Annotated in this window: 839 protein-coding genes, 5 tRNA genes and 37 pseudogenes (1 of these 881 only partly in view); 379 read left to right on the plus strand and 502 right to left on the minus strand. The window is 61.0% G+C overall.

What is annotated here, in order from left to right; genetic code table 11:
* The first annotated feature begins 202 nt into the window (after positions 1–202).
* Positions 203–1921: an adenylate/guanylate cyclase domain-containing protein gene (locus IHQ72_RS25165; protein WP_123149524.1), complete on the plus strand. Its 1719-nt coding sequence runs from the start codon at positions 203–205 to the stop codon at positions 1919–1921.
* Between the two features lie 292 nt (positions 1922–2213).
* On the opposite strand, the gene IHQ72_RS25170 is transcribed toward IHQ72_RS25165, so the two are convergent.
* Positions 2214–3107, minus strand: a complete 894-nt coding sequence (locus IHQ72_RS25170; protein WP_258117991.1) for an HNH endonuclease — start codon at positions 3105–3107, stop codon at positions 2214–2216.
* Between the two features lie 347 nt (positions 3108–3454).
* Here IHQ72_RS25170 and IHQ72_RS25175 point away from each other — a divergent pair, with 347 nt between their 5' ends.
* Positions 3455–3862 (plus strand): dihydrofolate reductase family protein, encoded by a 408-nt coding sequence (locus tag IHQ72_RS25175; RefSeq protein WP_258117992.1) that lies wholly within the window; start codon positions 3455–3457, stop codon positions 3860–3862.
* A gap of 258 nt (positions 3863–4120) precedes the next feature.
* Here the strand turns inward: IHQ72_RS25175 and IHQ72_RS25180 are convergent, their stop codons facing one another.
* Positions 4121–5029 (minus strand): LysR family transcriptional regulator, encoded by a 909-nt coding sequence (locus IHQ72_RS25180; RefSeq protein WP_258117993.1) that lies wholly within the window; start codon positions 5027–5029, stop codon positions 4121–4123.
* Between the two features lie 169 nt (positions 5030–5198).
* Between IHQ72_RS25180 and IHQ72_RS25185 the strand changes: the two genes are divergently transcribed.
* A complete protein-coding gene (locus IHQ72_RS25185) occupies positions 5199–6098 on the plus strand; it encodes an MBL fold metallo-hydrolase (protein ID WP_258117994.1) in 900 nt (299 codons plus the stop codon).
* A gap of 171 nt (positions 6099–6269) precedes the next feature.
* Here the strand turns inward: IHQ72_RS25185 and IHQ72_RS25190 are convergent, their stop codons facing one another.
* The gene (locus tag IHQ72_RS25190; protein WP_258117995.1) at positions 6270–7088 is read right to left on the minus strand and encodes a phosphosulfolactate synthase; all 819 of its coding nucleotides are present in this window, start codon (positions 7086–7088) and stop codon (positions 6270–6272) included.
* A gap of 154 nt (positions 7089–7242) precedes the next feature.
* On the opposite strand from IHQ72_RS25190, the gene IHQ72_RS25195 reads away from it, so the two are divergent.
* On the plus strand, positions 7243–8388 hold the full coding sequence (locus tag IHQ72_RS25195; RefSeq protein WP_258117997.1) for a CapA family protein: 1146 nt from the start codon (positions 7243–7245) through the stop codon (positions 8386–8388).
* 27 nt (positions 8389–8415) lie between these two features.
* On the opposite strand, the gene IHQ72_RS25200 is transcribed toward IHQ72_RS25195, so the two are convergent.
* Together IHQ72_RS25200 and IHQ72_RS25205 are read right to left on the minus strand one after the other, a co-directional pair.
* Entirely contained in the window at positions 8416–8850 is a 435-nt protein-coding gene (locus IHQ72_RS25200; RefSeq protein ID WP_258117998.1) for a c-type cytochrome, read from the minus strand.
* Between the two features lie 45 nt (positions 8851–8895).
* Positions 8896–9255, minus strand: coding sequence for a hypothetical protein (locus IHQ72_RS25205; protein WP_258118000.1), 360 nt, complete (start codon positions 9253–9255; stop codon positions 8896–8898).
* Between the two features lie 345 nt (positions 9256–9600).
* Between IHQ72_RS25205 and IHQ72_RS25210 the strand changes: the two genes are divergently transcribed.
* Complete coding sequence (locus IHQ72_RS25210; RefSeq protein ID WP_258118001.1) at positions 9601–10752, plus strand: helix-turn-helix transcriptional regulator; 1152 nt, start codon at positions 9601–9603, stop codon at positions 10750–10752.
* Positions 10753–10763: 11 nt separating this feature from the next.
* Here the strand turns inward: IHQ72_RS25210 and IHQ72_RS25215 are convergent, their stop codons facing one another.
* Complete coding sequence (locus tag IHQ72_RS25215) at positions 10764–11465, minus strand: response regulator (protein WP_258118002.1); 702 nt, start codon at positions 11463–11465, stop codon at positions 10764–10766.
* A 282-nt stretch (positions 11466–11747) separates the two neighbouring features.
* On the opposite strand from IHQ72_RS25215, the gene IHQ72_RS25220 reads away from it, so the two are divergent.
* Both IHQ72_RS25220 and IHQ72_RS25225 read left to right on the plus strand, forming a co-directional pair.
* A complete protein-coding gene (locus tag IHQ72_RS25220) occupies positions 11748–14402 on the plus strand; it encodes a hybrid sensor histidine kinase/response regulator (RefSeq protein WP_258118003.1) in 2655 nt (884 codons plus the stop codon).
* Complete coding sequence (locus IHQ72_RS25225) at positions 14399–15112, plus strand: response regulator (RefSeq protein ID WP_258118006.1); 714 nt, start codon at positions 14399–14401, stop codon at positions 15110–15112. The genes IHQ72_RS25220 and IHQ72_RS25225 overlap by 4 nt, the downstream gene beginning before the upstream one ends.
* Before the next feature lie 239 nt (positions 15113–15351).
* Here IHQ72_RS25225 and IHQ72_RS25230 read toward each other — a convergent pair whose 3' ends face one another.
* The 6 genes from IHQ72_RS25230 to IHQ72_RS25255 form a co-directional block, all read right to left on the minus strand.
* Entirely contained in the window at positions 15352–16050 is a 699-nt protein-coding gene (locus IHQ72_RS25230) for a cation diffusion facilitator family transporter (protein WP_258118008.1), read from the minus strand.
* A gap of 379 nt (positions 16051–16429) precedes the next feature.
* Positions 16430–17314 (minus strand): patatin-like phospholipase family protein, encoded by an 885-nt coding sequence (locus IHQ72_RS25235; RefSeq protein ID WP_258118009.1) that lies wholly within the window; start codon positions 17312–17314, stop codon positions 16430–16432.
* 20 nt (positions 17315–17334) lie between these two features.
* Positions 17335–18648 (minus strand): M16 family metallopeptidase, encoded by a 1314-nt coding sequence (locus tag IHQ72_RS25240; RefSeq protein ID WP_258118010.1) that lies wholly within the window; start codon positions 18646–18648, stop codon positions 17335–17337.
* 205 nt (positions 18649–18853) lie between these two features.
* Complete coding sequence (locus IHQ72_RS25245) at positions 18854–20218, minus strand: M16 family metallopeptidase (protein ID WP_258118011.1); 1365 nt, start codon at positions 20216–20218, stop codon at positions 18854–18856.
* Between the two features lie 291 nt (positions 20219–20509).
* Entirely contained in the window at positions 20510–21064 is a 555-nt protein-coding gene (gene rsmD / locus IHQ72_RS25250; RefSeq protein ID WP_258118012.1) for a 16S rRNA (guanine(966)-N(2))-methyltransferase RsmD, read from the minus strand.
* Positions 21045–23159 (minus strand): pseudouridine synthase, encoded by a 2115-nt coding sequence (locus IHQ72_RS25255; RefSeq protein WP_258118014.1) that lies wholly within the window; start codon positions 23157–23159, stop codon positions 21045–21047. The genes rsmD and IHQ72_RS25255 overlap by 20 nt, the downstream gene beginning before the upstream one ends.
* 175 nt (positions 23160–23334) lie before the next feature.
* On the opposite strand from IHQ72_RS25255, the gene IHQ72_RS25260 reads away from it, so the two are divergent.
* Positions 23335–23787 carry a nucleoside deaminase gene (locus IHQ72_RS25260; protein WP_258118015.1) on the plus strand — a complete coding sequence of 151 codons (453 nt, stop codon included), beginning with the start codon at positions 23335–23337 and terminating at the stop codon, positions 23785–23787.
* A gap of 133 nt (positions 23788–23920) precedes the next feature.
* On the opposite strand, the gene IHQ72_RS25265 is transcribed toward IHQ72_RS25260, so the two are convergent.
* The 3 genes and pseudogenes from IHQ72_RS25265 to IHQ72_RS25275 all read right to left on the minus strand — a co-directional run.
* On the minus strand, positions 23921–24595 hold the full coding sequence (locus IHQ72_RS25265) for a hypothetical protein (RefSeq protein WP_258118016.1): 675 nt from the start codon (positions 24593–24595) through the stop codon (positions 23921–23923).
* A 423-nt stretch (positions 24596–25018) separates the two neighbouring features.
* Positions 25019–28003 carry an isoleucine--tRNA ligase gene (gene ileS, locus IHQ72_RS25270; protein ID WP_258118017.1) on the minus strand — a complete coding sequence of 995 codons (2985 nt, stop codon included), beginning with the start codon at positions 28001–28003 and terminating at the stop codon, positions 25019–25021.
* A gap of 312 nt (positions 28004–28315) precedes the next feature.
* Positions 28316–28414: pseudogene (locus tag IHQ72_RS25275) on the minus strand (MipA/OmpV family protein); the annotation flags it as partial.
* Positions 28415–28701: 287 nt separating this feature from the next.
* Between IHQ72_RS25275 and IHQ72_RS25280 the strand changes: the two are divergent.
* Positions 28702–29256 carry an HdeD family acid-resistance protein gene (locus tag IHQ72_RS25280; RefSeq protein ID WP_258118018.1) on the plus strand — a complete coding sequence of 185 codons (555 nt, stop codon included), beginning with the start codon at positions 28702–28704 and terminating at the stop codon, positions 29254–29256.
* A 2-nt stretch (positions 29257–29258) separates the two neighbouring features.
* Here IHQ72_RS25280 and IHQ72_RS25285 read toward each other — a convergent pair whose 3' ends face one another.
* Positions 29259–30242 (minus strand): bifunctional riboflavin kinase/FAD synthetase, encoded by a 984-nt coding sequence (locus tag IHQ72_RS25285; protein WP_258118019.1) that lies wholly within the window; start codon positions 30240–30242, stop codon positions 29259–29261.
* Between the two features lie 26 nt (positions 30243–30268).
* Positions 30269–31129: a TIGR01459 family HAD-type hydrolase gene (locus tag IHQ72_RS25290; RefSeq protein WP_258118020.1), complete on the minus strand. Its 861-nt coding sequence runs from the start codon at positions 31127–31129 to the stop codon at positions 30269–30271.
* 350 nt (positions 31130–31479) lie between these two features.
* On the opposite strand from IHQ72_RS25290, the pseudogene IHQ72_RS25295 reads away from it, so the two are divergent.
* Positions 31480–32190: pseudogene (locus IHQ72_RS25295) on the plus strand (TadE/TadG family type IV pilus assembly protein); the annotation flags it as partial.
* Positions 32191–32696: 506 nt separating this feature from the next.
* Here the strand turns inward: IHQ72_RS25295 and IHQ72_RS25300 are convergent.
* Positions 32697–33524 carry a DUF2189 domain-containing protein gene (locus tag IHQ72_RS25300; RefSeq protein ID WP_258118021.1) on the minus strand — a complete coding sequence of 276 codons (828 nt, stop codon included), beginning with the start codon at positions 33522–33524 and terminating at the stop codon, positions 32697–32699.
* A gap of 248 nt (positions 33525–33772) precedes the next feature.
* Positions 33773–34477, minus strand: coding sequence for a glutathione S-transferase family protein (locus IHQ72_RS25305; protein ID WP_258118022.1), 705 nt, complete (start codon positions 34475–34477; stop codon positions 33773–33775).
* A 112-nt stretch (positions 34478–34589) separates the two neighbouring features.
* On the opposite strand from IHQ72_RS25305, the gene IHQ72_RS25310 reads away from it, so the two are divergent.
* On the plus strand, positions 34590–35540 hold the full coding sequence (locus IHQ72_RS25310; protein WP_258116642.1) for an IS481 family transposase: 951 nt from the start codon (positions 34590–34592) through the stop codon (positions 35538–35540).
* 52 nt (positions 35541–35592) lie between these two features.
* Positions 35593–35958 carry a winged helix-turn-helix transcriptional regulator gene (locus IHQ72_RS25315; RefSeq protein WP_258118023.1) on the plus strand — a complete coding sequence of 122 codons (366 nt, stop codon included), beginning with the start codon at positions 35593–35595 and terminating at the stop codon, positions 35956–35958.
* A 297-nt stretch (positions 35959–36255) separates the two neighbouring features.
* On the opposite strand, the gene IHQ72_RS25320 is transcribed toward IHQ72_RS25315, so the two are convergent.
* Positions 36256–37152 (minus strand): DMT family transporter, encoded by an 897-nt coding sequence (locus IHQ72_RS25320; protein ID WP_258118025.1) that lies wholly within the window; start codon positions 37150–37152, stop codon positions 36256–36258.
* 167 nt (positions 37153–37319) lie between these two features.
* Here IHQ72_RS25320 and IHQ72_RS25325 point away from each other — a divergent pair, with 167 nt between their 5' ends.
* On the plus strand, positions 37320–38207 hold the full coding sequence (locus tag IHQ72_RS25325) for a LysR family transcriptional regulator (RefSeq protein WP_258118027.1): 888 nt from the start codon (positions 37320–37322) through the stop codon (positions 38205–38207).
* Between the two features lie 418 nt (positions 38208–38625).
* Here IHQ72_RS25325 and IHQ72_RS25330 read toward each other — a convergent pair whose 3' ends face one another.
* The 3 genes from IHQ72_RS25330 to IHQ72_RS25340 form a co-directional block, all read right to left on the minus strand.
* Entirely contained in the window at positions 38626–38913 is a 288-nt protein-coding gene (locus IHQ72_RS25330; RefSeq protein ID WP_123146674.1) for a hypothetical protein, read from the minus strand.
* Positions 38914–39305: 392 nt separating this feature from the next.
* Positions 39306–39818: an OmpA family protein gene (locus IHQ72_RS25335; protein WP_027155108.1), complete on the minus strand. Its 513-nt coding sequence runs from the start codon at positions 39816–39818 to the stop codon at positions 39306–39308.
* Positions 39819–39828: 10 nt separating this feature from the next.
* Positions 39829–40488 carry a L,D-transpeptidase gene (locus tag IHQ72_RS25340; protein WP_077380658.1) on the minus strand — a complete coding sequence of 220 codons (660 nt, stop codon included), beginning with the start codon at positions 40486–40488 and terminating at the stop codon, positions 39829–39831.
* A 255-nt stretch (positions 40489–40743) separates the two neighbouring features.
* Between IHQ72_RS25340 and IHQ72_RS25345 the strand changes: the two genes are divergently transcribed.
* Positions 40744–41820, plus strand: coding sequence for an aminopeptidase (locus IHQ72_RS25345; RefSeq protein ID WP_258118039.1), 1077 nt, complete (start codon positions 40744–40746; stop codon positions 41818–41820).
* A gap of 231 nt (positions 41821–42051) precedes the next feature.
* On the opposite strand, the gene IHQ72_RS25350 is transcribed toward IHQ72_RS25345, so the two are convergent.
* The 4 genes from IHQ72_RS25350 to IHQ72_RS25365 all read right to left on the minus strand — a co-directional run bounded on the left by IHQ72_RS25350 (position 42052) and on the right by IHQ72_RS25365 (position 46114).
* Positions 42052–42285 carry a hypothetical protein gene (locus IHQ72_RS25350; protein WP_258118040.1) on the minus strand — a complete coding sequence of 78 codons (234 nt, stop codon included), beginning with the start codon at positions 42283–42285 and terminating at the stop codon, positions 42052–42054.
* Positions 42286–43639: 1354 nt separating this feature from the next.
* Positions 43640–44089: a DUF2147 domain-containing protein gene (locus IHQ72_RS25355; protein ID WP_258118041.1), complete on the minus strand. Its 450-nt coding sequence runs from the start codon at positions 44087–44089 to the stop codon at positions 43640–43642.
* A gap of 80 nt (positions 44090–44169) precedes the next feature.
* The gene (locus tag IHQ72_RS25360; protein WP_258118043.1) at positions 44170–45264 is read right to left on the minus strand and encodes an alkene reductase; all 1095 of its coding nucleotides are present in this window, start codon (positions 45262–45264) and stop codon (positions 44170–44172) included.
* Positions 45265–45325: 61 nt separating this feature from the next.
* A complete protein-coding gene (locus tag IHQ72_RS25365; RefSeq protein ID WP_258118044.1) occupies positions 45326–46114 on the minus strand; it encodes an SDR family NAD(P)-dependent oxidoreductase in 789 nt (262 codons plus the stop codon).
* Between the two features lie 110 nt (positions 46115–46224).
* Between IHQ72_RS25365 and IHQ72_RS25370 the strand changes: the two genes are divergently transcribed.
* Together IHQ72_RS25370 and IHQ72_RS25375 are read left to right on the plus strand one after the other, a co-directional pair.
* Complete coding sequence (locus tag IHQ72_RS25370) at positions 46225–46788, plus strand: TetR/AcrR family transcriptional regulator (RefSeq protein WP_258118045.1); 564 nt, start codon at positions 46225–46227, stop codon at positions 46786–46788.
* 186 nt (positions 46789–46974) lie between these two features.
* Positions 46975–47490 carry a CAP domain-containing protein gene (locus IHQ72_RS25375; RefSeq protein WP_258118046.1) on the plus strand — a complete coding sequence of 172 codons (516 nt, stop codon included), beginning with the start codon at positions 46975–46977 and terminating at the stop codon, positions 47488–47490.
* A 21-nt stretch (positions 47491–47511) separates the two neighbouring features.
* Here IHQ72_RS25375 and IHQ72_RS25380 read toward each other — a convergent pair whose 3' ends face one another.
* Genes IHQ72_RS25380 through IHQ72_RS25390 form a run of 3 tightly spaced genes read right to left on the minus strand, consistent with a single transcriptional unit; the run spans position 47512 to position 50723 of the window.
* The gene (locus tag IHQ72_RS25380) at positions 47512–49041 is read right to left on the minus strand and encodes a DHA2 family efflux MFS transporter permease subunit (protein ID WP_258118047.1); all 1530 of its coding nucleotides are present in this window, start codon (positions 49039–49041) and stop codon (positions 47512–47514) included.
* Positions 49042–49068: 27 nt separating this feature from the next.
* Positions 49069–50247 (minus strand): HlyD family secretion protein, encoded by a 1179-nt coding sequence (locus tag IHQ72_RS25385; protein ID WP_258118049.1) that lies wholly within the window; start codon positions 50245–50247, stop codon positions 49069–49071.
* Positions 50244–50723 carry a MarR family winged helix-turn-helix transcriptional regulator gene (locus tag IHQ72_RS25390; RefSeq protein ID WP_258123928.1) on the minus strand — a complete coding sequence of 160 codons (480 nt, stop codon included), beginning with the start codon at positions 50721–50723 and terminating at the stop codon, positions 50244–50246. The genes IHQ72_RS25385 and IHQ72_RS25390 overlap by 4 nt, the downstream gene beginning before the upstream one ends.
* A gap of 250 nt (positions 50724–50973) precedes the next feature.
* Between IHQ72_RS25390 and IHQ72_RS25395 the strand changes: the two genes are divergently transcribed.
* Positions 50974–51807 (plus strand): AraC family transcriptional regulator, encoded by an 834-nt coding sequence (locus tag IHQ72_RS25395; protein ID WP_258118050.1) that lies wholly within the window; start codon positions 50974–50976, stop codon positions 51805–51807.
* A 269-nt stretch (positions 51808–52076) separates the two neighbouring features.
* On the opposite strand, the gene IHQ72_RS25400 is transcribed toward IHQ72_RS25395, so the two are convergent.
* Together IHQ72_RS25400 and IHQ72_RS25405 are read right to left on the minus strand one after the other, a co-directional pair.
* A complete protein-coding gene (locus IHQ72_RS25400; RefSeq protein ID WP_258117880.1) occupies positions 52077–53381 on the minus strand; it encodes an IS4 family transposase in 1305 nt (434 codons plus the stop codon).
* 205 nt (positions 53382–53586) lie between these two features.
* Positions 53587–54522: a bifunctional helix-turn-helix transcriptional regulator/GNAT family N-acetyltransferase gene (locus tag IHQ72_RS25405; RefSeq protein ID WP_258118051.1), complete on the minus strand. Its 936-nt coding sequence runs from the start codon at positions 54520–54522 to the stop codon at positions 53587–53589.
* A 380-nt stretch (positions 54523–54902) separates the two neighbouring features.
* Here IHQ72_RS25405 and groES point away from each other — a divergent pair, with 380 nt between their 5' ends.
* On the plus strand, positions 54903–55199 hold the full coding sequence (groES, locus tag IHQ72_RS25410) for a co-chaperone GroES (protein ID WP_006203049.1): 297 nt from the start codon (positions 54903–54905) through the stop codon (positions 55197–55199).
* A 62-nt stretch (positions 55200–55261) separates the two neighbouring features.
* Entirely contained in the window at positions 55262–56917 is a 1656-nt protein-coding gene (gene groL, locus IHQ72_RS25415) for a chaperonin GroEL (RefSeq protein ID WP_258118053.1), read from the plus strand.
* A gap of 244 nt (positions 56918–57161) precedes the next feature.
* Here groL (IHQ72_RS25415) and IHQ72_RS25420 read toward each other — a convergent pair whose 3' ends face one another.
* Positions 57162–57761, minus strand: a complete 600-nt coding sequence (locus tag IHQ72_RS25420) for a TetR/AcrR family transcriptional regulator (protein WP_258118054.1) — start codon at positions 57759–57761, stop codon at positions 57162–57164.
* A gap of 114 nt (positions 57762–57875) precedes the next feature.
* Here IHQ72_RS25420 and IHQ72_RS25425 point away from each other — a divergent pair, with 114 nt between their 5' ends.
* Together IHQ72_RS25425 and IHQ72_RS25430 are read left to right on the plus strand one after the other, a co-directional pair.
* Complete coding sequence (locus IHQ72_RS25425; RefSeq protein WP_258118055.1) at positions 57876–58346, plus strand: OsmC family protein; 471 nt, start codon at positions 57876–57878, stop codon at positions 58344–58346.
* A complete protein-coding gene (locus IHQ72_RS25430) occupies positions 58343–58729 on the plus strand; it encodes a nuclear transport factor 2 family protein (protein WP_258118056.1) in 387 nt (128 codons plus the stop codon). The genes IHQ72_RS25425 and IHQ72_RS25430 overlap by 4 nt, the downstream gene beginning before the upstream one ends.
* Before the next feature lie 12 nt (positions 58730–58741).
* On the opposite strand, the pseudogene IHQ72_RS25435 reads toward IHQ72_RS25430, so the two are convergent.
* Positions 58742–58933 (minus strand): annotated as a pseudogene (locus tag IHQ72_RS25435) (LysE family translocator); the annotation flags it as partial.
* A 424-nt stretch (positions 58934–59357) separates the two neighbouring features.
* On the opposite strand from IHQ72_RS25435, the gene IHQ72_RS25440 reads away from it, so the two are divergent.
* Positions 59358–60029, plus strand: coding sequence for a VOC family protein (locus IHQ72_RS25440; protein ID WP_258118057.1), 672 nt, complete (start codon positions 59358–59360; stop codon positions 60027–60029).
* Between the two features lie 333 nt (positions 60030–60362).
* On the opposite strand, the gene IHQ72_RS25445 is transcribed toward IHQ72_RS25440, so the two are convergent.
* The 7 genes from IHQ72_RS25445 to IHQ72_RS25475 all read right to left on the minus strand — a co-directional run bounded on the left by IHQ72_RS25445 (position 60363) and on the right by IHQ72_RS25475 (position 64152).
* Positions 60363–60974, minus strand: coding sequence for a LysE family translocator (locus IHQ72_RS25445; protein WP_258118058.1), 612 nt, complete (start codon positions 60972–60974; stop codon positions 60363–60365).
* A gap of 260 nt (positions 60975–61234) precedes the next feature.
* On the minus strand, positions 61235–61576 hold the full coding sequence (locus IHQ72_RS25450; protein WP_258118059.1) for a YkgJ family cysteine cluster protein: 342 nt from the start codon (positions 61574–61576) through the stop codon (positions 61235–61237).
* 53 nt (positions 61577–61629) lie between these two features.
* On the minus strand, positions 61630–61797 hold the full coding sequence (locus IHQ72_RS25455) for a hypothetical protein (protein ID WP_258118060.1): 168 nt from the start codon (positions 61795–61797) through the stop codon (positions 61630–61632).
* Between the two features lies 1 nt (position 61798).
* On the minus strand, positions 61799–62206 hold the full coding sequence (locus IHQ72_RS25460) for a hypothetical protein (protein ID WP_258118061.1): 408 nt from the start codon (positions 62204–62206) through the stop codon (positions 61799–61801).
* Positions 62206–62433: a hypothetical protein gene (locus IHQ72_RS25465; RefSeq protein WP_123150923.1), complete on the minus strand. Its 228-nt coding sequence runs from the start codon at positions 62431–62433 to the stop codon at positions 62206–62208. The genes IHQ72_RS25460 and IHQ72_RS25465 overlap by 1 nt, the downstream gene beginning before the upstream one ends.
* Positions 62434–62777: 344 nt before the next feature.
* A complete protein-coding gene (locus tag IHQ72_RS25470) occupies positions 62778–62987 on the minus strand; it encodes a cold-shock protein (RefSeq protein ID WP_010915421.1) in 210 nt (69 codons plus the stop codon).
* A gap of 511 nt (positions 62988–63498) precedes the next feature.
* The gene (locus IHQ72_RS25475; protein WP_258118062.1) at positions 63499–64152 is read right to left on the minus strand and encodes a glutathione S-transferase family protein; all 654 of its coding nucleotides are present in this window, start codon (positions 64150–64152) and stop codon (positions 63499–63501) included.
* A gap of 166 nt (positions 64153–64318) precedes the next feature.
* Here IHQ72_RS25475 and IHQ72_RS25480 point away from each other — a divergent pair, with 166 nt between their 5' ends.
* A complete protein-coding gene (locus tag IHQ72_RS25480) occupies positions 64319–64498 on the plus strand; it encodes a CsbD family protein (RefSeq protein WP_258118063.1) in 180 nt (59 codons plus the stop codon).
* 74 nt (positions 64499–64572) lie between these two features.
* Here the strand turns inward: IHQ72_RS25480 and IHQ72_RS25485 are convergent, their stop codons facing one another.
* The gene (locus IHQ72_RS25485; RefSeq protein ID WP_258118064.1) at positions 64573–65703 is read right to left on the minus strand and encodes a metallophosphoesterase; all 1131 of its coding nucleotides are present in this window, start codon (positions 65701–65703) and stop codon (positions 64573–64575) included.
* A gap of 127 nt (positions 65704–65830) precedes the next feature.
* Here IHQ72_RS25485 and IHQ72_RS25490 point away from each other — a divergent pair, with 127 nt between their 5' ends.
* Positions 65831–66418 carry a hypothetical protein gene (locus IHQ72_RS25490; protein WP_258118065.1) on the plus strand — a complete coding sequence of 196 codons (588 nt, stop codon included), beginning with the start codon at positions 65831–65833 and terminating at the stop codon, positions 66416–66418.
* Positions 66419–66454: 36 nt separating this feature from the next.
* Here the strand turns inward: IHQ72_RS25490 and IHQ72_RS25495 are convergent, their stop codons facing one another.
* The gene (locus IHQ72_RS25495) at positions 66455–67141 is read right to left on the minus strand and encodes a TetR/AcrR family transcriptional regulator (RefSeq protein ID WP_258118066.1); all 687 of its coding nucleotides are present in this window, start codon (positions 67139–67141) and stop codon (positions 66455–66457) included.
* Positions 67142–67235: 94 nt separating this feature from the next.
* Between IHQ72_RS25495 and IHQ72_RS25500 the strand changes: the two genes are divergently transcribed.
* The 4 genes from IHQ72_RS25500 (at position 67236) to IHQ72_RS25515 (ending at position 70795) form a co-directional block, all read left to right on the plus strand.
* On the plus strand, positions 67236–68006 hold the full coding sequence (locus tag IHQ72_RS25500) for an NIPSNAP family protein (RefSeq protein WP_258118067.1): 771 nt from the start codon (positions 67236–67238) through the stop codon (positions 68004–68006).
* A 259-nt stretch (positions 68007–68265) separates the two neighbouring features.
* Positions 68266–69663, plus strand: coding sequence for a class II fumarate hydratase (fumC, locus tag IHQ72_RS25505; protein ID WP_258118071.1), 1398 nt, complete (start codon positions 68266–68268; stop codon positions 69661–69663).
* Positions 69664–69787: 124 nt separating this feature from the next.
* Positions 69788–70210, plus strand: coding sequence for a DoxX family protein (locus tag IHQ72_RS25510; RefSeq protein WP_029354237.1), 423 nt, complete (start codon positions 69788–69790; stop codon positions 70208–70210).
* A gap of 171 nt (positions 70211–70381) precedes the next feature.
* Complete coding sequence (locus IHQ72_RS25515) at positions 70382–70795, plus strand: DoxX family protein (protein WP_258118072.1); 414 nt, start codon at positions 70382–70384, stop codon at positions 70793–70795.
* Between the two features lie 669 nt (positions 70796–71464).
* Here the strand turns inward: IHQ72_RS25515 and ppx are convergent.
* Together ppx and IHQ72_RS25525 are read right to left on the minus strand one after the other, a co-directional pair.
* The gene (gene ppx / locus IHQ72_RS25520; RefSeq protein WP_258118073.1) at positions 71465–73000 is read right to left on the minus strand and encodes an exopolyphosphatase; all 1536 of its coding nucleotides are present in this window, start codon (positions 72998–73000) and stop codon (positions 71465–71467) included.
* Positions 73000–75201: an RNA degradosome polyphosphate kinase gene (locus IHQ72_RS25525; protein WP_258118074.1), complete on the minus strand. Its 2202-nt coding sequence runs from the start codon at positions 75199–75201 to the stop codon at positions 73000–73002. The genes ppx and IHQ72_RS25525 overlap by 1 nt, the downstream gene beginning before the upstream one ends.
* Before the next feature lie 317 nt (positions 75202–75518).
* Between IHQ72_RS25525 and IHQ72_RS25530 the strand changes: the two genes are divergently transcribed.
* Together IHQ72_RS25530 and IHQ72_RS25535 are read left to right on the plus strand one after the other, a co-directional pair.
* The gene (locus IHQ72_RS25530) at positions 75519–75764 is read left to right on the plus strand and encodes a zinc-finger domain-containing protein (protein ID WP_095490861.1); all 246 of its coding nucleotides are present in this window, start codon (positions 75519–75521) and stop codon (positions 75762–75764) included.
* A 16-nt stretch (positions 75765–75780) separates the two neighbouring features.
* A complete protein-coding gene (locus tag IHQ72_RS25535) occupies positions 75781–77010 on the plus strand; it encodes an FAD-dependent monooxygenase (RefSeq protein ID WP_258118075.1) in 1230 nt (409 codons plus the stop codon).
* 212 nt (positions 77011–77222) lie between these two features.
* Here the strand turns inward: IHQ72_RS25535 and IHQ72_RS25540 are convergent, their stop codons facing one another.
* The 5 genes from IHQ72_RS25540 to IHQ72_RS25560 form a co-directional block, all read right to left on the minus strand.
* Positions 77223–77906 (minus strand): TIGR02117 family protein, encoded by a 684-nt coding sequence (locus IHQ72_RS25540; RefSeq protein WP_258118076.1) that lies wholly within the window; start codon positions 77904–77906, stop codon positions 77223–77225.
* Positions 77907–78009: 103 nt separating this feature from the next.
* Positions 78010–78759, minus strand: a complete 750-nt coding sequence (locus tag IHQ72_RS25545; protein ID WP_258123929.1) for an amino acid ABC transporter ATP-binding protein — start codon at positions 78757–78759, stop codon at positions 78010–78012.
* A 75-nt stretch (positions 78760–78834) separates the two neighbouring features.
* Complete coding sequence (locus tag IHQ72_RS25550) at positions 78835–79992, minus strand: amino acid ABC transporter permease (protein WP_258118077.1); 1158 nt, start codon at positions 79990–79992, stop codon at positions 78835–78837.
* Between the two features lie 4 nt (positions 79993–79996).
* A complete protein-coding gene (locus tag IHQ72_RS25555; RefSeq protein WP_258118078.1) occupies positions 79997–81184 on the minus strand; it encodes an amino acid ABC transporter permease in 1188 nt (395 codons plus the stop codon).
* A 63-nt stretch (positions 81185–81247) separates the two neighbouring features.
* Positions 81248–82276 (minus strand): amino acid ABC transporter substrate-binding protein, encoded by a 1029-nt coding sequence (locus IHQ72_RS25560; protein ID WP_258118079.1) that lies wholly within the window; start codon positions 82274–82276, stop codon positions 81248–81250.
* Positions 82277–82719: 443 nt separating this feature from the next.
* Here IHQ72_RS25560 and IHQ72_RS25565 point away from each other — a divergent pair, with 443 nt between their 5' ends.
* Together IHQ72_RS25565 and IHQ72_RS25570 are read left to right on the plus strand one after the other, a co-directional pair.
* Entirely contained in the window at positions 82720–83889 is a 1170-nt protein-coding gene (locus IHQ72_RS25565) for a cystathionine beta-lyase (protein WP_258118080.1), read from the plus strand.
* A 212-nt stretch (positions 83890–84101) separates the two neighbouring features.
* Positions 84102–84491 (plus strand): YkvA family protein, encoded by a 390-nt coding sequence (locus tag IHQ72_RS25570; RefSeq protein WP_258118081.1) that lies wholly within the window; start codon positions 84102–84104, stop codon positions 84489–84491.
* 48 nt (positions 84492–84539) lie between these two features.
* Here the strand turns inward: IHQ72_RS25570 and IHQ72_RS25575 are convergent.
* A pseudogene (locus IHQ72_RS25575) lies at positions 84540–85092 on the minus strand (SLC13 family permease); the annotation flags it as partial.
* A gap of 291 nt (positions 85093–85383) precedes the next feature.
* Positions 85384–86040: a hypothetical protein gene (locus tag IHQ72_RS25580; protein ID WP_258118082.1), complete on the minus strand. Its 657-nt coding sequence runs from the start codon at positions 86038–86040 to the stop codon at positions 85384–85386.
* A 223-nt stretch (positions 86041–86263) separates the two neighbouring features.
* On the opposite strand from IHQ72_RS25580, the pseudogene IHQ72_RS25585 reads away from it, so the two are divergent.
* Positions 86264–86491, plus strand: a pseudogene (locus IHQ72_RS25585) (transposase); the annotation flags it as partial.
* Between the two features lie 108 nt (positions 86492–86599).
* On the plus strand, positions 86600–87136 hold the full coding sequence (locus tag IHQ72_RS25590) for a transglutaminase-like cysteine peptidase (protein ID WP_258123930.1): 537 nt from the start codon (positions 86600–86602) through the stop codon (positions 87134–87136).
* Between the two features lie 35 nt (positions 87137–87171).
* On the opposite strand, the gene IHQ72_RS25595 is transcribed toward IHQ72_RS25590, so the two are convergent.
* Complete coding sequence (locus tag IHQ72_RS25595; RefSeq protein WP_095493811.1) at positions 87172–87405, minus strand: DUF4011 domain-containing protein; 234 nt, start codon at positions 87403–87405, stop codon at positions 87172–87174.
* 265 nt (positions 87406–87670) lie between these two features.
* Positions 87671–88897: an anion transporter gene (locus IHQ72_RS25600; RefSeq protein ID WP_258118083.1), complete on the minus strand. Its 1227-nt coding sequence runs from the start codon at positions 88895–88897 to the stop codon at positions 87671–87673.
* Positions 88898–88993: 96 nt separating this feature from the next.
* On the opposite strand from IHQ72_RS25600, the gene IHQ72_RS25605 reads away from it, so the two are divergent.
* The gene (locus IHQ72_RS25605; protein WP_258118084.1) at positions 88994–89386 is read left to right on the plus strand and encodes a hypothetical protein; all 393 of its coding nucleotides are present in this window, start codon (positions 88994–88996) and stop codon (positions 89384–89386) included.
* A gap of 57 nt (positions 89387–89443) precedes the next feature.
* On the opposite strand, the gene IHQ72_RS25610 is transcribed toward IHQ72_RS25605, so the two are convergent.
* The 6 genes from IHQ72_RS25610 to IHQ72_RS25635 all read right to left on the minus strand — a co-directional run bounded on the left by IHQ72_RS25610 (position 89444) and on the right by IHQ72_RS25635 (position 93138).
* Complete coding sequence (locus IHQ72_RS25610; RefSeq protein ID WP_029354271.1) at positions 89444–89644, minus strand: hypothetical protein; 201 nt, start codon at positions 89642–89644, stop codon at positions 89444–89446.
* A gap of 486 nt (positions 89645–90130) precedes the next feature.
* Complete coding sequence (locus tag IHQ72_RS25615) at positions 90131–90499, minus strand: hypothetical protein (protein WP_258118089.1); 369 nt, start codon at positions 90497–90499, stop codon at positions 90131–90133.
* The gene (locus IHQ72_RS25620; RefSeq protein ID WP_258118090.1) at positions 90499–90828 is read right to left on the minus strand and encodes a hypothetical protein; all 330 of its coding nucleotides are present in this window, start codon (positions 90826–90828) and stop codon (positions 90499–90501) included. The genes IHQ72_RS25615 and IHQ72_RS25620 overlap by 1 nt, the downstream gene beginning before the upstream one ends.
* An 800-nt stretch (positions 90829–91628) precedes the next feature.
* Entirely contained in the window at positions 91629–91838 is a 210-nt protein-coding gene (locus IHQ72_RS25625; RefSeq protein ID WP_095496570.1) for a hypothetical protein, read from the minus strand.
* 128 nt (positions 91839–91966) lie between these two features.
* Positions 91967–92251: a DUF982 domain-containing protein gene (locus IHQ72_RS25630; RefSeq protein ID WP_258118091.1), complete on the minus strand. Its 285-nt coding sequence runs from the start codon at positions 92249–92251 to the stop codon at positions 91967–91969.
* Positions 92252–92637: 386 nt separating this feature from the next.
* Positions 92638–93138, minus strand: coding sequence for a YybH family protein (locus IHQ72_RS25635; protein WP_258118093.1), 501 nt, complete (start codon positions 93136–93138; stop codon positions 92638–92640).
* A gap of 141 nt (positions 93139–93279) precedes the next feature.
* Between IHQ72_RS25635 and IHQ72_RS25640 the strand changes: the two genes are divergently transcribed.
* Positions 93280–93495: a hypothetical protein gene (locus IHQ72_RS25640; protein WP_258118094.1), complete on the plus strand. Its 216-nt coding sequence runs from the start codon at positions 93280–93282 to the stop codon at positions 93493–93495.
* A 71-nt stretch (positions 93496–93566) separates the two neighbouring features.
* Here IHQ72_RS25640 and IHQ72_RS25645 read toward each other — a convergent pair.
* Together IHQ72_RS25645 and IHQ72_RS25650 are read right to left on the minus strand one after the other, a co-directional pair.
* Positions 93567–93643: transfer RNA gene (locus IHQ72_RS25645), tRNA-Arg, on the minus strand.
* Between the two features lie 62 nt (positions 93644–93705).
* Positions 93706–94011 carry an ETC complex I subunit gene (locus IHQ72_RS25650; RefSeq protein ID WP_258118096.1) on the minus strand — a complete coding sequence of 102 codons (306 nt, stop codon included), beginning with the start codon at positions 94009–94011 and terminating at the stop codon, positions 93706–93708.
* 214 nt (positions 94012–94225) lie between these two features.
* Between IHQ72_RS25650 and IHQ72_RS25655 the strand changes: the two are divergent.
* Both IHQ72_RS25655 and IHQ72_RS25660 read left to right on the plus strand, forming a co-directional pair.
* Positions 94226–94497 (plus strand): annotated as a pseudogene (locus tag IHQ72_RS25655) (ZIP family metal transporter); the annotation flags it as partial.
* Between the two features lie 964 nt (positions 94498–95461).
* Positions 95462–95538: transfer RNA gene (locus tag IHQ72_RS25660), tRNA-Pro, on the plus strand.
* Between the two features lie 126 nt (positions 95539–95664).
* On the opposite strand, the gene IHQ72_RS25665 is transcribed toward IHQ72_RS25660, so the two are convergent.
* Positions 95665–96492 carry an alpha/beta fold hydrolase gene (locus IHQ72_RS25665; RefSeq protein ID WP_258118097.1) on the minus strand — a complete coding sequence of 276 codons (828 nt, stop codon included), beginning with the start codon at positions 96490–96492 and terminating at the stop codon, positions 95665–95667.
* A gap of 128 nt (positions 96493–96620) precedes the next feature.
* Between IHQ72_RS25665 and IHQ72_RS25670 the strand changes: the two genes are divergently transcribed.
* Positions 96621–97619: a GlxA family transcriptional regulator gene (locus tag IHQ72_RS25670; protein ID WP_258118098.1), complete on the plus strand. Its 999-nt coding sequence runs from the start codon at positions 96621–96623 to the stop codon at positions 97617–97619.
* A 99-nt stretch (positions 97620–97718) separates the two neighbouring features.
* On the opposite strand, the gene IHQ72_RS25675 is transcribed toward IHQ72_RS25670, so the two are convergent.
* From IHQ72_RS25675 to IHQ72_RS25695, 5 genes are all read right to left on the minus strand, one after another.
* Complete coding sequence (locus tag IHQ72_RS25675; RefSeq protein ID WP_258118099.1) at positions 97719–98102, minus strand: type II toxin-antitoxin system VapC family toxin; 384 nt, start codon at positions 98100–98102, stop codon at positions 97719–97721.
* Positions 98099–98356: a type II toxin-antitoxin system Phd/YefM family antitoxin gene (locus IHQ72_RS25680; RefSeq protein WP_126107093.1), complete on the minus strand. Its 258-nt coding sequence runs from the start codon at positions 98354–98356 to the stop codon at positions 98099–98101. Before IHQ72_RS25680 ends, IHQ72_RS25675 begins: the two co-directional genes overlap by 4 nt.
* 496 nt (positions 98357–98852) lie before the next feature.
* Positions 98853–99557: a DnaA regulatory inactivator HdaA gene (gene hdaA / locus IHQ72_RS25685; protein WP_258118102.1), complete on the minus strand. Its 705-nt coding sequence runs from the start codon at positions 99555–99557 to the stop codon at positions 98853–98855.
* Between the two features lie 33 nt (positions 99558–99590).
* On the minus strand, positions 99591–100790 hold the full coding sequence (locus IHQ72_RS25690) for an AI-2E family transporter (RefSeq protein WP_258118104.1): 1200 nt from the start codon (positions 100788–100790) through the stop codon (positions 99591–99593).
* On the minus strand, positions 100762–101319 hold the full coding sequence (locus tag IHQ72_RS25695; protein WP_258123931.1) for a CDP-alcohol phosphatidyltransferase family protein: 558 nt from the start codon (positions 101317–101319) through the stop codon (positions 100762–100764). The genes IHQ72_RS25690 and IHQ72_RS25695 overlap by 29 nt, the downstream gene beginning before the upstream one ends.
* A gap of 262 nt (positions 101320–101581) precedes the next feature.
* Between IHQ72_RS25695 and purM the strand changes: the two genes are divergently transcribed.
* Genes purM through IHQ72_RS25725 form a run of 6 tightly spaced genes read left to right on the plus strand, consistent with a single transcriptional unit; the run spans position 101582 to position 104857 of the window.
* Complete coding sequence (gene purM, locus IHQ72_RS25700) at positions 101582–102646, plus strand: phosphoribosylformylglycinamidine cyclo-ligase (RefSeq protein WP_258118106.1); 1065 nt, start codon at positions 101582–101584, stop codon at positions 102644–102646.
* Positions 102643–103353, plus strand: coding sequence for a phosphoribosylglycinamide formyltransferase (purN, locus tag IHQ72_RS25705; RefSeq protein ID WP_258118107.1), 711 nt, complete (start codon positions 102643–102645; stop codon positions 103351–103353). Before purM ends, purN begins: the two co-directional genes overlap by 4 nt.
* A gap of 58 nt (positions 103354–103411) precedes the next feature.
* Entirely contained in the window at positions 103412–103687 is a 276-nt protein-coding gene (locus IHQ72_RS25710) for a type II toxin-antitoxin system ParD family antitoxin (protein ID WP_258118108.1), read from the plus strand.
* Positions 103688–103690: 3 nt separating this feature from the next.
* Complete coding sequence (locus tag IHQ72_RS25715) at positions 103691–103984, plus strand: type II toxin-antitoxin system RelE/ParE family toxin (protein WP_258118110.1); 294 nt, start codon at positions 103691–103693, stop codon at positions 103982–103984.
* A gap of 14 nt (positions 103985–103998) precedes the next feature.
* Positions 103999–104331, plus strand: a complete 333-nt coding sequence (locus IHQ72_RS25720) for a hypothetical protein (protein ID WP_258118112.1) — start codon at positions 103999–104001, stop codon at positions 104329–104331.
* Between the two features lie 10 nt (positions 104332–104341).
* The gene (locus IHQ72_RS25725) at positions 104342–104857 is read left to right on the plus strand and encodes a SixA phosphatase family protein (RefSeq protein WP_258118113.1); all 516 of its coding nucleotides are present in this window, start codon (positions 104342–104344) and stop codon (positions 104855–104857) included.
* A 292-nt stretch (positions 104858–105149) separates the two neighbouring features.
* Here IHQ72_RS25725 and IHQ72_RS25730 read toward each other — a convergent pair whose 3' ends face one another.
* The 5 genes and pseudogenes from IHQ72_RS25730 to IHQ72_RS25750 all read right to left on the minus strand — a co-directional run bounded on the left by IHQ72_RS25730 (position 105150) and on the right by IHQ72_RS25750 (position 111201).
* Positions 105150–105419 (minus strand): DUF680 domain-containing protein, encoded by a 270-nt coding sequence (locus IHQ72_RS25730; protein WP_258118114.1) that lies wholly within the window; start codon positions 105417–105419, stop codon positions 105150–105152.
* Positions 105420–105780: 361 nt separating this feature from the next.
* Positions 105781–106479, minus strand: coding sequence for a DUF2270 domain-containing protein (locus tag IHQ72_RS25735; RefSeq protein WP_258118115.1), 699 nt, complete (start codon positions 106477–106479; stop codon positions 105781–105783).
* 56 nt (positions 106480–106535) lie between these two features.
* Positions 106536–108644: pseudogene (locus IHQ72_RS25740) on the minus strand (molybdopterin-containing oxidoreductase family protein).
* A 92-nt stretch (positions 108645–108736) separates the two neighbouring features.
* Positions 108737–110614: an ABC-F family ATP-binding cassette domain-containing protein gene (locus IHQ72_RS25745; RefSeq protein ID WP_258118116.1), complete on the minus strand. Its 1878-nt coding sequence runs from the start codon at positions 110612–110614 to the stop codon at positions 108737–108739.
* 401 nt (positions 110615–111015) lie between these two features.
* The gene (locus IHQ72_RS25750) at positions 111016–111201 is read right to left on the minus strand and encodes a hypothetical protein (RefSeq protein ID WP_258118117.1); all 186 of its coding nucleotides are present in this window, start codon (positions 111199–111201) and stop codon (positions 111016–111018) included.
* Between the two features lie 130 nt (positions 111202–111331).
* Here IHQ72_RS25750 and IHQ72_RS25755 point away from each other — a divergent pair, with 130 nt between their 5' ends.
* The 3 genes from IHQ72_RS25755 (at position 111332) to IHQ72_RS25765 (ending at position 114147) form a co-directional block, all read left to right on the plus strand.
* Positions 111332–111502: a hypothetical protein gene (locus IHQ72_RS25755; RefSeq protein ID WP_258118118.1), complete on the plus strand. Its 171-nt coding sequence runs from the start codon at positions 111332–111334 to the stop codon at positions 111500–111502.
* Positions 111503–111605: 103 nt separating this feature from the next.
* A complete protein-coding gene (locus IHQ72_RS25760) occupies positions 111606–113687 on the plus strand; it encodes an ATP-dependent helicase (RefSeq protein ID WP_258118119.1) in 2082 nt (693 codons plus the stop codon).
* A 157-nt stretch (positions 113688–113844) separates the two neighbouring features.
* Positions 113845–114147 carry a DUF982 domain-containing protein gene (locus IHQ72_RS25765; protein WP_258118120.1) on the plus strand — a complete coding sequence of 101 codons (303 nt, stop codon included), beginning with the start codon at positions 113845–113847 and terminating at the stop codon, positions 114145–114147.
* A 91-nt stretch (positions 114148–114238) separates the two neighbouring features.
* On the opposite strand, the gene IHQ72_RS25770 is transcribed toward IHQ72_RS25765, so the two are convergent.
* The gene (locus IHQ72_RS25770; protein ID WP_258118121.1) at positions 114239–114751 is read right to left on the minus strand and encodes a DinB family protein; all 513 of its coding nucleotides are present in this window, start codon (positions 114749–114751) and stop codon (positions 114239–114241) included.
* A 92-nt stretch (positions 114752–114843) separates the two neighbouring features.
* Between IHQ72_RS25770 and IHQ72_RS25775 the strand changes: the two genes are divergently transcribed.
* Positions 114844–115545, plus strand: coding sequence for a glutathione S-transferase family protein (locus IHQ72_RS25775; RefSeq protein ID WP_258118122.1), 702 nt, complete (start codon positions 114844–114846; stop codon positions 115543–115545).
* A 35-nt stretch (positions 115546–115580) separates the two neighbouring features.
* Here the strand turns inward: IHQ72_RS25775 and IHQ72_RS25780 are convergent.
* Positions 115581–116349 (minus strand): annotated as a pseudogene (locus IHQ72_RS25780) (alpha/beta hydrolase family protein); the annotation flags it as partial.
* Positions 116350–117143: 794 nt separating this feature from the next.
* Between IHQ72_RS25780 and IHQ72_RS25790 the strand changes: the two are divergent.
* Complete coding sequence (locus IHQ72_RS25790) at positions 117144–117479, plus strand: helix-turn-helix domain-containing protein (protein WP_258118124.1); 336 nt, start codon at positions 117144–117146, stop codon at positions 117477–117479.
* On the opposite strand, the gene IHQ72_RS25795 is transcribed toward IHQ72_RS25790, so the two are convergent.
* A complete protein-coding gene (locus tag IHQ72_RS25795; protein WP_258118125.1) occupies positions 117469–117867 on the minus strand; it encodes a hypothetical protein in 399 nt (132 codons plus the stop codon). The two genes, IHQ72_RS25790 and IHQ72_RS25795, sit on opposite strands and share 11 nt — an antisense overlap.
* 158 nt (positions 117868–118025) lie before the next feature.
* On the opposite strand from IHQ72_RS25795, the gene bluB reads away from it, so the two are divergent.
* The 3 genes from bluB (at position 118026) to ndk (ending at position 119655) form a co-directional block, all read left to right on the plus strand.
* Positions 118026–118661 (plus strand): 5,6-dimethylbenzimidazole synthase, encoded by a 636-nt coding sequence (bluB, locus tag IHQ72_RS25800; RefSeq protein ID WP_258118126.1) that lies wholly within the window; start codon positions 118026–118028, stop codon positions 118659–118661.
* Between the two features lie 135 nt (positions 118662–118796).
* Complete coding sequence (locus tag IHQ72_RS25805) at positions 118797–119093, plus strand: DUF1905 domain-containing protein (protein ID WP_192362266.1); 297 nt, start codon at positions 118797–118799, stop codon at positions 119091–119093.
* 139 nt (positions 119094–119232) lie between these two features.
* A complete protein-coding gene (gene ndk, locus IHQ72_RS25810) occupies positions 119233–119655 on the plus strand; it encodes a nucleoside-diphosphate kinase (protein WP_029354318.1) in 423 nt (140 codons plus the stop codon).
* 135 nt (positions 119656–119790) lie between these two features.
* On the opposite strand, the gene IHQ72_RS25815 is transcribed toward ndk, so the two are convergent.
* Positions 119791–120558, minus strand: a complete 768-nt coding sequence (locus IHQ72_RS25815) for a YbaY family lipoprotein (protein WP_258118128.1) — start codon at positions 120556–120558, stop codon at positions 119791–119793.
* Positions 120559–120834: 276 nt separating this feature from the next.
* Between IHQ72_RS25815 and IHQ72_RS25820 the strand changes: the two genes are divergently transcribed.
* Genes IHQ72_RS25820 through IHQ72_RS25835 form a run of 4 tightly spaced genes read left to right on the plus strand, consistent with a single transcriptional unit; the run spans position 120835 to position 123396 of the window.
* Positions 120835–121158 carry a BufA1 family periplasmic bufferin-type metallophore gene (locus IHQ72_RS25820; protein ID WP_095483227.1) on the plus strand — a complete coding sequence of 108 codons (324 nt, stop codon included), beginning with the start codon at positions 120835–120837 and terminating at the stop codon, positions 121156–121158.
* A gap of 27 nt (positions 121159–121185) precedes the next feature.
* Complete coding sequence (bufB, locus tag IHQ72_RS25825; protein WP_258118132.1) at positions 121186–122109, plus strand: MNIO family bufferin maturase; 924 nt, start codon at positions 121186–121188, stop codon at positions 122107–122109.
* Complete coding sequence (locus IHQ72_RS25830) at positions 122096–122896, plus strand: HvfC/BufC N-terminal domain-containing protein (protein WP_258118133.1); 801 nt, start codon at positions 122096–122098, stop codon at positions 122894–122896. Before bufB ends, IHQ72_RS25830 begins: the two co-directional genes overlap by 14 nt.
* 2 nt (positions 122897–122898) lie before the next feature.
* Positions 122899–123396: a DoxX family protein gene (locus IHQ72_RS25835; protein ID WP_258118134.1), complete on the plus strand. Its 498-nt coding sequence runs from the start codon at positions 122899–122901 to the stop codon at positions 123394–123396.
* Positions 123397–123442: 46 nt separating this feature from the next.
* On the opposite strand, the gene IHQ72_RS25840 is transcribed toward IHQ72_RS25835, so the two are convergent.
* The 5 genes from IHQ72_RS25840 to IHQ72_RS25860 all read right to left on the minus strand — a co-directional run bounded on the left by IHQ72_RS25840 (position 123443) and on the right by IHQ72_RS25860 (position 127749).
* Positions 123443–123931, minus strand: coding sequence for a molybdenum cofactor biosynthesis protein MoaE (locus IHQ72_RS25840; RefSeq protein ID WP_258123932.1), 489 nt, complete (start codon positions 123929–123931; stop codon positions 123443–123445).
* A gap of 1 nt (position 123932) precedes the next feature.
* Entirely contained in the window at positions 123933–124190 is a 258-nt protein-coding gene (moaD, locus tag IHQ72_RS25845) for a molybdopterin converting factor subunit 1 (protein WP_023800670.1), read from the minus strand.
* A 1-nt stretch (position 124191) separates the two neighbouring features.
* Positions 124192–124788, minus strand: a complete 597-nt coding sequence (pgsA, locus tag IHQ72_RS25850) for a CDP-diacylglycerol--glycerol-3-phosphate 3-phosphatidyltransferase (RefSeq protein WP_065008950.1) — start codon at positions 124786–124788, stop codon at positions 124192–124194.
* 100 nt (positions 124789–124888) lie between these two features.
* The gene (gene uvrC, locus IHQ72_RS25855) at positions 124889–126976 is read right to left on the minus strand and encodes an excinuclease ABC subunit UvrC (protein WP_258118136.1); all 2088 of its coding nucleotides are present in this window, start codon (positions 126974–126976) and stop codon (positions 124889–124891) included.
* Positions 126973–127749 (minus strand): SDR family oxidoreductase, encoded by a 777-nt coding sequence (locus tag IHQ72_RS25860; protein ID WP_258118137.1) that lies wholly within the window; start codon positions 127747–127749, stop codon positions 126973–126975. Before IHQ72_RS25860 ends, uvrC begins: the two co-directional genes overlap by 4 nt.
* 409 nt (positions 127750–128158) lie before the next feature.
* Here IHQ72_RS25860 and IHQ72_RS25865 point away from each other — a divergent pair, with 409 nt between their 5' ends.
* The gene (locus IHQ72_RS25865) at positions 128159–128809 is read left to right on the plus strand and encodes an outer membrane protein (protein ID WP_258118139.1); all 651 of its coding nucleotides are present in this window, start codon (positions 128159–128161) and stop codon (positions 128807–128809) included.
* A gap of 147 nt (positions 128810–128956) precedes the next feature.
* Here the strand turns inward: IHQ72_RS25865 and IHQ72_RS25870 are convergent, their stop codons facing one another.
* Entirely contained in the window at positions 128957–129553 is a 597-nt protein-coding gene (locus IHQ72_RS25870) for a glutathione S-transferase family protein (RefSeq protein ID WP_258118141.1), read from the minus strand.
* Between the two features lie 461 nt (positions 129554–130014).
* On the opposite strand from IHQ72_RS25870, the gene IHQ72_RS25875 reads away from it, so the two are divergent.
* The gene (locus IHQ72_RS25875) at positions 130015–130557 is read left to right on the plus strand and encodes a hypothetical protein (RefSeq protein WP_258118142.1); all 543 of its coding nucleotides are present in this window, start codon (positions 130015–130017) and stop codon (positions 130555–130557) included.
* A gap of 444 nt (positions 130558–131001) precedes the next feature.
* Positions 131002–131340 carry a transcriptional regulator gene (locus IHQ72_RS25880; protein ID WP_258118144.1) on the plus strand — a complete coding sequence of 113 codons (339 nt, stop codon included), beginning with the start codon at positions 131002–131004 and terminating at the stop codon, positions 131338–131340.
* Here IHQ72_RS25880 and IHQ72_RS25885 read toward each other — a convergent pair.
* The 10 genes from IHQ72_RS25885 to IHQ72_RS25930 form a co-directional block, all read right to left on the minus strand.
* Positions 131310–131762, minus strand: coding sequence for a hypothetical protein (locus IHQ72_RS25885; protein WP_258118146.1), 453 nt, complete (start codon positions 131760–131762; stop codon positions 131310–131312). The two genes, IHQ72_RS25880 and IHQ72_RS25885, sit on opposite strands and share 31 nt — an antisense overlap.
* Positions 131763–131893: 131 nt before the next feature.
* Positions 131894–132739, minus strand: coding sequence for a 23S rRNA (adenine(2030)-N(6))-methyltransferase RlmJ (locus IHQ72_RS25890; RefSeq protein ID WP_258118147.1), 846 nt, complete (start codon positions 132737–132739; stop codon positions 131894–131896).
* 7 nt (positions 132740–132746) lie between these two features.
* A complete protein-coding gene (locus IHQ72_RS25895) occupies positions 132747–133367 on the minus strand; it encodes a hypothetical protein (protein WP_258118148.1) in 621 nt (206 codons plus the stop codon).
* Between the two features lie 265 nt (positions 133368–133632).
* Positions 133633–134733, minus strand: a complete 1101-nt coding sequence (locus IHQ72_RS25900) for an ABC transporter ATP-binding protein (protein WP_258118149.1) — start codon at positions 134731–134733, stop codon at positions 133633–133635.
* Positions 134734–134743: 10 nt separating this feature from the next.
* Positions 134744–135577 carry a carbohydrate ABC transporter permease gene (locus tag IHQ72_RS25905; RefSeq protein ID WP_258118150.1) on the minus strand — a complete coding sequence of 278 codons (834 nt, stop codon included), beginning with the start codon at positions 135575–135577 and terminating at the stop codon, positions 134744–134746.
* 19 nt (positions 135578–135596) lie between these two features.
* A complete protein-coding gene (locus IHQ72_RS25910; RefSeq protein ID WP_258118151.1) occupies positions 135597–136532 on the minus strand; it encodes a carbohydrate ABC transporter permease in 936 nt (311 codons plus the stop codon).
* A gap of 104 nt (positions 136533–136636) precedes the next feature.
* Complete coding sequence (locus tag IHQ72_RS25915; protein ID WP_258118152.1) at positions 136637–137896, minus strand: ABC transporter substrate-binding protein; 1260 nt, start codon at positions 137894–137896, stop codon at positions 136637–136639.
* 27 nt (positions 137897–137923) lie between these two features.
* A complete protein-coding gene (locus tag IHQ72_RS25920) occupies positions 137924–139099 on the minus strand; it encodes a PLP-dependent transferase (RefSeq protein WP_258118153.1) in 1176 nt (391 codons plus the stop codon).
* Positions 139096–139836, minus strand: a complete 741-nt coding sequence (locus IHQ72_RS25925) for a FadR/GntR family transcriptional regulator (protein ID WP_095519601.1) — start codon at positions 139834–139836, stop codon at positions 139096–139098. Before IHQ72_RS25925 ends, IHQ72_RS25920 begins: the two co-directional genes overlap by 4 nt.
* A gap of 233 nt (positions 139837–140069) precedes the next feature.
* Positions 140070–140759: a TetR/AcrR family transcriptional regulator gene (locus tag IHQ72_RS25930; RefSeq protein WP_258118154.1), complete on the minus strand. Its 690-nt coding sequence runs from the start codon at positions 140757–140759 to the stop codon at positions 140070–140072.
* Positions 140760–140948: 189 nt separating this feature from the next.
* On the opposite strand from IHQ72_RS25930, the gene IHQ72_RS25935 reads away from it, so the two are divergent.
* Positions 140949–141434 carry a RidA family protein gene (locus IHQ72_RS25935; protein ID WP_258118155.1) on the plus strand — a complete coding sequence of 162 codons (486 nt, stop codon included), beginning with the start codon at positions 140949–140951 and terminating at the stop codon, positions 141432–141434.
* Between the two features lie 194 nt (positions 141435–141628).
* Entirely contained in the window at positions 141629–142351 is a 723-nt protein-coding gene (locus IHQ72_RS25940) for a haloacid dehalogenase type II (RefSeq protein ID WP_258118156.1), read from the plus strand.
* 166 nt (positions 142352–142517) lie between these two features.
* On the opposite strand, the gene IHQ72_RS37185 is transcribed toward IHQ72_RS25940, so the two are convergent.
* Both IHQ72_RS37185 and IHQ72_RS25950 read right to left on the minus strand, forming a co-directional pair.
* Positions 142518–142763, minus strand: a complete 246-nt coding sequence (locus IHQ72_RS37185) for an anthrone oxygenase family protein (protein WP_374120409.1) — start codon at positions 142761–142763, stop codon at positions 142518–142520.
* 276 nt (positions 142764–143039) lie between these two features.
* Complete coding sequence (locus tag IHQ72_RS25950; RefSeq protein ID WP_258118158.1) at positions 143040–143408, minus strand: antibiotic biosynthesis monooxygenase family protein; 369 nt, start codon at positions 143406–143408, stop codon at positions 143040–143042.
* Positions 143409–143506: 98 nt separating this feature from the next.
* On the opposite strand from IHQ72_RS25950, the gene IHQ72_RS25955 reads away from it, so the two are divergent.
* Entirely contained in the window at positions 143507–143995 is a 489-nt protein-coding gene (locus IHQ72_RS25955; RefSeq protein ID WP_258118160.1) for a MarR family winged helix-turn-helix transcriptional regulator, read from the plus strand.
* The gene (locus IHQ72_RS25960) at positions 143976–144149 is read left to right on the plus strand and encodes a hypothetical protein (RefSeq protein ID WP_258118161.1); all 174 of its coding nucleotides are present in this window, start codon (positions 143976–143978) and stop codon (positions 144147–144149) included. Before IHQ72_RS25955 ends, IHQ72_RS25960 begins: the two co-directional genes overlap by 20 nt.
* A 125-nt stretch (positions 144150–144274) precedes the next feature.
* On the opposite strand, the gene IHQ72_RS25965 is transcribed toward IHQ72_RS25960, so the two are convergent.
* The 4 genes and pseudogenes from IHQ72_RS25965 to IHQ72_RS25980 form a co-directional block, all read right to left on the minus strand.
* Positions 144275–144724, minus strand: coding sequence for a DNA polymerase III subunit chi (locus tag IHQ72_RS25965; protein WP_258123933.1), 450 nt, complete (start codon positions 144722–144724; stop codon positions 144275–144277).
* 18 nt (positions 144725–144742) lie between these two features.
* Positions 144743–146254 carry a leucyl aminopeptidase gene (locus tag IHQ72_RS25970; RefSeq protein ID WP_258123934.1) on the minus strand — a complete coding sequence of 504 codons (1512 nt, stop codon included), beginning with the start codon at positions 146252–146254 and terminating at the stop codon, positions 144743–144745.
* Between the two features lie 96 nt (positions 146255–146350).
* Positions 146351–146488 (minus strand): annotated as a pseudogene (locus IHQ72_RS25975) (flavin-containing monooxygenase); the annotation flags it as partial.
* The gene (locus IHQ72_RS25980; protein WP_258118162.1) at positions 146467–146670 is read right to left on the minus strand and encodes a hypothetical protein; all 204 of its coding nucleotides are present in this window, start codon (positions 146668–146670) and stop codon (positions 146467–146469) included. The pseudogene IHQ72_RS25975 and the gene IHQ72_RS25980, both read right to left, overlap by 22 nt.
* Before the next feature lie 145 nt (positions 146671–146815).
* Here IHQ72_RS25980 and lptF point away from each other — a divergent pair, with 145 nt between their 5' ends.
* The 6 genes and pseudogenes from lptF (at position 146816) to rsmA (ending at position 154587) form a co-directional block, all read left to right on the plus strand.
* Complete coding sequence (lptF, locus tag IHQ72_RS25985) at positions 146816–148018, plus strand: LPS export ABC transporter permease LptF (RefSeq protein ID WP_258118164.1); 1203 nt, start codon at positions 146816–146818, stop codon at positions 148016–148018.
* Between the two features lie 16 nt (positions 148019–148034).
* Positions 148035–149117 (plus strand): LPS export ABC transporter permease LptG, encoded by a 1083-nt coding sequence (gene lptG / locus IHQ72_RS25990; RefSeq protein WP_258118165.1) that lies wholly within the window; start codon positions 148035–148037, stop codon positions 149115–149117.
* Between the two features lie 128 nt (positions 149118–149245).
* Positions 149246–151534 (plus strand): LPS-assembly protein LptD, encoded by a 2289-nt coding sequence (locus IHQ72_RS25995; RefSeq protein WP_374120281.1) that lies wholly within the window; start codon positions 149246–149248, stop codon positions 151532–151534.
* 217 nt (positions 151535–151751) lie between these two features.
* Positions 151752–152684, plus strand: coding sequence for a peptidylprolyl isomerase (locus IHQ72_RS26000; RefSeq protein ID WP_258118167.1), 933 nt, complete (start codon positions 151752–151754; stop codon positions 152682–152684).
* Positions 152681–153725: pseudogene (pdxA, locus tag IHQ72_RS26005) on the plus strand (4-hydroxythreonine-4-phosphate dehydrogenase PdxA). Before IHQ72_RS26000 ends, pdxA begins: the two are co-directional and overlap by 4 nt.
* Before the next feature lie 22 nt (positions 153726–153747).
* Positions 153748–154587 (plus strand): 16S rRNA (adenine(1518)-N(6)/adenine(1519)-N(6))-dimethyltransferase RsmA, encoded by an 840-nt coding sequence (rsmA, locus tag IHQ72_RS26010; protein ID WP_258118168.1) that lies wholly within the window; start codon positions 153748–153750, stop codon positions 154585–154587.
* A 213-nt stretch (positions 154588–154800) separates the two neighbouring features.
* On the opposite strand, the gene gmk is transcribed toward rsmA, so the two are convergent.
* The 7 genes from gmk to fabD form a co-directional block, all read right to left on the minus strand.
* Entirely contained in the window at positions 154801–155475 is a 675-nt protein-coding gene (gmk, locus tag IHQ72_RS26015; protein WP_258118169.1) for a guanylate kinase, read from the minus strand.
* A 5-nt stretch (positions 155476–155480) separates the two neighbouring features.
* Entirely contained in the window at positions 155481–156371 is an 891-nt protein-coding gene (locus IHQ72_RS26020) for a YicC/YloC family endoribonuclease (RefSeq protein WP_258118171.1), read from the minus strand.
* 179 nt (positions 156372–156550) lie between these two features.
* Complete coding sequence (gene mltG, locus IHQ72_RS26025) at positions 156551–157777, minus strand: endolytic transglycosylase MltG (RefSeq protein ID WP_258118173.1); 1227 nt, start codon at positions 157775–157777, stop codon at positions 156551–156553.
* Between the two features lie 102 nt (positions 157778–157879).
* A complete protein-coding gene (fabF, locus tag IHQ72_RS26030) occupies positions 157880–159142 on the minus strand; it encodes a beta-ketoacyl-ACP synthase II (RefSeq protein WP_258118175.1) in 1263 nt (420 codons plus the stop codon).
* Positions 159143–159176: 34 nt separating this feature from the next.
* The gene (locus IHQ72_RS26035) at positions 159177–159413 is read right to left on the minus strand and encodes an acyl carrier protein (protein WP_006203723.1); all 237 of its coding nucleotides are present in this window, start codon (positions 159411–159413) and stop codon (positions 159177–159179) included.
* Between the two features lie 189 nt (positions 159414–159602).
* The gene (gene fabG / locus IHQ72_RS26040; RefSeq protein ID WP_029354396.1) at positions 159603–160340 is read right to left on the minus strand and encodes a 3-oxoacyl-[acyl-carrier-protein] reductase; all 738 of its coding nucleotides are present in this window, start codon (positions 160338–160340) and stop codon (positions 159603–159605) included.
* Positions 160341–160398: 58 nt separating this feature from the next.
* A complete protein-coding gene (gene fabD / locus IHQ72_RS26045; protein ID WP_258118178.1) occupies positions 160399–161352 on the minus strand; it encodes an ACP S-malonyltransferase in 954 nt (317 codons plus the stop codon).
* 267 nt (positions 161353–161619) lie between these two features.
* On the opposite strand from fabD, the gene IHQ72_RS26050 reads away from it, so the two are divergent.
* The 14 genes from IHQ72_RS26050 to IHQ72_RS26115 all read left to right on the plus strand — a co-directional run bounded on the left by IHQ72_RS26050 (position 161620) and on the right by IHQ72_RS26115 (position 175851).
* Entirely contained in the window at positions 161620–163545 is a 1926-nt protein-coding gene (locus IHQ72_RS26050; RefSeq protein WP_258118179.1) for an LTA synthase family protein, read from the plus strand.
* A gap of 301 nt (positions 163546–163846) precedes the next feature.
* Positions 163847–164341: a 30S ribosomal protein S6 gene (gene rpsF, locus IHQ72_RS26055; protein ID WP_029354402.1), complete on the plus strand. Its 495-nt coding sequence runs from the start codon at positions 163847–163849 to the stop codon at positions 164339–164341.
* Positions 164341–164589 (plus strand): 30S ribosomal protein S18, encoded by a 249-nt coding sequence (rpsR, locus tag IHQ72_RS26060; RefSeq protein ID WP_006203718.1) that lies wholly within the window; start codon positions 164341–164343, stop codon positions 164587–164589. The genes rpsF and rpsR overlap by 1 nt, the downstream gene beginning before the upstream one ends.
* A 210-nt stretch (positions 164590–164799) precedes the next feature.
* Positions 164800–165384, plus strand: a complete 585-nt coding sequence (rplI, locus tag IHQ72_RS26065; RefSeq protein WP_258118181.1) for a 50S ribosomal protein L9 — start codon at positions 164800–164802, stop codon at positions 165382–165384.
* A 278-nt stretch (positions 165385–165662) separates the two neighbouring features.
* Complete coding sequence (locus tag IHQ72_RS26070) at positions 165663–166952, plus strand: cyclopropane fatty acid synthase (protein ID WP_258118182.1); 1290 nt, start codon at positions 165663–165665, stop codon at positions 166950–166952.
* Between the two features lie 84 nt (positions 166953–167036).
* Positions 167037–167360: a YnfA family protein gene (locus IHQ72_RS26075; RefSeq protein WP_258118184.1), complete on the plus strand. Its 324-nt coding sequence runs from the start codon at positions 167037–167039 to the stop codon at positions 167358–167360.
* Between the two features lie 3 nt (positions 167361–167363).
* On the plus strand, positions 167364–168332 hold the full coding sequence (locus tag IHQ72_RS26080) for a small ribosomal subunit Rsm22 family protein (protein WP_258118186.1): 969 nt from the start codon (positions 167364–167366) through the stop codon (positions 168330–168332).
* 206 nt (positions 168333–168538) lie between these two features.
* Positions 168539–170029, plus strand: a complete 1491-nt coding sequence (locus tag IHQ72_RS26085) for a replicative DNA helicase (RefSeq protein WP_258118187.1) — start codon at positions 168539–168541, stop codon at positions 170027–170029.
* 267 nt (positions 170030–170296) lie between these two features.
* The gene (gene radA / locus IHQ72_RS26090) at positions 170297–171700 is read left to right on the plus strand and encodes a DNA repair protein RadA (RefSeq protein ID WP_128188121.1); all 1404 of its coding nucleotides are present in this window, start codon (positions 170297–170299) and stop codon (positions 171698–171700) included.
* A 27-nt stretch (positions 171701–171727) separates the two neighbouring features.
* Positions 171728–172396, plus strand: coding sequence for a CvpA family protein (locus tag IHQ72_RS26095; RefSeq protein WP_258118189.1), 669 nt, complete (start codon positions 171728–171730; stop codon positions 172394–172396).
* Positions 172397–172474: 78 nt separating this feature from the next.
* Positions 172475–173944 (plus strand): amidophosphoribosyltransferase, encoded by a 1470-nt coding sequence (purF, locus tag IHQ72_RS26100; RefSeq protein ID WP_258118190.1) that lies wholly within the window; start codon positions 172475–172477, stop codon positions 173942–173944.
* A gap of 111 nt (positions 173945–174055) precedes the next feature.
* Entirely contained in the window at positions 174056–174802 is a 747-nt protein-coding gene (locus tag IHQ72_RS26105) for an SDR family NAD(P)-dependent oxidoreductase (RefSeq protein WP_258118191.1), read from the plus strand.
* 81 nt (positions 174803–174883) lie between these two features.
* Positions 174884–175513: a hypothetical protein gene (locus IHQ72_RS26110; RefSeq protein ID WP_258118192.1), complete on the plus strand. Its 630-nt coding sequence runs from the start codon at positions 174884–174886 to the stop codon at positions 175511–175513.
* A gap of 131 nt (positions 175514–175644) precedes the next feature.
* A complete protein-coding gene (locus IHQ72_RS26115; protein ID WP_123149778.1) occupies positions 175645–175851 on the plus strand; it encodes a hypothetical protein in 207 nt (68 codons plus the stop codon).
* Between the two features lie 17 nt (positions 175852–175868).
* Here IHQ72_RS26115 and IHQ72_RS26120 read toward each other — a convergent pair whose 3' ends face one another.
* Entirely contained in the window at positions 175869–176375 is a 507-nt protein-coding gene (locus IHQ72_RS26120) for an OsmC family protein (protein ID WP_258118193.1), read from the minus strand.
* Between the two features lie 131 nt (positions 176376–176506).
* A complete protein-coding gene (locus tag IHQ72_RS26125; protein WP_258118194.1) occupies positions 176507–177541 on the minus strand; it encodes a MerR family transcriptional regulator in 1035 nt (344 codons plus the stop codon).
* Positions 177542–177958: 417 nt separating this feature from the next.
* Here IHQ72_RS26125 and IHQ72_RS26130 point away from each other — a divergent pair, with 417 nt between their 5' ends.
* A complete protein-coding gene (locus tag IHQ72_RS26130; RefSeq protein WP_258118195.1) occupies positions 177959–178834 on the plus strand; it encodes a DMT family transporter in 876 nt (291 codons plus the stop codon).
* Positions 178835–178986: 152 nt separating this feature from the next.
* Here IHQ72_RS26130 and IHQ72_RS26135 read toward each other — a convergent pair whose 3' ends face one another.
* A complete protein-coding gene (locus IHQ72_RS26135) occupies positions 178987–179850 on the minus strand; it encodes a LysR substrate-binding domain-containing protein (protein WP_258118196.1) in 864 nt (287 codons plus the stop codon).
* 120 nt (positions 179851–179970) lie between these two features.
* Here IHQ72_RS26135 and IHQ72_RS26140 point away from each other — a divergent pair.
* Together IHQ72_RS26140 and IHQ72_RS26145 are read left to right on the plus strand one after the other, a co-directional pair.
* Positions 179971–180377 (plus strand): annotated as a pseudogene (locus IHQ72_RS26140) (tautomerase family protein).
* A gap of 175 nt (positions 180378–180552) precedes the next feature.
* Positions 180553–182775: an AMP-binding protein gene (locus tag IHQ72_RS26145; protein ID WP_258118197.1), complete on the plus strand. Its 2223-nt coding sequence runs from the start codon at positions 180553–180555 to the stop codon at positions 182773–182775.
* A gap of 3 nt (positions 182776–182778) precedes the next feature.
* Here IHQ72_RS26145 and IHQ72_RS26150 read toward each other — a convergent pair whose 3' ends face one another.
* From IHQ72_RS26150 to IHQ72_RS26160, 3 genes are all read right to left on the minus strand, one after another.
* Entirely contained in the window at positions 182779–183042 is a 264-nt protein-coding gene (locus IHQ72_RS26150; RefSeq protein ID WP_258118198.1) for a hypothetical protein, read from the minus strand.
* 265 nt (positions 183043–183307) lie between these two features.
* Positions 183308–184123: a CDP-diacylglycerol--serine O-phosphatidyltransferase gene (pssA, locus tag IHQ72_RS26155; protein ID WP_258118199.1), complete on the minus strand. Its 816-nt coding sequence runs from the start codon at positions 184121–184123 to the stop codon at positions 183308–183310.
* A gap of 3 nt (positions 184124–184126) precedes the next feature.
* Positions 184127–184825 (minus strand): phosphatidylserine decarboxylase, encoded by a 699-nt coding sequence (locus IHQ72_RS26160; RefSeq protein WP_258118200.1) that lies wholly within the window; start codon positions 184823–184825, stop codon positions 184127–184129.
* A 257-nt stretch (positions 184826–185082) separates the two neighbouring features.
* Between IHQ72_RS26160 and IHQ72_RS26165 the strand changes: the two genes are divergently transcribed.
* On the plus strand, positions 185083–185955 hold the full coding sequence (locus IHQ72_RS26165; RefSeq protein WP_258118201.1) for an SMP-30/gluconolactonase/LRE family protein: 873 nt from the start codon (positions 185083–185085) through the stop codon (positions 185953–185955).
* A 3-nt stretch (positions 185956–185958) separates the two neighbouring features.
* Here IHQ72_RS26165 and IHQ72_RS26170 read toward each other — a convergent pair whose 3' ends face one another.
* From IHQ72_RS26170 to IHQ72_RS26180, 3 genes are all read right to left on the minus strand, one after another.
* Complete coding sequence (locus IHQ72_RS26170; protein WP_258118202.1) at positions 185959–187845, minus strand: ABCB family ABC transporter ATP-binding protein/permease; 1887 nt, start codon at positions 187843–187845, stop codon at positions 185959–185961.
* A 79-nt stretch (positions 187846–187924) separates the two neighbouring features.
* Positions 187925–188251 carry an ArsR/SmtB family transcription factor gene (locus tag IHQ72_RS26175; RefSeq protein ID WP_258118203.1) on the minus strand — a complete coding sequence of 109 codons (327 nt, stop codon included), beginning with the start codon at positions 188249–188251 and terminating at the stop codon, positions 187925–187927.
* Between the two features lie 64 nt (positions 188252–188315).
* A complete protein-coding gene (locus IHQ72_RS26180) occupies positions 188316–189692 on the minus strand; it encodes a LysM peptidoglycan-binding domain-containing protein (protein WP_258118205.1) in 1377 nt (458 codons plus the stop codon).
* A 147-nt stretch (positions 189693–189839) separates the two neighbouring features.
* On the opposite strand from IHQ72_RS26180, the gene IHQ72_RS26185 reads away from it, so the two are divergent.
* Both IHQ72_RS26185 and IHQ72_RS26190 read left to right on the plus strand, forming a co-directional pair.
* Positions 189840–190451 (plus strand): LOG family protein, encoded by a 612-nt coding sequence (locus IHQ72_RS26185; RefSeq protein ID WP_258118206.1) that lies wholly within the window; start codon positions 189840–189842, stop codon positions 190449–190451.
* A gap of 100 nt (positions 190452–190551) precedes the next feature.
* Positions 190552–191553: a transporter gene (locus tag IHQ72_RS26190; protein WP_258118207.1), complete on the plus strand. Its 1002-nt coding sequence runs from the start codon at positions 190552–190554 to the stop codon at positions 191551–191553.
* Positions 191554–191562: 9 nt separating this feature from the next.
* Here the strand turns inward: IHQ72_RS26190 and IHQ72_RS26195 are convergent, their stop codons facing one another.
* The 8 genes from IHQ72_RS26195 to cysS all read right to left on the minus strand — a co-directional run bounded on the left by IHQ72_RS26195 (position 191563) and on the right by cysS (position 198662).
* Complete coding sequence (locus tag IHQ72_RS26195; protein WP_258118208.1) at positions 191563–192249, minus strand: glutathione S-transferase family protein; 687 nt, start codon at positions 192247–192249, stop codon at positions 191563–191565.
* Between the two features lie 15 nt (positions 192250–192264).
* Entirely contained in the window at positions 192265–193185 is a 921-nt protein-coding gene (gene rarD / locus IHQ72_RS26200) for an EamA family transporter RarD (protein WP_258118209.1), read from the minus strand.
* 83 nt (positions 193186–193268) lie between these two features.
* Positions 193269–194885, minus strand: a complete 1617-nt coding sequence (cimA, locus tag IHQ72_RS26205; RefSeq protein WP_258118210.1) for a citramalate synthase — start codon at positions 194883–194885, stop codon at positions 193269–193271.
* 2 nt (positions 194886–194887) lie between these two features.
* Positions 194888–195844, minus strand: a complete 957-nt coding sequence (pip, locus tag IHQ72_RS26210) for a prolyl aminopeptidase (RefSeq protein ID WP_258118211.1) — start codon at positions 195842–195844, stop codon at positions 194888–194890.
* Positions 195841–196317 carry a GFA family protein gene (locus tag IHQ72_RS26215; protein ID WP_135936370.1) on the minus strand — a complete coding sequence of 159 codons (477 nt, stop codon included), beginning with the start codon at positions 196315–196317 and terminating at the stop codon, positions 195841–195843. The genes pip and IHQ72_RS26215 overlap by 4 nt, the downstream gene beginning before the upstream one ends.
* Positions 196314–196805, minus strand: coding sequence for a GFA family protein (locus tag IHQ72_RS26220; RefSeq protein ID WP_258118212.1), 492 nt, complete (start codon positions 196803–196805; stop codon positions 196314–196316). Before IHQ72_RS26220 ends, IHQ72_RS26215 begins: the two co-directional genes overlap by 4 nt.
* A 4-nt stretch (positions 196806–196809) precedes the next feature.
* On the minus strand, positions 196810–197196 hold the full coding sequence (locus IHQ72_RS26225; RefSeq protein ID WP_095496667.1) for a VOC family protein: 387 nt from the start codon (positions 197194–197196) through the stop codon (positions 196810–196812).
* Entirely contained in the window at positions 197193–198662 is a 1470-nt protein-coding gene (gene cysS / locus IHQ72_RS26230; protein WP_258118213.1) for a cysteine--tRNA ligase, read from the minus strand. Before cysS ends, IHQ72_RS26225 begins: the two co-directional genes overlap by 4 nt.
* 389 nt (positions 198663–199051) lie before the next feature.
* On the opposite strand from cysS, the gene IHQ72_RS26235 reads away from it, so the two are divergent.
* Positions 199052–199207 (plus strand): hypothetical protein, encoded by a 156-nt coding sequence (locus IHQ72_RS26235; protein WP_095496669.1) that lies wholly within the window; start codon positions 199052–199054, stop codon positions 199205–199207.
* Positions 199208–199290: 83 nt separating this feature from the next.
* On the opposite strand, the gene IHQ72_RS26240 is transcribed toward IHQ72_RS26235, so the two are convergent.
* Positions 199291–200052, minus strand: a complete 762-nt coding sequence (locus IHQ72_RS26240; protein WP_258118214.1) for an SOS response-associated peptidase — start codon at positions 200050–200052, stop codon at positions 199291–199293.
* Positions 200053–200176: 124 nt separating this feature from the next.
* On the opposite strand from IHQ72_RS26240, the gene IHQ72_RS26245 reads away from it, so the two are divergent.
* The 4 genes from IHQ72_RS26245 to IHQ72_RS26260 all read left to right on the plus strand — a co-directional run bounded on the left by IHQ72_RS26245 (position 200177) and on the right by IHQ72_RS26260 (position 202535).
* Entirely contained in the window at positions 200177–200596 is a 420-nt protein-coding gene (locus tag IHQ72_RS26245) for an NUDIX hydrolase (protein ID WP_258118215.1), read from the plus strand.
* 48 nt (positions 200597–200644) lie between these two features.
* A complete protein-coding gene (locus IHQ72_RS26250; protein ID WP_258118216.1) occupies positions 200645–201022 on the plus strand; it encodes a TIGR02301 family protein in 378 nt (125 codons plus the stop codon).
* A 313-nt stretch (positions 201023–201335) separates the two neighbouring features.
* Complete coding sequence (locus IHQ72_RS26255) at positions 201336–201593, plus strand: hypothetical protein (protein WP_077381793.1); 258 nt, start codon at positions 201336–201338, stop codon at positions 201591–201593.
* 138 nt (positions 201594–201731) lie between these two features.
* The gene (locus IHQ72_RS26260; protein WP_258118220.1) at positions 201732–202535 is read left to right on the plus strand and encodes an alanine and proline-rich secreted protein Apa; all 804 of its coding nucleotides are present in this window, start codon (positions 201732–201734) and stop codon (positions 202533–202535) included.
* 22 nt (positions 202536–202557) lie between these two features.
* On the opposite strand, the gene IHQ72_RS26265 is transcribed toward IHQ72_RS26260, so the two are convergent.
* Positions 202558–203889: a dihydroorotase gene (locus IHQ72_RS26265; protein ID WP_258118224.1), complete on the minus strand. Its 1332-nt coding sequence runs from the start codon at positions 203887–203889 to the stop codon at positions 202558–202560.
* Positions 203890–203971: 82 nt separating this feature from the next.
* On the opposite strand from IHQ72_RS26265, the gene ygfZ reads away from it, so the two are divergent.
* The 3 genes from ygfZ to IHQ72_RS26280 all read left to right on the plus strand — a co-directional run bounded on the left by ygfZ (position 203972) and on the right by IHQ72_RS26280 (position 207698).
* Positions 203972–204850, plus strand: coding sequence for a CAF17-like 4Fe-4S cluster assembly/insertion protein YgfZ (ygfZ, locus tag IHQ72_RS26270; protein WP_258118226.1), 879 nt, complete (start codon positions 203972–203974; stop codon positions 204848–204850).
* A complete protein-coding gene (locus IHQ72_RS26275) occupies positions 204850–205482 on the plus strand; it encodes an HD domain-containing protein (protein WP_258118227.1) in 633 nt (210 codons plus the stop codon). Before ygfZ ends, IHQ72_RS26275 begins: the two co-directional genes overlap by 1 nt.
* Positions 205483–205547: 65 nt before the next feature.
* Positions 205548–207698: an EAL domain-containing protein gene (locus IHQ72_RS26280; RefSeq protein ID WP_309508976.1), complete on the plus strand. Its 2151-nt coding sequence runs from the start codon at positions 205548–205550 to the stop codon at positions 207696–207698.
* 48 nt (positions 207699–207746) lie between these two features.
* On the opposite strand, the gene IHQ72_RS26285 is transcribed toward IHQ72_RS26280, so the two are convergent.
* On the minus strand, positions 207747–208637 hold the full coding sequence (locus tag IHQ72_RS26285; protein ID WP_258118231.1) for a fatty acid desaturase family protein: 891 nt from the start codon (positions 208635–208637) through the stop codon (positions 207747–207749).
* A gap of 107 nt (positions 208638–208744) precedes the next feature.
* Here IHQ72_RS26285 and IHQ72_RS26290 point away from each other — a divergent pair, with 107 nt between their 5' ends.
* Positions 208745–209689, plus strand: coding sequence for a LysR substrate-binding domain-containing protein (locus IHQ72_RS26290; RefSeq protein ID WP_123149898.1), 945 nt, complete (start codon positions 208745–208747; stop codon positions 209687–209689).
* Between the two features lie 50 nt (positions 209690–209739).
* Here IHQ72_RS26290 and IHQ72_RS26295 read toward each other — a convergent pair whose 3' ends face one another.
* The 5 genes from IHQ72_RS26295 to IHQ72_RS26315 form a co-directional block, all read right to left on the minus strand.
* On the minus strand, positions 209740–210000 hold the full coding sequence (locus IHQ72_RS26295; RefSeq protein ID WP_374120282.1) for a DUF3303 domain-containing protein: 261 nt from the start codon (positions 209998–210000) through the stop codon (positions 209740–209742).
* Between the two features lie 37 nt (positions 210001–210037).
* On the minus strand, positions 210038–211501 hold the full coding sequence (locus IHQ72_RS26300; protein ID WP_258118233.1) for a RimK family ATP-grasp domain-containing protein: 1464 nt from the start codon (positions 211499–211501) through the stop codon (positions 210038–210040).
* Positions 211498–212604, minus strand: a complete 1107-nt coding sequence (locus IHQ72_RS26305; RefSeq protein ID WP_258118234.1) for a peptidase C39 family protein — start codon at positions 212602–212604, stop codon at positions 211498–211500. Before IHQ72_RS26305 ends, IHQ72_RS26300 begins: the two co-directional genes overlap by 4 nt.
* A 265-nt stretch (positions 212605–212869) precedes the next feature.
* A complete protein-coding gene (locus IHQ72_RS26310) occupies positions 212870–213661 on the minus strand; it encodes an anti-sigma factor family protein (protein WP_258118235.1) in 792 nt (263 codons plus the stop codon).
* Positions 213658–214176, minus strand: a complete 519-nt coding sequence (locus IHQ72_RS26315; RefSeq protein ID WP_127313539.1) for an RNA polymerase sigma factor — start codon at positions 214174–214176, stop codon at positions 213658–213660. Before IHQ72_RS26315 ends, IHQ72_RS26310 begins: the two co-directional genes overlap by 4 nt.
* A gap of 279 nt (positions 214177–214455) precedes the next feature.
* Between IHQ72_RS26315 and IHQ72_RS26320 the strand changes: the two genes are divergently transcribed.
* Both IHQ72_RS26320 and IHQ72_RS26325 read left to right on the plus strand, forming a co-directional pair.
* Complete coding sequence (locus tag IHQ72_RS26320; protein ID WP_258118236.1) at positions 214456–214710, plus strand: type II toxin-antitoxin system VapB family antitoxin; 255 nt, start codon at positions 214456–214458, stop codon at positions 214708–214710.
* Positions 214700–215128, plus strand: coding sequence for a type II toxin-antitoxin system VapC family toxin (locus IHQ72_RS26325; RefSeq protein ID WP_258118237.1), 429 nt, complete (start codon positions 214700–214702; stop codon positions 215126–215128). The genes IHQ72_RS26320 and IHQ72_RS26325 overlap by 11 nt, the downstream gene beginning before the upstream one ends.
* A gap of 3 nt (positions 215129–215131) precedes the next feature.
* Here the strand turns inward: IHQ72_RS26325 and IHQ72_RS26330 are convergent, their stop codons facing one another.
* From IHQ72_RS26330 to rpoZ, 13 genes and pseudogenes are all read right to left on the minus strand, one after another.
* Positions 215132–217876: a DUF2339 domain-containing protein gene (locus IHQ72_RS26330; RefSeq protein ID WP_258118238.1), complete on the minus strand. Its 2745-nt coding sequence runs from the start codon at positions 217874–217876 to the stop codon at positions 215132–215134.
* A 63-nt stretch (positions 217877–217939) separates the two neighbouring features.
* Positions 217940–218457, minus strand: a pseudogene (locus IHQ72_RS37190) (PaaI family thioesterase).
* Positions 218454–219230: a DNA repair protein RecO gene (gene recO, locus IHQ72_RS26345; RefSeq protein ID WP_258118242.1), complete on the minus strand. Its 777-nt coding sequence runs from the start codon at positions 219228–219230 to the stop codon at positions 218454–218456. The pseudogene IHQ72_RS37190 and the gene recO overlap by 4 nt, the downstream one beginning before the upstream one ends.
* Positions 219231–219278: 48 nt before the next feature.
* Positions 219279–220202, minus strand: coding sequence for an aminoglycoside phosphotransferase family protein (locus tag IHQ72_RS26350; protein ID WP_258118244.1), 924 nt, complete (start codon positions 220200–220202; stop codon positions 219279–219281).
* A 42-nt stretch (positions 220203–220244) separates the two neighbouring features.
* The gene (gene era / locus IHQ72_RS26355) at positions 220245–221177 is read right to left on the minus strand and encodes a GTPase Era (protein WP_258118245.1); all 933 of its coding nucleotides are present in this window, start codon (positions 221175–221177) and stop codon (positions 220245–220247) included.
* A complete protein-coding gene (rnc, locus tag IHQ72_RS26360; RefSeq protein ID WP_258118246.1) occupies positions 221174–221899 on the minus strand; it encodes a ribonuclease III in 726 nt (241 codons plus the stop codon). The genes era and rnc overlap by 4 nt, the downstream gene beginning before the upstream one ends.
* A 4-nt stretch (positions 221900–221903) precedes the next feature.
* Positions 221904–222653, minus strand: coding sequence for a signal peptidase I (gene lepB / locus IHQ72_RS26365; protein ID WP_258118247.1), 750 nt, complete (start codon positions 222651–222653; stop codon positions 221904–221906).
* A 77-nt stretch (positions 222654–222730) separates the two neighbouring features.
* Positions 222731–223144 carry a holo-ACP synthase gene (gene acpS / locus IHQ72_RS26370; RefSeq protein WP_258118248.1) on the minus strand — a complete coding sequence of 138 codons (414 nt, stop codon included), beginning with the start codon at positions 223142–223144 and terminating at the stop codon, positions 222731–222733.
* Positions 223145–223188: 44 nt separating this feature from the next.
* Positions 223189–223278 (minus strand): annotated as a pseudogene (locus IHQ72_RS26375) (DUF2062 domain-containing protein); the annotation flags it as partial.
* A 206-nt stretch (positions 223279–223484) separates the two neighbouring features.
* Positions 223485–223865 (minus strand): VOC family protein, encoded by a 381-nt coding sequence (locus IHQ72_RS26380; protein WP_258118249.1) that lies wholly within the window; start codon positions 223863–223865, stop codon positions 223485–223487.
* Between the two features lie 72 nt (positions 223866–223937).
* Positions 223938–224516 (minus strand): orotate phosphoribosyltransferase, encoded by a 579-nt coding sequence (pyrE, locus tag IHQ72_RS26385; RefSeq protein ID WP_258118251.1) that lies wholly within the window; start codon positions 224514–224516, stop codon positions 223938–223940.
* Positions 224517–224649: 133 nt separating this feature from the next.
* Entirely contained in the window at positions 224650–226878 is a 2229-nt protein-coding gene (locus IHQ72_RS26390; protein ID WP_258118252.1) for a RelA/SpoT family protein, read from the minus strand.
* Positions 226879–226989: 111 nt separating this feature from the next.
* The gene (gene rpoZ, locus IHQ72_RS26395; RefSeq protein WP_029354482.1) at positions 226990–227391 is read right to left on the minus strand and encodes a DNA-directed RNA polymerase subunit omega; all 402 of its coding nucleotides are present in this window, start codon (positions 227389–227391) and stop codon (positions 226990–226992) included.
* 346 nt (positions 227392–227737) lie between these two features.
* Here rpoZ and IHQ72_RS26400 point away from each other — a divergent pair, with 346 nt between their 5' ends.
* The gene (locus tag IHQ72_RS26400) at positions 227738–228319 is read left to right on the plus strand and encodes a LabA-like NYN domain-containing protein (protein ID WP_123149816.1); all 582 of its coding nucleotides are present in this window, start codon (positions 227738–227740) and stop codon (positions 228317–228319) included.
* Positions 228316–228993: a uracil-DNA glycosylase gene (locus IHQ72_RS26405; RefSeq protein WP_374120283.1), complete on the plus strand. Its 678-nt coding sequence runs from the start codon at positions 228316–228318 to the stop codon at positions 228991–228993. The genes IHQ72_RS26400 and IHQ72_RS26405 overlap by 4 nt, the downstream gene beginning before the upstream one ends.
* Positions 228994–229019: 26 nt before the next feature.
* Here IHQ72_RS26405 and IHQ72_RS26410 read toward each other — a convergent pair whose 3' ends face one another.
* Positions 229020–230033, minus strand: a complete 1014-nt coding sequence (locus IHQ72_RS26410; protein WP_258123935.1) for a zinc-binding alcohol dehydrogenase family protein — start codon at positions 230031–230033, stop codon at positions 229020–229022.
* A gap of 103 nt (positions 230034–230136) precedes the next feature.
* Between IHQ72_RS26410 and IHQ72_RS26415 the strand changes: the two genes are divergently transcribed.
* On the plus strand, positions 230137–230499 hold the full coding sequence (locus IHQ72_RS26415; RefSeq protein ID WP_258118255.1) for a winged helix-turn-helix transcriptional regulator: 363 nt from the start codon (positions 230137–230139) through the stop codon (positions 230497–230499).
* Between the two features lie 46 nt (positions 230500–230545).
* Here IHQ72_RS26415 and IHQ72_RS26420 read toward each other — a convergent pair whose 3' ends face one another.
* The 3 genes from IHQ72_RS26420 to dapA all read right to left on the minus strand — a co-directional run bounded on the left by IHQ72_RS26420 (position 230546) and on the right by dapA (position 232925).
* Entirely contained in the window at positions 230546–231289 is a 744-nt protein-coding gene (locus IHQ72_RS26420) for a glycoside hydrolase family 25 protein (RefSeq protein WP_258118256.1), read from the minus strand.
* A 28-nt stretch (positions 231290–231317) separates the two neighbouring features.
* A complete protein-coding gene (smpB, locus tag IHQ72_RS26425; RefSeq protein WP_258118258.1) occupies positions 231318–231797 on the minus strand; it encodes an SsrA-binding protein SmpB in 480 nt (159 codons plus the stop codon).
* 246 nt (positions 231798–232043) lie between these two features.
* Entirely contained in the window at positions 232044–232925 is an 882-nt protein-coding gene (dapA, locus tag IHQ72_RS26430; RefSeq protein WP_258118259.1) for a 4-hydroxy-tetrahydrodipicolinate synthase, read from the minus strand.
* Positions 232926–233255: 330 nt separating this feature from the next.
* Between dapA and IHQ72_RS26435 the strand changes: the two genes are divergently transcribed.
* A complete protein-coding gene (locus IHQ72_RS26435; protein WP_258118260.1) occupies positions 233256–235295 on the plus strand; it encodes a lytic transglycosylase domain-containing protein in 2040 nt (679 codons plus the stop codon).
* Positions 235296–235575: 280 nt separating this feature from the next.
* Positions 235576–236469 (plus strand): alpha/beta fold hydrolase, encoded by an 894-nt coding sequence (locus IHQ72_RS26440; protein ID WP_258118261.1) that lies wholly within the window; start codon positions 235576–235578, stop codon positions 236467–236469.
* A 24-nt stretch (positions 236470–236493) separates the two neighbouring features.
* Here the strand turns inward: IHQ72_RS26440 and IHQ72_RS26445 are convergent, their stop codons facing one another.
* Both IHQ72_RS26445 and IHQ72_RS26450 read right to left on the minus strand, forming a co-directional pair.
* Positions 236494–236736 (minus strand): GIY-YIG nuclease family protein, encoded by a 243-nt coding sequence (locus IHQ72_RS26445; RefSeq protein WP_258118262.1) that lies wholly within the window; start codon positions 236734–236736, stop codon positions 236494–236496.
* Positions 236737–236940: 204 nt separating this feature from the next.
* A tRNA-Ser gene (locus IHQ72_RS26450) sits at positions 236941–237031 on the minus strand.
* A 465-nt stretch (positions 237032–237496) separates the two neighbouring features.
* Between IHQ72_RS26450 and IHQ72_RS26455 the strand changes: the two genes are divergently transcribed.
* Together IHQ72_RS26455 and IHQ72_RS26460 are read left to right on the plus strand one after the other, a co-directional pair.
* On the plus strand, positions 237497–238708 hold the full coding sequence (locus IHQ72_RS26455; RefSeq protein ID WP_258118263.1) for a porin: 1212 nt from the start codon (positions 237497–237499) through the stop codon (positions 238706–238708).
* Between the two features lie 541 nt (positions 238709–239249).
* The gene (locus IHQ72_RS26460) at positions 239250–240413 is read left to right on the plus strand and encodes an IS4 family transposase (RefSeq protein WP_258117380.1); all 1164 of its coding nucleotides are present in this window, start codon (positions 239250–239252) and stop codon (positions 240411–240413) included.
* 250 nt (positions 240414–240663) lie between these two features.
* Here the strand turns inward: IHQ72_RS26460 and IHQ72_RS26465 are convergent, their stop codons facing one another.
* Positions 240664–242343 (minus strand): tetratricopeptide repeat-containing sulfotransferase family protein, encoded by a 1680-nt coding sequence (locus IHQ72_RS26465; RefSeq protein ID WP_258118264.1) that lies wholly within the window; start codon positions 242341–242343, stop codon positions 240664–240666.
* A gap of 142 nt (positions 242344–242485) precedes the next feature.
* On the opposite strand from IHQ72_RS26465, the gene IHQ72_RS26470 reads away from it, so the two are divergent.
* From IHQ72_RS26470 to IHQ72_RS26510, 9 genes are all read left to right on the plus strand, one after another.
* Complete coding sequence (locus tag IHQ72_RS26470) at positions 242486–243598, plus strand: pyridoxal phosphate-dependent aminotransferase (protein ID WP_258118265.1); 1113 nt, start codon at positions 242486–242488, stop codon at positions 243596–243598.
* 259 nt (positions 243599–243857) lie between these two features.
* Positions 243858–244508, plus strand: coding sequence for a TetR/AcrR family transcriptional regulator (locus IHQ72_RS26475; RefSeq protein ID WP_258118266.1), 651 nt, complete (start codon positions 243858–243860; stop codon positions 244506–244508).
* 64 nt (positions 244509–244572) lie between these two features.
* Entirely contained in the window at positions 244573–245736 is a 1164-nt protein-coding gene (locus IHQ72_RS26480; RefSeq protein WP_258118267.1) for an isovaleryl-CoA dehydrogenase, read from the plus strand.
* A gap of 162 nt (positions 245737–245898) precedes the next feature.
* The gene (locus IHQ72_RS26485) at positions 245899–246207 is read left to right on the plus strand and encodes an AbrB/MazE/SpoVT family DNA-binding domain-containing protein (RefSeq protein ID WP_258118269.1); all 309 of its coding nucleotides are present in this window, start codon (positions 245899–245901) and stop codon (positions 246205–246207) included.
* Positions 246204–246587: a type II toxin-antitoxin system VapC family toxin gene (locus IHQ72_RS26490; RefSeq protein ID WP_258118271.1), complete on the plus strand. Its 384-nt coding sequence runs from the start codon at positions 246204–246206 to the stop codon at positions 246585–246587. Before IHQ72_RS26485 ends, IHQ72_RS26490 begins: the two co-directional genes overlap by 4 nt.
* A 4-nt stretch (positions 246588–246591) precedes the next feature.
* The gene (locus tag IHQ72_RS26495; protein WP_258118272.1) at positions 246592–248199 is read left to right on the plus strand and encodes a carboxyl transferase domain-containing protein; all 1608 of its coding nucleotides are present in this window, start codon (positions 246592–246594) and stop codon (positions 248197–248199) included.
* Between the two features lies 1 nt (position 248200).
* The gene (locus IHQ72_RS26500) at positions 248201–248731 is read left to right on the plus strand and encodes an O-acetyl-ADP-ribose deacetylase (protein ID WP_258118274.1); all 531 of its coding nucleotides are present in this window, start codon (positions 248201–248203) and stop codon (positions 248729–248731) included.
* A gap of 118 nt (positions 248732–248849) precedes the next feature.
* On the plus strand, positions 248850–249227 hold the full coding sequence (locus IHQ72_RS26505) for a hypothetical protein (RefSeq protein ID WP_258118275.1): 378 nt from the start codon (positions 248850–248852) through the stop codon (positions 249225–249227).
* Positions 249228–249276: 49 nt separating this feature from the next.
* Positions 249277–251235, plus strand: a complete 1959-nt coding sequence (locus tag IHQ72_RS26510) for an acetyl/propionyl/methylcrotonyl-CoA carboxylase subunit alpha (protein WP_258118276.1) — start codon at positions 249277–249279, stop codon at positions 251233–251235.
* A gap of 202 nt (positions 251236–251437) precedes the next feature.
* On the opposite strand, the gene IHQ72_RS26515 is transcribed toward IHQ72_RS26510, so the two are convergent.
* Together IHQ72_RS26515 and IHQ72_RS26520 are read right to left on the minus strand one after the other, a co-directional pair.
* Positions 251438–252559, minus strand: a complete 1122-nt coding sequence (locus IHQ72_RS26515) for an ABC transporter substrate-binding protein (RefSeq protein ID WP_258118277.1) — start codon at positions 252557–252559, stop codon at positions 251438–251440.
* A 392-nt stretch (positions 252560–252951) separates the two neighbouring features.
* Positions 252952–253218 carry an SEL1-like repeat protein gene (locus IHQ72_RS26520; RefSeq protein ID WP_027152750.1) on the minus strand — a complete coding sequence of 89 codons (267 nt, stop codon included), beginning with the start codon at positions 253216–253218 and terminating at the stop codon, positions 252952–252954.
* Between the two features lie 473 nt (positions 253219–253691).
* On the opposite strand from IHQ72_RS26520, the gene IHQ72_RS26525 reads away from it, so the two are divergent.
* The 5 genes from IHQ72_RS26525 (at position 253692) to IHQ72_RS26545 (ending at position 257454) form a co-directional block, all read left to right on the plus strand.
* A complete protein-coding gene (locus tag IHQ72_RS26525; protein ID WP_192356776.1) occupies positions 253692–254036 on the plus strand; it encodes a DUF2147 domain-containing protein in 345 nt (114 codons plus the stop codon).
* Positions 254037–254348: 312 nt separating this feature from the next.
* Positions 254349–254501 (plus strand): hypothetical protein, encoded by a 153-nt coding sequence (locus tag IHQ72_RS26530; protein WP_165848692.1) that lies wholly within the window; start codon positions 254349–254351, stop codon positions 254499–254501.
* Positions 254502–254536: 35 nt separating this feature from the next.
* Positions 254537–254731 (plus strand): hypothetical protein, encoded by a 195-nt coding sequence (locus tag IHQ72_RS26535; protein WP_123149911.1) that lies wholly within the window; start codon positions 254537–254539, stop codon positions 254729–254731.
* Positions 254732–254861: 130 nt separating this feature from the next.
* A complete protein-coding gene (locus IHQ72_RS26540; protein ID WP_258123936.1) occupies positions 254862–256322 on the plus strand; it encodes an AMP nucleosidase in 1461 nt (486 codons plus the stop codon).
* Positions 256323–256416: 94 nt separating this feature from the next.
* A complete protein-coding gene (locus IHQ72_RS26545) occupies positions 256417–257454 on the plus strand; it encodes an endonuclease/exonuclease/phosphatase family protein (RefSeq protein ID WP_258118283.1) in 1038 nt (345 codons plus the stop codon).
* Positions 257455–257458: 4 nt separating this feature from the next.
* On the opposite strand, the gene IHQ72_RS26550 is transcribed toward IHQ72_RS26545, so the two are convergent.
* Entirely contained in the window at positions 257459–258064 is a 606-nt protein-coding gene (locus IHQ72_RS26550; RefSeq protein WP_258118284.1) for a DUF922 domain-containing protein, read from the minus strand.
* Between the two features lie 140 nt (positions 258065–258204).
* Positions 258205–259884, minus strand: a complete 1680-nt coding sequence (locus tag IHQ72_RS26555) for an electron transfer flavoprotein-ubiquinone oxidoreductase (protein ID WP_258118285.1) — start codon at positions 259882–259884, stop codon at positions 258205–258207.
* Positions 259885–260144: 260 nt separating this feature from the next.
* Between IHQ72_RS26555 and IHQ72_RS26560 the strand changes: the two genes are divergently transcribed.
* The 3 genes from IHQ72_RS26560 (at position 260145) to IHQ72_RS26570 (ending at position 262704) form a co-directional block, all read left to right on the plus strand.
* Positions 260145–260786: a hypothetical protein gene (locus IHQ72_RS26560; protein ID WP_258118286.1), complete on the plus strand. Its 642-nt coding sequence runs from the start codon at positions 260145–260147 to the stop codon at positions 260784–260786.
* Between the two features lie 100 nt (positions 260787–260886).
* Complete coding sequence (locus tag IHQ72_RS26565; protein ID WP_258118288.1) at positions 260887–261771, plus strand: uracil-DNA glycosylase; 885 nt, start codon at positions 260887–260889, stop codon at positions 261769–261771.
* Between the two features lie 120 nt (positions 261772–261891).
* Entirely contained in the window at positions 261892–262704 is an 813-nt protein-coding gene (locus tag IHQ72_RS26570) for a helix-turn-helix domain-containing protein (protein ID WP_258118290.1), read from the plus strand.
* On the opposite strand, the gene IHQ72_RS26575 is transcribed toward IHQ72_RS26570, so the two are convergent.
* Positions 262705–263607: a DMT family transporter gene (locus IHQ72_RS26575; protein ID WP_258123937.1), complete on the minus strand. Its 903-nt coding sequence runs from the start codon at positions 263605–263607 to the stop codon at positions 262705–262707.
* 44 nt (positions 263608–263651) lie between these two features.
* Positions 263652–265958 (minus strand): xanthine dehydrogenase family protein molybdopterin-binding subunit, encoded by a 2307-nt coding sequence (locus tag IHQ72_RS26580; protein WP_258118292.1) that lies wholly within the window; start codon positions 265956–265958, stop codon positions 263652–263654.
* A gap of 155 nt (positions 265959–266113) precedes the next feature.
* Between IHQ72_RS26580 and pepN the strand changes: the two genes are divergently transcribed.
* On the plus strand, positions 266114–268759 hold the full coding sequence (gene pepN / locus IHQ72_RS26585; RefSeq protein WP_258118294.1) for an aminopeptidase N: 2646 nt from the start codon (positions 266114–266116) through the stop codon (positions 268757–268759).
* A gap of 310 nt (positions 268760–269069) precedes the next feature.
* On the plus strand, positions 269070–271397 hold the full coding sequence (locus IHQ72_RS26590) for a PAS domain-containing sensor histidine kinase (RefSeq protein WP_258118295.1): 2328 nt from the start codon (positions 269070–269072) through the stop codon (positions 271395–271397).
* Positions 271398–271490: 93 nt separating this feature from the next.
* Here the strand turns inward: IHQ72_RS26590 and IHQ72_RS26595 are convergent, their stop codons facing one another.
* From IHQ72_RS26595 to IHQ72_RS26655, 13 genes are all read right to left on the minus strand, one after another.
* A complete protein-coding gene (locus IHQ72_RS26595; protein ID WP_258118296.1) occupies positions 271491–274451 on the minus strand; it encodes a bifunctional [glutamine synthetase] adenylyltransferase/[glutamine synthetase]-adenylyl-L-tyrosine phosphorylase in 2961 nt (986 codons plus the stop codon).
* Positions 274451–275920: a sensor histidine kinase gene (locus IHQ72_RS26600; RefSeq protein WP_258118297.1), complete on the minus strand. Its 1470-nt coding sequence runs from the start codon at positions 275918–275920 to the stop codon at positions 274451–274453. The genes IHQ72_RS26595 and IHQ72_RS26600 overlap by 1 nt, the downstream gene beginning before the upstream one ends.
* Before the next feature lies 1 nt (position 275921).
* Complete coding sequence (locus IHQ72_RS26605) at positions 275922–276596, minus strand: response regulator transcription factor (RefSeq protein WP_123149880.1); 675 nt, start codon at positions 276594–276596, stop codon at positions 275922–275924.
* A gap of 410 nt (positions 276597–277006) precedes the next feature.
* Positions 277007–278542, minus strand: coding sequence for a Do family serine endopeptidase (locus tag IHQ72_RS26610; RefSeq protein WP_258118298.1), 1536 nt, complete (start codon positions 278540–278542; stop codon positions 277007–277009).
* 130 nt (positions 278543–278672) lie between these two features.
* Positions 278673–279140, minus strand: a complete 468-nt coding sequence (locus IHQ72_RS26615) for a cytochrome c-type biogenesis protein (RefSeq protein ID WP_258118299.1) — start codon at positions 279138–279140, stop codon at positions 278673–278675.
* Positions 279137–281128 carry a heme lyase CcmF/NrfE family subunit gene (locus IHQ72_RS26620; protein ID WP_258118300.1) on the minus strand — a complete coding sequence of 664 codons (1992 nt, stop codon included), beginning with the start codon at positions 281126–281128 and terminating at the stop codon, positions 279137–279139. The genes IHQ72_RS26615 and IHQ72_RS26620 overlap by 4 nt, the downstream gene beginning before the upstream one ends.
* Positions 281129–281205: 77 nt before the next feature.
* Complete coding sequence (ccmE, locus tag IHQ72_RS26625) at positions 281206–281649, minus strand: cytochrome c maturation protein CcmE (protein ID WP_258118302.1); 444 nt, start codon at positions 281647–281649, stop codon at positions 281206–281208.
* A gap of 3 nt (positions 281650–281652) precedes the next feature.
* Positions 281653–282786 (minus strand): c-type cytochrome biogenesis protein CcmI, encoded by a 1134-nt coding sequence (gene ccmI, locus IHQ72_RS26630; RefSeq protein WP_258118303.1) that lies wholly within the window; start codon positions 282784–282786, stop codon positions 281653–281655.
* Between the two features lie 116 nt (positions 282787–282902).
* The gene (locus tag IHQ72_RS26635; protein ID WP_258118304.1) at positions 282903–283343 is read right to left on the minus strand and encodes an RT0821/Lpp0805 family surface protein; all 441 of its coding nucleotides are present in this window, start codon (positions 283341–283343) and stop codon (positions 282903–282905) included.
* A gap of 176 nt (positions 283344–283519) precedes the next feature.
* Entirely contained in the window at positions 283520–284971 is a 1452-nt protein-coding gene (locus IHQ72_RS26640; RefSeq protein WP_309508693.1) for an ATP-binding protein, read from the minus strand.
* Positions 284955–285620: a response regulator transcription factor gene (locus IHQ72_RS26645; RefSeq protein WP_027143933.1), complete on the minus strand. Its 666-nt coding sequence runs from the start codon at positions 285618–285620 to the stop codon at positions 284955–284957. Before IHQ72_RS26645 ends, IHQ72_RS26640 begins: the two co-directional genes overlap by 17 nt.
* A gap of 104 nt (positions 285621–285724) precedes the next feature.
* The gene (locus IHQ72_RS26650; RefSeq protein WP_095519679.1) at positions 285725–286024 is read right to left on the minus strand and encodes a hypothetical protein; all 300 of its coding nucleotides are present in this window, start codon (positions 286022–286024) and stop codon (positions 285725–285727) included.
* Positions 286025–286199: 175 nt separating this feature from the next.
* A complete protein-coding gene (locus tag IHQ72_RS26655) occupies positions 286200–286610 on the minus strand; it encodes a DUF3168 domain-containing protein (protein ID WP_258118306.1) in 411 nt (136 codons plus the stop codon).
* A gap of 145 nt (positions 286611–286755) precedes the next feature.
* Between IHQ72_RS26655 and IHQ72_RS26660 the strand changes: the two genes are divergently transcribed.
* A complete protein-coding gene (locus tag IHQ72_RS26660; protein ID WP_258118307.1) occupies positions 286756–287025 on the plus strand; it encodes a hypothetical protein in 270 nt (89 codons plus the stop codon).
* Positions 287026–287261: 236 nt separating this feature from the next.
* Here IHQ72_RS26660 and IHQ72_RS26665 read toward each other — a convergent pair whose 3' ends face one another.
* Positions 287262–287528: a DUF1488 family protein gene (locus IHQ72_RS26665; RefSeq protein WP_077381973.1), complete on the minus strand. Its 267-nt coding sequence runs from the start codon at positions 287526–287528 to the stop codon at positions 287262–287264.
* The gene (locus IHQ72_RS26670; protein WP_258118308.1) at positions 287525–287797 is read right to left on the minus strand and encodes a hypothetical protein; all 273 of its coding nucleotides are present in this window, start codon (positions 287795–287797) and stop codon (positions 287525–287527) included. The genes IHQ72_RS26665 and IHQ72_RS26670 overlap by 4 nt, the downstream gene beginning before the upstream one ends.
* Before the next feature lie 247 nt (positions 287798–288044).
* Between IHQ72_RS26670 and IHQ72_RS26675 the strand changes: the two genes are divergently transcribed.
* The 4 genes from IHQ72_RS26675 (at position 288045) to IHQ72_RS26690 (ending at position 290765) form a co-directional block, all read left to right on the plus strand.
* The gene (locus IHQ72_RS26675) at positions 288045–288359 is read left to right on the plus strand and encodes a co-chaperone GroES (protein WP_095491317.1); all 315 of its coding nucleotides are present in this window, start codon (positions 288045–288047) and stop codon (positions 288357–288359) included.
* A 50-nt stretch (positions 288360–288409) separates the two neighbouring features.
* Positions 288410–290029, plus strand: a complete 1620-nt coding sequence (gene groL, locus IHQ72_RS26680) for a chaperonin GroEL (protein ID WP_258118311.1) — start codon at positions 288410–288412, stop codon at positions 290027–290029.
* A 79-nt stretch (positions 290030–290108) separates the two neighbouring features.
* Complete coding sequence (locus IHQ72_RS26685) at positions 290109–290498, plus strand: hypothetical protein (protein ID WP_095496808.1); 390 nt, start codon at positions 290109–290111, stop codon at positions 290496–290498.
* A 105-nt stretch (positions 290499–290603) separates the two neighbouring features.
* Complete coding sequence (locus IHQ72_RS26690) at positions 290604–290765, plus strand: hypothetical protein (protein WP_258118312.1); 162 nt, start codon at positions 290604–290606, stop codon at positions 290763–290765.
* Positions 290766–290845: 80 nt separating this feature from the next.
* Here IHQ72_RS26690 and IHQ72_RS26695 read toward each other — a convergent pair whose 3' ends face one another.
* Positions 290846–291487, minus strand: a complete 642-nt coding sequence (locus IHQ72_RS26695; protein ID WP_258118313.1) for a TetR/AcrR family transcriptional regulator — start codon at positions 291485–291487, stop codon at positions 290846–290848.
* Between the two features lie 82 nt (positions 291488–291569).
* Here IHQ72_RS26695 and IHQ72_RS26700 point away from each other — a divergent pair, with 82 nt between their 5' ends.
* Positions 291570–292148, plus strand: coding sequence for a cupin domain-containing protein (locus tag IHQ72_RS26700; protein ID WP_258118314.1), 579 nt, complete (start codon positions 291570–291572; stop codon positions 292146–292148).
* Positions 292149–292287: 139 nt separating this feature from the next.
* Here IHQ72_RS26700 and IHQ72_RS26705 read toward each other — a convergent pair whose 3' ends face one another.
* The gene (locus IHQ72_RS26705) at positions 292288–293841 is read right to left on the minus strand and encodes a trimethylamine methyltransferase family protein (RefSeq protein ID WP_258118315.1); all 1554 of its coding nucleotides are present in this window, start codon (positions 293839–293841) and stop codon (positions 292288–292290) included.
* Between the two features lie 171 nt (positions 293842–294012).
* On the opposite strand from IHQ72_RS26705, the gene IHQ72_RS26710 reads away from it, so the two are divergent.
* From IHQ72_RS26710 to IHQ72_RS26730, 5 genes are all read left to right on the plus strand, one after another.
* On the plus strand, positions 294013–294651 hold the full coding sequence (locus IHQ72_RS26710) for a TetR/AcrR family transcriptional regulator (protein WP_258118316.1): 639 nt from the start codon (positions 294013–294015) through the stop codon (positions 294649–294651).
* A 198-nt stretch (positions 294652–294849) separates the two neighbouring features.
* Positions 294850–297009 (plus strand): transglycosylase domain-containing protein, encoded by a 2160-nt coding sequence (locus IHQ72_RS26715; protein WP_258118317.1) that lies wholly within the window; start codon positions 294850–294852, stop codon positions 297007–297009.
* Between the two features lie 115 nt (positions 297010–297124).
* Complete coding sequence (locus IHQ72_RS26720) at positions 297125–297709, plus strand: DUF1214 domain-containing protein (protein WP_258118318.1); 585 nt, start codon at positions 297125–297127, stop codon at positions 297707–297709.
* The gene (locus tag IHQ72_RS26725) at positions 297702–298250 is read left to right on the plus strand and encodes a DUF1254 domain-containing protein (RefSeq protein ID WP_258118319.1); all 549 of its coding nucleotides are present in this window, start codon (positions 297702–297704) and stop codon (positions 298248–298250) included. Before IHQ72_RS26720 ends, IHQ72_RS26725 begins: the two co-directional genes overlap by 8 nt.
* A 475-nt stretch (positions 298251–298725) precedes the next feature.
* Positions 298726–299745, plus strand: coding sequence for a hypothetical protein (locus IHQ72_RS26730; RefSeq protein WP_258118320.1), 1020 nt, complete (start codon positions 298726–298728; stop codon positions 299743–299745).
* Between the two features lie 46 nt (positions 299746–299791).
* On the opposite strand, the gene IHQ72_RS26735 is transcribed toward IHQ72_RS26730, so the two are convergent.
* The 3 genes from IHQ72_RS26735 to IHQ72_RS26745 form a co-directional block, all read right to left on the minus strand.
* On the minus strand, positions 299792–300139 hold the full coding sequence (locus IHQ72_RS26735) for a DUF1491 family protein (protein WP_258118321.1): 348 nt from the start codon (positions 300137–300139) through the stop codon (positions 299792–299794).
* A 200-nt stretch (positions 300140–300339) separates the two neighbouring features.
* Entirely contained in the window at positions 300340–301107 is a 768-nt protein-coding gene (locus IHQ72_RS26740; protein ID WP_258118322.1) for a peptidoglycan-binding domain-containing protein, read from the minus strand.
* Positions 301082–302818 (minus strand): ATP-binding protein, encoded by a 1737-nt coding sequence (locus IHQ72_RS26745; protein ID WP_258118323.1) that lies wholly within the window; start codon positions 302816–302818, stop codon positions 301082–301084. Before IHQ72_RS26745 ends, IHQ72_RS26740 begins: the two co-directional genes overlap by 26 nt.
* A gap of 533 nt (positions 302819–303351) precedes the next feature.
* On the opposite strand from IHQ72_RS26745, the gene IHQ72_RS26750 reads away from it, so the two are divergent.
* Positions 303352–303702, plus strand: a complete 351-nt coding sequence (locus IHQ72_RS26750) for a DUF5330 domain-containing protein (protein WP_258118324.1) — start codon at positions 303352–303354, stop codon at positions 303700–303702.
* A gap of 111 nt (positions 303703–303813) precedes the next feature.
* A complete protein-coding gene (locus IHQ72_RS26755) occupies positions 303814–304254 on the plus strand; it encodes a SufE family protein (protein WP_258123939.1) in 441 nt (146 codons plus the stop codon).
* Between the two features lie 113 nt (positions 304255–304367).
* On the opposite strand, the gene IHQ72_RS26760 is transcribed toward IHQ72_RS26755, so the two are convergent.
* Both IHQ72_RS26760 and IHQ72_RS26770 read right to left on the minus strand, forming a co-directional pair.
* Positions 304368–304793: a Ros/MucR family transcriptional regulator gene (locus tag IHQ72_RS26760; protein WP_023800837.1), complete on the minus strand. Its 426-nt coding sequence runs from the start codon at positions 304791–304793 to the stop codon at positions 304368–304370.
* Positions 304794–305395: 602 nt separating this feature from the next.
* On the minus strand, positions 305396–305692 hold the full coding sequence (locus IHQ72_RS26770) for a hypothetical protein (protein ID WP_258118330.1): 297 nt from the start codon (positions 305690–305692) through the stop codon (positions 305396–305398).
* 115 nt (positions 305693–305807) lie between these two features.
* On the opposite strand from IHQ72_RS26770, the gene IHQ72_RS26775 reads away from it, so the two are divergent.
* Positions 305808–307961: a S9 family peptidase gene (locus tag IHQ72_RS26775; protein ID WP_258118331.1), complete on the plus strand. Its 2154-nt coding sequence runs from the start codon at positions 305808–305810 to the stop codon at positions 307959–307961.
* 161 nt (positions 307962–308122) lie between these two features.
* On the plus strand, positions 308123–308506 hold the full coding sequence (locus IHQ72_RS26780; RefSeq protein WP_095496809.1) for an SET domain-containing protein: 384 nt from the start codon (positions 308123–308125) through the stop codon (positions 308504–308506).
* Between the two features lie 28 nt (positions 308507–308534).
* Here IHQ72_RS26780 and IHQ72_RS26785 read toward each other — a convergent pair whose 3' ends face one another.
* The 4 genes from IHQ72_RS26785 to IHQ72_RS26800 all read right to left on the minus strand — a co-directional run bounded on the left by IHQ72_RS26785 (position 308535) and on the right by IHQ72_RS26800 (position 311720).
* Positions 308535–309485 carry a cytochrome c gene (locus IHQ72_RS26785; RefSeq protein WP_258118333.1) on the minus strand — a complete coding sequence of 317 codons (951 nt, stop codon included), beginning with the start codon at positions 309483–309485 and terminating at the stop codon, positions 308535–308537.
* A gap of 9 nt (positions 309486–309494) precedes the next feature.
* A complete protein-coding gene (locus IHQ72_RS26790; protein WP_258118334.1) occupies positions 309495–309932 on the minus strand; it encodes a c-type cytochrome in 438 nt (145 codons plus the stop codon).
* 206 nt (positions 309933–310138) lie between these two features.
* A complete protein-coding gene (locus IHQ72_RS26795) occupies positions 310139–310735 on the minus strand; it encodes a superoxide dismutase (protein WP_258118336.1) in 597 nt (198 codons plus the stop codon).
* A gap of 106 nt (positions 310736–310841) precedes the next feature.
* Positions 310842–311720: a branched-chain amino acid aminotransferase gene (locus IHQ72_RS26800; RefSeq protein WP_258118338.1), complete on the minus strand. Its 879-nt coding sequence runs from the start codon at positions 311718–311720 to the stop codon at positions 310842–310844.
* Between the two features lie 153 nt (positions 311721–311873).
* Here IHQ72_RS26800 and IHQ72_RS26805 point away from each other — a divergent pair, with 153 nt between their 5' ends.
* Positions 311874–312536, plus strand: coding sequence for a haloacid dehalogenase type II (locus IHQ72_RS26805; RefSeq protein ID WP_258118340.1), 663 nt, complete (start codon positions 311874–311876; stop codon positions 312534–312536).
* Between the two features lie 270 nt (positions 312537–312806).
* On the plus strand, positions 312807–313631 hold the full coding sequence (locus IHQ72_RS26810) for a L,D-transpeptidase (protein WP_258118342.1): 825 nt from the start codon (positions 312807–312809) through the stop codon (positions 313629–313631).
* 77 nt (positions 313632–313708) lie between these two features.
* On the opposite strand, the gene IHQ72_RS26815 is transcribed toward IHQ72_RS26810, so the two are convergent.
* The 3 genes from IHQ72_RS26815 to IHQ72_RS26825 form a co-directional block, all read right to left on the minus strand.
* The gene (locus tag IHQ72_RS26815; RefSeq protein WP_258118344.1) at positions 313709–314884 is read right to left on the minus strand and encodes a ComEC/Rec2 family competence protein; all 1176 of its coding nucleotides are present in this window, start codon (positions 314882–314884) and stop codon (positions 313709–313711) included.
* A gap of 11 nt (positions 314885–314895) precedes the next feature.
* The gene (locus IHQ72_RS26820; RefSeq protein WP_258118346.1) at positions 314896–316767 is read right to left on the minus strand and encodes a S8 family peptidase; all 1872 of its coding nucleotides are present in this window, start codon (positions 316765–316767) and stop codon (positions 314896–314898) included.
* A 530-nt stretch (positions 316768–317297) separates the two neighbouring features.
* Positions 317298–318842: a helicase HerA-like C-terminal domain-containing protein gene (locus IHQ72_RS26825; RefSeq protein ID WP_258118347.1), complete on the minus strand. Its 1545-nt coding sequence runs from the start codon at positions 318840–318842 to the stop codon at positions 317298–317300.
* Between the two features lie 257 nt (positions 318843–319099).
* On the opposite strand from IHQ72_RS26825, the gene IHQ72_RS26830 reads away from it, so the two are divergent.
* The 4 genes from IHQ72_RS26830 (at position 319100) to IHQ72_RS26845 (ending at position 323340) form a co-directional block, all read left to right on the plus strand.
* Positions 319100–320542 (plus strand): methylmalonyl-CoA mutase subunit beta, encoded by a 1443-nt coding sequence (locus IHQ72_RS26830; protein ID WP_258118348.1) that lies wholly within the window; start codon positions 319100–319102, stop codon positions 320540–320542.
* The gene (gene scpA / locus IHQ72_RS26835) at positions 320539–322662 is read left to right on the plus strand and encodes a methylmalonyl-CoA mutase (protein ID WP_258118350.1); all 2124 of its coding nucleotides are present in this window, start codon (positions 320539–320541) and stop codon (positions 322660–322662) included. The genes IHQ72_RS26830 and scpA overlap by 4 nt, the downstream gene beginning before the upstream one ends.
* A gap of 70 nt (positions 322663–322732) precedes the next feature.
* Positions 322733–322954: an AbrB/MazE/SpoVT family DNA-binding domain-containing protein gene (locus IHQ72_RS26840; protein WP_258118351.1), complete on the plus strand. Its 222-nt coding sequence runs from the start codon at positions 322733–322735 to the stop codon at positions 322952–322954.
* Positions 322951–323340 (plus strand): type II toxin-antitoxin system death-on-curing family toxin, encoded by a 390-nt coding sequence (locus IHQ72_RS26845; RefSeq protein ID WP_258118352.1) that lies wholly within the window; start codon positions 322951–322953, stop codon positions 323338–323340. The genes IHQ72_RS26840 and IHQ72_RS26845 overlap by 4 nt, the downstream gene beginning before the upstream one ends.
* Here the strand turns inward: IHQ72_RS26845 and greA are convergent.
* A complete protein-coding gene (gene greA, locus IHQ72_RS26850; protein WP_258118353.1) occupies positions 323337–323810 on the minus strand; it encodes a transcription elongation factor GreA in 474 nt (157 codons plus the stop codon). The genes IHQ72_RS26845 and greA overlap by 4 nt on opposite strands.
* Positions 323811–323928: 118 nt before the next feature.
* Here greA and IHQ72_RS26855 point away from each other — a divergent pair, with 118 nt between their 5' ends.
* The gene (locus IHQ72_RS26855) at positions 323929–325305 is read left to right on the plus strand and encodes a TIGR03808 family TAT-translocated repetitive protein (protein WP_258118354.1); all 1377 of its coding nucleotides are present in this window, start codon (positions 323929–323931) and stop codon (positions 325303–325305) included.
* Here IHQ72_RS26855 and IHQ72_RS26860 read toward each other — a convergent pair.
* Entirely contained in the window at positions 325293–326315 is a 1023-nt protein-coding gene (locus IHQ72_RS26860; RefSeq protein ID WP_258118355.1) for an asparaginase, read from the minus strand. The genes IHQ72_RS26855 and IHQ72_RS26860 overlap by 13 nt on opposite strands.
* Before the next feature lie 129 nt (positions 326316–326444).
* Positions 326445–327611, minus strand: a complete 1167-nt coding sequence (locus IHQ72_RS26865; protein WP_258118356.1) for an acetyl-CoA acetyltransferase — start codon at positions 327609–327611, stop codon at positions 326445–326447.
* A 226-nt stretch (positions 327612–327837) separates the two neighbouring features.
* On the opposite strand from IHQ72_RS26865, the gene betI reads away from it, so the two are divergent.
* The 5 genes from betI to betB all read left to right on the plus strand — a co-directional run bounded on the left by betI (position 327838) and on the right by betB (position 334123).
* Positions 327838–328428, plus strand: a complete 591-nt coding sequence (gene betI, locus IHQ72_RS26870; protein WP_258118357.1) for a choline-binding transcriptional repressor BetI — start codon at positions 327838–327840, stop codon at positions 328426–328428.
* A complete protein-coding gene (gene betC, locus IHQ72_RS26875; RefSeq protein WP_258118358.1) occupies positions 328425–329954 on the plus strand; it encodes a choline-sulfatase in 1530 nt (509 codons plus the stop codon). Before betI ends, betC begins: the two co-directional genes overlap by 4 nt.
* On the plus strand, positions 329951–330952 hold the full coding sequence (locus tag IHQ72_RS26880; RefSeq protein ID WP_258118359.1) for a threonine/serine dehydratase family protein: 1002 nt from the start codon (positions 329951–329953) through the stop codon (positions 330950–330952). The genes betC and IHQ72_RS26880 overlap by 4 nt, the downstream gene beginning before the upstream one ends.
* Positions 330945–332597, plus strand: coding sequence for a choline dehydrogenase (gene betA / locus IHQ72_RS26885; protein WP_258118360.1), 1653 nt, complete (start codon positions 330945–330947; stop codon positions 332595–332597). The genes IHQ72_RS26880 and betA overlap by 8 nt, the downstream gene beginning before the upstream one ends.
* Before the next feature lie 62 nt (positions 332598–332659).
* Complete coding sequence (gene betB / locus IHQ72_RS26890) at positions 332660–334123, plus strand: betaine-aldehyde dehydrogenase (RefSeq protein WP_258118362.1); 1464 nt, start codon at positions 332660–332662, stop codon at positions 334121–334123.
* 9 nt (positions 334124–334132) lie between these two features.
* On the opposite strand, the gene IHQ72_RS26895 is transcribed toward betB, so the two are convergent.
* Positions 334133–335044, minus strand: a complete 912-nt coding sequence (locus IHQ72_RS26895) for a LysR family transcriptional regulator (RefSeq protein WP_258118363.1) — start codon at positions 335042–335044, stop codon at positions 334133–334135.
* A 100-nt stretch (positions 335045–335144) separates the two neighbouring features.
* Between IHQ72_RS26895 and IHQ72_RS26900 the strand changes: the two genes are divergently transcribed.
* Positions 335145–336032: an NmrA/HSCARG family protein gene (locus tag IHQ72_RS26900; protein WP_258118364.1), complete on the plus strand. Its 888-nt coding sequence runs from the start codon at positions 335145–335147 to the stop codon at positions 336030–336032.
* Between the two features lie 114 nt (positions 336033–336146).
* Here the strand turns inward: IHQ72_RS26900 and IHQ72_RS26905 are convergent, their stop codons facing one another.
* A complete protein-coding gene (locus tag IHQ72_RS26905) occupies positions 336147–337667 on the minus strand; it encodes a phosphomannomutase/phosphoglucomutase (RefSeq protein ID WP_258118365.1) in 1521 nt (506 codons plus the stop codon).
* A gap of 203 nt (positions 337668–337870) precedes the next feature.
* Between IHQ72_RS26905 and IHQ72_RS26910 the strand changes: the two genes are divergently transcribed.
* Positions 337871–337947, plus strand: a tRNA-Pro gene (locus IHQ72_RS26910).
* An 85-nt stretch (positions 337948–338032) separates the two neighbouring features.
* Here the strand turns inward: IHQ72_RS26910 and IHQ72_RS26915 are convergent.
* Positions 338033–338239 (minus strand): annotated as a pseudogene (locus IHQ72_RS26915) (hypothetical protein); the annotation flags it as partial.
* 248 nt (positions 338240–338487) lie between these two features.
* Between IHQ72_RS26915 and IHQ72_RS26925 the strand changes: the two are divergent.
* From IHQ72_RS26925 to IHQ72_RS26970, 10 genes are all read left to right on the plus strand, one after another.
* On the plus strand, positions 338488–340050 hold the full coding sequence (locus IHQ72_RS26925; protein ID WP_258118366.1) for a bifunctional aminoglycoside phosphotransferase/ATP-binding protein: 1563 nt from the start codon (positions 338488–338490) through the stop codon (positions 340048–340050).
* A gap of 149 nt (positions 340051–340199) precedes the next feature.
* Positions 340200–340649, plus strand: a complete 450-nt coding sequence (gene trxC / locus IHQ72_RS26930; protein ID WP_258118367.1) for a thioredoxin TrxC — start codon at positions 340200–340202, stop codon at positions 340647–340649.
* Positions 340650–340662: 13 nt separating this feature from the next.
* Entirely contained in the window at positions 340663–341916 is a 1254-nt protein-coding gene (locus tag IHQ72_RS26935; protein WP_258118368.1) for an MgtC/SapB family protein, read from the plus strand.
* A 272-nt stretch (positions 341917–342188) separates the two neighbouring features.
* Positions 342189–342941 (plus strand): FadR/GntR family transcriptional regulator, encoded by a 753-nt coding sequence (locus tag IHQ72_RS26940; RefSeq protein WP_258118369.1) that lies wholly within the window; start codon positions 342189–342191, stop codon positions 342939–342941.
* Between the two features lie 63 nt (positions 342942–343004).
* Positions 343005–343910: a 5-dehydro-4-deoxyglucarate dehydratase gene (kdgD, locus tag IHQ72_RS26945; RefSeq protein WP_258118371.1), complete on the plus strand. Its 906-nt coding sequence runs from the start codon at positions 343005–343007 to the stop codon at positions 343908–343910.
* A gap of 108 nt (positions 343911–344018) precedes the next feature.
* Entirely contained in the window at positions 344019–345530 is a 1512-nt protein-coding gene (locus IHQ72_RS26950; protein ID WP_258118372.1) for an ABC transporter substrate-binding protein, read from the plus strand.
* Positions 345531–345613: 83 nt separating this feature from the next.
* Positions 345614–346528, plus strand: coding sequence for an ABC transporter permease (locus IHQ72_RS26955; protein WP_258118373.1), 915 nt, complete (start codon positions 345614–345616; stop codon positions 346526–346528).
* 3 nt (positions 346529–346531) lie between these two features.
* Complete coding sequence (locus IHQ72_RS26960; protein ID WP_374120284.1) at positions 346532–347452, plus strand: ABC transporter permease; 921 nt, start codon at positions 346532–346534, stop codon at positions 347450–347452.
* Positions 347449–349089 (plus strand): ABC transporter ATP-binding protein, encoded by a 1641-nt coding sequence (locus tag IHQ72_RS26965; protein WP_258118374.1) that lies wholly within the window; start codon positions 347449–347451, stop codon positions 349087–349089. The genes IHQ72_RS26960 and IHQ72_RS26965 overlap by 4 nt, the downstream gene beginning before the upstream one ends.
* Before the next feature lie 331 nt (positions 349090–349420).
* Positions 349421–349909, plus strand: coding sequence for a nucleoside deaminase (locus tag IHQ72_RS26970; protein ID WP_258123941.1), 489 nt, complete (start codon positions 349421–349423; stop codon positions 349907–349909).
* Positions 349910–349941: 32 nt separating this feature from the next.
* Here the strand turns inward: IHQ72_RS26970 and IHQ72_RS26975 are convergent, their stop codons facing one another.
* The 7 genes from IHQ72_RS26975 to IHQ72_RS27005 form a co-directional block, all read right to left on the minus strand.
* Complete coding sequence (locus tag IHQ72_RS26975; protein WP_258118375.1) at positions 349942–350910, minus strand: ABC transporter ATP-binding protein; 969 nt, start codon at positions 350908–350910, stop codon at positions 349942–349944.
* Positions 350911–350912: 2 nt separating this feature from the next.
* Positions 350913–351920, minus strand: coding sequence for an ABC transporter ATP-binding protein (locus IHQ72_RS26980; protein WP_258118376.1), 1008 nt, complete (start codon positions 351918–351920; stop codon positions 350913–350915).
* A 2-nt stretch (positions 351921–351922) separates the two neighbouring features.
* Positions 351923–352840 carry a dihydrodipicolinate synthase family protein gene (locus tag IHQ72_RS26985; RefSeq protein WP_258118377.1) on the minus strand — a complete coding sequence of 306 codons (918 nt, stop codon included), beginning with the start codon at positions 352838–352840 and terminating at the stop codon, positions 351923–351925.
* Positions 352841–352859: 19 nt separating this feature from the next.
* A complete protein-coding gene (locus IHQ72_RS26990) occupies positions 352860–353762 on the minus strand; it encodes an ABC transporter permease (RefSeq protein WP_258118379.1) in 903 nt (300 codons plus the stop codon).
* Entirely contained in the window at positions 353762–354721 is a 960-nt protein-coding gene (locus IHQ72_RS26995; RefSeq protein WP_095496782.1) for an ABC transporter permease, read from the minus strand. The genes IHQ72_RS26990 and IHQ72_RS26995 overlap by 1 nt, the downstream gene beginning before the upstream one ends.
* Before the next feature lie 83 nt (positions 354722–354804).
* Positions 354805–356391, minus strand: coding sequence for an ABC transporter substrate-binding protein (locus IHQ72_RS27000; RefSeq protein ID WP_374120285.1), 1587 nt, complete (start codon positions 356389–356391; stop codon positions 354805–354807).
* A gap of 41 nt (positions 356392–356432) precedes the next feature.
* A complete protein-coding gene (locus tag IHQ72_RS27005; RefSeq protein ID WP_258118380.1) occupies positions 356433–357164 on the minus strand; it encodes a FadR/GntR family transcriptional regulator in 732 nt (243 codons plus the stop codon).
* A 110-nt stretch (positions 357165–357274) separates the two neighbouring features.
* Between IHQ72_RS27005 and IHQ72_RS27010 the strand changes: the two genes are divergently transcribed.
* The 4 genes from IHQ72_RS27010 to IHQ72_RS27025 are packed head-to-tail and all read left to right on the plus strand — an operon-like array spanning position 357275 to position 360174.
* Positions 357275–358246: a Gfo/Idh/MocA family protein gene (locus IHQ72_RS27010; protein ID WP_258118381.1), complete on the plus strand. Its 972-nt coding sequence runs from the start codon at positions 357275–357277 to the stop codon at positions 358244–358246.
* Positions 358243–359238: a Gfo/Idh/MocA family protein gene (locus IHQ72_RS27015; protein ID WP_258118382.1), complete on the plus strand. Its 996-nt coding sequence runs from the start codon at positions 358243–358245 to the stop codon at positions 359236–359238. Before IHQ72_RS27010 ends, IHQ72_RS27015 begins: the two co-directional genes overlap by 4 nt.
* Positions 359228–359926: a dihydrodipicolinate synthase family protein gene (locus IHQ72_RS27020; protein WP_258118384.1), complete on the plus strand. Its 699-nt coding sequence runs from the start codon at positions 359228–359230 to the stop codon at positions 359924–359926. The genes IHQ72_RS27015 and IHQ72_RS27020 overlap by 11 nt, the downstream gene beginning before the upstream one ends.
* Positions 359923–360174, plus strand: coding sequence for a hypothetical protein (locus IHQ72_RS27025; RefSeq protein ID WP_258118386.1), 252 nt, complete (start codon positions 359923–359925; stop codon positions 360172–360174). Before IHQ72_RS27020 ends, IHQ72_RS27025 begins: the two co-directional genes overlap by 4 nt.
* Before the next feature lie 8 nt (positions 360175–360182).
* Here IHQ72_RS27025 and IHQ72_RS27030 read toward each other — a convergent pair whose 3' ends face one another.
* Positions 360183–361337: a glycosyltransferase family 4 protein gene (locus IHQ72_RS27030; protein ID WP_258123943.1), complete on the minus strand. Its 1155-nt coding sequence runs from the start codon at positions 361335–361337 to the stop codon at positions 360183–360185.
* 409 nt (positions 361338–361746) lie between these two features.
* On the opposite strand from IHQ72_RS27030, the gene IHQ72_RS27035 reads away from it, so the two are divergent.
* A complete protein-coding gene (locus IHQ72_RS27035) occupies positions 361747–363204 on the plus strand; it encodes a DUF4214 domain-containing protein (protein WP_441338655.1) in 1458 nt (485 codons plus the stop codon).
* A gap of 71 nt (positions 363205–363275) precedes the next feature.
* On the plus strand, positions 363276–363662 hold the full coding sequence (locus IHQ72_RS27040; RefSeq protein WP_258118388.1) for an oligosaccharide flippase family protein: 387 nt from the start codon (positions 363276–363278) through the stop codon (positions 363660–363662).
* Between the two features lie 307 nt (positions 363663–363969).
* Here IHQ72_RS27040 and IHQ72_RS27045 read toward each other — a convergent pair whose 3' ends face one another.
* The 5 genes and pseudogenes from IHQ72_RS27045 to IHQ72_RS37200 all read right to left on the minus strand — a co-directional run.
* Positions 363970–366054: an oxidoreductase gene (locus tag IHQ72_RS27045; protein ID WP_258118390.1), complete on the minus strand. Its 2085-nt coding sequence runs from the start codon at positions 366052–366054 to the stop codon at positions 363970–363972.
* A 174-nt stretch (positions 366055–366228) separates the two neighbouring features.
* Positions 366229–366981, minus strand: a complete 753-nt coding sequence (locus IHQ72_RS27050) for an FkbM family methyltransferase (RefSeq protein WP_374120286.1) — start codon at positions 366979–366981, stop codon at positions 366229–366231.
* Between the two features lie 145 nt (positions 366982–367126).
* On the minus strand, positions 367127–367471 hold the full coding sequence (locus tag IHQ72_RS37195) for a hypothetical protein (protein ID WP_374120287.1): 345 nt from the start codon (positions 367469–367471) through the stop codon (positions 367127–367129).
* Positions 367375–367617, minus strand: a complete 243-nt coding sequence (locus tag IHQ72_RS27055; protein WP_258118392.1) for a hypothetical protein — start codon at positions 367615–367617, stop codon at positions 367375–367377. The genes IHQ72_RS37195 and IHQ72_RS27055 overlap by 97 nt, the downstream gene beginning before the upstream one ends.
* A 162-nt stretch (positions 367618–367779) precedes the next feature.
* Positions 367780–367947, minus strand: a pseudogene (locus tag IHQ72_RS37200) (PIG-L deacetylase family protein); the annotation flags it as partial.
* Between the two features lie 89 nt (positions 367948–368036).
* Between IHQ72_RS37200 and rfbF the strand changes: the two are divergent.
* The 5 genes from rfbF to IHQ72_RS27080 all read left to right on the plus strand — a co-directional run bounded on the left by rfbF (position 368037) and on the right by IHQ72_RS27080 (position 373663).
* Positions 368037–368876: a glucose-1-phosphate cytidylyltransferase gene (rfbF, locus tag IHQ72_RS27060; protein ID WP_258118393.1), complete on the plus strand. Its 840-nt coding sequence runs from the start codon at positions 368037–368039 to the stop codon at positions 368874–368876.
* Entirely contained in the window at positions 368812–369855 is a 1044-nt protein-coding gene (locus tag IHQ72_RS27065) for an NAD-dependent epimerase/dehydratase family protein (RefSeq protein WP_258118396.1), read from the plus strand. Before rfbF ends, IHQ72_RS27065 begins: the two co-directional genes overlap by 65 nt.
* 25 nt (positions 369856–369880) lie before the next feature.
* On the plus strand, positions 369881–371128 hold the full coding sequence (locus IHQ72_RS27070) for a class I SAM-dependent methyltransferase (protein WP_258118397.1): 1248 nt from the start codon (positions 369881–369883) through the stop codon (positions 371126–371128).
* Positions 371125–372345 carry a class I SAM-dependent methyltransferase gene (locus IHQ72_RS27075; RefSeq protein WP_258118399.1) on the plus strand — a complete coding sequence of 407 codons (1221 nt, stop codon included), beginning with the start codon at positions 371125–371127 and terminating at the stop codon, positions 372343–372345. Before IHQ72_RS27070 ends, IHQ72_RS27075 begins: the two co-directional genes overlap by 4 nt.
* A gap of 145 nt (positions 372346–372490) precedes the next feature.
* A complete protein-coding gene (locus tag IHQ72_RS27080; protein WP_258118401.1) occupies positions 372491–373663 on the plus strand; it encodes an acyltransferase family protein in 1173 nt (390 codons plus the stop codon).
* Here IHQ72_RS27080 and IHQ72_RS27085 read toward each other — a convergent pair.
* From IHQ72_RS27085 to IHQ72_RS27100, 4 genes are all read right to left on the minus strand, one after another.
* Complete coding sequence (locus IHQ72_RS27085) at positions 373650–374705, minus strand: hypothetical protein (RefSeq protein ID WP_258118402.1); 1056 nt, start codon at positions 374703–374705, stop codon at positions 373650–373652. The genes IHQ72_RS27080 and IHQ72_RS27085 overlap by 14 nt on opposite strands.
* Before the next feature lie 40 nt (positions 374706–374745).
* Positions 374746–375705: a glycosyltransferase family 2 protein gene (locus IHQ72_RS27090; protein WP_258118403.1), complete on the minus strand. Its 960-nt coding sequence runs from the start codon at positions 375703–375705 to the stop codon at positions 374746–374748.
* Between the two features lie 30 nt (positions 375706–375735).
* Positions 375736–376719: a class I SAM-dependent methyltransferase gene (locus IHQ72_RS27095; RefSeq protein WP_258118404.1), complete on the minus strand. Its 984-nt coding sequence runs from the start codon at positions 376717–376719 to the stop codon at positions 375736–375738.
* Positions 376720–376952: 233 nt separating this feature from the next.
* Positions 376953–378236: a glycosyltransferase gene (locus tag IHQ72_RS27100; RefSeq protein WP_374120411.1), complete on the minus strand. Its 1284-nt coding sequence runs from the start codon at positions 378234–378236 to the stop codon at positions 376953–376955.
* Positions 378237–378575: 339 nt separating this feature from the next.
* Between IHQ72_RS27100 and IHQ72_RS27105 the strand changes: the two genes are divergently transcribed.
* The 3 genes from IHQ72_RS27105 to IHQ72_RS27115 all read left to right on the plus strand — a co-directional run bounded on the left by IHQ72_RS27105 (position 378576) and on the right by IHQ72_RS27115 (position 381805).
* Positions 378576–379442 carry a glycosyltransferase family 2 protein gene (locus IHQ72_RS27105; RefSeq protein ID WP_258118408.1) on the plus strand — a complete coding sequence of 289 codons (867 nt, stop codon included), beginning with the start codon at positions 378576–378578 and terminating at the stop codon, positions 379440–379442.
* Between the two features lie 128 nt (positions 379443–379570).
* A complete protein-coding gene (locus IHQ72_RS27110; protein ID WP_258123944.1) occupies positions 379571–380893 on the plus strand; it encodes a polysaccharide biosynthesis/export family protein in 1323 nt (440 codons plus the stop codon).
* Positions 380894–381031: 138 nt separating this feature from the next.
* Positions 381032–381805, plus strand: coding sequence for a TylF/MycF/NovP-related O-methyltransferase (locus IHQ72_RS27115; protein ID WP_258118409.1), 774 nt, complete (start codon positions 381032–381034; stop codon positions 381803–381805).
* A gap of 12 nt (positions 381806–381817) precedes the next feature.
* Here the strand turns inward: IHQ72_RS27115 and IHQ72_RS27120 are convergent, their stop codons facing one another.
* A complete protein-coding gene (locus tag IHQ72_RS27120) occupies positions 381818–383293 on the minus strand; it encodes a hypothetical protein (protein WP_258118410.1) in 1476 nt (491 codons plus the stop codon).
* A gap of 150 nt (positions 383294–383443) precedes the next feature.
* Between IHQ72_RS27120 and IHQ72_RS27125 the strand changes: the two genes are divergently transcribed.
* On the plus strand, positions 383444–383698 hold the full coding sequence (locus tag IHQ72_RS27125) for a hypothetical protein (protein ID WP_258118412.1): 255 nt from the start codon (positions 383444–383446) through the stop codon (positions 383696–383698).
* 49 nt (positions 383699–383747) lie between these two features.
* On the opposite strand, the gene IHQ72_RS27130 is transcribed toward IHQ72_RS27125, so the two are convergent.
* From IHQ72_RS27130 to IHQ72_RS27150, 5 genes are all read right to left on the minus strand, one after another.
* Positions 383748–384614 carry a sugar transferase gene (locus tag IHQ72_RS27130; protein ID WP_258118413.1) on the minus strand — a complete coding sequence of 289 codons (867 nt, stop codon included), beginning with the start codon at positions 384612–384614 and terminating at the stop codon, positions 383748–383750.
* A gap of 321 nt (positions 384615–384935) precedes the next feature.
* Positions 384936–386882 (minus strand): GNVR domain-containing protein, encoded by a 1947-nt coding sequence (locus IHQ72_RS27135; protein WP_258118415.1) that lies wholly within the window; start codon positions 386880–386882, stop codon positions 384936–384938.
* 55 nt (positions 386883–386937) lie between these two features.
* A complete protein-coding gene (locus IHQ72_RS27140) occupies positions 386938–387708 on the minus strand; it encodes a response regulator transcription factor (RefSeq protein WP_258118418.1) in 771 nt (256 codons plus the stop codon).
* Between the two features lie 408 nt (positions 387709–388116).
* Entirely contained in the window at positions 388117–388812 is a 696-nt protein-coding gene (locus IHQ72_RS27145; protein ID WP_258118419.1) for a Crp/Fnr family transcriptional regulator, read from the minus strand.
* 1084 nt (positions 388813–389896) lie between these two features.
* Positions 389897–391108, minus strand: coding sequence for an acyltransferase family protein (locus IHQ72_RS27150; RefSeq protein ID WP_258118420.1), 1212 nt, complete (start codon positions 391106–391108; stop codon positions 389897–389899).
* Between the two features lie 1207 nt (positions 391109–392315).
* Between IHQ72_RS27150 and IHQ72_RS27155 the strand changes: the two genes are divergently transcribed.
* Together IHQ72_RS27155 and IHQ72_RS27160 are read left to right on the plus strand one after the other, a co-directional pair.
* Complete coding sequence (locus IHQ72_RS27155) at positions 392316–392468, plus strand: hypothetical protein (protein ID WP_258118421.1); 153 nt, start codon at positions 392316–392318, stop codon at positions 392466–392468.
* 102 nt (positions 392469–392570) lie between these two features.
* Positions 392571–393341 (plus strand): TIGR01458 family HAD-type hydrolase, encoded by a 771-nt coding sequence (locus tag IHQ72_RS27160; RefSeq protein ID WP_258118422.1) that lies wholly within the window; start codon positions 392571–392573, stop codon positions 393339–393341.
* 37 nt (positions 393342–393378) lie between these two features.
* Here the strand turns inward: IHQ72_RS27160 and IHQ72_RS27165 are convergent, their stop codons facing one another.
* Positions 393379–394911 carry an FAD-dependent oxidoreductase gene (locus tag IHQ72_RS27165; protein WP_258118423.1) on the minus strand — a complete coding sequence of 511 codons (1533 nt, stop codon included), beginning with the start codon at positions 394909–394911 and terminating at the stop codon, positions 393379–393381.
* 284 nt (positions 394912–395195) lie between these two features.
* Between IHQ72_RS27165 and IHQ72_RS27170 the strand changes: the two genes are divergently transcribed.
* Together IHQ72_RS27170 and IHQ72_RS27175 are read left to right on the plus strand one after the other, a co-directional pair.
* On the plus strand, positions 395196–396167 hold the full coding sequence (locus IHQ72_RS27170) for an SDR family oxidoreductase (protein ID WP_258118425.1): 972 nt from the start codon (positions 395196–395198) through the stop codon (positions 396165–396167).
* 86 nt (positions 396168–396253) lie between these two features.
* Positions 396254–396466 (plus strand): annotated as a pseudogene (locus tag IHQ72_RS27175) (HAD family hydrolase); the annotation flags it as partial.
* Here IHQ72_RS27175 and IHQ72_RS27180 read toward each other — a convergent pair.
* The 8 genes and pseudogenes from IHQ72_RS27180 to IHQ72_RS27215 form a co-directional block, all read right to left on the minus strand.
* Positions 396425–396667, minus strand: a complete 243-nt coding sequence (locus IHQ72_RS27180; RefSeq protein WP_309508698.1) for a response regulator — start codon at positions 396665–396667, stop codon at positions 396425–396427. The pseudogene IHQ72_RS27175 and the gene IHQ72_RS27180 overlap by 42 nt on opposite strands.
* Positions 396664–397305, minus strand: a complete 642-nt coding sequence (locus IHQ72_RS27185; RefSeq protein WP_258118427.1) for a sensor histidine kinase — start codon at positions 397303–397305, stop codon at positions 396664–396666. Before IHQ72_RS27185 ends, IHQ72_RS27180 begins: the two co-directional genes overlap by 4 nt.
* Positions 397209–397697 (minus strand): annotated as a pseudogene (locus tag IHQ72_RS27190) (tyrosine-type recombinase/integrase); the annotation flags it as partial. The pseudogene IHQ72_RS27190 and the gene IHQ72_RS27185, both read right to left, overlap by 97 nt.
* Before the next feature lie 378 nt (positions 397698–398075).
* The gene (locus IHQ72_RS27195; protein ID WP_258118429.1) at positions 398076–399434 is read right to left on the minus strand and encodes a phosphatase PAP2 family protein; all 1359 of its coding nucleotides are present in this window, start codon (positions 399432–399434) and stop codon (positions 398076–398078) included.
* A 316-nt stretch (positions 399435–399750) separates the two neighbouring features.
* The gene (locus tag IHQ72_RS27200; protein WP_258118431.1) at positions 399751–401094 is read right to left on the minus strand and encodes a DUF763 domain-containing protein; all 1344 of its coding nucleotides are present in this window, start codon (positions 401092–401094) and stop codon (positions 399751–399753) included.
* 143 nt (positions 401095–401237) lie between these two features.
* Positions 401238–401936, minus strand: coding sequence for an MgtC/SapB family protein (locus tag IHQ72_RS27205; RefSeq protein WP_258118432.1), 699 nt, complete (start codon positions 401934–401936; stop codon positions 401238–401240).
* 58 nt (positions 401937–401994) lie between these two features.
* Entirely contained in the window at positions 401995–402468 is a 474-nt protein-coding gene (locus tag IHQ72_RS27210; RefSeq protein WP_258118434.1) for a GFA family protein, read from the minus strand.
* A gap of 13 nt (positions 402469–402481) precedes the next feature.
* Positions 402482–403126: an alpha-ketoglutarate-dependent dioxygenase AlkB gene (locus IHQ72_RS27215; RefSeq protein WP_258118435.1), complete on the minus strand. Its 645-nt coding sequence runs from the start codon at positions 403124–403126 to the stop codon at positions 402482–402484.
* A gap of 147 nt (positions 403127–403273) precedes the next feature.
* Between IHQ72_RS27215 and IHQ72_RS27220 the strand changes: the two genes are divergently transcribed.
* The gene (locus tag IHQ72_RS27220) at positions 403274–403489 is read left to right on the plus strand and encodes a KTSC domain-containing protein (protein WP_258118436.1); all 216 of its coding nucleotides are present in this window, start codon (positions 403274–403276) and stop codon (positions 403487–403489) included.
* A gap of 68 nt (positions 403490–403557) precedes the next feature.
* Here the strand turns inward: IHQ72_RS27220 and IHQ72_RS27225 are convergent, their stop codons facing one another.
* Positions 403558–403773 (minus strand): hypothetical protein, encoded by a 216-nt coding sequence (locus IHQ72_RS27225; protein ID WP_258118438.1) that lies wholly within the window; start codon positions 403771–403773, stop codon positions 403558–403560.
* 175 nt (positions 403774–403948) lie between these two features.
* On the opposite strand from IHQ72_RS27225, the gene ku (IHQ72_RS27230) reads away from it, so the two are divergent.
* Positions 403949–404809 (plus strand): non-homologous end joining protein Ku, encoded by an 861-nt coding sequence (gene ku, locus IHQ72_RS27230; protein ID WP_258118440.1) that lies wholly within the window; start codon positions 403949–403951, stop codon positions 404807–404809.
* Positions 404810–404812: 3 nt separating this feature from the next.
* On the plus strand, positions 404813–407362 hold the full coding sequence (ligD, locus tag IHQ72_RS27235; protein WP_258118442.1) for a DNA ligase D: 2550 nt from the start codon (positions 404813–404815) through the stop codon (positions 407360–407362).
* A 33-nt stretch (positions 407363–407395) separates the two neighbouring features.
* On the opposite strand, the gene IHQ72_RS27240 is transcribed toward ligD, so the two are convergent.
* Together IHQ72_RS27240 and ku (IHQ72_RS27245) are read right to left on the minus strand one after the other, a co-directional pair.
* Positions 407396–408394: an ATP-dependent DNA ligase gene (locus tag IHQ72_RS27240; protein ID WP_258118444.1), complete on the minus strand. Its 999-nt coding sequence runs from the start codon at positions 408392–408394 to the stop codon at positions 407396–407398.
* 85 nt (positions 408395–408479) lie between these two features.
* On the minus strand, positions 408480–409283 hold the full coding sequence (ku, locus tag IHQ72_RS27245) for a non-homologous end joining protein Ku (RefSeq protein WP_123149539.1): 804 nt from the start codon (positions 409281–409283) through the stop codon (positions 408480–408482).
* A 396-nt stretch (positions 409284–409679) separates the two neighbouring features.
* Between ku (IHQ72_RS27245) and IHQ72_RS27250 the strand changes: the two genes are divergently transcribed.
* Entirely contained in the window at positions 409680–410369 is a 690-nt protein-coding gene (locus IHQ72_RS27250) for a phosphoribosyltransferase (protein ID WP_258118446.1), read from the plus strand.
* Positions 410370–410379: 10 nt separating this feature from the next.
* Positions 410380–411123 (plus strand): annotated as a pseudogene (locus IHQ72_RS27255) (thiamine pyrophosphate-dependent enzyme); the annotation flags it as partial.
* Between the two features lie 628 nt (positions 411124–411751).
* Here the strand turns inward: IHQ72_RS27255 and IHQ72_RS27260 are convergent.
* Both IHQ72_RS27260 and IHQ72_RS27265 read right to left on the minus strand, forming a co-directional pair.
* Positions 411752–412000 (minus strand): hypothetical protein, encoded by a 249-nt coding sequence (locus tag IHQ72_RS27260; RefSeq protein WP_258118447.1) that lies wholly within the window; start codon positions 411998–412000, stop codon positions 411752–411754.
* A gap of 142 nt (positions 412001–412142) precedes the next feature.
* Entirely contained in the window at positions 412143–412964 is an 822-nt protein-coding gene (locus tag IHQ72_RS27265) for an SIR2 family NAD-dependent protein deacylase (RefSeq protein WP_258118448.1), read from the minus strand.
* Between the two features lie 185 nt (positions 412965–413149).
* Between IHQ72_RS27265 and IHQ72_RS27270 the strand changes: the two genes are divergently transcribed.
* Positions 413150–413473, plus strand: coding sequence for a hypothetical protein (locus IHQ72_RS27270; RefSeq protein ID WP_258118449.1), 324 nt, complete (start codon positions 413150–413152; stop codon positions 413471–413473).
* Positions 413474–413568: 95 nt separating this feature from the next.
* Here the strand turns inward: IHQ72_RS27270 and IHQ72_RS27275 are convergent, their stop codons facing one another.
* The 5 genes and pseudogenes from IHQ72_RS27275 to IHQ72_RS27295 all read right to left on the minus strand — a co-directional run bounded on the left by IHQ72_RS27275 (position 413569) and on the right by IHQ72_RS27295 (position 417380).
* Positions 413569–414438: an NAD(P)/FAD-dependent oxidoreductase gene (locus tag IHQ72_RS27275; RefSeq protein ID WP_258118450.1), complete on the minus strand. Its 870-nt coding sequence runs from the start codon at positions 414436–414438 to the stop codon at positions 413569–413571.
* Between the two features lie 59 nt (positions 414439–414497).
* Positions 414498–414971, minus strand: a complete 474-nt coding sequence (locus tag IHQ72_RS27280) for a DUF2269 family protein (RefSeq protein WP_258118451.1) — start codon at positions 414969–414971, stop codon at positions 414498–414500.
* The gene (locus IHQ72_RS27285) at positions 414971–416257 is read right to left on the minus strand and encodes an SDR family oxidoreductase (protein ID WP_258118452.1); all 1287 of its coding nucleotides are present in this window, start codon (positions 416255–416257) and stop codon (positions 414971–414973) included. The genes IHQ72_RS27280 and IHQ72_RS27285 overlap by 1 nt, the downstream gene beginning before the upstream one ends.
* Positions 416254–416715 carry a hypothetical protein gene (locus tag IHQ72_RS27290; protein WP_258118453.1) on the minus strand — a complete coding sequence of 154 codons (462 nt, stop codon included), beginning with the start codon at positions 416713–416715 and terminating at the stop codon, positions 416254–416256. The genes IHQ72_RS27285 and IHQ72_RS27290 overlap by 4 nt, the downstream gene beginning before the upstream one ends.
* A gap of 10 nt (positions 416716–416725) precedes the next feature.
* A pseudogene (locus IHQ72_RS27295) lies at positions 416726–417380 on the minus strand (hydrolase).
* A gap of 153 nt (positions 417381–417533) precedes the next feature.
* On the opposite strand from IHQ72_RS27295, the gene IHQ72_RS27300 reads away from it, so the two are divergent.
* From IHQ72_RS27300 to IHQ72_RS27310, 3 genes are all read left to right on the plus strand, one after another.
* The gene (locus IHQ72_RS27300; RefSeq protein ID WP_258118454.1) at positions 417534–418427 is read left to right on the plus strand and encodes a LysR family transcriptional regulator; all 894 of its coding nucleotides are present in this window, start codon (positions 417534–417536) and stop codon (positions 418425–418427) included.
* A gap of 270 nt (positions 418428–418697) precedes the next feature.
* The gene (locus tag IHQ72_RS27305) at positions 418698–419633 is read left to right on the plus strand and encodes a pirin family protein (protein ID WP_258118455.1); all 936 of its coding nucleotides are present in this window, start codon (positions 418698–418700) and stop codon (positions 419631–419633) included.
* 99 nt (positions 419634–419732) lie between these two features.
* Entirely contained in the window at positions 419733–420986 is a 1254-nt protein-coding gene (locus tag IHQ72_RS27310) for a DUF5996 family protein (RefSeq protein WP_258118456.1), read from the plus strand.
* A 176-nt stretch (positions 420987–421162) separates the two neighbouring features.
* On the opposite strand, the gene IHQ72_RS27315 is transcribed toward IHQ72_RS27310, so the two are convergent.
* Positions 421163–421435 carry a hypothetical protein gene (locus IHQ72_RS27315; protein ID WP_258118458.1) on the minus strand — a complete coding sequence of 91 codons (273 nt, stop codon included), beginning with the start codon at positions 421433–421435 and terminating at the stop codon, positions 421163–421165.
* Positions 421436–421441: 6 nt separating this feature from the next.
* Positions 421442–422236, minus strand: a complete 795-nt coding sequence (locus tag IHQ72_RS27320; protein ID WP_258118459.1) for a methyltransferase domain-containing protein — start codon at positions 422234–422236, stop codon at positions 421442–421444.
* Between the two features lie 463 nt (positions 422237–422699).
* Here IHQ72_RS27320 and IHQ72_RS27325 point away from each other — a divergent pair, with 463 nt between their 5' ends.
* A complete protein-coding gene (locus IHQ72_RS27325) occupies positions 422700–423524 on the plus strand; it encodes a methyltransferase domain-containing protein (protein WP_258118460.1) in 825 nt (274 codons plus the stop codon).
* Between the two features lie 226 nt (positions 423525–423750).
* Here the strand turns inward: IHQ72_RS27325 and IHQ72_RS27330 are convergent, their stop codons facing one another.
* Positions 423751–424005, minus strand: coding sequence for a hypothetical protein (locus IHQ72_RS27330; RefSeq protein WP_258118462.1), 255 nt, complete (start codon positions 424003–424005; stop codon positions 423751–423753).
* 175 nt (positions 424006–424180) lie between these two features.
* Here IHQ72_RS27330 and IHQ72_RS27335 point away from each other — a divergent pair, with 175 nt between their 5' ends.
* On the plus strand, positions 424181–426175 hold the full coding sequence (locus IHQ72_RS27335) for an AfsR/SARP family transcriptional regulator (protein ID WP_258118463.1): 1995 nt from the start codon (positions 424181–424183) through the stop codon (positions 426173–426175).
* Positions 426176–426428: 253 nt separating this feature from the next.
* On the opposite strand, the gene IHQ72_RS27340 is transcribed toward IHQ72_RS27335, so the two are convergent.
* The gene (locus IHQ72_RS27340; protein ID WP_258118464.1) at positions 426429–427025 is read right to left on the minus strand and encodes a tyrosine-type recombinase/integrase; all 597 of its coding nucleotides are present in this window, start codon (positions 427023–427025) and stop codon (positions 426429–426431) included.
* Positions 427026–427340: 315 nt separating this feature from the next.
* Here IHQ72_RS27340 and IHQ72_RS27345 point away from each other — a divergent pair, with 315 nt between their 5' ends.
* Both IHQ72_RS27345 and IHQ72_RS27350 read left to right on the plus strand, forming a co-directional pair.
* A complete protein-coding gene (locus tag IHQ72_RS27345; protein WP_258118465.1) occupies positions 427341–429125 on the plus strand; it encodes an adenylate/guanylate cyclase domain-containing protein in 1785 nt (594 codons plus the stop codon).
* Between the two features lie 141 nt (positions 429126–429266).
* Positions 429267–430637, plus strand: coding sequence for an FAD-binding oxidoreductase (locus IHQ72_RS27350; protein ID WP_258118466.1), 1371 nt, complete (start codon positions 429267–429269; stop codon positions 430635–430637).
* Positions 430638–431060: 423 nt separating this feature from the next.
* Here IHQ72_RS27350 and IHQ72_RS27355 read toward each other — a convergent pair whose 3' ends face one another.
* Together IHQ72_RS27355 and IHQ72_RS27360 are read right to left on the minus strand one after the other, a co-directional pair.
* The gene (locus IHQ72_RS27355) at positions 431061–431510 is read right to left on the minus strand and encodes an OsmC family protein (protein ID WP_258118467.1); all 450 of its coding nucleotides are present in this window, start codon (positions 431508–431510) and stop codon (positions 431061–431063) included.
* Positions 431507–432136, minus strand: coding sequence for a GntR family transcriptional regulator (locus IHQ72_RS27360; RefSeq protein ID WP_258118468.1), 630 nt, complete (start codon positions 432134–432136; stop codon positions 431507–431509). The genes IHQ72_RS27355 and IHQ72_RS27360 overlap by 4 nt, the downstream gene beginning before the upstream one ends.
* A gap of 137 nt (positions 432137–432273) precedes the next feature.
* On the opposite strand from IHQ72_RS27360, the pseudogene IHQ72_RS27365 reads away from it, so the two are divergent.
* A pseudogene (locus IHQ72_RS27365) lies at positions 432274–432752 on the plus strand (IS630 family transposase); the annotation flags it as partial.
* A 167-nt stretch (positions 432753–432919) separates the two neighbouring features.
* Positions 432920–433975: an acyltransferase family protein gene (locus tag IHQ72_RS27370; RefSeq protein WP_258118469.1), complete on the plus strand. Its 1056-nt coding sequence runs from the start codon at positions 432920–432922 to the stop codon at positions 433973–433975.
* Positions 433976–434776: 801 nt separating this feature from the next.
* Here the strand turns inward: IHQ72_RS27370 and IHQ72_RS27375 are convergent.
* A complete protein-coding gene (locus tag IHQ72_RS27375) occupies positions 434777–436066 on the minus strand; it encodes a glycosyltransferase family 4 protein (RefSeq protein WP_258118471.1) in 1290 nt (429 codons plus the stop codon).
* A 23-nt stretch (positions 436067–436089) separates the two neighbouring features.
* On the minus strand, positions 436090–437052 hold the full coding sequence (locus IHQ72_RS27380; protein ID WP_258118473.1) for an NAD-dependent epimerase/dehydratase family protein: 963 nt from the start codon (positions 437050–437052) through the stop codon (positions 436090–436092).
* A 325-nt stretch (positions 437053–437377) separates the two neighbouring features.
* On the opposite strand from IHQ72_RS27380, the gene IHQ72_RS27385 reads away from it, so the two are divergent.
* Positions 437378–438718, plus strand: coding sequence for a nucleotide sugar dehydrogenase (locus IHQ72_RS27385; RefSeq protein WP_258118476.1), 1341 nt, complete (start codon positions 437378–437380; stop codon positions 438716–438718).
* 208 nt (positions 438719–438926) lie between these two features.
* On the opposite strand, the gene IHQ72_RS27390 is transcribed toward IHQ72_RS27385, so the two are convergent.
* Together IHQ72_RS27390 and IHQ72_RS27395 are read right to left on the minus strand one after the other, a co-directional pair.
* Complete coding sequence (locus tag IHQ72_RS27390) at positions 438927–441209, minus strand: FG-GAP repeat domain-containing protein (protein WP_258118478.1); 2283 nt, start codon at positions 441207–441209, stop codon at positions 438927–438929.
* A 1-nt stretch (position 441210) separates the two neighbouring features.
* A complete protein-coding gene (locus tag IHQ72_RS27395) occupies positions 441211–442035 on the minus strand; it encodes a PIG-L deacetylase family protein (protein WP_258118480.1) in 825 nt (274 codons plus the stop codon).
* A gap of 135 nt (positions 442036–442170) precedes the next feature.
* Here IHQ72_RS27395 and IHQ72_RS27400 point away from each other — a divergent pair, with 135 nt between their 5' ends.
* Positions 442171–442422 carry a glycosyltransferase family protein gene (locus tag IHQ72_RS27400; protein WP_258118482.1) on the plus strand — a complete coding sequence of 84 codons (252 nt, stop codon included), beginning with the start codon at positions 442171–442173 and terminating at the stop codon, positions 442420–442422.
* A 625-nt stretch (positions 442423–443047) separates the two neighbouring features.
* Positions 443048–444493: a lipopolysaccharide biosynthesis protein gene (locus tag IHQ72_RS27405; RefSeq protein ID WP_258118483.1), complete on the plus strand. Its 1446-nt coding sequence runs from the start codon at positions 443048–443050 to the stop codon at positions 444491–444493.
* 551 nt (positions 444494–445044) lie between these two features.
* Here IHQ72_RS27405 and tssH read toward each other — a convergent pair.
* Positions 445045–447807, minus strand: a complete 2763-nt coding sequence (gene tssH, locus IHQ72_RS27410) for a type VI secretion system ATPase TssH (RefSeq protein WP_258118484.1) — start codon at positions 447805–447807, stop codon at positions 445045–445047.
* Positions 447808–448141: 334 nt separating this feature from the next.
* On the opposite strand from tssH, the gene tssA reads away from it, so the two are divergent.
* The 17 genes from tssA to IHQ72_RS27495 are packed head-to-tail and all read left to right on the plus strand — an operon-like array spanning position 448142 to position 468305.
* Entirely contained in the window at positions 448142–449311 is a 1170-nt protein-coding gene (tssA, locus tag IHQ72_RS27415) for a type VI secretion system protein TssA (protein ID WP_258118486.1), read from the plus strand.
* Positions 449312–449317: 6 nt separating this feature from the next.
* Positions 449318–449857 carry a type VI secretion system contractile sheath small subunit gene (gene tssB / locus IHQ72_RS27420; RefSeq protein ID WP_023801313.1) on the plus strand — a complete coding sequence of 180 codons (540 nt, stop codon included), beginning with the start codon at positions 449318–449320 and terminating at the stop codon, positions 449855–449857.
* A gap of 3 nt (positions 449858–449860) precedes the next feature.
* Complete coding sequence (tssC, locus tag IHQ72_RS27425) at positions 449861–451366, plus strand: type VI secretion system contractile sheath large subunit (RefSeq protein WP_258118490.1); 1506 nt, start codon at positions 449861–449863, stop codon at positions 451364–451366.
* Between the two features lie 48 nt (positions 451367–451414).
* The gene (locus IHQ72_RS27430; protein WP_023801311.1) at positions 451415–451870 is read left to right on the plus strand and encodes an Hcp family type VI secretion system effector; all 456 of its coding nucleotides are present in this window, start codon (positions 451415–451417) and stop codon (positions 451868–451870) included.
* Positions 451857–452612 carry a type VI secretion system baseplate subunit TssE gene (tssE, locus tag IHQ72_RS27435; protein WP_258123946.1) on the plus strand — a complete coding sequence of 252 codons (756 nt, stop codon included), beginning with the start codon at positions 451857–451859 and terminating at the stop codon, positions 452610–452612. The genes IHQ72_RS27430 and tssE overlap by 14 nt, the downstream gene beginning before the upstream one ends.
* 1 nt (position 452613) lies before the next feature.
* A complete protein-coding gene (gene tssF / locus IHQ72_RS27440; RefSeq protein ID WP_258118493.1) occupies positions 452614–454488 on the plus strand; it encodes a type VI secretion system baseplate subunit TssF in 1875 nt (624 codons plus the stop codon).
* Complete coding sequence (gene tssG, locus IHQ72_RS27445; protein ID WP_258118495.1) at positions 454452–455519, plus strand: type VI secretion system baseplate subunit TssG; 1068 nt, start codon at positions 454452–454454, stop codon at positions 455517–455519. The genes tssF and tssG overlap by 37 nt, the downstream gene beginning before the upstream one ends.
* A complete protein-coding gene (gene tagH, locus IHQ72_RS27450) occupies positions 455516–456979 on the plus strand; it encodes a type VI secretion system-associated FHA domain protein TagH (RefSeq protein WP_258118497.1) in 1464 nt (487 codons plus the stop codon). Before tssG ends, tagH (IHQ72_RS27450) begins: the two co-directional genes overlap by 4 nt.
* Positions 456980–456982: 3 nt before the next feature.
* Positions 456983–457435, plus strand: coding sequence for a type VI secretion system lipoprotein TssJ (gene tssJ, locus IHQ72_RS27455; protein WP_258118498.1), 453 nt, complete (start codon positions 456983–456985; stop codon positions 457433–457435).
* A gap of 39 nt (positions 457436–457474) precedes the next feature.
* Positions 457475–458809: a type VI secretion system baseplate subunit TssK gene (gene tssK, locus IHQ72_RS27460; RefSeq protein ID WP_258118499.1), complete on the plus strand. Its 1335-nt coding sequence runs from the start codon at positions 457475–457477 to the stop codon at positions 458807–458809.
* Between the two features lie 4 nt (positions 458810–458813).
* On the plus strand, positions 458814–460136 hold the full coding sequence (gene icmH, locus IHQ72_RS27465) for a type IVB secretion system protein IcmH/DotU (RefSeq protein WP_258118500.1): 1323 nt from the start codon (positions 458814–458816) through the stop codon (positions 460134–460136).
* Position 460137: 1 nt separating this feature from the next.
* Positions 460138–463674 carry a type VI secretion system membrane subunit TssM gene (tssM, locus tag IHQ72_RS27470; RefSeq protein ID WP_258118501.1) on the plus strand — a complete coding sequence of 1179 codons (3537 nt, stop codon included), beginning with the start codon at positions 460138–460140 and terminating at the stop codon, positions 463672–463674.
* Complete coding sequence (tagF, locus tag IHQ72_RS27475) at positions 463656–464198, plus strand: type VI secretion system-associated protein TagF (protein WP_258118502.1); 543 nt, start codon at positions 463656–463658, stop codon at positions 464196–464198. The genes tssM (IHQ72_RS27470) and tagF overlap by 19 nt, the downstream gene beginning before the upstream one ends.
* The gene (locus IHQ72_RS27480) at positions 464198–465295 is read left to right on the plus strand and encodes a DUF2169 family type VI secretion system accessory protein (RefSeq protein ID WP_258118503.1); all 1098 of its coding nucleotides are present in this window, start codon (positions 464198–464200) and stop codon (positions 465293–465295) included. The genes tagF and IHQ72_RS27480 overlap by 1 nt, the downstream gene beginning before the upstream one ends.
* On the plus strand, positions 465292–466317 hold the full coding sequence (locus IHQ72_RS27485) for a beta-ketoacyl synthase N-terminal-like domain-containing protein (protein WP_258118504.1): 1026 nt from the start codon (positions 465292–465294) through the stop codon (positions 466315–466317). Before IHQ72_RS27480 ends, IHQ72_RS27485 begins: the two co-directional genes overlap by 4 nt.
* Positions 466314–467381, plus strand: coding sequence for a PAAR-like domain-containing protein (locus IHQ72_RS27490; protein WP_258118505.1), 1068 nt, complete (start codon positions 466314–466316; stop codon positions 467379–467381). Before IHQ72_RS27485 ends, IHQ72_RS27490 begins: the two co-directional genes overlap by 4 nt.
* An 18-nt stretch (positions 467382–467399) precedes the next feature.
* Positions 467400–468305 carry a hypothetical protein gene (locus IHQ72_RS27495; RefSeq protein WP_258118507.1) on the plus strand — a complete coding sequence of 302 codons (906 nt, stop codon included), beginning with the start codon at positions 467400–467402 and terminating at the stop codon, positions 468303–468305.
* Between the two features lie 61 nt (positions 468306–468366).
* On the opposite strand, the gene IHQ72_RS27500 is transcribed toward IHQ72_RS27495, so the two are convergent.
* From IHQ72_RS27500 to IHQ72_RS27510, 3 genes are read right to left on the minus strand one after another with little or no spacing between them, the layout of a single operon-like run.
* Positions 468367–468702: a hypothetical protein gene (locus IHQ72_RS27500; RefSeq protein WP_258118508.1), complete on the minus strand. Its 336-nt coding sequence runs from the start codon at positions 468700–468702 to the stop codon at positions 468367–468369.
* Positions 468702–469127, minus strand: a complete 426-nt coding sequence (locus IHQ72_RS27505; protein WP_258118510.1) for a DUF6484 domain-containing protein — start codon at positions 469125–469127, stop codon at positions 468702–468704. Before IHQ72_RS27505 ends, IHQ72_RS27500 begins: the two co-directional genes overlap by 1 nt.
* 9 nt (positions 469128–469136) lie before the next feature.
* On the minus strand, positions 469137–471464 hold the full coding sequence (locus tag IHQ72_RS27510) for a type VI secretion system Vgr family protein (protein ID WP_258118511.1): 2328 nt from the start codon (positions 471462–471464) through the stop codon (positions 469137–469139).
* A gap of 248 nt (positions 471465–471712) precedes the next feature.
* On the opposite strand from IHQ72_RS27510, the pseudogene IHQ72_RS37205 reads away from it, so the two are divergent.
* The 8 genes and pseudogenes from IHQ72_RS37205 to IHQ72_RS27545 all read left to right on the plus strand — a co-directional run.
* Positions 471713–471886, plus strand: a pseudogene (locus IHQ72_RS37205) (FHA domain-containing protein); the annotation flags it as partial.
* Between the two features lie 48 nt (positions 471887–471934).
* Positions 471935–472723 (plus strand): type VI secretion system-associated FHA domain protein TagH, encoded by a 789-nt coding sequence (gene tagH, locus IHQ72_RS27515; RefSeq protein WP_374120412.1) that lies wholly within the window; start codon positions 471935–471937, stop codon positions 472721–472723.
* 410 nt (positions 472724–473133) lie between these two features.
* On the plus strand, positions 473134–474648 hold the full coding sequence (gene tssL, locus IHQ72_RS27520; RefSeq protein WP_258118513.1) for a type VI secretion system protein TssL, long form: 1515 nt from the start codon (positions 473134–473136) through the stop codon (positions 474646–474648).
* Between the two features lie 22 nt (positions 474649–474670).
* Positions 474671–478234 carry a type VI secretion system membrane subunit TssM gene (gene tssM, locus IHQ72_RS27525; RefSeq protein WP_258118514.1) on the plus strand — a complete coding sequence of 1188 codons (3564 nt, stop codon included), beginning with the start codon at positions 474671–474673 and terminating at the stop codon, positions 478232–478234.
* 159 nt (positions 478235–478393) lie between these two features.
* Positions 478394–479167 (plus strand): PP2C family protein-serine/threonine phosphatase, encoded by a 774-nt coding sequence (locus IHQ72_RS27530; protein WP_258118515.1) that lies wholly within the window; start codon positions 478394–478396, stop codon positions 479165–479167.
* A complete protein-coding gene (locus IHQ72_RS27535) occupies positions 479167–481704 on the plus strand; it encodes a serine/threonine-protein kinase (protein WP_258118516.1) in 2538 nt (845 codons plus the stop codon). The genes IHQ72_RS27530 and IHQ72_RS27535 overlap by 1 nt, the downstream gene beginning before the upstream one ends.
* A gap of 11 nt (positions 481705–481715) precedes the next feature.
* Complete coding sequence (locus IHQ72_RS27540; RefSeq protein WP_258118517.1) at positions 481716–482222, plus strand: DUF1036 domain-containing protein; 507 nt, start codon at positions 481716–481718, stop codon at positions 482220–482222.
* Positions 482219–484552 carry a M23 family metallopeptidase gene (locus IHQ72_RS27545; protein WP_258118518.1) on the plus strand — a complete coding sequence of 778 codons (2334 nt, stop codon included), beginning with the start codon at positions 482219–482221 and terminating at the stop codon, positions 484550–484552. Before IHQ72_RS27540 ends, IHQ72_RS27545 begins: the two co-directional genes overlap by 4 nt.
* Before the next feature lie 124 nt (positions 484553–484676).
* Here IHQ72_RS27545 and IHQ72_RS27550 read toward each other — a convergent pair whose 3' ends face one another.
* Complete coding sequence (locus IHQ72_RS27550; RefSeq protein WP_258118520.1) at positions 484677–485207, minus strand: OmpA family protein; 531 nt, start codon at positions 485205–485207, stop codon at positions 484677–484679.
* Positions 485208–485398: 191 nt separating this feature from the next.
* On the opposite strand from IHQ72_RS27550, the gene IHQ72_RS27555 reads away from it, so the two are divergent.
* Positions 485399–485965 (plus strand): DUF6931 family protein, encoded by a 567-nt coding sequence (locus IHQ72_RS27555; RefSeq protein WP_258118525.1) that lies wholly within the window; start codon positions 485399–485401, stop codon positions 485963–485965.
* 477 nt (positions 485966–486442) lie between these two features.
* On the opposite strand, the gene IHQ72_RS27560 is transcribed toward IHQ72_RS27555, so the two are convergent.
* The 9 genes and pseudogenes from IHQ72_RS27560 to IHQ72_RS27600 form a co-directional block, all read right to left on the minus strand.
* Positions 486443–488962: a caspase family protein gene (locus IHQ72_RS27560; protein ID WP_258118526.1), complete on the minus strand. Its 2520-nt coding sequence runs from the start codon at positions 488960–488962 to the stop codon at positions 486443–486445.
* Between the two features lie 1357 nt (positions 488963–490319).
* Positions 490320–490817 (minus strand): hypothetical protein, encoded by a 498-nt coding sequence (locus IHQ72_RS27565; protein WP_095491803.1) that lies wholly within the window; start codon positions 490815–490817, stop codon positions 490320–490322.
* Positions 490818–491095: 278 nt separating this feature from the next.
* Positions 491096–491221 carry a hypothetical protein gene (locus IHQ72_RS27570; RefSeq protein ID WP_258124073.1) on the minus strand — a complete coding sequence of 42 codons (126 nt, stop codon included), beginning with the start codon at positions 491219–491221 and terminating at the stop codon, positions 491096–491098.
* A gap of 73 nt (positions 491222–491294) precedes the next feature.
* Positions 491295–491531, minus strand: a pseudogene (locus IHQ72_RS27575) (LysE family transporter); the annotation flags it as partial.
* A 217-nt stretch (positions 491532–491748) separates the two neighbouring features.
* Positions 491749–492276 (minus strand): YciE/YciF ferroxidase family protein, encoded by a 528-nt coding sequence (locus IHQ72_RS27580; RefSeq protein WP_258118528.1) that lies wholly within the window; start codon positions 492274–492276, stop codon positions 491749–491751.
* A gap of 237 nt (positions 492277–492513) precedes the next feature.
* A complete protein-coding gene (locus IHQ72_RS27585; RefSeq protein ID WP_095486378.1) occupies positions 492514–492732 on the minus strand; it encodes a hypothetical protein in 219 nt (72 codons plus the stop codon).
* Between the two features lie 309 nt (positions 492733–493041).
* Positions 493042–493263 (minus strand): hypothetical protein, encoded by a 222-nt coding sequence (locus IHQ72_RS27590; protein ID WP_258118532.1) that lies wholly within the window; start codon positions 493261–493263, stop codon positions 493042–493044.
* 42 nt (positions 493264–493305) lie between these two features.
* On the minus strand, positions 493306–493719 hold the full coding sequence (locus tag IHQ72_RS27595) for a SpoIIAA family protein (RefSeq protein ID WP_258118533.1): 414 nt from the start codon (positions 493717–493719) through the stop codon (positions 493306–493308).
* 150 nt (positions 493720–493869) lie between these two features.
* Entirely contained in the window at positions 493870–494919 is a 1050-nt protein-coding gene (locus tag IHQ72_RS27600; protein ID WP_258118534.1) for a DUF3182 family protein, read from the minus strand.
* A gap of 369 nt (positions 494920–495288) precedes the next feature.
* Between IHQ72_RS27600 and IHQ72_RS27605 the strand changes: the two genes are divergently transcribed.
* Positions 495289–496335 (plus strand): ribonuclease Z, encoded by a 1047-nt coding sequence (locus tag IHQ72_RS27605; RefSeq protein WP_258118535.1) that lies wholly within the window; start codon positions 495289–495291, stop codon positions 496333–496335.
* On the opposite strand, the gene IHQ72_RS27610 is transcribed toward IHQ72_RS27605, so the two are convergent.
* The 22 genes and pseudogenes from IHQ72_RS27610 to IHQ72_RS27715 all read right to left on the minus strand — a co-directional run bounded on the left by IHQ72_RS27610 (position 496323) and on the right by IHQ72_RS27715 (position 516965).
* Positions 496323–496847: a metallophosphoesterase family protein gene (locus IHQ72_RS27610; protein WP_258118537.1), complete on the minus strand. Its 525-nt coding sequence runs from the start codon at positions 496845–496847 to the stop codon at positions 496323–496325. The genes IHQ72_RS27605 and IHQ72_RS27610 overlap by 13 nt on opposite strands.
* A 31-nt stretch (positions 496848–496878) precedes the next feature.
* Positions 496879–498117, minus strand: a pseudogene (locus IHQ72_RS27615) (NAD-dependent epimerase/dehydratase family protein); the annotation flags it as partial.
* A gap of 128 nt (positions 498118–498245) precedes the next feature.
* A complete protein-coding gene (locus IHQ72_RS27620) occupies positions 498246–498911 on the minus strand; it encodes a dienelactone hydrolase family protein (protein ID WP_258118538.1) in 666 nt (221 codons plus the stop codon).
* A 325-nt stretch (positions 498912–499236) separates the two neighbouring features.
* On the minus strand, positions 499237–499533 hold the full coding sequence (locus IHQ72_RS27625) for a hypothetical protein (protein ID WP_258118540.1): 297 nt from the start codon (positions 499531–499533) through the stop codon (positions 499237–499239).
* A gap of 85 nt (positions 499534–499618) precedes the next feature.
* On the minus strand, positions 499619–500929 hold the full coding sequence (locus tag IHQ72_RS27630) for an HlyD family type I secretion periplasmic adaptor subunit (RefSeq protein ID WP_258118541.1): 1311 nt from the start codon (positions 500927–500929) through the stop codon (positions 499619–499621).
* On the minus strand, positions 500929–502671 hold the full coding sequence (locus IHQ72_RS27635; protein WP_258118542.1) for a type I secretion system permease/ATPase: 1743 nt from the start codon (positions 502669–502671) through the stop codon (positions 500929–500931). Before IHQ72_RS27635 ends, IHQ72_RS27630 begins: the two co-directional genes overlap by 1 nt.
* Before the next feature lie 105 nt (positions 502672–502776).
* Entirely contained in the window at positions 502777–504168 is a 1392-nt protein-coding gene (gene eglC, locus IHQ72_RS27640) for an endo-1,3-1,4-beta-glycanase EglC (protein WP_258118543.1), read from the minus strand.
* A 267-nt stretch (positions 504169–504435) separates the two neighbouring features.
* Positions 504436–504624: a D-glutamate cyclase family protein gene (locus tag IHQ72_RS27645; protein WP_258123947.1), complete on the minus strand. Its 189-nt coding sequence runs from the start codon at positions 504622–504624 to the stop codon at positions 504436–504438.
* Between the two features lie 41 nt (positions 504625–504665).
* Complete coding sequence (locus IHQ72_RS27650; RefSeq protein WP_258118544.1) at positions 504666–505991, minus strand: HlyD family type I secretion periplasmic adaptor subunit; 1326 nt, start codon at positions 505989–505991, stop codon at positions 504666–504668.
* A 36-nt stretch (positions 505992–506027) separates the two neighbouring features.
* Entirely contained in the window at positions 506028–507800 is a 1773-nt protein-coding gene (locus IHQ72_RS27655) for a type I secretion system permease/ATPase (RefSeq protein WP_258118545.1), read from the minus strand.
* A 226-nt stretch (positions 507801–508026) separates the two neighbouring features.
* Positions 508027–508776, minus strand: coding sequence for a D-glutamate cyclase family protein (locus IHQ72_RS27660; RefSeq protein WP_258118546.1), 750 nt, complete (start codon positions 508774–508776; stop codon positions 508027–508029).
* A 251-nt stretch (positions 508777–509027) separates the two neighbouring features.
* Entirely contained in the window at positions 509028–509840 is an 813-nt protein-coding gene (sctT, locus tag IHQ72_RS27665; RefSeq protein ID WP_258118547.1) for a type III secretion system export apparatus subunit SctT, read from the minus strand.
* Between the two features lie 9 nt (positions 509841–509849).
* Positions 509850–510119, minus strand: a complete 270-nt coding sequence (locus IHQ72_RS27670; protein WP_095491786.1) for an EscS/YscS/HrcS family type III secretion system export apparatus protein — start codon at positions 510117–510119, stop codon at positions 509850–509852.
* Between the two features lie 18 nt (positions 510120–510137).
* A complete protein-coding gene (sctR, locus tag IHQ72_RS27675; protein ID WP_065006906.1) occupies positions 510138–510791 on the minus strand; it encodes a type III secretion system export apparatus subunit SctR in 654 nt (217 codons plus the stop codon).
* Positions 510784–511758 (minus strand): type III secretion system cytoplasmic ring protein SctQ, encoded by a 975-nt coding sequence (sctQ, locus tag IHQ72_RS27680; protein WP_258118548.1) that lies wholly within the window; start codon positions 511756–511758, stop codon positions 510784–510786. Before sctQ ends, sctR begins: the two co-directional genes overlap by 8 nt.
* A 151-nt stretch (positions 511759–511909) precedes the next feature.
* Positions 511910–512398 (minus strand): hypothetical protein, encoded by a 489-nt coding sequence (locus IHQ72_RS27685; protein WP_258118549.1) that lies wholly within the window; start codon positions 512396–512398, stop codon positions 511910–511912.
* The gene (locus IHQ72_RS27690; protein ID WP_258118550.1) at positions 512385–513743 is read right to left on the minus strand and encodes a FliI/YscN family ATPase; all 1359 of its coding nucleotides are present in this window, start codon (positions 513741–513743) and stop codon (positions 512385–512387) included. The genes IHQ72_RS27685 and IHQ72_RS27690 overlap by 14 nt, the downstream gene beginning before the upstream one ends.
* Positions 513740–514360, minus strand: a complete 621-nt coding sequence (sctL, locus tag IHQ72_RS27695; protein ID WP_258118551.1) for a type III secretion system stator protein SctL — start codon at positions 514358–514360, stop codon at positions 513740–513742. The genes IHQ72_RS27690 and sctL overlap by 4 nt, the downstream gene beginning before the upstream one ends.
* A 5-nt stretch (positions 514361–514365) precedes the next feature.
* Positions 514366–514938 (minus strand): SctK family type III secretion system sorting platform protein, encoded by a 573-nt coding sequence (locus IHQ72_RS27700; RefSeq protein WP_258118553.1) that lies wholly within the window; start codon positions 514936–514938, stop codon positions 514366–514368.
* Positions 514939–514985: 47 nt separating this feature from the next.
* Complete coding sequence (sctJ, locus tag IHQ72_RS27705) at positions 514986–515735, minus strand: type III secretion system inner membrane ring lipoprotein SctJ (protein WP_258118555.1); 750 nt, start codon at positions 515733–515735, stop codon at positions 514986–514988.
* Between the two features lie 100 nt (positions 515736–515835).
* Entirely contained in the window at positions 515836–516468 is a 633-nt protein-coding gene (locus IHQ72_RS27710) for a hypothetical protein (protein ID WP_258118557.1), read from the minus strand.
* Positions 516469–516488: 20 nt separating this feature from the next.
* Positions 516489–516965 (minus strand): type III secretion protein, encoded by a 477-nt coding sequence (locus IHQ72_RS27715; RefSeq protein WP_258118558.1) that lies wholly within the window; start codon positions 516963–516965, stop codon positions 516489–516491.
* A gap of 396 nt (positions 516966–517361) precedes the next feature.
* On the opposite strand from IHQ72_RS27715, the gene IHQ72_RS27720 reads away from it, so the two are divergent.
* Both IHQ72_RS27720 and IHQ72_RS27725 read left to right on the plus strand, forming a co-directional pair.
* Positions 517362–518084 carry a L,D-transpeptidase gene (locus tag IHQ72_RS27720; protein ID WP_374120413.1) on the plus strand — a complete coding sequence of 241 codons (723 nt, stop codon included), beginning with the start codon at positions 517362–517364 and terminating at the stop codon, positions 518082–518084.
* A 48-nt stretch (positions 518085–518132) separates the two neighbouring features.
* Positions 518133–519095: a LysR family transcriptional regulator gene (locus IHQ72_RS27725; RefSeq protein ID WP_258118560.1), complete on the plus strand. Its 963-nt coding sequence runs from the start codon at positions 518133–518135 to the stop codon at positions 519093–519095.
* Here IHQ72_RS27725 and IHQ72_RS27730 read toward each other — a convergent pair.
* Together IHQ72_RS27730 and IHQ72_RS27735 are read right to left on the minus strand one after the other, a co-directional pair.
* A complete protein-coding gene (locus tag IHQ72_RS27730) occupies positions 519068–530557 on the minus strand; it encodes a LysM peptidoglycan-binding domain-containing protein (RefSeq protein ID WP_258118562.1) in 11490 nt (3829 codons plus the stop codon). The two genes, IHQ72_RS27725 and IHQ72_RS27730, sit on opposite strands and share 28 nt — an antisense overlap.
* An 89-nt stretch (positions 530558–530646) precedes the next feature.
* Entirely contained in the window at positions 530647–531495 is an 849-nt protein-coding gene (locus tag IHQ72_RS27735; protein ID WP_258118563.1) for a MurR/RpiR family transcriptional regulator, read from the minus strand.
* Between the two features lie 214 nt (positions 531496–531709).
* Between IHQ72_RS27735 and IHQ72_RS27740 the strand changes: the two genes are divergently transcribed.
* From IHQ72_RS27740 to IHQ72_RS27770, 7 genes are all read left to right on the plus strand, one after another.
* The gene (locus IHQ72_RS27740) at positions 531710–531889 is read left to right on the plus strand and encodes a hypothetical protein (RefSeq protein ID WP_023799517.1); all 180 of its coding nucleotides are present in this window, start codon (positions 531710–531712) and stop codon (positions 531887–531889) included.
* Positions 531890–532009: 120 nt separating this feature from the next.
* Complete coding sequence (locus IHQ72_RS27745) at positions 532010–533011, plus strand: SctD/MshK family protein (RefSeq protein WP_258118570.1); 1002 nt, start codon at positions 532010–532012, stop codon at positions 533009–533011.
* A gap of 38 nt (positions 533012–533049) precedes the next feature.
* On the plus strand, positions 533050–533448 hold the full coding sequence (locus IHQ72_RS27750; RefSeq protein ID WP_258118571.1) for a hypothetical protein: 399 nt from the start codon (positions 533050–533052) through the stop codon (positions 533446–533448).
* A gap of 17 nt (positions 533449–533465) precedes the next feature.
* Entirely contained in the window at positions 533466–533777 is a 312-nt protein-coding gene (locus tag IHQ72_RS27755) for a tetratricopeptide repeat protein (RefSeq protein WP_258118572.1), read from the plus strand.
* Positions 533774–535933, plus strand: a complete 2160-nt coding sequence (gene sctV / locus IHQ72_RS27760) for a type III secretion system export apparatus subunit SctV (RefSeq protein ID WP_258118573.1) — start codon at positions 533774–533776, stop codon at positions 535931–535933. Before IHQ72_RS27755 ends, sctV begins: the two co-directional genes overlap by 4 nt.
* 57 nt (positions 535934–535990) lie before the next feature.
* Positions 535991–537346, plus strand: coding sequence for a type II and III secretion system protein family protein (locus IHQ72_RS27765; protein WP_258118574.1), 1356 nt, complete (start codon positions 535991–535993; stop codon positions 537344–537346).
* Between the two features lie 13 nt (positions 537347–537359).
* Complete coding sequence (locus tag IHQ72_RS27770; protein WP_258118575.1) at positions 537360–537809, plus strand: hypothetical protein; 450 nt, start codon at positions 537360–537362, stop codon at positions 537807–537809.
* Positions 537810–537903: 94 nt separating this feature from the next.
* Here IHQ72_RS27770 and IHQ72_RS27775 read toward each other — a convergent pair whose 3' ends face one another.
* Positions 537904–538707: a tetratricopeptide repeat protein gene (locus IHQ72_RS27775; protein WP_258118576.1), complete on the minus strand. Its 804-nt coding sequence runs from the start codon at positions 538705–538707 to the stop codon at positions 537904–537906.
* An 84-nt stretch (positions 538708–538791) separates the two neighbouring features.
* Between IHQ72_RS27775 and IHQ72_RS27780 the strand changes: the two genes are divergently transcribed.
* Complete coding sequence (locus IHQ72_RS27780) at positions 538792–539832, plus strand: EscU/YscU/HrcU family type III secretion system export apparatus switch protein (protein WP_258118577.1); 1041 nt, start codon at positions 538792–538794, stop codon at positions 539830–539832.
* A 59-nt stretch (positions 539833–539891) separates the two neighbouring features.
* Here IHQ72_RS27780 and IHQ72_RS27785 read toward each other — a convergent pair whose 3' ends face one another.
* On the minus strand, positions 539892–541235 hold the full coding sequence (locus IHQ72_RS27785) for an SGNH/GDSL hydrolase family protein (protein ID WP_258118578.1): 1344 nt from the start codon (positions 541233–541235) through the stop codon (positions 539892–539894).
* Positions 541236–541427: 192 nt separating this feature from the next.
* Positions 541428–543149: a hypothetical protein gene (locus tag IHQ72_RS27790; RefSeq protein ID WP_258118579.1), complete on the minus strand. Its 1722-nt coding sequence runs from the start codon at positions 543147–543149 to the stop codon at positions 541428–541430.
* Positions 543150–543630: 481 nt separating this feature from the next.
* On the opposite strand from IHQ72_RS27790, the gene IHQ72_RS27795 reads away from it, so the two are divergent.
* On the plus strand, positions 543631–544011 hold the full coding sequence (locus IHQ72_RS27795; RefSeq protein ID WP_258118580.1) for a hypothetical protein: 381 nt from the start codon (positions 543631–543633) through the stop codon (positions 544009–544011).
* 43 nt (positions 544012–544054) lie between these two features.
* Entirely contained in the window at positions 544055–546205 is a 2151-nt protein-coding gene (locus IHQ72_RS27800; protein WP_258118581.1) for a GDSL-type esterase/lipase family protein, read from the plus strand.
* Between the two features lie 93 nt (positions 546206–546298).
* Here the strand turns inward: IHQ72_RS27800 and IHQ72_RS27805 are convergent, their stop codons facing one another.
* From IHQ72_RS27805 to IHQ72_RS27825, 5 genes are all read right to left on the minus strand, one after another.
* Positions 546299–547270, minus strand: a complete 972-nt coding sequence (locus tag IHQ72_RS27805) for a Vgb family protein (RefSeq protein ID WP_258118583.1) — start codon at positions 547268–547270, stop codon at positions 546299–546301.
* A 239-nt stretch (positions 547271–547509) separates the two neighbouring features.
* Positions 547510–547803, minus strand: coding sequence for a hypothetical protein (locus IHQ72_RS27810; protein WP_258118584.1), 294 nt, complete (start codon positions 547801–547803; stop codon positions 547510–547512).
* Positions 547804–548060: 257 nt separating this feature from the next.
* A complete protein-coding gene (locus tag IHQ72_RS27815; protein WP_258118585.1) occupies positions 548061–548498 on the minus strand; it encodes a hypothetical protein in 438 nt (145 codons plus the stop codon).
* Complete coding sequence (locus IHQ72_RS27820) at positions 548483–548959, minus strand: hypothetical protein (RefSeq protein ID WP_258118586.1); 477 nt, start codon at positions 548957–548959, stop codon at positions 548483–548485. Before IHQ72_RS27820 ends, IHQ72_RS27815 begins: the two co-directional genes overlap by 16 nt.
* Before the next feature lie 233 nt (positions 548960–549192).
* On the minus strand, positions 549193–549915 hold the full coding sequence (locus IHQ72_RS27825) for a Crp/Fnr family transcriptional regulator (RefSeq protein ID WP_258118587.1): 723 nt from the start codon (positions 549913–549915) through the stop codon (positions 549193–549195).
* 390 nt (positions 549916–550305) lie between these two features.
* Between IHQ72_RS27825 and IHQ72_RS27830 the strand changes: the two genes are divergently transcribed.
* Entirely contained in the window at positions 550306–551673 is a 1368-nt protein-coding gene (locus IHQ72_RS27830) for an exopolysaccharide biosynthesis polyprenyl glycosylphosphotransferase (protein ID WP_258118589.1), read from the plus strand.
* Between the two features lie 369 nt (positions 551674–552042).
* Here the strand turns inward: IHQ72_RS27830 and IHQ72_RS27835 are convergent, their stop codons facing one another.
* The 5 genes from IHQ72_RS27835 to IHQ72_RS27855 all read right to left on the minus strand — a co-directional run bounded on the left by IHQ72_RS27835 (position 552043) and on the right by IHQ72_RS27855 (position 558990).
* Positions 552043–552576: a glycosyltransferase family 4 protein gene (locus IHQ72_RS27835; RefSeq protein WP_258118591.1), complete on the minus strand. Its 534-nt coding sequence runs from the start codon at positions 552574–552576 to the stop codon at positions 552043–552045.
* Positions 552577–553437: 861 nt separating this feature from the next.
* Positions 553438–554586: an acyl-CoA dehydrogenase family protein gene (locus IHQ72_RS27840; protein WP_258118592.1), complete on the minus strand. Its 1149-nt coding sequence runs from the start codon at positions 554584–554586 to the stop codon at positions 553438–553440.
* Entirely contained in the window at positions 554586–556148 is a 1563-nt protein-coding gene (locus tag IHQ72_RS27845; protein WP_258118593.1) for an amino acid adenylation domain-containing protein, read from the minus strand. The genes IHQ72_RS27840 and IHQ72_RS27845 overlap by 1 nt, the downstream gene beginning before the upstream one ends.
* 8 nt (positions 556149–556156) lie before the next feature.
* Positions 556157–556417 carry an acyl carrier protein gene (locus IHQ72_RS27850; RefSeq protein ID WP_258118594.1) on the minus strand — a complete coding sequence of 87 codons (261 nt, stop codon included), beginning with the start codon at positions 556415–556417 and terminating at the stop codon, positions 556157–556159.
* The gene (locus IHQ72_RS27855) at positions 556414–558990 is read right to left on the minus strand and encodes an SGNH/GDSL hydrolase family protein (RefSeq protein WP_258118595.1); all 2577 of its coding nucleotides are present in this window, start codon (positions 558988–558990) and stop codon (positions 556414–556416) included. The genes IHQ72_RS27850 and IHQ72_RS27855 overlap by 4 nt, the downstream gene beginning before the upstream one ends.
* A gap of 382 nt (positions 558991–559372) precedes the next feature.
* Here IHQ72_RS27855 and IHQ72_RS27860 point away from each other — a divergent pair, with 382 nt between their 5' ends.
* Complete coding sequence (locus IHQ72_RS27860; protein ID WP_258118596.1) at positions 559373–559669, plus strand: glycosyltransferase; 297 nt, start codon at positions 559373–559375, stop codon at positions 559667–559669.
* Between the two features lie 271 nt (positions 559670–559940).
* Here the strand turns inward: IHQ72_RS27860 and IHQ72_RS27865 are convergent, their stop codons facing one another.
* The gene (locus IHQ72_RS27865; protein ID WP_258118597.1) at positions 559941–560216 is read right to left on the minus strand and encodes a hypothetical protein; all 276 of its coding nucleotides are present in this window, start codon (positions 560214–560216) and stop codon (positions 559941–559943) included.
* Between the two features lie 794 nt (positions 560217–561010).
* Between IHQ72_RS27865 and IHQ72_RS37210 the strand changes: the two genes are divergently transcribed.
* The 4 genes from IHQ72_RS37210 (at position 561011) to IHQ72_RS27880 (ending at position 564759) form a co-directional block, all read left to right on the plus strand.
* Complete coding sequence (locus tag IHQ72_RS37210) at positions 561011–561331, plus strand: hypothetical protein (protein ID WP_374120414.1); 321 nt, start codon at positions 561011–561013, stop codon at positions 561329–561331.
* A 695-nt stretch (positions 561332–562026) separates the two neighbouring features.
* Positions 562027–563277, plus strand: coding sequence for a glycosyltransferase (locus IHQ72_RS27870; RefSeq protein ID WP_258118598.1), 1251 nt, complete (start codon positions 562027–562029; stop codon positions 563275–563277).
* Between the two features lie 13 nt (positions 563278–563290).
* Positions 563291–563512 (plus strand): hypothetical protein, encoded by a 222-nt coding sequence (locus IHQ72_RS27875; RefSeq protein WP_258118599.1) that lies wholly within the window; start codon positions 563291–563293, stop codon positions 563510–563512.
* Positions 563509–564759, plus strand: a complete 1251-nt coding sequence (locus IHQ72_RS27880; RefSeq protein ID WP_258118600.1) for a glycosyltransferase — start codon at positions 563509–563511, stop codon at positions 564757–564759. The genes IHQ72_RS27875 and IHQ72_RS27880 overlap by 4 nt, the downstream gene beginning before the upstream one ends.
* 84 nt (positions 564760–564843) lie before the next feature.
* Here IHQ72_RS27880 and IHQ72_RS27885 read toward each other — a convergent pair whose 3' ends face one another.
* Positions 564844–564984 (minus strand): hypothetical protein, encoded by a 141-nt coding sequence (locus IHQ72_RS27885; RefSeq protein WP_258118601.1) that lies wholly within the window; start codon positions 564982–564984, stop codon positions 564844–564846.
* A 25-nt stretch (positions 564985–565009) separates the two neighbouring features.
* Here IHQ72_RS27885 and IHQ72_RS27890 point away from each other — a divergent pair, with 25 nt between their 5' ends.
* Both IHQ72_RS27890 and IHQ72_RS27895 read left to right on the plus strand, forming a co-directional pair.
* Positions 565010–566596 carry a lipopolysaccharide biosynthesis protein gene (locus tag IHQ72_RS27890; RefSeq protein ID WP_258118602.1) on the plus strand — a complete coding sequence of 529 codons (1587 nt, stop codon included), beginning with the start codon at positions 565010–565012 and terminating at the stop codon, positions 566594–566596.
* Positions 566597–566850: 254 nt separating this feature from the next.
* On the plus strand, positions 566851–567873 hold the full coding sequence (locus tag IHQ72_RS27895; protein WP_258118604.1) for a polysaccharide pyruvyl transferase family protein: 1023 nt from the start codon (positions 566851–566853) through the stop codon (positions 567871–567873).
* Positions 567874–568314: 441 nt separating this feature from the next.
* Here the strand turns inward: IHQ72_RS27895 and IHQ72_RS27900 are convergent.
* From IHQ72_RS27900 to IHQ72_RS27910, 3 genes and pseudogenes are all read right to left on the minus strand, one after another.
* Positions 568315–568414 (minus strand): annotated as a pseudogene (locus tag IHQ72_RS27900) (IS66 family transposase zinc-finger binding domain-containing protein); the annotation flags it as partial.
* A 405-nt stretch (positions 568415–568819) separates the two neighbouring features.
* Complete coding sequence (locus IHQ72_RS27905; RefSeq protein ID WP_258118605.1) at positions 568820–569506, minus strand: class I SAM-dependent methyltransferase; 687 nt, start codon at positions 569504–569506, stop codon at positions 568820–568822.
* Positions 569507–569611: 105 nt separating this feature from the next.
* Entirely contained in the window at positions 569612–570454 is an 843-nt protein-coding gene (locus IHQ72_RS27910; RefSeq protein WP_258118607.1) for a sulfotransferase, read from the minus strand.
* 661 nt (positions 570455–571115) lie between these two features.
* Between IHQ72_RS27910 and IHQ72_RS27915 the strand changes: the two genes are divergently transcribed.
* The 5 genes from IHQ72_RS27915 to IHQ72_RS27935 all read left to right on the plus strand — a co-directional run bounded on the left by IHQ72_RS27915 (position 571116) and on the right by IHQ72_RS27935 (position 578024).
* Positions 571116–573176, plus strand: coding sequence for a hypothetical protein (locus IHQ72_RS27915; protein WP_258118608.1), 2061 nt, complete (start codon positions 571116–571118; stop codon positions 573174–573176).
* Positions 573177–573281: 105 nt separating this feature from the next.
* Positions 573282–573983 (plus strand): class I SAM-dependent methyltransferase, encoded by a 702-nt coding sequence (locus IHQ72_RS27920; protein WP_258118613.1) that lies wholly within the window; start codon positions 573282–573284, stop codon positions 573981–573983.
* A 642-nt stretch (positions 573984–574625) separates the two neighbouring features.
* A complete protein-coding gene (locus tag IHQ72_RS27925; protein ID WP_258118615.1) occupies positions 574626–575906 on the plus strand; it encodes an O-antigen ligase family protein in 1281 nt (426 codons plus the stop codon).
* Positions 575903–576886, plus strand: a complete 984-nt coding sequence (locus IHQ72_RS27930; RefSeq protein WP_258118617.1) for a glycosyltransferase family 2 protein — start codon at positions 575903–575905, stop codon at positions 576884–576886. Before IHQ72_RS27925 ends, IHQ72_RS27930 begins: the two co-directional genes overlap by 4 nt.
* Before the next feature lie 34 nt (positions 576887–576920).
* Positions 576921–578024, plus strand: a complete 1104-nt coding sequence (locus tag IHQ72_RS27935) for a glycosyltransferase (protein ID WP_258118619.1) — start codon at positions 576921–576923, stop codon at positions 578022–578024.
* A 65-nt stretch (positions 578025–578089) separates the two neighbouring features.
* Here the strand turns inward: IHQ72_RS27935 and IHQ72_RS37215 are convergent.
* The 6 genes and pseudogenes from IHQ72_RS37215 to IHQ72_RS27960 all read right to left on the minus strand — a co-directional run.
* Positions 578090–578237, minus strand: a pseudogene (locus IHQ72_RS37215) (IS21 family transposase); the annotation flags it as partial.
* Between the two features lie 64 nt (positions 578238–578301).
* The gene (locus IHQ72_RS27940) at positions 578302–580170 is read right to left on the minus strand and encodes a Wzz/FepE/Etk N-terminal domain-containing protein (RefSeq protein WP_258118621.1); all 1869 of its coding nucleotides are present in this window, start codon (positions 580168–580170) and stop codon (positions 578302–578304) included.
* A 595-nt stretch (positions 580171–580765) separates the two neighbouring features.
* A complete protein-coding gene (locus IHQ72_RS27945) occupies positions 580766–580981 on the minus strand; it encodes an exopolysaccharide production repressor protein (RefSeq protein WP_258118622.1) in 216 nt (71 codons plus the stop codon).
* Positions 580982–581068: 87 nt separating this feature from the next.
* On the minus strand, positions 581069–581248 hold the full coding sequence (locus tag IHQ72_RS27950) for a hypothetical protein (protein ID WP_258124074.1): 180 nt from the start codon (positions 581246–581248) through the stop codon (positions 581069–581071).
* A gap of 96 nt (positions 581249–581344) precedes the next feature.
* Entirely contained in the window at positions 581345–582127 is a 783-nt protein-coding gene (locus tag IHQ72_RS27955; RefSeq protein ID WP_258118624.1) for an FkbM family methyltransferase, read from the minus strand.
* A 573-nt stretch (positions 582128–582700) separates the two neighbouring features.
* Positions 582701–582840, minus strand: a pseudogene (locus IHQ72_RS27960) (molybdate ABC transporter permease subunit); the annotation flags it as partial.
* A 122-nt stretch (positions 582841–582962) separates the two neighbouring features.
* Here IHQ72_RS27960 and IHQ72_RS27965 point away from each other — a divergent pair.
* Entirely contained in the window at positions 582963–584261 is a 1299-nt protein-coding gene (locus IHQ72_RS27965; protein WP_258118626.1) for a polysaccharide biosynthesis/export family protein, read from the plus strand.
* A gap of 189 nt (positions 584262–584450) precedes the next feature.
* On the opposite strand, the gene IHQ72_RS27970 is transcribed toward IHQ72_RS27965, so the two are convergent.
* On the minus strand, positions 584451–585443 hold the full coding sequence (locus IHQ72_RS27970) for a glycosyltransferase family 2 protein (RefSeq protein WP_258118628.1): 993 nt from the start codon (positions 585441–585443) through the stop codon (positions 584451–584453).
* Between the two features lie 152 nt (positions 585444–585595).
* Between IHQ72_RS27970 and IHQ72_RS27975 the strand changes: the two genes are divergently transcribed.
* Together IHQ72_RS27975 and IHQ72_RS27980 are read left to right on the plus strand one after the other, a co-directional pair.
* The gene (locus IHQ72_RS27975) at positions 585596–585898 is read left to right on the plus strand and encodes an alpha/beta fold hydrolase (protein ID WP_258118630.1); all 303 of its coding nucleotides are present in this window, start codon (positions 585596–585598) and stop codon (positions 585896–585898) included.
* 412 nt (positions 585899–586310) lie between these two features.
* Positions 586311–586985, plus strand: coding sequence for a protein-L-isoaspartate(D-aspartate) O-methyltransferase (locus IHQ72_RS27980; RefSeq protein ID WP_258118632.1), 675 nt, complete (start codon positions 586311–586313; stop codon positions 586983–586985).
* Between the two features lie 151 nt (positions 586986–587136).
* Here the strand turns inward: IHQ72_RS27980 and IHQ72_RS27985 are convergent, their stop codons facing one another.
* The gene (locus IHQ72_RS27985) at positions 587137–587763 is read right to left on the minus strand and encodes a CDP-alcohol phosphatidyltransferase family protein (RefSeq protein ID WP_258118634.1); all 627 of its coding nucleotides are present in this window, start codon (positions 587761–587763) and stop codon (positions 587137–587139) included.
* Between the two features lie 359 nt (positions 587764–588122).
* On the opposite strand from IHQ72_RS27985, the gene IHQ72_RS27990 reads away from it, so the two are divergent.
* Positions 588123–588596, plus strand: coding sequence for a phosphatidylglycerophosphatase A family protein (locus tag IHQ72_RS27990; protein WP_258118636.1), 474 nt, complete (start codon positions 588123–588125; stop codon positions 588594–588596).
* 74 nt (positions 588597–588670) lie between these two features.
* Here the strand turns inward: IHQ72_RS27990 and IHQ72_RS27995 are convergent, their stop codons facing one another.
* The 7 genes from IHQ72_RS27995 to IHQ72_RS28025 form a co-directional block, all read right to left on the minus strand.
* Positions 588671–589363, minus strand: coding sequence for a class II aldolase/adducin family protein (locus IHQ72_RS27995; RefSeq protein ID WP_258118637.1), 693 nt, complete (start codon positions 589361–589363; stop codon positions 588671–588673).
* Positions 589360–590820, minus strand: coding sequence for an FGGY family carbohydrate kinase (locus IHQ72_RS28000; protein WP_258118638.1), 1461 nt, complete (start codon positions 590818–590820; stop codon positions 589360–589362). Before IHQ72_RS28000 ends, IHQ72_RS27995 begins: the two co-directional genes overlap by 4 nt.
* 4 nt (positions 590821–590824) lie before the next feature.
* Positions 590825–591673, minus strand: coding sequence for a sugar phosphate isomerase/epimerase family protein (locus IHQ72_RS28005; RefSeq protein WP_023799537.1), 849 nt, complete (start codon positions 591671–591673; stop codon positions 590825–590827).
* A gap of 5 nt (positions 591674–591678) precedes the next feature.
* Positions 591679–592674 (minus strand): ABC transporter permease, encoded by a 996-nt coding sequence (locus tag IHQ72_RS28010; protein WP_258118645.1) that lies wholly within the window; start codon positions 592672–592674, stop codon positions 591679–591681.
* Positions 592671–593672, minus strand: coding sequence for an ABC transporter permease (locus IHQ72_RS28015; RefSeq protein ID WP_258118646.1), 1002 nt, complete (start codon positions 593670–593672; stop codon positions 592671–592673). Before IHQ72_RS28015 ends, IHQ72_RS28010 begins: the two co-directional genes overlap by 4 nt.
* A complete protein-coding gene (locus IHQ72_RS28020; protein ID WP_258118648.1) occupies positions 593665–595179 on the minus strand; it encodes a sugar ABC transporter ATP-binding protein in 1515 nt (504 codons plus the stop codon). The genes IHQ72_RS28015 and IHQ72_RS28020 overlap by 8 nt, the downstream gene beginning before the upstream one ends.
* 86 nt (positions 595180–595265) lie before the next feature.
* The gene (locus IHQ72_RS28025; protein ID WP_258118652.1) at positions 595266–596255 is read right to left on the minus strand and encodes an autoinducer 2 ABC transporter substrate-binding protein; all 990 of its coding nucleotides are present in this window, start codon (positions 596253–596255) and stop codon (positions 595266–595268) included.
* A 211-nt stretch (positions 596256–596466) separates the two neighbouring features.
* Between IHQ72_RS28025 and IHQ72_RS28030 the strand changes: the two genes are divergently transcribed.
* Both IHQ72_RS28030 and IHQ72_RS28035 read left to right on the plus strand, forming a co-directional pair.
* A complete protein-coding gene (locus IHQ72_RS28030; RefSeq protein WP_258118654.1) occupies positions 596467–597525 on the plus strand; it encodes a LacI family DNA-binding transcriptional regulator in 1059 nt (352 codons plus the stop codon).
* Positions 597526–597545: 20 nt separating this feature from the next.
* Positions 597546–597749 (plus strand): hypothetical protein, encoded by a 204-nt coding sequence (locus IHQ72_RS28035; RefSeq protein WP_258118656.1) that lies wholly within the window; start codon positions 597546–597548, stop codon positions 597747–597749.
* A gap of 84 nt (positions 597750–597833) precedes the next feature.
* Here IHQ72_RS28035 and IHQ72_RS28040 read toward each other — a convergent pair whose 3' ends face one another.
* Complete coding sequence (locus tag IHQ72_RS28040) at positions 597834–598157, minus strand: carbohydrate kinase family protein (RefSeq protein ID WP_258118658.1); 324 nt, start codon at positions 598155–598157, stop codon at positions 597834–597836.
* Positions 598158–598460: 303 nt separating this feature from the next.
* Between IHQ72_RS28040 and IHQ72_RS28045 the strand changes: the two genes are divergently transcribed.
* Together IHQ72_RS28045 and IHQ72_RS28050 are read left to right on the plus strand one after the other, a co-directional pair.
* Positions 598461–599372 (plus strand): hypothetical protein, encoded by a 912-nt coding sequence (locus IHQ72_RS28045; RefSeq protein WP_258118660.1) that lies wholly within the window; start codon positions 598461–598463, stop codon positions 599370–599372.
* 78 nt (positions 599373–599450) lie between these two features.
* Entirely contained in the window at positions 599451–600926 is a 1476-nt protein-coding gene (locus IHQ72_RS28050) for an FAD-dependent oxidoreductase (RefSeq protein WP_258118662.1), read from the plus strand.
* A gap of 28 nt (positions 600927–600954) precedes the next feature.
* Here IHQ72_RS28050 and IHQ72_RS28055 read toward each other — a convergent pair whose 3' ends face one another.
* From IHQ72_RS28055 to IHQ72_RS28075, 5 genes are all read right to left on the minus strand, one after another.
* A complete protein-coding gene (locus tag IHQ72_RS28055; RefSeq protein ID WP_258118663.1) occupies positions 600955–601419 on the minus strand; it encodes a YbhB/YbcL family Raf kinase inhibitor-like protein in 465 nt (154 codons plus the stop codon).
* A gap of 53 nt (positions 601420–601472) precedes the next feature.
* Complete coding sequence (locus IHQ72_RS28060) at positions 601473–601910, minus strand: DUF2267 domain-containing protein (protein ID WP_258118665.1); 438 nt, start codon at positions 601908–601910, stop codon at positions 601473–601475.
* A 35-nt stretch (positions 601911–601945) separates the two neighbouring features.
* Positions 601946–602452, minus strand: coding sequence for a PDZ domain-containing protein (locus tag IHQ72_RS28065; RefSeq protein WP_309508977.1), 507 nt, complete (start codon positions 602450–602452; stop codon positions 601946–601948).
* Positions 602449–602847, minus strand: a complete 399-nt coding sequence (locus IHQ72_RS28070; RefSeq protein ID WP_258118666.1) for a trypsin-like peptidase domain-containing protein — start codon at positions 602845–602847, stop codon at positions 602449–602451. The genes IHQ72_RS28065 and IHQ72_RS28070 overlap by 4 nt, the downstream gene beginning before the upstream one ends.
* Positions 602848–603018: 171 nt before the next feature.
* Entirely contained in the window at positions 603019–603225 is a 207-nt protein-coding gene (locus tag IHQ72_RS28075) for a sugar phosphorylase (protein WP_258118668.1), read from the minus strand.
* Positions 603226–603583: 358 nt separating this feature from the next.
* Between IHQ72_RS28075 and IHQ72_RS28080 the strand changes: the two genes are divergently transcribed.
* On the plus strand, positions 603584–604510 hold the full coding sequence (locus IHQ72_RS28080; protein WP_258118670.1) for an NADP-dependent oxidoreductase: 927 nt from the start codon (positions 603584–603586) through the stop codon (positions 604508–604510).
* Positions 604511–604647: 137 nt separating this feature from the next.
* Here the strand turns inward: IHQ72_RS28080 and IHQ72_RS28085 are convergent, their stop codons facing one another.
* Positions 604648–604971, minus strand: a complete 324-nt coding sequence (locus IHQ72_RS28085) for a YbhB/YbcL family Raf kinase inhibitor-like protein (protein WP_258118672.1) — start codon at positions 604969–604971, stop codon at positions 604648–604650.
* Between the two features lie 514 nt (positions 604972–605485).
* Positions 605486–605917: a hypothetical protein gene (locus IHQ72_RS28090; RefSeq protein WP_258118674.1), complete on the minus strand. Its 432-nt coding sequence runs from the start codon at positions 605915–605917 to the stop codon at positions 605486–605488.
* A gap of 171 nt (positions 605918–606088) precedes the next feature.
* Here IHQ72_RS28090 and IHQ72_RS28095 point away from each other — a divergent pair, with 171 nt between their 5' ends.
* Together IHQ72_RS28095 and IHQ72_RS28100 are read left to right on the plus strand one after the other, a co-directional pair.
* Positions 606089–606271, plus strand: coding sequence for a hypothetical protein (locus tag IHQ72_RS28095; RefSeq protein ID WP_095486348.1), 183 nt, complete (start codon positions 606089–606091; stop codon positions 606269–606271).
* Positions 606272–606279: 8 nt separating this feature from the next.
* On the plus strand, positions 606280–606501 hold the full coding sequence (locus tag IHQ72_RS28100) for a hypothetical protein (protein ID WP_258118679.1): 222 nt from the start codon (positions 606280–606282) through the stop codon (positions 606499–606501).
* A gap of 70 nt (positions 606502–606571) precedes the next feature.
* On the opposite strand, the gene IHQ72_RS28105 is transcribed toward IHQ72_RS28100, so the two are convergent.
* Positions 606572–607072: a DUF2267 domain-containing protein gene (locus IHQ72_RS28105; RefSeq protein WP_258118681.1), complete on the minus strand. Its 501-nt coding sequence runs from the start codon at positions 607070–607072 to the stop codon at positions 606572–606574.
* Between the two features lie 419 nt (positions 607073–607491).
* Between IHQ72_RS28105 and IHQ72_RS28110 the strand changes: the two genes are divergently transcribed.
* The gene (locus IHQ72_RS28110) at positions 607492–607656 is read left to right on the plus strand and encodes a DUF3309 family protein (RefSeq protein WP_023799553.1); all 165 of its coding nucleotides are present in this window, start codon (positions 607492–607494) and stop codon (positions 607654–607656) included.
* 174 nt (positions 607657–607830) lie between these two features.
* Entirely contained in the window at positions 607831–609237 is a 1407-nt protein-coding gene (locus IHQ72_RS28115; protein ID WP_258118688.1) for a PAS domain-containing HWE histidine kinase family protein, read from the plus strand.
* Between the two features lie 58 nt (positions 609238–609295).
* Here IHQ72_RS28115 and IHQ72_RS28120 read toward each other — a convergent pair whose 3' ends face one another.
* Positions 609296–609637, minus strand: a complete 342-nt coding sequence (locus tag IHQ72_RS28120) for a hypothetical protein (protein ID WP_258118690.1) — start codon at positions 609635–609637, stop codon at positions 609296–609298.
* A gap of 249 nt (positions 609638–609886) precedes the next feature.
* Between IHQ72_RS28120 and IHQ72_RS28125 the strand changes: the two genes are divergently transcribed.
* Both IHQ72_RS28125 and IHQ72_RS28130 read left to right on the plus strand, forming a co-directional pair.
* Positions 609887–610123, plus strand: a complete 237-nt coding sequence (locus IHQ72_RS28125) for a hypothetical protein (protein WP_258118692.1) — start codon at positions 609887–609889, stop codon at positions 610121–610123.
* Positions 610124–610415: 292 nt separating this feature from the next.
* Positions 610416–610832 (plus strand): HD domain-containing protein, encoded by a 417-nt coding sequence (locus IHQ72_RS28130; protein WP_258118693.1) that lies wholly within the window; start codon positions 610416–610418, stop codon positions 610830–610832.
* Between the two features lie 55 nt (positions 610833–610887).
* Here IHQ72_RS28130 and IHQ72_RS28135 read toward each other — a convergent pair whose 3' ends face one another.
* Positions 610888–611298 (minus strand): DUF427 domain-containing protein, encoded by a 411-nt coding sequence (locus IHQ72_RS28135; protein WP_258118695.1) that lies wholly within the window; start codon positions 611296–611298, stop codon positions 610888–610890.
* Positions 611299–611618: 320 nt separating this feature from the next.
* Here IHQ72_RS28135 and IHQ72_RS28140 point away from each other — a divergent pair, with 320 nt between their 5' ends.
* Positions 611619–612056: a CBS domain-containing protein gene (locus IHQ72_RS28140; protein ID WP_258118697.1), complete on the plus strand. Its 438-nt coding sequence runs from the start codon at positions 611619–611621 to the stop codon at positions 612054–612056.
* A gap of 311 nt (positions 612057–612367) precedes the next feature.
* A complete protein-coding gene (locus IHQ72_RS28145) occupies positions 612368–613498 on the plus strand; it encodes a site-2 protease family protein (RefSeq protein WP_258118699.1) in 1131 nt (376 codons plus the stop codon).
* 111 nt (positions 613499–613609) lie between these two features.
* On the opposite strand, the gene IHQ72_RS28150 is transcribed toward IHQ72_RS28145, so the two are convergent.
* Entirely contained in the window at positions 613610–614266 is a 657-nt protein-coding gene (locus tag IHQ72_RS28150; protein WP_258118700.1) for a TerC family protein, read from the minus strand.
* A gap of 395 nt (positions 614267–614661) precedes the next feature.
* On the opposite strand from IHQ72_RS28150, the gene IHQ72_RS28155 reads away from it, so the two are divergent.
* Positions 614662–615771 carry a calcium:cation antiporter gene (locus IHQ72_RS28155; protein WP_258118701.1) on the plus strand — a complete coding sequence of 370 codons (1110 nt, stop codon included), beginning with the start codon at positions 614662–614664 and terminating at the stop codon, positions 615769–615771.
* Between the two features lie 609 nt (positions 615772–616380).
* Here the strand turns inward: IHQ72_RS28155 and IHQ72_RS28160 are convergent.
* From IHQ72_RS28160 to IHQ72_RS28215, 12 genes and pseudogenes are all read right to left on the minus strand, one after another.
* Positions 616381–617301, minus strand: a complete 921-nt coding sequence (locus IHQ72_RS28160) for a HupE/UreJ family protein (protein WP_258118702.1) — start codon at positions 617299–617301, stop codon at positions 616381–616383.
* A gap of 98 nt (positions 617302–617399) precedes the next feature.
* Positions 617400–618278, minus strand: coding sequence for a peptidylprolyl isomerase (locus IHQ72_RS28165; RefSeq protein ID WP_258118703.1), 879 nt, complete (start codon positions 618276–618278; stop codon positions 617400–617402).
* A gap of 117 nt (positions 618279–618395) precedes the next feature.
* A complete protein-coding gene (locus IHQ72_RS28170; protein ID WP_258118704.1) occupies positions 618396–620330 on the minus strand; it encodes a DUF3604 domain-containing protein in 1935 nt (644 codons plus the stop codon).
* Positions 620327–620938, minus strand: coding sequence for a hypothetical protein (locus IHQ72_RS28175; RefSeq protein ID WP_258118706.1), 612 nt, complete (start codon positions 620936–620938; stop codon positions 620327–620329). The genes IHQ72_RS28170 and IHQ72_RS28175 overlap by 4 nt, the downstream gene beginning before the upstream one ends.
* Before the next feature lie 647 nt (positions 620939–621585).
* Positions 621586–621795: a hypothetical protein gene (locus tag IHQ72_RS28180; protein ID WP_077377871.1), complete on the minus strand. Its 210-nt coding sequence runs from the start codon at positions 621793–621795 to the stop codon at positions 621586–621588.
* Positions 621792–622465, minus strand: a pseudogene (locus tag IHQ72_RS28185) (DUF2092 domain-containing protein). Before IHQ72_RS28185 ends, IHQ72_RS28180 begins: the two are co-directional and overlap by 4 nt.
* Positions 622466–622858: 393 nt before the next feature.
* Positions 622859–623845 carry a DUF2950 domain-containing protein gene (locus IHQ72_RS28190; protein ID WP_258118708.1) on the minus strand — a complete coding sequence of 329 codons (987 nt, stop codon included), beginning with the start codon at positions 623843–623845 and terminating at the stop codon, positions 622859–622861.
* Positions 623846–623865: 20 nt separating this feature from the next.
* A complete protein-coding gene (locus IHQ72_RS28195) occupies positions 623866–625206 on the minus strand; it encodes a DUF3300 domain-containing protein (protein ID WP_258118709.1) in 1341 nt (446 codons plus the stop codon).
* A 51-nt stretch (positions 625207–625257) separates the two neighbouring features.
* A pseudogene (locus tag IHQ72_RS28200) lies at positions 625258–626066 on the minus strand (transporter).
* 29 nt (positions 626067–626095) lie between these two features.
* Positions 626096–626506 (minus strand): response regulator transcription factor, encoded by a 411-nt coding sequence (locus tag IHQ72_RS28205; RefSeq protein WP_258118710.1) that lies wholly within the window; start codon positions 626504–626506, stop codon positions 626096–626098.
* Between the two features lie 31 nt (positions 626507–626537).
* A complete protein-coding gene (locus tag IHQ72_RS28210) occupies positions 626538–627209 on the minus strand; it encodes a response regulator transcription factor (protein WP_258118711.1) in 672 nt (223 codons plus the stop codon).
* A 2-nt stretch (positions 627210–627211) separates the two neighbouring features.
* Positions 627212–629029, minus strand: coding sequence for a sensor histidine kinase (locus tag IHQ72_RS28215; RefSeq protein WP_258123950.1), 1818 nt, complete (start codon positions 629027–629029; stop codon positions 627212–627214).
* 411 nt (positions 629030–629440) lie between these two features.
* On the opposite strand from IHQ72_RS28215, the gene IHQ72_RS28220 reads away from it, so the two are divergent.
* From IHQ72_RS28220 to IHQ72_RS28250, 7 genes are all read left to right on the plus strand, one after another.
* Complete coding sequence (locus IHQ72_RS28220; RefSeq protein ID WP_258123951.1) at positions 629441–631033, plus strand: arylsulfatase; 1593 nt, start codon at positions 629441–629443, stop codon at positions 631031–631033.
* 292 nt (positions 631034–631325) lie between these two features.
* Entirely contained in the window at positions 631326–632900 is a 1575-nt protein-coding gene (locus IHQ72_RS28225; protein WP_258123952.1) for an arylsulfatase, read from the plus strand.
* 186 nt (positions 632901–633086) lie between these two features.
* Positions 633087–634094, plus strand: a complete 1008-nt coding sequence (locus IHQ72_RS28230) for an HAD family hydrolase (RefSeq protein WP_258118713.1) — start codon at positions 633087–633089, stop codon at positions 634092–634094.
* A gap of 51 nt (positions 634095–634145) precedes the next feature.
* Positions 634146–634904 carry a hypothetical protein gene (locus IHQ72_RS28235; protein ID WP_258118715.1) on the plus strand — a complete coding sequence of 253 codons (759 nt, stop codon included), beginning with the start codon at positions 634146–634148 and terminating at the stop codon, positions 634902–634904.
* Between the two features lie 26 nt (positions 634905–634930).
* Positions 634931–635176 (plus strand): hypothetical protein, encoded by a 246-nt coding sequence (locus tag IHQ72_RS28240; RefSeq protein ID WP_258118716.1) that lies wholly within the window; start codon positions 634931–634933, stop codon positions 635174–635176.
* A 74-nt stretch (positions 635177–635250) separates the two neighbouring features.
* Complete coding sequence (locus IHQ72_RS28245; RefSeq protein WP_258118717.1) at positions 635251–635817, plus strand: hypothetical protein; 567 nt, start codon at positions 635251–635253, stop codon at positions 635815–635817.
* A gap of 86 nt (positions 635818–635903) precedes the next feature.
* Positions 635904–638183 (plus strand): tetratricopeptide repeat protein, encoded by a 2280-nt coding sequence (locus tag IHQ72_RS28250; protein WP_258118718.1) that lies wholly within the window; start codon positions 635904–635906, stop codon positions 638181–638183.
* Positions 638184–638238: 55 nt separating this feature from the next.
* Here the strand turns inward: IHQ72_RS28250 and IHQ72_RS28255 are convergent, their stop codons facing one another.
* The 7 genes and pseudogenes from IHQ72_RS28255 to IHQ72_RS28285 form a co-directional block, all read right to left on the minus strand.
* A complete protein-coding gene (locus IHQ72_RS28255) occupies positions 638239–638379 on the minus strand; it encodes a hypothetical protein (RefSeq protein WP_258118719.1) in 141 nt (46 codons plus the stop codon).
* A gap of 60 nt (positions 638380–638439) precedes the next feature.
* Positions 638440–638562, minus strand: a pseudogene (locus IHQ72_RS37220) (formylglycine-generating enzyme family protein); the annotation flags it as partial.
* Positions 638549–638713, minus strand: a pseudogene (locus tag IHQ72_RS28265) (haloacid dehalogenase-like hydrolase); the annotation flags it as partial. The pseudogenes IHQ72_RS37220 and IHQ72_RS28265, both read right to left, overlap by 14 nt.
* A 172-nt stretch (positions 638714–638885) precedes the next feature.
* A complete protein-coding gene (locus tag IHQ72_RS28270) occupies positions 638886–641045 on the minus strand; it encodes a mechanosensitive ion channel family protein (RefSeq protein WP_258118721.1) in 2160 nt (719 codons plus the stop codon).
* Between the two features lie 182 nt (positions 641046–641227).
* Positions 641228–641572, minus strand: coding sequence for a tetratricopeptide repeat protein (locus tag IHQ72_RS28275; RefSeq protein WP_258118723.1), 345 nt, complete (start codon positions 641570–641572; stop codon positions 641228–641230).
* Positions 641573–642114: 542 nt separating this feature from the next.
* A complete protein-coding gene (locus IHQ72_RS28280; protein ID WP_258118724.1) occupies positions 642115–642642 on the minus strand; it encodes a hypothetical protein in 528 nt (175 codons plus the stop codon).
* A gap of 301 nt (positions 642643–642943) precedes the next feature.
* The gene (locus tag IHQ72_RS28285) at positions 642944–643216 is read right to left on the minus strand and encodes a hypothetical protein (protein WP_258118726.1); all 273 of its coding nucleotides are present in this window, start codon (positions 643214–643216) and stop codon (positions 642944–642946) included.
* Between the two features lie 1939 nt (positions 643217–645155).
* Between IHQ72_RS28285 and IHQ72_RS28290 the strand changes: the two genes are divergently transcribed.
* From IHQ72_RS28290 to IHQ72_RS28340, 11 genes are all read left to right on the plus strand, one after another.
* Positions 645156–645977 (plus strand): transporter, encoded by an 822-nt coding sequence (locus tag IHQ72_RS28290; RefSeq protein ID WP_258118727.1) that lies wholly within the window; start codon positions 645156–645158, stop codon positions 645975–645977.
* Between the two features lie 135 nt (positions 645978–646112).
* A complete protein-coding gene (locus IHQ72_RS28295; protein WP_258118728.1) occupies positions 646113–646640 on the plus strand; it encodes a hypothetical protein in 528 nt (175 codons plus the stop codon).
* 115 nt (positions 646641–646755) lie between these two features.
* Entirely contained in the window at positions 646756–649149 is a 2394-nt protein-coding gene (locus tag IHQ72_RS28300) for an arylsulfatase (RefSeq protein ID WP_258118729.1), read from the plus strand.
* Between the two features lie 176 nt (positions 649150–649325).
* A complete protein-coding gene (locus IHQ72_RS28305) occupies positions 649326–650297 on the plus strand; it encodes an alpha/beta fold hydrolase (protein WP_258118730.1) in 972 nt (323 codons plus the stop codon).
* 93 nt (positions 650298–650390) lie between these two features.
* Positions 650391–651974: a DUF1254 domain-containing protein gene (locus IHQ72_RS28310; protein WP_258123954.1), complete on the plus strand. Its 1584-nt coding sequence runs from the start codon at positions 650391–650393 to the stop codon at positions 651972–651974.
* 56 nt (positions 651975–652030) lie between these two features.
* Entirely contained in the window at positions 652031–652420 is a 390-nt protein-coding gene (locus IHQ72_RS28315; protein WP_258118731.1) for a hypothetical protein, read from the plus strand.
* Positions 652421–652555: 135 nt separating this feature from the next.
* Entirely contained in the window at positions 652556–652984 is a 429-nt protein-coding gene (locus IHQ72_RS28320) for a hypothetical protein (protein ID WP_258118732.1), read from the plus strand.
* Positions 652985–653011: 27 nt separating this feature from the next.
* Positions 653012–653584 (plus strand): OmpA family protein, encoded by a 573-nt coding sequence (locus IHQ72_RS28325; protein WP_258118733.1) that lies wholly within the window; start codon positions 653012–653014, stop codon positions 653582–653584.
* Between the two features lie 114 nt (positions 653585–653698).
* A complete protein-coding gene (locus IHQ72_RS28330) occupies positions 653699–654466 on the plus strand; it encodes a hypothetical protein (RefSeq protein WP_258118734.1) in 768 nt (255 codons plus the stop codon).
* A 333-nt stretch (positions 654467–654799) separates the two neighbouring features.
* On the plus strand, positions 654800–655303 hold the full coding sequence (locus IHQ72_RS28335; RefSeq protein ID WP_258118735.1) for an ion channel: 504 nt from the start codon (positions 654800–654802) through the stop codon (positions 655301–655303).
* Positions 655304–655412: 109 nt separating this feature from the next.
* The gene (locus IHQ72_RS28340; RefSeq protein WP_258118737.1) at positions 655413–656126 is read left to right on the plus strand and encodes an LssY C-terminal domain-containing protein; all 714 of its coding nucleotides are present in this window, start codon (positions 655413–655415) and stop codon (positions 656124–656126) included.
* Positions 656127–656687: 561 nt separating this feature from the next.
* On the opposite strand, the gene IHQ72_RS28345 is transcribed toward IHQ72_RS28340, so the two are convergent.
* The 4 genes from IHQ72_RS28345 to IHQ72_RS28360 form a co-directional block, all read right to left on the minus strand.
* Positions 656688–657701, minus strand: coding sequence for an Lnb N-terminal periplasmic domain-containing protein (locus tag IHQ72_RS28345; RefSeq protein WP_258118739.1), 1014 nt, complete (start codon positions 657699–657701; stop codon positions 656688–656690).
* Positions 657702–657806: 105 nt separating this feature from the next.
* A complete protein-coding gene (locus tag IHQ72_RS28350; RefSeq protein ID WP_077377919.1) occupies positions 657807–659123 on the minus strand; it encodes an alpha/beta hydrolase in 1317 nt (438 codons plus the stop codon).
* A 34-nt stretch (positions 659124–659157) separates the two neighbouring features.
* Positions 659158–659970, minus strand: coding sequence for a porin family protein (locus tag IHQ72_RS28355; protein ID WP_258118740.1), 813 nt, complete (start codon positions 659968–659970; stop codon positions 659158–659160).
* A 322-nt stretch (positions 659971–660292) separates the two neighbouring features.
* Positions 660293–660598, minus strand: coding sequence for a hypothetical protein (locus IHQ72_RS28360; RefSeq protein ID WP_258118742.1), 306 nt, complete (start codon positions 660596–660598; stop codon positions 660293–660295).
* 360 nt (positions 660599–660958) lie between these two features.
* On the opposite strand from IHQ72_RS28360, the gene IHQ72_RS28365 reads away from it, so the two are divergent.
* Positions 660959–662674 carry a hypothetical protein gene (locus tag IHQ72_RS28365; RefSeq protein WP_258118743.1) on the plus strand — a complete coding sequence of 572 codons (1716 nt, stop codon included), beginning with the start codon at positions 660959–660961 and terminating at the stop codon, positions 662672–662674.
* A gap of 25 nt (positions 662675–662699) precedes the next feature.
* On the opposite strand, the gene IHQ72_RS28370 is transcribed toward IHQ72_RS28365, so the two are convergent.
* From IHQ72_RS28370 to IHQ72_RS28385, 4 genes are all read right to left on the minus strand, one after another.
* The gene (locus tag IHQ72_RS28370; RefSeq protein ID WP_258118744.1) at positions 662700–663188 is read right to left on the minus strand and encodes an NUDIX hydrolase; all 489 of its coding nucleotides are present in this window, start codon (positions 663186–663188) and stop codon (positions 662700–662702) included.
* Between the two features lie 695 nt (positions 663189–663883).
* Positions 663884–664618: a glycosyltransferase gene (locus IHQ72_RS28375; protein ID WP_258118746.1), complete on the minus strand. Its 735-nt coding sequence runs from the start codon at positions 664616–664618 to the stop codon at positions 663884–663886.
* A gap of 78 nt (positions 664619–664696) precedes the next feature.
* Entirely contained in the window at positions 664697–665512 is an 816-nt protein-coding gene (locus IHQ72_RS28380; RefSeq protein WP_258118747.1) for a glycosyltransferase family 2 protein, read from the minus strand.
* A 109-nt stretch (positions 665513–665621) separates the two neighbouring features.
* Complete coding sequence (locus IHQ72_RS28385; RefSeq protein WP_258118748.1) at positions 665622–666692, minus strand: glycosyltransferase family 4 protein; 1071 nt, start codon at positions 666690–666692, stop codon at positions 665622–665624.
* Positions 666693–666965: 273 nt separating this feature from the next.
* On the opposite strand from IHQ72_RS28385, the gene IHQ72_RS28390 reads away from it, so the two are divergent.
* Entirely contained in the window at positions 666966–667880 is a 915-nt protein-coding gene (locus IHQ72_RS28390; protein ID WP_258118749.1) for a sulfotransferase family protein, read from the plus strand.
* A 17-nt stretch (positions 667881–667897) separates the two neighbouring features.
* Here the strand turns inward: IHQ72_RS28390 and IHQ72_RS28395 are convergent, their stop codons facing one another.
* The 7 genes from IHQ72_RS28395 to IHQ72_RS28425 all read right to left on the minus strand — a co-directional run bounded on the left by IHQ72_RS28395 (position 667898) and on the right by IHQ72_RS28425 (position 675954).
* A complete protein-coding gene (locus tag IHQ72_RS28395; RefSeq protein WP_258118750.1) occupies positions 667898–668395 on the minus strand; it encodes a sulfotransferase family protein in 498 nt (165 codons plus the stop codon).
* A gap of 185 nt (positions 668396–668580) precedes the next feature.
* The gene (locus IHQ72_RS28400; protein ID WP_258118751.1) at positions 668581–669345 is read right to left on the minus strand and encodes a sulfotransferase domain-containing protein; all 765 of its coding nucleotides are present in this window, start codon (positions 669343–669345) and stop codon (positions 668581–668583) included.
* 38 nt (positions 669346–669383) lie between these two features.
* A complete protein-coding gene (locus IHQ72_RS28405; protein ID WP_258118753.1) occupies positions 669384–670418 on the minus strand; it encodes a hypothetical protein in 1035 nt (344 codons plus the stop codon).
* A gap of 190 nt (positions 670419–670608) precedes the next feature.
* Entirely contained in the window at positions 670609–671781 is a 1173-nt protein-coding gene (locus IHQ72_RS28410; protein ID WP_258118755.1) for a glycosyltransferase family 9 protein, read from the minus strand.
* The gene (locus tag IHQ72_RS28415; protein WP_258118756.1) at positions 671771–672955 is read right to left on the minus strand and encodes a hypothetical protein; all 1185 of its coding nucleotides are present in this window, start codon (positions 672953–672955) and stop codon (positions 671771–671773) included. The genes IHQ72_RS28410 and IHQ72_RS28415 overlap by 11 nt, the downstream gene beginning before the upstream one ends.
* An 8-nt stretch (positions 672956–672963) precedes the next feature.
* A complete protein-coding gene (locus tag IHQ72_RS28420; protein WP_258118758.1) occupies positions 672964–674142 on the minus strand; it encodes a glycosyltransferase family 9 protein in 1179 nt (392 codons plus the stop codon).
* A 6-nt stretch (positions 674143–674148) separates the two neighbouring features.
* Positions 674149–675954 (minus strand): ABC transporter ATP-binding protein, encoded by a 1806-nt coding sequence (locus IHQ72_RS28425; protein ID WP_258118760.1) that lies wholly within the window; start codon positions 675952–675954, stop codon positions 674149–674151.
* Positions 675955–676275: 321 nt separating this feature from the next.
* Between IHQ72_RS28425 and IHQ72_RS28430 the strand changes: the two genes are divergently transcribed.
* Positions 676276–677190: a GSCFA domain-containing protein gene (locus IHQ72_RS28430; protein WP_258118761.1), complete on the plus strand. Its 915-nt coding sequence runs from the start codon at positions 676276–676278 to the stop codon at positions 677188–677190.
* 16 nt (positions 677191–677206) lie between these two features.
* Here IHQ72_RS28430 and IHQ72_RS28435 read toward each other — a convergent pair whose 3' ends face one another.
* Entirely contained in the window at positions 677207–677944 is a 738-nt protein-coding gene (locus IHQ72_RS28435) for a TylF/MycF/NovP-related O-methyltransferase (protein WP_258118762.1), read from the minus strand.
* 621 nt (positions 677945–678565) lie between these two features.
* On the opposite strand from IHQ72_RS28435, the gene IHQ72_RS28440 reads away from it, so the two are divergent.
* The gene (locus IHQ72_RS28440) at positions 678566–679084 is read left to right on the plus strand and encodes a DUF1579 domain-containing protein (RefSeq protein ID WP_258118764.1); all 519 of its coding nucleotides are present in this window, start codon (positions 678566–678568) and stop codon (positions 679082–679084) included.
* A 154-nt stretch (positions 679085–679238) separates the two neighbouring features.
* Here IHQ72_RS28440 and IHQ72_RS28445 read toward each other — a convergent pair whose 3' ends face one another.
* The 6 genes and pseudogenes from IHQ72_RS28445 to IHQ72_RS28470 all read right to left on the minus strand — a co-directional run bounded on the left by IHQ72_RS28445 (position 679239) and on the right by IHQ72_RS28470 (position 683472).
* Entirely contained in the window at positions 679239–679871 is a 633-nt protein-coding gene (locus tag IHQ72_RS28445) for a DNA alkylation repair protein (protein ID WP_258118765.1), read from the minus strand.
* A gap of 57 nt (positions 679872–679928) precedes the next feature.
* Complete coding sequence (locus IHQ72_RS28450; protein WP_258118767.1) at positions 679929–680495, minus strand: type II toxin-antitoxin system VapC family toxin; 567 nt, start codon at positions 680493–680495, stop codon at positions 679929–679931.
* Complete coding sequence (locus IHQ72_RS28455; RefSeq protein WP_258118768.1) at positions 680496–680897, minus strand: hypothetical protein; 402 nt, start codon at positions 680895–680897, stop codon at positions 680496–680498. It abuts the gene before it with no gap.
* 324 nt (positions 680898–681221) lie between these two features.
* A complete protein-coding gene (locus IHQ72_RS28460) occupies positions 681222–681848 on the minus strand; it encodes a transglutaminase-like cysteine peptidase (protein WP_309508700.1) in 627 nt (208 codons plus the stop codon).
* A 973-nt stretch (positions 681849–682821) separates the two neighbouring features.
* Positions 682822–683227, minus strand: a pseudogene (locus tag IHQ72_RS28465) (PIN domain-containing protein).
* Entirely contained in the window at positions 683224–683472 is a 249-nt protein-coding gene (locus tag IHQ72_RS28470; RefSeq protein WP_258123956.1) for a type II toxin-antitoxin system VapB family antitoxin, read from the minus strand. The pseudogene IHQ72_RS28465 and the gene IHQ72_RS28470 overlap by 4 nt, the downstream one beginning before the upstream one ends.
* 210 nt (positions 683473–683682) lie before the next feature.
* Between IHQ72_RS28470 and IHQ72_RS28475 the strand changes: the two genes are divergently transcribed.
* From IHQ72_RS28475 to hutC, 8 genes are all read left to right on the plus strand, one after another.
* On the plus strand, positions 683683–684456 hold the full coding sequence (locus tag IHQ72_RS28475) for an SDR family NAD(P)-dependent oxidoreductase (protein WP_258118769.1): 774 nt from the start codon (positions 683683–683685) through the stop codon (positions 684454–684456).
* A gap of 118 nt (positions 684457–684574) precedes the next feature.
* Positions 684575–685720, plus strand: a complete 1146-nt coding sequence (locus IHQ72_RS28480) for an ABC transporter ATP-binding protein (RefSeq protein ID WP_258118770.1) — start codon at positions 684575–684577, stop codon at positions 685718–685720.
* A gap of 35 nt (positions 685721–685755) precedes the next feature.
* Positions 685756–686862 carry an ABC transporter substrate-binding protein gene (locus IHQ72_RS28485; RefSeq protein ID WP_077381662.1) on the plus strand — a complete coding sequence of 369 codons (1107 nt, stop codon included), beginning with the start codon at positions 685756–685758 and terminating at the stop codon, positions 686860–686862.
* A gap of 66 nt (positions 686863–686928) precedes the next feature.
* Positions 686929–687873 carry an ABC transporter permease gene (locus IHQ72_RS28490; RefSeq protein WP_258118771.1) on the plus strand — a complete coding sequence of 315 codons (945 nt, stop codon included), beginning with the start codon at positions 686929–686931 and terminating at the stop codon, positions 687871–687873.
* On the plus strand, positions 687870–688670 hold the full coding sequence (locus IHQ72_RS28495) for an ABC transporter permease (RefSeq protein ID WP_258118772.1): 801 nt from the start codon (positions 687870–687872) through the stop codon (positions 688668–688670). Before IHQ72_RS28490 ends, IHQ72_RS28495 begins: the two co-directional genes overlap by 4 nt.
* Before the next feature lie 35 nt (positions 688671–688705).
* Positions 688706–690028: a histidinol dehydrogenase gene (hisD, locus tag IHQ72_RS28500; protein WP_258118773.1), complete on the plus strand. Its 1323-nt coding sequence runs from the start codon at positions 688706–688708 to the stop codon at positions 690026–690028.
* Positions 690029–690034: 6 nt separating this feature from the next.
* Positions 690035–691039, plus strand: a complete 1005-nt coding sequence (locus IHQ72_RS28505; RefSeq protein WP_258123957.1) for a zinc-dependent alcohol dehydrogenase — start codon at positions 690035–690037, stop codon at positions 691037–691039.
* Positions 691036–691767, plus strand: a complete 732-nt coding sequence (gene hutC, locus IHQ72_RS28510) for a histidine utilization transcriptional repressor HutC (protein ID WP_258118774.1) — start codon at positions 691036–691038, stop codon at positions 691765–691767. The genes IHQ72_RS28505 and hutC overlap by 4 nt, the downstream gene beginning before the upstream one ends.
* A 194-nt stretch (positions 691768–691961) precedes the next feature.
* Here hutC and IHQ72_RS28515 read toward each other — a convergent pair whose 3' ends face one another.
* From IHQ72_RS28515 to IHQ72_RS28525, 3 genes are all read right to left on the minus strand, one after another.
* Positions 691962–693311, minus strand: coding sequence for an SLC13 family permease (locus IHQ72_RS28515; RefSeq protein ID WP_258118775.1), 1350 nt, complete (start codon positions 693309–693311; stop codon positions 691962–691964).
* 111 nt (positions 693312–693422) lie between these two features.
* Positions 693423–694943, minus strand: coding sequence for a malonate--CoA ligase (locus tag IHQ72_RS28520; RefSeq protein ID WP_258118776.1), 1521 nt, complete (start codon positions 694941–694943; stop codon positions 693423–693425).
* Between the two features lie 22 nt (positions 694944–694965).
* Positions 694966–696357 (minus strand): malonyl-CoA decarboxylase, encoded by a 1392-nt coding sequence (locus tag IHQ72_RS28525; RefSeq protein ID WP_258118777.1) that lies wholly within the window; start codon positions 696355–696357, stop codon positions 694966–694968.
* 194 nt (positions 696358–696551) lie between these two features.
* Here IHQ72_RS28525 and IHQ72_RS28530 point away from each other — a divergent pair, with 194 nt between their 5' ends.
* Positions 696552–697202 (plus strand): GntR family transcriptional regulator, encoded by a 651-nt coding sequence (locus IHQ72_RS28530; protein WP_258123958.1) that lies wholly within the window; start codon positions 696552–696554, stop codon positions 697200–697202.
* A 126-nt stretch (positions 697203–697328) separates the two neighbouring features.
* Here the strand turns inward: IHQ72_RS28530 and IHQ72_RS28535 are convergent, their stop codons facing one another.
* Entirely contained in the window at positions 697329–699497 is a 2169-nt protein-coding gene (locus tag IHQ72_RS28535) for an amylo-alpha-1,6-glucosidase (RefSeq protein ID WP_258118779.1), read from the minus strand.
* Positions 699498–699791: 294 nt separating this feature from the next.
* Between IHQ72_RS28535 and IHQ72_RS28545 the strand changes: the two genes are divergently transcribed.
* The 6 genes from IHQ72_RS28545 (at position 699792) to IHQ72_RS28570 (ending at position 705149) form a co-directional block, all read left to right on the plus strand.
* The gene (locus IHQ72_RS28545; protein ID WP_258118781.1) at positions 699792–700046 is read left to right on the plus strand and encodes a hypothetical protein; all 255 of its coding nucleotides are present in this window, start codon (positions 699792–699794) and stop codon (positions 700044–700046) included.
* A gap of 425 nt (positions 700047–700471) precedes the next feature.
* Complete coding sequence (locus tag IHQ72_RS28550) at positions 700472–701227, plus strand: ABC transporter ATP-binding protein (protein WP_258118783.1); 756 nt, start codon at positions 700472–700474, stop codon at positions 701225–701227.
* Entirely contained in the window at positions 701220–701966 is a 747-nt protein-coding gene (locus IHQ72_RS28555; protein ID WP_258118785.1) for an ABC transporter ATP-binding protein, read from the plus strand. The genes IHQ72_RS28550 and IHQ72_RS28555 overlap by 8 nt, the downstream gene beginning before the upstream one ends.
* 46 nt (positions 701967–702012) lie before the next feature.
* Positions 702013–703209 (plus strand): ABC transporter substrate-binding protein, encoded by a 1197-nt coding sequence (locus IHQ72_RS28560; RefSeq protein WP_374120288.1) that lies wholly within the window; start codon positions 702013–702015, stop codon positions 703207–703209.
* A 69-nt stretch (positions 703210–703278) separates the two neighbouring features.
* Complete coding sequence (locus IHQ72_RS28565; protein WP_258118787.1) at positions 703279–704166, plus strand: branched-chain amino acid ABC transporter permease; 888 nt, start codon at positions 703279–703281, stop codon at positions 704164–704166.
* Positions 704166–705149, plus strand: coding sequence for a branched-chain amino acid ABC transporter permease (locus IHQ72_RS28570; RefSeq protein ID WP_095490981.1), 984 nt, complete (start codon positions 704166–704168; stop codon positions 705147–705149). Before IHQ72_RS28565 ends, IHQ72_RS28570 begins: the two co-directional genes overlap by 1 nt.
* A 159-nt stretch (positions 705150–705308) precedes the next feature.
* Here the strand turns inward: IHQ72_RS28570 and IHQ72_RS28575 are convergent, their stop codons facing one another.
* Together IHQ72_RS28575 and IHQ72_RS28580 are read right to left on the minus strand one after the other, a co-directional pair.
* Positions 705309–705713 carry a type II toxin-antitoxin system VapC family toxin gene (locus IHQ72_RS28575; protein ID WP_258118788.1) on the minus strand — a complete coding sequence of 135 codons (405 nt, stop codon included), beginning with the start codon at positions 705711–705713 and terminating at the stop codon, positions 705309–705311.
* Positions 705710–705943, minus strand: a complete 234-nt coding sequence (locus IHQ72_RS28580; protein ID WP_258118790.1) for an AbrB/MazE/SpoVT family DNA-binding domain-containing protein — start codon at positions 705941–705943, stop codon at positions 705710–705712. Before IHQ72_RS28580 ends, IHQ72_RS28575 begins: the two co-directional genes overlap by 4 nt.
* A gap of 157 nt (positions 705944–706100) precedes the next feature.
* Here IHQ72_RS28580 and IHQ72_RS28585 point away from each other — a divergent pair, with 157 nt between their 5' ends.
* Positions 706101–707045, plus strand: a complete 945-nt coding sequence (locus IHQ72_RS28585; RefSeq protein ID WP_258118792.1) for a lipid kinase — start codon at positions 706101–706103, stop codon at positions 707043–707045.
* Between the two features lie 535 nt (positions 707046–707580).
* Here IHQ72_RS28585 and IHQ72_RS28590 read toward each other — a convergent pair.
* The 4 genes from IHQ72_RS28590 to IHQ72_RS28605 form a co-directional block, all read right to left on the minus strand.
* On the minus strand, positions 707581–708075 hold the full coding sequence (locus IHQ72_RS28590; protein ID WP_258118793.1) for a hypothetical protein: 495 nt from the start codon (positions 708073–708075) through the stop codon (positions 707581–707583).
* Positions 708076–708346: 271 nt separating this feature from the next.
* Entirely contained in the window at positions 708347–709132 is a 786-nt protein-coding gene (locus tag IHQ72_RS28595; RefSeq protein ID WP_258118795.1) for an ABC transporter ATP-binding protein, read from the minus strand.
* Positions 709126–710193 (minus strand): FecCD family ABC transporter permease, encoded by a 1068-nt coding sequence (locus IHQ72_RS28600; protein ID WP_258118796.1) that lies wholly within the window; start codon positions 710191–710193, stop codon positions 709126–709128. The genes IHQ72_RS28595 and IHQ72_RS28600 overlap by 7 nt, the downstream gene beginning before the upstream one ends.
* Entirely contained in the window at positions 710183–711265 is a 1083-nt protein-coding gene (locus IHQ72_RS28605; protein ID WP_258123961.1) for an ABC transporter substrate-binding protein, read from the minus strand. The genes IHQ72_RS28600 and IHQ72_RS28605 overlap by 11 nt, the downstream gene beginning before the upstream one ends.
* 163 nt (positions 711266–711428) lie before the next feature.
* Here IHQ72_RS28605 and IHQ72_RS28610 point away from each other — a divergent pair, with 163 nt between their 5' ends.
* On the plus strand, positions 711429–712214 hold the full coding sequence (locus IHQ72_RS28610; protein ID WP_258118797.1) for a class I SAM-dependent methyltransferase: 786 nt from the start codon (positions 711429–711431) through the stop codon (positions 712212–712214).
* 99 nt (positions 712215–712313) lie between these two features.
* On the opposite strand, the gene IHQ72_RS28615 is transcribed toward IHQ72_RS28610, so the two are convergent.
* The 13 genes from IHQ72_RS28615 to IHQ72_RS28680 form a co-directional block, all read right to left on the minus strand.
* Positions 712314–713936, minus strand: a complete 1623-nt coding sequence (locus IHQ72_RS28615; protein ID WP_258118798.1) for a GMC family oxidoreductase — start codon at positions 713934–713936, stop codon at positions 712314–712316.
* Positions 713933–715447: an FGGY-family carbohydrate kinase gene (locus IHQ72_RS28620; protein WP_258118799.1), complete on the minus strand. Its 1515-nt coding sequence runs from the start codon at positions 715445–715447 to the stop codon at positions 713933–713935. The genes IHQ72_RS28615 and IHQ72_RS28620 overlap by 4 nt, the downstream gene beginning before the upstream one ends.
* 25 nt (positions 715448–715472) lie before the next feature.
* Complete coding sequence (locus IHQ72_RS28625; RefSeq protein ID WP_258118801.1) at positions 715473–716315, minus strand: class I fructose-bisphosphate aldolase; 843 nt, start codon at positions 716313–716315, stop codon at positions 715473–715475.
* A complete protein-coding gene (locus tag IHQ72_RS28630) occupies positions 716288–718024 on the minus strand; it encodes a glycerol-3-phosphate dehydrogenase/oxidase (protein WP_258118802.1) in 1737 nt (578 codons plus the stop codon). The genes IHQ72_RS28625 and IHQ72_RS28630 overlap by 28 nt, the downstream gene beginning before the upstream one ends.
* Positions 718025–718042: 18 nt before the next feature.
* Positions 718043–719038, minus strand: coding sequence for an aldo/keto reductase (locus IHQ72_RS28635; protein ID WP_258118804.1), 996 nt, complete (start codon positions 719036–719038; stop codon positions 718043–718045).
* Entirely contained in the window at positions 719035–720015 is a 981-nt protein-coding gene (locus tag IHQ72_RS28640; protein ID WP_258118806.1) for a sugar-binding transcriptional regulator, read from the minus strand. Before IHQ72_RS28640 ends, IHQ72_RS28635 begins: the two co-directional genes overlap by 4 nt.
* Positions 720016–720044: 29 nt before the next feature.
* A complete protein-coding gene (locus IHQ72_RS28645) occupies positions 720045–721034 on the minus strand; it encodes an ABC transporter permease (RefSeq protein WP_123147198.1) in 990 nt (329 codons plus the stop codon).
* Between the two features lie 19 nt (positions 721035–721053).
* Positions 721054–722595, minus strand: a complete 1542-nt coding sequence (locus IHQ72_RS28650) for a sugar ABC transporter ATP-binding protein (protein WP_258118809.1) — start codon at positions 722593–722595, stop codon at positions 721054–721056.
* Positions 722596–722704: 109 nt separating this feature from the next.
* Complete coding sequence (locus IHQ72_RS28655; protein ID WP_127317988.1) at positions 722705–723736, minus strand: substrate-binding domain-containing protein; 1032 nt, start codon at positions 723734–723736, stop codon at positions 722705–722707.
* 366 nt (positions 723737–724102) lie between these two features.
* Complete coding sequence (locus IHQ72_RS28660; RefSeq protein ID WP_258118813.1) at positions 724103–725197, minus strand: LacI family DNA-binding transcriptional regulator; 1095 nt, start codon at positions 725195–725197, stop codon at positions 724103–724105.
* 110 nt (positions 725198–725307) lie between these two features.
* Positions 725308–726837, minus strand: a complete 1530-nt coding sequence (locus IHQ72_RS36935; RefSeq protein ID WP_309508701.1) for an amino acid ABC transporter permease/ATP-binding protein — start codon at positions 726835–726837, stop codon at positions 725308–725310.
* A 75-nt stretch (positions 726838–726912) separates the two neighbouring features.
* Complete coding sequence (locus tag IHQ72_RS28675) at positions 726913–727749, minus strand: ABC transporter substrate-binding protein (RefSeq protein ID WP_258118815.1); 837 nt, start codon at positions 727747–727749, stop codon at positions 726913–726915.
* Between the two features lie 160 nt (positions 727750–727909).
* Entirely contained in the window at positions 727910–728770 is an 861-nt protein-coding gene (locus tag IHQ72_RS28680) for a PfkB family carbohydrate kinase (RefSeq protein WP_258118820.1), read from the minus strand.
* 103 nt (positions 728771–728873) lie between these two features.
* On the opposite strand from IHQ72_RS28680, the gene IHQ72_RS28685 reads away from it, so the two are divergent.
* Together IHQ72_RS28685 and IHQ72_RS28690 are read left to right on the plus strand one after the other, a co-directional pair.
* Positions 728874–729875 (plus strand): SIS domain-containing protein, encoded by a 1002-nt coding sequence (locus IHQ72_RS28685; protein WP_258118821.1) that lies wholly within the window; start codon positions 728874–728876, stop codon positions 729873–729875.
* Positions 729876–729939: 64 nt separating this feature from the next.
* Positions 729940–731067, plus strand: a complete 1128-nt coding sequence (locus IHQ72_RS28690; protein WP_258118822.1) for an NAD(P)/FAD-dependent oxidoreductase — start codon at positions 729940–729942, stop codon at positions 731065–731067.
* A 165-nt stretch (positions 731068–731232) separates the two neighbouring features.
* Here IHQ72_RS28690 and IHQ72_RS28695 read toward each other — a convergent pair whose 3' ends face one another.
* Positions 731233–731733 carry a hypothetical protein gene (locus tag IHQ72_RS28695; protein ID WP_258118823.1) on the minus strand — a complete coding sequence of 167 codons (501 nt, stop codon included), beginning with the start codon at positions 731731–731733 and terminating at the stop codon, positions 731233–731235.
* Between the two features lie 52 nt (positions 731734–731785).
* On the opposite strand from IHQ72_RS28695, the pseudogene IHQ72_RS37225 reads away from it, so the two are divergent.
* Together IHQ72_RS37225 and IHQ72_RS37230 are read left to right on the plus strand one after the other, a co-directional pair.
* Positions 731786–732592: pseudogene (locus IHQ72_RS37225) on the plus strand (IucA/IucC family protein); the annotation flags it as partial.
* Positions 732490–732960: a ferric iron reductase gene (locus tag IHQ72_RS37230; RefSeq protein WP_374120415.1), complete on the plus strand. Its 471-nt coding sequence runs from the start codon at positions 732490–732492 to the stop codon at positions 732958–732960. The pseudogene IHQ72_RS37225 and the gene IHQ72_RS37230, both read left to right, overlap by 103 nt.
* Positions 732961–733156: 196 nt before the next feature.
* On the opposite strand, the gene IHQ72_RS28705 is transcribed toward IHQ72_RS37230, so the two are convergent.
* Entirely contained in the window at positions 733157–733459 is a 303-nt protein-coding gene (locus IHQ72_RS28705) for a DUF680 domain-containing protein (protein WP_258118826.1), read from the minus strand.
* A 668-nt stretch (positions 733460–734127) separates the two neighbouring features.
* Here IHQ72_RS28705 and IHQ72_RS28710 point away from each other — a divergent pair.
* The 3 genes from IHQ72_RS28710 (at position 734128) to IHQ72_RS28720 (ending at position 739588) form a co-directional block, all read left to right on the plus strand.
* Positions 734128–735078, plus strand: a complete 951-nt coding sequence (locus tag IHQ72_RS28710) for an IS481 family transposase (protein ID WP_258116642.1) — start codon at positions 734128–734130, stop codon at positions 735076–735078.
* 40 nt (positions 735079–735118) lie between these two features.
* Positions 735119–738808 (plus strand): PAS-domain containing protein, encoded by a 3690-nt coding sequence (locus IHQ72_RS28715; RefSeq protein WP_258118827.1) that lies wholly within the window; start codon positions 735119–735121, stop codon positions 738806–738808.
* Positions 738809–738877: 69 nt separating this feature from the next.
* Positions 738878–739588, plus strand: coding sequence for a response regulator (locus IHQ72_RS28720; protein WP_258118828.1), 711 nt, complete (start codon positions 738878–738880; stop codon positions 739586–739588).
* Between the two features lie 260 nt (positions 739589–739848).
* Here the strand turns inward: IHQ72_RS28720 and IHQ72_RS28725 are convergent, their stop codons facing one another.
* The 11 genes and pseudogenes from IHQ72_RS28725 to IHQ72_RS28775 all read right to left on the minus strand — a co-directional run bounded on the left by IHQ72_RS28725 (position 739849) and on the right by IHQ72_RS28775 (position 753883).
* On the minus strand, positions 739849–741516 hold the full coding sequence (locus IHQ72_RS28725) for a tetratricopeptide repeat protein (protein WP_309508702.1): 1668 nt from the start codon (positions 741514–741516) through the stop codon (positions 739849–739851).
* Positions 741517–741562: 46 nt separating this feature from the next.
* Complete coding sequence (locus tag IHQ72_RS37235; protein ID WP_095491021.1) at positions 741563–741739, minus strand: YjiS-like domain-containing protein; 177 nt, start codon at positions 741737–741739, stop codon at positions 741563–741565.
* Positions 741740–742296: 557 nt separating this feature from the next.
* Positions 742297–742977, minus strand: coding sequence for an HAD family acid phosphatase (locus IHQ72_RS28730; protein ID WP_051695470.1), 681 nt, complete (start codon positions 742975–742977; stop codon positions 742297–742299).
* A 1326-nt stretch (positions 742978–744303) separates the two neighbouring features.
* Entirely contained in the window at positions 744304–745209 is a 906-nt protein-coding gene (locus IHQ72_RS28735; RefSeq protein WP_258118831.1) for an alpha/beta hydrolase, read from the minus strand.
* A 542-nt stretch (positions 745210–745751) separates the two neighbouring features.
* Positions 745752–746729 carry a glycosyltransferase gene (locus IHQ72_RS28745; protein WP_258123963.1) on the minus strand — a complete coding sequence of 326 codons (978 nt, stop codon included), beginning with the start codon at positions 746727–746729 and terminating at the stop codon, positions 745752–745754.
* A pseudogene (locus IHQ72_RS28750) lies at positions 746715–747659 on the minus strand (IS481 family transposase); the annotation flags it as partial. The pseudogene IHQ72_RS28750 and the gene IHQ72_RS28745, both read right to left, overlap by 15 nt.
* A 36-nt stretch (positions 747660–747695) precedes the next feature.
* A complete protein-coding gene (locus IHQ72_RS28755) occupies positions 747696–748091 on the minus strand; it encodes a glycosyltransferase (protein WP_258118833.1) in 396 nt (131 codons plus the stop codon).
* Positions 748092–748366: 275 nt separating this feature from the next.
* Positions 748367–749986 carry an ABC transporter ATP-binding protein gene (locus IHQ72_RS28760; RefSeq protein WP_258118835.1) on the minus strand — a complete coding sequence of 540 codons (1620 nt, stop codon included), beginning with the start codon at positions 749984–749986 and terminating at the stop codon, positions 748367–748369.
* A 1-nt stretch (position 749987) separates the two neighbouring features.
* Positions 749988–751109 (minus strand): ABC transporter permease, encoded by a 1122-nt coding sequence (locus tag IHQ72_RS28765; protein ID WP_258118836.1) that lies wholly within the window; start codon positions 751107–751109, stop codon positions 749988–749990.
* A complete protein-coding gene (locus tag IHQ72_RS28770) occupies positions 751102–752025 on the minus strand; it encodes an ABC transporter permease subunit (protein ID WP_258118838.1) in 924 nt (307 codons plus the stop codon). The genes IHQ72_RS28765 and IHQ72_RS28770 overlap by 8 nt, the downstream gene beginning before the upstream one ends.
* Positions 752026–752290: 265 nt before the next feature.
* The gene (locus IHQ72_RS28775) at positions 752291–753883 is read right to left on the minus strand and encodes a peptide ABC transporter substrate-binding protein (RefSeq protein WP_258118840.1); all 1593 of its coding nucleotides are present in this window, start codon (positions 753881–753883) and stop codon (positions 752291–752293) included.
* 321 nt (positions 753884–754204) lie between these two features.
* On the opposite strand from IHQ72_RS28775, the gene IHQ72_RS28780 reads away from it, so the two are divergent.
* The 4 genes from IHQ72_RS28780 (at position 754205) to IHQ72_RS28795 (ending at position 755878) form a co-directional block, all read left to right on the plus strand.
* Positions 754205–754732 carry a TadE/TadG family type IV pilus assembly protein gene (locus tag IHQ72_RS28780; RefSeq protein WP_309508703.1) on the plus strand — a complete coding sequence of 176 codons (528 nt, stop codon included), beginning with the start codon at positions 754205–754207 and terminating at the stop codon, positions 754730–754732.
* A complete protein-coding gene (locus tag IHQ72_RS28785) occupies positions 754733–755077 on the plus strand; it encodes a pilus assembly protein TadG-related protein (RefSeq protein WP_258118841.1) in 345 nt (114 codons plus the stop codon).
* A 105-nt stretch (positions 755078–755182) separates the two neighbouring features.
* Positions 755183–755392 carry a hypothetical protein gene (locus tag IHQ72_RS28790; RefSeq protein ID WP_258118842.1) on the plus strand — a complete coding sequence of 70 codons (210 nt, stop codon included), beginning with the start codon at positions 755183–755185 and terminating at the stop codon, positions 755390–755392.
* A gap of 117 nt (positions 755393–755509) precedes the next feature.
* Positions 755510–755878, plus strand: coding sequence for a hypothetical protein (locus IHQ72_RS28795; RefSeq protein WP_258118844.1), 369 nt, complete (start codon positions 755510–755512; stop codon positions 755876–755878).
* An 18-nt stretch (positions 755879–755896) separates the two neighbouring features.
* On the opposite strand, the gene bglA is transcribed toward IHQ72_RS28795, so the two are convergent.
* The 10 genes from bglA to IHQ72_RS28845 form a co-directional block, all read right to left on the minus strand.
* Positions 755897–757522, minus strand: coding sequence for a beta-galactosidase BglA (bglA, locus tag IHQ72_RS28800; RefSeq protein WP_258118845.1), 1626 nt, complete (start codon positions 757520–757522; stop codon positions 755897–755899).
* Positions 757512–759524: a glycogen debranching protein GlgX gene (gene glgX, locus IHQ72_RS28805; RefSeq protein WP_258118846.1), complete on the minus strand. Its 2013-nt coding sequence runs from the start codon at positions 759522–759524 to the stop codon at positions 757512–757514. The genes bglA and glgX overlap by 11 nt, the downstream gene beginning before the upstream one ends.
* A 220-nt stretch (positions 759525–759744) precedes the next feature.
* Positions 759745–761373, minus strand: coding sequence for an alpha-D-glucose phosphate-specific phosphoglucomutase (locus IHQ72_RS28810; protein WP_258118848.1), 1629 nt, complete (start codon positions 761371–761373; stop codon positions 759745–759747).
* Positions 761374–761376: 3 nt separating this feature from the next.
* Entirely contained in the window at positions 761377–762822 is a 1446-nt protein-coding gene (gene glgA / locus IHQ72_RS28815) for a glycogen synthase GlgA (RefSeq protein ID WP_258118850.1), read from the minus strand.
* A gap of 3 nt (positions 762823–762825) precedes the next feature.
* Positions 762826–764091, minus strand: coding sequence for a glucose-1-phosphate adenylyltransferase (gene glgC / locus IHQ72_RS28820; RefSeq protein ID WP_192364128.1), 1266 nt, complete (start codon positions 764089–764091; stop codon positions 762826–762828).
* Positions 764092–764127: 36 nt separating this feature from the next.
* A complete protein-coding gene (gene glgB, locus IHQ72_RS28825; RefSeq protein WP_258118852.1) occupies positions 764128–766341 on the minus strand; it encodes a 1,4-alpha-glucan branching protein GlgB in 2214 nt (737 codons plus the stop codon).
* A 58-nt stretch (positions 766342–766399) separates the two neighbouring features.
* On the minus strand, positions 766400–768862 hold the full coding sequence (locus IHQ72_RS28830; protein ID WP_258118854.1) for a glycogen/starch/alpha-glucan phosphorylase: 2463 nt from the start codon (positions 768860–768862) through the stop codon (positions 766400–766402).
* A 317-nt stretch (positions 768863–769179) separates the two neighbouring features.
* Positions 769180–769962 carry an ATP-binding cassette domain-containing protein gene (locus tag IHQ72_RS28835; RefSeq protein ID WP_258118855.1) on the minus strand — a complete coding sequence of 261 codons (783 nt, stop codon included), beginning with the start codon at positions 769960–769962 and terminating at the stop codon, positions 769180–769182.
* 2 nt (positions 769963–769964) lie between these two features.
* Positions 769965–771029, minus strand: coding sequence for an ABC transporter permease (locus tag IHQ72_RS28840; protein ID WP_258118856.1), 1065 nt, complete (start codon positions 771027–771029; stop codon positions 769965–769967).
* Positions 771030–771186: 157 nt separating this feature from the next.
* Positions 771187–772191, minus strand: coding sequence for a sugar ABC transporter substrate-binding protein (locus IHQ72_RS28845; RefSeq protein WP_258123965.1), 1005 nt, complete (start codon positions 772189–772191; stop codon positions 771187–771189).
* Positions 772192–772437: 246 nt separating this feature from the next.
* Between IHQ72_RS28845 and IHQ72_RS28850 the strand changes: the two genes are divergently transcribed.
* The 4 genes from IHQ72_RS28850 (at position 772438) to IHQ72_RS28865 (ending at position 776429) form a co-directional block, all read left to right on the plus strand.
* Positions 772438–773664: an ROK family transcriptional regulator gene (locus IHQ72_RS28850; protein WP_258118857.1), complete on the plus strand. Its 1227-nt coding sequence runs from the start codon at positions 772438–772440 to the stop codon at positions 773662–773664.
* Positions 773665–773666: 2 nt separating this feature from the next.
* A complete protein-coding gene (locus tag IHQ72_RS28855; RefSeq protein WP_258118858.1) occupies positions 773667–774113 on the plus strand; it encodes an RbsD/FucU family protein in 447 nt (148 codons plus the stop codon).
* A complete protein-coding gene (locus IHQ72_RS28860) occupies positions 774110–775033 on the plus strand; it encodes a carbohydrate kinase family protein (protein ID WP_258118859.1) in 924 nt (307 codons plus the stop codon). The genes IHQ72_RS28855 and IHQ72_RS28860 overlap by 4 nt, the downstream gene beginning before the upstream one ends.
* A 253-nt stretch (positions 775034–775286) precedes the next feature.
* A complete protein-coding gene (locus IHQ72_RS28865) occupies positions 775287–776429 on the plus strand; it encodes a DegT/DnrJ/EryC1/StrS family aminotransferase (RefSeq protein WP_258118860.1) in 1143 nt (380 codons plus the stop codon).
* A gap of 183 nt (positions 776430–776612) precedes the next feature.
* Here IHQ72_RS28865 and cysQ read toward each other — a convergent pair whose 3' ends face one another.
* The 7 genes from cysQ to IHQ72_RS28900 all read right to left on the minus strand — a co-directional run bounded on the left by cysQ (position 776613) and on the right by IHQ72_RS28900 (position 786081).
* The gene (cysQ, locus tag IHQ72_RS28870; RefSeq protein WP_258123966.1) at positions 776613–777398 is read right to left on the minus strand and encodes a 3'(2'),5'-bisphosphate nucleotidase CysQ; all 786 of its coding nucleotides are present in this window, start codon (positions 777396–777398) and stop codon (positions 776613–776615) included.
* A gap of 10 nt (positions 777399–777408) precedes the next feature.
* Complete coding sequence (gene cysN, locus IHQ72_RS28875) at positions 777409–779346, minus strand: sulfate adenylyltransferase subunit CysN (RefSeq protein WP_258118861.1); 1938 nt, start codon at positions 779344–779346, stop codon at positions 777409–777411.
* A 2-nt stretch (positions 779347–779348) separates the two neighbouring features.
* Positions 779349–780254 carry a sulfate adenylyltransferase subunit CysD gene (gene cysD, locus IHQ72_RS28880; protein WP_095492359.1) on the minus strand — a complete coding sequence of 302 codons (906 nt, stop codon included), beginning with the start codon at positions 780252–780254 and terminating at the stop codon, positions 779349–779351.
* A gap of 407 nt (positions 780255–780661) precedes the next feature.
* On the minus strand, positions 780662–781981 hold the full coding sequence (locus IHQ72_RS28885) for an O-antigen ligase family protein (RefSeq protein WP_258118864.1): 1320 nt from the start codon (positions 781979–781981) through the stop codon (positions 780662–780664).
* Positions 781978–783237, minus strand: a complete 1260-nt coding sequence (locus IHQ72_RS28890; RefSeq protein WP_258118865.1) for a tetratricopeptide repeat protein — start codon at positions 783235–783237, stop codon at positions 781978–781980. Before IHQ72_RS28890 ends, IHQ72_RS28885 begins: the two co-directional genes overlap by 4 nt.
* The gene (locus IHQ72_RS28895; RefSeq protein ID WP_258118866.1) at positions 783125–785500 is read right to left on the minus strand and encodes a GumC family protein; all 2376 of its coding nucleotides are present in this window, start codon (positions 785498–785500) and stop codon (positions 783125–783127) included. Before IHQ72_RS28895 ends, IHQ72_RS28890 begins: the two co-directional genes overlap by 113 nt.
* A gap of 53 nt (positions 785501–785553) precedes the next feature.
* Complete coding sequence (locus IHQ72_RS28900) at positions 785554–786081, minus strand: polysaccharide biosynthesis/export family protein (protein WP_258118868.1); 528 nt, start codon at positions 786079–786081, stop codon at positions 785554–785556.
* Between IHQ72_RS28900 and IHQ72_RS28905 the strand changes: the two genes are divergently transcribed.
* The gene (locus IHQ72_RS28905) at positions 786065–786316 is read left to right on the plus strand and encodes a hypothetical protein (protein ID WP_258118869.1); all 252 of its coding nucleotides are present in this window, start codon (positions 786065–786067) and stop codon (positions 786314–786316) included. The two genes, IHQ72_RS28900 and IHQ72_RS28905, sit on opposite strands and share 17 nt — an antisense overlap.
* 25 nt (positions 786317–786341) lie before the next feature.
* On the opposite strand, the gene IHQ72_RS28910 is transcribed toward IHQ72_RS28905, so the two are convergent.
* The 7 genes from IHQ72_RS28910 to IHQ72_RS28940 form a co-directional block, all read right to left on the minus strand.
* The gene (locus tag IHQ72_RS28910) at positions 786342–787151 is read right to left on the minus strand and encodes a tyrosine-protein phosphatase (protein ID WP_258118870.1); all 810 of its coding nucleotides are present in this window, start codon (positions 787149–787151) and stop codon (positions 786342–786344) included.
* Positions 787152–787543: 392 nt separating this feature from the next.
* A complete protein-coding gene (locus tag IHQ72_RS28915) occupies positions 787544–788200 on the minus strand; it encodes a hypothetical protein (protein ID WP_258118872.1) in 657 nt (218 codons plus the stop codon).
* Between the two features lie 237 nt (positions 788201–788437).
* Entirely contained in the window at positions 788438–788902 is a 465-nt protein-coding gene (locus IHQ72_RS28920) for a hypothetical protein (protein ID WP_258118874.1), read from the minus strand.
* 124 nt (positions 788903–789026) lie between these two features.
* The gene (locus IHQ72_RS28925; RefSeq protein WP_258118876.1) at positions 789027–791267 is read right to left on the minus strand and encodes a mannose-1-phosphate guanylyltransferase/mannose-6-phosphate isomerase; all 2241 of its coding nucleotides are present in this window, start codon (positions 791265–791267) and stop codon (positions 789027–789029) included.
* On the minus strand, positions 791264–792439 hold the full coding sequence (locus IHQ72_RS28930; protein ID WP_258118877.1) for a glycosyltransferase family 4 protein: 1176 nt from the start codon (positions 792437–792439) through the stop codon (positions 791264–791266). Before IHQ72_RS28930 ends, IHQ72_RS28925 begins: the two co-directional genes overlap by 4 nt.
* Positions 792436–793410 carry an NAD-dependent epimerase/dehydratase family protein gene (locus tag IHQ72_RS28935; RefSeq protein WP_258118878.1) on the minus strand — a complete coding sequence of 325 codons (975 nt, stop codon included), beginning with the start codon at positions 793408–793410 and terminating at the stop codon, positions 792436–792438. Before IHQ72_RS28935 ends, IHQ72_RS28930 begins: the two co-directional genes overlap by 4 nt.
* A complete protein-coding gene (locus tag IHQ72_RS28940; RefSeq protein WP_258118879.1) occupies positions 793407–794213 on the minus strand; it encodes a class I SAM-dependent methyltransferase in 807 nt (268 codons plus the stop codon). Before IHQ72_RS28940 ends, IHQ72_RS28935 begins: the two co-directional genes overlap by 4 nt.
* A gap of 398 nt (positions 794214–794611) precedes the next feature.
* Between IHQ72_RS28940 and IHQ72_RS28945 the strand changes: the two genes are divergently transcribed.
* On the plus strand, positions 794612–795460 hold the full coding sequence (locus IHQ72_RS28945) for a hyaluronidase (RefSeq protein ID WP_258118885.1): 849 nt from the start codon (positions 794612–794614) through the stop codon (positions 795458–795460).
* 63 nt (positions 795461–795523) lie between these two features.
* Here the strand turns inward: IHQ72_RS28945 and IHQ72_RS28950 are convergent, their stop codons facing one another.
* The 15 genes from IHQ72_RS28950 to IHQ72_RS29020 all read right to left on the minus strand — a co-directional run bounded on the left by IHQ72_RS28950 (position 795524) and on the right by IHQ72_RS29020 (position 812391).
* Entirely contained in the window at positions 795524–796600 is a 1077-nt protein-coding gene (locus tag IHQ72_RS28950; protein ID WP_258118887.1) for a glycosyltransferase family protein, read from the minus strand.
* Positions 796601–796621: 21 nt separating this feature from the next.
* Positions 796622–797362: a methyltransferase domain-containing protein gene (locus IHQ72_RS28955; RefSeq protein ID WP_258118888.1), complete on the minus strand. Its 741-nt coding sequence runs from the start codon at positions 797360–797362 to the stop codon at positions 796622–796624.
* Positions 797363–797708: 346 nt separating this feature from the next.
* On the minus strand, positions 797709–799007 hold the full coding sequence (locus IHQ72_RS36940) for an O-antigen ligase family protein (RefSeq protein ID WP_309508704.1): 1299 nt from the start codon (positions 799005–799007) through the stop codon (positions 797709–797711).
* A 145-nt stretch (positions 799008–799152) separates the two neighbouring features.
* Positions 799153–799905: a class I SAM-dependent methyltransferase gene (locus IHQ72_RS28965; protein WP_258118892.1), complete on the minus strand. Its 753-nt coding sequence runs from the start codon at positions 799903–799905 to the stop codon at positions 799153–799155.
* Positions 799902–801074 carry a glycosyltransferase gene (locus IHQ72_RS28970; protein ID WP_258118893.1) on the minus strand — a complete coding sequence of 391 codons (1173 nt, stop codon included), beginning with the start codon at positions 801072–801074 and terminating at the stop codon, positions 799902–799904. The genes IHQ72_RS28965 and IHQ72_RS28970 overlap by 4 nt, the downstream gene beginning before the upstream one ends.
* Positions 801071–802399 carry a polysaccharide pyruvyl transferase family protein gene (locus IHQ72_RS28975; protein WP_258118894.1) on the minus strand — a complete coding sequence of 443 codons (1329 nt, stop codon included), beginning with the start codon at positions 802397–802399 and terminating at the stop codon, positions 801071–801073. The genes IHQ72_RS28970 and IHQ72_RS28975 overlap by 4 nt, the downstream gene beginning before the upstream one ends.
* Entirely contained in the window at positions 802396–803949 is a 1554-nt protein-coding gene (locus tag IHQ72_RS28980; protein ID WP_258118895.1) for a lipopolysaccharide biosynthesis protein, read from the minus strand. Before IHQ72_RS28980 ends, IHQ72_RS28975 begins: the two co-directional genes overlap by 4 nt.
* Positions 803950–804313: 364 nt before the next feature.
* Complete coding sequence (locus IHQ72_RS28985; protein WP_258118896.1) at positions 804314–804943, minus strand: DapH/DapD/GlmU-related protein; 630 nt, start codon at positions 804941–804943, stop codon at positions 804314–804316.
* Positions 804940–806109 carry a glycosyltransferase family 4 protein gene (locus tag IHQ72_RS28990; protein WP_258118897.1) on the minus strand — a complete coding sequence of 390 codons (1170 nt, stop codon included), beginning with the start codon at positions 806107–806109 and terminating at the stop codon, positions 804940–804942. Before IHQ72_RS28990 ends, IHQ72_RS28985 begins: the two co-directional genes overlap by 4 nt.
* A 94-nt stretch (positions 806110–806203) precedes the next feature.
* The gene (locus tag IHQ72_RS28995) at positions 806204–806821 is read right to left on the minus strand and encodes a glycosyltransferase family protein (protein WP_258118898.1); all 618 of its coding nucleotides are present in this window, start codon (positions 806819–806821) and stop codon (positions 806204–806206) included.
* Positions 806822–807264: 443 nt separating this feature from the next.
* Positions 807265–808056, minus strand: coding sequence for a glycosyltransferase family 2 protein (locus IHQ72_RS29000; RefSeq protein WP_258118899.1), 792 nt, complete (start codon positions 808054–808056; stop codon positions 807265–807267).
* Positions 808057–808077: 21 nt separating this feature from the next.
* Complete coding sequence (gmd, locus tag IHQ72_RS29005; protein WP_258118901.1) at positions 808078–809172, minus strand: GDP-mannose 4,6-dehydratase; 1095 nt, start codon at positions 809170–809172, stop codon at positions 808078–808080.
* Between the two features lie 92 nt (positions 809173–809264).
* Positions 809265–810539 carry a sugar transferase gene (locus IHQ72_RS29010; RefSeq protein WP_258118903.1) on the minus strand — a complete coding sequence of 425 codons (1275 nt, stop codon included), beginning with the start codon at positions 810537–810539 and terminating at the stop codon, positions 809265–809267.
* A 269-nt stretch (positions 810540–810808) separates the two neighbouring features.
* A complete protein-coding gene (gene nusG, locus IHQ72_RS29015; protein ID WP_258118905.1) occupies positions 810809–811372 on the minus strand; it encodes a transcription termination/antitermination protein NusG in 564 nt (187 codons plus the stop codon).
* Positions 811373–811806: 434 nt separating this feature from the next.
* A complete protein-coding gene (locus tag IHQ72_RS29020) occupies positions 811807–812391 on the minus strand; it encodes a biotin transporter BioY (protein WP_258118907.1) in 585 nt (194 codons plus the stop codon).
* A gap of 116 nt (positions 812392–812507) precedes the next feature.
* Between IHQ72_RS29020 and IHQ72_RS29025 the strand changes: the two genes are divergently transcribed.
* Positions 812508–813416 (plus strand): MBL fold metallo-hydrolase, encoded by a 909-nt coding sequence (locus tag IHQ72_RS29025; RefSeq protein ID WP_258118909.1) that lies wholly within the window; start codon positions 812508–812510, stop codon positions 813414–813416.
* A gap of 182 nt (positions 813417–813598) precedes the next feature.
* Here IHQ72_RS29025 and IHQ72_RS29030 read toward each other — a convergent pair whose 3' ends face one another.
* The 5 genes from IHQ72_RS29030 to IHQ72_RS29050 form a co-directional block, all read right to left on the minus strand.
* The gene (locus tag IHQ72_RS29030; RefSeq protein ID WP_258118910.1) at positions 813599–814453 is read right to left on the minus strand and encodes a phosphorylase family protein; all 855 of its coding nucleotides are present in this window, start codon (positions 814451–814453) and stop codon (positions 813599–813601) included.
* A gap of 80 nt (positions 814454–814533) precedes the next feature.
* Positions 814534–815325, minus strand: coding sequence for an ABC transporter permease (locus tag IHQ72_RS29035; protein WP_258118911.1), 792 nt, complete (start codon positions 815323–815325; stop codon positions 814534–814536).
* On the minus strand, positions 815318–816205 hold the full coding sequence (locus IHQ72_RS29040) for an ABC transporter permease (RefSeq protein ID WP_258118912.1): 888 nt from the start codon (positions 816203–816205) through the stop codon (positions 815318–815320). Before IHQ72_RS29040 ends, IHQ72_RS29035 begins: the two co-directional genes overlap by 8 nt.
* Entirely contained in the window at positions 816202–817239 is a 1038-nt protein-coding gene (locus IHQ72_RS29045; RefSeq protein WP_258123968.1) for an ABC transporter ATP-binding protein, read from the minus strand. Before IHQ72_RS29045 ends, IHQ72_RS29040 begins: the two co-directional genes overlap by 4 nt.
* A 27-nt stretch (positions 817240–817266) precedes the next feature.
* The gene (locus IHQ72_RS29050; RefSeq protein ID WP_258118913.1) at positions 817267–818307 is read right to left on the minus strand and encodes an ABC transporter substrate-binding protein; all 1041 of its coding nucleotides are present in this window, start codon (positions 818305–818307) and stop codon (positions 817267–817269) included.
* 147 nt (positions 818308–818454) lie between these two features.
* Here IHQ72_RS29050 and IHQ72_RS29055 point away from each other — a divergent pair, with 147 nt between their 5' ends.
* Positions 818455–819504, plus strand: a complete 1050-nt coding sequence (locus tag IHQ72_RS29055) for a LacI family DNA-binding transcriptional regulator (protein WP_258118914.1) — start codon at positions 818455–818457, stop codon at positions 819502–819504.
* 258 nt (positions 819505–819762) lie between these two features.
* On the opposite strand, the gene IHQ72_RS29060 is transcribed toward IHQ72_RS29055, so the two are convergent.
* On the minus strand, positions 819763–820548 hold the full coding sequence (locus tag IHQ72_RS29060) for a DUF1499 domain-containing protein (protein WP_258123969.1): 786 nt from the start codon (positions 820546–820548) through the stop codon (positions 819763–819765).
* 76 nt (positions 820549–820624) lie between these two features.
* Entirely contained in the window at positions 820625–822253 is a 1629-nt protein-coding gene (locus IHQ72_RS29065) for a fatty-acid--CoA ligase (protein ID WP_258118917.1), read from the minus strand.
* Positions 822254–822448: 195 nt separating this feature from the next.
* On the opposite strand from IHQ72_RS29065, the gene IHQ72_RS29070 reads away from it, so the two are divergent.
* Together IHQ72_RS29070 and IHQ72_RS29075 are read left to right on the plus strand one after the other, a co-directional pair.
* On the plus strand, positions 822449–822805 hold the full coding sequence (locus tag IHQ72_RS29070) for a hypothetical protein (protein ID WP_258123970.1): 357 nt from the start codon (positions 822449–822451) through the stop codon (positions 822803–822805).
* A 264-nt stretch (positions 822806–823069) separates the two neighbouring features.
* Positions 823070–823459, plus strand: a complete 390-nt coding sequence (locus tag IHQ72_RS29075) for a DUF427 domain-containing protein (protein WP_258118918.1) — start codon at positions 823070–823072, stop codon at positions 823457–823459.
* 67 nt (positions 823460–823526) lie between these two features.
* On the opposite strand, the gene ppdK is transcribed toward IHQ72_RS29075, so the two are convergent.
* The gene (ppdK, locus tag IHQ72_RS29080) at positions 823527–826205 is read right to left on the minus strand and encodes a pyruvate, phosphate dikinase (RefSeq protein ID WP_258118920.1); all 2679 of its coding nucleotides are present in this window, start codon (positions 826203–826205) and stop codon (positions 823527–823529) included.
* A 209-nt stretch (positions 826206–826414) separates the two neighbouring features.
* Here ppdK and IHQ72_RS29085 point away from each other — a divergent pair, with 209 nt between their 5' ends.
* The 3 genes from IHQ72_RS29085 to IHQ72_RS29095 all read left to right on the plus strand — a co-directional run bounded on the left by IHQ72_RS29085 (position 826415) and on the right by IHQ72_RS29095 (position 827436).
* Positions 826415–826759 (plus strand): VOC family protein, encoded by a 345-nt coding sequence (locus tag IHQ72_RS29085; protein ID WP_258118922.1) that lies wholly within the window; start codon positions 826415–826417, stop codon positions 826757–826759.
* Between the two features lie 143 nt (positions 826760–826902).
* Positions 826903–826977, plus strand: a tRNA-Gln gene (locus IHQ72_RS29090).
* A 255-nt stretch (positions 826978–827232) separates the two neighbouring features.
* A complete protein-coding gene (locus tag IHQ72_RS29095; protein ID WP_258118924.1) occupies positions 827233–827436 on the plus strand; it encodes a hypothetical protein in 204 nt (67 codons plus the stop codon).
* A gap of 91 nt (positions 827437–827527) precedes the next feature.
* On the opposite strand, the pseudogene IHQ72_RS29100 reads toward IHQ72_RS29095, so the two are convergent.
* The 4 genes and pseudogenes from IHQ72_RS29100 to IHQ72_RS29115 form a co-directional block, all read right to left on the minus strand.
* A pseudogene (locus IHQ72_RS29100) lies at positions 827528–827890 on the minus strand (NAD(P)/FAD-dependent oxidoreductase); the annotation flags it as partial.
* A gap of 121 nt (positions 827891–828011) precedes the next feature.
* Complete coding sequence (locus IHQ72_RS29105) at positions 828012–828626, minus strand: short chain dehydrogenase (protein WP_258118925.1); 615 nt, start codon at positions 828624–828626, stop codon at positions 828012–828014.
* A 22-nt stretch (positions 828627–828648) separates the two neighbouring features.
* Positions 828649–829521 carry a dihydrodipicolinate synthase family protein gene (locus tag IHQ72_RS29110; protein ID WP_258118926.1) on the minus strand — a complete coding sequence of 291 codons (873 nt, stop codon included), beginning with the start codon at positions 829519–829521 and terminating at the stop codon, positions 828649–828651.
* Positions 829522–829538: 17 nt separating this feature from the next.
* The gene (locus IHQ72_RS29115) at positions 829539–830783 is read right to left on the minus strand and encodes an NAD(P)/FAD-dependent oxidoreductase (RefSeq protein WP_258123971.1); all 1245 of its coding nucleotides are present in this window, start codon (positions 830781–830783) and stop codon (positions 829539–829541) included.
* Between the two features lie 248 nt (positions 830784–831031).
* Between IHQ72_RS29115 and IHQ72_RS29120 the strand changes: the two genes are divergently transcribed.
* The 8 genes from IHQ72_RS29120 (at position 831032) to IHQ72_RS29155 (ending at position 842104) form a co-directional block, all read left to right on the plus strand.
* Positions 831032–831940 (plus strand): LysR substrate-binding domain-containing protein, encoded by a 909-nt coding sequence (locus tag IHQ72_RS29120; RefSeq protein WP_125007026.1) that lies wholly within the window; start codon positions 831032–831034, stop codon positions 831938–831940.
* A gap of 263 nt (positions 831941–832203) precedes the next feature.
* On the plus strand, positions 832204–833742 hold the full coding sequence (locus tag IHQ72_RS29125; RefSeq protein ID WP_258123972.1) for a trimethylamine methyltransferase family protein: 1539 nt from the start codon (positions 832204–832206) through the stop codon (positions 833740–833742).
* Between the two features lie 57 nt (positions 833743–833799).
* Positions 833800–835449, plus strand: coding sequence for an ABC transporter substrate-binding protein (locus tag IHQ72_RS29130; RefSeq protein ID WP_258118928.1), 1650 nt, complete (start codon positions 833800–833802; stop codon positions 835447–835449).
* Between the two features lie 92 nt (positions 835450–835541).
* On the plus strand, positions 835542–836234 hold the full coding sequence (locus IHQ72_RS29135) for a cobalamin B12-binding domain-containing protein (protein WP_258118929.1): 693 nt from the start codon (positions 835542–835544) through the stop codon (positions 836232–836234).
* 82 nt (positions 836235–836316) lie between these two features.
* Entirely contained in the window at positions 836317–837348 is a 1032-nt protein-coding gene (locus IHQ72_RS29140) for a GlxA family transcriptional regulator (protein WP_258118930.1), read from the plus strand.
* 64 nt (positions 837349–837412) lie between these two features.
* Complete coding sequence (dddP, locus tag IHQ72_RS29145; RefSeq protein ID WP_258118931.1) at positions 837413–838747, plus strand: dimethylsulfonioproprionate lyase DddP; 1335 nt, start codon at positions 837413–837415, stop codon at positions 838745–838747.
* Positions 838748–839157: 410 nt separating this feature from the next.
* Complete coding sequence (locus IHQ72_RS29150; RefSeq protein ID WP_258118932.1) at positions 839158–840309, plus strand: nucleotidyltransferase family protein; 1152 nt, start codon at positions 839158–839160, stop codon at positions 840307–840309.
* Between the two features lie 148 nt (positions 840310–840457).
* Positions 840458–842104, plus strand: a complete 1647-nt coding sequence (locus IHQ72_RS29155; RefSeq protein ID WP_258118933.1) for an ABC transporter ATP-binding protein — start codon at positions 840458–840460, stop codon at positions 842102–842104.
* A 96-nt stretch (positions 842105–842200) separates the two neighbouring features.
* Here IHQ72_RS29155 and IHQ72_RS29160 read toward each other — a convergent pair whose 3' ends face one another.
* Both IHQ72_RS29160 and IHQ72_RS29165 read right to left on the minus strand, forming a co-directional pair.
* Entirely contained in the window at positions 842201–842479 is a 279-nt protein-coding gene (locus tag IHQ72_RS29160; protein ID WP_258118935.1) for a PqqD family protein, read from the minus strand.
* Complete coding sequence (locus IHQ72_RS29165; protein ID WP_258118937.1) at positions 842466–843302, minus strand: hypothetical protein; 837 nt, start codon at positions 843300–843302, stop codon at positions 842466–842468. Before IHQ72_RS29165 ends, IHQ72_RS29160 begins: the two co-directional genes overlap by 14 nt.
* A 156-nt stretch (positions 843303–843458) precedes the next feature.
* Here IHQ72_RS29165 and istA point away from each other — a divergent pair, with 156 nt between their 5' ends.
* Together istA and istB are read left to right on the plus strand one after the other, a co-directional pair.
* On the plus strand, positions 843459–844721 hold the full coding sequence (istA, locus tag IHQ72_RS29170; protein ID WP_258123774.1) for an IS21 family transposase: 1263 nt from the start codon (positions 843459–843461) through the stop codon (positions 844719–844721).
* Entirely contained in the window at positions 844718–845599 is an 882-nt protein-coding gene (gene istB, locus IHQ72_RS29175; protein ID WP_258118938.1) for an IS21-like element helper ATPase IstB, read from the plus strand. Before istA ends, istB begins: the two co-directional genes overlap by 4 nt.
* An 81-nt stretch (positions 845600–845680) precedes the next feature.
* Here the strand turns inward: istB and IHQ72_RS29180 are convergent, their stop codons facing one another.
* The 5 genes and pseudogenes from IHQ72_RS29180 to IHQ72_RS29200 form a co-directional block, all read right to left on the minus strand.
* Positions 845681–846811: a methyltransferase domain-containing protein gene (locus IHQ72_RS29180; protein ID WP_258118939.1), complete on the minus strand. Its 1131-nt coding sequence runs from the start codon at positions 846809–846811 to the stop codon at positions 845681–845683.
* 13 nt (positions 846812–846824) lie between these two features.
* A complete protein-coding gene (locus IHQ72_RS29185; protein WP_258118940.1) occupies positions 846825–847241 on the minus strand; it encodes a tail fiber domain-containing protein in 417 nt (138 codons plus the stop codon).
* A gap of 239 nt (positions 847242–847480) precedes the next feature.
* Complete coding sequence (locus IHQ72_RS29190; protein WP_258118941.1) at positions 847481–849361, minus strand: asparagine synthetase B family protein; 1881 nt, start codon at positions 849359–849361, stop codon at positions 847481–847483.
* Positions 849362–849376: 15 nt separating this feature from the next.
* Positions 849377–849658 (minus strand): lasso peptide biosynthesis B2 protein, encoded by a 282-nt coding sequence (locus tag IHQ72_RS29195; protein ID WP_258118942.1) that lies wholly within the window; start codon positions 849656–849658, stop codon positions 849377–849379.
* A 558-nt stretch (positions 849659–850216) separates the two neighbouring features.
* A pseudogene (locus IHQ72_RS29200) lies at positions 850217–850876 on the minus strand (SLC13 family permease); the annotation flags it as partial.
* A 425-nt stretch (positions 850877–851301) separates the two neighbouring features.
* On the opposite strand from IHQ72_RS29200, the gene IHQ72_RS36945 reads away from it, so the two are divergent.
* Positions 851302–851619 (plus strand): MlaD family protein, encoded by a 318-nt coding sequence (locus tag IHQ72_RS36945; RefSeq protein WP_309508706.1) that lies wholly within the window; start codon positions 851302–851304, stop codon positions 851617–851619.
* Positions 851620–851682: 63 nt separating this feature from the next.
* Here the strand turns inward: IHQ72_RS36945 and IHQ72_RS29205 are convergent, their stop codons facing one another.
* The 8 genes from IHQ72_RS29205 to IHQ72_RS29240 form a co-directional block, all read right to left on the minus strand.
* Positions 851683–852240, minus strand: a complete 558-nt coding sequence (locus IHQ72_RS29205) for a DUF995 domain-containing protein (protein WP_258118943.1) — start codon at positions 852238–852240, stop codon at positions 851683–851685.
* A gap of 132 nt (positions 852241–852372) precedes the next feature.
* Positions 852373–853317 carry a glycoside hydrolase family 26 protein gene (locus tag IHQ72_RS29210; RefSeq protein WP_258118944.1) on the minus strand — a complete coding sequence of 315 codons (945 nt, stop codon included), beginning with the start codon at positions 853315–853317 and terminating at the stop codon, positions 852373–852375.
* Positions 853318–853331: 14 nt separating this feature from the next.
* Positions 853332–853838, minus strand: a complete 507-nt coding sequence (locus IHQ72_RS29215; protein WP_258123973.1) for a DUF995 domain-containing protein — start codon at positions 853836–853838, stop codon at positions 853332–853334.
* Positions 853839–853872: 34 nt separating this feature from the next.
* Positions 853873–855300: a UDP-glucose dehydrogenase family protein gene (locus IHQ72_RS29220; protein ID WP_258118945.1), complete on the minus strand. Its 1428-nt coding sequence runs from the start codon at positions 855298–855300 to the stop codon at positions 853873–853875.
* A 14-nt stretch (positions 855301–855314) separates the two neighbouring features.
* Positions 855315–857159 (minus strand): glycosyltransferase family 2 protein, encoded by a 1845-nt coding sequence (locus tag IHQ72_RS29225; protein WP_258118950.1) that lies wholly within the window; start codon positions 857157–857159, stop codon positions 855315–855317.
* A complete protein-coding gene (galE, locus tag IHQ72_RS29230; protein ID WP_095495269.1) occupies positions 857156–858142 on the minus strand; it encodes a UDP-glucose 4-epimerase GalE in 987 nt (328 codons plus the stop codon). The genes IHQ72_RS29225 and galE overlap by 4 nt, the downstream gene beginning before the upstream one ends.
* Positions 858142–859167, minus strand: coding sequence for a UDP-glucuronic acid decarboxylase family protein (locus IHQ72_RS29235; RefSeq protein ID WP_095495270.1), 1026 nt, complete (start codon positions 859165–859167; stop codon positions 858142–858144). Before IHQ72_RS29235 ends, galE begins: the two co-directional genes overlap by 1 nt.
* 143 nt (positions 859168–859310) lie before the next feature.
* Positions 859311–859574 carry an acyl carrier protein gene (locus IHQ72_RS29240; protein WP_258118952.1) on the minus strand — a complete coding sequence of 88 codons (264 nt, stop codon included), beginning with the start codon at positions 859572–859574 and terminating at the stop codon, positions 859311–859313.
* Positions 859575–859918: 344 nt separating this feature from the next.
* Between IHQ72_RS29240 and IHQ72_RS29245 the strand changes: the two genes are divergently transcribed.
* A complete protein-coding gene (locus IHQ72_RS29245) occupies positions 859919–860131 on the plus strand; it encodes a hypothetical protein (protein ID WP_143747921.1) in 213 nt (70 codons plus the stop codon).
* Positions 860132–860308: 177 nt separating this feature from the next.
* A complete protein-coding gene (locus IHQ72_RS29250; RefSeq protein WP_258118953.1) occupies positions 860309–861448 on the plus strand; it encodes a helix-turn-helix domain-containing protein in 1140 nt (379 codons plus the stop codon).
* Between the two features lie 405 nt (positions 861449–861853).
* On the opposite strand, the gene IHQ72_RS29255 is transcribed toward IHQ72_RS29250, so the two are convergent.
* From IHQ72_RS29255 to IHQ72_RS29265, 3 genes are all read right to left on the minus strand, one after another.
* Positions 861854–863626 (minus strand): SLC13 family permease, encoded by a 1773-nt coding sequence (locus IHQ72_RS29255; RefSeq protein ID WP_258118954.1) that lies wholly within the window; start codon positions 863624–863626, stop codon positions 861854–861856.
* 162 nt (positions 863627–863788) lie between these two features.
* Positions 863789–864025 (minus strand): metallothionein, encoded by a 237-nt coding sequence (locus IHQ72_RS29260; RefSeq protein ID WP_077381301.1) that lies wholly within the window; start codon positions 864023–864025, stop codon positions 863789–863791.
* Positions 864026–864136: 111 nt separating this feature from the next.
* The gene (locus IHQ72_RS29265) at positions 864137–865069 is read right to left on the minus strand and encodes a complex I NDUFA9 subunit family protein (protein ID WP_258118956.1); all 933 of its coding nucleotides are present in this window, start codon (positions 865067–865069) and stop codon (positions 864137–864139) included.
* Between the two features lie 314 nt (positions 865070–865383).
* Here IHQ72_RS29265 and IHQ72_RS29270 point away from each other — a divergent pair, with 314 nt between their 5' ends.
* The 8 genes from IHQ72_RS29270 (at position 865384) to IHQ72_RS29305 (ending at position 872569) form a co-directional block, all read left to right on the plus strand.
* Positions 865384–865995, plus strand: a complete 612-nt coding sequence (locus tag IHQ72_RS29270; protein WP_374120289.1) for a cupin domain-containing protein — start codon at positions 865384–865386, stop codon at positions 865993–865995.
* 120 nt (positions 865996–866115) lie between these two features.
* Positions 866116–867054: an ABC transporter substrate-binding protein gene (locus IHQ72_RS29275; protein ID WP_258118958.1), complete on the plus strand. Its 939-nt coding sequence runs from the start codon at positions 866116–866118 to the stop codon at positions 867052–867054.
* A 74-nt stretch (positions 867055–867128) separates the two neighbouring features.
* On the plus strand, positions 867129–867926 hold the full coding sequence (locus IHQ72_RS29280; RefSeq protein ID WP_258118959.1) for an ATP-binding cassette domain-containing protein: 798 nt from the start codon (positions 867129–867131) through the stop codon (positions 867924–867926).
* On the plus strand, positions 867923–868933 hold the full coding sequence (locus IHQ72_RS29285; protein ID WP_258118961.1) for an ABC transporter permease: 1011 nt from the start codon (positions 867923–867925) through the stop codon (positions 868931–868933). Before IHQ72_RS29280 ends, IHQ72_RS29285 begins: the two co-directional genes overlap by 4 nt.
* A gap of 4 nt (positions 868934–868937) precedes the next feature.
* Positions 868938–870032, plus strand: a complete 1095-nt coding sequence (locus tag IHQ72_RS29290) for a phosphotriesterase family protein (protein ID WP_258118962.1) — start codon at positions 868938–868940, stop codon at positions 870030–870032.
* A 27-nt stretch (positions 870033–870059) separates the two neighbouring features.
* Positions 870060–870830, plus strand: coding sequence for a glutamine amidotransferase (locus IHQ72_RS29295; RefSeq protein ID WP_258118963.1), 771 nt, complete (start codon positions 870060–870062; stop codon positions 870828–870830).
* 3 nt (positions 870831–870833) lie between these two features.
* Complete coding sequence (locus IHQ72_RS29300) at positions 870834–871742, plus strand: ribokinase (protein WP_258118964.1); 909 nt, start codon at positions 870834–870836, stop codon at positions 871740–871742.
* Positions 871739–872569 carry a BtpA/SgcQ family protein gene (locus tag IHQ72_RS29305; RefSeq protein WP_258118967.1) on the plus strand — a complete coding sequence of 277 codons (831 nt, stop codon included), beginning with the start codon at positions 871739–871741 and terminating at the stop codon, positions 872567–872569. The genes IHQ72_RS29300 and IHQ72_RS29305 overlap by 4 nt, the downstream gene beginning before the upstream one ends.
* 701 nt (positions 872570–873270) lie before the next feature.
* Here the strand turns inward: IHQ72_RS29305 and IHQ72_RS29310 are convergent.
* From IHQ72_RS29310 to IHQ72_RS29330, 5 genes and pseudogenes are all read right to left on the minus strand, one after another.
* Positions 873271–873555: pseudogene (locus tag IHQ72_RS29310) on the minus strand (GIY-YIG nuclease family protein).
* Positions 873556–873969: 414 nt separating this feature from the next.
* Positions 873970–874956, minus strand: a complete 987-nt coding sequence (locus IHQ72_RS29315; RefSeq protein ID WP_258118968.1) for an NAD-dependent epimerase/dehydratase family protein — start codon at positions 874954–874956, stop codon at positions 873970–873972.
* A 172-nt stretch (positions 874957–875128) separates the two neighbouring features.
* Positions 875129–878587: a chromosome segregation protein SMC gene (gene smc, locus IHQ72_RS29320; RefSeq protein ID WP_258118970.1), complete on the minus strand. Its 3459-nt coding sequence runs from the start codon at positions 878585–878587 to the stop codon at positions 875129–875131.
* Positions 878588–878704: 117 nt separating this feature from the next.
* Positions 878705–879433, minus strand: coding sequence for a DsbA family protein (locus IHQ72_RS29325; protein ID WP_258118971.1), 729 nt, complete (start codon positions 879431–879433; stop codon positions 878705–878707).
* Positions 879434–879563: 130 nt separating this feature from the next.
* Positions 879564–880064 (minus strand): DUF721 domain-containing protein, encoded by a 501-nt coding sequence (locus IHQ72_RS29330; RefSeq protein ID WP_095486155.1) that lies wholly within the window; start codon positions 880062–880064, stop codon positions 879564–879566.
* Between the two features lie 55 nt (positions 880065–880119).
* Here IHQ72_RS29330 and mutY point away from each other — a divergent pair, with 55 nt between their 5' ends.
* Positions 880120–881304 carry an A/G-specific adenine glycosylase gene (gene mutY, locus IHQ72_RS29335; protein WP_258118983.1) on the plus strand — a complete coding sequence of 395 codons (1185 nt, stop codon included), beginning with the start codon at positions 880120–880122 and terminating at the stop codon, positions 881302–881304.
* 45 nt (positions 881305–881349) lie between these two features.
* Complete coding sequence (locus IHQ72_RS29340) at positions 881350–881961, plus strand: HAD family hydrolase (RefSeq protein WP_258118985.1); 612 nt, start codon at positions 881350–881352, stop codon at positions 881959–881961.
* 222 nt (positions 881962–882183) lie between these two features.
* On the opposite strand, the gene IHQ72_RS29345 is transcribed toward IHQ72_RS29340, so the two are convergent.
* Positions 882184–882978, minus strand: coding sequence for a transporter substrate-binding domain-containing protein (locus tag IHQ72_RS29345; RefSeq protein WP_258118986.1), 795 nt, complete (start codon positions 882976–882978; stop codon positions 882184–882186).
* A 182-nt stretch (positions 882979–883160) separates the two neighbouring features.
* Here IHQ72_RS29345 and IHQ72_RS29350 point away from each other — a divergent pair, with 182 nt between their 5' ends.
* Positions 883161–883373: a type II toxin-antitoxin system VapB family antitoxin gene (locus IHQ72_RS29350; RefSeq protein ID WP_258118987.1), complete on the plus strand. Its 213-nt coding sequence runs from the start codon at positions 883161–883163 to the stop codon at positions 883371–883373.
* Complete coding sequence (gene vapC, locus IHQ72_RS29355; RefSeq protein ID WP_258118989.1) at positions 883370–883759, plus strand: type II toxin-antitoxin system VapC family toxin; 390 nt, start codon at positions 883370–883372, stop codon at positions 883757–883759. The genes IHQ72_RS29350 and vapC overlap by 4 nt, the downstream gene beginning before the upstream one ends.
* Before the next feature lie 203 nt (positions 883760–883962).
* On the opposite strand, the gene IHQ72_RS29360 is transcribed toward vapC, so the two are convergent.
* Positions 883963–885096 (minus strand): site-specific DNA-methyltransferase, encoded by a 1134-nt coding sequence (locus IHQ72_RS29360; RefSeq protein WP_258118991.1) that lies wholly within the window; start codon positions 885094–885096, stop codon positions 883963–883965.
* 172 nt (positions 885097–885268) lie between these two features.
* Here IHQ72_RS29360 and IHQ72_RS29365 point away from each other — a divergent pair, with 172 nt between their 5' ends.
* Positions 885269–885958 carry an HAD family hydrolase gene (locus IHQ72_RS29365; protein ID WP_258118993.1) on the plus strand — a complete coding sequence of 230 codons (690 nt, stop codon included), beginning with the start codon at positions 885269–885271 and terminating at the stop codon, positions 885956–885958.
* Positions 885959–885997: 39 nt separating this feature from the next.
* Here the strand turns inward: IHQ72_RS29365 and IHQ72_RS29370 are convergent, their stop codons facing one another.
* A complete protein-coding gene (locus tag IHQ72_RS29370) occupies positions 885998–886672 on the minus strand; it encodes a hypothetical protein (RefSeq protein ID WP_258118994.1) in 675 nt (224 codons plus the stop codon).
* Positions 886673–886799: 127 nt separating this feature from the next.
* Between IHQ72_RS29370 and thrC the strand changes: the two genes are divergently transcribed.
* From thrC to IHQ72_RS29390, 4 genes are read left to right on the plus strand one after another with little or no spacing between them, the layout of a single operon-like run.
* A complete protein-coding gene (thrC, locus tag IHQ72_RS29375; RefSeq protein ID WP_258118995.1) occupies positions 886800–888197 on the plus strand; it encodes a threonine synthase in 1398 nt (465 codons plus the stop codon).
* 14 nt (positions 888198–888211) lie between these two features.
* Entirely contained in the window at positions 888212–889504 is a 1293-nt protein-coding gene (locus IHQ72_RS29380; protein WP_258118996.1) for a M16 family metallopeptidase, read from the plus strand.
* A gap of 15 nt (positions 889505–889519) precedes the next feature.
* Entirely contained in the window at positions 889520–890116 is a 597-nt protein-coding gene (locus IHQ72_RS29385; protein WP_123147085.1) for a GNAT family N-acetyltransferase, read from the plus strand.
* Positions 890117–890119: 3 nt separating this feature from the next.
* Positions 890120–893008, plus strand: coding sequence for an EAL domain-containing protein (locus tag IHQ72_RS29390; protein WP_309508707.1), 2889 nt, complete (start codon positions 890120–890122; stop codon positions 893006–893008).
* A 169-nt stretch (positions 893009–893177) separates the two neighbouring features.
* On the opposite strand, the gene IHQ72_RS29395 is transcribed toward IHQ72_RS29390, so the two are convergent.
* Both IHQ72_RS29395 and IHQ72_RS29400 read right to left on the minus strand, forming a co-directional pair.
* Positions 893178–894104: an oxygenase MpaB family protein gene (locus IHQ72_RS29395; RefSeq protein WP_258119003.1), complete on the minus strand. Its 927-nt coding sequence runs from the start codon at positions 894102–894104 to the stop codon at positions 893178–893180.
* 167 nt (positions 894105–894271) lie between these two features.
* Complete coding sequence (locus IHQ72_RS29400; protein ID WP_258119004.1) at positions 894272–894535, minus strand: DUF4242 domain-containing protein; 264 nt, start codon at positions 894533–894535, stop codon at positions 894272–894274.
* 151 nt (positions 894536–894686) lie between these two features.
* On the opposite strand from IHQ72_RS29400, the gene IHQ72_RS29405 reads away from it, so the two are divergent.
* The gene (locus tag IHQ72_RS29405) at positions 894687–895565 is read left to right on the plus strand and encodes a LysR family transcriptional regulator (RefSeq protein WP_258119005.1); all 879 of its coding nucleotides are present in this window, start codon (positions 894687–894689) and stop codon (positions 895563–895565) included.
* 340 nt (positions 895566–895905) lie between these two features.
* On the opposite strand, the gene IHQ72_RS29410 is transcribed toward IHQ72_RS29405, so the two are convergent.
* Positions 895906–896856 (minus strand): LysR family transcriptional regulator, encoded by a 951-nt coding sequence (locus IHQ72_RS29410; RefSeq protein ID WP_258119006.1) that lies wholly within the window; start codon positions 896854–896856, stop codon positions 895906–895908.
* Between the two features lie 110 nt (positions 896857–896966).
* On the opposite strand from IHQ72_RS29410, the gene IHQ72_RS29415 reads away from it, so the two are divergent.
* The 3 genes from IHQ72_RS29415 (at position 896967) to IHQ72_RS29425 (ending at position 900079) form a co-directional block, all read left to right on the plus strand.
* Positions 896967–897524: a nuclear transport factor 2 family protein gene (locus IHQ72_RS29415; RefSeq protein ID WP_258119007.1), complete on the plus strand. Its 558-nt coding sequence runs from the start codon at positions 896967–896969 to the stop codon at positions 897522–897524.
* Between the two features lie 420 nt (positions 897525–897944).
* Positions 897945–898754 carry a class I SAM-dependent methyltransferase gene (locus IHQ72_RS29420; RefSeq protein ID WP_258119008.1) on the plus strand — a complete coding sequence of 270 codons (810 nt, stop codon included), beginning with the start codon at positions 897945–897947 and terminating at the stop codon, positions 898752–898754.
* A 299-nt stretch (positions 898755–899053) separates the two neighbouring features.
* Positions 899054–900079, plus strand: coding sequence for a transglycosylase SLT domain-containing protein (locus IHQ72_RS29425; protein WP_258119009.1), 1026 nt, complete (start codon positions 899054–899056; stop codon positions 900077–900079).
* A gap of 25 nt (positions 900080–900104) precedes the next feature.
* Here the strand turns inward: IHQ72_RS29425 and IHQ72_RS29430 are convergent, their stop codons facing one another.
* Positions 900105–900713 (minus strand): YqgE/AlgH family protein, encoded by a 609-nt coding sequence (locus tag IHQ72_RS29430; protein ID WP_258119010.1) that lies wholly within the window; start codon positions 900711–900713, stop codon positions 900105–900107.
* A gap of 215 nt (positions 900714–900928) precedes the next feature.
* Here IHQ72_RS29430 and IHQ72_RS29435 point away from each other — a divergent pair, with 215 nt between their 5' ends.
* The 3 genes from IHQ72_RS29435 to IHQ72_RS29445 all read left to right on the plus strand — a co-directional run bounded on the left by IHQ72_RS29435 (position 900929) and on the right by IHQ72_RS29445 (position 902941).
* Complete coding sequence (locus IHQ72_RS29435) at positions 900929–901735, plus strand: protein-disulfide reductase DsbD domain-containing protein (RefSeq protein ID WP_258119011.1); 807 nt, start codon at positions 900929–900931, stop codon at positions 901733–901735.
* Between the two features lie 121 nt (positions 901736–901856).
* Positions 901857–902339 (plus strand): peroxiredoxin, encoded by a 483-nt coding sequence (locus IHQ72_RS29440; RefSeq protein WP_095492395.1) that lies wholly within the window; start codon positions 901857–901859, stop codon positions 902337–902339.
* A 122-nt stretch (positions 902340–902461) separates the two neighbouring features.
* Positions 902462–902941 carry a DUF2938 domain-containing protein gene (locus IHQ72_RS29445; RefSeq protein ID WP_258123975.1) on the plus strand — a complete coding sequence of 160 codons (480 nt, stop codon included), beginning with the start codon at positions 902462–902464 and terminating at the stop codon, positions 902939–902941.
* 5 nt (positions 902942–902946) lie between these two features.
* On the opposite strand, the gene IHQ72_RS29450 is transcribed toward IHQ72_RS29445, so the two are convergent.
* The 12 genes from IHQ72_RS29450 to coxB form a co-directional block, all read right to left on the minus strand.
* Entirely contained in the window at positions 902947–903540 is a 594-nt protein-coding gene (locus IHQ72_RS29450) for a histidine phosphatase family protein (RefSeq protein WP_258119013.1), read from the minus strand.
* A 42-nt stretch (positions 903541–903582) separates the two neighbouring features.
* Positions 903583–904110 carry a ribonuclease HI gene (gene rnhA / locus IHQ72_RS29455; RefSeq protein ID WP_258119014.1) on the minus strand — a complete coding sequence of 176 codons (528 nt, stop codon included), beginning with the start codon at positions 904108–904110 and terminating at the stop codon, positions 903583–903585.
* Positions 904107–905069, minus strand: a complete 963-nt coding sequence (locus tag IHQ72_RS29460; RefSeq protein ID WP_258119015.1) for a homoserine kinase — start codon at positions 905067–905069, stop codon at positions 904107–904109. Before IHQ72_RS29460 ends, rnhA begins: the two co-directional genes overlap by 4 nt.
* A 7-nt stretch (positions 905070–905076) precedes the next feature.
* Positions 905077–906087, minus strand: coding sequence for a 4-hydroxy-3-methylbut-2-enyl diphosphate reductase (gene ispH, locus IHQ72_RS29465; protein WP_258119018.1), 1011 nt, complete (start codon positions 906085–906087; stop codon positions 905077–905079).
* A 154-nt stretch (positions 906088–906241) separates the two neighbouring features.
* On the minus strand, positions 906242–907039 hold the full coding sequence (locus IHQ72_RS29470) for an SURF1 family protein (RefSeq protein WP_258119019.1): 798 nt from the start codon (positions 907037–907039) through the stop codon (positions 906242–906244).
* Positions 907036–907422: a DUF983 domain-containing protein gene (locus IHQ72_RS29475; RefSeq protein WP_258119020.1), complete on the minus strand. Its 387-nt coding sequence runs from the start codon at positions 907420–907422 to the stop codon at positions 907036–907038. Before IHQ72_RS29475 ends, IHQ72_RS29470 begins: the two co-directional genes overlap by 4 nt.
* A gap of 81 nt (positions 907423–907503) precedes the next feature.
* A complete protein-coding gene (locus IHQ72_RS29480; RefSeq protein WP_258119022.1) occupies positions 907504–908385 on the minus strand; it encodes a cytochrome c oxidase subunit 3 in 882 nt (293 codons plus the stop codon).
* Position 908386: 1 nt separating this feature from the next.
* Positions 908387–909028: a cytochrome c oxidase assembly protein gene (locus IHQ72_RS29485; protein ID WP_258119023.1), complete on the minus strand. Its 642-nt coding sequence runs from the start codon at positions 909026–909028 to the stop codon at positions 908387–908389.
* Positions 909029–909036: 8 nt separating this feature from the next.
* Positions 909037–909204: a cytochrome c oxidase system small membrane protein gene (locus tag IHQ72_RS29490; protein ID WP_502572794.1), complete on the minus strand. Its 168-nt coding sequence runs from the start codon at positions 909202–909204 to the stop codon at positions 909037–909039.
* A complete protein-coding gene (locus IHQ72_RS29495) occupies positions 909201–910145 on the minus strand; it encodes a heme o synthase (RefSeq protein ID WP_258119024.1) in 945 nt (314 codons plus the stop codon). Before IHQ72_RS29495 ends, IHQ72_RS29490 begins: the two co-directional genes overlap by 4 nt.
* A gap of 78 nt (positions 910146–910223) precedes the next feature.
* On the minus strand, positions 910224–911873 hold the full coding sequence (gene ctaD / locus IHQ72_RS29500; protein ID WP_258119025.1) for a cytochrome c oxidase subunit I: 1650 nt from the start codon (positions 911871–911873) through the stop codon (positions 910224–910226).
* 37 nt (positions 911874–911910) lie between these two features.
* Complete coding sequence (gene coxB / locus IHQ72_RS29505; RefSeq protein ID WP_258119027.1) at positions 911911–912813, minus strand: cytochrome c oxidase subunit II; 903 nt, start codon at positions 912811–912813, stop codon at positions 911911–911913.
* A gap of 375 nt (positions 912814–913188) precedes the next feature.
* On the opposite strand from coxB, the gene IHQ72_RS29510 reads away from it, so the two are divergent.
* The 4 genes and pseudogenes from IHQ72_RS29510 to IHQ72_RS29525 all read left to right on the plus strand — a co-directional run bounded on the left by IHQ72_RS29510 (position 913189) and on the right by IHQ72_RS29525 (position 916088).
* Positions 913189–913764 carry an invasion associated locus B family protein gene (locus IHQ72_RS29510; RefSeq protein ID WP_258119029.1) on the plus strand — a complete coding sequence of 192 codons (576 nt, stop codon included), beginning with the start codon at positions 913189–913191 and terminating at the stop codon, positions 913762–913764.
* Between the two features lie 10 nt (positions 913765–913774).
* Positions 913775–914266: a GNAT family N-acetyltransferase gene (locus IHQ72_RS29515; RefSeq protein WP_258119030.1), complete on the plus strand. Its 492-nt coding sequence runs from the start codon at positions 913775–913777 to the stop codon at positions 914264–914266.
* Positions 914267–914349: 83 nt separating this feature from the next.
* Positions 914350–915762, plus strand: coding sequence for a metalloprotease TldD (gene tldD, locus IHQ72_RS29520; RefSeq protein WP_258119031.1), 1413 nt, complete (start codon positions 914350–914352; stop codon positions 915760–915762).
* A 45-nt stretch (positions 915763–915807) separates the two neighbouring features.
* Positions 915808–916088, plus strand: a pseudogene (locus IHQ72_RS29525) (AbrB/MazE/SpoVT family DNA-binding domain-containing protein).
* Here IHQ72_RS29525 and IHQ72_RS29530 read toward each other — a convergent pair.
* The 4 genes from IHQ72_RS29530 to IHQ72_RS29545 all read right to left on the minus strand — a co-directional run bounded on the left by IHQ72_RS29530 (position 916077) and on the right by IHQ72_RS29545 (position 919065).
* Complete coding sequence (locus IHQ72_RS29530) at positions 916077–916583, minus strand: RES family NAD+ phosphorylase (protein WP_258119032.1); 507 nt, start codon at positions 916581–916583, stop codon at positions 916077–916079. The pseudogene IHQ72_RS29525 and the gene IHQ72_RS29530 sit on opposite strands and share 12 nt — an antisense overlap.
* Entirely contained in the window at positions 916576–916947 is a 372-nt protein-coding gene (locus IHQ72_RS29535; protein WP_095492412.1) for an antitoxin Xre/MbcA/ParS toxin-binding domain-containing protein, read from the minus strand. Before IHQ72_RS29535 ends, IHQ72_RS29530 begins: the two co-directional genes overlap by 8 nt.
* An 85-nt stretch (positions 916948–917032) precedes the next feature.
* Positions 917033–918274 (minus strand): class I SAM-dependent RNA methyltransferase, encoded by a 1242-nt coding sequence (locus tag IHQ72_RS29540; protein WP_258119034.1) that lies wholly within the window; start codon positions 918272–918274, stop codon positions 917033–917035.
* Positions 918271–919065: a TlyA family RNA methyltransferase gene (locus IHQ72_RS29545; RefSeq protein ID WP_192360687.1), complete on the minus strand. Its 795-nt coding sequence runs from the start codon at positions 919063–919065 to the stop codon at positions 918271–918273. Before IHQ72_RS29545 ends, IHQ72_RS29540 begins: the two co-directional genes overlap by 4 nt.
* Before the next feature lie 174 nt (positions 919066–919239).
* Between IHQ72_RS29545 and IHQ72_RS29550 the strand changes: the two genes are divergently transcribed.
* Both IHQ72_RS29550 and IHQ72_RS29555 read left to right on the plus strand, forming a co-directional pair.
* On the plus strand, positions 919240–919641 hold the full coding sequence (locus IHQ72_RS29550) for a GFA family protein (protein ID WP_258119036.1): 402 nt from the start codon (positions 919240–919242) through the stop codon (positions 919639–919641).
* 268 nt (positions 919642–919909) lie between these two features.
* On the plus strand, positions 919910–922099 hold the full coding sequence (locus IHQ72_RS29555; protein ID WP_258119038.1) for an adenylate/guanylate cyclase domain-containing protein: 2190 nt from the start codon (positions 919910–919912) through the stop codon (positions 922097–922099).
* 137 nt (positions 922100–922236) lie between these two features.
* Here the strand turns inward: IHQ72_RS29555 and IHQ72_RS29560 are convergent, their stop codons facing one another.
* Positions 922237–922746, minus strand: the 3' portion of a protein-coding gene (locus IHQ72_RS29560) for an ABC transporter substrate-binding protein (RefSeq protein ID WP_258119039.1). 1089 nt of this gene lie beyond the right edge of the window; only the last 510 of its 1599 coding nucleotides appear in the window; its start codon lies beyond the right edge, outside the window — the gene reads right to left on this strand; the stop codon is at positions 922237–922239.

Below are 922746 nucleotides of genomic sequence, written 5' to 3' on the forward strand. Positions count from 1 at the left end.
TTGCGCGGGCACTGCTGCGAACAAGCAGCGGGATGGGTCGGACGCGCGTCAGTGGCGCTGCGGCAGAAGAGCTGGGGCGTCGCGCGAGCCATAGTCTCAAGAGGCGTGATCTGTGGTATCATAGGCCGGTAAGGCCGGAGGCGCCGGTCCTGCCTGCCTCTGACCTGCGGCTTGCGAGTCGTGAATCTTTCTGAGGCTCAACATGGAGCGGAAGCTCGCTGCAATCCTTGCCATCGATGTTGTCGGGTACTCGGCGCTCATGGAGGCGGATGAAGCGGGCACCTTCGACCGGCTGAAACGTGGCCGCAAAGAGCTGTTCGAGCCGGAAATCGCGACGCGACACGGGCGAATCTTCAAGCTGATGGGAGACGGCCTGCTGGCGGAGTTCGGCAGCGTGGTGGATGCGGTCGAATGCGCGGTCACGCTTCAGCGCGGCATGGCGGAGCGTAACGCGAGCGTCGCCGAAGACCAGCGCTTCGAAGTCCGGATCGGAATCAACCTTGGAGAAGTGATCGTCGAAGGGGACGATCGCTATGGCGAGGGCGTGAACGTGGCGTCGCGTCTCCAACAACTCGCCGAGCCCGGTGGCATCTGCGTTTCGGAGAAGGTGTCCAAGGAGGTCAGGCAGAAGCTGGCGTTTGCGTTCGAGCCCATGGGCGAGCAGCGGGTGAAGAATATAGCCGAGCCGATATACTGCTATCGCGTGAACCTGCACGTTCCGAGAGCCGCTCCAGTCGGCCGACTGGCATCGCTCGAATTGCCCGACAAGCCCTCGATCGCGGTCTTGCCTTTCACCAACATGAGCAACGATCCGGAGCAGGAAACCTTTGTCGACGGCTTGACCGAAGACCTGATCACCGACCTGTCTCGCTCAGCCGGCCTCTTCGTCATCGCGCGCAACTCAACCTTTGCTTACAAGGGGCGGTCGGTCGATGTGCGTTTGACCGCGCGTGATCTTGGGGTGCGCTATGTGGTTGAAGGCAGCGCCCGGCGCGCCGCGGCGCGCGTGCGCATCAATGCGCAGCTGATCGACGCGATCGGCGGCGATCATATCTGGGCCGAGCGCTACGACAGCAGCCTCGAGGACATCTTTGCAGTGCAGGACGAGGTCACGGCCAAGATCGTCGAAGCCCTTGTCGGCCGATTGGCCGGACAGCCGGCGCGCAAACGGCCGACGAGTCTCGAAGCCTATGACCTTTGCGTGCGAGCCCGCGGCGTCAGTTTTCAGACCGGGTTAGGCGCGCGGGAAGCGCGCATGCTCCTGGAAAAGGCGATCGGACTCGATCCCGACTATGCCGAGGCACATAGCTTGCTGGCCCTCAATCTTTGGCTCGGCTGGCTGTTCTGGAACGAGCCGAAGCAAACCAACCAGCCTCGCGCGCTGGCGGAAGCGCAGCGGGCCGTGGCGCTCGACCCTAACGATGCGGGGAACCGCTGGGGGCTGGGCATCATACTTGGTCACGAACGGCGTTACGCGGAATCGGATGCCGAGTTCGAGGCAACCTTCAAGCTCGATCCTAATCATGCCGATGCCTGGGCGATACGCTCGGATCTCATCACCCTGAGGGGCGACGCGGTCAAGGGCGTCGAATTCGTGAAGCGGGCGTTGCGGCTCAATCCGCGCCCACCGGGATGGTACTATTGGATGGCAGGCCAAGCCTATTATGCGCTCGGCGACTATCAATCCGCGGTTGAGGCTTTGCGCAAGCCGGAAACCTACCGCACCACGTCGCGGCGCTTGCTTGCGGCAGCCCTCGCGCAGCTCGGGCGCCTGGATGAAGCCCGTCAGGAGGCGGAATTCTTCATGATGAACGATCCCCATTTCAGCATCAGGCACTGGGCAACATCGCAGCCATTCGACAACGAGGAAGTGCTCCAGCGCTTCGTCGAAGGCTACCGCAAGGCTGGCCTTCCCGACTAAAGAAGCGCATCGTTTTGGATCGCCGGCTTGCTCTGGTCAGGACATAGGCTCGTCTTTTGGCTGTGAGGGCAATGCCCGTGGGTTCCAACGATCAATGTCCGTTGATGGCGCGCGAGTACGACGTTGGTGATGGATCCTGCAATGTCCGCTTTCGAGAAACCGGAAAAGCAGTTTTTGTGACCGACAAAAGGCGCGAAGCAGTCATTCAGGATTCGGTCTGCGAAACTCGACTTCGGGTCAAAAGTGGCCGTTCCAACTCACCCACCAACACGCTTCCCACGCCGGCGGCGCTTCACTGCTTAAAGCAATGCTCGCGGTGCCATTGCAAAAACCGAGGATGCGGGCGTTCAAACGGTCGGCCTGGCGGAAGCGCGCGGCGAGTCTTGTTTATGAATGCCTGCATGCTTTCGAGGTCATTGACCTGTCGTGAGATCAGGATTTCCAAGTCGTCGGATAGGCTGATCAATCCGCGATCGAACATCCAATGCGCTGTACCGGATAGTGCGATCCCATTGTTGATGACATCCGGGCCGTTCGCTTCGACCGGTCGAATGTGGGCGGCTGACACCTCTGCTCGGCCACCGCCATTTATCAACTTGAGTCCCGTGATCGCGCAGCGCTCGTCGTAGGCGCGCAAGACGATGCGACGGAAAATGCGGTCCCGCACAATTCGCGATCCGATGTAGTTTACGCGATCACGGCTCTGCTCGAATTCGAATGGCGCCTGCTCATCGTGGAAGCCGGTGCCGGCCTCATCAACGCGCGGCAGCAACAACTCATTCATGTCCTGGCCCAGATCGATAATGCGGTTGAAATCGGCTGGACTGATTGGGCGCACGGCCGATTGGGCACGACCGGAAATCCGTCCTTGGTCGTTGAGCAAGCCTCGTTCAACAAGACCATCGGTTCCGTTAAATGGAACTGGGTTGAAAAAATCGAGGTAGCTTCCAGGCTCAATCAGAGCGAGGTACATATCGGGCGTCACCGGATCGGGAATGACCTCTTGGACTTTGCCGATGGCGAAATATCCACGCGTCTCATTTACCTTGCTGGGCTCGTAGTAAATGATCCAGTCGCCGACGCATGCCTCGACACGACGCAGATACTGGCTAGGGAATTGATATTGCTCTTCGGGGCGATCGTTGTATCTCGAATCTGATCGATGAATGAAGACCCCGAATCCCATGATCTTCCTGCAACTTTGGGAATGTCAGATGTAACACCAAAATCCGATCTCGGGAGCTTAGTCCAGGCCGAAGAAACTTTTCCCCATGGTATCGGTCTTCAGAAGCGCACAGTGAATCAACAGGGAAAGCCCCCAACAAGGCCGCCGCTTTTTTCACGGAGCGGTAGCAAACGGCCAGCGCCATCCGTCCTCCGACAGAAGAAGGAGAGCGCCATGCGAAAACTCATAGTCACCGAATTCATCAGCGTCGATGGCATTGCCGAGGTCGAGAAGCTGCCTGATGTGACCTGGAACGATGAAATGCAAAGGTTCAAGGAGGACGAGCTTGCCGATAGTGGCGCCATGCTTTGGGGCGCACGACCTATGAGATCTTTGCCGGCTCGTGGCCCAGGGAAACCGGAGACTTCGCCGAGCGGTTCAACGCGCTGCCGAAATATGTCGCGTCGACCAGCTTGAAGGCGCTCGACTGGAAACCGGCCGAGCTGCTGAAGCGCGCATTGCCGGATGCGGTCAGGGAACTGAAGCAAGGCAGCGGCGGCAACATCTATGTGCATGGCAGCCTCAGCGTCGCGCAGGAATTGCTGCGCCATGGTCTGGTCGACCGGGTCAGGCTGCTCAGCTATCCCGGCGCCGTCGGCCAGGGCAAGCCGCTGTTCCCGCCCGGCGAGCCAGTGCCGCTCGCGCTGATCTCGGCCACGCCATTCAGCAACGGTGTGGTGGCGCTGGAGTATGCGCCTGTGACGGCGAAGTCATGATGAGGCGAGCGCCGATGACAGCCAATCTCCCCCCGCGTGGGGGAGATGCCCGGCAGGGCAGACGGGGGCGCGACAGAACGCCGGCCTTCGTTTCAACCTGTGATGGGAACTTGCGCGGTTACGCTTATGCAATCGACTGATAGGTTGGCGGGACAGCGCCCCCCTCTGGCCTGCCGGCCATCTCCCCCACAAGGGGGGAGATCGGCAGCTTCAGCCTCGGCGCGTCAAGCGTTTCGGCCATCAGCGCCTCGCCCTGGCTTACAGCGCCCGCCCCTCCCCGCCTGAACCCTTCTGTTGCTCAGCCTCGACCAACATCTCAACAAACCTCGTCACCTTGGGCGGGCGGAAGCGTGCGGCGGGGTAGACTGTGTAGATGCCGCCGGAGGGCAGCCGCCATTCGGGCAGGATCTGGACGAGCCGCCCCGTAGCCAGTTCGTCCCTCACCAAAAAATCCGGCAGGACCGACAGGCCGGCGCCGGCGCGTACGGCCGCCAGCACTGCCGGCGTCGCGTCGATGGCGATCGTTGCCTGCATGCGCACGGTTTGCTCGTCGTCGCCGCGCGAAAATTGCCATAGCAGCGGTTCGCGCAGCACCATGTTGGCGACGAAGGGCAGCCTGGCAAGGTCTTGCGGTTCGCCAGCCGTGAAGCGGGCGGCAAACTCGGCGCCGCACACCATGAATTGCCGGAAGGTGCCGATCCGCCGCGCCTGCAGGCTGGAATCGGCCAGCCAGCCGACGCGGATCGCCACGTCCATTCCACCGGAAGCCAGGTCGATCGTCTCGTCGCCTAGCGTCAGTTCCACCCGGCAGGCGGGATAGCGCGCGCTGAAGGCGGCGACCACCGGCACCACCGCCGATGTGCCGTAGTCGTTGGGCGCCGCGATGCGCAGCGTGCCGGTCGGCTCGGCGGCGGCCTGCGCGAGCTCGTCGAAGGCATCCTCGGCCTGCTGCAGGACTTGCAGGCAGCGGGCATGGAATGTCCGGCCGGCCTCGGTCGGATGCACGCGCCGCGTCGTGCGGATCAGCAGCGTCGTTCCGACATCGCGCTCCAGCCGCGCCACCTGCTGGCTGACGACCGCCTTGGTGATGCCCAGCCGCTCGGCGGCCCGCGTGAAGGAGCCGGCATCGACCACCGCGGCGAAGTAGGCCAGCCGGTTCAGGTTCATGCGTGGCTCATGGCAAATGCGGCCTCATTGTCAGGCAATGGCATACATTACGTCTATTTTGTTGGCCTTCAATACGCATTCCGCCTTTGCCATCTTCCGGACATCGAAGCGGCGCGGGAGATGTGCCCGCCTCGCCTGAATTCCGCATTCTCAAGCCCAGGAGACATCCATGTTCACACGGAGAGCCATCATGAAAACCACCCTCGCCGCCGGCGCCGCAGTCGTCTTCGCTCCCGCCGGGCTTGGCCATGCAGCCGGAGGGCTTTCCTGGAAACATTTCCCGGCCGGGGAAAACGGCTTCTTTCGCGCCCCCGTGCTGATCACCGGCGCTTCCGAGGCGCTGCTGATCGATGGCGGTTTCACCTTCCCCGACGGCCGAGCCGTGGCCGAGGCGATCAAGGCGACGGGCAAGACGCTCACGACCATCTATGTCAGCCAGTCCGACCCGGACTATTATTTCGGCCTCAAGCCGATCAAGGACGCGTTCCCGCAGGCACGGGTGATCGCCGCAGCCGAGACGGTGGCCGCCATCAACGGCAGCGTCGACAAGAAAATCGCCGTTTGGGGGCCGCAGCTTAAGGAGAATGGCCCGCAGGCGCCCGCCGATATCGTCATCCCCGAAGTGTTCGACGGCAAGACGGTCAAGGTCGATGGCGAGACAATCGAGATCGTCGACGCGGAAGGCCTCGCCAACCGGCGCTATCTCTCGGTGCCGTCGTTGAATGCGGTGTTCGGCGGGGTGATGATTTTTTCCGGCGTGCATGTCTGGACCGCTGATACGCCGACCAGGGAACAGCGCGCCGCCTGGCTCGCCAATCTCGAAAAGATCGCCGCCGCCAAGCCTGAAATCGTCGTGCCCGGCCACATGACGCCGCAGGCCGCCACCGACCTTTCGGGCGTCGAGCACACCAAAACCTATCTCATTGCCTTCGAGGAAGAACTGGCCAAGGCTGCCAAGGACGCGGCCGCGCTCAAGGGCGCCATGGAAGCCCGCTTCCCCGGCCTCGGCATGGGCGTCGCGCTCGACATCGGCTCCAAGGTCGCCACCGGCGAGATGAAGTGGGGCTGAGGCACGACCTGGGTTCCTCGCCCACCGCGAGCCGGGGGAGAGGTGGCCGCGAAGCGGCCGGAGAGGGGGCTTTCGTAAGGCGCAATCCCCCTCTCCGTCTCGGCTCCGCCGAGCCACCTCTCCCCACTTTCGTGGGGCGAGGAACCCAAGCTGGAATGGAAGCCGCGCCCCTCACCCAATATTCTGAATCCGCCCCCAGGTGCTCTTGGTTCCCCAGATGCCGGAGCGAAGCGCCTCGAGCTGCACGATCTGGCTGTGGTCGACGAACAGATTGACCTCGTTGCCGTAGTTCTTGACGTACCATTCGAAGACCGCCGGGTCGGCGGCTTCGAACATCACCGTCTCCAGGCCGAGATCGTCGATGATGCGGGCCACCACATCGGTGCGCCAGGACGTCACGTTTTCGGTGATCCCTTCGCTCTCGATCATGATGATGTCGGCGCCGGCATCGAGGGCACGCCTGGCCTGTGCGACCAGCCAGCCGACATCCCTGGTGCCTTCGGCTTCGAGCTCCTTGGCCGATGTGTCACCACCGGCCCCGAACTGGATTCCGAGCTCCGGCTTGGCCTTGAGCCCGGCCTTTTTCACGGTTTCGACCAAGCGCAGCAGCGCTTCCGTCGGCAGGCTGATGAAGCCGGTGGAGATCTCGATCACGTCGAACCCCAGCGCCTTGGCTTCTTCGATGTAGCGGTCGACGGCGTCCGGGCCGAAGCGGAGGACATTCTCGATCCAGCCACCCGTCGAGACGTAGGCGTCGTGATCATGCGCCAGCCTGTTGATCGATTTCACCGCTTCGGGCGGCATCAGGGCGAATGATCCGCCGGCAAACTTGATGCCGTCGATCCAGTTGCCCATGATTTCCAGGAGGTCGGCGAGGTGGCGCGGCCCATAGGCGCTGTAGTAGGGCCCACGAATCTCGGTCAGGCCGGTCTTGCGCGGCTTCGAAGAGCGCGCGGCGCGCGGGATGAAGGAGAAGGCTGTGTCGGTCATTTCTGGCCTCGGCTGTCGGTTCTCCTGCGTTAACGTGGTTCTCCTGCGTTAACCGGTTCTCCTGCGTTAACGTCTGGGCGCGCGATCCGATCCGCGCAAACTGGGCCGGAACCCCTTGGCGTCACTGGGTGTTGGCGGGGGAAGGAGGTCTGGGATGCCGCAGATCGCGAACAATGCCGCCGCCGGACGGCCGGTTCGAAGCAGCGCAAAGCTGTTCCTGTGCGGCGACGTGATGCTCGGGCGCGGCATCGACCAGATCCTCGCCAGTCCCGGCGATCCGCACCTGTACGAGCGCCATGTCAAATCGGCGACGACCTATGTCGAGCTTGCCGAACGCATCAATGGACCGATCCCGAGAAAGGTCGACGATACGTATGTCTGGGGCGATGCGCTCGCCGAATTGGACCGTGAAGCGCCCGACGCGCGGATCATCAATCTCGAGACCAGCATCACCACCAGCCTGTCCTTGGCGCCCAAGGGGATCAATTACAAGATGAATCCCGCAAACATCGGCTGCCTGGCGGCGGCGCGGCTAGACTGCTGCGTGCTCGCCAACAACCATGTGCTCGACTGGGATGAGCCCGGCCTGGTCGAAACCCTCGATACGCTACGGCTTGCCGGCCTCGCCTATGCCGGGGCCGGGCTCGACGCCGATGAAGCGGCGGCGCCTGCCATCATTGAACTGGCCGGCGGCGGCCGCGTGCTCGCATTCGGCTTCGCGCTTGGGACGAGCGGCGTTCCAGCCTCATGGGCAGCCGGAGCCTACAAGCCAGGGGTCAACCTGCTGGCGGATGTTTCGGCCCGGTCGCTCGCGCAGATCGCCCGATCCGTGCAGGCCATAAAACAGCCCGGCGACCTCGCGGTGGCCTCGATCCACTGGGGCGGCAACTGGGGCTACCAAGTCCCGGCGGAAGAACGCGCGCTTGCTCATGCTCTCATCGATGTTGCAGGGTTCGACGTCGTGCATGGGCACTCCTCCCACCATCCCAAGCCGATCGAAATCCACAACGGCCGGCTGATCCTTTATGGATGCGGCGACTTCCTCACCGACTATGAGGGAATCACCGGCTACAAGACCTTTCGCGGTGAGCTTGCGCTGATGTACCTGCCGCGGCTCGCGATACCGGACGGTACGCTTGTTTCGCTCGACCTCGTGCCGTTCCAGCTCGCCAAATTCCGGCTAAACCGCGCCTCGCCCGAAGATGCCGCCTCGCTCGCGGCCACGCTCGAGCGCGAGTGCTCGCCTTTCGGCACGCATGTGGCGCTCGGGAGCGATAACCGTCTCACTGTCGTTTGGTGAAGCGTCTGCGGTCAGCAGCCAGCGGCACTAATTTTCAAGCCTCTCGGGCCGTCCTCGGCCAAGCGCACCGTCGGCGCGGGCCTGCAGGTAGGCGTAGATGTCGTCGATGTAAGGAGCGACGTTGGGGTCGTTGGCGAAGCCCTTCATCACCGAAGGGCCGCTGCGCACGCCGTCGCGAACGCTGCGCCGGAAGACCTCAAGGTCGGGCAGCCGGTCGACAAGGGCCGAGGCGAAGGTCGAGCCCATACCGTCGGGGCCATGGCAGTGATTGCAGCTGCCATGGTAGCGACGGAAGCCGTTATAGGTTCGCGCATCGACCTTGCCGCCGACAATTTCGTAGAACTTGCCTGTGGCCAGGTCAGCTTGCGAAGAGACGCCGAAGCCGGCGCCGACGGTAAAGACGACGACAGACGGGAGGACGAGCCATGGAGACATCGTCTGTCGCCCAATTTGCAGGCTCATCCAGCGCCGCCGCAACGCGCCCGCCCCTCAATCACTCGACTTGGATCAGTCAACGGCGGGCTTCGGAGAAGAAACCACGATCCCGTCTATCGGATGCGGGCTGACGACAAGCTTGCCGCCAACGCGCAATATCTCGACGATCTGGTCCGACTCTCCCAGCTTGCCTGGCACGGAGAGCGCGACCTTCTGGTTCTCGGTCAGTATCGCCACGAAACGCACGGGCAGGCCAGCCTCGCCCTGCGCGATTGTAGTGACCACCCGATAACCGTCCTCCTCGGGGGTATAATAGACGACACCAAGGAAGCCGGCGAGATCGATGCTTTCAGCCTTCATGGCTCCAAGCTCGCCGGCATGGGCGGGCATCGCCGCCATGCAAAGTGCTGCAAAAGCAATGTACCTGTACATAATGCTGCTCCATCCCGAATTGTCCGGGCCGAGCCCGGCTTAAGTTTCAGCAATAGGCGCTCGCGCCGTGATAGTCGGCGCACGCAGGCAGAATTCTTGATTAGTCCCCCGGCTGCATCACAGTGGCGAAGGTCCGCGAGCCGAGAACGCGCTGAACCCCACTGGTTGTCACAGTTAAGTGTGACCTTCTTCTCAAGCATTTCACCACCCGGTTGCTTGCGCATCCCCTGTTTGGGGGAGATAATTGGAAATTAGCGATCGCTAAAGTTTGGAGAGGCGAGAGCACCTGTGAGAGCGCGCGGCTTTTCCGCGTCGGACGCGCTGTCGACATGCGGGGGGCCGTCGATGGCCAAGGCATTGTCGCATCATGAGCTGTCGAAGCTGATCGGCTCGATCTACGATTGCGCAGTCGACCCGGGGCGATGGGAGTACGCGCTTGCCGGGATCAGGGATGCGCTCAACGCCCAGACAGCGGTGCTGCACCTTGACGATCTCAGTCACGACCGGCTGCTGATCCACAGGACCGTGGGAATAGCGCCATACTGGCTGGAGCAACAGGCCAAACATATCCCCGAGATCCACGCCCGGCTGATCGAGAACCTCTCGAAATGGCCTTCGCTCGATGTGCCGCATGTTGTCTCACGCCATGTCCCTCAAGCCGACCTGGAGACCTCCCGATATTTTCAGGAGTGGCTGAAGCCGCAAGGCCTGGTCGACGTCATGTCGTTTTTCCTGATCCATACCCCTACCCGCCTTGCCGGCTTCGCCGTTGCCCGACATGAGCGGCAAGGGATTATCACCGAGCGTGAAATCAAGCTTGGCGGACTGTTGCTGCCGCATGTACGCCGGTCGGTAATGATCAGCAACATGCTGGATATCAGCACGATCGAGCGCGCACGCATGGCCGAGGCGCTCGATGCGCTCACATGCGCCGTGGTCCTCACCAATGAACGTGGCGCCATCCTGCACGCCAACCGCTCGGCCAAGTGCAGGCTGCGGAGCGGCGGCCCGATCCACGATATCCATGGTATTCTGCAAGCGAAGATCCCGTCGGCCTCCAAGGAGCTTCACAGAGCCATCTTGGCTGCGGCTCAGGATGAGGCCAGCATCGGCAAGACCGGGCTTGCCGTCCTCCTCACCGAACCGGGCCTGCCGCCCGTCTTCGCCCGCGTGCTGCCGATGGCCGGCGGCGACCGGCGCGCCGGCATGGAACCCGCGGCGGTAGCCGCGGTGTTCATCGGCAATGCACCGGACGAGCATGTCGCCGCCGACATGCTGGCAACAGCCTTTGGGCTTACGCTGGCCGAAACCCGCGTGCTCGCCAGCCTTCTTGCCGGTCATACCCTGGCCGAAACCGGCGCCAGCCTTCACATTGCCAACGCGACCGCCAAGACGCATCTCGACAATATCTTCCAGAAGACCGGCGTCTCCCGCCAGGCCGATCTGATGCGCCTTGTCATGCAGATCGTTCCGCCCGCAGGGCAGTCAGGTCCCTGAGCCACACTCATTCACCGCTTTGGATACAGGTATCCAACGCCGCGGATCGTCTTGATCAGTTCCGGCTTGGCCGGGTCCTTTTCGAGCCGGCGGCGCAGCCGGGTTATGCGGCTGTCGATGCTGCGGTCAAACGGCTCGTCGCCCCTGGGCGGCGCCAGATCGAGCAATTCGTCGCGACCGATGACCTGGCCGGCCCGGGTGGCGAAGGCCGCCACCAGATCGAGCTCCATCGGCGTCAGCGGAATGGCCACGCCGTCGGCGTCGATGAGGTTTCTCGCGCGGGCGTCGAACACATAGGTTCCGAAGGCGAATTGCCCGGCCGGCAAAGCGTCAGCATCGTTCGACCTCTTCGGCCTGCGTCTGCGCAGCACCGCGGCGATCCGCGCTTCCAGCTCGACCGGTGAAAACGGCTTTGCCAGATAGTCGTCGGCGCCGACCTCGAGGCCCGCCACCTTGTCGAAAACCGAATCGGCACCGGTCAGCATCAATATCCCGGTGTCGTGATGCTCGCGCAGCCAGCGGGCCAGGCTAAAGCCGTTCTCGCCCGGCATGTTGAGGTCGAGAACGACAAGATCGACCGTCGCCGCCGCGATCGCCTCGCGCAATTCGGCGCCGCCGGATGCCATGCGAACGCGATAGCCTTTCGCTTGCAAATAGTCGGCGATCATGAATGCCAGGTCGGTCTCGTCGTCCACGACAATGATGTCGGCCATGCGTTCCCCCGCGGCGAGCGACGCTCGAAACCTACAGGGCGCATTCACTCCGGGTCAATTGGCCCCGTCTGCTGCCGATTTCGGACTGGTTCGACACAATTGAAACAATAGAAGCCGGGAAACCCGGCTCACGGCATCATCGTGAAACATCCCCCGGCTATCTTTCAACGACGTCGGGCAGATGGCCGAGCAGGCCGGCTTGACAGGCCGCGGGCCGTTCAGTCCACTGGCCCGCACGGGAACAACCGTCGTGACGGCGCATCCGTCTGTGGAGACCTCGCCGTGCCGACCTCCTCGAAGCTGTCCAGGCATTACGCGTTGCTGATGGCGGCCTGCGTTTTGCCGCTGCTCGTGCTTGTCGCCGGCATTGGCTTCTATCAGTCCTACGCCCTGCAACAGTCGTTTTTTCCTTACGCGCTCATTTTTGTCGGGTCGCTTGTCTGCGTATTCGCTTTGCACGGAGTGCTTCTGAGGGAGATCGTCGATCCTGCGACCTCGCTCGTCGACCATATCCGCTCCGGCGCCGCCGGCGAGCCCAGGGCCACCGTCAAAACCTCGGCGCTTTGGCAACCCTGGATCGACATGGCTTCGAGCATCTTTGCCGAAAACCGCACGGCCCTGCGCGAACTGGCCGACAGCGAACAGCGCTACCGCAATGTTGTCGAGGCACAGACGGAATATATTATCCGGGTCGCGCCGGATGGGCGCATGAGCTTCGCCAATGACGCCTATTGCCGCCTTGTCGGCAAGGCACGCGAAGAGTTGCTGAGCCCGGACTGGCACTATTTCAATTCGTTTTCCGCAGACTTCGGCAGCTTCGACGAGATCATCGGTCGAGTGACCCCCGAACGGCCTGTCTGCGAAGTGGAAGAGGCCGGCGCCCTGAGTGATGGCCGCGAGGTCCATATCCATTGGACCGATCGCGGCATCTTTGACGACAGCGGCAAGCTCATCGAAATACAGTCCATCGGACGCGATGTTGCCGAACAGAAACTCGCCCGTCAGGCACTCGAGGCCAGCGAGCAGCGCTACCGCAGCGTGGTCGAGCTGCAGACCGAGTTCGTCGTCCGGATGTCGCCGGAGGGTCATTTGAGCTTCGTCAACGACGCCTATTGTCGGGCGTGCCGGATGACGCGCGAAGAGCTTCTCGACCCGTCCTGGTGCGAACTCGATGTGCTGCCGCCCGACGAAAGGCGCAGGTTCCTGGATCACCTTGCCCGCCTGACCCCGCAGGCGCCGGATGCCAGCATGGAACTGGTGAATGCGATGCCCGATGGTGCGCGGCGATGGCTCGCCTGGAACGATCATGGCATTTTCGACAGCGGCGGGCGCCTTGTCGAAGTGCAATCAGTCGGCCGCGATATCTCGGACCGCGTCCTGGCCGAGCAAGCCAGACTGGAAGCCGAGAAGCTGTTGGCCGAAAGGGAGGCGCAGTTTCGCGCCATCGCCGAAGGCGTGCCGCTGCCGATCACCATCTCGGCAATCGAAGGCCCCGAAATCCTGTTCGTCAACGAACCGGCGCGCAAGGTGCTCGGCATCGAGGTCGGCCAGATCGGAGCCGAAGCGACGTCGACCTGGGAAGATCTCTCACGACGCGACGATCTCCTGCGGCTTTTGCTGAGAGACGGAATCGTCGATGCATTCGAAGCCGGCATGACCAATATGCAGGGGTCGAGAATCGATACGCTGGTTTCGGCGCGGCTGATCACGCAGGCTGGCCGTTCGGCCATGCTTGCCGCCGTCACCGACATCACCCGCCAGCGCGAGGCCGAGGCGGAGATCGCCAGCCAGCGCGAGACGCTGTACCAGTCGGAAAAACTGGCCGCTCTCGGTTCGCTGCTGGCCGGCGTGGCGCATGAACTCAACAATCCGCTGTCCGTCGTCATCGGCTACAGTTCGATGCTGAAGGAATTTTCGGCGGACGAGGCGACCGTGGGACGCGCCGACAAGATCCATGCGGCCGCCGAGCGATGCTCGCGCATCGTCCGGACCTTTCTGGCGATGGCCCGCAAGAAGCCGCCGACAAGGGGCGCCGTCGACATCAACGAAGTCGTCGTCGCTTCGCTGGAACTTGCCGCCTACAGCCTGCGCTCGGCCGGGATCGAGATCCGCACCGAACTGGCGGAACCGCTTCCCAATATCTGGGGCGACAGGGACCAGCTTCATCAGGTGGTCACCAACCTGATGGTGAACGCACAGCAGGCTTTGCTGCAGGTTGCGCACCCGCGGCGGCTGACCATCGTCACCACCGGGGAAGACAATGCCGTCGAGATCGTTGTCGCCGACAATGGTCCGGGCATGCCGGAGACGGTCCGCGCGCGTGCTTTTGAGCCTTTCTACACGACCAAATTGGCCGGCGAAGGCACCGGGGTCGGGCTATCTGTCTGCCAGGGCATCGTGACGGCGCACGACGGCAGCATAGAACTGGATTCGACGGAGGGCGGCGGTGCACGGTTTACGATCCGGCTTCCGAGCGGTCGAGCCGAGACGGCTGCTCCGCCCGAAGCTGCAGGCAGGATGCCGCCCACGCCCTCGGCCGCACGAATTCTGGTGGTCGACGACGATGCCGACATTGCCTCGATGATCGCCGAGATGCTGCGCCGCGATGGCCACGACGACGTCACCATCGCCGACGACGCGAATGCTGCCCTCAAAGCTGTGCGCGAGGGAGGAATCGACCTTTTGATCAGCGACATACGCATGCCCGGCCTCGACGGCCCCGGCCTCTACCGCGCGCTGGAACAATTGCGCCCCGGGCTCACTCGCCGGCTGCTATTCGTGACCGGCGACACGCTGGCACCCGAGATTGACCGCTTCATCAGCGAGACGGGCGCGCCGGTGATCGAGAAACCGCTCGATCCACAGACCTTTCGCAGGCTGGTGATGGAACGCCTAAGGGCGATGGAGACCAGCGCAATGGAAGAGGCCGAAGCGTGACAAAACAGAAATTGCTCATCGTCGACGACGAAGCGCCCTTGCGCGAGATGCTGTCGGACTACCTGCTCATGCACGGCTTCGATGTCCGATCCGTTGCGGATGGAGCGGGAATGCTGACCGAACTCGACCACTTTAGCCCCAACCTGGTCATTCTCGACGTCAATCTCATCGGCGAAAGCGGCTATGACCTCGCCCGCGAAATCGCCAGGCAGAGCCGCGCCGGCATCCTGATGCTGACCGCCGTCGGTGACCTGCCGCACCGGCTCGAAGGTCTTGCCGCCGGCGCCGACGACTATATGGCCAAGCCGTTCGAGCCACGCGAACTTCTGGCGCGTGTCAGAAGCGTCATCCGGCGCCTGGGCGAGGAAGAGCGGACACCGGAAAACCGCATCCGTTTCGGCGGCTGCGTCCTCGATATGAACGGCCGCACGATGGTCGACCCTGACGGCGCCGACGTGCAGTTGACCTCCATGGAATTCGACCTGCTATGCGTCTTCGCGCGCCATCCCCGGCAGATATTGTCGCGCGACCAGCTGTGCAGGCTGGCCCACAACCGCGACCTCGAGCCGGGCGACCGGAGCATCGACATCCGCATTACCCGACTGCGCAAGAAGTTCGAGACCGAACCCGACACTCCGACCGTCCTGGTGACGGTTCGCGGCGAAGGCTATGTCTACGAGCCCGCTTACGATGAGGCACGGCGCCGCTAAAAGAAGCTGTTCACGAAGATCGGTGTGGGCCAAAAAGGCCAAGTGACGTGAGCCCCTACTTTCAACGCAGCAGCGTCCGAATGTTACGGCATGGATCCATGCCGTTACAGTAGCCGAGGAGTGCAGCGATCGATCCGGCGACTGGTTGCGCGCCCCTCCTTGGCTCGACCTGAATCTCAACAGACAGAAGAGGCTAAGGCCTCCAGCCAGGACGAATCAGAGCCGTTCATTGCCTCGCCCTACGCGACCGGCTTGCGCGCCCGGCGAAATTCCCGTCGCAGGCTTCGAACAGTGTCCCGCACGACAGGAATGGTCCAGCGCGCGGTCATCGTTGCGATCAGCAGCCCGGCAACCGGATCGATGAAGCGGGCAATCATCGTGCCTTGCCAAATCATAGCTGTTGCGAGCGACGCGGCGATGAGCAGGTTCGACGAGAGCTTGTCGGAGAACAGGCAGATTTGCGCGCGTGCCAGCGCGGAGGCGGCAAGCCTGTTGCGGGCCTTCCATTGGCGCAGGATCCAGAAATTGACCACCGCATAGGCCAGGTTCAGGTTCATGGCGAGAAACACGCCTTGGCCGCGGGGTTCGACACCGCCGGCTGCGATCCGCTGGACCGCGATGCTGGCGACGATAGCCATTGAAAGGCACATGCCCAGCGCAGCGAGTGCATTGGCGAGCGTCTCGGCCAAGACCGCCTGACGCTTGCGGCCGGTGCCCGCGTTCTTGCGTCCGCCAGCCACGATCGCGACGGTGACCAGCACCAGCATGTCCATCAGTGTCAGTGCGAGATCGGCGCGGATGGTCAGCGACGTGGACGACGCCGCCGCATATGCCGTCAAGAGAAGGCCCGGTGCGCCCGCCAGCACCGCCAGGCGTGCGGTCCGAGCCGCCGTCGCCTCGCCGTTCGATCGGTCATTGGTTTTTCGCAAAGGTTGCATCGCCAGAAATCTCCTCGTTTCTGGCGTCCCCAATGACGCGGGGATGTTGCGCGGATTTGTCGATTTGCCGGCTTAAGGTTTCCTTTGTGTCGTCGAGCCGTGTGTGCACGGCTATTGTCGCCATTGGGGCGATGCAGCAGCGTGGGGTGCCGACGGTGCGCTTTGCGTCAGCCACACGAGAATACCCGACGTGCTCACGATGGAGGGACTGGCTGCGATCTGCCCGGGTGTGCGGCAACAGCCGCGGACAGCGGCGTGCGAAAACCATGCCGGGGCGCTGATCCTCAACCGTTCGATCGACCCGCGAACGGAATAGTCATATCGCGAAAGGTCTACTGGGCTTATCGGAGTGCGCTCGTTCGATTGAGGCCACCAGGCGTCAGACTTTCCGCGCCACGCCCCCCACCTGCTTGGTGCGCTTGCCCGTGTCGACCTTGGCCCGCGCCTCCACCGCCTTCTCGATCTCCCGCTTCAGCTCGTCTTTGATATCAACCGTTTCGGCCATCAAGGCGTCGATCTTCATGAAATCGAGCACACGGTATTTCGACACCGCCGGCCTGACCAGTATGTCCGGCTGGCATTGCCTCAGCTTGGCGGCGATGATCGACTGCATCATCAATTGCGTGGCGCCGAACATCAGGTCGACGGAGGTCGGGTATTTGCGCCCGCCTTTGGTCGGCGCGCCAACGACGTCGACGGCGATGATGATGTCGGCGTCGTGCTCGATCAGGTCGAACGGCACCGGATTGTAGATGCCGCCGTCGATCAGCAGCCTGCCGTCGCGCATCACCGGGCGGAATACCGCGGGAATAGCCGCAGAGGCGGCAAGCGCCGAATGCAGGTCGCCGTCGCTAAGCACGGCGAGCTTATGGCCGAAGAAATCCGTGGCCGTCACCTTCAGCGGTATTTTCAGTTCGGCGAAATTTTCGGGTATGGCGTCGGGCATGAATGCCTTGAGGATGCGCTCGACATTGAACTGGGTGACACGCAGCCCGCCCTGCAGCGCCTCGGCAAAGGTGCCAGGCCGCGCCCGCCACATGCGCGCCGCCACCTCGGCGCGGCGGCCGAGGATCGAGCGCATGTAGTCGTGAATGTCGCTGCCGGCCATGCCCGAGGCCATGCCGGCGCCCATGATGGCTCCGATCGATGAGCCTGATATCGCGACCGGCCTTATACCCAGCTCGTCCAGCGCCTCGATGACATGGATATGCGCCAGCCCGCGCGCGCCGCCGCCGCCGAAGGCGATGCCGAAGCTCGGGCTCATTCCTTGCCCCTCATTTGGGGTCATTCCTCCGTGGCCTCGCCGTGCTTCGGCCCGACGATCATGATGGCCGGCTCGGCGGAGAGCAGTTTTTTCGCTGCCGCCTTGACCAGATCCAGCGTCACCGCGTTGATGAGGGCGGCGCGGCGCTGCATGTAGTCGATGCCGAGCTTGTCGAGCTGCAGTTCGAGCAGCGTCGCGGCGATGGCGCCGGAGGAGTTCAGATTGTTGATGGCATAGGCGCCGATCAAGTATTTCTTGGTCGCCGCCAGTTCCGCTTCGGTCGGCCCCTCCTGCGCCATGCGCTTCACCACCTCGCGCACGACAGCCAACGTCTCGGCCGCCCGGTCCGCGCGGGTCGCCGTGGTGATGGCCAAGGCGTTGGCGTGCTGGTGGTCGACCAGGTCGGAACTGGCGCTGTAGGCCAGGCCGCGTTTTTCGCGCACCTCGTCGAACAACCGCGAGGTGAAGGCGCTGCCGCCGAGGATCTCGTTCATCAGCACCGCGGCGAAGAAATCCGGCGCACTCCGCTTGACGCCGGGATAGGCCAGTTGCAGCGAAGTCTGGGGCTGGTCGTAATTGACCTCGAGCTGCTGGTTGAGTTTCGGATCGACATCGGCGACGGGCGCGAGCGCCTGATGTTGCGGCAGGCCGCCGAAGACCATATCGAGCTTTTTCTTCAACGTCTCGGCATCGATGGCGCCGACCACCGCCACATGCAGGCCTTCGCGGGCGAAGTTCGCCCTGTGAAAGGCGATAAGATCGTCCGGCGTGATCGTGGCGATGCTTTGCCTGGTGCCTTGCTCGGGCCGTGCATAGGGATGGGTGCCGTAAAGTGCCTCCAGCCATTTGCGCTGGGCGAGCGTGTCGGGGTCAAGCTCGTTGGCGATGATGCCGGATAGCACTTGCGCGCGGATGCGGTCGATTGGCGCCTGGTCGAAACGCGGCTCGGTGACTGCCAGCCGCAACAGGTCGAACGCCGCGTCTCGCTGCTCGGCCAGCATGCGCATCGAGCCGTAGGTGCCGTCGCGCGCCGCCTCGAAGCTCATCTCGGCGCCGACGTCGTCCAGCTTTATCTGGAAGGCCTCGCTGTCGAGATTGCCGGCGCCCTCGTCGAACAAGCCGCTCATCAGATTGGCAAGCCCTTCCTTCCCGGCGGGATCCTGCGTCGTGCCGCCGTCGAAGACGAAGCGGATAGCGACCAGCGGCACGGAATAATCCTCCACCAGCCAGGCGGTAATGCCCTTTGACGAGGTCACCTCCTGGATGCTCATGGCCGCGCGAGCGGAAAGCGCCGGCAGGACGAGGAAGAGCAAGGAGAGGAGCAGGATGGCCAAAGGGGCGGCTATGCGCGCGGCTCTCCCTTCTCCCCTTGTGGGAGAAGGTGGATTGGCGCGCAGCGCCAAGACGGTTGAGGGGTGCTGGCCGGAACGATGTCGGTGCCAAGCTGGAACACCCCTCATCCGTCCGAGCTTCGCTCGGCCACCTTCTCCCACAAGGGGAGAAGGTAAGGCGCCGCTATGCTGATTCCTCGTCATCACATCAATTCCCTGCCTGTGTCTGCGGCAAGAGATAGCCTGATGTCGAATGGTTGAGATTGAGATAGCGCGCGGCAATGTCCCTGACTTCGTCGGCGGTGACCTTGCGGATGCGGCCCGGCCATTCCTCGACATCCCTGACGCTGCCGCCGGTGGCGAGCGTCGCGCCGTAAATGTTGGCCATCGAATCCTGCTTGTCGCGGGCGAAGATCATCGAGCGGACGAAACGATCCTTGGCCTTTTCCAACTCGCCTGATGTGACGCCGTCCTTGGCGATGCGGGCGACCTCGACCTCGATCGCCGCCTGGACATCGGCCAGCTTGGCGTCGCCGCGCGGCGCGCCATAGACGGTGAAATTGGTGGCATCGAGCATCGTGCCCTGGAAGAAGGCGCCGGCCTCGGCGGCGATGCCTTGCTTGACGACAAGCTGCTGGTGGAGCCGGCTGCGGCTGCCGCCACCGAGGATCTCCGCCAGCAGATCCAGCGCTTCCGCTTCGCCCGGCTTTGCAGTGTGATAGGACGGAACCACCCATTGCGTCGAAAAGTTCGGCACGCTGACACGCGCGTCAGTGAGCGTCACCGTGCGCCTGGTGTTCTGCTCGGGTTCGACCGGACGAATGCGCGGCGGCAAGTCTGGGCCACGCGCGATCTTGCCATAGGTCCTTTCGGCCAGCGCCTTGACCACCTTCGGCTCGACATCGCCGGCCACCACCAGCACGGCGTTGTTGGGCGTGTAATATTTGTCGTAGAAAGCCTTGGCGTCGGCGCGGTTCAGCTTCTCCATCTCCTGCATCCAGCCGATCACCGGAATGCGATAGGGCTGGTTCTGCCAGAGCGTGGCGTCGACCTCCTCGCCGAGCACTGCCTGCGGATTGCTGTCGATGCGCGAGCGGCGTTCCTCGAGGATGACGTCGCGCTCGGTGGCGATGACGTCGTCGTTGAGGATGAGGTTGCGCATGCGATCTGCCTCGAAATCCATCATCTGCTCGAGCGCCTGCGGCACCACCGTCTCGTAAAAGGCGGTGTAGTCATAGGAGGTGAAAGCGTTGTTCGAACCGCCGATGGCGGAGACGACGCGGTCGAACGCGCCCGCCGCGTGATTGGTCGTCGCCTTGAACATCAGATGCTCGAAGAAATGCGCGATGCCGGACTTACCGGGCGGCTCATCCGCGCTGCCGATCTTGTACCACACCATATGGGTGACGATCGGCGCCCGATGATCGGGAATGACGACAACCTCCATGCCGTTGTCGAGCAGGAAATTCGTCACCTTGCCGTCTTCCGGCTTGTTGTCGGCCAGAACCGGGCCGGTCATCACGAGAGCCAGCGCCAAGAGCGTCCCGCGCAGCCATTCAGCCTGAGATGTCATCAATGGCTCCGGTTGTCATGGGGTGGGACGTTAGGCGGGGGTGTTGCCACAGGCAAATTGATTTGTTCGTCATTTTCGAGGCGCTCTGTTCCTCGCCCCCGCGAAGCGGGGGAGAGGTGGCTCGGCGAAGCCGAGACGGAGAGGGGGTCTGCGCCGACGAACCGAGGAAGAGCTGACTTGAACGTCTCGAATGGTGGAGGGTCGCACAACCGTCCCCCTCTCCGGCCGCTTCGCGGCCACCTCTCCCCCAATGAAGGATTGGGGGCGAGGAAGCGCCAATCGCCGCCGCGCTCACCCAACCTCGATAAACCGGATGACCGTCTCGCCATAGCTGCGCTCGTCGACAATCGAAAAGCCCGGCCCTGCCTCGAACGGCGCCACTGCCGCCTCCTCGACGACGCAGAGCGCGCCGGGGGCGAGCCAGCCGCCGGCCTTGGCCGAGCGCAAGGCACGCTCGCCCAGGCCCTTGCCATAGGGCGGATCGGCGAACACCAGGCCGAACGCGGCCATCGTGCCCGCCTCGCCCAGAGCGGTAGCGTCGCGACGGAATATCTTGGTACGCCCGGTGAGGCCGAAGGCTTCGACATTGGTGCGGATCAGGCCGCGCCCTTCCGCTGATTCTTCGATGAAGACGCCATAAGATGCGCCGCGTGACAGCGCCTCGAGGCCGAACGCCCCGGTGCCGGCGAACAGGTCGAGCACGCGCGCGCCGGCCAGCCTATCGGGAAAGCGATGCGCCAGCACGTTGAAGACAGCCTCGCGGGTGCGGTCGGTGGTCGGACGGATGGCGCTTGAGCGGGGCGTCGCCAGCGGACGCCCGCGAAACTCACCGCCGACGATCCGCATTGCCTCCCCTTGATCCTCCAGGACCACTGCGCGGCCGGTCGCCGCCTTTGGCACCGTCACCCTCGGCACCACGCGGCTTGCCGAACGGCTTTGCGCCTCCGGGCTTGGCGGGCTTACCATAAGACGGCTTGAACGAGGCCTTGCGTTCATTGGCTTCGGCCGCCTTGGCGGCATCAGCGTCCGCCCTGCCCTTGCCGATCGGCCGTGCGCCCGGCGCCATCCAGACATTGGCCTTGCGCTGGCCCGGCGGCTCGATCGGGCGCTGCTCGCGTTCGGACTTTTTCCCGCCGCCCGGTTTGCCGCCAAAGCCGCCCGGCCCGCTACGTTCAGATTTGGGGCCGCGATCGCCAAAGCCGCCGCGTTCGGGGCCGCTGCGTTCAGATTTAGGGCCACGCTCACCAAAGCTCTTTTCCGGCCCAAAGCTTCTGCCGGGACTTGTCGACAGCTTGCCCAGCGCCTCGTCGCGGCTGCCTTCGCGGCGTTTGCGGTTCTTGATCAGCCCGCCTTCGCCGATCGGACGGCGTTCGCCGTCGCGGGTGAATTTCGGCCGCTCCGGCTCCTCTTCCCGCACCGCTTCGCGCCGCACCGGCCTGTTGGAAAACGGCTTGGTGATCTCAGCGTCGAAATTGGCGCCGGACTCCTCGACCAGGCGTTCGCCGAGCTGGTCGCGCAGCACGCGGCCCTTGATCTCCAGCACATGGCCCTCGGGCAGGTCGTCGAGCTGGAACGGCCCGTAGGAAATGCGGATCAGCCGTGTGACGTCGAGACCAAGCGAGCCCAGTATATTCCTGACCTCGCGGTTCTTGCCCTCGCGCAGGCCGAGCGTCAGCCAGGCGTTGGTGCCTTGCTCGCGGTCGAGCGTCGCCTCGATGGCGCCGTAGAAGACGCCGTCGACGGCAATGCCTTCGCGCAAGCCGGCGAGCGCACTTTCCTCGACCTTGCCGTGAACGCGCACGCGGTAGCGCCTGAGCCAGCCGGTCGCCGGCAGTTCGAGCACGCGCGCCAGCCCACCATCATTGGTGAGCAGCAGCAGGCCTTCGGTGTTGATGTCGAGCCGGCCGATGGTCATCAGCCGCGGCAGGTCGGCCGGCAGCACGTCGAAGACGGTCTTGCGGCCCTCGGGATCACGGTTGGTGGTGACGACGCCGGCCGGCTTGTGGAACAGGAACAGCCGGGTGCGCTCGATCGGCGGGATCTCCATGCCGTCGAGATGGATGATGTCGCCGGGCATCACATTGAAGGCGGGCGAGGACAGCACCCTTCCATTGACCTTGACGCGGCCGGCCGCGATCAGCTCCTCGGCATCGCGGCGCGAGGCAAGGCCGGCGCGGGCCAGCCGCTTGGCAATGCGCTCGCCAGCCTCTTCCGTCGCCTCGGCCGGACGCGGGCGCGGCTTGAAGCCGGCGCCCGATGCCCCTTGGGGCCGATCACCGCCAAAATCGCGCTTGGGCCGATCGCCGAAGTCGTGCTTGGGACGGTCGAAGCGCCTTTCGCTGCGCTCGCCTTCGGCAGCCGCCGGCCGGTCGCCGCGCGGCGCGTAGGGCTTGCGCGGACCTTCGCGCTTCTCATAAGGCTTGCCTTCCGGACGCGGCTCCTTGCTGAACGGCCGGTCGCCACTCTTGAAGTCGCGCGTCGGCCGCTCGCCGCCGGCTGCCATCGGCCGGTCGCCGCGTGGCGCATAGGGTTTTCGAGGCCCCTCACGCTTTTCATAAGGCTTGCCTTCAGGGCGCGGCCCCTTGCTGAACGGCCGGTCGCCACTCTTGAAGTCGCGCTTCGGCCGCTCGCCGTCAGCCGCCATCGGGCGGTCGCCGCGCGGGGCGTACGGCTTGCGCGGCCCCTCACGCTTTTCATAGGGCCTGCCTTCAGGGCGCGGCGCCTTGCTGATCGGCCGGTCGCCGCCTTTGAAGTCACGCTTCGGCCGCTCGCCGTCAGCCGCCATCGGGCGGTCGCCACGCGGCGCGTAAGGTTTTTTCGCGCCGAAGGACGGCTTGCCGCCCTTGCCGGCGGCGGCATCGCGACCACGCGGACCCGACGGTTTCGGGCCGTTCTTGCGCGGGCCCTTTTGGCGCGGGAATTTCTTGTCTTTGTCGTCCATGTGGCTTTTGCTCGTTTGCACTACAGCGCCGCGCGTCCGTACGGACGCGCAAAGGACGCTGTAGGACTTTGATTTGGCGCATGATCCCTCCGAAACCGATTCCGGTTTTCGGGGTCATGCGCTAGATAACAGGATCACGCCGGAGTAGCGAGGAGATAATAGGAATGGAAACCGCTTGAAGCGGCCGGATTTCATGGCGCTGGCGCTGAAGGAGGCCGAATCCGCCGCCCTGCGTGGCGAAGTGCCGGTCGGCGCGGTCATCGCCAGCGGCGATACGGTCGTTGCCAGTGCCGGCAACCGCACCCGCGAGCTTTCCGACCCCACCGCCCATGCCGAGATGCTGGCGATCCGCGAGGCCTGCCGCAAGCTGTCGAGCGAGCGGCTCACCGGCCACGATCTCTATGTGACGCTGGAGCCCTGCGCCATGTGCGCCGGCGCCATTTCCTTCGCCAGGCTGCGCCGGCTTTATTTCGGCGCCGCTGACGAGAAGGGCGGCGCTGTGGTCAACGGCGTGCGCTTCTTCGCCTCACCGACCTGCCATCATGTGCCAGACATTTATACAGGCATGGCCGAAAGCGACGCGGCGCTGCTTTTGAAGGATTTTTTCAAGGAGAGGCGCGAACTGTAGCATCGCCAGCTTTCCCTAAAGCGCGTCGCGCTTGACCGGCCTCATGCGACGCGCTTTAGGTTGTTATTTTTATGCATGTCGTTATCGCAAAACCGCTGCACACTTTTGCGCGACATGCATTAGCGCTGACAGCTTACCACGGCAGCCAGTCGAACATGCCGCTCTTGTTCTTGGCGGCCGCTTCCTTCTTGAGGCGGCGTTCTTTCTTGTATTCGTCCTCGCCGATGTCGTCCACCGGCGCGGTGGCGGCAGCGGCGCGGTATTGCACCGGCGGCTCGCTCAGATATTTGCGGGTGTTCGGGTCGCCCTGCTTGCCTTCGGCGAGGCGGCGCTTGACCTCGGCGGCGCGGCCCTTGTCCGAATCCGCCGGAGTCCAGGCCGGCGGATGACTGGAAGCCGACTGCGCCATCGCAGCCTTGATCGCGGTTGGATCCGTCTGGACGTCATCGACGATCTGCGCCTGGTAGGACGGATCGTCCTGATTGAGCGTGGCCTCGGCACGCAGGCGAGCGCGGCGTTGCTCGGGCGATTCCGGCCAATCGGCGCTTGCCGTCGCGATGCTGTCCTGCGGCGGCGGCAATTCCTTCTGTCCCGGCGCCGGCTTCACCAGTTCGGGGCGCGGCTTGTAGTCGATCTTTTCCTTGTTCTTCGGCATGACTGAAAAAGCGCTGGTGAGATCGCCGGCAAGCTGGGCGGAGGCGGTCTTGTCGGTCCCGTAGGTCGGCGAGCCCATGCAGCCGGAAAGGGCCAAGCCGGATACGACAAGCGGCGCCAGCAGCGCAACCCGCGCGCAAGTTCTTTCGGTCATGCCAAAAAGTCCCACTCTAGACAGCCTCTCGATCGCCACCGGCCAAAGGACGGTTCCCATCGTCTATGCTCTTGCGACGGAAATCCGGCGACAATTTGTCGTCCGGAGTTTCGCGTGTTTACCTCAACCACTCGTTAAGGGCAACGAGCGGGGGCTGATCAGCCGCCCGCCGTGGCATTTGTGCACCGATATGGTGATCTGGCCGTGCATGTCGTTGTCCCAAAAACCGCTACGCACTTTTGGGCGACATGCATTCTGGCCGTGCATGTCGTTGTCCCAAAAACCGCTACGCACTTTTGGGCGACATGCATTCTGGCCGTGCATGTTCGTTGTCCCAAAACCGCTACGCACTTTTGGGCGACATGCATTCTGGCTGTGCATATCGTTGTCCCAAAACCGCTACGCACTTTTGGGCGACATGCATTAAAGCCGGCCAAGCGCCTTCAATTCATGCAGAACCGCCGCGTCCCGCGCGGAAACATCGGGGAATTCCCTGTCCTGCCCGACATCGGCCGTGTAGCGCCATGAGCGCGCGCATTTGATCAGGCCCCGGTCCTCGGCCTTCTCGATCACCACGGCGACGCCCTTAACGTCGTCCAGCGTGAAGGCGCCAGAAGGCGCGTTGCCCTGCGCAATGACCAGATCGCTGGTGATCGCCATTTCGGCCATGTCGACATCTGATATCGCTGCTTCGAGCGCCGCATCGTCGAGCGTGACGACCGGCACCGCTTCCAGTGACGAGCCGATGACCTTCTGGGCGCGTGCGATCTCCAGCGCGCCGGTGACGACACGACGGACTTGCCGCACATTGCGCCATTTTTCCGCCAGCGCCTCATTCTTCCAATCGGCCGGGATTTGCGGAAACTGGTCGAGATGCACCGAGACGGCGTCCGGATGACGGTCGAGCCAGGCCTCCTCCATGGTGAAGGGCAGCATCGGCGCCAGCCATTTCACCAGGCAGTCGAACAGACGGCGCACCACCTGCACGGAAGCCTTGCGCTTCACGCTGGACGGCGCTTCGCAGTAGAGCGCGTCCTTGCGGATGTCGAAATAGAACGCCGACAGCTCGACCACCATGAAGTCGAGCAGCGTACGGGTGATGCGCTTGAACTCGAAGGCGTCGTAGCCCGCGCGCACGACTTCATCGAGTTCGGAGAGCCGATGCAGCATCAGCCGCTCCAGCTCCGGCATCTTGTCCAGCGGCACTTCCTCGCCATCGTCATGAGCAAGCGTGCCCAGCATCCAGCGGATGGTGTTGCGCAGCTTGCGGTAGGCGTCGATATTGGTCTGCAGCACGTTCTTACCGAGCCGCTGGTCTTCCCAGTAATCGGTCGTGACCACCCATAGCCGCAGGATATCGGCGCCCGACTGTTTGATGACGTCCTGCGGCACGACGGTGTTGCCGAGCGACTTCGACATTTTCCGCCCCTCCTCGTCCATGGTGAAACCATGGGTGACGACGGTGTCGTAAGGCGCCCTGCCCCTGGTGCCGCAGCTTTCAAGCAGCGAGGAGTGGAACCAGCCGCGATGCTGGTCGGAGCCTTCGAGGTAAAGGTCGGCCGGCCATTTCAGGTCAGGACGATCCTCGAGTGTGAAGACGTGGCTCGAGCCGGAATCGAACCAGACGTCGAGGATGTCCATCACCTGCTGCCATTTCGAGGCATCGTGGTTGCCGAGGAAACGTTCCTTGGCGCCGGCCGCGAACCATGCGTCGGCGCCCTCCTTCTCGAAGGCGTCCACGATGCGCTGGTTGACCGCCTCGTCGTTCAGCACATTGCCGTCGGCATCGGCGAAGACGGCGATCGGCACGCCCCAGGCGCGCTGGCGCGACAGCACCCAGTCGGGGCGCTCCTCGATCATGGCGCGAATACGGTTCTGGCCGGCGGCCGGCACGAAGCGGGTGTCGTCGATGGCCTTCAAGGCACGGCTGCGCAGCGTTGTGCCGTCGCCCAGCTCCTTGTCCATATAGACGAACCATTGCGGCGTGTTGCGGAAGATGATCGGCTTCTTCGATCGCCACGAATGCGGATAGGAATGCTTCAACCGGCCGCGCGCGAACAGCGCGTTGCGCTTGATCAGCTCGTCGATGACCGCCTGGTTGGCATTGCCCTTCTTGCCGTTGTCGTCGATGACGCGCGCCGCTCCTCCCTCGCGGTCCGGGCCAAAGCCCGGCGCGTCCTTGGTGAAGAAGCCGGCATCGTCGACAGGGAACGGGATCGCCGTGTCGATGCCGCGTTGGCGCAGTTCCGATGCAGCGCCCGTCCAGGCGTCGAAGTCCTCGCGGCCGTGGCTGGGCGAGGTGTGAACGAAGCCGGTGCCGGCTTCGTCGGTGACATGCTCGCCGGCGAGCATTGGGACCGGGAATTCGTAGCCGCCATTCAAACCTTTGAAAGGATGAGAAAGCGTAAGGCTTCCAAGCTCTTCCGCCGAAACGTTACGGAGCCGATTCATCGTCACTTTGGCTTTGACCGCAGCCTCTTCCGCCAGCTCGTCGGCAAAGATCAGCTTTTCGCCAGGTTGCGGGCCGAAAGCATTCTCAGCTGCCGTGACCTCGTAGAGGCCATAGTTGATGCGAGGCGAATAGTTCACGGCACGGTTGCCGGGAATGGTCCACGGCGTCGTCGTCCAGATGACGACGTGGGCCTCCAGCAAGTCCAGTGACGTCTGCGTCAGCTTTGGATCCAAGGCCGGCTGCCCATCTTCGACGTTGGTGACCTGACGAGCGAGGCTGACGACCGGAAACTTCGCCCAGATCGTGTCGCTCTCGTAGTCCTGGTACTCGACCTCGGCCTCGGCCAGCGCGGTGCGCTCGACAACGCTCCACATCACCGGCTTGGAGCCGCGATAGAGCTGGCCGGACATGGCGAATTTCAACAGTTCGCCGGCGATGCGCGCCTCGGCGTGGAACGCCATCGTCGTATAGGGATTGTCGAAGTCGCCGACGACACCCAGCCGCTGGAATTCTGCGCCCTGCACTTTGATCCAGTGCGCGGCGAACTCGCGGCATTCCTTACGGAACTCGTTGACCGGGACCTCGTCCTTGTTCTTGCCTTTGGCGCGGTATTGCTCCTCGATTTTCCATTCGATCGGCAGGCCGTGACAATCCCAGCCGGGCACGTAGTTCGAGTCGTAGCCGCGCATCTGGAACGAGCGGGTGATGACGTCCTTGAGGATCTTGTTCAGCGCATGACCGATGTGGATGTTGCCATTGGCGTAGGGCGGGCCGTCATGCAGCACGTATTTTTCGCGGCCAGCGGCGTTGTCGCGCAGCTTGCGGTAGAGGTCCATATCCTGCCAGCGCTTGACCAGCAGCGGCTCCTTCTCGGGCAAGCCGGCGCGCATCGGGAAATCCGTCTGCGGCAAATAAAGCGTTTTGGAATAGTCGATCGTTTCAACAGTGTCGGTCATTGGGGTATCGGTCATTGGTCTGCCATATGCATTGCCCGGCGGCAAAGGAGCCCGGGCATTGAACTATCATGATCTTGAAAAAGCGCGAGAGGCCGCGCGCAAAAATTCCCGGCGGCTCCGGCGGCGCTCAGGCCGCCCGAAACACCGGGCCTGTAATTCGTATCGTCAGCGCGAAAAGGCGCGAAAAGCTCGTCATGGCTGGGCTTTTAACCGAGACAGGCGATGTTGAAAAGCCCGAACTCTCGGTGTCTTCCCTGCAGCTTGTGAGGTCACAATGCATCCGTTAGATACGCGATTGCCGGGCCAAGGCACTCACATCGAGAAATCGAAGCGATAGGTCGTCGACACGCCGATCATGAACTGATCTCTGGAGCCGCGCTCCTTGACCAGGCTGGAATCGGCCGCCGGGCCGCCCTCGCCGGCTTCGGCGGCACCGGTCGCGCCCAGCATGAAGCTGGCCAAGACCACCTGAAACACCCTGACAGAACGCATCGTCACTCCATACGCACGAAACACCGGCGGGAACAACCAGCCTGGCCAAGAGCCATGGCGCCGGTTCAGTAAACTTTGATTTAAATTCGAAACGCTGCCTCGCTTTTTTGGCGTGCGTCTGGCGCGAGCTGCTCGCTGGACGGGCAAGGCCTTCGGCGCTACCCTCCAAATCGGCAAGTTGCCAGGCGACGATGGAGATGGCGGCAATGACCCTGCAGGGCGACGCTTTAAAGGATGCAATCGGTCAGACGCGGGCGAAATGGGGATGGTTCGTCGGGCTCGGCGTGCTGCTGCTGATCCTCGGCGGCATTGCCTTCGGCAATCTGTTCATCGCCACGGTCGCCTCGGTCTACGTCGTCGGCTGGCTGATGCTGATGGCCGGAATCATCGAGATCATGCATGCCTTCGGTGTGAAGACTTGGAGCCGGTTCTTCTACTGGCTGCTCAGCGGTCTTCTCTATGCCGTCGCCGGGTTCTTCGCCTTCTACAACCCGCTGCTGGCGTCGGCGGTGCTGACCTTCCTGCTGGCGGTCGCCCTTCTCGCTTCAGGCGTGCTCAGGGCCTGGGTCGGGTACAAGCACAGACCGGAAAAAGGCTGGGGCTGGCTGGTTGCGGCCGGCGTCATCAGCGCGCTGGCAGGCCTGATCATCGCCATGGGCTGGCCGGTCAACAGCGTATGGGTGCTGGGGCTGTTTCTCGCCGTCGACCTGATCTTCCAGGGCTGGGCCTTCATTGCGGTCGGCCTGGCGCTGAAAAAATAAGTTCAAAAAGCAATGGCCGCGTCGAGCTCGGAAAGCGGGCTGACGCCGGCAAGCAGCGCCCTCGCCTCGGCCTCGTCGCGTTTCATCTGCGCGACCAGCGCGTCGAGCCCGTCGAACTTCACCTCGGCGCGCAGGAAGCCGAAGAAGGACACCGCGCATATCTCGCCGTAGAGGTCGCCGGAGAAGTCGAAGACGAAGGTTTCCAGAAGCGGCGCGCCGTTGTCATCGACGGTCGGGCGGCGGCCGAAGCTGGCAACACCATCATGAAGCGTGCCGTCGGCGCGACGGAAGCGGACGGCGTAAATCCCTTCCTTCAGAGTGGCTTCCGGCGAAAGCCTCATATTGGCGGTTGGAAAGCCGAGCGTCCGGCCAAGCTGCTGGCCGCCGATCACCTCGCTTTCGACCGTGAAGCGGTAGCCGAGCAGGCCGGCGGCCTCGGCCACCTCGCCTTCGCACAGCAGCGCGCGGATCCGGCTCGACGACACCACCTCGGCGCCCTCGTCGCGAAACGCGTCGACCAGCGTGACGCCGAAGCCGCGGCGTTCGCCGGCCGCCATCAGATAGGCCGGGCCGCCTTGCCTATCCTTGCCGAAGTGGAAATCGAAGCCGGTCACGGCATGAATGATGCCGAGATTCCTGTCCAGCACGCCGGTCACGAACGCTTCCGCCGACAGTGCGGCGAAGTCGCGCGTGAACGGCTGTTCGACGAGGGCGGCAAAGCCGAGATGCGACAGCAGCCGTGCCTTCATTGGCGGCGGCGTCAGCACGAACAGCGGTATATCAGGCCGGAACACCTTTCTCGGATGCGGCTCGAAGGTCAGCACCAGAGCCGGCACGCCGCGCCGGCGGGCCTCGGCAAGCGCGCGCTCGAGCACGGCCTGGTGGCCGCGGTGCACGCCGTCGAAATTGCCGATCGCCACCACGCCACCCCGCAAATGGGCCGGCAGCGGCGAGATTGCCGAAACGCGTTCGAAGGCTTCCGTCATTTCGAGGCTTCCGTCATGGCGCGACCCTACTGCAGTCTCGGAATGACCGCGACCGGCCGGTAGCCGTGCCTTTCCAGAAAGGCAATTAGCCTGGTCGGATCCGGTTGTAGCGGATCGCCGTAGTCGCGGGCATGGATGCCGCCCGATACGTAGAGCACGTCGAAGCCGTTGTCGGCAGCACCCTTGATGTCGGTCATCATGCCATCGCCGATGGCCAGCACGCCCGAGCGCTCGACCGGGCGGCCGAGCAGGTCGGCGATCTCCTTCATTGCGACGTCATAGACCGGCGCGTAAGGTTTTCCGGCGATAAGCGTGCGCCCGCCGAGCTGGGCATAGTCGCGGGCCAAGGCCCCGGCGCACCAGATCATCCGCTCGCCGCGCTCGACCACGATGTCGGGATTGGCACAGATGAAGGGCAGGTTCCTGGCGCGTAGCCGCCGCAGAAGATCGGCGTAGTCCTCCGGCTTCTCGACCTCGTCGTCGAACAGCCCGGTGCAGACCACGCCGGATGCCTCGAACTCCTCGACCAGCTCGACATCAAGCCCGTCATAGAGCGTGAAGTCGCGGTCGGCGCCGATATGAAAGATCTTTCGCGGGCCCTCGATGATCAGGTCGCGGGTCACATCGCCGGAGGTGACGACGCGGTCGTAGGCCGCCGAGGGAACGCCGATCGCATTCATCTGCGCCACCACATCGGCGCTGCGGCGTGGCGAATTGGTGATCAGCACCACAGGTATCTTCGCTTCGCGTGCGGTGGCCAGCGCCAGAGCCGCGGCCGGAAAATGTCGTTCGCCATTGTGGACCACACCCCACACGTCGCAAAGAATGGCAGAATAGGCTGCCGACAAATCCGCGAGCGAGCCGATGATATCGGGCGAATCCGCCATATCGTTTTCCAAGTCATGATGGTTGCGAGCGCCGCCGCCGACGATCCGCAGCGGCCGGACCGCATTAACCGAAGCTCTTCACCCTGTCACCAGCTTTCGCCGCGTTTCAGCATCGCCGCCCAGCAATGAAGGCATAATCGCAAAGGACAAAAATTTTCGTTTCCAGAGCTTTAGCCGATTCCGGAGACTCCGCGGCGGTCCCGATCGCGGGCGGCATTGGCCCCAGCGGCGGCGTGGTTAACGAGCTTTGAAAAAGTGTGTCGATCTTGGACATATATTAGCAATCTGAAATTTAAGGATTGGTGGCATCTGTTCGCCGACAAAGGGGTTCTGGCGGGGTGCTGACGGCAATGATCCGAAAATTCGGTAGGGACCGGCGTGGCAACTATACGCTGATGACGGTCATCACCATGGTGCCGCTCATGGGCGGCTTGGCGCTCAGCGTCGACTACTCGGAACTGCTCCGCCAGAAGAACGCCACGTTGAATGCCCTGGACGGCGCCGGCCTCGCTACCGCTCATAAGATCGTCTCCGGCGCAAGCGACGACGCCGCCAAGGCCTATGCCAAGACTTTCTTCGAAGCCAATCTCGGCCCTGTCGATCCGGCCAATACGTTGCTTACCGTCACCCTGCCCAACAGCAATGCGGGTGGAGGCACGTTAAAGCTCTGCAGCGCCCTAACGTATCACCCCTATTTTCTGCCGGCCGCCGCTATGCTGATTGGCGGCGGGACCACGAGTGATACAACCTTCACGGCGTGCTCGGAAATCCGCCTAAAGAACACGCTGGAAGTAGCCCTTGTGCTCGATAATTCCGGCTCGATGAATAATCTGGGTTCCGGCACCGGCCAGATGCGGATTGATCTGCTGAAGACTGCCGCCAAGCAGCTTGTCGATACGCTGGCGCTGCAGGCACAGCAGATGAAGCAGGTCACCAAACCGGTGCAGTTCTCCCTGGTGCCGTTCGCTGCTTCGGTCAATGTCGGTCCCGCCCATGACCAGGATAGCTGGATGGACCAGGACGGCATCTCCCCGATCCAGCACGAGGATTTCGACTGGACGATTTGAAGGCATGCTCGTCGGACTCGCGCTTCCGCATGGATCCCACCGATCCGACCAAACCGGCCAAGCTGTTCTGGAACGCGACCGGGGCGACGCTGTCGGACAATTTCAAGGAAATCGCCAACGAATTGTCGAACCTGCGCATCGTCGGCTGAAGGCGATGGGACTGGTGACTTAAGGGAGAGGCTGGCGGGACAGCGCCCCCCTCTGGCCTGCCGGCCATCTCCCCCTCAAGGGGGGGAGATCGGACGTCACTCCTCCTTTTCGCCAATCTCCAGCGCTGATGAAAAGCGCACTGGCGGCGAAGCTGCCAATCTCCCCCCTTGAGGGGGAGATGTCCGGCAGGACAGAGGGGGGCGCGAAGGAACGCGACCCAGCGTGTGTTCGGCATTTCGTCTGGCGCAACGGCTGAAACCGCCAAGCCCTTGCGCGTCGGTGTCCGACGAGGCACACATTGCGCACTTCCCGGAGACGCTTCGATGCCCGAAGCAACCAACCATCCTGCCTTACATCGGCCGCCGCTCCTGCTGCGCCCGCTCCGGTTCGACCACCCTGCGATAGAGATGCCACGTCGCATGGCCAAGCACCGGCATGACGACGGCGAGCCCGGCAAACAGCGGGATCGAGCCGATGACCAGCAGCACGGCGACCATCAGGCCCCACAGCGCCAGCTGCAGCGGGTTTGTCATCACCGCCCGTGCCGAGGTCTCGATTGCCGAGACCGCGCCGACATCGCGGTCGAGCAGCAGCGGGAAAGCGACGACGGTGGTCGCCAGCACGATCGCGGCGAAGACGAAGCCGGCCGCATTGCCGAGCAGGATCAGCGTCCAGCCTTTGGGCGTTGTCAGCACCTCGCGCACAAAGCCGCCGATCGAAGCCGGCGGCTGATTGCCGAACAGGCCGGTGTAGATCGATTGCGCGGTGTACAGCCAGAGCAGGAACAGTGCCACCAGCATGACGCCGATGACCGCGATCGCCGGCAGCGCCGGCGAGTGGCGCACGTCGAGCGCGTGCCACCAGGACGTGTCCATGCCGAGCTCGCGGCGGCGGCTGATCTCGTAGAGGCCGATCGCGGCGAAGGGCCCAAGCAGGGCGAAGCCGGACATCAGCGGGTAGAGGAGCTGGATGGCGTTGGAGCCAGATGTCGTCCACTGCGCCAGCATCAATCCGACCACCGGATAGATCAGGCACAGGAACACGTAATGCGATGGCTTTGCCCAGAAATCCTCGATGCCGAGCCGCAGCACATCCATCAGGTCCGCCGTGGTGATGCGGCGCACCGTGGGCTGCACGTGCATTCCACGCGCGTCCGACATGACATGAAAGCCGGCCATAACCATTCTCCCGTGTGTCGGGGGCGGCCACCGCCAGGATGGCCGCCCGTAGCTGCCACTTCAAGTCGGCATGATAGCCGATTTAGGCGCTGTTGTCGCCACCGCGCGGCCCCAGACACATTAGAGCGACGTGCGTCCATTTGGACGCACAAAGTACGCACTAACACCGATAATCTACGCATCGTGCTTTCCGAAAATCGATTCCGATTTTCGGGCTGATGCGTTGGCGCCGCGCGGACTGACGTGTGCTAGTCAGCGAAGCGTTCAATGACCTCGGCCAGCGGAATTTGGCCAAGACAGGCACCCGAACCCGCCGGCTTTTCGCCGTCCTCGATGGCCTGCGCATATCGCACGTCCGGATCGCTTTCGATCCGGCGGCGCAACGCCGCCAGCTTGGGGTAGGCTGCGCCGTCGACCGCCTTGTGGAACTCCGCCCAGCGCGCCACGCCAATCAGCGTGGTGTCCGCCAGTGTCAGGTGATCGCCGACCAGAAAGTCCGTGTCGGCGATCATTGCCTCAAGCCGGTCATGGCGTTCGGTAACGGCCTTGCGGCCAAAGTCACGCAAGGTCGCCAGCAGGGCTGGGTCGGCCGATTCCATTTCAAATGCAGCCCAGAGCGGGGTGAAAGCGGCGGTGAAGCCGGTGTTCACGAAAGCCATCAGCTGATGCATCCGGTCGGCTTCCGGCGAGCGAGGATCGAAGCTGATGCGACGTTGCGTGTCGCGGGCTTCGAGCCACGCGGCAATCGCCATGGTCTCGGTGAGCACTTTGCCTTCGTCCGTGATCAACACCGGCGTTTCCTGACGGCCGTTGATGCTGGCATAGGCGTCGTTCTTCATTTCGGTGAGCATGTCGACGCGACACAGGCGGTAGGGTTGTCCGAGGCGTTCAAAAGCAGCGACAAGCCCCATCGAACTTCCCGCCGGGACGCCGTAAAGGAGGATAGGTTCCATTTCTTTGTCTCTTCCATGTTTAGGGATCACGCTGCGCAGCGAAGCTTGACCCTAGATGTTTGATCCCGGACTTTAATGGCGCATCATTGCCGTCCGAATCAAAGGATGCGCTATGGGACAGGTTCTACACCGCCGCGCCACGACGACAGAGGCAGTCCGTCGAGCGATACAGCATAGTCAAGAGAGCCTGAGAGCGCTGGCCAAGCGCTACGGCATCGATCAGAAGACAGTTAGAAAGTGGAGGAACCGGATCTCGACCGCCGATCTTCCCACCGGCCCGAAGAAACCAAGATCGACAGTGCTGTCGCTCGAAGAGGAAGCGGTGATCGTCGCCTTTCGCAAGCACACGTTGCTGGCGCTGGATGATTGTCTCTATGCCCTACAGCCCTCGATCCCGCATCTGACGCGCTCGTCGTTGCATCGCTGCCTTCAGCGCCATGGCATTTCGCGGCTGCCGCAGGTGGACGCCGACAAGCCGGCCAGGAAGAAGTTCAACGCCTATCCGCTCGGCTATTTCCATATCGACCTCGCCGAGGTGCAGACCGCCGAGGGCAAGCTGCGCCTTTTCTTGGCCATCGATCGGACGTCGAAATTCGCCTATGCGGAATTGCACCCGACGGCGGGCAAGATGGCGGTGGCCCAATTCCTTCGCAACCTGATCGCGACCGTGCCCTATGCCATCCATACCATTCTGACCGACAACGGCATTCAGTTCGCCAACCGGACCTGCGACCGGCATGCCCTTCAGCACATCTTCGACGGCATCTGCGACGAACATGGCATCGAGCACCGGCTCACAAAGATCAACCATCCCTGGACGAACGGCCAGGTCGAGCGGATGAATCGGACCATCAAGGACGCCACCGTCAAGCGCTTCCACTATGACGATCACGAGCAACTGCGTCGGCATCTCGCCGACTTCATCTTAGCTTACAATTTCGCGCGCCGGCTTAAGACCCTCAAGGGCCTCACGCCCCACGAATTCATCTGCAAAATCTGGGCAAAAGAGCCCGAACGGTTCCGACTCGATCCCACCCATCAAATGCCGGGACTAAACACCTAGACGCTGGTCGCTCCATGTAAATTACGCACTATTCTGTAACCAGGGAGCTGCCATGAAAGATGTCGTCTCACGCTGCCCGATCGAAGAGACCATGCGTGTGCTCAGCGGTCGCTGGCCCACCTTGCTGCTCTACTATCTCAAGGACGGGACCAAGCGCTTCAGCGACCTGAGGCGTGACAACCCGACCGTGTCGCACCGCATTCTGGCGCTGGAACTGCGCAAGCTGGAGGAGGCCGGAATTGTGCGGCGAACGGCGCATGCCGGCTATCCGCTACGCGTGGACTACGACCTCACAGCGCCCGGCCTGAAGCTTGTGCCGCTCATCGACGCCCTGGGCGACTGGTGGGAAGATACCGAGGACGATCGGGCCGGCCGGGTCTCATCGACGCCGGAAACCAAGCTCGTGAACGCGGCCTAGCCAGTGGTGAAAATCTGACGCCTACTGCCCGAGGCTGGACAACCGCTCTGGGTCGGATGCCGTCCGGCCGATTATCGGAATGCGCGGGTAGCGCCAGAAGCCGTCATTGCCGAGCGGATACTCTAACGTCGCGTTCTGGGCCGAGAGCGCACGGGCAGCTTTAGGCACTCTAGGTGCTGAAGCGGACATTTGCGCCGCGGCCTGGTCATCCCTGAAAATCTCATAGCTGGAATCCAGCATAACCATCCGTAGCGAAGCGGAGGTAACGCTGTCCGCTCGGCCGGAATGCAATAGGACTTATCCGCGCGAAGTCAGCCAGACACCCACTAGCGTCACAGCCAAGCCCAGCAACATTGCTGGTGTGAGTGGCTCCGAGAATAGCATCCAGGCCCAGAGCATCGTGACGGGCGGGCTCAGGTAAATAGCGGCGCTGACTTTGACTACGGGAAACATGTGCAGCATGGTGTAGTACACGGAGTATGCGGCGAAGGTGGCGATCAGCACGAGCCAAACCATCCCGATGGCGAACTCGCGGGTCATCGGCGGTGCCAGCCCGCCCTGTGCCAGTCCACAGATGCCGAATAGAACCGCACCGGTCAGCGTGTGGATACAGAGGCTCTGGTGAACGGGCATGTGCAGCGACTCCTGACCCCTGCGAAGCACGGCGGCAAGGGCGAACACCATCATGGAGCCGATGGTTAGCGCGTAAGCCCACAAGGGGGCGGTTCCGAAGTTCAAGCTGTCGAAGGAAACTATCAGCACTCCGGTCACGGCAATCGCCGTGCCCATCCACTGCCGTCCGGTGAGCCGCTCGCCCAGAATAGGTTGTGACATAGAGGCGATTGCCAGGGGCACAAGATCGGAGATCAGCGCGACCAGCCCGGTCGGGACCCGTTGCTCGATCGCAAGCGCGAAACCGCCCAGGTAGATGAATACCGCCATTACACCGAACCCAACCTGGGACGTCACGGCGCGCAAGTGCATCCTTGGTCCGAACGCCAAGGCGAAAGGAAGGAGGAGGATCCCCGAGAGCAGCGTGCGCCAAAACAGTAATACGGCCACGCTGGCCTCTTCGCTCGCGTATCTGATGCCGACGAAACCCGAACTCCAGCCGATCACGAGCAACGCCGCCATCAGCGGCCAAAGGAGGCGGGATCGGGTCACAGCCGTCGGGAAAATGGCAAGGGCGGTCATCAAATGCCTGCTTGATATTTCGGCTCCGGAATAACGCCCTCCCGGCAACAGCGCACATGACAAATTTCGATTGAGAGATGACTTTGCTGCAATTAAGTTATTCAATGCTTGCCAATTGTATGCAATCATATCATTTGGTTTCATAACCCAACAAAGTGAAGGCGAAGATGTCGGAAATCATCAGCAGGCGGCTCGACATCGATTCCCTACGCGCACTGCGCGCCATCGAGCTGCACAGAGGAGTCACACGGGCGGCTGAAGCGCTCGGTCTCACGCAGTCCGCGGTGAGCCACAAGGTCAAGCGTCTGGAAGTCAGCCTTGGCTATGACCTCCTGGATCGACGGCCCGGCGGCGGTATGTTTACCTCTGAAGGCAATGGTCTCCTTAAGTACGCCGCGAAGATATTGAACCTACACGATGAGGCGCTGGTGAGCCTCGCGAAGTCGGACTTGGCAGGCCGAATCCTGCTGGGCTTCACGGAGGACACGACATGCTCGGACCTGTCGCGAATCCTCGGGCGCTTCCGGCGCCTGCACCCGCAGGTCGCAGTCAGAACGAAGGTTCGCATGAGCCTGGTGCTGCGGTCGATGCTCGAGCGCGGCGAACTGGACGTCGCCATAGTGCAGGTATTTGCCCATGAGGTTCGGCCGACCGACGTCGTGCTGTTTCGCGAGGACCTGCATTGGGTCAAGTCTCGCGAGCTATCGTTGGACACTGAAGGTTCTGTCCCGTTCCTCTCCTTCGACGACTGCTTCTACCGACGTTGGGCACTCGACATTGGGCAAGATGGGGGAGCGGACCTCGAAACCGTGTTCGAATGCTCGAGCGCTGCAGGCATCGTTGCCGCGGTGACTGCCGGACTGGGCGTTGCGCTTCTCAGCGACCGCCATCTGCGTCTGGACATGGAGATCATCGATACCCGGCTGCCCGCGCCTCCGGCGCTTGCCTATGTGGTGCGGCGAGCGAGGAAGACGAGGAACCCAGCACTGGAGAGTCTGATCTCCGAGATCGAAACCGAGGTCAGCCGATACGGCAGATTAGCTATGGCCGTCTGATATCTGCTGCTAGGCTGACATCAATTCTACGACCGGCGCTTATTACATAGCGCTCGCTCCGAACCGGAGCTTTTGGGCCGGAAGCGGAACGTCCGCTTTCGGGATGATGGGCTAGAAAGCCGACCTTTCATCCAGGGTAGTGCCGACCGCTTTGCGCCAGAAGCTGGCCTCCGTGATTTCATGTCCAAATATCGCGTTTCAGATCGGATACCTGAAGAACGCCGTTGGCGAGGGTAGCGACGGCATCGACAACGATGGACACAGCGAAGTCGACATCGACACAGGACGGCTTCGGCCGCCCCTGCCCCACGTTTGATGGCAACGGATGACGTTCAGGGCTCTGTTGCACGGCGGCGACGAGCCCGACACGATGTCGCAGGCGAATCCACGCGACGGGCACCAAGGGCCGTCCCCGACTCTATGTTCCCTTCACGATTCTCGGCTTAATTGGTCGGCGGGATTGAGCCGCACTCTCAAGGGCCAAGGCCAGCCGCTTCTCGTCTTCGATGGCGCGATCGACTGCCTCGATTTCCTCTTGGAGCTCCTTTAGCTCGGCTCCGTAGCTGGAGCCGTCGCTGTCCCCGATCTGAAAGCCACTTGCCCGCATTGCGTCGCGGGTATGGTGCACGTTACGGACTCCTTCGCGTCGAGTCGCGACCAGGATTTCCCTGAACTCTCCAAGACGTTCAACGTGATTGCGAGTCATTGCGTTCTCCTATTTCGTCGTCATCGGCGCTGACGGCGATTCAGCACGGCTAAAACTTACGGCGCAGAAGGTTTAAGCGACTCTAAGAGATACGCTCGACAAAGCATGAATGCGGAAGCTCAAATTTGAGCGTCTTGCAATAAAGTGGAGCGCGGGAGGAGGAAATTGGCTTGGGACCCGACCGATCACCGACCAGGTGCTAGACTCTTCGGCCGAGCGCGTCTGCTGCTCGGCGCGCTTGCTGGTCCATCCAGCTGCCGGTTCTGGATCGCGGGGGTCCGTTTCTGAGCGCACAGCGACGCTGGTCTCAATGTCCGATAAGCGGCGCATTGCAGCCATGCCGCCGTCGCGTGTGAGACTCTGCTTCGGGTCACAAGCAGAACAGCAGCCCCCTACGGCTCGTCCCTCTCATCGCGCAAATTAGACACAACGCGGCGGTTCTGCGACCTGCAGGCGGTGTCGGGGCAGTCGCGGACGAGCCTGTCCTTGCCGTAGCCCTTGGCCCACATGCGGTTGCGGTCTATGCCGCCGGCGGCGAGGTAGTCCATCACCGCATCGGCGCGCTGCTGCGACAGCGCCGTTTCACTTGCGCCGGGATCGTCGGCGAAACCCTGCAGCTTGAGCAGCCAGCGCGGATGCTTTGCTAACCAGGCGATCTGGGTGTCGAGGGTGGCCTTGGCGACAGAATCGAGCGCGGCCGAACCTTGCGTGAAATAGGTGCGGCGGCCGACATTGAGGATAAAATCCTCCTCGCTGCCCGGCTGCACGTTCTGGAAGCCGGCAACCTCGGTGTTGGTGATGTCGGGCGTGGAAGGGGCCAGCGTGTTGCTGGTCGAGCAGGATGCGGCCAGCACCAGCAGGCCGGCGGCGAGCAGCCGGCGCGTGTTTTCAATCATGCGGTTCATGAGGCGCCAATCATTCGACAGTGGTGGAAGCGGGCGCCTGGTCGGCGATGTGCGGCAGGACCTGCACCGCGGTGCCGATCGGGCAGCGCTGGTAGAGGTCGATGATGTCTTCCGGGAACATGCGGATGCAGCCGCTGGAAGCGTCGGTGCCGATGCTCCATGGCTCCAGCGTGCCATGCAGGCGGTAGCCGGTGTCGGCGCCGTTGCGGTGCAGATAGAGCGCGCGCGGCCCGAGCGGATTGTTGGACGCGCCGCCTGCGACCATGTGCGGTAGGTCCGGCTTGCGCTTACGCATTTCGGGGGGCGGGACCCATTGCGGCCACAGCGCGCGGCGGTCGATCGTCGCGCGGCCGTACCATTTGAAGCCGTCCTTGCCGACGCCGACGCCGTAGCGGATGGCGGTCTTGTTTTCCATGATGACGTAGAGGAAGTGGTGGCGGGTATCGACCACGACGGTGCCGACCGGCTCGCTGCTGAAATACTTGACGATCTGGCGATGCCATCTCTTGTCGATCTTGGCGAAGTTGGTCTTGCGATAGACAAAATTGTTGTCGCTGGCGGTACCGGCGAAAAAGGATTTTGCCGCCGCGGCTTGAGCAATATTGCTGGTTGCACCCACCGCCACCAGCGCCAGGCCGCCGAGCACGACACCCCTGCGTGATAAAACCATCGGCAATATTCCCCCCCATGCCAAAGCCTGGCGGACCATAGTTGAGAATTACTTCGCCTCAAAGTGGAAAATGCTGCGTTGCTTCAGTCCGCCGTGTCCGGACATTCGGCAATTTGGCGGCGAGTGACCGAATTGTGACAATCTTGCCGAGGACGAACGTCTAACCTAAACCCCATCCAGGACCTTAACCAAATTGGCGCGACTGTTTGGGACCGGGCGTAGTTGCGACATTTGCCCTATCCGGACGTGTGAGCAATGCCGTGGGCAACCGTGATGCGTGCATTTTTTCGTTCGGTTGCTGCGATGATCGTGATGTCCGGCGTGGCAGGTTGCACCAGCATTTCTTACTACGCACAATCCTTGAAGGGTCACGTGGAGATCATGGCGGCGCGCCAGGATGTCGAAGAGCTGATCGACGATCCTTCGATTCCTGGGACATTACGCGCTCGAATGGCATCGGCGAGCGCCATCCGACAGTTTGCGATAGATGAACTAGCGCTGCCGGACAACAATAGCTACCGCAGCTATGTTAACGTTGGTCGGGACGCGGTGACATGGGCCATCTTCGCCGCGCCGGAATTCTCGCTGACGCCACGAACATGGTGCTTTGCGGTGTTCGGATGCGTTCCGTACCGAGGATACTTCTCCAAAAGGTCTGCGATTGAAACCGCTGTCGAACTTCAGAGACAGGGCCTGGACGTCTATGTGACGGGCATCACTGCATATTCCACGCTTGGCTGGTCAAGTGACCCGCTGCTAAGCACGATGCTCAGCCAAGATGAAACGTATCTTGCAGGGCTGGTGTTCCACGAGCTGGCTCACCAACGCGTCTATGTGAAGGACGATTCCGCATTCAACGAGGCATTCGCTGTCGCCGTCGAAACAACCGGCGTGAGAAAATGGCTGCGCGCGGCTGGCGATACCGGCGAATTGCGCCGTTACAAAGCCGACCGAAAGCGCAGGACCGAATTTCTTGCGCTGGTGTCGCACACCCGAGACGAGCTAGCGCACGTCTATGACGACTCCAATACCTCGGACCAGAAGCGGGCCGCAAAGACAGCCGCGATCGAACGGCTGCGGATGCGCTACCGAGAGATGCGCGACAGTCGCTGGCGTGGCTACCGGGGATACGATGTCTGGTTCGATGCTCCGATTAACAACGCGAAGCTCGCCGCGACTTCCGTTTACGGTGATCAGGTGACGACGTTTCTCCGTTTGTTCGATTTGTGTTCGGGCGACTATCCAAGATTCTACGCGTTGGTTCGACGGATCGGCGCGTTAGACAAATCTGACCGCGCCGAAGCGCTCAAGGCGGCAGATTCATGCGATTGATCCGGTCAAATCCGAAGGCCAGAAGCGGCGAATCGGTCGCTGATGTACTCGGCAGCCGGCGCAGGTGATTGAATTGACCATTTGTCGGCCGATTTCCTAGGTACTTTGACGTCGGCGGGGCCGGCAGCCGCATGTCGGCCTACAGAAGCCAAAAGCGGACTTGCCTGAACTCTCCGCGGGATCTTGGACCACAATGATTGCCGGCGCGCCGTGGCGCCCCAGCGTGCGCCCCTACGTGGCCGAAAACCTCACGCTCACGCCGCGCTGCCGAAAATAAGCCTGCATCAGCTTGCGGCCCGAACGGTTGTTCTGGACAAGCCTGGTCGGATCGAACACCGCCTGTTCTATCCCCTCTCGCGTCAGCGCCGCTTTGAGCGCCGCGATATGTGCGTCGATGTCGGCATTGTTCGCCCGGAGTGATGCATAGATGCTGTCGGTCGCCTCGGCCACGGTCGGCTCGCTCACGGGTGTACTCCTTTGCCTATTCGGGCGGCGGCTTAGCACAGATCAGCGGCTTCGCCGATACCGATAATACGGCTAGATGGGCGGCAACAGTGTCCCTTGGGACTTAAAAGGGATGCCAATGATGCGCGCCTTGGAAGCCAACGGCTCGCCGCTTTCGGGCATCGGTGTCGCCCGTTGTGAACGGCCGATATGGGCGCGCATTACTGTCGCCTACCTGGGCCGGAACCAGACTCGCAGACTGTTTAAGCCCATTGACTTCCGGAGGTCAGGCGCGCGACCCGGATCAGGATGGGGCCAGTTCGGTCGTAGTGGGCAGGCACAACGAAAAAATCTTGTTTCGCTGAATCAGCGCAGAAGTCCGTCACTCTCGAATTCGTCCCAGCCCTTCAGCTTCTGTCGTGACACCTCGTCCCGAGTGCTGTCAGGTGCAGACGCGGCCAAGCGTGGCGGCAGACAGGAGCGTCCACTCTTCGATTAACTTCGCAGCTGCATCCATTTTCTGGCGCGTGGGCGTGGGCCTTCGTTCTCCCATCAAGTCGGCTTCAACAAGTGTGGAATCAGCAAGCGCGGCTCCGGCACTAGCCTTCAACCATGCCTTCTTTTCCACGCGGCCTTGGCAGACGCATAGGCGTGATCCACCTCGGCCGCTTTCCGGCGCTGGCAAAAGATCGCAGCGCTCGGCCTTCGTCGGATCACCCGTTCCGCGTTCAGGGCGCCGGGTTCCCAAGGGATGTCCGCTTCGGGAGAGCGGCAACGCGGGCTTCAACGGCCGCTATCGGGGCGAACCAGTCATTCGCACCGCGTCGACTATGACCTCACGGCAGCGGGCCTCAAGCTTGTGCCGCTCATCGACGCCCTGGGCCCGGCCGGGCCTCATCGACGGCGGAAACGAGGCTCTTGGCGGCGGAATAAGCAGTGGGAAAATCTGATGGTTGGTGCCCGAGGCTGGACAACCGCTTTGGGTGGGATTTGCCGTTCGGGCCGAATACCGGAGTAAGCGGGCAGCCAACTGCCGACGCTCTGCGCCGAGATCACGGCGAATAGGTAAAGCGAACGTACGACGCAAATCGTGGTACGAATCTCGTCTGGTGGGCCGTCGGGGACCAGAGAACTACGTCTACGCTATAGCCCTGCACGGCCCTCCTGAATCGCTAGGCCGGACACCAACTCCTTCCTGATTAGAGCGGTTAGAGCGCCACAGCGATGTCCTGGCCGCCGCTACAGAGCGTGACGATATCTCCGAGATTCCGTCGCGCTGATGCCCTGTATCGATCGACGATAACGGCTCTCGTGACGTTTTCTTTCCCATATGATTGTCTCTACATCGACAGATTTCCTGTCGATGCTAGGCAGCTTATTCCTGACGCACCCAAATCTGCGAGCGACCCAGCATTGAGACACCAATGTAGCCGCGCACGTTGAGCTTCTTGCCGCCTTTCGTCAGTTGGATTTTGCTGCTGTAGACCTTACCGCTGTCGGGATCGAGGATGCGGCCGCCTGTATATTCGGCGCCGTCCTTCTTCAGGCCGGACAGGATCACCAGGCCGATGACGGGCGCATTCTTCAAGGCGCCTTCGCACTTCGTACAGGCCGGGCTTTCGTTCGGGGCAAGGAAGACTTTTTCGATCTTGCCCTGCAAAGTGCCGTTCGATTCCGTGATGCGGATCTGCGCCCTTGGCTTGCCGCTGACGTCGTCGACGTTCCTCCACAAGCCAACTGGCGAGGCATTATCCGCCCACGCTGCCGAGGAGAGTGCCGCCACCACCGTGAGCGTGATGACGGCAGATTGTTTCAGAATACGCATTGCGATGTTCTCCGAGAGGAATGGAGGTACTGCAGTTCGAAGCGGAATGGTTGCCGCGCTAGGCACGGCCCTCCGATGGCTCACTGGCGATTTGAGGCGGCGATCGCGGGATAGTCGGTATAGCCAGCGGAGCCGCCGCCATAGAGCGTCGCCTGATCGAACATGGCCAGCGGCGCGCGCGTCTTCAGCCGTTCCACAAGATCGGGATTGGCGATGAACGGTCGCCCGAAGGCGAATAGGTCCGCCTTGCCCTCGGCGAGCCGCGACGCCGCGAGTTCGAGGTCATAGCCGTTATTGGCGATATAGGTGTTGTTGAAGCGCCGGCGGAGCGATCCGAAGTCGAACGGCGCGACATCGCGCGATCCGCCCGTGGCGCCCTCGACGACATGGATGTAGACGATGCCCAAAGCGTCAAGTTGATCGACGATAGAGTCGAACTGCGCCTGGGGGGCGCTGCTCGAGACGCCGTTGGCGGGCGAGATGGGCGAAATCCGGATGCCGGTGCGCTCAGCGCCGATCTCCTCGACCACCGCAGTCGCAACCTCCAGCATCAGCCGGGCGCGGTTCTCGACCGATCCGCCATAAGCATCCGTGCGGACGTTGGCGCCATCCTTGGCGAACTGGTCGAGCAGATAGCCATTGGCGCCGTGAATCTCGACGCCATCGAAGCCGGCCTCGATGGCGTTCGCGGATGCTTGTCGGAAATCGCTAATGATCCCCGGAAGCTCGTCGAGCTCCAGCGCGCGGGGGTCCGAAACGTTGACAAAGCCGTTGTTGACGAACGTCTTGGTCGCGGCCCGGATCGCCGAGGGCGCCACGGGCGCGGCGCCGTTCTCCTGCAGATCGACGTGCGAGACGCGACCGACATGCCAGAGCTGCAGGAAAATCCGCCCGCCCTTGGCGTGCACGGCGGTCGTGACCTTGCGCCAGCCGTCGATCTGAGCCTGGGAGTAGATGCCGGGCGTGTCCTGGTAACCCTGTCCCTGCTGCGAGATCTGCGTGGCCTCGGAAATCAGCAGGCCGGCCGACGCGCGCTGGCCGTAATACTCCGCGGCGAGATCGCCTGGAACGAAGCCCGGGCCAGCGCGATTGCGCGTCAGGGGCGCCATGACGATACGATTGGATAGGGTCAGCGAGCCGAGAGTATAGGGCTCAAACAGCGTTGTGCTCGTCACAGGTCACCTTTGTTTGTCCCTGCCGCGGCGGGGACGTTTGTCGAAATGGCTTCGTTGGTGCTCAGGCGACCGTGCGGTACCGCTCGGCGGGGTGTTCGTTCCGATAGTTCGGAAGCATGGCCTGGCGCGCGGCCTGAAGCGCGTCCCACTGCCCGGCATCGGGAAGCGGCGGGATGGTCACCGGTTCGCGGCGGTCGAAGCCGACCAGCGCCGCATCAACCAGATCGTCCACCTCCATCACGTTGGAAAGCGTGTTGACGTCGGCGCCGACGTGTTCCCAGATCTCCGTTCGCGTCGTGGCGGGAAGCACGGCCTGGACGTAGACGCCCTTCGGCGCGAGCTCGAGGCTGAGTCCCTGCGACAGAAACAGCACGAAGGCCTTGGTTGCGCCGTAGACCGTCATGCCGAACTCCGGCGCCAGGCCGACCACGGAGCCGATGTTGACGATCGCCCCTTCGCCGGCCGTCGCAAGACGCGGGGCCATGGCGCTGGCAAGCCGCAGAAGTGCGGTCGTGTTGAGCGCGACGAGCCGCGCGACGTCATCGGTGCTCTGCTCGATAAAGCTTCCGCCGATGGCCGTTCCGGCATTGTTGACGAGGATCCCGATGCGGGCGTCATCGCGCAGCCTCGTCTCTACCGTTGCAAGCTCGGCAGGCTGCGTAAGATCAGCCTGGATGATGTCGATCGCCACGCCATTTTCCTGACGCAGACGGGCCGCCAGAGCCTCCATTCGTGCCATATCACGGGCAACCAGCACGAGGTCGTGCCCGCGGCGCGCGAAGCGCTCGGCATAGGCGGCTCCGATGCCGGTGGAGGCGCCGGTTATGAGGACTGACGGAATGGTGGTCATGGCATTGCTCTTTTCTCTGATGGAATCTATATTCATGACGATCATCATGATTGCGGCTAAATATGATAACCATCATGTAAATGTCAACGGGGCCGGCGGAGAATTTTGAAATGAAGGTCAGTCGAGAACAGATGGCGGAGAACCGTCGCCGAATTCTGGATGTTGCCAGCCGGCTGTTTCGCGACAAGGGGTTCGACGCGGTCAGCGTGGCGGAGGTGATGAAAGCCGCCGGGCTCACCCATGGCGGCTTCTATGGCCATTTCAGCTCGAAGGACGACCTGATCGCGCAGACCCTTGCCCATGTCCTCGCCGCGGACTCAAGCGGAGGGGGCGATCTTCGCGCTTATGTAGAGGCTTATCTTTCGCCCCGTCATCGCGATAACGCCGCCGGTGGTTGCCCGACGGCGGGCCTTGCCGCGGCCATTCGCCATCAGACCCCTGCTGCACGCTCGGCCATGACGGAAGGCCTTCGATCGCAGATCGACCGTATTGGCAAGGCGCTCCCGGAGTTGGATCCGGCAGACGGACGCCGCGCAGCGATCGGAAGCTGGGCAGCGATGGTGGGGGCAGTGATCCTCGCCCGGGCGATAGACGATCCCGCGCTTTCGGATGAAGTTCTGGAACAGACGCGTGCCTGGATCGATGCCGGGATCAGCCAAGTGTCTGCCGGCTAGCGGTCTGCGGCAGGAGTGCTCTTGTCGAGAGCAATGCGGCCATCGGCGGTGGTTGGTGACTATCTTGGAGAATATCGCGCCGTAGCGTGCAATCAGCGGGGTTCGCGGACGGCTAAGGGCGCAGTGAGCGAGATTTTTGAGCGCCTGCCCGGCAAAAAGCCATCATCTCCGCTATGTCGGTCGGGCATGACCGTTGCCAAAATCGAAAATTCCGATGCCCGATCAAACTTTAACAGGCGAATGCTATTTAGGGCTGCCGGCCTTGCCGCGCTGGCCGGGCTTGCCGCTTGCGCCACTGTCCTGCCCACCGGCGAAGGTGCCGGTGTTTCCGCCTCCGCCGTCGGCACGCTGGCGAGCATCCGCGCCTCAGCCGGTCTTGGACCGCTTGTCCCCGACCCTCAGCTCGAACAGGCAGCCCTGCAGCAGTCCGGCTATATGGCGCGCGGCGGCCGCATGACGCACACCAGCGGCTGGGGCAAGGGATTTGCCTCGCGCGTCAAGGGCAACGGCATTAGCGGTGCTGCCGCCGAAAACATCGCCGAGGGTCGTTTCGATCAGCAGAAGCTGTTCGACATCTGGATGCATTCGGCCGGCCACCGCCGCAACATGCTCGACCCGCGCTTCACCCGCTTCGGTCTGGCCTATGTGCGGGACGGCCGCGACAGCTCGCTACGCTACTGGAGCCTCGTTCTGGGAAAGTAGGCCTGTCCCGCCACTCGTTCATCAATCCATATGCGCGGCGGGACCGGCGGTCGGACCAGCCTTTGGCTTGCGCAGCAGGAAAACAAACGGGATGGCAAGCAGCGTCATCATCATCAGCAGCTTGAAGTCGTTGATGTAAGAGATCATCATCGCTTGGATATTGACCATGCCGTCCACTTGGGAAAGCGCCGTCGGATCGCCGCCCGCCGCTGCCGGCGACGCCGCCCAGAGATTGGGATTGAACGGGTTGATGTAGGCTGAGAGCTCGGCATGGTTGACCTGCGTGTTGCGTACCAGAAGAACCGTCACCACCGATACGCCGATCGACGAGCCAAGATTGCGCACCAGGCTGAATAACGCCGTGGCATCGGTGCGGAAGCGCGCGTCGAGCGTGGCGAAGGCCACGGTCGACAGCGGCACGAACACCATTCCCATTCCAAGGCCCTGGATGACGCCGGAGCTGAGGATGAGCCAGCTGTCCATCTGCGGTGAAAAGCTAGACATGGTGTAGAGCGATTGCGCGGTCAGGAGGAAGCCGATGACGACGAGGATTCGGGCATCGACTTTGTGCATGATGCGGCCGACCAAGAGCATCGAAATCATCGTGCCGACGCCCCGTGGTCCCATAACGATACCGATGGTGAGGGTCGGATAGCCGAAGATGGTCGACAGCATTGGCGGTAGCAGCGCCATGCTCGCCAGAATGAGCACGCCCATGACAAAGATGAACGCCAGCCCGGTCACAAAATTGCGGTCGAGGAATATCTTCGGGTCGATGAAGGGCTGCTCCGCCGTCAACGTGTGAATGATGAACACCCAGAAGCCGGTGATGGAAAGACCGAGTTCGATCCATATCTCGACCGAGGAAAACCAGTCGACCTCGCCGCCGCGATCCAGCATCAGCTGCAGCGCGCCGACACCAAGCGAGAGCATGGCGAAGCCGAAGAAATCGAAGCTGCGTATCCGCCTTGCAACGGCCGGCAAGTAGGCGGCCATGCCAAGGAAGGCGATGATGCCGACCGGCAGGTTGATGAAGAACACCCAACGCCAGTTGAAATTCTCGGTCAACCAGCCACCCAGAGTCGGGCCCAGGATCGGGCCCAGCATGATGCCGGCGCCCCATATGGCCATCGCCTGGCCGTGGCGTTCCTTGGGGTTGATGTCGAGCAGGAAGGTCTGCGACAGCGGCACGATCGCCGCGCCGAACACGCCTTGCATGAGGCGGAACAGCACCATGGTTTCAAGGCTCCATGCCAGACCGCACAGCATGGAGAAGATGGTGAAACCGACCGCCGCCATCAGAAACAGTTCCTTGCGGCCAAAGCGGTCGGCCAGCCAGCCGGTCACCGGCGTCATGATCGCCGCGGCAACGATGTAGGAGGTCAACACCCAGTTGATGTTGTCGGGGGAAGCGCCGAGATCGCCGGTCATGGTCGGCAGCGCGACGTTGGCGATCGTGGTGTCGAGCGCCTGCATGATCGTCGCCAGCATCAGTGCCACGGTGATCAGGCCGCGATGCGGCACTTCGCGAAAGGGTTCTGGCGTGCTCATGATGTGGAACTTATGGAACGAGGTGGTCTATTGCGCCTCACCCGCCGTGGCGTGGCCGAAGATGCTCGGTAACCCGCGGGAGACGCCGGTATCCACCGTGACGGTCGCGCTCATGCCGGTGCGCAGCGCCATCTTGGCGTCGGCATCGGCCAGTTGCAGGCGCACTGGAATGCGCTGGGTGACCTTGACCCAGTTGCCGGTGGCGTTCTGGGCGGGCAACAGCGAGAACTCGGCCCCCGTGCCGGCGCCGATCGCCTTGACCGTGGCTTCGAACGTCTTGCCAGGATAGGTGTCGACCACGATTTCGGCCTTCTGGCCGGGCTTCATATTGGTGAGCTGGGTTTCCTTGAAATTGGCGTCGATCCAGGTGTCGCCGGTCTCGACCAGCGAAAACAGCGGCGTACCCGAGCCGACATACTGGCCGACCTTGAACGAGGCAGCCTGGCTGATGATGCCGTCGGCCGGCGCCGTGACCGTGGTCTGCGCCAAATCGTAAGCAGCCTTGTCGCGCGCAGCGAGCGCCGCCATCACGGTAGGATGCTTGTCGGTCTCGATATCGGGATTGCCGCCAAGCGCCGCCCTGGCGCTGAGGATGCCCTGCTCGGCCGCGGCCAGTTGCTGCTTGGCCTTGTCGAGATCGTTCCTGGCCTCGTCCAGCGACGACTCGGCGTTGATGCCCTTGCGGGCAAGGTCGGCGGCCCGGTCGTATTGCGACTGCGCGTAGTCGACCTGGCTGGCGTCGGACTTCTCCTGCGCTACCGCCTGGCTAAAAGCCGCGCGCAGCTGCTCGACATTGAGGCGCGCGCCGGCCACCGCCGCATCGGCCTGGGCCAGTGCGATCCGGTAGGGCTCGGGATCAATGGCGAACAGCACGTCGCCCTGCTTGACAGACTGGTTGTCGAAAATGTCGACCTGAACGATGCGGCCCGCCGTATCGGCGGCTATCGAGACCTTGGCCTGCTGCAGATTGGCGTTCTCGGTTTCCTGATAGCGGCCGCCGGTCACCCAGACGTAGCTGCCGCCGGCGATCAGTGCCACGGGGAGCGCAAACATCAAAAGGAAGCGGCCGGCACGGCGCTTCTTCTTCGGCGCCACCGGCGCCGGTTCTACCTGCGGAGCGACCGTAACCGGAGTTGCCGCCGGCTGCGCGGGAGCTTCCATCTCGAGCTTGGTCGCGTTCTCACCTACCTTGGCTACCGCGTTCATGCTGCTGCGCCTTCTGTACCTTTGACTTTTTCGCAGGACGCCGTCTCGCAGTCCGCCAGGTTTTCGGCCATCGCCTCCAGACCCTTGATCAGGATGCGGCGATCTCCAGGCGACACGCCGATCAGCGATTCTTCATAGACTTCGCCAGCAAGGCTCTTGATCTCTGCGTAGGCCTCGCTCGCTTTTGCGGTCGGAAAGATCATGCGGACGCGGCGGTCGGCGGCGTCGGAACGGCGCTCGATCCAGCCGCTCTCCTCCATGCGGTCGACCAGGCGCGAGACGCTGATCGGCTCGATCTCGAGAAGCTCGGCGAGCCGCGCTTGCGTGATGCCTTCTTCCTTGGCGACGCGGACCATAAGCCGCCATTGCGCCGAGGAAAGCCCGAGCCCGCTTGCCCTCGCCTCGAAGCGCTTGCGCATCAGGCGCTGCACGTCGTGGATCAAAAAGCCCAATCTGTCGATGCCGTCGGAAACCATGAGCGGCATATATTATAAGCGTGCTCATCATTCAAGGAGCCGTATTGTGCCAGAAGCCGGCAAGTGTGCATGACAGTCGTTCAGGGTCGCTCGCAAAATCGCGATTGAGCAGGCTGAAATCGACCGATGGTCGGTCGAATTTGCGCAATGCGCAATTTCGATCAAACTGACTGTGCAAGCAGACGGCACCATGACTCTGCCAATGCGAAGACTGGGCCAATGCGAAGACTGGCCCATTGCGAGGAGACATATGAACCCGACCGAGAAAGCGCTGTGGTTCGTCGAAAGCCATCTGCCGGAAGCAGTCTCGCTCGACGATGTCGCCAAGAGCAGTGGCGTGTCGCGCTTTCACGTGACGCGGGCTTTCGGTGCGGCGACCGGCCGCTCGGTGATGGGCTACCTGCGTTCTCGCCGGCTGACCGAGGCGGCGCGCAGGCTCGCCGCCGGCGCACCGGACATTCTCTCGGTCGCGCTCGACGCCGGCTATGCCTCGCATGAGGCTTTCACCCGTGCCTTTCGCGACCAGTTCGGCACCACGCCGGAACTGGTGCGCGCGCAAGGCTCGCTCAAAAACCTCGATCTCGTGGAGCCGATCCTGATGGACCAATCCTTCCTCACCAATCTCGAGTCGCCGCGTTTCGAAACCAGCCGGCCGTTCCTCATCGCCGGTCTTGGCGAACGCTACAGTTGCGAAACCAGCGCCGGCATCCCGATGCAGTGGCAAAGGTTCGGCCCCTATATCGGCAACATTCCGGGCGAGGTCGGCGACGTCGCCTATGGCGTCTGCGTCAACGGCGACGATGCAGGCAATTTCGACTATATCGCCGGCGTCGAGGTGTCCGATTTTTCGGACCTGCCGAAGGAGTTTTCGCGCGTACGCGTGCCGGCGCAGAAATTCGCTGTGTTCGCCCATCGTGACCACATCTCGACCATCCGCCGCACGGTCAACACGATCTGGAACAAATGGCTGCCGGCCTCCGGGCACGAGGTCGCCGATGCGCCCGAATTCGAGCGCTACGGCCCCGAATTCGATCCGCGCAGCGGCAATGGCGGGTTGGAAATCTGGATACCAGTCAAGGCATGAGGAAGGGCCAGTTTTCAACTTGTGTTGGAGACTAGTGTCGAAGCCGGCTCCGCCTTATCTTGCCTTCTCCCCTTGTGGGAGAAGGTGGCCGAGCCCACGGGTCTTGCCTCCGGCAAGCCCGAGGACAGGCTTAGCTCGGTCGGATGAGGGTGCTCCAGCTTGGCCGCGACAGCACTCTGTCCAACACCCCTCTTCCGTCTCGGCGCTGCGCGCCGATCCACCTTCTCCCAAAAGGGGCTAGCGTGCGCACACATCTGATTTGGCGGGGATTAGTTTGGATTTGCAAGAGCGAAGCCCTCGGCGATGGCGTGGAAGCGTTTGAGGCCGTTGCTGAAGGTGACGGGACCTGGCGGCCGCTCCTTTGCGTAGCCGTTCCACCCTCCCAGCCGGGCGATGCACCAAGCGGCCCAGGCGAGCGTGTGTTGCGGATGCGGGTTGTTCTGCTTTTGGGTCTTGCCTTCGAGCCTGGCAATCAGCGCCTCCAGCACGGTGATCTCGGCGGGGCTGAAGAGGCGTGCAGCCTTGAAGGCCTGGCCGGCGGCATCGCGCCCGTGCACGAGTTGCATGACCCTGGTGGCGACGATCAGCGCGGTCGCGGCCAGCCGTTCGAGTGCCTCACCATCGGCAAGCAGGCTTTCCTCCAGATCGATGGCCTGCGACTTCACGGTTCGGAACAGCTGTTCGACGGTCCAGCGCAACCGGTAGAGATCGACCATGCGGCAAGCGTCGGCGAGCGTTTTGACCGCGTGAGTGGTCAACAGCCGCCAGATCACCGCTTCCTTGGGCGAAGGCGGATCGATCTCGCGCACTTCGACCATGTTGAGCGTGATCTCGCGCGGATCGCGACAGTCGGCACCAAGGCGCGGCTGGCGCAAGGCGACCGCGGCGAAGCGAACGGCCAGTTGCACCTTGCGCGCCGGTCGGCCGGGACGCGCCTGCAGTTCGAAGGCGGTCCGGCCGGCTTCCGGCGTTTTGGCGATCTCGCCGAACAGACGGCCGCCCTGCTCACCCAGAGCCCGGTCGCGCACGGCGCGGATGAGCACATGCGTGCGCTCGTCAGGCAGCCTTGCCAGCACTTCGTAGATGTCGGCCTCGCGGTCGCCGATCACGGTAGCCAGCGGCGTGTCGGTCAGCGCCTGGCGGGCCGCCTTGGCGGTGGCGATCCATTTGTAGCTTTCCTTGGCTTCGATCGGCAGGGCTTGGTAGTCGTGCGCCTTCTGCCCCCGGCGCCGCCAGATCGTGGCAGCCGCAAGCCCCAGCACCGAGCCGTCGGCGGCATCCACGGCCAGCGCCGGGTGGACGAACAGCCCGACATCCTTGCCGTTGCCGACATGCCCGAGGCCGCGCTTGCGCGAGGCCTTGGCCTCATAGTTGATCTCGCTGCTGTCCTCAATGATCAGCACATGGCGGCCGGCCGCCGCCTCGCCCGTTCGCGCCGCCGCCGTGCGCACGATCTCCGGCACCGTCACTTGGGGATTGCGAAACAGCCGCGTGAACGCAATCTGTTCCGCCCGCGTATCGGCCAGCCTGCGCAGGCCCGCGCTGACGCGCGTGCACATGCGCTCCAGCACCATGCTCCCCTTTTTTGCAGGCGCAGGTCGCCGAAGTATCCAAGCAGCAAAGCCATCGTCGAAATCTCCCGAATCAACAATGGCAGCTACAGAATCACACATGATTCCAACCCCACAAGCCAAACCTGCTACCCGACCAAACTCCCTTGACACCTCTCCGAAGCAGATGTGTGCGCACGCTAGCCCAAAAGGGGAGAAGGGAAAGACGCTACAGCTCCAGGTTCCAGTTCTGGCCGACCAGATCCTTGCCGAAGGCGTGGTGGCGCTCTTCGTCGGCCAGCTTGAAACCGGCCGCCTCGTAGATGCGGCGCGCTGAGGTGAGCACGTCGTTGGTCCACAGCGTCAGCGTCTTATATCCCTTGGCACGGGCAAAGCCGATGCATTCCTCGACCAGCCGCTTGCCGATGCCGAGACCGCGCGCCGAGGGTTCGACATAGAGCAGGCGCAGCTTCGCCACCGCGTCCGACTGGCGCACGACAAAGACCGAGCCGACGACATCCCCTTCCCGCTCGGCGATCCAACTGCGTTCCCATTTCGGATCGAAGGATTTGACGAAGGCGCCGAGGATTTCGGCGACCAGCGCCTCGTAGGTTTCGTCCCAGCCATATTCCTGCGCGTAGAGCAGGCCCTGGCGATGAATGATCCAGCCGATGTCGCCGACCTGCAAAGGTCGCAGCATGTAGAGGACCTTGGGCTCCGTGCCATCGCCCAGGAGGCGCTGCACCGTCTGCATCGCCTTGACCAGCCTTTCCTGTTCTTGAGCGGGAAGCCGGTCGAGCAAGGCCGCGACCTGATCGTGCGAACCCTGGTTCAGCGGCGCGAAGGCCGCCCTTCCCGCTGGGGTCAGCGCGATCGACGAGCGCCGCGCATCGGCTTGCGTCGCGGCGCGCTCGACCAGGCCGCGCTCCTCGAACTTTTTCAACAACCGGCTGAGATAGCCGGGGTCGAGACCGAGATCGCGCGCAAGATCGGTGGCGGTCAGGCCATCGCGATGCGCCAGTTCATAGAGCACCCGAGCCTCGGTCAGCGAGAAGGCGCTTTTCAGCAGCCCTTCGTCGAGCAGGCCGATCTGGCGGGTGTAGAAGCGGTTGAAGCCCCGCACCGCATCGATCCGCTCCTTGCCGGGTTGATGATGAATCGTCATGGCATCCTCCTGCCGCACAAGATCAACCATTTATTTGACTTAGTCAAGTATTAGTGAATTAGCCAACCGCCCTGTCGAGCAAGCGCCGAGCCGGTTCGACGGCGTTCGCATCGCCTCCACCGGGCCTGTAGCACGGCGGAATCGTGCCCGCTTCTAATGCTTGAATCGCCGAAGCGTCGGCAACGACATCATCCCGGAGCGGCACGGCCGAATTACGCCCTCGCGCCTTGACTCTCGCCAGCCATCGGCTTATCTCACCGCCACGTTAGCACTCGCCATTGGTGAGTGCTAAGCGTAGGTCCGGCGTCGCCGGGCTTATAGGTTGTCCGGCTCCGCCGGACGGAGGAACTGTTCTCACCATTCTCATCGAGGAATAAAAAATGGCAAAGTCGAAGTTCCGCCCGCTTCATGACCGCGTGGTCGTACGCCGGGTTGAATCCGAATCCAAGACTGCCGGCGGGATCATCATCCCCGACACGGCGAAGGAAAAGCCGCAGGAAGGCGAGATCATCGCCGTTGGTTCCGGCGCCCGCGACGAAGCCGGCAAGCTCGTCCCGCTGGACGTCAAGGCCGGCGACCGCATCCTGTTCGGCAAATGGTCGGGCACCGAAGTCAAGCTCAATGGCGAAGACCTTCTGATCATGAAGGAATCCGACATCATGGGCATCATCGGCTGAATATCGGCCTCACCGTCACTTAAATCTTCGGGCTCAATTCAAGCCCCTGCCAGGAGCTAAAAATGGCTGCCAAAGACGTAAAATTTTCCCGCGATGCCCGTGAGCGCATGCTGCGCGGCGTCAACATCCTCGCCGACGCAGTGAAGGTCACGCTCGGCCCCAAGGGCCGCAACGTCGTCATCGACAAGTCGTTCGGCGCACCGCGCATCACCAAGGACGGCGTCACCGTCGCCAAGGAAATCGAGCTTGAAGACAAGTTCGAGAACATGGGCGCGCAGATGGTCCGCGAAGTCGCTTCGAAGACCAACGACATCGCCGGCGACGGCACCACGACCGCGACCGTTCTGGCCCAGTCGATCGTCCAGGAAGGCCACAAGGCGGTTGCCGCCGGCATGAACCCGATGGACCTGAAGCGCGGCATCGACCTCGCGGTTAGCGACGTCGTCGCGACGCTGATCAAGAACGCCAAGAAGATCAAGACCTCGGAAGAGGTTGCCCAGGTCGGCACCATCGCAGGCAATGGCGATGCTTCAGTCGGCTCGATGATCGCCGAAGCGATGCAGAAGGTCGGCAATGAGGGTGTCATCACCGTCGAGGAAGCCAAGACCGCCGAGACCGAGCTCGAAGTCGTTGAAGGCATGCAGTTCGACCGCGGCTATCTTTCGCCCTACTTCGTTACCAACGCCGACAAGATGGTTGCGGATCTGGAAGACGCTTACATTCTTCTCCACGAGAAGAAGCTCTCCAACCTTCAGGCCATGCTGCCGATCCTCGAGGCTGTCGTGCAGACCTCGAAGCCGCTGGTCATCATCTCGGAAGACGTCGAAGGCGAGGCTCTGGCCACGCTGGTCGTCAACAAGCTGCGTGGCGGCCTGAAGATCGCCGCCGTCAAGGCGCCGGGCTTCGGTGATCGCCGCAAGGCCATGCTGGAAGACATCGCCATCCTCACCGGTGGCCAGGTCATTTCCGAAGACCTCGGCATCAAGCTCGAGAATGTCGGCCTCAACATGCTCGGCCGCGCCAAGAAGGTGTCGATCTCCAAGGAGAACACCACCATCGTCGACGGCGCCGGCAAGAAGGCCGAGATCCAGGGCCGCGTCGCCCAGATCAAGCAGCAGATCGAGGAGACCACCTCGGACTACGACAAGGAGAAGCTGCAGGAACGTCTCGCCAAGCTGGCGGGCGGCGTTGCCGTCATCCGCGTCGGCGGTGCGACCGAGATCGAAGTCAAGGAAAAGAAGGACCGCGTCGATGACGCCCTCAACGCGACCCGTGCGGCCGTCGAAGAAGGCATCGTTCCCGGTGGCGGCGTCGCACTCCTGCGCGCTTCGCTGAGCATCAAGGCTGTCGGCGCCAACTCCGACCAGACCGCTGGCATCAGCATCGTGCGTCGCGCGCTGCAGGCTCCGGCACGCCAGATCGCGGCCAACGCCGGTGCGGAAGCATCGATCGTTGCCGGCAAGATCCTCGAGAACAAGGGCCCGACCTTCGGCTTCAACGCCCAGACCGGCGAATATGGCGACATGATCGCTATGGGTATCGTCGATCCGGTCAAGGTCGTGCGCACGGCTCTCCAGGATGCGGCCTCGGTCGCCGGCCTGCTGGTCACCACCGAAGCCATGATCGCGGAGGCTCCGAAGAAGGAGTCGGCTGGCGGCGGCATGCCTGGCGGCATGGGCGGCGGCGGCATGGGCGGCATGGGCGGCATGGATTTCTAAGGAAATCCATCAGCCTTCAGATACGGAAAGGGCGGCCGAGAGGTCGCCCTTTTTGTTTGTTACGCACCACAATCGCCGTGCCAGCCGCGATCGGCGGGCGGGACCTCCTGTACCGCTGTACGCTTTGGCAATAGTTGCGGCGGTGCAGAACATGGATCGCAGGGCTGGAGCCATCTCTTGTTCGGCCTTCGGCCCTTTCGGCAGGGCTCCGCGACGGCTTCGATGCGATGAAGGCCATAAAATATCAGCTCGCCGTTGCAGCGACCTCTTTGGCAGGCAAAGCACCTTCTATCAGCGCGGCGACTTCATCGGCCACCGCCAGCACCGGGGCACGGTCGCGGGTGGCTCGCGCGATCACCATCAGCCCTTCCAGCGATGATTCGACAAGCAGCGCCAGAGCGCGAGCGCGGCGCTCGGGCACCCCTGCCCTGACGAAGGCCGCCTGCAGCAGGCCTATCCATTGCTCGAATGCCGACCGGCACAGTTCGGCCAGCTCCGGCACGTCGGCCGGCGAGTCCAGCACCACGGGTGCGATCGGACAGCCAAGCGTGAACTGGTTGTCCTCCAGCATGCGTGCGACCGACTGGTAAATGTGGTGGACAGCTACCGCCGGGTCCTGCTCGGCGGCAAGCGCCTCACCCAGCGTTTGCGTGACCTTTTCGACGCTGTCGCGCGTCACCTCGATGACCAGTTGGTCCTTGCCGCCCGGAAAATGAAAATAGAGCGATCCTCGTGGCGCACCGGAGGCGCTCAAAATGTCGTTGAGCGAAGTACCGTGATAGCCGCGCTGCCTTAGCAGCAGCGCCGTCGCCTCGATCATCCGGGTGCGGGTATCGTTCGCCATGTCAACCTCTGTCAGGAGTGCGCATTATAGGCCTTGCGCTCAATATGACAATCGGTTTACATAATATGTAGATCAGTCTATATATCTCGACGTCATCGAGAGGAGAACGATAAAATGACCATCCGTGAAGCAGAGGCCCAATGGCAGGGGTCGTTGAAAGAAGGTTCGGGCCGTCTGCGGCTCGGCAGTGGCGTCTTCGAAGGTGACTATTCCTTCCCGTCGCGCTTCGAAAACGGTCCCGGCACAAACCCAGAGGAACTGATCGCGGCGGCGCACGCCGGCTGCTTTTCGATGGCGCTGAGCGCCATAGCAGGCAGCGGCGGCCATGTCCCCATACGGATCCACACCGTCGCCAAGGTGCATCTCGGAACGAGCACGGCCGGACCGACGCTCACCCGCATCGACCTTGAAACGGAAGCCGAAATCCCGGGCCTGGCGCCCGAGGAATTCCAGCGCCTTGCCCAATCCGCGAAAGCAACATGCCTCGTTTCCCGGGCTTTGGCAGGCGTCGCTGATATCAGGCTCAAGGCCGACCTCGTCACGGACGCCGCTGCGGAAAAACGAAATCAGGAGGTACCGAGATGAAACAGGGTAGCATCATGGTCGTCCATCCAGACGACCAATCCAGACAGACGGCCGAGATCATGCGGCGCTTCAACGACGTGCTCCAAAATCATGATCCGTCGGCACTCCCGGGCCTGGTGGCCGAGGACTGCGTCATCGAGAACACCGTGCCGGCGCCGGATGGCGCCCGCCATGCCGGCAGGGAGGCGTGCGTGCGGCTGTGGTTGGCGATCGCCAGCGAACCCGGCACGCGCTTCGATATTGAAGAGACGTTCGTCGCCGGTGAACGGGCGACAATCCGCTGGCGTTACTGGCGTGCCGACGGCAACTCCATCCGTGGCGTCAATCTGATGCGCGTAGCGGACGGGCTGATCGTCGAGGCGATGGGATACGTCAAGGGGTAGCGCCAACAGGCGCTACCGGTCAGTCAGCGCCAGTTTTGCGCCGAGCGCGACGAAGACGCCGGCGAAGGTGCGGCGCATCCAGGCCAGCACCATCGGCCGCGACACGACATGGCTGCGGATCGAGGCGGCGAAGATGCCATAGCCGACAAACACGACGAAGGTCAAAAGCATGAAGACGCTCGAGAGTTCCAGCATCTTCGACAGCCTTAATTTGAACTTCGGCTTGCGAACCCGGGTGTGGTCTTTGCCGGGTTCTGCAGCAGGGTGTGTCCATGACCCGCAGCGGAAGTTCGCTCGCCCTCGATTGGACTTTGATTTTTGGGAGTTGATTTGCTGCAATACAATAAGAATGCTACCATATTTAGTCGCCAATATTTTTTGCTGATTAGCGACCAGCCTGCCAAAACGTAGGGCGCGTTCGTCCGCCGCGAAGTCCATCTAGGATTAGCCGGCGCGAGTTCGCGTTACCGGATATGTGCACATCCAGAAGAGCATCACGAGGTTCGGCGGCATAGGTGCGGCCCCGTGCCTCAGATTCCGCTTGCATGCATGAACAGCCACCACGGGCACCGGCCAGCGCGCGCGGCGTTGAAGATAACGCAACGCATCCGAACCCAAGGAGATCGTCATGAATGATATTCAGGAGCGCGGCGAAGCCGCAATCGCAACCCCGTCAGCGCGAAGGGTCGACATCAAGCTCGAAGTCGTCGTCATCCCCGTTTCGGACGTCGATCGAGCCAAGCGATTTTACGGCGGCTTGGGTTGGAGGCTCGACGCCGACATCACAGGCGACGAATTTCGTGTCATCCAGTTTACGCCTCCGGGCTCCCCGTGTTCGATAGTCTTCGGCGCAGGGGTCACCCCAGGGCCCTATGCCCGGGTCGAGCTCGATGTCCTCGAAAGCGTTGGCGAGCTCGTCGTGTCAGACATCGAGGCAGCGCGCGCCGAACTCGCCGATCGCGGTGTCGACGTGAGCGAGGTGTACCACTATGCCGGCCGTGAAGGCCGTGTCAGCGGTCCGGACCCTGAGCGGCGCAGCTACTCCTCGTGGGCCTCCTTCAGCGATCCGTCCGGAAATGTCTGGCTGTTGCAGGAGGTCACTGCGCGAGCGCCCGGCCGCGTCGACGCTGACGACACCACATTTGTCTCGTCGGTCGAGCTCGCGGCCGCGCTCCGGCGTGCGTCTGCGGCCCATGGCGAGCACGAGAAGCGGACAGGCGGCCAGCGTGATGAGAACTGGCCGGACTGGTATGCCGAGTACATGATGGCCGAGCAGGCTGGCAAGCCGCTGCCGCTATAAGGATTGGATCACGACGTCATTTGAAACGGCAGCATCGACGCAATAGTAACCCTTTGATCGAGGATCCTGCGCCCTCGGCGGCTCGATCGAAGTGCAGGGCGTGCGCATCCCGGCACCGACCACGCTTTGAGGCGTTAACAATAGTGTTTTGATGTTTCTCGGGCAGCCGCGCTTGCACGCGACCGTGCTCTATCTTCGGGCGCAGAGCGGCCTCCATCTGGCGCTATTTCATGGCCGACGGCAACTCCATCCGGGGCGTCAAATCTGATGCGCGTAGCGGACGGGCAGATCGTCGAGGCGATGGGATACGTCAAGGGGTAGCGCCAACGGGTGCTACCGCTCGGTCAGCGCCAGTTTTGCGCCGAGCGCGACGAAGGCGCCGGCGAAGGTGCGGCGCATCCAGGTCAGCACCATCGGCCTCGACACGACATGGCTGCGGATCGAGGCGGCGAAGATGCCGTAGCCGACAAAGACGACGAAGGTCAAAAGCATGAAGACGGTGCTGAGCTCCAGCATCTTCGACAGCGCATGCGGTTCGGTGGTGCTGACGAACTGCGGCAGGAAGGCGAAGAAGAAAATCGACAGCTTCGGGTTGAGGATGTTGATGAGGATGCCCGAGGTGATCACCTTGCCGGCCGAGCGCGGCGCGACATCGTGCCCGACGTTCAAGCCGCCGCTCTCCTTCAGTGTGTTCCACGCCATGTAGAGCAGGTAGGCGACGCCCAGATATTTCAGCGTCTCGAAGGCGAGTGCGCTGGTGTGCAGCAGCGCCGCCAGACCGGTGATGGCGGCCGCCATATGCGGAATGATGCCGAGCGTGCAGCCGAAAGCAGCGATGATGCTGGCGCGCGCGCCACGCGAAAGCCCGGCGCTCAGCGTATAGAGAACGCCGGTGCCGGGCGAAGCCACGACAATCAGCGACGTCAACAAGAATTCGATGCTCACGGATGGTCTCCCGGTGATCTGCCCGCTGGCAGGTTAGCCAGCAAGGGCACCCCGCGCAAGCCGTGGCGATTGGCGGTTCCTCGCCCCCATCCTTATGGGGGAGAGCTGTCTCGGCGAAGCCGAGACAGAGAGGGGGAAATAGCGCGAGCCTGCGCTCAAGCACCTTGTTCGAAGGGTCGCGTTTCCTGAAAGCCACCTCTCCCCCGCAACGCGGCCACTAGCGTGGGGCGAGGAACCCAAGCTTCCAAAACGGCAAGACCCTACAACGTCGGCATCCCATGTGCCTTGCGCGCCATCAGGCAATCGTCGCCGCCGGGCATGCAGGCGCGGCAGACGTCCGGTCGGACCTCGTAAATGCCGCAAGTGGTCGACTTGCCGACCTCGCCGGCAAGCGCCGAGCAGCGCACGCCGTCGCAGCGCATGCCGGATTCGTCGGCGGCCACATACTTCTGCGGGATCAGGTCGAGCTGCGCGTCGTCTTCGGTCGAGAAGCGCGGCCATTCGGCCGAATAGGAACAGCAGGCGCCGCAGCTCTGGCAATCGAAGAGGCCAACCGGGCCAGCGCCCTCCCTCAGTGGCGAAAAGTCTCCGGCGCTCGCCAAGGCAAGCAGCCCTGGCGCAACAGGATTCAGGTCAGCGTTTCGCGGCAAAGGCGCTATTTTTTCTTCCTGGTCTTGCGCGACGCCACTTCCGCCGGCGACTTGAACAGATCGGTCGCGGCCTCGGCGGTAACGTCGGCTTTCGGCGCGGCGGCCGGCTTGGCCGGCTTTGCGGCGGCAGCGGATGCCGCCGGCTGGTCCTTGGCGGAAAATTTTATGGCCATATCAATCCTCGTCGGAGAAACGCGATGATGGCGCATTCGGGTTGCGAAGGCGGCCGATCAGCGCCGAGACCGCGGTGATGTTCATTTCCTCGGGCGACCAGTTCCTGGCCTCCTCGATGTGCCGGGGCGCCAGCTCGCGATGCGTGCTGCCGCTATAGGCGGCATCCTGATGGGTGACGCGCTCAAGGGTCTTGGCATTTTCGCGGACATACTCGATCAGATAGTTCGGGCATTCGGAGCGGCCACGCACGCCGAGCCTGACCTGGGCATCGCCATGGGCGCGCCTGCAGCGCTCGAGCTTTTCGAGCACGCGCCGGACATATTCGACCGGCTTGTCGAGCTCTCCTACGACATCGGCGATGGTCGAATCGGCGGCGATCGCCTTTTGCGGGACGCGCTTCGTGGCCATCAGCGTTTGCCCACGCGCTTCGGCGCGGCGGCAAGCGCGGCGGCGGCAGCCATATCGTCGGCTTCCTTTTCCAGGCGCAGCTCGCGCAGCCGCGCGGTCTTGGCTTCCCGGGCCTGGCTGACGGCATCCTGCTCGGAAATGATTCGGTTGAGCGACATGGACTGGGTCTGGGCCTTGCTGAAGACGGATTCGGCCTGGTCGCGGGATTTCTTTGAGGTGGCGGTCAAGGTCTTTCTCCCGGTTCGGAGCATGATGCCGCAAAATGGCGAGACCGGTCTTTCGACCAGGACCACGCACAAAGCAATACGGCAGTCGGATTCAAATTGCTGTGCATCCTTAACACGTTCAAGCGAACGCGCGGTGCTCTTTTCGAACTTTTGAGGCGCCCCAAATGCAAAAGGTCAGGCATTGCCTGACCTCCGCTGAAGCGCTGCGCGTCCAGTTGAACGCGCTGACACTTCTCATCTGCGCATGATCCTTTCCGGAAACTGATGTTTCCCGGGTCATGCGCGGAATTCGCCATTCACCGGTGCCGGTACATCCGCGGTCACCGGCGAGGCTGAATTCCGTTTTAGGCCGCCTTCAACTGATCGGCGGACATCTTGCCCGACTTGTTGTCGCGGACCATCTCGTAGCCGAGCTTCTGGCCCTCGACGATGTCGCGCATTCCGGCGCGCTCTACGGCCGAGATGTGGACAAAAACGTCGGCCGAGCCGTCGTCAGGCTGAATAAAACCAAAACCCTTGGTGGCGTTGAACCATTTAACTGTGCCTGTGCTCATAACGAACCCTTTCCGTGGCAAATATTCGTTCGCCGTCATGCGAATGCACAACAGCGTTTGTCTCGATTTTGATGGGGGAAGTTCGTCAAAGGCGCGCCTGGACACGCGGATAACAAAAGTCGGTCAAACAAATATCGACGAAATGCTTTTAGACTTCTTTTGGCGTCGTGTCAATTTTTTGCTTTTGCCGCCCGGCGGACCGGTCGACGCAAGCCTGGTTGCGCAGGCAATCCGATGGCGGATCTGGCGCCGAAACCGGGTCAGCGCCAGCTGTTAAAAAAAAATCGCACCATGCCGGGAACCATTTTGGCATCCGTGCATTTTGGATATCGTCAGCAGTTCATGAGAGCAATCTTAGGAAGGCTGACACAAAGGACGCCTCCCGTGCAATAAAACGTGCGAGGGGCGTTCTTTTATGGCGCCCGTAGCGCCGGCTTCACATCACAGCGATCATCATCGGCAGGATTTCGTGGCGGAAGCCCAGCCCCGAACGCGGCGTTCTAACCAGGCCCTATTCGTCAGGGCCGGGCTCCGGCCATGTCTCCCTCGCTGCCTCCGCATACCAGTGCCGCATTGCCGATGTTGAGAGCATAGCGTCGACATAGGCGCGGGTGTCCGGCGCCAGCGTGCCGCCATAGGTGTCGAAGCGGGTAACGACCGGCGCATACATAGCATCCGCCGCGGTGAAGTGGCCGAACAGGAACGGTCCACCCTTGCCGTATTTTTCCCGGCATTCCCGCCACAGTGCCTCGATGCGCGCCCGCTGCGCCTCGCCTTCGGCGTCGAGCGGCTTGTGGCCCTTCGGCCTCCGCAGGTTCATCGGCCAGCCATAGCGGACCTCACGAAAGCCGGAATGCATCTCGGTCGCCGCCGAACGGGCCAGCGAGCGAGCGCCGATATCGGTCGGCCACAGCTTCTTTTCCGGGAACAGGTCGGCGAGATATTCAAGAATGGCAAGGGTTTCCCAGACAATCCTGCCATTGTGAATCAACACCGGTACCTGGCCGGTCGGCGACACTTTGGCCAGATTGGCTGATGTCTCGGGCGTGCGCAGGCGCACGAAGCCTTCCTCGAATGGGATCTCCAGATGCTTCATCGCCACCCATGGCCTGAGCGACCAGGACGAAAAGCATTTGTTGCCGATAAAGAGCGTGAGTTCAGCCATTGTCCCTCCCAGCCTTGCTGGCGCGTTCGGGCGCACCCTATCCTGTCCGCCTCGCCGCCGGAAGCTATTCCGCTCGACCGGCCGAGCCTGGAACCGAAGCCGCGCCTGCCCCGTTTGTTTTGATGCCCCGTTTTTGGGCGAGTGAACCTAGGCAGGAGATGCGGCCATGGTGAACAGGGATGAGGTTGTGGGCCTAGCCAAGCAGCTCAAAGGTTCGGTGAAGAAGGCCGCCGGCAAGGCCACCGGCAACAGGCGCGTCCAGGCTGAAGGCGCGGCGGATAAGATCGCCGGCAAAATGCAGAAGGCCTATGGCGACATGAAGGACAAGCTCAGGAAGGTGCTCTGATCCCTGCGCTGCCGTTTCAACGGCGATGAGGAAAGCGGCTTAGGCCGCCTTTTGTTTGCTTTCGGTTGCTGCCGTTACAAGTTCAGGCTCTTGGAGAAAGCGTTGGTGAAGGCGATCTCGCCATGGTCACCGATGGCTTCGCCAAGCACCACGTCCATGCTGTCGCTGGTCACCCGCATCAGCGCGAAGCCGCCCATATAGGCGGCCTTCGGCTTGAACAGATCGAGCCCATCGCTACGGTAGATCATCGGTGTCTCGTGCTGGTGGCCATGGAAGATGCCGATGGCGTTGTAGCCCTTCAGCGCCGCCAGCAGCGCCTGCCGGTCCGCCTCGCTCCACCAGTGCGGCGCACCAGTGCCGTCATCGTCGAAGGTTCCTTTGGCGGCATCCCACCGTTCGACCGAGAAAACATCCCAGCCATAGTGCTGGAACAGGATGACGGGGCGGCCGTCCGCCGCGTGGGCCGCCAAATCCTGCTTCAGCCATGGCAGGCCGGAGACCGCACCGTGGCCGGTGTCGCCGGGAAAACGATGCGTCTGGACGAGATGCAGGCCGCCCCAGTCCCATGAGTAGCAGTCGGTGTCGACATCGTAGTCGGTTACCGGCACCGGCGGCTTGAAGAACACGCCGGCACGATGGTTGACCTCGACATAATCGCGCATTTCGCGGCGATACCAGTCGACGTGGTTCGGCGGACCGTTCTGGTCGAGATCATGGTTGCCGAGCCCGAGATAGACCGGCACATGCACGCGATCGGGGCCGACGCCCTGCTGGTAACGCTGGCTGAACTGGAGCAGCTGCGTGCCTTCGCTGGGCTGGGTGACCTGGCCGCCGCCGTCGTCGGTCATGTCGCCGCCGACGACGAGGCCGAGCGGCGTGCCGATACGGCTGCCGGCCGAGCGCAGGCCGGTGGCGATGCCGTTGATTTCGGCCGGCCACTCCTTCTCGCCAACACCGTTCAACGCGGCGACGCTGCGCAGCAAGGCGGCGTCGGTCTTGCCTTCCTGCTGACAATTGGGGCTCAGCCCGCTGGCCATGCGGCAGGCATGGACATCGGCGACGAACAGGAAGGTGGCGTCGACGACCGGAACGCGCTGCCCGGTCTGTCCGAGCGCCGGTCGCGCAAGGGCGCCGGCCGCAGCAAATCCCGCCGCCTGCGCCAGGAAGCTGCGCCGGGAGAGTGATCCTGCCGAGATGCGATTCATGGCGCGAAATTCAGCACAGCCGGCGCCTCTTTGTCCAGTTCCCTCGAACGGTATGTCGACACGGCCCCGCAGGTCTGGCATTGCTTTCAGTGTCAGGACTCAACTTGCGCGGGCAGACGAGGACGCTATGAAGACTATATCCATCGGCACGGCACTCACCATCCTGGCGAGCGCCGCTCATGGTGCCGAGTGCGTTGACGCCAAGGCTGCCAAGGCCGGCTTCATTCTCGAAAGGCCCGGCATCCACAGCGAGTTTCGACCGGCGGCGGCTGGAATGGTGTCGGTTGCCAACGAATACCAATCCCAATCGCCGCAGACGCAGTTTCTGTTCGGCGGCTTGATCGAGGTGTTTCGCGACAGCGAGACCGGTCAGCTTGCGATGATCCCATTTTCCGATCTCAGAAAGCTGTTTCCGCTCAAGGCCGGGGCGAAAAGCAAGACCGTGTTCGTCCGCCTCGCAGCAAACAAGCAGCCGAAGGGCACCGAGACGCTCGAGATCAACGTCAAGGGCAAGGAGACCTTCAGCCTGGGCGACTGCAAATACAATGTGCTCGCCGTCAGGCAGACGATCAAGAACGAGGCCGGCAAGACGCAGGATGAATTCACCGCGCTCTACGCGCCCGACCTGCAGGCCGTTCTGGCCAGGCGCTATGACGAGGGCACCAACGCCGAAAGCGTGGTCGGCTACGAGGTCATCAAACCGCTGCCGAATTAAGTCCCGGCAGGGCAGAGGGCGACTGGCGCTCCGGCATCAAAAGGCTTTGTACTGCCGCAGCACCCTGCGACGTCGCTTCGCAACTGCTTCGCCCTTGGATGACGAAGCTGGGGAAGTTCCCTGCTCCAGCGCGTTCAGGCAATCGCGCAGCACGCCAGAATCCTGCGCCGTCTTGGCCATCGACATGGCGCCGGAATAGGTGGCGACCGCAAGCGCGGCGAAGCGTTGCGGATCGGTGTCCTGGTCCCTGCCCGCTTGCTGGTCAGCCCTGACCTTGTCGGCGATCGCCTGGCGCCACGCCGAAAAGATGCCGGCAAGGGCAGTGCGAAAATCCGGATCGGCGAGCGACAATTCATGCGCCAGGTTGTTGAGCGGGCAGCCGCGCACGAAACCCTGTTGCTCCAGCTCCGCCGCCACGGCCTCGAACACGCTGCGCACGCCCACGCGCGCCGAGCCTGCCGCCTGCACCGGCGCGATCCATGTTGCTTCGACGGCCGCGGCGACCCGCTCCTCGATCACCGCCAGCGCCAGCGCCTTCTTGGTCGGGAAATGATGATGCAGTGCGCCGCCGGTGACGCCTGCCGCCGCCATCAGGTCGCCGAGGCTGGAAGCGTGGTAGCCGCGCGCCTGAAACGAGGCTTCGGCGACATCGAGCACGCGTTTGCGCAGGCCTTCCGGGTCGTTGGTGCGTTTCCCGGGCCGCACCTTTGGGCGAGCGGTCATCTCTGCTGACATTTTCACACGATAGCAGATTGACAAAACAGGACAACCGGTCTGTTTTAAAACAGGATGAATACCCTGTTTTGGAGATCGAGCGATGAACCTGCCCCTGAATGCCCCGTCGAAATCCAGCCTCGACGCCTCGCCGGTCGTCGAGCTCAGGCAGTACACGCTGAAACCCGGCCGGCGGGAGACGCTGATCGGCATCTTCGACAGTCACCTGATCAAAGGGCAGGAAGCAGCTGACATGACCATCATCGGCCAGTTCTGTAATCTCGACCGGCCTGACATGTTCGTCTGGCTGCGCGGCTTCGACGGCATGGTCGCGCGGAAAAATGCACTGACCGCCTTCTATGAGGGCCCCGTCTGGGCCGCCTGGCGCGACGCCGCCAACGCCACGATGATTTCCTCCGACGACGTGCTGTTGCTGAAACCGGCATGGCCGGGCGCCGGTCTCGATCTGTCGGGATCGCAACGGGCGGCCTTGCCGGGTCGCGAAAGGCCAAGCAGAGACAATCACTTGTCGGACATTGTTGTCATCAAGATTCATCATTTGCGGCCCGGCGCCGAAGCCGACTTCGCCAGCCGCTTCGAAACCGACGCCATTCCCACCCTGGCGGCACTTGGCGCGCGGCCACTTGCTGCGTTTGTCACCGAGCATGCCGAAAACAGCTTTCCCCGCCTGCCGGTGCGATCAGGCGAAAATGTCTTCATCAGCGTCACGGGTTTCGACAGCACAGACGTCCATGCCCGCCACGAGGCAGTCCTTGCCAGTTCCCCGGAGTGGCAGGCATTGCAGTCGGGCCTGGCCAGACCGACGGAAACGCTGCGCCTATCTCCAACCTCACGATCGCTGCTTGGTCGGTGAGAGAGGAGCCTCTTCCTCCTCCCCTTGTGGGAGAAGGTGGCCGAGCGAAGCTCGGTCGGATGAGGGGTGTTCCAGCTTGGCACCGACGGCGCTCCGTCCAACACGGCTCGGCGCTACGCGCCGATCCACCTTCTCCCACAAGGGGAGAAGGAAGAGACGTTCCTTCAACCGATTTGCATTCTTGCCGCCCGCAATCTCCGCTTGAAGCCATTTGTGCAACGCGATACGCCGGTGCGAATTCGACAGATCGGAGAGACATGTGAGCGCGCCAGAGACCAGAACCGAAACCGACACGTTCGGTCCCATCGAGGTCGCCGCCGACCGTTACTGGGGCGCGCAGGCGCAGCGTTCGCTGGGCAATTTCAAAATCGGCTGGGAAAAGCAGCCGGCGTCGATCGTTCGCGCGCTTGGCATCGTCAAGCGGGCGGCGGCCGAAACCAATATGGAGCTGAAGCGGCTTGACCCGGCTATCGGCAAGGCGATCATCGAAGCCTCTCAGGAGGTCATCGACGGCAAGCTCGACGATCATTTTCCGCTGGTCGTCTGGCAGACCGGCTCGGGCACGCAATCCAACATGAACGCCAACGAGGTGATCTCCAACCGGGCGATCGAGCTGCTGGGCGGCGTCATGGGGTCGAAGAAACCGGTGCACCCCAACGACCACGTCAATATGAGCCAGTCGTCGAACGACACCTATCCGACGGCGATGCACATCGCCTGCGCCGAGCGAATCGTGCACGACCTGTTGCCGGCGCTCAGGCATTTGCACGCCGCGCTGGAGGCCAAGACCAAAGCTTTCGCCCACATCATCAAGATCGGCCGCACCCACACGCAGGACGCGACGCCCCTCACCCTTGGCCAGGAATTCTCAGGCTATGCCGCGCAGGTCGCCTCCTCGATCAAACGCATCGAGATGACGCTGCCCGGCCTGCAGGAACTGGCGCAAGGCGGCACGGCCGTCGGCACCGGCCTCAACGCGCCGATCGGCTTTGCCGAGAGAGTGGCGGATCGCATCGCCGCGATCACCGGCATCGGCTTCGTCACCGCGCCGAACAAGTTCGAGGCGCTGGCGGCCCATGATTCCATGGTGTTCTCGCATGGAGCCATCAACGCTTGCGCTGCCGCCCTGTTCAAGATTGCGAACGACATTCGTCTGCTCGGCTCCGGCCCGCGTTCGGGCCTCGGCGAATTGTCGCTGCCGGAAAACGAGCCGGGTTCATCGATCATGCCGGGCAAGGTCAACCCCACCCAGTGCGAGGCGTTGACGCAGGTCTGCATCCAGGTGTTCGGCAACAATGCGGCTGTGACCTTCGCCGGCAGCCAGGGCCATTTCGAGCTCAACGTCTACAACCCGCTGATGGCCTATAATTTCCTGCAGTCGGTGCAGCTGCTCGCCGACGCCTCCATTTCCTTCACCGACAATTGCGTCGTCGGCATCGAGGCGCGGGAAGACAATATCAAGGCCGCCCTCGACCGTTCGCTGATGCTGGTGACGGCACTGGCGCCGACCATCGGCTACGACAATGCCGCCAAGATCGCCAAGACCGCGCACAAGAACGGTACGACTTTGCGCGAGGAAGCGCTGGCCACCGGGCTGGTCAGCGAAGCCGACTACGACCGCCTGGTACGGCCGGAGGACATGACGCATCCGGGATGATCTTGCGCTGATCGCAAAAACGTTACCGCGGTGAACGATCTGTAACCAAATCCGCATCTTTGGTGAACAGTCGACCTGATCTATCTGGGGGAGACACCACAACCCCTTCCGGAGAGAGCCCACCATGTCCACCAACACATCCGTTGCCGGTTCCGGCACTGTTTCCAACGCCTCGGCCACCATACTGCTTGGCCGCGTCCTGCTTTCAGTCATCTTCGTGCTTTCCGGTTTCGGCAAGCTCACTGCGATCGCCGGCACCGCCGGTTACTTCGGCAGCATGGGCCTGCCGATGCCGACCGTAACCGCGATTGTCGTCGGCCTGATCGAGCTGCTCGGCGGTCTTGCCATCCTCATCGGCTTTCAGACCCGGATCACCGCCTGGGTGCTGGCAATCTTCACCGTCGCCACGGGACTGGTCGCCCACACCGGCTGGGCCGATCAGATGCAGATGATCAGCTTCATGAAGAACCTGGCGATTGCCGGCGGCTTCCTCGTGCTGGCTTCCTCGGGCGCCGGCGCCTATTCGGTCGACGCCAAGCGCGGCTGAAGCGGTCCAGGAACGATTTGCACCAAGGGGCGCGGAATTTTCCGCGTCCCTTTTTCGTTGTCAGTCTACCAGACTTTCGATTCGCCGGGCCGAGTGGCCTGGCTCGAATTTCTGCTAAGATCGAGACGTCGGAGTGAAGCCAACCGGCCTGGCCGACCTCGGAGGTGACCAATGCCCCGCAATGCGCTGCTGCTGCTTTCCCGTCTTCTGCTCGCCGCCCTATTCGTTCCGTCCGGCTTTCACGCGCTTACCGACGTTGCCGGCACATCAGGCTATTTTGCCGGTCTCGGCCTGCCGCTGCCGACGCTCACAGCCTGGGCGACTGGCCTGTTCGAGCTGATCGCTGGACTGCTCATCCTCGTTGGCCTCAAGACGCAGATCGTGGCACTCCTGCTTGCCGCTTTCTGCATTGCGGCAGCCTTCATCGGCCATTATGGCCAGGGCGGCGACGATCCGACGCTGGCCTTCATGCATTCACAGATGCTGATGAAGGACATTGCCATCGCTGGCGGTTTTCTGGCGTTGGCAATGGCAGGCGCCGGGGCATACTCCACCGACGGCCGAATGATTGTAGGCCGCGCCTGAGGCGGCCAGCACCGGTTTATTTGGTGTCCAGGAAGACGAACTTTGCGAGACGGCTTACATTGATAGGCCGCGAGGCAAAACTGCCATATCCCATCCGCCCTACCCCCACATACAGACAAAGCTGCTGTTTCTTAACCGCCACTGCGACCCACTCGTATCCAAATTCATCTGTAGTTTCGAAGGTTGCTGTCTATGGCGACGTACACATAGCCATCTGACTGGATCAGTTCTTGTCTCTTCAAGTATGGTAACAGATCGGCCCGACCCAAAATGGGCTTGATCGATCCGCCAATGGTCTGAGGAAAGAGCTTGGTCAATACCTCTTGAACATGGCTCGAGCCTTGAAAACAAATCGCTCTTCGACAGCGATTTCATAAATTTGAGAACGTCCGTGCTTGGCTTGAATACAAAGTAATTTATGCGCGCCCCGTTCTGGGGTGTTCTCAACATCCTATGAAAATTGAAGGGCGTTCTGACGCCCGACCCTTTGGGATAATGTCGGTCCAGGTCGAATGTCCCCTTGGCCACGACGGACAGAGTGTAAAGCGTCTGGGCATTGGCGGTGCCCGCGAAGAGGACGAAGATCGCCGCAACCAACAGCTGAAGAACGTGCCTGGATTTCACGGCCTTTCCTCTCTTTCCTCTGTCGCGACGCGACAGCGCGGGCACCTATTTCACCGAACCGCTAGACCCGCCCTCGACCGCCAGCACCAGCCGGCGGTTGGTGACCCTTGCCAGCTGTGCCAGCCGGCCGGCCGGCCGCTCGCCGTAAAGGTCGGCCAGCGACGCCGGCAGCACCAGCGCCAGCACGCCATTGCCGCGCCTCTCCCATTTCAGTCGCGGCATGACGCCCGGCATCGCCGCCGTCAACAGGTAGACGACGCGCATCACCGCGGCCAGCACGCGGGCGCGCTCGATATAACGCGGCGTTGCCAGTGCCTTGATTTCCGGCGCAATCGATTCGTTGAAGATGCCCTCATGACGGTAGGCGTTGGCCAGCGCCAGGAAGGCGCGGCCGGGATGGTCGACGCCGATGAAGGAGGCGTGGGCAATGATGTTGAGCGACTGCTTGCCGCGATATTCGGGATGCGCGCGCCAGCCGATGTCGGCAAGCAGACAGGCGGCCTGGCGGTAACGCGCCTCGTCGACGGTCTCCTCGATGCCGAAGGCGGCGAAGGTGTTGCCCGTCCACTCGACAAGCTCATGCGCGTGGGTGACCGAGCGCGAACGCAGCCGCGCGAGTTCCTCCGAGGCCGAGATCAGCGGATCTGCCTTCTGCTCGGCTTTGTCGAGCAGTGAATAAAGAAAGCCCTCGCGCACGCCCAGCGCCGAGACGATGATCTTGGACGGCTGCATCGCCGCCATGATCTCCTGCAGCACGATGGCGCCATAAGGCAGCAGCGAGCGGCGGTTCTTTGAGACGCCCTCGATACCCCTTACCTTCTCGATCTCGCCCTTGGCGACCTGCTTGAGGAAGTTCGCAGCGCTGTCGATGCCGATCTCGTAATGATGCATGACGCTCAGCGGATAGCCGGTCATTTCCATGTACAGCCGGGCGAGGTTTCGCCAGGTGCCGCCGACCGCATAGAATGGCCTGCCCTGCCCGCCTTTCAGGAGCTTTGCCTTCGCGAGCTCGTCGCGCGCTATCTTTCCCGCCTGGGCCAGTGAGTTCTTGGCCATGTCCTGCAGGCGCAGGCCGCCCAGCGGCAGCGTGATGCCGTCGCCGATTGCCTCGCCATCGACGTCGACCAGCTCGAGGCTGCCGCCACCGAGGTCGCCGGCGATGCCGTCGGCCGGATGGAAGCCGGAAATGACGCCAAGCGCGGAATAATGGGCTTCCTGGCGCCCGCTCAGCACCTGGACCTCGGTCTTGAGTACATCTTCGGCGCGGTGGATGAAATCGGGGCCGTTGACCGCCTCGCGGGCGGCGGCGGTCGCCAGCACATACATACGATCGGCGCCGGCCTGCTCCGACAGCGCTCGGAAACGCCGGAATTCTTCCATCGAGCGGGTCACAGCCTCGGGGTCGAGCCTTCCGGTCGAAACGATGCCGCGACCGAGGCCGGCCAGCATCTTTTCGTTGAACAGCGTGGTCGGCGAGCGCGCCAGCCCCTCATAGACGACAAGACGGATCGAGTTCGACCCGATGTCGATGATGGACAGCGGTCGGCGGTCCTGAAGCCGGCCCTGGGACGTTGAAATCATCAGCCGGTCGCTGCGCCGTTTTTCTTGCGGCGCTTGAACTGCGCGATGCGCTTGGGCGCATGCGATTTCAGCGCATCGCCGCGTCCGGAAAGGCTCGGATTGGTCATGAAATATTCCTGCGCGTTGAACGGTTCCTCGCCCTCCTCAAGCGTGGCGCGCCGGGAGGTTCCGTCAGCCAATACGTCGAAACTTTGCTGGTTGTCCATGATATTGCCCAGCATGATCTGACCGAGGACTTGTTCATGCACCGTTGGATTGGTGATCGGCACCATGGTTTCGACGCGACGGTCGAGATTGCGCGGCATCAAATCGGCCGATGAGATGTAGACGACCGCCCCGTCCGACGGCAGTCCATGGCCGTTGCCGAAACAATAGATGCGGCTGTGTTCGAGGAATCGGCCGACGATCGACTTGACCCTTATGTTTTCCGACAGGCCCGGCACCTGGGGCCTCAGGCAGCAGATGCCGCGCACGACGAGATCGATCTCGACGCCGGCGCGGCTGGCGTCATAGAGCGCGTCGATGATGATCGGGTCGACCAGCGAATTCATCTTCATCCAGATGCCGGCCGGCCTGCCCTCCAGCGCATGGGCAATCTCGTCCGAAATGTGCTTGAGGATGCGCTTGCGCAGCGTGAACGGCGAGATGGCCAGCCGCATCTCCTCGGTCGGCTCGGCGTAGCCGGTGATGAAATTGAACAGCTGGGCGACATCGCGGGCGATCGTCGGAGCGGTGGTGAAGAAGGACAGGTCGGTGTAGATGCGCGCGGTGACCGGATGGTAGTTGCCGGTGCCGAGATGCACGTAATTGCGCAGCTTGCCGTCCTCGCGCCGCACCACCAGCGACATTTTCGCATGGGTCTTCAGTTCGAGGAAGCCGAATACGACCTGAACGCCGGCGCGCTCGAGGTCGCGCGCCCAGCGGATGTTGGCTTCCTCGTCGAAACGCGCCTTGAGCTCGACCAGCGCCGTCACCGACTTGCCGGCCTCCGCCGCGTCGACCAAAGCGCGCACGATCGGGCTGTCGTTCGAAGTGCGATAGAGCGTCTGCTTGATTGCCACCACTTCCGGGTCGGCCATTGCCTGGCGCAGGAACTGCACCACCACGTCGAAGGATTCGTAGGGGTGATGAACAATGATGTCCTTCTCGCGGATGGCGGCGAAACAGTCACCGCCGTGCTCGCGGATGCGCTCGGGAAAGCGCGGATTATAGGGCGTGAACTTGAGATCGTCGCGGGCGATGGCGACGATCTCGGAAATCTGGCTGAGCGCCAGCGGACCGGTGAGCACGCTGATGCGGCTCGACGAGACGCCAAGCTCGCCGGCGACGAACTCGCGCAGTTCGGCCGGCATCAGCTTATCGAATTCGATGCGGATGACCGAGCCGCGGCGGCGGCGCTTCAGCGCCGTCTCGAACAGGCGCACGAGATCCTCGGATTCCTCCTCGACCTCGATATCACTGTCGCGGATGATGCGGAACGTGCCGGAGCCCTTGACCTCGTAGCCGGGGAACAGCTTGCTGATATAGAGGCCGACCGCCTCTTCCAGCGGAATGAAGCGGACATGACGCTTGCGGTCAGGCAAGCGGATGAACCGCTTCAGCGCCACCGGCAGGCGCAACAGGGCGCTCATCTCTTCGCCATTCCTGCGATGGCGCAGTTGCAGGGCCATCGAGAAGCCGAGATTGGGAATGAACGGGAACGGATGCGCCGGGTCGATCGAAAGCGGTGTGAGCACCGGAAACACCTGCTCCTGGAAATGATCCTCGAGCCAGGTCTTCTCGTCCTTGGTCAGCGCATCGCGGCTGATGCTCTCGATGCCTTCCTTGTCGAGCAGCAGCATCAGCGCGGAAAGGCTCTTCTGCTGGTCCTCCTGCAGGCGCTCGACCTCTCGCAGCAACTGTTCCAGCTGTTGTTCGGGGGTGCGGCCATCCGGGCTCTTCAGCGTGATGCCTTCGCGAACCTGGCCGGCGAGACCGGCAACGCGGACCATGAAGAACTCGTCGAGATTGGCGGCCGAAATCGACAGGAAGCGGACACGCTCGAGCAACGGGTGATTGGCGTTCAGCGATTCCTCGAGGACGCGGCGGTTGAATTGCAGCCAGGAAAACTCGCGGTTGACGAAGCGGTCCGGGTTGCCGCCCTCGGGGCTCGCCACCTCGACAGTAGTGAATTCGCTCTGCACCGGCCTTAGTTCGTTCATGGTTCCTGCTCGTTTCGCACCCGCTGGCCACAGCGTCGCGCGTCTTTGCGGACGCGCAAAGGACGCTCCCACCACTTAAGCTACGCATGATCCCCAGCAAAACCGAATTCGGTTTTCGGACCATGCCTTAACCGGCTTAGCTTATCCTGTGACAGGCTTTTACGACAGTTTGATTTCATCGATCTTGCAAAGAGACAGCTTATGATCCAGATGCAATCCAGGTACAGCGCGGCGCGTCCTTTGGACGCGCAAAGGATGCGGTGGAATTTTGATTTTGCGCATGATCCGGGGTCATGCGGCAAATGTAGGAGACGACGATGGCAGGCGGTTCCATTCCCCATTTCCAGAACGATGCGGGCTATGCGGCGATCGACATCGGCGTCAAGGAATTCATGTGCACCGGCGCCAACCCGCCTTTCGACCACCCGCATGTGTTTCTCGACATGGGCGACGACAATGAAAAGGTCTGCCCCTATTGCTCGACGCTTTATCGCTATTCGCCAAAGCTGAAGGCGACGGAAACGCAGCCTGCGGGATGCCTCTATATCGAACAGGCCGCCTGACGCGCACGCCATCCCGATGGACGACACCCGGTCCCGGCAGGTCGTTATCGCCGGAGCCGGCGTCGCTGGACTGACTGCAGCGCTGGCGTTTTCCGAGCGCGGCTATCTCGTGCGGCTGTTCGAACAGGCGCCGCGCCTCGAAGCGGCCGGCGCCGGTATCCAGCTCTCACCCAACGCAACGCGCATCCTTCGCCAGCTCGGCGTGCTCGACCGGCTGTTGCCGGCGGCGGTGCGGCCGGAGGCGGTCGTGCTCAAGGAGGCGGCCACGCTGCGCGAGCTGGCGCGGGTGCCGCTTGGCGAAGCAGCCGAAAGGCGCTGGCAGGCGCCCTATCTCGTCGCTCATCGGGCCGATCTGCAAGACGCGCTGATGGCGCGCCTTGCCGAGCAGCCGGACATCAGTCTCGCCACCGGCGCGCGCGTCAGGGGCGTCGCCACAGGACCGCGCCATACCACGGCAACAGTCGAGATTGCCGGCAAGACGGTAGAAGCCGACGGCTTTCTGCTGATCGGCGCCGACGGCGTCTGGTCGGCGATCCGCGCTTTTGGCGGGCTTCCGGCCAAAAGCCGGTTTTCGGGCGAGCTTGCCTGGCGCGCTACGATCAGTGCAGACAGCGTCGCGGGAGAAGCCGTTGCGGCGGTCGGCGCCGCCAATTGCGTGACCACCTTCCTGCATCCCGGCTTCCACCTCGTCACCTATCCGGTCAGTAACGGCACGGCGTTCAACCTGGCCGCCTTCACCAGGGGCGAGATCATCGCCGAGGGCTGGTCGGGCCACGCCGACCCCAATATCCTCGCCGCCGCCATGCGTGGCACGGCGGCAGCACTGGCCCGGCTTGCCGAGGATGCCGGCCCGTGGACCGCATGGCCGATCCATACGGTCGACCAAGGACAGCCATGGACGACGCCCGCCGGCATCGCCCTGATCGGCGACGCGGCGCATGCGATGACGCCGTTTGCGGCGCAGGGCGCAGCGATGGCGATCGAGGATGCCGCAACCCTTGCCGGCTTTGTCGCCGCCTCGCCTGCCGATCCCGGGAGCGCGCTTGCCGCCTGGGAAAAGGTGCGGCGCCCGCGCATCGCCAAGGTCGCCCGCCGCGGTGCCGTCAACCGCCTCGCCTGGCATGCAGCGGGACCGGTGGCCGTCGCGCGCAACCTGTTCCTGAAGCTGCGCTCGCCGGAAAAGCTCGCGGCCGATCTCGACTGGCTCTATGGCTGGCGGCCGCCGGAAATCGTCGATCGGCGATGAAAACTCGACCGTCTGGCGGACAGCGCCCCCCTCTGTCCTGCCGGACATCTCCCCCACTTGGGGGGAGATCGGCCGTCACCGCGGCTTTCGCCAATCTCCAACGTTGCAGGAGAAGCGAAGCGCCGAAACTGAATATCTCCCTCCTTGTGGGGGAGATGTCCGGCAGGACAGAGGGGGGCGCGCCGGAATGAGGCGCTGATTACCCGGAGCCATCAATTATAAATCCGCATCGACAGGTCGAGTGAGGCCGGCAGCGGATTCCACCAGCCTGTCCGCAGGCCGGCGATACGCAGAGCCGCCGCCGTCCAGGTGTTGCAGCCAACCAGCGCATTGAAATGGCCGTTGGCTTCGTAGAAGCGGTCGAACCTGGAATAGGCGGCATTCTCGATCAGGATCGGACCGTTCGGCCCTTGCTGGAAACTTGCGGCGATGAAGTCGAGCAGCGCTGCAAAACGCTCCTCGCTGATGTCGAAGCCGGCGACGTCGGGGTGCTCGACAATGTTGCCGGCGACATCGACATGCATCACCGAAGCGTCAAGGGTCAGCGCCTTCATCACCGGCACCACCTTCAGTTCCGACCAGGTCGGCGTCTCCAGATAGAAGGCGCGGCCGCCCCAGCCGAAGACGATGTAGCGGACCCCAGCCATGTCGGCCGGAATGCCGTCATCGACCAGGAAATGGAAGCGCTTGCGCACGTCGTCATCGACCGGGATGGCGATATCGGTGTGGATCGGATTTTTCAGCACCAGGATGTGCCTGGTGGCGGCGGGATCGGCCGCGGCCGCCGGCAAGAGCGGCCGTGGAATGACTGTGCCCAGCATCACGGCAAGCACGATTGCCACCACCAGAATGGCGAGAAAACGCCCAAGCTTTTTCACGAGGGACGGCTTTCTCATGAGGGACGGCCTCGCAATCGGGGCGCAATCGCCTGCTGACGGCTCAGACGCAAGAGAGCCCGGCCGGATTTCGGCCGGGCTCTTTTGATTCGCGTGAGAGCGATCAGTGCAGGATCTGCGACAGGAACAGTTTTGTGCGCTCGTGGCGCGGATTGTCAAAGAACTCGGCCGGCGTGTTCTGCTCGACGATCTGGCCCTGATCCATGAAGATCACCCGATTGGCGACCTTGCGCGCAAAGCCCATCTCGTGGGTGACGCAGAGCATGGTCATGCCCTCTTCGGCGAGGCCAACCATCGTCTCCAGCACTTCCTTGATCATTTCCGGATCGAGCGCCGAGGTCGGCTCGTCGAACAGCATGATGCGCGGGTTCATGCATAGCGAGCGGGCGATGGCGACGCGCTGCTGCTGGCCGCCGGAAAGCTGGCCGGGATATTTGTTGGCCTGTTCCGGGATCTTGACGCGCGTGAGGAAGTGCATGGCGATCTCCTCGGCCTGCTTCTTCGGCGTCTTGCGCACCCAGATCGGTGCCAGCGTGCAGTTTTCCAAGATGGTCAGATGCGGGAACAGGTTGAAATGCTGGAACACCATGCCGACCTCGCGGCGCACCTCGTCGATCTTCTTGAGATCGTTGGTCAATTCCTTGCCGTCAACGATGATCTTGCCCTTCTGATGCTCTTCCAGCCGGTTGATGCAGCGGATCATCGTCGATTTGCCGGAGCCCGAAGGGCCGCAAATGACGATGCGCTCGCCGCGCATCACCTTCAGATTGATGTCCTTCAGCACATGGAATTCGCCGTACCATTTGTGCATGGCGATGATGTCGATGGCGACATCGGTGTCGGAGATATGCATCTTGGCGGCATTGACCTTGATCTCTTCCGCGCTGACGGCATTTTCTGTGGCCATGGAAGGTTCCCTTTTTTGTTTTTAGCGTTTGTAGCTGGTGTCGAGCCGGCGTTCCGTGAACATCGAATAGCGCGACATGCCGAAGCAGAACAGCCAGAAGACGAAGGCTGCAAACACCAGGCCGGACCTGGCGGTCTGCGGCGTCGCCCAGTTGGCGTCGGAAAAGTGCAGCTTGACGACGCCGAGCAGGTCGAACATGCCGATGATGTAGACAAGGCTGGTGTCCTTGAACATGCCGATGAAGGTGTTGACGATGCCGGGAATGACCAGCTTCAGCGCCTGCGGCAGCACGATCAGGCCCATCTTCTGCCAGTAGCCGAGGCCGAGCGAATCGGCGCCTTCATACTGGCCCTTGGGGATCGCCTGCAGGCCGCCGCGCACCACTTCAGCCATGTAGGCGGCGGCAAACAGGGAGACGCCGATCAGCGCGCGCAGCAACTTGTCGAAGGTGACGCCCGCCGGCAGGAACAGCGGCAGCATGACGCTGGCCATGAACAGAACGGTGATCAGCGGGATGCCGCGCACCGTCTCGATGAAGACCACGCACAGCGTCTTGACGATCGGCATCTTCGAGCGCCGGCCGAGCGCCAGCACGATGCCGACCGGCAGTGAAACAGCAATGCCGACGAAGGACAGGCTGAGCGTCACCAGCAGGCCGCCCCACAGCGGAGTTTCGACATGCAGCAGGCCGAACACGCCGCCGGTCAGCAGGATGAAGGCAACGATCGGCAGTGCCAGGAAGAACAGGATGGCGTTCAACCCCTTGCGCGGCACGCGCGGGATGAGCAACGGCACCAGCAACACCACGAACAGGATGGCGACCAGGATCGGCCGCCAGCGCTCCTCGATCGGATAGCGGCCGAACATGAACTGGCCGAACTTGGCGTTGACGAAGGCCCAGCAGGCGCCGGACCAGCCGTCCGGCTGGATGCCGCCCTGCGCCACCGTGGCGCAGACGGTGCGGTCCGGCCCCGTCCACTGGGCGTTGATGAAGGCCCAATTGATAATCTGCGGCAGGATCATCGCGACCAGTACGATGCCGACGATGGTCAGGATGGTGTCGCCGGTCGACGCGATCAGGTTCTTGCGGATCCAGGCCCCCAGACCGCGCACGCCGGCGGGCGCCTGTTGCGACAGCGCCATTTCGGTCCGAACCCAGGAGGTATCGTGTTCCTGCATGTCGCTACCTCTCCACCAGCGCCATCCTGGCGTTGACTACGTTCATCACCGCCGAGGTCAGCAGGCTGAGCACGAGATAGACCACCATCATGATCAGCACGCACTCGATCGCCTGGCCGGTCTGGTTCAGCACCGTGCCGGCTGTCGCCGTCAGATCCGGATAACCGATGGCGATGGCGAGCGAAGAGTTCTTGGTCAGGTTCAGATACTGGCTGGTCAATGGCGGAATGATGATGCGCATGGCTTGCGGAACAACCACAAGCCGCAGGATCGATCCTGGACGCAGACCCAGCGCACCGGCTGCTTCGCTCTGGCCCTTGCTGACGCCCATGATGCCGGCCCGCACGATTTCGGCGATGAAGGCCGCAGTATAGCAGGACAGCGCCAAATAGAGCGACAGGAACTCCGGCTTGACCTGGAAGCCGCCAGTCAGGTTGAAGGTCGATTGCTTTGGATAGTCGAAGCTCAGCGGGAAGCCGCTCAGCGCATAGGCAAGCAACGGCAGGCCGACGATCAGCGCCGCTGACGTCCAGAACACCGGGAATTGCTGGCCGGTCGCCATCTGCCGCTGACGCGCCTTGCGGGCAACGAACCACGCCATGGCGATGCCGACAAGCAAAGCGACGAAGATCAACCAGGAGCCGTCGCCCCAGACGGCGCGCGGAAAATAGAAGCCGCGCTGGTTGAGGAAGGAGCCGAACGGCAGGTTGATGCTCTCGCGCGGTATGGGAAGCACGGCAAGCACGCCGGAATACCAGAAGAAGATAACCAGCAGCGGCGGAATGTTGCGGAAGACCTCGACATAGACCATGCAGATCTTGCGGATCAGCCAGTTGTGCGAAAGCCGGCCGATGCCGAGGATGAAGCCGATGATGGTGGCGGTGATGATGCCGGCGGCGGCAACGATGAGCGTGTTGATGAAGCCGACCACAATGGCGCGGCCATAGGTCGAATCCGACGAATAGGCGATGGCGCTGTCACTGATGTCGAAGCCGGCGCGGCCCCTGAGGAAGCCGAAGCCTGATGCAATGTGCAGGCGCGTCAGATTGTCGATGGTGTTTTGGACGATCCACCAGACCAACGCCCCCAGCACGATGACGACCACCGCCTGGAAAAATATGCCGCGGACCTTCGGATCGTTGATGAAGGAGCCGCGGCTTGGCTCCTCGCGAAGAATTTCCTGCGATGCCATTCGACCATCCCCTGGAAAGAGAAACCGGAAGGCAGGAACGCTGCCTTCCGGATCACATTTCGATCAGCGGATCGGCGGAGCGTATTGCAGGCCGCCCTTGGTCCACAGCGCGTTGATGCCGCGCGCGATCTTCAGCGGGCTGCCCGAACCGACATTGCGTTCAAACAGTTCGCCGTAATTGCCGACGGCCTTGACGATGTTGACGACCCAGTCGTTGGAGACGCCAAGATCGGTGCCGATCTTGGTATCAGCTTCCTGGCCGAGCACGCGCTTGATCTCGGGATTGTCCGAGGTCTTCATCTCCTCGACATTGGCCTTGGTGATGCCGAGTTCCTCTGCCTGCAACAACGCGAAATAGGTCCACTTGACGATGTGGTACCATTGGTCGTCGCCCTGGCGCACGGCCGGTCCGAGCGGTTCCTTGGAGATGATCTCGGGCAGCACGACGTGGTCGGCGGGTGCGCCGAGCGTCAGGCGGATGCCGTAGAGGCCGGACTGGTCGGTGGTGTAGACGTCGCAGCGGCCGGCGTCATAGGCGGCGTTGACCTCTTCCAGCTTTTCGAAGACGACCGGGTTGTATTCCATCTTGTTCGACTTGAAATAGTCGGCAAGGTTGAGTTCGGTTGTGGTGCCACTCTGCACGCAGACCGCCGCGCCCGAAAGCTGCAGCGCGGAATTCACGCCCGGCAGTTTCTTGGCGTTGATCATGAAGCCCTGGCCGTCATAGTAGGTGACACCGACGAAGTTCAGGCCAAGCGCCGTATCGCGGTTGATGGTCCAGGTGGTGTTGCGCGACAGGAGGTCGATCTCGCCTGACTGCAGTGCGGTGAAGCGTTCCTTGGCGCTGAGCGGCGTGAACTTGACCTTGGTGCCATCGCCGAAAACGGCGGCCGCAACAGCGCGGCAGAAATCCGCATCGATGCCTTGCCAGTCGCCCTTGTCGTCCGGCGCCGAGAAGCCGGCCAGACCGGTCGAGACGCCGCATTGGATGAAGCCCTTGGCCTTGACGTCGTCGAGCGTGGCCGCCGACGCGGCCGAAGCCACCAATCCAAGCGCGGCGGCGCCCAGAATGCCGATTGCAATGTGTTTCATAACCCACAGACCCTTTTCTGTTTTTTCAGGCGAACCTGACTTTTTTCCGTGTGAACGCAGCTTCCCGTTCCGGCCCATTCCCGGAACCCCGCATCGCAACCGACGCGCTGCCTCCCATTCACGAACTGCATCGAAGGCGATTATTCCAGTGAGGTCAAGGAAAATGACCGAAACCGAAACAGTTTGAAAACCAATTGCCGCAAATGCCTGTATTGCAGACAAACGCGCCTGGAAATTAGCCAGCAGTGCGAACAAAGCCGGCAAAGCCCGGTCAACGCAAATCGGGGCTGCGCCGGCAAACCCGCCCCTCGGATTTACCGCGCATGACTGACTTGTCATGGGATGAATTGGCATATCCAAAGTCCGCCGGCTGGCGGATGGCGAACGGTTGCGCGGCCAATGCCGCCGCACTATGGCTAGCGCTTCATCAGAGGCGAAGCGCAATGACAAAAGACGGCAACGAAATGGGCATCAACACGCGGCTTGCCCATTCGGGCAACAATCCGCACGACTATTTCGGCTTCGTCAATCCGCCGGTCGTGCATGCCTCGACCGTGCTCTATCCCAACGCGGCGACGATGGCGGCACGCAGCCAGAAATACACCTATGGCACGCGCGGCACGCCGACCACCGACGCGCTTGCCAGCGCCATCGACGGGCTGGAAGGCTCGGCCGGCACGATTGTGGTGCCCTCGGGCCTGGCAGCGGTGACGGTGCCGCTGCTCGCCTTCCTGTCGGCGGGCGACCATGTCCTGATCGTCGATTCCGTCTATCACCCGACCCGCAACTTCGCCGACACGATGCTGAAACGGCTGGGTGTGGAGGTCGAGTACTACGATCCGCATGCCGGCGCCGGTATAGCGGCGCTGATCAAGCCCAAGACCAGGGTCGTGTTCACCGAATCGCCGGCCTCCAACACTTTCGAGGTGCAGGACATACCGGCCATTGCCAGCGCGGCACATGCCGCAGGTGCGATCGTGATGATGGACAACACCTGGGCGACGCCGCTCTACTTCCGCCCGCTCGACCATGGTGTCGACATCTCGATCCATGCGGCGACGAAATACCCGGCCGGCCATTCCGACGTGCTGCTCGGCACCGCGTCGGCCAACAAGGCCTGCTGGAAACAGCTTTGCGAGACCTTCTACACGATGGGCTGCTGCGCCGGGCCGGACGATGTCTATCAGGTGCTGCGCGGCCTGCGCACCATGGGCGTGCGCCTCGACCACCATCAGCGCAGCGCACTGGCCATCGCCGGCTGGCTGGAGGGCCAGCCGGGCGTGGCGCGCGTGCTGCATCCAGCGCTTGTCAGCCACCCCGATCACGATCTCTGGAAGCGCGACTTCTGCGGCTCGAGCGGCATCTTTTCAATCGTGCTCAAGGGCGGCGGCCAGAAACAGCAGCATGCTTTTCTCGACGCGCTCAGGATATTCGGCCTCGGCTATTCCTGGGGCGGCTATGAGAGCCTTGCTGTGCCGGTTTTCCTTGGCGACCGCGTCGTCGCCAAGGGCCCTTATGACGGCCCGCTCATCCGCCTGCAGATCGGGCTTGAAGACGTCGAGGATTTGAAGGCCGATCTGTCGCGCGGCCTCACTGCGGCGGGTGCAGCGTAAAGGGTGGCGCCCCGCGTAAGCGGTAGCGTAGTCGGTGCCGGCCGCCGGGAAAAATATTCGGGAACCTTTTCTCGGCTAGGCCGTCCAATGTTTTGATCGGGTTCGATCAGGAGGTTGGCTCGAGATGGAGACCTGGCCAGGCGTGGTGTTTTGGTGGCAACGCCCACCGTTGCTTCCGGTGACACGCAGCTTGTGCGCCGAAAGGTAACCCGATGAAAGCATGGCTGGAAACGGCAAAGAGCCGGGCACGCGGCATCAAGCGCGATGTCGTCGCCCTGTGGTTCGCCGCGCGCGATCCTCGGGTGCCCTGGTTTGCGAAATTCGTGGCGGGGATGGTGGCCGCCTATGCGCTTTCCCCAATCGACCTGATCCCGGATTTCATTCCGGTGCTCGGCTATATCGACGACCTGATCATCGTACCGCTCGGCGTAATCCTGGCCATAAGGCTTGTTCCGCCGCCGCTGATGGACGAGTTTCGGGTGCGGGCTGCCGCGCTCGAAAAACGCCCGCAAAGCAGAACCGGAATGTTCTTTATCGTGGCGCTCTGGCTGGCTTTGGCAGCTTTGCTGATCTGGGCGTTCTGGCCCACCCACGCCAAATAGTCCGATCAGGCTTTCTCCTGAAACCACCTTGCCTGCTGCGCCGGCGGCCTAAAACCCGAGCGCCAGCCACGCAGTCCCGGCAAGCAGCGTGACCAGCGTCAGCGGCAGGCCGACCTTGAGGAAGGCACCAAAGCCGAGCTACTTGCCTGTCGCCCGCGCCTGCTCAGCAACAATCAAATTGGCGACCGAGCCGAGCAGCGTGAAATTGCCGGCCAGCGTCGAGCTCATGGCGACGACCAGCCAGGCGCGTTCGGGGTTTTCCAGGCCGGGTATAAACGGCCGCAACGCCAGCACGCCGGAACATTGCTCATGATGTTGGACAGCACCGCGGTGAGGCTGGACAGCCGCCACACATCGTCCAGCCGGAGGTCCTTTGCCGAGGCGACGATGTCGGGCTGAGCAGCGTCTTCTCGGCGCCGGCGACGACGATGAACAGGCCGGCGAACATGAACAGCAGCGGCCCGTCGATCTCGCGGTAGATGCGCGCCGGCTTGATGGCGCGGGTCACGAGAAGAATGGCGCCGCCGATGAGCGCCGCCTTGGCGACCGGAAACCCCGCGAAGAAGGCTATCGCCAGACCGATGCAGACCACCACCGCCTTTTATTTGGCGGCACGTCGCGCGGATCTACATGGAAGCGGATTGCTTTCGTCATGCGCCCTCCCGGCACAGCCGGCGTATCTCTTTGATGTTCTCGAGCGTGGTGTAATAGCGGTTGCCAATCGTCTCGACGGCAAGCTGGCCTCGCTTCACTGCACGCCGCAAGCCGCCGTTCGCCCCATGCTGCCGTCCGGGGAACGCAATCCCGGGCCGACTTCGCCAGCCGCACCTTGGCTTGAACGTTCACTGGCTGCTTGGCTTGTGCCGAGCGTTTCCGCTATTTTCGGAGCACCTCAGTTGTGGCCCGGCGCGTCTCCCCTTCTCCCTTGCCCCCCGGCGTTGCCGTTCGCGTCGCCTTTGCCGAAGCTTCCGGTTGGACCAAAATCACTGGGTGAGTGAGGGCCTGGGCCCTCGCCGGCGGCTCCGACGCTCTTTTCGTTGCCGGGATTTCCAGCGGCGTCGTCGGACGAACCGTCATCGGTGCCGCCATCGTCGGTGCCGCCATCGTCGGTGCCGCCATCGTCGGTGCCGTCGTCGTCGGTGCCGCCATCGTCGGTGCCGTCGTCGTCGGTGCCGCCATCGTCGGTGCCGCCATCGTCGGTGCCGTCGTCGTCGGTGCCGTCGTCGTCGGTGCCGCCATCGTCGGTGCCGTCGTCGTCGGTGCCGTCATCGTCGGTGCCGTCGTCGTCGGTGCCGCCATCGTCGGTGCCGTCGTCGTCGGTGCCGCCATCGTCGGTGCCGCCATCGTCGGTGCCGCTATCGTCAGTGCCGGCATCGTCAGTGCCGACCTGGCCGGTCGTAATGGGCGGGCACTGGTCTAGCTCCGCCCTGGTAAGCAGTTCGTCCCGGTTTAGAGCCACGCAGCATATTGCGTAGTTCTGCTCAGTCAGCGGGACGCACTGTTCGGCGGTAAGTACGGGCTTGATGCTGCTCTGGGCAGAAGCAGGCATGGTCGGCATCGAACACACAAGCGCCACAGAGGTAAGCATTGTGCTGCGAGTAAGTATTTGTTTCGCGGTTCGCATCGGAACTCTCCGAATTTATTAACAGATGCTATGTAACGTAGCATCCAAATCATATGTTCCCGTAAAAGGTGTAGATTACATCTAAAGAAGTATACAATTTCTTTTGGACTAATCCAAATTAATTATGGACTATAAATAAAGATGACTATTGAATTTTTTATTCTTTCACCTAGCGCCGCATTTCCCGCGGTCTCACGGCGTTCCGCGCTTCGACGACCGGAAGGTTGTGAGCGGCATCGTCTATGTGATCCGCAACGGTTTGCAGTGGAAGGACGCGCCTGCCGGCTACGGCCCGCACAAGACGCTCTACAGCCGCTTCATCCGCTGGAGCCGGCTCGGCGTGTTCGACCGCATTTTCGCCGCCCTGGCCGGCGATAGGGAATGCCCACGAATGGGGTTCCCGATGAAAATTTCAACAACCGCTCTTCTCGCATGCGTACTGGCAAGCACCGGCTGTAGCACGACCAGTGGTTCGATTTCTGCCATGTCAACCGGGGGGAAGACCGTGCTCAGCACCGGAACGCGGATGCAGATGATTGGCCATGCATTTGCACCCCCGGCCTTCCATGACTTCTGCGCTCGTGAAAAGAGGCTCTGTAGCACGAGCGGTAGTCAGAAGCTGGTCGAGTTGACGAATTCGCGCAGTGCCGAGCTTGCTAGCGTAAACAGTTCGGTTAACCGGCGCATAACCGAAAGTTCCGACATGGCCACAAACGGGACAGACGATGACTGGAGGGTGCCAAGCAGGTATGGCGACTGCGAAGACTTTGCCATTCTGAAAAAGGCGGAGTTGATGAAGCTGGGTTGGCCTGCATCGGCGCTCCTTTTGACGGTCGCCCGAAGCGGTTGGGACGGTCATACGGTGCTCACCGTGAGGACCTCGAAGGGTGACCTTATCCTCGACAACAGAAGTTCATCGGTTAAGGACTGGTCTCGTACTCCGTACCGTTACTTCGCCCGCCAGGCGCTTGGGGTTGGCAAAGCCTGGGAGCTGATAGGATCGGCAGAGCCAGTCATCTAGCTCTACCGCAATGATCTAAGGCGATCGCGACGGACTCAACCGGCGCTTTCGTGATCGAAGCGCATGCGCTTACTGTCAGTGACAAGAATACGGAAGACATCGTCCGAGCGCTCGTCAATGATATCGATGCTCTTGCCGCGTTTGGCGAAGCGGGCCGTGTGTATCAGCCGGTTGCGGGTACCGGTCTGGATCAACCTATCACGAGCCTGCTTCAGGTACTTTGTAAGCCTGTGATTCACGGGGCTGACTGGTTCGACAATGTCGTCCATTTTATCTCCCCCTTGTCACCTCGGCTTGAAATAGCTGTCTTTATCCAACGCTTTCATTCCGCGATTAATTTCCCCGGTTTTGTTGGTTTTTCTTAGTTACCCAACATTTTAAGCGGCCTAGTCGTAACCTTAGCTTTGGTCTATATGCTTGGCGCAAGTTGTTGCCACCCTGCAAAACATTACGACAGTGGTTCACTGGTTGGTCGCTAAATGCTTCTCACTGAGTTTGGAGGCCCCACTCCGGGTTTGCCGCCCCGCCGCCCGTCTAGAACCCAAGCGCCAACCACGCAGTCCCGGCAAGCAGCGTGACCAGCGTCAGCGGCAGGCCGACCTTGAAGAAGGCACCAAAGCCGAGCGACTTGCCAGTCGCCCGCGCCTGCTCAGCAACAATCAAATTGGCGACCGAGCCGAGCAGCGTGAAATTGCCGGCCAGCGTCGAGCTCATGGCGACGACCAGCCAGGCGCGCTCGGGGTCTTCCAGGCCGGGTATGAACGGCCGCAGCGCCAGCACGGCCGGAACGTTGCTCATGATGTTGGACAGCACCGCGGTGAGGCCGGACAGCCGCCACACATCGTCCAGCCGGAGGTTTTTTGCCGAGGCGACGATGTCGGGGCTGAGCAGCGTCTTCTCGGCGCCGGCGACGACGATGAACAGGCCGGCGAACATGAACAGCAGCGGCCCGTCAATCTCGCGGTAGATGCGCGCCGGCTTGATTGCGCGGGTCACGAGAAGAATGGCGCCGCCTATGAGCGCCGCCTTGGCAACCGGGACGCCGGCAAAGAAGGCGATCGCCAGTCCGATGCAGACGACCACGGCCTTGAGCACCTGTCCCGGCAGCATGCGGCCGCGATAGACCTCGGGGCTGAGCTCGGCCTTGCGCGCGAATTCGGCGCGATAGACGATGCGTACGATGACGATGACGGCGACGAGGCCGAACAGCGCGACCGGCGCCAGGGCCGCCGAGAAGGCCGGATAGGAGATCCCCGACAGCGCGCCGATGACCATATTCTGCGGGTTGCCGGTGATGGTGGCGACGCTGCCGCAATTCGACGCCGTGGCGGTAGCGATCAGGTAGGGAATTGGGTTGCGGTTGATGACGCGGGTGACGTGGACGACGATCGGCGCCATGACCAGGCAGATCGCGTCGTTGACCAGGAACGCTGACAGAACGCCGGTCAGCAGCGTCACCATCACCAGGAGCATGAACGGCGCATGCGCGTGCTCGATGGCAACAGCGCCGAGTGCGCGAAAGGCGCCCGACACTTTCAGATGCGCCACGACGATCATCATGCCGAGCAGCAGCGTGATGGTATCGAAATTGATGGCGCGGTAGGCGTCCTCCAGGCTGAGCGCGCCGATGGCGATCATCGCCGCACCGCCGAGCAAAGCAATGCCTGCCCGGTCAAGGCGCAAGCCGGGGATCCTGCCGATGGCGACGCCGGCATAGGTCAGGATCAGGATCAGCAGTGCCGCCGCGCCCATCAATGTCATTCGTGGAAAAGCCCCGTTCACATCCGCCCTGCCCCGCCATTGGCGAATCGCCAATGCCCCTCCTCACTGCGACATGAATGAACGCAAGCACAAGAGATGCCCGCGACGTCGGCGAATCCTGTCTACCGAGGCGCCCGGGCGATTGGTGATACCATCGCACGGCTGGAATCAGTGAAGGCCGAGCCGACATATTTGCGCGTGCCGATCTCGCCCATCAGAGCGAATACCGGCGCCTCGGGCTCGACCCCCGGCAATTCGAGCTCACTTGCGGTGAAGGGGTCTGCCCATCTGCCGCATCTATCGCGCCGGCGGGAGCATGGCCAAGTGCGCATGCCTCTGGAAGATCGCAATCTTGTCGCGATAGGTAATCCGGATCTCGCGTCCGCATCCCTCGCACTTGTAGTGGGAAACGACCTGAAACCAGCTGCCGTTCTTGATGACGGCGAAGTTGCACTGCGGGCATTGGAAAGTCAGACCAACAGAGAATAGGCTGGGAGAGAGGGACATTGCAGCGGCTCGCATTCTGAAGAGCTTGTAGGCGGTTGGCTAGTCCAGCGTCTCGACGACGAAGGATGCGGCAATCAAATCGTCGGCATCGATTCTACCCTTGCCGTCCTCCATGACGGCTGCGACCTTTCGAAAGGTCTTCAGTTCACTCTCGGTAATCCGGGCGCCGCGCATCCTCTCGTTGAGGTCGGCCACGCGCATTCGCAGCGCCTGAGACGCTCCAATCTCACGGTTCGACATGGTGATCACATTCCTCCCTGCGCTGAATGGCATCGTCTTCGCGCCAGGCTCTCCAAACCTCAGGCAGCTGCAAACGTTCCTTGGCTGGGCTTCGGTCTGATCCGAGACGGGACCTAAGTCTTACCTGGTTTCGCGTAATAGTCCGGACATCGCGCCACCCGGAACTGCGGCTGCTCGTAGTAGTTGCTCGCTGTGAGTTCATGGGAGAGCCCATGGAAAATAGCGTTCACCGAGCCCGCTGGTTGCTCGCTCCGGTCTTGGCCGTCTCCACCGCGTTCCTGGCGATTGGAATGGTCGTTAGCTAGGGATAATCGGACTTTGACGAATTGGACCGAAGAACGAAACTGAGATCTGCGCAGCTAAGTCCCTTCCTGCGCTGATAAAGGACCACCCGCCATTCCTCGATTTGGCGGGTGGCCCATGCGAGCGCGACTGAGGCGTCCTCGTCGCTGGAGCCCAGCAGAGGCGTGGCGCAGCTCTTCCTCGTCACGGACGGACATGCCTGATGTGGAGCCTCATGCCGGAGGCACAGCGCGGTTTGTCGCTTTTTATGCGTTCAGTGTCGACGGTCGCGCGATAGGCGAGGCGTGCCGAAGATCGTCCTCGCCGCGCAAATGCTTCACGCAGGCTTTCATGCCCGGTTTCACCCACCGCGTTGCCGGCCGCTTCTTCATGTCCTTCGGTGCCTTCGCCGGCATGCTCCTGGACGCGCTCGCAAAGCCGCTCGCGCATCTCGCGATTGACGCTGACGAAGGCACTGCCGACATATTTCCGGGTGCCCGGCTCGCCCACGAGCGCAAACGCGGGCATGCCTCTCCGCGCTTCGACGCCAAGCAGTTCGAACTCGCTTTCCATCAGAGCCTTGACGCAACCGCCTCATCTAATAGCCCGGACCCTGCCACGCCCAGGAGCAACAGCACGGAAAGCGCCAAGACAGCCAATAGCATGATGGGTGTTGCGTCTGGGAAGATGACGGTGATCGCGCGAGTCGACGGAGCCTCCAAAACCTCACCTCCGCCCTCGATCGACGCTTCTTTGCGCTGGCTTCTCCTCATCCCACGGGACGGGAGCCCAACGTTCTTCATGTTCAAAATTCTGGCCGAGATGTCTCCGGCAATTACCGGATCATCGGACAGATGGCCTGCAATCCATTCAGGGAGGTATTCCTCACCGCGCTCGCCCATGGCACCCAGTAACCTGTTACATCTACTCAACTTTTAGACTTAATCATATCACTCTACTACCATTGGTTGCGACAGGCAAGCCTTAGCATTTCCGGAACGGAAAAAATTAGTCAACGCCTACGGCCGGGCAGTGCCGGCAGCTCGCACATGAGCGCGGACGGCGGCGGCATCTCTGGCTTCCATTCGGGTTTGGGCAAGCTCGCTAAGTAAGGCGATCATTCGAGCCCTCCGACACGCAAGGCTGGCACGTAGTGCCCGCGCCAGCTCGATCTCGTTCAATGTGTTGGCAAGGTCGTACACTGGGCGAGGGAATTTCATCGCCCATGTAGGAAGGTTTGTTGGCTATCTCCCAACCGGGTTTGTCAACCAGATAATCACCGCTCGAAAAGCCCGCGCCTCCGGGAGAGATCGCGGGCAAAGGTCTGTTGGCATCATAGGAACTGATCCAGCTTTAGTGTGGGTACTTTCACGACCAGTGCATCGGCCAAATGGATGAAAGGCCGCGCGCCCTACGAAGGGGAAGGACGCAGGCTGATCGGGAGGCGACACCGATCTCGCAGCTTGGTTCACAGGAGAAGGTGCGGTAGAAGCCGAACGCCCTCCCCGAGCCGGTGTTCCATACGGAAGTCAAAAAGCCCGCCGCACCTTTCGGCACGGCGGGCGATCAGTCGTTCACCAGGCACAGGGTGGGCGGGGGTGGGTGTGCCCGGATTGTAGGAAATCCTACGCGCGCCGGCTGCGTCGCGTCTACCAGCCGGCGGTTGGAATGCTCAACTCGGTTAGCCTTGCTTTACCCGGTCCTACCGCCCCAGCGCTTGTTTCGAAACCGACAGAAGTTCTTCTTCGTCCACCACTCCGGCCATGTAGTTGGCAATAATTCGGGACGCGAGCGCTTCACGTCGATGCGCAGATTCACTGTCAATCTTCAACCGCTCGAACACCCGCGCCAATAGGGCCAACTCGGTCGGGTTGAAGACACCCGCATGCTCGGCTTTTCCACGAATCGGCATGACAAACCCCCTTCGCCCAGAGATTTTGTTCGTGCGGCATTATCATACACCAAAAAACCGCACCCCGTTGCAGAATCGCAGACGCGAGATGCGCCCTCGCGGAAGGTCTGCGAGCAGCGAGGGCGACCTCACATCAGATCTTCAGCAACCCCGTCGAATTTCTTGAGGCCTTCGCTTGGGGGCTTCTGCTTATGAAGTCCCTGTTCCGTTGCAGCAGCCTCGAAGGCGGCGAACGCAGCTTGGTGACTGCAATGTCCGGCCAAGCATTCCTCGATCATTCGGATTGCTTCAAGTCGGGACGGCTTGTCCATGGATGGCCATGGTTGCTGAAGCGCTTTCGCAGCGTCGGCTATCGACGCGATCACTATCGGCCTGTGATTCAGGTAGATTGTAATCGGGACAAACGCCGTCATTTTTGTCGCTCCCAGGATTGAAGGCGGTTAAACGCGAAGACATGGCGGTGGTTGCATCATCATCGTGAATTCAGAGCGCCGATGCCCGATGCGATCGAGGCTGAACACGCCTTTGCTCGGTGCAACACGCAGAGCTGCACGTCCGACGAGCCTTGATCGTTTCGGTTCCATGAACGAAGAGGCCCGCGCCCCACGGAGGGGAAGGACGCGGGCTGATCGGAGGGGACAATCCGATCTCGCAGCATTCCTATGTGCACAGGAAATATTACTGCGGAAATATTACTGCAGGAGGCGAACGTCTTGCGCGTGCCAGTGTTCCATAGGGAGACAAAAAGCCCGCCACACCTTTCGCCAATGCGGTCGATGGGTGCCTGGATATCTATCCCTTATTGGGCCGCACCTAAATTCCAGATGTCCCGATGCAAGCGCCATGTCCCGTCGTCGCCCTTTTTCCAGACGACGATGTACTTGCCCGCAAGGGTGGAGAGGGCGCCGTCTTTGCTCGGCACATCGAGCGTAAATGCGCCAACTTCGTAGGCGAGGTTCGCGCTCTCTTCCACTTCCAGCGCCTTCAGGGTGAGATTCTTCATCCCGCCTTTGATCGCGCCCTGCCAGAATTCTTCCACGCCCTTGCGGCCATCGACGCGCTTGCCGTCGGGCGGCAGCACGGCAGCGTCCTCGGTATACAATTGACCCACCGCCGCCGCGTTTCCGCTGTTGAAGGCGTCCGTGAATTTCGTCAGCGCCGCTTCGATGTCCTCGCGAGCCGACTGGGCGGCCGCAGACAATGCAGAGGAAAGAAGCAGCACAGCAGCAAATGCAAATGACTTAACCAGCCTCATCTCGTCCTCCCTTTGCGTGATATCCACCGGATGAATAGCGCCCATCCTGAGTGCGTCGCCGCGCCGCTCAATGGCCGGATCATGACTTACATTAGACTTATCTTATATTATGGCGCAAGCACCACCAGACGCTCTCGACAACAGGCAAGCAAGCGACTGCCGTGGAACCTTTAAAAGCCAAATGCCTTGGATCACGTCGCGCGTGCCGTAGACAACGCCGACCTCTTGCCGGATTCCATCGATACGACGGCCGAGAACGGCGACCTCCTGATCGCGCGCACGGTTGCGCTCGCTCCACTCATTATGCGTGACTGTGCCCGCTCGCAGATCAGCAATGGCAGCGTCGGTTCGATGCCGTCATTCTCCGCATCGAGCGGAACCCATGAGGAAAAAAATCTGTAAACGGCCCTCTAAACGGGTCGGAATGCCATTCTCCCGAAGTCGGAAATATGGCACTATGTCTTTGAAAATACTGGCGATCCCGACAGGATTCGAACCTGTGACCATCGGCTTAGAAGGCCGGTGCTCTATCCAGCTGAGCTACGGGACCGCTGGGCCGACGTTAAGGGCCGGCTGAGTTATGCGCTGGGACGGCTGCCCGGCATTTGCCGGTCAATGCGTCCAGGGCGTCCTGCGGTCATAGCGGAAATTCTCCGCATAGGAAATCTGGCGGCGCTTGGATTCCTTCGGCTCCTCGACACGGTAGGCCAGCCCCTCTTTCTCCGCATAAGCCACCGCCTCTTCCCGGGTGTCGAAGGTGAGCCTGATCTGGCTCCGCATGTCACCCGACGTGGTATAGCCCATCAGCGGATCGATTTTCTTGCGCATCTCGGGATCGAATTCCAGCACCCACTGGCCGGTCTTGGCCTTGCCGGACTGCATCGCGGTTTTGGCTGGGCTGAAAATGCGCGCGGACATGGACACCTCGTTGCTACGTGCAAGCGGCACCGCCGCTGTATTCCCGTCATTACTGCGCAATGCGGCCGGCGGCAAGGCCGATGCCTGCCGTACCCCTTCGGCACGGCGGGCCACCGACGATGATCACGCTAGGGTTCACGGCAAAAAAACCCATCCCCTCCGATCAGCTTGAGCGGTTTGCTACAACGCAGAAACTAAGCAGGAGCGGCTACCGCTGTGGACGTTCGCCGGCCTGACCTTGCTAGCCGGCGGGCCTGCGGTTCTCGGAATGTGGCTCGGCAGCCTGGCCTATGCGCCGCAATGGTCGGCGCTGGCGCTTGCCATCGGCGCCGGGGCGATCCTGCAGGTCATCGTCGAGGTCGGCGCCTACCTGATGCGCCGTAGCCAGAAGGGTCTCGATGCCTTTCTTCACGCCGCCGGTCGTGCGTGGGGCTGGGAGCCGGCGTCGCCTTCATATATGCGACGGCCGCCTTGGTGAAGGTCTGACCGGACAGCAACCTGGGCGCTGAGACGGCGCTGCGAAACCGTTGCGCGGGACTTGGCTGGCTGCATTTCCCGCCCGCCCCGCTCTCGGCCCGGGCCTGCCGTTTGTTCCGTTTTCGTCTTTTAAGGGGTCGCGCAGCCAAGCCCGCACCCCCCGCAAGGACTCGGTCCGCGGTAATCAACTCTTAGCGGGAGCCGCTGCCGAGCACGTTGTGTCGGGCGCCCAAGGCGCTTGGCCAATCCCGAAGCAAATCGTTCTCGTCTCGCTTTGGGACAATGGGATTGGCATCTGAATTGCTACATCTGAATTGCTACATCTGAATTGCTAATTGAGACTCGCCAGAGTGTAGCTACAGCGCTTGCGAAGGGGGATGGAAATGGGCTTAGCCGAAGACTTGTCTGATGTTGCGCTCACATTCGAATGTCCGAATTGCTCGCATCCGGCGGTAAGGAAGGGCTCTGCGCTCAAAACGATCGCGCACTTCAGGTGTGACGGGTGCAACGCCAAGGTGCGGATCACTTATCCACAGAAGCTAGCGATCTTCGAAAAGCACAAGCTATTGGCCGCTCGAGGGGCGTTGCGATTGGCTAGCTAAGCCTTTTCCAGGTTGTCGGTCGCGCGGATTTCGATGAGAACAAGATGCAGAATTCTGAGGATGGGTATCGTTGGTGACGGGCTGAGGATCGCTCAATTCAAGCAGCTTTCTTGCTGGCGAAGCGATTGATGTTCCAAGCACCGCCGCCGGTTGACGCGCCGCCGACCTAGTTGAACGCGAGCCTCGGTAGCGCCAGAGGGCGACAAGGCGCGGCTACTTCATTTTTCTATCCATGAGGAGCGCGATGAACGGCCGTGGCACTTTTGATGGGACTTTTCGTGCAACTCCCTGCCACTGTATTGCGTTCGTTCCGTTTTTGTCGTTTCGGGGGTTGCCTTCCAAAGCCCGGAACCCTATAGCCCGCAACGCATCGGAGTGTAGCGCAGCCTGGTAGCGCATCTGGTTTGGGACCAGAGGGTCGGGAGTTCGAATCTCTCCACTCCGACCATTCATTCACCGCGACAGCCGTGCTGCCGGCGCAGCTGCGCCGGACAGCATCTGCGACGGGCGAAGCACCCAAACGACCGATGGGCAGCCCGGATTTCCGGGCGAGCCCGCCTGAAGCTGCGAAGCGTCAGCCTTGGATGAACGCCAGGAGATCCGGATTGATGATCTCCGGGTGGGTGGTGCACATGCCGTGCGGAAGGCCCTTGTAGACCTTGAGCGTGCCGTGCTTCACCAGCTTGGCTGCAAGCAGAGCGGAGTCGGCAATCGGCACGATCTGGTCGTCATCGCCGTGCATGATCAGGACAGGCACGTCGAGCTTCTTCAGGTCCTCCGTAAAATCGGTCTCGGAAAAAGCCTCGATGCAGTCGTAATGGGCCTTGGCTCCGCCCATCATGCCCTGGCGCCACCAGTTGTCGACGGCCCCTTGCGAGACCTTGGCGCCTTCGCGATTGAAACCGTAGAACGGGCCGGCCGGCACATCCCTGTAGAACTCGGCGCGGTTGGCGACCAAAGCGGCACGGAAGCCGTCGAAGACCTCGATCGGCAGGCCGCCGGGGTTGCTGTCGGTCTTGAGCATGATCGGCGGCACCGCGCCGATCAGCACCGCCTTGGCGACGCGTCCTTCGCCACCGTAGCGGGCAACGTAACGCGCCACCTCGCCGCCGCCGGTCGAGTGGCCGATATGGACGGCGCTCTTGAGATCAAGGTGAGTGACCAGAGCCGCGACATCGGCGGCATAGGTGTCCATCTCGTTACCGGTTGCCGTCTGTGTCGAGCGACCGTGCCCGCGCCGGTCATGCGCGATAACGCGATAGCCCTTGTCGAGGAAGAACAGCATCTGGTTGTCCCAGTCGTCGGCGCTGAGCGGCCAGCCGTGATGGAACACGATTGGCTGCCCTGTGCCCCAATCCTTGTAGAAGATCTCGGTGCCGTCCTTGGTGGTGAATGTGCTCATCGTCGTACTCCTCGATGTGGTTGGCTGAATTGGTTGGGGGAAGGTTCGTTCCTTCTGTGGACAAGCTATTGCAACGGAGTCATGGTGAGGATTGGCAAAACAGACATTGTACATGGCAAAACTGACAAATGATCGCGGCGCGTGATCCGGTCGAAATCGGCCTCGTTGTATATCCTGGCGTTCAGGGAGCGGCCGTTCTTGGGCTGACCGATCTCTTCCAGCTGGCCAACCGGCTGGCTGCCGAACGGTCGCCGGACGTGCTGAGGCTTCGTGTCAGCCATTGGCAGTTGCAAGAGGCGAGCCAAACCGTCATCCGCACCTTCGACAGCGAGCCCGGCCCCGGCCATGGACCTGCCATGGTCATCTTGCCTCCGACCCTGGGTGATCCGATTCCGCGCGAGGTGGCCGCGCCCTATGCCGACTGGCTCAGGGCCCGCCATGCGGCGGGCGCGACGCTCGGCTCGGTCTGCGCCGGCGCCTTCGTGCTTGCCGAGACCGGTCTGCTGTCGGGTCGTGCGGCGACAACGCACTGGGCCTATCGCGACGCGCTGGCGATACGCTTCCCCGACATCGTGCTGGATGCCGACAAGCTGGTCATCGACGATGGCGACATCATCACCGCCGGCGGCTACATGGCCTGGACCGATCTCGGCCTGAAGCTCGTCGACCGGGTGCTCGGGCCGACCGTGATGATAGAAACCGCCCGCTTCATGCTGGTGGACCCGCCGGGGCGCGAGCAACGCTTCTATAGCCCCTTTGCTCCCAGGCTGAGCCATCGCGACGAAGCTATCCTCAAAGTGCAGCACTGGCTCCAGGCGAGAGGCGCGCGCGGTGTGACGCTTGCCACCATGGCGGAGCATGCGGCCTTGGAGGAGCGGACCTTTTTGCGCCGCTTTCGTAACGCCACCGGCCTCAAGCCGACCGAGTATTGCCAGCACCTGCGCGTCGGCAAGGCGCGTGAGATGCTGGAAGCGACGACCCGATCCATAGACCAGATCGCCTGGGATGTCGGCTATGACGATCCCGGCTCCTTCCGCAAAGTTTTCGCCAGGATAACCGGCCTGGTGCCTGGCGATTACCGCAGGCGCTTCGGCGTGGAACGCGCCCCGTCCGACGGCGGGAGTTGAGCGGTGGCAGTGGCGGTTGTGACGAGTCTCGATCGGGACCGCCGGACGGCTCGACGGGGTTTCAAAACAGGATCGCACCTATCGGCTTTGCTTGCTTCCTTAAAGAGCGCTTTCGATATCGGTCCTCGAAAAATCGTCGCCGACATAAAGCAGGCGGCAGGCATGTTCCTTCGCCACTTCATAGGCGAAGCAGTCACCGAAATTGAGCGCAGCCGGGTGAATGCCCTTACCCCATTTCGCGTAGGCCTCGGCGATACGGCGCGCAGAGGCCGGCGTCACTGCCGCAATTTCGAAACCAAGCCCGTCGATCAGGCCGGACAGCTCTTCGCCGACATTGCGCCGCGCCGCGACGATCAGCGCTTCGGCCACGGTGCCGGCGGAAATCAGGATGTCGTCTTCGGCCCCGAGCGCCGCGATGCAGACATCAGCCTCCGGCTCGTCAAGAACGATCGCCATCAGCGCCGAGGTATCGACCACGATCATTCGGGCAGGCCATCATCGCCATAGAGGAAATCCTGGCTTCGCGCAGCAGATGGCCCATCCTTCGCCCTCGCGGCGCCGGATGCGCGCATCGCCTCCAGCAATGCCCGACGGCTTTTCCTGTCCGGCACTGCCTTGACGGGAACCAGGCGTACGGCCGCATGACCGTGCCGGGTCAAAATGACTTCGTCACCTGCCTCGGCACGACGCACCAATTCTGTCAGCTGTCCCTTGGCGTCTGTAACGGATACCTCCATCGGCCGCTCCTCTATGGACCAACCTCTGGTCCATGTTTGCAATGAAAATAGACCATTCAACGGTCCATTACAACGGCCTAAGGCGAGCGGTTGCGACTATCCGTGAGCGCGGTTGCCAGTGCCGTACACGCGACTACCGACCCCTCATTGAAGGCAAGCTCGCCGGGAAGAGAACCCCAACCGCCTCACTCCCGGCGAGCCTACAACCTGATTTGATACGCAATCAGGACCGGGGTTAGCCGGCAAGGCTGATGTTGCAAGACAGATGCCAGCACTGGTTTCCCGAAATGGGACACGGCCGAGGCTTTTCCTTCTCCCCTTGTGGGAGAAGGTGGCCGAGCCCACGGGTCTTGCCTCCGGCAAGCCCGAGGACAGGCTCCGCTCGGTCGAATGAGGGGTGTTCCAGCTTGGCAGACACCCCCATCCGATCGGGCGTTCAGCGACAGGATCGCCAGCGCCTCATTTCTTCCAGCACCCCTCATCCGGCTCCCACCGCCTAAATCTCGAACTCGCCCTGCCCCTCATCCATGGCGCTGACGGTTTCGGCGGCGAGCGCTCTCGTGATCGGCGTCTTGCGCTCCAGCGCGGTGCGATCCAGCCGCTCGACCACCCGCATTGCGGTGGCCAGCGAGCGTTCGATGCGGCGCACCAGATATTGCACGACATGCGGCTCGACCTCGACCTGGCGGTCGGCAAACAGCTTGGTGATGACGCCGGCCAGCAAGTGATCGTCGGGCTCGTGGATCTCGACCGTCGCCGCCGCCTTCAGCCGCGAAGCGAGGTCCGGAAGACTGACGCCCCAAGCGGACGGAAAGCGCCGCGCGGTCAGCAGCAAGGTCGAGCCGGCCCCGCGCGCCGCGTTGATCAGATGGAACAGCCCCTGTTCATCGACCGGACCGGCATCGACATCGTCGATCAGGGCCGGCCGCGCGCCGAGGCTGGCCATGCAGTCGCCGATCCGCCCGGCGTCGACCTTCACTGCTCCGGCGCGGGCGCGCCAGATCGAGGCCAGGTGGGTTTTTCCAGAGCCAGCCGGACCGGCGAGCACTACCACCGGCGACGGCCAGTCCGGCCAGCGATCGACCAGCGACACCGCTTGGCTGTTGGTGCCGGAGACGACGAGCTCGTCGCGCGAATAGCCGGTGCCGTGGCCGAGATCGAGCGGCAACTGGCGCGGCGGGTCAATCTTGTTGTCCGGCATCTGGCTCAACTGCCTTGTTGTCCGGCATCTGGCTCAACTGCGCGGCCCACCGCTCCCGCGGCGACGCGCCGGCAGCGGCGGGACAGGTTCGGTGTTGTGGCCCTTGTAGAGCGGCGACTCCAGATAGCGGGAAATGGCAAAGCGCACCAGAACGGCAACAGCGGCCGAGGCCGGCACGGCGATCAGCAAGCCGACGAAGCCGAACAGCGCGCCGAAGGCAAACAGCGAAAACATCAGCCACACCGGATGCAGGCCGACGCTTTTTCCGACCAGCCTCGGCTGCAGGATGTTGCCCTCGATGAACTGGCCGACGAAGAACACGCCGGCCACCGCCGCGACCATGGTCCAGTCCGGCCAGAACTGAACGAAAGCGACGCCGACGGCCAGCACCAGCCCGGTCAGCGAGCCGACATAGGGAATAAAAGAGATCAGCCCGGCGAACAGGCCGATGAGGATGCCGAAATTCAGGCCGGTCAAGGTCAGGCCGGTGGCGTACATGGCGCCTAGTACCAGGCACAGCGTGCCCTGGCCGCGCACAAAGCCGGCGGTGGCGGTGTTGATGTCGTTGGCGATTACCCTGACGGTCTGGACATAGTCGCGCGGCACCCAGCTGTCGACGATCGCCACCATGCGGTCCCAGTCGAGCAGCATGTAGAAGGCGACGACGGGCGTGACGACGAACAGGCTAACCACCGACACCAGCGCCACGCCGGAGCTCCAGATCGAGGTGAACACCGTGGTCAGGAGGCCGAAGCCGGAGGTCAGCAGCGAGTTCAACCCTTCGCGCAGGCCATTGGCGTCGACGCCGAATTGCTCTTCCAGCCATCTCGGATCGAAGCTGGTGATCAGGCTCTGCAGCCGGGTCAGGTATTCCGGCAGCTTGCTGGCGAAATCGGCCATCTGCGAAGCCAGCACCGGAATGAGGATGACGAAGGCCAGCACCAGAACGACGATGAAGGCAAACAGGATGACAATCGTCGCCATCAGCCTGGACAGGCCGAGCCGCTGCAGCCGGTCGGCGACCGGGTCGAGGAAGTAGGCGAGCACCATGCCGGCGACGAACGGCAGCAGGATGCCGCTGAAGACATAGAGAAAGATCGCGAGGATGATGGCGCTGATCAGCCAGAAGCGGATTTGGCGGCGAAACACGCCAGACGCGGCAGCATCGGCAGCCGCAGCCTCGGCTGCCGCGTCGATGTCCTGGTCAGGTGCCCGGTGTGGAGCCTTCGCCATAGCCGCTCATATGCCTCAGCCAAGCCACGAGATAGGCCGCGGCCGAAGCCACGGTCAAGACCCCGGACAGCAATATGAGCACCGGCCTGAGCGGGTCGAGGTCGATGGCGAGAGCCAGTTCGCCCAGCACCACCGCCGCCAGCACGATCTGGATGGCGGTGTTGGCTTTCGACACGAACAGCGGCTTCATCTCGACCGGGTGGGCCATGACGGTGGACAAAACGACGGCGCAGACGATCAGCGCATCGCGCGACACCATGGTGACGACCAGCCACAGCGGCAATTCACCGATGAAGCCCAACACCACGAACACCGACACCAGCAGCAATTTGTCGGCCATCGGATCGAGATAGGCGCCAAGCTGCGAAAACTGGTTGAAATGGCGGGCGATGAAGCCGTCGACGCCGTCGGAAATGCCGGCGATGAGAAAGCCGGCGAAAGCCCAGTCCCAGCGCGCCTGCAGCATGGCGAGCACCACGCCCGGCACCAGCACGAAACGCATGATCGTGATCATGTTGGGGATGGTCAAACGCATATCCCGTCGCTTCTGTTTTGATGATACATGATGGAGATGAGAGGCTACGGCAAGTGAGAGCGACGCAGAAGCTGCCAATCTCGCCCCTTGTGGAGGAGAGATTGGCTGTCTTCAAGGCTTTCGCCAATCGCCAATGTTGGAGATTTGCCTGAAGCCTCTGTCCACTCTTTTGTGATGCCGAAAGTGCCTGAGCCAGCCGTTATCCTTGCGAGGCGCAGCCGTTCATGCGAAGAGCCCCGGAAAGCAGGAAAGAGTGATGGGCAAGCGCAAGAACGGGCTCACCTATGCCGAGGCGGGTGTCGACATCGATGCCGGCAATCTCATGGTCGAGAAGATCAAGCCGCTGGTGCGCGCGACGCGCCGGCCGGGCGCCGATGGCGAGATCGGCGGCTTTGGCGGCCTGTTCGACCTCAAGGCCGCCGGCTTCACCGACCCGGTGCTGGTCGCCGCCAATGACGGCGTCGGCACCAAGCTGAAGATCGCCATCGATGCCGGCAAGCACGACACGATCGGCATCGACCTCGTCGCCATGTGCGTCAACGACATCGTCGTGCAGGGCGCCGAGCCATTGTTCTTCCTCGACTATTTCGCCACCGGCAAGCTCGATCCAGACCAGGGTGCTTCGATCGTCGGCGGCATCGCCGAGGGCTGCCGGCAGGCCGGATGCGCGCTGATCGGCGGCGAGACCGCGGAAATGCCCGGCATGTATCACGGCAACGACTACGACCTTGCCGGTTTTGCCGTGGGCGCGGCCGAACGCGGCCAGCTGCTGCCGACCGACGACATTGTTGAGGGCGACGTGCTGTTGGGGCTGGCCTCGTCGGGCGTGCATTCGAACGGCTTTTCGCTGGTCCGCCGCATCGTCGCCACCAGCGGCCTTGCGTGGACCGATCCGGCGCCCTTCAATGATGAAGCCACGCTGGCCGAGGCGCTGCTCGAGCCGACCCGCATCTACGTCAAGTCGATCCTCAAGGCGATCCGTAACACGCATGGCATCAAGGCGCTCGCCCACATCACCGGCGGCGGTTTCCCGGAAAACATCCCGCGCGTCCTGCCGAAGGATTTTTCGGCCGAGCTCGACCTCGACGCTATCGAGGTGCCGCCTGTGTTCTCATGGCTGGCGAAGACCGGCGGCGTGGCGCCCGAAGAGATGATGCGCACCTTCAACTGCGGCGTCGGCATGATCCTCGCCGTCGCCTCCGGCCAGGCCGCACAGGTCGCGGCCGTGCTGCAGGAGGCCGGCGAGACCGTGACGCCGATCGGCCGCATCGTGCCGCGCCGCAACGCCGGCGTGATCTATCGGGGCTCGATCGGCCTATGAGCACGCGCAAACGCACCGTGGTGCTGATTTCGGGGCGCGGCTCCAACATGACGGCGCTGATCGCTGCGGCCAGCAACCCGGACTATCCGGCCGAGATCGTCGGCGTCATTTCCGACCGGGCCAATGCCGCCGGTCTCGGTATCGCCGCGGCGCGCGGCATCGCCACCAAGGTGATTTCGCGAGCCGACTATAGCAGCAAGGAAGCGCATGACGGGGCGATCGACGCCGCACTTGTCTCGTTCGGCGCCGAGATCGTGGCGCTGGCCGGTTACATGCGCATCCTCGGCGCGCGCTTCGTCGAGAAATGGCTGGGACGGATGATCAACATCCACCCTGCCCTGCTGCCGGCCTTCAAGGGGTTGGATACGCATGCGCGCGCGTTGCGCGCGGGCATACGCATCCATGGCTGCACGGTGCATTTCGTCACGCTCGATATGGATGACGGCCCGATCATCGCCCAGGCCGCCGTGCCGGTGATGGTCGGCGACAATGAGGACATGCTCGCCGCGCGCGTGCTGAAGGCCGAGCACCGGCTTTATCCGCTGGCGCTCGGGCTGGTCGCCGAAGGCAAGGCGCGGATGGAAGGCGGCCGCACCGTGCTGGCCCACTTCGCCGACGATGCCGACAACAGCACCTCCGTGGTGATGGCGCCCGATCCGCTGCGCGAGGAGACCGACCTCGAGCATCTGGCGCGCATCACGCCCTGAGAACCATTCTTGAAGATGGTAGCAATATTTGCTACTATCTTGGCAAGGAGACAGTTTGATGGCGACAGTCGAAAAAGTCAGCGTGGCGCTTTCTCCGGAACTGCTGGACATGGTCAAAGGCGCGGTGGCCAGCGGGCAGTATGGTTCGGCAAGCGAAGTGATCCGCGAGGCGCTGCGCGAATGGCGCCTTCGCCAGCCCTTGCGCGAGGCGGAAGCGGAACGGCTGCGGAAAGCCTGGACGGAAGGGCTGGAGAGCGGCCCGTTCGCGCCTTTCGACATCGAGGACATCAAGCTGAAGGCGCATCACCGCTTCAGCGACGCTGTCAAGAAATAGCCTATGGCAGGCATGCCGATCATCCGCAGCCCGGCGGCCGAAAATGACCTTATCGATATCTGGCTTGCTATCGCCGAGGCCAGCCCGCGAGCCGCCGATCATTTTCTGAATGCCATCGCCGAGCGCATCCTTCAGCTTGCCGCCTTTCCTGAGTCGGGGCCGCGAAGACCAGATATCGCTCGCGGAGCGCGCGCATTGACGATCGGCAACTATCTCGTGCTCTATCGCCTGGCCGAACAGCGAATCGAGATCGTCCGCGTCGTCCATGGCGCGCGCGACGTCTCGACCCTATTTTGATCGCAGGCATTTCAATGGGTGCTTTCGATAGCGCGATCCGGACAACAGGCGATTTGGCCGGCGTTTTCGAATATGACGAAGTAGAAGACCGGCTCAGCGCGACAGCATACTTCTATCTTGTTCAAATCGAAAACGGACAAGCGGGCCTTGTCATCAATTCAATGCACATTCGTTCAGGTGCCTGGGCAATCGATGAAGCAGACATCGCAGTGAAATGGGACAGGGACGAACAGTGCGTGGGCCTGTTTATCTTTGGAGAACTCTGGGCAGCCTTCGATACCGCAACGGGCAAAAAATATGGTGGCGGGTATGGGAAAGACATCCAGCCCAATATCCCTTGGGACTGAGTTGAAGTCGATGAAACAACTGCTTTTGCTTCGCCACGCCAAGTCGAGCTGGGATGATCCAGCACTTGCCGATTTCGACCGGCCGCTCGGCCCGCGCGGGCTGAAGACAGCGCCGCTGATGGGACGCGAGCTTGCCCGGCGCGGCTGGCTGCCCGACCTGGCGCTGGTGTCGCCGGCGCTGCGCACCCGCGACACATGGCGGCTGGTCTCGGCGCAACTGCCGGCGCAAACGCCGGCCAAATTTGTCCAGGCGCTCTACGAGGCCAGCACGGCAGACGTTCTCGCCAAGATACGACAGGCAAATACGGAAACAAGCAGCCTTTTGGTGCTCGGCCATAATCCCGGCCTGGAGGAATTCGCGCGCCGGCTCGCCGGCACCGGATCGGATGCCGCGGCACTCAAAAAGCTTGAAGAAAAATTCCCGACGGCGGCCCTTGCCCGTTTCGTTGTCGACGGCGACTGGGCGCGGCTCACCCTCGGCAACGCGCGGCTGACGCACTGCGTTTGGCCGAAGGATCTGCGCTAGCAATTCCAGGAAAAGTGCGCAGCGGTTTTCCGTCCGGGATTGCGTAAAAACAGATACTTAGAGCGGTTCTGCGGTTCTATCAAAAGCTGGACCGCTTGCGCATGGCCCAAAAATCGGAATCGATTTTTGCTGCGCTGACCTTCAGTTCGAAAAAGATCATGCGCGAAAATCAAAGTGCTACAGCGTCCTTTGCGCGTCCTAGAAAGGGCGGCGCTGCTGGCTGTGACTCGATATGCAAAAGCAAGAACGGCGGGCCAAGCCCGCCGTTCTTTGAGTTCCGGAGCTTGGGGACTTAGCGGCCCCAGTTGCCCCGGCCGGACTGGGGCACGACGGACTGAGCCGTGCCGGACTCGGGCGTCGCATTGGTGTTGACAGCGTTGTGCTCGGTCGGGAGCAGCTTGCGGATCGAACCCGTGAACGTGTTGTCGACATTTCCAACAGCCGCATTGCCAACAGCCGCGGCCGGCTGGTTGACGCCGTCCGATCCATAGTGGTCGCTGCCGGCAAAGGCGCTGCCTGTGGCAATGAGGATGGCGGCAGCGGTAAGAGCAATCTTGGTCATTTCAGGTACTCCAGTATTTTCATACTTTCAGTGTTGTCGTCCGTCTCGTGGCGTGCCTTGGGAGGATTTCGCGTCGCTCGGACCACCCCGAGGTGGGTTGGCAGTGCGGCGGTTTCCAATCACAAAGATGTTCCGGCCACGCCCCGAATCGGGTGCTTGAAATCCGCCAAATGGCTTCCTTCGCCATAATTTTTTACATCCTCTTCAAGATGTTAGGCAAATACGCCTGCGTGGCCCGGCCATCTGCTGAGCCGGCGTTCACTCCGTATTGCACGATCCGTCAATAGAAACGAACCGATCGGTTCGATTTTCCCGCTGACGCGCAAATGAAGTCATGCAGCTGCCGGCTTTGGTTTGCCGCTTAGACGTGGACGTCACCGAAGGAGAGTTCGCCGTCGTCGCCGGCGGTCAGGAACGCCGTGACCAGCAGGCCGGCATAGAAGGCGGCGACCAGCACGACGATGACCACGCCGGGGATGGGCCCCAGGGCAGCGCCGACAACGGCCTCGCGCACCGAACTGACGAAGTCGATGCGGACACCTTCGGTTAGAAGACTGGGGGTCGACAGTTTGAGGATCCAGGCCAGCAGCAGGATCAGCAGCATGTGGATGTAGTTTCGACGCAGACGGCGCGCCAACGCCGCTCGTTGCGAAATGAGGAATTTTGGAGTGCGCAGGCTTTCGCCGACGACCAACAGCCAATCGGACGCGAAGTCCGGCTGCGGCGAGAATATCTGCGCGAAATAGTGCCGTTCGAACTGGCGCACGCGGGCCCGGTAAACGTCGAAGAAGCGATACCGCCGCGCTTCTATCCACAGCAGCAACAAGACAAGCAGCATGGCAAAAAGCAGCACGCCGTGATGCGCGCTGGCCGTCGAAAGCGAGACGGACAACATCGCCGCGACGACCGTTATCGCCCAATTGCTCGTCCGGTCCAGGCGGTCGCGCCACCCCGTCATGCGCAGAATCTCGGCGCGATGAAAGTGCGACATCGTGGTTACCAGTTCGCCGGGCGAAAGCGTTCTTCCAATGGGGTCCGGCGCTGCCAAGGCTTCTGCCATCACCATCTCTCCACCGCCACGCAAAAACGGCTGGATGGATATATCGTTCCGACGCTTCAATTGGCCGGGCGCAGCCACACCTTGTTGTCGTGGAACGCCGCACCGCCATAGGGCGCCGGCGCGTCGGCGCCGGTCAGGACGTTGATGCCCTCGCCGCGCTCGTGGGCGCTGTTGGGCCAGATGCCTTCGGCCACCACGACACCGCGCTTGACGCCGTCGAACAATCTCGCGTGCAGCACGACCTCGCCGCGCGTATTGCCGATCTCGACGCGGTCGCCATTGGCCAGCCCATAGGCTGCCGCATCGTCCGGATGCAAAAGCAGTTCCGGCCGGCCCTCCTTGGCCTTCGACACCGGCGTCTCCGAAAAAGTCGAGTTGAGGAAATTGCGCGCCGGCGAGGTGGTCAGCCGGAACGGATGCGCCGCATCCGCCACCTCGATCAGGTCGACGTGATCGGGAAATTCCGGCAGGCTTGCCACCGGCCCGAACAGGCCCATGCTTCTCGGCGGCCGGTTGGGCGCCGCCTGCCCGGTCCAGTCGGCGCGAAAGCGGAATCTTCCGTCAGCGTGGCCGAAGCCGTCGATAAAATGCGCCGCTTCGAAATCCGGCTGCAAGTCGACCCACTTCTCTTCCTTGAGGCTCGAAAAACTACCCAGGCCGCGCTTGCCCAAAATGATATCAATGTGCTGCTGCTCGCTCATGCCGAAGCCAGGCCTGTCGCCAACACCGAGCCTTTTGCCGAGTTCCTCGATGACGAAGTGATTGGTGCGCGGCCCTTCCGGCGGGTCGATCAGCTTGGGACCGAGCGTGATGTGCTGGTTGCCGCCGCCTTTGTAGACATCGTTATGCTCGAGGAACATTGTCGCCGGCAGCACGACATCGGCGAGTTTTGCGGTGTCGGTCATGAACTGTTCGTGGACGCAGGAAAACAGGTCGCTGCGCAGAAAACCCTGCTTCACCAGCCGCTGCTCCGGCGCGACATTGACCGGATTGGTGTTCTGGATCAGCAGCGCCGTCACCGGCGGGCCGCCATAAAGCGCGTCCGCCGCCCCGGTCAGCACCGGGCCGATGCGCGAATGGTCGAGATGGCGGATCGCGGGGTCGCGCATCCGCGTGCCTTCCAGCAGTTCCTGGTTCAGCTTGAAGATGCCCGAATTGGAATGGAAGGCGCCGCCGCCCTCATACTGCCAGCAGCCGGTGACCGCGGCGATCGAGGCGGCGGCATGCATGTTGACGGAGCCGTTGCGCTGGCGCGAGAAGCCCTAGCCGAGGCGGAAATAGGTTTTCTTGGTCGTGCCGACGAGGCGGGCGAAGGCCTCGATCTCGTCAACCGAAAGCCCGGTGATATCAGCCGCCCATTGCGGCGTCCTCGTCTGAAGATGCGCTTCCAGACCGTGCGGGTCGTCGGTGTATTTTTCCAAATAGGCGCGGTCGGCCATGCCGTCACGGAACAGCACATGCATCACCGCGCAGGCCAGCGCGCCGTCGGTGCCGGGCTTCAGCACCAGGCCGAGATCGGCCTGCTTCATCGTCGCGTTTTCGTAAACGTCGATGACGACGATTTTTGCGCCGCGTTCCTTGCGCGCCTTGATCGCGTGGGTCATGACGTTGACCTGGGTGACCACGGCATTGGTGCCCCAGATCACCACGCAGTCGGACTTGGCCATCTCGCGCGGGTCGGGACCGCGCAACGCGCCGGCGCCCATCATCCAGCCGGTCCAGGCCAGATTGGTGCAGATCGACCCGAAGAAGCCGGAATACTTTTTCGCGTGGCGCAGCCGCTCGATGCCGTCGCGCTGCACCAGCCCCATCGTGCCGGCATAGTAATAGGGCCAGACCGTCTCCGAGCCGTATTTTGCCTCGGCCTCGATAAACTTTTCGGCGACGAGGTCGAGTGCGGCCTCCCAACTCGCTTCCTTCCAAAGGCCCTCACGCTTGGCGCCCGCGCGGATCAGCGGCTTCAGCAAGCGGTCGGGATGATGGACGCGGTCGGCATAGCGGGCGACCTTGGCGCAGATGACGCCTGATGTGTAGCTGTTGGCCTTGGCGCCATGGACGCGGCCGATGCGCTTGCTGTCGAGCAGTTCGACCTCGAGCGCGCAGGTCGACGGGCAATCATGCGGACAGGCCGAATGGCCGATCCTGAGCTTGGCGTGCTGATTCATGGGGCCAAACTAGCCGTTTATGGCGGTGGCGTGTAGGCCCAGATGGCGCCTTGCCTTCTCCCCCTTGTGGGAGAAGGCAGAGGGGCGTCGCGCTACTCCGCCGTGCCTTCCTCGTATTCCGCCGACATCGACAGCCATTTTTCCTCGTGAGCGGAGAGCGTCTGGGCCAGTTGCGAGCGCTCCTTGGCCAGCCGTGTCGCCGTCGACGGGTCCTTTTCATAGACCGCCGGATTGGCGAGCTCGTCCTCGATCAAGTCGATGCGCTTGCGGATGCGGTCCATCAGCGCTTCGGTGGCGCGGATCTCCTTGGCCAGCGGCTCGAAGGTGGCGCGGCGTGCGGCCGCATCGCGGCGGCGGTCGGCCTTCGAGGCTTTTTCGGCCTCGCGCTTGCCGCGGCGGTCGCCTGACACGCCGGTGACCAGCGTCTTGTAGTCATCAAGGTCGCCGTCATAGGGATTGACCGTGCCGTCCTTGACCAGCCACAGCCGGTCGGCCGTCGCCTCGAGCAGATGGCGGTCGTGCGAGATCAGGATGACGGCGCCGGGAAATTCGTTCAGCGCATGGATCAGCGATTCACGGCTGTCGATATCGAGATGGTTGGTCGGTTCGTCGAGGATGAACAGGTTTGGCCCCTCGAACGCCGACAGGCCCATCAGCAGCCGCGCCTTCTCGCCGCCGGACAGGTCCTTGGCGGCGGTGTTCATCTTCTCGGTGGTCAGGCCGAACTGGGCGACGCGGCCGCGCACCTTCGATTCCGGCGCTTCCGGCATCAGCCGGCGGACATGCTCATAGGCGTTTTCATTCGGTCGGAGATCGTCGAGCTGATGCTGGGCAAAGATCGCCACCTTCAGCCCCGGTGCCACCGTCATCGTGCCGGTCTCCTGCTTCAGGCGGCCGGACAGCAATTTGGCGAAGGTCGACTTGCCGTTGCCGTTGGCACCGAGCAGCGCGATGCGGTCGTCGGCATCGATGCGCAGCGTCATCTTCTTCAGGATCGGCTCACCCTCGACATAGCCTACATTGACGTTGTTGAGCGCAATGATCGGCGAGGCCACCGTCTTCACCGGCTCGGGAAAGGAGAACGGTCGCACGTTGTCGTTCACAATTGCGGCGATCGGCTTCATCTTCTCCAGCGCCTTGATGCGCGACTGCGCCTGTCTCGCCTTGGAAGCCTTGGCCCGGAAGCGCTCGACGAAGGATTCCATGTGCTTGCGCGCGGCTTCCTGCTTGACCCTGCCCTTCTCCTGCAATTCGCGCTGCTCGGTATATTGGCGCTCGAACTGGTCGTAGCCGCCGCGCCAGAAGGTCAGCTTCTTCTGGTCGAGATGGACGATCGAGTTGACGGCGCGGTTGAGCAGGTCGCGGTCGTGCGAGATCAGCAGCACGGTGTGCGGATATTTCGACACGTAGTTTTCCAGCCACAGCGTGCCTTCGAGGTCGAGATAGTTGGTCGGCTCGTCGAGCAGCAGAAGATCGGGCTCGGCAAACAGCACAGCGGCGAGTGCGACGCGCATGCGCCAGCCGCCAGAGAAGGACGAGGCCGGCCGCCGCTGGGCGTCGTCGTCGAAGCCGAGGCCGGCGAGGATGGTGGCGGCACGCGACTCGGCCGAATGGGCGTCGATATCGGCCAGCCGCATGTGGATGTCGGCGATGCGGTGCGGATCGGTCGCCGTCTTTTCCTCCTCGAGCAGTGCGGAGCGCTCAAGGTCGGCCTTGAGCACGATCTCGATCAGCGGTTCCTCGGTGCCGGGCGCTTCCTGCGCCACCTGGCCGATGCGCGTGTTCTTCGGCAGGCCGAGCGAGCCGGTCTCGGAGGCGAGGTCGCCGGTGATCGCCTTGAACAAAGTCGTCTTGCCGGTCCCGTTGCGGCCGACAAGCCCTGCCTTGCTGCCGGCCGGCAAGGTCAGCGAGGCATGGTCGAGAAGCAGGCGTCCGGCCATGCGGAGCGAAAGGTCGTTAATGATCAGCATGGCCGCGCTTTTGCACGGGACGTCAGCGCTTCGCAAGACCTTGAGCGACGGTCGGCCGCATAAGGCATAAAAATGGCCGGCAGCGGCGGGTTGCCTGATGCCGCGGGAGGATAGATCCGATTGCCGGCCTCGCCGGATCAGAGGGCCAGCTTTGAATTGGGCCGGGAACCTGCTGCGACGGCGCGGCGCCTGGCGAGCATCGACGTCTCGCATCTGAAAATTGCAGTTTTGTCACATTTGTCAGTTGATTGCCTGTTCAAGGCGGTCGTCTTCCGCGATCACCCCATGACGCAACGGCAAGACTCAGCTATCTCTAGGTATGCGGCGGACCTGATACCCGCCTGGCCGGCGTCATCGCTCCCCTCCCAAGCGGCGCCGGCCACCTTTCCTACTGCGTTCCATCACTGCGCCGACGGCGTGCCGGGTTGATCACCGCCTGACGTCGACTTGGGTGCAGGGTCGACCTGCGGGTTTTGATCGGCGCCGGGAGCCTTTGTCGGTGGGATGTTGTTATCGCAAGCCGCGACAGCCAGCGCTGCCGCCAAAACGAGCCAGGTCGGGGCCAGCAAAATTGAGAGCTTGTTCATCGCAACCTCCTGTCACCGGGCAAACGAGACGGTGCCGATTTGGTTGCACGCTCAGGCAGAGCTTGGGGCGTTTGGAAAGCGGGGAACAAAACGCGGGCTCTTCGGTTGGTCCACATCAATGGAGAAAATCATGATCCGTCTGCTCATAGCCGGGGCGGCCGTCTACATGGCTTACCGCATAGTCAGGGAAATCATCGACGAGGTGCCCGACGACTTCGATCCGCTGTTGCTGCCGCCTCCCGATGACGACAAGTCGCTGCCGCGGCAGTCGGCGGCGATGGGCGTAGAGCCCCAGCGCTAGGCCCAGTTCATCAGCTGGTGTGCGCCAGTAGAATCGGACGCATCGGTCGCAACTTTCACGTCGAGAGCGTTGCGAACAAAGCAGAAACGATGCTTGATGGGCAATGAACCTCGCTGCCCGTGATTCGACCTTCCGGCCTGCCTATCTCGCAAAGCTGAATGCCGAGCAGTGCCTTGCCGTCGAGCATGGCGACGGCGCGGTCGCCGGGCCGTTGCTGGTGATCGCCGGCGCCGGCTCCGGCAAGACCAGCACGCTGGCGCATCGCGTCGCGCATCTGATCGTCAGGGGCGCTGACCCCAGGCGCATCCTTTTGATGACGTTTTCGCGTCGTGCCGCATCGGAAATGGCCAAGCGGGTCGAGCGCATCGCCGGCGAGGTGCTCGGCCGGGACGCTTCCGTGATCACCGATGCGCTGAGCTGGGCCGGCACATTTCACGGCATTGGCGCCAGGCTGCTGCGCGACTATGCGCTGGAGATCGGCCTCGATCCGGCCTTCACCATCCATGACCGAGAGGATTCGGCCGACCTGATGAACCTCGCCCGGCACGAACTCGGCTTCTCGAAAACCGAAGGCCGTTTTCCGACAAAGGGCACGTGCCTGGCGATCTATTCGCGTGCGGTCAACGCGCAGGCGCCGCTCGGCGAGATTCTCGGTTCGGTGTTTCCCTGGTGCGCGGGTTGGGCAGAACAGCTTAAGGCGCTGTTTGCCCGATATGTCGAGGCCAAGCAGGCGCAGAACGTGCTCGATTACGACGACCTGCTGCTCTACTGGGCGCAGATGGCCGGCGAGCCGGAGATATCAGCGCATCTGAGTGGGCGCTTCGACCATGTGCTGGTCGACGAGTACCAGGACACCAACCGGCTGCAGGCCTCGATCCTCACGGCGCTCAAGCCGGACGGATCCGGGCTGACGGTGGTCGGCGACGACGCGCAGTCGATCTATTCGTTTCGCGCGGCGGAAGTGCGCAACATCCTCGACTTCCCAAAACAATTCGCGCGGCCGGCCGAGATCGTCATGCTGGAGCGCAATTACCGCTCGACCGAGACCATCCTGGCCGCCGCCAATGCGGTGATCGGCGAGGCCTCGGAGCGCTTTACCAAGAACCTCTGGTCGGAGCGCAGATCGACCGAAAAGCCGAAGCTGGTCAGCGTTCGCGACGAGGCCGAGCAGGCGAGTTACGTCTGCCAGGCGATCCTGACCGAGCGTGAGGCCGGCACGGCGCTGAAGGCGCAGGCCGTGCTGTTTCGCGCCTCGCACCACAGCGGGCCGCTGGAGATCGAGCTGACGCGCCGCAACATCCCGTTCGTCAAGTTCGGCGGGCTGAAGTTCCTCGACGCCGCCCATGTCAAGGACGTGCTGGCGGTGCTGCGCTTCGCCGAAAACCCGCGCGACCGCGTCGCCGGTTTTCGCGTGCTGCAGCTTTTGCCCGGCATCGGCCCTTCGGCGGCTTCGCAGATCGTCGACACCATGGCGACGTCGCTCGACGAAGCGATGGGGCTGGCGCGCTACCGGCCGCCGCAACGCGCCGCCGACGACTGGCCGGGTTTCGTCGCGCTGTTCTCGCAGCTTCGCACCGGGTCGGGAAAATGGCCTGTTGATCTCGAACAGGTCAGGCTCTGGTATGAGCCGCATCTTGACCGCATCCACGAGGACGCAACGACGCGCCGGGCCGATATTCTGCAGCTCGAACAGATCGCCTCGGGCTACGCCTCGCGCGAGCGTTTCCTCACCGAGCTGACGCTCGATCCGCCGGATGCGACCAGCGACGAGGCCGGGCCGCCGCATCGCGACGAGGACTATCTGATCCTGTCGACCATCCATTCTGCCAAGGGCCAGGAATGGAAGAACGTCTTCGTGCTCAACACCGTCGACGGCTGCATCCCTATCGACCTCGCCGTTGGCAGCAAGGCGGACATCGACGAGGAGCGCCGCCTGCTCTACGTGGCGATGACGCGGGCCAAGGACGGCCTGCACCTGGTCATGCCGCAGCGCTTTTTCGTCCACGGCCAGGCGGCGCGCGGCGATCGTCACGTTTACGCTTCGCGCACCCGCTTCATCCCGGCCTCGATCCTCAGCGCCTTCGAACAGACATCGTGGGCGAGCGTCCAGGTCAAGGACGATCCGCGCCGCCAGCCGCAAGTGCGCGTCGACCTTGGCGCCCGCATGCGTGACATGTGGAAATAGGCCGCCTCTTCGGCACGGCGCTCATGCCACGGGACTTGGTTGCGAAAACCAAATTTCGGCAACATGGAACCTGAAGCCGCAATCCGCGTTTCTGGGCGTCCGACCCAGGTCGGAGAGCGGCGTCCGCCGTCACCTCCGCCCAATTCAAGAGGCCAGAATGCACGACACGACATTTTTCACCCCGGTCGCCGTAACCGTCGGCGCCGGCCATAAGCGCATGATCGCTTCGCTCTTCGACATGCATGAGTTCCTGACCGAGTTCCCGCCATCGCGGCGACGCCTGAGCTACGGCGGCGCGGTGAAGGCCTGCGAGGCGGCACGCGCCGGCGAGATCTCGCCCGAAGCGGCGCGCGATGCCCTGATCACCTTCGCGGTGACGGCAGGCATTCTCTGGCCTTCCGCCCAGCCGGCGGTCTCGGTCAAGCCGGTCGCCCGGGGCCAGGGCGGATACGCCGCCTGACTGGCTAGGCCTCTTTTGCGCCTATGGCCCGTCGAAGATGCTGTTCGTCTTCGACGGGTTTTCCTTTCAATTCGATCCGGATAATCCGAAATCAGGCGTAGGCGCGCCCCTCTTCGCTCCGCTGGAACAGCGTCAGGTCGAGTGGCACCGAAGGCCGGCCAAGAACGGTCAGGATCGCGTGCGCCTGGCCGCGGTGATGGGTCTGGTGGTTGAAGAAATGATCGAGCGCCGGTGCCAATCGCTGCGAGACGGTGCGCATGTCGGAGACGGTCATGTAGGAGAAGCGGCCGGACAAAGCCTTGTCGCTTAACGCCCTGACCCAGTCGATGATCCTTTTGTCTTCGGCCTCGCGCGCCAGCCGCAAGCCCGGCAAGGCACGGTGCAGGATCGTGTCGAGCCTGGCCGGCGCGTCGCCCTCGCCGGTAAAGCGCCTCATCCAGATGCGGTCGGCGGTCAGAAGGTGGTTGAGCGTGCCCATCATCGAGCCGAAGAAAACCCCGACATTGCAGTGAAATTCCTCCTCGTCGAGATCGGCGGCGGCATCGTAGATGCGGCCATTGGCCCATTGATTGTAGGCCGCAAACATCATGAAGTGCTGTTTCATCTTTTTCTCCCGACCCGCGAGACCCCGTTTCGGGTGCCTACCCGCATCTGCCCGAAACATCGCTCTAGTAGACCGCAAGGAAGCTGCCGCCAATGACCATTCTGCTCTATGACCTCGTCGGACGCGATACCGCCCGTCCGTTCAGCCCGCATTGCTGGAAGGCGGCGATGGCGCTCGCCCACAAGGGGCTCGACATCTCCACCGTGCCGACACGTTTTCTCGAAGTGCCGACAGTTGAAGGCGGCGTTTCGAAACTCGTTCCGGTGATCCGCGACGGCGAGAAGGTGGTCGCCGATTCCTTCGCCATCGCGCTCTATCTCAACGGGGCCTATCCCGAGCGGCCGACATTGTTTTCCGGCGACGGCGGCAAGGCGATGGCGCGCTTCATCGAACGCTGGTCGCAACTGACCATCCATCCCTATGTCACCACTGCGGCGATCATGGACCTCCACGCCATGCAGGACGAGGCGAACGCCGCCTATTTCCGCCAAAACCGCGAGCAGCGCTTCGGCAAGAGACTGGAAGAGGTGATGGCGGCGCGCGACGCCGGCCTTGGCGCCTTCCGCGCCTGGCTGGAACCGTTCCGCTCGACGCTCGCCTATCAGCCGTTCATCGGCGGCCAATCACCGCTGTTTGCGGACTACATCATCTTCGGCGCGCTGCAATGGGCGCGCATCGCCTCGCCCTACCGGCTGCTCGACGACAGCGATGTGGTGGCGCAGTGGTTCGAGCGCTGCCTCGACCTGCATGATGGCCTCGGTCGCAAGGTGGCGGCGGCTGCCGCCGCCGCATAGGGGAGTAGGGAGTAGGGAGTAGGGAGTAAGGAAGTGCCGTAGTAGTTCTCAAAGGAGAAGGCCGTCAGGATGACGATCGTCGTCATCCACGGTGCATCATTCTTTCGGGGAAAGTTCAGGGCGCCGTTCAATGCCACAAAGATATCGATCGGCGCACTTGCCGTGGCAGCTGCCTTCACTGAAATGCCCGCTCTCTCGAGTTTTTCCAGGAAAGCCATCGTCACGAAGCCGCCCTGCGACCACCCGGCTAGGAAAAGTCCGGCGCTCCCGATCTTCAGATGATCAAGCACGGCCCGGCTTGCTGCCAGCATGTCGAAAGTGGCCTGGCCTGCTGATGGCTGCCCTTCACCAGATAACCCTCGGGCTCGTCGGAGTCCCCCAAACCAAAATAGTCCGCGCCGACAAGGACGTATCCTTGGCCGGCGAACTGAGCGATCATTAGCTGGGTTTCCGGGGACTGGTCCGGAAATGAGGGCACTTCCTGTTTTCCATACGCGGTTCCGTGCTGGTATGAAATCATCGGGAAGGACGTCCCGTCCCTGTCAGGAACGGCAATGAGCCCGGTTGCGGTGATCGGCTTGTTGCCGCGCTCTGGAACAATGGACGAATAGGTGACGCGGTACAGCCGGACAGCGTTGCGGGCCGGACTGTAGGTCTCGGACAGCCCGGCGAACCGATGCGTATCGGTTTGGAGTATTTGGTTCAGCCGATCGACATCCCAGCGATCGAGATATTCGTATTGCACATCGGAGGTGACCCTCTGACCGGGTCGCTCTCCTGTGCTGCGCAGGGCAAGCAAGCCAAGGCATTGGCTAGGATGGTGTTCGAGATCAACGCTAACGTAATCACCTCGGCGGGGCGCTGATGTCCTTTAGGTTCGGACGGGATGAAACCTCCTATGGATTGCGGCAAGCATAGGATGCCGGGCTCGCTTACGCTGGCGCTACGGTCGAATTTCAGTAACGCTCGCTTCCCAACATGTCGCAGCATACAAAGGCCGGCGTCGAATTCATTCCCGAAAAATGGCGGAGGGTCCTGAGTGCGGCTGCGGAAGTCAAAATCCTCTGACGGATTGCAAACTTGAAATCGGAATGGCCAAGGCCATTCGATTCGCGTCGGGCGTCCAACACTCTGGTCCGCCAGCTTTCCGCCTTCCCTGAAACCGCGCTTGGGGGTATGGGACGCTTTCCACGATTTCGTAGCTAGAAATGCAGATAGATGCTCACTCCTGAGCCATTGTAATAGTGCGGGTAGTAACCACGGTGGCCGTAATAGGGGCTAAAGCCGTAGTAGGGGCGATAAAAGGGTCTGTAGTAGGGCCTATAATAGCGGCGCGGGTAACACCCATAGTAGCCACACCCCCGCAATGCGTACCGTCGGTTCCAGTGACGACCACCCCGCCAGTGACCATAGTTGTGTCGCCAGTGTCTACGGTGCCTAACCTGTTCGACGGCGCTGTTCTGCACCTGCTCAGATTTCGGAATAGAGAGAGGCGCGGCATTCAAAGGCAAGGCAAAAGCCGTACCGAAAACTGCGGCCACAAGGACAGACAAGAGCTTTTTCATGGCCCTCCTCCTTCGCTGGGCCAATGTTACGCCATGGAACCTGAACCGCCGATGAACGCGGGCGCGCCTGATCCGACTGTGAACCAAAATAGCCCGGCCAGGGCGAGCCGTGCGGGCGATAGAGTTGCGGCGAGTTTGTCCTCGGCGCGGGTGATTCCTTGGCGAGCCCCCACAAGCGTTGATGTGCGAGGAATCCGAAACAAACTTGGCATGTCACAAAAAGAATTTGCAGCCTGTTTTGGGCTGAAATTGGAGTCCCTGCGCAATTGGGAACAGGGAACCCGCGTGCCCGAAACTGCGGCCCGTGTCCTGTTCACCATCATTGATCGCGAACCGGATGCCGTGAAGAAGGCGCTAGCTATCGGATGACGGAGTCGCTAGGGCTGGTGGCGCTTTGCCGCCGGCCCTGCCATTTCTTCGCGCCCTTGACGCTGTCTGTCACCTTGGCGAGCAGATCACTGTCGGCGGCATCCCAGCCCTTTGCGGCCATGATCCGCATGGCGATTTCACGGTTCGTGCCTTGTCCGCTGTCCCTGCGAAGTAGCCGCGCCAGTTCGTTGCGTTTGAACAGGCGGATAGCCGTGACCTTGGGCTTGATGTCGCTTGGCGGCTTGGCATAGCCGAAGATCGCAAGCGCAGCGTCGATGTGGCCTAGCTGGTCTTCCAAGACGGCTTTCTGCCGTTCCAAGTCCAGAACCTGGCCCGACAGTTCCGCCCGCTTGGCGATCAAGGCATAGATGACGAGTGGCTGTCCCATGGCCCGGATTTTATGGGAACCCACTCTTTAGGTCGTGCGGGAAGTTGGTGCTTTTGCTACATAAGGCCGCCTTATTGCCCTACTGCCCTACTGCCCTACTGCCCTACTGCCCTACTCCCCTACTCCCCTACTCCCCTTAGCAAAGGCAGCACGACACCATGACGTCAGGCCCGGAATTCCCAGACGATTTTCGCGCCGAGCTGGTCAATCTCTTCCTGTGGCGGCGGGACGTCAGGCGATTCAAGCCGACGCCGCTCCCAGAAGGCGCGCTGGAGCGGCTGCTTGACGTCGCCAGCATTGCGCCCTCGGTCGGGCTGAGCCAGCCCTGGCGTTTCGTCATGGTCGAGAGTGCTCAGTGCCGCGCCGCCGTCAGGGCATGCTTTGAGCGCTGCAATGCGGAGGCGCTCGCATCTTTCGGCGGCGAACGCGCCGCGCTCTATGCGCGCCTGAAACTTGCCGGCCTGAACGAAGCGCCCTGCCAATTCGCGGTTTTCGCCGACCGCGCGACAGAACAGGGGCATGGGCTCGGCCGCCTGACCATGTCCGCGACCATCGAATATTCGGCGGTGATGGCAATCCACACCTTTTGGCTGGCGGCGCGCGCGGAAGGAATAGGCATGGGCTGGGTCTCGATCCTCGATCCGGCCGAAATAGCGACGATCCTGGACGCGCCGCCGGAGTGGACGCTGATCGGTTACTTCTGCGTCGGCTACCCGAGCGAGAACCACAGCGTGCCGGAACTGGAACGGGAAGGCTGGGAAGTCCGGCGCGCTCCGATGGTGATAAGGCGGTAGTGCAACGGCGACGCTGCCATCCTCTCTTGCAGGGAAGAATGGATATCATGGATGGTTTCGCCGATCGCCGGCGTTGCCAACAAGACACCATGGCAAAGCCAGCCGTGACGGCCTTGATCTGAGGAAGGGCACAAAATGTTTCGCTACGACGTGCAAGCCGAGATCTGGGTCTATCCAGGCAAGGGCGGCTGGCATTTTGTGACGCTGCCGCCGGAGCTTGGGGCACGGATCAAGACGGCGATGGCGGGGATGGCACGCCCCTGGGGCTCGCTTGGCGTGGAAGCCGTCATCGGCCAGACCAGATGGCGGACATCGCTGTTTCCCGACAAGAAATCCGGCAGCCTGCTCTTGCCGATCAAGACGGCAGTGCGGGTCCGCGAAGGCCTCCGGGCTGGCGACACGGCCAAGCTGACGATCGAGATGCAGTTATGACAACATTGGTTCGGGCCGACGGCGATGCGCCATCCAGCGCAGAAATGAGCGCCGCGCCGGCCTCCCCTTGGCAAGCCGGCGGGCGGCTTGTATAGAGCCCGCCACCCTCAATTCCACTCTCCATCACAAGGACGACCCTATGGCGCTCGAACGCACCTTTTCCATGATCAAGCCGGACGCGACCCGGCGCAATCTCACCGGCGCCATCACCCAGATGCTCGAAGAAGCCGGCCTGCGCGTCATCGCCTCGCGCCGGGTATGGATGAGCCGCCGCGAGGCGGAAGGTTTTTATGCCGTCCACAAGGATCGTCCGTTCTTCGGCGAGCTGGTCGAGTCCATGTCGTCGGGCCCAACGGTTGTGCAGGTGCTGGAAGGCGAGAACGCCATTGCCAAAAACCGCGACGTGATGGGTGCTACCAACCCCGCCAACGCCGCCGAAGGCACCATCCGCAAGGTACACGCGCTGTCGATCGGCGAGAATTCCGTGCACGGCTCCGACGCGCCCGAGACCGCCGCGCAGGAGATCAAATACTGGTTCTCGGACACCGAGATCGTCGGCTGAGCCGATAAGCCCATCACCAGGTCATATGCAAAAAAGGCCGGCGCAATGCCGGCCTTTTTTTGTTGCGGCGATCCAGCACCGGACGCCGACGCCCTCCAACCGCGCATGCTCAAAAACCGAACCGGTTTTGAACGATCAGCTCGCAGCGTTGAAGCGCAGGATGACCCGGTCGTCCTTGTCGACGATGATGAGCTTGCCGGCGTCGACGTGATACGATGCCGCCTTGGCCAGCGCCTCGAACAGCGCCTTTTCCTCGGCCATGATCTCGGACGCGCAGGCCTTGAAGGTCGAACCAATGTCACCGATGGCGATCGTCGAACCGTCGACTTTGGCGGTGGCGAAATAGACGTTGCAAGGGCCGCTGCCGCCGGCCTTGCCGGCCTCGTCGATCCTGAACGTCGCCTGCGGCTCGGCGATCACGCCAATGCCGTCGATATACTCGACCAGCCAGCTCTGCCCGAACACCGGGGCCGTTGGCGGCTGCTCGCTCGACGTGACCATCTTCAGCATGATGGTCTGCGGCGCGTCGCTCAGCGGATCGACCTGATGGCTCATACCGGAGGTGAACAACAACCTGTCGTCGACTGTGATGCGCGCCTGCAGCGCATAAGTCGTATCAGGCCGGATCACCTGGGGATCGAAGCTGATCTCAAACTTGATCGGCACCTGGCCGGCCGGCGCCACCTTGTGCTCGCCGATGACAGCGGCCGGCGCGTCGGTCAGCGAGACGTCGGCAAGCTGCACGGAAAGCACGGCGTTGGGTGGCAGCGCGATGCGCTCGCGATATATCACCTCGCCCTTCAGGGTCTTCTCGGCAGCGACGGACAACGCAGGCACCACCAGTATACCAACGACCAGCGGCATGACACCGAAGATGAACAACGCGGCGATCCTGCCCAGCATGATCCTGCTCCCCATAGCGCACCAGACTGGTCGGAAGGTCTCGCAGGATTGCGGTGGTTCCGTGGCGCCTCACACGGGCTGTTCACACGGTGGTGCCTTTCGGCAGCTCGTTGCCCTGTGGTCGGCCTCCTTGGCGTGACGGGCGAAATACTGCTCACGCCACAGGCGATCACGAAGTCGTGTTCCAAAAAATGTAACGCAGGGAACCTCCGGACCGAACTGACCAATGCGCGCTTGAGGAGCAGCGCGCGCAACAACCCAATCGGAGGTGAAATCATGTCAACAAGATCAACCGTGAGCGCGGCCTTTCTGGCCGGCGCCGTTGCCACGGCTCTTGCTTCTTTTGCGACGGCCGCGCCGCTGTCCGAGGCAGAGGTCAAGGCGGCGATGGATGCCGGTAAGGAGAAGTGCTTTGGCGTCGCCCTGAAGGGGCAGAACGACTGCGCGGCAGGACCTGGCACCACCTGCCAAGGCACCTCGACTGTCGATTACCAGGGCAACGCCTGGAAATTTGTCGACGGCGGCACCTGCACGACGATGGACCTGCCCGGCGACCGCAAGGGCTCGCCCACGGAGCTGACCCGCGACATCCCATCGTAAGCAATGCAACCTGCCCGGAAAGCGGAGATGAAGATGAACGGACTGGCCCCAACATCCCGCGTGTCGAAGACCTCGCGCTTTCCGGCGCACCCGATCGCTGGCCTTGCCGGCACCAGTTTTAAGCATCAACATTTGCAGGGAATCATTGCCGGCGGCAGTAAGGACGGTTTCTTCGAGGTCCACGCCGAAAACTACATGGGCGCCGGCGGCCCGCCGCACGATGCGCTGACCAAGATCCGCCGCGACTATCCCGTTTCGCTGCACGGGGTGTGCATGTCGATCGGCGGACCGCGGCCGCTCGACAAAGTGCATCTCGGCCGTTTCAAGGCGCTCGTCGACCGCTATGAGCCTGCGCTCGTTTCCGAGCATCTCGCCTGGTCGACCCACGACACCACTTATTACAACGACCTGCTTCCGCTGCCCTATACGCCGGCAACGGTTTCGCGCGTGGCGGATCACATCGACGAAATGCAGGAGACGATCGGCCGCCCGATACTGCTCGAGAATCCCTCGACCTACGTCCTTTTCGCGGAATCGACGATGAGCGAGACAGATTTCATCCGCGCGCTGGTGCGGCGTACCGGTTGCGGCCTGCTGCTCGACGTGAACAACATCTTCGTTTCGGCCACCAACCACGACTATTCAGCGCTTTCCCACCTCGCGGACTTCCCGGTCGAGCATGTCGGCGAAATCCATCTGGCCGGGCACGCCGAGCAGGAGGATGACGAGGGCGATCTGCTGCTCATCGACAGCCATGACGGCCCGGTCGCCGACGCGGTCTGGAAGCTTTTCGATGTCGTCATCGGCCGATGCGGGCCGCTCCCGACGCTGATCGAATGGGATAGCGACATTCCCGATTGGCCGGTGCTCAAGGCGGAGGCCGCCGCCGCCCAAGCCATCCTCGACCGTCATGCCGACAGCTTGTTCGGAAAAGCCCATGCCGCAGGATGAGCTCCAGTCGCGCGATCTCGGCCGCCGGTTCGACTATGCCGCGGCATTCAGCGCCGGTTTGCTCGATCCTGACCGAGCCCCGCCTGACGTTGTCTCGGGGCCGAACGGGAAGGCTACGATCAAGCGCTATGCCGTCTACCGCAACAACGTCACGGTCAGCCTGATCGATGCGCTGGCCGCCAGCTTTCCGGCGACGCTGCGCATCACCGGCCCGGACTTCTTTCGCGCGATGGCGCGCTTTCATGTTCGCGAAACACCGCCCACCTCGCCGCTTCTATTCGAATACGGCCGCGACTTTCCCGATTTTATCGAACGTTACGAATACGCGCAGTCGATGCCGTGGCTGGCCGACGTAGCGCGCATGGAGCGGGCCTGGCTCGATGCTTATCATGCCGCCGACGCGGAACCGTTGGCTTCCGGAGCACTGGCCTCGATCCCGCCCGAACAACTGGCCGATACCGTGTTTGTGTCGCACCCGGCAACGCGCGCCATTCGCTCGCGCTATCCGGTCGTGACGATCTTTGCGGCCAACCGGAGCGAAGGTCCTGTCGGGCGAATCGAGGCGGGCGGCCCTGAAGATGCGCTGGTCACGCGGCCCGGCCTCGAGGTCTTTGTTCGCCACCTGCCGCCCGGCGGCGCGGTTTTCCTGGACCGTCTCATGGCGGGCGAGCCGCTCGGCGCGGCCGCCGCGGCAGCATTTGCGGAGCATGCCGAATTCGACCTTGCGGCCAACATTGCCGGCCTGCTGCAAGCAGGCGCCTTCACGGCGGCACATCAGGGAGGGTGAGCATGACCAACCATGAGCGGAACGTCAGCACCGGGCCGCGAGGGATCGCTGCCCTCGCCGAGAGGGTGAATGCCGCGCTGCGCACGGGTGCCACACCGTCGCTGACGCAGCTTGTCCTGCGCTGCGCGCTCGCCGTCCCGTTCTGGCGGTCCGGCGTCAACAAATGGGACGGTTTTTTGCAGTTGAACGAGGTCGCCGTGCTGCTTTTCAGTTCGGAGCTCAAGCTGCATCTGCCCGGCGGCCCTTACGATTTTCCCGCACCTGGGCTTGTGGCGTTCGTCTCAGGATCTGCGGAAATCCTGCTGCCAATTCTCCTTGTTCTCGGCCTGGCGACACGGCTGGCGGCATTCGGCCTGCTCGTAATGACGCTGGTCATACAACTCACCGTGCCCGACGGCTGGCCGCTGCACATCACCTGGGCGGCGATGGCGCTCGGCATCATGGCGTGGGGACCCGGCCGGATTGCGCTCGATCACTGGATCGGCACTGACAAGGGCTGATCGGGGGTTGATGGGATTCCCGCCCCTCCGGCGATGACGCGAAGCATCAATTTCGTTTCGGCACAGCCTGCTTCCAACGGCTTGCGGCCTCGTCGTCGGCCTCCTTGGCGTCGACCCAGCCGCCTTGCGAGCCGTCGGTATGGTGTTCCTTCTTCCAGAACGGCGCGCGCGATTTCAGATAGTCCATCAGGAAGTTCGCCGCCTCGAACGCCGCCTGCCGGTGCGCGGAGGCCGCGACCACCAGCACGATGTTCTCACCGGGCGCGATCCTGCCGTGGCGATGGATGGCGGTGAGGCCCTGCAGCGGCCAGCGGCCGACCGCCTCGGCGGCGATGCGGCCGATCTCGGCCTCGGCCATGCCGGGATAATGTTCGAGTTCGAGTGCCGCCAGCCTGCCCGCTTCATCGCGGCAGAGACCCGAGAAAGTCACCACGGCGCCGATGTCGGCGCGGCCTTGCGTCATCTTGGCGACCTCGGCGGCGACATCGAAATCCTCCGCCTGGATGCGCACCGTCGGCACCACCGCGCCGGGCATTTCAGCCACCCGTCATCGGCGGGAACAGCGCGATCTCGCGCGCGCCTGATATCTTCTCGCGGTGCTCGACATGTTCCTGGTTAATGGCGACGCGGATCACGTCAGGATATTGCAGCGCGTGCTCGTACTCCTCGCCGCGCGATTTCAGCCAGCGCAGCAGGTCGGCCACCGTCTCGATACCGGCGGGCAATTCGACGTCCTCTTGCGGCTTGCCGATCCGCTCGCGCACCCAGGCGAAATAGATGAGCCTCGTCGACATCCTACTCGTCCATGATGTGCTTGAGGCCGGCGCGGAAGTAGTCATAGCCGGTGTAAAGCGTCACCAAGGCGGCGATCCACAACAGCACCAGCCCGGTCTGGGTGGTCAGCGGGAAGATCTTGTCGCCGGCAGGTCCCGCGAGCAGGAAAGCGATGGCGACCATCTGAATGGTGGTCTTCCACTTTGCCAGCTGCGTCACCGGTACCGAGACCTTCAGCGCCGCCAGGTATTCGCGCAGGCCCGAGACCAGGATCTCGCGGCACAGGATGATGATCGCTGCCCACAGCGACCAGCCGGCGATGCCGGCATGCCTATCGGTGTCGGCCGCCAGCAGCAGCAGGCACGTGGCGACCAGCAACTTGTCGGCGATCGGATCGAGCATCTTGCCGATATTCGAGGTCTGCTGCCAGGCGCGCGCCAGATAGCCGTCGAAATAATCGGTGATCGAGGCCAGCAGAAAAATGATCAGTGCCGACCAGCGGGCGAAGTCGCTCGACTTCAGATGCCCTTCGAGAAAAAAACACAGCACAACCAGCGGCACCGCGAGAATGCGGACGTAGGTGAGCATGTTGGGCAGGTTGAATGCGCGCTGGGCCATATTTTTGGGAACTCTTTCTGCCTGCCTACTCAAATCAGAAGCGAATGTGGGGGGTCAACAGGCGATAGTCGATGGATCAACTGAAAATAGGCCGAATCCATCAGCTCTCGTGAAAATGGTTGTAGACCAGCTTCGCCACCTGCTCGGAAATGCCGTCGACCTTGACCAGATCCTCGATCGCGGCGCGGCTGACCGCCTTGGCGGTGCCGAAATGCATGAGCAGCGCGCGCTTGCGGCCCGGGCCGATGCCGCTGATCTCGTCGAGCGGGCTCTTGACCATCTCCTTCTTGCGGCGGGCGCGGTGCGAGCCGATGGCGAAGCGGTGGACCTCGTCGCGCAGCCGCTGGACGAAATAGAGCACCGGGTCGCGCACGGGGAGCGAAAACGGCGGCTTGCCCCTCACGAAGAAGCGTTCGCGGCCGGCGTCACGGTCCTGGCCCTTGGCGATGCCGATGGCCTGGACACGGTCCTCGATGCCGAGATCGGCGAGTATCTTGCGCACTGCCGTCATCTGGCCCTGGCCGCCATCGATGAGGATGACGTCTGGCCAGGCCGGGAAGCCGCCCGCATCCTCGATACCGTCGCCCTGTTCGGCCAGGGTGTCGTCCGCCGCCAGTTCGCTCTGCGGCATATCGCCATGTTCCTTCAGCAGCCGGGAAAAACGCCGCTCCATCACCTCGCGCATCATGCCGAAATCGTCTCCCGGCGTGATCTCGGTCGAGCGGATGTTGAATTTCCGGTACTGGTTCTTCACGAAGCCTTCCGGCCCGGCGACAACCATGGCGCCGACGGCGTTGGTGCCCATGATATGGGAGTTGTCATAGACCTCGATGCGCACCGGTGTTTTTTTCAGGCCGAAGGTCTCGGCGAAGCCGGTGAGCAATCTCCCTTGCGTCGAGGTCTCGGCCAGCCGGCGGCCGAGCGCCTCACGGGCATTCTGCAAGGCGTTGTCGGTCAAATCCTTCTTTTCGCCGCGCTGCGGCACCGAGATCGCCACCTTGCGACCCGCACGGGTGGAGAGCGCCTCCGCCAGCAATTCCTGGTCCTCGACGCCATGCGACAACAGGATGGTGCGCGGCGTCGGCTTGTCGTCATAGAATTGCGCCAGGAACGAGCCCAGCACCTCGGCCGCGTCCAGCGCCGGATCGGCCTTTGGGAAATAGGCGCGGTTGCCCCAGTTCTGACCGGTGCGGAAGAAGAACACCTGGATGCAGACCTGGCCGCCTTCCTGGTGGATGGCGTAGACATCGGCCTCGTCGACGGTCTGCGGGTTGATGCCCTGATGGCTCTGCACATGCGACAGCGCCGCCAGCCGGTCGCGATAGATGGCAGCGCGCTCGAAGTCGAGGTTTTCCGCGGCCTGCTGCATGGCGGCGGAGATATCAGTCTTCACTTTCTGGCTGCGGCCGGACAAGAAGTCCTTCGCCTCGGCGACCAGCCTGGCATAGTCACTATGCGAGATTTCGCCGGTGCACGGGCCGGCGCAGCGCTTGATCTGGAACAGCAGGCACGGCCGGGTGCGGTTCTCGTAGAAGGAGTTGGTGCAGCTCCTGAGCAGGAAAGCGCGCTGCAGCGAATTGATGGTGCGGCCGACGGCGCCGGCCGAGGCGAAGGGGCCGAAATAGTCGCCCTTGCGCGAGCGCGCGCCGCGATGCTTGTAGATGCCGGGCGAGACATGATCGCCGGTCAACAGGATGTAGGGGAACGACTTGTCGTCCCGCATCAGCACATTGAATCGCGGCCGCAAGCGCTTGATAAGGTTAGCTTCCAGCAGCAGCGCTTCGATCTCGGTGCGGGTGACGACGAACTCCATCGTCGCCGTCTCGCGCACCATGCGGCCGATGCGGCTGGTGTGGAAGCGGCCTTGCGCGTAATTGGTCACCCGCTTCTTCAGGCTGCGCGCCTTGCCGACATAGAGCACGTCGCCTGCGGCATTCATCATGCGGTAGACGCCGGGCGCGTTGGGCAGCCGTTTGACCAGGGTCTGGATGACTTCGGCGCCGACCATCCCGTCGGCATCGCCGGCATGCGGCGTCCAATCGATGGCCGTGAAGGCGACATCAGGACCGCCGGAACCGGGAGCTGACGGATCGACGATCTCCTCCGCCGCCTCGTCCTCGAGGTCGACCTCGGGGGGCAGGTCGTCGGCGGCGCCGCCTCGTTTGTGTTTCTGGTCCATGGGACTCATTCGATAATGCCTGTCACATCCGGCGTCTGCCATGCAAGGTGCTGGCCGCCGTCCAGCGCGATCATCTGGCCGGTGACCGAGCGCGCGCGCCAGAGATAGCGGATGGTGGCGCCGAATTCAGGCAATTCCGGGCCGCGCTTCAGGATCAGGCCGTCGACCTGCGCGGCAAAATCGCTGTCTTCCTGGCGCGCGCTCTTCAGTGTCGGGCCGGGGCCGATGGCGTTGACGCGAATGCGGGGTGCCAGCGCCTGCGCCATCATCTGCGTCTCTGTCCACAATGTCGATTTCGACAGCGCATAGGAGAAATAGCGTGGCGTCGGGCGCCAGACGCGCTGGTCGATCATATTGACGATCAGCCCGTCCTGGCCTTCCGGCAGAGCGCGGGCGAATTCTTGCGCCAAAAGTGCCGGCGCCTTCACATGGACGGCGAAGTGACGGTCCCAGGCAATCCAGTCGACGTCCTGAACCGTGTCGTCCACGAACAGCGAGGCATTGTTGACCAGCAGTGTAACAGGTCCGAGCGCGGCTGCGGCGCGGCCGACCAGGTCGCCGACCGCGGCCATGTCGGTCAGGTCGGCGGCGACCACAGCGGCGCGGCCATCCTGGCCAAAATGGCCGCCGTTGATCCGCGCAGCCAACGCTTCCGCCTCGGCCCGCGAGCGGTTGCAATGGATGGCGACAGCAAAACCGTTCGCGGCCAGATCCTCGACGATCGCCTTGCCGATCCGCTTGCCCCCGCCCGTCACCAGCGCCGTTCCAGCGGCCTTGCTCATCCTGTCAATCCTCAATGGGCTTCGATTTCAGCAAGTTGGCGAAATATGGCCGGCCAAGCGTTAAATGCCGTTTCGGACCTTGGGCAGCATTGTGGCAAAGCGGCCGGATCGGTCTTTCGACTGTGGGCCGGGACTCGGCCGTCAGACCGCAATATAGGGCTCCGGACCCCTTGCTCCAAGCGGTGTTCAGCGCGGCACGGCAAAGCCTCCTGACACTATCTGTTGCGCAGATACAACGTCAAAATTCAGCCTCATTCGTGCCCGGTAATGACCCAAGTTCAGGTTCGCTTCAGCCGCATTTCGACACGACATTCGAAACCGTTGAGCGCCAGACCCGTTTATCCCCCCGGCGGGTTGAGGGCGCTTGTGAAAAGCAAGCCTTTGCCTGTGGCTTAAGGAGTAAAGAACAATGCAAGCCAATCTTAAATTTGCGCGACCGCTGGCGGTGGCGTTTGGGCTCTTCGCCCTCGGCGGAACCGCCTATGCTGCTGACGTCATCTCGGAAGAGCCGCCGGCACCCGCCCCGATCGCCGAACTTCCGGTCGCTTCGTGGGCCGGTCCCTATGCTGGTGTGAGCGTCGGCTACGGCTTCAGCGGTCATGCTGATGCCGACGATTTCGGCGTCGACGTCGACACCGATGGATTCGTCGGCGGCGTCTTCGGCGGCTACCAGTGGCAGCAGGAGAACTTCGTGTACGGTGCTGAAGCCGATATCGGCTATAGCGGCATCGAGGGCGACGATGGTGGCGTCGAGGCCAAGGGTGGCTTCGAAGGTTCGCTGCGTGCCCGCCTCGGCTACGCCGTCACCCCGGAAATCCTGCTCTACGGCACCGCCGGTGGCGCGCTCAAGAACCAGGAGATCGAAGCCGCTGGTTCCAGCGACGAAAACACCATGCTCGGCTGGACGGCCGGCGTCGGTACCGACATCAAGATCACCGACAATGTGTTCGGCCGTGTCGAGTATCGCTACACCGACTTCGGCGACAAGGACTTCGACGGTATCGGCAAGGTCAAGTCGACCGACAACCGCGTCACCTTCGGCGTCGGTATGAAGTTCTAAAATCGTCCAAGCCACGACACGAAAAAGCCGGGCCTCGTGCCCGGCTTTTTTGTGATCCCTTCCCTAGGGCGGGATGCGTTTTAGCCGCATTTCTGCGACGCCTGATTCCACTTGGCTGAAAAATGCTCTAGCTGGGTGCCAGCCAGCTCACGCCGGGACGCAGGGTTTCAGCTCCGGAAACTTCTCGTCGAAGCGCGCTGCCCAGCGGACCAGCCGGCTGCGGCCCTTTTCCCATTTTCCGGCAAAGCGCAGCGAAAGATAGCCAAGGCAGGCGCGCAGCGCCAGCTGGCCGGCGGTGATCTTCTTCGGCAGCTTTGGCGGATTGGCGTTGAGCAGATCGAGCGCACTGGTGATCTTCGCCCACTGGCGGTCGAGCCAAGGCTGGTAGACCATGTCTTCGGGGCGCGTGCGCCGCTCATAGACCATCGACAGCGCGCAGTCGCAGATGCCGTCGGCCAGTGCCTCCAGCACTTCTGCCTCGAGGCGCTTGTCGGGATTGCGCGGGAACAGCGCGTTCTTCGACATGCGGTTGAGATGCTGGATAATGGCGCGGCTGTCGTGGACCGAGCGGCCGTCGTCGAGCACCAGCACCGGGATCTTGCCGAGCGGATTGGCGTCGATCAGCTCGGCCGGCTTGTCTTCGGTTTTTATCGGCACGAGATCGACGGCGATGCCGGCATAAAGCGCGGCCATGCGCACCTTGGAACTGTAGGGTGACGTGGAGGCGTAGAGCAGTCTGGGCATGATCGGGTTCCTGATTGCCGAGTACAGAGCGCGTGGACGCGCAAACAATGCTGTAGCACTTAGAATTTGCGCATGATCCATTTCCGCGACACTGTTGGCCGGGCATCCCTGCATGATCAACAGCCCACAGCCGGAAAAACCGGGCGCCACGGGCGAACGACCGTTCCTCTGCGATCTTGAGGCAATGAGCGGTACGGCAGTTGCAGCCCAAGAGAATCTGACCAGGTCAGACAGACCCGAACCTAGCCACCGGTCTTTGCACCGAGAATTCCTCTGCAGGCACAGAGAAATGCCCCACCGGACTTCGCCGTGCGGCGAAGTCCTGGGAGTTGCGAAAAGCTGTCTTCCCTCCGCCTCTATTCTTGCCAGAGCACTGACTCTGCGAGCGAGGCGCCTGTCCGGCACCCGCCCTCAACGGTCTTCAGCACTGTCCTCCGCGAGCGAAGAAACGCGATTACTTCTTGGCCTTCGCCTTCGCGGGCACTGCCTTCGGCTTGGCCGCCGGCGCTGCTTTCTTCACCGCTACCGAAGACTTCGCTGCAGCCGCTTTCTTTGCCGGCGCAGCCTTCTTGGCCGGTGCAGCCTTCTTTATCGGCGCAGTCTTGGCAGGTGCTGCTTTCTTCGTTGCCGGCTTCGCCGGGGCTTTTGCAGCCGGCTTCTTGGCAGGTGCTGCCTTGGCCTTGGCTGGTGCTGCTTTCTTCACTGCCGGTTTTGCCGCGGCTTTCGCGGCCGGCTTCTTGGCCGGCGCTGCTTTTGCCTTGGCTGCGGCGGCCTTCGGCTTGGCAGCAGGTGCTGCTTTCTTCACAGCGGCTGCGGCCTTTGCCGCCACCGCTTTTACTGGTGCTTTCTTTGCCGGTGCCTTCTTTGCCGGTGACTTGGATGCCGGCGCTTTGGATGACTGTTTAGCCATATCATGCCCCTTAGTTGTGCCGACGGCCGTTAATGACCCGGCGCGTAATGCATATCTGACTCGCGCTTGTCTAGCCAGCGAAGCATCAGCATGATTTTTTCAGTTTAAGTTTTGGTTACCGGCGACACACGCTCGTGCTGATTTCGCAAAATGCCGCTGCTGCTCTTCGATCTTTGCCGACGGTTTGCTACAGACATTCTGCGCGCTTTGCCGGACCAATCTCGCTACGAAGCGCTGAAGGTTAGCAAGCGTTTTGCTCGTTGATCATCGACCGGCAACACCATGATGGGCTGCTTCAACGATCTCATCGTCTTGTGCAACCGGACGATCTACACAAGCTACAAAAGCAAAACGCGGCCCGCTCGCGCCAGGACCTTGCCTGCGTTCGAGAGGGCAATTTTTGCTAAGGTTGACAGATTACTCTATTCAGCAGAGTATTCTGCAGTATGCGGGAGAAGCGCATGTCATTCGCGCAAGATCAAGCGGCGCTGTCCCAGATCAGTGAGACTGAACGCCGGACACCACAGCAGGCCCGATGATGGCTGCCGACGAAATCATCCACCAGAGCGTGCGTCTCAGGATCATGGCCACGCTGAATTCTCTGGAAAGGCGCAAAGCGCTGGAATTCGCCCGATTGAAGGCCATCGTCGATGCGACCGACGGCAATCTCGGCGCGCATATCGATACGCTTGCCAAGGCGGGATATGTCGATGTCGAAAAGCTGTTTGTCGGACGCCGGCCGCAAACGCGGGTCAAGGCGACCTCAATCGGACGGCGCGCCTTTCGCGGTCACGCCGCCTTCCTTCGCACCATCCTCGATGAGGCGGAGCAGCCAGGTAAACGCGATCAGCGCAGGACGCGGCAGCGGCCGTTGTAGACCATCCAGCGGTCGAAGCCCGAGACGCAGAATTCGACATTGTCGCCGATCGAGGCAAAGCCCTGCCCTTCCTCGATCAGATACCAGATGGTGCGGGCGTGGCCGTCGGACAGGCTGACGGTGGCGCCGCAATAACGGCGGCCGATCGGCCAGGTTTCGTTGGCCGGCAGATAACGGTGCTGATGGATCCCCTGGAAATGGGTGATCTCGACATCGGGCAGATTCGGCACGTGGTGCACCTGGTAGGAGAAGCGGCTGGTGATCTTGTTCAGCACCCAAGCCTCACCGCAAACGCCGCTATCTTCGTCGACGTAGACGGCAAGGTCGGCCGCCTTTGCTGCCTGGGTGACAGCGAGGGACGTGCCGAGCGGCGTGCAAAGGGCGATCAGTGCGGCAAGGGCGGATTGGGCGAAGCGAGTCATGGCAGCCTCTTATGGTCGATTGCGCGCACTGTGCGGATTCGCTTGCGCGCGGTCAAGCGGTTGTAGAGACAATGGTTTCCTAGTTCGAAATCGCCTTCAGCCAGGACAGGCGCGCGAATATCTCTGCCGCCCTACGCCGCCAGCCATTCCAGCGTCCAGTGCGCTGGTTTTTCAACGACAAGCAATGTGTGCAGGGCCGGCAGCAGCGTGCGCAATTCGCCTTCCAGCGTGAACGACGGGTTGACCACCACCATGCCGCTGCCGTCGAGGCTGGGCTCGGCCGATGGCGGCCTGATCTCGAAGCCGATGTCGAGCAGCTTCGGGACGCCTGACTGCACCAGCGCCTTCCGGAAGGCGGCGACCGCCTTGCGGTCTTTGACCGGATACCACAAAGCATAGATGCCGCCGGGCCAGCGCTTGTGGGCTTTCCGAAGCCCGTCAACGAGGCGGTCGAACTCGCCCTCTTCCTCGAAGGGCGGATCGACCAGCACGAGGCCGCGCTTTTCCTTGGGCGGCAGATGCGCGCCGAGCGCCAGCCAACCGTCGAGCTCGATCACCCGGGTCTGGAAATCGCCTTGGAATAGCGCCCTCAGTTTCGCGGCATCCTGGCGATGCAATTCGATCGCCGACAGCCGGTCCTGCTTGCGCATGAGATGACGCGCGATCAGCGGCGAGCCCGGATATTTTTTCACGCCGCCTTCGGGATTGAGCGAACGGACAGCTTCCAGATAAGGCGCCAGTAGTGCTGCCGCGGGGGCGCCGATCTCGGCGCCGACCAGCCGGCCGATGCCGCCTTGCCATTCGCCGGTCTTTTGCGCTTCAGTCGACGACAGGTCGTAGCGGCCGATCCCGGCATGGGTATCGATGACGCGAAACGCCTTGTCCTTCTGTTTCAAATATTCGACGAGCCGGCTCAGCACGACATGCTTGACGACATCGGCGAAGTTTCCGGCGTGATAGGCGTGGCGGTAGTTCATGCGATACTCAATTCGACGACCCGCCCCTGCCCCAGCGCGGCGGTGGCGGCTGCGAATTCGGATTTTGCGGCCGCCGGCCGCCGAAACGCAACGCCAGCAGCAACCCGATCAGGCCGGCCGCCATCAGCGAGAAGCCGACCGGCCGCGCCCGGCTGTCGATCTCGCCGACGCCGGAGCGCAGCACGAGGTCCACCGCCCGCATCTCGATGCCCTCGGCGTCGCCGGGGCCAACGGTGAAGAAGTACGGGCCGGGGCTGACCGTCGGGATCAGGCCTGCCTCATCGCGAAAGATCTTGTCGGGCAGTTGCGGACTGAACTGGCGCGGATTTTCCGAATGGGTGAACTGCAGCGTCGAGGCGAGCACCGTCCTGCCGCCGGTGGCGGCGGTCAGCGTCAGCACGGTGCGCTGTTGCGAGACGACAATGCGTTCGGCCCTGGCGGTGAGGTCGACCAGCACCCGCACCGGCGCGTCGCGGCCGGTCAGCGGCACCGTCACCGGCTTGAACCGGCCTTGTTCGTAGACCCGCCAGGTGCCGATCTCACGGCCGGAGAAATTGGTCATCGCCCAGGGATAGACGACGCCGATGCCGGTGCCGGCGAGCAGGATCAGAAGAAACAGAAAGCGCATGCGCTCGACTACCTTGGCCCTTGTTGTTTGACCATGATCTTATCCGAAAACCGGTTCCCACTTTTTGCTTCGCTGACCTTTCGGTTCGGGATCATGGTCTAGCGCCCCGCGGGCGCGCGTTTCCATCTCGTCCCAGAGCCATGTCGAGGCCGAGATCGAATGTCGTATCGAATTCGGCGGTGCCAAGATAGACAATAGCATCGGACCCAAAGGTGGGAACCGGTTTTGGGAGAATCCGAATGATCTGAGCGCCCGATAAGGAGGATCAGCCCTTCCCCTTCTGGAGGCCCGATTCCAATGCGCGCTTTTCAGTCTCATCGAACAAATGCAGATGTTGCGGCGGGAACGCCACCGTCACCGTCGGGCCGGCCGTCAGCGCGGCCCGGTCGAGCGTGAAGACGTTGAATGGCAGCCCATGCAGGCCAAGATGCAGGATGATGCCGAAGCCGGTCGGCTCGATCAGGTCGACCGTCGCCCTCAGGCTGCCCTCCGAGCCCGGCGACATCTCGACATGCTCCGGCCGGATGCCGAGCGTTACCGCCGCGCCTTCCTCGAGTTGATAGGCTGACGATAGCGCAATCAGCGTTCCATCTGGCAGTCGTGCGCCGGCCGTCTCTCCGCTGACCTCGTAGCGGGCCGACAGAAAATTCATGGCCGGCGATCCGATGAAGCCGGCAACGAACAGGTTGGCCGGGCGGTCGTAAAGCTCCAGCGGGCTGCCGACCTGCTGCACCACGCCCTCATGCATGGCGACGATCCGGTCGGCCAAGGTCATCGCCTCGATCTGGTCGTGGGTGACATAGATCGAGGTCGCGCCGAGATCGCGGTGCAGCTTCTTGATCTCTGCCCGCATCTGCTCGCGCAAGCGCGCGTCGAGATTGGACAGCGGCTCGTCGAACAGGAATGCCTTGGGCTGTCGCACGATCGCGCGGCCCATCGCCACGCGCTGGCGCTGACCGCCCGACAATGCCTTCGGCCGCCGCGCAAGCAGCGGCTGCAGCTCAAGCTTCCGGGCCGCATTGCTGACAGCGGCCGTGATCTTCTCGCGGGCGGCCTTACGGATCCGCAAGCCATAACTCATGTTCTCGGCGACGTTCATGTGTGGGTAGAGCGCGTAGGACTGGAACACCATGGCGATGTCGCGGTCCTTGGGTGCCCGCTCATTGACGCGCATGCCGTCGATCCGGATCTCACCTTCGGTCACCTCCTCAAGGCCGGCGATCATGCGCAGCAGCGTGCTCTTGCCGCAGCCGGACGGCCCCACCAACACCACGAACTCGCCGTTCTTTATCGACAAGTCGACGCCGTGCAGCACGGAGACGATGCCGAAATTCTTGCGGACATTGCGGATGTCGATCGATGCCATGAAACCTCACTCAGCCCTTGACCGCGCCGGCCGTCAGGCCCTGGACCAGATAGCGCTGGATGAACAGGAAGAAGAGGCAGGCCGGGATCAGCGCCAGCACGCCGGCCGCCATCATCTGCCCGAAATCGACCGAAAACTTCGATACGAAGGTGAGCAGACCGACCGGAAACGTGGCGGCACTGTTGCCCGAAATCAGCATCAGCGCGAACAGCAGTTCGCTCCATGCGGCGGTGAATACAAAACCCAGCGTCGCGGCAATGCCGGGCAGCGTCAGCGGCAGGACGATCTGGCGAAACGCCATGAACTGCGTGGCGCCATCGATCTTGGCCGCCTCCTCCAACTCCTTGGGAATGCCGTCGAAAAACGACTGCATCAGGAACGTCGCGAAGGGGATGTTGAAGGCGGTGTAGACGACCACCAGCCCGGTCAGGCTGTTGGTCAGCCCGAGCGGCGAGAGCATCTTGAAGATCGGCGCGACCAGCATCACCAATGGAAACATCTGGGTGAGCAGCATCAGCGCGACCAGCCAGTATTTGCCGCGGAAGGTGAAACGCGACAACGCATAGCCGGAGAGGGACGCGAGCAGCGTCACGATCACGGCCGTCGCGCCGGCAACGATCATGCTGTTCCTGAAGAAGACCGGGAATGCACTGTGGGCAAGCACGAAGCGGAAATGTTCAAAGCTCATCCGCGACGGCCACATCCGCACGCCCTCCGAATAGAGCAGGTCGTTCGGCGTCACCGATACTTTCAACAGCCAGAACAGCGGGAACAGCGCAAAGACCACATAGCAGAGGATCGCCAGGCGGTGCAGCGCGGTGCCGAAGGTCAAATACCTGTTCATCTGGTCATCCCCCGACCCATCACGACCGATCCATCAGGACTTGCCGGAGCATGACGATCAGCATCGAGTAGGCGAGCAGCAGGACGAGCAGCACCAGCGCAATGGCCGAGGCATAGCCGAAATCAAGGGCTCTGAAGGCCTGCGTGAAGATGTAGCTCGCGACGATCTGCGTGCGGTCGGCCGGCCCGCCGCTGGTCATGACGATGATCAGGTCGGCGAAGTTCGAGATCCAGACAGTGCGCAACAGCACGGTGATCGCAATGGTCGGCGCAAGGAATGGCAACGTGATCGACGTGAACCGCCTGATCGCGCCGGCGCCGTCGATCGCCGCCGCCTCGTAGAGGTCGCGCGGGATGGCCTGGAGCGCGGCCAGCAGCGTGATGGCGAAGAAGGGAATGCCCCACCAGACGTTGGCGATGATCGGTCCCCACATGGCGAGCTGAGGATTGGAAAGGATGTTGGCCGGCTCGCTCATGAGGCCGAGCGCATAAAGCCAATGCGGCAGCGGTCCGATGACGGGGTTGAACAGCCACGCCCAGTTGAGCCCAGTGAGAAAAGTCGGCACCGCCCAGGGCAGGAACACCAGCGCCTGCGCTATGGCGCGGCCGGCAAACGGCCGGTCGAGCAACAGCGCCAGGACCAGTCCGAACACGAACTGCAGGAAGACGGACGCGCCGGTCCACCACAGCGTGTTGCGCAGCGCCCGATAAAAATTATCGTCGTCATAAAGGGTGCGAAAATGATCAAGCCCGACATACCCGCCAGAGAAGGGATTGAGCAAGTGCACGTCACGGAAGGCGTAGGACAGGCCTAGCACCAGCGGCGCCAGCATGATGGTGACGATCAGAATCAGCGCCGGGGCGGTGTAAAGATATGGCTCGGCGTGGCGCGTGATCCGGTCGACCAGCGACCGGCGGCGCGATTCCGGGAACCCGGCGGTGGCGTCAAAAACCATCAGCTAACGCTTTCGTTCCAACTGGCCATCCTTCCAATCGACCATGGACGAGACCTATCGGAGCCACCCGGCGATTGGCGGCTCCGATGCTCTAGGTCCGCCGTTTATTTCTTGGCCAGGTACTTCTGCTGCGCCTTGGTCAGATAGTCGGCCCACTGGTTGGCCATTTCCTCGGGCGTGATGTCGCCGAGCAATGCCTGTTGACTGGTCTTGATGACCATCGAGTCCTTGAAGAAGGCGAACTCCTCGAGATAGGTCGGCATGACCGTCGGCACCGCATCCTTGTCCTCGAGTTCGGCGAACCAGCCCTTGAACTGCTCGCTTGCGTAGAAGGGATCCTTTTCGGCCGACTTGTGGACCGGCAGCGCACCGGTGCGCTTGTTCCACTCGATATTGCCCTCGGGCCCTTCGAGCGTTTCGATCAGCTTCCAGGAGAGGTCCTTGTTCTGGCTGGCCGCCATCATCGACCAACCGGCATAGCCGATGGTCGGGAACGTCTTGCCGGACGGCCCCTTCGGCATGGTCGTGACGCCGTAGTCTTCCGGCTTCATCCGCTCGGCGATTGCGATCAGCGCGTCTGGATCCTGATCAAGCATTGCGCAGGTGCCGGTGTAGAATCCGGCGACGATTTCGTTAAAACCCCAGTTGACGCTGTCCTTCGGTGCCAATCCCTTCTTGTACAGGTCGACGACCCAGGTCAGTCCCTTGACCCAGCCTTCGCTGTTCATCGTCGAGGTGCCGTCTTCATTGAAGAACTTGTTGGAGCCGGCCATGGTTGCGCCGAACATGATCCAGCCGTTGAGGCCGCCCGGCCCGCCGCGCAGGCAGTAGCCATATTTGCCTGGAAGCTTGGATACTTTTTCCGACGCCGCCACGAACTCGTCCATCGTCTTGGGCGGCTCGGCGACACCAGCCTCCTGGAACAGCTTCTTGTTGTAGAACATCGCCCGGAGATAGAAGCCATAGGGCAGCATGTAGGCGGTGTTGTTCACGTCGCGGCCGAGTTCGAGCGCGCGATCAGTGAGGCCCGAGGTGTGCTCCCATTTGGCAAGATAGGGTTCGAGGCTTTCGAGAAGGCCGTTATTGGCATAGAGCGACAGCCAGGTATCCGGCATCTCCATGACGTCGGGGATTTCGCCGGCGGAGACCATAGTCGCGAATTTCTGGAACGCCTCGCCCCAGGGCAGCGAGATCACCTCGACCTTCGTGCCCGGGTTGGCAGCCTCGAATTTGGACACGATCGATTTCAGGGTTTCGGTGCGCTCGGGGCTGGTGATCACTTCCACGAGCTTCAGCGTCGTGTCGGCGAGTGCAGCACCCGACATCAGTACGGTGGCGAATGCGGCGATAAGAAGCTTCTTCATTTTCCGTTCCCTTCTTGTCTGGTTGCTTCAGGTCTTTTCTTCGGAAGCGGCTGTGATAGCCGTTTCCAGGTCACTCCACAGCGCCTCGGTTCCCTCGAGGCCGACATGGAGACGCACGGACCGCGGATGGACGCCGAACGCCATCGCGGAATTGGGTTGGGCTTTCTGCTGCAGTACGACCTCGCCGGGCACAATGAGGCTTTCGTGGCCGCCCCAGGACACGCCCAGCTTGAACAGCTTGAGGCGGTCGGCAAACGTCCGGATGTCGATGCCGTCGCGGAAAACAAATGAGAACAGGCCCGACGTGCCGGTGAGCCCCGCCGGAAGCTGGTTGGCCAACCCCGGATGGCAGACTTTCTCGACGATCGGATGATCCTGCAGGCGCCGTGCGATTTCGAGGCCGGAGGCCTGATGCGCGCGCATGCGGATCGGCAGTGTGCGCAGGCCGCGGATCAAGAGCCAGGCGTCGAATGGCGACAGCTTGCCGCCGAGATACGGATAGGCTTCGCCGCGGATGCGACCGATCAAGTCCTTCGAGCCCGCGACCACGCCGGCCACGACATCGCTGTGGCCACCCAGATACTTGGACGCGGAGTGGACCACCACATCGACGCCGAGCGACAGCGGCCGCTGGAAGACCGGGCTGGCCCAGCTGTTGTCGATGATGGTCGGAATGCCGTGGGACTTTGCCAGCGCAGCGAGCGCACCGATGTCATGGGCTTCCATGACCCAGCTGGTCGGGCTTTCCATATAGAACAGCTTGGCGCCAGGCAGGGCGCTCGCGACAGCGGCTTCGTCGCGCCCGTCGACATAGGTCACCTCGATGCGCATGCGCGCGAGCAGCGTCCCGAACAGCCGGAACGCGTCCGGGTAGATATGCCTGACCGCGACGATGCGGTCGCCCGGTTCGACGAAGCTCAGCACTGCCGACGAGATGGCGGACATGCCGCTTGCAAAACCGATCGCGTCCTCGGCGCCCTCCAGCTTTGCCAGCATTTCCTCGAACATGCGCACGGTCGGGTTCAGCCCGCGCGTGTAGGTCGGCCGCACCTTTTCGCCGCGGTACGTCTCGAGCATCACGTCATAGTTCGGGAAGGTGAAGAGCGAGGTCTGCACGATCGGCGGCACGACGGCATCGAAGGCGTTGCCCTCGTCATGCGCGGCGATCAGCGATGCCTGGTCGAAAAAATCGGGACCGTTCATTTCGACATTTCCTCGATATCCTCTTCCACGATCTCGAGGATCTTCAGCGTTTTTCCCCGCGCCAGCTCCGCGTTCCTGGCGACGATCGCATCGAACAGCTCGCGGTGATACGGGAACGATCGCCGCGCGAAATCCTGCCGGTCAAAAGGATGGTCCCAAAAGCGCTCGAACGCTTCGCGCATCTGCCCCAGGAGCTGCCGGAAAAGCGGGTTGTGCGTGGCGTCGTAGACGGCCAGGTGAAAGGCCAGGTCTTCCGGACCCGACGTGCCGGTGGCGAGATGGACGCGCTCCATCTCGATGAGTTTTTCCTCGATCGTCCGCAGATCGTCGACAGTCCTCCGCCGCGCCGCGACCATGCTTGCCTCGGCCTCGATGCCGCGGCGTACCTCGAGGGTGTGCAAGAGACCATCGCGCAGCTCTGCCGTATCGAGCGACAGCGGCAAATGGATCGTGCCGGCGGATATCGGCTTGAGCAGATAGGTACCGCTGCCTTTGCGGGTCTCGGTGACGCCGAGCGCTTCGAAACGCCCCATCGCCTCGCGTATCGTCGAGCGCCCGACGGAAAGCGCGGCCATCAATTCGCGTTCGGTCGGAAGCCGGTCACCGCTCTTCAGCGCAGCGCGCTCGACATAGTCGGCCAGCGCTTCCATGACCTGCTTGCCGCGATCCAACGGCGGGAGCGTGGCGATTGCCACACGCGTGGCAGGTGCCCCGGGCAGTTCGCCGCGCGCTCGCATGGGTACCTACATCCAAAATTGGTCTGACATCTTAGCAGTTTTGCGCGCGGCCGACCTTTCGTCAAGTGCCGTGGGCAGTGTCTCAGTTTGCATTTGGCTCACGACCCGCTGTGGAGACCTTAAACCTGCCGCAAAGGCTTCCTCTGCGACGTTGCAAAAATCAGATGCAAAAACTGTCGTTTAAACGGGGATTTTGCGACAGTCGCTTTGAGCCCAAAAGCTACCGTTCAGCCTCATCCTGGAGAGAGGCCATCGAGGAGGAAACCGAGGCCTTTCCGAAAGGTGCCACCCCAATCGTTATCCAACAGCAGACGAGAGCGTTCGATCGTAGGGTAGCGTTCGCTGAGACGTGTAAGGCGTTGCTGCGCGGCGGCCCTGTCGTCGTCCGAGAGGTCGAAGCTCGCCCGGGTGATGGTGGCGCCCATCACATAGTTCCAGAGCGACCATATCACGACGTTCAGATCTGCGTCCGCAACCCCGGCTCTGGACAAGGCCTTGCTCAGCAGTTCTAGGCGACTGAGGATGTTCGGGCCGAGCGCCCGGCGCGGCAACAGCGATGCCGACCAAGGATGGCGCAGCATGCTGGCGCGCCAGTCTTCGAGCATATGAACGACTTCTCCGCGCCAGTCTCGAGACTCAACTATTTGCGGCGGTCCGCGATATTCGAGCACCGAGTCGAGCGCCAGATCAAAGACATCCTCTTTGTTGTCGACGTGCCAATATAGGCTCATCACGCCCGAACCGAGGCGATCGGCCAGCCGACGCATCGTCAATCCGTCGACTCCCTGGGCGTCCAGCAGTTCTACCGCGGTCGCCACGATGCGTTCCCGAGAGAGCGGCGGTTCACTGCGCGGCTCCTGCACGGGCTGGAGCCGCTCATTTATCCCTCGTTTGCTCCGGGCGCCGCTGCGTTTTGCAGCCATCCGTCTCCCTCGCTGTTCAGAACGTCGATTTTGACCGGCAAAGCGGCGAATGTCGATCTTGAACGATTGACTCGTACGGCGTACCATACGATGACTCGTACGTCGCACGAGTCATCGTATGGGCGATACGGTTAAAGTTCAATCATGCCGGCCGCGAGGGTACGTTGCTCGCAGAGCCAAGAGAAAATCATGTCACGCGCAATCAAGCATCTTATCGGAGGGCTAATCGTCATGACCATCGGAGTTCCCACTGCGACGACAGCAAATGAGAATGATCTCAAGCTGACCATCGTCAATCCACAAAACCTCTACGACCCGTCGCCGAATGGCTACAGCACGGCGGTGATCGCGCCTCGCGAAGCCCGGGTGGCATATATCTCCGGGCAGGGCGGCCAGGACAGCACGGGAGCCTTGTCGCCCGACTTCGCTGTCCAGGTGAAACAGGCATATGCGAACCTGCGCACCGCGCTTGAGGGGATCGGTGCGAAGCCCAATCAGGTCGCCAAGCTCACGGTCTTCGTGGTCGATCATGATATGTCCAAGCTTGAGGTGTTGACCAAGAACGTGAAGAAAATGTTCGGTGAGGCGCTGCCGGCGCAGACCCTGATTCCCGTTCCCAAGCTTGCAATTGACCCCATGCTCTTCGAGGTGGAGGCCGTCGTCATTCTGGAGTAGTGATGCCGGTCGCCCTTCGCACATATCCTGAGCTTCGCGATAGTTTCACCCTGTCCATCCGGTCAATGGTTTGCCTGTCGCAAATTTCCCTCGCAAAAATGGGTGTTTCGCGGACGATTTTTGGGACAGCCGCAAGGGGCGCTCGCCACCCGAATGCGACGGTCATTTAGTGTGGGATCGAGGAGCCGAATGTGATGGCATTGGATGGCGTACGTGCCTTGGTATTCGACGTATTCGGCACTGTCGTCGATTGGCGCAGCGGCGTGGCGCGCGAAGCTGAACCGTTCCTGAAGCGGCATGGAGCAGGATCCGCCATTCCTACCGCTTTCGCGGATGCGTGGCGCAGCCGTTACTCCCCAGCGATGGAGGAGGTGCGCAGCGGCCGGCGGCCTTTTACACGGCTCGACGTGCTGCATCGGGAGAATCTGGAAGCTGTTTTGCCAGAATTCGGGATCGACCCGGCTTCGGTGCCAGCGTCGGAGCTGGACGAACTGAACCGGGCATGGCACCGATTGGAGCCATGGCCGGACGCGGTGGCCGGCCTCACACGGCTCAAGGCCCGCTATATCATCGCGCCGCTCTCGAACGGTAACATCGCCCTCATGCTCAACATGGCGAAGCGTAGTCGCATCCCTTGGGATGCCATCCTCGGCGCCGAAGTCGTGCGAGCGTACAAGCCGATGCCGGAAGCCTATCTTCGCACCGCTGACGTCCTGGCAATGAAGCCAGTTGAGATCTGTCTTGTGGCCGCCCACAATGGCGACCTAGCAGCGGCTCGGCTATGCGGATTGCGAACAGCCTTTGTCCCGCGTCCGACCGAGCACGGGTTAGCGCAGACCACGGACTCGCATCCTGATCAGGCCTGGGATTTGGTGGCCAGCGACTTCATTGACTTGGCTGAACGGCTTCAATTGTAGCGCGTCCCAACGATCAGCAAACCACCCCCCTTCAGGGTTCTTCCACCTTTGGGTCCGATGCTCTCTTCGGCGTCGCGACCCAATTGCTCCGCGATCTATCCGGGTTGCGGATAGCCAAGATGGGAGGCTTTACTACGCCTTGCGTTCCCAGCGCCGGTCCCGCCCTTCACCGAGCGACTGCCAGAATCCCGAGCACCGACGCGACGGTGGCGAGCAGGATTCGAACGTTGTGGACCATGAGCCAGGTGTCTAGCCGGGCGGGCACCTGATCCAGGAGAATCGACTTGGTGGCGAATTGCGCGTTGGTCGGAAGGAACCAGGCCATAGTGAGAACCAGAACGGCAGCGACACAGGCGATCGCCCCGATCCACAGTGCACGTATTCCTCCCTCGCCTCGCTCCAGCCGAGCCAGAGCGAACCGATCAGGCCGATGAGGGTCGGAACGACGACAAGGGGGATCGTTCTTATGATGAACCGGTCGTTCTGGCTAAACCAGTCGAGGAATTCGGCAGCCGGAAGGCTCTTCCAGTAGCCGCCCAACGTTACGCCGATCGTCAGCATGACGCCGGCGAACATCGCCGAACCCGAGATAGCGAGAATGTTGAATAGGAGTCGCAACGGAATCACTCCTGCCTTTCTTTCTTTTCTTTTCGATTTTGATGACTTCGAGTTCTTGCTGACGCCACGCCTACGCGACGCAGACGCCCGCCACGCCGACTTTTTGAAACAGGTGCGGGGAAGCGACCGCCGAAGCCGGATAGACTGAGAGTTTCGCCCTGAACTCCGGATGCATGAACGCAGTCCGGAAGTCTGCTGTCGATCCCCAGACGGCATAGTTCAGATAAGTAGGACTTTCGCCGACCGCGCGGTGAAGCTGGGTCGAGATGAAACCCGGCTGCTGTTTCATGAACAGCGCATCTTCCTGCCAGGCTCGGAGAAAGGTCTGTTCGTCCGCCTTGTCAAGCGTGAATACGTTCACGAGCACGACGGAAGCAGCATCGATTGCGATCTGACGTTCGATCGGGAATGCAGGGTCCAGTGGGCGCATAAGAGACATGATAGGTTCCTTTTCACTTTGGTTTGACGATGTCGATCTGGTATGATGCACACATATCTAATTGACATCATAATGTCAATAGCATCCTATGGTGACAAATGAACGAAACAACGAAGACCCCAAACCGAACCCCGGCGGGTGAAGCCTTGACCGATCTCATTCTCGGCCTGTTCAGGGTCAATAACCTGACTTTGACGTGGGGCGATCGGCTCGTGGCTCCGCTTGGGCTGACCAGCGCCCGTTGGCAGATCCTCGGCGCCATTGTCGCAGCCGAACGCCCGCAGCCGGTCGCGTGGCTCGCACGCGATCTCGGCGCCAACCGCCAGAACGTGCAGCGCATCGTCAACGATTTGGCGAAGGAAGGGCTCGTCAGGTTCGAACCCAATCCGCATCACCGCCGCGCGCACCTTGTCGTGCTGACCGACAAGGGACAGCAGACCTATGACGCCGCGATCAGATTGTACGACCCACGTGTCAACACGCTTGCGGAGGGTTTTCCCATCGAAGACCTCGAAACGGCCGGCCGTGTCATGAAGGCGCTGCGGAAGAAATTCGAAGGAGAAGAAAATGCTGAAGAGCAGAGCTGATCGCTACGGCACGATAGCGATCTCAATTCACTGGCTGAGCGCCATACTGATTCTGGCTCTGCTAGGCTCCGGCTTTCAGGCAGCGAGGGGCATGGATGCGGCCACCAAGGCGGGTTTCCTCCGTGCGTCGTATGGTGGAGGCGGTTCGATCTGAAGCCGCTTCCGGTCAAGGGATCGCCTGGGTGGCAAGAGCGCATCGCACGCTGGGTACATGTCGCCTTCTACGTCGCCATTCTGGGTATGGCTGCCAGCGGCGTCGGGATAGCCAACGCGGCAGCTTTACGCCTTGCGTTCCCAGCGCCGGTCAGTTGTCTGCTGCCAGTAGGTGACCGCGTGGCCGGCTTCCTTCATCGTCTTCCAGTGCGTGCGCGCCGCCTCGACCTGGGCCGCATCGTGGCCGTCGAACAGGAACACGGCGCGTTCATAGCCGACAAGTTCCGGCGGCACCGCGCCGTCGACCAGGAAGCGGATCTGCGCCTCGTTCGGATTGTCCTGGCCGGTGGTCAAAAGGATCGGCTGCTCGGTCGAATGGGATTCACGGTCCGTTGCATGCGCCAGGAAGGAATCGTCCCTGAAGATCCAAAGATGCTGGTCCAGCGCGTCGCGCCGCTCCTCGGTGCCGGTCTGCACCACGGCGCGCCAACCGCGATCGACGCTACGCTCGAGCAGGCCGGGCAGCGCATCCTCCAGCGTCGATTCGGTCAGGTGATAGAACAGGACGTCGGCCATCATCGCGCCTTGAAAGCCTCACCCCTCGTAGTTGTCGCGCACCAGCCGGTCGAGCAGCCTGACGCCGAAGCCGGAGGCCCATGACTGGTTGATCTCGCTGGACGGCGCGCCCATCGCGGTGCCGGCGATGTCGAGATGCGCCCAGGGCGTATCCTTGACGAAGCGCTGCAGGAACTGCGCCGCGATGATGGCGCCGCCATAGCGGCCGCCGATGTTCTTCATGTCGGCATTTTTCGAATCGATCAGCTTGTCGTATTCGGTGCCGAGCGGCATTCGCCACACACGTTCCTGCGTCGCCTGCCCGGCGCTCGTCAGCCTGTTCGCCAATTCGTCATTGTTAGAGAACAGGCCAGCATAATGCTGGCCGAGCGCGACCATGGTGGCGCCGGTCAGCGTCGCCAGATTGACCATGAATTTCGGCTGGAAGCGATCGTTGCAGTACCACAGCGCATCGGCCAGAACCAGACGGCCTTCGGCGTCGGTGTTGAGCACCTCGATGGTCTGGCCCGACATCGAGGTGACGATGTCGCCGGGGCGCTGCGCATGGCCGTCAACGGCATTTTCCACCAGCCCGATGACGCCGACGACGTTGGTCTTGGCCTTGCGGGCGGCCAGCGCGTGCATCAGCCCGGTCACGGCCGCCGCGCCGCCCATGTCGCCCTTCATATCCTCCATGCCGGAGGCCGTCTTTATCGAATTGCCGCCGGTGTCGAAAGTGACGCCTTTGCCGACGAAAGCAATCGGGCTGTCCTTGGCCTTGCCGCCGTTCCATCGCATGACGGCCAGGCGGGCGCCACGCGGCGAGCCTTGCGCGACGCCGAGCAGCGCGCCCATGCCGAGCTTCTTCATCTCCTTCTCGACCAGGATCTCGACCGTGACGCCGAGCGCTTCCAGTTCGTTGACGCGGGCGGCGAATTCCACTGGCCCGAGTATATTGGCCGGTTCGTTGACTAGATCGCGCGCCAGGAGCACCCCGTCGATCACTGCCGCCTCGTCGGCGAAGGCCTTTTTCGCCGCCGCCGGATCGGTGGTGTGGATCGTCACCTTGACCGGCTTTTTGGGCTCGGCCTTGTTGCCGTCGCGCTGGCCGTCGCCATTGTCCTTTTTCGTCTTGTACTTGTCGAAGGCATAGCTGCGCAGAAGGATGCCCGCGGCAAGTTGTGCCGCTTGCCTGCCGCCGACGTCAGCACCCGGCAGATCGAGCACGACGGCCACCTCTGTCGCCTTGCGCAAGGACGCAGCGATGGTGCCGCCAAGCTTGAGCCAGGCATGGTCGTCGAGCCCCGAGACCTTGCCGGCGCCGACCGCCACCAGCCGGTCGAGCGATGTGCCCTCCGGCGCCAGCACTTCGACCAGGCCGGCGAATTTGCCGGAAAAGTCCGCCACCGGAAACGCCCGCTCCAGGGTCTTTGCCGGATCGCAAGCCTTTGCAGCGTCGCCGAGACCGCCATCGTTGGCCGCCAGCACGAAGACACTGCCCTTTTTGGGCGCTGCGAATTTGGCGAAGGCGATCGAAGGTCTCGATGTCATCATGTCCTGCTTTCGGGAACGGCGTTGGGTTTTGGGAGAGTGCCTTGATGAAACTAGATATTTGGCTGTTTCCGACCGGAAGCACCACCCCAATTTTCAATCATCGCCCTGCCTGACGATCTGCTGTGTGATTGCGTTGGCCTGAATTCGGGCATTGGCGAAGCAACCGCGAATGCTTGGCCGCATGCCGGTAAACCACAGGCCGGGCAATTTCAGGTCCGTCTCGTCGCCGTTGCGGCCACGGCGGCCAGGACCGTGACCGGCGCGACATTTGGTCGTTTTCCGGCATTTGGCAAGACTTTGCCGGAATCCGATCCCATATGGCGGATGGAATCGATGGCGATTCGTCGCGGCACGGCCCCGCTTTCCTGCCGCAACGTGTTGTTAACCATTGATGTTCGCCCTTTCTTATCCATTGCCGCCGACACTCCGGCCCACCGGAAATATCGATGTGGGACGGGAACCAGATCGAACCGCCAACGGACCGGTTGTACAGTCGTCGCCGGGCGACTACCTTGTCTGGAGGCATGATGCCGTTCGGCAAAATCGAGAAAAGCCTTCATGAAGGTCGTTGAACGCTACATCATGCGTCGTGCGTTGGCGGTCTTCCTGGCGGCGCTCATCTGGACGCTGGCGATCGTGTGGACGACGCAGGTGCTCGCCCGCATCGACCTCGTCACCGACAGCGGGCAGTCGGCGCTGACCTTCTTCGAGGTCGCTGCGCTGATCATTCCGTCGATCGTCCCGATCGTCGTGCCTTTCGCCCTGGTGGTCGCGGTCGCCCAGACACTGAGCGCGATGAATTCCGATTCTGAGCTTGCCGTCTTGAACGCCGCGGGCGCTTCGCGCTGGACCATCGTCAGGCCGATCATGCTCCTGGCGCTGGCGGCCAGCGTCTTTTCGTTTGCCGTCGACAACGGCGTCGATCCCTATGCACGACAAAAAAACCGCGAACTGGTGGCGTCGTCGCGTGCCGATCTGTTGTCGCTGATCATCCAGGAAGGCACCTTCCGCAAGATCGACGACGGCCTGTTCCTGCAGATTGGCGAGCGGCTTCCGGACAACCGCCTTGGCGGCATCTTCGTCGCCGATTCGCGCGAAGAAGGCGCCAACCTCGTCTACTATGCCAAGACCGGCGCCATCATCGAAAACGGCGACGAGAAGGTGCTGATGATGAACGATGGCGTCATTCATCGCGAAACGCTTGCCGGCGATCTTTCGGTCATCCGATTCACCTCCTATGCCTTCGACCTGTCCGCCTTCATGTCAGCCTCATCGGACGTATTGCTCTTGCCGAAGGACCGGACGACCCAGTACCTGCTCAATCCCAGTCCGAACGACAAGATATTCCAGAAAAGGCCGAACAAGTACCTGGCCGAGCTCCACCAGCGTTTTTCCGAATGGTCCTATTCACTCGTCTTCGCGCTGATCGCGCTTGCGGTGGCGGGAGACGCGCGCTCCCATCGCGAGGCGCGCATTCATCCGCTGATCACGTCGATCGCGATTGCGCTTTTCGTGCGCTGGCTCGGTTTCTTTGCCGCCGGCAAGGCCGACAACGTTCCGCAATACGGCTATATGGTCTACGGCGTTCCGATCGTGGCGTCCGCGGTCGCGACATGGTTCATCGTCTCCAACCGGACCATGGAACTGCCGGTCGCCTGGGCCGACTGGATGACGAATTTCGCCGGCCGCTTCAGTGACGGCTGGAGCGCCCTGAAGCTCCGCTTCACCAGGCGCGGCGCTTCTGGCCAAGGGGCCGGCTGATGGGCTGGATACGCTAATGGGCTGGACTCTGGGCAGATACTTCTTCTTCCGCTACGTGACGATCACCATCTGGTTCTTCATCGGCCTCCTGGCGCTTGTGTTCCTGATCGACTTCACCGAACTTTCCGGCCGCACGACCGGCTTGCCGGGTTTCACCTACGGCACAGCGTTCGCCATTTCAGGGTTGCGAATGCCGATGATCATGCTGCAGACGGTGCCGTTCGTCGGCCTGTTCTCGGCGATGGCAACGCTGGTCTCGCTCAACCGCAGATATGAACTGGTGATCGCGCGTTCGGCCGGTGTGTCCGCATGGCAATTCCTGCTGCCGTGCTGCATCGGGGCGCTGCTGTTCGGCGTGTTGTCGGTCGGCGTCATCAATCCGATCGCCGCGCATGCGTTTTCCTGGTCCGAAAAAATTGAAACCCAGCTCCGCTCCGGCAAGTCGAACACCGTCTCGGCTGACGCCGAGCCCTGGATCCGGCAGAAAACCAGTTCCGGCGATACCATCATCGGCGCGCGCGCCATTCTCAATCAGGGCCTGGAGATGGCCGACGCCGTCTTCTTCGTCCTCAACCCGCAAGGCGACATCGTCGAACGCAAGGGCGCGGCGCACGCGTTTTTGCGGGACGGCTACTGGGAACTGCAGGACGTCAAGGTTTTCCGGGACGGCAACATCCAGTCGGTGGCAAGCGACCGGGTGCTGACCAATCTCAAGCCCGAATTCGTGCAAGAGCGGCTGGCGCGCCCGGAAACCATTCCTTTCTATGATCTGCCCGGCAAGATCGAGGTTGCCCGCTCCTTCGGCCTCAAGGCAAATGCCTTTGCCATGCAGTTCGATTCGCTGGTGGCGCTGCCGTTCCTTCTCGTCGCCATGACGCTGATCGCCGCAACGGTGTCGATGCGATTTGCGAGGATGGGCCAATCCGCAACGATGATTCTGGGTGGCGTCCTCGCCGGGTTTCTGCTTTATGTCGTGACAGTGCTGGTCAAGGCATTCGGCGTGGCGGGATTCGTACCCACAGTCGTGGCTGCATGGGTTCCGGTTGTCGTGGCTATGTTCTTCGGGGTGACTTTCTTGCTGTACAAGGAAGACGGCTAGTGAGGGGGGCGGTTTTACGCATCCATAGGCAGGCCGGTTTGGCGCGCCTCTATGGGGCGAGCGCCTTGGCATGCCTGCTCGCTTGCGTCGTCCCGAATATCCCGGCTTTTGCCCAGGATATCAGCGACATGGCAGCCGACGTTCCCGCCGGCTCGCAAATGCTGTTGGCGGCGGATACGCTGGTCTATGACAACGACAACCAGACAGTGACGGCCGTCGGCGGCGTGCAGATCGATTACGGCGGCAACCGCCTCGTCGCCCAGCGGGTCGAATACAATCGCAACACCAAACGCCTCGTCGCCAGCGGCAATGTCGAGGTCATCAACAGCGACGGCACCAAGATCTATTCGCAGCACGTCGACATCACCGACGATTTCGCCGACGGCTTCGTCAACGCGCTGCGTGTCGAAACCGTCGACAAGGCTTATTTCGCCGCCGAAAGCGCGGAGCGCATGGGCGGCGTGCTGACGACGTTCCACAACGGCGTCTACACGGCCTGCGAGCCGTGCGAGGACCAGCCGGACAAAGCGCCGACCTGGCGCATCAAGGCCAGAAAGATCATCTGGAACGGCGAAAAGAAGACGGTTCGCTTCGAGAATTCGAATTTCGAGTTCTTCGGCTTTCCGCTCGCCTATCTGCCGGCCTTCGAGATTGCCGACCCGACCGTCAAGCGCAAGAGCGGCTTCCTGATCCCCGGCATCGCTTATAAGAGCGACCTCGGCATCGGTGTCAAAGTCCCCTATTATTTCGCGCTCTCACCAACCTACGACCTTACCGTCAGCGGCAGCGGCTATACCAAGCAGGGCTTTCTCGGCGAAGCCGAGTGGCGCCAGCGCTTCAACAACGGCCAGTACAGCCTGAAGATCGCCGGCATCCGGCAAGAGGATCCCGACGAGTTCATCGATGACGAAGGGCACAATGTCGATTCGGGTGCGGCCGGCGACCCGAACGAGTTCCGCGGCATGATGGGCACCAAGGGCCAGTTCGCTATCAATCCGCGCTGGGACTTCGGCTGGGATGTGCTGCTGCAGACCGACAAGAACTTCTCGCGCACTTACGCCATCGAAGGCTTCAACGACAGCGTGCATCGCTCCTCGATCTACCTGACCGGCCTCAACGGCCGCAACTATTTCGACGTGCGCGCCATGCGCTTCGAGGTCCAGGAAGAGACACTCCCTGACGATCCGACCGCACTCGCCGGCAAGCAGCCCTGGGTGCTGCCCTCGCTCGACTACGCCTACATCCCCGACATGGCGGTGGGCGGCGGGCAATTGTCGTTCAATGTCAACGCGCAGGCCATCAGCCGCGACAGGCTGGATACGGTCCTTGCCGATCAGAACAACGCTGCGTCCGTCATCAGAGTCCGCGGCATCGACGGCCAGTCGGGCCGTCTGACCGCTGGAGCGGAATGGAAGCGCACCTTCACCACCGATGGCGGGCTGCTGCTGACGCCCCTGCTGGCGCTGCGCGGCGACGCCGGCTATGTCAACGCCTCTTCGGGATCGCTCAATGCCATCAATCAGATGGCGTCCAACCTCGGCGTCGACGACGATATGCGATCGTCGCTCGCCCGCTTCATGGCAACCGCCGGGCTGGAAATGCGCTGGCCGGTGCTGTTCTCGTCGACCAGTTCCAGCCACATCTTCGAGCCGATGGCGCAGGTGTTCGTGCGTCCGAACGAGCAATATGTCGGCGGGCTCGCTGTTCCCAACGAGGACGCGCAGAGCTTCGTCTTTGATGCCACGACATTGTTCGAGCGTGACAAGTTCTCCGGTTACGACCGCTTGGAAGGCGGCACGCGCGCCAATATCGGGCTGCGCTATTCCGGCGCCTATGACAATGGCTGGAGCACCAACGCGCTGTTCGGCCAATCCTACCAGCTTGACGGCCAGAACTCCTTCGCTGCGCCGGACCTGGTCAACGTCGGCGCCGATTCGGGCCTGGAGACCGAGACCTCCGATTATGTCGGCCTTGTCGGCTTCAATAGCCCCAGCGGGCTTTCCGGCTCAGTCAGCGGTCGTTTCGACGAGCAGAGCTTCGAGATTCGCCGCGCCGAGGTGAAGGCAGCCTATTCCGGCCTGCCGATTTCGTTCAGCGCCAAATACGCCTTCATCCAGGCTCAGCCGCTCTATGGCTTTACGACCGATCGTAACGAGGTCACGCTCGGCGCCTCGGCGCAACTTGCCGAGAACTGGCGTGTCTTCGGTACCGGCACCTACGATCTCGAGCAAAGCGTCCTGGTCAAGGACGGGGTCGGCTTTGCCTATAGCGATTCATGTTTCACCTACTTGATGACATTCTCGGAATCCCGCGACCTGAGCACCAAGGAAGTGTCGCAGAACATCGGTTTCAACCTGTCGTTCCGCACGCTCGGCGATTTCGGCTCGACACAAAGCTCCTTCAACACTGTGCAGTAGCAGGCGCCTGGCTAATAACAGACGGGCGGAACGGGCGGCCGGCCAACGCATCGGCTGAAAAAGTCAAAGTGAAAAATTCAAACTGTTTGAGCGTGCGTCGTGCGTCAAAGTGGATGCACATCGCAGCCAACGACATCGTTTCGCCGCATAGGGCAGGCACGAGTTCCAGTTCCCTCAGAATGCGATAAAATTGGGCCGGAACCGAGATAGGATTGGGATGCTTTCGATGAGGAAATACCTCTTTTCGGCAGGGTTCGCGCTGCTGGTGGCGGCGACCTCAGCCTCGATCACCATGATGACGCCGCCGGCTTTCGCCAGCCAGATCAAATACGTCGTCAACAACGTACCGATCACCACTGGCGACATCCAGCATCGGGCTGCCTTCCTGCGCCTGCAGCGCAAGAAGGGCAATGCCGCCGAGGAAATGATCGAGCAGACGCTGCGCGTCGCCGAAGCCAAGCGTCTCGGCATCCGCATCAGCGACGCCCAGGTCGACGCCGCCTACCAGCGCTTTGCCACGACCAACAAGATGCAGCTCAAGCAACTCGATGGCGTCATGGCGCAGTCCGGCGTCGGCAAGGAGCATTTCAAGGAGTTCATCCGCTCCCAAATGGCCTGGAACCAGGCGCTGACCGCGCGCCATCGCTCAGAGAGCGGCGGCGCGTTGAGCGAGCAGGACGTGGTCAGGCGCATGCTCGACAATGGCGGCACCAAGCCGACCGCCATGGAGTACATGCTGCAGCAGGTCATTTTCGTCGTGCCGGTGGCCGAGCGCAGCGCGACGCTGTCCAAGCGCAAGCGCGAGGCCGACGCCATGCGCGCCCGCTTCAACGGTTGCAACACCTCTCGCGAATTCGCCAAGGGCCTGATCGACGTCACCGTTCGCGATCTCGGCCGGATACTGGCGCCGCAATTGCCGCCGGACTGGGCCGACCAGATCAAGGCCACCAAGGTCGGCGGCGCCACCCCCACGCGCGAAACAGACCGCGGTGTCGAGTTCATCGGCATCTGCTCGTCGCGCGAAGTGTCCGACGACAAGGCCGCCCAGATGGTGTTCCAGAGCGAAGGCTCGAGTGGCAAGGACGCCGACGAGTTCTCCACGAAATATGTCGAGGAGTTGCGGAAGAAAGCCCGCATCGTCGAGCGCTGAAGTCGCCAGGGGCAGCGCTGGCGCTGAGCGCCGGTGATCCATCCGGCGTTGGGCCGGAAATCGCCATTGCCGCCTGGCAGGCGCGCGACAGCGCCGGTGTGCCGCCCTTCTATCTTATAGCCGATCCGGCTTATAGCCGATCCGGCGCTGATTGCCGCACGGGCGCGCCTGCTCGGCGCCGATGTGCCAATCACGGAGACAGTGCCAGCCCAAGCGGAGCGCGTCTTTGAGCGCGCCCTGCCCGTCATGCCGCTTGCCGCCCGCTTCGTCGACGACCCCGGCCGGCCGGACCCGGCCAATGCCGCCGGCATCATCGAGGCTATCGACCGCGCTGTTGACGACTGCCTTGGCGGTCGCGCAGCGGCGGTCGTTACGTGCCCGATCGCCAAGAAGCCGCTCTATGATGCCGGCTCCCGTTTTCCCGGTCACACTGAGTATCTGGCGCATCTGGCGACGCTCCACACCGGCGCACAAGCAATGCCGGTGATGATGCTTGCCGGTCCCGAGTTGCGCACGGTTCCGGTCACCATCCACATTGCGCTGCGCGAGGTGCCGAAAGCGCTGACGACGGATTTGATCGTCGCGACCGCCCGCATCACCGCCGCCGACCTCGAATATCGTTTCGGCATTGCCAAGCCGCGGCTTGCCGTTGCCGGCCTCAACCCGCATGCCGGCGAAGGCGGCGCGATGGGCGCCGAGGACGAGCGCATCATCCGCCCGGCGATCGAAAGGCTGAGGGCGGAGGGCATCGACGCTTTCGGGCCGCTGCCGGCCGACACGCTGTTCCACGCCCGCGCCCGAGCCGGCTACGATGTGGCGCTGTGCATGTATCACGATCAGGCGCTGATCCCGGCTAAGGCGCTGGCGTTCGACGAGGCGGTCAACGTTACGCTCGGCCTACCCTTCATCCGCACTTCACCCGATCACGGCACCGCTTTCGATATCGCCGGCAAGGGCATAGCCCGGGCCGACAGCCTGATCGCGGCGCTCAGGCTCGCCCGCAGGCTTGCCGACATCGGGGCGAAGGCTGCCGCCGCATGAGGCTTTGCATGAGAGCGGTCGCATGAGCACCGACGGGCTGCCGCCGTTACGCGCGGTGATCGAACGCCATGGGTTGCAGGCGAAAAAGGCGCTCGGCCAGAATTTTCTGCTCGACCTCAACCTGACCGGCAAGATCGCGCGCGCCGCCGGCGATCTGACGGACGCCACGGTGATCGAGGTCGGTCCGGGTCCCGGCGGCCTAACCCGGGCGCTGCTTTCCCACGGCGCTGGTCGGGTCATCGCCATCGAGCGGGACGAGCGCTGCATGGCAGCGCTCGCAGAGGTGTCAGACCACTATCCGGGCCGGCTCGAGACCATTGCCGGCGATGCGCTAAAGACGGATTTTGCAGCGCTTGCCAAAAGGGCGCATGGGGGCAATGGATCTGTGAGGATCGTCGCCAACCTGCCCTACAATATCGGCACCGAACTTTTGATACGCTGGCTGACCGTCGCCGAGTGGCCGCCCTTCTACGCATCGATGACGCTGATGTTCCAGCGCGAGGTGGCCGAGCGCATCGTCGCCCGCCCCGGCAGCGATGCCTATGGCCGGCTTGGCGTGCTGGCAGGCTGGCGGACGGAGGCAAAAATCGCTTTCGACGTGCCGCCGCAAGCGTTCACGCCGCCGCCCAAGGTGGTGTCGTCGGTGGTGCATCTGGTGCCGCGGGCAAGTCCCCTGCCCACCGAGGTCAAGAAACTCAGCCGCGTCACCGAAGCGGCCTTCGGCCAGCGCCGTAAAATGCTGCGGCAGAGCGTCAAGAGCCTCGGCGGCGAAGCCCTGCTCAGCCGCGCCGGCATCGACCCGACGCGGCGGGCGGAAACCTTGAGCGTCGAGGAATTCGTGCGACTGACCAACGCGGTGTGATTGCATAGGTCCTCCCTTCTCCCCTTGTGGGAGAAGGTGGATCGGCGCGACAGCGCCGAGACGGATGAGGGGTGTTGGAAGAAACTCGACCTAGAAAAATTGAATGATTTTAGTCGCTTACATCCTCAAGGTGGCGATCCTGCCAACACCCCTCATCCGACCGAGCTTCGCTCGGCCACCTTCTCGCACAAGGGGAGAAGGAAAGGACGCTAGCTAATCCGTCTTCTCGTCGAGCAACCCCGAGACGAAATCGAACAGGCCGGGCCGGCGATCGCGTCTGAGCCGCTCGGCGGTGACAATGCCGCGCACCTCGGCGAAGGCACGGTCGAGATCATCGTTGATGATGACGAAATCATATTCCTTCCAGTGCTCGATCTCGTTGCGGGCGTTCTTCAGACGCGTCTCGATCACCGATTCCTGGTCCTCGGCGCGGCGCTTCAGCCGCGCCTTCAATTCTTTCATCGAGGGCGGCAGGATGAAAATCGAGACGATGTCGGCGCGCATTTTCTCCTTGAGCTGCTGGGCGCCCTGCCAGTCGATGTCGAACAGCATGTCGCGGCCCTGTGCCAGCGCCAGTTCGGCCGGTTCACGCGGCGTCGCATAGCAATTGCCATGCACTTCGGCCCATTCGAGCAGCTCGTCTGAATCGCGCAGCCGCTCGAACTCGCGCATGGTGCGGAAATGATAGTGGACGCCCTCGATCTCGCTGCCGCGGCGTGGCCGCGTGGTGACGGAGACCGACAGTTCGAGACTGGAATCGCTCTCCAGAATATTGCGCGCGATCGTCGACTTGCCGGCGCCGGACGGCGACGACAGCACGAGCATCAAACCCCGGCGGCGAATGCGGGAACCCAAATCCCTGGCAACCATAGGCTCCTTGGCGACCATCAGGGTTACTCCAGATTCTGGACCTGTTCGCGAAACTGGTCGACGACCGCCTTCAGTTCCAGCCCTATGGCGGTGACCGCAGCGGCATTCGACTTCGAACACAGCGTATTCGATTCGCGGTTGAATTCCTGCGCCAGAAAATCGAGCTTGCGACCGATGGCGCCGCCGCCTGCCAGCAGCACCCGGCCGGACGCCACATGCGTCTTCAGCCGGTCGATCTCCTCGCGGATGTCGGCCTTGGTGGCCAGGAACGCCGCTTCCATATGCAACCGGCTGGCGTCGAGATTGGCGGAGGCATCCATCAGCAGCCGAACCTGCTCGGCAATCCGTTCGCGGATCACCGCCGGCTCGCGCGACGGATCGGCCTCGGCGCGCAGCGTCAGCGCCTCGATAGCGTCGATATGGCCGGACAGTAGCGAGCGCAGGGCGGCGCCCTCGCCCTGCCGTGCCTGCTCCAGCCCTCCCAGCGCCACTTCGAGCGCCGAGAGAATCGCGCTGTCGAGCGCCGCCCGCGCCTCTTCGGTCTCGGTGGTTTCGGGGATGTCGAGCACGCCGCGTAGCGAAAGCAGCCCGTCGGCTGTCGCAGGCGCCGCGCCGAACTGCTCCTGCAGCCGCTTGGCCAGCCCCGCCAGATCCCTAAGGAAGGCCTCGTTGACCACTGGCTGCGCCTGCTGGCCGGCGGCGCGGCCGACGGTCAGCGTTGCCTGGAAATTGCCGCGCGCAAAGCGCTTTTGCACCGTCTGCCTGACGGCCGGCTCCAGTCGCTCGATGCCCTGCGGCAGCCGCAGCCTGACCTCGACGCTCTTGCCGTTGACCGACTTGGCCTCCCAGGCGATCGACGTGCCGTCATGTTCGGCGACGGCCCGCGCAAAACCGGTCATGCTCTGCAAATTCATGATACCCTTGCTTCCCCCTGGCGCATGATCCCGGAAGCGGTTCCGGGCCAGATCATGCGCGGCTTCAAAATGCCGGAGCGCCTCTTCGCGCCGGATCGGACGCAGACGCTCCTGATCACAAAATCAGCACGTCCGCCGCCGTCAACGAATCGGAGGGACGATCCCAGAACCGTCCGGCGCTACTGCGCCGCCGCTCCCGCATCGCCATCGCCGCCGTCAACCGGCGCATCGGTCTGACCTTCCACCTTGGCGGCGTCGGCCTTGTCAGCACCGGCCTTGGCGGCTTCATCGGCCAGCTTCTTCTGCAGCGCCCGGTAACGGGCGACGTTCTCATTGTGCTCGGCGAGCGTCGCGGCAAAGACGTGACCGCCGGTGCCATCGGCGACGAAATAGAGGTCGTCGGTCTTCGACGGGTTGGCTACCGCCTCCAGCGCCGCTCGGCCGGGATTGGCGATCGGCGTCGGCGGCAGGCCATTGATCAGATAGGTGTTGTAGGGCGTCGGCTTCTTGATGTCCGACTGGTAGATCGGGCGGTCGGCGGGTTTGCCCTTGCCGCCGAACAGGCCGTAGATAATGGTCGGATCGGACTGCAGCCGCATGCCCTTGGCCAGCCGGTTGAGGAAGACGGCGGCGACCCGTGAGCGTTCGTCGCCCTTGCCCGTCTCCTTCTCGACGATCGAAGCCAGGATGACGAAGTCGTCGACATTGGCCAGAGGCAGATCGGGGGCGCGCCGCTGCCAGACATCCTGGACCAGCTTCTTCTGATTCGCCAAAAGCTTCTCGACCATCTGCTGGCGTGTCGCGCCGCGGGTGAAACGCAGCGTGTCGGTGGCAAGGCTGCCCTCGGGTGGAATGGTCGCCGGCATATCGCCGTCGAGCGCTGCCTGATCGGCGATGCGCTGCAGCGCCTGCTCGACCGTCAGTCCCTCGGGGACGGTCAGCGAATACATCACCGACTTGCCGCTCTTCAGCAACTCCATGATGTCGCGCATGGAGGCCTGCGGCTTGATCTCGTATTCCCCGGCCTTCAGTTCCGAATCATTGCCAAAGGCACGCACGCCAAGGCGGAAGATGCGCGCGTCGCTGATCAGTCCACGCCGCTCGAGCTGCTCTGCAATTTCCTGGACGCCGGTGTTCGGCTTGACCAGGAAGGTGTCGGCATTGGCCGACGGGCCGGGCTCGTTGAATTCCTGCTTACCGAAATACAATGCAAAACCGGCCGCCAGAACCAACAGCATCACCAAGGAGATGACGAAGTTCATGAACACGACGAACTGGCTGCGCGAGGCGCGCGAGCGCTTGGGCGGCGGCGTGCCGGCTTCAGGCCGCAATGCTTCGCTGGCCGTCTTCGGCACGATCGGACCCGACGGTGCGGACCGTTGCCCGAATTCCCCGTTCGTGTTCATGGCGCCCTACCGTTTGGTCTTGCAACGAATCCCCTTGGGCAGAGTAGGGGCGAATATGGCAAAATTGACGGCACGCATACACTGTGCCGGCCGGCGGACCGGTCAGCCATTGTAGCGCTGGAAGACCAGGGAGGCGTTGGTGCCGCCGAAGCCGAAGGAATTGGACAGCGCCACGTCGATCTGGCGGGCGCGCGGCTTGTGCGGCACCAGGTCGATCGCCGTTTCGCGCTCTGGGTTGTCGAGATTGATGGTGGCCGGCGCGATGTTGTCGCGAATCGCGAGGATCGAAAAGATCGCCTCGGCGGCGCCCGCCGCACCCAGGAGATGGCCTATCGACGATTTGGTCGACGACATCGATATTTTCGACGCGGCGTTGCCTACCAGCCGCTCGACGGCGCCGAGCTCGATCGTGTCGGCCATGGTCGAGGTGCCGTGCGCGTTGATGTAGTCGACGTCTGCGGGCGTCAGCTTGGCCCGGTTCAGCGCCGCAACCATGCAGCGGAAGGCGCCGTCGCCATCTTCGGCCGGCGCGGTGATGTGATAGGCATCGCCGGTCAGGCCGTAACCGGTGACCTCGGCATAGATCTTGGCGCCGCGTGCCTTGGCGTGTTCCAGTTCCTCCAGAATGACGACGCCGGCGCCCTCGCCCATGACGAAGCCGTCGCGGTCGCGGTCATAGGGACGCGAGGCCGTTTCCGGAGCGTCGTTGCGGTCGGTGGACAGCGCACGGCAGGCTGCGAAACCGGCGATCGACAGCCGCGTCACCGGCGCCTCGGTGCCGCCCGCGACCATCACGTCGGCATCGCCCCACATGATCAGTCGAGCGGCATCGCCGATGGCATGCGCGCCGGTGGAGCATGCGGTGACGACGGCGTGGTTGGGGCCTTTCAGCCCATGCCGGATCGAAACCTGGCCGGAGACGAGATTGATGATCTGGCCGGGGATGAAGAACGGGCTGATGCGGCGCGGACCGCGCTCCTTCAGGATCATCGCGTTCTCGGCGATGCCTTCGATGCCGCCGATGCCGGAGCCGATCAGCACGCCGGTGGCGCACTGCTCCTCATGCGACTTCGGCGCCCACCCGGAATCCTTCAGCGCCTCGTCGGCGGCCGCGATCCCGTACAGGATGAAGTCGCCGATTTTGCGCAGTTCCTTCGGCTCGAGAACGGCCTCGGGATTGAAGGTGGCGTTCTCACCATTGCCGCGGGGAATGACGTGGGCGACCTTGCAGGCAAGATCCTCCACCTCGAACTCGGTGATGCGCTTGGCTGCGCTGCGGCCGGTAAGAAGCTCCTTCCAGCCATGCTCGAAGCCTACGCCGAAGGGCGAAAGCAGCCCAAGGCCCGTGACGACGACACGCCTCATCGCAGGTCCTCCTCGGTGATGACTGCAAATAGCGTCAGGCAGAAGCCTTATCGATGTACTTCACCGCATCGCCAACAGTCAGGATGGTTTCGGCCGCATCGTCCGGGATCTCGACGCCGAATTCTTCTTCGAACGCCATGACGAGTTCGACCGTGTCGAGACTGTCCGCGCCCAGATCATCGATGAAGCTCGCCTGCTCCGTCACCTTGTCGGCATCGACGCCAAGGTGCTCGATAACGATCTTCTTGACGCGCTCTGCGGTGTCACTCATTTGGGCATCCTCGTCTTTTGTTTGTCTGTCTTCGTTAGCGGGCAGAATGCCGCTAATCAAGCTGAAAGATGGTCCTGTCGGAAACGCAACGGCACCGGACCGGTTTTTGCCCGAACCGCCGGGTTGCGGGCCGCATTACACGAAAATCGGCCCGGGTCCAAGGCGAAAAGGGGTGTTTTCCCGCAACTGTCAAATCATCGCCATGCCGCCATTCACGTGAATGGTCTGGCCGGTGACATAGGCAGCTTCGTTGGAAGCGAGATAGGCGACGGCGGAAGCGACTTCGGCGCTGGTGCCCATGCGCCGTGTCGGGATCGCCGCCATGATCGCCTCTTTCTGCTTGTCGTTGAGCTTGTCGGTCATCGCCGATTCGATAAAGCCCGGGGCGACGCAGTTGACGGTGATGTTGCGGGTGGCGATCTCCTGCGCCAGCGACTTGGAAAAGCCGATCATGCCGGCCTTGGAGGCGCAGTAATTGGTCTGGCCGGGATTGCCGGTGACGCCAACCACGGAGGTGATGTTGATGATGCGGCCATGCCGGCGCCGCATCATCGGATGGGTGAGTTCGCGGGTCAGCCGGAACACGGCGGTCAGATTGACTTCGAGCACCGTATCCCAGTCGGCGTCCGCCATGCGTACGAACAGACCGTCCTTGGTGATGCCGGCATTGTTGACGAGAATGTCGACGCCTTCGAGATCGGCCTCGACCTTCTGGCCGAGCGCCTTGACCTCGTCGCGATTGGAAAGGTTCGCCGGGAACAGCTTGACCCGGTCGCCGAGTTCGGCCGCCAGCGTCTCCAGCTTTTCGACGCGGGTGCCGTGCAGGCCGACGACGGCGCCCTGCGCATGCAGCACCCTGGCGATCGCCTCGCCGATGCCTCCCGATGCGCCTGTGACGAGGGCCTTGCGGCCGGTCAATTCGAACATGTCTTGTCTCCTGATCTAAGAGAGAACACCCTACACGGGTGGGGCCAAATCTTGGCGGTTATGCGAGCGCCGCCAGCGCCGCGTCGACATCCGCCGGCGTGCCGACGGCGCCGGTGGCCATATCGCGGTTGATGCGCCGCGCCAGTCCCGACAGCACCTTGCCGGCGCCCACTTCGTAAAGCGTCGCAATGCCATTCGCGTCGAACCATTCCACCGTTTCGCGCCAGCGCACGCGGCCGGTCACCTGTTCGACCAGGCGGCGGGCGATTGCGTCCGGATCGCTGGACGGAGTGACCGACACATTGGAGACCACGGGCACGAACGGCGCGTTCTTCGTGACTTCGGCCAATGCCTCGCGCATGACCTCGGCCGCCGGTGCCATCAGCGCCGAATGGAAGGGCGCCGAGACCTGCAGCATCAGCGCCCGCTTGGCGCCCTTTTCCATGCACAGTCTCGCCGCCAGCTCGACCGCCGCCCTGGCGCCGGAGATCACCAGTTGGCCACCGCCATTGTCGTTGGCGATCTGGCAAACTGAATCTTTGGCTGAACCTTTGGCCGCTTCAGCGCAGGCGGCTTCGACATCGGCCTGTTCCAGCCCGATGATCGCCGCCATGGCGCCTTCACCGGCCGGCACAGCCGCCTGCATGGCATTGCCGCGGATACGCAAGAGCCGGGCCGCATCGGCGACCGAAACGAAACCGGCGGCGGCAAGTGCCGAATATTCGCCAAGCGAATGGCCGGCGACATAGGCGACCTTGTCCTTCAGCGAGAAGCCGCGCGATTCCAGTGCCCGGATCGCGGCGAGCGATACCGCCATCAGCGCCGGCTGGGCATTGGCGGTCAGCGTCAGCGTCTCTTCCGGCCCTTCCCAGATCAGCTTCGACAGGTTTTCGCCGAGCGCGTCGTCGACCTCTTCGAAGATCTTCCGCGATTCCGGAAAGGCGTCGGCGAGGTCCTTGCCCATGCCGACAGCTTGGCTGCCCTGTCCCGGAAAGGTGAATGCAACGGCCATGTGTGGCTCCCAAGCGGCTGATTTTTCCTGCCTGTGACGCAAGGCGGGCGGGCAAGTCAAGTCCGCCATCGGCCCGACCCGGGCCACTCCGGCTCGGTATTGCTGGCCGAGTACCTGTTCCAAAAGGCTTTTTGTCGATCACTCATGATGAAAATCGCTCACGATTCGTTTGCTGGCTCTTCTTATTTCAGCCACAGGCGCTAGCTTTTCGTGACATATCGATGACAGCTCAATGACGCTTTTGTGTATGGTCGGGGGAATTGTAAGGTGGCAAGGACTAGGAAGGGCGCTGGCAAAGCCGCGCCACAGTTTCTGGAAGGCGATCCGGCCACCGGCTATCTGCCGGGCCGGAAATGGCCTGTTATCCGTTATGGCCTCGTCAGCCTTCTCGCTGCCGCCATCCTGGTTTTTGCGATCGAACTGATCGTGCGCGGCGACTTTGCCGGTACCGTCGCCTTCTTCCTGCAGCCCTTCAAGCCGGGCTGGACCACCATCATCATCTTCGCGCTGATCCTGATCGGCCTCGATGCCGTGCTCGGCCGCAGCCACCAGAGCCTGATGATCGTCGCGCCGCTGACCCTGGCGCTGGCCTTCGTCGGCCATCAGAAATCGCTTTATCTCGGCGATCCGCTCTATCCGACCGATTTCCTCTATTCACGCCAGATCGTGGCGCTGATGCCGCTTCTGGTGCGCGAACGCCCGGGAACCGCCCTCGCCTTGGCGGTCGGCATCGTCGGTGGGCTGTCGCTGCTCGTTTATGGCTGGCGGCTGTGGCGCCGCCGCGTGCCGGCGCTCAGCCGCAAGGGGCGCCTTGCCCGGCTGACGCTGACCGTGCCACTGCTCGCCTTCTTCGTCTCGATCATGGACTATGCAACCTTCTCGTGGACGCGTGACCGGCTGCAGATCATCCCGATCATGTGGGACCAGAAGGAAAACTACGCCTCCAACGGTTTTGCGCTCGCCTTCGCGCTCAACGTGCCGATGGCCCATGTCTCGGCGCCTGCCGGCTATTCCGACAAGTCGATCGCAGCAATCGACAGGCCTGATGTGACGGCCTCGGTACCGGCCGAGAAGCCCGACATCATCATCGTCATGAGCGAATCCTTCTGGGACCCGACCGAGCTGCCCGGCGTCACCATCACGCCCGATCCGATTCCCAATGTGCGGGCGCTGCGCTCGGGCTATATGTTCTCACCCGAATTCGGCGGTATGACCGCCAATGTCGAATTCGAGGCGCTGACCGGCTTTTCCAACGCCTTCCTGCCGGCCGGCAGCATCCCCTACCAGCAATATGTCCGCGCGCCGGTGCCGTCGATGGCGACGTTCCTGAAGAGCCAGGGCTATGAGACGCGCGCTATCCATCCCGGCACGAGTTGGTTCTGGAACCGTACGCCGGTCTATGCGGATTTCGGCTTCGACGCCTTCAAGTCGGAAGAAAATATGCCATATCTCGAAAAGCGCGGTCCGCTGGCCTCGGACGCGGCGATGACCGACGAGATCATCCGCGAGGCCGACTCCACTGACGATCCGTTTTTCTTCTTCGCCGTCAGCCTGCAAAACCACGGCCCTTACGAGCCGAATCGCTATTACAATCCGACCCACAAGGTGCAGGCGCCGACCAGCCAGTGGGCAAAGGATTCGCTGCTGAGCTTCACAGAGGGTGCATCCGACGCCGACAAGGGCCTTGAGCGCCTTGTCGAATGGGCGAAGAACCGCCAGCGGCCGACAGTCATCGCCTTCTTCGGCGACCATCTGCCGCCGCTCGGACCGGTCTATGTCGAGACCGGCTTCCTCAAGGACAATGTCGCGCCGCGCAAAGAACCGCCTGACCAGATGCTGCTGCATCACCAGACGCCGCTGATCGTATGGTCGAACCGCACAGGGCCGGCCGAGGAAATGGGCGCGGTAAGCCCCGTCTTCCTGCCCTACCACATCCTGACCACGGCCGGGATCAGCCATCCCTACTACACCGGCTTCCTCGGCCAGATGCGCGAGCGCTACAGCGTCGTCGACCGCAATTTGTTGATGACGCCGGCGGGCGAGGCCACGCCGGACTGGGCGCGCAAGAAGAAAATCGACCCGGCCATTCGCGATTTCCGTCTGCTGCAATACGACATGATGTTCGGCAAGCGCCGTGCAGCGCCCGATTTCTTCCCGGAAACGGTGAAGAAGCTCGTTCCGCATACAAGCTGAAGATGCCGCGACATGTCGCCCTTGCGGCGGCGGATTTTCGGCTCGCCCTTGCCTTGCGGCCAAATTCCTGTATAGACGCCCGCAATCTGCCGGTCCTTGCTGGGGGCTGAACGGAGGGCCGGAGGTTTTTTCGAAAACCTTCGTGTGGAGCCAGAAGCGCTTCCGCCTCCCGTGTCTCCGCTCTCGACCGTCTCGTCATGCTCCTTTCTTCCCCGCCCCTAGGGATCGGCGGGTCAGAGAAGTTGCAGAGGCTTTTGCCGCCGGGAACCGGGAGAGAAACGAAGAAAGGCAATAGAACAATATGGCTCTTTACGAACATGTGTTTCTTGCCCGGCAGGACCTCTCGCAGCAGCAGGTCGATGCGCTTGTCGAACAGTACAAGGGCGTCATCTCCGCGAATGGCGGGTCCGTCGGCCGGGTCGAGAACTGGGGACTGAAGTCCCTCACCTACCGGGTCAACAAGAACCGGAAGGCATACTACACGCTGATGGACATCACCTGCCCGCCGGCCGCACTCAACGAGATGGAGCGCCAGATGGGCCTGTCCGAGGATGTGCTGCGTTTCCTCACCATCAAGGTCGATGCGCATGAGGAAGGCCCGTCGGCGATGATGCAGAAGCGCGAAGAGCGCTCGGAACGCGGCGGCTTCGGCGACCGTGACCGCGGCCCGCGCTCGTTCGGCGACCGCGATCGCGGCGACCGTGGCGATCGCCCGCCGCGCAGCTTCGGTGGCGACGCCGGTGCAGACCGTGGTCCGCGCCGTCCGCGCGAAGGTGTTGAAGGGGGTGCAGAATAATGGTCGACATCAACCAGATCCCGACCCGGCGCCCGTTCCACCGCCGCCGCAAGACCTGCCCGTTCTCCGGCGCCAACGCGCCCAAGATCGACTACAAGGACGTACGTCTTCTGCAGCGCTACATTTCCGAGCGCGGCAAGATCGTGCCGTCGCGCATCACCGCCGTCAGCCAGAAGAAGCAGCGCGAACTCGCCAAGGCGATCAAACGCGCCCGCTTCCTCGGCCTGCTGCCCTACGTGGTTCGCTAGCACTCTTTCAGCGGGCGGTTCGCCGCCCGCTTTTCCCACGGCGACGGGCGCCGCAGGGTTGCCATCAAATCCCGGGTTGAGGTGAAGACCTCTAACTGCCGCGACAGGCAGGACAGCGACATAGGCGGCGACGCCCTCAGCTTCCTGACCTGTTCCAAACAATTCGGCGTCGATGCCAGCGATTTGGCGCCCAAACGAAGGAACAAAACCATGGACGTCATTCTTCTCGAGCGCGTTTCCCGCCTCGGTCAGATGGGCGATACCGTCAAGGTCAAGGATGGATTCGCCCGCAACTTCCTGCTGCCGCAGGGCAAGGCGCTGCGCGCCAACGAAGCCAACAAGAAGAAATTCGAAGGCCAGCGCGCCCAGCTCGAAGCCCGCAACCTCGAGCGCAAGTCCGAGGCCATGCAGATTTCGGAAAAGCTCGACGGCAAGAGCTTCATCGCCGTGCGTTCGGCCGGCGAAACCGGCCAGCTCTACGGCTCGGTGTCGACCCGCGACATCGCCGAGTTGCTGACGGCGGAAGGTTTCTCGGTCAACCGCAACCAGATCCTGCTCAACCAGCCGATCAAGACCATCGGCCTTACCAATGTGGCGATCGCGCTGCATCCGGAAGTCGAGGTCACCATCACGCTAAACATCGCCCGCACGGCCGACGAAGCCGAGCGCCAGGCCAAGGGCGAGACGCTGACCACCGCCGAAGCCATCTATGGCGAAGACATCAACGACAATGCGCGCCCGGATAACTTCTTCGACCCCAACGTCGAGTTCGAAGGCGGCGAAGACAACGGCTAATTGGATACGACCAAGCGTCAGAGCGGCGCTCTAAACAATTTCGTCGGCTTCCAGTCATTTCTGGACCAATGCCCGGGCCCCTCGCCCGGGCATTTTTGTGCCAAAAGGAACTTTCCGAACCCCTATATGTTGAGGCAGACTACAGCGCCGCGCGTCCTTTCGACGCGGAAAGGATGCCGTAGAACTTTGGTTTGGCGCATGATCCTTTCCGAAAATCGATTTCGATTTTCGGGGTCATGCGCCAAGACAGCGTGTCTGACCGAGAGGGGACGTTGGTCATGAATATTCTGCTGAAACGCATTCTCGACCGCCTGGTGCGCACCGGCAATCTCAAAGTCACCGGACCGAAAGGCCTCTCGGTGATCTTCGGCGACGGCAGCGGCGATCTGGTGCACATGCACATCAAGACCGCGCATGCCGAGCGCGCCATCACCTTCGATCCGATGCTGGCGGTGCCGGAAGCCTATATGGACGGTGAACTCGACATACTCGAGGGCGGCGTGCTGGGGGTGATGCGCATCGCCTTCCAGAACATGGGTAGCGGCGGCATCGACGCCACCTGGTCGAAGGCGATCGAGGGCCTGCGCCACGCCTTCCGCCGCCTGCAGCAGATCAACACGGCGGCGCGCGCGCGCCGTAACGTGCAGCGCCACTATGATTTGTCGGGCGACCTCTACCGGCTCTTCCTCGACGAGGACATGCAGTATTCCTGCGCCTATTTCGAGCAACCGGACATGACGCTCGATGAGGCCCAGGCCGCAAAGAAGCGCCACATCGCCGCCAAGCTCAGGCTGAAGGCCGGCCAGACGGTGCTCGACATCGGCTCCGGCTGGGGCGGGCTCGGCCTCTATCTCGCCAAGTCCTTCGACGTCGACGTGCAAGGTGTGACGTTGTCGACCGAACAGCATGGCGTCGCCACCGACCGCGCCCATGCGCAGGGCCTGGAAAACCGCGTGCATTTCGAAGTGAGGGATTACCGCGAGCTCAACGAGCGCTTCGACGGCATCGTCTCGGTCGGCATGTTCGAGCATGTCGGCGTCAACCACTACCGCACCTTCTTCGACAAATCGGCGACGCTTTTGAAGCCGGACGGCGTCATGCTGCTGCACACGATCGGCCGCTCCGGCGCGCCGTGGGCAACCAGCGCCTTCATCCGCAAATACATCTTTCCCGGCGGCTACATACCCTCGCTCTCTGAAGTAATGCCTGCGATCGAAAAGTCGGGCCTCATCGTCACCGACATCGAAATCCTGCGGCTACATTATGCCGAGACGCTGAGGCATTGGAGCGAGCGCTTCGCCGCCAATCGCGACAGGGCCAAGGCGATCTATGACGAGCGTTTCTGCCGCATGTGGGAGTTCTATCTAGCAGCCTCGGAAGCAGCCTTCCGCTGGCAGGATCTGGTGATCTTCCAGATCCAGATCGCCAAGAAGAACGACACGCTGCCGATGTCTCGCGACTATATGGCCAAATGCGAGAAGGCGCTGGAGATGCGCGACATGGGGCATCGCCCAAAAGCCCCTGCCGCCAAGCCCGCGCGACGCCGCAAGGTGGCAGACACGGAATAGACTGTCGGCGATCACGCCATTGCCGCTTGCCATTGCCGGCCCGCACGCTGAAAAAGGTCTCGTCGCCGCCGCGAGACCTTTTTCATGACCTATCTCATCTACATCGTTGCTGCCCTTGCCGAGATCGCCGGCTGCTTTTCGATCTGGGCGTGGTGGCGGCTGGAAAAGTCACCGTTGTGGCTGGCGCCGGGCCTGGTCTCGCTCGCTTTGTTCGGCTTCCTGCTGGCGCTGGTAGACATCAGCGCGGCGGGCCGCGCCTATGCTGCCTATGGCGGCATTTACATCGCCGCCTCGCTCGGATGGCTGTGGCTGGTGGAAGGCGTACCCCCCGACCGTTGGGACCTCGCCGGTTCCGCGCTCTGCATCGTTGGCGCCTCGGTCATCCTGCTCGCACCTCGGGGTGCCTGAGCTATGGAACTGCCTATCCCGCTTCGACAGGGCGTCGAGCGCCTCCTCGAAAAAGTGCCGCTGCCGACGCTGAAGCAAGCGGCAAAAACGCTGTCGGACCGCTACCGCGCCGAACTGCGCGACGGGCGCCTGCACATGGCCGAGGAGATGGCGGTCAAGGCCTATCTGGCGACGCGGCTGCCGGCGACCTATGCCGCCGTCCATGCCAGCCTCGATGCGGTCAGCGAGGCAAGGCCCGATTATGCGCCCAAAACCCTGCTCGATGTCGGCGCCGGCCCTGGTACCGTGCTTTGGGCTGCGCTCGATCTCTGGCCCGCCTTCGAGCAGGCGGTGCTGATCGAGGCGAGCGCCGCGGTGCGCCGGGTCGGCGAGGCGCTTGCCACTGAGGCGATGACGGCCAGCATCGCCTGGCTGGCCGGCGATGTCACCATCGACCTTGCCGATCTCAAGCCGGCCGAACTGGTTACCTGCGCCTATGTGCTGGACGAGATCGGACCGGCGTCGCTGCCAAAACTCATCGACCGGCTCTGGCGCCTGACCGACGACACGCTGCTGGTCGTCGAGCCGGGCACGCCGGCCGGATGGCAGCGCATCCTTGCCGTGCGCCGACAGATGATCGAGGCGGGCGCGCATGTGCTTGCGCCTTGCCCGCATGAGGCGCCCTGCCCGCTCGCGCCGCCCGACTGGTGCCATTTTTCGCGGCGGGTCGCGCGCTCGCGCCTGCACCGGCTGGCCAAAGACGCCGACGTGCCATGGGAGGACGAGAAATTCATCTACGTCGCCGCCTCCCGCCAAGCTGTTGCCGCACCGCAGGCGCGGGTGATCGCGCCGCCGAAATCGGGCTCCGGCAAGGTCCTGTTGAAACTTTGCGAAAAGGCCGGCAGTGCCGACGAGAAACTGTTCACCAAGCGCGACGGCGATGTGTTCAAGGCGGCGCGGCGGCTCGACTGGGGCGACGCGCTGCCGGAATGATTGGCAGCTATTTTCCTGTTTTGTTCTCGCCCGAGAACGGCTAGGCTCGCCATCTTGATTCGAGTCAATCAAGATTCTTTCCACCGAAAAATCTTGGCTGTGAATCGCGGGCACCAAAGCTGATTGGATGGGCACTGATGCAGATAAGTCATCACCGATTTATCCCGTTCTGATATCGAGAGACCGGGATCGAAATCGGGGACATCATGGCAGAGGCAGCACGAAAATTCGGCGTGGCGGAAACACCGCTCTATCGCGAGGCACCGAACAACATCGAAGCCGAGCAGGCGCTGCTCGGCGCCATCCTCGTCAACAACGACGCCTTCTACCGCGTCTCGGATTTCCTGAAATCCGGCCATTTCTACGAGCCACTGCATCGCAAGATCTTTGAAGTAGCCGCCGAGCTCATCCGTATGGGCAAGATAGCGACGCCGATCACGCTGAAGACCTTCCTGCCTGCCGACGAGAAGGTCGGCGACATGACGGTTGCGCAATATGTCGTGCGGCTGGCCGTCGAGGCGGTCACCGTCGTCAACGCCGCCGACTACGGCCGCGCCATCTATGATCTCGCCACGCGACGCGCGCTGATCACCGTCGGCGAAGACATGGTGAACATCGCCTATGATGCGCCAGTCGACATGTCGCCGTCCGAGCAGATCGAGGATGCCGAACGGCGCCTGTTCGAACTGGCCGAAACCGGCCGCTACGATGGCGGCTTCGAGAGTTTTTCCGATGCTTTGAAAAACGCCGTCGACATGGCGAGCGCCGCCTATATGCGCGACGGCCATCTGTCAGGTATTGCCACAGGCCTGCGTGATCTCGACCACCGCATGGGTGGACTGCAGCCATCCGACCTGATCATCATCGCCGGTCGCCCCGGCATGGGCAAGACCTCGCTTGCTACGAACATCGCGTACAACATCGCTGCCGCCTATGAGCCGGCACCACAGGCCGACGGCTCATTCAAGGCGGCCAATGGCGGCGTCGTAGGCTTCTTCTCGCTCGAAATGTCGTCGGAACAGCTCGCCACCCGTATCATTTCCGAGCAGACCGAAATCCCATCATCGAAGATTAGACGTGGCGATCTGACTGAAGCTGACTTCGGAAAGCTCGTTGCCTACACCCAAGAAAATCACAAACGCCCGCTGTTCATCGATCAAACGGGCGGTATTTCGATTGCTCAGCTCGCGGCTCGCGCCCGCCGACTTAAGCGCCAGCGCGGGTTAGATGTGATGGTCATTGATTACATCCAGCTCATGCAGGGATCGACTGCCAAAGCCTCGCAAAACCGCGTCCAGGAAATCACTGAGATTACCACCGGCTTGAAGGCGCTTGGAAAAGAACTCAATGTTCCAATTATTGCTCTTTCACAGCTTTCGCGACAAGTCGAAAGCCGGGATGACAAGCATCCTCAGCTGTCGGACTTGCGCGAATCAGGCTCAATTGAGCAAGACGCTGACGTGGTGCTCTTTGTGTATCGCGAGGAATACTACATAAAGAACAAAGAGCCTGAGAAAAACACGCCAGAGTACCTCACTTGGGAAACGAAAATGAGAGAGGTTCAAGGCAAGGCCGAGGTGATCATTGCAAAGCAGCGCCATGGCCCAACGGGCACTGTTAGCCTTGCCTTCCAGGGCGAGTTCACCCGCTTCTCCGACCTCGCCGAGGAGGATCATCTGCCGGACAGGTTTGAGTAGCCACTTGTCTGACGTCGCACTAAAGATGCGGGATAGCAGCGCTCTACGGCGCCCCCCTCTGTCCTGCCGGACATCTCCCCCACGAGGGGGGAGATTGGCCGTCACCTACGCCGGCCCCCTTTTCTGCAACGCTGAAAATTGGCGAAGCCCGACGCGCAATCCGATCTCCCCCCAAGTGGGGGAGATGTCCGGCAGGACAGAGGGGGGCGCTGTCCCGCTGCCATATCTGTCATGGGCATTTACCAAACACGACGCGGGCCACGCCTGATGGCCAAATCGCGCATCCAGTTCATCTGCCAGAATTGCGGTTCGGTGCATCAGCGCTGGGCCGGCAAATGCGATGCCTGCGGCGAGTGGAATACGCTGGTCGAGGAAGGCACGTCCGGCGGCATCGGCTCGGGTCCGGCCAACACCCGCAATGCGCGCAAGGGCCGCGCCGTGGTGCTCACGACTTTGTCCGGCGACATCGAGGACGCGCCGCGCATCGTCTCCGGCATCGGCGAACTCGACCGCGCCACCGGCGGCGGCTTCGTGCGCGGCTCGGCCCTGCTGGTCGGCGGCGATCCCGGCATCGGCAAGTCGACGCTGTTGACCCAGGCTGCCGCAGCACTGGCGTCCAAGGGCCACCGCATCGTCTACGTCTCGGGCGAAGAGGCGGTTGCCCAGATCAGGCTGCGTGCGCAGCGGCTCGGCGTCGCCGATACTCCGGTGGAGCTTGCCGCCGAAACCAATGTCGAGGACATCCTCGCCACCATTGCCGACGGCAAGCGGCCGGATTTGGTGATTCTGGATTCGATCCAGACCTTGTGGACCGACATGGCCGATTCGGCGCCCGGCACCGTCACCCAGGTGCGTGCCGCCGCCCAGGCGATGATCCGCTATGCGAAATCCACAGGCGCGGCGATCGTGCTCGTCGGTCACGTCACCAAGGAAGGCCAGATCGCCGGGCCGCGCGTCGTCGAGCATATGGTCGACGCGGTGCTCTATTTCGAGGGCGAAGGCGGCCACCACTACCGCATCCTGCGCACGGTCAAGAACCGCTTCGGACCGACCGACGAGATCGGCGTCTTCGAAATGTCTGATATGGGCCTGCGCGAGGTCGCCAATCCGTCCGAGCTTTTTCTCGGCGAACGCCATGCGAAAGCGCCGGGCGCCGCGGTTTTCGCCGGCATGGAAGGCACTCGACCGGTGCTGGTCGAGATCCAGGCGCTGGTGGCGCCGTCGTCGCTGGGCACGCCGCGCCGCGCCGTCGTCGGTTGGGACGGCGCCCGGCTGTCGATGATCCTCGCCGTTCTCGAAGCCCATTGCGGGGTCCGCTTCGGCACGCATGACGTCTATCTCAACGTCGCCGGCGGCTACCGTATCTCGGAGCCGGCTGCCGATCTGGCGGTGGCGGCCGCACTGGTTTCCTCGCTCACCGGTCTTGCCCTTCCCGCCGATTGCGTCTATTTCGGCGAAATCAGCCTTTCGGGCGCCGTGAGGCCGGTTGCGCACGCGCAGCAGCGTCTGAAGGAAGCCGAAAAGCTGGGTTTTGGAAGCGCGGTTCTGCCCTTGGGCAGCGAGGAACTTGCCGGCGGGATAGGGGCCGGCGCTTTCCAACCCACCGAGCTTGCCGATCTCGTGGCGCGCATAGCCGGCTCACGGCGCAGCCGCGCCGACGAGCAAGAGTGACGCGGCTCATGAAGTGGGGCAAAAGACATGCCGATTACGCTGCTGGACGGAATTCTCGTCGGCTTCACCTTGGTCTCGGCGATGCTCGCCATGGTTCGCGGCTTTTCACGCGAGATCCTCTCCGTCGTCTCCTGGATAGCGGCGGCGGCTGCGGCGTTTTTCTTCTACCAACCAGTCCTGCCTTACGTTCAGCCCTATGTCGACAATGAGAAGATTGCCATGGTGGTGGCCGCCGGCATCGTCTTCATCGTCGCGCTGATCGTCGTCTCCGTCATCACCATGAGACTCGCCGACTGGATCATCGATTCCAGGGTCGGCGCGCTCGACCGCACGCTCGGTTTCCTCTATGGCGCGGCGCGCGGCATCCTGGTCGTCGCGGTGGCCCTGCTGTTCTTCAACTGGCTGGCCGGCCCCAAGGCTCCGAGTTGGGTCGCCAACGCCAAGTCGCGGCCGCTGCTGGAATCGATCGGCGCCAAACTCGAAAGCCTGCTGCCCGAGGATCCGGAAAACGCGATCCTCAACAGGCTCAATCCGAATCAGCCGGCACCCGAGACCGGAGCCGAGACACCTCCGGCGGCGGACGCACCCGCAGCGGACGCACCGGCAACCGGCGACGATGCTCCGGCGCTCGACGGCAGCGAGACCAACGCGCCACCAGCCGACAATGCACCGGCCAATCCGGCGCCGGCAAACTGACGATCATGTGAAAGCCGCAAACTCTACGTTGCTCTCGAGCAGTCATCACACTATATAGCGACTTTAGCGGAGCTGAAGATGGCAGACGCAGACGACGTGCTTTCCGCCGAGGCTGACGATCATTTCCATGACGAATGCGGTGTGTTCGGTATTTTTGGCCGGCAGGACGCTGCGGCTATCGTCACGCTCGGCCTGCATGCGTTGCAGCATCGCGGCCAGGAAGCGGCGGGTATCGTTTCCTACGACGGCACCCAGTTCCATGTCGAACATCATGTCGGCCTGATCGGCGATACGTTCACCAAACAGCGCGTCATCGACAGCCTGCAAGGCAACCGCGCCATCGGCCACACGCGCTACGCCACCACAGGCGGTGCCGGCCAGCGCAACATCCAGCCGTTTTTCGCCGAGCTCGCCGATGGCGGCTTCGCCGTCGCCCACAACGGCAACCTCACCAACGCCATGACTGTGCAGCGCGCGCTTCAGAAACAGGGCGCGATCTTCTCGTCGACCTCCGACACCGAGACGCTGCTGCATCTGGTCGCCACCAGCAGGGAACGCGATCTCAACTCGCGCTTCATCGATGCGGTGCGCCAGGTCGAAGGCGCCTTCTCGCTGGTGGCGATGACTTCAAAGAAGATGATCGGCTGCCGCGATCCGCTCGGTATCCGGCCGCTGGTGCTCGGCGATCTCGACGGCGCCTGGATCCTGGCTTCCGAAACCTGCGCGCTCGACATCATCGGCGCCCGTTTCGTGCGCGACCTGAAGCCCGGCGAGATGGTCGTCGTTACCGCCAAGGGGATCGAGAGCCTGTTTCCCTTCGAGCCGCAAAAGACCCGTTTCTGTATCTTCGAATATGTTTATTTCGCGCGTCCGGATTCGTCGGTCGAAGGCCGCAACGTGTACGAGGTGCGCAAGCGCATCGGCGCCGAACTGGCGCTCGAAAGCCCGGTCGAGGCCGACATCGTCGTGCCGGTGCCGGACAGCGGCACCCCGGCGGCGATCGGCTTTTCGCAGGCCGCGGGAATCCCGTTCGAACTCGGCATCATCCGCAATCACTATGTCGGCCGTACCTTCATCCAGCCCGGCGATTCGATCCGCCACATGGGCGTTAAGCTCAAGCACAATGCCAACCGCCGCATGATCGAAGGCAAGCGCGTCGTGCTGGTCGACGATTCGATCGTACGTGGCACCACCAGCCAGAAGATCGTGCAGATGGTGCGCGATGCCGGCGCCAAGGAAGTGCACATGCGCATCGCCTCGCCACCGACGCGCGCTTCCTGCTTCTATGGCGTCGACACGCCGGAGAAGTCGAAGCTGCTTGCTTCGCGCATGTCGGTGGAAGAGATGGCCGAGTTCATCCGCGTCGATTCGCTCGGTTTCCTGTCGATCGACGGGCTCTACCGCGCCGTCGGCGAGGCCGGCCGCGACAATGAGCAGCCGCAATTCTGCGACGCCTGCTTCACCGGGCAATATCCGACCCGGCTTGCCGACTTCGAAGGTTCGGACAATGTGCGTACGCTGTCGCTGCTGGCGGCAGGAGGTTCGTAGGTCTTGCTGCAATCCGCGAATTTCGCCGGTTGCAAATTTCGTCGCGATTGCTGTGTCGCGCCCCCTCTGTCCTGCCGGACATCATAGAGCGTTAACCTTCGGAGCTGCCCGGTGACCCCTGCCCTCGACCTTTCCGGCCGCGTTGCGGTCGTCACCGGCGCCTCGCGCGGCATCGGCTACTTCATCGCCTTGGAACTTGCCGCCGCCGGAGCGCATGTCGTCGCGGTTGCCCGCACCGTCGGCGGACTGGAGGAACTCGACGACCAGATCAAGGCGGCGGGCGGACAAGCCACGCTTGTGCCGCTCGACCTTGCCGACATGGCCGGCATCGACCGGCTGGGCGGCGCCATCCACGAGCGCTGGGGCAAGCTCGACATCCTGATCGCCAATGCGGCGGTGCTCGGCGTCATCTCGCCGATCGGCCATGTCGAGGCCAAGACCTTCGAGAAGGTGATGACCATCAACGTCACCTCGACATGGCGGCTGATCCGCTCGGTCGATCCGTTGCTCAGGCTCTCCGATGCCGGCCGCGCCATCGTGCTTTCCTCCAACGCCGCCCATTCGGCGCGGGCCTTCTGGGCGCCCTATGCGGCGTCGAAGGCGGCGGTTGAGACGATGATGCGTTCCTGGGCGCATGAGACGGAAAACTTGGCCCTCAGGGTCAATGCCGCCGACCCCGGCGCCACCCGCACCGCCATGCGGGCGCAGGCGGTGCCCGGCGAGGATCCGGAGACGCTGCCGCATCCTTCAGAGATCGCCAAACGCATCGTACCGCTGGCCAGCCCTGCGCTTAGGGAAACCGGGCTGATCTTCCAGGCCAAGCACAGCCGCTTTGTTGCCTACCGGCAGCCGGAGTAGACGCATCGCGCATTTTGACGGAAGAATTGCGCCGCCACCGACGTTATTGGAATGCCAATTTTTCCCAAACGGAGGACCACCATGCGCAGACTGCTTCTCGTCACCGCAGCTGCATCGCTAGCAGCCGTCGGCGTCGCATCCTCACAGGATGCGACGATGAGCTTCTTCGTCACCAGCGTCGGCTCGGGCAAGGGCGCCGATCTCGGCGGCCTCGCGGGCGCCGATGCGCATTGCGGCTCGCTGGCCGAAGCCGCCGGCGTCACGGGCAAAACATGGCGCGCCTATCTCTCGACCAGCGACACCGACGCACGCGATCGCATCGGCAAGGGACCGTGGTTCAACGCCAAGGGCGTCAAGATCGCCGACGATGTCGCTTCGCTGCATAGCGATGCCAACGCCATCACCAAGCAGACGGCGCTCGACGAAAAGGGCGAAGTGGTCAACGGCCGCGGCGACAAGCCCAACCGGCACGACGTGCTCACCGGCTCCAAGCCCGACGGCACGAAAATCGCCGACCAGACCTGCGGCGACTGGACGCTCAGCGGAGCAGAAGGTGCGGCAATGACAGGCCATCACGACCGCACCGGTCTCGACGATTCGGCCGCCGCCAAATCGTGGAATTCCTCGCACGCTTCACGCGGCGGCTGTAGTCAGGAGGCGCTGAGGAGCACCGGCGGCGACGGCCTGTTCTACTGCTTTGCCGTAAACTGAGCCGTTCCAACAGACGTAGGACATTCACGCGGGATGTGATGCCGTGGCGAACCACCGCGCCCGGCCGCGCTTTCGTCGATTGCGCGGAGTTGATAGGATCGCCCGACTCCCACAACAAACGAGGAAATCCCATGGCGGCTCCAAGCGTAGCGTTGGTCTGGTATCTGGTGATTGCCGGCCCGCAAGGCGGCATGGTGGTGCTGCCCAGCACGTTCGACACCCGCGAACAGTGCACCTCCGCCGTCACCGAATATCAGAAGCAGCCAACGCCGGCCGGCTGGTCGGTGCAGTGCGTGCCGAGCGCCTCACCCTTCGCCGACGAGGGCGAAAGTGAATAAAACTGGCAGCGCGCGTTTCAGCGGCGCGCGCTCACCGTCAGTTCCGGCCTGGCATTGATGGTCTGGAACACCACGCAGTAGCGTTCGGTCAGCTTGAGCAGCGTGTCGACGCGCTCCTGTGGCTCGTCGCTGTCGAGGTTGAAATTCAGCCGGATGGCGCGGAAGCCGACCGGCGCATCTTTTGCCACGCCTAAAGTGCCGCGAAAATCGAGATCGCCTTCGGCCTCCACCGTTGCGGCGCCGAGCTTGAACTCCAGCGCCGTCGCCACCGCCTTCAGCGTTACGCCGGCGCAAGCGACCAGCGCCTCCAGCAGCATATCGCCCGAGCACAGTTCGAGCCCCGAACCGCCGGTTGCCGGATGCAGCCCGGCAACGGCGAGCGCCCTGCCGGTCTCGACCTTGCAGGCGATCGACTGGTCGTCGATCGAGCCCTTGGCCCTTAGCGTGACCAGCGCGCTCGACGCGTCTTCGCGATAGGCCTCCTTGAGCGGCGCCTGCATGGCCTTCAGTCCGGTGGCGTCCATGTCCAACCCTTTCGGCAGTCGGCTTTATCGCTCGTCAGGATACTCGAATAGAACCGGCCTCGATTTCACGACATTTGGATCAGACTGACAAGCTGTCCAGACATTGCCGCGTCGTTAGACCTGGTGCCCTTTCATGCGACCCGGGGCCGCCACGCAATGACGCCATCCGTCCGCGCCCGTACCTCGGGTGAGGCCAGGCAGGTGGCGACGGCCTCATAGCCGGGCGTGCCGGGGTACCGGGCGACGTACGTTGGCGAGCTGTGATTGGCGGGGCAGAGGATGATCGCTTCGTCGGTGCCGACAGCCGCCAGGTCCAGTATCGCGCAGGAGCGCGTGAGCAGAAAAAGCAGTCGACCGCCGGGGCCGCGGCGACGCAAATGGGCGATCAGGGCTTCTTGCGAAGCCTGGTCCAGCCCCCGTTCAATCATGTCGACGACCAGGATGGCCGGACCTTCGGCCTCCAATCCGGCGAGCAGAACGATCAATGCGTCCGACACCGCGGCGCCGTCCTCGACGAGCCAGGCCAGCGTCTGATCAACCCGCGACCTGAGAGCGGGGTCGGCGTCCACGCGCGCCAGAGCCGCCGCACGGCCATTCGCCAGTCGGTCCAAGCCGAGGAAGGCGGCGTTGGGCAGGGTCTCGGCCAGGCGCTGCGCCAGCCGGGTCTTGCCACTGCCCAGCGGACCGATGATGTAGTTCAGCGGTCGGATATGTCCCAGTTCGAACCGCTCGCCGCCCCAGGGCCAGGGAAGGTCGAAAGCGACGCTGAGCGTAGCCTCTGGCGCCATCAGGCGCGCCAGTTCCGCGGCGCTTGGCGCTTCGCCTCGAGCGAGGTCGTCCCGCAGGCCACCGATCTTCTCTATTACGCCGACAAGCTGGCGCAGCCGGCTCTCGAGTACTGCCTGGTGTGCGGCCAAGGCCGGCTCCATGCCCCGGGAGTCACCCTCCAACACCCGCGCCACCTGGGCCAAGCTGAAGCCAAGCGCGCGCAGGGCCGCGATCTCTGCGGCGCGGCTCATATCGACAGGACCGTAGGCCCGCCATCCGGCCGCGGTGCGGATCGGGGCGATCAGGCCGCGCTGCTCATAAAGCCGCAGGGCTTTGGCCGACACCCCGAGCCGGCCGGCGGCTTCGCAAGCACTCAGGAACTGGGCAGAAGAGCTCATGAATCACCTCGTTGCTGTTGACCCCCTTCTATCGGGGCTGACCCAAGGGCCGAGTCAACAGGGATGTTAGCGGTGTGTTTCGCAGGAGCCGTGGGAGAGGGATGGTCCTTCGTGTCGAACTGACACATCGGCTTGATGAGATGAATAGACTGCGCAGCTAAGCCCTGTTCAGCCGCATCGGCCGGACGGGATGCCCTCGCCGCCAGCCCTGCCCCAACGCAAGCTCGCCGCTGGCGCAGCACCGCGCAGGGTTCTGCCCGTGTAACGTACGCCCTGACCCTGATCGTCGCGGCCGGCCTGCTGATCATCGGCAACGAACATTCCCGCAGACGGCTGTAGGATGTGGCAAAACCCCTGCTGACAGTATGGTGTCAGGACAAGGCAGCATAGTCTGGTGACATGACGGGATCCCTAACCATGCCTGACACCGCCGCCGAGCGCACCCTTGGCATCATCCTGGTTTCGGCGTCGGCGGCGGTGTTCGGCCTCACCGGCGTATTGACCAAGTCGATCTATGCCGACCCGCTGACCATCACCTGCTGGCGCGGCTTCGTCGGCTCGATCCTGATCACTCTCTATGTGCTTTGGCGCCGCCGCCGTTCCGGCAGGCGTGAAAGCCTGCGTCTCGGCTGGCGCGGCTGGCTGCTGGCGATCGAGGGCGCGCTGGCCAGCATCGCCTTCATCTCAGCGTTCAAATTCACCTTCGTCGCCAATGTCGCGATCATCTACGCCACCGCGCCCTTCGTCACCGCACTGCTTGCCTTCATGCTGGTCCGTGAGCGCTTCCGACTGCAGACGCTTGCCGCCGCCGCCGTGTCGCTCAGCGGTGTGGCGATCATGGTCTGGTCCGGCTTCGGTACCGGCCATCTGTTCGGCGACGGGCTGGCGCTGCTGATGACTATCGGCAGCGCGCTCTACATGATCATGGTGCGCGCTTTCCGCGACACGCCTGTGGTGTGGGCCGGAGCGGTGTCGGCGTTTCTTTTGTTCGTGCTCGGCTGGTTCGTCACCGATCCGCTGGCGGTTTCGGCCAGAGACGCAGTGCTGCTCGTCACCTTCGGCACGTCCTTCGCGCTGGCCTCTATTCTGTGGACGGAGAGCGCACGGCTCATCCCGGCAGCCGAATCCGGCCTGCTGGGTTCCGCTGAAGTACCGTTCGCGATCCTGTTCGCCTTCCTGTTCCTGGCCGAGGTCCCACCGGCCGCCAGCATGATCGGCGGCGCCATCGTGCTCTGCGCTGTGTTCGCCCATGCCGGGCGCGACTGGCACGTGGCGAGGCAGCGCTCTGCCTGAGAAAAACTGCCCTGAAATAAATTTGTAAAGTCATGGAACCATCATCGGGTTCAGGCATTGTTGGGTTCGACGGGTCACCCCCAAGTCCCCCCAAACCCCTCGGCCCGTCTAACCTAGAGCCGACCGCAAGGTCGGCTTTTTCTTTTTGCGAATCAGCTTGGTGCCCCTGCCAAGGCAAGGTTGCTGCTGAACAGCGCAGCCAGATGCTGTGCCGGGGGCTCGGCATCCTGCCGCAGCCGGATGGCGAACTCGGCGATGGGAACCGGCGGCAGGCCAAGGTCGTGCGGTGCCTCGACGATGCCGGAATGGGCAAAGCGCGCCGTCCGCAGCGTCAGAGCAATGCCGGCATTCACCGCCGTGCGCAGCCCGGCCAGGCTGGCACTGCCGGCGGCGATGCGGTAGCGGCGGCCAACCGCATCAAGTGCCGTGATAGCCGCTTCGCGAAAGCCGCAATGCGGGTCAAGCAGTGCCAGCGGCACCTCGTCCTGGCGCGAGACCAGCCCCTTTTGCGAACAGAGCCACATCATCGGCTCGCGGAGCACGCCGACTTCGTCCGGCGCCGGCGCTCGGCGCATGGCAATCGCCAGATCGAGGGTGCCGGATTGCAGCGCCTGCGCCAATTCGGCGGAGCGGCCGACGCGCAATTCGATCCTGACGCGTGGATGACTCACGGCGAAGGCCCTGAGCAAATCCGGCAGGCCGCTGTCGGCGAAATCTTGTGTCGTGCCTATGGCCACGCGCCCATCGGCTCGCACGCCCTTGAGGGCCAGCCACGCCTCGCGATGCACTGCCAGGATACGCCGTGCGTGGCCGACCAGATCCTCCCCGGCCGGCGTTAGGACGCGGGCCCGCCCCTGCGGCACCAAAAGCAGTTCGCCGACAATATCCTCCAGCCGCTGCATCTGCGCCGTCACCGCCGAAGGCGAGCGACCGACGATCGATGCTGCCTGCGCCAGCGAGCCGCTGTCGACGAAGGCGAGAAAGGTTTTGAGGAGATCGGCGTCGAGCGTCTGCATAATTCAGTTATATCGAAGTGTTTATCTAAAACAATTCGATTTTTTTGACGCTAAAGCCGTGACATGGTTTTCCCAGCAGCGCGAGACGCCCCCTCAGGAGAAAAGACTAGGAGAAGAGAAATGCCGATCATCAATGTCAGCGTCACCGGCAGGCCCGATGCCGCTCTGTCCGCCACCATAGCCAGGGAGGTGACCGAACTGACCGCAATGCATCTGCGCAAGGATCCGACCATCACCGCGGTGCCATATCCTATCTCGACCCTCAGCACTGGTTCGCCGGCGCCAAGTCGCTGGCCGAGCACGGCGCCAAGACCTTCTGGCTCGACATAAAGGTGGTCGACGGCACCAACACCAAGCTCGAGCTGGAAGCCTATCTCAAGGCGATCTTCGCCGCCTTTGGCCGCTTGCTGGGTGAGATGCACGAAGAAAGCTACGCCTTCGTGCACGAAGTGCCGGCCGCCGCCTATGGCTATGGCGGCAAGACGCAGGAATTCCGTTTCATCAGCGGGAGGTTGAAAGCGGCTTGAAGGGCGCCGTTCAGCCCACGCTCATCCCGCAAGTCATATTAGCGACGGTGAAGCGTAAAAGGCCTGCAGCCAGCCCTGGTTGAGCAGCATTGACGTTGAGCCCACTTCGTCTAGGTTCTCATTGAAGCGGCCAGGAAAGAGCCGCGACGTGAGAATCTGTTGGGAGAGACGCGGCATGACCCTGACACTGGCGCTGCTTGCGGGCCTCGTCGCGGCTTGGCTGCTGATCGCCGTGGTGGAAAAATTCCGCCTCGGCCTGCGCTTCACCCAGGCGCTGCTCTACGTGCCGTTCAAGCTCGCCTACCGGGTCGCCGATGATCGTATCAAGATCGCCCGCAGAACAGCCGCCCCGGTCATTTACGTTATTTCGCACCAGTCGCGTCTCGAACCGGCGCTGATGCTGTCACTGCTGCCGGAAGACACGCTGCACATCCTCGACGAGGTCTCGGCGCGATCGCCCTGGCTCGAACCATGGCGCGAGCTTGGCCGCACCATCGCTTTCAACGCCGAGCATGTCTTCGTCAGCCGCCGGCTGGTGCGGGTGCTGAAGGGCAAGGGCCGCCTTGCCGTCTATCTGCCGGATGCGGTCGAGCCTGATATCAAGACATTTCGCCTGTTTCGCGCCGTCACCCGCATCGCCATGCAGGCCGACGCCCGCATCGTCCCGATCTTCGTCGCCGGCGCGCGCACCCTGCCGGTATCGCTGACGCCGGCGGACAAGGCGCCGCGGCGCTGGTTTCCCCTTCTGTCGATCAGCGTGCTGGAGCCAATGACCATCGCCGAGCTGGTGGCACGAAATCCTGATCAGTCCTCGAACACCAATGCGCTGTTCGACCGTGTCTCCGAAGCCCGCCTTTTCGGCAGCGATCTTAACCGCGGCCTGTTTCTCGCCATACGCGACGCCGCCGACCGTGTCGGCGCCTCGCATCCTATCGTCGAAGACGTGGTCAGCGGCACGCTGAACTACAGAAAGCTGTTCATCGGCGCGCGGGTGCTGGGCCGCCGCTTCGAGGCGGTGACGGCGCCGGGCGAAGCGGTTGGACTGCTGCTGCCCAACGCCAATGGCGTCGTGCTGTCGCTCATTGGCCTGTTGTCGGCGAGCCGGGTGGCGGCGATGATCAACTACACCGCAGGCCCGGCCAGCGTGACCGCCGCCGTGCGCACGGCGGAGATCCGCACCGTGGTCTCGTCGCGCGCCTTTGTCGACAAGGCCAGCCTCGCTGACATCGTCGCGGCGGTAGAAGAAGGCGGCGCCAAGCTGTTGTGGCTGGAGGATGTGCGGGCCAGCGTAACCGTACTGGACAAGCTCGCTGCCGCCTTGCTGTGGCGCTGGCCGCAGCAGCCGCAGAATGCCGCCAAGCCAGCGGTGATCCTGTTCACTTCAGGCTCGGAAGGCACGCCCAAGGCGGTGGTGCTGTCGCACAGGAACCTTCTCGTCAACGCCATGCAGGCCGAAGCCCGCATCACCATCTCACCGGCCGATATCCTGCTCAACGTGCTGCCGGTGTTCCACTCGTTCGGGCTCACCGGCGGCACCATCCTGCCGCTGGTCACCGGAGTGAAACTATTTCTCTATCCCTCGCCGCTCCACTACAAGCTGATCCCCGAGGTCGCACGCAAGGCAAGGCCGACCGTCATGTTCGGCACCGACACGTTCCTCGCCAACTATGCGCGCACCGCCAAGGACGGCGATTTTTCCAGCCTGCGCTTCATCGTCGCCGGCGCCGAGGCGGTGAAACCGGAGACACGCCGCGTCTACCGAGAGCGTTTTCAGGCCGAGATCATTGAGGGTTTCGGGCTGACCGAGGCGTCACCAGTCGTTGCCGTCAATACCGCCATCCACGGCCGCGACGGCACGGTCGGGCGGCTGTTGCCGGCCATGCGCATGAAGCTCGAGCCGGTCGAGGGCATTAGCGGCGCCGGACGGTTGTGGCTCGACGGGCCGAATTTGATGATGGGCTACATGACATCAGATAGGCCCGGCGAATTGCAACCGCTCGACGGCTGGCACGATAGCGGCGACATCGTTTCGGTCGACCGCGAAGGCTTCATCACCATTCGCGGCCGGGCCAAGCGCTTCGCCAAGATCGCCGGCGAGATGGTGTCGCTGGGCGCAGTCGAGATGCTGGTGCAGTCGCTATGGCCGGAAGAGCACCACGCTGTGGTGGCGGTGCCGGACAGGCGCCGCGGCGAGCGCATCGTGCTGGTCACCACCGCTGATGACGCCGACCCCGATGAATTGCGCAAATTCGGCAGACAAGCCGGTGCCGCCGATTTGATGGTGCCGAACGACATCGTCAAGGTGGAGGAAATCCCGGTGCTGGGTTCAGGCAAGACCGACTATGTCTCGACCCGCAAGCTGGCGATTGACCGGCTGGGGCTCAGCGCGGCAGCTTAGCGCTTAGAGGACCACCACTGACAACAGCAGGATGAACCCGACCGCCATCATCAGCAGGCCCGGCCAGTTCTGCGACAGGCCAAGGAAACCGAGTCCGCGCCGCCGCGGCTCAAGTGTCGGGCCCGGCGTTGCGAGATTTGGCGTCGAGCGATCGGGCGCCGCGCGAACAGGTGCCGGATCGCTGAGCCGCCCGCGCCATAGGACTGCGCCAGCCATGTACACAACGCCAGCGACAATAAGCAACGCACCAATGAGAACGACAGCCATTTCTCCTCCCTCTTCTTCAGCTCCTGCGCCTGGCACAGCAACTTGAGAGGTTGGTAGCAAGGCGCTTCGCGAGGTCGCTCGCCTCGCCCGCTGAGACAAAACGGTCAAGATGCCCGGCAGGTTCCCGCTAGAGCGGGATGCGTCCGAATTGAACTGGGCATCCCGCTCTATCTATTTGTTTTAGCTGCGTTTCTGCGACGCCAAGTGATTCCACTTGGCTGCAAATGCTCGAGGTGACCGTCGGAGCGAATTGGCGACAGGCCTGTCAGCCGATGTCTGAAGGCGGCACCTTCTCGCCCTCGCGCTTGGCGCGCCTGGAATAGGCGCGCACGCTGAACGGCAGGAACAGCAGATAGCCGGCGACCGACGCTGTCAGCGTGTACCAGGGGTAGGTCATCAAAAGCAGGATATAGAGGACGACGCCGAGGATGATCGGCAGCACCTTGTCGCCCGGGACTTTCAGGCTCTTGCCGGAATAGACCGGCAGCCGGCTGACCAGCAGGAAGGCGACCAGAACGGTGAAGCCGCCAGCGACGAAGGCGGCAGGGCGGGTCGGCTCCACACCAAGCCGCAGGAAGTACAGATAAAGCGGCAGCATCACCAGCACTGCACCCGCCGGCGCCGGCACGCCGACGAAATACTCGGTTTGCCACTGCGGGCGATCTGTTTCTTCGTCGAGCACGTTGAAGCGAGCGAGTCTCAGCCCGCAGGCGATGGTGAACAGGAGCGCGGCAATCCAGCCCGGCGAGCCGGCCTGGTCGAGCAGGAAGGCATAGAGCACCAGCGCGGGAGCTACGCCGAAATTGACGATGTCGGCCAGCGAATCCATCTGCGCGCCGAATTTGGACGTCGCCTTCAGCATCCGCGCCAGGCGGCCATCGATGCCGTCGAGGAAGGCGGCGAGCAGCACCATCACCACTGCCGGTTCGAAACGGCCTTCGAAGCCGAAGCGGATGCCGGACAGGCCGGCGCAGATGGCGAGCACGGTGACGAGATTGGGCAGCACCATGCGCATCGGGATTTCATGGATGCGCGGACCGCCGCTGCCATGCGCCTCGAATTTCTTGAACGGCGCGCCCACGGCTCAGGACACCCGCACGAGCGGCGTTGCGGCAATGCCGCCGAATTCGGCCAGTATGGTTTCGCCACCGACCGCGGTCTGGCCGACGGCGACACGCGGCGTTGCGGCCGACGGCAGGAATACGTCGACGCGCGAGCCGAAGCGGATCAGCCCAAAGCGCTCGCCGATGCCGATCGCGCCGCCGGTCTCGGCCCAGCAGACGATGCGCCGCGCCACCAGGCCGGCGATCTGCACCGCGGCCACCGTGCCGTTGGGGCTGTCGATGACCAGGCCGTTGCGCTCGTTGTCGGCGCTCGCCTTGTCGAGTGCAGCGTTGAGGAACTGGCCCGGCCGATGCTCGATCCTTGTGATGCGGCCGCGCACCGGCGCCCGGTTCACGTGGCAGGAAAAGACGTCCATGAACACCGAGATGCGGGTCATCTCGCCGCCGCCGAGGCCAAGTTCGCGCGGCGGCACGGCCGGACCGACCGCCGTGATGATGCCGTCGGCTGGGCTCACCACCAGCCGGTCGTCGACAGGCGTGACGCGCTCGGGATCGCGGAAGAAATAGACGCACCAGGCGGTCAGGATCAGGCAGACCCAAAACAGGATCGAAGAGAAATAGCCGAGGAAAAGCGTCACCGCTGCGAAGGCGGCGATAAACGGATAGCCTTCGCGATGGATCGCAACGAACGTTTTCTTGATCGTGTCGACGAGGTCCATGGAATGGAAACAGCCTAGTTTCAGGTCCGGCCTCAATAGCGGAAACACCCTGTGGCCGCAACGCAACAATGAGCGAAAGCCGGTTCGGCGGCGGTTGCGTTGGGGCACGTATCCGGTTCACGCATATTGGAACCGATCCGGCCTTTGCGAAAAAACCGTCGCAGTTGTCGGCGCGCGGCATCCTCGCCCGTCCTTGGTGAGAGGCGCTTTATATCGGCCGAGTGGGGCGCCTACGGCACGAAACCTGGGAGCCCGCAATGCCGTCGCAGAAATTAGCAGCCAAAGAAGCAAATGTCGTGATGAACGGTCTGGCGTTCGGCGAGTCGCCGCGCTGGCATGATGGCAGGCTTTGGTTCTGCAACTGGGGAACCGGCCAGATCATCGCCGTCGATGCCGACGGCAACAGTGAGGTCATGCTCACTGTGCCGGCCACCCTGCCCTATTCGATCGACTGGCTGCCGGACGGTCGCCTGGTCGTCGTCTGCGGGCGTGAGGGGTTGGTGCTGCGGCAAGAAGCAGACGGTACGCTGGCCACCCACGCCGATCTGCGGGGTTTTTCAACGAGCCCTTGGAATGAGATCGTCGTCGACGGGCGCGGCAACATCTACATCAATGGCGGTGGGCCGGCGCCGGCTCCCGGCCAGCATTTCAGCCCCGGCACCATCGTGCTGATTGCGCCGGACGGGTCGGTGCGGCAGGTGGCGGACAAGATCGCCTTCGCCAACGGGATGGCGGTGACGCCTGACAACAAAACGCTGATCGTCGCTGAATCCCACGCCAACAGGCTAACCGCCTTCGACATCGCCGCCGATGGCAGCCTCGCCAACCGGCGGCGATGGGCCGACCTCGGCAACGGCTTTCCCGACGGCATCTGTCTCGATGCCGAAGGCGCTATCTGGTATGCCGACGTGCCCAACCGGCATTGCGTGCGCGTGCGCGAAGGCAGCGCAATGCTCGAAAGCGTTGATGCCGATCGCGGCTGCTTTGCCTGCATGCTCGGCGGCGCCGACGGCAAGACACTGTTCATCGTCGCCGCCGAATGGCGCGGCTTCGAACACATGATCAGCGATGCCCGCACCGGCCAGGTGCTCAGCATCGAGGCTTCCGCACCGGGCGCCGGCTGGCCATAAGGGCTACGACACTTCCGAGGGGCGGCGGCGGACGACGACGCCGAACTCGTCGCGCTCGCGAGCAATGCGCAGCCGCTCCTCGGCCTCGGTTGCCTCACGCTGGCGGTCCCACATCGACGCGTACAGACCGGCCTTGCGCATCAAGGCGGCATGCGTGCCACGCTCGGCGATCTGGCCGTCCTGCAGCACGATGATCTCGTCGGCCGAAATCACCGTCGACAGCCGGTGGGCGATGACGATGGTCGTGCGGCCCTTACTGACGAGGTCGAGCGCCGCCTGGATCTCCTGTTCGGTATGGCTGTCGAGAGCCGAGGTCGCCTCGTCGAGCATCAGGATCGGCGGCGCCTTCAAAATGGTGCGGGCGATCGCCACGCGCTGCTTCTCACCGCCGGACAGTTTCAGCCCGCGCTCTCCGACCATCGAACGGTAGCCGTCGGGCAGCCGCTCGATGAATGGCCCGATCTGAGCGAGTTCTGCCGCCTTGCGCACATCCTCCTCGCTGGCATCGACGCGGCCGTAGCGGATGTTGTAGGCGATGGTGTCGTTGAACAGCACGGTGTCCTGCGGCACCATGCCGATCGCCGCGCGCAGGCTCTCCTGAGTCACGTCGCGAATGTCCTGGCCATCGATCAGAATCTTGCCGCCCTGGATGTCGTAAAAGCGGAACAGGAGCCGCGAAATGGTCGACTTGCCGGCGCCCGACGGTCCGACAATGGCAACCGTCTTGCCGGTCGGCACTTCGAAGCTGATGCCTTTCAGGATCTTGCGGTTGGGATCGTAGGAAAACTGCACGTCGCGGAACTCGACCTTGCCGGCGCCGACGACCAGCGGCTTGGCACCCGGCTTGTCGACGATCTCCTGCGGCACATCGAGCAGATCGAACATCTGCTCGATGTCGGTCAGGCCCTGGCGGATTTCGCGATAGATGAAGCCGATGAAATTGAGTGGCACCGAAAGCTGGATTAGCATGGCGTTGATGAAGACGAAGTCGCCAACCGTCTGCGTACCAGCCTGCACCTCCAGCGCCGAAAGGCACATGACGATAACCGTGCCGAGACCGAAGATGATGCCCTGGCCGAAGTTCAGCCAGCCGAGCGAGGTCCATATCCTGGTGGCGGCAATCTCGTAACGCGCCATCGATCGGTCGAAGCGTTCAGCTTCCATGCTCTCGTTGTTGAAATATTTGACCGTCTCAAAATTGAGCAGCGAGTCGATCGCCTTGGTGCTGGCGTCGGTGTCGCTGTCGTTCATGTCGCGGCGAATGACGATGCGCCAGTCGCTCGCCCTGATGGTGAACCAGATGTAGAACCAGACCGTCACCGCCACCACAGCCACGTATTTCCAGCCATAGGTGACGGCGAAGATGCCGGCTGTCAGCGCGAATTCGAGGATAGTCGGCAAGGTGTTGAGCACGGTGAAGCGGACGATCGTCTCGATGCCCTTGGTGCCGCGCTCGATGATGCGCGACAGGCCGCCGGTGCGGCGCTCGAGATGGAAGCGCAGCGACAGTCGATGCATGTGGATGAAGGTGCGGAAGGCGAGCTGGCGCACCGCATATTGTCCGACGCGGGCAAACAGCGCGTCGCGCAACTGGTTGAAGCCTAGCTGCACCAGCCGCACGACATTGTAGGCGATGACCAGCATGACTGGCGCCAGCAAGAAGGCCGGCAGCGGCGGCACCGACTTGGCGTCGCCAGCCAGCGCATCGGTCGCCCATTTGAAGAAATACGGGCCGGCAACCAGTGTCAGCTTGGCGACGACCAGCAGCACTGTCGCCCACACCACCCGCGCCCGGAGGTCGGCACGGTCGGCCGGCCACATGTAGGGCCACAGATTACGCAACGTCTTGAAGGTCGAGCCAGAATCGGCGGAGACAGTTTTTTCGGCCATTTTATTGCCTTTTCGTATTTTCTTATTGCTTGACCATCATCTTTTCCGAAAACCGGCGTCCACTTTTCGGGATCATGACCTAGCGGCCGGAGCAGCACGAATTGACGAGCGCGGCCAGCGATGCGGAAACATCGGCGAGCGCATCGCTGTCGACTTCATAGCGCGAGCGTTGCCGGTCCGGCTCGTAGCGGACCAGCCCGGCCTCGACCAATATCTTCAGGTGCTGCGAAACGGTGGACTGCGCCAGGTCGAGATGGTCGACGACCTCGCGGCAGCAGCAGGAGCGGCTGGCTGACAGATGCCTGAGGATCTCGATCCGCGCCGGATGCGAAAGCGCGGCGAGCTTCGCGGCGACGGACTGGCTGTCGGCGAAGCCACAGGTCTTCTCGGTCAAGGGATCGTTCATCGTCTATCGGCGATAAACGATGAACGAACTTTCCGCAAGAGCCCGCAAAAGAAGAAAAGGATTTCTAATCAGCCTTTGTCGGGGCGGTCGTCATCTGGTCGCCCATCGCCTTGAGGTTGGCGGCTTCGCCTTCCTGCGATTTTTCCGGGACCTTGAACACCTGCCCCGGCCAGATGCGGTCTGGATTCCTGATCTGATCCTGGTTGGCGAGGTAGATGGTCGAGTAGCGCACGCCTTGGCCATAGACGCGCCGCGAGATCTGCCACAGCGTATCGTGGCGGCGGATAATAACGGTGCTGTCGGCGTGTTCGAGCTGGGGCGCCACTGTCTCGGGAATTTCAGCCGATGTGGCAGGTGGAGCAGGCGCGGTCGCGTCCCCGGCGGCGGGTGGCGTGGCAGGCTTCTGCTCGGCGGGCGCCACGGCGGCGACCGACTCGCCCGGCTCGCGCTCGAACGGCACGGCGGCACGGGCCACCACCTTGACCCCGTCGGCATCGAGTGCGTCGACATGGATGGTGTAGGTGCCGACCGGAATGTTGCGCGTCGCCTCGACCAGGAAGTGGCCGTCGGGCGAAGTTTTCGCGTCGCCGAGCAAGATGTCGTTGGCATAGGCGCGCACCTTGCGGCCTGGATCGGCGAGCCCGGCGACGAAGATCTTGTTGCCGTCGATCTCGATCGCTTCGACGACGATCTTTGGCCCTGCAGCTGGTGTTGCCGGTGCGACCGGCACGTCCGGAGCCGGCGCGGGGACGGCTTCGACCGTGGCCGGCGCCGTGGCAGCCGGTGCGCCTGGGGCCGGTGCTGCGGCAGCGGGATCCTCGGCAGCCGGAGCGGCCGCCTTGTCGCCGGCAGGGCCTTCAGGCTTTGTCTCGGGCGCCGGAACCGTGAGCAGTTCGGACGGCTTGCCGGGTTCTTCGATCATCGCCAGCACCTGGCCAGCAGGACTCTGGGGAATCGAGACGACGGCTGTCTGCGCAGAGGGGGTCACGACATTGCCGGTCATTGAACGCAGCGCGATCGTGTAATCGCCGGGTTTCAGCGGATCGTCGAGAACGATGGCAAAAGCGCCATCGGCACCGGCGACCGTCGAGCCGAGAACCGTCGAACCGTTGAGAATCTCGACCTTGGCGTTGGGTGCGGCATTGCCGGCGACGACGATAGAGCCCTTGATCTCGACCCGAACAATATCGAAGGTCGGCGCGACCGCATCGGCCGTGGCCGGCGCTGCCGGTGCCATCGCATCTGTGGCCGGCGCGGGCGGAGGCGGTCCATCGGTCCCCGGCTCGGCCGGCTCCTTCACCGGCGGCGTCAGCGATGCCACTTCCGCCGGTGGCGCGCGATTGAGATATGGGTCGAGCGCGCCCGACACATAGGCGGTTCCCGCCGCGGCGACGGAGCCGCCGACGGCGAACAAAAGCGCCTTCAATGGATTAATCGTCATATTTCCCTGCCCTTAGCCACCTAATGCCGGTCTAGCCTGTTTTGCCCAAACCGACAAGAAAAAGGGGCCGACAAAGAATAAGTGGGCCGACAAGAAAAAACCCGCCCGGGCTTGACCGCGAATAAAGACCCAATCACCAATCATCTCATGAACACGATTCGATCCATCTGCGTCTATTGCGGCTCGTCTCCAGGCCGCGATGAAACCTATGCCAAGGCCGGACACCTGCTTGGGCGTTCGATCGCCAAGTCCGGCCTGCGTCTGATCTATGGCGGCGGCACCAGGGGCATCATGGGAGCCGTTGCCGACGGGGCGTTGCGGGCTGGCGGCAAGGTGACGGGCATCATTCCGCGCTTCCTGATCAACAGGGAGGCCACCGAAGCCGCGCTTAACCGGCTCGACGAGCTCGTGATCACCGACAACATGCACGAGCGTAAACATACGATGTTCGAGAAATCCGACGCCTTTGTGGCGCTGCCTGGCGGCATCGGCACGGTCGAGGAAATCATCGAGATCATGACCTGGGGCCAGCTCGGCCATCATCGCAAACCGATCGTCTTCGGCAACGTTGGGGGATTCTGGGATCCGATGCTGGCGCTGCTCGACCATATGATGGCCGAAGGCTTCATCCACACCGCCCAGCGGGTCAAGCCGCTGGTGGTCGACGATCCGGAAGCGATCGTCGCCGCCATCATGGTCGCCGGATCATCGGTCGACGCACCGACCGAAGGCGTGCAGTCGGTGATCGACAGGCTTTGAGCCGCTGTCAAGAAACCGTCACACGAAACCGGGAGCGCCCGTGCTAGGAATCACCGGCCGCTGCCGCGCGGCGCGTATTCGATAACCTGGCGAAGCGACCATGAACATCGCTCTCAATCCCGAAGGCAGCGACCTATCGCCTTATCTGCCCGACGAGCACGGGCTGTTCTTCATCTATCACTTCACCGCCGAAGGCGCGCGAACCGAAGACCCGGCCGTTACACACTGGACATGGCGCAGCTATCAGCTTTCAGACATGCGCGCCCGCCACGAGATCGCCGCCGAGCCGGCTTTGCCGCCGCCGGTGCGCGATGCCTTCCTGTCGGCCGGCCATGGCTGCCATATCGACCTTGAGGGCGACTGGCTCTACGGCGATCTGCCGGACCTGCGCCACGACTATTCGGCGGAGGCGCGCGGGCTCGGCCATTTCCGCTTCGCTTTCAACGACACGATGCTGATCGGCGGCCGCAAGCAACCGCTCCGGTCGGTCGACAATGTCCGCAAGGCGATTGACAACGGATCGCGCAAGTTCCGCTCTCCGGCCGAACTGATCGAGGCTGTCATGGGCCAGTCGCTCGACGGCATGACGACGGAACTCGCTGGCCTTAGCGACACGCTCGATGGCATCGAGGACCGCATCGTCTGCGATGCATGGCACAATGAGCGGCAGGCGCTGGTCGATGCGCGCCGGCAACTGGTGGTGATCCATCGGCAGATGGCGACGCTGACCAGCCTGTTCCGCCATCTCGACCATTCACATCGCAACGACTTGCCGGACGCGATCAACGACATGGCGGCACGGCTTTCGCACCGCGCCCATACATTGCACCATGACGGCGAGCAATTGCAGGCGCGCGCCCGGCTCTTGCAGGACGAGCTGATGGCCAAGCTGACGACGCAGTCGAACCAGTTGCTCTACATGCTGTCGGTTATGACGGCGGTGCTGTTGCCGATGACGATCATCTCAGGCCTGTTCGGCATGAATGTCGGCGGGCTGCCGCTGGTCGACACGCCGGCGGGCTTTTGGGTGGCGTCGGCGATATCGTTGGTTGTCGCGGCGGTCGTCTATCTGTTCGTCAGGCGGCTGGGGCGCGGGATGTAGCGGCAACCGTTACAAGGTTGCGCGAAGATCCTCGATGACAGTGCCGGCGGCGCGCACCTCCGCTTCGTGGTTCGGCTCGCGCCACGTCTCTGCAAGGGCTGCCGCGTACCATTCGCGCATCGCCGGCAGCGCCAGCAATCGCGCCGGATAGGTGGCAGCTGCGCCCTCGAAAGACAGTCCGTAGGACTGAACCCTAAACGCCACCGGGGCAAAGAAGGCGTCAACGGCGGTGAAGCGATCGCCAGTCAGGAACGGTCCGCCGAAGCGGCGCAGCCCATCGCCCCAGAGATCCCCGAGACGGAAGAGGTCGTGCTTCAGCGCATCGGACATCGGCACCGGCGCGACGCGGACACCGCAATTCATCGGACAGGAGCCGCGCAAAGCGGTGAAACTCGAATGCATTTCGGCCGCAGCCGACCGCGCCCAGGCTCGCGACTTCGCGTCGGCAGGCCAGACGCCGGCGTGGCGCTCGGCCAGATATTCGGCAATGGCGAGCGAATCCCAAACCGCCCAGCCGTCGTCGATCAGGCAAGGTACGCGGCCGCTGGGCGAGAACCGCCGGTAGAGGCTCCAGCTCGATCCGGTCGGAAACGGTGTCAGCCGCTCCTCGAAGGGGACGTCCAATGTCCGCATCAGCACCCAGGGCCGCAGCGACCACGAGGAATAATTCTTGTTTGCTATGTGTAGCACGTGCATCGAAAATCCCTCGTCCTAACGCACTGCCGGCCGGATCTCACGGCCGCGGAACATCGACCAGGAGTAGATCGCCAGCGCCGTCCAGATCAAGCCGAAGGCGATGGCCTGGGTGCTGCCGAAGGGTTCGCCGAAGATCAGCACGGCGATCAGGAACACAATGGTCGGCGCGATATACTGCATGATGCCGATGGTGGAGAGACGCAACAGCTTGGCCCCGAAGGCAAACAGCAGCAACGGGATGGCAGTGACCGGGCCGCAGCCGACCAGCAAGGCCGTATCGTTCAATGAGCCGGAGACGAAATGGTCCTGCCCGGTAACGATGAGGAAGATGATGTAGCCGAGCGCCGGCACCGACAGCAAAAGCACTTCAAGCAAAAAGCCCTGGCTCGGACCGATCGGCAACGTCTTGCGGAAGAAGGCATAGGCGGCAAAGGAAAACGCCAGCACCAGCGATACCCAGGGCAGCTTGCCGGCGTCGATCGTCAGCACCGCGACTGCGATGGCCGCCAGCACAACCGCCGCGATCTGCAGCCGGTCGAGCCGCTCGCCGAGCAACAGCGCGCCGACAACGACACTGACAAGCGGGTTGATGTAGTAGCCGAGCGCGGTCTCGATGGTGCGGTCGACCGCGATCGCCCAGACATAGATGCCCCAGTTGACTGAAATCAGCGCCGCCGTCAGCGCCGCCATCGAAATGATGCGCGGCGAACGGATTGCGGCCTTGAAGTCCGCGGTGCGGCCGGCCCAGACCAGAACGGCGGCGGCGATCGGCACCGACCAGACGATGCGGTGCGCGATGACTTCGGCCAGCGGCAGATGCGCGACCGCCTTCATGTAGAAGGGCAGCAACCCCCACAGGAGATAGGCGCCCAGCGCCAGCAGGAAGCCACGCCGGGACTTTGAGTCTGCTTCGAGCTGAATTGCTTGCGTGGCCATGGCCCAACGCTATGCGCCAGCCGCCGTGCCAAGACCATCGCAAAGTTCTGATGGATCAATGGACTTTCGCTGATGGTTCAATCCTACTCTGCCGCGACCAGCCCGGCCAACTCGCGGTTCTTCATCAGCTTGTAGACGATCGAATCCATCAGCGCCTGGAACGAGGCGTCGATGATGTTTTCCGAGACCCCGACCGTCCACCAGCGGGCGCCGGTTGCGTCATGCGATTCGATCAGCACGCGGGTGATCGCCTCGGTGCCGCCATTGAGGATACGCACCTTGAAGTCGGCAAGCTCGAGGTCGGCGATCTCGTTCTGGAATTTTCCGAGATCCTTACGCAGCGCAATATCGAGCGCATTGACCGGGCCGTGCCCTTCCGCCACCGACATCTTCTCCTCGCCGTCGACCAGCACCTTGACGATCGCCTCGGAGACCGTCTTCAGCTGGCCGTTGGCGTCGAAGCGGCGCTCGACCATGCAGCGGAACGAGGTGACGCTGAAGAATTCCGGCAGGCCGTGCAGCATCTTGCGCGCCAGCAGCTCGAAGCTGGCATCGGCGCCTTCATAGGCATAGCCCTCGGCCTCGCGCTCCTTGACCACTGATATCAGCGCATCGAGCCGGTGGTCGTCCTTCGGCATGTCGATGCCGCGCCGTTTCAACTCGGCGAGGAAATTGGCCTTGCCGCCCTGGTCCGAGACCATGACGCGGCGGCGGTTGCCGACCGCTTCCGGCGGCACATGCTCGTAGGTGGCGGGCTCCTTGGCCAGCGCCGAGGCATGGATGCCGGCTTTGGTGGCGAAGGCGGAAGCGCCGACATAGGGCGCCTGCGCTTCCGGCGCGCGGTTCAGCAATTCGTCAAAGGCGCGGGAAAGGCGCGATATGCCGGCCAATGCTTCGGCCGAGATGCCTGTCTCGAAGCGGTTGGAAAAGGCCAGCTTCAGCGCCAGCGTCGGCACGATCGAGATAAGATTGGCGTTGCCGCAGCGCTCGCCGATGCCGTTCAGCGTACCCTGGATCTGGCGCACGCCGGCCTCGACGGCGGCCAGCGAATTCGCCACCGCCTGGCCGGTGTCGTCATGGGCATGGATGCCGAGATGGTCTCCGGGAATGCCGGAGGCGATGACCTTCTCGACGATGGCACGCACTTCCGACGGCTGCGTGCCGCCATTGGTGTCGCACAGCACCACCCAGCGCGCGCCGGCGTCGTAGGCGGTCCTGGCGCAGGCGAGCGCATAATCGGGATTGGCCTTGAAGCCGTCGAAGAAATGCTCGCAGTCGACCAGCGCTTCCTTCCCGGCAGCAACCGCTGCCTCGACCGAGGCCTTGATCGCCTCAAGGTTTTCTTCGTTGGTGCAGCCCAGCGCGACGCGGACATGGTAATCCCAGCTCTTGGCGACAAAGCAGATGGCGTCCGACTTCGACTGGACCAGTGCGGCAAGGCCTGGATCGTTCGAGGTCGACACCCCTGCCCGCTTGGTCATGCCGAAGGCGACGAATTTGGCGCTGGCCGTGCGGTGCTCGGCAAAGAAGGCGGTGTCGGTCGGATTGGCGCCAGGATAGCCGCCCTCGACATAGTCGACGCCGAACCCGTCGAGCAGCCCGGCGATGGCAATCTTGTCCTCGACCGAAAAGTCGATGCCCGGCGTCTGCTGGCCATCGCGCAGTGTGGTGTCGAAGAGATAGAGGCGCTCGCGGCCCATGATCATTTCCCCGCAAACCGATCCGTCGACCGGATCAGCCGGTCGAGGATGCCCGGCTCCGAATAGGCATGGCCGGCGCCCTCGATCAGGTGGAAATCCGCCGTCGGCCACGCCTTGTGCAGCGCCCAGGCATAGCGCGCCGGGCACGGCATGTCGTAGCGGCCATGAACGATGGTGCCGGGGATGTGCTTCAACGTGAAAGCATCACGCAGCAATTGCCCTTCCTCCAGCCAGCCGGCATGGACGAAATAATGGTTCTCGATGCGGGCGAAGGCGACGGCGTAGTCGTCTTCGCCAAACCGGCTGCTGGTTTCCGGATCTGGCAACAGCGTGATCGTCTCGCCCTCCCAAAGGCTCCAGGCGCGGGCGGCCTCGACCTGCGCCTTGCGGTCGCTGCCGACCAGCCGCTTGCGATAGGCGGCCATCATGTCGCCGCGCTCGGCCTCGGGGATCGGCGCCAGGAAGCGCTCCCATTTGTCGGGGAAGATTTCCGACACCCCGAACTGGTAATACCATTCGAGTTCCGCACGCGTCAGCGTGTAGATGCCGCGCACGACCAGTTCGCTGACCCGCTCGGGGTGCGTCTCGGCATAGGCCAGCGCCAGGGTCGAGCCCCACGAGCCGCCGAACACCAGCCATTTGTCGAAGCCGCACATGTCGCGCAGGCGCTCGATATCGGCGACAAGATGCCAGGTGGTGTTGGCCACGAGCGAGGCGTTGGGCGTCGACTTCCCGCAGCCGCGCTGGTCGAACAGGATGACATCGTAAAGCTTCGGATCGAACAGCCGCCGGTGCTTCGGGGAAATGGTGCCGCCCGGTCCGCCATGCAGGAATACGGCCGGCTTGGCACCCCTGGTGCCGGAACGCTCCCAGTAGACCTGATGGCCGTCGCCGACATCCAGCATGCCGGACTCGTAGACCTCTATCTCCGGATAGAGGGTGCGCAGTTCACTGCTCATAATTTCAGGCCCTGCTGCGGCCAGTTGGCCGTCTCGTGATCCGGATGCTGGAAGGAGATGATCGATTCCTGCCGGGTGTAGTAGTCGGGATCGTCATGGACCGGCGCGTCGAAGATCTTCTCCACCCAGGGCAGCCGGGCGGCGTAGTTGATCTGGATCTGCGGTGCGAGGTCGGAGCGATCATCAAAAGCGCCGATGGCGATCTCAAGCCCGCCGGGCTGCCTGTAGGTCAACGGCGTGCCGCAGCGGGCGCAGAAGCCGCGATCGATATTGACCGACGACTGGAAATAGCTCGGCTCTTCGCGCACCCATTCGACGCCGTCCTTCGGCACCGTCACCAGCGCGCCGAAGAACGAGCCGAACTGTTTCTGGCACATGCGGCAATGGCAGATGGACGGGCGCCCAAGCGCCCCACGAATGCGGAAACGCACGGCGCCGCACTGGCAGCCGCCGGTTCGAACGGTTTCGGTCATGATCTTTCCTCCGGCGGCCATTGTTCGGTGTCGTGGTCGGGGTGCTGGTAAGAGACGAGATCGGCAAGATAGGAGGACGACGAAATATCGGCCATCGTGTCCTCGCCGGGCAATTCGTGGATATGATCGACATAGGGGAGTTTTGCTTCGGTGCCCCACTGCATGGTCGGCGCGATGTCCTCCGGATCGTCGAAGGCGGCGATGGCGAGGGCGATGCCATCGGACGCCTCGAAGGTCAGCGGCGTGCCGCAATCGACGCAGAAGCCGCGCAATGCGGCGTTGGACGAGCGGAAGCGTTTGGGCTCGCCGCGTGTCCAATCGAGTTTTGCGCCACGCACGGACACCAGCGGCAGGTAGAAATTGCCGCTTGCCTTCTGGCACATGCGGCAATGACAGACGGAGGCGTCACCCAGCGCGCCTTCGATACGGAAGCGCACGGCGCCGCACTGGCAACCGCCTGTATAGACTGGTCTGTTGTCTAGGCTCATTGCGTCACTCCGCGGCATGGCAGACGGCTTCGACATTGTTGCCGTCGGGGTCGAAGACAAAGGCGCCATAGTAGTTCGCATGATAGTGCGGACGCAGGCCCGGTCCGCCATTGTCCTTGCCGCCGGCAGCGATGGCGGCGGCGTGGAAGGCATCGACCTCGGCGCGACTGCGCGCAGTGAAGGCGACGTGCTGGCGGTCCTTCGGCTTGTCCTTGCCTTGATGCAGCCAGAACACCGGCCGGTCACGGCCATAGCCGCCGACCTTCGCACCGCCGGTATATTCCTGCGGCACCATGTAGAGCAGTGAGGCACCGAGCGGCGCCATCGCCTTGTCATAGAACGCCTTCGACGCGTCGAAATCGGAAACGGTGATGCCAAGATGATCGATCATCTTTTTATCTCCCAGGTGGTGATGCGGGCGCTGGTGACGGGGTCCTTGCCGTCCTTCAACTGGATACCTTGCGCCAGCAATTCGGCACGGATGCGGTCGGCCTCGGCCCAATTTCCTGCAGCGATGAGGGTCAGGCGTTTGGCGATCGCCCTGGCGATGGCGTCTTCATCAACCTTGGCCGGCGTAACGTCGAAGCCAAGGAACAGCAACGCCGCCTTCAGCGAAGCGGCAGCATCGTTGCCCGCGATTGCGTTGCCATCACCGGCAGCATTGAAATCCACGGCCTCACCGGCCAGCTGCGTCAGCACCTGGAATGCAGAATAGGTTGCGAGATCGTCCGACAGGGCTTCCACCACTTCTACCGGCAATTGCTTTGCCGCCGCTGGCACAAGGTCCGCCGCCCGCTTCCATTTGCGCAGCGTATTTTCCGCCTCTTCCAGCTTGCGCACGGAAAAGTCGATCGGCTCGCGATAATGCGTCATCAGCATCGCCAGCCGCAGCACCTCGCCCGGCCATCTGCGGCCGCCAAAGATCTCCGTCTCCAGCAACTCGTTGATCGAGTAGAAGTTGCCCAGGCTCTTGGACATCTTCTGCCCCTCGACCTGCAGGAAGCCGTTGTGCATCCACACTTTGGCCATCACATCGGTGCCGTGGGCGCAGCGCGACTGGGCGATCTCGTTCTCGTGGTGCGGGAAGATCAGGTCGAGCCCGCCACCATGGATGTCGAAGACCTCGCCGAGATAGGCGGCCGACATCGCCGAGCACTCGATGTGCCAGCCCGGCCGGCCCCTGCCCCACGGGCTGTCCCAGCCCGGCTCTTCCGGCGAGGACAGCTTCCACAGCACGAAATCGCCAGGATTCTTCTTGTGTGGATCGACGGCGACGCGAGCGCCGGCCTGCTGTTCGTCGAGATAGCGCTTCGACAATTGGCCGTAGTCCGGCATCGAGGCCGTGTCGAACAGTACTTCGCCTGCCGCAACATAGGCATGGCCGCGTTCGATCAACCGTTGAATCAAGGAGATCATGTCGACTTTGCCATCGGCGCGCGGCTCGACGAATTCGGTGGCGCGCGGCTCGACCGTCGGTTCCAGGCAGCCGAGCGTCGCCACATCCTTGTGGAACTGGTCGGCGGTTTTTTCGGTGACGCGCCGGATCGCCTCGTTCAGCGACAGCTTTCCCGAGGCAATCTCGCCGCCGAAATCGCGCAGTGCGCGGTCATTGATCTTGTCGTCGACATCCGTGATGTTGCGTACATAGGTGACGTGCGCTTGCCCGTAGAGATGGCGCAGCAGACGGAACAGCACGTCGAAGACGATCACCGGCCGCGCGTTGCCGATATGGGCAAAGTCGTAGACCGTCGGGCCGCAGACATACATGCGCACATTGCGCGGATCGATCGGGAAGAAATCCTCCTTGGTCCGCGTCAGCGTGTTGTAGAGGCGCAGGCCCTTCGATGCGTCAGACATTCGTGCCTTCCCGGTGCGTTACTTTTTGGCTGGGCCCACTTGCGCCGAGACGCAAATCAGGCACCAGCCTGCTGGCCGGGGCGTTTGTCCACTCTAGAAGGAAGATAGGCGAAAACGTCCGGACCAGCGCGAAGCTAGCCAATAATGCAAATGCCACAAATGGCGAAAGACGTTCTCATGAGCGGCTTTATCGCCTCACCCAGTGTTGCCGTCAAGTCGCAACTTTCGGCAAAAGAGTTGCTGGATCACAGGTAATGACGCAGTGAAACATTTTATTAAACATCTCGGCACAGTCATGAAACATTCGCCGGCTAGATCACCAGATGTCACGATTTGGTCGGATTCGACCAGCAAACGCGGACACGAAGACGTTACCAGGGAAGAGAAAAATGCCCCGAACCAAGCAGGACTCCAGCAGCGCCAAGCAACCGGCGCTCGCCAGCCAATACCGGGCGATCGGCCCGGCCGCGATTGTCGCCGCCCTTCTCCACACAGCGAAGAAGAAGAAGCCGGTGCAGAAGATCATATCGCCGCGCGCTGCCTGATGTGACGTGCGGCCAGCCGGTCGCCAGTAAATGGGGCGCGGGCAATGAAGGCGCTGAAGCGCCCCAGGAAATAGCAGCTACTGCTAAAACAAGGTCATCTGACTGTCGTCCGCGCCGGGCTTCTGGCGCCTGGCCTTCCCGGGCTCCGGCCCCACGACGCCCCTTTCCTGAATCTCCGGCCCGGTGTTGGCGACCTTGTTGACGAGGTCGGAAACCGGAACAGCCTCGAAGAAATCGAGCTGTGCCGGTCTGAGCAGGTCGGCCACGTCGCGCGGCTCCAGCGTGCGGCAATCCAGCCAGCGGGCGAAATCCTGCGGATCCATCACCACCGGCATCCGGTCATGGATATGGGCGATGTCGGCACTGGCGTTAACGGTCAGAATGGCGCCGGTGTCCATCTCCGAACCGCCCGGCTCGGCATAGGTCTCGATCAGCCCGGCGAAGGCGACAAGCCCGCCATGCTTCGGCCGCACCCAATAGGGCTGCCCCCTCTTGCCGCCTGATTGACGCCATTCGTAGAAGCCGGAAGCCGGGACCAAAGCGCGGCGATGGCGCATGGCGGTGCGAAACGAGGCCTTTTCCGTTGCTCCCTCCGAGCGGGCGTTGAACAGCAGCGGAAACTCACGCGTGTCCTTCACCCAGGCCGGGATCAGTCCCCAGCGCACCAGCATCGGCTGCCGGTCGGCCAGGTTCGAGCCCGGCGCCTGCGGCAAGCCTGCAATCGCCATCAGGACCGGCTGCGTCGGCGCGATGTTGTAGCGGGCCGGAAAAACCTCCAGCTCCGCCAGACCGAGAAAGGCGGCAGTCTGGTCCGGCGTGGCGGTCAAGGCGAAGCGTCCGCACATAAGCTAAAACTCGTTGAATTGGTCGGATGCGAAGGTGGCGATGGAACCGGCGTTGCGCAACCGCTAATGCTTCTTCAAGCCGACCGGTCCACAACGGGCTGCAGCAAATGACGATCGGAGATCCATGGACGAGATGCGCAAGATACTTCCGGCTGTCTCGGTCGCCATTGTCCGCGGCGACACGGTGCTGCTGGTCAGGCGGGCGCGGCAGCCTTCGCAAGGATTTTACGCGTTTCCAGGCGGCAAGGTCGAGGCCGGCGAAACGCTGCAAGAAGCCGCGCAGCGCGAATTGCTGGAAGAAACCGGGTTGCAGGCGCACAACTACCGCCCACTTCGGGAAATCCACATCGACGGCGGCAGCGACGGGCACCCGGTCGACTATCTGCTGACGGTGTTCGGCGCCACCTATGTCGGCGGCGAGCCCATAGCCAGCGACGACGCCGAGACCGCCGCCTTCTATACGCTCGGCGAAATGACGGCGCTGCCGCTTGCCGCTTCGGTGTTTGCCGTTGCCGACGAATTGCTCAGGAATGCAGGGGCGTAACGTCCAAAATCGCCTTGCAGGTGACAAATTGTTTGGCCACATAGACTTATGATCCGCGCATCGGTTTTCCTTGCAGCTTGCCTCGCCGCCAGTGCGGTAATCGGGGCGCGGACGGCTCAGGCCGCCGAGTCGCCGTTCGAGCCGGGGCTGATGCGGCTGGCAGAGGTGCTGGGATCGCTGCATTTCCTGCGTAATCTGTGCGGCGAGAAAGGCGACCGCTGGCGGGTCGAGATGGAGAAGCTGATTGCTTCGGAAAACCCGGACCCGGAGCGGCGCGCACGCTTCATTGCCAGCTTCAACCGCGGCTACCGCTCCTTCGGCGGCACCTACACACAGTGTACCGCCTCGGCGACCGAAGCCATCAGCCGCTACATGAAGGAAGGCGAGACGCTGTCGCGCGACATCGCCTCGCGCTACGGCAACTGACCTTGGCACCGCCTGCTTGTGTCCGGTGGCGTCTTAGTGCAATCCTTGTGTTGCACTTCTGCAACGGCATTAACGAAACGTTACCGCGCGGATGTGGAATTAACTCAAACTGAAGGTTTTCATCCCGCTCGCCGGCCTAATCGGCTAAGTTTGAATCGGATCGAACGCAGGTTTGCAAAACGTGACGAGCCCTTGTCGAAACGACCCTAGAAATGTCGTATTTACAAGTACTTACTTAACCTGCGTGTAAAAGGGACAGCCCAAGCCTGATCCGCATCTGCCGGATCGCCGCTTGAAAAGGGTGGACATCGCAATGGAACATGGCGTCAACGACATCGACGCGCTGGTCAGGGAAGAAAAGCGCCTGACTGCCGTGGAAAGCCACAGCGAGGCCTGGGCGGAAGGGCTTTCGGCCGGAATCGAGCCGGAAATCATCGCCGAGGCGGCCCTTGAAACCGCGTTCGGCGAAATGCTGCGCGCCAATGGCGAGACCTCGGCCCTTGCCCTGCTCGACCGCATGCGTGAAAAGGTGATAGCCGGGGCCTTCGAACCAGGACGGCTGCGGCACTGAACCGGCATCAGGCTCTTTGACCACGGCGTGCCGCTTGGGCGGTCATGCCCCGGGCACCTGGGCGGGCCTGGGCACCTGTAAGGGCCTGGGCACCTGTAAGGGCCTGGGCATCTGGACGGAATCATGGAGAGGCAGGCGGTGAATTTTTCGACGTCAGGCCAGCCGCGTGGCTTGGCCCTCAGCATCCGGCTCGCCGCTTTTTGCGCCGCGGTTCCGCTCGCGCTTTGCCTCGCAAGCAGCCCCGCTTACGCACTGAGCGAAATCAAGCGCGAGGACCTTCCTTCGCCGGTCGCGCCGCCCGCCGACGACGACATGTCGCCGCCGGGAACTGCGGTGCCGATGCCCGACCCGCTCGCCACGACGCCGCCAGCGGCTAGCCAGCCGACGCCCCCCGACGAGCGGGAACAGATCGAACCGGAGAGGCCAACAGACGATGGTGGCATAGCCAATCCGCAAGTCGACCCGGATGAACCCTTGCCCGAGGTCGTCTACGATCTCAGCAAGCTGCCGGAGCCGGTCAGGCGCATGCACGATCTGATTATCGGGGCCTGCAAGAGCGGCGACATCGAAAAGCTCCGGCCGCTGATCGGCCAGGGCGATACGATGACCCAATTGTCGCTGAGCGAGATCGAAGGCGACCCGATCACCTTCCTGAAAGGTCTTTCGGGCGACACGGAAGGCCAGGAAATCCTCGCCATCCTGGAAGAGGTACTCAGTGCCGGCTATGTCCTTGTCGATGTCGGCACGCCGCAGGAGCTCTATGTCTGGCCATATTTCTTCGCGCTGCCGCTGGACAAGCTCGACGCCAGGCAGCGGGTCGAGCTGTTCAAGATCGTCACCGCCGGCGACTATGACAGCATGAAGCAGTTCGGCGCCTACATCTTCTACCGCGTCGGCATCACGCCGGACGGACAGTGGACGTTCTTCGTCGCCGGGGATTGAGCGGCTTTGAAAGTCCGCCGCTCTAGACCGCCAGCGCCTCGGAAAACTCCACCGCCCGGCCCTGCCCTGGCGAGACGATCTCGCCTTCCCACATCACGCGGCGGCCGCGCACGACTGTTCCGACCGGCCACCCGGTCACTTCTCTGCCGTCATAGGGCGTCCAGCCGGCCTTCGAGCCTGCCTGCGCATTGGTGATGGTCTCGCGACGCTTCAAATCGACGATCGTGAAATCCGCGTCGTAGCCGGCGGCGATGCGGCCTTTGCTGGCCATGCCGAAGATACGCTGCGGGCCGTGGCTGGACAGGTCGACGAAACGTTGCAACGTCAGCCGGCCGGCATTGACGTGGTCGAGCATGATCGGCACCAGCGTCTGCACGCCGGTCATGCCCGACGGCGAGGCCGGATAGGGCTTTGCCTTTTCGGCCAGCGTGTGCGGGGCGTGGTCGGAACCCAGCACATCGACGATGCCTTGCGCAATGCCGTGCCAGATGCCGTCGCGGTGGCGTGCTGCACGCACAGGCGGGTTCATCTGGATCAGCGTGCCGAGGCGTGCATAGTCGTCAGCGCTCAGCGTCAGATGATGCGGTGTCGCCTCGCAGGTCGCGACGTCCTTGTGCCGTTCGAGGAGGGCGATCTCCTCGGCGGTCGAGACGTGCAGCACATGGATACGCGCGCGGGCTTTCCGAGCAATGCGCACAAGGCGCTCGGTGCAGCGCAAGGCGGCGATCTCGTCGCGCCAAACCGGATGCGAGGCCGGGTTGCCCTCGATGCGTTCGCCGAGTCGCTCGCGCAGCCGGAATTCGTCCTCGGAATGGAAGGCCGCACGGCGGCGGGTATTCCTCAGGATCGAGGCGACGCCCTCATCGTCCTCGACCAAAAGGTCGCCGGTGGACGAGCCCATGAATACTTTTATGCCGGCAGCACCGGGTAGCCGCTCCAGTTCGCCGGCATCCCCGGCATTGTCGCGGGTGCCGCCGACCCAGAAGGCAAAGTCGCAATGCATGCGGCCGGAGGCGCGCCGCACCTTGTCGGCCAGGGCTGCCTCGCAGGTGGTCAGCGGGTTGGTGTTGGGCATCTCGAAGACGGTGGTGACGCCGCCCAGCACAGCTGCCCGCGAGCCGGTCTCCAAATCTTCCTTGTGCTCCAGCCCCGGCTCGCGGAAATGCACCTGGCTGTCGACGACGCCGGGCAGGATGTGCAGGCCACGACAATCGACCGTCTCGCCGGCTGAAGCCTGGCCGAGATCGCCGATAGCGGCGATGCGCCCGCCGTTGATGCCGACGTCGCGCCGGCCCTCGCCATCGTGGTTGACCACCGTGCCGCCTGTCAGGATGAGGTCGTAGGTCGTGGCCATGCTGATCCGGTCTCTTGCGGGGGGAGTGTCAGCGGCTTACGTAATGGCCGACTGTTTTGCAAGATCAGGTTCTTTTCCGCCCATGCCCTTTGCCCTACTGAAAGATCGCGCACTCGTTTTCGTGTCAGGCCCGGATGCCGAGAACTTTTTGCAGAACATTCTGACCACCGACCTCGACGCACTGGCTGCCGGCGAGGCAAAGCCTGGCGCCTTGCTGACGCCGCAAGGCAAGATCCTGTTCGACTTCCTGATCTCCCGCGCTGGCGAGAATTCCTTCCGCCTCGAATGCCGAGCCGATATATCAGACGATTTCATGCGCCGGCTGATGCTCTACAAATTGCGCGCCAAGGTCGAGATTGCCGAGGCCGATCAGGGGCTTGTCACTGTTGCGTGGGGCGATGATTCAACCACTTCGCAATTTAATTCATCGCCGGTTGCCGATGTACGGTTCCTCGACGCAGCCGTCAGCCGCTTTTATAGCGCCCCGGCCGCGGGCGGCGATCCGGCCGCATGGCAAGCTCTGCGCATCGCCCACGGCATTGCCGAAAGCGGCAGCGACTATCAGCTCGGCGACGCCTTCCCGCATGATGTGCTGCTCGACGAGACCGGCGGTGTCGGCTTCAGGAAGGGCTGCTATGTCGGCCAGGAGGTGGTCTCGCGCATGCAGCATCGCGGCACCGCCAGACGGCGGGTACTGATCGTTTCGGCCGAACGGCCCCTGCCGGCTCCTGGCGTCGAACTGACAGTTGCCGGGCGACCGGTCGGCACGCTTGGCACCACCGCCGGCACGACAGGCCTCGCCATAGCCCGTATCGACCGCGTCAAGGCAGCGCTCGACGCCGGCCAGCCGATCATGGCGGATGACGTCACTGTGTCGCTCACCATCCCTGCCTGGGCGAAGTTCACTTTTCCGCTGAAAACCGTTGGCCCGCAGGAATCCGTCGGCGCGGAGGAGGCCTGATGGCGGCCGACCGTGCCGGCGCGCCGCCGCGCGCCTGGCAGCGCATGCTGTCGGGCCGGAGGCTGGATCTGCTTGACCCTTCGCCGCTTGATATCGAGATTTCGGACATCGCCCATGGGCTTGCCCGCGTCGCCCGCTGGAACGGCCAGACCAGCGGCGATCACGCCTTTTCCGTCGCCCAGCATTCGCTGCTGGTCGAGGCGCTTTTCGGCGAGCTGGCGCCGGACGCCCCGGCCGACGCGCGGCTGGCGGCTTTGCTGCATGACGCGCCGGAATATGTCATCGGTGACATGATCTCACCGTTCAAATCGGTGATGGGCGGCAGCTACAAGGAGTGCGAGCTGAGGCTGCAGCGCGCCATCCATCTGCGCTTTTCGCTGCCGGTCGAACCTAGTGCTGGCCTGCGCAAGGAAATCAAGCGCGCCGACCAGATCGCCGCCTATTTCGAGGCGACGCTGCTTGCCGGCTTTTCGACCGCCGAGGCGACCGAATTCTTCGGCCGGCCGCGCGGCTTCAATGCCGACCACTTCGATTTCACCCCGCGTTCGGTGACCTGGGCGCAAAACGCGTTTCTCAAACGGTATGCGGCAATCGAGAAATCACGGCGCCAAACGGTGCAGCCGGCCGACTGAAAAACGGTAAATTAACCGAAAAGGACAACAGTGCCGTGTTCGATCACGGTCTGCAGGCACGCCTCATGTCCGTCACTCATGCCAAGGCTGGTTCGCCCGTCCGCGGACGGAGGGCCGAAGGCATAGGCCTGCCGCGACGGATAGAGGACGAACTGCGCAAACAGGATGATCGTTTTTCGGCCGCCGTCGAGAACATGTCGCATGGCTTGGCCATGTTCGATGCCGACGAGCGTATGATCATCTGCAACGGCAATTATACCAGCATCTTTTGCCTCGACCCCGAGATCGTGCAGCCCGGCATCCGGTTTTTCGACATCCTCCAGCACAGCGTCGACATCGGTGTCGCCTCGCACAGCGCCGAAGAACTCTACGCCATCCGCAAGCCCTATATCGACCGGGCGAAACCCTCGACCTACGAGGAAAAGCTGTCGGATGGCCGCATCATCAACATCTCGCACCGGCCGCTGGCTTCGGGCGGCTGGGTGTCGATCTATGAGGACATCACCGAGCAACGGCGTGCCGAACAGGAGCTGAAGGAGCAGCACCGCCGTTTCGACGCGGCACTGGCCAACATGTCGCAAGGCCTTTTGATGTATGACGCGGACGGTAGGCTGATCGTGCGCAACGAACGTTTCCTGGAACTCTACCACGTGACGCCGGCTGATTTTCCGCTTGGCATGAGTCATCGCGACGCGCTCGAGCAGCTCGCCCGCCTGGGTATCTATGCAGAGATCGACATCGAGAGCGAGATCTCGAAAACCGCGGCCTGCCTTCAAGCCGGGGAAATGCGGTCAACCTATCGCCATCTTGCCGATGGCAGAACGCTTTTGGTCGTACGGCGGCCGATGAGTGGCGGCGGCTGGGTCGCAACCTTCGACGACGTCACCGAGCGCAGGCGCGTCGAAGAGCGCATGACCCATCTTGCACATCACGACACGCTGACCAACCTGCCCAATCGCTCGATGTTCCGCGAACGGCTCGACCAGGCTTTAGGTGAGGCCGCGAACTTGGCGATATTCTCTCTGGACCTCGACCGCTTCAAGGCCGTCAACGACACCTGGGGGCACCCGGCCGGCGACTGGCTGCTGAAATGCGTGGCCGAGCGCCTGCAAAATTGCCTACGCAACGAAACGGATGTGGTCGCTCGTTTCGGCGGCGATGAGTTCGTCATCATCCAGTTCAATACACAAGATGCCGGCCCAAAAGATGCCAGTGATGCGGAAGAACTGGCAAAACGTATTGTCGACATCATTGGAAGGCCATTTCGCGACAAAAGCCGCGACATGCATGTCGGCATCAGCCTTGGCATCGCCCTTTTCCCCCATGACGGCAGGGATGCCGACACGCTGCTAAAAAACGCCGACATGGCCCTCTACAGGGCGAAAAGCGAAGGACGCAACGTCTATCGCTTCTTCGAGCCAGGCATGGATGCGATGGTACGGGCACGACGCGCACTCGAAACCGACCTGCAGGCAGCGCTGCGGCGGCGGGAATTCGAGCTCGATTTCCAACCCATCATGAACATCGCCTCCAGCGAAATCGTCGGCGCCGAAGCGCTGATGCGGTGGCACTCGCCGGCACGCGGCTTGGTGCCGCCAGACGACTTCATCCCGGTCGCCGAAGAAACCGGGCTGATCGTGCCGCTCGGCGAGTGGGCGCTGAGGAAAGCCTGCACGGTTGCGGCGGGCTGGCCGCATGGGTTGCGTATCGCGGTCAATGTCTCGGCTGTGCAGATCAAAAGTGGTACCTTTGCCCGCAGTGTGATCTCCGCGTTGGCATTTTCCGGCGTGCCGGCCGATCGGCTTGAACTGGAAATCACCGAAACGGTGCTGATGGACGAGAGCGATACCGTGCTCAAGACGCTCAGGCAGTTGCGCGACCTCGGCGTCCGTATCGCGCTGGACGATTTCGGCATCGGTTACTCGTCGCTCGGCTATCTCCGCCGCTTCCCGGTCGACAAGATCAAGATCGACCGCTCCTTCATCCGCGACATCGACAACCGCGACACGGCCGCGATCGTGCGCACGGTTATCGGGCTCGGTGCGCAGCTTGGAACGACCGTCACCGCCGAAGGCGTCGAAACCGGAGCGCAACTTGAATTCCTGCGCAGGGAAGGCTGTGTCGAGGCCCAAGGCTACCTGATCGGTGTGCCGTCGAATGCGGCGGATATCCAGCGCCTGCTGAAGTCGAGCGCGGTGGTCAGACAATCCGGTTGAACGCGACAGCGCCGAGCCAGTCATCGGCTCGGCCTGAGATACCTGCCATCAGCGCAATGTTTCGATATATTTTTCGTGGAAGCGCACGTAACCGGCTTCGATCTCCTTGAGATGGCGCTCGATCAGCGCGTGAAACGCCGGCAGTTGATGGAACGGCACACCCGGATAGGCATGATGCTCGGCGTGAAAGGGCATGTTCCAGGCGAGCTTGCGGACAAACCAGTTGGTCAGCGTCGTCCGGGTGTTTTCCAGCATGTTGGCCACGAAAGGGCAGCGGCCATGCTCGGCCAGCAAATAGAGGCGTAGGAACGGCTGCCCGAGAAGCGCCGGCACGATCCAGACATAGACGAGCGTGGTTGCCCGGAACCAGACGGCCAGCACAAGCACGACGGCATAGAAGGCAATCATGGCGCGGGCCTCGGCGCGCACCTTGGGCCGGCCTTTCGGCGGTACGCAACTGTCCTGGCATCTGCCAGTGGCGTTGATGTAGAGCCTCTTGAAGTGGCCCCACCACACCGGAATGCCGGAGACGTGGACAATATACTGCCGCAGCGTTTCCGGCTTGGGAAAGGCCAGTTCCGGGTCGTTCTCCGGATCCTGGGTGAAGCGGTGATGAGCGAAATGGAAATAGCGGAACCAGTCGGCCGGCAACGCGATCGCCAGACTGCAGACCCGCGCCGCGCTATCGTTCAGCCGCTGTGTTTCGAAAGCCGTGCGATGAATCGTCTCGTGAAGAAGCGTGAACAGGAAAACGATCAGGATGCCTTGCGGCAGCATCAGAAGCGGCCAGAATGGGACCTTGGCGATGATCAGCAAGCCGATGACGACGATCGCGCCCCAATGACCGCCAAGCTGCAGCAGCCCGAGACGATCCGACTTGGCGGTCAGCCGATCGCGCTGTTGCTGCGTCAGCGATGCGATCACGTCGCGATGGTCCATTGGTTTCAATCCCGCACTGTCGATCAGATGAGGCTAATCGCCAAAGTAGCTTTCGCAAAACGAGGATTTCTGCAATTTAGATAAGCTTGACTTATCTATTGGTTGCCATGGTCGCACTTCCATCCTTGCGGGGACTCCAGGCTTTCGAGGCTGCAGCGCGCTGCGGCAGCTTTGCCGCCGCAGCCGAAGAACTTTCGATTTCCGCTGCCGCGGTCAGCCAGCTGATCCGGACCATCGAGGACCAGATGGGCCGCAAGCTCTTTCACCGGGTCAACCGCCGTGCCGTGCTGACCGATGCCGGCCGGGAAATGCTGCCTCGACTGACAACGGCCTTCGAGGAGATCGGCAGCGTGTCGCGCGAGCTCAGCGGCGCGGAGTTTCGATCACGGCTTGTCGTCTCGGTACCGCAATCCATGGCGATGGGCTGGCTCTCGACGCGCCTGAAGAGCTTTGTCGCCAGCCACGGCGCGGTCGACATATCGCTGAGAGGCGAAGACGATCCGGTGTCGTTCGACCGTGACCTGATCGACATACGTCTTTCCTATGGGCGCTCCCACTATCGCGACCAGGCAACGGAAGACATCGTGAGCGATGCCGTCTATCCCGTTTGCGCACCGGGCATGGCAAGCGGGATCGGCGGTTTTGAAGGCGCCGCCCTCGCCCGCTTGCCGTTGATCCATACGGATTGGGGGCCGACAGGCGCGTCCTTTCCATCCTGGCGCAACTGGTTCGAGACGGCCGGCATCGAGCCCGGCCGCGCGACCCAGCGCGGTCTGTCGGCGAATTCGTCACGGGCGGCCCTCGATTTCGCCATTTCGGGCCTCGGCGTCGCGCTCGCGCAGGGCGTCTTCTGCGCCGAGGCGGTGGAAGACGGCAGGCTGATCAGGCCCGTCGCACAGGCGCTGGAGCTGCGCCAGCCCTATTGCCTGACGATCCCGCAACGAAGCTTGAGGCGCGACGCGGTGGCGGCGTTCAGGCAGTGGCTGATCGAGGAATGCCTGCGCTCGGTGCTATCGCCGGCTCTAGTCGCGAAACAAAACGCTAACTCCTGATGGCAGGAGGCGGCATTCGATTATGGCGAACCCGCAGCTTTTGCGCCTGCTCAGAGGTGCCCGCTCAATCCGTCCACCATGTCCTTGTTCGTTGCCACGGGAACAATCTCGAAATCCACCAGATCCGACCATTCGATGACCCAACGCTGCAGCAGCGTGACGTCATCCGCCTCCATCAGGATGAAGCAGCGGCCCATGTCCGCCGAGATCCAGCTGTGATGAAGACGAAGCCCATCCGGCATCAGGCGACCACGGTCGCGGAAGCGACGGTAAATCTCCTTCCTATCGCGGCCGCGAAAATCCTCGATCACTATGAATAGCATCTCTCCGTCTCCCCAAGTGGAACGGTTACCGCCCCGGCCGGTCCAGCCGCTCCAGGAACCACTGCGTCAGCCGCACCCAGACCTCATCTTTTTCGCCGGAATCCTCCCAGCCATGGTCGAGGTTGGGATTGTCGTTGACCTCGATGACGAAGACACCGTCCTTGGTTTCCTTGAGGTCGACGCCGTAGAGGCCATCGCCAATGCATTGCGCCGCCTTCACCGCCGTCTCGACGACATGGGCCGGTGCCTCTTTCAAGGTGAAGGTCTTGATGCCGCCCTGGTCGGGCTTGCCGTTGGCCTTGTGGTTGACGATCTGCCAGTGCTTCTTGGCCATCAGATAGTGCACGGCAAACAGCGGCTGGCCGCCGAGCACGCCGACGCGCCAGTCAAATTCGGTCGGAATGAATTTCTGCGCGATCAAAAGATCGGAATCCTCCAGCCATTCGGTGGCAAGCGTCTTCAGCTCCTCGAAGGTGGCGCATTTCTTGACGCCGCGTGAAAACGACGAGTCCGGGATCTTCAGCACCAGCGGAAAGCCCAGCGTCTGCGCCGCAACTTCGAGATCCGAGGTGCCGGCGATCATCACCGTCGGCGGCACCGGCACCTTGTTGTAGGTCATCAGCTCGTTGAGATAGACCTTGTTGGTACAGCGGATCATCGACAGCGGATCATCGATGACAGGCATGCCTTCCTGCTGGGCGCGGCGGGCGAAGCGGTAAGTGTGGTTGGAGATCGAAGTGGTCTCGCGGATGAACAGCGCGTCGTAATTGGCGAGCTTGGCCAGATCCTTTTTGGTGATCGGCTCGATTTCGACGCCCATCTTTTCGGCGATCTTGGCCCAGTAGCGCAGCGACGAAATCTCCGACGGCGGCAACTCCTCATGCGGATCGACCAATGTGGCGAAGGTGTAGCGCGACGGCGTGCGGCCCTTGGTGTCGCGCCACTCGCGGTTGGTGTAGGTCTCGAGGCACTGAAGGAAGCGCTTTTCTTCCTCCTCGGTCATCCTTGCCAGCGGATGGAAGCCGATCTTGCGGATAGACGCCCATTCGGCGCTGTCCGTGATATTGACCTCGAGCGCCGGCGCTCGGAACCAATCGAATAAAAGCTTAGCAAAGCGATCCCATATCCTCGACGGGCCGATGCCGAAGAAGATGCAGACTTTTTGCGGAAAGACGCCGCCCAGATCCTTGCGGCATTTGTTGAGCGCGAGTTCCAGTTCCGGCAGCGCGTGATCGTAGAGCTTGCGCTCGGACAGGTCGATCATCGTCTCGACCGTCGGGATGACCTTGTGGCCGCGCGAACCGGCGAGCAGCGAGGCATAGTAGCCGCGGCTTTGGTAGCCGTAATTGTTCGACAGGTTGATGACCTTCGGCCGCTGCCCGCGAAACAACGCCGGATGGGCAAGATAATCGCGATTGGTGATGATCTTGTGCGGTGTCGCCACCTGATCGAGATCGTTCTGCCGGCCGGTAAGGATGACCCAGGTCATTGTCTGTCGCGCTTTCCGAGGGTGATGGCGGCACGCAATCCGTCGCGGCCGAACTGCGCCATGTTCATGAAGATGCCGTAAGGCACGGGAATGTTGGCGGCATCAAGAATGGTCTCCTGTCTCTCGTCTTCGACCCAGGGATCGTGGATCAGGATATGGTCGCCGTCGTCGCCGATGGCCAGCACCCAGTGCGGAACCTTCTTGCCGAACATCAGGAAGCCGCTGATCAGGACCAACACCAGTTTCCCCTCGGCGATCGCGGTGCGGATATCGTCGATGGCGAATGGACGGTAATTCACCGGGATGCCGTAAAGTTCCGCGCGCCGGCGAAAGTCGACCTGCGCCAGTTCCATCACCCGGCGCTTGTCTTGGCTGCGCACCGACTGCAGGAACAGCGCGCCATGGAAGGAGACATATATCTCGGCAGAGAGCCCGCTTTCGTGGCCGGCAACGGCGAGGCCGAACGGCTCGCAGCCGCCAGGCCCCGACATCATGAAAACGGTGGTCGCCTCGCGCCACAAACGGATTTCCATGACCGGGTCGGGCACGAAGCCGGGCTCGAAATTGGCCATTGCCATCATCAGGCAGCACGGGCCGCAGGTGAATTCGCAGGTCTGCTGGTAGAACGGCACCTTGGTGGCGACCGGAATGTCGCCGCGCAAGGTCTTTTCGTAACGCAGCGCCGTGGCGCCGTCCTCGTAATAGCCTGGTTCGCGGCCGATCTTGCGGTAGCCGCTCTGCTCGTAGATGCGAATGGCTCGGCTGTTGTCCTCGCGCACCTCGAGGCGCAGCATCATGCGGTTGTGTTCGAAGGCGGTCTCCTCCGCCGATGCCAGCAGCATGCGGCCAATGCCGAGCCCGCCGAAAAAGGGACCGATGGCGATGGAATAGAGCCGCGCGACGCCGCTGCCTTTGCGAAACAGCACGACCGCATAGCCGGCGACGCGGCCGTCGCTTTCGGCAACCAGCAGCTCGGCACTTTCGCGTTCGATCAACTGGCGAAAGGAGCGGCGGGAAATGCGATCACTCGAGAAAACAGCCTTCTCGATGACGGCCAGGTCATCGACGTCGGACGCGCGGGCCGTGCGAATCTCGGCAGGCATGCGGGCTCAGAAAACCTCGATTGCGTTGTGGAAAAGGCCCTGGTCAGAGGTGTCGACAACACAGCCGAAGCGCCAGCATCCGTCAAGCGCTATCGCACCTTGATTCGGGCTCAATTGTGACAGTTTCGGCGGGGTGCATGACCCCAAAAAATCGAAATCGATTTTCGGACAGGATCATGCGCAAACATTAAAGTGCTACAGCGTCCTTTGCGCGTTCAAAGGACGCGCGGCGCTGTAGACGCAACCTTTGAAAAACAGGCGCAGCTCAGCTGGCCAGCCCGGCAAGAAGCTGGCTGTAGGCGCTCTTCGCCACCGCAGTCAGCTGCGCGCGCGGCAGCGATCCGACGACGGCGCAGCCATAGCCCTTATCCAGCCAGTAGACGGCCTCGGGGCCGTTCTCTTCCGACCCATAGGTGCCCTTGGCCTTCTCGGCCGATTCGGCCGTGACGAACAGCGAGATGCGCTCGCCTTTGTCGTTCTCATAAAGCAGCATCGCGGCCTTGCTTGCGCCAGCCGGCAGCAATCGGCCGCCGACGAGCTGGAACCCTTGCGCCGCCAGATCCGGTGCGACCAGTTTCAGGCCGACTCTATTGGACAGCCAGGTCTGCAGATGATCCTTGTCGCTGGCCGGCACTTCCACCGCATGCCGTTTTTCGGCGGCATAGATGACATGCGCCGCGATCGCCTGCTCGGCGAGCTGGTCCTCGGCGGGGTCTTCCAGACCGAGGCGGTCGATGCCGGCGACATAACCGCCAACACCGCCAATGGCCAGCACCGCGGCTGCGGCGGCCGCAAGCCACCAGCGCGAGCGCGTTACTGCCACCTTGACCGGCGCCTCGCCGAACACGATCTTCTGCAACCGCGCCGGCACCGGCTCGTCGAGCACGCCGGCAAAAGTGGCACGAAGCGCTGCGCGGTCGGCGACATAGCGGGCGCTCCTCGCCTTCATTTCAGGATTGGCGTCGAGCCAGGCGTCATAAGCCACGCGCTCGTCAATCGGCAACTCGCCGTCGAGAGCCATATGGATGTCGCGTTCGGAAAAATCGCGCCGGGTCATTTCTCGACGATCCTTATCGCCCGGCGACGCGCGGCGTCATCCAGCAGCCCGCGCAACTCATCACGCCCTCGCGCGATGCGCGACATCAGCGTGCCGGCCGGCACGCCGAGGATGGTGGCGGCTTCGGCATAGGAAAAGCCTTCGATGGCGACCATGACCAGTGCTGCGCGCCGATCGGGGCTTATCGCCTGCAACGCGTCGATAATTTCGCGCGAGGCGATGCTCTCCACCTGCTCGGCTGGTGCTGCCTGCGCCTCACTCGCTTCCAGCGGCAGCATCGCGGCTTCGCCGCGCCGGTTCACCTTGCGCATCTGATCGATGAACAAATGATGCATGATCGTAAACAGCCACCTCCTGGGGCTTTCGCCAGTCTGCCAATTGTCGAGCCGCACAAGCGCCCGTTCGAGACAGTCCTGAACGAGATCGTCGGCGGAATCGCGGTCGCGCAGCAGCGAGCGCGCATAACGGCGCAGGCGTGGTATTTCGCCCAGGATTGCTGCCTTCTTTTCGTCCATGACCGCTGGTTCTGAGGTCGCCCTTGTTCATCCGATTGAACGCGCCTTCACGGCGCGGCGCAAGCGGCCAACGCGAAGCGGTCCGCCGCCCTGGCCACCCAAGCAATGCAATAACGTTGGCGCGGACCGGTTTATTCCCGGCCGGCGCTGGAGGCCACCTGTCAAGGCGCCGCACGCCATGAATGAGAAGCCTGAGGTTGAAAGCGCGCCCGGAAGGGCGTATATTCGAAGCGATATATTCGGTATATTCGCCTTGGAATATACGTTTGGAGAATCGATATGTCTCTGTACATCCGTGATAACGAGGTCGACGCGCTGGCTCGTGAATTGCAGTCCGCCATCAAGGCCCCCACGAAGACTGAAGCAGTGCGAATCGCGCTCAAGCGCGAGCTTGAGCGAGCGAACTCTGTCCTTCCGCTGAGCGAGCGTATCAAAAAGTATCAGGATGCCGCGAGCGCGCTTGGTCCCGATGACCCCACCTTCGATATGAAGAAATTCATGGACGAGGCCTGGGGAGAACCCGATGTTTCTTGATGCTTCCGCCATTATTGCGCTGATTTTGAGAGAGGCAGGTGCGGAACGTCTGCTGAGAAGGATTGAAACTGCCGAGACGCTCTATTTCTCGCCGAGTTCCGCTTTTGAAGCTATTCTCGGAATCGCCCGCAGGAAATCTGTGGCTGAAAGCGGCGATCAAGCTCCGACACCGCCTGCTCTGATCGATCAATGCCAAACGATCGTCATCGGCTTCTTGGCCGAACTCAAGGCCGTGGAAGTTCCACTGGATGCTGCCATTCGCGAGCTCGCAGTCAAAGCCGCGCGCGACTACGGTCGATATGTCGGCCATCCCGCCAAGCTGAATTTCGGCGACTGCTTCAGCTATGCATGCGCCAAGGCCTCCCGGGTACCCCTGCTCTACAAGGGCAATGATTTCTTGCAGACCGATCTGGCCTGAATACTATCCGGCTCCGGATTTGACCGCGCGCGTCAGCAGCCGCTGGTAGAACAGGCCGATGCCGATCAGCACCGCGCCGAGGCCGATGAAGGACAGCGCCCTCAGCACGCCTTCCAGTTCCGACATGTCGAAGAGGAACACCTTCAACACCGCGACCGAGATCAGCGCGGCCGACGCAATGCGCAGCGCCTGCGACTTCAGCCAGACGCCGGCGGTGAGCAGCGCCACACCGATGATCAGCCACAGCGCGGAATAGGTGTAGGTCTCGAGCTGGCCGAGGCCGCTCCACAGGCCGATGAACTCGCCTTTGAACAGCCGCCGAACCGACAGCGTCGCATAGGCGAAGGCGAGCAGTGCCGCCACCAGCGCCAGCATCGCGGCGTACCATTTCGGCCGCTTGTCTCTGGTATAGAGCGCGAGCCCGCCGGCAGCGGCGGCCGGCAAGAAATAGGCGAGGAACAGCAGGTTGAACACCAGGATTCGCCCGGTCGATTCGTCAGTAAACAGCGGGTTCAGCGCCCCAAAATGCTGGATGACGATGAAGGCGACCGAGACCACGCCCGCAGCAAGCGAACCATAGCGCAGCACCGAGCTTGGCGAGCGCATGTCGATGGCGACCAGGATGGCGCCGGCGCCGATGGCGATCAGCGTGTAGATCGCCTGCTCGGCGAGCGTGACAGCACCCGTGTCGATGGCGCCGCCATGCATGGCGTGGCGCACCAATATGGCAACCGTGAGCAGCGCAAACAGTGCTGCGCCCGCTTCCATGGCTAGGCGTGGCCGGCCATTTGTGGTGCGGGCAAGCTGCCAGGCGGCAAAGCCGAAGGCAAGCGCCGGCACGCCGTAGCCCGGCAGCAGCCAGTTGAATACCGGCGTCGTCGACAGGAATTCGGCGCCGACGATTGTCGGATCGAAGGCGACGCGGCCGAGTACGGCGATGACCGTGCCGACCGAAATCCAGCCGAGCACCGGATAGGCGCGCCAGCGGGTGGCCAGCGCCGGCACGATGGCCGCCGCACCCAGGAGGATGGTGGTCCAGCCGGACCCGAAGGCCATGTAGATCATCAGCAAGGCGGCGACTGCTGCCCCGCCAATCGCGAAGGAGACGGCAGCACCGCCCTGTAGCGGCGGCTCTTCACCGCGCGCTATCCACTCGCCGCCGGCGGCGAAGACCACCACCAGAAGGGCTGCAACCGCCGCGTAGACAAGATCGCGGTCGAGATTGCCGAAGGTGAACCAGAGCGCCAACAGAATGACCAGCGGCGCGACAGCGCCCCATGCCGCCCATGAGGCGGCGCGGATTTGTGCCGACGCGGCAAATTTGCGCGCAGCCCAGAATCCGGCGCCGATGAACATAAGTCCAAGAAAGATACCGATCCTGAGCATCAGCGTATCGGCAACTGCCGCCGGCAGACCTTCGACGTCGAGAACGCCACCTGAAAAGTCTGCAGCGACGGAGGTTGGCGGAATGATGCCGAGATAGACCAGCACCGTCGCCAGCCCTGCGGCGTGCAGAAGCGCCAGCGCCAGCGGCCGGTAGAGCGCTACCGCGACCAGGGCTGCGATAAGTGCTGCTCCCGGCAGGGCATCGCCGACGGCAGCGTATGCGGGGTCAACGAAAAGCGACATCGCCGAAAGACCGACGAAGAAGCCAGGTGCGATCGACGGCCCGTCGAAGCCCGTGGCCGGTTGTGCTTCGCCGCGGCGACGGCCGAGCCAGACGAGGGCGAGCACGGCCAGGGTCACCGCGTTGATGAAGAGGATGACAGGCAGGTTGGTGCCCGGCGCATCTGTCATGTAAAGAATGGTCCAGAGGCCGGTGCCGACGAACGCTGCCGCCATCAGCAATTTCCAGTCGCGCAGGCGGGCGATGACGCCGGTGGCGGCGAGCACGATCGCCAAATAGCCGAACAGCGCCCAGGGATTAGGCGCCTGCGAAGCGACCAGCATCGGCGTCACCACCGCGCCGAGCAGGCCGATGCCGGCAAGCGCCTGGCCGTGTACGAGCGCTGCTGCGATCGTCGCCACGCCGATGGCGCCGAGCAGCGTGAAGGCGAGCGCCGGCCCGATGAAGCCGTAGACGCCATGCGCGGCATAGACCGTACCGAACAGGATGAAGGCGCCGGCCGCCGTCAGGATCGCCGGAATGTAGGCGCCGGCAACGCCCTGCACCGGCACCTTGAAGCCGGTACGGCGGATGAACTCGCCGACGGCGACCAGCACCAGCCCGAGCATTGCTGCCATGCTCAGCCGCACGCCGGGACCGAAAATGCCGGCCTCGATGGTGTAGCGGATCAGGAACAGGCCGCCCAGCGCCAGCGCGATGCCGCCGACCCAGACCGCCCATCGGGTGCCGAGCGCCGTTTCAATGTCAGGCTTTTGCGTCGCTTTCGCCGTCGCGGCGGCCGGTTGCGCAGGTGCAGATCCAGCCGGCGCCGCTTCGCCCGCAGCCCACGGTCCGGATGCAATCTCCCCGGCTTCAACCTCTATGGACGGCTTTTCCTCAGCCTCGCCCGCCGATGACGGGACAATTTCGGTCACGGCCGCAACTGCCGCGTCTGTTGGCATGCTGTCGTTTGCGGCCTGTTCTACCGGCTTGGCCTGCGGCGGGGCCACATGCGCGCCCGAAAGCACGAGGCTGCGCAGCGCGCCAAGCTCGCGCTCGATCAGGCCGATACGGCTCTGCTGGCGCGAGATAATGACGAACAGCACGATGATCGCGACTAGGCCGATCAGGCTTTCGAACATGGCGGTTCCCCCAAACCAAGCCAGTAGTTACTGACAAATACGGCGGCCAGACGGCCAGCCGAGTCAGCGCGCCGCCAGACTGGCAGCCGGAAAGATCGAGCACGTTTCGGTACCAAAAGCCAGCAGCTTGCCGTTGGCATCCTTGAGCGTTGCTTCCGAAACCGCCAATGTGCGGCCCTTGTGCACCACCCTGCCCTCGCACACCACCTCGCCGGTCTTCGGCGTGATCGGCCGTGTCAGGTTCACCTTGAACTCCGCCGTCATATAGGCCTCGCCCTTGTCGAGCAGCGTTTGCACCGCGCAGGCAAGGGCCGAATCCAGCAGCGTACGGCCCAGCCGCCATGCACGCCACCCAGCGGGTTGAGATAGCGCTCGTTCGGCATGCCGCGGAACACCGCGCGTCCTTCCGACACTTCGGTCAGGTCGAAACTGAGCTGGAACGAAATCGGCGGCGCCGGGTATTTGTTGTCGATGATGCGCTGGAGCAATTCCAGGCCGGTATATCTAGAGATGTCGCCGTGCGGAATGGTGCCGAGGCCGAGCGGCGAGACCCGGCCGGGATAAAGTTCCACTTCGCTCATGTAATGATTTCTCCGGCGGCGGTCTCGGCGCCAATCTCCTTGCCCGCCGCGTGGTGCTTGCGCAAGGCGGCGAGAAAGCCGGCGCGGGCACCGGGCGCCTCGATCCCGCGCGGCTCGTAGACATGGCGGGAAAAGAAGAAGCCGGTCAGCCGGAAGGCGTCCTCGATCGCCGCCGGATCGGCGCGCAGGCCGGAGCCGCGCTGCAGGAATGCGGGGAGCACCAGCATCTTGTCGCGCCATGGCGCGCCTGCCTGGCGCGACACGGCGCGCCCGGATTTCGGCGAGACATAGGCAAGGTCTTGCCTGGCGCCGGTCGCGGCACACTGGCTGAGATCGAGGCCGAAGCCGAGTTCGTCGAGAATCAGCAGTTCGAAGCGCGCTACCAGCTCGCCGGCGGCGTCCGTATCGTCGAGGTGAGCGATCATCACGGCCAGTGTCTCGTAGAGGCCGTCATGGGCGTCGCGCTCGGGCAGCAGGCGCAGATGCGCAGCCATGGTCTGCAGCCCATAGATGGCGACGGCGCTGTCCATGAGCCGGGCGGCGTTCATCTCGATCGCCTCGGCCTGGAAGGTGCCAAGGTGTTCGTCGAGCCGCGCCCGCCACAACAGGTCGACGCGGTTGCCGGGCTGCAGAACCGGCTGCTGCTTGCGCGAGCGGCCGCCGCGCACAAGGCCGAGGTGGCGGCCATGCGCACGCGTCATGACCTCAAGAATGGCGCTGGTTTCGCCATGCTTGCGGGTGCCGAGAATGATTCCCTCGTCGCGCCATTCCATGAACGGAGCTTGTCACCGCTTCGGTGGCGAAATCAAGATTGGGGTTTTTCAGGCCCTCTGTGAGCCCCTTCCGTAGCGGTCCGCGCGCTGGTGATCGGCAAGCACTTCATCGATCACGCGTCGCGACTTTTCAACTTCGATTGGATTGACGTCTATATGGCCGGCGGCCGTAATCAGCGCTTTCCATAGCGTCCAGCCACGGCCTCGCGCCCAGGTTGCCTCATCGGCCTGAAGACCCGCGCGAAACAACTCTCGGCTTTCCCCTTCGAAGAGCGTCCACGCAATCGCCAGATCGCACGACGGATCGCCCACGCCCGAAGTCCCGAAGTCGATCACGGCCCTCAAAGCGCCTTGCCTGACCAACAGGTTTCCCCAACTGACGTCACCGTGGAACCAAACGGCCGCGCCATACCATGTCGCGGCAAGCGCTGCTTCCCAGACCGCGCTGGCGGCGCCCGTGTCGATCCTGCCGTCGAGGGCTGCAATTGCCTGCCGGGTTTCACCGTCATAGACGCTCAGTGGTCCGCCGCGAAAAAAATTGTGCTGCCCTGGCGCCGGTCCACCGGCGGGATCGATCCGTTGCAGGGCGACCAGGAACTGGGCCAGGCTGGCCGCGAATTGCGGCAGGCTGGCAATACGCTCCAGCGTCGCCGTCTCGCCTTCGATCCAGCGGTAGACGGACCAATGCCAGGGATAGTTGTCGGTCGGGGCTCCCATCGCCAAGGGAACCGGGACAGGCAGCGGCAGCAGAGGCGCAAGCCTTGGCAACCAGCGGTGTTCCTTTTCCACCTGCAAGGCATAGGCCGCCGCGCTCGGCAGCCTCACCAGCATATCGTCTCCGAGACGAAAGGTCCTGTTGTCCCATCCGCCCGATGCAACCGGCCTGACAGCAAGATCCTTCCATCGGGGAAATTGCGTGGCGACCAACCGGCTCACGAGAGCTGTATCGATAGTGACTTCTTGTTTGAGCATGATCTTTTCCGAAAACCGGCTCCCACTTTTCGGGAACATGCTCTAATGCGGAAACTCCAGCCCCATCTCGCGATAGCGCTCGGGGTCGTCGCCCCAGTTCTCGCGCACCTTGACGAACAGGAACAGATGCACCTTCTGTTCGAGGATACCGGATATCTCCATGCGTGCCGCCTGGCCGATGGCACGGATCGTCTCGCCCTTGTGGCCGAGCACGATCTTCTTCTGGCTGTCGCGTTCGACATAGATGGTCTGGTCGATGCGCACCGAGCCGTCCTTCTTCTCTTCCCATTTCTCGGTCTCGATATGGGAGGAATAGGGCAGTTCCTGATGCAGCCTGAGATAGAGCTTTTCGCGAGTGATCTCCGCCGCCAGCTGACGCATCGGCAGGTCGGAGATCTGGTCCTCCGGGTAATACCAGGGGCCGGCAGGCAGGGTTTCGGCCAGATAGTCGAGCAGGTCCTTGCAACCCGACCCGGTTAGCGCCGAGACCATGAAGGTGCGCTTGAAGGGCACCCTTTCATTCGCTGCCGCGGACAGGGCCAGCAGCGCCTCCGGCTTGACCCGGTCGACCTTGTTGAGGATCAGCACCATCGGCTGGCGGACATCCTTCAGCCGTTCGAGGATGGCGTCGGCGTCGCCCCTGATGCCGCGCTCGGCGTCGATCAGCAACAGCACGATGTCGGCGTCCTTGGCGCCACCCCAGGCGGTCGTCACCATCGCCGTGTCCAACCGCCGCTTCGGCCTGAAAATGCCCGGCGTGTCGACGAAGACGATCTGTGTGTTGTTGTGGATGGCGATGCCGCGCACGATGGCGCGCGTCGTCTGCACCTTGTGGGTGACGATCGACACCTTGGCGCCGACCAGTTGGTTGACCAGCGTCGATTTCCCCGCATTGGGCGCGCCGATCAGCGCGACGAAGCCGGAGTGTGTGACGGCAGCTTCTGTTGCCGGCGGGACGTCATCGGTGGCGGTCATGCCGCGCTCCCCTTATTGAGCCAGACGCCTTCGCGCAACAGCAGTGCAGTGGCCGCGGCTTGCTCGGCCTCGCGCTTGGAGCGCCCGCTGCCGATCGCCGGCGGATAGGCGCCGACCTTGACGCTGACGGTGAATAGCGGATCGTGGTCCGGTCCCTCGCGGCTGTCAATTATGTAGACCGGCACGGCGCCTGCCGCCTGATGCGCCCATTCCTGCAGTTCGGTCTTGGCATCGCGGCGGGCGGCACCGATGGCCTGCGAGCGCGGCCGCCAGTATTTGTGGATGAAGGCGCGGGCCGCCTCCAGCCCGCCGTCGAGATAGAGCACGGCGATCAGCGATTCCAGCGCATCAGCCCGCAGATTGACGCGTTTGCGCCCGTCCAGGCCGCGTACGTCCGAGCCGGCACGGATCAACTCCGGCAGGCCGATCTCCTCGGCGATGTCCGCCAGCACCTCGGCATTGACCAGCGCGTTGAGCCGGAGCGACAGCTCACCTTCGGCAGCGTCCGGATACGCCGCCAGCAGCATGTCGGCGACGACCAGTCCGAGGACGCGGTCGCCCAGGAATTCGAAACGCTGATAGTCGATGCCGGCATGGTTGCTGCGGGCGCTGGCATGGGTCAGCGCGCGCTGCAGGCGCTGGCGGTCGGCAAAGGCGTGGCCGGTGCGCTCCATGAGCGCTTCGGCGAGCGCGTCGACGGTCAGCCGTTTTGTCGCCGCCATGATCCTAATTGACGAAATGGAGCAGGCGCGACGCGCGCATCAGCGACGGCCATTTCCAGATTTCGAGCGGGCTGGCGCTGCCGCCGATCGAGAAGAAGATGAGATTGGCGCGGCCAACCAAGTTGTCGTCGGGCACGAAACCTACGGTGAAGCGGCTGTCCGAGGAATTGTCTCTGTTATCGCCCATCATGAAATAGTGGCCGGGCGGCACGTCGAATTCCTGAGTGTTGTCACCGATCGAGTTGGGTATCAGGTCGAGCGTGTCATAGCTGACGCCATTCGGCAAGGTCTCGCGATAGACGTCGACCGGCCCGCTCTCCTCGGTAATGTCGCGATTGTCGATCTGCCCGACCTTCTGGCGTGGCACGCCGACGCCGTTGATGAAGAGCTGGCCGTCCCTGACCTGGATCTTGTCGCCCGGCAGGCCGACGACGCGCTTGATGTAGTCGACGGAGGGGTCCGGCGGGAACTTGAACACCGCCACGTCGCCGCGCTTCGGCTCGGCGCCCCAGATGCGGCCCGAAAAGATGTCCGGCCCGAACGGCAGCGAATAGCGGGAGAAGCCGTAGGACCATTTGGTGACGAAGAGATAGTCGCCTTCAAGCAAGGTCGGCCGCATCGACCCGGACGGGATAGAGAATGGCTGAAACAGGAGCGTGCGGATAACCAGAGCGAGCAACAGCGCCTGGACGATGACGCTGACGGTTTCGCCAAGCCCGCCGGATTTCTTCTGGGATTTTTCAGCCACGCTCATGTCGTCCTCGATTATGCATTGGTTGGTATAGAGTCACGGCGCGCGCTGGGCAACGTCATGCCGGTGGTCAGATGCAATCAATACGGCGCTTCTTCGACGGGCAACGCCTCGATGATCACAAAGGCTTGAGCAAGCGGAAACTCGTCGGTGATGGTGAGGTGAATCGCCGCTCTGTGGCCGTCAGGCAGGATTTTGTCCAGCTGAGCCGCGGCCCCGCCGGTCAGCGCCATGGTCGGCTTGCCGCTGGCCAGGTTGACGACGCCCATGTCGCGCCAGAACACCCCTTGCGCCATACCGGTGCCCAGCGCCTTGGCGCAGGCCTCCTTGGCAGCGAAGCGCTTGGCATAGGAAGCGACGCGGGCGCCGCGGTTTTCGGAGCGGGCCTGTTCGACTTCGGTATAGATGCGCTGGATGAAGCGCTGGCCATGGCGCTCCAGCGATTTTTCGATGCGTCTGATATCAATCAGGTCGCTGCCGATACCAATGATCATTCGGCGGGAACTTCCCGTCCGGCGATTCCAGCTCTGTCCGCCAGGCGCAGCGAGCGCGAGAAAGAGCGGCGTGGCCACAGATAGGTACGCATCCGCTCGAGAAAACCATCAGGCTTGCGGCGTCGAAAAAGCACTCTGTTCCATTTCCTGATATCCAAAAGCTGCCGCTCCGACCACCCGGGCGCGACAGCCACATCTTGCGCTTTGCCGCCGTCGAAAGGCAACAACCACCTTGATATAGCGATACGCTGGCCGAAGGACAACCGAAGCTCGTCGGGCGCCCGGGCGGCGGATTTGAGGAGGCGAATTCGGCGCAGAGATCAGCAGCAACCCCAGCTAACTACGGTCCATACTCGCTGACCTCGACAAGATTGCCGTCCGGGTCGCGGAAATAAACCGACATCATCGGGCCACGGGCGCCGATCCGCTCGACCGGCCCGACTTCGACGGCAACGCCGTTGCCCGCCAGGCTGGCGCATATCTCGGAGAGCGGACGGGCGGCGACCAGGCAGAAATCCGCGGAGCCCGGAGTGGGCGCCCTGGCCTTCGGCTCGAAAGTGTGGCCTGCCTCATGCACGTTGATCTTCTGCGTTCCGAAAAACAGCGCCGTCGGCAGGTTCGGTGCGTCGACGCGCTTGAAGCCGAGCACGCGCTGATAGAAGGCGCAGGTGGCTTCGACGGAGCGAACCGTCAGCACGAAATGATCGATGCCGGTAATCACGGCAGCGCCTCCGTTACCTTGTTTTATGCATGTCGTTGTCCCAAATCGCTGCACACTTTTGGTCGACATGCGTCAGATGTTGCGGCTGCCGGGCTTGATGGCCGGTATGGCGGCGAGCTCGGGCGGCAGCTTGTCAGCCGGGTAGGCCGGAACCTCGTACTCGGCGAGCGCGATCAGTGGCACGCCGACATCCGTCTTGCCGGCCGAGCGGTCGATGATGCAGGCAGCGGCAACGACCTCGGCGCCAAGCGCGCGCAGGCAGTCGACGGTCTCGCGGATCGACAGGCCGGTGGTGACGATGTCCTCGACGATGACGACGCGCGAACCCCTGGCGATCTCGAAGCGGCGGAGCCTGAACTCGCCCCCTTCCCGCTCGACCCAGATCGCCGGTGCGCCAAGATGGCGCGAGGTCTCGTAGGCCGGGATCAGCCCGCCGATCGCCGGGCCGACGACATAGTCGATCCTGCCGGACACAGCGGCGCGGATCCTTTCGGCCAGCGCCTTGCACAGGCGCTCGGTCTTGTCGGCATGCATGAAGACCCGCGCTTTCTGCAGGAAGACCGGGCTTCGCAAGCCCGACGTCAGGATGAAATGCCCTTCGAGAACGGCACCGGCTTCACGGAAAATGCCCAGCACTTCGTCGGTGTTCATCTCTGCCTTGTCTCCAGCACGCTAGAGCGACGTGCGTCCACTTGGACGCACAAAGTACGCTCTAACTCTTTTACCTACGCATCGTGCTTTCCGAAAATCGATTCCGATTTTCGGGCCGATGCGGTAGTGATTTCTAGCCGTTCACGCGCCGCGCATCGCTGACGCTCGAATTGTCCTTGAGCTGCGACAGCAGCCGGTTCAGGTGCTTCAGGTCCCAGACTTCGAGATCGATCAGCATTTCGGTGAAATCGGGCGCGGTGCGCACCATCGACAATGTATGGATGTTGGCGTCGTTGGATGCAACGACCTGCGCGATGTCGGCCAGCGAGCCCGGCGCGTTGATGGCGGTGACCGAGACGCGCGCCGGAAACCGCTCCTTGGTGCGTTCGTCTATGTCCCAGCGCACGTCGATCCAGCGTTCGGGCTGGTCGTCGAAGGCCTGCAGCGCCGGCGACTGGATCGGATAGATGGTGATGCCGGTTCCCGGCTGCACGATGCCGACGATGCGGTCGCCGGGCACAGCACCTTCCGGCGCGAAGCGCACCGGCAGGTCGCCGCGGACGCCGCGGATCGGCACGGCGCCGTCCTTTGGCTGGTCCTTGTCCTTGCGTGCTGCGCGGCCCGGAATCTGGAACAGCATGCCGGCGGCGTTGCGGATCTTCGACCAGCCCTCCTCGCGCTGCTTGGGCGCGGCCAGCGTGACGCGCTCGTCCTTGTAGTCGGGAAACACCGCCTTCATGACATCGGTGGAGGCAAGTTCGCCGCGGCCTACCGAAGCCAGCACATCCTCGATGTCCTTGCGTGCCAGCCGATGCAGCACCGACTTCAGGCTGTCCTTGGTGAAAGTCTTGCCGGACCGTTCGAAGGCGCGTTCCAGAATGCGGATGCCGAGACCCGAATACTGCTTGCGGATGGCATTCTTGGTGGCGCGGCGGATCGCCGAGCGCGCCTTGCCGGTGACGACGACCGCTTCCCACGCCGCCGGCGGCACCTGCGCTTTGGAGCGGATGATCTCGACTTCGTCGCCATTCTTCAACTCGGTCATCAGCGGCATGATGCGACCGTTGACCTTGGCGCCGACGCAGGTGTCCCCGACATCGGTGTGCACGGCGTAGGCGAAGTCGATCGGCGTGGCGCCGCGCGGCAGCGCGATCAGCATGCCCTTGGGCGTGAAGCAGAACACCTGGTCCTGGAACAGTTCCAGCTTGGTGTTTTCGAGGAAGTCCTCGGGATTGTCGCCTTCGGCAAGCTGCTCGATGGTGCGCCGCAGCCAGGCATAGGCGTTGGTCTCCTTCGAGATCGCGTGGGCAGTGCCGTTCACCCTGCCGCCGCTGTCCTTGTAGATCGAATGCGCGGCAACGCCATATTCGGCGATCTTGTTCATCTGATAGGTGCGGATCTGCAGCTCGACGCGCTGGCGCGACGGTCCGACGATGGTGGTGTGGATCGAACGGTAGTCGTTCTGCTTCGGCGTCGAGATGTAGTCCTTGAAGCGGCCGGGCACCATCGACCATGTCGTATGGATAGCGCCGAGCGCCCGGTAGCAGTCCTCGACGGTGTCGACGACGACGCGAAAGCCGAAAATGTCGGACAGCTGCTCGAAGGACAGTGCCTTGGCCTCCATCTTGCGGAACACCGACCACGGCTTCTTCTGACGGCTCTTGACCTCGGCCTTGATCGCATATTTGTCGAACAGCGTGGACAGCGCCCTCTCGATCTCGGACAGCACGCCCTTGTTGCGTTCGAAGATTTCGGCGAGCCGCGCGGTTACGGCGCGGTAGGCTTCCGGATTGATGAAGCGGAAGGCGATCTCCTCGAGCTCCTCGCGCATGCCTTGCATGCCCATGCGCCCGGCCAGCGGCGCATAGATATCCATCGTTTCCTCGGCGATGCGCAGGCGCTTGGCTTCGGGCACATGGTCGAGGGTGCGCATGTTGTGCAAGCGGTCGGCGAGCTTGACCAGCAGCACGCGAACGTCTTCCGAGATCGCCAGCAAGAGCTTGCGCAGGTTTTCAGCCTGCTCGGCCTTCTTGGAGACGAGGTCAAGTTTCTTCAGCTTGGTCAGGCCTTCGACCAGTTTGCCCATTTCCGGACCGAACAGCTCGTCGATCTCGGCCCTGGTCGCCGTGGTGTCCTCGATCGTATCGTGCAGCAGGGCAACCGCGATCGTCGCCTCATCCATGTGCATTTCGGTGAGGATGGCGGCGACTTCGAGCGGATGCGAGAAATAGGGGTCGCCGGAGGCGCGCTTCTGGTGACCATGCTTCTGCATGGCGTAGACATAGGCCTTGTTGAGCAGCGCCTCGTTGACGTCAGGCTTGTAGCGCTGGACGCGCTCGACAAGCTCATACTGACGCATCATGGGCGGGATCTCGCAAGGCTGAAATGAATCATGCGCCGCACTGGCGTACGGCGCATGTCATAGATAACCACGAAACCGCCGACGCGAAAGTGTCGGCAGCCGTGGCGAAGATCAATAATCGTCGCTTTTTTCCGGCGGCACCAGACCTTCGATGCCGGCCAGGAGATCTTCCTCGGTCATGCGGTCGAAGGTGATGTTGTCCTCAGTATCGTCGGCATCGGTTGCCGCAGCGGCGGTACCGGTCTGGTCGGCGATCGCCTCGCCATCGGCTTCCGGCTCGTCGACCTCGACATGCTTCTGCAGCGAGTGGATCAGATCTTCCTTGAGGTCGTCGGGCGACAATGTCTCCTCGGCGATCTCGCGCAGCGCGATGACCGGATTCTTGTCGTTGTCACGAGGAACGGTGATCTGCGCGCCTTGGCTGATCTGACGGGCGCGGTGGCCGGCCAGAAGCACGAGCTCGAAGCGGTTGTCGACCTTGTCGATGCAATCTTCAACGGTTACGCGGGCCATGAGCTGCCCCTTTCATGCCTGGATTTGATGGAAAACAGGCGCGGTCCATAACCCGAACGCCGCCAAAATACAAGCTTTTTGGCAATGCCAGGTCTGGGGCCAGGTCTGGGGCCAGGTCTGGGGCCAGGTCCGGGGCCAGGTCCGGGGTCAGGTCCGGGGGCCGGGCGATGGCCGAGTGCATGCGACTATACGGCGCCGATCACAATTGCTTGCTATCAGCATCATACCCTTGGATTGCCGTAAAACCGGCGTTATCTCGAATGACGAAGGTCAGCCGGGTTATTTCAAGCCGACCGATAGTCAAGCGCATTTAGACGACCGCTTATTTCGAAAAGGAATATTTTCCATGTTCGACCCTCGGGAAAAAATCGCTCTTTTCATCGACGGTGCCAATCTTTACGCAACGTCGCGCGCCCTCGGCTTCGATATCGACTACCGCAGGCTTTTGTCGAGCTTCCAGAAGCGCGGCTATCTGCTGCGTGCTTACTACTACACCGCGCTCGTCGAGGATCAGGAATACTCCTCGATCCGGCCGCTGATCGACTGGCTCGACTACAACGGCTTCAAGGTGGTGACCAAACCAGCCAAGGAGTTCACCGACTCGACCGGCCGCCGCAAGATCAAGGGCAATATGGACATCGAGTTGACCGTCGATGCGCTGGAACTCGCCGATGTCGTCGATCATTATGTAATCTTTTCCGGCGATGGCGATTTCCGCACGCTGGTCGAGGCGCTGCAGCGGCGCGGGCGCAAGGTTTCGATCGTCTCCACTATGGCTTCGCAGCCGCCCATGATTTCCGACGATCTGCGCCGGCAGGCCGACCATTTCATCGACTTGATGACGCTGAAGAGCGAGGTCGGCCGCGATCCGTCCGAGCGGCCGGTGCGCCGGCCCGAACCGGCCGAAGTCGACGAGGACGACTATTGACGACGGCGGTCTTGACCGCTCCCTTGGTCGCGTGCCCCGACCCCGATCGCGACTGCCCGCTCTGCCCGCGGCTGCATGATTTTATCGCGCAGTGGCGGCAGCGCGAGCCGTCCTGGTTCAATGCGCCGGTGCCGACTTTCTTGCCGCCGGAGGGCGAGGATGCCGTTAAACTGTTAATTGTCGGGCTGGCGCCGGGCCTGCGCGGCGCAAACCGCACCGGACGCCCCTTCACCGGCGACTATGCCGGCGACCTGCTCTACAACATGCTGATCGCGCACGGCTTTGCTCGCGGCCAATACAAGGCGCGGCCCGATGACGGGCTGGAGCTTGTCGGCACGGCGATCACCAATGCAGTGCGCTGTGTGCCGCCTGACAACAAGCCGGTCGGCGCCGAGATTGCCACCTGCCGGACATTCCTGATGCCGACGATCGCACGGTTTAAAAACCTGCGCGCCGTGCTGGCGCTGGGCTCGATCGCGCACCAGTCGACCGTGCGGGCGCTCGGCCAGCGTGTTGCCGCTTTTCCCTTCCGCCACGGCGGGCAGCAGCAAACCAATGGCGTCACGCTGTTCTCCAGCTACCATTGCTCGCGCTACAACACCAACACCGGCGTCCTGACCGAAGCGATGTTCGTCAACGTCTTCAGCCAGATAGAAGAGTTTTTGCAGAAATAAGAGTCGGACGCGCCGCCGTCAGTTGGCTAGAAGCCCTCCAGGACGATCTTTCCCTTGGCCTTGCCGCTCTCGATCAGCGCATGGGCGCGCTTCAAATTGGCGGCATTGATGAGGCCGCCAGTCTCGCCAAGCGTCGTCCGGATCGCGCCAGTGTCAACCAGCCTCGCCAATTGGTTCAGATGTTCGCCTTGCGCCGCCATGTCCGCCGTCTCGAACATCGAGCGGGTGAACATGAACTCCCAATGCACCGAGACGCTCTTGCGCTTGAACGGATTGATGTCGAGCGATTTCGGATCATCGATAACCGCGAAACGTCCTTGCGGCGCGATCGACTCGGCGATCTCGGCCAGATGCTGGTCAGTGTTCGTCGTCGAGAACACGAAGCTAGGGGCACCGATACCCAGTGCTGCGACTTCGGCTGCCAGCGGCCTGGAATGATCGACGACATAATGGGCGCCGAGCCCGAGCGCCCAGTCCCGTGTTTCAGGCCTCGACGCGGTGGCAATCACCCTCAGGCCGGTCAACTGCCTCGCAAGCTGCACCGCGATTGATCCGACGCCGCCGGCGCCGCCGATGATCAGGATGGCGGGTTCCGCACCCGCCACGGGCTTCCTGACATCGAGACGATCAAACAGGGTCTCCCAGGCGGTGACCGCCGTCAGCGGCAGCGCTGCTGCTTCCGCATAGCCGAGTGAGGTCGGCTTGCGGCCGACGAGCCGCTCGTCGACAAGATGGAACTCGGCATTGGTGCCTTGCGGCGCCAAGGCACCGGAATAGAAGACATCGTCGCCGGGCCTGAAGAGACTCGCATTCGCGCCGGTCGCGACAACCCGGCCAGCAGCATCCCAACCGAGCACCCGCCATTGACCGGCTTCGGGAGCGACGCTGCGCCGCACCTTGGTGTCGACCGGATTGACCGAGATCGCCTTCACCTCGACCAGCAGGTCGCGTCCCTTGGGCTCGGGCTTCGGCAGTTCGATATCGACGAGGGAGGCATCATCGGTGATGGGAGCTGGGATTTGATAACCGACGGCGCGCATCTTCATCTTCATGATCGCTGTTGTAAGCGATAGACATGCTGTCTACGATCACCGTGCGCAAGAATGCACATATAAAGCACATAGTGTCGAAAAGGATACCGTCATGCCGCGTATTCGCCACGACCGATTTGATTGCAGCCCCGGCTGCACCGTGGAGGGAACGCTCCGCTACATCGACGGAAAATGGAAAGGTGTCGTGCTCTACCATCTGTTCGAGGGCACATTGCGCTTCAACGAGATTCGCCGGCGGATACCGAACTGCACGCAGCGCATGTTGACCAACCAGCTTCGCGAGTTGGAGGCGGATGGGCTGATTGCGCGCAAGATCTATCCGCAGGTGCCGCCGAAAGTGGAATACAGCCTGACGCCGCGTGGCATGAGCCTGGAGCCGGTGATCACCGCCCTGAAGACCTGGGGCGATGCAAATGTGGCCCTTGGCCCTCAGACCTCGCAAGCCGCGGCGTAAGGGCGGCCGAGAAGCGCCTCACCCGAGGCGTTATCCCTGAATCCGTTCAGGGTGTTCGCGGGGGTTCTGAAGGCATGGATTCAGGTGGCGCCGCGAACAGTGTCGTCAGCGTTTCCTGCCTGCCCTGAAGGACATTCAGGTCGACATCGCCGCTGATGCCGTCGACGCGACCCTTGTCGTGGTACTGCCAATAGATCCAGTCGTCATGACCTGGCTGCAGCGCCAGCGAACGAATCCAGCGCGGGCGGCCGACGATCTGGGCGGCATAGACCCGTGCCGCCTCGTCGGTCACATAAAGGATCGCCGTTTTGCCGAAGGCTGCCTCGACAGGACCAAGGAAAGCCGAGAGTTCAATACTCAATTCTTCGGGCGATGGCCGCCGCGGACAATTGCCGACGAATTCGATATCCACCACCGGCGGCAGCAGCGGTTGACCGCGCGGCACGACGGAGATGAAATTCTTCGCCTGATCGGCGCCAGGCCTGCAGAAGGTGAAGAAATGATAGGCACCGACCGCCAGACCGGCCTCACGGGCCTCACGCAGATTGGCGGCGAAGGCGTCATCGACATGGTCGCCGCCTTCGGTTGCCTTGATGACGGCGAAGGCGATGTCATCGGCGGCAACACGCCGCCAGTCGATCTGCCGCTGATGATGGGAAACGTCGAGGCCCCTGACCGGATATTTGCCGCGGTCCGGAGAAAACGGATAGAAATAGAAATAGCCGCCGACCGCGACGAGGCACGCCAGGATCAGGCTGGCCGCACCCCAAAAGACGATCCGGTTCTTCATCCGGTTCTTCAAAAGAGCGGCTCCCAGTCTACCCACCCTCCTTTAGCAGCCGGCCCTTCTCGCGCGACCAGTCGCGCTGCTTTTCGGTTTCGCGCTTGTCGTGCAATTTCTTGCCGCGGCCGACGGCGAGTAAAAGCTTCGCCCGGCCCTGGTCGTTGAAATAGATTTTTAGCGGCACCAGCGTCATGCCTTCGCGATCGACGCTCTGCGACAGCTTGGCCATCTCGCGCTTGTTGAGCAGGAGTTTGCGGCGCCGGCGTGGCTCATGGTTGAAGCGGTTGGCCTGCAGGTACTCCGGCAGATAGGAGTTGATCAGCCAGATCTCGCCGCCCTCGACCGAAGCGTAACTGTCCTGGATGTTGGCCTGGCCCTGACGCAGCGACTTCACCTCGGTGCCGGTCAGCACCAGGCCGGCCTCGATCGTGTCGAGCACCTCATAAGAAAACCGCGCCTTGCGGTTTTCCGCAACGGTCTTGTTGTTGGGGTCGGCTTTTCTGACTTGATTCATGACGCCTAGAGTCCGTTTCGAAACTCGCTCCTGCGAGTCAGATGATGGTGGCACTAGAGCGCCGCGCGTTTTTCAAACGCGCAAAGGGCGCTCTAGAAGTCTGACTTTGCGCATGGTCCTTTCCGAAAGCGAACGCTTTCTGGGCCATGCGAGAACCGGAGCGGAGCGTACATATAGTACGTGAGCACCGGAAGCGCAGGTGACGCCTTCAGTTGGCCGCAGGAGTAGAGTTTCCAAACGGGCTCGCTAATTAATCAAGCCAGCGTGCTTCATCGCTGCATCGATCTTCTCGGCGGTCGACTGCTCGACGGTGACCAGCGGCGAACGCAGCACGTTCTCGATCTTGCCCAGCTTCGACAGCGCATATTTCGCGCCGGACACGCCGGGTTCGAGGAAAATCGCCTTGTGCAGCGGCAGCAGGCGGTCCTGCAAGTCCAGCGCCTTGGCGTTCTCGCCGGAAAGCGTCGCCTCCTGGAATTCGGCGCACAGCCGTGGCGCGACATTCGCCGTCACCGAGATGCAGCCGACGCCGCCATGGGCGTTGAAGCCGAGCGCCGAGGCGTCCTCGCCGGAAAGCTGGATGAAATCCTTGCCGCAGGTGGCACGCTGCTCGGAAACCCGCTCGACCTTGCCGGTGGCATCCTTGACGCCGATGATGTTCTTGAAGTCGTACACCAGCTGGCCCATCGTCTCGGGCATCATGTCGATCACCGAGCGCGGCGGAATATTGTAGATTATGATCGGCAGGCTGGTCGCCTTGGCGACCGCGGCGAAATGCGCATAGAGGCCGCGCTGCGTCGGCTTGTTGTAGTAAGGCGTGACGACGAGCGCCGCGTCGGCGCCTGCCTTCTCGGCATATTGCACTAGGCCGACCGCCTCTTCGGTGTTGTTGGAGCCGGCGCCGGCGACGACCGGAACCCGGCCCTTGGCTACCTCGATACAGACCTTGACGACTTGGCGGTGCTCGTCATGCGACAGCGTCGGCGACTCGCCGGTGGTGCCGACCGGAACCACGCCCGTCGTGCCCTCAGCGATCTGCCAGGCGATGAAGGCGCGAAACGCTTTCTCGTCGAAACGGCCGCTCTTTTCGAACGGTGTCACGAGCGCGGTAAGCGAGCCTCTCAGCATGTCGTCCAACTCCTTGGGACTAGCGCATGACCCGAAAATCGGTGTCGATTTACGGAAAGATCATGCGCCAAATTTAAAGTGCTACAGCGTCCTTTGCGCGTCCGAGAAGACGCGCGGCGCTGTAGGTGTTTTGTCGTGCGCGCCTTCTAGCCGAAAGCGAAGCGGCGCACCATAGTCTCGACACTGTTGCGCGGCAAGCATGGCGGTAGTGCCAGCAAGCGCAATTTGAAAGGCCTCGATAGCCCTGTTTACGGGCTCTTCATCACAGGCAACTAGGCTTCAGTTGATCTGTGCCTGTTGGTAATGTGTAGACAGGAAATGATGAAGACCATGCCGACCAGGCAGCCTCATTTTTTCGCGCTGGTTGGCGCAATTCTCCTGTTGACGCCGAGCCTTGTGGCCGCCGGCAAAGTCGATGTGCAGGTCACTTCGGCCATTCCGATGCCAAACCTGCAGGATAGGGGCCGGCAGGATGCGGGATCTCCGTCCGCCAGTGTCGCCAGGCTGAAGAGCGGCCTCGATGCGCTGGCGGCAAACGACATTGCCGGCGCGCGTCGAGTGCGCGATGCCCTGCCGGTCAATTCGCTCGACCAGCATATCCTTGCCTGGTCGATCGCGCTCCATGGCGGCGACAAGGTGCCAAGCGGCGAGATCGCCGATGCTGCGAAAATGCTGCCGAACTGGCCGGGCATGATCGCGTTGCGCAAGAACAGCGAGCGCGCGCTCTACCGAGAAAACCCCGCGCCAGAGATCGTGGTGCAGGCATTCGGCGGCAGCCAGCCGCAAACTATCGAGGGCGTGGTGATCCTCGCCCGCTCCTATGTCTCGCAGGGCAACGTCGAGGCGGCGCGCTCGGTGCTGTCGCCTTTCTGGCGCACCGAGAAACTGGAAGCCAAGGACGAAGCGGCGATCATCGAGGAATTCGGCAAGCTCATCGCCGCCGCCGACCACCGCTTTCGCATGGAGCGCATGTTCTATGCCGACCGGGTCAATTCCGCGCTGCGCGTCGCCGGTGTTGCCGGCGCCCAGCAACTGGCCGACGCCTGGGTGGCGGCGGACAGGGGCGACAAGAACGCGGCCAAACTGCTGAAGGCGGTGCCCGCCGCGCAGCGTTCGGCCGGCTATTTCTTCGCCCAAGCCCAATATCTGCGCAAGCAGGAGAGGTTTTCCGACGCCGCCGCAATGGTGATGAAGGCGCCGAGCGACCGCAACTCACTGATCGACCCGGATGCCTGGTGGGCCGAGCGCCGGGTGCTGTCGCGCGAACTGGTCGACCAGGGCGACATGAAAACTGCCTACAGAATAGCCGCCGCGCACGCCGCCGAAAGTGCCGCCAACGCGGCGGATGCGGAGTTCCATGCCGGCTGGTACGCGCTGCGCGGCCTCAATGATCCCAACACCGCTGCCAGGCATTTTACGCGGATCGCCGTTCTCACCCAGGGGCCGATATCGCTATCGCGCGCCTATTACTGGCTCGGCCGTGCGGCCGAAGCCGGCGGCCCCGGCAGCGCGAAGGATTATTTTACCCGTGCCGCCGCCTACGGCACGACCTTCTACGGCCAGCTCGCCGGCGAGCGCGTCGGTCGGCAGGTCCTCAACATCGCCCATCCGCAGCCGAGCGCTGCCGATCACCGGAATTTCGCCAACCGCGAAGCGGTCAGCGCCATCAGGCGGCTGCAGGAGGCGGGCTATGAGCGCTACGCCGACACGCTTTACCGCGACCTCGCTGGACAGTTGACCAGTCCCGGAGAGCTGGCGCTGCTGGCCGCGATGGCGGAAAAGCAGGGCAACCATTTCCTGGCGCTGAAAGTCGGCAAGATCGCCGGCGCGCGCGGCATAGATGTCGGCGCGCTGTCGCATCCGCTCGGCGTCATTCCCGAGACCGCAAACATTTCCGGCTCGGGCAAGGCGCTGGCCTATGCGATCGCTCGCCAGGAAAGCGAGTTCAACATCGGCGCCGTCTCCAGCGCCGGAGCGCGCGGGCTGCTGCAGCTGATGCCGGGGACAGCCAGGCAATTGGCGAAGAAGGCCGGAATGACCTTCTCGCAGGTGCGACTGACCACCGACGCCGGCTACAACGCGACCTTGGGCGCCGCCTTCCTCGGCGAGCAGCTCGGCCGCTTCGACGGCTCCTATGTACTGACCTTCGCCGGCTACAATGCCGGCCCCAACCGCGCCGCCCAATGGGTGGCTAGATATGGCGACCCGCGCGGCAAGGACATCGACGCCGTCGTCGACTGGATCGAGCGGATTCCCTACACGGAAACAAGAAGTTACGTCCAGCGCGTGATGGAGAATTACGAAGTCTACAAGATGCGCATTTCCGGTAAGTACGACATTGTGGGGGATTTGGTGGATGGGCGGAGTTGATCCGTCCAGCGTTCGGCGAAGCACCCCCCTCTGCCCTGCCGGGCATCTCCCCCTCAAGGGGGGAGATCGGCTGTCCGTTTGCTTTCGCCAATCTCCAACACTGTGAAAAAGGCGCGGCCAGTGAAACTGCCGATCTCCCCCCTCGAGGGGGGAGATGTCCGGCAGGACAGAGGGGGGCGCTGTCCCACCGACATCTCGAAAATGACGCTTCGATTTGACCACCCCCGCCGTCGCCTGTAGCAGTCTCGACGATCCGGCAACGGCTAGGAATCGAGTCCAAATGTCGAGCGGTTTTTCCGACTTCTTCTACGCTTCGCCGGACGGGCTGCAACTTCACGCCCGTATCTACGGCGAAGCGAATTCCGGCCACTGGCCGGTCGTCTGCCTGCCTGGCTTGACACGGAACTGCCGCGATTTTCATGAGCTGGCGCTGCACCTGTCGCGACGGGCGGCAAGTCCGCGAAAAATCGTCGCCTTCGATTACCGCGGGCGCGGGCAATCCGCCTACGACCCCGATGTCGGCCACTACAATGTCGGCGTCGAAGCCGGTGATATCCTCGCCGGGCTGGCGGAGCTTGATATCGAGGAGGCAGGTTTCATCGGCACGTCACGTGGCGGACTGATCATCCATGTGCTCGGCGCGATGCGCCCGGCCGTCCTGAGGGCTGTCGTACTCAACGATATCGGCCCGGTGGTCGAGGCCGGCGGCTTCGCCCATATCCGCTCCTATCTCGAGCGCACGCCGAAGCCGAAAACCCATGCCGAGGCGGTCGACGCCCAGCGCGGCGCGCATGGCAGCGACTTTCCTGCTCTGACCGAGGCGGATTGGGAGCGGATGGTATCGGCCCTCTACCGAGAGACGGATGAAGGCCTGGTGCCGGATTTCGACCCGAAGCTGGTCGACACGCTGGCGGGACTCGATCTCACCCAGAAGCTGCCTGATCTGTGGCCGCAGTTCGAGGCGCTGACGGCGATCCCGTTGCTCGCCATCCGCGGCGCCAATTCGAAGCTGCTGTCCACTGAGACGCTCGAACAGATGCGGACGCGTCACCCTTGTGTCGAGACGATCACGGCCGAGGGCCAGGGTCATGCGCCTTTCCTCGAGACCGGCGGCCTGCCCGGCGCGATCGCCGCTTTTCTGGACACGGCTGAGCAATGCTTCGGCTCAAAGTGAATTTTTTGCGAGGGATGCGGACATTCACCACAGACGTTTGTTGGCGAAAGCGTGCCCCGAACCGGATTTAAGATAACGCTCGAATGAAGTCGCGTTAGCCTGGTTCGAGAAGGCGACATAGGTCACGATCCGCCATGGCATGAATTTGGAAGTATGGCTGGATTTTCCGGCGTTGTGCTCGACAATCCGTCGTTTCAGGTCGGAAGTTACGCCGATATAGCGCTCACCTTCGGCAGCCTTGCTTTCAATCAGATATACGTACCACACGAAATCGCCCCCTTCCCTACTTCGCGGCTAGCAGGACTATGCCGGTGGGTATCCTGCTTCGCGAGAGGAAGACTGCCAACCGTGTTTTGCAGAGTTTCAAGGTACTTTGCAGCCCTCCTTCGCCAAGGCTTCGGAGGGCATCCTGCTTCGCGCGGAGAGGGATTTGCTGGACTTGTCCTGCGAAGCGCGAAGCGCGAAGCAGGATGGCGGAGAGGATGGGATTCGAACCCACGAGAAGCTTTTGACCTCTACTCCCTTAGCAGGGGAGCGCCTTCGACCACTCGGCCACCTCTCCGTTGCGCCGGTGGATAAAGAAAAGCGCCGGCACAATCAACAAGCCTGACCCATTATCGTTGAAAAAACCGGCTTCTGCCGAAACCGCGCTTTTGCCATGCGGCGATTCTGCGGCAATGCCTTGGCTGGCGACTCACGACATCGTCGCAATTCCGGGAGGGGGCAATTGCCGGAATCGGCCGGATTGCAAGGCTCGCCCAAGGGTTTCCGACAGCTCAATGGTTAATGGGAGCTTTCCGAGTGAGGCCAAATCGTGTCATTTGTGCAACAACGCAGGGGGATAGCACCCGCACAGACCTTTCGCCGATGCGATGGTGGTTGAACGCCGCCGCCTCATGGGTAATGTCGAATTCGAAGGAGCGGCGCGGTGCGCATCTTTTTCGGTAGTGGGGATGGGGCAGGGAACGCTGTCCTTCAGCAAAGAATACCCAGACCCGTTTTTTAACTTTTGACTGGAGGTCAGAAAATGAACATCAAGAGCCTTCTTCTTGGCTCCGCTGCGGCACTGGTCGCAGTTTCCGGTGCGCGCGCCGCCGACGCCGTCGTCGTTGCCGAGCCGGAACCAGCTGAATTCGTCCGCATCTGCGACGTCTACGGCGCTGGCTACTTCTACATCCCCGGCACCGAGACCTGCCTGCGCATCGGCGGCTATGTCCGCTACGACATCGGCGTCGGCGACGTCGGCTCGTTCGACGGTGCTGAGAACTTCGACGCCGAAGACGGCGACATTCAGGACACGTACTACAAGCAGGCCCGCTTTAACTTCAAGACCTGGACCGGCCAGGAAACCGAGCTCGGCACCTTGAAGACCTACACCGAGACCCGTTTCAACTTCGGCAACCGGAACCGACACGTCAGCAGAACAGTCATCCCCGGTGTCGACCCGGACGGCGACGGTCCGCTGCTCCCGGTAGATACCATAGAATATGTCTTTAACCCTGCCGAAAACAAAGGCATTTCGCTGAACTTCGCCTGGATTCAGCTCGGTGGCCTGCGCGTCGGTAAAGACGAATCGGCCTTCGATACGTTCATCGGTTATGCCGGCAACGTCATCCAGGATACGCTGGTTCCCTACGGCGGTTTCGACACCAACGTCGTCCAGTACTATTTCGACGCCGGCAACGGCTTCTCGGCCGTGGTCTCGCTCGAACAAGGTTATGGCCCCTTCACGATCGACAGCTATGTTCCGCATGTCGTCGGCGGCCTGAAGTGGACGCAGGGCTGGGGCGCCATCACCGGCGTCCTTGCTTACGACGCCAACTACGAAGAAGTGGCCGGCAAGGTTCGCCTCGACGTCACGCCGATGGAGAACCTGTCGCTGTTCATCATGGCCGGCTACGGCACGGACGACAACTACACGGACGACAACTTTGCATTCCCCACCGCCGGCGGTCGCGGCATGTACAAGCTGTGGGCCGGCAACTGGGCGGTCTGGGGCGGTGGCACCTACACCTTCAACGAGAAGACCTCGTTCAACACCCAGATCTCGTATGACGAAGGCGAAAACCTCGGCATCGCCGCCAACATTGCCTATGACATCGTTCCCGGCATGACGATCACGGCCGAAGTCGACTACCTGCACGCCGGCGAGTTCGGCGAGGACGACTTCTCCAACTGGACCGCTGCGGACGACGAAGACAGCCTCGGCGGCATGCTCCGCTTCCAGCGCTCGTTCTAACAGACTTTGTCTGACTGAACTCCAACCCGGCGGGCAACCGCCGGGTTTTTTCGTATCGGCGTGGCTGTCAAGGGCGGAATGTATGGCGCCGCCGATACCGGCCATGGTCGTTCTTTGATCGGTCTGCAGCTGCTAGATTGGCGGTCAATTGCCAATCTCAAACGCCGGCGGTTGGCCATCATGCCTTCGTCATCCCCGGGGGCGGAATGACGCGAAGCGGAGCGGAGACCCTGGGATCCATGCCGTTACATCAGCCGAAGAATGCAGCGGCTCGGATTGAGGGCAGTAGCGATCCTTCGCGCCCCCCTCTGTCCTGCCGGACATCTCCCCCACAAGGAGGGAGATCGGCAGCTTCGCTGACAGCGCCTGTTCATCAACGTTGGAGATTAGCGAAAGCCGCAATGACGGCCAATCTCCCCCCTCGTGGCAGGGCTGTCCGGGGAAAGTTTTGAGTGAATCGAAATGCCACATGTGCATGCCCCGTAAAACGGGTTTTGTCCGTCTTCTCTCTGGTTGTCGAGACTCAGAAAAGGAACGGGGCATGCGCTTTGCACCTAGCATCTTCGGGCAGCTTCTTGAACCCATCGATCGGCGTCAATTCCAAGCAATTGTGGATCGCCACGACGGGGATGCGTACGACAAATCGTTCAGAAGCTGGGATCATCTGGTGGCGCTGATCTATGCCCAGTTCTGCGGCAGCAGCGGCTTGCGTGGCCTGGAAGCCGGCTGGAACGCCAACAGCCAGCATCATTATCACCTGGGCAGCGGTCCCTTGATGCGTTCGACCTTGTCGGACGCCAACAGACGGCGTCCGGTCGCCATCTTTGCCGAGGCGTTCGGTCTGGTGGCGGGTCTGCTTGACCGGCAGACGCGGCGCGAGGGCACAGAAATGCTGCGGCTGATCGACTCGACCCCCATTCCGCTCGGCAAACTGTGCGATTGGGCCAAGTCGAACGGGCGCATCCGCGGCATGAAGGTGCATGTCGTCTATGACCCGAAGGCCGACTGTCCGCGCGTCCTCGACATCACCGACGCCAACGTCAACGACGCCCAGGTCGGCCGCCAGATCACGATCGAAGCTGGAGCGACCTACGTGTTCGACAAGGGCTACTGCCATTATGGCTGGTGGACGGCGATCGCCGAAGCCGGATCGATCTTCGTGACGCGGCCCAAGGCCAACATGGGGCTGGCGCTGGTGTGCGATCGCCCTATAGCCGAGCCGCAGGGCGACGGCTTCCTGGTTGTGGAAGACAGTGAGGTAAGCCTGGTCAGCAAGGGCGTTTGCAAGCTGCCGATGCGCCTGCGTCGCCTGCGCGTTCAGCGCGAAGAGGGCGACACCATCACGCTTTTGACCAACGATCTGGAGCGCTCCGCCATCGAGATTGGACGGCTCTACAAAGGCCGCTGGCAAATCGAGCTTCTGTTCCGATGGATCAAGCAGCACCTCAAGATCCGCAAGTTCCTCGGCAACAACGGCAATGCCATTCGCCTGCAACTCTTTGCCGCAATGATCGCCTATGCGCTGCTGCGCATTGTCGCGCGCACCCGCCGCGTCCCTATTCCAATCTTGAGGTTCACAGAACTGGTCGCTCAATACTTGTTCGGGCGGCGGAAAATGCACACCATCCACAAGCCGCCACCGGTCAATCAAAGCCGACCAAAAGACCGAGCCTCTCCCAATCAGATGGCCTTCATATATGAATAACTTTCCCCGGACAGCCCTGCCCTCGTGGGGGAGATGTCCGGCAGGACAGAGGGGGGCGCTGTCCCTCCAGCGTCTTGAAAGATTCTGCACCGCAGCAGCGCTTGGAAGGAACAGGATAAGCCGTTCGCTCCGCCCTGCGAAGGCGTGGTGGCCTGCGGCCAATCGCAGATGTTGGGCATTTGGCGGCTGAAGATCAGCCTATGCTCTTGCGACCCTCGCGGTCCACACAATGCGGACCGCCAACCTCGAGTCAAATCTCTGCGAGATCGCCAAGCGACTGTATCAGCGGCTGAATTTCGTTTTCATAGTTCTTCCAGCGCTTGACCGACGATCTGTAGATCGGTTGACGAACCTGCCAGCGGCTGGGCGTGTTGACCGAACCATCCCGATCGAAAAAGCGCAGGCAGGCGTCATCCCAGGGCAGCCCGAGATAATCTATCAGGCGGCGTGACTGGGCTTCCTGGTCGTCGACCAACGTCTCGTAACGATTTTCGAAGATAAGGCCTGGAAAGACCTCGTTCCAGTGCCGCATCAGGCGGTCATACTCGCGATAGTACAGGCCTAGTGTTTTCAGGTCGGTGTTGTAGCTGTGTGCCTCGCTGAAGTTGAGGACGAAGCAGGAGACGCAATTGTCGATGGCGTCACGGCGGCAATGAATGATGCGCGCGTTGGGGAAGAGAAGCCCGATAAGACCGACCAGTTCAAAATTGTGCGGCGTCTTATCCACGACGCGAAGTGCGGCAGGCGCCCGCTCCCGCAAGTAGGACAGATGCTCTTCGGCCAAGGTTCTGGACAGGACTTCTGTGATCGAGGTGATTGGCTGGTGCAAATCTCCAGCCGATGATGTCCTGAGACCGATCGCATTCGCAACCCGCCTCAGTTTGCTAAGCTCCCCTGCACCATGAACGTCCGGATGACTGGCGCAGATCTGCTCCGTGAGCGTCGTCCCCGAGCGTGGCATGCCAACCACGAACACAGGCGCTTCGGAAGGATTTCCATAGCCGGCGCGGGCAGCCAAAAAGTCCGGCGTGAAGGTTTCAATCATCGAATCGATCCACCGACGATACAGATCGATATCGAACTGGTGGCCGGAGGCCTGTTTCGCCTTGTTGAAATGGTCGAATGCCTCATCATAGCGCTTGAGGTCGTTCAGCACCTTGCCGGCAGCGTGATGGAGTTGCTGCGCGCCTTCCGCACCAAGTTTCGGATTACCGAGTTCACGAAGAATGGACTGGAGCTCCTCGGGCTCCTCGGTGAACTTTCGCGTCTGTACAAGGTCGTTGTAGGCAGCCGGCACCCCAATACGGCGATCGATCGCTTCTTTCAGATAGACGGCGGCTTCATCCATACGCCCCAGGCCGCTGAGCGCGCTGGCCAGCCCGGCTCGCACCTTGGGATGATCGCGGTTGATTTTCAGCGCCTTCTCGTAAAGCGGCAAAGCCATGTCGGGTTTGTCAAACGCCATGTAAGTGCGCCCCAATGCACAAAGTGCTTCGATAAGGCCCGGCTGCAGTTCCAGGGCATACTGCATATGCCTGATTGCTGGCGCATACTCGCTGACCTTCACATAGGCCTCGCCCAGGCTGAGGTGGTAGTAAGGGTTTTTAGGCTCCTCGCCGACCGCCCGTGCGAAATATCGCAAGGCCCTCTCATCATCGTAACCAAGGTATAAGGTCCCCAGGATGTACAAGGCGAGCGGATGGTTCGGCGTGCGCGCCAGAACGCGGAGGCACAGGTCCTGAGCCTCATCAAGCCGCTTGGCCTGCTGAAAGGCATATGCCTGTTTCAGCAGCGCGTCGTCGGCCTGCGCACGCGACTGGGCGTTTCCTTTCTGCGGGCTCGCTAACGGCTTCGCTATCGGCACCTTCGCTTTCGGCGCGGGTCCGGGCTTGATGTGCTTTGACCAAGCAGGTGGGAGTCGATTGTTCATGAACATCTCGCTAGCAAAAAGAGATATCTCGCTAGCAAAAAGAGCGGGGGGAATCCAGCATGATGGTCGCAGCCAAGGCGGGAGCTTGCGCGGCCAACTGTGCCGCGCTAGCAAGAAGGCCCTTTTCGAACGAGCTTTTGCCATGCGCCAGCGCCCTTCCCTCACGCCAATCGTCAGTGCGCTTCCCTCGACGGTGCCGTTTGTCGGCCCGGAGGCGCAGGAACGTGACCGGGGCCGCGCGTTTCGCGCCCGCATCGGCGCCAATGAGAGCAGCTTTGGTCCCTCGCCGCGCGTCGTCGCCCGTATGGCCGAGATTGCCAGCGATATGTGGATGTATTGCGACCCAGACAATCACGATTTGAAGGTGACTGTTGCCGCGCATCTTGGCGTCGGCGCCGAGAACGTGGTGGTCGGCGAAGGCATAGACGGGTTGCTCAGCCTGGTGGCGCGCATGTATGTGGCGCCGGGCAACGCGGTTGTCACCTCGCTCGGCGCCTATCCGACTTTCAATTTCCATATTGCCGGCGTCGGCGGCCGGCTGGTCGCGGTTCCCTACGAGAACGACCGGGAAAGCCTGGACGGCCTATTGGCTGCGGTCGCCAGGGAGACGGCGCCGCTGGTCTATCTGTCCAACCCGGACAATCCAATGGGCAGCTGGTGGGAAGCGGCCGAGCTCATCCGCTTCATCGAAGCCCTGCCGGAAACCACCATGCTGGTGCTCGACGAGGCCTATGGCGAGCTAGGCCCGGCCTCGGCGCTGCCGCCGATCGATGTCGCGCGGCCGAACGTCATCCGCATGCGCACCTTCTCGAAGGCCTACGGGCTGGCCGGCATACGCTGCGGCTACGCGGTGGCCGATGCCCAGGTGATCCGCGATTTCGAGAAGATCCGCAACCATTACGGCGTCAGCCGCATGGCGCAGATCGCCGGCGTCGAGGCGCTTGCCGATCAGGATTATCTCCAAAGCGTGGTGACGCGGGTTGCTTCCGGCCGCCGGCGCATCGCTGAAATAGCCGAGGCGAACGGGCTGAAGCCGCTGCCGTCTGCAACCAACTTCGTCACCATAGATTGCGGCGGCGACGGCGCCTTCGCGCTGAACGTGCTGCAGGCGCTTTTGTCGCGCGATGTGTTCATCCGCAAGCCGATGGTGCCGGTGCTCGACCGCTGCATCAGGGTCAGCGTTGGCCTCGACCACGAACTCGACATTTTTGCCGAGGAATTGCCCGGTGCGTTGGCGGCGGCGCGGGGGAACTGAAGGCGCTCTTCCTTCTCCCCTTGTGGGAGAAGGTGGATCGGCGCGTAGCGCCGAGACGGTTGAGGGGTGTTGGACGGAGTGCCGGCGGTGCCAAGCTGGAACACCCCTCATCCGACCTCGCTTCGCGAGGCCACCTTCTCCCACAAGGGGAGAAGGAAGAGCCGCGCGGCTCGCGCCGTCTCGCCTGCCGGAACGTTCGATCCACATCTCTTGAATTAATTGAACGTTCGTTTTATTGTTGCCTCTCGATGAGGTGACCATGGCGCGCACGACCGGTTCCGACGGAGAAAAGACCGAAGCTGCGGTCCGCGAGGCGGCGGTCAGCCTGATCGCGCGTCTTGGCTACGAGGCAATGTCGATGCGCCAACTGGCCGCCGAGGTCGGCGTGCAGGCGGCGGCGCTCTACCGCTATTTTCCGACCAAAGAAGACCTCTTGTTCACGCTGATGCGCGAGCACATGGAAGGGCTGATTGAGGCATGGAATACGGCGCGCCCCGTCGTGGCCGATCCGGCGACGCGGCTCGCCGCCTATGTCGAAAACCACATCGCCTTCCACATCGAACGCCGCCATTCCACCCATGTCTCGAACATGGAATTGCGCAGCCTGTCGCATGATAGCCTGACGCAGATCCTGCGCATGCGCACGACCTATGAAAAGGAGCTGCGCGCCATTCTGCGCGATGGCGCAGAAGCCGGCGTCTTCGACATCGAAGACACGGGGCTGACTGCCATGGCGCTGATCCAGATGGTGACCGGCGTCATCGTCTGGTTCCGGCCGGGCGAACGGCTATCGATCTCGGAGGTAACCGCCACATATCTTTCAATGACGATGCGCCTGGTTGGAGCAAAGGTCCACGGCGCGACAACGACCTACAGCGCCGGGCGAGCAAAGGACGCTGTAGCACTTTGATTTTGCGCATGACCCACCGCGAAAATCGAATTCGATTTCGCGGTCGTGCGCCGGGAGGAACGGCATGTACACGCACACACTTAACTTCGGGCTTGACGAAGACATCGAGGCGCTGCGCGACCTGGTGCGCCGCTTCGCCCAGGACAAGATCGCGCCGATCGCCGCCGACATCGACCGGTCGAACGAATTTCCGGCGCATCTGTGGGCCGAGCTCGGTGGGCTCGGCCTGCTCGGCATCACCGCCGATCCGGGTTTCGGCGGCACCGGCATGGGCTATCTCGCTCATGTTGTCGCGATGGAAGAGGTTTCCCGCGCCTCGGCCTCAGTCGGCCTCTCCTACGGCGCCCATTCCAACCTCTGCGTCAACCAGATCAATCGCTGGGCGACGCCGGCGCAGAAGGAGAAATATCTGCCTGCGCTGTGCAGCGGCGAAAAGGTCGGCGCGCTGGCAATGTCGGAATCAGGCGCCGGCTCCGACGTCGTATCGCTCAAACTTCGCGCCGAAAAGCGCAACGACCGCTACGTGCTCAACGGCACCAAGATGTGGATCACCAACGGCCCGGACGCCGCGACGCTGGTCGTCTATGCCAAGACCGATCCGGCGCTCCATTCGCGCGGCATCACCGCCTTCATCGTCGAAAGGGATTTTGCCGGGTTTTCCGTCGCGCAGAAGCTCGACAAGCTCGGCATGCGCGGCTCCAACACCGGCGAACTTGTGTTCGAGAACGTCGAGGTGCCGTTCGACAATGTGCTGCATGAGGAAGGGCGCGGCGTCGAAGTGCTGATGTCGGGCCTCGACTACGAGCGCACCGTGCTCGCCGGCGGCCCGATCGGGCTGATGGCGGCGTGCCTCGATGTGGCAATACCTTATGTGCACGAACGCAAGCAGTTCGGCCAGCCGATCGGCGAGTTCCAGCTGGTGCAGGGCAAGCTCGCCGACATGTATACGACGATGAATGCCGCACGCGCCTATGTCTATGCCGTCGCCGCCGCCTGCGACCGCGGCCAGACGAGCCGCAAGGACGCCGCCGCTTGCGTGCTGTTCTCCGCCGAGAAGGCGACGCAGATGGCGCTCGACGCCATCCAGCTGCTGGGCGGCAATGGCTACATCAACGACTATCCGACCGGCCGACTTTTGCGCGACGCCAAGCTCTATGAGATAGGCGCCGGCACCAGCGAAATCCGTCGCTGGCTGATCGGGCGCGAAATCATGGCGGAGGGGGCCTAATGGCGCTATCTCCTGAATTTGCCATGCGTGAGAACTTGTGCCATATTTTCCAGAATATGCCATATTTCTGGAACGAGGCAGACCATGGGAACGGAAAAGGCTAGGTTAGACGAGAATCCGCAAACGCACTTCGACGCAGGAGCTCAAAAAACTCCGCTCCGGGTGCCAGCGAAACGCGAGCGCGTCAGACTTGGCGAGGGCGGGCGTTTCGTCATTCCGGCTGCGATGCGCGAGGAGATGGGCGTGAAGCCTGGTGAAGACTTGATCCTCCATGTCGAGAACGGCGAGTTGCGGGTAAGGTCGTGGCTTCGAAATCTCAGGCGCGTCCAGGCCGAATTGTCAGCGTTGAAAAAGCCTGAGGAAAGTGTCGTCGACGAATTTCTGAAGGAGCGGCGGGAAGATCAGCGCCGAAGCGACAAGCGTTTGGACCGGCTTCATGCCGAAGGAACGGCGAGGAAGGGAGCGAAGTGAAACCCTACGTCATGGACAGCTCGGCGGCGCTTGCGATCCTGCTCAACGAGAAAGGCACCGATATTGCCTTGGGTTTCGCGCCGAATGCGCAATGCAGCTCCGTCAATGCAGCGGAAGTGATCGCCAAGCTGATCGACAGGGGACGCAGCATGGAAGCGGCCGCTGACGACCTCGCAAGCCTAGGCATGCCGGTCGCTGTTTTCGACGAAATGATGGGCATCGCCGCCGGTCAGCTTCGCGAGCTGACGCGGCATCGCGGCTTGTCGCTGGGCGATCGGGCCTGCCTGGCGCTGGCAATTCGCGAGAACGCCATTGCCGTTACCGCCGACCGTGACTGGGGCGACCTGGATATCGGCTGCAAGATCGAACTGATCCGGTAACGCCATGGCCACCCTCACTTCGCAGATCTCGCCCGCCTCCGACACCTTCCGCGCCAATGCCGCGCGCATGCGGGCGCTGGTCGCCGACATTGCGGAAAAGGCGGCAACCGTCGAGCGTGGCGGCTCGGAGGAAGCGCGTGAGCGCCACCAGAGCCGCGGCAAGCTTTTGCCGCGCGAGCGCCTTGCCCAATTGCTCGACACCGGCTCGCCGTTCCTCGAGATCGGCCAGTTCGCCGCGTGGTCGATGTATGGCGAAGACATCTCATCGGCCGGCATCATCGCCGGCATCGGCCGCGTCGAAGGCACCGAAGTGATGGTCGTCGTCAACGACGCCACGGTGAAGGGCGGCACCTATTATCCGCTGACCGTCAAGAAGCATCTGCGCGCCCAGGAAATCGCGCTGCAGAACAAACTGCCTTGCGTCTATCTTGTCGACAGCGGCGGCGCCAATCTGCCCAACCAGGACGAGGTGTTTCCTGACCGCGACCATTTCGGCCGCATCTTCTACAACCAGGCCAACATGTCGGCTTCGGGCATACCACAGATCGCCTGCGTCATGGGCTCGTGCACGGCGGGCGGCGCCTATGTGCCGGCGATGTCGGACGAGACGATCATGGTGCGCAACCAGGCGACTATCTTCCTTGGCGGCCCGCCGCTGGTGAAGGCCGCGACCGGCGAGGATGTCAGCGCGGAGGAACTGGGCGGCGCCGATGTGCACACGCGGCTTTCCGGCGTTGCCGACCACTATGCGCTGGACGACGAGCATGCGCTGGCGATCGCGCGCCGCATCGTCAAGAACCTGAATCGAAAGAAGGAGATCTGGCTGGCACTTCGCGATCCGATTGCGCCGCTTCATGCAGCCGATGAGCTCTACGGCATCGTGCCGACCGATCTGCGCCAACCCTATGACGTGCGTGAAGTGATCGCGCGCATCGTCGACGGCTCCGACTTCGACGAGTTCAAGCAGAATTACGGCACCACGCTGGTCACCGGCTTTGCCCATCTCAACGGCATGCCAGTCGGCATCATCGCCAACAACGGCGTGCTGTTCTCCGAAAGCGCGCTCAAGGGCGCGCATTTCATCGAGTTGTGCTGCCAGCGCAAGATCCCGCTGATCTTCCTGCAAAACATCACCGGCTTCATGGTGGGGCGAAAATACGAGGCCGGCGGCATCGCCAAGGACGGCGCCAAGCTGGTGATGGCCGTCGCCACGGCCCGGGTGCCGAAGGTAACCATCATCATCGGCGGCTCGTTCGGCGCCGGCAATTACGGCATGTGCGGACGCGCCTATTCGCCACGCTTCCTATGGATGTGGCCGAATGCCCGCATTTCGGTGATGGGCGGCGAGCAGGCGGCCACCGTGCTGGCCGTCGTCAAGCGCGAGGGGATCGAGCGCAAGGGCGGGGAATGGAGCGCGGAGGAGGAGGCAAAATTCAAGAAGCCGATCCTGATGAAATACGAGCATGAAGGCCACCCGCTCTATTCCTCCGCTCGGCTCTGGGACGACGGCATCATCGACCCGGCCAGGACGCGCGAGGTGCTGGCGCTCAGCCTTTCAGCCGCGCTGAACGGCGAGATCGAGGAGACACGGTTCGGCGTGTTCAGGATGTGAGATGAGCGAGATTGCCCCCAGGATTGACGTTCATGTCGGCGACATCACAAAGCTGGCGGTCGATGCCATCGTCAATGCCGCCAACACCTCGCTCTTGGGCGGCGGTGGCGTCGACGGCGCCATTCACCGGGCGGCCGGCCCCGAGCTTCTGGCCGAATGCCGAACACTCAATGGCTGCAAGGTCGGCGACGCAAAACTCACCAAAGGTTACAAGCTGCCGGCACACTACATCATCCACACGGTCGGTCCGGTCTGGCAAGGCGGCGGCAAAGGTGAAGCCCAACTGCTCGCCTCCTGCTATCGCCGGTCGCTCGAACTCGCCGTCGCCAAGGATTGCCGGACCGTGGCATTCCCGGCGATCTCGACCGGTGTATACCGGTATCCAAAGGACCAGGCGACGCAGGTCGCTGTTGATACCGTGAGCGCCTTCATCAGCCAGAACGCGGTTCCGGAAACCGTCGTCTTCTGCTGCTTCGACCAGCAAACGGCGGAACTATACCAGCAGGCGTTGCTGCGCCTGGCGGGAGCGTGACCTGTCCCGATGAGAAATCCCATCCACACCCTTCAGACTCATTTTCAAACATCGAACTGGCCAGACGGAAAAATTGCGGCTATTGCTGATTTGCAATTTCCATGGGGATGGGGCGAAGATGAGACTGCGACTTTCTCAGAAAACTACTGTATCGATACTTGCAGGGCTTCTTATATTAGCTGCTCCAGGCAGCAGCACTGCGGAATCACTGGCGGGCAACAAAGGCGACATCCGTTTCTACCCGAATTTGGCTGGAAACCCGAAGGATCCGTGTACCAAGACGTACAACGCCTATGTGGCGGCCAGCGGCCATTCAGCCTATGCAACGACCTTTTATTCGCGCGTCGTCGACATCTACATCATTTGCGGCGCGCGGCTGAACGCACCGTCGCAACAGGCGGCGGAAGATTTGGCGCTGCGGAACTGTCAGTCAGGCTTGAAAAAGTGGAAAGTCAGGCTTGCGAGCGGCGGCTGTCAGATCGCGCTTTCCAAATAGTCAGTCGCCTGGCTGACTGGCACCGCCCGCGGAAAATCCGGGAGGTCCCATGTTCGCCAAAATCCTGATCGCCAACCGCGGCGAGATCGCTTGCCGGGTGATCCGCACGGCACGCAAGCTGGGCGTACGTAGCGTTGCCGTCTATTCCGACGCCGACACCGGGGCTTTGCATGTCGAGATGGCCGACGAAGCGGTGCATATCGGCGCCTCGCCTGTCGGCGAAAGCTATCTGCGCGGCGACAAGATTGTCGCGGCGGCTTTGGCCACCGGCGCTGAAGCCATCCATCCGGGCTATGGTTTTCTGTCGGAAAACCCTGATTTCGTTGACCAGGTGACGGCGGCGGGGCTCGTCTTCATCGGCCCGTCGGCCGCCTCGATCCGCGCCATGGGGCTGAAGGACGCGGCCAAGCGGCTGATGGAGAAGGCCGGCGTGCCTGTCGTGCCGGGCTATCACGGCGAGGCGCAGGAGATCGTGCTGCTCGCCTCCAAGGCACGCGAGATCGGCTATCCCGTCCTGATCAAGGCGCGTGCCGGCGGCGGCGGCAAGGGCATGCGGCGCGTCGAACATCCCGACGACTTTTCCGAGGCGCTGTCGGGTGCACGGCGCGAGGCCAAGGCCGCTTTCGGCGACGACCGCGTGCTGGTCGAGAAATATGTAGAGAAGCCGCGCCACATCGAGGTTCAGGTATTCGGCGATATCTTCGGCAACGTCGTGCATCTCTACGAGCGCGACTGCTCGGCACAGCGCCGCCATCAGAAGGTGATCGAGGAAGCCCCCGCCCCCGGCATGACGCCGGCATTGCGCAAGGCGATGACGGAGGCGGCGGTGAAGGCCGCCAAGGCAATCAACTATTCCGGCGCCGGCACGATCGAGTTCATCGTCGATGCCTCGCAAGGGCTGAAGGCCGACCGCTTCTGGTTCATGGAAATGAACACCCGCCTGCAGGTCGAGCACCCAGTCACCGAAATGGTCACCGGCATCGACCTGGTCGAGTGGCAGTTGCGGGCGGCGTCCGGCGAAAAGCTGCCGAAGACGCAGAGCGAGATCACGCTCTCCGGTCACGCCTTCGAGGCGCGCATCTATGCCGAGGACGCGGCAAGGGGTTTTTTGCCGGCGACGGGCACGCTGCATCACCTGAAATTTCCGGATACCGCGCCCGAGGGCGCCAGCATGCGGATCGAGACCGGCGTGCGGGCCGGCGATGCCATCTCGCCGTTCTACGATCCAATGATCGCCAAGCTGATCGTCCACGGCAAGGGCAGGCAGGCGGCGCTCGAAGCGCTAGGCATAACCCTTTCGCAGACCGAGATCGCCGGCTCGACCGTCAACACCGCCTTTCTCGCTGCTCTTGCCGCTGACGCGGATTTTTCGGCAGGCGATGTCGATACCGGCCTGATCGGCAGGCATCAGCAAGCGCTCACCGCGGTGCCGCCGCCGAGCAGCGAGATCATCGCCGCAGCCGCGCTCGCGGCATCCGGCGCCGGGGCTCAGGCGCCGAGTGGCGATCCATGGTCGTCGCTCGTCGGCTATGCGCATTTCCACGCGATCGCGCGGCGCACGCGGCTGCGTTACGGCGAGGATGATATCCTCGCGCTTGTGTCGGTGCGGCCGGACAAGCGCTTCCAAGTGGCACTGGACGCACCTTATGACAGCGCGCTTGATCTTCGCGCTCCCCCTCGCCTCGCCCGCTGGCCCGGCCACGTCACTGTCTTTTCGGGCGCCGTCGGCTACAGCTTCGCGGTGCCGGACCCGTTGGCAAGGGCCGACGAAATCGCCGCCGGTTCTGACAGCCTGCGCGCTCCCATGCCGGGCCTGGTCAAGCTGGTGCGCGCGGCAAAAGGTGAGGCCGTCATCAAGGGCCAGCCGCTGTTGATCCTGGAAGCGATGAAGATGGAACACACGATTTCCGCCACTCATGACGGGACGATCGCCGAGATCGCAGCGGAAGGCGCACAAGTCACCGACGGGACCGTGCTGGTGCGTTTTGCCGAGGAAGTACACGGCTGACGCTGTTCCTTAATCCACGAGGCGATGTAGGGGCACCCGCCACAGACGCACGCCCAAAATGAAAATGGCCGAGTCTGCCCCGGCCATCTCCGATAGTCACTAGGCGCTAAAGCGCGTCTCATACGACGCGCTTTAGTTCTTGTTTTTATGCATGTCGTTATCGCAAAACCGCTGCGCACTTTTGCGCGACATGCATTAGCCATCACGGCTGGATCGGCGCGTATTTGCCGTCGTGCCACTGGTTGATGTCGTAGCTGACGTTCTTGAGGTCGCCCTTTTCATCGAAAGTGACAGGGCCGACGACGGTGCTGATCGGCTCGCCGTTCTTCAACGCTTCGGCAACCTTGGCCGCGTCGTCGCTGCCGGCGCGCTTGATACCCTCGGCAAAGGCCTGGATCACGGCATAGGAGAACAGCGTAAAGCCCTCGGGCACGAAGCCGCCCGCCTTGATCTTTTCGATGGCTTCCTTGGCTTCGGGCTTCGCCTGCGGATCCGACGGGAAGACGAACATGGTGCCTTCGCCGGCCGGGCCGGCAACCTGCCAGAATTCCGGCGTGGCAATCGAGTCCGGCATGATCAGCTGGAACTTGAGGTTCTGTTCCGCCGACTGGCGCAGGATGAGGCCGGCCTCGGGGTGGTAGCCGCCGAAATAGACCACATCAGCCTTCAGTTCCTTGAGCTTGGTGACAAGCGCCGAGTAGTCCTTTTCGCCGGCGTTAATGCCCTCGTAGAGGATCTCGTTGAGGCCGTTCTGGTTCATCGTCGCTTTGACGGCATCGGCCACGCCCTGCCCATAGGCGCTCTTGTCATGCATGATGACGACCTTCTTGCCGGCATATTTCTTGGCGATCCATGGACCGATGAAGGCGCCCTGCGCATCGTCGCGCGTATAAAGGCGCATGATCGTCGACCAGCCGGCTTTCGCCGCCGCGTCGGTCAGCTCTGGGTTCGACGAAGCCGGACTCATCATCAGCGCACCGGCTTCAGCATAAACGGCCGAGGCCGGGATGCTCGAGCCCGAGCAGGCATGGCCATCGATGAACTTGACCCCGTTGGCGACGATGCGGTTGGCGACCGAAACCGCCTGCTTCGGATCGCACTGGTCATCCTGGACGTCGAGCTTGATCTGGCGGCCGTCGACGCCGCCGGCCGCGTTGATCGCGTCGGCGGCGGCTTGTGCGCCCTGCTTGAACTGGTCGCCGATGGTGGCAAGCTGGCCGGTCATCGGTCCGACCACCGAAAAGGTGATGTCTTCGGCGAAGGCAATCGGCGCGCTCATCACCAGGCCCACTATGGCCGCGCTCAAAATACCCAACTTTTTCATGGTGATACAACTCCTCCACTCTCGCGCGGCCGTCCCGGCCGCGCCTCTTCCAGAGTGGCCGGGAGAATCTCACCCTTCGCCAAGCCTGTCTAGGCGCATTGGCGGCACTCGATTGGGCCTGCAACCTGAGGCCTGAACGCAAAAGCCACGCCGGCCTTGTTCCGGCCGGTCGCGGCTTTTGTCGATCGAACGATCCCAAGCGCCCCCGCGTCCGAACCGCTCGCCTTCCCCGTCCGTCGCGCAGCTTGGCTGTATCCGGCCTGCCGCGTTCTTGTCATTGTTGGTGCGACCGTCTTGCGCGGCCTTGTTCTTGCCGGTCCTGCCGTCTTGCGCGGCCTTGACCTGAAGCGTCCCTGTCGATGATCTCGGTGCCTGATGAGTTCAGGGCCAACTTAGTGCATCGTCATCCATTCGCGGGCTTCGCGCAGCGCCCTGGCGATCTCGACCTTCGACATGGCGGCCGACAATTCCGAGCGCAGTTCCGCGGCGCGGACCGAGCCCTTGATCGCAGCGATGTTGAACCATTTGTGGGCGGCGACGACATCGGTCTCGCAATCGCGGCCGGTCGCATACATCATGCCCAATTCGAAAAGGATGTCGGCCTGGGCAGTTGCCCCCATGGCGCCGAAGCCGGCTTCAGGCATTTCAAAACGTGCCATTTCAATCCCCTGTTCTAGCCCCTGTCAGGCTCCCGAGAGCTGCCTCGTTCTGTCCCTTGGTGTCTGTTGATAACCCTTGGGGCGGCCGCTCTTTCGATGCTTTCGAGAATGAACCGGAGGCTTGAATCCGCGGTTAAGTGGCGTGCTTAATTTGAGGAAAACAAAGCTAAAACAAGAGGTAAACGCGAGAATTCGTTAAGGATGCAAAGCCAGCAATTGCGCCGGTTTGCACTAAATTTGACGAAAATTTGCGAGGCGAAGATCAAGACTCCGCTAACCACGGGAGACAAAGACGGAGTCGCGAACGTTTCATTTCTCGCCGACGAGACCCGCTTCGGGCGGCCAGAAAATCCTGAAGTCTTCCGCGGCGGCACCGCTTTTGTTTTGCCGGGAGGTGAATTAGCTTACGTTTGCGTAAAAGGCAGACCGGCGGGGCGGAACACCCGGCCGGATGCCCACAGGGGAGGAGAAACATGTTTCGCAAAATCAGCATGGCCCTTGCGGCCACCTTGATCATGGCCGGCGCGGCTTGGGCCGATCCGATCGAAGGCAACTGGAAAACGCAAGCCGGTTCGACTGCCGCCATTGCGGGCGGCGGCGGTGCATTTTCCATCACGCTCAAATCAGGCAAATTTGCCGGCAAGCGGATCGGTTCGTTCAAGGTGTCCGGCGCCAACAAATATTCGGGCACCATAACCGACCCGGAAACCGACAAGACCTATTCGGGCAAGGCCTCGGTCTCGGGCGCTTCGCTCAAGATGAGCGGCTGCGTGCTCGGCGGGCTGATCTGCAGGAGCCAGACCTGGCACAAGCTCTGATCGTTTCCGCTGCCACAAATTGAAAACGGGGCCGCGAAGGCCCCTTTTTTGTTTGCGCCGTCTGTTTGGGACAACGGATCAATCGTGCGGGCCGCGCCTTCAGCGCCCTAACAGCAATTTTACCCGGCCCTTGTCGGCAGCAAGATTGGGTGCCGGTAGCAAGACTGCGGCGGCGCTGGTGGCCGGCGCGGCGCGGTGGCGGCGGGCACTCGACCCTCCGTCGATAAACTTGAACCGCAGATGAACGCCGGCATCAGAACCGGTTCAGTTGCATCAGGGCATTCTCATGCGTGTTGAAGGAGACACCACGCAATGTTCGCCCGCCGCTTCACCATCGTCTGCCTGCTGATGAGCCTGTTCGGCATGTCGTTCGCCATCCTCGTTGCCGAGGCCGGCCGCCCAGCCCGCTCCTGGGATCAGGCCAATTCCTGCCGGTTCGGTTGCCCGAGCCACCTTCGCCATTGACGCCGACAGAAACCCTTAGAGAGAAGCAACACACCATGAACCGCATCGTCGCCAACGCCCTCAAGACCCTTCGGCTTGTGCCGCGGGCGACGCTCATCCTGATGGTTCTTGCAGCGCCGGTTCTGGCCGTGCCCTCGATGCGCGCCGATGCCGGCTCGACGATCGAAGCGCCGGCGTTGAAGAAGACCGGCGTCGGCTTTGTGCTGTTGGTCAGCCTGCGGCGCGGCTAGGCGCAATCGGCCTTCATCGAAACTATCCAAAACAAAAAACGAGCCTTTGGCCCCTCCCAACCGCATGGCCAAGCCTCTATATTGGGTCATGGAAAAGCGAATCTATCCCCAAGCCATAGACTCAGTCGTGATGCCGGAGCCGTTTGGTCGGCAAAGCTTCAATGATGCCGGAAAGGCCGTCGCGGCCTTGCAGGTCCTCTACGACCGCAACACCAAATTCCTGCGCGATTCATTTACGGCGCTCGCCGCAGGCGGCGACAACAACAAGCGCTACCGGGCCTTCTATCCCGAGGTCGGCGTCACCACGACTTCGTTCACCCAGATCGACTCGCGGCAGGCTTACGGCCACATGCCGACACCTGGGCATTTCTCGACCACCATCACCCAACCTGCCCTTTTCGAACGCTATCTTACCGAACAGCTTGGTCTGATCATGCGCAATCACGGCGTTCCGGTCACGGTTTCGGAATCGACGACGCCAATCCCGCTGCATTTCGCCTTCCTGGAAGGCTCCCATGTCGACGGCGCGGCAGCCGAGCGCATTAGGCGGCCGATCCGTGACCTGTTCGACGTGCCGGACCTCGACGGCACCGACGACCAGATCGCCAACGGCACGTTCGAAGTGGCGTTAGGCGAGGCCAGGCCGCTGGCGGCGTTCACGGCGCAACGCATCGACTACTCGCTGCACCGGATGTCGCACTACACGGCGACCAGTCCGCAGCATTTCCAGAATTTCGTGCTGTTCACCAATTACCAGTTCTACATCGACGAATTCGTCGCCCGTGCGCACAAGCTGATGGCGAATGGCGGCGGCGGATATGTCGAATTCGTCGAGCCGGGAAACGTCGTCACCAAGGCTGGACAAAGCGCGTCTGGCGATGGCGCGGCGCCGCCGCGCTTGCCGCAGATGCCGGCCTATCATCTGAAGAAGCCGAACCATGGCGGCATCACGATGGTCAACATCGGCGTCGGCCCCTCGAATGCCAAGACGATCACCGACCACATCGCGGTGCTCAGGCCGCATGCCTGGGTGATGCTCGGCCATTGCGCCGGGCTGCGTAACACCCAGGCGCTGGGCGACTATGTGCTGGCGCATGCCTATGTGCGCGAGGATCATGTTCTGGACGACGATCTTCCGGTCTGGGTGCCGATCCCGCCGCTGGCCGAAATCCAGGTGGCGCTGCAAGAGGCGGTCGCCGAAGTCACCGGCCTTTCCGGCTACGACCTCAAGCGTATCATGCGCACCGGCACCGTCGCCACCATCGACAACCGCAACTGGGAGTTGCGCGACCAGCGAGGGCCGGTGCAGCGGCTGTCGCAGTCACGGGCGATTGCGCTCGACATGGAATCGGCGACGATCGCGGCCAATGGCTTCCGTTTCCGCGTGCCCTACGGCACGCTGCTTTGTGTCTCGGACAAGCCCCTGCATGGCGAATTGAAGCTGCGCGGCATGGCGACCGAGTTCTACAAGCGCCAGGTGGCACAGCATTTGACCATCGGCATCAGGGCGATGGAAAAGCTGGCCGAGATGCCGATGGAACGGTTGCATTCGCGCAAGCTCAGAAGCTTTTCGGAGACGGCGTTCCAGTAGCACCGATCGGCCTGCATCGACCGGACCTTGGTAACAGCGGCAGGGCATTTCGTAATCTTGATTTGGGCTGCATTTCTGCCGATAAGCAAAGTAGATGGCACGCGTTCGAAACATGATGGCGTCGGCAGCATTCGTAGCAATGCTCGTCTTCTCGGTCGCGCTGGTGGCCGGGTTTTTCGGAACGCTGCATCCGGCCTTCGATTCCTTCGCTCATTTCCGCGTTCATCTTGCCGTGCTGATGGCGCTTTGCGCGCTGCCGCTGCTGGCGACCTCGTTTCGCCTGGAGGCGGCCACAGCGCTGCTCTTTGCGGTGGCTGCCTTTGCCACCACCTCGAACGCCCTGTCGGTGCCCCGACTGTGGCCGGTCCAGGCAGCCTACGAAGCCGAGGCCGGCGATCAGGCGGTCTACCGCCTGCTGCAGATGAATCTGCGGTTCAACAATCCAACGCCTGAAAAAGTCCTGTCGCTGATCGGCCGGACCCAGCCTGATGTGATCACCCTCAACGAGGTGTCCGACATGTGGGAGGCGAAGCTTGGCCCTCTCGCCAGCGCCTACCCCCACCGGATCTTCTGCCCCTACCCCAATGGCGTGTTCGGCGTTGCGCTGCTGTCCAGACGGCCGTTTGCCGCCGGCACGCAACCGCGCTGCGATGGCCGCGGTGCGATGGCCATCGCGACGGTCGATTTCGGCGGAACCGACGTCGACGTCGCCGCCATGCACCTCACCTGGCCATGGCCGCGCAACCAGTCACGGCAGATCGGCGGATTGTCGGGCGAACTCGCCTCGCTTGGCGAGACATCGATCATGGCATGCGACTGCAATGCAGTGCCGTGGAGCGCCGCCGTCCGGCGCGTCGCAGACATCGGCAAGCTGACCGTGGTGCCTTCGCCGGGGCCGACCTGGCTCTATATCGAGTTGCCTGATTTCCTTCGCTTCGCCGGACTGCCGATCGACCAGGTTTTCAGCAAGGGCGCGGTTCTCATCCATTCGGTGTCGAGGTTGGAAGACACAGGCTCCGACCATCTTCCGGTGATGGTGGAATTCTCGCTCAGGCCGGAAGAGAAAAAGCCGGTCGACGAACATGAAACCGCGACCGCATCCGTGAGACAGAACGGCAGGACTCGAAGCTGAGCGCCTAGCGCTTGCGCACCAGGGCACGAATGAGGTGCTCGACATGGCCGCCGTCGCGATGCTCGCGCGCGTCGAAGGCATTCTGTTTCGCCTCGTATTCGGCATAGACGGCCTTGATCCGGCGCCTCGCCTCGCGGTGTGTCTTGCTGCAAGCCCAGTTGTCGGCGAACTTCAGTCCTGTGATCGATTTCTCGGTGGCCCGCATCATTGTCCTGGCGATGCGGCCGTGGCTATGCTCATGGGCTTGAACGCCCGCGAAAAACCGCTTCCAGCGCTTCTGGAGCGCCGGCGTCGCGGGTGATGCCATGCGAGGTAAGGTGTAGGTGAGATCGAGGGTCCCGTTGGCCTGCCGCAGCCGGCAGACACCACCCTCCCTGCTAACCTCAAGGCCCCAATTTACGGTATAGGCGGTCAGCGCGATGGCGTGCGTCATGAAGCCATGCCTCTTCGGACCCTTACGGTCCATGGCCTCGATCAGGGCGGCGCCCGTGGTTCCTGATATCTCGTAGGTCCGGGTCTTGACCAGCACCTTCGTGTCAGCCGATGCCGACGGTGCGAAGCCGCACAAGGCGCCAATCGCCGCAAGGCACGTCAGAACCGCCAGGCGCATGGTCATTCCTCCGGGTCAGGAGGGAATGGAACCACAAGCGCCGCGCCGCTTCAATGTTTTTTAGAGGCCGCAAATATAATGGGCCTTTACGGGCGTTCATTTTGGTCGACGTCGAGACGGCCGACGCGGCCGTTCTGACGCTACATGTTCTGGTAGACGGGTCCCTCTCCACCTTGTGGCGGCACCCAGGTTATGTTTCGGTTCGGGTCCTTGATGTCGCAAGTCTTGCAGTGGACGCAGTTCTGCGCGTTGATGACGAAGCGCACGTCCTTCGCCTCGGGATCGGCGGCGGCGTTGCCATCCTTGTCGACCCATTCGTAGACGCTGGCCGGGCAGTAGCGTGTCGAAGGCCCGGCATAGACATCGTGCTCGGAACGCTGCTGCAGATCCATATTGGCAACCAGCAGGTGGACAGGCTCGTTTTCCTCGTGGTTGGTGTTGGAGAGAAACACCGAGGACAGGCGGTCGAAGGTGAGCACGCCGTCCGGCTTCGGATAGGCGATCTTCTTATGCTTGGCCGCCGGCTCCAGCGTCGCATAATCGGCCTTGCCGTGCTTCAGCGTGCCGAAAGGCGAGAAGCCGAACAGCGTGTTCAGCCACATGTCGAGGCCGCCAATGCCGACGCCGACGACGGTGCCGAAGCGCGACCACAATGGCTTGACATTGCGGACCTTCTTCAAATCCTTGCCGATGTCGGTTGCCCGCCATGCCGCCTCGTAAGAAGCCAGTTCGTCGTTGGCACGGCCGGCGCCGATCGCCTCGGCGACATGCTCGGCCGCCAGCATTCCCGAGAGCACCGCATTGTGCGAGCCTTTGATGCGCGGCACGTTGACGAAACCGGCAGCACACCCCATCAGCGCGCCCCCGGGGAAGGACAGTTTCGGCACCGACTGCCAGCCGCCCTCGGTGATGGCACGGGCGCCATAACCCAGTCGCTTGCCGCCCTCGAATGTGCCCTTGATCGCCGGATGGGTCTTGAAGCGCTGGAACTCGTCGAAAGGCGACAGATAGGGGTTCTTGTAGTTGAGGTGGACGACGAAGCCGACCGCCACCTGGTTGTCCTCCAGATGGTAGAGGAAGGAGCCGCCGCCGGTCTTCACGTCGAGCGGCCAGCCGAAGGAATGCTGGACAAGGCCTGGCCGGTGGTTCTCCGGCTTGACCTGCCAGAGCTCCTTGAGGCCGATGCCGTATTTGCCGGGCTCACGGCCGTCGGAAAGATGGTATTTGGCGATCAGCTGCTTGGCCAGCGAGCCGCGCGCGCCCTCGCCGATCAGCACATACTTGCCCATCAGCGCCATGCCCGGCGCGAAGCCCGGGCCATGCGTGCCGTCCTTCTCGACGCCCATATCGCCGGTGACAACGCCGGTGACCGCGCCCTCGTCACTGTAGATGAGGCCCACGGCGGCAAAGCCCGGATAGACCTCGACGCCCAGCGCCTCGGCCTTGGTCGCCAGCCAGCGGCAGACATTGCCGAGCGAAACGATGTAGTTGCCGTGATTGTTCATCAGCGGCGGCATCAGGATGTTAGGCAGACGGAACGAACCGGCGGGGCCGAGGACCAGGAAATGATCTGCCGTGACCGGCGTCTTGAACGGATGTCCCTCTTCGTCACGCCAGCCCGGCAACAGCCGGTCGATACCGATCGGATCGACGACGGCGCCGGACAGGATGTGGGCGCCGACTTCGCCGCCCTTTTCAAGGACGACGACGGAAAGCTCGGGATTGACCTGCTTGAGACGGATCGCGGCGGCGAGGCCGGCTGGGCCGGCGCCGACGATCACCACGTCGAATTCCATGCTTTCGCGTTCGATCTCGCTCATCAACCCCTCACTGGCTGCCGCATTTGCGCATCTTGCTGGCTTATCCGCTGCATAGCGCATCAATTCGCGACGCGAAACCGGCGCTGACGTGACAATGCCGATTTCGTCAAAAAGTCGCGCATCGTACTACAAAATCGCGGGTTGCGGTCCACCGGAACATCGATCCGGGCCAAGCCGTTCCAACAAGCCATTCCAAGGAGAGCCGTCGCCCTGACGTTTTTAATTGTTCGACGGCTTGCTTATCGGCCATACTTCGCGCCATGCGCACTCCTGGGCCATCCGGCTTTTCATCGACGCGCTTTTCCTCGCCCGGACGGATTTGCCGGGCGCTTGTTTTGGCCCTGTGGCCGCTGGCGCCCATTGGCGCCCATGCCGAGCCGCAGAGGGTCTGGGCGGCCGGAGCCTACTCCTTTTCCGACGAGCTAGGCGGCTTTCGCATCACCAGCGCCTCGGGCATCGGGACAAAGGAGGACCCGCTTGTCATCACCGAAGAGCTGAATTCGGCAACACCGGTGACATTGACTATCCGCACGACAAAACCGATCCAGCCCTTCGGCACCGCAGGCCAATTTGCCAACGGCCTCATGTATATGCGCATCGACGTGCTCAACAACAGCGGTCAGGCCTGGGTCGAGTTTCAGTTCGAGCTCCAGGAGGTGCTCCACCGGCCGAGCGTGTTCGGCGACGGCCTGTCATTCGACCAGCGCAACAAGACGCCTGACAACATCTGGTCGAGCAGCTTTGCCGATTTCGATCGCGACTTCGAACCCTATGACCGGCTGCTGTTCAAGAGCGGCAAGATCGACCCGCTGAAGACGGCAAAATTCGATTACCTGATCACCGACTACACACCGCGCTGGACGTTCTATCTGGTGCAGGATCCGCGTATACCGTCGAGCTAAGAATCTTTGTTTTCATCATGTCGTTGTGCCAAAACCGCTGCGCGCTTTTGGGCGACATGCATTACTTGCAAATTGCCGCCGAGCGACGGAATGTGAAAGTATGACTGCCGTTTCCCGAGACGACCGACCAGATATCGCCGACCTGCTGGCCTTCTACGCCAGCGCCGGCGTCGATGACGCGCTCGAAGAGGAGCCGCTGAACAGGTTTGCTGAGGCTGCGTCAAAGCCGGCTGAGCGGGCGCCGGCGACAGTTACGCCAACCGGTGGAAGCGCCACACTGCCACGCTCGACAAGCGTGTCACGCGCCGAGATGAGCGAAATGCCGGGTGCGGCATCGGTAGCACGCGCACAGTCTGCCACCGCGACCGTGCCCGACGAGCAGCAAGCGACATTGGCTCGCCAATTGGCGATGAGGGCGGCGACCCTGGACGAGCTTCGCCAGCACATGGCGGCATTCGACGGCTGCAATCTCAAATTCACCGCCAAGAACCTGGTGTTCGCCGACGGCAATCCGAATGCTGCGGTGATGCTGGTCGGCGAGGCGCCCGGCCGCGATGAGGATATCGAGGGATTGCCGTTCGTCGGCCGCTCGGGCCGGCTGCTCGACCGGATGCTGGCCGCGATCGGCCTCGACCGGACGTCGGCCTACATCGCCAATGTCATCCCCTGGCGGCCGCCGGGCAACCGCACGCCGACGCCGCACGAGACCGAGATCTGCCGGCCGTTCATCGAACGGCAGATCGAGCTGGTCAATCCCAAGGTGCTGGTCAATTTAGGCGGCCCTTCGGCCAAGACCCTTCTCAACACAACCGAGGGTATACTGCGGCTACGCGGCAATTGGCGCGTCCACACAACCGCCTCCGGCACTGCCATTCCCGCCATGCCGACCCTTCACCCGGCCTATCTCTTGAGAACCCCCGCGCACAAGAAGCTGGCGTGGCGGGATTTTCTTGAGGTGAAAGCGAAGCTGCGGGCGCTGGGTTGACGACCAGGCGCAGCTTCCCTTCTCCCCTTGGGGCGGTCCCCTTGTGGGAGAAGGAAAGGGCGTCATCCATAACCTCCCCGGTAATTGAAATACATCTGCTGCCGGCCTAGTCATGCGCTCATGACAGCAACCCAGACTTCCGCCGGTAGCCTCATTCGCGAATGGCGCACGCGCCGGCGCATGAGCCAGCTCGATCTCGCCATGGAAGCCGAAATCTCACAGCGGCATCTGAGCTTCGTGGAAAGCGGTCGCGCGGCACCCTCGCGCGACATGGTGCTGCATCTGGCCGAGCAGCTGTCGATCCCGCTGAGGCAGCGCAACCAACTCCTGCTGGCCGCGGGCTTTGCCCCTAGCTTCAGCGAGCGTTCGCTCACCGATGTTTCACTGGCGCCGGCGATGGCGGCCGTCGAGATCGTGCTCAAGGGGCACGAACCCTTCCCGGCGCTCGCTGTCGACCGGCACTGGAACCTGGTATCGGCGAACGCCGCCATCGGCCCGTTCCTTGCCGATGTCGCCGAGCCCTCCTTGCTGAAGCCGCCGGTCAACGTGCTGCGACTCAGCCTGCACCCAGGTGGCGTCGCGCCGCGCATCGTCAACCTGGCCGAATGGCGCGCGCATCTTCTTGACCGGTTGAAACACCAGAACGACGCCTCAGGCGACCCGGTTCTGATCGAACTGGAACGCGAGCTTCGGACCTATCCGTCCGGCCTGAACGGTACACGGCCGGTTCCGGTCGAGCCAAACGCCATCGTGCACCCGCTGCGGCTTGCCCATGGCGATGCCGTGCTGTCGTTCATCAGCACCATCACCGTGTTCGGCACGCCGCTCGACGTGACGCTGTCGGAACTGGCGATCGAATCCTTTTTCCCCGCTGATGAGCAGACAAGGACCGTGCTGGTGCGATTGGCGAAGGAGCGGGGCGAGCCGTCCTGATCATCCTTGCGGCGGCGTCGCCTGGCGGGTGCGGGCACGTTCGAGGCCAAGCTGGCGCTCGCGCCAGATGATGAAGATGCCGGCGGCAACGACGATCAGGCCGCCGACAAGCATGTGAACCGTCGGGACGTCGCCGAAGGCGAGATAGCCGACGGCTATGCCAAGCAGCATCGACGTATATTCGAAGGGCGCCACGACCGAGGCCTCGGCGTGGCGATAGGCGGCCGTCATCAGAATCTGAGCGAGCCCGCCGCAAAAGCCCGCAGCTATGAGAAGACCCGCCTGCGCCGGTGTCAGCGCCTGCCAGCCGAACGGCAGCGAAAGCAACGCCACGACGCTCGCCGTCACCGAAAACCACAGCACGATGGTTGCCGTCGGTTCGCTCTGGACGAGATTGCGCACCAGCAGCATGGCGACGGCCGAGATCGCTGCCGCGACCAGGGCGGCGATGACGCCGAGCACCTCCTGATCGCCGAGTGCAGCGCCCGAACCAAGCAGCGTCAGTTCCGGCCATGAGATGACCAGCACCCCGACCAGTCCGACCGCAACCGCGCTCCAGCGATAGACGCGGATTGCTTCGCCGAGGAAGATCGAACTGAACACCACCACCAGCAGCGGTTGTGCGTAGTTCAGCGTGATCGCCTCGGGAAGCGGCAGCCGTGTCAGCGCAAAGAAGCCGAGGCCCATGGCGCAGACGCCGACAACGCCGCGCGCAATATGGTTGAGCGGACGTTTGGTCGAGAACGCCGTGCCAAGCTTTCCCTGGAAGGCCAGTAAGACGATGATCGGAAAGATGGCGAAGAAGGAGCGGAAGAACACGATCTGGCCAGCCGGCACCGTGCCCGCCGCCTTGATGCAGGACGACATGCCGACAAAGACCGCCACCGACACGATCTTGAGCATGATCCCGGTCAGCGTGTTGTGCGCGCCGGGATGATCCGCCGGGTTCACTTAGCAGCTGCTTCCTGGATCGCTGCCCAGATGCGCGCCGGCGTTGCCGGCATGTCGATATGCCTGATGCCGTAGGCGCGATAGAGCGCATCCGTCACCGCGTTGAGCGCGGCAGGCGTCGCTCCGATCGTGCCGGCCTCGCCGGCGCCCTTGATGCCAAGTGCATTGGTGGTCGAGGACACGTTGCGGGTCTCGAAATGGAAGAACGGCAAATCGTCGGCGCGCGGCATGGCGTAGTCCATGAAGCTTGCCGTCAACAGCTGCCCGTCCTCGTCATAGACCGTGTTCTCGGTCAGCGCCTGGCCGATGCCCTGGACGACGCCGCCATGCACTTGGCCGGCCAGCAGGATCGGATTCACGGTGACGCCGAAATCGTCGACGATCGTATAGCGGACAACCTTCGTCATGCCGGTGTCGGGATCGATCTCCACCTCGCAGATGTGGGTGCCGTTCGGATAGGTGCATTCGTCCTGCACGAATTCGCCAAAGCCCTTGAGATCGTCCGGGTTCTTGGCGGCCTTCGCGATGCTCGAAAAATCGATCATGCGGTCGGTGCCGACGATGCGGGCAACGCCGTTGGACAGTTCGATGTCGCCGGCCGAGGCTTCCAGCTCATCCGCTGCGATGCGCTTGATCTTGTTGGCCAGATCCTCGCCCGCGCGAGACGCTGATACGCCGCCAAGGGGAATGGAGCGCGAGCCGCCGGTGCCGCCGCCGGCCTTCAGCTCGTCGGTGTCGCCCTGGCGGACATGGATCTTGTCGATGTCGAGATGTAGCTTTTCCGAGAGGAACTGCGCATAGGCGGTCGCATGCCCCTGCCCGTTGGTCTGGGTGCCGATCTTCAGCGTCACGGTGCCGTCGCCGTTCAGTTCGACAAAGGCCGGTTCAGAGCCCGGAAAGGCGCAGGCCTCGATATAGGTCGCCATGCCGATGCCGCGGATTTTTCCGGCCGCCTTCGACTGCGCCAGCCGCTCCGGAAACACCTGCCACTCCGCCTGTTCGATGGCGCGGTCCATATGGCCTGCGAATTCGCCGGTATCATAGAGGCGGTCGGTCTGCGTGCGGTAAGGGAACTGCTCGGGTTTGATGAAATTGCGCCGGCGGATCTCTTCGACGGGCAAGCCCAGATCGTGGGCGCAGGCGTCGACGAGCTTTTCCAGTAGGAATGCTGCTTCCGGACGGCCGGCGCCGCGATAGGCGTCGACCGGGCAGGTATTGGTGTAGAGGCCGGTCACCGAGACATCGAGCGCCTGGATGTCGTAGACGCCGGTCGACATGGTGACGCCGATATAGGGGATGAACGGGCCGTATTGCGAGACATAGGCGCCGATATTGGCGAGGAGATCGACCTTCATGCCGAGGAAGCGGCCGTCCATATCCATGGCCATCTCGGCGGTCACGACATTGTCGCGGCCTTGCGCATCGGTGAGGAAATGCTCGGTGCGGTCGCCGGCCCATTTCACCGGGCGGCCAAGACGCCTGGCGGCCTCGAGTACCAGCGGATGCTCGCGATAGACGAAGCTTTTCGGCCCGAAGCCGCCGCCGACATCCGGCGTGATGACGCGCAGCTGGTTCTTCTTGATCTTGAACACGTCGGCCAGGATGTACTGCATGGAATGCACGCCCTGCGAGCCCGTGGTCAGCACGAAGCGGTTCTCTTGCGTGTTCCATTCGCCGATCGCCGAGCGCGGCTCAATGTAGTTGCAGACCAGCCGGTTGTTGATGAATTCGATGCGGGTGACATGCGCCGCCCTGGCGAATGCCGCGGCGATCTTCGCCTTGTCGCCGATGTGGTAGCTGAAGGCACGGTTGGAGCCGAGTTCCGGCCAGACCAGCGGCGTGCCTTCGTCAAGCGCCGTGGCGGTGCCGGACGCGGCATCCTCGCCCTCGTAATCGACCTCGATCAATTCGGCCGCGTCCTGCGCCAGCGCGCGGCTGTCGGCGACGACGAAGGCGACGGCGTCGCCGACATAATTGACGCGGTCGCGGCAAAGGACCGGAATATCGCGGGTCGGCGCCTTGGTGCCGTCCGGCTGCCTCTGCATGACGCCGGATTTCAGCTTGCCGAGATGAGCAACATCCGCACCGGTCAGCACCAGATGGACGCCAGGTGCTGCCTTGGCCGCCTCGGTCGAACCGACGGTGAAGCTTGCCTTGGCCACCGGCGAGCGCAGGACGTAGCCGTGCAGGAGACCGGCCGGCTGGATGTCGTCCGTGTAGCGACCGAGACCCTTGAGGAAGGCTTGGTCCTCGCGACGCAGCACAGAGGCGCCCATGCCGAATTTCGGTGTGACGACGGTCATGGATACCTCGCGATGATGATTGGAAAACGAGTGCCTGAAATAGGCGCTGCGCCAGTTTTGTCGAGTGACGGTTTCGTGTAAAGAGCGCGGGCTTCAAATTTCTTGGACCAGCGGACTCACATGCCGCTGCGGGAATCGACAGGAAACCTCACGGAATGCGCACGGACACCGGCCAGGTCTTCAGGCTCGAAGACTATCGCCCCACCGACTATCTCATTCCGGAAACCGGCCTGACTTTCCGCCTGTCACCAGAAGCCACGCGCGTCATCGCCGTGCTGACGGTCGAACGCCGCGACGGCATAGCGGCGTCAGTGCCGCTGGTGCTGGACGGCGATGGGCTGACGCTCAGCCGCATCGCAATCGACGGCCGGACACTCGCGCCGACTGATTTTTTTGCCACGCCCGATCAACTGACGATCACCAGGCCGCCCGCAACACCCCGCTTCCAGCTCCTGATCGAAACCGAGTTGGCGCCGGCGCACAACGAAGCGCTGATGGGCCTCTATCGCTCCAGCAACGTCTATTGCACGCAATGCGAGGCCGAGGGCTTTCGGCGCATCACCTATTTTCTCGATCGCCCCGATATCCTGTCCGTCTATACGGTGCGCATCGAGGCGCGGCACCACGAGGCGCCGCTGCTTCTTTCCAACGGCAACCCGGTGGGCAGCGGCGAACTTGCCGACGGCTGGCACTATGCGATCTGGCACGACCCCTTCCCCAAGCCGTCCTATCTGTTCGCCCTGGTGGCGGGCGCTCTCGGCAAGGTCGCTGACAGCTTCGTCACGTTGTCCGGCCACGAGGTCGAACTCGGCATCTATGTCGAGCCGGGCAAGGAGCGGCTCGCCGGCTATGCTATGGACGCCCTGAAACGGTCGATGAAATGGGACGAGGAGGCGTTCGGCCGCGAATACGACCTCGACGTCTTCAACATAGTCGCCGTGTCCGACTTCAACATGGGCGCGATGGAGAACAAGGGCCTCAACATCTTCAACGACAAGTATGTGCTGGCCGATCAGGAGACCGCAACGGACGCCGATTTCGCCAATATCGAGGCGATCATCGCGCATGAGTATTTCCACAATTGGACCGGCAACAGAATCACTTGCCGCGACTGGTTCCAGCTTTGCCTGAAGGAAGGGCTGACGGTTTTCCGCGATCACGAATTCTCCGCCGACCAACGCTCGCGAGCGGTGAAACGCATTGCCGAAGTGCGCACGCTGCGGGCGCATCAGTTTCCCGAAGACCAGGGACCGCTGGCGCATCCGGTGCGACCGCGCCGCTACCGCGAGATCAACAATTTCTACACGGCCACGGTCTACGAAAAGGGCTCGGAAGTGGTGCGCATGATCCGCACCATTCTCGGCAGCGAGACGTTCCGGGCCGGCATGGATCTCTATTTCGAGCGCCACGACGGCGAGGCTGCGACGATCGAGGACTTCATCAAGGTGTTCGAGGATGTGTCCGGCCGCGACCTCTCGCAATTTTCGCTCTGGTACCATCAGGCGGGCACGCCCAATCTGACGATCAGTTCGACGTACAATCCGGCAGCCCAGGAATTCATGCTCGAGATCGAGCAGTCGGTACCGCCAACGCCGTCCGAAAGCCGCAAGCGGCTGATGCATATTCCGCTGACCTTTAGCCTGGTCGGCGCCGACGGCAAAGCGATAGCCTATAGCGGCGTCGAGGGCGCCAGCGTCGAGGACGGCGTCATCCATATCCGCAAGCGCCGGCACATGGTGCGCTTCTCGGGCGTTGGCGAGCGCCCGGCGATGTCGCTTAACCGCGGCTTCTCCGCGCCGGTGACGCTTTCCGTCGAGCAGAAGGCCGACGATCAGTTCTTCCTTGCCGGCCATGACAACGATACCTTCTCGCGATGGCAGGCGTTCAACACGCTCTTGACCGACGCGCTGATTGCAGCCTTCCGCCAGGTGCTTGGCGGCGAGCGGCCCAGTTTCGCGTCACGGTTGACCGAGCTTGCCGGCAAGATAGGCGGCGACGAGACACTCGAACTGGCCTATCGGGCGCTGGCTCTGGCGCTTCCGAGCGAAGCCGATATCGCCCGCGACATAGGCAAGAACATCGACCCCGATGCCATCTTCTCGGCCCGCGAGGCGCTGACGGTCGCGATCGCCGAGGCTAACCGCGAGATATTCTCCGACCTCTACGGTCGACTGGCCGACCAGGACGCTTTCAGTCCTGATGCGGCGAGCGCCGGACGCCGGGCGCTGCGCAACATCCTCCTCGACTATCTCTCGCTGCTGCCGGGAGGTGCGGCGCTTGCGGCCCGGCACTTCCAGTCCGCGACCAACATGACGGACCGTGCCGCCGCACTCACCGTGCTTGCGCTCCGCCACCGCGGTTCGCCCGAGACGGTCAAGGCGCTGGCCGACTTCGAAGCGAAATATGCGACCGATCCGCTGGTGATGGACAAATGGTTCCAGATCCAGGCCAGCGTGCCGGGCCCGCAAACCATTCGTGCGGTGCGCGCCCTCACCGGCCACCCGGCCTTCTCGATGGCCAATCCGAACCGGGTGCGCTCGCTCGTCGGCACGTTTTCCAGCGCCAACCAGACCGGCTTCCATCGCGCCGACGGCGAAGGCTACCGGTTTTTCGCCGAAACGGTCCTGCAGGTCGAAAAGCGCAACCCGCAGCTGGCTGCCAGGCTGGCGACGGCACTCAGATCATGGCGCTCGCTCGAACCTGCCCGGCAGGCCAAGGCAAGGGAAGCGCTGCTTTCGATTGCCAAGACCGAGAACCTGTCGGCCGATTTGCGGGATATTGTCGAGCGCACGCTGGCGTAGGCGTCCTTTCCTTCTCCCCTTGTAGGAGAAGGTGGATCGGCGCGTAGCGCCGAGACGGTTGAGGGGTGTTGGACGGAGTGCCGTAGGTGCCAAGCTGGAGCACCCCTCATCCGACCGAACTTCGCTCGGCCACCTTCTCCCACAAGGGGAGAAGGGAAGACCGCTCATAAAGCCATTATTTTAGTCGATTTTTAATCTTTTTTCGCCGCGCCTCTGGACAAGGCGAATCACCTTTGATTCTTTAGCTGAAGATTCGGAAGTGCGGCGTCGCCGGATCGTCAAGCAGATTTAAAATCGGGGAGAGCCATTTATGGCGAAGGCGGACGCGTGGGGCGCGCCCGGAAAGACGGCTTTTGAGCGGCGTGAGGCGAGAAGCGATGGTCTCGCCGGCAACGCGCGGCTCATCGCCGAACCCGCCTACCGACGGCTTCTGGCAGCCGAGCCATTGTTGCGCCGATCGATACCGGCCCTCATCATCATTTTCCTGGTCGTCATCGCGGCGCTGCGGTTCCTGTCGCTGATGAACGAACGTGACGACGTGGAACGCGACGCCAAGGCGATCCTTTCGCTCGCGGCGGGCCAACTGGCCAGTTCGATTAGCGTCGATGCGAACTTGGCCTCAACGCCTGGCGCGACGCAGGACCTGTTGGAGGGCATCAGCCGTCAGGGCGCGATGGGCCGAAGCCATGTGCTTGCGGTCACCGACAGCGCGTTCAAGATCGTTGCCGTGACACCGCAATCGACGGGCTGGGAAGGGCGGTCGCTCGACGCCATCGCCCAGGGCGGTCAGCCGCTGTTCATGTTCGGCGACCGCGCCGGGGTGATGGAGGTCAGAATCGGCGGCCAGGACTGGTATGCGGCGGTGAGCCTGACAAACGGCAGGAACGGCGCTGCCGCAGCGCTCGTTCCGCAGGAAGCGGTCTTCGACACGTGGCGCAAGACCGTTTCGCTCAACGTCACGCTGTTCGTGCTGACAGCCGGCGTGCTGATCGTCATCCTCTACGCCTATTTCGGCCAGGCGGCGCGCGCCCAGGCCGCCGACCGCATTTATCTCGAAGCGCACCAGCGCATCGATATGGCGCTGGTGCGCGGCCGCTGCGGCCTGTGGGACTGGGACATGGTGCGCGGCAAGATGTACTGGTCGCGCTCGATGTACGACATGCTGGGCTATGAGCCCTGCGACACAATGCTGTCGTTCGGCGAGGTCGACGAGATCATCCATCCCGAGGACGGCGACCTGTTCCAGCTCGCCAACAGGATCGTCGCACGCGAGATCGATCACATCGACCAGGTGTTCCGGATGCGCCATGCCGACGGACAATGGGTGTGGATGCGCGCAAGAGCGCAGGTGATCGACCCGGAAGCGCCGGAGATCCAGCTGATCGGCATCGCCGTTGATGTCACCGAGCAGCGGCACCTGGCGCTGCGCTCCGAGGCCGCGGATCTTCGCCTGCGAACGGCCATCGAAAACATCAACGAATCCTTCGTGCTCTGGGATTCCGCCCAGCGCCTGATCATGTGCAATTCCAAATACCAGCAGGACAACGGCCTGTCGGACCGCGACGTGATGCCGGGCGCCTCGCGCGCCGTTCTGGAAGATCGCATGCTTGCCTTCGCCTCGGAGCGCCGGCTTGCCAACACCAACGGGCAGCAAGGCGGCGTAACCTTCGAGCGGCAGCTTGCCGATGGCCGCTGGCTGCAGGTGAACGAATTGCGGACCAGGGACGGCGGCACCGTCTCGGTCGGCTCCGACATCACCCAGATCAAGCTGCACCAGGAGAAGCTGGTCGACAGCGAGCGCCGGCTGATGGCGACGATCCACGATCTCAGCCTTGCCCGCCGGGCTGAGGAAGAGCGGTCGCGCGAACTGGTCGATCTCAATCACAAATACATGAAGGAAACCGAGCGCGCCGAGGCCGCGAACCGAGCCAAATCCGAGTTCCTGGCCAACATGTCGCATGAATTGCGCACGCCGCTCAACGCGATCATCGGCTTCTCGGAGCTGATGGAACAGGCGCTATTCGGGCCCTTGGGTTCGCCGCGCTACGAGGAATACGCTACCGACATCAACGGCAGCGGCAAATATCTTCTGGGCGTCATCAACGACATCCTCGACATGTCGAAGATCGAGGCCGGCCAGTTCTCGATGGATCAGGAGGAAATCGACCTCTGCCCGCTGATGCGGGAAACGGTGCGCGTCATCTCGCTGCAGGCAGCGGAAAAGTCGATCACCGTCGAAACACGCATCCCTGACTCACTGACGCTGTTCGCCGACCGCCGGGCGATCAAGCAGATCATCATCAACCTCCTGTCGAACGCGGTGAAATTCACCGGCCAGGGCGGCCGCATCGCGGTAAGGGCCCGCAACACATCCAGCGCTCTGGTGCTGACGATCGAAGACAATGGCTGCGGCATCCCGAAGGAGGCGCTGAGCAAGCTCGGGCGGCCGTTCGAACAGGTGCAGAACCAGTTTTCCAAGAGCCATGCCGGTTCCGGCCTTGGCCTTGCCATCTCACGTTCGTTGGCCGAGCTTCAGGGCGGCGCTTTGAAAATCCGCTCAACCGAAGGCACCGGCACGATCGTGTCGGTGCGCATTCCGACCAGGAAGCCGACGCAGCCGGTCAGGGCCGCCGCCTGACCCTCTGTTGTCGTGAAGCGGTTGCAACTTTCGGGAACGCCGGAGGGACAGCGCCCCCGATGCAATTCGAAACAGCTGTTTGATGTTGCGACGTCATGACCGTTTCGCACGAAGCAAAAGGTCGAAATCCTTTCTGACCTTTTGCGAAGTCTCCTTGAGGTGCGCTTCCAGCACACCGAAATCCGGCAGGTCGGTGACCGCCAGAAGCAGATCCAAAAGCCCCGGCGGAACATCGTCCCGTTCGAACACGCCGGTGAGGCAGAGCCGCGTCATCTGGGTCAGCGCCAGATAAAGCGCATAGGCATCGCAAAGCTCCTGCCTGACTTGGGCCTCGGCGAAATCCGGCACCAGCCTCGACAGGACTTCCGCCGTCCCGGTGACCCGGCGGCCGGCTTCGACCTTTCCCGTGATCACCGCCACCTGCGCGATGAATTCGAGATCGATGAGACCGCCCGGGATCAGCTTGATGTCCCAGAGATCGCGCGGCGGCTTCTCCTTCTCGATCATCGCGCGCATTTCGGCCGCCTCGGCCATCACCTTGGCGCTGTCGCGCGGCAGGGCAAGCACCGCCGCCACCTCGGCCTCGACCTCGGTGCACAGCGCTTGATCGCCACCGATCGCGCGGGCCCTGGACAGCGCCATATGCTCCCATGTCCAGGCGTCCTTGCGCTGGTACTTCTTGAATGCATCGACATGGGTGGCCACCGGCCCCTTGTTGCCGGACGGCCGCAAGCGAAGGTCGAGCTCGTAGAGAACGCCCTCGGCGGTCGGCGCGGACACGGCTGATATCAGCCGCTGCGTCATCCTGGAGTAATAGTGGGATGGGGCGAGCGGCTTGTCGCCGTCGGATTCTTCGGCATCCGCATCGTGATCATAGAGGAGGATGAGGTCGACGTCTGAGCCGGCCGTCAATTCGCGGCTGCCGAGCTTGCCCATGCCGAGCAGCGCAACGGTGCCGCCGGCGATGCGACCGTGACGCAGCGCGAACTCGGCGATGACCGCCCGCAGCGCCGCGTCTATGGTGAGATCGGCCAGATCGGAAAAGGCACGGCCGGCGCGGGCCGGATCAATCGAGCCGGCAAGCAGCCTGACACCGATCAGGAATTTTTGCTCGGACGCAAAGATGCGCAAGCGGTCGAGCACGTCCTCATAGGCCCTGTCGCCATCGAGGAAGGCGCCGAGACGGCCGGACAGATAGGCGCGGTCCGGCAGCTCGGTCAAAAGGGCCGGATCCAACAGGCCATCGAACACGTGCGGCCGGCGCGTGATGATAGCGGCCAGCCGTGGGGCCGCGCCCATGATCGTCGCCAGCAGCTTCAGCAGAGCCGGATTGGACTGGAGCAGCGAGAAGAGCTGGATGCCGGCGGGCAGGCCGGCAAGGAATTCGTCGAAGCGTATCAACGCCTCGTCCGCCCGGCGCGTCTGACCGAAGGATTGCAGCAGCGCCGGCGTCAGTTCGGTCAACCGCTCGCGCGCCTCGGCCGACTGGGTGACGCGATAGCGGCCGAAATGCCAGCCGCGGATGACGCGGCAGATGTCGCTCGCCCGCTGGAACCCCAATCTCTGCAGGGTCTGCAACGTATCGGGGTCATCGACATCGCCGGTAAAGACCAGATTGCCGATGCCCGCCGAAAGCTCGGGCGCAGTTTCGAAGAGTGCTGCGTAGTGGCGTTCGACCTGGTGGAGTGCGGCGCGGAACGCCTCGGCAAAGGCCGCCGCATCGGCAAAGCCCAGAATGCGGGCAATGCGTTCGAGCTCTTCGTCATCTTCCGGCAGTACATGGATCTGCTCATCGGCGACCATCTGGACGGCATGCTCGACGCGGCGCAGGAACCAGTATTGCCGGGCGAGCGCGTCGCGCGCATCGGCCGTGATCCAGCCGCGTGCCGCAAGCTGGCCAAGCATCGGCACGGTCTCGCGGCCGCGCAGCTCGGGGAAGCGACCGCCGGCGATGAGCTGCTGGGTCTGGACGAAAAATTCGATCTCGCGAATGCCGCCGCGGCCGAGCTTGACGTTGTGGCCCTTCACCGCGATCTCACCAAGACCCTTGTGGGCGTGGATCTGGCGCTTGATCGAATGGACGTCGGCGATCGCCGCATAGTCCATGTATTTGCGCCAGATGTAGGGCTGGAGATCCTTCAGGAACGCAGCACCGGCATCAAGATCGCCGGCCACCGGACGCGCCTTGATCATGGCGGCGCGCTCCCAGTTCTGGCCGCGCGCCTCGTAGTAGCGCAGTGCCGCCTCGACCGGGATCGCCAGCGGCGTAGAACCGGGATCGGGACGAAGCCTGAGGTCGGTGCGGAAAACATAGCCGTGTTCGGTGCGATCCTGGAGAATGCGGACCAGCCGGCGCGTCAGGCGCGAAAACAGCTCCGTCGCATCGAGCGGGTCGACGACCGCAGACGCCTGCGGGTCGAAGAAAACGACGAGGTCGATGTCGGAGGAGAAGTTCAGCTCATGGGCGCCCAGCTTGCCCATGCCGAGCAGGATCCAGCCCGACCGGCGCGCCGGATCCTCGAGGTCCGGCAGTTTGAGCTTGCCTTGTCCGTGCGCGTCGCGAAGCAGGAAGTCGACGGCAGCGCGGGTGCAGGCGTCGGCAAGATCGCTCAGCCGCTGTACTGTGACTGCTGTTTCAGCCTCGCCTGCAAGGTCGGCCAGCGCGATCAGAACATGCGCTTTCGCTTTCCATTGCCGCAGCTCCATCATCAGGCTGTTTTCAGAGATGGCTTCCGCCCGCGCGGCCTTGTCGATGGCGGCGCCGATCGACGCTAGCCGGGCCACGACCGTCTCACCGAAAAGCGCGTCCAGGATCTGCGGGCGGCGGCGTACTGTGTCGCGGAGAAACGGCGACAGGTCGAACACTGCGGCGAGGAAATCCTGGACGGCGCCCTTGCCGGTGAGAAATTTCGCGAGCCGGGGAAGCCCGTCTTCCTGCGCAGCGGAAGCGATTTCCGACAATTCCCGCCTGGCGCGGTTCCGATCCAAGGGAACGAGCTTTGCCGCCGGCTTCAGAAGCCAGTTGGTCTGTTCCGCAGCCGCCCTCACCGCCATCAGCGATCCTCCCGTTCGGGAAAACTCATGACGACGGACAATCCGGGATCGGCGGGCAGGAGATCAAGCCGTCCGTTGTGGAATGTCATGATTGCCTTGGCGAGACTGAGGCCCAGGCCGGAGCCCGGCTGCGAGCGGCTCTTCTCCAGGCGCACGAAACGCTCGGTCGCCCTGGCGCGATCGGCATCGTCGGGAATGCCCTGGCCGTTGTCTGTGACGGAAAGCCTGATTTCGCTACCGACGCGATCGAGCGCCACGCGGACGGTCGGCTTGGCGGTCGAATCGGTCGAATATTTTATCGCGTTGTCGACGATGTTCGATAGCGCCTGGCCGATTAGCTCGCGATTGCCTTCGACGGCGAAGCCATCCTGCACCCAGGTCTCGAGTGTCACTCCCGCCTCCTCCGCCACCGGCTCGTAGAGCTCGACGACATCGCGCACGGACGCAGCCAGATCGACCCGGCTGGTGCTTTCTGAGGAATAGCCCGTCTCCAGCCTGGAGATCATCAGGATGGCGTTGAAGGTCTTTATCAGCTGGTCGGACTCGGCGATGGTCGCTTCCAGCGCCTGGCGGTAGTCGGTGGGGTTGTGCTTGCCGGAGAGCGTCGCTTCGGCGCGGTTGCGCAGCCGGGTCAGCGGCGTCTTCAGATCGTGGGCGATGTTGTCGGAGACCTGCTTCAGCCCTTCGTTCAGCGTGGCGATTCTGGCCAGCATGGAATTGAGATTTTCGGAGAGGCGATCGAACTCGTCGCCGGCGCCGGTGACCGGTAGCCGGCCGGAAAGGTCGCCGCCCATGATGCGGCGACTGGCCTCCGACACCGAGTCGATCCGCTTCAACGCCGCGCGTCCGACGAAGAACCAGATCAAGAATCCGCCAAGCGCCATCATCCCGAGCGCCAGCATCAAAGCGCGGCGGATGACGGCGCGGAACCGCTCCGGCTCGCCAAGATCGCGGCCGACGAGCATGATCATCTGGTTCGGCAGGCGCAGCACCAAGGCAATGGCGTTGTGGCCCTTCTCGCCTTCGACCTGGACTTCGCTCTGGCTGGGTTCGTTCGGGTCGGCGACCGGGTTGCGCTGCCGCTCGAGCTCGCCCTCGCCGAAGCGTCGGTAGGAAAACGGCTCCGTCGTCCAGCCCTCGGCCTCGAGAACGCCGGGCTCCAGGCTCTGCACGTTTCCGGTTAGGATCTGGCCGTTGGTGTCGGCGATCAAATAGAGATTGGCGCCGGGCTGGCGGGAGCGCTGCTCCACCACGCGGACCAGTAGCGGCAAGCCGCCGCGCTGGTAGGCCCGGGCGAGGCCGAGCACTTCGTCGTTGATAGTCTCCTGAGTCTGGCCGGTCAGCATGCGTGCCGACAGCGAGGTCATGTAGAAGACGAGCAGCACCGCACAGATGGCGAACAGCAGGAGATAGAGCGCCGAAAGCCGCGCTGCCGTCGTCTTCATGATGGCCGGCATGGAGAGAGCCATGCTACCCGCTCTTGAGCATATAGCCGGCGCCACGAACCGTGTGCAGGATCGGCTTGTCGAAGCCCTTCTCGATCTTGCCGCGCAGCCGCGAGACGTGAACGTCGATGACGTTGGTCTGCGGATCGAAATGGTAGTCCCAGACATTTTCCAGCAGCATGGTGCGCGTCACCACCTGGCCTGCATGGCGCATCAGATATTCAAGCAGGCGGAACTCGCGCGGCTGCAGCGTGATCTCGCGCGCCGCGCGCCGCACCGAATGAGAGAGCCTGTCGAGTTCGAGATCGCCGACCCGGTAGACGGTTTCGGCTTCCTTGGCGCTGGCGCGGCGGTTCAGCACCTCGACCCGGGCCAGAAGCTCGGAAAAGGCATAGGGCTTGGTCAGATAGTCGTCGCCGCCGGCGCGCAAGCCGGTGACCCGGTCGTCGACTTCGCCGAGCGCCGACAGGATCAGCACCGGCGTTGTATTGCCTCTGGATCTCAGACCGGCGATGACCGACAGGCCGTCGCGGCGCGGCAACATGCGGTCGACGACCATCACGTCATAGTCGCCGGAGTCAGCGAGCGCGAAGCCGGTTTCGCCGTCGCCGGCGACATGGGCGGTGTGGCCGGCCTCGGTAAAGGCTTTCTGGAGGTAATCGGCCGCCTCGCGATCGTCTTCTATGACGAGAATCTTCATGGGACCGTTATACGCGATTTCGCTGGAAGATTGAGTGGCCGGCATATGCATCGTGGCCTTCACCAGGGTGTATCGCGAACAAATTGATTCAAGGATACGCAGTAAGTCTTTGTTTTGAAATGTCGTTGCCCCAGAGCCATCGGCACCCTCGGATCAAGCCCGAGGCAGGCTTTTGGGCGAGATGCTTCGTTGTCTGAGCATATCGTCATCCCAAAACCGCTTCACACTTTTGGGCGAGATGCTCTGTTGTTCGAGCATATCGTCATGCTCTGTTCGAGCGGCAGCGGGCGATGGGAGCCCGCTGCCGCTGGGGCGGAACACGATGACTGACTAACGTATTCAAGCCCCGTGCTTTCCCCATGCGACGGCTCGGGGTGTTTGAAACCGCCGCACCGGAAAAGTCTGGAACGTCAGCCCTTGGCGACAGGCAGCGCGACGAAGCGGTTGCTGTCGTCGCGGCTGATCTGCATCAGCACCGACTTGCGGCCGGACTTCATGGCGTCGGCCATGGCCTTGGCGACGTCGTCGGCGCCATTGACCTCCGTCGAATTGACTGAGGTGATGATGTCGCCGGGCTGGATGCCGCGATCGGCGGCATCGCTGTCGGGATCGACATCGGTCACCACAAGCCCCTTGCCATCGTCGGACCTGGTGACGGTGAGACCGAGATCGGCCAGCGTGTCGGCCGTTGGCGGAGCGGAAGGCTGCTGCTCGACCGAGGCCTGCTTGTCGCTCGAGGGCAGTTTGCCGAGATCGACTTTGACGGTCTCACTCTTGCCGTCACGCCACACCGTGACGTCGACCGGCTTGCCGGGCTGGTAGGCGCCGATCAGACGGGCGAGTTCCCTCGGCGAAGCAACGTCCTTGCCGTCCACCTGAGTGATGACGTCACCGGCTGATATGCCGGCCTTCTTGCCGGGACCATCGTCCTGGGCGCTGGAAACGAGCGCACCCTTATCGGATTTCAGCCCGAGCGATTCGGCAATTTCGGAAGTGACCGGCTGGATCTCGACGCCAAGCCAGCCGCGCTGGACGGAGCCGTTCTTCATCAGATCCTGCACGACCGCCTTTGCCGTCGAGGCAGGAATGTCGAAGGCAATGCCGACGCTGCCGCCGGACGGCGAGAAGATTGCGGTGTTGATGCCGACGACCTGGCCGTTGAGGTTGAAGGTCGGGCCGCCCGAATTGCCGCGGTTCACCGAGGCGTCGATCTGGATGAAGTCGTCATAGGGGCCGGCGCCGATATCGCGGCCACGGGCCGAGACGATGCCGGCGGTGACCGTGCCGCCGAGGCCGAACGGATTGCCGACGGCCACGACCCAGTCGCCGACGCGAACCTTGGAATCATCGGCGAAGTCGACATAGGTGAACTTGCCGTCGCCTTCGACCTTGAGCACGGCGAGATCGGTGCGCGGATCTGTGCCAACCAACTTGGCGTCGAGTTCCTTGCCGTCATGCATCACCACCGTGAAGGACGAGCCGTCTCCGACGACATGGTTGTTGGTGACGAGGTAGCCATCCTCGGAGATGAAGAAACCGGACCCCTGGGCGACCGGCCGCGGCTGGCGGTTGTGGTCACGGCGCCCGAAACGCCGCATTCCATCCTGGCCATCCTGATCGCCGAAGCCACGGAACTCCCTGAAGAAGCGGCGCAATTGCGGATCGTCGGGAAGATTGCCGAAGCCGTCGGGCAGGTCGGAGCCGTCGTCGGCGGTCGATTCTATCTTGGCTTTGACGCGGACACTGACGACCGCCGGCGAAACGCGCTCGACCACATCGGCGAAGCTCGGGACCTGCGGCGCCTCGACACGCACGGCCTCGGCCAGGACCGGGGCTGTCCCGGTGGCAACGGCGCCGAAGCCGATCGCGCCGGCAATGGCCACTGAAGCGGCGGCAGCCATCAGGCGTTTGCGGGTGCGGGGATATGAATTGGGGGCAATATTCATGGGTCTCGTATCCTCTTTCAAGGGATGCGCTTCGGTCGGCATCCTAAGGCAAGAGAAATAGAAGGGTGCACATTACGGCGCCATTTCCGGTGCATGAAACTTTTGTAATGTTTGCGGGCGGCCGCCGCGTTCAGTCCCGGTGCAAAATAGTGTCCAGCTTCGCCTGCTCCTCGGCGGTCAACGTATTGGTTGCCGTCGAACGGCGCGACCGGGCGGTCAGCACGATGAAAATCCCGCCGGCAAGGAGCAGAAGGACCGGCGTGCCCCAGAGCAACGCATTGCGCAGGCTGAAGCGCGGCTTCAACAGCACGAACTCGCCGTAGCGGGAAACGATGTAGTCGATCACCTGCCGGTCGGTGTCGCCGGCGACGAGGCGCTGGCGCACCAGCACGCGCAGGTCGCGGGCAAGGTCAGCATCGGATTCGTCGATCGACTGGTTCTGGCAAACCATGCAGCGCAGCTCCTCCGAAAGCGTCCGCGCCCGCGCCTCGAGCGCCGGGTCGGCCAGAACCTCGTCGGGCTTCACCGCAAGTGCGGCGCCGGCAAACAACAGCGTCAGCAGCAGGATCAGCGAGGCCAGCGAAAATCTTGCGGTCATGGCAGGCTCGCGGAAGGCACGGCGCCCGTCGACTTGCGGCGGCGGGACGGTGCCCCGACGCGCAGGCGCCGGTCCATGAGCGACATCGCAGCACCTGTCATCATGATAAGGGCACCACCCCAGATCAGCGTCACCAGCGGCTTCCACCACAGCCGCACCACGACAGAGCCGTCTGGCCCCTCGTCGCCAAGCGAGAGGTAGAGCTGGCTGAATCCAATCGTCTTGATACCGGACTCGGTCGTCGTCATCTGCCGGACCGGATAGGAGCGCTTGGCCGAGGTGATTACGGCGGTAGTGTTTCCACCAGCGCCGAGCAGGGCGAAGCGGCCACGATCCTCGCTGTAATTAGGCCCCTGGGCTGGATAGAGCCCTTCGAAGCGCAGCATGTGGCCGGACAGTTGCACGGTCTCGCCTGCATGCATCGACAGGATCTTCTCGGTGCCGAAGCAAAGTGTGCCGACGATGCCCAGCGTCGTCAGCCCGAGGCCGAGATGGGCGAGCGCGGTGCCGAAAACCGAACGCGGCAGGCCGGCGAAGCGCCTGAGCATGACGCCGGGCGCGACAGTGCCAAAGCCGCACTTGACGGCAACATCGGTGAGCGCGCCGCAGATCAGCCAGAATGCCAGGCCGACGCCAAGTGCTGCGAACACCGACGCGCCGTCGATGAACAAGGCCGTCACCAGCACGGCCAGAAGCGCTGCGGCGAAGGCCGCCATCAGGCGCTGGGCGACGGCGAAAATGTCGCCGCGTTTCCAGGCCAGCAGCGGCCCGAACGGGACCACGACCAATAGCGGCACCATCAGCGGGCCGAATGTCAGGTTAAAGAACGGTGCGCCGACCGAAATCTTGTCGGCTGAAACGGCCTCGACCGCCAGCGGATAAAGCGTGCCGATCAGCACGGTGGCGGTGGCCGTGGTCAGGAACAGATTGTTGAGGACCAGCGCCCCTTCGCGCGAGATCGGATGAAACAGGCCACCGGCCGTCAACCTCGAGGCGCGAAAGGCGAACAGCGCCAACGATCCGCCGATGAACAGCGTCAGGATGCTGAGAATAAACACGCCGCGCGTCGGATCGGTGGCGAAGGTGTGGACGGAGGTGAGCACGCCGGAGCGCACCAGGAAGGTGCCGAGCAGCGACAGCGAGAAGGTCAGGATCGCCAGCAACAGCGTCCAGATCTTCAAGGCCGAGCGTTTTTCCATGACGATCGCCGAATGGAGCAGCGCCGTGCCCGCCAGCCATGGCATGAAGGAGGCGTTCTCGACCGGATCCCAGAACCAGAAACCACCCCAGCCAAGCTCGTAATAGGCCCAGTAGGACCCCATGGCGATGCCGCCGGTCAGGAACATCCAGGCGACCAGCGTCCATGGCCGCACCCAGCGCGCCCAGGACGCGTCGATGCGGCCTTCGATGAGGGCGGCGACCGAGAAGGAAAAGCAGATCGAGAAGCCGACATAGCCGAGATAGAGCAGCGGCGGATGGATGGCGAGGCCGAGATCCTGCAGGATCGGATTGAGATCGCGGCCCTCGATCGGCGCCGGATTGAGCCTGGCGAACGGGTTCGACGTCGCCAGGATGAACAGGAAAAAGGTGGCGCCGATCGCCCCTTGCACGGCCAGCACGTTGGCTCGAAGCGTCGCGGGAAGATTGCTGCCAAAAGCCGCGACGAGTGCGCCGAAAAAGGTCAGGATCAGCACCCAGAGCAGCATCGAGCCCTCGTGATTGCCCCAGGTGCCGGTGATCTTGTAGATCAGCGGCTGCAGCGAATGCGAGTTGTCCCAGACGTTGGCCACCGAAAAATCGGACGTTGCATAGGCTATCGCCAGCGCCGCGAAGGACAGAGCGGTCAAGGCAAAGCCGGTCACCGCGACCGGACCGCCGACGGCCATCATCTTCTGGTTGTTCATGCACGCGCCGAACATCGGCACCAGCGTCTGCACCAAAGACAGCGCGAACGCCAGGACCAGCGCGAAATGTCCGGTTTCAACCATTGTGGCCAAGCCCGCCAGGTTTTTGTTTTGCCGCAGGATCTTGCCGCAAAACCGAGGGACACTTTTGCGGAACCTGCTTAGTCACTCTTGCTCTCCTGCCACACGCCCTTGGATTTGAGGCTCTCGGCCACCTCCTTGGGCATGTAGTTCTCGTCGTGTTTGGCCAGCACGCTGTCGGCGACGAAGACGCCGTCCGGGCGAAACGTGCCTTCAGTGATGACGCCCTGCTCCTCGCGGAAAAGGTCGGGAAGAATGCCGGTGTAGGTGACCTTGACCTGCTTCTGGTTGTCGGTCACCGAAAAGGCGACGGTGGCCCCCTGACCGCGCTCGATCGTACCTTTTTCGACGAGGCCGCCGAGCCTGATACGCTGCCCGGGCTGCAGGCTGGCGTTGGTCAGATCGGCGGGCATGTAGAAGTAGGAGGCCTTCTGGCCGAGCGCGTAGAAGGTCAGACCGGTGGCGGCACCGAGAAAGGCCAACCCTCCGGCGACCACCGACAGTCTTTTCTGCTTGCGCGTCATGTTTTACTCCGTCGCCGTCAGGCCAAGCGAGACGGCAAAGGCGGTGAATTTCTTCGCTTCCTCACTATCGGAGCCAAAAACGGCGATACCGCGATTGAGCGCGTCGCGTGCTTGATCGGCCTTGCCCAGCACGACATAGGAACGAATAAGCTGCATCCATCCTTCCGCATCGCGCGGGTTTTGCCGAAGTCTTTCATCAAGTCCCGCAACCATGGTGTTGATCATCGCTTCCCTATCCTGCGGCGACATCGACGAGGCGGCATCGACATCCCCGGCGTCCGGGCCTTCTGCAGGCACTCCCGAAGCCACGCTCCGCCTGGCGGATTGGGCCAGTGCCTGCTCGACGGCGCTGCGCCAAGGCGAGTCCTGCGGCAAGGCCGCGAGCATTTTCTGCCAGCCAGCTGTCGCCTCCTCAATGCGGCCTTCCTGCGCCATGCCCATCGCCAGATAAAAGCTGGCCTTGGGATTTGCCGGATCGAGCTTCAGCGCCGCCTCGAAGGCGGCCTGAGCGTCGGCCGAGACAATGCCGCCCGCTGCGCTGGCGATCGCCTCGCCGAGGCCGGCCTGGCGGGCAGCGCTGTCGCCGTCGAGGCGAATGGCGTTGCGGTACGCCGTCACCGCGTCGGAAAACCGCTGCATGCGCAGATAGACCGGCGCCAGAACATCCCAACCCCTGCCGTCGGACGGATTGGCGGCAAGGTGGGCCTCGGCGCGTGCCACCAGTTCGTCCACCGAACTGTCGGCGGGATTCTTGGCCAGTCGCTCGCTGAGCGGCTGCGACGGCAGCTCGGGCGAGCCGAGCTGGCTGTACAAGCCCCAACTGACCAGCGGAACCGCCAGGACCGCGGCCGTCGCAACCAGCCTGGTCGCCATCGACGGCTGCCGCGCCGCTGCTTTGTCGGCGGCATTGTCCAGGCGAAGGATGCGGCGGGCGATCTCCGCACGCGCCTCTTCGGCCTCCGCCGGCGGGATCAGGCCACGCGCCACGTCCCGGTCAAGCTCGGACAACTGGTCGCGATAGACTTCAAGGTCATGATCGCTGCTCGCTGAACCACCCTTCGGGCCGCCGGCCAGCGGCAGCAGAACCGCCAGGCTTGCACCCAGCGTGAGAATGGCAGCTATGACCCAGAACAGCATGCTTCTTCCAATAACGGCAGAGCCCTGCCCTGCCAACACAGGCGTCCTGCGACGCTTTGACGGCAGGTGCGTCGCATGTCCTTGATTGATGTCAACCGGACCTATCCGGCCGGTCGTTATGTCAGCGGCGTCCAGCTGCCATCGGCGTTGCGGCAAGCGGTTCCGCGCGCGGTGGCGCCGGCAGCGCCGGTAAAGACCGTATGGGTGTATTGCCGGCAGTCCTGCGAGCCGACACGATAGGGCTGGGCGGGCACGACTTCGCCGTAATGCGCCGACCGATCGCTCTTCCATGTCACCTTCTGGCCGCTCGCCGTGTACTCGAGCGCCCTGTATTCCGCTTCCAGCGCCTTGCGCTTTTCCGGATCGCTCAAGCCGGTACCGATGGATCCGCTGACGAGGCCGCCCCCCATGGCGGAAATGATCGTCGTCGCGATCTTGCCGTCACTTGGCGGCGTGGCGGCCGGCTGCGGCGCCACCGTGGGGCCAGAGCTCTTGCCCAGCGTCGTGCAGCCGGAAACGGCCAGCAGTGCGGAAACGAGCGCGACGCGAATCTTCATGCCAACAACCGGTTTTCTTGAGTTAGAGCTGGGCCGCGCCATCGGGGAAGTCGGCGTGGCCATAGTGTCGATGTTTGTCGGAAATTTGGCCGCGGCCGACGGCTCCGGGACCAGTCGACATGCCGCAATATCACGCACCGTCGATCAATGTCGACTGGCCCAGCAAAAGCATAAGTCTAGTGAAGGCTCCGCAATCGAACCACCGCCTTCAACCCGCCCATGCTCGACCGTTCCAGAGCCAGAACGCCTCCATACTCGTTGACCAGGTCGGCGACAATGGCAAGTCCAAGCCCGGTCCCCGGCTTTGTCTCGTCGAGCCGCCGTCCGCGCTTCAGCGCCTCGCGCGCCTTGTCTTCGGGAATGCCCGGGCCGTCATCTTCGATGCTGATCTCGAACAGATTGACAGCACTCTCCTTGCCGACGCCACTCCTCTTGCCGGAGATTGGCGCCACCGACACGGAGACCGCGCTCTTTGCCCATTTCATGGCGTTGTCGAGCAGATTGCCAAGCAATTCTTCCAAATCCTCGCGTTCGCCGGCAAAGACGATATCGACTGCCGGCAGCGAAAGCGAGAGAGCGGTCTGCGGGTTGAGTTTTTGTAGCACGCGCACCATGCGCTGGACCAGCGGCGCCACCGGCGTGCGGTAGACGACGCTGTCGCGTTGCGCCGCAACCCGGGCGCGCTGCAGATAATGGTCAACCTGCTTCTGCATAGAGGCGGCCTGCTCGGCTATGAGCTGGCCCTTGGCGCCGCCGAGCGCCCGCCCCTCATTGATCAGCACCGCCAGCGGCGTCTTCAGCGAATGGGCAAGGTTGCCGACCTGCGTCCGCGAGCGCTCGACGATACGCTTGTTGTTTTCGATCAGCGCGTTGGTCTCGTTGGCGAGCGGCTCGATCTCGGCCGGGAAGCGACCGTCGAGCCTTTGCGCGGTTCCTTCGCGCACCATGGCGAGAGCGTTCCTGACCCGGCGCAATGGCTGCAGGCCCAACAGGATCGCGATGGCGTTGATGGCGATCATGCCGACGCCGAACAGGGAAAGATAGGTCAGCAGGCGACGCTGGAAGGCGCCTATCTCCTGCTCGAGCTCGGTCTTGTTGCCCATGACACGGAAGCGCGCTGCGCGATTTTTCGCGTCGAGAACGAATTCGCTCTCGAACACTTCCAGTTCCTCGCCATCGATGCCTTCTGTCGCATAGCTGCGCTGGAAGCTGGCATTGAAAGGAACCTCGGCGACGCTTGGCGACAGGATCGTCTTGGTCATCGAGGAAGAGTGCAGATCACCGCGCACGCCTTCCGACGCAGGCTCCACCGACCAGTACCAGCCGGAATTCGGCTCCGAGAACCGGAGGTCGCCAAGGTCGGGAGCGCCGGTCAGCGAACCGCCTTCGGACACGCCGACCGAGCCGATCAGGTTGAACAGATGCGCCGACAATAAGCTGTCGAAACCCCGCTCGCTCGCCTGGCGATAAAGGGTCGTGATCAGCGTGAAGATGACAATCAGGGTGAGTATCGCCCAGACCGTGGAAAAGGCGATCACCCGGAACGCCAGCGAACGCGGCCAGAACCGCAGTGAAAGCGGCGTTCTTGCAGTCTGTTTGAGCGGTTCCGCCTTACGCCTCCGGCTCACGCATTCGATAGCCCATGCCGCGAACGGTTTCTATCATGTCGATGCCCATCTTCTTGCGAAGCCGCCCGACAAAGACCTCGATTGTGTTGGAATCGCGGTCGAAATCCTGATCGTAGAGATGCTCGACCAGCTCGGTCCGGGACACGACCTCGCCCATATGGTGCATCAAATAGGCAAGCAGGCGAAATTCGTGCGACGTCAACTTGAGCGGCACGCCGGCGACATCGGCCTTGGAGGCCTTGGTGTCGAGCCGCAGCGGCCCGCAGGTCAGTTCGGACGACGCATGGCCGGCCGCGCGCCGGATGAGCGCCCGGACCCTGGCCAGCACCTCTTCGATGTGGAACGGCTTGGTGACATAATCGTCGGCGCCGGCGTCGATGCCGGATACCTTGTCGCTCCAGCGATCGCGCGCCGTCAGAATCAGGACCGGCATCTTGCGGCCGCCGCGCCGCCAGCGCTCGACCACGCTGATGCCGTCCATCTGCGGCAAGCCAATGTCGAGCACCACGGCATCATAGGGTTCGGTGTCGCCGAGGAAATGCCCTTCTTCACCGTCGAAAGCCCGGTCGACGACATAGCCGGCATCGACCAGCGCGTCCGATATCTGCCGGTTGAGATCCTTGTCATCTTCGACAACGAGTACGCGCATGCGGGGATCATACCTGTTGAAGATCTGGCCTGTTGAAGAGCTGCCCTGTTGAGAAGCTGGGCGTCAGATATAGGCCGATTCCAGCGCCTGGGAAACGGCAGGGATCAGTTCAGCGGAACCACGATCTCGGTGCGGCGCGGGCGCTGCCCATCCTTGCCCGGGACCAGCACGACGATGACGCAGACCGGCTGGCCACCGCGCGTCGACTGCGACGCCTTAGCCAGCGTGCCGCCATTCTGCTCGGCAACCTGCTGACCGATCGCGTAGCAGTCGGAGGCAGCCAGGACGATCGGCCGGTTCTGCTCGGGCACGACGACCGGCAGTGCCGTCGCCTGCGACGCAAACAGACCGGCAGCGCAGAGCGCCAGTGTCGCGGTTCGGAAATGGGAGCGAAGCGTTTTCATGATCAGCGTCCTAACGCATCGGTGCTGAACGTGAAATGAACAGTGAACGCCTGCAAAACATGCCTATCTCACCCCCCTGAAACGCGAGACAACCGACCCTATGATTCGCCGCCCCAATCCGGCAAACTCATCCAAGCGCCAGTCTAGACTCTGTTGCAGCCAGATTGAAAGCGCGTCAGGCGTTTTCTTCCGTCACGGCGAGAAAGCGCAGCAGCCCGTGATAGGCTGAAAGATCCTCATCATAACGGTCCTCAGTGAATTCGAGCCTGAGATTGACGCGGTGATGCTCGTCGAGCGCGAGCGCCGTATCCTGAAGCCGCGCGCTGACCATGTCCATCAAATCGAGCATTTCTTTCCTGGCCTCGGACTTCGACCAGAAATGCAGCGTGAAAAGCTGCTCGGCTTCGTTCTCCATGCCGGTTGTCCAGTCGTAGACGCTGGTCCGGCCGTAGGTGACATAGGGAAATGGGACATTTTCCGGGGCATGATCGAACAGTTTTGCGCCGCCCAATGCAGCTGACAGGGAACCATCACCGTTCAGCGCTTCGAACAAGGCCTTCTGCAGCGCGGCGGCCGGCGCGGTCATCGTCTTCTCCCTCGCCCGTCACGGCTGAACAGGCCTTTGTGCCGTCAGCGACTCCTGCTTGCAGCGTAGCCGCGTTGAAGTTGCTGCGCCAGATCAAGGGATCTCGAGTGGCTAACCCACACCTTTCATTTGGCATGCAAGGCGTTTGAAAAACGGTGCTATGGAGTGTTTGTTTCTCCAGACATTCGAGGTTGTTTTCGTGCGCGAGCCATCGCTGCTGCCTGTTTTCGGAAAGCTTGGGATCAAGTCGCCAGTCGTCATTGCGGCGGCACCGACCATGTCGAAGAGCATTAAGAACAGTGTGCCCCGCATGCGGGAGGTTCTGTCTTCACACGGAGGCTTGGCCCTGAAGCTGTCCGTGGTCGTGTGGACGGTCCTTGTCCTGGCGGCAGTGTTCTACATCACGCAGGCCTGACCAATCGACGTTTCATCGATCGGGGCACCCAGGTCATGGTCGGCACCAGATCATGGTCGGCATGAAAACACGCGACGCAGACGTGATGCTCGATCGGCTGAACAGCCGAGACGTCAAGCGGCGGGCAAAGGCCGACCGCAAGTCCTGATCCTGCCGCTAGGTTCACCCGGCACATCTGTGCGCCTGGATCGGGGATCGGATCTGGCGTTGGCCCTGAACGCGACGACGTTCGGGATTTAGCGAAAATCGGCCGCGGTCAGCACATATATGCTCTTGCGAGTGCGGGCATAGGCATTTCTGGCGATTTCATGGATGGAACTGGAGGCGGTGTCGAACGCCGCCAGATAGGTGGCTTCAGCAGTTGGTGCCTCTGATGGTGCCTTCGAGATGGCATCCGTGGCGACTGAGAAGGAAATCTGGAACATGCCGTCATGGCCGACGAAGCGGATGCGTTTGCCCGCCTCGTCGTAGCTGCGGCTTCGATTGGGAAATGTCAGGCTCATGACTTGACCTCCGTTGATGCAACCTCTGCTTTCTTGATCGCCCGTGACGCCCGCTTTTTCTTGGGGGCGACGGGATTGAGTGCCTCCGCGGCGCGGTCGGCCTCTTCCTTGGCTAGCCGCAACGCCCGCAATCTTGCCGTCTTGATGACCCTGGCCTTGGCCTCGGAAACATACTCGGCAGTTGCCTGGTTTCGCTCCGCAGTCTTTTTCTGCTTTTCCATGAAGCGCGCTTCAGCTTTCTCCATGATATTCTGACTGAATTCCGCCATCGATTAAAACCTCCTTTTTGCTGGAATGATGAAAATGATTTTCGTACTTAAAATAGGGACTCGAGGTGGAAAAATCAATTTCTGATGTACTTTTGATGAGGCAAATTTCTGAAAGCGAAAGGGCAAAATAATACTATTCAATATTTTACGACCGCCAATGAATATTTTTTGGCACTCCTATCTATCGAGTGCCAACGCGCCTATAGAAGGGAGCGGCCGCCTAAGCCGGCCCCAGAAAGAAGTTTCCATGAAATTCCGGCCACTCCACGACCGCGTCGTCATTCGGCGCGCGGAAGGCGATACCAAATCCAAGGGCGGGATCATTATTCCCGACACCGCCAAGGAAAAGCCTCAGGAAGGCGAAGTGATCGCCGTTGGGCCCGGCTCGCGTGACGAGAGCGGCAAGCTGATCCCGCTCGACGTCAAGGCCGGCGATCTCATCCTGTTCGGCAAATGGTCCGGCACCGAGGTCAAGATCGACGGCGAGGATCTCCTGATCATGAAGGAGAGCGACATTTTGGGCATCGTCGAGAAGACCAAAGCGGCCAAGAAAGCCGCCTGACCGGGCGATTTCCGATCCCGCAATTTCAAGACTGAACTGGACGTAAAATCATGTCTGCCAAGGAAATCAAATTCGCTACCGATGCCCGCGACCGGATGCTTCGCGGCGTCGAAATTCTGAACAACGCCGTCAAGGTGACGCTCGGCCCCAAAGGCCGCAATGTCGTCATCGACAAGGCCTATGGCGCGCCGCGCATCACCAAGGATGGTGTCGCCGTCGCCAAGGAAATCGAGCTTGCCGACAAGTTCGAGAACATGGGCGCCCAGATGGTGCGCGAAGTGGCCTCGAAGACCAACGACCTTGCTGGTGACGGCACGACGACAGCCACGGTGCTGGCCGCTTCCATCCTGCGCGAAGGTGCCAAATTCGTTGCCGCGGGCATGAACCCGATGGATCTCAAGCGCGGCATCGACCTTGCTGTGGCTGCCGTGGTGAAGGACATTCAAGCCAGGGCCAGGAAAGTCAAATCTTCGGACGAGATCGCCCAGGTCGGCACCATTGCCGCCAATGGCGACGTCACTGTCGGCGCCATGATCGCCAAGGCTATGGACAAGGTCGGCAATGATGGCGTCATCACCGTCGAGGAAGCCAAGACCGCCGACACCGAACTCGACGTCGTCGAGGGCATGCAGTTCGACCGTGGCTATCTCAGCCCCTATTTCGTCACCAATGCCGAGAAGATGCGCGTCGAGCTGGAGGACCCTTACATTCTCATCCATGAGAAGAAGCTCGGCAATTTGCAGGCGTTGCTGCCGATCCTCGAAGCTGTGGTGCAAAGCGGTAAGCCGCTGCTGATCATCTCGGAAGACGTCGAAGGCGAGGCGCTGGCGACGCTGGTCGTCAACAAGCTGCGCGGCGGCCTCAAGGTCGCAGCCGTCAAGGCGCCAGGCTTCGGTGACCGGCGCAAGGCGATGCTGGAAGACATTGCCGTGCTCACCGCCGGCCAGATGATTTCCGAGGATCTCGGCATCAAACTCGAGAACGTCACGATCGACATGCTCGGGCGGGCTAAGCGCGTGCTCATCGAGAAGGATACGACGACGATCATCGACGGCGCCGGCGAGAAAGCCACCATCCAGGCGCGCGTCCAGCAGATCAAGTTGCAGATCGAGGAAACGACCTCGGATTACGACAAGGAGAAACTCGAGGAGCGGCTGGCGAAGCTGGCTGGCGGCGTTGCTGTCATTCGCGTCGGCGGCGCGACCGAGACGGAAGTCAAGGAAAAGAAGGACCGCATCGATGATGCGCTGAACGCCACTCGTGCAGCCGTGGAAGAAGGCATCGTTGCCGGCGGCGGTGTTGCGCTTTTGCGCGCCAAGGCAGCTTTGACTGAGCTTACTGGCGCGAATGCTGACATGACGGCAGGTATTTCGATTGTGCTGAGAGCACTTGAAGCGCCGATCCGCCAGATTGCCGAGAACTCCGGCGTCGAAGGTTCGATCGTTGTCGGCAGGCTCATGGACAGCAAGGATCACAACCAGGGCTTCGATGCCCAAAACGAGATCTATGTCGACATGATCAAGGTCGGCATCGTCGACCCGGCAAAGGTGGTGCGGACCGCCCTCCAGGATGCCGGTTCGATCGCGGCATTGCTGATCACTGCGGAAGCCATGATCACCGACATTCCGGCCAAGGATGCCGCGCCTGCGGCCGGCATGGGCGGCTACTGATAATCGCCTGGACAAGCCTGCAGCGCCCGGCCGGAAAGGCCGGACGCTGATCCAACATCAACCAAGAAGGAACTGTTCCGTGGCCACACAAAGCAGCAAGCCATCTCTCGCGCGTCGATGGGAAGATTACCAGCCGGCCAAATCCACGCTTCTGTGGGCATGCGCGGCAACCGTCGTCGCCACGCTGATCATCGGTTTCAACTGGGGTGGCTGGGTGACCGGTGGCACCTCACGCGCGCTGGCGGCAACCGCCGGCGACGTGGCGCGCGGCGAGCTGGCCTCGGCGGTCTGCGTCGATCGCTTCAACACGGCACCCGACGCGGCCGTCAAGCTTATCGAGTTCAAGGCCATAACCGACAGCTACAAGAAGCGGCAGTTCATCGAGACGGGCGGCTGGGCGACTATGCCCGGGAAAACCTCGCCCGACAAGCTGGGTGCGCAAAGCTGTGCGGTCGCTCTCGCCGCCTGATATCTTCGAGCTCTTCGAAAGAAGCGAGACCTTCACGAGAGAGCCTGAAAGACGGCCGCCGGGGCATCCTCCCCGGCGCTAGCCCATCAGCAAGGAGATCGATCCATGATCGCATTCGTCCCGAAGCCAAATGCAGCGGCGAAGACCAAAGTGGCCGAGGAAAGCCGCTTCGATCGCATTCGCAGGCTTGCCGACAAGCACAGGAAAGCCGACGTCGGCACGATACGCCGCGACCCGCAAAAGATCGCGGACAAGCGTCCCATGTAAGCCGCGGGATCGGCGTTAGATCACGAGACCGGCGGCTAAAAGTCGACAAGCATCCGTTTCCAGCGCCGACGGCATTCAAGTCAACGGCTTGTTGCCTCGGCAGCTCGCAAACTCGACCTGACGCTGCGGACGAAGACGAGCATGGTTTCCACCGCCTCTTCGTCCGAGAGGCCCTGGTTCTCGACAAGCGACAGCCAGGTCGTGAAGTCCAGCGCATGTCCTATTGCGGCAACGAGCAACCTTGCAGTTCCGCCATCCGAATCGAAGCAGCCTTGTGAAAGGACCGCGACGCCTTTTGCGAGAACCTCTCGCCGGCGGGCCAGTGCGGCAGCGACAACCGGCATTTCTGCATCGCGATACAGATTGGCTAGGAGTTGCCGCTTGCGCCTGTAGTAGCTGTAGAGTTGAAAAAGCGCCGTCCGCAGCCGGACTTCCGGTTCGACGATCGATCGCCAGGTTTCAGGGTTGGGAGGCGGGTCCTGGCCGAACGAATACGCCGAGCAAGCATTGAAGACCGCTTCCTCGTCGGGAAAATGACGGTAGACGGTCAGCCGCTGCACCCCCGCTTTCTCGGCGATGGCGCTCACGGTTGTTCGCGACGGACCCACCGAACTGTGCAGCTCGAATGCCGCGCGGGCGAGCGCAAGATGGGTCTCGGCCTGTTTGACCGCGCGCCGCTGCAATCGATATGAGCGCCGCTGGCCTTCTTTCAGTGAACTCACGTGATCACCGATGTTGACATGGGTTTGAATGACGCCTAGAAATGGGTGATCGGCAGCGTACACCCATTTTCAGGAGGATGATATGGAACGCGCATTGCCTGAGTCGAGCCTCCAACATACGACAGCTCATCCGACTGCCAACCAGGCATCCGGCCCCATCACAGTTCTGCCTGGAGCCGGCGACCGTTTCGACCTGGGTGGTTTCGGCATCCATTGGAAGATAGACGGGTTCCATACCGGCGAGCGCTTCTCCATCGTGCACCATCCGCTCGCCCCCCGTGCACTGGCGGCGCCGTTGCACCGGCATCACCGCGAAGACGAATATTCGTATGTGCTGAGCGGCAATCTGGGCGCGTTGCTTGGCGACGACGTCGTTACCGCCGGGCCGGGCACATGGATGTTCAAGCCGCGAGGCCAGTGGCATACGTTCTGGAATGCGGGCGACACGCAGTGCGAAATCATCGAGGTGATTTCGCCGGCGGGCTTCGAGGACTATTTTCGTGAGTTGGCAGCGATCTGGCCCGACAGGACAAAGTCCGGCGAACTTTTACGAAAGTACGAACTGGATATGGACTTCGAGAGTGTTCCAGCCCTCTGCGCTCGTTTTGGACTGACGTCCGCCCGCCCCGCCGCAACGATCCGCGCCGAGGATAGCGGATGACGGCGCAGCGCCTCCGCCCGATTTCGCAGCGATAGACGAACGAAACGGGATGACCGCCGAAAGGGCAAGGCGCAGCATCCGCGGTTCGGATACGGTTAGGGCTCATGGCCGCCATCTATTCGTGCAGGGACGCTGATCCTCACGACACCGGTGCTGCGCCACCCTCTTCGGTGCGCCGCGCTATGAATTCGTCGAGAACACCTGATGTGGCAGCGGCGGAAGCCGGCGGCCGAAAATCGGCCAGCAGCCGTTTCCAGATGCCGGTGGCGCGCTCCGTGGCGGTTCTTGACCCGGCCTGCGTCCAGTTGCCGAAATTCGACCAATCGGCGACCAGCGGCTCGTAGAATGCGGTGCGGTAGCGCGCCATTGTGTGCCCGGCCGAAAAGAAATGCCCGCCCGGCTGCACTTCAGCGATGGCCTCGAAGCCGATCGCGTCCTCGTCTCCGGGCGTCGCCGCGCAGAGTTCGGCGACCGTCTGCAGCGCCTCGATATCGGTGATCAGCTTCTCGAACGAGACGCTCAAGCCGCCTTCGAGCCAGCCCGCGGCATGGATGCAGACCGTTGCACCCGCAAGTACCGAGCCCCACAGAGCGAACTGCGTTTCATGGGCCGCCTGCGCGTCCGATATGTTGGCGGCGCTGCCGCCGCCGGACCGCCAGGGAAGGCCGGTGAGGCGCGCAAGCTGACCGGCGCCGAGAGTCGCCTTGACGTGCTCCGGCGTGCCGAACGCCGGCGCCCCCGACTTCATGTCGACATTGGAGGAGAACGAACCATAGACGACCGGCGCGCCCGGTCGCACATTCTGGGCCAGCGTCAGCCCGGCCAGCGCTTCGGCGTGCTGCAGCGTCAGTGCGCCGGCCACCGTGATCGGCGCCATGGCGCCGGCTAGGCAGAAGGGCGTGATGATCGACACCTGCCCCGCCTTGGCAAAGTCGATGATGCCTTGCGCCATCGGAATGTCGAGCTGACGCGGCGAATTGGTGTTGATGACGGTGTAGCAATGAGCGCCCGAACGGAATTCGGCCTTGGACAGGCCGCGCGCCAGCCGCAGCATCTCGAAGCCGTCCTCGACCTGCGGCGTGCCGCGCGCGAAGACGAACGGTAACTTGTCCGACAGCGTCAGCTGCGCGCGGTTGACGGCATAGTGGCGGAAGCGGTTGTCGACGTCCTGCGGCTCGATGCAGGGTCCTAGCATGTGCAGCACGTCGAAATGCTGCACCAGGCGAATGAGATCCTCGAAAGCGGCAAGCGTTCCCGGCCGCCGGCCGCGCTCTAGATCAGTGACGTTGGGCGCTCCGGATCCCGCCAGGAACGTCATCGAGCCAAGCTCGAGCGTCAGGTCGCGGGCACGGTCACCAGCGTGCGCCCGGATCGATTTCGGCGCAGAGACCAGCGCCGCCGCGACAATGTCGCGGCCGATGCGCACCATTTGACTGTCTTCGTCGACCAGCGCACCGGCACGAGCAAGAATGGTGCGCGCCTCCGGCAGCAGCACCTTGACGCCGAGTTCCTCGAGCACGCGCAGCGCCGCGTCATGTATCGCGGCGACCTGGTCGGCCGAAAAGATCGGCTGCGGCAGGAACGGGTTCTTCAGCGAACGATAGTCCGGCCGGCGGCTGCTCTCGCTGCCGGCCTCGCCGGTTCGTCCGCGCCTGCGTTCGCGCCTGAGATCACGTGCGGCGTCATCGATCATGGCGGATACTCCTCATTGCCGTATTGCCTTGCCCTGGGGATCGTAGGGAGAAGCCGCTATGACGCGCGCCGGCCGCTCGGCCCAGTTCGTTGAGGCGGGCAGGATACTTGCACTGTACATATGTGTCTAGTACGGTTGTATGCAGTTCCCCCTCATGCCTATTGTGCGGCCATGATCATGATTGCCCCGCAGGACGAGCCGGCGCCCGGCAACATCAAGGTGACGCGCTGGGACTGGATCAATCTTGCACTCCAGACATTGATTTCAGACGGCATCGAAAGCGTGCGCGTGCTGCCGCTCGGCCAGAAGCTCGGCGTTTCGCGCTCAAGCTTTTACTGGTATTTCGAGAGCCGTCAGGATCTGCTCGACCAGTTGCTTGCCCATTGGCGGAACACCAACACCAGGGCGATCGTCGAACGCGCGCAGCGGCCAGCCGAAAGCATCATCATGGGCGTCATGAACGTGTTCGAATGCTGGGCGGACCAGCGCCTGTTCGATCCCAGGCTCGACTTCGCCATCCGGGAATGGGCGCGTCGCTCCGACGACGTGCGCCGGGCCATCGACCAAGCCGACAATGACCGGCTAGGCGCGATCCGCGACATGTATCGCCGGCATGGCTACGACGAAGAGGATGCCTTCATCCGCGCCCGTGTCCTTTATTACATGCAGATCGGTTATTATGTGCTCGACCTCAAGGAACCGGTCGAGGCGAGAGTCAGTCATCTCGCCGCCTATCTGCGCAGTTTCACCGGCCAGGAGCCAAGCGACGCCGACGTGGCACGTTTCATGCGCTTTATCGCGGCGCGGTAATTTGATCGCGGATGCGAGGTGCCAAGGCGGTGGAGGTTGCAGGCCCTACCCCCTCGCATCGACAATCTGTGCCACAAAAGCCCTCCTCGCACTTGTGAGCGGGGCCAAAATGGACGAATAGTCTTGGCTGGCGCGCCGCCCTGAAATTGCCCGCATGCAGTTTCTCAGTGAGAGGCGTAGCCGCAGCCGGATCCTGGAATGGCCAGTCCTTTGAAACCACGCAAGAGAAGAGGTCCGATTGCCGCAAGACTGCTGGCAGCGGATGCGTGGTTCGATTCCTCACTCTACGAGATCGGCTTCAAGGCGCGCCGGTTCTGGGAAGCGGCCACCATTTTTTTCCGGCGCTTCCGCGTCTCCGGCTGGCGCCGCGGCATCATCGAACTGTTGAGCGAGGGCTTCACGCTCGGCGCCGGCGGCATCGTCGTCATGCTGGCGCTTGCCTTGCCGGCCTTCCAGGAAACCGCTGGCGACTGGCGTGCCCAGGGCGATTTCGCCGTCACTTTCCTCGACCGCTATGGCAACGAGATCGGCCAGCGCGGCATCATCCAGCGTGATTCGGTGCCGGTCGACGAGATGCCCGACCAGGTCATCAAGGCGGTTCTGGCCACCGAGGATCGGCGGTTCTTCGATCACTACGGCATCGATGCGCTCGGCCTTTCGCGCGCGATCTTCGCGAATGTGCGGGCGAATTCCGTGGTTCAGGGCGGATCGAGCATCACCCAGCAACTGGCCAAGAACCTGTTCCTTACCAATGAACGGACTTTGGAGCGCAAGGTCAAGGAAGCCTTCCTGTCGCTGTGGCTCGAGGCCAATCTGTCGAAGAAGGAGATCCTGCAGCTCTATCTCGACCGCGTCTATATGGGCGGTGGCACCTTCGGCATCGAAGCGGCCGCCGATTTCTATTTCGGCAAAAGCGTCAAGGATCTGAACCTCGCCGAAGCGGCTATGCTGGCCGGCCTGTTCAAGGCGCCGACCAAATACGCGCCGCACATCAACCTGCCTGCTGCCAGGGCGCGGGCCAACGTGGTGCTGTCCAATCTCGTCGAGGCCGGCTTCATGAGCGAGGGTCAGGTGCTGCAGGCGCGGCTGCATCCGGCCGAAATCGTCGACCGCGGCGAGCAGAAGAGCCCGGACTACTACCTCGACTGGGCATTCGAAGAGGTCAAGAGGATCGCGGCGAAGTCCGGCCAGCATTCGCTGGTCGCTCACACCACTTTCGATGCCAACATCCAGAAGGCGGCGGAAGAATCAATGGAGTTCCATCTCCGCCAGTTCGGCAAGGAATACAACGTCACCGAAGGCGCCATGGTCGTCATCGAAACCAATGGCGCAGTCAGGGCGATCGTCGGCGGCCGCGACTACGGTGCCAGCCAGTTCAACCGCGCCACCAAGGCGCTGCGCCAGAGCGGCTCATCGTTCAAACCCTATGTCTACGCGACGGCGATGGAGCACGGCTTCACGCCGGACTCTGTCGTTTCCGGCGGGCCGATCTCCTGGGGCGGCTGGTCGCCTCACAATTACAATGGCGGATCGGCCGGCAATGTCACGCTGATCACGGCGATGGCCAAGTCGATCAACACCGTACCGGTGCGGCTGGCCAAGAATTCTCTCGGTATCAAGCCGATCAAGGCGATGGCGGAAGCCATGGGCGTCGAATCGCCGCTCGAATCGCATAAGACGATGGTGCTCGGCACATCGGGCATGACCGTAATGGACCAGGCGACAGGCTACAGCGTGTTCGCCCAGAACGGCTTTGTCGGCTCCCGGCATGGCGTCACCCAGCTGGTTACCCGTACCGGCGAGGTGGTTTACGATTTCGCCAAGGATGCGCCGCCGCCGCACCGTGTGCTCTCGGAACAGGCGCTGAAGTATATGAACTCCATGCTGGCGGCGGTGCCGGTGATGGGCACGGCGCGGCGCGCTGCACTTCCCAACATCGTTTCGGCCGGCAAGACCGGCACCACGCAGTCTTATCGCGACGCCTGGTATGTCGGCTTCACCGGCAACTACACGGCTGCCGTATGGCTCGGCAATGACGACTTCACCCCGACCAACAACATGACCGGCGGCTCGCTGCCGGCGATGGTTTGGCAGCGGCTGATGGTCTATGCGCACCAGAATATCGACCTCAGGCCGATCCCCGGTCTCGATCATCCCTTCGTAGACGAAGAAATCGCCGCCAAGGCCGAGGAAGCGGAAAAGAAGAATGCCGAGCAGGCAGCGGCCGACGCTGCCGCCGAGCGCCCGCCGGTGCTGTCCAGCCAAACAACGCGGGCGCTCAGGGACATCACAAGACTGTTCCAGTCAGCGCCCGTCCTACAGGCGCCTGCGACGCCGGAGACCCTGTCTGCGCTTTGACGCCGGCACGACGGGATAGGCCATCCTCGCGCCGACAATTCCACAGAGGTCCGCTTGCCATCGCACCCTGCCCCGCGATATCCCCGAGCGGCACTCCTCTTTCCCGCGGCTCTTCATGCTCAAGAACGCATTCCTGACGCTCTTCGCGCTTGCCATAGCCATCGGCGCCGGCGGCGGCAGCGTCTGGTACGCTCTCAAGACGCAGGATGGCATCGGCGCGATCAGGATCGGCCCATGGACGGCGTTCCCCGATATCGGCACGCAGGCGGCGGATCCTTATTCGAAAGCCCGCGTCGCGCGCGAGGGTGTCCTTGCACTCGGGCAGGCAGAAGGCCTGTCCTTTATCGCCGAACGCGATTCCGATGGCGAACAATTGAAACGCCAATGCGCCTATGAAATCGAAGGCGGATTTCCCGCGGCCCGGTTCTGGACCCTCTATGCCGCCGATCAATCGCTCGGGGTGGTCGAGACCGGCAAGCCAAGGCTTGCGGCACTTCAATCATACCAGGTGCTGCGCCAGCCCGACAATTCGGTAGTGATTTCCGTCAGCAACCGCCCCGCACCCGGCAACTGGCTGCTTTCCGACGGCTTCGGCCGGATGTTTTTCGTGCTGACATTCTACGACACGCCGATCGCCAGCAGCACGGGTCTTTCGGATATCACGCTGCCGCAGATCCTTAAGGTCGGCTGCAATGCGTAGGCTGCTGCACGCGATCCTGCTCGGTCTGCTGGGCGCCGGCATCGTGCACATCGTCGTGCTGCTGCTCGTCCCGGAATTTTCCGAACGTGATGCGTGGTCGCGGCTGGCCATGGCCTCGGACCTCTATAAGATGACCAGGCTGGACGCAGAGGTCGGCGGTACGCCGGTGGTAAAATCCGTCGATCCGCTGTTTTATGCGGCTGCTTGCCGGTTCGATCTGTCCGAAGGGATGGTTCGAGTGAAGGCACCGGGGAACGTCCCGTTCTGGTCCGTATCGGTCTATGACCGCAGCGGCCATAACATCTACTCCTTCAACGACCACAGTGCGACCGGAAGGTTGCTGGACAGTATCGTACTGACGCCGGCGCAGATGATCGAGATCCGCAAGGAACTCCCGGAGGAATTGCAAGGAGCAATCTTCGTCGAGGCGGCCGTCGACCAAGGCATGTTCGTCATCCGCTCGTTCGTGCCCGACGACAGCTGGAAGCCGGTCGTGTCGCGGTTTCTCGAGCAGAGTTCCTGCGAGTTGCAGGACTACTGACGTCAACCGAAATATGCCGCCGGTTTCCGGCCCAACAGGGTGCGCGGCGCTAATGATGCGGAACAGGCATCGTCCCCGGCGATCCCGGCATCGTCCTTGACGAGCCCGGCTTATCCGGACCGGCGCCTGGCCGCGTCTCGCCCGTCAGCTGCCGTAGCTCGTAGCGGACGCCGGGGAAAATGATCACCGCCGCCGGCGTTCCGGTGTTTCGTTCTGCTCGATTGGTTGCCGCCGTTCGCGGCACGAAAGACAGTACCATGCCCATGGTTAGTGCATTCCTCTCGGTTGCCCCGGAGCACAACGCAACGCCTCCAATCTGATTAAGGACGGCAGTAGGTTAACGGAACGCTAACGGATCGCCGCTAATTTGATCTTTGTTCTGAGGTCAGGAAGTCCTGACCCGAGGCAGATGCGAAACCGACACAGTCCCGGTCGAGCATGGTCCAGATCGTGTCGAGTGTCAGGCGTATCGTTCGTGTCAGCTTCGGATTTCAGGCAAATCGCTATACGGGCTGAATCGGGAAAGGCCGAAAGGCTGTTCCGCGCCGCGGTGTCGGCGTTCTGTTCGCTCACCCGCCCTTCGCGCCGGGAGATCGCGCAACTTGAGGATCTGACGCTTCCGCTTTTCGCCAATGTATCGGTCGAATCGCGCCGCTACGTCGCCGCCGCCCTTTCCGAATGCGAATATGCACCTACTGTGCTGGTCCGGCGGCTTTGCGAGGAGCCGGTGGACATCGCCGCGCCGTTGCTCATCCGCTCGCGCGCGCTGAGCGATATCGACTTGATCGCCCTGATCGGACGGCACGGCCTGCCGCATGCGCGCGCCATCGCGCGTCGCAAGGATCTGAACCCGACCATCGCCAACCTGATCAGGGCGCTTGAAAAGCCGACGCTGGTGAGCGTGCGGCAGCAGGAGGCGGTCGCCAAGACGGCGCCTAAAAGCGCCGAAGTCGTCGCGCCCAGCCCCGACAGCCAGCATGTGCCCGGCGCCGCCGCCGAGAATGCACGGCGCCGGCTGCGGTCGATGATGCGTGCCGATGATGAGAGCGGCGGCGCGACCGTCAATCCGTTCGCCAGCGCTGAAACCTATGTCAAACTGCGCGAGACGGCGCTGACCGGCAACGTCGCATTCTTCCAGACAGCACTGGCCGACGCGCTCGAGATCGATTTTTCAACGGCGCGGTCGCTCACCGCAAACCAGAACTACACGTCGCTTCTAGCCGCCCTACGCGCGCTTGATCTCGGCGAAGAGAGGGCGTTCCTGATTACCGTCGCCGTCTATCCCACAGAGTTTCCGCATCCGCAGGCTATTCGCATCTTCCTCGACCGCTACCGACTGCTGCATCGCGACGCAGCGCTGGACAGGCTACGCGGCTGGAAGGCCGAGACACTGTCGAAGGCCATTCGCAATGCCGGGCCCGTTGCGGCAAACGCCGACATCCGCAAAGCGGACAGCGACAATGCTGCCGCCAGCCCTAAGGCGCGTCGGGTCTGAAAGAGATTCAAGCGAACGCTTCAAGCCTTTGTTTTCATGCATATCGTTAGAGCGACTTGACGGAAATAAGTTCCTCGACGGGAACAGCGCCGGCCTCGATCTCGACGACCCAGATGTCGGGATCGAATCTCTTCTCCCTTTCCAGTCGTGCGTCAAAAACGGTGGCATCGTCACCGGCGCCGAGCAGACTGAAGAAACGGTCGTCGGGTTTGGCCGAATCGTAGCTCGTCTGCGGCGCCGGTCCAAACAAGGCAACCTCGCCCATGCGGCCACGCGCCAGCAAGAAGACCGCGCCGGCCTCGGTCGCGCCGCGCTTGACCACGGCGGCGAAGCCGCCAGCGCCGAAAACCCGGCGCAATAGGGCCGACACCCACAGATCGGTGGTTACGCGCATGGCAGCATTCTGGACGACATCGGACGGTACTTAGAGCGCTTTGCGTTTGGGTGAAACCAAAACCGCGCTCCAGGTTTTTGTTTCAACTCAATTTGTTGGACGCCAAACGAAGAGGTTTGGCTGCAAAATGCTCCAGAGCATAGGTCTGAAAACCGAAATCGGTTTTTGCCCACCCGGTTGGCGAGCGCCGGCCTCGACCATCAGTTGGTCAGGCCGATCTCGCGCATCTTGACGTAGACGACCTCGTCGGGCTCGCCGGTCTCCGGCAGCCCGAACAGCGACTGGAACTCCTTGATCGCTGCCTTGGTGCGGGCCCCGACCACGCCGTCGAGTTGCATATCGTCATTGCCGAATGCCTTCAGCCCAGCCTGGATCTTGATGATACGGGCGTCGGGTGCCTGCGCCGGCGCATCTGCCGGCGCCGAAGCAGAGACGGGAATCGCGGCCAGGTCGTCCGGACGAGGTGCCGGATGCGGCACGACCGTCGAGGCGGTTGGCGTGGTGCCCAGTTGATCGAGCAGAACGCTGTCGATCTCACCGGAAGCGTTGAGCCCGACCTTCTGCTGATAGGCTTGTATGGCCTTACGCGTGTTGGGGCCAGAAATGCCGTCGACCGTGCCGGAATAGAAATCTAGGTCCTTCAATATGCCCTGGATCTGCTCGACGACCGGATCACTCTTGATCGGGGCCGAGCCCGGCCGCACGATGTTGATGGTGGTTTCGGGTTCGTCGGCGCCTGCTCGAGGAAAGCTCTCTATGCTCCTGGTCGCAAAAAACGCGTCGGCATGAGGAAAAGGCTGATACCACAGGGCGTTCGCCGAGACGTAGAACAGCGTCACCAGGAAGGCGGTCGAACCGCCGACCAGAACCGGATTGCGCGAGATCAGGCTGCCGACCGCGACCGCGCCCCCCTGGAAGGCAATGCCGCGGCGCTTGACCGTCTTAGGCTGTTTTGCGGAGCGAGCCATGCCTGTCCCCTTTCGTCTCCGCCTTCGCCGCAGGCATTGGCAGCACGCCGGGCTTGTCCGTCGAACGTCCCTTCGGTCCGTTCACCGGCAAGCTGATCGTGACCGTGGTGCCCTCGCCCGGCATGCTTTCGATCGACATCGTGCCCTCGTGCAGCGCCACCAGGCCCTTCACCAGTGACAGGCCGAGCCCGGTTCCCTCGAAGCGGCGCGTATAGTCGTTCTGGATCTGCATGAACGGCTTGCCAAGATTGGCAAAGTCTTCCTCGGCGATGCCGATGCCGGTGTCCCTGACCCAGAAATGCAGTCGCGAGCCGATCCGCTTGGCGCCGACGACGACATCGCCGCCATCGGGCGTGAACTTGATGGCATTGGAGACTAGGTTGATGAGTATCTGCTGCACGGCACGACGATCGGCGTTTATCTCGCCGGCATCCGGTGCGATCTGAGCCTGCAGATCGATATTCTTTGCCTCGGCCTGCAAGCGCATCATCGACTGGCACATTTCGACCGCTTCCACGAAACGGAACGGTTCCGGCTCGGTTGCATAGGCGCCGGCTTCGATCCTCGACACGTCGAGTATCGAGGTGACGACGGCAAGCAAATGCTGGCCGGACTCCTTGACCAGGCCGACATATTCCTTCTGGCGCGGATCCTTGAAGGTGCCGAACATCTCATGCAGCAGCATGTCGGAAAAACCGATGATGGCGTTCAACGGCGTGCGAAGCTCGTGGCTGACGACCGCCAGAAACCGTCCCTTCGCCACTTCGGCAGACGCGGCCGCCTCTTTCGCAGCGGCAAGCTCTTCGCGCAAGCCGGCGAGTTCGTCGTTCTCGCGCAGGACGAGCGCGAAGACATCCTCCTGCTCCGCCCGCATCAGTTCAAGGGAAAACGGCCGGTAATTGTCCGCCGTTGGGCCGTTGCCGTTTTGCGGAAGTCGGACGCGAAGATCGAGCCGACGCGCCGACGCGCCATCGCGCATATCGGCCAGCGCGCTGAGGTACGCGACGCGATCGGACAGATGGATACGGTCGAACAGGCCGCTACCGAACAGCAGTTCCGGCTGCAGCTTCAGGATCGTGCGCGCCTTTGCCGACGCATCCAGAACCTCGCCATGCCTGCCTGCCCGCAGGACAACGGCGTCGATGATGTTTTCGAGCCGATCGTCGGTCGCCGGATCAAGCTGCACGCCGGCCGGATTGCCAAGTCTCGCGACGCGCGGAACGAGGGTGAGCGCCCAACCCAGCGGCAGCAGCCAATGCCAAGCGGTGATTTCCGCCGGGCCGAACGGGAAAACAGAACCGGCAAAAGCCTGCAGCAGGATAGCGACAAATGCAGCTATGGCGCCCCAGAGTGCAGCGCGACGAGACGCGCCCATCCACCAGGCTTCGAACGGCAGCGCCACGACAAGCATGGCGACCGGCGAGGCCAGACCGCCCGCCGCGGCAATGACACCGGCAAGAGCAAGACTGCCCATCACCAGGGCGACCTGGCCGGCGAACGCCATCTTGCCCGATGCCGCCACCAGCAAGGCGGCAAACCAGCAGAGGCCGAAAGTCGCAAAGATCGCAGCCATGGTCACGGCCGCGCCCATGCCCGAGGTGACCAGCGTGATCGCTGCGCCTGCCGCAAAGAACGGAGCGGCCAGCATGACACCGATAAACCGGCGCTGGCACCGGCGGTCGTTCTGTCCGAGGATGGACGGATGAACCATACGTTCGCAACAGGCTGCCATCGCGCCGGGCAACTCAACGTATCTGGCCCTTATCGAACTCAAATCAACGCACTCGCACCTGGTCGTGAACAGCCCTGCTTCGCAGATTGCTTTTGTTGATCTGAAACTCGCATCCAGCGTTTAAGGAATGGATAAGGCAGGACCGATCAATGCCCGGCCTGAGACAAATATTGGGAGGCCGGCGCGGCAAAACCTTGGCAATTGCAGCCATAGTAAATGGAGCGTTATCCGGGCGAACCGCCCTTTCGCCTCTGACAATCGCCATCGGCACGCCGCGCTTCGGGGAAATAACTACGGAAAACAACTAGATGGGTGGTTAACCTCAAGTGAAGAAAATCGGCCGGATTTGAGACAAATCCATTGCAAAATGCTTCGTTTAGAATTTGCCTAAAATTTGAGGAAAATTTTCGCTGACCGGGCAAGCCGTCCTTTGCGCGTCTATGCCACTATCGTACCCATAAAGAGGTCATGCCGCACGAATGCATGATCCGGTCACAGATGAGGGCATACAGATGGGCTTTCTGATCAGAATGGCTTTCTGGTTTTCGCTGGTGCTTCTGGCGCTGCCGCTGAATGTCGGCTCGAACGAGACAGGCTACCAAAGCGTCGGGCCGATCCAGGCCTTGTTTGCGGCACGCGAAGCGGTCGGCGACATCGCCGGCATATGCGAGCGCAAGCCCGACGTCTGCGAGACCGGCAAATCCGCAATGCACACGATCACCGCCCGGGCCAAGGAGACCGCCAAGATCGCAGCCGCCATGTTGGACGACAAGACCGCCGAACCCGACACGGCGACAACGACCGGCAGCGTGCCCGAAGACATCGTGTTGCCGGCGAAAGTCGACTTGCCGGCGAAAAACTGAGATATTTTTCAGCGCATCTGTCACCCACCGAGGCCGTCCGCGCTCTCGGCGCCTATGGTGTTTTCCTCTTTTTCCGTGACGCGAGGTCGCCGGATGACTATATCCGGAGTGATGACTACGACGATCCAAACGATCCGCGACGACTTCTCCCTGCTTGACGAGTGGGAAGACCGCTATCGCTATGTGATCGAACTGGGCGAGGCCCTGCCCCCGTTTCCCGATGAGGAACGGAACCCTGCCAACAAGGTGCCCGGCTGCGTCAGCCAGGTTTGGCTGACCACCGAATATGGACCGGGCCCCGACCCAGTCGTTACCTTCGCCGGCGATTCGGACGCCCATATCGTGCGCGGCCTCGTCGCTATCATGCTGGCGCTGTTTTCCAGACGACCCGCCAGCGAGATCCAGAAAACCGACGCTGAAGCCACGCTGAAGGCACTCGGCCTCGACGAGCACCTGTCGCCGCAACGCGCCAATGGTCTTCGTTCCATGGTCAAGCGCATCAAGCGCGACGCCGAGGCGGCGTTGATTAGGCCGCGCGATTGCCCCGCATGACGGAGAGCCCGCACATGGCGCAACGCATATCGGCTGCTCCAGCAATGCTCCGAAACCAAAACGGCGCCCGGAGGCGCCGTTGATCGTTCAACCCACGTTGGGAAGAGCCGGTGTCAGCGCCCCTTGCGCTTGCGGCCGAGACCCATCTTCTTGGCGAGCTGTGAGCGGGCGGCAGCATAGTTGGGGGCAACCATCGGGTAGCTTGCGTCCAGGCCCCATTTTTCACGATACTCGTCCGGCGTCAGACCGTAATGGGTCATCAAGTGACGCTTCAGCGACTTGAACTTCTTGCCGTCTTCAAGACAGACGATGTAGTCGTCATGGACGGAGCGTTTCGGGTTTACTGCCGGCTTCTGCTTGTCGGCAGGAGGCTGTTCACTGGCCCCGCCCACGCGCCCGAGGGCGGCATGGACATCGGCGATGAGGCTCGGCAGCTCGCCGACCGGCACCGGATTGTTGCTGACATAGGCGGCTACGACGTCGGCCGTCAATTCGATCAGCGCATCACTATTTCTGGAAGGTGTTTCGATAATATCCATGGCTTCCTGGCCCCAACGTGAGTTGTTTCTACCTGCGCCCTATTTTTGATAGGTCGGGCATCGCGCGAAATTTTTGCAGGAAAGAGCCTCTGCGATTCGCGTCGCAGCATCCTAATGAGCCACTAAACCAAGTAAGTCAATTCGCTTCTTGCGCTGTATTCATCGATGGCAATAAAATATTCGACGATCAGCTTCAACCTTTCGTGCACTCTGTAACTTTGCGATATTTTCTGGGCAGACCAGCAGCGGCGGACGCCCGGTCGAGCTGCCGTTACATCCATGAGAGCCAGTAAAAAAATCTCAATGCTTGGCTATGCTTGGTTGTGGCGCAGGCTAGCTGGTTGTTTTCAGAGTCCACAAAACCATAGGTTGCGATTTGCTGTTTGCAAGCAAGCCGGAATCAGCACCGCGGACCGGCAGCGATCCATCAATGTGGGGTGATGTATTTTCCGTAGACCCAGCCGGTTACGAAATTGCCGTTCTGTGCCGGATCATGCCAGACTTCGCACCAGCGATAGCGGATCTTCTGTTCCTGCTTCCAGCGCATGACCCCGAAAATCGGAATCGATTTTCGGAAAGGATCATGCGCAGATTCAAAGGTTCTACAGCGTCCTTTGCGCGTCCAGAGGACGCGCGGCGCTGTAGTGCGGCTGCTTGGCGATGTCGAGCAGGTTTATGCCGCCGGTGCATTTCCCGGTCATCTGCAAAACGGCACCGTTGGGATAAGCAGCCTGCTTCTGGGATGCCCCCGCCGGATACTTGCGCACGTTGAGCGTGTCGCCAAACGGGACGTTGGTCACTTGCCAAGCTGCGAACACGGTTGCATGAGATTGGCCGGTAAGGACCAAAACTGTCGAAGCGACGGCGAAAGCCGCGGCAGCGTGAAAACGGAATTTCATTTTTCTCTCTCCGCCGGCTCATCTTCTGGAGCCGGCGAAAACTTACTCCGGCTCTTGAACCTGCGCTGATCGGCGTGTTCATTCGCCATTCAAGTAACTTCCACAGCGAGACGCAATGACCCGAACCCCAGCATTTCCGACTGCCAGTTCGCCGCAACCAGAGAAGCGACCGGTCTTCGACCTACATCATGGAGTAACCCGGACGGACGACTATGCCTGGCTGAGAGCCGACAATTGGCAAGAGATGTTCAGGGATCCGTCCCTGCTCGACAGCCAGATCCGCGCTCATCTCGAGGCCGAGAACACCTATCAGGCGGCGTTGATGGCCGACACCGCCCAGTTGCGGAAGCAACTTTTCAAGGAGATGAAGGGCCGCATCAAGGAAGACGATTCTTCCGTGCCGATGAAGGATGGGCCGTATGCCTATGGGTCATCTTTCAAGCTTGGCGGCGAGCAGCCGCGTTATTTCCGCACGCCGCGCGATGGCGGCGACCAGCAGATCCTGCTCGACGGCGACCTCGAGGCCGAAGGCAAGGCCTATTTTCGCCTCGGTGGCGTCGACCATTCGGCCGATCACGGCAAGCTCCTGTGGGCGTTCGACGACAAGGGCTCCGAATTCTTCACGCTTCGTGTGCGCGATCTTACCAGCGGCAAGGAACTGCCGGACAGGATTCCGGACACAGGTGGCGGCGGCGTGTGGGATCCCGGCAACGACGGATTCTTCTACACCCGCCTCGATCCCAACCACCGTCCCTCCAAGGTGCTGTTCCATGCCCTTGGCGACAGTCCTGAGAACGACCGGCTGATCTACGAAGAAACCGATCCAGGCTTCTTCATGAATGTCGGCGGCACACGCTCCAACGAGTGGATCATGGTCGGCATCAACGACCACGAGACCTCGGAATATCGCATCATGAGCGCCAGCGAGCCGTTCGCCGAACCGAAGCTGGTTTCGCCGCGTGAGACCGGCCTGCAATACGACCTCGAAGAAGGCGGCGATATCTTCTTCATTCTCACCAACGCCGACGGCGCCAAGGATTTCAAGATCATGACGGCGCCGGCGAGCGACCCGGTGCGCGCCAACTGGCAGGAAATGGTGCCGCACGAAGCGGGCCGGCTGATCCTTTCGGTGATCGGCTTCAAGGACCATATGGTCAGGCTTGAACGCAAGGAAGGCCTGCCGCGCATCGTCGTGCGTGACCGCAAGAGCGGCGAGGAACACCTTATCTCCTTCGACGAGGAAGCCTTCTCGCTCGGCCTGTCGGGATCCTATGAATACGACACCGAGATCATGCGCTTTTCCTACTCGTCCATGACAACTCCGGCGCAGGTCTTCGACTATAATATGCGGACCCGCGAGCGCGTGCTGCTGAAGACCCAGGAAGTTCCGTCCGGTCACGACCCGGACCATTACGTGACACGCCGGCTGATGGCGCCCGCCGCCGACGGCGAACTGGTGCCGATCTCGCTCATCCACCATCGCGACACGCCGCTCGACGGCTCAGCGCCTTGCCTGCTTTACGGCTACGGCTCCTACGGCATCACGGTCCCGGCCGCCTTCAACACCAATTTGTTTTCGCTGGTCGACCGCGGTTTCGTCTACGCGATTGCCCATATCCGCGGCGGCAAAGACAAGGGCTATGGCTGGTACGACGACGGCAAGCGGGCGCACAAGATGAACACGTTCACCGATTTCATCGCGGTCGCACACCACCTCGTCGCCGAGCGCTACACGGCCCATGACCGCATTGTCGCACAGGGCGGCTCGGCCGGTGGCATGCTGATGGGCGCGATCGCCAACATGGCGCCGGAATGCTTCGGCGGCATCGTCGCCGAGGTTCCGTTCGTCGACGTACTCACCACCATGCTCGACGCGACCTTGCCGCTGACGCCACCGGAATGGCCTGAATGGGGCAACCCCATCGCTGCGGAGGAAGACTACCGGACGATCGCCGCCTACTCGCCCTACGACAATATCGCCGCGCTTGACTATCCACCAATCCTGGCGCTTGCCGGCCTCACCGACCCGCGTGTCACCTACTGGGAGCCGGCCAAATGGGTGGCGCGGCTGCGAGACCGCAAGACCGGCGACAATCCGGTGCTGTTCAAGATCAACATGGACTCCGGTCATGCCGGCGCATCCGGCCGGTTTTCCAGGCTCGAGGAAATCGCCTTCACCTATGCGTTTGCGCTGAAGGTGGCGGGCAAGGCCGACCTTGCCACCACCACAGCGCCGCCCATCCTTTTGGACGCGCAAAGGGCGCTGTAGGAGCTTGATCTTGCGCACGATCCCCAGCGGGAAATCGATTCCGATTTCGGGTCATGGCGTGGCTGATTTTCCGCTCGCAATTGCGATGGCCGCGCGCTACCCAATGCGCGGCTTTTCGCAGCCGCGCCACCAAAATCGTCCAGTCACGCCAAGGGTCCGCCATGTTGCTCGTCGACGTCTATCTCGACAAATCGCCCATTCAGGGCATCGGTGTCTTTGCCAAGAACCACATCCCACGCGGCACACTGGTTTGGAAGCTCGATCCCAATTACGACCGGCGCATCCCGGTCGAGACCTATGAGCGCGAAACCGGACCGATCAAAGCCTATCTCGATCGCTATTCCTATCCCGACCGGCGCGACCCGAACTACATCGTCTTCGAAGCCGACGACGCGCGCTACATGAACCATGCCGATGACCCGAATTGCGACGTCTCCTCGCCCGAGGAGACGTATGCGTCGCGCGACATCGCGCCCGGCGAGGAAATGACCTGCAACTACAATCATTTCTTCGAAGCCGGCTTCGATTTCCTCGGCGACCGCTGACGCGCCGCCATCCCGTCCGGTTTTCGCGTCAGCTCGAAGGTTGCTTGCGCGCCGGATAGCCGCTGGGATGCGGCGGTATGGCCTTCAGATAGGCTGATATCGCCGCCCGGTCCTCGGGCGTCAGCTCGGCCATGTTTCTCTGCACGTCGACCATGGCGCCGCCCACAGAATCGAAATCCGGCATGAAGCCGGTTTCGAGAAAGTAGGCGATGTCGGCCTCCGACCAGTCGCCGATGCCGCCTTCGCCCGAGGTGATGTTCGGCACGATACCGCTGCCTTCGGCAGCAGTGGCTCCGGCCAGCCATTCGCTCTTCCTGGTGCCGCCAGCAAAATCACGCGGCGTGTGGCATTCGCCGCAATGGCCCGGCCCTTCGACCAGGTAGCGGCCGGCCATCACCGGATCCGGCGTGCCATCGGGGAAGGAAACCACCGGCTGGTCACTGAAATAGAGACGTTTCCACAGCCCGATGCCGCGACGGATGTTGAACGGGAATCCCAGCGAACTGGGCGGCGCCTTGCCGGCGACCGCCGGAAGCGTTTTCAGGAAGGCATGGAGATCGGCAATGTCGGCCGGCTTCATGCGCGCGTAGGATGCATAGGGAAACGCCGGATAGAAGTGCTCGCCGCTCGGCGACACGCCCTTCAGCATGGCATTGGCGAGGTCTTCGACCGACCAGGCGCCGATACCGTCCTTGGCATCCTGCGAGATGTTCGGTGGCACGAAGGTGCCGAACGGTGTCTTGAGTTCGAGACCGCCAGCCAGTTGAAGGCGGGCATCGCCTCGCGAGCCTGGTTTCGCATGACAGGACGTGCAGCCTCCGGCATAAAAAATCCGCTTGCCCCTGGCGGCATCGCCGGGGCCGAGCTGCGCCAGGGTCTCAGTGTCGAGCCTGACCGGCGCCGACAACAGCCACCCGGCAACCGCGCCGACGCCGCCTAGAACGAGGGCGGCGCCGACAATCTTTTTCAGCAGGCGCATCGCCCGCTATCAGTCCTTTTTTATCCGATAGGTCTCATGGCAGGTGCCGCAATCGCCGCCGATGGTGTTGAACTGCGCCTTCAAGGCATCGACGTCCGCGGGGGCGGCGGCGACCGCAGCCTTGACGTCGGCGAGATACTTGTCGTGAGTTGCCTTGAAACCGGCCATGTCTTGCCAGATCTTGGGAGCAGCCGTGGTGTCGCCGGTGTCGCTGCCGGCCGGGAAAAGCGCGTCGATATCGAGTTTTTCGGCATTAGCCTGAAGCGCCTGCAACGACGTCATCACGGCTGCGGCATCGAAAGGGTTTTCGCCCTTGACCACTTTCGACAATCCGCCGGCGATCTTGCCACGTTCCTTCATCAGGGCCTGCCGGTCCAGGATCGGATCGGCAACTGCCACTGACCCGGCGAAGGCGAGCATCGAGATGGCGAGGATAAGCTTTCTCATTCAACTGGCTCCATGATGAAGACGTTTCGGGGTGAAGGCATTTCCGCAACGCATCGATAACGGCAAAGGTGGCTTAAAAATTCCGGAAATTCGCCTCACGCCTGTGTGAATTTCTGTGACGGTCGTTCTTGCGCTGGAAATGGCGGCCGATGTTGATCCAAAAAAGCCCCGGTTTTGCCGGGGCTTTTCTGCAACTCGATCAGACCTTACGCCTTTTCATAGAGCTCAAGGACATGGTCCCAGTTGATGAGACTGTCGACGAAGGCTTCGAGATATTTCGGCCGGGCGTTGCGATAGTCGATGTAATAGGAGTGCTCCCAGACATCGACGCCCAGGATCGGCGTCGCGCCATGGACGAGCGGGTTCTCGCCGTTCGGCGTCTTCGAGATCGCAAGCTTGCCGTCCTTGACCGACACCCAGGCCCAGCCTGAACCGAACTGGGTGGTTCCGGCGGCGATGAAGTCGGCCTTGAACTTATCGTAGCCGCCAAGGTCGCTGTCGAACGCCTTTTGCAGCGCGCCCGGCAATTTGGTGCCGCCGCCACCCTTCTTCATCCACTTCCAGAAATGTATGTGGTTGTAGTGCTGGGCGGCATTGTTGAAGAGCCCGGCATTCTTGCCGAAGGACTGTTTCACAACCTCTTCGACCGACAAATCGCCGAGCCCGGCTTCGGCAGCCAGCTTGTTGCCGTTGTCGACATAGGCCTTGTGGTGCTTGTCGTGGTGATACTCCAGCGTCTCCTTCGACATGTAAGGCTGCAAGGCCTCGTAGTCATAGGGCAAGGCGGGCAGTTCAAAAGCCATCGGTCGTACTCCTCGTGGAAAAATCCGGTGTCGATACCGGACTAACATAGGTCTGGATTGATGTGGAGCAACTGCGGAATGAAGCGCCGGTTCGCTTTTTAGCCAGTCAGCCGGTCGAAGTCGAATGTGCCCAATCCCAGTAGAGTTCGCGCGCCTTCTTGGCTACAGGCCCGGGCTGGAGATTGCGGTCCTCGATGCGGGTGACCGGCACGACTTTCGAATGGTTTCCGGTCGAGAATATCTCGTCCGCTTCGAGGAAGTCGCGCACCGACAGCGTCTTCTCGGTGGTCTTGAACCCATACTCGCCAAGCAGCGTCATCGTCCGCGAGCGGGTGATGCCGGACAGGAACGTGCCGTTCGGCGCCGGCGTCAGGACATGACCGTCCTTGACCAGGAAAATGTTCGAGGTTCCGGTCTCGGCGACATTGCCCAGCATGTCGAGCACCAGCGCGTTGTCGAAGCCGCGCATCTTGGCTTCGAGGATGGCACGACCGTTGTTGGGATAAAGGCAGCCGGCCTTGGCGTTGGTCGGCATGGTTTCGATGGTCGGGCGCCGGAACGGCGAGACAGTGACCGAAAAGCCCGCCGGCGAGATCATCGGCGATTCGTAGAGGCAAAGGCAGAAACGGGTCGAGGCCGGATCTGCCGGTACGCCCATATAGCCGCCATGCTCGGCCCAGTACATCGGCCTTATGTACACCGCCGTCTTGCCGTCGAACTTCTTCAGCCCGTTCCAGGTCAGCCCGACGATCTTTTCGGCACTCAAGGATGGTTTGAGACCAAGCGCGATCGCCGAAGCGTTCACCCTCGCGGCGTGGCGGTCGAGATCTGGGGCGACGCCCTCGAACCAGCGGGCGCCGTCGAACACGCTGGTGCCGAGCCACATGGCGTGGCTGCGCGGCCCCAGGATGGCGACGTTGCCTTCATACCAGTCGCCATCCACGAAGGTCCATGTCGCGGATTGCGCCGCTGTCGCCAGTGTCATCGCTTGTTTCCGTTCCAGAGCTGTCCCGTCTCGCCATTGGAAGATGCTTTGGCGGCTGCCGTCAACGGGCATGGCTGAGATTTATTGAGGCCAGCGGTCTGTGATTGCAATCTGTGCTTGCGCCTCGCCTTGCCACGCCGCAAAACTGTCACCATGCGTTATGCGGCTTACGTTTTCGACGCCTACGGCACGCTGTTCGATGTCCATGCCGCCGTGCGCCGTCATGCCGACCAGATCGGGCCGGAGGGCCAGCTCCTGTCGGAGATCTGGCGCGCCAAGCAGCTAGAATACTCCTGGGTCAGGACGCTGATGGGCGCCTACGCCGATTTCTGGCAACTCACTGAGCAGGCGCTCGATTTCGCCCTGCGCAAGGTTCCCTCCGCGGACAAGGGGCTCAGGGCCAAGCTGCTCGACGCCTATTGGCGGCTCGACTGCTATCCGGAGGTGCCGGCCGTGCTCAAGGCGCTCAAAGCGTCTGGCGCCAAGCTGGCGATCCTCTCCAACGGCTCGCCTGAAATGCTGGAGGCGGCGGTCAAATCGGCCGCGCTCGACCAGTTTCTGGACGACATCTATTCCGTCGATGTCGTCAAGCGCTTCAAGGCCGACCCGTCGGTCTACGACATGGTCACGACAGGCTGGCGCCTCTATCCGGATGCGGTGTCGTTTCAGTCGTCCAACCGCTGGGACGTCGCCGGCGCCACCAAATTCGGTTTCCGGACAGTCTGGATCAACCGCTCCAACCAGCCCGAGGAATATCGGGATTTTCCGCCGGCCCTGATCCTGCCCTCGCTCGAAGGCTTGCTGGCCGGAGGCTGACACATGACCCCAAAAATCGGAATCGATGTTGCAAAGGATCATGCGCAAATTAAAGGTGCTACAGCGTCCTTTACGCATCCAAATGGACGCGCAGCGCTGTAGGCCTGTTGCCTCGGCGCAACAGGGGCGGAACCGTCACAGCTTTGCCTTTGTTTGTCCACCCTCAGGCCAGAATCGGAACCGCCTATCGCGCCGGGCATTGGTAGGGCTGGCGCCGTACTGATCGGCGTATTGATGTTTGTTTCGATTTGAGACCTAAAAAAGGCAACCATGTTCACAACCGAAATCGAACCCTATCGCCTGAGCCGTCGCGGCTTTCTCAACGCCGCTGCACTCGGCGCCGCCTCGATTGCGGTTTCCGCCTGCACCACGGTGGGAGGGCAGCCGGTCGAGCCTCCGCCGCCAGCCAATGTCGAGCCGCCGCTCCTGGACTATGCAACAATGTACGCTCCGGTCAGCGACGGTGGGTTCGAACTCCCGGGCATACCGTTCGAGAAAATCGACGAGCGATTTCTGCGTCAGATCGTTCCCGATCCGACCGGCCAACGGCCCGGCACCATTGTCGTTGATACGGCTGGCCACCACCTCTATCTCGTGCGTCCGGGCGGACAAGCCATTCGTTACGGCGTCGGGCTGGGTCGCGCCGGTTTCGAATGGTCTGGCGATGCCGTCGTCCAGTGGAAGCAGAAGTGGCCGAAATGGACCCCGCCGGCCGAAATGATCGCCCGCCAGTCCGAGCTCGCAAAATACAGCGCCGAGAATGGCGGCATGCCCGGCGGGCTGACGAATCCGCTCGGCGCGCGGGCGCTGTATCTCTTCGAGGGCAACGAGGACACGCTTTACCGCCTGCACGGCTCGCCGGAGTGGTACTCCATAGGCAAATCGGTGTCATCTGGCTGCGTTCGCTTGATAAATCAGGACATTATCGACCTTTATGACCGTGTGCCCAACAAGACGCCAGTGATCGTTACCGCCGGTGTCGGTCAGGAGCTGGTTGCCACGGCAGACCGCAAAGCCATTCCGATCGATGCGGGCGTCCCAGAAGGATCCATCCTGCTCGGCCCGGCAAGAACAATCTCGGACTCGATCTTCTGAGCTGTCGAACATAGGCGGAGGCGGACCACCGCCCCTCCGGCATAACTTGCATTGGAAAAACGCGCGTCTGTGCAGTGCTAGAAATCGATCTGTGTCGGCGCTCCGTTCGAAACCGTGATGCGGTTGCCCTGTTGCCAGCGTTGGATGATCGGCGTGATCGCGTGGATTGCGGGATCGTACTTGATCGTCTTGTTGCTGCGCCAGGCCTCGTGCTGAGTATCGCAGCCCTGCGCCGCCACCGTCAGGTAGACGTTGATCTTGCGGTTGCCGGTGCCCTGTTCCAACATCTCGAGCGAGGCACGGTCAGGGTTACCGAAATGGCCGTTGGCCGAGATGATGTAGTGCTTGGCCTCGATGATCTCGAAGAAGCTCGTCTCAAGGTCGCGGTCCGAACCGTGATGAGGCACCTTCAGCACATCGACCTTCAGCTTGCCGTTCTTGATCAGGCCGGCCTTGTCGCAGGCCTTGATGATCACATCGCCTCTCGCATCGCCTGTCAGCAGCACGGTGGTGCCGTCGTACTCGAGCAGGGCGACGATGCTGGCGAGGTTTGGAATTGAATCGTCGAGGTACTGCGCAAGCGCTGCCGGGCCGGCGCCCGCGGGGCCGAGCTTCTCGTGCCACTCGTTACGGAATTCCTCGATCTGCTCGTCGAGTGGTCCGAGTATGCGCAGGGTCGCGTCGCCGACAGACATCGGCGCGCGATCGCCGGTGAGGAGGGACTGGTCAGGCGGGTTCCGCGTCACTTGCAGGAATGAGGCAAGCGATCCTAGCTTCAGCGCTTCGTTGTAGCTCTGGAGCACGGCCGCAGCCACCGGATCGGGCTCCGTTGCCAGTGCGAACGGTCCGGGTCCGCCGAAACTGGCGAGCGAGGCTGGACCGCCCACGTCCCGTGCCGCGGTCCCTTCACCCTCTCCCAAGATGGCGTCAAAGCCATTGTGCAGCAGCCATATTGGCTTGTAGGGCCTGGGTACGTTCTGTTCATCCGCGTCGCGCATGGCGTCGAGAAGCTGGATGATGCCGTTGATATGGTCCTGGTCGATGTGGCTGACCATGACGACATCGAGCTTCAGCGGAACCTCGTCCGGGAAGGCCTGCTGCTCCTTGCGAAGCCTGATCTTGAGCGAGGCGTTGAACACGCCGGGCGGACCGCCATCGACCAGGATGCGGGTGGGGCGATCGCCGCCATTGCCAAACGTCAGGAACAGGCAGTCACCGTACTTGGCTGGCAGTGCCTCGATGCGAAATACCACTATAGGTTCTCCTACCGGGTTTGCAGTGCACGCAGGGCATCGACCAGCCCGGCGCCTTGGAAGTGCCGCTCGCGTTTCAGATCGGTGGCGGTGTCGACAATCACCGCCTTTACGTCGCGCGGCTTCCCAATCAACTCCGCGTTGCGGGCCATCAGCAAGGCCGCCACCCCCGAGACGTGCGGCGCCGACATGCTTGTGCCGTCCAGTCGGCCATAGCCCAGGTCGGGGAGTGGCCCGTCGATGCGCTCACCGGGAGCCACCACGTCGGGCTTGGACCTGCCGTCGCCTGTAGGGCCGCGCGATGAGAAAAAGCTGACCCCATATTCGTGCGGACGATCGCGATGCGTTGAGCCCACGGTGATCACCGACTCGGCGTTGCCGGGGTCGGCGATGGAGGCGTCGGCATAGCCGTCGTAGACGGCACCGCCATCGAGCACGAACTTCTGGGTGCCCCAGTTGCCTGCGGCAGCCACGACGACGACGCCGCTGTCCACCGTGGCTTCGCACGCCAGGCATACCGGTGTCCGGCCGCAGGCATAGTCGGCCTTGTCGTGCACCAGCCCGATCGACAGGTTCACGCCGTGGATCGTCATGTAGCGGTTGCGGGTGTTCAGCCAGCGCACGAACTCCAGCGCGCCGATCACGGCGAACTCGGTATCCTCGATCGTCTCCGCGATCACCCTCAGGTCGTACAGCATGAGGTCCGGGCAGACGCCCTGGAAGAAGACGTCGTCGCCGTCGCGCCAATCGGCCGCGAGGACTCCCGCCACGTGCGTGCCGTGACCGATGGGTCGGTCGCCCTGGCGCGGGGTCGGCAGACGGTCGGGCCTCGTCTGCAGCAACTGGGACAGGACCTCCCAGTCATACGGACGCCCGTTGTCCGCGGCCTCCCACAGCCGCTGGACCGCCGAGCGCGCCTCCGCCTCCCGCAGGCCGAGCTTCGTCATCATCATCCCGGCGAGGTAGTCGCGCTGCTGCGGCAGCGCCATTGCGTCATAGGCGACGAGCAAGCGGAGTTCAGCGAAGTCATAGGCCTTCTTCACGCGAATGGAGAGATCGCCGGCGGCATGATCGATGAATGCGGGGTGCGCGCCGTCGATGCCGGAATCGATCACCGCCCAGGTCACGCCCCGGCAACTGATATCGAACACACGGCGAGCCGCATCGGCCTTGATGGTGTTTACCGACGAGGCCATCATCGGGTGAACATGCCGATTGCGGGACACGCGGTAAATCAGAGGCTCGGCTCGACGCGGCAGATCGTCGAGCAACTTGTCCAGGTCCAGGGCGGCCCGCGATCGTGTACCGCTGGCTGTCGTCGGTTCCGGTGCCAGAATGAGTAAGATCAGCAAGGCGGTCCGCAGGTCGGGGGCCAGCCTCCCAAGGATCCTGTTCTTGAGGTCCTCCAACCGAGCAAACGTTACCCTCCGGGCGGGGGAGATGCGAGACCTAGGCCCCGGCACTACGTCCAGCTCTGATTGGGCTAGGGGTGGTAGACCCAAGATATCCTTTAGCGTGCGCACCGCCTGGTGGATATCGAGCCCCGTGCTGGGCACAACCGTGATCAGGAAATCGATGAAGGTCAGCCGGACCGCGACGATGCCCTCGAGCGGTGCGATCCGTCGCGCCGGACGCCACCGCCCATCGTCCTCGCGCGGATAGGCCTCGGTCGAACGGTCTGCCAGCGCCGCAAGAAGATGCTTCGCGATCGTTGATGCCTCGATACTGTCCATCGGCGTCAGCAGCAGGTCGACCGGCGCATTGGGGTTAGCCGCATAAGCCCTCCAAACATCGAGTTGTATAGAGGTCTCATTTAGACTGCGCCGGCCTGCTCGCCCGGACAAGAGGATGTCGTCGACAATTGAAAGGGGAAGAGTCGCCATTGTGCCCCCGCAGACCTTCCGTGCAAGCGCTAGTCGAGCACAAATTTAGTCACATCTCAATTGCCCATTGTGATTTCGCCCGGGCAGATCAACTGAGCCGTGTATGTGTCGTACAGGTGAGTAAAGACTGTGTTCCTGGGGAGTGCGCCTTCTGCATCCTCACGAGCGCCGAACATCTTTTGCACGAGTTCCTTGATGTTGGCGCAAGGCCGGCTTTCCAATATCTGGGCCGCGATACATTGACGATGGCGCGATCGGCGACCACAAAATGGCGGGTGTGGGTGGGGTGATGTGGATCACCTGTGCGAAATTGCAGATCCCATTGATGCGAAGCGGGCCGAAGGCAGAGGCACAGCAGGGATGACCGGTCATGGCCGCAAAGCTGCCGTCCGCAGCCCCAAATCAGACTGGTGGCATCTGCTACACAATACCAGGATTTTTCCAGAGCCGGCGCCCATTTTGAGGGCCCGACATTTTGTGCCTGAGCATCGGATGTCCCAAACCGGTGCCTACTTTTGGGTCCGATTCCCTCAGCGCCCCCTTGCCAGGCTTCCGAGGATGCCGCGCACGATCGCCCGTCCGACGGATGAACCGACCGAACGAACCACCGATTTGATCGCCGCCTCCGCCACCGTTTGGCGATTGGACGCTCGCGGTGCCGGTACCCGCCTGCCGCCGGTGGTCTGGGGGGCGGGATCGTCATTGCCGAAGCCTGGAATGGTCCAGCGTGAGCGGCCGCTCTCCTGCTGCTGCGCCTCCGCGTCGAGAGCGTCCTTGGCTTTTTTCTGCAGCATCTCGAAAGCCGATTCACGATCGATGGTCTGGTCGTACTGTCCCGTAACCGGGCTCTCAGTGATCAGCTTGCGGCGCTCGTCAGGCGTGATCGGGCCAAGGCGTGACGACGGCGGGCGAACCAGGGTCCGCTGGACCATGGACGGAGCACCTTTGGCTTCCAGCGTCGATACCAGCGCCTCTCCGGTGCCGAGTTGCGTGATCACGGTTGCACAGTCGAAGTCGGGATTTGGCCTGAACGTCTCGGCGGCCGTCCTCACGGCCTTCTGCTCCCGCGGCGTGTAGGCGCGCAGGGCGTGCTGCACCCGGTTACCGAGCTGGGCCAGAACCGTTTCAGGGATATCCAGCGGATTCTGGGTGACGAAGTAGACGCCGACGCCCTTCGAACGGATCAGGCGGACCACCTGTTCGACGCGGTCGATCAGCACCTTCGGCGCATCATCGAACAGAAGATGCGCCTCGTCGAAGAAGAAGACCAGCTTCGGCTTGTCGGGATCGCCGACTTCGGGAAGCTCCTCGAACAGTTCCGACATCAGCCACAAAAGGAATGTCGCATAGAGCCGGGGATTCATCATCAGCTTGTCGGCAGCCAGCACGCTGATCGCGCCGCGGCCGTCGCGGGTGGTGCGCATGATGTCGGCGATCCGCAACGCCGGCTCGCCGAAGAAATTCGCCGCTCCCTGCTGCTCTAGAACCAGCAGCGTGCGCTGGATTGCGCCGACCGAAGGCTTCGTCACATTGCCGTAGCGAGCGCCGATTTCTTCGGCGCGTTCGGCGATGTTGGCAAGAAGCGCTTGCAGGTCCTTCAGATCCAGCAGCAACAAGCCCTCTTCGTCGGCGATGCGGAAGGCAATGTTCATGATGCCTTCCTGCGCCTCGGACAGGTTCATCAGGCGCGACAGAAGCAGCGGCCCCATTTCCGAGACGGTGGCGCGGATCGGATGGCCCTGCTCGCCGAACAAATCCCAGAAGATGACCGGAAATTCCTGGAAATCATAAGGATCGAGCTTGACCTGCTCGGCGCGCTTGACCAGAAAATCCTGTGCCGTGCCCATCATGGCGATACCGGACAGATCGCCCTTGATGTCGGCGCAGAAGACCGGCACGCCGGCATTGGAGAAACCTTCCGCCAGAATCTGCAAGGTCACGGTCTTGCCGGTGCCGGTCGCGCCGGTGACCAGGCCGTGACGATTGCCATACTCAAGCAGCAGATTTTCGGCGCGCTGGTAGCTGTCATCAGGCTTTCGGCTGGCTCCTATGAAAATACTGGTGTCGTCAGCCATGTGTCCGGTCTCCGCAAACCTGAAGTGTTGAACGCCCTGGTCTATTGAAAGTAACGGGGCTCGCCGCAGGTATAATGACGCCATTGCGCAGCGACAATGGCCATGGTCGAAATTGGTTTTGGAGCTTGCGGATTTTGCGCATGTTTGGCAATCGGTTGACGGTTCACCGCCGCAGGACGCGTGTCGCATTGTGATATGGGACGGGGAACCGTAGACTGACGTTCCAGGCCTATCGGCCGAGAAGACGAGGAGAGCGGATGGGCGCCGGTGCCTTGAACCACGATGCCGAACTTCCGAACCCTGACCGGCAGCGGTGGCTGGCCCTTGCGGAAAAAGCCTTGGCCGGCGGATCCTTCGAGGAAAAGCTCGTATCCCATACGGACGATGGCATCCGCATCGAGCCGCTCTATGATCGTTCAGTCACCGCAGAGCCTCTCGCGCGGGCAAATCCCAGATCGCCGTGGATCGTCAGCCAGCGTATCGACGATCCGGATATCGGCCGCGCCAAAGCCCAGGCCCTGGAAGACGTCGCACAGGGCGCCACCGGATTGTCGCTTGTCTTCGAAGGCGCGCCGAATGCGTTCGGCTACGGCCTGCCGAGGACTGCCGAGGCGCTGGAGACCGTGCTCGACGGCGTGCCGCTCAACCGCATCCAGGTCCGTATCGACGCGCATCCCTGGAGCCGCGCCGTGGCCGACTGGCTGGTTGCGTTCTTGAGCAAGCGCCGGTCGGACCCGGCAAAGCTCAACCTTTCCTTCGGTATCGATCCGGCGGCGATCTTTGCCGGTACCGGCCGCTTGCGGATGTCGATCGAGGCCCTGCAGGCATCGATGCCGCAGTCCCTGGCACATTTTTTCTCGATGGGCGTGCCCGGGGTTCTGCTGGAGGCAGACGGACGCGTCTTCCACAATGCCGGCGCCACCGAAGCGCAGGAGCTGGGCGCCATGATGGCTTCGGCGGTCTCCTATCTCCGGATGTTCGAGGAGGCGCGCCAGCCGCTCGTCTATGCGGCGCCCCATATCGGCTTTGCGCTGAGCGTCGACCAGGATCAATTCGTGTCGATGGCCAAGGTCAGGGCTTTGCGCAGGCTGTGGGCGCGTGTTCAGGAGGCGTGCTCGATCGCCGCCTCCACCGCCAACATCCATGCCGAGACGTCCTTCCGCATGATGACTTCGGCAGACCCGGAGACAAACATCCTGCGTACTGCGATCGCCGGTTTTGCCGCGGCAGCCGGCGGGGCGGATTCGATCTCCGTCCTGCCGCATACGATCGCGCATGGCCTGCCGGCGGGCTTTGCCCGCCGTGTCGCCCGCAATACGCAACTGATCATGGCCAACGAAAGCCATATCGATCATGTCGCCGACCCTGCTTGCGGTTCGGGCGCGGTTGAAGCGCTGACCGCCGAACTCTGCGAAGCGGCGTGGGAAGAATTCCAGCGGATCGAGGCGGAAGGCGGCGTGCTGTCCAGCCTGCAGCAAGGACACATCCAGAAACGGGTTCAGGCGGCCGCCGCCCGCCGCAATGCTGCCTATCAGGCGGGCGATCGGGCCATCATCGGCACGACGCTTCACCCGTCGAAGAACGAACGTCCGGTCGAAACGCTGGCGGCGGAGCGGCGGCCTGCCGTCACCGAGGGCGTAGCGGTGTGCGAGCCGCTGTTTCCGATCCGCATCGATCAATCGATCGGAGCAGCGCCATGATCCCGGATTTCAGCCAGATCGGCTGGTCGGCGCCGCGCCGGGCGGCGATCGAGGCCAAGGGCCAGCGGATGACCCCGGAAGGGCTGGCCATCAAGCATCTGTACAACCAGGGCGACCTCAAGGGGTTACCGCATCTCGACAGTTATCCGGGCCTGCCGCCATTCGTGCGCGGCCCCTACCCGACCATGTATGTCCAGCAGCCGTGGACGATCCGGCAATATGCCGGCTTCTCGACGGCGGAAGAGTCGAATGCCTTTTACCGGCGCAACCTTGCAGCCGGCCAGAAGGGACTGTCGGTCGCTTTCGACCTCGCCACGCATCGCGGCTACGACAGCGATCATCCGCGTGTCGCCGGCGATGTCGGCATGGCCGGCGTCGCCATCGATTCCATCCTCGACATGCGCCAGCTCTTCGACGGCATACCGCTTGACGAGATGACGGTGTCGATGACCATGAATGGCGCGGTGCTGCCGATCATGGCGCTCTACATCGTGGCCGCGGAAGAACAGGGCGTTGCGCAGAAGGACCTCGCCGGAACCATTCAGAACGACATCCTGAAAGAGTTCATGGTGCGCAACACCTACATCTATCCGCCAAAGCCTTCGATGCGGATTGTGTCGGACATCTTCTCCTACACGTCGCAGCACATGCCGAAGTTCAATTCGATTTCGATCTCCGGCTATCACATGCAAGAGGCAGGTGCGACCGCCGACCTCGAGCTCGCCTACACGATCGCCGACGGCATCGAATATGCCCGCGCCGGTGTCGCGGCGGGTCTCGATATCGACCGTTTCGCGCCGCGCCTTTCCTTCTTCTGGGCGATCGGCATGAACTTCTTCATGGAGGTCGCCAAGCTGAGGGCAGCCCGCCTTTTGTGGTCGAACCTGATGCTGAAGAACTTCTTGCCGAAGGACGAGCGCTCGCTGTCGCTGCGCACCCATTGCCAGACTTCGGGCTGGTCGCTGACGGCGCAGGACCCCTACAACAACATCATCCGCACCATGATCGAGGCGATGGCGGCGACGCAGGGTCATACGCAATCGCTGCACACCAACTCCTTCGATGAGGCGATGGCGCTGCCGACCGACCATTCGGCCCGCATTGCCCGCAACACGCAGCTCATCCTGCAAAAGGAATCCGGCACCACCCGCATCATCGACCCGTGGGGAGGCTCTGCCTATCTCGAACGGCTGACGCATGACCTGGCGGCGCGCGCGCTTGCCCATATCGAAGAGGTCGAGAGCCTGGGCGGGATGGCCGCCGCAACCGAAAAAAACATACCGAAGCTGCGCATCGAAGAGGCCGCCGCGCGCACGCAGGCGCGGATCGATTCCGGCGAGCAGATACTGGTCGGCGTCAACGCCCATCGTCCGGAGACGGACATCAAAGTCGACGTGCTGAAGATCGACAACGCCGAAGTCAGAGCCCGTCAATTGTCGAAACTGCAGCGGCTGAAAGGCACGCGCGACGTCGGTGCGGTCGAGAGCGCACTGAGTGCGCTGAGCCGCGCTGCGGAGAGCGGCGAAAATCTGCTGGAGTTCGCCATTCGCGCCGCGCGCGCCAACGCCACGGTCGGCGAGATTTCGCTGGCTCTGGAAAAGGTCTTCGGCCGCCATGTCGCTTCGGTCCAGACGATCTCCGGCGTCTATCGCAAGGCGCTCGGCGACAATCCGGTGGTCGACCGGCTGCAGGACAAGATCGTGGCGTTCGAGGAGAAGTCCGGCGGCAAGCCGCGCATTCTCGTCGCCAAGATGGGGCAGGACGGCCACGATCGCGGCCAGAAGGTCATCGCCACGGCCTTTGCCGATCTCGGCTTCGACGTGACCGTTGGGCCGATGTTCCAGACGCCGGACGAGATCGCCAGGCTCGCGGTCGAGCACGACGTGCATATCATCGGCGCCTCGTCGCTGGCGGCGGGCCATTTGACGCTCATTCCCGAACTCAAGGACGCGCTGAAGAAGCTCGGCCGCGATGGCATATTGATCGTCGCCGGCGGCGTTATCCCGCCGCAGGATTACGGTGCTGTGCTGCAGGCGGGGGCCGCGGAGATCTTCCCGCCGGGCACGGTCATCCCCGAGGCCGCCGACCGGCTGATGGACCGGCTGCTGCAGGCTGGATGAGCCGTTATAGTATGTGTTGTAACGGGGGCGTGTTTCGTTATAATTGGTGTTGCAACAAGGGTGCAGCGCCATGAACACGACCATCCGCAAGATCGGCAATTCCGAAGGCGTCATCCTGCCGAGGGAGCTTCTCGATCGTCTGAACCTGAAGGCTGGCGACCAGCTTCAAATCGTTGAAACCGGTGATGGCCTTGCGCTGAAGCCGGTGGACGATAGCTTCGAGCGGCAAATGAAAGCTGCCCGCGAGGTGATGGACAAATACAAAGTGGCGCTTCAAAAGCTCGCTGGATGAGCTGGCAATTCCTGAGCCGGCGCGCCGTGGAAGCGATGCACGCGGAGCAGCTGCGCCGGCATGGCGGCGCACATGGTTTGCGAGACGAGAATGCTCTTGAATCGGCGCTCGCCCGCGCCGAGAACAAGGCGAACTATTGTGATCCATCGATCGAGGATCTGGCTGCGGCCTATATCTTCGGCATCGCCAGAAATCACGCCTTTGTCGACGGCAACAAGCGCACGGCCATCGTCGCCGCCGGCGCGTTCCTGATTATCAACGGCTATACGCTGACGGCCGACAACGGCACGATCTATGAATTCGTCATGGGCGTCGCCGCCGGCGAGATCGACGAGGCTGGGGCGGCGGCATTCTTCCGCGACCATGCCGTCAAGATCGAGGTCTAATTGTCGGAGAGCTTGACGATTTCCCATTCCTTGCCGTTCACCACGGCAATTTCGCCGACCTTCTTGCCGAACAAAGCCAGGGCCATCGGTGAAACATGGGAAATCGTGCCCTTGGCCGGATCGGCCTCATCCTCGCCGACGATCTTCCAGTGCACCTTCCTGCCGTCATCGCCTTCCAGCGTGACACCCATGCCGAAGCGAACCAGGTCGCTGCCCGGTTCCGGCACGGAAAGCTCGGCGCTTTCACGCCGCGCGGTCCAGTAGCGCAGGTCGCGCGAGATGAGCGCGATGCGCTCGCGGTCGGCCCTCTTCTCCGCTCTGGCCAGATCATCGCGCAGGACAGCCAGTTCGGCATCGATCAGCGCCAGGCCGCGTTGCGTCACCAGATTGCGATGCTGACTGATCGGCCGCTCGCCGATGCCGGCGATGGCGTTTTCGCTATCCTCTTCGCGCGTGAAGGCTCTGCTCATTAGTCGAGCTTATGCCTCGCGCGGCGACTTCACAAGCTATTGCCGGCAAACCGGATCGGCCGATCCGGTCTGGCACGATTCCTGCGGCGCGACGGCCGAACGCTGGGAATCTGTGCCGATGTTGAACAGACGAAAATTTCTCGCACAAACCGCCGGCTTTGCCGCCCTGGGCCTCTCGCTCGGCAAGGCAGCGGCGGCCAGCCTGCCCGGCATCGACAATGCCCCGATGCGCGGCTCGATCAACGCTGCCGACCTCGGCGTGCAGCCCGGCGCGCTTGACGACCAGAGCAAGGCCTTCGCCACGCTGCTGCGCGACGCAAACGACCGCGACATGCCGGTGTTCCTGCCGCCGGGCACCTACGTCGTATCCAACCTTTCGCTGCCCAGCCGCGTCAGACTTTCCGGCGTGCCAGGCGCATCGCGGATCGTCTATGGCGGCAAAGGCCATCTGCTCATGGCCGAACAGGCCGAGCATATCGAATTCACCGGACTGGTGTTCGACGGCACCAACCGCTGGATGGGCGACTACGCGCAAGGCCTGCTCGACCTTCGCCGCGTCGCTCACCTCGTCATCGACAATTGCCAGATATCACGCAGCGGCAAGAGCGGCCTGGCGCTCGAGCACGCTTCGGGCCGCATCGAGCGCTCTGAAATATCGGGCGCGGCCGACGCCGGCATCTATTCGGTCGAAGCCGCCGGCCTGGAGATATCAGGCAACACCGTTTCCGACTGCGCCAATGGCGGTATCCTCGTGCACCGCCGGCAAGCGGCCGAGGACGGCACCATCGTCAGCGGCAACCGGGTCGAGCGCATTCAGGCGCGTAGCGGCGGAACCGGCCAGAACGGCAACGGCATCAATGCGTTCCGCGCCGGCAACGTCGTCATCTCGGGCAATATCGTCTCGGATTGTGCGTTTTCGGCGATCCGCGCCAACAGCGCCAGCAATCTGCATATCACCGGCAACACCTGCTCGCGGTCGGGCGAAACGGCGCTCTATAGCGAATTCTCCTTCGAGGGAGCGATCGTCAGCAACAACATCGTCGACGGCGCCGCCAACGGCATCTCTATCGTCAATTTCAACGAAGGCGGCCGCATGGGCGTGTGTTCCGGAAACATCGTCCGCAACCTTTCGACCAGTGGCCCCTACCCTGCCGATCCGCCGGGTTTCGGCATCGGTATCAACGTTGAAGCGGATACAACCGCCTTAGGCAACGTCGTCGAAAATGCGCCGCTCTACGGCATGCACATCGGCTGGGGGCCGTTCATGCGCAATGTGGTCGCCACGGGGAATATCATCCGCAAGGCCGGAACCGGCATCGCCGTCACCGTGGTCGAGGGCGCCGGCACGGCGGTCATCTCCGACAATGTCATCGATGGCGCCCAAAACGGCGCGATCGTCGGCCATCGCTGGGCCGAGCCGGTGACCGGCGATCTCGCCTCATCAGGCAATGCCGGCTATGCGCATCTGACCATCGAGCGCAATCATGTGAGCTGAATGCCCGTTCTCAGTGCGGCAGTGGGGCGGAGTGCGCCGACTTTGGCGCCGATCCGGCTTTGGATGGGTGGATTTGCCTGTTCGATCAGCTTCTCCGCCAGTGCCTTGTCGGCGTGCAAAAGCTTGGCCATGCACGCCGCGACCATGACTTCAGCCGCGCGGCCAGCGCCATCATCGCATTTGAGCGCAATGCCAAGGCCAAGCTCCGGAAGGGCTGCGCAATAGACGCCTTCGGCCCCTCCCTTGACAAAAATCCGGCCGGGTGCGGCCTCCATCAGCGCAACATCGGCCCTGCCGGTGCCGGCGACCAGAAAGGGCTCGGCCATGCAGGCGGAAAGCAGCCGTTTTGCGGCTTTGGCGCGCACGGGTTCAAAGCCGACCCCGGTCGCCATGCGGGCAAAGCCGAGCGCGAAGCTGCGTAGCGGCACGGCATAGGTCGGGATCGAGCAGCCGTCAGTACCGCAATGATCGAAATCATGGGCAGCACCGGTCACCGCTTTCATCGCATCGCGCACCATCTCCTGCGAGGCATGGCCTGATTTGACGTAGCCGCGATGGGCGATGCCGGCGTGGACGCAGGTACAGAGAAAGCCCGCATGCTTGCCAGAACAATTGTTGTGCAGCGCGTTTGGCAAGTTGCCGGCGCTGGCCAGCGCAACCGTCGCGTCGTGGCTGGACGGCCAATGCGCGCCGCATTCCAGCGCCGCCTCGTCCAGCCCGGCCTTCGCCAGCATCGCCCGCGCCAGTTCGACATGCGCCGGCTCACCGGAATGCGAAGCGCAGGCAAGCGCCAATTCGCTGTCGCCGAAACCATACGCATCGGCCGCACCGCTTTCGACCAGTGGCAGCGCCTGGATCGCCTTGACCGCCGAGCGCGGAAATACCGGGCGGGCCGTGTCGCCGATTTCCCAAACCGATTTGCCGTCGGCATCGAAAACCGCAATGGCGCCACGATGCGCGCTCTCGACCACCGCGCCGCGCAAAACTTCGACCAGAACCGGATTTGTCATGTCACCTCCCGCTCGCGCATGACCTCGAAAATCGGAATCGATTTTCGAAAAGGATCATGCGCAAAATCAAAATGTTACAGCGTCCTTTGCGCGCCCTAACGGGCGCGCGGCGCTGTAATGCGGGCGGGTTTATCTGATCCGGTCGAGAATGGAAACGTAGTTGGCGACGGCAGCACCGCCCATGTTGAAGATGCCGCCAAGCTTGGCGCCCGGCACCTGGATGCCGCCGGCCTCGCCGACCAGCTGCATGGCGCTCAGCACATGCATCGACACTCCGGTGGCGCCGATCGGATGGCCCTTGGCCTTCAGCCCGCCGGACGGATTGACCGGCAGCCGGCCATCCTTCGCCGTCTCGCCATTCAGCGCCAGTTTTGCGCCCTCGCCCGGTTTCGCCAGCCCCATCGCCTCATACTCGATCAGCTCGGCGATGGTGAAGCAGTCATGCGTCTCAACGAAGGACAGATCGTCGAGCGTCACACCGGCCTTCTTCAGCGCTTGGTTCCACGCATGCTCGCAGCCTTCGAAGGCGAGGATGTCGCGCTTCGACATCGGCAGGAAATCCTGCACATGCGCGTTGGCGCGGAAGGCGACGGCGCGGCGCATCCTCAACGCCGTCGCCGTGTCGGCAAGGACCAAAGCTGCGGCGCCGTCCGAAACCAGCGAGCAGTCGGTGCGTTTCAGGGGGCCAGCGACGAAGGGGTTCTTCTCGCTTTCATGTCGGCAGAACTCATAACCGAAATCCTTGCGCATCTGCGCATAGGGATTGTCGACGCCGTTCCTGTGGTTCTTGGCGGCGATCATCGCCAGCGCATCCGACTGGTCGCCATAGCGTTGGAAATAGGCTTGGGCGATCTTGCCGAAAACGCCGGCGAAGCCTGCCGGCGTGTCGCCCTCCTCGGGCAGATACGAGGCCTTGAGAAGGTTCTTGCCGATTTCTGGACCTGATGTCGTCGTCATCTGCTCGGCGCCGACCACCAGCACGATGCGCGCCGCATTGGCGTCGATGGCGCGGATGCCTTGCCTGACCGCCGCCGAGCCGGTGGCGCAGGCGTTCTCGACGCGTGTCGCCGGCTTGAAGCGCAGCCGGTCGTCGGCCTGCAGGACCAGGCTTGCGGTGAAATCCTGTGCGGAAAAGCCGGCGTTGAAGTGGCCGAGCACGATCTCGTCGACCTCGTCCGGACCGATGCCGGCATGATCGAGCGCCTCGCTCGCCACCTTGGTGATCAAGCCCTCCAGCGTCTCGCCTTCGAGCTTGCCGAAACGCGAATGCGCCCAGCCGACGATGCATGCTGTCATGGCTATCTCCATCCTGCGGGCCGGGCTACGCGATGTCGCGGCGCGCCTCGGCATTGTTCAAGCATGAACCGTCCCAACGACTTCGTGAAGGGGCCAGAACCACACAATCGCTTGATCTTGATATCTGGTCATAGCGCCTGACCTTTGCCACCCCAATTTAGGCTGGATTTTTGTTGATTGATCCGTCAATAAAAAATAAACCTGTTGCAAGAGGCCGGAGCAAAAGATGCCGAAAATCGGAATGGAGCCGTTGCGCCGCCGGGCGCTCATCGACGCGACGATATCGGCGATCGGCGAGCGCGGTTCGCTTGATGTGACGATGTCGGAAATCGCCGGGCGCGCCGGCGTGTCCTCGGCGCTCGCCCATCACTATTTCGGCGCCAAGGACGAACTTTTGCTGGCGACGATGCGGCACATCCTGGCCGAGCTGACCGCCGACATGCGGCGCGCGCTTCAATCGGCCAGCACGGCACGCCAGCGCGTTTCGGCCGTGGTCGCCGTCAATTTTTCCGACGCCCAGTTCCAGCCGGAAACGATCGCCGCTTGGCTCGCCTTCTATGTCGAGGCGCAGAAATCGCCCGCGCTGCGCCGGCTGCTCAAGGTCTATGCACGGCGCCTGCATTCCAATCTGTTGAGCGGCCTGACCGTCATCCTGCCGAGAAGCGAAGCCGACCGGGTCGCCGAGGCGACCGCGGCGCTGATCGACGGGCTGTATATCAGGCGCGCGCTGAAGGACGGCGTGCCCAATGCCGCGACCGCGATCGCGCTGATCGAGGACTATCTCGAAACGAAACTCAGCCGGCGGAGCGCACAGTGACGTCCAAGCGACCCAATTTCCTGATCATCATGGTCGATCAGCTCAACGGCACATTGTTCCCGGATGGGCCGGCGGACTTCCTGCACGTGCCGCATTTGAAGGCATTGGCCGCCCGCTCGGCACGCTTTGCCAACAACTACACCGCCTCGCCGCTCTGCGCGCCGGGCCGCGCCTCGTTCATGAGCGGGCAGTTACCATCGCGCACCGGAGTCTACGACAATGCCGCCGAATTCGTCTCGTCGATCCCGACCTTCGCCCATCATCTGCGGGCCGCCGGTTACTACACCTGCCTGTCGGGCAAGATGCATTTCGTTGGGCCGGACCAGTTGCACGGTTTCGAGGAGCGGCTGACCACTGACATCTATCCCGCCGATTTCGGTTGGACGCCGGATTATCGCAAACCCGGCGAGCGGATCGACTGGTGGTATCACAATCTCGGCTCGGTGGCTGGCGCCGGCGTCGCCGAGATCACCAACCAGATGGAGTATGACGACGAGGTGGTGTTCCTGGCCACGCAGAAACTCTATCAGCTTTCGCGCGAGCAGGATGATGCGAACCATCGGCCCTGGTGCCTCACCGTTTCGCTGTCGCACCCGCACGATCCCTATGTCGCGCGCAAGCAGTATTGGGATCTCTACGAAAACTGCCAGGCGCTCGACCCAGAAACAGGGTTCATCGCGCATGACGAGCAGGATGTGCATTCACAGCGGCTGTACCGCGCAAGCGACTATCCCTCGTTCGAGATCACCCCTGAGCAGGTGCGACGTTCGCGGCGCGGCTATTTCGCCAACATCTCCTATGTCGACGACAAGCTCGGCGAGCTTCTGGACGTTCTCAAGCGAACACGCATGCTCGACGATACCGTCATCCTGTTCTGCTCGGACCACGGCGACATGCTCGGCGAACGCGGCCTGTGGTTCAAGATGAGCTTCTTCGAAGGCTCGGTGCGGGTGCCGCTGATGATCGCCGGCAAGGGCATACAAGCCGGGCTGATCGATGCACCGGTCTCCAATCTCGACGTAACGCCGACGCTTTGCGACCTCGCCGGCATCGATATCGGGGCGATCGCGCCATGGACCGACGGCCAGTCGCTGCTGCCGCTCACAGAGGGCAGGCAGCGCACCGCGCCTGTGTTGATGGAGTATGCAGCGGAAGGCTCCTGCGCGCCCTTGGTGGCGATCCGCGACGGCAGATACAAGTTCGTCCATTGCGAGCTTGACCCGCCGCAGCTGTTCGATCTCGAAGCCGATCCGCTCGAGCGAGACAATTTGGCCGACGACCCGGTCAATGCGGACCTGGTGGCGACGTTCATGGACAAGGTTCGGGCGCGCTGGGACATGGCCGGCTTCGACGCCGCCGTGCGCGAAAGCCAGGCGCGCCGCTGGGTCGTCTATCCGGCGCTGCGCAATGGCGCCTACTACCCCTGGGATTTCCAGCCGCTGCAAAAGGCATCGGAGCGCTACATGCGCAATCACATGAACCTCGACAATCTCGAAGAGAGCAAAAGGTATCCGCGAGGCGAATGATGACAACCCTTGTGCCCTCCCTCGATCACCTCAAACAGGCCTATGCGGTCACCGCCAAGGCGACGCAGATCACGCCGCTGCTGGAGTCGGCGGCCCTTGCCCGCGAGACCGGTGCTGCCCGCGTCTTCGTCAAGCCGGAATCGCTGCAATGGGCCGGCTCCTTCAAGGTACGCGGCGCCTATTGGCGGCTGAAGCGGCTGTCGCCTGATGAGGCCAGCAAGGGCGTCGTCGCCTACTCGTCCGGCAATTTCGCGCAAGGGCTGGCCGCCGCCGGCCAGGCGCTGGGCATTCCGGTCACGATCGTCATGCCGATCGATGCGCCGGCCGCCAAGCGCGACGCAACGGCCGGCTACGGCGCGCGCGTGGTGCTGACCGATCATGGCGAGCGCGCGCGTGAGGAGGTTGCCGCCGCCAAGGCACGCGAGATCGCCGAGACCGAGGGACTTGCGCTGCTGCATCCCTTCGACGATCCGGAGATCGTCGCCGGCCAGGCAGGCGCGGGGCTGGAAGCACTCGAGCAGCTCGATGCCAAGGATGCCAGCGCCGATTTGCTGTTCTGCGCGGTCGGCGGCGGTGGGCTGATCGGTGGGGTTTCGCTGGCTTTCCACTATCTGTCGCCGGCGACAGAGATCATCGGCGTCGAGCCGGAAGGTTTTAACGGCATGGGCGCCTCTCTGGCGCATGGCGTCATCGAAACCATGCCGATCGGGCCGAAATCGATCTGCGACGGGCTGATGGCGCGCAAGCCTGGCAACGCGCCGTTTGCGGCGGTCAAGACGGCCGGCGTTCGCGGCATCACCGTCGACGATCAATCGGTGCGCCGTGCGATGCGGATCGCCTTCGAGCGGATGAAACTGGTGCTTGAACCATCGGGCGCGGCATCGCTGGCGGCGCTGCTCGGCGGCAAGGTGGATGCGCGCGGCAAGACCGTGCTCGTGGTGGCGACCGGCGGCAATGTCTCGCTCGCCGATTTCATGGTGCACATGAACCATGCTTGAGGCGGATTTCGTTATCATCGGCTCCGGCTCGGCCGGCTCGGCCATGGCCTACCGGCTTTCGGAGGACGGCAAGCATTCGGTGATCGTCATCGAATTTGGCGGCAGCGACGTCGGGCCGCTGATCCAGATGCCGTCGGCGCTGTCGATCCCGCTCAACATGAGCCTCTACGACTGGGGCTTTGCCAGCGAGCCGGAGCCGCATCTCGGCGGCCGCGTGCTGGCGACGCCGCGCGGCAAGGTCATCGGCGGCTCGTCCTCGATCAACGGCATGGTCTATGTACGCGGCCACGCCCGCGATTTTGACCATTGGGCCGAACAGGGCGCGGCCGGCTGGGGGTTTGCCGACGTGCTCCCCTATTTCAAGCGCATGGAGGACGCCAACGGCGGCGAGAATGGCTGGCGCGGCCACGGCGGCCCGCTGACCGTGCAGCGTGGCTCAAGGACCAACCCGCTCTACGGCGCCTTCGTCGAGGCAGGTCGTCAGGCCGGTTTCGAACTGACCAACGACTATAACGGCGCGAAGCAGGAAGGCTTTGGGCCGATGGAGCAGACCATTCGCGGCGGCCGCCGCTGGTCGGCGGCGAGTGCCTATCTCAGGCCGGCGCTCAGGCGGAAAAATGTTAGCCTGGTCAAGGGCTTCGCCCGGCGGGTGATCATCGAGAATCAACGCGCCACCGGTGTCGAGATCGAAACGCGCAAACGGATTCAGGTCATCAAGGCGCGACGTGAAGTGATCGTTGCCGCCTCCTCGATCAATTCGCCCAAGCTCCTGATGCTGTCCGGCATCGGCCAGGCCGAACATCTCAGGGAATACGGCATTCAGGTGGTCGCCGACCGGCCCGGCGTCGGCCGCAACCTGCAGGACCATATGGAGCTCTACATCCAGCAGGAATCGACGCAACCGATCACGCTGAATTCGGTGCTGAACCCCTTCTCCAAGGCGATGATCGGCGCGCAATGGCTGTTCTTCAAGTCGGGTCTTGGCGCGACCAATCATTTCGAGGCGGCTGCCTTCGTGCGCTCGCGCGCCGGTGTCGACTATCCCGACATCCAGTATCATTTCATACCGGCCGCGGTCCGCTATGACGGCAGGGCGGCGGCGAAAGCGCATGGTTTCCAGGCGCATGTCGGGCCGATGCGATCGAAGTCGCGCGGTTCTGTCATGCTGCGCTCGCCCGATCCGAGATCGAAGCCGGTGATCCGCTTCAACTACATGTCGCATCCGGACGACTGGACCGAGTTCCGCCACTGCATCCGGCTGACGCGAGAGATCTTCGGCCAGTCGGCATTCGACCCTTATCGCGGCAAGGAAATCTCGCCGGGCTCTCACGTTCAGTCGGACGACGATCTCGATGCCTTCATTCGCGATCACGCCGAAAGCGCCTACCACCCTTGCGGCACCTGCAAGATGGGCCGCACCGATGATCCGATGAGCGTCGTCGATCCGCAATGCCGTGTCATCGGTGTCGAAGGGCTGCGGGTCGCCGATTCCTCGATCTTCCCGCGCGTCACCAACGGCAATCTCAACGCGCCTTCGATTATGACCGGCGAGAAGGCCGCCGACCACATTCTCGGCCGCACGCCGCTGGCGCCGTCCAACCAGGAACCATGGATCAATCCGCGCTGGCAGGCATCGGACAGATAAGCCATGATCTGACGGACTGTCCGCCCGCCGGTCCCGGCGAAGACAATTTTGGAGAAGCTCCCATGCGCGCCCAGCCAAAGGCATCGCACTATGTCAACGGACGCTACATCGACGACGAGCAGGGTGCGCCGCTGCCGGTCATCTATCCGGCAACCGGCGAGACCATCGCGATGCTGCGTTCGGCGACGCCGAACGTGCTGGAACTGGCGATCGAAGCAGCGCGTGCAGCACAACCGGCCTGGGCGCGGCTGAAGCCGGTCGAGCGCGGACGCATCCTGCGCCGCGCCGCCGATATCTTGAGCGCGCGCAACGCCGACCTGGCGCGCATCGAGACGCTGGATACCGGTAAGGCGATCCAGGAGACGCTTGTGGCGGATGCGCCATCGGCAGCCGACTGCCTCGAATATTTCGGCGGCGCGGTCGCTGCCTATAATGGCGAGTCCATCGATCTCGGCGGACCCTTCGCCTATACAAGGCGGGAGGCGCTCGGCGTCTGCGTCGGCATCGGCGCGTGGAACTATCCGATCCAGATCGCCGGCTGGAAATCGGCACCCGCACTCGCCATGGGCAACGCCATGGTCTTCAAGCCGTCGGAGAACACGCCGCTGTCGGCGCTGGCGCTCGCCGAAATCTATACCGAAGCCGGCCTGCCCGATGGGCTGTTCAACGTGGTGCAAGGCTATGGCGATGTCGGCGCCGGCCTCGTCGGGCACGATGTCGTCGCCAAAGTCTCGGTGACGGGCTCGGTGCCGACAGGCCGCAAGGTGCTGTCGCTCGCCGGCTCGAAAATGAAGCATGCCACCATGGAACTCGGCGGCAAGTCGCCGCTGATCGTTTTCGACGACGCCGATCTCGAAAACGCCATTGGCGGCGCCATGCTCGGCAATTTCTATGCGACCGGCCAGATCTGCTCCAACGGCACGCGCGTCTTCGTGCAGAAGGGCATCCACGACCGTTTCGTCGAACGCCTGACTGAGCGGACCAAGAAGATCCGGATCGGCGATCCGCTCGACCAGGAAACGCAGATGGGGCCGCTTGTCTCCAAGGCCCAGCACGAAAAGGTAATCGGCTATATCGAGGCCGGCAAGCAGGATGGCGCTGTGCTCGCCTGCGGCGGCAACGTGCCTTCGCTGCAGGGTTTCCAGGGCGGCTTCTTCATCGAGCCGACGGTCTTCACCGGCGTCACCGACACGATGCGCATCGCCCGCGAGGAGATTTTCGGGCCGGTGATGAGCGTGCTGAAATTCGACGATGAGGACGAGGTGATCGACCGCGCCAACGATACCGAATTCGGCCTTGCCGCCGGCGTGTTCACGCGCGACCTGCCGCGCGCCCACCGCGTCATCGCCGCGCTGCAGGCCGGCACCTGCTGGATCAACGCCTACAATCTGACGCCCGTCGAGATCCCCTTCGGCGGCTTCAAGCAGTCGGGAATCGGGCGGGAAAACTCGCTTGCTGCACTGGCGCTCTATTCGCAGTTGAAGTCGGTCTACGTCGAGACCGGCGACGTGGCGAGCCCGTACTGAGGCTCGCGGCTACTGCTGGTCAGCCGCTGTATTTGCCTGACTGGAAATCCGGTCGGATGCAAGCTCGATGAATGCCTTGATGAGGGGCGAAAGATGCCGGCTGCTCGGATATAGGACATGCAGCCCGCCGACCGGCGTCGTGTAGTTCCGGAGAACGCGGCTCAGCCGCTGCCCATTGATGAGGGGCTCGGCGATGCTGTGCGGCAATTGGGCGATGCCGAAGCCTGCGAGCGTGGCCGCAACGACCGCCTGCATTTCATTCGCGGCGAAGCGCCCGGCCACCGTGACCGTTTCCTGACCGTGTGGCCCGTCCAGCACCCAATGGGTGCCCGAGGTCGAAGGGCCTGCGATGACGCACTGGTGGTGCGCGAGATCCGCCAGGCGTTCCGGCATCCCGTGCCTTGCGAGATAGTCCGGGCTGGCGCAGAGCAGCCTGTGCGTGGAACCGAGTTTGCGGGCAATCAGCGTCGAATCCTGAAGGATGCCGGTTCGGAAGGCGAGATCTATACCATCCTCAACCAGGTTGAGCTTGTCGTCGGTCAGGCGCAGTTCGACCTTGGTTTTTGGATACATCGCAAGAAAGTCGACCACCGCCTGGGTGAGGAAATAGCCGCCGAAGCCGACAGGAGCCGAAACGCGGATCGTGCCCGATGGCTCCGCTCTTGCTTCCGCGAGGCGCAAATTTGCTTCCTCGATCGTCCGCAGCGCCTGGCTGCTCTGCTCGTAATAGAGACGCCCGGCATCCGTCACGTTGAGGCTGCGCGTCGTGCGCTGCAGCAGGCGGATCCCAACCTCACGCTCGAGCGTGGCAACGCGTCGACTGACCGTCGTCTTGGGCATGGCAAGCAGCCGCGCGGCAGCGGTGAAGCTGCCAGCTTCGACGACGCGAGCGAACACCACGATATCATTGAGATCGAGCATTGTATCCGTGCATGGGACAAAGTTTTCCAATTATAGGCAATTATGCATCAATGTGACAGACCCTAATTTTGCTCCATCGGAAAAAAGAAGGAGCAAACACATGACCACCAAACGAAACGTTCTGGTGACCGGCGCCACAGGCCAGCAAGGCGGCGCAGTTGCGCGTGCCCTGCTGTCGAGTGGACATCGCGTCAAGGCACTGACCCGCAAGCCGGACAGCGATGGCGCAAGGCAGCTGGCGTCGGTAGGCGCCGAGATCGTGGCTGGCGATCTCGGCGATACGGCCTCCGTTGTGAAGGCAGCCAAAGACGTCGACACCATGTTCTTGATGGGCAACAGCTACGAAGCCGGGATGGAAGAGGAGACCCGCCAGGGGATTCTAGCCGCCGATGCAGCCAAGGCTGCAGGCGTCGGGCATCTGATCTATTCGTCCGTTGCCGATGCCAACAAGAAAACCGGCATCCCGCATTTCGAAAGCAAATATCTCGTCGAGCAGCATGTCGAACGGCTCGGCATTCCCTATACGATCAGCGCCCCGGTTGCCTTCATGGAGAATTTCGTCGCGCCGTGGTCGATCGGCGCGCTCAGCCAGGGCACGCATGCCTTTGCAATGCCCGCCAATCGTGTCCTCCAGCTGGTCGCACTTGCCGACATCGGCGCCTTCGTTGCCGCCCTGGTCGAGCGACGGGAGCGCGTGTTCGGCAAGCGCTTCGATATTGCGGGAGACGAGTTGTCCGGCGAAGACCAGGCCAAGATCCTTTCGCAGTCCATCGGCCGCCCGATCAACTATCAGGCAATTCCAATCGCGGTGGCCCGCCAACAAAGCGAAGATACAGCGCTGATGTTCGAGTGGTTCGACCGCGTCGGCTATGACGTCGATATCGCGGCTTTACACCGAGATTTCCCGGAGGTCCGCTGGCACAGTTTTGCCGACTGGGCGCGGGAGTTCGACTGGCGTGCCCTTGAGCGGGCTTATTCCGCTGCCTGAGTTCCTGTAGACATCATCGGCCGATGAAAACCTGAGGGAGCGGACCAGCTGAAGCGGGAAAATTGGTCCGCTCCCCCACCGTGGCGCTCTCATGCCGCGATGAAATGAGAGAACCTAGAACGTCTGGTTGTAGGCGCCGACTTCAGGGCTGCGGCGCAGCACCGCATCGACGGCTTCGAACATCTGCCGGCGCCGCTCGGATGACACCGGGCTCTCCACCACGACGACAAGCTCCGGCTTGTTCGACGACGCCCGCACCAGGCCCCAGGTGCCGTCCTCGGCCACGACGCGCACGCCATTGACGGTTATCAGGTCGGCGATCTTCTGGCCGGCGAAGACCGTGCCGTCCTGCTTCATTGCCTGAAAGTCGGAAACGACCCGCTCGACCACGCCGTATTTCAGCTCGTCGGCGCAGTGCGGCGACATGGTCGGCGTGCCGAAGGTCAGCGGCAGGTCGCGATAGAGATCGGCCATGCTGCTTGTCGGGCTGCGATCCAGCATCTGGCAGATGGCGATGGCTGTGATGAGACCATCGTCATAGCCGCGCCCGATCGGCGGGTTGAAGAAGAAATGACCGGATTTCTCGAAACCGGCGATGGCGCCGAGTTCGGCCACCCGCCGTTTTATGTAGGAGTGGCCGGTCTTCCAATAGTCGGTGACGGCGCCATCGGCGCGCAAGGCGGCGTCGGTGTTGAACAATCCGGTCGACTTGACGTCGACGACGAAGGTCGAGCCAGGATGCAGGCGCGCAATGTCGCGCGCGAGCATGACGCCGACCTTGTCGGCGAAGATCTCGTTGCCTTCATTGTCGACCACGCCGCAGCGGTCGCCATCGCCGTCGAAGCCAAGTCCGACATCGGCTCCTGTTTCCAGCACCTTATCGCGGATCGCGTGCAGCATCTTCATGTCTTCGGGATTGGGATTGTAGTTCGGAAACGTATGATCGAGCTCGACATCGAGCGGGATCACCTCGCAGCCGATCCGCTCCAGCGCTTCAGGCGCAAAGGCGCCGGCAGTGCCGTTGCCGCAGGCGGCGACCACCTTGAGCTTTCTCGATATACGCTTGTCCCGGGTCAGGTCGTCCAGATAGGTTTTGCGGAAATCCGCAACGAAGTCATAGGAGCCGCCACCGACAAGGTCGAAGTCGCCCGCAAGCACGATCGTCTTCAATGCGCTCATTTCCTCCGGACCGAAGGTCAGGGGACGCGCCGCTCCCATCTTGACGCCGCTCCAGCCATTCTCGTTGTGCGAGGCGGTGACCATGGCGACGGACGGCGTATCGAGCGCGAACTGGGCGAAATAGGCCATCGGCGACAGCACCAGCCCGATATCCCTAACCCTCGCGCCGGCGGCCATCAGCCCGGAAACCAGCGCCAGCTTGATCGCCAGCGAATAGGAACGGAAATCATGCCCGGTCACGATATCCGGCCCAGCGCCCAAGCGCCGGATCAGCGTGCCGAGCCCCATGCCGAGCGCCTGGACACCGATCAGGTTGAGCTCCGGCGGCTCTGCCGAACCCGGATGGCCGAACCACCAGCGCGCATCATACTCACGAAAGCCGGACGCCTTGATCAGCGCCGAGGTTTCGAACTCGAAGGTGTTGGGATGGGCTTCGCTAACAATCTTCAGGGGCAAGACAGGAACTCCAAGCGGCTGGAACCAGAGTGTTTCAATTCAGGTGGCCGATGCCTATTACACGAGCCTTTAAGCCGTGTTTATCCCCCAGGAAACTGAAACCTGTATGACCTTAAGGCGAAAGCGGAGGAAATGCGACAGAAGCGCTGCCATTGGCGCTTGCAGGAACGAAGTGCGGCAGCTATAAGCCCGCGGTCTGGTCACGGAGTGTAGCGCAGCCTGGTAGCGCACATCGTTCGGGACGATGGGGTCGCAGGTTCAAATCCTGCCACTCCGACCAGAAAAAACAAATACTTAGCGTTTCCCGAAATCGCCCGCCCCACAGAAACGCAGCTTTAACGAACGCAGGTATTGAGGGTTCTGCGTCAGAACCCGTTTCGGCAACGATGAGAAGTCGATTTCAACGTCGCGATCAACGCGGCGTTCAACCTCCTCGATCGCCATATGATGCGCTCGCGCAACCGGGAATGACCATAGGCGCCCATGACCATCAGTTCGGCGGCGATGTCGACGGCGTGCCGACGAAGCACGTCGGCGACTGAATGGTTCGAACTCGGCAGCCGGTGGCGCGTTTTTGCGGTGATCGATGGCCGTTACGTCGTGCCGGAGCATGGCGAGCGCGACATGCCGGTCTGGGGCCGCCAATTCCTCCCCGGGACGCTAAGAAATACGGCCCGAGCGCCGGAAAAGTCGTCACCACGGAACGCATCCATGACTTGGCTGGTTATATCCAGACGCTGCAGCAGTGGGGCCGATAGCGCGGAATTTCAGCGACCACGCTCGTTGGCTTCCAAAGGATGGACAAACAAAGAGGCATGCGATGATCGTCGAAGATCAGGAATCCGTGGCAGCGATGTTGATGGACCCTGCCGTATATGGCGAGACCGGACCGGTCGAAGCGATCGAAACCCATATCTCGCGTATCTTCCTGGTTGGCCAGCACGCCTACAAGATGAAGCGAGCTGTCAAGCTGCCCTATGTCGACTTCTCGACCCCGGTCCTCCGGCTCGCCGCTTGCGAGAAAGAGGTGGAGCTCAACTCCAAGACCGCCCCCGGCCTCTATCTGGGTGTGCGGCGCATCACGCGAGAGGCCGGCGGCAAGCTCGCCTTCGACGGAAGCGGCGAACTGGTCGATGCGGCGATCGAGATGGTTCGCTTCGATCAGTCGAAGCTCCTCGATCGAATGGCAGCCGGTGGCGAACTGACACCTGCGCTGATGACGGCGGTCGCGCGCATGATCGTGCGCTATCATCGCGGCGCGCCGCAGATCCACGACGGCAGCGGATCCTCGAACCTGGCAGGCGTGCTCGACATCAACGAAGCTGGCTTTGCCACCAGCCATGTTTTCGAAGAAGCCGAGATCAGGGCATTCACCGGGATCTTCCGCACCGCCCTCGCCCGTCATTCTGAACTGCTCGACCGGCGGGAGGCAGCGGGCAAGATCCGGCGATGCCACGGCGATCTGCATCTGCGCAACATCTGTCTCCTCGACGGAGAGCCCCGCCTCTTCGATTGCATCGAATTCAATGACCAGATCGCCAGCATCGACGTGCTCTACGACTTGGCCTTCCTGCTGATGGACCTTTGGCATCGCGGCTTTCCGGAACTCGCCAACCTGGTGATGAACCGCTACCTCGACGAAGCAGACGACGAGGACGGCTTCATTCTCCTGCCCTTTTTCATGGCAGTACGGGCCGCAGTGCGCGCGCACGTCACCGCAACGCAGATCGAGGAAGGCAGTGCCGATTCCGGCGGGCTGATTGCCGAGGCCAGATCCTATTTCGAGCTCGCCCGAACACTTCTCCAGACAAGGTCGCCTCGGCTGATCGCCATCGGAGGCTTGAGCGGTTCCGGCAAGACGACCGTCGCCGAGGCTCTCGCCGCACATGTCGGCGCGCCACCCGGTGCGCGCATTGTCGAAAGCGACCGCGTCCGCAAAGCCATGCATGGGGTACCGGCCGAGACGAAACTGCCGGACAGGGCTTATCGACCGGAGGTGTCCGACCGCGTCTACCGCGAAATGGCATGGCGCGCCCGCCTGATCCTTTCCGAAGGCGGTTCGGTGGTCGCCGATGCCGTGTTCGACAGGCCGGCCGATCGCGATCGCATCGAGACAGCGGCAAATGGCAGAGAGGTTGCTTTCGCCGGAGTCTGGCTGGAGGCTGATCCGCTTGTCCTTTGGCGACGGGTAAGCGAGCGCAGGGGTGGTCCTTCCGATGCCACCATCGATATCCTTTCGCGGCAATTGCAGCGAAATGCCGTCCCGTCCGCCTGGCGCAAGGTCAACGCCGATCGAAAGCTCGCCGACATCGCCGCAGACTTGGCGAGCGTTTCGGAGGCGGCCGCTGCTGCGCAGGGTGCTTCACTCAAGACAGCATCCTGACGGCCGCGATCGACTTCAACCAACGATACGTTGCGGCTATTGGCATCATGGAACAGGCCTTCGCATCATGTACTCACCGGCACCCGCGTTGCGCATGCTTGGCGACGGACATCTCGAACGCGCATAATGATAGCAATGGGTGAATGGCCATGACGCAGGAAAATCTGGTGGTTTGCGGCAAATGCGGCGGGGTCAATCGCCTGCCGCCAGCACGCAATGCCGGGGACGCGAAATGCGGAAAGTGCGGCATCAAGCTGTTCTCGGGTCACCCCGAAGACGTCGGCGCAGAGATCTTCGATCGCCAGGTCACGCGAAGCAGCCTCCCCGTTGTGGTCGACATCTGGGCACCGTGGTGCGGCCCCTGCAAGATGATGGGGCCCGCATATGAAGCGGCAGCAAACGAACTGGAGCCGCATGTTCGCCTGATCAAGCTCAATTCCGACAAAGAGCAGGCCGTTGCAGCCAGGCTCGTCATTCGCAGCATCCCGACCATGATCATCTTCCATAGCGGACAGGAGGTTGCGCGCACATCCGGCGCGATGACGGCGGGGCAGATCGTCAGGTGGGTCCGCGACCACCTGCCGACGGTCGCAGCCTGAAAGCCGCCGAGCCGTGGATTCGCTCATCGCACGACTCGGACTGGCCCTGGCAATAGGCCTGCTTGTCGGGCTGGAGCGTGGCTGGCGGGAGCGGGACGAACCCGACCACAGCCGGACGGCCGGAATTCGAACATTCGGCATATCCGGCCTGCTCGGCGGCATTCTCGCAGCGCTGGCCGATACGCTCGACGCAGTTTCCGTGCTGGTCGGTGGCTTCATCGCGTTTGCGGCAATCTTTGCCTGGTACAAGGCGCGCGAGGCTGCCCATGACGAGGATTTCAGCGTTACGGCAGTGATAGCGGGCCTTGGCGTGTTCGCGCTCGGTGCACTTTCCGTCGCCGGTGATTACCGGGTCGCGGCTGCCGGAGGGGCGGCACTCGCGGCGGTCCTTGCCAGTCGCGAGGTCCTGCACGACCTTCTGAAGCGACTGACCTGGATCGAGCTTCGTTCGGCGCTGATCCTGGCGGTGATGACCGCGATCGTTTTGCCCTTGCTGCCAAACCGGACGATCGACCCGTGGGGTGGCTTCAACCCGTGGGAAATTTGGTTCCTCACGGTGCTGATGGCGTCGATATCGTTCGCTGGTTATGTCGCCGTTCGCGTCCTGGGAACCACGCGCGGTCTGCTCGTCAGCTCGCTCACTGATGCAATCGTCTCGTCCACCGCCGTGACCATGGCGCTAGCCCGCAACGCCGCATCCGCAAGCAATCCACGGCCGCTCGCCGGCGCGGCTTCGCTGGCGGCGGCGGTCTCGGTGCTGCGTGTTTGCGCTGTCGTACTGATCCTCGAGCCAAGCGTGCTCGCTGCAATCGGCGTCCCGGCGATTGCCGCAGCGCTTGTCTTCGCAGCCTGTGGAGCATTCTTGTTGGTCCGCTCCGGCAGGGATCACAAAAGTGGTGCACTGGCACGCAATCCGTTCGAATTGGGCCCGTTGCTGCTGTTCGCTCTGCTCTTTGCGGTTGTCGCCACCGCGAGCGCTGCATTGGCTGCTCAATTCGGCGGGCGCGGCTTGCTGGTGAGCTCGGCGCTTGCAGGCACGTTCGATGTCGACGTCTCGGTGCTCAGCGCGTTGCGCCTGGTCAAGCAATCGATCCCTGTCGAGACCGTGGGCCAGGCGGTGCTCGCGGCGCTGGCGGCAAACGCGATCGGTCGCCTGTTGCTGGCGGCATTTATCGGCCCGGTCAGGTTTTGGTTGCCACTGGCCGGCGCAACCCTGATCGCCGCAGTGGCCGGCTATGGCGCGATGTTGCTGCCGCCGATCCTCTGACAACGCCATCCCAGCCCTTTGATGCGGATCAAGGCCAAGTCTGGTCGCGGCGTATGAAACTCCGTCAGAGGAGTTCGCCTGTGGCCGCATCAGCAAAGATGCCAACGAAAAGCGAGCTAGGCGACGTCACGGCCGACACGCGGAGCGCGACAGAACCCATATGATGATCCAAACACATTCGACCTTGGATGACAAATTTTCATATGATGACCTCGCTTTTACCCTGCGCCGGGAGTATGCAATGTCTTGACCCGGCAAAGTTTGGAGGACCCATGCAGCAGGTCGAACATCGAACGTCCCGCAGGTCGTTCGTCTCTCAGGTTGCAGATGCTCTGCGCGGCCAGATCGAAGCCGGCTTCTATGCAGCTGGCGACAAATTGCCGACAGAACCCGCGCTCATTGACCGCTTCGGATTCAGCCGCACCGTGGTCCGGGAGGCCATTGCCGCCCTGCGCGCCGACGGGCTGGTGGAATCGCGGCAAGGCGCCGGCGTCTTCGTTCTCGGCCCGAAACCTGTCGACGAGGGATTGAAGCTCTTCACCGACGAAACGAACAAGATCTCGGACATCATCGAAGAGCTCGAGTTGCGCATCGGCATCGAAGTCGAGGCAGCCGGCCTTGCCGCAGCCCGCAGTTCGCCGGCGCAGGAGGCCGAAATCGAGGCCCAGGTCGAAAGGTTCGCCGATCTCATGGCGCAAGGTGAACCCACCGACGAGGCGGACTTCCAGTTCCACCTGGCGATTGCCACTGCAACGAACAACGCCAGGTTCAAGGCATTCCTCGAACATGTCGGCCGGCGGATGATCCCGCGGGTGAAGTTCAAGACGATGATGGGCGGCGTCGACCCCTTGCCCAATCGCGACCATCCGATTCTGGAGGAGCACAGGGAAATCGCGGATGCGATTCTCGCCCGCGACCCGGAAAAGGCGCGCGAGGCGATGCGCCGCCATCTGGTGACGGGGATAAAGCGCTATCGCGCCCTGACCGTCCGGCGCTCGCCAAACCAAGACAAGACCGGCAGTTGACTCGTCCGTATACTCATCATATGAATCCAGGTGACATCATATTAATTTGTGGGATGAGTTCCTTTGTCGCCAGATGAAATCAAATCGCGTGTCGCTTCAGGGCTGCTGTCGTTTCCGGTCACACATTTCAACGAGGATTTCAGCCTCAATCTCGAAAGCTATCGCGCGCATGTGGCATGGCTCTCGGGGTTCGGTGCCGCTGCCCTGTTCGCTGCCGGCGGCACGGGCGAATTCTTCTCCCTGTCGCCGGAAGAGGTCGCCGATGTTACCCGCGCGGCCAAGGATGCCTCGGGAGACGTGCCTATCATCGCCGGCTGTGGCTACGGCACGGCGCTCGCCACGGAAATTGCTCGCCGTGCCGAGGCTGCGGGGGCCGACGGTCTTTTGCTTCTGCCGCATTATCTGATGGAAGCCTCGCAAGAGGGGATATTCCGGCATGTCAAAGCCGTTTGCGAATCCACCGGCCTCGGCGTCATCATCTACAATCGTGCGAACTCGGTCGCCAATGCCGACACGGTTGCTCGCCTTGCTGACGCGTGCCCAAACCTCATCGGCTTCAAGGACGGCACAGGCAAGGTCGATCTTGTCCGCCACGTCACCGCAAAGCTTGGCGATCGGCTCTGCTACATCGGTGGCATGCCCACGCATGAGCTGTTTGCCGAAGGCTTCAACGGCGCCGGAGTGACGACCTATTCCTCTGCGGTGTTCAACTTCGTGCCGAAATTGGCACAGCGCTTCTACAGGGCCATGCGGACAAGCGATCGCGCTGCGATGGAAGAAATCCTGCACAGCTTCTTCTTCCCCTTCGCGGCTTTGCGCGATCGCGAACAAGGCTATCCGGTGTCGATCATCAAGGCAGGCGTCGAACTCATAGGACGGACACCCGGCCCGCTCCGTCCGCCGCTGACGGATCTGAAGCCGCAGGAGAAAGACATGCTGCGCGGACTGATCGAGAAGATCGCCGCCTAGTTGCCGGGAGATCGGCAAATTGTCGGACGAACGGGACGAGGAGGTTCGTCCGTCGCCCGACAGCCAAAACGGAAGATCCCAAAACGGATGATCAAAGGGAGGAGAGACATGAATAGAAGCGTTCATACGATTGCAGCTGTCGTGTTGATGACCGCTGCCGCGCCATCGGCTGTCGCACAAGATGCGGCGCAGGAAATCCGTATCGTCCTGCCGGAGCAGCCGGCCAATCTGGAGCCCTGCGGCACCATCATCACGAATGTCGGCCAGATACTCAGCCAAAACGTTGTTGAATCGTTGACCGTCATCGATCCGGTCAGCGGGCAACCTCAGCCGAAACTGGCGACCGAGTGGACCAGCGTGGACCCGACGACCTGGCGGATCAAGCTGCGCGAGGGCGTGAAGTTCCAGGACGGAACGGAACTCAACGCGGATGCGGTCGCATTCTCCATCAACAGGATGATCAGCGGCAAGATCACGTGCAGCAACATAGCGAAATTCGGCGATGCCAGGCTAACGCTGACGCCGGTCGACGACCTGACGGTCGAAATAAAGTCCGACAGGCCCGAGCCGATCATGCCGACGCTGTTGAGCGTGGTCATGATCGTCTCGCCGAAGACACCGGTCGACCAGGCGGTGAACGATCCGGTCGGCACCGGCCCGTTCACGCTATCGACCTTTTCCCCGCAAACCGTAGTGCTCGACGCGTTCGACGGCTATTGGGGCAGGAAGCCGGAGATCACGAAGGCAACCTATGTCTGGCGGCCCGAATCATCGATTCGAGCGGCCATGGTCGAAACCGCGGAAGCCGACCTGACGCCGTCGATTGCCATCCAGGACGCCAGCAATCCGGAGACGGATTTCGCTTACCTGAACTCCGAAACCACCGCGATCCGTATCGATGCCGCCGAGCCGCCGCTCAATGATCTGCGCGTCCGCAAGGCGCTCAACCTGGCGATCGACTGGGAAGGTCTTGCCCAGCTGTTCGGCGACGATGTCAAGCGTGCGTCGCAGATGGTCGTCTCTGGGATCAACGGGCATGACGATGCGCTCAAGCCTTGGCCGTATGATCCGGAAGAGGCGAAAAAGCTCATCGAAGAGGCGCGCGCGGCGGGTGTCGCAGTCGACACCGAGATCAAGCTCATCGGGCGAAACGGCATCTATCCGAACGGCGCGGAAGCGATGGAGGCCATGATGACGATGTGGCGGGACGCTGGCCTCAACGTCAAGCTTACCATGCTCGATGTCGCCGACTGGTTGCGGTATCTGCAAAAGCCGTTCCCGTCGGAGCGCGGCCCCAATCTCCTGCAGATGATGCACGACAACAACAAGGGCGATGCGGCCTTCACGGTTCCGATCTTCTACCGATCGAGCGGCAGCTACTCGACCGTGGCCGATCCGGCATTCGACAAGGAGATAGACGAGGCGCTGGCTGCGACCGGCGAACCCCGCACGAACAGCTTCAAGGCGATCTTCGGCAAGGCCCGCAACGAAGTGGTGGCGGACATCCCGATGTTCCACATGATCGGCTACACCCGTGTTGGCACCAGGCTGGAATGGAAGCCCGATATCACCACCAACAGCGAAATACCGCTGGCCAATATCGCTATCAAAAAAGACTGAGTGATACGGGGGCGCCGGGTCCGATCGTGATCCTGCGCGCCTGACCTGTTGCCTCCGTCGATATCCGTCCAAGGGCATCCCAAATGATTACCTATCTTGGACGCCGGTCGTTCCACAGCATCCTGTCAGTCATAGGTCTGTTGACGCTGGTCTTTTTCCTGACACGGCTCACCGGCGATCCTTCCGCCTTGTACCTGCCTCTGGACTCGACTGCGGAAGCTCGGGCCGCGTTCGCGCGGTTGAACGGCCTCGATCAGCCGATCTACTGGCAGTTTCTGGAATATCTGCGCGATCTTCTGCAGCTGGATTTCGGTGAATCGCTGCGCCAGAACCGCTCGGCGATGCAGGTCGCGCTTGAGGCGTTCCCGGAAACGCTGAAGCTTGCCGCCGTCGCGATCACGCTGTCGACCGCTTTGGCTATCCTTGTCGGCTCTCTTGCGGCCGCGCGGCCAGGCAGCATGTTCGACCGTATCGCCAGCCTCGTCTCCCTGGCCGGCGCAAGCGCGCCGGATTTTTGGGTCGCCATCGTCGGCATCCTTATTTTCGCTGTGGGGCTCGGGCTCTTGCCGACATCCGGCACCGGAAGCTGGGCGCATTGGATCATGCCCACCTTCGTGCTGATGCTTCGTCCCTTCGGTCTCCTGGTGCAGGTCGTGCGCGGAACCATGCTAGCCGCGCTTGCCTCTCCATACATCAAGACCGCAAGGGCCAAGGGCCTGCCCCGACAGAAGATCATCTTCGGGCATGCGCTTCGCAATTCGCTGCTGCCCGTCGTCACGGTCGTCGGCGACCTGGCGACCAGTCTGGTCAACGGCGCCGTCGTCGTGGAGTCGATATTCGGCTGGCCCGGCATCGGCAAGCTGATGATCGACTCGATCATCCAGCGCGATTTTGCCGTCGTCCAGTCGACCATTCTGGTGACGGCAACCGCCATCTTCATCCTGAACATAGCGATCGACCTGCTCTACGCGGTTCTCGATCCGCGCATCCGGTACTGAGCCATGACGATCATCACCCCCGACACCAAGCCGGCCGTTCCAGGCAGCGGCAGCATGCTTCTCGCCTATTTGAAGCGCGACAAGCTTGCGCTCGCCGCCGCTATTTTCCTGGCGATCGTCGTCATCGCGGCGGTCTTCGGCCCGTGGCTGGTGGGCGACGCCGCATCGCGGCTGGGGCTGCGCCAGCGCAACCTCGCCCCCTTCTCGCTGGCCAGCGGCTGGATCTACGTCCTTGGCGCCGACACCCTCGGCCGGCCCATCCTGGCCAGGCTGATTGTCGGTGCGCAGAATACGTTCGGCATTGCCGCGGCGGCGGTGTTCGCGTCCATGCTGGTCGGCGGAACACTCGGCCTGATAGCGGGCTATTCGGAGCGCTGGTACAGTCATCTCATTCTGCGCCTGGCCGATGTGGTCATGAGCTTTCCCTCGCTGCTGTTGGCGCTCATCGTGCTCTACACACTGGGCCCGAGCATCACCAACCTGGTGATCGTTCTCGCCGTCACGCGCATGCCGATCTACCTCAGAACGGCGCGCGCAGAGGTATTGGAGTTGCGCGAGCGCATGTTCGTGAGCGCGGCGCGAGCCATGGGTGCGAAGCCGGCCCGGATCATCGTCCGGCATATGGCACCCCTCGTCCTGCCGACACTGGTGACGATTTCCGCCATTGATTTCGCGACCGTCATTTTATCGGAATCGGCGCTGAGTTTCCTTGGCCTCGGCATTCAGCCACCTGACTTTACCTGGGGTGCAATGGTGGCGAACGGCCGCGGCTATCTCGCGACCGCCTGGTGGATCGCATTCTGGCCAGGTCTCGCAATCATGCTGACGACGCTGTCGCTCAACATCCTCTCGAACTGGGCGCGCACCGTCGCTGATCCGCAACAACGCTGGCGCCTTCAGACATTGCGAAAAGCTGTCCGATGAGCAACGCGACCATTCTCAAAGTCGAGGGCCTGACCGTCGATTTCCTTTCTGACGATGAGCCAGTACGCGCCGTCGACGACGTCTCGTTCCATATCAGCCGTGGCGAAACGCTCGTGATCCTCGGCGAAAGCGGTTCGGGAAAAAGCGTCAGCACCAGCACGGTGATGGATCTCGTCGACTGTCCGCCAGGCGATATCGTGGCCGGCTCCTGCCTCTTCGATGGCATCGAACTCTCGGGCCTCGGCGCGGAGGCGCGCAGAAGCATCAACGGCCGCAGGATTGCGATGATCTTTCAGGATCCGCTCGCCTACCTGAACCCCGTCTATACGGTGGGGCGCCAGATCGAGGAGGTCTATCAGAGCCACGGCGCGGGAGCCGGCAAGGACGCACGCGCCAAGACGATAGAACTGCTTCGGCGCGTCGGCATTCCAGAGCCGGAAAACCGCGTCGACTTCTATCCGCATCAGTTCTCGGGCGGACAACGTCAGCGTGTGATGATTGCCATGGCGATCGCGCTGAAACCGGACATCCTGATCGCCGATGAGCCGACGACCGCTCTGGACGTCAGCGTGCAAGCGCAGATTCTCGATCTGCTGCGCGATCTCCAGCGCGAGACCGGCATGGCGTTGATCATGATCACCCATGACCTCGAAGTCGCCGCGTCAATGGCGGACCGGATTATCGTCATGAACGGCGGCAAGGTTGTCGAGGCAGGCATCGCCAAGGAGGTCTTCAGCAACCCGCAGCACGCCTATACGCGCCGCCTCATCTCCGCCCTGCCCCACGGCAACGCAGCGGAGGCGCCGAACAAGCGTTCGACGACGATCGCCGACAAGACCCTGCTCAAGGTGGAACATCTCACCAAGCACTATGTGCTTGCTTCCGGAGCCTTCAGCAGCAAGCGGACGTTCAAGGCGGTGGACGACATAAGCTTCGAGGTCAGGAGAGGAGAAACGCTCGGCATCGTCGGCGAGTCGGGCTCCGGCAAATCGAGCGTCGCACGCATGCTGTTGGGGCTGAACGAGCCAAGCGCCGGCAAGGCTGTCTTTGCCGGTGAAAACATCTTCGAAATGAACGAGAAGCGTCTTATGGCGTTTCGGCGCAAGGTCCAGATGGTCTTCCAGGATCCATACGGATCGATGAACCCGCGCATGCGCGTTTACTCCATCATTTCCGAACCCTGGGTGATCCACCGCGATATCCTGTCGAAGAACAGGTGGAAGGCTCGAGTGGCTGAGCTCCTGGAATTGGTGGGGCTGTTGCCGGAGCACGCCGACCGCTACCCGCACCAGTTTTCCGGCGGCCAGCGTCAGCGCATCGCCATTGCGCGCGCGCTTGCGAGCGAGCCCGAACTGATCGTCTGCGACGAGGCGGTTTCCGCGCTCGACGTCTCTATCCAGGCGCAGGTGATCGACCTTCTGGCCGACCTTAGGACCCGGCTTAGCCTCTCATTTATTTTCATCACACACGACCTGCCGATCGTGCGCCATTTTGCGGACCGGATCATGGTCATGAAAGACGGAAGGATTGTCGAGGAAGGCCAAACCTCGGCGCTGTTCGGGGCGCCTCGCCACGAATATACGCAGAGCCTGTTGCAGGCTGTGCCTAAGCCCAAATGGCTTACGCAAGCTCAATAGTCCGGGCGATGCGCGAGCGACGTCTTGTCGATGCCAACCGCGCGTCGCGGAGACTTCTGCACCGGCCCGGATTTCATCCTCCCGCAGTCAGCCTTTGAATAGCCGAACGTCAGGCTCGAACGGATCGACTCGTACGATTTTGATTCGGGCCGCGGCAGGATGACGAGAATTGATGAGCATTGTGATCTGGTCCGCCCGAGATCGGCTGACGGAACAAAGAACAGAGCAGCGGCGACGCTGTTCAGCCACTCATTGCCGAGCTGAATCCGCCGACTTGAGTCGGCGGATTGTTCGGCACTATGATCAAACCGCACTGCCGGAGGATCTGCCGATGCCACAACGCCCGTATGATGAGCGCCTGCTCCGTCAGGCGTTCGAAGTCGCGCGCAAGGCCCGCGATGCTGGCGAACATCCCTTTGGTTCGCTCCTCGCTGACAAAGACGGCAATGTGTTGCGCGAGCAACTCAACGGTTACAAATCCGGAGGGGGCGACCGCACCGCTCATGCCGAAAGGCTGCTGGCCTCGTGGGCGGGGATGAATTTCAGTCTCGAAAAGCTGGCCTCCTGCACACTCTACACTTCGGCCGAACCTTGCGCGATGTGCTCCGGGACAATCTATTGGGCGGGCATCGGAAGGGTCGTCTTTGGGCAGTGCGAACATGACGTCAAAGGGTTGACGGGTGCACACGTCGAGAATCCCACACTCGACCTCCCATGCACGATCGTTTTCGAAGCTGGGCAGCGTCCGACTGAAGTCGTCGGCCCGCTGCTTGCCGATGAAGCGGCGCAACTCCACGCCGATTTCTGGGAAGACAAGTAGCTCAATTGGCGCGCGCGGAAAACGAGTGAGTGCTAGGCGATGTCGTCGCGAATGCAGGCCTTCAGATGGCCATCGGACGTTGTTCCCCGCAATGGCGGGACGATGCCGGCGCAAGCATCCAGCGCAACCGGGCAACGGGTTCGGAAAACACACCCGGTTGGCGGATTTGCCGGGCTTGGAATGTCGCCCTTCAGCACCTGCCGGCCCTGCTTGGCCAGCGGGTCGAGCGAGGGAATGGCCGAGAGCAGCGCGCGCGTATAGGGATGCTGGGGCCGGGCATAGAGCGCGGCAGCAGGCGCGACTTCCATGATCCGGCCGAGGTAGAGAACGATCACCGTGTCGCAGATATATTCGACGACGGCCAGGTCATGCGAAATGAACAGCATGGTCAGACCGAGCCGGACCTGCAGGTCGCGCAAAAGATTTATGATCTGCGCCTGGATCGAGACATCGAGGGCAGAGACCGGTTCGTCGGCGACGATGAATTCGGGTTCGAGCGTAAGCGCGCGGGCGATGCCGATGCGCTGACGCTGCCCGCCCGAAAATTCGTGGGCGTAGCGGTCATAGGCATCGACTGGCAACTCGACCGAAGCAAGTGCCTTCTCCGCCCTCGCCCGCCGCTCGCGCCTGTTGCCGATGCCCTGAATATCCAGGCCTTCGGTCAGGATCTGCCCGATGGTCATGCGCGGCGACAGACTGGCGAACGGATCCTGGAAAATATACTGCATCTTGCGGCGCTGACGAGCCAGGGGGCCGGCGCCCAGCTTGGTGATATCGACGCCGTCAAACCTTATTTCGCCGGACGTCGGCTCGATGAGACGCAGTACCGAGCGGCCGATCGTGGTCTTGCCCGATCCGGATTCGCCGACGAGGCCGACCACCTGGCCGCGCGCGATATCGAAGGAAATATCTTCCAGCGCCCTGACGACGGGACCGCGCGAGAACGCCGTCGGCGCAAAGTGCTTGGTCAGGTTCCTGACCGAAAGGAAGGGAGCGTCCACTGTCAGAGATCCTCCCAGCGCAAACAACGGCTTTGCTGGGTCGACGTCGCCGCGAACAATGGCGGTACCGCAGCGCGGCAAGCATCGACAGCCAGGGCGCAACGCGGCGCGAAAGAGCAGCCCTTGGGCAGCAGGGCCAGCGACGGAACATTGCCGGCAATGGTCGGCAGCGGCGTTCCTGCTGCCTTCAGCGTGGCGGCCCGGCCAAGCCGCGGCACCGAACGCATCAGCCCGGCTGTGTAGGGATGACGCGGACGGGTGAACACCTCGCGCACCGGACCCGATTCCACGATGCGCCCGGCATACATCACCGCGACCCGGTCGGCGATCTCGGCAACGACGCCGAGATTGTGCGTGACGAACAGAATGCCCATGCCGCGCTGCGCCTGCAGCTCGGCCAGCAGGTCGAGGATCTGGGCCTGGATGGTAACGTCGAGCGCGGTGGTCGGCTCGTCGGCGATCAGCAAGGTCGGGTCGCACGACAAGGCCATGGCGATGGTGGCGCGCTGGCGCATCCCTCCCGACAGCTCATGCGGGTATTGCCGCGCCCGCCGATCGGGATCGGGAATGCCGACCTGAGCCAGCAGTCGCACGGCATCAGTGGCCGCATCACGATGCGACTTGCCGAGATGGATGCGGATCGGCTCGGCGATCTGTTCGCCGATGGTGTAGACGGGATTGAGGCTGGTCATCGGCTCCTGGAACACCATGCCGATGTCGTTGCCGCGCACCTTGCGCAGCGACTCAGGGTCGAGGCCGGTCAGCTCGGTGACACTACCGTCCCTGCGGCGCAGCGCGATCGATCCCTCGGCGATGCGCCCGATCTTCTTCGGCAGCAGGCCGATGATCGACAGGCTGGTGACGGATTTGCCCGATCCGGACTCGCCGACCAGCGCGACCGTCTCGCCAGAACCTATCACCAGATCGACGTCCTGCACGGCGGCGATGTCGCGTCCGGCGATACGGAACACCGCCCGCAGACCGGAAATCGAGAGGATCGGAGCGTCCACGGTCAGCGCAGCAGCCCGACGTCGCGAAGGATAATTTCGACCTTTGCGGTTTCCTCGTCGTTCAAGCTGCGTTGCGGCCGCGCCATGGTGTTGGAGACGATGATGCCGAGGCTCTTCATCGCGGTCTTGAAGGCGCCGACGCCGGCCGAGCCGGCGCTTGTCCTGCCGAGCGAGATCCAGACGATCTCGAACAGCTTCAACAGCCGCTCCTGCTCCAGGCGGGCTTCGGCGTGCTGACCCGCCTGCATCAGGTTCCACAGCTTGACGTAGCCGTGCGGGTCGACATTGGCAAGGCCCGGCACAACACCATGCGCACCCATGGCAAGCACGCTGTCGACCAGGATCTCGGACCCGGTCATGCCGAAGAAACTCGGATCGTTGGCCATGTCCTTGAGCACATAACGCAGATTGCCGTCATCGCCGCTGGAATCCTTGATACCGGCGATAACGCCCTCGCTGGCAAGGCCGACGATGGTCCTGCGCTCCAGCTTGACATGGACGCAGACCGGAATGTCGTAGGCGATGATCGGGATGTCGACCGCGTCCCTGATATAGCGGAAGTGATCGCCGATCTCGGGCTGGCTGGTGCGGGTATAGAAGGGCGCTGTGACCACAACGGCGTCGGCGCCGGCCGATCTGGCTATCCGGGCGTGGTTGATGACACGATCGGTTGTCGGGTCGATGACCCCGGCGAAGATCGGAACGCGGCCGTTGTTGACCTTGACCGCGTGCTCGATGATGGCCCTGCGGCCGGCCTCGTCATGGAAGACTACTTCGCTGGTCGAGCCGAGCACGAAGAGCCCGTGGACGCCGCCGTCGAGCAGGTTTTCGATTGTCCGGGTGAACGACGGGAAGTCGACACTGAAATCGGAATGGAGCGGGGTGACGACAGGTGGCACGACGCCGGTAAACAGGGGCATTTTTGAAAAAACCTTCAGGTCAGTTGAGATCGGAACGAGGGTCGAATGCATCGCGCAGGCCATCGCCGATGAAGTTGATGGCCAGGACGGTGAGCACGAGCACGGCGCCGGGAAACATCCATTGCCAAGGATATTGCTCGAGCACCACGGTGGAGCGGGCGAGATTGAGCATGTTGCCCCAGCTGGCTTCGGGCGGCGCGATGCCGAGGCCGAGGAAGGAGAGACCGGCTTCGAGTAGAATGGCGTTGGCGATCTGCAGCGTGGCGTAGACGACAAGAATGTCGATGCAGTTCGGCAGGCCGTGACGGAACAGGAGATGCGGCAGCCCCGCCCCCATGCCACGGGCGGCGACGACGAAGTCACGCTCGCGCAGCTCGAGCAGCCGGGCGCGCACCATGCGCGACAGCACCGGCCAGGAGAGCAGCGAGATCACCAGGATGGTCGGCGCAATGCCGGTGCCGGCGATCGAAGCGAGCACGAGCAGGAAGATCACCGGCGGCAGCGTCATTGCCAGATCGACGAAGCGCATCACCGTGGCGTCGACAAGACGCCCGCCGAAGCTGGCGACGGCGCCGACCAGAAAGCCGATGACGATCGAGATGGCGACCGAGCAGACGGCGACCAGCAGCGAAATCCGGCCGCCTTGCAGCAACCGGGCCATGACGTCGCGGCCGACGCCGTCGCTGCCTAGCCAATGAATGGCGGACGGTCCCTTGTTGATCGCCCTGAGATCGATGGCGTTAGGGCTGAACGGCCACCATAATGGATAGGTCGAAACCGCCAGCAGGATGGGGACGACGATAAGCAGACCGGCGCGCGCCGCACGATTCTCAAAGAAGCGGTCGAGCGCGCGGCGAAGCGGTCCTTTGGTTTGCGGCACGGCTGTCGGATCGACTGTCGGAGCTGGCGCGGTGATTGTCATCACGACACCTGAATGCGCGGGTCGACGACCGCATAGACGATATCGGTCAGGAGATTGACCAGAATGACGCAGATGCCGATTACCAGGGTGGCGCCCATGATCACCGGGTAATCCCTTGTGCCAACGGCATTGACCAGCAGCAGGCCCATGCCCGGCCAGTTGAACACGCTTTCGAGGAAGATGGCGCCGCCGATGGCGATGCCGACCGTCGAGCCGATCAGGGTGATGACCGGCAAAAGCGCATTGCGGGTCGCGTGCTTGATGATCACCCAGAATTCGCGCACTCCCTTGGCACGCGCGGTCCGCACATAGTCTTGGTTGAGCACTTCCAGGAGGGACGCGCGCATGTAGCGCATGATCAGCGCGGCGTGTCCGATGGACAGCAGGCAGGCGGGCAGGACGAGGTGCGCGAGCACGTCCGATACGGAAAAGGGTGCGCCGGCGGTCTGCATGCCGCCTGATGGCGCCCAGCGCAGCAGCACCGAGAAAAAGTACAGCCCGAGAAGTGCCGTCAGAAAAGCCGGGCTGGAGATGCCGACGAAGGAAACCACCGACAGCGCGATGTCGGGCAGCGCGTTACGGCGGACGGCGCTGAAGATGCCGGCGGAAATGCCGAGCACGATGGCGATGGCCAGGCCGGTGCCCATCAACAGCGCGGTTGGGCCGATGCGCTCCATGACCAGCGGCAGCACGGCAACGCCGCCGCGCTGGATCGAATAGCCGAAGTCGCCGCCGAGCGCAGCGCGAAGCCAGGCGAGATATTGCACGGGAAGCGGCTGGTCGAGCCCAAGCCGGTCACGCAGGACTTCGAGGTCGGAAGCAGACATCGGGCTGGACGGATTGATATAGGCGTCGATCGGATCGCCGGGCGCCAGCCGCAGAAGGATGAAGATGAGGACGCTCAGGGCGACCAGCATCAACAGTCCTGTAGCGCTGCGGCGGGCAATGAAACTCAGCATTGGCTGTCCGTGGTGATGGTGAGCGGGGCCGGCATCGTGCCGGCCCGTTTCATTGGCGGGGCCGGAGTGGCCCGCCAGCCGTTTTACTGGATGTCCCAGCGTTCCGGGTGAGCCGCATAGGGACCGCCGGCCGGGGCCGGCGTCCAGACAAAGTCACGCAGCTTGTTGGAGGCGACGCCATAGCGGTTGGCCACCCATAATGTCGCCCAGGGCAGATCCTTGTTCATCACCTTGCAGACTTGCTGCCAGGATTGATCGATCTTGGCCGGATCGGTCTGGCCGAGCGCGGCGTCCAATGCAGCGCTGAGATCGTCGAACTCGATGCGCATGGTGTTGAAGCCTGCCGGCGGGATCTGGGACTTGTTGAGACCCGGGCTGATGCCAGCCGGATTCGGGCCGTTCTGCAGGCCGGCATAGACCATCGCAAACGCGTTCCAGTCCGGCGTGCCTTCCTTATAGACGATGCCGTTATAAGTCGGCGTATCGACGACGCGCGGCACCACATTGATCCCGACCTCGGCCAGCATCGACTGGATGGCAGCCATCACATTGGCCGCTTGCGGCGAGCCGTAATAGGTCAGCAAGGTGATCGGCTTGTCGCCGTTGATCTTGTCCCAGCCAGCCTCGGCAAGCAGAGCCTTGGCCTTTGCCGGATCATAGGCATAGGGTTCGAGGCCTTCGGGAAGCAGGTGCGGCGCGACGTAGCCGCAATTGGCCGGTTTGGCCGCCCCGCCATAGAGGCTCTCGATAATGGCATTGCGATCGATCGCGTACATGATCGCCTGGCGGACGCGAACATCCCTAAAGAGTTCGACCTTCTGGTTGAGGCCGATGTAGTTGACCACATAAGAAGCGCCCTCGATCACCTTGAAATTGCTGTCGCTCTTGAAGGATACCGCGTCGTCGGGCTCGACATAGGTGAACTGGATTTCGCCGGCGCGCAGCGCTGCAACAGCCGCGGCCGGGCTCTCGAAATACCTGTTGATGAGCACGTCGACCTTCGGCTTGCCGCCGCGATAGTCGTCATCCGCGGCCAGTTCGACATATTGATCGCTGACATAGCGCTTGAACTTGAAGGGGCCGGTGCCGACCGGAGTGGTGGACCACCAGGTGCTTGTGGCCAGCGTTTCCGGCGACATCGCGGCCAGGGCATGCTCCGGCAGGATCATCACCTGCGAGAGAATGGACAGGAAGGAGCCGTTGGGCTTCGACAATTTGACGACCACGGTGCGATCGTCCGGCGCGTCGACCGACGCGATGTCGCCGAGGCGCGCGGCAAACAAGCTGCCGGAGGCTTTGTTCCTGGCGAGCTCAAGCGTGAACCTGACGTCCTTGGATGTGAACGGCTTGCCGTCGTGCCAGCTCTCCTGGGCAAGGTTGAACGTATAGGTCAGCTTGTCGTCGCTGACCTTGTAGTCCTTGGCTAGATCGCCTTCGAGTTCGGTCAGTTCGGCGTTGTAGATGACCAGCGGTTCAAAATAGGTGCTGAGCCAGGTAAAGCCGCCGGTCGCGGCCAGCGGATTGAAGTTCTTGGGAAAGCCGCCGGGGCCGACGTCGAAGCCCCCGGTAATGGTCGTGGCGTCCTGTGCCTGGACGCTGGTGGCCAGGCCGATGCCGCCGAGCAGCAGTCCGGTAACGGCCAGATGACGAGCGATAGTCTTGATGCGCATGGTATTCCTCCCTTGGCATTGTCAGGTAGTCCGGCGTTGGGTCAGGTAATCCGGTTTTTGGCGATGACTTGCTGAATACCCCTGTAGTGGTCGTCGAGGCGCTCGCGCGCCCGGTCGACGTCCTTGGCGGCGACGGCCTCGACGATCTCGTGATGGTCGCGCCACGTCGCCAGCGGTGTCGGATTGTCGAGGCTGGTGAAGTTCGAGGCCTTGTTGAACGCCACCCAGAAAATGTCGATCAGCGCGCTCAGCATGTGATTGTTCTGGCAGCGGAACAGCAGCTGGTGGAACTGCTGGTCCTCTTCGGCAAAGCTCTCCTGGCGCTCGGCGCGCCGCCGCATGCTTTCGGTCAGCTGGCGCAGCGCGGCGATGTCTTCGGCGCTGATCATCTCGATGGTCTTGGCGATGAGGCCGGTTTCAAGGACGCGGCGGATCTCGCGCAGCTCCTCGACGTCGCGCAATGAATCCTGCAGGCCATATGCCAAATTATCCAGCAAGGGCTTGAACGAGAATTCCTTGACGAACACGCCGATGCCGCGACGCGTCTCCAGAATGCCGATCGACTCCAGCGCCTTGATCGCTTCGCGCACCGAGTTGCGGCCGACGCCGAGCCGCTGCGCCAGGAAGGTCTCCGGAGGCAAGGGGTCCCCCGCCTTGAGCTGGTTGCTCTGGATATATTTCCTGAGGCTCTCCTGCACGCTGACGTGAAGCAACGGCGGTCGGGTCAGCGGTTCGATCGATTTTTGTTCCGAGTTCAACTTGGGTTCCGGCATTTTGCTCCAGCGCCGCTGCAATCGCGCCCGATGGCGCTTCGCAAAGCGGTCAATGCTTGTAGAATAGCGACTTGTAGGATATCCTGCAAGCAGGAGGATTACATCGCTGAATGAAGATCGTTTTGGCCGGCTCAAGCCATTGGCACGCCGAAATGCATCTCGACGCTGCACACGCCTGTGGCACTGAGATTGCCGGCATTTGGGATGAAGACGCGGAGCATGCGCGCGCCTTCGCGAGGCGCCATCATTTGCCGTTCATCACCGACTTTGCGAAAATCCTCTCCAGCCCGCCGGACGTGATCCTGCTGATGGGACATCCTTCGACGGTGTCCGCGCGGGCGCGCGCCGTCATCGAAGCCGGCATACCGCTGATCCTGGAAAAGCCGGCGGCGAGCAGCACCGCAGCGCTGGCCGCGCTGCGCGACCTGGCGCGGCAGCATCAGGCCTTTGTCAGCGTTCCCCTGCCCAACCGCTTTGGGCCGGCCGTTACCGCCTTTGAACGGCTGCGCCAGAAAGGCCGCGCCGGTGCGGTTGCGCATTGCCAGTTCCGGCTGGTCAATGGCCCGCCGCAGCGCTATCTGGCAGAAGGTGTCGCCTGGGTCGTGGATCCGGCGATCGGCGGCGGCGGCGCGCTGAGGAACCTCGGCATACACGGCGTCGACGCCGCGCTCAGCCTGGCAACCGGCGGGCTCGGACTGAAAGCCGTTTCGATCGGAAACCGCATTCACCGCGCCCCGGTCGAGGACCATGCGCTGCTTGTACTGGAAGACGCTGCCGGAGCGTTGTTCGTTGTCGAGGCTGGATACACCTTTGCGTCGATGCGCCCCGGCGGCGACTTCGAATGGCGCATCGTCAGCGAGAATGCGACCCTCATCGACTATGGCGACCGCGCCATCTGTGCGACACTTGACGATGGCGCTATCGTCGACTTGCCGATCGAATTGCCGGCGACGCGCTACCGCCTGTGCATGAGCGACACGCTCGACCGGCTGGCTCAAAAGGCGCCGCCGGCGACTTCGATCGATGACTATGTTGCGGCGATGTCGCTGATCGACACCGCGTATGAAAAGGCAGGACGATGACTGGAATAGGCATTATCGGAGCGGGCGATTTCGGCGCCGCCCATGCGAGGGCAATCAAGCAGGTGCACGGCCTGAATCTCGTCGCGTCGTGCCGCGGGAATAACGATGCCCTGGCCGGCTTCACCAGCGAACACGGTGGTCGCGGCTACACCGACTGGCGCAAGCTGCTCGACGACAGGGATGTCGAGGCAGTCCTCATCGCCAGCCCTCACCATCTCCACGCCGAGATGGCGATCGGTGCGGCAAAGGTCGGCAAGCACGTCATGCTCGAAAAGCCGATGGCGCCGACGGCGGCGGCCTGCGATGCGATCAACGCGGCAGTGGCCGCCGGTGGCGTCAAGCTGATGGTCGCCCATCTCATGCATTTCGCCCTGCCCTGCATGGCGGCCAGGCAGGTGCTGGAGGAAGGATCGCTCGGCCGGCCGCTCATCGGATCGAGTTGGATCATCAAGCTGTGGATGGAGCACAATCGCCGCGACTGGCATCTGCGCAAGGCAACCGGCGGCGGCATGCTGTTGACGGCCGGCATTCATGCGCTCGACCGCCTGGTCTGGCTGATGGATGACGACGTTGTGTCGGTAAGCGCCATGCTTGGCGCCAAGTTCCATGGCCAGGAAGCCGACGACACCGCCCTGCTCGGACTGCGCTTCGCCGGCGGCGGGCTCGGCCAGGTGCAAAGCGTCGGCTATCGCAATGGCGCGGCCGGCTACGCCATGGACTTGGTCTGCGAGCAGGGAACGCTGCGCATCGACATGGACCGCGGCACGATGCTGGGGCGCGATACGGTCTGGACCGACCTGCCCGGCTCGTTCGAGCCGAACTGGATGCACAACGCGCTGGTGCGCGAATGGACGGCAATGCGCGATGCCGTTGCGGACGACAAGCCGGTGCCGGTCACCGGCGCCCATGGACGCAAGATCATCGGCATCATCGAGGCCGCCTTTGCGTCGAACGAGACCCGGCGCGAGCACGAGGTCGCCGGTGCGCGCTGAGCCGGACGATCATCTGACCCACTTGCCCGCACATGCGCCGCGCGGCGTCTGGGGCGCGGTGATGCTGGCCATCGACGATCGCGGAGCAATCGACTGGGAGGCGACGGAAGAGACGATCGCACGGCTCTGCGCTTGCGGAGTCGACGGCATTTATTCCAACGGCACGGCCTGCGAATTCCACTGCCAGACCGAACCCGAGTTCGACCGTCTTAGCGAACTGGTGGCCATGATAGCCGGCCGCGCGCGCCTGCCCTTCCAGATCGGCATCAGCCAGTCCAATCCGCGCGTCGCGCGCGAGCGGCTGATGCGGGTGTCGGCGCTCCGCCCGGCGGCGGTGCAATTCACCTTGCCCGACTGGTGGCCGCCCAGCGACGACGAGGTCATGCGCTTCGTCGGCGGTCTATGCGAGACTGCGCCTGACATGCTGCTGGTGCTCTACAATCCACCGCATGCCAAGCGCCGCCTGACGCTCGAAGGCATCGCCGGGCTGCGTGCAGCCGTGCCGTCGCTGGTCGGCGCCAAGCTGCCGGGCGGCGACGCCAGCTGGTACGCCGACATGCGCCGCGAACTGCCGGGATTTTCGGTCTTCGTGCCCGGCCATACGCTGGCGACTGGGTATGCACAGGGCGCCCACGGTAGCTATTCCAATGTTGCCTGCCTCAACCCGAAGGGACGTGGTGGCAGATGATCCGCACCGACGTCGCAGCCGCTGCCGAGGTCGAGACGCGCATCCAGGCTTTTCTCGCCACGCACGTTCTGCCTTTTCGCGCTCGCTACGCTGTCAGCGATGCGGCGCTCGACAAAGCGATGGCGGCGGCCGGCGGCTGGGCGCCGCTTAGCCCGCGACTGCTCTGGCCCTACATCTCGGTTCCCAACGGGGAGATCGCGACGCTGGCCGAAGCCGCACGCAAGGCCTTCCCCGAATGGTGGAAGTGACCGTCGGTTTAGGGCGCTGCGGCCGCACGTTGCTCATTCGGATTGCATTCGACTTCCCTAAGTGGTGGCACTTCTGGAAATCCATCCACGCTGGCCATCAGTTCCAAATACCGTTGAGCCGACGCGGCCCACTGAAATCGGGCCGTCCTTGCGCGACCGCGTGCGATTAGTTTGGCTCTGAGGCCCTTTTCGTGGACCAGGCGCATGAAACAATCGAACCATGCATTCTCATCGCAAGGTGATGCGTACAAAACCGCATCCCCGCCGATTTCGGGCAGACTGGCACGGTCCGACATGACCACCGGACAACCAAGTGTCATGGCTTCGAGGGGCGGCAGTCCGAAACCCTCAACCAAGGAGGGGAACGCGAGGCATAGGGAATCGCGCAGAAGTGCGCCGAGTTCCGCGTCCGACCTTCTTCCCAGCCAAATGACGTTCGTCGACGTCTTGTTGCCAATGCTGCCGAAAACACGGGGCGTTGACGCGCCCACAACAACAACCCGTAGCCCCGCCGCGGCAAGTCGGCCGTGCATGCCGATGATCAAGCCGACATTTTTGTGCGGGATAGAACTGCCAAGCACGACTATCGTACCAGGGCCGGCAACTGCCAGGGTTTGGTCCGAGTGACAAGGAGCCCATCGCAGCGCATGTTCATGCCCGTTGCCTACAACCTCGACCTTTGCCGCCGGGCACACGCCATAGCGCGTCAGTTCACCTGCAGAGTATTGCGACACCGTCGCAATCTTAAGCGCAGTCCTGCCCAAGGCAGGAACTAAGGTGCGGTAGAGAAGTCGAAATGGAAGTGAATAGCTCTGTGGCCATGCCCGTGTATTGACGTCGTGAATGCACAGCACCTGCCGGCGTACGGTCAGAGGGCCCGTATTGCAGAGGCTAAGCAGCCCGCCGCGAAGATAGGCCGGAAGCACAGCCTGTTCCCATGCATGCCCGCCGAAGCTGCCGACAGTCCGGACACGGATCGCGGCTAAGGACAACGTGTCAAGGGCCCCCGGCGGGACCAGCAACTCGACCGTTAGATCCCGCGCCAAGGGAGCTTGGCCCACGATCAAGGCATCCAGCGCCGAAACGATCTCGCGTGCGTACCGCTGAACTCCGGTGGTCGGCTGCGCGAGAAAACGGCCGTTGATCGTCCAATGTCGTGTCATCACAGGGTTTTGGTCACCAGCGCCATGTCTCAGTTCCGCGACTTTGGATGACCAGGACGGTCGGGTCATCTTGGCCTTTGGGACGCAACCGGTCGTTTTGCCCGACAGGCTTCCCGGCAGCTCTCATCCGAATGGCGAGGCAAATCATGGGCGTTTACGCCAAATGTTTGAGGTTCCGCGTGGCGCGGCAGTGATAGACTGCATTGGGCAGTGCGGCAGATCTCGTTCGTCGTGCTCGGATGGATGTCAGGCAGAGTTCAGCGAATGGAGTGATGCCGAAAATGTCTGGCGCAAGACAAGCAAGTTCGCGCTGATGCAGCGGCCGACCAATCCATCGCAACCAGGTTCCATTGGACGGGCCGTCGCCGCGACCAGACGCCTATGGACAACCTTGGCATGCCTGCTGGGCATGACGGGTTCGTGCGCAGCGGATCTGCTCTGGGGGGTGAATGGCCATCCCTTCAATGCCTATCCTGGGATATCGATCGAACAGCAACTCGACTATATCCGCGACCTCGGCATGAAGTCGTATCGCGTCAACGTTTCCAGCGCCGACAGCGCCACCAAACTTGCCGAACTGGTCAAAGCGGGCAAGGAGCGCGGAGTCCAGATCCTACCGGTAATCACGCCCGAACTAGACCTTGACAATGAATCCGTCGATGACCTCTATGCGCAGTCCTACGATCTCGCGTCGACACTCGTATCCCGCTTCAAGGACGACATCCGCGTTTGGGAGCTTGGCAACGAGATGGAGAACTACGCCATCTTGATGCCCTGCGAGATGCAGGACAGCGGAATACAATACAACTGCTCCTGGGGCCCTGCCGGCGGCACCGTGACGTCCGACTATTTCAGTCCGCGCTGGGCGAAGGTAAGCGCAGTGTTGCGCGGTCTGTCGGATGCAACCATCGCAGTGGATCCGACCATAAGAAAAGCAATGGGAACGGCCGGCTGGGGTCACCGCGCAGCGTTCATCCGCATGCTGCAGGACGGTATCAAATGGGATATATCGGTCTGGCACCTTTACGAGGGTGACCCGGAGGAAGCATTCAAATTCCTGGCGACGTTCGGCCAACCCATCTGGCTGACAGAGTTCAACTACAGTGGCGGCAGCCAACGAGGGGAAAAGCAGCAGGCCGAAGGTCTGGTCCAGACCATGACGCTCCTGCGCAGATATCAATCTCTATATGGATTGGAAGCTGCCCATATCTACGAACTGCTCGACGAGACGTACTGGGCGCCAAGCTACGAGGCCTTTATGGGCCTCGTCCGCCTGAAGAAGCGTGACGACGGGCTATGGGCGCCGAGCGGGCAAAAGCTGGCATATGATGCCGTAAAGAAAGTCATTGCGAACGGCAATGCAGGCTCGAGTTCGCCGACGGTCTCGATGAAGAGCTTGCCGCCTGCGGCCCAGACGTCGGTACCCCCCATTGCCGATGCCGGTGCATTTCACCCCTGTTCGCTTGAAGCGTTCGACAAGTCTGCCTTCAACCATGCCAACCAGATTGCATATGCTTACTGCCTAATCTTGCGTCGCATGCCGTCTCCGGCCGAGCAGTGGCGCGAGGTCGTCGCGATGAAGAAGGATCCATCTATCTTTCCGATACTGACGAGGCTGTTGCTTTCGGTCGAATTCAGGACTGACAATCAGCCAGTTGGGCTTGGAAATGCGCAATTTGTAGCCCTTCTCTATCGGACATTGCTGGGACGGGAGCCAGACGGCCAGGGGCTTTCTGCTTACGTGTCGAAACTGGACAGCGGCGAGGTAAGTGGAGAACAGATCGTGGCGGAATCGATCCATTCGTATGAGTTTCGCTCGAGACACACGGTTCTGTTTCAGAACGAGCCTCAGCAGGGGGTTCAATGAACGTTTTCGGCCGACAGGTCGTCACTGGCGCTGTTTGGGCCGCTGTCGAGACCTGGGGCTGACAGATCGCTATGTTCGGCGTATTTGTGGTGCTGGCGCGGCACCTTGGCCCCGAGGCGTTCGCGCTTGCGGCGCTCGCCATGGTGGTGCCCAATATTCTGGCTGCTCCGGTAACGAGGGGTCTACCTGACGCCAATATCCAGCGGGAGGAAATCGATCCCATCCACCTTGGTTCGGCTTTCTGCCTCCTTGCGGCGACAGGCGTTGCGATCACTGCACTTATCTGGATATCCGCCGGTGCCATCGCGGCCGCGTTCGACCAACCGTGTTTGGAGGCGCTCGTAAAATGGACCAGCGCCATCGTTGTGATCCAGGCGTTTGGTGTCGTACCGGCGGCAGTCCTCAAGCGGCAACTGAATTTTCGACTGTTTGCCGTCGCACGCTTACAGGCTCGGTAGTCGGCGGCGCGTTGGGGCGTAGGCATGGCTATCGCAGGTGTTTGCGTGTGGAGCCTCGTGTGGATGCAACTCACGAAGGCCGCAGTCGAAACCGCCATTGCGTTGTGGTTGAGAAGAATGACCCGAAAGCGCTTGCAGCCCAAATCATCGGCCTTCTTGGAGATCCAGGCGGGCGGCAAAACTGGGACGCCAGGGAGCCGCGCGGGTCGCCGATCTCTATTCGGGGGAAAAAATAGCCCAGTCGACCCGGGACCTGTACGATAAGGTCCAACCGTTCACGGCTTGGAAAGCGAAACCGCTCTTTCGCTCAGCGCCGGGCCTTGAACGACGTGAACACCGAGCCCGTGTCATCTCCCCACTCCCAGTTGACGGCGAGTCCGACCCGCAAAATTTGAAGGGCGGCATCGTCGGGATAGATGTCGGTGAGGCTTCGCTGCATCACCAGTTCGTCGTCGATCAAGATTGCAAACCGATTTCCGTCGAATGCAACGCGCATGCGAAAACGTTTTCCCCAAACGACCTTGTCCGCCACATTGGTCCAAACCGCGTCATAAAGTTCCTCAAAGCCGAGCCGCTTGATGAACACCGAAATCGAAGCACCCTGGTAGACGTCGTCGAGCCAAGTCGTGACACAAACGTAGTTGTCGCTGTCTTGCCAGAAAAGCAGTCCTGCCCGGCCGCGCTGATCTTGTCCTCGGCGCTCCCCAGGAGGCTCGATTGTGACCTCGAGATCGGCGAATCCCGGTAGGTCCCATGGCAGCGAATAGAATGTTCGACCCGGGTTCGGTCTGTCTACGCTCGCGCGCACACGGGCGTTGCCCAGCCCGTCGACGTCGATGACCCCGGTGCCCAGTGTTCTGGCCCATTGCCCGCCGCCCAGCTCCGACGTGCGGCGATCCAGTTCGCCGGCAGTACCGGTAAAGCCGTCGGCGTAGGACAGGCTTGCTCCGAGTTGCTTCCAAGGTGCCCCCAGAGGCGCCATTAATGGGATAGGCACCTCGCAAGGATGAGCCTCGAAATTATGCCAGCGCGGCTCGCTGTCGAAGCTTTTCCATATACCTACTCCGGTAGCTTTCTCGACTGAATCGGCCTCGACAGACGCTTCGAAAAGGCGAAACCCGTCCAGAAAGCAGCTCACCTGACGGTTCCAGTCAAGAATCTGGACCGAATGGGTAGTACACTCGCGCAAAGCGTGTTCCGTACCGGTCGCGATCGCAATCTCTTTGCCCGATTGCTTGCGCACCAAGGTCCATCCGAGCGTCGACAGTTTCAGCACCCAGAAATTGTCCTTGTCCCGAAACCGAAAGACGAGACCACACACATCCGAGACGGCGCCAATTTCCAGCAGTCCGTGGATCAATCCTGAAGGGCGACCAGGATCGACGACGGATAGGTTACCGCCAGCGTCCTGCGAAAAATGCCACCGCCCCCCGATTGCAGCGATTTGCCCCGGCCAGCCTTCAACGAGTGCATCGGCAGCGTGGGCGGTTCCAAACAGTGTCGAAAATACAGGTATCCGCCCGACTTGAACCGCTTGGACCCGTGTGTCGACCCGAAACCCGATCTGGCCAAGTGCCGACTGATGAACACCCGCAAACAGCTTTTCGTCCTTGTTGAAAGGATCGATCGCGATCGGACGCATCATCGGAAAAGCGGCAAGACCGTGAGCTTTTTGGTCGGCGGCCGCATAATAGATAGCGCCCTGCTCTCGCAACGCCACGACATAATAGACATGAACGTTCTTTAGGCGCCGAAACGCACTCAGGCATTGCTTTCCTACACGAGCCCACAACTCGCCGTTTTCGCCTTCGGCGGCATGCACGACAAAGCCGCAGCCCTCTTCCACGGGATTAATCGGCGCCTCACTGGGGAACCAACCGACAGCCAGGTTCTCGTCGATGTTCGATCCCCGGTAGGTCCTGGAGGTGCTAAGTGTCCACCACCAAAAACGGCGAAGGGTGAGCCTCTTTCGTGGCGCACGCATCAGGGAAACCAGACGGCCGGGCCATGGGTCAATGCCGGGTCCTCGCAGCCAACGGTAGACTCGCCTGGCGAGGTCATCAGGCAATGGCGATCCCTGTGATGTGTTGTGGCCGTTGGTGATCGAGACCAATAACACCAAACCAGCCTCCCGCTGAAAGGGACCATAGGAGATCCCTTGCCGGCCCCAGCCTGGCCTGACGAGCGGCTGGAAACGAAGTGCGCCGTGATCGATCGCGATCTGACGTTCGATGTCGCGTCCTCGCCTGACACCTCCCTTAACTGCCAAGGTGCCAATTACCGCACCGCGGGCGCGTTCATCTTGAAAATTGTCTGCGACAAGAACCTCCGGCCGGGCAACACCGGACCCAGCCTCTTCAGCAGTTTCTGCCCAGTCATGACGGTGCAACAACTAAGACCCTCCTCACGTCGTCATGGGCTGCGCGAGAATCGTACGAGGTTCTTCAAGGCATCGATGACCTGTCGCAGCCCCGGGCAGAAGTCGCGCACCGCCTCGCTTTTCCCGTTTGATCACGCTTGCTGTCCTTGCATGAGATTCCCTTCCATAGCGCCGCAAATATAGTTCTTAGGCGCCCACCGGCTGCGCCAAGACGTGTTCGACCCGCCATCCCCCATTGCCATAGGAGGCTGGCAGCGGTTTCAATCCGTAGCCTGCAGCAGTCAGGAGTTCCGCGATCTTTCGGGCCTTGCGGTCGAGCCCCTCGCGTGTTGCATCGTCGACCTCATAAATCACCTTCGGACGGTGCCTCCGCAGCGTTTCCGTCATACCGCCCAGGACGTCGATTTCGGCGCCTTCCACGTCGATCTTGACCAGCGAGGGCGGCCTGAGTCCGCGGTGGGCGATGGCATCGTCGATAGTGACTATGCTGACTTCCAGGCGGCCATTCATGTCCGGCGGTGCTCCCGCCGAGGCAAGTGTGGCGCCGCCGATGTGATGGGCGAGCAGAAGCTGGCCACGGCCGGTTGTCGCGCCCGCGGCTTCGGCGAACACCCGTATCGTGTCGAACCCACTGAGCCGCGCACTTTCTGCGACAGCGGCGGCGTTGCGGGGGACAGGTTCGAACGCATAGACTTGGCCGCGCGGCCCGACGCGGCGCGCGGCGATGAGACAGAAGAATCCGATATTCGCGCCGATGTCGAAAAAGGCGTCGCCGGGCGCCAGGTTTGCCGCGATCGCCTGTTGGATGGGCGGCTCGTACGTGCCGCGAACAAAGTTCGGGTCGGCGCTCTGCGCCACGAGCTTGAGACCGGCAGCCTCTCCCTTGGCTATGACGCGCGCGTCGCAGAACACGCCGAGGAACTTTGCCGTCAATCTCACGCGCTCTTCCCCAATCTGCGACGCCTCGCGACGCGGGCCAGCCGTGCCGCTCGCCGCGAAGGTGACAGATTGTGCACCCGGGATCGAGCCCGACAACGGTTGGCCGCCTCCTACTTCCTCCGGCTGATCGTTACTCCGATTGTTCTCATTCTGGGGTATCTGCCGGGGAGCATCCCACCCAATTGAAACGAACTCGCGATCGGCGTCGCCGCCGAGGTCGACCGCGCGGGCGCGAGATGGTTCTCCAAACCTTCGCCGACCAGCTGCTCGACGAACCGCCCGCCCAGATTGCGCCAGATAGAAACGCGCAGGCGCCGCGGTGCTCGCCCATGATGAGGTCCGGTCGGCCATCGTCATTCATATCGGCCACCGAAGACTGTTGAGGGAGCCACGCTAGGTGATTTCCTGCTGCTCCCAGTTTGACCTGATGTCGCCGGGATTGCGCACCAACAGGCCATTGCGTGGTCGGCCTGCCCTTTTCCCCACCCACGACGATGTCGGTTCGCCCGTCGCCGTCAAATCGGCGACCGCCACGCGCTCCGGATAGACCATGTTGGGACCATTGGCGACGTCGTGGCGCTGCCAATCGGCAGAGCCATCTCCCGGATTGCGCCACCATGCGACCTCCTTTTGCATTCCCGGTCGTGGCTGCAAGGTCAAGCAGGTTGTCGCCGTCGATATCGGCGAACGCGATCCCCTCGTCAGAGGCCTCAGGGCAAATGCGGGTTCGCGGCCCCGCCGCCGTGTCGTCGGGGATGCCGAACCGTCGGTAACGAAAATAAACCGGATATCGGCGCCCGAGCTGAACTTCTTGCTGGCGACCCCTCCACATCCCAACGTCTCATCATCGGGATGGGGTGCAATGATGACAGCCGACGCCTGCCAGTCTGCTACGTCGAATGGATGAGACCGCTTACGCATCGCTGTATCGAGCATAGCGCCAATCGTATGCCTGACGTCATGCATCGATGGTTCCGATCATCCCTTCTTCGGTGTGGTTCAACCCGACCTGCGCATGGTAGCAAAACACTGTAGGCGATTGGGGTGAGAAAACAATGAAGGTAGGAATTCTTGCTGGCGGACTGGGAACGCGGCTGGCGGAAGAAACCGAAATCCGGCCGAAACCAATGGTCGAAATCGGAGCAAAGCCGATCCTTTGGCATATCATGATGCATTACTATGCCTATGGACACCGCGAATTCGCCGTCGCGCTGGGATACAAGGGCGAATACATCAAACGCTGGTTCAGCGACTATGTCGCATTCGATGGCAGCTTGACTGTCAATGCCGCATCGGGAAGCGTCAAGCGCCACTCGAACTCGCTGCCTGATTGGTCCGTCGATCTTGTGGAGACGGGGCTGAATACCCTGACGGGCGGGCGCATAAAACGCCTGATCGACTGGATGGGCGACGAGACATTCATGCTCACCTGGGGCGATGGCGTTTCGGATGTCAACCTTGATAAACTGATCGCCTTCCACAAATCGCATGGCAAGCTTGCAACGATGACAGCGGTGCGTCCGCCAGCACGCTACGGGCACATCGAATTCGACGGCCATCGCGTTGTCGACTTCACGGAAAAGCCGCAGGCCTCAGAGGGTTGGATCAATGGCGCCTTCTTCGTGCTCGAGCCGGGCGTAAAGGACTATATCGATGGCGACGATGTCATGTTCGAACACGCGCCAATGCAACGGCTCGCGACCGACGGCCAACTGATGGCGTATCGCCACGAATCCTTCTGGCAATGCATGGACACCATCCGGGAAAAGCATCTCCTTCAGAAATTGTGGGACAGCGGGCAGGCGCCCTGGAAAACATGGGAATTGATCGATGAAAGTTCTGGTTACAGGCCACCTCGGCTACATCGGTTCCGTCCTGACTCCGATGCTGCTTGAACGCGGCCATCACGTCACGGGACTAGACAGCGACATCTTCCGGTCATGCACTTTCGTAGGGACGTTGGCCGAAGTGCCGACGATCGAGAAAGACATCCGTGACATCGAAATCGACGACGTCGCCGGCTTCGACGCGATCATCCATCTCGCAGGACTTTCAAACGATCCGTTGGGGGACTACCGACCCCTCCTTACCGAAGAGATCAACTGCGGCGCTTCGGTAAGGCTTGCGCAGCTCGCCAAGGCCGCCGGTGTCCAGCGGTTCCTATATGCCTCCTCTTGCAGCAATTACGGCGCGGCAGGCGACAGCTTTCTAACTGAAGATGCTCCCTTCAACCCGGTGACGCCTTACGGCGCCTCAAAGGCCAATGTGGAGCGAGCGGTCGCGCCGATGGCGGATCAATCGTTCAGCCCGACATTCCTGCGTGCTTCCACTGCCTACGGCCTGTCGCCTCGAATCCGCTTCGATCTCGTGGTCAACAACCTGACCGCCTGGGCCTACACGACCGGCCTGGTCTATCTCAAGAGCGACGGCTCGCCATGGCGTCCGATCGTCCATGTTGAGGACATTTCGCTGGCCTATATTGCGGTACTCGAAGCCGAGCGAGAGCTGGTCCACAACGAGGCATTCAATGTCGGCTTGACCACGGAAAACTATCAGATTCGGGAGATCGCGGAGTTGGTGCAAACGATCGTTCCCGACAGCCGCGTGAAGTTCGCGCCCGACGCCGGGCCAGACAAGCGGTGCTATCGCGTCGACTGCACCTATATTGGTCGCCGCCTGCACGGTTTTAAGCCGCAATGGACGGCGCGGCGCGGTATCGAACAGCTCTATTACACATTTCGCGCAGCAGGCCTTGCACTTGGGGATTTCGAGGGCGAGCGATTCAAGCGCATCGCCCATGTGCAGAAGCTGATCCAAGATGGCGAACTGGATACCAATCTGCGCCGCACGCCGCAGTTTGCGGTAGCGGTTTGAGCAAACACAGCCGGGAGCCATGGCCATGATGATTGCTGGTGCAGCATCTGTAACCGAGCAGGTTTGCCGCTCCTGCGGCGGGAGTCACATCGACACGTTCCTGAAGCTCGGCACGACGCCACTTGCCGATCGGCTTCCCGTGAGCGTCGACGATGACCAGGAAGAGCCAACTTTCCCACTCAACGTCGCCTTCTGTTGTGATTGCAGTTTGGTACAGATCACGGAGACGGTTAACCCGAGAATTCTGTTTGCCGATGCTTACCCCTATTACTCCTCATTCTCTCAAGCGCTGCTGAGGCATTCCCGAGACAATGCGCGTGACTTGATCGAGCGTCGTAACTTGGATGCCAACAGCTTTGTGGTCGAGTTGGCGAGTAACGACGGCTATCTCCTGAAGAACTATGTCGAGGCGGGGATACCAGTACTCGGCATCGACCCCGCCGAAGGACCTGCCGCCGCTGCGGAGAAAATAGGCGTGCCGACACGCCTGGCCTTTTTTTCCCGTGAACTGGCGGAGAAGCTTCGCCAACAGGAGATGCGGGCCGACGTCATTCACGCAAACAACGTTCTCGCCCACGTGGCCGACACCAATGGTTTTGTTGCAGGCATTGCGCGGTTGCTCAAGGACGACGGCGTTGCGGTGATCGAGGCGCCATATGTCGAACCAATGATCGACCATTGCGAATTCGACACGATCTACCACGAGCACCTCTGCTATTTTTCAGTGACGGCATTGGACAAGCTGTTTCGACGCCATGGCCTTTATCTCAACGAGGTAAAACACTTGTCGATTCATGGCGGTTCACTTCGCCTGTATGTCGAAATGCGGGAACATGTCGGAGCGAGCGTCACCAATCAGATCGCTCATGAAAGAGCCCGAGGGATCGACGCCATCGATTACTATCTCGATTTTTCCGCGACGGTCGACAAATTGAAAGTCGAGCTCTCCACATTGCTACACCGGCTGAAAGCCAGCGGCGCCTCAATCGCCGCCTATGGGGCGGCGGCCAAAGGCGCTACCTTGATCAATACGGTCGGCATCGGACGCGATCTCGTCGACTTCGTCGTAGACCGCAACACCCACAAGCAGGGCAAGCACATGCCCGGTCAGAAAATTCCGATCCGCTCTACGGAAGCTCTGTTGGAGGCCCAACCTGACTACGTTCTCGTCCTTGCCTGGAATTTCCTCGATGAAATCATGGAACAACAGGCTGAATATCGAGCCAGGGGCGGAAAATTCATCGTTCCCGTGCCGAACCCGCGGATCGTGTGACCGTGCAAGTCCAAAGCACTGCCTGCGCCGAGGCGCATGAACCGGCGACGAATTCGATGCGTCTTCGCGGCGATTGTCCTGTCTGTCGGCAGAGGAATCTGCTGCACTCGGTATCATTCGACGCCATTCCATTTTCGTGCAATTCCCTGCACCCGGACGCAAACTCGGCCGTTGCTGCACCGACTGGCCAATTCGTTCTCGCGTTTTGCCGCAGCTGTGAACATTTCTTCAACGCGGCGTTTGAAGACGGTCGGATCGGCTATACGCAAAACTATGAGAATTCCCTGCATTTCTCGCCGCGCTTCGTGGCCTTCGTCGAGGATCTCGCTGATCGCCTGTCCGCAGCTTACGCACTCGATGGAAAACTGGCCTTGGACATCGGTTGCGGCAAGGGTGATTTCCTCAAGCGACTTTGCTCAACCAGCGGCGCCAGAGGCATTGGCTTCGACAGGAGCTTCGAAGACAATCGGGGCGCGGACGTCGCCGGCGTTGAGTTCATCAATGACTGGTTCAGCGATGCCTATCCGGACATCAAACCTGACTTCGTTTCCTGCCGTCACGTCCTGGAACACATAGCTAACCCGATCGCCTTCCTGCAAGAGCTTCGTGCCCATCCCGGCGTTGAACCGGACACCGTATTCTACATCGAGGTGCCCAATGCCCTCTATACATTGCGAGACATGGGGATCTGGGATCTGATTTACGAGCATGTATCCTACTTCACGCCGCACTCACTGCGGGTGGCGATGGAGACAGCAGGATTCGAGGTGCTTGACCAAGGTGCGTCATACGGTGACCAGTACCTTTTCATTGAAGCAAAGCCTAGCGAACCCCGGACGATGGCTCCGTTTTCAAAATCTGAAAAGATTGATGCGCTCGTCCACCGGTTCGACCGAACCTATTGCGACAAGGTCGCCTGGTGGCGCGATTACTTGTCAAACAGGGATCCGGAGCGGACCGTTGTCTGGGGTGCGGGATCGAAGGGCATTACATTCGTCAACATCGTTCCTGAAGGGGCGCGGATTGGGGCGCTGGTCGACGTCAACCCGCACAAGCAGGGGCGCTTTGCTCCTGGCACCGGGACACCGGTGGTTGGTCCCGAGAGCCTGCGCGGCAAGCCCCTGCAGTCTATCGTCGTTATGAATCCGCTCTATCGAGACGAAGTTGCCCAGGCCGCATGCAAGCTCGGTCTCTCAGCGGAGATCATTGTGGCATAATTCGGCGATGTGCGGCTTGCGCTTTGCGTCTGTGATCCCACCGATGTCGATCCGGTCTAGGTTGACTGGAGCGCCCGCCTTGTAGGCAGCGACGAGAGGAAAATGCGGAGTCCAAGCCCACGGTGAAGTCGGGAACCCTTCCGGTATGGTTTTCAATGTTCAGGTCATGCGGGCGATCGCCGCGACTTTGGTGGTCTGGGTTCATACCCAGGAACTGATCGTGACCGACGTCCTTCCGCATTGGCTCAGGAGTTTTGGATACGGAGGGGTGGACCTATTTTTTGTCATAAGTGGATTCATCATGGTCCGCACGACACAAAATAAAAACATACGGCCCATTCAATTCTACAGGAAGCGTATCCTTAGGGTGGCCCCTCTGTACGCGTTTTTCACAATTCTTATAGTGATTTTGAGCGCGACCATGCCTGATGTTTTAAACAGCACTCAAATAGAAGTTTCTCAAATCGCAAAATCTCTAGTTTTTATTCCGTTTGAGAAAACGCCAGATAGCCTTTACCCAATTTACTACCTTGGTTGGACTTTGAACTACGAAATGTTTTTTTACAGCATTTTTGCAGTCGCGTTGTTGTTGCCCAAACGCGCCAGGCTCATGGCGATCACCGCTGTTATCGTCTCTCTTGCCGGTATCGGAAACAGCATTGGAGGTCTTTCCGATTATGGGGTCGCGGCTTTTTTCTATACGCGGCCAATCCTGATGGATTTCGTATTGGGAGTGCTGGCGGCGAGCTACTTCCACGATTCGGCGCGCACCGCCAGAAATCCCATGAGGTGGTGGGTATGCCTCGCCGCCGGGGTCTCTTGGCTCGCTTTTGGCGGGCAAGTCATCGGTTTCGGCGACGTTCCCGTCTCGCCACCGACCGATACCTTCCTGAGGTTCGGCATCGCATCCGGCTTGATTGTGGCGGGAGTAGTCGGGCTGGAGCAATCAGGGACAAGGATCGGCTCTCCACTGATGCAACGTGCGGGTGACGCAAGTTATTCGATATATCTGTCACACTATTTCTTTATCGCGGCGGTCATCGCCCTTGCCAATCGGTTGGAGTTGAACGACGCTGCTCGCGCCCTGCTCGCGCCCGCCACCATGGCGGCGGCGGTAGCCGTGGGTTTCGCAACCTATCATCTGCTTGAGCGTCCTTTCGCTGGTGACCTCGGCATCTATCATCGCCTCGCCAGGCTGTTTGCGGCACCGCCTCCCATGCAGCCGCGCTCCATTACCGAGGAAACTGTGATGGGGACTACCCGGAAAGTCCAAAGGCCAGATGCCTTAGAGTCTGACTCACAATCTAATACGACGTGAAACCAGTACCTTGCGATTTTCCGGATGAGCGGGTGGACGGACGCTCGGTAGATCCAGGCGGTGGCATTCGGCGACCCACCCTTTGCGGCTGATGGCCTGACTTTACCACTCCATCGACGTCGATCCGTTGCAGGTTGACCGGCCTCAGCCAGCAGTGTCGCGTATAGTCGGTCGAGCGGCGCATAAACTGCGCCCATTTAAGTGGCGTCTTGGACAGCGCCCGCCAAAGGGACAGGGAGTTAAGGCCGATCAGAAAGCGAGACCGGATGAGCTGCCCGCGCCGGTCAACCGCTGCATAGGTTACGAACCCGCGAAACGCAGCGCCGAACCTCTTCAGCACAGCATCAACCTGCACGTCGTAACGCTCGTTGGCGGCGAAACCTTGAAGCGACTTTGTTGTCCCGACTGGCCGCGTGTGTCTTACAACGACTTCGTCAACTATGGCGTAACGCAACCAAGGCATGTCAGTCAGGCGGGTCCAAAGAAGGTCTATTCCCGTCTCGTAGCCAAGCCCGAATAATTTCAACGCCGTTTGCAGGCACCTGGCGCTGAACACCGGACACATCATCTCGACCGTGTTGGTATATCGCAACACGTATCGCTTGCCGCTGACAAGCGTCGCTGCGTAGGAGAAATAGCTGTCCCAAGACAGTGCTGGCTGAAACAGATCAAGTTTATAGTGGCGGCCGATGGCGAACAGATGATTCAGGTCCAGCTTTGTCGCCTCGATGTCATCGTCGATCAATGCAATGAGATCATACCGCGTCACAATTTCAGGGTAGCATTGAAATAAGGCATGATACCCTGCGATCTTGCGCCCCGGCAGAAATACGCTGAAATCGTTCTGTCCATGGGAGACGCCGGCCTCGTAGGCGGCGACGAGAAGATCGAAGTCGGCTTCGCCCGTCCCCTCAGTCCAGCCGGCATGCAAAGAGCTACGCCCTGCCCGGACGATCACCAGATTTCTCTTGCCCGAGCCCTCCGGCAATTTTCGGAAGGCTGACACTGCTGCGGCCGCGGGCGTGACTTGGCGAAAGTTCATACAAAGCCTCCCGGCGGGCGTCGCACCAGATCACTCGTTTCTAGCCAGGAGATCGGTTTGAGACGGCATGAATGCGTTTCAGCGCTCCCAGGCCGGCGCCGCGGAGCTTGGTACGAAGCTGCGGAGAAACAACGCCTACAAGTTCAAGGAAAAATCTCGCAATGAGCAGCGGATCCAAGATCCATAAAACCAGATGAAACAGTGTCATACCCAGCGGCGCTGTGCGCCTGTGCCGATAGGCAATTGCGAAGAGGTGTTTTAGCCGCCTCGACAATTCAAAGGCGTTCGCGGTAGAGCCGTCAGGATTTTGCCAAGCCAATCGTTCGGAACTCGGCAATCGCACCGAGCGCGTCGGATGGTCACGGCTGTATAGTATCGCGTTGGGCGCGCGAACAAATGTCCCAAGAAGAGCCATCTCGGCCAAAAGCGCACAATCGGAGCCATAGTAGGGCTCGTGCAATGTCGTCTTGGCTAGGGAATCCCGGCGCCAAAGGCCAAACATCGCCGCATCCCATCCGTGCGCCCCAACCATCAGCCGGAAGCGGGACGCGGGCGACGATCCTTGCATGTCCGGCAGCACCCTTTCGACATAGGGTGTCAGCTGCCCGGTCTCGTCGATTCCCAGTAAGCGCGGATAGGCAATGACATGGCGGGAATCCCCGTCGAGCGCACGCACACAGTCCATCAGGAAACCGCTGCCCAAGACGTCGTCGTGTGCGCACCATTTGAAATATGCGCCCGAGCTCAATTCGAAAGCTCGATTGAAATTGGCCGCGGCGCCCAAATTGCGTGCGTTTCGGACATAGCGGACGCGCTTGTCCCGCCGCGCGAATTCCAGACATATATCGGCTGTTCTATCTGTCGAAGCATTGTCGGTGATGACAAGTTCGAAATCATCGAAGTCCTGCTTGAGGATCGATTGGATCGCCTCGAAGACGAAATTCTCGCCGTTGTAAACGGGCATACCAAGGGATACTCGCGGCGACTTGGAACGTTCCATTTTCCGGGTTCTTCTTTAACGAAAGTGCGATCAGACCGCGACGATTTCCGGTCGCAGGTCCAGCGCTTTCAAGGATTGTGCCACTTCATTCAGGTATATCGGGTTCATGACGATGACGAGATCAGGCGGAGTGTCCAACAGGTCGCTCGGCGCGATGACCGGGTGACCGGTTCCGGGCGTAAACTTGCCTTGCTTGTAGGGGTTGATGTCGACTGCTGCCCAGACTTCGTCTCCAAGCTGCAAAGTCGTCAGGAACGACACTGCCTTGGAGCCGCCGCCCCACAGGACGACCCGCCGGCCGGCGGCGTGCGCGGCGCGAATGCGCTCCTGCCAGGAATTCTGAACGGCTCGCACGCGGGCGGGAAAGGTTTCCGCCAAACGGTGCATCACTTCCAGATCGTGCTCGAGCGGTAGTCTCGGTGTCGTCCGGCCTGCCGACGGCCGGGCGTACTGAACGATGTACTGGTTGTCATAGACGAGTTCCAGATCGGTAACGTCGAAACCTTCCTGGCGAAACAGGCGTGCGTGCGCGCCAGGACTGAAATAGGAGCAATGCTCGTAGTAAATGTCCCAGAACGCGCTCTCGACGAGCACACGTTTTGCATCAGGCGTTTCGAAGACGGCCCAATCCTGGGTCCTTTTGCCGATCATCTTGCGGATCAGCCGCACGAAACTCGAAACCGAGCTTACGTGTTCGAGCGTGTGGCGACAGAGGACCGTATCCGCCTGGAGATGCTGGTAGTCCGGTCCGAAAAAATCGACGATGACCTTGACGTCGCCGTACTCATCATTGCGGCCTTTGTCGGCTCGATAAGCTGGATCGATGCCGAGCCCGGTGGCGCCGCCCGATATGCAAAGTTCGCGGAGAAATTCACCCTTGCCGCAGCCGATCTCCAACACGTGCTTGCCGGCTATCGCGCATTTTTGTGCGATCTCGCGTGCAAGTCCCTTCGCGAAATTGTTGAAGGTGCTGGAAAAATGCTGGGATTCCTCGAAATTGGTCGAGTAACCCATGATCGTTTCGTCAAAGGCCCTGTTGAATATGAATCCGCATGCCTCGCAAAATGCGAGGTCAAGGTCACGACGAGGAAAGGCGTGGGCTGCTTGGGCCGAATTAAGCAGGACGCAGCTATGCACCGGGATGGATTCGACCCGGTAGATTGACCGGCCAACGGGCGCCGAGCAGCACGGACACGCGGCCGGTCGAAGCGCTTTGCTGTTACTTGCCATGTGAAGGTCAAACGAATTCATTGTAGAATTGGCTCGGCAAGAGAATCGGTTATATCGCGCGTCGGACTCTCGGCTCCGAAGAGTTCATTGTGCTCGGTTGCGCGAGAGAGCTGGACAGACTGGGCCAAGCCAAGGGCGTCGAGTATCGCCAGGTCGAACCTTTCCTCGGAGAACCGCGTCGCGTTCATACGGCAGGCGTGCGGTGTAATGGACCCCGCATTTTTCTCGAATAGATCAATGGCCCCAGCTACGGAATCGACGGCCTGACGGTCGAAGAGGACACCTGTCGGATGGACGCTCTCGCCAAGCGGCCGGACAATGTCGCGGGCACCTCCACGGCCGAAGGCGATCAATGGAGTACCGCACGCCTGGGCCTCGGCAAGCGTTATCCCGAAATCCTCGCATCCAGCGAACACCATCGCACGAGCATTGGCGATTTTTTCGATGTATTCATGCCGCGGCAGATAACCGGTGAAGATTATGTTGTGACCGGCAAGCGATCGCAGATGCTTGGATTGTACTTCATCGCCGACAACAACCAGGCGACGCGACGGCGTTTTGCTGAACGCCTCGATTATCAGATCCGTACGCTTATACGGGGCGTGGAACGCGGCCGTGACGTAGTAGTCATCCTTGTTGACGACGAGTTTAAGATCCTCGATGGCGACGGGCGGATGGACTACCCGCGCGTCGCGGCCGTAAATCCGTTCGATTCGAGAGCGGACATAATTCGAGTTTGCCAGCATCAGGTCAGGACCATGTGCCGTTCGGGTGTCCCAGGTCCGCAGCCTGTGAAGCATGTAACGAAAGGCAAGACCTTTCGGTCCAAATCCCAAGCCGGCTTGCTGCAAATAGGAGAATTGTTCGTCCCACGCATACCGCACCGGACTGTGCACATAGCACAGGTGTAGTTGGTCTGGGCGAGTCAGAACGCCTCGAGAGAATGCGGCCGAAGAGGAAATTACCGCGTCATAACCTGTGACATCAAATTGTTCGATCATAAACGGACAGAGAAAGAAAAGTGACCTGTAGTACTTTTCCACGAACGGAAGTCGGTTCATGCCGGAAACGTGGAAAATTACGCCTGGAAAATACTCTTCCTTGATTTCCTTCGGGAGAAAATCAAAGAGGGTGAAGACCTCGGCTCTCGGAAAAGTCTTGCAGATCCGAGCAAGGACCTGCTCCCCTCCCCGAAAGTTGGGGCACCAATCATGCACGACGGCGATGCGGGCGTTGCGGTCTATCGCGGCAAATGGCGTCTTGCTGATGGATCGCAAATGTTTGGCATCACGGCCCACCATGGTGGTTGCTTTCGGCTGTCGCACATGGCGCATGCTTTGCCCCTCACGGAATGTTGGCACCTTTTCGGGAATTCTGTGTGCCCGGATGCTCAACGACTGTGTGTCGTCCGTCCCGTCCAAACAAGCTGCCTATCGGGTTAAGCGCCGCACCCTCCCGAGGCCGGATGTACTCCAACGAGGTACGTCTCCTACTTCGATGGGCCTAAGCACGCCTCAACGCTAACCTTATGCGCAGGCTGTATCGGCGCGACCGGCGGATTAGGATCATAGCGCGCTCACTTCGGAACAGTTCGGGGGCGCCGTATCTATATCATTGGCCGCGCGAAGAGTGGATCGTCGATGAAAGTGGTCGTTATCGTCGCAACGTTTGGTCGCAGGGAACATGTGGCTCGGCTTCTCGCACAGCTTGAGCGACAGACCCTGCTCCCTGACGCGGTGATCATCTCGGCTCCCGACGCCGACCATACTCCCAACAACATAGGTTGCCGGTTTCCTGTATCGAGCGTATTCGGAAAAACCGGCTTGCCGGCACAGCGTAACATCGCCCTTGATGTCGCAGGCGACTGTTTCGACATAATCACCTTTTTCGACGACGACTTCATTCCTGCAGACGACTATCTCGAAGGCGTATCGCGGGCGTTCAAGCAGCAGCCCGACTGGGCCGTGGTGACTGGAAACGTGCTGAAGGACGGTGCGACGACTGCAGGGCTCACGTGGGACGAGGGTATCCAGGCGCTTCGCGAAGCCGGCACAGCGACTGAAGCGCGCGCCGTGGATCGACTCAGCGCCTATGGATGCAACATGTCGATCAGGGCGGCATTCATCGGCGGCCTGCGCTTCGATGAGCGGCTCGTGCTCTATGGGTGGCAGGAAGACGTTGATTTCACCAGCCAATTGAGAGCCAGAGGGCGGGTCGTCTTTTTGCAGTCGATCCGCGGGGTTCATCTCGGCATCAAGAGCGGTCGCGTAAACGGCGTTCGTTTCGGCTATTCTCAGGTGGCGAACCCAATCTACCTCATCCGCAAAGGGACCGTTCCATCGACTGTCGCACTTAGATTGATGAGCAAAAATCTGCTCGCCAATCTCGCGCGCAGCCTCTGGCCGGAATCCTATATCGACCGGAGAGGACGTCTGCGCGGCAATCTCCTGGCTCTTTCACACGTCGCAAGAGGCCGGGTGCAGCCAGAATATATTCTGGAGATCTAACGCAGAGGTAAAAGATGCTCGATGACCCGTCCTTTTCGATCGACAGAGGCACTTGCTCAAATCACCGAGCCCGGTGCTCCGGCAGGCTGTCCAATCGGCGCCAGGCTTGGCGCCTGCTCCACGTCGTGATGTCGGCGGTGATGTCCTTGGCCTGCATGTTGGGTGTTTCGGCCGCAAACGCCAAAGATTATGTGCTCGGCCCGCAGGATAAGCTCCGCATCAAGGTCTACGAATGGCGTGCGTCGCGCGACACGATATTTGGCTGGGAAGCTCTCAACGACGAATACACGGTCGGTCCCAACGGCTCCGTTTCGCTACCGCTGGTCGGTGAAATCAAGGCTGCCGGCCTCACCACCGGCGAGATTGCGAACTCCATCGGCGACAGGCTGATGAAAAGTGTCGGCCTTGCGCGAAAACCGAATACGGCGGTGGAAATCGTCCAGTTCCGACCGTTCTATGTTGTCGGCAAGGTGACGCAGTCGGGAGAATTCGCATACCGGCCCGGGCTGACCGTCTTGCAGGCATTGAGCATCGCGGGCGGGTTGCGGACTCGAGAGGACAGGGATGCCAGGTTCGAGCGCGAAGTGATCCAGGGCCAAGGGGATGTGAGCCTGCTAAGACTGAGCGAGGCCAGTCTCCTCGCTCGCAAGGCACGACTCGAGGCGGAACTCTCGCATGCCAGCGACATTCAGTTTCCGGCCCAGTTGACGTCGCGTATTCAGGACGACGTCTTTGCCATGCTTTTGAAGCAGGAGCGCTTGATCTTCCAAGCGCGCAGCGAGGGATTGGACACTCAGGTCAAGGCGCTTCATGGTCTGCGTGAGTTCCTCCAGAAGGAACTCACCTCGCTGGAAGCGCAACTCGTTTTCCTCGACAAGCAAATCGGCTCAATCCAGAAGGAGTTGACAGCGGTTTCGGCGCTGGTGGTCAAAGGTCTTGCGGCGGCGCCGCGGGAATTTTCTCTAGAACGAGCCCTTGCCCAAGCGCAGAGCGAGAGGTTGTCGGCGGAAACCAGTCTGCTGCGCGGGCGTCAGGAAATCAGTAAGACAGACATTTCAATTCTCGAACTCGAGGACGGACGGAAAAACGAGATAACGATCGACCTGCGTCAAACTCAAGCTGAACTCGATGCTCTCGACAGCAAGACAGAAACAGCAAGGCGGCTATTGTACGAGTCGGCGGTATCTGCCCCGACCCTTTTTGCCCGCCGAACCGACGCGGATCTGGCTGCGCCGATCTACACGATTTTCCGCGCGTCGGCGGATGGCGCGACAGTGCAAATCCAAGCTAACGAAACGAGTGCCGTAGAGCCCGGAGACACGATCAAGATTGAAATACCACTGGCTCCGGATGAAACAGGCGCGCTGGACTTGACATCGACCGAGCGGCACGAGGCGCCGGGAATAGAACTCAAAGCAGAAACCGTCGGCGATGCTGTAGGCATTCCGTAGCCTCCCGGCGGGTTTTGCTAGAAGGATTAGGTAGAAGCGCGCGACTGCTTGATGTCGATCAGGTAACTTCCTTGACCAATACACGCACTATATGGCTCTATCGCCATCGCGCTCTTTGATAGGAAAAGAGACTTCGCTATGCAAGCAACTGAACTACCCAACGTCTTCTTGACCAACACGTTCGATGAATGGATTCAACAGAAGCCATCCAAGTCTCAGGCGGTTCGCTTTGCCAACAAGGTTCTCCGAAAACTTGGAATAAATCTCGTCCTCGCACCACCTGTTCGCACGGGCTGGATGACCAGTGTCGAACAGAGAATGGACATGTATCACTTGGCAGGCGCAGCGCTTTTCTACAACGTACCGGGAGACTTCTGTGAATTGGGATGCCACGAAGGCAAGTCAGCCGTCGTATTCCAACGCATACTTCAGCACTACGATCCAAGCAGGAACCTTCACTTGTATGACAGCTTCGAAGGTCTCCCGAACGCCAGTGCCGAAGACGGCCACGCCGACGCTCAGAAGGGCGACATGGCCACTACGAAGGATGCGCTCATCGCAAACTTCAAGCGTTTGAATCTTCGGCAGCCTATTCTTCACCAGGGATGGTTCGAAGATACGCTTCCCACACAGTTGCCGGACAAAATTGCATTTGCGCATCTGGATGGTGACCTATACGACTCAGTCAAGGTCAGCTTGGAGTATGTGTATCCTCGCCTATCAAAGGGTGCTGCATGTCTGATAGACGACTACAGTGATCCTGGATTGTTCGACTCGGTCGATCTCTATCCGGGGGTAAAGAAGGCCTGCGACGAGTTCCTTAGCGATAAACCCGAAAAGGTTGCGCTTTTGTATGGTGGATTCGATAGCACTATGGGTTTCGGAGCTCATGGATACTTCCGAAAGCTCTGAGCCTATATCGCTTTAGGCGCGGCCGGGAACAGTGCCGACCTGCGATTGAATCACGTGTTCGCTGGAATCGGGCGAATGCCGGAGCGTCCTTACAGGAGCCTCAGCAACACTGTCGTCTTCAACAGGCAAGAGCCGGCTGACAAGAACGACAGCGAGAGGAATCAAGAACACGATACCCGGGTCGGCGCCGCCACTTGCCAGGGATCCGGCCACGAGCGCCGATAAGGCGCAAGCGCGGACACTCGACGCGATCGCGTCGATCTTGGGATCGATGCGACCGCGGCCACCCCGCATCCCCCGCACCAGCATCGCCAACAGAACTGTCATCATCGCGGTGCCGAACAGCCCCAACTGGGAAAGCACCGCGATCGGCCAACTCGAGGCCCGCGAACTTCCCAAGCCGACTCCCAGTCCACCTGTATCGAAGAAAGACTGCAGGCTTTTGTAGTTCCAGTAGCTGCGCTCCTGGCCGGAGGCTGATGCGACTTTGTTGATTACCGTGTTGTCGACAAGCTGCAAGACCGGATCTAAGAAATGCGGATAGAACAGACTGGCGGCCATCGCGGAGAGGAGCAAGGGCGGTAGCAACGCGATAAGCAGTGCCTCCCCCGACCTCAGCCGACCTGAAGCGAGCGACTTCACGATGAAAAAGACAACGGGCACGGTTACGATTGCAAGACCGACATAGGCGGTCGACGATGTCGACAGCAGCAGGAGAACAAACAGGGCCGCTCCTAACCCCAATGCGAATTTGGATCCGGTCTTGCGCCAATAGGTGTAGGTGAACGCCAGCCCTGCCAGCGATGCCCCACCGAACGACGATGCCTCTGAAAACGCCCCCGTGATCCGCCAAAACCCAGCTTCCCTGACTTGCGTCAGCATGGCGTAGTTGGCCGTACGAATCGGGGCGAGGATGTCGCCGGCGCCGATCACCTTGCCCAACAAATCCAAAATGCCCATGAACACGTGCAAGCTGAACCAAAGGAAGAAGCCTCGCCTGATGTCGGCTAACGTGCCGCTGCGCTGAAGCAGCAGACAGGCCGCCAGGAACGTCAGCCCTCCCAGAACAAAGTATCCCGCCTGAGAGATATTGGCCGATACCGGCGCCAGGCCCGCTTCGTAGACGCCCCTGCCGGTGCGGGAAGTGACGAAGGCGCTTGTCTGCCCTGCAAAGAGCCTCGGAAATAACAGCGCTCCGATGCTCACATAGATCATGAGCGCGCAGACGATCCATGCTGCGCCTATACGAACGAAGACCGTTCCTATTTCCCTCCAGATTCCCCGTCGAGCCAGCGCGGCCACTATCACGAGCATATTAAAGACGGTGAAGATAAGCGGCGATGAGCCGCCAAGCGAGGTTATTGTCCCGATTGCCGTCGCACCAAAAGCCAGAGAGGCAATCAGCGCAGTGATCATCGACCAGCGCATATAAACGACGAGAGCCAGGAGTCCCGTGCAAATTAAAATCCCAACGAGGGAAACCTGCATTTCACACTCCGACCATCAATGATCCAGACCCTGACGGCGCCGCCGGAACCGCTTGGCTAAATTGTTGGCTTCACAGAAACGACCGACTCTGATTTCCTTGGGACAGGGTTGATCTCGCGCAGCGTAAATTGACCCTGGGAGGAGGTCGCCGTGCTGCTTGCCATTGTCGGCGTTGCGGGTGTTGCCCTGATAATAGGGCTTACGCTGCGCGCGCCGGCGCTGATAGTGGCGACATTGGTGGTGATCGTCGGCAGCATCGTTACGAGCAGTTTTTTCCACCTGTCTGTTCAAACCAGCATCCGATCGACACTCTACCTTGTTGTCGTCACCCAAATTGCCTACCTGGTCGGCCTTGCAATTGCCGTGCTGCGGCACCGCCCGGGGCGTTATCGGCGTGGGCGATAATCCGTTGAGGCCGTTTGTGTGCTGCACCTCCCCCCTGACATAGCAAAGTTCAGGAGGTCTGATCAAACTTCATGATGGCCGGTATTGTCCGCATCAGGATCGAAAGATCGCGGCGCAGAGACCATGTTCGAACGTACTGCGTATCCAGTAATACGCGATGTGAATACTCGGTCATGTTTCTCCCGTTTATCTGCCAGAGGCCAGTCAGTCCTGGCCGCGTCTTCAAATATTCGTGCGATGCGGCGCCATAGCGTTGCAATTCGTCGGCAACGACAGGTCGCGGACCGACGCAACTCATGTCACCACGCAAGATGTTGAACAGCTGCGGCAGCTCATCCAGGCTCGATTTGCGAAGCATCTTTCCGAGAAACAGGATACGCGGATCGCACTTCAGCTTCTGGTTGGCTGCCCACTCCTGGGCGGCTTGTGGATTGCTGTTCAGATGCCGTTCGAGCACCTCCTCGGCATTCGGTACCATGGTGCGGAACTTGTAGCAGTCGAAGACCTTTCCGTTGAATCCAATACGGCGGTGAACGAACAGCACCGGACCGCCTGTGGTGACCTTGATCAGAAGCGGGATCAGAACCAGGATCGGACCGGCCAGAATGAGCGCTGTCGAGGCTACCATCAGATCCAGCAGCCTCTTGGCCCAACCGCCGAGCGGCTGTGGGCGGTCGCGCCGCGCGTCGTCTTCAATGCTTGCCATTTGCATATCCGGCTCAAGCGAGACGGTGCCATGGTCTTGGCTTGCGTTGAGTTGAGGCGACGATGGGTCTGGCGTGTTCGATGTGGCGGCCGCGTCGCTTTCACGCCGAAGAAGCAATGTCGCCGCAGGCCTGGCTCCGACCAGAATGGCCCAGTCTTCAATAGCCAAGTCATCGCGGTGCCGCAGGTTGCTTTCGATCACGTTGGACATTTTCGCTTGCGCTCGATTTCAGCTGTTTTCGTTTGCATTTTGTCAACGACGGATGATCTCCGGCAAGCAGGGAAAAGGTGGTAGATTGGGGATGATTGGCAGCTGGGGCTACCCCTAAGATGCTAGGCTGGGTACGAACGAATGGCTGCTCCGTCCAATGTGGCACGATATCGGAATCGATCGTTCGACCTGCCATTCTCTGCGCTGCCCTGCCAGGGGCGCAGATTCATTTTGACAGGCAGGTGTTCGAATTGACAGGCGGTGTCGAGACTTGCCGCTGGGCTCGCGCTCGACTGACACCGCCGCGAGGAAGACAGGATGTCAGCGCGGTGCTTGGCCTGCGCGCTTCCGGTAACGATGAGCCGAAACAGAACGAACACGTGTCATCAACACCCCAAGGACGGACGAATTGGTGTTTTTGAGTGTCTGCGTCAGGTCTTCCAGTTGATCAAGCGGCGTCACGCCCCACTGCGCCACCACAATCACGCCATCAAGAAGCGGGCAGACAGCAAGCCCTTCGGCACCTGAACTAAACGGTGGGAGCTCAACAATGACGACACTGTAGGCGCCAACGTCGCTCAGTAATTTCTCCATATTATCGGGAACAAGCAAATTCGTCGAATTCGACACATCGTTCTTCAGGTAATAAAACGATGTCTTTTCAATGAACTGGATTTGCGTGCCGATATCTTTTCGGCTCCCGGAATCCCCATCGATCACGTTGAGATCGGAGGACAAGAGAAGTTCGTTGGCCAGTGCCGACCTATGGTCGGCGTTGATCACGAGGGTCGCGGTGCCCGACACTCCACACAGGGCCGCCAGATTGCTTACAACGGTGCTCTTTCCATCACCGGGGGACACGGATGTGATTCCGATGCGACGTCTTGAAGGGGTGGCCCCGGCCAAGCCCATGATCGCCTTGACGCTCCCGAGGCTGCCGCTGAATGAAGAGTCCGGATTCTTGAGCACCTCGTCAAGCCGGCCAAAACCACCCCGCCTGAAACTGACCACCGGCAATTCTCCGATACAGGCCAGGCCCAGTTCGCGGCGGATCTGATGCGGAGTCCTCACGTTTCGATCGAGGCCGCGCCGCGCCACGGCAAATCCGATGCCAGCCACCATTCCGGCAAGTGCGCCAAAGGCGAGGATCAGCGTCTTGCGCGGCTGACTTGCTTTCTTTGGGCTCGTTGCGGATGTAATGACACGAGCATTGGCGATCAGATAAGGCTGCTGGTCGACCGAGTTCGTATACGCCCCGAGCAGGCTTTCATACATCTTGCGATAGGTGTCGGCTGTAACTTCCAACTGCTCTAGCGTAGTCTGGCGTGTTGGCTGTTCTTCGCTGGGCGCGAGACCCTGTCCCTCGATGGGCGTCTCGTCCTGACCTATGCTGTAGTCGTGTTTTGCGCGAAACTCCTGGGCGACCCTGGTCGCCCTGTTCATCTGATCGCCGACCTCCCGCATCCGCCTTTCCAACCATGCGATGCCTTCGCCGGCCGCTTTTGTTGTCGTTTGCACTTGCTCACGCACGAACGCCTCCGCTGTGGCGTTTGCGATGCGTGCCGCCAATGTCGGGTCCAGAGACTGGAACGAAATGTCTATTGCATACGAGACACCGACACGCTGGACATCCAGGCCATCGTTGAAAATCTCGACCGCGCTACGCCGACGCTCGGATTCCAGCTGCGGACTGTTGGTTTGGATTCGATCCGGCCCGGGCAGCACTCGTTGGAAGAAATTGGTCAACGCGGCATAGCTGGTATCGAGCCCGCCGGCCTCAACGACACTCATCCAAGCCCTGCGAAACCTCTCGCCGATGTTCGGACCGTGCATATCCCTGAACGTTGGATTGTCCATGAGTCCAAGGTCATCGATCACCATCATCGCGATCTTCTGGGAGCGCAGAACTGCGAGCTGGCTCTCGACCTGAGCGGTATCGAGCGACAGATTCACTTCGGCGGGTTGCTGCTGAAGGTTTCTGGGTATCTTTGGTTCGATCAGGATCTGGGTTCGCGCGGCATAAATAGAATCCGATGTAGCAAAGTAAAACGTGGCGCAAACGATTCCGGCGACGATGAACGCCAGTATCGATAAAAGGTACTGCCGAACAAATGAAACAACGTCAGCGAGGCTGATAAAGTCCTGCGGGGCGTCCGCCCCAAGCCATGGCTTGTGAGCAATTGCCGCCAACGGCCGGTCTAGCATGGCTTCAATCCAAATCTGCAACAAAAAGAGCGGCGAACTGCAACGGTCGAGCAGGATCGCCACCGACGGGCCCCATTGCGAGCATGCAGCCGCGCCACTGTCATGACGACAAAACCGTTTAGCTCGGTCGGCTCAACACGTGGACGCCAGGAAACATCTCATTGAGCTTGTAGACGACCTCCGTCCTGTTCGTCGCCTTCAGCTTCTTCATGATGTTGCGGATGTGGACCTTCACCGTGCTCTCTCGGAGGTTGAGCTCGTGAGCGATTATCTTGTTCGCCTTCCCACGCCTGAGAGCCTGGACGACCTCTTCTTGCCGCTCCGTGAACACACTCGCCATGGGCCTTGTCATTTCGACGGTTGTGTCGATTGCCTTGTGCTGGGCAAGCACGCTGCTTGCAGGGACAAATGTGCCACCGGCGAGGACAAGATTTACGGCTTCAACACAGATCTCGAAACGGATCGACGAAGGGATGTAGGCTTTTGCGCCATAATTCAACGCCTTCAGAATCTGCTCTAAATCGTCGGTATCGGCCAAAATCACCACTGGCACCGGGTGGGCCTCATTCACGAGATCGGCGATTTCGCTGCCGGTCCTTGCATCTGTCACCTTTCGGCTGCCCACGTTCAGCAGAATAGCCGATATCGACAGTACATTCTCTTGATGCCGCCACTCTTCGATCGAACCGAACGACAGGATTTCCTTCCCGATGCCATAGGCGGTCAGGCATTGCGCAAGACATTGTCGGTCAAGCACTCGCTCATCCAGCAGAGCCAGGCAGGATTCGGCTAAGCCGTGTCTATGAAGATGTATTCCATTCCCGGTCGTCCGCGATACGAATTCCAGTGCACCGGGTGATTTGCTATCCATTTGAATTGTCGGAACCATGAACTTACTCCCCAAACTTTTACCCAAGTTTCAAGACCAGTACGAGATGGACTTCAGGCAAATACTATTTCCCACGAGCGATGTTCTGTTCGCGTCGCCTTCACTATAACTGTGGGATTCCAAAGCCCCGCCATGGAACAGCACTATCCCGTCAATAATGTTTATCGCCCAAAAGATGCGCCTTCACTAATTTAGGTTAACAAAACCTAAAAAATTTCTACTCCTTCACTTTGCCTAATTCATTTGGTCTAGGAAGGAGGGCATCAGAACACACCGACCGGAATCTGGATCTCGCGTTGTTTGCTAGGCGCGGGTAGTCGCCGAACATAAAGACAGCCGGCTTCGCCGATGGCGGTGTGGCTTTGACGCGCGTCGCGCCGCCTTGGCGTCGTGCGCCCAATGTAAGTGTCAACCATCGATATATCTGTCATCGAACTCGGCAAATTTTGTTACGCCCAGCCGATCCAGCACGCGGACATGACCTTGGCGGAACTCCAGAAAACCGCGTTCCCGCAATTCCCGCAGCATTCGATTGACATGGACGGGCGTCAGCCCGAGCGCGTCCGCGAGGTCGTACTGGGTGAGAGGGCATGCATAGCCAGTGCGGCTGACAGCGCCGACGCGCTCCAATCGCGCTATCAGTTCGAGCAGCAGGTGCGCCGTACGCGCCAAGGCGTTGCGTCGACCTACATTGGTTAGGTGTTGGGCAACAATCGCTCTCTGGCGCGCGAGAGTTTCGAGAAAAAGGGAGGCTATGTAGGGCGACTTCGCTGCGCCAAGAGCAAGTGTCTTGGTCGAGGCTTCTAACACCGCAAGGTCGGTTTGAGCCACAAATGTCTCAAGAGCAGTGCCCGAGTACGTCTGTGGCCGGACAATGTCGCCCTTCAGCGCAAAATCCAAAATCTGTCGCTGGCCACCGGCAAGATCATGGGAAATGCATCCCCAGCCAGACTCGATTATGAAGACGCGATCGCCGTCCTCGCCCTGATTGACGATAGCGGTTTCCGCCGCATATCGCTTTGGCACGAAGCCTAGCGCCTTGATATACGCCTTATCGTCGCTTTTGACTGCGACTGACGTCGGCCGGTGGTCATTCTCACTCAATGAAAGGCTTGTAGCATACGTCATTCGAACCCCGCCAATCCTCCCCTAGATAACCTCCCTACGCAAAAACGTACTCCAGCTTTGACATGTTGAGTACCCTGCGCGGGCTACAACCAATGGGTGATATTGCACTGCACTCTCACAAAAAGGCAAGGATCACGCCTGATCGAGCGCAGTAGGACCCGAAATTCATCATAAAGTTTGACCGACTCTCTGCACCATCCATTCGAATGGCAAGGCCTCCGGCGGTCGGAAGCGCTTGGTGACACCAGCCACTCACCGTGCAACTTTCGAACACGCACGCTTACGGATCGCTTACGACCTTCGGTGTGACTGGCTCGCCGTACCAACTGCAAGCCAAGCATCGCTGCTGACTTGAGGTCGCGCTGACCTTGTCCGGCGCGAACCGCCCGGTCGTTCAATCGGGCGGAACGTGCCACTTCCTTTATGCAACCCTCTGATTTCACTCGCAGGTAACACCTCGGAAGGCTCCAACTCGAGCAGCCCCGATTCACTCAAGTGCAACGCTGCAAGCCGCTGTAGGTCAGCTGCCTCACAGGACCAGCAGCTCGCCACTGGGGCCGGCACGAGATTTTCTCTTTGCCGTGACGACGTTTCAACGGACAAGAGCGTTAGTTCACACGCTCGGAACTACTCCGGCTCGATGAGTAACCTTCGCTGCAGTTCCAGGACCCGGAATGGGTCGATTGACGCCCGTCTTTCGAGCCAAACTGTCTCCGGTTTCAGCCGCGACAGTGGCAAGGTATACCTCATTCGCGGTAGCTATGACTCCCCGATTACCTCGCAAATGCGAAGAGACCGCCTGCCACGTACCCGGGAGAGGGTAAGTCTGGAGTGCCGATGCCACCGAACCGAAACCCGTGCAACGGGGGGCGCATCGGCTTTTGCGCATCATGGAATCCAGCGCTTAGGGCGAGCGGCACTTCAACCGCCTGAATTGCGCTCCATGGCGTGAACGCTCCACCGCCAAATTGGTACACCCTTGGCGGACTGAGTTCAGGTCACGCTGAAAATGTCGCCTGACTCGGGCAGGACCTGGCTGTTGATGTAGTCGGCCCGCATCTCATCGGTTACGTCCCCACTGCTCACCACCCAATAGCCGTGGGGTTTCCTGATTCCCTATCGGGGACGCTAAACCGCCATGTTGATCTCGTTTGGCGGCGGGTTTAGGGAACCGTCCCCTGACGGCGTTTTGCATCCTCTTTTCCAACCACATAACGGCCATGCTCAAACCTAAAACGAGCAGGATGGAGAGAACGAAAACAATAGGCATTGGAAAACCTAATGAAAACAACCACGATACCATAATCATCCCAAATGAATAGTGATTCAAATATATAGGATAGCTTATTCCTCCAATATACTTCACTAGTGCGTTGTGCCTATAAGGCTTATGCTTAACGAACTCACCATATTTTATTCCCGCGGCCATTGCGTACATGCAGATCAACCAAATTATCACTGCTGATAGCTTGTACTCATAACCGCGTTCAATCGAAATAAAGATCTCCACAGTGCTCATACTGCCAAAAAGCAATAACAACACTGCCTTCCACGCATGGTGCCCCATTTTGACGTGGTCATCACCGCCGTTCCTGACAAGAAAGAAGATCATACCTGCAGCGAAGAAAACGCCGTGCTGCAGCAGAAGCAGTTTGAAGGGGAACCGCGAAAGCACTGAAATCGCTTCCTCCGACCACGAGGACGGCGGCAGCAAATGCAACCCGGAGACAATAAGAAGGTATGCCGAGCTAGAGAACCCTATTATTTTGGCCAGATCATAGAGTGATAAACGAAACCTCGACAAAATTGACCCGGCCACCAAGACGTAAAATACAGCCTCGACGACGAGAGACCATACGACCCCGTCGATATAAGGGCCTTTAGGGGACAATATTACCGATCTGCAAAAATCCATCAGAAGATGGGAAAAATCCTCGCCATAAAGAGCTCGTGCGGCCAAGCTGACGAGCGCGGACAGCCACAAGGCGGGCAATATACGCGTAGCGCGCATGCGCGCGAAACGCAGCGCGTGCGACGCGCCCCCTTCGCCTGAGGCGCTCATGGCAATGACAAACCCGGAAATTACGAAAAAAACTTCGACCCCTACAGCACCCAAACCGGCAAACGCCGACAGAAAACCGAAGGCGACATCGCTTCCCTCGGTGACTGACGCACTGCTCCAGGCGAATGTCGCGAAATGGTTCAGTAACACCAAAAGCGCTGCAAAAATGCGCAAGAAGTCCATGACGTGGTAGTGGACATTGCGTTCCATATAATGTTTCCGAACTTTGCCAGAGGCCAAGGTCGAATATTATCGTGAAACGGTCAGTACGCCTGCTACTACGTTCGGATATGAGCCAAATTGATTTAGCCGTCGGATGTGACCTGTTTCCTGCGGCAGATCCACCGATCTGCTACGCCTGACCTTCTGCAGACGCGGTTTTGCTCGGCGCCTTAACACGTGGAGTAGCGTTGCGTTCCAATCATTGCCTTTGATGGAGAATGCTACGCGCCGTCTTCAAGGTAGCCGCATGTCTGTTGCTCATCACCACCTTGGCCGCGACGATTGTGCCGATTGGTATGCGCCCCCATTCAGGCTTTGGCCCAGAGCCAGGACGAGTCGCTGCGTTCCTTGTCGTTGGTCTGTTGTTGGGCTCGCCTGCGACCGCAACTGGATGCTAGCGCTTAGCCTGGTAATCGTGGCTGGAGTCAGCATCCATTGCAGATGCTAGCACCCTAATTGGCACTCTACCGTTGAGGACGCGCCGGCAGCGTCGGGGTTTCGGCTGGCTGCATCCTTGCAAAGAAAGGCTGGTTGAGACGCTAGAATGTTCGTCTCACCGGCGCCACGCAGCCATTGGTCGAACTGCATAGCATACCGCATGGCGGTGACGCTCCCACTCCTACAAATCCACCTGCTGTACTCCTAATTGGTGTCGCGCCCCTAATTGATGCCGTGCTAATGTTCTGGCCGGCTTGGGAGGTTCCGATCGACCTCATTGCGAATGTGTTCGCCGGCGCGTGGGCTGCCGGAGTGCTTGCCGCCATCTGGTATGTCCGGATGCGGCCCTCGCCGCCCATTGCCGAAAGTCAGCAAGACCGCGATTTGCGGGAATGGCTGGGCGGCCAACTGTAAAGATCGCTCTTGGCGGATTTCCGACGGGGCCTAACGTCGCCGTTCACCGCCGCCCGGCAGGGATCGTTGTCGGTTGCGGGTCGCGTCCGGCCTCGTTGTCTGCGGGTCCACACGCATTGCGGCGAAGAGGTGCCTCCTGTGCTTGCGGAGTCGATGGCATTATTCCAACGGCACGGCCTGTGAATTTCCACTGCCAGACCGAACCCGAGTTCGACCGGCTTAGCGATCTGGTGGCCGCGATGGCCGACCGCGCGCGCCTGCCCTTCCAGATCGGCATCAGCCAGTCCAATCCGCGCGTCGCGCGTGAGCGGCTGATGCGGGTGTTGCACTTCGCCCGGCGGCGGTGCAATTCACGCTCGACAAAGCGATGGCGGCGGCCGACGGCTGGGCGCCGCTTGGCCCGCGACTGCTCTGGCCCTACAGCTCGGTTCCCGACGGGGAGATCGCGACGCTGGCCGAAGCCGCCCGCATGGCCTTCCCCGAATGGTTGCAGTGACCGTCGGTTAATCGAGTGCGCCTGCCCGCCCTGATCCAAAAGGAACAACAATGGCCTTGTTCCGGATTTGACGCATGGCGGACTCGTGGTCATGCTGGACCGATGACAAGGGGTGTACTGCTGGACCTCGCAGGCGTCATCTACGATAGCGAGATCGCCATACCAGGCGGGATCGACGCTGTCGCGCGTTTGCGCCAGGCCGGTTTGGCCATACGCTTCGTAAGCAATACCACGCGCTCGTCGAAACAGAGGGTTCTCGAACGTCTGGAGGCGATGGGACTCACCGTTACCAATGCAGATGTTTTCACGCCGGCGCACGCTGCACGCGAATGGCTGCTTCGCAATGGCCGCGCGCCATACTTGTTGGTTCACCCCGGCCTTGCGCCGGATTTTTGCGAACTGCCGGATCGCGACAAGCGCGCCGTCATCGTCGGCGATGCCGGAGACGCCTTCACATATGCGGCGTTGAATGACGCGTTCCGCGAACTGAGCGCGGGGGCCGAATTGCTGGCTCTTGCCACCAACCGGACGTTTCGGGATGCTGACGGCGGGCTCAGCCTCGATGCAGGGCCATTCGTCGCGGCATTGGAATTTGCCTCCCTGAAACGCGCAACCGTTCTCGGCAAGCCCTCGCCGGCATTCTTTCTGTCGGCGCTGGCAAGCATGGACTGTCCGCCGGATCAGGCGATCATGGTCGGTGACGACGCCGAGGCCGATATAGCTGGCGCCCTGCGCGCCGGACTTTCGGGCGCGTTGCTGGTGCGGACAGGCAAATACCGGCAGGGCGATGAGAAACGGTTTGATCCGCGCCCGACCGCAACCGTCGCCGATCTCGCGGCGGCAACCGACTGGATCATTGCGCGCCGAGACTGATTGCGCGGGCTGAACCGGCCGTACAGCGGGCGCTTCGCTAGGTGATTTGGCGCTCCATTTCCACCTCGGCCCCTAGACTTTCGATGTCGCGGAAGATCGAAGCGACAGCCAGCGTGCGCCCTTCGCGCTTGAAGCGGAGCAGGCAATCCTTGGCAACGATGTCTCCATCGATCGCGATCTCGTCCCATTGCACGGCATGGCCGACGTAGTTGATGGGAACATCGTAATGCTGGCTCCAGAAGAACGGCACGGCGACGAATTTCTCGCGATGGCCGAGCATGTTGAGGGCCGCGGTTCGCCCCTGCCTCTCGGCAACTACCCAATGCTCGACCCGAATGTTCTCGCCACTGTGAGGATCTGGCCACCGCGCAATGTCGCCGGCCGCGAAGATGCCTGGTACGCTCGTCTCCAAAAAGGCATTTACTACGACACCGCGGTCAAGGATGAGCCCCGCTGTTTCGGCAAGCCCTGTCCGCGGTCGCACGCCGATGCCGACGACGACGAAATCCGCCGCCAACGAATCGCCACTGCTGAGTTTCACCTTGCTGCCGTCGATGCTGCTCGCGGTGTCCTCGAGATGGAATACGACACCATTCTCCTCATGGAGGGCGCGGATGAAGTCGCCCATTTGCGGACCCAGGATCCGTTCCATGGGCCGTTTTTCCGGCGCCACGACATGAACTTCGATCTCGCGCGAACGCAGAGCCGCGGCAACCTCCAGGCCAATGAAACTGGCGCCAAGCACGACGGCGCAGCGCGCAGTCATGGCTCGCTCGATGATCGCCTTGCAATCTGCGAACGAGCGCAGCGTGTGAACGTGTGGTTGGTCGGCGCCTTGTATGGTCAGGCGAACCGGTTCGGCTCCGGTCGCAAGGAGTAGCCTGTCGTAAGGAGTCCGGGCCCCGTCCGCGAGTACAACCTCGCCAGAACGTGCATCGATGCTGGCGACGTTCGCATTGAGGCGCAGGTCGATATCGTTCTTTGAGTAGAAGCTTTCCCCGCGGAGCGGAATCCAATCCTCCGGTGCTTTGCCGGCGAGGTAGTCCTTGGAAAGATTGGGTCGATCAACGGGCGGCGCTTCGTCGTTGCTGAGCATGACAAGGCTGCCTTGATAGTCCTCGCGCCGCAGTCTTTCTGCCGCCGCGAAACCGGCCGCGCCGCCACCGACAATGACGATCTTCTCCGGAACCTGGCCGGAGCCCCCATCGCGCTGCTTCGGTGCCGGCCGTTTGCGCTTCTCGCCCACGAATATCCGATCATCGCGTTGTTCCACCGACCAGCAAGCGAGTGGACTGAAAGCAGGGGCGCGCAAGGCCTCGCCTGTACGCAAATCGAAGCACGCGTGATGCCAGGGACACCGGACGGTGTCTCCCACCACAAGACCGTCGACGAGCGGCCCGCCATAATGTGTGCATGTCGCTCCGATGGCGAAGACCTCGGCCCCGCGGCGCACCAGCAGCACCTGCTCATCGCCGCAATGGCCGAGGAGCTTTGCGCCATCGGGAAGATCGGATAACGCGATGCCCTCGACCAGATCCGGCCCGTTTAGTTTGCTATGACCTTCAGCCATTTTCCTCTCCTTTGGCGCGATCCAGTGTCAAAATCGCCTGTACGGACGAGACGCGGGAAATCTCCGGTCCACCAGCCTCGGAACGCCGCGTGCTGGCTGGCGCGCCGTCAGTTTCTCGGACACCGCTTGCGCCCAAACGTCCGGCCGCGTCATTCGTTGCCAGTTGGGGCAGTACGCACCGTCGATTTCCTGGCGATTTGGATTCGCTGCTGAAGGAATGACGCCGTCGCGTAAACTTTTTCGCCGGGCATGCGTTGTTCGTTCTCCAAGCCGAGGAGACAGCCATGCAGATGAAATCGGAAATCGCCGGCGAAGCCGCCAAGCAACGCCACATCCAGCGCGGCATCGATGCCAAGGACAAATCGAAGGGCAAGGGCAAGCAACAAGGCGCCATGCAGGCCGGAGCACGCAAATATCCCGAGCCGCCCTTTCCCGAACAGCACCAGCCGAAGCCGGGGCACGAATGGGCGATTGAGCCGGCGCCGCTTTACGATGCGCCGTTCTATATCGGATCGAAAAAGCTCGACGGCAAAGTGGCGCTGATTACCGGCGGCGATTCAGGCATAGGCCGTGCGGTGGCCGTGCTCTATGCGCGCGAAGGTGCCGACGTGGCGATCGTCTATCTGTCCGAGGATCAGGATGCCGAAGAGACGAAGAAGGCCGTCGAAGCCGAGGGCCGGCGCTGCATACTGGTCAAGGCCGACGTCAGCGAGCGCGACCACTGCCACAATGCCGTGGCTGAGGTGGTGAAGGAATTTGGCCGGATCGACGTTCTGGTCAACAACGCCGCTTTCCAGATCCATTCCAGCGACTTCAGCGAGCTGACCGAAGAGCATTTCGACACCACGCTGAAGACCAACCTCTACGGCTACTTCCACATGGCGCAGGAGGCCGTGCCGCATATGAAGCCCGGTTCGGCGATCATCAACAGTGGCTCCGTAACCGGCATCGAGGGCTCGAAGCAACTGGTCGACTATTCAATGACCAAGGGCGGCATTCATGCCTTCACGCGCGCACTCTCCGGCAACCTTATCGAAAAGGGAATCCGGGTGAACTGCGTGGCGCCAGGCCCGGTGTGGACGCCGCTCAATCCGTCGGACAAGCAAGCCGGTGACGTTTCGAAATTTGGCGCAGACACCCCGATGAAACGGCCCGCACAACCGGAGGAGATCGCGCCCGCCTATGTGTTCCTCGCCTCACCGCATTGCTCGAGCTACATCACAGGCGAGATATTGCCGATCATCGGCGGCTACTGAGTGCTTGTCGCCCGCTCAGCTCGATCGTCGTGCAACCTCACGTGTGACGGTGGTAGCGGCGATCTCAGATATGAAATGGTCGACAGATGTATTTCATTGCCTTGGCGACAGACTATGACGGCACGCTGGCGCACGATGGGATCGTAGCTGAAAAGACGCTTGCTGCTCTCGAACGGGTCAAGAAAAGTGGCCGCAAACTCATACTAGTCACTGGCCGCGAACTGCCCGACCTCAAGCGCGTTTTTCCCGAGCTCGGCCTATTCGACAAGGTCGTCGCCGAAAATGGGGCGTTGATCTATGCGGCGGGCAGGTTCATACCCGTCGATCACCGGAAGCTGAATGTCCATCAGGATCAGGTCTGGCTTCTCAGCTGCAGCGGCAGCGACACCGGCAGCACCGTCCGCGGCCTCGATCAGTTCGTATTCGGTTGTGGCGATGAGATCGCGCACGATCTGCCGGTTGTCCTCGGTGTCTTCCACCATCAGGATTCTCTTGCTCATGCTGCCTTCACATCCTCTCCCACCCGGATCGGTATTTTCATGCGGAATGTCGAGCCTGAACCCGGCACGGACTCCACGCCTATGGTTCCACCATGCATTTCCACGATACGCTTCGAGATCGCCAGGCCGAGACCCGTGCCACCCTTTTGCCTGGTGCTGCTGCTATCGACCTGCTGGAATTCCTCGAAGATAAGCCCCTGGTCTTTGGGTGCAATGCCGGGACCTGTGTCCCGCACTGTGATCTCGAAATGTCCGTCGACCGCATCGGCGAGAATGTCGACCGCACCCGTCTCGGTAAACTTGACAGCATTTCCTGCAAGATTGAGCAGGACCTGGGTCAAGCGGCGTTCGTCCCCGCGGCCGATCGGAAGGTTCTCGGCAACAGTCGTCGCAAGCTTGAGCCCTTTCGCTCGCGCTAGCAGCTCCACGGCCGTAACGGTCGATCGAACGATCTGCCCAACGTAATAATCTTCGAGCGCCAGCGTGAGCTGGCCCGCTTCGATCTTTGAAAGATCGAGCACGTCGTTGATGAGCCCCAGGAGATGTTGCCCGTCTTTTTGTAGATTTGTGAGGCCTTGGTCCGTCTCATCGAGTGTGTTCCGTATCGTTTCGGGTCGAGACCGATACTGGAGACCCATTTGTCGATGATCCTCCCATACTGCCTCGTCGACATGTGCGGTCTGGCCCGGACGCGGCTCGGGAACAGGAAATCCGTTTCGGCGAGGCGGCGGCGCGCGATCCATGCGCCGACGGCCGCGCGCGTCTGCTCCGTGATTTCGAACTGCACTGGCCGTCCTGTTTCTTCTGTACGATCACCGCCCGATCACGAACGGTACCGGAAAGGGCAACGTCTCCGACGGTGATGGTGACAAGGTCGCAACCCCGCAGCTTGCTGTCGATGGCGAGATTGAACAGCGCAAGATCGCGTTCCGCATCTTGCCACCTGCAGTCGCGTCCGGATGCTCCAGACCTCTCGTGGCTTAAGCGGAGGCTTATGGCCAACGATGTGGCCTCGGTTCCAACTAGGCATGGTCCTTCTCCCATGCCGCCCTCCCGCAGCGCCCGAAGCGAGCTCGCGCATTGTAGCGCCTCTGGAGCCGACTGTAGGGGTACGTTCAACAGGTTGCTGATTTCGGCTCGCCCAATGAGCGGAGCACGGCAATAGGCGCAGTCGCGCCATTTCCGGACTTTCGGTGTGTTCGCGAGCCGCTCTCAGTCTCACGCGGCTACATCACGACCACGGGAACGACGGAGCGGCTCGCGACTTGTTCACACGTGTTTATGCCTCATTCACCGAGGGGTCTCGATGCTGGCTATCTCGTCGATGTGAAGGAATTGCTCGGCCAACTGCCATGGGTGCTATTCGCAAATGGTCGAGATGGCATCAAAAGAGGCCTCCTTCCTTCCGCTAGTCCGCCCCGTCGGTTTTTGCCCGTTCGATAAATTTCCCCGCGACCGCTTTACCGAGCGCGGCGCCGGCCCGGTTGTCCATTTCATAGTGGATGCCTGCCCAGACGCGGGAATCACCCGCCTCTTTACCAACCGCGCGGATGAACTCCGCATGGCCGGGAAACAGGTACGCCAGGACCTCGCATCGGGCAGTCGAGAGCGTGGAGTGGTTCGACGGATAACTGGGATGGGCCGGCACCGCGAACAGGGGAGTGATGCTCGCGTCAAGCATGTTGGGCCGCAGATACCAATAGGCGTACTTCCCGTCGTTGCTTGCAATGTAGGCGTCGTAATAGACCGTTGCGAGCATCGCGTAAGCCCGCGCGGCACGCGGCGGGTTCGTATCCGTCTTGTCCTCGAACATCCACTTGCTGGCATAGTCATACCAGTCGGTGAACAGGCCGGATGGGCTTTGCCAGTAGAACGCTTTGTAGCTGTTAGGGAATTTTCGTTCAAACTGTCGGATTGCATCCATCTCGGCCTTTACGGCCGGGGACTGGCAGTCGGGCGGCGCCGGCGGCCTGAATTCATCGGGTGCTGCCAGCACGATCGGCTTCCAGTTTGGCATGGTTACATTGGCGGGTTTGTTCCCGACCCACATGCACGGCCCGGTCGGAACAGTGCCGGTCCACGCTGCATCGGAGCCATCGGCCTTTGCCCGCGCAATCACCTGCTCTGCGACCCTCCGTCCCAACTCCAGGCCGGCGGAAGAATCGCTTGGGAACTGGACACCGGCAAGGACACGCGACTGTGCCGCTTCTTCGGCCATTGCCTTGAACGACGATGTCTCTTCGGGAAAGAAATAAGAAAGAACGGTCGCAGCAGCTCCGGCGGCTGCGGCATGCTCGGATGGATAGGAGGGACTCCGCGGCGGCGGCAGCGCAGTCGCCAGTGTCGCATCCGCCTCGCTCGGGCGCGGCCGATTGTAGAAGTACTTTGCGTCCCACGCAGCGATGGTGGCGTCGTACATCGCCATCGTCAAATAGGTGTAGACGCGGTGCGCATTTGAAATCTGCTGGTTCTCGAGAAGGCGATTGTTGACCAGATCGATCCATCGGTACCCAGGCGAGCCGGCGTCCCAGAAGGTGATTTTGTCGGCGGCAGCCGGATCCTTTTGCGCCAAGAGATCCCGCATCTGCACCAATTCGGCTGCTGCGGCGGAGGCGTCAGGCGGTGGCGGGACTCGGAAGTCCTCGCCAGACGTGATTACCCATGTCTTCCACGTTCCAGCCTCTGGTTCTATCAAATCCGATTGGGCGAAAGCGCAGTTCCCTGAAAAGAGGATTACCGCGCAGGCCTTGCCAAAACCGCTAAGCATGCGAGCCTCCCATAGCCCCCGCCCAAAGACGGAAGGTTTTCCGTTTTCACGGCCCTTCCACCTTTATTTTAGCCAGGTCTAATTATACCGCGAGGCGCTGCTGGGTAAAAGGACAAAAGTTGGAGCCCGGCAGCGTTGTGAAAGGGCACGTCCGAAGGCCACTGTCTTCCTGATTTGCACCCACTTCCTATCTTGCCGATCACATTGACTGGCACTTTGACCAAGGCGCAAGTCAGCACCGAGATCGTCTTCACGAAGTCAGCGTTCAAGCGTGCAGCAGGGGTTTGAATGTCCGATTTGGGTCAAGGCTTCCCCTTCAATTTCTCCGACGGAAGGGCAGAGAAGGGTCGAAATCGGTATTTCGTTGAATTGCGATCCGGCCCGCTTGTCCCTTTTGTTTGATTTGTTTGACGTACGCGGGCGCCTCGGGTGCGGCCTCCCAGCCGAACACGCTGCGACCGCCGAGCAGATGCGACTGGTCGAACTCTCCGGCGACGATTTCCTTCAGGCTGGGGCCTGTGACATAGCGTTCGACCTGTCGTGACTGCTCGTCGAGCCGCTTCAAGGCACCGATTTCTTCGTCGCGGCCGAGCCTGGCCTTGTGGACGGCGGACTTCAGCACGCCGATCGTCTCGTCATAGACCTTCAGCGGCACGGGGAATGGATGCCTGTCCTTGCCGCCATGCGCCAGCGAGAAGCGGCCGGGATCGGAAAAACGGCATGGCGCGCCATGCAGAACCTCGGCAACCAGCGCCAGCGCCCGCACCGTGCGCGCACCGACGCCGGGGACCAGGAGAAGTTCGGAGAAATCGGCGGGGCCACGCTCGGCAGCCGCAGCCATGTTGCCATGAAGACGGCGCATGACGACATCGCTTTCGCGAACGTCGTGGTGGGCCGGCATGACCAGGTGTGGCAGCATCGGCTGCTCGGGCTCCGGTTCTGTAGTCACGTCACGCTCGAGCGCGGCGAATTCCCTCAGGATGCGATCCGGTCCGAGGTCCTGCAGCAGCTCCAGCTGCCCCTTGCGCGACGCGTCGGCGCGGTGGTCGGTCAGGTTGACGATCTCGCCCTGGTTGGCGCCCTCGATGGCGGCATGCGGCTGGTCGACGAAACTCTTCAGGCCTTCGGACAGCCAATGATAACGGCGCGCCACCTTGCTGTCGCCGTTCATGCCTTGCTGCACCACGACCCAGTCGCCGTCATCGGTCACGATGAAGCCATGCAGATAAAGGTCGAAGCCGTCCTGGACAGCGGCGCTGTCAACCTTGGCGACGAGCCGGCTGGCCGTTGCCAGGCCTGTTCCGTCGAGGCCGACGCGCTCGCCGATGACGGCAAGCTCGTGCGGGGTCTTGCGCGAATGCGCGCCGCGGCCGCCGCACACGTGAATACCGAGTTCGCCGGAGAGCGGAGCCAAACCACGTTTAAGGGCGCCGATGACGCTGGTCGTGATGCCGGAGGAATGCCAGTCCATTCCCATGACGGCGCCAAACGACTGGAACCAGAAGGGATGCGCCAACCGGCGCAGCAGCTCCTCGCGACCGTAATGGTGAATGATCGCCTCGCACATGACCGCGCCAAGACGCGTCATGCGGTCGCCGAGCCATTTCGGCACGCGTCCGCCATGAAGTGGAAGGTCTGCGCTTCCCGATCGTTGTGCCAAATCTTGCCGCCTGTTGCCGATCTATGCCTTGCGCTCAACAGATAGGTACCAAAAGCGGGGTGAAGAAGCGATGACGCCCGTTTCGAGATGCCGATGCTGCCTGCCTGGTGCCAGGCCCGCTTGGCAATCAGGTGTAGCGGTTATCAGGTAGATTCGCTGACGATATTAAACTTCTCGATGTCGCAATGCTCACCCACCAGTGTCAATAAATCCGTCGGCGGCGGTCCCTTGTCAGACCGCCTCCAGCTGATCTCGAACGACACCACGGGGCTGTCGCGATCTGGGCGCCGCTCCATTCCAACCAGGCGCGCTCGATAACCGGAGGGCCCGGTGATCGCGTCGAGGTCGTCATGATCCGCCGCCTTCCAGGTGAGCGCCAACACGGCCTGGTGTTCGCGCGGTATCACCAGATCGACCCATTTCAACACGAGCAGAATGACCAGCGTCAGCACCGTCCCGGCTGCGCCCAAGGCGTATTGGCCACCCCCGAAAGCCAATCCGATCATCGTCATCATCCACAACGTGGCTGCTGTAGTGACACCGCTGACAAGACTGCCCCGGCGAAGAATGGCGCCGCCACCGATGAAGCCGACGCCTGTCAACACGCCCAGGGGAAAGCGAAGAACGTCCATACGGACGAAGGAATTCGGAGCTTTGCCGCCAACCTCCAGCAGAATGGTGGCCTGTGTCATTGCGATCGCGGCGGCCAGCCCGACCAGGATGGTTGTCCTGAGGCCGGCCGCCTGTCCGCGCGCCTCCCGGTCGAGGCCAATCAATGAACCGGCGAGCACGGTCAGAAGCAGGCGTGCCGCGATGTCTTGCCAAACCGGAATAAGAGACATCGGTAAACCCTGATCGCCGCTGGTGTTTGGATTACGAACTGATCGCAATTCAATTCGGCTAGGGCCATTCGGGTTCCATCGGCGGCGTTTTGCCGGTTACCGATCGGCTGGATTTCCGACTGCCGGATCGCGCCGTCTTGAATCTTCCCACACGCGGCAGATCGTCACGAAATTCCACCCACGGCAGCTTCATATCCCAATAGGCATGGGCCTGCGGCGCAAAACGTTCGGGGTGGTCGAAGAAGCCGATCGTCACATAGAGTTCTTCCGGAAGCCCTTGGTCGAGATAGGCTATGGATGTCCCGCAATCGGCACAGAAGGTGCGGAGCACGCCTCGGGTCCTTGAGAACGTCTTCGGCCAGCCGGTCAGCAGTCTGAATTGGGCCGGTCGATAGCCGACCCAGACGGTCAGCGGGCTCCCTATCGCCTTGCGGCGATCGTCATCGTGATCGGAGCAAATCCGGAACGGGTCGCCATCCATCTCAGCCGTTATCGAACCGCAAAAACAGGAGCCGGTCTCGATCCTGGTCATCGAACCACCACTTCTACCGAAGCGACCGTTGCGGCCGCAGGGTCCGCAAGGTGATCGAATAGCGGTGCTCGGCAAGCGGCGGAATGCTGTGCTGCCATTCGGTGCGCGCCGGTCCCGTCATCAGGTAAGCCGACCTTGGCTCGAGGATGATGGTCTGGCGATCCCATCCAGCGCCGTTCTTCCGCCGGAGCCGAAAGCTGCATGGCGCAAGAAGAGAAACGCCGGCCACGGCATCGAAATGCGGCTTGTCGCGATGCCAGCCGATACCCGCGCCGGGTCGGTACTCGTTGATCAAAACCTGCACGAAAGCATCGGCGGGCAGCCGCGCAAATGCCGCCACCTTGTCTCTGAGCGGCATCAGAAAAGCAGGGATCGCCGGCGCCTCGACGACTTTGCGTTGGTCAAAATCGTAGCGCAGGCCAAACCCGGCGACGCGCCGGTTTGCGAGATGGCCATGAAAGTCGAAAGGCTGGAAGGCGAGACTTTCGAGCTGCCGCACCAGCTCGGCCTCTTCCTCCGCCGTGATCAGCTCCGGCTGGTAGTGAAATCCTTCCGGCCTATCGTCGAGCACGCGCGGGTCGGGCGCGCGAAAGTCGGGCGCACGAAACAGGTCGCCTTGGCCAGCGAATTCGGGTTGCCTGGTTTTGAGCGTTGGCATCAACCCTAATTGGTGAAGCCGGCAGGTGGCGGCAAGACCTTGGAGGCGTCGAGCCGGCCGGCTCCATGTCTTGCGCGAGACGGAACCTGGCTTGCCGAGGTGGGTTATTGCCTAGACGCGTTGAGTGTTGGGGTCAGGTGTTGGGAAATGCCTTCAACTGCCATCCGAAGCATCAATTACGATCCAGCGACGAGAACCCTCTCCGTATGGTTTGTCCCAAGCGGAAATCGCTACGATTACGATGACGTGCCGCCGCAGACCTACGCTGCATTCCGCAAAGCCTCATCAAAGGGTCGGTTCTTCAACGCGTTCATTCGAGATCGGTTTAACCACCATTTGGTCGAGCCGAGCCAGTCGGGGTGAGATCCGGTGCCCTGTCGTCCGTCATGCATGAGGGAAAGAAATGGCTGCATCGTAGATCAGCCGATCCTTCACTGCGCCGGCGGCGTGCCGGGTTGATCGCCGCCCGTGCTCGTCTTGGGCGTCGGATCCTTGTCGACCTCGGGATTTTGGTCGACGGTGTTGGTGTTGCTCTGTGTCGGTTCCGTGCTGCTGGTGCTGCCCTGTGTCGGTTCGGTCTCGTTGCTGCAACCCGCTAAAGCCAGAGCCGCCAAAAATGATAGGCTCGTCAACGACAGTCTCGTCATGGCCAACCGCTCCCTTCCTGCTCGACAACGGCGGGTTGCGAATTTGGTTGCAGCGGAATGGTTTGGCTGTGAGCCAGCCTTTCTGATCCTCGCCGTGCAGGCGCCAAAGGAACAAATGTCGGCACCGCCACGTTGCATTTCCAGTGCAAACGCTTGTGACAGTGAGGCTGTTGTCTTGGCGCCGAGAGCAAATTGGAAGGGCTTCCTGAAAATTGGAGAACTCAGCTGCCCGGTAGCGCTCTATACGGCTGCCTCGACCTCGGAGCGGATCGCCTTCCACACGATTAACCGCGCCACGGGCCATAGGGTGCATCGCGCCTTCGTCGACAGCGATAGCGGCAAGCCCGTCGAGAAGGACGATCAGGTCAAAGGCTATGAGATCAGCTCGGGTGAGTACGTCGTGCTCGAACCCGATGAGGTCGCAGCCGCTGTCCCCGAGAGCGACAAGACGCTGTCGGTCTCGGCCTTCATCGGCTGTTCCGACGTCGATGATGTCTATTTCGACAAGCCGTATTACCTGGCGCCGCCGGACAAACACGCGGAAGAAGCATTTGGGCTGATCCGCAAAGGCATGCGCAGGAAGAAAGTCGCCGCCATCGCCCAGACCGTCCTGTTCCGGCGCGTCCGGACCCTGCTCATCCGCGCCTATGACGAAGGCCTTGTCGCAACCACGCTGAACTTCGATTACGAGGTGCGCTCGGCGGAGGAGGCCTTCGACAACATTCCCAATATGAAGATCGAGGGCGAGATGCTCGAACTGGCCGAACACATCATCAAGACCAAGAGGGGCAAATTCGATCCAACCAAATTCGACGACCGTTATGAGGCCGCGCTGGCCGAGCTTGTGAAGGCAAAGCTCGAAGGCAAGAAGATCGCAATTCCGAAGCAGCCCAGGCGGGAGAAGGTCGTCGATCTTATGGATGCGCTGCGCCAAAGCGCCGGCAAGCAGCCCGCGACAAGAAAGCCCGCGGCAAAATCAAAGCCGGCGCGCCACGCGAAGGCGAAGGCAAAGGAGACGCGTCGGAAAGCCGGCTGACCGATGGCGCTCGAGACCTACCGCAAGAAGCGCAATTTTTCCGTGACCCCGGAGCCGCAGGGCAGCAGGGCACCGAGGACCGGAAACAGCTTCGTCATACAGAAGCATGATGCGAGGCGGCTCCACTATGATTTTCGTTTGGAAATGGACGGCGTCCTGAAGAGCTGGGCTGTCACGAAAGGGCCGAGCCTGATCCCCGGCGAGAAGCGCCTTGCCGTCCATGTCGAGGACCATCCTCTGGAGTATGGCGGTTTCGAAGGCACCATCCCGAAGGGCGAATATGGCGGCGGCACCGTTATTCTGTGGGACAGAGGCACCTGGACGCCGATTGGCGACGCGCATCGCGGCTATGCCAAAGGCCATCTCGATTTCGAACTTCACGGCGAGAAGCTCGGCGGCCGCTGGCATCTTGTGCGGATGGCCGGAAAGCCGCGGGAGAAGCGCGAGAATTGGCTGCTGATCAAGGGCGACGATGACGCCGCGCGCACCGAAGACGACCCCGATATTCTGGACGAGCGGCCGGAATCCGTCGCGACCGGCCGCAAGATCGAGGACGTCGCCGGCGAAGAGCCCGGCTGGTCGTCCAAGACGGGGCGCATCCGAAAGCAACGCAGCGGCCGCACGAGGGCCGCTCCACCGGAAGAGCAGCCCGCCACCGTCAGCGTTCCAGAACCGTCAAAGATCAAGGATGCCAAGAAGGCAGCGCTGCCCGATTTCGTCGAGCCGACGCTAGCGACCCTGGTCTCGTCCGCGCCGTCTGGCGAACGCTGGCTGCACGAGATCAAATTCGACGGCTACCGCCTGCAGGCCAGGCTCGAAGCCGGCCGCGTCAAACTGTTGACGCGGAGCGGTCTCGACTGGACGAAGAAGTTTGGAAAAGCGGTCGTTTCGGCGCTGGCCGATATCCCTGTCGGCACGGCGTTGATCGATGGTGAGCTCGTGGTCGAGACATCCGCCGGCGCATCGGATTTTTCCGCCCTGCAAGCCGATCTCAGCGAGGGTCGCAGTGATCGTTTTCGCTTCTACGTCTTCGATCTGCTCCATCTCGACGGCTACGATCTGCGCGACGTTGCGCTGATCGACCGTAAGGAATTGCTGGAAAAGATCATCGGCAGTGATAGCGGCATCGTCAGCTACAGCGGACATTTTGAGGAGGATGGCCCCCTGGTGCTGCGACATGCCTGTCGGCTGAGCCTGGAAGGCGTTGTCTCCAAGCTTCGCGATGCGCCCTACCGCGCCGGGCGCAGCAAGAACTGGGTGAAGTCGAAATGCTCCGCGCGGCAGGAATTTGTCGTGGCCGGCTACGTCCCCTCGACAACTTCGCGCAACGCGATCGGTTCGCTTGTCCTGGGTGTCTATGACGACGGCAAGCTTCATCATGTCGGGCGCGTCGGCACCGGCTACACTGCAGCGGTTGCACACGACCTCTTCAAGAAGCTCGAGCGGATCCGGATTCCGTCAAGCCCGTTCGACGAGCGGCTGAGCGCGGACGAGGCTCGGCAAGCCCGCTATGTCAGGCCGGAACTCGTCGCCGAAGTCGAGTTCCGCGCCTGGACCGCCGACGGCAATCTGCGCCATGCCTCGTTTCGCGGATTGCGTGAAGACAAGCCGGCGAAGGAGATCGTGCGCGAAACGCCGAAGACGAACAAGGCAGCACCCAAACCTCAGCGCCGGACCGTGAAGCTCACCCATCCCGACCGCCTCTACTGGCCGGACCAGGGCGTGACCAAGGAAGGCCTCGCCGACTATTATGCCGAGGTCTGGCGCTATGCATCGCCGTACCTCGTCGGCCGGGCGCTGGCGTTGCTGCGATGTCCCAGCGGTATTTCGGGCGAGCAGTTCTTCCAGAAGCATGCCTGGAAAGGTCTCAATCCAAACATCGTGCTGGTCCACGACCCCAAGGATCCGCCCGACGAGCGGCTGATCAGCATCAATGATCTCGATGGGCTGATCGGTCTTGTCCAGTCGGCGGCGCTGGAGATCCACCCCTGGGGCTCGATGGTGAGCGATTGGGAGCGTCCGGACACGATCACCATGGACCTCGATCCCGGCGAAGGCGTGAGCTGGGAGGCGGTGATCGAAGCCGCCGTCGAGACCCGCGATCGGCTGAAGGATGCAGGGCTTGTCCCCTTCATCAAGACCTCCGGCGGCAAGGGTCTGCACGTCGTGGCGCCATTGAAGCCGATGGCCGAGTGGCCGGCGGCGAAAGCCTTTACCAAGGCGATAGCCGACTCCATGGCCGCCGACAGCCCCGGCCGCTACGTCTCGACCATCACCAAATCCAAACGGCGCGGAAAAATCCTCGTCGACTATCTGCGCAACCAGCGCGGTGCGACCGCCGTCGCACCCTATTCTACAAGAGCACGACCCGGTGCGGCGGTCTCAATGCCGCTTGCCTGGGACGAGCTCGGCCCCGGCATCGGACCGGCCTATTTTAGCGTCGGGAACACGCCGACCCGGCTTGCCTCGCTGCCGTCGGATCCCTGGCAGGATTTCCGAGCCGCCGCAGCGCCAATCGAAGACCGTGCAAACCGGCGCAGGAAAGCGGCTTGAGGGTGGCGTTACGAAGGGCATGCATAGAAATAATCAGGCGATCTGCTCGAACGTGCATTGCTCCGGAGCCTTGTCCGGCCGCCAGCGCAGAAACTTGGTGCCATGCCGGAAACGGTCGCCGGTGACGTGATCGAAGCGTACTTCGACCACCAATTCGGGCCGGACCGGCTCCCATTCGCCGCTGCGCTCGGTGCTCCAGCGGCTCGGCCCGCCCGGCGCTTTTCCGGTGAAGCCGGGTAGCTCGCGCATCGCTTCGAGTTTGCGGGTAAGCTCGGCCCTGTCGTCTTTGGCAATGGTCGAGGTGAAACCGACGTGATCGAGTTTGCCGGCCTCGTTGTACAGACCCAGCAACAGAGAGCCGACCTGCGGGCTGTTGCTGAGATAGCGAAAGCCGCCAACCACGCAATCGGCCGACCGCAACCGCTTCACCTTCACCATCGCGCGCACGCCCGGCTGGTACGGACCGTCCAGCCGCTTGGCGACCACGCCGTCCGTCTCGCCATGTCCGGCATCCCCTAACCAGGAGCGGGCTTCCTTCACATCGCGCGTACAGTGCGAAACCACGATGTTCCTGCGGTTTGCCGAAGCGACGAAAGCCTCAAGGATCGCTCGCCGTTTTTTCAGGGTCCGGGCCAACCAGACGGTTCCGTGCTCGTCGCAGAGCATGTCGAACAGGACGATGTGCGCCGGGGTTTCGGCGGACAGCTTGCGGATCCTGCTCTCGGCGGGATGAAGCCGCATCTGGAGCGCGTCGAACGAAAACTTGCCGTCGATCGAGATGACGATTTCACCGTCGACGACAAAACGGCGCGACGGTAGTTCCTTCAACGTCGCGACGAGTTCGGGAAAATAGCGTCCGAGCGGCTTGCCTGACTTTGCGCGCAACTCCACCGCGTCATCCTGCCGGAATGCCAGGCAGCGAAAACCATCCCATTTGCGCTCGTATTGCCATCCGTCTCCTTCGGGAATCGCATCGGCCGCCTTGGCCTCCATCGGAGGCGTATCGAGCGGCAGGAGGAAATCGCGGGTCATCGGCGGGTGCTGTCGAGAGCAGGATCGCGGGGTATGACCTTCATTGTGCTGCCCTTGTCCCCCAGCCCAGCCTGCTCCCAGGCGCTTATTTCCGCTTTCCGGCCTCCGAGCCGATGCTCTTGCGCAACGCATCCATGATGTTGATCACGTTGCTGGGCGGTTGCTCGGCCTTGGCCTTTGCCTTTGCCGGACCCTTCTTGCCCTTCTTCTTCGAGGCAATGATCTCCAGCAGCCGCGCCTGGACGGGATCTCCGGTCATGGCGGGATCCCACTGCCTGGTCCGCTCATCGATCAAGGTCGAGACCATGTCCATCAGTTTCGGGTCGGGTTTGGCGTCTTCGATCTTGCCGAAATAATCCTCGGGATCGCGAACCTCGTCACCATAGCGCAGTGTCCACAGCACGATGCCCTTGCCTCGCGGTTCAAGCATGACGGCGCGCTCGCGGCGATACATGACCAGTCGCGATATTCCAACAGTCCCTGTCGACTGCATGGCATCGCGAATGACCGAGAATGCCTCCTCCCCGACCGGATCGTCAGGAGTGAGGTAATGGGGCTTGTCGTACCAGATCCAGCCGATGCTGTCGGCATCGACAAACATGTCGATGTCGATTGTACGGGTGCTCTCCAGCGCGACTGCGTCGATCTCATCGTCCTCGAGCAGGACGTATTCGTCCTCGCCGCGCTGATACCCCTTCACCTCGTCGTCTTCAGCAACGGGCTTGCCGCTGACGGCATCGACATATTGGCTGACGACCCGATGCCCGCTCTTACGATTGAGCGTGTGGAACCGGACCTTTTCGCTCTCGGTGGTAGCCGGTGTCATCGCGACCGGACAGGTCACGAGCGAAAGCTTCAGATAGCCTTTCCAGAAAGGACGTGGCGCCATCGAGGACCCCCGGCAGGAGTAAAACAGTCGAACGCGCCAGGGTGATCGATTGTTCCAGCAGCGTTTTTTTCGCGCGCCCAAGGCTCGCCAGCAGGAATCCATCATTTTTCCGGTTCGAGACGGAACCGATGGGCGCAAGCGCAGTTCGGGACAAACAAACAGCCCGGCGGCAGCAAGGACCTAATCGCTAGCGTTGGCGATAGCCCACGGGATAACCCTTTGCCGGAGAGCATCTGGGCCCAGAACCGGGTTCTCAGTCGCATCGTTCGCCAATTTTTACCAAGGGTCGATGAAACAATTTGCCTCCGATCGCCGTTTCGCCAGCAAGGTGAATTTGGGCGAGGAGGAGGCCTGCTACGCACCGATGCCAGGCCCGTCCTTGGAAAGGTGAAGACAATGATCTTTGACGCGCCGAGATTCAGGGATCGAACGGATGCGGGGCGCCAGCTTGCCGCCGCCCTGACCGGGTTCGCGGCAACCGATCCTCTGGTGCTGGCGCTGCCGCGCGGCGGAGTGCCGGTCGGCTTCGAAGTGGCGAAGGCACTCCGTGCCCGGCTCGACGTGCTGCTTGTGCGCAAGATCGGCGCACCGGGCCATCCCGAATATGGCATCGGCGCGGTCGTCGACGGGGAAAATCCGCAGCTCGTCCTCAACGAGGAGGCGATGGCTTTGGTCCAACCGTCAGACGATTACGTCGAGGCAGAGAAACGGCGGCAACTGCTCGAAATCGAACGCCGCAGAAACCTCTATCTCGGCAGCAGGCCTGCGGCTTCGGTCCTGGGCCGGACCGTCATCGTCGTCGATGACGGCATTGCCACCGGAGGCACGGTCAGGGTGGCGCTCAAGGCGCTAAGGAAGGATCGCGCCGCGCATGTCGTCTTGGCCGTTCCGGTCGCACCCCGGGATACGCTCGACCTGATAAAAGCCGATGTGGACGAAGTGGTCTGTCTCGCCACGCCAGAGCCGTTTGTTGCGGTGGGCCGATATTATGAGGATTTCGCGCAGACCACGGACGCGGAGGTGATCCGGCTGCTGCATGAGGCAGAACAGTTCGAGAGAAAATCGTCGATGCGATCTGCCGGTTAACTCATCGCAGGACAGATCCTTTCTCGAAGATGCACAACAGAGCCTACAGCGCTGGCGCAGGATGATGGCCGAGGCGGAAAGCCGGGACGACGTGCCGCTCAAGCCGCAGCGTGTCGTCAAGGCATTCGGCGACCGAATGCCGGCCAATGCGATCCTGGCTAGCGATTCCGGTCAGAACACCGAACTTGCCGCCCGTCATATCGATATCAAGGCAGGACAGGATTTCGCCGTCTCCGGCTCGCTGGCAGCGATGGCCTGCGGGCTGCCCTATGCGATTGCCGGCGGGATCGCCTTTCCGGGCCGGCCGGTTTTCGCGGTGGTGGGCGATGGCGGGCTCGCGATGCAGCTTGGCGAATTCTCGACGGCCGTGCGTTACAAGATTCCGCTCAAGCTTCTGGTGATCAAGAACAACATGCTCAACCAGATCGCCTGGGAGCAGATGATGTTCCTCGGCAACCCGCAATTTGCCTGCGAACTCCAGCCGATCGATTTCGCTTTGGCAGCTGAAGCTATGGGAGGCATCGGCTACAGCGTCACCCGGCCTGAGGACGTCGACGGGGTCCTTGACGCCGCTTTTGCCGCGGAAGGTCCGGTGATCATAGAGGCGGTCGTCGACGCGTATGAACCTATGCTGCCGCCGCGCATGCCGGACGAATATCGCAAGAACATGCGCATAGCGCTGCGGGAAACGCCGGGCCGTAAGGAGATCGAAGCAAACCTGGCTCGGGAGCCGCTGAAGACGATGATGGGCTGACGGTGCTGCCTGACGACGAGGCCGCTGACCTGCAGGTTCCCTGGCCGGTCACTTCTTGACGTAGGCGCCTGGCTGGCGGCCGCTCTTCGGTGCCTTGGCATCCTTGGAACGCTCGGCGATCGAAGGACCGGCGCCGGTTGTCTTTTCTGTCGCGGCACTGGGCGTGGCCTGTCTAGGCGGGTCCTGCCCTTCGGACTGACGGGTTTTGTCCTCCCCTCCTCCTTTGACCGGGTCAGGCCCATCCCGCCGGCAGGCTTCTTGTTGCCGGCCGCCTCCTGGGAGAATTGATCCGACGCGTCCGCGTCTTTCTTGGCCGGGTACTTGGTCGCGCCATGTTCGTAACGGGTCTCCTTTTCGGTCATAGCATTTCTCCGATTTCCTCACTCACCTCGATGGCGGCTAAACACTCTCGTTACGGTCCGGGTTCCAACTGCCGCTAGAGCGGCGGACTTTCAAATCGAGTCGTACCGCCGCTCTATCTTTTTGTTTGAGCATCGGATTTCCCCAAAACCGGTACCCACTTTTGGGTCCGATGCTCTAGCGCTCCTGACGGCGGCCATACGCGATGCGTGCAGCGCCCGCCGGCGCGGCTGCCGATATTCGGCAACGCTCAGGCGTCCTCAGCCGCTCAGGCATCCTGCCATGGCGTGTGCAGAATGTCGGCGCCCGGCTGCTCGTCGAACAGTACCGCGCAGCCGCGCTCCCACGCCACCGGCGACAGGGCGTTGGCCACGATTTCGTCCGGCGAGATGAAATCCCCGGTCAGCACCCGCAACTCTTCCACGGCTTTGGCCATCGACACCAATCGCCCGGCGGCGCGGCCGGTCGTGCAAGCGTTGATGACGGAAACGAGATCGATCATTTCGAAGTGGCCCATCCTAGGCCTCCGCAAACAGCGTCCCTTTCCGGCTATGAACGTCGCAGCGATCGACAATGTTCCCGGCCTGGTCGAACCGAGCGAGTTTTCCGAACTTGCCGGTCAACCATTCGGTTTCAAGCGCGGTGCATCACATCGCTTTTCAAGTGTTGTCTATCCCGTCCTTGAGCTTGCTCAGGAATGCCACCAGAGCATCCTCCGGCCGATTGGCCTCCTCGGTCAGCATGTCGATGCCCCAGCGTCCGAGGACCGCTTCCTGGACGACGCTCGGTTGCGGCATGAAGACGAACGATTTCGGACGGTTCTTTTCGTAGCCGGACCGGCGCCAGGTTTCCCAAAGCCGATACAGCAACAGACGGATGTTCATGTCGGACATGCTGTAGCCGATGAACAGGATGGTGCGCCCCAGTGCGTCGGCGCGAAACTTCACGTCCAATGGCGACTCGAACGAGAGCCGCTCGAAATAGTCGGACTCCGCCAGGACCAGAGATGCATCGTCGTCGAAATCGCCGTGGTATTTGATGATCTGGGCAACCTCACCGTTCACCTTGGCGATATCCTTGGCATTGGCCACTTTTACGAACGGGCGGTCGTGGACTTCGAACGCAACCTCAAGGTTCCGATCATAGTTGGTGGTGTAGATGATCGGGAAATCGAGTGACACGATCAGCTTGTGGATCGCCGATCCCTTGACTTTTTCCCGCGAGACGCTCCATTCGCGATCCATCCAGCTGCGCAAGGGACCGAGACCCCCATTCTTCAGCCGGTAATATTCGGCAAGAGCCTGGTAGCTGGGTTCAGGCATGTCGACCATGTCGCGGTCGAGGCCGAGTTCATCCTCCATATGCTCGATGAGCTTCTGCCAGGATGGCAGGCCGACGCTCATCGACACCCCCGCCCCAACGAACAAGATCGCTCGTCGCTCTTTCACGGATTGAGCCAGTTGCTCGAGTGCAGACGGCATGGCCAACTCACCAGGCAATGATCCAACACAACTGCGAAAGGCGCCCTCTGTTCCGGAGAGGCGGATCACCGCCAAGTCTGTTCAGAAAATCTGGGGTGTTCAGCAAACGGGGTGTGTTCAGCAAATGCGGCGCAGTCTGGAACCGCTGAGGCAGATCGAAGTTTGGTTGCCAGGGAGAGACCATGATGGCCGCACGACGAGATCAGACGCCCGCCAAAGCGAGAGGCGATATTCAGGCCGGGGCGACGCAGGACAAGACCCCGGGGTTCGACCCTGCCGCCGCACCTGAAGCGACCGACGCCGAAGCGGCAGATGTGCCGAGCCCTGTCGCCGAGGCTCGTCCACGGCGACAGCCAGAGTTCACGAATGAAGCAAGCTTCGCCAATGCGATGCGGCCGGTAGAAAGCGAGCCTGGTCTTCGGCCTGGCAAGAACTGGCCGGTGCTGGTGATTGCCGCAGTCGTTCTCGTAGCGGCCGCGGTCTTCGTGATAGCAGCCATGCTGGGCTAGGGAGTAGGTTTCCGAGCTTATTCGTACGCGAAGCAAAATCATTGTGCGCATCGGTCGCGACTATCGCAGCCTGGCCGAAAGCGACTGCGATCGGTTCAGGGCCCTAACCAGGTCGCCGATGGCATACACCCATCGACCGAAGTCCGCTGATGCTTGTCGACGACGACATAGCCCTCGTCGCAGCATTCGATGCCCATTGCCAGCGCGAGTTCGGAACGCACCCGGCATCCCATCGCCGGATAGATGACGTCGAAATGGCGCATCTCGCCGTCCTTGAGGACGGCCTGGTAGCCGCTGTCGGTGGGAACAAACTTTTTGAACGCGTCGCAAACAGCAATGTTCTCTTCCATGGCCACGCGCCGTGTGCTGGTGGAAAAATCGGGGAGATAGCATGCGAGCATTGTGACGTGCTGCGTATACTGCTTGAGGAACAAGGCCTCTCGCAGTGCCTTCGCCTCGTGGCCGATGACCGCGACCTGACGATCTATGACCTCGTAGCCGTCACAAACCGGGCAAAGGCGTACGCTGCCTCTGGCGATGGCCTCGCCCAGACGCGGAATTGCCGGCACGACGTCGACGATACCTGTCGCCAGGAATACCTTGCGGGCGACAATCCGCCCCGCGTTGGTCTCGGCGCCAAACCCGCCTACGGTCGGCTCGATCGATGACGCCTGATCCTGCACCAGTGTCGCTCCGTATTCGGCGGCCTGCGCACGAAGGCGCTGCAGAAGATCGGGGCCGCTGATCCCTTCGGGAAATCCCGGGCAGTTACGGCTTTGCGCAATCAGCATCGCGCGCGATTCACCCGCGTCGACCACGACGACCCGATGACGGAACCTGCCGAGATAGACAGCGGCCGCCAGCCCCGCAGGTCCGCCGCCAACAATGAGAACATCCACTTCAGTCGCGGATGAGGCTGAATGTCGGCGTTTGCGCACGGGTTGATCCAGCCGCGCCGAACGCACTCGTGGGAAAGATGTTCCCGCGCTGAAATCGAAGCCGCGACATCCGTCGCGGCACGGCATCACCACTCGATCGCCGGTCGCGCGATCATCAGCCAGAAAATCCCGAGGACGGCAGCAAAGGCGGGAAAGCCAAAGGCGAACCACAGCCAGAAAAGCCTGCTATACCGGGCCGGCAGCGGGGTCCCTGCTTTGGCGGCTTCGGACGCCAGATTGCGCATCTCCATCTGCATCCATACCACCGGCAGCCAGAACACACCGGTGACGATGTAGAGTGCGATGGAAAGCACGATCCAGCCTTCGGAGAGCGCGTAACCCGCCTGCCAGGCGAGCGCGACGCCGGTTATCGGCTGCGCCACGACGGCGGTTGCCGTGAAGAGAAAATCGGCGATCACCACGATGCGCGCCACTGCCGCAACTGTTGCTGTGTTGCCGGTCCTGTGGGCGAGAAGCATGAAGAAGGCAATGCCGGCGCCGGTGCCAAGCAGCACGCTGGCACCTATGACATGCAGGAACTTCAGCACGAAATAGAGCATCAGCGCTCCTCCAGGATTGCCAAGGCAACGAAGTGAAGGACGATGATCGGCAAGACCTTCAGGAACGGCCCAAGCGGTTCGTTCCACAGGTCCGGGCGCAGGAAAGTGCCCACGATCAGATAGAACAGCGAGAGCGCGATGCCGGCGTAGAGGCCTTTTCGCGCCGTTGGCCGCCAGGCTATGAGTGCGCCGACGACGACGTCGGCAAGAGCGCCGGCGATCACGGCAGGCGCCGACAATATGCCAGCCCCCGTGCTTTGCATAAGGCCGATGCCGTTGCCGTAGCCAGTGGTCAGCGACACAATCCCCGTCATGATCCAGAAGAACGGCAGGACGACGAAGATTACAGGCTTGGCGACATAAAGCCCGGCGAACCATTTTTCCTGCACCGTTGCCGGATTAAGCGCGAGGAACTGCGCCAAGCTTTGTGGCCGTATGCCGGTCAAGGAAATCCAGTCCGATGGATCTCCGAGCGCCCCTCGCGTGATCTCCCTGGCGGCGTTGGTGCGCATCGGAGGCCGCCAGCCGAGCATCCCGGCAAGATCGCCGAGGCGGTAGAGAAGCCGCGCAACCCATCCCGGCAAGGCAAGCCTGGGCACGGGAGCCCAGCCGAGCCAGCGGCGGAAAGTGCCGACAATCTCGTCCATGGTCAGCTGTTCGGGACCTGCAAGTTCCAGCGCCAGACGAGACGGACTGCCGGGATTGAGAAAGAAGAGCACCGTCGAGACCACATCCTCAAGCTGCACGACCTGTAGCCGGCCGGTATCTGGCATTGACGGCAGGACCGGCAGCGAGGCCAGACCGCGAAACAATGCACTGGCCCCAAACACAGGCCGGCCGAGCACTACGGAAGGGCGAAGGATTATCCAGTCCAGATCAAGCGCCATGAGGGCCTGATCGCCAGCATACTTCGTCGCCGAGAACGACGACGGCTGTGCCCGATCGACACCCATTGCCGAGAAGTGGATCACCTTGGTAACGCCGGCGCGCGCGCAGGCGCGAAAAAGAGCCGACGCCGCATCGCGATGAACTTGTCCGGTCTTTTCGCGAGGGCTGTCCTGCAGAACCCCGGAACAGTTCACGACGGCATCGATGCCGGCCAGATGCGGCAGCCAATCTTCAGGGCGTAGCGCGGTCGCCATGTCCAGCACCAGCAATTGGTAGTCGCGGGCTGCATTTGCCCGTGGGCTACGGACGATGCCGACCACTTCATGTCCTTCGGAAACGAGGCGGGCGCAGACCGAAGCGCCGATCAGGCCGGTGGCGCCAACAACGAGAATTCTCATCGGACCCAGATCTCCGGTAGCGGCAACCACGAGACCATCGCCGTCCTATTCGGCGCGTGCCTCCTCGATGCCGTCGATGTTTTTCCGGCGCTGCGAAAGCACACGTCTCCCAGCCAGCTGTTCAAGGGTGATGGTGACCACAGGCAATCAAGTCGAAGGCCGTGACGTTTACCGGTATTTACAGTGCACGCTTGTAGCGTTGCTTCCAGCGCCGTCAGAATCAAGCCGAGCACCACCGGGTTAAGATCCAACCGAACCAGGCCGAGACCCCCGCCGATAGCCAGTACGGTCAGGCAGACGAGACCCACGACGATTTCAGGCCAGCCGGGCCGAGCGGGTGCGGCTTTTCCGTTCATTGCTTCTCTTCTGAGATGATAAGGGCCGATCAACAAGCGTGGGATGACGAGGCCCGATGCGTGTTCAACTCGTTGCGGCGCATCGTTCTGAATGCTCGTCATCCCATTCAGGTTAGCTCACGGCGCTTGGCACCGGCGTGTTTAGCAACTGCTGTTCCCACAGGAACGCGATGCCGCTGCCACCGACATGATACTTCAGTATGTCCGACAGCTCGGCGGCATGCTCGGTCCGGGCCCAGTCGCGCTGCCATTCGGACGCCAGCGCCAGCCAGGTCATCATGTTCGCGCCGGCCGCGATCATCCGTTGGATGGCGACCTCGTGGGCCTCGACCGAAGTCCCTCCCGAAGCGTCGGTGATGACCGTCACATCCCAGCCGTCGCCGAGAGCCTGGATAACCGGCATCGCGACGCATATCTCGGTCCAAAGGCCGGCGATGATCAGCTGCTTGCGGCCCGTCGCCTTGACCGCGTCCACGACCTTCTTATCCTCCCAGGTGTTGATGAACGTCCGGTCGATCACCTCCTGTCCAGGAAACACATCGGTGATCTGGGGGAAGAGCAGACCGCCCCGGTCGGCAAATCACGCTGGTCAGGATGGTGGGGACGCCGAAGGCCTTGGCTGCCTTCGCCAGCGCCGTTGAATTGTTCACCACCATCTGTGGATCGTGGCTGTTCAGGTTCGCAAGCTGGTAAGGCTGGTGGTCGATGAGAACGAGTACCGAATCTTCGGGACGAAGAAGCGAATCCAGGCCGTTACGAAAAGTCATGAGTACATCCTCTGCTGCCATTTTGAGTGAGATTGGTTCGCCAAGAGACATGCGCCGACTGCGGCGCTGTCTGGAGGTGGTATTGCCGTTCCCATACGGGATGCGATAGTGCTCCGTTGTGCCAAGCTGTGTCGCAGAAACAGGAACACTGAATTGGACATCGAAGACCTGCGGACATTCGTGGAAGTCGCTGATGCGGGGGGAGTCTCGGCCGCCGCGCGCCGGCTCGGCGTATCCAAGTCAATCGTCAGCCGGCGACTCTTCCGGCTTGAAGCGGAACTTGGCGCCCAGCTCCTTGCACGAACCACCCGCGGCGCCGCTCTCACAGAAGCCGGGGTCACGTTTCGCGACCACGCAGCCAGGGTCAGCGCCGAGATCGACTTGGCCAGGGAAACGATTCTACCAGCCGGTGACCTTCGCGGCCGCCTGCGAATTGCCGTGCCGCTTTCTTTCGGCCCGACTCACCTCGCCCCCGTGCTCGCGGACATGGCGCGACACCACCCGCACCTCCACATCCATACCTCCTACAGCGATCGCTTCGTCGATCTCATCACCGAAGGTTTTGATTGTGCGATCCGGGTTGGCTACCTTCAGGATTCCAACCTGATCGCGAGACGTGTCGGGCCGATCTATGGGAAACTGGTCGCCAGTCCGGACTATATCAAAGCGCATGGGTCGCCTGAGACGCCGGATGAGCTCGCTGCCCATCAGTCCCTCATGCAGGGAACCGAAGCCTGGCAACTCATGGATGGCGACAAGATCGTCACGGTTCAGCCGCAGGGCAGGTTCAAGGCCGACAACGCTACGGCGCTCGCCGCCGCAGCAGCAGCAGGACTCGGCATCGCTTGGCTCCCCGATTGCATCACCTATGACTATGTGGTCTCCGGCGCGCTCGTTCCGATCATGACACGCTATCCGCCACCGCCAGCGGGTGCATATGTCATCCGACCGCCGGGTCAGCATCCGGCACGGAAGATACGGATACTCACCGAAATGCTGATCGAGCATTTCGAACGAAATCCCCACCTCTGGGGTCTCGACCGGTAAAGCACTGACATCCGCGAAGCCTTGGCAGACGACGCGCTCGCCTGTGGGCCACCGGCCTCAGCGACATTATTGCCTGCACGTTCCACTTTCCGCGACACAGTTTGGCGCATTGCGTGGCTAGCTGCGGAGACGGCCGCTCGCTAGTTCGGGCCGGCGTCGGGCGGGTAGTACTCAACCCGCTCACGCTGTGCAGATTGACGGAAACCGGGCATTCGCCTTCTCATCGGCGAGGGGCGAGGCCGCCCGGAAGCCCAGGAGAGGATGACGCGCATGAGTTGGAACCCAGCAATCGAACCGGGCTGCCCCGATGAGGTTGGCCTCGACGCGATCGAAACCCTCATCGTTCCGCGTTCCCGCGACCTTGGCGGTTTCGAGGTTCGGCGCGCCCTGCCGGCGCCGAAGCGGCAGATGGTCGGGCCGTTCATCTTCTTCGATCAGGCCGGCCCGGCCGAGTTGCTGACCGGCCAGGGCATCGATGTCCGGCCACACCCGCATACCGGTCTCGGCACCGTTACGTACCTTTTTCGCGGCGACTTCCATCACCGGGACAGCACCGGGGCCGACCAGATCATCCGTCCCGGCGAGTTGAACTGGATGGTCGCCGGGCGTGGCGTTACCCATTCGGAGCGCACGTCCGCAGCGGCCCGAAGCGGTCCGAACAGTCTGTTCGGGATCCAGACCTGGCTGGCTCTGCCCGAAAGCCATGAGGACATGGCGCCCACGTTCGAGCATCACGGCAAGGAGGCGCTGCCGGTGATCGAGGACCGTGGCGTCTCGGTTCGGCTTATCCTTGGGAACGCCTACGGCAAGCACGCCCCCGCGACGATGTTCTCGGAGACATTCTACGCCGATGTGAAGCTCGAAGCAGGAAGCCGGCTGCCAATGCCGGACGATCATGAGGACAGAGGCATCTACATCGTCGAAGGCTCGATATCGATCGCCGGCCAGGATTACGAGGCACCTCAGATGATGGTCTTCCGCCCGGGCGACAGGATCACGGTCTCGGCCGGCGGCCAAGGCGCGCAACTGATAGTCCTCGGCGGCGCAACGCTCAGCGGACCGCGCTATATCTGGTGGAACTTCGTCGCCTCGTCCCGGGAGCGAATCGAAGAGGCCAAGGTCGAATGGCGCGCTGAGAACTGGGGCAAGGGACGCTTCGATCTCCCGGTCGATGACCGGGATGAGCATATTCCTCTTCCGGACTGACCGGCGCTGATAAGGTGATCGCGCGGACGCGGCTCGGGCGGTCGAGGACGACATGAACGATGTCGCGTGCCGGTTGAATGCTGGATGGAGACAGCGAAAATGAGCAACAGGTGGCCCCACCTCGACTACCTCGGTTGGCGCGAGACGTGCTCCGCGCTGCATCTTTATTTGCAGATCGCCGGCAAATATCGGCTGGCTCACACCCCGTGGCTCAACCATTCCTGGAACGCGACCTTTTATGTCACGCCTAACGGCCTGACATCCTCGCCGATCCCCGACGGCCCTGGCATCGAAATCCTGTTCGACCTTCGAGACCACATGGTGATGGGCACGAGCGGCGACGGCCGCAAGGTGTCTTTTGCGCTCGGGCCGACCACGGTCGCGGCATTCCACGCCAGTTTCGTCCGGCTGGTTTCCGAACTCGGCGGCACGCCGACCTTCAACGGCCAGCCGAACGAAGTGCCGGACCCCGTACCGTTCAACGAGGATCATCGCGAACGGCCCTATGACCGCGACGCCGTTCAACGCTTCCATCACGCGTCGATGGCGGTCGACAGGGTATTCAAGACGTTCCGGACCTCCTTTCTCGGCAAATGCAGCCCCGTTCACCTGTTCTGGGGCGCTCTCGATCTGGCCGTTACCCGCTTTTCGGGGCGGCGCGCGCCTCTCCATGGCGGCGGCATTCCCGCATTGCCGGACGACGTGACGCAGGAGGCCTACGACCGCGAGGTCTCCTCGGCTGGCTTCTGGCCGGGCGGCGGCGGCATCGATTATCCCGCCTTCTACGCCTACGCCTATCCTACGCCGAACGGCTTTCGAGGGGCATCGGTCCGGCCGGATGCCGCGTTCTGGCATGATGGCCTGTCGGAGTTCATCCTGCCCTACGAGGCGGTGCAGTCGGCGGCCGATGGCGATGAAGCACTTCTGGCGTTTCTCGTCTCGACCTACGAGGCCGCCGCCGATCTCGGAGGATGGGACCGCGATCTGCTGGAGTGTATGCAAGGGCGGCCGGGGCAGGTCCGGCCACCACACGCCGAGCTGCCGAAGAAGGCCCCTTCATCGACCGACGAAAAGGTTGAACGGGAGGATGGCGCATCCAAGGGACGCTACCGGATGGTCATCGATGGCGTCGAAGCCGAGATGACCTATAGCCGGGCCGGCGAAGGGTTGATCATCATCGACCATACAGAAGTCCCAGCAGCCTTGCGGGGCCGCAAGGTCGGCGAGCAAATGGTGCGCCAGGCGGTCGAGGATGCCCGACGCGAAAAGGTCAATATCATTCCGCTTTGTCCGTTCGCAAAAGCGCAGATCGACCGTCATCCAGAATGGCAGGACGTGCTGCGCCGGTCATAGGCTGCCAACAGCACTAATCCGACCACGCGGATTGCTCGGCTTCCCATCGCAGGAACCGAAGGTGACCGTGCCTTGCTTTCTACCCAAAGGGGAAAAGCTGATAGCATAACGACTGCTTTTGAGCTTCGTGCAGATCGTTGCGAACGTCTTGAATGAGGCCGGTTGCTGAACGGCAGCTATCCGCCGAATTCCACCCATAGCGGACTCTCCCGGCCAAGACTGCCGGGCGGCAATGCCTCTATCTCTGCCGGAGAGATCACCTTTGCCGCTTCCTGAAAGCAGACATAGCCAGCGACCACGCTGGAGGTCATGGACGCGCCAATTGCCGACCTTCCGGGCGCTTCTCCAGAGCCGCCGTTCGCGCTTGAGTTGACCCAATCCGGCCATCCGCGATCGAGCAGGGTACGACGGAAGTTGACCGCTAACGCGACATTGATTCCACTGAACATCACCGGTCATGTAACCGCAACCTTGTCCGCGACAAAAAGGTACCGATTGAGGCTGAAGAAGAACTTTCCCTGCTTGCCAAGTTCAGAAAACTCAGCAAGCCAAGCGTTTGCTTCCTCCTGGGACACGCCTCTGCGCCCGACTACAAAGGACGCCATGATAGCCAGCATGCGTCTGGCGTAGGTATTGTCGTGGTACTCGGGATTGAACATCGGAATCACATCGCGTTGTCGAATCGTGAACCCGGCGTCGCGGAGCTGCCCCGACAAGGTCCGGGGTAGCCCGCCGTGTACAAAATGTTCGTCCCAAGCCGAAAGCACCCGCTCCATGCGCGGCTGATCGCCCGTGTAAATTACCAACGAATCGTAGTCCGTATCCAGAGCAACCACGCGACCGCCCGGGCGCGTTACCCGGTAAAGCTCCGCGAGCGCTGCCGGAATATCGGCAACATATTCGTAGACCTGAGTTGATACGGCAGCATCGAAATCATCGTCCGGATAGGGCAGTTTGGTTGCCTCCGCCCGCAGGAATTCGGCCCAAGGCCGATTGGCGCAACGTTTTCTGGACATGGCCAGCATGTCGTCGCTGATGTCGATACCGCACACACGGCCGTCGGGCCCGACGGAAGCTGCCATGTCATAAGCCAGGAGTCCGGGGCCAGAACCGATGTCGAGAATCCGTTCGCCCTCCCTCAGCTGCAGTGCCTTCAGCACTTGGCACCGCTGTTCGACCACGTCGGGAGTCAAATAGAGCGCTTCGACCTTTCGGCTGGTCTCTTCGTCAAATTCCAGCCCGCCGCTCATTTTTGATGTGCCCTCTCTCCACTGGGCGCTAGCCGCCGCGAAAAGCATGTGGCTTCAGATTATCACGTCCGCTTTCCGACGATGAGTCTCTTTGAGAGCATTGCAGTCCCATGGTAGCGGGAGCAACTCGCCGTAAAAAGCGGCTCGAGCATTGCCAGCTATGCGGGAACAATCCGGTAATTGGAGATTGATGGCTGCTTTTCCGCTTTCCACCCGATTGAGACGTAGAACGCTCCATCGCGGTATAATCCGAGCCCAAGTGCCGGCCGTCTCGGCCGCGCCATTTCCGGGCATTCGCCGAGACAGCAGTAGAGGTCTCGTTAGGGGTGGGTGAGCGGACCTTCCTAGCGATCTGCTCTGTTTCCATCGCGGGTTGCTGGTTGACATACACGCGCTTTATGATCGTTGCTTCGAGCTCTGATCGGGCCGTTGCCCGAGCGGCTCATTGGGCGGGAGGGAGTCTATGGCCCAGCAGGAGCAGTGGCAGCTGGAAGGCAGCGCCGCGGAACTCTACGAGCGCTACCTGGTCCCGGCAATCACAGCCCTGTGGGCTGCCGACCTGATGGATCGTGCTGCGCCTCAATCTGGTGAGCGGATTCTGGACGTAGCTTGCGGCACCGGCGTGGTGGCACGCTCGGCGGCCGAGCGTATGGGAAGTGGGCAGGTCGTCGGCCTCGACATCAACACCGGCATGCTTGCCGTTGCTCGATCGCACCCGAGAGGCGCTGGACCGCGCATCGACTGGCACGAGGGAAGCGCGCTCGAAATGCCGTTCCCTGACTCCACCTTCGATCTGGTTCTTTGCCAGCTCGGGCTACAGTTTTTTCCGGACCGATCGAGTGCGCTACGTGAGATGTTCCGGGTTCTGGTGCCTGACGGCCGACTGGCCTTAAACGTTTTCAGCGCTATTGAGCACACTCCTGCGGCAAAGGCGCTGGCGGATGCCTTGGATCGGCATCTCGGTCCAGGCGCTTCGGCAACGAAACGGTCCGAGCATTCACTCGCCGATACGGACGAGCTTTACCGATTGGTGGCCGGGGCGGGATTTCGTCAGGTGACCATCCACACGACGCCACAGAACATCCGATTCCCCTCGTCAAAGGAATATGTGCGACTACAGCTGGCAGCGACTCCGCAGGCTGGGCTGGTCAGCGGAATGGATGCCGGACATCGGGACGCAGTCATCGCAGCGATCACGGGTGATCTAAATTCTTCGCTGGCAATCTATTCAACTGGAGGGGAGCTGACGTTCCCCCAAGAGGCTCACGTCTTACTCGCACGCAGATAGCAGCTGTCGTTGCGCCATGAGCATCGCTATGACGCTCGATTCCTCCCGACGGTCGGGATCCGGAACCGACCGTCGATAAGCACATCGCTGGAAGAGTATTTGACCGGACCAGCTAAGGGGTCCTGGAAGGCGCCTGTCGTGACCCTCCGCCGATCCTGAAAGAGTAGTTGGATCAGGCGCTTGAGCGTTCCGTTGCCTGAGGTCACTTTTCGGCGGGTTTCACAATTCACCGCATCGACATCAACGTCGTCATCAGACCGGCTTTGATTTCAAGTATGGGCTTTGGCTCAACCGCGTCGGCAGCCGGATAGCCGATGTCTTCCAACTCATCGACCGTCAAACCCTTGAGGGCCCTGCGTCTCCCAGCAATCTGGTGTCGCCTTTCGATCGCCGCGACAATAGTCGCTGCACTCTCCACCAATGATTTGATGATGCCGCCCTTCGGCAGGTCGTAGCTTGTCTTAAATCCCGATTGTGCCATTTTGGCCTCCCATCATTGAGCACGATGGGAATAGCTTGTCATGGCTGCGATTTGCAGCTGTTCGACTATGCGTGAATAACGGAGCGAAGCCGCCCACGGTGCCGCTAAATCTGCGTTAAATCACTCGTCACGGGTGTTATCATGTCTTGAATATCGACAATGCCGGAGCAGGATCGTGCGCGTTCGCTTGCTAGGTGGCTTCGAGGTTGTTTCCCCTCAGGGTCAAACGATTCGATTTGCCACGCGCAAGACATCGCTCCTCTTCGCCGCACTGGTTTTGGCAGGTCGCAGAGGCGTTCGGCGGGACGCATTATCTGAAGCCTTTTGGTCCGGTCGCGGCGACGCGCAAGCGCGCAACAGTCTGCGTCAGGCATTGGTCGACATCAGGCGCTCGTTCCCGGCCGGCAATGGTGCGGCGATCCACGTCGAGGGAGATTTGGATACCGTCACCCTAGTGGCCGGTTCTGACGAGGTCGATATATGGGTTTTCGATCAGAAGATTCAGGCGAGCCAGATCGCTGGTCTCGCCTCTGCGGCTGATCTCTACGGAGGCGATGTACTGGGGAGTGAATCGATCCCCGACGGGCTCGACGGGTGGTTTGCGCCGCATCAGAGCAGTTATCGGCGAAAGGCCTTACAGTTGGTAGAGCGATTGAGCCTTGCTCCGCCTGCTGTTGGTTCCACGGAGGAGTTAGCGTGCGAACGGCTCGCGGAAAGGCTGCTGGCTTCGGATCCCACCGCCGAGGAAGCTCATCGCGCACTGATCAGGCTCTATCGGCATCGTGGGAAGGCGAACGCAGCCTTACGGCAATTTCTCCTTTGTAGAGAAGCGCTGCAACGCGACCTTGGCGTGGAGCCCGAGGAGGCAACCCGGGCGCTGATCGACGATCAACACGGGGCAGAGAAGCGGTCGGAAGAGCCGCCAATCATGCCCCCACGGGACCATGCGATCTCGGCGGTACCGCTCGAAAGAGATCAGCCATCGGTGGTCGTCTTGCCGTTCGAGAATCTGAGTGGCCCCGACGATGATTTTCTCGTCGAAGGCGTAGTGGAGGAAATAACCGCGACCCTCTCTCGTGTGCGTGACTTCTTCGTCATCGCGCGTCAGTCGGCCTATGCCTATAAGGGCCGCTTTGTCGACCTGCCGGAGATTGGCAAGGAACTGGGCATCCAATATGCGGTCGAGGGCACGGTGCGCCGGGCAGCGGACCGTGTGCGGGTTTCCGTCAAGCTCGTGGACACCAAGACGCGAGCCCAAATCTGGTCCGAGCGATATGACCGCGCCGCGACCGACATTTTTGCGTTGCAGGACGAGATAGCTGGGCATGTGGCAGGCGCCATCCACCCGGCATTGCTGAATGCCGAGATCGAACAGGCCAGACGAAAGCAGCCCGACAACCTGAGGGCCTATGAACTGGTGCTGAGAGCTTATCCGAACGTCTGGAGTGCGACTGTCGAAGACAACCGACGGGCCATATCGCTCCTTGAGCAAGCCATCACGACCGACCCGGATTACGGACGCGCGCATGCGTTGCTCGCTTGGGGCCACTCGCAAAACGTGGTCTATCTCTGGGCGTCCGATCCAGCGACGGAACGGGCGCTCGCGCTGGCCGAGGCCGAGAAGGCGTCGCGACTGACAAGCAATGACCCGATGGCATTGACGGCGATCGGAGCAGCGCTCACCATGTGTTCGGGCGATCAAGATCGAGCGGCAGCTTATGTCGAAAAGGCGCTTGCTCTCGACCCGAACAGCGCCTGGGCCTGGGCCCGTTTCGGCTGGATCGAGATTTTTCGCGACCATCCCAAGACGGCTAGGGAATGTTTCGAGCGGGCGCTCGCACTCAGCCCGTTCGATTTGCTGGAACACAACTTCAGGGCGGGTATCGCAGTCACCTACGGGCTTGAGGGCGACTATGCCTTGGCGGCCAAGCTCACACAGAGAATGCTGGACAAAAACCCGCAATTGACATGGGCCTATCGCCAGCTCGCTTCGTTCTCGGCGTCGGCTGGAGATCTGCCGACCGCAAGCGATGCAATCGCTAAGCTGCGGGCGGCAAATCCCCGCGTCTCGATCGCGGTCATGAAGACAAGCCACCCGCTGCGCCACATTCCGCGACTGTTCGACATGTTTGTGGAAGGGTGGCGGCTGGCTGGCTTGCCCGAAGAATGAGCGGTAGCTCGGCTACGCCAAAGTGCCTGCCCTTGAGGCGCGCAGCCGGGCCGAATATCATGCCTGGATCGATCATCCAAATGGCAGCTTTCCGTCCTGCTGACGTCCGTTCGAACTCGTCGCAGTCTATGACCGAACTGGGTCATGAGTGCTGGTTCGGCTGAACGTTCGTTTCCGAGATGCCTATTGGCGGCAGGAAGGTCCGGTCAGGGTCAAGGAGCGCCGCTTCAGGATAGCGGCACTCCGCATTCCTCTACAATTCGACTTGTTCGGAAATTGCCAATGCGTCGTCCACTTCGATGCCGAGATAGCGGACGGTGCTTTCCAGCTTCGTATGGCCAAGGAGCAACTGCACGGCGCGGATATTGCCGGTCTTCTTGTAAATCTGCGCAGCTTTCGTGCGTCTCATGGAATGAGTCCCATACCGCTTCGGATCGAGCCCTATGCTCGAAACCCATTTGTCGACAATCCTCCCATACTGCCTCGTCGACATGTGTGGTTTCGCCCGTACGCGACTTGGGAACAGATAATCGCTTTCGCTGAGACCACGACGGGCTATCCAAGCGCTGACGGCGGCTCGGGTCTGCTCCGTGATCTCGAACTGCACCGGCCGCCCGGTCTTCCTCTGAACGATCACTGCCCGATCGCGGACAGCGCCGGAAGGTGCAATGTCGCCTACAGTGATCGTAACCAGGTCGCAACCTCGAAGCTTGCTGTCGATGGCGAGATTGAAGAGTGCCAAATCCCGTTCTGCGCCCGACACCTGCAGTCGTGTTCGAATGCTCCAGACTTCGCGCCGCTTGAGGGGTGGCTTCTGACCAACGATGTGGCCTCTATTCCATCTGGACATGGTTCTTCTCCCATGCCGCCCTCCGCAGCCACAGCGCCCGACGCGAGCAGGCGTATCCTAGAACGGACTGAGAGCCGCGCGCAGGTTTTGCTCGAAGGGGTTATAGGGTTGCCAGACACAGGCAGCAGCTTGGTCAATAGGCGCGGTCGCGCCATATCCGGAAATTCCTCGTCCCGGCGAGCAAGGGCTGGAGTCGATGCTTCCCGGCGATCCTTTGGCGGGCCCTGACCCATTCAGAAATCGCGGTTTGATGGACATCGCTACTGCTCACCAGTACAATCTCGGCTACTGCACTCTCTGGGACAATCGCGCCCTATGGCCGAAGAACGTGCCCAGCGCCGCCTCGCCGCCATCCTTGCCGCAGATGTGGTCGGCTACGGCCGACTCATGGAACAGGACGAGGCCGGCACGCTCGCGTCTCTGAGGGAACGTCGCAAGAGCATACTGGTACCGTTGGTCGCGGAACATCACGGCCGGATCGTCAAGTTGATGGGCGATGGCGTGCTCGTCGAGTTCGCCAGCGCGGTGAACGCGGTCGCCTGCGCAGTCGAATTGCAGAAGCGGATGGCGCTCGCAAACGAGGGGGTCGCCGAGGACCGCTGCGTCGTGCTCCGCGTCGGTGTCAATTTGGGCGATGTCGTCGTCGACGGCGGCGACCTCTTTGGCGATGGTGTCATAATTGCTGTGCGACTGCAGTCAATCGCGGAGCCAGGCGATGTCTACCTCGCGGGAAGCGTGCATGAGCAAATTGGTAGCAAGCTGGCGGTCGCGTTCGACGATCTCGGTCCCTGCAACATAAAAAACATTGCCAGACCGATCCGTGTACTACGCGTAAAATTGGGGAGCGAGAGGCCGTCACGACCTGCTGCGCAACAGCCCCCTCACGTCAAACCATCCATCGCGGTTCTACCCTTCGCCAACTTGAGCGGCGACGCTGCACAGGACTACTTTATCGACGGCATTACGGAAGACATCATAACCGAATTATCGCGCTTCAACGGCTTGCTGGTCATTGCCCGGCAGTCTTCCTTTGCTTATCGGGGCAGGTCGATCGATGCTCGGCAAGTCGGTCGAGAACTTGGCGTTCAATATCTTCTCGAGGGGAGCATCCGCATCGCGGGAGCACACGTCCGCGTAACAGCCCAGCTAATCGACACTATTGGTGGCAGCCATCTCTGGGCTGAGCGCTACGATCGGGATTTTGGCGACATTTTCGCCATTCAGGACGATATTTCCCGAGCGATCGTCAGCATGGCAGTGTTGCGCTTGCAGGACGATCGGCTTGAGCGCGTCGCCAGCAAGCCGCCACAGAGTGTCACGGCGTACGAATGGTGGCTGCGAGGCAAACGCGCTTTTTCATTACATACCACAGAGGGAATGCTTGAGGCCCGACGCCTATTCGAAAAAGCCGTCGAGGTCGATCCCAATTATGCCCGTGGCGTCGCCGGGCTCGCCTTCGTTCATAATATGGCTACGTCATACATGGATTGGGGCGTCCCTTTTGATAAACCGCACGAATTGGCTCTGAATCTAGCGCGCAAGGCGGCTCAACTGGATCCAACCGACCATGTTGCGGAGATCATCCTGGGCTGGTGCCACATGTTTCCCCGCAAGTACAGCGAGGCGAAATGGCACTTTGATAGGGCGCATGCGCTCAACCCCAATGATGCAGATGGATTGATATATCGATCGAGCTACCTCGCTTACACCGCGCAATGCGAGGAGGCGGCTGAGACGCTGGGGCAAGCATTTCGTCTCAACCCCAGTTATCCCGATTGGTACCTGGCTTTCGGGATCATAGTTCACGTGCTGTGCCGCCGCTATGACCGTGCTCTTGAGCTCGGAGCCCAGGCTTCAAGAGACGTGTGGCCCGAGTTTCCAGGGTGGCTGGCAGTGGCTAACGCACATTTGGGAAACCTCGACGAGGCTCGATCTCTCGGGACGGCATTCTTGCGCAATGTCCGCGGCATTTGGCGCGGAGATCCAGGCGCTGACGACAAAGAGCTGATGCGCTGGTTCTTTTTTGACAATCCCATCCAGCACCAGGCTGACGTCGATCGTCTTCTTACGGGCTTTCGGCTAGCCGGGCTGCAAGTATGAACCGAGAGGCCGCCACGACGGCCAGTTTCGGGCGTTCGGCCGTTGCGCGAGTAGATTGTCCGGCCGCCTTGCCCAACCTGATTTCTTCGATTTTGATGCCCGCGCCGCCAACTATCGGCTCCGAAAGCGGAGGAAATAGCGATGACCAAAGACTTCGACAGCGGCGGTATCGCACGGCTAGCAGGCCGGCTTAAGGGCGAGTTGGTGCTGCCGGGCGATGCGGCCTACGAGCAGTCGCGCCGCGTCTGGAACGGAGCGGTCGACAAGCACCCCGCAGCCATCGCGTATTGCCTCTGCACTCCGGACGTCGTGGCGTCCCTGTGCGAGGCACGGGAGGCGAACCTGCCCGTCTCGGTCCGCAGTGGCGGACACAACGTCGCTGGGAAAGCGGTCGCCGAGGGCGGCCTTGTGATCGACCTGTCGCGCATGAAGAGCCGCGTGATCGACGAACGCCGCCGCACGATCCTGTCCGATGCGGGCCTAACCCTGGCCGAGTTCGACGGCGCGACGCAGACCTTAGGGCTGGCCACCACCATGGGGGTGAATGGAACCACCGGGATCGCCGGGCTGACGCTGGGCGGAGGTTTCGGCAAGCTGGGGCGACGGTTCGGGTTGGCCTGTGACAACCTGATCTCGGCCGAGGTCGTCACCGCCGGCGGGCAGGTACTGCGCGTTTCCGCCGAAGAGAATGCGGACCTCTTCTGGGGTCTCAGAGGCGGCGGCGGCAACTTTGGAATCGTTACCGCATTTGAGTACCAGCTGCACCCGATCGGCACGGAGGTGGTGTCGGGTTCGATCGCTTTTCCATGGCTCCGCGCGCGCGAGGCGGTCCGATTGTTCTGGAATTTCGCGGTCACCGCGCCGGACGATTTGAACATAGACGGGGCACTATTCACATTGAACGGCGAGCGTATGTTCGGCATCTCGGTCTTCCATGTCGGACCCACGGAACGGGCGCGGCGGATGCTGGCACCGCTTCTCAGCGGGGCCGAGAAGCTGGGCGCGCAGCCGCGTGTGGCAAGGCTGCCCTACCGGCAGGTGCAGACAGGAGGCGATGCCACCTTTCCCAAGGGGCGGCGCTACTTCTGGAAGGCGCAGTTCATGCGCGACCTCCCGGACGAAGCGATCGACGTGCTGCTAGACCACTACCCGCGAGCGTCCTCATCCGGTGCCTTGACGGTGTTCCAGCAGGTTGGCGGCGCCATCTCCCGCGTGCCGGTCGGCGCGACAGCCTATGTAAACCGCGACGCACAGTTCGACTGCTTCCCGGTCGCAATTTGGGACGATCCCGCAGAAGATGCTGCGCATGCCGCCTGGGTCCGCGACATGTGCGCAGCACTTGCGCCATTCTCGACCGGGGGCGTCTATGTCAACAACCTCGGAGACGAGGGGCCGGCCCGAGTTCGCGCCGCCTATGGCGTGAACTGGACGCGGCTGTCAGAATTGAAGGCGGCTTACGATCCCGACAACGTATTCTCGGGGAACCAGAACATCCCGGCGGCGCGTTTGTAACGGCCGTCGCATCTCGTCCCTGTTTGTCACCCACCCGGCATTTGCGGCGTCAGCGGACTGCGGGATTGTCGCCACGCTGCTCAATGCCCCCAACAGCGCAAGGTCAGGTTTGGGTCAGTAACGCTGGTTGCGGTGAGCGTCGGCTATCGGGCAGCGAAATGGGCTGATGAAGGGCGGCTTCGGGTCAACTCACGACGATAGTCCGCCGACCCAAAGCGGAAGTTCGCTTCCGCTCAGTCGAACTCACGCCCATGACCCATCGGTGACCTTCATTGTCCGCATTGTGAACGGCAGCAATGCTGACCCAATGCGGACACAACTCGCAGACACCGGGGAAGCGAAACTAAGGATAGCCAATGTGCTTAAGCAGCGGACGCCCAACTAGTGGGCTTTTGAGCAGGTGGCCATGCCGCCGAATGCCTCTCAAGTGACGACCTGGATTTCCGTCTTCACGGAATTGGCAATGAAGCACTGTTCATGCGCCGAGTGGTGCAGTTCCGCTTCTGTTGCGGCGGTTGGCGTTTCCCCGGCGTAGACAATGGTCGGATTGAGATCAACGCGGCTGACCACTAATCGTCCGTCCACCTTCTCCATCATGCCGACCGCCTTGTCGGTATAACTGTCCACGACGATCCCCTGGGGCGCCGCGATCGAGAGAAAGGTCAACATGTGGCAGCTGGAAATCGCCGCGATGTAAGCCTCCTCTGGGTCGACGTTGGCCTCCACTGAATAAGGAAGCGGAACGATATGCGGCGAAGCGGATGCCGGCACCACTTGGCCTCCGTCGAAGCGCCAGATGTGTGCGCGGCTGTAGCGCTTGTCGGTGAATACCGCTCCTTCTCGCTCCCAGTGCACTTCGACGGTCATTTTCATGATTGATCCTTTGTCGGAATGGAAAGAAGTCTTGCAGTCGTCTGGGTCAGATGGCAGCGAAGATGCTGCGCCGCAGCGTCGAGATCGCGCCTCGTACAAGCGGCAACGATCGCCGCGTGTTCCTCGAAGAAATCGATTCGCTCCTGGGCGCCACGCCCTTGGTGAAGGGTTGACCGCCGGGATTCTCGTCGAAGGTCTCCGACGGCCTTAAGCAATCGAGTGTTCGAGCAACCGCTGTACAGGGCGAGGTGAAACCGTTGGTCGAGCTCCAGAATCTGCGACGGATCGTACTCCGCGAACAGCTCGTCGTTGAGCCTCTCAGCCTTACGCAAGGCGGAAGGCTGAAGCCCCGGCAGCGACTGCTCCAAGGCAGCGACCTCCAAAATGGCCCGAAGTTCGCAAAGTTCGGTCGCCTCCCGTTCTGAGAGGATCGCCACTGCCAGGCTTCGATCGGGTCGCCGCACGACCAAGCCACTTCCGAGCAAGCGGTCCAGGGCCTGTCTGACTGGCTGGCGGCTCACTCCGAAACGCTCGGCGATCGATTCCTGCTTGAGAACCGAACCTGGTGCCAATTCACCTGACTCAATCTCGTCTTGCAGCTCGCTAAAAATCGATTTTGGATCCATGGATCCAAAACAGCATGATATTCCGGAGTTGGTCAAGCTCTAATCAGCTTCAACCGTTTTCCTGCAAAGTGGCATTCCCGCTTTTCCGCTCAAGCGCAGGAACAGAGTAATGAGTTGCTTTGCGCCGATTTCGGCCATCACACGACTACAAGCGGCACGGCACAACCACGCTCTTCGCTGCCGTCAACGTGCTGGACGGCACGGTCATCGCGCAGAACATGCAGCGCCACCGCCATCAGGAGTTCATCCGCTTCCTCAACCGCATCGAGCGCGAGGTGCCGGCAGACAGGCAATCCATGTGATACTCGACAATTTCGCCGCGCACAAAAAAGACAAGGTCCGCGCCTGGCTCGACCGCCACCCGCGCTGGACCTTCCATTTCACCCCAACATCCTGCTCCTGGCTCAACGCCGTCGAGGGCTTCTTCGCCAAACTCACCCGGCGCAGGCTCAAGCACGGCGTCTTCCATTCCGTTGTCGATCTTCAGGCCGCCATCAACCGCTTCATCCGCGAATACAATGCCGAGAACCCGCGACCATTCATCTGGAAAGCCAACCCCGATGACATCGTCGCCGCCCGAAACCGCGGGTTCCAAACGTTGGAATCAATCCACTAGGTCGTGAGGCACGTACCTTCGAAAGGATGAATTCGGCTCTCAAAGGACGAACTTACAATCCCCGTCGGCGGCCTCTAAACTCACTTTGACGCGCTCTGCCCAAAAACGGGTCTCCTTGCTGAGATCGCAATGCGCAACGCAAGAGATCACTTCTCGAAGGCTATCAAATGAGTGATTTCGACTTACGAAGGCCCAACGCTCTAAGCTTCTTCCGGCTACTCTTTGCGTCGCTTGTTATTATATCCCACTCGCCGGAACTTATAGATGGGAACTCGAATCGTGAGGTTCTGAAGAACATCTTCGGTACGTTGACCTCCGGCCAGGTGGCTGTTTACGGCTTCTTCTTCATTAGTGGCTTCCTCGTGCTCGACAGCGCTATGCGAAGCAGCATCTACGCCTTCATGTCCAGACGTGTACTTCGTATCGTTCCGGGATTTGTTGTGGCATACTTGATCAGCATTAGTCTGGTATTTTGGCTGGGAGGTGGTGACTTTGATGAACTATCTCCGAGCCAGTGGGCGGCTAAGCTTTCCAAAATGGCGCTCTTGCTGAACCCGGCGCAGGTAGGATCGGCGTTTGCCGGGTCCCATGCACCAGATGTTAATGGATCACTATGGACTATTGCATACGAGTTTCGCTGTTATGTGCTTGTGGCAGTCGTGGTATTCTGTCTCGGTCGCGCCACGCTTGTCTTTTCGATCATGTCAGTTTCACTGGCAATAATCCTGGTTAGTTCCATTTCGCAAGGTGTCTACTTTCGCTACGATCTTGGAAACTTTGAGCCCATCGGTAACGTGGACGATGCCGTACGTTTTACGATGATATTTTCCATTGGGGCGTTGTTTCAGCTGCTCAAGGAGAATGTGAGGAGGAGCAATCGGGTAGCGCTTTTGTGCTGTATCCTTCTCATAGGCGGGATGTGCTCGGAACGGCTAGCGCCCCTCGCAGTGGGCGTGTTTGGAGGTTATCTGCTCCTGTATTTGGCGTTTCTAAACGAGAGCAGCGTCTTAAATTCGATTAACCGAAGGAATGATATATCGTACGGCGTGTATCTCTACGCATGGCCGATTCAGAAGCTACTGATCATGTATGTTCCGGCAATCACGCCTATGCAGCTAACGATCTTGACCTTGCCTATAGCAGTCTGCGCGGGCTTTCTCAGCTGGCATCTTGTTGAGAAACGCGCGATCCATATGCGGCTGCCGATCCTCCGCACTGCATAATTCGGCTGTCGTTGGGCCGGTGCCCATGTTTCAAGACGACCTCGGTCGAAGCCGACGGCTCCGCCCGTCGGATAGACGCGGTTTCGCTCGCCGGACCGCCAGCACATGCTCGACGTGCCAGTTCCCATTGGCGTAGGAGGCGGGCAGAATGGTTACCCATAGTCCATCGATGCCATAAACGACGCGATCGCCCGGGCCTTGCGCTGAAGCCCTCGCGCCTGGCGTCGTCGAGCTCATAGATCACCTGTGGGCGGTGCGCACTTAGGACCGACCGCTTCGGCGAACACACAGATGGTGTCGAACCTGTTGGGCCGAGCGCTCTGCTCAATCGCGGCAGCGCTTTGCGGCACCGGTTCAAATGCGTAGACGCGCCCTGCCGCCCCCACGCGGGCGCGGCGCAATCGATGTCGTAGACATACGTCACCTGCGTTCAGGTTCGATGCAAGTGGCTGCTGGACCGGCGGCTCGTAGGCGCCCCGCGCAAAATCTGGGTCGCCGCTCGCGTTACGATCCTGAGGCCACCCGCCTCGCCACCAGCAATGCGTTGCGATTTGGAGAACAGATTGCGGAGCGTTACAGCCAGGTTCACTCGGCCTCCTTCACTCCGCCCTTTGGGCTGGGTGCACCTGACGGCCGTTAGGGAAGAGAACGGCGGGCCTGACGGGCCCATTCAATCCGACATGGGTTGGCCGTAGACCGATACGCTCACCGGGTTGAGCGCTACGCTGAGGGTCGCCGCATGCGCATCACATCGGCCTACAAGCTGCGAGGCACTTGGCGATCGCCGCCCACCGCCAAGGCTCAATGGCTCACGATCTTTGTGGAAACATGGACCGGCGTGCCTGGGCGCAGTTTCTGATAGACGGACTTGAGCCGTTCTGCGCGCGCCTCCCACGAATACAGCTCGACGGCACGATTGCGCCCTTCGCTTCCCATTTCGCTTGCCCGGACCGTATCCTCCAGCATCGTGATCAATGCCTGAGCGAGCTCGCCAGGAGCATCGACTTCGACCAGCATCCCGGTGCTGCCAGCTAGAATGGATTCACACATCCCGCCCACGCGCGTTCCCACCACCGGTATCCCGCAGGCCATGCCCTCCACGACCGATATTCCGAAGCTCTCGCTGAGTGACGGATTCACCACAATGTCGGCCTCATGGTACGTCGCTACGAGGTCCTTGTGGGGCACGTTGCCCACGAAGTGAACTCGATCACGTAACCCGTGGCTCTCGATGAGTTCCTCTAAGTGTTCCCGATATTTGCAATTGCCCCAGCGATCGTAGAAACGGCTCAACGCGGTAACCCGCGGATCCGACGAGAGGCTGGTCAGGAAATCCGCCGGAAGCGGAGAATGCGGCCCTGCGATCCGAAGTTCCACGTCCGCGAACCTGGCCGCAACCTCACTGAAGGCCTCGATCAGTGTGTGAAGCCCCTTCTCTGGCGACACCCGCCCAACGAACAGGATGACACGTCGGGTTCTGGTGGATGCGGAAGCCCGCTGCTCGCTCGGCCGAAAGTAAGAAACGTCCACGCCATTACCGACAGTGGCAACGACGCCAGGATAGTCCGGGAATGCAGAACGAAAGGTCCTTGCGATGTGGTCGCTGACGGCGACCACCGCATCCACCACCTTGAGCTGACGGGCCACCTGATCGCGGTCACGCTGTGACAGCCACTCACACTGCATCTCAAGCACGAGCCGATGAGATGAGCTGGCTGCCTTCAGTTCCCGGCACCATGCCCAGTAATTCATCAAATGGACGATATCTGGTTGATCGACGGCGAGGTAGCGACGAACCTTGTTACGATATTGCGAGTGGTCATCGGCCTTCCGATCCAGCCGCAGCCAGCGCGCCAGGCGCGGAAACTGGTGGATGATCCGCTGCAGCGCGCGGTCACGCCGCGCCGCAGCCCGCCGCACCGCGAACGGCAGGTCCGCGGGCACCGTGTCGTCTCGATAATGCTTGCCATAGAGCGTAATCTGCAGGCCCTCGCCGAGCCGCAGCGCCGTATTGTAGACGATCAGACCGATTGAGTTTTGAACAGGCGGAAAAAGTCTATCGTACGGCTGACCGACGTATACGAGCTTCATGTCACTCCCCACCGTCAGCTCGTTCAGGCGACTCTTCTAAGTGCAGGGCGGTCTTCCGGTCGGGAGAGGTGGTCGGCGAGGCGGCGAATGCCCTCTTCGAGCGGCACCAGGGGACGGTTCAATATAGCCTTCATCTTGTTCGTGTCAGGACAGCGGCGCGTCATGTCGCCCTCCGCAAGGGGCGGTCGGAATTCCAACTTCGATGACGAGCCCAGCACTTCGATGACAAACTCGGCCAGCTGTCGAATGCTCATTTCCACGTCGCTGCCAACGTTGATCACTTCGTTCTCGTGCGCGCGCGTTCGATGAACCGCGATGCAAGCGTCAACCGTGTCGTCGACATAGCAGAAGGTGCGGGTCTGAGAACCGTCCCCGTAAATCGTCAGGGGCTCGCCGCGCTGGGCTGCACGCACAAATCGCGGCAGAACGAAATCCTCGCTCTGACGTGGTCCGTAGGTGTTGAAGAAGCGAAAAATGGTAAATGGCAGTCCAAACTCACGCTGAAAAGTGCGCAGATAGACCTCTCCAAGATTCTTCACCACTGCATACGGCAGACGTGAGTTAAGCGGCGTGGTGCTCTCGTTTTGAGGAAACTCGAAAGGCTCGCCATACACCTCCGATGACGAAGCGAAGTAGACACGCTCGGCGCCGGTGTTCTTGCATAGCCTCAGCACGTTCTCGATACCGGTGATGTCGCGCAGCACGAGCAACGGATTTGCCAAAGTCCGCTGCACACCGACCACGGCTGCGAAATGGAAGACGTGGGTGAAATGGAAGCGGTAGAACAACGATGAGATGTCGTCGAAATCGTTCGCATCCGCCTTTACCACGGTCAGATTGCCCGCGTCTATTTGTACCTTGTCTCGACTTCCGGTCGACAGGTTGTCAGCGACGACCACCTGGGTCTGAGGTAGCTTGACCAACGCGCGAGTGAGGGCACTGCCGATATTGCCCGCTCCACCAGTTACCAGGATCGATTGCGTCATAATGCCCACCTCAACCGAACAGTTTAATCGACTGACGCAATGTGCGTCCCTTCGCCAAACGCGGCATCTTCGATCTCGCGAGCGAAGGTGGCTCCCAGATCCTTTAGGACGTCGCTTGAAAGTTAAATGTGGCAGCGCAAGATTTATTTGACAACGTGGCTTGGGGTAAGCACTTTGGCTGTTCTCCCAATGGTGCAATCCATGCTATTTTCAGCTCTGGGGTTGGCTAAGCGCATACATTTTGCTGATTGCTGTGAACTGCTTCCCCGCGGTAATTGAGGCGATCCTTTATTGTCGACATTGAAGCGAAAGTTGCCAGCATCTCATGCAGACTGCTCCAGACCTTCAGGAACTGGTTAACCGCATCCGAACGCGGGACTACACCATTGGCATCATGGGCCTCGGCTACGTTGGTTTGCCGCTCGCCATGATCTCGCTGGACGCGGGGTTCAAAGTCATCGGTTTCGACATCGACGCGTCTCGGGTTGCACTTCTTAACCGCGGAGAAACCGGCATAGATCATTTGCCTGGTGCTGCCATCAAAGTGGCTGTCGACAGCAAGCGGTTTCGCGCCACCAGCGATTTCGCCGACCTAAGCGAACCCGACGCGATCTTGATAGCGGTGCCAACGCCGCTTACCAAAAACCGGGAGCCGAACCTGTCGTTCGTCGAAAACAGCGCACGTGCGATCGCGGAGCGGCTGCGCCCTGGTCAACTTGTCGTTCTGGAGTCGACGACCTGGCCAGGAACGACGCGAGAGGTCGTGCAGCCGCTGCTCGAGGCGACGAATCTTTCTCTAGGAAAGGACTTTTTTCTCGCCTATTCGCCCGAACGGGTGGACCCAGGCAACGACGTACACACCACCGCCACAGTTGCAAAGGTGATAGGCGCCGACGACCCATCGTCCCTACAGGTTGCCAAGGAACTGTACGACCAGATCATCGTGCAAACCGTTCCCGTGGCCTCCACCGCAACGGCAGAGGCTGTGAAGCTGACCGAGAACATATTTCGCTCTGTGAACATTGCGTTGGTCAATGAGCTAAAGGTGATTTTTGACAGGATGGGCATCGACGTCTGGGAGGTGATCGAAGCCGCCAAGACCAAGCCGTTCGGATATATGGCGTTTTATCCAGGCCCAGGCCTCGGCGGGCACTGCATCCCGATCGACCCATTCTACCTGACATGGAAGGCAAGAGAGTACGAAGTAACAACGCGCTTCATCGAACTTGCCGGTGAAATCAACACGAACATGCCGCATTATGTGGTCGCCCGCCTTGTGGAGGCGTTGGACCAGCGAGCCAGCCGCGGCCTGAGCGGTTCGCGGATCTTGGTGATCGGGATGTCCTACAAGAAAAACGTGGGTGACACACGAGAAAGCCCATCGTTGAAGCTGATCGACATCATGGAGCGACGCGGGGCAGTCGTTGATTACCACGACCCCTATGTACCGGAAATACCCGGAACAAGAGAGTACGCCACCCTGGCAGGTCGCTCCTCTGTGGATATCTGCGCTAGCAGTTTGGCATCGTATGATGCCGTTGTCATCTCGACAGATCATGATGCGATTGATTGGCAGAACATCACCAAGCACGCAAAGCTGGTGCTCGATACCAGAAATGCTTGTGCGCGTAGTCAGTCACGCACCGACAACGTCGTAAAGGCATAAGCGGCCCGGCTTGCGCACTGGCTTGGTCAACCTGCTATCGACAACGTCGAATGGTTTAATACGTCGAGCGGTTGAATTCATTCAGCGCATCGCATTTTTCCCGGACTTGAGCGTCGAGGCATGAGCGCCCGCGCAGCGGTGTAGACAGGTGGTGCCGGACGAGGTCGCTACGGTTCATGCGGCGCCGGCCGATGCTCACCCCTCCCCGTCAGCGGGCCTTTTGGTCGCCATCAGCATCCTCGCCGACCGCGTCATTCCGCCAGACATGGATCGCTTCGAATGCGTCCCATGCGATCGACACGATGTCGAGATCCCCGTCACCGTCGAGGTCGACCGTCCTTGCTCCCAGATGGCTTTCCATCCCTTCGCCGACCAGCTGCTCGATGAACCGTCCCCCACCCAGATTATGCCAGCTCGAGAGGCGAAGTGCGCCGCGATGCTCGCCCATGATAAGATCCGGCCTGCCGTCCCCAGTCATATCGGACACTGAAAGGCTATTAAGGGAACCGCGCGAGGTGATTTCGTGTTGCTCCCAGTCGGAGGAGCTGTCGCCGGGGTTGTGCCACCAATACGCCTTAGCGCTGTCGGCTTTGCCATTTTCCTCGGTCACGACGATGTCCGCACGTCCATCGCCATCAAGATCGGCGGCCGCGACGCGGTCGGGATAGACCATTTCAGGAACTTTTCCAACATGCCGAAGCTCCCAGTCTGGCGAGCCGTCACCTGGATTGCGCCACCATGCGACCGTCTTTGCATCGCCGGTCGTGGCGACAAGGTCAAGTAGACCGTCGCCATCGATATCGGCGAATGCGATCCCTTCATCAGACGCTTCGGCGCAGATGCGGGTGCGCGGCCATGGCTCGACTGTTGGATCGTCAGGACTCTGAAAATAGAAAACCCCACCGCCACTCGAGACCGCCAGCTCCGGCTTCCCACCTTTTACGACCTGGGCTAGCGCATGGCCCTGAGAGCCGAGCTCATGACTGGCGGCGGGAACCTCTCCGATCCCGTGCTCTTCAAAGCGGCGCGCTTCAATGTCCTCGGCATGGAGCCACACCAGGTGCAGCGCCCTGCCTCCGCCGCGCTGTGCTATGACCTCCCCGCGCCCGTCACCATCGAGATCCAGGGCTGCGACCGCGTCCACACCCTCGGCAAGCGGGGTCCGTTCCCATTCTGTGTTCCAGGCTTCGGACGGTTGACGGTACCAGAACGGACCCGAGATGATGTCAGTGAGATCATCACCATCCATGGCGGAAAAAGCGATCCCAAAGGAGCGGACGTGCCCGTTCGTGATGCGATGATAGGTCCAGCGGTCGAGGCGGACCGATGCAGGCGGATCCAGCCGATTGATCCACACTCTGACAGGCGGGTTGCCCACCCAGTTCGCCCCATAGATGTCAAAATCGCCGTCCCTGTCGACATCGGCGACGACGCCGTTGTGGAGACCCACATCGTCGATCACTTGACGGGCCCAGCGCGTTCCTCGCCCGTCGATATTGTAATGGATCGCGAGTTTGCGCTCCTCGGTCGTATGCATCTGCCCGACCACGACATCGTTGTCCCCGTCTCCGTCCATGTCGGCTGCCTGCAGCGTATGGGCGCCCGCGACAGAAGGCTGAATGACATGGCGGATCCAGCGGCCCGTCGGTCCGGCGAGCGGCTGGAACCAGGCGACGTCGTCAGTGTGCTCGGAACTTGAAGTCAGAATGTCGGCGCGGCCGTCCTGGTCAAGGTCGGTGACGAGCGCCTTGAATGCAGGATTGAACGGACCAAGCTCGTAGCTGCGCCATAGTGCTGCATCGCGTGCTGCCGCTGCGCCTGGATTCGACGCCCATACTCCGTGCAGGACGAGATCGACATCAGCATCGCCGTCAATATCACCGATTGCCATTCCCTCTTCGCCAAGGTTGAAGAAGAACAAGCCCACGCGGGTCCAGGAGCTGGGGCTTTCTTGGAAGAAAATCATCACTTCGCCAGGCGCCCGAACGACGATATCAACGAGGCCGTCCCCGTCGAAATCAGCCGCCTTGATGTCTTTGCCCCAGCTGCCGACTGCACCGATTTCCCGACGCTTCCAGCTGGGACCGTGGGTCGGGTTACCATTCGGCCGCGGGTTCTCGAACCAGACGAGATTGACAGCATCGGGCCCATCGGCCGTGACGATGTCGGGATCACCGTCCCCATCGATGTCGGCAAGCACGCCGTCGGTGGTGAACTCGACGCGGGGCCTCGCGATTACGGTGTGAACCAGATCGGGCCACCGCCACCAAGACATCGCATCCTCAGGGAAGCCGCCAAGAACGAAATCTAGTCGACTATCGCCGTCTATATCGCCAACAAGCTTTACGTCTCCTGAATAGGGGGCAATCTCTTTGCGTTCAAAAACAAGACCCGACTCTAGAATTTCTTCGGCAGGTCCCTGTCCCTGAGCGGCCTCGCAACTTGCGAGGGTGTACCCGATCATCAGGACCGCGATCAGGCGGCCGAACATGCTAAATGTTGATTTCGTAGCGTGTGAACATTTCGTAGTCGGCCAGCAACCGCCCGACGAAATCTCCCCCCGACAAGTCCGACAGCGTCCGCCATTCATCTTGGTTCTCCAGGCGCTGCATCTGCGACGCATGCGCCGCCAGCGCTTCACGCTTTACGCCGATAACATCGCCAACATAGGCGAGGCTATTGAGCGTGGACGGCGCCCGCAGCCCTGCCGCCGTCTTGATCGTCTGCCGCAAAGTAACACGCCACATATTCGGCAAATCGCCCCACAGACTTGTCCATGGCCAATGGTACCAATACCAGACTGGATACTCGAATACCGTGACAGGGCGACCATAGGCACGAAGCGCCGCGCGAACTGCTGCATTGACGGCGACATGATCGGAAGTCGGATCCTTTGCATGGTTCACGAAAACGCTCTGCGGCCGCCATGAGTTGAGCATCGACACGACCGCATCTGTTATCTCATGAACGTGATGATTGGCCGCCCCGTCTGGAAGGCGTAAGAATGTAACACTTTCGGATGATGCGCCCAGACGATGAACTGCTTCTATGGCTTCGGCCTCGCGTGTCGCCCGCAAGGTTTCAGGATGCATAAGGTGGCGATGAGACGCGGCGCCATCGGTGACGAAAACAAAACGGACCTGGGCGCCCGAGGCAATCTTTTTGGCCGCAACGCCACCGCAACCCAGCGTCTCGTCATCCGGATGGGGCGCAACAATGACAGCCGACGCTGACCAGTCGCCTATCTCAAACGGCCTAAGTCGCAGTCGCAATTGACTATCAAGCATGGTGCTGAAGGTCCGCCTAATGGTCCACATTGGTGCGCTTCCATCATCCGTTCGCTCGCGTTGTTGAACGCGGATCGCCCATGGTAACAGAACTCACGGGCGTTCGAGACCCGTGTTTGCTGGCGGGGAAGACTTTATGAAAGTGGGTATCCTCGCGGGGGATTTGTGCCACTGCTGGCCGAGGAAACAGAGAGCCGTCCCAAGCCGATGGTCGAGATCGGTCCGATGCCGATGCTGTGGCACATCATGATGCACTACCGCCGCTACGGCCATCGCGACTTTGCCATCGCGCTCGGATACAAGGGCGAGTACATCAAGCGCTGGTTCAGCGATTACATTCCCTTGAACGGCAGCTTGACGGTCCACGCCGCAACCCGGGGATGTGAAACGCCACGCTGCGTGACTGGCGTGCGCTGAAAGAGATGTCGAGCAGGGATATAGCCTGGAAAGGTCACCGCCGAGCGGACCGAGACAGCTGCTAAGCCCGCTTCTTGATCGCCTGCGCGGGTGGGCGTGTGGAACGCGGGATGGTCAATCGGTAATCAGGCTGCACCAAACAGACATACGCCGTTTGGGGACGTTTACGTTCCCACGCTCCGGCGTAAGGTTTGGCACGATGCACTCGAACGAATTCCAATCCCAGCAACGCGCCCGCCGCGATGACATCAGGATATCAGCCGTAACACCGCCTAATTTGATTGCGCTACAAAGAGGATCTCCAGAGGAGCTGCCTATGACCAATAAGAACTGGATGCAGCCACCCTTCCTCTCCAACCACGGTATCCTCAGCCATGGGTGCTTGTGGGGGGTGGAATAGAATGACGAGCAAGCACGCGAAACGCCGTCCGTGTCCCGCGACGGCTCTGCGTTCGCGAGGTTCCAGCTCGACAAACGATAGCTGGAGAGAGGTCGACGGCTCTCCTTTTTATTCACGTAGACCAGCCCAGATCGCTAGCGGCGCAGCCGTGAGACGAAGACGGAAAGCCTTGGCTGCGCGATCGAAAGTCGCAGGCCTGTCTGCCAACGGGCAAAGAGACGTGCGATGACATCGATCGGCGCGAAGATTGTCAGCGGCGCAGCCTGGGCAGCAGTCGAAACATGGGGTCGGCAAGCAGCCATGTTTGCCGTTTTTGTCGTATTGGCCAGGCATCTCGGACCTGAAGCATTCGGCCTCGCCGCCCTCTCCATGGTTGTACCCGTCATTCTTGCTGTTCCGGTCACGATCGGAATACCGGAGGCACTCATCCAGCATCCTAAAATTGAGCCCTTACACTTTGACTCGGCTTTCTGGCTTCTCACCGCGACCGGCGCGGTGATTAGCGGGCTCATCTGGATGTCTGCCGGTTTGATTGCTGCAGCGTTCGGACAGCCCATTCTCGAAGATCTCATCCGCTGGAGCAGCGTGGTCGTCGTAATTCAGGCCCTCTCGTCGGTACCTGCGGCTGTGTTGAAGCGCCAACTCGAGTTCCGCTTGTTCGCGTTGCGTACACTTGCCGGCACCGTCGTCGGCGGCACACTCGGCATCGTCTTGGCAATAGCCGGTTTCGGCGTATGGAGCATGATTTGGATGCACCTTGCAAAAGCGGCTGTGGAAACCGCTGTCCTTCTCCTTGGCAGTTCTTGGCGGCCCGGTCTGACCTTCTCCTATGCAAAGGTTCGTGACCTATTAGGATTTGGCGGCCCGCTTATCGTCCAGACTTTTTGGAGTTTTTTGAACGAGGAAATTCCAAAGGTCCTACTCGGTACGTTCCTCGGCCCCCATGCGGTCGGAGTCTATGCTCTCGCCCGTCGTCCGCTCGACCTTCTGGTGCAAGTATTCCTCAGTCCGCTGATGGCTGTCACTATGCCCACCGTGGCACGGATTCAAGATCAACCCGAAAAGATCGACCGTTTCTTCAACACGACCGTCCGCATGGCCGGGATAGCGGGATTTCCTGCGTTCATAGGATTTGCCGCGATCGCACCGATCGCGGTTCCCTTTATCTTCGGCCCGCAATGGGCCAGCGGGGTCGTCGCTGTCCAGATTCTCATGCTGCTGGGCCTGCAACGCACGATTGACAGCCTCTGCGCGTTTACGATCCTTGCAATGGGTCACTCCAGGTTGATCCTGAAGTTGAACATAGCCTACTCTGTTGTCGCAACGATGCTGTTGTCCGTCACTGCGCAGATCAGCCTTGAGATGACAATGGTGGCGCTCGTAGCCTGCAGCCTGGTCCTCCTACCAATCTTCCTCTTCTACGCTCAGCGCATCGCGCGTATCGACGTGCTGAGACCCCTTGAGATCTTCCCACGACTGGCTCTCGCCGCCCTCCTGATGTTCGGCGCCGTCAGCGCGTGGCTACGCAGCGCGCCTGAGCACGCCGCCCAGGAGACGCTCCTTATTGGCGCAATTGTCCTTGGAGCCTCTGTCTATGGTACGGCTCTCTTTGTGCTGGTGCGCTCTGACCTGTTCAATGCGCGAGACTTGTTCCTCAGGCTTCGCGGCTAGTTTGGTATCGGGCGCGGCCTGTAGATGCGGGATTTCGAGGTGCCGATACTACCCTCCATCCTTTTTGATGCACCTTGGGCCCGCTTTGGCCGGAGCACGGAATGCCTGCGACTTCGCTGGTGTGCCGGGAAAGGGCAACGGGAAATGGGAGAAGACCTTGGGCATCCCGCGCTGCAGCAAGGGTTTGCGAGATCGAACCGCTTTCCCAAACCGCAACCGCGTCTATCGGCGGAATACCGAATCGGCCGGCTGAGCCGTCGTTATCGGATCGGCATGACGATGCACAATCTTCCAGATCCATCCTCTGGGTGAAAGACACTCGTCGCTCTGATCCGGACTGGCAACTCCCGCAGGTCAACATGCTGTGTGTCCGCAGCGGTGAAGCAATTCCCCTAACTGCGAAGTAGTGCAGGTTGGCTTGGTCAGTATAGTACGGCGTGAGACACGGTTCGCGACAGCGTTTTGAGACGGCTCAGTAAATGGCCCCCCTCCACTCCAGACGGTCCTACGGCTCCGGTACCAAGCACTGGAGCTACAGAATTGCTGCTGAGCTATTCGAAGGAATAGGTGAAACCTCCTTCGGAAGCTCCGACAGTAACCTTCGTCATCTTTTCGCCCTCGAGCGACCGGTTCAGCACGCCGCGGCTCAATTCCGGCAGAAGCGTGTTTGTCAAAATGGCGTCGATCATTCGCCCGCCGGATTCGATCTCGGTGCAGCGGGCCTTGACCAGATCCATGACACCGTCACCGATCACCAACTCGGCATCGTTGCTTGAACGCAGCCGGCGGGCGATCTTGGCGAACTGATGGCGGGTGATTGCCTCGATCATCGTGTCCGAGAGCGGGTAGTAGGGGATGGTTACCACCCGGCCAAGGAAGGCCGCGGGAAAAACCTTCAACAGCGGGGCGCGTAACGCTGTGTCGAGATCGTCGAGCCCCGCCCGTACGGTGCCGCTACTGGTCCGGTCCATGATGACTTCGGAGCCAACGTTCGAGGTGAGCAGGATCAGCGTGTTTTTGAAATCGATCCGCCGGCCTTCACTGTCGTCCATCATCCCCTTGTCAAAGACCTGGAAGAAGATTTCATGCACGTCCGGATGCGCCTTCTCGACCTCGTCAAGCAGGATCACCGAATAGGGCTTGCGCCGGACCGCCTCGGTCAGGATGCCGCCCTTGCCGTAGCCGACATATCCGGGCGGCGCGCCCTTCAAGGTAGAGACCGTGTGCGCCTCCTGGAATTCGGACATATTGATCGAAATGAGGTTCTGCTCGCCGCCATAGAGCGTCTCGGCCAGGGCCAGCGCGGTTTCGGTCTTGCCGACGCCCGAGGGACCGCAGAGCAGAAAAACCCCCACCGGTTTTTCGGGCGCGCCGAGCCCGGCCCGGCTGGTCTGCACGCGCTTGGCAATCATTTCCATGGCGTGATCCTGACCGACTACGCGTTCGGACAGAGTGGCGGCAAGCCGCAGTGCCTTTTCGGTCTGGCTCGACAGCATCCGGCCAGTGGGGATGCCGGTCCAGTCCTGTACCACGGCCGCCACGGCGTTGCGGTCGACCGACGGCAGGATCAGCGGCGTCTCGCCCTGCGCTTGCGCCAGTTCAGCCATCAGTTCCCGCAGCCGCGCGAGATCGGCAGCCGGATCGGGTGGAGAAGAACCGGCAGTGGCCGTTTGATCCGCATCGGTTTCAGGTGTTTCGATCTCTGGCGTTTCGATCTCGGGCACGTCGGCGCCTGCGGTTTCGGCGACCTCCGGAGTCTCCACCGCATCGAGCGGCACACCCTCGCCGCGCAGCCTGGCGCGTAATTCGAGTATCTCGCCAACCAGCGCCTTTTCCCGATCCCAGCGTTGCTGCGCGGCAGCAAGCGTGAGTTCGGTCTCGGCAAGCCCCGTTTCGACCCGAGCTTGCCGGTCGGCCACGTCGATGCCGATCGCTGCCTCGCGGCCGATGATGCCGCCCTCGACCTCCAGCGCCTGGCGGCGGCGCATAATGTCCTCCACCTCGGCAGGGGTGGCATGCTGCGAAATGGCGACGCGGGCGCAGGCGGTGTCGAGCAGGCTCACGGCCTTGTCGGGCAGTTGCCGCGCCGGGATGTAGCGGTGGGACAGGCTGACCGCCGCCTCGATCGCCTCATCGAGTATCTGCACCTTGTGATGCTGCTCGAGGACACCGGCGACGCCACGCAGCATGAGGACAGCCACCGCTTCCGACGGCTCGTCTATCTTGACGACCTGGAAACGGCGAGTGAGCGCCGGATCCTTCTCGATATGCTGCTTGTACTCGGCCCAGGTTGTTGCCGCGATCGTGCGAAGCTCACCGCGCGCCAGCGCCGGCTTCAGCAGATTGGCGGCATCGCCGGTTCCTGCCGCGCCGCCGGCGCCGATCAAGGTGTGCGCTTCGTCAATGAAGAGGATGACCGGCGTTTCGGAGGATTGCACCTCGTCAATGACCGCCTTCAGCCGTTTTTCGAATTCGCCCTTTACGCTTGCGCCCGCCTGCATCAGGCCGACATCGAGCATGCGCACGCTGACGCCCTGCAGCGTCGGCGGCACGTCGCCCTCGGCAATGCGCAACGCAAAGCCCTCGACGACCGCGGTTTTGCCGACCCCGGCCTCGCCGGTCAGGATTGGGTTGTTTTGCCGGCGTCGCATCAGGATATCGACGATCTGCCTGATCTCGGGATCGCGCCCGACGACCGGATCGATCTTGCCGTCGAGGGCGCGCTGGGTCAGGTCGGTTGCATACTTCGCCAGCGCCGAATCCCCGCCCGGAGCCCGCCGCGGTGTTTCGGAGGCGGGAACCGCAGTCGAGGCGCCAGCTTCGAGTGAACCCTCCATGACATCTGCGAAACGCGCGATGACGGCCTGCGCATCGATCTTGTCGAATTCGCTGCTGATCTTTGACAGCAGCCCTTCCAGCACCGGCGTCTTCAGGCAGGCGAGCAGAATATGCGCACTGCGGACTTCCTCGACGCTGAATTCCAGCCCCGCCAGGCTCCAGGCTTCCTGGATGGCGTGAAAGATATGATCGGAAAATTCCTCGATTGAAGTGGCGCCATAAGGCAGCTTGTCGACGGCGCGGGTCATATCGGCCGTGAGCCGGCTCGCATCCACCCCGGCGTCTGCCAGTATCAGTTGAACATCCGAGCGCTCGGAAAGCACCAGTTGCTCGACGAAGTGAACGAGCTCGACGTAGGGATTGCCGCGCAGTTTGGCGGTGTCTGCCGCAGCCTTGAAGGCGCGCAAACAGACAGGGTTGAGCTTGCCGACCAGTTCCTTGCGTTTGAAGCTCTGCGACGACCGGCGCTGTTCCATCGAACCTGCTCCTCCAATCTGCCAGCCAATAAACTGCCACATAAGCAGCGACTTGACAAAGAGCGTTATGGACGGGGCGACCGGGTGCTCGATTCAGTCGACTTCTTCCGTCCCAGCAAAAGCCCACGCCATCGGCTACAAACAGCCATATAATGCCCGCCTCTTTGCGATAGATTCACATACAGGGTTCGACAATCGCGCCACCGATTTCGGGCTCCGGGACCCGGCTTGCAAGCTCCCATTAAGATTGAGCAGCAACTAAATTGTGGTAAAGTGTCGCGGTGTGGTAACGTTGCGTTACGCACGGCACAAGGGCCGCTTGCTGGGGGTTGGTGTGATTGATCTCGCACTCTGGCTGAATCCGCTGGACGGTGAAAATCCGTCAGGGGAAGATTTGCGCAACGATCCAGCCTTTCATGAGCTGGAGCGTCTGACGGAACAGCAGAAAAAGGTCGAGTATCAAGGGAACGCCAAGTTAGAAGTTGCCGTTCCGATCGACTGGTCCACCGTGCTCACCAAGGCCGAAGAGCTGCGTCCACACGGCCGGGACCTGCGCCTCCTCGTCATCGTTACGCGTGCTCTGGCCAACGAGTATCGGCTGGCCGGGCTGGCTGAGGGCCTGACCCTCATAGCGCAGACCTTCGATCAGCACTGGGCAACCATGCACCCGGCCCTGCGGTCCGGTGCTACGCCGCGCGACGCCGCACTGCGCCGCATCAATGCGCTGACTGACCTCCAGAACAGTCAGGATGGCCTGCTCAAGGATTTGCGGAAAATGACGTTTTTCGCGCCGCGTGCAATCGGCCCGATCCTCGGCGAGGATCTGGAGAAGGGCGCGCTCGACGAGCGTGTCATGCTTCAGGAAGCGGCCTCGGGACTGAACGCGACCGAAAAGGCGGCTCTGGCGAGCGCGCACAGCCAATTGGTGAACCGGGTGCGCAGCGCATGCGTCGCACAGATCGATCAGGCCGGCGCGGAGATGACGTCGCTCTTTGCCAATGCGCGCGCCGCGATCGCGGCGCTCGAGGCGGTGGAGACCGCCCTCAATGCCCGCATCGAGGGCAGCGGCGCCACCGTTCCAGAATTAAAGCGGTTTCTGCAGCGTTTGCTGACGACCCTCGAACGAAACTCGGCCGCCGGCGCCACCGCGAATGGCGCCGCAAAGCCTGTTTCGGCGCCTGCAGAACCAGCAACGCCTGTTCGAAACGGTAATGGAGCCGATACGATGGCAAGTATGGCAAGTTACGCGGAACCGAGCACGGGGCTCCCTGATCGGATTTCCTCGCGCGACGACGTCGTGAAATGCCTCGACCTCGTCGTCGCCTTCTATGACCGCACCGAACCGTCGAGCCCGATCCCGCACCTTGCCCGCCGCGTGCGCCGGATGGTGCATATGGATTTTGTTGAACTGATGGAAGATCTCGCCCCGTCGGGGCTGAAGGAATTCCGGCTTCTTGCCGGCGTTCCCGATGCCAAGAAGACGGCTCAGAAGGATGAAAGGTAACAAGCCATGGCAGCCGAAAGTAAAGCGAAGGTCATCGAACGAAATCGCGCACCGCGCGTGCAGATCGCCTATGACGTGGAAACCTACGGCAGCCCGACGACGATCGAATTGCCGTTCGTCATGGGCGTGATGGCCGACCTTTCCGGCGCTTCACAGACCAGGGAAGCGATGAAATCGGTACTGGACCGCTCCTTTGTCGAGACCGACGCCAACCGCTTCCCCCGTTTCATGGAGGCGCTCGGGCCGCGCGTCAAAGCCCGTGTGAAGAATACGTTGCCTCAGGCTGAGGGCGCCGAGCGGGACGAAGAGCTTGCACTCGATCTCACCTTCACCAAAATGGGCGATTTCGCCCCGGACAAGATCGCCGAGCAAGTCCCGCAATTGGCCGAGATCCTCAAGATGCGTCGTCAGCTCGAGGAGCTGCTCGGTTTCATGGACGGCCGTGTCGACGCCGAAAAGCGCATCGCGCAACTTCTGAACAACGAGCCGCTTCTCGGCAAGATCGCCAACCAGGCATTATCCGACGACGACAAGGTTCAGGAGTAAATCATGGCCGAACAACAAAAAACCGCAGCCGTCGCCGCTGAGGCGGAAGCCATCGACCTCGGAGAATTCAGCGGGCTCCTCGAGAAGGATTTCAAGGTCAAGAAGGACGACAGCGAGAAGCTGCAGCAACTCGTCCGTAATCTCGCGCTGGCGGCGCAGTCCCGCTCCGATACCACGACCATCTCGTCCAACGCGATCAAGTCGATCAAGTCGCTGATATCAGGCATCGACAAGATGCTGACGACCCAGGTGAACGAGATCCTGCATGCGCCGGAAGTGCGCGAAATGGAAGGCACATGGCGCGGCCTCTGGTATCTCGTCAACAATACCGAGACGGATCAGAAGCTGAAGATCCGGGTGATGAACATTTCCAAAGTTCAGCTTGCCGACACGCTTGAAGACTATGAAGGCCAGATGTGGGATCAAAGCCCGATCTTCAAGAAGGTCTATACGGACGAGTATTCGATGCTGGGTGGCGAGCCGATCGGCTGCCTGATCGGCGCCTACGAATTCTCGAACCATCCGCGCGACGTCGGCCTGTTGCGCAACATCTCGGGCATCTGCGCCTCCGCGCATACGCCGTTCATCGCAGCCGCCGACCCGCGGCTGTTCCGCATGGATAGCTGGCAGGAACTGCCGAACCCGCAGGACCTGCAGATGATCGTCTCGAACCCGGCCTATGCCTCGTGGCAATCGCTGCGCGAGAGCGAGGACGCGCGCTACATCGGCCTGACCATGCCACGTGTTCTGGCGCGACTGCCGTATGGCTCGGAAACCGTTCCGGTGAAGGGCTTCACTTTCGAGGAAGAAGTGCAGGCCGATCACAACAAATATGTCTGGATGAACGCCGCCTTCCCGATGGGCGTCAACATAAACCGCAGTCACAAGCTCTATGGCTGGGGCACGCAGATCCGCGGCGTCGAGAACGGCGGCACGGTCATCAACCTGCCGGTGCACTCCTTCCCCACCGACGACGGATCGGTGGCGATGAAATGCCCGACGGAAGTCGCCATCGACGACCGGCGCGAGGCGGAACTGGCCAAGCTCGGCCTGATGCCTATCCTGCACCGCAAGAACACCGATCTCGCAGCCTTTATCGGTGCGCATTCGCTGCAGGACGACGAGACACGTGCCGGGCGGCTGGTCGACCCCGACGCCCAGTCAAATGAACGGCTGAGCGCCAACCTGCCCTATCTTTTCCCGGTTTCGCGCTTTGCGCACTACCTCAAGGCCATTGCGCGCGACAAGATCGGATCGTTCAAGGAACGCTCCGACATGCAGATCTGGTTGACCGAGTGGATCAACCGCTACGTGCTGGCCAACCCGGCCTTCGCCGACGACAAGGCGCGCGCCAAGCGCCCGCTTGCCGCGGCCGAGGTCCAGGTCGACAGCGTGGAGGGGCGGCCGGGCTATTATAATGCCCGCTTCTATCTGCGCCCGCACTACCAGCTGGAAGGCATCAACGCCTCGCTCAGGCTGGTGTCGGAACTACCGTCCGTGAAGACTTGATTCGCAGCAACCACACCTTGTTCTGTTTAAAAGCGGTGGAGAAAGACAATGCCAGTGAAGATTGATGGTTTTCTAAAGGTTCCGGATATCAAAGGTCCAAGCGTTCGAGACGGCCACGAGGATGAAATCGAAGTCCATGGGGTCGATTACAAGATAATCGCGCCGTACGATCCGAATTCGCTCTCACGCCGCGGTCGTGTGTCCCTGGGCATGATCAAGTTCACCAAGCATTATGACAAGTCCTCCCCCTATCTGAAAAAGGCGCTGTTCGACAACAAGGCGCTGGACGAAGTTGTGTTCTCCGCCCGCCGGACCATCGATGGCGAGACCAGCGACTACCTGGTCGTCACCCTGACCGACGCCTCGATCATGGAATACGACATGTCGCAGGCCGAAGACGAGGAAGACCTGATCGAGGAGGAGGTCAGCTTCGCCTACAAGAAGATCAAGTTCGTCTATGACAAGGATGACGAAATCGAAATGGATGTCTATGTCGGCAAGTGAGGCGCGGCGACCCGGCGCCGACAAGCTACAGGTCACCGGCAGTTCGCGAGCGAAACGCGAGGCGGTCCAGCCCTCTCTTTGGGACCGCCTCGTCAACGACCTGCCGGGCGTGACCTCCGAGATAGACGGGCTGCGCCAGACCTTGCAGGACGAGCTTGGTGTGGACCGGCTGGATACCCTGCTTGCGGGCAGCACGCGGCTTATCGATGCCGACGCGGAGCTGACATCCGATCAGAAGCGGCGTCTGCAGCGCCTGGCCTTTCAGACCCAACACCGCGCGGAGATCGAAAGCCGTGGCGTGGTCGTATCGGCCCGCGTCCTCAGGGAGGCGGTGCGGCGCGACATCGAGGCCTTGTTCAACACCGAGCGTTTCGAAGCTGTTCCGCTTCTTTCCGATTTCGAAAGCGAACAGGCCGCAGACAATCCGCCGTCGCTGGCCGATTTTCCGGAGGTGCGCCGAAGTGTGGTCAACTACGGCGTGCCTTCCTTTTCGGGCCGTTCGTCCCGCGACTTTGATCGCGAGACCCTGGCGCGCGAGATCCGCTCGGTCCTTGCCACGTTCGAGCCCCGTCTCAAGGAAAGCGCAACAAAGGTAACGGTGACCCTTGGTGACAAAAGTGTGGGCCTGAAGATCGAGATAGACGCCGTGCTGATCATGACGCCGACGCCGGAACGCATGCGCCTGCGCACCACGATCAATCTCGATAACGGCTTGGCGCGGACCGAATTCAGGGAAAGCTGAGATGGATCGGGTCTTCGTAGAATATTACGAGGAGGAACTGACCCACATCCGCGGACTCGCGGCGGAATTTGCCGACATGCATCCGGCGGTGGCGCGCAATCTTTCGCTGGATACGGTCCCCTGCCCGGATCCGTATGTGGAGCGGCTGCTTGACGGCGTCGCTTTCCTCGCTGCGCGCACCCGGTTGAAAGTCGATGCCGAGCGTTCGCGGTTTTCACGCAGCGTCCTGGATGTCCTCTATCCCGATCTGGTTACGCCGGCGCCGGCAACGGCGATGGCAGTGTTGAAACCGGGCCAGCAGGTCCAGTCGATGATTGCCGGCCATGTCGTCAAGCGGAACACCCGGCTGGTGTCCAGTCTGCAACCCGGCCTATCGACGCGCTGCACATTCACCACCGCGCAGGAAACGACGCTATGGCCGATAACGATCACGTCGGTCAGCTATTTCCAGGATCGCAGCGGGTTGGCGGCGGCCGGCATAACACCAATCGGCGGTGTCGGCGGCGAGGCGGCGCTGCGTATCACGCTGGGTCGGGCCGGAAAAGGCAAGCTCAACGAACTGGCGCTCGACCGGCTTGATCTTTATTTTGCCGGGCGCACCAAGGCGCCTTTGCTGTTCGACGCGATTTTCGGCGCCTGCTCGGCCATTGGTGCACGAGCGGAGGGCAAGGCCAATCCGCTATCGCCTTTGCCGGGACCCGAAATGGTCGGCATCAGCGACGACGAGGCGTTGATGCCTCGTACCCGGCCGACATTCGAAGGGTACCGTCTGCTGCGCGAATATTTCATGATGCCCGAGCGCTTTCACTACGTGCGGGTTTCAGGACTGCAATCGGTCGTGCGCCGATGCGAGGCCGGGGTCGAGATCATCTTCATGTTCCGGCGTCCGGTACCCGAACTTGCCGATGTGACGCCGGCGGATTTCGAGCTCTTTGCGACGCCGATCATCAACCTCTTCGAGCGTGACTGCAACGTCATCGAGCTTGATCCGCGCAGAACGCGGCAAGTGCTGCATGCCGATCGCACGCGGGCGCGGGACTTCGAAATCTATCGGGTGACCCACGTCGAGGACGCCGACGCCGAGGGTCCCGACGCCGAAATTCCGGAGCTCTTCAGCCTGGGGCAAAACCGCAGCAATGGCTGGGTCTATTCCACCGAACGGCGGCCTCGCCGGGCCACCGAAGATGAACGGCGCGACGGGCTGACCCGCACCTCATACACCGGAGACGACGTTTTCCTATCGGTTTCACGGCCGGTCGGAAGCCCGGCGAACCGGCCGCTGAAGCGTCTCGACATCATGGCGCTTTGCACCAACCGCGATCTGCCGATCCTCGACGACAACCCTACGTTGACGCTGGAGGCAGGCGATCCGGTCGAAACGGTCCGGCTTCTCGGTGCGTTGCGCCCGCCCCAGCCGGCTATCCCGGCCGCGCTGCCGGCAGGCCCCGAAGGCGAATCCCGAGCCGACAATCTCGCCTGGCGGCTGGTGGCGCAGCTGGCGCTCAACTTTCTCAGCCTTGCCAAGGAAGGCCGCGGTATCGATCCGCTGCATGCGCTGCTCGATCTTTACGCCGACCGGGGGGATCCTAGCCTCGCCCGCAATGTGCACTCGATCGTTCGCATCGACTCGCGGTCCGTCATCGAACGGCTGCAGATCGATGGGCCGATGTGCTTCGGACGGGGCACGGAAGTGACGCTGCATGTGGACCAGTCGGTGCTGGCTGGGCAAAGCACATTGCTGCTTTCAGCCTTGCTTGCACGGCTGTTTGCCCGTCACGCCGGAATAAACGGCTTTGTGCGGACCCGCACGCGGCTGCTGCAGAAGCAGGAGGATGTGCCATGGCCGATGACGCCCGGCAATCGCTACCTGATCTAGACAAATTCGACCTGGACCGGGTCGAAGAGCTGGATGATACATTCGATTTTTTCGAACTGTTGCGCCGGCTCGAACACAGGGGCGGGCTGTTCGGCTATTCCGGCCACGCGGATCGCGAGCCGGCAAGGCTCGGGCAGCATGTGCGTCTTAGCTTTTCCGCCAAGGACGTGGTTGCGTTCCGCCAAGCGAAGGACAAGACGCCGGCCCGGGTTACCGTTGCAAATCTCGGGCTGATGGGACCGGAAGGCCCGATGCCGCTTCATTTGACACGTTGGGTGCTCGATCGTCTGTCGCAGCGCTGGTTCACCGGCGCTGACGCACGGCAGACCAGCGACACGACGTTCGTGGACTTCGTCAATATTCTCCAGCACCGCATGATCGCCCTGTACTATCGGGCCTGGGCCGACGCGCATCCGGCGGTACAGGTCGAACGTGCGGTCGGCGGCCGGGTAAGAGCCATGCTTGAAGCCATGGCGGGAATCGGACTTCCCGGCACCCACAATCCCGATCTCGACGCCGTGAAGCTTCGCCAGGCGGCGTCGCTCGCCACCCAGGTCGACGGTCCGGAGCGGCTGACGCTGTTCCTGGCGGAAGCGTTCAAGGTGCCGGTCCAGATCAAGGAGTTCGTTGCCGCCTGGATGACCATACCGGCGACGCTCCAGACCCGACTTGCCCAAGCTTACGCAGTGCTGGGTCGCGGGGCGACGATCGGCCCGCGCGTTTTCAGCCGCCAAAGCAGGATCGAACTCCGCGTCGGCCCACTCGGGTATGAGGAGTTCAAGGCGTTCCTGCCGGGCGGTCAACGTCTGAAGATGTTCAAGCAGGCGGTTCGCGACATGGTCGGGGAATCGCTCGACGTCGATCTGCGGATCGTGCTCGCGCGTGAAGCGGTGCCGCCGCCCCGTATCGGAGCGGTACAGCTCGGCCGAACCATCTGGCTTGCGCGGCCCGCTGAAAGGGGCGATGCTGACGACATGCGGCTGCGGACAATCGTCGGATGGCGGCCGGAAATGGCGGGGGTCGCGGCATGAGTCTGCTGCTGACGCTGGAGCACGGGCCACGCACCCAGGCGGTACGGCAGACCCGGCTGGACGAGGGTGAACTGGTGATCGGCCGCAGCGCGGACGCGGGCTGGCAGATCGACGATCCCGACATGTTCGTTTCACGCGCCCATTGCAGGATCACCGGCGGGCGGGATGGGTATTTCGTCACCGACACGTCAAGCAGCGGCTTGTTCATAAACGACTCCGACAGCCCGCTCGGCGCGGGCACCTCGGTCCGTCTTCAGAACGGCATGCGGCTGAGGCTGGGCGACTACATCGTATGCGTCGATCTGCAGACGCCGGCCGCTCAAGCACCGGCAGCCAGCCAATCGTTCGCGGAACCGTCGCCGCCGGCATCACGAGCGCCGGTAAGCATCGGCCGCGATGATTTCTTTTCAGCCACGGTCGAAGAAGAGCCGCAACGACCGCGTCCGGCCGATCTGCCGAACCCGTTCGAGCAGCCGATTCCAGGAGCATTCGAGCGCGCCAACCAGCGCAGTTCGCCGGCCTTCGACGACCCGTTCAGCCTCGACCCGGTAGCAACGCCCGCGCCGAACGGCGCCTATCCCGAACCGCGTGGTGCGCCGGATCCCGCAGACCCCTTCAACTTCGATCCGACGCCCTCCGGTGCAACCGAGCCCGTTCCAGGCCAGTCCGCTCCAAGAAGATCATTCGATGACGATTTCGGTTTCGGACCGGCCGCATCGCCCGATTTGAGGAACGGCGCCGGCTCGACCGGTCACCGCAAACATGTCGCCGAAAGCCCGCAGCCGGGCAATCCATGGGACTTGCCCGGCCAGGCGGCAGATATCCCGCCTCCGCCACGTGCCGGCGCTGCGCCCAAACCCGCCCCCTCCCTGGCAGCGGCGCAACAGGCGAACACGGCCCTTCGCACCGCGTTCTTGCGTGGCATGGGCATCGAGGAAGCCGATTTTCCCGGACGCGACAGCGTCGCGGAAATGGAGAAGTTCGGTCGCGAGTATCGGCTCATGATGGAAGGCCTGATGCAGCTGCTGCGCAAGCGAGCCGAGGAAAAGGGAAACGCTCGCGTCGCCCAGACGGTGGTGGGGGCATCTGAAGTCAATCCGCTCAAGTTTCTGCCGACGGTCGACGACGCCATCGTGACCATCATCGCGGAGCGCAGCCCCGGATTTCTGGCCGGTGAAGCGGCAATCGCCGACGCGGTCCGCGATCTCGCGCAACATCACGTGCGCGCCTGGCGAGGCGTGCAGTCCGCCTTGCGGCGAATGATTGACCGTTTTGACCCGGCAGCGATCGAGGAAGAGCTCAAATCGAGTTCCGCGATCGGCACCCTGCTTTCGGGCGGGCGCAGCGCCAAGCTGTGGGAGCTGTACCAGAAACGCCATCGTGAAATCGCCCAGAGTGCGGAATCGAGCTTCCTCGGCGAAATCGGCGCTGATTTTCGGGATGCATATGAGGAGGAGTGAAAAATGATCGATCGCCGCGAATTTGTCGTTGCCCTGGGCGCAACCGGGCTGCTTGCGGCTTGCCAGAGCGGTCCGCCAAAACCATCCGCGGTCACCGTCAACCTGACCGGCGCGGCCGGCATGAACCCCGGACCAGGTGGCGGCGACCGGCCCGTGACGGTCCTCGTGATGCGGCTGCGCAGCACCGGTAAATTCAACTCGGCCGATTATTTCGCGCTGCAGGGGGATGCCGGCTCCGCACTCGCAGGCGATCTCATTGGATCCGACCAGATCTCCATCGGACCTGGAAAAACCGCATCCAAAACCATCACGGTCGAGCCGGACGCGGCTGCGCTGGGCTTTGTTGCCCTCGTTCGCGAGCCTGGCGGCCGGAACTGGCGTACAACCAAGTCGGTGTCGCCGGGGTCAAAAGTAACCGTCAACGTCACGCTTGGCAGCGGCGGCATTTCCGCCTAGCGGCCAAGGCAAGGGGTGCTCAATGCAGGAAGTAGCGGCATGAGCGATGCAAACAGGGTGCTGTGGTCCGAAGGCCTGTTTCTCCGGACCCAGCATTTTCAGCAGCAGGATCGCTTTTTCGAGGCGACTGTGCGCGGCGCGTTGCAGGCCGGGCAGCTCCATACGTTCGGCTTTCAGCACCTGACGCTGGACCAGGCAATGCTTGATGCCGGCCAGGTCTCGATCCTGTCGGCACGAGGCATCTTTCCGGATGGAACCCCCTTCTCCATCCCTGACCTGATGGACGCGCCACGACCGCTGCCGGTTACTGCCGATACGGGCGCCGGACCGGTGCTGGTCGCCCTGCCGCTCGAGCCTGCCGGCGGTGTCGGCTTCGATCCGGCGCACGCCGCATCCACCGGCGCGCGCTATCATGGGCGCATCGTTTCCGTCCGCGACGCCGTCCAGGGCGGTTCGGATCCCGAAGAAATCGAAATCGCCCGTCCGCAGGCGCTGCTGCTTGCACCCGGAAAATCGGTTGGCGGCTACACCGCCCTGCCGATAGCCGATATCAAAGGGGTTCGAGCCGACGGCGGCGTCTCGCTGGACGAGACGTTCCTGCCGCCGACACTGGTTACCGGAGCGGTGGCCTGGTACCGGCAGTTGCTTCTGGAAGTTGTCACCGGCCTCGACCAAATCGCCGAGGCGCATGGCAAAATGGTCATGGGCGGGCCAGGGCGCAGCGTCGAAGACCTGTTGATGCTCAATCTCGCCAATGCGGCGCGTCCGCGGCTGGCCCACATGCTGGCGCAGGATGTTTTCCATCCGGCCGAGCTATACCTGGAGCTTGCCGGTCTTGCCGGTTCAATGGCGACCTACGGGTCGAGCGCGCGGCGGCTGAGCGAGTTGCCGGCCTACGATCACATGGCGCCCGGCCCCGCCTATTCGGCGCTGGCGGACGCCTTGCGCTCACTCATCCTGAGTTTGCGTTACATCGAGCCTAAGTCACGCGCACTGCCCGTCATGCGGCATTCGACCAACGTCTGGAAAATCCGCATCGACAACCCGAAGCTGCTGGTGGCCAGCCGGATCGTCATCCGGGTCGGCTCCGAGCTGTCGGAAGACGCCTTGCGCAAGATTTTCGTGAACCAGGCGACTGTCGGTTCGGCCGATCAGTTCGAGGGCCTGTGGAAATCCCGTCTACCCGGCATTCCGCTGAAACCGCTTCATTCCCAGCCCCGCGAAATCCCCTACGATGGCGATCGGCTGTGCCTTGAGCTGGATCAGAAAAGCGAGCACTGGGCCTCGCTGCTCGATGCCCCTGGCTTCGTCATCGGCGTGTCGGGTGTACTGCCGAGCGAGCCGCAGGTCGACTGCTATTCGGTAAACAGGTGAGATGATGAGCCGGGATGATCCTTTCGGACTGTCGGAGGATCGCGAACGCACTCGCATACGACTGACCGGCGCGCCGATGCCGCGACCGATGACGCCACTCTTGTCGGGCGCGCCAATCAAACGGTCGCGTACGCATCCCAACACGCTTGTCAACGCATTCGCACCCTTGCTCGAGTTCGCGCCCGAGCTTGAAAGCGCGCTGCCGCCGGAAAACCCGGAAGCGTTGCGCACCCGGTTGCTCGACGAACTGGTTCGGGCACGTGACGCGGCAATGGCGGCGGGGTCCTCTCTGGAGCGCGCCGACCAGGCAGCCTGGGTGGTGGCGGCATTGCTTGATGATCTGGCCTTGAACACGCCATGGGGCGGTGCCAGCGCATGGCCGCGCCAGCCGCTTGTGGTGATGCTGCGAGGCGATGTCGATGCCGGCACGCAGTTCTTCACGCGTCTCGACGAACTGGAGCGGCATCCGAACCGGGATCGCGAATTGCTCGAACTGCAATATCATTGCCTGGCGCTCGGCTTCCGCGGCAAATATCGTGTTCCAGGCCGGTCGGGCGACCGCTCGCTCAATGCCGTTCGCGTTGCTGCGGCGCGCTTTCTGCGCGATGCCGATGCCGACGGCGCGCCGCTGTCGCCGAACTGGAAAGGCGTGATCGCATCCGACGAGCCGCAGCGTTTCATCGTACCGATCTGGGTGATGGGGCTCGGTGCGGCGGTTCTCGCCACTGCAATCTATCTCGGGCTGTCGATGGGACTGAGCAGTCAGGCGGTCGAGCTTTCCACGCTGGTTCGTGCTTTGCCGCCGCCAACCCGCGGCGATATCAGCCGCACATCGCCACAGGTCGACGCGCCGCCGCCAGAGGCAGTGGATTTCGCGCTAGTGCCGGAGTTTCAGGCCGGAGCGCCGGCAAATCTCAGAGCCGCGCTAAGCGGCACCGAGAGCGTTTCGCTGGCCAGGCTGATCATTCAGGCCTCCAACCCCGAACTGTTCCAGTCGTCGCGGCCGACACTGACGGAAGGTTTCGAACCGCTGATCGGTTCAATCGCCAAAGTGATCCTCGCCAATCAGGAACTGATCGGAAACATCACGGTGGTCGGCCATACCGACAGTGTTCCTTTGCAACGGTCCAATCCGCTTTCCACCAACCAGCGGTTGTCCGAAGCGCGCGCAGCAACCATTGCCGAGATGTTGGTCCAGAACGGTGTGCCGCAGGACCGCATTCGCTTCGAAGGACGTGCAGCTACCGATCCAGTGGCCGACGACAGCACCCGCGCGGGACGGGCCTTGAACCGCCGCGTCGAGGTGCTGGTCGAAAAGAGGCTGTGAGATGTTCATCCTGCGCTTCCTCTGGGCGGTTCTGACATCGCGCTGGCTGTGGACGCTGATCGGCATCACGCTGCTTTCTCTGGTTATCTGGGTGTTCGGCCCGATCGTCAGGGTCGGTGCTTACGAACCCTTCGCCTCGGAAAATGTGCGCATCGTCATCATTGCGCTGCTGGTCATCTTCTGGCTGATCTGGCTGATCGTCGCGCAGCGCCGGGCGATCCGAGCCAACCGCATGTTCGTCGCCGAAATCGCTGCGCCAGCGGTGGAGAAACCGCTGAGCCCCGGCGAAGAGAACGTCGCTGCCGTCGGTGCCAAGTTCGCCGAGGTGATGGCCGAACTGAAGCGCCGCAAACTGGGCGGACGCAAGTTCCTGCGCGAGATGCCCTGGTACGTGATCGTTGGGCCGCCGGCCACCGGCAAGACCACGGCTTTGCGCCAGTCGGGCCTGAACTTTCCGATCGATCTCACCGACGATCTGCAGGGGGTTGGCGGTACGCGCAACTGCGACTGGTTTTTCTCTGAGAACGCGGTTCTGATCGACACTGCGGGCCGCTATGTGCAGCAGGAGAGCCAGCCGGACGTCGATGCAGCGGAATGGCTGGGCTTCCTCGACCTGCTGAAAAAGCATCGCGGCCGCCGTGCCCTCAACGGCGTAATCGTCGCGCTTTCGATCGACGCGCTTTCAGAGGGCGACGAAGCCATCAAGGCTCATGGCCGCAAGATCCGTCGGCGCCTGGCAGAGCTCAACGACCGGCTCGAAATCCGTCTTCCAGTCTATCTGATGCTGACGAAGGCCGATCTGATCAAGGGTTTCGAGGCTTTCTTCGGCGGCCTGTCGACGGCCTCGCGCGAGCAGGTGTGGGGGACGACCTTCGCGCTGGATGCGCGCGTCGACGCAAAGACCATAGAGCGGGAAATCGCCACCCTTGCGACGGAACTCGAGCGGCGGTTGGTGCCACGCCTGGAGGACGAGGACAAACTAGCCGCCCGCGCCGAGATTTTCAGATTTCCCGCCCAGCTCACGAGCCTGTCCGAGCCTATCCAGGTGCTGGTCGAGGCGATGTTCGGCGAAAGCCGGTACGAAGAAGCCGCCTGGCTGCGCGGCCTCTATCTGACGTCGGCGACCCAGGAAGGGGCGCCCATAGACCGGCTGACCGCGGCGCTGTCTTCATCCTTCGGGCTTCCGCCGCGGCGGGCCATGCCGGCGCCGCGCGTTGAAAAACGCAGCTTTTTCCTGAAGAACCTGCTGACCGAGGTCATCTTCAGGGAGGCCGGCCTGGGAACGTTCGATCCGCTGGCGCAGCGCCGCCGCGCCTGGATCTGGCGTGGCGCCGCGGCAGCCTGTGCCGCCGTGGCCTTGCTGGCCGGTGCGATGTTCACCTGGTCCTACTATGACAACCGCAATGCGATCACAGCGCAGGCGGGCCAGTTCGAGGCGCTGCAGGCGCCGCTGACCGCGGCAGCCGCGAGCCCGGCATCGGTGGAGCAGCCCGCCATCGACAGCGCGCTCAATGCGATGGCCGAGGTCGCAAATGCCCGAACGGCACCGCCGAGCAGTGCCCAGGACCTGCTGGGACCATCGGCATCGGCGGAGCTGCTGCGGGCGCAGGCCGACACTTACGACCACGCTCTGCGCAATGTTCTCGAGCCGCATATGGTCGCTTTGCTCGAGGCGACCATGTGGCGGCAGATCCGCGATCCGGATTTCATGCTGGGGGCGCTGAAGACCTATCGCATGATGACTGGCCTGTCGCAGATGGACGCCGATTTCGTCCAGAACTGGTGGGTCAATGATTTGCCTGAATTCGCACCGGCGGCGCCCTTTCCGACCGCCGACGCGGAAGAGCACCAGCTTGCCGCGATCCGTCGCATGGCGGTCGACGACAGCTACGTCGCCCCTGATCAGGCGCTGGTTGCCGAGGCGCTGAAAACAGTTTGCACGATTTCGCTGCCGGCGCGTGCCTACAGGCAGTTGCTGGCCGATCCGGCGGTGGCCGGCCTCAAGGAATGGATCCCGGCGAATTTCGCCGGTCCCAACGGCGCCAAGGTCTTTGCACGGCGTTCCGACAAGACGCTGCGCGTCGGCATTTTAGGCGCGTTCACCTATTCCGGCTTCCACGATGCCATTCTCGACCGGATCGAGGATGTCGCCGCCCAGGCGGCGCTGGATCGCGCGGTCTTCGCCGGAGGCTGTTCGGAAAATTCCGAAACCTCCGTCTCGGCGCTGTCCGAGGACATTCTAAAACTCTATTACGAAGACTACATCGCACAATGGGACAGCATCCTGCGCGATATCAGGCTCGCGCCATTGGCCGACCTGAATGTCGCCAGCGAGAACCTCAAGGACCTTTCGAGTGCCGATTCCGCGCTGAAGCGCCTGCTTACGGCGGTCGTTCAGGAGACCGAGCTTACCCGATCCGATGAAGCACCAGCCGACAACAAGGCAGCAGCCAAGGGCGGCTCGAAACTGCTCGGCAAGCTGGGGAAGCTGGGAAAGATCGTGAAGACAGGGGCAAAACTGCTGCCACGCGCGGGTTCCGCCGACGAGGTGGATCTTACCGGCAATCTGGTGGCCGAACACTTCAAGCCGCTCAAGGGCGCTATCGCCGAGGTCGACGGACAGCCGCCGGCACTCGACGCCGCGGTGGTGGCGCTGACGGCACTTTCGAACGTGCTGCAGACGGTCACCGCCAATCCCGACCCCCAGGACGCCATCAAGAAACAGGGCGGCCTCGCCGAACTGACGGGAGCGGTGGCCAGGCAAGCGCAGATCCTGCCCGATCCGGTCGACGACTGGCTCGGCGGCATCGCCGGCGACACCAGCGGCCTGACACAGAAGGCGGTCACCTCGGAGCTTAACGCCATCTGGCGCGCCGACATTCTGCCGTTCTGCCAGGCGGCGCTCAACGACCGCTATCCGTTCAGCCCCGAAAGCGCGGTGGACGTCAATGTCCGCGATTTCGCCCGCCTGTTCGGGCCGGCCGGGATGATCGACGCCTTCATCAACGATCACCTGATCAGCTATGTCGACACCGCCAGTCAGCCATGGAAATGGCGCGCCGACTTCGGCCTCGACCCGGCGGCTCTGGCGGCGTTCGAACAGGCCAGGCGGATCCGGGACGATCTCTTTCCAGGCGGTACGGGCCCGGTGATGAGCTTCACGCTCGAACCCAAGGATCTGTCTCCCAACGTCACCCGCGTTACGCTCAATCTCGATGGCCAGAACCTCGTCTACTACAACAACGCAACGCGACCGCAACCGATGACCTGGCCCGGCAAGGACGGTACCGGAGTCATCTCGCTCGCCTTCCAGCCGATCGACGGCTCGCCCGAAGTCATGTTGAACGAAACAGGCAGCTGGGCGTGGCTGAGGATGCTGCGCAGCGGCCGATTCACCGGCACCTCGCTGTCCGATGTCTATAGCTTGCGATTGGGGACGCAAGGCATGTACGCCGATTTCGAGCTTAAGGCGGCAAGCGTCGAAAATCCCTACAATTTGCAGATGTTCAAGAAGTTCTCATGTCCGCCGCAGATATGATCCTGCCTGGCTTTTACGGAAAAATGCCTGCCACCGGCGATTTCGTCACGCGGCGGCTGCCGGGGGATTTTGTGCGCATCTGGGACCGCTGGCTGGCGCAGCACATCGTGCCGCTGATGGGCATGGAATCCTGGCCACGCACCACCGCTCTGCGCTTCCTGGCCGGCCCGGCTTGCTTCGGCGCATCGGCAGGCATCATTTTGCAGAGTGCCGACAGGGTCGGCAGGCAGTTCCCTTTGAGCGTCGTCGCGCAGCTTCCTGACGCGGCCGTTCAGCTGGCTCGCGCTGATGCGTGGTTTGCCAGGATCGAAGAGGCTGCCATAGCTGCCCAGCATGGCGAGCTGACGCCCGACGAGCTGGATACAGCATTGGCCGCATTGCCGGTGCCGCCTGTCGAGCCGGGCGAAGAGGTCATCAGCGATATGGTGATGTGGACCGCGCACTCCGACATTTTCGATATTGATTCGCAAGCTCCGCAAGCGACGCTGGAGAAGATCTTTGCCACCAGTTGGGAGACCAGCTGATGCAGATCTGGAACCAGATGGGTTATCCGCACCAATTCACCATGGGCTTGGACAAGGCCGGCCACGAGTGGATCGTCGTGGTGGTAAAAGGCACGTTCGACTTCCCGGACAAACCCGGCGGACTGGTGCAGAAATCGGCCGAGCAGGTCCCGCTGGTGATGGCCGACACGCATACGGGCGTGCCGGGCTATTCGGCGACGCTTTGGGAAACCGATTTCGCCTTCCGCAAGCCGCGCTGCGACGTGGTCGCCAATGGTTGTGCTTATGCACCAAACGGCAGACCAGCCGAGCGTGTGCCGGTGGGCATTAAGGTGGGCACTTGGTCTAAGCTGTTCGAAGTCGTGGGCCACCGCGAGTGGCGCTCCGTCGGTCCGGTCTTTACCGCCACATCATCGCAGCCCTTCCTCAAGCTTCCGATTTCCTACGATGTTGCTTGGGGCGGTACCGATCGTCTGGATCCCGAGGACAAGCTTCCCGCCAGCTACAAATACAACCCGGTCGGGATCGGCTGGTCGCGTACGAGAAACCAGCGCCTCGTCCCTGGTCTGCGGCTGCCGAACACGCAAGCTGTCGACGAAGAAATCCGCTCTCCCTTCGGTGACTACAAGCCGATGAGCTTTGGACCGACGGGCCGCGGCTGGCCTGGCCGCATCGAATACGGCGGCACCTATGACGACAACTGGACGAAGAACATATTCCCGTTCCTGCCGCCGGATTTCGACGAACGCTATTTCCAGATGGCCCCGCCCGACCAGCAGATCGATCTGCCGAGGGGTGGCGAGGAGGTGCAGCTGGTCAACCTGACGTCGGAAGGACGGGTGAGCTTCCGGCTGCCTTCGACAGCACTGCCAATGACGTTGTTCAAGGGCAGGCATAAGGCCTATGAGGCCGACATCCTTCCAGACACAGTTCTCCTCGATCCCGAGAATCGGCGTTTCTCGCTCGTCTGGCGCGTCTCGCAGCGCATCCAACGGACCATCCTCGATTTCTCGGAGTGCTGGGTCGGTCCGCCGACGCCGGCTATGCTGAGGGCGCGCGCGACGGGGCGCACGTATATCCGTGCCAACGGCATCGCGCCGGAGGAGGAAGAGGCATGACCACTCCGATCGAGATTGTTTCGGTTGGCATGGTGACTGCCGTTGGCCTCGACGCGCCCTCCGCTTGCGCTGCGATGCGCGCTCGGCTCGATGGTTTCCAGGAAACCCGTTTCGTCGGCTCACCCGCAGGATGGCTTACTGGTGCGCCCGTGCCGCTGCCACGCAACTGGATCGGGGAGAAGCGTATAGCCCATCTGGCAGCCGGGGCTATATCGGAGGCTTTCGAAAATCACCCGCAAGCGCGAGGACAGACGGCGCTCATCCTTTGCCTGCCGGAGGAGGATCGGCCCGGCCGACCGGTGAAAGACAATTCTTCCCTGCTCCGTCGGATCAGCGAGATCGTTGAAATCGAACCTCATCTGCGCTCTCGTATCGTGGCTTATGGTCGTCCTTCCGGACATGTCGCGTTCGATCAGGCCCGCAGACTGATTGCATCCGGCGAAGCTCCCTATGTCATGATCGCGGGCGTCGACAGCTATCTGACGGGGCCAACAATTTCCCACTACCTCAGCAGGGGCCGCTTGTTGACCGCAGACAATTCCAACGGCTTCATTCCAGGCGAAGCCGCGGCTGCGGTTCTCTGCACACGACCGCGAAACAACGGTTTCAGGCTCTTCGGACTCGGTCTTTCGCGCGAGGAAGCTTCGATCTACAACGACCGGGATTTGCCGCTACGCGCCGATGGCATGACGGCGGCATACGATGTGGCATTCCGAGAGACCGGGATTGACATGAACCGGCTCGGCTATCGCATCGCGGACCTGATCGGCGAGCAGTACTGGTTCAAGCAGACCGCGTTGGCCTCGATCCGCCTCCTGCGGGGACGCCACGAGTTTCAGGACTTATGGTCGCCCGCTGAGTCTCTGGGAAACGTTGGCGCCGCAGCCGTTCCAGTCATGGTTGGCATGGCTTGGACCGCAGCCGGCAAAGGGTATGCCGCCGGCAATCCGGTTCTCATCGAGGCCTCGTCCGATGCCGGTGCCTGCGGCGCCGCAGTATTCGCTTACGGGAGGACGGCATGACCGTCTATGCCAATGGCCTTGAGGTTGCCTGCAAGGCGCAGGCTAACCAGGTTATCGCGGCCTTTCCATACGTCTGCTTCACCCCGCCGCAAACTCCGGCAACCCCGCCGGGAGTTCCGGTTCCCTATCCAACGTTTGGAATGGACAGTGACACGGACAACGGAACCGGCACGGTCAAGATCGGCGGGAAGACTGTCACCCAGAAGAACAAATCCTATTACACCAAATGCACTGGCAATGAGGCCGGCTGCGCGCCCAAGAAGAACATCATCACCTCGGTAAACACCGGCAAAGAGTACGCCCATGCCTGGTCCGGCGACGTTAAGATGGACGGCGAGCCGATCAGCCGTTTCACTGACATTTCGTCGAACGATCACGCCTCCCCTACCGCCGGCGGACCTCCAATGCCCAAGGTGGCAACGGCCACGCCCGCGACCTTCAAATGCTCCGATCTTGAGATAAAGCCGTACAAGGAACTTGAATGCCCGGAAGGCTACGAAAAGGAGCATACCGTTGAGGTCCAGTTCTTCACCGCCGAAGGCGTGCGCGACCTGACCTTGGACTGCTGCAAGGACTATGACGACAAGGAAGCGCCATGCATTTGCATGAAGGCGAAATGGCTCGCCGGCGAAGCTGCCAAGGCCAAGGCAGCGGGCGCGCCCGGCAAAAAGGTGGTCGGCAAGAAACGCAAAACCCCGCACAACAAGAAGTCGGCGGATGCCCGCAACTGGCTGAGCAACAATTCTGCCGGCAAGCTGGGTGACTTTACCGACGAATGCGTGAACAGCACGGTCAGGAACCTGGACGATCCGAAAATTCCGCATGCCGTGCACGCCGCCGCCACAGAGTGCCTCAAGACTGCGAACATGGAATACATGAAGAAGAGCATGAACAAGTCCGAGAAGGACGTGAAGGACAAGAAAGCCTGCCACGGGACTTGCCCTAAGGCGAAGGATCAGGCTCGTCTCGTGCAAGTTGCCAAAAAGCGCCTCAGGAAAGCGGCGGGTGGGGAATCCGTCGTTGTGACAGCCGCAGATGTCGCCCCCTCGAAAGTTTCCTGTTAGCCGGAAAGGACGAAGCGAATGAAGATGGACAAGGAAGACCTCGAGGGATTCGCAACCGATCCGGACACCGACATCGAATGCCTGCAGGTTGCGCCATTGAGCGGCAACAAAGTGGCGATCCTGTTCCTGCTCAGCGACGCCGATTATGTCACCACTGTCTCAGTGATTTTTGTCGTCGAGAATTTCGACCCCAAGAAAGCTCGTGGCGCACTAGTGACGTCTGAATGGCTGATGGCGCTCTCAGCCGCGCCTTCAGGGGAGTTGTTCGCACTTGAAGCGACCACTTGGATCTGGCGGTACGCGGGTACCAATTGGACGCGTGACAAAGCCAGCGATAAAAGCCTCAGGCAGGTCTGGGCAGAGGATACCGGGGGACCGATCACCGTTGGCACGGACGGTGTGGCCTACCGCCTCGTTGGGTCGCGGTGGCAGGCCGTTACGCCACTCGGATCAAATGAGTACCTGGATATTCATGGACACCCCAAGCACGGCATCTATGCATGCGGTGAGATGGGTACTCTCCACCGTCTGGTGGGGACAGGCTGGCAGGCCTTGGAAACACATCGGCACGATCAGTTGCGCGGTATCGACGTCGCGCCGGACGGCAAGATCAGGGTCGCCGGGGACGACGGCGTCTGCCTTCGGATTGCAAATGAGGAAGTAACCGAGATGACCGCCACCTCCGACATGACATATCTCTCCGTGCGCAGCTTCAATGGCAAAGCCTATTGGGGCGACGAGGCCGGCCTCAATATCGAGACGGCTGACGCGCTTCAGCCATTCGAGGATACAGGCATTGCTTCAGATCTGCGCACTGATAGCGAGTTCCTGTACGTCGCCGGCATCGACACAGCGTGGCGCTTTGATGGCCGCAGATGGAAGACGCTTACGCTCGTCTATGACGACGGCCTTCGACTTATCTGACACCACTCAGTTGGTTACCCTCAGTTCTCCCCTTACAAGGTTCAGACGGGTGATGTGGCCACTAGCGGCCGTTCTGCGACAGATATGCCCGCACCTTGGCAAGGTCGAGTTCGGCAATGCGTTTCGGCGCGCCGTCAACCAACATCCGCAAAACGAACATTTCTCCGGCTTCCGGATACTCGGCGTAAAGCGCCTCTGAGACTTCCCGCCCCACTTCACCGGCGATCCGGAGGCCATCAATATGAGCGTCCAGCCTTTCAACGAGCCGAGCAAGGCGCTCCTCGTCCATATCGGGATTCTCGTCGGGATTCAGCAAATGATGGTCATAGACGGTCCAAAGAAACGCCGCCATTTCCGCATGCTGCCGTACAATCTCGCGCAGGACAACCTTGGGCATCAGTTTAGGTTCACCGATGCCCCACGAACACGGTTCGTAGCGCTGGCATGGCTCGTTACATAAGTGCCGCGGATCGTGATGCGGCCGTCTTTTTCCATGATGATCGTGGCCTTGCCGCAGCGAAGTTCGATTCGCTCGTTCGCATTGATCCGCACATTTTCTCCGTCCCGAACGATGTGCGGTGCACCCGACTTGTGCGCTGGGTCAACAATACGCCCAACAATCAGCGGCCTGCCGGGGTCGCCGTCCTGAAACAGCAGCGCCACTTCGGCGCCGATCATGTCGGAGGTCAATTCCGTAAGGCTTCGCGCTGAAACGGCAGTTTCCTTTGGATTGCCCGGGAAAACCACAAGGGGTGAATCCTCTCCGAAACCCAAAAAAATGCCGATTACTACACCTTCAATCCGCTCTTTTGTCGCCGACATGGCGTGTCCTCAGTTCTGCTTTATTTCCGAACCCTTCATGGTGATGTCGCTTGAGGCCTTCACATTGATCTTGCCCGATCCCTTGATGCTGATGTCCTTGCCTTCGATTGTGATCGTCCCATCCTTTTTCATGGTAATGCTCGCAGAGCCGCACTTCAGTGCAATAGCGTCGCCGGCCTCGATCAGGAACGTCTTGCCGACATTGATCTTTCCGTCCTCGCCGATCTGAACCATGCTCGCTTTGGCGATCCGCAACTCGTAGGCGCCCCCCACCTTGGTCCCGTCGTCGGCGGCAATTTCAGTACGCCTTCCCTTGCCGATCTTCGACTTCTGGTCGCCGGCGATGTTAAAGGTCTGGCCGCCGCCGATCGTCACGTCCTGATTTGAAGCGATGTTCCAGCCGTCGTCGGCACCGATCTGATGGCTTTGCCCCGCCCCCACAGTCACCGACCTCGACGCGCCGATCGTGTTCGACTGCACCGCGCCGACGCTTCTCGTCTCGGAGGCGCCTACCGTATCGATGCGCGCCGCGCCGACGGTGACGGTCTGGACGATACCCACCGTCTGCGAATGGTTGGCGTCGATATTCTCCGTCGAGTTCGACACGACGTGGATCGTCTCGTTGGCCTGGACCGTCAGCGAGCGGTTCGCGCCCACCGTCTCGGTGTCGTTGCTGCCGATGTTCGTCGTCTGGTCGACGCCGATCTTGACCGTCTTGTTGTTGCCGACGTCCTCGTCGAGGTTGTGGCCGACGGAGTGCTTGGCGTCATGGTCGATGCGATCGGACTGGTCGTGCTGGACCAGCTTCGTGCGGTCATTCTTGATCAGAAGGTTATGGTCCTTCTGTGCCTGGAAATTGACCAGTTCGGAACCGGCCTTGTCCTCGAACATCAGCTCGTTGTAACCGCCGCCGCCCTTCGATGAGTCGGATTTCCAGCCGGATTGCGTGGCGCTGCCCGGCAGCCCGTAGGGCGGCATCTGGGAGGCGTTGTAGACCCTGCCGGTGATGATCGGCAGATCCGGGTCGCCTTCGATGAAGTCAACGATCACCTCCTGACCGATACGCGGTATCTGGATGAAACCCCAGCCGCTGCCGGCCCAGGTTTGCGAGACCCGCACGAAACAGGAGCTGTTCTGGTCCTTCTTGCCCAGACGGTCCCAGTGGAACTGGACCTTCACCCGTGCATATTTGTCGGTGAATATCTCCTCGCCGGAGGGACCGACCACCGTCGCCGTCTGCGGGCCGCGCATGATCGGCCGTGGCGTGATCCGTGGCGGACGATAGGGCAAGGCGGTCGGCGCTACGCCGAGGATCACCTTGAAGTTTTCGCTGTCGACGTCGGCATGGGCTCTGTAACCCGGATCGAACAGCCGGTATTCGGCGCTGACCACGAGATACTCCTGGTTCTGGTCGTCGCGCGGGAAGCCGTCCAGCTTGAACGTGCAGCCCGAATACAGGCCGCGCACGGTGCCGACAGCGGCAATGCGCTGGTGCACGGCCTGGATTTCCTCGCGCCGGATCGCGGCCAGGCTGTCGCCGCGACCGACTTCGAGATGCGCGCCGGGCTGGCGGTAATTCTCGCCAGCGGCCAGCTTGTGACTGAACGGCTGGGCGGATTTGGCCATGAGATCGGCGCCCGGCTTCTCGAAGTCATAGTCGGTGTGGACATAGGCGCCTGGCCGCACCGAACTGCCCGGGATCCATTCCGTTATGTATTCGACATCGCGCCGGGAGCCCTGCCCTTCAAAGTGATAAGGCACCTTCTCATAGCCCGGCGGCGGCTTGAGCTTGTTCATGGCATCAGCCAGCACAAGCGTGTGCTTGCCTTCGTCATGCTCGAAGAAATACAGGATGCCTTCGTGCTCGAGCAGCCGCTGCACGAAATCGAGGTCGGTCTCGTCATACTGGACGCAGTACTCACGCGGCGGATAAGACCCTTGCAAGCGCTTCTCGAATTTTGCCGTGCTGTATTTCGAGAAAACCTCCTCGACGATTTCGATGACGCTCATGCTCTGGAAGATACGGCAGTCGGTCGTATTGCCGAGAAACCAGAGCCATGGCCTGATGACGGCTTCGTAGTAAGCCAGGCGGTCCTCGATCCGCGTCAGCCGAAACTCGGAGACGAGGCCGCTGAACCAGCGTTTCGGATCGGATTCACCTTCGACCGAAACAGCACCGCCCAGCATCTTCAGCGGATCGATGTCGGGGCTGCTGCTCACGAACCCGACCGTATAGGCCAAACAACGACTGATCTCATCGCGCCCGATAAGATGCGTGAAGGTCAACAGGTCAGCGCCAACCGGCGTCTGCACAACCGTGGCGCGTTCGTTCGGCATGGGTCGTGCCCCTCCCGCCGCTCGTTTCTGGTTAAGCCTAGCACATGTCTTCCAGCGACCAAAGGGGACCTGCCAGGTGGCTGCAGCCTGGTCACCTTCGGAATTATCGACTTGAACGCTTCTGTGCCGCCGCTCACAAATTGCTGGTATAATGGGGTGTCCTGGGTGAGTTTCCTGACAGGCGATCGACGGCGATTTGAATGTTCATCAGGCTGCAGATCAACAATGTCGACTCCCTGCCCGCCGGTATGTCGACCGGTTACTCAGCTCGTGGTCGCAGCTTCGAAATCGGCCGCGAGGCCTGTGACTGGACCTTGCCCGACCCCGACAAGTTCATCTCCGGCCGGCACTGCGAAGTTCGCTACGAGGCAGGCGCATTCTGGCTGCACGATATCTCGCGCAATGGAACATTCATCAACGGATCGACCCAGCGCATGGCCGGCCCGCATCGGCTCGGTCATGGCGACCGGTTGCTGATTGGCCGCTACGTCGTCTTGGTGTCGATTGACGATGAGCACGCCCCCACAGGTCATTCTCGAAGCAGCCACGGTTCGACGCAGCGACAAATGCCGGTCACGACAGGCCGGCCGCTGGACTTCGGAGACGAGCCTTTCTTCGAGCCGGTGGAGCAACGGCTCGGGCAGAGAGCACCGGTGTCGACGTCTTCGCTGCCCGCGCCTCTCCCTTCGACGAGAGACGAGGTGCTGCGGGAAATCGCGATCGGAGCCGGCATCTCGCCGGAATTGCTTCAATCGCGTGATCCGCATGAAGTTGCTGCCGAAATCGGCGCGGTGCTTCGAACGGTTGTCGAGGAACTGGCCTTGCTGCTGAAGGCACGTGCGGCTGCGAAAATACTGGCCAAGAGCACACACCGGACGATGATAAGCGCCGCGGATAACAATCCCTTGAAGTTCGTTCCGGGAACCGACGACATCCTTGAAATCATGTTTGCACGGCGCAGAGCCGGCTACCTTGATGCCAGGCACAGTGTCGAGGATGCATTCCGCGATCTCAAGGCGCACGAATTTGCCACCTACGCAGCCATGCAAGCTGCGCTCTCCCGGTTGCTTGACGATCTGTCGCCCGAGGCGATCGGCAAAAAACTCCCACCCACGTCATTTACATCGAAGAAGAGCCTGGCCTGGGACGCCTTTGTCGCCAAATGGCGGACCATGGAGGAAGCCCACGAAAACGGAATGCTGGATATATTTCTGGCCTATTTCAGCGAAGCCTATGCCAAAGCCGACAAGCAAAAATAGGCCGGGAAGACTGAACCTGACACATGCCCCGGAAATCGGAGCGGTTTGCTGCGTTGACCTTCGGCTGCGGAACGGATCAAGCACCAAGTGGAAAGTACTAGAGCGTCCTTTGCGAGCCCAAAGATGCGGCGCTGTAGTTGGCGAAGAAAAATCCTTTCGCAGCGCTGCTTCTGGTTCCAATCGACCGTTTCTAAGCTTACGATCACTTACGACAGTTCGCCAGCGGGTAAGGCTGATTGACCTGGGGGTCTGCGGCACATGTCATGTTACGGCGGGATAGAAAGATATAGCCGACCTTCCTCCAGACACTGCCCTCGCCAGCAGCGCCTGCAGTTCCTGCGCCTGGCCAGGGACCGTTTTGCCCCACTGTGGCGCACACGTGGCAACCGCACGTGGACGGACGTTTGGCGATGAGCTCGAAGGACGATCCTTTCGGCCCAGCGGGCAAGACCGTCATTCGCGTACCGCGCCGCGCTGAAAAATCAGCGCCGGCTCCTCAGCGGCCCGTTCCCGACAGCGGACAGACCGGTCCCTCGCAGGTTAAGGATTCAACGATTTTCGATCCGGGTGTCGGTCGGCATGCACCGCCGGGCTGGACATCCGGAACCGTGATTTATCAGGGTGCAGACCCCGGCGCAGCGGCGGCAACCGGCTCCTTTGCGGCGACGCCGGGCATTCAGCAGGAAATCCTGCTGAATGCCACGGACAGCGTCAGATATTCCGCAGCAAATCAGATCCTCGCTGCGGCCGCTCCTTTGCTGATGCTGTTTGGCCAGCTCAGGCTTATGCCTGTCGAAAGACAGGCGGAACAACTGGCGGAACATGTTGCGGAGGCGATCGAAAAATTCGACCGGACTATGGAAAAAGCCGGTGTTCCCGAAGAAGACGCACGGATCGCAAAATTTGCTCTCTGCGAAACCGCTGACGACCTCATCGGCAACCTGCCTTGGCCCAAGAAAGACGCCTGGGCGCAGCACAGCATGCTGTCACAGTTCTTTCACGTCGTGCCCACCGGCTCGGGCTTCTACGAAGCGCTGAACAAGGTACTGGCCGCGCCGGAGGCACACTACAACTTGCTTGAATTGATGCATGCCTGCCTGTCGCTGGGGTTCGAAGGCCAGTATCGAGGCCTTTCGCGCGAGGACAACAATCTCGAACGCGTTCGACGCGACGTCTACGAGACGCTTCGTTACTTCAGGGCGCGCGCCGACGACGACATCTCACCCCACTGGCAAAGCCTGGCGGTGTCAAGCGCACAATCGTCGGCCCGGTTGCCGCTCTGGGTGATTGCGGCCGCAGCGTCGGCACTGCTGACGGCGGCATTCTTTGCATTGCGGGTCTTCATTACCAACGAGGGCGAGGGCCTTGCCGGCAGGTTGCTGGCGCTCGATCCATCGACGCCGATCGCCATCGAACGCGCCAGCGTGGTGCCGTCGGCTGCGCCGGTGAAAGTCGCTCCGCCTGTCGCCACTACCCCCTCTCAGATCGATCGCATCCATGCCGCACTGGCCGAGAATATCGCGCGCGGCGGGCTGACCGTCGGCACGCAGGGCAAGTTCATCGTCGTGGAGATCAACAATCTCCTGTTGTTCCAGTCCGGCAGTGCCGAGATAAAGCCGGAGTTTGGAGCGATCGCCGCGGACATCGCCGCCGCGCTGGAACCGGAGCCCGGACCGATCATGATCGTCGGCCATACGGACAATGTGAAGCCGCGAAAATCGAGCGCGTTCAAATCCAACTTCGACCTTTCAGTCGCCCGGGCGAAGGCTGTCGAAGCGATGATGGCGCCGCGGTTCAGCAAGCCTTCCCGGATCACGGTCGACGGCAAGGGCGAAGACGAACCGATCGCCGACAATGCGACGCCGGAAGGCCGCGCCCAGAATCGCCGTGTCGACTTGATGATCCCCAAGGAGGAAACGCTGTGAGCACGGCCATTTGGAAGCGCCTATGACGCGTTGGCTGCTGCGGATATTCAGCGCGATCGCGTTGGCCGGTTTCGCGGCAGCCGTCTGGTTTGCCGGACCATTGATCCGCTTTGCCGACACCCGTCCGCTGGCACCAGTCTGGCTCCGCGTTGCGATCATCGGCATGATCGTTGCGATCGTGACGCTGTTCTATGGATTGCGCCTCTGGCGAAAGCGAAAGGCACAAAAAGCGCTCGAGGCGATAGTCGCCCACAATGGCGACAAAGATGACGACTCGCAGGTGCTCGAGGCTCGCATGAGTGAGGCCATCGCTGCGCTCAAGCGGTCGAGCGGCAGGCGCAATTTCCTCTACGACGTTCCCTGGTACGTCGTCATCGGCCCGCCTGGTGCCGGCAAGACAACGGCGTTGGTCAATTCGGGTCTGAATTTTCCGCTTGCCGGTTCGGGCGACGCCCAGCCGGTCGCCGGCGTTGGCGGCACGCGATCCTGCGACTGGTGGTTCACCGACCAGGCGGTGCTGATCGACACCGCCGGGCGCTACACGACGCAGGATTCCAACGCGCAGAGCGACAAGAAGAGCTGGCTCGCCTTCTTGTCTCTGCTTAAGAGATACCGCACCAGGCAACCGATAAACGGGGTTATCCTGGCCATCAGCCTTGCCGACCTCATCAGCCTCGATGATCGGCAGCTTGACGTCCATGTCGTTGAAATACGCAGCCGCCTGCGCGAAATCCACGAAACACTGAAAATCCAGTTCCCGGTGTACCTGCTCTTCACCAAGGCCGACCTTGTCGCCGGTTTCATGGATTATTTTGGCGGTTTCGACGAGCCGCGCCGCCGCAAAGTATGGGGCGCGACCTTCCAGACTGCCGATCGCAACAATAACATGGTCGGTGAGGCACCGGCCGAATTCGACGCATTGGAAAAACGCCTGGCGGAGGAGATGGCCGACCGCCTGCAGGAAGAGACCGATCCGGTCGCACGTATATCCATCTTTGGCTTTCCAGCCCAGTTTGGCGCGCTGAAGGGGCGTATTGCCAGTTTCATCGCAAGCATATTCGATCCGGCCCGCAGCCAGGTGAACGTCAGCCTGCGTGGACTCTATTTTTCATCGGGCACGCAGGAGGGCACGCCGATCGACCAGGTGCTGGGCGCAATCGGTCGCAGTTTCGGCAGCGCTTCTCGCGCCCATCTTTCCGGCACTGGCAAAAGCTTCTTCTTGCACGATCTTCTGACCGGCGTCATTTTCGCGGAATCCGGCTGGGTTTCATACGACAAATCGGCTGAAAGACGTGCAGCGATTGCCAGATATGGCGGGCTTGGCGCAATAGCGTTGATCGCTGCCGCGGCTCTGGGCACCTTGGCCCTGAGCTTTACGGCCAACAGGTCGCTGATCGCTTCTACAACGCAAGCTGTAAGCCGCTATCGCGAGACGGCGGACCCGCTACTCAAAACCCCGACGGTCGCCGATGTCGACCTCGAAAACGTCATTGGCCCGCTCGACCAGTTGCGCGAGCTGCCAGCCGGGTTCGACACCAGTGATTTGCCGACCCCGATCGAGGCGACGTTCGGCCTCAGTCAGCGGGAAAGACTTCTTTCGGCATCAAAAACAGCTTACCGGCAAGCGCTGGAGCGCGTGTTCCGCTCGCGCCTGCTGCTTCAGGCCGAACGGACGATCCAGGCCAAGATGGCTGATCCCGCCGCGCTCTACGAATCGCTGAAGATCTACCTGATGCTTGGCGGCAGGGCGCCGAAGGTCGACGACGAGTTGATCGTTTCCTGGATGAGGCAGGATTGGGAGCAGAACCGGTATCCGGGCGAAAACAACCGCGAGGGACGGGCGCAACTCGAAAAACATCTGCGGGCGATGCTTGCGCTGGACGACGCCTACGATCCGGTTTTCGAACTCAACCAGCCACTTGTCGAAGCCGCTCAACGCTCGCTCGGACGAATGAGCCTTGCTGATCGTGCCTCCGCCTTGGTCAAGTCGGCGGTATACGCGGCAGCGCTGGACGATTTTTCCGTCTCCGTGAAAGGCGGCCCGGAAGCGCAGCTGTTGTTCGAGCGTGTCGATGGTGGCGATCTGTCAGGCCTTCGCGTTCCCGGTATCTACACCTATAGCGGCTTTAACAACTTCTATCTCGGACAACTCTCGCGCATTGCGCAGATGCTTGTCGATGACCAGTGGGTTCTCGGCGGCGGCGGCGAGCAAGGTGGCATCGACCAGGAGTTGCTTAAACTCGGTCCCGAACTTGTCGAACGCTATGGGAGGGAGTTCGCCGCGGCGTGGAACGGCGTTCTCGAGAAGCTGAAGTTCAAGGCGATGCTGAAGGACAAGCCGCATTATATCGCACTGTCCGCTGCCGCGTCACCAACCTCGCCAATCGACCAGCTTTTTACGGCGATCGCCGGCGAAACGGCTCTGACGCGAGAAGCTGGTTCCGGCAAAGATTCCGGCTCCGAGGCCGAAGCCGACATGCTTCAAAACCAGCCGCAGAACGCTGCAGATGTCGCCAGGGGATTGGCCCGCATCGGCCTTCAAGTCGCCAGCGGCAAATCGCAAAGCCGGGCCGGTACAGGGTTCGCTAGCGCGCAAAACCAGAATCCTGGGGCGAACGTCGAAGCGCAATTCAGATCATTCCAGGCTTTGGTGAACGGTCCCGCCGGACGCCGCCCAATCGATGCATTGACCCAGAATTTCCGCGACATCTACCAAAGCCTGCAACTGGCGGCCGACGTCCCTTCGCAAACGGAACGCGTCAACATGAATCTGCAGCTGCAGATATCCACCCTTCGCGCCAATGTCTCGCGTCTGCCCAAGCAACTCGCCCGAATGGTCACCGCGACCGCCGACGAGCTTGACGGCAACGTCGCGGAAACCTCGCTAACGAATTTGAACCAAATGCTCGACCAGACGGTCACGCGCGCCTGCGAGGAGATGGTCGAGGGCCGTTATCCTTTCGCCAGCGATGGCTCGGAGGATATTGCGATGGCGGATTTCGCGAAACTGTTCGCTCCAGGCGGACTGATGGACCGGTTCTTCGCACAGAATCTCGCATCGCTGATCGACCTGACCGGCCAGGACTGGAACTGGAAACAGGATGCGCGTTTCGGGCGCGACCTGTCGAAGTCGACTTTGAAAAACTTCCAGCTGGCCGCGGAAATCCGCAACGCCTTCTTTCCTTCAGGTGGTTCGGTGCCGTCGGTCAGTGTCACCTTTACGCCGTTTTCACTGCATGGCGATGCCGATACGGCGGAACTCGACGTCGATGGCCAGATTGTCCAAAGCAACCAGGCGGGCAACGCGCCAAGCACGGTGACCTGGCCGAGCGGCATGGCTTCCGCGTCCGCGAGCCTGAGCCTCATTCCGGAAATGCCGGGCCGTGAGTCCGCGATCAAGTTCGACGGTCCGTGGGCACTGAAGCGCCTGCTGGACAATGCTGATATCACCAGCACCGGCGGCAACACGGAAGCCCGCTTCGTGATCGGCGGACGCGATGTCGCCTATACGGTCCAGACCAGTTCGGACCCCAACCCTCTCTTCCTTCCCGCGCTTTCCGGGTTCAGCTGTCCAAAGGCGTTTTGAGATGACCTTTGCATGTTCCAATACGGTGAGGCTGTCCATCGGCAACAGATCCGCGGACGTTGATTTCGATACTTTAATATTCGAGCCTGTGGCAAACTGGCGCGAGCGAGCGCCTGACGGTGCGCCGCAGAGGACGCTTGAGAAGCGCTTGGTGGCAAAGTGAATAATGTCGCCCTTCCCTTTGAAAGCTTCGGCGTTAGCCACAGAGGCTGTGTCCGCGAGCTCAATGAAGACAGCTATCTGGTCGAGCCGGAAACTGGCTTGTGGGTGGTGGCCGACGGAATGGGTGGACATGATGCCGGGGAAGTCGCTTCGGCCAGCATCGTCGATCATCTGGCAACGATCGGCATTGCAAGCTCTGCACCGGATCTTCGCGCGCGCTTCGAGGACCGGCTGAGCCGGGCCAACGCCGAAATCCGCAGGATATCGGAATCCCGCGGAGTAACCATTGGCTCCACTGTCGCCGCCCTGCTGGCGATGGATGGGCGGTTTGCCTGCCTGTGGGCGGGCGACAGTCGCGTCTATCTGATCCGCAACGCCTCGATCTCCCAGATTTCGAAGGACCATACCGAAGTTCAGGAACTTCTCGACAAGGGCATGATCAGCGCAGCCGAAGCGCTCACCTGGCCGCGCCGCAACGTTATCACGCATGCGGTCGGTGTCAGCGACGAGATCGTCATTGACTTCCAGCAAGGCGAAATCATGCCGGGCGACATATTTGTGTTGAGCACCGACGGGCTGACAGCGCATGTCACAGACGCCGAGATCGAGGCGGCGGCGGTGTCGGCGACGCCTCAGGCGGCATGCGAAAACCTGCTGCAAACGGTGCTGGCCCGCGGGGGAACAGACAATGTCACGATCGTGCTCGTGAAGATCGGAGACGGGCGCAATGGGGCCCGTCCTGATCCTTCCAGAGCGGAAGGTTTAGGCTGATGAGCGCCGACGACAAGACGCGAATATCGCCTAACGTGGCCAACACAGCCGTAGGCACGCAACTCAGCGGCATCTATGAACTAGACGAGCGGATTGCATTCGGTGGCATGGGCGAAGTCTACCGGGGCCACAACATCCAGACCGGCGACCATGTCGCGATCAAGATCGTCTTGCCCGAGTTCGCCCGCGATCAGACGATCCTGTCGCTGTTCCGCAAGGAAGCGTCGATCCTCAATCACCTGTCGCACGACGCGGTCGTGCGATATCACGTCTTCACGATCGACCCCGGCATCGGTCGCCCCTATCTTGCCATGGAATTCGTCGACGGCCAGTCGCTGTTCGATATCATGCGACGTGGCCCGATGCCGACGGAAGACGTGCGCAAGCTCTGCCATCGCCTGGCTTCCGGCCTGAGCGCCGTGCACCAGGCGGGAGCAATACACCGCGACCTCTCCCCGGATAACATCATCCTGCCAGGAGGCCGGGTCGAACGCGCAAAGATCATCGATTTTGGCATCGCGCGGTCGGCGACCGTCGGCGGAGAGACCCTGATCGGCGGAAAGTTCGCGGGAAAGTACAACTACGTTTCTCCCGAACAGCTCGGCCTGTACAGCGGCGACGTCAGCGAGCAATCCGACATCTACAGCCTGGGGTTGGTGCTGGCCGCTGCTCTGCGCGGGAAACCGATCGACATGGGCGGCTCCCAGTTCGAGATCGTGGAAAAACGCCGAACCGTTCCGGACCTATCCGACATCGACGGCGATTTTCGTGGAATTGTTGAAGCCATGCTGCAGCCGGATCCACAAGACCGGCCGATCAGCATGGCGGACATCGCCAGGGTGACACGTGACGATACGGATGAGGAGACAACGCCGCCAACGTCGATCACGCCGCGCGACCGGACGCCGCGAGCGGGGGGGACCGCCGCGCCTGGCCCCAAGCTCCCAAGTCAGCCTCCGGCGGCTCCCGGTGAACAGCGCTTCGTTCCGCATGTCCGGCCGGCGCTTCTGTCCGAACCAAGGTCTTCGCCAGTTGCCGGTCCTCGGGCGGTTTTGCCAAAGGTCCCTGCAAAGTCCGCCAAGACCCGATCGATCGCGATCGCTGCCTTGGCGTCATTAGCTGTCGCGTCCGGTGCAGGCATCTATCTGAGCGGCTTGATGACGCCTTCCACGCCGACCGCCGGCGATACATCGTTTTTGTCTCCAAAAGCATCAAAACCGGCCCCGACGGACAGTGCTGCAATTTCGCCGGGCGATGAGCCGGCAAAGGCAGTTCCACCTGAGCGGTCACAAACAGAAGCCACTGCGCCGCCAGCTGAAAGTCAGGCAGGTGCCGCGGCGGATCAAAAGTTGGAGCCGACACGGCCCGCCGAAGTCCTCTCACCAACCGAGGAAACCCCGGAGCCGGCGGCATCCGAGGCGCTGTCGCCAGCTGAAAATCAAGCAGGTGCCGCGGCGGATCAAAAGTTGGAGCCGGCACGGCCCGCCGAAGTCCTCTCACCAACCGAGGAAGCGTCGGAGCCGGCGGCATCCGAAGAAACCCCGGAGCCGGCGGCAGCCGAGGCGACACCCGAAAAGCCGCTGCCGGCAATTCAGCCGGACAGCGTGACCAGCGACAGCCAGCAAGCTGTTCCGCCGCGCGTCCAGGTCGCGCCGGTGGCGCCGGCCGACAAAGTCTTACCGCCCCCAGCGGTCCAGCCCGACGTGATGGAGGGCCGGAAGCCCGAGCAGCCGGCCAGCCAGCAGACCACCCAGGTGCCCGAACCCGCTGCAGGCCAGACAGATGGCGCGAGCGCAAAGGGGCAACAGGACGACCCGGCGGCAGGCAAACAGCCGGACGGACCCACCATCACCTTGAACGTGCCGAAACCGGAACTAGAGCTGCCGCCGGCAATTGCCCACGACAAGGCCGCGCAACGGGTCTCCTGGGTGAGCGACTTCAACGGCGGCGACTGTTTCTATGCGACGTTGACGTCGGCAACCGAGACGGCCGTCGCAATCGAAGGATTGGGCACAGAGGTTCAGCCCTTCGAACGAATGTTGTCCGATTTCCAGGCAAGATTCCATGTCGAACCGGACATCAGCGTCCGCCTCATTGAACCGGCTCAATGCGAAGTCACCAACTTTCTGCGTTTTGTGGACCAGACGGCAGCTGACAAGCCGCAGCTTGTTCTCGATCGAACGACGGTGCCGAGCGGCTCGCCGATCGGCGGCACGCTGGTGACGCGTGGCGGCCTCATTTCCAGCGTGCTGCTGATCGACCACAGGGGTATGGCATTCAACCTCGACGGTCGTATCTTGGCGCAAGCCGACAAGGCCACCTTCAACTTTCCGATCGATCTCGGCGCAGCCGACAAGGCGGCCGGCAAGGTCGTACCGCAGATCATAATGGTCATCACGGGTCCTCAGGATATTCAGGCTGCGGCGTTCTCCTCGCCGACACCAGCCGCGCTGCTGTTGCCCAGGATTCTCGAAGAGATCGAGACCACCCGATCTGAGTTCTCCGCGACTGCAAAGTACTTCCGGCTCGGCGGATAGCATGAACGCCGATGGACCGCCGCCGCTCGCGTTTTTCCTTCCCGACCGCTGTCCCGCCGAGAAATCTGCGTGACCGGCTTCGCGGCCTGCTTATCCTGAGAGGCCGTATCAGACTTACGGTGATGTCGGGCGCGACATTGCTGGCTCTCCTGTCGTCCAACGAAGCGCGTGCCGAATTCACCGTCTGCAATCAGACGCTCGACGTGGTCAATCTCGCTGTCGGCCAAAAGGTCGACAATGCGGACCAGACCGATGGCTGGTGGACCATAGGCGCAAATCAGTGCGTGAACGTGATCCGCGAGGAACTCACGAACCGCTACATTTACATCTATGCGACGGACGTTTTTGGCCATGCAACCCTGACCGGGTCGACCGAAATGTGCATCGACCGGCGGCGTTTCTCGATACGCGGCATCGATGAATGCTGGCAGCGCGGCCATATCGCCGCGCGATTTCTCGAAGTCGATACGCTTGAACAGGTGCGGTGGACCTTTTTTCTGACCGGAAGCAATCCGTGACGCACAGTATCGACACAAGCTTCAGGTTGAAAAAGCAGGCGCGCGCCGCCCTGCGCAGACGCAGGCTGTGGCGCAGCGTCCTTGCCGGTCTTGGCGTGGTTGTCCTGTTGTCGATCGCTGTCGGCTTCTATCTCACCGCGGACTATTGGTCGTTTGGCGACGAAGATGAGGAGTTGCACGCGGTCGAGGGAACCGACGATGTGCCAGCCGATGCATCGGTCTATGTGCCTGCCATCATCGATCTCGCAGGCGACCCGATGTGGATCACCCTTGCGCCCGACACCGGCGCCGCGACAAAAAGCCAAGTGATCCCTCGCCCGGCAGAACTCGATCAGGCTGGAGTTTCTCCCCAGATCGAAATTCTGTCTGACGTGATGCTTAGCGCCAGCGAAAAATTCATGACAACGATACCGTCCACGCAAGAAGATTTCGCATTCTTCCAGGCACAGCGACAGGCCGCGCCGGCGCCATCTGACGACCTGCAAGACAATGTTCAGCCACCGCCCGTTCTAAACGAGGCTCCGGTTGCTTCCGACCCGCAGGTCGACGCCGATGATGCCGAGGCAGGTTGGGGCGAAACAATCGATGCAGGCGAGGCAGCCCTTCCCGCGTTCCGGAAAACCCAGATCGAAAACAACACAAGCGTTGCAAATGTCACCAGCGAATATCAACGATACGAGGCTACCGAGGACACGTTCGTAAAGATTCTCAACGACCGCAGCTTGGACAGCGTTGCCCTGGATGCGCATTTCTCCGCCGAGGATGCCAAGCTGGCAGGCGAAGCCCTGAAGGCGCTTTTCAATCGGGAAAGCCTTGAGCCGGGTTATGTCGTCGCCATGCGCGGTTTCAGGCCGACGCGCGAGACGACAACCATGTCCCTCATGCAGGTTTCGATCTACGCCAAGAACGTATTTGTCGGCACGCTGACCCGCGATGCCGCTGGTGTGTTTGTGTCTGGTGTGGACCCCTGGGTCCGCGAAGATCTGTTCAACTACTCGGGTGCACAGGCGCAAGGCACGCACAAAAGGCAATACCGGCTGCTCGACGCAATCTACTCGACAGCAGCGCGCAACAAAGTTCCGACCGGCGTGATCGGAGAAGCGATCATGTATCTGTCGCGAGGACAGGATCTGGATGCCTTCGCCAGCGAAGACCAGCGTCTGGTGCTGATCTATTCGCAAAGGCCACGCGGCAAGGAAGAGACGGCCGGACGGGTGCTGTATGTTGGCGTCCAGGGTAGCGAAAAAAGCCTCGACTGTTTCGTCTTCCAGCAGACCGACGGCCAGTTTGCATGCGTTAGCGGCGACGATCAGGTTCGCTCGCTGACAGTCACCAACGGCATGGTCACCCCGGTCAACGGGGTCATGACGTCCACCTTCGGCCCTCGCAAGCACCCAATCCTCGGGACTGTTCGCATTCACAAGGGCGTGGATTGGGCGGCGCCTCTGGGTACCCCGATTGCAGCCGCCTTCGACGGCGAGGTCGTTTTTCAAGGCGATGGAGGGGGTTACGGCAACCTGGTGAAGATTTCGCACGGAAACGGGCGCGAGACGCGCTATGCGCATATGCAGAAATTCGCGGTCAAGGGCGGTGTCGGCGCGAAGGTGAAGGCCGGCGATATCATTGGTTACATCGGCACCACCGGCCTCTCGACCGGGCCGCACCTGCATTTCGAACTCTATCGCAATGGCGAGGCGATCGATCCCCTGGGTACGGTTACCGCCATCGCAACGGATGATTCCGCTGTCGAAACGCTGACCGACCGTATCGTTCAAGTCGAAAGTGGCGGCAGCGCCCGCGCCAAGAACCCACTTTCTTCGGCGACCGGCGCCGGTCAGTTCATAACGAAGACCTGGATCAGGATGATGAACACCTACCGCCCCGAACTTGCGCGGACACTGTCAACCGCCGACCTGCTTGCTCTGCGATATGACGCCACCATCTCGCGCGAGATGGTCAGCAATCTGGCGCGCGAAGGCGAAGCCTATCTTCGGGCGCGCGGCCACCAGATCACAGCCGGCCGGCTTTATCTCTGTCATTTCCTGGGGATGGAAGGCGCCCATCAAGTGTTGTCTTCGCCGGGTTCGGCGCAATTGAGCGCCGTGCTCGGGTCGGCCGTCATTCAAGCCAACCCGTTTCTCACCGGCAAGTCCACCAGCTATGTCGTGAGCTGGGCCGAAAGGAAAATGGGGCGGAAGCTGAGTCCGGCGATGGTTGAAGTGAGCCAACGGACAACGACAACGACGGAAGTCCGGCAGACATCGCCCGAGTTCGAAAAATACAAGCAGGCGATCACGGCTATGGTGAGTTCCGTTCAGAATGCGCTTTGAGCCAGCGCATGGCGGGGAAAAGCACATGGCCGGGAAATCGGAACCGGTTTTGCTGCGCTGACCTCCAGTTCGCGCGTCGAAAAGAACGCGTGGCTCTAATCTTAGTCTAGCATACCCGCTCCAGCTACTCAGTCCTTATCCGCATTTCCACCCGCCGGTTTACCGGATCGAACGGATTGGGGTTGCGCGGATTCGCTTCGCCCAAGCCTGTCGCTTTGATGCGGGCAGGATCGATGCCGTTAGAGGTCAGGAAGGTTGTTACCGATCTGGCTCTACGTTCCGAAAGTCCCTCGTTGTAATCAGCCGAGCCGGATGCATCGGTGTGACCCTCAACAACGAAATTCAGAGAGCTCAGTCGGCTGTCCTTCAACGCCTTGGCGAACTCATCCAGTTCGGCGCGGGCAGTCGCATCGAGTTCCGCAGAATCCAGGCCGAAATTGATCAGCATGTCGAGGGTGGTTTTTTCGGCAGGCGCTTGCTTGTTCTTGCTGTTGCACTCTTCCTCGGTGCCGACGCAAATTCCACGCGACGGGCCGAACTCGCTCGCCCCGTCAAAAAACTTCACGATGTCTTCTGATTTCTGAAGCGGATCAGCAAAAGCGTGGGTCGAAAAAAGCGCGACCGTAAACACGAAGGCTAAACTGCCCAACTGCATGACGGTTACTCCCGTTTGAGCATCCGATCTTGTCGGCTGCGGATTATACCAAATCCCGAAGCGATTGTCTGTCAATAAACGTCAAGCATACGGGGGTGGAGGGCAGTTGCATCTTGCTGAGGACCGGAGACTTGACCCGCGCCCTGTCCAGGGCTTCAGTGTCGATTGTTCCCTGGGGAAAGCGTGGCGCCATGGCCAATGAGCTTCGATTCAAAACGGCACGGGATCTTTTCATGGCCTGCCCCGCTGTTTCCAGCGACATGGTGGCACTTCCGACCGAACAGCCTTCAATCGAATTTTGCCGCGCCCTCCTTGCCGGGCGGGTGCCCGAGGAGGCGATTACGTTCTGTGCCTATCTGCTTCCCGAGCGGGCTGCGGTGTGGTGGGCGCATGAATGCCTGAGCCACCTCATCGTTGTGCTCGACCGCAGGGATCAGGAGTTGCTCGCGCTTGTTCGTGACTGGGTCAGCGAACCGGATAGCCCTCACCATCGCCCAGAAATGAGCAAGGCTGCGGCAATGCCGCCAACAACGCCGGCCGCCTGGATTGCCCTGGCAGCAGGACGGCATGGCAACGGTTCGGCTATGGAGGCGGTATCGGCCTTGCAGCCACCCGCCCGCGCTGTGAGTGCGGGGGTTCTGGCCGGATTGGCACGCGTTGCACTAGAGGACCGCTTTTCAGTTCTCTCCGCGTTTGTCGAAATGGGCATTCAGATGGCAGAGATCGAGGCGCTGCGCCAATCAGCGGATGCGACTTAGCCCGTGGTCCGGATCCGCGAGCGGGATACGTTCAAATTTGAACTGAGCATCCGGCTCTATCTGTTTGATTTAGCCGCATTTCTGCGAGGCCAAGTGATTCCACTTGGCTGCAGAATGCTCTGAATCAGTTGTTTGGCTTAGCTGCAGCCGCCATTCACCGCTATCCTCCCCAGCCGCCTCCGCCGCTATTCCCGCCTCCCAAAGAAGGAATGACTACGGGAGGTGCGGCAGCAGGCTCGTCCGCGACCGGTTTAACTGCTTTCTTGGCGGCCACCGGTTTGGGAGCGGGGTTGACGACCTTCCGCGGCGCCGCGGCTCTGCGAACGACCTTCGGCGCCGGCGTGGGCGTCGCCACCAGCGGCGTCGGTTGAAGGGGTGGCCAGGATGTGCAGCCCATGACCCCCGCCATGGCGATGGACAGAGTTATCCCGATTGTTGCCTGCTTCCAATTTCTGCCCACCATTGCCTCCTTGTTGATCAGAACAAATCCCGACGCGGATTGGCTTGTTCCCAGACTGCCCTGGCCACTTTGACCAGTTGCTTGTCGACAGAACCGCTCAACGGAATCTTCGACTTGAGTTCCCCACGCAGTTGCTTCAACGCCGCCGCTTTCGCCTTGGCCCCGAATTTCGCCAACGTCGCCCGGGCGTCAGGCAGTTCGTTGCGAAGATCGAGCGCAACTGTGAATGCCAGGAAACGCACGGCGACGGCCTGGTCGGCCTTGTCGCCCTTCTGCATCTCGAGAGCCGCCCGATCGTAGGCGCCGGACTGGTCACCGCGCGAGGTTGCCAGTTCAAACAGGCGTTGGGCTTCATCAAGGTTCTGCTCCACGCCAACGCCATCACGGTACATGCGCGCAAGACTGCCCGGCGCATAGGGCTGGCCGAGGTCGATGGCCTTCTGAAAAAGCGCCAGCGCAGCCTTCGGATCCTTCTCGACGCCCCGGCCGCTGAGGTAATTGCGACCGAGCAAGTTCATCGAATACATGTCCTGACGCTGGACGCCGGCCTCCAGGAACGCGACGGCGCGGGCCTGATCGGCGGGCACGCCGTTGCGGCCTTCGGTGAAGATCGCCGCGAGATCGTTCATGGCATAGGTGTGCCCCATCGCCGCCGCCTTGAGCAGCAGGTCCAGCCCCTTGCCGGTGTCGCGCTCGACGCCGTAGCCATGGAACAAGGCACGGCCCCACGACGTCATCCCGTAGGGATCGCCCTTGTCGGCCGCAGCCGCGTAGAAGGTGTTGGCCTGCTTGCGGTCGACAGCCAGGCCCGTTCCCGTCGCGTAGAGGTAGCCGAGTTCGAACACAGCGCGCACGTGCCCCCTGTCGGCGGCCTGCTGGATGGCTTTCCTGGCCTGGTCGACCTTGCCGGCTGCAAGCAGCGCGCGACCCAGTTCATAGCGGAAGCGGGCGACATCGGGATACGCCTTCACCGCAGTCTCGCAGAGCTTCACCGCGTCGGCGCCGATTTCATTTGGCAGCAGGCCGGGGACCACGCCTTGAAGGTCGAGAGGTTCGCCGGCAGCCAAGTCGCACGGATCGACGCTTGGCGACAGTTTCATTTTGGCGGGTTTGGATACTCCGCTGTCCGCCCGAATTTCGAAGGTGACCTCGACCGGTGCGCTGGTTCCGATCTGGGGTTCATAGCGCAGCACCTCGACTTCACCGACCGTCAAGCTCGATTCGGGCGTCAGGGCTCGATCCGGCAGCGAGAGCGTTCCCGTTGCCGGATAGTTCGCAACTTTCAGGCTGACCGCCGAATCGTCTGTCGGGAGATCCAGGTTCAGGGCAACCGCGCCGATGCCGACCGGAACGTCGATCTCCCGGTTCTCGATCGCCTCGGCGGCACCGGTGACATGAATGCCGCGCTGCAACACCTGCTGCTTCTGCTCGGCTTCGAGCGAGGCCATCACCTGTTCGCCCTGGGTTCCTTCGCCGCTCTTGACCCGGAACACCAGCATGCCCTTGGCTTCGCCGCCCCAATTGTCGCGTGCGGCGTAGGCCAGCATATCCATCTCTTCTGGCTCGCCAACTCCCTTGGGGACATCCATCTGCAGATGCGGCAGATCCTTGCCCTGGATCAGTTCTCCCGCCTCGACGACCTTGCCATTCAACATCAGGCGTCCCAAGGCGGGCGGTCTTTCGATGCTGACGGTGATTGATCCGCCGTCGACCTCCACCGGTTCCGGGAGGTTCAGGTCGACAGGCCCGACCCCCGACAACACGACTCTCTCCAACACCGGCGGTAGAGAGGGGCGGCTGCTGCGACGCATCAGAACGACTTCGTCGATCAGCGAAGAGTTCTCCCAGGGAACCTGCAAGCCCTTGGTAGCCTCAACCACATCCCGGCGGACGGCCGACATGACCGTGCGGATCTCCTGGTTCGGGGCGAGCGCGCGACGAGAAAACGCCAATGAAAAAGGACTGAGGTCGCCGGCGCCGTCATAGGCAACCGCGCCGGGTTCGGTGGCGAAAGCAATCAGCGTGTTCAGCGAGCTCCTTACTTGCGCAAGGCCGGTGCCGCTGGCGGTAAGAAGCTGGTCCCTGAGCCAATAGTCCTTGCGAGGGAATGGATTGTTGCGGCAGGCATCGAGGATGATCACCTGGATCTTCGATTTCGAACGCATCTGCTGCAGCACGTCGTTCAGCTTGATAGCCTGGACCTCGACGTCCGCCGCATCTTTCAACGAGGCATCGACAGGGATCAGGAAATTTTCGCCGCCGATCTGAAAGCCGTGACCGGAATAGTAGACGACAGCTACATCCGCCCCGTCCACGGCCGCAAGATAGTTGCGGAACTGGTCTTCAAACTGCAGCTTTGTAAGATTGCTCGCGACAAAAACATCAAAACCAGCCGCTCGAAACGTGTTGGACACGTCCACCACATCTTTGGCCGGGTTCTTGAGGGCCGAGATTTCCCGGTAATCGGAGTTGCCGATTACAAAGGCGACCCTTCGCTCGACTGCAGAAGCATCGAAAGCCGTGACGCTTGCGAGCATCAAAGCCGCAACGAATCCGCAACGTCGGAGCATGGCAAATCCCTTAACCGATGTTACCTAGCGACCACAAGAACACAGCTGCGGTATCAAGGTCCGTTAGAGAGCATGCTATCTGCCGAGACAGAAAAGAGAGAAAAGCCGTCGCGACAGCGGTATATTCCTCACTTGATCAAACCCTAAATTACATCAGGGGCCGAGTGTCCGCAATGATGTCGAACGGTTTCTCAACCTGGCTATTTGGACCCGTGGTCGATACGGTCCCCTCGGGCCACGCGCGGCGGGCATACCCTTGACTTGCGCACACGCATCACGCGTCAGGGCGCCTGAGGTTTTCCACTACTAATATCGGTCTACCCCTGATTTTCTCTACCCACCATTTCCGAGACTCAATTAGCGTCTGCTTATGGAGCATCGGCACGCCATTCGACGGATCAAGGAAGGGCTTTGGGAGGTCTACGACATAGACGACGATAGGGTTGTCTTCGCAGACGGGGTGGCTCTGACAAATTTGCTGGATGACGAGGCACTCGACGCCCTGGAGTTGCTAAAGGGTGGATTCCTGGTTCCGAGCAGCGCTCCCAAGGCCGGTTGACAGTTCCTTGAGGGACACGCTGAGGCCACACTGTCCGCGAGATGGAGTACTGAAGGCGGATAGCTGACACGCAAAAGCGCCGCCGCTTGGCGGGCTCCTGGATGCGTTCGCTCGTCGAGATCTGCCACCCTATTTCGGCGACGTCGCAGCCGCGATGCGGAAGGTGTGGATCAATTCGCGAGGCTCAGCGCGCCGCAGCGTGGCAAACGAAAAATTCTCCTTCGTTTGGTTGATGCCGGAACAGTGCTCCGTCCGTAAGTTCGTGCTATATATTAGCAGGTGCTGTTATGAGGTTTTTGCCCGTTCAGGAACCAACCAACACATGGGCCGTATTCGATACCACGGTGGATGTGCCTGCGGACTTCGCTGGCACTTGCCTTATCGGCTTGACGCGGGAGCGGGCGGAGTGGCTCGCAGCGAGAGCCAATCAAGATGCATCGGTGAGGAGCAATTGGATCGGCCGGCTATCATCCCTGGAGCCTGAGCACGGCGTGGTTCCCATACGCAAATGTCAGAAACGGCTTATACCCGCAGGGAGGATTTCAGTGACGGACGACAAGGTCGCTGCGTTGGCAGCCAGGAATCAGCAGCCAACGTAAGTCCGACATCACCAGCAAAGCCGATGCAGCGATTGGTTCCCGGCGTTCCGGAAGTTGCGGCTGTGGGCGCGAGAGGCGGCCGTCAAGCTTTGGCTCTGTTCGCATGGTGGCCAGCCCTGCGGCAAACCAAGCGAGCGGAAGCATCCCTTCGCTCGGACCGGGCCGTCTATGACCGGCCGTTATCCTTAGCCGCCTGCTCTCGCTGCTTTTTGAGGACTTCGTCAGTCCCGACCAGCTTTTTCGACCCGCCGGAGATTGCTGTGGATACTACGGCAGGCGGGTCGCTCGCGGGGAAAGAATCCTCAAGCCCGGCCTGCAACTGGTCTTCCAAGGTTTTTGGCTCTTCCGACCGACCAGGTGTCCTTCGGCTTTCTGTTTCCTCCAGCGGCTGTTTCATCTTCGGTGAAGACTTGACCTCTCGAACGCAGGCGTAAAGCTGTTCGATGGCAAATTCTTTCAGTGTTTCGAAGTTGGCTCTATCATCATCATGCATTGCCTCGATCTGATCGATCATGGTTTTCTCGAACCGGTCAAGGCTGTCGGCTCCGCAAGCCTGGCAAAGGCGCAATAGTGCTTCATTGAGCATTTTCGGGCCAAAGTAAGCCGACGCCTCGAGCTTGAGCCGTTGCAAATCCTCTGAAGTTGCTGCCTGAAGTTTTGACATGTGCAGCCCTTTCGCCTGATGAGCATATCAACGGCAATTATCGGCAGATGTTCCATTCATCCGGCACTGATACGCCTTCCGCACGGTTCAGCGAGTTGCCGCCGCCTACCCGATAGATCCGAGATCCACATCACCGGAACGCAGACTGGTCTACGCGATTTCTGGCCTGTAGATGCGGCAAACGGCGGTAACGACGTGGTTTGAGCGCTTGGTCGAGAATGCCGCAAGCGCGAAATGGCGGTGTCTGTGGGCTATCGGTCATTTGCAGCGACGGGTGTCTATCCCCGTGCTCGGCCGTCTTCGAGCTCGAGCGTCGAATCGAAGTAGGTCATCCAGCGCGTATCGTGGGTCACAACGCAGATCGCGACATTGCGACTGTCCGCCAGATGCCTGAAGACCTTCATCACCATCTCCGCCCGCGTGCCATGACGAGCGCAACAGGCTTAGTCCGAGCCAACACAGATAAGCGGCGGCAGACAATCGGAGCAGACTGAATGCAAGGGGCGACGCCCCGACCAATGAAGACACGCCTAACGCGAGGAGAGGCAATTGAACAAGCCCCGCACCAACAGTCATGCCCAGTACCGTGAAAAACGCCGTGCTGCGCCCGTGAGAGATCCCGCGTGCCGTCACAAGCATGCTGTCGGGGCCGGGCGGAGCCTGCATCAAGATAACTGTCCCTAGGAAAGCTATCCACAACACGGGATCCATCATCCTGCTCTTTCACCTAATATCTGCGCAGTGCCCTTGAACCCATTGGTGTCCTTGAATTGTCAGCTAACTTAGCTTGGCAGTTGCAGGCGAATTCCCTGCAACTGCCGGTCAGTCAGGCCGGTTCAAGAATCTCGGATGGCAAGCCCGATACCTGCATCTTCGGAGCGGAGCCGCTGGCGATCCCTTGCCGGGGCTCCGCAAGCCGGTGGCCTAGGAATTACGCGGCCGCTTGAAGAGCACGTTGGTTGACACCACCCTCGCCCAGACCCGTCAGCGCTTCATCCGTCGCGACCTCTTCCTTGAGCGTCGCTTTGAGAAGGGCGGCAACATCGGCCTTTCCCATCTGTTCAGCCCAGGCGATAAGCGTGCCATACCGGGCGATCTCGTAATGCTCGACGGCTTGCGCCGCTGCGACCAGTCCGGCATCGAGCGCAGGAGCGCCTTCATAATCTTCGAGTATCTCAGAGCCTTCTTCAATGATGCCGTCGATCGCCGGACAGGTCTTGCCGCGTGCTGCCTTGCCGAATTTCTCGAACACCTCCTCGAGACGATCGACGTGGGCTTCCGTTTCCATACGGTGTTTTTCAAAGGCAGCAGTCACTTTTTCCGACTCCGCACCTTTCGCCATTTTCGGCAGCGCCCTCAGTATCTTCTTTTCGGCGTAGTAAAGGTCTTTGAGTCCGTCGAGGAACAGGTCCTCAAGACCCTTGGTTGTCGCTTTCGCGGATTTCTTCGCAGTTGCCATGGTCGTCTCCCGCTGGGGTTGGAGCTAGCCTCCCTAACTATGAAGGCGTCCGATAACCCCGCCGGTCGGCAACAAGTTCCCTGACGATTCGAGCCGCTGGAAATTTTCCGACGCTTCGGGGTCATATGGTCAGGTGCTGCAAAGGTTACGCTGATGAGCGGACGCGCAAGGCGATGGTCGATATCTCACGGGGTGGCCCGCTCCCGCGCCCCGGTCGGCCCGCGCCGCGCAATCGGCTCAATCGATCCGCCTGATACGGCCCTTGTCGAGACGGAATACTCCATCCTGTCCGCCCTGCCTCTCAAAATCGGTAAGCAGATCGTCCCATGTACCCAGGAATTCGCCGCAGTCGTCGCAAAAGATCCGGTCGTCAGGACCGGCGTCGGCCGGAATCCTCAGCCTTATTGTCAGGCAATAAGGGCACTCCAACTGGTGGTTGAGATATTGTTTGGTCATGGACGATGGCGAGAATGCACTGGAAATGTGGCCCCTGCAACCGCGCTCGCGCTGGTCTGACGAGCTCGGTCAGAAATGTACGGCGATAGGGGCATCACGGCGATTGTTGCGATCCGGGAATAATGAGCGCGCCTTCGTTAGGGGCCGAATATTCAAAGCCGATGAAAAACGCGGCAAGAATTAGCGCGCAGATAATTGCAATTGCTGCCAGTGCGGTTCTGGACAACAGCTTACGCGGTTCGCGGTTTTGCAACACTGAATCGGTCCGCTCTCTGTTCGAAGACGGAGGGGCAAGACAGCTCAAATTCATTATACGCCGTTTTTGGTCGGAGGCCAGCCAGACTGGGCCGGCGGGGGAATGTTGTCGGATGTCAACTCACCCCTCTTGAGTTTTCTAATGGCTTCGTCGGCTTCGATTTCATCCAGGCCGGAAAGTGGCAAACCGTCGACTATGACGGCTTCCTCGCTCTCGCGGTCATAGACTTCCCACAAGCCCTCCGAATCCTGTCGTTTGTTGTAGATGGTTGGCATGGCCACTCCCTAAATGGTCTGAAGATGATCAGCTCGATGCTGCTATTGGACACCGGCAACCCACTCCAACGCCTGGGTTTTTTCGCCCGCCGGGAACACCCGAGCCTCGATCTGCGGGAAAAGCGCGCCGGTCATCTCCGTAGCTGCCTTGATCCACTGTTTTTCGGACACCACCGCGGCACGCTGGAAGCGGTGGAATTCGCCAAGTTTGCTCAAGCCGTACTGCAGATCGCGGCGCAAGGCGTCGCCCGTCATGTCCTCCAAATCCGTAAGGTCGGCTAAGATGCCGATCTCTTCATGTTCGCTCAGTTTCTCTTCGATGGCCGGGATGACTTTGTCGTAGTCCTCCGCGGTCACGGTACCGGCAATGCGAAATGCGGCGACATTCTCAGGAGCAGAAATAACCTCGATCACTTTTTCCTCCTTCGGATCGGCTTTCAGGGTTATGCCGAACAACTCAAGCCGCCCACGGATGTTCCCCGGTCCTAAGTGTTTTGCGATCTAAATTTGACGCTCACGAGCCGGCGCAAATGGCACAGGATTCTGCAGCGACTATCGACAGCGCGGGGCAAATCCGACAGTGCAGACGACACCAAACCTAAGATGTTAATCGACCGCTTTCTTTGGCGGCTCCTGGGTCGCATGCGTGACGACGGTATAGCGCGCAATCGGACCCTCATCGGGGTCTTCTCCTTGAAAGTGAACGTCCGCGTTCACCGGTAGCCGGCTGGTGTTGCCGAACTCCTTAACTGCGGACGCACGGACGAGTTGGATGTCTGGGTCCTGCTTCATAATTTTTATTGCCGCAAGCTCGGCAGTACTGCTGCCGCCAATGCGCCAGCTGGCTTCGAGCACACCGGATCGCCAGACACCCGACGAATCGACGCCCTGGCCGATATCGTAATTGCGCCGCGAGGCGAAAAATCCAGGATACTCAGCCATCGCCGCGTCATAGGCCCTCGCCTGCACCGTTGCCAAAGTTAGTGCGCGAGGAAGCTGAAGGCCTTCGAGAGCTTCCCATCCGCCGCGCACTACAATGAGATCGGATCCGCCATAAACGGATTGTCCCGCATTATCGGTCGTCGTCCTTTGAGTGCCGTAGTAGGCGACCATGATTTCGTCGATCTCCGTTCTGCCTACGCTCAGCGTGACGATGTCACGAAGGTCCGCTTCGAGCACAAGACCGCACTCGTCCAGGTCGGGGGAGCGGTATTGCTCGAGCAGTCTCTCGACGTCAGCGACGGTGCGAACAATGTGCTGGTCCTGACCCCGCGAGGCAAGCGGTGGCTTAAGTCGCGCCGGCCCGAGCCTCAGCAGACGCTGCGCTGCTCGCAGCGCATCGTGCCGCGAAAATACGGTGTAGCCAGGCAATACTGCTGCGCTGACAGTTCTGCCGAAACCGGTTGACCATTCCTTCGGTCGCTTGGCCAAGCCGTCGACCAGTTCATGGGTTATGGCCTTGGTCATTGAGAAGCGCCAAGGCACCACGCCGCCGAAGAGGTCTTGCGGCCCGTTGATACCCAGCCGTGCCGCATCGGTGGCAAGCAAGCTGTCGTCCGGCACGAAATACAGGCCCTCGCCTTTGCCGCTGTGGCCTAGACCCTGCTGGAAGGCAAATCCCTTGAGGCTCGCAATCGTGCGGGCAACGGCAGCCATAGCTTCCCGTTCGTGTGCGTAGAGAGGCTCGCAGCCCGGCGCGGAGAATGCGATCACGGTCCCTTTTGCCTCGCCCGGCTGACTGCCTCTGTGCTCGGTCATGTTGCTCGTTCTTGGGGTGCTACCTCATCATGGCCGCGGATTGCCGATGTTTCGGCCGGCGGTTCGCTCCGACCCAAGAGAACGCGCAAGATGGCAGAAACGTTCAGCCTGACTTGGCCGGCTCGCCGTCTCCTGGGTCCTTTCGAACGATATACGTCGGGAACCGCTACCCGGAGCGCGCGATTAGAGGGGTAGACGTGAGGTCCAGGTCGTGTCTGAAGGTGACCGCCTAGTGGCGAAATTCGAAAACAGTATCGGGTGGATTCGGTGACGTTGCTGGTTCAGCCGCGCCTGGTCAACGACCCCTTCTCGGATGCGGGGCTTCTTCTAGATTTCCGATTCGGCAACCGGGCGATGCTCTTCGACATTGGCGATCTGTCGCCACTTTCGCCGCGCGAAATCCTGCGCGTCAGCCACGTATTCGTATCACATATGCACATGGACCACTTCGCCGGCTTCGATCGGCTGCTGCGGTTATTTCTATACAGGAATAAAACAGTGCATTTCTTCGGCCCGCCTGGGTTGACCGAGGCCGTGCAAGCCAAGCTCAACGCATACACATGGAATCTCCTCGACGAACAGTCCCACGACTTCATGATAGCCGCCTGCGACTGGACGCCGGCCGGATTTCGTCATTCCCGCCTCTTTCGGGCGCGATCGGGCTTCGCTCGGCAGGATACGGCATCAAATACAGCCGAGGGAAATATCCTGCTCGACGATCCCGATTTCCGTATCGAAGCAGCAATGCTCGACCACGGCGTTCCATGCCTTGCATTCGCGTTTCAGGAAAAGATCCGGGTCAACGTGCAAAAACCGCAGCTGGAAGCATTGGGTTTGCCTGTCGGACCGTGGTTGAGCGAAGCCAAGCGTGCGGTCCGGCGCGGAGCTGATCCGGAAACGACGCTCGCCCCAACCGCGGATCGACATATCTCGGTCGGCGAGCTGCTCGGTGCCGGAGCCCTGAGAACCGGCCCCGGACAGAAGATCGTCTATGCGACCGATCTCGCATTCAACGAGGCAAATCTTGCGCGTGTCGTTGCGCTTGCGCACGGCGCTAACCAGCTGTTTATCGAAGCGGGCTTCCTCCAGGAAGATCGCGAGCTGGCCGCCGCGAAGCGCCATCTCACGGCAGCCGAAGCCGGCACGATCGCCAGGCTTGCCGATGTTGAACATGCCGTGCCGATGCACTTTTCGCCCCGCTATCTCGGACACGAGGACAAACTGCATGCAGAGTTCGCGGCAAATCTAGGCGTCGGAAGTGCTTCTCACGTAAGCAAGAGCCGGGATGGCCGCGTTTTCGATCACTTGCGTTGAAGATCCCGGCGGGCGGCCCGTCGACGTCGGCTTGCAAGGATGGCGGAAAGGGTGACCGGGCGAAAATCCCAGCTGTCGACGCCCGTGTCGTATTGACGTGTAACCGGGCTCAGTCTGCCGTGGGAATGGCCATGCAGATCGATCGATTTCTTGCCGATCTGATTCCAGGTGCGAAAGGGATAATGGCAAAGGATCAGCAACCTGCCGTCTATCGTCAGCTCCTTATAATGTTGAGTGCTGGCCCAACCAGCGGCGCCGATGGTCGCTGCCCCATCGTTGTTGCCGATAATCAAATGCTTCTGGCCATGAAGCGACGACAGGAGCGATGAAACGAATCCGGCCGATCCCTTCGCAAAATCGCCGAGATGCCAGATCTCGTCGTCCGGGCTGACGGTTTCGTTCCAGAGCGAAATCAGCGTTCGATCGTGTTCTGCCAGCGAGCCGAACGGGCGACGATCGATACGCAGAATGCGGGGATCGCTGAAATGTGTGTCGGCCGTGAAAAAGATCATGATCGTTCACAGCCTTTGCGGACGATATCGAGCCTGTCGAGCGCGAGGAGATAGTGCGCCATCGCGCTCTGGCCACCTTTGCTGTGTTGGCAGAGGCCGGCGGCTTCAACAAGCGGGACAAGCCTTCCAACTGAATTGGAACGAAGAGGAGGCCACGGCGGATTGGCTGAGGCAGAACCGGGGCCTGCTCGATCTCAGGATCCGAAGCCGCGACAACGGGCGGATCAAGTTTGTTGACCGCGTACCAGTCTGTGGGGTCCTGTTTCAGCCGGCGGATCTCTCCGGCAATGTGTCCAGCAGGCTGTGTCTAGGCGCCCAGCCCAGCAGAGTTTTGGCTCGCGAGATGTCGATCTCGTAATGATCGTCCGAATTCTCGATCATCCACGGTTTGATGTCGGTGTCCTGATCGAGTACCTCCGTCTGCACCCACGCGCCCAGCTTCGTCAGCTGCTTCGGCAGCGCTAAGGTGCTCCAGTCCTCGCCATGGATGAGCCGGCCGATGCGCTTCTGCATCTCCTCGTATGACGGTGTGTCTTCTTCGCCGATCAGAAGCGCGGTCTCGGCCGGAAGTTCGGCGCGCCGGTCGACGGTACGCACCACCGCATCGACGAGATCGTCCTTGTGCAGATAGGGCTGACCGGCGGTGATATCGCCGGCGAACAAATAGGCGGTCGGCAAGCGCTCGAAGATGCGAGCGATCTGCTGGGCAATAAAGGCCGCCCGGCAGTCTTCGTCATAGACGCCGGCGAGCCGCAGGATCACCGTCTTGATTTCGCCGCGCTCCTCGAAATCAGCGCCTCGGTTTCGGCTTTCGATCTTGGGTAGGCCCAGGCCGGGTCGAGCGGCGAGTCCTCATTGATTTTCGTGCCCCTCCCCGGCTTGGGGCATGGGCGAGAAGCGTGCTGGAGAACACGAACTGCTCGGTCTTGATCGCCGTCAGCGCATTCAGGAGCCGGCGCGTGCCCTGCACGGTGACGGCGTCATATTTCGGATTGTCCTTGCCGGTCGTGTCGTAATAGGCCGCAAGGTGGATGACCGAGGCGATGCGACCGCCGCGCTCCCGCGCTGCCTCCACAGCCCTACTCACGCTCTCATCGGAGGTGAGATCGATCTCGATCGTCTCCATGCCGGCGGGGGGATGTTTCGGTTTTGCAACATCAAGGCCGATAACCCGGTAGCGGTCAATCAAACCTCGCGCAATCGCCTGCCCCAGGAAGCCGCTGCTTCCGGTGATAAGGACCGTCGGAAGGGGCGCGCCGTGATTTGCCATAAGTCAGGCCCGTTCACGTTGGAAGAGAGGCCCGATGGCGTGGTGCGCTTCGGCCTTCCTCGACCCTCTCAGCACCTCGGAACTGGATTGGTTTTCCTTTTCTGCATCGAGTTTTGGGATGCCCAGGATCATTGCCTCGGCCTTTGCGGACGCGCGAGATGCTCGAGGAACCATCGCGTGGCGTGTCTGACCACTTCGTCCATTGTGCCCGGCTCCTCGAAGAGGTGGCCGGCACCGTCGATAATGATCAACTGTTTCTCGCCTTTCAGCTCGGCAAGGGCACGCTCGTTCATCCCGATCACCGGCCCGTCCAGGCTGCCGACCAGAAGCAGTGTCGGGGCACGCACGGCCGGCAACGTGTCCATCGCCAGATCGGGCCGGCCGCCGCGCGAGACGACAGCCGCGATACCTGCATCCGGGCGTGAGGCGGCCACCAGCGCGGCTGCCGCGCCAGTGCTTGCCCCGAAATAAAGTGGGACAAGCCTTCTGGTCCGTGCTTCCGCAGCCGCCCAATGCGTCGCCAGCGCGAGCCGCGATGCAAGCAGGTCAATGTCGAAGACGTTTCGCCTGTCGCGTTCCTCGATCGACGTCAAAAGGTCGACGAGAAGGGTCGCCAGTCCGGCCTGCCGAAGTGCGGCGGCCACGTGATTGTTGCGCGGACTGAGCCGTCCACTTCCGCTGCCATGAGCGAAGATCACGATGCCGTGCGCACCGTGCGGCACGCCCAGCAGCCCAATGAGCCCGTCGGGCTCGATCCTGACCTCCTCGACCTCTGTCATGGCGGTTGCCGGCATCGTTACACTCCAAGGGAGGATCGCCTCACAGGCAGAGGAACTGCGCCTCGCGCCCACTCAGTGCGTTAAACACTGGCATGCCGGAAATGTTTCCGAGTCAGGCCAGAAAAATATGGCTATCCCATCGGGAGCGACGGATCTGTTCCGTCCGTCTATTCGGAATTGTGGGCTCCCTGGGCGCAACGCTCTCCGCGGCCGAGCATCAGGACGTGTTTGGCATTAATTGCTCTAGAGCCATCGTCGCCAAGCACGATGCAGCGTTCGATTGGCCACTCCGCTATGAAGCGAACTTGGTGCAGCATCGCACTCGCCGGGCTCGCGATTTTCAGCTAGCGCCTCTTGTGGGTGGCTTGTCTGTGTCGTTCCATTCCGCCTTGCGTGCCCGCGCTTCCTCGAAGATCAGCTTGAACTCCCGCATCATCGCGCTCTCAATGGCGAACGCACTGCTTGGCACGGCGCCGGGGTCTTCCTGATTGTTCTGGAATTGAAAACGGGCCTCCAGTTCGGCCCATATTCGCTCGGAAGTCGCATCGAGGCCGGCAAGCAGCGCGACGACCAGCGCCAGAGTCTCTCGCTGGGCATTCAGCCGCCCCTCGATCTCTTCATTCGTCAACCCGGACATGTGGATCGCTTCCAGTTTCAGGCGAAACGGCAAAATCGCGTCCTTGTTCCGGAGTCCAGCTCGTCGGCTCGCCCGGAGACGCGGCCTATTCTTCCCTGAATGCCCGTTGGATTTGGTTCGCCAAAGGTTTCACGAGATAGGACAGCATGGTGCGGCTGCCGGTCGAAAAGAACACCTCGACAGGCATTCCAGGCGCCAAGGCCAGGCCCTTGAGCCTGGTAAGCTCTGTGCGCGGTAAAACAACATGCACGGTGTAAAAGCCGGCGCCTGTTTTCTCATCGACATTGAGGTCGGCGGAAATCTTGCCGACGGCACCATTCAGTTCCGGCGTTGTTTGCTGATTGAATGCCGACAGCCGCAGCGTCGCGCTTTGCCCTAACGTCAATTGATCGATGTCTTGGGGTGCCACGCGCGCCTCGACGGTCAGGTCGTCTGTCACCGGGACAATCAGCATGATGAGCTCGCCCGGAGAAATAACGCCACCGACCGTGTGCACACCAAGCTGATGAACGACGCCGGTCTGCGGACTGCGTATATCGATCCGCTTGAGCTGATCTTCGGCCGAGACTTTGCGCTCGACGGATTCAGAGATCTTTGCTTGGACGTCACGCAGTTCGGTCGCCACCTCGCTGCGCAAATCCTGGTCGATCTGAATGATCTGCAAACGGATTTCGGATGTACGACCCTTCGATTGCGCTATGGCCGCGGTCAGCTGCCCGTGCTCACCTTTGAGCCGCACGGCATCGCGTTCAAGCGCAGTTATGCGATCGATTGAAACCAGCTTGCGTTGCCAAAGTCTGCGCATGCCTTCGAGCTCAAAGCCGATCAACTTGATTTCCTGGCTCTTGGCATCTCTTTGCTCGGTCAAGCCGGAAACTTCTTCGGCAAGCTGCGCAATACGCTCTTCCAACTGAGCCTTCTGACCAGCGCGTGCCTGTCGGCGAAATTCGAACAGAGATTGCTCGCCGGCCATCGCCCGACCAATCTCAGGGGCATCCTGCCGTGACACAAGCGAAGCTGGAAAGATGATGCTTCCTTTGCCGTCGCGCTCGGCCTCAAGGCGAGCCAGGCGCGCCTCGAATTCGTCCAGGCTCTTCGTGACGATCGCCAAATTGGCCCGGGTGATCGTCTCATCGAGGCGGATCAAAACCTGGCCCGCCTTCACGGCATCGCCTTCTCGGACGAAGATTTGACCGACAACGCCTCCCGTCGGATGCTGCACCTTCTTAACGCTGGAATCGACGACTAGCTTTCCCGAAGCAATCACGGCCCCGGAAATCTCGGTGACGGCGGCCAAGCTTCCGGCCCCACCAATCAGAAGTATGCAAGCTGCGACCCCAGCAAGCAGATAGCGCCGAATGGTCCGGTCAATCGCGGATGCAGTGCGTTCTGCCATCAGGATGCAGGTTCTTCAGGGCCAGAGACGACCTTCAGAGGAACGCCTGCTGGGCGAGTTATCTTGTTCAAGATCTCATTCTTCGGGCCAAAGGCCTGGACCTGGCCGTTCGCCATCACAAGAATCTGATCCAGGCTCGCCAGCGCGCTCGGCCGATGTGCCACCACGACGGCAATACCGCCTCGCGCGCGCACGCCTTGGATCGCCACCGTCAGTGCAGCCTCACCCTCCGAATCGAGATTGGAATTGGGCTCGTCGAGGATGACGAGGAACGGATCGCCATAGAGCGCCCGTGCAAGTGCAACCCGCTGCCTCTGGCCGGCCGAAAGTGCCGACCCGGCCTCGCCGACCCGCGTCTCGTAGCCTTCCGGCAGATGGATGACGAGATCATGAACGCCAGCCGCGCGCGCAGCCGCAAGTATCTTGTCCGATGGCGCTTGCGGTTCGAAGCGCGCGATATTCTCGGCAATGGTGCCGTCGAACAATTGGACATCCTGAGGGAGATAGCCGACATGCTTGCCCAGCTCTTCCGGCGACCACTGGTCGAGCGTTGCGCCATCCAGCCTGACGGTGCCGCGAACTGGGAGCCATATGCCGGCAATCGCGCGCACGAGCGATGACTTGCCGGAAGCGCTCGGCCCGACAATGCCGAGGCCGACGCCCTTTTCCAATGCAAAGGTGGCGTCTTGCACGACCATACGACGCTCCCCCGGCGGCGTGACACTGATACTTTCGACCGAAAGAGCAGATTTCGGCGCAGGCAGCGAGACACTTGTCGCAGTTTCGGGAAGCAGGACCAAAAGCTGGGTCAAGCGGGCCCAGGCCTGGCGGGCGGTGACGAAACCCCTCCAGTGCGCGATAGCCAGTTCGATTGGTGCGAGTGCCCTGCTCATCATGATCGAACTGGCGATCATGATGCCGCCAGTCGCTTCCTGATGGATGACGAGATACGCGCCGATCGCCAGGATACCCGATTGCAGCATCATTCGCAGGATTTTCGAGATCGTTCCGAGTGTCCCAGCAAGGTCGCTCGCTGTTGCATTGGTGTCGAGATAGTCGGCGTTGATCCCTGACCAGCGCTCGGCGATGCGTGATCCAAAGCCCATGGCCTGCAAAACCTCGACATTGCGACGCGTCGCTTCGGCAAGTGTATTGCGCGCCGCCGCTTGACTGTTTGCCTTTCTGGCGGGCTCTCTCGTGCGAATTTCGGCAAGCAATGTCAGGCTGAAGAGAATGACCACGCCGGCCAGCGCCGTCATGCCGATCCAGAAATGGAACAGGAAGCAGATTGCGAGATAGAGCGGCATCCATGGCAGGTCGAAAAGCGCGGTCGGACCGGCGCTCGACATAAACGAACGCACCTGATCAAGATCGCGCAACGATTGAAGGCCGTCGCCTGCGAGCTTGGTGCGCAACGGCAAACGCATGAGGGCGGCGTAGACCTGGCCGCTCAAGCGCGCATCCAACGCCATCCCGATGCGCACCAGCAAACGCGACCGGATGAGCTCAAGAGCGCCCTGAAAAACAAAAAGCGTGCCGGCAAACACGGCGAGCCCGACGAGCGTCGGCACGCTGCGGCCGGGTACGACGCGATCATAGACCTGCAGCATGAAAAATGAGCCGGTCAGCGCCAGAACATTGACGACGCCGCTCATCAACGCAATTCCGGCCCACGCTCGCCGGAAGGAAGCCAGAACCGCTGCGAGGGTCGTACCCGGCTCGGATGGATGGGGATGCGACATCGCCTTCACATCAATCCCGGTTCACTCTCAGGCGGTCATGACTGCGCCCGAAATCAGGCCTGATGACGAACGTGTGCGTGCCGAGCCCACGCTTAGGTGTTGCGCCTAGATAATCCAATCGTTCAACGCATAGGCATGGATGTAGTCGATCTGCATTTCCGCAGGCGTCGCAAGCCCGTCGGCGGGCGCTCCCGCTTGGCCACCAATCCCCATATTCACCAGCATATACATCGGGTCGTGCATGTCGGCAGGCGTTGCGGCACGAGCGACTTCGACGTCGTCGAAATACCAGACGAGTTCGTCTTCTGTCCAAAGCACGCCGTATGTGTGGAACCCTTCGGTATCCGAGGCATAGGCCGTCGAGCCCACTGTTGTATGAGTTCCCGTCGCGTTCGAGTGGCCTGTCAGAATGAGCTTGTTTGGATCCTGACCGAACATCTCTATGACGTCCAGTTCCGGTGGCCAGGAGCCATCCTCCGGGAGAAGCCAGAAGGCCGGCCATGCACCTTGTGTTTCGGGCATATCGGCCCGAATCTCAAAATAGCCGTAGGTCTGCGCGAAGGATTCGTAGGTCGTCAGCAAACCTGACGTGTATTGGTAGTTATTTATATAGGGCCGGATCGCCTCAGGAGCCCGGGCGGCGGTAATCGTGAGAACACCGTCCTCAATGCTGAACGGATTGACGGACTGTGTCGGGGCGTAGTTGGTATCGATGTACCATTGAAGATCGTTGTTGCTGGTGAGCGTGCTGCCGTTCGCGGCCCCCCACCAGTAGTTCGAATCCCAGGTGCCGCTCGAGCCGTTCCACAGGTCCAGCGTGTCGAACTCGTCCGAAAAGGTGAGTTCCAGAGCCGACCTGTCCACGGCCAGCTTGAACTGGCTTGCGGTGAAATCGCCGATGGTCTTGTTGGCGAAGACGAGAAACTCGTCGTCGGACAGATTAAGTCGGACGTTTGCTCCCGACTGGACCATGTTGACGCGAACCTCCTCGAAGGAGGTGAAGCCGTAGCTGCCGACGCGAACGGTATCCGTCGCGCCAAAGTCCAGGATCAGATCACTGCCGTTGCCGGGGGTCACGACGAAAATGTCTGCCCCGGATCCGCCCTTGAGAACGTCATCGCCCTGCAAGCCGTCGAGCGTCTGTTGGCCGGAGCCGCCGGTAACGATGTTGTCTAGCGCGTTTCCGAAAGCATAGCGTTTATCGCCCGTGACGGTCAGGTTCTCGAAATTCGTTGGGAGCTTATAGCTCATCCAGGTCGAGATGGTGTCCACCCCCTCGCCAGACAGCTCGACCGCTTTGTTTTTCGAGGAATACAGATAATAGATGTCATCGCCCTTGCCGCCACGCATTGTGACGGTGACGTTACCGTCGCCATACATCGAGTCGTTGTATGTGCTGCCATAAAGTGTTGAGCTGGAACTCGTCGCCGAATACCACCTTACGGAGGACCCGCTGTAGGGGAGTGGAACGCCTTTGGCGTTCAGTACCGTGGCCATCCCGGTCTTTTCTCCTTGTTTTGTCCCGATGTCAGCCTAACAGCTATCGAGGGCAAAAGGAGCCAGTACTTTTTCACTTTCGAGTTCGGAGGGTTACCAAATGGTTATCACGTAGTGGGAGCACTTGCCGGGAAGCTTCACTGCCTCGAGTGCATAAGGTTGGGCCACTGCAACATGATCGAAGATGTGGTGAGGCAGATCGAGACCGACCCTCACCGCATTTCGCATCTCGAATAGCATTACCGCTTGACCGGTGATGAAGAACTGCTAGTAGACCTTGAAAGCGCCCGCATCGGCTCGTGCATCCACATCGGTGATCAGCATGTGCCCCGGCGATACCGTGATCGAGGTCGCGAGTTCGGCACGAGCAAGTGCATCCTGTGCGGTTACGCTGCTGGCCCATACAGGGACCTCCCCGTCCATGATTTTGAACGCGTCGCCCCAGTCGGGAGCCATCAAGTCGGCAATCGCCGGCTCACCAACGCGCGGCGGGTGACCTATTCTTCGCGAAACGCCTTGCCGAAAGAATCCAGGAAAGGCCGCAGGAGGTAGTCCAGAAAGGTCCGCTCGCCGGTTCCGATAAAGGTTTCAACAGGCATTCCGGGATAAATCTGTTCCTGCTTGATCTCCATCGGAAGCTGCTCGTCTATCTTCATCCTTGTCGCATAGAAGGATTGGCCAGTCTTGTCGTCGACGATGCGGTCGGCTGATATGTAGATGACTTTTCCACGCACTTGCGGCGTAATCCGCGCATTGAGCGCGCTGAACATCATCTGTGCTTGCTGCCCGAGCCTGATTGAATCGATATCTTGCGAGGAGACGCGTGCCTCGATGATCAACTCGTCAGTAGTCGGCAGCAGTTCCATTACGACGTCACCAGGCCGGATAACCCCATCCTCGACATTATATGATGAGTGAACCACGATGCCGTCGGTCGGGGCCTTCACAATCGTCCGTTGAAGAATGGATTGGGCAGCGTTAATCTGCTCTTCGAGGTCGGCCAGTGATGAGCGGACCGTATTCAGCTCGCCGACGGCCTCCTCCACTCGCGATGTCGTTAGTCTCTCGATTTGTTGACTGGCCTCTGCAAGTTGCGTTGCAGTTCCAGCGATCTGCGATTCTATCGCCCCAGCCTGACCGACAAGCGAAGCACTGGTTCGCAAGAGTTCGGTATACTCGCTGCGGTTTGTCAGGCCTTTTTCAAGCAATTGCTTCTTGCGTTCGGCTTCTTCTCGCACGATCGTCAACTGTTCTTCAGAAGCCTTCTTTTGTGCTCGAAGCCCGGTGACGGATTCCTTCAAAGTTTCGATCCGCTGCCGCAGAATTTCCTGCTCGGCATGATAGCGCGCCAGACGTGCCTCAAATTCCTTTCGTTGCTGGGCGATAACATCCTGGACATCGAGTCCACCCGATGGGCGCTCCAGGTCAGGAGGCATGTCGATTTCGGACAGTCCGTCGCGCTCAGCTTCGAGCCTCGCTGCTTTGGCTCTCTGGGATATCAACTGTTTGACAAGACGGTTGACCTGCGTCTCAGCGGCTGTCGCGTCGATAACGAAAAGCGGGTCTCCTTTCTTGACTCTGTCGCCTTCCTTAAAGTGGATCCTTCGTATGACTCCGCCTTCGAGATGTTGGATCATGATATTCTTGCCGGCAGCGGCAACAACACCTGGCGCAATCGCCGCGCCGGCTATGGGCACCGTGGCTGCCCACACGCCAAATCCACCAATGAGGGCTGCTATCGTTGAGTAGCCGGCGATGGCGATCTTCCCAGTTTGCGTGGGAATTTTTCTGTGCCAGCGGAAATTTTCAGCTTCCTTTTGCATACATGTCCTGGGGCAGCCGAGCCCAAACGGCGTGGCTCAGTTCTGCAGGAGAGACGGTGTCGATTGATCCAGCAAGCCTCGGCTTTCGTTCGCCGTTCCAACAGGGGGATTTGCAGCCGCAGACTGTGTCACGGGTCTGTTTTGTCCTTGAGCCAATCGGTGCAGCACATCCTGGGCCGGGCCGTATAGCTCGATCTGTCCATCTCGAAGCATCAGGATCCGATCGCATTTCGCAGCAAGTGACGGGCGATGCGTGATGAGCAGAACTGTTCTTTTGTCTGAACGGGCATTAAGGATCGCTCGCTCGAGGGCAGCTTCACCTTTTGCGTCCAGATTTGCGTTTGGCTCGTCGAGCACAAGAATTCTGGGGTCGCCGAAGAACGCGCGGGCTAGCCCGATACGTTGTCTTTCTCCGCCGGAGAGCCTCACTCCCAGCGGGCCGATTACCGTTGCGTAGCCGCGGGGAAGACCGAGCAGCAATTGGTGCACCTGAGCGCGTTGTGCAGCTGCTATGATCTCGTGATCGAACGGATCAGCTTCAAACCGGGAAATATTCTGGCCGATCGTTCCGGGAAAAAGTTCCACTTCCTGCGACAGATAGCCGAGATGCTTACCGAGTTGGTCTGGTCGCCAATTCTGTATGTCAGCGCCGTCTATCCGCACGACGCCAGAGCGAGGCTTGATAGCGCCGACTATCAATCTCGCAAGCGTCGACTTGCCAGCCTGGCTGGGTCCGATGATGGCAACGCACTCGCCGGCGTTAACGGAGAAACTCAACCGCTTGATCAGTGGAAGATCGCCAGGGTCGGTATTGGGCAGGAAGTAGACGACCTGGTCGAGCGTCAGCGCCCCGACTGGCGGGGGCAGTTCCACATTGGCGTGCCTTTCGCTGAAAACCTGCTTTTGCAACGCGGTGACTCTTTTCCAGGCCTGGCCGGTTTCAGCGATTTGCCGCCAGCTGCCGACGATCTGGTCGATGGGTTGCAGTACACGCCCCGAGATGATCGAAGCCGCGAACATCATCCCCGCCGTCATTTCGTCAGCCAAAACCAGATAGGCGCCTACGCCAAGCGCGGCCAGTTGCAGCAAGATGCGGATCGTTCGTGACAGACCGCCATAGAACGCATTGTTTCGCGCGACTTTGTCTGACGCGCGGAGCGACTGTGCAAAGCGATCGCCCCAGAACTCGATGATGCTAGAGACCATCCCAAGCGCACGCACGGTTTCGAAATTGCGCGCAAAAGTCTGTGCGGCATTCATCGTGGCGGCGAGCGTGTCGCCAGCCTCCCTGCCGCTTCGGCTTGTAACTGCCTGATTGAGCAGCGCGATGATAACCATGATGACCACACCGACAAGCGTGATCGCAAACAGTAATGGGTGAACAAAGTAGAGCAGAACCATGAAAAGCGGTCCGAAAGGCAAATCGAAGAGGAAAAACAACGAACGCGAGGCAACGAAAGTGCGGATTGTCGCTAAGTCGCGCAACGGTTGGACGTCGCCGAAGCCGGCTCCCGGACCATTCATCGCTGCGAGAAATGCCGCAGATCCCAATCGAGCGTCAAAGCGTGCAGCCAGCCGATTTGCATAAAGCGATCGGACTATTTCCAAAATCCCAAGGACCGCAAGTCCGGTGACCGAAAACAGCGACAGATAAATGAGAGTGTTCATGCTCGACGACGGCAGAACCCGATCGTAAATCTGTAAAAGATAAAGCGGAGGTACGAGCAGCAATATATTGACGGCAGCGGAAAACACCCCGATCTCGAACAGGCTTTTCGACAACGGCAGCCTGCCGTTCGACGTCGACATTCCCCATCCTCCCGAAGTAACGCTTGTCTCCCGACCATCGAAATCTATATCATGATGACCTAATGTATCGCATTGCGCCAGAGCGCTGTCCCGGGCGGATCCTTTGGCTGTGTTGTCGCGGCTTTGGGACGACCCGAATTTACCGCTTGCGAAGCGTCATGGAGCGGTCGCATTCCAGACTGCCATCTCACTTCGTCATGATGTAGGTCCGAAGCCAGATGGGCTGTTAGTAGACCTTGAAAACGCCGGCATCAGCTCGTGCATCCACATCGGTGATCAGCATGTGCCCCGGCGATACCGTGATCGAGGTCGCGAGTTCGGCACGAGCAAGTGCATCCTGCGCGGTGATGCTGCTGGCCCAGAATACAGGGACCTCCCCGTCCATGATTTTGACCGCATCGCCCCAGTCGGGAGCCATCAAGTCGGCAATTCCGATGACCGTGGGATCTCCGACATGAATGGGAGAGCCGTGGGCATGCGGGAAACGTGCGGTGAGGGCGCGAACCCTGTCGACATCGCAACGCCTTATCGGACGCATCGAGACGACCATTTCCCCACCAAACGGTCCTACGCGACAAGTCTTGATCCTGGTTCGGAACTTGGCTGAGGCCTTGCCGCAGCCGATGCGGCGGAGTTTCACGCCCTTTTCGGCAAGTGCGGCTTCGACGGTCAGCGAACTGCCGAGCGCGAAAGCGGCAAAATCATCCCGCCACAGGTCGATGATGTCCGTTCTCTGACGCGTCAGCTCCCCGAAGTGATAGATGTTGTACTGGGGGGCATCGGTGCGGATGTCGATATCGCCCAGCGCTGGGATCAATGGACTGCCGGCGCGATTCACGCCGACCAATGGACAGGATTTCGGGTTGCGGATGCAAAACTGGTGGAAATCGCCGGCAAAGCTGCGGGGCACAATCACGACATTGGCCTGAAGCTTGCCGTGGGCCAGCCCCCCTGTATGCCCCTCATAGGCGCCCATTCTGACAAGCCTGCGCAGCCTATCCACATCGACCAGTCGCAGGTCCTCGAAGAGCGGTGAAGTGGTCAGGCGAGCCATGGCTTCCGAGGGATATGCGCGTTTCAGAGACAAGTCGGGAGGGCGTAAGATCGTTGGCGGCTCGGCTGCTTGTCAAATCGTCAGAATCTTTCCTCAACGATAAATTGTATTTATTGGCCGGCCAACGATTGCTTCATTTAGGACCGACGCTTGCGCAAATCTTCCTGGTGTCATTAACAGCTGCGGCAGCCGATCGCTTCTATCTGTCGGCCTGCCTCGTGCAGGAAGCCAAGGTCTCGGTTCATGTAGAAGAGCAGGAAAGCAGAATAGAGTACAAAGACGAGGCTAAACACCAGTGTCTTCACGATCAGCGAAAGCGCAAAAACATTCAGGTGCGGTGAGGCGCGCGCCAAGAAGGCCAGCACAATGTCGGACAAGAGCATGCTGATGATGAGCGGAAAAACGAGGGTCAATGCCATCATCAGAATGCGGTTCAGCAGATCGAGAAAGATGCCGGCTGCATCCTTACTGAACACAGGCAAAAGTTGGTCGATCGGCCACAGGCCATAGCTGTCGTAGAGACTGGTCAAAGAAAGTTCGAGGCCGCCGGCAGCCAGGTAGATCGTGACCATGATGACGGCGAGCAAGGTGCCGGTGGCACTCGTCTCATGGGTCATCATCGGATCGATCAGAGTCCCCATCGTGGAGCCGCGCTGTAGGTCCAGGATATCGCCGGCAGCCTCGGCCGCCCAGAACGGTATGCCCATCGCCAGCCCGAGCGTTACCCCGACCACGACCTCCTTGAGCATGTACACGACGATCATCGTCGTCGCGATGTCAGTGTTCGTCAGCTTGTTCACGATCATCGGAAAGACCGGAACCGCCAGCGCCAGAGCAACGCCGTTGCGCAAAAGGCCCGATAGCGGCACACGCGAAAAGAGCGGCATCAGGAGCATGAATCCGGTCATGCGTGCGAGCGCGAAAGCTCCGGCCAAAAGATAGAACTGAAGCTCTTTGACCGACGCGAAGAATGGTTCGACCGGCATCTGCGTGCTTCAACGCGTGACGACGGGGAATTCGTCCAGCGCCGTTGAGGCCTGCTCGGCGATTTGCTGGCCAAGCAGCGGGCCGAAGACGATGATGACCAGCAGGATCACGACGAGCTTAATCGTCTGCGGCAGGGACTGGTCCTGAATTTGCGTCAGCGCCTGGGCAAGCCCGACAAGGATGCCGACGGCCATCGCCGCGATGATCGCTGGGCCGGACGCGAACAGCACCGTCAGAAGCGCGCTTTGGACCTTCGCCAGGATGAAGTCATTGCTCATGCAAACCTCCTAACGGCGTCAGACGTAACTCAGGATGAGGCCGTGCATCAGCCGCGACCAGCCATCTATGGCGACGAAAAGGAACAGTTTCAGCGGGATCGAAATGAGGACCGGCGAGACCATGATCATGCCGAGCGTCATCAGGATGTTCGCAACAACGATGTCGATGATAAGGAAGGGAAGATAAAGCAGAAAGCCGATTTCAAACGCGCGCGTAAGCTCGGACGCGACAAAGGCAGGGACTAGTATCGAAAGATCGTCGTCTTTCAGATTTTGACGTGCCTGTTCCGGCCACAGGCGGTTCGTTCCGTCAAGAAAGAACTGCCGCTCTTCCGGCTGCGTGAATTTGATGAGGTGCTGCTGTAATGGTTCCCTGACCAGTTGCGCCGCCCTGGCGAGGTCGTCTGTAGTCTGGAACTGAACCTGCCCTTCCTGAAGCCGGCCCGTCATCTCGCTCAGCAATGGCGTCGTGACATAGACCGTGAGCACGAGCGCGATGCCGTAGAGGACCAAATTGGGCGGCATCTGCTGGACGCCGAGCGCATTGCGAATGAGGAACAGCACGACCGAGATTTTCAGGAATCCGGTCATGGTGACGACTGCCAGCGGCAGCAAACCGACGAAGCCGACGGCAATCAGGATCCCAAGCAGGTTGGGCGAATTGTCAAGCATTGTCGAACATGCGGGCGATCCGCACGCCCAGGCTCTCCCCAATCCGCACGATCTCGCCATGGCCGACGCGTTTGCCATTGGCGATGATGTCGACCGTCTCCTTCGTCACATTGGCGAGCGGAACGATAGCACCGGGCGCAAGCTGCCTTACCTCGCCGAGAGGCATTGCCGTGCGGCCGAGCTCGAAGGCAAGCGCAACCGGCAGTTGGTCCAGAGTTGCCTCTTCCAGTGTCTGGTCGGCGTGCGGCGGCGTGTTCTGATTCATGGTCCACTCCCATTTCGATCCAGCAATTGCAGTCGGGGCGGCAAGCAGTTGCGGCCCGCTGGCAGTCAGCACCGCCGGGGCATAAAGGCGCTCGGCAATGACGAATGCCGCCTCTTCCTCTTCGTCATCGAAGAGCACCACATCGTCGGGCTGCAGACTTTGAAGCTCACCAAGGCTGATTGTAAGCGCGTTGCGCCAAAGGCAGACCGGCAACGGGAATTCGGCAGGAACCGGGGGCCTTGCTTTCCCGATCTCGTCGAGAAAGCGCCCGGCCTGGACGGCCAGATCGACGCTATCGGTGTGCAAGGCGCAATCTATGGTTTCGTCCTTGCCGGTCAGTGCGATAGCGAAAGCGGTCTCTTCCAAAACGGTGTCTATTTGTTCGACCGACGTAATAACGATCGTCTCGCCCAGCTTGCTCTCGATCCATTCGAGATCTTCTTCGAATTCGGATTCCAACAGCAGTGCGGCGTGAGCGGGTGCCAGTCGTATCACGTCGACCAACTCGTCAGCCTTGGCAAGGCCCCGTCCGACAACAGAAAGCGGCAGGCGCAATTTGCCCGCCGTGTCTCCAACCGTGAACGAAATCGTGCACAACGCCTGGTCCACAGGGTTCAGTGCCGGCCAGACGGCAGCGATCGACATGGTTTTCCCGGCAATCGTGATCTGCGCGGGAGCACGACGGCGGTAGAAGGCGTTCAATGCCCCAACCTCCACGGCCGCAACAGATTCCAAAGTCAGCGGCTCGCCAACGCTCGAGCGTGTGCGTCTCACCGGCTCTGCGCGCGCTTTCTTTTTTGCCGACGCCAGGGCCTGAGGCATCACACTTCCATATTCACGATCACGGATTGGACTATCGCTCTGTAGGCAAGCGCAGCGGACAGCGCTCATCTTCCTCGGAAAGCTCGGCCAGCGCGAGGCGACGACGCGCAGTGCGCTTGGTCAGATGCTCCAACAGCCCGTCCAGCTTCGTCACGGCCTTCATGCTCGCGCGATGATCATTGCGGGCTGCCGATAACTCGGCTTTGCGTCGTTGTTCGGTGACGCCGGCCAGCTTCTCGTTTTCCCGAAGCTGCTCGGTTTGCCGGGCGGCGATCTCGAACTGTCCCTGAAGCCTATAAAGGCTGGCAGCCTTCACCGGTTGTCCAACAAGCGAACCGAACGCCGCATCCTCGGCGTCGGCTGTGCGCTGGAGGTGTTCCCTGACCGCGGCGGCTGCCTCCCGAACCTCCCCGACGGCCCGCTGCGCAGCGGCGTATCTCCTTATGACCGCTTCGTTTGCGCGCCTTTCACCGCGGCGTCTGAGGTCGCGCAATCGCGCGATCATGTCACGATCTTTCATTGACGATCCCCCGCATGCGTTCACGTGTCTGCTCGATTGTCTCGTGGGTGGCGGACGGCTGTCGCAGGAAGGCGTTGATGATGTCGATTTTCGCCACCGCCTCGTCCGCCACCGCGTCGCTGCCCTTTTCGTATTCACCGACGCGCAGCAGCAATTCGACGTCGGCGTAGCGGGCGAGCAACTCCCGTAAGCGGCCGGCGTCCGACCGATGCTCAGCCGGCACCACCGTGTCCATGAGGCGGCTGCGGCTGCGCAGCACGTCGATGGCCGGGAAATGATTGCGCTGTGCAAGTTCGTTCGACAGAAAGACGTGGCCATCGAGAAGCGCTTGGATTTCTTCGGCAACCGGATCCAGCGTGCCATCGCCCTCCAGAAGAACGCTGTAGAGGCTTGTAATGGAGCCGACGCGGCCAGGCCCTGAGCGCTCGAGCAATCGGGGCAGAACTGCAAAAAGCGAAGACGGAAAACCGCGACGCGTCGGCGGCTCGCCTGAAGCGAGGCCAATCTCGCGCTGCGCACGGGCAAACCGCGTGATGTTGTCCATTGCCAGCAACACATGCTTGCCCTGGTCGCGAAAATATTCGGCAATGCTGGTTGCCACATAAGCGGCCTTGACGCGCTCGATCGCCGGCCGGTCGGACGTCGCGACGACGATGATTGCCCGCGCCAGCCCTTCCGGCCCGAGCTGATGCTCGATGAATTCGCGCACTTCACGTCCGCGTTCGCCGACAAGAGCAACCACAGCAACATCTGCGTCGGTGCCGCTGACGATATCCGAAAGCAGGATCGACTTGCCGACGCCAGGCTCGCCGAAGATACCTACGCGCTGCCCACGCGCGCAGGTGAGAAGCCCATCGAGGGCGCGGATTCCGAGCTGGATAGGCTCGGAAATCAAACTGCGCTCCAGCGGAGATGGCGGATAGGCATTGACCGGATAGCTGCCGGTAATGTCATCCGGCGAAAGCGGCTTGCCATCCAATGGCTCGCCGAACGCGCTGATCACCCGACCAAGCAGGCCGGGCCCGACGGACACCGTTTGGGTTTTTCCGGTCGCAATAACCTCCGTAAGGCTTGAAAGACCGGTGAGATCGCCAAGCGGAACAAGGATTGCCATCTCGTCCATGAGCCCAACGACTTCCGCCTTGGTCGCCGTGCCGGTCCTGGGATCGACGAGTTCGCATATCTCGCCGATCCGAACCTCCTCCACCGTCGCGTGAATGACCGTGCCGGTCACTCGCCGTACACGCCCTTTCCTGGGTCGGCTGGCATCGTCACGCAGGCCGGAACGCAGGTTCGGAACGATCGATGCGAGGCGGCTCTCGATCTTGGTGGCGGGACTTGTCATGCCGGCGCCTCGGCCTTTGATGAAATCGCAGCGGCAAAGGCATTGAGCTGTGCGTCGATACTGGCGTCAATGACGGCAAAATCGGTCGAGAGGATGCAGGCGTCCGTGGCGAGCGTATCATCCGCGTCGATCTCGACGGTCATGCCCAAGTCACTCTCGCGCAGGACCGCATACAGTTCGTCGCGAACCCTGTTAACGGAAGCGGGATGAAGTCGGACCTTCAGATATTTGGCGCGGCGAATTTCAGCGACGGCCTGCGCGGCCGCCTTGGCGACCAGCATGCTGACGTCGAATTCTCCCAGCACTCGCCTGACGACATCTAGGGCTAGACTGATGATTTCGGCTTCCAGCCCACCAAGATAACGATCGACCTTGACCGCGGTCTCGCTCACCAAACGCGCGGCATCCGCGTCGCCTCGCGCCTTGCCGTCTTCATAGCCTTGCGCATATTCGGCCGCATAGGCCCGCCGAGCGGCGTCACGCAACTGCTGCGCATCACGCCTGGCTTCGTCGAGAAAGGTGTGCCCATCTTGCCAGGCGCGTGCCTCAGCAGCGCGCAGGATGCGGCCGTTAGGACGCCTCGGCACGCCAGTGATCGCTTTGCCTGGTTCGACCATCTCGTCTAACCCATCGCCCGTCGAACAATCGCCGGACCAGCTTCGGAAAATGGTTTGGCCGTCGTCTGATCAACAAGCTCATGCGGCATCAGTTTGAGGCGAACGCGCATGCTCGTTTCGCCGGGCATCGACCGACACCAGGCGCCAAGGCAACTCAAGCCGTCGGCATAGACACGAGGATGAATATCTTCCATCGGCTTCAACGGCTGCATTGGGCCGGTCAGATCGCGGTTGGCCACTGCGATAGCGCAGAGATCCGCGCCAAGTGCGGCCTGCAACGCGGCCGCCTCGCGTCCATCAATGACGGCGGCCAGACTGCTGGCCCAGTAGATCGCGCCCGAGCGAAGCGAAAGTTCCTCCAACTCCTCACCCGACGACAAGGCAATCGCACGGTCCACCTCGTCGGCAGGCTCGTCGGAAACTGCGGCAGTGAGTCCATAATGGTCGAGCAGAAGCTCCGACAATCGCTCATGCAGGCGTTGCGACCGCAACATACGCTCGCAGGCAGCCTCGCCGATCGTGCCGTCAAAGCATTGCGCCAGCCGGGCCGCATCCGCATAGCCTGCAGGATTGGACATGAATGTCCGCCATTCCGAGCTGGCGGTTTGCTTCGGGCCGGTCTGGATCATGTCTTCTTCACAGGCATTGCCGAAGCGTCGAGCGCATAGACACCGGGTCGTCGATACCACCGGACGTAGGCCAGCCGGGCAGCCAGCGCGAGTATGGCCGCCGTCATGCCGTAAAACAGCCACATCGCGGCGACGAGGCTGTCCGGATGCAGCCAGAGGCCGAGGAATGTTGTGAAACCTGCCTCGCCGGTTGCGAGCTCGGGCACTGCTGCGGTCACCGGAATGAGCGTGACGGATACATTGTCATAGGTCAGCCCGGCGATGCCTTTGGCCACCAGCATCTTGACCTGCGGGATCAGCTCATTCATCGGAACGGATGCGCGGTGCCGGATGAAGACGGAGGCGGACGATGGCACCAGCCGCTGTCTCAGCGGATCATTTTCGGGCAGGACGAGATGAACGCGCGCGGAAAGCACGCCGTCGATGTCCGAAATCGTCTGCGACAGTTCCTGGCTCAGGCCATAGATCATCGTCGCCCGCTCTTCGACCGGCGAGGATACAAGCCCGTCTCGCTTGAACACGTCGCCGAGCGTCTGGAATTCCTGTTTGGGCAATCCGCTTTCGTCGAGAATCGCCATGGCTTCGGCGAAACGGTCCTTCTGCACGGAAACCGTCATTTTGCCGTCCTTGCCGGCCTCGCGTTGGGCCGCAATCCCGTGACGCATCAGCGTGGCCACGATCTCGTTGGCCTGCCGCTGGTTGAGGTTGGAATACAGCTCAACCGAGCACGCCTGGAGCACAAGCATGCCCACCACAACGAGCGCGACGCGGCACCGGGCGCCGCATCGATTCAATAGTGTTGACCGCCGCGGCGAGGATAGTGTGTGCACGAACACTCCGTAGCGCTTACTGTTGCTTGATAAGCGTGCTGGTGGACGACGTAACGGCCGTCACGCTGCTCGTGACCACCTCGAGATTGGCGGCTGCCCACATCACCGAAATGGATCGTTCGAGGAGTTGCTCGGCATTTTTTGCGGTGGCGTTTGCGCCTTCCTTGGCTGACGGGGCGGTCTTGCCGGCGCCATCCTGCATGGCGGCCGTTTCAGCATTCACTGGGGCATTTGCCTGGCCGAGGGCCTTCTGGACCTGCTGCATGGTTCCTTCCAGCGACTGAACCGCAGAACCGAACAATGCCGACGGATCCGTAAACGCCCCGCCCCCTGCCTTTTCCACCTCGGCCAGATAGTCGAAGAGTTTGTGTTCGGCGACCGGTTCGGTCCTTTCCAGTTTGGAGGATTGTCCGGCCATTGCCGGATTGGCTCCCGAAGATGCCTGCGCCACCTGCTGGCCTGCCCGTGTGGCGACATCACCGCGCTCAGGCATAGTAACCTTCGTGGCATCATGTTTTTCCTGATTAGCACCCACCATCCGATTACCCGGCTGCGCTGCCGTACCGGTGGTGATCTGCTGCTGCGAAGCTATGCTGGTGGTCAAGTTTGCCAGTGTAGCTTCCAGGGCTCCAATCGGCGCGATTTGCATGAACCTGCCCTCCTGCTTGCTTAGTTCGATTTGCCGGAGGGGACATTCTGCGCCTCCGCCTGCCTTCCGCGGAAAACGCGGACCGGAACGACTTTGCCAGGATCCGGCTTGGTGCTCGGCGCCGCAGGAACTCCCAGTGTTTTCCTGACAAGTTCAACATAGGATGGTGGCCCCGATACCGAGACAACATCGTCTTGCTTGGAAACCTTTGTCGGAAACCTCGGATCGATGACCCCCAGTCGCGAAAGCCGATCTTCCGCACTGGCAGCGGTATTGGCATCAAGCGGGATCATTTCCGTCCGGACTTCAGCTTCGGTCGCGACGTTCATGACGATGCCGTCGAAATGCCAGACCAACCCGTATCGATTGCAGATCTCTTGCAGAAACTCGCGGGCCGTTCCAACCGGCATGCCGGCGCTTAAACGGCCCTTTACGAGTTTGCTGACACGCATGGGCGCCTGCATGTTGCGGCCTAGCTCGACCAGCGCCTCGGCCACCGACTGATCGACGGTGATGTATTTGTACGGGCCGGCAGGCCACCGCGGTTCGGCGGCGTTGGCCCGCGACGAGGCAAGACCGAACGTCAGGATAGTCGCAAGACCGCAGGCGACGAAAGCAGCCATGGCTCCCGAGCACCGATCCGCATGGCAGGTATCGCGTCCCGTCAACATCGGTCCTATCGCAAAGGGACGCACGAGCGATGGCCCGCGTCGCTTGTTTCATGGTTCACCCGCCGATTCACTCTATCGTGCACATCTCAGAATTGGAAGTCCAATTGGATTGCGCATGAGCATTTGGTGCCAAATGTTGCGAACCGCCAGCAAAGCGATATGGTGCGTGCTGGAATCAGGTGATCGCCGGCTGAACGCCTGGATGCAGAAGGATCGTTCTTGGTGGCGGCAATCTTGATCCGGCATGCGAACTTGCCTGTTCCCGTCAGCGATGCGGGACGCAAAGTCCTGCTCAGCCCGCGCCTTATCCGGAGATTGTGTGCATCAGTTCTGATAGCTGCCACGTCGATTGCCGCCATGGCGCCGGCGCAGGCCCAATCGAATAGCGGTTATGACCCACGAAGCTGGACTTATGATCCGGCAAAAAATGTGCTGGTCTCCCCTTCCGCTCCCGACCAGACTTCGGACGAAGAAATCCGGCCCGAGTGGTCAGCAATTCCTAGGGAGATCGTGCATTTCAGCGAGGCTCAACCGAAGGGATCGATCGTCATCAACACCACGGAGCGGCGGCTTTACTACATCTTGGGGGGCGGCAGGGCGCTGCGATACGCGGTAGGCGTTGGAAAGGAGGGATTGGAGTGGTCCGGCCGCGACACGATTTCGAGCAAAAAGAACTGGCCAGATTGGCGGCCGCCGGCCGAAATGCGATCCAGAGAAGCATCAAAAGGCCGCTTCCTGCCCGCTCATGTCGAGGGAGGACCGAACAATCCATTGGGGGCGCGCGCATTGTATATCGGCAACACGCTTTATCGCGTCCACGGCACCAACCAGCCATGGACCGTCGGACAGGCCAACTCCTCCGGTTGCATTCGCATGACCAACGAGGATGTTATCGATCTTTATGACCGAGTGAAGATCGGTGCCCAGATCATTGTACGGCATTGATGGTCGACGCCCCCTCCCCGAAAGCCCGCAAATGAGTGACCTGCCGTCGTGATACCTTTCAACATCAAGCAGCTCGAAACCTTTCTCCTGGTGGCCACCTTTGGAAGCTTTCGAAAGGCGGCGGAACGCCTGAACACCACGCAGCCGGCGGTGTCCACCCGAATTGCCGGGTTGGAGGAAGCGCTTGGTGCCAAGCTGTTCGAGCGGCAGAGCAGCACGGTCAGGCTGACCGCCGAGGGACAACGGCTGCTACCACCTGCCCAACGGGTTCTGCGGGTAGCGGAGCGGCTGCAACTGATGGCCAGCTCTCTTTCAGAGACTTCAGAGACGACGAGGGTGCTGAGGCTTGGGGTTGCCGAAACGATCGTGCACACTTGGCTGCCGGATTTCCTCAAGGCACTGAAAGCAACCTATCCGCTTGTCGAGACCGATATCGTCGTCGATGCAACGACGACCCTTCGCAACGAACTCATGTCACACCGGCTCGATCTTGCGGTGCTGATGGGCCCTGTCCTGGAGTACAGCATCGAGAATATCGATATGCCGTCCTTTCCTCTTGTCTGGGTCTGCTCGCCGCAGTTGGAATTGCCCAACCGACGCAAGGTGACGCTGAACGACCTGATGCAGTTTCCTATCATCAGCTATGCGCGCACCACGCGACCCTATAGCGAACTCTACCGCAAGCTCACCGGCGAATTCGAAGAAACGCCGCGCATCTTTCCGGCCAATTCGCTGGCCGCTTCCATCAAGATGACGCTCAACGGAATCGGAATAGCCTCCCTGCCTGAGGGAGTCGTCCAAGACTATATCGCAAGCGGCAAACTGCGCGTCGTCGAATGCGAGTGGCACCCGTCCGACCTGCAGTTTACCGCGTCCTACTCTTCCGAACCATCCAATCCGATAGCGCAGCGGGCGGCAAAACTGGCCGCCTGCGTTGCGCACGCATATGCTGCGAGGACCGATAAGCTTAGGCCCGCGGTTTCTCAGCCGACCAAGGTGGCCGGCAGGTAGATGCGGTCGCCCGAGAAAATCAGATCCGGGCTCAGAATATGATCCATATTGAGCACCACCGTCTCCGCCACATCCGCAGAATGGGTCTTGGCGATCAGGCGAATGCTATCGCCATTCTGGACCTCGACCCACTGGTAGCCGTCTTTCTCTAGCGTTGGATTCGTGCGGCCCTCAGGATTGCTGCTGCCGTCGGGATGAACCTCGACATGGTCGCCAGAAACCCAGCCGCTATGCAAATTGCCGTCCGGCCCGAAACCTTCGACGGGTATCCAGGCCTCCCCTGACTGATCGGTCGAAGGCTTCGCGGTCTGCTCGACGAATGTCCCGGGTTGCAGAACCGTCACGACAGTCGACTCCTCGTCAGGCTTGGTCCGCAAATTCAGGCCGTCATCGGCGACCACGACAAGTTGCGGGAAATCCTCCTCCGGGATCTGCGGCTCATCTGGATCATCCGAAGGATCATCGGGTTGCTGGGACGAGGCATCGCCATCCGGTTTTTTCGGATCGGGTGGAGGGGTCGGCTTCGCGCCTTCCCAAGGCTCCGCGAGCAGGGCGTCCAGCGAGAAGAGAAGCATTCCAACGCCGAAGGTGATGCCAAGAGTCCACCGATCCCATGCGGCCCATTTTTTGTCGGACTTTTCCGCCGCCGCGATATCAGCATCGGTTCGCGGCACTGAACGGCGATTCATTTGGTCCGTCCTGTAGGCGGATGCCCAGAATTCCGCGCAGCCGAACGTGAACATCGTGCCGGCGACTGTGGCGATCGGCGCCGGCCAGGACTGCACCGTATAGAAGGCGCAGCCAAGCACATAGCCGGGTCCAGCCAGATATTCGGCCAGGTTTCGGATCACCGGCCTGCCGGTGAACGACTGCAGCATCGACTTCGTGCCATAGACGATGTTGCCGACCGTGAACGTGCTGTTGACGACAAGATCCTTACCCTGGATCATCCCGGCCGCGGCGCCTGGCGCTGCGGCAATGAATGTGGCTCCGCCGAGCGCGTTGAGGAACCGCCCGAACGGCTTGTGACTTGCGGTTGCGTTGGGGAAGAGCGCCTGCGCACCGAAAACGACGCCTCGCACGCCAAATGCCACCGCTCCGGCGGTGGCGGTCCAGGTTGGCGGCAGCGAGCTCCACAGCATGTAGGACGTGCCCGCCATGGTGCCGAAGGTGTCCAGCGCAGCCTGATATTCATTGGTCCGCGAATAAACCAGCGCGCCTTCCACAAGCGTCCGCTGATCCGGCGTCATCGCCTTTTTATGGGTCGCCCGATAGGTCGTCAGCTGCAGCACCGAGAGCGCATTGGTCTGGTCCACGCTCATCCACTCGAACTGCTCGAGCGTGAACTTGCGGAACTGGCCGGGGCTCATTTCCCCGAACTGTTTTGGTGTCACCGCTTCGATCTGCGGCTGGGTCAGGGCTTCAGTGTGGTGGATCGTGAAGGCACCCCATTGATCGTGGGTCAGCACCGGAATCTGCTTCTCGGTCAGCCACGGCACCTGCTTGGGATCGAGCTTCGCCACGTCCACGGAATCGATCATGGTTTCGGGGATCGCCGGAACCTGGCGCTCGGTGAGGTTCTTCAACAATCCGGCCTCGCCCAGATCCTTGAATTGCTGTGACGTGAACTTCGCGACCTGGCCGGGCTTGAACCATGGAACCTGGCGCGCTTCCAACTTCGACACGTTAACGAGCTCGACCATGTCTCCTTTTATCGCCTGCAACTGTGGTTTCGTCAGGTGAGGCGTCAAACCGGTTTTGCCGAGATCCTGGAACTGCTGGTCGGTCACATTCCGGATGTGGCCCTCGGTCAGCCAAGGAATCTGTTTCCCGTCGAGGCCCGCGATGTTGACCTGGCCTATCTTTGCCTTCGGGATACCGCGCAGTTGGCTCTTGGTCAGAGAGGGCAGCAAGCCGGCCTGATCCATGTCGCGGAACTGCTGTTCCGTCAGCTCGGCCACCTGCTCGCGCTTAAGCCATGGAATCTGGTTCGGCTGGAAATCGCCCATGACGAGATCTGGCACCTGGTCAAGCGGGGTCGCTCTGACGCCATCTCGGGTGAGCGGTCCATTGTTCGGAGCGGGTTGGCCCTTGTTCGCCGGTGCGGCAGCGCGCGGTTCACCCACGACATGCGATGCGTTGGACGCAACATCGCCTTCGTGGCCCGGCGCGACATTCGCTGCCTGATATGCCTCGTCCGCGAAATGTCCGTAGTAGTCTGCGTAGGTGCCGCCGTCCGCAATGCTCGGCTCCATGCTCCTGTAGAGCGCCGCCATCTCGTGGACAGCCTGGGTGCGGTCGATCTCGCCGGCGGTGAAGCGGTCATAGATATCGGCCTGCGCCTGGTCGGCTCGCAGCGCGAGATTCGGCTTGCCGCCGTTGGCAGCAAGCTCATCGGCTACGATGTATTGAACCAGCGCCGCTTCGCCCTCCGACTTCAAGCGGGCGTCTACGTTTGCGTCCCTATGGGCTTGGCGGGTCGCGAAATCCTGGGGCAGCACGTCGATCGGGGCGTCGGTCACATGCGACAGTTCATGGCTAAGCGCGTCGACGAATCCGGCGACGACCGCGTCATTGTCCGCGTCCGGCGTGCGGAACATATCGGCATCCATGGAAATCACGCGGAGCGGTCGGTCCAACCCTGATCCGGTTGCAGTCAGATCCTGTTCCAAGCTCGGATCGAAAATCCGCAGATCTCGCCGCGCCGGGTTGACGATGCGCACGCCTTTCGCGTGGGCATTGCGCAAGAGTTCCATCATCTCGGGCGACCGGCTGACCTGATCGGCAAGATCGGCCCTCATCTCGGTCATCTCGGGCATGCCAAGATCCTGCTGGATCATATCGTCCAGCATGCTCGATGCTTCCTGGCGGTTGGCCGCAATTTCAGCTTGCGTCAGCGGTTTTGCCGTCGACGGTCCCCACGACCCTTCAGCCGCCGGACCCTGTTCCCGTCGCGGCGCCGGACTCCTCGGACCAACCGGGCCATCGCCAACTGGCGGCAAGGCGTTCGGCGGCGGCGCGTTGTGCAAGACATCCTGCTTGAGCAATTGGTTGAGGTAATGGGCCTGCGTGTCGGTCAATTCGATGCGGGCCTGCTGATTGAGCTGCTGGCGCAAGGCCTTCCAGGCAGGTCCGCTCATGCCGTCGGGCCGCCTGCCGGCGGTGGCGAACGGGTCCGGGTAGGGCGCGGTGCCCAGTTCCGGGAACACATCCGACACGCGCTGGCCGGCGAACTTCAAATCGCCGTGCGGCGATGCCGCGACGTCGGCGAGGTAGGTGTCGAGATGATCCAGGACCTCCGGCGTCAGCTGCCCGTCCGATGCTTCCAGCGCGGAGAAAACCTTCTGCGCGCCTTCGGAGGATTCGGGGTGCGCTCGGGCGGCGCGCGTGTGCGGCACCAAGTCCTTCCTCACCGAGCCGAGTTCCGCCGTCGTTAGCGGCCATTGCCAAAAGTTCACGGCGAGACCGGCGCCGTGGTCCGTGCGGTCCAGGCGGTTGAGCGGCCCGGCACCCGTCTCGCGCGGAACGCCCTCGAAGGCGGGGTTGCCGCGCCAGGGTTCCTTTCCGCCTCCGAGGGGCGGAAGGACGTTGTAGTTCCGGTAGAGGACACGATCCTCGAAACCAGGCACCTTGCCTTCGGCGCTGTAGTGGCTGGCACCACCTCTCGCGGCCTCCTCCCAGAACGAGGCTGCCCGTTGGCTGAGCGGGCCAGGCTCCCTGTGCGTATACCCCGGCCGACCGCCCTCGCCGCCGAGATAGAGCAGCGTGCGTTTGACGTAGGCCCCACTCACAGAGAAGCCGGCGATGGATATGGAAACGCCAGTGGCGCTTTCGCTCTGGAACGTATTCTTCGACAGCATCGGCGCCGATGCGACCCACTGGGCGGAGGGAGCCGCCGCCTCGTCATAAGCGAAATTCGGCCGGAATCCATTGGCGAAGAGTTTATGGCCTTTTGCGTCATTGGGGTGGACCGGGAGAAGAAAGCCAGTGCCGTCCGGACCGTTGTTCTTCAGGCTGAGTTCTCCATAGACCTGCCGGCTGGGCAGCGGCACTTTGATGCCGATGCCAAGCATCGATCCGCCGAGGGTGACTGTGCGGGCGTCGGTGCCGAGTATCGACCCGGCAACAAGGAAGGCGCCGTTGGTCGCCATGTCGTTCAGGACGGGTCCGCCCAAGACATTGGCTTCGTGCTCCTGCAGGAACCAGGAAACGGTGGCGCGGTCGGACCGCCAGACGCCTTGTGCATCCGTGAAGAATGTCGGGGCGCGCCACGAACTCGCCTTGTCGGCATCCAGCAACCGCTCCAGCAGGACAGGCACCTCGCTGTTGATTTCGGTCCCGGCCTTGGGCTTGCTTGCGGGCAGCGCGTTCTCCAAGGCGTGCGCGAGCGACCGGACCGCGGGGTCCGCGGATTTCTGCTGGTTGGCGGCGTAACCGCGCATCTCTCGCCAAAGATACGGTGTCCAGGTGTCATGGCCGGACAGAACCTTCGCATTGTAGCGGCCTTCCGGCGAAAGCTTGCCGGCGGGTTTGAACGAAGACTCCGGCTGAAGCTTCGGACCGTAGACCCACGTGCTGCCACTGTCGGCCTGCAGGACTTGCATGAGCGCATCTTGCTGCGCGGCGGTCACCGCCTTGCCGGGCTTCGTGGCGCGCCCCTTGAAGAACGGCGAGGCGGCATTTGCCGCGGCGGCAAGGTTCGGATCGGTGGAGCCCGACGCAGCCTTGAGGTAATCGCCGACGATGCCACGGCCGGCATCGGTCCAGCCGGCTTCTCCTGGCAGCGCCCCGGCGGTAAGGAACTGCTCGCCGCGGGACAGCCTGGTGTCGGACGACAGGCCGAGTTGGTCGATCACTTCTCCTGGCGACAGATGCCGCAGCTTGCCCTGAGCGCTGAACACCTGGAGGGTCGTCAAGCCGTTCATCGAAAGTTGGCCGACCGGCTTGGAGCCGGTGAACGGGCTGTTCCGGTCGGCGTTGAGCATTTCGACAAGCGCATGATGCTGAGCCTGCGTCATTTCGGTGCCGGACTGAGGCAGGCCCCTGCCCCCGAGCTGCACTCTGGTCATGGTCACCGCATCGCGGACGACAGGATCGCTGGCACGTTCGAGGGAATGGAGGTAGTCGCCCACCAGTTCCACCTGCTCGGGCGTCCACGTCGGCGCGGGCGGCGCCGCATCGTCGGGAAGCGCCGGCAAGGTCGCGGCCAGGGTTTCGCCGAGCGCCGAGCGATGGCTGACTTCCCGATAGTCGGCAGGATCGAACGTGTGGACTTCCCGTGCCGGGGTGTTGACCCTCAGTTGGCCGTTTGGCGTGGTTATCGACCCGCGCTTGGCGCGTTCGATGGTCAGGCCGGAACCCAGGTAGCCGGCCTCCGTGGCATGCTCGCCCGGCAGGACGATGTCGCGGGTCATGCTCGCCTGCGGGCCGGCCACGATGACCTTGGCCGGCAGATATTCGCCGCCGGCCTCGACATAGATGTCCTGTCCGGCGGTGACGCCGTCCTGCGGAACCGGCCGGTGATAGATGCTGTCGACCAGTTCGCCGAGCTTCGGATAGTCATAGCGGGGTTCGGTATTCAGGTAACGCGTGCCGATGCGCCGCAGGCCGGCTTTGACGGCATTGAACGTCTGGCCGAAGCTGTACGGGTTTGACGAGAACCTGTTGATGATCGGCGTGCCGTCGGGCCGAGCCCGGCTGGGGTGCCCGGTGTCCGTCACGGCCGGTGGCTCGGTGCGGGCGTTCGGATCGGCTGTCCAGCGGCCGTCGGCGCCGAGATAAAGCACCGGCAAGGAAGGGTCGAGCTCGACAGGGGCCGGCACCGGCTCCGGCGCGGCCGTGATCGCCTTGGGTTCGGGTATGGCGACAACCCTCTGTCCTTCCGGTAGGTTGAAATCGACGAGCATCTCGCCGGTATGGCGGTTGCCGAGAGTGTAGCGCATCAACGGGCGGGTGCCTTGCGCCCCGCTTTCGGGCAGCTTCGCTCCGGAAGGTCCCTGCCGCTCGGAGGTTTCGCGGCTCGAACCGTCGCGTGTTTCCGTTTCGGACTGGAGCAGGACCTCGTCCGGGGTGGCCAGCACGGCCGGGTCGGAAGGGCGTGCGCCGTCGAGGTAGCCCGTCTGCTGCGGATCCTTGCCGCTGGTGTAGACGTATTCCGCGGGATTGGGGCTTGGCATGCCGGTGAACGTCTTGGTCGCCGGATCCCAGACGAGCCGCCAGCCGCTCTCGGCCGGGCGCGTCGTTCCGTCGCCGCGGACCGGCGGAACCACAATCGGATCGCCGTCGGCGGGGACGCGCACATTCTGCTCACGCGCTCCCTGGGCGTCTCGGTCGCTGGCATTCTCGGGATCGCCGCGCTCGCCCGGGGCGCTCGGCCCTTCATCGTGGACGTTGATAACCGTCCCTTCGACGACGGGGTGGCTGGGATCGTGGAAGACCAGCTTGTCGGTCGGGCGATAGACGCCGTCGGTGCCTTGCTCATGCACGACCATCGGCCGCGACGATTGTCCGTCGCCTGATGGATCACCTTTGCCGCCCGTGGGTGGCGGCGGGTTCGGACCGTCGGACTCGCCGGCCGGCAGCGCCCGTGGACCGGTTGGACGGTTAGCCCCTCCCGTGTTGTCAAAACCGTTCCGGCCACCGAAACCCGGCCCCTGCTGGCCGGACGTTTCGCCGACCGCGTCGCCATCGATGATGATCTCATCTGGATCCGGCATGGCCTGCTCGCCGGTGGGCCTGTAGACACCGTCAGGGCCCATCTCGTAGACGGCCCGCGGTTGCGGCCCCGACTCCGAGGTATGAGTTCCATTCCGGGCGCCGCCGGTTCCAGGCATGTTGTACAACAGCGAGCGGCCGCCCAAGCCTGTGCCGACAGTGCCGACGCCTATGCCTACGACTGCGTTCGCGAGCTCGAGCAGGGACATCTCGCCGCCATGCGCCGCCAGATCTTCCACCGATTTGCCGAGCAACGGAGCACCGGTAACCACGGCGCTGGCATCGAGGCCCCACGCAGCCGTGGTCAGCCTGTTGCCGCCTTGCATAAACTCCGAGACTTTGCCGGCATAAGAGGCCTCCTCTACGTTCACCTGGAATCTGCCGATGCCCCAGCTGGCATCCTTCATGCGGGTCATCCCGAAGCCGCCCGCGAAAGCCTGGGATCTGGACAGGCTTGTCTTTGCCAAACCGAATGTGCGCAGGGCACCCGCGCCCACTGGCAGGAATGCAGTTACGCCGGTCGCGACATTCCAGGCCGACTGGCTGTCGAAGTCGCCGCCCTGCAGGAGGTGATCACCCTCTTTGATCAGAGCCTTGCCGCCAAGGATTGATCCGGAGCCGATCGCGATGGGAATCGCCCATTGGCCGCCCGGCACGAACGAGACGATGGTGGAGACACCGGCGACGATGCCAAGGCCAATGTCGGTAGCCTTGTCCCAGAAACCCACCTTGCGCGCGTCGGCCACTTCCAGTTCGTCGAGCGAAAAACCATCCTCGCCGAGCGACATGTCGCCGCCCTTGGCCATGACCAGATTGCCCTTCTCGCTGAAGATGCGGTTCTCGTGCTGGAATTCGTCAAAGCTGCTGTAATATTTGCCCGAGCTGTCGACATAGCCGATTTCGTCGCCGCCGCTCTTGATCGCGAACAAAGCCGTCGTCGATTCCTTCCCGCCGTCAAGGGAGAAAACCGGCACGATCTTGACCTCGGCGTCGTCGCCGGCGCGGTCGGTGATTTCTTCGCTGACCTTTTGGACGTCTTCACTCGGCGCGTCGAGCCCGAGGGTCTGACCAACGGCAGTGCTGAGTTGGTCCGGCGTATATGTCTCGTATTCGCCGGTGTAGCCGGCCTCGTAGAGGTTCTCGAACTGGACCTGATATCCAGCCAGCGCCTGGTCCTTGTGTTCTTCAAAATACTCGTACTTGAGTTTCGCCTCATGCTCGGCGGAACCGTATTCGAGAAGCTTGGGGTGGCCTGCGGAAAAAGCGTACCAGTCGCGCCCAGCCACCATCGCCGGCCGCACGTTTTCTTCCCAGTCCTCCAATTGGTTCTTTTCGGTCTCCGCCTGGCCTCGATCGATTTCCGCGGCCGCAACTTCGGGGTGCACCCACAGCTTCTGGCCGTCCATCTCGATCTGGACCCACTTGCCGCTGTCGCCGATTGCGCCCGGCCCCTGCTCTTCGTAGGCCGCGGCAACTTCCGGCGCGACCCACAGGTCGCGGCCGTTCACCGTGATCTTCACCGCCGTCTCGCCCGGCTTGAGCGTGCCAGCGGGCGCCTCTACGGTTCCCGGCCCGTAGTCGGTGATCGCCTGGTCGCGTGCCGTCGTCGCGTCGACGAGCCCCGTCTTCGCATCTCTCAGCCCGGCATCAAGCTGGTCGACCTGCACGCCGACAATCTTCGACTTGGCCGCGTCCAGCGCCGATTGCGATCCCGTGCCGTTGGCTGTGCATACCGGCGCCGACGATATGTCCTGCGTCGAGGCCAGCATCTCCTGCCACTGCTTGTTCAGCGGATCGTTGCGGAAATCTTCCCTGATACCCTCGTCGTTGAGGTCATATGTCAGGGCAGATTTATGTACGTTCGTGTCATCCCCATTCTCGTCGGTGAAAGTATAGTTCTCATAGACGGTAACGACATAGAGTTGACCGTTCTCCTCGACTATGTCCTGCGATTTTATCTTGCCGGTAAAGTCACCATGTCCATTGGTATAGCCTTCCCAATCGAAATGGTGCGGGTTTCTTTCCTGCGCCTGCGCAAGCAGTTGCTGCTTGAGAGGCTCCATGGTTACGGCAAGATCCGCCGCCTCTGCCTGTGCAACCCCATACTCCTGATATGCCTCGGCCAGGGTCACCTGATTGGCCGCGGCCCCCTGGAGCGTTTGCAGACCTTCAAGCCGCTCTTCGATGGCTGCGTATTCGGGGCTTCCAGGCTTGGCATCGGTAAGCTTCAGCTCCAGCTCGGTCGAGCTGATCATTTGGTCGATCGTGGCCTTGTTGCCGTTGGCGGTGTGTAGCGAAACGTTTGTAAAGAGCTCGGCGACCTCCGCGTGCGCGGCCTTTCCTTGTTGGTTGGTTTCCTCGGCACTGGGACCATCCGGGCTGCTGACAGCCGTCTGGTTGGGATCGCTGAGCGTCGGCAGGTCTACCTGTTTGTCGATCGCTTCGAGAAGTGACTTCTGGCCCTGCTCGTATTCGGCCCGGGCGGTGCTGGCGCTTTCAAGCGCGTTGTTGGCGAGGGTCAACCGGTTTTGCGCATCTGCCAGCGTGCCCTTCGGCTCGGGCGGCTTCCAATCCAGTCCATAAGGCGCCAACGCCTCGTCGAGCGTTGACTCGGCACCCTCCATGGCGTTCTTGAATTCAGGGTCCAGCGCATAGACGTCGAGCTGTGCCGCGCTCTGCGCAGCCTTTGCTTCTGCCTCACCGAAGTTCGCAATCGCCACGTTCTCGGCTGCGATCGCCTTGGCCACCTCCGGGTCGAACCATTTCCAGCTCCCGTCGACCAGCAACGGCACCCACTTCCCGCCTGAAGGAGCCGTGGGCGATGGTGGGTTCCCGTAGGGACCAACCGACGTGGGACCACCGTCGAGAGTCGCGCCGGTTGCGTCTTGTCCCGGACCATATAGTGCCATTGCAGCGACGACGGCCTGCTGCTTTTCAAGCGCCTCCGTGGTCAGCTCTGGCGTCGCTCCGCCGAATATGCCGTCCAGCGTCGTCTTGACGACCAGATCCTCCTTGGCCTGCTCCGGGTCACTGCTGTTCGGATTGATGGAAAGCAGCAGCTCGGCCAGCGCCTGTTGTGCGGTGCCGGCCGCGATATCTGTAACGGCGCCGGTCGTATCGTTGGTCAGCGTGATCTTGCCGTCTGGCGACGTGGTCAACGTGTAGCCGTTAAACGTCACATTGACGGTGGTCTTGGTGGCACCCTCGATCACCACGGTCTCTCCCGGATGAATAAGGTCGGGATCGCGCGGAGAGGTGAACAGTTCCGGATTGCTTGCGGCGAGATCCTCCAGCGTCACACCATGCGCCTCGGCGATGTCGCTCAGATTGTCACCGGGCTGGACCTCGTAATCGATCGCCTCGCCGTCGTTCAGCGTCTCGACGATGGTTTCGGTGCGTCGGCCGTCCTTGTCGAAGACGATCGTCGTTTCGGTGTTGTTCCTGGGGTCGACGATGGTGGTGGTCTGCTCGCCGGTCTCAGTGTTGCGCTCGGTGTGGCTGGTCCTGCCATTGCCGTCGACCATGTCGGTCGTCTCGGTATTCCCCTCGACGGTCGTCACCGAGCGCGAACCATGCTGGTAGTCGTTGTTGTAGGTGACCGTCTTGCCGGTCTCCGGATCCGTGACGACGATCTGGAGGGTCTCGCCTTCGTCACCGCCCTGGGTCACCTCGAGGCCGGCCGCGTTCAGCTCGGCGATCACCTGCTCCGGCGTGAGATTGCGCTCCTCGGCGATCTCCTCGATGCTCTTGCCTTCGGCAAGCTGATCCTGGATCGACGGCGCGCCCGAGCCGTCCGCTGCCTGCGTCTGCGCCAGGATTACTTCTTCGCCATCCGGCCCCGTGACCGTGGTTACCGGCAAAGCGACGCTGTTGTTGGGCGTTACCGTCTCAACCTTTGCGCCGTTCGGCAGGGCCTTCTCCACCGTGACGGTGCCGTCGGCGGCCGTGTGGGTGGTGGTGGTGATGCCGGTCTGCGGGTTCGACGTGCGTTCGGTGACCGCGCCGTCGCCGAGATCGTCCACGAACTTGGTCGTGATCGCGCCTGTCTCCGGGTCGACGCTGGTGGTTTCCTTGCGGCCGAGATCGTCACGGATCGGCGAGGAGGTCGCCTGCCGGTCGGGACCCGTCACTTCGGTGTAGTAGCCGCCGTGATGATAATCCTGGTTCTCGGTGATCGTGCGGCCGCTTCCGTCGGTGATCACCACCGTGCGTGTGTCGCCGTTGGCGTGTTCATTCGCCGTCGCCGTCATGTCGCCGGCGTTCAGAGCCGCCACCACCTCCTCGGGAGTCATGTCCCGCTCGTCGGCGATGTTGTCGATACTCTTGCCGCCGTCGATCTCCTTGAGAATGTCCTTCGCCTTGGTGACTTCCGGAGAAACACCACCGTCGTCGGGCTCACCACCGGTTAGCAGGAGGTTTGGCGTACCGCCGAAATTCTGCGTCGTGAAAAGCGCAGGCGCGGCGGTGGTGCCGCCGTTGCCGTTTGCTGCGGTGACTGCGGCAGGCAGCTCCGGTCCTGGCTGCGCCGCCGGGGCAGTCGGCTGCGCCGTCGTCAGATCCGCATTGACCTGCGTCAGCCGCTGGCGGGCGCTCGCGGCCGCGTCGGCCTCGCCCATCTTGTTGGCGAGCCGGATTTCATTGTGCAATTTCGTGGCTTCTGCCTGCAGCCGCGTAATCTGCTCGGCATTGGCCTTTGGATCGACCCTGGGCGGCGGCGGCGGCTTGACGGTGTTAATCGGGCGGATCATCAAACAACCTCCGGGGCCGGTCCAGTCCTGGTTCAGGCAGTCTGCCTGCCGTCAACGCCCCCGCGCCCGACAGTGGAAGCCCCAGAAGCTTACCGGGGCGGCTTCCAATAAATGCCGAAAGCAGCGAGTTGCTCTTCCGACCGTTTTACTCGTTCTGCAGCATTCACTTCAGACTGCACAGCCGTCAGTGCCGCCAGAATCTCGACGGCGGCGAACGCCGGCGCCATGCTGCGAAAGAACGACTGCGAATTTGCCGTAACGATGATGGTCTCCCGCGCGATCCGGGCCAGCGGCGACACGCTGCTATCGGTGATTGCCACCACGCCGACACCCTGCCTGGCCGACTGGCGCGCCATGTCGATCGTCGCGCGTTCATAAGGCGACATGCCCACAGCAAGGAGCACGTCGCCGCGTCCCGCGCCCCGCAAGGCATCCAGACCATGTCCGCCCATCTCGCCGACAAACGTCACCTTGCGATCACCGCCAGCCAGAAACGACATGATGTGAACGAAGTGGTTGGCGACCGGATAACCGGAGCGCGAGCCGAGACCGAACAGATTGCGTGATCGTGCAAGGAGGTCGGCGGCGGCGATGAATTGCGAGGCATTGCCGTACTCACCCAGACTTGAAATCTGCGCCGCGAGCGTGTCGGCGACGACCTCTGCAGTCGAGTATCCCGGATCGCCACCCCGTCGCGCCGGCTCACTGGCGCCGGTCTCACGCAGCGCGCGCGCATAAAGGCTGCGCATATCCTCATAGCCTTCGAGGCCAAGCCATCGCGCCAACCGCATCATCGTGCTGTGCGAAACGCCGGCATGGTGCGCCTGCTCGCGCATCGACATCAGCGCGACATCCTTAGGATGATCCAGCACGAAACGCGCTGCGACGCGCAACTGCGGCGGCATATTCTCGAAGCGTTCGACCAACAGCTCCGCCAAAGGACCTTGTTCCATTCTGCCATACCCCATTCACCCCGATGTCAGGTTACTCCTCGAATGGCGGCAATGCAACAGTTGGAACTGAATTGGTTCATATATTCCAAGTGGACTTTCATTTTCGATCACGCTGCCTTAAGCTGCTTTCGCAACCTGCCGGATCGCTTCGACGTGATTCCGGAGTTTGTAACTTGAATGGTCCCTCAAGGAGACAATGATGGCTACCCCTCCCATTACGTCCGGCGCTGCCGGGTCGCCGGAACAGAACCTGGACAAGATGATCAAGCATCAGGAGCGCATGTTTAGCCTCGAGATCACAAAAGAGATCGCGAAGTCCCAACATGACATGCTGATGAGCACCGCCAGGACGCTCGGCCAGTCGGCTGAAAAGGCCTAAGGCGGGATTCTCGAAACCATGCGCCGCCGCAAGCACCCGGCGGCGCACGTGCACGGCAAGAACGTTTCGATGCCGTTGTCAGGCTGCGTCTGAATTGTCATCGGCGGGAGATGAAGTGGCATGACCGCTCATTCTATCGGCAAATATTGGGATGCGGCAGCCGCGCGCCGGCTCCGATCGATTATCGCCCGTACCCCGGCATCCGGACATTCCATTGCGCTCAGCGTAACTCACGGATTTCACGCCGGCGCCCAAATCAGCCTGGTCGAGCCTCTGTATACTGTTGGCTCCAGCACGGAGTCCGACATTGTCCTTAGGGATGCCGGCATCGCGCCGGTCCACGCAAGGTTGCGGCGCAAGGGCAGCCAAATTGAAATCGAAGCCGTCGGCGGCGACGTCACACTCGCCACGGGCGAGATCATCCATGAAGGCCAAGGCAGCCGCTGCAAGCTGCCGCTCACGATAAGTATCGGCGATGCCCATATCCGGCTGATCAACCCAGAACGCCCGCCGAATCGCTGGTCCGTGTCTGATCGCCCCCTCCTGGTTGCAGGCAGCGTTCTCTTTGCCGTGTTCGCTGTATCCGTCGCTGCGAATGGGTTCTCTTTCGCCAAGCCCGACATTGACAAAAATGTATCCGCTCAAGACCGTGAACCGATCAGAGTAGCCTTTGCTGGCGAGGCCGGGCAAAGTGTCCTGAACGATTCATCGCCAACACAAATACCCAGTGCTGCCGAAGCGGAAAGCCAACTCAGGCTGCGCCTCGAGCAATCTGGCATCAGCACATTGGCTGTTCAGCGATCACCTGGACGGCTCGTGGTCTCGGGTATGATCCCCAATGACAAGGATGGTGCCTGGACGGAAACGCAATCCTGGTTCGACCAAACGTTCGGCGCGCACATTCCCCTCGTCTCCAATGTTATGATCGGCAACGCCGAGCAGGCTCCGCGCCTGAGGCTGCAGGCGATCTGGTACGGCGAGCGGCCCTATGTCATCGCCGCCGACGGCGCACGCTATCATGAAGGTGCATTCACGAATGACGGCTGGACCATCAAGCACATTGGCGAGACGGAACTTCTCCTGACGAAGGGCGGCGCCACGGTCGCGCTGAAATATCCGTGAACCGCCGGCTTGAAGGGCCGCGATTCGATACGGCAAGAATGGACACGGCCGGCCGCGAGGTGCGGCAGGCGGAAGGTGTGCGCGGTCAGGCGATCAACCGGCGGCGGATGAACGGCGTCGACAAAGCCGCAAGCCGTGCTCAGAGGACGACATCGGCCGCTGGTACGGAAAAGCCACAAAACGCGGAATTCCAGCCCTCTCGAGGCACAAATAGCGAGTCGCTCGACGAGGCACTCATCAACTTCGTCATGCCGGGTATTCCCGAGCCAGCCATCCTGCGTCGCTCGGTACCTATTCTCCAGCATTTCGTAACGCATCTGGTTCCCGGTCTTGAGGGTGGCGAGCAACTCAAGACACTTGCCAGAACGCTGATGGAGGATGAAATCGAGCGTCATCGCGATCTGCTTGGCCGGATACAGGAAGGAACCGAAACCTGACCGATCCGCGTGACACAGTGCATCTGCTGCATGTCTTGGGCTATCTCTACGGGTGTCACGGACAGGCAAAGCGGGGCGCGGCATATCTGCTTATCGCTGCACAGCTGTCGCCGGGAAATGCCGGCGTCCTGCGCACATTGGCGCATCTGCTCATACTCGATGGCGAAGCGGACAAAGCGCTTGCCACGATTGCCAGGCTGGAGACGTTGGAGGGAAAGGACCACCCGACGCTAGCGTTGCTGAAGAGCCGCGCGTTGCTTGTGGCCGGCCGCAAGGCCGAGGCGCACAATGCCTTGCGAAGCTTCCTATCGCATCGAGCCGCCGAATGACGGTGTCGGAGCGACTTCTGCACTTCCTTGCCAAGCTGTCACGCCGCAGCGATCTGGTCATTGCCGTCCTGATGCTCGTCGCAGTGGTGATGATGCTCATTCCCTTGCCGACCTTCCTCGTCGACATTCTCATCACCGCCAATATCGCCGTCAGCGTGCTTATCCTGCTGGCTTCGTTTTACGTTTCTCATCCGCTCCAGTTCTCCTCGCTGCCATCGGTCATCCTCATCGCTACCTTGTTCCGGCTGGCGATCACGATCACGACCACGCGACTGATCCTGCTTCAGGCCGACGCAGGCGAGATCGTTTCCGCCTTCGGTACTTTCGTCGTCGGCGGCAGTATTGCGGTGGGCCTCGTCGTCTTCCTGATCATAACCGTTGCGCAGTTCATCGTGGTTGCGCGGGGTGCGGAACGCGTTGCCGAGGTTGCCGCGCGCTTCACCCTTGATGCGCTTCCGGGCAAGCAGATGAGCATCGATGCGGAGTTGCGCAACGGAGACATCGATCAGGCGGAGGCACGCCGTCTGCGCCAGCAGCTTGAGCGCGAGAGCCAGCTGTTCGGCGCGATGGACGGTGCCATGAAATTCGTCAAGGGCGACGTCATAGCCGGCATTGTCATCATTCTGGTCAATCTGATCGGTGGTTTCGCGATCGGAACGCTGCAGCACGATATGTCGCTGGGAGACGCCGCCGCGACCTACTCACTGCTCACTGTGGGTGACGGGCTGGTTGCGCAGATGCCGGCATTGCTCGTCGCTGTGGCCGCCGGTACGATGGTGACGCGCGTCGGCAGCGCCGACGGCACGAGCGATCTAGGCAGGCAAATAACCAGCCAGTTGCTGCGCGACTCCCGTGCGCTCGCACTCGCCGCAGTGATCATGGTCGGCCTTGCCATAGTGCCGGGGTTTCCGTCCATTGTATTCCTGATCCTTGGCGCCTGCTTCGGCGCCGGCGCCTATGCAATCAATCGCCGCACCGCCCGCGAGTCCGAGCTCAAGGACATCGGCCAGGCAGGCATGGCCGAACAGCCGGGAAATCCGGCGCTTTCAGCAAACCCCATCGGAACACTGCCTTCTTCGTCCCGCATCGTCGTACGCTTCGGAACCGAACTCGGGCGCTCGATCCCGGAACCCGAATTCGCCGCGCTCGCCGACGGCGTGCGCCGCGCACTCTTCGGCGATCTCGGTGTCGACGTTCCCGCTATCAGCCTGCAGGTCGACGAGATACTTTCAGCGAGAGGCATGCGCATCGATCTGGAGGGGGCACCCATCCTGGATGCCGAAATCCCGGCCGACCGCGTTCTTGTCGAAGCGGACTCAACAAATCTCGATCTGCTCGATGTGACTTACGAAAAAGGTTCTCCGATTGCCGGTCAGCGCAAATTCATGTGGGTCGATGATCGCCACATTTCGGCATTGAAGGAAGCCGGCTTCGTCTTCTCCACACCGGCGCATACAGCGGCCAAATGGACCGGAAATGCACTTCGGCTCTATGCCGGCCATTTCGTCGGGATCCAGGAGACGCGCAGGCTCCTTTCGGATATGGAGCCGGACTATGCGGATCTGGTCAGACAGGCGCAGGAGATCGTGCCGCTGCAGAAAATCGCTGAGGTGCTTCGGCGACTCGTCGGCGAAAACGTGCCGATCCGGAACCTGCGCCTGATCCTCGAAGCGCTGATCGAATGGGGTCAACGCGAACAGGACGTCGTCATGCTTACGGAATGCATCCGCACGTCCTTGAAACGCCAGATCAGCTTCCGCTTCGCTGGCCGCAGCAACATCATCGCAGCCTATGTTCTGCAGCGCTCGGCCGAGGATATCCTGCGAAACGCGGTGCAAAGCACATCGACCGGCACGTTCCTGAACCTTTCGGATGACGCTGCACAGGCTTTGGTCACCGAAATCGAACGCGCCTTGTCGCAGAACGCCACCGATGTCTCACCGGTCGTCCTTGCGGCGATGGATGTACGCCGTCACATGCGAAGCCTGCTCACGCACAATGCCATTGAACTCCCGGTTCTGTCCTTCCAGGAACTCGCACAAGAATTCAACGTCCAGCCATTGGCCACGATAGCCGGGCGCTCGGGCATAGCGCGCAATGCCTCGCAGTCGCTGCCATCGGCTGCGGCGAAAGCCGGACAAGAGGCAGCCTCATGACGCCGGCCGGGCGGATTGGGACAGTTGGGGACTCTACATGCTCAAGAGGGGAACGGCATGACAATCCACGATACCGCAGCAGGCGTTCGATCCGCCACTTTCGCCGGGCGGACGGCTATGCGCTGGCTCGCTATCGCGACGGTTGGCGTCTTGCTGGCGTTTTTGTTCACACTTGCCGACACGATGGCACAGGACATGTCGCCATTGCCGAGCAAGCCAACGGTCGACCTGCCGGTCGGGCAAGGACGCCTGCTGCGGTTCAATGAACCCGTCGAATCCGTCCTGATCGCGGACACCACGATCGCGGACCTTCAGGTCGTGTCGCCGGGAATGGTCTATGTCTTCGGCCTAAAGCCCGGCCTGACAAACCTCATTGCAATCACAGCCGATGAGCGGGTCGAGGCAACGGCCCAGTTCCGCGTCACCCCCGATGTCACCCCTGCCAACGAAGCGAAACACGCAATGCAGCCGAACTCGGCGACAAATCTCTCGATTTTCGGAACCCGCATTGTTGCGACCGGCGAGGCACGAGGCGTCGAAGAGGCAACGGATGTCGACAACATCGCCCGCACGTTCTCGCCGCCGGATCAGCCGCCGCTGAACGACATGACCGTGCAGGGATCGCAGCAGGTCAACATCCGGGTCCGCTTCGCCGAAGTCTCACGCACTGAGTTGCAGTCGTACGGCGTCGATTGGTCTGTCGGGTACAGGAGCGGCGGCTTCGAATTCAACATGTTCCAGGACAATGGTGTGCCCTCCGGCACCGGGAATTTCGGTTTGAACATGGACCAGACGCATGGCATCAACTTCGACATTCTCATCGAAGCGCTGCAACGCAACGGCGTCGTCAAAATACTGGCCGAACCGAACCTGACGGCGATGACCGGTCAGACCGCAAGCTTTCTTGCCGGCGGCGAAATTCCGGTTCCGATTCCGCAAGGAACTGACGTCGTTACCGTTCAATACAAGCCCTTCGGCGTTTCCCTCGGGTTCACCCCTACGCTGATCGGCCGCAATCGTATTGCGCTCCATGTCCAGCCGGAAGTCAGTTCCTTGTCGGAAGCAGGCTCAGTAAGCGCGAATGGCTTCGCCATGCCGAGTTTCGTCGTGCGCAGGGCCGACACCACGGTCGAAGTGGCGAGCGGCCAGACCTTTGCGATCGCCGGTCTTTTCCAGCAGCGGACCTCGCGTAATCTGGAAAAGTTTCCGGTTCTCGGTGATGTGCCGGTCCTTGGCCCGCTTTTTCAGTCACAGCGTTTCCAGCGCGAAGAGACGGAACTGGTGATCCTGATCACGCCTTATCTGGTCGAGCCGGTGCGCGACAGTCTTGCCACGCCGCTCGATCGTCCGGCAGCCAAGCGGCACAGGAAGCGCGCCAATGACGCATCGGCGATGGGCCTGATCATCAAGTAGTGGGGAACCGAACATGACATTTCGCATCGCTTTGTGCTGTGTTCTTCCAGTGCTGCTTCTGGCCGGCTGCGCGAACAGCCCGCAACAGCCGCAGGAATATTCTCCCGGCTACAGCTATGTTTCGACCGACACCGGCGGCTCAGAGAAGGGCGTCAGCGGCTCCGTCCTTGCTCCCAATGCATGTCTGAACGAACCGGCCGATGACGACCGTTCTGCCGCTGCGACCAATCTGACGATCGTCTCCGGCGTCGGCTCCCACCTGCCGTCCGGTTGCGCCAACGCCTACAATCTTCAACGCATGGCCGAAAGCCAGCGTGACCTCGTCGAGGGCCGGCGCATGGGGGCGGCGGCGGCCGCACCGACTGCAAATGCCGCCCGGCGCTACCTCAATGGCGAAGAGACTCCCATGGGTGGAGCCAATAGCGGGCCGCTGACGCCGCAAACAACGCTCCCGGTCGAGTGAGCCGATGCGGCCTTGCCCGCGTAGCATTACTTTGTCCGGTCATTTGCGCGTCGGGCTCGACCCAAATCGGCTTCGCGCTTTCCGGTCCGCTGCGCTAGCCGAGGATAGAGCCGAGCGCTTTCGCCCTGGCCTGCGTGCTACCCTTCGAACGGATGGTTCTGGCACGCGCAAGCAAGGTATCCACCTCCTTGGTCGCCAGGCCGATCGGCGGCGAGGCCCTGACCTGATCGGCCTGGCCGAGAAGTCCGTAGACCACCACGACATTGCGCTTGTGATGCAACTGCGCATTGGGTGCGGCGGAGATCTTCTGGACCAGCGGGAGTGCTGTGGTGGAATTGCCTTCGAGCGCTGCGGCCAGCGCCATGTTGCTCTCGACGTCGAGATCCTCCGGCGCGAGTTTCAGCGCCTGAGCAAAAGTAGTCTGCGCCTCCGCCGTCTGACCCGCAAATGTCTGCGCCACGCCCAACCGATTGTAGGCGCTGCTAGTATTGACCAGCGGCGCTGCCTGTGCGAGCGCGCGCATGCCGGCATCGATATCACCCGTTTCCATCATCGCCGAGCCAAGCCCGAGCATTGCCCCCCCGTCATTGGGGGCTTTTGCGAGCGCGGCCTGATAGGCTCTGGCGGCCTCGGCGGGATAGCCGGCCCGCATATAGGCCTCGCCCGCCTTGACGAAGGCGCTCGGCTTGGCGTCCGGCATCGCTGCGGCGCGCTGGTAGAGCGCGATTGCGGTGTCGCTATCTCCCTGCGCATCTATATCGTCCGCAAGCTTGATCAGACGCTCCGATTGCGACGACGGGCCCTGCGCCTTTGCCTGCTCGGCGTCGGTTTTGGTCGTCTGACAACCGGCCACCGCCAGCATGGCGACGACGGGCAAGAACACGACATGCAGCCGCATATCCACCTCTCCGTATTCAAGCCCGCCGCACCTTACACACGGCCTTGGCCGACTGGAACCACAACAGTGCGATAAGATTGCAACATGGCCGAAGAAGCTGAGGAAAAAAAACTACCGGCGTCCGACAAGAAGCTTCGTGACGCTCGCCGGAAAGGCCAGGTTTCGCAAAGCCGCGACCTGGTCTCCGGCTTCACTCTTTTCGCAGCGCTTGGCTATCTCTATTTTGCCTGGCCGATGCTCGTCGAGCACCTTTCGGAACTCGTGCAGACCGTGACCGCCCCCGGCGATTCGTTCGGGGAAGTCAGCCAGCGGGCCATCCGCCATTCGTTCTCATTGCTGATGCTTGCGACTTTGCCGCTGGTCGGAATCGTTGTCGTTCTCACGGTGGCCTTCGGCATGCTGGGGACGTTTGGGCCAGTCTTCTCGTTTGAGCCGCTCAAGCCGCAATTCGATCACATAAACCCGGCGAAGGGCCTTCAGAAGATCCTGTCGCTGCGAAACGTCATCGAGTTCACCAAAGGCCTGGCCAAGGTGGTGTTGCTGGCCAGCCTCTTCGCGTTCATTTTGATCGCGTGGCTGCAGCCGCTCTTCGATGCTCCAGGATGCGCTCCGTCATGCCTAGAGCCGATCATCAAGGCGGTGCTGACACCACTTGGAATTGCCGCCGCCCTGGCCTTTGTCGTCATCGGCGTGATCGATGTTCCTATTCAGCGCTGGCTGTTCCTGCGCGACATGCGCATGACGACAACTGAATACAAGCGCGAACACAAGGACCTCGAAGGCGATCCCTTGATTCGGCATGAACAGCAGCGACAGCGGCGTGAGGCCGTGATGCAACCTGCGAAGCTGGGCGTAAAAAACGCCGTCATCGCCTTCGTGTCTGGTGACCGCGTAGTGGCGTTGCGTTACGTCAAGGGTGAAACGCCGGTGCCAACGGTCGTCGGCAAGGGCCAGGGCCGAGCGGCAGACGAGATGATGGCTCAAGCACGCCAGGCAGGTATTCCCGCGGTCGAGGATGCGGCCGTCGTCAGCCCACTCTTCGAAAATACGAACACCGGAGCTTACATCGGACAGGAGATGTTCTCACCGGTCGTACGCCATCTTGTCCGGCTCGGGCTCACTTGAGGCATGCTCGAACCGACCTTGCCGCAATGCCTGAGCAGCGCGGCAAGGTCAGCAGCGATCTATTTGGCTGGTCCCAACAGGACGTCGAGATCGACCGCGTCCGCCATCGCCTTGTATCCCGCGTCGTTGGGATGGAGGTTATCGCCGCAGTCGTAGTCGTCGCGCAGGTATCCCGGCTTGGCCGGGTCCTCCATCACCTTGTCGAAGTCGATCACGCCATCGAAGCCGTCACCGGTGCGTATCCAATCGTTCACAGCGACGCGTATCTTTTCCTTCTCTGGTGTGTAGTAACCCTCGGTAGGAAGCCCTTTGAAGGTGTCGGCGAAAGGAGTCAACGTCGCGCCGACAATGCGAACGCCATGGGCATGCGCGCGGTCGATGAGCTGTTTGTATCCGGTGATGATGTCTTGCGCCGTCGGTTCCTTGTCGTCCGGCGTGATTGCATTTTCGCCGGGCCAGCCGATATCGTTGATGCCCATCATTACGACGACGGTCGAGACTTTGGGATGGCTCAGGATATCAGAATCGAAACGTGCCAGAGCATTGACACCCATACCGTCGGTCAACACCCGATTGCCCGAAAAAGCTTCGTTAACCACCGCGACCTTGCGGTTGGCCTCCTGCAATCGCTTGGCGATATGGTCTGGCCAGCGATTATTGGCGTCGGGGGTCGAGCAATTCCCATCTGTGATGGAATCGCCGAAAAACACGACCGCCTGGGATTCCGGCGCGGCGTCAACCCATATATCGCTCAGAAAAAGGCGTGATTTGAACGTGCTGTCAGCCTTGAACGCCGCGTCGTTTGTGAAATTGCCCGGGCCGGAGATGTAGGCGGTCTGCACACCATCCCAATGCACCGACGACAGCGCCGTCTTCTTCGACAGGAAGACGCTGACCGAGAGTTCGGAAAGCGCTTCTGCCGGGAGGGCGACGGGGTCGCTGAGGATCGGGGCTCCCGGCGGAACGACCACAGAACTCTTGCCGGCCCAGGTCAGGGGCTTCAGGGTCGCCTGATCGATGTCGCCGTCCTTGCCTGCTATTGCTACGCTGCCGGCGCCGATGGTCAGCGGCTTGGCGCCAAAGGCATTCGACAGCACGACCCGGACGCTATTGCCGCCAACACTGATGCGGGCAACTTGGCGCACGGTCTGATTCTCCAGCACCTCCGGCACTCCGAAAGGCGCAGGAAGATCATCCGACCAGCGCGGAGCAGGTGTGGCAGCCCAAGTGGTGATCCAGTCTCCCGTTTCCGCACCTTGTGCCGAAAACCCTGCGATCGCGGAACCGGCCGCCACAACTGCACATATCAGGATAGTCTGACGTCGACGCCGTTTCCTCTCTGCTGCGGCAGAAAGCACCGATGAAACCTTATCCGTAAAAACCAAAGGCCTGTTGAGCCGCATTTTTATCTCCTCCTCGAGACATGCTGGTAATGCCGCCGCCGGCCTTATTATGACGGGCTGCCTAGGGAAAGAAATTCAACTTCCGTGGCAATTTTGGACCAGCGTCAGGGGCAAGAATTGCGAGCGTGGAAACTGGTGCTGCCTTATGGTCAAAACTCGCGTGCTGAAACGTCCGCTGCGCCCTCGCCGGATTCACTGGCGGACATCGATTCTGGGCCCCAATGTCTGGGTCATGACCCGCCGCACAACCTTGCCATCTGCGACATCCAGGCAGACGGTATCGACCAGGTATCGATACGCCACGATGTCGCGAGGCTCCAACGCCTCAAAAGCGCGGTGCAGGAACGGCATGGAATAATGATGGTGTGGATAGAAGTTGTAATCAACCGCAACAGCCGAGTTCGCCAAATTCGCGGCGCGATTGTGCTGCCCAAGAATAAACGGTGCCGGGCGGGCCGCATCGTAGTCAGGCGGCGTGATTGCCAGTTCGACTGGATAGGCACACTCTTTGGTAAGCTTCATGACCTCATAGTTGGACGAGGCAACGTCCGACGACTTTGGCTGCACCTGCCTGATCCCGATCTGGCCCCAAGCCGAGGTCGGAACGTGGCCGGATTCACGACGATATTCCTGATAGCCGAAGTGACGAGCATAGAGCAGATAGGAGGCGTCGCGGAAAAAGCTCGGTGCGACCCGCACCCAGTCACCTTCTTTCGTGAGCGCCTCGAAATGTGCTTGCCGGATTTGCCTTGAATCGTACCAGCCGAGCCGCGCGTTATAAAAAACTGCGTGGCCGAATATGGTGACAACAATCCCGGTTACGATGGCAATTGTGGAAAACGAATTTTCCTTCATTCTCGTCAGAGCCGCGACGATCAGACTGTTCAATATGATCCAGTGCAGAAAAAGAGCGCCGCTCAGAAGGAATATCCCGATATGCATGATATCGAAGAACGCGGTCAGTCCGATGAGCCATCGCCGGCGCAAAAAAGCAAGAAAGCATAGAAGCTGCGCAGCAAGGATAACGACATTCATCGGAATCTGGACCGCCCTGACTGCTTCATAAGCAAGAGCGAGCAGGGATTCGGAAAAGCCCAACGGGGCCGCGCCTAACCCGTACCCGGCCAGCATGATGGAACTGGTCGGGTTCTCCAGGATCCAGCTCATCGGCCCTCCGTCAAGCGTGACCTTGGCCATCCCGGACATGAAGTAGTTGCCAAAATGGCCGCCGATACCGGCCAGCAGCAATATGCCGGCAGCTTGGGCCGCGAAATTCCTGGTTTCGAGTTCGCTAAGGTTGGGCAGGTTCCTGGTGAAGGGCTTCAGCCGGCTCAAGCTCTGCAGCAGGCCAAGGCCCAACAGGCCACAAGCCAGGAAGAGACCGACCTCAATCAAGGGTGCATAGTCGTTGCGGCCCAGTTCCGCAGCACCGGAAACTGCCCGTGTGACATCCTTGTGGAAGGCGAAATAGGCCATCGGGAAAATGGCGAAGGATGGCCGCAGGATCGAAAAAAGGGCCGCCACAAGCGCGATCAGGCGGGAATAGATGAGTACATTGCCCAACGCGTCGGCGCGAGCTGCGTCGGCAATGCCGAGTTCGTCTCCAAGCCCGAAGCTGAGGAGGCCCAGCGTTATCGCCAGGCCGACGACGATAATTCGCGCAGCCCGCGCCCCGGCGGGATAGCGCACGAATGAAAAAAGGCAGCATAGTAGAGCCAACCCGATGGCGCTTACCGTGGCGAGGGCAGGATCGTGCCACGCCGCGCGGGATGCCGCCTTCTCGTACAACAGGATCGGAACGAGCCCGCACAGGAACGGGAAAAAAAGAAGGGCTGCAAGGACATAACGCTCAACGGGTGAACGCTCGATGCCGACTGACGGCCAACGCCGGGCGCTGCCCGCTCCTATGCTCATACCATGCTTCTCCCGTCTTCCGGAATTTTCGCCTCACCTATTCGGTTTTCGGTGCTCACCTTTCCGGTGACGGGATGAGCCCTCACACGGCCGCACATTGCCGCCGGGATATTGCTGCACTGCAACAGGACGCGTACTACAACCTAAACGCACAGGCAACGACGAAAGTTCAAGATGCCCTGGCTCAATGCGCGCGCGCAATTCCACCAATTATCGATAAATGCCCGCGTTAATTTGCCGATCTCTCCTAATTTGGGTCCAATAACAGCAACAGGGATCGTCCAGCCCGCATCCGTGCCCGGTGTCGCGCCAGGGTATTGCAGGCTCAAAAAAATGTTGCATAACTACCCAAAGTAGTGGCAAATATTATGTTGCAGTGCCTAAGAGTGCGATGCAACATTGAATTTGTCTCGCTGACCTGCAGGAAACCGATCGCATCGGCGTCAGGTGCAGGTATCAGTGGCTGCAGAGGCCATAAACAATGGTACTCGATATCCGAGGCAAACAGGTCGCCGACGAGCATTATGATAGCGTCGTGATCGGCGCTGGCTTCGATTCAGCGTTTTTCCTGCACCAGTTCGTCGGACGGAGGAAAGCTCGCGTTCCCGTCCTCGAATGGGGGCGCCACCACACGCATGATTGGCAGCTCGAACGCGGCGCAAACAGCAATATCCGAGACGAGGACACCTACTCCAGCAGACCGTGGAATTACACGATCGGCCTGACAGGCGGAACCAACTGCGGGTTCGGGCAGACGCCGCCATTCCATACTAACGACTTCAGGCTGAAAGGCCTCTGCGGCATCGGTCTCGACTGGCCGATCAGCTATGACGATCTCGAGCCTTTCTGCTGCGCGGCCTAGGCGGTGACGCCCGCGAGAAGCTTTGCCAGGTGGGGAAAATACTATGACGGTGTTCTATGATAGCAGCCGTCCAGACGCTTTCGCCGGCGGTGCCGGTTCGGACGCAGTCACTTACGGCGCTTCGTCCCGTGGAGTCATCGCCGATTTGGCTTCCGGTCATGCTTACAAGTTGCTGTCGATACTGCCGCTGGGCGATTCCATTACATATGGAGTGATCGCGAGCTCTTCCGATACCGAAAGCGGCGGATATCGGAAGTTTATGCTGGAACAGTTGGGCGCACTCAATGTGAAGATCGACTTCGTCGGTTCCTCGTCCAACGGCCCCGCCAGCATGGGCGATCGGGATCACGAAGGTCACCGCAACTGGACGCTCAATCAACTGAACGGCATCGACAACGATGTTGTGGCAGCTACGAAACCCGACGCCGTGCTGCTGATCGCCGGAACAAATGACAGCTCGACCGATAGCGTGCCAACGATGCTGCAGGATCTGCGCACCCTTTTGCTCAGCCTGACCTCCAGCGATCCCGCCTTGACCGTCTTCGTCGGATCCTTGCCTCCCGTTCGCGTCGGCCAACAGTCACAAGCGCGTGCAGACCGTGTCGATGCGTATAACGATGCAATGCCCGGTCTGATCTCTGAACTGGCCGCCCAAGGGCATAAGGTCATCTTTGTCGACATGCGTGATCTGACACCAGATGACATCACAGCACCGCCGCTTGACAGCGGACTGCATCCGACTGCCGATGGCTATGCGAAAATCGCCGCGCACTGGATAGATGCCCTGGAGGAACACTTCAGGCTGGACGGGACCGGCATCGGAAGAGACCGCGATACCTTCACCAGCATTGAAAATCTTACAGGGTCTTCCTTTGCCGACCAACTCGGCGGAAACGAGGGAGCCAACGTGCTGGATGGGCTGGCGGGCGATGACGTGCTGGAGGGCCGCGGCGGCTCCGACCAACTCATCGGCGGGGTCGGCGCCGACACGCTTGTCGGCGGCGCGGGTAATGACGTCTACTATGTCGACAATGCCGGTGACAAAACCATCGAGGCGACCAATGGCGGCATCGACGAAACGCACGCCTATCTAAACTGGACCCTGGCCGACAACGTCGAAAACCTCTTCCTGAGGTCGGCTGCCAATCTGGCGGCAAAAGGCAACGGGCTCGCCAACACCATGGTGGGCAACGGCGCAGCGAACACGCTCGAAGGCCTCGGCGGCGCAGATCGGCTGGACGGCCGAGGCGGGTCGGACCGGCTCGTCGGTGGTCTTGGCACCGATATCCTCACCGGTGGAACGGGAAACGACAGCTTCGTCTTCGCCACCGGCCACGGCCACGACACCGTCACCGACTTCGACCTTTCCGGCGACGATCTCCTGGAGATTTCAGGCTACCAGAGCTACAGCGAACTCAGGCAGGTCGGGAGCGACACGCTGGTCGTCTTCTCCGACAGTGACACTGTTCTCCTGAAAGACGTGACCAGCGCCTCCTTGAGCAGTTCGGATTTCGTCTGGATCGATCCACCCAACGAGCCGCCGCCGGGGTCAATCGTAGGGGACGACGGCAACAATACGCTTACCGGCGGTTCCGGTGCGGACGTCATTTATGGAATGGACGGCAGCGACATCTTGAACGGAAAAGCGGGCGCCGACACGCATGTCGGCGGCGCGGGTGATGACGTCTACTATGTCGACAATGCCGGTGACAAAACCATCGAAGAGACCAATGGCGGCTTCGACGAGACGCACGCCTATCTAAACTGGACCCTGGCCGACAACGTCGAAAACCTCTTCCTGAGGTCGGCTGCCAATCTGGCGGGAAAAGGCAACGGGCTCGCCAACACCATGGTGGGCAACGGCGCAGCGAACACGCTCGAAGGCCTCGGCGGCGCAGATCGGCTGGACGGCCGAGGCGGGTCGGACCGGCTCGTCGGTGGTCTTGGCACCGATATCCTCACCGGTGGAACGGGAAACGACAGCTTCGTCTTCGCCGCCGGCCATGGCCACGACACCATCACCGACTTCGACCTTTCCGGCGACGATCTCCTGGAGATTTCAGGATACCAAAACTACAGCGAACTCCGGCAGGTCGGGAGCGACACGCTGGTCGTCTTCTCCGACAGTGACATGCTTTCACTAAACGGTGTCCTCGTTGCAAGCATCTCGAACAGCGATTTTCTCTTCGTGTAGAGCGGCATCTCCCTACGCGATGTCAAAAGACAGTCGCTGACATGCGGTCTCTTCGCGCAATTGCCCTTCGTCGTTGCCTCGACCTCTTTGCTTTTATCTGCCTGTTTCGGTCTCGATCACGACAAGGCGGTCGGTACCAGACTCCGCGCCCCATACCTCGCCGGAGCGACCGTTGAGCTGACGCACGTTGGCATTGTCGCGGTCGGACGGGAAGCTCGCGAAGGTCTCCGATTCCGGGTCGAAGCGGACGATGGCGTTCGCGCTGAAATCGGTGAGCCAGACCTTGTCGCTTTCATCGACATAGACGGCATAGGCCTGGGGCTCGTCTCCGGGCAGCTTCCAACTGCGCCAATCATTCGCTGCCGGATCGAAAACGCTAACCTGGCCGGCATTCCATTCGCTGACCCAGATGCGGCCTTTGGAATCCGACCAGACGCGGCGGGCGCCCTGATCCGCGGTCGGCGGGTCGATCGGGGAAGCCTCGCCGGTCGAGACATCGATCCTGGCGATATGGTTGCCGGCGAGCGAGGCGTAGTAGACCTCACCGGACGGCGTGGTCGTGATCCCGTAGGGGCCGCGACCGCGCGGCGCGTTCCAAACGTCGACCTTGCCGCTCGCCGGATCGAGCCTGCCGTAAATGCCGTCCTGCCCAGTGAACCAGAGCCTCCCGTCCTTGTCGAAGGAACCGGTGTTGAGGTTCGCGTAGCCGTGCCCCTCGGGGAGCGGAAAGGCCTTCACCGCTTCCGTCTCAGGATCGACGCGCACGATGGCGTTGAGGCCGCTGTCGGTCACCCAAGCGGCGCCGTCGGGACCGACGATCACGCCGTGCGGCGCCGAGCCGTCGCCAAGGGTGATGTGCTTGACCGCGCCTGTATCAGGATCGAGCCGCCCAAGCGCGCCTTGTGCCTGGGCGGTGTACCATACGGACCCATCCGGCGCCGGAGCGACATCGTGCGGGGCGGCGCCCTCCGGAACGGGATAGTAGCGGACCTTCTCCGCGGCGGCAGGAGCGGCCACCGAGCAGAGCAGCGCGGCGAACACGGCCGACGCAATCGTACGAAACATGGCGAACTCCTCACATCGCGAGTTTCAGTTTTGCACAGTGAGCGATCCACGTATCCTTTTCGCGCCACTGCGGCGGCCGAGCCGCAGATGCCGAGCTCGCCGTGCCGCTTTGCATTAAAGTCAGGAGCTAGCGTAGCCCCTGCCCTCATCTAGGCCTGCAAACCCAGAATCGTCGATAGGCGGTAGCATCGTGGGAAAAACGTGCATACGACGGGATCGCGCCTGGCGTGCGGAAGGCGTCAGCTTTGGGCCAAAAGTGCACGCGCCAACTCTTGCCATTCCTCATCAAGCGTCAAGATCGACGGCGCGGCGTCGCAGCGACGATACCAATATTCCGCATTCGATTGATCGCCTTCCTTGCGATGCAGGTAGGCATGCACGCGCATACCCGCCGTATCGTCGCGCACCTGTGCCCGCTCGTGCGCCTTATCCCAATCGCCCTTCGCATCCCACCACAGCGCCTGCAGGGCAGGGCTCAAGCCGGCGGGCGGCTGTGATTTCGCAATCGAATTTCTGAAGGCTTGCAGATCCATTCTTCCCCGACGTGAGGTACATGGGCGTAGACTAGTGTAGTCCCGGATTCTCCAACAGCAAAGTCGCGCCGTGCGCAGCAAAGAGGCGGTGCTCTTGTGCGTGCCATTGTCCAATCTCGGGCGATACAAAAAGGCCGCCGATTACGGGTCGCTCGCGGTAGCTGGCTGGGCGGTCCGTGACGCTAGGCCATAACTCTTTCCCGACGCGTTCCGGCGGTAAGCTGACCGCTTGGGCAAACAGTCGACCCTTAGCTGCTTCATTTCGCAAGCTGCCGAGCCGCATCTGGGCCAGGAGGTTGCGCCGGCCGGTCTGGCGGTGCTCCAATTCCACCGGGAGCCGAGGGTCCGTGGGGATGCTCGGGGCTGCACGAGTGCGTTGCCATCTCGCCGGCAGGCTGCCCGGTGCCGCCTTCCGGTCCGTAGAATCCCCGATGCAGTCCCCAATAGGCGGAACCAAAGACGACAAGAGCCACCGCCAACCCGGCGGGAACCCCGACCAGCATCCGCTTGACGGCCGGCACGAAGTGTACCTCGCGCTCCGGATCTGCCGCGATGAGGATAATTGTCGCCATGATCAGAGCGTGCCCGACGAGATCGATGCGCCCGAATGGATAGACTGCCGCATTGAATATGAGGAACAAGGCAATGGCCGATAGCCGCCGCACCAAGGGCGTCCAGATCAGCCCGAAACCCATTGTGAACTCGGCAACCCCGGCCATCGGAATGAAACATCGCGCGGCATGCCGAAGGTCAGGGACGGCTTTTCTTCGACCAGCGGATAGAACCAGTTCGGATACGCGAATTTTTCAAGAGACGACCACATCAACGCGATCGCCACGCCCCAGCGCAGGACTTCGAAGCGATGCTTGCGCCAAGCTTCGTTGTCCACGGACGCCAGGATTAGATATCCAGCCACGGCGACTCCGAGCGCAAGATAATCGAGCAGGTGGAAAAGATCGTAGTCACGAAGCGCCAGGACCCACAGCCCGATGATGCCGGCCGCCGCAAGCGGCATTGTCGCGCGCCAGAAAATGAGCGCAGCGATCAGGAGTTGCGCCCAGGAGACCCATTCGCTGGGTGTTTTGAGATCGGGGGTCAAATAGACGCCACCGACGGCGAAGATGGGGACGAAGAAGGCGGCCGTCACCGCCCGCATGAAATCGTCCGCCGAGTTCCAAAGACCACCGAAGAACTGATCGAGAGGTCGACGCAGTCTGCACGGCAGTGAGCGGTGTCTCGTTACCTACGAAGGCGCTCATGTCCGGTGCGGCGACCTAGGACGCCGACGTAAAGGACTTTACCGAGCGATCCGAGCACGACCGGCACCACTTCCGGTTCATTATCTTCCCGGAGGATGGCGTGGAGATGCCCGAGCACACGGGAAAGGCATCATTGAACGATCAAACGCGAGTAGCCAAGAGCAACAGACTCTAACGCGGTGCGATTGAGAATCGTCAGCGAGCCGTGGTCGTATTGGGTCAGATACCGCCGTTCCCATTCTCTCAGGCAACGATTCACTTTCGCTCGAGACGCCGGGATCATTGCCGCGAGGTCGGTCTGCGAAATGTGGATGCTCAGAGCTCCATTCACGGTAGCCGTGCTGTGCGGGATCTCAGTCAATCGCAAGAGCGTGCTCGCCAATCGAGTGGATAGTGCACTGGACGCACTGTGGATCACTCGCTCTTGCGCGTCGTGCGTTGCTTGGCATAAGTACGGGATCACCTTCAGTGCGAGATCTGGGTGCTTGTCGAAGACACTAGCCATGAAAGCTGCTTCGATTTGGAGCAAGTCGCTGTCCACGACTGACGCAGCGTTCATGTTACTGCGTCGCGCGATGAACAATCTAGTCAAGTCGAAAGTGTCACCGGGACCAAGATCGGAAAAGATGAATTCTCTGCCGTCTGAGAGGGGAACACTAAGACGAACTTTTCCGTGAATTATGTAGTAAATATAACGTGGTATGTCCCCAAGGTGAGTTAAGACTTTATTCTTTGGAACCCTCCTTAGGATGGCTGCTTTCGCCATTTCACTAAGAGTATCTTGCCCAAATTGCCGAAATAAGCGTATTTTGTTCAGCTGTTTGACCCGAACCTCAGCGCCATTTTCTGCCATGGCTCCCTCTCCCTCCCTGATAGGGTAAGCGCCCCCGTCCCCTAAAGCGTTGCCTTGACCACCTCTTTGAACGAGTCCGATTTCCGGTCCGTTCTCGCGCGGACGCGTTAAGGCAGAAAATATTAGCACATTAGGATACGATAAAATAGCGACTCGTGTGCCCGGGGTAACAGCGGCATGTCTCTGAGACATTTAAATCAAATCTAACCGACTGGAAGCCGTTGGGATAACCCCCTCCTTATGGGATGGCGTGTGCCATGAGCCAAGAAGGAGAAGGGATGCAACAGGATTCGGGGGGTCGTCACTATGCGGCATGCACCAACCGAGGCGTCGCGTGCGCTCTGGAAGCGAAGCGTAGAGCCGCTACGGCTTCCTGTGGGAGCAGTTTGCGTGTTTCTCGCAACTGCTGATTTCCTCCTTGGACAGACAATACTTCTTGCGTCAATTGAGCTCTACCATAGGGCCTTCGGCGTGAGGCCGCCAGATATCTGGGATTCGATCTGCCTAAGTGTTACCGCCGGTCTGTTGCTGGTCGCATTCATGACCGCCAGGGGCGCCTACACGGTTAGTGGCATCCTGGACGATCACTGCAGGATCAAAACACTCTTCAGCGGCTGGCTGTTTGTTTTCTTTTCAATTCTCTGGCTCGCCTTTCTCACGAAGACGACGTCGACGTTCTCGCGCGGCTCCTTGACGCTGGCGTTTGCGGTCGGATTCCCAATCCTGCTGCCTGGCCACGCGGTTCTAGCGCGTGGGCTGAAACGGCTTCTGGCGGCTGAGAAACTCGTGTTGCGCACAGTTTATCTGTTTTACTCTGGCGTTCCTGGAAAGGAACAGGGGATAATCAACAAGCTTGGGCAACAGGGCATCGCGGTTTGTGGTGTTTCGAACATCGAGAACGATGATGGCACGATCGCAGCACGATCGGTGCATGCCGCCGCCGCAGCTGCACAGGCTGCGTTCCGTAATGGCTCGTATGGGGCAGTTTATCTCTTTTGCTCTTGGGACCAGCGGAAGTTGATCGAACGCATCCTGGAGGAAATGTCCCGCCTCCCCCTGCCGATCTATCTTTTCGCCGACGCCTACATAGATAGAATTCTGGCTGGATGCCCGCTGCACACCGGCTGGCAGCGGGCCTTCGAAGTCCAGCGTGTGCCTTTGAGGCCTGCCGAACGCCTGCTGAAGCGGTTGTTCGACATTGCTGTTGCATCCCTGCTCCTGCTGTTCCTGTGTCCGTTGATGGCCTTGGCCGCATGTGCCATAGCGCTCGAGAACGGTCGCCCTGTGGTGTTCCGGCAGATGCGACGAGGTTTTGGTGGTAAGCCGTTCAATATTTACAAATTCCGATCGATGACGGTGCAGGAGAACGGTACACAAATTCGCCAGGCTCAGCGTAATGATGCGCGGGTTACCCGACTTGGCCGAATATTGCGCCGGTCAAACATCGACGAGCTGCCGCAATTATTCAACGTGCTTCGGGGGGAGATGTCCCTGGTTGGGCCCCGACCTCACGCCGTCGCTCATGACGATACCTATAGTGTGATCATTGCGAGCTATGCTTATCGCCATCATGTAAAACCCGGTTTGACAGGCTGGGCTCAGATCAATGGCTTTCGAGGGGAAACGAAGGAACTCTGGAGGATGGAAAAACGCGTTGAGCACGACCTCTGGTATATAAAATCCTGGAGCATGCTTCTCGACGTTAAGATAATTTGGAAAACTGCTCTACTGATCTTTTCGGATCGTAATGTCTATTGATGTATAGCAGCTTCTCAGGAAGCTAAATGGATTTATGTAGTCCATCCTCCGACCGATTGAACGGATAATTTTGATTCTGATGCTTCGGGCGATCCCGCCGCCAGCGAGTACATCGAGCCTCACAATCGGGTTCGCGCCGGTTCAGTCGCGGACAGTGGCGCATCTCGCAGGCTAAATTTAGCTCAATGCGAGAATCAACGCGACGCGGGGAGATGGTCGGAGCAACCATGACGGAACCTCAGCAAAAAGCTGGGGGGCAGTCGGATCTTGCCATTCAACGGTTCGGGACGGACCACGGGCTCATTGTGGCGAACGGAAAGCAGGCTTGCTGGCGGCGCAGCCGTCTTCAACAAGAGAAATTGTGCAGTCCTATGAGCTTCCGCTCGACGGCATCCGGCTCTTGATTTCCTTTAGAATGTTGGTTGCGCGTGCGATGCGGCTGTACTTGGCCAGAAAGTCTGCCTTCGCCTGCTGACCAATCTGATCCCGAAGCGCCTTGTTTTCGCGCAGGCGCTGAAGAGCTTTGACCCAGTCGGACGGGTTGTCTGGCGACACCAGAACGCTGTTGACGCTATCCCTCAAAACTTCTCGGATAACTGACAGGTCGGAGGACACTATGGGTTTGCCATGCGCCATATATTCGAAGAGCTTGCGCGGCGACATCCCCTCGGCGATATTTCGACCGCCGCCCTCGCCCTCTACATCTCTAAGATAGGGCGCGAGTACAACGTCCATTTCGGCCAAGTAGGCACATGTCGTGGCGTGAGGAACGTAGCCGTGAAACACTGTGTTCGGGCATTTGGCCAGCTTCGATGTCCAATACTCTATATCGCCTGGTGTTCCCCCGACGATGTGAAATGTCGCCCAGCCGCATCGAGGCGCGATAGCGCTTATTATCTCCATGCCTTTTCCCTTATACAGATGTCCGACATAACCAACCTTGAACGTGCCGCTGAGGCTGCATGGCTCGACATTCGGCGCCATTGGGCGCGATGAGAAGTTTTCCTGCATGTTGAGGAAAGAGGCGGATGCCGTCGTCCCGCAGACGTTGCGACGTGACGACCAGCATACGGAATGCCTCTAGGCCTATCACTTTGGCAAGGCGCTGACGCTGACGTCTGCTCAAACTGCCAATCGGGTCGTGAAGCTCAAAAACGGTCGTGAACCCGAAAAGTCCGGCAGAAACAAGCGCTACAGTAGCCGAGCGTGTAAAAGACGACATGCGGCCGCAGCCAGACCGCAGCAAGCAGCGCCAACACAGCAAAAAAAGCTCCCGGCCGGGCACAGGCCAAAAGGGTACAGGGAGAACGCGGAATGGGAACTCGGTACCGAATCCGTATCGCGCGCGATCTTTTCATAATGATCCCGTGTATTCATGGAGGCGCGTGGAAGCGCTAGTAGGACCTCCGCTCCGGCAACCCGAAATGATGGCACATCTTTGCGACTTGTACCGCATTGGCGGCCGGCGCCGGGACGTGCGCAGAATGTATATAGAGTAGCCGCATCCACAAAGCCTATCTTTCACGCGTCGCCGCTGGTCTAGTTCTTCGTCTCTGAGCCGCAAGTTCGGAGACCACGGGCTGGGCAGGACGCACCCAAGTCGAACGACAAAAGCGCCCTCCGCCCCGGTGGCTCCATGGGTTGCGATAGTACCACTCTCCGGTTGCCTTACCAAAATCGAGCGTCGCCCTTTTCGCGAACTGAGGGCAGGCCCAGCGACAGCACACGCCGCCCTTCACGGATAGGTTCTGACCACAGCCGTCATCAAAGCCCCAGCCAGCCAGCAATAATGTTGCGCTGTATCTCCGAAGTTCCGGAATAGAGTTTGCTGCCGATGGCATCACGCACGGCACGTTCGACGTCGAATTCGCTCAAGAAACCATAGCCGCCGAAGACCTGGACGACATCGAGCGTGGTGCGAACTAGCGATTCGCTCACAAAGAGCTTCGAAACGGCGGCGTCGAGGGATATGGACTCGGAGCGCTCAAGGCCCCACGCCGCCTTGTAGACGAGCAGTCGGGCCGCCTCCACCTGCATCTTCATGTCGGCAATCTTATGGGCGACCGCCTGGTGCTTGGAGATGGCCTGGCCGGACTGACGTCTGGTGCGCGTATAGGCCACTGCCTTTTCCAGAAGCCGCTCCATGGTGCCTACATGACTGGCGAATAGGCACGCCCGCTCCCAGTCCATGCTATGAACGAACAGCCTGGAGCCGCCGCCCACTCCACCGAGAACAGCGTCCTTCGAAACAAATACGTCCTCGAAGACAAGCTCCCCGATCGGAGACGTCCGCAGTCCCATTTTTTCGAACTCTTGCGCGACCCGATAGCCGGGCAGCGCGCGGTCCACGAGGAAGCTCGTGATGCCGCCGAAATACCCCTTGGCGCGGTCAGTGACTGCAAAGACGACGGCAACATCTGCCACCGGCCCGTTGCTCACGAAGGTCTTCGTGCCGTTGATTAGAAAGCCGTCGCCATGAGGCTCCGCCCGGGTTTGCATCGCAAATGCATCGGAGCCCGACCCCGGTTCGCTCATCGCATTGGCTGCGATCAAAGTGCCATCACAGAGCCCCGGAAGATATCGATTCTTCTGCTCGTCAGTGCCGAACTTCCAAATCGGCACCACGCAGGCCAGAAGGTGGGCGCAGATCGAGAAGACCAAGCCGGAATCCTCGCAGCCGTAGCCAAGCGCCTCGATTGCAATGGCCGTGGACAGGGAATCGAGACCGGGTCCCCCGTAGGCCTGGGGGACTGGCAGGCCGGTCAGGCCCATCTGCGCACAAGCCCCCCACAACTCGCGCTGGAATACTTGGTCTCGGTCGCGCTGCCTGATATCTTTATTGAGCTTATCTTGCGCGAAGCGAAGGATCTGGCCGCGCAGGATACGCTGCTCCTCGTTCAGCGCGAAATCCACTACTCCATCCTCATCAGATGCTGGTAGTCGATTTTATCTGTCGATGTCTTCGGAAGTAACTTCTGATGCGAGAACCAGTCCGGGGCCATGTAGGCCGGCAAGTTGTAGGCGCAGAACCGCTTCAGTTCGATGAGCGACAGCGCATGGCCGTCGCGCGAGGCATAGAACACCTTAATGGAGACGCCCGACTCCTCCGAGCGAGCGATCGCCGCCACCTCGGAGATCGCTGGATGGCGATAGAGCGCCGTCTCGATCTCGCCGAGTTCGATCCGATATCCCCGCCTCTTCACCATCCTGTCGCGTCGACCGCGGAAGGTGTAGACTCCGCCATCGCCTTCGATCACTACATCGCCGGTACGGTACCAGCGACCGCTTGAATCGACGTGAAAAGCGGCGCTTGTTCGCTCAGGCATGTTCCAATAGCCCAGCATCACGGGAGCACCGCTGATTGCGAGCTCGCCTTCCTGGCCTCGCGGCACGTTGCGGCCATTCGCATCGATCACGCGTGCCTTAACATGCGAGCAGGCGCGCCCGATCGGAAACGGCGCCGTGCGGTCTTCGGCGATCGTCTGCGGGATTTCGTAGTAGGTACAGACGTTGGTTTCGGTTGGGCCATAAAGATTCAGGTAACGTGCGCGTGGGACCACAGCCTTCAGCCTGCGCAGATGCTTGACCGGAAAAACTTCGCCGGCAAATAGAATGAACCGAAGAGCGTGGTCGTCGCGAGCATCAAGGCCGCCGTGCTCGACCAGAAGCGTGAGTACGGAGGGCGTGGAATACCAGACGGTCAACCGCCGCTCGGCGATAACCGACGCCATCCGGGTCGGATTCTTGCCGAGATCCTCACCGATGAGGAATACGGTCGCGCCGTGCTTCAGCGGTACGAAGATGTCGAGGATAGACAGGTCGAAGTGGAAAGGCGCATGGGAGGAGAAGCGGTCATTCTCGTCAGGGGCGAGGATCTCGGAGCACCAATCCACGTAGCTCGAGCCATTACGATGCGTCAGCATCACGCCCTTCGGCTGGCCGGTCGAGCCCGAAGTGTAAAGCACGTAAGCGAGGTTGTCCGGCCCCGGCCGCGCCGATTCGTCCTCCACCGCCAAGCCGCCGGCCTCTACGCGAGCCAGGTACGTCGCGAGCGGCGAGGGACCGTCGGACCAGTCGAGCGGTAAGAGACAAGGTTCCGCCGCCAAGCGCGCCAACTCACAGCGCAAAGTTTCGGCTCGGGAAGCCTCCACGAAAATCGCGCGCACGCCGCAGTCGGTAAATATGAACGCGTTACGCGCAGGCGGTGCCAGAGAGTCGACGGGCACATAGGCCGCGCCCACCTTCAAGATGCCGAACAGAACAGCGAGCGAGGCGATCGATTTTGGAAGGCAAATGCCGACGCGGTCCGCCGGCCGGACGCCGATCCGACGCAGATGGTCGCGGACTTGGTCCGACAGCGCGTCGAGCTCGCCGTAGGTGATCTGCCGCCCAGAGCTCGCCTCGACGGCGGCGCACGTCTGGGGATACCGCCTCGCGCTCTGTTCCAGGTACTCGTGCAAGATAGCGACCGGCATGACGGGCTCTACGTGCACGCCTGCTTCGATTGCACGAAATTGGCAATATGGGCGATGGAGTTCAGGTTCTCCGGCACGAGTTCGTCGGGGGCGATTTCGATGCCGCAGGACTTTTCCAGGTAGGCAACGAGCTTAAGCGTCGCCAGCGAGTCGAGAATGCCGCCAGTTATCAGCTCCGTTGAATCCGTCAGATTCTCCGGCATTTCACCAGGCAGGAATTCCTTCAATATGAAATCCCTGGCCATCGTCCTGATCTGGATTGCGTTCATTGTTCCTCCTTGTGCGGAGCAACCGCAAGGTTCAGGGGAATTAGATCCCTGTGTTGCTGCAGCACCTCGTAAAGCTTGTCGGCGATGAGCCGATGGCCGGCGGCGTTTGGGTGATCGTCCCAAGGTGCTACAAGAAGGGTCCGCCAGTCGTGCCCGTCATACACGTTGGAAAGATCGAGAACGTTGAATCCAGCCTCGGCAGCGAGGCGCCTCTCCAGCTCGGGACTGGTCCTCTCGTCTGGTCTGGGTAGATAGATCCAAAAGACCCCGACACCTTCTCGCTTCGCAGCTTCCACGATTCGAGAATAGATTGCACGCAGAAGTCTCTCTCCGTAGGGCGTGAGCTTTCTTTGAAGCACCTCGCGGTCGGCGCTGGGATCGATCCCGCTCTCGCGTACAATGTCGCTCACGAAGTCGTAGCGATATGCGGAGCCATTCTGGATTGCTGTCGCGAGACGCTTTAGCATTCGTGGAATAAGCGCGGTGTGCTCGAAGTAAAAAATGTACTGTGGTTTGAATGCGAGCACCCGATCCTCGGTGATGGCCAGAACGTCCAGAGGAACATAGCCCCCGACGGCGAAGTTCAGCACCTCGTAATCTCGGTACCCGCTGTCGGCCGCCTGTTCATTCAGCCGCCGCTCCAACAGGCCCTCGAAAATCTCTTCATCCGCGACGCCCTCGCCGAAGACGTGCGAAGAGCCGACGATTGCAATTCGTAGGGTGCCGGGATAAGGAATCTTCTCGTAGTCCTGATCTCGCATGCCCCAGCGGTTGATATGGACCCGATTTCCCTTATAGTCTGCTTGGGAGAGTGGACGCAGATAGATCGTGGGAAGCGCACCCGTAAACTCAATCAGCGGCGTCTTGTGTAAATTGACCCATCCCTCGTCTCGTCGTTGGCCGTAGACAATCCACAGTTCTGGGTTAAAAGCGCTGACATTGACGAGGTTCTCGTAGTAGCCGCGCTCCAGGTTCTCGTTGTCGCGGCTATTGAGGTTCGGCGCTCTAATGTCGGCCATTGCGGTACTCACAGTCTCGCCGAGGCGATCGCGAAACCCGGGGAGCGAGATGCAAACCGCGATCAACCCGCAGACACCGACCGACGCAACCGACCGCCGAAAACTGTATTGGCGGTCGGCGGCGCCCCGCGCGAGCGCAAGGGCAGGAATGCCAATGATAGCTGCTACCGTGAGCAGCACGAGGGCGGGCGTTGTTTTGCCAGGGCCTTCCACACCCACGGTTTCGAAGACCGAGAACCATTGCGGGACCGAGCTCGCGCTCCAAAACGACCAAAGGAGCGAGATGACGACGAACACGCCGATGGTCCGGCCAACAGTTTGCAGCGCACCGTTCCAGCTGAGTGCCCCGCCACGCAGGCGCCGCGTGCGACCGTGCCGCATTTCATAGTGGGCGTTGATCGTCACAAGCACGGCCAGGATCATCCAGAAGAGGAAGTCGTTCCAGGTGAATACCCAGGTGCCACGTAACCAGAACCACTGATAATTGTGCAGCAGCCAAGTCGCGAGGAACGCCAGGAGGGTCGCGCTCACCAGCGCTACGCTCTCTCCCCAGCGTCGAAAACGAAAATACATTGGATAGTATACAATTTTCATTATGAAGTCCTTCCAGTATATATTTATTCTACGCCAGAAATCTGTGAAACTTGAGGAAAGAAAGTACAGATTGTGGGTTTCTGGAAGATTGAATCCAAATAAATGCAAAATCCCGGTGATTATGTGAAAAGTTCCTGAAACCTTCAGATAAAGTAAAAATGGCCATATGATAAATTGCAAAAGTTCAATCTGATTCTTTACGTCCGCAGCATCGATCACAAACCGCTGGTACACGATACGGTAGCATATTAAATGGATAGCGCCGCGAAACATCCACTGAACACCTGTTTGATAGATATAATGCCGGTCAGCATTGTAGTAGCTGCTACGGAAAGTTCTAAAATCTACGACCGGAAAGAGCGGGAAGCACACGTTCGGCAACATGAAAAAATACGCGAGACGTTCCGAAACCGTCGCCATCCTCTGGTCACGCCGCATTTCGTACGCATAGACAATGAGACGGAACATGAACATTGAAGCGAGCACGGGCCAGACGGCGCGCGTCCACGGGATCGCAATCCAGTCCATTCGTGCGGCGGCGAGCCCGCAGCCGGCGCCAACCAGCGCCAGCACTCTCCATCCAAAAGCGATCGGTAGGTGGACAATTCCGATCAGTACGAGCCCAATGGCGACGATCCAGGCGGCATCGATGAGGCCCTCAAATCTCCAGTGGTGCCAGTTGGGCCCAAGGTTCGCGAAAACTGCGGCGATAGCCGCGAACGAGAGCAGCACGAAAAACGGCAGCCGGTAACGCTGTGGCAGGAAGTAGTGCACGCACCAGCCGGCGAGGGCAACGAGCAGGACGCGGACAAGCGCAGTAGTCTCGAGCCTGAGGAGATAGACCAGCGCGATGAAGAGGGCCATCTCGCCGGCTATGGCGAACCAAGCCAGGATGCTTCTCGACTCAGTCCCCGTAGGATCCGCCGACCAGGGAAGAGACAATGTCTTGATCGAATGCACGCTCGCGCGCCTCAACCAGCTGCCAGCGGACATCGACAAGAAGTAGCTTTGGGGCACGCGAAAGATCCGCAAGCTGCTGGTCCCCCTCCCATGGCTCCCATCCCTGACGGGTAAAGCGCCCGGTCCTTAGAGCGTTGCCTTGACTTCTTTGAACGAGTCCGGTTCCGCGCAAACGCAGAAGTACATAAGTGTATCAGAGAAAAATCGCTCCGCTGTGCCCGGGGTAACAGCGACCCGTCTCTAAGACGCTTAAATCCAACAAGCTAAATCTGACCGCTTGGAAGCCGATTCCGAATGGGATCGATCCGCGCCGCGAGCCGAACGCCGATGGCAGCCGACGCTCTATTTGCGTTGGCCATCTTAATCCGGAACGCTCGAGCAGATGGTCGACGAGTTCGCGGCACTTCCCGCCGAGGCAAAGGCGCAACTCACCATCCTGGGCGATGGCCAATGCCGCGCCACTCTCGAGGAACAGGCAGCCCGGTCGGGCCTTTCCAGCAGGGTCACTTTCGCTGGCGCGGTCGAAAATGTCTTTCCATTCCTGTGGGAGGCTGAATTCTATCTTTCGACCTCGGTGTCGGAAGGTATGTCAAACGCTCCTGCAAACAGCCTCTCTTCCTTGAAGATCGTTAAATACATGTCGGCCGGGGAGGCAATTGTTGCCTACGTGCTGGTGTGATACTTGACTTGACGGAACAACTTGGCCGTATAGCCGCCGTTGATAGCAACGGATCTGCTAAATGTTGATTGGCACACTAACTTTGCACACCGGTTACAACGAGGGGGCGCAGCTTCAGAGCCTCGCCCTCCAACGCTGCATTTCGTCTGGATAGCGGTGGTCCACGATCTCCGCTGGCTATGGGCCGGCGACAAACGCGCGCCAGCGAACGCTTGCCGCCTTCGCCGATGGACTGCTGCTCAGCCCCAAGAGGTTCTACTCGGAGGATAGGTCACCAACGTTTCGCTACGCAAGCGACCGCTATGATGCGGTTGTGGTGGGTAGCGATGAGCTTTGGAAGATCGACTAGGTCTCCCGTCTTGGTGGGCTGATCAAGCTTCAGACCAACCCACTGGCCAGAAGTGGCATGCTCCAAGGTAGCATATGCGGCGAGCACCGGCAGCAGCACCAAATGGACCGAAATGCCGCGCCGCAATCGATACTTAATGGCCAAATGCCTGAACGAATTTGTCGCGATCGGCGTGCGGGACGAGCGGACATCTGGCATCACAATTCTCCTACTGCTTGTCAGAGCGCATGCATGGGGCACTATTTGCTCTGCGGAACCGGTGCCCGTTAATTTGACTGGACAGCCGGCGACCTGCCATCGGCTTCCCCACTAAGAATGCAGCTTTGATGACGCTGATGGGCATTCCCTGTCAGTACGTGTCTATTCACCGCAAGGGTGCCAGGGACCATTTGCTGGACATGTGCGAAGACCTCGGAAAACTTATTCATGACTACATGAAGATAGACAACCGGTTCCGGAACTAGCTGAGATTGGCCGTACGTTTCTGGACATGGCCTTGCCTGTAGCCAAGTAAAATAACAACTAAAGATGTTAGAAAATGCCTCGAAAGCTGCGAATTCTCCTGTCTACTTAAGCGAATGTAATGATCTCCCTACGTATATGACGTTAGAAATTACCTACGTTACAACGGTGATTCGCTGCTGGCTCCGAATAAAGAGCGGCTATATTACCGAATAATCGTGGACGCTCACTCGATTTAGAAGGGCCTTTCTCTAAAGGACAGGAGGCCCGGTTTTGGCCAGGGAAAAATCAAGCGCCTTATGAATATCAAGCGCCTTATGAATGAGGTGTCCTCCTACGACACCTCGCTAGGGGCGTTTCCGCTTGAAATGGCTGTCGGCGCACCTGATGGAGTCGCTTGACCGGCGGGGTTCAAAGCGCCGTTCTGCCAGTTGGGGGGCCAGGCCCTCACACTCCTGGAAGGACTTCAGTGTCGTCGCTCGGTTAGATACTTTGACGAGCAATTAATAGATCGCACCACATTGCTGGAGTTGGTACGCTTAGCGCAGGGTGCGCCATCCCAATGCAACATGCAGGCGACAAGAGTATACCTCTACCAGGGCCGTCATCAAATCGATCAGATACTCGCCCTGCAGGGCGGGGCGCGAGGCTTTTCACAGTCCATATCAAACCTGGCCATTGTCACGTCAGACACAAGGGCCTGGCGAGGAAGCAATCAACGAAACCAGATTTATGTCGATGGTGCACTGTTCCTAATGCATTCCTGTTGGCCGCGGAGGCACTTCGGCTCGTGGCTTGCCCACTCAATCTTGCGGTCGATGGTCGAGTTGAACGGGAAATTCGTGACGTAGGTCGAATTCGAGCAGGCGAGAGATTGATTGCATGCGTCGCCCTTAGCCCTATGGCAGGTACTGCCATCAGATTTGCCAGGTCGCCGCGCAGGCCGATTGATGAGGTGGTCTCGTTTGTAACCGAGGAGTAAGTCTCCGCTGGCACTTGCAGAGCGATCGAACCAAGCTGGCTTCTCGGGGAAGGGACAATGTCTTGATCGACTGCCCGCTCGCGCGCCTCAACCAGCTGCCGCCGCACATCGACAATAAGTAACGTGGAGCACGCGAAAAATCCGCAAGCTGCGGGTCTGCCCTTAAAGCATTGCCTCCAATACTTTTTTGAACGGGTCCGGTTCCGATCCGATTTCGCGCAAACGCGGTGAGGCAGAAGTATTGGTACAAGATATACCACAAAATAATCACTCCGCTGTGCCCGGGGTAACAGCGGCAGTTCTCTGAGACGTTTACATCCAACAAGTTAGATCTGATCACTGGAAGCCGTTGGAATAACCCTCCTTACGGACTGCAAGTGCCATGGCCCAAGAAGGAAGGGCACACTTAGGATTCGGGGTTCATCTCCATACGGCATGCACCCACCGGGGGCGTGGCATGTCACTCCAATGCAGTAGCACCGATATCGGGACACATGGACCAAAAGCGCGGCTGGGCGTGGGAACGCACCCAACGGATAAATTCAGCGCGATCGGTGCGGCGATATGAAAGTACAGGATGCGGAAGGCAAGATTGACGTGGGGCGTCGACTGCGTATCGCTCATGTCATCACCCGTCTCATCAATGGCGGTGCTGATGAGAATACTGTCCATTCCTGCAATTGGGCCGCGCAAGGGGGGCATGATGTTGCCCTGCTACATGGCGAGACGGTCCTGCCGGAAATCATAGCTAAAGTGGACCCGCGGGTGGAACTCATTGGCGTCCCGGGCCTGACTCGGTCCATTTCGCCTGTCTCCGACATGCGGGCATTGCTGGCGCTCACCCGGAGATTCCGCGCCTTGAATGCCGACATCGTGCATACGCACACCAGCAAGGCAGGCATTCTCGGGCGGCTCGCCGCATGGGCGGCGGGAGTTCCAGCGATCGTTCATGGCGTGCATATCGTGCCTTTTGTCAATGTCGGCGTCGCCGAGCGGTTTACTTATCTCGCCTTGGAAAAGCTGGCAGCGCCAGTCACCAGTGCGTTCATCAGTGTGAGCGAGGGCATCCGCGACTTATGCTTGAGCGCGGGAGTGGGACATCCAGACAAACATTATGTCGTCCATTCCGGATTCGATCTCGATCGTTTTCGCAACGCCGGTCCGCCCGACGGTTGGCGCGATTTGTTGCGCTTGACCCCGGACGCGCCGCGCCCGTCCGTGCTCTTGATGATCGCGGCTTTCGAGCCACGCAAGCGACACACGGAATTTCTGGACGCTTTCAACAAAGTCGCCGTCCGGTTACCCGACGCGGTGCTTGTGCTCGCGGGCGACGGGCCGCTTCGCTCGACCGTGGAATCGCGGGCCAAGCAGCTTGGGCTCGAGCGACAAGTGGTCTTTACCGGTTATCGGGACGACCCCGAGCGGCTGATCGCGCTCGCGGATCTCTGCCTGCTCTGTTCCATGCGGGAGGGATTGCCCCGCGTGGTCATGCAATATCTCGCCGGTGGCAAGCCCTGCGTCGCTTGCGATCTGCCAGGTCTTCGCGAAGTGCTCCGCCCTGGTATCAACGGTGTGATTACACCCGCGGATGATTTGGCAGCGATGGCCGACGCCATTGCCGCCCTCCTGGAGGATCGTGGAAGACTGGCCTGCCTCGCCCAAGGTGCCGCCGCGGCGACGGATCTTTCGAACTGGGACGTCAAGCTGATGGGCAAGCGGACCGATGCCATTTACCGCGAGGCTCTTGACCAGCATCGGGCAAGCACGGGAGTATCAACAACACCTCCTGTCCGAAAATGGGCGCTTCCGCGATGAACGGGTGCAGCCTATGCGTTTGACGGTGATCGGGCAGCTTGCCGGATTGGTTAGCGGTGCAAACTTTGCCGATTTCGGGGATGAGGTGGAGTGCGTCGATCTGGACGACAAGGGGATCGATGCGCTGAAAGGCAGTGAGATGCCAAAGAGGCATCTTCTTTTTTGCACATGGGACGGGGTTGTAATCTTGGTGGCCGCCTTGGCTCCAGGAACGCTATCCGGCGGATTGATATGATTGCAGCAGAAGTTGCCTCCGCTTATCCGATGAAGACCCCGCGAGCCGAAGCTCTTCCCGGCATACGTGTTCTGCTCGTGCTCCCAACCTATTTTCCTGAGTCATATGGCGGCGGCGAACAACAGGCGCGGCGATTTGCTCGGGCGCTGGTTGAAAGCGGCGTTTCCGCAACCATTTTGGCACCCAGACTGTCGCACTCGACCCCGAAACGGTCCGCCATCGACGGGGTGCCTGTCCATCGCCTTCGTTTGCGCGCGGCTCCGTATTTGGGCGGGCGGCATATGCTGTCGTTCCTGTCGTGGTGTGTCCAGGTTTTGATCTGGATGCTGCGCCGTCGCGACGAATTCGATGTCGTACATATCATCCATGCCCGACTTCACGCTGTTCCGGCGGCATTGGCAGGAGCCCTCCTGCGCAAACCGGTTCTCGCAAAATTGGGCCGGGGCGGACGGTGTTTCGATCTCGACGTTGTGCGCGAAAAGAAAATCATCGGTCGCTGGGCGTCCGCCTTGATTAAACGTCACGTCACGGCCTTCATCGCCAATAGCCGCCAAATCGCTGGTGATCTGGAGAGACACGGCATCGGCGCGGATCGCATTCATATGATTCCGAATGGGATCGATCTGTCCCGCAAGCCGCGCCGCGAGCCGAGCGCCGATGGCAGTCAACGCTTTATCTGCCTTGGCCGTCTCGATCCGGAAAAATGCCTCGAGCACATGATCGATGCGTTCGCGGCACTTCCCGCCGACGCAAAGGCGCAACTCACCATCTTGGGCGATGGCCAGTGCCGCGCCACCCTCGAGGAGCAGGCGGCCCGGTTGGGCCTTTCCAGCAGGGTCACTTTCGCCGGCGCGGTCGAAGATGTGTTTCCCTTTCTGTGGGAGGCTGATTTCTATCTTTCCACCTCGGCGTCGGAAGGCATGTCAAACGCCCTGCTCGAGGCCATGAGCTGCGGCGTGGTCCCAATCATCACCGATGTCAGCGGTGCGTCCGACATTGTGGAACATGAGCGCAGCGGTTTTCTGGCCCGCTCGCATGCCGAGTTTTCCGGGGTTCTTCGTCGCGCGCTCGGCCTATCAGAAGCCGAGCGCTATGAGATGGCGCAGCACGCAGTACAGACAATCGCCGCGCGGTTCAGCATGGAGAGCGTCGCCCTGCTCCAAATGGAGCTATACTCCACTCTCATGCGGCAGCATGTGACGTCTGAGAGCAACATGCTCGGTACAAAGAGGAGATTCGTCTGGTAGCTGCTTTTGCCAGGCGAGGATCTAATGCACAGACGCTCATATTTGGCCAGTGGACGGAAAGCAGAAAGGGCGGTTTACTCCGTCCTAGTGCGGCGTCGCTTGAATGTTGCCGGTGGCGAGCTGGTCGAGGCGGCTCCCGGCAGAAATGCAGTCAAGCAGAGGCTCTTCGTACGGAAGGAGGATGTATTGGCGACAACCTTCATCAAGCTGGAATGGCGCGGTCATCGATGACGCCAACAGGATTATGTTCATGGCTGAATCAGCAAACGATGGCGGAGACGCTACCGGTGACCCAAACGGCGCATCTTGCATGGTAAACACTGAGGACAGCAACTCGACAACTAAACCGCGCAAACTGACAGAGCGCATGCTGAAGGGCGCTGCTTGGTCCGGCGTAACCTCGATCGTGCGCCTGGGACTGAAATTCATTTCGGTTGCGATATTGGCGCGGCTGCTTTCGCCGCGGGATTACGGCGTCGTCGGCGGCGCACTCATCGCCGTGGAGCTTGCGGCGATGCTCTATGGTTTGGGCCTGGCCCAGGCGCTCATCCAGCGCAAGGTCGTCGAGCGAGATCACATAGCAACTGCGCTCGGTGTCTCTCTTACTCTATCTTGCGTGATCGGTGCCGCCTTGTGGCTCGCAGCGCCGTTTGTCGCAGCATTGATGCGTATCGAAGCTCTAACCGATGTCGTGAAACTGCTCGCATTCACGACTCCGCTGGGTGCCTTCAACTTGATCTGCGAGGCGCTCCTTGTGCGCAATATGAGGATAAGGGCGGTTTCTCTCCGCCCGCTCTTCAGCTTCTCCGTAGCGGTCTTCGTCGTTGCTCTTCCCATGGCGTTCGCCGGATTCGGCTATTGGTCGCTCGTCGCCATGCAGATTGCAGAAGTGTCTTTTGGTGCGCTTGCCTTCGGAGTTGCTGCTCGCAAGCTTCTCGTGCTGCCCGGCTTTTCAGCTCGAGCGTTTCGCGAATTGTGGCCGATGAGCCTTGGGTTCTCGCTCACGCGGCCCTTCGGATACCTGGTGAACAATACCCCCAAGTTTCTTATCGCACGGCTCATGGGCGCCGAGGCGCTCGGTCTTTTCACGCGCGCGGCTTTCCTCAGCGAGAATGCAGGGCATCTCTTCAACGACATCGTCCGAATTGTTGCATTTCCTGCCATGGCTCAGCTTCAGAATGACCGAGAACGCCTGCGCAGCGGATTCTTGAAGGGCCTATCTTTAACGGCTCTGGCCACCATCCCGACCAGTGCATTTTCTATCGTTTTCGCGCAAGAGCTTGTCGATATTATGCTTGGTCCACGATGGGACGAGGCCGTCTTGCCCTTTGCCCTTCTTGCGAGCAGCCTATATTTTCGGCTTGGTAACAGGGTTAGTTACGCAGTCCTTCAGGCGCTGGGGCAGCCCTATCGCATCATCAAGAATAACTGCGCTGTCGTTGCTATACTCGCACTCGGCATCCTGACGACTTCCGATCATGGCCTCGCCAGCATTTGCACGGTGGTGCTACTGGCTTTCGGCGCTGCTTTTGTGATCACCGTCCGACTCGTCTCCAGAGTTATGGAAATGAGTATCGGTGCTATTCTAAGGACTCACGTTATGCCAATGTCTCTCGCCTTGGTGGTTGTTGCCATCGGCGTAGGTACAAAGGCTATGCTTGTTGGGCAGTCGAGCATTGTCATTGTCGCAATCGGCGCTCTTGCTGTTGTGAACTCAGTGCTCGCGCTACTCTACTTCTTGCCAGAGAAAACTTTGGTGTGGTTTGATGTAGAAGGAGTTCGAACGCTGCCGTCGCTAAGGTTTGCTTTTCGCCAATTGGCTCGTTATTACATGTGATCGGGACTAATATGAGACCTCGTGTTCTTCTTATAACGCGTCTTCATACGCAAAATGCGGGCAATGAGGGACTCTCTACAGAGTTCATACGGTACGTAACATCCCGTTTTCCTGCTGCGGATGTTCGAGCTATTGATCGTTACCCACGCTTTTTCGAACAATTTGATCTGAGGGGCATCGGTGGAGGTTCGATCAAGGAGTTTGACGCACTAGCTCACGCGCTGACATTGCGATTTCGCAGGGAGGACGCGCCTTTGCCAGCGAAAGCTGAGTTAAATTTGGTCAAGCTTGACGAGACGGGAAAGGAGCTTCGTGGTCCCTTCCGAAGAGTAAAGCATAAGCTGGCATTGCGTAGGAAATTGGCCGGCATGGGACTAATCGAGAGATCAGTTCCTGTAACCGCTGTGACAGCTTGTTGTACTTCTGATTTAGTCGTTTGGAATCCCGCAGGGGAAATTTGTCCAACCGGCGATCCTCATCAAGTGATGCGGTTGCTTCTGTTGCTTCGAATCGCTCAGTTAAGCGGAAAGAAGACTGTCGCAATCAACCACAGCCTCGAGATCGGGAACAATGCTCTCGGTGCCTTGATTGCTCACGTATACAAGAACCTGTGCTATTTGAGCGTGCGCGACGCAAAATCGGTTGAAGTTGCGATAGATCTTGGCGTGCGCAATTCGATTATTCATGAGGCACCGGATATGGTGTTTCTGGCCTCACAGATATCGGTGCCGGAGGCTGCAAGCGCCATACCCCGCGGGGCGATCGGGCTTGCAGTTAATGGCTTGGGGGCTATGCAGGGCGTGGATGAATGGGCGCGTCTGGCAGAAGGTCTGAATAAGGTCGGGCGTCCCATCGTTCTTGTGTCGAATGCAATCCATCGCGATTTGGCTTTCGCCAGACGCTTGAGTCGGATGATCGATAAATCCACGGTCATCAACTACCAGCCTCGATATCAGCAGCTTCGGTCCATATACCGAAAATGCGATGCCGTCATCAGCAGCCGCCTGCATGCTTCGATTTTGGCGCTTTGCGAGGGTGTCCCGGTCGTTAGCATCGAACCGTCGGTCTTCAAACTATCAGCGATCTTTCGCCAATTGGATTATCCGCTCGAAACTGAAAGATTGCAGCAGGCTGGTTGGTCTGATCGGGTCCTTGCCAAGCTAGCACGGTGCCTATCGGAGGAGCGATCTTCGATTTCATCGGCTGGTGCAAACGCAATTTCCCAACAGCTGAGAAGGATAGAAGTGGCGTACGCACCGTTGTTTGCGCTTGCATAGGTTGGGCGCGTGTCCACCTGTTGTCGGGCACCTATGCAGGTGATCGGCGAGAAGACCTGAGTAAGCGCTCTTTTGCCTCGGCGCCGGCGTCTTGAAGTTGGATCGGAGCTGGTGTCAGCCCGCGAGTTTATTGTCGAGACGCGAGGTGGCCAGAGGTTGACGAACTTGGTGAGTACGTCGGCGAGGCAGGCTCGTGGATCGCCGCCTTCCAATTTCCAGGTTTCGATCAGCGACGCGATGCGGGCTCTCCGATACAATCCGCAGTTTCGCTCCAATCGACCAACGGCGACGGCATCCAGTCTCGACCTCCAGCCGCCCAGCATGCTCACTTTGCGTTCTCTAAACTCAGCTCGGCGATGACAAGGCGCCCTCACCGTGCGAATACAAAGATCTTCCTCTCAGCTTCTCGATGTGACTCTGAGATGCCACCACCACCTGCTCGCAGGCTCGGCAGGGCATATTTGGGACGGCGCGTCACCATCACCCGGTACTGCGCCGGGATCACCTCGAGCCCCTGCAAGGTTTCCTCGCCGATCACATGCCTACTTAAGGCGTTGCGCACGGTCGTTTCCAATCCTGTGTGACAGGAAAAACCAAGTTAGAAAACACCTTTGAGGCGGTCACGCAGTGACTAGCACCAGTCTTTCCGAATCGCCTCGTTCGCGGGATCGGGAGACTTTTTACCGATGACATCGCGCAGTCGGGCGCAGGTCGCTTCTGTAATGAGAACAATATTCATCTTAATGCAATGTAGGCGAGTTGCAGCTCTGGTTTGTCACGGGTCTGAGTCGCGCGAGCGATAGAAGCTTTTCCGTTGGCATTCTTCTTGTTATAGTACTTTGCCGATGTGGTCATCCCGAATTCAAGCGCGTTGTATATTCAACATCGATCTTCGTCCTCTAAGATTGAAGGGGTCTTCTACGTGGTGATACCAATCATCTACTAATCAACCGTAAGCGGGGCGACGCAGTAAGACCACGGTCGACGAATAGGGTCGAAAGAGCCAGAAGTATCTATGATAGCGAGCCTTGAAACGCTCAAAGTCAGCAAGAAGGAGATACGGAAAACTTAGAACATGCCGGGTAAGCAGCCGGATCAGCTCCGGTAATGTATGCTGGCTCAGAAGATCGTCCAGATAGGTGCTGTCCGAAACGACGGCCTCTTGCAGGCAGGTGAAATCAGGAAAGAGGCGACGGATTTCGTCGGGGGCTGGCCGGTAGAGCGTATCGATGGGGTCGAGGTGATAGGGGTAGCTGTACGGGCCGGTGACCAGCAGGAGACCCTCAGGCTCCACGATACTGGCGCAGGCATCGGCAAATGCGCCCGGATCAACCAGATGCTCGAGCAGGTTGCAGCACATGACGAGCCTGGGATGGAGCGCCCTCAGTTGCTCCTGGAAGGCCAGATCCAGTACATCTCCAACCAAGTCCACTCCCTCCTCTTCCTTCATATCGATATTGAGGATACGTACCCCGCGCTCGCGAAGCGGCCGAAACACGAGTAGGTCGACGTGGGGCTGTTCCACCGTCCGGAAGTGGGCGGTCGAGGAGCCGATATTCAGGCAGGGATTCATTGCTTCGCTCGGAAGCGAAGCCAAGATCGTCTGAACGTGCTTGGCTTCATTCGGACGCATCGGCGAGCATTCCCCATCCGCTAGTTACAGTGTGCGAGGGCCTGTCGCCACAGGCCCGCATCGTTAGCACCGTTCGCCTCGTCGTTTGCTCCACCCTCTGCGAATTCAGGGGCCCGGGCCGCTCCACCGAACCTCGTACAGGGTCTCCATGACACCGGAGCCGTACCTGTTGAAGTCCTTCAGGTCCTCGCTCGTCAGTCGCTCGATCGCAGCAGCATTAATGTTCTCGGCCAGGAGTGACGCCCAATAGCTTTTGTCCACTAAGCGCATGGTGCGACTGGCAGACGCCGCGGCTTCCTGGCCGGGCCCATAACCCTTCGGGTTGTGAATATAAGCGTCCTCACGCGGCCGCGGCAGCGCCAGGCGCCCGTACAGGCGATCCAGAAAGCGGAGAGGGTCGGCAACCATATCCTCGAACCTGACAAGCAGGTAGTTGTCTCTGGCAGCCTGTTCGGCAAGCATCTTGCCGGCAACCTGACTGTAGACTCGTCCCGCCATCATGGCCGGTACCCCTCGGCGGTTCCATGAATCGCAAAGGCCGTAGCCGTTCCTCACCAGCCCGACGAAGATCGTCTCTTCGAACTGCTTCTCGATTTCAGAGTTCAGGAAGATGTCGTACTCAGTCACCTTGAAGAGGACGTGGCGCGCGAGCGCGAGATCGAGCCCCCTTTCCTTCCGCAGCTGGTAGTCAGCGGCGATCGACGCTTGGACGCTTCTTTCCAGACGCTTCTGAAATCGCTTCGCGTAGAACACTGACCTGGAGGCAAGCTTGCCCGCCCGGACTCCCAGACGCCGATAGACCATTGGAGGAAGATTCCAGCCGCCGTTGTAGTAGAACTGCCAAAACTCATCGAAGGTCATGAGGACGCCGGGCGAAGAGCCGATCATATTCGCCAGAATGTTCGACCCGCCGCGGCCGAAGGAATTTATGACAATGGCTCGATCCATTCTGGGGTCCAGGGATTGCGGTTCGGTGCGCTATTGACCTGTCTGAGTGCATTGGGCGATAGTATTTCCTAACCCTCGCGTCGTAAAGGCTCGTGTCACTGTACCCGTAGCGCGCGTGTTTTGGTTGTCGACCATCGTCAGGAGCGCGCCCGCTTCATCGCCGCGTGCCGGACAGCACTGCAAGCGCTACTCGTACCACACGAAAACGCATGGGAAATCCGATTTCTGAAAGGAGGTACTAGGACGGGCGAAGTTCATCACATTGAACTCGCGGGAGACGACCTGACCAAGTGGGTTCCGGCGCGCGGATAGACCTTCGGAGCAAGCTAAGCCCCTTGTAGCAGAATTGCCAGAACTTGTCTGCGGCCATCTTACGTCGAGAGAGAGGCAGCGATCATGTTGACCCGTATGTTCGAGCCCCTCGACCGAACGAATGACGATAACGGCTCGTTCTATAGTATCTCGATGCTCGCAGACCACTCCGTTTCGAATGATTCTGTTGCCCTTCGGCGCGCCGCAGGGCGTCATTGAAAAGCCAAACTAAAGCGGCGAATTGTTTTTGCGAGGAGAAGCGCAATAATCGGTAACGGGCGTCGTGGTGCAGCCTTAGCTCGAAACCAGCGGATATTGGCGCGATGTGAGATAGGTAAGGCACACGATAATGACCAACCGCATTTCTCGCCGGGATTTGGCACGGGCCGCATGCGCCGCCCTTGTGCTGACGGCATCCGGTCGCTCAGGACGGGATGCTCGGGCCGCCGGCCCGGCGGAAGGCTCGCTGCCGAAAGCTCACTCCTGGCGTCCTGGTCTGTTCCCGGAAATGATTGTGAAATCCTGGTTTCAGGAGGATCTGGCCGAAGGCGAAATCTCCTCGTGGCAATCCGGCGGCGTGAAGCCGGTGGCTGCGGTGCAAGCCGAGCCCTCCCTGCGCCCAACAAAGCTTCCGAATAACGGCGGCGTCCTCTTCAAGAAGGGCACGAAACAGGCGTTGACCTGGCCAGTCGATAAGGATGCCCCCTATCTCCACCGGTGGTGGCTCGTGATCGCCCGGTGCCATTCGGTGAACAACACCGGTGCGGATAACGTTTCCGTTCTTTGCGTCAATGGCGCGGAGGGTGGCCCGGTGCATCGCCAGCCCCAGGTCTGTTTCAAGCCCTCGGCCGGCACATTCGTTTCGCGGCTCCATGACGGCAAGCTCAAGAGCGAGGAAGGGCAGTACTCGACCGATTTTGACGACTGGAATGTCATGGTCGGGTACCGCCGCGGATTCGTGATGCAGGCTGTGGTGAATGGGGTCAAGACGGCCGGCCAGGCGATTCATGCATTGAAACCCAACCTGATGAAATCGCAGAGCTTCATGGGCGATGTGAACAATCCGATGAGGGCCGATGTCGCGATCGATTGCGTCATCATCGGGCAAAGCGAACTCAATGATGCGCAGATCGACAAGCTCGTGGGTTGGGCCATGTGGCGCGCCGGCAGGCAAGCCGACCTGCCCGACGATCATCCCTATAGAAAGAGCCCGCCTTCGGCGGTGGATGCCAGCGACAATCCCGCGCGCTATGCCTTCGATTCGCAGGCTTGGGCAAGTTGGGCGGCGGTTGATACAAGGACGAACCAAGCCCATCGCGGTCAGGCGGCGCCCGATATCAGCGGCTATACGACGGTGTTCTTCGACGATTTCGAGACCAACACCATTGTCGATGATCTGACAGGCGCACAGAGCAGCGGCTGGTTCGCGCCGACGCACCTCACCAATATCGGCGGGGATGCGAAGGCACAGCGGATTTCCGGGACGCCGTCTTCATACATTCACGATGCCGAGAGCCACACGCTGTCGCTCCGTCTCGTCCACAACAAGGTTTGGAGGACCGGAGCGTTTTCTTCGGTCAACAACAACGGCCAAGGTCGGCGGTGGGGAAAAGGAATATTCGAGATCCGCGCCAAGTTCCCCAAGCTTTCCGCGCCGCGCCCGGGCTTCTTTCCTGCCTTCTGGGCCTATGGCAAGGAGCACCTGTTTTGGCGGACGCGGAATCGTCTGGAAACTGACTTTTGGGAATATGGGGCGGAGGACGGAACGTGGATCAATATCAGCCAGCATGTGCATAAGCCGGCGCTTGCCTATCTCGATCCCCAAATCGCCGCCGCTGACGTGCGCAGGAAGATCGCCGGCTACCCGATCGACCAATCAAACGGCTTCCCCAACGCGATAGACATATATGACGGCGAGTTTCATACGTGGTACGCCCAGATCGAAGATAATTACACATACTTCGTGATTGATGGCTATGAAGTGGCACGTTGCCCGACGACTCCGGAGCTTGCCGCGCAAAAATACATCATGGTCGATTTGGGCTTTCGATCCGGCAGGGGCGGAGTCTTGCCGGATCCATCCGAAACTTACGACATGGCCATAGACTATATTCGGGTCCGCCAGAAGGAGTCGGACCTTGCGGAGGTGCCTGCAGGCTTCGCGCGATTGCCAGAGCTTTCCGGCTCTGCCTCAATCGGAAGCACGCTGAGCGTACAGCCGAATGTGCCAGCGTCGCATCTGGAGTACCTTTGGTATCGTGACGGAGTTCCCATCATCGGCGAAACTGCTGCAACATACAAGCTCAATGCAAGGGATGCTGGGCACAGGATCCGGTGCCAAGTGCGTGCGCTCTCTTTGCTTGATCAGCCGGAAGCCTGGACAGCCGAAGCGGACGTCGTAGAGAGGTAATCGTGCAAATGAGCTTTCGCGGCTTGAATATGGCATCATCTGCCGGAGCAAAAAGGACAGGCGGCAGGGTCTCCTCTTAGTTCCTTTTCGCCCCGGGAGAAACATATGAGTCCGTCCGCCTATGATCGCTTGACGGTGAATAGCCCCAACCCGGCCGCACGGTTTGCGCAGAGAAGCCGGCATGAAAGGGGTATCCGACTTGTGAAGCAACATCTCTCTCCAAGCAGCGCTATCCTCGACTACGGATCCAACAATGGCGACTTTCTTAACACGCTGGCCGGCGGGGGCTGGACAGGACCGCTTTACGGCTATGATCCCTATGTGACGCCAAAAGCCCCATCGTTCACGCCGGTAGGGAGCCTGGGAGAGATACCTGGTGAGGTACTAGACGCGGTGCTGGCCTTTGAAACCCTCGAGCATGTCGACGACCACGTATTAGAGGAGTTCATCTCGTTCTGTGAGCGCTCTCTTCGGGCTGGTGGAGTTCTGATCATCTCCGTGCCCATCATGATTGGGCCTATTCTCTTGCTCAAGTACCCCAACGCCGTTTTCATAAACAAATCGCGATGGCGATACAGCGCCTGGGAGCTATTCCGTGCGGCAATTCTCTGGCAACAGGTCCCACGGAGCAAGTCCGGCGCCTATCTCGATCACAAGGGGTTTGACTACAGGGTGCTTCGACAGAGACTCGCCTGCCGCTTCGCCCCGATCTCGATCGGATATTCTCCATTTCCGGGCTTGGGCCCGGCCCTAAACTCTCAGGCTTTTATGTGCTTCCGGGCGATGAGCACGAGCGATCGTATCTGAGGTGAGATTGGAACCACCGCCACGGATATGTCCCTTGCTTTTCTCGAAGGGTTCTGCGGACTGAATGGAGTGCACTGAGTCCTGCGCGGACCCATCCCCCTTGATGTCCCGCCGAAATTCAGCGCATTGCCGGTCTTCTCGGGCGAGGCTTCACCAGTCCAAGAGCTGACTGTCGTATCGAACGTGATTGCGTCGCAATAGAGTGTCTCTGGTATCGCGACGGCGTTCCGATCGTGGACGAAACCGGCACAAGCTATGAGCTCAGTTCGCGGGATACCGGGCATAAGATTCGCTGCCATGTTCGCGCGGTCTCTGTGCTCAACCAGCCAGAAGCCTGGACACCGGAGAGCGAGACCGTCGGCTAGCCCGCATCGACCGCACGCCGTCGGGATGCGTCACCACTCTCGTCGGACTGCTGATGAGTTCTGCCACCAGTAGGCCTCCCCGCAGCCGAGGAGGGTGAGCTTTCCCAACAGGCGGAAACCTCTTCGATATGCGATTGCCACAGCGGGCAGAACGATGGGGTTGTCGGCTGGAGCAGGGTGAAGTGTTTCTCCGCGGGCTGGCATTGATACATCCAACAAGTTCTGTTTCCGGGAAAGAGAACATGCTAAAAGAATATTGCGCCGCGAGCAGGCTGTGATGCGTTATCTCCTCACATTCGCGATATTGAGTCTCTTCCTGCCAATCAGGCTCGAGACGGGTTTTGTGTTGCTGCGTCCGTTCGAGCTGATCGCCTTGCTGGCGCTCATATTTGGCCTGGCGACGGGGCGTTGGCGAAATTTGGCTTTTTCAGTCGGTTTTCTGCTGCTCCTGCCCTTCTTCGGTTGGCACTTGGTCTCGGCCTTCAGCGTGGACGCGAAGAACGGCCTGCGCGAGCTGTTGCAGATGTCCACTGTGGGCGCCTTTGCGTTCGCCATCGCACAGGAGGCTAGATGGCTCGAGACGCAGAAGGCCGTCAACATCTTGCTTTTCGGCATGGTGCTGATTCTCGCCTATACGATCTCCTGGCATGTGGCTCATGGCTACTCGGTCGGCTGGAAGCACTTGGCCGACCCAAGGCTCGTATTCACCTTCCTTCCAATTGCGCTCGCGGGGCTCCTCCTCTTCGCCAAACGGGCCAAGCGGCGCGGCCTTTGGTTTGCATGGGCAGGGATACTTCCCCTGCTCCTGCTATCCGGGGAACGCAAGGCGTTTTTGATCTGTCTCTTTCTGACCGCTGCGCTTCTGATGCGCGGACGGCTCGCTGCAATGGTACCGGCGATCGCCGCCGGCTTCGTGGGTCTTTTCATGTTATCGACCACGATGGGTAACGCCTATGTCGAGAAGCAAATGCAGACCATTCTCGATCCGCTGAGCATGGGGCAATACGAATATCTGGTCGCGACGGGGAAATATGCCCCTGGTGACACCCCGAGCAATGTCCAGCGCGCGTTTGCTTTCACTCTGTCCAGACAACTCATCTCCGAACATCCACTGATGGGCGTGGGTACGAACCAATTCAAGAATATTATCGATACGGATTTCAGCGGACTTCCTGGCGAGTTGCGGCTGGGGATACATGGCGAGTTTCAACGCATCCTCACCGAGAACGGCATCATTGGGCTCAGCCTCTATATTCTCATATGGATTGCTGCATGGTTTCGCTTAAGCCGTACTCTAAGCTGGGCCCTTTCTCACGGATTGATCGGAGCGGCCCAGGCACGGCTTCTGCCCCTCGTGCTTCTTGTTCCCTGCGCCCTTTACGTTGGAACAGAAGCCTCCGGCACACGAGCGTTCGTCACATTGATCCTTGTCTCGCTCCTGCCGGAATTGACGCGGCACGGGCTTTGGCTATCATTGCACAGGGCGCGGAGGAGCCACCCCGGGAGCATGAGACATCCCCGATTCCTCGGGAGCCCCTTGCCAGGAAACACGAGATGAGTGTTTCAGTTATCATGACATGCCACAATGAAGAACGCTTCATCGTGCAGGCAGTGGAAAGCGTGATTAATCAGACCGCGTCGAGCCACATCAAAGAGATCATCATTGTCAATGATGGCTCGATGGACGGCTCGTCGGAAGTGATTGCATCGCTGGGTCGCAGGGAGCCGCGCATACATGTCCTGACGACGGCGGGTATCGGGCTTTCATCGGCGAGGAATCTTGCCATCAGACATGCTGCCGGCGATCTTATTGCAATTCTCGACGGCGATGACTTCTGGGCCGAGGACAAGCTTGAGCGTCAATTAGCCGTCTTGGGCAATGGCTGCAAGGCAGGTCTTGTCTATGGTGATCTTGTCGATTTTTCCGCGCCGGATCTGTCCGATGCTCTACACGTCGCCGTGCGCCGCTATCGCGCCGACCAGTGCGATACGTTGCCGACATATTTTCTGCTTGATGGGCCGATTGTTCCTTCCAGTATGGTTATGCGGCGGGAGATGGTCGAAGATATCGGGTTATTCAACGAGGCATTCAGGGCTGGAGAGGATACAGAGTTTTGTCTACGCGCAGCCGAGCGTTGGACATTTCAACATGTGGCCGAAGCACTCGTCTATAAACGGCGCCATGGCTCGAACATAACCCGCAGACTCGACGCGCTTCTGCCGGTAGCCGAACGCCTCACGCGAGAATGGGTCATGCGACGGCCGGAACTTACGCACCTCGCGCGTCGGCGCAACGCGCGTTTGTACGCCAAGGCGGGCAATGATTGCGTGGCTCAAGGCGAAAAGAAACGCGGAGCGCGCTTGCTCATTCGCGCGATGTGGCACGATCCATTGTCCTGGCGCGTCTACGTTTACATCCTTCTTTGCGTCCTGCCGAGGGGCGTGGAGCCCCAGGTGCGCCGCGCAGCCAAGCTGTTGTTCTACCGCGCCCTTCGCAAAGGGAGCGGCATTGACGAATATCGGGGCGCTCAGCGCTAGAGGCACAAGGCAATCGGGAACGCTTCCGTATCACATGCGAATTCTTTACTTCATCAACGGCTTCGATCCCGGTGGTGCCGAGCACGGGCTGCTGACCTTGCTGCAAGCAGGATTTTTCAGCGGGCATGAGCTGAAGATTCTAGCCTGTTGCCGTGGTCGCGGGGCTCTTGCCGATGAAATCGCCGCAAAGATCGGAGAGCACAATCTTATCCTGACGTCGCAGAGCGAAGAGCCTTCCTTGCGCACCTTCGTGAGCACGTTCTTTGTAATGTTGCGCCTCATCCGGGAGTGGCGGCCGGATATGGTTGTGTTGTCGCTCAAGCAGGCCAATCTCCTGGGACGGCTAGTTGCGATGTTCGCTCCTCGGCTTCGCTGCGTTTCATTCGAGCACATCGCCCGTTACCGCTCCCGGCGTGCCGAAGGCGTTTATGGCCCTGTGCTCAAGGCGCTGTCCTGGCGTGTCGACGAAATCTGGGCTGATTGCGAAAATACGCTCCGGGAGACACAAGCATACTTCCTGCCCCGCAGGCGCCGGTCGCATGTGGTGCCTCTGTTTCGTGCCGATGGGGCTTCCTCCCACAAGCGCGACTACGCGCTTCACACACCCTTGCGCCTTGCTGCAGCCGGACGCCTTATGGCGCGAAAGAACTTTGACCGCCTGATCGAGGCCATCCGAATGCTCCAAGACCGCGGCGTTTCTGCAAGCCTCGATCTTTACGGCGATGGGCCGGAACGGCAGGCGCTTTCGCGCAAGGCGGATGAGCTCGGCATTCGAGATCGCGTGCATTTCTATGGATATGTCGCACGCTGGTTCGAGCTGGCCTGTGATCGTGACATGTTCATCAATCTGTCCGATACGGAAGGGTTCTGCATCGTCGTCGCCGAGGCGATGCTTGCCGGTCTTCCGATTATCGCGACCGACGTCGGCGGTATTCGGGATTACGGCAAGCATGGAGAGAATATGCTGAAGCTTACTGTGCCCTCAGCGGAGATGGCGGTGACCCAAGTGTTAGTGCTCGCGGGCGATGAAACGCTTCGCAAAGAGATCGGAATACAGGCACGACACGATATGCTGGAGGCCTATTCGCAGGATGCTTTGCGTGTCCGCGCTACGGCGGTGTTGGGTGGCGGAATGTAAGGACCGGCAAAGCACTGGCGACCAGGATAGCCGGGCCGATCGTGAATTCTGACTGCTCGGCATCCCACCTGTCCGACATGGTTCTCGACCTGGCCCTTTTCCCAGTCCGATGCCAGCGCGCAGCCCACCGGCTGGAGGAAGCGACGATGTGATGTATCGCCGGTCCTTGCCGACGAACACCATCTCCTGCGTCTCGCGCGGATAAGCCCGGACGGAGTTTGTTCGTCAAAGCCTCCTTGCGCTATCTGCTCAAGACAAAACAATGCCTGCTCCACAACTAGGCCTGGTAATACTGACTATAGCGTTCACTGTAAAATTCGGCGCTGCCGAACTTTTGGTACCGCTTGATTCTTTTGATATCGACCTTGTTGAGCAGAACGCCGATGCATTTATCCGCCAGGATCGGGTTGTTGTTGAGGATTTCGCGCACGAATGTACGAGCGGTCACACCCCATTCAACAACCAGAACAAGGCCGTCGAGGTGCTGGACAAAGGACCTCACGTCCGCGACTGGAGCCAACGGGGGCAAATCAACGACGACGTAATTGAACATAGGGCCCACCTTGAGCAGAAAGTCGCCCATTTTCTCGATAGGCTGCATGGTGTTTGCGAGCTTTTGTTGGCTCTGGTTCACGCCGGGCAGGAACCTCAATGGCAATGACTGATGGGCCAGCAAATCTCTCGGATTGAGTCCTCCAGCCAACAAGTTGGCCAGGCCTCGTTCCCAGCCGTTGGCTAACATAGGGGACAAGCCCGGATTGTGGATATCGGCATCGATCAACAACGTCTTACAACGCTGCATAGCAAGAACCATCGCTAAATTAGCAGCGACCAGCGACTTCCCTTCTCCCGGGAGGCAAGAAACGATGCCGAGCGCCTTGGTGCTCTTCCCTGGTAACTCGACATCAACAGCGACTTTCACAGTTCGCATCGCTTCAGCGAATTCCGAGCGCGGATGTTGTTCTACCCAGTTGAAAGCGCTGTTCCCCACCTCGATGAATGACGGCTCTCCGGCCGCACGATCGTGCTTGTTTCGGCGAATTGGCTTCCCGTCCAGCAAAGGGATCATTCCGAGCGTCTCAAGTCCGAGTTCATCGCGCACTTGAGCCGTCGTGCGGAAAAAGCGCTCCCGGTACTCCCGAATTCCGCCCACACCGGCGCCAACCAGGCCGCCGAGCACGAGACAGAACGCCAACGTAAGACTGCTGTTCGGAGAACTCGGTCCGCTGGGGTATGGTGCCTCCGAGATAGTCCGCGCCTCCGTCAACGCCATCGAAAGGTTCTGCAGGCTCGCTTGGTACTGCTGCAGGACCTGTTCATATTGCGACTTGAGAGAGGACGCCTCAAGTTCGAGCTGGCGCAAGGTAACCAGCGTTTCCTTGGTCAACGTATTGTCTGTTCGGAATCTGTGGATTGCGAGCTCGGCATCGACCGATCGCTTCCGCACCGTCTCGAGCTCTTCCGCCAGTGCGCTGCGAGCTCGGATAATCGATTCGTCTTTGGCTCCGACTTGGTCAGAGATATAGATTTCTGCATACTTACTGGCTATTTTTTGCGCCATTTCGGCGCTAGGCGACCGAACTTGGACTTGCAGAATGTAAGAAAGCCCTACACGAGCTACCGTTATATTCTCAGCCAGAATGCCAAATGCCTGCCATCGAGGATCGGGTCCTCGCGCGGCACTCGATTTCACCGGCGCTCCGCTTGCTTCGGAACTGCCGATGAATGGCCACCGAGCGACCGATCCCGTGAGACTGTTGAGCAATGAATATGGCGCTGACAAGAAAGAGCGATCGGTAGCAAGACCGAGGCTGTCAACGACCTTTAGCCCGATGCGGTCGGAAAGCAACAATTCGACCTGACTCAGCATCATCGGGTCAAGCTGTGCGGAGCTTTCGCTCTCTGTTAACTGCGTTACGATGGATGGCTGGTTCTTGTCGATCAGGATTCTGGCCGTCGACTCGTACAAGGGCACCTCGGCCCAAAGATACGCTAGCCCCAGCACAAGTCCTGCGAGCGCGCATGTAAGGACGAACCTCAACTGCCGTCGCGCTGCCGCCACGAGTGTTTCGAGATCAATCGTTCCCCACTGAGGATCGCCGAATGTGAAGGCAGAATCCGGGTGCTTTTCAACTTCGCGGAGCATAAGCCTTCAAACCCGTGGAATGAGACTGGCAGCGCATTGGTAGTGACAAACACCATACCACATTATCTGACTAAATGTCTGCAAATCCAGTATCGACGCCCGCGGAGCCCAGGCACACCCAGGCACACCGCTCGGGCGGGCATCAGCCCGCTCTTCGCTAAAGGCGCAACTCCTAACCTCGATGCAATAAACGAAACCTCACGCGGCCCATGCTCCGACTGCCGCAATTCCGCTGCATGTCGTAAGCTCCAACTGAAGGAAGAAATTGAGTCGTATTGCCAAATGGCAAAACATCTGAGCAAGAGATTCCGGGCTCAGGTTGAGCCTGTCCTGCGGGAAACAGGGATGTCGATTGGAATGGCTCGTCGATCACAGGCGCGCGATAACGATCACCGCAAGGGTCCTGCGCGCATCTGGCGCCTAGCGGAAAGCCTCTCCGATGCCAGAATAAGTCAGGCTGCAGTCACATTTTGTTTCGTGGTGTGGGGTGTCATCTTGCTGATCGTCTTACTCTAGACTAGCAGCCAGAGCCTATGAAGGCGGAGAGTGGCCCGCCTCACTTACTAAGTGGCTCGGCAGTTGCTCCCTTTCGGACTCATCGCGCGGTGTGTGACTTCGGAGTCACCGATTCCTTGGAGACCGAGCGCCACACTAGCAGCATGACAGCAACAAAGTACCCAATCTGTATCAAGATCCCACAAATCAACGTTTGGACAAACGTGCCCCAGAGGGATTCGGTGAGCAAATATATACTGATGGCGAATGCCAACAGTACTATGATAAGGCCTCGCAAAAAAAGCAAAAACGACATCGCCGTCCCACTCGCAGCCGCTGGCGTGACGCGCTTCTTGGCTATCCAGGCCTCAGCGCGTTAACCATCATAACATATCGGAACGGGTCAGAGCGACCGATATATTAGCATGTGCGAATAAAGATGCCCCAACCTGTGCCAGGACGCTTGCTTCCAGGCGACCAACTCCCGTTCGACCATCCACAGCTTCTCGGCCGTCGACCACCGCCGCCGTCGCTCGCGGCCGTTCAGGATCTCGATCTTCGGAATGCTACCAGTCATAGACACGACATTACTCCTATCCCTTATCAAGATGGAGATCGTGTCCGGTTCATTCGGGGGCTATTTCATGCGGATGGCTTTCCCCTCCGGGGCCATACCTTGTTAGCGTGCGCAATGCACATCAAACCAGTCATGCCAGACAGGGTCAGGATCACCGGTGTGGCCAAGATCAAAGGCAAGCCACGTAAATGCAACTTCCTTCATTTGCCGCCACGGGCCATCAGTCTCATCACCGAATGGACCCGAGGAGCCGTAGGCAGAATGTTTCTTTGCAACATTCTCTGGTGCACGGCGACCCAGCATACGTCGAACACGACTTCGCAATGGTCTTAGATTTCGTGACCATTTGTTGGCCTGATCGGGGCTATAACTTAGCTGCCGAAAATCCTCCTGCGCAATCAGTTTGAAACGCGAATAGCCGAGATTGTGCATAAAGAACAGATCCTCCAAACGGCTCTTCTCAAACGAGACGAATTGAGGGAGATCGTTTGGGTCAAGTGCCTCCAAGCAGAAATGATCTGCAGTCTCGATATCAACCTTGAGGTAATAGGGTGTTCCAAACTCGGCCAAGATGTCGTTCATCGGTCGGCAAGTGACCTGGATCTCATGAGAAGTGTTGTTGCACATCTCCGCATTTTGCCTATCGAACGAGTTGAACTCGGGATTGCTACTGATCCAAAATGAGGCTTGTCCGTGACTTGGCCCAATCGCAGCCTCAACGACGTGAACTTGGCCCTTCTCGATCTCAGCAGCAAACCGTTTTCGCCCTGCTTCCGCTTGCGCAGGGTCTGCCTCAATCGCCACCACACGATAGCCTTGGCTCACATAGAACGCCGTATCATCGCCATTATGCATACCGACGTCATAAACCAAGTCGCGGTCCACGTTGCCCTCCTAAGGAAATGACGTGCAAAGCAAGACATTAAGATAATAAGTTGGCCGCGCTCTGCTAAATCACCCTTCCGAAGGAGAGTAGCATTAGGGTTTTGACGAAACTATCATTAGCATGACCCGCCCACCTGATATCCGGACGTGCAACTGGACGTCCATTTTGCCGTCTCTTGCCATGCACAAGACCTCGTCCATATCGGAGGCATCTTCGCATGGTCGGGTCAGGCCGAGCAGGTCGGAAATCGAGGGGGCCCAACGAGCGCTTACTCCCGTTCGGCGGCCAAGAGAGGTTTGCCACGCGGATTGGCCATGCCATGCGATCTGGATTAGGCAGAGGCTGAGTCGAGTTGTGTGCGTCAAGTTGAGCAAAATGGGACGGCTTCGATGTTGGTGTGTCCGCCGCGCAGCTTCCGTGTTTAGCGGAGCGGCGAACATGGCGGCCCCGCGTCAGGCGGGCCAATGCCGCTCAGGCCACCAGGAAGACGAACGCGACTGCCATCAGGTAGCGCGCGACCGGCTGCTCGCTGGCCGGCGGTGCCGCTTCCGATCGACGACACGATGGTAACGTCAGCCATAGCGTTTGCGGCTCCACGACTGCACCAGATTGACGACCAGGAGCATCGCGAACGATAGCCAACCATGATCGCCCCGATCGCGGTGGCCGCCGGATAGTTGTATTCTTCCAGCCGGATGATGATCAGAGTGGGGCGATCTCGGAACATCGTCTGCCTTGTTGCCATTGTTCAGAGCGTAAATTCGCCTCAAAGGAATGGCGTTGTGAGAAAGGTCTGCGTCGATGTCATGCTCAAGCATTGCGGGGTGATCGCGAATGTTGAATAGATCGGTGCGCTGGATGCAGGCAGGCAGCTGCGCTGCGCTCGCATGCATGTTTCTGTTGTTCGCAAACGCGAATCTATCGAATGGCCTTGCCCTAGCAGAGGAGTACAATGTCGGCGAGTACCGTCTGCAGACTGGCGACGTGATCGGCTTCGCTGTCATAGGCTATCCCGAGATGCAAAAGCGAGCTGTGATCGACCAAAGCGGTGTAATTGTGTTGCCGGTCCTAGGCCCCCTAAACGTTCTCGGGAAGACAATAGTGGATGTTCGCAAGGAGGTAATTGAGGTTTTAAAACCAAAATCCCTTCCGCAACGATCCGCCGACGGCACTGAGACTTGGACTGGTTTTTACCCAGATCAGATTATTGTTGATATTGAGGAATACCGACCCGTCTATATTGACGGGGACATTGCCTCTCCTGGGATTCAGCCCTTCAGACCAGGAATGACTGTCCGACAAGCTGTGGCGGCTGGCGGCGGCTACAAGCTCGGTCGCGGTGAGCTTGAAAACCCTGAAATGACAGCAGCGGACCTTGGCGGCCGCCTCCACATTCTGCGCATCAAGTACCAGGAAAGCGAAATCAAAGCTGCTCGCATAGAGGCGCAGCTGAGCGGCGCCAGAGCGATTGAGGTTCCGGAGGCAGAACGTGACCCGAGCCTCGAACCTCGTCGCGACGAAGCTTTGCAGCAGGAGGGGAAGCATCTTGAAGCTGTCTATGCGGATCAGGAGAAGGAGCGCGCTTCGGTTAAGTTGGCCACAACCAAGGCGGCGGAACGAATGGGCTACCTGAAGGAGCAGCAGAAGGCGGATCAAGCGGGCGCAGCCGCAGATGCGGCGGAACTTGATCGCATCAAGAAGCTCTTCGAAAAAGGTCTGATCCAGATCACGAGGGTCAACGATGCTCAACGCGCAGTGCTCCTTTCAGCGACCCGCGCTTTGCAAACCAACGCTGAGATCGCTCGACTTGAACGCGACCAAGGGGATTTGCAGCGCAGTCTTGATAAGCTTATCGACCAGGGTCGAATTGACCTGTTGGCTGACTTGCAGACTGAACGCGCGGCGATGACGCAAATGCGCGCTGAGATGGATTCATTGACCAAACAAATCGCCTACGTGATGCAGATGCGCAGCGACCTTGTAGGCGAAGGGGACCGCATTACGATCGGTGTAACCCGCTCCACTGACGGACAGGCAGCGACGACCGAGGCGACTGAAGATACTCTGCTTGCTCCGGGTGACACCATCACAATTACGCTGGAGGACCCACCAGGAGCGGCGGTCGCGAACTAAACAATTAAATATTGTATAGAGGCGGCGCGTAGTTGCACGTGTCCTATGGAAATGTGGTCCGGGCCAAGATCGTTTTGGTGGCCGCTCAGGGTCCAGGCAATGACGTGACTGCCGCGTGCGCCGCCAAAGCCTGGGATCAAGCATCTAGCTTCAACAGCCCCGGCTCGGTACGCCCGAACAGGGACGCGCTCACCTCTCCAGATAAATCTTTCCATAAAGAGGCCGTGACTCGGCGTTTCGCATCCGTTTCACCCGAACCTTGATCCAGCGAGGAACCAGCCCCCGGCAGCAGACGTCGACCGTGTGAGGCAGACGTGAAATGGCGGTGCGCGGCTCCAGGACAAAGAGCTTCTTCGACAGGTACCAGGCTGCGGAAAGCCGCCCTTGAACCAAAGCTCTCACGGCAAGCCCATTGATCGTGTCAAGCAGATGGGCATTGAGATCGCTCCCAAATTGCGGATATTTCTCGCGAAACTCGGCTAGGACAATTTCATACGAACGAAACATCTGCATGACATCGCTCGACATGTTGCCGATCGTCCTCCGGTAACCCACAAGATGTTGGGGCACGACACGAAACTCGTAATTCTCCGCTATTCTGAGGCACATTAGAAGATCTTCGCAGCCTTGTGCGTTCCTCGCCCTCAGGGAAGGATCAAACTGTCCCGCCCGCTCGAATGCGGAGCGACGTACAAGCATCGAACTTCCGTTACCGACAAAGTTGTTTCTGCACATGCGTTGCAGCACGCGACCATCGGCATCGGGCTGTTTGAATGAAAATATCCGACCGTCCTCGTCGATCTCCGCAAACCAGCAATATGCCAGGCCAGCTGACGAGCCTCCTTCCTGCAGGACGCGCAGTTGCAGTGCGATTTTGGATGGAGCCCAAAGATCATCCGCGTCCACGAACGCTAGAAACTCCGCATCGGTGGCAGCGGCGCCGCTGTTGCGTGCGTGCGCAACACCCGCATTTGGCTGCCTGAAAAGGCGTATACGCCGATCTTGCTCGGCATAGGCGGCCACGATTGACGCGGACCGGTCCGTCGACCCATCATCCACTACGATAATGTCCAGCGCCTGGTGGCTCTGCTGGCAGATGCTGGTCAGCGTCGGGAGAATGGTTCTCTCGGCATTGAACATGGGCACCACGACGCCTATCACAGTGGCATTGTGCTGGCTCATTTGCCTTCGTCTTCTCTCACGACGTGGTAAAATGGCACATCAGGGCCGGTAGTTCCATCAGATTTCACTACTTTAGCTGATGAGGATTCAACCACGACGGCCGAGCGGCAAGGCAGAGGTCAAACGCGTGGTTCCCGCACGAGGGCAAGGAGATGGTAGCGTGGAACCAGGCTCAAACCTCGGACATGATCTTCACCCAACCTGTGATCCACGGGTTTGGCAATATCTCCGTGCCGACAACGCTGATCATCGGGGGCAAGGATCGTACAGCCCCGGGCGGCAATCGCGCCAGCGCCGAGGTCGCGAAGGCGCTCGGCCACTATCCAAATCTCGGACGCGCCGCAGCCGCTGCCATTCCGAACGCGACGCTCGTTGAATTCCCAGAGCTTGGCCATTCACCACGGATAGAGGCCCCCGGCGAGTTCCACTCAGCACTCCTGGAAGCGATAAAGTAGCGGTCTTCGGACTTTAGCTGGATATTTAGGAACTCCGACGTGTAGGTGAGTGAGGAACCGCCCGAACCGCCCGTCGCGGCATTCCGCTGCCGAAGCCATGCAGCAGTCGCAGCATCGGTGAAAACAGGCGTCCACTACTACAACGACAACGCCCCGGTCGAGATCGCCGGCTGCCCACGCATGCACGCGATTCAGCCGTTCATCGTTCAATCACCGCGATCCAGGACATACCGTTATGGCGACATGGCACCGGATCTCCAGGGCCGCCGACGATATCTATCAAGATGCAACGCCAAAATTACCTCCGGTCGCCGTGGGCCACCCGCAACTGGAAACGATGCCGGGCGTTGCTGTGACGAACAGGATATAAGCCTATCTGGCAGCAAGCCTGGTTGAAGAAAGCCCGACGGTCATGAAGCCAATGAACGAAGAGCATCTCGCAGTGCTACGCAGGCACATGGTCGAGATGATTGCAATCCATACCGACCTTGCAAGCGAAGAACTCGGCAAGGCGGCGCTCGATGAGCGTGTGATGGCTGCGATGCGGCGAGTGCCGCGGCATCTCTTCGTGCCAGCCTCGGTTGCGCCTTATGCCTACCAGGACATGCCGCTGCCGATCGGCTTCGATAAAACCGTCTCGCAGCCGTTCATCGTCGCTCTCATGACCGATCTCCTTGCTCCCCAACCGCACGAGGCGGTGCTCGAGATCGGCACCGGGCTGGGATACCAAACCGCAATCCTCGCGGAACTCGCCGGGCACGTTTGGAGCGTCGAAATCATCGAGGAATTCGCAAACCATGCCGAGGCTCTCCTGCAGGGCCTCGGTCTATCCAATATCAGCATTCGTGTCGGAGACGGATCTCGAGGCTGGCCAGAGCACGCCCCATTCGACAAGATCCTGGTCACCGTCGCGGCTGGGCGGGCGCCGCCGGCTTTACTTGATCAGCTCAAGCCGGGGGGACGCCTGGTTCTGCCTGTCGGACCTGAGGAAGTGCAGTTGCTGACGGTCATCGACAAGAATTCGGCAGGGCAACTGAAGACTCGCAAACTCATCCCGGTTCGGTTCAGCCGGCTCGAAACGGTCTAACGACGGTGCGGACATCTGGCCCCACAGGGTCAGCAACTTCGCTATGGCCAGAGATGACGCAGGCCGCGCGAGGATTGTTTTTAATCCGACTGTGCCCGCGACAGCGCCTCGCGTTTTCCGCCGCCCAAAACCAGTATGGGTTCTCGCGGTCTCACGGCTGCTTCGCGTCCGCTCGTTTGAGCATCGCAAATGCGCGATTGAGCCGTTGCACAGCTGTGGCGTTTGCCAGCAGTGCGTAAAGCGCGAACCCGCCCGTCAGAATCCAGGGCGAAGCGGCGCCCATGGCGGTCGCGAATCCGTCGGCGACTAGCAGCACGCAAATGAACACCAGGCGTTCCATCCGTTCGAATAAATCCGGCCACGCGTGGTTTTCTATAGGGATTTCGATCGCCGTCCGCGCCTTGGCGTAGCTGGTGAGGATCCCGCCGGCGAATGCGATCATTGCGATCGCCCACAGATCGGCGACCCAGCCTATTGCCGCAAAAACGGCAAGTTCCTGATAACGGTCGGCCATGGCGTCGAAATAACCACCGGCCTTGGTGCTCATATGTCTGCGACGGGCAACCGCGCCGTCCAGCGCGTCGAAGGTGAAGGCAAACGCGAGGCAAAGGCCAAAGGCAAGGCTTGACTGGTGGTACAGATAGGCGGCGCACGACAGGGCGACGAGCACTAGCCCGCCTGATGTAACCTGGTTCGGGGTCATGCCGATCCCGACCAGCGGAGAAGCGGCATGCTCCCATAGCGGGTCGATACGACGTTTCATGAGACCGGCGATCATGATTACTCGGCTCCTCTGATGATGTCGTTGCGCGGAGCTTAACCGGCAAATTTCGGGTTCGTTCCAACCATCGGCACCGTTCGAGTTGTCAACGCGGGCCGAGATCGGCTCAGACGTCTTTCCCAGCTCAACCCAGCAGCGTTTCTTTGGCGAATGCGGCCAATGGATTAAGGTAGCCAGAGGCTGCCAAGCTGGCGGCGAAACGGAAAATTTCGGTTGCTGCGACAGCAGCCCGATATTGTTTCGCAGTTTCTGCAATACCCGTTGTGTCCGCTGTCGCAAATCGACTGGCGGTAGTAACCCGAAAGATGCCGTTATAACGCGTATTCGCAATTCACGGGGAAGCTGTCCGAAACTCCATGCGTAAATTTCTTCCCAAGTTGGCTTACCTACTCGCGACCTCTGCCGGCGCAGGATTATCTCCGGTATGGCCGGGCACGGTCGGCGCGGGCGTCGGAGTGGCTCTTGCCGCGGTCCTGATACCTGCATCGCCTTGGCTGATCGTGCTTGCCTACATGGCCGTATTCGCCGTGGGAGTATGGGCGTCGTCGCATGTCATCTCCCGTACCGGGACGGAGGATCCGCAGATCGTCGTCATTGACGAGACCTTCGGCACCGCCGCAACGCTTTCCATGCTACCGCTCGACCCGGTCTGGTGGGCAGCAGGTTTCCTTGCTTTCCGGTTTTTCGACGTCGTCAAGCCTTGGCCCATCGGCGTCGTGCATGAGAAAGTAAGGGGTGGGGTCGGCATCATGCTGGACGACGCGGCTGCAGCTGTGGTCGCCGGCGCGTTGCTGCTTTTGCTGAACGATTTGATTCAACGTTTGCCGTAACCTGCCACAGTCGAGCTTGATGCGGGCCGACGGGAAAAACAGACCTCTCTCCACTAAAATCTGCCGCAGCAGCGCTAGACCACAGCGTCGCGCGGCCGCGCCAAATCGTTCGTTCCCTCCGGATCCGGCGCTTGGCCATAGCTCATCTTCTTCATCTGCTCGATCACCCGCGCCATCTCCTCGTCGGAAAGGACCGGCGGCTCGCCAAGGGTAAGCGCCTGGACATATATGCGCGACAGGGTTTCGACCTCGTTCGCCAGCCACAACGCCGCTTCCATGGTCTTGCCGAGCGAAATCTGGCCGTGCTGGCCGAGCAGGCAGGCGAGGCGATCCTTGAGTGCAACCAAGGCGTTGTCGGACAAGGCCTGCGTGCCAAAGGTCGCGTAGCCCGCGCAGCGGATGGTCGTACCGCCCGCCACTCCCGTCATATAGTGGAAGCTCGGGATTGTCTTATGATGGCAGGCCAGCGTCGTTGCGTAGAGCGAGTGGCAATGCAGCACAACGTTGATCTCCTGCCGCTCTCTCAAAATGTCACGGTGGAAGCGCCACTCGGAGGAGGGCCGTCGGCCGACATAGGTACCGTCAAATCCCATCTCGACGATGTCTTCGGGCGTCATCGTCTCGTAGGGCAGCGACGAGGGCGTGATCAGGAAACCGTCGCTGGAGCGCACCGACAGGTTGCCGGCATTGCCCTGGTTGATACCGCTGGAGTTCATCCGGCGGCAAACATCCACCATTTCGCGGCGCAGAGCGCTGTCATCAGTCATCGATCGTTCCTTTTGCTGGTCTTGCCCTGTTGCAAGTTGTTTCGCTTGATCAGTTCGCGCCACCGCTGTGCATAGGCTGCGAGCGCCTCATGATCGCCGGCAAAGGCGGCTGGCAGGCTGAGCGCGATCGGAGCCGGCGTGTCACGAGTTTCGTGTTCGCCAAGTAGCGCCGCACCCGAAGCAGTGCCATAGGAGTCGAGGTTGTAGACCGTTTCGGCGTTTGGCCGCAGCGCGGCAACCAGTGTGGCGTAGAGCGGGTCTCGCAGGAAGGTGCCATCCAATGCAACCAGCCCGTTTTCGTTCAGCGCATCGATACATTCTACCGTCAGCAGCGCGGCGTAGAGCACCGCGAGCGCCTTGCGCTCTGCAGGGGTTTCTGCAGGCGGCCCTTCAAACCGGCCGCGCCCGGCGCTGCCTGGAAACAGGCCGTCATCGTCGCCGAACGACGGCAATGCGAAAGTGCCCCGCTCAATCAGCAAACTGGCCAGCGCAGCGTCGGCTGCATTTCCTTCTTGCCCCTGCCCTGCCACATGACTGAACTCACGTCCGCCCATGGTCAAAACGCCGCCGACCGGGTGTCCTGCCACGTCGCTGTTCAGCACCATTCCGCGATTTTCATCGAGTTGGTCGAGAGGTGTCGCCGCGCACATTCCGACAATCCAGGTTCCGGTAGAGATCACGCAAGCGTCGCGCATGCCTGCCGCCTGATAGCGGTAGAGGTTCAGGCTGCTGTCGTGGCCGCCGGTCAGAATAGAAAGCTCTTCCGGTATGCCGTGCCGGCGCGCCAGATCCTGCCGGATTGGCCCCAACCTCTTCCAGGCCGGATGAAATGGTGGCATGAGGCGCTGCCATCCCTGCCCCGCCACAATGGGCGCCCACTGCTTGCGCACGTTGTTCCATAGATGTGACTGCGCCGAGAGGATCGTCGTTTCGGCCGATGGCACGCCTGACAGCCGCCAGGCCCAGTATTGAGGCAAGCCCAGATACCACCGAGCCTGAGCGACGCGCTCCGGATCAACCTGCTGCATCCAGTACAGCTGGCGCGCCTGGTGGGCAGCCTTCAGCATGATCGAGCTGCCGCGATCGAAGAAATCGCCCGAAAGCGGCGCGTAGCCCTCGCGAATTGCCGGCGGCAGGTCCTGCTCATAATCAATCATCGGCAGGGCGCAAGTGTCGTCGGGATCTGCGTTCACCAGAACCCCTGCGGAGCCATGTCCGGTGCCGACCACCTTTTCCAGCGGATGGTGTCGGCACAAAGTGGCGAGCGAGCCGAACAGCCAGTCGCTGATGCCGTTGAGATCGTGCTGCCGCCAAGGCGGACCGGGCCGCACTTCGTTGTGGACAGAGAGGCTCTCCACGAGCACGCCGTCGAGCGTCATCGCGGAGAGCTTTATGTTGGTCTTGCCGACGTCGAAGACGGCGATCCTTGCGCCGTCCGCCTTCTGCCCGTCATCCATCGTGTCAGATCAGACCGTATTGGCGAGCCTTGTTGCGCAGGAACGGCAAGCCATTGCCCATCACTTCGGCCTCGTCCTTCGCAACCGGCCGCCAGACCGAGAGGCCGTAGGAGACTTCCGGCGGCATGTTGATGAAGCTTTCCATGGCAAGTCCGCCCTTGAAGCCGATCGCCGCCAGCGTTGCGTAAATCTCGTCCCAGGGGCAGTTGCCGGTGCCCGGTGTGCCGCGATCGCTCTCAGACAAGTGGATGTACTTCAGGTGGTCGCGGGCGGCCAGAATGCCATTGGCAGCCCCCTTCTCCTCGATGTTCATATGGTAGGTGTCGAGATGAACAAAGATGTTGTCGGCCCCGACTTTCTCGACCATCCAGACTGCCTGCGCGCCGGTATTGATCAAATGGTTCTCGTAGCGGTTCACCGCCTCGATTCCGAGCTCGATGCCGCGTTTCTTGGCGTGCTTGGCGGCGACGGTCAGCACATGGGCGATGTTGTCGTATTCCTTTTCGGTGGGTGGCAGGCCGGTGCGTTCGCCGATGCCGCCGAAAATCACGCCGGAAAGCGCCAGCGCGCCCATTTCCGCAGTCTTGTCGATCGCCACTTCGAGATGTTCGATGGCGGCATCCGGCCGCACCGAGGCCCAGGCGCGCTCCGGCAGCCCAAGCGAGCAAACGGCAGGAAGATTGTGCTTTTCGAGCAAGGCGCGTGTGTGCGCGGCATCGACCGCCGGCGCGTTCAGAAGCGCGATCTCGATAAAGTCCATCCCGTATTTGACCGAAGCCGCGATCGCCTTCTCCGCGCCGGCCCGGTCCCAGTTCATCGTCCACATCGAGGTGTGGACCCCAAAACCATGCATCTAACTCATCCTCTGTTTGTGTTTAGGAATTTGAGGCGCCCGGCAAGCCAGCGCAGGATCATCACCGTGATCATCAGGATGCCCCAGACTGCCGTCGCAAGATGCTGGTTTGCGCCCATCAGATTGAGTCCCGAGGACAGAAGCTGGAGCACGACCAGCGCAACGAAGACCGGGATCACCCGACCGAAGCCGCCGAACGGATTGACCCCGCCAAGGAAGCAGGCAAGCACGGTGATCAGCAGGTAAGACTCGCCGTGGCCGACACGCACCGAATTGAAGCGCGCCAGCATGATGATGCCGGCTACCGCGCACATCGCGCCGGACAATGTGTAGACGAGAACCTGCACCTTGCGCGTATTGATACCGGAATAGCGCGTGGCCTCGATATTGGAGCCTATCATGTAGGTGTTGAACCCTAGCTTCATGCGCGTCAGCAAGACGTGCCAGATCAGCACGCAAGCGATGAAGATGAGCAACGGCACCGGGATGCCAAAAATCGAACCGTAGCCGATCGGCGCCAGGAAGCCGGGAATGCCGGACACGTCGCCGCCGCGCGTCAGGAATTCGCCGAGACCGCGCAGGAAGATCATCATCGACAGCGAGACCAGGATCGGGTGAGCCTTGGTGTAGGCGATGACGAGCCCCATGATCAGCCCGCTCAGTGCTCCGACCGCAATGGCAAGGAGCGAGCCAAGCACAAAGGCGCCGATGCCCGCGTCGACGCCTCCCTGGCTTTGCAGTACCCAAGCCAGCGTCAGGCCGGCCATGTTGGCCGTGAAGGTGATGGCCAGGTTCAGGCCGCCGGTCAGGATCGGCAGCAGCATGGCGAGTGTGAGGAGGCCGAGTTCCGGCAGCTGGAAGGCGACGGATTCAAAGGTAGCGCGGGAAAGAAAGTTCGGCGCGGCAAAGCCGAACACGATCATGACAGCTACGAACGCGGCAAACGGACCTGCAAGTTCGGGGCCGAGCGCGTTGCGGACGCGTTCAATCAAAACCGTCATGAATGCACCCGTCGGCTTTTCAGGAACGGCAGCAGGCGTTCGATGCTGGTATTCGAAAGCGTGATTGCGGCAAGAATGATGGCGCCGACGATCATCTTGAACGCGAAAGGCGACACGCCCATCAAATTTAGTCCGTTCTGGGTAATCGAGACCAACAGAACGCCCAGAATGCAGCCGAGCACGCTGCCCTTGCCGCCGCCGAGCCGCGCACCGCCAAGGACTACGGCTGCCAGGACGTCGAGTTCGCGCCCATAAAGGGCATTCGGCACAACCTCCTGCGCGTAATGCGCTTGGACGAGACCGGCGATACCCGCCATCAGGCCAAGCCAGCCGAAGGCGATAAATTGCATGGCACCGATATTGATACCGAAGCGGCGCGCGCCCTCCGGGTTGTCGCCAAATGCGTAGAGTTGGCGGCCAGTGGTGGTGCGCGTGATCAACGCCCAGGTAGCGAACACGCATATGGCCATAATGAGCACAGGCAGGGTGATCTCCGCCCAGGTCCCGTCAGCCATCTCTCGCTCGAACAGCACGACGCGGGTGGTGAGCCAGTCCGGCAGGTTGTAGATCGACACGCCGCCTGTGAAAAACATCAGCAAGCCGAAGAAAATGTTGAAAGTCGAAATCGTGGCGACGATCGAGATGATCCTGAACCCGTGGATCAGGAAGGCGTTGATGCAGCCCAACGCGACGCCCAATGCGCCAGCGATGATGAAGCCGACAATCCAATTCCCGCCGCCGATCCAGCCGAGGACGGTCGCGGTCAGATATTGCACAACGGAGGCAGCAACAGCGAAGGAGATGTCAATGCCGCCGGCGATCAGCACGACCAGCAGGCCAACGGCGAAGATGATGTTGACCGAGCCGGTGTTTAGAAGGTCAAACGCGTTGCCGAGGGTGAAGAACCGGTCCGTCGCGAACGAAAGGAAGACGCAGATGACGGCGATAACGGCGAGCAAAGCCAGTTCCGTTGCGTGGGAGCGGACAAACCTACGCATAGACCGCCTCCTCGATCGCCTGGAGGGTCGCAGCGCCCGGCGTAAATTCGCCGACAATGCGCCCCTGAGCCATGTGCAGCACACGGTCCGCGTTGAAATAGACTTCAGGCACCTCGTCCGAGATCAGGATAATGGCCAGGCCGCTGTCCGCCAGCTTGGAAACGATGTCGAAAATGCCGGCGCGCGCGCCGACATCGACGCCGACCGTCGGTGCGTCGAGGATAAGCAGCTTCGGGTCGGTCGCCAGCCATTTTGCAATGGCAACACGTTGCTGATTTCCCCCTGACAGGGTCGAGATCGCGTCGTCCTGCCTTCCGATCCTGACGCCGAGATCCCTAATCCAGCGATTGACCAGAGATCGCTGGCGATCGCTCGAAATGAAACCGCCTGAAAGGATCTTGTCCAGCGAGGCGATGACCATGTTGTCGGCGATTGCCTGGGGCTGAATGAGACCGAGCGACAGCCGGTCTTCCGAAAGATAGGCGACGCCGGCGGCGATCGCGTCACGGTTGGAACCGAAGCGAACGGGTTTGCCATCCAGGACGACAGAGCCCGATTTCGGCTTGCGCATGCCAAACAATGTCAGCGCCAATTCGGTGCGCCCTGCCCCGAGCAACCCGGTGATGCCGAGCGTCTCGCCGCGCCGGACCGTCAAGGACACGTCGTCGAATTCGCCGGGCCGCGACAGTCCCTTAACCTCAAGCATGACCGGGCTCCTGCTCAAATCCCGATGCAGGACGGAATAGTCGAAGGTCTTGCCCGTCATCAGCTCGGTGATGCGCGACTGGGTCAGGCCTTTGGTTGGATAGACGCCAACCAGGGCGCCGTCGCGCAGCACGGTGACGCGGCTGGAGATTTCAAGAACCTCCGCCAGGCGATGACTGACGAACACAACGGCGACGCCCGACGCCGACAGATTGCGCACAATGTCCAGCAGATAGTCGGTTTCGGATTGGGTGAGCGACGCCGTCGGCTCGTCCATGAAGACGAGCTTCGCCTCGCCGACGAGGGCGCGCGCGATTGCTACGATCTGCCGCTGTGCGATGGGAAAGTGGTGGAGTGCTAGATCGACATCGAAGGTAACACCAAGACGTTGCAAGGCGTTGATCGCGACACGGCGCATCTCGGCATAGTTCACCAGCCGCGGCCAGCGGCCGATGACGGTCTGGAACGCGATATTCTCGGCGACAGTCATCTCGGGAAACAGGGCGAGGTCCTGCCAGATGACCTGAATTCCGCTGGCCTGCGCCGTAACCGGCGACATATGGGAGTAGCTCTGGCCATCATAGTCGATCACGGCGCCCGCCTCGGGCTTGTACACGCCCGTAATGACCTTGATCAGCGTGCTCTTGCCGGAGCCGTTCTCGCCGGCCAGGCAATGCACCTCGCCCGGCAGCACCTCAAAGCTGACATTCTTCAGCGCCTTCACGCCGCCGAACGTCATATTGACGTTGCGGAGCGACAGCAGCGGCCGTGATGCGGCGCCATCGAGTGCCTGATCAGCCATCGACTTGAAACCCTGGATCCAATCGCGTTTGCAATCCTGCAGCCGGGCCGGCTCGATGCCGGCCCGGCTGTCATTAGCTTGAGGCCTTACAGGCCCATCGCCGCGAGATCGTCGACAGTGTCCTTGTTGATTGGGACCAGTTGATCGACGATGATGTTACGGTTTTCGAAGTCCGGCTTGACTGTCCCTAGCCCTTCGATCGTATCGCCGTCCTTGATCTCGTTGCCCTTCATGAGATGGTCAGCCAGCGTGACGAAAACCTCGCCCGCCTGCTTCGGATTCCACATGAAGCCGCCGGAGATCGCGTCGCTTTTGATGAGCTTCCGGCCCTGGCCTGGCGAGAATGGTCCGAGCACGAAAATTTCGCCCACCTTCCGGCGCTCTTCGATTGCGCGGCCAGCGCCGATCGGGCCTTGGCTGCCGAAGGCGAGGAAACCCTTCAAGCCTGGATTTGCGGAAATCAGGTCAAGCGCAGTGCTGCGGCTCTTGTCTACATCCTCGGCGACGCCATAACGTTCGCCGACAAGCTTCATCTCCGGGTTGTTCTTCTTCAGATATTCGATTGCCGCATCGGCCCAGGCATTGTGCAGCGGCACCGTCAGCGAGCCGACGAACACTGCGTACTCACCCTTGCCGCCCATCTTCTCCGCCAGGAGCTTGGCATGAGCCTCGCCGAAGCCGGTCGCGGAAGCGAGTTCGAAGTCCCAGTCGGCGCCCTTCTGGCCAGGCGATTCATGCGTGATGACGATGATGCCGGCGTCCTTGGCCTTCTGCAGGACTGGTTCAAGCACTTTCGCATCATTCGGCACGACGCCGATGACCTTGACGCCCTGCGCGATCAGATCCTCGATGGCGCGAACTTGCAGTGCTGGATCAGCGCTGGTCGGGCCGACCATGAATGCGTCGATCCCGAGCTTCTGGCCGCGCTCCTTGATACCCGCCTCCATTGCGTTGAACCACGGAATGCCGCCGATCTTTACGACGACGCCGACCTTGCCGGCCTGCTGTGCCATCGCAGCGAATGATCCGCCAATCATAAGGGTCGCGGCAAGCGCCGCGATCATGAGCTTTTTCATCTGTACTCCTCCCATAACGTTCCTAGTGGGAACACACTCGAGCCGTCGAACGACGGCGGCCGTTAGAAACCTCCCCGAAAGAGACGGGGCGCTTCCCCATCGATCATCCACCGGTTTTCGCTTGCACAATCGATGGTGCAGAAACTATTGTGCATCGAGAAGCTCTCGTCAAGCGGGATATTGCTCTAAATAGACGCGCCGGAGGCGCCAGATGGATCAGCGGGTCAAGAAGAAGGCGACGATCTATGACCTATCCGTGCTATCGGGCAGTTCGCCGTCGACCGTGAGTGCCGTCCTAAACGGCACTTGGCGCAAGCGCCGCATCAAGGAAAGTACGGCGCAAACAATTCTCAGCCTCGCCGAACTCCACCAATACACCACCAATCTGCAAGCGCGAGGCTTGCGACGCTCGCGATCGGGCCTGGTCGGCCTGATGCTGCCCGTCCACGACAATCGCTACTTCTCCTCCATGGCGCAGACGTTTGAGGGGCATGTGCGCAGCCGCGGCCAATGCCCGGTCGTGGTTAGCGCCAGCCGCGACCCGGAAGAGGAACGGCGGACCGCGGAGACGCTGATCTCCTATTCAATCGACCAGCTCTTCATCGTCGGCGCCACCGATCCGGACGGCGTGCACGAGGTCTGCGAACCGGCGGGGCTGAGGCATATCAACATCGACCTGCCGGGAGCGAAGGCGCATTCGGTGATCAGCGACAATTATGGTGGCGCACGGATGCTGACGGAAGCAATCATCCGCCGCTTCGGCAATGATGATCCTCTGCGGCCGGACGAGCTGTTTCTGTTTGGCGGCCGCAACGACCACGCCAGCCGCGAACGCATCGCCGCTTTCCATGCGACCAAGAAGGCACTGCTGGGCGCCGACCCTGAAGACGGTGTGCAGTCCTCCGGGTATTCGCCTGATATAACTTTGCGTGCCTTTGAGGCGTTTTACCAACGCCATGGCAAGCTGCCGCGCGCGCTGTTCATCAATTCGTCGATCAATATGGAAGGTCTGCTGCGTTTCATGGCGGGCCGGCCGGCGGAGATGTTTAGTGAGCTCGTCGTCGGTTGCTACGACTACGATCCGTTCGGCTCCTTCCTGCCGTTCCCGGTAATCATGGTGCGGCAGAATGTCGAGGCGATGATTACGAAGGCGTTCGAGCTGATCGATGAACCGACGACGACGCCACAGACCTTCCTGATTGCGCCAGAGTTGATCCAGCCCAGGTCTGCGCTGAAAGGGCCGCTCGATACTCTGAAGGATATAGCGTGAGTGCGAAATGGCGCGACAGGATGACCCTGCACGCCCTGAGATTTCAATGGTTTATCATGCCGATCGGCATTGAGACCGATGCCGAACCGCCGCAGAACCTCTTCTCCAAAAGTGCCGCCGGCCGCCTTCTCCTGGCTGCTTCGCTCACCGTGATCCCATATTGGAGCCACGGTCGCCATCTCCCGTGGAAACCTGTCACGAAAGTGTCGCCGTCTTCACTGTGAGCCCAATACGGGGCACTTGGGCGCAGGCAAAGGACCAATAGCAGCGAGCATTAGAAGCGATAACGGATTCCAAGAGTGTTCGCATTAGAACGTGCCGTCCTTCGGAACCGCCACGATGGCAACGCCAGTGGGGACGTCGCGGGCGACGCCGACGGACCCGAGGTCGAGCTCCGCTGCCTTCAGCGGACCGATTGCGATCTCCGCGAACCGGTCGTCGCCGACGCGCCCGATAAGCCTCGTCGGAACGCCGAGGCGATGGGTGAAATACGCAACGTTGGCGGCTTTGCCGCCGGCGCGTTGGGCGAAGCCGCTGGCCCTAACGGTGCCGCCATCGCCAAGGGAGCCCTGAACGTCGAACTGCAGATCGGCATTGATGCTGCCCAGCGAGAGCACGATCGGGCGCGGCAATGAAACCTCCTCAACCATTTCGTGCGGAAGTGAGCGACTGATCAAGGAACTCGTGAACAGACGGAGGGTTCCGGGGTCGGGCCGGCCGAACGGGCTGGTGCTTATTGCGATGGCCAAGGAACCCGCCGCCGACCAGATCGTTTGCGATCTGACCCAGACTAATCGGAACGGAGGCAGACATGCTCGACATGCCGCATGCTCGCAACTGCGACGCGCATATAGCCGGTCGGCACTCCGCTCGGGCCGAAGCATGCCAAGACCCGAGCACCCGATACTTATCCGTTCGGGCTCTAGACCAGCGTTATGCTGCGCGACGTTGACTATGTCCTGCGAAAACTCGACTGGATGCGCGCCGAAGGCATCTGGCCCAACGGCCTGCGCTATCTCTGGACCGATGCTTTTGGAGTCGTGCTCTATGTCTCGCTTTACAAGGAGCTCGGCGAGGAACGTTGGCTGGGTGAGGCTGAGCGGCTGGTGGCGGAGGTCGAGCGTGTGCTCGGTCGGCTGCGCGGATTGAGGATCGGCGAAGCGACAGATCGCGACGGACAGTATTTCCACTACCTGGCGATGTGGCTGTTCGCCTTGGCGCGTCTCGGCGATCTGAAACCGCGATACCGCGCGCGCGGCATTGAGCTGGCGCGGGACATTCATCCGGCCTTCGTGATCCCCGGCCGCGGCGTGATCTGGAAAATGCAGGAGGATTTGAGCAGTCCTTATCCGGGTTACGGTCTCGGCAGCATGGATGCCTACGATGGTTACGTCTCCTACCGGATGCTCGATGAAGACGCACTGGCGCCCGAGATCGCGCAGATGCATGACCTGATGGAGCGCGACTGGCGCACCCTCGACATCGAACAGGATCTCGGCCTCGGCATGATGCTGTGGCTCGCCCACTTCTTTCCCGCCGAGCCATGGGCCAAAGCGCAGACGAAACGTTCGCTGCGGAATTTGGAAACGATGTGGGTCGACCCGCCGGGCTATTTCAGCCGAGCGCCGTGGCTGCCCGATACGAAATTCGCCTTCACCAATTACGGCGTGTCGCTGGGCCTGCAGGCCGCCGGCGTCTGGCCCGAGCGTATCGGGAGGTTGAACACTTTCTTCGAGGATTGGCGCTCCGGCGATGAATACGATCGCGAGGCGATCACCTGGGTGATGGCTTGCACCTCACATCTTCCTGGTGCGTTTGTAGCTTCCGGACGGCCAAACAACGACTGAAGACGGTAAATCCGGAACGTTTTCGCGCCGACGCGGGTTGTCGATGGAGATGCATCGAACGCATGGGACGCCGGTGAAATGGCCATTCTTTCGGGAAAACCGGGAAGTTGTTGGGTGGCGGCAGCCACCGCTACGAACTATTCTCCGCTCGAGGGCTCGATCCATGCCGATGCCGTTGTCGTGGGCGCCGGGATTGTCGGGCTCACGACGGCGCTTCGCCTTTGCGAGGCCGGTCGGTCGGTGATCGTCATCGAAGGCCTGCGGACAGGCGGCCAGGTGACCGGCCGCTCGACGGCCAAGATCACGACGCAGCACGCGCTGATCTATCGCCATCTCATCGACACTTTCGGGCAGGACCTGGCGCAGACCTATGCCGATGCGAATTCCGCCGGCGCCGTCCAGATCCGGGAATGGGTTCGCAACTATGCCATTCCCTGCGATCTCGAGGCCAAGAACGCCTATACCTACACCTGCGATGCAAGCCGGCGCGCGGAGATCGTGGCCGAGGCAGAGGCCGCGCGCCAAGTTGGGCTGGACGCCGATGTTCTGGAGCGCGCGCCGCTGCCTTTCGAAACGGCCGCCGCTCTGCGTTTTTCCGACCAGGCTCAGTTCAATCCGGCGATGTATCTGGTTGGCCTGGCTCAAGCGGTGACGGCCCGTGGCGGACGGATTTTCGAAAACAGCCGCGCGATCTCGATCGGCGAGGCAAGCCGCTGGCGCGTCGTCACCGACAGCGGCACCGTTCACGCCGAGCATGTGGTCGTCGCCACCAACATGACGGTGAAGAGCCCCGTCGGAATGGCGAACCGCACCCAGCCGCGCTGCCACACTGCCATGGCGTTTCGGATCGATGACCCTCTGGCTGTCGACGGCATGTTCATCGGCATCGACGATCCGACGCATTCCATCCGCACCGGCCGCGATGCCGAAGGCTCGCTGCTGGTCGCGCTCGGCCCCAAGTTTGACACGGGCCAGGACGGCGACGTGGCGAAACGGTTCGTCGAGCTGGAACAATGGGCAAGAATGAACCTTCCAGTTGGGGACGTTGCGTGGCGCTGGTGTAACGAGGACTATGATACGGCCGATAGAGTTCCGTATGCCGGCGAACCCGATTCGGACAAAGCCTCCGGTTTTCATATCGCCACGGGATTCAACGCCTGGGGCATCACCAATGGAACGGCCGCAGGCACGATGATCGCGGATTTGATCTGCGCTCGGTCGAGTCCGTTGCAAAGGCTCTACGACCCGGCGCGGTCTTATCCCGAGGACTTTCATAAGAATGGCCGCAGCCAATCGATTGTCTCAAGCCTCGACGACATCGTTCCCGGCATGGGCGGTGTGATCGTCAGGGGTGACGAAAAGATCGCGGCGTGGAGAGACACTGAAGGGGTACTCCACCCCGTTTCGGCGACATGCACCCACAAGGGCTGCACCGTGACCTGGAACAACGCGGACAACACCTGGGATTGTCCTTGCCATGGCTCGATTTTCGCCGCCGACGGTTCGGTCATCCATGGCCCGGCTCGAAAACCGCTTGCCCCGGCCGCGCTGTAAAAAAAGCGGCGACTGACACGGCCCGGCGTTACCGTGCGTAGGTTCCGACCATCTCGGTCTGCTCCAGCGCATGCTTCTGGGCTTCCTTCCAGACAAGCTGCACGCCCGCCTGTCCCGGCACACTGAGGCTCGGCACGTCGAGCGCGGCCAGCCGGAAATGATAATGATGGACGCCATGTCCCACTGGCGGCTGCGGGCCGTCGTAATAGGCATTGCCGAAATCGTTGGTGCCTTGGCGAAGTGCCGACGGACCTGGCTTGCCATCCTGCGCCTCGGCGAGTTCGCTGGCATCGGGCGGGATATTGAACACCGCCCAGTGCCCGAAAATCCCGCTCGGCGCGTCGGGATCCTGCACGACAAGAACAAGGCTCTTCGCACCATCCGGAACACCGGACCACTTCAGCGGCGGCGAGACGTTCTGGCCGTCACGGGTATACCTTTCAGGGATTTTCCCGCCAGCCGGGAACGCCGGGCTGATAAGGGTAAGTGGCATTTCTATTTCCTCAAAGAAGCGTTACGGCCGACTGCCGAGATTCCTGCGCTATTTCACGCCGCTTGCTGAGCTTCCGCGACGCGCCTGATTTCTGCTGGCAAGGATTCCCAAACCTTGATCATCTGCCCCTCTCCCACATGGTGAGCGAGCACCTTGGATACGACCCTGAATGCATCCTTGGAATCGACCGGTCGGGTGAATTCCAGCTCCGCCTTGATTTTGGCTAGAACCTCGTCGAGCGATCGCAACTTCTCAGGGGTCTTGGAAGGCTGATATTGGTCGTAGTAGGCGCCGCGCACGAGGATCGGCAGCTGCGAGCCGAGGTGGGCTGCAAGGTCTGGTTGCATGCGGTCCCGCAGGGCGTGGAGCACCGCTCCAAGAACATGCCATGCGATCTGCCGATCCGGTCCCATCTCGGCCATGATCTCATCGAGCCAGATGTTTGTGGTCTGCAGCGTCTTGTCGAATACGTCGAGTCCGGTGGCGCTCATCGAAGCCTCCTTTTTCTGCCAACTGTTCGAATGACTCATTGGACGAAACGGCCTTGGTCGGCTGTTGTTCCCGTTGCCAAGCGTAAAGACCGCCTTCGCGAAAGCGTGTGATCTATTCGGCCAAGCTTACGCTCGCCAAGCTTACTCAACGCGTTCTCGTCAAGATCTGGCCAGTCAAGATTTGGCCGTGGCCACGCAACGAAAAGAGATTGCCCTTGCCTGTTGATGCGGAACAGCATGGGCTTGTTCTGCTGGCGGGATTTCGTCCACTCCTCTTGTATATCTGATGGCTGTGTCACATCCCGGTTATTGGCTGACACGATCACATCGCCCGCGCGGAGGCCGTTTTGGTCGGCGAGGCTGTTCGGCGCCACTTCTTGCACGAACAACCCAGCGGTGCCCGGCTGAAGTCCGAGCTGCTGGCGCGCCTCATCCGAGATCGGACTGAGCGACAGTCCGAGCCGTTGGTCCGGCGCTTCCGGTCCCGGAACAGCACCGGTTTGTTCCTCCTCATCGCTGCGCTGTCCGATGGTCAGAGCTATTTCCTGCTGAGAGCCCCCCGCGGTTCCTTGTCAGCGTCGCCGATCGCGATCGTCCATGCGCCGGGTTGTACTGCATCGGAGTCACCCCAGGCGGTTGTTGTCATGTTGGACCGTGGGTCGATCTTCAGCACCGCGAGGTCGGTTGCCGGATCCCGGCCGACGAGCCGCGCAGGCAAAGTCTGCTTGTCGGAGAATACGACATGGATTTCGCTTGCATCGGCAACGACATGGTTGTTGGTGACGATGTACCCCTCGGGGCTGATCACAAAGCCGGAACCAAGGGCCTCTCGCACCTGTGGTTGCGCCGGTCCGAGGCCGGGCCTACCGAAAGGACTGAAAAAGTCATCCAGCGTCGCCTGGTCCTGGATGATCTGTTTGGTCGTTATTGCGATCACGCTGGAATTTTCTCGCGCACGATCGCCGTGAAGTCGTTTGGGATTTCCTGGGAGGAAACCCGCCGGCCGAGAGCATCAGAGTTCCGGCGATCAGGCCGGCGGAAACATGGTCTGCGACTTCTCCAGCGCTCAGTGATCAAGCATGTGACGGCTCCAGCATGAGCCAGCGGTTCACCAGCGGATTACGACAACCTTGTCGTTCCCGTTGGCGAGCTCGACGGCTTCGGTGCCGTCCGGCTTGCGGCTTTCGATCCGGGCACTTTCTGCTGTTTCTATGCCAGCAATGTTGGCCGCAAAGGCCTCGTCTATCTCGGCAGCACAGACCAGAGTATCCGGTGTCATATCCTTCACTTGGTCCATCAACTCGCGAAGCTTCATGGCGAACCTCCTTGGCACAGGCCCGGATTCTTTCGGCCGCACGTTCCAACCATGTGCCTCCAGAAAAGTTCCCTGACGAGATTGCGGGAATGTCACGGGATGAACTCTGCGCAAGGTCTCTCGTAGAGCCCGAGAGAACGGTCTTTGAATGCCACGACCCGACCCCGGAAATTCGTCGGAACTTCCAGCCCGCAATCCGGTTAGGTGGGCAAGGCTTTTGAAGCGGATTGAGTGAATATGATGTCCCCAGTGGTTGGTGAAATCCGCATTCGACTGCCAGGATCGCCGGGTATCCCATTCGCCCGATGCTCGTCCCGCTTCCAGACCTGCGCTGGACCCCGAAACAAGGAGGAACTCCATGGCGACCATGAAAGCAGTCCGTGTTCATAGTTTTGGCGGACCAGAGGTTCTGTCGTTGGATGACGTTCCCATGCCTCAGCCCCGTGACGACGAGGTCACGCTCAAGGTCTGCGCAGCAAGCGTCAATCCCATCGACTACAAGACCCGCGAGGGTTCGGTGGGCGGGGATCTGCCCGTTACGCTCGGCCGCGACGTATCGGGCGTGGTGGAGCTGTGCGGCACGCGGGCGCATACGTTGAAGAAGGGCGATCCGATGTTTGCCATGCTTGGCAACGACCGCGGTGGCAACGCCGAATACGTCGTGGTCAAGGCGACGGAAGCGGCAGCAAAACCGGAACGCCTAAGCCATGTGGAAGCCGCCGCCGTGCCGCTTGCGGGGGTTACAGCATGGCAGGGCCTTTTCGACCATGGCGACCTCAAATCCGGGCAGCGGGTTCTCATCCATGGCGGCGCCGGCGGTGTCGGACATCTGGCGATTCAGTTTGCCAAGGCTGCGGGCGCATTTGTCGTGACGACCGTTGCTGCCGAAGATTTCGATTTCGTCCGCGAGCTTGGCGCCGACCAGGCCGTCGACTACAAGAACCAGCGCTTCGAGGATGAGGTCGAAGACATCGATATGGTTTTCGATCTGGTCGCGGGCGACACACAGGACCGCTCCTGGAGTGTACTGAAGCCCGGCGGGATACTTGTTTCCACCGTTTCTGAGCCCTCGGCCGAACAGGCACGCCTGCATCAGGCGCGTGGCGTTTCTTATCTGGCTGAGCCAAATGCGGCGCAGCTTGCGAGGATCAGCCGCCTCATTGACGCCGGCAAGGTAACTCCGGTCGTGCAGGCGACTTATCCTCTGGAGGAGGTCGCTAAGGCCGAGGAACGGCTGGCGAGCGAGCATACACGCGGCAAGATCGTGCTTCAGGTGGCCGCCTGAGCCCGGATGCTCGAAGTTCCCCGGAATGTTCAAGTTCAAAGTGAACCAATTCTGCGGACAAGCCGTGCCGACGGGCAACTGACTGCGGACCGCATTCAGCCATTAAGAGCAGAAGAACGAAGTTGCTTGGCGCTGATTCATCCGTAAGTGCCGATTAATTCCGCCTCACCCAACATGTTTTCACGGGCAGCCTGCCACACGACCAGGGCATCGGGTTCCGGGCCGATGGGAAGATTGGCAATGCCAAGGGCCGCGAGCCTGAAGCGGTAGGTGTGTGGCTTACCGCCCGGATGCTGGTCGGGTCCATCGTAGTGAAGATTACCGAAATCATTGAAGCCGTGAGGCAGGTCCTCTGTTCGCGCTTTGGAACTCCGCCCTTCGGCCAAATGACGCCGGTCTCCGCCGATGTCGTAGACGACCCAATGCCGGGACGCCTGTGACGGTGCATCCGTATCTTCCATGACGAGCACGTAGCTCTGAGTGCCCGGCGGCGGATCGCTCCATTCCAGAGATTATCGCCGCGCCGGGCATGACGATCCGGAATCGGCTGGCCGTTCTGAAAGGCTGGACTGGTCAAAGTGAACGCCATCACTTACTTCCTTGCTCGGCTAGACTCGTCGAAATAGAGGCGCTGGTCTCGTAGCGGCCCTCTTCCATCAGACGATCCCAACAACCACTACCGGCTATTGTTCCTCCGAGAGCGATGCACATGTGGTGGTATGGATCGTATAAGCGCGGGCCGTGTTCACGTAAAATGGGGCTTCATCCTGGTCACCCTCCACGCTCCGATTGCTTCTCTATGTGCTCGCTGACAATGAGCCCCCCGACCGGGCGAGCATGAGGTCTTCACCCGGCCGCTCTGAAAGCACGGCATCGGCTCCACCATCCACTGCGTCGCCGGCGATGCCATCAGCATTTGGCGGCCAGCCGCTAACGAGAACGATCAAGACTTGTCGTCACCGTTCTGGGCTGGCCTCAATGCACAAACCTTGCCCTCAGCCAAGCCAGAAGTCTGTTCCCGGTAATTGTCCGGCGGACTCTGGCGGCAGCCCATCGCGCTTGCATCGTAGCACCAACGTGGCAGTGACAGACGATGTTGTGCAACTGCCAGTCACTTAGCTCGAAGAAGCGCTTTGCCTCACCGTAGGTATCATCTTTCAGACCCATGGCGCGCAGCACCGGATCCTCATAGGCAACGGTGATTGGCGACCCCGCGCCACGCGCTACGGCACGAGCTTCAGGACTGAGATATTCGGTGCCTGAAAGCGCTCCGAGGCAACGCCGTGGATTTTGTTCGAGAAGCTTTGCCCAACGCTCGATCCGCTGCGTCCGAGACATGGTCGGGTAAGTCGCCGAGGGCTCAACTTTTGCAATTGTCTGCAGTTGGTCGAGTGTTTGGTATTTCATGGTCGGCTCCTTTCAATAGGTCGAAGCGCCCACGCCCTAACAGAAGATTATTGCGCTGCGACGCGCCGACAAGGCCGGAATTGGCAATGTTAGGAGTTTGCTCCTCGAACGATTCCTATCAGGAACCTTCTCGGGGGCCTGCTTGTTTTGGACTAATGAAAGGAGAACGTCATGAGCACAAAACCACCACCCGTTCCGGCAGAGAACCAGAGCCCTAAGGGTCCCGGCGACAAGAAGTCGGTTCCTGTCGACCAAACGCAGCACAGCCATTCCGCCCCAAATCCCGACAAACAGGGCCAGCAGGGCAACACGAGGGTCAATACGACCCATCAAGGCTACCAGCAGGACCGTTAGGTGATTTCATGTCCACGTCGAAGAAGACCCGCGCCAGCATCCGCCATGGCGTTCCTGGCGCATCGCACGAAAATGCCAAGGAGCCGCTGGTGATAGAAAAGCCGCCAGCCGATTCCGATCTGCGCAGCCGCAGCAAGATCTCAGGCGGCGGAGGCGAACGCGACAGCCACCATACCCATGACTCGGAAAAGAAGGGGGGCGGCACCCGACCGGCACACCGAGGAAGGTGATTCACGCCTCGTTGAAGCGTGCGGCGTGGCGCTTCGCATTTCCCCATGAAATCCGAGGCGCCGAACATCATCAGGCCGTCTGACTGTGAGCACCGCCTGGCGCAGTGGTCCGGGCAGCGCTTTGGTCCGGTGGGTCGATCCGCGCTTCGGCCGAGCGCCACATGGTGCGCAGCTTTTCGGGTAAAGTGGCTTGGACTTTCGCGACCTGACCGCGCGAGACATGCCGGGATAGCGTGGCAAAGACAGAACGCACCGCATCATTGGCATCCTTGAGCCGTGCATCGGACAAGCGATCCGTGACTTCGATGACAAACTCGTCCCAGTCCCAATCGCTCGGCTGCCTTGCCGGCTCGAACTGATCGTAGTAGGCGCCACGCACCAGAACTGGCAGTTCGGCGCCGAGATGCGCCGCTAGTCCCAAAGGCAGCCGGTCACGCAGCATCTGCAGGACCGTCGACAGCACGTTCCAGCAGAGTTGCCTGTCTGGGCCGATCTCCTCCATCAGGTCGTTGAGCCAGACGTTGCTGGTCTGAAGCGTCTTGTCGAAGACGTCGGGGCCTGTCGCGCTCACTACACCGTCCTCCCGGTCACGTCCGCCGCGCACAGTTACTCGTGAACGGATCATGTCCGCATGAGTTCCCTCGCGGCCTTGAAATTCCGCGACTACGGCCTCGCTGCAAGATGCGGAAATATCACCGCCGCGGCAGTGGCCGCGGGCTTTTTTGGCTGATCGCCGCAACTTCGGACCGCGTCACGCATTCTTGCTGTGATCGCCTGTCCCCCCAGGCGGTCCGATGCTGAAAAGCCTGTTGCCCGCTGGCTCCCGGCCGGCGGGCTTTCTCGTGAGCCTACCGGCTTTTCCCGCTAGACGAGCGACAACGATGCTACTTCCGGTGGAACAGGAAGCCCCCCTGGGAGTTCATACCGTCATCAACAGGCGCATGGACGTGCCCTTGTATGGCGCGGCAGCGCAAGAATGGGAGAACCACCATGAGCCTCGGAACCATACTCATCATCATTTTGATCCTTATCTTGCTTGGCGGGTTCAGCGGTCTGGGTGGCGGGCCGTTCTACGGCACTGGCTATTATGGCGGTGGCGGCCTCGGTCTCGTGCTGCTGATCGTAATTATCCTGGTCCTTCTCGGACGCATTTAGTGCCCGCACGATTAGGCGGACAAACTTCAGCGTTGATCCGGTGTCGCTCTAGGGCCTCGTCCGGGAATGTCGCCGCGGCTGCGGGCAAGGGGCGCACGTGATTGTCCCGACGGAACCGAAATCGCTCAAGGGCATTATGCCTGCTGCAGAAATCCACGAGAATGGCGCCCACACGTGAACTTCGTTGAACAAGCCGATATCGGCCTCGGAGTTCCGGGGATTCCGACTGCCGATCTGATGCAGGCACTGCCCGTCGCCATCTACACCGTCGACGAACAGGGACGCATCACCTTCTTCAACGAAGCCGCAGCTGAGCTCTGGGGCCATCGTCCTGTTGTCGGTCGGGACCTATGGTGCGGCTCGTGGAAGCTTCGTCATCTGGACGGTCGGGATATGGCGCATGGCGAGTGTCCGATGGCCGTGGCGCTGCGCGAAGGACGGGATGTCTCCTGGGACCAGGCGATTGCCGAGCGGCCGGATGGCGAACTCATCCCATTCAGGGCTCACCCACGCCTGCTTCGCGACGAAGCGGGCAATGTTGTCGGTGCCATCAACACGCTGCTCGACCTGCGCACGCAGACGCTGGGCGATGAAGCCCGCATGCGTCTTGCCGCCATTGTCGAGTCGTCGATGGACGCCATCGTCTCGAAGGACATGAATGGCATTATCACCAGTTGGAACGATGCTGCAGAACGCCTGTTCGGCTACACGCCTGCCGAGGCGATCGGCCGGCCGGTGACGATGCTCATTCCGCCCGACCGTCTCGGCGAGGAAGTCTCGATCATCAGCCGCATCCGCGTCGGCGAGCGCGTCCCCTCCTACGAGACGATGCGCCTGCGCAAGGACGGCACGCTCGTTTCGGTCTCGCTCACCGTCTCGCCGATCCGCGACGCCATCGGGAGGGTCGTCGGCGCCTCCAAGATCGCGCGCGACATCAGTTCCCACAAGGAGAGCGAACGGCGCATCCGTATGCTTATGCGCGAGGTCAACCATAGGGTGAAGAACCAGTTCTCGGTCATCATCTCGATGATCCGCGAGACCAGCAAGCTGACGAGCACACCTGAGGCTTTCCTCGGGCAGGTCCGGGAGCGCATCACGGCGCTTTCGGAATCCCATGATCTCCTGGTCAATGCCGAGTGGCGCGGCGCCACGGTCGGCGAACTCATCCAGGCACAGCTCAAGGCCTTTGCAGCGCAGTCCCGCGTATCGACGGCCGGGCCAATGCTGATACTGCAGCCGAACGCCGTGCAGTATCTCGGCATAGCCTTTCACGAACTCGCCACCAATTCGGCAAAACATGGAGCGCTGTCCTGCAACGGCGGACGCGTCGAAATCGATTGGAATGTGATCCCTGCCGGCGACGGCGCCGACACCTTTCGACTGGTCTGGCGTGAGTTGGACGGGCCGATCCTGGACGCTGTCAGGGGGCGCGGTTTCGGAGTGGTCGTCCTCGAGCGCGTGGCGCCGCAAGCTCTCAGCGGCAGCGGGCGGCTGGAGTTCCACGAGCAAGGCGTCACCTGGACGCTCGAGGCGCCGCTGCATTTCGTCCAGGCGTCAATGCAGGATAACGCGGCCGATTGAAAGCGCCCGGGAAGCTGAACGCTTCCCGCCGACCGACTGTGCTGACGCTCAGCCGGACCTATTGCGTTCGGTCCGGCTGGCGAAGATAGAGCGAAACTGCCCTGTCCTCCAGAATGTCGAAGTTGCCTCTCCCAGGCAAAGCATCGCGATGAACTGAGAGCCGATGGACGTTAGCCAATTCGAAGACGGCCAGGCTGTCGAACTCCATGGCTGCCCCGTAGAACTGGGCGGCTTGCAACACCAGGCATTCGATGTCTTCAAGCGCAACGTTTTCGGCGAGGTTTCGCAGCCGCACGGTCTCAGCCACCGCAGTGACATTGACTATCCCCTTGCACCGGGCGGCTGCCCACACTTGCCGGTCGACGTCGTGACACAAACGAACCGAATAACCGTCTCTCATGGAGAACCCTCTTTTTAGGAGCGGTTTGTCCCTCGGGATCAGCATGCGCCAGATCGGCTCTAATAACAAGCTGAATCCATAGAATTGCCTGTTAAATCAATCAGTTATCATATCACGCAGGATACGCAATCGACGCCTCACATTAACTCCGAGCCTTTCACGCCAACGGCCTATTGACCGACCTTGACGCACACTCAGCCTTTCCCTAACTCTTAGCTAAATACTAACTTTGAGCGGCTGGAGGCAGAAATGGCCGAACTGGAAAGACCCGAACGACTGCAGATCATGCTGACTGCTGATGAATTGGCTGCATTGGAAAACTGGCGCTTCGAAAGGCGCATGCCAAGCCGATCGGCGGCCGTGAGAGAGTTGCTGCGGCGCGGTCTCCATGCCGACGGATTTTTGACGGCGGCACAAGGTGCAAAGTCACAGGATTTTGGAATTCTGCCCAATTCCGAGATTGTTGATGGACCGTCTCGCGACTAGCCGTCTCGCCAGATATGGTCGATCTCAAAAGCGGCTAAAGGCAACCCGACGGAGGTAGCGGGCGGCCGATATATTCGTCCTCGGCGAGCCGATCTGGCTGGGCCAGCCTTCGAGCGTGGCCAAACGTCCTGGAGTGGATGGACGCCTTGTGCCGGAGCCTTGCCCGCGCTCTGGAACTTCAGCCAGTCGTCGCGCGTTCGGGGACTACCGCGCCATACGCTTTCTTGAGGCACGCCGTGCCTCCGAGCAAAGGCCGGTTGCATCAATACACAGGCCAGCAAGGATCGAAGCAGTGACCGTGCTTTACCGCGCGGCAAAAGTCGCCGAACAAGCTCATGCCGGGCAGACGGACAAGACCGGACGGCCCTATATCGAACATTGCCGCCGGGTCGTTGACGCTGTCGAAACCCTCGACCAAAAGGCCGTTGCCTATCTTCACGACGTTCTTGAGAAAAGCGACGGTTGGGACCGCGATCGGCTCGAGGCGGCTGGTTTTGGAACATCCATCGTGTCGGCAGTCGATGCCATGACACGCAGGCCGGACGAGGACGACCTCACTTTCGTGCGCAGAGCAGCATCCAACCCATTGGCGCTGCCGGTCAAGCGCGCAGATCTCGCCGACAATCTGTGGCAGGCACGGCAGATTGGCGCGCCGACATCGAAATATGAAGACGGTCTGCGGATCCTCGACCAAGAATTCTCCGAATGACAAAAAGATTGCCGCCTGTGGCGTGATCCGCCGATGTGGAAATTCAAGCGACGCCCTACTCGGGGATGTGAGGGGTATGTCGCTTATCCTCGGCAGGATCGGCATCGATCCGCGCCTTGTCGGGATCGAAGGCGCCATGGCGGGCAATGGCCAATGCCGGCGTGTCGGGCGTCTCGTAGGCCCACATGAAGTCATCAGCCGATCCGCCGACCGCATGAACCCGCCAGTAACTCGCCGTGCCCTTCAGCGGGGAGCGCTTTGTGGTGTTCGTCTTCTCCAGCAGGTCGAAATAGATATCCTCGAAAGGGATGTAGAAAATGGGATCGTGTCCATCTTCATGAAGCACTTTTGCCCGCTCGGTCGAGGCAACAATCGCGTCGGAGAACCTGACCGTCACGGTTCCATTGAACGGGGTGATTGTAAGCGCGCCGGGATGGCGGGCGGAATTTGCGGCTAAGGGCTGCATTCGAATTCTCCGTTGGCTGGAGTTGTCTCCTGGAACGTCGTATCGCCGATCGGGGTTCCAGTTCGGCCGGTTGTTGGCGTTTGTCGCTGCCGCGGCAGTTACGGCGATGGGCGCGGTGAAGCGCGGCCGTTGTGTGGTTCGCCTTCGCGTCAAAGACATACCGCAAGGTCCCCGCGACGCGGGCTTTCTCAGCCTTCCGGCTGCAGGTGAAAAACCTCTGCGGGGCATTCAGATTCGAGGGAACGTTACCGCCGAAGAGTTCGTTTCCTAGGTCAACACCAAAACCGGCGGCGGGCTTCGCAAGTTAAAGGGAGATTGCCATGAAAGTCGGCAACTGCATGACGAGGAATGTCCAGGTTGCGAACCCCGAACAGTCCATCCGCGAAGTAGCGCAGATCATGGGCAAGCTTGACGCCGGAGTGATGCCGGTGGGCGACCACGACCGGCTGGTCGGGATGATCACCGATCGTGATATCGCGATCCGCGGCGTAGCATTGGGTATGGGGCCTGACACCAAGGTGCGTGATGTCATGAGCCCGGAGGTCAAATACTGCTTCGATGACGAAGACGTCGAGCATGTGCTTGAGAACATGGGCGACCTGCAGGTACGTCGGCTTCCGGTTCTGAACCGCGACAAGAGGCTGGTCGGCATCATCTCTCTTGGCGATCTCGCGACGAATGGCGAGGCGGCAGAAGCGGGAGAGGCTTTAAGCGACATCTCGAAGCCGGGCGGCGAGCACTCGCAAACTGCTCACTGACTGACGCTGCGACACGGTAGTGACAGTCAACGTATCTTGTTTGGCGGTGCGTCGGCCAACGCCGATGCACCGCCGAGTGCTAATCGTGCAGACGCGGACGCATCGGATCACGACGCGCCGAGACGTTCACCGGGATGTCGTGTCGTGATAAACTCTCCTTGCGACGGGACCGCGCGACACCAAGACGGGGCATCTCGCAGCCGAGTGGCCCTCGTCGCAGACGATGAGCTTGAGCGCCTGATGTTCTCGAACGATTGCAAGCGTCCTGCCAAAGCCCATGGTGAAGGTGGGGCCCCTCGGAGTGGATAGATTTGGGTTGGTCGCTGAACCTCGGGACGATCGCCGGCACCACCGTGCGCGTTCACTTTGCCTTCCTGCTTCTGCTCGTCTGGATTTGGCTGACGCACTATCAGATCGGCGGCACGCCAGCGGCCTGGGAAGGCGTTGCCTTCATCATTGCCGTCTTTGCCTGCGTGGTCCTGCATGAGTTCGGCCACATCGCCGCCGCACGGTACTTCGGCATCGGAACGCCGGACATTACGCTTTTCCCGATCGGCGGCGTGGCCAGGCTGGAACGCATGCCCGAAGAGCCGGGGCAGGAGTTCGTGATCGCGGTCGCGGGGCCGCTGGTCAATGTCGCGATCGCCGCGCTGATCTTCGTCTTGCTCGGCGGGTCGGCGGGTGTCGAACAGATGGCCGGGATCGAGGATCCGCGTATGAATTTTCTCGCCAGGCTTGCCGGGGTCAATGTCTTCCTGGTCCTTTTCAACATGATCCCGGCCTTCCCGATGGATGGCGGCCGTATCCTGCGCGCCGCCCTCGCCGCCCGCCTTTCCTGGTCGCGCGCGACCCAGATCGCCGCCACGATCGGGCAAGGATTGGCCTTCGTCTTCGGTTTCGTTGGGCTGTTCTACAACCCGCTGCTAATCTTCATCGGCATCTTCGTCTATCTCGCCGCGGCAGCAGAAGCGCAGAACGCACAGATCCGCGAGGTTGCCACAAGCGTCCTGGTCGGTGACGTGATGATCACCGAGTTCGCCCGGCTGGAACGGTCGGCGACGCTCGACGAGGCAATCGAGATGCTGCTCGCGACCACGCAGCACGACTTCCCTGTCATCGACTCCGCCGGCCATCTTGAGGGATTGGTGACACGCAACGACATGATCCGGACATTGAAGGAAAAGGGACCCGCTGCACCCGTCGCGAGCGCAATGCGGAGCGATATCCCGAAAATACATTACCGCAAAAGTCTCGAGGAAAGCCTGCGGCTCATGCAGCAGGCAGATGTGCCAGCTATCGCCGTCGTGGACAATTCCGACCGGCTGGTCGGGCTCATGACACACGAAACCATAGGCGAGATGCTTATGGTCCGCTCGGCGGTTTCGGATGCCTTCCGATTTGGTCGTTTGCGTGGGAGCAAACCGCGACTCACACGGATCTGAGCAGGAGGATGTTCTTTCTACCGCCGGATCGGGTGAGTGCGCTCTAAATCGTAGGGGAGCGATAAGCAGAAATCGGCCGGAACGAGGTCGTTCCGGCCCGTTTTCTGTGTCTCAAGCGCCCGCGACATGAGGCAGAAGTTCAAGCGCACCGCGATAGATCATGTCGGCAGCTACGTAGAGGATGACCACCAGGCCGACATAGGCAATCCAACGGTGCTTCTGAAGCAGATTGGCAATGAGGTTTGCGGCAATGCCCATCAGCGCGACGGAGAGGACAAGGCCGAAGATCAGTACGTTTGGATGTTCGCGCGCAGCACCCGCTACCGCCAGAACATTGTCGAGCGACATCGAGACGTCGGCGATGATGATCTGCCAGGTTGCCTGCGCCAGGGTCTTGCGTGGAGCCTTGCCAGCTACGATGCCATCGTAGTCGACATCACTTTCCGAAAGCGCTTCGATCGCCTGTTGTTCCTGCGCATGGTTTTGCCGGAGTTCGCGCCACATCTTCCAGCATACCCACAACAGCAATATACCGCCGGCCAATAGCAACCCGACGATCTGCAAGAGCTGGGTTGTCGCGGCCGCAAAGCCGATGCGCAGAACGGCCGCTGCGATTATACCAACGACGATTGCATTTCTGCGCTGCTCTTTGGGCAGTCCGGCCGCGGCAAGGCCGATAACGATTGCGTTGTCACCGGCCAGCACCAGGTCGATCATGATGACCTGCAACAGAGCGGTCATTGCTTCAGGACTAAAAAATTCTGTCATACGGCACCCTTGCGTTCAGCTAGGGGTGACGCGGCTTGCGAGCATAACCGTAGAGCAACGCGGACACCGCGTATGACAAGAGAAATGCCGCTACAGCTGAAGAAATCTCAAAGCCAGGCCACCCGGATTGAATTCCAGTCCGACATCACAGTCCTGATGGACTGCCAGAGGGGCCCGGCCTGGTAGCACCTAGCTATTGCCGTAAGCGCAAAAACTCAAGGCTTAATTGTGATTCGGCACATGCGGCATCGAGCTCGGCAGTTTCGTTACGCCAAGTCGATTGAGCACGCGGCCATTGAACGGACAGGCAGCCGCAAGTACACTGATACCGTGGGCCTCGGTCCGTTTCTGTAATACCCGATCTGCGGCCGGCGATGGCGATGAGGAAATCCGTCTTGGCTGTTCATCGACGACCGATCGGCCAATATCTGTTCCCAATCGGCTCCTTGGGCCTGGCCGCGCTAATTCATTTCGGCGCCGCGTCGATGGAGCCTTCGCTGCTTTCGATCAAGATCCTTGCGTTGATCGTGGTCGCTATCTTCATCTTCGCGACCGTGTTTGTGGTTTTGCATCATGCCGAAGCCGTCGCACGGCGGCTCGGTGAACCTTATGGCACGCTGCTGTTGACATTTTCGGTGACGGCCATCGAAGCATCGGTCATCGTTTCGATGATGCTGCATGGCGAAAACAACCCGACGCTGGCACGCGAGTCCGTGTTTTCGACGGTCATGATCGTGTGCGCTGGTGTTGTCGGGATCTGCCTCACCCTGGGTGGGCTGAAGCATCGATATCAGGACATCAAACGACAGGGCACCAACGCTTGCCTTGCCGTCATTATGGCGCTGACGGTTCTGACGCTGATCCTTCCAAACTACACTCTTGCAACAAGCCCCGGAACGTTCTCCGCATCGCAACTCGCTTTCGTGAGCGTTCTTTCAGTCCTCCTCTATGGAGCGTTCGTCTTTGCTCAGATGGTGCGCCATCGGGGCGATTTTATCGAGGATCTGACATCCAGCGCCGAACATGAGGAGCATGTATCTGAGGGTGGGAAAGTGACCACCAATGTGCTCCTTTTATTTGTCGGACTGGCAGGGATCGTTCTTCTGACCGAGCAGGTGGCCGGCAGTATCGAGAATGGGCTCGAGTTTCTTCAAGTCACCCAGGCGGACGCAATCGTGGGCTTCTTCGTCGCTGCGCTTGTGCTTATGCCGGAGGCGGTATCGGCGGTTCGGGCAGCGCTCAATAACGAACTTCAGCGAGGGCTGAATGTTGCCCTCGGCTCGGCCTGCGCCACAATCGGCCTGACAATCCCGGCGATCGGTGCGGCGAGCCTACTCACAGGACGAAGCCTGACTCTCGGTCTGGGCCCAGGGGATACCGTGCTTCTCATCCTCGCGCTTGCCATCAGCATCGTGAGCTTTGGGACGGGCCGAACAACGATGCTGACGGGGCTCGTTCATCTCGTCGTGTTTGTCGCCTATCTGTTCCTTATCTTCGTGCCGTAGGACACGGGGCCGTGTCGTGCCGATTTGGCGCACATGGCTAGCCTGCAGCTACTGGATCTTAGAGCGCAAGCGATCCGTCACGAACTCCATCAACACCACTATGACGAAGATCACGAGAATGATGGTCGAGGCATTCTTATATTGGAAAAGATCGAACGCGACCTTCAGTTCCTGGCCGATGCCACGGCTCCGACAAGGCCGAGAACAACGGACGAGCGCACTGCCTTTTCAAGCGCAAACAGCGTGGTGTTTATCAGGGACGGCATAGCATCAGGCAGAACTGCCCCGCAGAGAACAGAGAACCGACTGGCGCCGATTGCAAACAGCGCTTCCTAACCCCAGCTCCACCCAGAATTGTTGCCTTATAAAGAACGAGTGCCACGAAACAGACGTACAGATACGCCGACAGTAGAAAATACTCTTGCAGCTCGTGTTTTAACTTTTGTGAAGGTCATAAAGCTTCCTCGCGATGCGCTCGCAGTGGGACGCAGCAACGCTCCCGCCAAAAGCGCGCAACCGAAATGCCTTGAATATTGACGCGCAGACCCGGCATCGACTCGCAGAAGACCGCTGCCGCCTCGACAGATCACGCTTGTGTTCATGCCTCCCTCATAGAAACATCGTGTCCAGCCGCTCGATGCTCCAGAACGCCGCGACGGTTCCGATCACATAGGCCGAAGCGACGATAGCCCGCCGCGGTATCGTGATGATGCGCCGTATCGAATGAACGGCGAGCAGGATCGCCGCGATGAATAGGAGCTGCCCGATTTCAACGCCGATATTGAACGACAGCAAAGCGAGCGGAATATCGCCGCGCGGCAGCCCAAGATCAACCAGGGCGCCAGCGAAGCCGAAGCCGTGCAGCAGGCCGAAAGCGAAGGCGACGACCCAAGGCCATTGGATGGTCAGGCTCGACTGCCCGCGCTCCATCCTAACGATTTCGGTCGCGACAAGCAGGATGCTGAGGGCGATCATTGCCTCCACCGGCGCCGACGGCAAAGTGATCCAACCGATGGTGGCGAGAGTCAGCGTGATCGAATGGGCGACGGTGAACGCGGTGATCGTCTCGACTATCCGTCGCCAGCCGCGCACGATCAACATCAGCGCGGCGACGAACAGGAGGTGGTCGATGCCGGAGGCGATGTGCTCGATGCCGTGGCGAAAATAGGTCGCGGCCACCTCCCAAGGGTTCTGCGTCGCGGGGATCGCCATGTCGGGCGCGCTAGGGGTGAGCCGCTCGACCCATGTGCCGCCATCGGCGAACTCGATGCGCACCAGCGCGTCGGTCATGGTCTGCGATAGGCCCTCGATGCTCACTTTCTGGCCGGCGAGCGGTTCGATCGCTGCAATCCGCCACGTCTGAACCATGGCGTCGCCCGTCGCGCGCGACACCACCGGCGTCAGATTCTCGACCGCGCCAGAAAAGCGCGGCGAAAGCGCGAGCCTGAAATCGCCCTGCATCGGTGTCTTGAAGGTTACGCTGAACTCACCCGGGTTTTCCTCTCGAAGCTCTAGAAACGCCGGGCGCATCTCGTGTGTCAGGGCCGGGGAGGCCCCAACGCATGCCGCAACCAAAAGCAATGCAGCGCGCCCGAACCGCAGGAGTAAGGCTAGGAAACGGACCGGGCTCATCGCGACGCCACATCGGCTTTCGGGCCAGGAGAAAGCAGCTTCGCCACCTCGTCACCATAGACGACACCGTATTTCTCGCGCAGCCGTGCAATGTAGTCGCGGCTGACTTCGTCCTGGCGATCTCTGAGCCATTCGGCTGACACGGCCTCACGCGCCTCTTCGAAAGGACGCGAACCCTGTTCGTTCCGCTCGGAGACATTGATCAGGTGGTAGCCATAGCCGGACTTGAACGGGCCGGCCCAGCTTCCCGTTCTCGCGGCGTAGATCTCGCGCGAAAGCTCCTCGCCGAGCATCCCGGTCGCCTCCTGTTCGCCGAGGTTCTTGAACTCGGTGCCGAGCAGAAATCTGTCGCCTAATTCCGCCACGTCGCCGGCATCGCCGGCCTGGAGCCGTTCGAGCATATCGGCCGCATCGGCGGCGGCGTCCTTGCGGCCGTCCGGATTGAAATAGACCTGTCGGAAACTTGCCTTGCTTGCGACGCGGAACAGGTCGAGATTGGCTTCATAGTATTTTCTAAGATCGGCTACCGTCGGCTCGACGACCTTGGCAGTGTCCTTGAGCAGGAACTCCAGTTTCTGGGCCAGCCGGCGCCTGACAATCGTGTCGTGCTCTTCGAGACCCATTTCCCGCGCCTCGCGAGCGAATAGTTCCTCTTTTATCAGCTCAGTAATCAAGGCTTGCAGCTCCTGGCCGTCCGGGGGACGCTGCCACTGGCCCTTGAAAGTTTCGGTGAGCCACTTCAGCTCGCCGTCGCCGACACGCACCGGCTCGATGCTTTTCGTCTGCTCTTCGCTGTCGCCAAGCCATGCAAAGGCAGCGAACAGCACGGTGCCCGCCACGACAAAATGCAGCAAGGGTTCATGAAAAAGTTTCATTGGGCGGCGTCCTTGCTAGCTAGGCGGTGTCGATGAGTTGGTGCCGCCTTGGCGAGTGGCGAGCGGTAGGCAGACGCCTCTGGGCGTCTACCTTGTCTTGATGCGTCGCTTCCTTCCTCAAGTGCCTGGCGTGTACCAAATCGGCGAGGTGTAGGCCCGTTCGGTGATGGTCATCGCCGTGCCTGGCAGGGCCTTTACGCCGAACCGCTTGACGTCGTAGGCGGTCCAGCGCGGGGTCGGGATCTCGATCACCCGTCCATAGTAGAAGGCCGGCTGGCTCGCGTCGAAATCCGGGTCCTCCCACACCGCGCTGAGCTCCGGGGAGCCGATCGTATTGGTCCAGCCGGCGTTCGCGGCATCCACAGTGTCGCCGACCGATGGCAGCTTGCCGGTACCCGCGTCGGGCTTCCGGTCGCCGGACCAAGCCACGTCATAGACCTTCTCGTTCAGTTTGCCGTCCGCCTCCAGCCAGCCCTTGACGATCTGGTAGCGGTCGAGGTTGGCGCCAAGCGGATCTTTCAAGGCGGCGACCAGGAAGGTCGGTTTCTTGCCTTCAGGCGCCTGGCGAAGATCGCCGCCCATCGGCACGCCCTTGTTGTAGCCGATCTGCCCCGGCAGTCGATTTTGCGCATCCTTGCTTTCAAACTCCCAACCGCCGAAGAACCGTACCAGCATGCGCGGGCCGGTGGTGGCGTAAGTTTCCTTGCGCTGCATGGCATCCCAGATCGATGCGCGGGTGTTGTCCTTGGCCCAGACGGCTGCGTAGCCGGAGGCGCCGACCTCCCAGTCCATGATTTTCACGCCGGTCTGGGCATTGTTGACAAAGGTTGCGCCGATGCGTTCCGGGCTCGGCTCCTGCGGTGTGGTCTTGCCGAAGAAATTGTCCTCCTCCATGGCGGTGAGGCCGGTGTGCGCATCGCTGCTGCTGATGAGGCCGAACTTGTAGGGGTTGGTGCCGAGCTCGCGCTCGAGCTTCAGTCCGTTCTTGAGGGCCGAGCGGGCATACTCGAACTCGAGCATGTCCTTGGTCTTGGCAACGCTGCCGTCGAGATTGCCCTTGTCCCAGATCTCGAAAGTGGCGAATTCGTCGTTCGGCGACAGGAACGGATGCGACTCGCCGGTACCCTTGGTCTGCGAGGTCTCGTAGAGCCGCTCCCATTTCGCCCGCTGCTCGACATATTCGCGGTCCACGGGCTTGCCGAACTGCTCGACGGTGGGGAACATCAGGCCGCTGCTGAGATTGCCGTTATGCGCGATCGCGAGCACATCGCCGCCAGTCTTCTGTTCATAAGCGCCCATCCATTTCCACAAATCGACCGGATTGTCGCTGCCGTAGGGCGGATAGACGGTGAACGGCTCGACCTGGCTCGCCTTGTCGCCATTGTCGCGGAAGATGACATTGCGGTGCAGATTGTTGCCGCCGGTATTCGACGTCCACTCGTAACCGATGAAGGCGGTGAACAGCCCGGGATTGTTGTAGTCCTCCGCGGCGGCGATCGTTTCCTGCCACGCGCCCTTGTAGGCGGGCGTGCCCGGGAAATACATGATATCCTTCGGGAACGTCCCGTGCGAGAAGGCGACGATGATCTCGATCGCCGCATCCGCGCCTTTGCCGGACTGTATCATGTCGTACCATTTCTTGCCGGTAGGGTCAGCCAGCATCTCAGGCTTGCCGGCGAACAGATCCGGGAAGAAGCCCATATTGTCGGAGTGATCGGCGACCACGAGAAAGTCGAGCGGGCGGGAAAGCTTCACCGGCTGGCCGGTGGACGAGGTAACCTCCTCGCCCCTGGCGAAGCGGTAAGCGTCCCGCGGTGTCAGCTTGGCGCCGAATGCGCCTGCGTCCATGGAAAACGCGGTGTGCAGATGCGTGTCGCCGAAGAATGGGCGCGTCGGGAAGTCGCGCTCCGCGTATGGCGAGTAGGCCGGCGGGTGCTGGTGCGCGGCGTCGGCCTTTCCCTTGTCCAGGGCCCCGGCGTCCTGCGCAATCGCCGGAAGCACGAAGCCCATCAGGCTTGCTAGTGCCGTCCCGTACAGCAATGTCTTGGTCATGGATTCCCTCCTGAAGGTTGAACTGCGTCAGTGATGAGCTGGGCGGCAGGCGGCATCGCCGCATGGCTCGCGCCCAACTTGGCAATAGGTTGGCCTCCGACGTGTCGATAGGTGCCGATGAAGTCCGACTTCTGCTTCTCGGACCCGTAGAAGCGAATGAGGCCGCGCTCGCCGGCCTCGCTAACAGCCAGCCGGCCGAGCGCGATCTCGCTGATGACAGCCTCGCCGGTTACCAGAACCAGATCGCCCGGTTCGGCGGAGGCAACATGGACCTTGGCATGCAAACCATCGGCGCTCGGCTCGAAGCGGGTCCAAAGCACCGGCTCGACAAGGACAAGAGAAAAGGCTGGCTGCGATGGCTCGGATGACGCGGCGCGGAGCAATTCGGCGAACCCGGTGAGCGCCGTCTGGGTCGCGCGAAATCGCTGCCCGAACAAATCTGCTCCGGCCCGATTGAAATTCGCCAAGGGCAGCCGCCGCGCCGCGACCTCCCGCGATATGGCACCGATGACATGAAGCGAATCCGGATAGGCCCAGTTCAAAACGCCGCGCGAAACCGACTGCGGGCTGTCATAGCCGCACGCGACTGCTTCCGCAGAGGGGGCCATCACCCCCGCCATCAGGGTTAGCCAGACAACGCCGGAGTTTCTCAACGCTAGAACTCTCATAGTGCTCCCACCCAATAGGAAGGTCGCATCGTCCAGCCGGGCTGGCCGCTGCGAGGGCTTTGCCTGCCCTTGGTGAGGCTCGCGCATTGTTCGGCGGCACGGAACGTAATTAACTGTATCCTACAGGCGGAATTCATTGGGGGTGGCCAGGCAGGGATCTCATGGGCCACACCCTCAGAATTTCCGCGGTGATCCAGGTCGGAACGAAAACCAGGCGTGAACAAAAAGCAGGGCCTAGCGCGGTATGGGGAACAACCGTCGGCCACAATAGTTTTCCGACCTGGGCACCTTCCATCCCGAGATAGGCGAGATAGATGGCGGCAAGGACGTTGTAGGTCAGCATTCCCGCCAGCGGTGAGCTCCTTCCCTGATCCTGCCGGCCCATCCAACTGCTTACTGCCAGAGCGAGCAGCGCGACGCCGGTGACGCGGGCAACTGTCAGCCCGTACCGGTCAGACCGTCGCCGAGCAACAACACGGCGACCGTGCTCGGAACGACGATCAGGGCCACACCCATGGCGGCCTCGATGACACCTGCTGCCGCAAGTAACCAAACAACCGGCACCGCTATCAATGCTCGCCGCGAACTCAACAGTACACACCGGCCGCGCAGCGCCGTACCGTGCGCCGCGCCACCCCGGCGACACTGACCGGCGTCAGGGGACGCCCGACCCTGGCCTCGGCGCTGGAGACAAGGCTGCTAAAGCCGGGAAGCGCTAGCTGCTGCGAGGCTTCAAGCCCGAACAGTCCAACGGCTCCGGCGAGCACGACGATTCTCAGTTTTCTCGACACGGTCATTTGGCGGCTCCTGGCGAAAGATGTGTGGGCAGTTCATCGAAGTCGACAAGTTCCTTCAGATCGACCTTCTTGGCGCCTTGAAGGCGAAATCGTCCGCGGCAACATCAGCGCCGGTTTTCCAGTCGCTGATCTGAATGCTGTATTGCGGACCCCGGTCGACTGCGTTGGACGTGATGACATAACGGCAGGGATAGGGATGCTCACCTTGCGCGATCCATATCTGCCAATCGACTTCCTTTTTCCGAAACGCCAGGTGATCGCACTCCGTGCCGCCGATCACGCCGCTGCCGAGATCCTTGACGTCGGTGACGTCGCGCATCAACTCGTCGTAGACGTTCGACAGCAGAAGATCGGCGCCGGGGACTGGCCTCTTGTATTTGTTCCGCAGCTCGTCGACCAGATGATCGAGTGTGCCGGGGACATCGACCTGCGTATAGAGATTGGCGTCCTTGCCCAGCAGCGTCAGCGTCTTGCCGTCAAACACCATTTCGACGTTGGCAAACCCGCCGTGGCGGCTGCCGCGGAACTTGTCGGGCCGGCTGAGATCCACCATGCCCGAACTCGCCAGCAGCAGCTTCTGGTGATCCTTGGTGACGATCTCGAGATTGGTGTCGTATCGGAACGATATGGTCGTCTGCGCGGTCAGATAATCCGACATCGCCTTGAGCATGCTCTTGGCCGCAGCCTCGTCGGCCCTTGCGGGCGCTCCCAGGCCAATCGCCAGAACCAGCGCCACAACAGGTGCCGCAAAGCTTCCGACCAATAATTGACCTATAAAAGATCGTCTGTTGGTTTTCATGCCAGTCACCTTCCGGCTTGTTGCGCCGAGGTGACGTTGCGGCATTGCCGCTCCGTGCGCAACGTAACTAACTGTATCCTACTCGAAGAATTACGGTCAGTCTGGGATCGTGAGGCCGGCTTTCTCAGCGAGCCAATCAAGAAGTCGACGTCTTGCGAACGGGCTTATCCTTGCCGCGCGATGCAGCGCCGAGGCGGAGACCGCCGCCGCCCAGAGTCGCGCGCGTCGACGATATTGTCCGCAGACAACTAGAACGCTTTTCTCTCAGTCGGCCACGACCTGCCAGGTATCGTCCGGATTGAAGCGTTCGATGTATGTCACGATGGCGTCCGTTGCTGGCCCGAGATCGGTCTCGTAGACGACGCCGTGCTGGTTGACGGCGAAGGTTTTCACGCCTGACTCGCCATATTTGGCTGGCCAGGCGATGAGGCCGAAGCCGGCGATCATATTGCCGTTGATGATGTAGTCGTAGGCGCCGCCGGCGATCTGGTCGCCCTGGCCGGTCAGGATCTTGTACTTGTAGCCGAAATAGCCTTCGCCCTTGGCCGCGTCCTCGAGCTCGGCCTCACTAACGGCGTCACCGGCCGGACTCTCGCCGTTGATGTCGTCGGTCGGCCAGTAGAGCCCGTCGGTCGCGCCTTCCGAGCTTATCAGTTTCTGCGCGAATTCCTCCACGCCATCCTCGTCGCGGTCCTGCGATGCATAGTCCTCCTGCGCGTCAACATAGGCGCGCATCGTCTCGATCGCGCTGAGCTCGTTCTCGCCGACATACCGGTTCACGATCTCTTCGAGCCCGGCATAGGTGTCGAAAGCCCACTTGCCGTCCTCGCCCTTGACGATCGGAAAAGGCAGCGGCCACAGCTTGTCGCCGATCTGCAGCGTGCGGCGGTCGCCCTCGCCATCGAGGACAAGCTGCTTGGCCACACCCTCCTTGATCGCCGCCAGCGTCTCGTCCGAGTTCTCGTCGGCCTTCAGCTTTTCCGCATCGAGGCCGAGCAGTGCCGCAACCGCACCGTTGCCGGCGTCGTCCAGCGCCTTCTTGAACGCCTCGACAGCCGCTTCCGGCGTGTCGAAGACGGGCGGCTCGGCGGCGGCCGCAAAGGCGGTGATCTCCGGCGCCTCCGGCGCATCCTGTGCGGCGGCTGGCTGCGAGACAGCGATGCCCACTGCAAGCGCCACGGCGCAGACAGAGCGGAGAAGGATCTTATGCAAAACTCCCGTGTGACGGGTGGTGCTGAACATCTGTGTCATAATCCTGTCCTCCCGTTCCGTTAACGCTGGCGTCCGCCGCCGCCGCGCTTGATCTGCTTGTGGCCGCCACCGCCGCGCTGGCCGCCACCCATCGATTGGTGGCCGCGGTTGGAGCTGACCTTGGTCGCCTTGCCGCGATTGACGTTGCCAAGCCCCGACGGTTTCTTCGGCCGGTTGTCGACCTTGGCTGCGGGTTTCGGCTTGCCAGCCGGGCGGTTCACCTTGGCCGGCTTCGCCGCCGGGCGATTGGCGGTAGGCTTGGCCGCAGGTTTCTGCATGTTGGCGGGCTTGGCGGGGCGGGTGACGTTGGCTGGCTTCGCCTTCAGCCCGTCGAGCGTGCTCTTGCGGATGTCTCTCGTTGCAGCCGTCTTGCCCGGCACCCTGTTGGCAAGTTTGTCGTTCTTCTTGATGTCGCGGGCGCGGTCGCGGATGGCGTTGTCGCCATTCTTCTCGATCCGGTTCTTGATGTTGGTCTGGTCGAACTTGTTGAACTGATCGCGGTCGATCTTGATCTTGCTGCGATCGACATTCTTCCAGTCGACGTCGTTGATGTTGATATTGCCGTTGAAGTCGCGGTTGTTGAAGCAATTGTTGCAGTCGATATCGATGTCGTTGCCGTTCCAGCCTCCACCCCACACGCCCCAATCATCCCAGTCGACGGCGGCGGCCCAGATGGCGCCCGTCACCGCCCCGGCGAAGAAGGTCGCTCCGGGATACCAGTAATAGGGATAGGGATCGGGATAATAGCGGATCGGTTCCCACACGTAATCCGGCTCATAAAACATCTGCGGCGGATATTGCGGAACGTAGATCACGTCAGGGCTTGCCGACTTGATGATGACGTTGTCGTTCTCCTTGACCACCTGGATCTTGTCGTCGGTCTTGATGACGCCCTTGGCGACCGCCTCGTCGCGCAGCTGCTGGATGGCAACCAGCACGTCCTTCTGCTGGTAGGCAATGGCGTCGCCGAGCTCCTGTGTCCATTCGAGGTCGTCGCTCATCATCTTGACGATGTCCGGATAGTTGAGCAGCGACACCACGGAGCCGTCCCAGCTCTCTTTCGGCTTCAAACTCTTGTCCTTCTCGTACCGGTCGAGGAAGCGCGCCGCCTCGACGATCTGCAGCGGATAGAGTGCAGCAGCCGTGATCACCGCGATCAGCTCGTCCGGATAGAGCGCGATGCGCGCCACAAGCACCTCCATCTCGTCCGCGCTCAACGGCTCCGGCGAGGCCGCCGCATCGCCGGATGCGTCAGCCGCCGCGACCTGTTCTTGTGCAAAGACAGGATGCGCCGAGCCAAACCCGGCAAGCAGCAGCGCCAGCGCCGCAGCGCCGATCTTCAACATATTATTGCCCGTCATGCTCTATCCTCCCTGCTTGTCGTCGTCCCGGCAGGCCTTTGTGCCGGGCGGCTATTTTGGAAATAGGAACGTCACCGCGCCGCGGAATCCAAACCCGTCGGGGCCGCTGTCGGGGCTTTCGGCCCAATAGCGCACCCGGCGGTGAAGCTCACTGGCTGATGGCCAAACTTGGTAAGCTTAGCCACGGTGAAGTTCACTGGAACCGACCAGTCCTCGGTTTCCCAATTGTATGTGCTTTCCGTGTTGACGCCGAACGTCCACACGTCGGCAGTCGTGTAGGAGACGAAGGGCTGCAGGAAGGTGGAGCTGATATCCGCCCGGTCGCCCTCGCCGGCAAAGGACCAGATGTGGTTCCCCAGCGCGCCGAACGTCCAGCCGTCGATCTGCTTGAGGACGACGGCGGTCGGACCGGCGCCCCATTTGCCGCCGCCTAGCAGATCCTCGGTCGCGGTCGGAACGAGGAACACCGGACCTACGCCCCAGATGATGCCCGATGGCCCCGGGTTCTTGGGCGAGAAGAACAGGCTTTGGGTGATATCGCCAAGGCCGGATTGCTCGCCCGAAGGTCCGGCGATGTCGTTCTGCCAGATGACAGGCAGGATGGTGCGCGAAATCATGTTCCAGTCGTCGTTAAGCGAGACGGGGATAACCGGCTGGATGTTGAGATAGGCGCGCTCGCCGTCGTTAGGGCCGAAGCCGCTGTCATAGTTGAACTGCAACGGTACGCTGATCAGCGACGCGATCGGATTGGAAAGCTTCTTGGCGAGTTCCTGGCTGTCGTCCTGGGCTGCAGCGAAATCGCAAAAGACAGATACGACGGCAAAGGCGATACCCGTAGGAATGGTTTGGATTGCTTTCATGCAAGCGCCTCCCGGCAGCGCGAAGTCACTTATTCGTTAGACAATCCCAACAAGGCGTCATCGATAGCAGACAGCAAAAAAGTGGCTGCGAAAGGCTTGCAAAGAAAGGCCACGCAGCCCGCGTCGCGCGCCTCCGCTTCAAGCGCTTCGTCGTCAACGGCGGTGATGAAGATAATCGGCAAGCTAGAGCCGAAATCGCGAAGCCAGCGCCGCAGCTGGATTCCGGACATGTTGGCGAGGTGAATGTCGAGCACCAGGCAGCCGATCGTGCCGGCAAAATCGGATTCAAGAAACGTCTCCGCCGACGCGTATCCATGCGTTTGGTGACCGTGCGCGTTTAACAACCGTTCGATGCTTCTCCGCATGCTCGGATCGTCTTCCACGACAGCCACTGTTCGTGGCGGGCTTTCCAAATTCGGCTCCTCGAAGGGGCGACGCATGCGAGTACCAACGGAGAGATTGTGAGCCGAGTTAATGTCGCTGGATATTGGCCTTTGGGGAAGGACCGAATGTTGGATTTGAGCCTGTTTGCGCTGCCCGAACGGCCCCCAGCCTCTCCGCGATCGATACCATCTCGGCGAGGGACGTAACGCCCAACTTTTCCATGACGCTGTGCCGATGCGCCTTGATCGTGCGCTCGGAGGTGTTCAGGTCGTACGCAACCTGCTTGTTTCGCTTGCCGCGAACGACGAGATCGAAAACCTGGATTTCGCGCGGCGTGAGATCTGATACTTTGGCCTGCAGCGCCTGAAGCAGGTCGTGACCGGCGCGCCGCTTTTCATTGTGGGCGAGCGCACGATCAATCACATCTCGTAAGGTTTTCGACGAAACGGGTTTTTCCAGAAAATCGGCAGCGCCGCCTTTCATCGCCTGAACGCCGGCCGAAATCGTGCCTTGACCGGTCAGAAAGACGATGGGCAGCAGCGGGACGGTTTGCGCAAGCCTTTCCTGCAACTCCGGGCCGCTGAGCCCAGGCATACGCAGGTCCAGCAGGATGCAGCCGGTTTCAGATTTAGGCAGACGTGCGAGAAATTCCTCACCCGATTCGTAGCAGCTCGCACCAAAACCATAGGTTTCAACGAGACGGCCTAGCGCCGTGCGAAACGATCTGTCGTCGTCGATGATGTGGACAGTCGGTTCCATGGTCAGGCAGCTTCGGCAAGCGGCAGGACAAACCGGAATACCGCGCCGCCGCCGGCACGATTGTCCGCCCAGATCTTTCCGCCGTAGGTTTCGACAATGGCACGTGCGATTGAGAGCCCAAGCCCGGTGCCGGTGGATTTGGTCGTGTAGAACGCATCGAATACACTGTCGAGGCGGTTTTTCGGAATGCCGTGCCCGGTGTCGGAAATCGACAGCTCCACCTTCGCGTCATCATGCAGCGCGGCGTGAAACGTCAGCTTGCGATCGATGGTAGAGGCATCAGTCATGGCGTCCATCGCATTGGTTGCCAGGTTCAGAATGACTTGCTGAAGATGAACCCTGTCGGCCCTGACCGGTAGTCGATGGCCCGGTTTTTCGGCGCTGACAACGACGCGCCGCTTTTCCGCCTCAGCGTGCAGGATATTGATGGAGCTGTCGACGACCTCATTGAGGTCGAACTCCTGCCAGTCGATCGCATTCCTTTTCTTGAGCAGGCCGCGAAGGCGCAGAATGATGTTCCCGGCTCGCTGGTCATCATCTTTGATATCAGCCAAAATTTGCTGGATGATATTCAGGTCCGGGGTCTTTCCCTTCAGGATGGCCTCCGCCGCCTCAGCGTTGCTGAGAATGGCGCCGAGCGGCTGGTTCAGTTCGTGGGCTATCGATGCCGACAATGCGCCTGCGGTTGCGGACTGATTCATGTGGACCAGCTCAAGGAGACGCAGCCTGGATTCACCTTCGGCGGCGAAACGCCGGCGTCGCTCGAAGAGCAGCCCAGTGATGATCAGGGCCTGTAAGGCGACCAGGGCAATGGCTCCCGCGACCAAATCGCCATGCTGCTCCCAAAGCGTAGGTTCTCTGAAACTCAACGCGGTCTCTGCAGGAAGCGCGCTTTCCGACAGGCCCCATCGCTTTAGCTGCCTTGCGTCGGCAAAGAATGTTTGCGGCACTTCGATGTCTGTGATCGGCTTTCCCGCGAGTGCATCCAAAGCCAAGCCGGCGACCGCGTTTCCCAAGGACTCGAAGGTTACCGAGTTTCCGCCGACGACACCTTGACCAATATAAGTGTCATAAGGGCCATAAATCGGCGCACTAGCCTTCGCCGCCACTATTCCTAAAGCGTCTTTGGGCAGGAAGTTGCGGCCTGTACTATCGGCAAGAATGGTGAGGAACAGGACAATACTGTCCGGTGGGAAGTGGGAGGCACGCTCCACGAATTCATTGATCGAATAATCTTCCAGGTAGGTGGTTGCGTAATCTTTTGAAGCGGCCGCGAGGTCGGTTCTAGCACTGTCAAGCCAAGTGCGATCGAAAGCTGCCGAACCGCCAATGATGAAAAGATTTTCGGCGTCGGGCTGGAGGGCGCGGGCCAGTTCAAGCGTCTTGGCAATGTCGAATTCGCTGAAAGCCCCGACGACACCGGCCGGCAGGTTGAGTTTCGAACCACTGTCGCGCCCGAAGCCGCAGAACACGATCTTTGCGTCGGGCGCGATCGCCTCACGGTTACTGACGATGAAACGGGTTGCCGATTCTCCGAGCGCGATCACGACGTCCGGGCGATGATCGAAGTATTTCTCGGCCATGTACCGTGCCATGCGGTCGATGTGAGCAGGCTCGGGAAACCTCGATAGGTCCAGATATTCCGAGAACAGATCGATTTTGCCGGCCGTCGCCTCCTGCAGTCGCTCCCTGGCGTTATCTCCGGCAATCGCACTCGCGGGCAGCCACTCGTCATACGGATGGAGGATGAGCACGCGCGGGGACCGACCGACGATTTCAGCGGTCGCAAAGCCGCAAGCCAGGAAAATGGCGACCAACATAACGGCAAGGAACCCGACCGCGTTCTGCACGCGTCGGCGCGACCGAACAGGCGGATCGCGAAGCATGATGAATGTCCCCTCGTAGCCCAAGTTCTTAGCCGGGAAGTAGATCGGGCAGCGTTACCGCATCTGCACCTGAACAACTTCCCCAAAGGACAATATCACCATCGCATCGTCGGGGCTACCGTGGCGTCAGCTTGCGCGCTCCGTCTGATTAAAGGCCGGCGCACAGGCGCAGAATCGTTCCAATTCGAGCGATTGGCGATTTTATTTCGCCCAGCAGGAGGAGCTGACATGAGTTCTAAAATTCTTACTTACAGCATTGGGATACTGACTGCTGCGACGGTCCTTTGGGGCGCGCATGCGCCGGCACAGGCCCAGGATGCGCAAAAGCCCAACATCCTGTTCATCATGGGCGATGATATCGGCTGGATGCAGCCCAGCATCTATCATCAGGGCCTGATGGTCGGCGAAACGCCCAACATCGATCGCATCGGCCAGGAAGGTGCGAAATTCATGACCTACTATGCCGAGCAGAGCTGCACTGCCGGGCGGACCGCCTTTATCACCGGCATGCAGCCGGTGCGCGTCGGCATGGTCCTGCCGGAAATTCCCGGAAGCCCGTCCTACCTGCGGGCCGGCACGCCTCACCTCGCCAGGTTCCTGAATGATCTCGGCTACTCGACAGGCGAGTTCGGCAAGAACCATCTCGGAGATACCACCGAATCCCTGCCGACGGCACACGGGTTCCAGGAATTTTGGGGCTACCTCTATCACCTCGACGCCATGCAGGGGGTGAGCTTCCCCGACATCAACAAGAGCCCGACCGAGCAGGGGATCGCGCCACCTTGCATGAATACACCGATCCCAGGCCTGGCTGAGGTTCCGGGCGCGGTCGATCCCAAGACAACGACCTGCCTGACGCCACCGCGTCCAATGCTCGCGTGCACATCCTCCGACGGATCCCCGGCAAATCAATCCTGCAAGGACGAGGGTCCGCTGACGCTGGAGCGGTCAAAGACCATTGACGAGGAAATCTCTGCCAAGGTCGTCGACTTCCTCGACCGTAACGACCCCAAGCAGACCAACAAGCCGTTCTTCGTCTGGTACAACCCGGCGCGCATGCACATCACGACGGTGTTGCCTGACAAATATCTGAATATGATCGGCGAGCCCGGCGGCAAGGACTGGGGCATGAACGAAGCCGGCATGAAGCAGATGGACGACAACATCGGCGTCGTCCTCAAGAAGCTGGAAGACATGGGCCAGCTCGACAACACCATCGTCGTCTTCACCACCGACAACGGAGCAGAGACGATCACCTTCCCGGATGGCGGCACCACCCCGTTCAAGGGCGGCAAGCTCAGCACTTGGGAAGGCGGCATGCGTGCCCCGCTGGTCGTGCGCTGGCCTGGGCACATCGAGCCCGGCACGGTCAAGAACGACATCTTCTCGGCGCTCGACTGGCTGCCGACGCTCGTGAACATCGCAGGCGGCCCGAAGGGTGATGGGTTGAAGAAGGAGATCGAAACGGGCAAATATCCGAATGTCGTCAAGACCACTCTCGACGGCATCGATCAGCGGGACTTCCTGGAAGGGAAGTCGCCATCCGCGCGCGACACTTTCTTGTACTATTCCGGCAAGGAGCCGTCGGCGGTCCGCTACAAGAACTGGAAGATGTATTTCGCGATGGTATCAGACGATCCGGCTGGCTTCATTGCCGGTGTAATGCCCTTTGCCTGGACCCAGGTCGTCAACATCAAGCGCGATCCGTTCGAAACTTCGGTCGGACAGCAGATCAAGACAATCACCGGTATGGGCGGCTCCATCGCGTCACCGTCCACCGCCTACGTCTATGACTGGAACATCCTGCCCATCGGCCAGCAGTTGTGGCTGAAGCATCTCGAGACCTACATCGCCTTCCCGCCGCTCCAGGACCCTGCAAGCTACAATCTGGAGCAAGTGATGGCGCAGGTCCGGAGCATGAAGACAGGTCACGACTGACCCGCCATGCCGGACGCCCCACTTCGAGGGGCGTCCGGTCGCGCGTCAGCCTGGCTGCGCGCCCAACGCTCGCCACCGCGATCATCTTCCCCAAAGGACAATATCACCCAGACTTGCTCAGAATTACCGTAGCGTCAGCCCGAGCGGGTCGACTGGTTAAGTGCCGGCGCTCAGGCACGGATCGTTTCCAATTCGAGCGATTGGCCAGGTTTCTATCCTAGGCAATCAAGAGGAGCCAAAATTGAGTCGTAAAATCCTCAGTTACGGTATCGGGACATTGGCTGCTGCGGCCATGTTCTGCAGCGTACTCGGTTCGGCGCACGCGCAGGACGCGCAGAAGCCCAACATCGTCGTCATTATGGCAGACGACGTCGGCATCTGGAACATCGGCGCCTACCATCGAGGTATGATGGCCGGGCGCACACCTAACCTCGACAAAGTCGCCGCCGAGGGCATGCTGTTCACCGACTACTACGCCGAGGCGAGTTGCACGGCTGGTCGCGCGGCCTTTGTTACCGGCGAGCTTCCAATTCGCACCGGGATGACCACCGTTGGCCAAGCCGGCGCCACTGTCGGCCTGCCGGCAGAAGCAATGACCATTGCGACAGCGCTCAAGGACTTGGGCTATGCTACCGGCCAGTTCGGCAAGAATCATCTGGGCGACCGCAACGAGTACCTGCCCACGGTCCATGGCTTCGACGAGTTCTTCGGCTATCTCTATCACCTCGACGCTATGGAAGACCCGTCGCACCCGAACTATCCGCAGGATCTGCTGGACAAGGTCGGCCCGCGCAACATGGTTCACAGCTTTGCCACCGACACCGACGATGCAACGATAGACCCACGCTGGGGCAAGGTCGGCAAGCAGAGGATCGAAGACGCCGGCACGCTCTATCCGGACCGGATGGAGACTGTGGATGACGAAATCCGCGATATCGCGTTCAAGTGGCTCGACAAGGCGAAGGCGGACAACAAGCCGTTCTTCCTGTGGCTTAACCCCACGCGCATGCATATCGTGACTCATCTGTCGCCCAAATATGAGGCTTTGCGCAATTCCGAGAACGGATGGTCGCTTCAGGAAGCGGGCATGGCCCAGCTCGACGACATAGTGGGCGCGACCATGCAGAAGCTGAAGGACATGGGCGTGGACGACAACACGATAGTCGTGTTCACGACCGACAATGGGACGGAGACCTTCACCTGGCCCGATGGCGGCAATACCCCGTTCAAAGGGCAAAAAGGCACCGTCTATGAAGGCGGCTTCCGCGCCCCCGCGATGATACGCTGGCCCGGCAACGTGCCTGCGGGAACAGTCGAAAATGGCATCATCTCCGGTCTCGACTGGTTCCCCACTTTCGTTGCCGCTGCCGGTAATCCGAACATCAAGGACGAACTGCTGAAGGGCAAAACCGTCGGCGACAAGACCTACAAGAACCATCTCGATAGTTACAATCAGCTGGACTTGGTCACCGGCAAGGGACCCTCGGCCCGGCAGGAGGTATTCTATTTTGGCGAAAGCACTCTCGGAGCGGTGCGCATAGGCGACTACAAGTATCGCTTCATTGACCAGCCCCACGGTTGGATCGGCGTCAAGAACCAGCTCAACGCGCCCACCCTGACAAACCTGCGCCTGGACCCGTTCGAGCGCTTTGGCGATCCTGAGAACGGGACTTTGGATGGCGCGCAGGGAAATTTTATGGGCTGGTTTGTCTACGAGTTCTGGCGCTTTGTGTTCGTCCAGCAGCAGGTAGCTGCCCTCGCCCAGACCGCAATCGAGTATCCGCCGCTGCAGAGGGGCGCAAGCTTCAACCTCGACGCTGTGAAGGCGCAAATCGAGGCAGCGGTCAAGCAACGCGCAGGTCAGTAAAGCTTGTCTGGCTGGCCGATCGCAAATTGCGATCGGCCGCGCATGCCCTATGCCAGTCGGCAGCCGTCCTGGATGAAAAGAAAGGGAAGTTTATCCGGGCCTGGAGCGAACCGTAACCGCTCGAATCAGCAATTTCGTACAGGTACGGTCCCTTTGAATTGCATCATCGAAATGCGGAGGAACCTTATGTTCGTGCCACGTGATATCCAGACTGCCGCGCGTGCCGTCGTTGTATCCCTGACGATAGCTCTCACTCCGGCCGTCGCGCTCGCCCAGTCCGACCCCTTGCCCTCTTGGAACGACACCGCGCCGAAGGCTGCGATCGTCGAGTTCGTCGAGAAGGTGAGCAAGGAAGGCTCGCCCGACTTCGTGCCGGAGCCCGAACGCATCGCGGTGTTCGACAATGACGGCACGCTGTGGGTCGAACATCCGATGTATGTGCAACTCGCCTTCGCGCTCGACCGTGTAAAAGCTGAGGCGCCAAGTCATCCCGAATGGGCGACCACCCAGCCGTTTCAGGCCGTGCTCGAAGGCGACATGAAGGCGCTCGCAGCAGCCGGTGAAAAGGGCCTGGTGGAACTCATCATGGCGACCCACGCCGGCATGACCGTCACGCAATTCCAGACAATCGTGACCGACTGGATCGCCAACGCGCGCGATCCACGCTTCAAGAAGCCTTATACCGAGTTGGTCTACCAGCCGATGCTCGAACTTCTCGCCTATCTGCGGGCCAACGGGTTCAAAACCTTCATCGTGTCTGGCGGCGGCGTCGAGTTCATGCGCCCCTGGACGGAAAAGGTTTACGGCGTTCCGCCGGAACAGGTGGTCGGCTCTTCGATCAAGACGAAGTTCGCGATGAAGGACGGCGCGCCGACGCTGTTTCGATTGCCCGAGGTCAACTTCATCGACGACAAGGCCGGCAAGCCGGTCGGCATTCAGGAGCATATCGGCCGCAAGCCTATTGCCGCGTTCGGCAATTCGGACGGCGATCTTGAAATGCTGCAATGGACGACTCTCGCCGACGGTCTGCAGTTCGGCTTGATCGTTCATCACACCGACGCCGAGCGCGAATATGCCTACGACCGGAAAAGCGAGTTCGGCCATCTCGACCTGGCTCTCGACGCCGCCGCCATCAACAAATGGACGATCGTGGACATGAAGGCCGACTGGAAGCAGATCTTTCCGGGAAACTAGAGCCAGCGTGTGAACGCTTGGATTCCGCCACTTAAACGAGAGGATAATTCTATGAACGTCAATCGCATCATGACCACGATAGCCCTCGCAGGCGGCCTGGCTTTGGCGACTGCCGGCGCAATGGCACAGGATTCCGCAGAGAAGCCGCACGTGCCACTGCAAAAGACGATCGGCCAGGCTACGGCGACAGGACCGATTCCGTCGCTCGCCGTCATCAATTCGCAGGGCGCCACGCTCGACGGCGGCAAGCTCGTCCTGACCGGCGTTTCGAAAAACTCAATCGTCTTTGCCGATCGGCCGGTGCGGGCCGCCGGTCATGTTGCGACCGAGCAGTTCATTATGCAGTGGGATGAGGGCAAGGACAACTTCGCCGTCGACCCGCCGAACGCAACGGTCTCAGTTCTTGGGGGAGACGGCTCGGAGGTGAATGATGCCGTGGTTACGCTCAAGGCTCCGAAACTTGAGGGGAACACGCTGACGTTCGACGTTGCCGTTCTGGAAGGCAGTCTCAACAATGCGAGCGGGCCTGCGGCACTTTTCATTGACGCCTTCGCGTTTCGCGGACCGGGCGGTGGCGGATTCGCCCATGTGGGCGGCTACGGCGGCGCGGTCTGGCATGGTGGCGGATACGGTTATCACGGTGGCGCATACTGGCATGCTCCTGTCTATCGTGGAGCTTGGTATGGTGCTGGCGCTGTGGCGGGGGCCGCAGTTGCCGGAGCTGCTGTTGGCGCCGCTGTCGGGGCCGCTGCCGCCCCATACGCATATCCGCCGTACTGCGGATATTATCCTTACCCCCCGTGCTATTGAGACAATCTGCAACAAGGACGCTGAGCATGGTTTACAAGATGATTTTCAGCGGTCTGATCCTGATGGCCTCTTTTGCGCTCGCCGGCCCTGGGCGAGCGCAAACGATCAGCTATGGCGACGCCATCACGGTACTTGCCAAAGACTGCGGCGCAGACATCAAGAAATATTGCAGGGGCCTCAATCTCGGCAACAACGAGATCCGCAATTGCGGTGAACAGGCGTGTGCATCTCATCAATTTGGGCGTGGCAAACTGAGTGCGAGCGTAACGTGAACCAACATTCTCGAATGCGCGTCCCGCTTGTCGTTGAGCATCCTCGGGAGGCGAGAACTATCAGGATTTTGACGGTGCTGGCAGTGTTGGGCGCAACATCCGAGGCGATGGCAGAAAGCACGTCCCTAGGAATATCGGTGACGTCCGACCGGCAGGAACAGGACCTGGGCGTTCCGCAAAGCACCAAGGTCGATATCAGCGCGTCGCACACGTTTGATGTCGGCGTCATTCTGGGTGCCTCGGTCCAATATTCCGACACTGCCTTCAGCAACTCCGCGACCGCAAACCTCGAAACTACGGCAGGCTATCGAGTTCATTTCAACGATATAGTCTCTGTCAAGGGCAGCGTCGGGGTTGGCGCACGGATGCAGGTATCGGGGGACGGCGACGACATTGCATACTATGTGCTGCGCGCAGAGGCTGATATAAAGCTCAACAACACAGTGACCTGGAATGCCATTGCGTTTCGATACCGCGATGCATTCGATGTCGATGACGACTACCTAACGCCGCAGCTTGCGACCGGCTTCACTTTCAAACTGGACGAGCACAATTCAGTTTCGAGCAAGGTCCAGTATAACTGGAAGGACTGGAACCCGGACACGATAGGCTTCGAACTAAGCTATGCCCATTCTTTCTAGACGCTCGTTCGAGCGCCTGCCCCATCACCCGTCCTAGCTGGTGATTGGCATTACAGCGTGCTCATGCCAACCGAGCGAAGCCCATCATGAATGACCGTAACTTGCCTGGCCGAGCCGCTGCTAGTCTGGCAATAGCAGCGCTGGGCTCCTTGCTTGTGATAGCTACGCCCAGGGCCGGTCTGGCTGCAGAAATAGGTGGTTCCACATCTGATCCACAAATCGCCATTCATGACGGGTTCGTCGACGAAAAAAGATGCGCCTCCTGCCATGCTGACCAAGCGGCCGCCTTTTCCAAATCGAACCACGCCAAGGCGATGGCGGTCGCCAACGAGAACACTGTGCGCGCGAATTTCGACGGCGCCCGCTTCGAGCATGACGGCATTCTGACGACTTTCTTAAAGCGTGGAGGCGAGTACCTTGTCCGCACGGAGGGGCCAGACGGCAAGGAAGGCGAATTCCAAGTCAAATATACATTCGCCTACGAACCGCTACAGCAATATCTCATCGATATCGGCGGCGGCAGGCTGCAGGCGCTCGATATCGCATGGGACACGACCAAACAGGAATGGTTCTGGCTCGGCACGGGCAAGCCCGCGAGACCCGGTACGACCTACCACTGGACCGGCCCATTCTATCGCTGGAACCGGACCTGCATCGACTGTCATTCGACCGATCCCCAAGCGAATTTTGAGCCGGAGACCGGCGAGTACCAATCGACCTATGTCGCAACGAGCATCGGCTGCCAGTCATGCCACGGCGGCGGCGCGAAACATGTGGAATGGGCTGAGGCGGGCAGTTTACAGTCGGTCGCCAACTTTGGCCTCGCCCCAGTCGACCAGGATGTGTGCCTAGGCTGTCATTCTCGACGCACGAAACTTCTAGGCGGCTACGGACCAGGCAAAGCCCTTCTCGATCATTTCTCGCCGGACCTGCTGCGCCCGGACCTCTACTTTCCCGACGCGCAGATCCTGGACGAGGTGTTCGAATATGGCTCGTTCCAGCAGAGCAAGATGGCGAGAGCCGGCGTCGTCTGCCTCGACTGCCACAGGCAACACGAGGCGACCCTGAAAGCCGAGGGCAACGCCGTATGCACCCAGTGCCATACCGAGACTAAGCCGGAACGATTTGCAGACTTCGACCCAAGCGGCAGTTTCGACACGCCCGCGCACACGCACCACCCTGTTGAGTCCGCCGGAGCGCTCTGCGCCAACTGCCACATGCCCGAGCGCACCTATATGAAAGTTGACCCGCGGCGCGACCATTCGTTGGTCATTCCACGGCCCGATCTGTCTATCGCTTACGGCACTCCGAACGCTTGCACGACCTGCCATGCAAAAGAGACGAACGCGTGGGCGGCGGAAACCATGGACACATGGTACGGCGTAGCCTGGCGCCAGCGCCCGACGATTGCCCATGCCTTCGGAGGTGCGGCCCGTAACGATCCGGCGGCGATAATGGCGTTGCGTGCCCTCGTCGCCGACCGAGAGCAGGCTGGCATCGTCAAAGGCAGCGCGATCGCGGAGATGGGTCGCATCGGCGGCGAGGCAGTCGTCGCCGATGCGAGGGCCGCAACCGAGAATTCCAATCCCCTCATCCGATTGGGTGCGGCACAGGCGGCCGGCAATCTCCCGCCTGAGCTGCGGCTCGAGGCCGTCGGCAAACTTCTTGCCGATGAGACCCGCGCTGTACGGGTGGCCGCCGTAATGGCTCTCGGCAATGCGCCGACCGGCGACCTGCTGGGTGATCAACGCCGCGATTTCGACGCTGCGGTGGAAGACCTTCGCGCGTTTGTGCAGGCGAATGCGGATATGGCGGAAGCACAGAACAGCTACGGCCTCTTCCTGATGGGGCAACGCCAAGCGGCTGAAGCGGAAGCTGCGCTTCGTCGCGCCATCTCTCTCGACAGCAGCCTCGCCGGAGCGCACGCCAATCTGGCCGAACTTTACAGGGCGACCGGCCAGAACGAGAAGTCGGAAAGCACCTACGCTGAGGCCATTAGGGTTTCGCCCGAAGATCCGCTGCTCCGATACGGTCACGCCCTGTCGCTGGTTCGCGCGAAAAACATGACTGGCGCAATAAGCGAGTTGGAGGCTTCGGTGCGGCTTGCTCCAGCCAATGTTCAATACAGGACCACGCTAGCGATAGCTCTCGACTCGGTCGGTCGCACCGGCGATGCATTCCAAATGCTTGGCGAATCGGTCACCAACGGCTCCGCCGATCCGAACCTGCTCGGCACCGCCATTCAATTTGGGCTTAAGTTGCGGCGCTACCCCGAAACGCTGAGACTGGCTGAAGAACTTGCCCGGCAGCAACCGGACAACGCGCAACTTGCCGACTTGATCGTGCAATTGCGCGCTAGCCGATGAGTGGGAACGCTTGCAGATATTCAGCCAGCGGCAGCTATTGGCCTAACTTTCCTGTTCAATGAGCATAAGCTCCGCCTTTTCTGCCGTCAGCCGCCGCGACCTGTTCTTGTGCAAAGACAGGATGCGCCGAGCCAAACCCGGCAAGCAGCAGCGCCAGCGCCGCAGCGCCGACCTTCAACATATCATTGCCCGTCATGCTTCGATCCTCCCTGTCTGTCTCGGCAAGCCTTAGGCCGGGCCTTTTTTGCAGTATTTGTCACGTTCTGCGTGCAATGCAGCGGAAACCTAAATGGCACGTCGACGTATCGATCGGCTGCGCCATCCGCGCGGCCGGGCGGTAGCGCCGGCAATAGTTGGGCGCGCAAAGATGCGATTGGCCGGCGACCGATGTGCTGGTGGATGCCGACAGGCTTGCCCGCCTTGTCGTCAATGAAGTTGATTTCCGGCAACCGCATGAGTACCGGTGTCCCGTCGCGCATTTCGAAACTGGTCTTGCCGCTGCTGCCGACGACCTGCTCGGGCGGTATGCCGGTGTTCTTCACCAAATCCGGCTTTTTTTTCGAGCCAGGCGCGTTCACACTGAGCGGTCCGTGCGTGAACATCTTGGTCCGCCAGAGTCGCACATTTACAAGAGTCAACAGATCAACCGACGTCCTTGCTTCAACCATTGCTTCTCGACGCCGACTCGATGATCGCCGCTTTCTATTCACCCTGTACAGTCTGGGCTGCTTTCTGCTGGGCAAGCGATATCACATTAGCCGCAGCCACGGCCGCCTGCTTCTCATCGGTTCCCACCTGGACCGTGGGCTGGGCAAAATGGATGCCGTTCTCTGCGAACGCCTGCTGGATCATGGTGTAGGCCTTGCGCCTGACGCCGAATTGGTGACCGGGCTTGGTCATGAAGGCGAAGCTCAGCTCGATGCCGAAGTCGCCGAACTGCTCGACGCCCTTCATCTTCACCGTCTCGATGATCTCCGGCGCCAGTTCAGGATCAGCAAGCAATTCCGCGCCGATACCCTTCAAGAGCTTCTTCACCTTCCTGATGTCGGTGTCGAACGACACCCGGATCCTGAACTTGTCGATCACCCAGTCGCGGCTCATGTTCTGCACCGCGCCAAGGTCGCCGAACGGAACCGTGAACACCGGGCCGCGATGATGGCGCAGCTTCACCGAGCGTAGGCTGAACGATTCGACGGTTCCCTTGTAGCTGCCGCTCTCGATGTACTCACCGACCCGGAAGGCATCGTCGAGCATGTAGAAGACGCCGCTGAGCACATCCTTGACCAGGGTCTGCGAGCCGAAGCCGATGGCAACCCCGAAGATTCCCGCGCCGGCGATCAACGGAGCGATCTGCACGCCGAGCCCCGAAAGCACCATGAGAACGGCCACAGTAGCAAGCAGCACAGCCAGGATGTTGCGGAAGATCGGCAGCAAGGTCCTGAGCCGGCTCCGGCGTGCCGCCTCAGCCGGCGTGATTGTGTCGTCGACCGCGGCCAGTTCCAGCGTCCGGCCGATATAGGCTTTCGCCAGTTGCCAGATGAGATCGGCAACCAGCAAGATCAGGACACCGTGGAACAGGCCGCGCACGATGCGGTTTATCGTGGTATTACCTTCTGCCATTACACCTGGGTCCAGGCGCCAGACCAGGCTCAGCCACAGCACCGCGAGCAGGATCACCAGCGCGCGAACGCCGCGGTTGATCAGCACTGTGCGAACGGAATTCGCCGAGGTGGCATTGTCCGGCCGGACCACCAGCGCCTCTGCCACATTGCCGGCGATGGTCAACGCCTTTGACAATAGCAAGGCATAGATGCCGAGCCATAGCGCGCCGTTGAGCTCGGCGACCCAGAGCCCCCAGAGGAGAACCAGGTAGATGGTAAGGAGCCATTCCCTCGTGCTTATGCGCTGTGTGGTCGCTGGTCCGCCTGGACGCCGCCAGACCATCTCGACGGCGAGGACCAGAAGCCCGATGCCCAGCAGATAGGCGATCAAACGCGTTGCATCCGGCGAAAAGCCCAGGTGCGGAAGCAGGCTGACGGTCGCCCATCCGGCCATCAGATAGCCGGTGAAAACGGCCAGCCGGCGATACCAGAAATGGGCTTCGGCATCGCTCGCCGGAACAAGCCGGAGCGGTTTCTCCTGTCCCGCCGGAATGGCGCTGCCATTCGGTGCAAGCAGGATCCTGCCGATGGCCATCACCACCCGCGCGACGATGAATGCGACCAGATAGGTCAGGATGACAACGCGCAGCAAGGCGGGCCAATCGAAGGCCAGGAAAACCCCAGCGCTTACGAGGGAAAACACGACGAGCGGCGCCAGTTCCGGGAGTAATCGGGCGGCACGATTGGCCTCGCGTGCGGCGCTTGCATCGGCTGCCTGGCCCGAGCCAGGCTGCTTCACTCCGCCCACCGCACGCTTGAATAGCCACTCCGCTCCGAAGCCAAGCGCCAGCAAGGCTGCGAAGAGAACAAGTATGGTGGCGAATCCACGGTTGTTGATTTCTGACCTCACAATTCGGACGGCGTTTGCGGCCTCGCCCGGGATGCGCGGAACCGCGTTACGCAACGCAACGAGATGGCTGCGAATGAGGCTGTCCCAGACCGCCATCTGCGAGGCGGCTGGCGCACCTGGTTTGTCCGCAGGGGGCACTGCCATGGCGTCCAGCCGCGCGCGGATGTCGGGATCATCAAGCATCTTGATGAACGCCTGAAATTTTTCATCCGCCACCGGCATGGTCGAAGTTTGCTGCGCCTGCGCCATCGAGGCGCTGCCCATTGCCGCCAACCACACCAATGCCAGCGCGGCCATGACGCACACCGCCAAAAATGGCGACTTTTGCCGGGATATCTCGATCGCTCTCATGCTGCCCTCCCGCGAAAATCCGATCTCGACTGATCTACCCAGTCACCGAGCAGGCTCCCAAATAACAACCAATCCTTCGAGTCACATTATCACCAAAGCTCCACTTTCTTTCATGCTTTGAGGCATGCTTGGCGAGCTGGATTTCGCGAATTCGTCCCTCGAGTATCCCGCTGGCCTCCCCATCAGTCAGCTCGGTCGCCTAGCATGCGGTCGAGTTCATCCGCCAAGCGGATGCAAGGGTCTATGTCACGGGCCTTGGCGGCGTTCTCCTTTGCCCGATCATAGTCGCCTTTTGCGTAGTAAGCGATGGCGATGACCGCATAGGCCTGAGCGTTGGCGGGTTCATGGCTGAGCAGCTTTGCCGTGACTTCAATTGCCAGGTCATAGTCTCCGAGCCGCAACGCCGAAACTCCAAGCCCGGCGAGCGCGTTACGCTGGGAACCGTCAGCGTCAAGTATCCTCCGATACCATTCAATGGCGCCTGCATCGTCTCCGCGCGCCGCCGCCTGGCCGGCAATCTCGATCATCAGGTTGATGCTTCCCCTTCCCGGCATGGTCATTCAGGCAAAGTTTACGGCGAAACCGGGCAAGCAATCCGAGATCCGTCGGGCGGCACTGAAGGCGGTTCACAACGCATTCCGAGAGAACGGAATTCGGGCCGTGCCAAACCAGACATCCGACCTAAGGGCAATGGCTATCGCGTGATAGTCGTTCGCAGGATGGCTTACTGCGTCAACATTGCGGTTCGTAGCGACATCATAGGACCACAGCGATGTCAGGATCAGACCGAAAGTGTTGAAGAAGTCGGAGATGAAGCCGTGGGTCCATTCGCACGGAGCGTCTTGATTAAGGTCGACGCGACCTCCTCGCCCTGAGTGGCTTGGGCGATGACCCGCGACCGCGGCCGGCGGACCTGGTGCTCCGCGCCACCCAAGACATACATAGCGCCGGTGCCCGATTAGGCGTCAGGTGAAACAGAATTACCAATCCTGTTTCAAACGCCAACCTAGCGTCTACTTTCACGGTTCTCCGGACCCATGAAAGGACAAATGAGTGGTCAGAGCGGCGGTCATTTCGTAAGGCACTTGCGGCCCATTGCCATTGCCTTGAAAGTCCCCTTCAGATCGACGACAAAGGTCCCCTCGGTTTCCGGAAACACGATCATTTCGTATTGCTTCGCCACGTCGCGCTTGAAATTCGGGTCGTCGGTCAAGATGTAGCCGCCAGAATATCCGCCCTTGAGTTCGCCGCTCGTGCTGGTGGCCACACCCTCGTAGAGACGGCCGCCGATGGAGACGAAGATTTCCGACTTGTTCCCGTTCTGAAGGCCGATATCCTCCTTCGTGAACACGCCAAGATACCCGACCTCGTGATTTGCGGTAACGCCCATTTGCACTGAATTTGGGCCATCTGAGTGCACGATCAAACAATCTCCGCGGGTTTGATTTGCATAGACGGTCCAGCCCTCGACGTCGTCCCCGTATCGGACAAGCACATCGCTGGCCTTGGGAAGGGGATTTTGATCTTGTGCGTAGGCTGCCATCCCAGACGAAAGTGCTACTGACGTTGCCGCGATCAGTGTCATGAAGTTTCGCATAAAGATTCTCCTCTTGTGCGGTTAAATTGTTCTGTGGCTGAGCGACCTTGGCCGATTGGCTCACGTGAGGAAACGTAAATAACAGTAAGCTACGGGTTAATACTGGCCAGCGCACCGGCAGCCCATGGGCGCTTAGCGGAAGTTTCGTGGGCCGATCTGAAAGCGTCGTTTAGTTAGCCACAATGTCCCCCGGATAAACGCGCCCGCCAGTAATCTCATGAGCGGTGAGGGAAAAAATCCGGTCACGGAAAATGGCAGGCAACGCTGCCCGCCATCTCCGACTTCACCAAACCGGCTGCGTTTACTGGTGGCCAACCATCGTGCAGAAGTCGCCATGCTTCTGGGCAGTGGCTATGTCGCCGCATTCCTGCGTTATCGTGGCGCGATCCTCGTCTTTCAAACCCGTCCACGCTTCCTTGAAGTCGGCTTCCGACTTTAAGGTCTTCATGTCGGCAGCGGTGTAGAAGGGCGCCATTTTCGTCGGCTCGTCGAGGGCGCCGCCATGCTCGGCAAGTGCGGCGCCGGTCAACATCGAAAGTGCCACCGCGCCCGTGCAAAGCATCTTGAGGTTCATGGTCATTTCTCCTGGTTGCTTTTAATTTCGTCCAAGCAGCGATCCATGCAGGAACGCGTCACCTTGGCCGATTGCTTTGCTTTAGGGAACGTAACTAACTGTATCCTACAGGTGGAATTGCAGGTGGGACAAAGACAGTCAGCCTTGATGGCAGTCAGTTCGATGTCCGCGAGATCTTCGAGGCCTCAATCTGCAAGGCGTGTACGATCTTGTAGGGACTACGATCCGGTCAAGCATCGATCCATGCAGGAGCGCGCCGCCAGGGGCGGGTTTACTTAGCTTCGGTCACTTGAGCTGCTTGATCTGGAATCAGAACCACCCGGTAGGTCACGCCCTCGCACTTGAGCAGGTAGACGGTGTGATTGGGGGCGGACTCCGCTTCGATACGCTCAGCCGAGCTTGGATTGTCGCAAGGAAAGGCCTGGCTTCGGACCTGGTCGCCAACGATCCTTACGTCAGCGCTCTGGTCTTGGGCTGTGGCGGTCGCAATAGGACCTCCGAGACTAACCGATAAGAGAACGCGCGTGGCGAGGGATCGAATCCACAACGATCTTGGACGGCTATTCATTGCGCTCTCCTTGGCACGCGGCACGCAGTTCCCGAAGCGCCGCTGCTCCGTGCCCCCAAACTGTTTCAAAAGGCGGCGGAGCCTAAACTGGCGCTGCAGCCGAGACCGCTCTTCGTCTATCGGCGGTTCGTCTTCCATCCTCATGGCGCAATTCGTGTTTTCCCGGGACCGCAGTAGCCTAATCGTATGGAGGCGGTAGCGGAATGTAAGTTACGTGGGTGACGGGGTATTTGCTGAACATCCCGCAGCGAGCGCGGTCGGCATGAACGCCCATAAAAGGCGCACAAGGCAGGGTACACGGCGTTCGGCAAGGCAATCCACGAAATGGACGGCAGTAACCGCGACCACGACAGAGCCAGCCGGACTGAGGAAAGGGCGCTGCTGGCTGTATGCGCTATCCTGCGGTCAGGGAAGGTGATCGCCGGGCCAAGGCCCGATATCTTCTGAAGATCGGAGGCGCGCGGTGAGCACGATCTGGCAGAGCATATGCAGGCTCTTCTCCGTTCGACGATGTGGAAAGGATGGGACCGGCTTCCGCGTCATGTAACTTGGACGGCCGCGCCTTAACTCGGCGTCCATGTTTGAGAGGTTCGCGTTAAACAGCGCTAACGGAGAACAAACGCTGATTTGGTGGGCGATCATTATGATCGCCGCCCGGGTCACTCGCAGTCTACTGTGCCGGCTATGGAACGAGCGGGGAGCGCCAGGAGCTGTCGTCAAAGCGATCAAGGTCGAGCGGCAGTAGCCGACCCCTTGCGGACACTCATTCAATATTGGCACATGGCCGAAGTAGCGCATTTTGCGGACGCTCCGAGTTGCCCTGCTACGCGGCTTTTGAAATCCAGTATGCGTCAGTGACCAGCCAAGCATCTTTGATTCAATTGTCCGATTCGCCCTCGATGGTATTGCGCAAGATCAGTGACGTTGCCTTGTGCAACCTTGAGGGCGTCAAAGCCTTTTCTTCGTCACTGCGCCTGGCGTCGCCGCAATGGTAAAAACCGCATGGCACAAGTGATCTTATAGGAAACGTATCGCCGGCCCTTTCCAGAAGCATCATGAGGCCCCATTGGTCTTCACCTGTGAAGGGCAGCGCCAATTTCAACACTATCCACCCGTTGCCGACCTTTACATGGTCAGGTTGCATCGTCCTCAGGACGATTGCTGCCGTTCGGACTACAGTTGCCCACGTAAGTTACACCCCCGCGACTTGCCCTATGGAGTATGGGCTGCCTTACTCTACGCCAGCAACGGTTGGCTAGCACTCAGGGCGGCGGAGCCCCGTCCAGCAGTTGAATTTAATATCTGCGCAGCATGGCAAGCACCGGGCGTTCGGTGACACCCGACATTATTTCCCACCGATATGGAGGGGCAATGGATATTCGATCTGCTACTCGGGTTCTGCAAGTTACTGCCTTGTTCTTTCCGGCGTTGTTGTTCAGCGGCGCGGCGTCTGCCCAGGACGACACGCAGGAACTCGCCAAGAAGCTGTCGAACCCGATCGCCTCGCTGATCAGCGTGCCGTTTCAGTTCAACTACGACAGCGGCTACGGCCCGAACGACGGCGAGAAAGCCTATGTCAACATCCAGCCGGTCATCCCCGTCTCGCTGAATGCCGACTGGAATATGATCTCGCGCACGATCCTGCCGGTGATCTGGCAAAATGACATAGCCGGCCCGTCGGGCGAGCAATCCGGCCTCGGCGACATCACGCAGAGCCTGTTCTTCTCGCCGTCCCAACCGACCGAGTCCGGCATCGTCTGGGGCGTCGGCCCGGCGTTTCTGGTTCCTACCGCGACCGACGACCTGCTCGGCGGCCGCAAATGGGGCGCTGGCCCGACCGCAGTCGTGCTGAAGCAGAGCCACGGATGGACGGTCGGCGCATTGGCGAACCACATCTGGTCGTTCGCCGGCGACAGCGACCGCAGCGACATCAGTTCGACGTTCCTGCAGCCCTTCGTCTCCTACACGACCAAGGACGCTTGGACGTTCACGCTGAACACGGAGAGCACCTACAACTGGGAGGCGGAGGAATGGTCCGTTCCCGTCAACTTCCAGGTCGCGAAGCTTGTCGTCGTCGACAAGCAGCCCATCAGCCTCTTCGCCGGCGTCCGCTACTGGGCTGAAAGCCCCGACAGCGGCCCGGATGGGTGGGGCTTTCGCACCGGAATTACACTTCTGTTCCCGAAGAAATGACCCATGGCAGGCCTGCTCGATACTTCAGAATAGCCTGTAGTTTACCGTTACTTACGTTTCCGCCCAAATGAAAACGCGCCAACCATGCCGTTGAGTAAGGTAATTCACACACGTGCACCGGACAAGGAGTACGACATGCTCACGACAAGACGGAACCTTCTTCTGGCCGCCTCGGCTTTCGCCGCGACGGCTGCCTCGCTGAAGGCTCGGGGCGCACAAGCGGCCGAAGACATGGCCGACTTTCTGTTCGTCCAGACCGCCGATGCGATGAGCTACGACAAGACGACGAACAAACTGACGCTGGTGGATGTCGGCAGCTCGACGCTGTTCTTCTCGGATCGCCCGGAGCGTGTCGCCGGAAACATGAAGACGTCCGCCTTCATCCCGTTCTGGAGCAAGGGCACGGACAGCTTCCTTTCCGACCCGCCGAACGCCGACCTGTCGATCCTCGAGGGAGACCAACTCAAGCAGGTCGTGGTCGTCCTCAAGGACCCGGCGCTGGAGGGCAACAACCTCACCTATACGGTCCAGCTCGTCGACGGGGAGATGCCCGACGAGGGTTCCGAGGTCTCCGTCTTCATCGACGTCATCGGTATGCCTTTGACTCCCGTTTCCTATGCGGGCGTGGCGCGCCGCACCTATCGACGTGCTGTCCTGTATTAGGGGACTAACCGCGGGCAACGGAGCCGAGAGCCCGCTGTTCGCCGACGCAGCGGAGATAGCCAAGACACAATCGCGGAAGATCCAATCACATCAAGTGAAAGGCAGGAGGCTTGTCATGAAATCTCGCACGTTGTTGCTAACGTCATTTCTGATCTCAAGTGGGTTCTACATTGCGCCAATCCACGCGCAGACCATCACCGGTACGCCGGGCTCGCCCAGCGCCACGACGACTGTCGACGGGAGGTACCTTCCCAATCCGCCGGACGCGTTCGGCGGTGAGATCAATCTCAGCGCCAAGGACTCGAAGCCCTATTGGCCGCCGCAAATCGTGCCGCCCAAGGGCGCGCCGAACGTCCTTCTGATCATGACCGACGATGCCGGGTATGGAGTCTCAGGCACTTTCGGCGGCGTCGTCCCGACACCGGCGCTCGACCGGATCGCGCAGTCGGGACTCCGCTACACGCAGTTCAACTCCACGGCGCTCTGCTCGCCGACACGGGCAGCGCTGATTACCGGACGCAATCATCATTCGAGCGGCTTCGGTGTCATTTCCGAGCAGGCCACCGGCTATCCGGGCTACGACTCCATCCTTGGTGTGGAGAACGCCACGATCGGCACGATCCTGAAGCAGAACGGCTATGCGACGTCCTGGTTCGGCAAGAACCACAATACGCCGTCTTTCCAGTACAGCAGCTCCGGGCCTTTCGACCAATGGCCGTCCGGCATGGGTTTCGACTATTTTTATGGCTTCATGGGTGGCGACACCAACCAGTGGCAGCCCTATCTCTTCCAGGACCACACGCAGATTTTCCCTTGGGTTGACAAGCCCGGCTACAACCTGATCACCGACGAGGCCGACAACGCGATCAACCACATCAAGCAGTTGAACGCGTCAGCGCCCGACAAGCCGTTCTTTGTCTACTATGTTCCCGGCGCCACGCACGCACCGCATCATCCGACGCCCGAATGGATTGAGAAGTTCAAGGGCAAGTTTGACAACGGCTGGAACGCCATGCGTGACGAGATATTCGCCAACCAGAAGCGTCTCGGCGTCATCCCGCAGAATACGCTGCTGACCGCCTGGCCGGACGACCTGCCGAAATGGGATACGCTCGACCCCGAGAGCAAGAAGCTCTTCGCCCGGCAAGCCGAGGTATTCGCCGCCTACGTGGCCTACTCCGACAACGAGATCGGTCGGGTAATCCAGGCGGTGGAGGACGTCGGCAAACTCGACAACACCCTCATCATCTACATCGAGGGCGACAATGGCACGAGCGCGGAAGGGAGCACGCTCGGCACGCCGAGTGAACTGATCACCATCGAGGGCCTGACAGTCCCGGTTGCCGAGCAGATGAAGTTCTATGACGCGTGGGGTTCCGACCAGACCTACCCGCATATGTCGGTGGCCTGGTCATGGGCTTTCGACACGCCGTTTAAATGGACCAAGCAGGTCGCCTCGCATTTCGGCGGCACGCGGCAGGGCATGGCGATGGCGTGGCCGGCCCGCATCAAGGATGCCGGCGGCGTCCGCAACCAGTTCCACCATGTCATCGACATCGTGCCGACGATCCTCGAAGCCGCGGGCATTCCGGCGCCGGTGATGGTCAATGGTGTTGCCCAGAAGCCGATCGAAGGGGTGAGCATGGCCTATACCTGGGACAAGGCTAACGCCGAAGCTCCTTCCGCTCGACAGACGCAGTACTTCGAAATGTTCGGCAACCGAGGCATCTACCACGAGGGCTGGTATGCATGCACAACCCCACCAGCCGCACCCTGGCTGATGGGGAAGGCCGCGATGCCGGAAGTCGTCAACGGCTATAAATGGGAACTCTACAATCTCACCGACGACTTCTCCCAGGCAAACGACCTCGCGGCGACCAATCCCGACAAGCTGAGCGAAATGCAGCAACTGTTCCTGCTCGAAGCCGCGAAATACGACGTGTTCCCGCTCGACAACTCGATCCTCGAGCGCCTCGAGACACCCCGGCCAAGCGCGACCGCCGGACGGAAGGTGTTCACCTATGCTGGCGTGATCTCGGGCCTGCCCGGCGGAGACGCGCCCAACGTCGTGAACAAGTCCTACACCATCACCGCGGATATCGAGGTTCCCGCAAACGGCGCCGACGGCATGCTCGTCACGACGGGCGGCAAATTTGCCGGCTACGGCCTCTATCTGCTCAAGGGCAAGCCGGTGTTTCTCTACAATTTCATGGACCTGCAGCGATTCCGCTGGGAGGGCCCTGACGCGCTGACGCCGGGCAAGCACACCATCGTCTTCGACTTCACGTCAGACAGTCACAACATGGCCAGCGGCGGCAGCGGCGTCCTGAAGGTGGACGGCAAGGAGGTCGCCAGCCAGAAAATCCCCCATACGGTGCCTGCCCTGATGCCGTGGGACGAGACATTCGATGTCGGCGTCGATACCCGCACCGGCGTCGAGGACAAGGACTATCGCGTGCCGTTCGAGTTCACCGGAACGATCGACAAGTTGACGGTGCAATTGAACTGAGGCGGACATCGGCGGCCCTGAGCGTGATCGGGGCCGCCGAACTTTGCCGCCGCTATCGGCCGGCCGCGCGTATGGCGCAGCCCGTGGACACATCGACCTCGCATCTCGGTTTCTGCTGATCATCCGGCCGGACGGACAAAGGAAGATCGTGTCGCAATCGCCAAAGGACTTCCGAAATGAACGTCTCACTGTTTCGGCACTCACGTCGACTTTTCACTCGATCGTCGCAACTGCCCTTCGCGCTGTCGCTGAAGGCGCGACCGACCCCTTGGGTTGAAACAAACTTGATCGGCGCGATAGTGGTTGCCGCCGCCCTCGTGCTGCTGACATCCCCAACAATCACGCACGCACAGACCGTCGAGACCGGTATCGTCAAGCTCGCCGACTCCAGCATCGAGTACGTGAGCCGAGGCGAAGGCGAGGCGATCGTCTTGCTACCGGGCGCAACCCTTACCATCGGCTATCTGGATGGTCTGGCGGAAGCCCTCGCCAAAACTGGGTACCGTGTCGTCGGCATCAACTTCCGAGGCTCGGGCAAAAGCACCGGTTCAAGCACCGGCATCACGCTCCAGACGTTTGCGGACGATGTCGCGGGCGTTATTCAGGCCCTGAAGCTGGGACCGGTCAATGTGGCAGGCAACGACTTTGGCAACCGTGTGGCCCGCATGTTGGCCGCATCCAATCCCGAGTTGACGCGAAGTGTCATACTGCTGGCGGCGGGCGGGAAGGTACAACCCAAGCCGGCCGCCGGCCACGCGTTGGCGGTTATCCTCGACCCGGCGTCAAGCGACGCCGAGGTGCTGGCGGCCATGCCGTATTTTGTTTCCAATCCGGAAGATTCCGCACGGATCTGGGCGCTGTTCAAGCCCTCTCGTGCTCCCGAAGCCGGGCCGATCGAAAGGCGGGCCGCCGAAGCCACGCCGCTCGACGCCTGGTGGGCGCCTCCGGGGCAGACGAGATATCTGATCCTGCAGGGTGCGGAGGATCAAATCGCGCCTCCTGAGAACGGCGAGGCGCTCCAAAAGGAGCTGGGCGATCGCGCGACGCTGATCAACGTGCCTGCGGCGGCCCATCTCATGCCCGTGGAACAGCCCGAAACAGCGGCGTCCCACATGATCGATTTCCTCCGGCATCTTGGAAAGCCGTAATCGCCGTGCCGGATTGGGGCGAGCACAACCAGATTTGTGGCGAAAGAAAGGGACTAACCTATGAGACGAATACCCAACAGGCGCGCTGGATTGATGGTACTCCTCGCCGCGTCCACCGTCCTTGCCGGCAGCATCGCGCAGTCGACCGAAATCCCGCCGGAACTGGTCACGCCAGACATTGTCGACACCAACATCGGCAAGTTCGAGTTCAAGGACGGCGTGCCGAGCAAGGACACCGCAGAGAGGCTCTACGACAACCTCGACTTCACCTACGCCTACCGCGCGTTCATGGACAACTTGCGTGGCGTCAGCATTCAGGGCTTCCGCAAGGGTCTGGAAAGCGTTGGCGTCAAGGACAACGAGGTCATTGTTTTCGAAGAGTTGATGGATGCCAAGTCGCTGTTCCTGACCGCGAATGCCGATACGATCTACGTGATGGGCACCCTCGATCTCAGCAAGGGACCGGTGGTGCTGGAGACTCCGCCCAAGTTTCTCGGCGCTGTGCAGGACGCCTGGTTCCGGTGGGTCATCGACCTCGGCGGGCCTGGACCCGACCGCGGAGAAGGCGGCAAATATCTGATCGTCGGGCCGGACTACACGGGTCCACTGCCGCAAGGCGGATTCTTCGTCGCGCACGCCCGCACCAATTCCATCGTGTGGTTCGGCCGGTCGTTCCTGGAAAACAACGATCCCAAGCCGGCGGTCGAAGTAATCAAGAAGTTCACCAAGGTCTATCCTTACGAAATCGGCGGTGTCGGCACTCCCGTCGCCGACTTCCTGGCCGGCAAGACCAAGCTCGGCAAGATCGCCCCGCCCCCGCCGACCGTGTTCCACAACGGAAGCGGCAAGGTGATGAACACCCTTCCGCCGAATGATTGGAGCTTCTACGAAATGCTCAACGAGGTTGTGCAGAACGAGCCGGCCACCTCGCTCGACCCGGAGCTGATGGGCCCGATCGCGGCGATCGGCATCGTCAAGGGCAAACCCTTTGCGCCCGACGAGCGCATCAAGAAGATCATGACCGAGGCGCTGGCCGTCGCCAACGCAACCTCGCGCAGCCTGTTCATGTCCCCGCGCGATCCCAACTGGTTCTACTATCCCAACTCAGCCTGGATGAATTACTTGTTCCAGACCGGTTACGAGTTCGAGACGCCGATCCCTGAAATAACGCCCGAGGGTGTCAAGCCCTATCCAGCCACCGGCTATCGCACCATGGATGCGCGCACCAATTTCTTCTACGGCATCACCGGCATCACGCCCGGCATGGCTATGCGCCTGACTGGTATCGGGTCGCAGTATCTGTTTGCCTTCACGGATGCCGACAAGAACTACTTTGACGGCGCCAAGACCTACAAGGTGGCGTTGCCGAAGGACATTCCGGAAGCAAACTTCTGGTCGTTCACGCTCTACGACAACATGACTCGGTCGATGCTCGACACGCCGCAAGGCTATCCGCGCGCCGGCAGCCAGAGCTTCCCCTCGCCTGCAGCCGAGGCCGCTGCCGACGGCTCCACGACCATCTACTTCGGCCCGACCCAGCCCGACGGCGTCGCTCGGGGCAACTGGATCCAGACCGACCCAAAGAAAGGCTGGTTTACGCTTCTGCGGCTCTACAGCCCGCTCGAGCCGTTCTTCACCAAGGAATGGCGGCCGAGCGAGATCGAACTGGTGAAATGATGAATGGAGCATGCGGCGGCGCAAGCCGCCGCATGCTCCTTTTCGGGAGGGAACCGATGACCGACCGTCCTGCCGCTGCACTGGCTGCGTTTGCGTGCTTGATCGCCTACACAGGCGAGTCGTTCGCTCAAGACGCCGACGAACTGGCGAAGCAGCTCTCCAATCCTATCGCGAGCCTTATCAGCGTTCCGTTTCAGATGAACTTCGATGTCGGCGCCGGCGCGGACGATGACGGCTTTGCTTTTACGACGAACGTTCAGCCAGTCATTCCGATTTCCATCAGCGAAGACTGGAACATGATTTCGCGCACCATCCTGCCGATCGCCTATCGGGATTATCTGCCGCCGCCTGACGGCGACACATTCGGACTCGGTGATACCACTCAGAGCCTGTTCATTTCGTGCGCCCGCCTCGCCCTCGCGGAACGACTGCAATTCTGCCCGTAGCATACAGTTAGTTACGTTCCGTCGGGTCAAGCAATGGGCCAACGTTCATTGGGAATGCGCCAACCGACGCCGTGAGCTGATGTCTGCGGTTGGGCGAAATTTTTGAACGACAGCAACCAGAGATGGGAGTGACGCATGGCCAAGAGACTGAGCGTTCTTAGCGGAACGGTCCTGATTGCCGTTCTTGTCCAAACCGGGGTCGGGCGGACGCAAACCATCAGCTATGCCGACGCCGCAACATTGCTTGCCAAGGAGTGCGGCGCCGACGTCAAGAAATTCTGCAAAGGCCTCAATCTCGGCAATGGGCGAATCCAGAACTGCCTTGCGCAGCATCAGGCGAAGGTCTCACCGGCCTGCACCTCGACCATGGCCGACGTGATCGCCTCGATCCAGCTACGACTGGCGGCGCAGGCAAGCGTCGACAAGATCTGTGCGCGTGATGCGGCCCGGGCGTGCAGAGGCGTGGTCCCGGGCAAGGCGCACATTCTTGGATGTCTCCTGAAGGCGACGCGTATCGTCGGCGCGAAATGCAGTCAGGCCATCACCGATGCTGGATGGCGGTGACCCATGTTGAGACCGGGAGAAAAGAAAATGTCTATTCGTCGATTTCGCAATACCTTGGCGCTGACCGTTCTATTGGCCGCTGCCGGCAACGCCGGGGCTCAGCAGTTGAGTGAACATCAACTCGTCAACACCTTAGGACAGGTCGCCGAAGCGGCATCAGCCATCGACGTGGCGATGCTTGTGCAGGAAGTGGCTTCCAACCCGGGCAAGGGGATTGCCGGCCTGCCTCACTGGAGCCAACTGGCGACCCTCCCGCAGTTCTTTGTCGAGATCAACTTCGAGAATAACTCCGTCGCAATCGAACCCGGGTCCTATAGGACGCTTGGCTTGATCGCCGACGCGCTCCACCATCCGCTGCTGCTCCGCTACAAATTTCTTGTCGTGGGGCATACCAATGCTACCGGCGATGCCAAACACAATCTCAAACTCAGCGCGCGCCGCGCCGAAGCCATAGCGGAAGCTCTGAGCACGACCTTTTCGGTGGCACCGAATCGCCTTTTCGCGATTGGAGCGGGATCAGAGATGCCGGTCGATGCGGCCAATCCGAAGGCGGCCGACAACCGTCGGGTTCAATTGCTCAATATTGGGTTGGTCAAGTAGCTTCGCGGGGGATCGGGAGGTGCTGTGCAGCTACTCTCGTTCATACTGGGCGTTGGCGTCCAGTGTGGTGACATCAGGTCCGCCGAAGGCGGCTAACATCTGAGGAGATTTGCCATGACATTCAATCACGCCGCACGTCTGATGCTCTTTGTCGGAGGCCTGGGGTTGGCAACCACCGGAGCCGTCGCCCAGGATACAACCAAGAAGCCGCATGTCCCGCTGGAGAAGACCATCGGCGCGGCTACTCCGACCGGTCCGGTGCCATCGCTCGCCGTCGTCAACTCGCAAGGCGCCAAGCTGGAGGGCGGCAAACTGGTCCTGACAGGCGTATCCAAGAACGCAATTGTATTCGCCGACCGACCGGTGCGGGCCGCAGGGCATGTCACCACCGAGCAATTCATCATGCAGTGGGATGAAGGCAAGGACAACTTTGCCATCGACCCCCCGAATGCGACAGTCTCGATGCTCGGCGGCGATGGATCCGATATAAGCGACGTGGTCGTGACCCTGAAAACTCCGAAGCTGGAGGGAACAACGCTGACGTTCGATGTTGCTGTCCTGGAAGGAAATCTGGATGGCGCCACTGGTCCGGCGGCGGTTTTCATCGATAACTTTGGCGGCGGCTTCCACGGCGGCGGCTTCCACGGCAGCTACGCGCATGTGGGTGACGCCACCTTCGCCCATGTCGGCGGCTTCCACGGCGGGGGCTATGGCGGGGGCGGCTACTGGCATGCTCCGGTTTACAACGGGGCCTGGTATGGTGGCGCACGCGTTGCGGCGGGCGTGGCTGCCGGTGCCGCCATTGGCGCGGCTGCGGCGGCTCCTTACTACAATCCCTATAGTGCTGCCTGCGGATATTACCCTTATCCGCCGTGCTATTGAGGCGGGCGAGCGCGGCCGTCAAGCAATCCGATGCAGCCGATCCGGCGCGCGACACCGACGCGATGGCATCCGTCTGGTTCGTCGCGCGGGTTGCCGGATTCATCGTATGACGGAGAATGCAAGTTTCTGGTTCGACACACGCAAAGGTCCAGGTGATGGCGCCCTCTAATTCAGACCGAACCAAACTCCAATCGCAGACAGGAGGCGGAGCCTGATGCGGCCGGCTCGCACTCCCGATTGTGCTGGCCGCACTGGCAACTACGGCCAAATCCCCACGAGAGTGCTTCCTTCAAGCAATCGGACTCGCATTCATTAGGCTAGAAAGACAACTCGATGGACGAAGGGGCAGCTCCCAAGCCGGTTTTGGAAATTGTTTTCGGCACGTTGATAATGATTGTCATTATTTTCGTCCACGGCGCGGGAATTCGGACAATCAATCAGCGCTTCAGCGAGTCTTGGGTTCAGGTGAATGACACCACGGCATATTGGCGCCTCAACCTGTTGCTCGCCGTCACGATAGGGTCTCTGGCAGCCTTGCATTTCGCCGAAACGCTCCTCTGGGCCATCCCTATATTTTTGGCCGGATTAATCCCGTCAATGCGTGACAGCTACTACTACGTCCTGGAGAGCTATACGACGCTCGGCGAGGGCAGCATTAGTTTGCCTGATCGATGGCGTTTGGTCGGACCGATCATAGCGATGTCGGGGTTGTTCACATTCGGTTGGACGGGGAGCGTCCTGGTAAGCATCATGACCGATTTCGGCAAACTCGACAAAGTGCGGGCCAAGGATCTGAGGGATCGCGGGCCTCCTGAAGGGACTGACCCAGAACCATGACTACAAGTCAGTGGGCGCAGCGCCGCCCTCTCCGTGACCGGCAGCGTAGGAATTGGCGAGGTGCTGCCGCACCACCGCAGCCCGGAGCAAAATAGAGGATAGAATGCCCATGTGGCGTCGAACCAATATACGGACTGCCAGCACCGTTGTACTTGGTGTAGCGATCGTCTATTTGCTCATCGCTTATTTCGTCGTGCCGGAAATCTGGGTGTTTCGAGATGCCTCACGGGTATCGGACTTCGGCAGCATGCTTACGCATACGGAGCAGGATATACCGGGCGATCCGATCAACGTCGGGCTCGTCGGAACAAAGGAAGAGGTCATTCGTGCATTCGTGGCAGCCGACTGGGACCCTGCCGACCCCATCACGCTCCGTTCTTCCATCGATATCGGTCTCAGCGTCGTGCTCCACCGACCCGATCTGGATGCTCCTGTCAGCGCCCTGCTTTTTGAGGGAAGGAAGCAAGACCTGGCTTTCGAAAAACCGGTCGGAGACAGCGCGGACCAGCGCAATCATGTCCGTTTCTGGCTGACCAAGAAATTGGGCAGCGATGGCCGTCCGCTTTGGCTGGGTTCGGCCAGTTTCGATCGCGGCGTCGGACTTAGCCATGACACCGGCCAAATCACCCACCACATAGGCCCCGATGTCGACGCGGAACGCGATCTGGTCATCAGCGACCTGACGGCAGCCGGACAGCTTTCCTCCAGTTACGAGATTTCCGGAATTGGCGCCACCAAAGACGGCCGCAACGGCGGTGGGGATCCGTATTATACGGACGGGAAGGCTCTCGTTGGTATGCTGAAAGGACGTTCGCCTATTTAGCCCCGCCAGAGCGGAAGCGGAGTCGGCGTTTTTTCGCATTCAACTTCGGATGTCACGAGTGCGCGGCATAGAATCGGATTATCCCGGCACACCGGCCGCCAGAGCGGTTGGCCGAGCGTGCGGCTCAGGTCCTGGCCGAGCTCAGTTATGTACATGCTTTTCGCAAGAGCGATGGACGCACCCAAGGCAGCCGAGCGAAATCGAGCTCGTGAAGTAGTCGGCCGGCGAGCACACCAGCATCAAGTCAAGGATCGGCAAAGGGCGGCCGGTCCTGTCATTCTGGATACCAACCTGTTGCCCATGTGCTCGTGGACTTGCTTCCGCAAGGGTCTGCAATGGGTCCGACATACGGCATCCGACCAAAGGGCAATGGGCGTGATAGTCGTTCGCAGGCCCACAGTGTCAACGAGCGGTTCGTTAGCGACATCATTTGGACCGCCGGATGGATCAGAACCGGTTGTCAGCACCGACCCATTTTAATCATTCGCTCGGATGAGCCCTAGAAGTCGATGTATCGTTGGTGCGTTCCGATGCATACGCGTTTGCCCGAGATGGTACAGATCAATGCGCATTTGGGGTGGGAGACGGTACGCCAACACGGATCAATCTTGAAAAGTCTGGCGAAAGGCCCGACTCCCGCGCACGACCGTCAATGTGGGCTGCCTCCCTCAAAACCGACATCGGCAAGCTGACGTCGAGTGCACCCCGTGCATACGCATATTCGGGAAGATAGCCGTTAACGATGAGGCGCCAATCAAGAGGCACCACGTCACCGACGGCTCGCATCATCTTGACGATCGTGGTCGTGCAGTTCGTCGTAATGGAATTATAGAATTCCGGAGTCGTGGAAAGTGCATTTGCGTCCAAGACGTATTCCAGCAAGAGCGCACGGGCCGCTTCCGGTGACGCTTTTAGCCGATAGATTTGGACATCCTCTCCGCGAACGTTTGACCTGACGCCGACGACGTCTCGCTCGTCAGCCGCAATAATGACCAGGGGATTGCTCTTGAACAGGTCTGCCATGGGAGAAAACTTGCCGCCTCCCTGGCGTCGCACCTCAATCGACCAGGCAAGATAGTCACCTCCTGCAAAGCCGAAGCTTATGATGACATGGGCGATTTTGGTCCCGGACCAATAAGACATGAAGAGGTCGACCGTCTGAAGGGTGGAGAGGTCGTAGGTCCGCGTTGTCCAGCGTTCGGTGAAATCAGTAGCGCTACGCCATTCGAAGTCGCGCACATCTGTCAGCGTCAACAGGGTCCCGTCGCGGGTGCCGGTTACCTGACGGGCGACCTCGGGCGCCCAGTCCGCGTGATCGAAAGGCCTGATGGTGCTCCACCAAACCAGAACCACAGCAAACGCAGCTGCAAACAGGACAAACGCCCTGATGCGAAACCGGCTGAAGAGCGCGACGACGGTGGCGAGGCCGAACAAGATGAAAAGGAGGCCGGCCACAGCCCGTACAAGCTCGGCCACCGGCAGGCGATACCACATGGCAAGTCCTGCCCAGACAGTCAGGATTGCGACGGCTAGCGAAAGGATAATGGCAAGCGATATCCGAGCGATGCGACGCATTCATTCCCCCTTTTTAGCCAGACGGGACCGCGGCAACGTTCCTGCGGATGCGATAGACTCTCCCCGTAATCGGCTTCAGTGCTGCCGCTTTGGCTCGGCGAATGATTATCTTTTGCAGTCTTTGATAGTCCGAGAGGAGACAGCGCAATCCTTACTGCTAGGGTTCGATTTCTGGCCGGTCCGGGAACCCGTCAAGGCGCCGATGTGATTGCCAAGATTTTCTCTGCTGTTTTGATCGACCGCCGCAACAGGTGCCGCAATCACCAACCCTGCCGCGCTGCCCGCCGCTGCCGCCACACCTGTCGTTGCGTGGATGATCGTGTCGCCGAGACCTATCCTGTTGTCGGTCAACGTCTGGCCGCCGGCTATACGCGCCCCGATCAGTTGCACGACCTGCGGTGACTCCGCGAACTTGCCGTGATGCAAAGGATCGCCGGATTTGACTTTCGTCAGATCGATGACGGTTATGTTGTTGCCGGCGAGTTCTTCCTTGTATGGAGTTTGTTCCGGATCAATCGATCCGAGCCGGGGGATATCGCCCCAGACCCGTCGCGAAACTTTGAGCGCGCGATCGTCCTGCGAGACAAAGAGGGTGAACTGCGGGTGCTGTTTGCCCATGTCGGCAATCTGAGTGCGAAACACGTCGACGTCGACGTCAGGCGCGGCCAGCATGACGTTTTTGAACTTCGCCGGAAGGCCGCCATTGCGGATGGCCATCTGGCGCAAGCCTTCCAACGCAAGCCAGTTGCCCATCGAATGGGCGAGGATCGAAACTTCCTTTATCTCGGGATCGCGTGCAAGATATTGGAACAGCAGTTCAAGCGCATTTCGCGTGTAGTTGGTGCTTTCACGATCGTAGCCATACGCCAGCGCACTGCCTCGGGAGGGCCATGTGACCAGGATCGGGACGCTCTGCGTGTCCGTATCCTTCGCGATCTGCGCAAAGCGATAGACCGCGTCTTCAAAGCGATTGTTGAATCCGTGAATGAAGACGAGGACGCTGTGATCCGGGCTCTTCCTGACAGAGGCGCTAAGCCACCCCTTCGCGGTCTCCCGTGTTATTTCCTCGGCTCTTACAACCGCGAAATCGGTTGCCGGGTTCGATGGCAGCTTCTTGGGCCATGCGACCTCTCCGACCTTGCGGACCGAAGCCGGAGGGATCGACACCGTAATTTCCGCGAACGAGGGGGTCAGTCCGCGCTCGCCCGTATACATTTGTGCCGGATTGGAGGAACGACTGCGTGTCGTTGCGACCAGCATCTCCACCTTGCTGGAGGAAGGCGAGGTATCGGCCACGGGCAGCAGCACATTCGTCGGACGGGACGCGCACCCCCACAGCAGGCCAATCAACGCCGACGCCAGCAAAACGTTGCTGATTCGCCTGACTTTGGACAGACTCACGAAACAGTTTCCCAAACTCATCTCCCGTTTCGAAGTCATCCAGGCTCAGATCCAATCAGAACCGGAATCTGGCGCCGATGATTGGTCCCTGCATCGCTATGTCAAACACAAATCCGTCGTCGTCGTAGTCTACGGCAAGGTAGCGATAGCCCGCTTCCAGCGTGACCGAATCACTGTACCGGTATTGAAGCGTGCCCTGCACTTGCCAGTCGATGTCGGCGCCAAGACCGAAGCCACCGATATCCGCCTCGCCATGGAGTCCGAATCCGTTCCCGAGAGCGACATCGCCGGCCACGCCAATAATGGGGTCGACCCAGGTCTTGCTGCCGCTGGCCTCCCTTACGGCGAGAGGGCCAGTAACGGTCAAATCCGCATCTATGTACCAGAGCCGGCCGCCGGCCAGAACGTCCAAGGTTGCGGTGCCATTGTCGACGACCCGATAGGAGCCGCCGAAGGTCCACACCACCGTGTTCATGTTCGCTTCGGCCGAAAAAAGAGCCAACGGGCCGGGCGACGTGCCATCGGCCTCGAGTCCCAGGTAGATGAAGTCGGTGAAAAGAGCGTAGCGGCCATTGCGCGCCTCACCGGCAAGCATGACCGGCGGGGGAGACCAATCGATGTGGTCGAAAATCTGGCTGAAATCGACGTCGATATCGACCGGCGACAGGCCCCTGACGCCGACCCTGCCCTTCATTCCTGCCATCCAGAAATACGGCTCTGCGGTGAAGGTCCAGGCCGGTGCGGCTTCAGCAGGCACGGGTGCGGCTTCAGGAAGTTGCGTCGCAGCGTCCGCAGCGATCGCCGGCACCGCAAACAGCGCTGCCGCTGTTCCCGCCGAAGCCAACACCAGAGCTCGGATGATTCCCATATCGAAGTCCCCTCTAATTCCGTCTCTTACTTCATGTCCGATGCGATCGTCTTGCGCGCCCGCAGTGACAACATATATGTGTTCGCGCTGCTCAGCTAACGGATATCGCATTCCGATCGTCTTTCATATCGACAGCGGTTCATTTGTTCGTGGTCACGGACAGTGCCGGGCCTACTTCGGGAACAGCAGGGTAATTCCCGTGCGCAATCGAGCCCGTCGGGTCCGCTATCGGGGCTTACCGTGACGACAAGCAGGGCCGGGAGCACGGCTGCTATAGTTTGTAGAGATCGCTTGCCAGACAGAAATCCAAGCCAGCCTCCGCTTAGTTCTGGCGTGGCGGCCAAGGAATGAAATGCGGTTTCCGGGCGGCATCCGCGTGCAGCACGGCTCCGACTTCCCCAACCAACCGATCCACCAGTCCCTGCCATTCGGCTCGTCTGGACTCGCGCAATGCCGGCGGGACCATGTCGATCCTCGAGAGTGCAAGCTCCGCTTCTGCAAGTTCCTCGCACATATCCTGAAAACCCTCACTTCGGCCTATCAGCCGATGGATCGCCAATTCAAATTGCGGGAACCGACGCACCGCCGCCGAGACCGCTCTTTTTTTATCAGCTGGTTCGTCGTCCATCCTCATGGCGCAAATTCCCGAGACCACCTTAGCCTATCGCATGGAGGCGGCTGCGGAATGTAAGTTACGTGGGCTACAGGGTAATTTCTGAACAACCATAGCGAGCGCGGTGGGCACCAAGCCTATAAATCGCAAATTCAAACCGCGCTGCCGGTGAGGCCGCCTAACTATATTTGATCCGTTGTCGTCCGCCGGCGCATTGCGCGAACCGTCGCCGTCATCCCAGCGTTATCCGTTCAGACTACTAGGAGTATTGCAAGAACAGGCTCGCGGATATAAATTACGCGGCGAGGGTAACCGGCGAAAAATGAAATATAACTGGGAGTAGTCACCCCCAGAACGTCAGGTGAGGGAACCAAGATGATCCGGGCGGAACCAGCCGCAGGGAGGGGGCATGAGCTCACCTCAGAGGATTGTCGTGCCCAGCTTGCCCTGATCCTCAACAGCGCGGACTTCGATGCAACCGGTCGCGAGCGCCGCTTCCTCAGCCATGTGGTGGAGGAGACGCTGGCGGGTCGCGGTGATCGTATCAAGGCCTATTCGATCGCAGTCGAAGTGTTCGGCCGTGACATGTCCTTCGACCCGCAGACGGATCCGATTGTCCGAATCGAGGCTGGTCACCTCCGGCGCGGGCTCGAGCGATACTACCTGACTGCCGGACACGACGATCCTATTCTCATCACGATTCCGAAAGGCGGCTACGTTCCTGTCTTCTCACTCCGTTCGCAACCGTTGTTGGCGGACCCACCGACGCCCGTTGTTTCGGCTGCTGTAGCTCAACTTCCGGTCCGGCGGTTGCCGTCGCGGCTGCTGCTGCCGTCTGTCCTTGTGGCCTTTCTCGCGGCCGGCGCATCTGTATTGGCGTGGTGGTGGACCTCCGTCAGAGTGGGCGCGCCGGAAACGCCTCGGGTGCTTGTGGAGTCGTTTGACGATCTGAACGGCACTCACGCCGCGGCGGCCATCGCGAGTGGATTGAAGCAGGAAGTCGTCAGCCAGCTTTCCAAGTTCAAGGACATCGTGGTCGTGGAGTCGGCCGCAGAGGGGACGGATCCATCGATCTCGCCACCACGATTTGTCCTGGCCGGAAGCGTGAACCTGTCGACCGATGCCTTCCGGCTTCGGGTCCGGCTGCTCAACCGGGCGGACAACTCGGTTCTGTGGGCAGAAAGCTATGATGGCGGGCTGAAAGTGGCGGAGCTTGTGAAAGTCCAGACGGACATCGCGCGTAATGTGTCATCGAGCCTGGCCCAGGCATATGGCGTCATCTTCCAGGCAGACGCCAATCTCCGCGTCGACAATCCGCCCGACGATTGGGCCGCCTACTCTTGCACGCTTTCCTTCTACGCGTATCGGGTCAGTGTCGATGCAGAAAACCGTTCATCGGTACGCGCGTGCCTTGAGAAGGCGGTGGAGCGCTTTCCCAACTACGCTACCGCCTGGGGTCTTCTTTCGCTCATCTACATAGATGAATATCGATTCGAGTTTTCAGGCGCCCCCGCAGAGTCCGCCGCTGCGCTCGAGCGCGCCTTGACGGCGGCAAGGCGATCTGTGGGGGTTGATCCTGTCAACATCCGGGGACGCCAGGCAGAAATGGTTGCGCTCTATTTCCACAAGGAGATCGATGCCGCATTGAAAGTGGGCAAGCAGACTTTGACCATCAACCCGAACGACACCGAGTTTATGGGCGAATATGGAGAGCGCCTGGCGGTTTCTGGAAATTGGCATGACGGATGCCAGTTGATTGCGGAGGCGCGTCAGAAGAACCCAGGGTCAGGCTACTATGACGTGGATCTGGCCCTTTGCTCGTATTTCAGCGGGGATTATCCGCAGGCAGCTATGTGGATCAACAAATCGCCATTTCCGTCGAATCCGGTCTATCATTTGCTTGCCGCTGCCGTTTTCGGCGAGGGAGGATACAAAATCGCGGCTGATCGCGAGGTCGCATGGCTGAACCAAAATCAGCCTGATTTGGTGAAGAACATGCGCCAGGTGGTTTCGGCGCGGTTGGCCCGTTCGCAAGATGTCGAGTTTTTCCTCGGCTCGCTGAGGAAAGCGGGCCTTAGCATCGCAGACTGACCGTAATCCTACGAATAGGATGCCGTTAGTTGTTCTGCACAGAGCTTGCCCCGGCCTTTAGACAGATACCCACAAGCCGGTCGAGAAAAGGCCGCTGGCCGACAAGCAGCTTTTCCCGGGCCATATCGAGGCCGAACCACCCTGCGCGATCGATCTCTGGAAAGAATTGCATGCGGCGGCTGCGCGGCGGCCATTCCATCTCGAACATGTTGCTGCGCAGGCTGCCGGCGTCGAAATCGCCTTCGACGCCGAACGCCGTAATGAGCTTGCCGCCGCGCTGGCGCAGTTCTCCCAGCGGAAGCAGTGCTCCCTTGAGCTCCCAGCCGGTTTCCTCCACAAATTCGCGACGCGCCGCAGCTTCCGGCTGTTCGTCATCACCATACTCGCCCTTTGCAATCGACCATGCGCCAAGATCGCGGTTTTGCCAGAACGGCCCGCCCGGATGGACAAGCAACACCTGCAGTTCGTTGGTCGATCTGCGGTAAGGCAGGATGCCCGCACTTCTTTTCGCCATCGCCTCAAGCCTCCTGAATCCAGCCTATCATCGCAGGTAGGCTGAACGGGATGTTCCGTTTGTCGATAGACTGCCCTGCCCTGTGGCGATGCGACTGACTACACCCCATCAATACGACACGAACGATCTAGCTCCCCGCTTTTCAAAAACGATCTCGATATCGTCCTCTGGGGCTGCGGCCCTGTCCCGTCTCATCAGGCCGATTGGGCCAACAGGCATCGGGGCGCCAATAGCCCCAGACGTGATTCTCAGAAAATCACAGTAGCGAGTGCAAACTCATTCGATCTGGAGTGGTCAGCAATCCGCTAACAAATGCCGCAACAACGACATAGCAGTTGCTGGCTTGGTGCAGCAGACGCTATGCCAACGCCAAGCGCTAAATGGCCCTGATCAGCCGGAGCAGAGAAAGCATCTCGAGAAATGTCCCCTTGCGAAAGGCGACGCAGGTCGGCTCTTCCACACCGTGGGATCGGCATTTGAAGCCTGCCTGGGCCCTGCGGATTGAACCGGGGTGCGATTGGCCCAAGGCGATTCATTGGCGCGCTGCAAAGCACGCCGCCAAAAATGGCTTTTCGACAACCCGCTCGGTTCGATTTTCGACCAGGCACGCGCGGTCTGTTCCCCCGATCTGCACGAACCGCGCGTTGCCGGCGACCTCGACGAAACGTCTGATGTAGTCGAGCCGATCGGTTGGATTAGCTGCCGGCTCGCCGAGCGCGAAGAGACGCTTCTGTCTGATCGGCATTACTCAAGAATTCGTCGCGTTCGGCTATCCACAGATCCGCATAGTCGACATTCTGCCACTCGGCAAACCACGGACCGCCGCTTGTATAGTGGACCGCCTTGGGTGTGCCAAGCGCCGGCTTTTCGTTCCAACCTTCAAGCCAGTTCCACTCCACTGGCAGCGAGCCCAGGTCCTCATCGGCGACCCACTGCATTCGATGGAGGTAGGCACCACTTTCGCGGTTCACGACCTCTGGCGTAAGCGATTTAACCGAAGGGTGCGCGCAATTGAACAGCATCAGCGAGGACCAGTTTTTTCGTGGGTAGGATGTCTGGACCACGCCATCCATCTTGGTGGTGGCCTTCGGCGTATAGTCATGCTGGACGCAATAGACCGCCTTGTTCGACTTCGTGTATTCCAGCAAACCTGCGACGTCACCGAGCCACAGGAAGTCGCAATCGCAGAACAAGGCCCAACCCGTGTAGTCGGCGAGAAAAGGCGTGAGAAACCGCGTATAGGTGAACTCTGTTGACGCGAGCGGATCTTTTTCCCTCCAATACAGTTCACGGGCGCGCAGCTCGTCCTGTTTGATTGGAATGACGGAGACAGGCACCGAAGCGTTTTTGAGCAAAGAGTGCCGCGCTACGTCGTAGGCGATCGGCTCACGGCTGTCCCATCCAACGAATACCCTAAACGCATCAGTCATATTCAGTACCTTGGCTCCAATTTCAAAACGGTCATACACTAACTGTCTGGCAACAGCTCGGCAACAATGGTGCAGAAATTAGCCAGGACGATTTCTGAATCTCACGGATTTGCCTTTCACCTCGGTCCGGCTTTTTTCGGCGGAATTCGTCTCGCTGCCCAATGCGACAAGCGCCCACTTCTGATAGGTGTAGCTGGCCGAATAAGCGGCGACCATCGCACCGGTCGAACCATCCAGAAATCCCAGCTTGAAAACATAGCTGTTCATATAGGCCCAGGCCGAGCGGAAGACCGCCTTGCTTATCGAGCTTCTTTTGCCCTCGGCAAGCAGCCGCGCCGCGGACGCTTCTGCGTATCGGCCGATCTTGTCATGCGCGTCTGCCAGGTCGGCGATGGAGTCATGCTCCATAGGGTGGGACAATCGCGTGACCTTCCCATTCACCACAACTTTCTCGTGCACCGTGTCGTTGCTGAAGCGCCCGGATTGTCGACGGAAAAGCCTGAGCACCAGATCAGGCGACCAGCCGCCATGGCGGACGATGTTCCCACAAAAGCGGGATCTTCTTGGTATTTCGAAGCCGTCATAGCCTTTTGGGTTGGCGATAGCGGCTCTGATTTCTGCAGCGAGGGGTGGCTCGACCCATTCGTCGGCATCAAGCGAAAGGACCCAATCCCCTGTCGCCGCGGCGAGGGCACGGTTTTTTTGGGCGCCGAAACCCGGCCAATCGAGGGTGATCAGGACCCTCGCCCCGAGTCCACTGGCGATGTCCCTGGTTTGATCGGTGCTGTTGTTGTCGAGTACGACGATTTCGTCGGCAAAATACACCGAGCGAAGGCAACGGGCAATGCACGCTTCCTCATTGCGGCTGATTATGATGACTGAGAGCGCCGGCACTGTCAGACGGTTCCGGCATCAAAACTGCTACTGTTGTTCAAATGAAAACTGTCCCCCGGCCTGTTGGCACTCCGAGTGATACTAACGGATTCAAAAAGAATGTCGAAAATTATTTCAGGTCGAGACCTTCGTAGAGCGCTATCATTCTCCTGATCATGACGTTGAAATCGTAGTGTTCGGCCGCCGCTCTGACCTTGGCCGCGGTCTCAGGCCGTGACGACAGCTGCAACGCGCGGGCAAGCCCGGCGGCGAGGTCGTTTACGCTGGCTGCGTCGCAAACAAGCGTCGGCTCGAAGCGATCGACGAGCTCGCGCGCCCCACACCCGGTGCTTACCACGGCGGGCAAGCCGCTGGCCATAGCTTCGATCACCACTGTGCCGAATGGATCATAAATGGAAGGCAGCACGGCAATGTCGGCCGCGCCGTACCATGGCAAGGTGTCTTTCTGCGGCCCCAGCATCCTGAGCCTTGCGCCAAGACCAAGTCTGTCGCCGGCCTGCTTGAAGGCATTGGCGCGCGAATCGTGGCCAATGACCCACACCTCTGGCTCACCGTCCAGCGTGGCGACAGCCTTCATCAATGGAAGAAGTCCTTTTCGCGCAAAACCCGAGCCGACGAAGAGAACGACCGACCTTTTGTCGTCAACATCGAGCTGCGCGCGGACCGCGGCCCGATGCTGTTGTCGCAACTCCAGGTTGAAGCGACCCAGGTCGACCCCGTTGGGAACATGGTGCACACGTTCCGCCGGATAGTCGTAGTGACGGACAATGTCCTCAGCCACCATTTTCGAAATGGCAATCACAGCTTTAAGCCGTGGGCTGGCATAGGTTGTGCGTTCAAGACGCAGCGTCTGGCGATGAAAGGGACTCAGCGCCATCGCTGCCCTGCCAAGCCGCGTCTCGAAACGCCGCCGCTCGGCAAGATAGGCGGCATGAACGCCTTCCCCGGCCCGGAAGACATCGCAGCACGGAAGACGATCGTTGCTCTGCACCAGGGCCGGTGGCATTTCGGCGATCTTGCGGCATGCGGCCCGAGCAAAGGACGTCGCCCGCAGGGAGCGGGGAAACCGGCGGCCGGCACAATGGATGAATTCTATGCCTTCGTATCGCGGCCAGTCGCCGGACAGCACGGCCACCGGCCGTTGACGCGCGGCGAACGCCGCCATGATGTTTTCCAGCATGATCTCGCCTCCGCCAAAAGGCGCATAGCGCTGGCGTACGAACACAATAGGCGTCTTCGGTTCAGCTTGAACCCGTTGATCATGCTGTGACAAATCCATGCGATCTCGCTACGCCCTTTTGCACTCCGGATAAGGTTTCGAACTTGGCGGCACTTTCTTCGCAGTCTATTAAGCGTAGCAAGCCGGTCCTGGATAGGGGCAATTCGCGATAGTTCTGCGTGGTTGCGGCTATGCCACGACTGGTAGACTGCTTTCAAGGCGAGGGTTTTGCCGATGACCACCAGCCATGTTTCGCCCGCCGACACGGTCTCGGGCAAACGCAAGATCGGCGTGATCCGCCGCCTCGAGCGCTCGTTGCGACCAGGACTGCGAGATCTTCGCGGTCTGGTCAAGGAGCCGTTTCTTGCCTGGGCGCATCCGGAAGCTCTCGCTTTTTACCGCAGAGCCATGGAAACCGCATATCTGCCGGACGACCTGATCGACGTAGTCCCGCAACTCAAGATCCTGTACCTCGCCACGCCAAAGGCGGCGAGCAGCCGCATTCGCAGCAACCTTGCAGCCATGATCGGCAACGACACCGTGTCGGGGTGGCGCAGCGACCAGAACTGGAAGGTGCACAACCGAAAGGCGTCGAACCTGCAGGCGCCTCGCCATGGTGTCCTGCAGTTCTATCGCATGGCCACAAGCCCCGAAGCCTTGCGATTTACCTTCGTTCGCAATCCCTACACAAGGCTGTTGTCGTGCTGGGCCGACCAATATCGCGACCGTCCCCTTAAGCCTGGTTATGGCAGGGTGGAGGTCTATCTAGCCCACCGCGAAAGGGCTGATCCGGCGCTGCCTGTCGGTGCTGACAAGAGCCTGTCCTTTGCAGACTTCGTCGCCTTTGCCTGCACGACGTCCACATGGCGCATCGACAAGCATTGGCAGAGGCAAAGCGACATCATCGACCTTCCAGGCGTTGCGTTCGACCTCATCGGCAAGACCGAGACTTTCGCAAAGGATTTCGAACGGGTTCTCGATCATGTCGATGCGAGCGACGAGGTAAGACGCGCGGCGATGCCACCTCTGCACACCTCCTCGCGCCGCAGGCTTGCCGACTATTTCACGCCAGAACTGGCGGACACCATCTATCGTGCGTATGAGCGCGACTTCGATCAGTTTGGCTATGCGCGCGCGCTTCCAGAGTAAGCGGTCGCGCGGCCGTCTCAAAGATATCCGAACGCCTGCATCAGGGATTTCCCACGCCCCTCGGTAAGCTCCATCAATTCCTGCTGACCCAGTTCGGTCTTCCAGCGGCCGCGGCCATCATAAATTGGCTGGTTCACCTGCTGGTTGCGCAACGCGGCATGTTGGGGTTGCGCATCAAGTGTGAACCATCGTTGCGGGTTGCGATGATAGTCGAGCAAACTCTGGTCGAACGACAATCCCAGAAAGGTGCAGATCTTTTCGACGGTTGCTTCCGGGTTATCGACAAGATCCTCGTAGCGGTAAATCAGGACGTCCGTGCTGCCGCGCTCGGCAAGCACCATTGTGTTGTCCGAAATCCAGCGATCCAGGCTCTCGGTCGCATCGCCAAGCCGCCTTGTCAGCGAAGCAACGGTATCGCGCCCGTCGCGTACCGGCATCACGAACTTCGCGCCCGGCACCAGGCGTCGTATCCGGTCGACACGCCTGATATGACGCGGTGTCTTTTCAAGCAGCACCGACTTGCCCGCCCCAATGGCCGCCCGTTTCAGCTTCGAGTAGCGATACAGCGCAAGTGGAGCCCATTTGAAAAACACGTTGGTTTCTTCGAATGGCAAAAAGACATCGGCATGCGAAGCAAGAATCGTCGCTATCAGCGTGGTGCCGCTATGTCCGCATCCGCAGACAAAGCCTTTGCATCGGATCAATTCACACCTGCCCTGTCGTCGGCATAAGATATGCCATGCCGCTGGAAGGCTTCATCGAGCCGCGTCCAGTAATCGAGCCGCGCAAGCACATTGTCACAAAAGCCTACATCATCCGCGCTGAGGTAGTCCAAATAACCACCGACCTTACCTTTTCGAACCTTGAAGCTTTCCGGGTCGTCAGGATTGCGCGGTTGCAATCTTCCGCCATAGCGCGCACCCAGTTCTCCTGACATTTCAGATTGCTGCATGCGTTTGAACGATCTGCTGACGGCAACATCGGCAAGCTGGGACTCCTCAAAAGGTTTCCCCAAAAATTTCCCGATGCTGCGCAATGCGTCGTTTGTATCCCGCTGCACATCTTCATAGCGCAGAAGCGCAATCTTTCGCATGTGACTTGCGGCTGCGAACCACTGCAGGTTGAAAAGGGCAATCTTCTCGACACCGTGTTTGGGGCTTCTTATACAATCGCCGATCGGGCCTGCTTCCAGCCCATGGCGTTTGTTGACTTGAAAATATCCAGACACCGCAGTGTCGCGGGGGTCTCGCGTCAGGAACAGAATCCGTTGCCGTTTGTAGCGAGATTTGTCGGGGCTGATCTGCGTAATGTCACGCAGATCCTTGTGGTCGGAACCGTCGTGCGTGTAAGCCGCATCGACGCCCAGATCGTCAAGCATTACGCGCAGCCAGGTCCGCCCGGATTTGGGAAACGAGACGACAAGGAGGGGCGGCTTTCTTGCAAAAAAGTTGGAAAACAAACTCAACTTGCGGACTCCGATTGCGGGCACTTTGATCGAGCAAATCAGCGATTGTAAATATCGATTAAGGCATTGGCGATCCGTTGCGAAGCCGGCACCTTTGGATCAATCGACAGATTGGCATTGAGGAAGTCCCGGCTTTGCTCAAAATAAGTCGGCCTTGACCTGACCGCAGCGCGGATATCCTCGACAAGGTCATGCTCCCACAATGTTGGTTTGAAAGCGCCAATAGGCCTGTCGAACTCGACCATGGGCGAAACCAGCGGAAACAGCACTACCGGAATGCCGCAGGCGATTGCTTCGTAAACAGTGGTGCTTGGGCGCGTTACGAGCGCCAGAGCGTCCGGGAGCAGCTGTGCGAAATCCAGGGTCGATTTGTTCGGCATATCGACTTTTGCGAACATCGTGGGGTGGACGCTAACGACATAGGCAAGGCCGAGTTTCGCGCATGCGGCTGTCACGGCTTCAATCGCTTGGCGATCTGCGGGCTCTTCGATATCCCCCTTGAAGTTGACCAGCACAAAAAGCCCTTCATCGTGCCTGGCGCCAGCGCTTCCGACGGCACGCTCAATGACTGGCGAGCCGACAACATATGTCGGCTGTCGTCTTTGCTGCAGCGCCGCTGGTCCCATCGACAGGATGTAGTCAGCTCTCACAAATCGATGCGGCTGCAGCAGTCGCGCACCTCCGATCAGGCCGACCACACGGACCATGCCGAAGTTGATGGAGTCGATGAATCGCCTAAAGAATTGAGGCGCATAGTCATTTCCAGTCACCAGCATGTCGCCGGGTCTGATCATCCGCTCGAGTTCGGCAAAGCCGATATGCGATATTCCCCGGGCGTTGAGTTCAGGTCGCGCTACTCCGCCGCGTTTCAATCCATCGAGATGCGCGAACACGCAGCGGATGCCGCGGTCAACCAGAATTTCTGCCGCGTCAGCCAGCAGCCGAACATTGTTGCGGTTGTGTGGGACGAAGTAGACAGTCCTCGTCGCTGCCCTGCCGCGAGCGTAGATACGCCCGCGCTTGAACAGATTTCCTGGATGCACAAGCCGGTACGCGGCGAGGAGCCGCTGCACAAAGCCTTCGCTGACAGGAGAAGCCGCCTTAGTTCTCGACCTACCCAAAGATGTGCATCGCCTCTTATCCATGAAATTCAGAACGGCCGCCCGCCGGGTAGTTTACAATGCTCTTGCCGTCAAGAAAGGCGCGTGACTACTTCGCCGGTTTGGACCTGCCCGGCACACTCGCGATGCCTGCGTGGTGGATTCAAATAGCGCTAATAAGTGAGCCCATGTGGTTTTGTGCGTCTTCCATCACCGCGGCCCAAGGCCGGTCCCGTTTCGAAACCAGCACGGCGGAAGGATAGTAGGGAGTGCGATCGCCCTCGACCGGCCAGGAACGTTTGAAACCATCGCCAAGAATAAAGACCGACGGGATGCCGAGCGCGCCTGCCAGATGCGCCCCGGTATTGCTGATGGTTACCACGGCGTCCATCGCGGCAACCTGCGCCGCGAAAAGGTCCATATCGACGAGTTGGTCGATTGATCCGTCATGGAGGATACGCGCGAGCTCGCCATCGGTCAGGATCTTCAGGTCGGACTCGACCTGGCCATATTGCAGCGAAACGAACCGGAGGTCCGGACGGCTGATAAGCCCGCGCCATGCCGTAAGTGGCGGCAGGTCCTTGCCAGGATTGGAGCTGCCCCATGCGACGCCGACCAACGGCCGGTCATCCTTCCGATAACGGGCGCGAAGTTCAGCGACCCGCGCCGGATCCGGCTTCAGGGGGACGAAATGCTCCCGGATCGTGGCCTCATCTGTCTCGAACACGGCCGTCAGATGCTGAACGCCCGCAAAGGCCTGGGCCTCGCCATAGGCGGCCTTGTTCCCCGGACCGACAGCTCGCACATCGGCGGCGGGAAATGTCCGCTGAAAGAGCGGCACCAACCGGTGCTCGACCAGGACGATCAAACGAGCGGCCCGGGCGAGCGCGCGGCCGACGGAACTCGCATGATGGATCGCGGTGGCCAGACCCTGCTTTTCGGTCTCCATCAGATCGACGAGCAGGACCTGGTCCGAGATATCCTGGCCGAGCCATTCGCCGTTGACGCGGCCCTCAACGATGTGGCGCCGGGCGATCTTGAGTTCGGCCGCCGGGCCGTAGGCGCCCATACGCATCAGCGCCTTGCTAAGCTCGTCGAGCAGGCGAACCTCGCCCCTCGACTTCGCAATCGAACCCAGAGCCAGGGCTTTCGGCAGCGCTGCCGACCAATCGCGCGCCTCGACGCTTCGCCGATAATCCGCCATCTGATCGGCAATGTCGCCATCACGCCAGCGAAGGAAAAGCTGCCGCCGGTGGCGACGGAACCAGACCTTGTAGTTGTAGCCTGCAAGCGCGACACCGCGGCGGAACCGGCGAAGGAGTTGGCTACCGGCCATCATCAACTCCATCGATGATTTGTGTAACCCGTTTGCCTGCTTCCTGCATTGCAGACGCCCATGCCTGGCCACCCTTTCGAACCAGCCGAACGTTTGGATATGTGGCTACCGTCTCCCCGAAGGCAGGCCACGACAGCCGAAACCCATCGTCGAGCATGACCACAGTCGGGACGCCAAGCGCTCCCGCCAGATTGGCGCCGGTATTGCTGATCGTCACCACCGCATCGAGCGCCGCGATTTGCGCGGCAAAGCGGTCCATATCCGACAACTGGTCCACGGAAGCGTCATGGATGATGCGTCCCGGCGCCCAGCGTTCGAATTCGGAGAGCGCTGGCCCGACATCGCCATACTGCATACTGATGAAACGTCCCGGCAGATTGCCGAGCAGCGCCCGCCAATCGTCCAGAGCCGGCAGGTCCTTGCTCTTGTTCAGACTTCCCCAGGCGAAGCCGATCAGAGGACCCGGGCCACGATCGAGATAGGTGCTGCGCAACTGGGCGACCAGTCGGCGATCCGGCTCCAATGGAAGGAAGGGCGCGCGTGCTGTCGGCTCATCCGGCCAGAAATGCTTCGCCAGTGTCTCGAAGCAGGCGAAGACATCGGCGTCCATCGCCTCCTCCCCTTCTCCTTCTAGCCTGACATCGAGCGCAGGATATGTTCTGCGGTAAAGTGGCGCTAATCGCGGCTCGACGAAGACGGTGCATCGGTCGGCAGCTGCGATTACCGGCCCAAGCAGCGATGCGAACTGGAGGAAGATTGCAAGATCGCCTTCGCGCCGTTCAACGGCAAGCCGGCGACCCGCAAGATCACTGCCATCCCATTCGGGCCGGCCGGGCACTTGCTTGCTCGACGCAATCAACTGCCAGGCGCGATTCCCAGCGCCAAGACGTCTCAGTCCACGCCCGGCTTTTTTGACAAGCCCGGGATCGCCAAGCTGCTCACCGAGCAGGCCGAGTGCCAGTGCATGATCCCGGGCCGCCTGCCAGTCACGCCGCTCGACACTCTGCGCCATCAGGCTCATATGCCGTTCGACGCTTTTGTCAGCATGGCGCGAGGGACGCCTAAAAAACTTCTTCGCCCTATCGAGAACCTTCTGCAGCCGCTTGCCGTCAACACCTTGCGGGCGCAGGTCGGCGGCTTTTGCCTTCTCAAGGATGGATCGTCTGTTCGGCACGGCGACCCTCAACTATCGCTAGACAGCGTCGAACGTGTCGTCAGAATCGACGAGAGGCGCCGGCCGACGTCGTCGAGCACCACCGGCCACGTGCGTCCTTCCTTGCGCATGACGACGCCGTTCGGATACCAGGGCGTTCGATCGCCAATCACTGGCCACGCTGTCTGAAACTTGTCGTCGATCAGGAAAATGGTCGGAACACCGAGTGCTCCGGACAGATGGGCCGCCGTATTGCTGATCGTTACGACGGCATCGAGCGCGGCGATCTGCGCGGCGAAACGGTCCATATCGACCATCTGGTCGACACTGTCATCATAGATAAGCCGCGCATCATTGCCGTTGCGCAGGCGCCGCAGCGCCGGCTTGATCTGTCCGTATTGGAGAGAAACGAATGTCGCTTGTGTCCGGGCGATGAACCGTGCCCATTCGGGGAAATCAGGCACGTCCTTGGTGTGTGATTTGCTGCCCCAGGACAGACCCACCAGTGGCAGATCCGTCATCGAGCGATAGCGCTTGCGGAATGTCTGGACGAGTTCAGGATCTGCCCGCAGCGGCACGAAATCGGCGGCAAGTCTTTCGGCATCGCGGCCGAAAACCCAGGCGAGATTTTCGAAGGTCGCAAATTTGTCACCAACGACATTCTGCTGCGCTGGAACCACGGTCGCATTCGGGAACGTCCGCTGCAGAAGCGATACAAGGCGCGGCTCGACCCGAATTGTCGCGCTTTGCGCACATCCAGCGGCGGCGCCGGCCAGTCGCGCATGGCGGATAACCCGGCCAAGACTGCGAGGATCATCCTCTACAAGATCGATCAGCAGTGTATCCGCACCGAGGTCTTCTCCGGTCCACTCATTGGCACCTTCCCCTTTTCGTTGCCGGCGAGCGGAAAGCCGCAGCTCGGCCGCCCGCGCGAAGTTGCCCAGCCGTTCGAACGCCTGGCCTGCCTTCTGCATCAACTCCGGGTCGCGGACACGATCGGCCATGATGGCCATTTCATCAGTACTTGCTTCAAGGCCTGTCCAGTCCCTGCGCGCGATCAGCGCGTCGACCTTGGCCTGCTGCTCAAGAACGGAACGAGGCTTGGCACCGGTAAACAGCGTCCGCACGGCCTTTGTGTACCGGCGCAACTGCAGGCCCAATCCGCCAATCACGTACCGGATATAGGAACCGTGGTAAAAGCTGGTCATCGGTCTTCAGCGCAATACGCTCTGCCGCAGCGTTTTGCCGCCTTCGACGATCGGAGCGGACACTTCCAGATGGAAGATCGAGCGATAGATTTCGCTGCGCATGGCGAGTTCGTCATGGGTCCCGGAGTCCGCAAGCATACCAGCGTCAAATACCAGGATGCGATCGGCCGCCTTGATGGTTGAAAGCCTGTGCGCAATGCAGATCACAGTGCGCTGAAATGCATTGTCGAACGCAGCCTCCATGACCGCCCGTTCGTTTTCGCCGTCGAGCGCGGATGTTGCTTCATCGTAGACAATCACCGGAGCATTTTTGAGTAGGGCGCGCGCGATGGCAACGCGTTGTTTCTGCCCGCCCGACAGATTGGTGCCGCTCGGACCCACCAGCGTGTCGAGCCCGTTTTCCAGGTTAGAGGCAAAGCTGGTGACCCGGGCGAGGTCCGCCGCGGACTCGATTTCCTGATCGCTGGCGTTCGGGCGTCCGTCGCGAATGTTGTCACGGATCGAGCCTTCGAACAGGAAAACATCCTGTGACACCAGGGCGATATTGTCGCGAACGTCGGCCAGGCTGATCTTCGAAATGTCCTTTCCGTCGAGGAGAATCCTGCCCCTGTCCGGCTCCATCAGGCGCAGGATCAGATTGACGATGGTCGTCTTGCCGGCGCCGGAGCGGCCGACGATCGCCAGCTTCTCACGAGGTCGCACCTCGAAGGAAACACCGTGCAGCGCAGGGCTATTCCCTTCATAGGAGAAGGCCACATCTTCAAAACGGAGGCCGCCCTCGACATCGGTGAGGTGCTCGCCCGCGGTTGCGAGTTGTCGCTGTTCGGGCGTGTCAATCAAATCATACATCTGCCCGACGGCCACCATTTGCTTCTGGATGTCGACATTGACCCGGGCCAGCCGCTTGGCGGGTTCATAGGCAAGCATAAAGGCGGTTATGAAGGCCATAAATTCGCCCGGCGTCTTGCCGTTGCCGAGGGTCTGCCAACTGGCGTAAATGATGAAAAGGCCAATGATGAAGCCGCCGCCTGTCTCCATCAATGGACTCATCAACGCCGATGTGCGGTTGATCTGGATGCCGCGCCTTTCCATCTTGCGGACGGCCTTCGCGAAGCTGGCGGCCGCCTTGTCTTCGAGTTGGAAGGACTTGATGGTGCGGATACCTTCGACGGCTTCCGTGCCGATCGACTGGACCAGTGCTGCCAACTCCGTCTCGCCCCTTGCCAGCGCCTTGAGCTTCCTGGTTATCGCGCCCACCGATAGGAATAGCAGGGGTAGAACCGCCACCGATATCAGCGACATCATTGGATCCTGCTTGACCATGACGCTTGCCAGGGCAATCAGCTTCAGCACATCGGAGACGGTGCTGCTCGTGAGGGTGAGAATAACGGCGGCCCCGGCGCGCGCGTTGAACATGATCTTGGAGACGAATTTCGCCGGATGCTGGTTAGCGAAGCGGTTGATGTCGAAACGCACCATTCGGGAAAACTGGCGGTTTTGAAGGTCCGAAACGATAGCCCGGCGAACCTTCCCCGTTGTGATGGTCTGGCAGTAGTCGGCGATCCCCTTGACCAGGAAAATGCCGACAATCACGGCGCTAATACCCCATGCGGCGGCAGCGTTCCGATCCACATAAATGGAATTGACCATGACACTCATGATCCAAGCCGTTGCGCCGGTCGCCGCCGCAGCGACGATCGAACACAGCAAACCGGTGAGATACAGCTTTATGTGCGGCGGCAGGTTCTCCACGATCAGGCGCTTGACCAGCGGGTATGCCAGGGCCGCTGAAATTCGTTTCTTTGCGCTCATTCCGTTTCCCGATGCGATGTATCGTTCTCTGACGACCCTCGCTCCTGCCGATCCATGAAAATTTTCTCGGCGCCGTCACACATGCGCCAAACTGATACCTGACGTCTGACTTCGTTCGAAGTTATAGTCAATCTTGAATCCTCCTGATTGCGGCTAGCGGCGAAGCGGACTAAGTGTCGGGCATTGCTGTCGGCGGCCGGCTATGAAGATCATGGAGCCATCGTGACATCGCTAGAACGAGTTCGACGAAAGTATCTTCGGCTCCGCCACCAACTCGGATACATTAAACCTATTCGTTTGATGGCATCGAACAAATCAAACATGAAGTATGACGACTTTGTCAGTTCTGGCACCATTACAATCCGCAAAACCTCAATATTCACTTCTGACGATATATTCTTCACGATGGGGAGTTGCTTCGCGCAGGAAATTCGACGTGCATTGACAAGCAGACAGATCGCATGCGTTCCGTCTTACAGAAATATCAGCTTCGACCCGACACAGGCCATTGTAGATGAGCTGCCTCGGCAGGAGCATATGAACTTCTACAACAGCTTCACTGTTCGCCTTCAGGTCGAGCAAATGCTTGGGGTGTGGGATCAGGCCCATGACGACTGGTGGCAGGTCAAGAAACGTGCTCCTTGGGGGCCAATCTGCTTTCAGGACCCATACCGCCGCGGCATCTTCGCCAGATCTCCGGAAGTTCTCAGGGAGGTGATCGAGAGCATAAACCAAGAGATGCGGGTCGGCTTCGATGCAGCCACGGCATTCATATTCACCTTCGGAATGACTGAGGTCTTCATCAACAAATCCAGTGGCAAAGTAGCAGCACAGAAACCGCTTTATCGTGGCGGAGGCGGAATGCAGGAAACGACGCTTCACGTCAGCAGCTTTCAGGAAAACTACGCCAACGTGATGGCTACCGTGGACATGGTCCGTCAACACAAACCCGATGCACCGATAATTCTTACAGTCTCACCGGTTGCGTTGGCTCGGACGTTTCAAGACGCGGATGTCGTCACCGCGAGCACTGAAGGCAAATCCGTTCTTCGGGCTGTGCTTGGTCAAGTCTGCCGGGAACGGGACAATGTCCATTATCTTCCCTCATTCGAGTTTGTCACCTATGGAGGCCTTGCTCGTAGCTATAGAGAGGACTTACGGCACGTAAAGATATCAGTCGTCGACGAGATCGTTGAACAGTTCTTCAATGCGTACTTTGCTCCGTCGTCGCCGTAGCTGCAGCCATTCAGCACTAGCTTGCCTTTACGACAATCGCCTGCCCCGTTGGAAGTTCGATGATGCCTTCAGGACGGTTTTCGAAGAATTGATCAAAGGCCTTTCGGGCTCCAGGACAAAGCGCAGAGCCGTAGTCGTCACAAATGATCATGCCATTCGCGCACACCCGATCGTAGAAGAAGGCAAGCGCGTCACGTGTCGGCTCGTATAGATCGACGTCAATATGGACCAGGGCGAAACGCCGGTCGGACACGCTGGAAAAAGTTTCTGGTATCCATCCCACATGAAAAGTGGTGTTGCTGAAGTCGGAAATATTCTCTCTGGCTACCTTCTCGTTGGTGCTGAGATCGCCGGACTTCCACGGCGTTCGGCCGTTTAGCTTGCGATCCTCTGCGGTTGGTTCGGAGAGGCCGGCGAACGAGTCGAAAAGGTGGTAGTGCCGTGGCCGAAGATCGCTCATCAGCATGAATATCGTCGACCGGCCTTGCCTTACGCCGCATTCGGCCACATCGCCATCGATACGCTCGATCGATCGCAAGCAGCTTTGCAGGACGAAAGCCCGGGGATCTGGAATCCCGCGGATGTTTTTGACCCGCTGCAGCGCCTTTCGGAAAAACGGCTGGTCCTTCCAGACCATATGACTGGAATAAACATAGAAGCCGTATTTGTCGGCCTTCTTCTGAGAGACCTTATACCAAGCCACGCCTCTGCGTTTTTTCGAAATAACAGCAAGCGCCGCGTCTCTCAATTTCATCTGTATCCTCCAGCATTCGATATGTTCACAAAACGGGCAGAAGAGAAAGCTCTGCCAGCACAGACGCGGAATGAAGTCGAGTTCCCGGCTGAAAGACATTGGCTTATCGAGCGCCGCAAGGAAGCGCTCCCGGTGCTCGTAATAAGAGCCAGCGCCGAGAATGGAACTCCCACGGAGTGCGACTCAAGACCACGGGTCACGTGCCTGGCCCGGTCCGGAATCCCTGTCGGAGTTGACGCACTGCCCAGCTTGCACTGTCCGCGCAACGCCGCAAGCAGAGCGGTGCTAGTGGTCAGAATCTGACACTTGGTGCCCGGTTGGGAGGTCGGTTCAGGGGTTCAGGGCGGTTAGCTAATCCTGAGTGGAGCGCGGAGCAACGCGACTTCGCGACGGAGTGGCGGAGCTAACCGAAGCGGATCGTGCCCGGAACGGGTCTTCGGCTTACGCGTTGCAACATGGAGGTGACGGCGGGCGTGCATCACGACGCGCGGTTGGGTCGCATCCAGTTGTTGCCGCGATCGGACATGCGAAGCGCGCCGCAGTCATCGAAGAAACGCCCATGCATTCGTCATGTCCGCGGCGATGGGAGTGCTGGCACGACGCCGATCCAAAGGAAAGTAGATGAGTGCGTTCTCTCTTTCATCGGACGGGAAACTTGCGATAACGGCGAGCGAGACGTCGTCCAAAAATGATTTCGACTATTTGGTGGGCAACTGGAACATCAGGAATCGTACGTTGAAGGAACCGCTGGCCGGCAGCGACGAGTGGGAGGAATTCGACGCGACCCAGGAGTTCCGCCAAATCCTAGTGGGTTTGGGCAACTTCGACATTTTTCATACGGAGTTGGGAGGAAAGCCGTTCGAGGGCCTCACCGTGCGATTGTTCGATCCAAAGACGCGTCTCTGGACGATCTACTGGGCCGACAGCAACGCGGGCAAACTCGACGACGGAAAGGTGGGCTCGTTCAATGGCGACGAAGGCGAATTCTTCGGCCGTGAGGTTGTGGCCGGCAAGGACGTTATCGTGAAATTCCACTGGGATAAGCGCAACCCGAAAACCCCGATTTACAGCCGTGCGTTCTCCGCTGATGCAGGCAGAACGTGGGAATGGAATTGGTACTCGAACTTTTCACGACGGTGACTGACAGAGTTGGCCCAAACAAAATTCCGCTCCTTCGCGTGCAGCCAAGGGGAATCCCGAGCCGGACTCTTATGTCAGGTGGGTACCGCTAGCCTACATAGCCTTGCTGATCACCAGCGGATGACCACGTCGACGGCCCCTTCGAGGCCCGCAATCAACCTCGTGTCTCCTCGTGTCGGCGAACCATTTCTGCGATCCAGACCGGTGCATAGGGTGGTGTGCAACCAGGTGACGCAGGGTAGTCGATGAGGACGGCGAGCCGCTCGCCAATCCCTATTGCGCGCGCGCGAAGTTCGGGATGACGAATGCCAATATCGGCGAGGCAATGCGCCCACTGTTTGTGGGCAGGTGCCTGCTTCATCTCCTTCTCGATCTGGTCGAGTAGCGGATCGAGCCTCGGCGTTTTGACGACCCTTTTAGTTGTCAGGCTCCAGCCTGCGCGGCCGACCAGGTCGTCGCCATCCTTCCAGCCCAGACGGAGTTTATCGGCGTGCCGACTGCGCTTCACCACATTCACGATGAACCAATCGAGGAGCTTGGGAGAGCCACTGTCGCGGATCATCACGTCGAGCTCGGCCGCAGAGAAAGCCTTCGGCCTGCACACCAGGGTCGCCAGAAGGCGCGCGGCGGTGTCGCCCGTAGCCCAAAACCGAAATGCGAGCTCATGCTGCGTCTTGAGGCGCTTGGCGAGAGAGCGAAGATGGCTGAGGTTCACACCGTGATCGTCACCACGGCGCTCATTGGCCTCGCGCATCTTCGGATCTTCGAGTGCGGAGAGTTCGCGCATAACGTCCTTGATTGTTGTGCTCGTTGACATGATGCTCCCTTCGTCATGGAGTGACGATCACGCTCGACGATAAAACAGCACCCGCACAGTCGGGACTAGCTGAAGAAGATAATCGAAGTCGCCGATGTTCCCGGTGAGAACCGTAAACCCTAGCTTCCGCGCCTGCAGGAACAAAACACAATCCTGAAGGGCACGGAGGCGAGCGTCTTTCCGGTAGCCTTGAAGGCGACACAGGATGCCTGACAACAGGGCGCCTTTTCCAAGCACGTCGGGATCCGGTGCGAACACACGATGGGGGTGCATGTCGCCAATGGTAGCGCCAATCTGCTTGATCGCCGTCTTAGTGCCGGGATGGTTGGGGTCTAGCACGCCGACGGTATGCATGAGTTCCTGGATGGCAACCGTCGAATGATTGCTGAGCCTGAGATCGAGCAGATCAGCCACGACATACGGGGCGCGTCCCTGCAGCCCATCGATATAGACACAGGTATCGAGCATGAGTTCCTGCCCCGCCTCGGCGGTTTCGCCGAGGAAAGGCAGTTCATCATCCTTGCGACGAGACAGCGTCTTTTGGGGATCGAATCGTGCCCAACGGACAGCCTCGGCGAAGTCGAAATCCGTCATTCAGAACCCGAGCTTAAGGGACGGATCGACGGTTGCCCTGATCTTTCTGAATGTCTGTCCGAAATTGTCATCGAGCGCGACATTGGCGAGGGCGAATTCGATCAAGTCGGTATCGGTCTTAATCCCAGTCTGCTTCTTTGCTTTTTCAATCAGCGCCGGGCTGATGCGAGCGCCAATCCTCATGTTCTTTTCGCCCAGGAGACCAGAAAGTTCTGCCGCCTTCATGACGGCTTCGAAACGGGTTCTGCTGATCAGGACCGTCTTTTTTGCCCGACCGTTCTTCGAAAGCGGCTCACCCGCCTTCGATGTCATATCAGCCATGCCCGCGCGCTTTTGAATGACAAAACGCCCTTGCCGCTCCGTACCGCCACCTGTGTATTTCTTCCTCGCTGGGTTCGCCATGACGCAGCCTCCAAGGTCTGACATTTCGCGATTTCGTCTAACATAACACGGGTACGATTTCAACAAGGCCCCGAAATGCTCCACCCGTTGCGGCAGTGCGCGGCTGATGCGCGAGCGGTGTCGTCGGCGCTCCTGCCGACGAAAGGCGCAGACGGGCTGATCGGAGAAGCGCAGCAGCGCCTCATGCACAACCGGCCATGGTCGCACCTCTGCTTCGGCACAGGCGTATGTTTTTCGGCTCGGATTCCAACTCGCCCGAGCGGATGCCGCAGGTTGGGCGTGGCGCGGGAACGCCGGGTATTGTCCATCTGCAAATTCGAAGGATCAGTCGACTGCCCCGACCAGGATGTCGCGGTATTCAAGTATCGCGACCCAGCGCCCGGTATCTGTGGACGATTGCCTTTTTAGAAATCTATATCCAGTTTTCGACCAAAGCTTCACCTCGTCGCTGAGGTTGTCGAGCACATAGTCGCCTTTGTCGGTCTTGACCGTCAGCACTGCGTGCCCCTCGCCGTCCTTCTTTTTGACGACGGTGATCAGAAGGTTCGAGAGCGATATGCCCTCCAAATTGAGCATCCGGCGCTTAAGCAGGACATAGTCCTCGCAGTCGCCGATCGCGCTGTCAGGATAGGACCAAAATTCCATCGTGCCATGAACGGCAAAATCGCTCACGGGCTTGATCGATCTATTCACGAGTTTGGTGACGGACGCGAGCTTGTCTTCCATGCCTCTGCTCAAAAGGACTGGAGGGACCCTGCCCGATCGTATCCTGCATTCTGAGGCATGCCTTCGGCAGAATTCAACGTGGCCGACCGGGATAGAACTCCGCTGCCCGGTGGCCATGGCACCAGATACCGCATCGGCCGAAGCTTTCTCCATCGGCGTCGCGGACATCATCAAGCCCAACAGTAGGCCGGCACACAACCATGCCCGCGGTATCACCAATCCCATTCGCCCCGCCCAAGGTAACGACCCGAAACAATATTTAATATCGCGTTACCATCTTTTCACGGGCACATCAACGCAGCCGACACACATTTTACAGCTACGGTCGCGAACCATCACCAACGACCGAATGCTGGACGCCGCGCGGTCAGCGCCAGGGAATTTCCATGGCCACTGGAAGACCCTCGCGTGTTCTCGCATGATCGCATCGGCGCACCTGCGCTTATCGACGACCCAATCAATGGGGAATTGTGCGCCTGTACGTCACCGAGGTTCTTCAGCAGCGCCGCTTACGGGACCAAATGACGACGCCGACACGTATTTGGCTGCCCAAACGTGGACAGACGGCCGAGAAAAAGTTGTAGCCAAATTTGTCGAAGCGACCGAAGGCCAAGAGCTACGGCGCTCTCGCGTAGATTTCGCATACATTCGGATACATTTCGATGGCACCCGGGCAAACCTCTGCGACAGGGGCAGCGTAAGTTCCAATCGTGAGCAGGAAGGCTCGTCATGGTGACGAGGCAGAACGCCGACAGCGGTTTCGCAAGCAGGAGTCAATAGCGCGAGGCGCCCGATTGGCCGGTCTGCTCATTCGAAGAAAGGAAAAATACGATGAACAAACTTGCAACGGCTTTCGTCCTCCTTGCCTCGTCGACAGGAGTCTCGCTCGCTGCCAATCAAAACCCGGATCGCGACCCGACCCGCGGATTCGCTACTGGCGTCGACAACAGCGGAATGACCTTAGATACCAGTCACACGGCTTCCTTGCCTCCACTCGTGCTAGCCCCGAAGGAAGGACAGCCACAGCCCGGCAAGGTTCTTAGGGGTCGTGCACCATGGGCGGGCCGTTAATATACGGAGAACTTGCCTTCCCATGCAAAACTGTCCAATCACCCGTAATGCAACGAGGGTGGTTGGACAGGGGCGCAAGAAAATCCTGCCGCCATGCTCCAGTCCTGAATGAGCCATATCCGACGGGTCAGAACTCCCACGGCGAGAACAACTTGAGACCAGTCGTGCCGAAGTCACCCAAATTCCGCGTCGCCAAGCGGCCGCCATTCACCCTTGAGATTGCAGCAATCATGCCGTCGGGCGCCGACATCCTGCCGCACTGCAGTACCCATGATTTCCCCATAGGCCATCGCGGCTTCCTCGGTCAGCCCGAAGATCCGATCGGCTAACCGGCGACGCCAATCCGACAGTCCCTGCTCCAGACGCTCGCCACGCTGATCGGGTCGAATTTTCTGGATGCAGAAAGCGATCTCGGCGATGGTCACGGCTGGAAGCGCAAGTTCAGCGTCATGGCGGACCAACCATGCGATCACGGCAGGATCGGGCGACTTCTTCAGCGTCTCGGAAATGACGTTGGTATCAAGGAAGATCAAAGCTCAGGTCCAGGATGAACCTGCCGATCATCCCGGATCACTGCTTTAAGGTCGATTTCGGTACCATAAGCGCTAGCAATACGAGTGTAGAACGTCAATGCCGGCTCACGACCTGCTTGCCGAACCTCATAGGATTCCAGTGCGCGCTCAACCACGTCGGCGATCGAGCGGTTCTCGCGTCGAGCAAGCCGATGGGCAAGATCGCGCGCCTTGGCGCTGCGTACGGAAAGCTGAGGTTCGGCCATAATGGAACTCCTTTTGCCGTGGATATAAGCCATCCGCACTGCCAGCAAGATGGCAGATGATGGCTTGCCATCCAACAGCTCCGTGATCGTCGGCATCGCGCATGAAGCGACCCCGGCAATAGCGCAGGATGTATAGACAACCGGCCGCAACTGGTGTTCGTTTCCAATCCGACCTTATGCAATTTCGAAAAAAACAGGAGCCGTGACAGCATGGACGCCGCTCCCTTGTTCGACCTGACGGGAAAAAAAGCGCTGGTGACCGGCGCCAGCCGCGGCATCGGCCAGGCCATGGCGGAGGCGCTCTCCGCGGCTGGTGCGGACGTCGCGGTGACCGCCCGCGACGAAACATCCCTTCGTGAGACGGCGGACCGAATTAGCGCTAGCGGGCGAAGGTCGCTTTGCCGGTCTCTCGACGTGCTCGACACGGATCGTATCCGCGTGGTGGTCGACGATGTCGCGGATGCCTTTGGCGGGCTCGACATCCTGGTCAACAACGCCGGCTATGAGCAAGTCCAGCCCTCGCTCGACGTCGACGAAGCAGTGTGGGACCGCATCGTATCGACCAATCTGAAGGGCGCCTTCTTCTGTGCGCAGGCGGCGGCGCGGCGGATGGCTGCCGGCAACAGCGGTGGCGCGATCATCAATCTTTGCTCGCTGACCTCCTATGTCGGCATTCCGACCGCGGTGCCTTACGGTTCGTCCAAGTCTGGGCTCCTGGGCATGACGCGCGCGCTCGCCGCGGAATGGGCATCGCTCGGCATCCGCGTCAACGCCATCGCTCCGGGGTATTTCCATACGGCGATGACGGATGCTTTTTATCAGGATCCCGACTGGCAGACGGCGATGCTGGCCAAGATCCCGCAGCGGCGCTTCGGTACGATGCAGGATCTGGCCGGAGCCGTTGTGTTTCTGGCGAGCGGGGCATCAGCCTATGTCACTGGGCATTGCCTCCCAGTCGACGGCGGTTATCTCGCATCCATCTGAGCGACTGGGGTGTGGTGCAACAAGAACCGTGTAGACCAGACTTGTATATGGTTGTATATACCACCTCACAACGCTGGACGTTCTTGCATGCGACTGGCGACAAACAAGGGGAACCGCAATGCAGGAGCCTTTCCGGGCCGTAGCTTCACGCGAAGCGGAAGGCGGCAGGGAAATCGCAGTCACGGTCCGCAACGTCGGGATGGACTTCGATGGGGTTCATGCCGTCAAGAATGCATCCTTCGATCTGCCGAAGGGCCGGTTCCTCACCATTCTCGGGCCTTCTGGGTCCGGCAAGACAACCCTCCTGCGGATGATCGCCGGGTTCCAGACCCCGAGCAGCGGCGAGATCTTCATCAACGGCGAAGCGGTGAGCGCGGTGCCACCGCACAAGCGGTCGATCGGCATGGTCTTTCAAAGGCTTGCGTTGTTTCCACATATGACGGCGGCCGAGAATGTCGCCTTCCCGCTGAAGATGCGTCGGCGCGACGCACGCACCATTCCGGACCGCGTCGACCGATATCTCGCGCTGGTCCGGCTCGAGGGCTATGGCGGCAGGCGCATTCACGAACTTTCCGGCGGGCAGCAGCAGCGCGTCGCGATTGCGCGCGCGCTGGTGTTCGAGCCCGACCTGCTGCTTCTCGACGAGCCGCTGGCTGCACTCGATCGAAAGCTGCGCGAGGAAATGCAGCTCGAATTCCGCCGCATCCAGCGCGAGCTCGGCGTCACCACGATCAACGTCACCCACGACCAGCGCGAGGCGCTGGTGGTTTCCGACGATATCGTCGTCATGGATCAGGGCGAAATTCAGCAGAAGGCACGGCCGATCCACACCTACCGCCAGCCCCGCAACGCCTTCGTCGCCAATTTCATCGGCGTCACCAACTTCATTGCCGGTACGGCGCGGGCCGTCTCGGGAGCGGGCGACGTCTCCATCCTTCGGGGTGATCTGATGCTTGCCGGAAAGATCGGCGATCCGGTCAATCCACCTGCGGAGGGCGGCAAGGCGTCGGGAGCGATCCGCGCCGAACAGATCCGTCTCGCCGGCGATGCTGCTCAGCTGTCGAATCTCGATTGCATGCTGGCCGGGACTGTCACCGACACGATCTTCGAAGGCGAGCGCATGGTCTACGAGGTCGCCTGCGCCGCGATTGGCGACGAGGTCATTCGCGTTTTTGACCATGATCCCGCCGCGCACACGCAGTTCGACATAGGCGAAAGCGTGTTCCTGGGGTGGAATGCCAGGGACATGCTTGTTTTTCGATAGAACCGGACACCGGTCAAACCCAGAGGAGAATGCAGATGAAGCGCTTCAAGCCGACATTATCCCATCTTTCCCGCAGAACCTTCCTTCAGGCCACCGCCGCGCTCGGCGGCGCCTCAGCGCTCGGCCTGCGCGGCGCCTATGCGCAGGAGCCGGAAAAGCCGGCGGAGATCATCGTGCGCGCCTGGGGCGGCAGTTGGGTGGATAGTTTGAAGGCTGGCGTGTCCGACAGCTTCACCAAAATGACGGGGATTGCTGTTCGTCACGACCTGACCGAAGACAATGAGATCCAGCCCAAGGTCTGGGCGGCCGTAGCGCAGAACCGGGTCCCGCCGATCCACATCAACTGGGACACCACCACCAATGCCACGAAATCGGCACTGCGCGGCGTGACGGAAGACCTCTCCGACTTGCCGAACCTCGCCAATGTGACGGACCTTGCCAAGCCGGCCGGCCTGGAAGGCTTCCCGATCGTCAACACCTACGGGTATGTCTATGTGCTTGCCTATCGGCCTGCGGCATTCCCGGACGGACCGCCGAAGTCGTGGAAAGACCTGCTCGACCCGAAGTTCAAGGGCCGGCTTGCCTTCTACAATGACGGCATCGGCTTCCATTTCCCCGCGCAGGTCGCCGGTGGCGGCAAGCTGGAGGACATACCCGGCAACATGCAGCCGGCTTGGGATTTCATTACCAAGATGAAGGCGCAGCAGCCGCTGCTGGGCGAAGATCCCGACTTCACCACCTGGTTCCAGAACGGCGAGATCGATGCCGCCTGCACCATCTCGACCAACGCCCGAGAGGCCCGCAAGAACGGGGTCAAAATCGAATGGGTCGTGCCGGAGGAGGGTGCGAAATTCGACACGGACGGTTTGTGGATTCCCAAGGGCCTGCCGGAAAACGAACTCTACTGGGCCAAGCAGTACATCAACCATGCGCTGACCAAGGAAGCCCAGCAGGTCTGGCTGGATGGGCTTGGCTTGCCGGGCGTGGTGCCGGGCCTCACACCGCCGAAGGATTTGGTGGGCGATCCGTCCTATCCGACCACCGAAGCGGATTTCCAGCGCCTCATCCGCATCTCGTCGAAGATCCAGGTCGAGAATGAGAGCGAGTGGTTTTCCAAGTTCAAGGCGATCATGCAGGGTTGACGCCGGGTCGGCCGGTGCTGCGCTGGCGGCACCGGCTCCTTCACGACGTCGGTTACGGATTTTTTCATGCGGGCAGCCAGGACAGCCTATCCCCTCAAATGGCGCATCATGGATGCGCTGGAAGGCGTTGCCACCGCCATCTGGCCGGCGCGGTTCCGGCGCGCTACGCCCTATCTGATACTGCTTCCGGCGGTGCTGCTGGTCGGACTGCTCGTGCTCGGTCTCATCCAGATCGCGGACGCAAGCCTGCGCACGCTCGACACCACCACCTTCCAATTCTCGGACGACTATTCCATCGCCAACTTCCGGCGGGCGCTGACAGAGCCGCTGTTCCTCGTTGTCGCGCAGCGCAGCCTCATCGCCGCCCTGATCGTCACCACTGTGACACTCGTCTTCGCCTTTCCCTACGCCTATCTGATGGTGCGCACGCGTTCGCCAGGATTGCGCAAATTCCTGCTGATTGCGCTGTTCCTGCCGTTCTTCATCGGCCAGGTTGTGCGTGCCTATGGCTGGCTGATCATCCTCGGCAATCAGGGCATGGTAAACGAGGCGCTCGGCCTTGTCGGGGTCGCCCCGATGCGGCTCATCTACAACTATCCCGCCGTGCTGTTCGGCCTCGTCCAGTACATGCTGCCCTTCGCCGTACTGATGCTCGCGCCGGCACTCACCGCCATTCCCGAAGAATTGGAGGCGGCCGCTGGATCGCTCGGCGCGAACTGGGTTCGCACGTTCATCCATGTCGTGTTGCCACTCGCTCGTCCGGGCTTTATCGGCGCCGGCGTGGTGGTGCTGACGCTTTCGCTCACCGATTTCGCAGTCCCCGCGATCCTTGGCGGCGGCTCTCAGGACTTCATCGCCAACGCCATCTACGACCAGTTCTTCCGAACGTCCGATCAGGGCCTTGGCGCGACGCTGGCGCTTATGCTGGTCGCGCTCGGGTCAATCCTCGTCGGCTTGGTGTTCGCGCTGTTCGGAGCCGGAACGCTTGCGATGGGGAGGTCACGGGCGTGAGCGGCTCGCGCAGCAAATCGGTTGTTCTGTGGACCCTGGTGACGATCGCCTTGGTGACGCTTTCGGCGCCGACGGTCGTCGTGCTCGGCGCTTCCTTCACCGGCGGCAACATCATCACGTTTCCGCCGGACGGGCTGTCGCTGCGGTGGTATGCGCGCATCTCGCAGGCCTCTGACCTGCGCAACGCTTTCCTGCGCACGCTCCAAGTTGCGACGGTCTGTACGATCGTTGCCATTCCCGTGGGCACGCTGGCTGGCATCGCGCTGGCGAAATATGCGGTGCGTTTTGAGAAGACGATCCAGATCTATCTGCTGCTGCCCTTTACCATCCCGCTGATCGGATCGGGCATCGGCCTCATGCTGGTCTTCGGCAACGCCGGCATTCTCGGCCAGCTCTGGCCGGTCGGCATCGCCTGCTGCGTCATCAACCTTCCCTTCATGATCTGGGCGGTGACGGCGAGTGCCACCGGGCTTGACCCGGACCTTGAACTGGCCGCCGCCAATTGCGGCGCGCCGCCGCTCCAGGTGTTCTTCTCCGTCACCCTGCCGGCGGTTATGCCGGGGGTGATCACCGGCTCGCTGCTGATGTTCATCCTTGCGCTCAACGAGTTCTTGGTCAGCCTGCTGCTCGTCGATGCCCGCATCGTGACGCTGCCGGTGCTGATCTACAACTCCATCCGCTCGATCATCACGCCGGATCTTGCCGCGATCTCCGTGGTCTTCATCGCCTGCTCGGCTGTCGCCATCTTCCTGCTCGACAGGCTGGTCGGGCTCGACATCTTCCTGAAATCGAAATGAGGAATGCCGGCCCGCGGGGCCGAAAAGGAAATCCTATGCCAAACGTATCGTTCCACGCCTTGAGCCAACTCGACGTCGCCAGTCGAGCGGCACTGATGCGGCGCTCAGAGACCGATCTCTCTGGCTTTATGGAGAAGGCCGCACCGATCATCGAGGCGGTCCGAACAGAAGGCGACGCCGCGCTCGTCCGTTTCGCCCGCGACTTGGACAAGGCAGATCTCGATGCCGCGCGGCTGAAGGTCAGCCCCGCCGAGTTCGACGCCGCCTTCGGCATGGTGGACGAGGACGTGGTCGCCGCCATTCGCTTCGGCATCGACAACATCCGGCGTTTCCACGAAGAGCAGAAGCCGGAAGCGATGTGGCTTAAGGAAATGCGGCCCGGCGCCTATGCCGGGGACCGCTTCACGCCGATCCGCTCGGTGGCGCTCTATGTCCCGCGCGGCAAGGGGGCGTTCCCTTCGGTGACAATGATGACCGCAGTGCCCGCCGTCGTGGCGGGCGTCCCGGAACTTGCTATCATGACGCCGCCAGCGGCCGATGGTTCGGTGGACGCAGCGACACTGGTTGCGGCGCGCCTCGCCGGCGTCGAAACGGTCTACAAATGCGGCGGCGCGCAGGCGGTCGCCGCGGTCGCCTACGGCACAGAGACGATCAGGCCCGCGCTCAAGATCGTCGGTCCAGGCAGCCCTTGGGTCGTTGCGGCCAAGCGGCTGCTTGCGGGAGTCATCGATCCCGGGCTTCCCGCTGGTCCGTCGGAAGCGATTATCCTCGCCGACGACAGCGTGCATGGCGGACTGGCCGCGCTCGACCTCCTCATCGAGGCGGAGCACGGGCCGGACTCGTCGGCCTACCTGGTGACCCACAGCCGCCGCGTGACGGAGGAGGCACTGGCGGCGCTGCCCGAGCACTGGGCGCGCATGACCGATCAGCGGGTAGCGTTCTCCACCGCGGTGCTGACCGGTGCCTGTGGCGGCATCGTGCTGACGGCATCGATCGAGGAGAGCTACCGTTTCATCAACGACTACGCACCTGAGCATCTGGAGATCCTCTCCACCGATCCCTTTGCGCACCTTGGCCACATCACCGAAGCCGCCGAGATCCTGATGGGGCCGCACACGCCGGTTTCGATCGGCAATTTCGGGCTGGGCCCGAACGCCGTGCTGCCGACCAGCCGCTGGGCGCGTACCTGTGGACCGCTCTCGGTCACGGATTTCGTCAAGCGCTCTTCCATCGGCTACGTGACGGCGACGGCCTATCCGGAATTCGCGCGTCATGCCCGTACGCTTGCCCGCTATGAAGGCTTTTCCTCGCACGAACACGCCGTTTCCGACGTGCGCGACCGATATCTGGTGCGGTAGCGGATGATGAAGGCGGCCAGACTCCATGCGGCGGGCGACTTGCGGGTCGAGGATGTGCCGTCTCCCGGCGAACCAGGGCCTGGCTGGGTGCGGCTCAGGGTGACGGCCGCCGGCATCTGCGGCTCCGACCTCCACAATTTCCGCACCGGTCAGTGGATCAACCGCGCGCCGAGCGTCGTTGGACATGAGTTCGCTGGCGAAGTGACTGCCGTGGGGGCCGGCGTGTCCCGGGTGGCCCTCGGAGACCGGGTCGTCGCCGATTCGCGTTTCTGGTGCGGCGAATGTCCTGCTTGCCGGGCCGGCCTGCATAATGTCTGTGCCACACTGGGCTTTGTAGGCGAGGTCTGCGACGGCGGCTTCGCGGAAGAGACGGAGCTGCCGGCGCGGCTGCTCCTGCGCCATGACCCCGCGCTCGATCCCGCAATCGCCGCCATGGCGGAGCCGCTGGCGGTCGCCCTGCACGCAGTGCGGCGGCTGTCGGCGCCGGCCGGGGCGCCGGTGCTTATCGCCGGTTGCGGCCCGATCGGCGGGCTGGCGGCGCTGCTCCTGTCGCGGCGCAGCGACAGACCGGTCCTCGTCGCCGACCGCAATGCAGCGCGTGCGGATCTTGTGGCCGAGGTGAGCGGCGCGACCGTCGTCGACCTGGGCATCCTGCCCCACGATCCTAACTTGCGCCATGCCATCGACGCGACGGGAAATGTGACGGTGATGGCGCGGCTGCTCGATCGTTTGGCCGGCGGCGGCACGCTGGCGCTGGTCGGCATTTCGCATGGCCGCCTCGACCTCGACCCCAACTTCCTGGTCGAGCGCGAGATCGCGCTTGTCGGCTGCCACGCCTTCGCCGACGAGCTTGCGCCGGCCGTAGCCATGCTTGGCGATCTCGCCCCCCTGTTGTCGCGCTTCGTGGCTGAGGAGATCGCGATCGACGAAATCCCCGCCGCCTACCAGCGCCTGATCGCAGGCACGAGCGGCGGCTTGAAGACCATCATCCGAATGGGGGGTGGGCGATGATCAAGCTTCCCGAAACCGCCGGACCGCTCTACGAAAAGGTCAAGGACTACGTGCTTGGCAACATCGGCAGCGGCAAATGGCCGAAGGACCGGAGGCTGCCTTCCGAAAACGAGCTGGTCAGCACGCTCGGCGTCTCGCGCATGACCGTGCACCGGGCGCTGAGGGAACTGACCTCGGAGGGCCACCTCCTGCGCATCCAGGGCGTAGGCACCTTCGTGGCGCCGCCGAAGCCGCAATCTGCCCTCATCGAAATCAGGAACATCGCCGGCGAGATCGCCGCGCGCGGCGGACGCCACAGGGCCGAGGTCGTCGTGCTCGAGAAGATCCGCGACCCGGCGCTGGACCTCATTGTCGCCTTCGAGTTCATGCGCCGCAGACCGGTCGCCCATTCGATCATCGTGCATTTCGAGGACGATGTGCCCGTCCAGCTTGAGGAACGCTTCGTCAATTCGGCTCTCGCACCGGACTACCACCGGCAAAATTTTATTGCGACCACCACCTACGACTATCTGCAGCGGGCGACGCCGCTGACGGAAGTGGAGCACGTGATCTCGGCCGTCGCCGCCGACGAGGTGGCCGCCGGCCGTTTGATGATCCGGCCAGGCGACCCCTGCCTGCTCCTGCATCGGCGGACCTGGTCAGGCGCGGCGGTCGCCACCGTCAACAAGCTCACCTATGTCGGCAGCCGCTATTCGCTGGGCAGCCGCTACGCGCCCTCGCCCGCATGAGCGGGGTCACGTAGCCAAGCCGGGCGGGGCACCCTATCGGCCCAACGGCTGCTTGATAGGGAACCAGTTCTGACTGCGCCGCCGTTTTTCTTGTTGACGCCGACCATATCAGGTTCGGGGTCAAGCCTGGCCGCCGGTCAAATTGCACCGGAGCGGCCAGACTGATTGGGAATGTCCGGGAAGCGGCCGACCGTTCAAACTAACCCGGGGACCACGAAAACCAGCCAGGCGATGACAGGGCCGATGATGGCGATAAGCGCACTGTAGATCAGCAACGTCTTCAGCACGCTCTCGCGCTCTGCTTCCCGGGCATTGGCGACGACCAGCGCACCGTTGGTCGAAAACGGACTGGTGTCAACGATGGTGGTGGAGATCGCGATCGCGGCAACCACACCTATGGCACTGATCTGTCCCTGCAGGAGGAAGGGCACGGCCAGTGGAATGATGGCTCCCAGCAATGCCGTGGATGAGGCGAATGCCGATACAATGGCGCCGGTGAAGCAGAGGAGGAGTGCAACCAGCAGCGGCATGCCCAGGCTTGAAATGCCGTGGGCGACGTAGTCGATCGTGCCGATTTCCTCCATGACTCCGACATAGGTGATGATGCCGGCGATCAGGAGCACGGTCGACCAACTGACCTTGTCGATCGCCGCCTTTTGGGTCTTCGGCGAGAGGAGCGCCAGGGCGACCGCGACAGTGATCGCGACCAGGCCGACATTGAACTTGAAGACAAGGGCGCCGACCGCGAGCGCAGTAAGGCCGATCAATGTCGTCAACCTTTCCGTAGTCAGGCTGGAAAGCGCCGACATATTTTTTGTCTGCTCCTCAAAGACGTGATGGCTGATCGGAGTAGCCGGCGTGCCGCCGTGGCCGACGATTGACTGCGTCACGCCCTCGGGGTGGAGGTCGGGCAGCGGTCCCGACGCGATCGAATAAGTACGCAGCACCTTCGAGCCGCCGAAGACGAAGAATACGAGGACGGCGATGGCCAGGTTGAAGAAGAAGCTGGAGAGAAACAGTGATGTCGGCGCGAACGGCAACCCCGCCTTTTCGACGATCTGGTTGGTGATGCCGCCATAGACGCTGATCGGCGAAAAGCCGCCCGCCTGAGCACCGTGAATAACCATCAATCCCATCATGACCGGATTGATGCGGTACTGGAACGCAAAACCCAGCGCCACCGGGGCCAGGATGGCGACCGCCGCAGGTCCGAGGGCACCGAAGCCGGTGATGATGGCGGCGACCAGGAACATGACCCAGGGAATCCACGCCACATGTCCGCGCACCAGTTTGACCGCGCCCTCGACCAGCCAATCGATAGTACCGTTGATCTGGGCGATGGCGAACAGGTAGGTAATGCCGACCAGTGTCAGGAAGAGGTCGCTCGGGAAGCCAGCAAATATTTCCGCCGGCTTCATAGCCATGATGAGCGAGCCGACCAGAAAGGCGCATGCGAAGGCGAGTGCGCCCATATTGATCGGCTGGATGGTGGCGATCACGAACATGCCGACCAGCAGCGCGATCGACAGAATCTGGATGTTCATAGCTTCCTCCCTCGGGAAACGCCTTCAGGCGCCCGTTCTCATTTCCATCGGTAGTAGATCAGCCTGCGTTGGTCTCGCTCCCAAGCACCAACGCAGGGTAGTCAGCGCCTCCTAGGAGGCGGGCATGTAAAGGTTGCTGAACCGGTCGCGCAGAAGGTTCTTCTGCACCTTTCCCATGGTGTTGCGCGGAAGGTCCTCGGCGAAGATCACCCGTTTCGGCTGCTTGTAGCGAGCGAGGCGGTCGCGCAGCGCGTTGAGCACGGCCTTTTCGTCCATTGTGGCACCGGGCTTGAGCACCACGATGGCCGTTACCCCCTCGCCGAAATCCGGATGTGCAATGCCGATGACCGCGCTCTCGGCGACACCGTCGAGTTGATCGATCTCACCCTCGACTTCCTTCGGGTAGATATTATAGCCGCCGGAGATCACCAGGTCCTTGTCGCGGCCGACGATGTGGACATAGCCCGCCTCATCGATCTTGCCGAGGTCGCCGCTGATGAAATAGCCGTCCTTGGTGAACTCCGCCGCCGTCTTTTCAGGCATCCGCCAATAACCTTTGAAAACGTTCGGGCCCTTGATCTCGATCATGCCGGTTTCGCCTGGTCCGAGCGTCTCGCCCGTGGCCGGATCGGTGACCCTCACCGACACGCCCGGGAGTGGGAAACCTACTGTCCCTGCCCTTCGCTCGCCGTCATAGGGGTTTGAGGTGTTCATGTTGGTTTCGGTCATGCCGTAGCGTTCGAGAATGGCGTGACCGGTGCGCTGCTTGAATGCGGCGTGCGTTTCAGCGAGCAGCGGCGCCGAGCCGGAGATGAACAGCCGAATGTTGGCGACCGTCTCCGGGTTCAGGCCCTCATGCTGAAGCAACCGGACATAGAAGGTCGGCACGCCCATCATCAGCGTCGCCCGCGACATCAGAGGAAGGATTTCGCCAGGCTCGAACTTTGGCAGCAGAAACATCGAGGCGCCGGAAACCAGCGTGACATTGGTCGCCACGAAGAGCCCATGCGTGTGAAAAATCGGCAGCGCGTGGATCAGCCGGTCGGCTGCGGTCACGTGCCAGCATTCGCGCAGTGCTATTGCATTGGACAAAAGGTTGTCGTGCGTCAGCATTGCGCCCTTGGAACGGCCGGTGGTCCCAGATGTGTACAGGATCGCGGCGAGATCGTCAGGCGCGCGCGCCGCGTCGAGAAAATCGGCAGACTCGTCCCGGGCCAACTCCATGAGCGACCCGGCGCCGTCCGCGTCGAGCGTTTCGACAATCGCGCCGTAACCGTGCGCGATCCTTTCGACATCAGCTCGCGACTTCGAGGAGACGATGACGAGCCGCGGTTCGGCGTCACCGATAAAATAGTCGAGTTCAGCCAGCGTATAGGCGGTATTCAGCGGCAGATAGATCGCCCCGCAGCGCACGCATGCGAGATAGAGCTTCAGAGCCAGCGGGCTCTTGTCCACCTGGACCGCGACGCGGTCGCCTGGGCGAACGCCGAGCACATCAATTGCGCTGGCGATCTGTCCGGAGAGCCGCAGCGCATCTCCATAGGTCCAACGCTGACCATCAATAGTCTCGATGAAAATCGACTCGCCTGACTTGGCGGATGCTCGCATGGCGTCGAACAGGTGATTGCTCATTGAACTCCTCCCAATTCGCTTATTAGGTTTTCTGCATTTCGGTGCGGCGACGAACCGGGGCGCCGATACTGGCGTCGATCGAAGCGATTGCCGCCAGTTTCCTTACCTCCGGCGAAGCAGCGATCTCGCCATGTTGCGCCAAGGCTTCGTGGTTCGCCTCGATGTCATCCAGCTTGTAAAGATAGTTGACCATCAAGCCGTGGGACTGCCGCATCGCCTTGGCGGAGCGATCCGCGAGGAAGTTCAGCCGTTCGAGGCGAGCGCCATTGCCCAAATGAAAACGCGCCACAGGATCGACCGGCCGTCTGCCGCTGGCGCGTTCCTTGACGAAATAGCGTGCGGCGAGCGGGACGAGCACAGCTTCGACGGCCCGCGCCTTCTGCGGATTGTCCGCCCAGCTCGGATCGTCCAGCAGCTCGAGCGTCTTGAGGGCCTGATCATCGAGGCTCGCATCGGTCGTCTTGCGCAGCCTCGCTAGCCAGCCAGCGAAACCCGGAACCGGCGACAGCGTCACGAAGGTCTTCAAGCCCGGCAGGTCGCGGCGCAAATCCTCGACCACCTGCTTGATGAGAAAATTCCCGAAAGAGACGCCGCGCAGTCCGTCCTGGCAGTTGGAGATCGAATAGAAGACAGCGGTGGTGGCGTCCTGGGCCGTGATCGGGGAACGGTTTACGTCGAGCACATCCGCGATGGCAGAGGGAATCGCCTTGGTCAGCGCAACCTCAACGAAGATCAGCGGATCGTCTGCGAGACGCGGGTGGAAGAACGCAAAGCACCTGCGGTCGGCTGGAGCCAGTCTCCGCCGCAGTTCCTCCCAGCCGGCGATCTCATGCACAGCCTCGTATCTGATGATCTTCTCCAGGATGTCGGCTGGCGTCGACCAGTCGATCGGACGCAGGGTCAGAAAACCGCGGTTGAACCATGAGCCGAACAGGTGGGCGAAGTCGGCATCGACGGCGCGAAACGGTTCCGTCGCATCCTTCATGGCTAATAGGCGCTCGCGCATCTCCACCAGTCTTGCCGTGCCTTTGGGGGCCAGGTTGAGTCTGCGCACCAGTTCCTGGCGACGCGGCTCGGCGGCTTGGTGCAGTTCGATGACGGCGTCCGAACTCCTGTCGCTGCGGTAGCGCTCGATGGCTTTGTCAAGCTTGGCGATGTCTGGGCCGAACTGTTCGTGCAGCATACGCACGAAGTCTTGCTGACCGGCCGCGTCCAGTTGGGCCCAGCGCTGAAGGACCTCTGCGGCCAATGCCATGCCCGAGGCTTCGCCCCGGCTCGACAAAAGCATGTCGCAGAGTGTTTCGATATTCGTCTCGGCTTGGACCGGCTCGCTGCGCGCGCCTGCCGCAAGCAGCCTGCGGCCGCGATCGGTGATGCTTTGCACCATATCGCTAAAGAACGAGATGCCTGCCATGTCGGAGTCCTCCTGGCAAAGTCGAAATCGGCGCAAGCAGACCCTCCGCGCGGTCTCGACGCGTGCTGGTGCTCGGATGCGTCCACCCATTTGTGTGCGACTTGCCTTTTGTGGTATCATTCTTAACCATCCTTGTACGCAAAGTCAACGTTCTTGCATACAAGATTTATCATGTTGCATTGGAAGGCCAAAAAATGTCGGAGAATGTCGTTCAGCGCCTACGTGACGAGATTGAAAACGGCATAATCTCGAACAACTTCGCCCCCGGTGCACGACTAGACGAAGTGCAATTGGCAACACGCTTCGGCGTGTCGAGAACGCCGGTGCGCGAGGCGCTGATGCAGTTGAACGCGATCGGGCTGGTGGAGATCCGGCCGCGCCGGGGTGCCGTGGTGATCGATCCGGGACCGCACCGCATTTTCGAAATGTTCGAGGTGATGGCGGAACTTGAAGGTTTGGCCGGTTCGCTGGCCGCGCGACGGTTCACCGATGCCGATCGCACAACCATCCTGGCCGCGCATGCAGATTGCGAGCGTTCGTCTTCGGCCGGCAACAGCGACGCCTACTATTACGATAACGAACGCTTTCACAAAGCTATCTACGCTGCCAGCCACAGCGGTTTTCTGGCCGAGCAGTGCGTCGCACTGCATCGCCGTCTGCAGCCCTACAGGCGTCTCCAACTGCGCGTGCGCAACCGCGTTGCCACGTCGTTCGCCGAGCATGGCGCGATCGTGGAAGCAATCCTCGCCGGCGACGCGGAGCAGGCGCGCACGCTCCTGCGCCAGCATGTCAGCATCCAGGGCGAACGTTTCAGCGATCTTGTAGCGACGCTGGCGAGCAGATAGTCGTCCGGTTTGGCTTGGGCAGGTACCACCGTACAGTCGGTGCGCTGGCGATCGGCGCAGGTATCAGTTGCGCCGTAGTCATTGATGGCAGTGTCCATCACGGAGCACATGGGGAGCCGGCCTGCGTCAGGTGCGCACCACCAGAGGCACCAGACCCTCATGGCGGTGGTCGAGATAGCACACAACGCGGTCACCAATGCGCTCGAAGACGAGATCGACTTTCGCCTCGCCGATGGCCAGGTGGCGGATAACGATGTTGTCGATGCCGATCGGCAGCCGCGGGCGTTCGACGGTGATCTCGCGCTTCCAGCCGTCAATCCGGATGCCCAGGCAGGCCTGCAGCATCATGAACGCGGAACCTGCCGACCATGCCTGCGGCAGACAGGCGACCGGGTAGGCCACCGGTGAATCGCTGGCGGCACGCGTAAAGCCGCAGAACAGCTCCGGCAACCGCATGTTGAAACGGACTGCCGCCTCGAACATCCCGCTCATCAGCCTCACGACGCCGTCACGCTCTTGATAGCGGGCGAGCCCGGAAGCGCAGAGCGCGGTGTCGTGCGGCCAGATCGAGCCATTATGATAAGACATCGGATTGAATGGGACCTCGTCGTCGGCGAGTGTCCGAACGCCCCAACCGCTATGGAGATGACCAGAGAGCAGCTGGGTGGAGACTACCTCAGCCCGTTCCGCTGAAGGCAGCCCGACATAAAGCAGGTGACCGGCGTTGGACGCGCGAACCGCGCATTGCTTGCCTTCTCCGTCGATTGCCAAAGCATAGAAATCGCGGTCCGGCATCCAGAAATGCGTCTCCACCGCCTCGCGGATCCTCTCTGCCAGGGCGCTCCAGTGCGCCGCCTTTGCATCGTCGCCGCGTCTGGCGGCCAGCGCGGCCATACCTTGATATGCGGCGAAGACATAACCTTGCACCTCGACCAATGCGATCGGCCCTTTGGGGATCGTGCCGTCGGCATGGAAGATGGCATCGGCGCTGTCCTTCCAGCCTTGGTTGAACAGACCTGTGTCGGCCGCCCTGTTGTAGGTTACAAAGCCTTCCCCGTTGCGGGCTCCGACCTCCTCCATCCACGCAGTGGCAGCGCCCAGCGAGTTCCACATGCGATCGACGAATGCCTCGTCTCCGGTGCGATCGGCGTAGGACGAAGCCAGATAGACATAGAGTGGCGTGGTGTCGACGCCGCCATAGTAGCGGCCGAACGGCAGTTCGCGCAGCACGGCCATTTCGCCCTTCCGGGTTTCATGCATGATTTTGCCGGGTTCGGCATCGTCGAACACAGAAGTCTCGGTCGACTGATAGTGGGCAAGGAAGGCCAGCACCCCACGAGCAAGGTCCGGATTAAGCCAGAGCATCTGTAAGGCGGAAATGACGCCATCGCGGCCGAAAGCCGTCGAAAACCAGGGGATGCCGGCATACGGGTATGGCCCGGTCTCCAGATCGGTCGTCAGTAGCGCGATGTCGGCGCGCGTGCGTGTCAGCCAGTCGTTGAACACGCGGCCGGAGCTGAAGACGGTGGCGCCCTGCCGGCGCTTTGAGCGCATGGCGAAGCGGGCTCGCGCGGCGGCCGCGCGAAAGCGGTCGCTGGAGGGGGTCTCTTCGCTGTGGCCGACCTCCAGGTACAATGCTCTGCTGTCACGCCTTGCCACGAGAATGAGGAAATCGGCGTGGTTGGGATGCACCTGATCGGGCTTGATCGAGAATGCGATGACCGATTGACGTGCCACATCGTCGAGGCCTTCATATCGAAACGTCACGCTCGCGGCGCCGACCAGCGCGTCATGCGCGCGACCGCGGCGGCTGCGCGTAGTGCCGCGCACCTCGAACATGTCACGAAAATCGGCGTCGAAGTCGAGCCGGACCGGCAGAATCACCTCGCGCGCGGAGTAGTTGGTGAAGGTGATGCGTTCGAACATCCGGTCCTGCCAGATGAACCGGGTCCGGTCGATATGGACGACGCCCGGCAACGCTTCGCTGCCGTTCGGCCCGATTGTGGCCAGGTTGGTGAGATTGGCGGTGAACAGGATGTTATCCTGCGACAGCGAAGCGCCGAGCAGCGACGGCATCCGGCCGCCGATGAACAGGCGGAAGCGCGACAGCACACGCGTGTCGTCGCGGAAAAGCCCGTCGCCGGAGCCGCGTATGTCGCCGTAGCTGTCTGCGACGACGAAGCAATCCTCGTGCTTCAGCGCAAATTGCCGATGCGGCTCGCGCGGTGCCGCTTCATCGATCGCCGGGAGCGCCACGGCTGGATCAATCTTGCGGTCTTCGAGTTGACTGGTCATGGTCAACCTCTCCTGTTCAGAAGCGGCCAAGGGGCTCAGGCGCTGATCCCCGGCTAACGCCGGGCAGCCGAGCCATCTCCTTGCTCTGTCAGCTAGACATAGTCATCATTGCGGTATTTTTAACGCGCTTGTTTTGAGAACCAAGTGCATTCGTTGTGCCCTCCATGAGCGAGCGATAGATCGCCGAGTAGTCGCTGCACATGCGCTCGACCGTGAATCGCACTTCAAAAGTTTGTCGCACCCGTGCACGATCGAGGCCGCTTATCCGGTACCGCGTCCACAGCTTCGTCTGGTGTGTCCACGATCAATCCTGACTACTTCTCGAAAGCGAAGGTCATCCTTCAAGAAGCTTCGACAGCAATCCCTTCCTCGCGTTCATTGCGGTCCTATGGCGCGAACTCTCGAAAGGCCGATATGTTCCCCGCGGGAACAATCGCCGCGTCAAGCAATCGCGGCGGCAATCAGGACAAGAAGGACAAGCCGCAACAGAGCAGCCAGGCTGCCGGCAAGGATCCAAACCGCGGCAAGGACAACCCCAACTCGAACTAGCGCAGCTAAGCTTTTCGCATTCATCTAGTCGGGCGGCGAGGATTTCGCACTGCTCGGCCAGGGATGGGGTTCGGATTGCAGGCATATCTCGTCTGTCGTTTGCGCCCCCTTCGAACGTTGCAATCCGAACATGATCGAAGGCCCCGTGCCACAGCGCCGGCAGTCAAAGACTGCAACAGATCCCTGTAAATGCCGCCCGATCGGATGTGATGCCAACCGCACGCCAGCTTCTCCAGGCGAGCCTGTGCCAAGGGCAGTTGACTCAGCGTTTCGTGAAGTTCGACGCTTCTGAAAATTGCGGCCTTGACGCGATGTGCATTAGGTCGTTTGTTGCGGGCAGGAGTGCCACGGGAGGAAACCATGGAGGACAGCCCCGCAGCGCGGTTCCACGTTTTCACGCCGATGACGGGCGAAGGCTCCCGCGCATGAATTCCGGAGCGATCCTCGAAGCCGCGGGATTGACTAAGGAATTTGGGGGTTTCGTCGCTGTCAACAATGTCAACCTGACGGTGGAGCGAGGATCGATCCACGCGCTGATCGGCCCCAACGGCGCAGGCAAGACAACCCTCTTCAACTTGCTGACCAAATTCCTCCAGCCAACGCGCGGCGCGATCCGCTACCAAGGCCGCGACATCACCAGGATGCAGCCGGCCGACATCGCGCGGCTGGGCCTTGTGCGCTCCTTCCAGATATCGGCGGTGTTTCCGCACATGACGGCACTCGAGAATGTCCGCATCGCGCTGCAGCGCCGGCGCGGCGACAGTTTCGATTTCTGGCGCTCCGAGAAAGTGCTCTCCAAGCTCAATAGCGAGGGTGCGGCTCTTCTCGCCGATGTCGGCTTGACCGAGTTTTCAGATATTCGCGCCAGCGATCTGCCTTACGGCCGCAAACGCGCGCTTGAGATCGCGACGACGCTGGCGCTGAACCCTGAAATGCTGCTCCTCGATGAGCCTATGGCCGGCATGGCGCAAGAAGACATCGAGCGGATCTCGGCGCTGATCCGGCGCATCTCCAAGAACCGCACCATTTTGATGGTTGAGCATAATCTGTCGGTCGTAGCCTCGCTGTCGAACCGCATCACCGTGCTCGCGCGTGGCAAAGTCCTCGCCGAAGGCGACTATGCTGCGGTTTCCAAGGATCCGCGCGTTGTCGAAGCCTATATCGGGGCCGGACATGTCTGAAGTTGAACTTGCAAGCGGGCCGGCTGCTGGCCCCTCGGCGAGACCCCTCCTTCGCGTCGATGGCCTGCAGGGCTGGTACGGCGAGAGCCATGTGCTTCACGGCGTGAGTTTCGAGGTTGGCGAAGGCGAGGTGGTGACGCTGCTCGGCCGCAATGGCGCCGGCAAGACGACGACGCTGAAGGCGGTCATGGGAATTCTTTCCAGGCGCTCGGGCTCGGTCACCTATGACGGTCGGGAGACGATCAAGCTGCCGTCGCGGTTGATCGCGCAGATGGGCATCGCCTACTGCCCCGAGGAGCGGGCGATCTTTTCCAGCCTCTCGGTCGAGGAGAATTTGATGCTGCCGCCGCAGGTGCGCCCCGGTGGGCTCACCGTCGAGCAGATTTTCGAGCTTTTCCCGAACTTGAAGGAGCGGCTTTCGAGCCAAGGCACCAAGCTTTCGGGCGGCGAACAGCAGATGCTCGCCATCGGCCGGATCTTGCGGACCGGCGCGAAGCTCTTGCTGCTCGACGAGCCGACCGAAGGGCTTGCGCCCGTCATCGTGCAGCAGATCGGCCGCACCATTGCCCGGCTTAAGGAGGAGGGATTCACGATTGTGCTCGTCGAACAGAATTTTCATTTCGCCGCGTTGGTCGCGGACCGGCACTACGTGGTGGAACAGGGGCGCGTGATCGACACAATCCCCAACGACGAACTCGACGCCAACATCGACAAACTGCACGCCTATCTCGGTGTCTGAGGCAATTATCAATGGCGCGTTGCGCCGCAATCGGAGGAGAGTAGCGATGAAAAAAATGGGGTTTATTCTGGCTTCGCTGACGAGCCTGCTGATGGCCGGTGCGGCCCACGCCACGGATGTCAAGATCGGCGTTCTGAATGACCGTTCCGGCATCTATGCAGACATCGCCGGTGAAGGTTCGGTCATCGCCGCCCAGATGGCGGCGGAAGACTTCAAGGCGGCGGACAAGGGCATCAACGTGTCGATCGTCTCCGCCGACCACCAGAACAAGCCCGACGTCGGCTCGAATATTGCCCGCCAGTGGTACGACACCGAAAATGTCGATGTAATCGCCGACGTGCCAACCTCGTCAGTGGCGCTCGCCGTCAACGAGATCACCAAGGAGAAGAACAAGATCTTCCTCGCCTCGGGCCCGGCTTCGTCCGACCTCACCGGCAAAGCCTGTTCGCCCAACACCGTCCACTGGACCTACGACACCTGGGCGCTTGCCAACGGCACGGGTTCGGCCATGGTCGCGCAGGGCGGCGATAGCTGGTTCTTCGTCACAGCGGACTACGCCTTCGGCCACGCGCTCGAGCGCGATACGTCGGCGGTCGTCGAAGCATCGGGCGGCAAGGTTCTCGGCGCCGTCCGTCATCCTTTCCCCGGCCAGGATTTCTCGTCCTTCCTGCTACAGGCGCAAGGGTCGGGTGCCAAGGTCGTCGGCCTCGCCAATGCCGGCGGCGACACGATCAACGCGGTCAAGCAGGCGTCGGAATTCGGCATCACGCAGGGTGGCCAGGCGCTCGCCGCTCTGCTGATGTTCATCAATGACGTGCATGCGCTTGGCCTCGACGTGGCGCAGGGCCTCGTGCTCACCGGCGCATTCTACTGGGACAAGAACGATCAAACGCGTGAATTCTCTGCCCGCTTCCAGGAGCGGAATGCCGGACAAAAGCCTTCGATGATCGAGGCCGGAGTCTACGCTTCGGTCCTGCATTACCTTAAAGCCGTCGAAGCCGTTGGCGACAAGGACGCGGCCAAGGTGATGGCCAAGATGAAGGAAATGCCGACCGATGATCCGCTGTTCGGCAAGGGCACGATCCGCGCGGACGGGCGCAAGCTGCACGACATGTATCTGTTCCGCGTCAAGAAGCCGGACCAATCGAAGGGGCCATGGGATTATTTCGAGACGGTGGCCACCATTCCGGCCGACAAAGCGTTCCGCCCGCTCGCCGACGGCGCCTGTTCGCTCGTCAAGTAAGCGAGCCTCGCCAACGACGCGCCGAGCCGCTCGGCGCGTCCTTTCGTCGACAAGTCAGCCGGAGCGACCATGTTCGAACTGCTTGGAATTCCGCCGCAGGTCCTGTTCGGCCAATTGCTGCTCGGGCTGATCAATGGGTCCTTCTATGCGGTTCTGAGCCTCGGGCTGGCGGTCATCTTCGGTCTCTTGAACATCATCAATTTCACGCATGGCGCGCAGTACATGCTGGGCGCCTTCGGCGCATGGATGCTGCTCAACTATCTCGGCGTCGGCTACTGGTGGGCCGTGTTCATCGTGCCGCCGATCGTCGGCGTCACCGGCATCGTGCTCGAGCGCGTGCTGATCCGACGGCTCTATCACCTCGACCATCTCTACGGGCTGCTTCTCACTTTCGGCCTGGCGCTGATCATCGTCGGCTTCTTCCGCCAGTTTTTCGGCGTATCCGGCCTGCCTTACCCGCCGCCGCCGCTTCTGACCGGCGGGCATAATCTCGGTTTCATGTACCTGCCCAATTCGCGCGCCTGGGTGATCGTGGCTTCACTCATCGTGTGCCTCGCGACCTGGTTCATCATCGAAAAGACGCGGCTTGGCGCCTATCTCAGGGCAGCGACCGAGAACCCGACCATGGTCGGCGCGTTCGGCATCAACGTGCCGCTGCTGGTCACGCTCACATATGGTTTCGGCGTCGCACTCGCGGGTTTCGCCGGCGTGCTCGCCGCGCCGATATACGCAGTCAATCCGAACATGGGGGCAGACCTGATCATTGTCGTCTTCGCCGTCGTCGTCATCGGCGGCATGGGCTCGATCCTGGGCTCGATCCTCACCGGCTTCGGGCTTGGGCTGATCGAGGGTCTGACCCGCGTGTTCTATCCGGAAGGCTCGGCCGTGGTGATCTTTGTCATCATGGCGCTCGTGCTACTCGTCAAGCCCGCCGGCCTGTTTGGGCGGAGTGCGTGATGACAACCGACACCAACCCGATCGCTATGGCGGCCATCACGTCGGTTGGCGCCGCGGGCATGCCACGTCATCACTTTGCGATCTTCGCCGCGCTCTTCGTCTTCCTCATCGCCGCGCCATTTCTGCTCTATCCGATCTTTGTCATGAAGGTGCTGTGCTTCGCGCTGTTTGCCTGCGCCTTCAACCTGTTGCTCGGCTATGGCGGACTGCTGTCCTTCGGCCACGCAGCATATTTCGGCATGGCGAGCTACGTCTCGGCCCATGCGGCAAAGGTGTGGGGTTTGACGCCCGAACTCGCCATCATCGCGGGCACGCTGGTGGCTGCCGTGCTCGGTCTCGCGATTGGCTCCCTAGCCATTCGCCGCCACGGCATCTATTTCGCCATGGTGACGCTGGCTTTTGCGCAGATGATCTATTTCTTCTCGCTGCAGGCGGCGTTTACCGGCGGTGAGGACGGCATCCAGGCCGTGCCGCGCGGGCATCTCTTCGGGCTGATCGACCTGCGCTCGAGCGAAGTCCTCTATTTCTTCGTGCTCGCCATCTTCTTCGCCGGCATATTGCTGATCTATCGGATCATCCATTCGCCGTTTGGACAGGTGTTGAAGGCGATCCGCGAGAACGAGCCCCGCGCGATCTCGCTGGGCTATCGGGTCAACCGCTACAAGCTCGCCGTATTCGTGCTGTCGGCCACGCTCGCCGGCGTCGCCGGCGCAACCAAGGCAATCGTGTTCCAATTGGCGTCGCTTACCGACGTCTACTGGACCATGTCCGGCGAGGTCGTGCTGATGACGCTCTTAGGCGGCATGGGCACGGTGTTCGGACCGATCGTCGGCGCGGCAGTCATCGTCACGATGCAGAATTACCTCGCGACATTTGGCGACTGGGTCACGATAGGCCAAGGCATCATCTTCGTTGTCGCGGTGCTGTTGTTCCGGGAGGGCATCATTGGCGTCCTGGCAAAATGGATCCGGAAACCGCTCTGAACAGGTCATGAAACCAGCGACCGGTCGCCGGTTAGGCCATGCAGCCACTCAGTTCTATAGCCAGACGACAATTTTGTACGGAACCATCTCACCAAGACTTCAGGATTAAGAGGCAAAAGGGCCTCTGCCTTGCCGCCAAATCTCGGGCTGGCGGGCTGTTCAGGAGTCCGGTGCGATCAGTTTCAGCAATGGAAAATAGGTGCGGTAGCGGCCGACGTCGCGGGTGAGCAGCGGCAGTCCATTGACGGCGGCATGGGCGCCGATGAAGAAGTCAGGCAGCACACCAGTGCGCGATCCGCCCGATTTGCGATACCGCGTAAAGACCTTTCCGGCGAGGAACAGTGCTGCCCGGGGCATCGGAGCCATTTGGAGACCGGCTTTGTCAAGAAACGCGTCGATATCCTCGATGCGGTCGTAGCGAACGGCAAGTTCGGCATAGACTGCATCGTTGATCAACAACGACCCATTGAGGCTTGCCGTCTCAAGCTGGGCGATCGACCAATCCGCCCAGTTCGCATCGTCCGTGACAAGGTCGAGCAGAACGTTGGTGTCGACCAGCGTCACGCGTCGCCACGCGTCAGTGCCATGATCGCGTCGGTGTCGAGTCCCTTGCCGGCATGGCCGCGCAATTTCGCGAAGCGGCTCGCGGGCTGGTTCTTGTCGCTACGCACGATCAACACATTGCCGTCATCGGTGCGGCGGAAATCAACCTTGCTGCCCGGAACGATTCCGAGCAGGTCGCGGACCGGCTTCGGGATGGTCACCTGTCCTTTGGCTGTGACTGTGCTGGTCATGTCCGCATCCTGGTAATACCAATTTTCTATAAGGTATTACCTTGTGGGCCGAATTTCAACCTTCGCATACGGCTGCCGGAGCCGTCATTTGTGACTTGTCTTCCCCGGCGCGCCTTTTGACGTCGTAATCCGCAGGCAAGCACCCTATCTACGCCGCATGAACGACATCACGACCAGACGCGCGCTTCTGCTCGTCAATCCAAAGGCGCGACGCGGGCAGGAATCTATCGCACCGGTGGTCGAGCGGCTGGAGGCCGGTGGGCTCCGCGTCAGCGTCGAGACGTTCGAGGCGCTGCCCGAGATAGCACGCGATATCGTGCGCCTTCGCCATAGGGCCGACCTTGTGATCGTGTGCGGCGGCGATGGATCGGTGTCCTCGGCGGCGGTCGCGGCCATGGAAAGCGGGCTGCCGATGGGCATCATTCCAATGGGGACGGCGAACGATCTGGCACGAACGCTCGAAATACCGTTGGATCTGCGGAAGGCCGCCGACGTGATCGTACAGGGCGGAAGGCGTCTGATCGATGTCGGAACCGTCAATGGTCACGCTTTCTTCAATGTTGCGAGCATTGGCCTCAGCACCGACCTTGCTCAGGGTCTCGACCCGGCGCTAAAGAAACGTTTCGGCAGGTTTGGCTATGCCTTGGCGGCCATGAAAGTGTTGACCAAGGCCCGCCACTTCGAAGCAAGGATTACCGAAAAGGGCGTAGCGACCGAAGTTGAGACTTACCAGATAGCAGTCGGCAACGGCCGGCACTATGGCGGCGGCAACGTCGTTGAGGAGACGGCGGAGATCGATGACGGCCATCTCGACCTGTACAGCCTGGAAATGACGAACCTCTGGAAGATGGCGCTCTTGCTGCGCTCGTTCCGCTCAGGCACACACGGCGCCTGGAGCGAGGTTCGCACGGCCAGATGCGTCGAGTTCGACATCGAGACGAAAAGGCCGATGCCGGTGAACACCGATGGTGAGATCGTCACCTCGACCCCGGCGCATTTCAAGGTCCACCCGAAGGCGATTTCGGTCTTCGCGCCTGCGGCCGCGCGCATGCAGCCCCGCACAAAGGTGCTTGGTGATACGGTCGGCGCAAACAGCGGGTAGACCGGCGGCCAAGCGAGCGTCGAATAAAATCCAATCACAACTTTGAGCTTTCGCTAATCGTTGTCGCCGCTATGCTACGAGCAACACCGCCGCGATTAGTATTCTTGTGAATATCGTTGATGCCATCAAGGATGAGAAACTATTGGCCTTTCGTTGTCGCGCGAGTGCGCGGATACTGAAGGACCGCCAGAAGCCGTCGGGAAGGTGATGAAAGATCAGGAGTCCGCACCCTCTGGAAGAAGGACGCGGGCTGATTGGACAATCCGATCGCATAGCAATTGTCAGCGAGTATAGGACAGAAGCGCCCCGCCGACGTGATCGGAAAAGCACAAAGGCCTCGCCCTCCGGAACGGCGCGAGCCCGATCGAAGCGTCTGCGCTGAGGATCAATTGGCATCGGATACGTGCTTTGGATGTACAGATCGAATTAAGGCTCACATCTGGAATCGCGGCCTGCAGGCCCCCACCCCGGTAACAACAGGCTGCAAGATGGAACAGTCGCCTGGCCCCTACATAGCCTTCAGACACGTCTTTGATCATTGCTTGATGAACGCGCCCGTGTAGGTCTGGCCGGCAAGCCTAACGGTTCCGGCCAGGGTTCTGTCGGGCCGCATGACAAAACTGACGTCTGCGCCATTCGGTAGGCGCTCAAGCTTCAACGTAGTCCCCACAATTCTTCCAGCGCCGGCGGCCTCTCCCGGATGGTTGTCGCCCAGAGTTCCCCACGCATAGGTAACCGTCACCTTCCCATTGGAAGAAATCGTCTGAACAGCAAGTTTGGCGTCATACATCCCATCCAATCGTCCGGCCCATAGACCCGAAAAAACAGCATACTTTGTCGGAACGGCCTTGTCAGGGGGAGTGACCGCCACGGATTGATCAATAATTGCTGAGCCGGAGGGAACAGCGGCAGGATCCGAGGCAGTTTGGGCAGGAATGGTACCAGGTTCTAACGCAGGTTCGAGGGTGGGTCGCGGCGTTTCACGAGCCGATTGGCACGCAGTTATGGCAAGCGCCGCGAAGCCAAGCATTGCGTTGCACATTCGGCGTGCCATCTTCTGGTGCCCCGGCCATCTTTGAATCTAGCGCAGGCTAACCTTATCGCGCGTTTTCACGACCTCTGTCTACCCAAGGTGTCTCGTACAACAGCGGCTCGTCGAACGACGTGCAGCGGTCGTGAGTGAACGCCTCCATTCGTCGCCCAAGTAGCCGCCAGGGCGATAGCAAATGTTTTTAATTCAAACGTTTACGCCAGAATTTTCGATTTATTTTCTAGGTTTTTGGCTTTCGACCACTGATGCCTTAAGCTGCTATCGACGCGGCCGCTGCCGTTTCGTCCGCGACGCCATCCACCATTACATGACCGATGCCCCGCGAGCAGCGCTCGATCCTCGCCTCGACGCGGTACACATCACGCAAGAGCGCCGGCGTGACGACCTCTTCCGGCGTACCGCAGGCGAACATCCGGCCGTCGGCGAGGACGATGCATTTGTCGGCGAAGCGCAGGGCCTGATTGAGGTCGTGAATTGCGATCAGCACCGCGATCCCGTGCTTGTGCGCGAGCCCGCGCATGAAGCTCAGCACCTCGACCTGCCGGTGCAAGTCAAGCGCTGACGTCGGCTCGTCCATCAGCAGGATTTCAGGTTCGCGGGCGAGGGTCTGGGCGATGCTTACCACCTGCCTTTGCCCCCCGCTCAGTTCGCCGACATTGCGAAAGGCAATATCCGAGATGCTGAGCGCGGCCAGGATGCCGTCTATGAGTGCGAGGTCGCCATCGCCGACCGACCAGGCCGAGCCCTGCTTGCGGGCGAGCAGGATCGATTCATAGACGGTCAGCACCGCGTTGGCTGCCGTATCCTGCGGCATATAGCAGATGCCCTCAGATCCCTTCGCCGCCCCCTCGAGGCAGACACGGCCCGGGCCCTTCAGAAGTCCTGCGATGCGCTTGAACAGCGTCGACTTGCCCGCTGCGTTGGGCCCGATAACGGCGACTACCTCGCCACCCCGAAAAATGGGAGTTGAAACGTCCGAAAGGACGAGCCGCGTCCCGTGGAAGGCTCCGAGACCATCGAGCCTGATCGTTACCATGAGCGCCTCACATTCGAGAGGATCAGCGAGATGAAGAAGGGAATGCCGATGAGCGAGGTGACGATGCCGATCGGGAAGATCGTGCCTGGAATGAGCGACTTGCTGGCAACCGAACTCGCCGAAAGGATGAGTGCCCCCGAAAGCGCCGAGGCGGGCAGGAAGAAGCGTTGATCTTCCCCGATCAGCATGCGGGCGATGTGCGGACCGACCAGCCCGATGAAGCCGATCGTGCCGACGAAGGCGACGGGAATGGCGGCGAGCAGGCTCACCATTATCATGGTTTCGAGCCTCAGGCGCGCGACCTTGACCCCAAAGCTCGCGGCCTTGTCTTCGCCTAGCCGCAGCGCCGTCAGCGCCCAGGCGCGGCGCGCGAATATCGGAAGCGTTGCGAGAAGAATGAGGCTGGTGATGATGAGCTTGGGCCAGGTGGCCTTGGTGAGGCTTCCCATGGTCCAGAACACGACCGCGGCGAGCGCTTGCTCTGAGGAAAGATGCTGGACGAGCGACAGCAGCGCATTGAAGGTGAATACGAGGGCGATGCCGAGAAGCACGATGGTTTCGACCGTCACGCCGCGCTTGAGACTCAGCAGGTGGATGACGAGCGCGGTCAGCATCGCCACCACGAAGGCGTTGAGCGGCACGACATATTCGATTGCCGCGGGGATGAGCGTGACGCCGAAGGCGAGCGCGAGCGCGGCGCCGAAGCTGGCCGCCGCCGAAATGCCGAGCGTGAACGGGCTGGCGAGCGGATTGTTGAGGATAGTCTGCATCTGTGCACCGGCGACCGACAGTGCCGCGCCGACGACCACGGCCATAAGCGCGATGGGAAGCCGAATTTCCCACAGCACGACACGCACCTGAAGCGGGACGCTGCTGGGAGAAACGAGCGCGAGCACAACCTGGTCCAGGCTGTAGCTGGCCGGGCCGAGCGCGAGGTCGATGCAAAGGCTCAGGAGCAGCGCCAGGGCGAGCCCTGCGAGGATGAGTTGCTTGCGCAGGACGAGGGCGCGGTAGAGGCCGCGCCCTTCTTTGGCCGATAGTGCCGCTGGTTCACTGCTCATTGGAGAGCGAGACCCAATGGCCAGGCCTGTAGTCGACCGGCAGGAACTTCTCGTGCAGCTCCTTGAAGGTGGCCTCAGCGTCCAGATCGGCGAACAGGTCGGGGTGCAGCCACTTGGCCATCTGCTGGATGGCGACGAACTGATAAGGGCTGTTGTAGAACTGGTGCCAGATGGCGTGGATCCGCCCGTTCTCCACCGCCTTGATGCCGGTCAGGGCGGGTCGCTCCGTCAGGCCCTTGAGTTTCTTCAGTGCTGCCGCCTCGTCCGCGCCGGGACCGACGCCGACCCATTTGCCACCCGGCACATATGCCTCCCAATTACCGCCCGTAACAATCACCTGGTCGGGATCGCTCGCGATGATCTGTTCGGGATTGAGCGCGCCAAAAGTGCCCGGGATCAGATCCGCCGCGATATTGCGGCCGCCGGCCATCTCGACGAACTTGCCGAAATTGTCATTACCGAAGCTCATGCAGCAATCGTCGGCATAGCCCCCGGCGCGCTCGACGAAGACGGTCGGGCGCTTTGGATCATTCTTTGCGATAACATCGGTGACCCGCGCGATCTGGGCCGCGCGGTAGGCGATGAACTCCTCGGCCCGCTTTTCCTGGCCAAAGAGCTTGCCGATAAGACGCATGCTCGGCTCAGTGTTGGTGAAGGGATGCTCGCGGAAATCGACATAGACCACCGGAATGCCAACGGCGGCGAGCTTTTCGATATATTGCGCGTCCTCGGTCGCCTGCTTGGACTCGATGTTCATGATCATCACGTCCGGCTGAAGCGCGATGGCCTGCTCGATGTCGAAGGTGCCGTCCTTGAAACCGCCGAAGGTCGGGATCGTGGCCATCGAGGGGAATTTTTCCAGATAGACGGCGTAATTGTCGGGATCAGCCTGGGAGAAATCCTCGCGCCAGCCAACGATTCGCTTGAAGGGGTTGTCGGTATCGAGCGCGGCGATCAGGTAGATCTGCCGGCCTTCGCCGAGGATGACGTTCTCGACCGGCGTCTTCACCTCGACCTTGCGGCCGCTAATGTCGGTGACGGTATCGGCGCGCACGCCGTGGGTTAACGGCATGGAGGCCGCGAGGGCGACCGCGGCCGCAAATATCGACTTCAAAATCATTGTGCTCTCGCAATTCAGTTTACCGGCCCGGCTTTAGAAAACATGAATTGTGTAATCAAGAATTATCTTTTAGAGCAATTCCAATGTACCGCTTTTGGGGAGAGCGTTTCGGGCAATGACGGCTCACGCAAACTATTCGCTGCGCGACGAAATTCGGGACTATTGGTCCGAGCGCGCCGAGACGTTCGACCTGCAGGTCGGCCACGAGATTTTTTCCGAGCGCGAGCGCGCTGCCTGGCATGCGCTCATAACCAAGCACCTTGGGCCTGGCGCCGGGCGGGCGTCTCTGGATCTCGCCTGTGGGACAGGCGTTATTTCGCATCTGATGCACGATCTAGGCTTTGTGGTGACAGGCCTCGATTGGTCGGAAGCCATGCTCGCCAAGGCGCGCGCCAAGGCACAAAAACGCGGCGCCGATATCCGCTTCATCGTGAGGGATGCTGAACGGACGCTCGAGGACAAGGCGAGCTACGATGTCATCGTCACCCGTCACCTGGTCTGGACGTTGGTGGATCCGAAGACGGCCTTTGCCGAATGGTTCTCGCTGCTGAAGCCCGGCGGCAAGCTGCTGGTCATCGACGGCGATTTTGTCAGCCGCAACTGGGCGATGAGTTTGCGGGAAGTTTGGGAGAAGCTCACGGCCGGCAAGTCCCGGGTCTTGGACAGTGACGCCTCCATGGCCAGACGCCACCAGAGCATTCTTGCTCGTGTCTATTTCTCGGGCGGCGCACGGGCGGAAGAGATAGCGCGCTTGCTGGCCGAAGCCGGGTTGGAGCAGCCTGTCGTCGACTGGAAACTGGGAGCGATCCATCGCGCTCAGGCTCGACAGATGAGTTGGCCCAAGGCGCTCGAACGCGCCACTCAACATCGCTTCGCGATCTGCGCGACAAAGCCGCAGTAAACTCCTCGGCGCTGCCGGCATCGGTCGCTTCATGGGGCACGCGACGGCACGACAGCGAGTAGCTGCCGGTCTGCGTCAGCTCAGATGCGCCACCGCGGATTATTTCTCCTGGCTGGCGTCCTGCAAGATCATTTCCGATGCCTTCTCCGCGATCATGACCACTGGAGAGTTGGTGTTGCCGGAAACGATCGTCGGCATAATCGAAGCGTCGACGACGCGCAGGCCAGAAATGCCGTGCACCCGCAGCCGGCCGTCGACCACCGCCATCGAGCCTGCGCCCATCTTGCAGGTGCCGACCGGGTGAAAAATCGTAGTGCCGATATCGCCGGCCTTGCGGACGAGATCTTCGTCGCTTTCAAATTGTGCACCGGGCAGTATTTCCTCAGGCGCGAAACGGGCAACGGCGCGTGCCTTCATCAAGCGGCGGACGTGGCGGAGCGATGCTACAGCCACGGTCCTGTCTCCCTCGGTAGACAAATAGTTCGGCCGGATCTTCGGGGCCGTCTGCGGATCGGGCGCCCCTATGTGGACGGTGCCGCGGCTTTCCGGTCTGAGGTTGCAGACCGAAACCGTGACCGCGGGGAAGCGATGCAGCGGCTCGCCCAGCCGGTCAGTGCTCAACGGCTGGACATGGTATTCGAGATCGGGCGTCTCCAGGCGTGGGTCGCTTCTGGCGAAGATACCTAATTGGCTCGGCGCCATCGATAGCGGTCCGCTGCGACGGATGGCGTATTCGACGCCCATGGCCGCGCGGCTGAACAGATTGTGGTAGCGCTGGTTTAGCGTCGAGGCATTGGCGACCTTGAAGACCGTGCGGATTTGCAAATGATCCTGCAGGTTCTCGCCGACGCCTACCAACGCGTGGCGAACCGGGATTCCTGCTGCGCCAAGCACGTCCGGTCGGCCGACGCCGGAAAGCTCGAGCAGCTTCGGCGAATTGATCGCGCCGGCGGCAAGTATCGTCTCGCCCGCCAGCGCACGATGCAACTGGCCGCCCATGCGGAAGACAACGCCGGTGACGCAAGCTCCGTCGAAATTTAGGTTCTCGGTCTCGGCGCCGGTCACGACGCGCAAATTCGGGCGCCGGAGCACGCCCCGTAGGAACGCTTTCGAGGTATTCCAGCGCACGCCCTTCTTCTGGTTGACCTCGAAATAGCCCGACCCCTCGTTGGTCCCGCCGTTGAAATCCTCCGTCCGGGGGATGCCGAGTTCCTCGGCAGCATCGCGGAACGCATCCAGGATCGGCCAGTACAGGCGCTGGCGCTCGACGCGCCATTCGCCACCGGCGCCATGAAGGTCGTTCGCGCCACCAAAATGGTCCTCGGACTTGCGGAAATATGGAAGCACGTCATCCCAGCCCCAACCGAGATTTCCGGCTTGCCGCCAGCCATCATAGTCGGCCGCCTGGCCGCGCATGTAGATCATGCCGTTGATCGATGAGCAGCCGCCCAGAAGCTTGCCGCGCGGATAGTCGAGCGCACGACCGTTCAGCCCGGGCTCCGGCTCGGTCTTCATCAGCCAATCGGTGCGCGGGTTGCCCATGCAGTAGAGATAGCCGATGGGAATGTTGACCCAGTGATAGCGGTCGCTGCCGCCGGCTTCCAGAAGCAGCACGCGCATGGCTGGATTGGCCGACAGTCTGTTGGCCAGCACGCAGCCGGCCGAACCTGCGCCGACGATGATGAAGTCGTATCGTCCAAAATCGGCAGCGGTCTGTGTCAATTGGACGTCCGTTCGCTTGCCATCCTGTCCCATAGCGGACCCATGGCCTGGTTGATCTCGCCATACAGACGATAACGCTGCTCATAGGCCGGTGCGATCTCGCTATTGGGCTGGTAGCAGCGGTCGGGCGCGGTCATCGCGGCCGCGCCTGCAGAGAAGTCGGCGAACAGGCCGACGCCTGTGCCGGCTGCAATTGCAGCTCCCAGCGCCCCCGTCTCGCGGCTGCGCGCCACGGTCACCGGCACGTCCAGCACATCCGCAAATATCTGCGGCCAGATGGCACTGCGCGAGCCGCCGCCCGAAAGAACCGCCTGGCTGACAGTCGCTCCCGCTCGGCGCAGCGTCTCGACATGCCGCCGGTGTTCGAAGACGACGCCCTCGAACAGTGCGCGCAGCATATGCGCCCGCGTATGCCAGCCGGCGATGCCGTAGAAACCTGCACGCGCCTTGCCATTCTGCTGCGAGCCGTAAAGGAAGGGGTGGTAGATCGGCATGTCTCCCAGGGGATCGACGGAAGCAACAAGCTCGCTGCAGATTTCGAATGGCGATGCGCCTGCCGGCGACGCATGCTCGAAGAACTCACGGACGATCCATTCGAGATTTGCGGCCGAAGTGGCGCTCGATTCGATGGCGAGGTAGCGCACCGGATCGAACGTCGACAGCATGAAGATCGACGGATCGCGGATCGGCTCTTCGGTGATGACCTGGTTGATGCTCCAGGTGCCGGCAATGATCGAGGCGGCGCCGGTGCTGGTGACGCCCGAACCGATGGCGCTGGCGACGACGTCGAACAGGCCCGCCACCACAGGCGTGCCCGCCCGAAGGCCGGTGGCAGCGGCGACATCGCGCGCGATACGGCCGGCGATGTCGGAAGCCTCCAGCACGTTCGGCAGCAGTTCCATGCAATCGTCGAGACCATAGGCGGCCAGCAACTCACGCTTGTAGCGTCGGCCGGGCATGTGCAAAAGCCCGCAGCCCGACATATCCGAGGTCTCGGTCGAGCGCGCGCCGGTGAGGCGGTTGACGATAAAATCCTTGCACAGAAAGACGGTGCCAATTCGGGTAAAAAGTGCCGGATCATGGCGCTTGAGCCACGCCAGCAGAGTCGGCGTCTGCGCCGCCCAGGGCCGTTGCAGGCAGTGGATATAGGTCCGGTCGCCAACGCCTGCGGCCGCCCATTCGCTGACGATGCCGATGCCGCGCGTGTCGAGCGACTGGATGCCGAGCAGCGGGTCACCGCCGCGGTCCAGTGCGTAGAGCCCGTTGCCGTGGCCGGCGCAGCCGATCGCCGCGATGTCGCGGGGGTCGATGCCCGACTGGTCGAGGCACTGTCGGATGACCTCGACGGCGTTGCGCCATAATTCGCCGAGGTCCCGCTCGACATGGCCGGGCTTTGGCATGCAGGAGCGGCCGTCCCGGGCGGCGAGCGCGAGTTCGCGACCTGCGGTGTCGAAGATGATGGCCTTGATGACGGTATTGCCCGCATCAAGACCCAGAATGTATTGCTGCATTGAAGCTCCTCCCAAGCTGCAAAGATTATTCTTGTTGGTAGAGCTCCCAGGCCGCCGCGCCGTCCGCATTCTCATGGATGATCGCCATCAATCCTCTCACGACGGCACGAGGGTTGGAATGCTGGTATATGTTGCGGCCATAGACCATGCCTGCCGCGCCTTGTGCCATCAGCGCCGCCGACTTGTCGAAGACTGCGCGCAAATCCTCCCTGCCCCCGCCGCGCACCAGGACAGGACAGCGCGCCGCCGCCACCACCCGGTGGAAGTCGTTCGGATCGGTGGTCGGGTCCGCCTTGATGATGTCGGCGCCCATCTCGCTTGCGAGCCGGGTCAGGGTGACGATCTTTTCGGGGTCGCCGTCGACCATGTAGCCTCCGCGCTCCGAGTTGGGCAGCATCGCCAGCGGCTCGATCATCAGCGGCAGGCCGTATCTTTCGCAGTCGGCGCGAACGCGGGCAATGTTGTGGACGCATTGCCGGAACAGGTCCGGCTCATCGGGCAGCATGAATAGGTTGACGACCACGCAGGCCGCGTCCATTTCCAGCGCGCCGATCAGTGGCTCGGCTTCATTCTGCAGGATGGCCCACATCGAGCGGTGGCGGGTTTTGTTATATGGATTGCCCATGTCTATGCGCATGACCAACGCCGGCTTGTCCTTGCCAGGCAAGGACTGCAGCAGATCGGCCTGGCCATAATTCATCTGAATGGCGTCCGGTCCCGCGGCAACCAGCTGGGCGACGACGCCGGCCATATCCTCGAGCCCTTCCAGAAACGACGGCTCATTGCACACGCCATGGTCGATTGCGACGTCGAGACAGCGCGCCCGACCGAACAACCGGTTCATGCGGACTTTCTTGTTGATGCCCATTCGGCGCTCCTTCCTTCGTCTTTTTGGGATAGCTGGTCGAGATCGACGCCGTGCTGGCGTTGCAACAGGGCGAGGAAATCGGTGCGCTCGAATGCCTTGCGCGCAGCGTCCCAGTTCTTTTCGACAGCGAGAATATCGAGAACCGCATCGAGAAGGCCGGAAGAGAGAGCGCCGGTGATGGCGATTGTCGTGCGGCGAAGCAGCAGGTCCTCCAGCCGTTCGACATATTCATTGGCGATGAGATATTGGATCTCCCGGGCCGAGTAGTCGTTGCCGGGCAAGAGCTCGTCATGTCCCGCTGCCATATGAGCGGCGACGGCATCCGCCGCGGTACCGTAGCGCTCGAGGAGGCTCCGCATGCGGTCAAGCGACAGGCCGTGTGCGGCCGCGCGTTCTGCGCACCATTTTGCCGGGGCAATGGGAAAATGCCGGCCGCCGCCGATCGGCATGTTTTGGGTGCCGACGATGCGCTGTCGGCACAATCGCTCGAGCACGATATTCGCTGCCAGTTCGCCGAACGAGCGGAAGGTTGTCCATTTTCCGCCGATCATGCAGAGCGTCGGCGGCACTATGCCGGCGCCCTCGATGAGCTCGCAGAAATGATCGCGGGGAATGCGCCCGGTAAAACTGTCTTGGCTTATCGGTAGCGGCCTCACCCCGGTGAACTGAAAGACGATGTTGGTATCGGCGATCTCGATCCCGGGAAACACGAAGGACAGGGACTGCCGGATGTATTGCCGCTCGTCATCCATGCAGCGTGCCTGATCGGGATCGTCGACACGGATATCCGTCGAGCCGACCAGCACGTTGCCGAGATAGGGGAACAGGATGCAAATCCGGCCGTCCTCGTTCTCATAGTAGATCATGTGACCGTCGAGCGCTTCATGAAGCTCGCGATTGTCGACGATCAGATGCGAACCTTTGGTGCCGCCCATAAGCTTCGGCGCTACGGCTCCGATCGCCGAATTGGTCAGGTCGATCCAGCCGCCGGTGGCGTTGACCACGAGCCGCGGCTTCACAGCCACGGTTTCGCCAGACAGTCCGTCGTTAAGCACCAGGCTCGCGTCATCGAGCGATACGCGTGCATAGTTGAGCGCCCGAGCGGACGGTTTTTGGTTCATGGTGTCACGCAGCATCTCGGTCCCCAGCCGCTCGGGGTGGCTGACCCAGGCATCATAGTATGTCGCAGAATTGCGAATAGCAGGATTGATTGCAGGCCAGAACTTGAGTGTTTCGGCGCGGCTCCTGAATTTGTGCGTCGGGACGATACGCCGTGCGGCGGTGAATAAGTCATACATCGCCAAGCCGGTCTTGATGACCAATGCGCCGCGCCGACCCGGACGACGGCTTAGCCCAAGGAAGCGGAATGCGCCATTTGCTATGCCTGAGAACAGGTCGAAGATAGGCACCGTGGTTGGCAGTGGCGCAACGTAATGCGGCGCGTTCTTCAACAGCCGATCGCGTTCGAGCAGAGATTCGCGGACCAGCTTGAACTCGCCGTTTTCAAGATAGCGCAAGCCGCCATGTACCATGCGCGAGAGGGCTGCGCTGGCGCCGGAACAATAATCGCCCTTTTCCGCGAGCAGCACATCGACGCCCTGCAAAGCGAGGTCGCGAAACACGCTGATGCCGTTAATGCCGCCGCCTATGACGAGGACGTCAACATCGGGGTTCTCGCGCAAGCCGGCGATCGTCTGGATGCGATTCATCTCAAGATACGCTTTCGATCACGCATCTATCGCTACGAGATGCCCGGCCACCGCCGCATCGACCGCCGTCAGTTCCGCTGCGCTCAGCGAAATCTCCCCTGCCCTGGCGTTGTCGAGCGCCTGCGTTGCGTTTCGCGCTCCACACAACGCGAAGGTGATGCCGGGCTGCGCCAGCGTCCAGGCGATGACGATCTGCGCCATGCTTGCCTGGTGGACCTCTGCGACCGGGGCCAGGGCATGCTTCAGAGCGGCTACCTTGCGCCGGTTGGCCTGAGAGAAGCGCGGGTTGTCTTTGCGCTGGTCGTCACCGCTGAACTCACGCGCCGGATCGATCGCGCCCGAAAGCAGGCCGAGTGCAAGCGACGAGTAACTGAGCGTAGCGACCTGATGCCGGCGCGCGATCGGCAGCAATGTCTGCTCAATCTCGCGATCCAGCATCGAATATCTTTCCTGGATCGCGTCGAGCTGGCCAGCGGTCACGTAGTGCTGCAGCTCGGCGGCGTTAAGATTGCTTGCGCCGATGGCGCGGATCTTGCCAGCCGACTTGAGGCGTTCGAGCGCTTGCATTGTTTCGGCAATGGGGGTCGTCGGGTCCTGCCAATGGGTGATGTAGAGATCGATATAATCGGTGCCGAGCCGCCGCAGGCTCTGTTCCACTTCATAAGCAATGCCGTCGGCGCCGAGATATCGGTTCACCGGCGTTCCATCCTGATCGAAGAAGTGATTGCCCTTTTTCGAATGCCAGTTCAGGCCACATTTGGTGGCGATGACCGCGCGGTCGCGCCGGCCCTTGAGGGCCTTGCCGACGATCTCCTCGCTGCGGCCGAGACCGTAAGCCGGCGCGGTGTCGATCAGCGAGACGCCGGCATCGATGGACGCCTGGATCGCAGCGATCGATTCTGCTTCATCCGTGCCACCCCACATCCAGCCGCCGATGGCCCAGGTGCCGAGTCCCACCGCCGAAGCGACAACGCCGGACTTGCCGATTGAGCGGGTGATTTGTCGAGAATTCATGCTGCATTTCCTTCGGCGAGCTCGAGGATCTTCAGGCCGGTGGTTTCGTCGGTGACGAGAGTGTCGAGGTGAGAGCCGCGCATGGCACTGAGGATCGGGACCACCTTGCTTGCGCCGCTGGCGACCCCTATCGACTGCGGAATGGTCGCGAATTCCTCGAGCGTCAGCGAAACCAGTGAGTGGTTGAGGCGGTAGTCGGCGAGCTTGCCGTTGCTGTCTATGAGATGCGCGAGCAGCTCGCCCGCCGCGCCCGAGCGTTCGATGGCCAGCCGGTCGGCGCTCGAGGACGGATGCAGATCGTAGTAGCTCGAATCGTCGGTCAGGATGGAGCCGATGCCGACGACCGCAAGCGTTGCTTCCCGCGCCTTGCTGAAGACATCCGAAACCGCCCGCACGCCCATCAGCATGTCGCGTTGGGCCGGGCTGTCGGCAAACAGCGGCGCGTGAACCTGATAGGCGCGCCCGCCGAGTTTGTCGGCCATCAGAGACGCGACATGATTGACGTCGGTGTAATGCTTGCCCTGGACAAGGCCGGTCGCGGGAACGACCTCGACGTCGTAGCTGCGGCTCGGCTTGAGGCCGGCGACGACGGCACTCACCCCCTTGCCCCCGGTGATGGAAATCGTGTCGCCGTCCTTGATCGTCTCGAGCACCAGCCTGGCTGCGGCCTCACCGACGCGCTGAAGCGCAGTCTGCGGATTGTCCGAAACGGAAGGGACGACGACGGCCCTTTGGAGTCCACCTATCGCGACAAGTCGCGCCTCGATGTCGACCAGTTGCTCGACCGGCGACTTGATCTTGATCTCGACAAGCCCGAGTTGATGACCGCGTTTGATCAGCCGGTTGACGGTCGCATGCGAGATGCCGAGCTCTTTGGCGATTTCCGCTTGCGTCTTGGCTTCCATGTAATGAAGCACAAGCGCCTGATACATCTGGCGGACGATCGTGACGTCGTCCCGCGAATTGGTTGGTGACATGATGGATGCTCAACTCTCGGCGCTGCTGCTCAGGATTTCCTGCGGTGAAGGAAATGGTCGATCGATACCGCCGCGAGCAGGATGCATCCCTTGATCATGTCCTGCCAATAGACGGAAACGTCGAGCAGGATCAGCGAACTTGTGACGACCGAGAGCAGCGCCATGCCCAGTATGGCGCCGAAGATGGTGCCCGAGCCGCCATTGAGCGATGCCCCACCGATCACCGCCGCGGCGATGATGTTGAGCTCCATGCCAGCGCCGAAGGTCGGGGTCGCAGCGCCAAAGCGTGACATGTAGATGACGCCGGCAAAGCCCGCCAGGGTGGAGCAGAGGACCGTGACCCAGAATTTGACCTGCTTGGTCTTGATGCCCGAAAATTGGGCCGCCTTCTCGTTGCTGCCGGTATAGAAGACCTTCCGGAAAGCCGTGGCACGCCGAAGCAGAAAATCGAAGATGGCCACGACCACGACAAAGATGACGATGACGTAAGGCACATTGCCGAAGCTGCCCTGGCCGATCGCCTTGAACCCGGGCGGCAGGGTGAACAGCGACAGCGGGGTTCCCTTGGTGATGACAAGGCAAAGACCGCGCACAATCACCATCGCCGCCAGCGATGTGATGAAGTGATTGAGCCCGATAACGGTCACGAAGAAGCCCATGACCGCGCCGATCAGCGCGCTGGCGCCTATGCCGATGAGGCTCGCGGTCCACGGGTCCAGACCCATCAGGAAGAGAGCGCCTGACACGACCATGGAGAAGCAGACCACCGACCCGACGGAAAGGTCGATGCCGCCGACAATGAGGAGTATCGTCATGCCGACCACGACGATGCCTTCAATGGAGAAGCTCATCAGCATCGCGCGGAAATTCCCCCAAGTCAGGAAATGCGGCGAGGCGAATGTCATGGCGAGGCACAGCGCCAGCATGATTGCGATCAGCCCCGCCTCGCGCATTGACCCCAGACGCAGCCAGTTGCGCCCGCCAAGCCCGGGGGCGCTCGCCTTGATTTCGGCGTCCATGAGGGTTCCTCCGGTCTGTCTAAGCGACATTCTGAACCTGCCTTGCGTTTGATCGTTGCTGGCGGACACCCGAAGCCAGCAGCATGATCGCTTCTTCGGTCAATTCGTCCGCCTCCAGTTCGCCGACGAGGGCACCTTCGCGTATGACAAGCACCCGGTCGCTGAGCCCGATCAATTCCGGAAGCTCGGATGAAATCACGATGACGCCGACGCCCCGCTCGGCGAGGTCGCGAAGCAGGCGATGAATTTCCACTTTGGCGCCGACATCAACCCCGCGTGTGGGCTCGTCCAGAATGACCACCTTGGGCCCGACCGAAAGAAGCCTGGCGATGGCGACTTTCTGCTGATTGCCACCACTAAGCGTCGACACCTGTGTCTCGATGCCGCCCATGCGCACACCGTGGCGCTCCACCAGGTCGGTGGCTTGCTTTGCCTCGGCGCGGCGATCGAGCAGCCCAAGTGGTGTGGTTAGTTTCCGAAGGTCCAGCGCGGAGATATTCGACGCAACCGACAGGTCCAGGAACAGGCCCGACGCCTTGCGGTCCTCGGAGAGGTAGACCAGGCCCGCGCGCACCGCATCGCTGTAGGTCCTGATGCTGACCGGCTTGCCATTGAGTTCGACCGATCCCGACAGCTTCGGGCGCAAGCCGCAAACGGTCTGAACCATCTCGCTGCGGCCGGCGCCAATCAGCCCGCCGATGCCAAGAATTTCGCCTGCACGAAGCGTGAAGCTGACGCCTTCGGAACCCTCTCGATAGGAGAGATTCCCAACCGACAGCACAGGCCGGTCGGTGCGCCGTTCAGGCGAGAGCTTTTGCGGATAGAGCTGCGTGATTTCGCGCCCGACCATCTTGCGCACGACATCATTGGGAGTGACCGAAGCGATAGAATCGGTCGCTACATATCTGCCGTCACGAAACACCGTGACGCGGTCGCACAGGCTGAAGATCTCGGCCATGCGGTGGCTGATGTAGATGATTGAAATTCCGCGCGCCTTGAGATCGCGGACGATTGCGAAAAGGCGCCGCGCCTCGGTCTCGGTCAGGGCGGCCGTCGGCTCGTCGAGCATCAGCACCCGGCATTCGAGCGTCAGCGCCTTGGCGATTTCCACAAGTTGCTGGTTGGAAATCGAAAGGTCGGCGACCGGCGTCTCGACCGGGATCGGCGCCAGCAGGTCCATTATCTTCTGCGCATCGGCGTAGAGCCGGCGAAAATTCATCAGCGGCGCGCGCCGATTGTTTATGGCCGCCATGAGGATATTTTCGGCGACCGTAGCATCCTGGCAGAGCGCGATTTCCTGATGGACGAGGCCTATGCCAAGCCGCTGCGCGGCGGATGGCGATGCGATGGTGACGTCCTTGCCGTCGAGACGAATGGCGCCTTCGTCGGGTTGCACAATGCCGGCGATGACATTCATCAGCGTGGACTTGCCCGCGCCATTCTCGCCGCAAAGCGCGTGAATTTCGCCTCGCTGCAGCGTGAAATCGACCCCGGTCAGCGCTTTGATGGCGCCGAAGGATTTCGATATGTCGCGGATTTCAAGAATGGCGGCGGCAGTCACTCCGTCCCCCTGCAGCGTTGAAATTGATGAAAATGGCCCGGGTCGACGGGGCGCGAGCGCCCCGTCCGGTTCGAGCATCTCCGACGAGCCCGAAGGCATAATGTCGGACTTATTCCTCGATGCCCTTGGTGCCGCGCCGCGTGAGGTAGGCATCCCAATAGAAATCATCGGCGTTTTCCGCAGTGACGATGGAAAAGCCGTTGTCGACGAAAGGCACGCCCATGCCGTTGAAGCCCGATCGCCGGGCGTCGTTCATCGGATCGATCAACTCAGGATGCTTGGCCAGCCACAGCAGCATGAACCCCATATAGCCCTGCATGCCCTGGTTCGGGTTGACCGAGCCAAAGATTTCGCCGGCCTTGATCATATCGAGGATCTTGGCGTTGACGTCGGCCAGCATAACCCGGATCTTGCCGCCGCCCTCCTTCGCGGCCTGCGCGGCGCCGATTGCCGAGTTAGCTTCCGGCATGAACACCGCGCCCAGTTCGGGATGCGCCTGGGCAAGGCTGAGCACGGCCTGATAGGCCTTCGTCGCATCCTGATTCGACGCCGCGCGGCCGACGAGCTTCATATCCGGCCATTTGGCTTCCATGCGGGCGATGAAGGCGGCGATGCGCTTATCGTGATTATCCTGTCCGGGGTTTTCGAGGACAGCGTATTCGCCCTTGCCGTCCATCGCCTTGGCGACTGCATCGGCTGCATAGGTACCTTCGGCGACGTTGTCGGAGGTGATGTAGGACACTCGTTTGGAGTTGGGCGAATCCGCGGCGAATGTGACTACTGCCGTTCCCTGGTCGATGGCCCGGTTGATTGGCTCGATGAACGGATCGGAGTTCATCGGATGCACCAGGATGCCAGCCGGCTTCTGAGCCAGCGCCTGGTCGAATGTCGCTATTTGCTTGTTCACATCGTATTCGGGCGTTCCGGTGTATTCGGTCTCGCAACCGAACTGCTGTCCAGCCTGCTTGAACATCTCGTAGACCGGGAACCAATATTCGACGCCGGAAACCATGACGTTCATGACGTATTTTTCACCCGGCTCGCACTTGAACGGGTTAGCGGCCTGGGCCGCGGCGTGGCTTGCCCCCAACACTGTGGTGGCTGCTGCCGAAATGGCGAGCATGCTCAAAAATTTGCGCAAGAGTCCTCCCTCGGCCGAAGCCTGGTCAATTGGGCGGCCTGACACTTACGTGCCGCCGCTTGTGGTTGATGAGGCCGAACCTCCTCCCGAGGCCCAGCAGCTGATCATTCGCAGGAGTTGGCTCGAGTGTCAATAAAATTCACATGCAGAAATATATTTCACAGACTGGCTGGTAATGACGAGCACCGATGGGGCCGCCAGTGTTGGTGAACGAACGAGCCGGGCAAGCTCAGGGTCAGCGGTTTCAAACTGACCTGCCGATGTTTTCCAGAATGACGTACGACCGTTTTAGCTCAACGCAGCCACGGCTTGAATGTCAGGGACGCGCTGCTTCCCCTCAGGGACCTCAGATCATCCAGCCTGCAGCTAGACGTGCACGGCAATCGAATTGCGTTCCACGATCTGGGCCGCCAAGACCCGGTGCTCGAAAGGTAACGTGTCCTCCACCAGCCTCTTCAAGAGAAGCTCCGCCGCCGCCGCTCCAATCAAATGCGCTGGCTGCGCGATGGCTGTGATACCTTGGGCCACGAACTGCATCCAGTCGAGATCGTCGAAGCAAAGCAGCGAAACGTCTCCTGGAATCGCAAGCTTCAGTGCGGAAGTCGCCTCCAGAACGCCTGTCGACATCACACCATCGGCGGTAAATAGAGCGGACGGTGCATTGCGCATCGTCAGCAGATCGAGCGCCTCCTTGCGGGCTGCCTCGCTGGAATAGACCGCCACCCGGCGGACCAACTGCAGATCCGGCTCGATACCTGCGGCACGATGAGCTTCCAGATAACCCAACAGCCGTTGCCAGCTTGGATGGTGGTAGCGAACGTCAGCGCTGGAGAGATCGACGCTCGCCACAAACGAGCCGACATCATCGCGCTGGCCCGGACCCAGTTCGGCCAGTATGCCGATGCGGCTGTGTCCGGCCCCGATCATCGCAGCGATGCTGCTGCGGGTTACAGCCACGTTGTCGACCACCACGGAATCGGTTTCCAGGCCCGCGACGATGCGGTCGAACTGCACCACTGGACAGCGGGCCGCGACTGCCTCACGAAGATGATCCGGCTCATCCACGAAGGTCGACGAGACGATCAAACCGTCGACCTGCTTTTCCAGCAGCAGTTGCACCGCCTCTCGCTCGAGTTCGGCATTTTCGTCACTATTCGTAACGATAACCCCGAAGCCGCCACGGCGCGCGACATCCCCTACTCCACGCAAGACGCTCGCGTAGAATGGGCTTTCGATATCGCCGACCACAACTCCGATAGTCTGCGTCTTACCGGTGATCAGACCTTTTGCCAGGCGATTGGGGCGATAGCCCAGCGCAGCTGCGGCGGCGCGCACTTTCTCCTGAACCTCGGGGCTGCTGTAGCCATAGTCGCCAAGTACACGCCCCGCCGTGGCGGAGCTGACCCCGGCCCGGCGAGCAACTTCTATGATGGTTGCGTTTTTCGACGATCTTTGAATCACTCAGCAAGCCCCGCCGCCCATTCGTGCGTCGTAAAGACGAGCTAGTGGCAGTTAGGCCCACCCCGCAAGTCCGAACACCGCAGCACTCGCCGTTGCACACACCATTGCAATCACAGCACCTCAGACAGAAAGCGCCGAAGACGTGGGCTTTTCGGATTGTCGAAAAGGTCCTCTGGTCGCCCTGCCTCGACAATCCGCCCCTCGTCCATGAAAACGACCTGGTTTGCAACCTTGCGAGCGAAGTTCATCTCGTGCGTAACGACCACCATCGTCATCCCGCCCCGTCCGAGGTCGGCCATCAAGTTCAGGACACCCTTTACCAATTCCGGATCGAGAGCACTGGTGACTTCGTCGAACAGCATGACTTCGGGCTCGAGGGCCAGGGCGCGCGCGATGGCCACCCGCTGCTGCTGTCCGCCCGAAAGATTTGCCGGCCGATGGTCTTTGCGCTCCAAGAGTCCGACTTCATGCAGCCTCGCTAAGGCCGCGCGCTCAGCCTCCTGGCGCGACATGCCTTTTACCTTGCGCAGCGCCAGGGTGATGTTGGCGAGCGCACTGCGGTCGGGGAACAAGTTGAATTGCTGGAAAACCATGCCGACACGCCGCCGGAGTTGGTCAGGGGTCTGCTTGTAGATGCTTTCGCCATCGAGCCGGATGTCTCCGGCTCGACACTCGACGAGGCGGTTGAGGCAACGCAGCAAGGTCGACTTGCCCGAGCCGGATGGCCCGATCAGGCAGGTGACCGTCCCGGGCTCCACTTTCAGACTGACGTCATGGAGCACTTGGACGGCGCCGTAGGCCATGTCGATATTCTTGACCTCGATGCTGCCGCCCTTGAAGCGTGTGGGCGCGGCTGCAGGCGACTTCGCTGCGCCCGGCACGCCGGCCTCCGCAAGCTCGGCGACTTCTTTGAGGCCGCTCTGCACGCCGGTGATACGCTTGCCGACGCGCATGCGCGCGTCGATGTAGTTGACGAGGTGGGTTAGCGGCACCGTGATCACGAGGTAGAACACGCCGGCCAGCAAGAGCGGTGACAGGTTGCCGGTCAGCACGGCCTGATCTTGGCCGACGCGGAACAGTTCGCGTTCGGAGGCGAGCAGGCCAAGGAAATAGACCAGGCTGGAGTCCTTGACGTTGCCGATGAACTGGTTGACCAGTGCCGGCAGGACGCGGCGGATGCCTTGCGGGATCACCACCAGGCGCATGCCTTGGCTATACGTCATTCCGAGAGTGCGGGTGGCGTCGATCTGACCGCGCTCGACGCTCTGAATGCCGGCTCGGAAAATTTCTCCGATGTAGGCGCCGGCAATAAGGCTGAGTGCCAAAATGCCCAGCGGATAAGGCGATGGACCGAACAGGTCCCGGCCCAACCGTGCGAAGCCCTGGCCAATGATCAGAATAGTGACAATGGCGGGAAGCCCCCGGAAGATATCGGTGTAGACCCGCGCGAGGAGCTTCAGCGGCCGGTTCTCGGAAATCCCCATCACGGCGAGAACGATACCGATCAGCGTCCCGAAAAACGTCGAGGCGACGGCCAGGATCAGGGTGTTCTTGAGGCCGACCATCACCATGTTTGGCAGAACTTCTGCCATCGCCTGGAAATCAAGGAAGCTGCGGGCAAAGGTATCGAACCAGCTCATATCAAGTCCATCTATAACTCGGCCGGGCACCGTTGCTCACGGGCCCGGCCGGAAATACAGCGAAGTCGCTCGAATTCACTTCTTGGGCAGATATTGATCTGGCATGGGGGTGCCGGCGAACCATTTTTCGTGCAGCCGTTTCCAGGTGCCATCCTCCATGGCCTCGCGCAGTGCCTTGTTCAGTGCCTCGCGGAAGGCATCGTTGCCTTTCTTGACCACGAACCCGGCTGGCGCATCGAAGGACGGCACGTTCATTGTTATCTTCAGGTTTTTATAGCGTTCTACATACTGCTTGGCCGACTCATAGTCGGTGAAATGGCCGTCGATCGTCCCGTTGTTCAGCGCCGCCACCGCGGTGTTGTTGTCGGGGAACTTGACGATGTCACCTTTCAGATTCTTCTCGGCATAGATTTCCTGCAGCGTCCCCTGGATCACGCCGATGCGCTTTCCGGCGGTGCTCTCATTGCTCGTCAGAGCCGGATCGGCCGAAATGATCGAAAGGTAACCCGCGAGATAGCCATCGCCAAAATCCACGGTCTTCTTGCGCTCCGCGGTCGTGCCAATGGCGGCGACAGCGACGTCGAAGCGGCCGTTGGCGACGGATGGCAGCAGCGCCGAGAATTCCTGGCCGGTGAAGACGACCTGCTCCTCCTTGAACCCGAGCCGGTGCGCCACGTCGCGGAAGAGCTCAGCGTCGAAGCCAGTGAAGTTGCCGTTGGCGTCGGTGAAGACGTAGGGTTTCGCATCGCCCATCGTTCCGACGCTGATCACCGTCGGGTCGATGAGGTTGTAGGGGTTGTCGCTCGCCTTTGCCTGGGTTGACGAGGCCAATGTGCCAAGTCCTGTCGCCAGCGCGATAGTCAGCGCCAGACCGCATTTCACCAGTTGGCGCCTGCTCGAATTTGTTTGCATGTCTTCTCCTCTTACGATTGGCCGGACCCGGCCTTGCGATCCCACTCGACGTCTGATCCATCAAAATGCTCTTAGCGGCGTTTAGTAGATGAATGAGAACGTTATCACTTTACCTAGCATTGTCCGTTTCTCGCGTCAATTGTTTCGGGGAATTTCGCAACTAGACGGTTTTCCCGTGTTGCCCCGCTCCGCGGAGGATCTCGGGCGTCATGTTCCCTATATCGATTGCTGACGCATGGCCGATCGCGCCGTAGTACTGGCAGGTTGCAGCCGCCGCCTCTGCGGCATGGCGGAGAATGTCCTGAGGCGCCTCTTCCGTAAGCAGGCCGAGTAGCGTTCGGGCGATGAAGGTGTCGCCCGCGCCCAAGGTGTCGACGGGTTCGACCAGCCGCGCCGGGGTACGGTAGGAGACTGTGTCGCTGTGAAGCACCGCGCCGGCTCGACCGCGAGTCACCAAAACCCACTTTGGACCACACGCAAGCAACTCGGATGCGATTACGGCCAATTCCTTGTCGTCAAGACCATCCCCTGAAACGGAAGCCAGATAGCAATAGGGTCCAACCTCGCGCCGGTGTTCCGGTTCCCGCCGCGTGGAAAAATCGTAAGATAACAGTGATTTACTCGAAACTGCGGCAACCCATGGGTCTAACCCGCTGGACTGGCCGATGTGGACGGCCTGAAAGCCTGACAGAAAATCCAGATCTTCTTGCGTCGGCGTGAACACCGAAACGCCGAGATCGAAATCCAGGAAAATCCGATCGGCGTTGTGGTGACCTATGAGGCAGTAAGCGGTCCGCCCTTCGAGGCGCCGCAATCTGGTGACGTCAACACGCTCCGACGCCAGTGCAGTGCAGATCAGGTCCCCGGCCCGGTCTTTGCCGATCGCTCCCACATAGGCCGACTGCCCGCCGAAGCGCCTCACATAGACCGCGACATTGAGGCAGTTTCCGCCAGGATACATCTCGCCGCGTGCAAGGTAGCAATCGACCACGTTATCGCCCATCGCGGCAATCTTGACCATTACAGGACTTTCAGCTTAAAAGGATGTGATAACGTTCGCACAAATGGCTGCTATCTGTCAATTGTGCGCCGGCCCAAGCTCTGTCAACGAGACGAGGAAGCTCATGATTTCCGCCCTGCCCGCCGACGTAGAACGCGCTCTGAACGCTACGGCGGGCAGGCAGTTTTCGCACCTTTTTCTCCTGGCGTGCGGCGGCTCGCTCTCGATCATGATGGCGGGCAAATACTTCCTCGACCGCCACAATGGCACATTCGCCTGCGACATCTACAACGCGGATGAGTTCGTCTGCCGAGATCCGCGGCGGTTGGGACCTGACACGCTTGTTGTCCTTTGCTCGCAGACAGGAACCACAAAGGAGACCGTACGGGCGGCCAATCATGCCAGGGCGCGAGGCGCAACGACAATCGGCATGACGCTCGACCACACATCGCCCCTCGCGCGGGCGGTCGACCACCCGGTTGCCTACCAGGCCTCGTACACTACGGGCAAAGCAATAGATGCAGCCTACAGCAATTACGGCGTGCTCTACATGCTGCTCGCCGGTCTGATCGATACTCGGGAGGATGGCGGGCTAACCAACGACCTGCTGATCAGCCTGAGCCATCTTCAACCGGCCATCGAGCGCGCGCACCGGGCCTACGCTGACCGGTTCGAGGCCTTCGCCCCTCGCTTCGCACATCGAGAGGCAATCTACACACTGGCCAGCGGTGCCAGCTACGGTGCGGCCTATTCCTACGCCATCTGCGTGCTCATGGAAATGCAGTGGTATGACTCGCAGGCAATACACGCGAACGAGTTCTTCCATGGCCCATTCGAAGTGGTGGATAGGGATGCTTGCTTCGTGGTCTTGCTGGGTTTGGACGAAACGCGGAGCCTTTCCGAACGCGCCTGTGATTTCCTTATCAAGTACGGCAGCCGGGAAAACATCCTGGTGCTCGATGGAGCGGAACTCGACCTCGGCGGTATGTCCGAACATATCAAACCTTACCTCGTGCCTTTGGTCTTCTTCGACACTCTATGGCGTTTTGCCTACAAGCTGGCAGGTCTGCGCGATCGGCCGATGCTCGAGGGCCGGCGCTACATGAAGAAGCTGTCGGACTACTAGTTCCGCCGCGCTTTGTAGCGATCGATCAACTCCCAGCCCATCTTCTGCGTAGAAGGATTTCTCTATGAATGCATCCCCAAAGCCGCGCCATGTCGTCGTTGTCGGCGCAGGCATCTTTGGTGCCTCGACTGCGCTGCACCTCGCCCGCCTTGGCTTTGATGTGACCATTGTCAACGACGGCGCGCCGTCCAACGGTGCATCCGGCCGTTCACTTTCCTGGCTGAACTCAGCGCGACGCGTGGACACTGCCTATCACCGCCTGAGGCTTGCAGGCGTCGACCGTTATCGGACCCTGGCTGCCACAAGGCCGGAAACCTCGTCCTGGCTTCGCTTTGACGGCGGCCTCACCTGGGATGCGGACAATGAGGCGAACCAGATCGCGTCTATCTGGCAGCTGGAGCAGGATATTGGTTATGACTCGCTTCTGCTCGGCCCTGCCGAAGTTGGCGCAATAACGCCCGGGGTCAATGCCAGTGCAATCACCCCGCAGGGCGCCATCTTCAATCCTGGCGAAGGATGGGTTGACCTGCCCTCTTTGGTCGATCTGCTGCTCAATGAATTCCGCTCCCGCGGCGGCAAGCTTGTTCAGGACGCTGGACGGGTGCGGATAGTTGCCACAGGTGGTCGCGCGCGTGGCGTCGTCACTGCTGGCGGTGCGCCGGTCGAGGCGGATGCAGTGGTCCTTGCCGTTGGGCCATCGACGCCTTCCATGCTTGCGGAGATCGGAGTCCATGTCCCCGACGCCACGCCGATTTCACTTCTCTTGAAGACCAAGCCCGTCAAGACCGACCTCCGTGCCGTGCTGAATACGCCGCGTGTGGCGGTGCGCCCGACGCCGGATGGCGCACTTGTTTTGGATTCGGCATGGTCGGAGGAAGAAGTCGTGGTCAACTCGGACGACACCTACACCGTGCACGACAAAACCGTCAAAGGACTGCTCGACGAAGCTACCGCCGTGCTCGACGGCAATCCGCGGCTCCAACTCGCAACCTACGCTGTTGGTCCGAAGCCTATCCCCGGCGATGGCGAGCCGGTGCTTGGCTCCGTCGAGACCGTCGCCGACCTTCACGTCGCTTTTAGCCACAGCGGCGCCACGCTTGGACTGATCGTCGGCGAATTGCTAGCCAAAGAAATCGCCTCCGGCAATCCGCATCCCATGCTTGCTACCTTCCGCGCCAACCGTTTCAATTGAAAGGGCAATCGCGGCCGAGGCCGAACTGTCCAGATGAGCCGCGGTGGCATTGCCCAGATGACCGCCTTCGGAGGTTGATCCGCGCACCTGACTAGGATAACATGACAATCGTAGTTTAGTTTTAGCCGCGGCCGCAGCAAGGCTGGCCCTTCACGCGCGGCGCCATCAAAACCTTTGAAACTCAGCACAGAGCGCCTGCGCGGCGTCTGTGTGACATGGCGTCCGCAACGAATGATCGACAAGAATCAGATTGCAGCAGAACAGGCAACGTTTCGAGCCTTCGCAAACAGCTATCTGCGAGAGCTGAATTCTGGGAACCCCGTGTTCCACCGCATTGGAGAACGGAACTTCGATTGCGTGGAGATTTCCCTGCCATCGCGGCATGTGGTCCTGCGTATCGAAATCAAATCCCGATCGCTTTGCGGAATGCACCTCTTTGGACAGATCTGGATGCGTCAGGATGCCGGTCCAAACTGGCACGAGATAGAGCCGATACTGGCTGTGCATCTGCTTGTGCTGGGAGCCAGAGAAGCCGGATCGGCCACGCACCGACAGGCCGATGTGGAGCTTCTTGAGCGGATTCTTCAGAGTTGTCAGGCGACAAATCGTTACCTCGACGCCGCCGATCGGGCGCCGCCACCGGTCGGCTTTATAGCCGCGGAACAAATCCCTGTATTTCGGGCATCCGCTGCATCCGACGCCGAAGAGCCTGCAAGGCATGTCGAACTGGCAGCAGGATGTCTATGCCCCCGAATTGCGCGGCGGTTTCCAGCTGGCCTATTTCGCGGCCCACCTCGTCCGCGAGGATTCCGCCGGCATCGCGGTGACCTCGATCGTCAGGTCACTGCTGGGGAATGACGCCGGCAACATTGCCGCAGGTAACGGCGAGATGCTCCTGCCCATGCATCCGCTTCAGGCGCAAGCATTGATGCTCGACCCGGCGGTGCGCGCGCTCATGGATTCAGGGCAGATCCGGTATCTCGGTCCGGCAGGGCCGGTGTTCACGGCGACTTCCTCGGTACGCACCGTTTACAGCGATGACGCCGCCTGGATGCCGAAATTCTCGCTGCCCGTCCGCATCACCAACTCCAAGCGCGTTAACAGGTGGCACGAGCTGGAGGCCGGCGTTGCAGTGGCGCGCCTGTTCGAATACGCCGGGATCGACACGTTCGAGCCGCACCTCGGCTTTCTCCATGACAGCGCATACGTGACGCTGGACATTTCCGGACAGGCCGAGAGCGGTTTTGAAGTTATCTTCCGCGAAAACCCGTTCCGGGGCCGCGCCGACGATCCCGTGATAACCGTTTCGGCACTGACGGCCGAACCACGTCCCGGGCACAGCTCGTTGCTCGAAAACGTCGTCCGGCGCGTCGCGCATGATCATGATATCTCTGTGCGGCAGGCGTGCCGTCGCTGGTTTGAATGCTATCTCGACTGTGCGCTCGATCCGCTGGTCAAACTCTACGACCGGTTCGGCGTCGCGCTGGAAGCGCATCAGCAGAACAGCTTGCTGGACCTTTCGCAGCAGGGGCTGCCCAGCCGGTACTTTTATCGCGACAGCCAGGGATTCTACCTCTCGAACAGCTTCAAGGCCCGGTGGTATGGCCTGATGCCGGAGGTTGTTCAAATCCGCAGCTTTTCTTCGATGACCGTGACATTCGCGAGCGGCTCTCCTATTACCTCATCGTCAACCAGATCTTCTCGGTTGCCGCGCGCGCCGGACATGACGGCCTGGCAAGCGAGGCCGAACTGCTCGGCATCCTGCGAGCGCGGCTCAAAAAACTTGGCGGGAGAACTCACTGGCGCAGGCCGGGAATTCGCGTCCAGCCTGCTGGACAAGCCGCACATCACCGCAAAGGCCAACCTGGCAATCCGGCTGCAGGATGTCGATGAACTGGCCGAGGGCGGCAGCGCCATCAAAGCTGAAGCCGACGGGAGTTCTACTGAAACGCACCGGTCGGGCTGCGCAACCCCAACCAGCTGACGCCCGATCGGGTGCTCCGGTCGAAGCCGCCGCCACCGCTTTCCAAGCGGCGGACGAGCCGCCGCTTGGAGGTCTAATCTCGACCGTGCCGGCCGAACGCCGGTATCAGCGGCCCCAGATCCCCTGCCCATAACCAGGCCCGGGGATATCGAAGATCGAATTTCCTCCCGAGGTCGGTGCGCTGTCGGCCGTGTTGACACTCGCTGTGCCGCTCAGGTCGACCGCGTAGCCATTGTCGGACACCATCGAATGGTGACCGGTGTTCGGATAGCTGGAGCCATGGCTGTAGTCGGAGCCATAGTGGTCGCTGCCGGCAAAAGCCATGCCGGAGGCAAACAGGAAGGCGGCAGTGGTAAGAACGATCTTCGTGCGCTGTTCGGAGGGCTGCCTGATAGCAGCCGAGATCATCACCGTTCGGCGGCGTCAACGCGGCCTGTACGAATGGCGGCTGTTCCCGATCAGCCGTCGCGTCGTGGGATTGACGTCTGCCTCTTGTCGATCATGGCGTTGTAAGCGCCGGCGAGCCCCTTCATGGGCCGGATGGTTTTGGTCAATAAGGCTCGCGCGGAGCCGGTCGGGGAAATCGTACGAAGTAACTGGCTTATGCATTTTGAACCTCAGGTTTCGGAGCAAGACGCATCGACACCTCGACAAGACTAGATGTTCGTCCAGGGCGCTGGATATTTGCATCTCGCCCGTTGAATCTGCCGCATCTGCGGTTCTTATTGTCATACACCGCTTTCGTTTCAGGCGTTTTTCTGTAGTGCGGTGGGAGTGTTTCGTTTGTTTCAGCGGCACGCGCGACGGGGATGACAGGCGGCATTTTGTGGCTGGTCCGAGTCGTTTGCTCGAGCCGTGGTATCGGCCGTGCAATCTAGGCCATTCGTGTTTCGGCCGTTTTTCCTGAGCACTGGATAGATTTCGTTTTCACGCCAGCGCTGGCGAAGATCCCCACGCGCCGAAACAGTTGAAACAAATCACGCAGCGTCTGAATGTGTGCTGAAACAAAGAGGGTCTAGGTGTTTGATCCCGGACTTTAATGGCGCATCATTGCCGTCCGAATCAAAGGATGCGCTATGGGACAGGTTCTACACCGCCGCGCCACGACGACAGAGGCAGTCCGTCGAGCGATACAGCATAGTCAAGAGAGCCTGAGAGCGCTGGCCAAGCGCTACGGCATCGATCAGAAGACAGTTAGAAAGTGGAGGAACCGGATCTCGACCGCCGATCTTCCCACCGGCCCGAAGAAACCAAGATCGACAGTGCTGTCGCTCGAAGAGGAAGCGGTGATCGTCGCCTTTCGCAAGCACACGTTGCTGGCGCTGGATGATTGTCTCTATGCCCTACAGCCCTCGATCCCGCATCTGACGCGCTCGTCGTTGCATCGCTGCCTTCAGCGCCATGGCATTTCGCGGCTGCCGCAGGTGGACGCCGACAAGCCGGCCAGGAAGAAGTTCAACGCCTATCCGCTCGGCTATTTCCATATCGACCTCGCCGAGGTGCAGACCGCCGAGGGCAAGCTGCGCCTTTTCTTGGCCATCGATCGGACGTCGAAATTCGCCTATGCGGAATTGCACCCGACGGCGGGCAAGATGGCGGTGGCCCAATTCCTTCGCAACCTGATCGCGACCGTGCCCTATGCCATCCATACCATTCTGACCGACAACGGCATTCAGTTCGCCAACCGGACCTGCGACCGGCATGCCCTTCAGCACATCTTCGACGGCATCTGCGACGAACATGGCATCGAGCACCGGCTCACAAAGATCAACCATCCCTGGACGAACGGCCAGGTCGAGCGGATGAATCGGACCATCAAGGACGCCACCGTCAAGCGCTTCCACTATGACGATCACGAGCAACTGCGTCGGCATCTCGCCGACTTCATCTTAGCTTACAATTTCGCGCGCCGGCTTAAGACCCTCAAGGGCCTCACGCCCCACGAATTCATCTGCAAAATCTGGGCAAAAGAGCCCGAACGGTTCCGACTCGATCCCACCCATCAAATGCCGGGACTAAACACCTAGGATCCGCCCTCGGGCGATCACGCGAATAAGGGGAACGATCATGCGGCCTGATAATCCGGTCACATCCACACACACAGGCTATGCCCTCTTTGACGCCAACAATGTCCTCGTTGGGAGCAATCCGGAGATATTTGGAAGCCGGCGGCTCGATCGCGGCGAGATGCAGCCGATGGACGCCATTGCCGCAGTCGCCGAAGCCCTCTCAAATCTGAAAAGTTTCGACGGCCGCCCAATCGAGCCGGGCAACGCGTTCGTTGAAAGCGCTGCGGCGCGGTGGACGCAAATCGACAAGGGTCCAGTTGAAGCGGAGACTTTGGATGGGCAATGGAGGTTGTTCACGGCACATCCTCGGCCGGAAGGTGGGGTGGCCCTGGTAAGCGTCGACATTACCGACATGAAGCGAGCGCAGATCGCGCACCGGGAAAACGCGGAGATATTCCGCTGCATCACGGACAGTCATCCGCTGCCCGTTTGGGTGGTGGACGCGGGAAGCGGGCAGATCCTCTACGAAAGCCTCGATGCCTCGAACCTGCTTGGCCGAAAATGGACCCCGAACGAGCCGCAATTCCTGACGGATCATTTCGTGAATACTGGCGAATTCGATGAAATCAGTTCTCTCGCCCGCAACAGCGAGATCGTGCGGGATCACGAAATCCAGCTTAGAAACACAAGCGGATCGACCGTCTGGTGCTCGACCAACTGCCGTCGCGGCGTTTATGACGGGCGCCCCTCGCTCATCATCGGCGTATTGGACATCACGGAACGTAAGCAGCGCGAGGATCTGTTCGGTTTCCTAATCAAGCATCATCCGTTGCCGGTATGGATGAACGACGCGAGTTCGGGGGAACTCATCTACCAGAGCAATGCTGCCGAACGGCTGCTTGGATGGAGCAAAAAGGCGCAACGCGAGACGGTGCGGCTCGGCGACTACTTTGTCGACCCCGAGAAACACCGGGAAATCAATCGGGAGCTCATGCAAAAGGGCGTCGTCGAAAATTGCGAGGTGCTTCTTAAGAGACCCGACGGGCAAGAGTTCTGGGCCACGGGCAATCTCAGGATCGTCGAGTTTCAGGGCCGGCGAGTGGTTCTCGCCGGCATCGCCGATGTGACCAAGCAGAAGAAGCGTGACGGCGAAGTCGCTGCGGCGCGGGAGATGCTCGCAGACGCCGTTGAATCACTCTCCGAGGGATTCGCACTTTATGACGAAGATCACCGCCTGGTCATGTGCAACAGTCTTTACCGCGAGTTGAACCACCCAGTGCGGGATCTCGTTGAACCGGGGGTGGAATGGAACGAGCTCCTTGGCGAATCCGCCAAGCGCGGCGTGTACCGCAACGCGGTTGGGCGTGAGGACGAGTGGCTCGACGAGCGGATCCAAAACCGGATCGAGTTCCACTCCCATTTCGAGGTCCCCCTCTCCGACGGCAAATGGCACTCGGTATCGATACATCCCACCGATCTTGGCGGCTTCGTCGTAACGCGCGCCGACATCAGCGGGCGCAAGAAGGCCGAGGCTGCCGAGCGCGACGCCACGGCTCTGCTGCAAAAGGTGCTCGATGCCTGCCCTTCGCCGATACACATGACCACGTTCGAGGGAGAAACGCTCTACCGCAATCCTGCTACCAGAGATCTCTACGCCGACCGTCCTCGAATAACCGACCACTATGTCGATCCAGATTATAGCGCAATATTGGAGCGCACCCTGATCGAAAAGGGCAGGATCGATGATTTTCGGGTCCAGCAGTACGACACCGAGAACAAGGCCTTCTGGGCTTCGATTTCCGCTCGCCTGATCGATTTCCAGGGAAGGCAGGTGATAGTGTCGAACACGACGAATATCACCGACATGATCGCCGCCCAGCAAGAAACGCGCAAGGCCAACGAGCGGCTGATCGACGCGATCGAATCTCTGGCCGAAGGGTTTGCCCTCTACGACAGGAACGATTGCCTGGTGCTGGCCAACAGCAGGTACCGCCAGATGCACGCGATAAGCGCGGATGTGCTCGTTCCCGGGGTGAACTGGTTCGAGTTCCTCCGCGTGACCGCAGAGCGCAACCAGTTTCCGGTTCCACGGGACAAAATCGACGACTGGCTTGCCGAGAGGGCAAGGGACCGCCGCGAGTTCCGGCAACAGGAATTCCGTCATACGGACGGGGGTTGGTTTTTCGTCTCGAACTGTCCGACCCGCGAAGGCGGGTTCGTGGTCACCCGTGTCGACATTACAGAGCGCAAGCGGGCCGAGGAGGCCGCTAAGGAAGCGGATGAAATGGTCCGTAAAGTCCTCGAAGCCTGCCCCGTCAACATCCAGATGACCCGCGCGCATGACGGGAAGCTGCTCTACCGCAGTCCCGCCACCGTTGAGCTGCTCGGCAACGTCACCAGCGCCATCGACTACTATGTCGATCCTTCAGAGCGGATGCGATACGTTGAGCGGCTGCTCGCGACGGGGTTGGTCGACGATTTCGAAACCCAGCTCAAACGCAAGGACGGTGGGACCTGCTGGTGTTCGATTTCGTCTCGACTGATCGATTACCACGGTGAGAAGGTGATCGTTTCCCACGCCTACGATCTCACCGACCGTATCGAAATGCAGCAGGAATTAGAGCGACAGCGCGAGACGCTGCACCAGAACGAGAAAATGTCGGCGCTCGGCGGATTGCTGGCGGGAGTGGCGCATGAGCTGAACAATCCGCTCTCGGTGGTGCTTGGCCTGTCATCGCTGTTGAAGGAGACCGCAACCGACGCCAAGGTCGTGGAACGCGCCGACAAGATGAGCAAGGCAGCCGAACGCTGCGCGAGGATTGTCAAGACTTTCCTGGCTATGGCCAGACAGCAGCCGACGCGAACCTCAAACGTTGCGATCGATGATATTATTTCCGAAGCGGTGGAAGTGGCGAGCTATTCGATTCGATCGTCGGACATCGCGCTTTCAGTTCATCTTGAACCTGGTCTTCCTCCGATCTGGGCGGATCCCGATCAGCTTGGCCAGGTGGTGATCAATTTGCTTGTCAATGCAGAACAGGCGCTGCACGGCTGGGACGGGCGACGGACAATCACGGTTTCAACGCGGCTTCATCCCACGACCGGCAACATAGTCGTCAGCGTTGCCGACACGGGCCCGGGAATTCCCAAAGAGATACTTCCCCGCATTTTCGAGCCGTTCTTCACGACGAAAGAGATTGGGTCAGGGACCGGGATCGGGCTGTCCTTCTGTCATCGGATCGTTCAATCCCATGGAGGAACCATCGAGGTCGAATCCCCCGAGGGGGGTGGCTCGACCTTCATACTTTCGCTGCCTGCTTCGGAGCGTCTCGACGAACGAGCCGAAACGGCCGAAGACGAGCTCCCGAATTCAACCGGCATTGCTTGTCTGGTGGTGGACGACGAAGAGGAAGTGGGTGAGTTGGTCGCTGAGGTGCTCAGGCGAGATGGTTTCAAGGTCACCATTGCAAGATCCGGCGAAGAAGCGCTGCTGCATCTCCAGAACCGCACTTTCGCGCTGATCCTGAGCGATCTGAAAATGCCGAACATGGATGGACGGGGATTGTTCAACCAGATTGCCAAGCTCTATCCGGCCGAGCTCGACAGGTTGGCCTTCCTGACAGGGGACACGATCAGCCCGGACGCGCAGATGTTCCTGCGCGCCGCGAAACGGCCCTATCTTGAGAAACCGATCAAACCTAACGAGCTCCGTTCGTTTGTCTCGAATCTGGTCAACAACAATACTTGACAGATCCGTGGATTTGCACGTCACTTCAGGGGCAGCTTATCCATTAGGCTAGTTGCTCGGTGGTCGATTTTGACGACGCACGCACATGTAGTTGTCTGCGATGACGAACCGGATATCCGCGACACGGTGGCGGAATATCTGGAGCATCATGGCTATGCCGTGACGACGGCCAACGCGGGGCCTGCCCTGCGTGAACTTATTAATAGCCAGCACGTCGATGTGGTCATATTGGATATCCGAATGCCAGGCGAGGATGGCCTCTCCCTGGCGCGATATCTACGAGAGCACTCAGACGTTGCCATTATCATGCTGACCGGATCGGCGGAAATCGTCGACCGCGTTGTCGGATTGGAGATTGGCGCCGACGACTATGTCGCGAAGCCCGTGGACCTCCGGGAGCTGCTGGCGCGGGTGAAGGCCGTGCTGCGCAGGACGTCGGCGAGCGAACGAGCTGCGGAGAAAGCGAGTACTCCGGACCCTCACCAGATCCAGTTCGGCAAGTGCCGCTTCGACCCGGACGAACACAAATTATACAACGCCGAGGGGGTCGAAATAGCGATCACCGCGATGGAGTTCCGGCTTCTGAAAGTATTCAGCGAACATCGCGGACGAGTGCTCAACCGCGATCAACTGCTCGAACTCGCCCATGACCGCGGATGGGATCCCTTCGATCGTAGTGTCGACATTCGCGTTTCGCGCCTGCGGAAGAAAATCGAGGTCGATCCCTCCAAGCCGGAGGTGATCAGGACGATCCGCGGCATGGGCTACCTCTACTCCTGAGCGCGCCGCACGGTGGACCAGCGCCTCATCCCTTGCGGTTGAGGTATTGCTACTTTGTGGTCCCAGGCGGATGGCCCCGCTCGAACTTCTGAGTTTCGGGAATCCAGCTGCGTTGCCCTGGGCTTCCACTATTATCACCTGTGGGCGCTGAGGGGCGTGCAGGCCAAGCCGGCCTTCTCGGCACCTGGATTGTGTGCCGCAGCCGCCAGGCTTCGACACGTTTCCTGAGCCGACAACGACGCCGGCACCTTGAGCGCGGATCAGAGACGTTCGATGCCGAGAAAATCCGGCGCTCCCACCCACGCGGCCTTGAAGCGCGCATCCATCTCTTCGGCGTCCGCTGTCCTGCCGGTCCTGCGGAACACCTCGCGCAGGCCCCACAACGCCCAGGCGTTGTTCGGCGTCTGCTCCAGGACGTGCTCGAAGGCTGCCGCCGCCGGCTCGTGCTCGCCCATGGCGATGTAGACCGCGCCGAGGGTCTGTCGGACCGGATAATACCAGTACGCCGGTTCCATATAGGCAAGGCCGTCCTCGATCGCGACCGCTGCCTCAAGCTTATTGCGCGCTTCCCGCAGGTTGCCCTGGTGCTGGGCCATGCGGGCCTCCACGATCAGCGCGCTCAATTCCAGCAAATCCGGCGCCGGAAGTCCTCCCGCCGCCTCCGTGGAAAAATCGGTGTCGGCAGCGAGCTTGCGGATTGCGGCGGTCTCGGCGCGCGCCGCCTCGCTCGCACCCTTTGCGGCGAAGGCGACGCCCCGCGCATATCGCCAGGTTGCCTCGACATAAGGCAGGGCGTTTGCCGGCAGCGGCAGCGCGAGTATGACCTCGGGATCGCTGTACTGGGCGTGCGCGAAATAGGGAGCCGCCTTGATCGGCTGCAGCCCGGCCACCTTTCTGGCCATGGTGTCGGAGACCAGGGATTCGAGCTTTTTGGCCGCCTCGGCGATTGCCTCGACGTCGCCCGCCATCTGTGCGGAAGTCAACAGGAAATGCAGGTTGTGTGGATAATAGCCGTCCGTGTAGACACCGGGCGTGCTCTCCGGCGCTATGCCGACCCGCTCGAAATAGGCCTCGTCCGCTGCCACCGCCTCGCGGTTGATTTCCAGGCTGTCGATCCACCGGCCGACCTGGTGATAAATGTGCGCCGGCATGTGCACGATGTGTCCGGCGCCGGGCATGAGGGCGGCAAGCCGGTCGGCATGAGCTTCGGCCCTTTCCGGCGTCGTCGATGCTTCGACGGCATGGATATAGAGATGGATCGCACCGGCATGATCCGGTTTGCGCGCCAGCACCCGCTCCAACGAGGCCACAAGCTTGACCGTGTCCGGCTTTGGCGTTGCTCCGCCGTCAAGCCAGTAGTCCCAGGGCATCAGGTTCATAAGCGCGTCAGCGTAGAGCGTGGCGATCTCGTCGTCCTGCGGATGGCGGTCTGCCAGTTCCGCCATCGCCGAAGCATAGGCCTGGTTCAGGGCACCCTGATCGGCCGAAGTATCGGCGCTGTAGCGCTTGGAGAGCGCGGCGATAAGATCCTTTTCCCGGCTGGAGGCGAGGTGCGCTAGCTTGCGCGCCTGCGCGACAGCTTCGGCGGCGTTCGCGGCCGCCTCCTGACCCATGCCGGCGTTGATGTTGGGGCCGAGCACGTAGGCCTCGCCCCAGAAACACATGGCGCAGGTCGGGTCCAGCTTCTGCGCGGCCCTGAAAGCGCGCTGCGCTTCGGCGTGGTTGAACGCCCACGCCCAGCGTAGGCCCTGGTCGAAATAGGCCTGCGCCAGCGGGCTGGCGGTGGTGACAGGATAGGAATGGCTGCCGAGGTTTTCGAACAGCGGGACGCTTGTCGAATCCTCTCCAACCACCGCCGCCTTGGCCTGGCGGTGCGGAAGGCCCGAATCATGGGCATTGGCGGCGGGCACCGCCAAAAGGGCAGCCACGCTCGCACAGGCCAGTAGCGGGAGCCTAAATGAAAGCTTCATGGTTTCAGCCCGCCTTGTCTTCTTGGCCGCGCTTCAAGCCGCGGACCACCAAACCAATCTCTGACCGGCTAATCCCGATGTCCCTCAGGAAGGCATCGTCCATTGCCGCAAGGGTCCGTTCCGCCATACGGTGAACCCGGTAGTCCCGGAAAGAGCGGTAAGCTGCTCGCATTATCGACATTGCAACACTCCATGATTAGCGCCGCGGGATGCAGCGTTGCCATTGCATTTAAACCATCCCTGTTTCAGGCGTTTTTCCGCGCCGAACGCGAAGTGTTTCGTTTGTTTCAGCGCCGGGGAGCGCTTCCCGCGCGGTGCGAATTCCGAGCTCCCAGAGTCGCGGGAAACCGCCTTCTTTCCTGGGGCTGATTGGTGAAACCGGCGTCCGCGATCAGCCACGCTGGCTCGCGCGTCAGATGGCAGCACCGGGACACCGGTCCAATCGCCGGTTATCTGCCGCCTCGCTAATGTTAGAGTAGCCATGACATTAGCCGTAATCGATCGTCTGTGGTCAGGCCCGACGAGGGGGCCCCTCTTGGTCGGGCCGATATGCGGCTGTCAAATCTTCGATCGCCTGGGCTGACATCGGCACGTTGCCGTACCCGGAGATAAATATGATCGGCATGTCTGCCCGCCCGACAGCCGTCGTTCGTTCGTTGCTGCTCAAGCTAAACAACGGGTCACGGCCTGCCGTTGGGCGGCAAGGGCCCTAGCGTTCGGGTTTTGCCGTACACGCCGTCAGCGAACCCTGTAGAACGGATTCGGCAGCAGGAACAGCTTCTCGGCATGCCCCCCGAACAGGTCCGATGGCTGGTCACCGACATTGGCAATGATCGTGTAGCCGGCCTTTTCGATTTCGGCTCTTATGGGTGCCTTGAAATCTGCGGCGGAACCATATTTGGCTCCAGGCTGGACCATGTAAAGTTGCTCATAGCCGGCATAGCCCGCCGATTGCAGGTTCTGTTCGGTCGCCCGACGCTGGTCCTCCGGACGTCCGGTGATGAAGAATACTGCGACTTTCGCCGTTCGCGCCTGCCGGAAGACCTCCAGCACAGGGTCGATGGCCGGATCCTTCGCGAGCTGGTCCCAGGCGGCCCAGCCACAGGGACCGTCGATTGCGATGTCGCAGGCGCCGCCGATCGGGCGGCCGAAGTTGTCACGTGTGATCACTTCCCAGTTGGCCAAAGCCGTCTCGTCGATATCGAGCACCAGTGCGGGGCGAGGCACCTCCGTTGCGCGCTTGACGACCCAATCGCCTGCCTGCTTCGCCACTGCGGCAAGGTCGCGATCATAGTCGCCGGAATCATGATAATTGGCGGCCGCCAGCATCGCGTCGCCGACATTGGCTGGCTGGGACGGGCTTGTGAGAAGGAGCGAGCCGTCGGCACGCGCCGACACAGGCACATTTGTGCCAGTCATCAGCACGATTGCTCCAACGGCCGCACCACGCGCAATTCTATTCCAACTAATCGTCTGCATCATGAGACCTTGCGGTCGCGACAAGTCCTCTGTCAAGCGAGGCAAGGCACAGGTCTCGAAACTGCGGCGCTGAATTAGAGGATTCCAAAACAGACGCCGAATGTTTCTATGAGTTGCTGCAAGGTGCAGGATTTCCGCCATTGCTGCACAAATTAGCGCTTGCACAAACCAACGCACGTCCGGAATGCGCCAACTGCCGACGCTCAGCGCCGAGACAATGGACTTCCTATTTTGGGCCGTCTTCTGCCTGTCCGATTTCGAGCACAGCAAATGGCTATGCTGACGTTGGGACGAACGATCGTCGATGTCGGCAAGTGCCCCAATAGCGGTCTTTCGGAGTGCTTGAGGTGAACGCTAGAAGTTGACCTCGCAAGACTACCACCAACGCTCTTGAAGACAGGTTCGGGGTAGCGACGGCGAGAAGGTTAAGACCCGCTCCGAAGAGGTGCTCGCAATGGATGCTCCGACTGGACCCCACACGCTCGTGGGCGTGCCGGAGAACGTTGGATGGCGCGATATTCCGCGAAATGACTGCCCAATCTCCGCCGATTGCCGTTCAGCCGACGCACCGAGCCGTCAAGGACGCGATCGTCCGAATGGCGAGGGTTCGCAGCTTTGGCGCGTTGCCGTTCAACGGGCACCGCGGTGGAACGATCGCGGTGCCGTAGTCTGTACCCGCACAACACCTAGCAGTTCGCCTCAGTCTGCGGATCGCACGCCTTGCTTTCTTGCAAGGACGCGTTTCATTTTGGCCTTCCTCCGAAACAGATCGCCCTTCCTCTTGGAAACTCGCCGGCTGTCGGATTGTTCCACTTGCTGGTGTTGCCCGCATCTGCTCACACACCGGCTTGGCATCACACGATGGTACGCCACCCCTATCAGCGCAAACAGCACACATCGGCGCATTGCTGCTGGGCAGCTCGGGCCGAAAGCAGTCAGCCCGCTTCTGGGGATATAGCCACGAAAAGCGGCCATTCGGGTACGGAGCGGACGGCATGAATCCCTAGATCCAGTCCGAGACGGCTGCGATCCGCTTTCCGTCGAGACGATCTCGACATCGAGCGCAGGGTCCGGACCCACAGGATGGGATTCCAAGGCAGCCGTTATAGGGCCGCCAGTCGATCTTCGGCCGCAGCAGATCGCCGCAGCCGGGCCAATCGATCGCAACGGTCGAGAAGCGCGCGGCGAGCCCTCCAAGTCTCCTTTTGGTCAACACTTCCGGTTCCTGAACGGGAACATTGCGCCAGCAGCTGCCTCACCCGGGGGCTATAAATAGTCGCGGACAAACATGCCCGCGCTGTGAAGAGCGCGCCAACCGGCACTCAATCCTGCATTCCAAACCGGCCAGGCGTGAATCATATGCGGCCAAATTTCGAGACGTACCTTGACGTCAGCCGCGCCAGCGGCTGCAGCGAGCCGAGTTGCGTCCGACAACAGCGTCTCGGCCGAACCGACTTGTATCAGCATTGGGGGAAATCCGCTCAGATCGGCGAACAACGGCGAGATCAGGGGATCGCGCCGGCCAACGACATGGGAGGCATAGGCGGTCGCCAGTTCCTCCAAATACGCCCGGTGGATGATAGGGTCGATCGCGTCCTTAGTTGATAGTGTCGCGCCGGACATCGAAAGGTCCGTCCAGGGGGAAACCAGCCAAAGACATCGCGGCAACCGCTCCCCTGCCGCGCACAATATACCAACCAAGCACAGGGTGAGGTTGCCGCCCGCACTGTCTCCGCCAACCACGATGCGATCCGACGCGATCCCTTGCCGGCTCAGAAAGCGCCATGCGGTGAGTGCGTCTTCATGTTGCGCAGGGAAAGGATGTTCCGGCGCGCGTCGATAGTCGATCGCGAGGGTGCGCATTCCCATTGCTCGACCTGCCTCGGTCACCATTCGACGATGACTTTTGAGAGAGCCGGAGCAGTAGCCACCACCGTGGAAAAAGAGCAGAACCTTATCCCTGTCACTCTCAGGCGCTAGGGACCACTCGCCCTCGAGGCCATCGAAAACCACATCCTCGCATCGGATGTCGTCCGCAATCGGCCACACCGAACCAACCTCATCGAGCCGTGCCCGGCGTTCGTCCCAGCCCACCGGTCGTGGCTTTGACGTCAACAACCTGCGGACGGCGTTGATCTCCGTCAGATCGAGGTGTTCATCCACATCGCTCATTTTGCTTCCCTAGCCCCATCAAGCATAGAAAACCGGCGGACAGCAGCAGCCACATGTCATCCATAAAGCGCAATGCCAGCGCTGGGAGTTTTTCGTTACAATTGCGGCATGGCGAATACACGGGACGACAGGTCGCCCGCAAACCCGCTCGTCATCTTTTAGCACTGACCCACCCCCCGCACATGGTCGAATATTCCATCTGCTATTTGGCCGCTTCGGGTTCGTTCTACGACCCCTTATCGGACCAAGATCATCCTCGTTACTGGCGCCTGCAGCGGGCTCGGGCGCAACACCGCACTCAGCATCGGACGCCGCGGCGGTGACGTGTTCTCACCTACCATAGCCGGAGCGAGGACGCTTGGGCCGTCGTCGCGGAGACAGGCAACGGGTTGCAGGGCGGGAGCGTCTGCTCCTTAGAGCGGACCTGCTGTCTCGGCCAGCGCATCTGCCTGGTGAACATCTGCCTCCGATGATGCATCGAGACCAACAGGCGCACGGATCAAGCCGACGAATTCTCATTGAGCGGAACGGATAGGGCGGGCTTAAGACGGATCGCAGTAGTTCAGGCGCAAACACAGCGTCCCACAGCCGTCACTTTTCGGAATCACTGCGCGTCGCCACCGCGTCCTTGACGGCATTGGCAAGGTTGGCGAGGATTCTCCATTCCTGCTTGAGACCTTCGAGCGTCGCCTCAAAAGAACGAGTGCGGGTAGCTCTGGCACCGGCATGGCTTGCGACAGCCTGCGAATAGAGATCGACGGTCTGCTGCGCGGTCGAGGATCGTGAATAGAGGCCGCGGTCTGTCTGGCTTCTTCTTGCAATGCCGCTCGGCCCGGCGCAGTGATCGCGCGGACTCTGGCGAGAGCCTTGGAGAATTGGCCTGGGGACGCATCGGCTGACAGGAGATAGCCGTTCTTTGCGTTGCGTACCACCTCACGCACTCCAGGTTCATTAAGCCCAACGACGGGAACGCCGGTCGCCATCGCCTCGACAAGCACAAGACCTTGGGTTTCGGAACGCGACGAGAAAGCGAAGACGTCCATGGCGGCATAGACGTCGGCCAGTTCGGCGCCTTCGACCACGCCTAGCAGATGGCATCTGCCCTGAAGACCCGCCTCGTCCAGCATTCGGCGCATTTCGGACGCCGACGCACCGTCGCCGGCGGCAACAAAATGCGCGCGCTCATTTTGCGAAAGAAACAGGCAAACTGCTTCGGTGAGGTAAGTCAGGTTCTTCTCCGGCGCCAGCCGGCCTACGTGCCCGACGATGAAATCGGTTTCCGCTAGTCGCAACCGGCTCCGCAATCTCAGCCGATCTCCTTCGGCGAACCTGGCCAAGTCGATCCCGGTCGGGATTATGGTGATCGGTTTGGTGACATCGTGGTGGCGCAAGAGGTCGGCAATGCTGCGAGTTGGGGCGATGATATGCTCGCACAAATCACAGTAGCCAGCCGCGAGGCTGAGCACGAGCCGTTGGAGGACCGGTGCATCCTGCGCAACGTAGTTGTTTAGTCCCGGCATTTGATGGGTGGGATCGAGTCGGAACCGTTCGGGCTCTTTTGCCCAGATTTTGCAGATGAATTCGTGGGGCGTGAGGCCCTTGAGGGTCTTAAGCCGGCGCGCGAAATTGTAAGCTAAGATGAAGTCGGCGAGATGCCGACGCAGTTGCTCGTGATCGTCATAGTGGAAGCGCTTGACGGTGGCGTCCTTGATGGTCCGATTCATCCGCTCGACCTGGCCGTTCGTCCAGGGATGGTTGATCTTTGTGAGCCGGTGCTCGATGCCATGTTCGTCGCAGATGCCGTCGAAGATGTGCTGAAGGGCATGCCGGTCGCAGGTCCGGTTGGCGAACTGAATGCCGTTGTCGGTCAGAATGGTATGGATGGCATAGGGCACGGTCGCGATCAGGTTGCGAAGGAATTGGGCCACCGCCATCTTGCCCGCCGTCGGGTGCAATTCCGCATAGGCGAATTTCGACGTCCGATCGATGGCCAAGAAAAGGCGCAGCTTGCCCTCGGCGGTCTGCACCTCGGCGAGGTCGATATGGAAATAGCCGAGCGGATAGGCGTTGAACTTCTTCCTGGCCGGCTTGTCGGCGTCCACCTGCGGCAGCCGCGAAATGCCATGGCGCTGAAGGCAGCGATGCAACGACGAGCGCGTCAGATGCGGGATCGAGGGCTGTAGGGCATAGAGACAATCATCCAGCGCCAGCAACGTGTGCTTGCGAAAGGCGACGATCACCGCTTCCTCTTCGAGCGACAGCACTGTCGATCTTGGTTTCTTCGGGCCGGTGGGAAGATCGGCGGTCGAGATCCGGTTCCTCCACTTTCTAACTGTCTTCTGATCGATGCCGTAGCGCTTGGCCAGCGCTCTCAGGCTCTCTTGACTATGCTGTATCGCTCGACGGACTGCCTCTGTCGTCGTGGCGCGGCGGTGTAGAACCTGTCCCATAGCGCATCCTTTGATTCGGACGGCAATGATGCGCCATTAAAGTCCGGGATCAAACACGTAGTGGCCGTAGAGTTCGTAGCGGGTGTGATAGGTAAATATCGTCGGCAACGCTCGCGAAGCCGCGATGCGAAGGGCGGTATCGCCGAGAAGAAACGGGTGGTGCGAATGGACGATATCCGGTTCGAAGGCGTTCAGTGTTTTCTCGAGGGAACGGGTGAACGGGATCGGCACGGAAAAATCGCTCCCGTTAAAATTCTGGATCGCAGGAACGCGCAGGATGTCGCTTTCTGATCGCGCTGCTTCCGTATAGTCCCGCGCGACGATCAGGACTGCATGTCCCAACGCACGCAGCACCTCCGACAACGACGCAACGCTGTGTGCAACCCCGCCGACATGTGGGGTGAATGTGTTGGTAAACATCACGATGTTCATGCAAGGCCTACCGCGTCGGTCGATCGAAGGGACGCGGCCTGCAAAGAGAAATCGCCGCGTCCAGATTCTCGGGCCGGCGACGACCAGGCGGCAGGCTCGGTAACACTCGGGCCAAGCCTCGACCTTGCCCTCAAGGTCCACCCTATCATCCTAAACGTTAACGCGAATAGCCTGAGCTTCCGTTTCGACCTCGCGCTTCAGCGCTGCCTCGTGCGTTTCTTGATGTAGGATACCGAGGGACGTGCCTTCAACCACCGCGGCCCTCAGCGGCTGCGCTATGCGCTCAAGCGAAACCGTGTGACGTCGATGGCCGCGGCCATCAGCGTCTGCGTGTAGGTAGCCTTCGGATTGCTGAAGATCGCCTCGGTCGGCCCTTCCTCAACGATCTTACCCTGCTTCATGACGATGATGTAGTCGGCCATGGCGCGCACTACGGCGAGATCGTGGCTGATGAACAGATACGACAGTTCATGTTCGGCCTGCAGCTTGCGCAGCAGTTCGACGATCTGCTTCTGGACGGAGCGGTCGAGTGCCGAGGTCGGCTCGTCGAGGACGACCACTTTGGGCTTGAGGATCATCGCCCGCGCGATGGCGATGCGTTGGCGCTGGCCGCCGGAGAATTCGTGCGGGTAGCGATTGCGCGCATTCGGATCGAGCCCGACCTCGCGCAAGGCCTCGACTGCGCGCAGATCGCGTTGCCTGCCCGACAGGGTCGGCTCATGCACCAGAAGTCCTTCGGTGATGACTTGGCCAATCGTCATGCGCGGCGACAACGAACCGAACGGGTCCTGGAAGACCAGCTGCAATTCACGCCGCAGCGGCCGCATCGCCTGACGGTCGGCAGCGGAAATATCGCGATCGCCGAAGCGGATGAGGCCGTCGCTTGGCAGGAGCCGCAGCAAGGCCCGGCCGAGCGTCGATTTTCCCGAACCCGATTCGCCGACGATGCCGATGGTCTGGTTCCGCTGCAGCCGGATCGAAATGTGATCGACGGCGCGCAGCATCAGCGGCTCTCCGGCAAGAAACCCGCCGCCGATCCTGAAGGTCACTTCGACATTCCTGCCTTCCAGCAGGACGGGCGCATTTGGCGGTGGCGGTGCCTTGGTTCCGGTCGGCTCGGCGGCCAACAGCATCTTGGTATAGGCGTGCTGCGGGTTGACGAAGATCGCTTCCGCCTCGCCCTCCTCGACGACTTCGCCGTAGCGCATGACATAGACGCGGTCGGCAAAGCGCCGGACAATGCCGAGATCGTGGGTGATGAAGACGATCGCCATGCCGAGCTTGCGCTGCAGTTCGGCGAGCAGCATGAGTATCTGCGCCTGGATGGTCACGTCGAGCGCCGTCGTTGGTTCGTCTGCGATCAGTATGTCGGGATCGTTGGCCAGCGCCATGGCGATCATGACCCGCTGGCGCTGGCCGCCTGACATTTCGTGCGGATAGGATTTCATCCGCCGCTCGGGATCGGGAATATGGACCAGCCGCAAGAGCTTGAGCGCTTCTTCGCGTGCCTCGGCGGCGCCAAGCCCGCGATGCCTGCGGATCGGTTCGATCAGCTGGTTGCCGATCGAATAGAGCGGATCGAGCGAGGTCATCGGCTCCTGGAAGATCATGCTGATCTTGCGGCCGCGGACTTGGTTGAGCTCGGACTTGCTCAGGGTCAAAAGGTTGCGGCCGCGATAGTCGACGACCCCTGTGGCCTCGCCGTTCGAGGCCAGCAGGCTCATGGCCGCCATCATCGTCTGGCTCTTGCCGGAACCGGATTCGCCGACCACGGCGACGGTCTCGCCTGCATTGACGTGGATGTTGATGCCCTTGACGGCTTCAACGACGCCATCGAGTGTGCGGAAGCGGACGCGAAGGTCCTTGACGCTGAGGATGGTTTCGGAAGTGTCCATCTCAACGATCCCTGGGGTCGAGCGCGTCGCGCAGGCCGTCGCCGACGAAATTCAGCGCGAACAGCGTCGAGACAAGGAAGAAGGCAGGGAACAAAAGCAGCCAATTGGCGGTGCCGATGTTCTGGGCGCCGGTCGAGATCAGCACGCCCCAACTGGTCATCGGTTCCTGCACGCCGAGCCCGAGGAAGGACAGGAAACTCTCCAGGATGATGACATGCGGCACCAGCAGCGTCATGTAGATGACCACCGGGCCAAGCAGGTTGGGAATGACGTGGCGGATCAGGATGCCGCGTTGGCCGACGCCCATCGCCTCCGCCGCCTGGACGTATTCCTGCCGCCGGATCGACAGCGCCTGGCCGCGCACGATGCGCGCCATGTCGAGCCACAGCACAGCGCCGACCGCCAGGAACATCAGCACGAAGTTCCGACCGAAGAACACCACCAGCATGATGACAAAGAAGATAAACGGCAGCGAATAAAGCACATCGACAATACGCATCATCACCTCGTCGACCTTGCCGCCGGCAAGGCCGGCCGTAGCGCCGTAGAGCACGCCGATGACGCCCGCCACAACCCCGGCGAGCAGGCCGATGGCCAGCGAGATGCGTCCCGCCATCAGCGTTCGCGACAGCAGATCGCGGCCGGTGTTGTCGGTGCCGAACAGGAAATATTGCTGTTTGACCGAGGCGCTCATCGTCACTTCGAGACCGTCGGGCGATTTGTTCTCGATCTGTGTGTTGTCAAAGGCATCGGAACGGTCGAGATAGCGGACATTGCGGTCGTCGATCGGCCTAGTCGACTTGACGGTGACGATGACCTTATTGCCTTCCTGCCGCCACTCCTTGATGTCGACACGCATGCGCTTGATCGCTTCATCGAGCGCGGCCTCGATCATGTCGGCCTTCGGATAAGCCGACAGGCTCGGCGGCATGCGCACATAGTCGGCGTAGATGGTGGTGTATCGATGCGGCACCAAAGGGGGTCCGAACACGCTGAGGAGCGCGATGAAGGCAAGATAATACAGGCTGAACATGGCGGCGCGATTGGCCTTGAGGCGCGCCCAGGCATCGCCCCACAGGGAGCGGCCGACGATGACCGGAGCGGTGGCTGAGATGTCAGTCATAGCGCACCCTCGGATCGACGACGGCATACATGACGTCGACGATCAGATTGAAGATGATGGTGAAGAGAGCGATTACCACCACCGTTCCCATGACCAGCGTGTAGTCGCGGTTGAGCGCAGCAACGACAAAATGGCGGCCGACGCCCGGAATGGAGAAGATGGTCTCGACGATGATCGAGCCGGTGAGAAGGGCTGCAGCCGCCGGACCGGTGAAGGAGACGATCGGCAGGATGGCGCCGCGCAGCGCATGCTTGACGACCACCGACCAATCCGACAGGCCGAGCGCGCGTGCGGTACGGATGTGGTGCGAGCGCAACGATTCGATCATCGAACCGCGCATCAGGCGGGCGACGATAGCGATCTGCGGCAAGGCGAGGGTCAGCACCGGCCCGACCTTGTTGAGCAGGGCGCCATCACCCCAGCCGCCGATCGGCAGCAGCTTCCAGGTCAGACCGAACAGAAGCTGGATCACCGGCGCGATGACGAAGGTCGGAATGGTGCTGCCGGCGGTCGCCAGAGCGATCACCGAATAGTCGGCAAGCTTGTTCTGGTTGAGCGCGGCAACAGTGCCGAGCACGCTGCCGAGGAGTAGCGCCAGAATGAGCGCCGAAGCGCCGAGTTGGATTGAGATCGGCAGGCCCTCCCTGAACAATTCGCTGACGGTGAAATCCGGCATGTTGTAGCTCGGACCGAAATTGCCGCGCAGCAGATTGCCGAGATAGTGGACATATTGCAGCCAGAGCGGGTCGTTGAGGCCGAACTGCGCTTCAAGATTGGCCTTGATCTCGGGGCTCAGGCCCCGCTCCTGATTGAACGGGCCGCCCGGCGCGACACGTATCAGGAAGAACGCCATGGTCACGATGACGAACAGCGTCGGGATGGCGGTCAGGAGCCGCCGGAATACGTATCGCAGCATCGGTTCCCCGCTTGACCTAGAGCGACGTGCGTCCACTTGGACGCACAAAGTACGCTCTAGCGCTTCAATCTTCGCATCGTGCTTCCCGAAAATCGATTCCGATTTTCGGGCCGATGCGATGGCAAACCGGAGCCGCCGCCCCTAACGCATGACCCGAACCGAAGGTTCGGAAAGGATCACGCGCAAAATCAAGGCGTTACAGCGCCCTTTGCGCGTCCCGAAGGACGCGCGGCGCTGTAAAGGAGCGGCAGTCCGGCCAAGGAGATCAGTCCTTGGAGATGAAGCGGGACGGATGCACGTCCATAACGTTGTCCTCGAAGCCATGAAGCTTGGGAGAAACGATATCCTTGTAGCTGTAGTAGAGAAGCGGGATGTTGCCGACCTCGTCGACGAGGATGCGCTCGGCCTCTGCGAGTTGCTTCATGCGCTCTTCGGGCTTGCCCCCCGCGGCGGCCGCCTCGTCCATGGCCTCCTCGAATTTCGGGCTGTTGTAGCCCGAATAGTTGTTGCCACTTGCCTTGCGGGAGATGCCGAGGAAGGTTTCCGGATCCTTGTAATCCGCAATCCAGCCGGCACGCGCCATGTCATAGTCGCCCTTCTGCTCAAGGAAGGAATAGTGGGTCTTGGTGTCGGTGTTGAGCAGCGTGACTTCGACACCGAGCGGCTTCAACTGTTCCTGGATGGCGACCGCAGTGTTCTTGTGGTTTTCCGAAGTGTTGTAGCGGATTTCCATCTTAAGCGGTTTCTCGGGCGTGTAGCCAAGCTTCTCGAGTACCTTCTTGGCCTCATCCTCGCGGTCGATCTGCGACATCTCCGCGTATTTGGCCATTGCCGGCGTATAGCCCTCAATGCCTGGAGGCACCATCGAATAGCCGGGCAGCATTGAGTTCTGCCAGACCTTTTCGGCAAGGAAATCGCGGTCGACTGCCATGGAGATGGCGTTGCGCAGTTCGACGTTGTCCCACGGGGCCTTGTCGGTCTTGATCGCAAAATAGTAGGTGCCGAGGTAAGGCCCGACGCGAATCTGATCGCCAAACTTGGCCTTGAGGTCGGCGAGCTGCTCGGTCGGGAGGTCGTCGTAGCTGTCGAGTTCGCCGGCCTCAAAGCGCTTCATCGCCGACGAACGATCTTCGGTCGGGATGTAGTTGACGACGTCGAGCTTGACGGTCGCAGCGTCCCAGAATTTCGGATTCTTGACCAGTTTGATGTGGTCGTTGGGAACCCACTCCGCCAGCGTATAGGCGCCGTTGGAGACCAGATTGCCCGGCTTGATCCAATCGGCGCCGAGCTTTTCCATTGAGGCCTTGTTGACCGGATAGGCCGCCTGGTGGGTCAGCATTTCGAGGAAATAGGGCGTGGGCGCCTTCAGCGTCACTTCCAGTGTATTTGCGTCGATTGCCTTGACGCCCATCTCCTCTGGCTTCGCCTTCTTGGTGTTCACCTCCTCGGCATTCTTCACGGGATAGAGCATCGAAGCGTATTCGGCGCCGGTGGCCGGATCTTCCAGCCGTTGGAAAGCGTAGACGAAGTCATCTGCCGTCACCGGAGCGCCATCCGACCAGACGGCGCCCTTGCGCAGCTTGAAGGTGTAGACGGTGCCGTCGTCCGATACTGTCCAGCTTTCGGCGGCGCCAGGGATGAGGTTCGCCTTTGCGTCCTGCATGGTCAGCCCCTGGAACAGGTCACGCAAAATACTTGCTTCGTAGATTGTCGAGGTCTTGTGCGGGTCGAGCGACTCCGATTCGGCGGCGGTGCCGCGGTTATAGACGACCTCGGCGAAGGCCGGCGTGTAGAACGTGCCGGCGGCCAAGGCCATGGTTGTGGCGAACACCGTCGCCTTCAGCATATTTTTCAGCATGGAGTTCTCCCTGTCGAGGCGGCCCTTCAGCTACGCCTCTTGAGTGTTGACGCCCCGAAACCGATTAGGTGGCCCCTTTGAGCGCGCCGCCGGTTCCCTTTCCGGCAGCTGGTGGCCAAACAGTAACGTGGCGATTTTTTATTTCAACAGACTCGTGAGGTCACCCTAAGTAAGGCGCAGCGACAGCCACTTCGCGACCGGCAGAACAGCGGTCGAAACCATTGACTTGGCTCCGTTTCTCCCACTCAAGCACTCGTTCCGGCAAGAAATCTGTCGTCTATTCCACTTTGCCGAAATGTCTTAAGCCGCCTTTAAGCAACCATGGGTTACATCTTCGCGGGCTTCGGTATGTCTCGATGGGCGAAGGAAATGAACAGCGCAGAAACTGAGACAATCTCTATAAAGCGGCGCAATACGAGCCAGCTAAAACTCAAATTATGCCAATTTAGAGAACAGTCCGGAACTTCCGCCATCGAATTCGCGCTGCTTTCGCCCATTTTCATCTCGCTTTTGCTCGGAATGGTTGCATACGGTATCTATTTTGGTGCAAGCAACTCCGTACAGCAAATCGCAGCGGATGACGCCCGCACGGCGATAGCCGGGCTGAATGAAGGCGAGCGCCAGGCGCTGGTGACCAGTTTCGTCAACACCAATGCCGGCGGATATCCCTTCGTCGATTCCACCAAGCTGACCTATCAGGCAAAGGACAGCACGGCCGACCGAAACCAGTTCGTCGTGTCCATCCAATACGACGCACGTAACTTGCCGGTCTGGAATCTGTTCCCGGCGCTGCCCATGCCTGGAACCACGATCTCACGCGAGTCGACAATACGGGTCGGAGGCATCTGAATGTCGGAAATTTTGCCGGGGAGGATCGGCCGGGTTGTCCGCTCGATGCTTGGCGACCTGAAGGCGAACTTCACCGTCATGACGGCGCTGTGCGCACCGTTCGCGCTGGCGCTGGCCGCCTTCGCCATCGATGAAGGCTCGATCTATGTGGAGCGCCGGGAGGCTCAGTCGCTGGTCGATCTTGCGGCAATCACCGCCGCCTCCAACATCAACAACATTGAGGCCGCGGTGGTGACCACGCTCGGCGACAACGGAATGCCGGGTATCGTTGTTCAGAAGGCAGGGCAGACGATCGCCCCTGCCCTCGGAAAAACCGTCGTGTCGGTCACCGCCGGCCGATATTAACCAGAGTCGTCGCTCGGCGTCGACAAGCGCTCCGTCGGCATCGGCAATTCGAATCTCGGAGGCGGCACCACTCTCCTGGCCGTCAATCTTCCGCTGCATATCGAAGTGGCCTACGCCGAGGCCAAGCTGACCGACATCAGTTGCCCGACGGGGCGCCCGGACAGTTTGGAGGTTTCCATCGCTGCGCGCCCGGGCGTTGCCTCGCTGCATCTTGCCGCCAGCGACGCCGACAGCAGCCCCACCGCCTTTGCCGATTTCAGCAATCCACAGTCGTTCTCTAATGCCCAGATCGCGGCAGTGAGGCCACCAGCTTAATTCGTGTCTGCGCCGTGCGCACCACGGCGCCCTTCTCGCCGATTGTCAGCCACGGCGAGAATTGCGCAGGTTCGCCGATGGCGATGGCAAGCGTGGTCGAGGCTTTTGCTCATTCCATTGCTGTCGGTGAACGGGTCTGCAGCGCTTGATATCACCAACAACGATCCGACGACATTGACCTTCAACAGCACCGAAATCGCCAACAAGACGATAAAGACCGCTTCTACGAAAAACCTGACGCAATCCCTCACCACATCGCTTGTCGATGAACTGTCGCTCTCGATCAATGCGCTGGGACTAGGGCTGCTGAACGTAACCGCCCTGCTTGGAACGGTAAAGCCGGCGGTGATTGGGGCTCTGAACGCCGTGACGGCGCCGGTCGACGAATTGGTTTATAACGTGCTTGCGGCACTGGGCGTGCATGTCGGCGAGGCAGATGTCCGGGTTATGGGCGCGACTTGCGGGCGCTCCGTGCTCGTTCAATGAGCTGACAAATGAGAGACATCAGCCGTCTCGTCCGAGGAAGCAGCCCAAGGGCGGCAGCGACAGAATTTTTCCCTGCAAGGCGGCACCAGCGCCAAGATCGATCGTCTCTGCGACATCGATACCCTGCGGCAACGGCCATTTGGCCGGCTCCTCGGCGAAATTGAAAAGGCAGAGCAGCTTCTCGCCGCCGCCTTCGCGAATGAAGGCAAGCACATCGCCCTCGGCATCGAGAAAGCGGATCGAACCCTGTACCAGCGCGGCATGCTGCCTGCGCAACGCCAGGATCGCCCGGTAGCTGGCTAGAACCGACTTTGCCTCGCCGTTCTGGACATCGACCGCGCGGGCGCGATGGCTTTCCGGGATCGGAAGCCACGGCTTGCCTGTTGAAAACCCGGCGTTCTCGGTGCCTTTCTCCCAGACCATCGGCGTGCGGCATCCATCCCTGCCCTTGAATCCGGGCCAGAAGCGGATGCCGTATGGATCGCGCAGATCCTCGAACGCCAATTCGGCTTCCTCCAGCCCGAGCTCCTCGCCCTGATAGAGGCAGATCGATCCACGCAGGCATGACAGCAGCGCGATCGAGAATTTCGCCACCACCTCCGGATTGCCGCCGGGCCTCGTCCAGCGCGTCACATGGCGAACGACATCGTGGTTGGAAAACGCCCAGCAGACCCAGCCGTCGGAGACAGCACTCTCGAACGCTTCGACGCATCTGCGCACGTGTGCGGCCGAGAATTGCGGTCCGAGCAGGTCGAATGTGTAGCACATGTCGAGCTTGTCGCCGCCGCCGGTATAGGCGGCGAGCGTCTGCAACGAGCGGGTTTCGTCGCCAACCTCACCGACAGCGGCACGGCCCTCATATTCGTCGAGCAGCGCCCGAAAACGCTTGAGGAAAGCGAGGTTTTCGGGCTGCGTCTTGTCGAACAGATGCTCCTGATAGAGGTAGGGATTGGTTTCGGTGTTGGTGCCGGCAACGCTCGAAGCCAAAGGCGGATTGCTGCGCAGCCAGCGGTCATGGACATAGTAGTTGACCGTGTCGAGCCGAAAGCCGTCGACGCCGCGCTCCAGCCAAAACCGCACCGTTTCCAGCAAGGCGTCCTGAACCTCCGGATTGTGGAAATTGAGGTCCGGCTGGGAGGCGAGGAAATTGTGCATGTAGTATTGTCTGCGGGTCGCGTCCCACTCCCAGGCGGGGCCACCGAAGACCGACAGCCAGTTGTTGGGCGCGGTGCCGTCAGGCCTCGGATTGGCCCAGACATACCAGTCCGCCCTAGGGTTATCGCGGCTCGCGCGGCTTTCGACGAACCATTCATGCCGGTCGGACGAATGCGACAGGACCTGGTCGATAATGAGTTTCAGGCCGAGACGGTGCGCCTCGGCGACCACCGCGTCGAAATCCTCTGATGTGCCGAACATCGGATCGACGGCTGTATAGTCGGATACGTCGTAGCCCATATCGGCCATCGGCGACTTGAAGAAGGGCGACAGCCAGACGGCGTCGGCGCCAAGCGATGCAACATGAGCCAGCCTTGAGGCAACGCCGCGCAGATCGCCGCTGCCGTCCCCTGTCGTGTCCTGAAAGGAGCGCGGGTAGATCTGGTAGATGACGCAGCCGCGCCACCACTCGGCGTTGTCACTTGCCACCGCCGTTCTCCTTTATCTGAGGTTGCGCAGCTTTGTGTTCGATCATGAAAATCAGCGTTCGCCCTGGCACCGGCCGTGAAATTCCTGCTGCGCCGCCCGGTGTTTCGATGGCTGGCTCCCAGCGAAATCCGTCGCGCTCCGGCAGCGTGAACATACACGCCCGGCGATCGCCATTGATGACCACGGCAAGGCGGCAATCATCGCCGCCGAGCATCATGACCAGGCGGTACCGCCCCGGATCGTGCCAGCCTGCCTCGTCGAGCGGCATGCCGGTTTCAGTGAGCCAGACGACGTCCGGTTTTTCTGATCCGGCGGGCGGCTCTCCGGTCAGGAAGCGCGTGTCGGAAAGCGCCGGCACGGAACGACGCATCGCGGCGAGCAAAACGGCGCATTGTTCCAGCGCCTGGTCGCGCCCGGCCCAGTCGAGCCAGGTGATCTCGTTGTCCTGCGCATAGGCGTTGTTGTTGCCCTTCTGGGTGCGGCCGAATTCGTCTCCGGCCGTCAGCATGATCGTGCCGCGTGAGGCAAACAGCGTGGCCAGCAGCGCACACTGGTCATCGAAACGGGCCGTAACGATCGCCCGGTCGCCGGTCTCACCCTCGACGCCATTGTTCCAGGACAAGTTGTCGTCGTGGCCATCGCGGTTCTCCTCGCCATTGGCCTCGTTATGCTTGTGCTCGTAGACAACGATGTCGGCCAGCGTCATGCCGTCATGCGCGGCGATGAAATTGACGCTGCGGCTCGTCTGCTGGCCTGCCTTGGCAAACACGTCGGACGAGCCGGCAAGCCGGGTCGCCAGCGCGCCGACCATGCCGCTATCGCCGCGCCAGAAGCGGCGGATGTCGTCGCGATATCTGTCGTTCCATTCGAGGAAGGGCGGCGGAAAATTGCCAAGCTGATAGCCGTCCGGGCCGATATCCCAGGGCTCGGCGATTAGCACCCGGCCGCCGAGGACCGGATCGTTCCGAATAGCCCTCAGCAACGGTGCCGCAGCGTCGAACACGCCATCGACCCGACCCAGAATGGGCGCCAGATCGAAGCGAAAACCGTCGACGCCGGCATGGCAGACAAAGTGACGAAGCGTGTCGAGGACCATTTCCTGGACGACCGGATGATCGCAAGCGACGGTGTTGCCGGTGCCGGTGTCGTTAGCCAAGCTGCCGTCCGGCCAATGCCGGTAGTAGGCGCGGCTGTCGAGGCCGCGCAGCGACAGCGTCGGCCCAAGCCTGTCGCTTTCGCCGGTGTGGTTGAAGACAAGATCGAGGATGACGCCGATGCCGGCCGCACGCAGCGTGGCAACCGTCTGCCGCAATTCCGCGAGACCGCCGGGCGCGAGGCGCGGATCGAGCGCCATGAAGGTCACGGGATTGTAGCCCCAGGCATTACGCAGCCCGAGCGCCGGCAAATGCCGCTCATCGATCGATGCCGTCGCCGGCATCAGTTCAACCGCCCCGACTCCGAGCTTTTTCAGGTGCTCGACGATAGCCGGATGGGCCAGCGCTGCAATCGTCCCGCGCTGGGGCTTCGGGATGTCCGGATGTAGCATGGTGAAGGCGCGCACCGGCACTTCGTAGATCAGACCACCGGGCTGGAATAGCGCCGGCAAGGCAGGCACCGGTTGCGGCAGGGTGGCGGCAATCGCCTTCGGCAGCAGCGGCGCGATATCGGTCCCCTCGCCCCGTCGTGCGGCGAGCCGGCCGTCATAGACATAGGGCGTGTCGATCTCGACGGCATAGGGGTCGACCAGAAGCTTGTCGGGATCGAACCAGAGCCCTTGCTCGGGCGCATAGTCGCCATCGGCGCGAAACCCGTATCGAGTGCCGGCAGCGAGGCCGGCAACGAAAAGCGCGTGCACGCCCTCGCCTTCCGGCTGGAGTTCGAGCCGGTCGATCTCCCTGTTACCCTGCTCATCGAAGATCGAGACCCAGATGCGCCGAGCCGACGAGGACCATGCGGCGAAGCGAATGCCTTCTTTGGTGATGGTTGCGCCGAGCTGGCTCACGCGCACTCACAACAGCAGATCGTAGACGGTTTGAAGCGTTGGCAAGTTGGCTCCCCCTTCTCCCCTTGTTGTGGGAGAAGGTGTCGCCGAAGGCGACGGATGAGGGGTGCTCCAGCCTGGCACCTACGGCGATCCGTCCAACGCCCCTCATCCGTCTCGGCGCTACGCGCCAATCCACCTTCTCCCACAAGGGGAGAAGGAAAGGCGCGCCGCGTCAGCCTCACGTAATCACGCTCGGCTTGGCGCGGCCGGTATGGCTGCGAATCCCGGCAATATCATCGGCTGCCGCAATCAGATCGGCAAGCGCCTCCTGCGTGTCGAGATCGTGCTTGGACGTGTCCGGCTCATAGCGCTCGATATAGACGCGCAGCGTCGAGCCTGAGGTACCGGTGCCGGAGAGACGGAAGACGACGCGCGATCCGCCTTCGAATAGCACCCTGATGCCCTGGTTCCTGGCTATCGAGCCGTCGACCGGGTCGTGGTAGGCGAAATCGTCGGCGCTGGCGATCTTCATGCCGCGCACGCTGGTGCCGGGCAAGGAAGCGAGTTTCGCCCGCAATTCGTCGACCAGCGCATTGGCCCGGTCGGTCTCGATCTCCTCGTAGTCATGGCGCGAGTAGTAATTGCGGCCATAGGCGGCCCAGTGCTCGGTGACGATCTGCTTGGCGCTTTCGGCGCGGGCAGCAAGGATATTGAGCCACAAAAGCACGGCCCACAGCCCGTCCTTTTCGCGGACATGGTTGGAACCGGTTCCGGCACTTTCCTCGCCGCAGATCGTTGCCATGCCGGCATCGAGCAGATTGCCGAAGAATTTCCAGCCGGTCGGCGTTTCATAGATGCCGATGCCGAGCTTTTCGGCGACGCGATCGGCCGCACCGCTGGTCGGCATCGAACGCGCAATGCCCTTCAGGCCGGCCTTGTAGCCCGGCGCCAGATGGGCGTTCGCGGCGAGCATGGCCACCGAATCCGACGGGGTGACGAAAATGCCTTTGCCGATGATCAGGTTGCGGTCGCCGTCGCCATCGGAAGCAGCGCCGAAATCCGGCGCGTCCGGTCCCATCATCTCGTCATAGAGGTGCTTTGCGTGGACCAGGTTCGGGTCTGGATGGTGGCCGCCGAAATCCGGCAGGGGAATGAAGTTGCGGGCGGTGCCGTTCGGCGCGCCGAGCCGGTTCTCCAGGATCTCCTTGGCGTAGGGACCGGTCACGGCATGCATTGCGTCGAAACGCATGCGGAAGCCTGACTTGAACAGTGCGCGCAAGGCATCGAAATCGAACAGGCTTTCCATCAGCTCGGCATAATCGGCGACCGGGTCGATCACCTCGACGGTCATGCCGCCCGCCTCGACCGTGCCGATCGTGTCGAGATCGACCGTGCCGATGTCGGCGATCTTGAAGCTCGAAATCATCTTGGTCTTGGCGAAGATCGCGTCGGTCAGCCTTTCCGGCGCCGGCCCGCCATTGCCGGCATTGTATTTGATGCCAAAATCCTCGTGCGGGCCGCCCGGATTGTGGCTGGCCGACAGGATGATGCCGCCGAAGGTCTTGTATTTGCGAATGACGTTGGAGGCCGCCGGCGTCGACAGAATGCCGCCCTGCCCGACCATCACCTTGCCGAAGCCGTTTGCCGCCGCCATGGCGATGGCCTTCTGGATAACTTCGCGGTTGTAGAAGCGGCCGTCGCCGCCGATCACCAGGGTCTTGCCCTCGAACCCGTCCAATGCATCGAAGATCGACTGGATGAAGTTCTCGGCATAGTGCTCCTGCTGGAACACCGGCACTTTCTTGCGCAGCCCGGAAGTGCCGGGCATCTGGTCGGAGTAGGGTTTGGTGGCGACGGTGCGTATCATGCGTCAGACAGCCCTTTTCGAAAGCAGCAAGCGATAGAGTTCAAGGTATTTTTCTGCGCTTTTATCCCACGACACATCGGCCTTCATGCCTTGCCGCTGCATCGAGGTCCAGATCGTGGGGTTGGCGTGCGCCTCGACCAGCCGGCGGATGGCGTGCAGCAAGGCGCCGGCATCGGCGGGTGCGAACTGGAAGCCGGTCGCCACACCTGCCGAAACGGCCGCTTCATTGGCGTCGATGAGGGTGTCGGCAAGGCCGCCGGTGCGGGCGACGACCGGCACGCAGCCATAGCGCAGGCCATAAAGCTGCGTCAGCCCGCAAGGCTCGAAGCGCGACGGGATGACGATGGCGTCACAGCCACCCTGCATGGTATGGGAAAGCGCCTCGTCGTAACCGACGACGACGCCGATGCGACCGCGATGGCGGGCGGCGGCGGCCAGCAGCGCACCTTCGAGGCCGGCATCGCCCGACCCCAGGATCGCCAGGCGCGCACCCCTGGCAACGATCCCGTCGACGGCCGCTGCCAGTATGTCCATGCCCTTCTGCCAGGTGAGCCGGCTGATGACGCAGACGATCGGACTGTCGTCGCGGTCGAGATTGAAACGATCCTCGACGGCGGTCCGGTTGGAGTGCCGCGCCTTCAATGTCTTGGCCGTGTAGTTGGAGACCAGATGCTTGTCGGTTTCAGGGTTCCATATCTCGGTGTCGATGCCGTTGACGATGCCATAAAGATCGACGGACCGCATATTGACGAGGCCATCGAGCCCCATGCCGAATTCCGGCGAGCGGATCTCCTGCGCATAAGTCGGGCTGACCGTGGTGATGGCCCAGGCGGCCTGCAGGCCGGCCTTGAGGAAACCGACGCCGCCGTAATATTCGACACCGTCGAGCGCCATGGCCGCCGCCGGCAAGCCAAGCTCGCCAAAGATGCCGGCGCCAAACTGACCTTGGAAAGCGAGGTTATGGACGGTGATCATCGACGGCGTGCCGACCGCCTTGCCGAAGCGCATGTAGGCCAGCGTCATCGCCGATTGCCAGTCATGGGCATGGACGATATCCGGCTGGTAGCCCGAGATGGCGCCGCCGGCGATGTCGCCGCCAACCTGGCTCAAGGCCGCGAAACGCCGCCAATTGTCCGGCCAGTCGGCGCCGGTAGCATTGCCATAGGGACCGCCGGGGCGATCGAACAGATGCTGCGCGTCGAGCACGAACAGGTCGAGCCCGGCAATCTGGACGGCATGGACCGAAGCCTTGCCGCCTTGCAGCAGCGGATATTGGTGAACGGGTTTTTTCTTCTTGAAGGCATCCATCACCTGGGGATAGCCGGGAACAAGCGTGCGCATCGTCACGCCCTTGCCCGCCAACGCGATGGGTAACGCGCCGGTCACGTCGGCAAGCCCGCCAGTCTTGATAAGAGGGAAAATTTCGGGCGTGACCGACAGAACCTGCATTCATTACAATCCCAGCTTGTCGATCATGGCCTGCGTGACGAGGCAGATGCCCTTTTCGGAAACGCGGAAGCGCTTGGCGTCGAGAGCGGGATCCTCGCCGACCACGAGCCCTTCCGGTATCCTTACGCCATGATCGATCACCACGCGCTTCAATCTTGCGTTCCGGCCGACGTGGCAGTCGGGCAGCATGACGACTTCCTCGAGCGTCGAATAGGAATTGATGCGCGCGCCGGTGAAGATCAGGCTTCGCTTCAGCGAAGCACCAGAGACGATGCAATCACCTGAGACGAGCGAGGATACCGCAGAGCCGCGGCGGCCGTCCTCGTCATGCACGAACTTTGCCGGCGGCTTCAGTTCGGCATAGGTCCAGATCGGCCAGTCGCGGTCGTAGAGGTCAAGCTCCGGCGTGATGTCGGTCAGGTCGATATTGGCTTCCCAATAGGCGTCAACTGTTCCGACATCGCGCCAGTAGGCCTCGTTCTCTGCGGTCGAGCGCACGCAGGACTTGGCGAAGCGATGGGCGATCGCCTTCCCGTGCTCGACGACATAGGGGATGATGTCCTTGCCGAAGTCGCGGCTTGAGCCAGGTTCGGCCGCGTCGCGGCGCAGTTGCTCCATCAGGAACTTGGTCTTGAACACGTAGATGCCCATCGAGGCCAGGGCAAAATCCGGCTTGTCGGGAATGCCGGGCGGATCGGCGGGTTTCTCGATGAAGGAGATGATGGTGTCCTTCTTGTCGACATGCATGACGCCGAAGCCGGTCGCCTCCATGCGCGGCACTTCGAGGCAGCCGACGGTGACGTCGGCGCCGGCGTCGACATGCTGGCGAAGCATCAGTTCGTAATCCATCTTGTAGACGTGATCGCCGGCGAGGATGACCATGTATTCGGGGCCGTAGGCCTCGATGATGTCGATGTTCTGGTAGACGGCATCGGCCGTCCCCTCATACCATTGCGTTTCCGATACGCGCTGGCTGGCCGGCAGGATGTCGAAGCTCTCGTTGCGCTCGGGCCGCAGGAAGTTCCAGCCGCGCTGCAGGTGGCGGATCAGCGAGTGTGCCTTGTACTGGGTGGCGACGCCGAGGCGGCGAATACCGGAATTGAGCGCGTTGGAGAGCGCAAAATCGATGATGCGCGTCTTGCCACCGAAATAGACCGCGGGCTTGGCGCGCCGGTCGGTCAACTCCCTCAGGCGGCTGCCACGGCCGCCGGCCAGAACATAGGCCATGGCATCGCGCGCCAGCGGCTGGGTCCGTTTTATCTCTGCCATTTTTATCCTCCCAAGTTACGCGCTGCGAGACATCGCTCAGTCCGGAGCAAGTTCGAGCATGATCGTCGACAGCGGCGGCAACAGCATCGTCGCCGAGATGCCTCCTCCTTCCGCCCGAGCCTCGACGGCACCGCCATTGCCCTTGCCGGAACCGCCATAGTCGGTGGCGTCCGTGTTGATGATCTCGCGCCATCTTCCAGCCGTCGGCAACGGCACGCGATAATCATCACGCGGCACCGGTGTGAAATTGGAGATGACGGCGACCGGGTTTCCGCCCGGCGCGCTGCGCAGCCAGGCAAAGACAGAGTTCGCGCTATCGTCGACGATCAGCCAGGAAAAGCCCTCCGGCTCGCAATCGCGCGCATGCAACGCCGGGCGTGAGCGGTAGAGATAGTTGAGATCGCGCACCGTCTGCCAGACGCCGCGATGGGCCCGGAAATCGAGCAGGTTCCAGTCGAGTGCGCGCGCCTCGCTCCACTCGCGGCGCTGGGCGAATTCCTGCCCCATGAACAACAGCTTCTTGCCGGGGTAGCCCCACATGAAGGCGTAGTAGGCGCGCAGCGTCGCGAATTTCTGCCAGTCGTCGCCGGCCATCTTGCTAAGCAGCGTCCCCTTGCCGTGCACGACCTCGTCATGGGAGAGCGGCAGCACGAAATTCTCTGAGAAGGCGTAGACCAGACCGAAGGTGATGTCGCCGTGGTGATGCTTGCGAAAAATCGGCTCTTTGGAGAAATACTCCAGCGTGTCGTGCATGAAGCCCATGTTCCACTTGAAGCCGAAACCCAGCCCGCCCTCATGCACCGGCTGCGAAACTTTTGGCCATGAGGTCGATTCCTCGGCGATCGTCATCACACCCGGATGATGGCCGTAGACTTCCTTGTTCATCCTCTGGAGGAAGCTGACCGCCTCAAGGTTTTCGCGCCCACCTTTTTCGTTGGGAATCCATTCGCCGGCCTTTCGCGAATAGTCGAGGTAGAGCATCGAGGCGACGGCATCGACGCGCAAACCGTCGACATGGTATTTCTCGGCCCAAAATAGCGCGTTGTTGACCAGGAACGAGACCACCTCGCGCCGGCCGAAATTGTAGATCGCGGTGTTCCAGTCGGGATGGAAGCCCTTGCGCGGGTCGGCATGCTCATAGAGCGCGGTGCCGTCGAAATTGGCCAGGCCATGCGCGTCCACCGGAAAATGCGCCGGCACCCAGTCGAGGATGACGCCGATGCCGGCGCGGTGGGCGCCGTCGACGAACCGGGCAAAACCGTCCGGGTCGCCGAAGCGGGCCGACGGCGCGTAGAGGCCAGTCGTCTGGTAACCCCAGGACGGGTCATAGGGATGCTCGGAGATCGGCATGAATTCGATATGGGTGAAGCCCGTGTCGACGACGTACGGGATCAGCCGGCCGGCAAGCTCGTCCCATGACAGGAAGCTGCCGTCGTCGTGAAGCTGCCAGGAGCCGGCGTGGACCTCGTAGATCGACATCGCCTCGCGCCTGGGATCGGCGTTGCGCCAGAAATTGCGGTGCGCTTCGTCACCCCATTGATGCGCCGGCGGAAGCGCCGTCACCGAAGCGGTGGCCGGGCGCAGTTCGGACTTGAAAGCGAACGGGTCGGCCTTCAGCGGGAGTCTCACGCCATCGGGCCCGATGATCTCGTATTTGTAGGGCCGGCCGGCGCCGATGTCGGGAATGAACAACTCCCAGATGCCGGTGTCGCGGCGGACGCGCATCGTATGCCTGCGACCGTCCCATTCGTTGAAGTCGCCGACCACCGAAACGCGCCTTGCATTGGGCGCCCAGACGGCGAAATGCACGCCGGACGCACCCTCGTGATCGATGAGATGCGCACCAAGCTTGTCGAACAGCCTGAGGTGCGAACCTTCGGCGATGTAATAGTCGTCCAGCGGACCGAGCACCGGACCGAACGAATAGGGATCGGTCAGCCACCAGTCACCGCCGGCATTGCGCGCGTGATAGCGCAACGGCTGACGCTTTTTGAGCGACAGGCTGCCCTCGAAGAAGCCGCCTTCGTCGCGCCTGGAGAGTTCGCCCGCTTTCTTGCCGGTCAGCGTATAGGCAGTGACGAACTCGGCATGAGGGACGAAGCAGCGGGCGACAAAGCCCTTGTCAACCTCGTGCACACCGAGGACAGCGAAAGGATCACCATGCGTGCCGGCGACAATTGCCGCGACATCACCGGCTGACGCCAGTCCATCCGGCCCGCTTGTCGCAGCGGTCGCGCGCGGCTTCCTCATCAGGCAGTGACCCTCCCCGGCACCCGGACCACGTTGTTCATGGCCTCATGCAATCATATCAGACGGGCACGTTCCAGATTTCTTTCGCATATTGGCGGATCGTGCGATCGGACGAGAACCAGCCGACGCGAGCTACATTGCGGATTGCCTTGGCATACCAATCCGGGCTGTTGCGCCAGACGGCGTCGACATCGCGCTGGGTGGCGGCGTAGGCATCGAAATCCGCGGCGACCATGAACCAGTCGCTCTGATAGAGGCCGTTCATCAGGTCGCGATAGCGTTCCGGATCGTCAGGCGAAAAGACGCCCGACGAAACGGCAGCCACTGCCTGCGCCAGTTCGGGAGAGGCTTCGATCACCGATCGCGGATCGTAGCCGTTGCTGCGCCGCTCGGCGACCTCTTCGGTGGTCAGGCCGAAAATGAAGATGTTGTCGTCGCCGACGCATTCCTTGATCTCGACATTGGCGCCGTCGAGCGTGCCGATGGTCAGCGCACCGTTCAGCGCGAACTTCATGTTGCCGGTGCCGGAGGCTTCCATGCCGGCGGTCGATATCTGCTCTGAAAGATCGGCGGCCGGCATCATAATCTCGGCCAGGCTGACATTGTAGTTCGGCACGAACACCACTTTGAGCAAGCCGCGAACGGCCGGGTCGCGGTTGATGACCTTGGCGACGTCGTTGGCGAGTTTGATGATCAGCTTGGCGTTGTGATAGCTGGGCGCCGCCTTGCCGCCGAAGAACTTGACGCGTGGCATCCAGTTGCGCTCGGGATGGGAGCGGATCTGGTCGTAGAGGGCGACTGTTTCGAGGATGTTCAGGAGCTGGCGCTTGTATTCGTGGATGCGCTTGATCTGGATGTCGAACAGCGCCGAGGGATCGACCTTGATGCCGAGGCGGTCGGCCACGAGGTTGGCAAGCTTGGCCTTGTTCGCCCGCTTGACTGCCGCGAACTTGTCGCGGAAGGCGGCGTCGTCGGCAAAGGCATCGAGCTCTTTGATCGCGTCTATATCGTCGAGGAAGCGGTCGCCGATCGCCTCGCGGGTGAGCGCGGTGAGACCGGGATTGCACTGGATCAGCCAGCGCCTCGGCGTGATGCCGTTGGTCTTGTTGTTGATGCGGTCGGGGTAGAGCCGGTGGAGCTCGGCAAACACCGTTTCCTTCATCAGCTCGGTGTGAAGGGCAGAGACGCCGTTGATCGAGTGCGAGCCGACAAAGGCCAGATTGCCCATGCGCACCCGGCGCTCGCCATTTTCCTGTATCAGCGAGATTTGGCTGATCTGCTCGTCAGAAAACTGGTCGGAGGCGCGCGCCTCCAGCAGCACTTCTGCGTTGATGGCGTAGACGATCTGCATATGGCGCGGCAACAGCCGCTCGAACAGCGGCACCGGCCAGCTTTCGAGCGCCTCTGGAAGCAGCGTATGGTTGGTATAGCCGAAAGTGCGCTTGGTGATGCTCCAGGCCTGGTCGAAATCCATGCCGTGGACATCCATCAACAGGCGCATCAGCTCGGGCACGGCGATGGCCGGATGGGTGTCGTTCAGATGGATCGCCGCCTTGTCGGGCAGCGACTGCAGGTCGCCATACTGGCTGAGATGACGCTGAATGATGTCCTGCAACGATGCGGTGGAAAAGAAATACTCTTGCCTGAGCCGCAGCTCCTGACCGGCCTTGTGGGAATCAGCAGGGTAAAGGACGCGCGACAAGGCATCGGCCTTGTTGCTTTCGGCGAGCGCACCGATGTGGTCGCCGGCGTTGAACTTGTCGAGCAGGATCGGATCGATCGGCATGCCGGACCAGAGCCGCAGCGTGTTGACGCGGTTGGCCCGCCAGCCAACCACCGGCGTATCGTAGGCAACCGCCAGAACATGTTCGATCGGCTTCCAGACGTGGCGCTCAAGCCTGCCGTCCTTCGAGGTGATCGATTCCACCGAGCCGCCGAAACCGACCTCGAATGAGCGTTCGCGCCGCTCGAACTCCCAGGGGTTGCCGTGATCGAGCCAGGTCTCGGGCAGCTCAACCTGCCAGCCGCCATGGATTTCCTGCCGGAACATGCCATTGGCGTAGCGAATGCCATAGCCATGCGCGGGAATGTCGACGGTTGCCATGCTTTCCATGAAGCAGGCGGCGAGCCGGCCGAGACCGCCATTGCCAAGCGCTGCATCTGGTTCGAGGGCAGCGATGAGGTCGAGGTCGACGCCGAGAGACCGCAGCGCTTCGCGCATATTGTCCATCAGGCCGAGATTGGAGAAGGCGTCGCGCATCAGGCGGCCGATGAGGAATTCCAGTGACAAGTAATAGACGCGCTTTTCCTGCTGGGCGTAGGCCTCTTGCGTCGCCTGCATCCAATGGTCGACGATATGGTCGCGCACAACCTTGATCGAGGCGGTGAGCCAGTCGTATTGCGTCGCGACGCTGGTCCCCTTGCCGAGCCTGTATTTGAGGGCCTTCAAGACTTCGTCGGCAAGCGCCTTGGGATCCGAGTTTTCGAGAATGGGAGCTTTGGATGTCATCGCGCGCGTCATGCTGCCTCTCGTGCGGTTGCCATGATCATACCGGCTTTCACCATTCCTCCCAGCCCATGCTAGCGCATATTGTTATGCGTTCAATCGGGTTAGATTGCCGCGGGGCAGCTTACCCAGCGGCAATTAGAAACTTAAAGCGGATCGCGTTTGGGCGGCCTCTGCGACGCGCCTTAAGTTCTTACTTATGTGCATGTCGTCATCCCAAAACCGCTGCGCACCCTCGGTTCACGCCCGAGGCATGCTTTTGGGCGACATGCATTTCTTGTTTGATGCATGTCGTCATCCCAAAACCGCTGCGCACTTTTGGGCGACATGCATTAGGCCGCCAGTGCCGCCTCCGGCGGAAGCTTCGCTCCGGTCATGAAGGCGACGGCGTCGGACATCGTATACTGCTTGGGATCGATGACACAGAGGCGACGGCCCAGCCGATGGATGTGAATGCGGTCGGCCACCTCGAAGACATGCGGCATGTTGTGCGAGATCAGCACGATCGGCAGGCCGCGCTTCTTCACGTCGAGGATCAGTTCGAGCACGCGGCGGCTCTCCTTGACGCCTAACGCCGCCGTCGGCTCATCCATGATGACCATCTTCGAGCCGAAGGCGGCGGCGCGCGCCACCGCCACGCCCTGGCGTTGCCCGCCCGAGAGCGTTTCCACGGCCTGGCTGATGTTCTGGATGGTCATCAGGCCAAGTTCGGTGAGCTTGTCGCGGGCGCGCTTTTCCATTGTCGGGCGGTCGAGCATGCGCAGCCAGTCGCCCAGAAAACCCGTTTTGCGGATCTCGCGACCGAGGAACATATTGTCGGCGATCGACAGCGCCGGCGACAGCGCCAGGTTCTGGTAGACGGTTTCGATGCCGGCTTCGCGGGCCTCGATGGGCGACTTGAAGAGCACCTGCTTGCCGTCCAACTCGATGATCCCCTCGTCCGGGACAACGGCGCCCGAGATCGCCTTGATCAGCGTCGACTTGCCTGCACCATTGTCGCCGATCACGGCCAGGATTTCTCCCGGATAGAGATCGAAGTCGCAGCTGTTCAGTGCGGTAACGCGGCCGTAGCGTTTGACGAGGCCGCGCGCGGTGAGGATGGGCTCCTGGGTCATGGTTACACCGAAACCTTTCTGATCCACTGGTCGATCGCCACGGCGCCGATGATCAGCACACCGGTGAGCAGCACTTTCCATTGCGGATCGGCGCCCAGCATGTTGAGGCCCATCGAAACGACGCCGACGATCATCGCGCCGAACAGCGTGCCCAGAATCGAGCCGCGCCCGCCGAAGAGGGAAATACCGCCGATCACCGTCGCGGTGATCGCCTGCAAATTATAGTCGGTGACGGCGGCGGACGGCGAGATCGAGCCGTTGCGGCCGATCGAGACCCAGGCAGCGAAAGCAGCGATCAGCCCGGCAAGGGTGTAGACCGAGATCAGCACCTTCTTGGTCTGGATGCCCGACAGCTTGGCCGCCTCCGGGTCGTCGCCGACGGCGTAGACATGGCGGCCCCAGGCCGTGTGATTGAGCACGTACCACAGGATCAGCACTAGCACGACCATGGCAATGACGCCGAACGTCAGCACCGCCGTGCCGACCTTGAAGTTCAGGCCGAACAGATGCAGCAGCGGCGCCTGGACGTCGACGTCGGCATCGCGGATCGTCTCATTGGCCGAATAGATGAAGTTCGTGGCCATGACGATGTTCCAGGTGCCGAGCGTGACGATGAACGGCGGCAGCTTCATGTATGCGACCAACAGCCCGTTGAGCAGACCGCAGGCCCCGCCGGCGGCAAGCCCGATCACCACGGCAAGCAAGGTCGGCAGACCATATGTGACCGCGCAATTGCCCATGATCACGGCCGAAATCACCATGATCACGCCGATTGACAGGTCGATGCCGGCTGTAAGGATGACCAGCGTCTGCGCGGCTCCGAGAATACCGACGATGGCGATCTGCTGCAGGATCAGCGTCAGCGTGTAGGACGAAAAGAACCGTCCTCCGATCGTGACGCCGAAGACAGCGATCGACAGAACCAGCACGATCAGCGGCACTGCAGCCGGAGTGGAATGCAGGAAATGCTGGATGCGCTTGACAAGCGACGTGCCGTGCTCGTCAAAAGCAGCGACGCTTGTCTCGCTGTTCGAGAGAGCCTTCTCGTATTCCTGAACCTGAGCCATGTTTCCTCCCATGCGGCTTCAGCCACGCGCCGACGCCCGTCCACTGTTTCCGATCTGCCGCCGGAATTGTTCGCGATTGCTATTACCGCATCGTCCACCCGAAGCGGCCGGGGATCAAGCCCCCGGCCGATCGGTTCTGTTGCCTGTCAGACCGGCATCAGCCCCAGCACTTGGCGAGGCCTTCCTTGGTGTCGATGGACTTCACGCCCTCCGCGGGCTTGTCGGTCACGAGGTTGACGCCGGTGTCGAAGAAATCCTTGCCTTCGGTCGGCTTGGGCTTCGTCCCGTCCTTGGCGAAAGCGGCGATCGCTTCGATGCCGAGTGCCGCCATCTGCAGCGGATATTGCTGTGAGGTCGCACCGATCACGCCCTCGGCGACCGACTTCACGCCAGGGCAGCCGCCGTCAACCGATACGATCAGCACGTTGCCTTCGAGGCCCACGGCCTTGAGCGCCTGGTAGGCGCCGACGGCTGCCGGCTCGTTGATGGTGTGGATGACGTTGATGCCGGGGTCCTTCTGCAGAAGGTTCTCCATCGCCTTGCGGCCGCCTTCCTCGTTGCCATTGGTGACGTCGTGGCCGACGATGCGCGGATCGTCCTCATCGCCGATCTTGTTGGGGTCCTTCACGTCGATGCCGTAGCCCATCATGAAGCCCTGGTCGCGCAGCACGTCCACCGTCGGCTGCGAGGGCGTCAGGTCGAGGAAGCCGATCCTGGCATCCTTCGCCTTGTCGCCGAGCGTTGCGGCGGCCCACGCGCCAATCAGCTTGCCGGCCTCCAGATTGTCGGTCGCGAAGGTCGCATCGGCGGCGTCGAGCGGATCAAGCGGCGTGTCCAGCGCGATCACGAGCAGACCGGCGTCACGTGCCTTCTTCACCGCCGGGACGATGCCCTTGGTATCCGACGCGGTGATCAGGATGCCCTTGGCGCCGTCGGCGATGCAGCTTTCGATCGCCGCGACCTGACTCTCGCTGTCGCCGTCGATCTTGCCGGCGTAGGCTTTGAGTTCGACGCCGAGTTCTTTGGCCTTGGCGGACGCGCCTTCCTTCATCTTGACGAAGAACGGGTTGGTGTCGGTCTTGGTGATCAGGCAAGCGCCGACATCGGCGGCGGACGCAGCCGAGGTGAACGCTATTAGGCCCAGTCCGGCCGCGGCAAACACGGTGGATTTTAGTAGTGTTGTTTTGGTCACGATTTCCTCCCAGTGGAACCATTTCGGATGCCGGCCACCCGGCATCTGCTGCACAAGCATCCAGCGACTTTTCCCCGCGTGGACGCCTGCCCCAACAGAATACCAGACCGAGGCCCCTGTCAATAATTAAATCACTCTTATTTATTATTGACAGCGCTGCATCGTTCACTCATTCTGGCTCAAAAGGATTGAGGGGAAAAGACGAGAGGAACAGGGGTGGAGACCGGCATTACAAGGCACGGTTCGCCCGAGGCAGCCGAGAGCCGCATTCACCGCGGCACCAACCAGAGCGGCATGCGGGACCACAATGAGCGGCTGGTGCTGTCGCTGGTGCGTCAGCACGGCAGCCTCCCCAAGTCCGACATTGCGCGCATGACCGGACTTTCGGCCCAGACGGTTTCCGTCATCATGCGTGAGCTCGAGCAGGACAACCTCCTTGTCCGCCAGGCGCCGTTGCGCGGCAAGATCGGCCAGCCTTCCATTCCGATGGCGCTCAATCCCGATGGCGCCTTTTTCATCGGCCTGAAGATCGGCCGTCGCAGCGCCGAACTCGTGCTGATCGATTTTCTCGGCAATGTGCGCTCGATGCTGCAGCATTCCTACCGCTATCCGGCACCGCGCGAGACGGTCGAATTCGTCACCTCCGGCATGAAGACGATGCGCGGCGAACTCACCCCGGCTCAGGACAAGCGCATTGCCGGACTTGGCATCGCCATGCCGTTCGAATTGTGGAACTGGGCCGATACGGCAGGTGCGCCGCGCGACGTCATGGACGAATGGCGCAACCGCGACATCCGCGCCGACATCCAGGCGCAGTGCGAATTCCCGGTCTACCTGCAGAATGACGCCACCTCGGCTTGCGGCGCCGAACTGGTGTTCGGCAAGGCGGGTGCGCCGCGCGACTTCGTCTATTTCTATATCGGCGCCTTCGCCGGGGGCGGCATCGTGCTGAACGGTCATCTTTTTGGCGGGCCAACCGGCAATGCCGGCGCGCTGGGTTCGATGCCGGTGCCCGGACCGGACGGCAAGCCGACCCAATTGATCGACGTGGCGTCGATCGCCATGCTGGAAAAGTCACTCAACGCGCGCGGCGTCGAGGCCTCACATCTGTGGACGTCACCGGAGGATTGGGGCGAGATCGGCGTCGAGCTCGACGACTGGATCGGCTGCGCCTCGCAGGCGCTCGCCTATGCTATCGTGGCGGCGTCGTCGGTTATCGATTTCGAGGCGGCGGTGATCGACGGATGGATGCCGAAGGCCGTGCGGCGCCGCCTGGTCGATGCCGTAGTCGAAGCTATCGGCAAGATCGACGGTGAAGGGCTGAAGCTTCCGGCCGTTCGCGAGGGGACTGTCGGCATCCATGCGCGTGCCCTGGGCGGCGCCAGCCTGCCGCTTTCCGAGCGCTTCCTCATCGGTTCGACCACGATTTCCAGGAGTACCTGAGCATGCTGATCGGAATCCCGGCCCTGCTCGGTCCGGAGCTTCTGGCGATGCTGCGTGCCATGGGCCATGGCGACGAGATCGCCCTTGTCGACGGAAACTACCCGGCGAAAGAACAGGCACACCGGCTCATCCGCGCCGACGGTCATCATCTTGTTCCGATGCTCGACGCCATCCTCAGCGTATTGCCTGTCGATGACGCCGTGCCGGCGGCGCTGTTTCGCGCCTCGGTCAAAGGCGATCCCTTGCTTGCCGATCCCGTTCATCACGAGATGGAGGCGATCTGCGCCACGCGCGCGCCTGGCCGCAAGGTGGTTGCGCTTGCCGGCGCCGACTTCTATTTACGGGTCAGGTCCGCGCACGCGATCGTCGCGACAAGCGAGCCGCGGCTCTACGCCAACATCATCATCCGCAAGGGTGTGATCTATCCGCCGGAGAATAGGAAATCATGATCCTCTGTTGCGGCGAAGCCCTGATCGACATGCTGCCACGCACCACGACGGAGGGCGAGCCGGCCTTTGCCCCCTATGTCGGCGGCGCGGTCTTCAACACGGCAATAGCGCTTGGCCGGCTCGGAGCACCCGCCGGTTTCTTTTCCGGCCTGTCGACGGATCTGTTCGGCAGCCAGTTCAAGGACGCGCTGAGGGCAAGCCAGGTCAGTTCCACCTATGCGCACACATCGCCCCGGCCGACCACGCTCGCCTTCGTGCGACTGGACAACGGCCAGGCGACCTACACGTTCTACGATGAAAACACAGCCGGACGCATGCTGACCATCGACGATCTGCCGAAACTCGGCAGTGAGATCGAAGCCATGCTGTTCGGCGCCATCAGCCTGATCTCGGAGCCGGCCGGATCAGCCTACGAGGAATTCATGCGGCGCGAGCACAGCCACCGCGTCATGATGCTCGACCCCAACATTCGGCCGAATTTCATACCGGACAAGGCCAAGCATCTCAGGCGCATCCGCTCGATGATGGCCATGGCCGATGTCGTGAAGCTGTCGGATGAGGACCTAAACTGGTTCGGCGAAGCCGGCTCACACGAAGACGTCGTCCGCAACTGGCTGGATCGCGGTCCGACGCTGATCGTCGTCACCCATGGCAGCGAAGGCGCCGTCGGCTATACGAGAGATCACAAGGTCACGGTCGTGCCGGACAAGGTTGAGGTGGTCGATACGGTCGGCGCCGGCGACACGTTCAACGCCGGCATCCTGGCCTCGCTGCACGAGCAAGGCCTGCTGTCGAAGGAGGCGATCGCCAATCTGCCGGAAGGCGCCATCCACAAGGCTCTGACGCTCGGCGCCAAGGCTGCGGCGGTGACTGTGTCGCGCGCAGGCGCGAATCCGCCCTGGCGGCATGAAATCGCCTGATTGGACGGCGATGCGCTGAAGACTCGCTGGACATCGATCACTTTATGTTTCGCCCTGCCGAGCGCGTGCGACACAAGTGTCGTATCGTGCGCAACAAAGCCCCGGATTTCCGGCGTCCGACGCGGACCTGTCGGAATCAGAGGTAACAGGCTGCGACATTTGAGCAATTCGCGGTTTCGTTCGTGCAGCTTTCTCGGCTGGCGCAACTCTGCTACCAGCGGCCATTCTCTGGCTGGAACCGTTTGAGGCCGACATGCAGTTCATCGATCTAGGCGCGCAGCGCGAACGAATCCGCGACAGGCTGAAAGCAGCCATCGACCGCGTCGTCGACGAGGGACGTTACATTCTCGGCCCCCAGGTTGCCGAATTCGAAAACAAGCTCGCCGCCTATATCGGCACCAAGCATGTCGTAGCCTGCGCCAACGGCACCGACGCACTGCTGCTGCCGCTGTTTGCGGCCGGCATCGGTCCAGGTGACGCGGTGTTCGTGCCGAGCTTCACCTTCGCCGCCACGGCGGAAGTGGTGGCGCTGGCCAAGGCCGAGCCGGTTTTCGTCGATGTCGATCCGCAGACCTACAACATCGACATCGCCAGTCTCGAAGCCGCCATCGCCATGATCAAGGCGGAAGGCCGGCTGAAGCCAAGGGCGATCATTCCCGTCGACCTGTTCGGGCTTGCCGCCGATTACGAGGCGATCATGGCAATCGCCAACCGCGAAGGGCTGATGGTGATCGAAGATGCCGCGCAGGCGATCGGCGGCTCGATCGACGGCAAGATGTTAGGTTCGTTCGGCGCGGTCGGCTCGACCAGCTTCTACCCGGCAAAACCGCTCGGTTGCTATGGCGACGGCGGCGCGATGTTCACCAATGACGATGCGCTGGCCGAACGGCTCCGCTCGTTCGCCTTCCACGGCAAGGGCGAAACCCAATATGACAATGTCCGCGTCGGCATCAATTCGCGGCTCGATACGCTGCAGGCGGCGATCCTGATCGAGAAGCTGGCCATTCTCGAAGACGAGATGGTTGCCCGGCAAGCGGTCGCCAATCGCTATGCCGAAGGCCTCGGCGATATCGTCAACGCGGCGCGCAACCTGGAAGGCAGCCGTTCGGCCTGGGCGCAATATGCCATCGAGACGCCGAAGCGCGACGGGCTGAAGGCACATCTTGGCGAAAAAGGCATCCCGTCAGTGATCTATTACGTGAAGCCGCTGCACAGCCAGATCGCCTACCGCGACTATCCGCGCACGCCGACAGGCCTGGCCGTTTCGGAGGGGCTGCCGAAGCGCATCCTATGCCTGCCCATGCACCCTTATCTGAGCGAGGCCGACCAGGACCGGATCATCGAGACGATCCGCAACTATATCGGCTCGAATTCGGCGCAAATCGCCGCGGCGTAGGCGCGTAATCTCCCCCTTGAGGGTCCCTCAAGGGGGAGATGTCGCCGAAGGCGACAGAGGGGGTCGCCTCAGCAGGTGCGACGCATATGGAAACGAAAGAGGGAAGTCGGCGCTTCACGCGTGGCGACCCCTCTGGCCTGCCCTCTTTGCCAAAACTTGGCATCTCCCCCTCAGAGGGGGAGATTACTGGCCCGCAGCCTTGCCGCTGGCGATAAAATGCGGATTGGCGAAGTCCACGTCATCGCTCTGGTTGCGCTTGCCGTAGGCGAGCGGCTGACCATCGAGCGTGCGCGTCATCCCGCCTGCCGCACGCAGCACCGCATCGCCGGCCGCGGTGTCCCATTCCATGGTGCGGCCGAAGCGTGGATAGACGTCGGCCTCGGCGCCGGCGACGAGACAGAATTTCAGCGACGAGCCGACCGAGACGATCTCGGCAGCGCCCACCGTGCGGATATAGGCTTCGGTCTCCGGCGTATTGTGGGACCGGCTGGCGACGATGGTCAGTGGCGCCACACCCGCCCTCACCGAAATCGGCCGGCGGCCGATGATCTGGTAGTCGCCATTGACATCGATTGCTTCCGCCCTGCCCGGCCGGCCGGAAAAGAAGCGTCCGGTGCATGGCGCGAAGACCACACCGATCTCCGGCACGCCGTGGCGAACGAGCGCGATGTTGACGGTGAAGTCGGTCCTTCGGTTGACGAATTCCTTGGTGCCGTCGAGTGGATCCACCAGGAAGAAGGCGTCGTCGAGATCGGGCGGCACGATGCCGGCCGATGCCTCTTCCTCAGCCACGCAAGGGATATCGGGGAACGCCGCGCGCAGCCCGTCGAGAATGATCTTTTCGCTCTGGCGATCGGCTTCGGTCACCGGCGAGGCGTCTGATTTCTGGTCGACCGCGCAGCCGGCATCGAAGACGCGCATCACCTCTCGCCCCGCTGCCAAGGCAAGGCGCTCGAACACGCCGAGCATCGCTTCGTCGTCAGATGCCGCCGCCGCTATCATATTGGTTTTCGGCAATGTCGCGCTCGTTCAGCCAGAGTTCCAGGGCCTCTACCATCTCCTCGGCAGACTTGCCGAGTGTCTTGAGATGGATTTCGGGGTTTTCCGGGGCTTCATACGGTGAATCGACGCCGGTGAAATTTTTGATTTCGCCATTCAACGCCCGCGCATAGAGACCCTTTGGATCGCGTCTGGCGCATTCCTCAAAGGGTGTATCGACAAACACCTCGACGAATTCACCGTTGGCCATCAATTCCCTGGCCATGCGCCGCTCGGCGCTGAAGGGCGAAATGAAGGAAACGATGACGATCAGCCCGGCATCGGCCATCAGGCGCGCCACTTCCGCAACGCGGCGAATGTTTTCGACGCGGTCGGCGTCGGTGAAGCCAAGATCGCGATTGAGGCCGTGGCGGACATTATCGCCATCCAGGATGTAGGTGTGGCGGCCGGTGGCGAACAGCTTCTTCTCGAAAAGGTTGGCGATGGTCGACTTGCCCGAACCTGAGAGCCCGGTGAACCAGAACACGGCAGGCCGCTGGTTCTTCAGATCGGCGCGGCCGTGCTTGCCGACATCGAGCGATTGCCAGTGGATGTTTTCGGCGCGGCGCAGCGAATGCAGGATCATGCCGGCGCCGACCGTGGCGTTGGTGATGCGGTCGATCAGGATGAAGGCGCCTGTCGTGCGGTTCTCGGCGAACGTATCGAAGGCGATCGGCGCCCGCGTCGAGATGTTGCAAATGCCGACCTCGTTCAATTCGAGCGACTTGGCCGCCTCATGAGCAAAGTCGTTGACGTTGACGCGGTATTTCAGGTCGGTGACGGTGGCGCTGGTCTGATCGGTCTCGGTCCGCAGGATATAGGAGCGGCCCGGCAGCAGCGCGTGCTCGTCGAACCAGACGATGTTGGCGGCGAACTGATCGGCGACCTGCGGCCGCGCCGACGGTGACACCAGCATATTGCCGCGCGAGACCTCGACCTCGTCGTCGAGGACAAGGGTGATGGCCTGGCCGGCGACCGCTTGGCTCAGATCGCCGCCATGCGAGACGATGCGCCTGACATGAGAAGACTTGCCGGATTTGGCGACAACGACCTCGTCGCCTGGTGAGACGGAGCCGGACGCAATCGTGCCGGCAAAACCGCGAAAATCGAGATTGGGGCGGTTCACATACTGCACCGGAAAACGGAACGGCAGTTCGACAACGGCTTCATCGACCGATACGGTTTCCAGATGTTCGATCAGCGTCAGCCCGGAATACCATTCCGTCTTGTCCGAGCGTCTGGTGACGTTGTCGCCGTACCGGGCAGACATCGGGATGGGCACGATCGTCTCGAAGCCGAGCTTGTGCGAGAACTGCCTGAAATCCTCGATGATCCGTTCGAACACGGCCTTGTCGAAGCCGACGAGATCGATCTTGTTGACGGCCAGGACGATGTGCCGGATTCCCAGCAGCGAGGCGATGATCGAGTGGCGCCTGGTCTGGCGCAGCACGCCCTGCCGGGCGTCGATCAGCACGATGGCCAGATCGGCGGACGACGCGCCCGTCGCCATGTTGCGCGTGTACTGTTCGTGGCCGGGCGTGTCGGCAACGATGAATTTGCGTTTCGGCGTGGCGAAAAAGCGATAGGCGACATCGATGGTGATGCCCTGCTCGCGCTCGGCCTCGAGGCCATCGACCAGCAGCGCGAAATCAACGTCGTCGCCCGTCGTCCCGTGCTTGCGCGAATCACGTTCGAGCGCGGCAAGCTGGTCCTCGAAAATCTGCTTGGTATCCGAAAGCAGGCGCCCGATCAGCGTCGACTTGCCGTCGTCCACCGAACCGCAGGTCAGGAAGCGCAGCAGCGACTTTTGTTCCTGTACCGCCAGATAGTCGCGAATGCCGTCGGTGGGCGCGAGGCTATCGGCCGTGATGTGGCGCATGCTCAGAAATACCCCTCGCGCTTCTTCTTTTCCATCGAGCCGGCTTCATCACGGTCGATCAGGCGGCCCTGCCGTTCGGAGGTGCGCGCCGTCAGCATTTCGCCGACAATGGCCTCCAGCGTATCGGCGTCGGATTCGATCGCGCCGGTCAGCGGATAGCAGCCGAGCGTGCGGAACCGCACCAGCCGGTTCTCCACCGTCTCGCCGGGACGCAGTTCCATACGGTCGTCATCCTTCAGAATGAGCATGCCGTCGCGTTCGACGACCGGTCGCTCCTTGGCGAAATAGAGCGGCACGATCGGGATGTCTTCCTGGAGAATGTACTGCCAGATATCGAGTTCGGTCCAGTTCGATAACGGAAACACCCGGATCGACTCACCGGTCGCGATGCGGGTGTTGAATATCTTCCACATCTCCGGCCGCTGGTTCTTCGGATCCCAGACGTGCTGGGCGTTGCGGAAGGAGAATATCCGCTCCTTGGCGCGCGATTTCTCCTCGTCGCGCCGCGCCCCGCCGAAGGCTGCATCGAAGCCGTATTTGTCGAGCGCCTGCCGCAGCGCCACGGTCTTCATCACATGCGTATGGGTGTTCGAGCCATGGTCGAAGGGATTGATGTTGTCGCGCACACCATCCTCGTTGACATGGACCAGGAGATCGAAGCCGAGCTTTTGCGCCATCTGATCGCGAAAGGCGATCATCTCGCGGAATTTCCAGGTCGTGTCGACGTGGAGAAAGGGAAAGGGCGGCTTGGCCGGATAAAACGCCTTCATGGCAAGATGCATCAGCACGGAGGAATCCTTGCCGACCGAATAGAGCATGACCGGCTTGGCGAAGGCCGCCGCTACCTCGCGAAAGATATGGATGGATTCAGCCTCAAGCCGCTGAAGGTGCGTAAGCGCGATATTCATGGACTGTAAGCGTTCTCTTGTGCCAATCCAGACCTTGCATCGATGCATCAGGCGCAATTTTCAGCGGCCCGGTTCAAGCTTCACTTCTGGACAATGTGTCTTCGTGCGGGCCTTCTAGCAGATCGCCATCGTTTATAACAATGCAAGACAGGCCTGCCCTGGGGTGGTTCGGGAATGAATTTTCCACGCGGGGACCAGAACCCGGAAATTCCTGCTCAGCGGGCGATGGGCTTGGCGGCCCAAGAAAAATATTCCTGAAGGGCCGAGATCAGCCTGTGCGGCACTGGGACAATCGCAATCCTCTTCTGGACGCAGTCCTGATGATCTTCCTGGTTTCCGCGACATATCCCGGGTCAGGACGCTACCACCTGCCGCTGATGGAAGAGCGGAGCCGTCGCCGAGAGGCGCTACGACGAAGCGCCGATCGGAACAAACAACTTGTCACCGTTGTGGTCGATCTCGATCAATTCGTTCTTCTGGGCCGAACGGACTGCAAATCCTTTGTGGAAGATAATGGCGTTCATAAAGGCGAACGTCATTGCAAGCGCCTCGGTCCGCAATGGATAATCGACGAGTGAATGGATGAGAAGAAAAGACACCGAGAGAAACGCCGCCTTTTGAAGGGGATCGCGACGAACTTTTGTAAGCGCCACAAATAGCATTACGAAATAAAGCGCCATTAACAGGACAGCAAGAGCTCCGCCTTCGAAAGCTATTTCGAGATATTCATTGTGAGCATGATTTACATATTGCTTGAAAATCATCTCTTCCTTTTCATATATCTGGTAGGCCTTTTGAAAATTTCCGAACCCAACGCCGGTTGCCCAATTCTCTTTGATCCCCTCAATGGTGGTGCGAGCAAACTCTCCTCGCCCGAAAGCTGGATCGATCGCGTCGGCCTCGATCTTCGTCCATGCGCCTATCGTATAGGCCGAAAGTCCTATGAAAACGGCAAGGATGCTGAGCCCGCTCACCCTGGAACGCGCTGAAAGAAAGACTACGGACAGTACGGTGATAGCTAATCCGATCAGAACGCCGGCACGCGAACCGGCGGCCAAAAGGAGCAGCAAAAGCGTGGCCAGCCCGAGCGATCCGGACAAGAGATGTCCTCGGAACAGACCGTAATAAGCGACAAAGGGGACCGACACAAAAAGTAATGCCGCAAAATGATTCTCGTTGGCAAAAAGCCCGGCGTTGATCGTGAAAGGCAACAATCCCTCTATGGCGATGTCATCCGAGAGCGAATATTGAATCGCGCCTGCCAAGCCGTTGCAGATAACACCCATAAAAAAGAACGGCAGAAGCGCACGGACCTGCTCGACGCGCAAACGCAATACGCTCAAAAAAAACGCCGCCAATGCCACCAGATACAACAGACATTCGATCGTCCGTCCAACGCCGACACTGACGAAACGAAATCGGGTTTCTCCAACCAGCCCGGAATCTGCGAGCAACGGCTCCGGTCGCAATCCGCTGAATATAGCCGCAGGCAGCGGAACAATTTGCAAAATCACCAGCGCCACAGCGAACATAAGCAGCCACAGAACAGAATGGGGGATTCTTTGGCCAGAGGTCTGTGAAAAGACCGCCGCCGCCGAGACAATTGCCGCGACCTCAATCAGCGTGTCCGTGTAAAGGCCGCTTGCAGTGCCACCGCCGATCAGCAGCGATATAAACAGAACCGATCCGAGGAGATATTTATCCCATTCCGATGGCCGGTCGCTCAAGATGAAAGTCTCTCGATGCTCAATTTGTGCATTACCAACGTGCCGACATATCGAAAGCGCCAGCTCTCGGCAATGGCGGCAGTTTCCAGCTTCAATAATTGCATGGGGCACCCAGCCGGTCCAACCGAAAAATCCAGACTGAGCGCCTTACGATTATATGTACCCTCCGGAATATTGAACCGCGCTATTTCGCTGGCCGACCCCACGCATCTGATGGACCAGAACAACTCCTTTGGAAGCTTCAGATTTCTTGCAGACGCAGCCAGAGAAATCTTGTAGGAGCCTGGAGGCAGTTGGATATCCTGCTGAAGAGCAGTGTTCTTGACGGGCGTATTTAGGAAACGGACCGTCGCTCCACCCTCACCTTCGACCGCATCTTGGGATGTTGCAAACGTAACTTCCAGGCCCGACTGATCGCCGACCTGCCAATCAAAAGGCTTGCCGCTAGACACAGGCTCGAATGTGCCGTTGAAAATGTATCCGCCCAATTTCCGTTCTTGATCGGACAGACTGAAAAGAAACAAGCGATACGCTTGTTCATATTCTTTCTGACGAATATAGCCGTGGATCACATAGGACAATTCGCTCGAGTTCGGTGGCGCACTTGACCCAGTCAAATCGAGCAGCAGCCGATTTGCGAAATCGAGCCCGTCGGGGGTTTTGCCCAGCGCGACCAATAGATTGGCTCTCCAGGGCGCCGCGGCCCTGATTGCTGCCAGCACAGCCTGGTATCCATCTGGGTTCGAGAGGATTGTCGGCAGCCCCTCGGCGATTTCAGGAAATTGATCTGGCCATCGTCGCAGCAAAATATCGATCTCGCCGACAGCTTTTGAAAGATCGCCTGTTTCGATCGAGCGGCCTATCGACCTCTGGAGCGCGTGGATTTCAGTCTTGGATAATTTTCGAGCTTGATCGAAGAATTCATAGGCCTGGTTTTTTTCACCCTGTCGGTACTTGATCTCGCCGATCAGGCTGTAGAGACGTGCGTCCGCAAGATCAAAGCGAAGCGCGCTTTCGGCCTTGGCAAGCAATGCGTCGAGATCGGGAGCGTTGCTTGTATCGTTCAGGTCGTCTGCAATCTCGCCCGTCAAGGCATTGACGTTCAACGGATCCAGCGCGAGGGAAACGGTTGGCGTTTCGGTTTCAAGAAATCGACTTAGCCCGATCGACGAAGCCGCCAACGCTAGCACGGATGCGACGAACCAAACGCCTGAACGCCGGAGATTTTGCATAAGCGGGCTGGTCTGCTCCGTCATCGACTTTGCCCTCAATTTTCTGGGTGCCGTAGTCGTAATACTGGTAGTTCATATATTTATAGGCGTAGTTGTAGTCGAACTTGTTCACTGCAAACTTCGACATCGCGGCTCCGACCACGTTCGCGCCGGCAGCTCGCAGGCGCTTCAACGCCGTCTTCGCCGACTTGCGTGTCACCTGGTTGGTAGAGATGACCATCAATGTTCCCTCGGCAAGCCGGCTGAGAATGGGGGCATCTGAAAGGCCGACGATCGGCGGGGCATCGATTATGACAAGATCGAAGCGCTTGCCGAGATTGGTGATGATCAGCGCCATCTTCGGTGAAGAGAGCAGGTCAGCGGGGTTCGGCGGGATCGTTCCGGAAGTCAGAACGGTCACATTTGGGTATTTCGTCGCCCTGAAGATGCTTGCCAGATCCTCTTTGCGAACGGTGTTCGTCAGCAGATTGCTCAGTCCGATTGTGTTGTCGAGGCCAAACAGCCGGTGAAGATTTGGCTTTCGCAGATCGCCGTCGACAATGAGGACCCTTGCACCGAGCGCGGCAAAATCCTGCCCGAGCTTGAACGACGTTGTCGACTTGCCTTCCGAGGGTTCCGAACTCGTGACCAGCAGCGATCGCGGCGCACCTTCGGCACCGGAGAACTGCAACGACGTTCGAAGCGAACGGTAGGCTTCGGACAGTCCTGATTTCTGATCGGCGATGCTGGCTATGAGTTCCCGGTCATCGACAAGCGGCAGGATGCCGAGCATCGCCAATCCCAATTCCTTTTCGACCTGCTCAGGATTGGTGAAGGTGTTGTTCAACAACTCGATGATATAGATAATTGATGCACTCAGAGCTATGAAAAGAAACAGAGCGATCGCAATATTAATGGTCAATCGCGGAGAATAAGGGCTGCCAGGCTGTGTTGCGAAATCAACGATTGCGGCACTTTGTGACTTGAGCTCTGAGCTGACGCCAACTTCGTTCAGCTTGGCAATAAGGCTGTCATACTGCGACCTATTGGAATCAACCTCGCGCTTCAGGATCGTGTATTTGATGTTTTTGTCGTTGAAGATAACCTGCTGCATCTCCATCTCGGCGAGCTTTGACGTGAGGTCGGCTTCCTTGTTCTGAGCTTCCTGGTATTTCTGTCGCAGCGAATCGGTTATAGTCAAAACGCCATTGTTATAAAGGCGTTGCAGCTCCTTGATCTGCGACTGAAGCTGCTGCATTTCCGGAAAACCAGGTTTCAATATGCCCAATTTTTGTTGATACTGGCTGGTCAAATCCGCCAGTTTGTCGCTGAGCTTCTGCAGGCCTTCGCTCTCCAGGACTGGGCCGAGGCTCGCCCCGCGACCTTTGTCTATCTGTTCCACCACCCGGCCGGCATCGAGACGTTCCTGGATTGCTGTCGCGAGCGCCGTGTTCAAAGCCTCGATATTCGATCCAATCAGCGACTTTTCGTCGCCGGTTATCGTGATGCCCGTATCCTTTGCGTAGGCGACGAGTTCCTCCTCCGACTTCTGCAGCTTTTGCTTGACCTGCAAAACCTGTTCCTGGATGAACTGCCGTGCCAGGTCTGAGGTTTCGCTGGTCTGATCGAGGCGCTGGTCGATAAAACTCTGCGCAACCTGATTGGCTATATCGCTTGCATATTTCGGTTTCTGGTCGGCAAACGTAATCGACAGCAGGCTGGTGTTGGGGACCAAATTGACTGTGAGGTCACCTCGAATGCGACCGATTGCAATCGCCTCACGTTCCTCCGGGGTTGTCTCTTCAATGGAAGGCGATTTGGAAATTCCGAACGCACGATAGAAAATATTGCTAAGCGAGAAGTCCGGCGTCGGAAACAGGAAATCCGGCTTTTCGCTAAGCCCTAGTTGGAACACCACGCGCTGCGCCAAAGCCCGGCTTTTCAGCTTTTCCCGGGCGGTTTCAAAGACCAGATAGTCGTCGCTGGCTTCAGAAACCACTTCAATGTCCTTGAAGACCTTGGCCGATGGAACCAGCACTTCCAGTTGCGCTGTTGCCCGATATTTTGGCGTCTGCATCATGGTGACGACGATGCCGGCGACAAGCCCGGCCGCCGCCATCATGACGATCAGCCACCGATACTGGACGGCGTAAAACAGCAGCTTGAGCGGATTGAAGCCCTCGTCCTGCTCCGCGTAGTCGCGACCGTACGGGCTATAGTTTTGCGCACCGTCATAATACAGGTCGGCAGACAAGGCTTGGCCATGCCCTGGACCTGCGATTTGATGCTGCCTGTTACGATCGAGCATGGTGCGTGGCAACCTTGGGTTTGTCTCTGTGCAGAATTCTGACCGACCGTGATTTACAATCCAGGGACTACGGCAAGTCTCGCCGCACTTGATGCAACTCCGAGAGCGTCCTTGAGATTGTTCATCGCAATTTTCGATTTCGAGGCGAAGACGACAATCTTGTCGCCGCCATAGATGCGTGGATTGCGGCTCTTGCCGGCGCGAATTTCCTCCACATTGTAATTTGCGACCAATGTGTTTGGGCCGATATTGCGGTAGACAAACACCTTTTTTGCATCGCCAACGGCATTGAACCCTCCAGCAAGAGCGATCGCATCGATGAGAGAAGAATTGCTCGACACCGGAAAAATACCGGCCCTGGTGACTTCGCCGTCGACGGTAATGCGCTGTCCGATCGATTCCTTGATGTAGACCGACACATCGGGCGACTGCAGATAGTTGGCCCCGTAGGCCGTTTCGATTTCCTGCTCAAGCTGACGGACGGTCTTCCCTGCCGCGGTGACGGTCCCGATAAGTGGAAGCGAAATTTGCCCACCGGCGTCGACTTGAACGGTTCTGTTCAGATTGTCGACCTGGAACACATTCACCTCGAGCACATCGTTCGGCGACAAAGGCTGCTCATTGCCGTTCTGGGAGTTCTGCGGCGCAGGCAGTTCCTTTACGACCTGCAGGGCACCGCCGCCCGAGAGCGGCGCCGACGATGACGTCAGTTGCAGCGCATCGACCGAAGTCGGCGAAGACGATGTCGTCGACGAGGTGCTCGTGCAGGCAGACATCGTGAGCGAAGCGAGCAAGACACATATCGCGCCCGTATAGCTTTTTGCGAAATGAAAAACGCCCATTACGCGGTCCCACCCTTCAACAAGCGACCCAATCCTGCAAAGCGACCGACGTTGCCGGGGCTTGGCTTTTTCGAGCGTGCCTTTCCGACCGGCTCGAGAGGCCGGTTCGCCAATATTTCGCCTGGACGTTTCAACACCATGTTGCGGGCCTCATCTTCCCCACATCGCTTCGCCGCCGCGGCGATGGCCTGCGTAAGCCCAGGTCGCCGGCGGGTGGCGCCATGGGTGTCCGATGCGATAATATCCACCCTGCCTTCGTCAATCAGCTTTTCCGAATAGTAAAGCGCCGTGCGTCCGAAAGCACCAACAATCGAGTCTGCCGTAAGCTGAACAAGGCAGCCGATTGCATTCAACCTCTCGACAACATCGTAATTCGTCTTGATCCAGGTCAGCCGCTCAGGATGGGTAAGAATCGGAATGAACCCGGCGTTTATGAGGCGCAGAGCAAGATCTTCCAGTCTTGGCGGTAGAACGTGATGCGGCGGTTCGAATAGAAAATAACGCGACCTGTTCAAGGTCGGCACGCTACCCAGCGCCAATTGCTCCGGAAGATCCGGCGCTACATGCACGTCGGCGCCAACGTAAAGAGTAAGCGGTATTGCGGCGCGGCGTAGCGCCTGCTCCAACTCTTGAACCGCACGGGCAATATTTGCCGATCCGTTTTCGTACATGCCTGGCACGATATGCGGCGTACACGCCATATGGGTCGTTCCATCTGCCACTGCCAGCCGCGCCATTTCCAGCGATTCAGCCAGGCTGGGCGAGCCGTCATCAAGACCGGGCAAGATGTGGGAATGCAGGTCGATCATTGGCGTTTGTGGCCGCATTGAAGCAACGTAGCAACTTCTCCCAGATATCAGGCAAGTGCACCATCCGCGCGATAGCGAATGAGGCATTTGCCAAGTCCACGCAATGCGGTAGATGCCGGATTCAAGCTATTCGCTGACAGCGCTATCGTCATCTTGCAAGCTAATGATCAGCGTTGCCGCGCCACCTGTCACAGTGCCACGTGGTCGGGTCGGGCGAGACGAATCGCCCAAGACGAAGCGCATTCAGCTTCAACTCAAGTGATAGAGTGGAATGATTAATGAATTCCATCAATAGTCCGACTCCAGCGCGCCAAGGCCAAGGCACAGAGGCGTCGGCAATACAATACGGCAGAGGCAGTCACATGCCTCTGCCGGTATTGCCTTAACTGCGCTTAACGGCTGACAGCGCCGCCGTCGCCGTCATCCTGCGTTGCAGCAAGGACACCAGCGCCAAGACCCATGCCCCCAAAAATAAAGAGCGGGGTGTTGGACCGGGCGCCGCCCGGGGCAATCTGCCCCGTATGCTCAGGGCTCACACCAACGGCGGCCGTCTGCTCGGAGCCCACGACCTTCAGGCAGATATTGTTCTCGACACGGGAAATGTCGAGGCTTGAATTCGCCGGCACATCCAGGTTGCAGCCACCGATATTGACGGAAGCCGATCCCCTGGCTCCGACCACTATGCGGCTGCCGAAATCCAGAGCATTTCCCGCCTTGGCCGGGCCATAGCCGGCGGCCTGCGAAACCATTACGTCGCCATTGGCGTGCCCGATGGAACCAATCGAATTCGCCGCTCCCTGGTAAGGGGTCGTACAAGTGCATGGCGTTTCCTGAGCGAAAGACGAAACCGGGCCGAAGCCGATCGAGGCGACAAATCCGGCCAACGCACTTTTAACTATAACGTTCATTCGTTTCGATCCTTTTTGTCCCGCCGCACCTCGGCCCCGCCCAAGTACCAAGGTATTGACCAAGCGCGTAACAGCTTTTTGCTTTGATTCCAACCTGTTTGGCATTTGCGAGATGACTTTTTGGCTTCCGCTGTGTTTCATTGGACACACTCACCTGGCAGCTTTGAACTTAGCATTTTTCGCTGCGGGCCCCTCTGGAATTGTCGGAAATCAGGTCTATTTCGTGGCCTTTGAATGGCCGCCATCGCGCCGTGCTTCCTACAGGATTATGGTCGACTCTGTTTGACGTTATCGCACATCCCTGCCTTTCGTTTTATGACACGCGATTCGTGGAATGACGGCCGCGAGGGCAGTTAGCGAAGCCGTGAGCTACGAACCCTATAAGCAAGGTTTGTAGGTCGAACCCGCCTGCGCGGGCTGTCCGCACAAGATGCCATTCTCGGCAAGTTTGGCGGCCAAATCCGCGCCATCGGACGTGAGGCATTGCACAACGATGGCATCACCAAACTTTGAGGCGACATTGCCGTCGCAAGGCGTCCCCTTGCCGACCGGCTTGCAGGTCAGGGCGAGCCCTTGGTAGTCCCGGCGCGCCGCCTCCGTTACCATCGCACGCATGGATCGCGGCTTGGTAAACGCCACGCCGCACAACACAATCTTGCGGCCGGCGACGCGAAGATCATCGACCGCCTGGATAGAAAGCTTGCCGTCAAACGGCTCAAGCGCCGCTTGCGGCCTGGGGGGTTGCGAACGAACAGGCGTCCCTTTTTTCACGATGATGGCAAAGAAGCCAACCGCAAATGCCAAGGCAAGGAGTGCCAACAAGCTTATTTTCTTGAACGACAAAAATCCTCACTCCCGTCGCGGCCAAGCACGTGTCTCTATCACCTCTGGCGGAGACGTCCGGACGACTCACCGTCGCCTGGTCGCATCCATTTCAATCGAAGAAACTTCTATTCCGTCAACTGCTCTATCGAGATTCGCCGACCGTGCTGTCGAGATATTGGGTCAGCGCACAGACCAGGTGGTAGAAGATACTTGCCGGCACATCGGTCGCCAGCGAGCGGCCGCGTTCGTCGATCCGGTCTATCCACAGGCCGAGCGGTGCCGGATTGATGTGCCAACGGAACAGGCGACCGACACGCGCTTCGATCTCGGGCTTGAGATCGGGACCGCCTGAACCGTCCAGTGCAATCGCTGCCTTGATTGCTTCCGCCTGCGGCCAACTGCGCGAGACAAGGTCGAGCGGCAGGCCTTGCCGCGAGACGGCGCCATAGGCGAGGCCGGTGGCGCGATTGAGGCCGTTGGCGATGGCCGAGGCATAGAGCTTTCTGGCAAAGCCGGTCAGGTCACTTTGGCCGCTGCGCCCGGTGAAGTCGACCAGCAGCGAGGCCCATTCGAAATGATGGCCGGGTTCCGTCCATGTACCTTTCTCGCTCTCTGCCGGCCTCCACTCGGCATCGAAATATTCGCCCAGCGTCCAGCTTTCCGGATCGAAGAAATGGCTGCGAAACAGATCAACGATGCGCGCGGCGCGGCGAAGATAGGCGAGCTCGCCGGTCGCTTGATGCCAGGCCAGAAAAGCCTCGAGCAGATGCATGTGCGGGTTGGAACGGCGTTCGCCCGCGCCGCTCGACGTTTCGAGAAAGCCGGTCATGCGGTGATCCTCGAGATGCGCGTCGAGAAACGAAAACGTTTCTTCGGCAAGCCGCAATGCATCAGGATTGCCGACCATATGGGCATGCGCCAGCGCCAGGAGCACGCAGGCATGATCGTAGGCATCCTCGACGGCGTCGGCGACCGTGCCGTCGACATTGAGCGTGCGCACCCAGCCGCCATTGTCGGTGCGGCCGTTCCTGGCCATGAATTCGAGGCCGTGGCTGATCAGCCGGTCGGCAGGCCCGTCCCAGCCGCGAGCCTTGGCGACAGCGAAGGCGTAGACTTGCCTGGCCATGGTGCGCATGCGCTTGGGCTTCATCAGCGGTGTGGCGTCAAAGCCGAGCGCCTCGTGGAAACCGCCGTGGCGCTCATCGACCCCGACGGTGGACCACAGCGGCACCGTTTCTTCGAACAGCCAGTGATGCACACGGCGCCGCCAGGCGCCGCTTTCGATGACGCGGTCGCCGGCGGGTGTGAACCTGGTTTCCAGTCGGCCGCTCTTTTCGAGCTGCTCGACGATCTTCTTGACGTTCTGGCTGCGGCTGACCGGGGCGACGAAGGTGGCATCGGCGGTCGAGACGATGGCAACGTCCCTCAAGCCGATGGCAGAGAGCAAGCGACTGTCGCTACGGATGTAGGAGTTCTCGCAGTCGATGGCGACGACATCGCCGACGATGACGTTGCCGTCATTGTCGGACGGACCGACATCGAGCAGTGATTGCCATGAACCGAGATCGTTCCAGCGGAAGCCGGCCGGCACCATGGCGATGTGGCTGGCGCGCTCCATGATCGCATAGTCGATCGACGTCGACGGAATGGCGGCGTAGAGTTCCAGAGGCATGTAGAGACCGGAAAGATCTGACGTCGCCGCCTGATAGGCAAGTTCGGTGGCCTTCCAGATCTCGGGCTCGAAAGCCGTGAAGGCGTCGCGCATGGCGCTGGCGCGAAACAGGAAGATGCCGGTGTTCCAGTAGAAATTGCCGGCCGCCAAATAGCTCTGCGCGGTTGCGAGGTCTGGTTTCTCGACGAAACGCGAGACATCGTAGATGCCATCCTTCTCGCCGGCGACCTCGATATAGCCGTAGCCGGTCTCCGGCTGGCCAGGCTTGATGCCGAACACCACCAGCCGGCCGGCACGCGCCGCGCCGGTGCCGTTTTCCACGCTCTGCCAGAATTGCCGTGCGGTCGTGATCTCATGATCGGACGGCACCACCAGCACCAGGCTGTCGCCATATTCGGACAAGGTGCGCAGGGTCGCCAAGGCAACGGCGGCGGCAGTGTTGCGGCCGGTCGGCTCGAACAGGGGCCCGCCGCCGGAAAGGTCGAGGCCGGCGAGATCGGCGTGGACGAGGTCGGCGTGCCGCTCCGATGCAATAAGGAAGACCGGCGTTTCGCCCTTCGGCCGCGCCGTCAGCCGGCGCAACGTCTTGGCCAGCATCGAGCCATCCCCCGAAAAATCGTGGAACTGCTTGGGGTTGTCCTCGCGCGACAGCGGCCACAGCCGTGAGCCGATACCGCCACTCATGACAAAACTGACGATCCGCTCGGTCATGGGGTGACACCTCTGACATTTTCGAACATTGCAAGGAGCGCTGCTGCGTAGTCTCGGCGGCGCATTTGTTGCCGGCTTTGCAGCACGGCAACACTGTCGCGAGCTAAGCGTGGGCGCTGCCCGGCTTCCAGGAGTCGCTGCGCCAGCGCTTCTGCACTATCGGGTGCGAAGAAAAGCGATTCCGGCGCCTGCTCGCGATGCAGTGGAATGTCGGACAGCAGCATCGGCGTGCCCAGCGACTTCGCTTCCTCGACCGTGGTCGACCACCCCTCGAAGTGAGACGGGTTGAGAAGATAGTCCGTGGCGCCGATCAAGGCGAGGACGTCATCATAGGGAATTAGTCCGAGGTGTCGAAAATGGCTTCCAAGTCCATCCATTTCGGCACGATCCATCAGGCGCTTGAAAAATGTCGGATCGCGCGGATCCGTGGTGCGCCCCGTGAGGATTATCGGCGGCAAGGAGCCCAGCGCCCCGATTTGGTCTATATGCTTCAACGCCTCTATGACCAGCCTATGGTTCTTGTGGATCCAAAACTGGTTGGGGAGAAAGAAGAAACGCGCGGGCAGACCATGTGCCTGGCGCGCCTCATCGGCACGCGCCAGGATGGCACCGGGATCGAGATCGATAGCGAAACGCACGACAGCGGTCTTGTTGCGCGAGGTCGGATAGAATTTTTTGCAGTCCGCCAGCGCGTCCCCGCTCGAGAGCATTATAGTGCGATTCCCGGACGTCTGCAGGCGATAGCCGAAATCCCTGCGCCACCAGGCGCTACGCGGAAAGAGGTGCGGCAGGCGACGGTGCTGGAAATCCGGAACCCAGGAAACGACCGGCACTGGAAACCGGTTGCCGAACCACTGGGCGACTTCAAACACGACATCTATGCCTTGCGCAGCGACAAGATCCGCGAAGGCACGGTCACTTCCGCCAGCAAGTGCGATCAGCCCTCGCCTGCCGAGCCCGGCCCCCGTGACCCGGTCATCAACAATAGCAGGCGCAGCCAACATATGATCGAAGGACGCACCAACGCTTGAATGCTGCTCAGGTGTAAGAAACAGTTTCGCCTGCACCTTACCACGCAACTCAGAGGCGACGACGCTCAGCATGTTGCGTAGATAGGACTCGCCGCCTGACCAGGTTCCGCGGCCGATGAGAGTGAAGCCGACGGTAATCAAGGCGCGGAGCGTCGCAGATGGCCGACCGGTTCGGCGAGAATTTCAGCGCGATACCAATCGACGTAGCCGGCAAGGCCCCTGCCGAGCGGCACCTGCAACTGATGCCCCTCCGGGACGCCGGACGGATCCGATATCAGATTGACAGGGTCGCCCCGCCGGGATTCTCCAGTAAACGAGAGGCGATGGTTCCCTCCCCAGGCCTCCAAAACCATGCTGGAAATCGTGCTGACGGACGCAGGAGCGCCCGCACCGCCATTATAGACGGCGAAGCGCGGTTCGCCTTCAGGCAAAATGCGATGGATCAACCGCACGATATCCGAGACATGATGCCAATCCCTCATTTCCGCACCTGTGCCGCCAAGCACAATGTCGGTTTCGCCTGCCGCGAGCCGTCCGCAGAGATCCCAGAGCAGTTGCTTGCGCAACCCCTCGCCATAGACCGAAAAGAGGCGAGCCACCGAGACTGGCTGGCCGTATGCGGCACAATATGACCGGCCAAGCTCCTCAACCATACGTTTGTGATAGCCATAGGGAGAATAGGGATCGAGCGCCGCGTCGACCCTGATCGAACCGGCATGCCCGCCGCCATAGACTGCAGCGGACGATGCAAGAACGACAGGTGCATCGGGTGCGTGGCGGCGCAAGAAATCGAGGACACGAGCCGCAGAGACAACGCTTTGTTCAAAGTCCTTCAGGGGCTCGGCAATCGACTGGCCGACCGTTGCGCCACCCGCCAAATGATACACGGCTGATGGGCGACCATGCGCTGCCAGAGCCGCATCCATTGTTTCCACGGCGATGCCACCGGGAAAGAATACGCCGCCGGTCGCCAACGCAAAACCCGGTGCTTGTTTTCGACCGAAGCCGATGACATGGCACCCCTTTTGAGCAAGAAAACGAGCGAGGTGCAGGCCGATGAAACCGCCGGCTCCAGTCACCCAGACAGGCTTAACCTCTTTTGATTGTGTCAAGAAATCAGTCCTTCCCCTGCTTGTGGCAAAGGCCCGTGCTTGTGGCAAAGGAAAGAGACCAGGCGTCCAGGCCGGCGGTCAAGCGAGGCGGCGACCCTGGCGACGACACCAAAGGGCACAGGCGAAAGAGCCAGGCGAACAACCGGGGAAAACGGACCAAAGATTTTGGCGAGCCTGTCGCGAATCTCGGATGGTGTCATTGGGTCATAGTTCACGACGGACTGGAACGAGATCAATTCGCGATCGATCGTCAGCCCGGCCCCCTCGATTGCAGCGCGGTAACCCGCCAGCGTAAAGGCGTTCTCTCCACCGTAGAGATGATGAAGCGGGTGTGCGCGCAGGAAAGGCTCGAGTTGCTGCGGCCCGGAGACCACGTGGTCACGCAACGACAGCACCGTCGCGCCTTCGCGAGAGAGACGCGCCATTTCGCGGCAGAAAGCCGGAAGATCATGGGCATGATGAAGCACCTGCCGTGCGACGACCAAATCATAGCCTGCCGCGGACAACGGGATCGCCTCCCCAAACGCTTCGACCACATCGATAGGCGTGCCTGTGCTTTCAGCAAGCGCCCGGATCGCAGCGGCACCGACGAGTGCGCTCGGATCAGGCTCAACTGCGGTTACCGACCACCCTTCGCGCGCCAGGGCGTAGGAGAGTATGCCGTTGCCGGCGCCAAGATCGAGAGCACGGCCCGCCTTGCGCGGGATCATGCTGCAAACCGCGTCGAACTCCGCGCTTTCGTGATAGCGCTGTGCGGCCACGACCGGATCATCAAAATAGGCGGCGCGGGCGAGTTCCTTCATCGAAGGCTCGCTCATGCACCAGCGGACAGCGTCCTCCCAAGTCATGGCCATTTCAGGCATCGAGAAGAAACCCTCTGCCGGATTCCCGGTGCCGGATTTCCGGCAAAAACTGCATAAGGCGGCACGTCCTTGGTCAAAACGATCCCGATCTCCCATCAGATTTGTCAGATTGCCCACGACAAGCCGCCAAGGCGAGCTTGATGAACACGGAAGCGCGTTCGGTCATAGGCTCGCATGCTCCGCCCGTCCACCGTTTCAGTTGGATAATTTCCTGCGTCGTTGCTGATCACCTGGAAGCACCGCATCTCGATCACGTTTCGGTCAGGAAGTTGTTCGAAGCGTCGAGCTAAGCTACCGTTTCTTGGCTCGTCAAGTTTAGGTCGATAGGAGTTCGAACCATGCGAATCTCGGTCGCGAAAAAACACCGAATACCAAGCATCATGTTTTTCAAGGCGGTATTCTGCGTAGCGTGCCTTTTAACCGGCCTATGGCCTGCGACCGCGCAGACGCATGCACCGTTCAAGCTTTTCGAGGCTCTGGCGTTCACCGGCGGACCACCCAAGTTTCGCTCGTTCGGTTTCGAACATCTTACGATCGCAGACCCTCATGTTCTGGGACTAGACGTTCCAGACGCCGGCCAAGTGCAGCGAGCATTGGCATTGCCGAGGAGCAACGAACATCTCAATATCGACATTGAAAATTGGCCCTTGACTGGCCCGGATCAAGCTTCGTCCATCGCGAAATACCGGAAGACGCTCAGCGCCTTCAGGAAGGCAGACCCGGGCGTCAAGCTGGGCCTCTATAGCGTGTTGCCACTCAGGGATTATTGGCGAGCGATCGGTCATGAGGGCGCTGCTGCGCTGGACAACTGGAAACAGCAGAATACAATCATCGCGTCCTCCCTCGTTCCCCACATCGATGCGCTCTACCCCTCCCTCTATACGTTTTATGGCGATAAGGACGCCTGGGTGGCCTATGCGCAAGCCAACCTTGAGGAGGCACGAAGAATCTCACAAGGAAAACCAGTCTACTGCTTCCTGTGGCCGCAATTTCATAAGACGGTTGCCTTCCTGCCTGGCGACCTCTGGTATGCCCAACTGGACACTTGCAGGAGGCTGGCCGACGGGGTCGTCATATGGGGCACGATGCGTGGCGGCCCGAGCGATGGGCCAGCGAAATGGGATGAAAAAGCGGAGTGGTGGCAGGCTACGCTGAAATTCCTTCGAGAACAGGGCAAGATTCGATAGTCCGAATTGCTTTTCACTTACTCCACAGCGATTGGAGCAATTCGCCGGAGGATCGAACGTCCACTATACCAATTCAAGAAACCGCTCGAATTGACGTTTTTTGCTGTATTCTTCACGAATTGCGCGGTTGCCTGCCCAACCGATCCTATCCCAGCCTCCGTCGTCCAACCGCCGTTCGATTGTTTTCGATACGTCCTCCGGTTGGTTGTAGAGGACCATGGTTTCCCCATCGCGCATCGGTGCGGGATAGTTACCTGCGTCAGAGACCAGCAGAGCGCCGGCACCCATGGTTTCGAAACAGCGCATATTGCCACGGTCTGGACCAGCCATGTCGATCGAGGCATTGACGACGACCTTGGCCCTTCCGAGCTCCGTGTACATTGCGCGACCGAATACAGGAGGCGCGCTGACGCTGCGGATCGTACGCGGGCGGCGCACCGCATTCAGAGGACCAAACCAGCCCAGCGGCGTCTCGGCGAGTGGCGTGAAGCGCGACAGATCCAAATGGAAGACGACGCGGCGCCGGCTGGAAAGACCTGCGACTGCTTCCAATATGTGCCTCCGGCGCTGATGATGGCGACTGTACCCACCGAAGAAAAGCACATCGATATCCCTGTTCCGATTTGCGGCCATAGTGTCAAGCTCCGGATCGTGAGCAGGAAAGAAGTGGGCCGTCTTGGCGCCCTGCTCCTCCCAAAGCCTTAGCATTGACGGAAAATTGCAAACGACAAGATCATAACCGGAAAAGTCAATCCTGCCTGGTGCGGCGCGCCAGGCGATTCTTCGTTTCACATGCCCAGGCAAGCGGCGCACAAAAGAGGCGTCGTAACGAAACGGGTCGAGATTGTAGAATACGTCCGCCTTGTGATGCTCGATCTGGGCAAGAAGAATGTCGGCCAGTGGCGTATCTTCGCCAAGCCCGTTTTCGCGCGCCCACGCCCGCTGCAGAGACTCGTCATCGCCATTCGTAAAAAAAGTTTCGGGACTGCGGTCGAGCACGGGCAAGAGGATATGTGCCGCACCGTAGCGGTCTTTCAGAAACACGTCCTTCTGCTGCTCGAACCCACTGATCCCCGCGACGAGATCGGCAAGGCGGGGGCGATAGCTTGAGGCGATTCCAGAATTTTGAAAAAGTCGCATGGTCTTGCTCTTGCTGATGATCTAGTGCGTCGGTTTTCTAGCGCTTATGACGAAGCCGGAACAGAAGATCCGCCAGTTCAGGACTGCGCACAGATTCTCGAACAAAGCGACGGAAAGGTAGGCAGGTAAAAAGAACGCGAAATAATCGCTGGCCCGGTAAAATGGTCTGACGTCGACCTGCTCGAATCCCTGGCCGCGAAACAGCTTGGTCATACCCGAAGGAGAGCAATGGTCGAAAAAGGCGCGGTAACCGGTAACTCCGACCGCCGACGGCCTGAGATACGGGATCAGCCACTTTTGCATGACCGGTCCGACGATCCGCAATGCTACCGAATAGGGATGCCACTTCGACGGGATATAGTGGTGCATGACGCCACTGGGCCTCAACAATAAAAACATCGAACGCGCCGCTGCCTTGTTGTTCGGCACATGCTCCATCAATGTGATCGAAATGAGCATGTCAGCTTCGACTTCGACCGGCTGTTCGATCGACTGGACAACAAACTGATCGTAGATGCGATAGCAGTCCGGCTTTTCCTCGATGTCGAGACCGATATAGGTGAATTCGGCACTCCGCACTAGAAGCGGCCGGTCGATCCCGCCGACCTCAAGGATCGCCGACGGCCTCAGGCGCGCAACGTCCTCGGCGATACGACGCTCAAGCTCAGCTTTGTAAGACGGCGCGCCGAAAATCCCGGGAAAGTGGCGTTCCAGCCATGCTGCCGCGCACCTGTTCCAGCCAATAAACGTCCTGAGAATCACCGTACACCTTTCCTGCCAAACCGGTCGCAAACCGCCCATCGAAAATGGATCAGCCTATAGTGCTCCACGCCCTGCATTGTTGGCGATAAACTCCAAATCAGAATTCAGATACCAAATCTGGATGAGTGGCAGAACTCGATTTTCGGAGCGCTCGGTGAACGCCTTGGACATTTCCCAAGGCCGGTTCTAGCAGGCTGTGAGGAAGTATCTCGTTGGCTCTGAGGATGGCCTCGTCGTAGCTGCGGTAGGCGAGTACGATCTTGATTAAGCCGTCTTCAAGCAATTCACCAGAGCCATCGCCAGTGATCTCGTCGAAGGCACCGATCGCAGCCGGTACACTCGATATCTAATAAGCCCGATTTTCCAATTTGCGGCTTCTATCAAGAAACCCTTGATACCCATACCAGAACGATATCGTCAGAGCCGAGCTAACCCAGAAGATTGCATTTCCCCACAGGCTACCGCTTGCCAGGCCGGCAATAGCCTCCCTGATGAACACGACGGCAGCAAACACTGCGCCGAGCGGGAACTTGCCAGACCGAATGATGCCGACCGTCGATCTAAGTGCCAAAATGATGTGAGCCGCAAAAGGCAATGACCCAATCAACCCAACCGACATCAGGGATTCAAGATAGATGTTATGAGGATAGAAACGAAGTTGCATCTCGACAACATAACGCCCAAACAAAGGATCTTCTTGAAACTGCCTCCAGGCTCCCTCTTGCATCAAACTGCGCAACGTCGTTGATTGATCGGCAGAATTAATTTGCTCGAGTCTGTCGGCAACAACATCGATCAGCTCCGTTCCGGTGCTCGCCAAAACCACTATAGCCACCGCAATTGCACCGGAAATGGCGAGTACTCGGTTTGATCCCTTAAGCAGCAGAACATAGACCAACAGGGCTCCGGCGCCAGCAATGTATGCCCCCCGGGATCTCGCCCATACGACAACAAGGAAAAGCAGCGGGCACATTATCATCGATTTAAACGATAGCTTTCTTGTCCTTTCCGTCAATATAATGAAGTATATCAAAAATGCGAAAGCCGTGTGTCCCATCGCTATCGGATTAATTTTATCCAGGGACATTCTGCTGTCAGCACTCACAAATAACATATCCCTGTTTAGGTAAAGCCCAACCAGAAAAAGTGCACAAAGTATATTCAGGCTAAAAATCAAATTTTCATCTCTTATCGCCCTACTCATCGACGATAAAATAAATGTGGCTGCCACGCTCGTTACAAGGAAAACGCTAAATAACATGGCTGGGCCAGGAGAAAATTTCATCGAAGATATATAAATATTTTCGACAAGCCTAAAAAGGTATAGTATAAAAAAAATCTTCAACGGCAAAAGGTACGGTGTTGTCGACCTAAACCTTGGTGGAACCAATATAAACGAAACCGCCGTTATCAAAGCGATTGCCGCCCTAATTAGCAAGGAACCCAAGCTTCCTTCCGGATCGATCCTATTCACGATGCCCGAAAAAGAATATATGCCACAAATTGCCAGAGCGAAGGCCATCGCAGGCGAAAATACTATGCGCCTGTCTACATAACCTCTCAAATGCTCAAATCGACGACCAATCCCCCCTCGATCGAAATCGGCGGGTGGTGCGTCGTAGTGAAAATTGACTCTCTGAGTCATGAGGCTAATCGCACCTCACGGCAGCCTTCACAAAAATGAAACGGACCGTCGTCGCGTCTCTCTTTGTGCCGCTGGCGGCGGAATCGAGCCTTACAGCTATCGACGACACCGGGTGGAGGCGCAGTATTCGGTGGTCCTGCATTTTTTAGCCTCCCTCCAAAGATGGCGGGGCTAATACTTTTTCAGCTACCAGAAGATAACCCATCGGCATGCTCTCGCGAGTCGCAAGCCCCAACTTCTTGACAGGTGGCAACGCACGCATCAGCGCGGTGAGCCAATAGACGGAACTGGCAATCCTGGGCCGAGACGCCACCGCCTTCGTGGCAAGATCGGAAAGAACATCCGTGACGCCGCCATAGGATGTCAACTCGATTGTGCTCAAGCCGGCCTTCGTCGTCATCCGCTCCAATGCAAAGCGCGTGTAGCGATGATAATCGTGGGGGATCTCATGCAGCCAGTAAAAAAACGGCACGCCGACTATCAATTTACCTCCAGGCCTCAAAGCCCGGGCTGCACTGTCGAACAATGCCTGCGGCGTATGCAGATGTTCGATGACGTCGCTGGCGATGATGGTGTCGAAACTCTCTTGCTCCAGGACCAACTGCTCGTTGAGGTCCGCGAACAGGTCGACGTAGGCCGCGCCATGAGTGCTGCCCGGCCAATCGACGCAGAACACATCACTGACACGGTCGCGGTAGATCCCGTAAAGCGGAACGGCCCCGCAGCCCAGATCGGCGAGACGGCCCTTGGCATGAGTAGCGATCGCCGCAGCATAGACAGACGCCAATCGATCGGCGATCAATCGCGACCGCGCCGGTACCTCTTTGCGGCTAGAGCGCCAAACACCCTTGTTGGTCCGCTCGAACTTGGTGGGCTTCCACTGATCGGCATTCTTCATTGAACCTGGCCCTCGGCGAAGTCGAGAGGTTCCGCAATTGTCGGCAGCATCATGGCGTGTCGAAGGCGATCGCGCGTGTGCCGTTGCGTGAAATGATCCAGCACACGCTGGCGCCCGGCATCCCCCATCTTGGCAGCACGGTGGGGCTCTGCCATGAGACTGGCAAGCGCCTTTGCCATGCTTTCGATATCGTGCTCTTCTACAAGTATGCCGGTCTTGCCATCGACAACCGCCTCTGGAATGCCGCTGTGACGTGCCGCCACAACGGGAAGCGCGCTCGCCATTGCCTCCAGGATCGATACCGGCAGGCCTTCCATATCACCATTACGAGCCGTCACTGAATGCTGCACGAAAATTGCAGCGTCCTGCATCATGCCCTGAACATATTCTGTGCTTCGAGAGCCATGAAAAATGACACGATCCGACAGGTTCTCCTGCTCCACCAACGCCTTGGATCGCGCCATCAAGGGCCCATCCCCGACGAAATCAAGTCGCGCCTCGGGAAACCTTGAGGCGATCCGGGCGAACGCCTCGATAGCGAGATGCGGTGATTTCTTTTCAACGAACCGCCCAACGAAAAGGAGCCGCCCGCTTTCGCGCTTCGATGGTGTGAAGCGCTCAGGCAAAACTCCACACGGACTGACATGGAGTTTCTCATACGGACAGCCGATTTGACTTAGACGGTCGGCGATGAAACGTGATGGCGTGATGATGCCGTCAGCGATGGTGAAGAGACGCCGGTAGCGACGTCGCCATAATTGCTTCCTGGGCATCACGGTCGAATCCGCCCCATGGGCATGGGCATACAAGCGCACGCCGGCGCGGCGACAAGCAGGAGCAAACAGCGCCCCCATCGTAAGATATTCGACAAGGGCGGCATCCACATTGTGGGCCTTGAGAAATTCGACAACTTTGTCCTCATCGCTCCTCGACATTCCCTCACGCACATAGGCAAGCCAGCCTAGGCGCGCCACATTGGCAATGCGGCTGGGGAGTCGGCTAAGCGGTGATGGCCGCGGAACCCCGGAAAGAACCGGATAACCGAATTGATCGGCACCATCAGGCTCCTGACAGATGAGCACAGTCCTACCGGGCGCGAGGTGGCGAACATGATCTCGGATAAATGTTTCAGAAGGCGAGTTGAAGAATTGCGAAATGACCGCAATCATGAGGATACCGCCTCCATCTGCAACTCCACCGGTGCAAATCTGCTTTTGAGAATACCGACCGTGGATAGAGCACTGTCGCGCAACGCAAGTGTCCCCCGCAACGATCTTTCTACTATCGATTCCTGGTTTTTCCACCAGCGCTCAGCGAGATTGCGAAACCCATCCGGCTCAATCTTATCGATGAAAGTAACGTATTCCTCCAAATCAAGTGATCGGAAAAGATCTGCTGTTTTCCTCTCGTAGCAAATCGGCAAGACCGGAAGGCCGCGGCACAAACTCAGAATGCACATGTGCATGCGCGTACATATGGCGCCATCGAATTCGCCAATTTTACGAAGCAATGTTTCGGTGTCCCTGAACTGCGAATCAACGACTACGCTATTTCGCACGTGGTCCGGCAGATACTTCAAGACGTCGCGCGCCGTGTCCGAGTCGTTGAATCGGTACTCGGGAATCCCTTGGCAGGTCGAAATAAATGTCACTTCCGCCCCGACCTCCTCCACGAACCACGTTGCCGCTCGGGCGACCGACTGATGGTATTTCGCGCGGCCGACCTCAGAGTCTCGCTCCCCAAAATCCGCCCACGGTCGCACCGAAACGGCGATCCTCGGCCGCCGTCCCGGCTTCGCAACCCGCAACGCTGCGCGCCGTCTCTCGATCTCGTCCTGGTCGGTCAGAATGAATACGCAGTCTGCCACTTCCTCAATATTATCGGTATGTCCGACAAGCTCTTTCGCGAAAGCCATGGATTTCCGGTCTCTGACCAGTATGAGAGGGCTTTTTCTCAGGATCTCCGCAAGTCGGTGGAAAATGCGATCATCGCCGAATGGACCCATCGATTGCGTAAAAAAAATGGGCGGCTTTCCAAGATAGACGTCTCTCTCATATTCCGGCAGTCGATGGGAAACCGACCGCCGGTGTTTCTTTGAAAGGTAAGTGCCCCCTGTCGAAATAATGAGATCTGCCGCGATGTACTCTCGTAAGGCTCGAGCAACTTGGCCTCCGTAGCCAAGGTATTTCAACCAACTCAAACGCCGCTCTATAAAGATCATGGCGATTAGAATTGAATAAACTAAATTTAATTCCAGCTGTCCCTTTGTCAGCTTATTAAGCAGCCTAATATATTTACTCTTATGAAGCTGTGCAGAAGGAAAGCAAACAAAGGCGTTTCCCGGATAGTACCGTTCGGCGACTAGCGCATCCATGTCCGCAAAAACGATTTCGATATCGTCTCCGAACGCGGCTTTAAGAATCCGTTTTGTCGCGACCTGGATCGCAGCGTCTCCGCCGTTCAAAAAAACCGTGGTTTCGACGATGATTTTCAATGCTTTAGATCCTCTGGATGGACGTCTTTGTCTAGAAAGAGCCGCATGTCCTCCCACATGGAACCGGCGAAACGATACGGAGCAACAACAAAAACTCCATAGATTAACATTGTGATGATAGTCTTTAAGACGGGGCCGCCCTCAGTCAGCAGTGACAAGGCCCCAGATGAAGATCCTATCGAATCCCAAAAATGAAAGAAGGCGACGAGCGCAATATAAGCAGTGAAGAATAGGCTCGATGCCTTTACAAGATCCTTGAACCTCAACGCTGTATCTCTTGTCGCATAAAGCCAAAGCACCGGAGTGAACACCCAAGACGTTATACACCAAGCGACAGCAACTCCCGGAGCGCCCCATTGAATGGCGAACAAGAAAAGCGCAAATCGGATTAATGAAGTGAAGATAGAAAATACAAACAACTCGCGCGCCCGACCCAAAGAGATTAGTGCCCAACCACCAAACTGACCAGAAATACTCGTAATGAGGGACAATGACAGTATCATCAAAATAGTCCCAGACTTTGACCAATTTTCTCCATAAACAATCTCTACGATTTCTTGCGCATTGATCGTGATGAGGATGCACAATATCGTGTTTATCATGAGTGTAAGCCGCATGGCGCTGAGATAGGTTCTAGCCCATTTGTCAGGTTGGGTTTGAAGGCGGCTCAGCATCGGAATGATAACCGAGCCGATTGGTCCGCTGATAAGCGTCATCGGCAGCATGAACAGCGAGTAGGCGCGGGTGTAGAATCCGAGTTCGTTGGGACCGGATTTCCAGCCGACCAGCACGTTGTCGGATTGGCGATTAATGTAGTTCGTGAACTGGGATCCACTGTAGTTGATCCCAAAGCTGATGGCCGATCGTGCATTCCTCCAATTGGCGACCTTGGTCGGACGCCAAGGTGACAGTATCCACTGGCCAATCGTGCCAACAAGGGCCGTCGTGAGCGTCGCTCCAGCGAGCGACCAGTATTCGAAGTGCCAACCCCATGCCATTGCAACACCGACAGCACATCCACACACGAGGCTGCCAAGATTCACACTGTGCAGCGACATCCAACGCATGTTGCGTATCAATAGCGCCTTGTGCTGCGCACCGGCCGCAGTGATTGGGATGGCGATCGCCAGAACTAGGACAAGGTGAAAAACGCGAGGATCATTGAAAAGCCAGGTTGCGACCGGCGCCATCATCCACGTCAGCGGCATGAGAGCGAAGCCGACGCCAAGATTGACGAAAAATAACGCGCTGACAGTGTCGTGATCAACCTCCTTGCGCTGGATGGTCACCATGGACAGACCCAAGTCGGCAAAGACTCCGACAAACGCGGTGACGGACGCCGCCATGGCCACCAGACCGAAGTCATCGGGTTGGAGCAACCGCGCCATCAGCGCCATGTAGCCGACTTGCGTGAGCAGAATCAAAGCCTGAGCGCAGAGGGCTATGACCCCTCCAGATGCGGTGCGTCTCCCGAGATCGCGCGTCAGATGCTCACTGCTTAGCACAGAGCCTTTTGATGTCTCGGGGCGACCGGACAGAGCTTTGGTCACAACGGCATTCCACAGCACTCTTGTCGGTTGGCCAAAGGGCCATGCACGTAGCCATCTGGCGCCTGCCGCGATCTGCGGAGCCCGCTCTTTCTAACATCATAAAATGCCATGATCATGCAGGACGTCATCCAATACCCAGAATGGCTCCAAACGGCACCCACCTTGAGCGCCTCCTCACCTACACCGGGTAGGTTGGAAACGACGGCACAGCATGCCTCGACGTGCAAGCGGAACCACTTGCCCAGCACGGCGCCGACCGGACGGCATCGCAACGGCAAGGCTTACCAGCACGAACAGCCGTCCCTCAACAAAATTGCCAGGCAGCAACAGTCCGAATAGCGCGGCCAGAGCGAACCCTGCGCCCTCATGACGAACGCCAAGCGCTTCGCATTGCATCCGGGGGGTGCTTGGGTGTCAGCAACCGTATGACCTTGCAGGGCACCCCGCCGGCCAGGCAATCCGGCGGGATGTCGGAAGTGACGACGCTTCCCGCCGCGATGACGGAGCGCGCGCCAATCACCACCCCCTTCAGGACGGTAACGCCCGCACCCAGCCAAGCATCATCTTCGATAACTATCGGCGCGGTGTTGCATGGCATCCCCTCGCGCCGCTGCATAAAATCTACCGGGTGAAAATCTGTGTCGTATATATTGCAATTTGCTCCGATGAGGACATGATCCCCAATCGTAATTGACTCTGAACAGAATATTGCTGCTCCCGATATCCCAGTATTATTACCAATCGTCAGTGTTGCTCCCTGTCCAGCCACCAACTGTGTTGGGTGGTTGATACCGGCCCTATTAAAACGAGAGCTGTTTACGATTGTGACGTTCTCACCAATACGAATTCGACCCCGCGCGCTTAATCCCAATGGACCAAGCACCACAAAGCCTTTGGGCAAGGGGACTCTGCGGATGCGCAGTTGCAGGCGAACTCTCACAGACCAGTAGAAACGGCTTATTATGTCATACAGATGTCCAATTCGTGCGATCATCTGTTCTCTAACAGTTTGTCATAGACTGACATCGTCTTTTCGACACCTGTCTTGCTGCAAAAGTTCGCCTTAGCAAATTCAAGCGAAGCTCGCCCCATTTCCCTTCGTTTATCACTATTGCACAAGTCATTAACAGCAGACACAAAGGTATTCGGCTCTTCCCAACTGAACACAGCGCCTGTGCGACCGTCCTTCACTAATTCAACCAAATGTGGAACATTGGCGACCAAGCCCGGCTTTCCTAATGCGGCACCTTCGAACACACTTCTCGCACTGTGGGGCTCTGTGAAAGGAGCGACCATAACATCCGAAGCCAACATCAGGGGGACAGCATCCTCCACGAAATCCAACGCAACACATCGGGAACTCTGTTTTACAGCTTCGTATGCAGCCAAAGCGTAGTCGGCCTTACGTTCCGGGAACCCGGCTACAACAAATCGAGCAGACGGATGCAACTTTTGTATATTCGCGTCGATCAACCTCACCAACTCAAGGGGCCCATTGGACGGAGCAATACGAGCCAAGAATAGGAAAACTACGTCGTCATCATCCCAAGCCTGCGTGCGCCTATATTTTTCACCCAATCTAAGATCAGCGTGAAATGCTCGTTCGTCGACGAAATTATACACGACGGTCCCGTCCACATCTTTGCTTCCGAGCGTCCGCAAACCAGCCTCGTCAATGCTAATAAAGGAATTCACGTGCCTCCTATTAAGACTGGCCAGTGCCCGACCCCACCTATTGGAGAGCAGAGGCTCGCGCACATGAGCGATCACTGGCAAGTCTGGCGACGCCATATGAGCCCCCGCGGCGGCAGCGACTAGACAGGTTGAATTGAGGTGCACCAAATCCGGACGCACATCATCAACTAAACGCTTCGCGCACCTAACGGTGAATGGATATGAAGCTATCGCATAAGCGCGATCCTTCAATTTGTGGTTTGGCGCAACTGAGGAACCATTGAACGGCCGTATATCTCTCTCTTCGATGACCTCGGCACCAGCGTCGCGAAACAAGGCCTTTACGGCACCATTGCCCTCCCGCCTAGGCATAGCCACGACTGACTGGAAGCGCTCGCGATCAAGGCCTCGAATAAGCAAGGAAAGGCTCCGTGGCGCCCCACCCAAGCCCGTCGCATGATGAAAGTACAGTACCTTTTTCACCATCGGATACACGCGAAACCGACCACACCTTCGAACCACGCCTCGCAAGCACTCGAGGCCGACTGCCAGCGGTATTTGAGGAATATGTGCCTGCGGTTCAAAGGGCAGCTCGGATTTTCTGAATAAAATCGGACCGCCAGCCGCCGACGATTTCGCCTAGCCGCTCCGCTTTGCCGGATCTGCTTTCCACGACCTTGTCGGATCGATTGGCCACGGCGGCTGCAATATTGGCTGCAGCGTCACGGGTGTCGCCGTAAACCAGACAAATCGGGGCAACTGGACCTTCTTGTGCGTATTTCTCAAGGTACGAGCCTTTGCGGATGATCGGACGTGCATCCAGTTGTACGCTTCGCCCGAATATGCCGGAGGCTTGGTCGTAGTCGGGCTCGTAGCAGCACCAGGCGAAATCGCAGGTCTTGTAAAGACTCAGAAGTTCGTCGTCGGACACGAAACGGTCGACCACCATTCCGCCAATAGAAATCAGCCGAGCGCAATCCCTGCCAGAGGCCGGATCGACGCGGCCGGCAGCCACCACAAAAACATCTTTCACGAGATCTGGGTGGTCGGAAAGGATGTCGACCAAGAATTCAAAGCCCTTCGACTTTCTCACGCTGCCCAGGAAGCACAAAATGGCGCGTCCGCTGGCCGCGGCCAGCACGTCGCGCGACAGTTGGGACGTTTCGATAGACGTCGCGCGGTCATGCATGTCCCACATCTGAGGATCGTGTACCCACCCGTACGCGACTTGGGCAAATCGACGATCAAATCTGAACGGCAAGATCGTAAAGAGCGACAGGCGAGGCAAATGTCGCAAGCACCGGAAAGCCCATCTCTTAAGGCGATAAACGAGCCTTCCCCTCTCGAAGCATTGGGACGGCCTGAGGAAAAGACCAACCGTGCGCCGTCCGATCAGCGATCTTGTCAACGCGACTGCTATGAAACCAGCGTAGTCATCGTCTATGGTGGCAAACAGGAGTTGGCGGGCTCGAATGAGGTCAAGCCACAATCGAGGTCCAATGCGTCCCATTACCGGCTCGAGGTCAAACAGGCTGGCAAAGAGGCCTTGGTAGAATTGGCGGTGGCCATCGGGCGCAGACACGTGAACGCGATTGCGCTTCACCTGTGCGCCGGCCTTCGAGGCATGGGTTACCGAAACCACTATTCAGTTACTCCATGCCGGCTTTGCTTCGCAGCGCTGGCACTGTTGATGCCGAAGAACTGTCCTATCTTGCGCACCGGCTTCGCAACAAGCGCGTAGTCGACAGGGCCTGATCCAAGCCACCGGCGGCGAGAACGCAGCGCTTCCAGATTGTGCCCGATGTGGGAACGGAGACTCTTTGTGCTAGCCCCCCCCACCATCATGTCAACGAGGACCTGTTCGATCGTCGCTACCCTAAATCCATGAAGCTCGACGGCCCGCAGCATCCAATCGTAGTCCGAGGAAACTCTCAGCGTCAGATCGAAAGGGCCGACCCTTTCGGCAACATCGCGCCGAACATAGAAGGTCGGGTGAGCAGGCATCCAGCCAGAACGGAAGCCGTTTCGAGGTCTTGGTTCTGCCCGCCAGCGGCGAACAACCCGCTTGCTATCGTGGTTGTCCACAAAGTCGAGGTGGCCGTGGACAATATCGGCGTCAGCGAGCGCCTCGCCGATTTTGCCAAGCACCGACCGGTCATGAAATGCATCGTCAGCATTGAGAGCCCCGACTGCCTCGCCGCTGCAAAGTGCGAGCCCCTTGTTCAGAGCATCATACATGCCGTGGTCGGGCTCGCTGATGATCTGTAGCCCTTGCCCGGCATAGGAACGAACGATCGCGAGCGTTTCGTCGGTCGAGGCTCCGTCGACAACGACCAGTTCCTTGTCCTCATGATCTTGGGCAAAAAAACTGTCGAGCGTGTGCTTGATCGTTGCCGCTGAATTCCAGCAGACCGTCAATACCGAGATTTTCATATTGAAGCGGCCCAGCGTCGCTTACTGTGCCGCAACGCGAATGCGATCCTCGTCCAGGCGCCGGTGTTCGGATTCCCGTCTTACCGTTTCAAGGTCGGACTGAACCATTTCCTGGACCATCGCATCGAGCGAGGTTGTCGCCTTCCACCCGAGAACGCGCTCCGCTTTCGAGGGGTCGCCGATCAGCAGCTCAACTTCGGTCGGCCTGAAATAGCGCGGATCCACCTCGATCAGGACAGCGCCTGATTTTGCATCGACGCCTTTTTCGTCAATACCGGAACCAACCCACTCGATCTCGATCCCGACCTCGCTGAATGCAAGCTCGACAAAGCGTCGGACCGAATTCTTTACGCCGGTTGCAAGGACGTAGTCATCCGGCACTTCATGCTGAAGGATTCTCCACATGCCTTCGACGTAATCGCGGGCATGGCCCCAATCCCGTTCAGCCGACAGATTGCCGAGGTAGAGCTTGTCCTGAAGGCCGAGCCTGATTGCAGCCGCCGCGCGCGTGATCTTGCGGGTGACGAACGTCTCGCCGCGCATCGGGCTTTCGTGGTTGAACAGGATGCCGTTGGAAGCATGGATATCGTAAGCTTCGCGGTAATTCACGGTGATCCAGTAGGCATAAATCTTTGCCGCCGCATATGGCGACCGAGGATAGAAAGGCGTCGTCTCCCGTTGCGGGATCTCCTGCACCTTGCCGTAGAGCTCGGAAGTCGACGCCTGATAAAAACGCGTCTTTTTTGTCAGGCCAAGCAGCCGGATGGCTTCGAGGAGACGCAATGTGCCGATCGCGTCGGCGTTCGCGGTATATTCCGCGGTCTCGAAGCTCACCTGAACATGCGATTGCGCCGCGAGATTGTAGATCTCGTCCGGCTGCACCTCCTGGACGATGCGGATCAGGTTGGTGGCGTCGGTCATGTCGCCGTAATGCAGCGACAGCCTTACGTCCTTCTCATGCGGATCCTGGTAGAGATTATCGATGCGACCGGTGTTGAACGACGAGGAACGCCGCTTGATGCCATGGACGTCATAGCCCTTTGCCAGAAGAAGTTCCGCCAGATAGGCGCCATCCTGACCGGTGATGCCGGTGATGAGTGCGGTTTTTCGGCTCATTTCGTTCCCTTCGGCGGCTCTAGAAACACAACCATATTCTCCAGTCGAACGGCGGCATTCGACCCCTGGAGCAGACTAATTCAACTCGGCTACTATCGGGACCCAAACCCGCTTAGCATGGTTTTTAGGGTCCTCAGCACAATAACGATATCAAGCCATGGCGAGAAATTCTTGATGTAGTAGAAATCATAATGCAGCTTCTCGATCTCGTCGTCGTCGTCCGACACATATCCCTGATTCACCTGAGCCCACCCGGAAATTCCTGGGCGAACGATATTTCGGTAGCGATAGAACGGCAGCGCCATCGAATAATGAGAAGACAACACCGTCGCTTCGGGGCGGGGCCCAATCCAACTCATCTCCGAGCGAACGATATTTATCAACTGCGGCAGTTCGTCAATTCGGCTCCTGCGAAGGAAGCGGCCGAGCCGGGTGATCCTGTTATCGCCCGGCTTCGTCACTGCAAGACTGCGAACGTTCGCCGCCTCAGGTGCGCTGACGGTCATCGTTCGGAACTTGTACACCGTAAACGATCTTCCGCCATAACCGAGGCGCTCCTGACGAAATATGGCGGGCCCAGGAGATTCCAGCTTAATCATTATCGCAACCAGGGTCAGGAATGGCGCTAGCATAATCAGGGCCAACAGGGCGCAGACCCAGTCGATCACCTGCTTGATCTTGAGATAGGCCTGGTTGGGATTAAGCGAACCCAACGTATTTTCGGACAAATGCTCGATTTCGACGCGACCCGTCAGCGATTCACTGATCTGCTTGACGTGATAGACAGGAACGCCTGCGAGAGCCTGGTCGGCTATGTAGCGCTCCCAATCATCGGATAGCTCGGCACGAAGGTCGGCAACAACGCCGCTCACGCGATCAATGACCGTTTCGGGGGAGCGGAGCCAATGCCAATTCACGCCGCCAATCTCTTCAAGACGACTGACAGCCCCGCCTGGAACCACGGCGAGACTGTACGGGTCCAGGCGCCGGCTCAGGATGCTCAGACCGAAATACCAGAAGATCGACAGGGTCAAACTGCCGGCTGCCTGGAACGCGCTATAGTCAATTCGGAACAGGAAAATTCCCAAATATACAAGTCCGTAGGACAGCGCAAAGGTGGGCATAATATAGCCAGCAGCCGCAACGCCAGGCAGATTGATTATTCGGCGAAAGAAAAAAAAGCCTGCAGTATGTGCGACGATGCCCGCGAAGATCGTAATCTGAATGTTGGAATAGGAAAATATATTTGGATCGATCAGCATCCTAACCAGCGCTGGAGTTAGAATTGCAAAAGCCAATCCACCAATAAGCTGGAACCTAATCCGGTGCAGCAGGTGCCGCTGATTTTTCGGCTTTATGATGGACATATTCAATTCAGAGCGCTCTCTAGTGAAGTCACCGAAAAACGGTCAGGAAACGTTCGCATTCCATGAAAAATACAGAGATTGTCAGGCTTCGTGTCCATTCGCGCGCAAGGCAACCTTGCGAAGCATAGCAAACACTGCAGCTGCTGCGGCAAGAATCGCTTTCATTCTACCGGTATGCTTCGGCTCCAACAATGGCTACCGCACTCCCGGGTGAAACCCGAGAGCCGCCTTTGCAGCACTTGCACCGCATGACCTGGCGTCAGTTGCGGTTATGCGATCGCGACGAGTTCCCTTGAATCCATGTCAACAGGGATCTCGCCATTCATGATGGCAACCAGGACTCGGGCCCTTCCGGCTGGATCGAGCCGGTCAAGGCGACCGATCATCTCCGCGAAAGGACCTGAAAGAATCCGAACCGATGCGCCCGCAGCAAGCCCTCCGCTGAAATCAAGCAGGCCATCCCTGCCAGTCAGGGCTATGAACCGCTCCACCAACCCTGACGGGACCGGCAATGGCCGCTCGCCCTGCATGATGAGTGAGCGCACACCGAACGTTCCATTGACCGAGCGCCACCGCTGCAGCGCGACATCGAGGGCGATGAACATGTAACCTGGAAAATAGGCCGCCGGTCGCGTCTCGATGCGCCGGGCATGACGTGTGGTCTTCTCGCAGCGAGGCGTAAACGGGTGAAACCCCTGTATCCGGAGATGCCGTTCGGCGACGTCTTCTTTTCCCGGAAATATGCTGGCGGCATACCAGCGTGCTGCGGTGCCGGTTGCGCGCCGTTGCGACGATACAGTCGCCTTAACAGTTGTTTTTTCCGGGCTGGTCACACGACTCGCTCTCGGCCGTTTTCGGCATGGTTGACGGCAAGGGTTACGACAGCGTGAAGATACCAGCAAGCAACCATCTCGCGAGAATCAAGCTTCGTCGAAAAAATCCTGTTAATTGTCCACTACTTTAGCTGCAGCTAAAAGTCATCGAGCCGCTTTCTGTTTTAGCTATCCAGCAGCGGTATCGAGCAATTGCGTCGATATGTAGCTGCCTGGTTACGCTGATTCGCGAACCGCTGGCTCTTCTGGTGCTTAATCGGTCGATTTGAACATAGTGTGACGGTTATCGTTAGCAAAGCGTTACCGACCCCTTGGCGGCGGCCTGCTTTGACGAGAACTCGCGGCAGGCCGTCGCTGAAACGGGACCCTTCCACGATCACATCCTGTGGTTGCGTGGACTCGATCAGTGCAACGCCCGATCTATCGACCAGAGTTCAGGAGCGTTTGAGCAGCGACCAGACGGCTGGCACAAGGCTTGCTGCCAGGCCGGCCTTGATCAGGTCGCCGACGATGAAGGGCACGACGCCGAACTGCCATGACTTTTCCGGGCCGATGAGCAGTGCCAGCCAGGCAAAGCCCATCGCCATCATGACGATTTCGGCAACCAGAATCGCGTTGAAGAGCTTGATCGGATGGCGATCCCAACCGCGATCGGCGGCCCAGCCGACGATCGCCGCCATGACCACGAAGCCGGCAAGATAGCCGCCGGTCGAGCCGAGCATGTAAGCGATGCCGATGCCCTTTTCCGGCGTGCCCTGGAAGACCGGAAGACCCATGGCGCCCTCCGCCATGTAGAGAAGCAGCGTGGCGACGCCGAGGCGCATGCCGAATGCTGCGGCGATCAGAAAGACGGCTAAGGTCTGCATCGAGATGTCAACCGGCCCGAGCAGAACTCTGGTCTTGGCAGACAAGGTCAGCACCAGCGTTCCAACAATCGCCAGCAGAAGTTGCGTCGCCAGGCGGGCCGCGCCCTTTTCAGGCAAAGCGAGAGAAACAAGCGGCGTCGTTGCAATTGCCATGGTCTTCCTCATTCCGGACTGCCGCAGATCGCGGCCTTGCGTTTTCCTATATTGGCTTCCGTGTTATGCGGCAATCGGTTTTGCCGTCTCCAGAACAGAGCTGAACGACATTCCCTATGGCGCTGACATTCGACACAGACTTCGACCCGCCCTACGGCCAGGGCGTGACCGTTGCGCCCGACGTGCTCCGGATTACCGCGAAAAATCCCAGCCCGTTCACCTTTTACGGCACCAACAGCTACATCGTCGGGCGCAAAACGCTGGCGGTGATCGATCCGGGTCCGGATGACGATGCGCATCTCAAGACACTGCTCGAGGTGATCGGAGACAGGCCGGTCAGCCACATTTTCGTCAGCCACACGCATCGCGACCATTCTCCGCTGGCAGCGCGGCTGAAGCAGCACACCGGCGCAATTGTACTGGCCGAAGGTCGGCATCGGCCGGCGAGGCCGCTGCGCATCGGCGAGGTCAATCCGCTCGACGCCAGCGCCGACACCGCCTTTAATCCGGATATCGCGCTTGCCGACGATACGGTGATCGACGACGACGGCTGGGCGATCAGAACGGTGCTGACGCCGGGCCATACCGCCAATCATGCGGCTTTTGCGCTGGAAGGAACAGGTATCCTGTTCTCGGCCGATCACGTCATGGCTTGGTCAACCTCCATCGTTGCGCCGCCGGACGGCGCCATGGCCGACTATATGGCCTCGCTGGATCGGCTGATCGAGCGCGACGATCGCCTGCTGCTGCCCGGTCACGGCGGGCCGGTGACAGCACCGCGCAGCTTCATGCGCGAGTTGAAGTCGCATCGCAGGACGCGCGAGCAAGCGATCCTGGAGCGCCTCAGAAGCGGCGACCGGACGATCAAGGAGATGGTCGCGGCGATCTACAGGGATACCGATCCGCGCCTGCATGGCGCGGCCGGCCTGTCGGTGCTTGCCCATCTCGAGGACCTGGTGGCCCGCGGCCTCATCACCACCGACGGCGACCCGGCGATCGACGGCATATTCAGGCCGCCTGGCTAAGAGACCGTTTGGAAACTCCACTCTGGCGGCCATCTGATGGCGCTTTCTGCGCTTGCGGTGCTCACGGACCCAAATGTCCGCTGCGCGCCGGTTCTCGAAACCACCACCATATGACTCGCCAGAGCGAATTTCGAAACAGTCTCTAAGATCCCGCCACGAACTCACACTACGCTCCTGAAAGCTCAGAACCGGCTGGAACGTTCTTCCGGTTGAGGTGACTTTAAACCCTGGCAAGAGCATTCCGGATTGGCCGGAAGTCGCGCGGCGGTCTCCAGCGCAACCCGCGAGGCTGTCATGGAGAGATTGGGCAGCACGTCCTCCTGCAGCAATTTCCGGCGATTGCGGTCCATATAGTCGTTGAAGCCCGCCGTGACGAACGCACAGGGCACGAAGCAAGCGCCGATCTCGCGCGCCAAGGTGGCCTCAGGGGCAATAGAATGGTTAAGCACATCCGCCCCCATGCCGCGATACGCCAAGGCTTCGGCTGGGGTTGTCAGTCGCGGCCCGTAACAGTGGGCAGCCACCAACTGCTGTTCGATGCCATGAACGCGGCATTCGGCCGGCCAATGACGGCGGGCCGTTTCGACCAGAACCGCCGCACATCTTGGACACACGATCTGCTTGCCCGAACAGTCAAAGCTCTGGCGGTCCGGAAGCAGTGAAAACGGGGTCTGCGTCAGTTCGATGATATCGGCGGTCACCACCATGTCTCCGGGCTGGATCGCCTTGTTGACGGCGCCAACGGTCGAGCAGGCGAGAACTTGCCTTACACCCGCCCGCATCAATACCCAGAACGCGCGGCGATGGCAGGAATGGTCGATATGGTCGCGGGGATTGCCGTGCGAATACATGCACAGCGCCCGCTTCGCTCTCCCTTCGGCTGTAATCGAGGCATCGAACTCGAGCAGCTTCCAGTTGTCGGTACGACCGAAAGGTGTTTCAAAACTCATGTCGCGCCGCAACGTGCGCACGCCATCGAATTCGACATCTTCCGGGAAGGCAAGCCCCCAGTTTGCCGACCCGGTGATGATAGCCAACCCTACCTGAGGTATCTCCGTCGAATGATCCGCCGGAGCGCCGGCTGCGTGATGATTTGTAGGCATGCTTCCAGTCTCGGTCAGGATTTTTGGCGAAGGGCGACCATCAGGACGACGACCACAACAATAGCGGTCCACAATGTCGAGATCGCTGCAATGGTCGGATCGATCTGATCGCGCAGCGACACGAACATGAGCTTCGGCATCGTGCTGTTGCGACCACTTGCGACGAAGATCGAAATCACAGACTCGTCGAGCGACGTCAGGAAGGCCATCAATGTCGCCGACAACAAGCTGATCCGAAGTTGCGGAACGATTATTCCGCCAATAGCTCTGGCCCAGTTCGCACCAAGGCTACGCGCCGCCTGAACCTGGTTCCAGTCAAAGCGAGCCAGGGCGGGCAGCAACACAATGCACGCCACCGGAACGGCCAGCACCACATGTCCGACCAGCACACCGAACAACGTTCCGACCAAACGTTGTGCCGCCAGCACAAAAAAGAGGCCGATCGCAAGCAGGATTCCTGGGGTGATCGAGGGGGTGAGCAGGACGCTCTGGATGGCCGCAGCAGTCTTCCCACCGAGCCGATTCATTGAGATGCAGGCGAGCAGCGCAAAAGGCACCGCGATCAGCGCCGTCAATGTCCCAAGGATCAGGCTCGTCCTGAGTGCAGCCATCCACGTCGCCGAGCCGAAGAAGTTCTCGTACCAACGCAACGAGTAGGCGTGCGGCGGAAACTCGAGGAGATTCGACGCCGAGAAGGAAAGCGGCACCACCACGAGCGTCGGCAACATCAGAAATGCCATCACAAGAGCAGCAAAGCCCCAGAGGACAATGCGGGCCAGTCTGTTGTGCGGGTACGCCTCAAGCATGGGAGGCATCAACTGTGTTCTGGGCCAGCAGGCGGCGTGCCGCCAGCAACATCACACCGATCAGCGCCATCAGAACGAGGAGCAGAATGCCCAGGACGCTCGCCGACCCCCAATCCTGAAAGGTCGATAGCGTTCGCTCGATCCGGGTAGAGAGAGGATTTACCTTGCCGCCGCCAAGCACCGCCGGCGTGATGAAAAAACCTATGGAATAGATGAGAACGATGATCGAACCCGAGAAGATGCCGCCCGCCGAAAGTGGCATTATGACGGTGCGCATCACCTGCTCGAATGTGGCTCCCATGCTCGCTGCCGCGCGAATGAGGTTTTGGTCGATATCGCGCATCGCGGCATAAACGGGCAGCAGAAAGAGCGGCAGCATGTAGTGAACCATGCCGATCAGCGTTCCGGTGAAGTTATAGACCAGCGGCAAAGGCTCCGCCGTCAGGCCCGAACCGGTCAAAGCCGCGTTGATCAGGCCATCACGCCGCAAGAGCACGAGCCAGCCATAGGTGCGCACCAGGATAGCGGTCCACAATGGCAGCATGACGAAGGCCATCAGTACGTTGGCCACCCTTGGTCTGACGCTGGCCAGAGCGAGTGCCAGCGGGGTGCCTAGAAGAATGCAGATCGCCAGCGTGCCGAGGGACAGTTCAAGGGTCGTGACGAGCGCCGACCATGTCAGTCCGCTCGAAAGCACTTTCGCGTAGTTGCCGACAGTGTACTCACCCCCTGTGGTCAGGAAAGATTGCCGGATGATCCAAAGGATGGGCAGTATCGCCGCCAGTCCAACGATGAACAGCGCCGGGAGCGAAAGCGAAAGGAAGAATCGCCGCTCGCGTCGCGCATCTGCGGCGAGCGCAGGATCCGGAGTGACGGTCACGCTGTCGCTCCCGGTATCGCGTGAACCTTCGCTGCTGGTGCATATGCGGTCATCCGCTGACCGGCGGCAAGCTCGGCGCAGCCGCCGGCCAGCGCTGCCGGAATGCAGACAAGAACCTCTTGCCCACCGTCAAGCGCCAGCGTCAAAAGCCAGTTTTCGCCGCGAAACGCCTTGGCGCGCAGTATCCCTTCGAGCGCCACTCCGTCTTGCCCGACGAGCTTCGCATCAAGATGAAGGCTTTCCGCGCGGATCATCAAAGTCCCGCGTGACGCTTCGGCGCCATCGATCCTGCGCACCGAGCCTGGCGCCACAATGTTAGCCTCGCCCATGAACTCCGCGACGAAGCGAGTCGATGGACGATCATAAATCCGCTGCGGCGTATCGATCTGCTGGATGCGGCCGGAGTTCATCACCGCAATCCGGTCAGACATAATCAGCGCTTCGCGCTGGTCATGGGTCACGTAGATTGTGGTGATCCCCAGATCATCGTGCAGACGCCGGATCTCGTACTGCATGGTTTCGCGTAGATTCTTGTCGAGCGCCGACAGCGGCTCGTCCATCAGCATCACGCGTGGTTCGAAGACGATCGCCCGCGCCAATGCCACACGTTGGCGCTGGCCGCCGGATAGTGCGGCAACATTGCGCTCCGCCAGACCATCCAGCTTCACGCGGGCCAGGGTGGCAAGCGCCCGCTGACGCGCCTCCGCTCTCGGCGTCTTGCGCAGCACCAGCGGATACGCGACATTCGCCAGGACATTCATGTGGGGAAACAAGGCGTAATTCTGGAATACTATGCCGATGTCCCGTTTGTTGGGCGCCAGGCGAGTGATGTCCCGATCGCCCAACAAGAGTTGGCCGGAATCCGGCCGGACAAAACCGGCCAGAGCCATGAGTAACGTGGTTTTGCCAGATCCCGATGGCCCTAGCAGCGTGAGGAATTCGCCAGCTTGAATGTCGAGCGAAACATCATCCAGTGCGACGTAGGTCCCGTAAGCCTTGCTGACGCTGTCGATGGTGATCGGGAGCGACTTCATCATCTGCTCCAGCCTTACAGCTGAGACTCAGCGGGCCATCATCTCATCGAAGGCTTTTTGGGCAGCCTCGCCGTTCTTGACCCACCATTCTGAATTCGAAAACACCGAAGTGCCGGCATTTTCGGGCGCGGTCGCAAGCGTCTTCAGGCGATTCTCGGGAATCAGGCCACCCTCATATGCCGCAGGATTGACTGGGCCATAGGCGATGAAATCGGTCAGTTTCGCAACACGCGCGGGCTGCGTCATCGCTGCGATGAGCTTCATCGCGGCTTCCTTATTCGGCGCTCCCTTCGGCACCCCAAGGCAGTCCGTGCCGATAACCGAACCCTTGAACGTGTAGTCAGCAGCACCCCCGTCTGCTTTCACGGTTTGGGCCCGTCCGTTCCAGGTAACGACCAGATCCGCTTCGCCGTCCTTCAGCAACTGCGCGGACTGAGCTCCCGAGGTCCACCACACGGCGACGTTTGGCTTGATCGCTTCAAGCCGCTTGATGGCGCGCTCCAGACCTTCCGGCGTGCTGAGCACGGAATAGACGTCCGCCGGCGCTACGCCATCGGAGAGAAGCGCGATCTCGATCGAGTCTTGCGCATTGGCGCGCAACGCGCGGCGACCCGAGAATTTGGCAACGTCCCAGAATTCCGCCCAGGTCTTCGGCGGGTTCTCGCCATAGGTCTTGGTGTTCCACGACATGACGGTGCCATAGGAATCGAACGGATAGCAGTAGTCGGACTTTGCGCCGTCCGGCACGGATTTGGGATCGATGATCTTGTAGTCGAGCGGCTCCAGCAGCGATTGTGCGGCCGCCTGGGCGCCTTCCGGTGAGCCCAGGTGAATGACGTCGGTCGCGACCGCACCCGAGGTGACCTGCATCTTTAAGGCGGCCAGGCCGTCGCTCTGCGTCTCCTCGCGGACATCGTAGCCAAGCTCTTTTGCAGCGGGGCCCCACATGGCCTCCTTGATGGCGTTGCCATAGTCGCCCCCTGCGGTCGTGATGGTGACTGTTTGCGCATGGACGGGCAAGGCCGCCGAGATTGCGAACGCTGTTAAGGAAATGCGTAGCCAGGACATAGGTTCTCCTCCCCAACTTTTATCAAATGTTGCTCGAAATGGCCATTTATTTGTAATCGTAACGTTACGATTGCATCTGAATGAGCCGGAGTCAAGCTGCTTCCTATGGGAGTTTGGATTGACCGGGATGTCGAATCCGGTAACGTTATGGCGGTCAGCAAATCAGCCGGCGCTTTCGCAAATGAAGTCGGGCGAACAATGGCCAATCTAAAGCAGATCGCGGCGGAACTTTCCCTCTCGGTGACCACGGTGTCCCGCGCTCTGAAGGATGGGCCGGAAGTGCAGCCCTCGACCATAGCCCGCGTCAAGGAGGCGGCTAAGCGGGTCGGCTACCTGCCAAATCATCATGGTCTTGCGCTCAAAACCGGTCGAACGCTGATGCTGACGGCAGTACTCCCGATGGAGACACGAGACCATCTCTCCGATCTGTTGAAGCTTCCTTTAATCGAAGGCATGACGCTGGCGGCGCGGCAAGCCGGTTATAGTCTGTCCATCTATTCCACCACTCCCGACGACGATCCCGTCGAGAGTGTTCAGCGGCAGCTTCAGGCGCGCAGCACAGACGGACTGATCATCACGCGCTTGGTGTCGGGTGATCCGCGCGTCAAGCTGCTGCTGGACAAACGCATGCCATTCGTCGCGTTTGGAAGAACCGACCTGGATACCGCGTATCCTTATGTCGATGTCGACAATGAACAGATTGCCTACGAGGCAACCCGACGGCTCATGGATAAGGGCTGTCGACGCATTGCACTGCAACTTCTGGTTCCGGAGGATCAGGCAAGTGCCATGCGTCTTTCCGGCTATGGAAGGGCAATGGCCGAGGCCGGTATTCCGATCGACCAATCGCTGATCGGTCATGGCATGTTCACCATGGAATCGAGCGCAGCCTGGTTCGATCGCTTGCTGGCTTGTTCAGATCCGCCGACAGGCCTGGCATGCGCCAACGAACTGGGCCTTCTAGGGGCGTTACACGTTCTCGGCAGAAGAGGTCTTGTGCCGGGGAGCGACGTCCACATTGTTACTCGTGACAGCACGCGGCTGGCACGCTTCCTGCCGGCAAAGATCGGAATTCATTCCGTGGACATGGCGGGTGTTGGACGCAAACTTATCGAAGTCCTGGAGAGCCGGATCATCAATCCGCTTGGGCCGATGGAGACAGTCTTGATGCAAGGCAGATTCGAGCCGGCCGAATAGTCTGCCCGTAGGTTCAATCAACCGACCTAGGGACGGCGAACCAACCTCGCGTGGTTGCTTCGCGGCGCAACCGATCGCCGCAATCCCACAACTGTCCCGTCGAGCGAAGCACGTACATTTCGACCGAAGGGAAAGGCCCGCTTATGGACGCAAGGCGACCGGCGAGACAAGTCGAATAGACTCCGGCAACCCCTGATTGTATTAGCCGCATTTCTGTGGCGCCGAGCGATACCGCTTGGCTGCAAAATGCTCTGGACATCACTCGACCGGGGCCGTGCCGACCTGGCCGGCGACTTCCTGATCCAGCTCGGTGAGGAAATCCACGATGCGGGCCGCATTGTCGCCAAGGTCGTAGCGGCCATAACGTGTGGCCGAACGCATGTCGACAATGACTGCATCGCCATCGTCGGTCACACGGATGGCGACGTCGGCGGGAAGGCTGAGGAGGAAGCTCTTGGCCAGGGCGTTGATCGTCACCTCGCTTTGCCCGATCGCACGGGGAAACGCCGCCGTTAGCTGCCAATCCCGACGGTCGAGCACGGTTTCGACTGCCTCCAGGACCCGATCGAAAGGCAGATTGTAGCTGCGTCCGGTGACAAGCGGATAGGTCTCGGTCTGCAGGCGCTGCTCGCCCGGGGTCGGTGGCGAAAGCGCGTTCATATCCCCGGTCCGGGTGCTGGTGTCGAGCACCGGCGGATCGTCGAAATCCGTCGAGATATCCCTGAGCGGCGGAGAAGTCGCTGCCCAGTAGGCAGCGATACCAAAGGGAGCAAGCACCAGCAGTGCCAGCAACGTGCCGACGGTGATATCGCGACCGCCACGGTCGCCGAAATTCCACAGTCTCGAAAAGGCAAATCCGGCGAACAGCAGCGCAAAGGCGGCAAGCAGCGCGACAATGCCGAGCACCCAAAGGAAAGCCGGCGTTTCAACAAGCTCATATCGGTGGCCGACGAGAACGGTCAGGAGCAGGACCGCCGAAAAAGCGCCTGTCCGCCGCGACCAGCCGGCCGCCCTCGACGTCTGTCGCTCGGGATTTTCCATTATTTTCAGCACTGCTCCACCCCGAACGGGCGCTTTGAGCCGTTTAGCGGCGGCTTTAAGGCGAAAGACGTCATGTCCGTCAATCCGTCGGCAGGCGATAGTCCCTGAACTGCTGGCGCAAGGTGGTCTTCTGGATCTTGCCGGTAGCGGTATGGGGAATTTCGCCGACGAAGGCGACGTCATCCGGCACCCACCACTTCGCCACCTTGCCGTCCATGAAGGCGAGGATATCCGTCTTGGTCGGCTCCCGGCCCGGCTTGCGGACGACGACAAGCAACGGCCGTTCGCCCCATTTCGAATGCTGGATGCCGATGGCGGCCGCCTCCGCCACATCCGGATGACCGACCGCGAGATTCTCGAGCTCGATGGTCGAAATCCATTCGCCGCCCGACTTGATGACGTCCTTGGCGCGATCGGTGATCTGCATATAGCCGCTCGGGTCGATATGGGCGACGTCACCGGTATCGAACCAGCCTTCTTCATCGAACTGTTCGGATCCGATGCCGCCATAATAGGCGCGCGCTACAGCCGGTCCGCGGACCTTCAAGCGTCCGAATGTCTTGCCGTCCCATGGCTGCTCCTTGTTGTCATCGTCCGTCACCTTCATTTCGACGCCGAAAGGCGGATAGCCCTGCTTGCCCTGGACGTCGAGCCTGGCTTCGCCTTCAAGCCCGGCATAGCCCGGCTTCATGGTGCACAAGGTGCCGAGCGGCGACATTTCGGTCATGCCCCATGCATGGATGACCTCAACATCGTAATTGTCCTGGAACTTCGTCGTGATCGCGCGCGGGCAGGATGAGCCGCCGATGACGACCTTCTTCAGATAGGGAAGTTCCTTGCCGGTCTCCTCCAGATGCTGGAGCAGCATCAGCCACACTGTCGGCACGGCGGCGCTGAACGTCACCTTTTCGGTGTCGAGCAACTCGTAGATCGAGGCGCCGTCCATCTTGCAGCCAGGCATGACCAGCTTGGCGCCGATCATCGGCGCGCTCTGGCCAAGGCCCCAGGCGTTGGCGTGGAACATCGGCACGACCGGCAGTATGGTGTCGCGCGACGAGAGGCCCATCGCGTCGGGCATCGCCGCGATCATCGCGTGCAGCACGTTCGAGCGATGGCTGTAGAGGACGCCTTTCGGATCGCCTGTCGTGCCCGAGGTGTAGCACATGCCGGCGGCGGTGTTTTCATCGAACGTCTTCCAGGCGAATGCGCCGTCGGCTTCGTCAAGCCATTCCTCGTAGGCAACGGCATTCGGCAGCGCCGTTTGCGGCATGTGCGCCTTGTCGGTCAGCACGATCACCTTTCTCAGCGATTTGACCGCGCCGGCGATCTTTTCAAGCAGCGGCATGAATGTCAGATCGACGAAGATCGCCTTATCTTCGGCATTGTTCATGATCCAGACGATCTGCTCGGGAAACAGGCGCGGATTGAGCGTGTGATAGATCGCGCCGACACCCATGATGCCGTACCAGGCTTCGATGTGGCGCGCCGTATTCCAGGCCAATGTGGCGATGCGGTCGCCAAGCCCAAAACCGTCACGCTCGAGCCGCTCGGCGACCTGCAAGGCGCGGCGATGAATTTCGGCGTAACTGGTCCGGGAAATCGGGCCCTCGATCGAGCGCGATACGATCTCGCGTTCGCCGTGCTGCCTGGCTGCGTTGTCGATGAGCTTGTGGCAAAGCAGCGGCCATTCCTGCATCAGTCCGAGCATTCTTTTCCTCCCATTGGTTTTTCGTTCCATTGTGGGACGAACAAGCGGATTGTCCAGCCATGACCGGGCAGAAGCAGTACATTGATCGAAAAGACAGGCCGCCACAATCCGGCCATCGTCGGCGTTAACTTTGATTAATGGGCTTAACTTTGATTAATGGGCAGGGGGTGCGATTGGCGAATGAAAGAGGTTCGCATGGACGCGCAGCTCGACGACAAGACTCTCGAAGATACGCTCGCCGAAAGTCTGGCTGATCTGGTGCCGGACGCCAAAACCGTTTCCGAAGACGAATTCGTCGAAGTTGTCGGCGGCGCCCTTGAGGCGGTCGGCGGCACGCTGCTGTTCAAGATGTGCGTTCAGAACGAAGGCGAGGGCCAGCACGTTGCCGCGGCATGCGTCGGCGATGGCGGCAACCGCCAGTTCCTGCTTCTTACCTTGCCGACCGGCGGTGGTGCGCTCAAGGTCGAAACCGTCTCGCGAAGCACCAATCCGGTCGCCGGTATCGCCGCCGCCTATGCCGGGCTGATGGATGCATTTCAGGCTGCCGCCTGATCGGTCATCGTCAGGGCCGGCTTGACGAGAGACCTGGCAACGCCAAAGGCGATGTTTTCGAGCCCCGCATTCGACTGCGGCCTTGCGCGGCGCGCACGCCCGACACACCTTAAAGTGCGTCGCGTCAAAAGGACTTCACGCGACGCGCCTTTAAGTTCTTATTTTTATGCATGTTGTTATCCCGAAACCGCTGCGCACCCTCGGGTCAAGCCCGAGGGCAAGCTTTTGGGCGACATGCATTAGGTCGTGCAAGGAGAACCCGTCATGGACCAGATCGCCAATCCGTCACCCGGCTTTCAACGCAACCCGGGTAAAGTGATTACTGTCGAGCCCTACATCGGAACTGTGACCGTACGCGCCGGCGACGCGGTCATTGCCTCGTCCACGAGGGCCAAGGTGTTGACCGAATCCCCCTACCCCCGGGTCCTCTACATTCCATTCGAAGACATCGATTTCGACCAGCTTCGCAAGACGGAACTGTCGACCCATTGCCCTTACAAGGGCGATGCGAGCTATTGGAGCGTGCTGCCTGCCGCGGAAGCAGGCAAGGATGCGATGTGGGCCTATGAGCAGCCTTTCGATGAGATGATCGAAATCCGCGATCACGGCGCGTTCTATCCCAACAAAGTGACGATCGAAGCCAATCCAGCCTGAGCAGGGACGGCTCGAGACCTGTCCTGCCGATCAGTCGGTGGTGCGGTCACGGCCAGCGTCGTGCCCCTTACCTGCGGCCATTCTTTGCAGCCTGTACCGCCGCCTGCGCGGCAGCCAGCCTGGCGATCGGCACGCGGTAGGGCGAGCACGACACATAGTCGAGGCCGACCTCTTCGCAGAAATGGATCGACGCCGGGTCGCCGCCATGTTCGCCGCAAATGCCGAGCTTGATCTCCGGCCGCGTTGCCCTGCCTTTTTCGGCCGCCATCCGCACCAGTTCGCCGACGCCCTCGATGTCGAGCGACACGAACGGATCCTGCTCGATGATGCCCTTTTGGCGATAGGTCTCCAGGAACGAGGCTGCATCGTCGCGTGAGATGCCGAAGGTGGTCTGGGTCAGATCGTTGGTGCCGAAAGAGAAGAATTCGGCCGCCTCGGCGATGACATGAGCGCGGATCGCGGCGCGCGGCAGTTCGATCATCGTGCCGGTAAGATAGGTGATCTCGACGCCGGTTTCCTCCATCACGCTCTTGGCGACGGCGTCGATCCGCGCCTTGACATAGTCGAGTTCCTTCACCAGACCGACCAGCGGCACCATGATTTCCGGAACCACCAGCGCGCCGGCCTTTCTGCCGGCCTCGACGGCCGCCTCGAAAATGGCGCGCGCCTGCATCTCGGCGATTTCGGGATAGGAAACCGCAAGCCGGCAGCCGCGATGGCCAAGCATCGGGTTGAACTCGTGCAGGGCCTCGGTGCGCTGCCTGAGCTTGTCGGGCGACACGTTCATGGCGGCGGCGACTTCGGCCACCTCTTCCTCGGTCTTGGGCAGGAATTCGTGCAGTGGCGGATCGAGCAAGCGGATCGTCACCGGCAGGCCGGCCATGATCTCGAACAGTTCGAGGAAATCCGAGCGCTGCATGGGCAAGAGTTTTGCGAGCGCCGTTCGCCGGCCCTTTTCCGTGTCGGCCAGGATCATCTCGCGCATGGCAACGATACGGTCGCCCTCGAAGAACATGTGCTCGGTGCGGCAAAGCCCGATGCCTTCGGCGCCGAAGGAACGCGCCATGCGCGCGTCGAGCGGCGTTTCGGCATTGGTGCGCACCTTCATGCGGCGCACCGTATCGGCCCATTCCATGATGGCGGCGAAATCGCCCGAGAGCTCCGGCTGCAGCATCGGTACGGCGCCTTTCAGCACCTGGCCGTTACCGCCGTCTATCGTGATGATGTCGCCCTTGCGGAACGTCGATCCCATCGCCATCAGGGTGCCGGCTCTGTAGTCGACGCGCAGCGAGCCCGCGCCCGACACACAAGGCTTGCCCATGCCGCGCGCCACCACCGCTGCGTGGCTGGTCATGCCGCCACGCGTGGTCAGGATGCCTTCCGCCGCATGCATTCCGTGGATGTCCTCGGGACTGGTCTCGATGCGCACGAGGATCGCCTTGCGGCCTTGCGTCTTGAGCTCCTCGGCGTCATTGGAGGAAAAGACGATCTCGCCGGTGGCAGCCCCCGGAGATGCGGGCAGGCCGATGCCGATCACATCGCGCGCTGCCGCCGGATCGATGGTCGGATGCAGCAACTGGTCGAGCGAGGCCGGATCGATGCGGGCGACGGCCTCCTCCTTTGAAATGAGCTTGTCCCGCGCCATGTCGACGGCGATTTTGAGCGCCGCCTTGGCGGTACGCTTGCCGGACCTCGTCTGCAGCATCCACAATTTGCCGCGCTCGATGGTGAATTCGAGATCCTGCATATCGCGGTAGTGCTTTTCCAGACGGTCGGAGATGGTGACGAAAGACTGGAACGCATCCGGCATCAGCTTCTGCAGCGACGGCTTGTCGGAGCCGGCGGCAATGCGCGCCGCCTCGGTGATGTTTTGCGGCGTGCGTATGCCGGCGACGACATCCTCGCCCTGTGCATTCACCAGGAACTCGCCATAGAGCATCTTTTCGCCGGTCGACGGGTTGCGGGTGAAAGCGACACCGGTGGCCGAAGTCTCGCCCATATTGCCGAAGACCATGGCCTGGACGTTGACCGCCGTGCCCCAGCTTTCGGGAATGTCGTGCAGGCGCCGATAGGTGATGGCGCGGTTGTTCATCCAACTCGAAAACACGGCGCCGATCGCGCCCCAGAGCTGCTCGTTCGGATCCTGCGGAAATGGCTTGCCGAGTTCCTCCTCGACCTTGGCCTTGTAGAGTGCGATCACGCCCTGCCATTCGATGGCGGTCAGTTCGGTATCGAGTTCGTGGCCGAGCCCGCCTTTCTGGTCCTCAAGGATTTCCTCGAACACCTCGTGGTCGAGGCCCATGACGACATCGGAATACATCTGGATGAAACGCCGGTAGCTGTCATAGGCAAAGCGGGCATCGCCTGAGTCGGCGGCCAGCGCCTCGACCGTCTCGTCGTTCAGACCGAGGTTGAGCACGGTGTCCATCATGCCGGGCATCGAGGCGCGGCCACCGGAACGCACCGACACCAAAAGCAGTTTCGACGGATCGCCGAAACTGCGCCCGGTCAGCCGGCCGATGTGGTCAAGCGCAACCGCGACGTCCGCCTCCAGCGAGGCCGGGTAGGTGCGGCCGTTGGCGTAGTAGGCGTTGCAGACCTCGGTGGTGATGGTGAACCCTGGAGGCACGGGCAGGCCGAGGCTGCACATTTCGGCCAGATTGGCGCCCTTGCCGCCCAGGAGGTTCCTATCGCCGGCACGGCCTTCCGCAGCGCCGTCGCCAAAGGTGTAGACCCATTTGGTCATGCTTGCTCTCCGGTTGCAGGAGATTGAAAAGATTGACGAAGCCGAAGTTCCGCCGTGTCCCTATCCGAGCGATATGATGCTGCAGTGCGAAAGGCAAGCGTCGGCAAAGCCAGCCGGCTTCTACAATCGATTAAGAAAAAGCGATGCCAAAAAGTCTTGCGGCTCGATGGCCATTTAAGTAGAACATAACAGGAACCAGGGGTAACGCCATGAGACTGACCGGAAAACTCGATTATCTGGAAATGCCGGCAACTGGTGGAACGCTGGATAGGCTCAAGGCTTTCGACAGCGCCGCCTTTTCCTGGTCGTTCACCGACTACGGGCCGACCTATTCGGCGTTTTCAGAAGGTCTTGACGGAGGCTTCCAGGCTGATGCCGGCGAAGCGCCCGCCAAGCCGCTTCCCGTGCTTTATTCCGAGCACCTGGAAGAAACCCTGGGCGCCGTCGAAAATGCCGGCGGCACGATCGTCAAGCCGATCTTCTCATTCCCCGGTGGCAGGCGGTTCCATTTCATCGATCCGGCAGGCAATGAAATGGCCGTCTGGGGTGAATAGCGACAGAACTCCCCATCCAGGACGATGATTGCGGACCGAAACTCTGGCTACGGTCCAGTTGCGCATAGCCGCTATTCTCGGCATTGAGCTTTCCGTCGGCTCGTCCTATAAGGCCGCGCGCGCAACGGGCATGTTCCCGTTGCTGGGGCGTAGCCAAGTGGTAAGGCATCGGTTTTTGGTACCGACAATCCCAGGTTCGAATCCTGGCGCCCCAGCCAAACTGGATGCCCTGTGGATAATTTCGTCTTGGTGGCATCGCTCGACGCAGCAGCCGCCGCCGATTCTGCAAGTAAGTCAAAAGGTTGCCTGAAGTTTGCGCGAACTTCGCCGCGATCCCATTCGCAGTTCGACAGCACCAAATTCAGGAGCCGTTTTTTCTCATTTGCGGCCTGTTTCGCAAACAGTCGCCTAGCTTCTCGGGCTAGTTCCAGCAGCCGCAGGCCGTCCTCCATGTATGATTCTTGCGCCTCGCTGTGCCGTTCGATCTCGCGAAGCAGACGCGTCTGTTCCACTCGCCATTGCGCCGACATGCGATCGTAGAAAGCATTGTCGATGCGTCCATCGAGCTTATCCAGATACATAGCCTGCAAGCGGTCCTCGACGCGCTTGTACTGCGTCTGGCAGCGCTCAATGGCCTGTTCCTGCTCACGCCGCTCATCAGCATGGCTTGCCTTTAGCGCGTCGCGCATCCAAGTCAGCACTTCCTCATCGAAATGAAGCCTGTCGAGCAAAGCGGCAAACGTTTTGTCCAGTACCTCCTCCCGCACAAATCTCGCGCACATCGACATCGAAGGCGCGGGCGAGAGACGCCTGCCGGTAAATCTCGTGCTTGCGTTCCTCGGTCAGCGCGACGGTGATGGAGCCGACCTGGCGCATGCCGGTGCCGACCTCGGTTTCGGCTTCCAGCTTGACGTAGAGATCGGCCGAATATTTCGCCAGCCGCGTCATGTTCTGCGAGCCGCGCAACTGGCCGATCAGGCCGGCGGCATGCCAGGTCGTGCCCGATGTCAGCTGCTTGCGCTCGAGCAGCACGATATCGGTCCAGCCGAGCTTGGCCAGGTGATAGGCGACCGAGCAACCGGAGACGCCGCCGCCAATGACAACGGCGCGAGCTTTGGACGGAATAATCAAGCGGTCTTACTCCCGTTACCAGACCAATCTATGTCGGATAAGCCAATGCCGGTGCGAGCAACCAAACCGGCCGCCGATGCACACTTCGGCTCGCATGTCAGCCCGTTGTGCGACATTCAGGTCAGCGATCTCGTGACCATCCAATCCTGTAAACACATCCTGTTTGCCTGCCTTCGACACTTTTGACGTAACCAAGCACCACGTCGGTAGTCGCGACGGCCTTCGAACCCTGGAAGTAAGGACTGTAGAGCCGAGAGGACTCCTCGAGCATAGTCGGACTTACCAGATTGATCCGACGATCTTGGCGAAGCTCAATTGCAGCACTTCGGACAAATCCCTCGAGCGCGCCATTGACCATCGCGGATGATGTTCCGAGCGATATCGGATCGTCGTTCGTTGGACCGGAGGTCAACGTGAACGATCCTTCCTCACGAAGGAATTCAAGCCCAAGTCTGACAAGGTTCACCTGCCCCATGAGTTTGCTTTGCAAGCCGATTGCGTATTGCTCGATGGTGAAGTCCGCGAGTGGGGCGAACTGAACCGCGCCCGCTGTGCATATCAGAGCATCGAACTCGCCGATCTGGCTGAACATTCGACTTACGGACGAGGGATTGTCGATATCGACCTGAAAATCGCCGGTGCTTCGGCCGACAGCGATGAGATCATGGCGCCTGGCGAGTTCAGCCGACACGGCCTTGCCGATCACGCCACTCGCACCAACATGAACGATCCTCACGAAGCCCTCGCCTCTCTGCGACTTACACGCCCAACGGTTCCAGCGAACGGCGAAGCTGCGCTTCCTGATCTGCGGAGAGCTTTCTCAATGGACTGCGAACATTACCTGTTCCGTAGCCGCGCAGTTGCGCCGCTCGAAGTACCGACGGCGTATAGGGCGACCTCCAGATAAAGAGCAACGAGGGCAACATGCGCTTCCAGAGGATTAGCGCCTGTTCGTATTCCTTGCGGTCCACTAATCTATATAGCTCGACCGCTTCAGAAGGCATGTAATTCGCACCACCCCATATGACACCGCGTGCCCCGGCCATCAAAGCGTAGAGCGTGGTGGTGTCGCAGCCATTGAGCACCGTTCCGCTTGTCTGCAGGTACTCCTGATGGACAGTAAAGTCCCCTGCGCTGTCCTTGATGTAGTTAAAGTTCTTCAACTGACTCAGGCGCTCAAACAGCTGTGGTGAAACCGAAATGCCGGTGGCCTGCGGGATGTTGTAGCCGACCAGGTCGACACCTAATTCAGCGTCGATTGCTTTGTAGAAGTCGAAGATTCCCTGCTCATCTCCCGGGCCCTCTAGATAGGGTGGCAGAATCATCAATGCGTCGGCGCCGACGGACTCCGCGTGACGCGACCTTCTGATGACCTCGTCCATATTCAAAGCGGAGGTCTGGCAAATGACGTTGCAGCGACCAGCTATTCGCTTTGCGCCTACTTCGTAGAGGCGGTTGCACTCGGGCTCGGTAAGATAGGGGTGTTGCCCGGTCCCGGCGCCAAGCACCAGCCCGTGAACACCCGCGGCGACGTACTTCTCGATCAGATCCTCGAAAATCGAGTAGTTGATCGCACCATTCTCATCGAACGGTGTCTGCATTGCTAGATTTATGCCCTTCAGGTCCGCCATGATCTCTCTCGTTGTATCTAGACTTCAGCGCCGGCCTGTCGGAAACGGACCGCGGTTACGATGCGAACGCCCATCGCTGTGACAGGCTTGGGATAAGGCTTGCTGGGACTTGCTCGCGTCTTCAGTATGTCGACCACCGGCGATGATCGCCCTGACGCCAGATCGGCCACGGCCTTGCCGAAGGCTGCTCCTCGCGCGACGCCTGTTCCGTTGCAGAATGCGGCGCCGTAGACCTTCTCCGCCAACTCGCCGAAGACCATTCCGCCATTTTGCGCGAGCGTGAGAAGGCCGCCCCAGCTGGCCTCGAAGCCGATCGACGAGAGCTCCGGCCACCGCCGATCGAACGCGATCTGCTGCTGCACCCGAGCCCTCATCACGTCCTGCGTGGTGGTCTTGAAGTCAGTCGCATAGGAATAGACGTTGCGAACGAACAGCCGGTTGTCGATCGTGCGACGAACCGTCGTGCCGAAGCTGTTGGCGGGAATAAGTCCGTAGGCTTTCTTGTTTCCCACCCACGAAAGCTCGTGCTCGGTGAGCTGTCGTGTCATGCTCGCAAATGTGTACAGGGGGATGGCGCGGTTGTCGAAGAAGCCAAACTTCGTCAGATAGCCTGACGCGCAGATGATGACCTTCGAAGCCCTGATTGTTCCGGCGGGCGTCTCGCAGATGTGCTTCGGCGCACCGAACTGCACCGCCACAATGGGGGTGTTTTCGTGAACGGTGACGTTCGCGGGCAGGCTTCTTGTCGCGTTCTTGAGATACTTCGCAGGCTGGACCAATACGGTGCCGGGATGATGCAAGGCTTTGATGTAGTGTTTGCTGCCGGTGATCGCCTGGATTTCGGGGGTCTCGACCCAGCTGTAATTCTGCCCAAGCTTATCCAGCGCCTCCGAAAAGCGGTGCAGGTCCTCCACCCCGTGAGCGGTGGCCGCGCTGTGGTATTTTCCCTGCGCGTCCCAGTCGCAATCGACCCCATACTCCTCGACGGCGCTTCGGATGTAGGCGATGCCGTCCAGGTTAACGAACAGCTCTTCCTTATTCCCCTTGATGTCTTCGACGAAATCGCGCTTCCGAGGATTGTGCGCGAGATCGATGACGAAACCCATGCACCGTCCGGATGCATTGTTCCCAATGCGGCCGGCGTCTACGAGGACAACCGAAGACTGCGGGTTGAGTTCGGCAAATCGACGGGCCGCGTGCAGCCCCATCCAGCCGCCGCCAATCACCAGGCAGTCACAGGCGACGTCGCCTTCTTGCGGCACCAGCGCCAACTCCGGCCCTGCCGTAGTGTACCAGCCGGACATAGTCGGTTCGGGGTGGGGCGGCTGAACGACTTTGCGCTCTTTGGTCGTTGTTTGGTTGAACGAATTCACTGCCAACTCGCTGAGTTAAGGCGGCCGGTGATGATGCTTGGCTACGATCCGCGGTCGCGTTGGGTTTCCTGTTTGAATAGACCAGTTGGCGGGTGTCTCGTAGACGGAAAAGATAGCGTCTGATATAGATCTGCTTCATGTCAAAGCTTCGCAGCCTAGTGCCCTCGACGCATTCGCTTTTTGTCTTCGAAGCGGCTGCCCGAACCCAAAGTTTCAAAAGCGCAGCCAGCGAGCTCAGCGTGACGCAACCGAGTGTCTCGCACTCGATCAAGATGTTCGAGAAGCATTGCGGGACCGCGCTCTTTGCTCGTGACAATCGAGGAGTGCAGCTGACGGAGGCTGGCAGGCAGCTCTACGATGAGGTGCGCACTAGCTTCCGCCGTCTGGAACAGCGGCTTGAAACCATTTCCGATCGCGGAACGAAGTACGTCACTTTTGCTGCGTCGACATCCCTCGCGGCACATTGGCTTGCGCCTCAGCTCTATCATTTCCAGGAAGAGCATCCGGACGTTAAGATCAAGGTGGTCGGCACCGATCGGGACATCGAGCCCGATCACGAAGTAGACGTCACCGTATGGGTGCGGCCACGGGATTTTGATAGGGTCAACAGCTGGTTCGTATGCGACGAGATCATTTTCCCCGTCTGCTCCCCAGCATATCTTCTGGCGCACCCCGCTCCAAAGAGCGTCGATGAGCTGGTTCGACATCAGCTCATTCATTCGTCCGATGCCTTTCGCAAGCGAATGAGCTGGCCCGAATGGGTCGAGCTTGCAGGCGGAGATGCCAGCGAGACCAAACCGAACATTGTATTCAACGACTATCAGCTGGCGCTCCAGGCAGCTCTTGCAGGCGAAGGAATCTCGCTGGGATGGTCCCTCACCGCCCAACACCTGCTTAACAACCGCCTGCTGGTTCGGCCCATCGCGACTGAGATCAAGACCGACCGCGCCTTCTTCCTCTTGTCCAATGATGACGCAGGCAAAAACAAGAGGTGCAAGGTTCTGGTGGACTGGTTCCTCGCTCAGTCAAAGGAATTACGCCCTTAGACTAGACGGCTACCGGTCAACGCTCCCTCGGTTCTCATACCCACCCTCCGCGCCGCTTTTCGGGCTGTCCTTACCAGGTAGCAACTGCCTGCGCTGTCGACCCAGGCATAAACTGAGTTTAACACCAGCGAAACCTTTTGCGAATTCTCAGGATGATCGTTGGCCCCTATTATCAACGTCAATGAGCAGGGCCGCGTTCCGTACGCGGACCGAAGAAAGTTCTGTTGACGGGGACCTTAGCGCCCCTCTGGGAAAACGCGATGATGGACTCTGATTCTCCCGTAATCCGGCGCCGCGGAGGACGCGCGTCGGTCGTAGCTGCCCGGGAATCCGAGAAGAGGCCTCGCGTCTCGACAATCAAGTACGGCATTCGACCTGTGGAGGCCGTCACCGCTGAGCAGCTTGAGCGCATTCACCAGGCTTCGTTGGCGATCCTGCGCGAGATCGGAATCGAATTCCGTGATGAGACGGCGATCCGGCAATGGAAGGAGGCAGGCGCCGATGTCCAAGGCCAACGTGTGCGCCTCGACGGCGAGATGCTGATGCATCTCATCTCGAAGGCCCCATCCCGCTTTGAGATGACATCTCGCGATCCGTTACAGCGTTTCGAGATCGCGCCAAACACAATGACTTTCAGCGCCATGCAAGGCGCGCCAAACGTCCGGGACCTTCAGGGTGTGCGACGCGCATCCACGATCGAGGATCTGCGGAACATGAACCGGCTGACCCAGATGCTCCCCGGGTTCCATATCGCCGGCGGGTTCACCTGTGAACCGACCGACATCGCTGTTCCATGGCGCCATCTGCACATCAACCATTCGAGCCTGGTGGAGACGAACATGCCCTTCTTCGGTCTGACGACCGGGAAGCAGCGAGCCGAGGACTCGATCGCCATGGGGCAGATCGTCCACGGCAAGGCCTTTATGGATCAGAACGCGGTGATGCTCGGTCACGTGTCGGGAAACTCGCCGCTGGTCTGGGATTCGACCATGCTGGAAGGGCTCCGCGCTTTCGTCGAGGCGAACCAGGTCGTCCTGCTGTCGCCTTTTGTGCTCGGCGCCGCAAACACTCCCGCCGACATCCCGGCCACAATCGCGCAGTTGAACGCCGAGGCGCTCGCAGCGCTCGCCTACACCCAGCTGGTCAGGCCCGGCGCCAAAATGATCTATGGGCAATATTCGGTCTCGGTGTCGATGCGCAGCGGCGCTCCGATGTCCGGCATGCCCGAAGTCACTCTGATCAATGCCGTCATCGGCCAACTGGCAAGGCGGTATGGCTTGCCGTGGCGAACGACTGCATCCCAGTCGTCCGCCAAGACCTTTGATGCTCAGTCCGGATACGAGTCGGCGATCGCTTACATGTCGGGAGCGAGCGCATGCGCGAACCTGATGATGCATGCGGGCGGCTGGGATGAGGCTGGCCTCGTATGCTGCATGGCGAAGTTTGTCGCCGATGCTGAACAGAACCTGCTGATCGAAAAATACGCGCAGGGCATTTCGTTCGAGCATTTCGACGACGCTCTCAAGGCCGTGCGGCGCATCGGCCCCGGCGGCCACTATCTCGGAGATTCCTTCACGCTCAGGCGCTTCAAGGACGCATTCTTCGCGCCGGAGATCCTCGATTACCTCAGCTACGAGCAGTGGAAGGTCAAAGGCTCCAAGGATATGGCGCAGCGCTGCCGTGAGAAGGCGAAATCGATCATCGCGAGTTACGAGCAGCCGCCGATGGATCCAGCCGTGCGCGAGGAACTCGATGCATTCGTGGCGCAACGCCAGGAGGAAATTTCGCCAAGCCTTGCCTAAGGGTCCGCGCACGAACCCATGCGATCAATATCCGGGAACACCAACAAGGAGAAGAAAATGGGACTTTTCAGAAGCAATGGAAATCGCGTTCCGGCTGCCATCGAAAAGATGGCGAGCGACGTCAAAGCAGGACAAATGGACCGGCGCGAGTTTCTCGCGCTTGCAAGCACGTTCGGCGCCTCGGCCGCGATGGCCTACGGCTTGATCGGCGTAGCATTGCCCCAGCCCGCACACGCCGCTGAGCCGAAGAAGGGCGGAACCCTGCGCGTGTCCATGCCCGTCAAGGCGCAGAAAGACCCACGTACCTATGACTGGGTGGAACTGGCCAACATTTCTCGCTGCTGGCTGGAGCCGCTGGTTCGCTACACACACGAATTCACATTTGAACCAGTCCTGCTGGAAAGCTGGGAGGTCAATGAGGATGCCACCGAATATGTCTTCCATGTCCGAAAGGGTGTGACTTGGAACAATGGCGATGCTTTCGACGCCGATGACGTGGTCCTCAACATAACCCGCTGGTGCGAGAAGGGCGTCTCCGGTAATTCGATGGCCGCGCGCGTCGGGGGGCTGATCGATGCCAAGACCGGCAAGGCGAGAGATGGGGCGATCGTCAAGGTCGATGACCATACCGTCAAGCTCAAGCTAAGCGACCCGGACATCGCCATCATCGCGAATTTCACCGACTATCCCGGACTGATCGTCCATCGCAGTTTCGATGCCGGCGGCGCCGACCCCGTGGCAAAGCCGATCGGAACCGGGGCATTCGAACTGGTATCCTACTCGGTCGGCAGCAAGGCTGAAGTCAAACGCCGAGAGAATGGCAAATGGTGGGGCGGCGAAACTCTGCTCGATGGCGTGCAGTTTATCGACTACGGAACCGACTTCCAGGCGACAGTGGCTGCTTTCGACTCCGGTGAGATCGACGTCAATATGGAGACACCGGCGGACTTCATCGACATTCTGGACAAGATGGACGTGGCCAAATCGGAGGTCGCAACCGCAACGACGCTGGTGTGCCGCACCAACACGACCAACAAACCCTATGACGACAAGAAGGTCCGTAACGCGCTGCAGATGGCGGTCGATAACAACGCCATTCTTCAACTCGGCTATGCAGGACGGGGAACGGTCGGCGAAAACCATCACGTCAGCCCGATCCACCCGGAATATTATGCCCTTCCCAAAAAGAACCGGGACGTCGAGGGCGCGAAGAAACTCGTTGCTCAATCCGGACATGCCGACTTCGAGCATGAGCTGATTTCGATCGACGAAGACTGGCAGAAGAACACCGGTGATGCCATTGCGGCGCAGCTACGAGAGGCCGGCTTCAAGGTCAAGCGTACGGTGCTTCCGGGTTCGACTTTCTGGAACGACTGGGCGAAGTATCCCTATTCACTGACCGTTTGGTATATGCGGCCGCTCGGGGTTCAGGTCCTTGCGCTGGCTTATCGCACTGGCGAGGCTTGGAATGAGACTGCTTACGCAAACCCCGACTTCGACGCCAAACTCAAGAAGGCGTTCTCGGTCATCGACGCCGCCAAGCGCAAGGAGTTGATGAAGGACATCGAAGACGTGCTGCAGGACTCCGGGGTTATCATCCAGCCGTTCTGGCAAAGTCTCTTTGGTCACATGAACAAAAAAGTTCAGAGCTATGCAATCCACCAGACTTTCCAGATGGATTTGCAGAAAGTCTGGCTGTCAGCCTAGTCCACTCCCAAGGCTCCAACCGGAAGCCTGGTCGGTGCCCCATCGATCGTGGGGTACCGACCTCCTTTGAATTATGCACGAGGCGACCCGACATGGCCGACGACGAGATCATCCTTTCCGAGCTTTCCGACGACGAACTCGTGCAGCAGATGCACGACGACCTTTATGACGGGTTGAAAGAAGAGATCGAGAGCGGCACCAACATCCTCCTGGAGCGCGGCTGGCAGCCCTACACCGTGCTCACCGAGGCTCTGGTTGAAGGAATGCGCATCGTCGGCGAGGATTTTCGCGACGGCATCCTGTTCGTGCCGGAAGTGCTGCTCTCGGCCAACGCGATGAAGGCCGGCATGTTCATCCTGCGACCGCTGCTCATCGCCACCGGCGCGCCGAAGCAGGGCAAGATGGTTATCGGCACCGTCAAGGGCGACATCCACGACATCGGCAAGAACCTTGTCGGCATGATGATGGAAGGCGCGGGCTTCGACGTCATCGATCTCGGCATCAACAATGCGGTCGAGAAATATATGGCAGCGATTGAGGAGCATAAGCCAGACATCGTCGGCATGTCGGCGCTGCTCACCACCACCATGCCCTACATGAAGGTCGTCATCGATACGATGAAGGAAAAGGGCATTCGCGACGACTATGTCGTGCTGGTCGGCGGTGCGCCTCTCAATGAGGAGTTCGGCAAGGCCGTCGGCGCCGACGCCTATTGCCGCGACGCTGCGGTAGCGGTCGAGACTGCCAAGGACTTCATGAAGCGCAAGCACAACACGCGCAGTTGATGTCGGCAGCGTCCATCCTGCAAGACGCTGGTGCCAACGCGACCGCCCATGTTGATCACCATCAACGAGGATGTATGACCTTATGAATGCGCCATTTTCAGCAGGAGACCGTTCGCGGATTGTGGGATGGAATCCCAACCGGCAGGTGATCGACACCCAAGACGTGTACCGACTGGTTATTCTTGCACTTCCGGGATTTTCCCAGCTCGGCCTTTCATCCTTCGTGGAGCCCCTTCGCCTTGCGAATTCCATCTCCGGCCGATCCTCCTTCGAGTGGACGATTGCGAGCCCGGATGGCCAGCCGGTTGAATGCGCCAGCGGGTTCATCCTTTCGGTCGGCAGTAATTTTTCCGGCACTGGAGAATGCATTCAGTCCGGCAAGGGACCAAGCATGGTCATCGTCTGCGCGGGCGAATGGGTCCAAAAGCAGATGTCGACTTCCCTCACGAAAATTCTTCGGCTTTGCAAGCGGCACGGGGTTCCAATCGCGGCGTTGGGTACCGCGACATGGCTGCTGGCGGAAAGCGGGTTGCTCGACGATACGGCATGCACAATCCATTGGGACAAGCGTGCCGCCCTGTCTGAAAAGTTTGGCCGCCTCCAGGTTACCGACCAACTGTTCGTTCGCGATCCTCACCTCCTGACTTGCGCGGGAGAATTCGCGTCCTTCGACCTCGTTATGGAGCTGATCAGTGAGCGCCTTGGCAGAGACATCGCTTTAGCTGTCTGCCGACATACGACAGCCGGGCATTGGCGCCCTGCTTCGGACAGACAATGGACTGTCAATGCTGGTGAAACCGGCATCTGCAAGGCGCTAGCAGACGTGATTCGAATCATGGAGGAGCACATTGAGGACCCACTGCCGCTCCGCTACATCGCAAAATGCGTCGGCCGCTCACAGCGTCAAATCGAACGGCTTTTCCAGCGGTCGATTGCCTCGTCTCCCATGCGATTCTACCTGCATTTGAGACTTAGCCGCGCCAAGCGCCTCATTGAACAGACAGAATTGCCCGTGGTCGAGATCGCAATCGCATGTGGTTTCGCATCGGCATCACATTTCTCGAAGTGCTTCCGGCAAACGTTCGGTGCGAATCCGAGCGCTTGTCGATCCTGATCTTCAGGGGTGACAGTGAACGCGGTAGGACCACCGACACGCATATTCGGCAGTTGGAAACATCATGATGTCTTCGTTTTCGATCGTGAATCACAAGATTGATCCTAAGCGAGGCGCAACGGCACTGAAGGCGGACGGGACCATCGACAACAACGATCGGGTGGAAATCGGCCCGACTGATGTAGCTTTTGCTGAATGGGAGCAGCTAGGACTCACTGCCCCTAACGTGGAACGGATGAGGAAAACCCGGCTAAACCGCATCGTGCAACAGCTGCGCCAACGGGATTACGCCGGCGTGCTTTGTTTCGATCCGCTGAACATTCGATACGCGACCGACTCCTCGAACATGCATATCTGGACCATGCACAATCCGTCGCGAGCCGTGTTCGTGTCAGCGGATGGGTATGTCGTTCTCTGGGACTTTCACCGCTGCAGTCATCTTTCGACTTACCTGCCGCTCATCAACGAAATCCGAGACGGTGGGGCGGGCTTCTACTATTTCGTTGCCGGCGATGCAGAGGAACCAATCGCCAAACAATTCGCGGGGCAGATCGATGAATTAATGCGACGCTGTGCCGGCAAGAACCGACGTCTTGCCGTCGACAAAATCGAAATTCCCGGCCTGCGCGCGATGGAACCAGTCGGCATCGAGGTCTGCAACGGCATGCAACTCATGGAGCATGCGAGGGCCATCAAGGGTATCGACGAGATCAACGCGATGCGCTGCTCGCTAGCCACATGCGAAATCGCCGTTGGCAAGATGCGCGAGCGTTTGCGGCCAGGCATAGCCGAAACAGAATTGTGGTCGGTTCTTCATGCCGAAAACATCGCCCGCGGCGGCGAGTGGATCGAAACGCGCATTTTGACTTCCGGCCCACGCACAAACCCGTGGATGCAAGAAGCCGGCCCTCGACGCATAATGCCAGGGGATCTGGTCGCCTTCGACACCGACATGGTCGGGCCTTATGGCATGTGTGCGGATTTTTCGCGCACTTGGTATTGCGGCGACGGCAGGCCAACCGACGAACAGCGAAAGCTACACGCCATCGCCTACGAGCACGTGATGACCAACATGGCCATGCTCAAAGCTGGAGTATCATTCAACGAACTAACCGAGCGCGGCCACAAGCTCCCTGCCGAGTTCGTGGATCAGCGATATGGCGTCATGATGCATGGCATCGGTCTATGCGACGAATATCCCGCGATCCTCTATCCCGAAGACTTTATCCCGGGAGCATTCGACTATGCTCTCGAGCCGGGGATGACGTTGTGCGTTGAGGCCTATATCGGTGCCGTTGGTGGCCGTGAAGGCGTAAAGCTCGAAGAGCAGGTTTTGATCACGGACAGCGGTTTTGAAAACCTGACAAAATGCCCATTTGATCCGGCTTTGATTATCTAGGATTGTCCGTCTGACCGGGATGAGCACGCGCACCAGAAAGTTGATGCCTCCTCAAATTTTTCCTAAAACCGACTCTAGTGTCCGAATTTGTCCCATAAGCACACGCAATTCGGGCTGAGGCGCGATCCAGAAAGTTCGAAAAGCTTCCAGGCGCCCCAGCCATCGCTCACAGTGTCTGTTCCGGACACATGTGTAATGCGACAGTTGAGCAAGTTAAATGCGACAGCGCTCTCGCGGCACGCTACGCCGCTGCCAGCTTGACAGCCTCGTCCCCAATGCCCATCAGACGATGTCAAAGCTTGCGGTGAACGCAGCAGCGAACAGACGGCCAGGCCCGAACGAATGACAACAATCTGCCAGAGCGCCGGGTCCCGAGGGCGTGGTTGGATCTCTGCAACGGAATTCTAGTCATGCAGGGAATTGACGAGCTGCTTTGCGCCACCTTACGTCGCGAAAATCCGAATTGGCCGGAATACGGCGACAATAATTTCGTGGACCGCTTCATCGAGCGAAGTGCTTATCACGGGGTACAGGCGCTGCTTCATCATTGTATTGCAGATCGCGAACGCGGTGATCTGGGTTGGCCGGAAGTTATCCTAGCTACTTGTCGTCAGCAGGCCACCGCTCAAGCATTGTGGGAGATGCGCCACCAGTATTTGCTGAATCAAGTACTGGAGCGGCTCGTGGCTATTGGCATCCATCCAATTCTGTTCAAAGGCACGGCCCTAGCCTACGATGTCTATCCGGCGCCTTTCCTGCGTACAAGAGGTGACACGGACCTCCTCGTGCCGTCGGACAGCCGTGATCGGGTGGCAAAAGCACTAGAAGCCCTGGGGTTTCGTGAACTGGGAATAAGAGCGGATGTCATTAGCGGTCAGACGAGCTATAGTTGGACAGATCCCTCCTCCGATCAGCAACACACGCTCGATTTGCATTGGCGGATCGCCAATTCCACACTCCTGTCAAATCTGTTCTCGTATGAAGAATTGCGTTCCGAGGCCCGGCCACTGCCGAACTTAAGCGCGAATGCCCTCGCAGCTGATCCAGTGCACGCGCTCGTGCTCGCCTGCATGCATCGAGCGGTCCACAAGCACGCTTTGTATTACGTCGATGACGTGGCCCATTATGGCGGCGATCGACTGATCTGGTTTTACGACATTCAGCTTCTGTTTTCGATGCTATCGCCGTCGCAACGCAATGAATTTGTTGAACTTGCCGAGCGTAAAGGATTGCGGGCGACCTGCCTGGACGGCATCGAGGCGACCCGAGCCCGTTTTCATACCACTATACCCGAAGCCGTGTCTGGCGCGCTTTCCCGTCCTGGACCGACAGAAACCGCGTCGGGCTATCTCAGCGGACCCAGGTGGTACCGAATATGGATGGACTTCCAGGCCGCGACAGGCGTGCGAAACAGGTCCGGTTTTCTGGCCGAACTCCTCTTCCCGCCGGCAATCCACATGCGGCAAAAATATCGCCAGGCAAACCTATCGTGGCTGCCTTGGCTCTACTTACGCCGGGCCCTAGCCGGGTCTTTGAAGTATTTACGCAGCCGGGATAGTTGAGTCTCTCTGCGGGCGCGTGATTCCGAAATCGTAAGAAATTCTACCGCAGTTGAGGATGCAGCCTGCCTCTTGGTGCTCACTCCAGCAGATCACCTCGATCGATCTCTTTGGAACTATGAACAGATTGTCGAAAATTAGTGAGACAAACATGCTGCTGACATTAGCGGCACCTTATCGCCTGGCGTTGGCCGTTGGCCTGATATTGATGCTATGCGAAAGCGCTGCTTTGTTGGTTATGCCTTGGCTTGGTGGCAGGCTTGCTGAAACGTTTCTCCAGGAAAGCGCAGGCAGCAGCACGATCAATATCCAGGTGCTTTTTCTAGGAGCATTGGCGCTGTTTGCGGTTCAGGCCGTTTTAAAATTCAGCAATATATACCTGCTTGGTGGGACGACCACACGAATACTGGCAGACTTGAAAATCCGAGTTTACGACCATCTTCAGGCCTTACCGCTTGCTTTCTCCCACCGGCGGCGTCACGGCGATACGCTCGCGTTACTTACTCATGATGTGTATGTCGTGAGCGACTACATCAGCGGCACCGCACTTGCTGCCTTGCCGCTCTTCTTCACCGTCAGCGGGGCATTGGCTTTAATGTTCCGAATCGATTCTCTTCTCGCTATGTTCGCCGCAATCATTATTCCATTGCTCTATCTACTGCTTAAAATTTTCGGACGACGCATGCGGCCATTGGCTCTCCAACTTCAGGAGGAGCACGCCATTGCCATCGCCATTGCTGAGGAAAACCTCAGCATGCTTCCCGCCATCAAGACCTTCACGCGCGAACAGCAAGAATCGCAGCGTTATCGGAGCCAAATCGAGCGCGTCGTCAGCCTGAGCGCCAAGGAGCGCGCCATCCATGCCGCATTGGGGCCGGGGGTTCAGTTTGTGACGGCGACCGCGGTCGTTCTTATGCTTTGGTTGGCCCAAGGGCAAATTGGCGATGGGGCTCTCACCGTGCCTCAATTGGTGAGTTTTCTCCTCTACGCCCAGGTAATGGCGCGGCCGATGGCCGGGCTCGCAGATGTCTATGGACAGACCCAGCGCGCGCGCGGCGCGCTGAGCCGGCTCGCAACAGTCTTGGCCGAAGAGCCTGAGCCGAGCTGGCATGCGGGCAAGCAGATGGGAAAAATAAACGGCAACATCGAATTCCGCAGTGTCACGTTCAGTTACCCGGGGCGCGAGCCTGCATTGAGGTGCCTCGATCTATCCGTCGCCGCGGGCGAGACAATAGCCATCATAGGTCCCAACGGTGCAGGAAAGAGCACGGTGGCGCATTTGCTTATGCGATTGCATGAGCCTTCCAAGGGAAGCATCTTCATCGACGGCGTGGATATTTCCACGGTTTCCTTGCATAGCCTGCGCAGCCAGATAGGGGTTGTGCCTCAGCACGTGTTACTGTTCAACGCCAGCGTCCGCGACAACATCGCATATGGGCGGCCTGAGCCCACACAGCATGACGTCGAGGCAGCAGCACGGTCGGCCCGCGCGCATGATTTCATCATGCAACTGCCGCAGGGCTACCAGACGCCAATCGGCGATCGCGGCGTGCGGCTGTCCGGAGGGCAACAGCAGCGGTTGGCGTTGGCTCGGGCGCTGCTGAAAGATCCGCCGATTCTGATACTCGATGAAGCGACCGCTATGTTCGATCCAGAGGGGGAGCGCGAGTTCTTGCAGGCATGCGTGGATGTGCTGCGACAGAGGACGGTGCTTTTGATAACCCACCGACCGGCGAGCCTGGCGCTGGCTGATCGGGTGTTCAAGCTGGACGAGGGCATTATGACAAGCGCCGAGTAAGTCCAGCCTCACCGTCACCCAGGCTGGCTCAATTGCACTCGGCGCTTCGGATCAGGCTATTGCGCGCCTGCTGCTGGACAATACGAATTTATACACTCATGCCTCTTCAATCTTGACCAGCCCCTGGCGTTCGAGCGTTTGCAACAAGCTGAATACGTCTTTCTCCAAGGGCGCAGGCTCGACCTCGTACTCGTCGAGCATAGTTCCGCAGATTTCGCCTACGGTTTTTCCTTCGGACAGCAGTATCCAGATACGTGCCCCGACCGGGTCCAGCCCAAAATACGTTCCGCTGGCGAGATCCAGGATCACCGTCTCCTTGCCCACCTGTCGCGCCATCACTTGCGCCGGAATCGCCACTCTGTCAGTCAACTTCATGCTGGTTCACCTTATACGCGTGTCTCACAATGGCCCGCCTGACCCGCGACAGGTCTTCAAAGCGTCGGGGATAATCCAGGCGGTAAAAAATTGGTTGCCCAGCCAGGCAGGATAATTCATCGAAATGGGCGGCAAGCAGTTCGTGTGCCTCAATTTCGAGTAAGAAAGAATGCTTCACTAGTTCCATCAGAGCTTCGCGCCCAGTCATACCCTCGAACACCGCTTCCTGCTGGACACCATCGCCAAGAAAATACACCCGGCGTAAGCGCCGGGGTTGCTCGCAGAAGACGATCTCATCGCCCGCAAGAAGACGAGCCTTCGACGTGAACTGCACCGGGGGCGCTTTCCGTACACCATCCTTGCCGACCAAGGCTTCCTCACTGTCTCCCCATAAGCGGATCGAAGGATGGCTCGGCATAATCCGAAACCCACCGTCGCAAGGCTCTAACAGCAGCCCATCATCCGTCAGGAAGCGGAACCCGTCGGTTGCGAAGCTTGCCGCCAGCGTGGACTTGCCTCGACCTGACCCGCCGATAAATGCGATGCCCTCGCCGCTGATTTCGACCGCGCTGCCGTGCAAAACCAGCTTCCCCTGTCTGCTGAGCGCCAAGGGCAAAACCTGATTCAGATAAAGATGCTGAATGGTCGCGTCGGAGACTCCCTGCACCGGCCATGCTTGGATCTGTCCGCCATCTTGGCTCAGCTGGAAATCCGCCAGTTCGGGAAAACGCAGCAGGTAGGCTCCCCCGATGCGGTAGAAGTCCGTCCACAAAGTCCCGTCTGGAAAAACCCACTGGTGAAACAAGGTGGCGTCAAGCGGCATTTGAGGGCGGGTGTCGATACCGGATCAATACTCCCCAGAAGTGCCGTTTGAATCTTCCCCAGTTTAGCGTTGCCGCCGGTCTTCCGGGGCGCGCCCCGGAGGACCGGCGGCACGTCATCACCGATACTGCTCTCGATGGTCGAGAGGGGAATGGCGGTGATCAAACTCGGGGAGATAGTCATGATCTTGGATATGCACCGGCAGGGGCTGTCGGTGTCAGCGATCGCCAGGCAGACCGGTGTCGATCGAAAGACAATCCGCAAATACATCAAGCGTGGCCTTGAGGCCCCTGCCTACGGACCAAGGAAGCCGCGGGCGACGGTGATTGATCCATTCACCGCCTATCTGCGTGAACGGGTTGCTGCCTATCCCGGCCTTAGCGGTCGGCGGCTCCTGCGAGAACTGAAGGATCGTGGGTACGCCGGTGGCTACACTACCGTCACGGACTTTCTCAGAGACGTTCGTCCGACCTCAGAACCCGGCTTTGAAGTTCGGTTCGAAACAGCTCCCGGCGAACAGGCCCAGGTGGATTTCGCCCAATTCCATGTCGTCTTCACCGACGAGCCGGCAACCCCCAGGATCGTCTGGCTGTTTTCTATGGTGCTGGGCTATAGCCGTCTCATCTGGGCGCGCTTTGCTATGCATCAGGATCTGCCGACGGTGCTGCGATGCCACGCCGCGGCGTTCGATGCGATCGGCGGCGTTCCGCGCGAGATCCTTTACGACCGAATGAAGACTGCCGTCATCGGCGAAGGCGAAACGGGCGGCATTGTTTATAACCGCGCTCTGCTCGATCTCGCCCGCCATTTCGGCTTTCATCCAAAGGCCTGCAAACCATATCGGGCCAAGACGAAGGGAAAGGTCGAGCGACCATTCCGCTATATTCGTGAAGACTTCTTCCTGGCGCGCTCGTTTCGCAACCTTGATGATCTTAACACCCAACTGCGGCAATGGCTGGATGTCGTTGCCAACCCGCGCGTGCACGCCACAACGCAGCGCGTCGTCGTCGAGGCCTTCGCGGAAGAGCGCCTTCATCTGCGTCCCTTGCCACTGGCTCCGTTCCGATCGGTTCTGCGGCTTGAGCGCAGGATATCCCGAGAGGGCATGGTGAGCGTTGGTGGAAACGCCTACAGCGTGCCCGACGCCACCAGAAGGCGGCTCGTCGAGGTTCACACCTTGGCCAATGAGGTTCGAATCTTCGAAGACGGCGCGCTGATTGCTGTGCATCCGGTGTTGGAAGGTCGCCATCAGCGCCGCGTCGAACCAGGACACAGAACCCTTCGCTCACCGCCGCGATCGCGATCGCGCGTCAACAATGACGAGATCATTCTTCATGGATCCGGAGACCGGGTCACACAGCGGCCGCTCGCCTTCTACGACGCCGTTGCCAGAGCCATGGCCCAGGAGAACCGCCCATGAGCGCCGCTCTCGATGCCGTGCCGTCGATGATCGACCGCATTCGCCATGACCTTGTCGGCTTGAAGATGCCACGTGCCCTTGAAGCACTCGACCATATTGTCCGCCGCCTGGAGCATGGCGAGCTGTCGGCGCTCGAAGCGATCGACATTCTCCTTTCCGAAGAGCTGACCCTGCGCGAGAACAGCCGCATAAAAACGGCGTTGAGGATGGCTCGGCTGGCAACCATCAAAACGCTCGCCGGCTTCGATTTCTCTTTCCAGCCCTCCCTCGATCGCGATCGGATCTTCACGCTCGCGCAACTGGGTTTCGTCGAAAGGCACGAGGCCGCCCATTTCCTCGGGCCGCCAGGAACTGGCAAAAGCCATCTGGCTATCGCGCTCGGCGTCGAAGCTGTCAAAGCGGGCAAGAGCGTCTACTTCTGCACCTTGGCCGATCTCATTGCAGCGCTGTCCAGGGCCGAGCGCGAGGGACGGCTGCAAGAACGCATCCGCTTCTTCTGTAGGCCAAGTCTGCTGATCGTCGACGAGATCGGTTATCTCCCGGTCATCGCCGGCGGCGGCAATCTGTTCTTCCAGCTCGTCAACGCCCGCTACGAGAAAGGGGCAATGATCTTGACGTCCAATCGCGGCTTTGCAGAGTGGGGCGATGTTTTTGGAGACGCCGTGGTCGCTACCGCGCTTCTCGACAGGCTTTTGCATCATGCCGTCGTCGTTCAGATCGAAGGATCAAGCTACAGGCTGCGACAGCATGCCGAATTGATGCCTGAACACGTCCGTTCGAAAGCCCTGATTACTCCCCCGTCCTTCGCGCCACCATCACGGCCGCGCGGTCGGCCACCGAAAAATACCCAATTCTCAATGCCGTCCGAGACGGCATAATTGGGGAATTTTACTTCGGCACTTTTGGGGAAATTTCACCCGGTATTGACAGGCGGGCGTCCGCCACTTGAAAGTCCACCGTCATTCCGTGTCCTTGCCCAGCACTTGGGCGACAAATCGCGCTGTTTCTTCCACGGAAGGGAACAAGCCGGGGTGTTCGCGCAGCACGGCTTCTTCAACCTGCCTGACGGTCCTTTGACCATCGCAAAGCCCTAGCACGATCATTCTTGCCTGCCCTCGGCAATTGGGTCGGGGCACATGCGCGGGATTCCGTTTCATGATCTCGGCCGGCGTCTGCAACTCGCCCTCCCAGGTCGAATGGCTGAATTTCCGCCCTCCGGACGGGATTTCGACTTCCCAGGCGATAACCGAATCCGTCGGACGCGCCACCACCCTCGCCCTCACCACATCGCCGGATTTTACCTCGACGGCTTCGGCGATGGGCAGGAAAGCCTGAGAGCGCTTGATTGGACGATCGGCAAGCGGCGAGTTCGTCAACCACACCCCTTCGGCCAACTCACAATCGAACCAGCCGCCGAGTCCGCGCAGGACGCCATCGCGTTCTATGCGCAACTCCGCATCCCAGGAGAAAAAGTCCGGATTGTCTTCACGAAAATCGATGCTGCCCAGCTCAGCGGGGGCGCCAAGCAATTCTTCCCGCTGAAGATTGACCGCATGCTTGGTGTTGACGGCGTATTGGCGCAGCCAATGGAATTCGCTGGGTACGCCCTCTCGCCGCCACCCGTCGGCCAAGCCGCAACTGGTTTCCGATTCCACTGCGGCGAGTTGAAGCCTGAGCCTGGCGGGGATCAATGCCCCCCCTGGCTTCAGGAAACGCCGCCTGGCGTCCGCCAAATATTCGATGATGCCGGCATCAAAGCCGAAGTAGCCGACTTGATCGCAGATCACCACATCAACCCGTTCGGGCAATTCAGCCCGCGGAGAGTAGTCCCCCATGAAAATCGCTCGGCCACCCCAGCCTGCGCGAACGAAGGATTCCCGCGCGACCTCGATCATGGCGGTTGCGTCGATGGCGTACACACGGGACGCGCCCGCCTGCAAGCACAACAGCCCCAGAATCCCGGTGCCACAACCGAGATCCGTGATGCAATCCCCATGTTTGACCACTTGGGCAACAGCGGACTTGAACTGTTCAAGTCTTACCGAATCGCTGACATACCCCAAGTGTTCCGCCAGCACGGAACTCGACATTCCCCCGCACGGCTCAGTGAACAGAGGGGCGCCGTATCCTCAGCATGCCGTAGTTCACCATCTTGTAACCGTCAGGATGAACGCTTACGGCTTCCGGCATAACCGTCTCGACCTCGTCGGCCATTACACCAAACTGTCTGCCAAGGCCCCACTGTTCGCGGTATTCAGGCTTGTAGTCGAACAGATAGAGGCCGATTCCAAGCGAATGGGTGCCAATGCGGATGACGTTCTCTTTGGCGCGCGGGTCGGAAACCATAGCCATGGTGCCGCCCCCATCTACGCTTCCTGCTCCGGCGCCTCTAGTTATCGCGCTTACGGAACCGTAGATTTGCAATGTGGGAGTCGAATAGGGCGCCTTGTTTGGCTCGGCAGCTTTGTTTTCAACGGTGAGGTGGGATGGCGTCTGCTGGTCGTTCAGATTGCTTTTCATTAACTCGGACCTTTACGCTGGCTTGGTATCTCTCAGGAAACCGTCAGATGAACTATCTGGACGTTCTCGGTGACTTTTGAACAAGATCGGCACCTTGGCACCAAGCGAAAACGGGCGCAACCCTGACGTCCAGCATTCATCGAACATTGAACCGACGTGACGATCAAGACACGTAACGGTACGTTACATGTCTTCAACGGTACGTTACAAGGCATCCATTAACAGTACGTTATATGGCATCAACGATACGTTACATGGCATCCATAAATACTCCACAAAATCCATTTCGGCATGCCGGCCTGTGAATTGTCTCGATAAGCCCGGAATAGCCGGGCCATCCCGTCCCGATCAACCCAGGTGCTACGCTCATGGGGAATCGTCTCGGTCAATATGGCTTGCATCCGGTCCAGATGCTCACGGAACACGATCGAAAATTCTGCCTTGCTTTTCCGTTCGAGGATCGTCTTCGGCAGGAGATTCTTCAAAGCTTGGACATGGATATATTTGGATGTATCCCCACGCAGCCGCAGCCTTTCCGGTAGCGAAAACGCATACTGAACGAGTTTGGGGTCGTGGAGCGGGTATCGCATTTCGATCCCGCAATGGGCGCCCATGCACTCAAGATCCTCCATCGCCTGGGCAGTATAAGCATCGTATAGAGGCTCAAGTAGCGCCCTCTGGCCGACGCTGCGCACTCGCCGATGGTGTGCTGGGAGAATACGCTCGCGACGCAGCCGGATCACTTCCCCCATCCGCGGCGAGAGCCAGTAGCAGGCGTTGCTGGTCCCGCTCCCGCGCACCCTACGAACCAGGCGGCGGAGACCCTCCTGGAGAGCGATTGGCAGTAGCCGGAAAAACCCCTCCCGTATGAGCCAACTCACCGCCTGCCGCGTGCCGAATGCAGCCGCGTCGGTTTTGAGGCAGTCATAGAGCGTACGCAAATGCACTTGCGCCAGTGCCTCTGCGTAATACGCACGGGAGCCTTGCAGCCATTGATCTCCTCCGTGACCGTTCAACGTAACGCGGCTCCCGTGCGCAACGGTTTGCTGCCATAGGCCGGCATGCATTGACAAGTTCGGAAACCCCGGAAACTGCCGGCCGGACCGGGCGCGTTCCGCAAACCATGAAAGAGGCATCCTGGAAGGGGGAGTCTCATGAACCCGGAGCCCTAAATACTCACCCACGGCCCGCGCGTAGGGGAGTTCGCTGGCGCGGCCGTCCTCCTCCGTGAAGCCAAACGTGTAGCCATTTATGCCGTGTGTGAGCAGTCTGTTCGAGCGGCGCAGGTGTTCCGCCACGCAAAACACCGCGGAGGAGTCGAGTCCGCCGCTCACCTCAATGGCGACCGGCTGATGCGACCGGGACAAACGCCTGACGCACTCGAACAATAATTCGCGATAATGCTCTATGTATTCTTCGTCCTTGCGAAACGGCAACGTCGCCCAAAGATTCGGTTGCCAGTATTGTTCGAGTCGAGGCCCTTGGTTCCCGGCTACCATTCGATGTGCTGCAATCAAGCGCAGGATACCGTTCCATAGAGTCTCGTCCCTGGAATACCATTCCCCCGCCAGCATTTCGGCCAACATGCCTTCATTGGGTTCCTGCTTCACCCAAGGCAGCGCAAGGATCGCTGGCAGCTCTGAGGCGAAGGCCAGTGTTTTACCGTCCCAATGGTAATTGAAGGGCCTGTTGCCCATGCGGTCGCGGGCGCAAAAGGCCTCTTGTCGCCGCGCATCCCAGATTACCAGTGCGAAATCGCCGTCGATATGCGGCAAACATTCCCGCCCCCAAATCTGGTAGGCTCTCAGCACCAGTTCAGCATCCGAGCGATCTCGAAGTACGGCGCCGCGCCCCAGCAGTTCCCCCCGCAGTTCCTCCCAGTTGTCCACCCGCCCGTCCATGACCAGGACAAGGCTTGCATCCTCATTGGTCAGCGGCTGGGTTTCCTCCAGCGACTCTGGCGTGGTGCGAAGCATGCATTGACCGAGCCCGATGGAGCCCTTCACCCAGTGGTGGATGCCATCCGGGCCCCGATGCGCCATAGCCGTGGTCATTTTTTCCACTAACCCGGGCTCCACCGGCTCACCGTCAAAATGAATTATCCCGGCGATGCCGCTCATATCATCCCCATGGCATCAACCAAAATTGCGCTTGAATGCGGAATAGCGCTCGCCAACATCGACCGTATCGTTAAGAACCCTGCCCCGGTATTCGACCCAAGCATGGGCTTCAAATTTGCCTTCAGCCTTCCGCGTGCCGATGCGCAGTTCTCCTTCGATGCCTTGCCGGCGCAGCAAAAACCAAAGCGTCATGGAGCGCTTCAGGCAGTTGCCGGAATATGAACCACGATACGCGGCAATGGATACCAAACGAGCGGTCTCTTGTGCCTGTCCATAAAAATCGATCTCGCCACCCATTGAGTGAAGCCAGTCGGAGTTGCAAACTGCAACCGGAACGTTTGAAGGCGGCGGCGATTTACAAAACGTGAGTGACGGGTTTGCAACCCCCCTCACGCTTCGAAGATCGCAAATCCATATCAGTATAATTCTTGCACGTCGGAAACCAAACATCTGCAATACCATTGCAGTGAATGGTAACAGCAACATTGCAGCGATCACTGTCCTGCGTTGTGCGGCCGTCAGGGCAAGAAATTTTTTAAATCGATTGGTCACTAGCGCCTGCGTTCGGTTGATAACTAATCTGATCGCTAATTGTAACCGCTTGCGCTCGGGTGACTACCCTCTATCGAGATATGGTCATCACGCCATTTGATCGGTCAGGCACACCTCTGGCAGTGTTGTGCTTCCGGTGTGGTTAATAATCCGTCGCCGGCGATCGGAATATCAAAGCATGGCTATCATATAAGCGAGGTCCATGTTCGCTGTGTGATGTGCCAGCTTTCTCTAATCGGCAGCGAGGGGTTGTTTTTCGCCGGCCGGCGAAAGTTCGAGCCGGATTGATCCGCCCATCGCATATTAGTTCATCGGCCATACGATCATTAGCATCGGCACAGCAACAATGACGACGAGGAACGACAGCGGCAGTCCCAGACGTGGATAATCGCTGAAACGGTAGCCGCCCGGCCCCATGACGAGCGTGTTGCACCGGTGGCCGATCGGGGTGAGAAAATCGCAGCCGGCGCCAATGGCGACCGCCATCAGAAATGCTTCCGGCCTGTAGCCGAAATCGCCAGCAAACTCGGCGGCGATAGGCGCCATGACCAGAACGGTGGCGGCATTGTTGAGGAATGGCGTAACGGCCATGGCGGCGACAAGGATGAGCATCAGTGCGCCGGGCGCCGGAAGAATGGTCCCCAGTTTGGCAAGCTCGCCGGCAAGCACTTCTGTCGCCCCTGTACTGCGTAGCGAATCGCTCACCGGGATGAGAACGGCGAGCATGACGAGGATTGGACCATCCAGCGATTGGTAGACCTCCCGGACCGGGATGACCTTGAGAAGCACCATCCCGACCGCGGCCGAAAAGAAAGCAACGGAGACCGGTAGCAGCCCAAACGCAGTCGCCACCATAGCGAGAGCAAGGATGGTTACCGGCACGATACCCTTACGGACGCTACCAAGCAGGATAGCCCTTTCTGCCAGCGGCAGGCAGCCGAGTTCGCGCAATATCTCGGGTATCGTCGCTGGCCGTCGAGACCAACGAAAACTGGATGGAGGCCAACCGCTACATCAACATGGACGACCTGCGCGAGCACAACAAGCTCGCTCGACGCCAAGCCGCATGACCAGCGCCATGGCCGCCCCTTTTTGCAGAACTTGACGCACACAACCTGCTTCAAGTCTGTTGCAAGCTTTGAACCTGTCCGTTTACTTTGCCGCAAACCAAGAGTTCTTCGACCTCCCGCGCCGCGATGCAACGAGAAGACGAAGTGGAATTTCGCATCCATCGGCGGACGCGCCGCCGGCCTCATTTTGGTCAAATCGCCCCACTTGAGGCATGAGGAATGCAACATTTTGTCTAAATTTATCAAGATAGTTCAAACCAGAACCTAAAGTCCTGTGGGTACAACGCACTCCAGAACAATAACATTGGAGGCTAGCACATGACGTTTTCTACTGCGCATCGGAACCGTTTTAGAAGAGTGGCGATTGCAGCGATCGGGCTTGCTGTTTCCGTGGCTCTCGGCGCAAACGCGCAAGCAGGCGAAATGCGTAAATCAAAGGAAGAGACACGGTCCGTCTACCTTGTCAAATATCGTGTTAACAACGATGTTCGCTACAACAAGAAACCGGTAGGCAAGGTCGTTAAGATATCAGCATCCCGGTACTTGAACAGCAACACCTATGTCTGCACTCCGAGCGGCTTTGGTCAGAAAGCGCGTTGCTACACTCGGAGGGTCTCGAATCAGCCAGGCGTTTAATGTTGGCCTGGTTTTGACAGAAGCCGCCGCGCCTGAAGCCGCGGCGGCTCCGTTTTTGCGCGGTTATCGAGAATTCGCCTTAAGATGCGAAACTTCTTTGATTACCCGATTACCTTTGACCAGTTTGCGCGCCTCATCGTCCCGGCGAGCGGGATTGTGACGAAAGACATACCATTTCCCACCGACGAAAGGCTTCTGATAAACGACGCCATGTTTTTCACGGTGCAGGAAACATGTGATTGCACCGCTTCTTGCCAGACTCCCTTTCGCTACTTTGCTGGTCCAGAGAGCGCGCATGCAGAGCTTGCCCCCATTGGTCGCATACCAGTTTCCCTCCGCATAGGACCATGCTGCCCGTTTGCGCGACCAAGCGGCGAACGGCTTCCTATTTGCAGAGAACAGCCCGCGAGCAGTTGTCTCCGCAGAATAGAACCCACCGCCGTTTTGCCATTTCCAGGTGCGGCCGGCATAGAGCTTTTCAACCGCTGAGGCCTTCATCGGCGTCGCGGCAGCGGCGCGTTTTTCTATAGCGTCGCCCGCCTTGGGAGCGGCGTAGGCATTGCCTGCAAGCAAGAACACAAACAGCACCGCACTTGAGATAATCGAACGGATCGAAAACATTTTACTTCCTCTCCACCAAGGCAATTCCAGTAAGACTGCGTAAGAGTCCTGCGTTGGAACCGCATAGAAATAAAGGGATGGAGCGGTTCGGCCATCTGGTGAAAGCCGAACCACTCTGTCGAACGACTTGGATCAGTCCAGCGGATGGTTGGCCACGCGCCAATCGGGCCGGCCGACATTTCTCGGCCATGGATAGACTTCACGATCGTTGAAGTAGACAACGGCTGTCATGTCCGGGAACTCGGCATGCGGCTTGTTTGCTTCCGCAGCCCAGTCACGAGCATATTCGTCGTTACCTTCGTAGCCAAGCTCCGCAATGGCGATTGGTTTGCCGAAGCCCGTCACACGGTCATAACCCGGCTTTGTGCGCTCCACAAAAGTCGTATCACGACCGACCTCCAGCTTGTCATAGGGCTGATAGCCAAAGACGGACAGACCGATAATGTCGACATACTTGTCGCCAGGATAGAAGGCCGCCAGCCCTTCTTCTCCTTTCGGTGACCACATGTATTGGGCCGACGGAAGATGCTTGCGGCATATGTCGATGACATGCCTGTAGGCGTTCACATAACCTTCAGCATTCCAGAAAGCCCAAGTGAATTGCCCGTCATTATCTTCCATTTCCTGCGCCCAGCGGATAGTGACGGGGCTTTTCAGCTGCGCCGCCGCAGAGCAGACCGCTGACATATTGGCATCGTAGCGCCCGCCCAAAATCCCGGCGAGCAAATCCTCAGGACCTACACGCCAGTCCCGCGCCCAGGACCACGGCTCGACCGTGATCAACAGGGAACGTTCACGCTCACGCGCATAGGCATCTGCGGCGCTGAGCGTTGCCAGATCCACATCTTCCCAGGGAAGAAAAAGGTGTTCGATTTTTGAGTTAGTATCGTTGGTATAATCCGCGTGCGGATCGTAGGCGCCGGGGGTTACGGAGTCAGCCGTGATGATGGGACGCTTGTCCCGAAACTGATTGCGGCTGTCGACACTCGCTCCCGACACGCCGCTGGCTGCATAGACACCACCGGAAATGCATGCGCCGCAAAGCAAGACTGCTGATAGTTTAAAGAGACTTTTCAAGGCCCCCTCCTTTTTTAGTGTTCAGATTGCTGTGCCGCACCAAGCGCGGCTTTGATGGCATCGAGTTGACGGGAAACCAGATCGGTGGACACTAGCTTGCTGGCCTCGTCGTCTTGGTGGACCTCGGCGTTACGGAACGCATACCACTCACCACCGGGCTCGCGCTTCTGATAGATCGTTCCATTATCGATGCGATGCGAAAAGCAGGTCTTGGCGGGAAATACACCCTGTTCGGAATGCCATGTCGCGTTGAGACACATCCAACCTGTCTCGGTGATGATCCAGCGGCCTTCCGCCCAGGATTTGCCCGTCTCACCGTCGGTCCATGCCGAAAATTGCCGGTCCGCGCCCACCATTCGTCCGGCTCCGCTGTCCCACTGCCAGCTCTTGTCTCTATAGAGATCGTAGATTTCGCCTGCTGTCATGCGACGTGCTCCTTCCGGCAGAACGGAAACCTGTGAGGAAGAGGCAAAGGCCGGTGCAGCAATGCAGGACACTGCCCAAGCGACTGCTGTCAGCATCCGGAAACCTGACAGCAATAGAGCCCTTTCAGATTTAGAAAGTGCCACCGGAACCTCCTGCCATCTCGAGATGAGCGGCGCCCGCCGTTTGTCCTCGATGGGCGTGTCCGGTCGCATGAGGCAGCGCGGCCGGGGTATTGTCATGCTGGGTCGTAGCTGAGCGACCGATGGCCGAAACACGGAAGCCAATCTTTTCCGCAACGCCTGGTTCAAAGGCATTCCTGAGATCGATCAAGACCGCCTGGCGCATGGTCTTTTTCAGGCGCACGAGATCGAGCTTTCGAATGCTGTCCCATTCCGTGATAACGACCACAGCTTCGGCGTTGCACGCGCATGCATAGGGATCGTCAAAAAATTCGACTTCGGACAGGAGGTGACCCGCATTCTCCATGCCCACGGGATCATGGGCACGGATCTTGGCGCCGAAACGCTGCAAGGTTTCGATAAGCGGAACAGAGGGCGCATCGCGCATATCGTCCGTATCGGGTTTGAAGGTGAGACCCAGAACCGCGATCGTCCGCCCTTCGACGTCGCCGTCCAGAGCGTCCATCACCTTCAGCGCCATGCGGCGCTTGCGTGCTTCATTGGCGGTCACTGTTTCCTCAACGATCCGAACCGCTACCCCATAATCCTGCGCTGTACGCAGAAGAGCCATCGTGTCCTTCGGGAAACAAGAGCCCCCGTAGCCCGGGCCGGCATTGAGGAAGCTTGTGCCGATGCGCTTGTCGAGACCCATGCCCAGCGCGAGTTCTCCGACATTGCTGCCGACTTGCTCGCAAAGATCGGCCAATTCATTGATAAATGTAATCTTGGTCGCCAGGAATGCATTGGCAGCATATTTGATCAGTTCGGAAGTGCGGCGCTGGGTGACGACGATCGGCGTCTTTTGTGCTTCGAGAGGTGCACCGTAGAGTTCCATGAGAACGTTGCGCGCACGCTCATCCTCAACACCGATCACGACACGATCGGGTTCCATAAAATCGCGGATGGCGACGCCTTCGCGCAAGAATTCCGGATTAGACGCAACGGAGAAATGTCCGGCCGTACGTACAGATCCAATGATCTTCTGAACAGCATCGCCGGTGCCCACCGGAACGGTGGACTTCACCACCACCACGGCGCCGTCGTCGATCAGCGGCGCAAGTTCACGCGCGGCCATATAGACAAACGACAGATCAGCATCCCCATGACCGGCTCGCGGTGGCGTCCCAACCGCGATGAAAACGACCGATGCCCCCTTGACCGCCTCAGCCAGGTTGCACGTGAAGCTCAACCGGCCTACCGCTGAATTGCGTTCCACCAGTCCATCCAGACCGGGCTCGTAAATCGGTACGATGCCGCGTACGAGGCCATCTATTTTCTGAGCGTTCTTGTCCACGCATGCAACTTGGTGGCCCCAGGCCGCGAAGCATGTGCCGCTGACCAAACCGACATAGCCTGTTCCAATGATCGCGATCTTCATGTGTTGATTGCCTTCTATCGCTGATTTGAATTGCTGGGAGCATTGGTGCGCCAACGTGGATTGAAGATGGTTTTGTGAACAGCGCGACCACCGACGCCTGCCCCGGCAATTGAGAAGCTGTCGTCGAACAGGGAAAAGCTTTTGGTTCCCCAGGCGAGCGCCTCGATGCCGTCGCGTCCACGCTCGACCGTGGCGAAGCTGGTAACCATCAAAAGGGCCATGAAACTGCTTGCCAGCGCGGGGCGATAGGCGCGGCTTTTCATCCGCACGTCATTCTCCCTGCCATGCTGCAGCAAGATCATGAAAATCAGCAGCAAGTAAAAGCAAGCATTGATGATGGCGAAGACGAAAAAGCCGCGCGTTTGATACGCATCCTGCACGAACACGACCGGCAGAATGGAGATCAGGACCACGAAGGCATACGGCGCCAGCACGCGAAACGGTAGCGGATCGACTTCGGACGTGCCTTTTGGCGTGACGCGAAAATCAACAAAGGATCCGGTCATCCAGTCACGGAACGCGGCAAAGGATCCAGCCAGAACCCACGGCCAGCGCGCCAGCAAAAACAGCATCGCTTCCCAACTAAAAATCTTGCCGTCGATAGGCCGAAATGTGCGACTCGACCGCCACCAGAATGCCAAAAGCAGGATCATAAGCGACTGCGGCATGAAATGGAGCAGAAACTCTGGGTAAGTGACGTTGATGAAATTATCGCCCTGGATCAGTACGATCACGGGCAACAGGAATGTCAGAGCAAGAAAGAAGGCGTAAAGCGGGTACCAGAACTGCGAAAATAGGAATTGAACCTTCAAACGCAGCGGCAAGTGTCCGATCAGTTTTGGTGAGTATTGCAACAGGATCGTCACCAGGCTCCGCGACCACTGGAACTCCTGCGTTACAAGATCGGCAAACGTCCGTGGACCGTCGCCATGGGCGATGGCATCAAGCGCGTGAGCCCCTCGCCAGCCATAGGCATTCATGAAGAGCGTTGTGGAATGATCCTCGGCGAGTTCTGGCCCCAGCCCACCGATTTCCTTCAATGCCGCAGTGCGCACCGCATAGTGCGATCCGATGCATACGGGCGCGAAGCCATTATTGTATCCGGCTTGCAGTGACCCATGCATGCTCGCTTCGATGTAGAGGCGGCCACGCGCGGACCAGCTTTCATGTGCATTGCGATCGCAAATGCTGGGCGCGGAAACATAACCGATTGTCGGGTCGGCAAAAGGCCGCAACATGTTATATAGGTAGTCCGGTTCGGGAACATGATCGGCATCGAGCTGCGACACAAAATCATATTGGTCGTAGCCATAATGATCGTAGAAGAAAGCCAGGTTGCCTTCCTTGCAGCGTGTGCGGCGAGGCCAGGACTGGCGATGGTAATCGGCGCGACTTTTGCGGGTGGAAACGAATACGCCATGTTCGCGACACCATGCGAGCGTTGCGGGCGATGGATCCTCATCGGCCAGCCACGTGTCGTGAGGCACGTTCTGGGCTAACATGGCCCGCAAGGTTTCGGCCACCACCTCAAAAGGTTCTGATGGAGCCTTGGTGACCACCATGGCCACGCGACTTCCTGCGGAAATACGCAGCCGTCCGTGCGGCCGGCGTGCATTGAAGAAAATGGTGATGAAGTAGACTGGCAAAAGCGTTATCCACGCCAGAAGCGCCGTCACCAGAATTGAGCCGACCATGTTGGTGTGGGTGGCTCCGAAAACCCACCATTGCCAGAAGAATGCGACGGCCATCGCCCACAAAACCGCACCCATAATGTACTCGACGCGCTTTCGGCCGGTGAAGACCGGCACCATCAGGGGTTCTTCCCTGTCAACAGACAGCGCGATGCGCGGCGTTCTCATGAGCGCACCTCGAGCCCGAAGAAGGGAGCCGCTGTGCGAATTATCGTATCGAGATCGGAATAGAGCGCCTGAAAGCCAAGTTTTTCGGCAGCGAGCGCCGGATCGGCATAAAGCACCGGAGGATCGCCCGCACGACGAGCGCGCATCTCGACCGGCACGTTACGACCTGTCAGCCGGCTGATCGCTTCGAGAATTTCCTTAATGGATGTACCACGCCCGCTGCCAAGATTGACGGCCAGATTGCCACCGCAGTTGATCAGATGTTCGAGCGCCAGCACATGCGCGCGCGCCAGATCCGCGACATGAATATAGTCGCGAATGCAGGTGCCGTCGGGCGTATCGTAATCCTGGCCATAGACTTCGAGAAAATCGATCCTGCCTGCAGCGGCCATCATGGCTCGCGGAATGAGATGCGTTTCTGGATCGTGGGTTTCGCCGATTTCCCCGTCGATATCCGCGCCGGACGCATTGAAATAACGCAGCGCCACGTAGCGCAGCGCATAGGCAGCCGAATAATCGGCAAGCATCTGCTCCGCGATGAGCTTCGTGCGTCCATAAGGATTGATCGGGCGCTGGCTCTCGCCTTCGCGGATCGGCAAGCGATCCGGAATGCCATAGGTGGCGCAGCTTGACGAGAAGATGATATTGCGCGTTCCGCTTCTCTGGCAGGCGTCCAGCAGCGATTGGGTCCCGTTGACGTTGTTCTGATAGTATTTTGCCGGTTTCTCTACGGATTCGCCGACATAGGCCGATGCAGCAAAATGGATCACCCCGATAGGGCGATACTCATCCATGACGTGGGTCAACCGCTCCGAGTCAAGGATGTTGCCTTCAACGAAGGCGCCCCATCGGACGGCTGACCGGTGACCCGTGGATAGATTGTCGTAGACAATCGGATCATAACTCTGCCTGGCCAAAAGCTTGGCTGTATGGCTGCCGATAAAGCCGGCGCCACCAACGACAAGTACGTTCTTGCCGGACATCAGGCGGCCTCCGCCAGCTTTCCGGAGGGCTTCCTCAACTGCCGTTCGAAATAAGCGATCGTCGACTTCAGCCCATCGGCCAACGCCACGGTCGGCTCCCATCCAAGTTCTCTCTGGGCCACTGTGATGTCGGGCCGACGCTGGCGCGGATCGTCCACGGGCAACGGGTGATAGACGACTTTGGAGCTCGAGCCGGTCATTCCCACGATCTGCTCGGCCAACTCACCGACTGTAAATTCGCCGGGATTGCCGATGTTGACAGGCGTGTGGATCGCCTGAGGGCTGTACATGAGCCGGTAGAAGCCTTCGATCAGATCGTCCACGTAACAGAAGGAACGGGTCTGCGACCCGTCGCCGTAAACGGTGATGTCCTCGCCCTTGAGCGCCTGCACGATGAAGTTGGAAACGACCCGGCCGTCATCCGGGCGCATGCGCGGACCATAGGTGTTGAAGATGCGCACGATACGGATGTCGACGCCGTATTGCTGATGAAAATCGTAGAACAGAGTCTCGGCAGAGCGCTTTCCTTCGTCATAACAAGAGCGCGGACCGAAGGAATTGACATTGCCCCAATAGCTTTCGGGCTGCGGATGCACATGGGGATCGCCGTAGACTTCCGAGGTGGAAGCCTGGAAAATTCGCGCCTGGTAATGTGCTGCCAGTTCCAGAAGATTGAGCGACCCGATCACGCTCGTCTTCATCGTATGGACCGGGTCGGCCTGATAGTGCGGCGGTGAAGCCGGGCAGGCGAGATTGTAGATCTCGTTGACCGGCAGATCGAGCCGTTCCACGATATCGTGGCGCACAAAGCTGAACGTGTCGTAGTTCAGGAGGTGGCGCAAATTCTCTAGCCGCCCCGTGGAAAAATTGTCTACGCAGATAACAGAATGGCCGTCTTGCAAAAGACGTTCGCACAGATGTGATCCGAGAAAGCCGGCCCCGCCTGCGACAAGTACCCTCCGTTGCGAGGAAAGATCAGATTGCAACTTTGCAGACTGAAATGCGATACTCACGGGTGCCCTCATTCATAAAAACCATCAGTGCCAAAAGGAAGACATGTAGGTGTCTAAATGCACTGAGACTTCAGGTTTTCTTCCTGTAGTGAATCTGATTATTTCCAATACCTCCCCGGTTCCTACGTTGCGATATCAGGGAATCCGGAAACTTTTCAAAGCGTCCATTTTTGCAGCTGACCCGCCGCAGACATTGTCTTTTGATGGAGACGGTGGGCTTCAAGCGATTCGATTGACTGTGCCGAGATCTCCTCGATGAAGCCGATAACCTCGAGTACCCCTGCCGAGTCGACGATGCCTTGGTCGAGAAGGGACGTGTGGCTCTCCAGAGCATCCGCGTCGGCTATGTAGAAATTCGACGCCAGGAAAGCGCGGATCTGATCCTTGCAGGTTTCGGCTCTATCCTTGGTAGACAACATTGAATTCTCCTCCGCGCGGCTGCTCGACCGCACCATCGCCTCCGGCCGAAACCTTTTCATCGATCATTCTGATGAAGCCGCGATGCTGCCAAAGGTCTTTATCTCGAAGCGAGCCAAGAAACCCATTCTTGGCCGGTTCAGGATCGAGCCGCTAAGGGTTAGCTTTGTTGACTTGGTGCGATAAAATTAACTACTCTACAAACAGTGAGCCTTAAATGTATCTAATGATTTTGTTTATCTTATAAACAATACACTTCGGAGGTGACGTGAGGTTTGCATGCTGCAGATGGATTTCTGACGTTATCGTCGTTATATTACTGAATTCCATGACTGTCTGTGTAATCTTGGCTGCGGTTGCCGTGACCTGTCGTGATTTCGTGCCTTCCCGGATTCGGCTCACCTCAGTATTTCTGACCTTTATCGGAGGGATCGTTCTTTCCATTCAGGGTAATGAAGGTGCCTTCTGGCCTGCCGCCATCGGCAATACCATCATTATCTATTCCTTTTGCCTGACCTGGATCGGCGCGCGCTATTTTTACGGCAAGAAGGAGGTTTGAGAGCGGCGCTTATCATTTCCATCGCAAGCTTCCCCTTCATGTCGTTTTTCCATACAAGCTGGCAGGGTCGGAATGTTGTCTATGCGGTCGGTCAGTTCCTCTCCATGGCGATGACGGTGGCATATCTCCTGAAGCAGCGCGACGTCGCGGCCTTCCGGGTCGTGGCTGGAGGCAGTGATGTCGGATAAGACGGTCCCACCTAACGACAGGGAGCCGACATCTGTCGAACGTCGCCGCTGGCCGCGCATGTCGCAGGATCCACTCGGCGAGGATGAGGTGGAGAAGGCCGTCCTGACGTCGTTGCGCTTTGAGACGGAAATCCTTCCACCAATCCAGCAGTTTGCTGCCTGGCGGGAGCATATGGCGGTATTGATGGATTCGCGTCTGCCGAACAATGTGGATCCCGAGGATGGATTTGTCGTCCAGCAGGCGGTGTGGAATCTGGGCGGCATGCTTTTGTTGCAACAAACCGTTCCGGCCTTCAGTTACGAACGCTCGCCAGACGCGGTGCGGTTCAGTCCAATTGACCATTGGCAGATCACCGTTCTCCGCGCCGGTCGCACCTGGACCGGAGTTGACGGACGTGTCGCGCAAAATGAACCGGGCATGATTGAAATCCGCTCGCTCGGGCATCCGTTTAGCGGGCGGGCGCTGGCAACGGAGTCGATCAGCCTGATCGTTCCCGTCGATCTGTTTGCCGATGGAGGTAGCTTGCCGGCGGCGAGCAACAACGTCGTTTTGGGTGGACACCGGGCCAAACTGCTGATCGATCTTATGTCAAGCGTTGAAGCCAATCTCGATCGCTTCACGCAAGACGACCTTCCTAGAATCAAGGACCGTTTGCGGAAAATGGTATTCGACGCGGTTACACCTTTGGTGGATCGTGATGACGGCAACGATCAGATCTCACAAACCGGATTGATGACGCGGGCGAGACGCTTCATTTCGAGCAATCTTGCCTCGCCCGACCTGACACCGGATGCTCTCGCCCGGGAACTGGCGACCTCGAGGACACGGCTCTATGAGCTTTTCGAAACGTCCGGCGGCGTTGCGAATTACATTCGTCGACGACGTCTATCCGCAGCTCATGCAATGTTAGCGGATCCTTCCGACACCCGAAAGGTCGCCGAAGTTGGTCTAGCAATCGGCTTTGATTCAGCGGCGAATTTCAGTCGAGCTTTCACGCAGCAGTTCGGGTATAGCCCGAGCAACATACGCAAGCAGTCGTCCGAAGACTACATGTACCCGGATAGGCAAACAGGTAAGAAACCAAAGGTCACATTCGAAAGCCTGCTGCAAACGCTCGGCCTCTTTTGAGGATGGCGAGGAGCATATATAAGATGTACACTAAGGACGTTCGATGACGACTTCGGGCATCTAAGCAATCGACCAACCTTCTATCCCTATAAACCCCCGAGAGCTGGCAAACGCGACAGCCCAAGTGGACCTCTCTGTCGTGAACCGCTGCGGGGATCTAGAGAGCTAATGCGTCAATCAAGCTTGTCCCATAGCGTGTTCAGATATCCTGATCTCTTTCACAAACGCTCGCAATTCGGCTGGAGGTGCGAGACAAAAAGTTCGAAAAGCATCCAGGAACCCCAGCCATCGCTCACAGGGTCCGTTCCGGACACATGTGTAGCAGCCGTTTAATAATGCGACAGTGATGCGACAGTTTTCGCCGGCCGGCGAAAGTTCGAGCCGGATTGGTCCGTCCATCGCATATCAGTTCATTGGCCATACGATCATTAGCATCGGCACAGCAACAATGACGACGAGGAACGATAGCGGCAGTCCCAGACGTGGATAATCGCTGAAACGGTAGCCGCCCGGCCCCATGACGAGCGTGTTGCACTGGTGGCCGATCGGGGTGAGAAAATCGCAGCCGGCGCCAATGGCGACCGCCATCAGAAATGCTTCCGGCCTGTAGCCGAGATCGCCGGCAAACTCGGCGGCGATAGGCGCCATGACCAGAACGGTGGCGGCATTGTTGAGGAATGGCGTAACGGCCATGGCGGCGACAAGGATGAGCATCAGTGCGCCGGGCGCCGGAAGAATGGTCCCCAGTTTGGCAAGCTCGCCGGCAACCACTTCTGTCGCCCCTGTACTGCGTAGCGAATCGCTCACCGGAATGAGAACGGCGAGCATGACGAGGATTGGACCATCCAGCGATTGGTAGACCTCCCGGACCGGGATGACCTTGAGAAGCACCATCCCGACCGCGGCCGCAAAGAAAGCGACGGAGACCGGGAGCAGCCCGAACGCAGTCGCCACCATAGCGAGAGCAAGGATCGATACCGGCACGACACCCTTGCGGACGCTACCAAGCAGGATGGCCCTTTCCGCCAGCGGCAGGCAGCCGAGTTCGCGCAGTATCTCGGGTATCGTCGCTGCATTGCCCTGCAGCACGACGACGTCGCCGAGCCTTAGCTGGACTTCGGCCAGCCTGCGGTCGAGGCGCTCGCCGTGACGGCTGACAGCCAGGAGGTTGACATTGAAGCGGTGGTAGAGCGCAAGGCGCTGGGCTGTCCAGCCGATCAAAGGGGAGCTTTCACCGATGACGGCTTCGATAGCGACCAGCTCGCTGGTCGTGTCGTCCCCGCGGGCCCTGTTGCCCGTAACGCTGAGTTTGCCCTGGGAGACAAGGCGATCCAGCGCCTCTGGGTCGCCCTCGATCAGCAGAATGTCGTTCACTTTGAGGACAACGTCGGGCAGTGGCGTCATCCGCATAGTCCGGTTGCGCAGGATCGACGTCACGACAGCATCGCCGCCGGAAAGCTTCATGAGGTCTGCGACGGTTTTCCCGAGCACCGTCGAATCGCGGACAATTCGGGCCTCTGTCAGGTAATTCTTGATGTTGATGGCTTCATTCACCGACCCGCCCAGCTTTTCGCGCACCGGTAACAGCCAATAGAAAAGCACCAGGAAGATCGTTCCGGCGGCGGCCAGCGCGGCTCCAACAGGTGTAAAGTCGAACATTGTGAAGGCGGCGCCGGTCAGTTCCTCCCGCACACGGGACACAACGATATTGGGAGATGTTCCCACCTGCGTCATGAGCCCGCCGAGCAGTGACCCGAACGCCATAGGCATCAGGAATATCGAGGGTGAAACGCTCGACCGACGGGCGAACTGGAAGGCGATCGGAATCATGATAGCGAGCGCACCGATATTCTTTACAAACGCAGACAGGATCGTAACCACGATCACCAGCAGCGCCAGTTGCGACCGAACACCCGACAGGTTGGGAACAAAGCGCTTGATGGTAACTTCCATGATGCCCGAGCGGGCTATGCCTGCGCTCACCAGCAAGGCACTGCCGACAATGATCACGATGTCGTCGCTGAACCCGCTGAAGGCTTCGTCAAAAGGCACGATGCCAACCGCGAGTGAAAGCAACAGTGCCGCAGCTGCGACCAGATCATATCGATACCGGCCCCATACGAGCGCCGCCATCATAACGAAGATAACGGCGAACGACAAAATTTGCGGCGTAGTCATGTCTTTGAATGCCCCGCCGCAAATGCGGCTGATCAGAACGTCCAAACCGACCTTTTGTTGCTTTCGCTGGTCACGACTTTGCTAGCACGGTTCCATCTTGCCAATAAGCCCGTGTCGAGCGGTGTTCCTGGCTCATGGGGCCATGATCCTGGTAGCGTTGCATCAAGGTGCGCGATCGGTCAGTGCGCTTGCACCTTCCTCTGCGGCGCAATGTGCGCAGCAGTAGATGATGTCATCTTGTTCGACGCCATGTCCGATGATCCGGCATCCGCAATGCGGACAGAGCGGCGCAAGTTTCTGGATTGCGCATTCGAAGCTGTCGAACGTATAGGTTTCCTCAGCCAGCTTCACTTCGAAAGCCTTGTCGTAGTCATTCCCGCATTGATCGCATCTGGCCATAGTCCTTTTCCTTCTTCTTCATTGGCTCAAGCTCGACCAACCCGCCGCATGGCGATAGGTTCCCGTCAGGATCGTAGAGTCTTGCTAAGCAGGTGACGAGCCCGAGCAGCGTCACGCGCGCCGTTCGATCAAGCGGATCACCTCCTCGATGTCCCGCGGCGCGATGTCGAGTTGCTTCAGGCCCGGCGCGCCGATTGCTGCCACATTGTCGTGCCGCATAAGATCGACCTGGTTGCGCGTTATGGGCGCTCCCGGAAGGAGTTCCGCGACGCCAGCCAAAGCGTCCCACGCCGCAAACGGCACCGGCATCAGCCTGATGTGGGTACCGAGTTGTCGGGCGACCTCCCGCAGCAGTTCCTTATAGGTGTAGATGCGCGGGCCACCGAATTCGAATATGGATGAGCCCTTGTGGTTTCGCCCGTCGATCAGCCGGGTGACTGCGTCTGCGACGTCTTCCACATAGACCGGCTGAAGCCGTGTGCCGCCATCGCCGAACAGCGGATAGACTGGCAGGAGGCGTATCAGCCTCACAACCGTCGTGAGGAAAACGTCGTCAGGTCCTGTCATGACGGCGGGACGCACAATGATGGCGCCGGGAAATGCGCTCGCCACCGCCTCTTCTCCGCGCCCACGTGCCCTAATATAATTCGAATCCGATTGAGGATCGGAGCCGATGCCCGAAATCTGGACGAACCGGTCGACTTCGCCAGTGCGCGACGCGACGGCAAGATCAGCTGCGGCTTCCACGTGTACGCGCTCAAACGTCTGGGCGCCCTGCTCGACATAGAGACTGACGGCATTCACGATGGCCTGTGATCCGGCAATGGCCGAGCCGATCGAGGACGCATCCAATATATCCGCCTCGACGGCTTCGGGCATCCTTGCCGTCGAAGAAAAGACCGGGCCCACACGAGCCGGGTGGCGGGATGCGGCGCGGACCGTGAAACCCTTTTCAAGGAGCCGCTTCACGATCCGGCGCCCGAGAAAGCCTGTCCCGCCGAACACAGTGACGATCCGTTCTGCGTTGAGATCGTCAGGATCCATTTGCCTTGCCATCCCTTGTCTTCGCGTGCCCGCCGAGCGCCTGCCGCGAGGATTGCCCTTGGCCGGCGTATGAACCGTGACGGTGGAAAACAAGGCAGGAACGCTTTTTGTTCCGTCAGTGCTGGGTCGAGAGGGAGACGGCCGATGTTTCTATAGAAGGCGAGTGTTTGACGCTGAGTTGCTTTATCCGTGCTGTCAAAAACTGGTCGAGGCACTGCAGCGTCGAAATTGACAAATCATCACTTGCAAATCCGTCGCCGCTGTCTTTTGCTCGCGCGACAGTTGTCCATGACTGTTGAATGGTTGGCGAACGGATGAACAAAATCGATCGGCGACGGCCGGAGTCCGAAATGGACGCCACCGTAAATGCCGCGCGGCTTGGAACGCGGTTGCGCCTCGCCCGGCAGACACGGGGCATGACGCTGAAGGCGCTGGCGACAGCTGCGAACTGCTCTGAAAGCCTTTTATCCAAGATCGAGAACGGCAAGGCTTCGCCATCCCTGCCCATGCTTCACCGCCTGGTCGAAGTTCTGGAGACCAATATCGGCTGGATGTTCGAACAGGTCGACGACGACGAGGCGATCGTGTTCCGCGCAGGCGCGCGGCCGTTGATCTCGCTCGACGCGCTGAGGCGCGGCGAGGGCATCTCGCTCGAACGCATCATTCCATATTCGCCCGGTCACCTGTTGCAGTGCAATATTCACCATATCGAAGCAGACGGCGAGAGCGAAGGCCCCATCCAGCATGTCGGCGAGGAAGTCGGCTATGTGCTGGCTGGCCGAATCAAGCTGATCGTCGACGGCAAGGGCCATGACCTCGCCACCGGCGATGCGTTCGTATTCAGGTCGGAGCTGCCGCACCATTACCGCAACATCGGCAAGGAGAGAGCCAGCATTTTCTGGGTCAACACGCCGGCGACCTTCTGACGGCGTTCAGAGATTCAAAGACGTTGACAAATATTCAAGTCTCTTGAATGTTTGCTCGTGCCTGTAGCACCAATGGGACCAGCCGAATGGGTTTGGCCCGCAAGCAAGGGGAACCCGTAAATGCGTCCGTTCAAACTTCTCGTCCGTTGCGCCGCCGTCGTCGCCATTTGCTCGACAGCGATGGGGTCGGCGTTCGCCGATACGTTCGCTCTCGTCAACATCAACCAGCAGGCCCTGTTCTTCAACCAGATCAACGAGGGTGCGCAAAAGGCGGCCGATGCCGCCGGCGCCAAGCTGGTCATCTTCAATGCCAACAACGTGCCGAGCGCGCAAAATGACGCGATCGAGAACTACATCACACAAAAAGTCGACGGCATCATCTTGGTCGCCATCGACGTAAACGGCGTCAAGCCTGCAATCACCGCCGCGAAGGCGGCCGGCATCCCCGTGATCGCCATCGACGCGCAGATTCCCGACGGCGACAACGTTGCGTTCATCGGTGTCGACAACGCCAAGGCCGGCGAGGATATCGGCAAATTCTACGCCGACCATGTGAAGTCGGAGATGGGCGGCACTGCCAAGATCGGTATTGTCGGCGCGCTCAATTCTTTCATTCAGAACCAGCGGCTCGACGGTTTCAAGAAGGCGGTCACTGACAGCGGCCTGGCGATCACCTTCCTCGACACGGTCGACGGCCAGAATGTTCAGGAGACCGCGATGAGCGCTTCGGAGAATTTGATGACCGCCAATCCGGACATGACGACGCTATACGCGACCGGCGAGCCGGCGTTGCTCGGCGCTGTTTCGGCCGTAACCAGCCAAGGCCGCACCGGCGACGTCAAGGTGTTCGGCTGGGACCTTACCAAGCAGGTCATTCAGGGCATTGACGATGGTTGGGTGGTGGCAGTCGTCCAGCAGGATCCGGCCGGCGAAGGCAAGGCCGCTGTCGAAGGGCTGACCAAGCTCAAGAAGGGCGAAACGGTCGAGCCGATCATCAATATTCCGGTGACGATCGTGACCAAGGACAATGTCGACAAATATCGCGCGATGTTCCAGTAAACTGCGTCGATGACCGGTCCGCGGCGCCGCCTGAGGCTACGCTGCGGACGCTTCGCAAAGCCCGTGGATCGAAGATGAGCAGTAGCGAGACCTATCGGGTGCGGATGAGCGGCATCTCAAAGCGCTACAACGCCATTCAGACGCTCGATGACGTGTCGCTGGTGCTGAGGCCGGGCGAGGTCCTGGGGCTTGTCGGCGACAATGGCGCGGGAAAGTCGACGCTGAGCAAGGTGCTGTCGGGGGCGGTGGTTCCCGATGCCGGCACGATCGAGATCGATGGCATGCCGGTGACCTTCACTTCGCCGGCGGACGCGCGTGCAGCGCGCGTCGAGATGGTCTATCAGGACCTGTCGCTCTGCGACACGGTCGATGTCGCCGGCAATCTCTTTCTCGGTCGCGAGCCACGCCGCCGCTTTGCCGGCATTTCCTTTCTCGACAAGAAGCGCATGCACGAGCAAACGCGCCAGATGCTCGACCGACTCGGCATCGTTATCGCCGACACGCGGCTCAAGGTCGAAAACCTGTCCGGCGGACAGCGACAGTCGATCGCGATCGGCCGCGCCGCCTCGTTCGAGCCGTCCGTGCTGATTATGGATGAGCCGACGGCAGCGCTTGCAGTCGCCGAGGTCGAGGCTGTGCTGGACCTGATCCGCGCCGTGAGCGCGCGCGGGGTCAGCGTCATTCTGATCACCCACCGCCTTCAGGATCTGTTCCTCGTATGCGACCGCATCCAGGTCATGTACGAAGGACGCAACGTCGCCGAGCGGCTGATCGGCGAAACCAATATCGAAGATGTCGTCAACCTGATCGTGGGCCGCAAATTCAACGCTCGTTCGGCCACCAACGCCTATCGCGATGGAGCGCCAGCATGAGCGACGTGACTTCGACCCATTCCGCTCAATCTCAAAGGGTCCACGCAGGCACCTGGCGAGATGCGGTGCTTGCCAATGGCAGTGTCGTGTCGATCGCGCTGTTCTTTCTTATCGTTAGCGTCATCTTTTCGGTGGCGACGGACGCCTTTCTGACGTCGCCCAACCTGCTGAACATCCTGCGTCAGTCGGCACCGCTGCTGATCGTCGCCGCGGCGATGACGTTCGTCATCACCACCGGCGGCATCGACCTTTCGGTCGGCTCCGTGCTGGCACTGGTGGCAACCTTGTCGGCGACATTGCTGCAGCTGGGCCTGCCATGGCCGGTGGTCATCCTCGCCATGCTTGCGCTGGGCGCCTTGCTTGGCGCGGTTCAGGGCTATTTTGTCGCTTATGAGGGCATCCCGGCCTTCATCGTCACGCTTGCCGGGCTTTCGGTGATCCGTGGCGTGGCGCTGCTGATCACCGGCGGCTACTCGATCCCCATCGAGCCGGGAAGCCCTTTCACGGTGCTGGGCCGCGCCTGGCTGCTTGGCGTGCCGGCGCCGGCGCTGATCGCGCTGGCGATCCTCGCGATCGCCTATATCGCCTTCAACGAGACGCCGTTCGGCCGCTACGTGACCGGCATCGGCGCCAACGCCGAAGCGGTTAGACGTGCCGGCGTCAACACACGGCTGACGACACTTTTCGTCTACGTGATTTCCGCCGCCGCGGCAGCACTTGCGGGGATCATCATTGCAGCCCGGCTTGGATCCGGATCGTCGAATGCCGGGCAAAGCTTTGAGCTCGAAGTGATCGCTGCCGTCGTGCTTGGCGGCACCAGCCTGTTCGGCGGCCGCGGAACGATCGTCGGCACGGTGCTCGGCGCGCTTACCGTGGCCGTCATCGGCAACGGCCTGATCCTGGCGCATCTGTCGCCTTTCCTGACGCCGATCGTCACCGGAACGATCATCCTGATCGCCATCTGGCTGAACTTCCGCCTGTTCCGCGGCGCCGTCCGGAGCCGTTGAGCCTATGGGTGATGATCTCTTCGATGACGCAGCTCCCAGGCAGCGGCTGGCGATCGGGGTCGATACCGGCCATGTGATGACCGTGCTCGGCCCCGTCCCGGTCGAAGAAATGGGCATTACGCTGATGCATGAGCACATCTTGCTCTGCGGCGCGCGCAGCTGGAGATGTCCCTGTCATCCTGACGACATGGCTCTCGCCGAGCAGCCGGTGAATATCGAGATCATCGGCGAATTGCGCATGAACCCTTACGTCAACCGCGACAATGTTTCGCTCGACGACAGTGACCTGGCGCTGTCGGAACTGCAACGCTATCGCGCGCTCGGCGGCCACACCATCGTCGACGCGACCAATATCGGCATCGGCCGCGAGCCGGAAAAGCTCGCCCGCATCAGCCGCATGTCCGGCCTGAAGATCGTCATGGGCACCGGCTTCTATCTGGAACACACCCATCCCGAATGGCTGAAAGCGATGGATGTCGACGCAGTGACCGAGTTCATCGTCAACGACGTCGGCGGCGGCGAGACGCAGCCGCCGATCCTGGCCGGCCTGATCGGCGAGGTCGGCGTCAGCAAGGACTTTACCGCCGAGGAGCGAAAGTCGCTGAGAGCTTCGGCGCGGGCCGCGCGCATCACCGGCGTGCCGCTGTCGATCCATCTGCCGGGGTGGGAGCGGCTGGCGCACGAGGTGCTCGATGTCGTGGAGGCCGAGGGCGCCGATCTTCGCCACACTGTGCTCTGCCACATGAACCCCAGCCACAATGATCTCGACTACCAGACAAGCCTCGCCCGGCGCGGCGCTTTCTTGGAATACGATATGATCGGCATGGATTACTATTATGCCGATCAGGACGCGCAATCGCCCTCCGACGAAGAGAATGCGCGAGCAATCGCGGCACTTATCGAGGCCGACTTCGGTGACCGCCTGCTGCTGTCGCAGGATGTTTTCCTCAAGATCATGCTGACCCGCTTCGGCGGTTTCGGCTACGGCTACATCCTCAAGCACTTCATACCGCGCCTGAAACGGCATGGCGTCGAGCAGCCAGCCATCGACCGCATGCTGATCGCCAATCCGAAGGCCGTGTTCGCGCGGCAGAACTAAGCGGCCCGAACTTACGACGGAGTTCAAATGTCCAAGAAAAAGATCCTGCTTGCCGGTGAATCCTGGGTGTCGACCGCCACCCATATCAAGGGTTTCGACCAGTTTCCGACGGTCACCTACCACACCGGCGCGGAGGAATTGCTGACGGCGCTGAAGGCGACCGACTTCGACGTGACCTTCATGCCGGCGCATGAGGCACAGCGCAGCTTTCCGCAAACAATGGAGGCGCTTTCGGCCTATGACGCGGTGGTGCTCTCCGACATCGGCGCCAACACGCTGCTCCTGCATCCCGACACCTGGGTCCACTCCAAGCCGACGCCGAACCGCCTGCGGCTGCTGCGCGATTATGTGCGCGATGGCGGCGGGCTTTTGATGTTCGGCGGCTACTATAGCTTCCAGGGCATCAATGGCGGCGCGCGCTACCGCAAGACGCCGGTCGAGGAGGTGCTGCCGGTGAACTGCCTCGCGTTCGATGACCGCGTCGAGGTGCCGGAAGGGTTTGCGCCTGTCCTGAACGGCTCCTCGAACCATCCGATCCTGAAGGGTCTCGGTTCGGATTGGCCAATCCTGCTCGGCTTCAACGAGGTGACGCTGAAAGACGGGGCGGAAGTACTGGCAACCGTGTCGTCGGATTATGGATCGCTGCCACTGCTCGTCACCGGCCACTATGGCAAGGGCCGCACTGTGGCCTGGACGTCCGATGTCGGGCCGCATTGGCTGCCACCGGAGTTCATCGCCTGGAACGGATACAAAACCCTGTTTGAACAGATGCTGAGCTGGGCGACCGGTGAGAGCTGAGCGATGCATGTCCATGTCGTAGGCAATGCCTGCATCGACACGACGTTTCGCGTCGGCCGCTTCCCTGCCACCGGCGAGACTTTGAACGCCAGCAGCTACGCCGACGGCCTCGGCGGCAAGGGAGCAAACCAGGCGGTTGCTGCCGCGCGCACGGGTGCTCCGGTGACGTTTTGGACGGCGCTCGGCAAGGACCGCGCAGGCACATGGATCAGGAGCCGCCTCGACAGGGAGTTGTCTGACCTCGAGGCGATTGAATTCGACCTGCCAAGCGACCGCTCGACCATCGTCATTGAGGCCGGCGGCGAGAACTTCATCGTCAGCGGCGTCGCCTGCAGCGAGGCGTTCGATCCGATCGCGCAAACCGCACTTGCGCGCCGGATCGCGTTTGGCGACATCCTTGTCTGCCAAGGAAACCTGCGGGGCGCCGCGATAGATGCCTGCCTGCGGGCAGCACAGGAAAATGGCGCGCGCACCGTCCTGAACGTCAGCCCTATCGATGCGGCGGCTCTGCCTGATTTCGGTATGGCAGAGGTTTTGGTGGTGAATCAATCCGAGGCGAAAGCGCTGACCGGCCAAGACGATTTGGCAGCCGCAGCCGGCGCGCTGGCGGCCAAAGGCGCCGGGACAGTCGTGATCACACTTGGCGCTGAAGGTTGTCTCGTCCTTGGCCCTGACCCGGGGGGATCGCTTCGTTTGCCGGCGCCACGCGTCGAGGCGCTCGACACAAGCGGCGCCGGCGATGTCTTTTGCGGCTGTCTGGCCGGCGGGCTTGCCAAGGGCGTGTCGGTTATCTCAGCGCTGAAATTCGCGCTCGCGGCCGCGGCAATTGCGGTGACTCGCCCGGGCACATTGATATCCTGTCCTTCCGCGTCTGAAATGGCGGCGCTCATCGATGAAACGGAGCTCTCATGACCCAACTCGGCCAATCAGGCGGCGACGCGCTCGTAGAACTTTTCGGCCGCACCAAGGTGGTGATCGGTGTCGTTCATCTTGCGCCGCTTCCGGGCGCGCCGCGCTATGACGGCGAGGCGGTCGAGGCGATCTATCAGCGGGGTCTGGATGATGCGAGATCCTATCTCGATGGCGGATGCGACGGCGTGATCGTCGAGAATCATGGCGACATCCCTTTTGCCAAACCTGACGATATCGGACCGGAGACAGCGGCCTTTATGGCGGTCGTTTCCGACCGTATCCGTCGCGAACTCGGCAAGCCGGTCGGCATCAATGTGCTCGCTAACGCCGCGATCCCTGCCCTTGCGATCGCCAGTGCCGCTGGCGCGGGCTTTATCCGCGTCAATCAGTGGGCGAATGCCTATGTCGCTAACGAGGGTTTTGTCGAGGGGGAGTCGGGTCGCGCGGCACGCTACCGCGCCAGGCTGCGCGTCAACGGCATCCGCGTTTTCGCCGATGCTCATGTCAAGCACGGCGCGCACGCGATCGTTGCCGACCGCCCGGTGGAGGAACTGGTCAAGGATCTGGTTTTCTTCGACGCCGACGCCATCATTGCGACCGGTCAGCGCACCGGGCACGCTGCGGATCTGAGCTATATCAGCATGATCAAAGAGGCTGCCGGCCGACCGACGCTTGTCGGCAGCGGCGTGACGCCCGACAATGCCAACGATATCCTTGGCATCGTCGATGGGATCATCATCGCCAGTGCGCTGAAGCATGACGGCGTCTGGTGGAACCAGGTCGACCCCGCCCGAGTAAAAACGTTCATGGCCGGGCTGAGGCGATGATCGAGTCGCTTTGACAAACGATCATCGATTATGTCGCTTCGCGCCCCGGGGCTTACCTAAAGAAGGGCTGTCCTACAGAGCCCATCCGGCTGCTCCGAAGCTATGGGGCTTCGAATGGAGCCGACGACCGGTTCGCCGCAGAAATATGATGGCTGGTGGAATCGAGAACCGTCGACAAAGACGCGCGGACAGTTCGCCCGAGGGCAAACGATTCATCTGCGATGGCGCGAACGTCCGGCACCGCTCGGCAATAGTGCCATCTGTGATTCCTTTGAGACATTTCGGTTTTCCGTCCTGATCGCTGGAGCCGCCACCGGTAAGAGAGATCGGCAATCAATGCCCGCAATTGTGCTGAGCGCAGTGAAGCGTTGGTCAGAATTGACTTTCTCGCGTCGCTGGTCGTTATTTAATTCAATGAAATCAACCACCTCAACAGCTATCCCGCGATTGACTCAGAACTGTTGCAAGCCACACTAGTGGCTCTGCACAGTGATTTTGACAGGTCGGGGCCGATCGGCAGCGACCGCCGGTGGTTTCTGTCAGTCGCCAATCTCGATGGCAAATCGCAAACCTTGGAGATTGGCCAAACACCCCTCCACTTCGTCATCCTAGGGCGGAGCAAGGAGCGAAGCGACGCGGCGCAGACCCTGGGATCCATTCCGTTACCTCGCGGCAGTGCTCCGGCGGACCAGAACCGAACGCTACCAACCGGTTCCGCGAAAAAGCTCGAACCACTCTGGGTTGGTCTTCTCGATCAGTTCGATCCTCCATTGGCGCGGCCAACGCTTCAGCGACGTCTCGCGCTGGATGGCGTCGCGAAATGTCGAATTGTTCCGCGTACCAGACCAGACGCTGCACGCCGTAGCGGCTGGTGAAGCGCGAGCCCTGGCCGGATTTGTGCTCCGGTAGGCGGCGGCCGAGATCGTTGGTGACGCCGAGATCGTGCCGCGCTTCCGGCTCGCGGTCATATAGGCATAGCCGGTCATGGTGGAAGGGTAGCTGGCGCCGTCGCGGATGCAAGCGCCGTTCTGGGCCGCTGCATTCTTCTGCTGATGTCACGGAATGGATCCCAGGGTCTGCGCCGCGTCGCTTCGCTCCTTGCTCCGCCCTAGGATGACGAAGGCGCAGGGGCTTACGGCTAATCGCAAATGTTGGAGATTGGCGGCTGGAGGCCGGCCGGCAACGTCCGTCGACAATCCCTTTCAGGCTCAGTCCGAGAACCAAATCCTCTGTGCAGGGGAACTAGCCGATAGAGCGACTGCTTGCGACAGTTCCCAAAAAATTCAACCGATACTGTTGATGCCACTGTATTAATTGCGAAATTTAAGCAGAGACTGCGGATCGAGGCCCTGGGACCGTAAATGAAGAAAGGTGCCGGAACGACGACCCGCAGGCCGCAGTCACGTTGTCGGCGATCTCTTAGCCCATTCGGACCGGTACCAGTCGACAAATCTCTTCAGCCCATCTTCAATTGAAACACTCGGCTTGAAGCCGAAATCGCGCTCCAGCGCAGTCATGTCGGCATAGGTCCGCTCGACGTCGCTGCTCTGCATCGGCTCGCTGTGGCGGATCGCCTTTACACCTAGCAGTCTTTCCAGATTGTCGATGAAATCGCCCAGCCGCACCGGCCGGTTGTTGCCGACATTGTAGAGCCTGCTCGGCGGAACTTCAGCCGATGGCGGCTTGTCGAGCACGGCAACGACCGCCCTCACCACATCGTCAACATAAGTGAAATCCCGCCACATCTCGCCATTGTTGAACACCCGGATCGGCTTGCCTTCGAGCATCGCCTTGGTGAATATCCAATAGGCCATGTCGGGCCGGCCCCAGGGGCCGTAGACGGTGAAAAACCGCAAGCCGGTCTGCGGCACCCCGAAGAGATGGGCGTAGGTATGGCTCATCAATTCATCTGACTTCTTGGTGGCGGCGTAGAGAGAGACGGGCCTGTCGACCTGATCGGCCTCGCTGAACGGAACCTTGCGGTTGCCGCCATAGACCGAACTCGACGAGGCATAGACCAGATGCTTGAATGCGGGCTGCGCGCGACAGAATTCGAGCATCTCGAGATGGCCGACAACATTGGAACGGACATAGAGCCTCGGATTGTCGAGTGAATGGCGCACGCCCGCCTGAGCGGCGAGATGGACAATCCTGGTTATGCCTTGCCCGGCCAAAGCGTCGGCAAGAGCGCCCTGTTCGGCGATGTCGATCTGGTGAAATGAAAAATCCTTGTGAGGCTGCAAGCGGGCGAGACGCCCATTTTTAAGCGCCAGGTCGTAATAGTCGTTCATATTGTCGACGCCGACGACCGCTTCACCCCTGCTCAGGAGATGACGGCAAACATGGCTGCCGATGAACCCCGCGGCTCCGGTGACAAGTACGGGCAACAAGGTTCTCCATGCATTGCTGGCACATGACCGCGAAATCGAGATCGACTTCGGAAAGGATCATGCACAATATCAAAACGCTACATCCGAATGAACGGAACCGACCTAGTCCAATTCGTGCTATAGCCGAAAGCCCCAACAGGCGCTACCGACAAGCCTTACTGTCGACGCTTCAGCTCGCCTCGCGCAGGGCCTCGGCCGCCTGCAGGTCGACCGACACGAGCTGGCTCACGCCCTGCTCGGCCATGGTGACCCCGAACAGCCGGTTCATGCGCGCCATGGTGATCGGGTTGTGCGTGATGATGACGAAGCGCGTCTCGGTGGTGGCGGCCATTTCGTCCATCAGATTGCAGAAACGCTCGACATTGTGATCGTCGAGCGGTGCGTCGACTTCGTCAAGCACGCAGATCGGCGCGGGATTGGTCAGGAACACGGCGAAGATCAGCGACATCGCCGTCAACGCCTGCTCGCCGCCGGAAAGCAGCGTCATCGTCTGCGGCTTCTTGCCGGGCGGTCGCGCAAGGATTTCGAGGCCGGCCTCGAGCGGATCGTCGGATTCGATCAGTTGCAGTTCCGCCGTGCCGCCACCGAACAGATGCGAAAACAGCCGCTGGAAATGGCCATTGACCACGTCGAAGGCAGCCAGAAGCCGTTCGCGGCCTTCGCGGTTCAGGCTTTGGATTGCCTGCCGCAGCTTGCGGATCGCCTCGATGATATCCTCGCGTTCGGAAACGATCCTCTCCAGCCGGTCGGACAGTTCCTTCTGTTCTTCCTCGGCGCGGAGATTGACGGCGCCCAGCCGCTCGCGCTCGATCTTCAGCCGGTCGAGCTGACGCTCGATCTCAGTCATCTCCGGCATCGGGCTGTCGGCCTCCAGGCCGGTGTGGCGGATGACCAGATGCGGCGGCGTGTTCAGCGTTTCCTGGACGCGCGCCTCGACCTCCAGCCGTCTTTCGTCGGCAGCGGTCAGCCGCTCTTCGGCGCGGACGCGGGTTTCGCGCGCTTCGGCCAGCGACTGGATCGCTGATGTCGCGGCCTTGTCCAGTTCGGACTGCTTGTTCTCCGCTTCCTGCAAGCGGTCGCCCGCCGCCTGGCGCAGGCTTTCGGCCTCGGCAAGCTGCGACAGCAAAGCGCGCCGCTTGGCGTCGATCTCGTCGGGTGCGTCGGCCAGTCTTTCACGTTCGGCCTCGGCCTCGGCCTTGCGTTCGCCGAGCGCTGCGATCTGCGTCGAGGCGTTTTCGGCGCGCTCCAGCCAGTTGCGGCGTTCCGTGCCGATGGCGTCGAGGCGGCGCGTTCGCGCCTCGGCTTCCCGCCTCAAGCCTTCATGGACGGCGCGGGCATCGGCAAGGGTGGCGCGGTCGCGAGCAACGTTGGCGGCCGACTGTTCGAGCTGCAACTGCAGATCGCCGAGATCGGGAGCGCTTTGCAGCAGCATCTCCGCCTCGACGAACGCCGCAGCCGTCTCTTCATGGCTGTCGACGATGCGCGCGCGGGCTTCGTCAAGTGCGGCGCGTCGGCTCGACAGCTCGCCGCCGGCCTTCTCCGCCTCGGCCAGCGCGTTGCGGGCGGCGTCCAACCCATGCTGGGCATCACGCCCGGCCTGGCGGGCGTTGCGCTCGGCCTCGCTCGCCCGGGCAAGCGCCTGCTCGGCATGGGCAAGAGCCTCTTCGGCCTGGCGCAGGATGCGGGTCGCGTGGACCGCCTCGGCATCGAGCTCGGCCAGCCGGTTTTTCTGCGCCAGCCGCTGCGCGGCCGCGGTCGGCGCGTCGGCGCTGGCGGTGAACCCGTCCCAACGCCACAGCGCCCCTTCGCGGCTGACCAGCCGCTGCCCGGGCGCAAGCAGCGCCTGCAGCCGCTTTCCGTCGCCCGCCTCGATGATGCCGATCTGCGCCAAGCGGCGGGCCAGTTGCGCCGGCGCGCGGACCACACTGGCAAGGCTCTTGATGCCTTCGGGCAAAGCGGCGTCGCCGGGCTGAATCTCGCTTTGGCCCCAATGCACCGGCGCGCTGCCGTCGAGCGGCACGTCGAGATCCTCGCCAAGGGCTGCTCCCAGCGCCGTCTCATAGCCTCGTTCGACGCTGATCTGCTCCAGGACGGAGGGGAAGAGGTCGCCGCTCGCGGCATTCAGGATCTTGGCCAGCGTGCGGGCCTCGGTTTCGATCCGCGCCAGCTCGGCCTTTGCATCCTGAACCGGCGGGCGGGCGGCACTTTCCGCCGTGCGCGCCTCGGCGACTGCCTGTTCGGCGGCGATCGCCGCGGCTTCGGTCTCCTCGAGCAGCGCCACGGCCTGTTCGACCAGAAGCTGCTTCTCGGCGGGATCGGGCAGGCCGGCGACCCTGGAGGCGATGTCGGACAACTCCCGGTCGACATCGGCGAGCTGGCGGGCGAAACGGTCGCGGCGCTCAGCGGTGTCGCGCAGCGTTCGTTCGATCTGGTTGCGGGAGGCGGCGGCCTCCGCCCGTTCGGCGGTCAGCCTGGCGAGTTTGGCTTCACTGGCGGCAAGCGTCGACGCCGCCTGTTCGACCGCCGCGCGGGTGCTGGCCTCGCGCTCGGCGGCGCCGGCGTTCTCGGTGTTGAGCGCGGCTTCTTCGGCGGCGAGGCGTTCAAGAATATCCGCATTGTCGCGGACCATCCGCTCCTCGCGAACGATGTCACCGTCGAGCTGCTGGAGCCGGCGGTCGAGTTCCAGTTGGCGGGCGCGGATGCGGCCCGCTTCTTCCTCGATCTGCGTCTTGGCGATCGACAGGCGCTGGAAGGCGGCAGCGGCGGCGGCTTCCGCGTCGCGCAGCTCCGGCAACCGGTGGGCGCCGATCCCTTGCTCCCTGGCGGCAGCCATCTGGGCGGCGGCGCGATCGCCGACAAGTGCCGTGGCAATCGCCAGCGCCGAGCGCGCCTCGCCTTCCTGTGTTTTGGCCAGCGTCCAGCGCAGATGCAGCAGCGTCGCTTCAGCCTTGCGGATATCGGCCGACAGGTTCTTGAAGCGCGAGGCCTGGCGGGCCTGGCGCTTCAGGCTTTCGATCTGGCTTTCCAGCTCGCCGACGACATCGTCCAGCCGTTCCAGATTTTGTTCGGCCGCCCTCAGACGCAGTTCGGCCTCGTGGCGGCGTGTGTGCAGGCCCGAAATTCCGGCCGCCTCTTCCAGCAGGGCGCGGCGCGCCTGCGGCTTGGCCTGGATCAGCTCGCCGATGCGGCCCTGCCCGACCATCGAGGGCGAACGCGCGCCGGTCGATTGGTCGGCGAAAAGCAGCTGCACGTCCTTGGCGCGGGCTTCCTTGCCGTTGATGCGGTAGAGCGAACCCGCCTCGCGCTCGATGCGGCGCGAAACCTGCAGTTCGTCCGCGTCGTTGAAGGCCGAGGGCGCGCTACGGTCGCTGTTGTCGAGGAAAAGCGTGACTTCGGCGGTGTTGCGGGCCGGACGCGTTCCAGAACCGGAAAAGATGACGTCGTCCATGCCGGACGCGCGCATGTTCTTGTACGAGCTTTCGCCCATCACCCAGCGCAGCGCCTCGACAAGGTTAGACTTGCCGCAGCCGTTCGGCCCGACGATGCCGGTCAGGCCGCGTTCGATGACGAACTCACCGGGTTCGACGAAGGACTTGAAACCGAGCAGGCGAAGGCGCGAAAACTTCATTCGCGCCGCCCCATAAGCGGGTTCCGCAAAAGTGTTCCGCGGTGTTGCGAACAGAACCCGCGGCACAACAAAAAGTCGCGCACGCCGAAGCGCAGCCGCTTCGGCGCTGCCGAAACGTCAGAGCAGAGGGTCGATAATGGCCGAGATTTCCTCAATCGACAGCGCCCCCTTGTAGGTCTTTCCGTTGATAAAGAAGGTCGGCGTCGAGTCGACCTTGAATTCATCGGCGCCGCGCTTTTGGACCGATCTCACATCGTCCAGAAGTTTCTGGTCCGTCAAGCAGGCCTCGAAGGACTCCTGTGTAAAACCGGCCATCTTGGAGATTTGCAGCAGGGCGTCCTTGGTATTGGCGACACCTGCCCAGTTCGCCTGCTGCCTGAACAGAACGTCCACCATCGGGAAATAATTGTCTTTGGAGCAGCGCGCCAGCATGAAACCAGCCTCGGCGCTCGGGTCGAACGGAAATTCGCGCAGGATAAGGCGTGCCTTGCCGGTATCGATATATTTCGTCTTCAGCTCCGGCAGGGTGGTTTCGTGGAAATGCGCGCAGTGCGGGCAGGTCATCGAGGCATATTCGACGATGGTGACCTTCGCGTCGTCTTTGCCCAATTGCTCGTCGGGTAGCGCGCCGGGTTTCAGCAAGGCCGCCATGTCCACCGTGCCCTGGGCCTCAGGCGCCTTGGCCGCGGCCGGAGTGGCCGGCTTCATCGGATCGGCGGGGGCCGCAGGTTTCACATCCTCCGCCACGGCTTTGTCACCCGAGTCGCTGCAGGCGGCGAGCAGAGCCACCGCCGGAATGGCGGCCAGCGACGACAGGAGGTTTCTGCGGGACAAAAGACGGGTCATACGAATCACCTGACAATGGTTGGATTTTGCAATGCAAAGGCTAGAAAAGGCGAGAGTTGGCGCGAATTAAGGCATCGCCGTCCCCATTCCAATCGCCAAATCTTGGGTACGCGATCACGAAAGCGCGAGATTATACTTTCTTTTGACCGAGAATGGTGGCGCCGAGCCGCTCCAGCGAAGCGCGCAGCCCGTCATCCTCGATCATTCCGACAGTGCCTGACAACTTCACCTTCTCGGCCGCGGTCAGCGGCCGAAAGCTTGGTTTAGGCCGCCCTTTGTCCGCCGTCACCGGCTTTTGCACGATTCTGATCCGGCCGATAGCGTTGAAGCCGAGGAAGGCGTTGACCCTGTTGATGATCTCGCCGGTCTCGTGCTGCAGATGGAGGGCGGCCATGCCTTCGCAGGCGATGACCAGCACCGCCGGCTCGAACGGATCATCTTCATGCATGCGGCGCGGCCACTGGATCTTTTCAGGGCGCGAACGGCTGGCAAGCCGCGGCCCGGCAATCTCCTCCCATGACTGGACGAGCCCGATCGACATGCCGGCCCGCTTGCGCAACACCGGATCGAGAATCTGGGTTGCGAGATCACTCACCGGAACGGGATTGCCGAAGGGCCTTTTCCCTGCCATGTGCGTTCTCCAGTCACGACCTTCACCACGCATCGGTTAGGCCAGTCCTCGATCAATGGCACTGCACGACCAGACCCGCAAGACCGCATCCGGAGTTGGCAGCAAAGCCGCATCTGGGGACAGCGGCAGAGCCGCGTCTGGAGACAGCGGCAGAGCCGCGTCTGGAGACAGCGACCACATCGCGTCCCGCCTGCTTGGCTGGTACGACGCGCATCACCGCGACTTGCCGTGGCGCATTGCGCCGCGCGAATTGGCACGCGGCATACGGCCCGATCCCTACCGCGTCTGGCTTTCCGAAGTTATGCTGCAGCAGACCACGGTCGAAGCGGTAAAATCCTATTTCCGGGCTTTTGTCGAGAAATGGCCTGATGTCGAGGCGTTGGCCGCCTCACCGACCGAAGATGTGATGAAGGCCTGGGCCGGGCTCGGCTATTATTCCCGCGCGCGCAATCTCAAGGCCTGCGCCGATTTCGTCGCACGGCAAGGTGGCAGGTTTCCGGATACGCAAGCTGGCTTGAGAGAACTGCCCGGCATCGGCGCCTACACGGCGGCTGCGATCGCGGCGATCGCCTTCGACCAGCCCGCCGCGGTCGTCGACGGCAACGTCGAGCGGGTCGTTTCCCGGCTGTTTTCGATCGTCACGCCGCTGAGCGAAGCCAAGGGGGACATACGCACCTATGTCGAGCGCATGGTTCCAGCGACCAGACCTGGCGATTTCGCTCAGGCAATGATGGATCTCGGCGCGACGATCTGCACGCCACGGCGACCGCGTTGCATGCTGTGCCCGCTGCGGGAGGATTGCAGCGCCACTGTTTCAAGCGATCCCGAGCGTTTCCCTATCCGCCTGCCGAAGGGTGAGAAACCATTGCGGCGCGGGGCTGCCTTCGTTGCCGTACGTGACGACGGCGCCGTTCTTTTGCGCAAACGTGCGGATAAAGGCCTGCTCGGCGGCATGACCGAAGTACCGACGACCGGCTGGACCGCGCGGATCGACGGCGCCACCACGGACGCGGCGGCGCCCTTCCCCGGCAACTGGAGGCCAGCCGGCCGGATTGGCCATGTCTTCACCCATTTCGCGCTCGAACTCGACGTCTTCAAAACGATGACCGATGGCGCCGCCCCTGCGGGGCATTTCTGGTCGCTGGCCCATGAAATTTCCGGCGAAGCGCTGCCCACTGTCATGAAAAAGGTAATCGAAGCGGCGATACCGGGCGCGACGAAGAAGCAGCGCGCACATTGAATCGCCCACATCGCCTCACATTGAATTGCGTTGACGAGGACAAGAATGACCGAAATCCGCCACATCGTTTTCGACATCGGCAGAGTGCTGATTCACTACGATCCGAACTTGCCCTTCAGCCGATTGATCCCCGACGCCGAAGAGCGGAAATGGTTCTTCGACAATGTCTGCACGCATGACTGGAACATCGAGCAGGACCGCGGCCGGACCTGGGAAGAGGCCGAGGCTCTGCTGATCGCCCAACACCCGGACCACGCCGAAAACATCCGCAACTTCCGCCGCCTCTGGCACGAGATGGTGCCGCACGCCTATGACGACAGCGTCCAGATCATGGACAAGCTGATCGAGAGCGGCCACGATGTGACCATGCTGACCAATTTCGCCGCCGACACGCTTGCCGAAGCCCGGCAGCGTTTCGATTTTCTCAACCGACCGCGCGGTGTGACCATTTCGGGCGAGATCGGCATGATCAAGCCGGATCGTGGCATTTACGACCATCACGTCGCCGCGTTCGGCCTCGAGCCCGCGGCCACGCTGTTCATCGACGACAGCCAGAAGAATGTCGACGGCGCCAAGGCGGCCGGCTGGCAGTCGGTGCTGTTCACTGACGCAAAGACGCTCGAGGCGGACCTCGATCGCCTGGGGATCAGAGTGTGATCACTGCGACGGGCCTGACCGATAACCCGCTTCAACATGGCGGATTGCAAAAGGATCCGTAGTCAGGCCCAGTACAATCGGGTGAGTTAACAGGTGGCGAAGCGCGCAACGGCTGAATCTGTGTTTGTCCTCTCAAGCTGATGGACAAGACGGCATGTGATGGTGGTGCAGTCGCTGAGACGCGCGCTCCACGGCGCTGCTATCGGATCGCGTCGTCGGGCGCTACTTGACGTGAGAATCGTAGATGCGGTCGAACTCACCCGTCGCCTTGGCAAGATGAAGCCACTGGTCGACATAGGCCTTGAAGACGACGGCACCCTCAGGAAGCATATAACCCATTTCGCCATATTGGAGCGGCTTCTCGGGGTTGATCGCGCAAAGGCCAGGGTGGAGTTTCTCCTGCAGCTCGGTTTCGACCGATTCGGCGATCATAATATCGGCTTTGCCGTCAAGAATTTTCTGGAAGATCGTGACATTGTCCGGGTAGATCTCAATTTTAGCGTCACTGAGTTTTTCACGCACGAATTTCTCGTTGGTCCCGCCGGGATTAACAATCACAGTCACATCCGGCTTGTCGATGTCGGGAATCGACTGGAATTTCGCCTCGTCCTCGCAGCGCGCAATCGGCGCCTTGCCGTTGACGAGATAGGGTTCGCTGAAGAACACCTGCTTCTGGCGTTCCAGGGTCACCGAAATGCCACCCATCGCGATGTCACACTTACCGGTTGTAAAATCGGCCAGCAACGTTTTCCAGGTAGTCGCCACGAAGTCCGCCTCGACCCCTAGTGAACTTGCCAGAGATTTTGCGAGATCGATATCGATGCCCTGGTAATTGTTCGCGGTCTTGTCATGAAAGGTGAAGGGCTTGTAGTCGCCGGTCGTACAAACGCGCAGCTTGCCGTCCTTGATAATCGCATCAAGCTGGTTTTCTGCGCCGGTGTGCTGCGCAATCGCCGGAGGGGCCAACAACGCCATGACGAGGGCGGCGGCGACAAACGGCGAGGCAAGAGCTTTCATGGAATTGGTCTCCGTTGGATAAGGGAATCAAGCATTCGAGAAACGGTGGGCAAGGTCAATAACTCTTCCTGGGGAATCGCTCACCGTAATCCCTCCGACGGGGCGGCTTTCGTTTGTGACGGCTTGTTGGTCAGGAGCAGAATGTGTGTATTTAGTCCAATCTATACACATCGAGAATCACCATGCGAACCAACATCAAACTCGACGACGAATTGATCGCGGAGGCCATGGCCGCCTCCGGTCTCAAGACCAAGAAAGCGACGATTGAGGCGGCACTGCGCACTCTGGTGCGCCGGCACCGGCAGGATATGGCTATCGCCGCCCTTGCTGGCGCCGGCTGGGAGGGCGATCTTGACGCCATGCGGGAAGGCCGTTCGCCCGATCGGCATCGATGATCGTCGTCGACAGTTCCGTGTGGATCGCCCATCTCCGCAATACGGACAGCGTCTCGGTCGGTAAGCTCAGACATCTCGATGACACTCAGGAGATTCTGGTCGGAGACTTGATCCTGCTGGAAGTGCTACAAGGCGCGCTCAACGAACCGCATGCCCAACTGATTGAGCGGAACCTCCGACAATTCGCCATTGTGCCGATGCTGGATCCGGCGACGGCAGTCGAAGCTGCCCGAAACTACCGCATGCTCCGGCAGCGGGGCATCACCATGCGCAAGACAATCGATATGATTATCGGCACATTCTGCATCCAGGGCGGACACGCGCTGTTGCATGATGAACGAGACTTCGACCCGATGGTTCGTTACCTCGGTCTGCGACTCGCGTGATCGTGAGATTCCAACCGGCGAGCGCTGGTCTTTCCTCCACAGGTGTGTGTGTGGCATCATCGGTCGAGGCGATGCGACGAGCGGAATGACGAAGACCCGACGACGGCATTGGCGGAGCGCGTCGCGGCACTTCTCGGTCGAGAAATCGCGATCCTGCTTCCTTCCGGGAACGATGTGCAACGAGACCGCTGTAGCGGTTATTGTCAGGCCCCTGCCCGCTCCATGCCGAGGCGGGCGATACGGCGAAGCTCGTCGATCGGGGTCAGGCCGCCGCTGCGCTCATAATGCCAGAAGGTCCAGCCGTTGCAGGCATCCAGCCCCTGAACCTCCGCACCGATCTTGTGGATCGATCCGGCGCTGTCGCCGACCGCCACCGTGCCGTCGGCGCGCACCCTGGCCGCCCAGCGTTTCTTGGCGTCATAGAGCGTGGCGCCCGGCAGCATCAGCCCGGTGTCGATGAGGCTGACGAAAGCAACGCGCGGCTCGGCGCGCTTGCCGGTAAGCACGGTAAGATCAGCCCGATCCAGCGGCCGGACTGCATCGATGCGCTCATTGGCGGCGTCGATATAGGCCTGCTCGCGCTCGATGCCGACGAAATGGCGGCCGAGGCGCTTGGCCACCGCGCCGGTGGTGCCTGAGCCGAAGAAAGGATCGAGCACGATATCGCCGGGCTTCGTCGAGGCCATCATGATGCGGGCGAGCAGCGCTTCGGGCTTCTGCGTCGGATGCAGCTTGTCGCCATTTTCGTTCTTCAGGCGCTCGCTGCCGGTGCAGATCGGAAACAGCCAGTCGGAACGCATCTGGATGTCGTCGTTCGACGCCTTCAGCGCTTCATAGTTGAAGGTGTAGCCCTTGCCCTTCTGATCGCGCGAGGCCCAGATCATCGTCTCATGGGCATTCTGGAAACGGCGGCCGCGGAAATTCGGCATCGGATTGGTCTTGCGCCACACGACGTCGTTGAGGATCCAGAACCCCAGATCCTGCATCTTGGCGCCGACCCTGAAAATGTTGTGGTAGGAGCCGATGACCCAGATGGTGCCGTTGGGCTTCAGCACGCGGCGCGCCGCCAGCAGCCAGGCCCGGGTGAAGGCGTCGTAGACCTCAAAACTCGCGAACTGGTCCCAGTCGTCGTCGACGGCATCGACCTTGGACTGGTCGGGCCGGTGCAGATCGCCGTCGAGCTGCAGATTGTAGGGCGGATCGGCAAAGATCACGTCGATGGATTTTTCGGGCAGCCGGTCGAGCGCGGCGACGCAATCGCCCTTCAGGATCGTATCCAGCCATTCGGATTGCTGGGGAGCATGGGAAAGCTCGTCGAGAAGACGCACGGCAGACATTGTTACACCCAAAGCACGCGTTACTGTTTACTCCCTGTTATGGTTACCGATCAGCGTAAATATTCGGTGAAGGCCGAGGGTGCGGACCCCGGGTAATTTGCGAAGATCGGCCTGTTGGTGTATGCCGCGCCGCCTGAACCGTCCCAGCCTCCCTCCCGCTTTCCGGATCGCTATGCCCCAGCCAGACCTTGTCATCTTCGATTGCGACGGCGTGCTCGTCGATTCAGAAATCATCGCCGCGCGCATCGAAGCCGAGCTTTTGACGTCGGCCGGTTACGAGATATCGGCCGAGGAGATTTCCGAAACCTATGCCGGGCTGACCTTCAAGGACATCATGATGCGGGTCGAGGAAAAGTCCCGCATCCCGTTCCAGGCTTCACTGATCGACCGGGAGGAAGAATTGGTCGACCGCAGGCTGCGCAGCGACGTGCGCGCCATCGACGGGGCGCACGAGGCGGTCGCCGCGGTGACGGCGCCGCGTTGCATCTGCTCGAATTCGCGCACCGAGCGGATCGAATTCATGTTGGAGAAGGTGCGTCTGCTGCCGTTTTTCACCGGCCGGATTTTTTCGTCGCTGGAAACGCCGGGCGGAAAATCCAAGCCGGCGCCCGACGTGTTTCTCTTTGCCGCGGAAAAGCTCAAGGCCGACCCGGCGAACACCTTCGTCATCGAAGATTCCGTGCACGGCGTGACCGGCGCCAGGACAGCCGGCATGCGTGTGATCGGCTTCACCGGAGCGGCGCACAGCTATCCCGGGCATGCCGACGCGCTGACCGAGGCCGGCGCCGAAACGGTCATCCGCCGCTGGGCGGAACTGAAAAGCGTGATCGCCGCCCTGTCGGAGTGGTCGGCGGATGCGTGAAGCAGGCGTCCAAATGGACGCGCAGCTCCAAAGCTGCGGCTATTCGGCCGCGGCAATCTTCTTGTCGGTCTTCTTCGGTGGGCCTTCGTCATAGCCGGCGAACGCCTGATAATCCTTCGCGGTCGGCTCGGGAACGACAACGTTCGAATCGGTGAAGACGAACTGGGTGGCACTCGAGGGATTGGTAACCTGGACCTGATGTTGGTGAAGCTGCGAGTAAAGGACCTCGGTGCCATGCATCACCGCGATACGGATCGGCATGGTGATGGTGCCCGGGCTGAACATCGGTCCCGGAACGACCTTGCCGGCGACGGCGATCTTCATCGTCAGCGAGCCGTCGGCACGGTTGCAGTCGCGGGTCACATCGGTGATCGAGGCCTGATAGATGATCTTCGCGGAATCATCCTGCTGGTCGCTGCTCACGTCAAGCGCAGCAGCTTCGGCGTCCTGAGCGGCGGCTTTTTTCTTGGGTTTTTGGCTGCCCTTGGAATAGGTGTTGAAGAAGGCGGTGCCGTCGCGCAGCGTCACTTTCGGACAATAGGCCTGCAATTGGCTGGCGAGAACCTTGGGATCCGGCGGTGGTGGCGGTGTCGTGTCCGTCTTTCCGAAACCTAGGATGCTATTGCCGGCTGATTGGCAGCCGGCGGCGGTAAGCATAAAGCCGGTGAGCGCCAGACCCGCGACAAAACGACCGTTGAATGTATGAAACGCCATGAACTGCACTTCCCTCTCGCAAAGCGGGTGACGTATATCAACCGCGCGGCAAAAATGCGACTGAGCAAGTACGGAAATTAACCACTTTGCCGCGGACGAAACCGCCCGGCAGCAATGGAACATGACGATGCAATATGTGAGTACCCGCGGGGAAGCGCCCGTGCTTGGATTTTCCGACGCGGTGCTGGCGGGCTTGGCGCGCGATGGCGGTCTTTATGTGCCTGATACCTGGCCGCAGTTTTCGGCGGCAGAGATCCGCGCCATGCGCGGCCTTGCCTATCCCGACCTCGCCATCCGCGTGCTGTCGCCGTTTCTCGGCGGCGAGATCGCGATGCCGGTGTTCGAACGCCTGGTGCGCGAAGCCTATGCGACCTTCCGTCACGAGGCGGTCTGCCCGCTGGTGCAGACCGGCTCGAACATGTTCGTTCTGGAACTCTTTCATGGCCCGACGCTTGCCTTCAAGGACGTGGCCATGCAGCTTCTCGCCCGGCTGATGGACCATGTGCTTGCCGAACGCGACCAGCGCGCCACCATTGTCGGCGCCACGTCCGGCGATACCGGCGGGGCTGCCATCGATGCCTTCGCCGGGCGCAACCGCACCGACATCTTCGTGCTTTTCCCGCACGGCCGGGTCTCGCCGGTGCAGCAGCGGCAGATGACGACGTCCATCGCCGCAAATGTCCACGCACTGGCGGTCGAAGGCAATTTCGACGATTGCCAGGGTCTGGTGAAGGACATGTTCAACGATCACGGTTTTCGCGACCGGGTATCGCTGTCGGGGGTCAATTCGATCAACTGGGCCCGCATCATGGCCCAGATCGTCTATTATTTCTCATCGGCGCTGTCGCTCGGCGCGCCCGACCGGCCGGTTTCCTTCACCGTGCCGACCGGCAATTTCGGCGACATCTTCGCCGGCTACGCCGCCAAGAAGATGGGGCTGCCGATCGAGCGGCTGATCATCGCGACCAATGACAACGACATTCTGGCGCGCACGCTGTCGAGCGGCGAGTATCGTACGAAAGGCGTCTTTTCGACCACGTCGCCGTCGATGGACATCCAGGTCTCTTCGAATTTCGAGCGCTTGCTGTTCGAGGCGGCCGGCCGCGATGCCCCGACCGTGCGGCGCTACATGAGCGGCCTCAAGCAGTCCGGCGCCTTCACCATCGAAGCCGGCGAGATCGCCAGGATCCGCTCCGAATTCGATGCCGGCCGTTCGACCATGGACGAAGTCGCCGCTACGATCCGCTCGACGCTCGCGGCCAGCAACTATCTGCTTGACCCGCACACGGCCGCGGCCATGCATGTTGCGGCTGCGACGGCCACCAATGCCGTGCCGATGGTGGTGCTGGGCACAGCCCATCCGGCAAAGTTCCCGGCCGCCGTCGAAGCCGCCAGCGGCGTGTCGCCTGCCCTGCCCGCATGGCTAGGCGGATTGATGAGTGCCGAGGAAAAATACACGGTACTTCCATCCGACCTGAAAATGGTGGAAGATTATGTTAGCCGCCACACGCGGGCGGCAAGTTAGGGAGTATTTGCTATATGGGTGTTGAGGTAAGCCGTCTGTCGAACGGCCTGACAGTCGCCACCGAAACCCTTCCAAGCCTCGAATCCGTCGCTCTTGGTGCCTGGGTCAAATCAGGGGCCCGCAACGAGCGTAGCGAAGAGCACGGAATGGCCCACTTGCTTGAACATATGGCGTTCAAGGGAACCAGAAGGCGAAGCGCCTTCGAGATCGCCTCGGAAATCGAGGATGTCGGCGGCGAGATCAATGCCGCCACCAGTGTCGAGACCACCTCCTATTATGCCAGGGTGCTGAGCGACGACGTGCCCCTGGCCGTCGATATCCTCTCCGACATCCTGCAGGAATCCGAGTTCGACCCGCAGGAGCTGCAGCGCGAGCAGCATGTTATCCTGCAGGAGATCGGCGCCGCCCACGATACGCCCGACGACATCGTCTTCGACCGCTTCACCGAGACGGCTTTCCGCCACCAGACGATCGGCCGCTCCATCCTGGGCACGCCGGAAACCGTCAAATCCTTCACCTCGAAGCAATTGCACAAATTCATCGAACGGCAATATGGCGCCGAGCGCATGGTGGTCGTCGCCGCCGGCGACATCAAGCACGACAATTTCGTGCGCGAGGTCGAGAAGCATCTCGGCGGTTTCCGCAGCAAATCCGACAACACGATGCCGCAATTTGCGCAATATGTCGGCGGCGATTTCCGCGAGGACCGCGACCTGATGGACGCGCAAATCGTGCTGGGGTTCGAGGGCCGCGCCTATCATGTACGCGACTTCTACGCCTCGCAGGTCCTGTCGATGATCCTTGGCGGCGGCATGTCGTCGCGTCTTTTCCAGGAGGTCCGCGAAAAGCGCGGGCTGTGCTATTCGGTCTATGCCTTCCACTGGGGCTTTTCCGACACCGGCATATTCGGCGTCCATGCCGCGACCGGGCAGAGCGACATCGCCGAACTGGTGCCGGTGGTTATCGACGAGTTGCAGAAGGCCGGCGAAAACATCCTGCAGGAGGAACTCGACCGGGCACGCGCCCAGTACCGCGCAGGCCTGATCATGTCCGCCGAAAGCCCGGCCAGCCGTGCCTCGCAGATCGCCCGGCAAATGCTTCTGTTCGGCCGGCCGATCGCCAAGGAAGAGCTGATGGAACGGCTGTCGGCGCTGACGGTCGAGCGGCTGACGGACCTGTCGTCACGGCTGTTTTCGACCAAGCCGACGCTGACTGCCGTCGGACCGGTGGGTACCCTCGCTCCCTATGAGGCGGTCCTCGAGTCGCTTTCGGGCACGCAGACCACGGCCCGAAAGCTCGCCGGCTAAGTCCATCAAAGCGTCATGTTCGCGCTCCCTTTCTTTCGCCGTGACCTGCCGGCACTGAAGGGTGACCGGGTCACGCTACGGGTGCCGCTGACCAACGACTATCGCGAATGGTCGGTGCTGCGCGGGGAAAGCCGCGCCTTCCTGGAGCCGTGGGAGCCGCGGTGGAACCCCGACGAGCTCGACCGCACGGCCTGGCGGCATCGCCTCAGCCGCTATCGCGAAGACTATGCCCAGGGAACGGCCATAGCCTTCTTCATCTTCGAGAAAGGCAACGGCAAGCTTGTCGGTGGAATCACCCTCGGCAACATCCGCCACGGCGTCGCACAAAGCGGCCATATCGGCTACTGGATCGGCGAGCGCTACAGCGGCCGTGGCCTGATGACCGACGCGGTCAAGGTGGTGACGCGCTTCGCCTTCGATACGCTGAGGTTGCACCGGATCGAAGCTGCCTGTATTCCCGACAACGCCCGGTCGATCCGCGTGCTTGAAAAAGCCGGATTCCGGCGCGAAGGACTTCTGCGATCCTATCTCAGGATCAATGGCATCTGGCAGGACCACTACCTCTACGCCCGGATCGAGGACGATCCGCCGGGCGCGGGAACGAAGGACTGATTTTTGACGAATTTCCTGCGAATCGGGTCGTTGTTCGCCTTTGTGCTGACGGCAATCGTCGTGCTCTGCGCGGCGTCCTCGGCCTTCGCCGTCGAGCCGATCAAGATCGCCCGCGACGACGTGGCGCTCGATCTTTCGGGCGCCGTCGAAATCTACCGCAACCAGGGCGAGAACTTTCAGGTGTCGACCGCTCCAGGCCCGGACGGCATCGTGCGGCGCATCGAGGTCGAGGCCAATGATGCGCGCTCGACCGGCGACTGGGCGGTGTTCGCACTTGCCAACACCACCGACCAGCAGCTCGACAGGCTGATCGTCGCACCGCATTTCCGGCTGGTGAATTCCGGCATCTTCTGGCCGGATCTCGGCTCGACCCGCATTGCCGCGATCACGCCCAGCGAGGGCTTCGCGCTCGATCGCCAGGCCAGCCCTGACGCCGATGTGTTCCGGGTGACGCTGAACCCCGGAACGGTGATCACCTTCATTGCCGAACTTGCCTCGCCCAAACTGCCGCAGGTCTATCTATGGGATCCGGAATCCTACAAGGATTCGGTCAATTCCTACACGCTGTTTCGCGGTATCGTCATCGGCATCGCCGGCCTCCTGGCGCTGTTCCTGACCATCCTTTTCGTCGTCAAGGGGACCTCGATGTTCCCGGCAACCGCAGCACTCGCCTGGGCGGTGCTCGCCTATATCTGCATTGATTTCGGCTTTCTCAACAAGGTTTTGGAAATATCGCCCGGCAACGAGCAGATGTGGCGAGCCGGAACGGAGGTGGCGCTTGCGGCGACCTTCGTGGTGTTCCTGTTCGCCTATCTCAACCTCAACCGATGGCACGGCCATTTCAGCTACGGCGCGCTGGTCTGGATTCTGGGGCTGGTACTGATCGCAGGCGTTGCAATCGTCGATCCGGCGGTCGCCGCCGGCATCGCCAGGCTGTCCTTCGCCGCCACCGCGCTGACCGGCCTCGGCCTGATCATCTTCCTCGGCATACGCGGCTACGACCGTGCCATCATGCTGGTGCCCAGTTGGGTCATGGTCCTGTTGTGGCTATGCGGGTCGTGGATGGCGATCACCGGCATGCTCGACAACGACATCGCCCAGCCGGCATTGGGCGGCGGGCTGATCCTCATCATCCTGCTGATCGGCTTCACCGTCATGCAGCACGCCTTTGCAGGCGGCGCGCTGCATCAGGGCCTGTTCTCCGATCTCGAACGGCAGGCGCTGGCCGTCGCCGGATCGGGCGACACGGTTTGGGACTGGGACGTGATGCGCGACCGCGTCGTCACCAAGCCGGATGTCAGCATCCAGCTTGGCCTTGCGCCCGACAGCCTGGGCGGCGCCGCCCGCAACTGGCTGCCGGTGCTGCATGCCGATGATCGCGACACGTTCCGCACAACGCTCGACGTGGTGCTCGAACACCGGCGCGGCCGTGTGTCGCAGAATTTCCGCCTGCGCGGTGCCGACGGGCACTATCACTGGTTTTCGCTGCGCGCCCGGCCGGTGATCGGATCAGACGGCGAGGTCATCCGCTGCGTCGGCACCATGGTCGACGTGACGGAGCAGAAGAAGTCCGAGGAGAGGCTGCTGCACGATGCCGTGCACGACAATCTGACCGGTCTGCCGAACCGGGAATTGCTGATGAACCGGCTGGAGGCGATCATCTCGATTGCGCGCACGGAAGAGAAGGTGCGTCCGACCGTCTTCGTCATCGACATCGACCGGTTCAAGCAGGTCAATGACGGGCTCGGCATCTCGGCCGGCGATACCATCCTGCTCACCATTGCGCGCCGGCTGCACCGGCTGCTCAAGCCGAAGGATTCGCTGTCACGCTTTGCCGGCGACCAGTTCGCACTGATGCTGCTTTCCGAACAGGACCCGGCCCGCATCGCCGCTGTTGCCGACGCCATCAAGCATGCGATCAACAATCCGATCACCTTTGCCAAGCGCGAGATCGTGCTGACGGCCTCGATCGGGCTGGTCACCTGGACCTCGGCGCAGAGTTCGGCCGAGGATATGGTCAAGGACGCCGAGCTTGCCATGCACCAGGCCAAGCGTTTCGGCGGCGACAGGATCGAGCCGTTCCGCCCCGCCTTCCGGACCGTTGGCACCGACCGGCTGCAGTTCGAGTCCGACCTGCGCCGCGCCATCGAACGGCGCGAATTCACACTCGCTTACCAGCCCATCGTGCGGCTCGAAGACGGCAGCGTTGCCGGCTTCGAGGCGCTTTTGCGCTGGGACCATCCGCGCCGCGGCATGATCCCGCCGGGCGATTTCATCCCGGTCGCCGAGAGCTGCGGCCTGATCGTGCAGCTTGGCTTGTTCGCCATGCAACAGGCCGCCGAAGATCTGGCCGGATGGCAAAAGCAGATCGGCGACGCGCCGCTGTCGGTTTCGGTCAACCTGTCCAGCCGTCAGCTCATCCGCCGCGATCTGGTCAGTGACGTCCGCTCGGTGATCGCGCGGGCCAATCTGAAGCCGCGCTGCTTCCGGCTCGAACTCACCGAATCGTTGGTAATGGACAATCCCGAGCAGACGGCCCATGTGCTGAACAAGCTGAAGAAGCTTGGTATCGGCCTGTCGCTGGACGATTTCGGCACCGGCTATTCATCGCTGGCCTATCTGACGCGCTTCCCGTTCGACACGATCAAGATCGACAAGAGCTTCGTCGACGACGCGACACCGAAGCGCGCGGTGCTGCTCAAATCCATGGTCAACATGGCACATGAACTCGGCCTTTCGGTCGTGGCCGAGGGCATTTCGGATGAAAGCGATGCGCTCAAACTGCGCCAGATGGGCTGCGAGTATGTGCAGAGCTTCATGTTCGGCGCGCCGATGCCCGGCGATCAGGTGCTGAAGACGCTGAAGGAACAGTATCCGCTGACTAGGGCTTGATTTCGTGCAAGTCGTTGTCGCAAAACCGCTACACAGTTTTGGGCGACTGGTGGGGTCCGCTTTCAGGCGCTTGGAGGTTGCAAGTTAATCCTTCTGGTCGCGCAGTATCGAAAACTTTAATTTCCTATCCGTGGCGCGGCTCCGTCAATGTTGGAAAGCCTGAATTAAATTAACGTCGGCGATAGAGATAGTTCTCGGAAAGGCCGAGGCGACGGCACGACTGGACGGCTGGTGATGAAGGGAGCACGATGCTCTCGCAGATTGCAGCCGTCGTCTTCACAAAAGCACGCTCCCACGGCTTCAACGTCCATCGGTCGCCGAGTGCCAAGCGCTTGCGCACCCAGCGGGGCAGGATCTCGACTGCCGCCTTCAGAAATGGCCGCTGAAGCGGTCGAGCCACTCCCGGCAAGGCGGGAACGTCTTCCATGATCTCCAGGAACTCCGAGACGATCGGCGATGGGACGAGTCTTTGCCGCATCACATCGAACAGCGCGTAAAGCTCGGCCTGTGACGTGGGCGCGCCGGCCGCACCATAGAGAAGCGCGACGGGGCGAGCCTCAGCAGACATCGCGTCCCGTTCGAAAAAATGCAGACGATGCACATAGACGTGATACGCCTCCATGAAACCAAACCCCGCCGTCGCTTGCACCCAGTCCAGCAACTCCGGGTCGGTGGCGTGGTATGGCTCACCTTCGCTGGTTCGACCTGAAACGCGCCCATGCATCCTGACCACACCTTCAATCATGGCCTTAGCCTTGGTTCGAGGGCCGTAGACCGTAACCAAGGCAGCGAGGCCGGTACGCTGCAATCGTCGGAGCGCGTGCGAGCGGAATGTGCTGTGCTGCCAAATGGCGTCGCGAACCCGCGGCTCTGCCAATTCGAGCAGCACCGCAGTAACCCCGCCGATGAACAGCGCAACAGGGTTCTTGAAAATACGCCAGGACACCGAGTTGGGCGGTAACAGCGCCGGCTCGCCTTCCGGGGTCGAGAAGTCCATCTGCGATCCGAGCCGCTGGCGCATGAACGACTGCGCAAGAGTATCCACACGACGCTCAAGCGGGCGAGGCAGAAGAATGATGCCCGAATTGCCAAACATCGTACGCCTCCGACTCCTGGGAACAACAAGCGTTAGACCTGTGAGCTAGCGGATGCAGCACGAACGTCCTAGTCTTTCCGTCGTTCCAAATGATCAGCCTGGCGCGCTGCGCATGACCCGCAAGAACACCGGGCCCGGATGTTCATCACGAGCCCGGTCGTGTGGCCTTATGGGGTAAGATCGAGCGCCGGTACGATTCTGTGATAGGGCAGCCCCGCATCGTCGTTTAGACGCTTCACGTCGATATCGGAGGCAGCGTTAAACAGGCACATGCAGCGTCCGTCCTCCGGTGCGAAGGTCGAGCGCAGATAGCTGATGTCGGTGCCGTTGGAGGTCATCTCGGCGGCTTTGCTGATCGCCGCCTTCTGCGCATCTCCCAGAGCTTCCATGCTGATGCGCTTGAGATCGCGTTCCACCATGTAGACAGTCATTTCCAGATCTCCTCCTGTGAACAGTGACCACAGGAGTTGAATGCAGCGGCGGGCGAAAGAGAACGACATTTTTTCTATCGATCGATAGCCGACAGTTATCGATGAAAGGGTTACAATGTCGTTTCGTGGAACCGCCTCGGGAGGGCTCGCCATGGAGATGTTTCAGGTCCGCTACGTGCTTGCCGCCGCGAAGATGCTGAACTTCACCAAGGCCGCCACCGATTGCAATGTGTCTCAGCCGGCGCTCACCAAAGCGGTCAAGACGCTCGAGGATGAGCTTGGCGCGCCCTTGTTCCACCGCGAGGGAAAGCGCGTCCTCCTGAGTGAGTTCGGGCGCTCCATCCTGCCGCATCTTCAGCAGATCATGCAGGAGACCCACGCAACCAGAACGCTTGCCGACAATTTCAGGCTGCTCAACCAGGTGCCGATCCGCCTCGGCGTCATGTCGACCATCGGCCATGTGAAACTCGCCCGGTTCCTCGCAAAGTTCCAGCGCGACTATCATGGCGTCGAGCTTGAAGTCAGCGAGGCGAGCGTTCAGGAACTGAAAAACAGGCTTGAGCAAGGCGATCTCGATCTTGCCGTTCTCAATCCGCTGGAGGGATTGGGAGCGGCTTTCCGCGTCCATGATCTCTACAGTGAGCGCTACGTCGTCGTATTCGCGCCGGATCACCGGCTTGCGAGCCTCAATGCAATCAAGTTGGTCGATCTCTCTCAAGAACCCTATGTCGATCGTCTGTCCTGCGAAATGCGGGACCTGGTAATGGGTGTGTGCCGGGAAAGAAACGTCAGCCTTTATGCCCGCTTTCGTTCCGAGCGCGAGGATTGGGTCCAATCAATGGTGCTGGCGCGGATCGGCTTCGCCTTCATGCCTGAATATTCGGTGACATCGCCTGAACTTTTGCAGCGTCCGCTGATCGAACCCGCGGTGGCACGCACGGTGTCCCTGGCTAGCGTTCCAGGCCGGCCCTATAGCCCGGCGACGGCGGCAATGGTCCGAGCTGCCCAGACGTTCGATTGGCCAGGCTAGGCGTTTATTGCTGAGGCTTGAGCTACTGCTGATTTGAGATGCCGCCCTGGCGGTCCTCGGGCCGGTACCGACCCTGTTCAGGACCTACCGACACTCAATCGCTGCGCATTTTTGGGTGCAGAGGACGAACCCTTCCATGCCTTTCCTTCTGGGCAGCCACACGACGATCCGTGACCCATCCCGGACGTAGGCCATCCCGGTTGCGGCTACGACATCACTGCTGCATTTGCCCCCTGCAAATCAGTGCGGCGGGCTGCCTTGAAAAGGTCCCGATATCCAGTCATCCAGCGCCGCCCCGCGCCAGCCGCTAACCAGAGGTTCTCCAGCTACGGGCGGACGGCTAACCCCAGCATTCGTGCCTGGGCGCAAGCAGGTCGAAGATCCAAGCCAGCCCCGCATCCATCATCGCAGCCCTCGGTGCGATGGCGTTGAGTTGGAAGGTCGTCAGTGGCAAGGGGGCTTCCAGACTTACCACCCCGAACCGCGCTGCATGCCTGGCGACAAATCTCTTCGGCAGTGCGGAAATCAGGTCGGTGTCGGCTAGGACGGCGAGAGCGAACATAAAGCTGGGTACGGTTAGTGCGATCCGCCGCGAATAGCCTTGCGTCGCCAGAACCTCGTCGACGAAGCCATGAGGATCGCCAGTGAACGAGACGACCAGATGCTTCATCTCGCAATAGTGCTCCAGCGTAGGATCGTCCGCGAACGGATGCCCAGCCTGCATCGCCAGGACGAAATCCTCGTTGTAGAGGCTGCGCGCATGGAAGCGCGTGGGAATATGGCCAGACGGGATGACCGCAATGTCCATCGCGCCTGCCTCCAAATCGGCAAAGGCGCTGCGCCAAGCGCGCTCGGGCGAGGTTTCTCCCGGCGCGGGAAGCAACTGACGCACGCCGATGTCAATGCCAGGCGCGGTCCGACCCAACTCGGCAAGAAGCGGCGGCAGGAAGACCGCCGCGACGCCGTCGGGAGCACCGATCGTAAGCCGGCGTGTGGAGTTCGCCGGGTCGAATGGCTCGGCGGTCGAGATGACACTCCTCACCCGCGCCAAGACGTCCGCGATTGGTGAGGCGAGTTCCATCGCGCGCGCCGTCGGCACAACACCTTTCGGCGTTCTGAGGAAAAGCGGATCATTGAGAAGGCGGCGCAACCGGCCCAGCCCATGACTGACTGCCGAAGGCGTCAGATTCAACTTTTCGGCCGCCCGGCCCACGTGGCGTTCGTCGTGCATGATCTCAAACAGAACGAGGAGGTTGAGGTCTGCGCGGGAAAGGTCAATTCTGTTCAGCATATCGATGAAATCATATCACTGGATTCAGCATCATTGAAGTGCGATCTCCTGAGCAAGCGGAGCAGCGCAAGGCGCGCTTCGCATCGGAAACAGATGCAGGGAGCACCCGCATGCCGGTTTCACGACGATCCCTTCTCGCCGCAGCAAGCGCTGGCGTGGCATTGTCACAAACTGCAAGATTAACGAAAGCCTCGGCACAGGCTCTTGAGGAGCCTACTATAGACCAGACGGTTGCCGATCTTGTCGAGCGTTCTGCGGAAGCAAATTCGGCGCTGATGCGCGGGGAGATAACGAAGTACTACGAGGTGATCCCACATACCGAGGACTTCATGCTGATGTCTCCATTCGGCGGAAAGCCCACGCGGGCTTCTGAACTGACTGCCGAGCGGATCGAGGCGATGGGCCGCTTTTTCAAGAACGGCACCTTCGAGCAGGAGCTTCTTCAAGCCTATGGTTCCGCCGACATGGTGGTCCTCGCGATCATTGAACGACCGCACGTCGAGGTCGGCGGTCTGCCAGCCCAGAATTGGCCGCTGCGGGTTACCTTAGTCTATCGCCGCGAAGAGGCGGAATGGCGCTTGGTGCATCGGCACGCTGACCCCCCTGGTCAAGGGCGTGAGTCTGGAGCAGGCGGCGGCCCTTGCACGCGGCGAAGCCGCGTGATGTGAAGAGTGTTGTCATCCCGGCGGAGCGCTCTGGCTGCTGGTCCAAAGCCCGCTGAAGGGTTCTCGCTTCTCGTCGATGCAAAACGTCACTTTACGGCGCCAAATGTGACCCGACGCGCCCTACGAGCACCTGCTGGTGCCGGTGGAGTAGATCTGCCATAGTCATGCGCCCTGCTCGCTACAGGCGGTTGAAAACGGCTGAAAGCAACGCCTGAAGTCAGGGCCACGTTGCCGATCTTGATCCCGCCTTGCGGATCCTCGAAACGCGAGGCGCGGACCCTCATTCTTCGGCCGCTTCGCCTATGCGAGCCTGACTGCCCGAAAGCCGCATAGGTTGTTCAGGTGCGAAGGGTAGTTGTCCCGTTGGATCTAGCGCGGAGAAAGGCTCGCGACGGCCGGATGGAAATTTGAGGTAGGACGATCATGACCTTGCCCAGCTACACAATGAACCAGGCAAGTTTCCCGGAGATGTACGAGCGGTGGCTCGTCGGCCCTCTCTTCCGTCCATGGGCCGAGATGGCTCTTGACGAGCTGGAATTGTCTTCGGGCGATCGCTTACTCGATATCGCTGGCGGAACAGGAATAGTGGCGCGCGTTGCAAGAGAGCGACTTGGTGAAGCCGGATATATCGTCGGCGTCGACATCAGCCCGGACATGCTTGCCGTGGCGCGGGCTGTAGAACCAGCCATTGACTGGCGTCAGGGCAATGCCGGCGAGCTGCCTCTGCGTAACGGTGAGATGTTCGACGTGGTCGTCTGCCAGCAAGGACTGCAGTTCTTTCCTGACAAACCCGCGGCGGCGGCGCAGATGCGCCGCGCGCTGGCGAAGGGTGGTAGGCTGGCGATCGCCACGTGGCGCCCGGACGACGAAATCCCGTTCTTTCGCGAACTGCGCCGCGTCGCGGAGCGCCATCTGGGCGCCATCGCCAATCAACGGTACAGCTTCGGGGAAGCGGCTCCACTTGAGGCGCGGCTGCGAGACGCCGGCTTCCACGAGGTCCGATCGAGGATTGTTTCTCGCACCATCCATTTCGGGGAAGGCGTACCTTTCCTGCATTTGAATACGATGGCGCTGGTCGGGATGAGTTCCTTAGCCAAGGAAATGGGTGATCAGGAATGCAAGCGCGTCGTGGAGGCGATCGTGAGCGAGAGTGTGCCCGTGCTGCAGCCATACACCAACGGGTCGGAACTAGCCTTCGAGCTCAGCACCAATCTGGCGACAGCCAAAGGCTAAATGATCTCTCTTCACAAGCAACGCATCGCCTACGCAACGCTCGATAAAATCATCTTATTGTACATTACGAACTGTCCTCGCCGCATTGCGGCCATTGTACCGCCACGATCCATGACTAGCTAGAGCAAGCACTGACCGTTCTTCTTGTCTTTTTCGACGTTGACGGCTCAACGTTGGAAATAGATCTGCCCCAAAATATCTGGGCGGCTAGACAAGGAACGGAGGGGGACCTGGCGTCACTCCAAAGAACATTTGAATTCTTTGCTTGCGGAAGCGTCATCCTTTTGGGCCGACGGCCTTTGTCGAAAAGGATCGCGGGGCTTGGCCTGGCGGCGACAGTGGCAGCCATGCCATGGCCGGTCTATTCGGGAGTCTTGGCCAACGGAGTGACCCAAGCCGCGGTTGCCACTGCTGTTCCGTACTCCGCTCTGAATTTCCCTTCGGCCGCGCCCGAGTTCGACATCATCGATCCGGGCACCATATCGACCTCCCGACGCAAGGGAGAAGGCACCCTGGCCGATGCATTGAAGGGCACCGTCTCCATCCTTTCCGAAGGCGCGGAACAGATCGTCGTCGGCATGTCGGTGCACGAGTTCGGCGAATACAAGGTGTCGCAGTACATTGCCAGCGAGATTCTGCGTGCCGCCAAGGACACCCAATTTCCTGCCGACACCCTTTTCGCGATCGCCGAGAAGGAGTCCTCCTTCAACATCAACAACCGCCCGCCTAAAGGGTCGGCACTTGGTCTTATGCAGTTCCTCGACCAGACATGGCTCGAGGCCGTGAAGAACTACGGTGCAGAGTTCGGCCTGGGCGACGAAGCGGAACTGATCCGGACCCGCCCCGAGGGCAAACGCGAACACCATTTCGTCGACGACAAGGCCGAAGAAGAGCGCATCCTTGAATTCAGGCGCGATCCCTATCTGTCGGCAGCACTTGCGGCCAAGAACCTTCTCGCGGCCAAGGAACGCATCGAGGCCCGTCTCGAGAAGGCCATGGACGAAAGGGATCTTTACCTCCCCCATTTCCTTGGCACAAACGGGGCAGCAACGCTCCTGTCGAATGCCGAAGAGAAGCCCAATGCCACGGCCAGCAAAATCTTCCCCAAGGCGGCGCGCTTCAATACTGCCATCTTCAAGGCCGAGGGAAATCAGCTCACCGTCGGCCAGTTTCACCAGCGCCTGCGCTCCTTCCTAGAAGCCCGCATCGGCAAATACAGCGATGTCGAAACGCGCGTGAAAGAGGCTGACCTGTCCTGGACAGCGGGTTTCGATAATCTCGTCTACGATTTGGGCAAACGGCTGGCGATGGCAATGCGGCGGTAATGAGCCAGGTATCGGGTTTTCACCACTAGGCGTGCCCGGCCGCCAGGCTGAGATGAGCGAGATCGATGCCGATCGAAGCGAGAATCCGGTCGTATTTGCGCTCGATGTCGGTATCGAACAGAAGCTCCGCATTTGCCGGGCAGGTCAGCCAACCGTTCTCGGCGATTTCGCTTTCCAGCTGACCGGCGCCCCAGCCCGAATAGCCAAGCGCCATCAGCGCGTGCCGAGGCCCACGGCCCGACGAAATGGCGCGCAATATGTCGACGGTCGCGGTCAGGCAAATGTCGTCGGAGACGGCCAGCGACGATTCCACCCGGTAGTCGCCCGAATGCAGGACGAAGCCGCGGCTGCGGTCCACCGGTCCGCCGTTGCGCACGACGAAGTCGCGGGCCTGCGCGGGCAAGCGGATCGCCTCTTGTTCGTTCATGATGCCGAGCTGCACGAGCAGATCCGGAAACAGCATCTGCTGCGTCTGGTTGATGACCAGGCCCATCGCGCCTTCGTCGCTGTGCGCGCAAACATAGATGACGGAGCGCGTGAAGCGGTCGTCCTTCATGCCGGGCATGGCAATCAGGAACTGGTCGTCGAGAAAGCCGCGTCCCGCAGCCATCTTCTTGTGGCGCAACAAGTCCATGAGGAAGAGCGTAACGCGTTTCTGGAGCGCCGAAAAGATGCGCCGCGCGCGATTTGGTCGCAGATGTGCATCTAAGGTCACGCAAAGCTGTGCCCGAGGACACGCAAAGCTGTGCCCGAGGTCACGCGAAAGCTGTGCCCGAGGTCACGCAAATATGATAGCAACGACGCCATGAAGTCATTGCGCAGCCATGAACGGACGCTCAAATCACCGCCATGCAAAGCTTGAAAGTCCTGCTGCTCAGCGCCGCTGTTGGATGTGGAACCGGCCTTCCCGCCGCAGCCTCCTCGTCGATCTGGTACAATAGCGAAGGCGGCAAAGTGCGGCTTGTGACCAGCGGCAAGCCCGACGAAGCCGGGCGCATCCATGGCGTCCTCGAAGTTGCGCTCAAGCCTGGCTGGAAAACCTACTGGCGCGATCCGGGCGACGCGGGCGTGCCGCCGCAAATCGATATCTCGGCCAGCACCAACATTGCCAACGCGACGTTTTCGTTTCCGCCGCCCCAGCGCCACGACGACGGCTACGGCAAATGGGCCGGCTATGACCGTCCGGTTTCGCTGCCGGTGACCTTCACGCTGTCGGCGCCGAACGAGCCGGCCGTCATCGATGCCGATATCTTTCTCGGCATTTGCGAGACGATCTGCATCCCGGTGCAGACGAAGCTGACCATCGATCCGGGCTCCGATCCGGACAATGTCGAAGATGCCGCGTTGGTGAAGGCGGCCCTTGCAAGCCTGCCTGCTCCCGCAAGACCCGATTTCGGCATCAATATCCTGCCGGGCGACCGCGAGACACTGATTGTCGAGGCGAGCTTTCCGGGCAATCCCGAAGCAGCGGATTTCTTCGTCGCCGGTGAGCGGGATTACATGTTCGGCGTGCCGGCCCGCAGCGAAAAGGAAGGCAAGCTGGTGTTTACCGTGCCTATCCTCGACAGGCCGACGACGACGCCGACGGATGGCGGACTTTACTACACGCTGACAACTGCGGCCGGCGCGGTCGAAGGCCTGCTGCCGTTCCCTTGATCCCGAGCAAAGGATGTTCAGGTCGAACGTCCTTTTGTTCCCGGCTCCCCGATGTTGCGGGAAACACCTGAGTTCGCTATCGCAAGAACACTTCCATTCCATCTCTCAAGTGAGGACCATGATGACGATTGCCGTTGGCGATAAACTGCCCGATGCGACCTTCAAGACGATGACTGCTGACGGCGCAAAAGCGATCACGACGGCCGAGATTTTCTCGGGAAAGAAGGTGGTGCTGTTCGCCGTTCCCGGCGCTTTCACGCCGACCTGCTCCAACAATCATCTGCCCGGCTATCTGGACAATTACGACGCCATCCTGGCGCGCGGCGTCGACACCATCGCCGTCGTCGCCGTCAACGATGTTCACGTGATGGGCGCCTGGGCACGCTTCAGCGGCGGTGAAGGCAAGCTCCTTTATCTTGCCGACGGCAATGGCGATTTCGTCAAGTCGATCGGCCTTGACGCCGATCTTTCCAGCGGCGGCATGGGGCTGCGCTCGAAGCGGTTTTCGATGATCGTCGACGACGGCAAGGTCACCGCGCTCAATGTCGAGACAAAGCCCGGCGTCGACGAATCCGGGGCGGCTCATATTCTCGGACAGCTTTAGATTTCGGCTTGGGCTCTTAAAGCGCGTCGCGCTTTTAAGTCTTTGTTTTTCGTTATCCCAAAACCGTTGCGCACTTTTGAACGACATGCATTAGGGATTGTTTGCTTTGGGGGACCTCAATGATGTTTGACATCTTCTGGCGCGCTGTGGCGATCGGCATCGGCGCCACGGCGCTCATGGACCTCTGGGCGATTTTCCTGAACACCGTGTTTGCTCAGCCGCGGCCGAACTGGGGACTGGTCGGTCGCTGGGTCTGGCATCTGAAGCGCGGCAAGGTGTTCCACGACGACGTCGGCGAGGCAGCACCCTACGCGCATGAATCGGCGCTGGGCTGGGCCTTCCACTATTTTGTCGGCATCGTCTACGGCATCGTTCTGGCCGTTTTGGCGGGAGCGGCGTGGCTGGCCGCGCCGACCTTCCTGCCGGCCTTCATCCTCGGCATCGTTACCGTGGGCGCCGGCTGGTTCCTGCTGGCGCCCGGCATGGGTGCCGGCTGGGCCGCATCAAAGCGCCCCAACCCCATGCAGATCCGCGCCCTCAACCTCGTGTCGCATTCTGTGTTCGCGCTCGGACTTTTCGGCACGGCGCTGCTGATCCGTTAGCCAAATTAATCGTCGCGGTGCTGCGCCAGCCTGTCGATCGGCCGCCATCCGTGGACAACGCGACGCGCGCGGATATCGTACGCGAAATAGTTCCCGCCGCCCGCTGGCTGATCCGCCTCGCGGCTGATCTCCCGCCCGCCGAGAGAAAGCAGCAGAAGCCTTCCGACACCTCCGTGGCCCACGAAAGCAACGTCGGCGGCGTCATCTGTGCCGAGCACAGTGTCTACCTCGCTCAGAATACGATGCTGAGCATCGATAGCCCGCTCCCATCCGCGAATGCTGCTGTATGGATTGGCGAAGAATTGGTCCGCGACCGCTTCGAACTCCGCAGGCGGTAGGAAACCGGTTGCCGATCGGTCATTCTCATGCATCCGTTCCCTCACCTCGACCTCAAGGCGGAGATGCCTTCCGAGTATCTCGGCGGTTTCTATCGCCTTGCGTTCACCCGATGACACGATACGCCGGATCGACCGAACCCACGGCTGATCGAGCATTGCAGACGTTCTCGCTCGCCCGATGTCGGATAGCCCCCACTCTGGCACTGGAACATTGGCATCGATCCGAACCTGGGGATGCGTGATGTAGTATGCGATCGGCATGATAGAGGCCTTCCTGCCCGAGAGCGGACCCGCAGCCGAAATTCAATAACTCTGGGTCGAGCGCCGTGGCTTTGCGACCGCCGGCTGCTTCGACTGCGGGCCTGGCTTCGGCGCCGCGGTCTTGACGGGGCCTTTCTTGAACGGCGCCATGCCGAGCCGCGCCAGCTCGTCGGCACGCTCGTTCTCCGGATGGCCGGCGTGGCCCTTGACCCAATGCCAGATCACCTGATGACGGTTGCGCGCCTCGTCAAGTGCCTGCCACAGCTCGGCATTCTTCACCGGTTGTCTGGCGGCGGTCTTCCAGCCGTTGCGCTTCCAGCCGTCGATCCAGCTGAAAATACCGTCCTTGACGTAGTTGCTGTCGGTATAAAGATCGACGGCGCAGGGTTCTTTCAGCGCATTGAGCGCCGAGATGGCGGCCAAAAGTTCCATGCGGTTGTTGGTGGTAGCAGCCTCGCCGCCCGACAGTTCTTTCGTGACGCCGTTGAAGCGCAGGACCGCCCCCCAGCCGCCAGGCCCCGGATTGCCAGAACAGGCACCATCGGTGAAGATTTCAACGCGCTTGGTCATGCCAGTCCATACTCGGAAGGAGATTTGATCGCCCGGTGGAAACGCATCCTGCGGATGTATTCGGTCGGGTCGCGTTTTATAACCAGCCCGCCATTGGCAACAGTCAGCCAGTCGTAAAGCCGGGTCAGCATGAAGCGCAGCGCCGAGCCGCGCGCCAGTATCGGCAGCGCAGCTTTCTCCTCGCCGCTCAAGGGCCGCACGCTTTGGTAGCCGGCAAGCAGCGCCGTGCCCTTGGTCAGGTTGAAGGAAAAATCCTTCTCGAAGCACCAGGCGTTGAGGCAGGTAGCGACATCGTAGGCGTAGAGATCGTTGCAGGCGAAATAGAAGTCGATCAGGCCGGACAGTTTTTCGCCGAGGAAGAAGACATTGTCGGGGAAAAGATCGGCGTGGATGATGCCTTCCGGCAGGTCTTTGGGCCAGTTCCGCTCGAAATCGGCGAAGTCGGCATCGACCTCGGCCGCCAGTCCCGGCTCGATCTCGTCGGCGCGAGGGCGAGCGGCGCTCCACAGCTTGCGCCAGCCATCGATGGCAAGAGCATTCGGACGGGTCATCGGAAAGTCGGCGCCGGCAAGATGCAGTGCCGCCAGCGCCTTGCCGACCTCGCCGCAATGCGCTGATGTCGGCCGCCGCAGCGAAAGGCCTTCGAGGAAAGTGATGATGACCGCCGGCCGGCCGGCAAGCGTTCCGATGACCTCGCCATCATGCGCCGTCACCGGAAGCGGGCAGGAAATGCCCTTCCTGGCAAGGTGACCCATGAGGCCGAGGAAGAACGGCAGGTCGGCCTTGTCGACGCGCTTTTCGTAGAGCGTCAGGATGTAGGAGCCGCTGGTCGTGTGCAGCAGGAAATTCGAGTTCTCGGTGCCTTCGGCGATGCCCTTATAGGATAGGAGATCGCCGACCGGATAGGCCTCCAGGAACGCGCCGAGATCGCCTTCGTTGACGTCGGTGTAGACCGCCATGGGCTCTTCACGCGGCTCCGTTGACGAAGGCCATGTCGGCCGCCGTCAGTTCGACGTCGCGCAGGACCCGCATCACCGGAAAATCCTCCGTTTCCGTCGCCGTTACCGCCAGCTCGATCGTCACGTCGAAGCGCTGCCGGAAGGCGTCGATGATCTCGTCGACGATGATTTCCGGCGCCGACGCGCCGGCCGACAGACCGAGTGTCGAGATTCCGGCAATGTCGGTCCACGGAATTTCGGAGGCGCGCTGCACGAGAAGCGACATCGAGGCGCCGGCGCGTTCGGCCACTTCGACAAGACGCCGCGAATTGGAGGAGTTGGGGGCGCCGACGATCAGGAAGAGATCGGAGCCCGCGGCGGTCTCCTTGACCGCTTCCTGACGGTTGGTGGTGGCGTAGCAGATTGATTCCGCTGCCGCCGCATGCAAATCGGGAAAACGATCCTTAAGCACCCGGATGATGCCGGCGGTGTCCTCGACCGACAGCGTCGTCTGGGTGACGAAACCGAGCGCCTGCGGGTCGGCGGGCACCAAATTCGCCGCGTCGGCTTCGGTCTCGATCAAGGTGACGGCGCCGTCCGGCAATTGCCCCATCGTGCCGATCACTTCCGGGTGGCCGGCATGGCCGATCAGAAGCACATGGCGGCCGAGCCGCTGATGGCGCATCGCCTGCTTGTGGACCTTCGACACCAGCGGGCAGGTGGCGTCGAGATAGAAGAGATTGCGCGCCTGGGCGTCCGCCGGCACCGACTTCGGCACGCCATGCGCCGAAAAGACGACCGGGCTCTGGCGATGCTCCGCCGGTATCTCGGAGAGTTCCTCGATGAAGACCGCACCGAGGCTTTGCAGCCCCTCGACGACGTAGCGATTGTGTACGATCTCGTGGCGGACATAGACCGGCGCGCCGTATTTCTTCAGCGCCAGCACGACGATCTGGATGGCGCGGTCGACGCCGGCGCAGAAGCCCCGCGGTTGGCAGAGCCTTACGGTCAGCGGTGGCTTTGTGGTCGTGTGAAGCATGATTCCCGGCCGGTTGGTCGTAACGTGAGCTCAAGTCTTGAACTCAAAGCGCGAAATGAGGTGCGCACCCCGGCCCTGTCAAGGGCGCCGGTGCCGATCATTAGAGCGACGTGCGTCCTTTTGGACGCACAAAGTACGCTCTAACACTTTCAATCTACGCATCGTGCTTCCCGAAAATCGATTCCGATTTTCGGGCCGATGCGTCTTTCGCCGGGCGGCGAAGCCTGAAGATGAGGACGCCGGCAAGGGCAGCGGCAAGGCCGTACCAGGTTACGGCGTATTGCAAATGGCTGTTCGGCAGGTCGATGATTGTAACGCCGCCGACCGGCAGCCCACCCGGGTTCGGCGTGGCGTCCGCGTCGATGAAGAATGGCACCAACCCCGCGCCGGCCGGCAGACCAGCGCTGGCCGCCATGGCATCGCGATCCTTCCAGTAGAAGATGTTCTTTTGCGGATCATTGTCGGGAAGCATCATCGAGGGCTTTGCCGGCAGCGGATTGCGGGCGAGCCCCGTCACCGTTACCTGGCCCGCACCCTGGCTTTGCGGGCGCTTGGCCGCGTCCTTGAGATCGTAGGGCACGAAGCCGCGATTGATCAGAACAAAGCGGCCGTCCTCCAGATGCAAGGGCGTGAAGACATCGAAACCGGACTGGCCCTCCCAGGTCGCGAAGAAATGTCGCTCGCCTTGATGCAGGAATGTGCCTGATGCCGTCACCGGCGTGTAATCCACATCGCCGGTTGCGGCGAACCGCTTTTCGACCTCGGCCAACGGCACAGGTGCAGAATGCGTGCGCTGGCCGATGGTCTGGAGAAGACCCTCTTTCCAGTACAGGCGCTGGACCTGCCAGGTGCCGAGCGCCAGCAGGATGAAGAACAGCACGAGGCCGAGGCCAAGCAGCAATGCCGTCTTCGGCCGCGAACGGCCTGCGATCGAGGCGGATGTCGTGCTCATTCGCCGAGGTCCAGCCTGCCCTCTGCCGCCTTGTTGCGGTATTGCAGCGTCAGGAGCACACCCTTGATCAGCCTGAGCGCGCCCAGGCAAAGCACCAGCGTCAGCGGTATCCACAGCAGGAAATGCAGCCAGAGCGGCGGACTGAGCGTCACCTCCATCCACAGCGCCAGCCCGACGACGATGAAGCCGATGATCAGGATGACGAACACCGCCGGACCGTCGCCGGCATCGGCGTAGGAATAGTCGAGGCCGCAATTGCCGCAGCGTTTGCCGACGGTGAGGAAGCCGGAAAACAGCTGTCCCTCGCCGCAGCGCGGGCAGCGGCCGTGCAGGCCAGCCGAAATCGGATCGATTGGTGGCCAGATCGCCTTGTCGTCACTCATTCCGATACTTTAGTGCCCTTCACCCCAAAAGATAAGGCGGCCACGTCGCCGCAGCCGCCTCATCGATTTCCCCAAGAAGATTCAGTGACCTTCGATCACCGCACCGCTCGAGGCCCAGACATAGATCGACGCGAACAGGAACAGCCAGACCACGTCGACGAAGTGCCAGTACCAGGCGGCCGCCTCGAAGCCGAAATGCTGCTTGGGCGTGAAGTCGCCCTTCATCGCGCGGACCAGGCAGACCAGCAGGAAGATGGTGCCGATGATGACATGGAAGCCGTGGAAGCCGGTCGCCATGAAGAAGGTGGCGCCGTAAATCGAATCCCTGAAGCCGAACGGCGCGTGCATATACTCGTAAGCCTGCACCATGGTGAACAGGATGCCGAGACCCACCGTCAGCACCAGGCCGTTGATCAGCCCCTTGCGGTCGCCATGAAGGAGCGCGTGGTGCGCCCAGGTCACCGTAGTGGCCGACAGAAGCAGGATGACGGTGTTGTAGAGCGGCAGGTGGAAGGGGTCGAGGACCTCGAGGCCCTTCGGCGGCCAGACACCGCCGGTGAAGGCGGCGCGGGCGTATTGCTGTGCCTCGCCCGGAAACAGGCTGGCGTCGAAGAAAGCCCAGAACCAGGCGACGAAGAACATCACCTCGGAAGCGATGAACATGATCATGCCGTAGCGCAGATGCAGCGACACGACCCGCGTGTGGTGGCCTTCATGCGCTTCCTTGATGGTATCCGACCACCAGGCGTACATGGTGTAGATGACGATCAAAAGGCCGATGAAGAACAGCCACGGATTGGCGATGTTGAAGCCGAAAATGGGGAAATCGCCGCCCTTGAGATACTGCATGTAACAGACGCCGCCGATCGCTGTGACCAGCGCGCCGACCGAGCCTAGGAACGGCCACGGGCTCGGGTCGACGAGATGGTAGTCATGTTGTGGTTTTGCGTGCGCGTCTGCCATATCAACCCCCGAGGCTTCGTTCGGTATGTGAAACTTTGTTGCTTGTGCCTTCGGCCGGCACTGTCGAGGCCACCGGCTTGTTGTTCTCGTTCTTCTCGACCGGGAACATCGTGTAAGACAGCGTAATCGTCTTCAGGTCCTTCAGTTCCGGCGCATTGACGATGTCGGGATCTACATAGAACACGACCGGCATGTCCAGCGTCTCTCCAGGCTTCAACGTCGTGTCGGTAAAGCAGAAACACTCGACCTTGTTGAAGTAAGATCCCGCAAGTTCCGGCTGCACGTTGAAGGTGGCGCGGCCGGTGGTGGCGCGGACGAATTTGTTCGTCGCGCTATAATGCGCCTGCGCCGTCTCGCCTATCTTGATGGTGACTGAGCGGGCGACCGGCTGGAACTGCCAGGGCACGCCGACTGTGTTGGCGTCGAAACGGATGGTGATATCGCGGTCGAGCACGCGGTCGGCATATTGCTGCGTTGCGCGTTTTACGGTGCCGCCGTAACCGGTCGCCTGGCAGAACATCGCATAGAGCGGCACCGCGGCATAGGCCATGCCGATCATGCCGCCGAAAAAGGCGATGCAGACGCCGGCGACAACGCGGTTGGTGTTCTTCTTTTGAGGATGGGTCACTGTTTGGCGGTTCATCTTGAGCCTCACATCGTTCCGGTGAGGTTGTGACCGAACTTTACGACGGTCGCGATATAGAAGATGACGACAAGCACCGCCAGCGCTAGGCCGATGGCTACCGAGCGGTTGCGCTGGGCCTTCTGCTGGCGCTCCGTCAGCGTGACGAGTTCAAGCTTTTTGTCGGCCATGGTCATGCTCCACCCATGGCTAGCACGCGCCCGACAACGCAATCGGCAAGGTAGACGGCGAAAATGGCAAAGAGGTAAAGCAGCGAGTAGCCGAACAATGCCTTGGCCGGCTTCATCACATGGTCGTCGTCCGCCATCTGCAGCACCTTCCACGCGTACCAGACGAAGCCGGCGCCAAGCAGCACCGCAAAGACGCCATAGGCGGGGGTGGTGAAACCGAGCGTCCATGGCAGCACGCCAACCGGTGCAAGGATCAGCGCGTAGGCAAAGATCTGGCGTCGGGTCGAAGCCTGGCCGGCGACATTCGGCATCATCGGGATGCCGGCCCTGGCATAGTCCTCGGACTTGAAAAGGGCGAGCGCCCAGAAATGCGGCGGCGTCCACAGGAAGATGATCAGGAACAGGACGACGCTTTCCAGGCTGACGGTTCCGGTCACCGCGGCCCAGCCGATCACCGGCGGAATGGCGCCGGCAGCACCGCCGATGACAATGTTCTGCGGCGTCCAGCGCTTCAGCCACATCGTGTAGACGACCGCATAGAAGAAGATGGTGAAGGCCAGCAGCGTCGCCGACAGCCAGTTGACCAGCACGCCGAGCGTCATCACCGACAGCACCGACAGCACCAGGCCGAAACTCAGCGCCTCGCCGGGCCGGATGCGGCCGGCCGGCACCGGACGGCCGGCGGTCCTGGTCATCACTGCATCGATATCGGCGTCATACCACATGTTGAGCGCGCCGGATGCGCCAGCACCAATGGCAATAGCCAGGATAGCGATCACCGCCAGAAGCGGATTGATGGTCACAGGTGCCGCGACCAGGCCGACAAAGGCGGTGAACACCACCAGCGACATGACGCGCGGCTTCAACAGGGCGAAGAAATCGCCCGCCGTCGCTTCCGACATGCGAAAGCCCGGTTCGTCAGTCAATGTGTCGTCGACAAGGGCCATGCGTACTTAAAGTCCATCATTCCGTTGGCCAAAACCGCCGGGGCGGACCGGCGGTTCCGTATTCGCCCAGGCAGCCGCCTACTTGATCTTCGGCAGCTGTTCCCACTGGTGGAAGGGCGGCGGCGAAGGCAACAGCCATTCGAGCGTCGTCGCACCCTCGCCCCATGGATTGGCGCCAGCCACCCGCTTCTTCTGGAAGGCCTCGAACACGCCATAGAGGAAGATGACCACGCCGACGGCCGAAATATACGAGCCGTAGGACGACACCATGTTCCAGCCGGCAAACGCATCCGGATAGTCGATGTAGCGGCGCGGCATGCCGGAGAGGCCGAGGAAATGCTGCGGGAAGAAGACGAGGTTGACGCCGACGAAGGTGACCCAGAAGTGGGTGTTGGCGATGACAGGCGAGTACATGTAGCCGGTCATCTTCGGGAACCAGTAGTACCAGCCGGCGAAGATGGCAAAGACCGCGCCCAGCGACAGCACATAGTGGAAATGCGCGACCACGTAGTAGGTGTCGTGCAGCGGGCGGTCGAGACCGGCATTGGCAAGCTGGACGCCGGTGACGCCGCCGACGGTGAACAGGAAGATGAAGCCAATCGCCCACAGCATCGGGGTCTTGAGCGAAATCGACCCGCCCCACATGGTGGCGATCCACGAGAATATCTTCACGCCCGTCGGTACCGCGATAACCATGGTGGCGAAGACGAAATAGCGCTGCGTGTCGAGCGACAGGCCGGTCGTGTACATGTGGTGCGCCCAGACGATGAAGCCGACCGCACCGATTGCGACCATGGCATAGGCCATGCCGAGATAGCCGAAGATGGGCTTCTTAGAGAAGGTCGAGACAATGTGGCTGACGATGCCGAAGCCCGGCAGGATCAGGATGTAGACTTCCGGGTGCCCGAAGAACCAGAACAGGTGCTGGAACAGGATCGGGTCGCCGCCGCCATCCGGCGCGAAGAAGGTGGTACCGAAGTTGCGATCGGTCAAAAGCATGGTGATGCCGCCGGCCAGAACCGGAAGCGACAACAGCAGCAGGAAAGCGGTGATCAGCACCGACCAGGCGAACAGCGGCATCTTGTGCAGCGTCATGCCGGGCGCGCGCATGTTGAAGATGGTGGTGATGAAATTGATGGCGCCGAGGATCGATGAGGCGCCGGCGATGTGCAGCGACAGGATCGCAAGATCCATCGCCGGTCCCGGCTGGCCCGATGTCGATAGCGGCGGATAGATCGTCCAGCCGCCGCCGACGCCGTAGGCGCCAGGCGCGCTCGGCATGAAGGCCGAGATGATCAGCAGGATGAAAGCCGGTGGCAGCAACCAGAACGAGACGTTGTTCATGCGCGGGAAAGCCATGTCGGGCGCACCGATCATGATCGGCACCATCCAGTTGGCGAAGCCGCCGATCAGCGCCGGCATGACCATGAAGAAGATCATGATCAGCGCATGGGCGGTGGTGAAGGCGTTGTACATGCTCTTGCCGCCGTCGAGCGCGGCGTCGGCGTTCAAGCCGTAGACCATCTGCGCCAGGCCGGTGAAAATCTGGATCCCCGGCTCCTGCAGTTCCATGCGCATGACGACCGAAAGGGCACCGCCCACGCAGCCCGCCATGATCGCGAAGATCAGATAGAGCGTACCGATATCCTTGTGGTTGGTCGAATACACCCACCGGACCCAGCCATGATACGGCTTGTGGTCGTGGTCGTGAGCTGCAGCGTCTGCCATGTTCGGCTCCGTTCCCTGATCTTTTCTGGTCGCGGCATCAGTTGCCGGCGGCCGCTACCTTGTCTTTGCCGTCGACCTCGGCCATCAGCGCCTTGTTGGCGCCGGGAAGGTCGGTGCCGGCTGCCGCCAGCCAGGTCTTGTACTGGGCGTCGGAAACGACGCGGATCGCGATCGGCATGAAGGCGTGGTCCTTGCCGCAGAGCTCCGAACACTGGCCGTAATAGAGGCCTTCCTTTTCCGCCTTGAACCAGACCTCGTTGATGCGGCCCGGAACCGCGTCGGTCTTGATGCCGAAGGACGGCATGGCAAAGGCGTGGATCACGTCCGCCGCCGTCACCAGCACCCGGGTCATGGTGTTGACCGGCACCACCATCTCGTTGTCGACGGCGAGCAGGCGCGGATAAGCGCCGCGGTCCTCCTTACCGGCCGCCGCGCGGTCAGAATCCGCCAGGATCGCGGAATTGAAGGAAAGCGTGTTTTCGGTCTGGTATTCGTAGTCCCAGTTCCACTGGTTTCCCGTCGCCTTGACGGTCAACTTGGCTTCCTCCGGCGGTGTGTATTGCGCGGTCAAAAGCTGGAACGAGGGGATGGCGAGCATGAGCAGGACGACGACCGGCCCAACCGTCCAGATCACCTCGATCAGCGTGTTGTGGCTAGTGCGCGACGGGATCGGGTTGACGCTCGCGCGGAACTTCAAGATGCAATAGGCGAGAAGAAAGAGCACGAAGAGCGTGATCGGCACGATGAACCACAGCGTATAGTGCTCGAACCGGGCGATCTGCCGCATCATGTCGGTGGCGGCGGGCTGGAATGTCACCTCCCACGGGGCAGGCTGGGCCGCATGGGCGGATGCACCGGTGAACAGTGTGGCGGCAGCCCAAACGCTTGCTAGGAGTTTGGCGCTTGCTAGGAGTTTGGCGCCTGCCAGGAAATTTCTCATTGCCGTCATTATCTCCCAGTTTCTCGCGATCGGACCGCAAGAATATCGAACAACGCCGGGACGGGAATCCCGGACAGTCCCGAGGCTGGTTCAAACCATACTCTATTTGCCTCTGCAAGAAAGGAGCGGAGGAAACCGTGCGGCATTTTTGCGCGCAAGCGCGGCTGCGCATTTTGGCAGCGGCCGCGGCGGTGGCGGATCGCGGAAGCCCGAGCGGCGGAGTGCCTTGGCAAAATGCGCCGGGCGGTCGCAATTCGGGCGAATTTGGCACGGAAAAGCGCACAAATTGCCTTGGTCGAGGCAGGCCGGCAGTGGTCTCATCCTTTACTTGCCCTTGGCGCGGCTTAAAGTGCCGTGATTCGCAATGGAGCCGTCATGAACTCTTGGCTTTGGGGACTTGGGCTTTCGAGACTTGGGCTTTCGAGAAGCTTGGCGAAGGTCATCCTTCTTGCTGCCGTGTCTGGCGTTGGCCTGTCTGGCGTTGGCCTGTCTGGCATCGGCCAGGCCAATGCCGCGCAGCCAAGCGGTAAGGTGCGATCGACGCATGGCGCATGGTCGATCATCTGCGACACGCCGGCTGGCGCCACATCAGAACAATGCGTGATGATGCAGAACGTCGTCGCCGAGGACCGTCCCGAGATGGGGCTTTCCGTCGTCGTGCTGCGCACCGCCGACAACAAGGCCGAAATCCTGCGCGTGCTGGCGCCGCTCGGTGTGCTGCTGCCCAACGGACTCGGCCTCAATGTCGACGGCAAGGACATCGGCCGCGCCTATTTCGTGCGCTGCTTCCAGGACGGCTGCTATGCCGAGGTCATTCTCGAAAAGCCGCTGCTCGACACGCTGAAGACCGGAACGTCGGCCACCTTCATCGTCTTCCAGACGCCGGAGGAAGGCATCGGCATTCCGGTCGAGCTCAAGGGTTTCGCCGACGGTTTCGCCGCCCTGCCTTGAGACTGCACGTTTGACTTTAAAACTGCTCGATCCTGACGACTTCGAGACCTTCAAGCGAATTCGCCTGGAGGCTTTGCGCGCTGCGCCCGAGGCCTTCGCCAGCAGCGCGGCGGAATGGGAGAATCTCCCCGACGAGGAATGGCGGCGGCGCCTGACGAACAACCCGGTCGTCGTCAGCTTTCGCGGCGAGGAGCCTGTCGGCATAATGGGCCTGAAGCGGCAGCGGGCCAGCAAGATGGCGCACCGCGCGAGCGTCATCATGGTCTATTTGCGCGACAGCGAGCGAGGCGGCGGATACGCCGTCGGGATGCTCAATCTGCTGCTCGATCACGCCCGAGCATTGGGCATAAGGCAGGTCGAGTTGGCTGTAAGCGCCGAAAATTTAGCGGCCATCCGGTTTTATCAACGAGAAGGTTTTCACGAAATAGGCTGCATACCTGCCGGCTTTCTTCATGAAGGCCGGGAGATCGACGAAATCGTGATGGCACGCCGTTTGACTTAGGATCGCAGCGTTCCATCGTGAAGATTGCCGAACGGCGCCCTGGCGCCTACATGCAGTAAATTGCTTATTGAAGGGCCCGCGCCATGAACAGCCTCATCGGCCAATTCGACATTTCCGACGATCGCATCAAGCAGATTGTCGCCGAGACCATCAACGGCGCCGACGACGGCGAGTTGTTCCTCGAATACAGCGAAAGCGAAGCGCTGATGTTCGACAATGGCCGGCTGAAGACCGCCAATTTCAACACAGACCAAGGCTTTGGCCTGCGCGCCGTCGCCGGGGAAGCGAGTGGCTACGCGCATTCCAGCGATCTTTCCGAAGCATCGCTGCTGCGCGCGGCCGACGCCGTCTCGACGGTCAAGAGCGGCTATTCCGGCACGCTTGCTGCGGCTCCCGCCCGCACCAACCGCCATCTCTATGGCGACGAGAACCCGATCCCCTCGCCCTCCTTCGAGGCCAAGGCCAAACTCCTTCAGGAAATCGATGCGTGGCTGCGAGCCGAGGATCCGCACGTGCGACAGGTGACGGCGTCGCTCGCCGCCTCCTGGCAGCATGTCGAGATCGTGCGCGCCGACGGCCAGATGGTGCGCGACATCCGCCCGCTAGTCAGGATCAACGTGTCGGTGGTGGTCGGCAATGGCGACCGCCAGGAGAGCGGCTCCTACGGCATGGGCGGACGCAAAGGCTTTGGCGAATTCCTGGTCGAGGAGAGCTGGAAGCACGCCGCCAAGGAAGCGCTGCGGCAAGCGCTGGTCAACCTCGAGGCCATCCCGGCCCCGGCCGGCACCTTCGACATCGTGCTGTCCAGCGGCTGGCCGGGCGTCATGCTGCACGAGGCCGTCGGCCACGGGCTGGAAGGCGACTTCAACCGCAAGAAGACATCGGCCTTCGCCGGGCTGATGGGCCAGCAGGTGGCCGCTAAGGGCGTCACCGTCGTCGACGACGGCACCATGGCCGAGCGGCGTGGCTCGCTAACAGTCGATGACGAAGGCACGCCGTCGGCCCGCAACGTGCTGATCGATGACGGCAAGCTTGTCGGCTACATGCAAGACCGCCAGAACGCCCGGCTGATGGGCATGAACGCGACCGGCAACGGACGGCGCGAAGGCTATGCGCACCAGCCGATGCCGCGTATGACCAACACCTACATGACTTCAGGCGACATGGAGCCGGACGAAATCATCGCCTCGGTCAAGAACGGCATCTATGCCGTCTCCTTCGGCGGCGGCCAGGTCGATATCACCTCGGGCAAATTCGTGTTCGGCTGCACGGAGGCCTACATGATCGAGAACGGCAAGGTGACGCAGCCGATCAAGGGCGCCATGCTGATCGGCAATGGGCCGGATGCCATGCATCGGGTTTCGATGATCGGCAACGACATGAAGCTTGATACCGGCATCGGCATGTGCGGCAAGGCCGGCCAGGGCGTGCCGGTCGGCGTCGGCCAGCCGCATCTCAGGATGAACCAGATGACGGTCGGTGGAACGCGGGTTTGATAGAAGCTGCCGGCTGGTTTTGTCTTACATTCAGAGGATGCGCCTATGGCTAACCCGGAAAGGCTCATGACCACTGTCTCGACCAAGGGGCAGGTCACCCTGCCCAGCGCGATCCGCGAGCGGAGGCAATGGGGGGCCGGCACACGCCTTCTGGTCGAGGACACCCCGGAGGCGTGCTGCTAAAGCCTGTGTCGGCGTTTACCGCCACGCGGCCGGAGGACGTGTTCGGGTCCCTGCCGCATAGCGGCAGGCCGAAGACGCTGAAAGAAATGGACGTAGGTGTGCTCGCGGCGGCGCGGCCAGTTCGAACTACGCTAAAGCCATGAAGCCGGCGTTTTCGGCAAGCGATGGTCGGGATCGATGATCTTCAGACGGGGTGCGTTGCTCTCGTTCCATCGCCAGAGGGCGACGCAAGTGCCGCCCGGCGACATGAAGGACGGGTAGATCACACCGTGCTGCCTATCGGCAATCAGGCGATCTCTCAGCGTGTGCGTGTCAGGCACCAGGCCTTGATCCATGATGTCGCGCCATTCACATCGGTGAATGTCTGCCGTGACGCCGAACTTGGTCAGCACGTCAGCGTCCGTCAGGTCGGCCAGCCGCGCGCCTGAAAGTTCGAGCTGCGCAATCAGCGCCGGATGCTGGACAAAGCCCTGATTGTACTCCGCCCAAGCAGTGGACAATTCCCGCGCGGCATAGATCGCCGGGGTGCCCACCGGATTCCAGCGACCGCCAAAGCGGGCCGCTCCTTCGCCGGAAAGCGGCAGATGCGCCCAACGCGGCACGAAGGCACGCCATAGGCTCAGTCTGCTTTCAGGCATAGATGCCGGAGCGGACTGCCTCCAGATAGGCAAGCACCTTGTCCGTTTTGCCCTCTCGAACGAGATCGTAGGCGGTCTTTCCCGCCCAGCCGGGGATTGGCTGATGCTTGAACCAGATCGCCGCACGCTGTTCATCGCCGGCCATCTCGCCTGCCATCGCCAGGATACGGACAATCGGGCTCAATGCGGCGTCGACCTTGCGCGCGCCGGTCTTGGCGGCAAGCGTGTTGCGCGCGACGCCGATCAGGCCCGCCAGTTCGGTCAGATTGACGCCCAGCAGTTCAGCCACCCGTCTTGCCGAAAGAAATGGCGTCCGTTCCTCGCCAAAGCGCGATGCTCGAATGTCGAGGGCTGCGGTATTCATAACAGGTTCCTAGCACATTTTGAACAGAATACGATCAAAGTATGCTCATTTTACGCGAAATTCAAGCTCAACAAATGGATACCTCTTACCGCCTTCTCCTCGGCTTCTCCAATAGCGCGACGGCCTCGACATGCGGCGACCACAGGAACTGGTCGATCGGCGTTACGCTTTTCAGGGCGTAGCCGCCGTCGATCAGGATGCGCAGGTCCCGCGCCAGCGTCACCGGATTGCAGGAAACCGCGGCGACCAGCGGCACGTCGGAACGGGCAATCTGCTTCGACTGGTCCTCGGCGCCGGCGCGGGGCGGATCGAACACAATGCCATCGAAGGCATTCAACTCCTTGAATGTGAGCGGCCGCCGAAACAGGTCGCGGCGTTCGCTGGTCACGCGCTTCAGACCGCTGGCGAAACGAAACGCCCGGTCGAGCGCCGAAAGCGCTGCCGCGTCACCCTCCACCGCATGGACTTCCGAGTTGGCGGCGAGGCGTAGCGCAAAGCTGCCGCAGCCGGCGAAGAGATCGGCGACTTTTTTGGCGCGCGCGAGGTGCCGGCCCACGATGTCGGCCATCGTCTGCTCGGCGGCTTCGGTGGCCTGCAGGAAGGCGCCCGGCGGCACCGCGACGGCGATGTCGCCGAACATGACAACCGGCTTCTTTGGCTCGATGATGATCTCACCATCGATCGAAAGCCTGGCCAGCCCCTGAGCAATAACGAAGTTGGAGGCGACGCGGCGCTGGTTCTCACCAAGCTTGCCGGACTCGTGAACCGCGACATCGAGGCCGGAACCCGTCGCCGTGACCGTCATGCGGAACGATTTCGTCGTTGCGCAAACCAATTCGGCGAGTGCTGTCAGACGGTCGAGCTTTGCGACGATCTCGGGCAGCGAGATCGGGCATTCCTCGATGGAAATGATTTCGGACGACAGCGCGCGAACGAAGCCGAGCAGCATGCCGGCCTCGCCCCGTCGGGCGGTGAACACGACGCGCCGACGCGTCTGCGGCGCGCATGGCACCAGCGCGTCAATGTCGCAAGTGATACCCTTGCTGTTGAGCGCATGCGCAACCTTGTCGCGCTTCCACCGATGATAAGCTTCGGCCTCAAGATGCTGGATGGCGCAGCCGCCGCATTCGGTGAAATGCCGACAGGCAGGGTCGATGCGAAGCCGCGAAGCATCAAGCACCGACATCAGCGTGGCACGGTCCTTTTCGCGCGCGGCGGTGACGGTTTCACCGGGCAGCGTGAACGGAATGAAAAGCTCGCCGGTTTCGGTCTCGGCGACGCCGTCGGCCTGGGAGCCCAGCCTTGTGATCGTGAAGCGCGCGTTCATCGGCCTCCGATCCCCCTGTTCTCGACTCCGGCGTCTTTGATCCCGGCGAGCAGGAACTCGCGGTTGCCGTCGCCGCCTTCGATCGGTGACAGATGCAGTCCCAGCGAGCGCCAGCCCGGGACGCCGTCGAGCCAATCCTGCAGCAGGCCGGCAACCCGCGCGGCATCGTATGGGTCTTTCAGCAAGCCGCCCTTGCCGATCGCCTCGCGGCCCGCCTCGAATTGCGGCTTGACCAGAAATATTGCTCTGGCGCCGCTCCTGGCAATGGCGAGCGCCGGCGGCAGCGCCAGTTTCAACGAGATGAAGCTGACATCGGAGACGATAAAATCCGGAATGCGATCGGCAAGATCGGCGGCGGAAAGATCACGAGCGTTCAATCCCTCGATCACCGTCACACGCGGATCGCCAGCGATATCCGGATGTATCTGGCCATGCCCGACATCGATCGCCGTGACATGTGCCGCGCCGCGTTCGAGCAGCACTTGAGTGAAGCCTCCGGTCGAGGCGCCGACGTCGAGCGCTTCGCTGCCGGCTGGATCGAGACCGAAATGATCGAGCCCGGCGATCAGCTTCAGCGCAGCACGCGACACGTAACCCTGCGCCGGATCATCGACGGCTATGAGGCAATCAGCCAGGACGGTCTGGCCGGGCTTGCGGGCGATGACGCCGTCAACCGTCACAGTACCGCGCTCGATCGCGTCGCGGGCGCGAGAGCGGCTGGGGAACAGGCCGCGCGCGACGAGAAGTTCGTCGAGCCGCTGGCGTGTGCTGGCTGGCAAAGGGGAGTTCATCGGCCTTCATGGCGAAAGCCCGTCACGAAGGCAAGGATATTGGGGAAGACAACGAACATCTTGCGAAAGCGGCGAGCGCATCAGGCTGCGCCACAATCTGTTGAATATCGCACCAGGTCCGGCACAATGTTGGGAACGTATGCTCGTGTTGCTGCCAGAACGTGAGGAGGACGGATGCTGACCGGAACCTGCCATTGTGGCGCGGTCCACTGGACGTTGGAGGGCGACCCCGGCTCGATCACTGCCTGCAATTGCACGCTTTGCCGCCGCTATGGCGCGCTGTGGGCTTACGATTATGTTGACGAACGCATCCGTCTTGCGGGACCGACAAGTGCTTATACGCGCTCCGGAAAGGATGACCCGTCGCTCGAGTTTCTGTTCTGTCCGACATGCGCCTGTGTGCTGGCCTGGCGTGGTTTGCGCGCCAGTGCCGCCGGTCGCACTCGGATCGCCGTCAATGTGAGGCTTGCGCCGCCAGACACCGTCGCCGACCTCCCAATCGACCATTTCGATGGTCTCCATACGTTCGAGGACCTGCCGCGCGATGGTCGCTGCGTGCGCGATATGTGGTTCTAGTGGAAAAATCTGACACTCAGTACCAGTGCGGAAGGGCGGAAGATGACCCCTTCGCGGAGGTTCGTTCGCGACCGGCCGAATTCACGCCTATGACCCAAACGCGACCTTCATCAGCCCATTTCGCTGCCCGATGGCCGACGCTCACCCCAACCAGCGTTCCTGACCCAAAGCCGACCAGAGCAGGACTAGGCTCCAAAGCGATACTCTATTATCATGGAAACAGTTGCCCAATTATCATGGAAACAGTTGCCCAGCGCCGGAAACCTCCATGGAGCGCAGGCTTGCGGCGATACTTGCCGCTGACATCGTTGGCTACAGCCGCCTTATGGAAGCCGATGAGGCGGATACCCTCGCGCGCCTGAAGAGCACCCGCGAGAACCTGATCGATCCGAAGATCGCCGCTCATAAGGGGCGCATCGTGAAGCTCATGGGCGACGGCGCGCTGATAGAATTCTCCAGCGTGGTCGACGCGGTCGGTTGCGCCGTCGAAATCCAGCGGACGATGGCGGAGTGCAACGCCGAACTGCCGAAGGAAAAACAACTCGAATTCCGCATTGGCGTAAACCTTGGCGATGTGATTGTCGAAGGGCAGGATATCTATGGCGACGGCGTGAACGTCGCGGCGAGACTGGAAGGATTGGCCGAACCCGGGGGCGTCCTTATTTCAGGAACGGCATTCGATCAGGTCGAGAGAAAGCTGGATTTTGAGTTCGAATTCTTGGGTGAACAAAAGCTCAAGAACATCGAAAAACCTATTCGTCTGTATCGGGTAGGCCCGCGGGCACACGCCGCATCCGGAACAGTTCCAACAAAACGCAAGCGCTATATCGAATGGCGCCGGCCGGCGGTCGCGGCGACGGCGCTGATCCTGATCGCCGGAGGTGTAGCACTTTGGAAGGTCGTCGGGGACGGTTCAGGACCGCCGGTCGAGGTGGCCTCCAGGGAAAGAATGGCGCTCCCGCTACCTGACAAGCCATCGATCGCTATCTTGCCATTCACCAACATCTCGAGCGACGCCGGCCAGCAGCACTTCGCCGACGGCATGACCGATGACTTGATCACCGACCTTTCCAAGGTTTCTGGCCTCTTCGTGATCGCGCGAAACTCGACATTCGTTTACCGCGGCAAGCCGGTAAAAATCAGCCAGGTCGCCGAAGAACTTGGCGTGCGTTACGTTCTCGAGGGGAGCGTACGGCGAGCCGGCGGGCAGGTGCGAGTCAACGCGCAGCTCATCGATGCCCTCACCGGCGGGCATGTGTGGGCGGACAGGTTCGATGGAAACGTCGCCGATATTTTTGCGGTCCAGGACGTTTTTGTCGCAAAGATCGTCGAAGCGTTGAAGGTCAATCTCACCACCACCGAAAAAACGGAAATTGCCCGCGCCAAGCCGGACAACATTGCAGCCAAGGAAGCTTTCGAAAAGGGTTGGAGCCTTTATCTCCGTTACAACGCAAAGGACACAGCTGCCGCCATCACTTCCTTGAAAAAAGCAACCGAACTTGATCCCGAGTATGGGCGAGCTTATGCCGCCCTGGCGCTGGCCTACTTCCGCGTCGTTGACTCACTCTGGGGTAAAGAACTCGGTAGGGACGAACCATATTTCTGGTGGGGAGCTCACGATTACGTAGAGCTGGCCAAGAAATATCCAACGTCACTGTCTTATACGGTCGAGGCATTGCGGGACGTTTATCAAGGTCTGGCCGAAGATGCACGCAGGAATGCCGGTCGAGCGGTTGCATTGGATCCCAACGACCCCGAAGCACACATCGCAACGGCTTGGGCGCTGACGATCTCAGGCGAACCTGCCGAGGCGCTGAATTTCGTCGCGACCGCCATGCGGCTCAACCCGACCTATCCAAGCCACTACGTTCTCGCTCGTGGATTGGCGCTTTTTGCAATGGGCGATCTGAAACAAGCGGCTGAGGTGTTCGGAGAAGGCGTCAGGCGAAACCCAGACGCAACTGCGCTCTTTCTACCACTCAGTTCCGTGCTGGCGCAGCTCGGGCGCCGGGAAGAAGCCAGGCAAATGCTCCTGAAGTTCCGACCGGGTGCAGACCAGAAAGGGCTCGAAAATCTTCCCGACACCTATATCTTCTCGTTCCAATGGGATTATGAACACGCAGGCGTGCGGGAGCGCCTGTATGATGGTCTCCGTATCGCTGCGCTGCCGCTGGCCATCACCGTTACGAGCCTGGAAGCAGAGCTTGAGACCGGCAATCCCTTTTCCCAGCAATATGCGGCAAAGCGACTGGGCTGGTTTGGACCAGCGGCAGCACAAGCCGTTCCGGCTCTGGTTGAAGCGCTTAAGGTTGAATATCTCCGCCGGGATGCCATCGAGGCGCTGGGAAAGATCGGGCCTCCGGCACGAGCTGCGATACCTGCGCTCGTGGCACTCCAGAATGAAGCTCTAATTGGCATTCACGCAAAGGACGCGCTGTCCAAAATCAGAGGCAATTGATCGACCCTGGACGCGCGCCAGGGACTTCCGCTTGTGGGCAACTCGGACCTGCTGCGATGTCCGCTCCGGAGCTGCTGCTGGGGGCAAGGAGACATTAGACGCGTCCAGTCCGCCATCCCAGTTTATGAGTAGTCGGCCTAGGCGAACCACCAGCGTTCGGCGATCTTAAGCCCGTCCATCGGCCAGTTCGACGCCACCTCCCCATGGGCGAGAGCCTTGGTGTGGGCATCGACATAGGAGTTGAAGACGACATTAATGAGCCCGCCGTCGTCATGCAGCAATTGCTGCATTTCGGCATACATGCCGGCACGCTTGGTATCGTCGGTCTCCGAGCGGGCGGCGACGAGCAGCTCATTAAAGCGCGGATTTTTCCACAACGTTTCGTTCCACACCGCTTCCGCCGCATAGGCGGTGGTGAACATCCAGTCGCACGTCGGCCGGCCGGCCCAGTAAGAGGCGTAGAACGGCTTCTTGAGCCAGACATTGTCCCAGTAGCCTTCATTGGGCTTCCTGATCACATTCAGGTTGAGCCCGGCCGCCCGGGCATGCTCCTGCCACAGGAGAGCCGAGTCGGTCGCACCCGTGAACCCGGCATCCGCGACCGACAGGTCGAACTGGGTGTTCTCGGCCCCCGCCTTCTTGAGAAG

This window comes from Mesorhizobium onobrychidis (assembly GCF_024707545.1).
Taxonomy (GTDB): domain Bacteria; phylum Pseudomonadota; class Alphaproteobacteria; order Rhizobiales; family Rhizobiaceae; genus Mesorhizobium; species Mesorhizobium onobrychidis.

Coding starts and splice junctions, on each gene's coding strand:
- IHQ72_RS25165 (WP_123149524.1), top strand. CDS start 203: ATGGAGCGGAAGCTCGCTGCAATCCTTGCCATCGATGTTGTCGGGTAC.
- IHQ72_RS25170 (WP_258117991.1), bottom strand. CDS start 3,107: ATGGGATTCGGGGTCTTCATTCATCGATCAGATTCGAGATACAACGAT.
- IHQ72_RS25180 (WP_258117993.1), bottom strand. CDS start 5,029: ATGAACCTGAACCGGCTGGCCTACTTCGCCGCGGTGGTCGATGCCGGC.
- IHQ72_RS25185 (WP_258117994.1), top strand. CDS start 5,199: ATGTTCACACGGAGAGCCATCATGAAAACCACCCTCGCCGCCGGCGCC.
- IHQ72_RS25190 (WP_258117995.1), bottom strand. CDS start 7,088: ATGACCGACACAGCCTTCTCCTTCATCCCGCGCGCCGCGCGCTCTTCG.
- IHQ72_RS25195 (WP_258117997.1), top strand. CDS start 7,243: ATGCCGCAGATCGCGAACAATGCCGCCGCCGGACGGCCGGTTCGAAGC.
- IHQ72_RS25200 (WP_258117998.1), bottom strand. CDS start 8,850: ATGAGCCTGCAAATTGGGCGACAGACGATGTCTCCATGGCTCGTCCTC.
- IHQ72_RS25205 (WP_258118000.1), bottom strand. CDS start 9,255: ATGTACAGGTACATTGCTTTTGCAGCACTTTGCATGGCGGCGATGCCC.
- IHQ72_RS25210 (WP_258118001.1), top strand. CDS start 9,601: ATGGCCAAGGCATTGTCGCATCATGAGCTGTCGAAGCTGATCGGCTCG.
- IHQ72_RS25215 (WP_258118002.1), bottom strand. CDS start 11,465: ATGGCCGACATCATTGTCGTGGACGACGAGACCGACCTGGCATTCATG.
- IHQ72_RS25230 (WP_258118008.1), bottom strand. CDS start 16,050: ATGCAACCTTTGCGAAAAACCAATGACCGATCGAACGGCGAGGCGACG.
- IHQ72_RS25235 (WP_258118009.1), bottom strand. CDS start 17,314: ATGAGCCCGAGCTTCGGCATCGCCTTCGGCGGCGGCGGCGCGCGCGGG.
- IHQ72_RS25245 (WP_258118011.1), bottom strand. CDS start 20,218: ATGACATCTCAGGCTGAATGGCTGCGCGGGACGCTCTTGGCGCTGGCT.
- rsmD (WP_258118012.1), bottom strand. CDS start 21,064: ATGCGGATCGTCGGCGGTGAGTTTCGCGGGCGTCCGCTGGCGACGCCC.
- IHQ72_RS25255 (WP_258118014.1), bottom strand. CDS start 23,159: ATGGACGACAAAGACAAGAAATTCCCGCGCCAAAAGGGCCCGCGCAAG.
- IHQ72_RS25265 (WP_258118016.1), bottom strand. CDS start 24,595: ATGACCGAAAGAACTTGCGCGCGGGTTGCGCTGCTGGCGCCGCTTGTC.
- ileS (WP_258118017.1), bottom strand. CDS start 28,003: ATGACCGACACTGTTGAAACGATCGACTATTCCAAAACGCTTTATTTG.
- IHQ72_RS25280 (WP_258118018.1), top strand. CDS start 28,702: ATGACCCTGCAGGGCGACGCTTTAAAGGATGCAATCGGTCAGACGCGG.
- IHQ72_RS25285 (WP_258118019.1), bottom strand. CDS start 30,242: ATGACGGAAGCCTTCGAACGCGTTTCGGCAATCTCGCCGCTGCCGGCC.
- IHQ72_RS25290 (WP_258118020.1), bottom strand. CDS start 31,129: ATGGCGGATTCGCCCGATATCATCGGCTCGCTCGCGGATTTGTCGGCA.
- IHQ72_RS25300 (WP_258118021.1), bottom strand. CDS start 33,524: ATGGCCGGCTTTCATGTCATGTCGGACGCGCGTGGAATGCACGTGCAG.
- IHQ72_RS25305 (WP_258118022.1), bottom strand. CDS start 34,477: ATGGAACCTATCCTCCTTTACGGCGTCCCGGCGGGAAGTTCGATGGGG.
- IHQ72_RS25310 (WP_258116642.1), top strand. CDS start 34,590: ATGGGACAGGTTCTACACCGCCGCGCCACGACGACAGAGGCAGTCCGT.
- IHQ72_RS25315 (WP_258118023.1), top strand. CDS start 35,593: ATGAAAGATGTCGTCTCACGCTGCCCGATCGAAGAGACCATGCGTGTG.
- IHQ72_RS25320 (WP_258118025.1), bottom strand. CDS start 37,152: ATGACCGCCCTTGCCATTTTCCCGACGGCTGTGACCCGATCCCGCCTC.
- IHQ72_RS25325 (WP_258118027.1), top strand. CDS start 37,320: ATGTCGGAAATCATCAGCAGGCGGCTCGACATCGATTCCCTACGCGCA.
- IHQ72_RS25330 (WP_123146674.1), bottom strand. CDS start 38,913: ATGACTCGCAATCACGTTGAACGTCTTGGAGAGTTCAGGGAAATCCTG.
- IHQ72_RS25335 (WP_027155108.1), bottom strand. CDS start 39,818: ATGAACCGCATGATTGAAAACACGCGCCGGCTGCTCGCCGCCGGCCTG.
- IHQ72_RS25340 (WP_077380658.1), bottom strand. CDS start 40,488: ATGGTTTTATCACGCAGGGGTGTCGTGCTCGGCGGCCTGGCGCTGGTG.
- IHQ72_RS25345 (WP_258118039.1), top strand. CDS start 40,744: ATGCCGTGGGCAACCGTGATGCGTGCATTTTTTCGTTCGGTTGCTGCG.
- IHQ72_RS25355 (WP_258118041.1), bottom strand. CDS start 44,089: ATGCGTATTCTGAAACAATCTGCCGTCATCACGCTCACGGTGGTGGCG.
- IHQ72_RS25365 (WP_258118044.1), bottom strand. CDS start 46,114: ATGACCACCATTCCGTCAGTCCTCATAACCGGCGCCTCCACCGGCATC.
- IHQ72_RS25370 (WP_258118045.1), top strand. CDS start 46,225: ATGAAGGTCAGTCGAGAACAGATGGCGGAGAACCGTCGCCGAATTCTG.
- IHQ72_RS25375 (WP_258118046.1), top strand. CDS start 46,975: ATGACCGTTGCCAAAATCGAAAATTCCGATGCCCGATCAAACTTTAAC.
- IHQ72_RS25380 (WP_258118047.1), bottom strand. CDS start 49,041: ATGAGCACGCCAGAACCCTTTCGCGAAGTGCCGCATCGCGGCCTGATC.
- IHQ72_RS25385 (WP_258118049.1), bottom strand. CDS start 50,247: ATGAACGCGGTAGCCAAGGTAGGTGAGAACGCGACCAAGCTCGAGATG.
- IHQ72_RS25390 (WP_258123928.1), bottom strand. CDS start 50,723: ATGGTTTCCGACGGCATCGACAGATTGGGCTTTTTGATCCACGACGTG.
- IHQ72_RS25395 (WP_258118050.1), top strand. CDS start 50,974: ATGAACCCGACCGAGAAAGCGCTGTGGTTCGTCGAAAGCCATCTGCCG.
- IHQ72_RS25400 (WP_258117880.1), bottom strand. CDS start 53,381: ATGGTGCTGGAGCGCATGTGCACGCGCGTCAGCGCGGGCCTGCGCAGG.
- IHQ72_RS25405 (WP_258118051.1), bottom strand. CDS start 54,522: ATGACGATTCATCATCAACCCGGCAAGGAGCGGATCGATGCGGTGCGG.
- groES (WP_006203049.1), top strand. CDS start 54,903: ATGGCAAAGTCGAAGTTCCGCCCGCTTCATGACCGCGTGGTCGTACGC.
- groL (WP_258118053.1), top strand. CDS start 55,262: ATGGCTGCCAAAGACGTAAAATTTTCCCGCGATGCCCGTGAGCGCATG.
- IHQ72_RS25420 (WP_258118054.1), bottom strand. CDS start 57,761: ATGGCGAACGATACCCGCACCCGGATGATCGAGGCGACGGCGCTGCTG.
- IHQ72_RS25425 (WP_258118055.1), top strand. CDS start 57,876: ATGACCATCCGTGAAGCAGAGGCCCAATGGCAGGGGTCGTTGAAAGAA.
- IHQ72_RS25430 (WP_258118056.1), top strand. CDS start 58,343: ATGAAACAGGGTAGCATCATGGTCGTCCATCCAGACGACCAATCCAGA.
- IHQ72_RS25440 (WP_258118057.1), top strand. CDS start 59,358: ATGAATGATATTCAGGAGCGCGGCGAAGCCGCAATCGCAACCCCGTCA.
- IHQ72_RS25455 (WP_258118060.1), bottom strand. CDS start 61,797: ATGGCCATAAAATTTTCCGCCAAGGACCAGCCGGCGGCATCCGCTGCC.
- IHQ72_RS25460 (WP_258118061.1), bottom strand. CDS start 62,206: ATGGCCACGAAGCGCGTCCCGCAAAAGGCGATCGCCGCCGATTCGACC.
- IHQ72_RS25470 (WP_010915421.1), bottom strand. CDS start 62,987: ATGAGCACAGGCACAGTTAAATGGTTCAACGCCACCAAGGGTTTTGGT.
- IHQ72_RS25475 (WP_258118062.1), bottom strand. CDS start 64,152: ATGGCTGAACTCACGCTCTTTATCGGCAACAAATGCTTTTCGTCCTGG.
- IHQ72_RS25480 (WP_258118063.1), top strand. CDS start 64,319: ATGGTGAACAGGGATGAGGTTGTGGGCCTAGCCAAGCAGCTCAAAGGT.
- IHQ72_RS25485 (WP_258118064.1), bottom strand. CDS start 65,703: ATGAATCGCATCTCGGCAGGATCACTCTCCCGGCGCAGCTTCCTGGCG.
- IHQ72_RS25490 (WP_258118065.1), top strand. CDS start 65,831: ATGAAGACTATATCCATCGGCACGGCACTCACCATCCTGGCGAGCGCC.
- IHQ72_RS25495 (WP_258118066.1), bottom strand. CDS start 67,141: ATGACCGCTCGCCCAAAGGTGCGGCCCGGGAAACGCACCAACGACCCG.
- IHQ72_RS25500 (WP_258118067.1), top strand. CDS start 67,236: ATGAACCTGCCCCTGAATGCCCCGTCGAAATCCAGCCTCGACGCCTCG.
- IHQ72_RS25510 (WP_029354237.1), top strand. CDS start 69,788: ATGTCCACCAACACATCCGTTGCCGGTTCCGGCACTGTTTCCAACGCC.
- IHQ72_RS25515 (WP_258118072.1), top strand. CDS start 70,382: ATGCCCCGCAATGCGCTGCTGCTGCTTTCCCGTCTTCTGCTCGCCGCC.
- ppx (WP_258118073.1), bottom strand. CDS start 73,000: ATGATTTCAACGTCCCAGGGCCGGCTTCAGGACCGCCGACCGCTGTCC.
- IHQ72_RS25525 (WP_258118074.1), bottom strand. CDS start 75,201: ATGAACGAACTAAGGCCGGTGCAGAGCGAATTCACTACTGTCGAGGTG.
- IHQ72_RS25530 (WP_095490861.1), top strand. CDS start 75,519: ATGGCAGGCGGTTCCATTCCCCATTTCCAGAACGATGCGGGCTATGCG.
- IHQ72_RS25535 (WP_258118075.1), top strand. CDS start 75,781: ATGGACGACACCCGGTCCCGGCAGGTCGTTATCGCCGGAGCCGGCGTC.
- IHQ72_RS25540 (WP_258118076.1), bottom strand. CDS start 77,906: ATGAGAAAGCCGTCCCTCGTGAAAAAGCTTGGGCGTTTTCTCGCCATT.
- IHQ72_RS25545 (WP_258123929.1), bottom strand. CDS start 78,759: ATGCATATCTCCGACACCGATGTCGCCATCGACATCATCGCCATGCAC.
- IHQ72_RS25550 (WP_258118077.1), bottom strand. CDS start 79,992: ATGCAGGAACACGATACCTCCTGGGTTCGGACCGAAATGGCGCTGTCG.
- IHQ72_RS25555 (WP_258118078.1), bottom strand. CDS start 81,184: ATGGCATCGCAGGAAATTCTTCGCGAGGAGCCAAGCCGCGGCTCCTTC.
- IHQ72_RS25560 (WP_258118079.1), bottom strand. CDS start 82,276: ATGAAACACATTGCAATCGGCATTCTGGGCGCCGCCGCGCTTGGATTG.
- IHQ72_RS25565 (WP_258118080.1), top strand. CDS start 82,720: ATGACAAAAGACGGCAACGAAATGGGCATCAACACGCGGCTTGCCCAT.
- IHQ72_RS25570 (WP_258118081.1), top strand. CDS start 84,102: ATGAAAGCATGGCTGGAAACGGCAAAGAGCCGGGCACGCGGCATCAAG.
- IHQ72_RS25580 (WP_258118082.1), bottom strand. CDS start 86,040: ATGCCTGCTTCTGCCCAGAGCAGCATCAAGCCCGTACTTACCGCCGAA.
- IHQ72_RS25590 (WP_258123930.1), top strand. CDS start 86,600: ATGTCAACCGGGGGGAAGACCGTGCTCAGCACCGGAACGCGGATGCAG.
- IHQ72_RS25595 (WP_095493811.1), bottom strand. CDS start 87,405: ATGGACGACATTGTCGAACCAGTCAGCCCCGTGAATCACAGGCTTACA.
- IHQ72_RS25600 (WP_258118083.1), bottom strand. CDS start 88,897: ATGACATTGATGGGCGCGGCGGCACTGCTGATCCTGATCCTGACCTAT.
- IHQ72_RS25605 (WP_258118084.1), top strand. CDS start 88,994: ATGCCCGCGACGTCGGCGAATCCTGTCTACCGAGGCGCCCGGGCGATT.
- IHQ72_RS25610 (WP_029354271.1), bottom strand. CDS start 89,644: ATGTCGAACCGTGAGATTGGAGCGTCTCAGGCGCTGCGAATGCGCGTG.
- IHQ72_RS25615 (WP_258118089.1), bottom strand. CDS start 90,499: ATGGAAAGCGAGTTCGAACTGCTTGGCGTCGAAGCGCGGAGAGGCATG.
- IHQ72_RS25620 (WP_258118090.1), bottom strand. CDS start 90,828: ATGGGCGAGCGCGGTGAGGAATACCTCCCTGAATGGATTGCAGGCCAT.
- IHQ72_RS25625 (WP_095496570.1), bottom strand. CDS start 91,838: ATGCCGATTCGTGGAAAAGCCGAGCATGCGGGTGTCTTCAACCCGACC.
- IHQ72_RS25630 (WP_258118091.1), bottom strand. CDS start 92,251: ATGACGGCGTTTGTCCCGATTACAATCTACCTGAATCACAGGCCGATA.
- IHQ72_RS25635 (WP_258118093.1), bottom strand. CDS start 93,138: ATGGGCGCTATTCATCCGGTGGATATCACGCAAAGGGAGGACGAGATG.
- IHQ72_RS25650 (WP_258118096.1), bottom strand. CDS start 94,011: ATGTCCGCGCGCATTTTCAGCCCAGCCAAAACCGCGATGCAGTCCGGC.
- IHQ72_RS25665 (WP_258118097.1), bottom strand. CDS start 96,492: ATGAGCACATTCACCACCAAGGACGGCACCGAGATCTTCTACAAGGAT.
- IHQ72_RS25670 (WP_258118098.1), top strand. CDS start 96,621: ATGATCGCGGCGCGTGATCCGGTCGAAATCGGCCTCGTTGTATATCCT.
- IHQ72_RS25675 (WP_258118099.1), bottom strand. CDS start 98,102: ATGATCGTGGTCGATACCTCGGCGCTGATGGCGATCGTTCTTGACGAG.
- IHQ72_RS25680 (WP_126107093.1), bottom strand. CDS start 98,356: ATGGAGGTATCCGTTACAGACGCCAAGGGACAGCTGACAGAATTGGTG.
- hdaA (WP_258118102.1), bottom strand. CDS start 99,557: ATGCCGGACAACAAGATTGACCCGCCGCGCCAGTTGCCGCTCGATCTC.
- IHQ72_RS25690 (WP_258118104.1), bottom strand. CDS start 100,790: ATGGCGAAGGCTCCACACCGGGCACCTGACCAGGACATCGACGCGGCA.
- purM (WP_258118106.1), top strand. CDS start 101,582: ATGGGCAAGCGCAAGAACGGGCTCACCTATGCCGAGGCGGGTGTCGAC.
- purN (WP_258118107.1), top strand. CDS start 102,643: ATGAGCACGCGCAAACGCACCGTGGTGCTGATTTCGGGGCGCGGCTCC.
- IHQ72_RS25710 (WP_258118108.1), top strand. CDS start 103,412: ATGGCGACAGTCGAAAAAGTCAGCGTGGCGCTTTCTCCGGAACTGCTG.
- IHQ72_RS25715 (WP_258118110.1), top strand. CDS start 103,691: ATGGCAGGCATGCCGATCATCCGCAGCCCGGCGGCCGAAAATGACCTT.
- IHQ72_RS25720 (WP_258118112.1), top strand. CDS start 103,999: ATGGGTGCTTTCGATAGCGCGATCCGGACAACAGGCGATTTGGCCGGC.
- IHQ72_RS25725 (WP_258118113.1), top strand. CDS start 104,342: ATGAAACAACTGCTTTTGCTTCGCCACGCCAAGTCGAGCTGGGATGAT.
- IHQ72_RS25730 (WP_258118114.1), bottom strand. CDS start 105,419: ATGACCAAGATTGCTCTTACCGCTGCCGCCATCCTCATTGCCACAGGC.
- IHQ72_RS25735 (WP_258118115.1), bottom strand. CDS start 106,479: ATGGCAGAAGCCTTGGCAGCGCCGGACCCCATTGGAAGAACGCTTTCG.
- IHQ72_RS25745 (WP_258118116.1), bottom strand. CDS start 110,614: ATGCTGATCATTAACGACCTTTCGCTCCGCATGGCCGGACGCCTGCTT.
- IHQ72_RS25750 (WP_258118117.1), bottom strand. CDS start 111,201: ATGAACAAGCTCTCAATTTTGCTGGCCCCGACCTGGCTCGTTTTGGCG.
- IHQ72_RS25755 (WP_258118118.1), top strand. CDS start 111,332: ATGATCCGTCTGCTCATAGCCGGGGCGGCCGTCTACATGGCTTACCGC.
- IHQ72_RS25760 (WP_258118119.1), top strand. CDS start 111,606: ATGAACCTCGCTGCCCGTGATTCGACCTTCCGGCCTGCCTATCTCGCA.
- IHQ72_RS25765 (WP_258118120.1), top strand. CDS start 113,845: ATGCACGACACGACATTTTTCACCCCGGTCGCCGTAACCGTCGGCGCC.
- IHQ72_RS25770 (WP_258118121.1), bottom strand. CDS start 114,751: ATGAAACAGCACTTCATGATGTTTGCGGCCTACAATCAATGGGCCAAT.
- IHQ72_RS25775 (WP_258118122.1), top strand. CDS start 114,844: ATGACCATTCTGCTCTATGACCTCGTCGGACGCGATACCGCCCGTCCG.
- IHQ72_RS25790 (WP_258118124.1), top strand. CDS start 117,144: ATGGAACCTGAACCGCCGATGAACGCGGGCGCGCCTGATCCGACTGTG.
- IHQ72_RS25795 (WP_258118125.1), bottom strand. CDS start 117,867: ATGGGACAGCCACTCGTCATCTATGCCTTGATCGCCAAGCGGGCGGAA.
- bluB (WP_258118126.1), top strand. CDS start 118,026: ATGACGTCAGGCCCGGAATTCCCAGACGATTTTCGCGCCGAGCTGGTC.
- IHQ72_RS25805 (WP_192362266.1), top strand. CDS start 118,797: ATGTTTCGCTACGACGTGCAAGCCGAGATCTGGGTCTATCCAGGCAAG.
- ndk (WP_029354318.1), top strand. CDS start 119,233: ATGGCGCTCGAACGCACCTTTTCCATGATCAAGCCGGACGCGACCCGG.
- IHQ72_RS25815 (WP_258118128.1), bottom strand. CDS start 120,558: ATGCTGGGCAGGATCGCCGCGTTGTTCATCTTCGGTGTCATGCCGCTG.
- IHQ72_RS25820 (WP_095483227.1), top strand. CDS start 120,835: ATGTCAACAAGATCAACCGTGAGCGCGGCCTTTCTGGCCGGCGCCGTT.
- bufB (WP_258118132.1), top strand. CDS start 121,186: ATGAAGATGAACGGACTGGCCCCAACATCCCGCGTGTCGAAGACCTCG.
- IHQ72_RS25830 (WP_258118133.1), top strand. CDS start 122,096: ATGCCGCAGGATGAGCTCCAGTCGCGCGATCTCGGCCGCCGGTTCGAC.
- IHQ72_RS25835 (WP_258118134.1), top strand. CDS start 122,899: ATGACCAACCATGAGCGGAACGTCAGCACCGGGCCGCGAGGGATCGCT.
- IHQ72_RS25840 (WP_258123932.1), bottom strand. CDS start 123,931: ATGCCCGGCGCGGTGGTGCCGACGGTGCGCATCCAGGCGGAGGATTTC.
- moaD (WP_023800670.1), bottom strand. CDS start 124,190: ATGTCGACGAGGCTCATCTATTTCGCCTGGGTGCGCGAGCGGATCGGC.
- pgsA (WP_065008950.1), bottom strand. CDS start 124,788: ATGGCCCAGCGCGCATTCAACCTGCCCAACATGCTCACCTACGTCCGC.
- uvrC (WP_258118136.1), bottom strand. CDS start 126,976: ATGAGTCCCATGGACCAGAAACACAAACGAGGCGGCGCCGCCGACGAC.
- IHQ72_RS25860 (WP_258118137.1), bottom strand. CDS start 127,749: ATGAGCAAGGCCGCTGGAACGGCGCTGGTGACGGGCGGGGGCAAGCGG.
- IHQ72_RS25865 (WP_258118139.1), top strand. CDS start 128,159: ATGCAAGCCAATCTTAAATTTGCGCGACCGCTGGCGGTGGCGTTTGGG.
- IHQ72_RS25870 (WP_258118141.1), bottom strand. CDS start 129,553: ATGCCCAGACTGCTCTACGCCTCCACGTCACCCTACAGTTCCAAGGTG.
- IHQ72_RS25880 (WP_258118144.1), top strand. CDS start 131,002: ATGGCTGCCGACGAAATCATCCACCAGAGCGTGCGTCTCAGGATCATG.
- IHQ72_RS25885 (WP_258118146.1), bottom strand. CDS start 131,762: ATGACTCGCTTCGCCCAATCCGCCCTTGCCGCACTGATCGCCCTTTGC.
- IHQ72_RS25890 (WP_258118147.1), bottom strand. CDS start 132,739: ATGAACTACCGCCACGCCTATCACGCCGGAAACTTCGCCGATGTCGTC.
- IHQ72_RS25895 (WP_258118148.1), bottom strand. CDS start 133,367: ATGCGCTTTCTGTTTCTTCTGATCCTGCTCGCCGGCACCGGCATCGGC.
- IHQ72_RS25900 (WP_258118149.1), bottom strand. CDS start 134,733: ATGGCATCGATCGACATCCGCAATGTCCGCAAGAATTTCGGCATCGTC.
- IHQ72_RS25905 (WP_258118150.1), bottom strand. CDS start 135,577: ATGAACAGGTATTTGACCTTCGGCACCGCGCTGCACCGCCTGGCGATC.
- IHQ72_RS25910 (WP_258118151.1), bottom strand. CDS start 136,532: ATGGTTTTTGACGCCACCGCCGGGTTCCCGGAATCGCGCCGCCGGTCG.
- IHQ72_RS25915 (WP_258118152.1), bottom strand. CDS start 137,896: ATGAAGAAGCTTCTTATCGCCGCATTCGCCACCGTACTGATGTCGGGT.
- IHQ72_RS25920 (WP_258118153.1), bottom strand. CDS start 139,099: ATGAACGGTCCCGATTTTTTCGACCAGGCATCGCTGATCGCCGCGCAT.
- IHQ72_RS25925 (WP_095519601.1), bottom strand. CDS start 139,836: ATGCGAGCGCGCGGCGAACTGCCCGGGGCACCTGCCACGCGTGTGGCA.
- IHQ72_RS25930 (WP_258118154.1), bottom strand. CDS start 140,759: ATGGCTGCAAAACGCAGCGGCGCCCGGAGCAAACGAGGGATAAATGAG.
- IHQ72_RS25935 (WP_258118155.1), top strand. CDS start 140,949: ATGTCACGCGCAATCAAGCATCTTATCGGAGGGCTAATCGTCATGACC.
- IHQ72_RS25940 (WP_258118156.1), top strand. CDS start 141,629: ATGGCATTGGATGGCGTACGTGCCTTGGTATTCGACGTATTCGGCACT.
- IHQ72_RS25950 (WP_258118158.1), bottom strand. CDS start 143,408: ATGTCTCTTATGCGCCCACTGGACCCTGCATTCCCGATCGAACGTCAG.
- IHQ72_RS25955 (WP_258118160.1), top strand. CDS start 143,507: ATGAACGAAACAACGAAGACCCCAAACCGAACCCCGGCGGGTGAAGCC.
- IHQ72_RS25960 (WP_258118161.1), top strand. CDS start 143,976: ATGCTGAAGAGCAGAGCTGATCGCTACGGCACGATAGCGATCTCAATT.
- IHQ72_RS25965 (WP_258123933.1), bottom strand. CDS start 144,724: ATGGCCGACGTCCTGTTCTATCACCTGACCGAATCGACGCTGGAGGAT.
- IHQ72_RS25970 (WP_258123934.1), bottom strand. CDS start 146,254: ATGACATCGAGACCTTCGATCGCCTTCGCCAAATTCGCAGCGCCCAAA.
- IHQ72_RS25980 (WP_258118162.1), bottom strand. CDS start 146,670: ATGGATAAGAAAGGGCGAACATCAATGGTTAACAACACGTTGCGGCAG.
- lptF (WP_258118164.1), top strand. CDS start 146,816: ATGAAGGTCGTTGAACGCTACATCATGCGTCGTGCGTTGGCGGTCTTC.
- lptG (WP_258118165.1), top strand. CDS start 148,035: ATGGGCTGGACTCTGGGCAGATACTTCTTCTTCCGCTACGTGACGATC.
- IHQ72_RS25995 (WP_374120281.1), top strand. CDS start 149,246: ATGGCAGCCGACGTTCCCGCCGGCTCGCAAATGCTGTTGGCGGCGGAT.
- IHQ72_RS26000 (WP_258118167.1), top strand. CDS start 151,752: ATGCTTTCGATGAGGAAATACCTCTTTTCGGCAGGGTTCGCGCTGCTG.
- rsmA (WP_258118168.1), top strand. CDS start 153,748: ATGAGCACCGACGGGCTGCCGCCGTTACGCGCGGTGATCGAACGCCAT.
- gmk (WP_258118169.1), bottom strand. CDS start 155,475: ATGGTCGCCAAGGAGCCTATGGTTGCCAGGGATTTGGGTTCCCGCATT.
- IHQ72_RS26020 (WP_258118171.1), bottom strand. CDS start 156,371: ATGAATTTGCAGAGCATGACCGGTTTTGCGCGGGCCGTCGCCGAACAT.
- mltG (WP_258118173.1), bottom strand. CDS start 157,777: ATGAACACGAACGGGGAATTCGGGCAACGGTCCGCACCGTCGGGTCCG.
- fabF (WP_258118175.1), bottom strand. CDS start 159,142: ATGAGGCGTGTCGTCGTCACGGGCCTTGGGCTGCTTTCGCCCTTCGGC.
- IHQ72_RS26035 (WP_006203723.1), bottom strand. CDS start 159,413: ATGAGTGACACCGCAGAGCGCGTCAAGAAGATCGTTATCGAGCACCTT.
- fabG (WP_029354396.1), bottom strand. CDS start 160,340: ATGTTCGAATTGACCGGCCGCAAGGCCCTCGTCACAGGCGCATCGGGA.
- fabD (WP_258118178.1), bottom strand. CDS start 161,352: ATGGCCGTTGCATTCACCTTTCCGGGACAGGGCAGCCAAGCTGTCGGC.
- rpsF (WP_029354402.1), top strand. CDS start 163,847: ATGGCTCTTTACGAACATGTGTTTCTTGCCCGGCAGGACCTCTCGCAG.
- rpsR (WP_006203718.1), top strand. CDS start 164,341: ATGGTCGACATCAACCAGATCCCGACCCGGCGCCCGTTCCACCGCCGC.
- rplI (WP_258118181.1), top strand. CDS start 164,800: ATGGACGTCATTCTTCTCGAGCGCGTTTCCCGCCTCGGTCAGATGGGC.
- IHQ72_RS26070 (WP_258118182.1), top strand. CDS start 165,663: ATGAATATTCTGCTGAAACGCATTCTCGACCGCCTGGTGCGCACCGGC.
- IHQ72_RS26075 (WP_258118184.1), top strand. CDS start 167,037: ATGACCTATCTCATCTACATCGTTGCTGCCCTTGCCGAGATCGCCGGC.
- IHQ72_RS26080 (WP_258118186.1), top strand. CDS start 167,364: ATGGAACTGCCTATCCCGCTTCGACAGGGCGTCGAGCGCCTCCTCGAA.
- IHQ72_RS26085 (WP_258118187.1), top strand. CDS start 168,539: ATGGCAGAGGCAGCACGAAAATTCGGCGTGGCGGAAACACCGCTCTAT.
- radA (WP_128188121.1), top strand. CDS start 170,297: ATGGCCAAATCGCGCATCCAGTTCATCTGCCAGAATTGCGGTTCGGTG.
- IHQ72_RS26095 (WP_258118189.1), top strand. CDS start 171,728: ATGCCGATTACGCTGCTGGACGGAATTCTCGTCGGCTTCACCTTGGTC.
- purF (WP_258118190.1), top strand. CDS start 172,475: ATGGCAGACGCAGACGACGTGCTTTCCGCCGAGGCTGACGATCATTTC.
- IHQ72_RS26110 (WP_258118192.1), top strand. CDS start 174,884: ATGCGCAGACTGCTTCTCGTCACCGCAGCTGCATCGCTAGCAGCCGTC.
- IHQ72_RS26115 (WP_123149778.1), top strand. CDS start 175,645: ATGGCGGCTCCAAGCGTAGCGTTGGTCTGGTATCTGGTGATTGCCGGC.
- IHQ72_RS26120 (WP_258118193.1), bottom strand. CDS start 176,375: ATGGACGCCACCGGACTGAAGGCCATGCAGGCGCCGCTCAAGGAGGCC.
- IHQ72_RS26125 (WP_258118194.1), bottom strand. CDS start 177,541: ATGAGCTCTTCTGCCCAGTTCCTGAGTGCTTGCGAAGCCGCCGGCCGG.
- IHQ72_RS26130 (WP_258118195.1), top strand. CDS start 177,959: ATGCCTGACACCGCCGCCGAGCGCACCCTTGGCATCATCCTGGTTTCG.
- IHQ72_RS26135 (WP_258118196.1), bottom strand. CDS start 179,850: ATGCAGACGCTCGACGCCGATCTCCTCAAAACCTTTCTCGCCTTCGTC.
- IHQ72_RS26145 (WP_258118197.1), top strand. CDS start 180,553: ATGACCCTGACACTGGCGCTGCTTGCGGGCCTCGTCGCGGCTTGGCTG.
- IHQ72_RS26150 (WP_258118198.1), bottom strand. CDS start 183,042: ATGGCTGTCGTTCTCATTGGTGCGTTGCTTATTGTCGCTGGCGTTGTG.
- IHQ72_RS26160 (WP_258118200.1), bottom strand. CDS start 184,825: ATGGACCTCGTCGACACGATCAAGAAAACGTTCGTTGCGATCCATCGC.
- IHQ72_RS26165 (WP_258118201.1), top strand. CDS start 185,083: ATGCCGTCGCAGAAATTAGCAGCCAAAGAAGCAAATGTCGTGATGAAC.
- IHQ72_RS26170 (WP_258118202.1), bottom strand. CDS start 187,845: ATGGCCGAAAAAACTGTCTCCGCCGATTCTGGCTCGACCTTCAAGACG.
- IHQ72_RS26175 (WP_258118203.1), bottom strand. CDS start 188,251: ATGAACGATCCCTTGACCGAGAAGACCTGTGGCTTCGCCGACAGCCAG.
- IHQ72_RS26180 (WP_258118205.1), bottom strand. CDS start 189,692: ATGACGATTAATCCATTGAAGGCGCTTTTGTTCGCCGTCGGCGGCTCC.
- IHQ72_RS26185 (WP_258118206.1), top strand. CDS start 189,840: ATGAACACGATTCGATCCATCTGCGTCTATTGCGGCTCGTCTCCAGGC.
- IHQ72_RS26190 (WP_258118207.1), top strand. CDS start 190,552: ATGAACATCGCTCTCAATCCCGAAGGCAGCGACCTATCGCCTTATCTG.
- IHQ72_RS26195 (WP_258118208.1), bottom strand. CDS start 192,249: ATGCACGTGCTACACATAGCAAACAAGAATTATTCCTCGTGGTCGCTG.
- rarD (WP_258118209.1), bottom strand. CDS start 193,185: ATGGCCACGCAAGCAATTCAGCTCGAAGCAGACTCAAAGTCCCGGCGT.
- cimA (WP_258118210.1), bottom strand. CDS start 194,885: ATGGGCCGCGAGCGCCTCTATCTCTTCGACACCACACTGCGCGATGGC.
- pip (WP_258118211.1), bottom strand. CDS start 195,844: ATGAGCAGTGAACTGCGCACCCTCTATCCGGAGATAGAGGTCTACGAG.
- IHQ72_RS26215 (WP_135936370.1), bottom strand. CDS start 196,317: ATGACCGAAACCGTTCGAACCGGCGGCTGCCAGTGCGGCGCCGTGCGT.
- IHQ72_RS26220 (WP_258118212.1), bottom strand. CDS start 196,805: ATGAGCCTAGACAACAGACCAGTCTATACAGGCGGTTGCCAGTGCGGC.
- IHQ72_RS26225 (WP_095496667.1), bottom strand. CDS start 197,196: ATGATCGATCATCTTGGCATCACCGTTTCCGATTTCGACGCGTCGAAG.
- cysS (WP_258118213.1), bottom strand. CDS start 198,662: ATGTCTGACGCATCGAAGGGCCTGCGCCTCTACAACACGCTGACGCGG.
- IHQ72_RS26235 (WP_095496669.1), top strand. CDS start 199,052: ATGCCCCGAACCAAGCAGGACTCCAGCAGCGCCAAGCAACCGGCGCTC.
- IHQ72_RS26240 (WP_258118214.1), bottom strand. CDS start 200,052: ATGTGCGGACGCTTCGCCTTGACCGCCACGCCGGACCAGACTGCCGCC.
- IHQ72_RS26245 (WP_258118215.1), top strand. CDS start 200,177: ATGGACGAGATGCGCAAGATACTTCCGGCTGTCTCGGTCGCCATTGTC.
- IHQ72_RS26250 (WP_258118216.1), top strand. CDS start 200,645: ATGATCCGCGCATCGGTTTTCCTTGCAGCTTGCCTCGCCGCCAGTGCG.
- IHQ72_RS26255 (WP_077381793.1), top strand. CDS start 201,336: ATGGAACATGGCGTCAACGACATCGACGCGCTGGTCAGGGAAGAAAAG.
- IHQ72_RS26265 (WP_258118224.1), bottom strand. CDS start 203,889: ATGGCCACGACCTACGACCTCATCCTGACAGGCGGCACGGTGGTCAAC.
- ygfZ (WP_258118226.1), top strand. CDS start 203,972: ATGCCCTTTGCCCTACTGAAAGATCGCGCACTCGTTTTCGTGTCAGGC.
- IHQ72_RS26275 (WP_258118227.1), top strand. CDS start 204,850: ATGGCGGCCGACCGTGCCGGCGCGCCGCCGCGCGCCTGGCAGCGCATG.
- IHQ72_RS26280 (WP_309508976.1), top strand. CDS start 205,548: ATGTCCGTCACTCATGCCAAGGCTGGTTCGCCCGTCCGCGGACGGAGG.
- IHQ72_RS26285 (WP_258118231.1), bottom strand. CDS start 208,637: ATGGACCATCGCGACGTGATCGCATCGCTGACGCAGCAACAGCGCGAT.
- IHQ72_RS26290 (WP_123149898.1), top strand. CDS start 208,745: ATGGTCGCACTTCCATCCTTGCGGGGACTCCAGGCTTTCGAGGCTGCA.
- IHQ72_RS26300 (WP_258118233.1), bottom strand. CDS start 211,501: ATGACCTGGGTCATCCTTACCGGCCGGCAGAACGATCTCGATCAGGTG.
- IHQ72_RS26305 (WP_258118234.1), bottom strand. CDS start 212,604: ATGCCTGCCGAGATTCGCACGGCCCGCGCGTCCGACGTCGATGACCTG.
- IHQ72_RS26310 (WP_258118235.1), bottom strand. CDS start 213,661: ATGACCCGGCGCGATTTTTCCGAACGCGACATCCATATGGCTCTCGAC.
- IHQ72_RS26315 (WP_127313539.1), bottom strand. CDS start 214,176: ATGGACGAAAAGAAGGCAGCAATCCTGGGCGAAATACCACGCCTGCGC.
- IHQ72_RS26320 (WP_258118236.1), top strand. CDS start 214,456: ATGTCTCTGTACATCCGTGATAACGAGGTCGACGCGCTGGCTCGTGAA.
- IHQ72_RS26325 (WP_258118237.1), top strand. CDS start 214,700: ATGTTTCTTGATGCTTCCGCCATTATTGCGCTGATTTTGAGAGAGGCA.
- IHQ72_RS26330 (WP_258118238.1), bottom strand. CDS start 217,876: ATGTTCGAAAGCCTGATCGGCCTAGTCGCGATCATCGTGCTGTTCGTC.
- recO (WP_258118242.1), bottom strand. CDS start 219,230: ATGGAATGGCGCGACGAGGGAATCATTCTCGGCACCCGCAAGCATGGC.
- IHQ72_RS26350 (WP_258118244.1), bottom strand. CDS start 220,202: ATGCTCAAACAAGAAGTCACTATCGATACAGCTCTCGTGAGCCGGTTG.
- era (WP_258118245.1), bottom strand. CDS start 221,177: ATGACCGCCACCGATGACGTCCCGCCGGCAACAGAAGCTGCCGTCACA.
- rnc (WP_258118246.1), bottom strand. CDS start 221,899: ATGGCGGCGACAAAACGGCTGACCGTCGACGCGCTCGCCGAAGCGCTC.
- lepB (WP_258118247.1), bottom strand. CDS start 222,653: ATGAGCGTGGCTGAAAAATCCCAGAAGAAATCCGGCGGGCTTGGCGAA.
- acpS (WP_258118248.1), bottom strand. CDS start 223,144: ATGATCATTGGTATCGGCAGCGACCTGATTGATATCAGACGCATCGAA.
- pyrE (WP_258118251.1), bottom strand. CDS start 224,516: ATGAACACCGACGAAGTGCTGGGCATTTTCCGTGAAGCCGGTGCCGTT.
- IHQ72_RS26390 (WP_258118252.1), bottom strand. CDS start 226,878: ATGATGCGTCAGTATGAGCTTGTCGAGCGCGTCCAGCGCTACAAGCCT.
- rpoZ (WP_029354482.1), bottom strand. CDS start 227,391: ATGGCCCGCGTAACCGTTGAAGATTGCATCGACAAGGTCGACAACCGC.
- IHQ72_RS26400 (WP_123149816.1), top strand. CDS start 227,738: ATGTTCGACCCTCGGGAAAAAATCGCTCTTTTCATCGACGGTGCCAAT.
- IHQ72_RS26410 (WP_258123935.1), bottom strand. CDS start 230,033: ATGCGCGCCGTCGGTTATCAAATCCCAGCTCCCATCACCGATGATGCC.
- IHQ72_RS26415 (WP_258118255.1), top strand. CDS start 230,137: ATGCCGCGTATTCGCCACGACCGATTTGATTGCAGCCCCGGCTGCACC.
- IHQ72_RS26420 (WP_258118256.1), bottom strand. CDS start 231,289: ATGAAGAACCGGATCGTCTTTTGGGGTGCGGCCAGCCTGATCCTGGCG.
- smpB (WP_258118258.1), bottom strand. CDS start 231,797: ATGAATCAAGTCAGAAAAGCCGACCCCAACAACAAGACCGTTGCGGAA.
- dapA (WP_258118259.1), bottom strand. CDS start 232,925: ATGCTGAGAGGCTCGCTTACCGCGCTCGTGACACCGTTCGAAAAGAGC.
- IHQ72_RS26435 (WP_258118260.1), top strand. CDS start 233,256: ATGCCGACCAGGCAGCCTCATTTTTTCGCGCTGGTTGGCGCAATTCTC.
- IHQ72_RS26440 (WP_258118261.1), top strand. CDS start 235,576: ATGTCGAGCGGTTTTTCCGACTTCTTCTACGCTTCGCCGGACGGGCTG.
- IHQ72_RS26455 (WP_258118263.1), top strand. CDS start 237,497: ATGAACATCAAGAGCCTTCTTCTTGGCTCCGCTGCGGCACTGGTCGCA.
- IHQ72_RS26460 (WP_258117380.1), top strand. CDS start 239,250: ATGCGCTTTGCACCTAGCATCTTCGGGCAGCTTCTTGAACCCATCGAT.
- IHQ72_RS26465 (WP_258118264.1), bottom strand. CDS start 242,343: ATGAACAATCGACTCCCACCTGCTTGGTCAAAGCACATCAAGCCCGGA.
- IHQ72_RS26470 (WP_258118265.1), top strand. CDS start 242,486: ATGCGCCAGCGCCCTTCCCTCACGCCAATCGTCAGTGCGCTTCCCTCG.
- IHQ72_RS26475 (WP_258118266.1), top strand. CDS start 243,858: ATGGCGCGCACGACCGGTTCCGACGGAGAAAAGACCGAAGCTGCGGTC.
- IHQ72_RS26480 (WP_258118267.1), top strand. CDS start 244,573: ATGTACACGCACACACTTAACTTCGGGCTTGACGAAGACATCGAGGCG.
- IHQ72_RS26495 (WP_258118272.1), top strand. CDS start 246,592: ATGGCCACCCTCACTTCGCAGATCTCGCCCGCCTCCGACACCTTCCGC.
- IHQ72_RS26500 (WP_258118274.1), top strand. CDS start 248,201: ATGAGCGAGATTGCCCCCAGGATTGACGTTCATGTCGGCGACATCACA.
- IHQ72_RS26505 (WP_258118275.1), top strand. CDS start 248,850: ATGAGACTGCGACTTTCTCAGAAAACTACTGTATCGATACTTGCAGGG.
- IHQ72_RS26510 (WP_258118276.1), top strand. CDS start 249,277: ATGTTCGCCAAAATCCTGATCGCCAACCGCGGCGAGATCGCTTGCCGG.
- IHQ72_RS26515 (WP_258118277.1), bottom strand. CDS start 252,559: ATGAAAAAGTTGGGTATTTTGAGCGCGGCCATAGTGGGCCTGGTGATG.
- IHQ72_RS26520 (WP_027152750.1), bottom strand. CDS start 253,218: ATGGCACGTTTTGAAATGCCTGAAGCCGGCTTCGGCGCCATGGGGGCA.
- IHQ72_RS26525 (WP_192356776.1), top strand. CDS start 253,692: ATGTTTCGCAAAATCAGCATGGCCCTTGCGGCCACCTTGATCATGGCC.
- IHQ72_RS26530 (WP_165848692.1), top strand. CDS start 254,349: ATGTTCGCCCGCCGCTTCACCATCGTCTGCCTGCTGATGAGCCTGTTC.
- IHQ72_RS26535 (WP_123149911.1), top strand. CDS start 254,537: ATGAACCGCATCGTCGCCAACGCCCTCAAGACCCTTCGGCTTGTGCCG.
- IHQ72_RS26540 (WP_258123936.1), top strand. CDS start 254,862: ATGCCGGAGCCGTTTGGTCGGCAAAGCTTCAATGATGCCGGAAAGGCC.
- IHQ72_RS26545 (WP_258118283.1), top strand. CDS start 256,417: ATGGCACGCGTTCGAAACATGATGGCGTCGGCAGCATTCGTAGCAATG.
- IHQ72_RS26550 (WP_258118284.1), bottom strand. CDS start 258,064: ATGCGCCTGGCGGTTCTGACGTGCCTTGCGGCGATTGGCGCCTTGTGC.
- IHQ72_RS26555 (WP_258118285.1), bottom strand. CDS start 259,884: ATGAGCGAGATCGAACGCGAAAGCATGGAATTCGACGTGGTGATCGTC.
- IHQ72_RS26560 (WP_258118286.1), top strand. CDS start 260,145: ATGCGCACTCCTGGGCCATCCGGCTTTTCATCGACGCGCTTTTCCTCG.
- IHQ72_RS26565 (WP_258118288.1), top strand. CDS start 260,887: ATGACTGCCGTTTCCCGAGACGACCGACCAGATATCGCCGACCTGCTG.
- IHQ72_RS26570 (WP_258118290.1), top strand. CDS start 261,892: ATGACAGCAACCCAGACTTCCGCCGGTAGCCTCATTCGCGAATGGCGC.
- IHQ72_RS26575 (WP_258123937.1), bottom strand. CDS start 263,607: ATGCTCAAGATCGTGTCGGTGGCGGTCTTTGTCGGCATGTCGTCCTGC.
- IHQ72_RS26580 (WP_258118292.1), bottom strand. CDS start 265,958: ATGACCGTCGTCACACCGAAATTCGGCATGGGCGCCTCTGTGCTGCGT.
- pepN (WP_258118294.1), top strand. CDS start 266,114: ATGCGCACGGACACCGGCCAGGTCTTCAGGCTCGAAGACTATCGCCCC.
- IHQ72_RS26590 (WP_258118295.1), top strand. CDS start 269,070: ATGGCGAAGGCGGACGCGTGGGGCGCGCCCGGAAAGACGGCTTTTGAG.
- IHQ72_RS26595 (WP_258118296.1), bottom strand. CDS start 274,451: ATGGCGGTGAGGGCGGCTGCGGAACAGACCAACTGGCTTCTGAAGCCG.
- IHQ72_RS26600 (WP_258118297.1), bottom strand. CDS start 275,920: ATGGCTCTCTCCATGCCGGCCATCATGAAGACGACGGCAGCGCGGCTT.
- IHQ72_RS26605 (WP_123149880.1), bottom strand. CDS start 276,596: ATGAAGATTCTCGTCATAGAAGACGATCGCGAGGCGGCCGATTACCTC.
- IHQ72_RS26610 (WP_258118298.1), bottom strand. CDS start 278,542: ATGAATATTGCCCCCAATTCATATCCCCGCACCCGCAAACGCCTGATG.
- IHQ72_RS26615 (WP_258118299.1), bottom strand. CDS start 279,140: ATGACCGCAAGATTTTCGCTGGCCTCGCTGATCCTGCTGCTGACGCTG.
- IHQ72_RS26620 (WP_258118300.1), bottom strand. CDS start 281,128: ATGGTTGAAACCGGACATTTCGCGCTGGTCCTGGCGTTCGCGCTGTCT.
- ccmE (WP_258118302.1), bottom strand. CDS start 281,649: ATGACGCGCAAGCAGAAAAGACTGTCGGTGGTCGCCGGAGGGTTGGCC.
- ccmI (WP_258118303.1), bottom strand. CDS start 282,786: ATGCTGTTCTGGGTCATAGCTGCCATTCTCACGCTGGGTGCAAGCCTG.
- IHQ72_RS26635 (WP_258118304.1), bottom strand. CDS start 283,343: ATGAAGATTCGCGTCGCGCTCGTTTCCGCACTGCTGGCCGTTTCCGGC.
- IHQ72_RS26645 (WP_027143933.1), bottom strand. CDS start 285,620: ATGCGCGTACTCGTTGTCGAAGATGACAAGGATCTCAACCGGCAGATA.
- IHQ72_RS26650 (WP_095519679.1), bottom strand. CDS start 286,024: ATGAAAACGCTTCGCTCCCATTTCCGAACCGCGACACTGGCGCTCTGC.
- IHQ72_RS26655 (WP_258118306.1), bottom strand. CDS start 286,610: ATGACCGCGCCGGCCGCCGCGCTGCAGAAGGCCTTGTTCGAAGCGCTG.
- IHQ72_RS26665 (WP_077381973.1), bottom strand. CDS start 287,528: ATGAGCCTGACATTTCCCAATCGAAGCCGCAGCTACGACGAGGCGGGC.
- IHQ72_RS26670 (WP_258118308.1), bottom strand. CDS start 287,797: ATGGCGGAATTCAGTCAGAATATCATGGAGAAAGCTGAAGCGCGCTTC.
- IHQ72_RS26675 (WP_095491317.1), top strand. CDS start 288,045: ATGAAATTCCGGCCACTCCACGACCGCGTCGTCATTCGGCGCGCGGAA.
- groL (WP_258118311.1), top strand. CDS start 288,410: ATGTCTGCCAAGGAAATCAAATTCGCTACCGATGCCCGCGACCGGATG.
- IHQ72_RS26690 (WP_258118312.1), top strand. CDS start 290,604: ATGATCGCATTCGTCCCGAAGCCAAATGCAGCGGCGAAGACCAAAGTG.
- IHQ72_RS26700 (WP_258118314.1), top strand. CDS start 291,570: ATGGAACGCGCATTGCCTGAGTCGAGCCTCCAACATACGACAGCTCAT.
- IHQ72_RS26705 (WP_258118315.1), bottom strand. CDS start 293,841: ATGATCGATGACGCCGCACGTGATCTCAGGCGCGAACGCAGGCGCGGA.
- IHQ72_RS26710 (WP_258118316.1), top strand. CDS start 294,013: ATGATCATGATTGCCCCGCAGGACGAGCCGGCGCCCGGCAACATCAAG.
- IHQ72_RS26715 (WP_258118317.1), top strand. CDS start 294,850: ATGGCCAGTCCTTTGAAACCACGCAAGAGAAGAGGTCCGATTGCCGCA.
- IHQ72_RS26720 (WP_258118318.1), top strand. CDS start 297,125: ATGCTCAAGAACGCATTCCTGACGCTCTTCGCGCTTGCCATAGCCATC.
- IHQ72_RS26725 (WP_258118319.1), top strand. CDS start 297,702: ATGCGTAGGCTGCTGCACGCGATCCTGCTCGGTCTGCTGGGCGCCGGC.
- IHQ72_RS26735 (WP_258118321.1), bottom strand. CDS start 300,139: ATGCGCGTAACCACCGATCTGTGGGTGTCGGCCCTATTGCGCCGGGTT.
- IHQ72_RS26740 (WP_258118322.1), bottom strand. CDS start 301,107: ATGGCTCGCTCCGCAAAACAGCCTAAGACGGTCAAGCGCCGCGGCATT.
- IHQ72_RS26745 (WP_258118323.1), bottom strand. CDS start 302,818: ATGGTTCATCCGTCCATCCTCGGACAGAACGACCGCCGGTGCCAGCGC.
- IHQ72_RS26750 (WP_258118324.1), top strand. CDS start 303,352: ATGGGCTTTCTGATCAGAATGGCTTTCTGGTTTTCGCTGGTGCTTCTG.
- IHQ72_RS26755 (WP_258123939.1), top strand. CDS start 303,814: ATGACTACGACGATCCAAACGATCCGCGACGACTTCTCCCTGCTTGAC.
- IHQ72_RS26760 (WP_023800837.1), bottom strand. CDS start 304,793: ATGGATATTATCGAAACACCTTCCAGAAATAGTGATGCGCTGATCGAA.
- IHQ72_RS26770 (WP_258118330.1), bottom strand. CDS start 305,692: ATGAAATTCCGTTTTCACGCTGCCGCGGCTTTCGCCGTCGCTTCGACA.
- IHQ72_RS26775 (WP_258118331.1), top strand. CDS start 305,808: ATGACCCGAACCCCAGCATTTCCGACTGCCAGTTCGCCGCAACCAGAG.
- IHQ72_RS26780 (WP_095496809.1), top strand. CDS start 308,123: ATGTTGCTCGTCGACGTCTATCTCGACAAATCGCCCATTCAGGGCATC.
- IHQ72_RS26785 (WP_258118333.1), bottom strand. CDS start 309,485: ATGCGCCTGCTGAAAAAGATTGTCGGCGCCGCCCTCGTTCTAGGCGGC.
- IHQ72_RS26790 (WP_258118334.1), bottom strand. CDS start 309,932: ATGAGAAAGCTTATCCTCGCCATCTCGATGCTCGCCTTCGCCGGGTCA.
- IHQ72_RS26795 (WP_258118336.1), bottom strand. CDS start 310,735: ATGGCTTTTGAACTGCCCGCCTTGCCCTATGACTACGAGGCCTTGCAG.
- IHQ72_RS26800 (WP_258118338.1), bottom strand. CDS start 311,720: ATGACACTGGCGACAGCGGCGCAATCCGCGACATGGACCTTCGTGGAT.
- IHQ72_RS26805 (WP_258118340.1), top strand. CDS start 311,874: ATGCGTTATGCGGCTTACGTTTTCGACGCCTACGGCACGCTGTTCGAT.
- IHQ72_RS26810 (WP_258118342.1), top strand. CDS start 312,807: ATGTTCACAACCGAAATCGAACCCTATCGCCTGAGCCGTCGCGGCTTT.
- IHQ72_RS26820 (WP_258118346.1), bottom strand. CDS start 316,767: ATGGCGACTCTTCCCCTTTCAATTGTCGACGACATCCTCTTGTCCGGG.
- IHQ72_RS26825 (WP_258118347.1), bottom strand. CDS start 318,842: ATGGCTGACGACACCAGTATTTTCATAGGAGCCAGCCGAAAGCCTGAT.
- IHQ72_RS26830 (WP_258118348.1), top strand. CDS start 319,100: ATGGGCGCCGGTGCCTTGAACCACGATGCCGAACTTCCGAACCCTGAC.
- scpA (WP_258118350.1), top strand. CDS start 320,539: ATGATCCCGGATTTCAGCCAGATCGGCTGGTCGGCGCCGCGCCGGGCG.
- IHQ72_RS26840 (WP_258118351.1), top strand. CDS start 322,733: ATGAACACGACCATCCGCAAGATCGGCAATTCCGAAGGCGTCATCCTG.
- IHQ72_RS26845 (WP_258118352.1), top strand. CDS start 322,951: ATGAGCTGGCAATTCCTGAGCCGGCGCGCCGTGGAAGCGATGCACGCG.
- greA (WP_258118353.1), bottom strand. CDS start 323,810: ATGAGCAGAGCCTTCACGCGCGAAGAGGATAGCGAAAACGCCATCGCC.
- IHQ72_RS26855 (WP_258118354.1), top strand. CDS start 323,929: ATGTTGAACAGACGAAAATTTCTCGCACAAACCGCCGGCTTTGCCGCC.
- IHQ72_RS26860 (WP_258118355.1), bottom strand. CDS start 326,315: ATGACAAATCCGGTTCTGGTCGAAGTTTTGCGCGGCGCGGTGGTCGAG.
- IHQ72_RS26865 (WP_258118356.1), bottom strand. CDS start 327,611: ATGACAGCATGCATCGTCGGCTGGGCGCATTCGCGTTTCGGCAAGCTC.
- betI (WP_258118357.1), top strand. CDS start 327,838: ATGCCGAAAATCGGAATGGAGCCGTTGCGCCGCCGGGCGCTCATCGAC.
- IHQ72_RS26880 (WP_258118359.1), top strand. CDS start 329,951: ATGATGACAACCCTTGTGCCCTCCCTCGATCACCTCAAACAGGCCTAT.
- betA (WP_258118360.1), top strand. CDS start 330,945: ATGCTTGAGGCGGATTTCGTTATCATCGGCTCCGGCTCGGCCGGCTCG.
- betB (WP_258118362.1), top strand. CDS start 332,660: ATGCGCGCCCAGCCAAAGGCATCGCACTATGTCAACGGACGCTACATC.
- IHQ72_RS26895 (WP_258118363.1), bottom strand. CDS start 335,044: ATGCTCGATCTCAATGATATCGTGGTGTTCGCTCGCGTCGTCGAAGCT.
- IHQ72_RS26900 (WP_258118364.1), top strand. CDS start 335,145: ATGACCACCAAACGAAACGTTCTGGTGACCGGCGCCACAGGCCAGCAA.
- IHQ72_RS26925 (WP_258118366.1), top strand. CDS start 338,488: ATGATCGTCGAAGATCAGGAATCCGTGGCAGCGATGTTGATGGACCCT.
- trxC (WP_258118367.1), top strand. CDS start 340,200: ATGACGCAGGAAAATCTGGTGGTTTGCGGCAAATGCGGCGGGGTCAAT.
- IHQ72_RS26940 (WP_258118369.1), top strand. CDS start 342,189: ATGCAGCAGGTCGAACATCGAACGTCCCGCAGGTCGTTCGTCTCTCAG.
- IHQ72_RS26950 (WP_258118372.1), top strand. CDS start 344,019: ATGAATAGAAGCGTTCATACGATTGCAGCTGTCGTGTTGATGACCGCT.
- IHQ72_RS26955 (WP_258118373.1), top strand. CDS start 345,614: ATGATTACCTATCTTGGACGCCGGTCGTTCCACAGCATCCTGTCAGTC.
- IHQ72_RS26960 (WP_374120284.1), top strand. CDS start 346,532: ATGACGATCATCACCCCCGACACCAAGCCGGCCGTTCCAGGCAGCGGC.
- IHQ72_RS26965 (WP_258118374.1), top strand. CDS start 347,449: ATGAGCAACGCGACCATTCTCAAAGTCGAGGGCCTGACCGTCGATTTC.
- IHQ72_RS26970 (WP_258123941.1), top strand. CDS start 349,421: ATGCCACAACGCCCGTATGATGAGCGCCTGCTCCGTCAGGCGTTCGAA.
- IHQ72_RS26985 (WP_258118377.1), bottom strand. CDS start 352,840: ATGCCCCTGTTTACCGGCGTCGTGCCACCTGTCGTCACCCCGCTCCAT.
- IHQ72_RS26990 (WP_258118379.1), bottom strand. CDS start 353,762: ATGACAATCACCGCGCCAGCTCCGACAGTCGATCCGACAGCCGTGCCG.
- IHQ72_RS26995 (WP_095496782.1), bottom strand. CDS start 354,721: ATGCTGAGTTTCATTGCCCGCCGCAGCGCTACAGGACTGTTGATGCTG.
- IHQ72_RS27000 (WP_374120285.1), bottom strand. CDS start 356,391: ATGCGCATCAAGACTATCGCTCGTCATCTGGCCGTTACCGGACTGCTG.
- IHQ72_RS27005 (WP_258118380.1), bottom strand. CDS start 357,164: ATGCCGGAACCCAAGTTGAACTCGGAACAAAAATCGATCGAACCGCTG.
- IHQ72_RS27010 (WP_258118381.1), top strand. CDS start 357,275: ATGAAGATCGTTTTGGCCGGCTCAAGCCATTGGCACGCCGAAATGCAT.
- IHQ72_RS27015 (WP_258118382.1), top strand. CDS start 358,243: ATGACTGGAATAGGCATTATCGGAGCGGGCGATTTCGGCGCCGCCCAT.
- IHQ72_RS27025 (WP_258118386.1), top strand. CDS start 359,923: ATGATCCGCACCGACGTCGCAGCCGCTGCCGAGGTCGAGACGCGCATC.
- IHQ72_RS27030 (WP_258123943.1), bottom strand. CDS start 361,337: ATGACACGACATTGGACGATCAACGGCCGTTTTCTCGCGCAGCCGACC.
- IHQ72_RS27035 (WP_441338655.1), top strand. CDS start 361,747: ATGACGGGTTCGTGCGCAGCGGATCTGCTCTGGGGGGTGAATGGCCAT.
- IHQ72_RS27040 (WP_258118388.1), top strand. CDS start 363,276: ATGTTCGGCGTATTTGTGGTGCTGGCGCGGCACCTTGGCCCCGAGGCG.
- IHQ72_RS27055 (WP_258118392.1), bottom strand. CDS start 367,617: ATGCAAAAGGAGGTCGCATGGTGGCGCAATCCGGGAGATGGCTCTGCC.
- rfbF (WP_258118393.1), top strand. CDS start 368,037: ATGAAGGTAGGAATTCTTGCTGGCGGACTGGGAACGCGGCTGGCGGAA.
- IHQ72_RS27065 (WP_258118396.1), top strand. CDS start 368,812: ATGAAAGTTCTGGTTACAGGCCACCTCGGCTACATCGGTTCCGTCCTG.
- IHQ72_RS27070 (WP_258118397.1), top strand. CDS start 369,881: ATGATGATTGCTGGTGCAGCATCTGTAACCGAGCAGGTTTGCCGCTCC.
- IHQ72_RS27080 (WP_258118401.1), top strand. CDS start 372,491: ATGGTTTTCAATGTTCAGGTCATGCGGGCGATCGCCGCGACTTTGGTG.
- IHQ72_RS27085 (WP_258118402.1), bottom strand. CDS start 374,705: ATGAACTTTCGCCAAGTCACGCCCGCGGCCGCAGCAGTGTCAGCCTTC.
- IHQ72_RS27090 (WP_258118403.1), bottom strand. CDS start 375,705: ATGGAACGTTCCAAGTCGCCGCGAGTATCCCTTGGTATGCCCGTTTAC.
- IHQ72_RS27095 (WP_258118404.1), bottom strand. CDS start 376,719: ATGGGTTACTCGACCAATTTCGAGGAATCCCAGCATTTTTCCAGCACC.
- IHQ72_RS27100 (WP_374120411.1), bottom strand. CDS start 378,236: ATGGTGGGCCGTGATGCCAAACATTTGCGATCCATCAGCAAGACGCCA.
- IHQ72_RS27105 (WP_258118408.1), top strand. CDS start 378,576: ATGAAAGTGGTCGTTATCGTCGCAACGTTTGGTCGCAGGGAACATGTG.
- IHQ72_RS27110 (WP_258123944.1), top strand. CDS start 379,571: ATGTCGGCGGTGATGTCCTTGGCCTGCATGTTGGGTGTTTCGGCCGCA.
- IHQ72_RS27115 (WP_258118409.1), top strand. CDS start 381,032: ATGCAAGCAACTGAACTACCCAACGTCTTCTTGACCAACACGTTCGAT.
- IHQ72_RS27120 (WP_258118410.1), bottom strand. CDS start 383,293: ATGCAGGTTTCCCTCGTTGGGATTTTAATTTGCACGGGACTCCTGGCT.
- IHQ72_RS27130 (WP_258118413.1), bottom strand. CDS start 384,614: ATGTCCAACGTGATCGAAAGCAACCTGCGGCACCGCGATGACTTGGCT.
- IHQ72_RS27140 (WP_258118418.1), bottom strand. CDS start 387,708: ATGGTTCCGACAATTCAAATGGATAGCAAATCACCCGGTGCACTGGAA.
- IHQ72_RS27150 (WP_258118420.1), bottom strand. CDS start 391,108: ATGGAACGCAATGTCCACTACCACGTCATGGACTTCTTGCGCATTTTT.
- IHQ72_RS27160 (WP_258118422.1), top strand. CDS start 392,571: ATGACAAGGGGTGTACTGCTGGACCTCGCAGGCGTCATCTACGATAGC.
- IHQ72_RS27165 (WP_258118423.1), bottom strand. CDS start 394,911: ATGGCTGAAGGTCATAGCAAACTAAACGGGCCGGATCTGGTCGAGGGC.
- IHQ72_RS27170 (WP_258118425.1), top strand. CDS start 395,196: ATGCAGATGAAATCGGAAATCGCCGGCGAAGCCGCCAAGCAACGCCAC.
- IHQ72_RS27180 (WP_309508698.1), bottom strand. CDS start 396,667: ATGAGCAAGAGAATCCTGATGGTGGAAGACACCGAGGACAACCGGCAG.
- IHQ72_RS27185 (WP_258118427.1), bottom strand. CDS start 397,305: ATGGGTCTCCAGTATCGGTCTCGACCCGAAACGATACGGAACACACTC.
- IHQ72_RS27195 (WP_258118429.1), bottom strand. CDS start 399,434: ATGCTTAGCGGTTTTGGCAAGGCCTGCGCGGTAATCCTCTTTTCAGGG.
- IHQ72_RS27205 (WP_258118432.1), bottom strand. CDS start 401,936: ATGTCTCTTATTCCGGTTTGGCAAGACATCGCGGCACGCCTGCTTCTG.
- IHQ72_RS27210 (WP_258118434.1), bottom strand. CDS start 402,468: ATGACCAGGATCGAGACCGGCTCCTGTTTTTGCGGTTCGATAACGGCT.
- IHQ72_RS27215 (WP_258118435.1), bottom strand. CDS start 403,126: ATGCCAACGCTCAAAACCAGGCAACCCGAATTCGCTGGCCAAGGCGAC.
- IHQ72_RS27220 (WP_258118436.1), top strand. CDS start 403,274: ATGCCTTCAACTGCCATCCGAAGCATCAATTACGATCCAGCGACGAGA.
- IHQ72_RS27225 (WP_258118438.1), bottom strand. CDS start 403,773: ATGACGAGACTGTCGTTGACGAGCCTATCATTTTTGGCGGCTCTGGCT.
- ligD (WP_258118442.1), top strand. CDS start 404,813: ATGGCGCTCGAGACCTACCGCAAGAAGCGCAATTTTTCCGTGACCCCG.
- IHQ72_RS27240 (WP_258118444.1), bottom strand. CDS start 408,394: ATGACCCGCGATTTCCTCCTGCCGCTCGATACGCCTCCGATGGAGGCC.
- ku (WP_123149539.1), bottom strand. CDS start 409,283: ATGGCGCCACGTCCTTTCTGGAAAGGCTATCTGAAGCTTTCGCTCGTG.
- IHQ72_RS27250 (WP_258118446.1), top strand. CDS start 409,680: ATGATCTTTGACGCGCCGAGATTCAGGGATCGAACGGATGCGGGGCGC.
- IHQ72_RS27260 (WP_258118447.1), bottom strand. CDS start 412,000: ATGGGCCACTTCGAAATGATCGATCTCGTTTCCGTCATCAACGCTTGC.
- IHQ72_RS27265 (WP_258118448.1), bottom strand. CDS start 412,964: ATGCCGTCTGCACTCGAGCAACTGGCTCAATCCGTGAAAGAGCGACGA.
- IHQ72_RS27270 (WP_258118449.1), top strand. CDS start 413,150: ATGGCCGCACGACGAGATCAGACGCCCGCCAAAGCGAGAGGCGATATT.
- IHQ72_RS27280 (WP_258118451.1), bottom strand. CDS start 414,971: ATGCTCTATTTCGTGCTGAAGTTCCTGCATGTCATAGGTGCCAGCGTG.
- IHQ72_RS27285 (WP_258118452.1), bottom strand. CDS start 416,257: ATGAGAATTCTCGTTGTTGGCGCCACCGGCCTGATCGGCGCTTCGGTC.
- IHQ72_RS27290 (WP_258118453.1), bottom strand. CDS start 416,715: ATGACGAGCATTCAGAACGATGCGCCGCAACGAGTTGAACACGCATCG.
- IHQ72_RS27305 (WP_258118455.1), top strand. CDS start 418,698: ATGAGTTGGAACCCAGCAATCGAACCGGGCTGCCCCGATGAGGTTGGC.
- IHQ72_RS27310 (WP_258118456.1), top strand. CDS start 419,733: ATGAGCAACAGGTGGCCCCACCTCGACTACCTCGGTTGGCGCGAGACG.
- IHQ72_RS27315 (WP_258118458.1), bottom strand. CDS start 421,435: ATGTTCAGTGGAATCAATGTCGCGTTAGCGGTCAACTTCCGTCGTACC.
- IHQ72_RS27320 (WP_258118459.1), bottom strand. CDS start 422,236: ATGAGCGGCGGGCTGGAATTTGACGAAGAGACCAGCCGAAAGGTCGAA.
- IHQ72_RS27325 (WP_258118460.1), top strand. CDS start 422,700: ATGGCCCAGCAGGAGCAGTGGCAGCTGGAAGGCAGCGCCGCGGAACTC.
- IHQ72_RS27330 (WP_258118462.1), bottom strand. CDS start 424,005: ATGGCACAATCGGGATTTAAGACAAGCTACGACCTGCCGAAGGGCGGC.
- IHQ72_RS27340 (WP_258118464.1), bottom strand. CDS start 427,025: ATGTCCAGATGGAATAGAGGCCACATCGTTGGTCAGAAGCCACCCCTC.
- IHQ72_RS27345 (WP_258118465.1), top strand. CDS start 427,341: ATGGCCGAAGAACGTGCCCAGCGCCGCCTCGCCGCCATCCTTGCCGCA.
- IHQ72_RS27350 (WP_258118466.1), top strand. CDS start 429,267: ATGACCAAAGACTTCGACAGCGGCGGTATCGCACGGCTAGCAGGCCGG.
- IHQ72_RS27355 (WP_258118467.1), bottom strand. CDS start 431,510: ATGAAAATGACCGTCGAAGTGCACTGGGAGCGAGAAGGAGCGGTATTC.
- IHQ72_RS27360 (WP_258118468.1), bottom strand. CDS start 432,136: ATGGATCCAAAATCGATTTTTAGCGAGCTGCAAGACGAGATTGAGTCA.
- IHQ72_RS27370 (WP_258118469.1), top strand. CDS start 432,920: ATGAGTGATTTCGACTTACGAAGGCCCAACGCTCTAAGCTTCTTCCGG.
- IHQ72_RS27375 (WP_258118471.1), bottom strand. CDS start 436,066: ATGAAGCTCGTATACGTCGGTCAGCCGTACGATAGACTTTTTCCGCCT.
- IHQ72_RS27380 (WP_258118473.1), bottom strand. CDS start 437,052: ATGACGCAATCGATCCTGGTAACTGGTGGAGCGGGCAATATCGGCAGT.
- IHQ72_RS27385 (WP_258118476.1), top strand. CDS start 437,378: ATGCAGACTGCTCCAGACCTTCAGGAACTGGTTAACCGCATCCGAACG.
- IHQ72_RS27390 (WP_258118478.1), bottom strand. CDS start 441,209: ATGTTCGGCCGCCTGATCGCGGTCCTGATGATCGGGTACACCCTCGCA.
- IHQ72_RS27395 (WP_258118480.1), bottom strand. CDS start 442,035: ATGTGGACCATTAGGCGGACCTTCAGCACCATGCTTGATAGTCAATTG.
- IHQ72_RS27405 (WP_258118483.1), top strand. CDS start 443,048: ATGACATCGATCGGCGCGAAGATTGTCAGCGGCGCAGCCTGGGCAGCA.
- tssH (WP_258118484.1), bottom strand. CDS start 447,807: ATGGAACAGCGCCGGTCGTCGCAGAGCTTCAAACGCAAGGAACTGGTC.
- tssB (WP_023801313.1), top strand. CDS start 449,318: ATGGCAGCCGAAAGTAAAGCGAAGGTCATCGAACGAAATCGCGCACCG.
- tssC (WP_258118490.1), top strand. CDS start 449,861: ATGGCCGAACAACAAAAAACCGCAGCCGTCGCCGCTGAGGCGGAAGCC.
- IHQ72_RS27430 (WP_023801311.1), top strand. CDS start 451,415: ATGCCAGTGAAGATTGATGGTTTTCTAAAGGTTCCGGATATCAAAGGT.
- tssE (WP_258123946.1), top strand. CDS start 451,857: ATGTCGGCAAGTGAGGCGCGGCGACCCGGCGCCGACAAGCTACAGGTC.
- tssF (WP_258118493.1), top strand. CDS start 452,614: ATGGATCGGGTCTTCGTAGAATATTACGAGGAGGAACTGACCCACATC.
- tssG (WP_258118495.1), top strand. CDS start 454,452: ATGGCCGATGACGCCCGGCAATCGCTACCTGATCTAGACAAATTCGAC.
- tagH (WP_258118497.1), top strand. CDS start 455,516: ATGAGTCTGCTGCTGACGCTGGAGCACGGGCCACGCACCCAGGCGGTA.
- tssJ (WP_258118498.1), top strand. CDS start 456,983: ATGATCGATCGCCGCGAATTTGTCGTTGCCCTGGGCGCAACCGGGCTG.
- tssK (WP_258118499.1), top strand. CDS start 457,475: ATGAGCGATGCAAACAGGGTGCTGTGGTCCGAAGGCCTGTTTCTCCGG.
- icmH (WP_258118500.1), top strand. CDS start 458,814: ATGAGCCGGGATGATCCTTTCGGACTGTCGGAGGATCGCGAACGCACT.
- tssM (WP_258118501.1), top strand. CDS start 460,138: ATGTTCATCCTGCGCTTCCTCTGGGCGGTTCTGACATCGCGCTGGCTG.
- tagF (WP_258118502.1), top strand. CDS start 463,656: ATGTCCGCCGCAGATATGATCCTGCCTGGCTTTTACGGAAAAATGCCT.
- IHQ72_RS27480 (WP_258118503.1), top strand. CDS start 464,198: ATGCAGATCTGGAACCAGATGGGTTATCCGCACCAATTCACCATGGGC.
- IHQ72_RS27485 (WP_258118504.1), top strand. CDS start 465,292: ATGACCACTCCGATCGAGATTGTTTCGGTTGGCATGGTGACTGCCGTT.
- IHQ72_RS27490 (WP_258118505.1), top strand. CDS start 466,314: ATGACCGTCTATGCCAATGGCCTTGAGGTTGCCTGCAAGGCGCAGGCT.
- IHQ72_RS27495 (WP_258118507.1), top strand. CDS start 467,400: ATGAAGATGGACAAGGAAGACCTCGAGGGATTCGCAACCGATCCGGAC.
- IHQ72_RS27500 (WP_258118508.1), bottom strand. CDS start 468,702: ATGCCCAAGGTTGTCCTGCGCGAGATTGTACGGCAGCATGCGGAAATG.
- IHQ72_RS27505 (WP_258118510.1), bottom strand. CDS start 469,127: ATGTCGGCGACAAAAGAGCGGATTGAAGGTGTAGTAATCGGCATTTTT.
- IHQ72_RS27510 (WP_258118511.1), bottom strand. CDS start 471,464: ATGCCGAACGAACGCGCCACGGTTGTGCAGACGCCGGTTGGCGCTGAC.
- tssL (WP_258118513.1), top strand. CDS start 473,134: ATGAGCTCGAAGGACGATCCTTTCGGCCCAGCGGGCAAGACCGTCATT.
- tssM (WP_258118514.1), top strand. CDS start 474,671: ATGACGCGTTGGCTGCTGCGGATATTCAGCGCGATCGCGTTGGCCGGT.
- IHQ72_RS27535 (WP_258118516.1), top strand. CDS start 479,167: ATGAGCGCCGACGACAAGACGCGAATATCGCCTAACGTGGCCAACACA.
- IHQ72_RS27540 (WP_258118517.1), top strand. CDS start 481,716: ATGGACCGCCGCCGCTCGCGTTTTTCCTTCCCGACCGCTGTCCCGCCG.
- IHQ72_RS27550 (WP_258118520.1), bottom strand. CDS start 485,207: ATGCAGTTGGGCAGTTTAGCCTTCGTGTTTACGGTCGCGCTTTTTTCG.
- IHQ72_RS27555 (WP_258118525.1), top strand. CDS start 485,399: ATGGCCAATGAGCTTCGATTCAAAACGGCACGGGATCTTTTCATGGCC.
- IHQ72_RS27560 (WP_258118526.1), bottom strand. CDS start 488,962: ATGCTCGCAAGCGTCACGGCTTTCGATGCTTCTGCAGTCGAGCGAAGG.
- IHQ72_RS27565 (WP_095491803.1), bottom strand. CDS start 490,817: ATGTCAAAACTTCAGGCAGCAACTTCAGAGGATTTGCAACGGCTCAAG.
- IHQ72_RS27570 (WP_258124073.1), bottom strand. CDS start 491,221: ATGAAGGTCTTCAGGCATCTGGCGGACAGTCGCAATGTCGCGATCTGC.
- IHQ72_RS27580 (WP_258118528.1), bottom strand. CDS start 492,276: ATGGCAACTGCGAAGAAATCCGCGAAAGCGACAACCAAGGGTCTTGAG.
- IHQ72_RS27585 (WP_095486378.1), bottom strand. CDS start 492,732: ATGACCAAACAATATCTCAACCACCAGTTGGAGTGCCCTTATTGCCTG.
- IHQ72_RS27590 (WP_258118532.1), bottom strand. CDS start 493,263: ATGCCAACCATCTACAACAAACGACAGGATTCGGAGGGCTTGTGGGAA.
- IHQ72_RS27600 (WP_258118534.1), bottom strand. CDS start 494,919: ATGGCTGCCGTTGCCCGCACGATTGCGAGCCTCAAGGGATTTGCCTTC.
- IHQ72_RS27610 (WP_258118537.1), bottom strand. CDS start 496,847: ATGATCTTTTTCACGGCCGACACACATTTCAGCGATCCCCGCATTCTG.
- IHQ72_RS27620 (WP_258118538.1), bottom strand. CDS start 498,911: ATGCCGGCAACCGCCATGACAGAGGTCGAGGAGGTCAGGATCGAGCCC.
- IHQ72_RS27625 (WP_258118540.1), bottom strand. CDS start 499,533: ATGTCCGGGTTGACGAATGAAGAGATCGAGGGGCGGCTGAATGCCCAG.
- IHQ72_RS27630 (WP_258118541.1), bottom strand. CDS start 500,929: ATGGCAGAACGCACTGCATCCGCGATTGACCGGACCATTCGGCGCTAT.
- IHQ72_RS27635 (WP_258118542.1), bottom strand. CDS start 502,671: ATGTCGCATCCCCATCCATCCGAGCCGGGTACGACCCTCGCAGCGGTT.
- eglC (WP_258118543.1), bottom strand. CDS start 504,168: ATGGCCACGGTACTGAACGCCAAAGGCGTTCCACTCCCCTACAGCGGG.
- IHQ72_RS27645 (WP_258123947.1), bottom strand. CDS start 504,624: ATGGCTCCCGACTGGGGCGACGCGTTCAAAATCATGGACGGGGAGGTC.
- IHQ72_RS27650 (WP_258118544.1), bottom strand. CDS start 505,991: ATGCAAAAGGAAGCTGAAAATTTCCGCTGGCACAGAAAAATTCCCACG.
- IHQ72_RS27655 (WP_258118545.1), bottom strand. CDS start 507,800: ATGTCGACGTCGAACGGCAGGCTGCCGTTGTCGAAAAGCCTGTTCGAG.
- IHQ72_RS27660 (WP_258118546.1), bottom strand. CDS start 508,776: ATGGGCGCCTATGAGGGGCATACAGGGGGGCTGGCCCACGGCAAGCTT.
- sctT (WP_258118547.1), bottom strand. CDS start 509,840: ATGCCGGTCGAACCATTCTTCGCGTCGGTCAAAGAGCTTCAGTTCTAT.
- IHQ72_RS27670 (WP_095491786.1), bottom strand. CDS start 510,119: ATGAGCAATGACTTCATCCTGGCGAAGGTCCAAAGCGCGCTTCTGACG.
- sctR (WP_065006906.1), bottom strand. CDS start 510,791: ATGCTTGACAATTCGCCCAACCTGCTTGGGATCCTGATTGCCGTCGGC.
- IHQ72_RS27685 (WP_258118549.1), bottom strand. CDS start 512,398: ATGAAAGATCGTGACATGATCGCGCGATTGCGCGACCTCAGACGCCGC.
- IHQ72_RS27690 (WP_258118550.1), bottom strand. CDS start 513,743: ATGACAAGTCCCGCCACCAAGATCGAGAGCCGCCTCGCATCGATCGTT.
- sctL (WP_258118551.1), bottom strand. CDS start 514,360: ATGGTCGAACCAGGCAAAGCGATCACTGGCGTGCCGAGGCGTCCTAAC.
- IHQ72_RS27700 (WP_258118553.1), bottom strand. CDS start 514,938: ATGTCCAATCCTGCAGGCTATGCGGATGCGGCCCGGCTGGCGCAATGC.
- sctJ (WP_258118555.1), bottom strand. CDS start 515,735: ATGCTTGTGCTCCAGGCGTGCTCGGTTGAGCTGTATTCCAACCTCAAC.
- IHQ72_RS27710 (WP_258118557.1), bottom strand. CDS start 516,468: ATGCAAATCGCGCCGATTGGAGCCCTGGAAGCTACACTGGCAAACTTG.
- IHQ72_RS27730 (WP_258118562.1), bottom strand. CDS start 530,557: ATGATCCGCCCGATTAACACCGTCAAGCCGCCGCCGCCGCCCAGGGTC.
- IHQ72_RS27740 (WP_023799517.1), top strand. CDS start 531,710: ATGGCTACCCCTCCCATTACGTCCGGCGCTGCCGGGTCGCCGGAACAG.
- IHQ72_RS27745 (WP_258118570.1), top strand. CDS start 532,010: ATGACCGCTCATTCTATCGGCAAATATTGGGATGCGGCAGCCGCGCGC.
- IHQ72_RS27750 (WP_258118571.1), top strand. CDS start 533,050: ATGGACACGGCCGGCCGCGAGGTGCGGCAGGCGGAAGGTGTGCGCGGT.
- sctV (WP_258118573.1), top strand. CDS start 533,774: ATGACGGTGTCGGAGCGACTTCTGCACTTCCTTGCCAAGCTGTCACGC.
- IHQ72_RS27765 (WP_258118574.1), top strand. CDS start 535,991: ATGACAATCCACGATACCGCAGCAGGCGTTCGATCCGCCACTTTCGCC.
- IHQ72_RS27770 (WP_258118575.1), top strand. CDS start 537,360: ATGACATTTCGCATCGCTTTGTGCTGTGTTCTTCCAGTGCTGCTTCTG.
- IHQ72_RS27775 (WP_258118576.1), bottom strand. CDS start 538,707: ATGCGGCTGCATGTCGTGTTCTTGCCCGTCGTCGCCATGCTGGCGGTG.
- IHQ72_RS27780 (WP_258118577.1), top strand. CDS start 538,792: ATGGCCGAAGAAGCTGAGGAAAAAAAACTACCGGCGTCCGACAAGAAG.
- IHQ72_RS27785 (WP_258118578.1), bottom strand. CDS start 541,235: ATGCGGCTCAACAGGCCTTTGGTTTTTACGGATAAGGTTTCATCGGTG.
- IHQ72_RS27790 (WP_258118579.1), bottom strand. CDS start 543,149: ATGAGCATAGGAGCGGGCAGCGCCCGGCGTTGGCCGTCAGTCGGCATC.
- IHQ72_RS27795 (WP_258118580.1), top strand. CDS start 543,631: ATGGTACTCGATATCCGAGGCAAACAGGTCGCCGACGAGCATTATGAT.
- IHQ72_RS27800 (WP_258118581.1), top strand. CDS start 544,055: ATGACGGTGTTCTATGATAGCAGCCGTCCAGACGCTTTCGCCGGCGGT.
- IHQ72_RS27805 (WP_258118583.1), bottom strand. CDS start 547,270: ATGTTTCGTACGATTGCGTCGGCCGTGTTCGCCGCGCTGCTCTGCTCG.
- IHQ72_RS27810 (WP_258118584.1), bottom strand. CDS start 547,803: ATGGATCTGCAAGCCTTCAGAAATTCGATTGCGAAATCACAGCCGCCC.
- IHQ72_RS27815 (WP_258118585.1), bottom strand. CDS start 548,498: ATGGGTTTCGGGCTGATCTGGACGCCCTTGGTGCGGCGGCTATCGGCC.
- IHQ72_RS27820 (WP_258118586.1), bottom strand. CDS start 548,959: ATGCGGGCGGTGACGGCCGCCTTCTTCGTCCCCATCTTCGCCGTCGGT.
- IHQ72_RS27825 (WP_258118587.1), bottom strand. CDS start 549,915: ATGGCAGAAAATGGCGCTGAGGTTCGGGTCAAACAGCTGAACAAAATA.
- IHQ72_RS27835 (WP_258118591.1), bottom strand. CDS start 552,576: ATGGAGATAATAAGCGCTATCGCGCCTCGATGCGGCTGGGCGACATTT.
- IHQ72_RS27845 (WP_258118593.1), bottom strand. CDS start 556,148: ATGCCGGTCGCTATCTTGCACGAGTACCTGGAACAGAGCGCGAGGCGG.
- IHQ72_RS27850 (WP_258118594.1), bottom strand. CDS start 556,417: ATGAACGCAATCCAGATCAGGACGATGGCCAGGGATTTCATATTGAAG.
- IHQ72_RS27860 (WP_258118596.1), top strand. CDS start 559,373: ATGGTCGACGAGTTCGCGGCACTTCCCGCCGAGGCAAAGGCGCAACTC.
- IHQ72_RS27865 (WP_258118597.1), bottom strand. CDS start 560,216: ATGCCAGATGTCCGCTCGTCCCGCACGCCGATCGCGACAAATTCGTTC.
- IHQ72_RS27870 (WP_258118598.1), top strand. CDS start 562,027: ATGAAAGTACAGGATGCGGAAGGCAAGATTGACGTGGGGCGTCGACTG.
- IHQ72_RS27875 (WP_258118599.1), top strand. CDS start 563,291: ATGCGTTTGACGGTGATCGGGCAGCTTGCCGGATTGGTTAGCGGTGCA.
- IHQ72_RS27880 (WP_258118600.1), top strand. CDS start 563,509: ATGATTGCAGCAGAAGTTGCCTCCGCTTATCCGATGAAGACCCCGCGA.
- IHQ72_RS27885 (WP_258118601.1), bottom strand. CDS start 564,984: ATGACCGCGCCATTCCAGCTTGATGAAGGTTGTCGCCAATACATCCTC.
- IHQ72_RS27890 (WP_258118602.1), top strand. CDS start 565,010: ATGGCTGAATCAGCAAACGATGGCGGAGACGCTACCGGTGACCCAAAC.
- IHQ72_RS27905 (WP_258118605.1), bottom strand. CDS start 569,506: ATGCGTCCGAATGAAGCCAAGCACGTTCAGACGATCTTGGCTTCGCTT.
- IHQ72_RS27910 (WP_258118607.1), bottom strand. CDS start 570,454: ATGGATCGAGCCATTGTCATAAATTCCTTCGGCCGCGGCGGGTCGAAC.
- IHQ72_RS27915 (WP_258118608.1), top strand. CDS start 571,116: ATGACCAACCGCATTTCTCGCCGGGATTTGGCACGGGCCGCATGCGCC.
- IHQ72_RS27920 (WP_258118613.1), top strand. CDS start 573,282: ATGAGTCCGTCCGCCTATGATCGCTTGACGGTGAATAGCCCCAACCCG.
- IHQ72_RS27925 (WP_258118615.1), top strand. CDS start 574,626: ATGCGTTATCTCCTCACATTCGCGATATTGAGTCTCTTCCTGCCAATC.
- IHQ72_RS27930 (WP_258118617.1), top strand. CDS start 575,903: ATGAGTGTTTCAGTTATCATGACATGCCACAATGAAGAACGCTTCATC.
- IHQ72_RS27935 (WP_258118619.1), top strand. CDS start 576,921: ATGCGAATTCTTTACTTCATCAACGGCTTCGATCCCGGTGGTGCCGAG.
- IHQ72_RS27940 (WP_258118621.1), bottom strand. CDS start 580,170: ATGCTCCGCGAAGTTGAAAAGCACCCGGATTCTGCCTTCACATTCGGC.
- IHQ72_RS27945 (WP_258118622.1), bottom strand. CDS start 580,981: ATGTCGTTTTTGCTTTTTTTGCGAGGCCTTATCATAGTACTGTTGGCA.
- IHQ72_RS27965 (WP_258118626.1), top strand. CDS start 582,963: ATGTTGAATAGATCGGTGCGCTGGATGCAGGCAGGCAGCTGCGCTGCG.
- IHQ72_RS27970 (WP_258118628.1), bottom strand. CDS start 585,443: ATGAGCCAGCACAATGCCACTGTGATAGGCGTCGTGGTGCCCATGTTC.
- IHQ72_RS27975 (WP_258118630.1), top strand. CDS start 585,596: ATGGTAGCGTGGAACCAGGCTCAAACCTCGGACATGATCTTCACCCAA.
- IHQ72_RS27980 (WP_258118632.1), top strand. CDS start 586,311: ATGAAGCCAATGAACGAAGAGCATCTCGCAGTGCTACGCAGGCACATG.
- IHQ72_RS27985 (WP_258118634.1), bottom strand. CDS start 587,763: ATGATCGCCGGTCTCATGAAACGTCGTATCGACCCGCTATGGGAGCAT.
- IHQ72_RS27990 (WP_258118636.1), top strand. CDS start 588,123: ATGCGTAAATTTCTTCCCAAGTTGGCTTACCTACTCGCGACCTCTGCC.
- IHQ72_RS27995 (WP_258118637.1), bottom strand. CDS start 589,363: ATGACTGATGACAGCGCTCTGCGCCGCGAAATGGTGGATGTTTGCCGC.
- IHQ72_RS28000 (WP_258118638.1), bottom strand. CDS start 590,820: ATGGATGACGGGCAGAAGGCGGACGGCGCAAGGATCGCCGTCTTCGAC.
- IHQ72_RS28005 (WP_023799537.1), bottom strand. CDS start 591,673: ATGCATGGTTTTGGGGTCCACACCTCGATGTGGACGATGAACTGGGAC.
- IHQ72_RS28010 (WP_258118645.1), bottom strand. CDS start 592,674: ATGACGGTTTTGATTGAACGCGTCCGCAACGCGCTCGGCCCCGAACTT.
- IHQ72_RS28015 (WP_258118646.1), bottom strand. CDS start 593,672: ATGCGTAGGTTTGTCCGCTCCCACGCAACGGAACTGGCTTTGCTCGCC.
- IHQ72_RS28020 (WP_258118648.1), bottom strand. CDS start 595,179: ATGGCTGATCAGGCACTCGATGGCGCCGCATCACGGCCGCTGCTGTCG.
- IHQ72_RS28025 (WP_258118652.1), bottom strand. CDS start 596,255: ATGAAAAAGCTCATGATCGCGGCGCTTGCCGCGACCCTTATGATTGGC.
- IHQ72_RS28030 (WP_258118654.1), top strand. CDS start 596,467: ATGGATCAGCGGGTCAAGAAGAAGGCGACGATCTATGACCTATCCGTG.
- IHQ72_RS28035 (WP_258118656.1), top strand. CDS start 597,546: ATGACCCTGCACGCCCTGAGATTTCAATGGTTTATCATGCCGATCGGC.
- IHQ72_RS28045 (WP_258118660.1), top strand. CDS start 598,461: ATGCTGCGCGACGTTGACTATGTCCTGCGAAAACTCGACTGGATGCGC.
- IHQ72_RS28050 (WP_258118662.1), top strand. CDS start 599,451: ATGGCCATTCTTTCGGGAAAACCGGGAAGTTGTTGGGTGGCGGCAGCC.
- IHQ72_RS28055 (WP_258118663.1), bottom strand. CDS start 601,419: ATGCCACTTACCCTTATCAGCCCGGCGTTCCCGGCTGGCGGGAAAATC.
- IHQ72_RS28060 (WP_258118665.1), bottom strand. CDS start 601,910: ATGAGCGCCACCGGACTCGACGTATTCGACAAGACGCTGCAGACCACA.
- IHQ72_RS28075 (WP_258118668.1), bottom strand. CDS start 603,225: ATGAAGCTTCGCGAGTTGATGGACCAAGTGAAGGATATGACACCGGAT.
- IHQ72_RS28080 (WP_258118670.1), top strand. CDS start 603,584: ATGGCGACCATGAAAGCAGTCCGTGTTCATAGTTTTGGCGGACCAGAG.
- IHQ72_RS28085 (WP_258118672.1), bottom strand. CDS start 604,971: ATGGAAGATACGGATGCACCGTCACAGGCGTCCCGGCATTGGGTCGTC.
- IHQ72_RS28090 (WP_258118674.1), bottom strand. CDS start 605,917: ATGAAATACCAAACACTCGACCAACTGCAGACAATTGCAAAAGTTGAG.
- IHQ72_RS28095 (WP_095486348.1), top strand. CDS start 606,089: ATGAGCACAAAACCACCACCCGTTCCGGCAGAGAACCAGAGCCCTAAG.
- IHQ72_RS28100 (WP_258118679.1), top strand. CDS start 606,280: ATGTCCACGTCGAAGAAGACCCGCGCCAGCATCCGCCATGGCGTTCCT.
- IHQ72_RS28110 (WP_023799553.1), top strand. CDS start 607,492: ATGAGCCTCGGAACCATACTCATCATCATTTTGATCCTTATCTTGCTT.
- IHQ72_RS28120 (WP_258118690.1), bottom strand. CDS start 609,637: ATGAGAGACGGTTATTCGGTTCGTTTGTGTCACGACGTCGACCGGCAA.
- IHQ72_RS28125 (WP_258118692.1), top strand. CDS start 609,887: ATGGCCGAACTGGAAAGACCCGAACGACTGCAGATCATGCTGACTGCT.
- IHQ72_RS28135 (WP_258118695.1), bottom strand. CDS start 611,298: ATGCAGCCCTTAGCCGCAAATTCCGCCCGCCATCCCGGCGCGCTTACA.
- IHQ72_RS28140 (WP_258118697.1), top strand. CDS start 611,619: ATGAAAGTCGGCAACTGCATGACGAGGAATGTCCAGGTTGCGAACCCC.
- IHQ72_RS28150 (WP_258118700.1), bottom strand. CDS start 614,266: ATGACAGAATTTTTTAGTCCTGAAGCAATGACCGCTCTGTTGCAGGTC.
- IHQ72_RS28160 (WP_258118702.1), bottom strand. CDS start 617,301: ATGCGCCCGGCGTTTCTAGAGCTTCGAGAGGAAAACCCGGGTGAGTTC.
- IHQ72_RS28165 (WP_258118703.1), bottom strand. CDS start 618,278: ATGAAACTTTTTCATGAACCCTTGCTGCATTTTGTCGTGGCGGGCACC.
- IHQ72_RS28170 (WP_258118704.1), bottom strand. CDS start 620,330: ATGACCAAGACATTGCTGTACGGGACGGCACTAGCAAGCCTGATGGGC.
- IHQ72_RS28175 (WP_258118706.1), bottom strand. CDS start 620,938: ATGGCCCCCTCTGCGGAAGCAGTCGCGTGCGGCTATGACAGCCCGCAG.
- IHQ72_RS28180 (WP_077377871.1), bottom strand. CDS start 621,795: ATGACCGTGTCGAGAAAACTGAGAATCGTCGTGCTCGCCGGAGCCGTT.
- IHQ72_RS28190 (WP_258118708.1), bottom strand. CDS start 623,845: ATGACACAGATGTTCAGCACCACCCGTCACACGGGAGTTTTGCATAAG.
- IHQ72_RS28195 (WP_258118709.1), bottom strand. CDS start 625,206: ATGACGGGCAATAATATGTTGAAGATCGGCGCTGCGGCGCTGGCGCTG.
- IHQ72_RS28205 (WP_258118710.1), bottom strand. CDS start 626,506: ATGCGTCGCCCCTTCGAGGAGCCGAATTTGGAAAGCCCGCCACGAACA.
- IHQ72_RS28210 (WP_258118711.1), bottom strand. CDS start 627,209: ATGGAACCGACTGTCCACATCATCGACGACGACAGATCGTTTCGCACG.
- IHQ72_RS28215 (WP_258123950.1), bottom strand. CDS start 629,029: ATGTTGGTCGCCATTTTCCTGGCTTGCGGCTTTGCGACCGCTGAAATC.
- IHQ72_RS28220 (WP_258123951.1), top strand. CDS start 629,441: ATGGGCGATGATATCGGCTGGATGCAGCCCAGCATCTATCATCAGGGC.
- IHQ72_RS28225 (WP_258123952.1), top strand. CDS start 631,326: ATGTTCTGCAGCGTACTCGGTTCGGCGCACGCGCAGGACGCGCAGAAG.
- IHQ72_RS28230 (WP_258118713.1), top strand. CDS start 633,087: ATGTTCGTGCCACGTGATATCCAGACTGCCGCGCGTGCCGTCGTTGTA.
- IHQ72_RS28235 (WP_258118715.1), top strand. CDS start 634,146: ATGAACGTCAATCGCATCATGACCACGATAGCCCTCGCAGGCGGCCTG.
- IHQ72_RS28240 (WP_258118716.1), top strand. CDS start 634,931: ATGGTTTACAAGATGATTTTCAGCGGTCTGATCCTGATGGCCTCTTTT.
- IHQ72_RS28250 (WP_258118718.1), top strand. CDS start 635,904: ATGAATGACCGTAACTTGCCTGGCCGAGCCGCTGCTAGTCTGGCAATA.
- IHQ72_RS28255 (WP_258118719.1), bottom strand. CDS start 638,379: ATGACGGGCAATGATATGTTGAAGGTCGGCGCTGCGGCGCTGGCGCTG.
- IHQ72_RS28270 (WP_258118721.1), bottom strand. CDS start 641,045: ATGAGAGCGATCGAGATATCCCGGCAAAAGTCGCCATTTTTGGCGGTG.
- IHQ72_RS28275 (WP_258118723.1), bottom strand. CDS start 641,572: ATGATCGAGATTGCCGGCCAGGCGGCGGCGCGCGGAGACGATGCAGGC.
- IHQ72_RS28280 (WP_258118724.1), bottom strand. CDS start 642,642: ATGCGAAACTTCATGACACTGATCGCGGCAACGTCAGTAGCACTTTCG.
- IHQ72_RS28285 (WP_258118726.1), bottom strand. CDS start 643,216: ATGAACCTCAAGATGCTTTGCACGGGCGCGGTGGCACTTTCGATGTTG.
- IHQ72_RS28290 (WP_258118727.1), top strand. CDS start 645,156: ATGGATATTCGATCTGCTACTCGGGTTCTGCAAGTTACTGCCTTGTTC.
- IHQ72_RS28295 (WP_258118728.1), top strand. CDS start 646,113: ATGCTCACGACAAGACGGAACCTTCTTCTGGCCGCCTCGGCTTTCGCC.
- IHQ72_RS28300 (WP_258118729.1), top strand. CDS start 646,756: ATGAAATCTCGCACGTTGTTGCTAACGTCATTTCTGATCTCAAGTGGG.
- IHQ72_RS28305 (WP_258118730.1), top strand. CDS start 649,326: ATGAACGTCTCACTGTTTCGGCACTCACGTCGACTTTTCACTCGATCG.
- IHQ72_RS28310 (WP_258123954.1), top strand. CDS start 650,391: ATGGTACTCCTCGCCGCGTCCACCGTCCTTGCCGGCAGCATCGCGCAG.
- IHQ72_RS28315 (WP_258118731.1), top strand. CDS start 652,031: ATGACCGACCGTCCTGCCGCTGCACTGGCTGCGTTTGCGTGCTTGATC.
- IHQ72_RS28320 (WP_258118732.1), top strand. CDS start 652,556: ATGGCCAAGAGACTGAGCGTTCTTAGCGGAACGGTCCTGATTGCCGTT.
- IHQ72_RS28325 (WP_258118733.1), top strand. CDS start 653,012: ATGTCTATTCGTCGATTTCGCAATACCTTGGCGCTGACCGTTCTATTG.
- IHQ72_RS28330 (WP_258118734.1), top strand. CDS start 653,699: ATGACATTCAATCACGCCGCACGTCTGATGCTCTTTGTCGGAGGCCTG.
- IHQ72_RS28335 (WP_258118735.1), top strand. CDS start 654,800: ATGGACGAAGGGGCAGCTCCCAAGCCGGTTTTGGAAATTGTTTTCGGC.
- IHQ72_RS28340 (WP_258118737.1), top strand. CDS start 655,413: ATGTGGCGTCGAACCAATATACGGACTGCCAGCACCGTTGTACTTGGT.
- IHQ72_RS28345 (WP_258118739.1), bottom strand. CDS start 657,701: ATGCGTCGCATCGCTCGGATATCGCTTGCCATTATCCTTTCGCTAGCC.
- IHQ72_RS28350 (WP_077377919.1), bottom strand. CDS start 659,123: ATGAGTTTGGGAAACTGTTTCGTGAGTCTGTCCAAAGTCAGGCGAATC.
- IHQ72_RS28355 (WP_258118740.1), bottom strand. CDS start 659,970: ATGGGAATCATCCGAGCTCTGGTGTTGGCTTCGGCGGGAACAGCGGCA.
- IHQ72_RS28360 (WP_258118742.1), bottom strand. CDS start 660,598: ATGGACGACGAACCAGCTGATAAAAAAAGAGCGGTCTCGGCGGCGGTG.
- IHQ72_RS28365 (WP_258118743.1), top strand. CDS start 660,959: ATGATCCGGGCGGAACCAGCCGCAGGGAGGGGGCATGAGCTCACCTCA.
- IHQ72_RS28370 (WP_258118744.1), bottom strand. CDS start 663,188: ATGGCGAAAAGAAGTGCGGGCATCCTGCCTTACCGCAGATCGACCAAC.
- IHQ72_RS28375 (WP_258118746.1), bottom strand. CDS start 664,618: ATGACTGATGCGTTTAGGGTATTCGTTGGATGGGACAGCCGTGAGCCG.
- IHQ72_RS28385 (WP_258118748.1), bottom strand. CDS start 666,692: ATGCTGGAAAACATCATGGCGGCGTTCGCCGCGCGTCAACGGCCGGTG.
- IHQ72_RS28390 (WP_258118749.1), top strand. CDS start 666,966: ATGACCACCAGCCATGTTTCGCCCGCCGACACGGTCTCGGGCAAACGC.
- IHQ72_RS28410 (WP_258118755.1), bottom strand. CDS start 671,781: ATGGCCGGTAGCCAACTCCTTCGCCGGTTCCGCCGCGGTGTCGCGCTT.
- IHQ72_RS28420 (WP_258118758.1), bottom strand. CDS start 674,142: ATGACCAGCTTTTACCACGGTTCCTATATCCGGTACGTGATTGGCGGA.
- IHQ72_RS28425 (WP_258118760.1), bottom strand. CDS start 675,954: ATGAGCGCAAAGAAACGAATTTCAGCGGCCCTGGCATACCCGCTGGTC.
- IHQ72_RS28430 (WP_258118761.1), top strand. CDS start 676,276: ATGAAGTATGACGACTTTGTCAGTTCTGGCACCATTACAATCCGCAAA.
- IHQ72_RS28435 (WP_258118762.1), bottom strand. CDS start 677,944: ATGAAATTGAGAGACGCGGCGCTTGCTGTTATTTCGAAAAAACGCAGA.
- IHQ72_RS28440 (WP_258118764.1), top strand. CDS start 678,566: ATGAGTGCGTTCTCTCTTTCATCGGACGGGAAACTTGCGATAACGGCG.
- IHQ72_RS28445 (WP_258118765.1), bottom strand. CDS start 679,871: ATGCGCGAACTCTCCGCACTCGAAGATCCGAAGATGCGCGAGGCCAAT.
- IHQ72_RS28450 (WP_258118767.1), bottom strand. CDS start 680,495: ATGACGGATTTCGACTTCGCCGAGGCTGTCCGTTGGGCACGATTCGAT.
- IHQ72_RS28455 (WP_258118768.1), bottom strand. CDS start 680,897: ATGGCGAACCCAGCGAGGAAGAAATACACAGGTGGCGGTACGGAGCGG.
- IHQ72_RS28460 (WP_309508700.1), bottom strand. CDS start 681,848: ATGGGATTGGTGATACCGCGGGCATGGTTGTGTGCCGGCCTACTGTTG.
- IHQ72_RS28470 (WP_258123956.1), bottom strand. CDS start 683,472: ATGGCCGAACCTCAGCTTTCCGTACGCAGCGCCAAGGCGCGCGATCTT.
- IHQ72_RS28475 (WP_258118769.1), top strand. CDS start 683,683: ATGGACGCCGCTCCCTTGTTCGACCTGACGGGAAAAAAAGCGCTGGTG.
- IHQ72_RS28480 (WP_258118770.1), top strand. CDS start 684,575: ATGCAGGAGCCTTTCCGGGCCGTAGCTTCACGCGAAGCGGAAGGCGGC.
- IHQ72_RS28485 (WP_077381662.1), top strand. CDS start 685,756: ATGAAGCGCTTCAAGCCGACATTATCCCATCTTTCCCGCAGAACCTTC.
- IHQ72_RS28490 (WP_258118771.1), top strand. CDS start 686,929: ATGCGGGCAGCCAGGACAGCCTATCCCCTCAAATGGCGCATCATGGAT.
- hisD (WP_258118773.1), top strand. CDS start 688,706: ATGCCAAACGTATCGTTCCACGCCTTGAGCCAACTCGACGTCGCCAGT.
- IHQ72_RS28505 (WP_258123957.1), top strand. CDS start 690,035: ATGAAGGCGGCCAGACTCCATGCGGCGGGCGACTTGCGGGTCGAGGAT.
- hutC (WP_258118774.1), top strand. CDS start 691,036: ATGATCAAGCTTCCCGAAACCGCCGGACCGCTCTACGAAAAGGTCAAG.
- IHQ72_RS28515 (WP_258118775.1), bottom strand. CDS start 693,311: ATGAACATCCAGATTCTGTCGATCGCGCTGCTGGTCGGCATGTTCGTG.
- IHQ72_RS28520 (WP_258118776.1), bottom strand. CDS start 694,943: ATGAGCAATCACCTGTTCGACGCCATGCGAGCATCCGCCAAGTCAGGC.
- IHQ72_RS28525 (WP_258118777.1), bottom strand. CDS start 696,357: ATGGCAGGCATCTCGTTCTTTAGCGATATGGTGCAAAGCATCACCGAT.
- IHQ72_RS28530 (WP_258123958.1), top strand. CDS start 696,552: ATGTCGGAGAATGTCGTTCAGCGCCTACGTGACGAGATTGAAAACGGC.
- IHQ72_RS28535 (WP_258118779.1), bottom strand. CDS start 699,497: ATGACCAGTCAACTCGAAGACCGCAAGATTGATCCAGCCGTGGCGCTC.
- IHQ72_RS28550 (WP_258118783.1), top strand. CDS start 700,472: ATGAATTCCGGAGCGATCCTCGAAGCCGCGGGATTGACTAAGGAATTT.
- IHQ72_RS28555 (WP_258118785.1), top strand. CDS start 701,220: ATGTCTGAAGTTGAACTTGCAAGCGGGCCGGCTGCTGGCCCCTCGGCG.
- IHQ72_RS28560 (WP_374120288.1), top strand. CDS start 702,013: ATGAAAAAAATGGGGTTTATTCTGGCTTCGCTGACGAGCCTGCTGATG.
- IHQ72_RS28565 (WP_258118787.1), top strand. CDS start 703,279: ATGTTCGAACTGCTTGGAATTCCGCCGCAGGTCCTGTTCGGCCAATTG.
- IHQ72_RS28570 (WP_095490981.1), top strand. CDS start 704,166: ATGACAACCGACACCAACCCGATCGCTATGGCGGCCATCACGTCGGTT.
- IHQ72_RS28580 (WP_258118790.1), bottom strand. CDS start 705,943: ATGACCAGCACAGTCACAGCCAAAGGACAGGTGACCATCCCGAAGCCG.
- IHQ72_RS28585 (WP_258118792.1), top strand. CDS start 706,101: ATGAACGACATCACGACCAGACGCGCGCTTCTGCTCGTCAATCCAAAG.
- IHQ72_RS28590 (WP_258118793.1), bottom strand. CDS start 708,075: ATGCTTGGCTTCGCGGCGCTTGCCATAACTGCGTGCCAATCGGCTCGT.
- IHQ72_RS28595 (WP_258118795.1), bottom strand. CDS start 709,132: ATGGTAACGATCAGGCTCGATGGTCTCGGAGCCTTCCACGGGACGCGG.
- IHQ72_RS28600 (WP_258118796.1), bottom strand. CDS start 710,193: ATGAGCAGTGAACCAGCGGCACTATCGGCCAAAGAAGGGCGCGGCCTC.
- IHQ72_RS28605 (WP_258123961.1), bottom strand. CDS start 711,265: ATGCCGTTAACCCACGGCGTGCGCGCCGATACCGTCACCGACATTAGC.
- IHQ72_RS28610 (WP_258118797.1), top strand. CDS start 711,429: ATGACGGCTCACGCAAACTATTCGCTGCGCGACGAAATTCGGGACTAT.
- IHQ72_RS28620 (WP_258118799.1), bottom strand. CDS start 715,447: ATGCAGCAATACATTCTGGGTCTTGATGCGGGCAATACCGTCATCAAG.
- IHQ72_RS28625 (WP_258118801.1), bottom strand. CDS start 716,315: ATGGGCATCAACAAGAAAGTCCGCATGAACCGGTTGTTCGGTCGGGCG.
- IHQ72_RS28630 (WP_258118802.1), bottom strand. CDS start 718,024: ATGAATCGCATCCAGACGATCGCCGGCTTGCGCGAGAACCCCGATGTT.
- IHQ72_RS28635 (WP_258118804.1), bottom strand. CDS start 719,038: ATGAATTCTCGACAAATCACCCGCTCAATCGGCAAGTCCGGCGTTGTC.
- IHQ72_RS28640 (WP_258118806.1), bottom strand. CDS start 720,015: ATGTCACCAACCAATTCGCGGGACGACGTCACGATCGTCCGCCAGATG.
- IHQ72_RS28645 (WP_123147198.1), bottom strand. CDS start 721,034: ATGGACGCCGAAATCAAGGCGAGCGCCCCCGGGCTTGGCGGGCGCAAC.
- IHQ72_RS36935 (WP_309508701.1), bottom strand. CDS start 726,837: ATGAGCTGGTTCGATACCTTTGCCCGCAGCTTCCTTGATTTCCAGGCG.
- IHQ72_RS28675 (WP_258118815.1), bottom strand. CDS start 727,749: ATGCAAACAAATTCGAGCAGGCGCCAACTGGTGAAATGCGGTCTGGCG.
- IHQ72_RS28680 (WP_258118820.1), bottom strand. CDS start 728,770: ATGGTCAAGATTGCCGCGATGGGCGATAACGTGGTCGATTGCTACCTT.
- IHQ72_RS28685 (WP_258118821.1), top strand. CDS start 728,874: ATGATTTCCGCCCTGCCCGCCGACGTAGAACGCGCTCTGAACGCTACG.
- IHQ72_RS28690 (WP_258118822.1), top strand. CDS start 729,940: ATGAATGCATCCCCAAAGCCGCGCCATGTCGTCGTTGTCGGCGCAGGC.
- IHQ72_RS37230 (WP_374120415.1), top strand. CDS start 732,490: ATGCTATCTCGACTGTGCGCTCGATCCGCTGGTCAAACTCTACGACCG.
- IHQ72_RS28705 (WP_258118826.1), bottom strand. CDS start 733,459: ATGATCTCGGCTGCTATCAGGCAGCCCTCCGAACAGCGCACGAAGATC.
- IHQ72_RS28710 (WP_258116642.1), top strand. CDS start 734,128: ATGGGACAGGTTCTACACCGCCGCGCCACGACGACAGAGGCAGTCCGT.
- IHQ72_RS28715 (WP_258118827.1), top strand. CDS start 735,119: ATGCGGCCTGATAATCCGGTCACATCCACACACACAGGCTATGCCCTC.
- IHQ72_RS37235 (WP_095491021.1), bottom strand. CDS start 741,739: ATGTCGATAATGCGAGCAGCTTACCGCTCTTTCCGGGACTACCGGGTT.
- IHQ72_RS28730 (WP_051695470.1), bottom strand. CDS start 742,977: ATGACTGGCACAAATGTGCCTGTGTCGGCGCGTGCCGACGGCTCGCTC.
- IHQ72_RS28735 (WP_258118831.1), bottom strand. CDS start 745,209: ATGAGCGATGTGGATGAACACCTCGATCTGACGGAGATCAACGCCGTC.
- IHQ72_RS28745 (WP_258123963.1), bottom strand. CDS start 746,729: ATGCCGGGACTAAACAACTACGTTGCGCAGGATGCACCGGTCCTCCAA.
- IHQ72_RS28755 (WP_258118833.1), bottom strand. CDS start 748,091: ATGAACATCGTGATGTTTACCAACACATTCACCCCACATGTCGGCGGG.
- IHQ72_RS28760 (WP_258118835.1), bottom strand. CDS start 749,986: ATGGACACTTCCGAAACCATCCTCAGCGTCAAGGACCTTCGCGTCCGC.
- IHQ72_RS28765 (WP_258118836.1), bottom strand. CDS start 751,109: ATGACTGACATCTCAGCCACCGCTCCGGTCATCGTCGGCCGCTCCCTG.
- IHQ72_RS28770 (WP_258118838.1), bottom strand. CDS start 752,025: ATGCTGCGATACGTATTCCGGCGGCTCCTGACCGCCATCCCGACGCTG.
- IHQ72_RS28775 (WP_258118840.1), bottom strand. CDS start 753,883: ATGCTGAAAAATATGCTGAAGGCGACGGTGTTCGCCACAACCATGGCC.
- IHQ72_RS28780 (WP_309508703.1), top strand. CDS start 754,205: ATGGGTTACATCTTCGCGGGCTTCGGTATGTCTCGATGGGCGAAGGAA.
- IHQ72_RS28785 (WP_258118841.1), top strand. CDS start 754,733: ATGTCGGAAATTTTGCCGGGGAGGATCGGCCGGGTTGTCCGCTCGATG.
- IHQ72_RS28810 (WP_258118848.1), bottom strand. CDS start 761,373: ATGATACGCACCGTCGCCACCAAACCCTACTCCGACCAGATGCCCGGC.
- glgA (WP_258118850.1), bottom strand. CDS start 762,822: ATGCAGGTTCTGTCGGTCACGCCCGAAATTTTCCCTCTTATCAAGACT.
- glgC (WP_192364128.1), bottom strand. CDS start 764,091: ATGGCAGAGATAAAACGGACCCAGCCGCTGGCGCGCGATGCCATGGCC.
- glgB (WP_258118852.1), bottom strand. CDS start 766,341: ATGAGGAAGCCGCGCGCGACCGCTGCGACAAGCGGGCCGGATGGACTG.
- IHQ72_RS28830 (WP_258118854.1), bottom strand. CDS start 768,862: ATGACGCGCGCGATGACATCCAAAGCTCCCATTCTCGAAAACTCGGAT.
- IHQ72_RS28835 (WP_258118855.1), bottom strand. CDS start 769,962: ATGACCCAGGAGCCCATCCTCACCGCGCGCGGCCTCGTCAAACGCTAC.
- IHQ72_RS28840 (WP_258118856.1), bottom strand. CDS start 771,029: ATGGCTCAGGTTCAGGAATACGAGAAGGCTCTCTCGAACAGCGAGACA.
- IHQ72_RS28855 (WP_258118858.1), top strand. CDS start 773,667: ATGCTGATCGGAATCCCGGCCCTGCTCGGTCCGGAGCTTCTGGCGATG.
- IHQ72_RS28860 (WP_258118859.1), top strand. CDS start 774,110: ATGATCCTCTGTTGCGGCGAAGCCCTGATCGACATGCTGCCACGCACC.
- IHQ72_RS28865 (WP_258118860.1), top strand. CDS start 775,287: ATGCAGTTCATCGATCTAGGCGCGCAGCGCGAACGAATCCGCGACAGG.
- cysQ (WP_258123966.1), bottom strand. CDS start 777,398: ATGCTCGGCGTGTTCGAGCGCCTTGCCTTGGCAGCGGGGCGAGAGGTG.
- cysN (WP_258118861.1), bottom strand. CDS start 779,346: ATGCGCCACATCACGGCCGATAGCCTCGCGCCCACCGACGGCATTCGC.
- cysD (WP_095492359.1), bottom strand. CDS start 780,254: ATGAATATCGCGCTTACGCACCTTCAGCGGCTTGAGGCTGAATCCATC.
- IHQ72_RS28890 (WP_258118865.1), bottom strand. CDS start 783,237: ATGACGGAGCAGACCAGCCCGCTTATGCAAAATCTCCGGCGTTCAGGC.
- IHQ72_RS28895 (WP_258118866.1), bottom strand. CDS start 785,500: ATGCTCGATCGTAACAGGCAGCATCAAATCGCAGGTCCAGGGCATGGC.
- IHQ72_RS28910 (WP_258118870.1), bottom strand. CDS start 787,151: ATGATCGACCTGCATTCCCACATCTTGCCCGGTCTTGATGACGGCTCG.
- IHQ72_RS28915 (WP_258118872.1), bottom strand. CDS start 788,200: ATGAAACACAGCGGAAGCCAAAAAGTCATCTCGCAAATGCCAAACAGG.
- IHQ72_RS28925 (WP_258118876.1), bottom strand. CDS start 791,267: ATGACCGAGCGGATCGTCAGTTTTGTCATGAGTGGCGGTATCGGCTCA.
- IHQ72_RS28940 (WP_258118879.1), bottom strand. CDS start 794,213: ATGAAGGAACTCGCCCGCGCCGCCTATTTTGATGATCCGGTCGTGGCC.
- IHQ72_RS28945 (WP_258118885.1), top strand. CDS start 794,612: ATGCGAATCTCGGTCGCGAAAAAACACCGAATACCAAGCATCATGTTT.
- IHQ72_RS28950 (WP_258118887.1), bottom strand. CDS start 796,600: ATGCGACTTTTTCAAAATTCTGGAATCGCCTCAAGCTATCGCCCCCGC.
- IHQ72_RS36940 (WP_309508704.1), bottom strand. CDS start 799,007: ATGACTCAGAGAGTCAATTTTCACTACGACGCACCACCCGCCGATTTC.
- IHQ72_RS28965 (WP_258118892.1), bottom strand. CDS start 799,905: ATGAAGAATGCCGATCAGTGGAAGCCCACCAAGTTCGAGCGGACCAAC.
- IHQ72_RS28970 (WP_258118893.1), bottom strand. CDS start 801,074: ATGATTGCGGTCATTTCGCAATTCTTCAACTCGCCTTCTGAAACATTT.
- IHQ72_RS28985 (WP_258118896.1), bottom strand. CDS start 804,943: ATGATCGCACGAATTGGACATCTGTATGACATAATAAGCCGTTTCTAC.
- IHQ72_RS28990 (WP_258118897.1), bottom strand. CDS start 806,109: ATGGTGAAAAAGGTACTGTACTTTCATCATGCGACGGGCTTGGGTGGG.
- IHQ72_RS28995 (WP_258118898.1), bottom strand. CDS start 806,821: ATGTGGGACATGCATGACCGCGCGACGTCTATCGAAACGTCCCAACTG.
- IHQ72_RS29000 (WP_258118899.1), bottom strand. CDS start 808,056: ATGAAAATCTCGGTATTGACGGTCTGCTGGAATTCAGCGGCAACGATC.
- gmd (WP_258118901.1), bottom strand. CDS start 809,172: ATGAGCCGAAAAACCGCACTCATCACCGGCATCACCGGTCAGGATGGC.
- IHQ72_RS29010 (WP_258118903.1), bottom strand. CDS start 810,539: ATGTCCATCATAAAGCCGAAAAATCAGCGGCACCTGCTGCACCGGATT.
- IHQ72_RS29020 (WP_258118907.1), bottom strand. CDS start 812,391: ATGGCAATTGCAACGACGCCGCTTGTTTCTCTCGCTTTGCCTGAAAAG.
- IHQ72_RS29025 (WP_258118909.1), top strand. CDS start 812,508: ATGGCGCTGACATTCGACACAGACTTCGACCCGCCCTACGGCCAGGGC.
- IHQ72_RS29035 (WP_258118911.1), bottom strand. CDS start 815,325: ATGCTTGAGGCGTACCCGCACAACAGACTGGCCCGCATTGTCCTCTGG.
- IHQ72_RS29045 (WP_258123968.1), bottom strand. CDS start 817,239: ATGAAGTCGCTCCCGATCACCATCGACAGCGTCAGCAAGGCTTACGGG.
- IHQ72_RS29050 (WP_258118913.1), bottom strand. CDS start 818,307: ATGTCCTGGCTACGCATTTCCTTAACAGCGTTCGCAATCTCGGCGGCC.
- IHQ72_RS29055 (WP_258118914.1), top strand. CDS start 818,455: ATGGCGGTCAGCAAATCAGCCGGCGCTTTCGCAAATGAAGTCGGGCGA.
- IHQ72_RS29065 (WP_258118917.1), bottom strand. CDS start 822,253: ATGCTCGGACTGATGCAGGAATGGCCGCTGCTTTGCCACAAGCTCATC.
- IHQ72_RS29070 (WP_258123970.1), top strand. CDS start 822,449: ATGGACGCGCAGCTCGACGACAAGACTCTCGAAGATACGCTCGCCGAA.
- IHQ72_RS29075 (WP_258118918.1), top strand. CDS start 823,070: ATGGACCAGATCGCCAATCCGTCACCCGGCTTTCAACGCAACCCGGGT.
- ppdK (WP_258118920.1), bottom strand. CDS start 826,205: ATGACCAAATGGGTCTACACCTTTGGCGACGGCGCTGCGGAAGGCCGT.
- IHQ72_RS29085 (WP_258118922.1), top strand. CDS start 826,415: ATGAGACTGACCGGAAAACTCGATTATCTGGAAATGCCGGCAACTGGT.
- IHQ72_RS29110 (WP_258118926.1), bottom strand. CDS start 829,521: ATGGCGGACCTGAAGGGCATAAATCTAGCAATGCAGACACCGTTCGAT.
- IHQ72_RS29120 (WP_125007026.1), top strand. CDS start 831,032: ATGTCAAAGCTTCGCAGCCTAGTGCCCTCGACGCATTCGCTTTTTGTC.
- IHQ72_RS29125 (WP_258123972.1), top strand. CDS start 832,204: ATGGACTCTGATTCTCCCGTAATCCGGCGCCGCGGAGGACGCGCGTCG.
- IHQ72_RS29130 (WP_258118928.1), top strand. CDS start 833,800: ATGGGACTTTTCAGAAGCAATGGAAATCGCGTTCCGGCTGCCATCGAA.
- IHQ72_RS29135 (WP_258118929.1), top strand. CDS start 835,542: ATGGCCGACGACGAGATCATCCTTTCCGAGCTTTCCGACGACGAACTC.
- IHQ72_RS29140 (WP_258118930.1), top strand. CDS start 836,317: ATGAATGCGCCATTTTCAGCAGGAGACCGTTCGCGGATTGTGGGATGG.
- dddP (WP_258118931.1), top strand. CDS start 837,413: ATGATGTCTTCGTTTTCGATCGTGAATCACAAGATTGATCCTAAGCGA.
- IHQ72_RS29150 (WP_258118932.1), top strand. CDS start 839,158: ATGCAGGGAATTGACGAGCTGCTTTGCGCCACCTTACGTCGCGAAAAT.
- IHQ72_RS29155 (WP_258118933.1), top strand. CDS start 840,458: ATGCTGCTGACATTAGCGGCACCTTATCGCCTGGCGTTGGCCGTTGGC.
- IHQ72_RS29160 (WP_258118935.1), bottom strand. CDS start 842,479: ATGAAGTTGACTGACAGAGTGGCGATTCCGGCGCAAGTGATGGCGCGA.
- IHQ72_RS29165 (WP_258118937.1), bottom strand. CDS start 843,302: ATGCCGCTTGACGCCACCTTGTTTCACCAGTGGGTTTTTCCAGACGGG.
- istB (WP_258118938.1), top strand. CDS start 844,718: ATGAGCGCCGCTCTCGATGCCGTGCCGTCGATGATCGACCGCATTCGC.
- IHQ72_RS29180 (WP_258118939.1), bottom strand. CDS start 846,811: ATGTCGAGTTCCGTGCTGGCGGAACACTTGGGGTATGTCAGCGATTCG.
- IHQ72_RS29185 (WP_258118940.1), bottom strand. CDS start 847,241: ATGAAAAGCAATCTGAACGACCAGCAGACGCCATCCCACCTCACCGTT.
- IHQ72_RS29190 (WP_258118941.1), bottom strand. CDS start 849,361: ATGAGCGGCATCGCCGGGATAATTCATTTTGACGGTGAGCCGGTGGAG.
- IHQ72_RS29195 (WP_258118942.1), bottom strand. CDS start 849,658: ATGGGTGGCGAGATCGATTTTTATGGACAGGCACAAGAGACCGCTCGT.
- IHQ72_RS36945 (WP_309508706.1), top strand. CDS start 851,302: ATGACGTTTTCTACTGCGCATCGGAACCGTTTTAGAAGAGTGGCGATT.
- IHQ72_RS29205 (WP_258118943.1), bottom strand. CDS start 852,240: ATGTTTTCGATCCGTTCGATTATCTCAAGTGCGGTGCTGTTTGTGTTC.
- IHQ72_RS29215 (WP_258123973.1), bottom strand. CDS start 853,838: ATGCTGACAGCAGTCGCTTGGGCAGTGTCCTGCATTGCTGCACCGGCC.
- IHQ72_RS29220 (WP_258118945.1), bottom strand. CDS start 855,300: ATGAAGATCGCGATCATTGGAACAGGCTATGTCGGTTTGGTCAGCGGC.
- IHQ72_RS29225 (WP_258118950.1), bottom strand. CDS start 857,159: ATGAGAACGCCGCGCATCGCGCTGTCTGTTGACAGGGAAGAACCCCTG.
- galE (WP_095495269.1), bottom strand. CDS start 858,142: ATGTCCGGCAAGAACGTACTTGTCGTTGGTGGCGCCGGCTTTATCGGC.
- IHQ72_RS29235 (WP_095495270.1), bottom strand. CDS start 859,167: ATGAGGGCACCCGTGAGTATCGCATTTCAGTCTGCAAAGTTGCAATCT.
- IHQ72_RS29240 (WP_258118952.1), bottom strand. CDS start 859,574: ATGTTGTCTACCAAGGATAGAGCCGAAACCTGCAAGGATCAGATCCGC.
- IHQ72_RS29250 (WP_258118953.1), top strand. CDS start 860,309: ATGTCGGATAAGACGGTCCCACCTAACGACAGGGAGCCGACATCTGTC.
- IHQ72_RS29255 (WP_258118954.1), bottom strand. CDS start 863,626: ATGACTACGCCGCAAATTTTGTCGTTCGCCGTTATCTTCGTTATGATG.
- IHQ72_RS29260 (WP_077381301.1), bottom strand. CDS start 864,025: ATGGCCAGATGCGATCAATGCGGGAATGACTACGACAAGGCTTTCGAA.
- IHQ72_RS29265 (WP_258118956.1), bottom strand. CDS start 865,069: ATGGATCCTGACGATCTCAACGCAGAACGGATCGTCACTGTGTTCGGC.
- IHQ72_RS29270 (WP_374120289.1), top strand. CDS start 865,384: ATGAACAAAATCGATCGGCGACGGCCGGAGTCCGAAATGGACGCCACC.
- IHQ72_RS29275 (WP_258118958.1), top strand. CDS start 866,116: ATGCGTCCGTTCAAACTTCTCGTCCGTTGCGCCGCCGTCGTCGCCATT.
- IHQ72_RS29280 (WP_258118959.1), top strand. CDS start 867,129: ATGAGCAGTAGCGAGACCTATCGGGTGCGGATGAGCGGCATCTCAAAG.
- IHQ72_RS29285 (WP_258118961.1), top strand. CDS start 867,923: ATGAGCGACGTGACTTCGACCCATTCCGCTCAATCTCAAAGGGTCCAC.
- IHQ72_RS29290 (WP_258118962.1), top strand. CDS start 868,938: ATGGGTGATGATCTCTTCGATGACGCAGCTCCCAGGCAGCGGCTGGCG.
- IHQ72_RS29295 (WP_258118963.1), top strand. CDS start 870,060: ATGTCCAAGAAAAAGATCCTGCTTGCCGGTGAATCCTGGGTGTCGACC.
- IHQ72_RS29300 (WP_258118964.1), top strand. CDS start 870,834: ATGCATGTCCATGTCGTAGGCAATGCCTGCATCGACACGACGTTTCGC.
- IHQ72_RS29305 (WP_258118967.1), top strand. CDS start 871,739: ATGACCCAACTCGGCCAATCAGGCGGCGACGCGCTCGTAGAACTTTTC.
- smc (WP_258118970.1), bottom strand. CDS start 878,587: ATGAAGTTTTCGCGCCTTCGCCTGCTCGGTTTCAAGTCCTTCGTCGAA.
- IHQ72_RS29325 (WP_258118971.1), bottom strand. CDS start 879,433: ATGACCCGTCTTTTGTCCCGCAGAAACCTCCTGTCGTCGCTGGCCGCC.
- IHQ72_RS29330 (WP_095486155.1), bottom strand. CDS start 880,064: ATGGCAGGGAAAAGGCCCTTCGGCAATCCCGTTCCGGTGAGTGATCTC.
- mutY (WP_258118983.1), top strand. CDS start 880,120: ATGGCACTGCACGACCAGACCCGCAAGACCGCATCCGGAGTTGGCAGC.
- IHQ72_RS29340 (WP_258118985.1), top strand. CDS start 881,350: ATGACCGAAATCCGCCACATCGTTTTCGACATCGGCAGAGTGCTGATT.
- IHQ72_RS29345 (WP_258118986.1), bottom strand. CDS start 882,978: ATGAAAGCTCTTGCCTCGCCGTTTGTCGCCGCCGCCCTCGTCATGGCG.
- IHQ72_RS29350 (WP_258118987.1), top strand. CDS start 883,161: ATGCGAACCAACATCAAACTCGACGACGAATTGATCGCGGAGGCCATG.
- vapC (WP_258118989.1), top strand. CDS start 883,370: ATGATCGTCGTCGACAGTTCCGTGTGGATCGCCCATCTCCGCAATACG.
- IHQ72_RS29360 (WP_258118991.1), bottom strand. CDS start 885,096: ATGTCTGCCGTGCGTCTTCTCGACGAGCTTTCCCATGCTCCCCAGCAA.
- IHQ72_RS29365 (WP_258118993.1), top strand. CDS start 885,269: ATGCCCCAGCCAGACCTTGTCATCTTCGATTGCGACGGCGTGCTCGTC.
- IHQ72_RS29370 (WP_258118994.1), bottom strand. CDS start 886,672: ATGGCGTTTCATACATTCAACGGTCGTTTTGTCGCGGGTCTGGCGCTC.
- thrC (WP_258118995.1), top strand. CDS start 886,800: ATGCAATATGTGAGTACCCGCGGGGAAGCGCCCGTGCTTGGATTTTCC.
- IHQ72_RS29380 (WP_258118996.1), top strand. CDS start 888,212: ATGGGTGTTGAGGTAAGCCGTCTGTCGAACGGCCTGACAGTCGCCACC.
- IHQ72_RS29385 (WP_123147085.1), top strand. CDS start 889,520: ATGTTCGCGCTCCCTTTCTTTCGCCGTGACCTGCCGGCACTGAAGGGT.
- IHQ72_RS29395 (WP_258119003.1), bottom strand. CDS start 894,104: ATGTTTGGCAATTCGGGCATCATTCTTCTGCCTCGCCCGCTTGAGCGT.
- IHQ72_RS29400 (WP_258119004.1), bottom strand. CDS start 894,535: ATGACTGTCTACATGGTGGAACGCGATCTCAAGCGCATCAGCATGGAA.
- IHQ72_RS29405 (WP_258119005.1), top strand. CDS start 894,687: ATGGAGATGTTTCAGGTCCGCTACGTGCTTGCCGCCGCGAAGATGCTG.
- IHQ72_RS29410 (WP_258119006.1), bottom strand. CDS start 896,856: ATGCTGAACAGAATTGACCTTTCCCGCGCAGACCTCAACCTCCTCGTT.
- IHQ72_RS29415 (WP_258119007.1), top strand. CDS start 896,967: ATGCCGGTTTCACGACGATCCCTTCTCGCCGCAGCAAGCGCTGGCGTG.
- IHQ72_RS29420 (WP_258119008.1), top strand. CDS start 897,945: ATGACCTTGCCCAGCTACACAATGAACCAGGCAAGTTTCCCGGAGATG.
- IHQ72_RS29430 (WP_258119010.1), bottom strand. CDS start 900,713: ATGGACTTGTTGCGCCACAAGAAGATGGCTGCGGGACGCGGCTTTCTC.
- IHQ72_RS29435 (WP_258119011.1), top strand. CDS start 900,929: ATGCAAAGCTTGAAAGTCCTGCTGCTCAGCGCCGCTGTTGGATGTGGA.
- IHQ72_RS29440 (WP_095492395.1), top strand. CDS start 901,857: ATGACGATTGCCGTTGGCGATAAACTGCCCGATGCGACCTTCAAGACG.
- IHQ72_RS29445 (WP_258123975.1), top strand. CDS start 902,462: ATGTTTGACATCTTCTGGCGCGCTGTGGCGATCGGCATCGGCGCCACG.
- IHQ72_RS29450 (WP_258119013.1), bottom strand. CDS start 903,540: ATGCCGATCGCATACTACATCACGCATCCCCAGGTTCGGATCGATGCC.
- rnhA (WP_258119014.1), bottom strand. CDS start 904,110: ATGACCAAGCGCGTTGAAATCTTCACCGATGGTGCCTGTTCTGGCAAT.
- IHQ72_RS29460 (WP_258119015.1), bottom strand. CDS start 905,069: ATGGCGGTCTACACCGACGTCAACGAAGGCGATCTCGGCGCGTTCCTG.
- ispH (WP_258119018.1), bottom strand. CDS start 906,087: ATGCTTCACACGACCACAAAGCCACCGCTGACCGTAAGGCTCTGCCAA.
- IHQ72_RS29470 (WP_258119019.1), bottom strand. CDS start 907,039: ATGAGCACGACATCCGCCTCGATCGCAGGCCGTTCGCGGCCGAAGACG.
- IHQ72_RS29475 (WP_258119020.1), bottom strand. CDS start 907,422: ATGAGTGACGACAAGGCGATCTGGCCACCAATCGATCCGATTTCGGCT.
- IHQ72_RS29480 (WP_258119022.1), bottom strand. CDS start 908,385: ATGGCAGACGCGCACGCAAAACCACAACATGACTACCATCTCGTCGAC.
- IHQ72_RS29485 (WP_258119023.1), bottom strand. CDS start 909,028: ATGAACCGCCAAACAGTGACCCATCCTCAAAAGAAGAACACCAACCGC.
- IHQ72_RS29490 (WP_502572794.1), bottom strand. CDS start 909,204: ATGACCATGGCCGACAAAAAGCTTGAACTCGTCACGCTGACGGAGCGC.
- IHQ72_RS29495 (WP_258119024.1), bottom strand. CDS start 910,145: ATGGCCCTTGTCGACGACACATTGACTGACGAACCGGGCTTTCGCATG.
- ctaD (WP_258119025.1), bottom strand. CDS start 911,873: ATGGCAGACGCTGCAGCTCACGACCACGACCACAAGCCGTATCATGGC.
- coxB (WP_258119027.1), bottom strand. CDS start 912,813: ATGAGAAATTTCCTGGCAGGCGCCAAACTCCTAGCAAGCGCCAAACTC.
- IHQ72_RS29510 (WP_258119029.1), top strand. CDS start 913,189: ATGAACTCTTGGCTTTGGGGACTTGGGCTTTCGAGACTTGGGCTTTCG.
- tldD (WP_258119031.1), top strand. CDS start 914,350: ATGAACAGCCTCATCGGCCAATTCGACATTTCCGACGATCGCATCAAG.
- IHQ72_RS29530 (WP_258119032.1), bottom strand. CDS start 916,583: ATGCCTGAAAGCAGACTGAGCCTATGGCGTGCCTTCGTGCCGCGTTGG.
- IHQ72_RS29535 (WP_095492412.1), bottom strand. CDS start 916,947: ATGAATACCGCAGCCCTCGACATTCGAGCATCGCGCTTTGGCGAGGAA.
- IHQ72_RS29540 (WP_258119034.1), bottom strand. CDS start 918,274: ATGAACGCGCGCTTCACGATCACAAGGCTGGGCTCCCAGGCCGACGGC.
- IHQ72_RS29545 (WP_192360687.1), bottom strand. CDS start 919,065: ATGAACTCCCCTTTGCCAGCCAGCACACGCCAGCGGCTCGACGAACTT.
- IHQ72_RS29550 (WP_258119036.1), top strand. CDS start 919,240: ATGCTGACCGGAACCTGCCATTGTGGCGCGGTCCACTGGACGTTGGAG.
- IHQ72_RS29555 (WP_258119038.1), top strand. CDS start 919,910: ATGGAGCGCAGGCTTGCGGCGATACTTGCCGCTGACATCGTTGGCTAC.